General features: G+C 55.6%; 719 protein-coding genes, 1 tRNA gene, 2 rRNA genes, 9 pseudogenes, 7 riboswitches and 1 other annotated feature (2 of these 739 cut by a window edge). Of the genes and pseudogenes, 198 read left to right on the top strand and 533 right to left on the bottom strand.

Annotated elements, in window-relative coordinates:
• From ABC336_RS22805 to ABC336_RS22720, 18 genes are all read right to left on the bottom strand, one after another.
• On the bottom strand, window positions 1–81 hold the beginning of the coding sequence (locus ABC336_RS22805; protein ID WP_413240828.1) for an S-layer homology domain-containing protein. The gene continues 87 nt to the left of window position 1, outside the view; only the first 81 of its 168 coding nucleotides appear in the window; its start codon is at window positions 79–81; its stop codon lies beyond the left edge, outside the window.
• The gene (locus ABC336_RS22800) at window positions 30–1,580 is read right to left on the bottom strand and encodes an S-layer homology domain-containing protein (RefSeq protein WP_413240827.1); all 1,551 of its coding nucleotides are present in this window, start codon (window positions 1,578–1,580) and stop codon (window positions 30–32) included. The genes ABC336_RS22805 and ABC336_RS22800 overlap by 52 nt, the downstream gene beginning before the upstream one ends.
• A gap of 78 nt (window positions 1,581–1,658) precedes the next feature.
• Complete coding sequence (locus ABC336_RS22795; RefSeq protein WP_413240826.1) at window positions 1,659–5,612, bottom strand: hypothetical protein; 3,954 nt, start codon at window positions 5,610–5,612, stop codon at window positions 1,659–1,661.
• 99 nt (window positions 5,613–5,711) lie between these two features.
• Complete coding sequence (locus ABC336_RS22790; protein WP_413240825.1) at window positions 5,712–7,262, bottom strand: extracellular solute-binding protein; 1,551 nt, start codon at window positions 7,260–7,262, stop codon at window positions 5,712–5,714.
• A 135-nt stretch (window positions 7,263–7,397) separates the two neighbouring features.
• The gene (locus tag ABC336_RS22785; RefSeq protein WP_413240824.1) at window positions 7,398–8,264 is read right to left on the bottom strand and encodes a carbohydrate ABC transporter permease; all 867 of its coding nucleotides are present in this window, start codon (window positions 8,262–8,264) and stop codon (window positions 7,398–7,400) included.
• Between the two features lies 1 nt (window position 8,265).
• Window positions 8,266–9,168, bottom strand: a complete 903-nt coding sequence (locus ABC336_RS22780) for an ABC transporter permease (RefSeq protein ID WP_413240823.1) — start codon at window positions 9,166–9,168, stop codon at window positions 8,266–8,268.
• Window positions 9,169–9,331: 163 nt separating this feature from the next.
• The gene (locus ABC336_RS22775; RefSeq protein WP_413240822.1) at window positions 9,332–10,750 is read right to left on the bottom strand and encodes a sulfatase family protein; all 1,419 of its coding nucleotides are present in this window, start codon (window positions 10,748–10,750) and stop codon (window positions 9,332–9,334) included.
• Window positions 10,725–13,364, bottom strand: a complete 2,640-nt coding sequence (locus ABC336_RS22770; RefSeq protein ID WP_413240821.1) for a beta-mannosidase — start codon at window positions 13,362–13,364, stop codon at window positions 10,725–10,727. Before ABC336_RS22770 ends, ABC336_RS22775 begins: the two co-directional genes overlap by 26 nt.
• A gap of 99 nt (window positions 13,365–13,463) precedes the next feature.
• The gene (locus tag ABC336_RS22765) at window positions 13,464–14,909 is read right to left on the bottom strand and encodes a sulfatase family protein (protein WP_413240820.1); all 1,446 of its coding nucleotides are present in this window, start codon (window positions 14,907–14,909) and stop codon (window positions 13,464–13,466) included.
• Window positions 14,910–14,963: 54 nt separating this feature from the next.
• Window positions 14,964–16,475: a sulfatase family protein gene (locus tag ABC336_RS22760; RefSeq protein ID WP_413240819.1), complete on the bottom strand. Its 1,512-nt coding sequence runs from the start codon at window positions 16,473–16,475 to the stop codon at window positions 14,964–14,966.
• Window positions 16,476–16,632: 157 nt separating this feature from the next.
• Window positions 16,633–17,931 carry an alpha-L-fucosidase gene (locus tag ABC336_RS22755; protein ID WP_413240818.1) on the bottom strand — a complete coding sequence of 433 codons (1,299 nt, stop codon included), beginning with the start codon at window positions 17,929–17,931 and terminating at the stop codon, window positions 16,633–16,635.
• A complete protein-coding gene (locus ABC336_RS22750; RefSeq protein ID WP_413240817.1) occupies window positions 17,928–19,367 on the bottom strand; it encodes a sulfatase-like hydrolase/transferase in 1,440 nt (479 codons plus the stop codon). The genes ABC336_RS22755 and ABC336_RS22750 overlap by 4 nt, the downstream gene beginning before the upstream one ends.
• A gap of 21 nt (window positions 19,368–19,388) precedes the next feature.
• A complete protein-coding gene (locus ABC336_RS22745; RefSeq protein ID WP_413240816.1) occupies window positions 19,389–20,753 on the bottom strand; it encodes a sulfatase family protein in 1,365 nt (454 codons plus the stop codon).
• Window positions 20,754–20,873: 120 nt separating this feature from the next.
• Window positions 20,874–22,646: an S-layer homology domain-containing protein gene (locus ABC336_RS22740; protein ID WP_413240815.1), complete on the bottom strand. Its 1,773-nt coding sequence runs from the start codon at window positions 22,644–22,646 to the stop codon at window positions 20,874–20,876.
• A 39-nt stretch (window positions 22,647–22,685) separates the two neighbouring features.
• Window positions 22,686–27,728: a fibronectin type III domain-containing protein gene (locus ABC336_RS22735; RefSeq protein ID WP_413240814.1), complete on the bottom strand. Its 5,043-nt coding sequence runs from the start codon at window positions 27,726–27,728 to the stop codon at window positions 22,686–22,688.
• Between the two features lie 76 nt (window positions 27,729–27,804).
• On the bottom strand, window positions 27,805–30,093 hold the full coding sequence (locus tag ABC336_RS22730) for a discoidin domain-containing protein (protein ID WP_413242579.1): 2,289 nt from the start codon (window positions 30,091–30,093) through the stop codon (window positions 27,805–27,807).
• A gap of 207 nt (window positions 30,094–30,300) precedes the next feature.
• Window positions 30,301–31,923, bottom strand: coding sequence for a response regulator (locus ABC336_RS22725; RefSeq protein WP_413240813.1), 1,623 nt, complete (start codon window positions 31,921–31,923; stop codon window positions 30,301–30,303).
• The gene (locus ABC336_RS22720; RefSeq protein ID WP_413240812.1) at window positions 31,916–33,679 is read right to left on the bottom strand and encodes a histidine kinase; all 1,764 of its coding nucleotides are present in this window, start codon (window positions 33,677–33,679) and stop codon (window positions 31,916–31,918) included. The genes ABC336_RS22725 and ABC336_RS22720 overlap by 8 nt, the downstream gene beginning before the upstream one ends.
• A 119-nt stretch (window positions 33,680–33,798) precedes the next feature.
• Between ABC336_RS22720 and ABC336_RS22715 the strand changes: the two genes are divergently transcribed.
• Genes ABC336_RS22715 through ABC336_RS22705 form a run of 3 tightly spaced genes read left to right on the top strand, consistent with a single transcriptional unit; the run spans window position 33,799 to window position 37,251 of the window.
• Window positions 33,799–34,758: an ABC transporter permease gene (locus ABC336_RS22715; RefSeq protein WP_413240811.1), complete on the top strand. Its 960-nt coding sequence runs from the start codon at window positions 33,799–33,801 to the stop codon at window positions 34,756–34,758.
• Window positions 34,752–35,630 (top strand): carbohydrate ABC transporter permease, encoded by an 879-nt coding sequence (locus ABC336_RS22710; protein WP_413240810.1) that lies wholly within the window; start codon window positions 34,752–34,754, stop codon window positions 35,628–35,630. Before ABC336_RS22715 ends, ABC336_RS22710 begins: the two co-directional genes overlap by 7 nt.
• A 58-nt stretch (window positions 35,631–35,688) precedes the next feature.
• Window positions 35,689–37,251, top strand: coding sequence for an extracellular solute-binding protein (locus ABC336_RS22705; RefSeq protein WP_413240809.1), 1,563 nt, complete (start codon window positions 35,689–35,691; stop codon window positions 37,249–37,251).
• A gap of 806 nt (window positions 37,252–38,057) precedes the next feature.
• Here the strand turns inward: ABC336_RS22705 and ABC336_RS22700 are convergent.
• Both ABC336_RS22700 and dgoD read right to left on the bottom strand, forming a co-directional pair.
• Window positions 38,058–38,831, bottom strand: coding sequence for an SDR family NAD(P)-dependent oxidoreductase (locus ABC336_RS22700; RefSeq protein ID WP_413240808.1), 774 nt, complete (start codon window positions 38,829–38,831; stop codon window positions 38,058–38,060).
• Window positions 38,832–38,852: 21 nt separating this feature from the next.
• The gene (gene dgoD / locus ABC336_RS22695) at window positions 38,853–40,013 is read right to left on the bottom strand and encodes a galactonate dehydratase (protein WP_413240807.1); all 1,161 of its coding nucleotides are present in this window, start codon (window positions 40,011–40,013) and stop codon (window positions 38,853–38,855) included.
• 141 nt (window positions 40,014–40,154) lie between these two features.
• On the opposite strand from dgoD, the gene ABC336_RS22690 reads away from it, so the two are divergent.
• On the top strand, window positions 40,155–40,832 hold the full coding sequence (locus ABC336_RS22690) for a GntR family transcriptional regulator (RefSeq protein ID WP_413240806.1): 678 nt from the start codon (window positions 40,155–40,157) through the stop codon (window positions 40,830–40,832).
• Window positions 40,833–40,984: 152 nt separating this feature from the next.
• Here the strand turns inward: ABC336_RS22690 and ABC336_RS22685 are convergent, their stop codons facing one another.
• The 12 genes and pseudogenes from ABC336_RS22685 to ABC336_RS22630 all read right to left on the bottom strand — a co-directional run bounded on the left by ABC336_RS22685 (window position 40,985) and on the right by ABC336_RS22630 (window position 50,561).
• Entirely contained in the window at window positions 40,985–41,359 is a 375-nt protein-coding gene (locus ABC336_RS22685; RefSeq protein WP_413240805.1) for an MmcQ/YjbR family DNA-binding protein, read from the bottom strand.
• Window positions 41,356–42,096, bottom strand: a complete 741-nt coding sequence (locus ABC336_RS22680; RefSeq protein ID WP_413240804.1) for an aminoglycoside phosphotransferase family protein — start codon at window positions 42,094–42,096, stop codon at window positions 41,356–41,358. Before ABC336_RS22680 ends, ABC336_RS22685 begins: the two co-directional genes overlap by 4 nt.
• A gap of 53 nt (window positions 42,097–42,149) precedes the next feature.
• Window positions 42,150–43,601 (bottom strand): RtcB family protein, encoded by a 1,452-nt coding sequence (locus ABC336_RS22675; protein ID WP_413240803.1) that lies wholly within the window; start codon window positions 43,599–43,601, stop codon window positions 42,150–42,152.
• A 343-nt stretch (window positions 43,602–43,944) separates the two neighbouring features.
• On the bottom strand, window positions 43,945–44,370 hold the full coding sequence (locus tag ABC336_RS22670; protein WP_413240802.1) for a 3-hydroxyacyl-ACP dehydratase FabZ family protein: 426 nt from the start codon (window positions 44,368–44,370) through the stop codon (window positions 43,945–43,947).
• 101 nt (window positions 44,371–44,471) lie between these two features.
• Window positions 44,472–45,185: a metallophosphoesterase family protein gene (locus ABC336_RS22665; protein WP_413240801.1), complete on the bottom strand. Its 714-nt coding sequence runs from the start codon at window positions 45,183–45,185 to the stop codon at window positions 44,472–44,474.
• 13 nt (window positions 45,186–45,198) lie between these two features.
• Window positions 45,199–45,393, bottom strand: a pseudogene (locus ABC336_RS22660) (isomerase); the annotation flags it as partial.
• Between the two features lie 320 nt (window positions 45,394–45,713).
• The gene (locus ABC336_RS22655) at window positions 45,714–46,382 is read right to left on the bottom strand and encodes an HAD family hydrolase (protein WP_413240800.1); all 669 of its coding nucleotides are present in this window, start codon (window positions 46,380–46,382) and stop codon (window positions 45,714–45,716) included.
• 47 nt (window positions 46,383–46,429) lie between these two features.
• A complete protein-coding gene (locus ABC336_RS22650; protein ID WP_413240799.1) occupies window positions 46,430–46,921 on the bottom strand; it encodes a hypothetical protein in 492 nt (163 codons plus the stop codon).
• Window positions 46,922–47,135: 214 nt separating this feature from the next.
• Window positions 47,136–47,768, bottom strand: coding sequence for an SAM-dependent methyltransferase (locus tag ABC336_RS22645; RefSeq protein WP_413240798.1), 633 nt, complete (start codon window positions 47,766–47,768; stop codon window positions 47,136–47,138).
• Window positions 47,769–47,892: 124 nt separating this feature from the next.
• Window positions 47,893–49,125 (bottom strand): GAF domain-containing sensor histidine kinase, encoded by a 1,233-nt coding sequence (locus ABC336_RS22640; RefSeq protein ID WP_413240797.1) that lies wholly within the window; start codon window positions 49,123–49,125, stop codon window positions 47,893–47,895.
• Between the two features lie 19 nt (window positions 49,126–49,144).
• Window positions 49,145–49,414 carry a hypothetical protein gene (locus ABC336_RS22635; protein ID WP_413240796.1) on the bottom strand — a complete coding sequence of 90 codons (270 nt, stop codon included), beginning with the start codon at window positions 49,412–49,414 and terminating at the stop codon, window positions 49,145–49,147.
• A gap of 229 nt (window positions 49,415–49,643) precedes the next feature.
• The gene (locus tag ABC336_RS22630) at window positions 49,644–50,561 is read right to left on the bottom strand and encodes a Gfo/Idh/MocA family protein (RefSeq protein WP_413240795.1); all 918 of its coding nucleotides are present in this window, start codon (window positions 50,559–50,561) and stop codon (window positions 49,644–49,646) included.
• A gap of 226 nt (window positions 50,562–50,787) precedes the next feature.
• On the opposite strand from ABC336_RS22630, the gene ABC336_RS22625 reads away from it, so the two are divergent.
• Together ABC336_RS22625 and ABC336_RS22620 are read left to right on the top strand one after the other, a co-directional pair.
• A complete protein-coding gene (locus tag ABC336_RS22625; protein WP_413242578.1) occupies window positions 50,788–52,743 on the top strand; it encodes an AraC family transcriptional regulator in 1,956 nt (651 codons plus the stop codon).
• Window positions 52,733–53,503 carry an IucA/IucC family C-terminal-domain containing protein gene (locus ABC336_RS22620; RefSeq protein ID WP_413240794.1) on the top strand — a complete coding sequence of 257 codons (771 nt, stop codon included), beginning with the start codon at window positions 52,733–52,735 and terminating at the stop codon, window positions 53,501–53,503. The genes ABC336_RS22625 and ABC336_RS22620 overlap by 11 nt, the downstream gene beginning before the upstream one ends.
• A 449-nt stretch (window positions 53,504–53,952) precedes the next feature.
• On the opposite strand, the gene ABC336_RS22615 is transcribed toward ABC336_RS22620, so the two are convergent.
• From ABC336_RS22615 to ABC336_RS22605, 3 genes are all read right to left on the bottom strand, one after another.
• Entirely contained in the window at window positions 53,953–56,328 is a 2,376-nt protein-coding gene (locus ABC336_RS22615) for a glycoside hydrolase family 95 protein (RefSeq protein ID WP_413240793.1), read from the bottom strand.
• A gap of 179 nt (window positions 56,329–56,507) precedes the next feature.
• Complete coding sequence (locus ABC336_RS22610) at window positions 56,508–56,972, bottom strand: hypothetical protein (protein ID WP_413240792.1); 465 nt, start codon at window positions 56,970–56,972, stop codon at window positions 56,508–56,510.
• Window positions 56,973–57,086: 114 nt separating this feature from the next.
• Window positions 57,087–57,977, bottom strand: coding sequence for an alpha/beta fold hydrolase (locus ABC336_RS22605; RefSeq protein ID WP_413240791.1), 891 nt, complete (start codon window positions 57,975–57,977; stop codon window positions 57,087–57,089).
• 219 nt (window positions 57,978–58,196) lie between these two features.
• Between ABC336_RS22605 and ABC336_RS22600 the strand changes: the two are divergent.
• From ABC336_RS22600 to ABC336_RS22590, 3 genes and pseudogenes are all read left to right on the top strand, one after another.
• Window positions 58,197–58,828: pseudogene (locus ABC336_RS22600) on the top strand (YfbR-like 5'-deoxynucleotidase).
• A 154-nt stretch (window positions 58,829–58,982) separates the two neighbouring features.
• On the top strand, window positions 58,983–63,032 hold the full coding sequence (locus tag ABC336_RS22595) for a choice-of-anchor I family protein (protein ID WP_413240790.1): 4,050 nt from the start codon (window positions 58,983–58,985) through the stop codon (window positions 63,030–63,032).
• 30 nt (window positions 63,033–63,062) lie between these two features.
• Window positions 63,063–64,691 carry an S-layer homology domain-containing protein gene (locus tag ABC336_RS22590; protein WP_413240789.1) on the top strand — a complete coding sequence of 543 codons (1,629 nt, stop codon included), beginning with the start codon at window positions 63,063–63,065 and terminating at the stop codon, window positions 64,689–64,691.
• A 459-nt stretch (window positions 64,692–65,150) separates the two neighbouring features.
• Here the strand turns inward: ABC336_RS22590 and ABC336_RS22585 are convergent, their stop codons facing one another.
• From ABC336_RS22585 to aac(6'), 3 genes are all read right to left on the bottom strand, one after another.
• On the bottom strand, window positions 65,151–65,555 hold the full coding sequence (locus ABC336_RS22585; protein WP_413242577.1) for a gamma-glutamylcyclotransferase family protein: 405 nt from the start codon (window positions 65,553–65,555) through the stop codon (window positions 65,151–65,153).
• Window positions 65,556–65,653: 98 nt separating this feature from the next.
• The gene (locus ABC336_RS22580; RefSeq protein WP_413240788.1) at window positions 65,654–66,271 is read right to left on the bottom strand and encodes a hypothetical protein; all 618 of its coding nucleotides are present in this window, start codon (window positions 66,269–66,271) and stop codon (window positions 65,654–65,656) included.
• 13 nt (window positions 66,272–66,284) lie between these two features.
• Entirely contained in the window at window positions 66,285–66,722 is a 438-nt protein-coding gene (aac(6'), locus tag ABC336_RS22575) for an aminoglycoside 6'-N-acetyltransferase (RefSeq protein ID WP_413240787.1), read from the bottom strand.
• A gap of 216 nt (window positions 66,723–66,938) precedes the next feature.
• Between aac(6') and ABC336_RS22570 the strand changes: the two genes are divergently transcribed.
• The 4 genes from ABC336_RS22570 (at window position 66,939) to ABC336_RS22555 (ending at window position 70,366) form a co-directional block, all read left to right on the top strand.
• Window positions 66,939–67,868 carry an NAD(P)/FAD-dependent oxidoreductase gene (locus ABC336_RS22570; RefSeq protein WP_413240786.1) on the top strand — a complete coding sequence of 310 codons (930 nt, stop codon included), beginning with the start codon at window positions 66,939–66,941 and terminating at the stop codon, window positions 67,866–67,868.
• A 3-nt stretch (window positions 67,869–67,871) separates the two neighbouring features.
• The gene (locus ABC336_RS22565) at window positions 67,872–68,630 is read left to right on the top strand and encodes a class I SAM-dependent methyltransferase (RefSeq protein WP_413240785.1); all 759 of its coding nucleotides are present in this window, start codon (window positions 67,872–67,874) and stop codon (window positions 68,628–68,630) included.
• A gap of 74 nt (window positions 68,631–68,704) precedes the next feature.
• A riboswitch (ZMP/ZTP riboswitch) is annotated at window positions 68,705–68,789 on the top strand.
• Window positions 68,790–68,873: 84 nt separating this feature from the next.
• Window positions 68,874–69,731: a bifunctional 5,10-methylenetetrahydrofolate dehydrogenase/5,10-methenyltetrahydrofolate cyclohydrolase gene (locus ABC336_RS22560; protein ID WP_413240784.1), complete on the top strand. Its 858-nt coding sequence runs from the start codon at window positions 68,874–68,876 to the stop codon at window positions 69,729–69,731.
• The gene (locus tag ABC336_RS22555) at window positions 69,728–70,366 is read left to right on the top strand and encodes a cyclodeaminase/cyclohydrolase family protein (protein ID WP_413240783.1); all 639 of its coding nucleotides are present in this window, start codon (window positions 69,728–69,730) and stop codon (window positions 70,364–70,366) included. Before ABC336_RS22560 ends, ABC336_RS22555 begins: the two co-directional genes overlap by 4 nt.
• A gap of 5 nt (window positions 70,367–70,371) precedes the next feature.
• Here ABC336_RS22555 and ABC336_RS22550 read toward each other — a convergent pair whose 3' ends face one another.
• Window positions 70,372–71,322, bottom strand: a complete 951-nt coding sequence (locus tag ABC336_RS22550) for an aldo/keto reductase (protein ID WP_413240782.1) — start codon at window positions 71,320–71,322, stop codon at window positions 70,372–70,374.
• 123 nt (window positions 71,323–71,445) lie between these two features.
• On the bottom strand, window positions 71,446–72,243 hold the full coding sequence (locus ABC336_RS22545; protein WP_413240781.1) for a helix-turn-helix transcriptional regulator: 798 nt from the start codon (window positions 72,241–72,243) through the stop codon (window positions 71,446–71,448).
• 189 nt (window positions 72,244–72,432) lie between these two features.
• On the opposite strand from ABC336_RS22545, the gene ABC336_RS22540 reads away from it, so the two are divergent.
• Window positions 72,433–72,825, top strand: a complete 393-nt coding sequence (locus tag ABC336_RS22540) for a DnaJ family domain-containing protein (RefSeq protein WP_413240780.1) — start codon at window positions 72,433–72,435, stop codon at window positions 72,823–72,825.
• A 42-nt stretch (window positions 72,826–72,867) separates the two neighbouring features.
• On the opposite strand, the gene ABC336_RS22535 is transcribed toward ABC336_RS22540, so the two are convergent.
• From ABC336_RS22535 to ABC336_RS22520, 4 genes are all read right to left on the bottom strand, one after another.
• Window positions 72,868–74,094 carry an RtcB family protein gene (locus ABC336_RS22535; RefSeq protein WP_413240779.1) on the bottom strand — a complete coding sequence of 409 codons (1,227 nt, stop codon included), beginning with the start codon at window positions 74,092–74,094 and terminating at the stop codon, window positions 72,868–72,870.
• Between the two features lie 38 nt (window positions 74,095–74,132).
• Window positions 74,133–74,915 carry a nucleotidyltransferase domain-containing protein gene (locus ABC336_RS22530; RefSeq protein ID WP_413240778.1) on the bottom strand — a complete coding sequence of 261 codons (783 nt, stop codon included), beginning with the start codon at window positions 74,913–74,915 and terminating at the stop codon, window positions 74,133–74,135.
• Between the two features lie 309 nt (window positions 74,916–75,224).
• Window positions 75,225–76,589, bottom strand: a complete 1,365-nt coding sequence (locus ABC336_RS22525) for a sulfatase family protein (RefSeq protein WP_413240777.1) — start codon at window positions 76,587–76,589, stop codon at window positions 75,225–75,227.
• A 74-nt stretch (window positions 76,590–76,663) separates the two neighbouring features.
• Window positions 76,664–76,783, bottom strand: a complete 120-nt coding sequence (locus ABC336_RS22520) for a MerR family transcriptional regulator (RefSeq protein ID WP_413240776.1) — start codon at window positions 76,781–76,783, stop codon at window positions 76,664–76,666.
• Window positions 76,784–76,964: 181 nt separating this feature from the next.
• Between ABC336_RS22520 and nirB the strand changes: the two genes are divergently transcribed.
• The 3 genes from nirB (at window position 76,965) to ABC336_RS22505 (ending at window position 80,643) form a co-directional block, all read left to right on the top strand.
• The gene (nirB, locus tag ABC336_RS22515) at window positions 76,965–79,388 is read left to right on the top strand and encodes a nitrite reductase large subunit NirB (protein ID WP_413240775.1); all 2,424 of its coding nucleotides are present in this window, start codon (window positions 76,965–76,967) and stop codon (window positions 79,386–79,388) included.
• Window positions 79,389–79,479: 91 nt separating this feature from the next.
• A complete protein-coding gene (gene nirD / locus ABC336_RS22510) occupies window positions 79,480–79,803 on the top strand; it encodes a nitrite reductase small subunit NirD (RefSeq protein ID WP_413240774.1) in 324 nt (107 codons plus the stop codon).
• A 51-nt stretch (window positions 79,804–79,854) separates the two neighbouring features.
• Entirely contained in the window at window positions 79,855–80,643 is a 789-nt protein-coding gene (locus ABC336_RS22505; RefSeq protein WP_413240773.1) for a formate/nitrite transporter family protein, read from the top strand.
• A 25-nt stretch (window positions 80,644–80,668) separates the two neighbouring features.
• Here ABC336_RS22505 and ABC336_RS22500 read toward each other — a convergent pair whose 3' ends face one another.
• The 18 genes from ABC336_RS22500 to ABC336_RS22415 all read right to left on the bottom strand — a co-directional run bounded on the left by ABC336_RS22500 (window position 80,669) and on the right by ABC336_RS22415 (window position 109,987).
• Window positions 80,669–82,117: a sulfatase family protein gene (locus ABC336_RS22500; RefSeq protein WP_413240772.1), complete on the bottom strand. Its 1,449-nt coding sequence runs from the start codon at window positions 82,115–82,117 to the stop codon at window positions 80,669–80,671.
• A gap of 14 nt (window positions 82,118–82,131) precedes the next feature.
• Window positions 82,132–83,823: an extracellular solute-binding protein gene (locus ABC336_RS22495; RefSeq protein ID WP_413240771.1), complete on the bottom strand. Its 1,692-nt coding sequence runs from the start codon at window positions 83,821–83,823 to the stop codon at window positions 82,132–82,134.
• 19 nt (window positions 83,824–83,842) lie between these two features.
• Window positions 83,843–84,739, bottom strand: coding sequence for a carbohydrate ABC transporter permease (locus tag ABC336_RS22490; RefSeq protein WP_413242576.1), 897 nt, complete (start codon window positions 84,737–84,739; stop codon window positions 83,843–83,845).
• 32 nt (window positions 84,740–84,771) lie between these two features.
• Window positions 84,772–85,734 (bottom strand): ABC transporter permease, encoded by a 963-nt coding sequence (locus ABC336_RS22485; RefSeq protein WP_413240770.1) that lies wholly within the window; start codon window positions 85,732–85,734, stop codon window positions 84,772–84,774.
• Window positions 85,735–85,914: 180 nt separating this feature from the next.
• Window positions 85,915–88,101: a helix-turn-helix domain-containing protein gene (locus ABC336_RS22480; protein WP_413240769.1), complete on the bottom strand. Its 2,187-nt coding sequence runs from the start codon at window positions 88,099–88,101 to the stop codon at window positions 85,915–85,917.
• 118 nt (window positions 88,102–88,219) lie between these two features.
• Complete coding sequence (locus ABC336_RS22475) at window positions 88,220–93,985, bottom strand: S-layer homology domain-containing protein (RefSeq protein WP_413240768.1); 5,766 nt, start codon at window positions 93,983–93,985, stop codon at window positions 88,220–88,222.
• Between the two features lie 70 nt (window positions 93,986–94,055).
• Window positions 94,056–95,819, bottom strand: a complete 1,764-nt coding sequence (locus tag ABC336_RS22470) for a glycoside hydrolase family 2 protein (RefSeq protein WP_413240767.1) — start codon at window positions 95,817–95,819, stop codon at window positions 94,056–94,058.
• Between the two features lie 8 nt (window positions 95,820–95,827).
• Window positions 95,828–97,843: an alpha-L-arabinofuranosidase C-terminal domain-containing protein gene (locus tag ABC336_RS22465; protein ID WP_413240766.1), complete on the bottom strand. Its 2,016-nt coding sequence runs from the start codon at window positions 97,841–97,843 to the stop codon at window positions 95,828–95,830.
• 35 nt (window positions 97,844–97,878) lie between these two features.
• Window positions 97,879–98,775: a carbohydrate ABC transporter permease gene (locus ABC336_RS22460; protein ID WP_413240765.1), complete on the bottom strand. Its 897-nt coding sequence runs from the start codon at window positions 98,773–98,775 to the stop codon at window positions 97,879–97,881.
• Window positions 98,776–98,791: 16 nt separating this feature from the next.
• The gene (locus tag ABC336_RS22455; RefSeq protein WP_413240764.1) at window positions 98,792–99,754 is read right to left on the bottom strand and encodes an ABC transporter permease; all 963 of its coding nucleotides are present in this window, start codon (window positions 99,752–99,754) and stop codon (window positions 98,792–98,794) included.
• A gap of 35 nt (window positions 99,755–99,789) precedes the next feature.
• Window positions 99,790–101,376 carry an extracellular solute-binding protein gene (locus tag ABC336_RS22450; protein WP_413240763.1) on the bottom strand — a complete coding sequence of 529 codons (1,587 nt, stop codon included), beginning with the start codon at window positions 101,374–101,376 and terminating at the stop codon, window positions 99,790–99,792.
• 149 nt (window positions 101,377–101,525) lie between these two features.
• Window positions 101,526–103,160 carry a response regulator gene (locus ABC336_RS22445; protein ID WP_413240762.1) on the bottom strand — a complete coding sequence of 545 codons (1,635 nt, stop codon included), beginning with the start codon at window positions 103,158–103,160 and terminating at the stop codon, window positions 101,526–101,528.
• On the bottom strand, window positions 103,160–104,962 hold the full coding sequence (locus tag ABC336_RS22440; RefSeq protein WP_413240761.1) for a cache domain-containing sensor histidine kinase: 1,803 nt from the start codon (window positions 104,960–104,962) through the stop codon (window positions 103,160–103,162). Before ABC336_RS22440 ends, ABC336_RS22445 begins: the two co-directional genes overlap by 1 nt.
• A 59-nt stretch (window positions 104,963–105,021) precedes the next feature.
• Window positions 105,022–105,873: a helix-turn-helix transcriptional regulator gene (locus ABC336_RS22435; RefSeq protein ID WP_413240760.1), complete on the bottom strand. Its 852-nt coding sequence runs from the start codon at window positions 105,871–105,873 to the stop codon at window positions 105,022–105,024.
• A gap of 730 nt (window positions 105,874–106,603) precedes the next feature.
• Window positions 106,604–107,203 (bottom strand): hypothetical protein, encoded by a 600-nt coding sequence (locus tag ABC336_RS22430; RefSeq protein ID WP_413240759.1) that lies wholly within the window; start codon window positions 107,201–107,203, stop codon window positions 106,604–106,606.
• A gap of 398 nt (window positions 107,204–107,601) precedes the next feature.
• Window positions 107,602–108,270 carry a hypothetical protein gene (locus ABC336_RS22425; protein WP_413240758.1) on the bottom strand — a complete coding sequence of 223 codons (669 nt, stop codon included), beginning with the start codon at window positions 108,268–108,270 and terminating at the stop codon, window positions 107,602–107,604.
• A gap of 70 nt (window positions 108,271–108,340) precedes the next feature.
• On the bottom strand, window positions 108,341–109,090 hold the full coding sequence (locus ABC336_RS22420) for a hypothetical protein (RefSeq protein WP_413240757.1): 750 nt from the start codon (window positions 109,088–109,090) through the stop codon (window positions 108,341–108,343).
• A gap of 111 nt (window positions 109,091–109,201) precedes the next feature.
• Window positions 109,202–109,987: a YheC/YheD family protein gene (locus tag ABC336_RS22415; protein ID WP_413240756.1), complete on the bottom strand. Its 786-nt coding sequence runs from the start codon at window positions 109,985–109,987 to the stop codon at window positions 109,202–109,204.
• Window positions 109,988–110,132: 145 nt separating this feature from the next.
• On the opposite strand from ABC336_RS22415, the gene ABC336_RS22410 reads away from it, so the two are divergent.
• The 4 genes from ABC336_RS22410 to ABC336_RS22395 all read left to right on the top strand — a co-directional run bounded on the left by ABC336_RS22410 (window position 110,133) and on the right by ABC336_RS22395 (window position 115,000).
• Window positions 110,133–111,362 (top strand): phenylacetate--CoA ligase family protein, encoded by a 1,230-nt coding sequence (locus ABC336_RS22410; protein WP_413240755.1) that lies wholly within the window; start codon window positions 110,133–110,135, stop codon window positions 111,360–111,362.
• A gap of 17 nt (window positions 111,363–111,379) precedes the next feature.
• Entirely contained in the window at window positions 111,380–112,336 is a 957-nt protein-coding gene (gene sbnA, locus ABC336_RS22405) for a 2,3-diaminopropionate biosynthesis protein SbnA (protein ID WP_413240754.1), read from the top strand.
• A 711-nt stretch (window positions 112,337–113,047) separates the two neighbouring features.
• Window positions 113,048–113,965, top strand: a complete 918-nt coding sequence (locus ABC336_RS22400) for a stalk domain-containing protein (protein ID WP_413240753.1) — start codon at window positions 113,048–113,050, stop codon at window positions 113,963–113,965.
• 51 nt (window positions 113,966–114,016) lie between these two features.
• Complete coding sequence (locus tag ABC336_RS22395; protein ID WP_413240752.1) at window positions 114,017–115,000, top strand: aldo/keto reductase; 984 nt, start codon at window positions 114,017–114,019, stop codon at window positions 114,998–115,000.
• A gap of 87 nt (window positions 115,001–115,087) precedes the next feature.
• Here the strand turns inward: ABC336_RS22395 and ABC336_RS22390 are convergent, their stop codons facing one another.
• Both ABC336_RS22390 and ABC336_RS22385 read right to left on the bottom strand, forming a co-directional pair.
• Window positions 115,088–115,948 carry a formylglycine-generating enzyme family protein gene (locus tag ABC336_RS22390; protein WP_413240751.1) on the bottom strand — a complete coding sequence of 287 codons (861 nt, stop codon included), beginning with the start codon at window positions 115,946–115,948 and terminating at the stop codon, window positions 115,088–115,090.
• A gap of 130 nt (window positions 115,949–116,078) precedes the next feature.
• Window positions 116,079–116,714 (bottom strand): glycoside hydrolase family 11 protein, encoded by a 636-nt coding sequence (locus ABC336_RS22385; protein WP_413240750.1) that lies wholly within the window; start codon window positions 116,712–116,714, stop codon window positions 116,079–116,081.
• Between the two features lie 365 nt (window positions 116,715–117,079).
• On the opposite strand from ABC336_RS22385, the gene ABC336_RS22380 reads away from it, so the two are divergent.
• The 3 genes from ABC336_RS22380 (at window position 117,080) to ABC336_RS22370 (ending at window position 120,060) form a co-directional block, all read left to right on the top strand.
• A complete protein-coding gene (locus ABC336_RS22380; protein WP_413240749.1) occupies window positions 117,080–117,403 on the top strand; it encodes a DUF3243 domain-containing protein in 324 nt (107 codons plus the stop codon).
• Between the two features lie 576 nt (window positions 117,404–117,979).
• Window positions 117,980–119,182, top strand: a complete 1,203-nt coding sequence (locus ABC336_RS22375; RefSeq protein WP_413240748.1) for an MFS transporter — start codon at window positions 117,980–117,982, stop codon at window positions 119,180–119,182.
• A 14-nt stretch (window positions 119,183–119,196) separates the two neighbouring features.
• Complete coding sequence (locus ABC336_RS22370) at window positions 119,197–120,060, top strand: nucleotidyltransferase domain-containing protein (protein WP_413240747.1); 864 nt, start codon at window positions 119,197–119,199, stop codon at window positions 120,058–120,060.
• Window positions 120,061–120,100: 40 nt separating this feature from the next.
• On the opposite strand, the gene ABC336_RS22365 is transcribed toward ABC336_RS22370, so the two are convergent.
• From ABC336_RS22365 to ABC336_RS22350, 4 genes are all read right to left on the bottom strand, one after another.
• Window positions 120,101–122,251 (bottom strand): methyl-accepting chemotaxis protein, encoded by a 2,151-nt coding sequence (locus ABC336_RS22365; protein ID WP_413240746.1) that lies wholly within the window; start codon window positions 122,249–122,251, stop codon window positions 120,101–120,103.
• 170 nt (window positions 122,252–122,421) lie between these two features.
• Window positions 122,422–123,678, bottom strand: a complete 1,257-nt coding sequence (locus tag ABC336_RS22360; RefSeq protein WP_413240745.1) for a mechanosensitive ion channel family protein — start codon at window positions 123,676–123,678, stop codon at window positions 122,422–122,424.
• Window positions 123,679–123,698: 20 nt separating this feature from the next.
• A complete protein-coding gene (locus ABC336_RS22355; RefSeq protein ID WP_413240744.1) occupies window positions 123,699–124,202 on the bottom strand; it encodes a GNAT family N-acetyltransferase in 504 nt (167 codons plus the stop codon).
• Window positions 124,203–124,236: 34 nt separating this feature from the next.
• Window positions 124,237–126,984, bottom strand: a complete 2,748-nt coding sequence (locus ABC336_RS22350; RefSeq protein ID WP_413240743.1) for a HAMP domain-containing protein — start codon at window positions 126,982–126,984, stop codon at window positions 124,237–124,239.
• 163 nt (window positions 126,985–127,147) lie between these two features.
• On the opposite strand from ABC336_RS22350, the gene ABC336_RS22345 reads away from it, so the two are divergent.
• Window positions 127,148–127,534, top strand: a complete 387-nt coding sequence (locus ABC336_RS22345) for a DUF4280 domain-containing protein (protein ID WP_413240742.1) — start codon at window positions 127,148–127,150, stop codon at window positions 127,532–127,534.
• A gap of 36 nt (window positions 127,535–127,570) precedes the next feature.
• Window positions 127,571–129,361, top strand: a complete 1,791-nt coding sequence (locus tag ABC336_RS22340) for an MORN repeat-containing protein (RefSeq protein ID WP_413240741.1) — start codon at window positions 127,571–127,573, stop codon at window positions 129,359–129,361.
• A gap of 1,308 nt (window positions 129,362–130,669) precedes the next feature.
• On the opposite strand, the gene ABC336_RS22335 is transcribed toward ABC336_RS22340, so the two are convergent.
• From ABC336_RS22335 to ABC336_RS22155, 37 genes and pseudogenes are all read right to left on the bottom strand, one after another.
• On the bottom strand, window positions 130,670–132,349 hold the full coding sequence (locus ABC336_RS22335; protein ID WP_413240740.1) for a hypothetical protein: 1,680 nt from the start codon (window positions 132,347–132,349) through the stop codon (window positions 130,670–130,672).
• Window positions 132,350–132,594: 245 nt separating this feature from the next.
• On the bottom strand, window positions 132,595–134,649 hold the full coding sequence (locus ABC336_RS22330) for a phage tail protein (RefSeq protein WP_413240739.1): 2,055 nt from the start codon (window positions 134,647–134,649) through the stop codon (window positions 132,595–132,597).
• An 11-nt stretch (window positions 134,650–134,660) separates the two neighbouring features.
• Complete coding sequence (locus ABC336_RS22325) at window positions 134,661–136,817, bottom strand: putative baseplate assembly protein (RefSeq protein ID WP_413240738.1); 2,157 nt, start codon at window positions 136,815–136,817, stop codon at window positions 134,661–134,663.
• A gap of 21 nt (window positions 136,818–136,838) precedes the next feature.
• On the bottom strand, window positions 136,839–139,973 hold the full coding sequence (locus ABC336_RS22320; protein ID WP_413240737.1) for a baseplate J/gp47 family protein: 3,135 nt from the start codon (window positions 139,971–139,973) through the stop codon (window positions 136,839–136,841).
• An 18-nt stretch (window positions 139,974–139,991) separates the two neighbouring features.
• Window positions 139,992–140,393, bottom strand: a complete 402-nt coding sequence (locus ABC336_RS22315) for a GPW/gp25 family protein (protein WP_413240736.1) — start codon at window positions 140,391–140,393, stop codon at window positions 139,992–139,994.
• Window positions 140,394–140,413: 20 nt separating this feature from the next.
• The gene (locus tag ABC336_RS22310) at window positions 140,414–140,647 is read right to left on the bottom strand and encodes a hypothetical protein (RefSeq protein ID WP_413240735.1); all 234 of its coding nucleotides are present in this window, start codon (window positions 140,645–140,647) and stop codon (window positions 140,414–140,416) included.
• 1,042 nt (window positions 140,648–141,689) lie between these two features.
• Complete coding sequence (locus ABC336_RS22305) at window positions 141,690–142,400, bottom strand: phage baseplate assembly protein V (RefSeq protein ID WP_413240734.1); 711 nt, start codon at window positions 142,398–142,400, stop codon at window positions 141,690–141,692.
• Between the two features lie 3 nt (window positions 142,401–142,403).
• The gene (locus tag ABC336_RS22300) at window positions 142,404–143,501 is read right to left on the bottom strand and encodes a phage late control D family protein (RefSeq protein ID WP_413240733.1); all 1,098 of its coding nucleotides are present in this window, start codon (window positions 143,499–143,501) and stop codon (window positions 142,404–142,406) included.
• An 11-nt stretch (window positions 143,502–143,512) separates the two neighbouring features.
• A complete protein-coding gene (locus ABC336_RS22295) occupies window positions 143,513–144,142 on the bottom strand; it encodes a CIS tube protein (RefSeq protein WP_413240732.1) in 630 nt (209 codons plus the stop codon).
• Window positions 144,143–144,175: 33 nt separating this feature from the next.
• A complete protein-coding gene (locus ABC336_RS22290; RefSeq protein WP_413240731.1) occupies window positions 144,176–148,396 on the bottom strand; it encodes a hypothetical protein in 4,221 nt (1,406 codons plus the stop codon).
• Between the two features lie 47 nt (window positions 148,397–148,443).
• Complete coding sequence (locus tag ABC336_RS22285; protein ID WP_413240730.1) at window positions 148,444–148,887, bottom strand: phage tail protein; 444 nt, start codon at window positions 148,885–148,887, stop codon at window positions 148,444–148,446.
• A gap of 77 nt (window positions 148,888–148,964) precedes the next feature.
• A pseudogene (locus ABC336_RS22280) lies at window positions 148,965–149,138 on the bottom strand (DUF6760 family protein); the annotation flags it as partial.
• Window positions 149,139–149,149: 11 nt separating this feature from the next.
• Window positions 149,150–149,527, bottom strand: a complete 378-nt coding sequence (locus tag ABC336_RS22275; RefSeq protein ID WP_413240729.1) for a phage tail assembly protein — start codon at window positions 149,525–149,527, stop codon at window positions 149,150–149,152.
• Between the two features lie 207 nt (window positions 149,528–149,734).
• On the bottom strand, window positions 149,735–150,172 hold the full coding sequence (locus tag ABC336_RS22270; protein ID WP_413240728.1) for a phage tail protein: 438 nt from the start codon (window positions 150,170–150,172) through the stop codon (window positions 149,735–149,737).
• A 42-nt stretch (window positions 150,173–150,214) separates the two neighbouring features.
• Window positions 150,215–151,903, bottom strand: a complete 1,689-nt coding sequence (locus ABC336_RS22265; protein WP_413240727.1) for a phage tail sheath family protein — start codon at window positions 151,901–151,903, stop codon at window positions 150,215–150,217.
• A gap of 343 nt (window positions 151,904–152,246) precedes the next feature.
• The gene (locus ABC336_RS22260; RefSeq protein ID WP_413240726.1) at window positions 152,247–152,810 is read right to left on the bottom strand and encodes a Pvc16 family protein; all 564 of its coding nucleotides are present in this window, start codon (window positions 152,808–152,810) and stop codon (window positions 152,247–152,249) included.
• Between the two features lie 6 nt (window positions 152,811–152,816).
• The gene (locus ABC336_RS22255) at window positions 152,817–154,985 is read right to left on the bottom strand and encodes an AAA family ATPase (protein ID WP_413240725.1); all 2,169 of its coding nucleotides are present in this window, start codon (window positions 154,983–154,985) and stop codon (window positions 152,817–152,819) included.
• A 92-nt stretch (window positions 154,986–155,077) separates the two neighbouring features.
• On the bottom strand, window positions 155,078–156,424 hold the full coding sequence (locus ABC336_RS22250) for a PP2C family protein-serine/threonine phosphatase (RefSeq protein WP_413240724.1): 1,347 nt from the start codon (window positions 156,422–156,424) through the stop codon (window positions 155,078–155,080).
• Window position 156,425: 1 nt separating this feature from the next.
• Window positions 156,426–156,776: an STAS domain-containing protein gene (locus tag ABC336_RS22245; RefSeq protein ID WP_413240723.1), complete on the bottom strand. Its 351-nt coding sequence runs from the start codon at window positions 156,774–156,776 to the stop codon at window positions 156,426–156,428.
• 47 nt (window positions 156,777–156,823) lie between these two features.
• Entirely contained in the window at window positions 156,824–157,279 is a 456-nt protein-coding gene (locus ABC336_RS22240; RefSeq protein ID WP_413240722.1) for an ATP-binding protein, read from the bottom strand.
• A gap of 29 nt (window positions 157,280–157,308) precedes the next feature.
• A complete protein-coding gene (locus ABC336_RS22235) occupies window positions 157,309–160,320 on the bottom strand; it encodes a cyclic nucleotide-binding domain-containing protein (protein WP_413240721.1) in 3,012 nt (1,003 codons plus the stop codon).
• 31 nt (window positions 160,321–160,351) lie between these two features.
• Window positions 160,352–161,776, bottom strand: coding sequence for a hypothetical protein (locus ABC336_RS22230; RefSeq protein ID WP_413240720.1), 1,425 nt, complete (start codon window positions 161,774–161,776; stop codon window positions 160,352–160,354).
• Window positions 161,777–162,023: 247 nt separating this feature from the next.
• Window positions 162,024–163,043 (bottom strand): S-layer homology domain-containing protein, encoded by a 1,020-nt coding sequence (locus ABC336_RS22225; protein WP_413240719.1) that lies wholly within the window; start codon window positions 163,041–163,043, stop codon window positions 162,024–162,026.
• 250 nt (window positions 163,044–163,293) lie between these two features.
• Window positions 163,294–167,622: a LamG-like jellyroll fold domain-containing protein gene (locus ABC336_RS22220; protein ID WP_413240718.1), complete on the bottom strand. Its 4,329-nt coding sequence runs from the start codon at window positions 167,620–167,622 to the stop codon at window positions 163,294–163,296.
• Window positions 167,623–168,098: 476 nt separating this feature from the next.
• On the bottom strand, window positions 168,099–169,382 hold the full coding sequence (locus ABC336_RS22215; RefSeq protein WP_413240717.1) for an ABC transporter substrate-binding protein: 1,284 nt from the start codon (window positions 169,380–169,382) through the stop codon (window positions 168,099–168,101).
• Window positions 169,383–169,395: 13 nt separating this feature from the next.
• On the bottom strand, window positions 169,396–170,997 hold the full coding sequence (locus tag ABC336_RS22210) for a response regulator (RefSeq protein WP_413240716.1): 1,602 nt from the start codon (window positions 170,995–170,997) through the stop codon (window positions 169,396–169,398).
• Complete coding sequence (locus ABC336_RS22205; protein ID WP_413240715.1) at window positions 170,985–172,811, bottom strand: cache domain-containing sensor histidine kinase; 1,827 nt, start codon at window positions 172,809–172,811, stop codon at window positions 170,985–170,987. The genes ABC336_RS22210 and ABC336_RS22205 overlap by 13 nt, the downstream gene beginning before the upstream one ends.
• A 172-nt stretch (window positions 172,812–172,983) precedes the next feature.
• Complete coding sequence (locus ABC336_RS22200) at window positions 172,984–173,814, bottom strand: carbohydrate ABC transporter permease (protein ID WP_413240714.1); 831 nt, start codon at window positions 173,812–173,814, stop codon at window positions 172,984–172,986.
• Window positions 173,815–173,827: 13 nt separating this feature from the next.
• Window positions 173,828–174,739: a carbohydrate ABC transporter permease gene (locus ABC336_RS22195; RefSeq protein WP_413240713.1), complete on the bottom strand. Its 912-nt coding sequence runs from the start codon at window positions 174,737–174,739 to the stop codon at window positions 173,828–173,830.
• Between the two features lie 92 nt (window positions 174,740–174,831).
• Window positions 174,832–176,145, bottom strand: coding sequence for an ABC transporter substrate-binding protein (locus tag ABC336_RS22190; protein ID WP_413240712.1), 1,314 nt, complete (start codon window positions 176,143–176,145; stop codon window positions 174,832–174,834).
• 255 nt (window positions 176,146–176,400) lie between these two features.
• Window positions 176,401–177,894: an ABC transporter substrate-binding protein gene (locus tag ABC336_RS22185; RefSeq protein ID WP_413240711.1), complete on the bottom strand. Its 1,494-nt coding sequence runs from the start codon at window positions 177,892–177,894 to the stop codon at window positions 176,401–176,403.
• 273 nt (window positions 177,895–178,167) lie between these two features.
• On the bottom strand, window positions 178,168–179,061 hold the full coding sequence (locus ABC336_RS22180; protein ID WP_413240710.1) for a carbohydrate ABC transporter permease: 894 nt from the start codon (window positions 179,059–179,061) through the stop codon (window positions 178,168–178,170).
• 1 nt (window position 179,062) lies between these two features.
• Window positions 179,063–180,016, bottom strand: a complete 954-nt coding sequence (locus ABC336_RS22175; RefSeq protein ID WP_413240709.1) for an ABC transporter permease — start codon at window positions 180,014–180,016, stop codon at window positions 179,063–179,065.
• A 13-nt stretch (window positions 180,017–180,029) separates the two neighbouring features.
• On the bottom strand, window positions 180,030–181,322 hold the full coding sequence (locus ABC336_RS22170) for a Gfo/Idh/MocA family protein (protein WP_413240708.1): 1,293 nt from the start codon (window positions 181,320–181,322) through the stop codon (window positions 180,030–180,032).
• Complete coding sequence (locus ABC336_RS22165) at window positions 181,319–182,461, bottom strand: DUF4832 domain-containing protein (RefSeq protein WP_413240707.1); 1,143 nt, start codon at window positions 182,459–182,461, stop codon at window positions 181,319–181,321. Before ABC336_RS22165 ends, ABC336_RS22170 begins: the two co-directional genes overlap by 4 nt.
• On the bottom strand, window positions 182,458–183,759 hold the full coding sequence (locus ABC336_RS22160; protein ID WP_413240706.1) for an acyltransferase domain-containing protein: 1,302 nt from the start codon (window positions 183,757–183,759) through the stop codon (window positions 182,458–182,460). The genes ABC336_RS22165 and ABC336_RS22160 overlap by 4 nt, the downstream gene beginning before the upstream one ends.
• Complete coding sequence (locus ABC336_RS22155) at window positions 183,740–185,098, bottom strand: DUF4832 domain-containing protein (RefSeq protein WP_413240705.1); 1,359 nt, start codon at window positions 185,096–185,098, stop codon at window positions 183,740–183,742. The genes ABC336_RS22160 and ABC336_RS22155 overlap by 20 nt, the downstream gene beginning before the upstream one ends.
• A 416-nt stretch (window positions 185,099–185,514) precedes the next feature.
• Here ABC336_RS22155 and ABC336_RS22150 point away from each other — a divergent pair, with 416 nt between their 5' ends.
• A complete protein-coding gene (locus ABC336_RS22150) occupies window positions 185,515–186,537 on the top strand; it encodes a LacI family DNA-binding transcriptional regulator (RefSeq protein WP_413240704.1) in 1,023 nt (340 codons plus the stop codon).
• Between the two features lie 93 nt (window positions 186,538–186,630).
• Here the strand turns inward: ABC336_RS22150 and ABC336_RS22145 are convergent, their stop codons facing one another.
• Window positions 186,631–187,542 carry an AraC family transcriptional regulator gene (locus ABC336_RS22145; protein ID WP_413240703.1) on the bottom strand — a complete coding sequence of 304 codons (912 nt, stop codon included), beginning with the start codon at window positions 187,540–187,542 and terminating at the stop codon, window positions 186,631–186,633.
• 166 nt (window positions 187,543–187,708) lie between these two features.
• Here ABC336_RS22145 and ABC336_RS22140 point away from each other — a divergent pair, with 166 nt between their 5' ends.
• Together ABC336_RS22140 and ABC336_RS22135 are read left to right on the top strand one after the other, a co-directional pair.
• The gene (locus ABC336_RS22140; protein WP_413240702.1) at window positions 187,709–188,566 is read left to right on the top strand and encodes a sugar phosphate isomerase/epimerase family protein; all 858 of its coding nucleotides are present in this window, start codon (window positions 187,709–187,711) and stop codon (window positions 188,564–188,566) included.
• Window positions 188,559–189,572, top strand: a complete 1,014-nt coding sequence (locus ABC336_RS22135) for a Gfo/Idh/MocA family protein (RefSeq protein ID WP_413240701.1) — start codon at window positions 188,559–188,561, stop codon at window positions 189,570–189,572. Before ABC336_RS22140 ends, ABC336_RS22135 begins: the two co-directional genes overlap by 8 nt.
• A 4-nt stretch (window positions 189,573–189,576) precedes the next feature.
• Here ABC336_RS22135 and ABC336_RS22130 read toward each other — a convergent pair whose 3' ends face one another.
• Window positions 189,577–189,969 carry a hypothetical protein gene (locus ABC336_RS22130; RefSeq protein WP_413240700.1) on the bottom strand — a complete coding sequence of 131 codons (393 nt, stop codon included), beginning with the start codon at window positions 189,967–189,969 and terminating at the stop codon, window positions 189,577–189,579.
• A 44-nt stretch (window positions 189,970–190,013) separates the two neighbouring features.
• On the opposite strand from ABC336_RS22130, the gene ABC336_RS22125 reads away from it, so the two are divergent.
• Window positions 190,014–191,120, top strand: coding sequence for a GntR family transcriptional regulator (locus ABC336_RS22125; RefSeq protein WP_413240699.1), 1,107 nt, complete (start codon window positions 190,014–190,016; stop codon window positions 191,118–191,120).
• A 32-nt stretch (window positions 191,121–191,152) separates the two neighbouring features.
• Window positions 191,153–193,348 carry a GH92 family glycosyl hydrolase gene (locus ABC336_RS22120; protein ID WP_413240698.1) on the top strand — a complete coding sequence of 732 codons (2,196 nt, stop codon included), beginning with the start codon at window positions 191,153–191,155 and terminating at the stop codon, window positions 193,346–193,348.
• Between the two features lie 568 nt (window positions 193,349–193,916).
• Here ABC336_RS22120 and ABC336_RS22115 read toward each other — a convergent pair.
• Window positions 193,917–195,467: a diguanylate cyclase domain-containing protein gene (locus tag ABC336_RS22115; RefSeq protein WP_413240697.1), complete on the bottom strand. Its 1,551-nt coding sequence runs from the start codon at window positions 195,465–195,467 to the stop codon at window positions 193,917–193,919.
• A gap of 219 nt (window positions 195,468–195,686) precedes the next feature.
• Between ABC336_RS22115 and ABC336_RS22110 the strand changes: the two genes are divergently transcribed.
• Window positions 195,687–197,558 (top strand): patatin-like phospholipase family protein, encoded by a 1,872-nt coding sequence (locus tag ABC336_RS22110; protein WP_413240696.1) that lies wholly within the window; start codon window positions 195,687–195,689, stop codon window positions 197,556–197,558.
• 5 nt (window positions 197,559–197,563) lie between these two features.
• Here the strand turns inward: ABC336_RS22110 and ABC336_RS22105 are convergent, their stop codons facing one another.
• The 7 genes from ABC336_RS22105 to ABC336_RS22075 all read right to left on the bottom strand — a co-directional run bounded on the left by ABC336_RS22105 (window position 197,564) and on the right by ABC336_RS22075 (window position 207,595).
• Window positions 197,564–198,604: a glycoside hydrolase family 18 protein gene (locus ABC336_RS22105; protein ID WP_413240695.1), complete on the bottom strand. Its 1,041-nt coding sequence runs from the start codon at window positions 198,602–198,604 to the stop codon at window positions 197,564–197,566.
• On the bottom strand, window positions 198,601–201,402 hold the full coding sequence (locus tag ABC336_RS22100; RefSeq protein ID WP_413240694.1) for a transglutaminase-like domain-containing protein: 2,802 nt from the start codon (window positions 201,400–201,402) through the stop codon (window positions 198,601–198,603). The genes ABC336_RS22105 and ABC336_RS22100 overlap by 4 nt, the downstream gene beginning before the upstream one ends.
• On the bottom strand, window positions 201,399–202,502 hold the full coding sequence (locus ABC336_RS22095; protein WP_413242575.1) for a carbohydrate-binding family 9-like protein: 1,104 nt from the start codon (window positions 202,500–202,502) through the stop codon (window positions 201,399–201,401). Before ABC336_RS22095 ends, ABC336_RS22100 begins: the two co-directional genes overlap by 4 nt.
• Window positions 202,503–202,532: 30 nt before the next feature.
• Window positions 202,533–203,918 carry an alpha-L-fucosidase gene (locus ABC336_RS22090; RefSeq protein WP_413240693.1) on the bottom strand — a complete coding sequence of 462 codons (1,386 nt, stop codon included), beginning with the start codon at window positions 203,916–203,918 and terminating at the stop codon, window positions 202,533–202,535.
• 73 nt (window positions 203,919–203,991) lie between these two features.
• A complete protein-coding gene (locus ABC336_RS22085) occupies window positions 203,992–205,617 on the bottom strand; it encodes an extracellular solute-binding protein (RefSeq protein ID WP_413240692.1) in 1,626 nt (541 codons plus the stop codon).
• A 67-nt stretch (window positions 205,618–205,684) separates the two neighbouring features.
• Window positions 205,685–206,590, bottom strand: a complete 906-nt coding sequence (locus ABC336_RS22080; RefSeq protein WP_413240691.1) for a carbohydrate ABC transporter permease — start codon at window positions 206,588–206,590, stop codon at window positions 205,685–205,687.
• A gap of 27 nt (window positions 206,591–206,617) precedes the next feature.
• Window positions 206,618–207,595: an ABC transporter permease gene (locus ABC336_RS22075; RefSeq protein ID WP_413240690.1), complete on the bottom strand. Its 978-nt coding sequence runs from the start codon at window positions 207,593–207,595 to the stop codon at window positions 206,618–206,620.
• A 484-nt stretch (window positions 207,596–208,079) separates the two neighbouring features.
• Between ABC336_RS22075 and ABC336_RS22070 the strand changes: the two genes are divergently transcribed.
• The 6 genes from ABC336_RS22070 (at window position 208,080) to ABC336_RS22045 (ending at window position 215,387) form a co-directional block, all read left to right on the top strand.
• Window positions 208,080–208,790: a cache domain-containing protein gene (locus ABC336_RS22070; protein ID WP_413240689.1), complete on the top strand. Its 711-nt coding sequence runs from the start codon at window positions 208,080–208,082 to the stop codon at window positions 208,788–208,790.
• A gap of 56 nt (window positions 208,791–208,846) precedes the next feature.
• The gene (locus ABC336_RS22065; protein ID WP_413240688.1) at window positions 208,847–210,385 is read left to right on the top strand and encodes a helix-turn-helix domain-containing protein; all 1,539 of its coding nucleotides are present in this window, start codon (window positions 208,847–208,849) and stop codon (window positions 210,383–210,385) included.
• Window positions 210,386–210,529: 144 nt separating this feature from the next.
• Complete coding sequence (locus ABC336_RS22060; protein WP_413240687.1) at window positions 210,530–211,984, top strand: spore germination protein; 1,455 nt, start codon at window positions 210,530–210,532, stop codon at window positions 211,982–211,984.
• Between the two features lie 13 nt (window positions 211,985–211,997).
• The gene (locus tag ABC336_RS22055) at window positions 211,998–213,188 is read left to right on the top strand and encodes a Ger(x)C family spore germination protein (protein WP_413240686.1); all 1,191 of its coding nucleotides are present in this window, start codon (window positions 211,998–212,000) and stop codon (window positions 213,186–213,188) included.
• Window positions 213,189–213,191: 3 nt separating this feature from the next.
• Window positions 213,192–214,274: a GerAB/ArcD/ProY family transporter gene (locus ABC336_RS22050; protein WP_413240685.1), complete on the top strand. Its 1,083-nt coding sequence runs from the start codon at window positions 213,192–213,194 to the stop codon at window positions 214,272–214,274.
• Window positions 214,275–214,385: 111 nt separating this feature from the next.
• The gene (locus ABC336_RS22045; RefSeq protein ID WP_413240684.1) at window positions 214,386–215,387 is read left to right on the top strand and encodes a hydroxyacid dehydrogenase; all 1,002 of its coding nucleotides are present in this window, start codon (window positions 214,386–214,388) and stop codon (window positions 215,385–215,387) included.
• Between the two features lie 100 nt (window positions 215,388–215,487).
• Here ABC336_RS22045 and ABC336_RS22040 read toward each other — a convergent pair whose 3' ends face one another.
• From ABC336_RS22040 to ABC336_RS22005, 8 genes are all read right to left on the bottom strand, one after another.
• Entirely contained in the window at window positions 215,488–216,900 is a 1,413-nt protein-coding gene (locus tag ABC336_RS22040) for an extracellular solute-binding protein (protein WP_413240683.1), read from the bottom strand.
• A 69-nt stretch (window positions 216,901–216,969) separates the two neighbouring features.
• The gene (locus ABC336_RS22035; RefSeq protein ID WP_413240682.1) at window positions 216,970–217,818 is read right to left on the bottom strand and encodes a carbohydrate ABC transporter permease; all 849 of its coding nucleotides are present in this window, start codon (window positions 217,816–217,818) and stop codon (window positions 216,970–216,972) included.
• A 13-nt stretch (window positions 217,819–217,831) separates the two neighbouring features.
• Entirely contained in the window at window positions 217,832–218,722 is an 891-nt protein-coding gene (locus ABC336_RS22030; RefSeq protein WP_413240681.1) for a carbohydrate ABC transporter permease, read from the bottom strand.
• A gap of 64 nt (window positions 218,723–218,786) precedes the next feature.
• Window positions 218,787–219,482, bottom strand: a complete 696-nt coding sequence (locus ABC336_RS22025) for a glycerophosphodiester phosphodiesterase (protein ID WP_413240680.1) — start codon at window positions 219,480–219,482, stop codon at window positions 218,787–218,789.
• A gap of 42 nt (window positions 219,483–219,524) precedes the next feature.
• Window positions 219,525–220,523, bottom strand: a complete 999-nt coding sequence (locus ABC336_RS22020) for a CehA/McbA family metallohydrolase (protein WP_413240679.1) — start codon at window positions 220,521–220,523, stop codon at window positions 219,525–219,527.
• Window positions 220,504–220,992 carry a hypothetical protein gene (locus tag ABC336_RS22015; protein ID WP_413240678.1) on the bottom strand — a complete coding sequence of 163 codons (489 nt, stop codon included), beginning with the start codon at window positions 220,990–220,992 and terminating at the stop codon, window positions 220,504–220,506. Before ABC336_RS22015 ends, ABC336_RS22020 begins: the two co-directional genes overlap by 20 nt.
• Window positions 220,993–221,658: 666 nt before the next feature.
• A complete protein-coding gene (tnpC, locus tag ABC336_RS22010) occupies window positions 221,659–223,119 on the bottom strand; it encodes an IS66 family transposase (protein ID WP_413240677.1) in 1,461 nt (486 codons plus the stop codon).
• A 160-nt stretch (window positions 223,120–223,279) separates the two neighbouring features.
• Window positions 223,280–224,293 (bottom strand): LacI family DNA-binding transcriptional regulator, encoded by a 1,014-nt coding sequence (locus ABC336_RS22005; RefSeq protein WP_413240676.1) that lies wholly within the window; start codon window positions 224,291–224,293, stop codon window positions 223,280–223,282.
• Between the two features lie 140 nt (window positions 224,294–224,433).
• Between ABC336_RS22005 and ABC336_RS22000 the strand changes: the two genes are divergently transcribed.
• From ABC336_RS22000 to ABC336_RS21970, 7 genes are all read left to right on the top strand, one after another.
• Window positions 224,434–225,423: a LacI family DNA-binding transcriptional regulator gene (locus ABC336_RS22000; RefSeq protein WP_413240675.1), complete on the top strand. Its 990-nt coding sequence runs from the start codon at window positions 224,434–224,436 to the stop codon at window positions 225,421–225,423.
• 163 nt (window positions 225,424–225,586) lie between these two features.
• On the top strand, window positions 225,587–226,660 hold the full coding sequence (locus ABC336_RS21995) for a glycoside hydrolase family 53 protein (protein WP_413240674.1): 1,074 nt from the start codon (window positions 225,587–225,589) through the stop codon (window positions 226,658–226,660).
• An 86-nt stretch (window positions 226,661–226,746) separates the two neighbouring features.
• Window positions 226,747–227,967: a sugar ABC transporter substrate-binding protein gene (locus ABC336_RS21990; RefSeq protein ID WP_413240673.1), complete on the top strand. Its 1,221-nt coding sequence runs from the start codon at window positions 226,747–226,749 to the stop codon at window positions 227,965–227,967.
• Window positions 227,968–227,991: 24 nt separating this feature from the next.
• Complete coding sequence (locus ABC336_RS21985) at window positions 227,992–228,900, top strand: carbohydrate ABC transporter permease (RefSeq protein WP_413240672.1); 909 nt, start codon at window positions 227,992–227,994, stop codon at window positions 228,898–228,900.
• 49 nt (window positions 228,901–228,949) lie between these two features.
• Window positions 228,950–229,777 carry a sugar ABC transporter permease gene (locus ABC336_RS21980; RefSeq protein ID WP_413240671.1) on the top strand — a complete coding sequence of 276 codons (828 nt, stop codon included), beginning with the start codon at window positions 228,950–228,952 and terminating at the stop codon, window positions 229,775–229,777.
• A 103-nt stretch (window positions 229,778–229,880) separates the two neighbouring features.
• Window positions 229,881–231,527, top strand: a complete 1,647-nt coding sequence (locus ABC336_RS21975) for a glycoside hydrolase family 53 protein (RefSeq protein ID WP_413240670.1) — start codon at window positions 229,881–229,883, stop codon at window positions 231,525–231,527.
• A 137-nt stretch (window positions 231,528–231,664) separates the two neighbouring features.
• Entirely contained in the window at window positions 231,665–235,147 is a 3,483-nt protein-coding gene (locus tag ABC336_RS21970; RefSeq protein ID WP_413240669.1) for a glycosyl hydrolase family 28-related protein, read from the top strand.
• An 82-nt stretch (window positions 235,148–235,229) separates the two neighbouring features.
• Here ABC336_RS21970 and ABC336_RS21965 read toward each other — a convergent pair whose 3' ends face one another.
• Together ABC336_RS21965 and ABC336_RS21960 are read right to left on the bottom strand one after the other, a co-directional pair.
• Entirely contained in the window at window positions 235,230–236,834 is a 1,605-nt protein-coding gene (locus ABC336_RS21965) for an ABC transporter permease (protein ID WP_413240668.1), read from the bottom strand.
• On the bottom strand, window positions 236,831–237,730 hold the full coding sequence (locus tag ABC336_RS21960) for an ABC transporter ATP-binding protein (protein ID WP_413240667.1): 900 nt from the start codon (window positions 237,728–237,730) through the stop codon (window positions 236,831–236,833). The genes ABC336_RS21965 and ABC336_RS21960 overlap by 4 nt, the downstream gene beginning before the upstream one ends.
• Before the next feature lie 146 nt (window positions 237,731–237,876).
• On the opposite strand from ABC336_RS21960, the gene ABC336_RS21955 reads away from it, so the two are divergent.
• Window positions 237,877–238,473, top strand: a complete 597-nt coding sequence (locus ABC336_RS21955; protein WP_413240666.1) for a TetR/AcrR family transcriptional regulator — start codon at window positions 237,877–237,879, stop codon at window positions 238,471–238,473.
• A gap of 41 nt (window positions 238,474–238,514) precedes the next feature.
• On the opposite strand, the gene ABC336_RS21950 is transcribed toward ABC336_RS21955, so the two are convergent.
• The 8 genes from ABC336_RS21950 to ABC336_RS21915 form a co-directional block, all read right to left on the bottom strand.
• Complete coding sequence (locus ABC336_RS21950; RefSeq protein WP_413240665.1) at window positions 238,515–239,225, bottom strand: SDR family oxidoreductase; 711 nt, start codon at window positions 239,223–239,225, stop codon at window positions 238,515–238,517.
• A 58-nt stretch (window positions 239,226–239,283) separates the two neighbouring features.
• Complete coding sequence (locus ABC336_RS21945; protein ID WP_413240664.1) at window positions 239,284–239,862, bottom strand: TetR/AcrR family transcriptional regulator; 579 nt, start codon at window positions 239,860–239,862, stop codon at window positions 239,284–239,286.
• A 234-nt stretch (window positions 239,863–240,096) separates the two neighbouring features.
• A complete protein-coding gene (locus ABC336_RS21940) occupies window positions 240,097–240,963 on the bottom strand; it encodes a hypothetical protein (RefSeq protein ID WP_413240663.1) in 867 nt (288 codons plus the stop codon).
• Between the two features lie 268 nt (window positions 240,964–241,231).
• On the bottom strand, window positions 241,232–244,159 hold the full coding sequence (locus ABC336_RS21935; RefSeq protein ID WP_413240662.1) for an S-layer homology domain-containing protein: 2,928 nt from the start codon (window positions 244,157–244,159) through the stop codon (window positions 241,232–241,234).
• Window positions 244,113–247,538, bottom strand: coding sequence for an alpha-N-acetylglucosaminidase TIM-barrel domain-containing protein (locus tag ABC336_RS21930; RefSeq protein WP_413240661.1), 3,426 nt, complete (start codon window positions 247,536–247,538; stop codon window positions 244,113–244,115). Before ABC336_RS21930 ends, ABC336_RS21935 begins: the two co-directional genes overlap by 47 nt.
• Before the next feature lie 546 nt (window positions 247,539–248,084).
• Window positions 248,085–248,927, bottom strand: coding sequence for a carbohydrate ABC transporter permease (locus ABC336_RS21925; RefSeq protein ID WP_413240660.1), 843 nt, complete (start codon window positions 248,925–248,927; stop codon window positions 248,085–248,087).
• A 16-nt stretch (window positions 248,928–248,943) separates the two neighbouring features.
• On the bottom strand, window positions 248,944–249,837 hold the full coding sequence (locus ABC336_RS21920) for a carbohydrate ABC transporter permease (RefSeq protein WP_413240659.1): 894 nt from the start codon (window positions 249,835–249,837) through the stop codon (window positions 248,944–248,946).
• A 368-nt stretch (window positions 249,838–250,205) separates the two neighbouring features.
• Window positions 250,206–251,558, bottom strand: a complete 1,353-nt coding sequence (locus ABC336_RS21915; protein ID WP_413240658.1) for an extracellular solute-binding protein — start codon at window positions 251,556–251,558, stop codon at window positions 250,206–250,208.
• Between the two features lie 416 nt (window positions 251,559–251,974).
• Between ABC336_RS21915 and ABC336_RS21910 the strand changes: the two genes are divergently transcribed.
• The 6 genes from ABC336_RS21910 to ABC336_RS21885 all read left to right on the top strand — a co-directional run bounded on the left by ABC336_RS21910 (window position 251,975) and on the right by ABC336_RS21885 (window position 257,408).
• Window positions 251,975–252,826 carry a BglG family transcription antiterminator gene (locus ABC336_RS21910; protein WP_413240657.1) on the top strand — a complete coding sequence of 284 codons (852 nt, stop codon included), beginning with the start codon at window positions 251,975–251,977 and terminating at the stop codon, window positions 252,824–252,826.
• Window positions 252,827–252,852: 26 nt separating this feature from the next.
• Window positions 252,853–253,350 (top strand): PTS sugar transporter subunit IIA, encoded by a 498-nt coding sequence (locus tag ABC336_RS21905; protein ID WP_413240656.1) that lies wholly within the window; start codon window positions 252,853–252,855, stop codon window positions 253,348–253,350.
• 19 nt (window positions 253,351–253,369) lie between these two features.
• Window positions 253,370–254,926 carry a PTS transporter subunit EIIC gene (locus tag ABC336_RS21900; protein ID WP_413240655.1) on the top strand — a complete coding sequence of 519 codons (1,557 nt, stop codon included), beginning with the start codon at window positions 253,370–253,372 and terminating at the stop codon, window positions 254,924–254,926.
• 12 nt (window positions 254,927–254,938) lie between these two features.
• Window positions 254,939–255,193 (top strand): HPr family phosphocarrier protein, encoded by a 255-nt coding sequence (locus tag ABC336_RS21895; RefSeq protein WP_413240654.1) that lies wholly within the window; start codon window positions 254,939–254,941, stop codon window positions 255,191–255,193.
• Window positions 255,194–255,234: 41 nt separating this feature from the next.
• Complete coding sequence (gene ptsP, locus ABC336_RS21890; protein WP_413240653.1) at window positions 255,235–257,124, top strand: phosphoenolpyruvate--protein phosphotransferase; 1,890 nt, start codon at window positions 255,235–255,237, stop codon at window positions 257,122–257,124.
• Window positions 257,125–257,207: 83 nt separating this feature from the next.
• Window positions 257,208–257,408 carry a hypothetical protein gene (locus ABC336_RS21885; RefSeq protein WP_413240652.1) on the top strand — a complete coding sequence of 67 codons (201 nt, stop codon included), beginning with the start codon at window positions 257,208–257,210 and terminating at the stop codon, window positions 257,406–257,408.
• A 1,524-nt stretch (window positions 257,409–258,932) separates the two neighbouring features.
• Here ABC336_RS21885 and ABC336_RS21880 read toward each other — a convergent pair.
• From ABC336_RS21880 to ABC336_RS21845, 8 genes are all read right to left on the bottom strand, one after another.
• Window positions 258,933–259,529, bottom strand: coding sequence for a hypothetical protein (locus ABC336_RS21880; protein WP_413240651.1), 597 nt, complete (start codon window positions 259,527–259,529; stop codon window positions 258,933–258,935).
• Between the two features lie 179 nt (window positions 259,530–259,708).
• On the bottom strand, window positions 259,709–263,896 hold the full coding sequence (locus ABC336_RS21875) for a hypothetical protein (protein WP_413240650.1): 4,188 nt from the start codon (window positions 263,894–263,896) through the stop codon (window positions 259,709–259,711).
• 229 nt (window positions 263,897–264,125) lie between these two features.
• On the bottom strand, window positions 264,126–265,697 hold the full coding sequence (locus ABC336_RS21870) for an extracellular solute-binding protein (protein WP_413240649.1): 1,572 nt from the start codon (window positions 265,695–265,697) through the stop codon (window positions 264,126–264,128).
• A gap of 65 nt (window positions 265,698–265,762) precedes the next feature.
• Window positions 265,763–266,638 carry a carbohydrate ABC transporter permease gene (locus ABC336_RS21865; protein ID WP_413240648.1) on the bottom strand — a complete coding sequence of 292 codons (876 nt, stop codon included), beginning with the start codon at window positions 266,636–266,638 and terminating at the stop codon, window positions 265,763–265,765.
• Window positions 266,639–266,650: 12 nt separating this feature from the next.
• The gene (locus tag ABC336_RS21860; RefSeq protein ID WP_413240647.1) at window positions 266,651–267,568 is read right to left on the bottom strand and encodes an ABC transporter permease; all 918 of its coding nucleotides are present in this window, start codon (window positions 267,566–267,568) and stop codon (window positions 266,651–266,653) included.
• A gap of 519 nt (window positions 267,569–268,087) precedes the next feature.
• A complete protein-coding gene (locus ABC336_RS21855) occupies window positions 268,088–270,367 on the bottom strand; it encodes a helix-turn-helix domain-containing protein (protein ID WP_413240646.1) in 2,280 nt (759 codons plus the stop codon).
• A gap of 416 nt (window positions 270,368–270,783) precedes the next feature.
• On the bottom strand, window positions 270,784–271,488 hold the full coding sequence (locus ABC336_RS21850) for a hypothetical protein (RefSeq protein WP_413240645.1): 705 nt from the start codon (window positions 271,486–271,488) through the stop codon (window positions 270,784–270,786).
• A 47-nt stretch (window positions 271,489–271,535) separates the two neighbouring features.
• The gene (locus tag ABC336_RS21845) at window positions 271,536–272,513 is read right to left on the bottom strand and encodes an ROK family protein (RefSeq protein ID WP_413240644.1); all 978 of its coding nucleotides are present in this window, start codon (window positions 272,511–272,513) and stop codon (window positions 271,536–271,538) included.
• Between the two features lie 167 nt (window positions 272,514–272,680).
• On the opposite strand from ABC336_RS21845, the gene ABC336_RS21840 reads away from it, so the two are divergent.
• From ABC336_RS21840 to ABC336_RS21830, 3 genes are all read left to right on the top strand, one after another.
• Complete coding sequence (locus ABC336_RS21840) at window positions 272,681–273,739, top strand: SIS domain-containing protein (protein WP_413240643.1); 1,059 nt, start codon at window positions 272,681–272,683, stop codon at window positions 273,737–273,739.
• Window positions 273,740–273,935: 196 nt separating this feature from the next.
• Window positions 273,936–274,802, top strand: coding sequence for a class II fructose-1,6-bisphosphate aldolase (gene fba / locus ABC336_RS21835; protein ID WP_413240642.1), 867 nt, complete (start codon window positions 273,936–273,938; stop codon window positions 274,800–274,802).
• A gap of 40 nt (window positions 274,803–274,842) precedes the next feature.
• A complete protein-coding gene (locus tag ABC336_RS21830) occupies window positions 274,843–275,589 on the top strand; it encodes a DeoR/GlpR family DNA-binding transcription regulator (protein WP_413240641.1) in 747 nt (248 codons plus the stop codon).
• A gap of 52 nt (window positions 275,590–275,641) precedes the next feature.
• Here ABC336_RS21830 and ABC336_RS21825 read toward each other — a convergent pair whose 3' ends face one another.
• The 11 genes from ABC336_RS21825 to ABC336_RS21775 all read right to left on the bottom strand — a co-directional run bounded on the left by ABC336_RS21825 (window position 275,642) and on the right by ABC336_RS21775 (window position 288,343).
• Window positions 275,642–275,896, bottom strand: a complete 255-nt coding sequence (locus ABC336_RS21825; protein ID WP_413240640.1) for a hypothetical protein — start codon at window positions 275,894–275,896, stop codon at window positions 275,642–275,644.
• 69 nt (window positions 275,897–275,965) lie between these two features.
• Entirely contained in the window at window positions 275,966–276,832 is an 867-nt protein-coding gene (locus ABC336_RS21820) for an isocitrate lyase/PEP mutase family protein (RefSeq protein ID WP_413240639.1), read from the bottom strand.
• A gap of 36 nt (window positions 276,833–276,868) precedes the next feature.
• Window positions 276,869–277,852, bottom strand: coding sequence for a Gfo/Idh/MocA family protein (locus tag ABC336_RS21815; RefSeq protein ID WP_413240638.1), 984 nt, complete (start codon window positions 277,850–277,852; stop codon window positions 276,869–276,871).
• Window positions 277,853–277,881: 29 nt separating this feature from the next.
• Window positions 277,882–279,102, bottom strand: coding sequence for an alanine racemase (alr, locus tag ABC336_RS21810; protein WP_413240637.1), 1,221 nt, complete (start codon window positions 279,100–279,102; stop codon window positions 277,882–277,884).
• Window positions 279,099–280,217 carry an alanine dehydrogenase gene (gene ald / locus ABC336_RS21805; RefSeq protein ID WP_413240636.1) on the bottom strand — a complete coding sequence of 373 codons (1,119 nt, stop codon included), beginning with the start codon at window positions 280,215–280,217 and terminating at the stop codon, window positions 279,099–279,101. Before ald ends, alr begins: the two co-directional genes overlap by 4 nt.
• A 129-nt stretch (window positions 280,218–280,346) precedes the next feature.
• The gene (gene nagA, locus ABC336_RS21800; protein WP_413240635.1) at window positions 280,347–281,504 is read right to left on the bottom strand and encodes an N-acetylglucosamine-6-phosphate deacetylase; all 1,158 of its coding nucleotides are present in this window, start codon (window positions 281,502–281,504) and stop codon (window positions 280,347–280,349) included.
• 61 nt (window positions 281,505–281,565) lie between these two features.
• Entirely contained in the window at window positions 281,566–283,575 is a 2,010-nt protein-coding gene (locus tag ABC336_RS21795) for an alpha/beta hydrolase family protein (protein WP_413240634.1), read from the bottom strand.
• Between the two features lie 158 nt (window positions 283,576–283,733).
• Window positions 283,734–284,978 carry a Gfo/Idh/MocA family protein gene (locus ABC336_RS21790; protein ID WP_413240633.1) on the bottom strand — a complete coding sequence of 415 codons (1,245 nt, stop codon included), beginning with the start codon at window positions 284,976–284,978 and terminating at the stop codon, window positions 283,734–283,736.
• A 22-nt stretch (window positions 284,979–285,000) separates the two neighbouring features.
• Window positions 285,001–285,870, bottom strand: a complete 870-nt coding sequence (locus ABC336_RS21785) for a carbohydrate ABC transporter permease (protein WP_413240632.1) — start codon at window positions 285,868–285,870, stop codon at window positions 285,001–285,003.
• Window positions 285,871–285,883: 13 nt separating this feature from the next.
• On the bottom strand, window positions 285,884–286,810 hold the full coding sequence (locus ABC336_RS21780) for an ABC transporter permease (protein ID WP_413240631.1): 927 nt from the start codon (window positions 286,808–286,810) through the stop codon (window positions 285,884–285,886).
• 18 nt (window positions 286,811–286,828) lie between these two features.
• The gene (locus ABC336_RS21775) at window positions 286,829–288,343 is read right to left on the bottom strand and encodes an extracellular solute-binding protein (protein ID WP_413240630.1); all 1,515 of its coding nucleotides are present in this window, start codon (window positions 288,341–288,343) and stop codon (window positions 286,829–286,831) included.
• A gap of 294 nt (window positions 288,344–288,637) precedes the next feature.
• Here ABC336_RS21775 and ABC336_RS21770 point away from each other — a divergent pair, with 294 nt between their 5' ends.
• Both ABC336_RS21770 and ABC336_RS21765 read left to right on the top strand, forming a co-directional pair.
• A complete protein-coding gene (locus ABC336_RS21770; protein ID WP_413240629.1) occupies window positions 288,638–290,398 on the top strand; it encodes a sensor histidine kinase in 1,761 nt (586 codons plus the stop codon).
• On the top strand, window positions 290,398–292,068 hold the full coding sequence (locus ABC336_RS21765) for a response regulator (protein ID WP_413240628.1): 1,671 nt from the start codon (window positions 290,398–290,400) through the stop codon (window positions 292,066–292,068). Before ABC336_RS21770 ends, ABC336_RS21765 begins: the two co-directional genes overlap by 1 nt.
• A 422-nt stretch (window positions 292,069–292,490) precedes the next feature.
• Here the strand turns inward: ABC336_RS21765 and ABC336_RS21760 are convergent, their stop codons facing one another.
• The 7 genes from ABC336_RS21760 to ABC336_RS21730 all read right to left on the bottom strand — a co-directional run bounded on the left by ABC336_RS21760 (window position 292,491) and on the right by ABC336_RS21730 (window position 303,762).
• Entirely contained in the window at window positions 292,491–293,540 is a 1,050-nt protein-coding gene (locus tag ABC336_RS21760) for an S-layer homology domain-containing protein (RefSeq protein WP_413240627.1), read from the bottom strand.
• A gap of 67 nt (window positions 293,541–293,607) precedes the next feature.
• Window positions 293,608–297,321 (bottom strand): heparin lyase I family protein, encoded by a 3,714-nt coding sequence (locus ABC336_RS21755; RefSeq protein WP_413240626.1) that lies wholly within the window; start codon window positions 297,319–297,321, stop codon window positions 293,608–293,610.
• 651 nt (window positions 297,322–297,972) lie between these two features.
• A complete protein-coding gene (locus ABC336_RS21750; RefSeq protein ID WP_413240625.1) occupies window positions 297,973–299,313 on the bottom strand; it encodes a sulfatase family protein in 1,341 nt (446 codons plus the stop codon).
• A gap of 5 nt (window positions 299,314–299,318) precedes the next feature.
• Entirely contained in the window at window positions 299,319–299,975 is a 657-nt protein-coding gene (locus tag ABC336_RS21745) for a sulfatase family protein (protein ID WP_413240624.1), read from the bottom strand.
• Window positions 299,972–300,400 carry a sulfatase-like hydrolase/transferase gene (locus tag ABC336_RS21740; RefSeq protein WP_413240623.1) on the bottom strand — a complete coding sequence of 143 codons (429 nt, stop codon included), beginning with the start codon at window positions 300,398–300,400 and terminating at the stop codon, window positions 299,972–299,974. Before ABC336_RS21740 ends, ABC336_RS21745 begins: the two co-directional genes overlap by 4 nt.
• 203 nt (window positions 300,401–300,603) lie before the next feature.
• Window positions 300,604–302,061, bottom strand: a complete 1,458-nt coding sequence (locus ABC336_RS21735) for a polysaccharide deacetylase family protein (RefSeq protein ID WP_413240622.1) — start codon at window positions 302,059–302,061, stop codon at window positions 300,604–300,606.
• A gap of 30 nt (window positions 302,062–302,091) precedes the next feature.
• Window positions 302,092–303,762 carry a DUF4091 domain-containing protein gene (locus ABC336_RS21730; RefSeq protein WP_413240621.1) on the bottom strand — a complete coding sequence of 557 codons (1,671 nt, stop codon included), beginning with the start codon at window positions 303,760–303,762 and terminating at the stop codon, window positions 302,092–302,094.
• A gap of 260 nt (window positions 303,763–304,022) precedes the next feature.
• Window positions 304,023–304,081, top strand: a riboswitch (Fluoride riboswitch).
• A 101-nt stretch (window positions 304,082–304,182) separates the two neighbouring features.
• On the opposite strand from ABC336_RS21730, the gene ABC336_RS21725 reads away from it, so the two are divergent.
• The 5 genes from ABC336_RS21725 to ABC336_RS21705 all read left to right on the top strand — a co-directional run bounded on the left by ABC336_RS21725 (window position 304,183) and on the right by ABC336_RS21705 (window position 308,926).
• Window positions 304,183–304,599, top strand: a complete 417-nt coding sequence (locus ABC336_RS21725; RefSeq protein ID WP_413240620.1) for a fluoride efflux transporter FluC — start codon at window positions 304,183–304,185, stop codon at window positions 304,597–304,599.
• On the top strand, window positions 304,596–304,991 hold the full coding sequence (crcB, locus tag ABC336_RS21720) for a fluoride efflux transporter CrcB (protein WP_413240619.1): 396 nt from the start codon (window positions 304,596–304,598) through the stop codon (window positions 304,989–304,991). Before ABC336_RS21725 ends, crcB begins: the two co-directional genes overlap by 4 nt.
• A 208-nt stretch (window positions 304,992–305,199) precedes the next feature.
• Window positions 305,200–306,291, top strand: coding sequence for an endospore germination permease (locus tag ABC336_RS21715; protein WP_413240618.1), 1,092 nt, complete (start codon window positions 305,200–305,202; stop codon window positions 306,289–306,291).
• Window positions 306,292–306,320: 29 nt separating this feature from the next.
• A complete protein-coding gene (locus tag ABC336_RS21710; RefSeq protein ID WP_413240617.1) occupies window positions 306,321–307,745 on the top strand; it encodes a spore germination protein in 1,425 nt (474 codons plus the stop codon).
• Complete coding sequence (locus tag ABC336_RS21705; RefSeq protein ID WP_413240616.1) at window positions 307,742–308,926, top strand: Ger(x)C family spore germination protein; 1,185 nt, start codon at window positions 307,742–307,744, stop codon at window positions 308,924–308,926. Before ABC336_RS21710 ends, ABC336_RS21705 begins: the two co-directional genes overlap by 4 nt.
• Window positions 308,927–308,949: 23 nt before the next feature.
• Here the strand turns inward: ABC336_RS21705 and ABC336_RS21700 are convergent, their stop codons facing one another.
• The 3 genes from ABC336_RS21700 to ABC336_RS21690 form a co-directional block, all read right to left on the bottom strand.
• The gene (locus ABC336_RS21700; RefSeq protein ID WP_413240615.1) at window positions 308,950–309,621 is read right to left on the bottom strand and encodes a hypothetical protein; all 672 of its coding nucleotides are present in this window, start codon (window positions 309,619–309,621) and stop codon (window positions 308,950–308,952) included.
• A gap of 127 nt (window positions 309,622–309,748) precedes the next feature.
• Complete coding sequence (locus ABC336_RS21695; RefSeq protein WP_413240614.1) at window positions 309,749–310,354, bottom strand: TetR/AcrR family transcriptional regulator; 606 nt, start codon at window positions 310,352–310,354, stop codon at window positions 309,749–309,751.
• A 172-nt stretch (window positions 310,355–310,526) separates the two neighbouring features.
• Window positions 310,527–311,174 carry a hypothetical protein gene (locus ABC336_RS21690; RefSeq protein ID WP_413240613.1) on the bottom strand — a complete coding sequence of 216 codons (648 nt, stop codon included), beginning with the start codon at window positions 311,172–311,174 and terminating at the stop codon, window positions 310,527–310,529.
• Window positions 311,175–311,332: 158 nt separating this feature from the next.
• On the opposite strand from ABC336_RS21690, the gene ABC336_RS21685 reads away from it, so the two are divergent.
• From ABC336_RS21685 to ABC336_RS21675, 3 genes are read left to right on the top strand one after another with little or no spacing between them, the layout of a single operon-like run.
• Window positions 311,333–312,049: a response regulator transcription factor gene (locus tag ABC336_RS21685; protein WP_413240612.1), complete on the top strand. Its 717-nt coding sequence runs from the start codon at window positions 311,333–311,335 to the stop codon at window positions 312,047–312,049.
• Window positions 312,046–312,732 carry a hypothetical protein gene (locus ABC336_RS21680; RefSeq protein ID WP_413240611.1) on the top strand — a complete coding sequence of 229 codons (687 nt, stop codon included), beginning with the start codon at window positions 312,046–312,048 and terminating at the stop codon, window positions 312,730–312,732. Before ABC336_RS21685 ends, ABC336_RS21680 begins: the two co-directional genes overlap by 4 nt.
• On the top strand, window positions 312,719–313,399 hold the full coding sequence (locus ABC336_RS21675; RefSeq protein ID WP_413240610.1) for a sensor histidine kinase: 681 nt from the start codon (window positions 312,719–312,721) through the stop codon (window positions 313,397–313,399). Before ABC336_RS21680 ends, ABC336_RS21675 begins: the two co-directional genes overlap by 14 nt.
• A gap of 73 nt (window positions 313,400–313,472) precedes the next feature.
• On the opposite strand, the gene ABC336_RS21670 is transcribed toward ABC336_RS21675, so the two are convergent.
• The 10 genes from ABC336_RS21670 to ABC336_RS21625 form a co-directional block, all read right to left on the bottom strand.
• Window positions 313,473–314,192: a DUF2809 domain-containing protein gene (locus ABC336_RS21670; RefSeq protein ID WP_413240609.1), complete on the bottom strand. Its 720-nt coding sequence runs from the start codon at window positions 314,190–314,192 to the stop codon at window positions 313,473–313,475.
• Complete coding sequence (locus ABC336_RS21665; RefSeq protein WP_413240608.1) at window positions 314,182–314,880, bottom strand: nuclease-related domain-containing protein; 699 nt, start codon at window positions 314,878–314,880, stop codon at window positions 314,182–314,184. The genes ABC336_RS21670 and ABC336_RS21665 overlap by 11 nt, the downstream gene beginning before the upstream one ends.
• Window positions 314,881–314,921: 41 nt before the next feature.
• The gene (locus ABC336_RS21660; RefSeq protein ID WP_413240607.1) at window positions 314,922–316,082 is read right to left on the bottom strand and encodes a copper amine oxidase N-terminal domain-containing protein; all 1,161 of its coding nucleotides are present in this window, start codon (window positions 316,080–316,082) and stop codon (window positions 314,922–314,924) included.
• Window positions 316,083–316,174: 92 nt separating this feature from the next.
• The gene (locus tag ABC336_RS21655) at window positions 316,175–317,098 is read right to left on the bottom strand and encodes a nucleoside hydrolase (RefSeq protein WP_413240606.1); all 924 of its coding nucleotides are present in this window, start codon (window positions 317,096–317,098) and stop codon (window positions 316,175–316,177) included.
• A gap of 19 nt (window positions 317,099–317,117) precedes the next feature.
• Window positions 317,118–318,026: a carbohydrate ABC transporter permease gene (locus ABC336_RS21650; RefSeq protein ID WP_413240605.1), complete on the bottom strand. Its 909-nt coding sequence runs from the start codon at window positions 318,024–318,026 to the stop codon at window positions 317,118–317,120.
• 18 nt (window positions 318,027–318,044) lie between these two features.
• The gene (locus ABC336_RS21645; protein WP_413240604.1) at window positions 318,045–318,965 is read right to left on the bottom strand and encodes an ABC transporter permease; all 921 of its coding nucleotides are present in this window, start codon (window positions 318,963–318,965) and stop codon (window positions 318,045–318,047) included.
• A 78-nt stretch (window positions 318,966–319,043) separates the two neighbouring features.
• Complete coding sequence (locus ABC336_RS21640; RefSeq protein ID WP_413240603.1) at window positions 319,044–320,699, bottom strand: type 2 periplasmic-binding domain-containing protein; 1,656 nt, start codon at window positions 320,697–320,699, stop codon at window positions 319,044–319,046.
• A 134-nt stretch (window positions 320,700–320,833) separates the two neighbouring features.
• Window positions 320,834–323,149 (bottom strand): helix-turn-helix domain-containing protein, encoded by a 2,316-nt coding sequence (locus ABC336_RS21635; protein ID WP_413240602.1) that lies wholly within the window; start codon window positions 323,147–323,149, stop codon window positions 320,834–320,836.
• 238 nt (window positions 323,150–323,387) lie between these two features.
• Window positions 323,388–325,262, bottom strand: a complete 1,875-nt coding sequence (locus ABC336_RS21630; RefSeq protein WP_413240601.1) for a hypothetical protein — start codon at window positions 325,260–325,262, stop codon at window positions 323,388–323,390.
• A gap of 13 nt (window positions 325,263–325,275) precedes the next feature.
• Entirely contained in the window at window positions 325,276–329,211 is a 3,936-nt protein-coding gene (locus ABC336_RS21625; protein ID WP_413240600.1) for a glycoside hydrolase family 9 protein, read from the bottom strand.
• A gap of 466 nt (window positions 329,212–329,677) precedes the next feature.
• On the opposite strand from ABC336_RS21625, the gene ABC336_RS21620 reads away from it, so the two are divergent.
• The 6 genes from ABC336_RS21620 to msrB all read left to right on the top strand — a co-directional run bounded on the left by ABC336_RS21620 (window position 329,678) and on the right by msrB (window position 334,393).
• Window positions 329,678–330,145 carry a stalk domain-containing protein gene (locus ABC336_RS21620; protein WP_413240599.1) on the top strand — a complete coding sequence of 156 codons (468 nt, stop codon included), beginning with the start codon at window positions 329,678–329,680 and terminating at the stop codon, window positions 330,143–330,145.
• A 75-nt stretch (window positions 330,146–330,220) separates the two neighbouring features.
• On the top strand, window positions 330,221–330,928 hold the full coding sequence (locus tag ABC336_RS21615) for a response regulator transcription factor (protein ID WP_413240598.1): 708 nt from the start codon (window positions 330,221–330,223) through the stop codon (window positions 330,926–330,928).
• A complete protein-coding gene (locus ABC336_RS21610) occupies window positions 330,925–331,965 on the top strand; it encodes a sensor histidine kinase (protein WP_413240597.1) in 1,041 nt (346 codons plus the stop codon). Before ABC336_RS21615 ends, ABC336_RS21610 begins: the two co-directional genes overlap by 4 nt.
• Window positions 331,966–331,995: 30 nt before the next feature.
• Window positions 331,996–332,721: a cytochrome c biogenesis CcdA family protein gene (locus ABC336_RS21605; RefSeq protein WP_413240596.1), complete on the top strand. Its 726-nt coding sequence runs from the start codon at window positions 331,996–331,998 to the stop codon at window positions 332,719–332,721.
• 17 nt (window positions 332,722–332,738) lie between these two features.
• Entirely contained in the window at window positions 332,739–333,287 is a 549-nt protein-coding gene (locus ABC336_RS21600) for a redoxin family protein (RefSeq protein ID WP_413240595.1), read from the top strand.
• A 17-nt stretch (window positions 333,288–333,304) separates the two neighbouring features.
• Window positions 333,305–334,393: a peptide-methionine (R)-S-oxide reductase MsrB gene (msrB, locus tag ABC336_RS21595; RefSeq protein WP_413240594.1), complete on the top strand. Its 1,089-nt coding sequence runs from the start codon at window positions 333,305–333,307 to the stop codon at window positions 334,391–334,393.
• An 81-nt stretch (window positions 334,394–334,474) separates the two neighbouring features.
• Here msrB and ABC336_RS21590 read toward each other — a convergent pair whose 3' ends face one another.
• The 4 genes from ABC336_RS21590 to ABC336_RS21575 all read right to left on the bottom strand — a co-directional run bounded on the left by ABC336_RS21590 (window position 334,475) and on the right by ABC336_RS21575 (window position 343,924).
• Complete coding sequence (locus ABC336_RS21590; RefSeq protein ID WP_413240593.1) at window positions 334,475–335,446, bottom strand: tRNA dihydrouridine synthase; 972 nt, start codon at window positions 335,444–335,446, stop codon at window positions 334,475–334,477.
• Window positions 335,447–335,555: 109 nt separating this feature from the next.
• Window positions 335,556–340,322 (bottom strand): sugar-binding protein, encoded by a 4,767-nt coding sequence (locus ABC336_RS21585; RefSeq protein WP_413242574.1) that lies wholly within the window; start codon window positions 340,320–340,322, stop codon window positions 335,556–335,558.
• Window positions 340,323–340,506: 184 nt separating this feature from the next.
• Complete coding sequence (locus tag ABC336_RS21580; protein WP_413240592.1) at window positions 340,507–342,144, bottom strand: response regulator; 1,638 nt, start codon at window positions 342,142–342,144, stop codon at window positions 340,507–340,509.
• Window positions 342,134–343,924, bottom strand: a complete 1,791-nt coding sequence (locus tag ABC336_RS21575; protein ID WP_413240591.1) for a cache domain-containing sensor histidine kinase — start codon at window positions 343,922–343,924, stop codon at window positions 342,134–342,136. The genes ABC336_RS21580 and ABC336_RS21575 overlap by 11 nt, the downstream gene beginning before the upstream one ends.
• A 64-nt stretch (window positions 343,925–343,988) precedes the next feature.
• On the opposite strand from ABC336_RS21575, the gene ABC336_RS21570 reads away from it, so the two are divergent.
• The 4 genes from ABC336_RS21570 to ABC336_RS21555 all read left to right on the top strand — a co-directional run bounded on the left by ABC336_RS21570 (window position 343,989) and on the right by ABC336_RS21555 (window position 348,976).
• A complete protein-coding gene (locus tag ABC336_RS21570; protein ID WP_413240590.1) occupies window positions 343,989–345,410 on the top strand; it encodes an ABC transporter substrate-binding protein in 1,422 nt (473 codons plus the stop codon).
• Window positions 345,411–345,513: 103 nt separating this feature from the next.
• Window positions 345,514–347,034 (top strand): ABC transporter substrate-binding protein, encoded by a 1,521-nt coding sequence (locus tag ABC336_RS21565; protein ID WP_413240589.1) that lies wholly within the window; start codon window positions 345,514–345,516, stop codon window positions 347,032–347,034.
• A gap of 86 nt (window positions 347,035–347,120) precedes the next feature.
• Window positions 347,121–348,056 carry an ABC transporter permease gene (locus ABC336_RS21560; RefSeq protein WP_413240588.1) on the top strand — a complete coding sequence of 312 codons (936 nt, stop codon included), beginning with the start codon at window positions 347,121–347,123 and terminating at the stop codon, window positions 348,054–348,056.
• A gap of 221 nt (window positions 348,057–348,277) precedes the next feature.
• Window positions 348,278–348,976: a carbohydrate ABC transporter permease gene (locus tag ABC336_RS21555; protein ID WP_413240587.1), complete on the top strand. Its 699-nt coding sequence runs from the start codon at window positions 348,278–348,280 to the stop codon at window positions 348,974–348,976.
• 6 nt (window positions 348,977–348,982) lie between these two features.
• On the opposite strand, the gene ABC336_RS21550 is transcribed toward ABC336_RS21555, so the two are convergent.
• Window positions 348,983–349,552, bottom strand: coding sequence for an SF0329 family protein (locus ABC336_RS21550; protein ID WP_413240586.1), 570 nt, complete (start codon window positions 349,550–349,552; stop codon window positions 348,983–348,985).
• Window positions 349,553–349,639: 87 nt separating this feature from the next.
• Window positions 349,640–350,362, bottom strand: coding sequence for a response regulator transcription factor (locus tag ABC336_RS21545; RefSeq protein WP_413240585.1), 723 nt, complete (start codon window positions 350,360–350,362; stop codon window positions 349,640–349,642).
• A gap of 69 nt (window positions 350,363–350,431) precedes the next feature.
• Between ABC336_RS21545 and ABC336_RS21540 the strand changes: the two genes are divergently transcribed.
• Window positions 350,432–352,489, top strand: a complete 2,058-nt coding sequence (locus ABC336_RS21540; protein WP_413240584.1) for a sensor histidine kinase — start codon at window positions 350,432–350,434, stop codon at window positions 352,487–352,489.
• On the opposite strand, the gene ABC336_RS21535 is transcribed toward ABC336_RS21540, so the two are convergent.
• Entirely contained in the window at window positions 352,486–354,036 is a 1,551-nt protein-coding gene (locus ABC336_RS21535) for a carboxylesterase/lipase family protein (protein WP_413240583.1), read from the bottom strand. The two genes, ABC336_RS21540 and ABC336_RS21535, sit on opposite strands and share 4 nt — an antisense overlap.
• A 419-nt stretch (window positions 354,037–354,455) precedes the next feature.
• Between ABC336_RS21535 and ABC336_RS21530 the strand changes: the two genes are divergently transcribed.
• Together ABC336_RS21530 and ABC336_RS21525 are read left to right on the top strand one after the other, a co-directional pair.
• The gene (locus ABC336_RS21530; protein ID WP_413240582.1) at window positions 354,456–355,517 is read left to right on the top strand and encodes a Kelch repeat-containing protein; all 1,062 of its coding nucleotides are present in this window, start codon (window positions 354,456–354,458) and stop codon (window positions 355,515–355,517) included.
• A complete protein-coding gene (locus tag ABC336_RS21525) occupies window positions 355,514–359,503 on the top strand; it encodes an S-layer homology domain-containing protein (RefSeq protein ID WP_413240581.1) in 3,990 nt (1,329 codons plus the stop codon). Before ABC336_RS21530 ends, ABC336_RS21525 begins: the two co-directional genes overlap by 4 nt.
• 77 nt (window positions 359,504–359,580) lie before the next feature.
• Here ABC336_RS21525 and ABC336_RS21520 read toward each other — a convergent pair whose 3' ends face one another.
• Together ABC336_RS21520 and ABC336_RS21515 are read right to left on the bottom strand one after the other, a co-directional pair.
• Window positions 359,581–360,387, bottom strand: a complete 807-nt coding sequence (locus ABC336_RS21520) for a sugar phosphate isomerase/epimerase family protein (RefSeq protein ID WP_413240580.1) — start codon at window positions 360,385–360,387, stop codon at window positions 359,581–359,583.
• A gap of 151 nt (window positions 360,388–360,538) precedes the next feature.
• On the bottom strand, window positions 360,539–360,970 hold the full coding sequence (locus ABC336_RS21515) for a DUF2269 family protein (RefSeq protein WP_413240579.1): 432 nt from the start codon (window positions 360,968–360,970) through the stop codon (window positions 360,539–360,541).
• A 900-nt stretch (window positions 360,971–361,870) separates the two neighbouring features.
• Between ABC336_RS21515 and ABC336_RS21510 the strand changes: the two genes are divergently transcribed.
• The gene (locus ABC336_RS21510; RefSeq protein ID WP_413240578.1) at window positions 361,871–364,702 is read left to right on the top strand and encodes an amidase family protein; all 2,832 of its coding nucleotides are present in this window, start codon (window positions 361,871–361,873) and stop codon (window positions 364,700–364,702) included.
• A 116-nt stretch (window positions 364,703–364,818) separates the two neighbouring features.
• Here ABC336_RS21510 and ABC336_RS21505 read toward each other — a convergent pair whose 3' ends face one another.
• From ABC336_RS21505 to ABC336_RS21470, 8 genes are all read right to left on the bottom strand, one after another.
• A complete protein-coding gene (locus tag ABC336_RS21505) occupies window positions 364,819–365,472 on the bottom strand; it encodes a FusB/FusC family EF-G-binding protein (RefSeq protein WP_413240577.1) in 654 nt (217 codons plus the stop codon).
• Window positions 365,473–365,773: 301 nt separating this feature from the next.
• Window positions 365,774–366,229: a VOC family protein gene (locus ABC336_RS21500; protein WP_413240576.1), complete on the bottom strand. Its 456-nt coding sequence runs from the start codon at window positions 366,227–366,229 to the stop codon at window positions 365,774–365,776.
• A gap of 27 nt (window positions 366,230–366,256) precedes the next feature.
• The gene (locus ABC336_RS21495; protein ID WP_413240575.1) at window positions 366,257–366,538 is read right to left on the bottom strand and encodes a hypothetical protein; all 282 of its coding nucleotides are present in this window, start codon (window positions 366,536–366,538) and stop codon (window positions 366,257–366,259) included.
• A 16-nt stretch (window positions 366,539–366,554) separates the two neighbouring features.
• Entirely contained in the window at window positions 366,555–367,253 is a 699-nt protein-coding gene (locus tag ABC336_RS21490) for a response regulator transcription factor (protein ID WP_413240574.1), read from the bottom strand.
• Window positions 367,219–368,703, bottom strand: a complete 1,485-nt coding sequence (locus tag ABC336_RS21485) for a sensor histidine kinase (protein WP_413240573.1) — start codon at window positions 368,701–368,703, stop codon at window positions 367,219–367,221. The genes ABC336_RS21490 and ABC336_RS21485 overlap by 35 nt, the downstream gene beginning before the upstream one ends.
• A 17-nt stretch (window positions 368,704–368,720) precedes the next feature.
• Window positions 368,721–369,473: an ABC transporter permease gene (locus ABC336_RS21480; RefSeq protein WP_413240572.1), complete on the bottom strand. Its 753-nt coding sequence runs from the start codon at window positions 369,471–369,473 to the stop codon at window positions 368,721–368,723.
• Window positions 369,460–370,185 carry an ABC transporter ATP-binding protein gene (locus ABC336_RS21475; RefSeq protein ID WP_413240571.1) on the bottom strand — a complete coding sequence of 242 codons (726 nt, stop codon included), beginning with the start codon at window positions 370,183–370,185 and terminating at the stop codon, window positions 369,460–369,462. The genes ABC336_RS21480 and ABC336_RS21475 overlap by 14 nt, the downstream gene beginning before the upstream one ends.
• Before the next feature lie 110 nt (window positions 370,186–370,295).
• On the bottom strand, window positions 370,296–371,564 hold the full coding sequence (locus tag ABC336_RS21470; RefSeq protein ID WP_413240570.1) for a hypothetical protein: 1,269 nt from the start codon (window positions 371,562–371,564) through the stop codon (window positions 370,296–370,298).
• Between the two features lie 495 nt (window positions 371,565–372,059).
• On the opposite strand from ABC336_RS21470, the gene ABC336_RS21465 reads away from it, so the two are divergent.
• The 5 genes from ABC336_RS21465 (at window position 372,060) to ABC336_RS21445 (ending at window position 377,841) form a co-directional block, all read left to right on the top strand.
• Entirely contained in the window at window positions 372,060–373,967 is a 1,908-nt protein-coding gene (locus tag ABC336_RS21465) for a sensor histidine kinase (RefSeq protein ID WP_413240569.1), read from the top strand.
• 4 nt (window positions 373,968–373,971) lie between these two features.
• Window positions 373,972–374,670 carry a response regulator transcription factor gene (locus ABC336_RS21460; RefSeq protein WP_413240568.1) on the top strand — a complete coding sequence of 233 codons (699 nt, stop codon included), beginning with the start codon at window positions 373,972–373,974 and terminating at the stop codon, window positions 374,668–374,670.
• Between the two features lie 97 nt (window positions 374,671–374,767).
• The gene (locus ABC336_RS21455; protein ID WP_413240567.1) at window positions 374,768–374,920 is read left to right on the top strand and encodes a carbon storage regulator; all 153 of its coding nucleotides are present in this window, start codon (window positions 374,768–374,770) and stop codon (window positions 374,918–374,920) included.
• 65 nt (window positions 374,921–374,985) lie between these two features.
• Window positions 374,986–376,029 (top strand): copper amine oxidase N-terminal domain-containing protein, encoded by a 1,044-nt coding sequence (locus ABC336_RS21450; RefSeq protein ID WP_413240566.1) that lies wholly within the window; start codon window positions 374,986–374,988, stop codon window positions 376,027–376,029.
• Window positions 376,030–376,338: 309 nt separating this feature from the next.
• Complete coding sequence (locus tag ABC336_RS21445) at window positions 376,339–377,841, top strand: chitobiase/beta-hexosaminidase C-terminal domain-containing protein (RefSeq protein WP_413240565.1); 1,503 nt, start codon at window positions 376,339–376,341, stop codon at window positions 377,839–377,841.
• 94 nt (window positions 377,842–377,935) lie between these two features.
• Here ABC336_RS21445 and ABC336_RS21440 read toward each other — a convergent pair whose 3' ends face one another.
• Window positions 377,936–378,760, bottom strand: a complete 825-nt coding sequence (locus ABC336_RS21440; RefSeq protein WP_413240564.1) for a DUF4432 family protein — start codon at window positions 378,758–378,760, stop codon at window positions 377,936–377,938.
• A 140-nt stretch (window positions 378,761–378,900) separates the two neighbouring features.
• Window positions 378,901–382,224, bottom strand: a complete 3,324-nt coding sequence (locus tag ABC336_RS21435) for a DUF5107 domain-containing protein (RefSeq protein ID WP_413240563.1) — start codon at window positions 382,222–382,224, stop codon at window positions 378,901–378,903.
• A 149-nt stretch (window positions 382,225–382,373) separates the two neighbouring features.
• Between ABC336_RS21435 and ABC336_RS21430 the strand changes: the two genes are divergently transcribed.
• Entirely contained in the window at window positions 382,374–383,249 is an 876-nt protein-coding gene (locus tag ABC336_RS21430; protein ID WP_413240562.1) for an AraC family transcriptional regulator, read from the top strand.
• Window positions 383,250–383,315: 66 nt separating this feature from the next.
• Here ABC336_RS21430 and ABC336_RS21425 read toward each other — a convergent pair whose 3' ends face one another.
• From ABC336_RS21425 to ABC336_RS21405, 5 genes are all read right to left on the bottom strand, one after another.
• The gene (locus ABC336_RS21425; RefSeq protein WP_413240561.1) at window positions 383,316–385,868 is read right to left on the bottom strand and encodes a glycoside hydrolase family 97 N-terminal domain-containing protein; all 2,553 of its coding nucleotides are present in this window, start codon (window positions 385,866–385,868) and stop codon (window positions 383,316–383,318) included.
• A gap of 44 nt (window positions 385,869–385,912) precedes the next feature.
• Window positions 385,913–388,012, bottom strand: a complete 2,100-nt coding sequence (locus tag ABC336_RS21420) for an alpha-galactosidase (protein WP_413240560.1) — start codon at window positions 388,010–388,012, stop codon at window positions 385,913–385,915.
• Window positions 388,013–388,065: 53 nt separating this feature from the next.
• A complete protein-coding gene (locus ABC336_RS21415) occupies window positions 388,066–389,685 on the bottom strand; it encodes an extracellular solute-binding protein (protein ID WP_413240559.1) in 1,620 nt (539 codons plus the stop codon).
• A gap of 60 nt (window positions 389,686–389,745) precedes the next feature.
• Window positions 389,746–390,600 (bottom strand): carbohydrate ABC transporter permease, encoded by an 855-nt coding sequence (locus tag ABC336_RS21410; RefSeq protein WP_413242573.1) that lies wholly within the window; start codon window positions 390,598–390,600, stop codon window positions 389,746–389,748.
• A gap of 120 nt (window positions 390,601–390,720) precedes the next feature.
• Window positions 390,721–391,689, bottom strand: a complete 969-nt coding sequence (locus tag ABC336_RS21405; protein WP_413240558.1) for an ABC transporter permease — start codon at window positions 391,687–391,689, stop codon at window positions 390,721–390,723.
• A 137-nt stretch (window positions 391,690–391,826) separates the two neighbouring features.
• On the opposite strand from ABC336_RS21405, the gene ABC336_RS21400 reads away from it, so the two are divergent.
• Together ABC336_RS21400 and ABC336_RS21395 are read left to right on the top strand one after the other, a co-directional pair.
• Window positions 391,827–393,485 carry a response regulator gene (locus tag ABC336_RS21400; protein WP_413240557.1) on the top strand — a complete coding sequence of 553 codons (1,659 nt, stop codon included), beginning with the start codon at window positions 391,827–391,829 and terminating at the stop codon, window positions 393,483–393,485.
• Window positions 393,482–395,218 (top strand): cache domain-containing sensor histidine kinase, encoded by a 1,737-nt coding sequence (locus ABC336_RS21395; protein WP_413240556.1) that lies wholly within the window; start codon window positions 393,482–393,484, stop codon window positions 395,216–395,218. Before ABC336_RS21400 ends, ABC336_RS21395 begins: the two co-directional genes overlap by 4 nt.
• A gap of 87 nt (window positions 395,219–395,305) precedes the next feature.
• Here ABC336_RS21395 and ABC336_RS21390 read toward each other — a convergent pair whose 3' ends face one another.
• The 9 genes from ABC336_RS21390 to ABC336_RS21350 all read right to left on the bottom strand — a co-directional run bounded on the left by ABC336_RS21390 (window position 395,306) and on the right by ABC336_RS21350 (window position 405,589).
• Complete coding sequence (locus tag ABC336_RS21390; protein WP_413240555.1) at window positions 395,306–397,606, bottom strand: glycoside hydrolase family 97 N-terminal domain-containing protein; 2,301 nt, start codon at window positions 397,604–397,606, stop codon at window positions 395,306–395,308.
• 144 nt (window positions 397,607–397,750) lie between these two features.
• Entirely contained in the window at window positions 397,751–398,317 is a 567-nt protein-coding gene (locus ABC336_RS21385; protein ID WP_413240554.1) for an RNA polymerase sigma factor, read from the bottom strand.
• Window positions 398,310–399,668, bottom strand: a complete 1,359-nt coding sequence (locus ABC336_RS21380) for an ABC transporter substrate-binding protein (protein WP_413240553.1) — start codon at window positions 399,666–399,668, stop codon at window positions 398,310–398,312. Before ABC336_RS21380 ends, ABC336_RS21385 begins: the two co-directional genes overlap by 8 nt.
• Before the next feature lie 13 nt (window positions 399,669–399,681).
• Window positions 399,682–400,803 carry an efflux RND transporter periplasmic adaptor subunit gene (locus ABC336_RS21375; RefSeq protein ID WP_413240552.1) on the bottom strand — a complete coding sequence of 374 codons (1,122 nt, stop codon included), beginning with the start codon at window positions 400,801–400,803 and terminating at the stop codon, window positions 399,682–399,684.
• A 19-nt stretch (window positions 400,804–400,822) separates the two neighbouring features.
• Window positions 400,823–401,680 carry a carbohydrate ABC transporter permease gene (locus ABC336_RS21370; RefSeq protein ID WP_413240551.1) on the bottom strand — a complete coding sequence of 286 codons (858 nt, stop codon included), beginning with the start codon at window positions 401,678–401,680 and terminating at the stop codon, window positions 400,823–400,825.
• Window positions 401,681–401,702: 22 nt separating this feature from the next.
• Window positions 401,703–402,602 (bottom strand): carbohydrate ABC transporter permease, encoded by a 900-nt coding sequence (locus ABC336_RS21365; RefSeq protein WP_413240550.1) that lies wholly within the window; start codon window positions 402,600–402,602, stop codon window positions 401,703–401,705.
• A complete protein-coding gene (locus tag ABC336_RS21360; protein WP_413240549.1) occupies window positions 402,599–404,050 on the bottom strand; it encodes a sensor histidine kinase in 1,452 nt (483 codons plus the stop codon). The genes ABC336_RS21365 and ABC336_RS21360 overlap by 4 nt, the downstream gene beginning before the upstream one ends.
• Entirely contained in the window at window positions 404,047–404,736 is a 690-nt protein-coding gene (locus ABC336_RS21355; protein WP_413240548.1) for a response regulator transcription factor, read from the bottom strand. The genes ABC336_RS21360 and ABC336_RS21355 overlap by 4 nt, the downstream gene beginning before the upstream one ends.
• Before the next feature lie 283 nt (window positions 404,737–405,019).
• Entirely contained in the window at window positions 405,020–405,589 is a 570-nt protein-coding gene (locus ABC336_RS21350) for a TetR/AcrR family transcriptional regulator (RefSeq protein WP_413240547.1), read from the bottom strand.
• A 137-nt stretch (window positions 405,590–405,726) separates the two neighbouring features.
• Between ABC336_RS21350 and ABC336_RS21345 the strand changes: the two genes are divergently transcribed.
• On the top strand, window positions 405,727–406,635 hold the full coding sequence (locus ABC336_RS21345; RefSeq protein WP_413240546.1) for a ketopantoate reductase family protein: 909 nt from the start codon (window positions 405,727–405,729) through the stop codon (window positions 406,633–406,635).
• 200 nt (window positions 406,636–406,835) lie between these two features.
• Here the strand turns inward: ABC336_RS21345 and ABC336_RS21340 are convergent, their stop codons facing one another.
• The gene (locus tag ABC336_RS21340; protein ID WP_413240545.1) at window positions 406,836–408,191 is read right to left on the bottom strand and encodes a TrkH family potassium uptake protein; all 1,356 of its coding nucleotides are present in this window, start codon (window positions 408,189–408,191) and stop codon (window positions 406,836–406,838) included.
• Between the two features lie 343 nt (window positions 408,192–408,534).
• Between ABC336_RS21340 and ABC336_RS21335 the strand changes: the two genes are divergently transcribed.
• Window positions 408,535–409,191, top strand: coding sequence for an AraC family transcriptional regulator (locus tag ABC336_RS21335; RefSeq protein WP_413240544.1), 657 nt, complete (start codon window positions 408,535–408,537; stop codon window positions 409,189–409,191).
• 75 nt (window positions 409,192–409,266) lie between these two features.
• On the opposite strand, the gene ABC336_RS21330 is transcribed toward ABC336_RS21335, so the two are convergent.
• The 3 genes from ABC336_RS21330 to ABC336_RS21320 all read right to left on the bottom strand — a co-directional run bounded on the left by ABC336_RS21330 (window position 409,267) and on the right by ABC336_RS21320 (window position 412,625).
• A complete protein-coding gene (locus tag ABC336_RS21330; RefSeq protein WP_413240543.1) occupies window positions 409,267–411,723 on the bottom strand; it encodes an S-layer homology domain-containing protein in 2,457 nt (818 codons plus the stop codon).
• 214 nt (window positions 411,724–411,937) lie between these two features.
• Window positions 411,938–412,282, bottom strand: a complete 345-nt coding sequence (locus ABC336_RS21325) for a hypothetical protein (protein WP_413240542.1) — start codon at window positions 412,280–412,282, stop codon at window positions 411,938–411,940.
• Window positions 412,263–412,625 carry a TetR-like C-terminal domain-containing protein gene (locus ABC336_RS21320; RefSeq protein WP_413242572.1) on the bottom strand — a complete coding sequence of 121 codons (363 nt, stop codon included), beginning with the start codon at window positions 412,623–412,625 and terminating at the stop codon, window positions 412,263–412,265. The genes ABC336_RS21325 and ABC336_RS21320 overlap by 20 nt, the downstream gene beginning before the upstream one ends.
• A 93-nt stretch (window positions 412,626–412,718) precedes the next feature.
• Here ABC336_RS21320 and ABC336_RS21315 point away from each other — a divergent pair, with 93 nt between their 5' ends.
• Window positions 412,719–413,420, top strand: a complete 702-nt coding sequence (locus ABC336_RS21315; protein WP_413240541.1) for an SDR family oxidoreductase — start codon at window positions 412,719–412,721, stop codon at window positions 413,418–413,420.
• Window positions 413,421–413,702: 282 nt separating this feature from the next.
• Here ABC336_RS21315 and ABC336_RS21310 read toward each other — a convergent pair whose 3' ends face one another.
• On the bottom strand, window positions 413,703–413,852 hold the full coding sequence (locus tag ABC336_RS21310) for a hypothetical protein (RefSeq protein ID WP_413240540.1): 150 nt from the start codon (window positions 413,850–413,852) through the stop codon (window positions 413,703–413,705).
• A 334-nt stretch (window positions 413,853–414,186) separates the two neighbouring features.
• The gene (locus ABC336_RS21305; RefSeq protein WP_413240539.1) at window positions 414,187–415,701 is read right to left on the bottom strand and encodes an L-arabinose isomerase family protein; all 1,515 of its coding nucleotides are present in this window, start codon (window positions 415,699–415,701) and stop codon (window positions 414,187–414,189) included.
• A 134-nt stretch (window positions 415,702–415,835) separates the two neighbouring features.
• Here ABC336_RS21305 and ABC336_RS21300 point away from each other — a divergent pair, with 134 nt between their 5' ends.
• On the top strand, window positions 415,836–416,723 hold the full coding sequence (locus ABC336_RS21300; RefSeq protein WP_413240538.1) for an AraC family transcriptional regulator: 888 nt from the start codon (window positions 415,836–415,838) through the stop codon (window positions 416,721–416,723).
• A gap of 84 nt (window positions 416,724–416,807) precedes the next feature.
• Here ABC336_RS21300 and ABC336_RS21295 read toward each other — a convergent pair whose 3' ends face one another.
• Window positions 416,808–417,122, bottom strand: a complete 315-nt coding sequence (locus ABC336_RS21295) for an L-rhamnose mutarotase (RefSeq protein ID WP_413240537.1) — start codon at window positions 417,120–417,122, stop codon at window positions 416,808–416,810.
• A 200-nt stretch (window positions 417,123–417,322) separates the two neighbouring features.
• Here ABC336_RS21295 and ABC336_RS21290 point away from each other — a divergent pair, with 200 nt between their 5' ends.
• Both ABC336_RS21290 and ABC336_RS21285 read left to right on the top strand, forming a co-directional pair.
• Window positions 417,323–417,745 carry a MerR family transcriptional regulator gene (locus tag ABC336_RS21290; RefSeq protein WP_413240536.1) on the top strand — a complete coding sequence of 141 codons (423 nt, stop codon included), beginning with the start codon at window positions 417,323–417,325 and terminating at the stop codon, window positions 417,743–417,745.
• A 16-nt stretch (window positions 417,746–417,761) separates the two neighbouring features.
• Window positions 417,762–418,733 (top strand): aldo/keto reductase, encoded by a 972-nt coding sequence (locus ABC336_RS21285; RefSeq protein ID WP_413240535.1) that lies wholly within the window; start codon window positions 417,762–417,764, stop codon window positions 418,731–418,733.
• A 164-nt stretch (window positions 418,734–418,897) separates the two neighbouring features.
• Here ABC336_RS21285 and ABC336_RS21280 read toward each other — a convergent pair whose 3' ends face one another.
• The 9 genes and pseudogenes from ABC336_RS21280 to ABC336_RS21240 form a co-directional block, all read right to left on the bottom strand.
• The gene (locus ABC336_RS21280) at window positions 418,898–419,629 is read right to left on the bottom strand and encodes a hypothetical protein (RefSeq protein WP_413240534.1); all 732 of its coding nucleotides are present in this window, start codon (window positions 419,627–419,629) and stop codon (window positions 418,898–418,900) included.
• Between the two features lie 25 nt (window positions 419,630–419,654).
• Window positions 419,655–423,002, bottom strand: a complete 3,348-nt coding sequence (locus tag ABC336_RS21275) for a DEAD/DEAH box helicase family protein (protein ID WP_413240533.1) — start codon at window positions 423,000–423,002, stop codon at window positions 419,655–419,657.
• A gap of 59 nt (window positions 423,003–423,061) precedes the next feature.
• Complete coding sequence (locus ABC336_RS21270; RefSeq protein ID WP_413240532.1) at window positions 423,062–424,240, bottom strand: restriction endonuclease subunit S; 1,179 nt, start codon at window positions 424,238–424,240, stop codon at window positions 423,062–423,064.
• On the bottom strand, window positions 424,233–425,702 hold the full coding sequence (locus ABC336_RS21265; protein ID WP_413240531.1) for a type I restriction-modification system subunit M: 1,470 nt from the start codon (window positions 425,700–425,702) through the stop codon (window positions 424,233–424,235). The genes ABC336_RS21270 and ABC336_RS21265 overlap by 8 nt, the downstream gene beginning before the upstream one ends.
• Before the next feature lie 118 nt (window positions 425,703–425,820).
• Window positions 425,821–426,000, bottom strand: a pseudogene (locus ABC336_RS21260) (transposase); the annotation flags it as partial.
• Window positions 426,001–426,310: 310 nt separating this feature from the next.
• The gene (locus ABC336_RS21255; RefSeq protein WP_413240530.1) at window positions 426,311–429,892 is read right to left on the bottom strand and encodes a DEAD/DEAH box helicase; all 3,582 of its coding nucleotides are present in this window, start codon (window positions 429,890–429,892) and stop codon (window positions 426,311–426,313) included.
• Window positions 429,889–430,779: a hypothetical protein gene (locus ABC336_RS21250; protein WP_413240529.1), complete on the bottom strand. Its 891-nt coding sequence runs from the start codon at window positions 430,777–430,779 to the stop codon at window positions 429,889–429,891. Before ABC336_RS21250 ends, ABC336_RS21255 begins: the two co-directional genes overlap by 4 nt.
• A 76-nt stretch (window positions 430,780–430,855) precedes the next feature.
• Entirely contained in the window at window positions 430,856–431,641 is a 786-nt protein-coding gene (locus ABC336_RS21245) for an HNH endonuclease signature motif containing protein (protein WP_413240528.1), read from the bottom strand.
• 514 nt (window positions 431,642–432,155) lie between these two features.
• The gene (locus ABC336_RS21240) at window positions 432,156–434,063 is read right to left on the bottom strand and encodes a recombinase family protein (protein WP_413240527.1); all 1,908 of its coding nucleotides are present in this window, start codon (window positions 434,061–434,063) and stop codon (window positions 432,156–432,158) included.
• Window positions 434,064–434,912: 849 nt separating this feature from the next.
• Here ABC336_RS21240 and ABC336_RS21235 point away from each other — a divergent pair.
• Together ABC336_RS21235 and ABC336_RS21230 are read left to right on the top strand one after the other, a co-directional pair.
• Window positions 434,913–435,962, top strand: a complete 1,050-nt coding sequence (locus tag ABC336_RS21235) for a Kiwa anti-phage protein KwaB-like domain-containing protein (RefSeq protein ID WP_413240526.1) — start codon at window positions 434,913–434,915, stop codon at window positions 435,960–435,962.
• Window positions 435,963–436,004: 42 nt separating this feature from the next.
• On the top strand, window positions 436,005–436,670 hold the full coding sequence (locus tag ABC336_RS21230; protein WP_413240525.1) for a hypothetical protein: 666 nt from the start codon (window positions 436,005–436,007) through the stop codon (window positions 436,668–436,670).
• 144 nt (window positions 436,671–436,814) lie between these two features.
• Here the strand turns inward: ABC336_RS21230 and ABC336_RS21225 are convergent, their stop codons facing one another.
• Entirely contained in the window at window positions 436,815–439,979 is a 3,165-nt protein-coding gene (locus tag ABC336_RS21225) for a type I restriction endonuclease subunit R, EcoR124 family (RefSeq protein ID WP_413240524.1), read from the bottom strand.
• Window positions 439,980–440,297: 318 nt separating this feature from the next.
• Here ABC336_RS21225 and ABC336_RS21220 point away from each other — a divergent pair, with 318 nt between their 5' ends.
• The 4 genes from ABC336_RS21220 to ABC336_RS21205 all read left to right on the top strand — a co-directional run bounded on the left by ABC336_RS21220 (window position 440,298) and on the right by ABC336_RS21205 (window position 444,673).
• Window positions 440,298–440,624, top strand: coding sequence for an ArsR/SmtB family transcription factor (locus tag ABC336_RS21220; protein WP_051627660.1), 327 nt, complete (start codon window positions 440,298–440,300; stop codon window positions 440,622–440,624).
• Window positions 440,625–440,895: 271 nt separating this feature from the next.
• A complete protein-coding gene (locus ABC336_RS21215) occupies window positions 440,896–441,105 on the top strand; it encodes a heavy-metal-associated domain-containing protein (RefSeq protein WP_029594547.1) in 210 nt (69 codons plus the stop codon).
• A 188-nt stretch (window positions 441,106–441,293) separates the two neighbouring features.
• Window positions 441,294–443,210, top strand: a complete 1,917-nt coding sequence (locus ABC336_RS21210; RefSeq protein ID WP_074727106.1) for a heavy metal translocating P-type ATPase — start codon at window positions 441,294–441,296, stop codon at window positions 443,208–443,210.
• 83 nt (window positions 443,211–443,293) lie between these two features.
• Window positions 443,294–444,673 carry a DUF4346 domain-containing protein gene (locus ABC336_RS21205; RefSeq protein ID WP_082707470.1) on the top strand — a complete coding sequence of 460 codons (1,380 nt, stop codon included), beginning with the start codon at window positions 443,294–443,296 and terminating at the stop codon, window positions 444,671–444,673.
• Window positions 444,674–444,769: 96 nt separating this feature from the next.
• Here the strand turns inward: ABC336_RS21205 and tnpC (ABC336_RS21200) are convergent, their stop codons facing one another.
• The 3 genes from tnpC (ABC336_RS21200) to tnpA all read right to left on the bottom strand — a co-directional run bounded on the left by tnpC (ABC336_RS21200) (window position 444,770) and on the right by tnpA (window position 447,089).
• The gene (gene tnpC / locus ABC336_RS21200; RefSeq protein WP_249861988.1) at window positions 444,770–446,344 is read right to left on the bottom strand and encodes an IS66 family transposase; all 1,575 of its coding nucleotides are present in this window, start codon (window positions 446,342–446,344) and stop codon (window positions 444,770–444,772) included.
• A gap of 71 nt (window positions 446,345–446,415) precedes the next feature.
• Window positions 446,416–446,769, bottom strand: coding sequence for an IS66 family insertion sequence element accessory protein TnpB (tnpB, locus tag ABC336_RS21195; protein ID WP_094051092.1), 354 nt, complete (start codon window positions 446,767–446,769; stop codon window positions 446,416–446,418).
• Window positions 446,763–447,089 carry an IS66 family insertion sequence element accessory protein TnpA gene (gene tnpA / locus ABC336_RS21190; protein WP_094051093.1) on the bottom strand — a complete coding sequence of 109 codons (327 nt, stop codon included), beginning with the start codon at window positions 447,087–447,089 and terminating at the stop codon, window positions 446,763–446,765. Before tnpA ends, tnpB begins: the two co-directional genes overlap by 7 nt.
• A gap of 148 nt (window positions 447,090–447,237) precedes the next feature.
• On the opposite strand from tnpA, the gene ABC336_RS21185 reads away from it, so the two are divergent.
• Window positions 447,238–448,575, top strand: coding sequence for an ISL3 family transposase (locus tag ABC336_RS21185; RefSeq protein ID WP_029594550.1), 1,338 nt, complete (start codon window positions 447,238–447,240; stop codon window positions 448,573–448,575).
• Between the two features lie 55 nt (window positions 448,576–448,630).
• Here the strand turns inward: ABC336_RS21185 and ABC336_RS21180 are convergent.
• The 4 genes and pseudogenes from ABC336_RS21180 to ABC336_RS21165 all read right to left on the bottom strand — a co-directional run.
• Window positions 448,631–448,936: pseudogene (locus ABC336_RS21180) on the bottom strand (restriction endonuclease subunit S); the annotation flags it as partial.
• 853 nt (window positions 448,937–449,789) lie between these two features.
• Window positions 449,790–452,537, bottom strand: a complete 2,748-nt coding sequence (locus tag ABC336_RS21175; protein WP_413240523.1) for a type I restriction-modification system subunit M — start codon at window positions 452,535–452,537, stop codon at window positions 449,790–449,792.
• Between the two features lie 523 nt (window positions 452,538–453,060).
• Complete coding sequence (locus ABC336_RS21170; RefSeq protein WP_254366590.1) at window positions 453,061–454,209, bottom strand: helix-turn-helix domain-containing protein; 1,149 nt, start codon at window positions 454,207–454,209, stop codon at window positions 453,061–453,063.
• 15 nt (window positions 454,210–454,224) lie between these two features.
• A complete protein-coding gene (locus ABC336_RS21165) occupies window positions 454,225–454,929 on the bottom strand; it encodes a hypothetical protein (protein ID WP_413240522.1) in 705 nt (234 codons plus the stop codon).
• Window positions 454,930–455,373: 444 nt separating this feature from the next.
• On the opposite strand from ABC336_RS21165, the gene ABC336_RS21160 reads away from it, so the two are divergent.
• Both ABC336_RS21160 and ABC336_RS21155 read left to right on the top strand, forming a co-directional pair.
• Complete coding sequence (locus tag ABC336_RS21160; RefSeq protein ID WP_413240521.1) at window positions 455,374–455,550, top strand: hypothetical protein; 177 nt, start codon at window positions 455,374–455,376, stop codon at window positions 455,548–455,550.
• Window positions 455,551–455,565: 15 nt separating this feature from the next.
• On the top strand, window positions 455,566–455,691 hold the full coding sequence (locus tag ABC336_RS21155) for a hypothetical protein (RefSeq protein ID WP_413240520.1): 126 nt from the start codon (window positions 455,566–455,568) through the stop codon (window positions 455,689–455,691).
• Between the two features lie 246 nt (window positions 455,692–455,937).
• Here ABC336_RS21155 and ABC336_RS21150 read toward each other — a convergent pair whose 3' ends face one another.
• From ABC336_RS21150 to ABC336_RS21085, 14 genes and pseudogenes are all read right to left on the bottom strand, one after another.
• Window positions 455,938–457,947 (bottom strand): C40 family peptidase, encoded by a 2,010-nt coding sequence (locus ABC336_RS21150; protein ID WP_413240519.1) that lies wholly within the window; start codon window positions 457,945–457,947, stop codon window positions 455,938–455,940.
• A gap of 32 nt (window positions 457,948–457,979) precedes the next feature.
• The gene (locus ABC336_RS21145) at window positions 457,980–458,387 is read right to left on the bottom strand and encodes a DUF6075 family protein (RefSeq protein ID WP_413240518.1); all 408 of its coding nucleotides are present in this window, start codon (window positions 458,385–458,387) and stop codon (window positions 457,980–457,982) included.
• A gap of 117 nt (window positions 458,388–458,504) precedes the next feature.
• Entirely contained in the window at window positions 458,505–458,924 is a 420-nt protein-coding gene (locus tag ABC336_RS21140) for an RNA polymerase sigma factor (protein ID WP_413240517.1), read from the bottom strand.
• 651 nt (window positions 458,925–459,575) lie between these two features.
• Window positions 459,576–459,923 carry a helix-turn-helix domain-containing protein gene (locus ABC336_RS21135; RefSeq protein WP_155606625.1) on the bottom strand — a complete coding sequence of 116 codons (348 nt, stop codon included), beginning with the start codon at window positions 459,921–459,923 and terminating at the stop codon, window positions 459,576–459,578.
• 267 nt (window positions 459,924–460,190) lie between these two features.
• The gene (locus ABC336_RS21130) at window positions 460,191–460,652 is read right to left on the bottom strand and encodes a hypothetical protein (RefSeq protein ID WP_155606626.1); all 462 of its coding nucleotides are present in this window, start codon (window positions 460,650–460,652) and stop codon (window positions 460,191–460,193) included.
• Between the two features lie 371 nt (window positions 460,653–461,023).
• Entirely contained in the window at window positions 461,024–461,731 is a 708-nt protein-coding gene (locus tag ABC336_RS21125) for a response regulator (protein ID WP_413240516.1), read from the bottom strand.
• Window positions 461,732–461,799: 68 nt separating this feature from the next.
• Window positions 461,800–461,886, bottom strand: a riboswitch (cyclic di-GMP riboswitch).
• 212 nt (window positions 461,887–462,098) lie between these two features.
• Window positions 462,099–462,550: pseudogene (locus ABC336_RS21120) on the bottom strand (methyltransferase domain-containing protein); the annotation flags it as partial.
• A gap of 32 nt (window positions 462,551–462,582) precedes the next feature.
• Window positions 462,583–462,765: a hypothetical protein gene (locus ABC336_RS21115; protein WP_413240515.1), complete on the bottom strand. Its 183-nt coding sequence runs from the start codon at window positions 462,763–462,765 to the stop codon at window positions 462,583–462,585.
• A gap of 568 nt (window positions 462,766–463,333) precedes the next feature.
• The gene (gene merA / locus ABC336_RS21110; protein WP_413240514.1) at window positions 463,334–464,974 is read right to left on the bottom strand and encodes a mercury(II) reductase; all 1,641 of its coding nucleotides are present in this window, start codon (window positions 464,972–464,974) and stop codon (window positions 463,334–463,336) included.
• Between the two features lie 4 nt (window positions 464,975–464,978).
• Entirely contained in the window at window positions 464,979–465,302 is a 324-nt protein-coding gene (merP, locus tag ABC336_RS21105) for a mercury resistance system substrate-binding protein MerP (RefSeq protein ID WP_413240513.1), read from the bottom strand.
• A gap of 16 nt (window positions 465,303–465,318) precedes the next feature.
• A complete protein-coding gene (merT, locus tag ABC336_RS21100) occupies window positions 465,319–465,576 on the bottom strand; it encodes a mercuric transport protein MerT (RefSeq protein WP_413240512.1) in 258 nt (85 codons plus the stop codon).
• 59 nt (window positions 465,577–465,635) lie between these two features.
• Window positions 465,636–465,887, bottom strand: a complete 252-nt coding sequence (locus ABC336_RS21095) for a transporter (RefSeq protein WP_413240511.1) — start codon at window positions 465,885–465,887, stop codon at window positions 465,636–465,638.
• Window positions 465,884–466,309 (bottom strand): mercury resistance transcriptional regulator MerR, encoded by a 426-nt coding sequence (merR, locus tag ABC336_RS21090; protein WP_155606633.1) that lies wholly within the window; start codon window positions 466,307–466,309, stop codon window positions 465,884–465,886. The genes ABC336_RS21095 and merR overlap by 4 nt, the downstream gene beginning before the upstream one ends.
• 243 nt (window positions 466,310–466,552) lie before the next feature.
• Window positions 466,553–467,266 carry a cytochrome c biogenesis CcdA family protein gene (locus ABC336_RS21085; RefSeq protein WP_413240510.1) on the bottom strand — a complete coding sequence of 238 codons (714 nt, stop codon included), beginning with the start codon at window positions 467,264–467,266 and terminating at the stop codon, window positions 466,553–466,555.
• Window positions 467,267–467,377: 111 nt separating this feature from the next.
• Here ABC336_RS21085 and ABC336_RS21080 point away from each other — a divergent pair, with 111 nt between their 5' ends.
• Complete coding sequence (locus ABC336_RS21080; protein ID WP_413240509.1) at window positions 467,378–468,205, top strand: C39 family peptidase; 828 nt, start codon at window positions 467,378–467,380, stop codon at window positions 468,203–468,205.
• 21 nt (window positions 468,206–468,226) lie between these two features.
• Here ABC336_RS21080 and ABC336_RS21075 read toward each other — a convergent pair whose 3' ends face one another.
• The 8 genes from ABC336_RS21075 to ABC336_RS21040 form a co-directional block, all read right to left on the bottom strand.
• Window positions 468,227–468,994 carry a ZIP family metal transporter gene (locus ABC336_RS21075; RefSeq protein WP_413240508.1) on the bottom strand — a complete coding sequence of 256 codons (768 nt, stop codon included), beginning with the start codon at window positions 468,992–468,994 and terminating at the stop codon, window positions 468,227–468,229.
• A 6-nt stretch (window positions 468,995–469,000) separates the two neighbouring features.
• Window positions 469,001–469,477, bottom strand: coding sequence for a signal peptidase II (gene lspA / locus ABC336_RS21070; RefSeq protein ID WP_413240507.1), 477 nt, complete (start codon window positions 469,475–469,477; stop codon window positions 469,001–469,003).
• Between the two features lie 73 nt (window positions 469,478–469,550).
• Complete coding sequence (locus tag ABC336_RS21065; RefSeq protein WP_413240506.1) at window positions 469,551–471,716, bottom strand: heavy metal translocating P-type ATPase; 2,166 nt, start codon at window positions 471,714–471,716, stop codon at window positions 469,551–469,553.
• Complete coding sequence (locus ABC336_RS21060) at window positions 471,709–472,077, bottom strand: ArsR/SmtB family transcription factor (RefSeq protein ID WP_413240505.1); 369 nt, start codon at window positions 472,075–472,077, stop codon at window positions 471,709–471,711. Before ABC336_RS21060 ends, ABC336_RS21065 begins: the two co-directional genes overlap by 8 nt.
• Before the next feature lie 77 nt (window positions 472,078–472,154).
• The gene (gene lpdA, locus ABC336_RS21055; protein ID WP_413240504.1) at window positions 472,155–473,564 is read right to left on the bottom strand and encodes a dihydrolipoyl dehydrogenase; all 1,410 of its coding nucleotides are present in this window, start codon (window positions 473,562–473,564) and stop codon (window positions 472,155–472,157) included.
• A 40-nt stretch (window positions 473,565–473,604) separates the two neighbouring features.
• Entirely contained in the window at window positions 473,605–474,243 is a 639-nt protein-coding gene (locus ABC336_RS21050) for a CadD family cadmium resistance transporter (RefSeq protein ID WP_413240503.1), read from the bottom strand.
• A gap of 150 nt (window positions 474,244–474,393) precedes the next feature.
• Entirely contained in the window at window positions 474,394–475,050 is a 657-nt protein-coding gene (locus tag ABC336_RS21045; protein ID WP_413240502.1) for a class I SAM-dependent methyltransferase, read from the bottom strand.
• Window positions 475,051–475,142: 92 nt separating this feature from the next.
• Window positions 475,143–475,712: a class I SAM-dependent methyltransferase gene (locus ABC336_RS21040; RefSeq protein ID WP_413240501.1), complete on the bottom strand. Its 570-nt coding sequence runs from the start codon at window positions 475,710–475,712 to the stop codon at window positions 475,143–475,145.
• Between the two features lie 542 nt (window positions 475,713–476,254).
• Here ABC336_RS21040 and cypC point away from each other — a divergent pair.
• The gene (gene cypC, locus ABC336_RS21035; protein ID WP_413240500.1) at window positions 476,255–477,514 is read left to right on the top strand and encodes a CYP152 family fatty-acid peroxygenase CypC; all 1,260 of its coding nucleotides are present in this window, start codon (window positions 476,255–476,257) and stop codon (window positions 477,512–477,514) included.
• 225 nt (window positions 477,515–477,739) lie between these two features.
• Here cypC and ABC336_RS21030 read toward each other — a convergent pair whose 3' ends face one another.
• The 5 genes from ABC336_RS21030 to ABC336_RS21010 all read right to left on the bottom strand — a co-directional run bounded on the left by ABC336_RS21030 (window position 477,740) and on the right by ABC336_RS21010 (window position 481,918).
• Window positions 477,740–478,348 (bottom strand): recombinase family protein, encoded by a 609-nt coding sequence (locus tag ABC336_RS21030; protein WP_413240499.1) that lies wholly within the window; start codon window positions 478,346–478,348, stop codon window positions 477,740–477,742.
• Between the two features lie 317 nt (window positions 478,349–478,665).
• The gene (locus ABC336_RS21025) at window positions 478,666–480,996 is read right to left on the bottom strand and encodes a VirB4-like conjugal transfer ATPase, CD1110 family (RefSeq protein WP_413240498.1); all 2,331 of its coding nucleotides are present in this window, start codon (window positions 480,994–480,996) and stop codon (window positions 478,666–478,668) included.
• Window positions 480,989–481,354, bottom strand: coding sequence for a PrgI family protein (locus ABC336_RS21020; RefSeq protein ID WP_413240497.1), 366 nt, complete (start codon window positions 481,352–481,354; stop codon window positions 480,989–480,991). Before ABC336_RS21020 ends, ABC336_RS21025 begins: the two co-directional genes overlap by 8 nt.
• A gap of 24 nt (window positions 481,355–481,378) precedes the next feature.
• Window positions 481,379–481,708 (bottom strand): hypothetical protein, encoded by a 330-nt coding sequence (locus tag ABC336_RS21015; RefSeq protein ID WP_413240496.1) that lies wholly within the window; start codon window positions 481,706–481,708, stop codon window positions 481,379–481,381.
• 24 nt (window positions 481,709–481,732) lie between these two features.
• A complete protein-coding gene (locus ABC336_RS21010; RefSeq protein WP_413240495.1) occupies window positions 481,733–481,918 on the bottom strand; it encodes an aspartyl-phosphate phosphatase Spo0E family protein in 186 nt (61 codons plus the stop codon).
• 164 nt (window positions 481,919–482,082) lie between these two features.
• Between ABC336_RS21010 and ABC336_RS21005 the strand changes: the two genes are divergently transcribed.
• Window positions 482,083–482,418 (top strand): helix-turn-helix domain-containing protein, encoded by a 336-nt coding sequence (locus ABC336_RS21005; protein ID WP_413240494.1) that lies wholly within the window; start codon window positions 482,083–482,085, stop codon window positions 482,416–482,418.
• Window positions 482,419–482,439: 21 nt separating this feature from the next.
• On the opposite strand, the gene ABC336_RS21000 is transcribed toward ABC336_RS21005, so the two are convergent.
• The 35 genes from ABC336_RS21000 to ABC336_RS20825 all read right to left on the bottom strand — a co-directional run bounded on the left by ABC336_RS21000 (window position 482,440) and on the right by ABC336_RS20825 (window position 524,855).
• The gene (locus ABC336_RS21000) at window positions 482,440–483,279 is read right to left on the bottom strand and encodes a VirB6/TrbL-like conjugal transfer protein, CD1112 family (protein ID WP_413240493.1); all 840 of its coding nucleotides are present in this window, start codon (window positions 483,277–483,279) and stop codon (window positions 482,440–482,442) included.
• A gap of 67 nt (window positions 483,280–483,346) precedes the next feature.
• Window positions 483,347–483,640: a glutamyl-tRNA amidotransferase gene (locus tag ABC336_RS20995; RefSeq protein WP_459564713.1), complete on the bottom strand. Its 294-nt coding sequence runs from the start codon at window positions 483,638–483,640 to the stop codon at window positions 483,347–483,349.
• An 11-nt stretch (window positions 483,641–483,651) separates the two neighbouring features.
• A complete protein-coding gene (locus tag ABC336_RS20990) occupies window positions 483,652–485,421 on the bottom strand; it encodes a VirD4-like conjugal transfer protein, CD1115 family (RefSeq protein WP_413240492.1) in 1,770 nt (589 codons plus the stop codon).
• The gene (locus ABC336_RS20985) at window positions 485,408–485,599 is read right to left on the bottom strand and encodes a hypothetical protein (RefSeq protein WP_029193988.1); all 192 of its coding nucleotides are present in this window, start codon (window positions 485,597–485,599) and stop codon (window positions 485,408–485,410) included. Before ABC336_RS20985 ends, ABC336_RS20990 begins: the two co-directional genes overlap by 14 nt.
• 46 nt (window positions 485,600–485,645) lie before the next feature.
• Entirely contained in the window at window positions 485,646–486,548 is a 903-nt protein-coding gene (locus ABC336_RS20980) for a hypothetical protein (RefSeq protein ID WP_413240491.1), read from the bottom strand.
• Window positions 486,545–487,507 (bottom strand): PcfB family protein, encoded by a 963-nt coding sequence (locus ABC336_RS20975; RefSeq protein WP_413240490.1) that lies wholly within the window; start codon window positions 487,505–487,507, stop codon window positions 486,545–486,547. The genes ABC336_RS20980 and ABC336_RS20975 overlap by 4 nt, the downstream gene beginning before the upstream one ends.
• Entirely contained in the window at window positions 487,449–488,840 is a 1,392-nt protein-coding gene (locus ABC336_RS20970) for a relaxase/mobilization nuclease domain-containing protein (protein ID WP_413240489.1), read from the bottom strand. The genes ABC336_RS20975 and ABC336_RS20970 overlap by 59 nt, the downstream gene beginning before the upstream one ends.
• 14 nt (window positions 488,841–488,854) lie before the next feature.
• On the bottom strand, window positions 488,855–489,238 hold the full coding sequence (locus tag ABC336_RS20965) for a plasmid mobilization protein (protein ID WP_413240488.1): 384 nt from the start codon (window positions 489,236–489,238) through the stop codon (window positions 488,855–488,857).
• A gap of 321 nt (window positions 489,239–489,559) precedes the next feature.
• Window positions 489,560–492,163, bottom strand: coding sequence for a DEAD/DEAH box helicase (locus ABC336_RS20960; protein WP_413240487.1), 2,604 nt, complete (start codon window positions 492,161–492,163; stop codon window positions 489,560–489,562).
• A gap of 141 nt (window positions 492,164–492,304) precedes the next feature.
• On the bottom strand, window positions 492,305–493,255 hold the full coding sequence (locus ABC336_RS20955; RefSeq protein WP_413240486.1) for a DUF3991 domain-containing protein: 951 nt from the start codon (window positions 493,253–493,255) through the stop codon (window positions 492,305–492,307).
• Window positions 493,256–493,354: 99 nt separating this feature from the next.
• The gene (locus ABC336_RS20950) at window positions 493,355–493,642 is read right to left on the bottom strand and encodes a hypothetical protein (protein WP_038693792.1); all 288 of its coding nucleotides are present in this window, start codon (window positions 493,640–493,642) and stop codon (window positions 493,355–493,357) included.
• Between the two features lie 79 nt (window positions 493,643–493,721).
• Window positions 493,722–500,951 carry a DEAD/DEAH box helicase family protein gene (locus ABC336_RS31945; RefSeq protein ID WP_459564707.1) on the bottom strand — a complete coding sequence of 2,410 codons (7,230 nt, stop codon included), beginning with the start codon at window positions 500,949–500,951 and terminating at the stop codon, window positions 493,722–493,724.
• Window positions 500,952–500,955: 4 nt separating this feature from the next.
• Window positions 500,956–501,222, bottom strand: a complete 267-nt coding sequence (locus tag ABC336_RS20935) for a helix-turn-helix domain-containing protein (RefSeq protein WP_038693791.1) — start codon at window positions 501,220–501,222, stop codon at window positions 500,956–500,958.
• Between the two features lie 14 nt (window positions 501,223–501,236).
• Entirely contained in the window at window positions 501,237–501,719 is a 483-nt protein-coding gene (locus tag ABC336_RS20930; protein WP_052098194.1) for a hypothetical protein, read from the bottom strand.
• 24 nt (window positions 501,720–501,743) lie between these two features.
• The gene (locus tag ABC336_RS20925; protein WP_413240485.1) at window positions 501,744–505,577 is read right to left on the bottom strand and encodes a DUF5704 domain-containing protein; all 3,834 of its coding nucleotides are present in this window, start codon (window positions 505,575–505,577) and stop codon (window positions 501,744–501,746) included.
• Window positions 505,578–506,690 (bottom strand): copper amine oxidase N-terminal domain-containing protein, encoded by a 1,113-nt coding sequence (locus ABC336_RS20920; protein WP_052098193.1) that lies wholly within the window; start codon window positions 506,688–506,690, stop codon window positions 505,578–505,580.
• A gap of 126 nt (window positions 506,691–506,816) precedes the next feature.
• On the bottom strand, window positions 506,817–507,788 hold the full coding sequence (locus tag ABC336_RS20915) for a DUF916 domain-containing protein (protein WP_038693785.1): 972 nt from the start codon (window positions 507,786–507,788) through the stop codon (window positions 506,817–506,819).
• Between the two features lie 69 nt (window positions 507,789–507,857).
• A complete protein-coding gene (locus ABC336_RS20910) occupies window positions 507,858–508,841 on the bottom strand; it encodes a hypothetical protein (RefSeq protein ID WP_038693784.1) in 984 nt (327 codons plus the stop codon).
• Window positions 508,828–509,376, bottom strand: a complete 549-nt coding sequence (locus ABC336_RS20905; protein ID WP_038693782.1) for a hypothetical protein — start codon at window positions 509,374–509,376, stop codon at window positions 508,828–508,830. The genes ABC336_RS20910 and ABC336_RS20905 overlap by 14 nt, the downstream gene beginning before the upstream one ends.
• Window positions 509,373–509,765: a hypothetical protein gene (locus tag ABC336_RS20900; RefSeq protein ID WP_038693780.1), complete on the bottom strand. Its 393-nt coding sequence runs from the start codon at window positions 509,763–509,765 to the stop codon at window positions 509,373–509,375. The genes ABC336_RS20905 and ABC336_RS20900 overlap by 4 nt, the downstream gene beginning before the upstream one ends.
• A gap of 67 nt (window positions 509,766–509,832) precedes the next feature.
• Window positions 509,833–510,312, bottom strand: a complete 480-nt coding sequence (locus ABC336_RS20895) for a hypothetical protein (protein WP_028598712.1) — start codon at window positions 510,310–510,312, stop codon at window positions 509,833–509,835.
• A 72-nt stretch (window positions 510,313–510,384) separates the two neighbouring features.
• Window positions 510,385–512,454, bottom strand: coding sequence for a hypothetical protein (locus ABC336_RS20890; RefSeq protein ID WP_038693776.1), 2,070 nt, complete (start codon window positions 512,452–512,454; stop codon window positions 510,385–510,387).
• A complete protein-coding gene (locus tag ABC336_RS20885; RefSeq protein ID WP_038693774.1) occupies window positions 512,451–514,313 on the bottom strand; it encodes a Flp pilus assembly complex ATPase component TadA in 1,863 nt (620 codons plus the stop codon). The genes ABC336_RS20890 and ABC336_RS20885 overlap by 4 nt, the downstream gene beginning before the upstream one ends.
• Complete coding sequence (locus ABC336_RS20880) at window positions 514,310–515,149, bottom strand: CpaE/TadZ family protein (protein ID WP_038693772.1); 840 nt, start codon at window positions 515,147–515,149, stop codon at window positions 514,310–514,312. Before ABC336_RS20880 ends, ABC336_RS20885 begins: the two co-directional genes overlap by 4 nt.
• A 14-nt stretch (window positions 515,150–515,163) precedes the next feature.
• Window positions 515,164–515,871: a hypothetical protein gene (locus ABC336_RS20875; RefSeq protein WP_038693770.1), complete on the bottom strand. Its 708-nt coding sequence runs from the start codon at window positions 515,869–515,871 to the stop codon at window positions 515,164–515,166.
• Between the two features lie 11 nt (window positions 515,872–515,882).
• Window positions 515,883–517,004 carry an SAF domain-containing protein gene (locus ABC336_RS20870; protein ID WP_038693769.1) on the bottom strand — a complete coding sequence of 374 codons (1,122 nt, stop codon included), beginning with the start codon at window positions 517,002–517,004 and terminating at the stop codon, window positions 515,883–515,885.
• 47 nt (window positions 517,005–517,051) lie between these two features.
• Window positions 517,052–517,663 (bottom strand): hypothetical protein, encoded by a 612-nt coding sequence (locus tag ABC336_RS20865; protein ID WP_052098192.1) that lies wholly within the window; start codon window positions 517,661–517,663, stop codon window positions 517,052–517,054.
• A gap of 2 nt (window positions 517,664–517,665) precedes the next feature.
• On the bottom strand, window positions 517,666–517,836 hold the full coding sequence (locus ABC336_RS20860; protein WP_156995780.1) for a hypothetical protein: 171 nt from the start codon (window positions 517,834–517,836) through the stop codon (window positions 517,666–517,668).
• Between the two features lie 82 nt (window positions 517,837–517,918).
• On the bottom strand, window positions 517,919–518,863 hold the full coding sequence (locus ABC336_RS20855; protein ID WP_038693767.1) for a ParB/RepB/Spo0J family partition protein: 945 nt from the start codon (window positions 518,861–518,863) through the stop codon (window positions 517,919–517,921).
• Complete coding sequence (locus tag ABC336_RS20850; RefSeq protein WP_038693766.1) at window positions 518,811–519,638, bottom strand: ParA family protein; 828 nt, start codon at window positions 519,636–519,638, stop codon at window positions 518,811–518,813. Before ABC336_RS20850 ends, ABC336_RS20855 begins: the two co-directional genes overlap by 53 nt.
• 283 nt (window positions 519,639–519,921) lie before the next feature.
• Window positions 519,922–521,406: a 23S rRNA (uracil(1939)-C(5))-methyltransferase RlmD gene (rlmD, locus tag ABC336_RS20845; RefSeq protein WP_413240484.1), complete on the bottom strand. Its 1,485-nt coding sequence runs from the start codon at window positions 521,404–521,406 to the stop codon at window positions 519,922–519,924.
• 28 nt (window positions 521,407–521,434) lie between these two features.
• On the bottom strand, window positions 521,435–522,349 hold the full coding sequence (locus ABC336_RS20840) for a diacylglycerol kinase (RefSeq protein ID WP_413240483.1): 915 nt from the start codon (window positions 522,347–522,349) through the stop codon (window positions 521,435–521,437).
• Window positions 522,346–523,359: a sirohydrochlorin chelatase gene (locus tag ABC336_RS20835; RefSeq protein ID WP_413240482.1), complete on the bottom strand. Its 1,014-nt coding sequence runs from the start codon at window positions 523,357–523,359 to the stop codon at window positions 522,346–522,348. The genes ABC336_RS20840 and ABC336_RS20835 overlap by 4 nt, the downstream gene beginning before the upstream one ends.
• Window positions 523,360–523,361: 2 nt before the next feature.
• Window positions 523,362–523,652: a YerC/YecD family TrpR-related protein gene (locus ABC336_RS20830; RefSeq protein WP_020619046.1), complete on the bottom strand. Its 291-nt coding sequence runs from the start codon at window positions 523,650–523,652 to the stop codon at window positions 523,362–523,364.
• A 297-nt stretch (window positions 523,653–523,949) separates the two neighbouring features.
• Window positions 523,950–524,855, bottom strand: a complete 906-nt coding sequence (locus ABC336_RS20825) for a phosphatidylinositol-specific phospholipase C (protein WP_413240481.1) — start codon at window positions 524,853–524,855, stop codon at window positions 523,950–523,952.
• A 598-nt stretch (window positions 524,856–525,453) separates the two neighbouring features.
• Here ABC336_RS20825 and ABC336_RS20820 point away from each other — a divergent pair.
• Window positions 525,454–526,227, top strand: a complete 774-nt coding sequence (locus tag ABC336_RS20820) for an alpha/beta fold hydrolase (RefSeq protein ID WP_413240480.1) — start codon at window positions 525,454–525,456, stop codon at window positions 526,225–526,227.
• 110 nt (window positions 526,228–526,337) lie between these two features.
• Here ABC336_RS20820 and ABC336_RS20815 read toward each other — a convergent pair whose 3' ends face one another.
• The 3 genes from ABC336_RS20815 to ABC336_RS20805 are packed head-to-tail and all read right to left on the bottom strand — an operon-like array spanning window position 526,338 to window position 528,865.
• Entirely contained in the window at window positions 526,338–527,351 is a 1,014-nt protein-coding gene (locus tag ABC336_RS20815) for an NAD(P)/FAD-dependent oxidoreductase (RefSeq protein WP_413240479.1), read from the bottom strand.
• Window positions 527,352–527,375: 24 nt separating this feature from the next.
• Complete coding sequence (locus ABC336_RS20810; protein WP_413240478.1) at window positions 527,376–527,738, bottom strand: Rieske (2Fe-2S) protein; 363 nt, start codon at window positions 527,736–527,738, stop codon at window positions 527,376–527,378.
• Between the two features lie 5 nt (window positions 527,739–527,743).
• Entirely contained in the window at window positions 527,744–528,865 is a 1,122-nt protein-coding gene (locus ABC336_RS20805; protein ID WP_413240477.1) for an amidohydrolase family protein, read from the bottom strand.
• A 205-nt stretch (window positions 528,866–529,070) separates the two neighbouring features.
• Between ABC336_RS20805 and ABC336_RS20800 the strand changes: the two genes are divergently transcribed.
• The gene (locus tag ABC336_RS20800) at window positions 529,071–529,847 is read left to right on the top strand and encodes a helix-turn-helix domain-containing protein (protein WP_413240476.1); all 777 of its coding nucleotides are present in this window, start codon (window positions 529,071–529,073) and stop codon (window positions 529,845–529,847) included.
• Between the two features lie 15 nt (window positions 529,848–529,862).
• On the opposite strand, the gene ABC336_RS20795 is transcribed toward ABC336_RS20800, so the two are convergent.
• The 4 genes from ABC336_RS20795 to ABC336_RS20780 all read right to left on the bottom strand — a co-directional run bounded on the left by ABC336_RS20795 (window position 529,863) and on the right by ABC336_RS20780 (window position 537,261).
• Window positions 529,863–533,633 (bottom strand): discoidin domain-containing protein, encoded by a 3,771-nt coding sequence (locus tag ABC336_RS20795; RefSeq protein ID WP_413240475.1) that lies wholly within the window; start codon window positions 533,631–533,633, stop codon window positions 529,863–529,865.
• A 95-nt stretch (window positions 533,634–533,728) separates the two neighbouring features.
• Window positions 533,729–535,318: a type 2 periplasmic-binding domain-containing protein gene (locus ABC336_RS20790; protein WP_413240474.1), complete on the bottom strand. Its 1,590-nt coding sequence runs from the start codon at window positions 535,316–535,318 to the stop codon at window positions 533,729–533,731.
• 72 nt (window positions 535,319–535,390) lie between these two features.
• Entirely contained in the window at window positions 535,391–536,266 is an 876-nt protein-coding gene (locus tag ABC336_RS20785) for a carbohydrate ABC transporter permease (protein WP_413240473.1), read from the bottom strand.
• A gap of 71 nt (window positions 536,267–536,337) precedes the next feature.
• A complete protein-coding gene (locus tag ABC336_RS20780) occupies window positions 536,338–537,261 on the bottom strand; it encodes an ABC transporter permease (protein ID WP_413240472.1) in 924 nt (307 codons plus the stop codon).
• A 240-nt stretch (window positions 537,262–537,501) separates the two neighbouring features.
• On the opposite strand from ABC336_RS20780, the gene ABC336_RS20775 reads away from it, so the two are divergent.
• Window positions 537,502–539,766, top strand: coding sequence for a helix-turn-helix domain-containing protein (locus tag ABC336_RS20775; protein ID WP_413240471.1), 2,265 nt, complete (start codon window positions 537,502–537,504; stop codon window positions 539,764–539,766).
• 6 nt (window positions 539,767–539,772) lie between these two features.
• Here the strand turns inward: ABC336_RS20775 and ABC336_RS20770 are convergent, their stop codons facing one another.
• The 5 genes from ABC336_RS20770 to ABC336_RS20750 form a co-directional block, all read right to left on the bottom strand.
• Window positions 539,773–539,919 carry an AraC family transcriptional regulator gene (locus ABC336_RS20770; RefSeq protein ID WP_413242570.1) on the bottom strand — a complete coding sequence of 49 codons (147 nt, stop codon included), beginning with the start codon at window positions 539,917–539,919 and terminating at the stop codon, window positions 539,773–539,775.
• Window positions 539,920–539,930: 11 nt separating this feature from the next.
• A complete protein-coding gene (locus ABC336_RS20765; RefSeq protein ID WP_413240470.1) occupies window positions 539,931–540,266 on the bottom strand; it encodes a hypothetical protein in 336 nt (111 codons plus the stop codon).
• Between the two features lie 486 nt (window positions 540,267–540,752).
• Complete coding sequence (locus ABC336_RS20760) at window positions 540,753–542,279, bottom strand: extracellular solute-binding protein (RefSeq protein ID WP_413240469.1); 1,527 nt, start codon at window positions 542,277–542,279, stop codon at window positions 540,753–540,755.
• 160 nt (window positions 542,280–542,439) lie between these two features.
• On the bottom strand, window positions 542,440–543,318 hold the full coding sequence (locus tag ABC336_RS20755) for a carbohydrate ABC transporter permease (RefSeq protein WP_413240468.1): 879 nt from the start codon (window positions 543,316–543,318) through the stop codon (window positions 542,440–542,442).
• A gap of 24 nt (window positions 543,319–543,342) precedes the next feature.
• Entirely contained in the window at window positions 543,343–544,269 is a 927-nt protein-coding gene (locus tag ABC336_RS20750; protein WP_413240467.1) for an ABC transporter permease, read from the bottom strand.
• Window positions 544,270–544,481: 212 nt separating this feature from the next.
• Between ABC336_RS20750 and ABC336_RS20745 the strand changes: the two genes are divergently transcribed.
• Window positions 544,482–546,782, top strand: a complete 2,301-nt coding sequence (locus ABC336_RS20745; protein ID WP_413240466.1) for a helix-turn-helix transcriptional regulator — start codon at window positions 544,482–544,484, stop codon at window positions 546,780–546,782.
• A gap of 90 nt (window positions 546,783–546,872) precedes the next feature.
• Here ABC336_RS20745 and fabF read toward each other — a convergent pair whose 3' ends face one another.
• Window positions 546,873–548,114 (bottom strand): beta-ketoacyl-ACP synthase II, encoded by a 1,242-nt coding sequence (gene fabF, locus ABC336_RS20740; RefSeq protein ID WP_413240465.1) that lies wholly within the window; start codon window positions 548,112–548,114, stop codon window positions 546,873–546,875.
• Window positions 548,115–548,248: 134 nt separating this feature from the next.
• Between fabF and ABC336_RS20735 the strand changes: the two genes are divergently transcribed.
• The gene (locus tag ABC336_RS20735) at window positions 548,249–549,085 is read left to right on the top strand and encodes a helix-turn-helix transcriptional regulator (protein WP_413240464.1); all 837 of its coding nucleotides are present in this window, start codon (window positions 548,249–548,251) and stop codon (window positions 549,083–549,085) included.
• Window positions 549,086–549,158: 73 nt separating this feature from the next.
• Here ABC336_RS20735 and ABC336_RS20730 read toward each other — a convergent pair whose 3' ends face one another.
• Window positions 549,159–549,881: a GntR family transcriptional regulator gene (locus ABC336_RS20730; protein ID WP_413240463.1), complete on the bottom strand. Its 723-nt coding sequence runs from the start codon at window positions 549,879–549,881 to the stop codon at window positions 549,159–549,161.
• A 364-nt stretch (window positions 549,882–550,245) separates the two neighbouring features.
• Here ABC336_RS20730 and ABC336_RS20725 point away from each other — a divergent pair, with 364 nt between their 5' ends.
• Entirely contained in the window at window positions 550,246–550,692 is a 447-nt protein-coding gene (locus ABC336_RS20725) for a hypothetical protein (RefSeq protein WP_413240462.1), read from the top strand.
• On the opposite strand, the gene ABC336_RS20720 is transcribed toward ABC336_RS20725, so the two are convergent.
• Genes ABC336_RS20720 through ABC336_RS20705 form a run of 4 tightly spaced genes read right to left on the bottom strand, consistent with a single transcriptional unit; the run spans window position 550,689 to window position 554,622 of the window.
• Window positions 550,689–551,702: a sugar kinase gene (locus ABC336_RS20720; protein WP_413240461.1), complete on the bottom strand. Its 1,014-nt coding sequence runs from the start codon at window positions 551,700–551,702 to the stop codon at window positions 550,689–550,691. The genes ABC336_RS20725 and ABC336_RS20720 overlap by 4 nt on opposite strands.
• On the bottom strand, window positions 551,695–552,450 hold the full coding sequence (gene dagF / locus ABC336_RS20715; RefSeq protein WP_413240460.1) for a 2-dehydro-3-deoxy-phosphogluconate aldolase: 756 nt from the start codon (window positions 552,448–552,450) through the stop codon (window positions 551,695–551,697). The genes ABC336_RS20720 and dagF overlap by 8 nt, the downstream gene beginning before the upstream one ends.
• A complete protein-coding gene (locus ABC336_RS20710; protein ID WP_413240459.1) occupies window positions 552,450–553,556 on the bottom strand; it encodes a DgaE family pyridoxal phosphate-dependent ammonia lyase in 1,107 nt (368 codons plus the stop codon). The genes dagF and ABC336_RS20710 overlap by 1 nt, the downstream gene beginning before the upstream one ends.
• Complete coding sequence (locus ABC336_RS20705) at window positions 553,534–554,622, bottom strand: amidohydrolase/deacetylase family metallohydrolase (protein ID WP_413240458.1); 1,089 nt, start codon at window positions 554,620–554,622, stop codon at window positions 553,534–553,536. Before ABC336_RS20705 ends, ABC336_RS20710 begins: the two co-directional genes overlap by 23 nt.
• Before the next feature lie 1,263 nt (window positions 554,623–555,885).
• Here ABC336_RS20705 and ABC336_RS20700 point away from each other — a divergent pair.
• Window positions 555,886–558,231, top strand: a complete 2,346-nt coding sequence (locus ABC336_RS20700) for a helix-turn-helix domain-containing protein (RefSeq protein ID WP_413240457.1) — start codon at window positions 555,886–555,888, stop codon at window positions 558,229–558,231.
• 865 nt (window positions 558,232–559,096) lie between these two features.
• Here the strand turns inward: ABC336_RS20700 and ABC336_RS20695 are convergent.
• From ABC336_RS20695 to ABC336_RS20675, 5 genes are all read right to left on the bottom strand, one after another.
• The gene (locus ABC336_RS20695) at window positions 559,097–560,116 is read right to left on the bottom strand and encodes a glycoside hydrolase family 130 protein (RefSeq protein WP_413240456.1); all 1,020 of its coding nucleotides are present in this window, start codon (window positions 560,114–560,116) and stop codon (window positions 559,097–559,099) included.
• Window positions 560,117–560,123: 7 nt separating this feature from the next.
• The gene (locus tag ABC336_RS20690) at window positions 560,124–563,246 is read right to left on the bottom strand and encodes an alpha-mannosidase (RefSeq protein ID WP_413240455.1); all 3,123 of its coding nucleotides are present in this window, start codon (window positions 563,244–563,246) and stop codon (window positions 560,124–560,126) included.
• An 81-nt stretch (window positions 563,247–563,327) separates the two neighbouring features.
• Window positions 563,328–564,941, bottom strand: a complete 1,614-nt coding sequence (locus ABC336_RS20685; RefSeq protein WP_413240454.1) for an extracellular solute-binding protein — start codon at window positions 564,939–564,941, stop codon at window positions 563,328–563,330.
• Window positions 564,942–565,180: 239 nt separating this feature from the next.
• Complete coding sequence (locus ABC336_RS20680) at window positions 565,181–566,092, bottom strand: carbohydrate ABC transporter permease (RefSeq protein WP_413240453.1); 912 nt, start codon at window positions 566,090–566,092, stop codon at window positions 565,181–565,183.
• 15 nt (window positions 566,093–566,107) lie between these two features.
• On the bottom strand, window positions 566,108–567,070 hold the full coding sequence (locus tag ABC336_RS20675; protein WP_413240452.1) for an ABC transporter permease: 963 nt from the start codon (window positions 567,068–567,070) through the stop codon (window positions 566,108–566,110).
• A gap of 365 nt (window positions 567,071–567,435) precedes the next feature.
• Here ABC336_RS20675 and ABC336_RS20670 point away from each other — a divergent pair, with 365 nt between their 5' ends.
• The 3 genes from ABC336_RS20670 (at window position 567,436) to ABC336_RS20660 (ending at window position 569,443) form a co-directional block, all read left to right on the top strand.
• Complete coding sequence (locus ABC336_RS20670; RefSeq protein WP_413240451.1) at window positions 567,436–568,716, top strand: glycoside hydrolase family 125 protein; 1,281 nt, start codon at window positions 567,436–567,438, stop codon at window positions 568,714–568,716.
• Between the two features lie 55 nt (window positions 568,717–568,771).
• Complete coding sequence (locus ABC336_RS20665; RefSeq protein ID WP_413240450.1) at window positions 568,772–568,930, top strand: hypothetical protein; 159 nt, start codon at window positions 568,772–568,774, stop codon at window positions 568,928–568,930.
• Between the two features lie 129 nt (window positions 568,931–569,059).
• Window positions 569,060–569,443, top strand: coding sequence for a hypothetical protein (locus ABC336_RS20660; RefSeq protein WP_413240449.1), 384 nt, complete (start codon window positions 569,060–569,062; stop codon window positions 569,441–569,443).
• A gap of 385 nt (window positions 569,444–569,828) precedes the next feature.
• On the opposite strand, the gene ABC336_RS20655 is transcribed toward ABC336_RS20660, so the two are convergent.
• Together ABC336_RS20655 and ABC336_RS20650 are read right to left on the bottom strand one after the other, a co-directional pair.
• A complete protein-coding gene (locus ABC336_RS20655) occupies window positions 569,829–570,092 on the bottom strand; it encodes a hypothetical protein (protein ID WP_413240448.1) in 264 nt (87 codons plus the stop codon).
• A 138-nt stretch (window positions 570,093–570,230) separates the two neighbouring features.
• Window positions 570,231–573,434, bottom strand: a complete 3,204-nt coding sequence (locus ABC336_RS20650; protein WP_459564712.1) for a Kelch repeat-containing protein — start codon at window positions 573,432–573,434, stop codon at window positions 570,231–570,233.
• A gap of 444 nt (window positions 573,435–573,878) precedes the next feature.
• Between ABC336_RS20650 and ABC336_RS20645 the strand changes: the two genes are divergently transcribed.
• Window positions 573,879–574,496 carry a tyrosine protein kinase gene (locus tag ABC336_RS20645; RefSeq protein WP_413240446.1) on the top strand — a complete coding sequence of 206 codons (618 nt, stop codon included), beginning with the start codon at window positions 573,879–573,881 and terminating at the stop codon, window positions 574,494–574,496.
• A 43-nt stretch (window positions 574,497–574,539) separates the two neighbouring features.
• Here ABC336_RS20645 and ABC336_RS20640 read toward each other — a convergent pair whose 3' ends face one another.
• The 25 genes from ABC336_RS20640 to purH all read right to left on the bottom strand — a co-directional run bounded on the left by ABC336_RS20640 (window position 574,540) and on the right by purH (window position 611,043).
• Window positions 574,540–575,433, bottom strand: a complete 894-nt coding sequence (locus tag ABC336_RS20640) for a hypothetical protein (RefSeq protein ID WP_413240445.1) — start codon at window positions 575,431–575,433, stop codon at window positions 574,540–574,542.
• Window positions 575,434–576,356: 923 nt separating this feature from the next.
• Window positions 576,357–577,361 carry an inorganic phosphate transporter gene (locus ABC336_RS20635; protein WP_413240444.1) on the bottom strand — a complete coding sequence of 335 codons (1,005 nt, stop codon included), beginning with the start codon at window positions 577,359–577,361 and terminating at the stop codon, window positions 576,357–576,359.
• Window positions 577,362–577,377: 16 nt separating this feature from the next.
• On the bottom strand, window positions 577,378–577,989 hold the full coding sequence (locus ABC336_RS20630) for a DUF47 domain-containing protein (RefSeq protein WP_413240443.1): 612 nt from the start codon (window positions 577,987–577,989) through the stop codon (window positions 577,378–577,380).
• A 281-nt stretch (window positions 577,990–578,270) separates the two neighbouring features.
• Window positions 578,271–578,993, bottom strand: coding sequence for a VOC family protein (locus ABC336_RS20625; RefSeq protein WP_413240442.1), 723 nt, complete (start codon window positions 578,991–578,993; stop codon window positions 578,271–578,273).
• Window positions 578,994–579,036: 43 nt separating this feature from the next.
• Window positions 579,037–580,587: an RNA polymerase sigma factor gene (locus ABC336_RS20620; RefSeq protein WP_413240441.1), complete on the bottom strand. Its 1,551-nt coding sequence runs from the start codon at window positions 580,585–580,587 to the stop codon at window positions 579,037–579,039.
• Window positions 580,588–580,676: 89 nt separating this feature from the next.
• A complete protein-coding gene (locus ABC336_RS20615) occupies window positions 580,677–581,252 on the bottom strand; it encodes a dihydrofolate reductase family protein (protein WP_413240440.1) in 576 nt (191 codons plus the stop codon).
• 213 nt (window positions 581,253–581,465) lie between these two features.
• Window positions 581,466–582,566, bottom strand: a complete 1,101-nt coding sequence (locus ABC336_RS20610) for a DUF3048 domain-containing protein (protein ID WP_413240439.1) — start codon at window positions 582,564–582,566, stop codon at window positions 581,466–581,468.
• A 198-nt stretch (window positions 582,567–582,764) separates the two neighbouring features.
• Complete coding sequence (locus ABC336_RS20605; protein WP_413240438.1) at window positions 582,765–583,586, bottom strand: alpha/beta hydrolase; 822 nt, start codon at window positions 583,584–583,586, stop codon at window positions 582,765–582,767.
• 395 nt (window positions 583,587–583,981) lie between these two features.
• A complete protein-coding gene (locus tag ABC336_RS20600; protein WP_413240437.1) occupies window positions 583,982–586,345 on the bottom strand; it encodes a DUF4962 domain-containing protein in 2,364 nt (787 codons plus the stop codon).
• Window positions 586,346–586,348: 3 nt separating this feature from the next.
• Window positions 586,349–588,712 carry a heparinase II/III domain-containing protein gene (locus ABC336_RS20595; protein ID WP_413240436.1) on the bottom strand — a complete coding sequence of 788 codons (2,364 nt, stop codon included), beginning with the start codon at window positions 588,710–588,712 and terminating at the stop codon, window positions 586,349–586,351.
• Window positions 588,709–589,476, bottom strand: coding sequence for an SDR family NAD(P)-dependent oxidoreductase (locus ABC336_RS20590; RefSeq protein ID WP_413240435.1), 768 nt, complete (start codon window positions 589,474–589,476; stop codon window positions 588,709–588,711). Before ABC336_RS20590 ends, ABC336_RS20595 begins: the two co-directional genes overlap by 4 nt.
• A 1-nt stretch (window position 589,477) precedes the next feature.
• Complete coding sequence (locus ABC336_RS20585; RefSeq protein ID WP_413240434.1) at window positions 589,478–591,310, bottom strand: cache domain-containing sensor histidine kinase; 1,833 nt, start codon at window positions 591,308–591,310, stop codon at window positions 589,478–589,480.
• On the bottom strand, window positions 591,307–592,350 hold the full coding sequence (locus ABC336_RS20580; protein ID WP_413240433.1) for a response regulator: 1,044 nt from the start codon (window positions 592,348–592,350) through the stop codon (window positions 591,307–591,309). Before ABC336_RS20580 ends, ABC336_RS20585 begins: the two co-directional genes overlap by 4 nt.
• Before the next feature lie 125 nt (window positions 592,351–592,475).
• A complete protein-coding gene (locus tag ABC336_RS20575) occupies window positions 592,476–594,056 on the bottom strand; it encodes an extracellular solute-binding protein (protein WP_413240432.1) in 1,581 nt (526 codons plus the stop codon).
• Between the two features lie 52 nt (window positions 594,057–594,108).
• Window positions 594,109–594,984, bottom strand: coding sequence for a carbohydrate ABC transporter permease (locus ABC336_RS20570; protein WP_413240431.1), 876 nt, complete (start codon window positions 594,982–594,984; stop codon window positions 594,109–594,111).
• A 79-nt stretch (window positions 594,985–595,063) separates the two neighbouring features.
• Window positions 595,064–596,023: an ABC transporter permease gene (locus ABC336_RS20565; protein WP_413240430.1), complete on the bottom strand. Its 960-nt coding sequence runs from the start codon at window positions 596,021–596,023 to the stop codon at window positions 595,064–595,066.
• A 2-nt stretch (window positions 596,024–596,025) separates the two neighbouring features.
• Window positions 596,026–596,211: a tautomerase family protein gene (locus ABC336_RS20560; protein WP_413240429.1), complete on the bottom strand. Its 186-nt coding sequence runs from the start codon at window positions 596,209–596,211 to the stop codon at window positions 596,026–596,028.
• A 602-nt stretch (window positions 596,212–596,813) separates the two neighbouring features.
• Window positions 596,814–603,638: an S-layer homology domain-containing protein gene (locus tag ABC336_RS20555; RefSeq protein WP_413240428.1), complete on the bottom strand. Its 6,825-nt coding sequence runs from the start codon at window positions 603,636–603,638 to the stop codon at window positions 596,814–596,816.
• A gap of 34 nt (window positions 603,639–603,672) precedes the next feature.
• The gene (locus ABC336_RS20550; RefSeq protein WP_413240427.1) at window positions 603,673–604,674 is read right to left on the bottom strand and encodes a TolB family protein; all 1,002 of its coding nucleotides are present in this window, start codon (window positions 604,672–604,674) and stop codon (window positions 603,673–603,675) included.
• Window positions 604,675–604,830: 156 nt separating this feature from the next.
• Window positions 604,831–605,547 (bottom strand): hypothetical protein, encoded by a 717-nt coding sequence (locus ABC336_RS20545; RefSeq protein ID WP_413240426.1) that lies wholly within the window; start codon window positions 605,545–605,547, stop codon window positions 604,831–604,833.
• Entirely contained in the window at window positions 605,544–606,419 is an 876-nt protein-coding gene (locus tag ABC336_RS20540) for an ATP-binding cassette domain-containing protein (protein ID WP_413240425.1), read from the bottom strand. Before ABC336_RS20540 ends, ABC336_RS20545 begins: the two co-directional genes overlap by 4 nt.
• Complete coding sequence (locus tag ABC336_RS20535; RefSeq protein WP_413240424.1) at window positions 606,416–606,787, bottom strand: GntR family transcriptional regulator; 372 nt, start codon at window positions 606,785–606,787, stop codon at window positions 606,416–606,418. Before ABC336_RS20535 ends, ABC336_RS20540 begins: the two co-directional genes overlap by 4 nt.
• A gap of 863 nt (window positions 606,788–607,650) precedes the next feature.
• Window positions 607,651–608,028, bottom strand: a complete 378-nt coding sequence (locus tag ABC336_RS20530) for a GntR family transcriptional regulator (RefSeq protein WP_413240423.1) — start codon at window positions 608,026–608,028, stop codon at window positions 607,651–607,653.
• Window positions 608,029–608,197: 169 nt separating this feature from the next.
• Complete coding sequence (gene purD / locus ABC336_RS20525) at window positions 608,198–609,478, bottom strand: phosphoribosylamine--glycine ligase (protein WP_413240422.1); 1,281 nt, start codon at window positions 609,476–609,478, stop codon at window positions 608,198–608,200.
• 17 nt (window positions 609,479–609,495) lie between these two features.
• Window positions 609,496–611,043 (bottom strand): bifunctional phosphoribosylaminoimidazolecarboxamide formyltransferase/IMP cyclohydrolase, encoded by a 1,548-nt coding sequence (gene purH / locus ABC336_RS20520; RefSeq protein WP_413240421.1) that lies wholly within the window; start codon window positions 611,041–611,043, stop codon window positions 609,496–609,498.
• Between the two features lie 375 nt (window positions 611,044–611,418).
• On the opposite strand from purH, the gene ABC336_RS20515 reads away from it, so the two are divergent.
• Window positions 611,419–611,793 (top strand): hypothetical protein, encoded by a 375-nt coding sequence (locus tag ABC336_RS20515; protein WP_413240420.1) that lies wholly within the window; start codon window positions 611,419–611,421, stop codon window positions 611,791–611,793.
• 70 nt (window positions 611,794–611,863) lie between these two features.
• On the opposite strand, the gene purN is transcribed toward ABC336_RS20515, so the two are convergent.
• The 12 genes from purN to ABC336_RS20455 all read right to left on the bottom strand — a co-directional run bounded on the left by purN (window position 611,864) and on the right by ABC336_RS20455 (window position 627,369).
• The gene (gene purN / locus ABC336_RS20510; RefSeq protein WP_413240419.1) at window positions 611,864–612,469 is read right to left on the bottom strand and encodes a phosphoribosylglycinamide formyltransferase; all 606 of its coding nucleotides are present in this window, start codon (window positions 612,467–612,469) and stop codon (window positions 611,864–611,866) included.
• Window positions 612,469–613,512, bottom strand: coding sequence for a phosphoribosylformylglycinamidine cyclo-ligase (purM, locus tag ABC336_RS20505; RefSeq protein WP_413240418.1), 1,044 nt, complete (start codon window positions 613,510–613,512; stop codon window positions 612,469–612,471). The genes purN and purM overlap by 1 nt, the downstream gene beginning before the upstream one ends.
• 469 nt (window positions 613,513–613,981) lie before the next feature.
• Entirely contained in the window at window positions 613,982–615,460 is a 1,479-nt protein-coding gene (gene purF, locus ABC336_RS20500) for an amidophosphoribosyltransferase (protein WP_413240417.1), read from the bottom strand.
• Complete coding sequence (gene purL, locus ABC336_RS20495) at window positions 615,445–617,688, bottom strand: phosphoribosylformylglycinamidine synthase subunit PurL (protein ID WP_413240416.1); 2,244 nt, start codon at window positions 617,686–617,688, stop codon at window positions 615,445–615,447. Before purL ends, purF begins: the two co-directional genes overlap by 16 nt.
• Window positions 617,666–618,361, bottom strand: a complete 696-nt coding sequence (purQ, locus tag ABC336_RS20490; protein WP_413240415.1) for a phosphoribosylformylglycinamidine synthase subunit PurQ — start codon at window positions 618,359–618,361, stop codon at window positions 617,666–617,668. The genes purL and purQ overlap by 23 nt, the downstream gene beginning before the upstream one ends.
• A 3-nt stretch (window positions 618,362–618,364) precedes the next feature.
• Entirely contained in the window at window positions 618,365–618,610 is a 246-nt protein-coding gene (purS, locus tag ABC336_RS20485; RefSeq protein WP_413242569.1) for a phosphoribosylformylglycinamidine synthase subunit PurS, read from the bottom strand.
• Window positions 618,611–618,669: 59 nt separating this feature from the next.
• The gene (locus ABC336_RS20480) at window positions 618,670–619,551 is read right to left on the bottom strand and encodes a phosphoribosylaminoimidazolesuccinocarboxamide synthase (RefSeq protein WP_413240414.1); all 882 of its coding nucleotides are present in this window, start codon (window positions 619,549–619,551) and stop codon (window positions 618,670–618,672) included.
• Window positions 619,552–619,837: 286 nt separating this feature from the next.
• Window positions 619,838–621,133 (bottom strand): adenylosuccinate lyase, encoded by a 1,296-nt coding sequence (gene purB, locus ABC336_RS20475; protein WP_413240413.1) that lies wholly within the window; start codon window positions 621,131–621,133, stop codon window positions 619,838–619,840.
• Between the two features lie 4 nt (window positions 621,134–621,137).
• Complete coding sequence (gene purK, locus ABC336_RS20470; RefSeq protein ID WP_413240412.1) at window positions 621,138–622,325, bottom strand: 5-(carboxyamino)imidazole ribonucleotide synthase; 1,188 nt, start codon at window positions 622,323–622,325, stop codon at window positions 621,138–621,140.
• Window positions 622,322–622,807, bottom strand: a complete 486-nt coding sequence (gene purE / locus ABC336_RS20465) for a 5-(carboxyamino)imidazole ribonucleotide mutase (RefSeq protein ID WP_413240411.1) — start codon at window positions 622,805–622,807, stop codon at window positions 622,322–622,324. Before purE ends, purK begins: the two co-directional genes overlap by 4 nt.
• 235 nt (window positions 622,808–623,042) lie before the next feature.
• A riboswitch (purine riboswitch) is annotated at window positions 623,043–623,144 on the bottom strand.
• 207 nt (window positions 623,145–623,351) lie between these two features.
• Window positions 623,352–624,515, bottom strand: a complete 1,164-nt coding sequence (locus ABC336_RS20460) for a PstS family phosphate ABC transporter substrate-binding protein (protein WP_413240410.1) — start codon at window positions 624,513–624,515, stop codon at window positions 623,352–623,354.
• Window positions 624,516–625,041: 526 nt separating this feature from the next.
• Window positions 625,042–627,369, bottom strand: a complete 2,328-nt coding sequence (locus ABC336_RS20455) for a transglycosylase domain-containing protein (RefSeq protein ID WP_413240409.1) — start codon at window positions 627,367–627,369, stop codon at window positions 625,042–625,044.
• A 39-nt stretch (window positions 627,370–627,408) separates the two neighbouring features.
• On the opposite strand from ABC336_RS20455, the gene ABC336_RS20450 reads away from it, so the two are divergent.
• Window positions 627,409–627,867, top strand: coding sequence for a hypothetical protein (locus tag ABC336_RS20450; RefSeq protein ID WP_413240408.1), 459 nt, complete (start codon window positions 627,409–627,411; stop codon window positions 627,865–627,867).
• Window positions 627,868–628,017: 150 nt separating this feature from the next.
• On the opposite strand, the gene ABC336_RS20445 is transcribed toward ABC336_RS20450, so the two are convergent.
• The 6 genes from ABC336_RS20445 to ABC336_RS20420 all read right to left on the bottom strand — a co-directional run bounded on the left by ABC336_RS20445 (window position 628,018) and on the right by ABC336_RS20420 (window position 636,872).
• Window positions 628,018–630,381 (bottom strand): transglycosylase domain-containing protein, encoded by a 2,364-nt coding sequence (locus tag ABC336_RS20445; protein ID WP_413240407.1) that lies wholly within the window; start codon window positions 630,379–630,381, stop codon window positions 628,018–628,020.
• Window positions 630,382–630,497: 116 nt separating this feature from the next.
• A complete protein-coding gene (gene mgtE, locus ABC336_RS20440) occupies window positions 630,498–631,856 on the bottom strand; it encodes a magnesium transporter (protein WP_413240406.1) in 1,359 nt (452 codons plus the stop codon).
• Between the two features lie 318 nt (window positions 631,857–632,174).
• A complete protein-coding gene (locus tag ABC336_RS20435) occupies window positions 632,175–633,566 on the bottom strand; it encodes an NCS2 family permease (protein WP_413240405.1) in 1,392 nt (463 codons plus the stop codon).
• A gap of 133 nt (window positions 633,567–633,699) precedes the next feature.
• A riboswitch (purine riboswitch) is annotated at window positions 633,700–633,799 on the bottom strand.
• Window positions 633,800–634,032: 233 nt separating this feature from the next.
• Window positions 634,033–634,911: a hypothetical protein gene (locus ABC336_RS20430; RefSeq protein ID WP_413240404.1), complete on the bottom strand. Its 879-nt coding sequence runs from the start codon at window positions 634,909–634,911 to the stop codon at window positions 634,033–634,035.
• A gap of 133 nt (window positions 634,912–635,044) precedes the next feature.
• Window positions 635,045–636,064 (bottom strand): Gfo/Idh/MocA family protein, encoded by a 1,020-nt coding sequence (locus ABC336_RS20425; RefSeq protein WP_413240403.1) that lies wholly within the window; start codon window positions 636,062–636,064, stop codon window positions 635,045–635,047.
• 40 nt (window positions 636,065–636,104) lie between these two features.
• Window positions 636,105–636,872: a sugar phosphate isomerase/epimerase family protein gene (locus tag ABC336_RS20420; RefSeq protein ID WP_413240402.1), complete on the bottom strand. Its 768-nt coding sequence runs from the start codon at window positions 636,870–636,872 to the stop codon at window positions 636,105–636,107.
• An 88-nt stretch (window positions 636,873–636,960) separates the two neighbouring features.
• Here ABC336_RS20420 and ABC336_RS20415 point away from each other — a divergent pair, with 88 nt between their 5' ends.
• Window positions 636,961–637,791, top strand: a complete 831-nt coding sequence (locus tag ABC336_RS20415) for a helix-turn-helix domain-containing protein (protein ID WP_413240401.1) — start codon at window positions 636,961–636,963, stop codon at window positions 637,789–637,791.
• 72 nt (window positions 637,792–637,863) lie between these two features.
• On the opposite strand, the gene ABC336_RS20410 is transcribed toward ABC336_RS20415, so the two are convergent.
• Window positions 637,864–638,559 carry a Crp/Fnr family transcriptional regulator gene (locus ABC336_RS20410; protein WP_413240400.1) on the bottom strand — a complete coding sequence of 232 codons (696 nt, stop codon included), beginning with the start codon at window positions 638,557–638,559 and terminating at the stop codon, window positions 637,864–637,866.
• Between the two features lie 597 nt (window positions 638,560–639,156).
• Here ABC336_RS20410 and ABC336_RS20405 point away from each other — a divergent pair.
• Window positions 639,157–640,173 (top strand): phosphotransferase, encoded by a 1,017-nt coding sequence (locus ABC336_RS20405; protein ID WP_413242568.1) that lies wholly within the window; start codon window positions 639,157–639,159, stop codon window positions 640,171–640,173.
• A 219-nt stretch (window positions 640,174–640,392) separates the two neighbouring features.
• Here the strand turns inward: ABC336_RS20405 and ABC336_RS20400 are convergent, their stop codons facing one another.
• The 10 genes from ABC336_RS20400 to ABC336_RS20355 all read right to left on the bottom strand — a co-directional run bounded on the left by ABC336_RS20400 (window position 640,393) and on the right by ABC336_RS20355 (window position 652,443).
• Window positions 640,393–640,635 carry an AbrB/MazE/SpoVT family DNA-binding domain-containing protein gene (locus ABC336_RS20400; protein WP_413240399.1) on the bottom strand — a complete coding sequence of 81 codons (243 nt, stop codon included), beginning with the start codon at window positions 640,633–640,635 and terminating at the stop codon, window positions 640,393–640,395.
• 652 nt (window positions 640,636–641,287) lie between these two features.
• The gene (gene guaA / locus ABC336_RS20395; protein ID WP_413240398.1) at window positions 641,288–642,826 is read right to left on the bottom strand and encodes a glutamine-hydrolyzing GMP synthase; all 1,539 of its coding nucleotides are present in this window, start codon (window positions 642,824–642,826) and stop codon (window positions 641,288–641,290) included.
• Between the two features lie 151 nt (window positions 642,827–642,977).
• The gene (locus ABC336_RS20390; RefSeq protein WP_413240397.1) at window positions 642,978–643,514 is read right to left on the bottom strand and encodes a copper amine oxidase N-terminal domain-containing protein; all 537 of its coding nucleotides are present in this window, start codon (window positions 643,512–643,514) and stop codon (window positions 642,978–642,980) included.
• Window positions 643,515–643,641: 127 nt separating this feature from the next.
• Window positions 643,642–646,239 (bottom strand): transglutaminase-like domain-containing protein, encoded by a 2,598-nt coding sequence (locus ABC336_RS20385; RefSeq protein ID WP_413240396.1) that lies wholly within the window; start codon window positions 646,237–646,239, stop codon window positions 643,642–643,644.
• Complete coding sequence (locus tag ABC336_RS20380; protein ID WP_413240395.1) at window positions 646,223–647,521, bottom strand: DUF58 domain-containing protein; 1,299 nt, start codon at window positions 647,519–647,521, stop codon at window positions 646,223–646,225. Before ABC336_RS20380 ends, ABC336_RS20385 begins: the two co-directional genes overlap by 17 nt.
• Window positions 647,518–648,549, bottom strand: a complete 1,032-nt coding sequence (locus ABC336_RS20375) for an AAA family ATPase (protein WP_413240394.1) — start codon at window positions 648,547–648,549, stop codon at window positions 647,518–647,520. The genes ABC336_RS20380 and ABC336_RS20375 overlap by 4 nt, the downstream gene beginning before the upstream one ends.
• Before the next feature lie 662 nt (window positions 648,550–649,211).
• Window positions 649,212–649,694, bottom strand: a complete 483-nt coding sequence (gene bcp / locus ABC336_RS20370) for a thioredoxin-dependent thiol peroxidase (RefSeq protein WP_413240393.1) — start codon at window positions 649,692–649,694, stop codon at window positions 649,212–649,214.
• Window positions 649,695–649,840: 146 nt separating this feature from the next.
• Entirely contained in the window at window positions 649,841–650,632 is a 792-nt protein-coding gene (locus ABC336_RS20365; protein WP_413240392.1) for an ABC transporter permease, read from the bottom strand.
• Window positions 650,633–650,635: 3 nt separating this feature from the next.
• Entirely contained in the window at window positions 650,636–651,430 is a 795-nt protein-coding gene (locus ABC336_RS20360) for an ABC transporter permease (protein ID WP_413240391.1), read from the bottom strand.
• The gene (locus tag ABC336_RS20355) at window positions 651,427–652,443 is read right to left on the bottom strand and encodes an ABC transporter ATP-binding protein (RefSeq protein WP_413240390.1); all 1,017 of its coding nucleotides are present in this window, start codon (window positions 652,441–652,443) and stop codon (window positions 651,427–651,429) included. Before ABC336_RS20355 ends, ABC336_RS20360 begins: the two co-directional genes overlap by 4 nt.
• A 330-nt stretch (window positions 652,444–652,773) precedes the next feature.
• Here ABC336_RS20355 and ABC336_RS20350 point away from each other — a divergent pair, with 330 nt between their 5' ends.
• Together ABC336_RS20350 and ABC336_RS20345 are read left to right on the top strand one after the other, a co-directional pair.
• On the top strand, window positions 652,774–653,838 hold the full coding sequence (locus ABC336_RS20350; protein WP_413240389.1) for an LCP family protein: 1,065 nt from the start codon (window positions 652,774–652,776) through the stop codon (window positions 653,836–653,838).
• A gap of 80 nt (window positions 653,839–653,918) precedes the next feature.
• Window positions 653,919–655,235 (top strand): glutamate-1-semialdehyde 2,1-aminomutase, encoded by a 1,317-nt coding sequence (locus ABC336_RS20345; RefSeq protein ID WP_413240388.1) that lies wholly within the window; start codon window positions 653,919–653,921, stop codon window positions 655,233–655,235.
• Between the two features lie 51 nt (window positions 655,236–655,286).
• On the opposite strand, the gene ABC336_RS20340 is transcribed toward ABC336_RS20345, so the two are convergent.
• The 6 genes from ABC336_RS20340 to ABC336_RS20315 form a co-directional block, all read right to left on the bottom strand.
• Complete coding sequence (locus ABC336_RS20340) at window positions 655,287–656,438, bottom strand: MFS transporter (RefSeq protein ID WP_413240387.1); 1,152 nt, start codon at window positions 656,436–656,438, stop codon at window positions 655,287–655,289.
• Between the two features lie 119 nt (window positions 656,439–656,557).
• On the bottom strand, window positions 656,558–658,147 hold the full coding sequence (locus ABC336_RS20335; RefSeq protein WP_413240386.1) for a methyl-accepting chemotaxis protein: 1,590 nt from the start codon (window positions 658,145–658,147) through the stop codon (window positions 656,558–656,560).
• Window positions 658,148–658,201: 54 nt separating this feature from the next.
• Window positions 658,202–660,187 carry a chemotaxis protein CheA gene (locus ABC336_RS20330; protein WP_413240385.1) on the bottom strand — a complete coding sequence of 662 codons (1,986 nt, stop codon included), beginning with the start codon at window positions 660,185–660,187 and terminating at the stop codon, window positions 658,202–658,204.
• A 14-nt stretch (window positions 660,188–660,201) separates the two neighbouring features.
• A complete protein-coding gene (locus tag ABC336_RS20325) occupies window positions 660,202–660,630 on the bottom strand; it encodes a chemotaxis protein CheW (RefSeq protein WP_413240384.1) in 429 nt (142 codons plus the stop codon).
• Between the two features lie 23 nt (window positions 660,631–660,653).
• The gene (locus tag ABC336_RS20320; RefSeq protein WP_413240383.1) at window positions 660,654–661,739 is read right to left on the bottom strand and encodes a protein-glutamate methylesterase/protein-glutamine glutaminase; all 1,086 of its coding nucleotides are present in this window, start codon (window positions 661,737–661,739) and stop codon (window positions 660,654–660,656) included.
• A 13-nt stretch (window positions 661,740–661,752) separates the two neighbouring features.
• Window positions 661,753–662,298: an HD-GYP domain-containing protein gene (locus tag ABC336_RS20315; protein WP_413242567.1), complete on the bottom strand. Its 546-nt coding sequence runs from the start codon at window positions 662,296–662,298 to the stop codon at window positions 661,753–661,755.
• A 196-nt stretch (window positions 662,299–662,494) separates the two neighbouring features.
• Here ABC336_RS20315 and ABC336_RS20310 point away from each other — a divergent pair, with 196 nt between their 5' ends.
• Entirely contained in the window at window positions 662,495–663,496 is a 1,002-nt protein-coding gene (locus tag ABC336_RS20310) for a tyrosine-type recombinase/integrase (RefSeq protein WP_413240382.1), read from the top strand.
• Window positions 663,497–664,290: 794 nt separating this feature from the next.
• Here ABC336_RS20310 and ABC336_RS20305 read toward each other — a convergent pair.
• From ABC336_RS20305 to ABC336_RS20280, 6 genes are all read right to left on the bottom strand, one after another.
• Window positions 664,291–665,145, bottom strand: coding sequence for an inositol monophosphatase family protein (locus ABC336_RS20305; RefSeq protein WP_413240381.1), 855 nt, complete (start codon window positions 665,143–665,145; stop codon window positions 664,291–664,293).
• A gap of 171 nt (window positions 665,146–665,316) precedes the next feature.
• Window positions 665,317–666,087: an enoyl-ACP reductase FabI gene (gene fabI, locus ABC336_RS20300; RefSeq protein ID WP_413240380.1), complete on the bottom strand. Its 771-nt coding sequence runs from the start codon at window positions 666,085–666,087 to the stop codon at window positions 665,317–665,319.
• A gap of 113 nt (window positions 666,088–666,200) precedes the next feature.
• Window positions 666,201–667,244 (bottom strand): UV DNA damage repair endonuclease UvsE, encoded by a 1,044-nt coding sequence (gene uvsE / locus ABC336_RS20295; protein ID WP_413240379.1) that lies wholly within the window; start codon window positions 667,242–667,244, stop codon window positions 666,201–666,203.
• Entirely contained in the window at window positions 667,241–667,558 is a 318-nt protein-coding gene (locus tag ABC336_RS20290; RefSeq protein WP_413240378.1) for a hypothetical protein, read from the bottom strand. Before ABC336_RS20290 ends, uvsE begins: the two co-directional genes overlap by 4 nt.
• A 178-nt stretch (window positions 667,559–667,736) precedes the next feature.
• Complete coding sequence (locus ABC336_RS20285; protein ID WP_413240377.1) at window positions 667,737–668,828, bottom strand: D-alanine--D-alanine ligase; 1,092 nt, start codon at window positions 668,826–668,828, stop codon at window positions 667,737–667,739.
• 67 nt (window positions 668,829–668,895) lie between these two features.
• Complete coding sequence (locus tag ABC336_RS20280) at window positions 668,896–669,966, bottom strand: amidase domain-containing protein (RefSeq protein WP_413240376.1); 1,071 nt, start codon at window positions 669,964–669,966, stop codon at window positions 668,896–668,898.
• A 298-nt stretch (window positions 669,967–670,264) separates the two neighbouring features.
• On the opposite strand from ABC336_RS20280, the gene acnA reads away from it, so the two are divergent.
• Window positions 670,265–672,976, top strand: a complete 2,712-nt coding sequence (gene acnA / locus ABC336_RS20275; RefSeq protein ID WP_413240375.1) for an aconitate hydratase AcnA — start codon at window positions 670,265–670,267, stop codon at window positions 672,974–672,976.
• A 623-nt stretch (window positions 672,977–673,599) separates the two neighbouring features.
• Here the strand turns inward: acnA and ABC336_RS20270 are convergent.
• From ABC336_RS20270 to proV, 3 genes are read right to left on the bottom strand one after another with little or no spacing between them, the layout of a single operon-like run.
• Complete coding sequence (locus ABC336_RS20270) at window positions 673,600–674,475, bottom strand: glycine betaine ABC transporter substrate-binding protein (RefSeq protein ID WP_413240374.1); 876 nt, start codon at window positions 674,473–674,475, stop codon at window positions 673,600–673,602.
• Window positions 674,476–674,490: 15 nt separating this feature from the next.
• A complete protein-coding gene (locus tag ABC336_RS20265; protein WP_413240373.1) occupies window positions 674,491–675,324 on the bottom strand; it encodes an ABC transporter permease in 834 nt (277 codons plus the stop codon).
• A gap of 3 nt (window positions 675,325–675,327) precedes the next feature.
• Window positions 675,328–676,521, bottom strand: coding sequence for a glycine betaine/L-proline ABC transporter ATP-binding protein ProV (proV, locus tag ABC336_RS20260; protein ID WP_413240372.1), 1,194 nt, complete (start codon window positions 676,519–676,521; stop codon window positions 675,328–675,330).
• Between the two features lie 290 nt (window positions 676,522–676,811).
• Here proV and ABC336_RS20255 point away from each other — a divergent pair, with 290 nt between their 5' ends.
• Window positions 676,812–677,381, top strand: coding sequence for a GbsR/MarR family transcriptional regulator (locus tag ABC336_RS20255; protein ID WP_413240371.1), 570 nt, complete (start codon window positions 676,812–676,814; stop codon window positions 677,379–677,381).
• 227 nt (window positions 677,382–677,608) lie between these two features.
• On the opposite strand, the gene ABC336_RS20250 is transcribed toward ABC336_RS20255, so the two are convergent.
• Window positions 677,609–678,355 carry an IclR family transcriptional regulator gene (locus tag ABC336_RS20250; RefSeq protein WP_413240370.1) on the bottom strand — a complete coding sequence of 249 codons (747 nt, stop codon included), beginning with the start codon at window positions 678,353–678,355 and terminating at the stop codon, window positions 677,609–677,611.
• A 213-nt stretch (window positions 678,356–678,568) separates the two neighbouring features.
• Between ABC336_RS20250 and ABC336_RS20245 the strand changes: the two genes are divergently transcribed.
• On the top strand, window positions 678,569–679,588 hold the full coding sequence (locus tag ABC336_RS20245; RefSeq protein ID WP_413240369.1) for an alpha/beta hydrolase: 1,020 nt from the start codon (window positions 678,569–678,571) through the stop codon (window positions 679,586–679,588).
• A 24-nt stretch (window positions 679,589–679,612) separates the two neighbouring features.
• Here the strand turns inward: ABC336_RS20245 and ABC336_RS20240 are convergent, their stop codons facing one another.
• The 8 genes from ABC336_RS20240 to ABC336_RS20205 form a co-directional block, all read right to left on the bottom strand.
• Window positions 679,613–681,115 (bottom strand): response regulator, encoded by a 1,503-nt coding sequence (locus ABC336_RS20240; protein WP_413240368.1) that lies wholly within the window; start codon window positions 681,113–681,115, stop codon window positions 679,613–679,615.
• A gap of 12 nt (window positions 681,116–681,127) precedes the next feature.
• Window positions 681,128–682,945, bottom strand: a complete 1,818-nt coding sequence (locus ABC336_RS20235; protein WP_413240367.1) for a sensor histidine kinase — start codon at window positions 682,943–682,945, stop codon at window positions 681,128–681,130.
• Window positions 682,946–683,239: 294 nt separating this feature from the next.
• Window positions 683,240–686,374 (bottom strand): alpha-mannosidase, encoded by a 3,135-nt coding sequence (locus tag ABC336_RS20230; RefSeq protein ID WP_413240366.1) that lies wholly within the window; start codon window positions 686,372–686,374, stop codon window positions 683,240–683,242.
• An 87-nt stretch (window positions 686,375–686,461) separates the two neighbouring features.
• On the bottom strand, window positions 686,462–689,572 hold the full coding sequence (locus tag ABC336_RS20225; protein ID WP_413240365.1) for a beta-galactosidase: 3,111 nt from the start codon (window positions 689,570–689,572) through the stop codon (window positions 686,462–686,464).
• Window positions 689,572–690,891, bottom strand: a complete 1,320-nt coding sequence (locus tag ABC336_RS20220; protein ID WP_413240364.1) for a glycoside hydrolase family 125 protein — start codon at window positions 690,889–690,891, stop codon at window positions 689,572–689,574. Before ABC336_RS20220 ends, ABC336_RS20225 begins: the two co-directional genes overlap by 1 nt.
• A 39-nt stretch (window positions 690,892–690,930) precedes the next feature.
• On the bottom strand, window positions 690,931–691,848 hold the full coding sequence (locus tag ABC336_RS20215; protein WP_413240363.1) for a carbohydrate ABC transporter permease: 918 nt from the start codon (window positions 691,846–691,848) through the stop codon (window positions 690,931–690,933).
• Window positions 691,849–691,872: 24 nt separating this feature from the next.
• Window positions 691,873–692,808, bottom strand: a complete 936-nt coding sequence (locus ABC336_RS20210; protein ID WP_413240362.1) for an ABC transporter permease — start codon at window positions 692,806–692,808, stop codon at window positions 691,873–691,875.
• 182 nt (window positions 692,809–692,990) lie between these two features.
• Entirely contained in the window at window positions 692,991–694,484 is a 1,494-nt protein-coding gene (locus ABC336_RS20205; protein ID WP_413240361.1) for an ABC transporter substrate-binding protein, read from the bottom strand.
• A gap of 233 nt (window positions 694,485–694,717) precedes the next feature.
• Between ABC336_RS20205 and ABC336_RS20200 the strand changes: the two genes are divergently transcribed.
• Window positions 694,718–696,058, top strand: coding sequence for a superoxide dismutase (locus tag ABC336_RS20200; protein WP_413240360.1), 1,341 nt, complete (start codon window positions 694,718–694,720; stop codon window positions 696,056–696,058).
• 122 nt (window positions 696,059–696,180) lie between these two features.
• On the opposite strand, the gene ABC336_RS20195 is transcribed toward ABC336_RS20200, so the two are convergent.
• The 8 genes from ABC336_RS20195 to ABC336_RS20160 all read right to left on the bottom strand — a co-directional run bounded on the left by ABC336_RS20195 (window position 696,181) and on the right by ABC336_RS20160 (window position 706,988).
• Window positions 696,181–698,928 carry an S-layer homology domain-containing protein gene (locus ABC336_RS20195; protein WP_413240359.1) on the bottom strand — a complete coding sequence of 916 codons (2,748 nt, stop codon included), beginning with the start codon at window positions 698,926–698,928 and terminating at the stop codon, window positions 696,181–696,183.
• A 115-nt stretch (window positions 698,929–699,043) separates the two neighbouring features.
• Complete coding sequence (locus ABC336_RS20190; protein ID WP_413240358.1) at window positions 699,044–702,859, bottom strand: helix-turn-helix transcriptional regulator; 3,816 nt, start codon at window positions 702,857–702,859, stop codon at window positions 699,044–699,046.
• Window positions 702,860–702,972: 113 nt separating this feature from the next.
• On the bottom strand, window positions 702,973–703,566 hold the full coding sequence (folE, locus tag ABC336_RS20185) for a GTP cyclohydrolase I FolE (RefSeq protein WP_413240357.1): 594 nt from the start codon (window positions 703,564–703,566) through the stop codon (window positions 702,973–702,975).
• Window positions 703,567–703,606: 40 nt separating this feature from the next.
• The gene (locus ABC336_RS20180) at window positions 703,607–703,834 is read right to left on the bottom strand and encodes a YneF family protein (protein ID WP_413240356.1); all 228 of its coding nucleotides are present in this window, start codon (window positions 703,832–703,834) and stop codon (window positions 703,607–703,609) included.
• Window positions 703,835–704,030: 196 nt separating this feature from the next.
• Window positions 704,031–705,194, bottom strand: a complete 1,164-nt coding sequence (gene queG / locus ABC336_RS20175; RefSeq protein ID WP_413240355.1) for a tRNA epoxyqueuosine(34) reductase QueG — start codon at window positions 705,192–705,194, stop codon at window positions 704,031–704,033.
• A 51-nt stretch (window positions 705,195–705,245) separates the two neighbouring features.
• Complete coding sequence (gene lepB, locus ABC336_RS20170) at window positions 705,246–705,833, bottom strand: signal peptidase I (protein ID WP_413240354.1); 588 nt, start codon at window positions 705,831–705,833, stop codon at window positions 705,246–705,248.
• Between the two features lie 26 nt (window positions 705,834–705,859).
• Complete coding sequence (locus ABC336_RS20165) at window positions 705,860–706,414, bottom strand: DUF402 domain-containing protein (protein WP_413240353.1); 555 nt, start codon at window positions 706,412–706,414, stop codon at window positions 705,860–705,862.
• A 151-nt stretch (window positions 706,415–706,565) separates the two neighbouring features.
• The gene (locus ABC336_RS20160) at window positions 706,566–706,988 is read right to left on the bottom strand and encodes a GNAT family N-acetyltransferase (protein WP_413240352.1); all 423 of its coding nucleotides are present in this window, start codon (window positions 706,986–706,988) and stop codon (window positions 706,566–706,568) included.
• 410 nt (window positions 706,989–707,398) lie between these two features.
• Here ABC336_RS20160 and ABC336_RS20155 point away from each other — a divergent pair, with 410 nt between their 5' ends.
• Window positions 707,399–708,010, top strand: a complete 612-nt coding sequence (locus tag ABC336_RS20155; protein ID WP_413240351.1) for a superoxide dismutase — start codon at window positions 707,399–707,401, stop codon at window positions 708,008–708,010.
• A gap of 155 nt (window positions 708,011–708,165) precedes the next feature.
• Here ABC336_RS20155 and mutY read toward each other — a convergent pair whose 3' ends face one another.
• Together mutY and ABC336_RS20145 are read right to left on the bottom strand one after the other, a co-directional pair.
• Complete coding sequence (gene mutY / locus ABC336_RS20150) at window positions 708,166–709,506, bottom strand: A/G-specific adenine glycosylase (RefSeq protein ID WP_413240350.1); 1,341 nt, start codon at window positions 709,504–709,506, stop codon at window positions 708,166–708,168.
• Window positions 709,503–710,312, bottom strand: coding sequence for an AraC family transcriptional regulator (locus tag ABC336_RS20145; RefSeq protein WP_413240349.1), 810 nt, complete (start codon window positions 710,310–710,312; stop codon window positions 709,503–709,505). The genes mutY and ABC336_RS20145 overlap by 4 nt, the downstream gene beginning before the upstream one ends.
• A 164-nt stretch (window positions 710,313–710,476) precedes the next feature.
• On the opposite strand from ABC336_RS20145, the gene ABC336_RS20140 reads away from it, so the two are divergent.
• A complete protein-coding gene (locus tag ABC336_RS20140; protein WP_413240348.1) occupies window positions 710,477–710,818 on the top strand; it encodes a c-type cytochrome in 342 nt (113 codons plus the stop codon).
• Window positions 710,819–710,861: 43 nt separating this feature from the next.
• On the opposite strand, the gene acpS is transcribed toward ABC336_RS20140, so the two are convergent.
• From acpS to ABC336_RS20095, 9 genes are all read right to left on the bottom strand, one after another.
• Window positions 710,862–711,278, bottom strand: coding sequence for a holo-ACP synthase (gene acpS, locus ABC336_RS20135; RefSeq protein WP_413240347.1), 417 nt, complete (start codon window positions 711,276–711,278; stop codon window positions 710,862–710,864).
• 57 nt (window positions 711,279–711,335) lie between these two features.
• Window positions 711,336–712,145, bottom strand: coding sequence for an NAD(+) synthase (nadE, locus tag ABC336_RS20130; RefSeq protein ID WP_413240346.1), 810 nt, complete (start codon window positions 712,143–712,145; stop codon window positions 711,336–711,338).
• Between the two features lie 4 nt (window positions 712,146–712,149).
• A complete protein-coding gene (locus ABC336_RS20125) occupies window positions 712,150–712,584 on the bottom strand; it encodes a BrxA/BrxB family bacilliredoxin (protein WP_413240345.1) in 435 nt (144 codons plus the stop codon).
• A gap of 117 nt (window positions 712,585–712,701) precedes the next feature.
• Window positions 712,702–712,866 (bottom strand): hypothetical protein, encoded by a 165-nt coding sequence (locus ABC336_RS20120; RefSeq protein ID WP_413240344.1) that lies wholly within the window; start codon window positions 712,864–712,866, stop codon window positions 712,702–712,704.
• Between the two features lie 18 nt (window positions 712,867–712,884).
• Window positions 712,885–714,450: a two-component system sensor histidine kinase NtrB gene (locus ABC336_RS20115; RefSeq protein ID WP_413240343.1), complete on the bottom strand. Its 1,566-nt coding sequence runs from the start codon at window positions 714,448–714,450 to the stop codon at window positions 712,885–712,887.
• 352 nt (window positions 714,451–714,802) lie between these two features.
• Window positions 714,803–715,174 carry a LytTR family transcriptional regulator DNA-binding domain-containing protein gene (locus ABC336_RS20110; RefSeq protein ID WP_413240342.1) on the bottom strand — a complete coding sequence of 124 codons (372 nt, stop codon included), beginning with the start codon at window positions 715,172–715,174 and terminating at the stop codon, window positions 714,803–714,805.
• Window positions 715,175–715,248: 74 nt separating this feature from the next.
• Window positions 715,249–715,377, bottom strand: a complete 129-nt coding sequence (locus tag ABC336_RS20105; RefSeq protein ID WP_413240341.1) for a cyclic lactone autoinducer peptide — start codon at window positions 715,375–715,377, stop codon at window positions 715,249–715,251.
• A 1-nt stretch (window position 715,378) separates the two neighbouring features.
• Entirely contained in the window at window positions 715,379–715,900 is a 522-nt protein-coding gene (locus ABC336_RS20100) for an accessory gene regulator ArgB-like protein (protein WP_413240340.1), read from the bottom strand.
• Window positions 715,897–716,550 (bottom strand): hypothetical protein, encoded by a 654-nt coding sequence (locus ABC336_RS20095; protein ID WP_413240339.1) that lies wholly within the window; start codon window positions 716,548–716,550, stop codon window positions 715,897–715,899. The genes ABC336_RS20100 and ABC336_RS20095 overlap by 4 nt, the downstream gene beginning before the upstream one ends.
• 270 nt (window positions 716,551–716,820) lie before the next feature.
• Between ABC336_RS20095 and ABC336_RS20090 the strand changes: the two genes are divergently transcribed.
• Complete coding sequence (locus ABC336_RS20090) at window positions 716,821–717,618, top strand: alpha/beta hydrolase (RefSeq protein ID WP_413240338.1); 798 nt, start codon at window positions 716,821–716,823, stop codon at window positions 717,616–717,618.
• 32 nt (window positions 717,619–717,650) lie between these two features.
• On the opposite strand, the gene ABC336_RS20085 is transcribed toward ABC336_RS20090, so the two are convergent.
• Window positions 717,651–718,493, bottom strand: a complete 843-nt coding sequence (locus ABC336_RS20085) for an alpha/beta hydrolase (protein WP_413240337.1) — start codon at window positions 718,491–718,493, stop codon at window positions 717,651–717,653.
• Window positions 718,494–718,658: 165 nt separating this feature from the next.
• Here ABC336_RS20085 and ABC336_RS20080 point away from each other — a divergent pair, with 165 nt between their 5' ends.
• The 3 genes from ABC336_RS20080 (at window position 718,659) to ABC336_RS20070 (ending at window position 721,144) form a co-directional block, all read left to right on the top strand.
• Window positions 718,659–719,927, top strand: a complete 1,269-nt coding sequence (locus ABC336_RS20080) for a BaiN/RdsA family NAD(P)/FAD-dependent oxidoreductase (RefSeq protein WP_413240336.1) — start codon at window positions 718,659–718,661, stop codon at window positions 719,925–719,927.
• Window positions 719,928–720,051: 124 nt separating this feature from the next.
• Window positions 720,052–720,768, top strand: coding sequence for a YqaA family protein (locus ABC336_RS20075; protein ID WP_413240335.1), 717 nt, complete (start codon window positions 720,052–720,054; stop codon window positions 720,766–720,768).
• 142 nt (window positions 720,769–720,910) lie between these two features.
• On the top strand, window positions 720,911–721,144 hold the full coding sequence (locus ABC336_RS20070) for a hypothetical protein (protein ID WP_413240334.1): 234 nt from the start codon (window positions 720,911–720,913) through the stop codon (window positions 721,142–721,144).
• An 83-nt stretch (window positions 721,145–721,227) separates the two neighbouring features.
• Here ABC336_RS20070 and ABC336_RS20065 read toward each other — a convergent pair whose 3' ends face one another.
• Together ABC336_RS20065 and ABC336_RS20060 are read right to left on the bottom strand one after the other, a co-directional pair.
• Window positions 721,228–722,442: an ABC transporter permease gene (locus ABC336_RS20065; RefSeq protein WP_413240333.1), complete on the bottom strand. Its 1,215-nt coding sequence runs from the start codon at window positions 722,440–722,442 to the stop codon at window positions 721,228–721,230.
• A 14-nt stretch (window positions 722,443–722,456) separates the two neighbouring features.
• A complete protein-coding gene (locus ABC336_RS20060) occupies window positions 722,457–723,209 on the bottom strand; it encodes an ABC transporter ATP-binding protein (RefSeq protein ID WP_413240332.1) in 753 nt (250 codons plus the stop codon).
• Window positions 723,210–723,401: 192 nt separating this feature from the next.
• Here ABC336_RS20060 and ABC336_RS20055 point away from each other — a divergent pair.
• Both ABC336_RS20055 and ABC336_RS20050 read left to right on the top strand, forming a co-directional pair.
• A pseudogene (locus tag ABC336_RS20055) lies at window positions 723,402–723,689 on the top strand (SPFH domain-containing protein); the annotation flags it as partial.
• 10 nt (window positions 723,690–723,699) lie between these two features.
• Entirely contained in the window at window positions 723,700–723,891 is a 192-nt protein-coding gene (locus ABC336_RS20050; RefSeq protein WP_413240331.1) for a type II toxin-antitoxin system antitoxin, read from the top strand.
• Window positions 723,892–724,110: 219 nt separating this feature from the next.
• Here ABC336_RS20050 and metE read toward each other — a convergent pair whose 3' ends face one another.
• The 6 genes from metE to xylA all read right to left on the bottom strand — a co-directional run bounded on the left by metE (window position 724,111) and on the right by xylA (window position 731,563).
• Window positions 724,111–726,399 (bottom strand): 5-methyltetrahydropteroyltriglutamate--homocysteine S-methyltransferase, encoded by a 2,289-nt coding sequence (gene metE, locus ABC336_RS20045; protein WP_413240330.1) that lies wholly within the window; start codon window positions 726,397–726,399, stop codon window positions 724,111–724,113.
• Window positions 726,400–726,603: 204 nt separating this feature from the next.
• The gene (locus ABC336_RS20040) at window positions 726,604–727,545 is read right to left on the bottom strand and encodes a LysR family transcriptional regulator (protein WP_413240329.1); all 942 of its coding nucleotides are present in this window, start codon (window positions 727,543–727,545) and stop codon (window positions 726,604–726,606) included.
• Window positions 727,546–727,794: 249 nt separating this feature from the next.
• A complete protein-coding gene (locus tag ABC336_RS20035; RefSeq protein WP_413240328.1) occupies window positions 727,795–727,926 on the bottom strand; it encodes a hypothetical protein in 132 nt (43 codons plus the stop codon).
• A gap of 121 nt (window positions 727,927–728,047) precedes the next feature.
• A complete protein-coding gene (locus ABC336_RS20030) occupies window positions 728,048–728,416 on the bottom strand; it encodes a hypothetical protein (RefSeq protein WP_413240327.1) in 369 nt (122 codons plus the stop codon).
• A 100-nt stretch (window positions 728,417–728,516) separates the two neighbouring features.
• On the bottom strand, window positions 728,517–730,013 hold the full coding sequence (gene xylB, locus ABC336_RS20025) for a xylulokinase (protein WP_413240326.1): 1,497 nt from the start codon (window positions 730,011–730,013) through the stop codon (window positions 728,517–728,519).
• A 236-nt stretch (window positions 730,014–730,249) separates the two neighbouring features.
• Window positions 730,250–731,563 carry a xylose isomerase gene (gene xylA / locus ABC336_RS20020; RefSeq protein ID WP_413240325.1) on the bottom strand — a complete coding sequence of 438 codons (1,314 nt, stop codon included), beginning with the start codon at window positions 731,561–731,563 and terminating at the stop codon, window positions 730,250–730,252.
• A 191-nt stretch (window positions 731,564–731,754) separates the two neighbouring features.
• Between xylA and ABC336_RS20015 the strand changes: the two genes are divergently transcribed.
• From ABC336_RS20015 to ABC336_RS20005, 3 genes are all read left to right on the top strand, one after another.
• Entirely contained in the window at window positions 731,755–732,918 is a 1,164-nt protein-coding gene (locus tag ABC336_RS20015) for an ROK family protein (protein WP_413240324.1), read from the top strand.
• Between the two features lie 345 nt (window positions 732,919–733,263).
• On the top strand, window positions 733,264–734,832 hold the full coding sequence (locus ABC336_RS20010) for a response regulator (RefSeq protein WP_413240323.1): 1,569 nt from the start codon (window positions 733,264–733,266) through the stop codon (window positions 734,830–734,832).
• Between the two features lie 33 nt (window positions 734,833–734,865).
• On the top strand, window positions 734,866–736,629 hold the full coding sequence (locus ABC336_RS20005) for a cache domain-containing sensor histidine kinase (RefSeq protein ID WP_413240322.1): 1,764 nt from the start codon (window positions 734,866–734,868) through the stop codon (window positions 736,627–736,629).
• On the opposite strand, the gene ABC336_RS20000 is transcribed toward ABC336_RS20005, so the two are convergent.
• The 6 genes from ABC336_RS20000 to ABC336_RS19975 all read right to left on the bottom strand — a co-directional run bounded on the left by ABC336_RS20000 (window position 736,619) and on the right by ABC336_RS19975 (window position 742,369).
• Window positions 736,619–737,335, bottom strand: a complete 717-nt coding sequence (locus tag ABC336_RS20000; protein WP_413240321.1) for a response regulator transcription factor — start codon at window positions 737,333–737,335, stop codon at window positions 736,619–736,621. The genes ABC336_RS20005 and ABC336_RS20000 overlap by 11 nt on opposite strands.
• Window positions 737,336–737,349: 14 nt before the next feature.
• Window positions 737,350–738,816 (bottom strand): sensor histidine kinase, encoded by a 1,467-nt coding sequence (locus tag ABC336_RS19995; protein ID WP_413240320.1) that lies wholly within the window; start codon window positions 738,814–738,816, stop codon window positions 737,350–737,352.
• 3 nt (window positions 738,817–738,819) lie between these two features.
• Complete coding sequence (locus ABC336_RS19990; RefSeq protein WP_413240319.1) at window positions 738,820–739,545, bottom strand: ABC transporter permease; 726 nt, start codon at window positions 739,543–739,545, stop codon at window positions 738,820–738,822.
• Window positions 739,542–740,264, bottom strand: a complete 723-nt coding sequence (locus ABC336_RS19985) for an ABC transporter ATP-binding protein (RefSeq protein ID WP_413240318.1) — start codon at window positions 740,262–740,264, stop codon at window positions 739,542–739,544. Before ABC336_RS19985 ends, ABC336_RS19990 begins: the two co-directional genes overlap by 4 nt.
• 29 nt (window positions 740,265–740,293) lie before the next feature.
• Window positions 740,294–741,265, bottom strand: a complete 972-nt coding sequence (locus tag ABC336_RS19980) for a hypothetical protein (protein ID WP_413240317.1) — start codon at window positions 741,263–741,265, stop codon at window positions 740,294–740,296.
• Window positions 741,266–741,397: 132 nt separating this feature from the next.
• A complete protein-coding gene (locus ABC336_RS19975; protein WP_413240316.1) occupies window positions 741,398–742,369 on the bottom strand; it encodes an aldo/keto reductase in 972 nt (323 codons plus the stop codon).
• Window positions 742,370–742,522: 153 nt separating this feature from the next.
• Between ABC336_RS19975 and ABC336_RS19970 the strand changes: the two genes are divergently transcribed.
• From ABC336_RS19970 to ABC336_RS19955, 4 genes are all read left to right on the top strand, one after another.
• Window positions 742,523–742,975 carry a MarR family winged helix-turn-helix transcriptional regulator gene (locus tag ABC336_RS19970; RefSeq protein ID WP_413240315.1) on the top strand — a complete coding sequence of 151 codons (453 nt, stop codon included), beginning with the start codon at window positions 742,523–742,525 and terminating at the stop codon, window positions 742,973–742,975.
• A 310-nt stretch (window positions 742,976–743,285) separates the two neighbouring features.
• Window positions 743,286–744,242, top strand: coding sequence for an ABC transporter permease (locus ABC336_RS19965; RefSeq protein ID WP_413240314.1), 957 nt, complete (start codon window positions 743,286–743,288; stop codon window positions 744,240–744,242).
• Window positions 744,236–745,096, top strand: coding sequence for a carbohydrate ABC transporter permease (locus ABC336_RS19960; protein WP_413240313.1), 861 nt, complete (start codon window positions 744,236–744,238; stop codon window positions 745,094–745,096). Before ABC336_RS19965 ends, ABC336_RS19960 begins: the two co-directional genes overlap by 7 nt.
• 63 nt (window positions 745,097–745,159) lie before the next feature.
• On the top strand, window positions 745,160–746,725 hold the full coding sequence (locus ABC336_RS19955; protein ID WP_413240312.1) for an extracellular solute-binding protein: 1,566 nt from the start codon (window positions 745,160–745,162) through the stop codon (window positions 746,723–746,725).
• 257 nt (window positions 746,726–746,982) lie between these two features.
• Here ABC336_RS19955 and ABC336_RS19950 read toward each other — a convergent pair whose 3' ends face one another.
• The 4 genes from ABC336_RS19950 to ABC336_RS19935 all read right to left on the bottom strand — a co-directional run bounded on the left by ABC336_RS19950 (window position 746,983) and on the right by ABC336_RS19935 (window position 749,853).
• Entirely contained in the window at window positions 746,983–747,753 is a 771-nt protein-coding gene (locus tag ABC336_RS19950; protein WP_413240311.1) for an SDR family oxidoreductase, read from the bottom strand.
• 79 nt (window positions 747,754–747,832) lie between these two features.
• Complete coding sequence (locus tag ABC336_RS19945) at window positions 747,833–748,657, bottom strand: MerR family transcriptional regulator (RefSeq protein WP_413240310.1); 825 nt, start codon at window positions 748,655–748,657, stop codon at window positions 747,833–747,835.
• 21 nt (window positions 748,658–748,678) lie between these two features.
• Window positions 748,679–749,062 (bottom strand): GIY-YIG nuclease family protein, encoded by a 384-nt coding sequence (locus ABC336_RS19940; protein ID WP_413240309.1) that lies wholly within the window; start codon window positions 749,060–749,062, stop codon window positions 748,679–748,681.
• A 20-nt stretch (window positions 749,063–749,082) separates the two neighbouring features.
• Complete coding sequence (locus ABC336_RS19935) at window positions 749,083–749,853, bottom strand: DUF2087 domain-containing protein (protein WP_413240308.1); 771 nt, start codon at window positions 749,851–749,853, stop codon at window positions 749,083–749,085.
• Window positions 749,854–750,047: 194 nt separating this feature from the next.
• Between ABC336_RS19935 and ABC336_RS19930 the strand changes: the two genes are divergently transcribed.
• On the top strand, window positions 750,048–750,875 hold the full coding sequence (locus tag ABC336_RS19930; RefSeq protein ID WP_413240307.1) for an aldo/keto reductase: 828 nt from the start codon (window positions 750,048–750,050) through the stop codon (window positions 750,873–750,875).
• Between the two features lie 83 nt (window positions 750,876–750,958).
• Here the strand turns inward: ABC336_RS19930 and ABC336_RS19925 are convergent, their stop codons facing one another.
• Together ABC336_RS19925 and ABC336_RS19920 are read right to left on the bottom strand one after the other, a co-directional pair.
• Window positions 750,959–751,828: an AraC family transcriptional regulator gene (locus tag ABC336_RS19925; protein WP_413240306.1), complete on the bottom strand. Its 870-nt coding sequence runs from the start codon at window positions 751,826–751,828 to the stop codon at window positions 750,959–750,961.
• Window positions 751,829–751,833: 5 nt separating this feature from the next.
• Window positions 751,834–752,754, bottom strand: coding sequence for an ArsR/SmtB family transcription factor (locus tag ABC336_RS19920; RefSeq protein WP_413240305.1), 921 nt, complete (start codon window positions 752,752–752,754; stop codon window positions 751,834–751,836).
• A gap of 143 nt (window positions 752,755–752,897) precedes the next feature.
• Between ABC336_RS19920 and ABC336_RS19915 the strand changes: the two genes are divergently transcribed.
• Window positions 752,898–753,662 (top strand): dioxygenase family protein, encoded by a 765-nt coding sequence (locus tag ABC336_RS19915; protein ID WP_413240304.1) that lies wholly within the window; start codon window positions 752,898–752,900, stop codon window positions 753,660–753,662.
• An 80-nt stretch (window positions 753,663–753,742) separates the two neighbouring features.
• Here ABC336_RS19915 and ABC336_RS19910 read toward each other — a convergent pair whose 3' ends face one another.
• A complete protein-coding gene (locus tag ABC336_RS19910) occupies window positions 753,743–754,948 on the bottom strand; it encodes a sn-glycerol-1-phosphate dehydrogenase (RefSeq protein ID WP_413240303.1) in 1,206 nt (401 codons plus the stop codon).
• 236 nt (window positions 754,949–755,184) lie between these two features.
• Between ABC336_RS19910 and ABC336_RS19905 the strand changes: the two genes are divergently transcribed.
• A complete protein-coding gene (locus ABC336_RS19905; protein ID WP_413240302.1) occupies window positions 755,185–756,495 on the top strand; it encodes a BclA C-terminal domain-containing protein in 1,311 nt (436 codons plus the stop codon).
• A 72-nt stretch (window positions 756,496–756,567) separates the two neighbouring features.
• On the opposite strand, the gene ABC336_RS19900 is transcribed toward ABC336_RS19905, so the two are convergent.
• Window positions 756,568–757,590, bottom strand: a complete 1,023-nt coding sequence (locus ABC336_RS19900) for a Gfo/Idh/MocA family protein (RefSeq protein ID WP_413240301.1) — start codon at window positions 757,588–757,590, stop codon at window positions 756,568–756,570.
• Between the two features lie 76 nt (window positions 757,591–757,666).
• Window positions 757,667–758,548 (bottom strand): sugar phosphate isomerase/epimerase family protein, encoded by an 882-nt coding sequence (locus tag ABC336_RS19895; protein WP_413240300.1) that lies wholly within the window; start codon window positions 758,546–758,548, stop codon window positions 757,667–757,669.
• Between the two features lie 224 nt (window positions 758,549–758,772).
• On the opposite strand from ABC336_RS19895, the gene ABC336_RS19890 reads away from it, so the two are divergent.
• Complete coding sequence (locus tag ABC336_RS19890) at window positions 758,773–759,618, top strand: AraC family transcriptional regulator (RefSeq protein ID WP_413240299.1); 846 nt, start codon at window positions 758,773–758,775, stop codon at window positions 759,616–759,618.
• Window positions 759,619–760,360: 742 nt separating this feature from the next.
• On the opposite strand, the gene ABC336_RS19885 is transcribed toward ABC336_RS19890, so the two are convergent.
• Complete coding sequence (locus tag ABC336_RS19885) at window positions 760,361–762,550, bottom strand: alpha-galactosidase (RefSeq protein ID WP_413240298.1); 2,190 nt, start codon at window positions 762,548–762,550, stop codon at window positions 760,361–760,363.
• Window positions 762,551–762,768: 218 nt separating this feature from the next.
• On the opposite strand from ABC336_RS19885, the gene ABC336_RS19880 reads away from it, so the two are divergent.
• Together ABC336_RS19880 and ABC336_RS19875 are read left to right on the top strand one after the other, a co-directional pair.
• Window positions 762,769–763,764: a Gfo/Idh/MocA family protein gene (locus ABC336_RS19880; protein ID WP_413240297.1), complete on the top strand. Its 996-nt coding sequence runs from the start codon at window positions 762,769–762,771 to the stop codon at window positions 763,762–763,764.
• Window positions 763,765–763,847: 83 nt separating this feature from the next.
• The gene (locus tag ABC336_RS19875) at window positions 763,848–764,303 is read left to right on the top strand and encodes a hypothetical protein (RefSeq protein ID WP_413240296.1); all 456 of its coding nucleotides are present in this window, start codon (window positions 763,848–763,850) and stop codon (window positions 764,301–764,303) included.
• 15 nt (window positions 764,304–764,318) lie between these two features.
• On the opposite strand, the gene ABC336_RS19870 is transcribed toward ABC336_RS19875, so the two are convergent.
• The 4 genes from ABC336_RS19870 to yicI form a co-directional block, all read right to left on the bottom strand.
• The gene (locus ABC336_RS19870) at window positions 764,319–765,440 is read right to left on the bottom strand and encodes an MFS transporter (protein WP_413240295.1); all 1,122 of its coding nucleotides are present in this window, start codon (window positions 765,438–765,440) and stop codon (window positions 764,319–764,321) included.
• Between the two features lie 120 nt (window positions 765,441–765,560).
• Window positions 765,561–766,106 (bottom strand): TetR/AcrR family transcriptional regulator, encoded by a 546-nt coding sequence (locus ABC336_RS19865; protein WP_413240294.1) that lies wholly within the window; start codon window positions 766,104–766,106, stop codon window positions 765,561–765,563.
• A 145-nt stretch (window positions 766,107–766,251) separates the two neighbouring features.
• Window positions 766,252–773,187 (bottom strand): S-layer homology domain-containing protein, encoded by a 6,936-nt coding sequence (locus ABC336_RS19860; protein ID WP_413240293.1) that lies wholly within the window; start codon window positions 773,185–773,187, stop codon window positions 766,252–766,254.
• Between the two features lie 381 nt (window positions 773,188–773,568).
• Window positions 773,569–775,887: an alpha-xylosidase gene (gene yicI, locus ABC336_RS19855; RefSeq protein ID WP_413240292.1), complete on the bottom strand. Its 2,319-nt coding sequence runs from the start codon at window positions 775,885–775,887 to the stop codon at window positions 773,569–773,571.
• A gap of 231 nt (window positions 775,888–776,118) precedes the next feature.
• Between yicI and ABC336_RS19850 the strand changes: the two genes are divergently transcribed.
• Window positions 776,119–777,021, top strand: coding sequence for a helix-turn-helix transcriptional regulator (locus tag ABC336_RS19850; protein WP_413240291.1), 903 nt, complete (start codon window positions 776,119–776,121; stop codon window positions 777,019–777,021).
• Between the two features lie 170 nt (window positions 777,022–777,191).
• On the opposite strand, the gene ABC336_RS19845 is transcribed toward ABC336_RS19850, so the two are convergent.
• The 3 genes from ABC336_RS19845 to ABC336_RS19835 form a co-directional block, all read right to left on the bottom strand.
• Window positions 777,192–777,281 (bottom strand): putative holin-like toxin, encoded by a 90-nt coding sequence (locus tag ABC336_RS19845; protein WP_413240290.1) that lies wholly within the window; start codon window positions 777,279–777,281, stop codon window positions 777,192–777,194.
• A gap of 113 nt (window positions 777,282–777,394) precedes the next feature.
• The gene (locus ABC336_RS19840) at window positions 777,395–778,372 is read right to left on the bottom strand and encodes an aldo/keto reductase (protein WP_413240289.1); all 978 of its coding nucleotides are present in this window, start codon (window positions 778,370–778,372) and stop codon (window positions 777,395–777,397) included.
• A 122-nt stretch (window positions 778,373–778,494) separates the two neighbouring features.
• Window positions 778,495–779,364 (bottom strand): helix-turn-helix transcriptional regulator, encoded by an 870-nt coding sequence (locus ABC336_RS19835; protein WP_413240288.1) that lies wholly within the window; start codon window positions 779,362–779,364, stop codon window positions 778,495–778,497.
• A 240-nt stretch (window positions 779,365–779,604) separates the two neighbouring features.
• Between ABC336_RS19835 and ABC336_RS19830 the strand changes: the two genes are divergently transcribed.
• Window positions 779,605–781,629: a beta-galactosidase trimerization domain-containing protein gene (locus ABC336_RS19830; protein WP_413240287.1), complete on the top strand. Its 2,025-nt coding sequence runs from the start codon at window positions 779,605–779,607 to the stop codon at window positions 781,627–781,629.
• Between the two features lie 125 nt (window positions 781,630–781,754).
• Here ABC336_RS19830 and ABC336_RS19825 read toward each other — a convergent pair whose 3' ends face one another.
• A complete protein-coding gene (locus ABC336_RS19825; RefSeq protein WP_413240286.1) occupies window positions 781,755–782,117 on the bottom strand; it encodes a hypothetical protein in 363 nt (120 codons plus the stop codon).
• Window positions 782,118–782,290: 173 nt separating this feature from the next.
• Here ABC336_RS19825 and ABC336_RS19820 point away from each other — a divergent pair, with 173 nt between their 5' ends.
• Both ABC336_RS19820 and ABC336_RS19815 read left to right on the top strand, forming a co-directional pair.
• The gene (locus tag ABC336_RS19820; protein ID WP_413240285.1) at window positions 782,291–782,899 is read left to right on the top strand and encodes a TetR/AcrR family transcriptional regulator; all 609 of its coding nucleotides are present in this window, start codon (window positions 782,291–782,293) and stop codon (window positions 782,897–782,899) included.
• Window positions 782,899–783,510, top strand: a complete 612-nt coding sequence (locus ABC336_RS19815) for a GNAT family N-acetyltransferase (RefSeq protein WP_413240284.1) — start codon at window positions 782,899–782,901, stop codon at window positions 783,508–783,510. The genes ABC336_RS19820 and ABC336_RS19815 overlap by 1 nt, the downstream gene beginning before the upstream one ends.
• Window positions 783,511–783,553: 43 nt before the next feature.
• Here ABC336_RS19815 and ABC336_RS19810 read toward each other — a convergent pair whose 3' ends face one another.
• The 8 genes from ABC336_RS19810 to ABC336_RS19775 form a co-directional block, all read right to left on the bottom strand.
• Window positions 783,554–785,113: an extracellular solute-binding protein gene (locus tag ABC336_RS19810; RefSeq protein ID WP_413240283.1), complete on the bottom strand. Its 1,560-nt coding sequence runs from the start codon at window positions 785,111–785,113 to the stop codon at window positions 783,554–783,556.
• Window positions 785,114–785,180: 67 nt separating this feature from the next.
• Complete coding sequence (locus tag ABC336_RS19805) at window positions 785,181–786,326, bottom strand: enolase C-terminal domain-like protein (RefSeq protein WP_413240282.1); 1,146 nt, start codon at window positions 786,324–786,326, stop codon at window positions 785,181–785,183.
• A gap of 68 nt (window positions 786,327–786,394) precedes the next feature.
• On the bottom strand, window positions 786,395–787,276 hold the full coding sequence (locus ABC336_RS19800; protein ID WP_413240281.1) for a carbohydrate ABC transporter permease: 882 nt from the start codon (window positions 787,274–787,276) through the stop codon (window positions 786,395–786,397).
• Between the two features lie 54 nt (window positions 787,277–787,330).
• On the bottom strand, window positions 787,331–788,266 hold the full coding sequence (locus ABC336_RS19795; RefSeq protein WP_413242566.1) for an ABC transporter permease: 936 nt from the start codon (window positions 788,264–788,266) through the stop codon (window positions 787,331–787,333).
• 226 nt (window positions 788,267–788,492) lie between these two features.
• Window positions 788,493–790,799 (bottom strand): AraC family transcriptional regulator, encoded by a 2,307-nt coding sequence (locus ABC336_RS19790; RefSeq protein ID WP_413240280.1) that lies wholly within the window; start codon window positions 790,797–790,799, stop codon window positions 788,493–788,495.
• Window positions 790,800–791,007: 208 nt separating this feature from the next.
• Complete coding sequence (locus tag ABC336_RS19785; protein WP_413242565.1) at window positions 791,008–792,642, bottom strand: cbb3-type cytochrome c oxidase subunit I; 1,635 nt, start codon at window positions 792,640–792,642, stop codon at window positions 791,008–791,010.
• A gap of 161 nt (window positions 792,643–792,803) precedes the next feature.
• Window positions 792,804–793,295: a cytochrome c oxidase subunit II gene (locus tag ABC336_RS19780; protein WP_413240279.1), complete on the bottom strand. Its 492-nt coding sequence runs from the start codon at window positions 793,293–793,295 to the stop codon at window positions 792,804–792,806.
• Between the two features lie 4 nt (window positions 793,296–793,299).
• Entirely contained in the window at window positions 793,300–793,437 is a 138-nt protein-coding gene (locus tag ABC336_RS19775; RefSeq protein ID WP_413240278.1) for a cytochrome c oxidase subunit 2A, read from the bottom strand.
• Between the two features lie 272 nt (window positions 793,438–793,709).
• Between ABC336_RS19775 and ABC336_RS19770 the strand changes: the two genes are divergently transcribed.
• On the top strand, window positions 793,710–794,384 hold the full coding sequence (locus ABC336_RS19770) for a hypothetical protein (protein ID WP_413240277.1): 675 nt from the start codon (window positions 793,710–793,712) through the stop codon (window positions 794,382–794,384).
• A gap of 473 nt (window positions 794,385–794,857) precedes the next feature.
• Here the strand turns inward: ABC336_RS19770 and ABC336_RS19765 are convergent, their stop codons facing one another.
• The 3 genes from ABC336_RS19765 to mobA are packed head-to-tail and all read right to left on the bottom strand — an operon-like array spanning window position 794,858 to window position 797,170.
• Complete coding sequence (locus ABC336_RS19765; RefSeq protein WP_413240276.1) at window positions 794,858–795,772, bottom strand: L-lactate dehydrogenase; 915 nt, start codon at window positions 795,770–795,772, stop codon at window positions 794,858–794,860.
• Window positions 795,769–796,554: a formate/nitrite transporter family protein gene (locus tag ABC336_RS19760; RefSeq protein WP_413240275.1), complete on the bottom strand. Its 786-nt coding sequence runs from the start codon at window positions 796,552–796,554 to the stop codon at window positions 795,769–795,771. The genes ABC336_RS19765 and ABC336_RS19760 overlap by 4 nt, the downstream gene beginning before the upstream one ends.
• Window positions 796,526–797,170, bottom strand: coding sequence for a molybdenum cofactor guanylyltransferase (mobA, locus tag ABC336_RS19755; RefSeq protein WP_413240274.1), 645 nt, complete (start codon window positions 797,168–797,170; stop codon window positions 796,526–796,528). Before mobA ends, ABC336_RS19760 begins: the two co-directional genes overlap by 29 nt.
• Before the next feature lie 219 nt (window positions 797,171–797,389).
• Here mobA and ABC336_RS19750 point away from each other — a divergent pair, with 219 nt between their 5' ends.
• The 7 genes from ABC336_RS19750 (at window position 797,390) to ABC336_RS19720 (ending at window position 804,879) form a co-directional block, all read left to right on the top strand.
• Complete coding sequence (locus tag ABC336_RS19750; RefSeq protein WP_413240273.1) at window positions 797,390–798,127, top strand: Crp/Fnr family transcriptional regulator; 738 nt, start codon at window positions 797,390–797,392, stop codon at window positions 798,125–798,127.
• Window positions 798,128–798,406: 279 nt separating this feature from the next.
• Window positions 798,407–799,081: a response regulator transcription factor gene (locus ABC336_RS19745; RefSeq protein ID WP_413240272.1), complete on the top strand. Its 675-nt coding sequence runs from the start codon at window positions 798,407–798,409 to the stop codon at window positions 799,079–799,081.
• Window positions 799,078–800,934 (top strand): sensor histidine kinase, encoded by a 1,857-nt coding sequence (locus ABC336_RS19740; RefSeq protein WP_413240271.1) that lies wholly within the window; start codon window positions 799,078–799,080, stop codon window positions 800,932–800,934. The genes ABC336_RS19745 and ABC336_RS19740 overlap by 4 nt, the downstream gene beginning before the upstream one ends.
• A gap of 179 nt (window positions 800,935–801,113) precedes the next feature.
• The gene (locus ABC336_RS19735; RefSeq protein WP_413240270.1) at window positions 801,114–801,773 is read left to right on the top strand and encodes a GDSL-type esterase/lipase family protein; all 660 of its coding nucleotides are present in this window, start codon (window positions 801,114–801,116) and stop codon (window positions 801,771–801,773) included.
• Between the two features lie 66 nt (window positions 801,774–801,839).
• The gene (locus tag ABC336_RS19730) at window positions 801,840–803,246 is read left to right on the top strand and encodes an MBOAT family O-acyltransferase (RefSeq protein WP_413240269.1); all 1,407 of its coding nucleotides are present in this window, start codon (window positions 801,840–801,842) and stop codon (window positions 803,244–803,246) included.
• Between the two features lie 17 nt (window positions 803,247–803,263).
• Window positions 803,264–804,409 (top strand): DHHW family protein, encoded by a 1,146-nt coding sequence (locus tag ABC336_RS19725; protein ID WP_413240268.1) that lies wholly within the window; start codon window positions 803,264–803,266, stop codon window positions 804,407–804,409.
• Window positions 804,406–804,879 (top strand): DUF4358 domain-containing protein, encoded by a 474-nt coding sequence (locus ABC336_RS19720; protein WP_413240267.1) that lies wholly within the window; start codon window positions 804,406–804,408, stop codon window positions 804,877–804,879. The genes ABC336_RS19725 and ABC336_RS19720 overlap by 4 nt, the downstream gene beginning before the upstream one ends.
• Before the next feature lie 114 nt (window positions 804,880–804,993).
• Here the strand turns inward: ABC336_RS19720 and ABC336_RS19715 are convergent, their stop codons facing one another.
• From ABC336_RS19715 to ABC336_RS19705, 3 genes are read right to left on the bottom strand one after another with little or no spacing between them, the layout of a single operon-like run.
• The gene (locus ABC336_RS19715) at window positions 804,994–805,830 is read right to left on the bottom strand and encodes a sugar ABC transporter permease (protein ID WP_413240266.1); all 837 of its coding nucleotides are present in this window, start codon (window positions 805,828–805,830) and stop codon (window positions 804,994–804,996) included.
• On the bottom strand, window positions 805,827–807,134 hold the full coding sequence (locus ABC336_RS19710; RefSeq protein ID WP_413240265.1) for a sugar ABC transporter permease: 1,308 nt from the start codon (window positions 807,132–807,134) through the stop codon (window positions 805,827–805,829). The genes ABC336_RS19715 and ABC336_RS19710 overlap by 4 nt, the downstream gene beginning before the upstream one ends.
• Window positions 807,135–807,153: 19 nt before the next feature.
• Window positions 807,154–808,491, bottom strand: coding sequence for a sugar ABC transporter substrate-binding protein (locus ABC336_RS19705; protein WP_413240264.1), 1,338 nt, complete (start codon window positions 808,489–808,491; stop codon window positions 807,154–807,156).
• Between the two features lie 387 nt (window positions 808,492–808,878).
• On the opposite strand from ABC336_RS19705, the gene ABC336_RS19700 reads away from it, so the two are divergent.
• From ABC336_RS19700 to ABC336_RS19690, 3 genes and pseudogenes are all read left to right on the top strand, one after another.
• Complete coding sequence (locus ABC336_RS19700) at window positions 808,879–809,895, top strand: LacI family DNA-binding transcriptional regulator (RefSeq protein ID WP_413240263.1); 1,017 nt, start codon at window positions 808,879–808,881, stop codon at window positions 809,893–809,895.
• A 159-nt stretch (window positions 809,896–810,054) separates the two neighbouring features.
• Window positions 810,055–811,859: pseudogene (locus tag ABC336_RS19695) on the top strand (alpha-glycosidase).
• 304 nt (window positions 811,860–812,163) lie between these two features.
• Window positions 812,164–814,320, top strand: a complete 2,157-nt coding sequence (locus ABC336_RS19690) for an alpha-amylase family glycosyl hydrolase (protein WP_413240262.1) — start codon at window positions 812,164–812,166, stop codon at window positions 814,318–814,320.
• Between the two features lie 147 nt (window positions 814,321–814,467).
• Here ABC336_RS19690 and ABC336_RS19685 read toward each other — a convergent pair whose 3' ends face one another.
• The 3 genes from ABC336_RS19685 to ABC336_RS19675 form a co-directional block, all read right to left on the bottom strand.
• A complete protein-coding gene (locus tag ABC336_RS19685) occupies window positions 814,468–814,944 on the bottom strand; it encodes a penicillin-binding transpeptidase domain-containing protein (RefSeq protein WP_413240261.1) in 477 nt (158 codons plus the stop codon).
• Window positions 814,884–815,264, bottom strand: coding sequence for a transglycosylase domain-containing protein (locus tag ABC336_RS19680; RefSeq protein WP_413240260.1), 381 nt, complete (start codon window positions 815,262–815,264; stop codon window positions 814,884–814,886). Before ABC336_RS19680 ends, ABC336_RS19685 begins: the two co-directional genes overlap by 61 nt.
• A gap of 198 nt (window positions 815,265–815,462) precedes the next feature.
• Complete coding sequence (locus ABC336_RS19675) at window positions 815,463–815,636, bottom strand: hypothetical protein (protein ID WP_413240259.1); 174 nt, start codon at window positions 815,634–815,636, stop codon at window positions 815,463–815,465.
• A gap of 284 nt (window positions 815,637–815,920) precedes the next feature.
• Here ABC336_RS19675 and ABC336_RS19670 point away from each other — a divergent pair, with 284 nt between their 5' ends.
• Entirely contained in the window at window positions 815,921–816,130 is a 210-nt protein-coding gene (locus ABC336_RS19670; protein WP_413240258.1) for a YrzA family protein, read from the top strand.
• Window positions 816,131–816,172: 42 nt separating this feature from the next.
• Here ABC336_RS19670 and ABC336_RS19665 read toward each other — a convergent pair whose 3' ends face one another.
• Window positions 816,173–816,439: a hypothetical protein gene (locus tag ABC336_RS19665; protein ID WP_413240257.1), complete on the bottom strand. Its 267-nt coding sequence runs from the start codon at window positions 816,437–816,439 to the stop codon at window positions 816,173–816,175.
• 34 nt (window positions 816,440–816,473) lie between these two features.
• Between ABC336_RS19665 and ABC336_RS19660 the strand changes: the two genes are divergently transcribed.
• Both ABC336_RS19660 and ABC336_RS19655 read left to right on the top strand, forming a co-directional pair.
• Window positions 816,474–817,241 carry a MerR family transcriptional regulator gene (locus ABC336_RS19660; protein ID WP_413240256.1) on the top strand — a complete coding sequence of 256 codons (768 nt, stop codon included), beginning with the start codon at window positions 816,474–816,476 and terminating at the stop codon, window positions 817,239–817,241.
• Complete coding sequence (locus ABC336_RS19655) at window positions 817,238–817,966, top strand: DUF998 domain-containing protein (protein WP_413240255.1); 729 nt, start codon at window positions 817,238–817,240, stop codon at window positions 817,964–817,966. Before ABC336_RS19660 ends, ABC336_RS19655 begins: the two co-directional genes overlap by 4 nt.
• A gap of 122 nt (window positions 817,967–818,088) precedes the next feature.
• On the opposite strand, the gene ABC336_RS19650 is transcribed toward ABC336_RS19655, so the two are convergent.
• Window positions 818,089–818,598, bottom strand: a complete 510-nt coding sequence (locus ABC336_RS19650) for an SRPBCC domain-containing protein (protein WP_413240254.1) — start codon at window positions 818,596–818,598, stop codon at window positions 818,089–818,091.
• A gap of 29 nt (window positions 818,599–818,627) precedes the next feature.
• Window positions 818,628–818,981: an ArsR/SmtB family transcription factor gene (locus tag ABC336_RS19645; RefSeq protein ID WP_413240253.1), complete on the bottom strand. Its 354-nt coding sequence runs from the start codon at window positions 818,979–818,981 to the stop codon at window positions 818,628–818,630.
• 211 nt (window positions 818,982–819,192) lie between these two features.
• On the opposite strand from ABC336_RS19645, the gene ABC336_RS19640 reads away from it, so the two are divergent.
• Complete coding sequence (locus tag ABC336_RS19640; RefSeq protein WP_413240252.1) at window positions 819,193–819,405, top strand: hypothetical protein; 213 nt, start codon at window positions 819,193–819,195, stop codon at window positions 819,403–819,405.
• Between the two features lie 336 nt (window positions 819,406–819,741).
• On the opposite strand, the gene ABC336_RS19635 is transcribed toward ABC336_RS19640, so the two are convergent.
• Window positions 819,742–820,260: a MerR family transcriptional regulator gene (locus ABC336_RS19635; RefSeq protein ID WP_413240251.1), complete on the bottom strand. Its 519-nt coding sequence runs from the start codon at window positions 820,258–820,260 to the stop codon at window positions 819,742–819,744.
• A gap of 159 nt (window positions 820,261–820,419) precedes the next feature.
• Here ABC336_RS19635 and ABC336_RS19630 point away from each other — a divergent pair, with 159 nt between their 5' ends.
• On the top strand, window positions 820,420–821,271 hold the full coding sequence (locus tag ABC336_RS19630; protein WP_413240250.1) for an aldo/keto reductase: 852 nt from the start codon (window positions 820,420–820,422) through the stop codon (window positions 821,269–821,271).
• A 119-nt stretch (window positions 821,272–821,390) separates the two neighbouring features.
• Here the strand turns inward: ABC336_RS19630 and mnhG are convergent, their stop codons facing one another.
• From mnhG to ABC336_RS19595, 7 genes are read right to left on the bottom strand one after another with little or no spacing between them, the layout of a single operon-like run.
• Window positions 821,391–821,792 (bottom strand): monovalent cation/H(+) antiporter subunit G, encoded by a 402-nt coding sequence (gene mnhG, locus ABC336_RS19625; protein ID WP_413240249.1) that lies wholly within the window; start codon window positions 821,790–821,792, stop codon window positions 821,391–821,393.
• Window positions 821,779–822,054, bottom strand: a complete 276-nt coding sequence (locus tag ABC336_RS19620; RefSeq protein ID WP_413240248.1) for a monovalent cation/H+ antiporter complex subunit F — start codon at window positions 822,052–822,054, stop codon at window positions 821,779–821,781. Before ABC336_RS19620 ends, mnhG begins: the two co-directional genes overlap by 14 nt.
• Window positions 822,047–822,532, bottom strand: coding sequence for a Na+/H+ antiporter subunit E (locus ABC336_RS19615; RefSeq protein ID WP_413240247.1), 486 nt, complete (start codon window positions 822,530–822,532; stop codon window positions 822,047–822,049). The genes ABC336_RS19620 and ABC336_RS19615 overlap by 8 nt, the downstream gene beginning before the upstream one ends.
• Window positions 822,533–822,537: 5 nt before the next feature.
• A complete protein-coding gene (locus ABC336_RS19610; protein WP_413240246.1) occupies window positions 822,538–824,022 on the bottom strand; it encodes a Na+/H+ antiporter subunit D in 1,485 nt (494 codons plus the stop codon).
• Window positions 824,015–824,353 carry a Na(+)/H(+) antiporter subunit C gene (locus ABC336_RS19605; RefSeq protein ID WP_413240245.1) on the bottom strand — a complete coding sequence of 113 codons (339 nt, stop codon included), beginning with the start codon at window positions 824,351–824,353 and terminating at the stop codon, window positions 824,015–824,017. Before ABC336_RS19605 ends, ABC336_RS19610 begins: the two co-directional genes overlap by 8 nt.
• Window positions 824,353–824,787, bottom strand: a complete 435-nt coding sequence (locus tag ABC336_RS19600) for a Na(+)/H(+) antiporter subunit B (protein ID WP_413240244.1) — start codon at window positions 824,785–824,787, stop codon at window positions 824,353–824,355. Before ABC336_RS19600 ends, ABC336_RS19605 begins: the two co-directional genes overlap by 1 nt.
• Window positions 824,784–827,162, bottom strand: a complete 2,379-nt coding sequence (locus tag ABC336_RS19595; RefSeq protein WP_413242564.1) for a Na+/H+ antiporter subunit A — start codon at window positions 827,160–827,162, stop codon at window positions 824,784–824,786. Before ABC336_RS19595 ends, ABC336_RS19600 begins: the two co-directional genes overlap by 4 nt.
• A gap of 375 nt (window positions 827,163–827,537) precedes the next feature.
• On the opposite strand from ABC336_RS19595, the gene ABC336_RS19590 reads away from it, so the two are divergent.
• Window positions 827,538–828,743: a Bcr/CflA family multidrug efflux MFS transporter gene (locus ABC336_RS19590; RefSeq protein ID WP_413240243.1), complete on the top strand. Its 1,206-nt coding sequence runs from the start codon at window positions 827,538–827,540 to the stop codon at window positions 828,741–828,743.
• Between the two features lie 55 nt (window positions 828,744–828,798).
• Here the strand turns inward: ABC336_RS19590 and ABC336_RS19585 are convergent, their stop codons facing one another.
• The 4 genes from ABC336_RS19585 to ABC336_RS19570 form a co-directional block, all read right to left on the bottom strand.
• Window positions 828,799–832,272, bottom strand: coding sequence for a DEAD/DEAH box helicase (locus ABC336_RS19585; RefSeq protein ID WP_413240242.1), 3,474 nt, complete (start codon window positions 832,270–832,272; stop codon window positions 828,799–828,801).
• A 51-nt stretch (window positions 832,273–832,323) separates the two neighbouring features.
• A complete protein-coding gene (locus ABC336_RS19580; protein WP_413240241.1) occupies window positions 832,324–833,088 on the bottom strand; it encodes a sugar phosphate isomerase/epimerase family protein in 765 nt (254 codons plus the stop codon).
• 340 nt (window positions 833,089–833,428) lie between these two features.
• Window positions 833,429–834,511, bottom strand: a complete 1,083-nt coding sequence (locus ABC336_RS19575; protein WP_413240240.1) for an acyltransferase domain-containing protein — start codon at window positions 834,509–834,511, stop codon at window positions 833,429–833,431.
• A gap of 145 nt (window positions 834,512–834,656) precedes the next feature.
• Complete coding sequence (locus ABC336_RS19570) at window positions 834,657–836,552, bottom strand: beta-L-arabinofuranosidase domain-containing protein (RefSeq protein ID WP_413240239.1); 1,896 nt, start codon at window positions 836,550–836,552, stop codon at window positions 834,657–834,659.
• 139 nt (window positions 836,553–836,691) lie between these two features.
• On the opposite strand from ABC336_RS19570, the gene ABC336_RS19565 reads away from it, so the two are divergent.
• Window positions 836,692–837,585, top strand: a complete 894-nt coding sequence (locus ABC336_RS19565; RefSeq protein ID WP_413240238.1) for a helix-turn-helix transcriptional regulator — start codon at window positions 836,692–836,694, stop codon at window positions 837,583–837,585.
• Between the two features lie 2 nt (window positions 837,586–837,587).
• Here ABC336_RS19565 and ABC336_RS19560 read toward each other — a convergent pair whose 3' ends face one another.
• Both ABC336_RS19560 and ABC336_RS19555 read right to left on the bottom strand, forming a co-directional pair.
• Window positions 837,588–838,733: a DUF2264 domain-containing protein gene (locus ABC336_RS19560; protein WP_413240237.1), complete on the bottom strand. Its 1,146-nt coding sequence runs from the start codon at window positions 838,731–838,733 to the stop codon at window positions 837,588–837,590.
• Window positions 838,734–838,775: 42 nt separating this feature from the next.
• On the bottom strand, window positions 838,776–839,936 hold the full coding sequence (locus tag ABC336_RS19555) for a Gfo/Idh/MocA family protein (protein ID WP_413240236.1): 1,161 nt from the start codon (window positions 839,934–839,936) through the stop codon (window positions 838,776–838,778).
• A gap of 225 nt (window positions 839,937–840,161) precedes the next feature.
• Here ABC336_RS19555 and ABC336_RS19550 point away from each other — a divergent pair, with 225 nt between their 5' ends.
• The 3 genes from ABC336_RS19550 (at window position 840,162) to ABC336_RS19540 (ending at window position 842,524) form a co-directional block, all read left to right on the top strand.
• A complete protein-coding gene (locus ABC336_RS19550) occupies window positions 840,162–840,926 on the top strand; it encodes a helix-turn-helix transcriptional regulator (RefSeq protein WP_413240235.1) in 765 nt (254 codons plus the stop codon).
• A gap of 33 nt (window positions 840,927–840,959) precedes the next feature.
• The gene (locus ABC336_RS19545; protein ID WP_413240234.1) at window positions 840,960–841,736 is read left to right on the top strand and encodes an ankyrin repeat domain-containing protein; all 777 of its coding nucleotides are present in this window, start codon (window positions 840,960–840,962) and stop codon (window positions 841,734–841,736) included.
• An 89-nt stretch (window positions 841,737–841,825) separates the two neighbouring features.
• Entirely contained in the window at window positions 841,826–842,524 is a 699-nt protein-coding gene (locus ABC336_RS19540; protein WP_413240233.1) for an oxidoreductase, read from the top strand.
• 72 nt (window positions 842,525–842,596) lie between these two features.
• Here the strand turns inward: ABC336_RS19540 and ABC336_RS19535 are convergent, their stop codons facing one another.
• Complete coding sequence (locus tag ABC336_RS19535; RefSeq protein ID WP_413240232.1) at window positions 842,597–845,311, bottom strand: glycosyl hydrolase family 95 catalytic domain-containing protein; 2,715 nt, start codon at window positions 845,309–845,311, stop codon at window positions 842,597–842,599.
• A 121-nt stretch (window positions 845,312–845,432) separates the two neighbouring features.
• On the opposite strand from ABC336_RS19535, the gene ABC336_RS19530 reads away from it, so the two are divergent.
• A complete protein-coding gene (locus tag ABC336_RS19530) occupies window positions 845,433–846,347 on the top strand; it encodes a helix-turn-helix transcriptional regulator (protein WP_413240231.1) in 915 nt (304 codons plus the stop codon).
• A gap of 359 nt (window positions 846,348–846,706) precedes the next feature.
• On the opposite strand, the gene ABC336_RS19525 is transcribed toward ABC336_RS19530, so the two are convergent.
• Window positions 846,707–848,068, bottom strand: coding sequence for an FAD-dependent oxidoreductase (locus ABC336_RS19525; RefSeq protein ID WP_413240230.1), 1,362 nt, complete (start codon window positions 848,066–848,068; stop codon window positions 846,707–846,709).
• 127 nt (window positions 848,069–848,195) lie between these two features.
• On the opposite strand from ABC336_RS19525, the gene ABC336_RS19520 reads away from it, so the two are divergent.
• Complete coding sequence (locus tag ABC336_RS19520) at window positions 848,196–849,218, top strand: LacI family DNA-binding transcriptional regulator (RefSeq protein ID WP_413240229.1); 1,023 nt, start codon at window positions 848,196–848,198, stop codon at window positions 849,216–849,218.
• Between the two features lie 7 nt (window positions 849,219–849,225).
• Here the strand turns inward: ABC336_RS19520 and ABC336_RS19515 are convergent, their stop codons facing one another.
• A complete protein-coding gene (locus ABC336_RS19515; protein ID WP_413240228.1) occupies window positions 849,226–849,729 on the bottom strand; it encodes a hypothetical protein in 504 nt (167 codons plus the stop codon).
• A gap of 35 nt (window positions 849,730–849,764) precedes the next feature.
• Between ABC336_RS19515 and ABC336_RS19510 the strand changes: the two genes are divergently transcribed.
• On the top strand, window positions 849,765–850,301 hold the full coding sequence (locus tag ABC336_RS19510) for a helix-turn-helix domain-containing protein (protein ID WP_413240227.1): 537 nt from the start codon (window positions 849,765–849,767) through the stop codon (window positions 850,299–850,301).
• A 377-nt stretch (window positions 850,302–850,678) separates the two neighbouring features.
• Window positions 850,679–851,590, top strand: a complete 912-nt coding sequence (locus ABC336_RS19505; RefSeq protein WP_413240226.1) for a DUF6612 family protein — start codon at window positions 850,679–850,681, stop codon at window positions 851,588–851,590.
• 842 nt (window positions 851,591–852,432) lie between these two features.
• Here ABC336_RS19505 and ABC336_RS19500 read toward each other — a convergent pair.
• The 6 genes from ABC336_RS19500 to ABC336_RS19475 form a co-directional block, all read right to left on the bottom strand.
• The gene (locus ABC336_RS19500; RefSeq protein ID WP_413240225.1) at window positions 852,433–853,227 is read right to left on the bottom strand and encodes an SDR family NAD(P)-dependent oxidoreductase; all 795 of its coding nucleotides are present in this window, start codon (window positions 853,225–853,227) and stop codon (window positions 852,433–852,435) included.
• Between the two features lie 132 nt (window positions 853,228–853,359).
• Window positions 853,360–854,376 (bottom strand): AraC family transcriptional regulator ligand-binding domain-containing protein, encoded by a 1,017-nt coding sequence (locus tag ABC336_RS19495; RefSeq protein ID WP_413240224.1) that lies wholly within the window; start codon window positions 854,374–854,376, stop codon window positions 853,360–853,362.
• 25 nt (window positions 854,377–854,401) lie between these two features.
• Window positions 854,402–855,022, bottom strand: coding sequence for a TetR/AcrR family transcriptional regulator (locus ABC336_RS19490; protein WP_413240223.1), 621 nt, complete (start codon window positions 855,020–855,022; stop codon window positions 854,402–854,404).
• A gap of 16 nt (window positions 855,023–855,038) precedes the next feature.
• Window positions 855,039–856,403, bottom strand: a complete 1,365-nt coding sequence (locus ABC336_RS19485; RefSeq protein ID WP_413240222.1) for an MATE family efflux transporter — start codon at window positions 856,401–856,403, stop codon at window positions 855,039–855,041.
• Between the two features lie 96 nt (window positions 856,404–856,499).
• Window positions 856,500–856,814 (bottom strand): DMT family transporter, encoded by a 315-nt coding sequence (locus tag ABC336_RS19480; RefSeq protein ID WP_413240221.1) that lies wholly within the window; start codon window positions 856,812–856,814, stop codon window positions 856,500–856,502.
• The gene (locus ABC336_RS19475) at window positions 856,811–857,161 is read right to left on the bottom strand and encodes a DMT family transporter (protein WP_413240220.1); all 351 of its coding nucleotides are present in this window, start codon (window positions 857,159–857,161) and stop codon (window positions 856,811–856,813) included. Before ABC336_RS19475 ends, ABC336_RS19480 begins: the two co-directional genes overlap by 4 nt.
• Before the next feature lie 59 nt (window positions 857,162–857,220).
• Window positions 857,221–857,317, bottom strand: a riboswitch (guanidine-I (ykkC/yxkD leader).
• A gap of 243 nt (window positions 857,318–857,560) precedes the next feature.
• Between ABC336_RS19475 and lacZ the strand changes: the two genes are divergently transcribed.
• A complete protein-coding gene (gene lacZ / locus ABC336_RS19470) occupies window positions 857,561–860,686 on the top strand; it encodes a beta-galactosidase, LacZ type (protein WP_413240219.1) in 3,126 nt (1,041 codons plus the stop codon).
• A gap of 67 nt (window positions 860,687–860,753) precedes the next feature.
• Here the strand turns inward: lacZ and ABC336_RS19465 are convergent, their stop codons facing one another.
• Both ABC336_RS19465 and ABC336_RS19460 read right to left on the bottom strand, forming a co-directional pair.
• On the bottom strand, window positions 860,754–861,365 hold the full coding sequence (locus tag ABC336_RS19465) for a YczE/YyaS/YitT family protein (RefSeq protein WP_413240218.1): 612 nt from the start codon (window positions 861,363–861,365) through the stop codon (window positions 860,754–860,756).
• Between the two features lie 70 nt (window positions 861,366–861,435).
• Window positions 861,436–862,368, bottom strand: a complete 933-nt coding sequence (locus ABC336_RS19460) for a DNA-3-methyladenine glycosylase family protein (protein WP_413240217.1) — start codon at window positions 862,366–862,368, stop codon at window positions 861,436–861,438.
• Between the two features lie 143 nt (window positions 862,369–862,511).
• Here ABC336_RS19460 and ABC336_RS19455 point away from each other — a divergent pair, with 143 nt between their 5' ends.
• Window positions 862,512–863,072 (top strand): bifunctional transcriptional activator/DNA repair enzyme AdaA, encoded by a 561-nt coding sequence (locus ABC336_RS19455; RefSeq protein WP_413240216.1) that lies wholly within the window; start codon window positions 862,512–862,514, stop codon window positions 863,070–863,072.
• Window positions 863,073–863,079: 7 nt separating this feature from the next.
• A complete protein-coding gene (locus ABC336_RS19450; RefSeq protein WP_413242563.1) occupies window positions 863,080–863,595 on the top strand; it encodes a methylated-DNA--[protein]-cysteine S-methyltransferase in 516 nt (171 codons plus the stop codon).
• Window positions 863,596–863,677: 82 nt separating this feature from the next.
• On the opposite strand, the gene ABC336_RS19445 is transcribed toward ABC336_RS19450, so the two are convergent.
• Together ABC336_RS19445 and ABC336_RS19440 are read right to left on the bottom strand one after the other, a co-directional pair.
• Window positions 863,678–864,148: a GNAT family N-acetyltransferase gene (locus ABC336_RS19445; protein WP_413240215.1), complete on the bottom strand. Its 471-nt coding sequence runs from the start codon at window positions 864,146–864,148 to the stop codon at window positions 863,678–863,680.
• 320 nt (window positions 864,149–864,468) lie between these two features.
• On the bottom strand, window positions 864,469–864,636 hold the full coding sequence (locus ABC336_RS19440; RefSeq protein ID WP_413240214.1) for a hypothetical protein: 168 nt from the start codon (window positions 864,634–864,636) through the stop codon (window positions 864,469–864,471).
• A gap of 128 nt (window positions 864,637–864,764) precedes the next feature.
• Here ABC336_RS19440 and ABC336_RS19435 point away from each other — a divergent pair, with 128 nt between their 5' ends.
• On the top strand, window positions 864,765–865,979 hold the full coding sequence (locus tag ABC336_RS19435) for an MFS transporter (RefSeq protein ID WP_413240213.1): 1,215 nt from the start codon (window positions 864,765–864,767) through the stop codon (window positions 865,977–865,979).
• A 93-nt stretch (window positions 865,980–866,072) separates the two neighbouring features.
• Here the strand turns inward: ABC336_RS19435 and ABC336_RS19430 are convergent, their stop codons facing one another.
• From ABC336_RS19430 to ABC336_RS19405, 6 genes are read right to left on the bottom strand one after another with little or no spacing between them, the layout of a single operon-like run.
• Window positions 866,073–866,807, bottom strand: coding sequence for an ABC transporter ATP-binding protein (locus tag ABC336_RS19430; RefSeq protein ID WP_413240212.1), 735 nt, complete (start codon window positions 866,805–866,807; stop codon window positions 866,073–866,075).
• Entirely contained in the window at window positions 866,800–867,621 is an 822-nt protein-coding gene (locus ABC336_RS19425; RefSeq protein ID WP_413240211.1) for an ABC transporter permease, read from the bottom strand. Before ABC336_RS19425 ends, ABC336_RS19430 begins: the two co-directional genes overlap by 8 nt.
• A complete protein-coding gene (locus tag ABC336_RS19420; protein WP_413240210.1) occupies window positions 867,618–868,400 on the bottom strand; it encodes a nitrous oxide reductase accessory protein NosL in 783 nt (260 codons plus the stop codon). Before ABC336_RS19420 ends, ABC336_RS19425 begins: the two co-directional genes overlap by 4 nt.
• Window positions 868,397–869,767, bottom strand: coding sequence for a right-handed parallel beta-helix repeat-containing protein (locus ABC336_RS19415; protein WP_413240209.1), 1,371 nt, complete (start codon window positions 869,765–869,767; stop codon window positions 868,397–868,399). The genes ABC336_RS19420 and ABC336_RS19415 overlap by 4 nt, the downstream gene beginning before the upstream one ends.
• Window positions 869,764–870,138 carry a hypothetical protein gene (locus tag ABC336_RS19410; protein ID WP_413240208.1) on the bottom strand — a complete coding sequence of 125 codons (375 nt, stop codon included), beginning with the start codon at window positions 870,136–870,138 and terminating at the stop codon, window positions 869,764–869,766. The genes ABC336_RS19415 and ABC336_RS19410 overlap by 4 nt, the downstream gene beginning before the upstream one ends.
• Before the next feature lie 34 nt (window positions 870,139–870,172).
• On the bottom strand, window positions 870,173–870,493 hold the full coding sequence (locus tag ABC336_RS19405) for a hypothetical protein (protein WP_413240207.1): 321 nt from the start codon (window positions 870,491–870,493) through the stop codon (window positions 870,173–870,175).
• A gap of 161 nt (window positions 870,494–870,654) precedes the next feature.
• Here ABC336_RS19405 and ABC336_RS19400 point away from each other — a divergent pair, with 161 nt between their 5' ends.
• Window positions 870,655–871,269 (top strand): SCO family protein, encoded by a 615-nt coding sequence (locus ABC336_RS19400; RefSeq protein ID WP_413240206.1) that lies wholly within the window; start codon window positions 870,655–870,657, stop codon window positions 871,267–871,269.
• Window positions 871,270–871,308: 39 nt separating this feature from the next.
• Here the strand turns inward: ABC336_RS19400 and ABC336_RS19395 are convergent, their stop codons facing one another.
• Together ABC336_RS19395 and ABC336_RS19390 are read right to left on the bottom strand one after the other, a co-directional pair.
• Window positions 871,309–871,662: a c-type cytochrome gene (locus ABC336_RS19395; protein WP_413240205.1), complete on the bottom strand. Its 354-nt coding sequence runs from the start codon at window positions 871,660–871,662 to the stop codon at window positions 871,309–871,311.
• 40 nt (window positions 871,663–871,702) lie between these two features.
• On the bottom strand, window positions 871,703–872,356 hold the full coding sequence (locus ABC336_RS19390) for a response regulator (protein ID WP_413240204.1): 654 nt from the start codon (window positions 872,354–872,356) through the stop codon (window positions 871,703–871,705).
• Between the two features lie 215 nt (window positions 872,357–872,571).
• On the opposite strand from ABC336_RS19390, the gene ABC336_RS19385 reads away from it, so the two are divergent.
• Window positions 872,572–874,887: a helix-turn-helix domain-containing protein gene (locus tag ABC336_RS19385; RefSeq protein WP_413240203.1), complete on the top strand. Its 2,316-nt coding sequence runs from the start codon at window positions 872,572–872,574 to the stop codon at window positions 874,885–874,887.
• On the opposite strand, the gene ABC336_RS19380 is transcribed toward ABC336_RS19385, so the two are convergent.
• Window positions 874,850–875,155, bottom strand: a complete 306-nt coding sequence (locus tag ABC336_RS19380; protein WP_413240202.1) for a hypothetical protein — start codon at window positions 875,153–875,155, stop codon at window positions 874,850–874,852. The two genes, ABC336_RS19385 and ABC336_RS19380, sit on opposite strands and share 38 nt — an antisense overlap.
• A 53-nt stretch (window positions 875,156–875,208) precedes the next feature.
• Between ABC336_RS19380 and ABC336_RS19375 the strand changes: the two genes are divergently transcribed.
• From ABC336_RS19375 to ABC336_RS19350, 6 genes are all read left to right on the top strand, one after another.
• On the top strand, window positions 875,209–876,168 hold the full coding sequence (locus ABC336_RS19375; protein WP_413240201.1) for an ABC transporter permease: 960 nt from the start codon (window positions 875,209–875,211) through the stop codon (window positions 876,166–876,168).
• An 11-nt stretch (window positions 876,169–876,179) separates the two neighbouring features.
• Window positions 876,180–877,076: a carbohydrate ABC transporter permease gene (locus tag ABC336_RS19370; RefSeq protein ID WP_413240200.1), complete on the top strand. Its 897-nt coding sequence runs from the start codon at window positions 876,180–876,182 to the stop codon at window positions 877,074–877,076.
• Window positions 877,077–877,101: 25 nt separating this feature from the next.
• Complete coding sequence (locus tag ABC336_RS19365) at window positions 877,102–878,790, top strand: extracellular solute-binding protein (RefSeq protein WP_413240199.1); 1,689 nt, start codon at window positions 877,102–877,104, stop codon at window positions 878,788–878,790.
• Window positions 878,791–878,869: 79 nt separating this feature from the next.
• Window positions 878,870–879,946: a Gfo/Idh/MocA family protein gene (locus tag ABC336_RS19360; RefSeq protein WP_413240198.1), complete on the top strand. Its 1,077-nt coding sequence runs from the start codon at window positions 878,870–878,872 to the stop codon at window positions 879,944–879,946.
• Window positions 879,947–880,364: 418 nt separating this feature from the next.
• Window positions 880,365–881,678 (top strand): alpha-L-fucosidase, encoded by a 1,314-nt coding sequence (locus tag ABC336_RS19355; RefSeq protein ID WP_413240197.1) that lies wholly within the window; start codon window positions 880,365–880,367, stop codon window positions 881,676–881,678.
• 2 nt (window positions 881,679–881,680) lie between these two features.
• Complete coding sequence (locus tag ABC336_RS19350) at window positions 881,681–882,001, top strand: cation transporter dimerization domain-containing protein (RefSeq protein WP_413240196.1); 321 nt, start codon at window positions 881,681–881,683, stop codon at window positions 881,999–882,001.
• A gap of 54 nt (window positions 882,002–882,055) precedes the next feature.
• On the opposite strand, the gene ABC336_RS19345 is transcribed toward ABC336_RS19350, so the two are convergent.
• Window positions 882,056–883,687 carry a hypothetical protein gene (locus tag ABC336_RS19345; RefSeq protein WP_413240195.1) on the bottom strand — a complete coding sequence of 544 codons (1,632 nt, stop codon included), beginning with the start codon at window positions 883,685–883,687 and terminating at the stop codon, window positions 882,056–882,058.
• Window positions 883,671–884,453 (bottom strand): ABC transporter ATP-binding protein, encoded by a 783-nt coding sequence (locus tag ABC336_RS19340; protein ID WP_413240194.1) that lies wholly within the window; start codon window positions 884,451–884,453, stop codon window positions 883,671–883,673. Before ABC336_RS19340 ends, ABC336_RS19345 begins: the two co-directional genes overlap by 17 nt.
• 148 nt (window positions 884,454–884,601) lie before the next feature.
• Between ABC336_RS19340 and ABC336_RS19335 the strand changes: the two genes are divergently transcribed.
• Together ABC336_RS19335 and ABC336_RS19330 are read left to right on the top strand one after the other, a co-directional pair.
• Window positions 884,602–884,916, top strand: coding sequence for an ArsR/SmtB family transcription factor (locus ABC336_RS19335; protein ID WP_413240193.1), 315 nt, complete (start codon window positions 884,602–884,604; stop codon window positions 884,914–884,916).
• Between the two features lie 83 nt (window positions 884,917–884,999).
• Window positions 885,000–886,031, top strand: coding sequence for an NADH:flavin oxidoreductase/NADH oxidase (locus ABC336_RS19330; RefSeq protein WP_413240192.1), 1,032 nt, complete (start codon window positions 885,000–885,002; stop codon window positions 886,029–886,031).
• 604 nt (window positions 886,032–886,635) lie between these two features.
• Here the strand turns inward: ABC336_RS19330 and ABC336_RS19325 are convergent.
• The 10 genes and pseudogenes from ABC336_RS19325 to coxB all read right to left on the bottom strand — a co-directional run bounded on the left by ABC336_RS19325 (window position 886,636) and on the right by coxB (window position 896,239).
• Complete coding sequence (locus ABC336_RS19325) at window positions 886,636–887,934, bottom strand: ABC transporter permease (RefSeq protein ID WP_413240191.1); 1,299 nt, start codon at window positions 887,932–887,934, stop codon at window positions 886,636–886,638.
• Window positions 887,927–888,829 (bottom strand): ABC transporter ATP-binding protein, encoded by a 903-nt coding sequence (locus ABC336_RS19320; RefSeq protein ID WP_413240190.1) that lies wholly within the window; start codon window positions 888,827–888,829, stop codon window positions 887,927–887,929. Before ABC336_RS19320 ends, ABC336_RS19325 begins: the two co-directional genes overlap by 8 nt.
• A 2-nt stretch (window positions 888,830–888,831) precedes the next feature.
• On the bottom strand, window positions 888,832–889,755 hold the full coding sequence (locus ABC336_RS19315) for an ABC transporter ATP-binding protein (protein ID WP_413240189.1): 924 nt from the start codon (window positions 889,753–889,755) through the stop codon (window positions 888,832–888,834).
• Between the two features lie 17 nt (window positions 889,756–889,772).
• Window positions 889,773–890,159, bottom strand: a complete 387-nt coding sequence (locus ABC336_RS19310; RefSeq protein WP_413240188.1) for a GntR family transcriptional regulator — start codon at window positions 890,157–890,159, stop codon at window positions 889,773–889,775.
• 37 nt (window positions 890,160–890,196) lie between these two features.
• A complete protein-coding gene (locus ABC336_RS19305) occupies window positions 890,197–890,910 on the bottom strand; it encodes a hypothetical protein (protein WP_413240187.1) in 714 nt (237 codons plus the stop codon).
• Window positions 890,911–891,367: 457 nt separating this feature from the next.
• Entirely contained in the window at window positions 891,368–892,288 is a 921-nt protein-coding gene (ctaG, locus tag ABC336_RS19300; protein ID WP_413240186.1) for a cytochrome c oxidase assembly factor CtaG, read from the bottom strand.
• Between the two features lie 80 nt (window positions 892,289–892,368).
• Window positions 892,369–892,692: a cytochrome C oxidase subunit IV family protein gene (locus ABC336_RS19295; RefSeq protein ID WP_413240185.1), complete on the bottom strand. Its 324-nt coding sequence runs from the start codon at window positions 892,690–892,692 to the stop codon at window positions 892,369–892,371.
• A 3-nt stretch (window positions 892,693–892,695) separates the two neighbouring features.
• Entirely contained in the window at window positions 892,696–893,316 is a 621-nt protein-coding gene (locus tag ABC336_RS19290) for a cytochrome (ubi)quinol oxidase subunit III (protein ID WP_413240184.1), read from the bottom strand.
• Window positions 893,313–895,158 (bottom strand): annotated as a pseudogene (ctaD, locus tag ABC336_RS19285) (cytochrome c oxidase subunit I). Before ctaD ends, ABC336_RS19290 begins: the two are co-directional and overlap by 4 nt.
• A gap of 28 nt (window positions 895,159–895,186) precedes the next feature.
• A complete protein-coding gene (gene coxB, locus ABC336_RS19280) occupies window positions 895,187–896,239 on the bottom strand; it encodes a cytochrome c oxidase subunit II (RefSeq protein WP_413240183.1) in 1,053 nt (350 codons plus the stop codon).
• Window positions 896,240–896,722: 483 nt separating this feature from the next.
• On the opposite strand from coxB, the gene ABC336_RS19275 reads away from it, so the two are divergent.
• Window positions 896,723–897,520, top strand: a complete 798-nt coding sequence (locus ABC336_RS19275) for a hypothetical protein (protein ID WP_413240182.1) — start codon at window positions 896,723–896,725, stop codon at window positions 897,518–897,520.
• Here the strand turns inward: ABC336_RS19275 and map are convergent.
• The 6 genes from map to ABC336_RS19245 form a co-directional block, all read right to left on the bottom strand.
• Window positions 897,511–898,281, bottom strand: coding sequence for a type I methionyl aminopeptidase (gene map, locus ABC336_RS19270; protein WP_413240181.1), 771 nt, complete (start codon window positions 898,279–898,281; stop codon window positions 897,511–897,513). The genes ABC336_RS19275 and map overlap by 10 nt on opposite strands.
• 167 nt (window positions 898,282–898,448) lie before the next feature.
• Window positions 898,449–898,634, bottom strand: coding sequence for a hypothetical protein (locus tag ABC336_RS19265; protein WP_413240180.1), 186 nt, complete (start codon window positions 898,632–898,634; stop codon window positions 898,449–898,451).
• A gap of 185 nt (window positions 898,635–898,819) precedes the next feature.
• Window positions 898,820–899,014, bottom strand: coding sequence for a hypothetical protein (locus ABC336_RS19260; RefSeq protein ID WP_413240179.1), 195 nt, complete (start codon window positions 899,012–899,014; stop codon window positions 898,820–898,822).
• 151 nt (window positions 899,015–899,165) lie between these two features.
• The gene (locus ABC336_RS19255; protein WP_413240178.1) at window positions 899,166–899,744 is read right to left on the bottom strand and encodes a hypothetical protein; all 579 of its coding nucleotides are present in this window, start codon (window positions 899,742–899,744) and stop codon (window positions 899,166–899,168) included.
• Between the two features lie 41 nt (window positions 899,745–899,785).
• Window positions 899,786–900,841, bottom strand: coding sequence for an HD-GYP domain-containing protein (locus ABC336_RS19250; protein ID WP_413240177.1), 1,056 nt, complete (start codon window positions 900,839–900,841; stop codon window positions 899,786–899,788).
• On the bottom strand, window positions 900,831–902,702 hold the full coding sequence (locus tag ABC336_RS19245) for a flagellar assembly protein A (RefSeq protein WP_413240176.1): 1,872 nt from the start codon (window positions 902,700–902,702) through the stop codon (window positions 900,831–900,833). Before ABC336_RS19245 ends, ABC336_RS19250 begins: the two co-directional genes overlap by 11 nt.
• Window positions 902,703–902,789: 87 nt before the next feature.
• Window positions 902,790–902,879: riboswitch (cyclic di-GMP riboswitch) on the bottom strand.
• A 274-nt stretch (window positions 902,880–903,153) separates the two neighbouring features.
• Window positions 903,154–903,419: a binding site (T-box leader), on the top strand.
• 110 nt (window positions 903,420–903,529) lie between these two features.
• Here ABC336_RS19245 and ilvA point away from each other — a divergent pair.
• From ilvA to ABC336_RS19230, 3 genes are all read left to right on the top strand, one after another.
• The gene (ilvA, locus tag ABC336_RS19240) at window positions 903,530–904,801 is read left to right on the top strand and encodes a threonine ammonia-lyase IlvA (protein ID WP_413240175.1); all 1,272 of its coding nucleotides are present in this window, start codon (window positions 903,530–903,532) and stop codon (window positions 904,799–904,801) included.
• A gap of 16 nt (window positions 904,802–904,817) precedes the next feature.
• A complete protein-coding gene (locus tag ABC336_RS19235) occupies window positions 904,818–905,420 on the top strand; it encodes a TVP38/TMEM64 family protein (protein WP_413240174.1) in 603 nt (200 codons plus the stop codon).
• Between the two features lie 82 nt (window positions 905,421–905,502).
• Window positions 905,503–905,793: a transposase gene (locus ABC336_RS19230; protein ID WP_413240173.1), complete on the top strand. Its 291-nt coding sequence runs from the start codon at window positions 905,503–905,505 to the stop codon at window positions 905,791–905,793.
• A 144-nt stretch (window positions 905,794–905,937) separates the two neighbouring features.
• On the opposite strand, the gene ABC336_RS19225 is transcribed toward ABC336_RS19230, so the two are convergent.
• The 5 genes from ABC336_RS19225 to ABC336_RS19205 form a co-directional block, all read right to left on the bottom strand.
• Complete coding sequence (locus ABC336_RS19225; RefSeq protein WP_413240172.1) at window positions 905,938–907,173, bottom strand: MFS transporter; 1,236 nt, start codon at window positions 907,171–907,173, stop codon at window positions 905,938–905,940.
• 154 nt (window positions 907,174–907,327) lie between these two features.
• Window positions 907,328–907,915, bottom strand: a complete 588-nt coding sequence (locus ABC336_RS19220; RefSeq protein ID WP_413240171.1) for a TetR/AcrR family transcriptional regulator — start codon at window positions 907,913–907,915, stop codon at window positions 907,328–907,330.
• A 135-nt stretch (window positions 907,916–908,050) separates the two neighbouring features.
• Window positions 908,051–909,094, bottom strand: a complete 1,044-nt coding sequence (locus ABC336_RS19215; RefSeq protein WP_413240170.1) for an FUSC family protein — start codon at window positions 909,092–909,094, stop codon at window positions 908,051–908,053.
• Window positions 909,091–910,218: a DNA alkylation repair protein gene (locus ABC336_RS19210; protein WP_413240169.1), complete on the bottom strand. Its 1,128-nt coding sequence runs from the start codon at window positions 910,216–910,218 to the stop codon at window positions 909,091–909,093. Before ABC336_RS19210 ends, ABC336_RS19215 begins: the two co-directional genes overlap by 4 nt.
• A gap of 70 nt (window positions 910,219–910,288) precedes the next feature.
• Window positions 910,289–911,608: an ATP-binding protein gene (locus tag ABC336_RS19205; RefSeq protein ID WP_413240168.1), complete on the bottom strand. Its 1,320-nt coding sequence runs from the start codon at window positions 911,606–911,608 to the stop codon at window positions 910,289–910,291.
• 634 nt (window positions 911,609–912,242) lie between these two features.
• Here ABC336_RS19205 and mscL point away from each other — a divergent pair.
• Complete coding sequence (mscL, locus tag ABC336_RS19200) at window positions 912,243–912,737, top strand: large conductance mechanosensitive channel protein MscL (RefSeq protein WP_413240167.1); 495 nt, start codon at window positions 912,243–912,245, stop codon at window positions 912,735–912,737.
• On the opposite strand, the gene ABC336_RS19195 is transcribed toward mscL, so the two are convergent.
• A complete protein-coding gene (locus tag ABC336_RS19195; protein WP_413240166.1) occupies window positions 912,730–913,434 on the bottom strand; it encodes a hypothetical protein in 705 nt (234 codons plus the stop codon). The two genes, mscL and ABC336_RS19195, sit on opposite strands and share 8 nt — an antisense overlap.
• Window positions 913,435–913,607: 173 nt before the next feature.
• Here ABC336_RS19195 and ABC336_RS19190 point away from each other — a divergent pair.
• Together ABC336_RS19190 and ABC336_RS19185 are read left to right on the top strand one after the other, a co-directional pair.
• Window positions 913,608–913,683, top strand: a tRNA-Thr gene (locus tag ABC336_RS19190).
• Between the two features lie 186 nt (window positions 913,684–913,869).
• On the top strand, window positions 913,870–914,301 hold the full coding sequence (locus tag ABC336_RS19185) for a universal stress protein (protein ID WP_413240165.1): 432 nt from the start codon (window positions 913,870–913,872) through the stop codon (window positions 914,299–914,301).
• Between the two features lie 59 nt (window positions 914,302–914,360).
• Here the strand turns inward: ABC336_RS19185 and clpC are convergent, their stop codons facing one another.
• The 7 genes from clpC to ABC336_RS19150 all read right to left on the bottom strand — a co-directional run.
• Window positions 914,361–916,808: an ATP-dependent protease ATP-binding subunit ClpC gene (gene clpC / locus ABC336_RS19180; protein ID WP_413240164.1), complete on the bottom strand. Its 2,448-nt coding sequence runs from the start codon at window positions 916,806–916,808 to the stop codon at window positions 914,361–914,363.
• An 18-nt stretch (window positions 916,809–916,826) separates the two neighbouring features.
• The gene (mcsB, locus tag ABC336_RS19175) at window positions 916,827–917,891 is read right to left on the bottom strand and encodes a protein-arginine kinase McsB (protein WP_413240163.1); all 1,065 of its coding nucleotides are present in this window, start codon (window positions 917,889–917,891) and stop codon (window positions 916,827–916,829) included.
• Window positions 917,892–917,993: 102 nt separating this feature from the next.
• Window positions 917,994–918,506: a protein-arginine kinase activator protein McsA gene (mcsA, locus tag ABC336_RS19170; protein WP_413240162.1), complete on the bottom strand. Its 513-nt coding sequence runs from the start codon at window positions 918,504–918,506 to the stop codon at window positions 917,994–917,996.
• A 28-nt stretch (window positions 918,507–918,534) separates the two neighbouring features.
• Window positions 918,535–918,996, bottom strand: coding sequence for a CtsR family transcriptional regulator (locus ABC336_RS19165; protein WP_413240161.1), 462 nt, complete (start codon window positions 918,994–918,996; stop codon window positions 918,535–918,537).
• 142 nt (window positions 918,997–919,138) lie between these two features.
• Window positions 919,139–920,323, bottom strand: a complete 1,185-nt coding sequence (locus ABC336_RS19160; protein ID WP_413240160.1) for a GNAT family N-acetyltransferase — start codon at window positions 920,321–920,323, stop codon at window positions 919,139–919,141.
• 105 nt (window positions 920,324–920,428) lie between these two features.
• Window positions 920,429–920,545, bottom strand: a 5S ribosomal RNA gene (gene rrf, locus ABC336_RS19155).
• A gap of 107 nt (window positions 920,546–920,652) precedes the next feature.
• Window positions 920,653–922,746: ribosomal RNA gene (locus ABC336_RS19150) — 23S ribosomal RNA — on the bottom strand (it continues 829 nt past the right edge of the window).

Here is a 922,746-nt window from a genome sequence, read left to right as displayed (position 1 = left end):
ATCATACCTCTCGCCGCTCACACCGTTCATCAGTCCGCGTTGCACCGCTTCGGCGATCGCCTCGTTCGCCCATGGCGCCATCGCTTCGATATCTTCGTATACCGCAAGCCTGGCCGATCCAGCTGCCACATCAACCGCCGGCAGCTCGCTGCCCAAGCCCGCTCCGCATATCGTATAGCCCGGATCAGCATGACGGCCATCTGTTCCCTGCTGATCGTCGCAGCTGGCCGGAACGTACCGTCCTCATACCCTTGCACCAATCCGGCCGATCCAGCTGCCGCAAGCGCCGCTTCGTACCAGGCGCCAGAACGCACATCGCTGAAACGCTCAGCTCCACCCTCTGCCATCTGCTCGTTCAAGCCCAAGGCGCGGACCAGCATGGAGGCGAACTCGGCACGGGTAACCGATGCGGCAGGTACATACGCGTGTTCGCTCTGCCCCTTCAGGATGAGCATCGAGGCCAGCCGTTCGACTTGCGGACGGGCCCAGTGACCGTCAAGATCAGCGAAGGCTTTATGCAGCTCTACTACCGTATACACGCTGTTGCCCTGTCGCATCAGCCTGGCCCAGCTTGCGCCGGCACCGGATTCGATGCGCGCAGGTACGAACCGCAGCTCGCCTGAAGCCGCGTCCAGCCAGGCGCCAGTCGCATGTTCAAGTGACGAGCCTTCCGGGAGCAGCAGCTCGCGGGGGATGTACATGCCGCTTCTTAGTGACATCTCTCTCTTCGCATCGCCTGTATCTACCTGGATACGAAAGCTGACCGCTTGCACTAGCTCGACTGCATTCGCTTGGGCCAGTGCCGTTTCAAGCTGCCGCTGCATCGGGGCATCCGGTGGTCCGATGCTCACGAGCAGGCGCCAATGTGCCTCCAGTCCGCTCAGATCCATGGCTGCGACCGGCAGCTCATAGCGCACGCTATCGAGGATGATCAGCAATACAGCTTCGGACAGCTCCTGATCCAGCGCGGCAAATGGCATGATCGGAAGCACGAGCTCAACTGCAGCGCCCTCATTGTCCAGCTCAATCAACAGCCGCTTGTCCTCTAGCGGGGCAAGCTCTCTCAGGGCGTCCGTCAGTCCCTCCTCCTCCACTATGGCTCGCAGGCTCTGGACGCCCTGCGTGTGCTCCGTCCACTGCAAGGTCATTGCACTGTCATGCAGTCTGCCCGGCACCCCAGGCGGGTTCTCATTGGCCGGTGCCGGAGGCAGATACCCGATAGGTCCGGGAGCGCGATCCGCTGCGACTTCGAACGTGACCGAAGCTTTCACCTCGCCGGCGCCAGCCAGCACGGTATAGGTGCCGGCTGGCGCATCCAACGGCAGGGTCAATGTTTGCCCGTTCACCAATTCCTGACGAGATACCGTGTCTGTCCATAGAATCGTCTGATTAGGCCTCAAGATCTGCAGCACCAGGACTTCCAGTCCCGTCTCCCCTTTGATCGTCAACCGTTCCCCCGGCTGCTTGGCAGCAATGGGCTCGAGACGGACAGCATGCTCTGCCGCCCACGATCCAGGCGCAAGGCTAAGCAGCCATACAGCCGCCAGCACGACACTCAACATGGCTTTTTTCAATCCCATTTCCTCGCTTTCCACATGAAACTTACTTTGGTCGGTCCGGGCGGGACCGGTCTAAGCCGGACCCTCCAGACCCGACAGTCAATCGAGGACGATTTTGTCCGACAAGGGAACGGGCATGCCGGACTCGAAGCCAGTCAACGTATCCAGCGCCAACACATGAACGGTATAGTCCACGTTTTCCGGATCCCCCACATCAAAATACCCACTAACCACTTCATCTTGCGTAAAGTCTTTCGTTAACGCGACATAGCTTACCGGTGTGTTGTTCTTCATCAGCTGGAACAGTATCACCTCGCTTCCGTCATGTCCGGCTGCGCCTGCTGTCGGCATCACGCGAACCGAAGCACCGATGCCTTGCAATCTCGATAGCCCCTGGTCGGCTTCAATCGTCAACGGGTACAACGGGTCGACCGGCTCCCCCGTGCCCGCTGAGCTTTCCACAACTGCTGACGCCGGCCCTTCGCCGACCAGATTGCCTCCCGAGACAGTATAGTAATAGGTCGTGTCCGGCAAAGCGCTCTCATCCAGGTAGCTCGTGCCGTTGACGCCGCCCTGGATCACCTCGAAAGGACCGGTTGCAGACGTGCTGCGCTTCACCTGGTAGGTGAAGGCCTCCTCGGCGGCCGCCCACTCAAGTTCGATTCCTTCTGCTGATTGGACTGCCGTTACCTGCTCCGGCGCGCCTGGCAACTGCAGGTCCCCGTACCAGAATGGGCCCTGATCCGTAAATGCCCAAAGCTGTCCGTATCCGTCCGTGCCCAGCCCCCAGATCCGCTTGGTGCCGAAGAAGCCCGTCTGATCCATCGGCGCCCATGTACCGCCTGCATCCCGGCTGACGAATACGCCGGCACCGTTGCCGCCCGTCAAGTTGAGATCGCCGGCGTAGATCGTGTCCGGATCGCTGGGATCAATCAAGAGACTGTTCAAATGAAGCGTCCCGTCCACATTCGGTACGAATCCGTCAGCGTACGTTTTGAAATCGAAGGTATTCGTGGCGGTATCATACAGATATACGCCGTCGATGAAGCCAATGTACATCGTCTCGCCGTCTGCCGACAGCGATGGAGACATGATGAAGTTGCGATGGAGATTGACCGGATCGGCATCCGGCAGCGTGTTGACCAATGCCAGCGATTCACCCGCATCCTCCGAGCGGTACACATTCAACCCGTCGAACAAATACAGCTTCTCCGGATCCACCGGGTCTGCGCCGACGATCTGAACGACAGAGGTCTCGACATTCAACCCCGTCGCAGAAGCCTGCACGGCTGTATCCGGATGATCTACAGTTACAGTGAGCTTGTAGTTGTCGGTGTTCTCAAAAGAGTGAGGCACCATCCTCGCATCGCCTGTCGATTTGATCCGCAGATAGGCTGGCGATACATCCATCATAAGCGATGTCGCAGTGTTTACTGCTGTGTGGAGCTGTTCGCCGCTGTCATAGGAGCCATCGATGATCCGGTAATAAATCTGTGTCTGTGCGCCTTCCCGCTTGAGCCAGACTGCGACCTCGTTGCCGTCATCGTCTGCGAGACGGTACGTGACGGTCGTGCCCTGCACGTTGCCGATACTCAGATTGGACGAGATTCTGACAGGCACGGAGCCAAAGTCATAGCTCTCTTGCGGGTTCGCGTACGGATTGGTTTGATTGAAGGTACCGGGCAGACTTGCCGAGACATACCGGGAGATGTTGCTCCAGGTGTCGCCGCCGTCCGTACTGATCACGTCACCCGCGTAAATGTAATCATTATCCTGCGGATGGATGGTAATTTTGGTTTTTTGCTTGCCGTTTGTACCCGGGACGACGGAGTACTGACGACCGCCATCCGTGCTGACCTGGAGGTCGCCTTCATGAACCGGACTGTGCATGCCGATGCCGGCATAGACAGTAGCCGAATCGGTCTGGCCCGGCTCGCTGATCATGATGCCGCCCATGCCGTCCAGGCGGGTATTGCGGACCGCACTCGCCTGCTCGAACGACTGGCCGCCGTCAAAGGTTACTCTCGGACCCAGATCGATGGTCGTAATGACCATGTGGTTGGGGTCGTGCGGATTCGTAACCAATCGTCTGAAGCGTGCTCCGCCGTAGTTCTCGCTGCTCCACTCCCAGGTCTGACCGGAGTCGATCGTCTTGTAGATGGTGCCCAGATTAAACGGCTTCAGCCACGTATCCTTATCCGTGGGATCCGGAGCAAAAGCATGCTCGGGATTGGCGGTTGAGCCTGCGAACCGATTCGGATCGTTGGTATGATAAATTCTTGTCCAGCTCTGACCATAATCGTTACTGTGATAGAAATTCCCCTGGGCCCCTATGCGGGAGAGTCCAAGCATGAGATGACTGCCGTCTGCCGGATGGACTTGAATATCGTAGAAGGTCCCGTTGTTGAGTGCCGCAGGCGTCGGCAGGCCCGCTGTGACAGCCGTCCAACCGGAATTCTGGACATTGCGGTACACCTGCTTGCTGTTCACGATAGCATATACAATCGTCCCATCCGGATCGATCGCCATGGCTGCCACAGCCAAAGGCGAAGGCAGGCCCGCGGTATAGGAAGCAAAAGTCTCCCCGCGGTCAACACTCCTGTATAGGCCTTGATTCGTTGCGGCATAGACGACATCGGGATCGACAGGATCGATGAGGATACTGGTGACATAACCGCTCACCGTCGATTGCCCCTTCTGGACGAAGGTCGCCCCTCCATCATTCGTCTTATACAATCCGTCATGGCTCCCTACCAGCAGCTCATTGGCGCGATCCAGGGTCGGATTGTGATTGTCGGGGAATACGCCAATCAAGCGGGCATTGGCAGGCGGCTGCTGTGAGCGGAAGTGCTCCACCTTCACCCAGCTTTCGCCGTTGTCCTCGCTTAGGTAGAGTCCCTTCGCCAGTGAGTTGAAGGTCGGGTTGCCGCCTACAAAGGCATAGACGACATCCTCGTTGCCCGGATCGACAGCAATCGTCTTGACATAAAAAGCGTCGATCCCCTCCATCTTGGAGGTCCAGGAGGCGCCGCCATCATCGCTCCGGTACAGCCCGGCTGTATCCACACCCATGAACACGGTTTCATAATTGTTTTTCGGAGAAAACACCATATACCGAGGCACCTGAGAACCGTCGCCGCCTGTTAACTGCTGATCTCGCTCCCACGCGGTGCGCAGGGACACCTGATGCCACTTGGCCGTTCGTTCTCCAGGCTCTTCTCCGCCAGGATCCTCAGTCAGATTCATCAAGCTGACGTTATCAATCCCAATAGATTGATATAGCGAATTGGATCCCGCTACCACATTGCGAAGCATCAGGCTGTGAAAGGCATCAAGCGAAGCTGCCCGAAAGCCTATCTCCTCGCCTTCCATCGAATTCAATTGCGTGACGCCGTTCACTTCAAGCGTATAGGTCTTGCTCACAAAGTCCAGCTGCCCCTGGATCGTTACCCATTGTCCTTCCTCCAGAACCAGATCCGAGCCATCCTCCTTCTTGACGATCAAGCCTGTATTTGAATCATCATAGCTATAGACCATCTTTCCGTTGCCTCTTACTTGGATTCGTGCTGCCATATCGGTCGTGTTCGCTGCGGTCCCGAGTCCTATTGTCCAAATATTGGAAAACGATGGCGGATCAGGCGTGAAGTTCGCCATCAGATCGAAGCTGTAACCCAGCTTGATGTGCTGAAGGGAATCCGCTCCCAGCTCAGCAGCTGTCGGGTTATACAGGAGCGTCCGATTGTTCGTCAATGCAGGGTTCACTACAGGCGCCACGATGGCCCGGCCTCCCCCTGGGCCTATGCCCTCTACGACCTCGAACATCGAGGTGCCGGCAGGCGCATTGGATGACCATTTGGTTCCGCCGCCAGTGGGAGGCTGTCCGTTGACATCCCCGACCACATACCCTTCCGATGCTTCGAAGCCGATCGTCACCCCTTCAGCAGCATACGCGGCGGGCGTCTCGCCCCCCGCCCATGATAACGCTTGCAAGACCAAGCTTAAAGACAGTAAGGACACACCCAGCTTAACCAGCAGGCTTGTTCGTTTTTTCATAATAAACTCCTTCCGAATATAGCTTTCAAATGAAACGGACACCTGGCGTTTGTCTGCATCCCTGGTGTCCGTCTCGCTTCAATCCTGACTTGATTACCCTTATTTCAATTCCGCATACGCTTCATTCATTTCCTGGATGATCTGATCCCCGCCATTGCTCTTCCAGGTCGCCACGGCCTGTTCGACAGCGTCCAGCGGCTGCCTGCCGACGATGATTTCGATCATCGTTTGCATGAATACGGTATTGATCTCCGCCCCGGCCCGGTTATTCGTCTCCGAGATCAGGCCCAGCCCTTCATTCTGCCATTCGTAGGCAGCGTTCACCTCATACCAGGAGTTCGCTTTCTCTACGAGCTCCTCTGAATCCCACTTCCAGAAACCCACGCCTTCCGGCTTGAAGAACCATTCGCCAAACAGCTGCGGCCGCTCTTCATCGTAAGCCGGGAGCTTCTCGTAGACATCGTCCGACACTTTCGTATAATGGATATCCTCAATGCCGTGCTTCAGCATATCTGCGCCTTCCTCAGAGACCATATAATCGAGCAGTCTCAGAATCCGGTGCTGCTTCTTCTCATCGATCTTGGCGTTGATGACGACCTTGCGGTCTGCGGGCGAGAACGTCTCGGAGGCCCGGTCGCCATTAGGTCCTGCAGGAGGCACCATCTGCGTGATCGTCGCCTCCGGCACCAGGTCCGTCAGCGGCTTGATAAAGGTTGTATCCGCAACCTCAGGACGGGCAGCACCGATCCCGAGCTTGTTCGATCTGAATTTCTCGGCCAGCTCATTGCGCTTCAGAACCGCAAAATCCTTGTCCAGCACGCCTTCTTCATAAGCCTTCCTGAGGAAACCGATAAACGCCTTCAGTTCTTCCGTCTGCACCTGCTTCGGAACGAGCTCGCCGTCGATATCCTTCCAGCCGTTGGCCAGGCCAAACGCTCCTTCAATATACGGAATCGCCTGGAAGGTTGCTGTGTTCGGATCCACGGAGAAGCTGAAGCCGACCGTGTCGTTTTGACCACTCTGATTCGGGTCCTGCAGTGCAAACGCCTTCGCCACCTCATAGAACTCATCAATCGTGTCCGGCATTTGCAGGCCCAGGTGATCAAGCCAGTCCTGACGAATCACAATCGAGTCGCGCGTCGGATGGACATACCAGGTCAGACCGTAATAATGATCCGCCGGGTTGCCGATCTGCAGGTACTCCTCGCTCGAATTCTGTTGCAGATTCGGATATTGATCGAGCAGCGGCTTCACATCCAGGAAGATGCCCTGGTCGCGATATTTCAGAAAATCATTGAAATCAATAACATAGACATCCGGGAAATTGTTCGATGCCGCGAGCACGCTCGTTTTCTCTCTATACTCTGGAGCCGGCGCCCACTCGATGTCCAGATTAATATTCAGCTCCTCTTCCAGCTTGAGCAGCACCGGGTGGTCATCCTCCATCCCGCCACCGCCCCATGCCGGCGTCATGATGCGGATGTCCAGCGTTTCCGTACCGTCATCGATGACGGCCGGATCATTGGCCGGCGTCTCCTCTGACGGACTATTGCCGCTGCCCGGCGTCTCCCCATTCGTGTTACTGTTCGTACAGGCGATCAGCAGGCTGCAGATCATGATCAACAAGACCGTAAGTTTCATGGATTTCATTTCGACTAGCCCCTCCTCAGTTGATTGGTACACCAAACGCTTTGCACACATCCATCGTTCAATCCTACAAGCGTTCTCCCCACCTCCCAGTCAGAATAACGTGCCATTCAGGCTTGCTGCCCCTTCATGAGCAGCTTAACCCTTAACCGAACCGAGCAGCATCCCTTTATTGAAGTGCTTTTGCATGAACGGATAAATAATGAGAAGCGGCAGCGCAGTTAAGAAAATCGAGGCGTTGCGGACAGCCGGGCTGTACTCGTACTCGGATTCCGTGCCTGTCGTCTGCATCAGAATATCCGCGCCGACGAGTATCTGTCTCAGAAACACCTGCAGCGGGTACATCCGGGTATCGTTGAGGTACAGGATCGCCGTAAAGTACGTGTTCCACTGGAAGACGAGATAGAACAGGGTAAAGGTCGCAATCGCCGGCATCGACAGCGGCAGGATGATCTGGACGAGCAGCCGCCACTCGCCGCTGCCGTCGATCCGGGCCGATTCCTCCAGCTCCACGGGAATGTTCTGGAAGAAGCTGCGCATCACGATCAGATTAAACGATAGAATCGCATTGACGAGCCAGATCGACCAGTAGCTGTTGATCAGTCCTAGACTGTAGACGACGAGGTAGGTCGGGATCATGCCCCCCGAGAACAGCATCGTAAATACGACCATGAAGCTGATCGTGCTGCGGCCGATAAGCCAGCGCTTGGACAGTCCGTAAGCCATCAGCGAGGTAAGCACTATATTGATTGCCGTGCCGACGACCGTGATGATCACGGCATTCTTATAAGCGGTTACAAACCCGTTGTGGGAGAACAGGAAGCGGTAAGAGTCCAGTGTCCACACATTCGGGAAGATAAAGAACCCCCGGGTGTTGATCTCCTGCTTCGTAGCAAATGAGCTGAAGATGACATAGAGCAAGGGCAACAGAATGAGCAGGCCGAACACCAGTAATATGATTATGATTGCGTAATCAAATGCTTTATCCTTCGCGTTCTGATTCATCCTAGAACACCCCTTCCTGACCGAGCTTCTTGGCCAGTCTGTTGGCTCCGAGAACCAGAACAATACCAATCAGCGATTTGAACAGTCCGACTGCCGTCGAGTAGCTGAATTCACCGCGCAGCAGACCGGTACGATAGACGTAAGTGTCAAACACATCGGAGACATTCATATTGAGCGAGTTCTGGAGCAGATAGATATGCTCGAAGCCGATATCCATGAAGTTCCCCAGGCGCAGAATGAACAAGATGATGACGACGTTCATAATACCTGGTAAGGTAATATGCCAGATCTGCTTGAACCGGCCGGCGCCGTCCACACGTGCAGACTCGTAAAGCGTCGGGTCGATGGAGGCCATGGCGGCAAGGAAGATGATCGCTCCCCAGCCTGTACCGTTCCAGATATTGTGTATCACCCATAAAGGACGAAAGTAGGCGGGATCCGTCATCAGCTCGATCCGGTCAAAGCCCAGGCGATCCAGCATAATATTCACCGAGCCGTCCTGTGCAGAGAACAGAGTGATTGTGATCCCAACAATAACTACCCAGGAGATAAAATGAGGCGCATAGGCGATCGTCTGAATCGCGCTTTTATACCAGCGCAGCCGGACCTCGTTAAGCATCAGCGCAAGCAGGATCGGTGCCGGAAAATAAAAGAGAATATCCAACAGAGAGAGGATCAAAGTGTTTCTCAGCAGCGTGACAAACCTGACCTCCGAGAACAGCCGGACAAAATGATCCAGTCCAACCCATTCACTTCCCCAAAATCCCGCAAACGGGTTGTACTCCTTGAATGCAACAATAATCCCAAACATCGGAACATACTTGAAAATTACGAAAAACAACAGCCCCGGCAAAATCATGATGTACATCGGAATGCCGCGCCTTAACTGTTTCCTCCACTCCATAGCCCTATCCTCCTGATCGCCGACCCTTAAAACGGATAACATCGCAGGTCGCATTGCCTTTTGATAACGCCTTCATTTCACATCTAAACTAAAAATTACGAAAGACTTTCGTTAATGCTATAGTAGCATAATCTGCCCGGAAAAACAATCCTAGATCCGGCAGCTAAAAGTTTTTGCCGATCGCGCGATTTTCCCTTTTACCCATCCGTTCCCGGATCTCGCGCACCGCCGAATGCTGCTGCTCCCGTCTGATGGTATCGCTAAGCAGCTGCAAGCGGAGCTCGCCTACGATATCCGCATAAGCTTCCTGGCGGGCGACATTGTGCAGCTCATGGGGATCATTGCTCCTGTCAAAAAGCTCTTCCACAATATCCTGCTCGCGTGCGGCGCCGTAATACTGATACATCGTGTACCGATATCGCTCCGTCCGCCACGTGCGGATATTTACGTTGTAGTGCGGTCCGTAATGATGGCCGGAGACGCCATCCACAATCGGTCCGCTTCGCCTAACCGCTGTAAGGAGACAGCTTCCCTCTGCGTGGGGCGGCTTGGCGATGCCTGCTGCCGACAGCAGCGTAGCGATGACATCCATCTGACTTACGAGTCTGGACTCGACATGTCCTGCCATGCTCTTCCCCGGATCATGGATAATGAGCGGCACACGGGTTAGCGCATCATAAGGATAAGGACCTTTGTTCAAGAGCCTGTGATCTCCCATCATCTCCCCGTGATCCGAGGTAAACACAATCAGGGTGTCCTCTCTTAGCCCGCGCTGCTCCAGATGCTGCAGCAAACGTCCGATCTGGGCGTCTACCAGGCTCATGGATGCGTAATAATAGGCGGTTGTCCGTCTGATATCCGCATCGCTCATCTCGTCCGTCCGCACGCCGGTCCGCCAATGCTCGGCCGAATCTTCGCGTTTATGCGGCGCCACGCCTTCGCGCAATCCCTCCCAACCGGCCGGCAGCGGCAGCGCTGCCGGGTCATACATGTCTGCGTAGCTCTCCGGCGGATTGTAGGGCGGATGCGGTTTCTCATAGGACAACCACAGGAAGAAGGGCTGATCCGAAGGCTCATCGATATACGCGATGGCCCGATCCGTCTCATAGACGGTCAAATAGTGTTCTTCTGGTACCGGAGAGATCCAGGTCGAGAACTGCCTCGTCCAATCCGCCTTGTACTCCTCGCCGAGGTCAGGATCCAGACCTTGCGCTGCCAGGTAATCGCGATAGCCCTCATGCGCCAGGATCGTCTCGAAGCCGAAGCGCTCTCCCTTCGGATAGTGGTGCCATTTGCCGACATGCCCGGTGCGATAGCCGGCTTGCCGGAACAGCTCCGGCACCGGCGTCAACCGCAGATCGGTATCCATATCGTTGAACAACACCCCATGCACCGAGGGATGAGCCCCTGTAACAATCGTGGCCCGCGAGGGCGCGCATACCCAGTTATGGACGTGGCATTGCTCGAAGCGCAGGCTCTCCCCGGCTAGCGCATCCAGATGCGGCGTCTTTACGATCCGATGCCCGCTGCAGCCGAGCGCATCGGCCCGCCACTGATCAGGCGTGATGAGCAATACGTTCATGTCCCGCTGCACCCCTTAGCTGAATCTGCGGCCGGTCGCCGGACTGCGCGCCTGTCACCGTCACTGTGACTTCCTCTCCCGGCAGCATGGCAAAGTGATTGTCTGAGTAGGTCAGCAGGGCCGGATCGCTTTGTTCCATCGTGACGCCTACATCCCGGATAAAAGTGTGGGCTCGCACGGTAATCTGCCAGGCTGTCCCTGCCAGCTTCACATCATAATCTGCTGCAGGCTCCGGAATGACCAGATCCTTGAGCGAATCGTCGATAAATTGAATATTGCGTGTGATGACCTTGCCGCCTGCCTCCAGTCTCGCCACGAGGGCATAGCGTTTCGTATCGTAAGCCTGCAGGTCTGTCCATGAAGCCTTGCCGAAGCAGGTCGAGCTGTCCGCAGCCGCCGAAGCCGCTGTCTCCATCAGCAGATGAGCTTGCCCCGTCATCAGGTTGACCGCCGACACCTGCAATGTGCCTTGCCATTCTTGCAGCGTATCGTTAACAATCCAGTATTCAAACCCGTCCTCCACATACTTGAACGAAGCGATGAGCGGCTCGCAGGCCCGTTTCAAATAATAGTAGCTTACTTTGTTCTCCAGGCAATAATCGACCACCGTCATCTCACCCGAGGGCCAGGTATCGCAATACTTCCAGATCTGGAATCCGTCGCATTCATACTTGCGCCGGCGGAAGTTCTCCGCGAACGCCTTGTAGCCATTCGCCTGCGCATACTGGCTGAGCCAGATATAATCCGGCAGATCCTTCGGCTCTCCGAAGTAGGCCCGGACATATTCGCTCATCTTCGTCTCGAAGCCGCGGTGATGTCCCGGCACATTGCCCAGATGATAATACCAGGCCTCTGACGTCTCGACCGGCCAGCGCTGCTCCTCGGGGATCGACATCTCGATCGTGCGCATGCCAGGCAACGAATAGGAGCCGCCTTCACTGATGAAGCGCCCTTCGTCGTTGCGGATATGATCGTAGAAGTTTTTGGGATAGAAGGCGCCCCAGTTCCGCTTGTCGCCTGCCCACGGGCTGCGCGGGTAGCGGCCGCCGGACGGGCTGCTCGGATGATAATAGCGTGCCGGGTCCAGCTGCTCCAGCAAGCCGGGGATGACGGCATGGGTCAGCCGGTTCGCCGCGACCGGATCCTTGCCCTGATCCGTATTGAACATATCGCCCTCGTTATCCCCGCACCAGATCGCCAGAGACGTGCGGTTGCGCAGCTTCTTGATCACGTATCTTGCCTCGGCTTCGATCTCGCGTGCGAACCAGTCCTCCTGCGGGTAGATCGCACAGGCGAAGAAGAAGTCCTGCCACAGGAGCAATCCGAGTTCATCGCACAGATCGTAGAAATAGTCGTCCTCGACGATTCCCCCGCCCCAGATGCGCACCATGTTGAGATTCGCTTCCTTCACCCGCCGGAGCAGCACCTCATACTTCTGCTTCGTAACCTGAGGGAGAAAGCAATCCGCCGGCTGCCAGTTGACGCCTTTGATAAAAATCGGCTGCCCGTTGACCTCGAACCGGAAAGGCGACACCTGCTCCGTCTGCGGCTCATCCAGCGGCACGCGGGACCAGGCGCCCGCATCGCCGCCGTCCATCTCCAGGGTAGGCTTGCCGCCCGGTCTGCCGACACGATACGTCACCTCGCGCTCCTGGGCCGGCTCCGTGATAACGCGGATGGTCCGCAGCCCGTAACGCTGCCGGGACACATCGAGCTGCTGCCCCTCCTGCCATACCGATACCGATACTGTGTACAGATGCGGCTCTCCCAGCTGATGCGGCCACCACAGCCTCGGCTGATTGATCGTCAGCGTTTCCTTTGCGATACACCCGCTATCCGTTGCATGATTGTCAGCAACGGCCGTCTCCCTCTCCAGCACAAGGTTCCCTTCCTGATCCCTCACTTCATACCGGAGCTGGAGACCGGCAGCAGCAGCATAGCGCTGCAGCTCCACTGCCGTGTATACGTTTGCAGAGTCGCCCTGCAGCTCGCAGCTCAGATGGACATCCTTGATCCGGCAGCGATTCACGGCCTTCAGCAGGACAGGTCTGAAGATGCCGGTGGTGGGCAAGCGCGGCACATTGTCCCAGCCGTAGCTCATCTGCATCTTGCGGCTGTAATGACGCCACGGCATATTGAAGATGGAGGGGATCGTCGACACATCCATCGGCAGCTCGGGATAATTGTTCTTGTTCACATAGCTGATAGGCCCTGACAGCCGGATCAGCAGCTCATGGCTGTGGCCCGGCCGCAGCCTGGAGGTCAGATCGAATTCATGCGCGACGAACATGTTGCGCGTCGAGGCAATATGCTGCTCATCGAGCCAGATATCGGCGAAGTTATCCAGCCCCTTGAATTCCAGGATCAGCTGCTTGCCGCTGTATTCCGCCGGCACCTCGAACGATTTGCGGTACCAGAAGTCTGTCTTCTCCATCCACATGCATTTGAAAAAGTTAGTGCCATAGTAAGGATCGGGGATAATGCCTGCCTTGAACAGATCCAGATGGACCTCGCCCGGAACGGCCGCTTCGATCCATTCACTGTTGTCGGGGCGCTCGCCGGGCTCCGTCCATGCCAGCTCCCAGCCGCCAGTTAACTCTTCATAGATTGACATTCATAATTCTCCCTTTTGTCCGTAGGTATGATAGCAAATCTTAATTTAACGAAAGTCTTTCGTAACCTTATCCTACCATAGCTTTTTCTCCTGTGCAAGCTAATAAGGATGCACCTTGGGGGGCCCTTGGTCCATGATGACCATGCTCTCGTCGAAGCTCCGCTTCAGCAGTGTCGTCTGCAGCTCCAGATAAGCCGGCTTGTTCCACAGATTGTCGAACTCTCCCGGATCTGTCTCCAGATCGTAGAGCTCGCCCTCGTCGATATGGTGATAGACGGTCAGCTTGTAGCGGCCGTCACAGAACATCGTGGCCAGACTCGGAGTCTTGGTCTCCGCGATTTCCCCTCGCTCGTCGCGCTCCGTCACCGCATCATAGTATTCCGACCGGACCGACGTGCGGTGGACCGACTGCTCCTCCCTGGGCTGCGTCAGCAGGGAAGCAAAAGAGCGGCCATGCATAAGGCCGGACTCCACACCTGTAAGCTCGCACAGCGTCGGCGCAATATCCAGCAAAGCCATCAGTTGGTCGTTCACCTCTCCCTTGCGGACGCCGCCGCCGGGCCAGGAGACGATCAAGGGTACGCGTACGGCGCCCTCATAGAAGCGGCAGCCCTTCTGGCTGAGTCCATGGTCCCCCAGCATCTCGCCGTGATCGGACATGAAAATGATGATCGTATTGTCCAGTTGCCCCGTCTTCTCCAGCGTATCCACGATCCGGCCAAATTGCGCATCGATCAATTCGATCATGCCGTAGTAGGATGCCATCATGCGTCTGGTCTCTCCGTCCGGCGCCTTTGGATGCTTGCAGCCGTGGTACGCCTTCCGAAGCCGCTCCTGCTGCTGCAAATCGTCCGGTCCGAAAAGCGGGCCGGGAAGCTCCTTCTCGTCATATCTTGCTTCATAAGCAGCGGGAGCGTCAAAGGGCGGATGCGGATCGAAGGTATTGATGCTGAGCATCCAGGGCCCAGGCTCAGACTGGCGGGAAGCGATGAACGATCTGGCCCGCTCGGCGCACCAGACACTCTGATGGAGATGCTCCGGCATGTCGTGTCTGTATCGCGTGTACTGTCCGTCCTTGCCTGTCTCGAAGATCTCGTCGGGGTGACTTCCCTGCTCGACGACCCAATCGAGGTAATCGCTGCCCTTGCCGAATCCGGCAACCGGACTATGGCTGTAATAAAACTCGGTATACCCGTCATCGCGTCTCGCTTCCACGCCGTCATAACCCGAGGCCAGATGGAGCTTGCCGATCAAGCCGCCATAATAGCCCGCCTGCGCCAGCCGCGTCGTCACGAGCGGGACACCGTCAGGAAAGTAACCGTTGCCATTGCGGTTGACATGGATGGAGCTCGGGTGCAGGCCCGTCAGGAAGCTCGCCCGGCTCGGCGTACATACCGGGCTCTGGCAGTACGTGCGGGTAAAGGCGACGCCTCTGGCGCATAACGCGTCCAGAGCCGGCGTACGGATGCTTGCATTGCCCAGTGCATGGATCGTGTCGTATCGCTGCTGGTCTGTACAGAACCATAATATATTCGGTTTGCTCATCGTGCAGCCTCCCTTTCGATCTGGACGGGCCTGCTTCCAGGCCCGTCTCCTCCCTCAGTTACGTCCGCTTCTGCGCTCCAGGTGATGGGGATCATAAGGCGAGTATTGACGGTTGCGCATCGTCGGCACCTCGGTCAAAGGAACACGCTGCAGGTCAGTGCCCGCCTCATTCAGTGCCGGAGAGAAGCCCACGCTCCGGTAAAATTGCACCAGCTCGCTGCGCAGCCGCTGCTTGACATCTGCAGCAGCGGGCTCGTGATGCAGACTGTTCAGTTCATCCGGATCCTGATCGAGATCAAACAGATGCTCCGTCCCGCCATTGGGCGAATAGATATACTTCCACCGTCTGTCGGCGACCATATAGATAGAAGCGAGCTTCTCCCTCTCCCCGCTCTCCATCAGATGATAGGTGTCCGTCATCAGCTCGCCGAACGTCACTTCCCGCCACGGATAGTCTGTGCGTCCTGTCGCCCTGGGCAGCAGGCTGTCGCCTGCCCATGCCTCGGGATTGATCGTCAGGCCGGCCGCATCGAGCAGCGTCGGCGCGATATCGCGATGGCCGATCAGGTCCTCGCTGACCACGCCCTCGGGCAGCCGGCCCGGGCAGGAGAGCAGGAACGGGATACGGCTCGAGCCGTTATAGTACGAGCGCTTCCCCCACTGATAGTGGTCGCCCAGCATCTCACCGTGATCGGACACGAACAGGATCAGCGTGTTCTCCCGCAGGCCCTGCTCCTCCAGTCTATCCAGAATCCGGCCGATCTGCGTATCGATCTGGGTAACCGAAGCGTAGTAAGCCGCCTTGATCAGCCGGGCCATATTATCGTCCGTCTGCTCGGTCCACTTGGCATAGTTCTGAGCCTGCTGCAGCGGCCACATCCCGTCCCTGTCGGCAGCTGTCCGGACGGGAAGCGGCATGTCCGCCGGATCGTACAGGTTCAGATATGGCGTAGTCGGATCAAACGGCGGATGCGGCTTGATGAACGACGCCACGAAGCACCACGGCTGCTCGGCGGAAGCATGCTCCAGAAATTCCACCGTCCGGTTGCCGACCCAGGTCGTGTTATGATGCCGGTCCGGCACCTGCGATGCCTGAGGGACATAGTAATACTCGTGACGGATGCCGCTCGGCTCATAGACCCAATCCAGCCCCTGATCGGCAATGTACTTCGCAAAGTCATCCTCCTCCGGCGGCCAGCACTCCTCCGAACGGTGCACCTTTTGGAAGCCCCAGGTATTCTCCTTCGGATAGGCATGCATCTTGCCGGCATATTCGGTCCAGTAGCCCGCTTCATTAAGCTTGTCGGCCAAGGTAGCGTCCAGCTTCCTGACGAAGCCGTTGCCCAGATTGCCCGTCTGATGGCCCCATTGGCCGCTGAAGATCATCGAGCGGGCCGGGCAGCACTCCGGACTTTCGCAGTAAGCGCGATCATAGCGGATGCCGGAGGCAGCCAGCCGGTCCAGATGAGGCGTATGGACCAGCGGGTTGCCGTAAGCCTGGATCGAATCGGCCCTCTGCTGGTCCGTTATAATCATCAATAGGTTTAAGGGTTGGTTCGTTGACATGCTGATTCTCCCTTCGTCGCTGGTGTCAGGTTATTTTCATTATAGATTTCCCCCCGTCCCCTTTGCCATGGACGATATTCAGATGTGCAGCACCGCAGATCATAGAAAAAGCAGGGGAGCATACCCCCCTGCTTCAAAACTCTTGAAATACAAAAGCTCAGTTGACGCTTATCGCTTCGCCAGCCCCGGTGTACAGCTTCAGCTCGCCTTCGAGCTCTACCCGCAGGACGGTCGCCCGGTCGTCGCAGGCGTCCTCCGGCAGATCGATCCACAGGATGCCGGGGATGTTCAGCCACGGCGCGCCGCCGATCTTCTGCCAGCTCAGCTCGCGCCCGCTCCCGAGCACCTGGATGCTGCGCACCTCATTGTACAGGCCCTTTAGCGGCAGTGCTTCGAGCGGTCGGTCATAGTAGAACAAGTACAGCACCGTCCGGTCCTTCGACAGCGTCGAAGCGCCGCCGAAGTGGCCGAGCGGCAGACCTGCCACCGTACCGTAGATCGCCTCCTGACGGGGCTCGATCCACGCTCCGAGCTCCAGCAGACGCTTCTCCTGCTCGGGATCGATCGTACCGTCTTCCAGCGGAGCTACATTGATCAGCACATTGCCGCCCATGCCGATGCAGTCCGCGAACATGCGGATGATCTGGCGGGTGGATTTGTAATTCTGATCATGCGGCTGATAGCCCCACGAATCGTTGACCGTGAACCAGAATTCCCATTCCTTCGCAGCCGGGATGATCGGGATCCCTTGCTCCGGCGTCTCGAAGTCGCCCATGCCGCACATCCTGGAGTTCAGCACAACCTCCGGGTTCCACTCATGCAGCTGCTCCCGGAGCTCGGCCATCCGCCATTGCTCGCTCGAGCGCTCCCAGTCGCCGTCGAAGGTCAGCGTGTCGATCGGACCGTAGCGGGTCATCAGCTCCTTCAGCTGCGCCCGGTGGAAGCGCAGGAACGATTCCCATCTGTCCATATGCATGGCCCCATCCGCCGGCGTGACATAGGGATTCGGCTTGAACGTCCCTTGCGCCATCTGCTTCAGCTGGTTCGGATTGTAGATGGACGGATAGTCCGGATGCGACCAGTCCAGATGCGAGAAGTACAAGCCGACCTTGAGTCCCTGGCGCCGCATCGCCTCGCAGTAGGGGCCGATCAGATCGCGGGCCGCCGGCGTCTGCTTGACGACGCTCAGCTCGCTCACATCCGTGTCCCACATCGCTACCCCGTCGTGGTGCTTGGCCGTCAGCACCGCATACCTCGCTCCGGCCTTGGCGAACAGCTCGGCCCAGGCAGCCGGATCGTACCGGCTGGCCGTGAAGCCTTCGCATTGCGCCATATATTCTTCATAAGTCAGCTTGCCGTTGAAGAACGACCACGACTCCGGGACACCCTTCACCGCATAGATTCCCCAGTGCAACGAGATGCCGAGCTTGGCATCTCTGAACCATTGCTGCATCATTCTGCTACCAACCTTCCTTCCGTTTGAAACTCGATCGCTTCGGGATTGGCAAATGAACGCTGCATCCCATCATGGGCAAAGTCCGCTGTGCGCTTCGCCCAGGCCAGCAGCCGCTCTCTCAGCTCCCAGATGACCTCGCGGACCTGTGGATCGCCGATCCGGTTGTTGCGCTCCCAAGGGTCCTCTGCCAGATCATAGAACTCGTCGATCTCATGCGGACGGAACACATACTTGTAGCGTTCGGTCCGAATGCCGCGGATGACATTCAGATTGATCGTCGCCCCGTGATGCTGCATGACCACTTCTGCGCGGGGCGGCTGATCCCCGCCCCTCAGAAGCGGTGCAAAGCTCAGGCTGTCGAGCTGCTCGCGGGCAGCTCCGCCCGCAAGCTCCAGTATCGTGTTGAACAGATCGGTCAACAGCAGCGGATGCGGCACCGTGCGAGGCGGGAACTGCCCCTTGGCATAGGCTAAGAACGGAATCCGGATCAGATCGTCCTGCAGCAGCTCGTTTTTGCCGATCAGGCCGTGGCGGCCCATCATCTCGCCGTGATCGCTGGTGAAGAGGATGATCGTATCGTCCAGCAGGCCGCGCGCCTCCAGCTTATCCAGGATCAGGCCGAACGCGTCGTCGATCATCGTGACCATCCCGTAGTACTTGGCCAGCGCCTTGGCCATCATCGGCCAGTCGTTGCGGATGCGCAGGAAATTGACGTCGTAGTAGTGCTTGGCGAACGTCATCGGCTTGCCGGCGTAATCGTCGCGGTAATTGTCCCACTCCTCCAGCTCCGCCGGGTCGTACATGGATGCATACGGCTCCGGGACGTTCCATGGCACATGGGGCTCGATACAGGAGGCAAACATGAAGAACGGCTGCTTCTCTCCTTCTCCTGCCGCCTCGTCCGCATAGCCGTCCAGCCAGTCGTTGACCGACTCCGCCAGGCGGAACACCTCGCTCTCCCCTGCCGGGAAGCTCTGCGTGGAGGCGATCGTGTGCTCGCCATAGCGGTCCTGCAGCAGGATCCGGTCTGTTCGTCCCGTGTCCTGCGGCCCGGAGCGCAGCTGCAGCCTGTGCCGGAAGCCATGCTCCTGCGGCTGCGAATCGCCGATATGCCATTTGCCCGCCTGCACCGTCGTATAGCCCTGCTCCTGCATGGCATCGCCGATGGTGTCCACCTCCGGGTCCAGCTTGTTGCGGAACGCCATCTTGGAGTGCGCATTCTGGATGATCAGGTGCTGATGCGGATGCAGGCCGGTCATCGCTGACGTCCGGGCCGGCGTGCACATCGGACAATTGGTATATGCATTGGAGAACACCACCGACTGCTCCATCAGCGCGTCGATTCTCGGCGTCCGGCACAGCTTGCTCTTGCCGACCGTCTCGACATGCTGCTGGTCGGTCATAAACAGCAGGATGTTCGGTTTCTTGGATTTCATAGCTTCGCCTCGTTTCCGGAGTTACTGGTAGATGTCTTCCTGGGTGATGGCCCGATAATCAGCGACCCGCTCTTCGCAATCGGCAATGACAGGCGCGGACTCGCCGGCTTCGGTCATGCGCCGGAGCAGGCGGCTCTTCATGACTTTGGCCACCTCCCGGTGCGACTCGCGGTTGATCAGATTGACCAGCTCATAGGGATCGGCCTCGAGATCATACAGATACTGCTCTTCATAGCGATCCGAGCCGCTGTCGTTTACCGGGTGCTTATCAGCCGCCGTAACTCCGTATTTCCATCGTTTGGTCCGGACGGCGCGCCCGACCTGGGATTCGCTGATCTGGACAAACACTTCCTCGGGCCAGTCCACCGTCCCTTCGCCGCCCCGCAGCAGCGGCAGCATCGAGCGGCCTTGCATCTGTGGCGGCACCGGGATGCCGGCGGCATCGAGCAGCGTCGGCGGGATATCGATCAGGCTGACGAGCTCATCCAGCCGTCCGCCGCCCCGGAAGCTCCCGCCGGAGACGGCCAGCGGCACGCGGATCGAGCTCTCATGCGCCGAGCGCTTGTATTCGCCGTTGCGCGTCTTGAAGTGGCAGCCGTGATCGGAGGTGAACAGCACCACCGTATTGTCTAGCATGCCAAGGCTCTTGAGCGCATCGAGCAGGCGGCCGAGCGCTTCATCCAGCCGCTTGACCATGCCGTAATACCCGTCCAGATGCTGATGCGCCGTACCGCCCAGCGCCGCCAGATCAGGCGGCACATAAGCGCTGGTGTAGCGTCCTCTATAGACATCGGGAGCAGGATAATCGTCGCGATGGTTCTGATGATGCGGCTCCAGGAAGGACAGGAACAGGAAGAATGGCTCCGCTGCGTCCCGCCGGCTGTCCACGTATCGGATCGCGGCATCGGCGCAGGCGTCGACCCGGTAGCCCGGCAGATCGACCGGCTGATTGTCGTTGTCGAACAGCCGCGTCCGGTACGCATCCGACGTATGCTCCAGCGTGTCGGAGGCCAGCCAATAGCGGTAACCGCCCCGCAGCGGCTCGGGGACCGGCTGTATGCCGGTCTCCGCCAGGTGCCACTTGCCGATATAGGCGGTATCATAGCCGGCATCATTGAAATAGTGGGCCAGCGTCGGCAGCTCCGGGGACAGCGGGATGCCGTTCCGGTAGCTGCCGTTAGCGGTCCCGTACAGGCCCGTCTGCATGCAGGCGCGGGCCGGACCGCAGACCGGCTGGCAGGTAAAGGCGTAGGGCGCATGCACGCCGCCGGCCGCCATACGATCCAGATTGGGCGTCAGACCGAGCGGGTTGCCGTGTAGCCCGGTCGTATCCCATCGCTGCTGATCCGTGAAGAAGACGATTATGTTAGGTTGCTGCTTGCTCATGTACCGGACACTCCTTTGCCGCTTGTCGCGTCATTCAACACGTCCATTATAACGGCTCTCCAGAGCCCCGAACGAGGCGAGATTCACAACTTTGATGGCACTTTGATGACTACTTGCCGGTCAAGAGATCAACTCGGCTGCACGCAGCACGCGGGCGAGCAGGACCGCAGCCTGCGCGCGCGTCGTCAGCGCCTGCGGGGCGATGCGCTGCTCAGAGACGCCCTGGATCAGACCGCCGGCAATCATCCGGGAGACAGCCGACTCCGCCCAGGCACTGACCTCGCCCCGATCGGCAAATGCCGCCAGCGAGCCCTCGCCGGGGAGGACGTCCGCAGCTCCGTACACCGTGATCGCACGCTCCAGCATCAGCGCCATCTGCTCGCGCGTGATCGGCGCCTGGGGCCGGAATGTGCCGTCCGGATAGCCATTCACATACCCGGCCTCGACTGCAGCGGCCACACTGGCTGTATACCATGCGCCCGGAGCCGTATCGCTGAACCGGGCCTCGCCTGCGAGCGGCTGCAGCCCAAAGCCTCGCACCAGCAAGGCGGCGAACTCTGCCCGGGTGACGCTCTCGCCCGGCGCGAAGACATCGGCGCTCCGGCCGCGCAGCAGCAGCTTGGCGGCCAGCGTTTCGATCTCCTCCGCCGCCCAGTGACCGCTGACATCGGCGAACGAACGCGAATCGTCGATTACCGCATAGACGCTGTTGCTGTTGCGCTTGAGCACGGCTACTTGCCGCTCGCCTTCCTGTACAAACACCGTCGGCACAAACTGCAGCTCCATCGACGCCGGGTCATAGACGACACCGCCGGCGCTGCCGGGATTCACAGCCGTCTCGAGCACGATCCCCCGTTCGGCATACAAGCTGCCGAACTGCTCCAGCACATGCTCCCTGCCGGATGCTTCGCGCACCACGATCGTGAAGGCATAGGCTTCGCTTGCCAGCCGATGACTGGCGCGGATCCCGGCAGGCAGCTCTGCTGGTCCGAGCATGATCGTCAGATCCGCCTGCGCCAGCACGGCCTCGCTCAGCTGCAGGAGCTCCGCCAGCATAGCCGGATCAAACAGCCGCAGCGGCAGCTCATAGCTCAGACGGTCATCCGCCAGCAGCCGCAGTCCGGCATCGGGCGCCGCCTCTGCTGCTTCCGACAGCAGGCTGAGCTGCGCCGACAGACTGACGCTCGCATCGCCGGCGTGGCTTGTCAGCGGCAGCTCGAGCCGGCCGCTGCCCGAAGCCTCGGCGAGCATCGCCAGCGCCAGCCGGAACGCCTCCGCGTTCAACCGGTAAGCGGCCGCGCCTTCGCCTTCAACGCTGCTCACAAGCTCCGATGGCAGTTCCGGCTCCGGCTCAGGCTCCGGTGCGGGCTGCGGCGGCGGAGCAGGCGGCTGCCAGCCGCCCGTTCCCCCGCTCGTCGCCCGAACCACAACGGATGAGCCGCCCCCGCTATAGCTGCTCCGTGTGCGATCCGCGCTCTCTGTCTCCACCGCGCCCAGCCGTACAGAGCTCTCACCGGCCCGCAGCGTCTTGAAGCGGATCATCAGCAGCTCCGCTTCACCGCTCACGGACTGGCTGCCCAGCTTGGTCATATAGACCTTTGCCTCGCCGCTCGCGCTCTGCCACTCGCCTGCAAAGCTGTTCTCGACCAACTGCTCCACGCCTGTCAGCTCCAGCGCGCTCGCATCATATGTGAGCGTCGCCTCCATTGCATACAGCTGCCGCAGCTGGGCCCCGCCCAGCCGAAGCTCGACGGTATCGCCTACCGCCACTGTCGTGGCGGCTCCTCTCAGCTCAAATGCCGTGTCCTCGTCCGCCGCAGCATATACCGGCATCGCGCAAGCGATACACAGCGCCAGCAGCAGCAAACGGCTCTTTCGCAACAGGTTGCTCATCTTTTTGCCTCATCTCCCTCAATCGTTCGTCTTGAATCGTTAGTTGAACAGATAACGTCCGATAACCGACAGGTCAAACACATCGATCTTGCCGTCGCCTTCCCCGTCCGGGCCGTTCAGATCGGCAAACCTGGCGCTTGCCCAGTCCGGATGCGACTCATCGTAGCCGTAATAATAGGCAGCGATAGCGAGATCGGCTACCGTAACCGCACCGTCGCCATTGATGTCGCCCGGGCGATAGTCGTTGCGCGCCTGTTCAAAGGCAGCCGTGGCCTCCGTCAGTGCAGCAAGCTGAGCTGCGATAGCCTCCGCCTCCGCTTCCTCATCGTCCGCCACCGCTCTGGCCGCTTCGATCGCTGCCAGCAGCGCCGCCTTGGCGCCCTCCGCATATTGCAGGCGCCATGTGCCTTCGACCGCCTGGTCGTGCAGCGCTTGCGCGGTCGCAATGGTCTGCGACAGATCGTCTGTCGTGATGTCGCGAATATCAATCGTATGTGCTGTAACGTGACCGTTCATCTCTTGTCCTGCTTGATCCGAGAACGCCGCCGAGACGATCGACACCGTCGTCTGTCCGCCGGACTTCGCGCGGAAGATCAGATCCAGCTGCCGGCCGTCCGCCACGACCGCACCTGATTCGCCTTGACTGTACAAGGCCAGCTCCAGCTCGCCGGGCTGCTGCTCGTCCGGCACGATCACTTGCAGGCCAGATAGGGCATCCACCGCTTCGATGAACTCGAGTGCGTCCGGATCATAGGTCAGCTCGAGGTGCTGTGCGTAGATGGCCGGATACCGGCTCTGCGCTACGCCGGTCAGCCGGTAGCTCAGACGAATGGTCTGCTCTGGCGCTGCAATCGCGCTGCCCGTCAGCCAAGCCGTCGGCACCTGCTGCTCCTCAGCCTCCAGGGTCTGCACGGTGATCTCCGGTCCGCCGTCCAGCCATGCGTCATCCGCTTGCGCCTCGACGCGGAACGTATAGCTCGTCGCCGGCTCAAGCCCGTTTACTGTATGGCTGAGCTGTCCTGCCTCGGCCTGCTCCGAGCCGTCAGCCCAGACGATACGGTAGCCGCTGATGCTCTCAGCCGGCGCCGCTGCTGTCCATTGCAGCGTGATGCTGTCGCTGCTCACGCTCGTCGCAGTAACGCTGCTGCCTGCTGGCCAGCCCGGCTCTCCGGGCTCCTGCGGTTCTCCGCCTGTGCCCTGCAGCGCCTTAAAGTCGGCCACGGCGCTGGTCAGGTCCGCAGCCGCAGCGTCGATCGCCGGCTGGCCGGCATTCGCCTGATCCAGCGTCTGGCGGGCCGCCTGGATCGCCGTCATCAGCTCCGCTTTGGAGCCTTGCGGATACTCCTCAGCCCCTGCGCCTTCCACAGCCTCATCATGCAAAGCTGTTGCCTCCAGAATCGTATCCGAGAGCGTCAGCTTGCTGACTTCACCCTGCTCGACAACCAGATTCGAGAACACGGCCTCGGTCATCCGTATCGCTTCCGACTTGTGGGAATCCGAGACAAGCGTCATGCCGGAAGTCAAGTTATTGCTGGCATTGAAGGTGTAGCCGCTCTGACTGACGACCTCTGTCCACCCCTGCTCGGTCCGAACATAGCCGGCGAAGGTGAATTGATTGCCGTTGCTCTGGCGCTTCTCGAGCTTGATCTCGACCGGCAGCTCGAAGATGACCGGTTCCTCTTCTGTTTCCGATACTTTTTGCCTTACTGTTTTGGGGAAGACTCCACCTTGGAAGCTCAACCGCGATAGCAGCTGGATACGGCCGTCGGCCGTCACCTGCAGGGTCGCCGATTTGGAGCCCGGTTCATTGATCGAGCCGCGCATATGCAGACCTGCCGCCGTATTGGGAGTGATCTCCTCCAGGCTGTGCAGCGTCGCCGAGATCGCGTACCTCTCCGTGGTATTGGTCATGCCGCGATTCACAAACGTCACATTGTCATTGGCCTCCAGCATGCTGTCGCCGCTCGAGACGATCCAGAAACGGCCTTCTTCAGCCTGGGCGAAGCCGCTGCGGCCCGTATTGGAGAAATTGGTCACCGACCATGGCGACGGCACTTGGTTGGCCGTACTCTCATAGACGGAGAGATGAACCTTCTTCTCCAGCGTCACGCCTTGATACGTCACCGAGACATCGACAAAGGTGCCGCCCGGCTGCAAACCGACAAGCTGGCCTTCTTCGTTCCATGCCGCGACCTCCGGCTGCTCGATCGTCAGCTCGACCTGGTCGCTGGAAGGCGTGATGGTCGTGTCATTGGACAGATTCGCCCGGATCTGCAGATCCGCTGCCTGTCCGACCTGCAGGTAGCCCGGGGCGAGCGCAGCATTGATGCTTGTCATGGTCGTTCCCGCCACCTCGATCCGGATCTCCTCCGAATGAACCTCACGGCCTTCGTAGGTCGTCGATACCCGGATGCCGGCTTCGCCCGGGGCCAGCGCCTCCAGCCGTCCCGCCGCATCGATCGCCGCAACCTGCGGCGCATCGCTGACGTACGTCGTTTCCGCTTCGGTCAGATCGAGCGCCTGTCCATACTGGTTCGTCCAGCGGACGAGCGCCTGCCGCACATTGCCGATCTCCAGCTCCGTCCCGCCAAGCTCCAGCTCCACCGCCGCCAGCTCCGGGGCCTCCGGGACGACGTGAAGCTCGGTCTCGATCGATCGGGTTACACCGTTCCTTGTCACTGTCGCCCGGATGGTGGAGGTGCCTTCGGCAAGCGCGCTGACCTCGCCTGCAGCGGTATCCACCGCCGCCACCGACGGCTGATCGCTGGCGAAGTCGATGTTCAGCTCATTGCCGGGGATCAGTCTGCCCCGGTCACTGCGTGCTGTGATGCCCAGCTGCACCGTATCGCCCACGGCAGCATAGAGAGAAGCCGTATTATAGAGCGGCTGGTCTGCCGTCAGGAACAGCCGGTTCAGCACATCGCCCGTCATCTGAGGCTTGAAGCTCTCCAGCAGGCCGGACCGGTCCTGATGCGCGTCATGATACGCGATCTCCTCATAGAGCTCGGCGCCCGGCTTGATGCGATAGTCGCCGTTCTCCCAGTCCATGAACGTATCCGCCGGCGCATCGACGAAGTAGTTGCCGTCGAAATGGCCATATTGCGTCAGCTGGGGATGCAGCTGCGCCGGTGCGTCTTTGCCGTTGAGAATAATATTGTTCGTAAAGACGTTGTATTTCGGATCGATGACGCCGCCGTTGTTCAGATCCTCGATGATCGACGCCATCTCCGGATATTTGGCCCGCCACAGCGCGCTGTCATGCGGCATCGCCAGCAGGCGGTTCAGCGAATCCTGCGAGTATCCGGGCACCGTTGCGCCCTGACCGCCGTATTTGATGCCGCGCACATAGAAATGAATAGGGTTGATGATGATATTCTCATAGATTTTGTTGCTGCGTCCGCCATGGGTGTAGAACGGGATCCCTACATTCTCCATGATGTTGCCGTATACCTCGGTGCCGCTCACATTGTCGTCCGTATAGATTACAGCTCCCTGGACGGTATGTCCCTCCCGGCCGATAATATCGTGCATATAGTTGTACCGGATAATATTGCCCCAGAAGGAGTAGTCTCTGGCCGCATAGATAGCGCCTGAGTCATTGGAATCCTTCAGCACATCGAAGATCTCGTTGTACTCGATAATATGGTCGTTGCCGGAGAAGTTGATCGCATAGTGGTCGGAATCATGGATGACGTTATAAGCCGCCCGTATGCCGACACCTTCGAGCCGGATGCCCGGCGCGTATGTTTTTTTGATGCGCGAATAGGCATGGATGTGATTGTTCAGCACGTAGTGGCCGCTGCTGGTCAGGCTTGGCCGATCGCCGCCCGAGATCAGAACGCCGCCGGTGCCGGTATGATGGATCTCATTGCCGGTCACGCCATGGTGACTGCCGCCTCGCACGTCCACGCCGTGCATGCCCGTATTGGAGATATGGTTATCCGCGACGAGCATGTGACTGCCGCCATTGATGCGGATCGCCGTGCCTCTGGTGACGCTCAGCTCCAGGCCAACGATATGTACATGCGAAGCATCATTGGCTCGGATCAGGGGTTGTCCATCCAGCGAGAGCTCCACGCGGCTCTCCGCCCCAAAATCGTCCGGTGGATACAGATACAGCTTGCCCGTATCGCGGTCGAGATACCACTCTCCCGGCTGATCTACCTCTTCGAGCAGATTGTAGAAATAAAAGCGGCGGTGCGTCAGGTCGGGATTGATGCCCCACCAGGCAGACTGCTGACCTTTGACCGTATTGGTCGCCGGATCCAGCTCCGCCACCTTCATGTTCTCTTCCGCCCAGTCATAGAAATAGTAGCCGAACATCCAGGCATCGTCGGCCTCGGACCAGCGGCTGGCGCGGTTCTCTTCGTCGTTGTAGACGAAGGTCGGACCTTGGTTGACGCCGCCGGCATTGCCGGCAAGACCCGGATCCACAATGCTGTCCATCGTCAGCCAGCCGTCATTGGGATAGCGTCCCAGCTCCATCTCCTGGCTGTCGATGAACAGCTCCATCATCGCAGGCGCGAGCGGCCAGCCTTGTCCGTAATGCACGATATCGCCGTACTGCTCGCGGGTGATGCCCTGCTCCAGCAGATCAATCTCAATCACGCGCTCCTGCGCCTCCGCTGTCAGCCTGGAGGCGATCTCCGCATCCGTCACCGGGACGAAGCTCCCGGCATCTACCGAAGCACCGCCGGTCAGCCTTGCCGTCTCCCCCGGATAAGACCGGTAGACGACAGGCGCGTCAGCCGTGCCCGAATCCTCGGCGGTCAGATCGAAGCTGCCGCCCGGCAACCGGTAGTCGCCGTCGCGCAGATTGACCGTGACGCCGCCGGCCGGCAGACCGGAGCCGCTCTTCAAGGCGCGGATGGCGTCGCGGGCGCCGGTCAGGCTCTGATATGGGCTGCCCTCGCTGCCGTCGCCCGTCTCATCGCTGCCATCCGCAGCCACGTACAGCTGCAAGCCGCTCTCGGCCCCGGCCGCGTAGCTGCCTGCAGCCGGCAAGGCTGCGGCAGCCAGGCCCCATACCAAGACAAAGGATAAACTTAAGACCATCCACTGGTGTATGCGTGTTGTTCTCAATAGTTGAACCTCCAGTTCTGAGATTGCGGACACCGGAGCCGCGGCCTGTCAGGCCGGACGCCGGTGCCGCTCTATTCTACTCCTTGCGAATGTTAACTTCGTTGATGCCCGGCACAATCGTATTGTTCTGACTGCTGCCGACGATCGCGATCCTTACGTAGCGGGCCGTCGTATCCGCGAAGCGATGGTAGCGGACGAGGCTTGCCATCTGATTGGCGGTCTGATCGACGACCGTGGTGAAGCCGGTGACACCGTCGCCTCTCACCTCTACCCGGTACTTGAAGGCATGCTGATCGGGATCTGCGAAAGCGATGTCAACGTTATTGAAGGTTTTGTCTGCACCCAGATCGATAAGGATCCATTGCGGCTGGGCGGCGCTGCCCACCGCCGAGGCGCGCCAGCCGGTATGTCCCAGTCCGTCGATTGCCCGACCCGAACCAAAGCCCTGCTGCGAGCCCGAAGCGGTGACAGCCGCGTATTGCGCCAGGTTCTGCACCCGGTACTTCAGGGGAAACGTTGATTTGAGACCGATATTGGCGAGATCCATCTGGCTCATATTGAATCCGCTGTTCCAGCTGACGTTCGTATGATTGTTGACGCTCGACTGATTGTTGCGGAACGCCAGCGGATGCTGATAGTTCGTCGCCAGAATGTTGCGCATGATCTGCCCTTCCGCATCGTTGTCCATGAATACCGCATTGGGCAGCACATCGGTCATCGACGGATCGGCATACACATTGTCGATCGTCACTTGATCGACGGTGTTGACCAGATACGGCGCATTCGGTCCCAGTCCCCAGGCGTAGATGGGCGCGGTATCGCCGCTGTCGAGGGCAGCATTGTAGATCTTCAGATATTTGAACTCATTGTCCTTGACATACATATGCTGCTGCGGGATATTCACCCGCCCGGACCAGTTGACGGCATAACGCGGCGTATTGTTGATCTCGCTGTAGGATACCTCGTTGCTGCCGGCATTGCTGATGCTGACGCCTGATGCATGGCCGACCAGCTCGCCGACGTGATGGATGTAATTGTTGGTAAATACATTGTTCCTCAGGACATCGCCCTCCGCAGGATACTTGCCCTTCAGCATAATGCCGCTATACCCGCTGTGTTCGATCAGATTGCCCTCGATCGTCGTGTTCTGATTGTAGAAGATCATGAACACGGCCGAGTACCCCGAGTTGCGAAGCCGATTCTCGCGGAGTGCGATGTTGTTCGTATTTTCCATGAAGATCATGCCGTGGCGGTGGCGGTGCATCTCGGCCGACAGATCGAACTCGGGATAGATATGCGACTCGCCGCCATTGTGCGGCAGCGCCGTCTCGCCCGGATAGGTGAAGCCCGCCCGGTACGAATTGGTGAAGTCGGTCATCTCGAAGCTGAGTCCCTGCAGGCGGATATGATGGACGCGCTGCGACTCGGATGCTCCCTCGAACCGGATCAGGTCCATCACCTTGGGCGCGATGATCGTCTGGTCCCCGATCGCGCCGTCCCGGGCGTAATAATAGAGCGTCCCTGTCGTCTTGTCGAGATGGAACTCGCCAGGCCGGTCCAGGAAATCCAGCGAGCCTTGCACAAAGTAGCGGGAGCCGTCGACATGATTCCATTGTCCGTCCTGATACGTCGGGTATTTGACATCACGCGTGAAGGTCACGGTGCGCGTACCGGTGTTGACGCTCTGGATCGGCACGGTATCCGTGAACCAGTCCCATTTGTCACCGCTCCAGATGACGACCTCCGCCTGGCTCAGATCCCACGACCCTGGCGTCAGATCGCCCGCCTTGTACTGAAACTGACGGATCGAGCCGACCACGCCGCCGTCTGTGGACAAGTACCCGGCGAAGGAGGTGGTGCTCGTGCGGTTCGGATGTCTTGCCTTCATGGCGCGCTGATCGTTCTCGTACAGCGTGTGGAAATCCCAGCCCGTGCCCACCTGGGCCTTATAGATCGTGCTGCTGCAGGTGCCGCCGGTGCAGTGAGGCTGCCAGCCGGTGATCGGCTGCCCGCCGATAAACCGCGCTGTCGCACGCCCATGCTGGTTGGCGTACACGACATTGTACCCGCCCGAGCCAGAGTCGGCAGGTCCGAATACGATCGGTTCAGAGACATAATAATCTCCGGCTGCAAAGTACACCATAATGTCGCCGCTCATGTTCTGATTCAGGCCATTCTGGCGGATATGATCACGTGCCTTTTGCATGGTCCGCCACGGCGACTGCTGACTGCCGTTGCCGGTCGCATCATTCCCGGCTGGAGAAACATAAAACGAGTGCTGTACGTTAGCGCTTACATTTTCTGGCTGCCAGTGGAACACCATCCCCAACAGCAACACCGCCATCCATCCTTTAAGGTATTTCATCGCCACGCATACCTTCCTCCCTTTACGTTGAGATAGGAATCCCGATGGAACATCATCATTGTAAATCGGGGGGCCAGTGCAATAAATGGAACGTTTCAAACATCGATGCTATTCTCATGACTTCTTGCCCGGAGAAGACGGTGTCTGGGTGTTCTGAACGCCGGACATGGCAAAGCCCCGTCCTGAACTTCGGAACGGGGCTTATATTCATGAGCTGTTCTTATCCCGGTATTCCTGCGGCGTGATGCCGTAATACTTCTTGAAGATCTTGATGAAATACTGCGGATTCTGGTAACCGAGGCTCGCTGTAATCTCATAGATACGGTCCGACGTGTTCTTCAGCAGATAGGCCGCCTTCTCCATCCGGTACCGGTACAGATAGTCGCTGATGCTCTCCCCGGTCTCCACCTTGTATACGCGCGAGAGATAGGAGGGGTGGAGATAGACGTGATCGGCCAGCGTCTGCACCGATACATCCCGGTCCATATGCCGCTCGATATACTCATGTATCTGTTGGACGACGGACGAGCGATTGTGGACGGTCTCCTTGTTCATCTCCTGCTGCAGCAGCCGGAATGCCCGGCCGCTCCACTCCTGCAGCTGGCGAATGGTCTGGAACGGCCCGGCGCCGACCAGCCGCTCGTAATCGGCAGGCGCCATCAGGTCATGCAGCCGCCGTCCGTTCTTGTGCATAATATAGCTGAACGACCCCGCCAGCTCGAAGAACACCTCCAGGATATGCTCCTGCGAATCGCCCCAGCGCCGGCTCAGTTCCTCGAAGATGACCGCCATCTTGTCCTCGATCTTCTCGAAGCGTCCCGCCTCGAACAGCTGCCGGAAGGTCGGCGGATCGTACAGGCTTTCGATCGATTCGATCGGCAGGCCGTCCGATTTGCTCTCGATCGTCAGGAAGAACTCGCGTTCATCGCCTACGCGTTGCCGAAAGCTATACAGCGCCTCCTGGTACAGCGGACCGATGCTCGCCGGAAACACCCCCCAGCTGCTGGCGAGAATCGAGATGCTCCCCTTCAAATATTCCTTCACACTGAGCTGCAGCTCTTCCGCAAGCGCCTCGAACCGCAGCGCTTCCTGCTGCCTATCATCGCCAGACCTGCGCTTGACCAGGAAAACCAGATAGTCATGCGGATCCTTGCAGTGCCAGAGCGCATATCGCTGCCCGAATACTTCTTCCGCCATATTGCGGACGGCAAATTCAAACAGGGCGACGCTCTGCTCGTCGTAATCGGCGAACTCGTCCTCGAGCCGGATCATCAGCATCGCCACCTCGTCGCCCACCTCGAAGTCCAGCTCATACCGCCTCACCTGTTCCACAATTGCGCGCGCCGAGACGCTCCGCTTCTGCAGGAGATCGAGCAGCAGATTCTCGCGCAGCCGCGGCAGATTGGCCCGCAGCGTCATCAGCGCCCGCTGATGCAGCGAATCGCTCTCCCGCTCCTGCGTCCATTCCTTGATGACCCGCTCCATCACCTCGATGATCTCTTCATTGCCTGCCGGCTTAAGCAGATATTCCGAGGTCTGGGCCAGGATCGCCTGTCTGGCGTATTCAAATTCGGCAAAGCCCGAGAGCACGATGCATTTGGTCTGCGGCCACCGCGCGCGAATCGCGGCGACCAGCTCCAAGCCCGTCATGCCTGGCATCTTGATGTCGGTAATGACGATATCGGCCGGCTTCTCTTCCATCGCCTCGAGCGCCATGGTCCCGGAGTATGCTCCCCTGACCTCCGTCACCGACAGACTCTTCCAATCTATCGTCCCCTGCATATCTTCTACGATATGCTTGTGGTCGTCTACGATCAACAGGTTAATCATCCGCTCCCGCTCCTCTCTCTTCGCCCGCTTCGTCCGTCCAGCGCAACGTCATGATACAGCCGCCCGAGGCGGAGGAGGCGATGTCGAGCCCCGCCCCCTTGCCGAACTGGTGCACCAGCCGCTGGTTGACATTCCACAAGCCGCAGCCCATCTCTTCGCCCAGTGGCGCTTGCAGCGTCCGCTGCAGATGCATCAATTGTACGGGACCTATGCCTGCGCCATTGTCCTCGACAACGATGCGATGCTCGCCGCCAGCACTCACGCCATAGATATATACCTCTCCTTTGCCCGACTCCATCGGTTCGATGCCATGGACGACCGCATTTTCCACGATCGGCTGGATCAGCAGCCTGGGGATCTGCACGTCCAGCATGCGCTCCGGCACCTCGATCCGGAAGGTAAAGCGCTGCATCTGCATCTGCTGGATCGTCAGATAGTTGCCGATCAGCGCCAATTCCTCCCGGATTGTCGTCGTTTGCGTCTCTACTCGGGTCGTATACCGGTAATATTTGCTCAGATTGAGCGCCATCTCCACTACCGGCTCCGTCTTGCCCAGTTGGGCCATGCTCTTGATAAAGGCGAAGCAATTGTAGAGGAAATGGGGATTGATCTGCGATTGCAGCTGCTTGAGCGTCGCCTCCTGCGTCCGCATCGTCGCTTGGTAGACCTGCTCGAACAGCTCCTGGATCTGCTCTGCCATCTCATTGAAGCGGTTGAACAGAAAGTCGAACTCGCCGCTGCTCCTGCGCCGGTCGATCCGTACCGAGTAGTCCCCCATCTTGAGCCGCTGCACACTGCGGATCAGCTGGACGATCGGCACCTGGACATTCCGGTACAGCAGATAGGCGGCCACGATGCCGAAGATGACCAGCAAGCCGGCCGCGCCGTAGAACGTATACCGGCTGACCGTGATAGGCAGCAGAATCTCTTGCACCGGCAAATAGTCGATCAGATGCCAGCCCAGCGAGTCGCTTCGTACATAATTGACGAGATAATCCTCTCCCTCCAGGGTGATCATCCGGCTGCCGGTGTCGCCCAGCGTATCCGGCCGCAGCTGATAGATGACTTCCGGGATGAGCTCCTTGTTCACCGACCGGTTCGTGATCGGCATATAATCGGGATGGTAAAAGAACGGATCCCCCTTGCCGCCCCGCTTGAAGTGATCCAGCATCGTCACGATATTATCCTCCGTAAAGCCGACCTCCACGATCAGACTGGCCTGGGCAATATCGTTTACGGCCGATTTGGGAAGCACCTGATGCTTCACAAACGTATAGCGTTCGCCGCCGGCGACGTACAGATCATTGGGGCGATACACCCATTCGGTAGATATATTTTCTTGTCCGAACTTTTCTTCATATCGGAGAGAAGCCAGCGTCGTCACACCTGTATTGAGGCGGGGCGAGAATACCGTCAGCTGGTTGGACCAGCTCCCCAGCGCATTGTGCGTCCACAGCTTCTCCAGTATCCATTGCTTTACTTCCACCATTTGGTAAGCGCTATCATAATTCATTTCCTGAAATCTTCTTACTGCACTGTCTGTGCTTAGCGAGACGGCGAACAGATTGAGATGCTGCACATTTGTCTCTACCTGACTCTGGAAAAACGCCAATTGCTTGAGGCTCGAGGCGTTGATCTCCTCGCTGACAACCCGCTCGCTGGTCCGGTTGGAGTAGAGGAACAATAACAAAATTGGTGTCATGAGCACGATGATCGTCAATAAAATTTTGCGGAATATGTTCATCTGAAGCTTCAACCGGTCCACCTCCGAAAGTAACTAAAAGTGCATCAAAGTACGAAGAATGCCATGTATCCCTTTTCAAAGGCCGAGTAAAATGACAATATCACAACTTTCACGAAAGCGAGGCCTGTACTTTGGAATTAAACACGACGTCCATCGCTTCTGTCAAGCAAAAGCCAAAGCGGCGGCGCTCCGGTCTGCTGCTTCAGCTGTACAAAAACCGGTTTTTGTATCTGCTTGGCTTGCCGGGTATTCTTTTCTTCATCCTCTTCAAATATGTGCCGATGGGCGGCATCATCATCGCCTTTCAGAACTATAGCCCGATAAGGGGTTTCCTGGACAGCGAATTTGTCGGCTTCGCGCATTTTGTAAGATTGTTCAACGAACCGGATTTTTGGATGATCTTTCGCAACACGCTTTTGCTTAGTGCGCTCGGCATAATCTTCCTGTTCCCTGCACCGATCCTGCTGGCACTGATTCTTAATGAGGTTCGGTCGCAGAAATACAAACGCACGGTACAGACGATCATCTATTTGCCGCATTTTATCTCGTGGGTCGTTATCGCGAGTCTGACCTTCGTCTTCCTCTCCACCGAGGTCGGACTGGTCAATAAGTTTCTCGTCTTCTTGGGAGCGGAGAAGGTGCGCTTCCTGATGGCGGAGAACTACTTCTACCCGATCATCCTGCTCCAGGGACTGTGGAAGGATGTCGGCTGGAACACGATCATCTACCTGGCGGCGATCGCCGGCGTCAATCCTGCCCTCTATGAAGCGGCAGAGATCGATGGCGCGGGCAAGTTCTCCAAGATTTGGAATGTGACTATCCCCTCGATCATTCCAACAGTCATTATCCTGTTTATTCTCGGCCTGGGCAACATTCTGGAAGTGAATTTTGAGCAGCTATGGCTGATGCAGAACCCTCTCGTGCTAAATGTTGCGGAAGTGTTCGACACTTACGTGTACAAGGTGGGGATCCAGGGAGGTCAGTTCAGCTACAGTACGGCTGTAGGGATATTCAAATCCTTCGTTGGCCTGATCCTTATACTGGGCGCTAACTCTTGGGTACGAAAGAAAGGATATGAAGGCATATGGTAAGAAACGATTACTTGTACCGCTTCAGTATCAACACCTTCTTGTTTCTCGTGGCGGCAGCGATGCTCTTCCCGCTCGTCTACGTGCTTGCGGTATCGTTCACCGCCCCCGAAGTGTATGTTCCGAACCAATTGATCTTGTGGCCGAAACAATGGTCGCTTGATGCGTACCAGTACATTCTGTCCGGCAGCGCGGTGATCAACGCGCTCAAATCAACCTTGTTCATCACCGCTGTCGGTACGCCGCTGGCACTGATCCTAAGCAGCTCTTTTGCGTACATGCTGTCCAAAAACCATCTGCCTGGGCGCAATGTTATCCTGCTGCTCGTCCTGTTCACCATGCTGTTCAGTCCGGGGATGATCCCCAACTACTTGCTGGTTCGCCAGCTCGGACTGATCGACAGCCTGTGGGCCTTGATCCTGCCGACCCTTACGAATGCCTGGTCCTTGCTCGTCTTGAAGAGCTTCTATCAGTCCATCCCATCTGAGCTTGAGGACTCGGCCAAAATCGACGGGTGCAATGACATGCAGACATACTTCCGCATCATCTTGCCGCTGTCCAAAGCGCCGCTGGCCGCCTTCACCCTGTTCTTCGCGGTCAATTACTGGAACGTCTACTTCTCCGCCCTGCTGTACCTGAGGGATGCAACCAAGTGGACGCTTCAAGTGATCCTGCAGCAGGTCGTACTGGCGTCCAACGCTTCACAGTTTGTCGACAGCGCTGTAGCTTCGCAGATGGACAATATCGTTCAGATGCCGCCGGAGACGGTAAAGATGGCGACGATCATCATCGTTGTCGCACCGATCCTTATGGTCTATCCGTTCCTGCAGAAGTATTTTGCAAAAGGGGTCCTGATCGGATCCGTCAAGGGATGATTTTAGAGAGAGTATTCTCTAGAATATATATTACAGCCAAATTAGGAGGGTACAACAAATGATCCAAAAGAAAAAAGGGATCCGCGCAACATTGGCGCTTCTGCTCAGCTTTACTATGATTGCCACAGCTTGCAGCAGCAATACCAACAGCCCGGCCACCAATACGCCGAGCACGCCGCCAGCCAACTCGGGCGAACAGAACACGCCGTCTGACGAGCCGCTTGAGCCGATCGAGATCAGCTGGATGCATATGGCATGGGGTACACCGCCTACCGGCAATGATGAAGTGATCAAGAAGATCCAGGAAGACACGAACAGCGTGCTTCAATTCGAGTGGGTACCCAACAACGGCTATGAAGAACGAACCAATGTGGCTCTGACCACGGGGGATGTCACAGATGTCATCCAGGTCGAGACTGGCTCGGCACAGATGTATACCTCCGTCGTCCATCAGGCGATCCAGGAAGGCCTGTTCCATGATCTGACGCCTTATCTGGGTACACCTGAGCTGCGCGAGCAATACCCGAACCTGAACCGTTATCCGGAGAGCACGTGGGAAAATATTCATTACCAAGGCAAGATCTATGGCATTCCGCGTCACTCCAGTCCGCCTGTATGGGACGGTATCACGATCCGCAAGGACATCCTGGATGAGCTTGGCATGGAACCGCCGACGAACATCGAAGAGTTCACGGCCTTCATCAAGGCTGCCAGCAACCCGCCGGAGATGTACGGCTATGCGCTCAAGGACGTCAATACCATATTTGCCAATGCGTTCACAGGCGTTCAGAACTGGTCTCCGGATGAGGAAGGCAACTTCGTATACCAGAACTTTATGCCCGAGTACAAGGATTACCTGAACTGGCTGAAGGAGCTCTACGACGAGCGTGTCCTGCATCCGGAATTCCCGGTCGTTGAAGGCACGGTGCAAGCGATGTTCCGTCGCCAAGGCACCTTTGCCGCAGTCGCCTCCAACATCCACCAATTGACGATCCCAAGCTTCCTGCAGCAATTGCGTGATGTCGTGCCTACGGCCGACGCGCTGACACTGCTGCCGCTGGAAGGTCCTAAAGGCTATGTGACCAATATGACAACCGGCTTCTGGACGAACCTGATGATCAGCTCCAAGGTCGCTGAGGAGGATATCCCGCGCATCCTGTCCGTGATCGATTATATGACCTCCGAGGAATATATGGTTCATCTGACGAAGGAAGGCATCGAAGGGATCCATCATGAAGTCGTTGATGGCAAGCCTGTGGTCAATGATACCTACAAAAACGAAGCGATCGAAGGCTATGGCTGGCCAGGCGACTTCTACAACGGCATGATGAACGCGCAGCTCAATGACGCCGAGCCAGACCGTCTGGCGCATCTGGAGCAAGTCTATGAACGTTCCAATGAAGTATCGACCTACTCCAATCCTGCCTCCAACCTCTACTCGCCGACACTTGGTTCGAGATGGGGCGACCTGACGCGTACATTGGAAGATATGAAAGTCAAATACGTGATGGGTCAGATTACGGAAGCGGACTGGGACAAATACGTCGAGGGCATTATGAACTCCGCAGACTATCAAAAAATTCTGGAAGAGCTGAAGGCGGCTTTTCTGGAAAATCAATAATCTAGGTTGAAAGGCCATAAGCTGTGGTTGGAGCAGCAAGCTACGATTGGAGCTGCCCGCAGCGGCCCTTTCTGCCGCTAAGTGTAAAAATGGGGCAGCCCCTCAGTCATCGCAGTTGACTGAGGGGCTGCCCTTTTCTTCCCTTAGAGCGCGGGAGTTGGCGATTCGCCGTGCTGTAAGGCACTTTTCTTCCCTTAGAGCGTGGAAGTTGGCGATTCGCCGTGCTGTAAGGCACTTTTCTTCCCTTAGAGCGTGGGAGTTGGCGATTCGCCGTGCTGCAAGGCACTTTTCTTCCCTTAGAGCGCGGGAGTCCGCCGTCCGCCGTGCTGCAAGGCACTTTTCTTCCCTTAGAGCGCCGGAGTCGGCGATTCGCCGTGCTGCAAGGCACTTTTCTTCCCTTAGAGCGCGGGAGTCCGCCGTCCGCCGTGCTGCAAGGCACTTTTCTTCCCTTAGAGCGCGGGAGTCGGCGATTCGCCGTGCTGCAAGGCACTTTTCTTCCCTTAGAGCGTGGGAGTTGGCGATTCGCCGTGCTGTAAGGCACTTTTCTTCCCTTAGAGCGCGGGAGTCCGCCGTCCGCCGTGCTGCAAGGCACTTTTCTTCCCTTAGAGCGCCGGGATCAGCGATTCGCCGTGCTGCAAGGCACTTTTCTTCCCTTAGAGCGCCGGAGTCGGCGATTCGCCGTGCTGCAACGCACTTTTCTTCCCTTAGAGCGCGGGAGTCGGCGATTCGCCGTGCTGCAAGGCACTTTTTCTGCTGGCCTGGATGCTTCGCCAAGATCTAACGTTTATCTTGTCGAGGCTGTCTCGTCAGATCTCCAGCGACTCAGGTACGAGCTGCGCGGTCAACCCGCCGTCGACGACCAATCGCGTGCCAGTAATATTCCTCGCCTGCCTGCCGGCAAGAAACGCGGCAGCATGCGCTACATCCTCGTATTCCGCCTCTGCGCCCAACGGGATATTGGCTCGGCGGCTGTCCACGTCCGCGTCGCTGATCGCATCCCATCGAGTCGTCCGCACATAACCCGGGATGACCGCGTTGACCCGGATGCCATGACCGGCAAGATCCAGCGCCATCGCTTTGGTCAAGGCATCGACTGCGCCCTTGCTGGCGACGTAAGGACTGCGGGACCGGATCGCATCGGTCGCGGCGGTGGATCCGATATGGATGATCGCGCCGCCGCCCCCCGCCTTCATCCAGTTGGCCGCATGCTGCGAGACCAGGAACATTCCGTTCACATTAACATCGAGAACCTGTTTCCAATCCGCATAGCGCCCCGTCAAAAAATCAAACCCTACTGCCTGCAGACAGGCATTATTGATCAGCACATCCAGTCTCTCGTAGCTGCCCATAAGACGCTCGAACAATCGGCCGACCGCCGCCTCATCCGTAATATCCGCCGCACCTTCGACAGCACGCTCGCCATGGACAGCACGGAGCCTGGCCACCGCCTGGGCCACCTGATCTGATGCTCTGTCATTGACGACCACCGTCGCCCCCCTGGCCAGGAAGAAATCCGCCAAGGCATACCCGGTATGCCGGGCAGCTCCCGTGATCATAATCAGCCGCTCTTCAAACGCCATCCTCGTACACTCCCTTCAAGATTAGAAATAAGGAACGGCCTCGGGCGGACGGATCGCCGTAAGCTCTCCTGTATAGTGGCGCAGCTGCACCGGCTTCCACGGATAGCGCCGAGCCTCTTCCTCATCAATGGTGATGCCGATGCCGGGTTTGTCCGGGATCCGGAGGCAACCGTCTTCCAATATAAGCGACTCGTCAGTCAACCCGCTGCGCCAGGGCACATCGGTCAGCATAATCTCCAAAATGTAAAAGTTCGGTACACAGGCAGCCAGCTGGAGCGTGGCGGCATTGGCGACAGGTCCGCTCGGGTTGTGCGGAGCAAAGGGGATGTGGTAGCTCTCTGCCATCGCGGCGATCTTCTTGCATTCCATGATCCCGCCGGCATGACTGACATCCGGCTGGATGAAGTCTACCGCTTCGCGTGCGAGCAGATCCCTGAACTCAAACTTGGAATACAGACGCTCACCTGCCGCAATCGCGATGCGGCTGCGTTCCTTGACCTGGCCCAGCCCCTCCATATAATCGGGAGCAATCGGCTCTTCGAAAAAGAGCGGCTTGAACGGTTCGAGCTCGCGCGCGACCTGTACGGCGGTCGGGATATTGAAGCGGCCGTGCCCCTCGATCAACAGATCCACCTCGCTGCCTACAGCTTCCCTGACAGCGCCGATGCATTGCAGCGCTTTGTCCAGCTCCGCATTGGTGAGCGTCAGATAGGCTTTGCCGAACGGATCCCATTTGAGCGCACGGATGCCCCGCTCACACGCCTGCACAGCTTGCCTGGCAAACTCCTCCGGCTTGCTCGCATTGGCAAACCAGCCATTGGCATAGATCTTGATACGATCGCGGCACTTCCCGCCCAGCAGACGATAGACCGGCACCCCGAGAGACTTGCCGTTAATATCCCACAGACAGGTCTCGACCGCGCTCAGTGCCGACATGAACACCGGGCCTCCCCGGAAATAACGGTCTCTGTAAATCCTCGCATAATGAGCCTCGATGTCCAGCGGGTTCTGACCGATCAGATAGGGCTTGATATCCTCGATTGCGCCCAGCAAGGCCTGTTCGTTGTATTCCAGCGTAGCCTCTCCCACTCCGGTAATGCCTTCATCCGTATGGATCTGGACAAATGTCCAATTCGTGCGATAAGCGTAGACGATCAGCGTGGTGACATCTGTAATTTTCATAAAGCACCTCTCCCCCAGTATTTGTTAGTTCAAAATATATATTATATACATTTTTAAGTCAATGTATATATTTAAACAAACCCATGCTATAGTAGTAAATATAGCAGCCTGGAAACGGGAAGAAGGAGCGAGTCGTCCAACATGGATCGGATTAATCAAACGGAGCTGAATACGACCACCTATGCCAGAGTGTGCGAAATGCTGCGCAAAGATATCGTGAGCGGCTACTATGAACCAGGCGCAAGACTGCGGATCAAAACCCTCGTGGAGCGGTATCAGGTGAGCCAGATGCCGGTAAGGGAAGCGCTGCAGCAGCTGCAGGGCGAAGGCCTGATCATGATGAATCCGCAAAAAGGCGCGCAGGTCCGAATGATCGACAAGCAGTTCATTGGCCATATGTACGATATCCGCATCGCTCTGGAAGCGATGCTCGTTCGCGGCGCCATCCCTCAACTGACCGACCGCAAGCACGAAGAGTTGTGCGTCACCCAAGAGCGCTACGAAGCCTCTTTTGCAGCCAAGGACTATGCGGGGGTGCTGCAGTGGAATCAGCGCCTTCACCAAGGCATCAACGAGCTGTGCGGGAACAGGGAGGCGACGGCCATCATCGACCGCCATTGGCGATTGATCGACATTATGTATCAGCATTATGGCGCCAGCGCGTCGCGGATCGAAACGGCTATCGAGGAGCACCGTGCCTTGCTGGAGGCGATGAAGCAGCGCGATGTGGAACGCGCGGTTAAGATCACGGCGCAGCACGGGACACACGCAAAGCAGGCCCTTCTGGACAGTATGGAAACCCGTCCATTGTCTCCCTAACGCCAGTATGCACAAGGGGCTGTCCTTAAGACGCAACATAAAAAGGCTGAACGGAAAACGCAACGTTTTCCGTTCAGCCTTTTTGTATGCTTGATTGCTACGCAACAGTCGGCTTTCGCTGACCTGCTGTACCTTGTTCTGTTGCTGCCTTTCTATCCTTCAAGGTCGGGCAGCGTTCCGATCACCGCACGCTCCGCCTTCGTCAGCTTGGCCCAGACCAGCCGGTACGACTCCAGCAGCATCGTGAGGATCACGTTATCCGGCACTTGTCCGTCCAACAGAACCGTGTTCCAATGCTTCTTGTTCATATGATAACCGGGGATCACCGCTCCGGGATACGTCTCGCGCTGCAGCCAGGCTTCCTCCGGATCCGTCTTGAGGTTGACCCGCTCCACCCCCTCCTGCTCATAGAAGAGGGCGAACATCTTGCTGCCGACGAACAGCACCGGTGCATCGGGATAGAAAGGATAGCGCTGCGTCGTTCCCGGCCATGCCAGAGCCTGCGCGGTTAACTGTGCCGTCTTCATGCGAACTCCTCCGGATTCTCGCCCATCCGCGCCACCCGGATGACAGCCAGATAATCGCTCAGCTCCTCCCGAGACACCCCCATCGCCTCCAGATACAGATCGGTCAGACGGGTCTTCAGCTGAACCATCTCGTCGTGGTCCGGCGCCGCCGCCGAATAAGGTGTGTATTGCATCAGGTAGACGCTGCGGGCAATATCATAGCGGCGGTCGCCGCGGCATACGTTCAGGAAATCGATCACGACAGGCCCGTCCTGCGTGAGCAGGATATTGCCCGGATGCAGATCGCCATGACAGAGCGTGTCGCCAACCCCTAGCTGCTCCAGCAAGCGGAGCGCCCGCTCCCGCTCGGCCCTGCTCGCGACGGAATCCTCTCCGATCCCCCAACGCAGGAAATCCTTATAATAGGGCACACCGGAGACAGGCTGCTCCTGCAACGCCTTATGCACATCAGCGAGATAAGCCGCACAGCCTGTCAGATCGCCTGTCCGAAGCGCCCAAGCCTGCAGCGATTCGCCATCGACGCGATCATAGACGATGCCTTGACGGCCCTCCACCACGATCTTCTCATGGACCTTGGGCTTGGCAAAGTTCAGTTCCCGGATCGCCTTCGCATTGTCATACTCCCTAGCCACCGCATCCTCGGGGTATCCGGCACGGTACAGCTTCAGCACTTGGTCCGTCTTCCACGCATAGACCGTGGCGGTGTTGCCTTCTCCGATAATCTGCTTGTCGTCCATATGGCATCCTCCTCTAGGAAGGAGGCGCGGCACCAGGCCGCGCACTTCCTCGGTTATTTGGATCCTTTGATCGCCGCGAGCGGCTTGCACTTGGCCACGACGGCCGCCAGCCCCGCTCCAGTCACGCTGTCGATGATCTCATCCACGTTCTTGTAGGCTTGCGGGGATTCGTCGAGGATACTCTCCAGCGAATGGTGATTGACTACCACTTCCTCCGGGGTGCCGACCTTCATCGCCCCGGCGAACTCCTCTACCGTGACGAGCCGCCTGGTCGCGGACCGCGAGCGGATCCGCCCGGCGCCGTGACAGATCGAGTAGAAATTGTCTGCTCCTCCCGGCTGTCCCACCATCAGATACGACGCCGTCCCCATGGAGCCCGGGATGAGCGCCGGATGACCGGTGCTCCGGTAAGGCTTCGGATTGTCCGGATGACCCGCAGGCAGCGAGCGGGTCGTCCCTTTGCGGTGGACGAAGACCTCGCCGTACGTTTCATGATGCTCGCTCCAGGCATAATTGTGCATCAGATCGTAGAGTGTCGGGAGCTCGCAGCGGGTACCGAACACCTCGCGGAACGCCTCCCGGATCGCATACGCGATCAGATGCCGGTTCACCACAGCATAGTTGAGCGCGGAGTACATCAGATGGACATAACGCTGCGCTTCCGGATGATCCAGCGGGGCGAACAGCAGCTTCGGATCCGCCGTCCCCAGGCCCAGCTCGCGCATCGCCCGGCCGAAGCCGGCCACGCTGCTCTGGCTAACGGCGCCGCCCCAGGCTCGCGAGCCCGAGTGGATCATCACGACGATCTGACCGTCGAACAGTCCCCAGGCTTCTGCGATCTCCCGCTGGTCGTCTGCCAGCTCGATCGCCTGGATCTCGGCGAAGTGATTGCCGCCGCCCAGCGTGCCGAGCTGCCGGTGCGACCGGTGCCAGGTGTTATCTGGGATATCGTCCAGCACACGCTCGTCGAAAGTGAAGCGGCTGCTCTCCACATGGGAGAGCGCGGTCGATTTGCGCGGCGTGTAGCTGTCCGGCAGATATTTGCCCGGTAGGCCATGCAGACCTTTGCGGACGATATGCTCCAGACGGATATCCGAGAAGTGGCCGCGCTGATGGGCCTCCATCGGCAGATGGCGTTCGATCTTGCGGACCAGCTTCCGGCGGAGCTCCACGTCCTGCAAGTCGTGCTTGTGCAAAGGGGTCAGATGGACACGCATGCCGCAGCCGATGTCGCTGCCGACAATAGATGGCGATACATAACCGCCCTCCATCTGCCACACGGCTGTCGTGCCGATGCACGTGCCCACACCGACATGTACATCTGGAGTATAGCTCATATAGCGGATATTCGGAATATGCAGATTGTTATCCGCCATCTCCAGCACCTTGTAATCCAGCGAGGCCATTTGCTGCTCATCAGCATAGACATGCAGACGTCCGCCCGGCAGCGTCACCTCATGTTTATAACGGGTCTCTTCACCCGATTGGTTGTGTTGTGTACTCATAAGGGTAAACTTTCCTCTCTAGTCCTTGAGATTAAATGTCGTTAGAAAACGCAAAAAGAGCCATGGCTCAAAAGTCCATGGCTCTGCTCTGGCTGGCAGAATAAAACGGCCGGCGACGGGGTCCCCGTCAACCTGGATGTGCCGTTTCGCTCCGCCGGCGACGCGCCTTAGCCGCGCATCATGTTGTCCGGTGGAGACCGATGGAATCGAGTGGTTCGTATGCGATTGGCGAGATATTGGTAGTCGTTGTAATAATCGTCATGACCCATCGGCCTCCCTCACTAAATATTGCTCCAATCATAAAGCGTCCCTGCTTGTGCTGTCAACCCTTTTCTTGGAAAACCTAGTTTTGAATGAAGATCATGATCTCTTCCGCACGCACGATAACCTCGCCGTCTACCGAAGCTTCACCCTTGCCCATAACGAATCCTCTCTTGGTCTTGGTCACTTCGTAGTACAGGTCGATCCGGTCGCCAGCGACGGCCTGGCCCAGCCACTGAACACCGTTCAGCGAGGAAAGGAAGCCAATCCCGCCTTCGCCCTTGATCGAGGTAAAGGCTCCCAGCTGTGCTAATGCTTCTATAATCATAACCCCCGGCATCGCCTGCGCAGGCGGGGTCATATACCATTCGTTTTGCGAGACATTTTTGTATCCCTTCACCCATCGCCCGGGCTCGACCTCCAGGATACCATCGACCATGAGAAATGGATAGCGGTGCGGCAAGGTGAAACGGCTGTCGCCGTCTTTTGGCGGCGCAGTTAGTTTCATTCCGGAGAAATACAAGCCAAGTAGATAGGAGAATCAAATACTTTCTAGTATTTTAAAATAGTCGAGATGGTCGTCATGGCAAGCCCTCCTTGTGTTTTGTGTTAATGCGGATTCTCCACATACACTGTATCGTATCTCCCATTATCATAAATTAACGCATTCAATTGCATCCCGTACGCACAACCGCCATCGATACCAATCTTGCCTACGCCATACCAGACGTCACAGGCATCGTGCAGTTCAACTGTCCGGGTATGCCCGAACACCACTAATTTATCCGCAGCGGGGAGAGAGCGGTGGAATTCATCCCTAATGTACATAAAATCATGTGCCGGCTGCTCGCGCCAGTCCAAGTAGCGCGGATTGATACCTGCGTGAACATAAATGTGGTGCTCGTCTTCGTAATACAATGGTAAAGAGTCAAGAAACGCAATGTGATGATTAAAATGATTGTTTATGTATGCTCTTGCCTGATCCAGTGCATCTTCATCGATCTCATCAGGTGACAAGCCGCAATAACTTTGCAAAGTTTGGACTCCGCCGTAGGCTAGAAATTTGTCGTAAATTGACCTATCTTCGCATCGGCTCAGATCGACCAACCGTTGATCATGATTGCCCCTGAGGGCAACGGCCTGGTGCTCCTGCACCAACCGCATGACGAGATCCACCGTCTCTTTGCTGTGCGGCCCGCGATCGACATAATCGCCTAACAGGATCAATCGGTCTGCTCCAGGTCCATAGTTTACTTGCTCCAACAATGTCTGGAAGGGCTGCAAACAGCCATGAATATCGCTGATCATAATGGTCCGATTCACGCCATCACCTCACTTAACCATACTCAACCGACATCTCTCCGACAAATACCGCCGTACCCGTGATGGATACCGTCATTTCGTCGTCATTTTTGTAGATTATCACACTGAACCTGCCATCCTTACCAATCTCTTGCCCCTGTTCGATGATGCAGGTTAGGTGATCGGCCTCCGGTATGATATACGACAAATAGTGAGCGCCCATCATGCCCGTCGCATGCCCGTCGCATGCCCGGCTTCATTTGAAGCGCGGCCTCTCCCCGCTCTCCGGCCAGTTGATAAGGGCAAAAGTACATCTGTTTCCCTTCCTTCGGCTCGGAACCCGGACCCTAAATGCAAAAGTGCATCTATTGCAATCAATTTATCCTGATTATTCCAATTTTGAACAAGTTAATTGTACTTTTGCTCTTATCCAAGGTGAATATTAGGTTATCGGCTCTTTTAGATGTACTTTTGCACTTACTACAATAGTGAGCTGGCGCTCGGATCCACCAGTCATGCAGTGGGTATTATTTTATGGGCTAGCGGTATTCAACCAAGCCATGTCCGCAGCTCGCTCAACCGGCTGATTGTATGATCCGGTGTAGCGCTCAGCCCTTCCCGCCACGGCTGATTGACCTGCATCCATACCGTCCGCATGCCCAGGCTGGCAGCCGCCTCGATGTCATTGACCGGATGATCGCCGACAAACAAGCAGGCTTGCGGACGAACCCCCAGTCGTCCGACCGCCATCTCGAAGATCTTGGGATCCGGTTTCTTGATACCCGCTTCTTCCGACACCAGGATGACATCAAAAGCTTCACGGATGCCCATCCGGTCAATCTTGCCGTGTTGGACTTCGTTTCTGCCATTGGTAATCAACCCGGTCTTGTAGCCAGACGTTCTTATCCGCTCTAGCGTCTCTCGCGCCTCCTCCATCAGGACTGCACAATCGACGTATTCCTTCATATAAAATGCCATCAGCTCCGATGCCGCAGGACGGCTCTGCCAGGGAAGCTCCTCCAGCAGCTCATCGAACAACACATACTTGTCCTTGTAGCCATCCTCATCCCGTTCGATGATGAGGTGGCACAGTTCAGTCGTATCGGTGAGATGGTCAAAATAGGTCTCCGCAAACCGCTCCGTGAAGGAACGGAACGTGCTCGTCCGGTCAAGAAGCGTGTTATCCAGGTCAAACAAAACCGCTTGGATGTCTTTCATCGTCTCCCCCTTGTATCGCAACTATAGCGAAATGACGTTCTCGAACTTCACGACGTAGGTTTCCTGATGACCAGTTTACACGCCTGCTTGGCCTCATCGATTGCTTGCTTAATGCTGTCATAGGCCGCAGCAGGAAAGGCATACGTCCATCTCCGCTCATACTCTTCCTCGCCAAGATCCTTCATTTTGGTCAGTTCCCGATGCAAGATCCTCAGCAGCCTTAAAGTCTTAACGGATGTAGCGAGCATGAGTCTGCCGCTCTCCGTCTGCTGTGTAGTGAAATTGTCGTCCATCTCATAGAGACGAAAATGGCAAACGTCCGGCGACTGTCGCGAAACGACAATCCGAATCTCGCCGGGTTCGGTCTGCAGCGTCATAGTTACTTCTTGAATGACCCCCGTTAGCATCGCGCCTTTCTCCGCCATCTCCCTGACTGCATCGGATAAAAAGGAGAGGGAATGCTCGATTTCCGTCCCATCCGGCGTTTGGAACGATATGCCCAGCCAGCCGTGCTCTTCAAGATTCAGAATGATTTGCATGTTTGCCCCCACGTTCCTTCATTAGATATCAGCAAGCTGTGTCAATGGCGGATGTAACATGTTCAGCCTGTCAGCAACCGGCAGATTATGCTCACCCTGACCGTGCCTGACAAAGATCAATTTCATTGTCTGTCTCACCCTCCTAGACTACTAACGATAGATTCGCAAGTATTGGTTGGCATTCTTTTGAAACTCATAACGGGACGAACAGATTTCATAATTCCACTGGTGGTCGCGGATCAACTGCAGGATCGCCTCCAGATGGACCGAGCGCTGTCCCTTCAGGTCGACCAAAGGGAAGATCCGGAGTTCCCGGGCCGTCCACCCGCATGAGCTCCAGCACCGTCGCCTGATGAAAAGCCAAATCCAACTGCTCCGAATACGAAAACAAAAAGTGTGCAGACAAGGTCAGCTCGAATTGACGGTCTTGAAATGGCAGCTCAGGCAGCACCACTGCTATGTATCGTGAAGGATGAGCCTTACGATCTGCCGTGTTCTCCTCCAGTGCCGACCTTCGGCTCTGTGCGAGCTGATCCACCGACTTGAAATACGACCAGCTATAACTGGCTTGCACCTTTTCCACTTGCCGGGCGCCGTAAGCCAGATCCACCAGTCCTTTCGCATAGAGCTGTTCGGCCTCGTGCGCGTAAGCGATGTCCGCTGCTGTCGCCTCGCTACCCATTCGGTTGGCGCGGGCCGTGAAGGAGCAAGCGCCGGCCGGGCAATCCAACACGCGTATCCCTTGGATCTCTTCGTGCGACAGATTGAACATCGACGCATATTCGTCATACGTGCGGCCGATGAAGATGATGCGATCCAGATCGAGCGCTTGCTTAGCTTCCGCCATAGTAACCCCCAGTGTATCAAGCTTTTTTCCAATTGTTCCTAGTATATCAAATCTTCCAGTCATCAGTGAAACAAAAAAGAGACCTGCCAGGCTGCAGCCCTTTAGGTCTCTACTATTTTATTCGTTATACTTGCGCGGCTGTCTGTCCCTGCCTCACGACGATCTGGCATGCAAAGCAGCTGCCGTCCGGGCCGGAATCCATCAACCATACATCGCCGTTCATCCGTTCCGCGAGCTGTTTGCAGATCGACAGCCCGAGACCGGCGCCGCCGTATTTACCCGATGCCTTATCATCATGAACCTGCGAGAAGGATCGGAACAGCAGCTCCCGCCGATCTTCCGGAATCCCGATACCGGTGTCTCTGACTTCGCAGTTGATAACAACGGTGTCTCCTTCGGCTGGAACAGCACGCACTGTCAGTTTGATCTGGCCTTGGGCCGTAAATTTCAACGCGTTGCCGATTAGGTTGATCAGGATCTGACGCAGCTTATTGCTGTCTCCAACCAGTTGGAGATCAGACTCGAGCTCTGCAATGAATTGCAGCCCCTTGCGCTCTGCCTCTGGCGCAAACAACGTATGGATGTACTCGACCAATTCGTTCAACCGGAACGGGTGATCAGACAGCTCGATCGTCTCGGCCTCCATCTTGGAGTAGGTCAGGATCTGATCCATCATCGAGAGCAAGCTCGAGCTGCTCGTCTCGATCACATCGACATACATCTTCTGATCCTCCTTCAGATCAGTCGATTGAAGCAGGCTTGTCATGCCGATGATGCCATTCATCGGCGTCCGGATCTCATGGCTGAGCACGGCTAGCAGATTGGCCTTCTCCTCCATCTGCTTGGCCATCTTCTCCTCGGCCATGCGAAGCTGCTGCATCGCATACTCCATCTCCAGCAGCCTTGTGAAGAAGTCTGATAAAGCGAGCAGCAGATCGACGTCCTTCTGTTCATAAGAGTAGAACTCGTGGTCAAATGCGCACAGCGAGCCGTACAGCTCTCCTTTTTCATCCCGGATCGGCACGCCGAGAAAGGAACAGCCGCCGACAAACTGAGTAGCATCCATATCCTTGGTCAACGGATGCGTCAGATTATTATCAATGACGAGCGGGCCTTGGCTATGTTCAGTCACGAGGGCACAGTATGATTCTTCGTTGGCGACGACCAGTCCTTCGCCGAGCATCATCTTGTCCCTGTTGAACGCTTTGATCACCTTAGTGTTATCCGGATCCAGATTGGCAATGCAAAATGTATTGGCAGGGATCAGACTGCTGGCTGTCTCGATCAGATGAGCTGCAGAATCATACACCTTGCGCGAAACGATCGACAGCACATCAATATAGCCTGTTTTGAGCACAACCTATGCCTCCCTTATCTTAAAACATGGCTACAGTATAGCACACCTTGTCGCTTCCTGTCTTATTGTTCACGGGCTCGTCAGATAGACAGTACCATATCCGTCCTTTCGGAGTATCGACAATCGTCGCGGCTGCGAACGGTTTACCTTTGTATTGAATCTTCAGTTTGTCGATAACATCATCATGCATAATCCCGTACATGAAAGAAGTGTACTCGCCTTCCGTCTGCCTGGAAGCAAGGTTGTTGAACGAATAGCTCACCGTCACATCCTGCAAAGGTACAGACATACCACATCAAGTGCACCATCGCCTATAACGCTGGAACGAGGTTGATCGCCGACTGTCGCGCTGTAAGGGGAGAAAGTGCGCTCGCTTGAGCGCGGCGGAGCGCCGACTGCGACGCTGTAAGGGAGAAAAGCGCCCTCCTTCCTTCGCTCCAATGCTACTTTTTAGATCTGCACCGCCAAAGCGCCCTCCTTCCTTCGCTCCAATGCTACTTTTTAGTTCTATACTCTGGCTACACCGCCGAACGAACCTCGTCCAGGCGAACCGTCTGGCCCGTCTCGCGCGAGCGGTTGGCCGCCTCGATGAAGCGGACGATCTCGACCGTCTCCCTGACCGGCACGCCTGGCTCACCCGTCTCGAACATCGCCATCACCTGCTCCAGCAGGCTGGCATAATACGGCTTCGGGTGCTCCATCAGGTCGACGAAGCGGCTCCGCTGCTCGCGGTGCACCGTGATGCCGAAGCGGCCATTGCCCGCCCGGTTGCCCCGGATCGTGCCGATCCGGCCATCCTGCCACATACCGGTAATGACGTCATGCTGCACCGTGGCTGCAGCCTGGACGCTCACACAGCCGCTCCCCAGCACCCGGTAAAGCATCTCCACGCAGTGGATGCCATACCAGAACAGCCCCGGCTGCGTCGGCTCCAACGGCAGCGGTCCCGCACAGTCAACGCCCAGGATCGGCCCTTCCTCCGTATAGGCGAGCAGATTCTCCAGTCCTTGAGCATAGCGGAGCGAAGAGCTGCTCATCACCGTCACGCCATGCTTCTCGGCGAGCCAGGCGATCTCCTCCGCATCGCTGCCCGTCACTGCGAAAGGCTTGTCGACGAACACCAGCTTGCTGTGCGGCGCGATCTCCCGGAACTGGGCCAGATGGACGCGGCCATCCACCGACTCCAGCATCACGGCATCGACCAGGCGCGCCACTTCAGCCGGGCTGTCCACGATCTCCACGCCCTCTCCGACCAGTAGCTTGGTATAGCTCTCTACCCGGGTGATACTGAGCCCGAAATCCGGGGAGCCTCCCGGATACGCCGCAACGACGCGGCCGCCGGGGATATGATACGGATGCTCGGGGTTATGCAGCATGTCAGCGAAGATCTGGACATGCGAAGTATCCAGACCGATCATGCCTATCTTCATCGTCATCTCATCCGCTCCTTTCTGGCTTCAATGGTATCATGCACTTCGCAGTCAAGTAAATCCAAGCTCGGGTACGCCAACCTGTGGTACCACCAGCGGCCAGAGAGCGCTAGTTGCGCTCCATAACCAGTTGCTTGCCTGCCAACTGCTGACGCTTTCCACCTGAAAACAATCCTGCTATAATCACTTTTAAACAGAGCAACCTGCTTGGAAGGTGAATAACTTGACCGTGATGGATCAACTGCCGTTATGGAACCACTGTGCGATCCGGGTGCTGGACATCCGGAGATCGCCGATCGGGCCGGACGGATGCACGCGCATCTCCCGGTTGCCCGCCAATACGTTCGTGCTGATGGCAGACGGCTCTGCGAGGATCGTCATCGACGGCCACACGCATGATGCCGCCGAAGGGTATGTTTGCCATGCTGGCAAAGGTGCCTCCTTGTCCATAAGCGGCACGGGCGGTCGCGGCGTTTATTATGTTCTCTATTATAAAGCCGTACTTGTGACGCCTGCCCGGCAAGAGCTGCTCCGGATGTACCGGGAGGATAACCCTTTCTGCACTCAGTATGGTTTGGCACCGCTGCGGCCCCTGCAGCTGTATACCCGGATGAAGCAGATGTATGAGCATTGGCAAAGCGGCCTCTCGCTGGAGCGATTTCATGTACGCGCCCTTTTCCACCAGTGGATCTACGAACTGCTCCAACAGCTTCAAGAAGCAGGTGAGACGACTCGTCACCGGCCCGATCCCGTCAGGCAGGCGATGCTCTATATCGAAGAGCATTATGCCGAGCCGATCAGCCTGCAGGAGTTGGCTTCGCATCTCCAGTACGGTGCCAGACAGCTGCAGCGGCAGTTCAAAGCGAGACTGCGGACCGGACCGATGGAGTATGTCACTCAGATCCGGATGCAGCATGCCCAGTCGCTGCTTAGTTCGACAGGCGCGCCGATTCGCGAGATTGCCGAAGCCGTCGGATATGCTGACAGTTACTATTTTAGCCGTGCTTTCAAGAAGCATACCGGTCTCTCGCCCATGCAATATCGTGCCGAATGTCGCAGAAGTCCATCCATGATGTCGCCCTCCCCCATTGGAGCGATTCGAGATCTTCCGTATAGTGTAATTGATCATGAAAATCATTATCAATACACAAACGGAGGAGAGACACCATTGGTTAGAAGAACAAAGGGGACACTTGCAGTCAGTTTATTGTTGAGCTTGATGTTGATTATCGGAGCTTGTTCCAATAGCGGCCCTAATGCGGCCAACCAGAACAGCGGCAATACGCCTGCTAATGCAGCGACGCAGAATACAGCTAACGGCGCTGCCAACTCACAGAGTACCCAGAGCAGTTACCCGCTGACCATCAAGGACCTGAGAGGCGATTTTACCCTGGAGCAAAAACCGGTACGCATCGTCGTGCTCGACAACAAGTTTGCTGATCAACTTGTCGCTCTTGATGAGAAGCCAATCGGCAGCGTAACCTCGGCAGGCTCCGACACCGATTTCCCCGAATATCTGATGGACAAGCTGTCGGATGTCAAGGTGCTGGGCACCCGTGACGAGCCCAATATGGAAGCGATCCTGGAGATGGATCCGGATCTGATCCTATGTACGGGATTCCAGGAGCAGTTCTACGAGCAGTTCAGCAAGATCGCGCCGACGCTGATGCTGGACTTCGATGAGGACTGGCGGGATACACTAGACACGATGGGCAAAATTATGGAGAAAGAGCAAGAGGCTCAGGAGCTGCTGACGGCTTACGAAGAGAAAACCGCCCAGCTGAGGGAGGCGTTCGCTGCCCGGCTCGGGGATGAGACCGTCGCGCTGATCCGGCCCCGTGACGGCGCCATCCGCGTCCATCCGCCAGGCCACCGGACAGGTGCGATTCTCTACAATGACCTGGGGTTGAATCTGCCGCCGGTCCTTGCGGAACAGGATGACTCGTATCAGATCTCGCTGGAGACGCTGCCGGATGTGGATGCCGATCATTACTTCCTGCTGACCAACGCCATGTTCCAGGAGGATGTCGACGGTGTGCAGGATACAGAGGTATGGAAATCGCTAAAGGCGGTTCAGCAGGATCAGGTCTATACCGTCGATACGACGCAGTGGATCGCTTACTATGGCCCGATTGCGATCGATCTGATCGTCGATGAGATCGCGGAGCTATTGCTGGATGAGGCATGATCTTAGGATAATGCTGACCCCTGAGGAGTGGCGGGAGCTCTCCGACGGCTTCGGTCTGACACTGGCTGATACCACCCGGCCGATGATTCGCTCTATCGCCGTGAGCGAGCTCTTGGATGCGCAGACGTGCGCAGCGTATCTGGACTGGATGGCCCGGTATATCGGCGCGCCGTCCCGCCGGGTGGCGGCATCGATGCTGGCCAAGCGCTATGCCTATCTGCTGGCTGCCCCTGCGGCTTACGCGATGACCAAATTCGGCAAGGCGCTGCTGCCTGAGCTGGATCAATGTCTGCTCATTACGCCAGACCCTGACCATGAACCCGGGCGGACACGCTTTCCCGATCTGGCGCTGACGGACGTGCAGGTCAGCTGTCCCGGCCTGGAGGGACGCGACGTCTGGCGCGAGGAGCGGCTGCAGCAATTGTTTGCGGGCCATCTGACCCCGCTGCTGCGCTCCCTGTCGGAGACGGCCAAGGTACCGATCGCCGTCCTCTGGGAGAACGTCTTCGTCCGGCTCGCACCGCTCTATGCTCATAGTCTGGGGGATACTGTGCATGGGTTAGACGATGCCATGTATTTGCTGCATGAGGCTTCGCCGGATCTGTATGGCGAGCGCCGCCACCCCTTCGCACGCTTCATCCCCGGGTCTTCCTGCGATGATCTCGGGATGGCTGCGGATGCTACCCGGCGGACATGTTGCTTCTATTATGAGATGTCCGAGGAATACTGCAGGAAGTGCCCGCTGCCGACCATGCGGTGAGTACCGCTAAGCTCAGCCTGTTGATAAACGTCTTTCGCCTAGCTTTATTGACGACCGATGATAGTGCACTCAGCTGCAACGACCTTTTCTGCCGCTATTGTCCGGAAATGGCCGGTGCACTCAGCTGCAACGACCCTTTCTGCCGCTATTGTCCGGAAATGGCTGGTGCGCTCAGCTGCAACGACCCTTTCTGCCGCTCCCCCGAGCACCTTGGCCTCCTTGCATGTTTTTCAACAAGTTGAAGGTGAACACACGAAAGGCCCTCATCTCCACGTTAGCGTGGTGACTGAGGGCCTTTTGTACGAGAAAGTCTGGACATTGACGCAAATTTGCTTTGGTTGCGCCAGGGCGCGCCACGGGAGGGCCCTTCAGACGTCCCTAAGACCATTTTACTTGCAGGACCCGGTCATGGGGCAATTGTCGGCATGCCACACGTTGCGGCCTCCGTCCTACCGGTACTGCAGATGATAACGCACCCCGGCTTGCATGGCGAAGCTGCTCAGGCCTTCGCTTCCTCCCTGCCAGTCTACCGCGTCATCCCCGGCGGCGATCCGCACCGGCTTATCCGTCGCTTTGAAGCTGCACGCCTGTCCCACATCCGACGTTAGATGCACGTCGGTCAAGCGGCCGTCCCGCCAAGCGATCGACACTTCGATGCCGCCCCGGGCCCGCAATCCCTGTACCGAACCGGTGGACCACCGGTCCGGCAGCGCCGGCAGAAATTCCAGATACCCTTGGTGCGACTGCAGCAGCATCTCCGCGATGCCTGCCGTCGCCGCAAAGTTGCCGTCGATCTGGAACGGCGGATGCGCATCGAACAGATTGGCATAGACGCCCCCGCGCTCGTTGTTGCCTTGATCGCTGCGGACGAGCCGGAGCAGATTGGCGATCAGCCGCTCCGCCCGATTGCCGTCGCCGAATCGCGCCCACAGTCCGACCTTCCAGCCCAGACTCCAGCCCGTCCCTTCATCGCCTCTGCGCTCCAGCGACTGCCGGGCGGCCGCGAACAGCTCCGGTGTCGTCTCCGCCGTGAACAGCCGGCCCGGATAGACGCCTGCCAGATGCGAGACATGACGATGATGCACATCTTCTTCTTCGAAGTCCTGCGACCATTCCTGGAGCTGGCCATGCCGGCCAATCTGGAACGGATGCAGACGGCGCCTCGCAGCGGCCAGTTCCTCACGGAACGCTTCATCGACACCAAGGATGTCTGCCGCCTCCATACAGTTGTCGAAGAGTTCGGCGACCAGCACCAGATCCATCGTCGCTGCGCTGCTAACCGCATAGCGGCTGCCCTCCACGACGAACTTCATCTCCGGCGACGTCGAAGGGCCGGTGATCAGCTGGCCGCCTTCATCCTCATAGAGCCAATCCAGACAAAACAGCGCGGCTTCCTTCATCACAGGGTATGCCCGTTCACGCAGGAACTCACGGTCCCCGCCAAAGGAATAATGCTCCCACATGTGCTGGGTCAACCAGACGCCGCCCATCTGCCACAGCGCCCAGACCGGATCGCCGTCGCCGAAGTCGCCCACCGGGGCGGTCTGCCCCCACAAGTCGGAGTTGTGATGGGCGACCCAGCCCCGGGCCCCGTAGTTAATTCTAGCCGTCTCGCGCCCATTGACTGCCAGACGTTCGATAAAGGCCAGCATCGGTTCATGCAGCTCCGCGATATTGCAGCTCTCGACCGGCCAATAGTTCATCTGCGCATTGATATTCAACGTGTAGTTGCTGCTCCACGGCGCACGCGTCTCTTCGTTCCAGATCCCCTGCAGGTTCGCAGGACGGCTGCCCGGCCGCGAGCTGGCTATCATCAGGTAGCGGCCATAATTGAACAGCAGCTCCACCAGTCCCGGATCGCTGCTGCCCAGCTCTGCAATCCGCTTGTCGGTATCCATCTCTTGCGGCGCCCGGCTCTCGCCCAGATGCAGCGATACCCGGTCATACAATGACCTATGGTCGGCGATGTGGTCGGCTCGGAGGTCGGCATAGGCCTTGCCCAGCACACCCTGGATCGCGCCGGCTGTGAGCACAGCGGGATCGCGGTCACGGCTGCCCGCTCCGGCTGCCGGATCAAACGACGTCGCGGCACCGATGTACAGCACCGCACTCGTCGCCCCCTGGACGGACACGCCGTCCGGCGTATAAGTTAAGCTGCCGCCTTCCTGCACGACGGCCAGCCGCGCATGGAACCTCAGCGCCTCCGTCGTCTCCGGATCACCATAGATGACGGGCTCCGCCTTGTTGCAATAGCTGGGCCATACCTGCTCCGGTGCGATGCCGCTGATCGCGCAGCTCCCTTCCCCCGCACCGGCCGCATAGTAACGGAGCACACTCGAGAGCCGGGCACGGAAGCTAAGTCGTCCCGGGTCACTCGAGGTCAAACGGATCGCGATGACCTGAGCCGGATGCGACGCCCACACCTCCCGCTTATATTCCGTATCGCCAACCTGATAGGCTACGCTGACAACTCCTGTCGCCAGATCCAGGCTTCTGGTATAGGTATGATACTTATTGCCATGCTCCATCGTCAGCTGCAAGTCGCCCAGCGGCAGATAGGACTGCGTATAGGGCCCCATCATCTCCTTGCCGAGCGCATCGGCAGCCGCATAATCTTCTCTGCGCAGCGCTTCCCTGAGCTGCGGCAGCACTTCCCTGGCGCGGGGATTGTTCCAATCCTTCAGACTCCCCGACCACAATGTATCTTCATTGAGCTGGATGCGCTCGCTTTCCACTCCGCCGAACACCATCGCTCCCATCCTGCCGTTGCCCACCGGAAGCGCTTCCGTCCAATATACTGCAGGTCTACCAAACCGGATACTCATCGTCTTACCTCCATCACTGTTATGTCCACAAACGGGCGTCCTGCCGTTCATCCCCTCATTATACCGCGAAATAACCGGCCCGGGGACTGGCATTTTCTAAGGTCCCGCCAGCCCCTCTTTGACGGTGTTCAGCAGCGATTGACAGTGATCATGGATCGCAAGCTCCACTGCTCCGGTATTTATCGCATGCCATGATCCTTCAGCACACTGAAGATATGCGCCCGGATCTCGGCCAGTTGTTCCTCATTGAGATCACGGGGCCGGGTATCCATGGACTCGGGCGGGATGTGAATGGTCAGCGGCCCTGCGGCTTCCTGAACGTTGTTGTGGCTCTTGACGGCGTCTGTAAGTTTGGACTTCTCATAATGCGTATCGACCAGTTCGGTGCGGAGATACTGATGGTTCAGGTCATAATAATCTTCAATTATCAGGACGGCACTAAGCTCAACATGCCGATTCATCTTGTGGTACGTAATCGAATTGACCTGCATGTAACCTACCGTCTCATAATATCCTTCAATCTCCTCAGACTCTTCGATGCTGAAGCCCTCGACCGTTTCCACTTCTTCAGCATCCGGATCCTGTTGACATCCTGCCAGCAGCAGCAGGCCTATCAGGATTAGACCGTATCGTCGAAATGGCATATCGATCACCTTCCTTTTCCATCCCATACTTCACTATACTATACCAGAATCAGGGATTTCCTGCTGACACCAGCGATCGGAAGAACCATCCGTTACTTCGAGGCTTTATTGCAATCAGCTGACAGGCGCGATCCCAGCTCGTACCGGCTCGACCGGCTCCAGCATCCGCCCGATCTCGCTAATGATAATCTCCGGCTGCTCGTAGTTCACCATATGGCCTGATTGCGGCGCTTCAACCAGGCGGCCGCCGTGCTGTGCCGCCGACTGGCGATGGGCCGCCATCACCGCCGGTCTTACCTTGCGCTCCTGGCCGGTTGTCCGCGCCCCTGAGATAATCGTGAGCGGCAGGCCGCCCAGATCAGGAGGTGCTGACTGGAACCGCTCCAGATCGTCTATGAACGTGATCAGCTCTGCTGATGCCGTGCGTGCGGAGCGGAGTGTGAAATCCTCGCTATGATGATCCCGGACCACATCTGCCGGCTGCACGCTCCCGGGCCCGCTTCCCATCCGCTTATACCATCCCATCCGCGCCAGCAGCGGATACAGGGGACGGGTCATACGGAAGTAGGCCTTCGTCGAACGCCTGAAGTACATCTCGCAATGTTCGTCCGACGGATCAACCAGCACCACCCCACGGATACGCGACGGGTCGGCTGCCGCAACGGTCCGCACGACTGGTCCGCCCCAGCTATGGCCTACGAGAATAAAAGGTCCCCTCCCCAATGCATGGAGCAGCGTGTCCAGATCCTCCGCCAGCCGCGCCAGTGTGCGCGGCTGAGAATCCGGATCGCTCTTGCCGAACCCCGCCCTATCGTAGACAACCGCCCTCACCTGTCTGGCAATCGCCGGCTGTACCAGTCCCCACGTGGAACGGGAAGCGCCCATCCCCGATTCGAAGACGACAGTCGGCTCGCCGCTGCCGTTCACCATATAATGAAGCTTCCGGCCGTCCGCAGTCGCTATGTATTTGCTGATTCCATACGTATGCCCGTTGTTCCCGCTCATCGTCTTCCTCCTGCCGGCAGCTTATCGCCGCCCCTATGCTATGAACACTTCCCAGTATAGGAGAATGCGAAATTTTCCACAACCTTCCCAGTTGATTGTATATCCATCCTTACATCCGCTTAACGTTCCGTTGATTCCCCTCGAACAGTGTAAAGGTATGATGAAGCCGTGACAGGTTAGTCTCCGCTATGCCATGACATGCAAAGGAAGGTACTTCTTATGGGACTTCATACGTACTTCAGATCGCTCAACGACTTGGAGAGAATCATCCGCTGCCCAGGCAAGTTCAAATTCGAGGAGCATAGTGTCTCCGCTCACTCCTGGAAGGTCGTCCAATACGCCAAGACGCTCGCAGACATCGAGGAGCAGCACGGCGCCGTCGTGGATTGGAAAAAGCTGTACGAGATTACGAGCAGCCACGATTACGGCGAGATCTTCATCGGCGATATCAAGACGCCGGTCAAGCATTACAGCACCGAGCTCCGCTCCCTGCTGCAGCAAGTCGAGGAAGGGATGATCGATCACTTCATCGAGGAGAACATCCCCGAAGACCTGCAAGTCATCTTCCGCAGACAGCTGCGCGAAGGCAAGGACGGATCGCTCGAAGGGCTCATCCTGGAGGTGGCCGACAAGATGGATCAAGTCTATGAGGCGTTCGCTGAGCTGCAGCGCGGCAATACGGAGAAAAAGAATTCGTCATCATGTACCGCCAGGCACTGGTGAAGATCAAAAACATCAAGCTTCATTGCGTCACCTACTTCCTGGAACACATCCTGCCTGATCTGGTACGCGAAGGCGCACGGGCGTTGATCGATATCCGGCAGATTACGGAGGAGGCGCTTGCACAGTAAGTCGGAATCACCAGGCGTACGGGCAGCTGCTTTACGAAATCTTCATTAGTCATGCCCGCTGGCCTGTTCTATCTTAGTTATAGGCCGACTCCCTTTTCACTACTAAATATGGGTTCATTCGGCAAAAATTTACCAAAAACAAAGGAGATCTGGTATGAAGAGAAAGCTGAAACAGCGACTGATGAGGATGATGTCTGTCACTTTGGCATTTGCGCTTGCGATGCCTTTGCTGATCGGCTTGTCCGGGCAGCAGGTGGTTTATGCCGATCCTGAGCAAAGCCAGCCATTTATTCATCAAGTATATGGGGGCGGGGGCAAAAACGCTACGCCATTTACGCACAGCTTTATCGAACTGTATAACCCTACATCAGAGGATGTCGATCTGGACGGCTGGCAGGTAGAATACGCCTCCTCCCGCAGTGGCTCACAGCATTTGGCCTCGACAGGCGGCGAGTGGGTTAGCCTGGATCTGATCGGCACACTGCCCGCGTACAGCTCCTATCTCATCAGAGGCGCAGCCGAGACGACGACGGATTCGGTGTATGAGATTGCCCCATTCGATCAGGAGTGGAACGGCCGCTATATCGATAATGATCAATACAATGTCCGCCTTGTGCACGGCGACACAGTCCTCGATCAGGTTACTGTCAAAGAGCCAGGCAAGGATGGGGTTGAGGGTACACCGATCGAGAAGATCTCCAAACAAACGTCGGTGCGTCGGGTAGACTTCAAAGATACGGATGACAATAGCGCTGACTTTGAAGTCCTTCGTTTTGAAGGCAGCTCCTTTGCAAGCCAGGATGCGCTTAACGCCTTCATCGCACAATACCGTCCCCGCAGTCTCGCAGACGGCGCCTGGGGACTCGCCCCTGGCGGCGGCGAAGAGCCTGGCGAAGACGATACCATCATCAAGATTTTCCATGTCAACGACGTTCACTCGCGGGTAAATCATGCCATCTCGCCGCCAGCAAACCATCCGCAAATCGGCTATGCCCAATTCAAAACGTTTATCAACCGTGAAAGCGAAGGCGCCGACGGCACGTTGATCCTGGATGCAGGCGATACCTTCCATGGCCAATCATTCGCTTCCATCGAGCGGGGCGAAGGCGTAGCGGAGCTGCTGAAGGCTGTAGGCTTCGATGCGCTGGCGCCGGGCAACCATGATTTCAACTACGGAGTGGAGCGGCTGCTGGAGCTTGAGACCCTCTCAGAAGTCCCGCTCCTCTCTGCCAACACCAGACTAAAGGAGAACGGCGCGCCGCTATTTGATCAGGAATTCTTGGTCAAAGTGATCGATGGCGTCACTATCGGCGTGTTCGGGTTGACGACGCCGGAGACGGCTTATAAGACCAATCCGAAGAACGTGGAGGATATCGACTTTGGCACCGATGAAGAAGTCATCGAGGCTGCCGAAGAAGCCGTGACCAAGCTTAAAGAAGAACATCATGCCGATATTGTCATCGCGCTTACTCATATAGGCGACGACCCGTCCAGTACGATCAAAAGTACAGACATCGCCGAGCAGGTTGACGGTATCGATCTGATCATCGACGGGCACAGCCACAGCAATTACCCGACGGGACGCGTCGTCAGACGCCCCGGTCACAAAGACGTCATCATCGCCAGCACCGGCGAGCATTTCAAAAATGTCGGCGTCGTAACACTGGGCTACAACAAAGATAGGCAAGAGGTGACAGCGGTCAACGCCGTAACCAAGTCCGACGCCCAGCTGCCCTTGTCAGCGTACCCTGAGGATCAAGCGGTCAGGACTGTATATGATGCGATCATTGAGCGTCAAGCCGGCGAATTGAGTCAGGTTGTCGGTGCGACTCCGATCGCTCTGAACGGCGAACGGGAGCAGGTCCGCAGCAGCGAGACTAACCTGGGACGCTTGATTACCGATGCCATGATCGCCGAGAGCGGCGCAGACGTGGCGATCACCAACGGCGGCGGCATCCGCGCTTCGATCACCGCAGGCCAGATTACTAAGAAACAAGTCATCGATACCCTGCCGTTCGGCAACTTCATCATCACCAAGGAACTGACCGGCGCGCAGATCAAAGCCGCCATCGAGCAAGGCATGACCTTCGGCGCAGGCTCCTTCCCCCATGTCGGAGGCATGACGGTGACGGTTGAGAAGTACGGCACCATGTCGGGCAGCACGCCTGTGGAAAAAGGCCGCGTCATCGATATTCAAGTAAACGGCGACCCGATCGACATGGACGACACGTACCTTGTTGCCACCAATGATTTCATGGGCGCGGGGGGCGACGGATATACCGTGCTGAGAGATTCGGCGCTCGTGAACGAATTCAATGCTTTGGATGAAGCGCTGATCGATTACACCCAGACGCTGGAGCCGGCAGATTTCACAGCGCTTGATGAAGAGCGCCGCCTCATCCTCTCGGAGAAGGATGGCGGATTGTCCCATCTGGGCAGCTTTTATACCGGATACCAAAGCAAGGATGGGGGTGTCGCAGAGATCGTCTCCTACAACCCTGACAACCGCAAAATGTACATCGTGAACGGCAATGAGAAGAAGATCGATATCGTCAGTCTGGCGAACCTGGAGAATCGTCCAGGCAATGAATTTGTGCTGGAGAAGCGGATTGACGTCAGCGAGATGATCGAAGGCTTCAACTTCGGCGATATCACGAGCATCGACGTCAGCACCCGGCAGAAGCTTATCGCGGTCGCCGTCCAGGCGGATCAATATGATGCAGCCGGCGCCGTCCTGCTGCTGGACTACAACGGCAATCTGGTGAAGCATGTAGATGTCGGCGTGCAGCCGGACATGGTCACCTTCACGCCGGACGGAAGCTATGTCCTGACGGCGGACGAGGGCGAGCCCCGCGCAGGCTATGGAACAGGGACCGTTGACCCGAAAGGCTCGGTGACGATCGTCGACCTCACTGAAGGGGTGGAACAGGCCGAGGCTGCTATTGTAACCTTTGATCCGTTTGACGACCTGCGTGCTGATCTGGTGAACGACAACGTCATCCTGAAGAAAGGCGCCGCGCCTTCCGTCGATCTCGAGCCCGAGTATGTGGCGGTGGCCTCAGACAGCAAGACAGCCTATGTCTCCCTGCAGGAAGCCAATGCCATCGCTACCCTCGACATCGAGAACCGGGCATTCACAAGCGTGCGGGGACTCGGCTTCAAAGATCACAGCCAGCCGGGCAATGAGCTGGACCTGTACCGGGATCGCAAGATCGAGATCAAAAACCAGCCGGTCTACGGTGTGTATATGCCTGACGGCTTGGCGGCGGTCGAGATCGGCGGCAAAACCTACCTCCTCACTCCCAACGAAGGCGATGCCAGGGAATGGGGCAGCTACGAGAACACAACCACAGCAACGCTCGAAGGCAACAGCTTTGATATCCTGATCAACGATGCGCACGACGGTCTTGGTGATGATGAAGAAGCGATGTATATCCTGGGCGGACGCTCCTTCTCGATCTGGGATGCCCAGACGTTGGAGCTGGTCTTTGACAGCGGCAGCGACTTTGAACGCATCACTGCCGAGCGTTATCCGAACTTCTTCAATGTCTCCAACGACAATCTGACGATGGACCACCGCAGCAACAAAAAAGGTCCTGAGCCGGAGGATGTCAAGGTTATCGAGGTTGACGGCAAAGTCTTCGCAGCGATCGGTCTGGAGCGGATCGGCGGCGTCATGATGTACGACATCACGAATCCCCGTGAGGCGGAGTTCTACGATTACATCAACACGAGGGATTATAGCTCGAACATCGCCGGCGACGTCTCACCGGAAGGACTGAAGTTCGTCGCTGCGGAACACAGTCCGACAGGCTACCCGCTGCTGCTGGCAGCTCATGAAGTGAGCGGTACTGTCGCTGTCTATCAGGTCAACGAAGGGTACACCGAGCCGCAGCCGATCCTGCCATTTGAGCTGACTGTGGAGAAGCAGGTAGCGTCGGGCATGGCAACCTATAAGTATGCTGTCGATGCTGTCCCGGCAGCGCCGACGTATACCGGCGACTATTACGTCGTCTTCCAGGTCTATGAAGGCTCGAATACGAGAACGCCTGGTGCGACATTGATCAAAAAAGCAACTGCCGGCGCTCCGATACAGAACGAAGAGCTCCGTATCGGCTCGTCCAAAAAAGTGAAAATTATGGTGGTTTCCGCTGTAGACGGACCTGACAGCCGTGTGCTGGCGGAAGCCTACGGAGTGGAGTAAGCTATGGAGATCACTACAGGAGGTACAAGATTGAAACAATGGATGGCAACGATATTGGCCTTTAGTCTGCTGATCGTGCTGCTCCCGTCGCGCGGCCTTGCTGCCGAGCTCGCCCTGCAGGTCCCTGCCGGGGTGACGGTCGGACAGACGCTGACGATGTCGGGAACAGCTCCGGGTGCTGAGGTGATCCTCAGCATCCGCAGCGCGGACGGCGAGCTCGTCTTCTTCGACACCCAGCGGGTCGAGGGCGGCAGATACAGCGCCGCGATCACCGTACCCGCAGCATGGGGCGGCAGCACGTACCGCGTATCTGCCGTCTCGGGCGGCGTAGAAGAGATGAAGCAGGTCGTCGTATGGCGGCAAGGCGGCGGTACGGAGGGCGGCAATAACGGCGGAGACGTGGGTAGCGGCGAAGATGGCAACGGGGATAACGGTGACGACACAATCCCGCCTCCTGCAGACGCAGCTCCAGTCATTACAGCGGATTCACGCGGGGTGACTGTGACGGTTACGCCGGCCGACAGCAATGGCCGGCAAACCGTCCTGCTCGATGCGAGTGCCTTCGGCCCTATACTGGAAGCGCTCAGCAGCAAGCCGGCTGCCGAGCGGCACCTGGTCTTCCGGGTGGCAGCCGGAGCTGCCGCAGGCACCGCTTATGATGTCAGTCTGAACGCGGAAGCCGCAGCGCTGCTATGGAACAGCGATGCGGCCTCGCTCACCATCGAGAGCCCGCTCGGTTCGGCCCGCTATGACCGGAAGAGCCTGGACGCCATCCAAGGCGCGGGTTCCGGTGATGTCCGTTTTGCGATGGATGCGGTAGACGCAGCGGCACTCTCTGCCGCCGGCCGGTCAGCTACGGGCGGGCGGCCCGCAGTCGACCTGAGTGTAACGGTCGGCAGCGGCAGCGTCTCGGATTTTGGAGGCGGCAAAGTACGGCTGGGTATCCCTTACTCGCTCCGTGCGGGTGAAGATCCGAATGCAGTCGTCTACTACTATATTCCGAGCGCAGGCGCGCCTGCCGTCGTCCGCGGCGGCTGGTATAACCAGTCGGAAGGCGTCTTATATGCCGCTCTGGATCATTTCTCCGTGTATGGGATCGGCGTCAACCAGGTCTCCTTCACCGATGTCTCCGGCTGGGCCACAGACTACATTACGTACCTGTCCGCCCGCGGCATCATCGAAGGTATAGGCGAGCGGTTGTTTGCACCGGTCCAACCGGTGACCAGAGGCGAGTTCGTCGCGATTCTGGCGCGGCTCTCCGGAGCAGAAGGCATGGCATACCAGAGCGGCCTGTTCACGGACGTGCAGTCCGGCGACTGGTACGCCCCTTACGTCCAGTGGGGTTACGAGAGCGGCGTCGTGCAGGGTACCGGTCAGAACCGGTTCCAGCCGCGCGCTGCGATCAGCCGCCAGGAGCTGGCCGTGATGGTGGCCCGCTATGCAGCTGCCACGGAGTATGCCTTGCCTGTCATGAACCAGCCGCTAAGCTTCGGCGACCGTTCGCAGTTCGGCGAATGGGCGGTGGAAGCGATCGGCGCGCTCCAGCAGGCCGGGATTATCGACGGCCTCGGCGATGGCCGGTTCAACCCGCGCGGCACAGCCACCCGCGCGGAAGCGGCCAAGATGATCGCCGTGCTGCTGCAGGGCATGAGCAGGTAAATTTGTGTGATCGAGGCTGCTGGGCATGATGGCGCCAGATCGCTTCCGCAACGATGGCGACCGCCGGAAGCGTACGATAGCATGTGATGACGCCGCTGTTTCCTTCCTTTCTTCTCAGGGAGGAACAGCGGCGTTTTTTTTGCTGGCATTTAACTGGCTAGTCACCCCATGTACGTTGGCTATAGGGCTATTTTCTATATCAGCTGCTGCCCGCGTGCTGAGCTCGACCTTTTCGTAATCCTAACGGCTGCGTGCAGCTGCTCCAACCCACTGAACACGAAATTTCATATTCATTTCGCTCAAACACGCGGTAGGTAACTGAATAAGCACGATTTTTCGAGTTCATTTGCCGATTTAGAGGATAATCGACCCATTGAATATGATATTTTCATATTTGTTGGACAGAAACATTAGATTTAGGGAGCGGAATGCTCTATCCAGATGCGCTTTGGCAGTTAACTACTCTTCGCTGCGCAGCGTTCCCAGGTGGTAAGCACACCAGTCTCCTGAGTCGATGAGCCGGCCGCTGGCCGGCAGTCCGGGATATACATACACCCAGGCTATGTAACTGCTGCCTTCTGCGGCGACCTCCGCCTCGACCCGCTCGTATTCATTGGGTCCGTCAGGCCCGTAGTAGTCCTCCAGCTCGTCCAGGCGGCTCAGTACATCCGGTGTCACCCGGTAGAGCTCGCCGTGAGTACATGCCTCAGCATCCAGGACAATCGCCGGATAACCAAGTCCCGTATCCCATAACTGCGCCGCCAGTCGGGCTTGTCCGGACACCAGCTCGCTGTCCGACAGATATGCCGCATGGTTGCATTCGCTGCAGCGCAGCGTGCCATAGACAAACACCAGTTCATGCATTGGCAAATTCGCTTCGCCCCTTTTCTCGTCCTATCCGGCTGCTTCCTCCAGCCAAGCCTGAAAAGCAGACCACGACTTCGCGTTCAGACGCCGGACAATCACGGTATGCGCATATCCCCCTGCCCTGCTTGCGGCGCACCCAGTGGAAGATGGCGCTCGGCCCGGAAGCTCCGGACGCAGACGATCGTCCCCGCTGTGCCGCAGATCAAGAATGCGAGCAGTACGATTCCCATTTGCTTGAGCATAAGGAATAGATCGCTCATGAAATCTTTGCGGAGCGTGTAACTGCCCGGATCGCCTTCATCATCCAACGTCAGCGCAACCGTATACCAGCCCTCCTCCTCTACTTGAAACCGATAGACAGATTGTCCTCCTGTACCGTTTACCGTATAAGTCGTAGATGTGTCGGGGAGCACGCGCAGCTCCTGCTGGTCATTGAACACCTGCACATGCAGGCTGCGCACCTGGTTTCCCAGCGATTCGCTGGGCGTGAACGTGGCGCTAAAGGGAAGGAGCGACCCGTGAAGCTCGAATTCCCGAAATACCTGGTACTTGCCCGGCTTCATGAGAATGGATACACCGGTATCCAGCGACAGTACGATCCGTTCCATCCGGACGACGGTCACCAGCATGGCAGCTGCCGATGCGCCGATCCCGCCGAGCAGGATGATCCCGGCCAAGATCAGCAAGCCGTAGCGCTGTAAAAATCGCGGCATAGCGTTGTCTCCCCTACAAATCCTTGATATAAGCGACGATGCGTCCAGCCTCCCGGAAGCCTACCCGCTCGTGAAACGCCTGGCTGCCAGTGTTATGAAGCTCTGTATCGGACGCCAGCTCGCGGCAGCCCGCGGCTCTGGCCCACTCGGATCCTGCTTTCACCAGTGCCCGGGAGACGCCCTGACCGCGATGTCCCTCTGCCACATAGATGCCCTCGACAAAGCCAACCGGACTGCTGACGGCCCCCTCGACATAATCTTTTCTTAACGACAAATGAATAAATCCGATGCGTGCTTCACCAGCGACAGCAACAAGGACTTGATTGTTGTCAGAATGCAGCATCGCCGCGAACTCCGTCCGCAGTTCCTCTTTTTCACTGTCCGGCCATAGCAGGAAGGCCAGTTCGGCCACATCGCCGACGTGTGCTTCGGTTGCTTTTTCGATCTGCATGATGAACGCCACCTTTGAGTATAAAATCGACTTGTTCAGTTCTCTCTTGATTATGAAACATGCGTTCCGGAAAGGGAAGCGATTCTTTCGCACATAAGAGACGTGAGATGCGCTTGACATTCTGGCGCAATCACGACTATTATAGATACACAAGATCTTTTATTGTCTCAATAAAGGACTTAAAGAGTCTGTTAAATCCGCTAAGGAGGCAGGAAAATGACAATGAATACTTACGAATGTGCCATCGTCGGCGGCGGCCCCGCCGGTTTGAACGCTGCGCTTGTACTCGGCCGGGCCAGGCGGCGCGTAGCTCTGCTGGATAACAATCAGCCGCGCAATGCGGTGACGCATGCTTCTCACGGGTTTATTACCCGTGATGGTATCAAGCCTGAAGAGTTCCGCCGCATCGGTTATGAGGAAGTGCTGCGTTATCCGAGTGTAGAGCATCACGAGGAGGAGGTCATCCGCATCGGGCGGCTCGAAGATGGCTTCGAGCTGGAGACGGCAGCAGGCAAGCGGATTCGGGCGCGCAAGATCATCCTCTCGTCCGGGCTCAAAGAAGTGCTGCCCGAAATCGACGGGGCCCGCGAATATTATGGCAAGAGCCTGTTCAACTGCCCGTTCTGCGACGGCTGGGAGCTGCGCGATCAGCCGCTGGTCGCCCTCTCGGAGAACAGCGATCTCTTCCATAAGGCCAAGCTGCTCATGAACTGGAGCCGCGACCTTATCTTGTGCACCAACGGAAAAGGAACGGTAACGGAAGAGGAAAGAGAGCAGTTGGCGGCAAGGAACGTACGGGTTATCGACACGCCGGTTGCCGCATTTGCCGGTCAGGACGGACAACTGGAGGCGGTTGTCTTCACTGACGGCACGCGGATCGCCCGCACTGGCGGCTTCCTCTCCCCTGCCCAGGTGCCGCAGCTCGTGCTCCATGAATCTCTGGGATGCGAGAAGAATGAAATGGACGGTCTCGTCGTCGACGCGATGGGACGGACGACAGCATCCGGCGTCTACGCCGCAGGGGATGCTTCGTATGTTATGCCCTCCCAGTTGATCTTCGCCGCAGCCTCCGGCAGCCGCGCTGGCATCGGCGTCCATGCCGATCTGACTGAGGAAGACTGGCACAAGCAGTCTCAGGAGGCGTGAACGATGGCTCATGGTTGGAATGGGCCATCCCGTCCAGACGCAGCGCGCCAGTTCCAACAGCCCATCGATGAGCTGTTGGCGCTGCTGCAGCCCCGGCCGGGAGAGCGTATCCTCGACGCCGGGTGCGGTTCGGGGGATCTGACCGCCCGGATCGCCGCCTCCGGAGCAGCTGTGCAAGGCATCGACAGTTCGGCGGAAGCCATCGCCAGGGCCCGTGTGCAGCATCCGCAGCTGGATCTCCAGGTGTCGGACCTGACCAGTTACCGCAGTGCGCATCCCTATGATGCGGTTTTCTCCCACGCGGTCCTGCATTGGGTCGCAGACGCCGAAGCCGCCGCCGCTTCCATCCGACTGGCGCTCCGCCCGGGCGGCCGGTTCGTCGCCGAGTTCGCCGGGCAGGGCAACACTGCTGCGATCCTCACTGGGCTCGAACAGGTCTTGACGAGTCAAGGCTACGCGTGGGAAGGCCGCAACCCATGGTATCACCCCACCATTGGTCAGTACGCCAGCCTTCTCGAACGGATCGGCTTTCGCGTCACCTACGCCCAGCACACGGGGCATGCCAGACCGCTGCAAGGGGAAGACGGCCTGCAGAGATGGCTGGCCAGCTTTTCTTCAGTTCTGCTACCCGATCTTAGTCCTCCCGAGCAGGCTGCGATCATCCAGAACGTCGAAGATAGGCTCCGGCCCCAGCTTTACGACGGCGAGCGATGGATGATCGATATCAGTCGGCTGCGCATCTCTGCGGTTAGAGTTCGCTAGAGCCTGTATCTGCCACCAAAATAATCTCCACCCCCTCTTTCCAACTTTCCCCTTCTCTGCTAGAATAGATCAAACACCCTGCGGCAACTGGCGATGCGAGTGGAATCAACCACAAGGGAGCCTGCAGGTCCGACTATTCCGTTCGCCTGGGAAAAGTATCTGAACGCGGCTTCGTCTGATGACGAGCTTCGTACAGATGCTTTTTTTCGTTCTTGAAGCCTATTCTGAAGGAGGTCTTCCGCAATGACTGTCATTATGAAAGCCAAGGAAGCTGCTGATGAGGTGTACCGCCAGGTCAAGATGGAGGTTGGAGCATGCAAACAAAAAGGGATCTACCCCACGCTGGCCGTGCTGCTGGTGGAGGGTGATCCGGCATCGGCGTACTATGCCGCGGCCAAGCGGAAGGTAGCCGAGAGGCTGGGCATCAACTATGAGATGCACACCGCAAGCGCGGATGTAAGCGAGGATGAAGTGCTGAACATGCTCGAAGCCTGGAACGGGGACCCGAGGGTACATGGCATCCTGCTCGAGCTGCCCCTGCCTCCGCATCTCGCGGGCAGGCATCTGGAGAATGCTGTCTGTGCCGAGAAAGATATCGATGGAGTGAACCACTGGAACCAGCAGGCCACGAGGACAGGCGAGCCCGGACTGTACCCGGCAACCCCTCAAGCCTGCATCCGGCTGCTTAAGCATTATGGCTATACACTGGAGGGCAAAAATGTGACCCTGGTCGGCCGAGGCCAGACCGTCGGCATGCCGCTCTTCCATATGCTGCAGCACGAGCAGGCGACCGTAACCGTCTGTCACTCGCGGACCCCGGATCTTGCCTTTCACCTGGGACATGCCGACATCGCCTTTGTCGCCGTAGGGCGTCCCGATACGGTCAAGGGATCGATGGTGCATGATGGCTTGGCTGTCATCGATGCCGGCATCCATGAGACAGAGGACGGGCGAATCGTCGGCGATGTCTCGTCCGAGGCGCGCGACCGCGCCGCCGCATTATCCCCCGTGCCTGGCGGTGTCGGCACCTTGACGACCGCTATCCTGTTCGAGAATTTGATGACAGCTGTCAGGACACAATTTGAGGAGGCGTGGAAATGACGGAGCAGCTTACCTGGGATCATCCGACCCGCACGTTCCTGGAGCGTGCCGCCAGTGCCGAGCCGACGCCGGGCGGCGGCAGCGTCGCTTCCCTGGCTGCGGCGCTCGCCGCAGCCATGACCTCGATGGCCGCCCGGCTGTCTCAGGGCGACAAGTACGCCGAGCATCGCGGCCAGACCGATGAAGCGATCCGGCTGCTGCAGACGTTGACGGCTTCCTGTGAGCGTCTGATGCATGCGGATATTACAGCCTTTGACGGCTACATGGCAGCGCTGCGGCTGCCCAAGGAGACAGCGGAAGACAAGCTCGCCCGCCGGCAAGCCCTCGACAAGGCTACCGAGGAGGCAATCGAGGTACCGCTGCAGCTGGTCCGGCTATGCGGGGATGGCATCCGCTGTACGCAACGCCTTGCTGCGATCTGCAACCCGCATGTCATCTCCGACCTCGGGATCGGCGCCATCCTCTTCGACGCGGCCGCCCAGTCTGCCGGACTAACGGTGGAGATCAATCTCGCCGCGCTTCGCGACCAAGCCGTCAAGACGCGCTATGCCAAAAGCCTCGCCGCCCAGATCCGCGAGATCGCCGATCTGAAAAGCGAGGCCCTGGAGATCACGCGCACGCGAATCGGGTCGTAGTGGAGCTAGAAGGCGCCAAAGCGGCTGCCCGCGGCGACGTTCTTGGGGGAGATCCGCTCGATTGCCGCGAGGTCGTCTGCCGACAGCTCGACCTGCAGGGCGCCGAGATTTTCTTCTACACGCTCCAGCCGCTTGGTGCCGGGGATCGGTACGACGCCTTCGCCCTGGGCCAGCAGCCAAGCAAGCGCCAGTTGGGCAGGCGTGCACCGTTTCCGTGCCGCCATCTCCTCGATCAGGCCGACGACTTCGATATTTTTGTAGAAATTGTCACCCTGGAACCGGGGGAAATGGTGACGGTAATCGTCCGCCGGCAGATCCTCCGGCTTCTTGATCTGGCCGGTCAGGAAGCCTCTGCCGAGCGGACTGTAAGGCACCAGGCCGATGCCCAGTTCCCGGAGCACGGGCAGCACCTCATCCTCCAGCTCACGGCTCCATAATGAATACTCGGTCTGCACAGCCGAGATCGGATGTATCGCGTGGGCACGACGGATCGTCTCGGGCGGCGCCTCGGACAATCCGATATAACGTACTTTTCCCTGCTGTACGAGATCGGCCAGCGTCCCCACCGTCTCTTCAATCGGCGTGTTCGGATCGGGCCGGTGCTGGTAATACAGATCGATATAGTCCGTGCCGAGACTGTACAGACTGGCATCGACCGATTTTTTGATATAAGCGGGATCGCCTTTCGGCCCCTGTCCGTGCGTAATGCCGAACTTGGTAGCGATGATGGCATTCTCCCGTTTTCCTTTGAATGCGCGTCCCACCAGCTTTTCGTTGCCGCCAAATCGCCCTGCCGTGAAATCCCCGTACAGATCGGCTGTATCGAAGAGCGTCACCCCCAGATCAAGTGCCCCATGAATCGTGCGGACGGATCGATCATCGTCTGGCATCATCATCGTCCCTAACCCCAGCGCGGATACTTCCAGTCCTTGACGTCCCAGCTGTCGTGTCTGCATGTTGTACAACCTCCTCGTATTGTATGTGTTGGACCCGCAAGAAAAGTCTACCCGACAGCGGGATGCCCAGCCACTCCAAGGTTATACTAGTAGCCAGATTACCAGGATACGACCCGGCACCGGCTATCGTGCTGGCGTGTACAGACACATATGCACCCGCTCGGTATCGGAGGCGCTGGACCAGGATTGAACATCAAAAACCTTCGGCGCTTCCGCTGCTGGATGCTGCACCATCACCCGGCTGACTTTCGGAATCCCGATATCATAACGGAGCCACAGCTCGGCAAACGAGGGACTTTCCCGGATGAGCTCGGCCACAACGGTTTCATACCAGAGATCGCCTGAATGCTGATCAACATACGTCCGAAATACCGACACGGCAAATTGCGCAAACACCTCCCAGTCCACAATCCGCTCGCGCAGACCTGGATGGGTGAACAGCAGGTTGATGAAAATGCGCTGCTCCGGCGGCAATTCACCAAAGTCAATTAGCCATTCGGCAACCCCGCGGTTCCAGACCAGCAGCTCGGTGCGGTCATTGGTAATGAAGGCAGGATAGGGAAAGGCATCGACCGTGCTCTGCAGCTTGTCCTGATGGACACCACCCGGGGTGGCACCCTCCTTCCCTTCACTGGGGTCCCACAGCTGGTACAAGTGTGCGCTCTCCTCCGTAGTCAGCTGAAGCGCCTTTGCCAGACTCCGTATGACCTCCACTGAAGCCGTGACGGACCGGCCTTGTTCAAGCCAGGTGTAGTAGGTGACGCTCACCCCTGCCAACATAGCCACCTCTTCTCTCCGCAGACCGGGCGTACGCCGTTGACTGCGGACCGGCGCGATGCCGGCTGACTCCGGTTTCAAGCGTTCCCTTCGCGATTTCAGATATTCACCCAGCTTTTTCGCTTTGCTGGTCGCAGCACTCATTTTTTCAACCACCTGCCTTCAAGTCTTTAAATATATAGGCTTTGAAGCCTTCACCCCTATAATGCTGGGTAATACCCATAACGCGCCTCCTCGCCACACTTGCATTATGATAAACTGATCTCATATGGGTATACTACAACATTAAGTTATCCGGTGCGACCGGACAAGCATGTGGGGAGGAGATTGGAGATGGACTGGATGTCAGCGATCGTAGAGGAGAAGATTCAGGAGGCGATGCGCAAGGGGGACTTTGACCGGCTGCCGGGCGCAGGCAAGCCGCTGAAGCTGGACGACGACGCGGCTGTCCCGCAGGAGCTGCGCGCAAGCTACAAGCTGCTCAAAAATGCCGGCGTACTCCCCGAGGAAATGCAGCTTCGCAAAGATATGGTCTCGCTGGAGCAGCTCCTCGCCTGCTGCCGGGATGACAGCGAGCGCGTGAAGCTGGACCGCGAGCTCTCGCTGAAACGGATGCGCTACCAGTCGCTGATGGAATCGCGGGGCTGGCAGACCGCCGCCGCTTTCGGTCCTTACGAGGAGAAGATCAGGCAGCGTCTGACTGAGCAGGAGCAAGACAAGGGCTAAGCTCCTTTCTACAGAGCACAAGCTGTACCGTGAAGCTCCCGCTCAATCCTTGTACGGATCAAACTCGTCCGCACCAGCCATGCATACGCCGATCGGCTTCAACACATGCAGCACCTCGATCGTCTCGCTATGGGCATCCAGTACTTCCTGCAGCTTGCAGTAGACAAACGGACTCTCGTCGGTACCGGCTCCCCTCAGCTCGACGCCGAAAGCGCGTACCGCCGATTCCATCTGCTCAGGTGTGATCTCGCCGCCGCTGCGGCTGCGGGTCTTCCAGTTCATCTTGCCCGCAGCCCGTGTCCGGCTCATGATCCGTCCGGCGCCATGCACCGTGCTGTAGTATGCATCGCGGTTCTCGGCGGTGTCCTGGCCCCGCACGATCACGGAGATATCGCCCATGCTGCCGCCGATGAAGCCCGTCTGCCCCGGCGCTGACGGCGTGGCGCCTTTGCGGACGACAACCGTTTCTCTGCCATCATGGGTTTCTTTCCAGGCGAAATTGTGATGGTTGTGCACTGTCAGGTCAGTGTCAGCGTCCAGGATCGACAGCACCGTCCGCATCACTTCGTCCCGGCCCGCATACGCATACCGGCCTGCCAGCTTCATCGCCCGATAGTACATGTCGCCCAGCTCGCTGCTCAGATCGAGCAGCACCGGCGGCTGATCCATCTGCTCTCCCGGCGCTTTGCCCAGAAATTCCCGCCCTGCCGCCAGATTGATAAACCCGCTTGCTGTTTTGTGACCGAAGCCCCGGCTGCCGAAGTGATTGGCCACCCATAGCCTGCCAGTCTCTGCTTCCTCGAACAGATCCACAAAATGATTGCCGCTTCCCACCGTACCTAATTGATTCTGCGCCAGCGTCTTCAGCTTGTCATGCTCCTGCTTGCCTACCGCTTTGTAGACATCCCAGTCCGGGTCATCGAACAGGTCGTGATCGACCTTCTCTTGATTGACCCTTCCCACGCCAAATGAAACCTTGCGGGCAATCGCATCCATGATCTGAGGCAGCTTCGGCTTGATATCCGCCGCCATCCGAGAGGTGCGGACCGCTTTGTTGCCGCAGGCGATGTCGTAGCCGACGCCTGAAGGCGAGATCTGGCCGTCGTAGACGACAACGCCGCCGATCGGCTGGCTGTAGCCTTTGTGATGATCCGCCATCAGCAGCGTTTGGACGACATTGCCGGTAGCCGCGCATGTTTGTGCCTGTGACAGCGCGCTGTCCTCGGGATGGCCCCAGACGCGCACGCCGTCGATGGTTTGATAAGCCATGGTTCGTACACTCCTCTTTTATGAAAACTATTCGCTCCTCATGCCCACGACTCTTGCAGCACTTCGCGGAACAACGCGTCCAACTGACTATCTTCTATCGTGACGTGTCCGCTCATCTTCGGAGCGACCTGTTCGTAATAAGCAATCTTCTCGTCTAGGAAATCGCTGATCGGCACGATCCGCGGCTCAATATCGAGTTCATCTCCGGTCATCTTGCGGGCCAGCAAGCCTTCGATGGCCGCTCTCAGACCGCTGTCTTCCGGAACCATAGCACGGACCAGCTGCTGGAAGGCGATTGGCGGCAGCGTACCGTACTGCTCGATCCAGCCGCAGGCCAACAGCGGCCGCAGTACATAAAAGTACTTTTTGATCTTTACCCGACCGCCCTGAAGATATGCCCGGTTGTTGCCCCTGGCCATGTGCAGATAGTGATACATGCAGGACTTCGGGGAAAATGCAGCCGGCGAGAGCCGGCGGATACGATCCGTGACAGCTTCGTTCGTCCGATAGACGATCGGCGATTGCAGCCATTCGAGCAGCGGCGGGTTGGATTTGCGCAGCAGGAGCAGCGCCTTGCCTAGATCCCAGCCGTTTATATCCAGCATGTCATTGATCGGACGCTCGATGACGTCGCGCTTCTCGAAGATCGACAGGTACCATTCGGGCTTGCGAATATAGATAAATCTTACGTCGTAGTCGCTGTCCCGGGACGGGAAGCCCCAGGCCCGGCTGCCCGACTCGCAGGCGTACAGTATGCGCACCTCTTCCTCTTGTTGGATGGCGGACAAGGCTGCCGCGATTTTTTGCTTCATCTCGTTCATGGGAGATCCCCTCTTTCCGTCGGCCAGCAGCCGTTCATTACGTCCTATTATCCCTTACCGGCAGGGATCCGTACATGGCGGAAGTATTACGAACCAGGCGTTTGGACACGCCAATCGCCCGCAACACCTTGGAGGGTGAGCGGGTGCGGGGGCTGATTTGGCGTCTATGGCGCTAGGTATTATGACCCCGGTTGCGGTCGCATGAACTGCGGCCGAAAACCAGCTTGTGCGTCAGGCGTCTCTGTCCAGTCGGGGAAGTGGAGCGCCTCCGCTCGCATGAGAAGAGGCGCTCCCATCTTACCTCACTTCTTACTGCTTGCGCCCGGCGCCATAAGCCGTTCCGTTATCGTATTGCTCCTGCCACTCCGGGGCGGCCGTACCCGGGATGCGGCCCTGCAGCAGCTGGTCATCGCAGGTCTCCATCCACGTCTTGACCTGCTCTCTTAGCTGCACCAGAATATCCTGATACTGCGGATCCCCGGCAAGGTTGTGCTGCTCCAGAGGGTCCATCTGCAGATCGTAGAGCTCTTCCGGCACATTCGGCTTGTAGTAAGCCTCCCTCACTTCAATCCCGGACAAACTGCGGTGGATATCCAGCGGGAGATAGACCGACGGGCCCTCTTCGAAGTTGCGGATATACTTGAAGCTGTCCGTCCGGATCGCCCGCATCGGATGATACTGATCATGCCAGGAGAGCTCAGCCATCATATGGTCCCGCGGCGGCGCGGCATCCCGCTGCTCCAGCAGCGGCAGGAAGCTGACGCCGTCCAATCCATTCGGCCCCTTGGCCCCCGCCACTTCCAGCAAGGTCGGCATCAGATCGACATTGCACAGCAGCTCGTCCGCCACCCTGCCTGCCGGCAGCATCCCCGGACAACGCATCAGCAGCGCCGTCTCCAGTCCCGCATCCAACAGCGTGCCCTTGGCTCGCGGGAAAGCAATGCCGTGGTCTGTCGTGAAGATGACCAGCGTATCCTCGCCAAGCCCCAGCTGATCCAGCGCTTCGATGATGCGTCCGACACCCGCATCGAGCGCTTTGGCCGAGCCATGCAGCAGCGCCAGCTCCTCGCGCACGCCCGGCGTATCGGGCAGGTAAGGCGGCGGGACGATCGCATGGGGCGGATCGGCCAGCGGCTCGTATTCATCAAACTCCCGGTGGGTCTCGAAGAATCCGACCGACGCAAAAAACGGCCGCTCTTGCTCCTCTCCAGCCTCTGCCGAAACCTGTCCCGCTCTCTCCTGAAGGAATGTCACTGCCTGCTCCGCCACATCCTTCGCCCGGTCGCCGGGTACAGGCAGTACAGTCTCATAACCCAGCTTGCCGGCAGACGTCGTGTTCGTTCCACCGGGTTCGCCGATCGTCTCATGACTGAAGCCGATGAGTGCCGTCTCGTAGCCCGCCTGTCCCAAGGCCATCGGCAGCGTGGTCACCTCAGGGTTGATGGAGAAGCCCAAGTGACTGAGCCCGATCATGCCGTGGTTTTGGGGATACAGTCCTGATAGGATGCTCCCTCTGCTCGGACTGCATTGGGGTGCCGGACAGAAGTAGTTATCGAACCGGACGCCTTCGGCCGCCAGCCGGTCGATCGCGGGGGTTGCCACCGCTTTGCCGTAACAGCCAAGATAACGTCCCGTGTCATGAGAGATCATAAGAAGTATATTTTTCTTGTGCATAGGTGTCATCCTCTCTTAGTCAACTATGTATGATGCAACCGGGGTTGTCGGCCTCGAGTGACGCCAATCCACCACTACATCCCCCCAATATGCCCAAAGCCGGGCCTTCTCATCCAGTCCAGGATGCACCTGAGATAGTATCGGAGAGAACGCAGGCTCACACCGGTCCTGCGAGACAACTCGCTGATGTGCATTTACCATCCTCCTTGTCTTGCTTCCTTACCATCATTCTAAACCATCACATCATGTGAAGGTCAATATACAACCACCCCCGCAAAAAAATGTGAATTATATCACATAATTCACTCAAGTTTTCCGATATGCTTGAGCCATACATCACACACGCACTTGCAACATCCAAGGAGGCAAATACCCATGCAAAGAGAAAAACTGGTCGTCATCGGCAACGGCATGGCTGGCATCAGCACAGTCGAACAAATCCTGAAGCTCACCTCCCGTTTCGACATCACTGTCATTGGCTCGGAGCCCTACCCCAATTACAACCGAATCATGCTGTCCTATGTACTCGAAGGCAGCAAAACGCTCCAGGACATCGTGCTAAACGACGTACAGTGGTATGAGGACCATAACATTACGCTGCACATGGGAACGACGGCAGCCCGGATCGACGCGGAAGCCCGCGAGGTCGTCACGGACCAAGGCGCACACATCCCCTATGAAAAGATAATTATCGCCACAGGCTCTAGCTCGTTTATCCTGCCCGTTCCGGGTCATGACAAGCAAGGCGTTGTCGGCTTCCGCGACATCGCAGACTGCGATGCGATGCTGGAGGCCGCACGCACCTACTCCAAGGCCGCCGTCATCGGCGGCGGGCTGCTCGGGCTCGAAGCGGCCAAGGGACTCGTCCAGCTCGGCATGGATGTGACGGTCGTCCATCTCATGGAGGATCTGATGGAGCGCCAGCTCGATCCGCAAGCAGCCGCGATGCTCAAAGCCGAGCTGGAGCGCCAGGGGATCAAGTTCAAGATGGGCGCCCAGACGAAGGAGCTGATCGGCGGGGAGCGCGTCACGGGTCTCCGGTTTGCCGATGACTCCGTGCTGGAAGCTGATTTTGTGGTCATGGCGGTTGGCATCAAGCCTAATATCGCTGTTGCCAAGGATAGCGGCATCGAGGTCAACCGCGGTATCGTCGTCGACGACTATATGCAGACCTCCCTCGACCAGGTGTACGCTGTCGGGGAGTGCGCAGAGCATCGCGGCCAATGTTACGGTCTGGTCGCCCCCCTGTTCGAACAAGGCATGATCCTCGCCAAGCATATCTGTGGTTCGGAGTGTGCGCCATACGAAGGCTCGGTCGTCTCCACCAAGCTGAAAATATCCGGCGTCGACGTCTTCTCGACAGGAGAATTTCTGGACCGCCCCGAACTCACGGTCATTGCGCATAAGGACGACTGGAAACGGACGTACAAGAAGATCCTGCTCCGAGAGGGCGTAATGGTCGGCGCCGTGCTCTTCGGCGATGTAAACGATTCGGCACAGCTCCAGAAGCTTGTCCGGCAGCGCGCAGTCATGACGGATGAGCTGTATGCTTCGCTGATGGGCACCGGCTGCGGCGGACACAGCAAGACGGCTGCAGTCGACGCGATGCCCGATGACGAGATCGTGTGCGGCTGTAATGGCGTCACCAAAGGCGCGATCGTCGAGGTCATCGAGAACCAAGGGCTGACCAGCGTAGACGAGATCAAGGCTTGCACGGGCGCTACCCGCTCTTGCGGCGGCTGCAAGCCGGTCGTGGAGCAGATCCTGCAGTACGTGCTTGGCGACGGGGTGACCAGCAGCGCCAAACAGGGCATCTGCGCCTGTACGCCGCTCAGCCGGGATGAGATTGTCGCTGAAATCCGCGAGAAAGGGCTGCAGACGAGCAAGGAAGTCATGAACGTGCTGGGATGGAAGCAGGCCGAGGGCTGCTCCAAATGCCGCCCTGCTGTCAACTATTACCTCGGCATGATCTATCCGGACACGCACGAGGACGAGCCGGAATCGCGCTTCGTCAACGAACGGATGAACGCCAACATTCAGAAGGACGGCACCTATACAGTGGTTCCCCGTATGTACGGCGGCGTGACGACGCCGGAGGATCTGAAGCGGATCGCCGACGTCTCGGTCAAATACGACGTCAAAGCTGTCAAGGTAACCGGCGGGCAGCGGCTCGACCTGATCGGGGTCAAAAAAGAAGACCTGCCGCTCGTCTGGGCTGAGCTGGATATGCCTTCGGGCTACGCTTACGCCAAGTCGCTGCGGACCGTCAAGACCTGTGTGGGCTCGCAGTTCTGCCGCTTCGGCACCCAGGATTCGATGGCGATGGGCGCGCTGCTGGAGCGCAAATATGAACGGCTGGATCTGCCGGCCAAATTCAAAATGGCGGTCAATGGCTGTCCTCGCAACTGCGCGGAAGCATGCACCAAGGATATCGGCATCGTCGGGAATGACGGCGGCTGGGAGATCTTCATCGGCGGCAACGGCGGTGTCAAGGCCCGCCTGGCCGACTCGCTCTGCAAAGTGAAGACGGACGAAGAGCTGATCGAGCTGTGCGGCGCGATTATGCAATACTACCGCGAGACCGGCAACTACCTAGAGCGCACATCGGAGTGGGTGGAGCGCCTGGGCCTCGCGCACATCCGGGCCGTCGTCGTAGAGGATCACCAGGAGCGCAAGGCCTTGATGGCCCGCATCGAGTTTGCCCTGACGCATGTCGAGGATCCATGGAGGAAAGCGCTCCGCGGCGCACAAGGTCAGCCCAAGCTGTTCCAGGGCATCGAGGTATCCGCTCAGCCCTAAGGCACCCCGGCAAAGTGGAGTTTACTTTTGAAGCACTCCGGTACTTGCGGGTCCCCGGCGTCTACACATTCGAATAAGGAGAGATACAAGCATGACAAATCAAACGCAAACCTATTATGCTGCGGGAAGCGTCCAGGAGTTCCTGCCTCAGCTCGGCCGCGTCGTGACCATCGGGGAGCAGGAGCTGGCCGTGTTCCGCACCTCCGACGGCTCGGTATTCGCCGCCGACAACCGCAATCCCCATCCGAAGGGCGGGCCGCTGGCCGAAGGCATCGTATCAGGGCACTATCTGTATGACCCGCTCTACGATTGGAAGATCGACCTCACTACCGGAGCGGTGCAGGCACCGGACCAAGGGCAGCTGCGCATGTATCCCGCCAAGGTCGAGCGGGGCAGCGTCTGGATCGCCATCTAATCGCCGTCTAAATGTCCTAATAGTCATCTAGTCCTATCAGGGGGAACCAACATGTATACACCTAATGTAGAAGGCATCATCGAATCGGCCGTGAAAAAGCGGGACGCCATGAACGCCAGCCTATCCCGCTATATGGTCTCCGCCCTGATGTCCGGCGCCTATGTCGGCCTCGGCATCGTCCTCATCTTCAGCATCGGCGCGCCGCTGCTGGCTGCTCAGTCACCTTACCAGACGATGCTCATGGGCATGTCCTTCGGACTTGCGCTGACGCTTGTCATCTTCGCCGGCTCCGAGCTGTTCACGGGCAACAACATGTTTTTTACGATAAGTACGCTAGCCGGACGCACCACGGCCAGAGATACCCTGAAGAATTGGGGTCTCGTCTTTCTCGGCAACCTGCTCGGTGCGGTGCTGCTCAGCCTGCTGATCGTTGCCAGCGGCCTCTTCAAGACGGCCGCGCCGGAGCATATCCTGTTCGTGGTCTCGGCCAAGAAGATGAGTGCTCCGGTCGTCGAGCTGTTTTTTCGGGGCATCCTTTGCAACTGGCTCGTCTGTCTGGCGATCTGGATGTCTGCCCGCACTAAGGAGGATATCGCCAAGCTGGTGCTGATCTGGTGGTGTCTGTTCGCCTTCATCGCCAGCGGCTACGAGCACAGCGTGGCCAATATGACGCTGCTCTCCCTGGCCTGGCTCCTGCCCGGCCACCCGGAGACGATCACGCTCGCAGGCTGGCTGCACAATATGATCCCCGTCACGCTCGGCAACATCGTCGGCGGTGCCGTATTTGTCGGCATGGCCTACTGGTATGTCTCTCCTGTACGCAAGAAGAAGGACGCCTGACGGCGTCCTTCTCGATTACTCATCCCTACCAAGGCGCTAGGCGAGACGGCAAGGGATCTACCGTCCATGCCATCCGATCGCATAACTGCTTCATCAGTTCAAGCTTCACGGATGCATACGACGGATCGTTCCACCGGTTCTCGGATTCCGTCGGATCCGCTTCCAAGTCATACAGCTCTCCGAGCTGCTCGCCGTGGTAGGCTACGAGCTTGTGCGTCTGGGTTCGGACCATCGTGGCGTAGGCCGCGCGCGAATTATGTTTGAAATTCGCATCGTAGAACTCGCAGTAGACATTCTCGCGTCCCGTATCCTCCGGCGCGCCGCCCGATAGATAGGGCCACAAGGACCTCCCTTGCATGCCCCCGTAATGTTCGATCTCCGCCGCTTCCAATAGCGTAGGTGCCAGATCCACGAGCTCCGTCAGCGCGGAAGTGCGTCGCCCCCCCGGGATCACCCCCGGCCAGGAGACGATGAACGGCACTTGGAGGGAACAGTCGTAGAAATGCGGGCCCTTCAGATACATACCGTGATCGCCGAGCAGTTCCCCGTGATCCGACATGAAGACGACGATGGTGTTCTCTCGTTGTCCGCTAGCCTCTAGCGATTGCAATATCCTGCCTACCTGCTCGTCGATCAGATCGACCATGGCCCAGTAAGAGGCCCGGAGTAGTCGATGATCCTCATCGGTCATCTCCGAGAATGAAAGATGACCCTTCATCCCGTAAGCTCCTTGATGGTCAATGCGTTGATAGTGCGGCTTCTCATCCAGCTCCCCTGCCCGATAATTGGGCAGTGGAATGTCCTCCAGCCGGTCGAGATATCGATCCAGATAAGCCTTTGGCGGATCGAACGGGTGATGCGGATCGAACATATTGCACAGAAAGAACCACGGTTGATCGTAATTGGCGTTTGTCTCCAAAAATTGAATCGCCTTCTCCGCACACCAGGTCGTCTGATGATCCTCCGCGTCGGGTCCCGTCTTTACGTGACGGGAGCCCTCCACATGTATCGCTTTGAACTTCTTCCCTTTGAGTTGCAACCATTGCGTGTATTCGTTCGTCGGCCAGTCGGAGTTCGGATGATGCGACCAGAAGAACTGATGGAAGCCGTCATCAATGCGTCTCTCCATCGATCTGGTGACTGATGGATGGCACGCGGACAGGTGAAGCTTCCCGGACAAGCCGCAAGTATATCCCTGATCTGCCAGTATTCTTGAGATGAGCTTCTCGTCTTCCGGAATGTTCTGGCCGTTCGCCCGGCAGCGCGTTGTCCGCGGATATCTGCCGGTCATAAAGCTGGAGCGGCTCGGCGTGCAGACCGGACTCTGGCAGAACGCCTTCTCGAACAGGACACCCTCCGCCGCGAGCCGGTCAAGATTTGGCGTATGCACCCAGTCGTTCCCGTAGCACCCCAAGGTGTCGTACCGCTGCTGATCTGTGCAAATCCACAAAATGTTTGGTCTTTGGTTCGCCATCGTTTTCTCCTTCGTCATGACTTATACTTGAGGTCGTACGCTTCTTGCTTGAGTTCCACGAATCGCTCGATGTTCAGATTCTCCAGCTGTTGCAGATAGCTGTCCCACTCCTTCTCGATATCGATATCGCCGGTAATCGCTCGGGTCATCGTCTCTACCACATAATCGGTAATCGTCTGCTGCAGATCTGCGATCTCGACTGCCTGCTCTTCGTTGAACGTCAACGGCGGCACGACCTGATCCTCCGCCGACGCATGAGGGAAGTACTTGGTCGTCGCTTCTTCGAAGAGCACCTGCGCCAGCTCCCCCTTGTTCACGACAAGCCCGGCACGCATCGGCGCGGGTTGTACCATCGGCCCCTGATTGGCCCAATATACGTTCTGGACGCCCGGGTACACCTGCAGCTTCATCCAAGTGCCCTGTTCTCCATTAAGTCCCAATTCACCCGGCTCCGCTTCTCTCCACTCTTCGCCAGGACGGCCGTTAATGCCGCGCATCGTGAATTCTTCCGTCATCATCATATCTCCCCACCGGTAGCAGACCGCAGGGTCCTCGCACGCAGAAGTCACGATAAATTGCCCTTGATGGATCGGGAATGGCTTATACGGCGTGATCTTCAACCCGTCCGGGCCCGTAAGCGGAGGAACCGTCTTATAGTCACTCCAGCGATCGCCGTTCAACATCACGACCTCGGTGACGACCCCTTTCGGGAAGGCGCCGAGAATCGGCACATCCGGATTTTCCGCAAGCCGCTTCAACTGCGTATTGTCTTGCGTGAATGATTCGGGCATCAACAGCCCCTCGCTATACAACCGATGGAGATATAGCAAGCCTTCTTTCCATTCGGGTTTGTTGAAGTTCACGTCCAATACGCCGTCGTTGATCAACAGATAGTTATTGTCATTTCCCTTTTCGTTTAGTATAAATGCATTCATCAGGAAGTCATCGATCTGGGCAAACCATCCGTTCGTCGACGCAGCCAGCGGAACTTCATCGGCAATGCCGTTGCCGTTCGGGTCTTGCGTCTTGAACGCTTTCAGGACTTCGTAGAACTCCTCCGTGGTTTCCGGCATCTCCAGCCCCAGCTTCTCCAGCCATGGCGTATAAATCCACATCCGCTGCGGTGTCATGCTGTGGGGATTCATATCCACTCTCGGAAGCCCATAGATATTGCCGTCCGGCGCCGTGATGACCTCTTCCGAGCCCGGCACGCTCTCGTACATTTGCTTCGCGCCGTAGCCGTAGGTATCGATCAGATCGTTCAGCGGCAGGAAGACGCCTTGCCCGCCGTATACCATCATCTTGGAAGGGGATACACCGAAGTTCAGAATAACATCCGGGTAATCTCCGCTGGCGAGTGCCAGATTCAAGATCTGTTCTCCGTCTGACGGCTGAGCGACCTCCCACTCTACTTCGATGTTGGTCTGCTCCTCCAGCCATTTGGAGTACTCATTGGTCTTGTAATCCTCCACATTGGGGTTGCCCAGCATGAGCACCTGGATCTTCGTCTTCTCTGCCACGATCGGAAGTTCCCCGGCAGGCGTCGCCTTGGAAGCGCTCTCGACTCCGTTCGAGTTATGGGTACCGGATGAGTTCGTTTGTCCGCCATCGGTTACCGTGCCGGATTCGGCATTGTCGGTGCATCCCGCCGCCATCAACGCAATGAGCGATAGCGTAGCGATCCACATGAGCTGTTTCAGTTTCATAATAAGACCCTCCTATGAATTATCCTTTCAAAGATCCGATCATCATACCCTTTACGAAAAAACGCTGCACGAACGGATACACGATCAAAATCGGCGCCGTTGCAATGACGATCGTCGAATATTTCAGCAATTCCCGCAGTCCGGCGAGATGAGCCGCACTCTCCGCATCCGCAAGCATCGCATCCTGGATCGAGTTCTGAATTAGAATGTTGCGCAGGATGATCTGCAGCGGCAGAAGCGCCTGGTCCCTCAAATAAATGAGTGCAAGAAAAAACTGATTCCAATGCCCGACCGCATAAAACAACGCGATAACTGCAATAATCGGTCCCGACAAAGGTAAAACGACCTTCCCCAAAAATTTGAAGTCATTGCACCCGTCCATCTGCGCAGCCTCCAGCAGCTCCTTGGGAATCGTCTGTTGAAAGTACGTGCGGGCGATGATCATATTCCAGATGCTCAGGGCGCCAGGAAGAATCAAGGCCCATCGGGTATCTAGCATTCCAAGATCCTTGACAAGCAAATAATTAGGAATCAACCCGCCGTTAAACATCATGGTAAATACAAAAACGAACATCAACAGGTTTTTCCCGTACAAATCCCTCCTGGACATCGGATAAGCTGCGAGAAGCGTGATGATAACGTTTACAAATGTCCCGGCTACAGTGTAAATCAGCGAGTTTAAAAACCCCGTTGCGATCTGGTTGCTCTTAAAGGCTGCTTTATACCCTTCCAGATTGGGTTCTACGGGCCATAGCCACACCTTTCCGGCAATGACGGCTTCCGTTGAACTGAAGGAAGCGCTGAGGATAAAGACAAGCGGATACAGCACGACGAGCAGAAGCAGGCCCATGAGAAAATAATTTACGATAGTGAAGATAAAGTCTCCCCGAGAGCCATGAATCCTTTGCCTTTTCAGGACAACCCCTCCTTTGCTCATGATGCCGCTGGTTACCAAAGGCTGGATTGCCCATACCTCCTCGCCGCCTGATTCACGCTAACGAGAAGAATCATGGCGATAGCGTTCTTGAACAATCCGATGGCAGCGGCGTAATCGAAATTTTGAACAGCCGACGTCAACCCGATCTTATAGACGTAGGTGTCGATGATCTCGGATGAACGAAGATTCAGATTGTTTTGCAACAGCAGCGCTTTCTCGAATCCCAGGTCCAAAATGTTGCCCATATTCAGGATGAGTATGATGATGGCGATCGGCAAGATGCCCGGTAGATCAATGTGCCATAATCGGCGGAGCTTGCTCGCCCCGTCCACTACCGCTGCTTCATGCAGCCCAGGATCGATACTTGCAAGCGCTGCCAAATAGATGATGCAGGCAAACCCCATGTTTTGCCAAACGTCGGACCACACATAAATCGATGAGAACCATTCTGCTTTGGCGAGGAAATTGATCGGCTCTATACCAACCAACCTCAGCAGGTTGTTGACCGCCCCCGTGCTTGGTGACAGGAATTGAATGATAATACCGGACATCACGACCACGGAGATGAAATGCGGCGCATACGTAACCATTTGCACCGTTTTCTTATACCACTTGCTCCCCACATAGTTCAATCCGAGCGCGAGCATGATCGGCAGCGGGAACGTCGCAGCCAATTGGTAGAGACTCAGAACAATCGTGTTGCCGAGCACTTCCTGGAATTTGGGATGGTTCAAGAATCGGATGAAGTGCTGCAGGCCGACCCACTCGCTTTCCCATATTCCTTTTGTAATAACGAACTTCTTAAAGGCGATCTGAGCCCCGTACATCGGGACGTAACGAAACACAACCAAGTACAACAAAGGCAAAGCCAACAACACATATAATTGCCAGCTTCTGATCAGCGACTTGACTGCCGGGAAGCGGTCCCTCAACTTCCGCGCGGTCATGCTCTTTGAGGCGACTGCCTTTTCCACAAGAAAACGACCTCCTTTCTTAAAGATTGCCTGCCGGAACAGCGCGAGCCGTTCACATGAGGCACCTTTTATGATAGGAGGAGCCTTCCTTGAAGGAAATGGGATATCCGCGCTTGACTGTGCAATCCATGACTAATCGGCATGTGCATTTCATGCTTGACTGTGAAAATCATGATGTGTTCAACATTTTTCGCTGTTACGAAAGGCAGTAGCGCTTAGTCCATAGCTTCGCTTGAACGCGCGGCCGAACGTGTTGGACGAATGGTAACCGCTCTCCTGTACAATATCGCTGACCGACATTTCGGTATGAAGCAGCAAATATTTCGCCCGCTCCATACGCAGCTTCTCTACGTATTCGGAGAAAGGAAGCCCGATATGTTCCTTAAAAAACCTGGACAAATACGATTCTGAAATTCGAAACCGGTCTGAGACGGACTTGAGTGAAATCTCCGGATCTGTGTATTCTTCTTGTACATAAACAATGATGCCTTCGATCAAGGCGGAATTACCTTGCTTCTTCCTCTCTGCCGAGATTTCCGCAACGGCCAGGAACATCTCGGCTAACTTCTCGAACGCAATCCGGCTTTCCTCCAATGACTCCACAGGCTCCAGGAATGACTCAAGGGAACGTTCAGTCCCAGCCACACCTTCCCCATGCACGATCTCAGGAAGCTTCAGCAAGCTGCCGATCATGTTGGAGATCAATAATTGCTGCATTCTCAAAGTTAATGCCCGTTGCACGAAATTTTCTGTGCGCAGCTCCTCCAGCAGGCTTTTGAGCGCATCCGTTTCTCCGGACTTCATGAATGTAAGCACCCGTTGCTCGGTATCCCCGGGGAAATAGTATTTATGCCGCTCCTTGGGCAATTCATCGTACCATACGATACCGTTGTCGAGATGCCATAGATTATAATTCAGAGCGAACTTCGCCTGCTCGTAAGATCTGGAGATGCCCTGCAGTGAATGCTGCAATGTACCGACGGCTATATAAGGGTGAAGATCAAAATATTCTGTCATCTCCTCTTGCACCTTCTTCAGAGCTTCGCCAACGAAATCTTGAAGCGGACTCCCCAAAGGCAGGCCGCCGGACAAGATGACAGCGATGATGTTATCCCCAATGTCGTGTACGCACAATTCTTCGCCGAACACGACAGCTATCGTTTCCCTCAGCCAGACCCGACTAACCTCGCGTTGCTTCAAACTTTTCTGATTGGCCATGCCCTCCTCGTGCCGAAGCTGGATCAGCACGACGACATTCCAATCGTTACGCAGCTTTACGCCGGTATGCTCCGCCATCACCTGAATCTCAGTTTCTGTCGCGAACTGTCCTTTAAGCAGATGCTCCACAAACGCCTCTCGTAGAAATGGCATCCGCTCTTCCACCTTGCGGCGCAGCGCCTCATGATGCAACGTCAGCAGACGTACGGGCTTCTCATGCCGATAAGCCATCACGACGGCTGCAGCAAGTCCCGCCGCGAGGAACAAGGCGGCGATGATCATCGTTATTTTTTTGACATAATTCACTTTCTCCAGAACGATATGCATAGGCTGAACGGCAACGTACTGCCATCCATTATAAGAAGAGGTCGTATGAGTAACCATCATCTCGCGTTCGCCGATCTCAAGCTTGCTGACGCCCTCGCTGCCCTCCAGCTCGACTAGAGCGGGCATGACGTCCCCCCCTTCCGAGATATAGCTGATCAATTGTCCGCTCTCATCGGCAATATAGGCCCAACCCTCGTGCGATAACTCGAGCCCCCGAAGCAAGTGCTGTACCTCCTGGTTATCGATCAGTATAACGGCCGCGCCGCTCGGTACGGGCGGCAAACCCAGCGAATGGATATAGGTCAACACCGATCTGACTTTACCGTCCATCCGTACTTCCGAAGCGGGGAGCACCTGATGCTGACGGAAATCGCCCATCATCTGCTGCCTCCACTCCTGATAAGTAAAGTCTGTATAAGTGACGTTGTGCTTATAGAAGCTGGGGAGCGACTCCGACAACGTCTTGTTGACGGCCAGATCGCTGAGATCGAACAATAAATAATAGGTCAGCAAAAATTGATTCGTGACCCTGTATTCGTATAACTGTTTTCGCATCTCGACAATTTTGAAGGTGTTGCCCCCTTCATACGGATGCCTGATCGAGGCGAAGTGAGACACCTTGGCATTCATCTCCAGCTGTGTTGCAATCGCCCCTAGCTCCTGCAGACGCATATCCAGTATCGTCCGGCTCTGCTCCAGGACAATCATATTGGTTTCTTCCATTTGCTTCTCGATCATGTCAGTCGTCTGCGCATACATAAACCAACCCACCAATAAGGCACAGAGTAAATAAACGACATAAGGAACGAAGAAACGAATCATGCTCTGCATCCCCCTACTAAAGCGTTGTCATAACGTTTGATTGTATATCAGCACTCCTTTCAAACGAAATGAAAAGTCGGTCCCCCGCTAGCGGAGGACCGACGACTATATCATTGTCTTACCCGTCAATCAGACCGGATCGTTGCAGCAGCCGCTGCATGATGGTCGCTACTTCCGCCCTTGTCATGAAGGCTTTTGGAGCGAGCATATCTCGGCTTCGGCCGGAGATGATCCCTGCGCCAACGCTGTCGCGGACGCCGGTGAGCGCCCACCCCGCTACCTCGCCGATATCGGAGAAGTCGGCCAGCAGCCGATCGGCGTCTTCATCCGCCGGTGCTCCCGTCAGTCCCGTTATCGCCATCGCCTTCGACATGATCAGCATCGCCTGCTCACGCGTGATCTTCTCATGCGGTCGGAAGGTGCCGTCTTCATAGCCGTGGATCAGACCGTAGGCATAAGCGGTCTGAACCGCGCTGGCGAACCAATCGGCAGGCTGCACGTCCGTGAAGGGACTCGGCCCTTCCTCCAGCCGAATCCCCAGGCCCCGAACCGCAATAGCTGCAAACTCGGCCCGGGTGATGTCGCGATCCGGGCTATACCGATCCGCTCCGGTTCCATTCACAATCAGGCGCCCGCCCATATCGCTCACCGCTTGGGCGGCCCAATGGTCCCGTGTATCCATGAATTCCACCGGATGCCATACGACAGCGTACACGCTGTTCGTCAGGCTGCGGAGCTGCGCATGGTACTTGCCATCAATCTCCACTAGCTTGGTAGGCACGTGACGTATCGTCCCGTCAGCTTCTACTACAACCCCGGTCGTGACCCGCTCGGTATCGATCTCCTCTGCAAGAGCCATCGTGCGCTCCACATAGGCTCCGAACCTCGACACATCTATCCTGTGATCGCCGTAAGCTGCGCTCACTTTGAAGTCCAACGGCTCAACGACCGGCGTCAGTCCCGCTCGCTCCAGCGAAGTCCGGACGGATGCGGCGTCTGCAGCCGATAACTCGGCCAGTTCAAGCTTGATCTGGATGTCCTGCAGGGCAATACCGGCCCCGAACTGCTCTGCCATCGCATCGATATTCACTTGCGCTGCCGGCAGCCTGTAGCTCGCTCTTTCTGTATGAACTTCGATCATGCCTTGCCTTGCTGCGATATCGCGGAAGAGCCGTCCGTTCAGTACGCCGATGATCACATCGCTGCCGCTCACCGCTGGAATCGTGACGACCGGCCGCTCGCCTTCGGTTTCGAGCAAGCGCTGCAGCTGTGCTTCGTCCAGTTCGACTGTCGTCACCCGTTGTCCATTCACTTCACTGGTCGTCGCCGCTCCTGCTTGCACCGGCACGCCATTCACGATAATCGTGTCATGCTCCGGCCCAGCAGGCGGCTGGGGAGGTGTATGGCCTCCATAGTAAGGCGGCTGGGGTGCTGGCGGCACCGGAGGCGTTACCTTATCTTCATAAGCCGGTTTCTCCCGGTCATACAGCTCTGCAATATCCTCAGCGAATAACGGCAATTCGTAGAGGCCCAGTTGACCGACCCGGCCTTCGAAATAAGCGGTGCTGGAATCTTCCCCAAACACGTCCATCTCCGAGCCAGCAGCGATCGTCGCCGTCCGGCTGCCCCGCTCAACATCGTAGAGCTCGGGGTTTCGTGAAGCCGGACTTGCCCCATCCTGATTGAGACTGGACTGCTTCGGCTGAAAGCCGGTCTGGACCTCGTCTGTCAGCACGCCGTCTATATACAGCTTCAACAGTCCCTCTTCATAGACGACGGTTACGAGACGCCAGTCTCCTGCTGCAAAGTCCGTACGGACGGTCTGCAGCACCTGCTCCTTGACGACGCCTGCGATGAGCTGGTTGTCCTCCAGCTTCAATGCCAGGCCGCCGTCATGGTTGCCTTCCTGATAGAGCATCTGGGCATCCCCGGTCTGATCTGCCTTGACCCACATCGAGACCGTCCGGTTGTAGAACGCCGGATCCAGATGCCCGAGCCTGATCGCATCGCCCGCTCCATCAAATTCGGCATAGCCCGACTCACCTGAACCGGGTCCGGCAAACGTCGGATTGCCAAGCACCTCGCCGTCGTGGCCGCGACCGGAGTCATCCTTGGCACCGCCCAGGAACGGGTAGCGAGACTCCAGAGAATAATGGTGGATCAGATTCCACATCTCCCGCGTGTCGATGATGGACATCCCGGCATGTCTGGCACGGAACGGGATCCGGAGATCCATGTGTTCTTCGGACCAGGCCGACGGGTCGGTGAGATCGGTCGTCGTTTTCAGTCCGAACTTGCCCGCCCACCAATAGTCGTACAACATATGCCAGCGTTCGCCGACTTTGAAGATCGAGGCGCCTTCCGTCCGGGACGGCGTCACGTAATCGCTGATGCGGCCGGGCTGCTCGTAAGATTCCGGATTTACGATTCCTTCAGCCGACCATGTCTGTCTATTTCTCATGCCGCCCTGATTTTCGTGAGTTTCATCCTTATAGAACATCATCCATACCTGATTGCCGGGGATGACTTGCTCGTCCGGAATACCCAGCTTTTCTCTGACTGTCTGGCCTTCGATGACTTCATCTGCATCCAGGGAATACATGCTCGCATCGATCGTTTTGTGATCCGGCGCGAAGAACACGTCGGCATCGCTGAACGTTTGCCAGTCTTTTGTCGTCATGTAATAATGCTTATTGTCTCCCGAGGCATAATTGCCTACAGTGGAAGACCAATAGATGACATATTCTTCATTCACAGGATCGTAGGACCATTCGGGCGCCCAGGAATTGAACACGACCTCGCCGCGGTCTTTATAAGCCTTCATGACATCCAGCATCTTGTAGTTGGTCCAATGAATCAAATCGGTCGATTCCGCATATCCCAGCATGCTGAATATCCCTTTGCTGTTCGGACCATTGACGGTTGCGCCCGTAAACATCAACCGCCAGATGCCATCCTCGCCTTGCGCAATAAACGGATCTCTGAGCGGATTGTCGAAGTCGGCTACCGGACGATTATTGTTCAGCTCGTACCATCTGAGCCCGTCTCTGCTGTAAGCCAAATGCAAGTATTCGTCCTTCTGTCCCGTCTGCGCAATATCCGAGCGGAAATACGACATCATATAAATAGGGGGACTATCCTGTTCCTCTTCGACGGTAATGGTGGCGGCGCCGATGATATCCCCTGCTTCAGTCGCTGCTTCAATGACCGTGCGGCCCGGTGCAAGCGTCGTCACCTTGCCCTGGTCATCAACGACAGCCACCGCCATGTTGTCGGAAGACCATTGCAAACGGGGGAGCATGGCATTCCCAGGTTCAGCCACTGTCGTCATGACATAATCGACGCCGACAGGCAGCGTGATCCGAACCGGACTCAGCCTGGCGCTTTGAAGCTCCGCAGCGGTGACGCTGATATCGACGTCTGCCGTGAACTCGCCATCGACCGTCGTTGCGGTTATCGTCGCCATCCCGGGCGATACCGCCGTCACATTCGCTCGCAGCGCCTCCGTAGAATCAATATGAACCACGGATGGCTCGCTGGACACCCAGATGAGCTCCGAGTTTGTCGTATTCACAGGAAGCAAGGAGGCGATCACGGTATGAGACTCGCCCAGATCAAGAGCGATCTCGCTCTCTCCGAACTGGATGCTTTCGGCCGGCACTTCGCCGATCGTCGGCACCACAACGGTGACGTATAGTCGCACATCATCGATCAGCCCTTCGAAGTGAGCCCCAGACACCGCGCCTCCGAACGCGTCCACCTCCGCCCGCCAGCCGATCGCTCCCACGTTTAACGCAGAGGCCACCACCGGGATGCCGGTATCTTTTTGCGCGGCCAGCACACCATCCAGATAGAGCTTGAAGTCCCCTTGGTCAAAGGTCACCAGCACATGATGCCAAGCCGAAGTATCGGTAAAATCCACCGACAGCACATGCCGGTTGGACGCGCTCACGACAGCTGCTTCAAGCTTGTTGTTGTTCAGCTGAATGGCCAGCCCGGCGACATTGCCGCCTCGTTCGAACAGCACCTGCCTCGTTATCGTCTTGTTGGCTTTGAACCACAAGGAGGCTGAATATTGGGAGAATTCATTTCTCAAAAACGTCCCGGACGGACCGTTAAGCGCAATGCGGTCGCTGGTCCCGTTCAATGAAATCGCGCCGCCGTCCACACCGCCATCAGGAAGCCAGGTGCCGTACGTGACAAAGGAATGACGATAGTTGCCCGAGCTATCCAGCGCAAAGAAGCTGCCCGGCTCCTCGTCCATTTTATACCAGGCCTCGAGTCCGGTATTCGGCATGCTGATCACGGCTTGCTCCACCTCCGGTGTCTCAGGCTCTTCTTCGTGGGAAGAATCATCCACAGATTTGATGCCGACATAGTCGACGCGGACGGTGATCGGATGGTCAGGTGCGACGTTGTTATTGCCGTACACGCCGATTTTGATATCCTCCATGTCAAGCGTTACGGGCTCTGCCGCTTGCACCCAGTTCCCTTCCGACCAATAATAGCTTGTATATTGATTGCCTGCCTTCCTGATTTTCAACTGGATCTGCAGACCTCCCGGATGATCGGTCATCCCTCCTCTGCTGTACGTCCCCTCCTTCTCATATCCTGTCTCTATGAGCTTGCTCTGGTTCCACACCTGACCTAGCTTATAGTAGTTGTCGGCATCCTGCATGACAATCAAACCGGCCTGTTGGTGGTTTCTCAGGATGGGCGCGTGCAGGCTGGCGACGATTTCGAAGTTCTCCGGCGCTTCGCGCAGGAACACGTTATTCAAGGTATTATTCGCCTGATAGAGATCGGTGGCCGTCGTCTGAAGGCTCAGATAACCCGGATGCTGGCTAAGACTCCATTTATCCGCGTCCTCCTGAAAAATCGTCCACTCCCCGTCAAGGGCAGGCGCATCAAAATGATCGACGGCAAACGCGGACAAGTCCGGATGTGCAGGGGGGATACGGTCGCTTGACAAGGCTGTGATCCTAATATTGTCGAAAGCCGCATTCCCGGCGGTGTTCCAGGCCCTTATCCCGAAGGTGCCGATAGCATGATCCTTGTCGGTGAACTTGAACTGGAACGTATCATTCAAATAAACATAATAAGTCGGGCCAAGTCCGACTACCTTCAACCGGTTCATGGCATTCGGCGTGACCTCGGCCGCATTCGCCCCCTCCAGACGATGAATCAGAGCGAACCTGCCGGTGCTTCCGTCGCGCGTCATCTTGCTGGCCGCCAGCGTCCCGTTTGAAGCAAAGCCGACGAAGTAGCCGCTCATCGTGTCTGCGCCCGCTCCGGGCTCTGTGACGCGGAAGACAAAGCCGCTATTTTGCAAGCTGTTATAAGGATTAATATCAGCTTCCATAATAAAGTGCTGCGGAGAGTGACCGGTCAAGTCGACCATCATCGCTTTGCTGCCGTCTGCCCGGTTCGCCACCAGCTGTCCCTCGGCTTCCGACCAGGTGCCGTTCGTCGTCTGGCCGGCATACCACTGCCAGGCACCGGGATCGAACGTGCTGAAGTCATCGCTCCATTCCATGCTGGTCTCTGCGATGACGTACAGCCCTTCGACCGGCTCGGAGCGCAAGCCCCCTTCCCCTTCGACATACGCCCGTATCTGCGTCACGTCCTCAATGAGGATGGGAGTGGCGTATGCCGGGGAGCCTGCATGAGGCTCGCTTCCGTCCAGCGTGTACCGAATGACGGCTTCTGGCGTATCCGTATGCAAGGACACGGTTTGCGGATGTTCATATACGCCGGGATCGATGTTAAATGTAGGCGCTTCCACAATTAAGCTGTCTGCTCGTGCCCCCATGGGCTGCAGCGTCATGAACACCATCAGAAAACTTAGCAAAACCGATCCGAATGCCCTTTTTTGTTTACTCAACCTTCTAACCTCCCCATATTTTAAAATCAGCGGGCCTGCATGTGGCAGTCCCGCTTCTTGTGCTGTCTGATCAGCCCAGATTAATGGCTCTTACCTGCTCCAGCGGCACCTTCGGCTCGCGGCCTTCGGTGAGCAAACCGTTGATCTCCTGCTGCACGTCGGTCACCTGTGTATAGCAATAGCCGACGATATAGTCGAGGGACCGGATCGCATGCGTAAGACCTGCAAAGCGTTCCATGAATGCTTCTGTCGAGGCCACCTGCTCCCCGTAGCCCCAGCCCTTGTCCGACTGGAATGCGATGCCGCCGAATTCGCTGATGATGATCGGCTGTCCCCGATAGCCGTATCCTTGCGCAAACGCATGCTTCCAGTGGTTGCAGCCCTTCTCTCCCGACAGGATTGCGTCCTTGTGGTCCTTGTAGCGGGCCAGGAAGCCTTCGCCGGTGGCGACATAATCATGCAGCGTGACGATATCCGACACTGTATGCTCCCAGCCGTCGTTGACGATGACCGGCCGGTGCGGATCATACGATTTGGTCAGATGGTAGATCCCTTCCGTGAATTGCTGCTGTCGCTTGTCATGTGCAATGTTGCCGATGCCCCACGATTCGTTGAACGGCACCCAAGTGATGATGCTGGGGTGGTTATACTGCTGCCTCAGAATCTCCATCCATTCCTTCATGAATGGTTCTACCGCACGGTCATGGAATTCGAATGTCGCCGCCATCTCCGACCAGACGAGCAAGCCTTTGACATCGCACCAATACAGGAAACGGGCATCCTCGATCTTCATATGCTTGCGTACGCCGTTGTAGCCCATCTGCAGGATCAGGTCGATATCCGTGATCAGCGCTTCTTCGTCGGGAGGCGTCAGATGACTGTCCGTCCAGTAGCCCTGGTCCAGGATCAGCCGTTGATAAAGCGGCGCGTTATTGAGCAGCACCTGGCCGTCTTTGATCGACACCTTGCGCATGCCGAAGTACGAGAGCGCCCGGTCGACGATCTGCCCTCCAGAAGTCAAGACGAACTCCACGTCATACAGATTGGGCCGGCCCGGCGTCCAGTACGCCCGCTTCCACGGTCCGTTCGCCTCGTGATGCAGATCGACCTCGACAGAGAGGCAGGGGCGGTCGATGGCCAGCGCAACTCGCTTGACCGGACGGTCCTTGAACGTCACGATCGCTTCCAGCAGCAGCTCGCTGCCCGGCGCGATCCCGTTCACCTCATAGTCGAACCGGACGGTATGCCGGTCCAGATCCGGCGTGATCTTGACCGCCTGTACATGCTGCTCGGCCACGTATTCCATCCATACAGTCTGCCAGATCCCCGTCGTCTGGACGTAGAAGCACTCGAAATTGTCCGCGGTCCAGCGCTGCTTGCCCCGGGGCTGATAGCAGCTGTCGCTGTCCGTCACCTTGACCGTAATCCGGTTCTCTGCGCCGTAGACGAGATAAGGCGTCATATCGACGGAGAACGCCGCGTACCCGCCTTGGTGCCCGCCTGCCAGCACGCCGTTTACCCAGACACGGGCTTCGTAATCGACGGCCTGGAAATGCAGAAGCGCCCGCTGCCCGGCCGCCTCCTCCGGCACGTCGATGGTCCGGCTGTACCAGACGCAAGGATGAAAATCCTCGATGCCGATGCCGCTCGCCTTGGTCTCGTAAGTGAAGGGGACGGTAATCTTGTGGGTTCCCTCAAACGTCTCCTGCCACTTTTCCAGCTCGCCTGTGCCCTCGTCATCGAACCGGAAGTCCCACGGCCCGTTCAGATTATGCCACTTCCCGCGGACCAGCTGCGGTCTGGGGTAGTCCTTGGTGTATGATTTGGTCGTCATGACGCCTCCTACTTCCTAGCCCGAATGACAGCGGCGTATACAGAGGTCGGCCGCAGCGGCACGCCCTGGGCCCACTGGTCCATCGGCACCGCCCGGTCACGGCACAGGATATTCTCCGGCTCGAACACGCTGTTGATGGCATCGTAGCCTTCTCCGGTGATTTCGTATAAGATCGTCTCGTCCGCTGCGTCAAAAGCCGTCAGGTCCAGCACCGCGTTCACTTCCTCCAACCCGCGATTGACGATCAATACGGTAACAGAATCGCCAGCCCCGTTCACGCCCGCCGTGACGTCCAGCTCCGGCAGCGCCTCCAGCGGCATCGCTGTCTGCTTGAGCGCAGGTACGGCAAAGGTGTCGCATTCCGTCCTCACGGGGAGGATATGACGCAGCTCGCGGTTCGCATACAGCTTCAGCACCTCAAAGGTCGGCGTTCCGTAGACATCGAGCGGGCGTCCGCTATAGCCTGGCTGTTTGCCGCAATACTGGTCGGCATAATAATCGCCGACGCGGATGCAGCCGCCGAGCCAGCCGTTCACCAGATCGGAGAAGCTTCCGATGTGCACCCTGTCGCTCCCGCGCAGCATCTCGTTGAGATTGGCCGCATTGGCGACCGCCGCGCCCAGCGTATGCTCGTTGGGCAGCCCTTTGCGGATCGTATTGGGATAGTACATCGTATTGTATTCCGTAATCGCGATGTTGACGTGCGCATGCTTCGGATCGGCAGCGATACTCGCGGCCGTCTCTGTCACATAATGCCGCGTGAACTCCGGAAAAGCGGCGATCGCCTTGTAGCGGTCTTCTGCAGGCGTGTCCCGGTTCATCCCGAACGATCCGTAGCCATGGTAGATGTGCAAGGTGAGATAATCGATCCACTCGCCCGCCTGCTCCAGCACCGGCTTGTTCCAGGCCTGATCGGTATGGCCGCAGGCCAGCAGCACGATGGACGCATCCTCCGCTTTCATGGCCTTGGCGAAGGCTACTGTGCGTGCAGCGAATGCTTCGGCGGAGCAGGTGCCGACCTGCCAAGCGCCCCACACCTCATTGCCGATCTCCCAATACTTCACGCCGTACGGCTCGGGGTGGCCGTTGGCTGCCCGCAGCGCGCCCATCGGCGTGTCGGCGCTGCCGTTGCAGTATTGGATCCACGCCGCAGCCTCGCTTGGCGTCCCGGATCCGTCATTGACAGAGATCAGAGGCTCCACGCCCAGCTCCCGGCAGAAGGCGATAAACTCGTCTGTGCCGAAATACTTGCTCGTCCAGCCTCCCCACGCTTCGTTGTACATGACCGGCCGCTCCAGGACGGGCCCGACGCCATGCTCCCAGTGGTAGGCGCTGATGTAGTTGCCCGACAGCCGCATCATGCCGGCATTGAGGTCCCGGGTCTTCTCCACGACCTCGCGCTTCACTAGCGCGATACTATCCGCAGCCAGCAGGGAGACGTGATCCAGCCACAGCATGCCGGTCGACACGTGATCCGCCCAACGGGGATGGTCTTCAGGGACGTAGATCCTCAGCTCGGCTTCTGCGCAGGCGCTTGACAACGACAGCGTCGTCTCATACTCGTGCCAGTTGTGGCTAGCCAGCTCGATAACCGCAGCGCCCAGTCTCTCCTCCGTACGGCGATCCACCGCCTCCACGGTCAGGGATGTGAGCTCCACCGACGCCCGGGCGACGATCTTCACTTGATAGTCGCCAGGTCCTTGGAGCGCAACTGGCTGCGCGATGCCGCCATACGCCTCGTCGTCGCTCAGCAGGCGGATGCGCTGAGCCCGCCCGGAGTGTTTAGGCGCCGGCGCTTCCAATGCGTATGCTGTATTGCGGCCGTTGGTGTAGGCGCGCCAGCTGCCGGATACCTCCTGCTTGGTTTCGGACTCGCTCTCGAAGTCCATATCCTTGAGCGGGAAGGCCAACATGGCTTCCATATGATCGCGGATATCCTCGACGAAGTGTCCGAACAAATAAGGGTTGACCGCATGGTCGCTCGCACTGCCGCAGTTGACGGTTATTTTTGCATGTTTACTCAAAACGAACCTCCTGTTGAACCATTAGTATTGTCGTCTTACCCTTTGATGGATCCGATCATGACGCCTTTGACAAAATGCTTTTGTACAAAAGGATACATAATCAGCACCGGCAAGCTGGACACGATGATGACCGCGAATTTGATGCTTTCGGCTAGGAGAATCTGTCGCTCCAGACCGACGCTGCCGCCGTCCATCTGCGACGACTGGCTGATCAGCAAGATTTCACGAAGTACCAGCTGCAGCGGATACTTGGCCTCGTCGCGGATATAAATCAAGGCGTTAAAAAACGAATTCCAGTGGCCGACGGCATAGAACAGCACCATGACGGCCAGAATGGGCTTCGACAGCGGCAGGATGATGCTGACGAGCAGCCGCCAGTTGGTGCAGCCGTCCATGTGGGCCGCCTCCTGCAGCTCCCAGGGGATGCTGGATTGAAAGTAGGTCCGCATGACGATGAGATTATACGTGGCGATCGCGCCCGGGATAATCAGCGCCCACATCGTGTCGACCATGCCGAGATCCCTGACCAGCAGATATGTCGGGATCAGGCCGCCGCCAAAAAACATCGTCAGCGTGATGAGTACCATAATCCCATTACGTAAAGGGAGATCAGGTCTCGACAACGGGTATGCCGCCAGGATCGTCATGACGATATTGATGGCCGTGCCTACGACGGTGTACAAAATCGAATTGCTATAGCCGGTCCAGATCCGGCCGTTCTCCAAAATGCTGGCATAGGCATCGACATTGATCCCCTTCGGCAGCAGCCATACGTCTCCGCGCAGTACGCTGGACGGGTCGCTGAACGAGGCGCTCACGGTAAACAAAAGCGGATATAAAACAATGATCATAATAATGGCGGCTATCCCATACACAATGGCGTCGAACAGCCGTTCATCCGACGGTGCGGACGTTATCTTCCCCTTATCCATGAAGAGGTCTCCTCCCTTACCATAAGCTCGTCTCCGACGTCTTGCGGGCGAACCGGTTGACCAGCAGCAGCAGCATGAGGTTGATCACCGAGTTGAATAGACCGATCGCCGCCGTATAGCTGTATTCGCCTTTCAAGATCCCCGTCGTATAGACGAATGTGGAGATGACGTCGCTGGATTCCAGGTTCAGATTGTTTTGCATGAGCAATATTTTCTCGAAGCCGACATTCATGAAATGGCCGACATCGAGGATCAGCAGGATAACGATGACCGGAATGATGCCCGGCAGCGACACATGCCAGATCCGCCGGAGACGCGAAGCACCGTCCATCTTGGCCGCCTCATACAGTTGGGGATTGACGCCGCTAAGGGCAGCGATGTAGATAATCGACTGCCACCCCATGTTCTGCCAGATGTTGGAGCTGATGAAGATGGTCTTGAACCAGCCGGCGCTCTCCATGAAGCGAACCGGCGTGCCGCCGAAGGCCTCGATAAGCTGATTAACCGGACCGGACGTCGGCGAGAGCATCGCCTGCAGGATGCCTACGATGACGACAACCGAGATGAAATGCGGGATGTACGTGATGTTCTGCAGCAGCTTGCTGAACGTCCGGCTTCGAATCTCGTTCACGATCAGCGCCAGCAGGATCGGGATCGGAAAGGCAATGAGCAGCGAGAACAAATTGATCGATATCGTGTTCCATAACAGTCGCCAGAAATAATAAGAGTTGAAAAAGCGCTCGAAATGGGTGAAGCCCTCCCAGGGGCTGCCGAGAATGCCCCTGGCCGGATTGAAATTTTTGAAGGCAATCTGCAGCCCGTACAGCGGGCCGTAATGGAAGATTGCATAAAAGGCGACCGGCAGCAGCAGCATGAGGTACAGATCATACCGCTTCGCCATCTTCTTCAGCAGACCCGTGCCTTGTTTTGGGCGGCCGGGCGCAGGGGCGGCCTCCGCGCGTTTAATCATGGTGCCCATGGATAGCCCCCTCCCTTTCTCCTGCAACGTTCGGTTTACTTGGCCATGTTGTCATAGGCTTCCTGGTACAGCTTTTCGAGTTCGTCAATGTTCATTTTCTTCAGCGTGGATTGGAACTCATCCCATTTATCAAAGCTGAGCGCTCCCACGATGAACTTGGTGCTTTGCTCTTCGAAATATTTGTCGATGTCGTTGCGCAGGATGTTCACCTGCTGAGCCGTCGCTTCATCGAACATCGGCGCCGCATAGCGGATCTCCGGCAAGTATGGCTCGAGCGCCTCGAAAGCTTCCTGCACTTGCGGCGGATTGATGAACGAGGCCACCTTATCGCTGATAATATGCGGCGCGCCGCCTCCCGCATAAGGGGTGATCCTCGCTTGGGCCTCCGCTACAGCGAGCAGCTCTTCCTTGTAATAAGGGATGCCGTCCTGCAGCTCGTAATGCTCGCCTTCGCGGCCGAAGCGCAGCAGTGTCGAGCCTTCGTCGCTGTAGAAGTAGTCGATCCAGCGCATCGTCGCTTCCGGATGCTGGTTGACCGAGGTGATCGCGAAAGCTCCGTAATCGCGCGGCACCGAGAGGATCTGGCTGTGCAGGCGGTCGCCGTGCGGACCTTCCGGCGGCGCGATGCCCACATATTGATCCTGGATCGACAGAAAGTTGTTGTTCGTCTGGTCGAAGAAATATCCCGTATTGCCCGTTCCCTGCTTGGCTAGATATTGCGCTTCCGTATGCGAGAACAGCTCCTGGTCAATCAGCTTTTCCGTATAGAGCTTGTTCAGATACATCAGCAGCTCCTTGTAGCGCTCATCGCCGCTCCAGATACGGACCTGGTCATCCTCCAGGTTAATGTTGTAGCCCAACTGCGAATCCAGACCGAATGCCCCGGCCATCTGGTTGACGATCGGCATGCCGACTCGCGCAGTCATCGGGATCTCGTCTGCCTCTCCGTTGCCGTTCGGGTCGCCGTCCCGGAAGGCTACCAGCACCTCGTACAGCTCATCCGTCGTCGTCGGTACATCCAGACCGAGCTTATCCAGCCATGCCTGGTTGATCCATCTTTTGTCGGTGCGGGCCGAGCCCAGTGTCACGATGCCCGGGATCGCGTAGATATGACCCTCCGGCGTTGTGATGGCAGCGCGGATCTCCGGATACTCGTCCATGAGACTTTTTAGATTCGGGGCATATTCCTCGATCAGATCTTCTAGCGGGATCAGTTGTCCCGCTGTTCCGTAACGGATCGACTCCAGCTGCGACAGACCGGAGCGGTAGATGGCGTCCGGGAGCTCATTGGATGCAAACAGCAGATTTTTCTTTTCCGCGAAGCCATCGGTAGGCGTTTCGATAAATTCCACCTTGATATTGCTCAATGTCTCGTAATCCTGGAAGACGGGCATATCTTTGAAAGGTCCGTTTACGGGAGCGACACGGGTGAACATCTTCAGCGTAATCGGCGTTTCGACGATCGGGAAGCCCTCCGTCTTCACGCTGCTATCGGGCGACTCCCCGGGATCTGGGCTGCCCGTATTATTCCCGCCCTCGTTGCCGCCGTTGCTGCATCCCGATGCGATCAAGCTGGTGACGAGCAATGTGGCGAATGTGTATTTCCCCCACTTTTTTAGCATGCTTATAACCCTCCATACCTTCAATTCACCGCCTGAAAACCAAGCTTTTCTTGCAATTAACTGTAAGCGTTTTCTACCGGTGTGATTTTATTATAGTTCACTGCCCAGCACAGCAAATTACACATTTATGACTATTTACTCCACAAATTTTACCTCTTCTGTCCCGCCGTCTTGCCGGCCCCAAAGCGGCTCCAATACGCTTGCGGCGTCATGCCTGTCGCTTCCTTGAACACTTTGAAGAAATAATTGTGCGTAGAAAAGCCGACCTGATCACTGATCTGCTTGATCGAATATTGACCGCTCTCCAGCAGCCTTTGAGCCGCATCGACCCGCACCCGGTTCAAATACTCCGAAAACGTCGACTTCGTCTCCTCTTTGAAGATCCGGCTCAAATAAGACGCATTCAGGCCGATGAAGCCGGCCGCCAGCTCCAGCGTTACAACCGTCGAATACTGATCCAGAATGAAAGCGATCGCCTGCGATACATGGCGGGAGTAAACCCCTGCCGCAAGCCGCTCCTTGAGCACACGCAGCAGTACACTGTAATAGGACTGCAGCCACGCCTCCAACTCGGCGACGCTGCCGAGCCGGCTCAACTCACTGCGCGGGGGCAGCTGGTCCCGGTCTGCAGCTTCGGACAGGGACACGCTGCCCCTATTCAACGCCTTGTCGCCAATGTGCAGCAGCTCGCTGACGATCCCCTGTACGGCATGCGAATGGAGCGGCAGCGCGTGCAGCGGTTCGAACACTTTGGCGAGCAGGCGCTGTGCTCCCGGACCATCCAGCCGCTCGATGGCGATCAGCAATTGCTTCTGCTCTTCGATGGTGAGCGCCGTATGACGCTCCCGCTCCCCGCTCCCTGCCACCATGCCGACACTCCTGTCGAGCGCCCGCTCAGCCGCAGCGTAGCTCTCCCTGAGCTTCGACAGGCTCCCGCACGGATGACCGACCGCATAGATCGATTTCAAGTTCAGGTACAGCTCCAGGGAATGAGCAAGCTTGCTCATAGCTCGCGCCGCCTCGCTGGCTGCCGCATGCTCGCTTCGTTCCCGGAAGGAGAATACGACTGCGATGCGCCCGTTCTCTACATAAGTCGCCGTTCGTTCACGGATGTCTCCAAGACTTTGCTGCATCAGATCGACGGCTTGCTGGACCAGTCTGTTCGTCTGCACATCGGTATTGGATTCCGTCAGCAGCAGGAACGGCACGATCTGCAGGGTCGCTGCCGTGAATAACGCGGCCTGAGGGTACAATTCATGCCGCCATGCTCCTGATTCCCGCCCATGCGCGGCCGATTCCTTGCCTCTGACAATATCCGTGATCAGCTGCCGGACCGCTTCATCTCGGAAGCCGGTCGTCTCCCCGTCTGCTGCGCCTCCTTTCTGCTCGGAACCAGCAGTCTCATCCGATCGCTTCTCTCTTATCGCCTTTTTCAGCAAGGCCAGGAGCGTCTCCCCGTCAAGCCGGTGCTTCAACAGGTAATCGACCGAACCGATCTTCAAGCAGTCCCGGACATAATCATAATCGTCATAGCTGCTGAGCATGATCGTCTGAATCGACGGGTACCGCTCCTTGATTGTCCGATTCAGGTCTACGCCGTTCATTCCCGGCAGGTTGACGTCCAGGATGGCAATGTCGGGCGGCGCGTTCCCGATCATCGTCAGCGCCATCTCTGCGTCCTGGGCTTCGCCGCATATTTCAAACCCATGGCTGCTGTAATCCAGCAAATACCGCAGATCATTGCGAACCAGTAATTCATCGTCCACCAGAAGAATTTGGAACATTAGCCCACCCCCTCTTTTCCAGGAACCGCTCCCCCTAATTTAGGAAGCCGTATTTCAACGTTGGTGTACATCCCCAGCTCGCTGTACACCTTGATGCCATAAGGTCCTTTGAATTCATGCGTAATTCTCTCATGAACGTTGCGCACGCCCATGCTGCTGAACCGGGAAGAGTCACCCGCCTTGCTGTGTCCGCCAAGCAGCTGATCCATCTGCTCCTGCGACATGCCTTTGCCGTTGTCCGATACTTCGAGCATCAGATCGCCAGCATCCTCGTATACGCGGATGGTTACACAGCTGCCAGCAATGCTCGACCCGATACCATGCAGGACCGCATTCTCCACGATCGGCTGGAGCGTAAGCTTCATCATCGAGCAATCCAGCAGGGAGGGATCATCGATCTCCTCATGAAGCGTTATGGGCTCCATGTATCTGTACTTGACGATCGCCAGGTAATTGCGGACATAATCCAGCTCCTCCCGCACCGTCAAATATTCATTTGAATTGCCGAGCACTCCTCTCATCAGATCGATCAGCGCCCCGGAGACCTCCCCGATATTCGACGTCCCGTTCAGCTTGGCCAAGTATTTAATCGTATTTAATGCGTTGTAGAGGAAATGCGGACGGATCTGCGCCTGAAGCGCGGTCAGCTCGGCCTTCCGCTTCTCCTGCTCACTGACGCGGATGCCTTCGAGCAGCCGTTTCAATTCCTCTATCATTCCGTTGAATACGTGGTACAACTGCCCGATCTCGTCCTTCGTCGCGATCTCCTTCTTTGGAAAAGTCAGATTGCCGTCCTTCACCAGCATCATCATCGATTTCAACCGCCTAATGTTAAGCGTGATGCGCGAAGACACCTTTAGCGAACCGATCAAGACGATCAACAGGACGAGAACGGACGCCTCAAGGATGATCCGCCGCAGATTAGCCGACTCGGTGAGCAGCGAATCAAGCGGAATGAGTGCGAGCGTCGTCCAGCCCGTATATCCGGACTGCCGGCTCACCACGATGTACGTCCTGCCGTCAATCGTTTTTTGAGCCGCCTCGCCTCCACCGCTTTCGGCAAATTCCCGCTTCATATCGGCGACCTGATCTTCCGAAGGGGCAAAAGACGGCATTTGATCGGATTGGTAAACGAATCTATCCTCTTGGTCCAGTACGTAAAGCATGCTGTCGGCCGTCGGCTTCACCCCATAAGTTTTGCGGATGAACTCGTAGTTCAGATCGACCAGCACCACGCCGATCGTCTCCCGGTCGTACCGGATCTCACGCCCTACCGAGATCGTCTCGGACCCTCCCTCCTGCTTGAGATAGGCATGACGCGAGCCATTGCGCAGGATGTAGTCCATCATCGGCGTGTTGAGAAAGGTGCGGTCCAGCCACGGTCCACCGGAGAAAAAGACCTTCCCGTTCAGGGCGACAACCGCTATCCGTGTGATGTAGGGTTTATAAGTAATCAGAGACGACAGAAATTCCTCGATGCGCTTTTGCTCCAGGAACCATTCGTGACTGATTTCCTCCGATGGACTAAGCAACGTATCGATGACTGTATTTTTGTTGATGACGACGACCGTGTTCAGCCGATCGATCTCCTCCAGCATCATGTTCAATGATTCGTCGGCTTGACGGATACTGTCCGACACCGAAGTCACGGCATTGGACTTGATCGTCTCGCGCATATTGAAATAGACGATGCCCGAGACAGAAAAAATAGAGAGGAGCGCGACCAGGCTAAAGGCCAGGAATATTTTCCCCTGAATACTCGAACTAGGCGACATCCATCGCCTAAGAGCGGATAACTTCATCAAAGACAACACCTGCTTCTTCATTTTTGAAATCGCTTTCAAAAACTGCGCAAACGTGGTTATACCCTTTTCTGCCGCAAAGCCCGCGGCGATTGTTTATAGTACATTGTAAAAGCCCGGGTGAAGGCATACAGGTTGGCATAACCGAGCGATAGTCCGATCTCCGTCACGGAGGCGTCGGTCTCAAGCAGCAGCCCCCTGGCCTTCTCCATCCGGATCTTCTGCAAATACTTCATCGGGGAAACTCCCGTCTGGCCAGTAAACACGTGGGTAAAATACGAGCGGTGCACGCCAGCGAAATCCGCGACCTGCTGGACCGTAATCCCTTCGCTTGCATGAAGCGCCATATACTCCTCGCATTTGCGGATCCAGCCTGCAAGCTCCGTGTCGTCTGCCGGCTCCTCATGCAGCAAGGCCGCGAACAGCCCGTACAACAGCCCCTGCAGCTCAAGCGCCGACGACGGATGCCAGCGCTGAGCCTGCTCCAGCGCATCGATGAGCGCATTCACAGCCGCGTCTACCCTCGAAGTGACAGCGGCCCTTACGAACGGTTCTTCTGCCGAAAGCCCCGCCAGCGCCAGCAGCTCCTCTGTCCTGCCGCCGTCCATGGCCAACCATCGCATCTCCAGCGGCCGCTCCGCCTGCACCAGCTTGTAATGATACGTCTGATTCGGGAACAAGCAGAAGAGGTCCCCCTTTGCAAGCTCGACCTGCCGTCCAGCATACTCGAAACGCAGCTTTCCTTCACGCACGACATGCAAGCTGTAGCATTCGATTCTCTTGGGCCCGACCTCGTAATTGGGTTTAGCCAGGGATCTTCCGGCCCGGACCGGCCACAGCCTGACTGCCTTGTCCAGCTCCCCAGGCGTGTAGTAGATAAAGTCCGCATATTCATAATCGTATTCTCGCATAGCTGCCCTCCTTCAATTACCTAACAAATTACCATTAATGGATACTCCATCATCTTATACCCCAGCACCAGAATAACCATTAAAAATGGTATATGGATTCATAATAGTACTAAATCACATTTTCGTAAAGCCAACATAATGATATTTTTAGTGGAATCATCAAAGGCAGTTCCAAACGGCGCTGCATCCTTTGGGCGGCGTCCATGAAGGGGGGCCGACCCCGGCGCTGCAAAGGAAAAAAGTGCGTTGCAGCGTGCCGATCCGCCGAAGTGGGAGCAGTAAGGGAAGAAAAGTGCGCTACTGCGGGACGGATCGCCGACTCAGGGCAAGTTTGTCAGGAATAGCGCCTACTGTGTACGTTGGGGAGGGCTAGATGTTTACGGACCCAGTAGGCGCTATTCACGCATAATGCTTGAAAGTGGTGTGGCTGCGGACAGACGATCCGTTATCTGGCCGGCGGACACGTGTAACCATTGGTTAGTTGGGGAATAGCGGATCTGCTGTCCGATAAAGTGGCAGTCCGCGCCTACTTGTCAGGAATAGCGCCTACTGTGTCCGCTCGTGGAACGCCACAATGTAGAATGTTGCATAGTTTTCTAAACCAAGGTGAAACGGCTGTCGCCGTGTGCTTACGATGCCAGTTTTATGAGAAATAAAAGTAGCTTATAAAATTAAAAAAGACCGCCAACTGCCTGGCTAGGCAGAATCGGAGGTCTTATGGCTTGTCCAACTATTGATTTTGCAGCGCCTCTGGATACACGACGGTGTTGAAGATCTCGCCGCTCCCCTCGTCCTTGACGTTCACGGTCACCTTCTGCTCGTCGGTCTGGCGTCCTTCCATCATTTGGTGCATCATGCCCTGGATGCCCAGCCCCATCATGACAAAGGCGTCCATACTGTTCTCAAAGGCAGCCTGGTCGACCGTCAGCGTATATTCGCTGTACGTCTCATTGATACTGACATCCTTCACCGATGGGAATGTGCCGTCATTCAGCAGCTCTTCGGCATAGTCGGCGATGCCCTGACCGAGCTCGGCCAGCATCTCTTCGTGATTGGCCTTGGACATCGTATACGTCACTGAGCCATCCTCGTTGATGACGGCTTCCTTGACTCCCTCCTGCTTGGCCTGCTCGATGACCTGGTCCATATCCTGATCCTCGAACATGCCCGCCGGCAGCGTAATCTGGACATCCTTTGACTTGGTGTCCGCCCCTCCGGCCGCGCTGGTGTGCGCGCTGTTCTCCTGATTCCCCACATTGCTTGGCGCTTCGCCGCCGCAGCCCGATACGATCAGTGCCGCCGCGAGCAGGATGCCTGCTGCTTTTTTCATTGTACGATTGACTCCCCTGTTTTCTTATTCTGGATGCATCATGCTCCATAGGTATTAACGGTCGGAAGAGATGGAAAGTTGATACCGACCTCATGCTTGCGCATATTGATCTAGCGAATCAAACTCACCAGCAGGAAAAAAATCAAAAGAAAGATGAGAAAAACCAACGTTGGCGGTGATTGCAGTCTGGCTCCACAATGCGGGCAGACCTCGGCCGTGCTGGCAATTTCTTTTTGGCAGACTTTACACGGAATTAGACGGGCTTTCGTTCCCGGCTTAATAGCCTTCATAACCATACGTAGTGCACCTGCTTTCGGGCCGATGTGGAGCCGCCCCGGCCTTACTCTCGGGGTACTCCAAATTATGGGTGAAGCCGTTCTAGTATAATCCTGTCTCCTTTATCTTGCAAGGGGCCTTACCCATCTCCTAGCTTGGTGGACTGATATCCATAGTGAAGTCATCAGCAGCAGCTCGAAGACATTGGTTGCTGCCGAGCTCTCAATTGGCAGTTCGATTGCACTGCCGACCAGCATCAACAGTGTTCCGATGAACAGCCATGGACTCTTGCGTCTGCGCCACAGGACGATACCGGCTGTGAACAACGGGATAAGCACCAGAATGACCATGATGGGGGGCCCGGACGAGTCGGCAGCCGTATAGCGCAGCGCGCCGTATTCATAGACCGCTTCCAATGAAGTGCCGATCGTCTCATACAGCAGCTCAAGCACGACCAGCGCCAGTGTGAATACCCACGCCGCGGCACGGGCGAACGTCGAGCGCGCCCATCCGCTGCCTGCTCGGACGATCAGATCGTAGGCCACCAGCGTCAGCAGCGGCGTAAAAAGGGCGTGCGTCCAAAAGCGGGTTAAGCTTAGATGCTCCAGTAGCGCCCCCTCACCGATCCAGCGGCCCAGGCCGATCAGCACGTTATCCCACACCAGCCCGGCCGTTACGACCAGCAGCAGATAGCGAAGTCCCGGCTTGGCATCTCGCATGAGCAGTATAATCCCCCATCCAAGCAGCACAAGATATAAAGCCGCTAGGATCAAGAACAAGATGGAATCCATTTGTGAGCACCCGCTTTCCAAAAGGTTGTACACGTTATTACCCCGGAAATAGTAATCGCGCACATCACTCTTAGTGTTTCCAATAGGTGCTGTAAAGCACGATAATTTGCCGGCTATTAGTGAGGGCGGATGCTGCAGCAACCCTTTCGGCACAATCGCTGGCTTGAGTTGTTGCAGCGATCCTTTCTGCCGCTGCTGCGGCGCAATCGGCGGCTTGAGCTGCTGCAGCAACCTTTTCTGCCGTTACTGCGACGCGATCGCCGGCTTGAGCTGCTGCAGCAACCTTTTCTGCCGTTACTGCGGCGCAATCGGCGGCTTGAGCTGCTGCAGCAACCTTTTCTGCCGTTACTGCGACGCGATCGCCGGCTTGAGCTGCTGCAGCGATCCTTTCTGCCGCTGCTGCGGCGCAATCGGCGGCTTGAGCTGCTGCAGCAACCTTTTCTGCCGTTACTGCGACGCGATCGGCGGCTTGAGCTGCTGCAGCAACCTTTTCTGCCGTTACTGCGACGCGATCGCCGGCGCGGGCTCGTGCAGCGACCCTTTCTGCCGCTGCTGCGACGCGATCGCCGGCGCGGGCTCGTGCAGCGACCCTTTCTGCCGCTGCTGCGGCGCAATCGGCGGCTTGAGCTGCTGCAGCGACCCTTTCTGCCGCTGCTGCGCCGCAATCGCCGGCGCGGGCTCGTGCAGCGACCCTTTCTGCCGCTGCTGCGCCGCAATCGCCGGCGCGGGGCTCGCGCAGCGACCCTTTCTGCCGCTGCTGCGGCGCAATCGCCGGCGCGGGGCTCGCGCAGCGACCCTTTCTGCCGCTGCTGCGCCGCAATCGGCGGCTTGAGCTGCTGCAGCAACCCTTTCTGCCTCTGCTGCGGCGCAATCGCTGGCTTGGGCTCGTGCAGCAACCCTTTCTGCCGCTGCTAACGCCCTCTCTTCTCCGCTACCGCCCCCGCTTGGCCTTCTTGCACACCAGCTTGTATTTCTTGCCGTAGGCTCTCCCGTATCGGACGATCCGCCGGATCATACTCTGGTCCTCCAGCAGCGTGAATGGCGCGGCATCCGGGATCGTGTTGGCCTCCAGAATCCATGGCTTCAGCTTGCGGTCGACAGCAAAGTCCATGCCCAGCTCGTGGATGGGATGTGCCTTGGCATGCAGAGCCTTCACCGCTCGCTTCCCCAGTTGATCCATCAGCCGATACAGTCTTCTTCGCTGACCCGGTCCGGCATGCCGCCGCAAGACTCGGTCCGTAGCGTAGATGGAGCCGCCCTGGCTGCCATTGGTCACCACCTTGCGGGGATGCGCCACTCTTGTAAATGTGCCCGTTGTCTCCAAACCGCCTTGAGGTGTCCGTTGAACCATCAGCCGGATATCGAAGGGGCGGCTATTGTACCTCAGGAGCCTGATTCCCTTTTGGACGACGTGGCGTTCTCCCCCCATCTGCTTGCTGATCGATGCATAAGCCTGCTCATATGTGGCAAATGACCATTTGCGCTCGCCCAGCTGATACCAGTACCGGTGTTTTCCCGTTGCGTGCTTCTCCATCCGCATGACGCCTCTGCCCTGCGATCCGCTGTCCGGCTTGACATAGACCATGCCGTACTGTGACAGCATGCGGTATAGCCGCTGCTTCGTCACCCGATAAGTTGGCGGGATATGCTGCCGGAGCATCTTCTCCCTGCGCATAAGCGCAGTTTTGTACCCTTTGCCTGCAATCTTGCGTGCCATGCTCGCGCCTCCTTTGCTCGTTTCCTTCAGCATACGTTCAAGGGAAACATTCGATGTAGGCGGCTGACGTTACGGGAGGAATCATTTGGCCATATCCTTATTTAGAAGGCTTAGCCACTACAAACACGAGGAGGCTTGCAGCAAAATGATGCATCCCCAGGCGCTGCAGCATCAGCTGGCCCGCCTCACGCAGCTGCACCCCGGTTATGGCGCTCTGCTCGCAGAGCACGGGGTTCAGCCACTCACAACAGCCGCATTGACGGAGTTGCCCCTTCTGACGGCGGAGCGTATGGAGAGGGCCTACTATCAGCAGCCTCCGCCGGCCGCAGCCGGGCTTACCCTCTATCGGACCTCCGGAACCTCCAGCGGCGTGAGCAGGACGATCTATTATTCTCCGGAGGATGAGACACATTACCTGACGGCCAAAATGGCCAGCTATCGCACCTGGCTTGAAGCCTGTCCCCGGCGTTTCCAGGTGCGCAGGGCGTTTGCGGATGTCGGTACCGGACATGCCGCCAGTACGGCGCAGCAGATTTTCTCGGCGTTGGGCATGCAGACGGAGTCGATTTCGTTTGCCGAGCCGATCGAGGTGCACATCGCCCGGCTCAGAGCCTATCGGCCAGAGCTGCTCTACACGATGCCCTCTATCCTGGAGGCAATCGCCCGGGCCTCCGGCGATCCCGCATCGCTCGGACTCCGCAAGATCATCCTGGTCGGCGAGATCGCTCCCGCTGCCTGGCAGACCAATATGGCTGCGCGTTTCGGTATCGGCACGTTCGACATCCTCGACACATACGGTTCCATCGAGGTCGGCGCCATCGCTTCGTACTCGCACCGGCACAACCTGTATCTCTTCGCAGAAGGGATCTACGCCGAGACGGTGCCTGCCGAGCAGTTGGACCCTTCCTTTGAACCGCTGGAGGCTGGCGAAGGCGTGCTCGTCCTCACCTCGCTGCAGCGCAGCCTGTTCCCCGTCATCCGTTATGTCACTTACGACGTTATACGCGAGTTTTGCACCGTAGAAGTTGACGGCCAACCCCGTCAAGCATTCGGCTGCGTCGCCAAGCGCATCGGCAGCGAGCTCAAGCATGGCGAGAAAATCAGCTTGTACGATATCGAGAACGTCGTGCATAGTCTGTTGGGGGATGCCGAGCTGCGCGTCCGCGTCCGCGACAACAAGCTGACCGTCCGCATCCGCAGCCAGTCTCTCACGGACGAACGCCTGGAGTCGATCAGACACGGCATCGAGCACAAGATTCCTGCGATCGGACAGATGATCGAAGGCGGGATGCTGGAGCCTATCGAGGTGATCCCTGCATCGGAGCATGAGCCGTGGGAGCAGGGCCCCATAAAATCAAAAAAATTGTATCGTTAGGAGGCCGAGCGCTGATCATGACCCAAGACTGGATGGCCTGTATCGGCCATACGCCGCTTGTCCGGCTCTCCCGCCTGTTCCCCGGCGACAGGGACATCGCCGTTTACGCGAAGCTTGAGATGATGAACCCCAGCGGCAGCGCCAAAGACCGCCCCGCCGCGCAGATCATTGCCGCAGCAAGAGAACAAGGCCTCATCGGTCCCGGCTCGGTCGTCATCGAGTCCAGCTCAGGCAATATGGCGATCAGTATGGCTGCCATCTGCTCCCGGCTGGATATGCGCTTTATCAGTGTGATCGATCCCCGGACTACGCCGCAGAACATCCACATCATGCAGGCCTACGGAGCGGAGGTCGAGCTGGTGGAGCAGCCGGATCCCGCGACCGGCGAGTTCCTGCCGGCCAGGCTTGAGAGAGTCCGGCAGCTCTTGGCGCGCATCCCGAACAGCTATTGGCCCAACCAATATGAGAATCCCAACAACTATATGGCGCATCGGGACGGAACAATGCGCGAGGTGGCCGCCGAGCTCGACCGGGTCGACTGCATCTTCGGCGGCGTCAGCACCTGCGGGACGCTGCTCGGCTGTGCGTCCTATGTCCAGGAGCACCGGCTGGACACCCGGATCATCGCCGTGGATGCCGAGGGAAGCGTCATCCTGGGCGGCGAGAAAGGCAGGCGCCTGTTCCCCGGCCTGGGGGCAGGCATCGTCCCGCCATTTGGCCATACCGCCTTCATGGACCAAGCCGTCCAGGTCCCTGAAGCTGCTATGGTCGCCGCCTGCCGCCGGCTGGCCCGGCGCGAAGCTATCCTGGCCGGTCCCTCCTCGGGCGCCGTGATCTCCGCCCTGGAGCGCTTGTACCCCTCGCTGCCGGACGGCTCGGTCTGTGTCGCCATCCTCCATGACCGCGGCGAACGCTATATGGATACCCTCTACAACGATGCCTGGGTGGCGCAGCATTTCGGGGGTCTTGTGTAGGGGCAGTGGAGCGGAGCAGTGTGAGGGATGGAGCGAGTGCCCCGCTTAAGGGTTGGATTCGCACGCAACCGGGCCACGAGGAGAAATAAGCGGATCCCACCACCTTTACCGAATTCAAATTCTTTTTGCCCTTACTGAGCGAAGTAGATGCTAATCGCAGGCTGTTGAAAAATGGCCGGAGAGGCACAGAATCGAATCTGGAGAAGCGGAGCTTATGCTTACGAAGTCGCTTTCTTGCAGAAAGCGTGTGAGTCCCCGGATTTCACCCCTAAAAAGGGTAAAAATCAAAGAAATCTGGGGACAACAGCGATCGGAAGATCGATCCGTGACTGTAGGCTTTCTTTTGAGGGCAGCCTGTAATCGGCAATTGGATCTGCAAGCGGCCTCGTGGGCACAAAGCTTGAGTATGAAATATCGTGTTCGTTTAAGCGAACTGACGCAGAATGGCTCATTAAACACGATATTTCGTGTTCAATGAGCCTTTTAGAGCAGAAATCGCCAAACGAATATGATTTTTCACGTTCAATGGGTTGATTTGTTTCGGTTCGTTCCATCGAATACGATTATTCCGCTTCAGCCCGCCGGGCCATCGTTGTACTCGCAATCAGATCCATATGAGTTTTCATGACAGAATTCTAGTATTATCTCTATCGTTTCGATTGCCTATCTAGTTGGATGAGCTTATAATGACCCTAACAAGGAGGTCGTACTATGAACCCAAAAACTACGCTGTATTCCTTTAACAAAAAAGGACTCGCCTGTATTTTGAGCGTTGCGCTCATCGGATCGGCGCTCGCTATGAGCGGCACGGCAGCGGCCACAGACCATAACGCCGGGGTGCGTACTCTCTCCTCTACAGTAAGCAGTAAAGCTGTCCATGTCGTCATCGACGGAAGCCGCCGCTCTTTCCCGCAACCGGCGATTATTAAGGATGGAAGGACATTGGTTCCGCTCAGGGGAATCTTTGAAGCACTCGGCGCATCTGTTAGGTGGGACCAGGCGACGCAGACCGTAAGCGCCACCAAAGAGAATACGACGGTTATCCTGAGGATCGGACAGTCAACAGCAAGTGTGAACGGTCAGACCGTAACGCTCGCTGGACGAGCCGAAGTCATTGGCGGGTCGACGATGGTGCCGCTTCGCTTCGTATCGGAGGCGCTAGGGGCCAATGTCCATTGGGATGCCAGAACTTCTACTGCCATCATCCATACGGGAACCGGTGGGGCAGGCTCGGAGCCGGCTCAAGAAACACCGGGCGGGGAGACCACTTTTGCAACGCAGGTGGCTAATCTCGTCAACGAAGCTCGCAGCCAGGCCGGTCTATCGCCCCTGGCCTTCGATCAGGATCTGGCCCGTGTGGCGCTCGACAAAGCCAAGGATATGAAGGAAAATAATTATTTTGATCATGAATCGCCGACGTACGGCTCGCCGTTCGAGATGATGCGTGCTTACAACATCACTTACTCGTATGCCGGTGAGAACATCGCCAGCGGTCAACGGACAGCAGAGGAAGTCACTACGGCCTGGATGAACAGCCCCGGTCACCGCGCCAATATTCTGAGTAAGAATTTCACCAAAATCGGGGTGGGCTATTACAATGGATATTGGGTTCAGTTATTTACGGGATAGGAATATCGGGATGATCAGCTGATCACATATAAGAGATACGGAGGTAACAAGGTGAACTATCGACAATTAGGCCGGACCGGCCTGCAGGTAAGCGAAGTCAGCTTTGGCACATGGGCGATCGGCGGCTCGTGGGGGGCAACCGACGACCAGGAGTCACTGCGGGCGCTGGAGACCGCGATCGACGAAGGCGTCAATTTCTTTGATACAGCGGACGTATACGGGGACGGCCACAGCGAACGCCTGCTGGCGCAAGCGACCAAAGGCAAGGAGGACCGGGTGCATATCGCTACCAAGTTCTGCCGCCGGGGGGATATCCATGACCCCGCCACGTATGCAGAGGAACAGGTGCGCGCCTACTGCGAGGACAGCCTGCGCAATCTGCAGCGGGAGGCGATCGACCTGTATCAGGTTCATTGTCCGCCGCAGGCGGTCCTGGAGGACGGACGGGTCTTCGAGGTGCTGGACAAGCTCCAGTCGGAGGGCAAGATCCGCGCCTACGGCGTCAGCGTAGAAAGCGCTGAAGAAGGCTTGATCTGCTTGCGTTATCCCGGAGTCCAGGCACTCCAGGTCATCTTCAATCTTCTCCGGCAGAAGCCGCTTGCCGAGCTGTTCCCCAAGGCGCATGCCCACGGTGTCGGCATACTCGTGAGGCTGCCGCTGGCGAGCGGTCTGTTGACCGGCAAATTCACCAAAGAGTCCCGTTTTGAGCCGGACGACCACCGCAGCTTCAACCGCAATGGCGAGAGCTTCAATGTCGGCGAGACCTTCGCAGGCCTGCCCTTTGAGAAAGGCGTCGAGCTGGCGGACGAGCTCCGCTGGATCGCCGAAGGCCGCGGCACGATGGCGCGCGCCGCGCAGCGCTGGATCCTCGATTCGCCGGAGATCAGCTGCATCATCCCCGGTTTCAAGAACAAGGCGCAGCTGCAGGAGAACCTGCTCACGCTGGACACCCCAGGCTTCTCTACGGAAGAACAGGAGCGGCTGCAGCGTTTCTACTCCGAGCAGGTCGCGCCGCATATTCGCGGGCCTTACTGATAAGACAAGCGGGAAGAAGCCGTCCCCGGGTTCAAAGCAGACCCGGTTGGACGGCTTTTATTTTGTTGGTGCTTCGGCAGCTACTCCTTACGCATCCCGAACTACGCGAAACCCCTGATCGGGACCAAAGCCGCTGGGGTCAAATTTGCCCCGAAACGAAATCTCATTGTTGCTGACATCACCCATCCAGCCGCCACCCTTCACGACACGCCACTTCCCGCGCTCGCTTTCCTGGTCCTCATGCCAGTCCCAGCACCACTCCCGGACATTGCCGGACATATCGTAAATTCCCAGCTCATTGGCTTTTTTGCTGCCGACGGCATGGGTTTTGTTTTTGTTATTCTCAATGGCCGGCCAGTTCCAGGCTCCCGTAAGCGGCTGATCGCCGGCATTTTCCCAATACCAGGCGACTTCGTCCGCCTCATCGCTGCCGCTATACGTGTGCCCCCCGCTTTTCTGTCCACCGGCAGCCGCATATTCCCACTCCGCTTCCGTAGGCAACCGGTAGCCGCTCGCACCTTCATGGATCGTTACGCTCCATTTCAAAGGATCATACTCGTTTCGATTATCGGGATCCTGTCTCGTCTTGTCGATGGTGTAATACGGATCCAAGCCCTCCTTGACACTCCGTTTATTGCAATACTCCAAGACGTCATACCAGCTCACCATCTCTACCGGCAACTCGTCCCCCGGGAAGGCGGATGGATTATGTCCCATCACCTCCACCCACTCCTGCTGGGTGATTTCGTAAGCGCCGATGTAAAAGTCTTCCAATGTCATGCGACCGACGTCTCCGCCGGGCCCCGTCCCGTCAAACGTCCCTCCTTTTACAAATACCAACCGGTTACTGGCCTCCAATTTCCCGCTTGTCGCCGCCTGCTCCTGCGCGCACGCGGCGGCAGTTAGCGTCAGGACAACTACAAAAAGGACAACGCCTAGTTTTTTCATAGACAAATCTCCTTTGGATCGATAAGCTTAAGGAAGAGCGCGGAAGCAGACAAGGCTGCCGGCGGGCGAGGCCGACAGCCTTGGACAACTTGCATGAACGGACAGGCTTAGACGCTAGTCCGTCTACCGGTTACCACACCGTGACGTTGGAGCTTCCGCTGCTCTGATAGCCTTCCGTCGCCATCACCTGATACGACCAGTTGGAACCCAGATGCATGCCTCTGCTGGCCCAGGCATTGACATGGTTGGCAAAGGTAATCGATACGTTGCTTCCTGTCGGCCGTTTGGTCTGGCGGACGCTCCAGTACTGAGGGAACGTCTGCGTACCGTCGATCGATGGCGCATTGTAACGCATCGTTTGATAGATATCGTAAGTCCCGCCATCGCTCGTAACGGTACCCCTGTGCGTGCCGGTCGGTCGGTACGTGCCCCAGCTGTCGACGACATAATATTCGATGAGCGAACTTCGTGTCCAACCGTAGAACGTGAGGTAGCCATTGCCTGACGGAGCCCAGACGCCGGCATTGTAGTTGACGATCCGATTTGGCGTACCGTTGTGCCATCCTTTACCTACTACAAAATTCCCTGTATTGTACCAATTTACGCTATAGTTCCCTCCCGATCCGTTGACCGCATTAACCGTTCCGCCGCCGTCAGTCCAATTTTGCCAGTAATCCGTAGCCGCGCTTGAGGTTGCTGCGAATAAGCTCAAACCCATAGTCGCCGCCAGTAAGACAGACATCGCTTTTTTCTTCCACGTAATCATTGTTTTCCTCCTACGATTCGATTTTGGCAATCATCAGCTTCTACCCTTTCTCCTCTGCTACTCTCTCGGGTGTGCGTGACTTACCAGGTGCAAGTTTGCTTGACTATAAGTCTCTCTATCACCTCCTTGCTAAGGAAATTATAGAATGAAAGCGTATTCAAATACACCTAACAAATTATAGTTTTTACTCCAAAATTTTAACTAATCTATGTGAAGGATCGAATTTTCAGGGATTCAGGAACGGCAGATGGAGCTTGGGTCATGATTGTGTATCTGTTGCTTTTGCCTGATTCACCCTCGCTTCTATATGGTTAAGGTAAGGACAGGAACGAAAACCACTATTTAACTCAAGGAGGCGTTACACCATGGAAACCAACAACCGCTCCGTCGAATCAAAGGTGGATCAATCCTTGCAACAGATGAATGCCGGAGAGAAGGATGAGATCCTGCAAAACTTCGAAGAATTCAAAGGCTATCTGGGCAAACGAATCAACACAGCTGAGAAATTGGGCCTGAATGAGGAGCAGCTCGCAAAGGCTGCAGAGAAAGTGGCTGACTATCTGGCAGCACACGAACAGCCGCGCAACTCCGAAGAGCAGCTGCTGCAGGAGCTCTGGAAGGTAGGCACAAAGGAAGAACGTCATATGCTTGCGCATATGCTTGTGAGGATGGCGCAGCGCGCGAACTAAATAGATGTAAGAGAACCTTCTGCGTGAAGGTTCTCTTTTATATTTCCAGACAAAGGTCACGAGACAAACGATCAACGCCGCCACAGCCTAGCAACGCACATGCCTCCGCTTGCCTGTAGCATACAGCTGCTCTGCCAGCGGCGGGCTCGGGAGACTTGGTGTTGACGGAAGGACCTGCTGGTGCTAAGATGCAATTATCATGACAAAGGAGGATTGCAATCCATGACTCACTCGATGCGTTTAAGATGAGCTTGCGAATTGGGCTATCACCACTGAGGTGGGCTTATTTGCGATGCTTATTTTTACGTATGGTGACATAGATTGCGATTCCGACGGCTTTTTGTGCCGGCACCGCCGCGCGTTGCTCCTGACGGACGACGAGGCGCTTTGCCTGCAAGCCTTGTTTCGCTCTGTTCCACTTGCGTAAAATGATGCAGACCCAAGCCCCGTACGGACTTGCGTCTGCATTTTTTTGTGACCCTATACGCGTTGACCCGGCAAGCGGAGAACTGATGTTGAGCCCGCCTCTCGGTTCGAGCGCCGTGTCAATGGAGCGAACAAAGGAGAAGGTAAACCATGACAAATCCAAAATGGAAACAAACGTTTGCTTTTATTTTCAGCGGCCAAATCTTTTCGATCCTCACCTCTTCGATGGTGCAATTTGCAGTCATCTGGCATCTGACGGAGACGACAGGTTCGGCTGCCGTGCTCATGATCGCCGGCCTCGCCGGATTTTTGCCACAGGCGCTGCTGGGACCGTTCATCGGCGTCTGGCTCGACCGGTGGAACCGCAAGCTGACGATGATCGTCGCCGACAGTGCGATCGCATGCTCCAGTCTGATGCTGGGTGCCCTATACTTGTGGACCGAACCCAGTCTGTGGCTCGTCTATGCCATTCTGTTCATCCGTTCCGCCGCATCTGCCTTCCATGCGCCTTCGTTCCAGGCCGCGATCCCGCTGATCGCACCCGGGGATCAACTGACCAAGGTAGCCGGCTGGCATCAACTCGTCTTCTCCGCCTCCAACATCCTCGGACCCGTGCTCGGAATCGCCGTCTACTCGGCCGCTTCCCTTGGCGTTGTCTTATTCCTGGATGTTGCGGGAGCACTGCTCGCCAACCTGATGCTGCTGCTCGTAAAGATACATCAGCCGCAGCAGGAGGCGGTCCGTACACCTTCATTCCGTCAGGAATTCGTCTTGGGCTGGCGCTCGTTCATCGCCGTCCGTCCCGTCGTCATAGTGACGGGTGCAATGGCGGTCTTTAGCCTTGTATTCATGCCGATGGCCATGCTGTTCCCGCTGATGACGCTGTCTCATTTCGGACGCGGGGGATACAGCGCCAGCTTGATCGAAGCGGTCTTCGGCATCGGGATGATCCTTGGGGGCGGGCTGCTATCCGTATTGGCTTCGAAGTGGCGGGATACGACTTATATGAGCCTGAGCCTGGCGGCGATCGGCACAACCTGCATCCTGAGCGGTTTGCTCGGCAGCGGGGCGTTTCCGGCATTTGCTGTTCTCTGTTTCCTCATGGGCGCCGCGGCGCCGCTCTTCAACGGCCCGTACATGGCGATGATCCAGAAAGCCTACGAGCCCGAGCTGCTAGGTCGCGTGCTGTCGCTGGTGACCAGCATCGGCTTGTTGTCTTCGCCAATCGGGCTGGCACTCGCAGGACCAGTCGCCGAACGCTTCGGCGTGCAAAGCTGGTTTCTCGGCTCAGGAGTCGTTGTGGCCTTGATCGGGTGCTGGTTATGGCTCAAATTTCGCAAGGTATCTCATTAAGAGGAGGAAATCATATGGATGTACAACATACGATAAGCAAGACTACCGAGGTGCTGAAAACAGTCGAAGGTATCCAGGCGATCGTACTCGGCGGATCGCGAGCCCGCGGCACGGCCCGTCCAGAATCTGATATAGATATCGGCATCTATTACGATGCTGCGCAAGGACTCGATCTGGCCTCGCTGGAGGGGCTCGCTGCAGCCTTGGATGACCAAGGTCGCGCACATCTCCTGACCCCACTCGGAGGGTGGGGGCCGTGGATCAACGGCGGAGGTTGGCTGACGACGGACGGCTTTCCTGTCGATTGGCTCTATCGCGATCTTCAGCGCGTGTCCCGGGTCATCGACCAGAGTCTTAGAGGAGAGGTAACGATCGATTATCAGCCGGGGCATCCCCATGGTTTTATCAATGCCATCTATGCGGCGGAGATCGCCTGGTGCCGGATTCTGTGGGATCCCACGGGCCGTATCGAACAGCTGAAGTCCACACTCTTTCCCTACCCGCGGGCGTTGCAAAAGGCGATGATCGAGAAATTCCACTGGGAGGCCGACTTTGCTCTCATGAACGCCGAGAAAGGCATCGCAGCACACGACAGCTCCTATGTCGCGGGATGCTGCTTCCGGGCTGTCGCATGTCTGAATCAAGTCTTGTTCGCTCTGAACGGGACCTACTGGATGAATGAGAAAGGCGCGGTGGCAATCGCCGCCGCCTTTTCCCTCGCGCCGAGCCAGTACGTCCGCAGAGTAAATAAGATTATAAGCAGCGTGTCTGCGGATCAAAACGCATTGCGCGACGCTTGCCGCCAGCTGGGCGAGCTCATCCGGGATACGGAGAAGCTGGTCCAGGCAGAGAGCTGCGATGACCGGGGCAGCGTGTAAGCAAGGAATGCGGAGTATTCGCAGCCAAGTCCCACACAGCCTACAAAGTGTTGCCTTCCCCCGCGGCTGCTCCGGCCACCTTGAACCGCGATAGCTCGTCGTACAACTGCTGGGCCAGCGCACTCTGCGATTCCGCGGAGGCTTTCACTTGTTCCATCGACGCCAGCTGCTGCTCGGAGGAAGCCGCCAGATTGACCGTCTCGCGGGAGGTCGAGCGCGTATGCTCCATGCTGTCGGCAAACGTGGCGGCCACCTGCTCGGTGCCGGCAGACAGCTGCTCTGCAGCCGAGGACACCTCCTGGATCTGTCCGGACACCAGTCGGATCGCTTGGCGGATGGTGCCAATCGCATCGTCGGCAGCGTCGATGGAGACCAGGCCGCGTTGTGTCTCGTCCGAGGTAGAAGCGATGGACGTGCGTGCTTCCTGCGCCAACGCCTGAACCTCTGTCACGATCGTGCGGATGGATTGTACGGAATCCCTCGTCTGCTCCGCAAGCTTGGCAACCTCGGAGGCGACTACGCCAAAGCCTCTTCCGTGCTCGCCGGCTCTCGCCGCTTCGATATTCGCATTAAGCGACAGCAGCTGCGTCTGGGCGGAGATCTCCATGATGACTGCGCCGATCTCGCCGATCTGCTGCGAGCGCTCACCCAATGTCTGGATCGTCTCCGTGGAGGACGCCACCGAGTCCCGGATGCGCTGCATCTGCGATACCGCCTCCTCCAGCTTCGCCACCCCGGCATCCGCTCCGTGTACCGCTTCACCCGATGCTTCCGATACGCCCGACGCCGCCTCCGCAATCCGATTGATCGCCAGTGCCATCTCCTGAAGTGCCGATGCATTTTCTTCCGCTGTCTGGAGTTGGGTGTCCGCGCCTTCCGCGATCTCCCCGACGGAGGTCGCCATATGCCGCATCACCTGGGAGGAATCCGCAGACACTGCCGACAGCTGTTGAGCCGAAGCCGCCAGTTGCTCCGAGATCTCCTGGTTGCGGAGCAAGAGCGTATTGAGTGAGCGGGACATCGCGTTGAACGAATCGCCGATCAGCGACAGCTCGTCTCTGGTCGGCAGCGTCACCTTATTGCTCAGATCCCCCGCTGCCATACGCTCCGCCCCCTGCTTGAGTTGACGAATGGAGGACATTGTATTGCGATAAAAGCCTGCGTAGAGCAGGGTAACGAGCAGCAAGGCTGCCATCACGATCACCACCAGCAGATTCCGCTCGGAGAGGAGACTCGCATGCCACTCGTTCATCAAACGGTACAGCTCTGCTGAGACGTTGTCATACAGATCGCCCGCTACCCGGATGACCGCAGTGCCCTCGTCAAAAAAGGCAATGGGATCCAGAGCCAGGTTGTCCGCCTCGATCACTTGCGAATTCAACCTGTCAGCATAGAGACGAATCGACTGCACCATGTCCGCTCCCTCCATAGCCACCGCGGATTCCAGAGAGGTATTGAAACCGAGGACGGCAGCGATTGCCTTCTCTGACGCGCCGAGTTGATCGGTCATGGTATTCTCCGCCAGCATCAATCCGATGCGCTCACTCTCCGTCAGTGCCTGACGCGCCAGGATGCCGTTGGTTGTGCCCCGCGTGTGGGCGACCACCTCGATCAGCGCCGGCAGCCGATTCACCATCAGATCCATCAGGTAATAGGAGTCGAGCCTTCCATTCAAGGTCAGTCCCGACTGGTCGGCTGCCTGTGTCATCTGGGCGATGATCGCTTGTACGAGCGCCGAGTGACGCTCGAAGCTCTCCGTCGCAGATAGCGTCTCCAGTCCGTCCTGCAGCGCCGCCCACTCCGCCTTGACCCCCGCCCACTGACTCCCGGTGCCGAGCGCTTGTCCGTGGACGGCCTCTAATGCATCTACTTGCTCGATCACCTTACGGATCGCTTCGGACCGCTCCTCCAGACGGGCACCCGACTGCGCATCCCCATTCAGATAACCGTTTGCCAGTCCGCGATGCTGCTGTACCTCCAGCATTAGCGGCATCAGCGACTCGATGTAGACGACGCCTTGCCGTTCCGCATCGATGACGCGGATTTCATCCTGTAGATTGACAAGCCATAGCCCGACCAGCATCACGAGCGGCACGGCCAGCGCCAGACCGATCACCAGGAACTTCTGTCCATACTTCAGACGAGACATCACAAATGCCGCCGGTGCTGTCATCTTTAATAATACTTTCACTCCATCCACCCTTTATCTCTAGTCTGATAGGCATCCAACCAATGCCTTACCTCTATTAATATCGAATGCAGGCCGCCAAAAGTGAATGCGCGATACAGGCGCTCCACCAAACCAAGCACAAAAACACCTCTGAGATACCCGTCGACGGGTATCTTAGAGGTGTCACTTGGTCATGCCGGCTCGTTCTGCGGCTGAGGCTGTTGCAGCAGCTGCTTCATATCATGTCCGGACGGGTTCTGGAATACCCGCAGTCCGAACTCCGGCGCGATCGCCAGGAGATGGTCGAAAATATCCGCTTGTGCGCTTTCATAAGCAACCCAGCGGATATCGTTGGTGAAGGCGTAGATCTCCATCGGCAAGCCCGACTCTTCCGGCTGGAGCTGCCGGACGATGCAGAGCATATCCTGATGAATCATCGGGTGGTGCTTCAGATATTGCTGGATGTAGGTGCGGAACAACCCGACATTGGTGAGTGCTCTGCCATTGACCCGGCTGGTGCGGTCGATGGCATGTGTCTGGTGATATGTCTCGATCTCTGCTTCCTTCATCGCGATATGGTCACGCAAATACTGGATCTTGCGCAGCCTCTCCAGCAGCTCCGGATCGCATATGACGATGCTGTTCATATCCAGATAGATCGATCGCTTGATCCGCCTGCCGCCCGAGCTCTGCATGCCGCGCCAGTTTTTGAAGGAGTCCGAGATGAGGGCGTATGTGGGGATCGTCGTAATCGTCATATCCCAATTCTGGACCTTCACCGTATTGAGCGAGATATCGAGGACGTCGCCGTCCGCGCCATACTTCGGCATCTCGATCCAGTCCCCTACCCGCACCATGTCGTTGGAAGTCAACTGCACGCCGGCCACCAAGCCAAGAATGGAGTCCTTGAAGATCAGCATGATGACCGCCGATAGTGCGCCGACGCCGCTGAGCAGAATAAGCGGACTCTGTCCGATCAGGCTAGAGATGAGCAGGATGCCGCCAACAATAAATATGAAGATCTTCACAACCTGCAAATAGCCCCGGATCGGCCTTTGCTTGGAAATCTCAAATGTTACATAGATATCATTGATCGCATTCAAAAACGCGCTCAGCACCATCAAAGCGACGATGATCAGGTAGAAAGCGACGCCCTTCACGATGGCGGTCTGATAGGAAGGAAACATCGGTGCGCTAAAATAAATAATGAGGGCCGGGGCGATGTGGGAAAGCTTATGGAACACCTTGCGGTCCAGCATGTAGTTATCCCATTGATACCGATTGTTGTGGACATAAAAGGTTATGATCCTTAAAACAACCTTTTTGGCGAGGTAGTTGGCCAGGATGCTCAAAAGCGAGATCGCTGCGATCAATACGGCATGAGTCAGATAGATCGCTGTATAACTCTCCACTCCCATTCCCTCAAACCAGTCTTGAATGTACTTCAACTCCGTGTGCTCCTCCTGTTCTACAACATCTTCATATACAACAGCTTGCCTTCCCCGGGGTAATAGTAGTCGGGCAGGTGGCAGATAAAGGTAAAGCCATTGCGCTCAAACAGCTTTCTTGCCGCTTCGTACGGCTCCAGATCGCAGGTGAATGTCTCAATGTAACGCCCGCCGGAGCTGACGCAGAAGCGGGTCATCGCTTCGATCATCGCCCAACCGAGCTTGCGGTGGCGGTAACTGCGATGTACCCCAAAGTAGTCCAGCCGATACCCCCCGCTCCGATGCTCGTTTTCCACGAAGATGATGGCGGCGATCACCTCGCCGTTCTCCTGCTCGTACCAGCAATTCACGTGCGGCTGGCCGATGCTGTGCAAAGGAAGCGCCCGGAGCTGTTCCTCCTCCCCGGGAGTAAAACGCTGATCGTCAAAGCAGTCCGGCCCGAGCAAAAATGCCGACACCGCTGCCGCCTCCTTCTTCGTCTCCACCATGCGCAGCGCAGACTGCCTTTCAAGCGCCTGATCCATGATCTGGTGCCTCCCTTACCTTTTTGAACAACGCCTACATCACTTTCATCGAATGATTCCAGTCATTCGCCGCGCCTTCCTGGTATAACCGGTCGCTCTCAAAGAAATACAGCTTGGCCGCCAGGTCGTAGCGGTTGCGCCGCACCACCTCTACGAAGCCTTCGCGCGCATCGTAGAACTTGCCGCTGCGGAACCACTGGATCGACTTCTCGAACTGCTGCTTCGTCTCGTGCTTCAGCCGCTTCAGCGATTCGGGATCTGCTTCATACAAGTCATACAGCTCGACACTCTCCTGCCGCCCGTTCATCTCCAGGGCGCCCAGCTTGCGGCTGGCGCCGACAAAGCCCCGCCGGATCGAGTTCATCGCTTCCTGGGTCAGCAGGATATTGCTGCCCAGCTTCTCCGCCGTCTTCTCCAGCTCCAGCGCCAGCGCCACATGACTGGATACGACACTGCTCTCGATCCGCTGCTCCTCCCCGATGATCCCGAGCATCACATCGCCGTAATGCAGCGAGATGTTGATCTCGATCGGCTCATAACCGACTCCCGTGCGCTGCGAATTGTAGTGATCCAAGGTACGGCGGATCTGGACAGCAGCCCTCACGGCCGCACTCGCGTCATCGGGAAACATCGTCAGCATGCCCGGTCCCTGATAGCGGCTGATAAAGCCTCCGTTCTCCCGGATGATCGGTCCGAACCGCTTCAGGAAGGAGTTGATGAAACCGAAGGTCTCTTCCGTCGACAGCTTCGCCGAGAAGGCGTCGAAGCCGCGCATGTTGCAGATCAGGATGGCCATCTTCTTGTTCTGCTGTTCACCCAGATGGATCTGGGTCATATTGGTCTTGCCCAACACCTTGAGGAACTGCTCGGGCACAAACCGGAAATAGGAATTACTGAGCTTGGTCACTTCGCCAAGGTATTGATTGATGGAGCTTGCCATCATATTGAACCGCTCGCCAAGCTCGCCTACCTCGTCGCTTGTGCGAATATCCACCTTGACATCCCACTCGCCGCTGGCGATGAGATTGACATTGCGGCGGAGCTTGCGGATGGAGGACAGCAGATAGATCGAGATGAGCGTGACCACGATCAGCAAGGCAATGCAGACGATGACGAAGATAGTCAGCACATCCGAGAAGATGCTGCGGTTGTTCTGGTAGACGAAAGCCATATCCTTGCCTGTCTCGTAGATGCCGATAATCTCTCCCGAGGCATTGTACAGCGGTCCAAGCGCGTACATCCACTCGCCCCCCGCATCTGCCCATGTCCCGGCTACCGTCTCGCCCTGCTCCAGGACGAGCAGGTTCTCTTCGCTCAGCGGGAACGGCTGGAACATCGTGAGGCTGTTGTCGTCGTCCATGATCAGATAAAGACCGCCATCCATATAGCGGTAGACGGTGTTGTACAAGCCATCCCGGTCTCCGCCGGTCTGGGAGAACATCTCGCCCAGCCGCGTCTTGATCGCCGCATAATCCTCGCTGCCGTAGTCGCGGGGCGAGTTCAGCTGATCCAGATGCTCCGTGCCGACGAGGTATTTGCCGTTGCCCGCCAGCAGCTGGAGCTGGCGGAAGGTATCTTCCTTCATCTCGCCGGAAAACGACTGGTACACCGAGTAGAACAGGGCCAGCATCGACAGCAGCACCATCGGCACGAAGACCGCCAGCAGCTTGAGCAGCAGGGATACCTTGCGTCTAAGCACATGGATGTAACCGAAGCGCAGCAGCGCAAACGCAAGTCCTGCGAGAACCAGCATCAGTCCCCAATACGCGACCCGCAGCGCGATCGAGCCCCAGCGATAGCTATAGCCGCTCTGCATGCCGGCAATCGCGCCGTCGCTGCCTACCAGCAGCAGCCGATCCGCGGCAACGACCGTCAGTCCATCCCCGTTATAGGCTAGGCTGGTGAACTCCTCCCACTCTGTACCGCTGTCATAGGCCGCCAGCTCGCTGATCGGCAGCCAGGTCCGCGTAATCCCCGAAGGGAGCTCGGTCTGCATGACGGCCTGCTCGTGATGATCGATATAATAGACGCTGTCCTGACCGTCACTGACGATGCTGACTGGGAAGTTAAGCACCGGTTCCTCAGAGGCGGGATAGATCAGACGTTCTTCTCCCGCCTCGCTCACGAAGAGCAAGCCGCGCTTGGTCGTATAGAGCAGCCGCTCCGGATCAATAGCCGTCAACTCGTTCAGGTAGCGATTCTCCGAGGCCACGGAGACACTCCTGTCCAGGGTCGGCTCTTGCAGTCCAGCTGCCGCCAAGGGGAAGTCCATCAGTTGGGCGGACTCGGACTCCTTCTTCAGCACGTAGAGCCGGTCCTCCCACACCGTGAGCGACTGCAGCTTGCCTACACGGAACAGGTTCTCCTCAGGCGTATAGTTAACCGCATACAGGATTGAGGAGTCTCTGCCATCCGGACCGATCCTCGCGATACGCTCGCCCAGCACCCGCAGACCGTAGGCGTCAAGATCGGTGACCAGCGCATAGGCGTACCCGTCACGGTCCACCGTTAAGCTGTCAAACAACTGCACGGTATCCGGCCGCGCAAACGCTGCAGCTGCGAATTCGTATTCCAGCTTGCCCGTGCCGCTCACCTTGCGAATCGTCGTCTTCGAGTCCGCGATCGTATAATGCGCGCCTCGCTCATCTGTAAATACGCGCGAGATATTCGTATAATCCTGCGACATGACGAACGGGCTCAAGGATCGGTAATCCTGCAGTCCGACGAGCATGAATGCAACAACGGCTGTTGTTGCCAACAACAACAATAATTTGGATTTCAAGGGAACTCTCCTCGTCGATCAAATGGCTACTTCTATTTTACAACAAACTTTGATAGATGGGACCTTTATCCTAAAATATATTTGTCTTATTTTGGCGATATATTTATTGAAGGATGCTGTCATACATAGTAGAATGAATGCAAAACTTGTGGAGCTGATACCTATGGGACAACTGGTATGCAACGGGGCGAATCTGCAATGCAGCTTCGGCGCCGCCCCCGGCATGCTCATCGTCCTGCCCGCCAACCGCACGATGGCCGGCAGTCCCGCCGCCAACATCATGGACAACAAGCCGATGGTTAATATTATGCCATTCGGAATGTGCAATTCCATGGCCAATCCGACCGTGGCTTCCGCGACCGCTGCCGCCTTCGGTGCGCTCACGCCTATGCCTTGCGTCCCTGTTACAGCAGCCCCTTGGGCACCGGGAAGCCCTACAGTTTTAATCGGCAATATGCCCGCCTTAAATAATACCTCCAAGTGCATGTGCAATTGGGGCGGTATCATCCAAGTCGTCAGTCCCGGCCAGATGACCGTGCAAGTACCGTAACGAGACGACCCATTCGCCCCTAAGGAGACGAGTTCTTTGATCGAGAAAATCATAAACCCCATCATCGCCCCGCTAAAGCGCAAAGTCCTCATGCCGCTCAAGCGGGCCAAAAACTGGCCGAAGCTGCTCGCCAAGTGGATCCGGCGCAAGATCAAGGACATCCTCGGTCAGAAAGAAATTACAAAGGCCAGCTATGTCCCCATCGGCAATTATTACATCTCCAAAAAACTGATCGTCATCGTCATACTGGTGGTACTGATCCTGTATTTCTTCTTGTTCATCAAACCGCCCAAATTCGTCAACAAATGGTTTAACCGGACGCCTTCCATTACAGCTGCCAGCAATGCGCCCGCCCCGAACTATAGCGGCGTGGCCAAGGTGTATAACGAGGACAAGCAGCTCATCTACCAGGGCAATCTCAAAAACGGTCTCTATGACGGCGAAGGCAAGCTGTTCGGCAACGATGGCCAACTGCTCTATCAAGGCATGTTTGCCGCAGGCAAATATGAGGGAGAAGGCAAGCTCTGGTCTACCGTTGCAGACGGGGAACCTCCGCTTCTCTACGAAGGGCGGTTCGCCGGCGGACAGTACGAGGGGGCCGGCAAGCTGTATCGTCCAGATGGCAGCGTAGCCGAAGAAGGCACCTTCGCGGCCGGTCAGCTGGTCCAGGGCAGCCGCTATGATGAGGCTGGACAACTGCTCTATGCTGGAGCACTGACCGGAGGCGCTTATAACGGTCAGGGTCTGCTGTATTATCCAAGCGGCACCGTACGCCATCAAGGGGAATTCAAGGCCGGATTGCCCGGCGGCGCCGGCCGCAGCTATACCGAGGACGGACGGCTCGTGTATGAGGGGGATTTTGAGAACGGCCAATATGCCGGCTCAGGCACCCTGTACAATGAACGCGAAGAGCAGATCTATACAGGAGCTTTTATGGCCGGCAATTATTACGGGGCCGGCAAAACATTCTATGCGGGCGGTATCGTACAATATGAGGGCCAGTTTGTGAACGGCAAGCTGACCGGTGAAGGCACGGAGTACTATGAGAACGGCACCGTCAGTTACACCGGCGGGTTCCTGTCCGGTCAATATCATGGGACCGGCACCTTCTATGACGAAGCCGGCAACACAGTCTATGCCGGCGGCATCCAGCAGGGGCGTTACCACGGCGAGGGTGAGCTGTACAACCCCGAAGGGCTGTTGGAATACAAGGGCATGTTCAAGCATGGCTACTTGAATGGGGTGGCTACCTGGTTAAAAGACGGCATCACCTTGCTGTACAAGGGAGAATTCCAATCAGGTTACCTGGCGCCGCAGGCTTACCTCAACCAGTCGCTGGCCCAGATCGAGCAATTATTGGACAAACCTTCGAGTACAGAGAGTGTCTATGAAGAACTGCCGGAGCCGGAAGCGCCGCCGCTGCCTCCTCTGGTGGACCCGGAAGACGCGGCGGACGGCGGAGAGAGTCCGGAAGGCGAGACCGGAGCGCCGCTGCCTGTGCTGCCCCCGGCTCCGCCGCCCGCTGAGCCGGAACCGGAGCTGCTGATGGTGACATGGAAGTATCCGGCGCTCGCGATGAGCTTCACCGCCGAGCCCGAGTCGCCGGAAGCGGATGATGTCGTGATCCGTCAGGTCGCCTGGACACCCGGCCCGCTGCTCGATCAGCTGTATGTGCATCTGGAAGAGCTCGCCGGTCAGGCCGAATCTCCGGTCACCCGCAGCGGCCCCCGCTCCCTGCGTGTCTATGTGTGGGACGGCGCCCAGTTCACGATTGCGCTTGACCGCGAGGACAAGCCACAGTCCGGGACGTTGATCCCTGCGCCTTGATGGCAGAGCTAGAGGCAGCTGTTGCTGCCGTTAGGGGAACACCCGGGGCGCCTGATGCGATGGCCTAGGAGCGATACGCGTCCGTTGCTGCGGCCCTTGGCGCCGATTCGCGGCCTCTAACGAAAGTTTCTTTCGTTGCTGCGGCCCAAAGCGCTGATTCGCTGCCTCTAACGAAAGTTTCTTTCGTTGCTGCAGCCCGAGACGCTGAATCGCTGCCTCTTACGAAAGTTCTTTCGTTGCTGCAGCCCAGAGCGCCGATTCGCTGCCTCTTACGAAAGTTTCTTTCGTTGCTGCGGCCCAGAGCGCCGATTCGCTGCCTCTAACGAAAGTTTCTTTCGTTGCTGCGGCCCAAAGCGCCGATTCGCGGCCTCTAACGAAAGTTTCTTTCGTTGCTGCGGCCCAAAGCGCTGATTCGCTGCCTCTAACGAAAGTTTCTTTCGTTGCTGCAGCCCGAGACGCTGAATCGCTGCCTCTTACGAAAGTTCTTTCGTTGCTGCAGCCCAGAGCGCCGATTCGCTGCCTCTTACGAAAGTTTCTTTCGTTGCTGCGGCCCAGAGCGCCGATTCGCTGCCTCTAACGAAAGTTTCTTTCGTTGCTGCGGCCCAAAGCGCTGATTCGCTGCCTCTAACGAAAGTTTCTTTCGTTGCTGCGGCCCAGGGCGCCGATTCGCTGCGTCTAACGAAAGTTTCTTTCGTTGCTGCGGCCATACGAGCTTGTTTGAACAAACCTGCTCACGCAGGATGGCACTGGGATACGGACACAATAGGGTCTATTTTACACAAAAACCAGCCAGGAACAGGCCCTGCGGACACACGATCCGTTATGTGTTGGTTTTATGCCCGTTAGCCTCCGGTTACAGACCGATAACGGATCCTCTGTCCGCAAGCAGCTCTAAAAACACGCCCATGCTCGAAATAGGGGATACTGTGTCCGCTCGTGAGCGAGCACTACCTCCAGCGATCTTCTTCCCTACTCCGCCCTCCTACGGATCCACATGTTAAAGTGTTGCATCATTTCCTAAGCAACGAGAAAGAGCCTCCGTACCCACCCTAGTGGTTTCGGAGGTTCTTTCTCGTTTTCGTACCAACCGTTCACTCAGACCTTGCATGAGTTGTGGTTGCTGAGAACTACTCTTGGTGCTGGAGGTGTCATTTTGGCGCTTCGAGCGGCCCGCGCCGACGGGCTCGGAGCTGCAGGCGCCATTTTGGCGCCTGCTGCGGCACTCACTTCGCCGTTTTTAACCTTTCGGCTCTCCATTCAGTGCACACCCGGCTGCGGGACCGATCCAACTGCCGGTTGGCAGTTCCGTCACCCTTTTTTGCCCTCGACAGCGGCGGCAGCTTGCTTGGCGACTTCGAGGAGCTCGTCCTCGCCCTGCTCCCGGCTCTCCCCTGCGGCGTGCGCCGGCTGCTTGATCGCCCACCAGCGGATGCGGAGCTTGGTGCGCTCGGTCTTCTCATGCAAGCGCACGCCGATGCGGAAGCTCCCTCTCTTGGGATACATGACGAAGCCCAGCGCATGCTTGGGATAGTTGCCGTCGTATTCGCTGCCCGCGAACATCTCCTGCGGGCCGTAATAGACGGCATTGCTCCGGTTCCACATCGTCGGCAGATGGATATCCAGCTCCTCCTGCTCGTCGGAGACCCCTGCTTGTACGAACACAACGCCCGCCCCCAGCCCGTGTTCGATCTCTTCGGAGAAGAAATTCCGGCGGCGGCGCTGATACCATTTCTTCTTCTCCTCAGGGATGATCGAGATCTCGACGATACCACTGCGGATTATCTCCTCGGGTGCTTCTGGCTCCTCTGGCTGCAACCTAGCGAATTCTTCCTTGATATCGGGGAATACCGGCAACGGCGCCGGCTCGCTGGCCTCGCGTCCTGGGCGCTCAATGAGGGTTGCCGTCTGCGGCTCAGCGGCGCCGGAGCCGGCAAGCAATTTGTAGAGCATCGTCGGGTTGATGACATACTCCTGAAACGGCAGCTGCTCCACACTCTCGATGACATAGGTTGCGCCCATCTGCAGCAGGTTGATCTTGGCCAGGTACACGCAAGGTTCGGCCGGAGCCTCAATCGCGCGATCGAGCGAGCGGCTGTAGTAGGCGCGCAGGATCCGTTCCGCGACGGGCTCCTCGCTGCATTCGATATGTTGGCGGATATGCGAGAGATCATAGATCATCCGGTCGCCGATCACCAGCCTGACCGAGCCGGACTCGGCTTCCAGCAGCAGTCCCTCACCCTCGCCCTCCTCCGAAGCACGCAGTCGGAACCGGCGCACATAACTCGAGCTGCCGCCGTCCGTCGGCTCCGAGAACGAGATCTTGCCCTCCGGCAGTTCCTCCGCCGGCTCGATGCCCCGCCAGAGAGGCTCGTACTCAAATTCGATATGCGACGTCTGCAGCGTCCGCTCCACCGTCAGCTTCAGCTCAAACAGCTGACCGGGCAACACATAGCGCGGCACCGTCTGCAGGATCCGTACCTGACCGTCGTCATACCAGATTGAGGTATCCTCCACGAGATGATCGTACTCCAGACTCGATGGGGCAGGCGGGGTCTCCCGCACGAACAGGCGGAACGTCTCCAGGATCCGGTTATGCTCGCTGACCTCCTCCTTGCGCCCTGTGGCCCCGGCGACCGTATGGACCGGCTCCTTGCCTTTCTCGTCATAAGCGATGCACAGGTAGACGTTCTTGGCATAGTCGTTGTTCTTGAACCCGTCCATATTGGCCAGCTTGAGCGTAAGCGGCGATGGCACGACGATCTCTCGGCCGAGCTGATCGAGCGCGGCGCCTGTCTCAATGGAGAGCGACTTGTCGTCTACCGCAACCACCTGCAGTCCGGCGATCACGCCGCTGCCGAATAGCAGCCGGTTCGACAGCCGCTTTTTGTCAGTTACATAAGTTTGCTCGGACATGAAATCCCGTACGGTCAGCAGCTTGCCGTAGAAATAGCGATTGCGTTCAAAGGGAATATACCTTGATCTATTCATCGTAGGACCTCTCTCTCCTCATTATTCCAATCATAAAAAGTCGGTTTTCAGCACCGAGAAGGTTGAAGGCAGGAGGAAATGAGGAGCGGTCCACGTTTTCGTAGAAAACGACTTCGGAAGCACAGCTACGTGAGCACCTATGCGGAACCTTACGAAGCTAGTTTCCTGCGGAAACTCTCATCCGACTGCATTCAAGATTCGATGTCGAATCCACTTCTATGCATAACTTCGTGATCAAAAGCGGCCTATTCCAGGCGTGAATCGAGCTCTAGTCGGGTGTGCTGATCCATGCGGTTATCATGTCCGGTATCAATCGTAATCGTATGATGCGGCATCGATTTCTGTCCATCCAGCGTTAGCAGCGTCGGCTCGGAGAGCACTGTATTCATTCCCAGATAAGAGTGCAGGTCCATGTACACCCACGGCTGCAGGATGACCAGCTTGCCGGTGGCGAACACCGGCTTGAATGCGTCGATCAGCTGCTGGATCGCAGCTCGCTTCACGTCGGTCTCGACGTGCTCGACTTTCACCAATACATTGAACGTATGCGGGTCTGCCGCATATAGATGGTCGCTCACCTCGCCGAGCTCCGGATTCTCCTTCAGCGGCCGCACCTGCTCGTATTCCAGGATAATCGGCTTCTCCCCCGTGAAGATCGTCAGCAGCAGCTCCATCGCATAGCGTGTGCCCCGCATGCTGTACAGCGTCGGCGCGTGCACCAGCAGCTGCCGCAGTTGATCCTCCGTCCAGAAATCCTCCGCTTCGATGCCGATCCAGCCGAGCAGCCACTTCAAGCTCGCTCCGCCAGTATGCGCCGGCTCCAGCGACCTCGGCATGTCGGCGATCTTGCCATCCATCTCCTCAAGCATCGTCTGGAACAAGCTGAGATAGCGGGAGAGAAAGTCCCCTGATGAGGCTTGATGGTCATAGATCGCCGGCAAGTAGCGCAGATATGACTCCCGCGGGAAATGCACCTTCAGACTGCGGATGGAAGGAGCATGATGCTCGGAGCCGACCAGTTCGAGATAGACCCATAGATAACGGCCCTTGGCGCCGAAGAGAAGCGCATCCTCGGCATCGCGCAGCGGTTTGGACCACAGTCCGGACAGCGCCGCGAATTTCTCGCTCGGACTGAGACTCTCATCGGCGAGATAATCGTCCAGGCGGACCCGGTTCAGGCCGATGATCAGCTCCTCTTGGTCGGAAGCATAGTAACGGATATTATACTGCGTATCCCCTACTGCCATGGCATCCACCTGGATTTTGTGCCATTCCGTCTCCATCTGGCCGCTGTCCAGCGCCTTGCTGATCCAGACGCCGATCCGCCGGCCAAACTCGCGCCAGCTCGCGGTCTCGGAGACCGGCTGCATACTGTACAGATAACGCTCCTGCGGATCCCACAGCTCGATCCCGTGCCGCGAAGTCATGAGCTTCGCCCCTTTGCCGTTGCCGAGTACGGCACGTTCCAGCGGCTCCCCTGTCAGACCGAAGCGCTGGAGCCGGTGTCCGCCCTCCATGCTCCGCATCAGCGCCCAGAAGCCGTCCGGCCCGCCGTCGCACACGGACAACAGCTCTCCGCTGGGGGCCAGCGGTTCCTCCCCGGTCATGACCGCCAAGCCTTGCTCCAGGTCAATCGCGACCACGCGTGAGGTCACCCGGTCGAGCAGCCAGCAGCGCTGGCCGGGTCCCATCGACAGCTCGAAGCGCTCCTGGAAGATATCTGCAATATAGATCTGGTTGTCGATTGGCAGCTCGATCATGCCCTGCTCCCGTCCCGTTGAGCCGATCTGCAGCAGCTGGAGGCTGGCTGCCGAAGCGACGGAGGCCAGCAGCCAGAGGCTGTTGTCATCCGCAGCGGCCATAGTGATGCCGAGAAACGGCTCCTCTCCCCAGCTGTCCCGCACCCACTTGATCTGCGAGCTGTCGGCAGACATCGCCTGCAGCATGGAGGTTTCCCCCTGCTGGAGTACGACGATCATATCCTCGGTCACCGCCATCCGCGCCCAGCTGTCCCACTGCGCGCCATTCCATGTCGTGAGCGCCTCCGCATGATTGCTGCTCAGGTCGGCCCGCCAGAAGATGCCTTTCTCATCAAGCATATACCACCGGCCGTTGCGGTCAACCACCGTATCCATGATCGGAGAGCTGAGCTGCGGCGGATTGAAGTGCCGCCTGGCCAACTGCCGGTACACCTTCTCGCGGCGGATCGACATGCCTTCCGTACGGCGTTCCAGATGGAAGGAAGTCCCCCTGTCCCAGTCAGTCGGCTGGCGAAACGAAAAAAATTGTGCGCCTGTCACTAGCTCCCCTCCTATCCCCCGGTAGTAATAAAGTCGATATCATGCTCGCCCGAGATGACCAGGCCGTTAGGCGGAATACGAATATCGCCGCCTTCGTCGGTGTGTACATTCCGTCCCTCTGCCATCAGCCACAGATCCTGGATATAATGAACGCCCGGCACCTGATGGATGATGTCGTACACATCGCTTTTGTAGATCGGATGACCGAACGTCCAGCCGCTCGCCTGCGTATCCCCGTAAGGCTGCAGCCAGCGAGTGAGCGCCTCGATCGCAGCTAGATCCCGTCCTTGATAACGCAGGTCGACGACGATCGTAGCCCGGACGCTGACTTTGACATACTCCGGCGGGATGATGTGAAATTCAGTCGTCAGGAGACGGTAAGGCTCCAGATGCCGGTCGATCGTCTCGATGACCCCCTCGCTCGGCATGGGCAGCGCCTTCTTGCTGTACGGCACCACGACGATCGAGATCTTCCCTACCGCGCGTTCTTCGGGATAACGCGTCAGTTTGGGGTAATAACCCGGGATCGTCTTGACCTTGGCTAGACGCAGCCCGGGAATCTCGCGCACCCGCGCCTCAAGATCCTCGGCGGTGATGCCGCACTTGGGCTGCAGGACGCCGAGCCTTGTCCGCAGCAACGCTTCTTTCATCGATTCGGCTTCGGCGCCTCCGTAGGCGGAGTACAGATTGGTGACGTGCAGCGTCTGGGTCCCGTAATCGAGCTTCTGAACGATATTCTCCTTCACATTGCCGCCTTCACCGATCCCGGTGCGGCAGCCGATCACCCGAATGTTGGGCAGGGCTGCGGCTGGCGGCACCATGCCGTGCTCGCCGTCTGCAAACACCAATACGCCCTCCTGCAGATCGATGGTATAATGGCGGCTGTCCGGACCGGATTCGTCGAAGTCATGCTTGCGCTCCCAATCCGCCCAGATCATCTCGCCCTCGCCTTCCTTCCAGAAGCCAATCTGCAGCAGCATCCGGTCTGCCATCACATCATCGACCGGCAGCGGCAGCCGCTGGCCTGAGATGCCCGTGCCGCTGCCCAGCAGCCAGTGATCCAAGAACGCCTCCTGCACCGCAATCAGACGAAGGCGCGCTGTCTCCGGCTTCATCAGCCCGGGGTCGATCCGCAGCAGCGCCCGGTTGCTCCGCTGGACCAGCTCATAGGGACCTGGTGCGATATCCCGCCATTCGTCGCCCTCAGCCAGCTGCAGGATCAAGCGGCCGTGCCGGAACAGCGCATGGGAGAGCGGTACCGCAAGCTTGCCGCTCTCCTCCTCTTCTTCAAAGTCGGCCGATTCAAAAGTCTGGGCGTAACTCAGCGTCTCTCCCTGCTCCGCGAAGACTTCATTCCAGATCAGACGGCGGATCCGTGGCGGGTCATGATACTCGCCGCCTGTCAATTCTACGCGCAGCTTCGTCGCCCGGCCTCCGGTCTGCGGGAGCTGGAACAGGATCGGCCCGCTCTGGTGGAAGCTGTAGGATTCATCCCGCTCCAGAGGGAGCGGCTCCCAGCTGCCGCTGCCGTCGTCCTGCTCCAGCCAATAGCTCCATACCGTCGTGCTGGTGGGGACAAAGTGCGGATAACGCGCCGGGATCCGTACGTCCGGCTCCTGGTCGTTCAGCTCGAACCACAGGGACAGCGGAGTCTCCAGCGGCAGCGGTTCGCCGAAGGCGACCGTCATGCTCGCACCGAGCTCCCCCTGTTCGCCGAACGGGTAGAAGGGGGCGCTGCCGAGCTCCAGGTCGTCGGTGACCGCAAGCTCGCCTTCCGACGTATGAATGTAGACCTGCTTCAGCATATCCGGAAGCACCGTCACCGGACGGATCGTCTCAAACGCCAGCTCGCCCACTCGCAATAAAGTGCCGGTCGGCAGCAGGAGAGGCTCGGCTGCATTGGAGAAGCTGAGCGATGTCATAGACGGCTGGCGATCCCGCGGATACTCGCCCAGCAGCTTCAGGAACTTGCGCTCATGACCTGTCGTGAGACGGTCCAGCCGGAACTGCTGCATCTCGATATGCCAGGCCAGCATCTCCAGCAGGGTAATTCCGGGATCATGCGCGTTCTCATCCGTCCAGTCCGCCAGAATGCCCGGGATCAGATCGCGGGCTTCCCGGACCAACTCCTCGAAGCTGCGGTCATCCAGATTGGGTAGTGGCAGCATACGTGCGCCCCCTTTTCTATCTTACTTTTTCACTTCGACATTGATACGGTGTTCGCCGGTTACGACTACGCCATGCACTACTTCAGACAGCCGGTCGGGACTCATCTCAACCGCATCGCCATTCTCCACCTTGATCGCTTCGATCAACAATTGGGGAATATGAATGACAGGCCCGATCGACTTCAGCAGCGCATAGAACATGGACTGATGGACGATCTGGCCGATATTCCAGCCGGCCCCGTCGCTGCCGCCGCCGATCGGATCCAGGAACAAGCGGAGCTTGCGCATAATCTCCCGCTCCGTCGGCACGATATCCTCCATGCTCCGCACCCAGACGGTCGCTTTGACTCCGATATGCAGCAGAGCCGGCTCCATCACCTGCACCCCGCCCGGGAAAGCGATCGTCGATGCCGCCTTCTCCAGCAGATAACGCTCGATATGGCGTTTGAGCTCCTGGAAATGGGCGCCGTCGCCAATGCCCGACTTCGGCAGGACAACGATGGACACCGCGCCGGGTGACTTCTCCATCCGCACGTTGCGACCGGGCAGACATTTCACCTTGGCCACATTGGGATGCGCTTCGCGCGTCAGCCATTCAAAATCGGCGGCGGTAACCGCACGGTTGCGATGGGTGAACAGCTTGGGTCCCCGGATCGCCGCCTCTTCCAGCGTGCCCGCGTCGCAGCCGCCGGCTGCCGGATAAGGATTGACTACCCGGTCGACGAAAGCAATCGCGCTCTGCAGGGAGGTGATGGTGCCGGCGGGAACATTGCCCTGCTGACCGCCGCCTGTCGTGTAAGTGACACGCACGGCGTCCTCGCTCGTCCGCCGATTGATCTGATGCCGGCGGCTATCCGCAATCATCCGCAATCTCCCCGACGCCCGGTCGATCATATAATGCCTGTCGCCCTGACGCGAACCCAGAAACTGCGGCACATCCTCATAACGAATCCACACCTTGAGCAGCTCCCCGGCCGAATCCCGCACGGTCTGGACCGCATCCGGCCGCTCCAGGGAGAGCCGCTGCAGCTCGTCGAGCGTGATCGTATCCGTCTCATCGACCCACACCTCGATCGTCAACACCGGTGTCTCGGACAGCTGGTAATACTCGCTGATCTCGTCATCCAGCGTATCGTAATGCTCGATGCGCTCAGGAAACTCGTCGCGCAGCTTCTTCTGCTGGATGACCAGCGTCGTGTTGAGCGCGGCATCAAGAATCCGGGGCAGTCTCCGGCCATCGGATTCGCGATCATATCGGGCATCCAGATTAAGGACGCGGATCCAGCAGCGCTGTCTGCCAAAGCGGGTGTCAACGGCAAAGTCGCGCGGGCCCGCAAATTGGATATAGCCGCTGCGCGTAAGTCCGTTGGTATCATCGGCGACGACCAGCGGCGACCAGACAGTGGAGCTGCCGACGCTGCGCAGGTACTCCCACTCCATGAACGGCACGTCCTCAGGCGTTACATGCCGCTGCTTGAGCAGCAGATACAATTGGATCGGTCCGCGCTCCGGCGGACTGTCAAAGCCGAGCCAGACGGCGGGATGTCTGCCTTCGAGCGCCACAAACGGGCGGAACACATCACTGCCCGTCTGCACCTCCGCCGTGCGGTCGGCAACCTCAAGATTGTTGACGGCAATCAGCGTCTGCGGCGCGTGCGTCGGACGGTCATAGCCGTAGCGGATACGCAGATCCGACAACACCGGAGTATAGTAGATAGCATTGGGGGAATAGGCATTATGAATATGGACAATTCGAGCCCGGATCCAGAAGTTCTCCTCGGCATTGACCACGATCGGCTCGAGGTCAGCCGGGCAGCGGAATGTCACCGACCGTTCCTCTTCCCCTTCCCATGGCTCGCTGAACAGATGCCGGGCTCTGTCCTCGACGGGAAGGATGACCCAGGCGTAGCCGTTCCAATATTCCCACGCTACGCTAGTAATCGTCACCGGGTCCGGCTCGTCGACCTTGTCGACCTCCTGACGCTTCATGACCATCTTCCAGTTGATCTGCGGCGGCCGGTCAGGCAGCAGTCGGGTAGGGGAGAAGCCGAGTCGAAACGAGAGCGTGATGGAAGCGCCGCGCTTGGAGAACGGCTCCTGGCCGGCGATATAGAACAGACCGAAGGGGGCAAAGTAGGTGCCGAACGGCTGGCAGCCGTGCATGGCGTCGATCTGGATATCATTGAAATAAAGACGGTTCGGCGCAATGCCTGCCTCATCGCTTGCCGCAGCGTAATGACTGCTCAGCAGCATGCCGTTAAACTGAATCCGGCCGAGCGCGGGCGCACCGTCGCGTTCATGGAGCGATAAGGCCCGGCAGCGGATCCAGCGTCCGCTTACGGCGTTGTGTTCCGATTCCAGCAGCCGTCCGTGGTAGAACTTGATCAAGCGGACCGTCGCCTCATGCCTGTATACGCGGTCAAAGGCAGCCCAGCCTTGATCGCTCAGGTACTCCCAGACCACCTTGGAGGTATCGGCGAGCATCTCCACCGCTTCGGTTACGGCTGCGGCGTTTTGCGAATTCTGAAACCGGATCTCAATATAGGCCGGGTGCTCCAGCCAGAACAGGAAGTCATGACGGATGTACATCACATGCTCCTGCTCGTTAAGGCCTTCGCTGCCGAACAGCGCCGTGCCTTGGCCACTGGCGGGCAGACCGCTCAGATCCCCCTCGGCAGCCAGACGTACGATCCGGTCGCTGCGCGGACTGACCGCCACCATATCGAGCAGTCTGGCCGTCGTCAGCAGCAGCGTCTGAGCCGTCTCGAATACGACCGGCTCCGGTTCGCCTGGCAGTTGGGCGGCCAGCTGCGTCCCCCGCTCCACCACCACCGACTCCCTCGTCCCCTCCGTCAGATAGAAAGTCACCTGGGCGAGCGCCGGTCTGGCAGGCGCCAGCTCCACATGGAATTGGTTCAGAAAAGCGAGGAAGCTTTTGAACGGCACCTGGTTCAGGCGACGGATATTGCCCTCGAGCAAATGTGTGAACATCAGCGCAAGCGCGGTGCCGGGATCTGGATCCTCCGGACTGAACCGCCACTCGGGCGCGTAGAAGGGCGCCATCTTTTTCAGTTGTTCTATCAGCAATGCTTGATTGCGCGTATCGATAACCGGGGAAGGTTGGTCAAGCGCCCCTCCCAATCGTTGATCCTTCATGCGATTCTCCCCGACTCGTTAGTTTGATCCCTCGAACAAATAGAACGGATAGACCTGATTGTACAAATTATTCGTATTGCGGACTTCATATTGTACATGGATGAGCAGCTTCTCCGGCTGCGCCTGTTCGCGTTCCACGCGGACCTCGACTTCGTGCACGCGCGGCTCCCAGCGCTGGATCGCTTCGCGGATCTCGGCCTCGATGAGGTGCAGCGTCGCGTCATCGTTGCCCTCGAACAAGAAGCGCTCGATGCCGCAGCCGTAATCGGGCCGCATGATGCGCTCGCCCTTGGGCGTCCAGATAATGATGCGGATCGCCTCGGCGATATCCTCCTCATGCTGCACCTGCTTGATGCGGCCCGTCATCGGATCGACCTCGATCGGAAACTTCCAGCCCTTCCCCAAAAACGCTTTGGACACGACTCTTCCTCCCTGCACGATTAGGTGTGAAATGAACCGGCAGCACAGGCGCCGGGTGCTGCAAGACTCGGGCGCTGCAGCGACCCTTTTTGCCGCTGCACGATGTGGGCTCGCGGATGCGGACGCTGCAGCGACCCTTTTTGCCGCTGCACGCTGTGGGCTCGCGGATGCGGGCGCTGCAGCGACCCTTTTTGCCGCTGCACGCTGCGGGGTCGCGGATGCGGGCGCTGTAGCGACCCTTTTTGCCGCTGCACGATGTGGGCTCGCGGATGTGGGCGCTGTAGCGACCCTTTTTGCCGCTGCACGATGTGGGCTCGCGGATGCGGGCGCTGTAGCGACCCTTTTTGCCGCTGCACGATGTGGGCTCGCGGATGCGGACGCTGCAGCGACCCTTTTTGCCGCTGCACGATGTGGGCTCGCGGATGCGGGCGCTGCAGCGACCCTTTTTGCCGCTGCTGGCGCCAGGGGAGCGTGGGGGCGGGCGTTGCAACGCACCTTTCTTCCCTTACTGCTCCCACACCGGCGGATCGGCACGCTGTAACGCACCTTTTTTCCCTTACTGTCTGATGCTTGCCCCGCATCACCGATGATTAGTGCAAAAATGCATCTATTATGGCGAATTTCACCATAACCTCACTACTTAAGTGCAAAAGTGCATTTAGCCCTACAATTTTATCCATTTGTTACCAATTCAAGATCGAATAGATGCACTTTTGCACTTAAGCAAGCTGATGGGCGCTTGTCTCCGCATTTTAAGTGCATTTTTACACTTAGCGAAACAAACTCACGTTACTGTGACTCAACCGCAAGCTGCAGCTTATACCCACCCGCCGCCTGCGTCACTGCTCTTCAAGCCGCCATCAACCAGGGCTGCTTCTTTAACTAGTCAACTGTCAGCGTTGCTGCTCCTTAAACTCGCCATCAACCAGCGTTGCCGCTCCTTTAAACCCGTCAACCGTCAGCGTGACTGCTCTTTAAACTCGTCATCCGCCCATTAAACTCGTCAACCGTTCAGCGTAGCTGCTCCTTTAACTCGCCAATCGTCAGCGTACCTATATCTCAACCTCTCAACCATCTGCCCCTATGTCTCAAAACGCTAAGCGCCCTGCTCCTTTTCCTAAAACCGCCTGCAGTTGAACTATGGCGCTCACTCGTCCACACATTCAACTATTCGCCTACCCAACCTTACCTACTCATCTCAGGCCGCGCTCCCCCGGCAATCCAAAACCAGTCGATTCCCATCATGGGAGCGCATTGCACAAACCGGGTCAGCCAATTCCGCCGCATCTCATCAGGTTAGTTGATCTTCACCATCGAGCCCTTAATGTTAACCAGACCGTCAGACTGCAGATCGAGTGAAGCGCCGCCCTTGAGCTTGAGCGCTGCCGTTGCCTCGAGCGTCACCTGCGTCGATTTGATCGACACCGCCTTCGTGCTCTCGATCTTCACGTCGCCCTGCTGCGTCAGCGTGATCTTGTTGGTCCCCGCCTTGATCTCCACCTGGCTCCCACCCTTGATCGTCATCGTAATCTGACCGCCTTTATCATGCAGCTCGATCGTGTCCGCTTTGTCATTCAGCGTCAGATGATGGCCTTTGTTGGTCTTGATCCGCACCTGGCCGCCTTGATCGGTATCGTCAAATTCGAACTGATGCCCGGCACGGGAGGTCATCTTGCGAATATTGTTCTTCTCGTCCATGTCATGCGGCGGCTTGTCCTTGCTGTTCCAGAGACTCCCGATCACAATCGGCCGGCTGATGTCCCCCATCTGAAAAGCAATCAGCACTTCATCATTGACCTCGGGTATAAAAAACATCCCCCGCTTGCCGCCTGCCATCATGGTCGTCACCCTCGCCCAATCAAGCGCATTGATGTCGTCCATGACGGGTATTTTCACCTTGACCCGCCCCAGCTTCTCCGGGTCCTTGTTGTCGGTCACCACCCCCACGTACACCCCGTGCACGATGCCCATCAGCTGGTCGTTTATATTCGAAAAGGAGTCATACATTGCCTACACCACATTTCCTTGGATGCTAAAGCGCGTCCGGTAGCCGGACCCGTCGACCGAGTGCGAGGCGCTCTGCACGTAATATACCTGATTGAGCTGCTTGCCCAACCCTTCGAGCCGTACGTAGCGACCTGCCCTAATCTCCGGCAGACCGATGCATTCCGCATCGCCGGTGAGCAGATTCATCGCTCTCTCATTCATAACGGCCTCGGCCTTTTGCTGCGCTTCCTGCTTGTCTGCCACATTCAAGTACAAGGTCTGGTCAAAGCTGCCCATCGTCTTCAGCAGATCGGCGCCGGTCCGCGAACCCGCCCCGATCTTGTTGACCGAGGAGGACGAGCCCTCGATTACTTTTTGCGTCTTCGGGTCCCAGCCCCGGACGTTGACCCCGGTTACTTGGTCAGCCACGTTCAGGTCGATGTGAACACGGGTCAGATGCTTGCCCCAGGCCATCGTCATGAGCGGGGTTTTCTGCTGGTTTTTCTTGCGAAAGTACATCGTCTTGCCGACGACGAAAAACTCGTAGTTCAAGCCCTTGGCCAGCGCAAGCAAAAACTGGTAGTCGTTCTCCGGCTTTTTCGGCAGACTCGGCACCGGACTTGCGGTCGGATCGATCACAAAGCTGGTGGCGCCGTGCGTCTGGCCAATCTCCTTGGCGACATCGGTGATCTTCTTGTTGGCCCAGGTCGTCGCCTCGATCCCGCGCATCATCTTGAAGGAAAGATCCATACCCGTTACCGAGATCGTCGGCGCCTCGCCGCTTGAAAAGTCGATGCGGACTGCAGTCACATAACCGAAGAACAGCGGCTCCAATCTGTCGGTATATCCGATATGCACCTCCAACGGCTTGCCCGGCACGAGCAGATCCAGCCACTCAAAATCCCGGCTCACCGGATTGTAGGCGTTGGCCACCACAAAGCTGACGGTGTCGGACGCCGGAGAGGTCGTCGTCTCGACCTGCACCTGGGTAATCGCCATCCCTTCACGCACGGCGTCGCGATTGTTGATAAACAGCTTGAAGCCAGGGGCGATGAAGTTGCGGTACTTGTTCTCCAAATCATCAAATGTGAATTTGTCGCTGCCAAGCTTGATGTTACTCATCGTTACTCATCCTATCCGTACAGACGCGGAATTTTGATCACGGAGCCGGGCTCCAGCCGCTTGGGGTCTTCGATCTTGTTGGCCCTGGCGATCTCCCGCCACAAGCCCGGATCCTCGTATTCCTCCGCCGCGATCTGCCACAGCTGATCGCCCTGCTTGATCGTCCGCTGCTTGGTCCGGTCGGCGGATTGCCTCGGAATCTGCTTGAACTGGTCCTGGATGCTCTGGACGGCCTTGAAGGTTACGTTAAGCGTAGCTCTGACGGGAATCCCGGAATCGAGAAACATCGTAAAGCTTTGCGACACCTTCTCGACGACGCCCCGGAACTGCAGCGAACCCCAGATGAACTTGCAAAGCGGAGGCGCATGCAGATCCTTGTCTACATCCAGCAGAGCGGTGATCTTCGCGGTATGGGTGCGCACATCCTTGCCCGCTTCGTACGAATCAAAGAACAGATCCATCGTCAGCGTCGTCGCCTCGCCGCTTACAAACTGGGCAATCGGCTGCGACAACCCGGGGATCGTCTGCCAGGAGTAGCTGTTCGACGATTCCAGCTGGTATTCGCTCGGATTGAACAACACCTCGACCCGTTCCGGAGTGGACCCGCGCTCGATCATAATTAGTGCTTTTTTCAGCGCCATGCTAGAGCTACCTCCCGCTTCAATTGAACCTGACTATAATCCACGCCGCTGCTGCTCGAAGCGCATGCGCCTCGTTATCTCCCGGTACACCTGGTCGGCCATCGCGCGCACATCGACCGCCGGAGCGCCGGGCTGCGTACGAAGCTCCTTCAGTTCGCCCTCCAATCGGCTGAGCGACTTGCGGATCACGCTGTCCCGCTCCCTTCCGTCTCTCGCCGAGGCTCGCGCGCTGACCGCGAATTCGAGCGGGACCGGGGCCGCCGCACGCTGCCGCTGACGCGCCGCCGGACGCATGCCAGCTGATGTGGCTGCATCCTGCTTGTGCAGCAGCGACGGCAGCTGCCGCGCCGTACGTCCCATGGCAGGCTCGGCCTCAGCTCCGTGACCGTCAGCTTGCTCCCTCCCGGCCGCGTGAACCGGGACGGACAGAGACAGGCGCTGGTGGAGCTCCCGCTCTCCTGCCCCAGGCGGCCCTCCGTCAGTCCGACCACCGGTCATGGCGGACACGGGGCGGACAAGGGGCGGCCGCATGACCTGCTTGGCGCTGAGCATCGCCGGTGTACGTCTGGCGACGGCCGGGACTGCTCCAGCCTGGCGGCCGGAAGGCTGCGGCGCACTCCGTCGCGTCATCTGCATGGCCGGACGCGGTTGCATGTGGCGGCGGACCGCCTTCGCTGTCACGTCAGCCGCATGAACAGGCTGGGCCGCCGGGGCCATGACCGGGGCCGGCGCCTCCCGGACAGTGCCGGACGCCTGCTCCGCTGCTGCCGCTGTCGGTACGGCGCGTACCGACAGCGGCACCTCCCCATGCGCTGCAGCAGCATGTGCTGCGAGCGGGCCCGCCGCCCTGGAACGATCCGCGCCAGCGACACTGGGCTTCAGGCCGCCGCCCCTCCCCAGGGCGGCACCTGGACGCGGCGGCTGCTCCCTGCCCGTGCGGGTGGCAACGAGAGGAAAACCAGATGCCAGTCGGCCTCCTCCCGCGCGCGCAGCCATACCCGGGCTGCTATCGGTCTGTTGGAGCGTGGACATCGGCCGGAGCATCGTCATCCCCGTGGCTGAGCGGCGGCTCTGCGCGATGGCAGTCCGACGGTCCCCGGGACGCCCGACTGTGCGGGCAGCATCAGTACGCCCGTTCCCAGAAGCTGCGGCGGCTCCGCGTTCAGCGCCGGCCCGGCCCGTCACAGGGAGGCTGGGAGCAACTTGAGTATTCCGGGTGCCTGGCATGCCGGATCCTGACTCGCTCAGCAAGGCGGATCTGCGGTTCGCTTCCAAAAGGCGGTTTCCCGGAGAGACAGAACGTTTGTGGATCAATCGTTTGGCTAGCGGGGAGCGCAGCAGCATGAGGCTGGCATGATCCACAAGAATGTCTGGCGCTCCTTCGACCACGGACCCGAGCCCGGTCGGACCCGTTGCCATTGCAAAAACGTCGCTTGACGGTCTGCCCCAAGCAGTCGTACCTATAGCAGTCGTGCCTATAGCAGTCGTGCCCGCCTGAGCCGGTCCGCTCCCAAGCGGCCGGTCACCTCGAGCTTCGGCTCGCCCTACTGGCATTGACGTCCTGGACATCGACGTCAGCCTGGCGGCCCTAGCCTGTCTGTCCTGCACAGTATCCCCTTCTCCTGCAAGGGGCGGGACAGGCGTCTGCCGGGACGATGCGGATGACGCACGGCCAGAGGTCAGTTGGGCCGTCCCCTCAGCCCCCGACACCGGATTGCGACCGGAGCGTCTGTCTGTCTGCTGCGCTCTGCGTGTCCCCGCCTGGCGATGCGAGATTCGGAGTACGCCCCGGGCCGCGATATAGGCGCCAGCGGCCGGCTGCCAGCCGCTATCCGGGGATGGCTGGCTTAGCGGGCGCTGCGGGCGACTCCCGTTCTGCGCTGGCTCGCCACGCGTCCGCTGACCCTGCGGTGAAGGCGTGCCACCCGTTCGCTCCTGCCGGCTTAGGCTTTGCCCCGCTCGGCCAAGCGACTGCTGGCCTTGCTGTGCAGGTCGGCCTTGCCCCTGTTGCAGCCGGTCGCTGCCATGCGCTGGCTGGTGCTGCAGTGTCTGCCGGTCTTGCTGTGATCCCCCCTGCGGATCCTGCGGCGCACGGCCCATCTGTCGGTGGCGCGTCTGGATACGCTGCAGCAGGCCTCTGCCGCCAGTCATCGGCTTCGCATGCATTTGAGCTGCAGGCGACGTGAGACGCGGTGCCGGGACGGCATCCGATACAGTCCGCATCAGCCAGTCCCGGATGCGGGCGCTGCCGCTCAGCAGCATAGCCCTGGAAGCCGCGCCGAGCGTATCCCGCTGGGGCCGGCCAAGTCCCGCCCCCCGCCGGGCGCCTGGCAGATCGCCGCCCTCGGCGCTCCGGCTCGCATCGTTAGAGCCCGGCAGCTGCGCCTTTCGTGATGGCTCCGGCTGCAGCCGGCTGGCTGTCCCCGCAGGACGTGCCCCAGGCCCCGGGCTTATCGCCGGACGGTCAGGTCCCGCGGCAGCAGCCTGCGAGCCCGGCACTCGGTCCACACCGGCGGTTCCCCTTGCCGTGCCATCCGCAGCCCGCTTGCTATGGATAAGAACGGCTGACACTCGTTTGTAGCTTCGTTCCGCAGAAGGTCGGGCATTATCGGGCTGCCCGGCCTCCGACTGACCAGCTTGCCAGTCCGGAGGCCGGCTCCGCAGAGGCAGAGCGGTGATGCGGATCTTATCCGCCAACGGACTGACCGATAGTCGGGAGCGGACATCTTCGGCTAGCGACGAAGCTCGGACGCCGCCGACCGGGAGCAGCCCGGGGCTGCGGAAACGCGGCGTCGGCATGAGAGGATCCGCCGCCTTGCCAGGGGCTGCCGCTCGGAACCGGGCGCCTTCGCGTACCGCCGCGCCAAGATCGGGACCGCTGCTGACGCCACCCGGCTTAGCTGTTGCCGGGATCGTCCCCCGCCGCACACTCAGCTGGGACGCCGTCTCCGGCAGCAGCTGCCGCCCGGATCGCAGCCGGACCGCTGCGCTGTCCGCTGACTGGCCCCGGATGTGGGCCTGAGCCGATCGCTTCCTCACCGCTGCACTGTCAACTGGCCGGGGCTGGGCCTCTGGCCGCCGCTCAGGCTGCATGGACGACGCGGGAGGCGCGACTCGGGGCTCCGGCTGCGCGGGAGGCGCTGGAGCCGCGACCCGGCGCGCCGTCAGCTCCCGCGCCCGTGCGCGTTCGCTCGGGCGGCCGCTGCTAGCAGCGTCGGCCCGCGGCCAGCGAGCCATCTGCAGCCGCTGGTCGCGATGCACAAGTGCCGCGCGCAGCTGCGAAGCGGCCGCAGACGAGCGGCGCACACCTGTTCCGCCCTCAGCTGCAGGCGTGGGAGCGCCACGATCAGCGGCTCTCCCCAGGGCTGACGCCGTTGCCGTGCGCTTGCCCCTCTGCCCGGTCTCGTCCTGGCGAGAGGCTATATGATCATCCGCAGCGCCGCCAGTTGATAGCTGCCCTGCCCCCGTGGACTGCCGATGCGGACGCTGCATCGTCTGAAGTCTGGTCATCCGCTCATAGCTGACGCGGATCATGTGCTCTGACGTGCGCAGCAGCCTCTCACGCACGGGCCCCCTACGTTCTGCCAACGTACGCGACACATCCGATGCTGAGTTGTATTGAGCCCCGCCTGCACGTCGTTCGGCAGCTGTACTCGGGCTGCTGACGGCATCAGACTTCAACTTTCGACGGGATGCCTCAAGCCTGTCTCTCTGCTCGCGCGGCGCTTCCTGACTGGCGATCTGGCGAATCGACTGCCTGAGCGACTCCAGTCTGGCCGTCTCCGCCCGGATCGTGCGAAGGATCAGCCGCTGCTCTGCGCTTGCAGGCGTCGCTCGTCTGCGCGCCTGTTCCGGCTGCCCAATCCTGGCGCTGGGCTCGCTGCCCCGGCGCTTCGGCGTATCCTCCGCCGAGCGCGCCGAGGACAGCCGTCCGGCATCCCGCTGTCCCCCTGCATGATGTGGCGACCGCCGGCCCTCATCTTGCAGTTCCCTAGACGGCGTCCCGCTACCTTTCTTCGTCTCCATCCGGAATGTCTGGAGCAGCTTGAGATAGTAGTTGGCATAGCTTGTCTGAATATGGATATGCAGATCCGTTGCGCCTCGAGCATCCAAAGAGCGTCTGGAGGGGGTCAGGTAGACGAAGCCGGCGCTGCGGATCGAGCGGTTGGCGAGCCAGCCGTATTTGCCTGTCAGCCGGTCCACAAACCGGCGGTCCGTCAGGGCAATGCTGACGAGCGGCTGCTCCTCCTTCATTACGCTTCCCCTCCTTTCCTCTCCTCTTCTCTTGCTCCGGCCGGGCTTCAGAGCACCTTGAAACCGTTATGTGTCAGCTCGATCGATTCGAGCGCCACCTCACTGCTGGATGCGTTGAAGTCCGGCCCCGACCACTTGGTCGGGTAGGCCTCATAAAAATTCCATCGGCGAAACTCCTGATCCAGTTCATCATACAGAATGATCGAACCGCTCTTGCGCACGATCTGGCCCTGCATCACCTGACTGTACCAGTTCCACAGCTCATTGGTCAGCGTCATCCCTCTGCGCAGGACTAGCGGCGTCAGCTTGGTCCTCCCCGGCAGACGATGCACATATTGATTGAGTCCGCCCTCGGCATGCTCGTACACCTCAGTCTCCACAGACAATCCGCTGACCTCGGAGAATCCCGCGACCAGCATCCCGTCGAGCTCGACCATAAAGCGATAAGCGCCCACGACATGGGAACGGCTTTGAAAATATCGGCTTAACATGAACCATCCTCCGCCCAGCGTCTCTCCGACGAGTTACTTGTGCTGCGATTTGATTGAGCCCGTGGTCAAGCTGCCACTCAAAAGACGTCGAACGGGTTGTTGCGTTCGGGCTCGTCATTCATCTTGCGGTTGATGCGCGAGATCTCCTCGCACCAGCGCCGCCGCTCCTTGTGCTCCATGTTCATGATCTCGTCATGCGGCCAGTGGAAGTAATACGCGATGAATCCGGCTTCTTCGTACAGCCGTTCCGCCGGATAGACCGTTAGACTTCCCCCGCCTGCAGCAAAAAAGAAATGTCCACCTCATGCTCATGATCGCAGTTGGGACAAACGGACTTGACGGTCAAATTGTCGATATCGTTAATATGGCGGTATAGATTTTGGAGATAAGCCAGATCGGCCGTAAACATCTTCTCGATCGTCTTGGTATCTACCGCCCGCAGATCGCCTAGCTTGGTGACGACCCTGGCCAGCAAAATGATACTCAGATACCCGGGGTTCTGCTGCACGCGCGGGTCCCGCATCGGCAGGATCTCGTCGGCGGCCGTAGCGAGCCTCATCACTCCCCGGCGGTGCAAGGTTCCGCTCTCGTCGACATAACCGCGAGGCAGCTCAAAGTTAAACTCGGTTTGAAAAGCCATAAAGACACTCCTTCTCATGAAAAGCTGACGGAGGAACAGTGACAGTCCACTGCCCCCCGTTCAAATGATTGTTCACCCGAATCTCATGTTTCCAGCTGCGATGATCTGTTTATATACTGAGTAATGGCTTACGACTGGGCAATTGCCTCGTTTGGAAAAGAATTGCTTCCACAGAAATCCTTTGCCAGTCGTGCGCTACAAAGCAACTTACTGCGTACGCAGCATGCCTTCATGCGCCAGCTCCAGCAGCTCGATGGCCACCTCGGAAGCCGTGGCGTTGAAGTCAGGCGCCGTATACTTGGCCGGCCAAGCTTCGATGACCTGCCACGTAGCCACGTCTTCGCCCTCTTCATTGACAGCGATGATGGTGACCGTCTTGCGCTCGATCGTGCCCTCGACGATGCATTCCTGAACCCATTCAAACAGGTCCAGCGAATCGGTAGCGCCCCACTTCAGGGAGATATTGCCGTACTTCGCCAGCCCCGGAAGCTTGCGCGGCGTGATGACGTCCGTGCCCTCCCGGTACTCGATCACATCCAGCGAGGCGTCGAAGCCGGATACTTCGCTGAAGCCCGCCTGTTCGATGCCCTCTACCTCGACCCTGAATCTAAACTTGCGATATGGATCATTGCGTTCGCCCGCCATATTCTAACTTCCTTTCACCTATTAATTAATGATGGAATCGGATTATTGCTCGTTTGTCTTCTGGGTAATGCGGAATACCACGAACTCAGCCGGCTTGACCGGTGCGATGCCGATGATGCAGATGAGGCGGCCGTTATCGATATCGTCCTGGGTCATCGTGTTGCGGCTGATATCGATGTAGAACGCTTCCGACGGGGATGAGCCCATCAAGGCCCCGCCGCGCCAGACGCGGGTCAGGAAGGCGTCGATCGTGCGATGCACGCGAGCCCACAGACGCTCGTCGTTCGGCTCGAAGACGACCCAGTTGGTGCCCGCCTTGATCGATTCCTCTACGAAGATGAACAGGCGGCGGATGTTGATGTATTTCCAGAGCGTATTGGAAGAAGTCGTACGCGCCCCCCAGATGCGGATGCCCTGTCCGGAGAAGCTGCGGATCAGGTTGACGCCTTTGGGATTGAGCACGTCCTGCTCGCCGCGGTTGTACTGCACGTCGAGTCCGGTGACGCCGCGGATGACTTCATTGGCTGGCGCTTTCTCGATGCCTCTCGTGCTGTCGCTGCGCGCATAGACGCCGGCTACCGAGCCTGCTGGCGGGACGAAGATATTGCGCTTCTCCAGCGGATCGTATACTTGCAGCCACGGATTGTACAGCGCAGCATAGCTGGAGTCGAACAGCTCGCGATGGGTAAGCACGTCCTGGATCTTGGTCTTCTCGCGCGGGATGTCCAGGATCGCGAAGCGGCTGCCCAGTCCTTCGCAATGGGCAACCAGTGCCAGCTGCACCGAAGGATCCGTGACGCCAGGGACAGCCATGATGCTGACCTGATCGTTATCCACGAACGCCTGGATGCCTGTCCGTCTGCCGGGGCCGTTGTCTTCTCCCATGTAGGAGGCCGGATCGATGCCGCTCAGGCTGCCGTCCGAGCCGCCGGAGAGCACGATGCTGTAAGGCGCCGCGTCTTTCTTGAACAGCCGGGTCAGCTTGGCCTTGCTGTCTGCCGTTACGGACACAAGCTCCGACTTGGACAGTACGGTGTCGACGTAGGTCGGCGCACCTGCATTGAAGGAGCAGGCCTCAAAGGTCTCGGACTCGGAGCCGTAGGCCACATGTACGGTGAACTCGGCTGTGCTCAGCGTCTTGGTCGGGAGCAGTCCGGTGTCCACCGCATCTTCCGGCAGCGCCTCGTCCAGCTCGATGATGTTGTCGAACACCGTTACGACATTAGCCGAGGTTACGGCTTCTCCGTCCGCGTAGTTGACGACGTCGCCGGCATGGAAACCCGCACTGTTTTTGACACGGTACTTGTTGTCGCCCAGGCTCTCGAAGATCTGGGTTTTGGCTTTGCTGGCAGATTCCAGGATGACTTTGATCTGATTGCCCCACGCCCCCGGATTGCGCGCCTCGACCGTAAATAACGGATCGTCGCTGACCGCTACGGCTGCGTCGGCAGGCACGACCCGCATGATGTAGGCGCTGGAGCCGCCATTTACAAAAAATTGCTCTACCGCATAAGCAAGATAACGGTAGGATCCGAATTGCTTATCGGACAGATAGGAGCCATACGTTTTTTTGAACTCGTTCATGTTGGTTACCAGCTGCGGCAAGCCTTCGGACGGACCGCGCTCGGCTACGCCGAGAAAGCCAGCGACGCTGGTGCTGACACCGGAGAGCGGCTGCCCGGCACTATCAAACTCCTCCACATAAACCCCTGGCGAAAAATATTCGGCCATTGTTGTCGCCCGACTCACAGAAAACGCAAAACGGCCGCGTAGTTGTGAAATCGGTTCCTCCTTTCATGACTTTAAAATATGCAAGATCGGGCCGGTAAAGAGGTTGTTCAAAAAGTCCGCTTTTGATCACGAAGTAATTCAGGAAGTAGATTCGGCTTCGAATCTTGAATGCAGTCGAAACTTCCGGTGCTCACGTAGCTTCCACTACGCTCCGCTCCTCATTTCCTCCTGCCTCCAACCTTCTCGGTGCTTAAAACCGACCTTTTTGAACTCGCACTTATAGTAAGCCAGCGATCAGTGCTACGTGGTTAATGCCCTGCATCTCCATATGACGCTCGCAAGCTTACTTTCCCTTGAGGTTGAAGTGGCGCTCGCGGACGCGGGAGACCGGCCTGGTGCGGGTCGATTCGAGGAAGACCGGGCCTACCCGGCAGCCGATCGAGAGCTTGTACGGACCGCCTGGAAACAGGCCCATCAGCGTATCGAGCTGCAGCTCTTCCTTCACGATCCGGATGCTTTCGCCGCTGCCCTTGAGCACGCCCACCAGATCGTCGTCTTGCAATATATTATGATCGTGCAGCAGCTGCATCGTTTTGCCGATGATCCGCTGCTCGTCAATTGCCCTCGTCAGTACATCCGAACTGGAGTGTGCGGTGATCAGGTAGAACAGGTCCAGCGCCAGCGGCGGATACCGCAGCCGGTCGCCCTGATCGATCATCTCGCTATTACGCACATCCATATTTTCTTTGACATCGTACAAATACAGACTGACGCTCATGTCGCCCTTGTCCTGCGGATGAGCCAGGCCGATGCCGTCAAGATGCGGCACCAGATCGGGCACCAGCCCTTCCCGCAGCACCTTGATCAGGGACAGGCCCGTATCGGCTATCAAGCTGTAATTCGCCAAGACGGCTCACCCCTTCCAATATTGCTCATAAGGCCCGAACCGGTCCTTCATCAGCAGCTTGCCGATCTTCTTGTACTCCTGGATGACGCTCCCCAGCAGTTGCTTCATCGACAGCGGCTCCCCCTCCTCGGCGGCCAGAAATGCGGCCGTCAGGACGATGTTTTTGATCGGCCCGCCCGTCAGCTCGAACGTCTCGCCGAGGAAGCCGTAGTCGATCTCTCCGGCAGGCACCGTCTGCGGAATCGCCGAGCGCCACAAGCGCTCGCGGTGCTCGGCGTCGGGGAAGGGGAAACGGATGATGTACTGAATCCTTCGGACGAACGCGTCGTCGAGATTCTGAGCGAAGTTGGTAGCCAGGATCGTAATCCCCTCATACTCCTCCATCTTCTGGAGCAGATACGAGGTTTCCATGTTGGCATATTTGTCATGGGCGTCCTTGACCTCGGAGCGCTTGCCGAACAAGGCGTCCGCCTCGTCGAAGAACAGGATCGCCCCGCTCTGTCCGGCCTGCTCGAAGATCTCGCTCAGGTTCTTCTCCGTCTCGCCGATATACTTGCTCACGATGCGCGACAGGTCGATCCGGTACAGCTCGGCCCGCACTTCCTTGGCCATCACCAGCGCCGACATCGTCTTGCCCGTCCCCGGCGGCCCGGTGAACAGCATGCTGATGCCCCTGCCGTACGGCAGCAGCCGGTCGAACCCCCACTGGCTGAGCACGGTATGACGATGCAGGAGGCGGTTGCACGCCTGCCGGAGCAGATGCATCGCGTCAGCCGGCAGGATCAGATCGTGCCAGTCCAGCCGCGACTCCATCTTGACCGCCTTGTCGCTCAGACGATGACTGAGCAGACTGTACGCCGCCGTCTGCAGCCAATCGCCTGCCGTACCGCCGCCGCCGCTCGCCTGCCGCCAATCCGACAGCTGGAGCGCATACTCCGCCGTAGCCCTGATCTGCCCCGGCGTGAAGCGGAACTTGCCTGCCAGCAGCGCGATCTCGCGTTCGTCCAGCGCCAGCGCCGGACCGGTCAGCGCTTCCCACAGCCGGACGCTCTCCAGCATGTCCGGCAGGCCGAGCGGGATGTCCAGCCAGACCGAGCCCGGCGGTCTTACCGGCGCTTTGAGCGGCTCGTCGCTCATCCAGAACACATCGCCGCCCCACTCGTGCAACTCCTGCAGCAGCAGTTGCACCCGCTTGTCGGCAGCTGTGCAGCGCACCGCCGGGATGGCATCTTGCAGCCTCGCCTCCAGCAGCACCTGAGCCAGCTCGTCCCGCAAGACATCCGCCTCTTGCGACGCTTCGGCAAGCTCCCACTCCAGCAAAGCGCGGCCGGTGGCAGCGCACAGATGTCTGGCGTGGAACGTCTTGCCGCTGCCTGATTGCCCGTGCAGGTTCCAGTGAACCGGATATTCCCCCCGGCTCAGCGCATAGTCTTCCATCCGCTGCCGGAGCTCTTCCTGCACGAGGGGCGCCTCCAGCAGACGGTTGCTCTCCAGATCGTAATAGGATAGGCCTGCCAGCGTATCCTGAACCCGCCAAGGCAGGTCAAGCAGATAGCTGACAGCTCGCGGCCGCAGCACCAAGGGCTGGGCCAGCATCGACACTTCTCTGCGGGACTGCACGGACGGCAGCGCTGCGAACAAGCCCCGGAAGGCGATCCGCGATCCGGCCCACCTCTCCAGCATCCGCCTCCGCTCGCCAAGGCTGCGGCTGCTGATGCGCAGCATCAGATCCAGCGACAGATGCTGACTGGACATATCGTCATGCAGATAGCCGTATAGTCTTAGATATTTGCGATTGACATGGGGCGCAAGCGCCGCAAGCAGCATCCGCATCTCCTGCTCCGTCAGACCGAGGGCAGAGCTCAGCCGCAGCACCGGGATCAGCCCGGCAGGGGCTGCCTGCAGCCTGGCCCGGATACGGGCCTCCAACTGGTCCAGCAGATAGGTCTGTTCATCCGACAACACCAGGTATGGCTCGTCGTCGTCGAGCAGCGCCCTGGCTTCCGCATCGGACAGATACATCCCGCGGAAGGCGTTGGCCGCTTCATCGATCTCTGCCGGACTTTGCATCATGCGCTGCATTTCGATCTCCAGCACAACATCCAGGCGGATCCATTCATCGAACAGATACTCCTCCAGATGCTGGTAAGGAGCAAGCGCTTGCGGCTGAGGCATGTCAATCTCACTCCCCGTTTGCTACTGCTTTATATTGTCATACGAAATACTCATTCACGCAACCGTTCTTTCGATAAAATCTAACATTTTTTTCATATCGGCCCGAACTTTAACACCAACAGCGCCATATCGTCATGCTGCGGCATCTCGCCGGTAAAATCCGCGACGGAGCCGGTCAAGCTCCGCACGATCTCATCCGGTTCCGCATCGCCCATCATCGACAGGCACTCGGCCAGTCTGTCCGGCCCATACCAATCGCCCGCCGCGTTCTCCGCTTCGGTGATGCCATCCGAGTACAGCACGAGCGTTTCACCTTCAGTCAGTATAAGGATGTTATCGGCATAGTCCGCGTCCGGGAATACACCTAACGGCAAATTTTTTTGCCCGGCCAGCAGTCTTGCTCCCCTCGGTCCTGCTACGTACCCCGGACAATGGCCCGCATCGCAATAGCGCAGCTCGCCGCTCGCTGTATCGAGGATGCCGAGGAACATCGTGGCGAACATCGTCGACTCCTCGCTGCTCAGCTCCCGGTTGATCTGGCGGACGATCGCGGACGGCTGAGCGGACAGCACCGTCTTGGCCCGGATCCAGATCATCAGCCCCGCCATGAACAAGGCCGCAGGCATGCCTTTGTCCGAGACGTCGCCGAGACAGACCAGCAGGCGTCCGCCGCCAAGATCCTGGAAGTAATAAAAGTCGCCGCCGACCTCCCGGGCCGGCTCAAGTGCGGCGCAGAGCTTCGCGCCGGGCAGCTGCAGGGCGCGGCCGGGCAGGTAGCTGCTCTGGATGCTTCTGGCAATCTGCAGCTCGCGCTCCATCCGTTCCTTGGCCGCCGTCGTCTCGCGCAGACGGTGCATGGACTGCTCCAGCGCCTCATAGAGCAGCATATTCTCCAGGGCGATCCCTACTGGGGACGCGATATCCTCCAGCAGCCGCAGCTGACGCTTGGAGAAGGCGCGCCCGCCACTGCGGTTGATCACCTGCAGCACCCCAAGCGTGCGGCCGCCGGAGCGGACCGGCACGCACAGCATGCTGCGTGTCGGCATGCCTACACGTCCGGCGACGCGGCTGGACCAGCGGGCATCGCGGGCGGCGTCGGCGATCCGGATCGACTCTCCGCAGGCCGCCACCCAGCCGGCGATGCCTTCGCCAGGCTGGAGACGGATCTGCTTCACCTCGCCGCCCTTCTCCCCGGTCGCGACCTCGAAGTACAGCTCGCCCGTCTCGTCATCAAGCAGGATGACCGAGGAGGCCTCGGCTTCCAGCGCCTGCTCGGCAGTCTCCATAATGAGCTGCAGCAGCTCTCCCCGCCGGAGTGTGGAGCTCAGCCGCAGACTGATCGCCAGCAGCATGGACGAACGCTGCCGCTCCCTGGCCATCAGCACGCCCGCGCCTGTCGCTGCGGCGGCAAGCACGGACGCCAGCCATGCCGCTTTCAACTCAGCCACCCTCCTTCGCTGACGTGTAGGCTGCGGCCGCTTCCAGCGTCGCGAACAACGGGAAGATCTGCGTGAAGCCGGAGATGTCCAGGATCTCCCGGACATTGTCGCGCAGCAGACAGAAGGCGACGCGCCCTTCGTCTGCCCGGCTCTTCTTGACGGTCAGCAGCATGACGCGCAGACCTGCGCTGCTCACGTAGTCCAACTCGTCCAAGCGGAACACGATGCGCCGGCAGCCTCCGTCCCACAAGCGCAGGAAATGCTGCTCTGCCTGCGTCATCGAGGCGCTGTCGAGTCTGCCCTTCCACTGAATGACGACGACGTCGTCCACCTGTTGGATTGTAATCTCCATTCACTTACCTCCCATATTCATAGCCGCTCGCCCCGTGCCGGCGGCAGTCAGTCGGCTGGGCTGGCCTTGTACATGCGGAGTACATTGCACCCGTCGATGCGTCCATAGCTGAGTTCATCCATGGACCGCTTGATCAGCCAGATCCCCAGCCCGCCCAGCGGACGCCGTTCCGCCGGCAGATCCAGCTCGGGATCCGGATGCAGGAGCGGGTCAAAAGGGGGGCCCTGATCACGGAAGACCGCCAGCAGGCCGGGACCGCCCGGCCCTTCCGGTCCAGTCGTCCCAGAGCCTGACAGCTCCAGTGTGAAGCGGATCGGTCCGGCTGACGGTTCCTCCTTGCAGCCGTGAGTGATGATATTGACAAACCATTCCTCGCAGGCAAGCAGTACACTGCCGGCCGACTCTTCAGGCACGGCGTGCGTGTGACAATACCCGCGGATGCTGGCCCCGAGCCGTTCCCACTCGGTCAGAGAAGCCGTCAATTGCAGCTCGATCCTCGCCATGATCCGTCATCCCTCCTTCCGCGCCGAGTCTAGCTCAGCTTGAGCAGCATATGCTCCAGGTTGCGCAGCCGCTGGCTGACCGAGCGGAGCAGCCCGACCCCGATATCGGGATACTGACGCACCAGCTTGGCCGCTTCGTCCCCGGCAATCTCGAGGGCGCGCACATCGCCAAGCAGCGCCTGCGCCGAGACGACCGAGGGCTGATTGTCGAAGAGCCCCGCCTCGCCGAAGGTCTGCATCGGTCCGAGCAGCGCCACGGTCCCTTCCACCCCTTCGTCGTTGACGCCGCTGAGCTCCACCTGACCTTCGACGATCATCACCAGCGACCCGCCGCTCTCGCCCTGCCGGTGCAGGAATTGTCCCTCGCGGTACATCCGCTCCTCCGCGATGCTGGCGATCCGCCCCAGCTCCTCGACAGAGATCTCATGAAACAGAGGGACCTGCTTCAGGAACACGATCTTGTCCAGCGCGTTCAAGTATTCCCATGTCTGTGCCAATTCTGCTTCTCCTTTCATGGCGCCGACCTTGACAGCAATCGCCTGCAGCCAGGGATCTGTCGGCAGCGTGTGCGTGAAGTCGAGCGACTCCTGGAGCGCCGCGCGCAGCTGTGCATGACGCTGTTCTCCCGGGTCCTGGATGCTCTGGTAATACAACAGCAGCGCGCCGGCCAGCCGCGGGTGGTCCATCCCCTCGGAGAGGATCTCCAGGCCGTGGTCGCGCGTCTCCTCGTCGCCTTCCTCGATCGCCCTCCGCAGCTGCGGGATCGAGCGTTCGTCGCCGTAGCGGATCATGATGGCCCAGATCGTGTCCAGCAGCATCCGGTTCACTTCATTGCGGCGCTGCCGCGCCAGCTGCGTCCATTGTTCTTGACCTGCCGCCTCGATGCTCTCCAGTATCCGGTTGCCCGCGCACAGCTCCATCAGCTTGCGGATGCACGCCGGTGCGACGAGCTCGGCGATCTGCCGATCTGTGCCGATGCGGTCCACGGTCAGCACGGCCGCCCGCCAGATGTCTTCATTGGGCGAATCCAGGAACCGCTTCAGGTCCTCAACCTTGCCGGCATCCTGAAGCGCCTCTTCGATGATCAGGCTCATCTCGCGGTCTGCGCCGACCAGCATATCCATCAGGCTGGTGACGATATCGCTGCCGCCGATCCTGCCGATTGTCCGCACTGCGGCATATTTGAGCGCAGCCGACGTATCGAGCATACAGAGCATGACATCGTACAGCATCGGCGTCAGCCGCCGTTCCCCGACCAGACGGCAGGCCGCCACCGCGGCGTCGCCGCCTAGCTGGAGCAGCTGCCGGAGCTCCGTCTCCAGCTCTGCGTCATCCTCCCAGACGCGCAGCGCCTCGAGCTTGACCGGTAGCGCCGGATCGCGGTATGCGAGCTGCAGCCATTCCGCTTTGTCCGGCCTGCCGGAGGCTGCCGCCTGGCGGGCTACTACCGCCCGGACCGGATCGGACGGGTCCTGCAGCCATTCGCGGATCCGCCCGGCAGCCATCGCACGCCAGCCCTCGGCATGGACGGCTGCCAGCGCGAGCGCACGCACATCTCCTTCGTGGCGGTCCGCAAGCCGCAGCAATGTCTCCGATGCCGACGCATCAGGCTCCTCCGCCAGCCACTCCAGCGTCATCCGCTGGATGTGACGGTCAGCGCTATCCAGCTTGGCGACAAGCGCCTTTCTGGTATCCTGGCTGCGCAGCGACTCTACAAAGTCCTGGTACAGATTCTTGAGCGAGCCTGTCGCCGCCTGCAAGTAATGCAGCAGCTGCTGGAGATACAGCCTGCGGATATACCAGGCCAGCAGCATCAGGATGACGGCCATGCCCAGGCCGACCAGCGCTTGGCCGGACAGGCTCCAGCCGAATCTGGAATGCAGCATGGCCACGCCCGAGCCCAGCAGGATGCCGGCCGATGCCGATATGCTCTGGGCGGTGAAGCGCAGGCCGTCTCGCTGCTGCTGCGGGTACATCTTGAAGAAGAGCTGGAAGCTCGGTTCCGCAAAATAATATAGCAGCAGATACGTGAAGCTGTAGCCGACAGACACGGCAAAAAGCGCGCTGGCCGTGCCCACCAGCGGGGCAGCCAGCACGAAGCTCAGGAAAAACACCGCCGTAATGCCCAGCACCATGTTGCTGGCGCCAAGCCAGGCCATCAGCTTGGCGGAGAATAGCTGCAGCACAAAGGCGCCGCAGAACAGCACGATGACCATGAGGCCATAAAATGCCGTCAACTCTTCTTCCGTATGGAACACCGATTGGGCAGCGGTGAAGTATTGATACTCCATGACGTAATATACGGCGGGCAGCAGCGTCATGACCCCGACGACGACCAGCAGGAACGGGGTCTTCAGCATCAGCTTCATCGACCGGCCGACCGACCCCATCTCCTCCGCGCCTTCCTCCGGACTGAGCGCCGAAGGCAGCAGGTATTGCTTCAACGCGCTGCGGAAGTTCGGAAAGCCCAGCAGGAGGATAACGGCGCCGAGCAGATAGAGCATCTCCGCGCCGAGCAATGGCGCCAGCACCCGGGACAAGATCCCCGCCACGATGCCCCCGATGATCGCGAGCAGCACAAAGACCGGCATGACGCGCTTGGCCTGCTGAGTCGGACACAGATCGAAGGCGGTGCTCCACATCAACAGCGTCTGCTGCCGGACAACAAAGCTGGACACCAGGAACAGGATAAAGTAAAAGAACTGCCATTCCCCGCCCGTCCAGGTAAACAAGAGCAGTACCGCACCGCCCGACAGACCGATGCCGACAAACAGCAGATACAGCGAGATCATCAGGCGCTTTTTGGGAACCCGCTGCGACAGATAGGACAGCAGCCACCCTTCAAGCGGCAGCAGCAGCGCTTCAATCATATACATGACCGGCAGGTACTGGGTGCCCAGCCTGCTGTTGAAGATGCCCATATATGCCGTATAGTTGACCATCTCGGAGATTCCGGCCAGCAGGAACACCACGCCCATGACCATGATCTTCCTGCGGTCCTCGTATCTCAGATTGAAGAAAGCCTGCAATCGTCCTGCCACTTGTCCGCTCCACCTTGCTTGTATGTATAGTTTATCCGAGCCGCTTCGAGATCAACTCCGCCGCCCGCTGCTCCTCGGTCCCTTCCGGGATGTCCAGCAGCTTGAGCGCCCGCTTGAACGCCTTGTCCTTGCCTGCCGCCGCCCCGCGTGCCAGGAAAGCGGCAAAGCCCTTCATCACAAAGGCAAAGCAGTCAGCCACCGAACGGAAGCCCGCCGCCCGCAGCCGCTTGGCGCGCTGCTTCTTCCGGCGGTCCGGCGGATAAGAGCCGATGCCGAGATGCCGGTCGACGACCGACTCCTTGTCCGGACTGCCGCTGCGGTACCGCTCCACGATGGCCAGCACGGCCAGCGACCCTTTGATCCCCAGCAGCAGGTGCATCCAATATTCGCCGCTCCGGCCTGACAGCATCGCCAGTCCCGCCTCGCCGGAGCGGACTTCCTCCGGCCCGGAGCCAGCCTTGTCTTGTGGACGCTTATTATCACGTCCGCTCTTCGGTTCTTCTCCTTGTCCGCCCGCAGGTTGAGCTCCCGCCTGCCCCTGCTCCGCGTCCTCTCCGCCTGCCAGCCCCAGCAGCGAGAGCAGCGCCGACGGCAGCCCACCGGCGTCGATCTCTTCGCCCTCCCCTTCTCGCATCTGCCCGGCATGCGCTGGAGATTCGGTGTCCGTGCCGGAAGCTCCGGCGCCCTGAGAACGGCCGGGTCCGAACCGCTCCGCCATCCGCAGACCATCCCGCACGGCAGCCCAGTCGACCCACTCGCGCTCCAGGAGCGTCAGCGTCATCTCTCTGGTGAAGGTGCGGACAGAGAGGCTGCGGAACCGCAGCATTCGATGCATCGCCAGCTGCTTCTGCGCGGCGGACAGCTTCTCAAACCGCAGCATGAGAGCAGCTTGCCCTTGCTTGATCGCCTTGTAATTGAGCCACAGCAGAATCTCGCGGTACGGATGCAGCAGACCGGACGGGTTGAAGCTGCGCTCGGCCTGCGCCGCGCCCCGCTCCCGTTCGTCGGCTTCCTTCTCCGCCTCGCCCTTGCGCAGCTCGACATGCTTCACCCCGCGAACGGAGCGGTCGAAGCCGTCCAGGTCCAAGGTGTAGCGTTCGCTCTGCAGCGCCGGTCGTCCGAGCGTATTGAGCAGGGCCGCCCGTTTCTGCGCCATCGTCAGCGCATAGAATCGCCGCAGCAGATCCTGGCGGCCGCCCGCCTCTACATGGGGGAACAGCCAGCGGGCATAGCGGGCGAACTTGGGCTCGCGCGGCAGCAGCGGACCCGACCCGGAGACGGCAACCGATTGCGCCAGCTTCCGCATCGCCTTGTTCCCGATGGCATGCTGCAGCCTGGCCGGCTCGTCCTCCTCGCGGGCGGCCGCGTTGCCGGCCGCAGGTCGCTTGCGCTTATCCTCGTCCAGCTTATCCGTATGTTCGCCCGGCGGCGGCATTTTCCCATATGTACGCCTCATCCCATGCCCCCCTGCGATCGCGCCCGGCTCCGGCCACGCATGTAGAGCAACCGCATTTTGTCCGTTTCAAATTCTGGAATTTTGATTAGTTCTACATGCCTACCCCGTTCCCCTGCCAATTGGTGAAAAAAATGTCGACATCACGCGATTGGTCTCCCTAATGCCGGTGCAGCGAAACGGTTGGGTCGGGACTAGCTTACAGCAATAACCCCAGCCTCTGATTCGAGTCCGGGGTTATTGTCTGCCGTCAACGCTGGTCTTGATGATCCAACAGTCTTAGAATCAATGTCACCGCTTCTGCACGTGTAGTTTCACCTTTGGGAACAAACATCAGATTAGAGCGGCCTTGTACAATCCCCAATTCTGTTGCGGACCTAACGGCCGGATATGCCCAAGCCTGAATCTCGTGTGCATCTCTGAACGGCACTGGTGTAGTCCCTGCCCCCTCCAGCTCATGCATGCCCGGCGCGCGCATGATCATAACCGTAATCTCGGAACGAGTTATCCGTTGATGCGGCCGGAAGGTGCGATCCTCGAAGCCTTGAACGATATGCGCCGCTGTCGCTTGCGAGACTGCTTCTCTTGCGTAGGCCGGGATCTGGTCGCCGTCTGCATACCCGATCCCCTCATCGAGCCGGGGCGCAAGCTGCAGCGCCCGGGCAAGCATCGTCGTAAACTCCGCGCGCGTCACCGGATCTTGCGGCTTAAATGTACCGTCGGGAAAGCCATGAATCCAGCCCATCTCAACCGCTCGGAGGATATGTTGTTCCGCCCAGTGATGCTGAACATCACGGAAGCTCGTTGGTTTTTGGTCCGATTCAATGGACACGGTCATCGTTAATTGCGGTTCGCTCGTCACACTTTCAACCTTGGTATTCACCAGCTTCGCCCTGGTCAGTGTAATATCGGCCTCCCCAGGCGCAAGGGTCTCAAACTGCAAAGCTGCAATTGGTGAATCGTCGTTCCGCCCCTTGCCGTGACCGATCATCGTATGCGCGAAGGTAATCCTGCCCTCCTCAACTATCGGGGGCACCGTCAGACCTTCCCAATCCGTGGCCGCACTGCGAAAACGAAGCTTGCCGGCATCATAGGTCAGACGGATCTCGTAGCCATAGACATCTCTCAGATCCCGAGCGTCGATCTTTACGTCCACGACGTGACCTATACGGGCTGTCATCTTGAAATCAGCGGTAGACCCGTTGAGGGCGAATACAGCCTCTTCTCCGGCGAATGCGGCAGGAGAACAAACGGATAGCATCAGCAGCATGGATAGCAGTATCCAGACTGTTGAAAAGCGGGGCCTCAAGGTAACGGATCGTTCTTCCGATCGCTGTTGTTCCCAGATTTCTTGATTTTGGATCCCTTTTAAAGGGGGAAATCCGGGAACAAAGGCGAACGCTACGCTTCTCCAGAATCGATTCCGCACCCATCGGCGCTTTTTCAACAAGCTGAGTAACGCACCTGTTTTTTCACGCAATCGCAACGTCTCCTTTATCAATGAAGCTTAATCCATCGCCTTACTTGGCAAGGATAAGTCTGGCCAGCATGACAAGGTCTTCAATATCAATGATGCCATCATTGTTCATATCATAGGCCTTCACTTGATCCCAATCGGGGCTATCGCTGGTCTTCCCGTAAGCCTTGGCCATATTGGCCAAATCGCCCACGCTCACCCGGCCATCGTTGTTGAAGTCCCCCGGTATCGTCGGCTTTTGAATCTGGATGGTATGCGTTGCCCCGCCGGCCCCGGATTCCACTCCCGATTCATCTGCGAGAATCAGATTCGAGACGCGCACATTGGCCATACCTACGATATCCTTGGCCTGATACTTCAGTTTCATGACATCCTGGTTCGGCTTCGTCTGCAAGTCGCCCAGATGGATGCCCAGGATCCGGGTCGATCCCGCTTCCTCGACATAATCGACGACCAGGAAGTTGTCACTGTTAAGCGACAGCGGCGAGCCTACGGCATCCAGCTTATCGGCATCGTATTGAATGGTAATATCTTGCGCAAGTACATTGTGCTGCACGCCTCGCAAGCCGTAGATGACGTCCAGAGACTGACCGGGTCGCACGATGTGTTCACCTGCAAGCACTGCGGAAGCGGCAGCTGATACAGACGTGGTCTGTGGATAGAGATCGAACCGATCGAATGCAGGCGTGTATTGGCGCGGTACGGCGGTATAATGCGTAAAGCCTTGCGTACCCGATCCGTTATTGCCTCCGTATGGATTGGAACCGCCGTCATAGGTATTATTGTTGGAGAAGCGGATCTTGTTCATGCCGGCCTTCAGCTCAACGTCGATCGTTTGGGTGGCGAATTGATGCCAGGATATCGTATTCTTGAAGAAAACCGTTTGCGGCTCGCCTCCGTTGACGCTGATCTGTGCATATCTTTCCACAACATCGTTGTTATAGGCATGCGTTCCGGCGCTTTCCCCATTTGCATAGGTAACCACCAGCTTGTATAGGCCGTCTGCCGGAACCTCGATCGTGTCGATCTCCAGATAGCGTTCCGCGCCGTCATAGGACGTTATCCCGTTCACATACTTGCCGCCCGACGTGTATCTGGCGAATTCCCCTGCCCGGATGAGAGGCAGCTCAGATCCCGCCGGCTCTCCGACAATCACACTCTCTTCGGCTTCGATCGAGAAGATCGGCGTCTGACCTGCAAAGACCGCATCCACATAATCCAAGCTGAAGCCTGCACTCGCCTTCACATCGATCAGATTGATGCCGGTACGCAAGAACATCTGCAGCCGTGCATCCTGCCATTGTCCATTTGTGTCCACTACCGGAATATCTGCCACGTGCTTGCGATCGTGATCTAACCGGATATGACCGCTGCTGTCGGCCGCATATCGAATCGTCACATCGTACATACCGTCATCAAGTACGCTGACGACAAATCGTGTATTGGCCCCTGCCATCTCCCCGTACCCTGTCACATACCCTGCGCCTTCAAAGCCGCCCAGGCTGCTGCCTCGCACAAGTCCCCGAGCTGTATCGTACTCGGCAAATTCCGCCTGGACGCGGTAGGCCGGGCTAGCTCCCCGTTCGCCGTTATACGTCAGTTCCATAGCATCCAGCGTAGCCTCGCCTTGACCCGCCTCGCCTGTATCCGGATTGAACTTGCTTATACTTATCGCATGAGTTCCTTCCTCCAGGTCGATGTAGATTGTATTGCCGCCGAGCAATTGCATATTGTAATCTGCCCGCAGCACCACTTTAAAGGACGGCTGATCATCGATCTTGATGAACCATTCCGAATTGATTCGTTGATTCGCCTGACCCGTGTTGGCTTGATTGGGCATGTTGGCCGTGGCGCCGCTGCCGCCGATCAGATCAAGTCGATAGCTGCCATCCGCGGGAACAGTGACGTTCGTCCACTTGACTACGCTATCCTGCTGTCTGATCCCCTGTACGTATTGTCCGTTCGACGCCGAGCGGTTCGCATTGCCGCTGACCGGATATACGCTGGCTGTTGTTACATTCGTCTTCACCTCGGCATGCTCCGCTTCGAAGCGCTTGAACCACACCTCATGCGAGTCGCTGTTCACAGCGGGGGTAATCACAGCGAAGTATGCGGCGGTATAGTCATCCAACTGGACATCCAAGGTTACTGAACCATTTTTCACCGGATAATTGCGATCCACGATCTGCGTGGGTTCGACAAGAAAACCTGTCAGACCGGTATAGCCGGCATGCCAGACCGTGACATGCACCTGCTCGGCACCGGCCAGAAATGCCGGGCTGTTCGCATGACCCGTCACGTGATTGAACACAATCGAGCCGCTGCCTTTTGTTCCCCCAAACGCTATGCTAACCTGCTCTTTCTCATCCTGGATGGAGGATAAACCGTAGAGTCCCGGACCATAGGCGTCTGTCTCACTACGCGCGGTCGTGACGCCGACCTTAGCCATGTCGCCTCCCATCATATCGGCATACCACTTGTACAGCCACCATGAGCCGTTCGGTTCATTTTGCCCGGCAAGCAAGGAGCCGTAGGAGTTAGCCGTATTCCAGTAGGGCAGCATGCTGTTCATCTTCAATTCATCATAGCGCGCGATATATTGCACCAGCGATCCGCCTACTGCGATCTCTGCCGGAGCGGCATATTCGTTAATATCTACCTTGATCGGAAAAGGCAGCTCACGATCGGGATACAGCTCTCTGTACCTCGCCGCAGCTTTCTCTTCTACACTGCGATAGGTTGCGATATTCCCCGCAGCCTGAGCGAATGCTTTGTTCCACAGCATATGCCAGCTGGTGATCTCGGGCAGGCAGTCGTGTTCGACGCAAAAAGGAATGAAATCTTCAAATACCTTGGCCCCATACTGAGTGAGGTTGACGCCTGAGATCACGGCGCCAGGGTCAATCTCCTTGATTTTGTTCGTTACCGCCAGCCAATCGTTGTTGAATACGGCTCTTGAGTTTCTGCCCGTCTGGTTGTCCGCCAGCAATTGCGGGTAGCGTGTGTTGTCCTGTTCCGGCTCATTATACGGAATATAAATGAACTTCTCATCCGGATTCTGACCCGGATTTTCAGCCGCCCATTGTTGCTTGAATGCTTTCACAGCCTCAGTAATCGGGATGACTGCCTCATTGATGTATTGTTCAGCCGTTCTCGAAGGATAGTACCAGCGCTGATAGTAATCCTGCATGACGATATTGACCACTTCGCCCCCGGCTTCGAAGAAATAGTCGGCCACCCGCAAGGCATCGCCGGTCGGATGCTGGATGCCGTTCGGCGGCTTCTGCGTAATATGCGAGGGCTTGATCGGAATCAAGGTGTTGATGTCAGGGACGTTAGGCTCGCTGATCGCATACAGCGCGCCCGCCGAGCCATGGAACACGGGACCCAGAGAGCGGTCCGCCAGATCCACTGTAATTTTTGCCGGGACCTCTCCAGCAACCTCCTCATGCTTCGTCTCCTCATACAACGCATCTACCTGCTCTGCGGTCAGCTTGGCATTGTACAAACGGATATCATCAAATTTCCCGCGCGTATCGCCGTCCGACGTGTAGAAGGAGCGGCCAAAGTCATTAAAGGTCAACGCATCCAAAAAGTCTCGCTGGAAGAAATGGTCCAAGGTCGTGGCCAGTGTGGCCTCTGCTGTGCTGTTGCCCGGATCGATCCGGCTTGCGCCGATGAATCGTCCATCGAAGTACACCTCATACCCGCCATCGCTTGTCATCGTGATGGCAATATGCTGCCATCTCCCCCTTGCAGGGTTGGCGTTCCATACGATATCGCCTCTGTAGCTGGCCACTTCATTCGGATTGGTACCGGTATAGACCCGATTATTAAACGAGCCGCCGCCGGCCACGACAACAAATTCCGTATCCCGCCAGCCGTTTATGCCGCTGTTGGACAAGCCCTTCTCACCTATTGTCGATGATAGCAGACGTGTATAAGAGCCTGTTGCCTGGTCAAGATTCGCCCATACCGCGAACGTCAGCTCTTCTTCGACCTCACGGTACAGATGATCCGGCAGCTCCAGCCACCCGCTCCCGTTTGAGCCCCCGCTCAAGGAAAGGACATCGCCCCGCAGCTCGTCGGTTACGATGGCCGCAGTTCCTTTGAGCGTTGCCTCATCGGCACTCTCCTGCGGATTGGCGCGATTCACAATCCCTGTCTCCCCGTTCATCAGCTCCGGATCAAAATCCCAATAAAAAAGCGGGGATGCCGCAGACATGACTTGTAAGCCCGGCACCGGTTCAACCGCCTGATCCTCCGATATGGATGCGCTTGCAAAAAAAGGCGGCAGCATGACTGATAATGCAAGCATGCTCAACATGGAACGTTTGACATAGGTTCTCAAAATCATCTCACCTCTTGACATTTTTTTGTCTCCCTGCAGTTCAAGGCCATGCATGCTACAACGCCCGTTTCTTGGTCGCCATACCTGCTACACCCTCCCTCATTACCATTGTCTGTTCTGTTCAATGATTATGATAAAGCAAGGAAAACCGTAATGAAATCAAGGTTTTTTACTCGTCATGCTCCTTTCTTTACGACCTCGGATGATCCCACGCGCTTTGGCTGTCCGGACATGCACTTTTTTTATTGTCCCTTTCTTTTTTTGACAATACCTGCTCACAGAAGCTTAGAAGCGTGGTGAAAATTAGGCCTACGTTGTGCGGATCGTCCTTCCGATCGCTGTGGTTCCCAGAATTCTTGAATCATAGCCTCTGGTTGAGGTTGAATTCCGGGAACCAAGGCGACTCAACGCTTTCTGAAAGAAAGCGACATCGGAAGCATATGCTAAGCTTCTCCAGGACAATTCCGCCCCACTTCCGGCACTTTTTCACCAATCTTTTAGTCCTTCTCCCGGGCATCGTCGACCGCCTGCTGGATCATCGCCAACGCCTCTTCCAGTTCCGCGCCTAACAGATACTGATTCACCCCCTCCAGGATTTTAACTTGAAGGCTCTCTGTAGATACCGTATGAGGCCAGAAGATCATCGCACCCTCACGCGTCACCACCGCTGCGATCTTCTCGATAATGGGGTGATCCGCTTCGTATCCCTTGACCGAGGGCACGGCCAGCGCGCCGCGTGCGAGCTTCTCCTGATTGATCCGGCCATTCATAAAAGCTACGAACTGCTTTGCTTCTTCCGGATAGGCCGTGCTTGAGTTGATCACCCGGTAGGTGCCGATGTTAATATTGGGGATCGCCTTCTCATCGCCCGGCACGATCATGAAGCCGATATCAAGCTCCGGATTGCGTTCCATGATGCTGGGGATGTCCCATGTCCCGGCTGCGATCATAGCCGCCCGGCCCTTGCCGATCAGATCCTTGGACTGCTCATGCTTCAGGCTGACCCAGTTGTCCGGCACATACCCCTCTGTGACCAACTGCTTCGTCTTCTCCATGGCCTCGACAAAAAGCGGATGGGACACTTGTACCTTCCCCGCCTCCAGCATTGCCGTCCAAGCCGAGTCAGCCCCGTTGCTGGTCAGGATAGAGCCGAAGATGAATTGAGGCACCCACCATTCAGAATCAAGCGCGATGGGAATCGCACCTGACTCCCGCAACGTCTCGCAAACATGCAGGAGCTCCTCCCACGTCTGAGGCACGGAGAGTCCAAGCTCCTCGAACATGGTCTTGTTATAGATCAACCCATCGCTGTGCATCACCTCCGGCACCCCGTAGACCCTGCCGTCGATCGTCACCGGATCAAGTGACGAAGGGAGGAAATCCATTAAAAAGGCAGAGCTCGTCAAGTCGAGATAGACCTGATCGCCAAGCCTCAAAAACTCGGCAAACAAGCTGGGGGACCACGTGTCGAACACATCCAGCTTTTCTCCGCCAAGCAATCTTGCCTTTATCCCCGCCGTATAGTAAGCATTCTGAATAAAATCGGTTTCGATCTTGATCTCGGGATGCTGCGCTTCAAAATCCTCTATCGCTTTATAGTACGTTCTGCCCGCTTGTGCCATATCAAGCAGATAGCTGGAGTAGCGCAAGGTCACTACAGGCCTGTCCGTTACCGGAGACTGGTCTCTTGGGCCGTTTATATAATCGTCATAGGGGACGCATGAGGCCAACAAGCAGACAGCGACGAATACAAACCAAAGACCTGCAGCACGTATGATCATGCTTCTTCTCTCCTCATCCACGGTACTCCTCCGGACTGACACCCACTACTTTTTTGAAAATTCGGCTGAAGTAGGAATAGTTATGATATCCGACCTTTTCCGCTACTTCATAGACCTTCCACTGCTTATCTTCCAACAAGAGCTTGGCCTTGTTGATGCGAATCCCAATCAAGTAACTGACAAAGTTCATCCCCATCTCCTGTTTGAAGATTCTGCTCAGATAGGACGGGTTGACATTGATCTCTTTGGCCACACTTTGCAAGGAGATGTCTGCGTTGTAATAACGGTCCATGATGCGGACCGCCAAGCTCCCATACGTCTGCTGTTCATGGCTTCGGGACTCGCTCTCGAATATGGCAAGAACATAATCCAGTACAAGCGTATGGATCTCTTCCCAAGTGCCCTCCTTAAGAATCGTGTCATACAATGATCGGTCATCCGTGGGCAACTGCGAACGGGCAGCAGGGTAATACGTATTGGCGTTCTCTATGAACGTCATATAGATACTGCGAATTTGTTCCTCACTGGCTTGCTCCCGCTCAAGAATGGAATGGACATTGTCGAGAAATACACGCAGTTGATGACTATTCTTACTCTCGATGACCGTCTGAAAATCATGCTCCGGTCTTCGACTAAGTCTCATCCTTCGGTCCGTCTGATCCGGATAGCGGCCCTGATCCTCATAGAATAACACCTTCCCGGCGCCGGCGTAGAACCGCTGATTGAGGGCAAAGACGGCCTCCTGATAGGCTAGCCTGATATACCGGTACCCTTGTACCGTCGTACTGACCCCAATAGTCATTTGCAAATTCATAAAATCTCTCAAGGAGTGGATCATTTTGCAGCAAAGCTTCTCGATGTCCGTTCGCGACGTCGGGACCGGTCCGGGAATCGTGTTAAGCATTAGCAGATACTCAGACGAGCTCTCGACGACAATCTCGCGGTTCCAGCGATTCGGGATGATTTCCTCCAGTACATTGACAATAGAGAAGCGCAGCAGCTTCTCGTCTTGTTCCACATATTTTTTCTTTATCTCTTCGAAGCGCTCGACCTTCAGCTTGACCATGAACCACGGCCCGGGAAGCAGTCTGATATGCAGCTGCCCCCTTTTTGCGATCATATCCTGCTCCGATTTCAACCCGCTGATGACTTCCTTGAGCAATCCTTCCTTCAAATAGGTCAAGCTTTGTCTGTAGTACGTCTCCGGCAGCAGCTCCCGCTCCCTGTCCTGCTTGCGATGAGCGAATAGCTCCTTGATCTGGCTAAGCAGCTGCACTAGGCTGTCCGGCTTGATCTCGCATTTGATCAAATAATCGGACGCCCCCAGCTGCATCGCCTCCTTGACATACCGGAATTCGTCGAAATTGCTTACAATAACATATTTGCATTCCGGCATCAGTCGCCTGGCTTGTCTGATCAGCTCGATGCCATCCATCGTCGGCATCCTGACATCCGTAATAATGAGATCCGGGGAGACTTTGGCGGCAACCTCCAGCGCTTCTTTGCCGTTGGAGGCCTCCCCGGCGAGCTGGAAACCATGATCTTCCCATTGGATCATCGACCGCAGTCCGATTCGCATCAGGAGCTCATCGTCGACAATTATCAGCTTGAGCATGCCACATTGTCCCTCCGTTCCTCGCGGTTTGGCATTGTTACCGTAAAGATCGACCCTGCCCCCTGGATACTGCTGAACGTAATCCCGTACGCTTCACCAAAATAAAGCTGCACGCGGCGATGAACATTTTGCACGCCGATGCCAAAATGCTGCATGCTTCGACTGGCCAGACTGTGCCGCAAAGATGACATCGTCTCGGGGTCCATGCCAAGACCGTTATCCTGGACTGCCATCTTGAGGCTGCCGCCGTCCCTGCCGATCCTAACGACGATGAGGCCGTCCTCCTCCGACTCGCCAAGGCCATGAAATATAGCGTTTTCAACTAATGGCTGCAGGATGAGCTTGGGGACGCAGCAGTCGAGCAAGCCGTCTTCGACTTCGCATTCCACCTGGATTCGATTGTAATACCTGATATTCTGAATCGTCATATAGTTGCGGATGTTCTCCAATTCCTCGCGTACTGTCACCATAGCCCCTTCATGTCTGGTGGCATAGCGCAATAATGAGATTAGCGCTTCCGTCATTTCGACAATTTTATCTGCACGCTGCATGGAAGCAATCCACTTGATCGAGCCCAGCGTGTTGTACAGAAAATGCGGATTGATCTGCGACTGCAATGACTTGATCTCGGCCGCCGCTTTCTCCCCTTCTTCATGCTGTATCCGTTCTACCAGCTGTTTTAATTCGGAAGACATATGCTTGAAGCGGCTGGATAGCAGACCGATTTCATCGCGGGAGCTGACGACAGGTAAGTCGTCGAACTGCCCCATCTCCACTTGCGTCATATTGCGCATCAAGCTCCGGATCGGGCGCGTAATCACATTCGAAGAATAAAAAAAGAGAACGACGGAGAAGACGAGCATCAAGGATGCGAGAATGATCACGTTCTGTCGGAGAATATCGCCTTCAGCGGACACCTCATGCAGCGGCAGGTAAAAATAGGCTGTCCACGGAAAACTGCTGAAGGCGCTCTTGGCCACGATATAATCGCTATCGCCCGAACGAACAATGCCCCGCTCCTCGATCTGATGCTGGTTGCTCGTATCGATCGGAAGAATGTGCCCGGCGAATGGCAATCCGATCAAGGATGAATCGGCATGGTAAATGATGTCATAGTGCTCATCCACGATCGCAAACCTCGAACGCAGCCCTTCTTGATGGAGATCATGAACGATGTTCATGACGTCAGCATCGATACTCACGACCATGACGCCGATGAGCTTGCCATTATGAATGTCGAAAATTTTACGCGCCTGCAGCACCGCCAGGTGATCCTCTGTCCGCACCTGGGGATCCGGTCCTGTGCTCAGCAAGGTAACTTTGTTGTCAGACTGGAGGAAATGCTCGAACCACGCCTCGGATACGGCGCTGTAGTTGTAATCAATCGGGTGATGAGAGCTGATGTAGATATCCTTGCCGCCATTGAGGTTATAAATATAAATCGAAAACACGCGGTCCTTCATCAGGATGTAATTCATCAGCATCCGGTAGACGATGCTTTCATTGAGCTCCCCGTCATCCCGGAGATAATCCTGGATCGGATAATCCTCATGCGAGGAAGCCGATACGTAACTGTTCATCCCGTAACTGGCCACAAGCGAGAGCGTCTCGATCTCTCGCAGAAAAGCCCCGATGCGTGTTGTCGTTTGGCTCGCAATATCCAGCAGCAGATCGGCATACTTGCGCTCCAGCAGACTTTGAGACGTGTGGTATGAGTTGAGGGTCATAGTAAATAGAGGGATTAGAATACCGCATAAAAAGATAAGGATGAGCTTCGCCCTGATGCTGATAAAGCCAATTTTACGCATCGTCATCACGATCCCCGTCTGTTTTAAGGATCTTTCAAGGCTATTTTGTACGAGGGTCAAAACGCTGTCAATAAAGGTAAATTATTAAATTCTCGCCAGTGCCCAGAGACGCAGTGAATGCCGTCGTATTGTCGAAATATCGCTGGATCGCTACGGAGTCGTTCACTGCATCTGGAGGTTACAGTTTCCCCCCTGAGGTCGCTATGCCCTCGACAAACTGCTTTTGGAACACAAGATAGACAAGCAGCATCGGCCAAAAAGCTAATACCGAAGCAGCCATCAGCTCAGGGTAATGCACCGAGAATGCACTTTGAATCTTCGCAAGCGCCGAGGCCAGCGTGGCCGCTTCCGTCCTTGTATTGATAATCATGGGCCACATCATGTCCTTGTATGCGAACAGGGCAGTGAAGATCCCGAGGGCGACCAGCCCTGACTTGGTCAATGGCAGCATCACACGCACAAAGGTCTGACCGATATTGCAGCCGTCCAGCTTCGCTGCCTCTTCCAGCTCTCGGGGCAGATTCAAAAAAAATTGTCGTAACAAAAACGTGCCGAAGGCGCTCACTAGCCCTGGAAACACGAGTGCAAAAATCGTGTTGCGCATCCCGAGCGCGTCAACCATCAAATATTGCGGAATGATAAAAATCTGGGTCGGCACCATCATCTGGAACAGAACCAAGCCAAAGAGGAAGTCTCTCCCGGGAAACCGCAGCCGGGCAAACGCATAAGCGGCCATCGCGCTAAACAGCAATGAACACACAATGCGGAAGAACATCATGGCAAAGGTATTGACATAAAAAGCAAAAAAATGATTATGTTCGATAACACGAGCATAATTCGTCCAATGCCAGGCGGTCGGAAAAAAAATAAACGGATTCAACGATGTGGATTCGGCAACGGTTTTGAACGACGTCAGCACCATCCACAGCAAAGGAATAATCATAAGACTGGCCCCTGTCGCCAAAAAAAGATAGGCCGCTGCCCTTGCAGCTTTACCGCGCAACCCCATGTCATCACATCTCCTACCTATAGTGGACCCACTTCTTCTCAGCTTTAAGCTGAAAATAAGTGAAAATCATAATCATGGCCAGTAAAAGAACAATAATCGAAGAGCCATATCCTTTATCCATATACTTGAAGGAATTGTTATAAAACAGATAGACCAGGGAAACCGTTCGTTCATACGCAGGGTTCGTCACATCGATCATCATGTAGATCACATCGAAAACTTGCATGGATTGAATAATCGTCGTCACAAACACGAAAAACAGCGTCGGCGTCACAAGCGGTATTGTTACAATAAAAAACTGTTGCAGCTTGCTTGCGCCGTCAATATCCGACGCTTCATAATAATCGCGGGGGATTTCTTGCAGGCTCGCAAGCAGCAGCACCATGTTGTAGCCGAAGATGCTCCAGATGCCAATGATCGAGATGGCGATTAACGCGACCTGGGGATCGGTCGTCCATTTCACGGGATCAAGCCCGGCCTGGACAAGCCCGTAATTGATCAATCCGAATTGTGGATTATACAGCCACCGCCATACCATCGTTACAGCTGCCGGCGCCGCGATCATGGGAATGAAATAAATCGTACGGAATAATGATTTCCCCTTCACCTTGCCATTCAATAACACGGCTATTATGATAGCCAGCGCAACACTGACAGGCACGACCATCAGGGTATACGCTATTGTATTGACTACCGCGTGCCACACCTGCGCATCCCCAAACATCCGCACATAGTTATCGACACCGACGAACACATTGCCTTTGCCGAAATCCCCGCTCTTAAACAGACTCAGATAAATGGTCTGGAAGATCGGAATGATGTTGAGGATCAAAAGACCGATGATCGTCGGCGCTACCATGAACCAACCCCACAGCCACATGTTGAGCTTGCTTCGGGATATCGCGTTCAAGTTCAATCGTTTCATCTCGCTCGCTCCTACTAAATGACGGCAACCCGCCAGAGATGGTTACCGTCATTCGATTCTCAAGGACCATCCTGAACAGTCAATAGCAAACGCTATTCGCCTGCCAGTGTCTCATTCATTGCCTCTGCCGCATTCCTCGCGGCTTCCTCGACGGATAAGGCCCCCGTAAAGGCCGGCTTCAAGGCTTCATATGCCCGATCTTCCCAGACAATGGTTGTATTCGAATACGGACGAATGACACCGTAGCTCACCATATCCACAAAGGCCTTGACATTATACGTTTTATTGGAGGAGATCCATAAGTCCGACGTGCCTTCATAGGCGGAGATCGCGATGCCCAGCTCAGCGTGCCGCTCTTGCCCCGCTTTGGAGCCGAGATATTCCACGAAGGTCCAGGCTTCCTCGGGATGCTCCGTATTGTGCGCGATCGCATGGGACAGTCCATTGTAGATCGAAGCTTGCTGCGCTTGCTGCGGCAATACGGCTACATCGAAATGCTGGGTCATAAACTCATTTGAGGTAAAGCCCGACAAATTCCAGGATCCGAACAACCCCATGGCGACAAGGCCGTTTTGCAGCGCTTCCGCACGCTCGGCATCGCCATAGATCTCTGGAGAAAGCCCGTCGCGAACAAATTTCACATAGAACTCCAAAGCCTCGATCGTTTTGGGATCGTCATAACCGGATTTTTTGTCTTCTGTGATGATGCTTCCCCCGTTCTGATACACGAAATTATAATAGCCCTCCTGATTATGAAGCGGGCTCAAGAAGCCATACACGCCATCCTTTGTCAATACTTTGGCGGCATCGTACAGCTCTTGCCAAGTCCATGTCTCATCGGGGTAGGTCAGGCCCGCCTCGTCAAACAACGTTTTGTTGTACCACAGACCGATCGTGTCGAAGTCCTTGGGTACGCCATATTGATTGCCCTGATGGTTATAAATTTGCACAATGCCTTCAGGGAATTTGGAGAGATCCACCTCGGCGCTTGAAGCGATCTGATCATTCAGGTTCATCAGCATGCCATTGGAAGCGTAGCGATAAATCTCGTTGGAATGCATCCAAAACACATCGGGCAGCGAACCGCCTGTCGCACCGGCTTCCAGCATCGTCCAATAATCCGACCAGCCGACGACTTCGATATTGATCTTGATGCCGGGATGAGCCGCTTCAAATTCATCCGCCATGATCTGCAGCCCTCTTGCCTGGTTGGCATCCCAAACGGCGTAGCGAATCGAGACATCCTTTCGAGGCTGCTCCGGCTCGTCTTTTTTCTCATTCTGCGAGCTACCCTCCACATGGTTGGACTCGCTGACAGGCGCCGCCGTTTCATTTGTCGCACAAGCCGTCAATGCTGCCATGCCAAGAACAACGATTAGGATTAACAGCACCTTCTTGATCTTCATCCTGCAAAAACCTCCCTCTACCAAGTTTTGAGCTCATTTATTATGGTAGAGCATGCGGACGTCACAGAAAATTAACGCGTTTTACAACTCATGTCCCTTTCTTTACTACCTTGCTATCCCCCAGCTCCCCTGCCGCGATATGTCGGCACTTCTTTTACTTTAGTCCATCTTTTTTTTACTACTTCGTCTCGGTGGTCCCGTACAAAAAAAGCTGACGCCGCCAGTCAGGCGGACATCAGCTTATGCATGAGGGTATTATTTACTCGCCAGAAACTCTTCCAGTTGCCGCTGCACTTCGGCCACATACTCATCGATACCGGCCTTCTTCAGCTTCTCGATCGCCTTCGGGTATCCGGTCTCGAAGTCGACGAAGCCGGAGCGGACGGCAGCCATATCCTTGCCTGCCACTTCCCGCAGCTGGGTTTCGATGCCTCTTACATGCTCATTGTTGAAACGGAAGCCAAGCGCATCGGAGATCAGGGCGTCCTCGTCCCAGCTCATATAGTTGTCGATCGCCGCCTGATCGACCTCCGGCGCGAATAGCTGATAATGCTGGTTCCTGAACATCCACTCATAGAAAAATTCGCTTGCCGTCAGCTTGTTGATGCGGCCATCTGCGATCTCGTAATCCTGGCCCTCCACACCGTACAGCGCGAACAGGTAGTTGTCTTCGGACTGGTACAGCCAGTTGATGAACTTCATCGCGCCTTCCGGATTGGGAGCCGTCATCGGGATCGCCAGCACTTCGCCGCCTGTCGAGGTGATGTAGCGCGGTTTCTCCGACGCGAGCAGGTAAGACTTCAGCTCGGCATCCGGCGCATTGGCCTTGACTGCGCTGCTGATCTCCATTTCTTTGCCCAGTGAGCCTTCGACCCATAGATACAGACCGGTCTGCATCCGCGAATCCCGCTCATTGTACTTGATCGTCAGATCCTCGGAATACAAGCCTGCGTCGTACATGCTGCGATTGAACTTCGCCATGTCCTGGAACGCCTGCGATTCAAAATAGCTGTAAGCGTGCTTGCTCTCTTCCCCGAACACCACAAGATCCTCCGCCGCGATCCAATTGAACTGCTCTTCCGCAAAGTAACGGGTCAGCGGCTTGAAGATAATATCAGCAGGCCCTTTAAGCTCAGGGAATTGCTCGGCCGCCTTCGACGCGAAGGTCTTAAGATCCTCCGCCGTCTTCAGATCCGTCATCCCGACTTGTTCCAGGATGTCCTGACGGACCGTGACCAGCTGGTACATCGCCGAGGACGGTGCATAAGCAGATGGGATGCCATACGTCTGGCCATCGATAACCGCACCCTGCAGCTGTTCCTCCGGCAGCACCTTCAGCATATCCTGGCCGAGCTCCTGGATCAGATCGTCCAGCGGTCTGGCCTGCTTCTTGTTGACGATGGCCGCCAGGTCCGGCAGACCGTCCCAGTACAGGTCGATCGGCTCGTTGGCCGCGAGCATGATGTCCTTCTGTTCCCAATACTGGGCCCATGGCACGAACACCAGCTCCACTTTTAGCCCTAGATCGCTCGCCATCCGCTCCGCAAACTCGTTGTCCAGGAATTCGGACATCCGGTCATTCTCCTCCCCCGGATAGAGGATCGTCATCGTCTCCAGCTTGCCCGGTGTCCCGGATGAACCTCCCTCGCCGCTTGCCCCGCTGCCTCCATTATTGCCGCTGCAGCCGCCGATGATCATCGCCGCTGCGAGCACCCCTGCTGCCATCTTCCACGCGCTACCCTTACTCATCGTTATCCTCCCCTTCTTCTTTCCTGGTATCTATACATAAAGCCTATAAAAGATTGGTGAAAAAGTGCCGGAGATGTGTGGATCGATTCTGTAGAAGCGAAGCCTATGCTTCCGATGTCGCTTTCTTTCAGAAAGCGTTGACTCGCCTTGGTTCCCGGAATTCAACCTCAACCAGAGGTTATGATTCAAGAATTCTGGGAACCACAGCGATCGGAAGAACGATCCACTACCCAAAGGCCCTCTTTTTCACCACGCTTATTAGGCTGAATACCGCTATTCCTTGAGCGCTCCTGTCATAATCCCCTGCACGAAGTACTTCTGGATGAAGGGGTATAAGAAGATAATCGGACCGATGGTAATGACCGTAACCGCCATCTTGACCGTCTCTGCCGGAAGCGTGATCGCGCCTGCCGCGCCGGAGGGAATCCGCCCTGAGCTGATCGCATTGACATTGGATAAGATGTTGTACAGGTAGTACTGAAGCGGAAACAAGTCACGGTCGGTGATGAAAATAAGCGCATGCCACCAGTCATTCCAATACTGCAAGGCATACATCAAGCCTACGGTCAGCAGCGGCGTCTTGCTGAGCGGCATCGCGATCCGCCAGAAGATCCGGAAATGACCGGCGCCGTCAATCTCAGCCGCTTCGTACAGAGAAGGGGAGATCGCTGACATGTAGGTGCGCAGCAGGAACATGTTCCAGACATTGAAGATGGATGGCAGGATCAAAGCCAGCAGACTGTTCTTCAATCCGTAGTAATTGACGCTGACCATATACCAGGGAATCAGACCGGCTGAGAAGATGATCGTAAAATTGCTGATGAACGCCAGGGTGTTGCGGTATCTGAGCTTGCGGATCGAGATCGCGAAGGCCATCATGCTGGTAATCAGCAACGCCCCCATCGTTCCCAGCGCCGTCACCAGAATCGTCACGCCGTAGGATCTCAAAATGCGCGAACCGCTGTTTGCAAAGATATAGGTATAGGTATCCAAGCTGAAGGCCTGCGGAATAATCGAATAGCCGTTACGTGCAACCTCTCTCTCCGAAGAAAAGGATACGCTGACTGTCATGAGCAGCGGGTACAAACAGGCGACTGCAAAGAGGGCAATCCCCAGATATGCCAGAGCCGTCACCAGCTTGTCGCTCGTCCATCCGTTCTTGGTCATGTCAGAACAATCCCTCTCCGTCGTTTATTTTCTTCGCGGTCTGATTGGCCAGGATGACCAGGATAAGACCCATCACAGACTGGAACAATCCGATGGCCGTGGCGTAGGAGAAGCCCAATGTCCGCATCGACTGGTATACATACGTATCGATAACCGAGACTTCATCGATCAGGACCGGGTTGTTGCCGACGATCCCGTACACCATGCCGAAGTCGCCATAGAAGATCCGCCCTACGCTCATCAGCGTCAGGATGATGATCGTCGGCTTCAGCATCGGCAGCGTCAGGTACAGGATACGCTGGAGCTTGGTGGCGCCGTCCACCTTGGCCGACTCATACAGACTGCCGTCAAAGTTAGCCATCGCCGCCAGGTAAATGATCGAGCTGTAGCCGCTCCATTTCCACACGCTGGCCAGGATGATGATGGGCTTCCAATATTGGGGCTCCGAGTACCAGCGGATCGGGTCCATGCCCAGCATCTCCATGATGCGGTTGGCGACCCCGACATCCGTCGAGAAGATCCCGTATACGATCGCACCGACGACGACCCAGGAGATGAAGTAAGGGAAGAACATCATACTCTGTGTCAGCTTCTTGAAAGCGACGCTGCGCACCTCATGCAGCAGAATCGCCAACGAGACGGGCACAAGAATGCCGAGTATAATACCCCAGAAGTTGATGAACAGCGTGTTATACGTCACCTTCCAGCCCATGCCGCCCGTATCGAAGAAAAATTTGAAGTTGTCAAATCCCACAAAGGCACTGCCGAAAATCCCGTCGACCACATTAAAATCCGTGAATGCCATCCAGATGCCGGCAAACGGAATGTAGCTGAATGCCAGCAGCATCAGCAGCGCGGGCACACTCATCAGATACAGGGTCCGGTGACGCTTTAATTCATAGAACATGCCCCGCCTGGCTCGCGCTTCCTCGCGGACCGGCGATTCTTCAACCATCGGCTCCATCTCCTCACGCCCTCTCCATGATCGGATGCGCGGCTGCCGCCAGATCTCTGCGCAGCTCCTCCTTCAAACGGTCCATATCCATCGTCTCGCCGGTGACACGCGCCCGTTCGGCGGCGTAAGCCATCAGATGACTCTCGACCGAGCGATCGATGGAGGAGAGGCTTGCCCCGGCCGAGTCCCGGCTGCCCAGGATGGCAAGGAAATCTTTCATCAGACCGGCATCGCCGCCGTTATGCCCTCCTGTGACTGCGGCGGGACGAATAAGCCGCTGCTCTACACGGTCCGCCGCGTTGGAAGAGAAACGGGTGACCTCGATCAGATTCTGGCTGTCATCGCCGCGGATCTCTCCGTGCTCGCACATAATCTTGATCGTGCGGTACATCTTGTTGGTGAAGCCGCTGAGGTTGAAGGTGACGGTCACACCGTTCTTGAACTCAATCAGCGAGACCTGATTGTCGCAGACATCGTTGTCGCAGCGGTAGACGCAGCGTCCGTACGGGCTCGTCTCCAGCGCCTGCAGCAGCCCCTCTTCGGACTGGTCAGGCGAGACAACGGTAGCCGGCCACTGCCCACGGATCGGCAGATAGGCCTTGACCGCGTCGAACCGGCATGACGCCGCCGCCGGGCAGCCCAGACAGCGGTCGCTGCTGCCTTCCGGGGCGTTCTCTTCCTTGAAGTACGTCAGTCCGCCATAGGAGGAGATCCGTTTGGCTTCGCTGTCCACCAGCCAGGCTAGAATGTCCATATCATGGCAGGACTTCTGCATGACGAGCGGACTCGCGAGATCCTGCCTGCGCCAGTTGCCCCTGACGAAGGAATGCGCCATGTGGTAGTTTCCGATGTTCTCGTCATGCTGGATCGTGATGATCCGGCCGAGCTCCCCGCTCTCGATGATACGCTTGATCTCGGCAAAAAAGTTCGTGTAACGAAGGACATGGCAGACGATAACGCGGCAGCCGGTTTCGTAGGCCCGCCGCTGGATATCCAGCGTCTCCTGCGGACTGGGAGAGATCGGCTTCTCCAGCAGAATATCGTAACCCAGGTCCAGCGCCGCCATAGCTTGCGAGTAATGGTCTCTGTCCATCGACGAGATGATGACGGCGTCGCACATCTTGCCCAGCCGGTAGAAGTCCTCTACGGCAGCAAACTGCATCTCCGCAGGAATCGCATAGGCGGCGGCTGCCGCTTGGCGTCTCTTCGTGTCCGGCTCGATTACGGCGACGATCGCCGCTTGCGGATGAGCATAATCGGCATAGATCGTGCCTCGCTGTCCCGCTCCAATCAGTGCTAGATTCAATGTGTTTCCCCCTTGATGTCTTGTGGTGATGCCGTGCGCCGGATGATCTCTTCCGCCGTCGGGACCTGCGGATCTTCGAGCGGATAGTAGCCCTCCGGATAGTAGGAATCCCAGATGCCCGCCAGCTGATCCTCGCCATCCTCGACGATGATCGTACCGGCATCATAGTACCCGTCTGCTGCTTGGCCCTCGACAGACAGCGAGATGCCGCATCCGTCGCCGGAGAAGAGGCCAACGCTCAACCGGTAGGACCCTGTCGCCAGGGGCGGCAAAGCGAGCAGTTCGTTGTGCACGATGTCGCCGGTGAACCAGCGCTGAGGATCAGCAGCCAGCGTCAGCTCGCAGTCCTTGCCTTCCCTGCTAAGCTTCAGCTTCAGCTGACAAGGCTGGTAGAGGCCAGCCGTGCCAGTGTTGACCAGCCATAGCCTGGCAGGCAGCGTACCGCCGCTGACTACCCGCTCTGGAAAGGTGAGCCTTCGCAGCTCCAGCCGGCTGCCCAGACCGAGCGGCAGATTGGCTAGCGCGGCATGCCAGCGCCTGGCGTCCCGTTCAAGCGCCGGCGAGCAGCCGTCGTCCGCTGCGTCCAGCACCACCGGCCGGCGCTTCCAGACATGATGCAGTCGGGACCGGGCCATCGCCTCGCAGCAGTCCAGACGACTAGCCTCGCTGCACCGGATGAGCAGACCGAAGGGCTGGTCGAGGCCCTGCAGATGCCGGATCAGCTCCGGCTTGCGGATGTCCGCCAGGATCGGTACGGCAGCAAAGGCATCGGCGTAGGCATCCCACACCTCCCTGTCGTCATCAAGCGACAGGATCACCACGCCAGCCAATGGTTCTCTGCCATCGACCGCACTTGCCACCTTACGGATGAGCGAGGCGTATCCTGCGGCAGCATCACTGCTCGCCCAGGCCGGCTGCTCCGGAGATAGTCTCAGGATCGGCCGGGCGGCTCGCCGGATCGCCTCCAGCATCGCATCCAGCCGATACCGCCCCCGCTCCGGCTCCAGCTCGCGCCAGGACCAGGTCAGGAAATCGGCTCGCCCCCGCCCCAGATCCGCCGCCGTCTGCGGGATGACCCGCGGCCGTACGGTCACGGTCCGGTACTGCTCGTAGCTGTCTAGCGAAAAGCTGCAGTTCATCCTGGCGTCCCCTCCTTGAAGCGGATCCCGGCCGCCGCCCTGAAGCCGGCGATATCCTCGGGAACGAGATACGGCATCTCGCCGATCCGCTCCACCTCTTCCTTCAGCACGAACATGCTGGTCGTATGGAATGAGCCGCCGTCCTGCATATAAGCGACAGCCGCCTTCTGAAGCGACGTCTTGGGCCGGGCAGCCATCGCGTCAGCCTGCCGGTCTCCGAATACTTCCAGACGAAGCATGGCATCTCCGGCGCCGATCGGATAATTGTAAAATTGCCGTTGGACCTGGACGATATTGCTATTCGCCTCATCCAGGATGAGCGAGAGCCTCGGGTCGTAGAGCCAGCTCTCGCTCCAGAAACCGCGCACGGGCAGCTCGGGATAATATGAGGCATAGAAGTCCAGCGCCATCGTCATCGAGCGCTTCACCCGCTCCGGCGTATACCCGGGACCGGATGGGATATGCAGCGCCAGCAGGATGTCGCCCTGCTGAAGCGCCGGCATCCACTCTCGCTTGGCCAGAGTAGAGGGCCAAGCTTCCACCAGCCCCGCCGGATTGATCCGGTGAGCGGTGATCTGCTCCGCGTCCTCATCCCAGCTCGATACAAAAGCGCCCGTCTCATCGGATATGCCGTTCACACCGTCAAACTGGCCGTCACGGCGGAATCGCTCGCCCGCGTGACGCAGGGCAATCGCCCGCCCCGTCTCTCTGCTGCGGTAGACCGTCAGCGTATCCTCGAAACGATGAGGGATAAAGTAAAAGCGGTCGAACAAAAAGATCGCGCAGGTATAAAAATTCATCATCCAAGGAAAATCCGACACCGCAAAGTCCTGAGCGCGTTCCAGCTTATCCAGCTGAGGCTTCAAAAACTGGTAAGGGATCTCGCTGTAAAAAGCTTCGGGAATGCCTCGCCGCTGCAGACGCGTTATCGAAGGCTCGATGCAGGCCAGCAGTACCAGGAAGGAGTAGCGGTCCGCATATTCCCCTAGACAGGCTGGCGTCAAATGGGTATAAAACGTCTCCTCGCATCTCTCGCGCACTGTGCACATATCCCAGATGAGAAAATCCGTGAATACGCGCAGCACGCCATCCTGCTCAATGGCGCAGATAGCCTCCGCGATCAGCCGCTGCACGGCAGGCGATACTTCATACCGCTCATACACGGCGGCCAGAAAGCTCGGCGAGATAAGATGCTCGCGCTGCGATGGTTGGTATGCGTTATACTTGGGCTCCAGCCCATCCGGCAGCGAGTCGAATCTGCAGTGGGCCACACAAGTCTCAAAATCCAGGTTGGTCATCGGCCAGATCGCCTCCAATTCGTATCGTCCCCATGGGGTAGTAGCCGTCCTCGTCCCCTTCGATCGCCAACATGACATTGCCGATCTCATCCACACCTGTGACGATGCCCACCTCCAGGCGGTAGTTATCCTCCGGCAGATCGGCAGGCACCTGCAGCCGCTCCTCCCACCAGATATCCTGTTCCGGCAGCCACGAACGCGGGTCTTCCTTACAGATGAAGCTGTGCTCTGCCATCTTGCCGACCAGTCTGACAACGAGCGGGTAGCGATTGTACATAGGTGCTACCCCTACGTTGACCCATAATCCGCTCACCTCCAGCCAACCGCCTGGCGCAACCTCGGCTGTGCAGCTGAACTTCCGGAGCTCGAAACGGTACCCCATCCGCCGCAGCCAGTCTTCGACCTGGCTGCGCCAGATCTCCGGAACAACGGCACCTTTATTATTGAAGGAAGAGATATGCCATCTGAGGGACTCTGCGATGATGTAATCGATGTCCCAGCCTTGCACGTACCAGTCATTCATGTGCCAGCAGGCTTCGAATACGATCGGCCCCCGCTTCCAGGCCTCGGACATCCCGAAGTTCTGGATATTCTGCGGGTAGAAGTCCGTCATATGCGACCACCGCTCCCCGTGAAAGCCGCCCATATCGCCAAGGCAGTCTACGCGGAAGCCGATCTTGGCCCGGCGCTCCGTCAGGAGGCCTACCGAGACCGGATCATGGAGCAGCGCCTGCAACGGCGTCTTCTTGAATCCACCCAGGTAAGCGTCCAGGATCCGGGTAATCGCTGTCCGGTCCATGAACTCGGTACCGCCTCCCTCGCCCCAGGCGCCTACGATCGCGACGTCGACGGAGCTGATCACCGGATGCCCGTCATACCTTGCGGCAAAGGCCTGGATGAAGGCAGACCAGTACTCCGCATAAGGCGTCGTGTTGGGATCTACCCGCCAGAACGGAAACGGCGGCCGCTCCGGATAGGCTTCCCGGAACCACGCGGGGATATCGTCGTCCTGCTGCAACGCATAGGGCGAGCAGCGGATGATCATGGTGCAGCCCAGCGCCCGCGCTGCAGCCAGCTTCTCATCGATGAGCTCCCAGCGGTAGCGGTGCCGCTCGGGCTCGACATCCTTCCAGCGGATGCTGGCAAAGCTGACTTTGGCATCCGGGTGGTTGAACGTGGCACTCTCGGACGTAAATTTGTACTTCACATGCTCCACATTCAAGTTGTCGTAGATACGATCCGGCGAACCCATCAGGTTCGGGGCTGCCGTAAAACCGATGCCAGGGTTTTCGATTACCCTGTCATGGGTGACGGGGTAGACGGTAAATGATTTGCCCATGACCTTACGCTTCCTCTCCAAAGCTTTCATCCATGTCAAATTTAACGAAATAAAATTGTTTTGTTTAGTAAACTTATTGATGCCATTATAACATGTTGGCCAGATCTTTCAAGAGTTAATTTTCTTAATTCTTGAAGTATGCGTTATCATTTTTGTTTTTGTGTGAGATAATGCTACATAAAGGGTCTTTTTTTCAAAGAAAATCGAGAAATGAGCATGATGCCCCCTGAATAACTCGATTTTCATGTCAGATATTACACATCACTTGTTTCGTTACTTTAACGTAACAAAAACACTGAAATGATTGCTTTTGTTTTTTAACGAAAGTAAATCCCTGTGTTTCGTAAACCAGCTTTGTCGTGGTAAAATAAGAACCATCGATTCCATGTCCAATCGCAAAAGGAGAATTGCCGTCTATGAGCACGATACGTGATGTTGCCCGTTTGGCCGGCGTGTCTACCGCAACCGTCTCGCGAGTGGTAAACAACGACGTTACTTATAAAATTACGGAAGAGACGCGAGCCAAGGTATGGCAGGCCGTCACACACTTGAATTACAAAATCAACGCCAACGCGAGACGGCAGACGACCGTCAAAGAGGCGCCGGTCAGCAAGACGCCTGTCAAGATCGGCTGCGTCATCAGCGTTACCAAAGATAAATACAATGACCCTTATTTCATGTCGATTCTCTCAGGCGCAGAGGAAAGGTTAATCAGCGAAGGCTGCGATATCGCATTTGTGCGGACAGGTCATGAGCTGGAGGATAAGAAGATTCTTTTCAATACTTTTAGCGAGCCGATCAATGGGCTCATCCTGATGGAGACGCCGGAGAAGGAAAGCTATGAATATATCCGCAAGCAAGTGCCGCATATCGTAGGGATCGACACCCCGCTCTGGGATATCGATAACGTAGGCTACGACCACTACCATGTCGCAACTACGGCGGTTGAACATCTGATCGCTCAAGGGCATAAGAAGATCGGTTTTATCGGCGGCAGCGGGATGGGAGGCAATATCAAGGACAGTCGCCGGTACCGGGGATTTCATGGCACGATGCACGCGGCAGGCTTGCCGGTGCGCGAGGATTGGGTTATCGACTGCATGTGGGACGAAGCGTTATGTATCGAGCAGATCAACCTGCTGTGTCAGGGAGGCGATTATCCGACAGCCTTCTTCGCGGCCAGCGACCTGATGGCGATGGCGACGTTGAGCGCGCTGTATCATAACGGCATCGCCGTCCCTGAGAAAGTCGCCGTGATCGGTCTGTCCAACATCGAGATGTCGAGGTTTGCCAGCCCGCCGCTCTCTACTGTCCATATCCCGACCAAGGAGATCGGCATGGCTGCAGTGGATCTGTTGTTCGACCGGATCAACGGCAATGGTATCCTCCCTCGCAAAGTGCTGCTGCCAACCGAGCTGATCGTTCGGAGTTCAACTTAAGTCGGCGCAATCGGCATCATAACCGAGCTTCGGATCGCAGGATTGGGGCGGGGACGGCAGCGCGCGGTCGGGGTCATCAACCATGTCTGCAGCCTACAAAATCCTCGATAGCTTGCGGTACTCGCGCGGCGAGATCCCTTCGAGCCGCCGGAACAGACGGCTGAAGTAGTGGATATCCGGATAACCCACCGCCTCGCCGATCCGCTCGACCGGCCACTCCGACTCGCGCAGCAGCTTGCGTGCTTCCCGGTGCCGTACGGACTGCACATATACGCTTGGCGGCAAGCCTGCCGCCTGGCGGAATAGCTTGGCTGTATGATCGCGGCTCAGCCCCAGCATCTCCGCCAGCACCTCTCCAGACCAGTCAGCTTGCGGCCGTGCATCGATCTGCGCCATCAGCTCGGTCAGCCGGACGCTGTGCTCGGATGTCCGCTGCAGTTGGTCGCTCATGGCCATACGCAACAGCTGCACCAGGATCTGCTGCATCAGCCCCCTGCAGGCCACTTCATATCCCGGCGCCCGCATGGTGAACTCATGCACCAGCTGCTCCATCAGCTGGACGCAGGGCAGCGGCGGCGTCACCACCGTCATGCCGGAGAATAACGGCAGCCCTTCCGTCCATGGCTCCCGGGCAAACTTCTCCTCTTGCACCTCCTCCTCCCGCACAACCATATCCGCCTCTGTCTGGATCTCCAGCTCATCGAAGAAATCAAAATGAATCCCCATGAAGCCGGCACCCGGCAGCGACACAACTTCATTCTGGTGATAGACGCCTGAAGGCAGGAAGATCAGCTGCCCTGCCTCCAGCCGGTACCGCTCGCCATACATCGTCGTGGCCGCTTCGCCCTGGCTGACATACAGGAGCTCAAAATCATACAGCCGCCTTCGTTCCAGCACGCCTGCCGGCATGCGTTGGAACTGCGCGTAATGGATGCTGGGACGCCAATCCCGCTGCTCGGCCTTGCGGCGAAGCGGATAGACGCCCTCTCGCTCTGTCACTGCCATCCCTCCTGGATCACGGATTAGTCCAACTATTCGCTTATCCCGCTAAATAAATCCCCGCTTAAAGTCTTTATAATTAAAGTTATCTTAACCTATAACCATACCCCACACAAGCAACTGATATGGTCAAATTAATCTGCCGCCGCAGCGGCAAAGGAGGCCCACCAGCATGAAAAAAGGCATCAATATCTGGTCATTCGGAGATGGCGCGACGATCGAATCCGCGATCGCGACAGCCAAAAAGGCCGGCTTTGACGGCATCGAGCTCTCACTGAATGAAACGGGCGAGCTCAGCCTGCAATCCACGGATAAGGAGCTTGCGGAGATCAAGGCCCGCCTGGAGGACGCGGAGCTCGAGCTTGCCGGTCTGGCTACAGGACTGTACTGGGAGTACGCCATGACAAGCGAGGATGCGGCCAAACGAAGCAAAGCCGTCGATGTATGCAAGAAGCAGCTGGAGACGGCAGCGGCACTGGGGGTCGATGCCATCCTGGTCATCCCGGGCGCTGTAGGCGTCGACTTCATCCCGGACAGTGAAGTCGTCTCTTATGACGTAGCCTATGACCGGGCGCTGGAAGCGATCGGCTCGCTGGTGCCTTATGCAGCGCAGGCCGGCGTCGCCATCGCCATCGAGAATGTGTGGAACAAGTTCCTGCTGTCGCCGCTGGAGCTGCGCGGGTTCATCGACAGTCACGATTCGGCTTATGTCGGCTCTTATTTCGATGTCGGCAACACCGTACACAACGGCTATCCCGAGCAGTGGATCCGGATCCTGGGCAACCGGATCAAGAAGGTGCACTTCAAGGATTACCGCCGTCAGGCAGGCGGACTGCACGGCTTCGTCGACCTGCTCGCAGGGGATGTGGATTATCCCGCCGTCATGGACGCGCTGCAAAGCATCGGTTATGACAATTATGTAACGGCAGAGATGATCCCGCCGTACACCCATCATGGCGAGCAGATCATCTACAACACTTCTGCAGCTATGGACGCGATTCTCGGCAAAGGGAGGAAGACCCATGCTTAAAGTAGGCTTAATCGGATTCGGCTTCATGGGCCGGATGCACTTCGATAACTATACGCGTCTGATCCAGGAAGGCGAGCCGATCGAACTGGTGGCGATCTGCGACAAGCTGATCGATGAATTGAAGGAAGGCAAAGCGTCCGGTAATATCAACACCGGCCAGGAGGTCTACGATCTTAGCAGCTACCGGCTATACGACGATATCGAGACGATGCTCGCCTCCGAGGAGCTGGATGTCGTCGATATCACATTGCCTACTTATCTGCATGCCGATCTGACCTGCTCGCTGCTGGGGCGCGGCTATCATGTGCTGTGCGAGAAGCCGGTAGCCGGCAATGCCGCCGACGGCCATCGTATGGTAGAGGCAGCCGAGCGGACCGGCAGGACACTGATGATCGGCCAATGCCTGCGCTTCTGGCCGGCCTATGAGCTGCTCAAGTCGTATGTCGCGGACAAGACTTTTGGCGAAGCGACAGCCGGTTACTTCTTCCGCGGATCCGGCGCGCCCAAGGGCTGGTTCCTTGATGGCAGCAAGAGCGGCGGCTGCATGCTCGACATGCATATCCACGATGCGGATATGATCCATTGGCTGTTCGGCAAGCCGGACAAGGTATCCTCGGTTGCACGCAACGTTATTCCCGGCAGCGGCTATGATACGGTCTCCACCAACTACATCTATCCGGACGGCAAAGCGATCAATGCGCAGGCCGACTGGACGCTGGAAGGCGACTTTGGCTTCGCCATGTCGTACCGGGTCAACTTCGAGGGCGGCAATCTGGTATTCGAGCAAGGGATCGTCAAGGTGCACCCGAACGATGCGCCCGGCTATATCGCCGAGCTGTCGCCGGATATGGGCTACTACCGGCAGATCAAATATTTCTTGTCCTCCGTGATCGCCGGCACGCCAGTCACCGTCTGCACGCCGGAGAGCGCAGTCGGCTCCCTGGAGATCATCGAAGCCGAGATGCGCTCGGCGGATCAGGGCGGCGAGTCGGTGGCGCTGCAATAACTCCCTATTTCCCATCGGGGGTTGTAAAGCGGGTCACATTAACCACAATCACACACCATAACCATCGCCCTCCGCGCCAACGGAGGGTTTTTGGTACGTACAAAAACGAGAAGCTCATGAAAAACACTACTCGCCGCCCCTCTCTCAAGCCGGATGATAAGGGCAAAAGTGCATCTAATTCGCCCAGAGCAACCGACATTCCTATGCGCAAGAGCAAAAGTGCATTTAACACCTTCTCAATTCCCATATTATTTCCAATTAATGATGCAGCAGTTGCACTTTTACACTTATGCTCCCTTACCTTGCTAATATTTCTGGTATCAAGTGTATTTTTGTCCTTGTTGAAGAGGCCGCTGGATGCGGGATACTTATTTTCACCTCCTATCTTTTTTGACATACCAACTCTAAATATGATATATCTTTTGGTATGAGGTGTATTCGATGACACAGATTCCGATGTACCAACAAATTGTCCAAGCTATCCGGAAGCAAATCGCCTCCGGCGAGCTGGAAAGCGGGGCGCAAGTCCCCACGGAGGCGGAGCTCTCCAAAGATTATGGCGTAAGCCGGATCACGTCGAAACGGGCGCTGACTGAGCTGGAGCATGAGGGGCTAATCACTCGGGTGAGGGGCAAGGGCAGCTTCGTGCGGGAGCGGGAGCTCCGCCTTCCGGCGGGCGGCACCGCCGTCAAAAACAGCAGCGAGGTGCTGCTCCTCCTCCCCTTCAGCCACAATCCCGGGCTGGGCAATTATGAGCAAGGCATGCATGACTATCTCGACGCTGCCGGCCACACGCTCCATATCCAGGCGAACTCGGTCGCCAATCAGCGCAGGCTGCTGGAGCACGCCCTGCTCGGCTCGCACCAGGGCTTGATCTTCTACCCGGTGCACAGCCATACCGACCTTGACCTGTTGTACCAGTATGCGTTGCGGCAATTCCCTGTCGTGCTGATGGACAAGCGACTAGAGGGCATTCCGTTCCCCTCCGTGGTCTCCGACAACCTCGGTGGCGGATACGAGGCCGCGACGTATCTGATCCGGCACAACCACCGCCGCATTGCCTTCCTGTCATGGAGCGCAGCCGCCGTCTCTTATACGATCCGGGAGCGGTACTGGGGCTATCTCAAGGCGATGCACGAGCATCACCTGCCCGCCCCGGGCGCAGTGGAATTATCCACGGCTGATCCGGGCCAGCCTGCAGACATAACACAGGCGCACTATAGCCGCGCGATTGGCGTGCTGAGGGAGCAAGGCGTGACAGCTATCGTGGCTAATAACGATCTCACCGCCATCGAGTGTATTCGCGCCGCTCAGGGGTTGGGATTATCCGTCCCTGACGATCTGTCGGTCATCGGCTTCGACGATATCCAGATGGCCGAGTACATCGTGCCCGGACTGACGACGATCGCCCAGGACTTTGCACGAATCGGTTATCTGGCAGCAGAGACGCTTATCCGCCAGATCCGCAACCCTTATCAAGTCCAGTCCTCAGCCGTCGTTCCCGTTACACTCGTCGAGCGAGGTTCGGTCAAGACGCTTCAAAGCTAGACCTACTTCTTATTCACAAAGGAGAATTCGTTATGCTTCACTATGTAGATACTAGGCAAGGCTCCAACAACAACCACTCGTACTCCAATGGCAATACGCTGCCGTATACGGCAGTTCCGTTCGGTATGAATCATTTTTCCGTGCAGACCGCCAATGACGGCAGCTGGTTCTTCAACCCGAACGACCGGGTGTTCCAGGGTTACCGGCTCACCCATCAGCCCAGTCCGTGGATGGGGGATTTTGCCCACTTCCTGATGACGCCGATCGCGGATACGAAGCTTCGCGGCACCGTGTATACGTGCCAGAGCTCTTACCGCCCGGAAGAAGCGACGTTCAAGCCGCATCATGTGAAAGTGAAGCAGCAACGCTACAACATCGTCTCCGAGCTGGTGCCGACCTGCCGCGGCGCTGCTCTGCAGATCCGCTACAATTCTGCCCAGCAGGCAGGCCTCGTCATCAACAGCAAGCAGCGCAGCAAGCTGACTCTCGATGTGGAGAACCGCACCCTGAGCGGCTTCTTCAATAATTTCTCCGGCTGCCGCGACGAGGGCTTCGGTATCTACGCCGTGCTGACCTTCGACCAGGAGATCGACGCAGCCGCCACCGGCATCTACGATGCCAAAGGCAACTTCTCGGCGGCGACCGAAGTGGAGGGTGATGACCAGCACTTCGTCGTGCGGTTCCGGAACTGCGAGCGCGGCACACTCCAAGTGAAGCTGGCCACCTCCTACATCGGCTTTGAACAGGCGCGACTCAACTTCAGCCGCGAGCTGACAGCATCCTTCGATGAACTGAAGCAGCAGGCAGCCGAACGATGGAATCACTACCTCAGCAAGATCAAAGTAACCCACCGCGACGAAGAGCCGCTGCGTACCTTTTACACCTGTCTGTACCGCATGTTCCTGTTTCCGCAGAAGTTCTACGAACTCGACGCAAATGGCGAGCCGCTCCATTACGACACGACGGCCAAGGCTGTCAAGCCGGGCATCCTCTATACCAACAATGGCTTCTGGGATACGTACAAAACCGTCTATCCGCTCTACTCGCTCATCGCCCCCGAGGAGTATGAGGAGATGCTGGAGGGCTTCCTGAACTCCTATCGAGAGACCGGCTTCCTGCCGAAGTGGCTCTCACCTGATGAGCGCGGCCTCATGCCGGGCACGCTGATCGACGCGGTCATCGCCGACGCAGCCGTCAAAGGCATCGGCAAGCACCTGATGCCGGAGCTGCTCGAAGCCATGCTGACAGGTGCGACCACCCAGAGTCAGGAGAGGGGCTACGGCCGCCAGGGCACGACAGATTATTTGAAATACGGTTATGTGCCGCTGGATCATCACGAGAGTGTAAACCACACGCTGGACTATGCTTACAGCGACTTCTGCATCAGCCGGGTAGCGGAGGTGCTTGGCCAAGCCGAGACCGCCGAGAAGTACAGTCAGAGCGCCTTGAACTACCGGCATATCTTCGACCCCGAGACCGGCTTCATGCGGGCCAAGGACAAGAACGGCGAGTTCCGGCCGGACTTCGACGATACTGCCTGGGGTCTGGACTATGCCGAAGGCAGCGCCTGGCAGAATGGGTTTGCCGTGTACCACGACTTCCAGGGCCTGATCGATGCCTACGGCTCCAGCGACCGGTTCTTCGAGAAGCTGACGGAGCTGTGCAACAAGGCGCCCGACTTCGATGTCCGGGGCTACGGCTACGAGATCCATGAGATGAGCGAGATGGCGGCTGTCGACTTCGGCCAGGTGGCGATCTCCAATCAACCGAGCTTCCACATCCCGTATCTGTTCAACTATGTAGGACAGCCCGCGTCCTCGCAGGTCGTCATCAAGCAGATCCTGATGCATCTGTTCAACAGCGGCTTCGACGGCTTCCCCGGCGACGAGGACAACGGCAGTATGTCGGGCTGGTATGTGTTCAGTTCCATGGGCTTCTACCCGGTCTGCCCGGGTACGGATCAATATGTGCTGGGCATCCCGCTGTTCGACAGCGTCACCGTCGAGCTCGCTAGCGGCAAGCAGCTGCACATCGCCACGGACAACAACAACCCGCAGTCCAACTTTGTCAGCCATGTTGCGCTGGGTGGCGAAGCCTATACCAAGCTGTACGTGACGCATGAGGACCTCATGAGCGGGCAGACCCTCGACTTCCGTCTCGGCCTGGCGCCGACGCACCGGGAGTACAGCACGGACGAGCTGCCATTTTCATTGACGGTGCGGAAGTAATAGTTGTTAAGCGTCACCGCAAGGGCAAGCTCTCATCTCGATAGGGATGAGCCGCTTGTCCTTTTGGGCTGATCCTTGAGCTTCCAACGGCCCACGGCCATTGTGCACTTGGATCAGCTTTACGGCTCTGGGGATGAAGTGAAGGAAAGTTAAAAGGCTAGCCTTCGCGCGGTTCGGTGGCTTGCCTTTTTGTGAGGGTTAAGAGTAATGCTGCATTTGAAGGGCGGCCTAGTATCAGCACCTAATATAAAGCCGAATTGACAGCAACAACGTGTGCGGACTTCAAAGGCAGGCTTGTCAGGACCAAGGAAGGGCCGGGAGGTGCTTGCGGCGGGAATGTTAGTACCATTGTGGGGCTTGGAGCGGCCGGGCAACGAGCTGTAAGCACCGTTTTGGTGCTTGAATCGGCCAATCGGCCCGGACGACGGCGCTCTAAGCACCATTTTGGAGCTTAGAACGGCCTAACCGCGCTGGCGGCGGCTCTGTAAGCACCAACAGCTGTGGGGTAAGAAAGTACGCAAACTAAAAAGGATATCCGGGAGCCGGGTATCCTTTTTGGCATCTGCTACTATCCTAACACACGTACATCCTCCCGTTTGCGGGATTGCTTGAGCTTATACATCGTCTTATCCGCATGCTTGATCAGTTCGTCCGGCGATGCGCCATCCTGCGGGTACTGGCTGACGCCCACACTCATCTTGATCCCCAGTCTCTTCCCTTCGTATACAAAAACGCCCTCGGCGGCCGCCTCCTCCAGACGGTCGACCGCTTCGTCCAACGAAGCAAATCCGCCGCGAGCAGGAATATACAGCACGAATTCGTCGCCGCCCAGCCGGGCCGCACTTCCCGCAGCTCCAGCGAATTCGAGCAGGATGGCCGACACATGTCGCAGCGCCTGATCCCCTGCTTCATGGCCGTAACGGTCATTAATCAGCTTGAAATCGTCCAGATCGATGACCATGACAATAAGCTCTTGTCCGCTATGCCGCGCTGCCGAGATAGCCTGCGTCAACTGCTCGTAGAAATGTCTGCGGTTCGGCAGCTCGGTCAGCGGATCATGATAAGCCATGAAGGCGATCTGGCGTGAATACTCGTTGCGCGCGCCATCGTCCCGAATCAGCAGGATGGCATGGGGCTCGTCGTTGACTGTCACATAATCTCCACTGACTAAGGCTTCAATCCTGTCCTCGTCATTGCGCAGGATCACCTCGAACTCGCCAAGCTCGCTGCGCTGCCGCAGCTTCTCCAGCAACAGCCCTCCGCCAAGGGCATCAAGCGATGCCGCGTCCAGCTTGATCCGGTCGAACATTTGTCTGGCGCTCGGATTGGCCTCCCTGACCTGCCCCGTCAGGGTGACCAGCAGGATCGGCTGCGGATTGAGCCGGAACAGCTTCTCGTACCTGTGATGGGCATGATTGAGAAATTCATGCTTGCGCATGGCCAGACGCAGCACAAAGCACCAGATTAGCCCGGCATATATATAGGGATACGGAGGAAGGACCTCGCCAAAGCGGAAATAACCGAATATGGCCACCCACGCAAAGGTGAGCAAACTGCCGTACTCCAGCAGCCGCAGAATGCCGTTATGTTCTTTGTAAGCAGCCTGTTTCTTATGCATGCGGGCGATGCGCAGCAAAACGATGGGAATCATAATAAGCAGCAGGCTTGCCGTGAGGGTCCCATGATAGGCCGCGTTGGCCACCGGCCACTTCCAGATGCCGCGCGCTACGAACTCCTGGGCGGAGATCAGCTGCTCGGAGCTGATCAGCGTCGCCGGAATCGCCAGCAGCAGTACATGAAAGAGATACGGAAACCACGGCTTCGGCAGACGCTTGTCCAGACCGATCAATCTGGCCATCAGATGGAAGCCAAGTCCGGGAATCATAATGCCTACATTGGCAAACCACAATGAGGCCAGTGCCGGACTGTACGCGATGGGCAGCATGAAACGCACATACTCCTCCAGAAACAGAAGCAGATAGCACAAGATAGTCAGACTAACCAGGATATGCTCCAGTTTCTTAGGATTGCGCAGGAAAACATCGATGCCCATATAAAAGAAAAACAGCATCGGTATCCAATAACAAACGATGGGGATCCACACTTCAGACGGGCTCAAAGGCTGTTCTCCTCCGCGGTCGGCTCGCATTACGTCGAATATGCTCTTATTTTAGCACGTTCGCGCGATGGAGCCTAGAGACTGTTGATCCACGGTCAGCGTGAGCTCGATGTAGTACTTCTAAGACAGCTATCTGAAGAATCTCGGAACGACAGTGCAATTCAAGATTAGTTAAGCTTATGGTATAGTGTAGTCACATTGTGTGGAAGGAGATGGCAGATGAACGGACAGACTTCGAATGGTTCATTGTTTCGTCAAATGACGTTAGATGACTGGAAACAGATCGCACCAGATTTACATGAAACCGTCTACCCTGCAGGGGAGCTCATCTTGCGTACCGGACAAACCAATGACCAGATGTATATCATTACCTCGGGAAGTGCGCGCGTGTATTTGGATATGTCGACTGAAGTTGAACTGGCTGTTCTATCCGACGGTGATTTCTTCGGAGAAATGTCTTGTCTGGCCGGGCAATCTGTCAGCGCTCATGTCATGGCGGTTGAAGCGACGCGGCTGATCCGCATCTCAAAAGAAGGCATGCTCCGTCTGATGGATACCAACGGTCCATTCAGGAGACATGTGATGGACCTCATGATCCGTCGGATTCAACATTCCAATGAACGACTCGTGAACGAGTACACCAAAAACCAGCTGATGATGAATATGTATACTGCCGATGAGCACTATACGCCGGAGCATCTTGCAGGACAGTCACAGGCGATCATCAATCTTCGTGCAGAGCTCCAGGATTTGGCCAATGAGTCAAGTCATGTGCTGCTCGTCGGAGAACGAGGGACTGGTCGCATGCTGTCCGCCCGCATCCTTCACTATATCTCGAAAAAGAAATTATATCCGTTGCTGCTGCTGCAAGACGAATCACAAGCCGGCCAAAGCTGGAGGAGTCAGCTGCAGGCCGCTGCCGGGGGAACCGTGGTAGTCCAAGATGCCGACAAACGACCGCCGGAGCAACTGAAGCTCATGCTCGAACAAGCTGACTCCGTAAGACTCGTACTGCTAGCCGAAACTCAGCCTCCATTGCCTGCAGGCTCCGTTGTACCCTTGTTCCTTCCGCCACTGCGCGAGCGTACGGACGACATACCGTTGCTGACCCGACATTTCCTGGCACGCTCCAACGCCGGGCCTTCCGCAGAGCCGATTGCCCAGGATGCGATGAACAAACTGACCCTGTTCCCCTATCTGAGCCACAACGTAGAGGAGCTTAACCAGGTATTGACTGATGCGCTTGTACGCAGCGAAGGTCGAACCATCTACAGTCAACACCTACGCTTTGGTCGCAGCCGCAAACCTGGCGAGCGTCCGGTTGTCGGGCTTGCCCTCGGCAGCGGCGCTACCCGCGGTATTGCTCATCTGGGAGTACTGGATGTGTTGGAGCAAGCAGGCGTCCCGATCGACCTGATTGCCGGAACAAGCGTCGGCTCACTGGTGGGCGGAGCTTATGCGGCCGGACTACCAATAGAGTCCTGCAAGTCCATATTGTCCGGTTTAAGCTGGAGGCAGATGGTGCGTCCGACTTTTCCGCTGCGCTCCTTTGTGCACAATACGCCGATGATGGGGTTTATCGAGAAGCATTTCGGCCGTCATCAGATTGAAGAGCTGCCGCTTCCTTTTGCCGCCGTCGCTGCTGATATGTCGACAGGCGAAGCACACATCATGCGCACAGGCTCGCTTGCCAGCGCGATCTGTGCCAGCACTGCTGTGCCGGTCGCCATGCGGCCTGTAACCTACCAGGGCAAACGATTGGGCGATGGCGCGCTCGTCCATCCCGTTCCTGCTGCCCTTGCTCGCAGTATGGGCGCAGACATCGTCATTGCCGTCAACGTCTGCCCGGAGTCGTATATAAGGGGAACTGCCCGCCATCTTATCGATTCACTAATGAACACCATCGATATCATGAGCGCCAAGCTCGTCAATGAAGAGCTGCAGCTCGCCGATGTCATACTACGTCCTCAGCTCGGTTTCAGTCAGGTCAGCTTCAAGGATCAGGAGGGGTATATTACTGCAGGCGAGAAGATTACACAGTCTTCCATCGAGCAGATCCGCAGCAAGATCAATCATCTGTCTGTCCACTGAGAGGCTTAGATCTTTTCATGGAGTCCCTTCCTCAGGGCCTCCAGCAGCGTGCCCGTCCGGTCGCAGCCATACTCCCAGAACATGATGCCGCCGAGCCCTCCCTCCAGCACGTAACGGCATTTATGGCCGATAGACTCTTCATCATCGTAAGAGATGAATGTGCTGCCGTTGAACAGATAGGGCGCCTTGGCTTCCTCATCCCAATATCGGGCATACCCGTCCCGCCCGATATACCGGGCCGCCAGCTCGGTATAGTCCGGACCGTAGCCGCCGCTCGATCCGGCCATCTGATGGCGTCCGTGCTCTACATCCGGTACGTTCTTCCACATACGGGAATAGAAGGCCGCGCCGATGACGAGCTTCTCTCGCGGCACGCCAGCGTTGACAAATAACTGAACCGACGTATCCACAGAGATCCGGAACAGGTCGCCGGTCGCCGGATACAGATTGGTATGGTGGCCGGTCAGCGTCTGGAACCCGCCCCGCATATCATAGGTCATCAGCTGCACATAATCCAGATACCGCTGCGCCTGAGCCATCTCCGTACCGTCGAGATAGTACTGGTCTGCGCCGGCTGCAATCGTCAGCATATAGTGACGGCCGTCCGCTGCCCCTCTCCGATCGAGCGCCTCGCGAATGTCGCGGAGCAGCAGCGTGAAATGCTGCTTGTCGTCCTGGCTGGCGGCGATGCCGGCAACGCCGTAGCAGGGATACTCCCAATCGAGATCGATGCCGTCCAAGCCGTACTCTTCGATCGCTCGAACGGCTGAGCGGGCCATCGACTGCCTGCCCTCGGCCGTAGCGGCCGCCTCGGAGAAGCCGCCGGCGCTCCATCCTCCCACCGAGAGCAGGATGGACAGCGCCGGATGGCGCTGCCGGAAGGTCTCCAGCAGCTCCAGGTTCGGGAGATGCGCGGTCACGATCTCATGGTCACGGACATGTCCGAAGGCGAGGTTGATATGGGTCAGCTTCAGCAGATCCTCACGCGACACTTGGGGGAGATCCTTGGCCCCAATATACCCGATAATCATAGGGTCTGTACTCATGGGCTATCCTCTCCTAACGTCTGGCTTGTGTCATCCCGGGCGCTTCCGCCCTCGGACGTATCTCTGACGGCCCGCAGCACCTGCAGTGCTTCACCGACGCTGCCGGGCTTATAGCCCGACTCCGCGTACCGTACCGCCAGCTGGCCATCCAACACGTACAGCCTCGGAAAACCGAGGTCGCCGGCCGGGCAGCACGCCGTCATGCGACGCAGCGCCGCCCCTCCCCTGTCGAGGAGCAGCTGCGTCTCGCTTGGCAAGCCGGGATAGGCCCCCGGGTCAAAACCGGCGCTCTCCTCGCCCTCCGGTACGGCGAGCAAGAGCGGCAGACCGGCCGTCTCGTATGCCGCCTGGAGCTCGCCGCACTCGCGCAGCAGATGGCGCGAAGGCTCGCGCCGCGGATCGATCCAGGCCAGGACGGCGCCTCGCTCTCCCGCAAATGCCGCCAGCCGGTCGGCGTCATCCGGATCCTCCCAGCGATACAGCACACTGTCCCCATCCGCCGCCGCCAGCACGGGATAGGACCGCACCGGCTCCCGGAGCTGCGGCGCTACTGTCGTCTCTTCGCCGGCAGCTATGCAGAAATAATGATACCGCGCGAGCACGGTGCCTTCCTGAAGACGCACACCGGTTACGAGCCGGTAATCGCCTGGAGCCAGCTCAAGCGGCTTGTCATACAAGTCCTTCTCGCCAAACGGGTACTGCAGCGTATAATAGAAGCCGTCCTCCAGCCTGCCCAGCGACATATTCTCGCGGTACGACAGCGCCGGTCCCGCTGCGCCGTCCTGCGGGCTGTGCACCAGACGCAGTGTCCCGCGCGACAGCCCGCCCTGCTCCGAGGCGGCGCCGGCTGGTCCATCGCCTGCGGCCGGGGTGCCCACAGGCGCGTGCGGGAACAGCCCCTCTTCCCTGCAGCCTGCGTCTGCGTCCTGCCACCGGTCTTGATGCCAGTACTGCGGCCGCTGGCTGCCAGGCTCCAGCCGGGCGGGGATGCCGCAGCTCCGCAGCAGCGCGACGAGCATGATGTCGACAGCTCCCTGATCTCCCGCACCGAGCCGGAACGTGCCGGCAGGCGTCGCCTTGCCTTGCATGTGGGCCCGTTCGCGATGGATCGTCCAGCTCCCGTAGATCTGCTTGGCCAGCTGTGCCGGATCGGCACGGAAGGCCCGAACCTCTGCCACCGTGAAGGCGGCCAGCAGCTCATCCTTGTACGGCGCCAGCATCTCGAAAAGAACGCGCGGACAAAGCACGTAGCGGAGATTGCGCTGCAGACGCTCCTCTTCCTCCTCTTCCTCAGCAACAGGACCGATGCCCGCGACAGCGTCAAGCGGAGTCGCGGATGCTTCATCCAGCCAGCGCAGCCCTCCCAGCAGGAAATCGTCGAGGGTCGGAGCGGCCGTATCGGTCAGATCCTTCGGATTCAGACTCTCCAGCAGCCGCAGCGGCCACAGCCCGTACTCCGGCGTCCGCTCGGCCAGGAACCTGGCGATCTCGCGGCTGTTGCCCCGGGCCTTCTCCAAGACGGACCACACCCGCTCGGTCGGCAGACCCAGATCCGCTGCCAGTTCCAGAGCCTGCGCTTCGCCAAGGAAGGTGGCCTCATAAGCGTTGCGGATGCGTTCCCCCTCAGCTATCCGGCTCCGGTGCCGAGCCAGCTGCTCTTCCCGCAGCGGCTCAGCCGCCGCCGCGCCCCGCTCCGGCGGCGGCACCAGGTCGAGCTCCGCCGTCCCCTCCGGCTGGCGCCGCTGCCGCAGCACAAGCGTCACCTCGTCCTGTCCGGCGCCAACCTTGCGTTCGTCCCAATACCCGTCCCGGGCGGCCCGGACGACGAGCTCGCCATAGCCGGTGGTGAACACGGCCCGGCCAGCTGCGTCTGCCGGAAGCGTGGCAAGCGGGAACAGCTCGGCGTAGTTGTAGAGCTGGAACTGCACCTCGGCGTCTGCAGCAGGCGCTCCTCCGGCATCATGCACCGTCACCCGCAGCGTGCGCACCGGCGCGTAATGCTCCAGCAGATTGAGCTCCGTATGCCAGTCATCCGCTGTCGTGATCGTCTCCGGCCCGTCATAGCCGGAGGGCACCCGCGTGTGCACGAGCATCGCCCGCCGGGCCGGAGCGCTGAACCAGCCTTCGTCGAGGACCGGCTCCGGCTCGCAGGCGCCGATGTAATGCCAGGTGCCGTCCGCCCACGCCTCGACCCAGGCGTGGTTGTCGTCGCAATGCGCCCAGCGGGGCGTGTAGCACTGTCTGGCAGGGATGCCGATGCTGCGCAAGGCGGCGACCGCCAGCGTCGACTCTTCGCCGCAGCGGCCGCGCGCGTTGCGGATCATCCCGAGCGGCGACAGCGTCCGCAGATCGCTGCCGATGTAAGTCGCCTTCTCGTGGCACCAATAGTTGGTCTCCAGGATCGCCTCCGCCATCGACAGCCCGGCCACGCGCCCGCCGAGCTCATCAAAGATGATGCCCTGGTAATCCTCCAAATGCTCGTTGTTGATCCGCAGCGGCAGCACATAATACAGCCACAGACGGTCGGGTACGCGGAGGCCCCACGGCACCCGACTGCGGATGGCAAGCGCCTGCCGCACATGGGTGAGGAACAGGCCTCCCTCATAATCTGCCAGATCGCTTACCGGCATGCCGGCATACAAAAACTTGAGCGCCGCCTCTTCTGCGGGCGTCAGCTGCTGCGAGAGGACGCCGAACAGCGCTTCCTCGCGCTTCTTAGCCAGCTCCCGCCGCTGCCTGACCTTGGCTTCGACATCCGCCAGCATTTCCGGCTCAAGCGACAACTGGACTCCCTTCATACGTCATCGCCTCCTTCCCTCCAGCATCGCCCGTCCTCGCGGATCCAGTAGATCGCCGCACCTTCGGCAGAAGGCGCGGCGATCCGGAACAGACCGGTGCCGGTCTCGATGCGCAGCTCCGGGCCGTTCAGCTCCCGCTCCCCCCGGGCCAACAGCGTCAGGTCGTCCGTGAAGCGACCGTGCCTGGCGTAGTATTCGCGCTGTCTGTAATAGAGCCGGCGCAGCCGCCACTTGACGCGTTCATCCGGCGGCATCGCCCATGCGGCGTCCGGTTGCATGCGCAGCTCCTGACCATTGCCCTGCATAGCTGCCATCTGCCCTGTCGCTAGCGCCTCCCCGTCTTCAAACACGACATAGCCCCACAGCTCGGGATAATGCATATTGACGACCCCTTGGGGAGACCAGACCCAGTTGTCCTCGGGATAAGGCCGGCCTGTAGCAGGGTCTGTCACCTTTCGGTATTCGCCTTCCTGTACCTCTACCCGCCACTGCACGCGCGAGAAATTGACGCGCCACCACTGCCCGGCGACGGGCGGCCGGCCGTGCGCCGCACATTCCTTCAGCGCGTCCCACGGCATAGCGACCTCGACGCTCCAGCTCCGGTTAACCGCAGCCGGATTATTCAACTCGCCGTCGATATGGACAGCCGTGCGCAGTCCCCGGATATCCCAGCCGTTCACCGGCGGTCCTCCGTCCCGGTAAGGCGTCACGAGCAACAGGTCCCACACCGTACCAAGCGCATTGATCTCAAACTCATAGTACTGATGCGTATCCCCGTCGGGGTCGATGAAGATCTCGAAGTCATTGTCCTGGAAGATGACCGAGTCCCGCTCGGTAAGGGTCGCCCAGATCTCATCCTCCTCCAGCTCGGCGCCGATATAGAAATAGTCGTCGTCCCACAGCATCTTGACCCGCGTCCGCTTGACCGGAAGCGGACGTTTGTCCCCTTCGATGTCTACAAAATCCTCAGTCCACGGCGCCTTGGCCCAGAACGGCTTGTCGAGGCGGCCATCCAGCTCGAGCGCCTCCGTCGCCCGCAGGCATGTATACATGCGCGGCGCGTATGCCAAGTCCGGTTCCGGTACCTCACTCCATTTCATCATCCTCGGCCTCCCTTCCTTCTGCGAATATCACCTGATGCGCAACGCCAGCGCGTACGGCGTCTCCCCCGCACGCACCGCTTCCGGCAGCCGCACGACAATCCCGTCTTCGCAGCGGCGCCAGTCGAGAGCCGCCTCACCGCCGACGAGGCCGACGGATGCCGGCTCCGCCGCCAGCGGCAGGAGCAGCTCCTCTTCAAGCGGCTCGCCTTCCCGGTACAGCCGGATCGCATAGCCGATATCCCCATTACGGGTGAAGCGTACAGCTCCCGCTGCATAAGGCTCCCACACCCGCGTCCCATAGATCGCTTCCCCGTACACCTTCAACCATCCGCCAAGTCCCTTCATCCGCTCGATCGCAGCGGCGGGAAGGCGTCCATCCGGCTGAGGGCCGACGTTCAAGGCCAGGTTGCCTCCCTTGGCGACGATCTCCACCAGGAGATGCACCAGCTCACGGACGGATTTGTACTCGTCTTCATACTTGAAGGAGAAGGAGGTACCCATCGTGATGCAGCTCTCCCACGGTACGGCGAGCGGCCTCTCCGGCAGCGTCTGCTCCGGCGTGATCAGATTCTCGTACGGCCCGCCGACCGTACGGTCGGCCGTCAACAGCCACGGCTGCAGACTGCGCGCCTGCCGGACCACCTCACCGAGCCGGATATCCTGTCCCTGGCGTGCATTGACCCAGCCCGCATCCAGCCACAGCATGTCGATACGGCCGTACCGGCTCATCAGCTCCATAATCTGCCGATGGGTGAACTGTACGAATTGCTCCCACAGCCACGGGTAGCGTCCGGGATCGTAAGAGGGCCCCCGCCACATATGGGTGCCGCGTTCCATGCCTGGCGCCCAGTAAGAAGGCGTATGCCAGTCCGCTTTGGAGAAGTAAGCCGCGATCGCCAGCCCCCGCTCGCGGAAGGCGTCGAACAGCTCGCGGCAGATGTCGGCGTAGCGGTGACGATGGAACGGGGTATCCGGTCCCGTGATCCGGTAGTCGGTCGTATGGGTGTCCCACATGCAAAACCCGTCGTGATGCTTGGTCGTAAAGTTCAGGTAGCGAAAGCCGCCTTCGGCAGCCAGCTCTGCCCACAGCGACGGCTGGAAGCGGACCGGGTTAAAGGTCCGGTTCAGACCAAAATACTCGCGCTTCAGCTCCTCGCCGGAGACGCCCCAGTCGATGCCGTCGCGGGCCCAGTCGGCATCGCCGTCGCTGAGCGCCCAGGATTCTACAACGCCAAGCTGGGAATACGGCCCCCAGTGCATCATCAGGCCCAGCTTCTGATCCTTGAACCACTCCAGCCGCTCCCGCAGCAGCGGCTCCTCAGGACGGACCCAGTCCTGTTCACGGGTATAATGATGCACGCCCTCGTGGACGGCTGCCGCTTCTTCGGCCGCTGTCTCCGTCTCTCTTTCCACATCTGTCCCCTCCTAAATGAAGAGCGGCTGATTATGCCCGCCAAGGCAAAAATCAACCGCCTTCTTCGATTGCCTAGCTGGCGTTCTCGCTGTCCCACTGATCGTAGGCTTCCTGATAGATCTCGACGACGCGATCGCTGCCCATACGCTTCAACTGAGCGACATAGGTTTCCCAGTTGGAGAGCGGCTCCACACCCGTCACGAACCGCGCTTCCATCTGCTTGACATACGTATCCAGATCGGACATCAGCGCCGATACCTCGGTCTGCCGCTCATTGCTGAGATAGACGCGCGGGAACGGCGGCTTGGCGATCGGCACCAGCTTCTCCTCGTTCTGCTCGATGATCCAGTCGTCGAGCTCAGAGCGCAGCCCGTTCGTCAGCTCTGGGATGTTGACCCCCGGTGTGACGATGCCGTAGTTCGGTGTCAAGGTCGCCCGGTATTCCTCGCGGTCGCCGCCGCCCGGCACCTCTTTGAACCGCTTTACTTTATTCGCTTCATCCTCGTACTCCCACATGAGCCCTTCCGGTCCTTGCGTCCACAGGGTGGCGCCTTCGTAGCCGTATTGATAGTCGATCCAGCGCATGGTCGCCTCGGGATGGCTGTTGCTCGACGTGATGGCAAAGTTGCCGTTGGACGAGATGCCCGGATGCTTCCCGTATACCGGCGTGCCGGCGATCTCACTGCTGACCGGCGTCATCATCGGATCGGTCGTCCGCGGCTCGCCGCCCAGCGTGAAGTAAGGGTGATAGTCGCTGAAGAGCGCAACCTGGTTTTTGGAGCCCTTGGCCTTCTTCATGTCATCGGTCTGGGAGAACGTCTCATGATCCAGCAGCTCTTCTTCCCACAGACGGTTCAGGAAGGTCAGATAGCCCAGGTAGCCTTCTTCCTGCGGCGTATAATGAACTACACCCTCGCTGTCTGAATAATACACCTCGTTGTAGATGCCCCAGAAGCCCAGGAAGTACATTCTCAGGTCGTCCAGCTTTACGGAAGTAAGCGGGATCTCATCGGCTTCGCCATTGCCGTTGGGATCCTCCTCCTTGACCCGCTTCAGGTACTGGTACAGCTCCTCTGTCGTCTGCGGCTCGCTGGCGCCGAGCGCCTCGAGGAACTTGCCGTTGTACCACATCGGACCGCGATACCAGACAGCAGTCGTATCGATGAAAGGCAGGGCGTAGATATGACCGTCCGTCGTCGTGATCGACTTGCGGACATCCGGGTTGGCGTCCAGCACCGCTTTCAGATTGGGCGCGTAGTTGTCGATCAGATCCTCCAACGGGATCAACAGGCCCTGCGTACCGTAGTTGACCTGCTCGGCAGGCGTCAGATCGGCCGCATACAGCATATCCGGCAGCTCGCCGCTGGCGAACATCAGATTCTTCCTGGTCGGGAAGCTGTCGATCGGCGCCGTCTGGAATTCAACCTTGATATTGGACAGCTCCTCCATCGCCTGGATAGTAGGCATCGAGCTCCAGTCGGCCATCTCGGCGCTAGGCGCCAGCAAACTAAGGGTGATGGTCTCCTCCACGATAGGGAAGCCGTCTGCGCTTACGCTCACATCGCCGGCATTCCCGGCATTCCCTGCATTCGTAGATCCCCCCGTCTCCCCGTTGTCGGACGAACAGGCCGCAGCCAGCATGGAAATCGCCAGCAGCGACGACAGTGCCGTCATCCCTTTCTTGTACCCCTTCTTCATAGACATACCTCCCTTGAAATATGACGCCTTGCTGACCAAGCGACATGACAATAATGCTATGGCAAGATCATCCCTTGACGGAACCGATCATGACACCTTGGACAAAATACCGCTGCAGGAACGGATACAGCACGATGACCGGAAGCGTGGCCACGATAATAACGGCATACTTGACGAGGGCCGCCACCTCCGCCTTGTTGTTGAGCGAGGTCGCCTGATCCGCATTGACCGCGCCGGATTGAGCCGACATCTGCTGCAGCACGAGAATCTGGCGCAGCACCAGCTGCAGCGGATACTTCGACTGATCATTCAGGTAGATCATGGCGGAGAAGTAGTTGTTCCAATGCCCGACCCCGAAGAACAGCGCCATGACGGCGATCAGGGCAGTCGACAACGGCAGGACGATCTGGAAGAACAGCCGGAAATCGCTGCAGCCGTCAATCTCGGCCGCCTCCTGCAGTTCCTTGGGCATCGTCGACTGGAAGAAGGTGCGGCAGACGATCAGGTTCCACACCGACGTTGCTGCCGGCAGGATGAGCGCCCACATCGTATTGACGAGCCCGAGATTCTTGACGATGAGATAGGTCGGGACAAGCCCGCCGCTGAAAAACATGGTCACCATAAACAACGCCATGAACAGATTGCGCCCCACCATATCCCTGCGGCTCATCGCATAAGCAGCCGGCAGCGTCACAGCGAGATTAACCGCCGTGCCTACGGCCGTATAGATGATCGTATTGAGGTAGCCGTTCCAGATCGCCGCGTCCTCGAATACCCGCTTGTAGCCTTCAAAGGTAATCTGCTTGGGCAGCAGCCACATCTCGCCCGAAGCCACCACATTGGGATTGCTGATCGATGCGCTGACAATATAGATGAGCGGATAGGCGACAACGACCAGCGCCGCCGTGAGGATAATGTAGACGAGGACCAGAAACGCCTTGTCGCCTTTGGTTTCCTTGATTGCCGATACCATGATTGCCTCTCTCCTTTCTCCCGCCTGCTACCAGAGGCTGTTCTCGCTTGTCCGCCGCACGACCTGGTTGATGATGATGAGCAGCGCCGCATTGACGACCGAATTGAACAGGCCGACGGCCGTGGAATAGCTGTACTGCGCCTCCAGTAGACCGATCCGGTAGACAAACGTCGCGATGACGTCCGAGGAGGTCATGTTGAGCGGATTTTGCAGCAGCAGGATCTTCTCATACCCTACACTGAGCAGATTGCCGACGTTGAGGATCATCAGAATCGTGATGGTCGGCAGAATCACCGGAAGGTTGATGTGCCGGATCCGCTGCACCCGGGATGCCCCGTCGAGAATCGCCGCTTCGTGCATCCCGGGGTCGACCGCCGATAATGCCGCCAGATAGATGATGGTGCCCCAGCCCGTAGTCTGCCAGACGTCCGACAAGACATACATCGTCTTGAACCAGCGGGGATCGGTCAGGAAGTTCGGTGCCGAGATGCCCAGCGCCTCCAGCAGGTTGATGATCATCCCCGAGGAAGGACTGAGAAAGGTGATGATCATGCCCGCCATGACGACTGTCGAGATAAAATGCGGGGCATACGTGACGGTCTGAACCGTCTTCTTGAAAAAGCCCACCCGGATCTCGTTGAAGGCGAGCGCCAGCAGGATCGGCAGCGGGAAGCCAACGGCCAGGCCATATAGACTGATGCTGAGCGTGTTCCATAACAGATCCCAGAAGTAATAAGAATTGAAGAAGCGGGAGAAATGGTCCCAGCCGATCCAGTCGCTGCCGGCCATCCCGAAGGCGGGCACATAATTTTTGAAAGCGATCTGAATCCCGTACATCGGCAGATAGTTGAAGATGAGAACGGTCAGCAGCGCGGGAGCCATGAAAACGTACAGCCGCCAGCCGCGGACGATCTTGGTAAGCGTCTTCCGCTTGCCGCGTCTGCTCTCCTGCAGGACAGCCCCGGCGGACGCGTCGAGTGCAGCCTTGCCGCTCCCTTGTGTCATTGTATCCTCCCCTTTCTTCTCTCCGGCAAGTCCCCGGGGATCAACCACCGGGCCGCTTCCCCGTAGGTCAGCTGACTAACCCAAAGTCTAGCGGTCGGGCAGCAGCCCGTAAACATGTCATTTTAGCTCCGGCGGGAAAGACAGGCGAATTTGGCACACTAAATATGTCAGAATAGCTAACGGATGAACAAACCGCTTTTCACCCCCCCTGTTTCCTCGTCCGCAGAAACATGTTATTTTTGACGCGGCCGGGAGCATTCTTCATGCAGACGTCGCGATCCCAAACTCAGGAAGACAGCGTATTCATTCATGGGCGGCAAGGATTTCCGCTTCTGAACCAACAGAGACGGGAGAAGGTGAAGTAAAAAAAGACATACCTGCGCCTCTTCTCATTTCAGGAAAAATAGTGTACGGTTATCGTCATAAACAACCAATCGATTAAAACGCATTCATTGAAAATTAATGTAAAGACAAGGGGGCACGTATGAAGCTGAACTATTTCAAATCCAAGCTGTTCATGAGATACATGTCATCTTATCTGCTAGTTTTGCTTATACCTCTCATCTGTCTAACATTGCTGATCTACCATAATGCCGTCAACAACTTGCGCTCGGAGATCGAGCAGTCCCATCTGAACCAGCTTCTCCAGGCTGAGACCATCGTCAACAACCATATGAAGCAATTGGGCGACATCTCCTCTTATGCTGCATACGACGAACGTCTCGCCCGTTACCGCATAGATGATCCTTATTATGTTCTTGAAGCCAACGAAGCGCTCAAGCTCTACAAAGCGACAAGTCCGATTATCGAGGAGATGTTCCTCTACTACCGGGGCGACTCCAAGATCTTCTCCTCAGAGGGCATGAACACACTCGAGGTGTTCTCCGGTACGTTTAACTTCCGCAACTGGAGCGCCGCCTCCATCGCCAGGGACTTGAATGAACTGCAATACGCCACGATGCGGCCCGCCGATCTGTTCAACCGGAGACCGGGCTTCAACCAGTCCATGCTGACTTATCTGGTGCCGATCACGCCGAACAGTCCAACTCCTCACGGCACCTTGATGTATGTCATCCGGGAATCCGAGTTGACCGGACTGATCGACTCCATCCTGGGCAGCTATCAGGGGTCCTCCTATATCGTGGACCGGAGGGACGCATCCTGGCCGCGAACAGCAACCGGGAGGCGCCGCTGACCGAGCATGAGCTGCAGCAGGTCGTCTCTCTGGAGCCGGGCATCCATAATGTCCGTTTGGACGGCATCGATCATTCCGTCGTCTCGATCAAGTCGACGCAGAACAGCTGGCGGTACGTCACGCTGATGCCGAGCGCCCAATTCTTCAGCAATGTGCTGCATATCCGCAGCTTCATCATCGTGCTCTTCTCTGCAGTCGTCCTGCTCGGCGGCTTGTTCGCTCTGCTGCTCGCGCGCAGACAGTATCATCCGATCCTCAACCTGTTCGAGTATGCGAACTCCAAAGTGAGAGAGCACGAGCCCGCAGACGGTGCTGCCCATTCAGACAACGAGCTGGAGCATATCCGCTCCGCGCTCCAGGAGTACAGCGACCGCGTCGATCTGCAGGAGCCCTATGCCCGCAACCATCTGCTGCTGATGCTGCTGCGCCACGGCAATGTGAGCCGTCTGCCGACCAAGCTGCTGCAGACGCTCGATCTTTCTTTTGACCGCAGCCGGCACTTCGCGATGCTGATCGGCCGCAAGGATGCCGCTGCAGAGCCTGACCTCCCGCTGGAGTGGCAGACGATGCAGCAGCTGCTCTTCGAGGTCGAGTTCCCCGAGTACGGCGCTCGCGTCTACAGTGTAGAGCTGCCCAAGCCGGATCAGATCGCGCTGATCGTGAGCTACGACAAGCTGGCTTCGATGGAGGAGCAGCGCCAGCTGCGCGGGATCGTCCAGGCCGCGCATGACCATCTGCACGACATCTATCAGCTGCATCCCCTGATCGGCGTCGGCTCCTGCTACGATAACCCGGACCGGCTCCATCAGTCGTTTGTCGAAGCCTGCTCGGCTTATGAATCGCGGCTGTCGCCGGGCGGCGGGACGATCTCCTACTTCAGCAAGCTCTCCTCGGCCAGCGAAGAGGCGAGCTGGCTTCCCAAAAATGTGCTGCTGCTGCTCGATCAGAGCTTGAAGCAGGGCAACCGGGAGGTCGCGGAGCAGACAGTCCGCGAAGCCGTGGATTATTTGCAAACGCCCGGACTGTCTGTCAAATTCGTGCGGTACATGAGTGTCGACATGGTCAATACGATCGTCAAGACCGCCCTGGAATCCGGCGTCGCCCATGTGGGCACCAAGCTCCCGGCCCAGGTCTCCTTCGCCTCGCTGGACGAATTGTACCGGCACTGTCTGAACCTGGTCGCCCATGTGTGCGATCAGGTGGAGTGGAAGGAGGAGAAAGAAACTCATTCCCTGATGGATCAGATCCTGGCGTATATCGACGCCCACTATATGGACCATAACTTGAGTCTGGAGGAGATCTCGTATAAGTATTCGATCTCGATGTCTTATTTCAGCCGCTCCTTCAAGGAAAAAGTGGGGATCAACTTCGTGCAGTACATCTGGAAGAAGCGAATGGCTGCCGTCATTACAGATTTGACAACCACCAATGATCCGCTCAAGGACATCATCCAGCGGGTCGGCTATCTGGACACGCCCAACTTCATCCGCCGTTTCAAGAAGGAGACGGGGCATACCCCCGGCCAATACCGCAAGCTGTTCTCTGGCGGCAAGGGCGAGGCGGGCTCGGCCAAGCCTTCATCGTCATCCTTGTAGGAAGTGAGACATCAAAACCAATAGCCTAATCCCTTCTATAGCCTAATCCCTTCTGGCAATGTCAGGGGATTAGGCTATTTAATTAGTCGGTTAAATTCTACATTTTTGAACATAATATGCGAAAATGGAAAGGGAGGGGCTATATTGAACCGCACGAAAAAAACGGATCGCCAGTTGCAAAGGCAGCTCGGGCAATTCATTAACGAGCTTGGAGACAGTGCTGATTTATCCATTCGCGAATGCGAGATTGGTTCCAACCGGATACCGATCGCCGTCTTGTGGATTGACGGGATGGTTGACACGAAAACGTTGAGTGAGAGCGTCTTGTCTCCATTACTTGCCCAGTCCCATGATTTAGATTTTTCCAGATCGGAAGATTTTTTCAACTTACTAAGAGATACGGTTATTACCGCCAAAAAAGTCACAAGCACAGTCTCACTGGACCAGGCGATTACCCTGCTATTGTCCGGGCATACGATCGTGATCAGGGAAGGTTGCGAAAAGGGGATTGCGGTTGAAACCGTTGGCTTGGAAACGCGCAGCATCGAAGAGCCTACTTCAACTGTCGTGGTGCGCGGTCCGCGCGACGGATTTATTGAATCGCTCGATGTGAATGTCTCTCTCATACGTCGGCGTATTTTGAATAAAAAGCTTCGGGTCGAAAAGCTGACAGTCGGCAGCGTTACCCACACCACGATTCTGATCCTGTATTTGCAGGACCGCGCTCCGGAAACCACAGTCGAAGAAGTACGCAATCGGATCAAAGGCATTCAGATCGATGGTGTGCTTGAATCGCACTATATTGAAGAATTGATCAGAGACAACGCCCGCTCTCTATTCCCAACCGTTTTTAGCACAGAACGGCCCGACGATGTTGCGGGCGGCATCATTGAAGGAAGGGTTGCGGTGATGGTAAATGGCACGCCGTTTGTTTTGCTTGTTCCCTGCACGCTCTTTCATTTAATGAAGACCTCGGAAGACTTATACTTGGCCTATCCGGTCACAACCTTCGTCCGTTGGCTTCGTTTTACCGGCTTGTTCATTGCATTATTATTGCCATCCTTCTATGTGGGAGTGCTTATGTATCATCCCGAGATGTTGCCGCCTTATCTGCTCAGCAGTATTCTCTCCGCACGCGAAGGTGTGCCGTTTCCTCTATTGATTGAGGCGCTGCTGATGGAACTTACCTTCGAGGGCTTGCGGGAAGCAGGCATTCGCATGCCTCGCGCAGTTGGCTCGGCGATCAGCATTGTCGGGGCGCTTGTCATTGGGGAATCGGCAGTAAGGGCGGGAATCATTTCTTCTCCGACCATCATTATCGTAGCAGGGACAGCGATTTCCACATTTATTATCCCATCCATCGACCTGTCCGGCGCTATTAGGCTGCTTCGGTTTTTCATGCTGATTTGCGCCTCGTTGTTTGGGTTATACGGCATCTTAATCGGCTTGCTCCTGATTGGTATTCATTTGACGACTCTCCGTTCTTTCGGCATGCCGTACTTGGCTCCGCTTGCCCCTTACAGGCGGGACGAAGCAAGGAAAACGCTGATGCGCGTACCATGGTGGACATTGCGAACTCACTTCAGAAAGAACAAGTGATTGGAGGGTTGGGATGTATACTCGAAAGCGGCATCGTTCCCGCATTTCACTCCATGTGTTGAAGGGGATATCCGCACTTGCTTTATTGATCTTTGCAAGCGGCTGTTGGGGGCACAGAGACATTGATCAGCTCACAGTGGTTGCAGCGATCGGACTGGATGCGGCTCCTGACAATCACATCGAATTGAGCGTGCAGTTAGTGAATCCTACACTGCCAGTGGCTGCTGGCGCAAACGGACAACGGCGACCTTTCGCTATGTATTCGGCTAAAGGCGAAACGATGTTTCAGGTGATGGAGGATATTCATAAACAGGCGAAAAAAGATCTCTTTTTTCAACAAACACGGATCATTCTTATCGATGAAAAGCTGGCCAGACGCGGACTGGAGGATTATCTAGATTTCTTCTATCGCAATACGGAGCAAAATCCGCTCAGTTTGATCTTGATTTCGAAAGCCACAGCTCGCTCTACACTGCAAAATGCAAAAGAGTTAAAAGAAGTTCCATCCGACGAATGGAGTGATTATTTTAAGAACGGGGTGGCGTTTACGCCGAATATGTATCAGTTCTTGCCTCGGATGGATCAAATTGGTCATCAACCCTATGCGGCAGGGATTGCTCCCATATCAAAGGGGAATGAAGAAATCTTAGCCATTGGAGGGCTGGCGGTATTTAAGCAGTATAAGCTGGTCGGCTGGCTGACAGAAATGCAATCGCAAGCGCTTGGGTGGCTGCAAGGCGAGATGCGAAGCGGAGTGATGCAATTTGCACTATCCGAAGAGGATTCAAAGCCTTCAGTATTCGAACTGGATCACATTCGAGTTCGCCTGGTTCCCGTCGTTCATGGCAACCAGGTTGCGTTTCGGGTGAGCATCCGGGTAAATGCTGATCTCAAATCGTCCGTCCGAAATCTGAACTTGACAAATATTCAATCCAACCGGGAGCTAGAAATAAAGCTGGCCGAACAAATTCAGGAAATCGTTGAACAAACGATTGATCACATATGCAAAACGCATAACAGCGATATTATCGGTTTTGGTGAAGCGGTGCATCAATACTATCCGCGGACATGGAAACAGGTCGGCCCCCGTTGGCATGAAGTGTTAGCGGAACTCGAGGTTCAAGTAGACGTATCGGCTCACCTTATTAAAGCCGGACTAAAAAGCGATCGAGGCGAATTGCTTCAGAATGGAAAAGAGGGATGAGGCTTGAAACAATATCAGATTTCAGATATTCAATTCTTTTTAATCATTTTTGTTTCCGTCACTTCCCTCACTTTTTTCTCTATCCCTACTCAGCTTATTCCAGAAGTGAAGCAAGACTTATGGTTGTCGATGGCGATCGGCGCAGTCATCGACATCTATGTCGCCTATATTCTTTTTTGGCTTGGCAGGAAGTATCCCGGTCAGTCGCTTATCGAGTATAGTCGAAGCGTACTTGGTCCAATCGGGAATGTGTTCGGCTTTATTTTTGTCCTGTTTTTCTTTCTGGTTATCGTCTCGTCCATGTGGTTGTTCAGCAAATTTCTGTCAACAGCGTTGATGCCTGAAACACCGGGAATTATGTTTTCAGCAACCATGACACTGGCGATTAGTTGGACGGCTTACCACGGTCTGGAATCGATCGCCAAAATGGCCCAAATCATTTCGATGCTTATTCTTGGGGCATCTATATTGTTAATTCTGCTTTCGATTCGGCAGGTGAACCTTCATTTTTTGCTGCCCCAGTTTGAAAACGGGCTGGGGCCTGCAATCAAGGGGGCTGGATTCACAGCGAGCTGGTTTGGCATTTGCATCGTAATGGCAATGTTAATGCCATTCATGAGAAATCAGGAACGCACATTCAAGATGAAAATTTCTGCCGTACTGCTGGGTACGCTCGTCATGACGATGACATTTCTGTGCTGCCTGACTGTTCTCGGCCCCTATATGGCCAGTCAAATCGACTTTCCGATTTATTATTTTTCGCGGACGCTGCATCTTACTTTTATCGAGCGATTCGATATTTTATTGATGCTCATTTATATTTCTGGAGCATTCATCACTTTTTCGACACTGTATTATGCTGCATCATTGGGGGCGGCACAGTTGTTTGGAACCCGGTCGCATCACGGCTGGGTGAAAGGTTTTGCGATATTTTTCATCGCTAGTCCGCTTATCCCAATGAGCAATAACGCTTCAATTGCTTCGCAGTACTTTGACTTCTGGTTTCCGCTGTTCGCCTTGCTCATTGAGGGAGGAATTACAACAATCATTTTTATTGTCGCATTCATCAAGGACAAGCTCGTATGACGTGTTCTGTAAGCTACATCAAAAAACCTATCAGAAAAACAATGCCACATGTTATGATCAAAGGGGTGAGATGATGGAAAATCCAATACAAAATCTGCGGGAGGACTAATCGTGTTAAAAGGGATCTACATTTTGAGTGAGAAATCATACCCCGAAATCTACCCTGAGCATGTTCGCAAAAAGATAGACAATCAAGTACTTATGGTTCCCCAGCCATATACGCCTGAATCGATCGCGGAGTCGGCGCATGTGCTGCAGGATGTGGAGTTATTGTTCTCAGGCTGGGGCGCGCCCAAGCTGGATGAGGCATTTTTGAAAGCGGCTCCACGTCTGAAAATGGTGTTCTATGGCGCAGGCTCGGTCAAAGGCATGGTCACCGAAGCGTTCTGGAGACGCGGCATCCGCTTGACCAGCGCTTACGCGGCCAACGCCATACCCGTAGCGGAGTACACGGTATCGCAAATCGTCTTTGCGCTGAAAAACGGCTGGCGCTTGTCCCGCGCTTACCAGGACCGCAAAACGAACAACCGTATTAAACTGGATATCCCCGTCGTAGGCACCTTTGGCAGTACGGTCGGTCTGATCTCGCTGGGCATGATCGCGCGGCAAGTGTGCCAGCGGCTCAAAGCTTACGATATGAACGTTATCGCGTACGATCCCTTCGCAACCCGGGAACAAGCCGAGGCGATGGGCGTGCAGCTGTGCTCGCTTGACGAGCTGTTCGAACGCTCCGATGTCGTTTCTCTTCACGCGCCATGGCTGGAAGAAACGGTGGGCATGATCACCGGTGAGCATTTTCGCCGCATGAAACCTGGCGCCACATTCCTGAACACGGCGCGCGGCGCGATTGTCCGCGAGCCTGAGATGATCGAGGCGCTGCAGGCGCGGCCGGACTTGTTTGCGATTCTGGACGTGACCTACCCTGAGCCCCCGGCTGACGACTCCCCCTTGTATACGCTGCCCAACGTGGTGCTGACGCCCCATATCGCCGGCAGTATGGGCAACGAGGTCGCTCGGATGGGTATGTTTATGGCGGACGAGCTCGGCCGGTATCTGGCGGGCGAACCGCTCGCATGGGAGATTGACGAGAAGAAGGCAGCCATTCTCGCTTAAGAAGCCCGGCTTCCACTGGACAACGCGCTCCCTCTGCCCGAGTCACCTGGTACGGGGGAGCCTGTCCCGATGGGGCCGGGCATGCCGTGCTATTCTTTTACTACTGCTGCTTTAACCACTTGGCGCTTTCTTCTTGCGCCTTCTTCATGGCATCCGCCGCAGACAACTCGCCTAGCAACACGCGCTCCACGTTTTCGGACAAAATGTAACGCGGCTGGCCGGCACGGTACGGGTAACGCGGCGTCCACAACTGGCTCATGCTCTTCAATATGACTTCCATTTGCGGGATCTCTTTTACGCTGTCCCAATCGGCAGCCGCTTTTATGACCGGCATGCTGTGTGAACGCTGATCGGTCCACATGTATTGCTGGAACATTTCGCTGCTGCTAAACTTAAGCCATTCCCACGCAAGATCCTTATTATTGGCTGAAGCGCCGATGGAAAACGGACTGCCCGCGAACATGCTGCCCGTGCCGGTCGTCGGATTCTTGAATAGCAAGGCAGCCTGGTACCGGTCCTCCTGGCCAAATGTCTCAGCTTCATTAATAAAGCCTGGGGGCATGCGCAAATGAATCGCAACGTTATTGTTGTCGCGAAGAAAATTCTCAAAGCCTTGTCCCGCCAATACGCCTGCCGGCGCATACTTGGTCGCTTCTTTCAGCCAATCCATTGCCTGGATCATCGTATCGCTGTCAAATTCGAGCTTCATGCTCTGCCACAAGAAACCTTCGCCCCACTGTCCGCCAAGCGCTTCGTTGATATTCATAACCGTATCTGCGGCATCCGATCCTTTGTAAGCCAAGCCGTAGTTTTGCTCGCCGGTTTTCGGATTCGTGCCCGTCATGGCCGCAGCCTTCTCCATAATTTCATCGAGCGTCGGGGATTCCGACAGCGGCTCCACTCCCCAGTCTTCGAACAGCTGGCTGTCGTATACGATGACTCTGGTGTCGCCGATAAATGGCAAGCCGTAGATTTGCGGCTCTTGATCATCCGGCCCCATCGTCCTCCAACCGTCCACCTGGCCGTCCAGATAGACGCCAAGATCGAAGTTATCCCGCTCGATGTAAGGCTTTAGCGGCTCCAGCAAGCCTTGCTCCGTAAACGTCGCGATGCCAGGCACTTGGTACACGTCAGCTGCTCCCGACTGCAGCATGGTTTGCGTCTTTTCGTTGTAGTTGTCCCAACCCATCAGAATAAACTCCACGTTTGCATTGGGATATTGCTTCTCAAACTCTTCCTTAAGCACCTTTACGCCTCTGGATGTATTGCCCGAGATCGCATCCGTTTTGTCTTCCATGGAGAAATCGCCCACCAACTGGACTTTCAATGTCCCTGAAAGATCGGCATTGCCGCCTTCCGCTGTATCGTTGCTCTCCGCGGTCACCGGTGGAGCAGATGTGTTCCCATTACTGGGCGGCGCGTTGGTAGCAGCGTTGCTTCCGCATGCGGCCAGCAGCATAGTCATTGTTAATAAAGAGATTACAGTACCATTCCGTTTTCGATTGTTATACATGGGTCACCCTCCATATAAATGTGATTATAAAAAACTTTTACAGTAGCTTCTCAACCATCCTTCCATCGATCACTCTCCCTTCAGTCCGCTTAAAGCGATACTTCGAATGATATATTTCTGAAAAAACAGGAACACCAGCAAAATGGGCAGGATGCTCATGCCTGCAGTTGCCATCGTAACGCCGAACAGACGCCCACCATTCTCGGAGGAAAAGCTCGACAAAAACAGCGGCACCGTTTTTAAATGTTGATCATTGATGACGACGAGCGGCCACAAAAATGAATTCCAGCTGTCCTGAAAAGATAGAATAGCGAGCGTTGCCGTAATCGGCCCCGTAAGCGGCGCGAAAATATGGAAGAAGATTTTGAACTCTCCCGCTCCGTCGATTTTGGCCGATTCTCGAAGGCCTTCCGGCAAGTTATCAAAATATTGCTTGACGAGCACAATACCCAGGGCGTTAATCACTGCCGGGAAAATGAGCGGATATTTGGTGTTAATCAGGCCCAGCTCGTTAAACATCGTAAACATCGGGATGAGCCTCGCCTCGAACGGAATCATCATCGTCGCCAGCACGGCAAAAAACAGCAGCTTTTTTCCTTTGAATTGGCCCCGCGAAAATGCATAGCCGCCGAGCAGCGCGGATACCACGCTTAGCAAGACGCTGAAAAAGGCAATGACCAGCGAATTTCCGTAGGCCGTCATCAAGGCCCCGTTCTCGAACACCAGCTTGTAGTTGAACAGATCGAACGTTTCCGGGAACAATCGCGGGGGAAACGGGATGCTGATATTTGCCGTACGATCAAAGCTGACGCTGACCATCCACCAAAAGGGATAGATCATGATCATGCCGACGGCAAGCAGGAATAGAAACAAGAACAAACGGTTTATTTTCCCGCTTGTTTTCACACTCCGCACCATGATTATCGCCTCCTTAGATTTTCATCTTCGTTAATTTGGTGTTGATAAAGGTCAACACGAGAATAAATAAGAACAAAACATAGGTCGCAGCAGAAGCCAGCCCATACTCTTGGCCGCCAAAACCTCTCTCGAAGACGAAGCCGACGACCGTATGCAAGGAGCGCGCCGGGCTGCCCTGTAGTCCCCCCAGCATGTAGGCGTCGGCAAACCGTTGCAGCCCGCCTATCCAGCCGATGATGAACAAAATCGTCAGACTGCCGACCATGTTGGGCAGCGTAATGTAGAGCCATTGCTGAAAACGCGAAGCACCGTCGATGGAGGACGCTTCGTAATAATCGGTGGAGATCGCCTGCAGATTGGCAAGATTAATAATGATGACAAAGCCCAGCCAATGCCACACGGCGAGGAGGATGACCCCCCATTTTGCAGAAAGCGGCTGCGAAAGCCATAAGATCTTTTCAAATCCAAGCAGCTCTGCTACATAATTTAACGGTCCGTCCGGGTGCAGCATAGCGAGAAACACTGTTGCGGCTGCCACCATGGAAGTCACGTTGGGGATATAAAATAACACTTTGAAAAAGTTGGAGCCCTGGCGCAAATTGTTAATCAGGCAAGCAAGGATAAACCCGATGGGAATGGCGATAATCATTTGGAAAAACGTAATATAAATTGTGTTGTACATGGCGTACCAAAAGGTTCCCGACTGCAAAACATTCGCGTAATTGTCGAAACCTGCAAACTGTTCACTCACGCCCTTCGTAAAGCTAAGACGCAAGGATTCAATAAGCGGATACACCATGAATATCAGAATGCCAAGCAAGGTCGGCATCAAAAAAACATACCAGGCCATCTGCGGTTCTCGTTTCGACTTCCGCTGTCGCTTGGTCACTGTGCCCTGCTTCATTACAATCGCCTCTGCCGGCTTGGACATATATTCGGACAGAAGTCCTGTCCCTCCCTTCCCGTGATCATCGATCGAGCCGTTCCCTCTTCTGCCGCACAAAATCCGAAACGTCATAGACGGATATTCCGTCCACTTCCATGTCTGCGTAGCGTTCGAAAAGTACGGGACTGCCAGGCAATGTGTATATCCAGACTTGCAGTCCCAAGCCGTGCGCTTCTTCGACCAGAGCCCTCCTGCAAGATTCATAGTGGGCGTTGATCCCCCGATACCCGGCACGCGCCGCCCGGTCAACCCATGCTCCGATCTCCGACCGGTATTGCTCCTCCGGCAGCTCGGAGCTGATATTCGGCAGATTCCACATCACATGCCCTGCGTGCGGTGACTGCTCCACCAGCGAAGTCGCACCCGTGAACCACACTTGCTCCCAGGTTTCAGTTGCTTCAATGGCCGCCATGGCCGCATTTGCCGCCTCCTCCGTTTTCAAATCGAGATTGAAAGAAACGGGTACCCCTTTAAAAGCTTTTAAAACCGTGTCCAGCCTCTCCAACTGCCTTCCTCCAGAGATGAGCTCGGCATAGGTCGTTTCTTGAAGAGCTGCTATGTCATCGTGATGCAATACAGCGATATGATCCTTTGTTGTTCTGACATCCACCTCCAGCACGCTAGCGCCTGCATGATAACCTGCATAACAGGATTCAATCGTATTATCAGGCGTTCCTTCGCAGCCCGTATGGGCGATAATCTCCACTTGCCGCATCATTCTCCCTCCAAGAGGTTGTTTTTGAACTTGCATGCTAATGTCTTATTTCTCTTCGAAATAGATGGGGTTCGTGAACGCGATGGTGGCAAGCGCGCCATGAATCGGTCCGTACAATTCGACCCGAAGCCACCGTAAACCTTCAAGAGCTATAGCGCCAGACCAGCTCTCCATCCCGGCTGCGGAGACCCGATGAAGCTCTCCCAGGTTGGAGCTGATCAGGAGGCGGCAGCCTTCGTCACCTCCCCAGGGGCGGCCTGGCACCGATGCGCGGGAAATTGTGACATGGATGTCGGCCGAAGCGGCACCGCCCGCTGTACTGATCGGAATCTCATCGCCGATGCCGTAGCGCCTCGCTTCGTGGACCATGCTAACCTCCAGCACCGGCCCCATGCTAATACAGAGTCTGCCATGCCTAATCGCATCTATCACTGCCTTGGAGGAGTGATGGCTCTCTGCATCTGCTAGCCCGACATACGTGAAGGCTGACAATTCATCGCTAGCGTCAGATCTATGCCAGTCGCGGCCCGCCGTTGCGGCGATCCGGTAGCCCTGGTCCAACAGCTCCGTCCATTGTCTCCATGCGGGGCGGTTATGGTTTTTGAACGGGGGCATCATCCCGTGCCACACCTCGATGTAATCGATGGGATGCCAATCGTTAACGTCATATTCCCAGTGACATCCCGTACAGATCGGGCTGCCCAGGCTGTATGGATGAGCGATCCCTACGATGCCGCCTTGCCCATGCACGCGGGATATCCCCTTCGCAATATCGCCTTGGCCCAGGTCCCGCCATTCGCAATAAGGGGCTCCCAACGTCAGCATGTGACCGTGAAAGGTGGTCCACTCCATGCCGGGAATGATCGCCACCCCGGTGTCACGGCTGACCTCATCTGCATCCAGCAGCCCGGAGATGGTGTTGTGATCGGTTAACGCAATGCCGCCCAAGCCTAGCGAGGCCGCGGCGCGGCACATCTCCAGCAGCGTGTGCGTGCCATCGCTATGGGGTGTATGGGTATGAAGCTCAAATGGAATCCATTTCATCCGGTGCCTCTCCTCTCACGGATAATGCATAATGGCATTGCGGGGAAACGACGCAATGCACGCTAACCGTAATTTTCCATACGCCCGGTGTTATCGGCCCCGGGATGAGTCCGGGAGAGGTGGTCCGGGAATCACCGGTTATCGCATGCTGCTGTTCCGGAGCATGCCGATGCGCCGAACCGCGAAACCCGTCGGGACCGTCAATGGAAAGGGTCAATAAATTTTGCAGCGGATAGTAGTTTTCCCATTGTGCATGGTAGGCTTCTATTCGTTCCGGCTCTGTGAACCGCTCAATGGCATCCATGATCAACGGATAGGAGGCTTCTTTATCCAGAAACGATTTAGGCGCATATTTAAATTCAATCAGCACGATGGGCACGGCTTGATGAATCTCAAACTGATAAGTAATATGCATCTTGGAGCCAAGAGGCGTCAATGTCCCTTCGACCTCCAGCAAACAGCCATTCATGGCCTTCACCCCTTTCGAATACGAATGAATATGGTATCGATACCATATTCATGTGTATAAGATTAACGGTTGTTTGTAAACTGCATTACCATTTTATTTTTAGATTTTGTTAAGCAAGGTGAAACGGCTGTCGCCGTCCTCTGGCGGCGCAGCGCGTTTCATTCCGGAGAAATATAAGCCAAGTAGATGTGTAAAACATATACTTTCTTACTATTCAAGCAAAAACGACTTCGTCGCCCTAAGCGCATGCTTACGAAGCTAGTTTTGCTCCGCAAAACTCGTAGGACGTGCGAAGAGCTTTGTCGGAGAATTCTAAGCTGATATATGTGTGCAACATATAAATTCTTAGAATTGAACAAAACCTGCTGACGCAGATTGGCGAGGAGTGAGGACACAATGCCGCAATCGGGTCAACCCCCGGTAACTGATCGGACCAACCATTGGAACGGATTCAAGTAACATTTTGCACCTGGTTGTGCGGATTTCCGCCACTCGGTCGGATTCAAGTAACATTTTGCACCTGGTTGTGGACCGCGGCATCCAACCCAGCCGGGAGCACAACTTATCCACAAGAGACGGAAGTCATCATTTCCTAAACAGTAACTATTCAGGTACCTTTTTGAATGCAACACAAATAAGGAGTGCAAAGCACCCCTCAGAGGACAATTAAATGGGAAGAACAACATTTCCTTTGAGCACAGTCTGAATACTATCGAGCACTGGAAGGGAATGTTTTTTCAAGGTGGATAGGAAGCCTCGTATACGGCAAAAGGTTTTAGCTCCTTGTTCGCTACGAAACGTTCCGGAAACCTTTTGTTGCACTTTCATCATGCGTACATCCCGCTCAGCTTGATTATTATCAAATGGGATGTGGAATTCACACAAGAAGGAGAGGACTTCTAAACGACGAGATCCCAAGCGATCCAACAAATTCTTGGCTTTACTTTGCTTCAGCCTACCTTTTCGTTTCTGCTCAATGGCAGTACTCTTCATCCTTTCCTCCAACAGCCCATGTGCCAGAATGAGGTCGTATCGTTCGACAAAACCAGCTAATTCTGCTGGAGTGAAGGACTGAGCACGCTTATACCTGTCATCCACCGCGTGTTTCATGTCAACGAGTAGCTCAATCATACGACCTGCCCATAGTTGCTTCTCCTGCTCCAGAATATAGGTGAGCTCTCGAAGGTGATGCGCGTTGCACAGGGCATGTTGACACTGGTCGTAGGCCCAATAAGGCTTCCAGGCATCGTGAATGGCAACTCCCTCATAGTTAGGCAGGATGCCAGCCCCCTCAAGACCTTTCTGCCCACGATGAGCATGGATTGTAAAATGGGTGTGGCTGGCGGTACCAGCCACATGGAGCCAATGCTTTCTTCCCTTCACCTGGAGACCGGTCTCGTCGAAGTGAACAACGGGCGCCTGCAAGATTGTCTGAGCGATCTGTTCTTCGACGGGTTCCAGGCGTCTGTATAGATCGAGATTGCTATTTACAATGGTTGCTTGACTCGGAAGATGACCGAACCAATCCTTAAACAGTTCTGCGATTCGCTCGTAAGGCATCAACTGGTATTGGTTTAAGTAAATCCAAAACGCTCTCATGCCAGGGCCATACTGAGCCGGCGTGGCTGCTTCTGGAGGAAATACCGCTTTCGCGATACCGCCACATGCCGGACATTGCTTCACCTCGGCCCTGTGCTCGGTCACCTCGACATGGATCGGTGGGATGTCCCATACCTGTCTCTTTTCATAACGAATCGGTGTTTGCTCCTCTAAACATCGCCCGCAGGAGCATGAGGACAGCGAATGGACCACGATGTGGTCCGGTTTCGCAGTGAATTTTAGTGTATGTCCCGGATGCCCTTGTTGTCCTCCCACAGCGTTCTTCCCTTTGTGGCGTAAGCTCTTAGGCTGAGGTTTGTTAAAACCATCGGTGGAAGGCGGCTTGCTGCTGTTCCGGCTATTCTTATTGACTTGCTGTTCCAACGTACGAACGCGTTCCTTGAGTTCGGCTATTTCTTCACGTTGCTGTTGGATAAGCGTCGTAAACTCTTGAACAAGTCCTGTGACAAGTTGTACAACTGCATCAGGACCAGCTTCATAAACAGCCAATATATCTTCTCGTTTCATCTCACTTCAACCCTATTGGAATATTCTATCTTTATCTTGAATCTTACCACAGGAGTTATTGCGATTAATAGATGTTTTTGGAAGGACCTGAATAGTTACCCTAAACATTAAAAAAACAGCGCTCTTCTAATGAAAAGCACTGCTTAATTACACTATATAGTTAGGGCGCGAGCCTGCGGCAGCTTTCCCGCTCCACTAACGTATGCGGCAATATCACATCTTGTTCGCCGGCTGATGCTTCTTTTTCGATCATCGCATGCAGGCATTCCAGTGAAGCCTTGCCGATCTTCTCCATCGGCTGCTGCATCGTGGTCAGCGTCGGTCTGACCGCTTCCGCGATTCGGCTGCCGTCGAAGCCGATGATCGAAATATCCTGAGGCACCTTCAGACCATAGTCAAGCGCGGCATTCAAAGCCCCTACCGCCATGTCATCGCTAACGGCAAATACAACGCTGGGCAGCTCCTTCAGCTCCAGCAGCTCCCGCATCATGGTGCGGCCGCTCTCCAGCTTATAATCGCCAAACTTGATGTACTCGGATGTCACAGACAGGTTGTGGGCCTTCAACGCATCGAGATAGCCGTTTAACCGTCCTGCTCCTGAGGATTCGTCTCGCAGGTCGCCTCCGATAATAGCAATGTCGGTATGCCCCGAAGCGATCAGATAAGACGTTGCATCGTAAGCTGCGCGGTAATCGTCTATGAGTACGGAAGGCTTAGAGGGCAATGGCGATTTGACGCAAGAAAAAAGGACAGGTGTGGTCGTATTCTCAATGAAAGCCAGAATCCGTTCATCCGTTTTCTGGTGCATAATCATAATGCCATCTACGCGCATGGCCTGAAACGATTGCAAATATTTGAATTCCTTATCCAGATCCTCGGCAATATTGCAAATAATCAGGTTATACCCGTACTCGCTTGCCGTATTCTCAATACTGCTTAAGATGCTGGAGAAAAAATGGTTCGTGATATCCGGAACGATAATCCCAATCATGCTGGTCTTCTGCTTCTTCAAGCTCCGGGCGATATGGCTCGGGGAATAGTTCAAATCAGCGATCGCCTGATTGACTCTGGCCAGCAACTCCTCACTTATGTAACGTTCCCCGTTCAACACTCTCGAGACACTGGTGACAGATACTCCGGCCCGACGCGCAACATCCTTTATACTCGCTCCCACTGTACATCACCTCGACGCGATTCATTATGACAAATGGTCTAATCTCTGTCAATTGCTTGTTGTGACGGACTCGCTTCTTGTTGACATCCACCAGGTTAGCTAGTAAAGTATTTACTTAACGAGTTAACCAGGAGGTTATTATGGCTACCATCAAGCAAATTGCCGAGATGCTGGGCATCTCCAATGCCACCGTCTCAAGGGTACTGAACCATGACCCGAAGCTGTCGGTCAGCGAGCAGACCCGGGCCGCGATCTTCAAGGCTGCCGAGGAGACTGGCTACAAGAAGAAGAAAATCAATCCCAAAATAGATAATATCGCCTTACTATACTGGGTGGACGAAGGGGAACAGCTCGACAATGTCTTCTTCGAATCGATCCGCAACGACATGCTGGAGCAGGCCCAGAGCCGGAATATGACAGTCGTGCCCTATGACAAGAGTGGTGGCATCGCCGCCGTAAGTGAGGACATCACGGCCTTTATCGCGATCGGTTGGTTTGATCAGGCGGAGGTGGAGCATCTGAGGCGCATCACGTCCCATGGCGTATTTATCAACTCCAATCCTGACGAGAGCGTGTTCGACAGCGTACAGGCCAATCAGGAATCGATGATGCGGCAGATCGTGGATTATTACGTTGGCAAGGGCCATCAGCGGATCGGCTTCATCGGGGGGCCCGACTATGATATGACGACCCGCAAGCCCCTCATGGATGTACGGGAATGGTCGTTCCGGCAGACGATGTCGTATTATAATCTGCTGAATGAAGACTGCGTCTTTATTGCCGAGGGCTTCACGGTCAAGGAAGGCTACCGCATCGGTCTCGATGCCATGAACCGGCTGCAGGATGCCATGCCCACCGCGTTCTGCGTAGCCAGCGACGCACTGGCGATCGGCGCCCTGCAGGCATTCAATGAGCAGAAATGGGAGATTCCGGACCGGGTGTCCTTCTTCAGCATTCATGATATCGGGATCGCCCAATATGTCTCCCCGCCGCTCACCACCTTCCATATCGATATCTCCATTATCTGCAGCTCCGCGCTTGATCTCCTGCTCGAACGCGTCCTGAAAAACCGGACGACGACCAAGTCGGTCTATATCAACGGCACGCCCATTTTCCGAAAAAGCTGTTGAGCCCCCGTCCTGCCCACTGGCAGCCGCTTACCGGCTGCTTTTTTCGCTGATCTTGAAATCGCTCCCAATTATTCGTTGACAGTGACATCCAGCCTATGCTACTATCATCTCAAGTAAATAATTTACTATTAATATAATAAATAATTTATCAAAGGGTGAGAGAATGACATTTATTAAAGGCGTGGATATTTCCGTACAGCATGAGATCGAACAATTAGGCGCGACGTATTATGACGATGGCGCACCACGCGACGCCGTTCATATTCTTAGTGATCATGGGATCAATAGTGTCCGCCTGCGGCTCTGGCATCATCCTTATCATGATGACGGGCAGCCTTACGGCGGCGGCACCAATGATCTGGCAACCACCCTCCTGCTCGCGCAGCGAGCGGCACAGCAGGGGATGGGCTTTTTGCTGGATCTCCATTACAGTGATTTTTGGGCTGATCCATCCACACAGGTGAAGCCGAAGGCGTGGCAGGACCTGAGCGGTGAAGCGCTGGAGCAGGCTGTCTACCGCTATACCTTGGATACGCTGCAGGAATTCCGGCGCCACGCTCTGACCCCTGAGCTGGTCCAGATCGGCAATGAGATTACGGGGGGCTTGCTCTGGCCTGACGGCAAGCTCGACAACATCCCTGGCATGATCCGGCTGCTGGCAGCCGGTCTTCAAGCAGTGAAGGACTGTGACCCGTCCATCCGGACGGTCATTCATCTCGATCGGGGCGGGGACAACGCGCTGTACCGTCGCTGGTTCGACCCTATCGCAGAGGCGAAGCTCGAGTATGACATCATCGGCTTGTCCTACTACCCGTTCTGGCATGGCACGCTGGAGCAGCTGACCACCAACATGAACGATATTGCCGCGCGCTATGACAAGGATGTACTCATTGCCGAGACGGCCTTTCCCTTTACGACGGAGCCCTATGACAGTGAGATGATGATCTTCACCGAAGCCCATGCCCACACTGTGCCCTACCCTATCAATCCCCAGGGCCAGCAGTCCTTCCTGCAGGACCTGATGGAGGCTGTCCGGTCGGTTGAAGGTCAGCGGGGATTGGGATTCTACTATTGGGAGCCGACCTGGATTAATCTGTCCCAGGCTCATTGGGCCAGGGAGGCGGGTATCCGCTACTTGCATAAGAACGATACCTCCGCCAACGTTTGGGCCAACCTGGCGATGTTTGATTACAGGGGCCGGGCGCTGCCTGTCCTGAAGACCATCCGGGATTTCTAGATGCTTGTCTACCCTCGCGGGTCGGGCATACGTTCATTTGTTCGGATTGCAATCGCTTACAATATTAAATGAAGGAGGATTTACCTATGAAACGAGGAATTCAGACTGGCCTTGCTTCAGTCACGCTGCTCGCGGTGCTGTCCGCATGCAGCAACACGGCTCCGACACCTTCAACCGGCTCTTCCAACGCGGAAGGTGGCGAGTCCATCACGCTCTGGACGAACTTCCAGGTCGAGGCGGAGCTGCTGCAGCGGTATGCCGACCAATGGGCGGAAGCCACCGGCAACGAGGCAACGATCGTCCACAACAGCATCGAGCTTCAGCAATTCGCCCAGGCGACGAACAGCGCCGGTGGACCTGACGGGATCTTCGGCATCGCCAATGACCAGCTCGCCAGCTTCGTAACCGCCAATCTGGCGGCCGAAGTGCCGGACGACTTCTACAACGACGCGGACTATGTGGATGCGGCCGTCCAGGCCAGCTACATCGATGGCAAGCGCTTCGGGGTCCCGATCGCGGTGGAGACCATCACCCTGTTCTACAACACAGATAAGGTGACCGCTCCTCCGGCAACGTGGGATGAGCTGCTGCAGACCGCCCGAGACAGCGGCGGCATCAAGTTCGACGCGACCAGCATTTATTACGATCTCGGATTTATCCGGGCGTTCGACAGCTACATCTTCAACTGGGCGGACAATGCTTATGACGTCGACGATATCGGCCTCGGCAACGATGGCGCCGTGCAAGCGTACCGCTACATCCAGCAGATGGTGGGCGAGGGCTTCCTCTCCGCCGATATCACCTTCGATATTGCCCGGAGTGCCTTCGAGAATGGCGAGACCGCCTTCTACATCGGCGGCCCCTGGGACGTAGACGCATTTTCCTCCGCCGGGGTGAACTTCGCTGTCGCTCCCATGCCTACCCTGAACGACAAGCCTTTCATCACGCCGGTTGGCACGCAGGTCGGCTTCGTCAGTGCCAAGTCCGCCAAGCAAGAGACGGTGTGGGATTTCTATCAGTATCTGATCAACGAGGCCGCAGTGGAGCTCTACGAGGTAGGCGGCCGCATCCCGGCCAAGCTAAGCGTCCAGGAGCTGATCGACAGGGATGAGGCGACGGAAAGCTTCGTGGCGCAGATCGCCGACAGTGAGCCATTGCCTTCCGTGGCGGAGCTGGGGCAGTTGTGGGGGCTGTACGCCGATAACATGAGGCTGATGTTCGGAGGGACGATAACGCCGGAGGAGGCGGCCCAGTATATCGAAGCGCAGCTGCAGGAGGCCATTGAGCTGATGCGCTCAGGCGTCTAGTGAATCCCGTAAGGAGACTACGAGATGAATAAAGTCAAATCGAATCTTACAGCCTATACGTATTTGTCGCCTGCGCTGCTGTCCATTTTCGTGCTCACCCTTCTGCCTGTCGTCTATACCGTCTTTATCTCATTCACGAACTACAACATGTACAATCTGGACGGGTACACATTTGTCGGATGGAAAAATTACGAAATCCTGCTGCAGGGGGCGATCAAGAACGTCTTTTTCTCGGTGCTGCTGTGGACGATTCTGTTCGCGGCCTTGAGCACCTTGCTCTCCTATTGTATGGGACTGGGTCTGGCCGTGCTGCTGAACAATCCGCTGATGGTCGAGTCCCGGATTTACCGCTCGCTCCTCATCATTCCCTGGGCACTGCCAGCGACCATCGCCCTGTTGTCCTGGCAGGGACTGTTCAATGAACAATACGGCGGGATCAACCAGGTGCTTGCGATCTTCGGCATCGCCGAGGGCATTCCCTGGATGACCGATGCCTTCTGGGCGCGAACCGGCATCATTCTCGTCAACATCTGGCTCGGTTTTCCCTTCATGATGAGCATCTGTCTGGGAGCGCTCCAGTCGATCCCGCCGACCTTGTACGAGGTAGCCAATGTAGAAGGCGCTTCCCGGTGGCACGCCTTCCGGCGCATCACACTGCCGCTGACAGTCAAGGTAAGCGTCCCGCTCGTGGTTGCGTCCTTTGCGGCTAACTTCAACAACTTCGGCAACATCTATATGATCACCCAGGGCGGTCCGGCGAAGGTTAACTCCCAATTTGCGGGCAGCACCGACATTCTGGCCAGCATGGTCTACAAGATGACCGTCTGGTCTAACCGGTACGATCTGTCGGCGACTCTCAGCATTGTGATCTTCCTGATCGTTGGCGCGCTGACGCTGGTGAATCTCCGGATGTCCGGGGCGTTCAAGGAGTAGCGGCGCAGGACGCCGTCTGACTTTTACATGTGAAACGGAGGCCCGCTCTATGCGAAAAAATCAACGGATGGCGCTCTGGCTGAGCCGGATCGTCATCTGGATCGTCATCCTTTGTACCCTGTTCCCGACAAGCTGGATCCTGATGGCTTCCTTCTCTGCCGGGCAAAGCTTTTTCAGTTCAACACTATTTCCCTCATCCTTGACGACAAGCAACTACACCCGCCTGATTGCGGAGACGGAATTCGTGACGTGGGTCGGCAATTCCCTCAAGATCTGTCTGGCCGTCTCCATCATCCAGCTTATGCTGACCAGTACGGCGGGCTATGCGTTCTCGCGCATGCGCTTCCCCGGCCGGAAAAACGGCTTGCTAACCCTGCTCGTTCTGCAGGTGTTCCCCAGCAGTATGGCCGTGTCGGGGTTCTACATCCTCATCTACCGGTTCGGGCTGTCGGACAGCCTGCTGACCCTGGTCCTCGTCCTGGCGGGCGGCAGCGCCTTCAACATCTGGCTGCTCAAGGCCTATATCGATACGATCCCCAAAGAGCTCGATGAGGCGGCCTTTGTCGCTGGCGCAAGCCACCGGGTGGTGTTTTGGAGCATCATCATGCCCTTGGCCCGGCCCCAGCTGGCGGTCATCTTTGTCTTCTCCTTCATTGCGGCGTACAGCGAGTACGTCATCACCTCCATCTTCCTGAACAATCCGTCCAACCATACACTCGCCCTGGGACTCCAGACGTTCATCACCAATCAGTTTGCGGCAAACTGGACCTTGTTTGCAGCGGCGGCGGTGCTCTCCTCCCTGCCGATCATGATCATGTTCATGTTCATGCAGCGATTTATCCAGAATGGACTGGCTTCTACAGGTACGCAAGGATGAAGCAACACTTGAAGGGAGGTGATCAGCTCCGTCCGGCAGCATGATGAACATCTTTGCCAAAGGGCATGCACTAGGTGTCTATCTATCAAAGGAGGAATGGGGAATGTTGAAATCAAAGGCAAGGAGAATGGGGATCATAATGCTCGCGACTATTGTTCTACTGGGAAGCAACCCGACCGGCCCGGTATCGGCTGCGGTGGAGGAGGATTTTATCCGGGGCGTTGACGTCTCCATGCTGGGCATGCTCGAGGATCTGGGGGCGACGTACTACTCCAATCATGTCGCAGGTGACGCGCTGGAGATTCTGCACGATCACGGCGCCAACTATGTCCGGCTCAAGCTCTGGGTCGACCCCTACGATGTGAACGGCAACCCCTACGGAGGCGGCACCAACGACTTCGAGACCACGCTGGCCCTCGCCAAGCGGGCGGATGCTCTGGGCATGGGTATTCTGATCAACTTCCATCTCAGCGACTGGTGGGCCGACCCGGCCAAGCAGATCAAGCCGAAGGCCTGGAGCGGCTTGTCGTATGCCAATCTGAAAACGACCGTGTACAACTATATGAAGGATACCCTGGATGACTTCGCAGCTGAGGGCATCGTCCCCGATATGGTGCAGGTAGGCAACGAGATCCCGACCGGCATCCTGCACGATGACGGAAAGGTCGGCGGCGGCAACGATGATTTCACACAGCTGGTGGAGCTGCTGGAGAGCGGCATCAGCGGCGTAAGAGCATCGGCCGCTGCGGATGCCGAGATTATCCTGCATCTGGACCACGGGGGCAGCAGCTCGCTGTACCACTGGTGGTTCGGCCATGTGCTGGGTGAGTCGCCCAATCTCGATTTCGATATTATCGGTCTGTCCTTCTATCCGATGTGGCACGGCACGATGAGCGAGCTTGAATACAATCTCAACGACATCAGCAAGCTGTACGACAAGGACGTCGTCATCGTCGAGACGGCGTATGCCCATACGCTTCAAGACGGCGACGGCGCGGGCAACGTCTTCATCGCTGGCGACGAGAATATAGCCGGCTATCCCGCCACGCCGCAGGGACAATTCGACTTCATGAACGACCTGGAGTCGATCATCTATAATGTCGCCGATGACCGTGGACGCGGGTACTTCTACTGGGAGCCGACCTGGCTGCCGGTGCCGGGCGCTGTCTGGGGAACGTCCGCCGGGGTGGCTTACGCCAACGATCCCTACACCCCCACCAACACCTGGGACAATCTGACGCTGTTCGATTTCGACGGCCATGCCCTGGACTCCATGACGCTCCTGCAGGCACCGACGCCCAACCTGATCGCCAATCCGAGCTTTGAAGCCGACGGTTACACCAACAATCCGGCGGGCTGGAATGTCTGGCTGCCGAGCGGCGTACCGGCGAGTACGGTCAAGACCGAGAGCAGCAACGCCTTCGATGGCGATTACAAGCTGACGTTCTGGGATGACTCGGACTACAGCGCTTCGGTCTATCAGACCTTCACGGGCCTTGCGAACGGCACCTATACCTTCAGCGTCTGGGCCATGACCAACGGCGATCAGGACACCTTGCAGCTCTATGCCAAAAACCATGGCAACCCGGAGCAAACGACCACGATCGGCACCAGCGATATCAACTGGAACCGGTTCACCTTGGACAACATCCAGGTGACGAACGGCACGCTGGAGATCGGCATCTACACCGAAGCCGCCGCGAATGACTGGGTTAACCTGGACCGCGCGATGCTGCGGAAGGTGGAGTAGAACTTGATAAAGCCCTCCCCTCGTCCAATTGGATGCGGGAGGGCTTTAGTTATGTAAGAGAAAAAAGTGTTAATCGTTTCGAAACGGACCGTATGCTATAGTAGGACTCGATTCCAGATTGAGAAAGGATGATGTTGATGAGAAACAAATGGATAACTGCTGTAGTCTTCATCTTGTGCGTCTCTTTGCTCGCACCGGCAGGTCCGGTCAGTCAGGGCCAGGCGTCGACGACTTCGGCACAGGTCCTCTCTACTGAGCGCGTCACGCAGGGTAACTGGGTGGGGGTCTATGGGGGGGATGGTTACGTGCTGCCGTTCTATTCGACAGAGCTGACTGACGGAAGAGATACGCCGGCTGCAGCCGATGTGGCCCAATTGCCCAATTATGTAAGCGGTTACTCTAAGAGCGGCACCAACTACTGGACCTATCCGCCGAATGATCCGCGGGCGCTGCAGACCCCCGACGGGACGTCCAGGAAAAAAGTAGGCGTATACGTCTCATCGGCGGGCACATACAGCTTTGATCTTAACGACAGCGACCCGCACCTGTTTACGGTGTATGCAACGGATTTTGGCAATCAGGAGACGGTGGTGCAGCGTCTCGACATCCTTGATGCCCAAAATCAGGTTCTGGCGACGCAGACCCTCGATACCATCAACCAGGGCGTCTATGTCACGTTTCAAGTGAGCGGGGATTTCAAGCTGAGGATTACTAGGCTTAGCGGGAATTACGGGTATGCGCTAGGCATGTTTTTCGACGAACCCGTGCCGGTAACCACATCCAATCTCACCCTTCAGAGTCTGGGCAATCGAAAGGTACAGCTCGATTGGGATGACTCCGCATCGACGGCTGTAGATATCTTCCGGAAGCGCCAGGGCGACGACGCCTTCCTCAAGATTGGCGAAGCGGCCTCAGGCATCACGACGTACCTGGATGAGAATTTGGAGGCAGGGGTCACCTATGAATACGCCTTGCTAAATGTGGACGGGCAGCTGCGGTCGGTTCCTTCCAGCGCGGCCACGATTACCCTGCCCGCTTACGCAGCGACCCAGCTGACCTTCGATGACGCGGAGCTCACGTTGGATGCGGGTGAGACGGTGAGCGTAGGTCTCACCTTCGAGTCCGTGACAGGGAGCAGTACGACCCCGCTGTCAGGCAAGGCGATCTCGTTCCATCTTGAAGGTCCTTATGTGGGCCAGGCCATTCCAGACACAATCGGAACAGCGACGACAGATGCTAACGGCAAGGCGGCAGTCAGCTGGACAGCGGCTTATGCGGGCGAATATGAGGTGGTTGCCTCCATTGCGCCTGATGATATCAACCTGTTGTCCGGTGCCGAGGAACGACTGGCGGTCACGGTGTTGTCCGAGGCGTGGGAGCAGCCTCCCATCATCTTGCGGGCATCGGAGGCGGTCAAGGCTGGAGAAGTGCTATCTCTCTACGGCGGAGGCATGACGGAATTGGACACTTCGGTGTGGATAGAGGCATTGACTGGAGCTTCTGTTCCTAGTGCTCCCTCCTCCGGGGCAATGGAATTGACGCCAGCGCAGCAGGAATCGGGTGGCGACCGGTTCGTCCGGGTGGTGATCCCGGATACGCTTGCTCATGGGATGTACGCCGTCTGGGTGGAAAATGCTTATGGGCTGAGCGACACCGTCGTGGTCAACGGTGCCGACCCGCGCTGGCTGCCGGATGGCGAGGCGTTCGCAGGGATGAATGTTCGGCTGATCGGCCGCCAGCTCGATGCAGCCGAATTCGGGGGAACCACGAATACGGAGGTACGTCTGGTAAACACCGTTAGCCAGCAGGTGGAGCCAGTTACTATTGTCGCTGTATCGCCGTATGCATTGGATTTTGACGTGGGCAGCGCACCTGCAGGTGAGTACGCGGTAGAGGTTAGGAACGGCTCAAATGTGCCTTGGAGCCGACTGGCGGGAGAAACCCTTACGGTCGTGAATGCTGGCGCCAATCCTGATCCGCTCGGCTTGAACGTATCTTGGGCCAAGGACTTCAACTGGACGCAAGTCCGCGATATCAAGGTCGATTACAGCGCGGCCGGCGATGGGGTCACCAATGATACGACAGCGATTCAAACCGCCATTGACGATATCGCCGATGATGGCGGAGGCGTGCTGCTCGTGCCCGCAGGCACCTATCTTCACACCGGTTTGAAGATGAGGGCGGGTGTGGTGCTGCAAGGTGAGGATAGAGATACTGCCATTCTGCATTACATCGGTACGGGAGGCGACGGTACCCTCTTCGGCAGCAAGGGCGACGGCGTCACCGTGGGCAAGACGGGATTTGCCAGTCTGACGTTTACAGCGGACACGAGTACGCTGACGAGGAAAGTCAACCTGTTCACATTGGGTCACCCCTGGAACACGGCGAACCAGACGGCCAGCCGCTTCTTCGTATACAACTCGGTCGCAGATTTTCCACTGGATGATCCGAACATCGGACTGTCAGCGGTGATCGGCGCCAAGGAAGACGTGCTGTTCCTGGATAACGAATTTACAGGCTATGAGATGGGTATTTATTCTCCATTCATCGAGCGCAAGCTCACGGCCCGGAACAACAGCTTCGACATTGCCCAGGGCAACATCTTCAACGCTGGCGCCAAGCGGATGGTGATTGAAGGCAATCACGGTACCGGGCATCTGATCCCTGGGGTGACCGAAGGCGGCAATTTCCGCGGCATCAAATTCGGCATCGGCTCACGCGGCTGGAATGCGGAGGAGATCTACATGGCATCCAACACCATAGAGGGCGTAGGCTCGGAGTTCAACGATGGCGAGACGCTGCTGATGGAAAATCCGGGGTCGAACTTCGCCCAGGGAGAAATTCTCGAAGCGACGTCCACAACAGCCACGCTGGGGGTCGACCTCACGGTTGCCGGGAAAAGCTGGACGGAGCAATGGAACATTGTCATCGTCGAAGGCAAGGGGCTCGGGCAGCTGCGAACGATCACGAATTATTCCAACCATGTAGCGACCGTGGATGAGCCGTGGACGATTGTGCCCGACCGCACGAGTAAATTCAGCGTCCTGCGTATGGCGCGTGATGTGGTACTGACGGACAACGTCACGTTGAACAGCCGCGGCGGCATTCAGGTGTATCACAACACGTATGATGCGGTCATCGCTGATAATGTGTCTGATCATACACAGGGCATCTCCCTTTGGGGACGTGATTCCGATGTGAATTCACCGGAGCCGGTCTATTTCATCCAGGTGAAGCGTAACGCCTTGGCTGGAGCGTCCCCGCACTTCGGCACGACCTGGGCCGGGGTCAACGCTGCACTGGGAGGCGGCAGAACCCATATCGATGTGATCATCGTGTACGGGGCCGAGTTCAAAGACAACAGCATCAACCGACAAGGCTCGGAAAACGTAGCCACGCTGCGTGGCGTTCCTGCCGCGATGCCTATTGCCTTCCGCACCCCGACTGCCATCACAGGCACGGGCGTGCTGGCTACTTTGCTCGAAGGGAACCAATTCAGCCACTCAGGGGTCGGCATCCTGCTCTCCCCGGGCGTGGATGCGAGCTTCCTCAAGAACAATACCTTTAGTTCCGTAGACGAACCGGTACGAGATGAGGCTGCGAATACGGTCGATTGGTAAAAGTAACGTTAGTGGACACAAACAAGCGAACCCGCCCCGGTAGCACCGGCGGCTGGGATCGCTTGTTTTTTCACACTCGTATTTACGCCCCGTCCAGATCCCGCCTTCTGAAGCCAATGAAGCCCGCCGCAATCAACGTCACCGCGATGACGCCAAGGCCGATCAGCGGCAGGAACGTCAAGTCCTCCACGGGAGCTTGCGGCACAAAACCGTAAGGCGTGATCCGCAAGCTCCAATCCGGCACCTGCAGCAGTCCGCCCATATACAGCACAATAAACGAATAGATCAGGTACAGCCAGTTCAGTCCGATCAGCCTCGGGAAACAGCTCACGAGCAGAACCGAGATCCCGAGCATCACCAGCATAGCCGGAAAATACGCTGCAGCCGCACCGTAAAGCATACCGAAGCTCAACCCGTTATCCAGCACAGCGCTGCCGGCAGTCCACAGGCCAAGCGCGGCAAACGACATCATCAAAAATCCGCTTAGCATCGCAGTAACCATGTAGCTTCCCAGCAGCCGGGCACGGGAAACCGGAGTGCCAAGCAGCGGCTCAAGGCGGCCCTTCTTCTCCTCTGCGCGAAGCCGGTGCACAGCCAACAAGGGCGCAATCGTCGCTGATATCGCCATGACGATCATCAGCATCGCTATGAATTGTTCCGTTAACGTCACCCCGTCAGCCTCGCCCAATAGCTGACCCAACATCTCATTACTGGCAAGGAAGGTTTCCAGCTCGCCCAAGATGGAACCATACGAGGCGCCCAGGACGTACATGCCGATAGCCCAGGCGATCAGTCCTGTCCGCTGGAGGCGAAGCACAAGGCCAAGCGGGCTTTGCAGCCAGCGCGAGGCGCGGGATTTGCCCGGCCTTGTCGGCATAAACCCTTTGTCAAGGTCCCGAATCGCATTCAACCCGTTCGCCACGACAAACAGCAGAAGAGCCAACGCGGCCATCAGAACAACCGGCCCCCAATTGTTGTCCGAGTAGACGCTTGTTTTCGTCACCCATCCGAGCGGGGACAGCCAGGATAACGTTGCATGGCTCACATCACCTACAGCCCGCATCAGATACGTCATGATAAGGACCGCGATCGAGTAACCGATCGTCCCGCGCGCACTGTCTGACAGCTGGGCGAACAACGCGGCCACTCCGGCAAATACGAGGCCGGTCATGCCAAGGACAGTGCCATACAACAGCGAGCCCTCGAGATCCATGCTGTCGATGCCAAGCATCGCCAATCCCAGCCCTGTCACCAACGCAAGCAGCGCAAACACAGCTACCTGTACAACAAGCGTTGCGTTCAGCCAGGAAAGACGGCCAACCGGGAGCGAGCGGATCAGCTCCAGCCGCCCATCTTCCTCATCGCCTCTCGTATGCCTTGCCACTATCAGAATAGCCATAAGTCCGACAATCAGCGCTGTCAAAAGCAGCATCTGGTGCGCGGTCATGGCCCCGACCGAATAGTTGTCCAGTTCCCCCGGGCCGAGCATAGCCGTCATCGCAGGATTGGCCATCGTTATGGCCATCATCTCCCGATCCTGCTGCGAACCGTAGAGCTCGGACAAGGCGGGAGGTACGATCCATGTAAAAAATGCGATGCCAGCAATCCATAAAGGCGCACGCAAACGGTCAAGCCTCAGGATAAAACCGGCCAATCGGCCTGTTCTTGACCATAACGGATGGCTCATTGCGGTACGCCTCCCCCGGCCCCTTCATAATGACGGATGAACAAATCCTCCAGCTTGGGCGGAGCGCACTCCAGCTTCACAATGCCATACTCGCTGATCTGGCGGATGACATTGTCCATCTCTTCCGTATCCAATTGGAATGACAGCTCTGCGCCATGCCCTTCGAGCTCGTAGATACCCTTGACTTGTTCGAGCGAAGGAACCGGCTGCTTCGTTTCCACTTTGACATGGGTACGGGTAAGATGACGCAATTCCCGCAGTGTCCCGCTTTCGATGATTTTGCCCTGCCGGATGATCCCTACTTTGTCGCACAAACGCTCCACCTCGGACAGAATATGGCTGGAGAGCAGTACGCTTTTCCCTTGCTTCTTGACCTCCATCACACACGACTGAAATACATTCTCCATCAAAGGGTCCAGTCCGGAAGTCGGTTCATCCAAAATATACAAATCCGCATCGGAGGAAAATGCCGCGATCAGCGCGACTTTCTGCCGGTTTCCTTTGGAATACGTCCGGCACTTCTTCGTCGGATCCAGATCGAAGCGTTGAATAAGCTCTTCGCGTTTGCTCGCATTGCTCCTCCCCCGCAGTTTGACAAACAAATCAATGACCTCGCCGCCGGTCAGATTCGGCCATAGATTGACGTCGCCAGGCACGTAGGCGAGACGCTTGTGGATCTCGACTGCATCCTTCCACGCATCCTTGCCAAACAATTGCGCCTCGCCGGATGTCGCTTTCAAGATGCCCAGCAGCACGCGGATCGTCGTCGATTTTCCCGCGCCGTTGGGACCGATGAAGCCAAATATTTCGCCGCTGCCCACTTCCAGATTCACCCCGTCCAGCGCCGTAAATGCCCCAAACTTTTTGGTCAGGCTCCTGACTCGCAGCAAAGACATGTCCATGCCTCCCATTAACGTTTTGAAATGATATCATTCATATATTTCATAATATATGATGAAGGCTCTCTTTTCAATACATTTTGAACTGAGAATGTTGTTATATTTCAAAACCTGAGATAGAATGGAACGGAGAGGTGGATGGAATGGACGGATACCAAAAACGCAGAGAACAGAAAAAAAAGGACATTTTGCATAGTGCCGTCGATTTGTTTTTGACCTACGGCATCCAGAAAGTGTCCATCGCAGAGATCGCCAGCCAAGCCAACGTGTCGCAGGTGACCATCTATAACTACTTCGGCAGCAAGCATAATCTAGTTGAAGAAATGCTCGTTTATTTTCTCGATCAGATCTGGTCGGTGTATGAAGAAATGCTGGTCAGCGACATGCCTTTCATCGATAAAATCAAAGGTATCATGTTTACCAAGATTGATAACGCCAACGGTGTACACCCGGACACGTTTACCCATTTCATGAAAAAATACGCAACCGATTTTCCTTACTTGGAAAAGTTGATGCAGGAAAAAATCATGCCATCGTTGATGGCTTTAATCGAGGAGGGCAAGCAGGAAGGGTATGTCGATCCGAGCTTGTCGAACGAATCGGCGCTCGTGTTCATTCAAATGTTCAAGGATTATATGCAAAAAGAAGAGGCCTTCCCGCATCTACAGAAGATGACGAGGGACCTCACGAAGCTGTTCTTTTACGGGCTCGTCGGCAGCAAGCACAATTGGGAAGAGTAATCCTTTTCCTCTGCTGCACCTTAACCCACTAATCAATCTGGTTACCACGGCAGTTCGTCGTTCATGTAAAAAAATCCGCCAGTAGGTCCGTCCGCTGGCAATGTCGCCATCCTTACTGCGGTCTTGGCTCCGTCTTCTACAGAGAGCTCTGATTGTTCGCCGCCCATATCCGTCCTTACCATGCCAGGATGTACGGCGTTGACAAGGATATTCGTTCCTTTAGTACGTCCCGACCAATAGACTGTGAGCATATTTAGCGCAGCCTTGGAAGCGCAATACGCTGGCGTAGCGATCCCCTGCACGAATTCATTCGTTTGAACAAGCGTGATGGACCCTAAACCGCTGCTCTGGCTGACGATGCGGCCCGCTTCACTCTTCAGCAAGAGCGGCATCAGCGCCTCCGTAATATAGAAGGGGCCGAAGGTATTCACCTCAAACGAATCTCGCAGCACGTCACCTTCGTAGCCCCCTTTCTCCAGATGAACGCCGGCATTGTTAACCAGAATATCCAATCGCCCAAAGGTATCCTCGATATATTGCGCCAGCGCCTTGATATGATCGGCGTTAGTTACCTCCAACTGCACCCCAATCGCTTCAATGCCTTTCTCCGCGAGCTTTGCCGCCGTATCATCTGCCACGGATTGGGTCCGTGCTGCAGTTAATACCGTGATCCCTTGCTCTCCTAATTGCTTGGCGATTTCATAACCGATGCCTTTATTGGCGCCAGTAATCAATGCGATAGTCTTCGTCATATGTACTCCTCCTCTTATTTGGGAACGATCATTCTAATATGTGCAAAAAAAATTATGCTTATCTCTTTAGCATCTGTATCGATTGCTCTGCAATTCGAAACAGTTTTGTCTCCGGCGTCGAGGTTCGCACCATGACGCGCAAGCCCGTAATGACAATATACAGATACTCTGCTAAAGCTTTTGCATCCCCTGATTCAGCGAATTCCCCGTTTAGCTGGCCGCGTGTCACGACTTCCTGCAGGATCCGTTCCGTTTGTGCACATTCGTCAACAGCTTTGGCGTCGACTTCCTTATCTGTATGAGCAAGCTCAACAGCGGAATTAACAAAAAAACAGCCCGGAGGCGAATCATCCTCGCCCTTTATAACGAAGTCAAAAATGAATCGCAGCGCCTCTTCTGCCGTGCCGGCTCCTTGGATGCCGGAAGCCCAGCGGCCGGTGATTCGCTCACCGAATCGGTCTAGAGCCTTCAAGTACAAGGTATGTTTATCCGTGAACGTATCATACAAGCTTCTTCTATGGATACCCATGTGCTCCACGAGATCGTTCATCGAGGTTTGGGCGTAGCCTTGCTTCCAGAACAGCTTCATTGCTTTATCCAGGACGACATGTTCATCGAATTCTTTGCTTCTGGCCATTTGTGATCCCTCCGAGCACATCATACCAGATCGGGAATGATCAGTAAAGAATGGTAGACGTCATAGGTGACCCCCTTTTTTTATCGGGAACGATCGTTCTAATTAAATCAAAAAAATGTTCCCTGCTTATGAATGTTACACTACCATAATGAGAACGATCAGTAAAGATATTTTTTTACTGATCGTTCTCGTATGTTCAGGGACACGCCGTATCTCTTCCAGACATATAATCCGCTATCGTGATCTCAGCGTACTTCCATCGAGTCGATATGATCCGACCTCTTCTTGTCCGTCCTTATATAGGACTGCTTTGATGTCAGCCTGCCCATCAGCTGCTTGAAACCGGGTAACAACTTGCCCGAAAGGTATATCGTGACTGTCCGCAAAAGAACGGAAGACCTCACTCAGATTCGCCGTTTCAACCCCGTCCCGGTGTATGCGAACAATGGATGCTGCCGGAGGGTTCATCCCGGTTCCCGGAAACTGCGCCATCAGATCATCGTCAGCGCGGCCGACCACTTCACCAAGCAAGCGCATCACTCGCCACTGCTGATCGGAAGTATCGAATAAGAGCCATTGGGTTACATACTCCGTGCCGATGACGGATACGAGCCCGAGACCAGTCTCTTCTGCATCAATAGGTGAGCTGAGGTGTTGCGTCCGGACTTCGCTATCCCTTCCTGCGTTCAGAAATTTCATGACATAGAGCTGATCTCTATACGAGAATATCCCGTGAATATCAGTGACTACCCCTTCTGAAAACTCATATAAATCCAGGACCAGCTCCGTTTGCTCTACCTGACCCAAGCGGAGGCTGCTCTTCTTTTGCCAAGTGGACGGAATGGCTTGCAGCGCTTCGACCTGCTCCAGCTCCATCGCTTCAAACGGTAAAGGGAGTTGATCAGGGAAATCCATCGTACTGCCCTTCACGAAGATGCGATCGTGACTCGGATTAGGCTTGATGACGGGCGCAACCGATAACTGGAGCGCTTCGTCGTCTATGATGACCCCGATATGGCCGCCCGGACTGACAAAAGAGGTGCCGAATAACGATGCGCACATCACAGTTGCCAGCAGGAGTGAAGCCGCTTTATTCTTCATAACGGATAGTGCCCCTTCCTTATCCCTTGTTACTCTATTAGACGAGGAGAAGATCACTTGTGTTTTAAGCGAGCATTCAGATCGCTATTGGCAACAAAACCCTGCCCAGAGCAGGCCCAGCGGACACACGATCCGTTATTTGCTGGTTTTGTGCTCGTTAGTCTCCGTTTTCCGACTGATAACGGATCCTCTGTCCGCAAATCGAGAGAAACGAGCAAGAGGCCGCCCCAAGGGCAGCCTCTTGCCATTCAAATACTTATTAAAACTTCTAATACACGAAACGATACAAACGTTCGACCAGCACCGCGATCTCGGCCCGGGTAGCCTGGCCCGACGGGTCGATGCCGTCGCCTTTGCCCTGGATGAGTCCGCTCTTCACCAGATTGGCCACGCTCTGACGCGCGTATCCGGCGATTGCTTCATAATCCTGGAATGGCTCCAGATCACTGAGCGAACCCTCTTCCAGCGGCTGACCAAGCAGCGCCAGCGCGCGATCCAGGAGGACCATCATCTCTTGTCTGGAGATTGACTGCTCCGGCTTGAACTGATTGTCACCGGTGCCTTGCGTGATGCCGAGCGCCTTGGCAACCGCTACTTCCTCCGCATAGTACGCATCAGCTCGCACGTCATCAAAGTTCGCTTGCGTCTGAGACTTCAGATTCAGCGTGCGCACCAGCAGTGCGATGAAATCCGCCCGCTTGATCTCCGCGCCAGGGCGGTACGTCTCGGCGGAGGTTCCATTGATGATGCCGCGGGATGCCATGCTCTCGATGGCCGATCTGGCCCAGTCATAGCCCTGCAGATCACCGAAAGTCTTATGAACATAGTCAACGGTATAACGCCCTGATCGCTCGGCCATGAAGACTACGCCTCCGCGCTCGGCATCATACTTGCCGGATGCCACCACGCGGACGGTACCGTCAGCCTCCGTATGCCATACGAGGATATAGTCCGAATCGGCCAGAGCAGCCGCTGTCGGCGTATACGGCAGGAACACATCCAGCGACGCTCCGCTGCGCCAAGCCTGCTCCTTACCATCCACTTTCACTGCCAGGTCGACTCCCGTTCCCCGGTCTGCCTTGGCGATCGACAAGGACACTTCTTCCACCCCCGTGACCGCCGCTGGCGGCAATAGATCGGAGGCTGCCGAGATCGTGCCCAGCACAGTCCGGATGGTCACGCCCTGCCCGCTGCTGCCACCCGCCAGAGCGGTCGGCGGCAGGATAACTTCATAGCCTGCAGCTTGCGGCGCCTCTTCCACTGTGATAGTGACTTGTGCGCCTTCGGCTGCCGCTTTGTCGTAAGCATCCCTAGTGATACGCGCTTTGGCGATGCCATCGGCACCTGCCTCAGGCGCCTTCACGACAATCTCATGCGATACGCCAGGCTCCTCTTCCGGATCTGTGCCCGGCGGCGTTACCGGAGGCTCTGGATAGACCGGGTAGATCGGATACTGCGGATTGCTCGGCGCCCGCTCCGTCGTCACCGTCACTGCAGGACCATCCGTCGTCCACAAGCCAAAGGCGTTGACGGCCTGGACGGTGAAGGTATAGGTGGTACCTGCGGTAAGACCTGTAACCGTGTAGGTCGTGACATCCCCTGCTACCGTGCCTACCAGTCCGCTCTCATCATAGATGCTGTAACCCGTCACGCGATCTGCATCCTCTGCCGCTGTCCAAGTCAGCGTCAACCCGCCCCGTCCGATGTTCGACGCTTGCAGTTGGCTGGCTTCCGGCCACACCGGCGGGTCGTTCTCTCCCCGAGGACCGACGATGATCTTCGCACTGGCCGTCAGCTCATCCGGATTGTATACCTGAGAAGACAGGGTACCGGTTGCTGTGTATTCGCCCGGCGTCGTGCCGTCATAGTCCGCGGATATCGTCCACAAGACGGCTGATGTTACCGTCAGGCCGCTCTCCAGCGTTACGCCGACGGTCGGCGGCAAGTAAGCCGCTGCCTGTTCGGCAGTGGAACCATAAGGCACGTACACATCGGCTGCATCGGCCACTTCCGTCACCGCATCCAGCTTGGTGCCCATGACACGCAACTCGGCCACCTGATAAGGGGCTCGCTGATTATTCACTTCCCGGATATTGGTGGTTGCCAGTCTGACATACCTGGCTTTGACATGCTCCAATGCATGCGTATCTTCCGCTTCATTTGGCGTCGTCTGGGTCGTCTTCTCGCCTACTTTTGTCCAGCTCGTGCCGTCGAGACTCGTATGAAGCTCATAATGATGCCAGTGTCCTTGATTATTGGTGCCGAAGATAACTTGGAGCTCATCCAGTTGGTACGTCTCGCCCAGATCGACGATGGCCCATCCTGGTGTGATCGTCGGCTGGTACGGTTGTCCGGTCTGGCTGAGCCTTCCCGAATCCCAGTGCGAACCGATATTGTTATCGACCAGTCGGCCAGGGTTGCCGCTGGTGCCGTTGTGCGCAGTCACCGGCTTGCCGATCGCTACATTCTTCCGGCCGAGCAGATTCATTCTCAGAATCGACTCATACAGATTCCAGTAGACGCTGTTCACTTGATCCACTGCCGCCTCGATGGCGATCGCCTGCTCTGCATTCTGCAAGGCCGCTCTCAGCGCCGACACCGCGTCCGGATCGCTCGCCTCCTCAGGAATCGTCGCTGCGAAGTCGACCAGCGAGCTTAACTGATCCAGTGAAGGCAAGATACGCTCGCCGTAAGCTCGGAACTCTTGGATCGAGATCGCCCGGCTCGCTCCTGCGGTTCCGACCGCTTGCAGCTTGACATATCTGCCTTCCAGATCTGCAACGGAGAACGTATCTCCCTCCTCGGAGATCTCGGATGCGGCGATCTCGCCAACCTTGGTCCAGCTCTCCCTGTCGCTGCTCAGGTACAACTCGTACCCCCCGAAGCCCTGGTTTTCCAGCAGCACCTGGATCTTGGAGATCTGGAACTTGCCTACCAGGTCTACGATCAGCTCAGGTTCCCTGACCTGGCTTGTCGCGTTCAGCGTAACCTGCGTATCGGCCTTGCCGTCGGTCGCCGCATACAAGTTGCCCGTCACGTGATTAGAGTTGGTGCTCACCACGCGGCCTTGCGCCTGGTTGCCGATGTTCGGATCGATGTCTCCGGACAGCATCGCGTGTTCAAGTACGAGTTCGACGACTGCCTTGAGATCATCCGCGCTGTCTTTGGCTTCCCGGGTATAGTCCTGCTTGCCCATGACCCATTCCCAAGACGTCGAAGTAGCCCAGGATATCGATGTTGTTAATCGTCGCATTGGTCGCCAGATTGGCTTCGACCTTGTCCAGATACGTTTCCCACACGTTTTTGTAGATGTCTATAAACATGCCTTCGTAATTGCGCCAGCCGTATTCCTTCAGATTGCGGTGGGATTGTCTGGAGCCCCACGTCGTAATCAACGTCTTGGCATTCATCTCGAACGCGTCCAGCGTAAAATCATCGTAAGGCGCGGCCAGATCCTGCGCTTTACCGATCCACTCTCCTGCGAGCTGATCCTGTTGGGTCGCCTGTACGGCATTCAGCACGTCAAAGGAATGCAGGAACGCTTCTTTGGCTTCCCGGAAAGCTTCGAGATTCCTGCTGTTTCTGGCCTCCAGCAGTTCATTATAGACCAGAACCGAATAATTGCTGACGAGCTGACGCATGATCTCGGTCAGATCGTAACGATATGACTCACTCGTCTGGAAGCGGTCGAAATCGTCCGCCAGGAGACGGAAAGCCATCTCCAGCTTATCGGCCCCGTAAGCGATGTTCTGGGTGCCATAGTTTTGCGGCGTCGTATTTTTCATCGCATAGATCTGCGGCGTGAAGCGCACGCCGTAATTGTAGTTGGCATCCTTCATGATATTCCAGGCCAACCGGGCATTCTCGGATATCCCGCCATATCGCCTCTCGATGTACTTACTCATCCATTGATTCAGATTGAAATTGTCATCCGCCCAAGCCAGATCAAAGATCAGATCGTAGATGATCGGATTGTCATACTGCGCCTCGGAGATGATGCCGATGCCCACCATATGCTGGCTCTCCCGCTTCGCGCGCTGGATGTCGTTCACCATCACGTCCAACTGGCCGTTCATCGACGGGTTGCCGCCGAAGTTGCCCAGCAGGCCCCACACCCAGTTGGTGCCGTTAAACTCCAGTGAATCCAGCCGCGTACTGTCATACGACAACCGGTTGTATTTCGTAAAGTTCTGAAGCGGGTATTTGATCAGATCGACGATCAGCACGTGGTCGTTGCGGCGATCACCCATTCCATTAAGCAGCTGATTGGTCGGATTGCTCTGCCAGCCCTGGACGATCCACACCGCATCCTCATCGTATTCCAGCATCGAATTGAGCACTTCATGCGCAATCGTGCCATCGCTCAGCCCCGCAGGTCTTCTGCCGCCTTCATGGAACGGGTCGGCTGCATAATACTGCGAGGTTTTGCCGTAGACGAATTCCTGAGCGGCGTAGAATAATCTGGCGTATTCGTCATACAGCGCCGAATCCGTGGCGATCATATCCGGCCTGCTGAAGCCGTTCCAAGTCCCTTGCGTAATAACCTCTACATCCGGCTGAAATTCCTTGAAATTGGTCGGCACTACACCGGCATAGCCTTGGAGCACCGTCTGCATGCCAAGCGAGTTCTTCCACCGCATGGTGCTTCTTGCGAGCTCGGCACGGTCGATGATATACCCGTCCGGCACCGGGCCGCCGAACGCCTCCATATTGGCCATGAACTGCCAGGCGTTATAAGCCGGACCGGTCAGCCAATCCTTCGCATCATCGAAGGTATAGCCGAAGTTCATCAGGAATTTGACCCAGGTCGCTTCTTGTCCTGCCAGATCCAGGACGACGTTGACGCCGTTGAGCGCCAGCCAGTCATTTTCCCGCTGCCACTCTTCTACGCCGAAGAAGGCGAACGAATAACTAAGCGTACAATAATTGAATGCGTAACGGACTTTGTACGGTGTTTCTTTGCGCACTGTATTCCCGATAGGCACGATGCTGCTCGGCATACGCACTTGCATCGTCTGCTCGGAGATGTGCACATTCAGGTAATTTTTGTAATAGTAATTCAGGCCCGTCGTAATCGAGATGCCTTTATTGCCTTTGATATGCACTTTCCCGTTCTGGTCGCTTAATTCGAAGTAATCATCATCATTGGCCGTATTGGGCGCCACTTCGAATGAAAACCAGTTCCGGTATTGCGGACCGACCGTACGCTCTACGATACCATAGATATTCTCGTAGGTTTCGGCGTCGGTAATCGCTTCGGCGTACTGCGTATTCTTGAAATCCCGCATGCCCAGAATGTCCTCCAGGGATCCGGTACGTAGAGGGTCGGTGCTCGTATTCGTCTTGGTGCCATACGCTCTGACCTCCGAGAGATGCGCCGCATTCTCGCCCTGCGTATATTCCATATAGACCCGGATGATGCGGTAGGAGGCCGCTTGCTCCAGGACGATGCGATCGCCCGCCGCCGTGGCCGGCGTTCTGGTCCGCTTCTGGTACAGCCGGTCATAGGTGGCCCCGTCGTTGCTGCCGTAGATGGTGTAGTAGGCGATCTTGCCCGTTGGCAGATACACCTTCAGCTCGCTCAGATCATATTGATCCATCAGATCGATGTCCACATAGGAGGGATAGAAGATACCGTTCCAGGAAGTAGCCAGATCGCCATCGGTCACACGTGCCGCCAGATTCTTGTTCAGATTGCTTCGCGCAGGCTTCTGATACGCGATATTGCCCGGATCTGCGGGATCAACCGGATCTGTGGGGTCGGTGGGATCCGTCGGGTCCGTTGGGTCGGTGGGATCCGTCGGGTCCGTTGGGTCGGTGGGATCCGTCGGGTCCGTTGGGTCGGTTGGGTCGGTTGGATCTGCCGGGTCGACGGCCGGCCGGTGCGAGCCGACGATCTTTGGCCGTTTGGCCACATCACGTGTCTCTCTGCTGTGGAACATCAGAGAGGTGTCGAGACTGTTCACAGCGGTTGCAAAGACCGTGATCTGTTCCACTCCTTCGTCGACCAGTCTCAGGATAGTATCGGTAATGTTTGAGGCAATTAATTTCTCCGCATCCGTCTTGATCTCATATTCGTCACCTTGGAGGATGTCGAACTGGAACAGCGTCTGCGTGCTGCTGCGGTCGATCGCAGCGGGCTTGGTATTCCAAGTCATCGACGTTTCTGCCCAAGTCGTATCGGTGGTGTAATGAAACACATAGGATTGGTTGCCAAATGAAGGATTGGGATTTTTAAACACACTAAAGACAAAATCAAAGCGGTTCAGTTCGTTGTCTTCGATCTCCTCCTTCGTCGGCAATGCAATCTTCATCGCCGCGATGATCTCATCGGTCCCATAATACTTGGCGTTCAGCACTGTGATGCCTTGTCCGTCGTACTGGGCTCCGTGTGCAACAGTAATGTTTTCGAAACTGCTATTGGTCGTCCCTCTCGACTTGCGGACGAACGCATCTTCGAACACGGGATAGTCTATCGGCTCCGGCGGATCCTCCGGTGCCGCATAGACGGGGATACTGGAGAACCAAACGGCAGCTATCAATAACATGATCAATGACTTGTAGCGTGTGCGCATGGACTGAACTCCCTTTCGTAAAAAGTTGGTTTCTTCGACAAACATAATGAGACAACTTAAGATTCCAACAAGTGGCCAGGGAAGAAAGAGGGGGCGCTGCAACGGGCAACTACGTGCTGCAACGCACTTTTCTTCCCTTACAGCTCGGCCATCCGGGCTGCTGTGCGCTGCAACGCACTTTTTTTCCCTTACAGCTCGGCTACACGGGCTACTGCGCACTGCAACGCACTTTTTTCCCTTACAGCTCGGCTACTCGGGCTACTGACTGCTGCAACGCACTTTTCTTCCCTTACAGCTCCGCCATCCGGGCTGCTGTGCGCTGCAACGCACTTTTTTTCCCTTACAGCTCGGCTACTCGGGCTACTGACTGCTGCAACGCACTTTTCTTCCCTTACAGCTCCGCCATCCGGGCTGCTGTGCGCTGCAACGCACTTTTTTTCCCTTACAGCTCGGCTACTCGGGCTACTGCGTGCTGCAACGCACTTTTCTTCCCTTACAGCTCGGCCACACGGGCTGCTGTGCGGCTGCTCACGGTGAAGTCAGCAGCTATTTCACTGCACCTGCCGTGACGCCCTCAGCGATCTGCCGTTGGAAGATGATGTACACGATCAGCACCGGCAGGATCGACAGCAGCAAGCCTGCGAACAGCGGTCCCCATTCGGTGCGGTACTGCATCTCGTTCTGCATGACAGCAAGGCCCACCGGGAGGGTGTACAACTCCGGCTTGTTGACCAGGACCGAGCCCATAATATACTCGTTCCAGATGTTGAGACCGTTCATGATGCCGACGGAGATCAGACCCGAGCGGGCCAGCGGCAGCATGACGTGCCAGAACGTCTGGGTATAGCCGGCACCGTCGATCGAGGCCGCTTCCTCCAGCTCCTTGGGCAGCGTCTTGAAGAAGCTGACCAGGACGAAGATGCCGAAGGGCAGCGCACTGGCCGTGTAGACCAGGATCAGGCCGGGAATCCGGTTGATCAGCCCCAGATCGTTCAAGAGGAAGAACAGCGGGATCAGCCCGAGGATCATCGGGATCATCATCGCCGACAGATACAAGTAGTATAGGATCTGGCCGCCTTTGAGGTTGAAGCGGGCCAATACGTAAGCTGTTGTCGCCGAGAGAAACAAGGAGAGCGCGATGCTCCCTGCAGTGACAAGCAGCGAATTGGCGAAATAGCTGCCGAAGCCGTATCTTCCCCAGACATAGGTGAAATTCTCCCAGAGCAGCGGCAGCTCAGGCAGCGCCCAGGGCTCCTTCAGCATGAACTGCGGATTGTCTTTGAGCGAGCCGAACAGCGTCCAGACCAGCGGATAGACGACGGCGGTCGTCCACAGCAGCAGCAGGATATAGGTGATCAGGCGCGCAACGGGGTTTTGTCTTGTTAACATCGGTTGGTTTCACTCCTCATGCCAATTCAATCGTGTCCCGTCTCATGATCCGCTGCAGCAGGACGGTGGTGAGCAGGGACAGCACCAGGATCAGTACGCCGATGGTCGCCGCGTAGCCCATATGGTATTGCCGGAAGCCCATCTGGTACAAGTACGAACCCATAACCTGGGTCGAGTTATCCGGCCCGCCCTCCGTCATGATCCAGACGAGGATGAAGGAACCGTTGAGCGTCGTCATTACGATATGCAGGATGCTCACCTTCATCTGCTCCCACATCAGCGGCAGGGTGACGGCCAAGAACTGCCGCCACTGCGAGGCGCCATCCAGATCCGCCGCTTCATACAGCTCCTTGGGGATCGCCAGGATAGCAGCGATGAGCAGGATCATATAGAAGCCGATGCCCGCCCAGATGGACGGCCATAGCAGCGAGGACATCGCCGTATGAGGCTCGCCCAGCCATGCTGTCTGCACCCGTTCCGGGGTAAACAGCGAGAGGAACGAGTTGAGGAAGCCAAGGTTAGGATTGTATACATATCTCCACAACACGCCGATGACGACGACAGATATGACATTCGGAATAAAAAACAATACGCGGAAGACGTTTTTTCCCCAGACATTAAGCCTGGTCACCGCGACCGCAAAAAACGTGGCCAGCAGCATGATGCCGATTACTTTGCCGACAACAAGAAAATAGTCATTGGCAACCGCTCTTCCGACAATCGGATCGTCAAGCAGCTGCTTGTAATTGTCCAGTCCAATAAAGTCCATGTTCTTCGTACCGCCCGACCAGTCATAAAAAGAAATCTGGATTCCCTTCACAATGGGATAGAGCGTGAACAGACAAAAGAACAAAAAGGTCGGCAGTAAAAAAACGATTAAAAACATCCTACGTCTGGCAGATTGGCTCATTCATGCTTACCTTCCTTCGTGCAATTCGGTAATCTTCCCGGCCGCCCCGACCTCTCCCGTGCATAAAAGCTTTGGAGAGCGGGCGGCTTCAGGAAGAACATGCGCCAGCTAAGCTAGCTACGGACAAAAGTACAACTATATCAACAAACTAGTCCGACTGTCGGGAGTGTACCGTCAAAAGTACAATTAATCAAAACAAAAATTCCTTTTATCCCCATTTATCTGTGCATTAACTGCACATTTGTCCTTCAAGCACTCGTATCTGTTATTTTGTCTGTTTTTAATTGTACTTTCGTCCGTAATCGGCATATCAGGGACACTCCCGGGTCTATCCCACTTCCAGCCGTCACCCGCAGCTGCGCAGCGGCTTAATCGCGCGCTTTGGCGGCAGCCGCTTCCAGACGCTGCATCCATTCGTCTGCGGTGATCCGGCCAGTGGCCAGCGCAATCGTCGCATCCTGCTTCGCTTTCTCCACATCGGCATTCAAGACCGCGACTGGAGCCACAGTTGTCGTGTCGGAGTTGAAGAATTCCATTGCTTCCTTGACCACTTCGCTGGCGGAGGTGTTGCTCAGATCCGCCTTGACGTTCATCAGAGCGCCGGTCAGCTCGGCCCAGCGTACTGCGTTGGCTTCCGTGAACGCGTATTGCAGGAAGGCTTTGGCTGCTTCCGGATTCTTGGCATTCTCGGCGATCGCGATCGTGTTCGTGTAAGGGATGACGATGCTGTTCTCGCCCGCATCCTGGGCTACCGATGGAATAAAGCCAAATTCGAAGCCATCCGGGATATCCTTGCTCATCTCGTTCTCCAGCCACAGTCCGCTAGGGATAAAGGCAGCCCGATGTTGAAGCCACTGGATCTGGGAATCCGTGTGGTTGAGCGATACTGCGCCCGGATCGATCAGTCCTTTGTCGACCAGCTCGGTCACTTGGGCCAGTGCCTGTTGCACAGCCGGACCAGAGAAGCTGCCTTCCTCCAGATTGGCTTGCTGCGTCAGGATCGACCCGTCGCCGCCATTGGCTGCTACCATCGCCGAATCGACCAGGCCGCCATTGATGTAATAAGGATATACGCCGGTATGGATCAGCGCGGAGATGCCGGAAGCTTTCACTGCCTCGCTAGTCTCGACGAACTCGCTCCAGCTGGTAGGAGCCGTCCAGCCATTGTCCTGGAAGAAAGCTTTGTCATAGAACAGGCCCCAGGATCCGAAGACCAGCGGCAGCGTGTAGTTGCGGTCCCCGTCGTAAGCCGTCGGTTGGGAGATCAGGATGTCCGTCAGCTTCTCGCCGTCGGTGTTGACCATCTCTGCCAGGAAGTCTGTAATATCCATCAGTTGGCCGTCATCGATCATCTGCCGTTCGTTGGAGCCTGCCCCGTCGATATAGACGACATCCGGCGTGTCACCCTGGATCCAGCGCGGCCGCATCTGCTCGTTGATATTAGGTCCTGCCGTCTGTGTAATCTTCAGCTCGGGGTTGGCTTGCTGGAACCCCTCGAGTACTTCCTTCCACCACGAGTCACCATAGCCGCCGACGAAATACTGGATTTCAAACTCGCCTGTCAGACCCTGCGTCTCGCCGCCGCCAGTCTCCGTACCCTCTGCCGCCGGCGGCGTGTTGACCGCTCCGCTGTTTGCAGGAGTATTCGTACCGCCGCAAGCCGCCAATACCAGCAGCATCGATGCCGCAACTCCACCCGTCAATGTTTGTTTCCACTTCATGTCCCTCGCACCCCTCATCGATTTGTTTGCCTTTCGCAGGGAAAACGTGCCGCATGTCAAAAAAGGGCATAAGTCACGCAAGCAGATCTTTGCTTGCATAACTCATGCCCTCGGTAACACGTTATGTTTCCTCACGTATTCAGCTGAGGACAGCATAACTCGTATTTACTTCGTTGTCAACAAAATAAAAATAATCGTTTTTTTAAATATTAAATCGCTTACATGGCTAGATATATTTTTAATTGACAGATTAACGTCACCTATCATATCATTGAATTAATTATTAATCGTAAATTTTATAGGCGTGCTACTAGTCATAACTAGGCATGAGCCGAATATGCCGGATCCCGTTCGGGAAGCCCGCATCTTCGGCTTTTCTTTTTATCGCTTGGAATCTACCCTCAGGAGGGATCAAGTTGGCCGGGAAAGAAAGACAGCGCATCGACCGCATCGTTGGCAACAATGTTATTCTGACCGTGGATCCCCGCACGTCCATTGAATATGTGCTTTTCGGCAAAGGCCTCGGCTTCGCTTCCCGGGGCAGCGGGTGGATCAACACTTCCGATTCCAGGATCGAGAAGCGGTATCGGCTCGACGACGCGCAGCCGATCCGCGAGTACCAGGAGCTGATCGAGAATATCGATCCCGAGGTTATGCTAATCTCTGAAAAAATCGTGGAAAATGTGAAAGAACGGCTGGGCACGCCCGTTCAACCAAAGGTCTACTTTGCCCTGCCGAACCACATCCAGTTTGCTCTGTACCGGCTCCGCAACGGCATGGAGATCAACAACCCGTTCCTGCATGAGACGAAGATCAATTTCCCGCTGGAATACGAGATCGCTGCGCAAGCAGCCGTCATGATCAGCGAGCGGTTCGACCTCCCGATCCCCGACGACGAGATCGGTTTTCTCGCCCTGCATGTCCATTCCTGCGTCGGTACCGCATCCGTTGGCCAGCTGGTGACGCTTACCGGGCTGATCAACCGCATCGTCGAATACATAGAAACGACCAAGGCCATCTCGCTCCATCGGACCGGTCAAGACTATGCCAGACTGGTGATGCATCTGCGCGCTTTTATCGAACGGCTGATGCTGAAGCGGCCCGTAGCGAATCCGATCATCACCGAATTGAAGTCGAACTATCCCGATTCGTTTGCGCTGGCTTCCGATATCGCGGAGCTGATCCGGCAGGAGATCGAAGTCGAGATCACCCAAGATGAGATCGGCTATATGGCCATCCACCTGCATCTATTATTCCATCCCCACTAGAACCTACAGAGAGAGAGGGATAGCCGGTGTTCCACACCAGGAAAGAGCCCCCCGCCCTTATCGGAGCGGCCGCCCCGCTCGCAGGCCGGTTGTTCCCGCTGCACGAGGTGAACGACGACAATTTCTCCCGCGGTTATATGGGAGACGGTGTCGCGATCGAACCTTCAAGCAACTGCGTGATGGCTCCCTTCGACGGGACGATCAGCCAGATCGCCCAGACCAAGCATGCGCTGCTGCTCAGGCATGATTCCGAGCTGCAGCTGCTGATCCATATCGGACTCGATACCTTCGATCTACAGGGCCAAGGGTTTGACCTGCAAGTAGGCGTGAACGACCGGGTGCGGATGGGACAACCGCTGGTTACCTTCGACCCCGCGCTGATCGTCAAAGCGGACTGTCCGACTTGTGTTATCTTTATTGCCATAAGCAACGAGCACACCAAGGCATCCGTCTCCTGTGAGTACCGGGAAATCGGCGTCGGGGAACCGGATGCGTTCCGGATCGAGCTGCACCAAGTAACTTGAGTAGAGGGGAGAGCGGAGCATGCTGGTTTTCTTGCAAAAAATCGGAAAATCGCTTATGCTGTCCGTTGCCGTCCTGCCCGCAGCTGCGCTGCTGCTCCGGTTCGGCAACATCGATTATGAACAGGATTTCCGATTGGGCGAATTCGGGGTGTGGCTGAACCGCTACATCGCCCCGTTTCTTGATGCCGGCGGCTCAGCGATCTTCGACAACCTCCCGCTTATCTTTGCGATCGGCATCGGCATCGGGATCGGCGGCGATGCCGTGGCTGCGCTCGCGGCAGTGATCGGCTACCTGGTGCTGGAGCATGTCCTGATCCAGCTGCCCATCGTGCTGGGGGACTGGTCCCATATGGAAGGTGATCTGAATATGGGGGCGCTTGGCGGTCTATTGGCAGGACTGGTCGCCTCCTTCTTCTACAAACGCTATCATCAGATCCAGCTTCCGGGCTGGCTCGGGTTCTTCTCAGGCAAGCGCTTCGTGCCGATCATCACCTCCGGCGCGATGATTATCATCTCTGTCGGCTTTGGGATGATCTGGGGTCCCATTCAGCATGCGCTGGATAACTTCGGCACCTGGGTCATCAACCTGGGAGGCGTCGGGGCGTTCGTCTATATCTCCGCCAATCGCCTGCTGCTTCCGTTCGGGCTGCACCATGTCCTGAACAACATCGCCTGGTTCCAGATCGGCACCTATGTCGACGCGGCTGGCCAGATCTACAAAGGAGACTTGAATCGTTTCTTTGCCGGCGACAAGGAAGCCGGGCTCCTAATGGCCGGATATTTCCCCATCATGATGTTCGCCCTTCCGGCAACAGCTCTGGCCATTATCCATAGCGCTCACCGGAAGAAACGCAAGCTGATCTCCGCCATTTTCATAAGCGCTGCGCTGGCATCCTTTTTGACCGGCATAACTGAGCCGCTCGAGTTCGCGTTTATGTTCGTCGCTCCGCTATTATTTGTGATTCATGCCTTATTGGCCGGTGTAAGCGGCTATATTACGGTCGAGCTGGGCGTGAGGCACGGCTTCGGCTTCTCTGCCGGCTTTATCGATTATGTCATCAATTATCCGCTGGCGACCAAGCCCCTGCTCATCCTGCCGATCGGCCTGGCGTTTGCGGTGTTCTATTACATCCTGTTCCGGATTATCATCGTGCGGTTCAATCTGATTACGCCGGGACGCGAACCGGATGATGCTCCCGGGCTGAGACATACGATCGACAAACCCGGTATTCTCACGGGCGGGCTGGATTCGCAAGCGCCAGGCGCGGACGCCTCAGATGCAGCTGCCGGGGGCGGCAGCCAGCCCGGCGACCGACAGAGCGCTCTCGCCGCTGACGACAGAAGGGACATCGCCGCAGCGGTTGCGGATGCCTTTGGCGGCACAGCCAATATCCGGAGCATCGATGCCTGCATCACCCGGTTGCGACTGACCGTGCATGACGAAGCGCTGGTCGACGAAGCGGAGTTGAAGAGATGGGGAGCGCTCGGCGTCATCCGCTTGGGCAGAGGCTCGGTCCATGCCATATTCGGCATGGAGGCGGAGAAGCTCAAGGATCGTATCAAAGCTATATTGTAGGAGTGCATACTGATGAGAAAAACATATCGGGTCATGAACCCGTCAGGCATCCATGCGCGTCCCGCGCTCAAAATCGTGGAGGCGGCTTCGCGGCACCAGTCGGATAGTTACTTGATCAAAAACGGCAGCCTGTTCGTCGCGAAAAACCTGGTTAACATGATCTCTATCGGCGCCAAATACGGGGACGAGATCGAGGTTATCGCGGAAGGAGAGGATTCCCAAGCGGCCATTGAAGCCATCGGCGCGGTGTTGACCGCGCTGCATTAATCCGCAAATCATGATTAATTTGCTCGGGGAGGCTAGAAGTAATGGAGTTATCAGGTGTCCCGGCTTCCGCCGGAATCGCATACGGTCGCGCACGGCAGCTGCCAGGCGCGGCTCGGGTATCCGCTGCCCGTAGGATTGCGCCTCTGGACGTGCCAACTGAGCTGGACCGGTTCGACAAAGCCGCCCGTCAAGCTGGCGAGGCGCTCGCAGCCATCCATGCAACGTTGCTGACGGAAGACCGTACAGAGGAAGCAGATATCATCAAGCTGCAGACCATTTTGCTGACCGATCCGGAACTGGCAGGTCGCGCCCGCAGCAAGATCGGGGCTCTGCATTATACAGCGGAAGCCGCGCTGCAGGAAGCAATGAGCGAGATCCGGGAGCGCATACGGCGGCATGATCCGGAGCACTGCAGCGAACGGACGCTCGACATGGAAGATGTGGTGCGGCGGATCATCCGTGTGCTGCGGGGCGAGAAAAGCGTGCTGGCGGACATCCCTGGCACGGAAAAACTGATCTTGATCGGAGAAAATCTGTCTCCCTCCGATGCCGTCCTGCTTGATCCGCGCCACACCGCCGGCATCGCACTGGCAAGTGGAAGCGCTGCCTCCCACTTCGCCATCATCGCGCGCTCCCTCGGCATACCAGCCGTGGTCGGCCTCGGCTCCGGGCTGCGCGCGATCTGCGACGGCCAGCAGGTACTGCTCGATGGCACGAACGGGACGCTGGTCCTCGAACCTTCGCCGCAACAGCTGGCAGCTTGCCACGCGGACCGCCCGGTCCCGGCACAGGAACCGGCTCGCGCGAACAAGCCGCCCAAGCCGATGCAGGCAAGGGACAGGGCTCGTCTGATATCGAAGCAGGCTGGCGACGGAGCACATGCGATGTCGGAGCTGGCTGGGGACGGAGTACGTCCGATGTCAGAGCAGACTGGGGACAGGGCTCGTCCGATGTCGGAGCAGGCGCCGGGGAGCGCGCAGCCGCTGCTCTTCGCCAATATTAGCTCGGCAGCCGAAGCGGCTGCTGCGCATGCCTGCGGTGCCGGCGGCATCGGCTTGTTCCGGACAGAGTTCTTGTACATGGGCAGAGCCGACTTCCCATCGGAAGAGGAGCAGTTCGCGACTTATCGGGACGTCGTCAGTGCCTTTGAAACGGGGCTCCCCATCGTCATCCGCACGATGGATGTGGGCGGCGACAAACCTTTAGCCTCGTTGGGACTTGAGGAAGAGGATAATCCGTTTCTCGGCCTGCGCGGCATGCGGATCTCGCTGAGGCGGCAGGATCTGCTGCGCACGCAGCTGCGAGCGGTATTGAGAGCGAGTGCATACGGCAACGTCAAGCTGCTCTTCCCGATGATCGCGACCCTCGCCGAATGGCGGCAAGCTCTGGCCGTGCTGGAAGAGGCGAAGCTCGAGCTCCTCCAGTCTGGCAAGCCATTCAACCCTATGCTCGAAACGGGACTTATGATCGAGGTACCCTCGGCTGCTCTCATCGCAGATCGACTGGCGCAGGAAGCGGATTTCTTCAGCATCGGCTCCAACGATCTCATCCAGTACACGATGGCAGCGAGCCGCAGTTCTTCTGCGCTGAGCGCCCTGCATGACCCGCTGCAGCCGGCCGTGCTGCGGCTGATCAGCCAGGTCATCCGAGCTGCCCATAACCGCGGCAAGCACGTGAGCTTGTGCGGCGAGATGGCTGGCGAGCCAGCGGCCTTGCCGCTGCTCCTGGGCATGGGACTGGATACGTTCAGCGTCAGCAACGAATCGCTCTCGCCGGTGGGGCGGCAGCTGAACCTGCTAGCCGAGCGGTGGGACAAGGACGCCCTGCGGCTGGCGGTCGAAGCGGCGGTCGACCTTGATGATGCCGCCGACGTCCGTCGGTATGTCGAGCGGCGCTTTCCCGAGCTCGATCAGGCATCTGTGAGTTCTTGAATGCACTGTGGAGTGGTACTTAGCGGACAGAGATGACTTTAGTCTGGGCATGCCGTCACTGGTAGGCGGGGGCGGCGGAGATCGTGTCCACATCAATTGGCGCTTATTGGAGTGGAAACGATGGGCTGAAAGTGCAGCGGCTGCAGCGGTGGCCCGGCGGAGCCGCTGCTGTCCGGCCCTGGCCCGGCAGAGCTGCTGCGGGCTGGACCTGGCTCGGCGGAGCCGCTTCGTGTCAGTCGATGGACCTGGTTCAGCGATTGACACGAAGCGGCCGTAGGCCGTAGGTCTCGTTTGGAAGGACCCGGTTGCAGCTAGGCAGTTGGATCTTATCCCCGGCCACATTAAGCCGCATTCGGGGCAAGGCTGTAAGCACCGTTTTTGTACTTTAAGCGGTCAATCGCGACTTAGCTCGGGGCTGTGCGTACCCTTTCGGGGCTTAGAGCGACCAAACAGCGCTCAGCTCAGGACTGTAAGCACCGTTTCGGGGCTTAGAGCGCCTGCTTTCCCACATTCTCAAGCATTCGGACCGTCCAGCTTCTATCAATTGATCATGTAAACTTTTCACTCCCGTGATCATTTCAGAACAAAACCTGCTCACGCAGGTTGGCGAGGAGTGAGAACACAATGCCACAATCGGGTCAACCCCCGATAACTGATCGGACCAACCATTGGAACGGATTCAAGTAACTTTTTGCACCTGGTTGGGGGATTTCCGCCATTCGAACGGATTCAAGTAACATTTTACCCCTGGTTGGGGGAACTTCCGCCATTCGAACGGATTCAAGTAACTTTTTGCACCTGGTTAGGCGGATTTCCGCCATCTGGTCGGATTCAAGTAACATTTTACCCCTGGTTGTGGACCGCGGCATCCAACCCAGCTGGGAGCACAACTTATCCACAAGAGACGAAAGTCATCATTTCCTAAACAAGAACAAAACCTGCTCACGTGGCTAGCACTGCCGACACGGACACAATAGATCCTATTTCGATCAAAACCCCACCAGGAACAGACCCTACGGACACACGATCCGTTATGTGCTGGTTTTGTGCCCGTTAAGCTCCGTTTTCCGACCGATAACGGATCCTCTGTCCGTAAGTCGAGCTAAACACACGTCAATGCTCGAAATAACGGCTACTGTGTCCTTTCGTGGGCCGAACACCACTCACATCCTCTCTTTCACCAATTCCTTCGACCTGCTTCTCCACAGTTGAGTATCAAGGGCTGTTGCCGACCTTGAAAGACGCCCAACTCCGGCGCTCTTAGGGAAGAAAGGCACCCTTGGAGCGTGGTGAGCGGCCAGCTTGATCGCTCTTGCCACTAGATCCCCGACTTGAGCAGCTGCAGCGACCCTTTCTGCCGCTACTGCGACGCAATCTTTGATGTGAGCAGCTGCAGCGACCCTTTCTGCCGTTACTGCAACGTAACCGATGGTGTGAGCAACTGCAGCGGCCCTTTCTGCCGCTAATGCGACGCAATCTTTGATGTGAGCAGCTGCAACGACCCTTTCTGCTGCTAATTCCGCATTTTTGTTGCCTGACTCCAAGGAGTATAGCGCCGGTATGGGTGAAGAAACGAAGGAGCTCCTATTGGAACGTTATTCCCTGGGCACCGATCTCAGCAGCAACGAACGGCTCGAAACTGGGATGGCCATCACCAAAGGATTGGTAGAGGCGATGGGCGGTTCGATTCACGTCACATCGGCTTCTGGCAAAAGCAAGTCCACTCGGTTGGTGTCGGAGACCCATCTTCGGGAGAGTACTGTGGAACACAGAGAGGAGCATCTGAATAGGGGCCCCTCGAGTTCTGATTATCTTCTTTTTCTAACCACAACAAGCAGAACTCCCCCTGCGAGCGCCAGTACAATTGCGGCAATCATCACACCTGGCATGAATGCTTTACCTTCGCCCCATACTGGAGCCGCCTCGTCAGGTGTTTGGACTGCTTGCTGATTATCCGTTGCATAAGCTTCAAGCAGCGATTGGACATTTGCCTCATCCCCATGTATCGTCACCACGACCGCATCGTCGGTCACCTGCAGGGCTGTAATCCATTCCGTGTATAGCAGTTCAGGCTCTGGGCCCGTGGTTTTCATAAAGAAGAGGTACGCTTGGCCTTGCTGAAATGTTGTCGAGAAATCCGGACAGTCGTCGTCTGGTGTCTTGCGGCTTGATACGGTAGCTGGGAATAAGACCGTCTTTGGCGCTGGTCCTGGTCCGACATACTGGATAGCTTTGACCCTTGGCTGCCTTCCATCCTGATACGCCTCTGCCACTTCCCCATACAGGATCGCCGTAGATGCGTGGGCCAGCTCCTCGTAGGACCAAGGCATCGGACTGCACGCCGTTGCCGGCTGCACGTTCATGAAGAGAACCAGCATGGCTGCCAGCCATACCACCTTTGACATCGTATCCCTCCCCGATCTACATTTACAAAATATAACGCTCGAGAAGCCCCTTATGTTACATAAGCAAGCGAATTACTTCCAGGGAACGATGGGCGGTGAAAACAGCGCCGATCCCCTCGCGCATAGGTAATAACCCGCCCCCGGATAGCACAGCGGGAACGGGTTATGTCTTACGTTACTTATGACGGGTATTCCGGCAGACTGCCCAACTGCTCGTTCGTCCAATAAGGGAAGCCGTTGTGACCATACTCGTGGCTCCGGGTGTAACGGCGGAACTTCTCGTGGGGCATCGGATCCCAATCAATCAGTCCGCCGGGCGCCGTATCCCGCTCCAGCGAGCGCGGACCTTCGCCGTTGCCGTTGACCGCCGAGACGCTATACGCATAGTCCCACCTGCGAGCCTCGCGCGTCCCTGCATCCGCCGTCAGCCGGGCCATGCCGGAGCTGTCCCCCTCCGGGACAGTCACGGCATCCCGGGCGTGCCCGGCGTGCCTTGTCTGCCCTGCGGCGGCGGCGTCCTCGTCCCGATAGGAACGGGCTTCGCCCTCGTACACGAGCTCATGCTCGTCGCGATCTGTCCGACGCCGGTAGAGCCGGTAACGCTGAGCTCCCAGCACCATGCCCCACGACGCCTCGACCGCCCCGTCCTCGCGGCGCAGCCGCAGACCGTCCGGCGCAGGAGGTGCCTGCTCTGACGGATAGACAGGATAGGGCTCGCTCCACTCGCCAGCCGTCTCCCCACGCCAAGGGCGCAGCCGCACATGCAGCTTGGTGCCTGGGACCAGCCCCTGCAGACGGTAGCGCGTCTCGCCGATCCCCCGCTCCGCCGTCCGCCACGAACGGCAGCCGTCCCGGCTCACCGCAACCTCGTAGCCATCCGCTCCCGCCGCAGCGTCCCAGACCAGCTCTGCCGCATCCGGCGCAGCAAGGGAGATGCGCAGCGCGCCCGGCTCCCCGGGCGCGGCATCGCCTGCCGTCCACTGCCAGACGGTGCTGCCTGCTGGGAGCGTGAAGATCAGCTCGGCCTGTCCGCCATCGCAGCGCCAGGCCACGGTCTCGCTCGCTGCGCCGTCGATATACAGCCGGTGCGCCTCCGATCCCCACGATGCGGGCAGCTCCAGCCGGATGCGCATCGGCATGGCAGAAGAAGACTGGCCCCGCAGCTCGCCCCCGGTCGTCGCGAAGGCGAACGCGCCGACTTCTCCCACTCCGCCTCCCGCCTTCATGGAAGTCGATCCCCCTTGCTTTCCAGTGCTGCCCCCGGTTGCCGAGGAAGCAACTGTGCCTGCCTCGGCTCCGGTTCCGTTCGTCGTCCAGGCTGGTTCATCCCCGTCCCTGTGGCCGCCATCTGCCGCGATCGTCGCCCGTATCCCAGCCGCTGCAAGCGACCGTCCCTTGAACAGCGCAGCTTCTACCTGCTGCTCATCGAACCGGCGGACGATCCCCGCGTAGCCGTCAAAAGCCAGCACTCCATCGTTATGCCTTATACGTGTCGCGCTGCGAAACACCTCGTCGATCCGGCCGGCCATCGTCACCCGGGCGCCGTAGCTCGTCGCCTCGACGCTCAGGATCTGCGGCTGCCAGGATCCGCGGTGTGTGACCACGGTGAGGAAGTCGCCAAAGCCATCATAGTAGCGGCCCGTAACGCCGTCGGGATAACCTCTGGCTGGTCTATTCAGCTTATAGGTCCCCGGCGGCAGCTGCGGTCCGTCCACGGGTCCTGCCAGCTGGACCGGCGACGCGGGCACCCCCGGCTTCAATTGATAGATCGCAGGCGCCGGATCGTCGCGATGCGTGAACCAGGAGAATCGTCCGCGCACCCGCATATCCGCCACCTCGTCGTAGAGGACGATATAATCATTGCCCGACATCAGCAGGCTGCGGGAGCGGTAGTGCGGCTTAGCAGCTGGCCCGGCTTCCAGCAGTGCGTACTGGGCAAAGCCAAAGTCATGCAGCGGACCGGTCAATTCCGAGCGTCCGATGCTCTTGTACTCGTGGCCGTCCAGTACGGCAAAAGTCGAGCTGCCTTCCCCGGTGCCCATGTTGTCGTCGCCGACGTCCTCTGCGCGGTTGTAGCTGTACCGCTTGCCGTCAGCATAGTAGTAGACGACGCCGTTGCCGCCATCGCCCGAGCGGCCCCAGCGGTAGTTGGGGCCCTCATCGATCTGCTGCAGGTGAACCGACATCTCGCCGCCAGTTCCTACGCCAGAACGTAGGACGAAGCCATAGCCCGTGTACTTCGCCGACCGCAGCTGCGGCGGCGTGCCGGTATTGGTCGCCGTCTCGCCGGTCAGCATCAGCCGCCAGATGTCACCGGGCTTGCGGCTCTCGAAGCCTGCCGCATCCACCGGGCAGACCGCCAGCAGCCGCTCGGCCAGCAGCGGCTCATAGCGCATCAGCATCTCACCCACCAGACGTAGTGCATACGGCGGCAGCTGGGGATCCTGATGGACGCCGGAGTGCGCACCCTGCTGCGGATAGGAGCGGCCCTGCGGCAGCGGCGCACTGAGACTGTTCAGCAGCCAGCCTGCCAGCTTGGCCAGATTGGGGTACAAGAGCGTGTGGTCGCCATAAGTTCTGTGGAGACACCAGGCTGCCCGCACGGTCGGCACCAGCATGGCCCACACGTAGCAGCCCAGATTCTCTGTCCAGCGGCCCCCCACTGCATCCCAGGCTGGCACATCGGGACGGGTGTGATACTTCAGGTTGAGCGCCATGGACTTCTCGAAATGCGCTCTCCACCGCCCGGCATGCGGGTGATTCGGGAATAGCGCTGACATATAGGCCGGGACCATCTTGTAGTCCGCGAGGAAGTTCGGATGACCAGCCAGCATCGTCTGGATCGGCGCCACGTACTCATCTTCGCGCACATAAGCCATAAACGCGCTGGCCGCCTTCAGACGCCGGAACTGCTCCGGCGTCATCGCGCGCGCCGTCAGATCGAAGATCGGCGTCCAATAGGCGAATTCCCGGCTCGCCACCGGCGCGGTGCCCTCGACCTGATTGAAGTTAAAGCTCAGCTTATCCACGATCTCTTCCATATCCTCCGGCACCGGCGGTCCATGCAGATCAAAGTACCAGAGGTGCATCGACTTCGGGAGCTGCTCCGGCTCGAAGAGCCGCGGATAGCTCTCCTGGGGCTCCTCCCAGTCCAGCACCCAGTCCTTGACTTTGTCCAGCGCCAGGAAGCAATGCCACAATGCCAGCTCGTCGATCAGCGGCAGCTCGCTGCCCGCCGCCGGTCGCTGGAAGGCTGCCGTGGCTTCGGCTGCAAGCTGCCGGTCGGCCGGGTACACCGCAATCTTGGTAGAGCGGGTGCCTGAGGCCAGCGGATAGTGCCAGCTCAGCAGCTCCGGCTGATCCGCCCGCCCCCCTCCTTCTACACCCGCCGCTCCCTTCGTCTCACTCGCGCCGCTCCCGAGCCGGAAGCTGATTGCCAGTGTGTCGGACGAACGCCACAGCGCATACTCCCCGTCGTCCCACCGCAGCGGATCGCCGTGGAACAGCCCCGCCGCACGCCCTTTCTCCTCATCGATGAAGGCGGCGGAGCGTCCCCGGTGCCACGAATGGGCGCTGTCGTAGGGCAGCAACCGGAACGGCAGCTCGCCCTGCTCTCCGAGATAGGCATCGACCGCCTCTTCGCCACGACTACGGGTGTATCGGCGCGCGGGTGCGAGACCCGGCCAAGCGATCTCCAGCCTGCCGCCCGCAGACACCTTCATCTCTTCCTCCAGCTCCAGGTACGGCATTGCCGTCGTCAGCCTCACTTTTAGCGCATACCAGCCTCCATCCTCCCAGACGACCGTGATCCGCTGCTCGTGCAGGACAGGACCGTCGGCGAGGGATTCGCTTTGGATCTCGGATACCCGCCCGCGGCCTGCCAGCCTGGCGACTGCCAGCTCCCCCTCTTCCGGGCAGCCGATGCGGAATAACTCCAGCTCTTCCGGCTTAGCTCCTTCGTAGCATGGTGCCAGTCGGCCCCCGCTGCCCGGGAAGCTCACCTCGATCAGCCCGTTGCCGAAGACGAGGCCAGCTCCTTCCCTTCGAGTGATCATACCCGAATCCACGTGTGCTTCGCTCCGCTCGCTCTCGACGGGATCCGGTCCATAATGCAGCTCATAGCGGCGGGTGCCTCCTTGCGGCAGATCCGTCAGGAAGCAGACTTCGCCGCGAAGGACGAAGTCGTCCTGCAGCTTGCTGGCCGCTATCTGCACGGGCACCGGCTGTCCAGCGTCGTCCTGCAGCCGGAAGCTGTCCAGATGCGCTTCTTCGGCTGCGAACTCCACCGGGTATCGTACCGGCGACAGCGGCCATGCATATTTGTGATGCTGCAGATGCTCCTTCAATTCGAATACGCAGATTCCCATTGCTGTCCCTCCAGTAGCCCATGAATGAAGCGTGCTGTGCGCACACAGCACGCTTCACCAACGGGAGCATTTCGTTTCTATCCTTACGCCGTCTGGCGGGCGGCGGGCTCTGATGGCGGCCAGCCCCCCACCTCCAGCGTCCTTGCCATCGGGCAATCTAATGCGTCGCCAAATGCCGACCAATACCGTCTAGTATCGCCTGCTGCTGACTAATCTTTAGCGCCATTGCCTACTGCACAGTGTCGTAAAGCTCCTGCGCTTCTTGCCGCAGCTGCTCGCCGCCCATGCTGTTCCACTGCTCCACGAAGCTGTCAAAGTAGTCGACCGGTTGATCGCCCCGGATGATCGCAGCATAAGCTTCGATCTTCAGCTTCTTCAGATCGCCCCAGTATTGACCGGCCGACGGGAGGATGTCGGGCTTGCCGAAGATATCCGCTACCGGATTGGCCGCATATGTCTCATTGAGCTGACGGAATTGATCGCCAAAATACTTGTAGTAGATGTCAAAGTTTGGACGTCCGCCAAAGAATGTCTCGCCCCCCTTGATGCCTTCTTCTCTGAGCTTGACCGTATCGTCATACGGCGGCAGATACTTCACGCCCATCGCCAGGTCGGAACCGTTGCGATACTCCCAATGGGTGCCTTGCTTGCCATACGCGAGCTCCACGAAAACCTCTTCATCGTTGATGACACTGTCGATGATCTCCAGCGCCCGCTGGATTTTCTCCGGCTGGTCTGCCATGTGGGCACCGAAGTGAATGCCGTTGGCCGCCGTCCCCCACGACCAGCCGCCGCTCTCGCCGCGCGGTCCCGTCGGCAGCGGGCCGAATTGGATATCACCTTCCGGATTGATATTCTTGAGCGCTGAGAGCGCAGAATTCGGATCCGTCTCATCGATTGAGAAGATCGATGAATTGTCATTGTAAGCAAACACCCCATCGAGGAACTTCGGTCCCAGGTCCTGTCCGGTGACGAACTCCGGATCAATGTAGCCCTTCTGGTACCAGTCCGCGAGCAATGTCAGCGCCTCCTTGGCCTCCGGCATCACGGCCCCATTCAAAATCTGGCCGTCGCGTTCGGTCCACTGAATCGGCATGACGCCGAAGGCGCCGAATACTTTCTGGAACGTCAGGTAGTCCGAGTTGCCGTTGGAGCTCATGCCGTAGACGCCAATCCCCTTGAGCGCTTCGAACGCCGTCTCCATCTCATCGATCGTCGTCGGGATCTCAGGGACCCCCGCCTGCTCGAGCAGATCGACACGCCAGGAGCCGGGCGTCGTCGTCTTCCCGCCGAAGAGAGTCGGGATGCCGTAGTTCTTGCCTCGATGCTCAGTATAGTACCAGCCTTGCGGCGCATTGGCATCGAGCTCTGCCTTGGTCCGCGGGGCATACTGCTCGATCATCTCCAGCGGCACCTCGGCGAGCAGCCCCTGGTCTGCATACTTTTTCATCTCATTGGGATCCATGACGATCATCACATCCGGCACATCGCCTGTCGTCATCATGATCTGCTGGCGCTGGGGATAGTCCGCACGCGGAATCGCGATGATATCCAGCTCCACATTGAACTTCTCTTCCACATACTTCTCGCCCAATGAATCCGGCAGCATGATGTCATTGACCATCCAGGTCAGCTTGATCGTCTCCGGCTGGTTTTCGTTTTCCTGCCCCGGTTGTTCCCCCGGAGCTTCCGGCTCAGTTGGGGTGTTATTGCCAGAGCACCCCGCCGCCACCAGCATGATGACCATTAACAGCAGAACAGCTTGCGATCCCCAAGCTTTCTTCCCTTTTCTTTGACTCATCGTATTTCCCCCGTTCACATAATTATGTTCATCTATTGTATAAAGTCTTTCAACCTGATACCGCGTTACCCTTTTACAGAGCCCAACATGATGCCCTTGACGAAGAAGCGCTGGATGAACGGATACACACACAGGATGGGCAGTGTCGCGATCATGACGGTTGCCGCCTTCAGCGTTTCTTTGGAATACGCGGTGGCGTGCATCAGTTCTGTCTGCGAAGCGAGCGCGTCACTCTCCTCGATCACCGTTCGCCGGACGAACAGCTGCAGCACCTGCTTATCGATATCCTGGATGTAGATCATGGCGTCGAACCATGCATTCCAGTGATTGACCCCGGCCCAGAGCGCGACGACGGCCAATACGGGCATGGACAGCGGCAGAACCACGGAAGTGAAGGTTCGCAGCTCGCCGGCGCCATCGATCTTAGCCGAATCGATGATCTCCTCGGGGATCGACTGGAAAAAGTTGCGCATGATGATCAGATTGAACGCGGTCACCGCACCGGGCAAGAGCAGCGCCCACATGCTGTTAAGCAGACCCAGATTGCGGATCAGCAGATACATCGGGATCAGGCCGCCATTGAACAGCATGCTGAACACGAACAGCTTCATGAACAGGCTGCGATGCGGAAACGACTTCCGCGACAGCGGGTAAGCCGTGAGCGAGGTGAACACCAGCACCAGTGTGATCCCGCCCACCGTACGGAGCGTCGTATTGACGAAAGCCTGCAGGATGCCGCTCTGCATCAGTACCTTTTTGTAGGCCTCCAGCGTCGGGTTCAGCGGCAGCAGATGAAGCCCCGGCATTTTGGCGTCCACCGGTGTGCTGAGCGACATCGTGAGCGTGTACATGAATGGATACAGGGTTAAAAAGGCGAGCGCCAGCAATACCAGCAGATTGGCGCCGTCAAAAACTTTCTCGCCCCATGTGCGATGATGCATATCCTTTCCCTCCTACCAGATGCCCTGATCTTTGTCATACAGCTTGACCAGCCGGTTGGCGACGACAACCAGGAGCAGACCAAAGGTTGAACTGAAGAGTCCCGCCGCCGCACCTAGCTCGTAGTTCATCGTCAGCAGCCGGCGCAGCACGTACGTATCCAGAATGTCGCCCACCTCCGAGGTGGTGGCTGTCATCAGATTGTAGATCTGATCGAAGCCGACGGACAGGAAATTGCCGATCGACAGCAGCAGCATGATCGTGATCGTCGGCGCCAGCGCCGGCAGCGTAATATGCCAGATCCTGCGCCAGCGGTTCGCGCCGTCCGCAACAGCGGCTTCGTACAGTGTCGGATCGATCCCCGCCAGTGCGGCAAAGTAGATGATCGAACCCCAGCCTACGCTTTGCCATACATCTGTTGCCACGATAATTCCATAGAAGTAGGAAGGCTCGATAAGCCAGCTGACCGGCTGTACCCCGAAGTAACTGAGTATACGGTTGAACCCGCCATCCCGGCCTAGGAACGTGAACAGAATACCGCCCAGGATAACCCAGGAGAAGAAATGGGGCAGATACGTCACCGTCTGGATGGTGCGCCGAAACCAGCTCAGCCGCACTTCGTTCAGCAGGATCGCCAGGATAATCGGCGCCGGGAAGACGAAGGCGTATTTGAGCAGCGCGATGATAAGCGTATTGCGCAAGGCATTGGTGAAGCCGGCACCGGCAAACAAGTACTCGAAGTGCTTCAGTCCCGCCCACGGGCTGCCCAGGATGCCGTCGATAATCCGAAAATCCTTAAAGGCGATGAGGATCCCGTACATCGGCACATATTGAAATAACAAAAACAACAGAAAACCAGGCAAAAACATAAACAGCAAATATTTATTCGACGCATAGGAACGAATCGTTGCGCTGAATCGATTATGCTTCACCCTATCACTCCTTACGCAGTTGGACTCGGCACAGTGGATCTGACCTGTCCTTACTGTAGAGGAAAATGCCGTTTCACTTCCATTCACACTTTTTGAAACCGCGTGCTCCAGTCGTGACAAAGCGTTGGCGGCATGGCAAAAACGTGGATACCATGCGGAATGCGGCGGATGAACTGCCGTTTGGCAGTTGGTTGGGACGGCGCGAGCCGGAGACGGCGGAATAACTGCCGTTTGGCAGTTGGTTGGGGCGGCGCGGGCGAGAGGCGGCGGATGAACTGCCGTTTGGCAGTTGGTTGGGGCGGCGCGGGCGAGAGGCGGCGGATGAACTGCCGTTTGGCAGTTGGTTGGGGCGGCGCGGGCGAGAGGCGGCGGATGAACTGCCGTTTGGCAGTTGGATGGGGCGGCGCGAGCCGGAGACGGCGGAATAACTGCCGTTTGGCAGCCGCCCTCACCACTCCGACACCATCCAGCCTTAACTAAGGTAACTTTTGTTACTCGGTTCGGCGCATCGGCGCCATTCTACCCCGCCGACCGCTCCCGGTATTCGCCCGGAGTCATGCCGAGTTTTTTCTTGAAGACGCGGAACATTTGCTGCACACTCGTGTAACCGATGGCATCTGCAATCTGCTGCATCGTCAGATCGGTCTCTACCAGCAGCTGCTGTGCATGCTCCAGACGGATCCGGGTCACGTAGTCGATGAACGTCTCCCCGAGCTGCTCCTTGAACAGCTTGCTCAGGTATGAGACGCTGATGCCCATCTCCTCCGCCACTCCCTGCAGCGACAGATCCGACACATACCGCTGATGGATCAGGTCGACCGTCTGGCGGATGATCGCATCTGTGGTGCGCCGCTTAACGGAATCCATGTATCCCAGGATCGGCGATAGCAGACGGGTACGGAACCACTGATCGATCTGCGGGATCGACTCCATGCGGAAGAAGGACTCGTACGGATTCTCGCCGAACACGGCGACGATATCCTCCTCGTACTCCTGCACTAGACGGATCACGGCGACCAGCAGCTGAAGGTAGAACGTCTTGGCCATATGCAGAGAGGCCAGGTCCAGCTCCAGCTTGGCCCGGAACTCGTGCAGGCTGCCGGCCGCCCCGTCCGCATCCCGGGTACGGAGCGCATGCAGCAGGTCCTGTTCCTCGGCTGCGGGATATTGCACCAGCCGGTCCGCCACCAGCGTCATGTTGGCATAGGGCAGCACTTCGTCATAGGCGTTGGCCAGATTCATGTGCAGCGCCTGGATAGCCTCGCGGTACGAATAGAGCAGATCGTGCGCAGAGCCTACCCCCGTGCCGACGCCGATCGTGATCGTCTGCTTCAGGATCTGCTTGACGACCGAGCGGAACCGGTCGGCCAGGCTGGCGGGCAGCCCCTCTGCTTCCTTGCCGTCCGGATAATTGACGATCAGCACCGTATGACGATCCGTGATGATCGTCTCGATCCGGTATGGCGCTTCCTCCGGCTGCTGCAGCTTGCTCAGCTCCATGCCGATATTGGACACGGCAAACAGGAACAGCTCCCGTTCCTCGCGGAACGAACTGGTCACCGAATCGTCCATCTGTGCGAGCAGGATCGCGTACCGGTCATAGGGGAAGACCTCGCTGTTCTCCACCTCGCGCGCCAGCCGGGAGATATCAACGGCATTGCCATGGATCAGCGCGTGAAGATAATGCGTCCGCAGCAGGGGCAGATGAATCGTCTGCTTGTGATGGCCCTCCTTGACCTCCTCCAGCAGCCGGTTGACCTGGTCGCCGATCTCAGCGATCGCATCGCCGCTGGCCGCCCCTGCGGCTGCAGTCCGATCCGGGGAGATCCGTTCCAGAATCGTGCGGATGCTGCGCTGGAAGCTGCTGTGGGTAAAGTAGCCAGCATATACCGACAGCAAACAGAGCAGCACGGTGATGAGGATGATCGTCTGCCCAAACCGTTCTACTTGCTGGCGGGGAACGCTGGATGGCACGGCAATCGCATAGGTCCAGCCGTTCTCCCCGGACTTCACCATGGAGAGGAAGTGGCGGTCCACCTCTCGGGAGGCCGTACCTCCTGGCGTCACGAGCGCCATCTCGCGCAGGAACGACTCGGTAAGCGCCGGCTCACTGCGACCGCTGGGCATCTGGGCGATCAACTGCCCTTCCGCGTTCATGACCAGCAGCTGGCCGGCCGAGTCCAGCGGAAACCTGGCCATCGTCTGGCTCAAAAAGTCCGGGGTCAAGTTGACGATGATGGCCGCTTTGGGATGATTGGAGAGCATCGGCAGCACCCGGATGTGCGTCAGCGTCTGCACGGCATGGTCGTTGAGGAAGACCATCTCCCGTGGCGTCACCCACAGCCGCGACTGACCGGCTTCCACCATCTCCTCCACATGGTCCAGCCAGGACAGATCGCGGAACACACGAGCCTCGTGGGTATACGTGACCAGGTCGTGACTGATCACGACCTCTTGGCCCATATGATAAAAGTAGATCGAGTGGATCGTATCCGTCACATTCTTCATCCGCAACAGCAGATCGCGCACCTCGTTCACCTTGGGCAACGTCCCTAGCTTGATGCCGCTCGGGACATTCATGACGTCGATAATATTGGACTGAAGTGCGAGCTGACTCGTCATCTGCTCGATGTTCACCATGTTGGCTTCCACCTGATGGCGCACCTGCGACAGACTCTCCATCGAGGAGCGGTGGATCTCCCCCTCTACGATCCGGGAGCCCATAAGATAGATCAGCGTACCGAATAAGATGACTGGAATGATTGATAGCAGCAACGTATGCGTGATCCATTTCCTCACCCGGCGGCACCCCCTGTCCGTGACAACTTCTTTTCCCCCAATCATGCCACATCGCGGATTCCGATACCATTAACATTTTTGTTCCCTGTGATTCCTATGCTCTGACACACCACCTGCACCTCAGACTATGTATAATAATTTGCTAACACATACTGAAAGAAGACTGGATTGGAAATGCATTCTAATTTGAAAGAGGTTACGGACCCCCTATGACACTGTTGTTGATTTATCTAAATGCCGGCATTAGGTGTTTCATTTCTTTATTATACAGGCCGCCGCAGCAAGTCGCTGGAATCCCCCCCGCACTCCTAACGAAAAACACCACTTTCAGGCTCCTTTTCAAGGAGCGAATAATTTAGATACAATGACCATGTAATTGTAGTAGACGCCTCTTGAGATACTGTTCCACCAGTATCTCAAGAGGCGTCTTTTCTTTCCCCTTCAATAATATTCTTCCTGGTCCTTATATCGGTCAGTTTCTGGACAGGCATGTAGATTGCTATGTGCTCTGGGTGAACTGTTTTTTCAACTGGATTAACTGCCGAATAATTTTGTGGTTTAACCTTATTTAAAATCCAGTCGTTCTTTTCTTCTTTAAGTGTTAATTCAATGCCCTCGGCTTTAATAGCGCCCTTAATTTCATCGGCTGCATAGACGTTTCTGACTTCTATCGCAAAGACCGAAGAGGTATCACCAATTGAATATTTGCCGTCTTCGGACAGCCAATTCGCTGAAATTCCATAATAATATGTCCCACGTTCGGAAGGAGCTTTAAATGTTCCATTGTCCAGGGGTAACTGAACGGGTTTTGTCTCTGTGAATTCGATCAAAGAGACCTGTGTTGGTATCGGCTTGTAATCAAATTGAATGTTAATGGTTTCACCTGGTTCGACAGGAGTGACGGGTTGTCCCTCCACCATTGTTTTACCTCCGGCATAATCAGCACAGACCGTCTTCCAACAGTAGCTGCTTTGAACGATGGGTGAAATCTCTTTTGAATTTGCAGTAACTACAGGTAAGGGCGGGGTATTCGTTCTAAAGGAAGGAGTTGCTTCCTTCGAACAACCTGCCATCAAGACCACTATGCTAATCAAATACATAATCTTTGATAAGGATTTCATTTTCAGATCACCTCATAAACACTGACGAGATTGTTTCGCCAAATGTTTCAATATCCCTGTTTCCTGGACTTGCCAAGCTGGCGCAGGGCCCACAAGGCGCTGCCCAGGATCCCGCTCTCGTCATTTCTTGCTGCCTGAACCACGGCCAACCCTTCATGATAGATCGGCTGGGTCAGCCGGAGCATCGTCTCCCGGGCTGGCGACAGCAGCCGCTCGCCCGCCTTGGCTCCCCCGCCCCCGATGACGATAACGTCCGGATCGAGGATCTGGACAAGGTACGACAACGCCTTTCCCAGATAGCGCCCCGTCCGGTTCATAATGGCGATCGCTGCGGGATCCTGCTGGTCATAGGCGTCCGACACATCCTTCGCCGTCAACAGCTCCGGGCTGGCGTGCAGCTCCGCCATCAGACTTCGTTCGCCGCCCCTCACCGCCTGCCTCGCCTGATGCGCCAGACCGGTCGCAGACACGATCGTCTCAAGACAGCCTGTGCCCCCGCATGTACAACGATAAGACAGCTCCTCGAACCGGAGGTGTCCGATCTCTCCTGCGATGCCCCCGCCCCGATAGATCTCGCCATTCTGGGTCCAAGCCGCCGCCACTCCTGTCCCGATCGTAAGGCCCAGCACATTTCCATACCCTTGACCTGCACCGCATACAGCTTCTCCGTAGACATACATGCGAACATCGTTTTCGACCACCACGGGCATCGAAGTCAAAGCCTGAAGCTTGTCACCTATGGGATAATCGCGAAAGGCGAGGTTGATCGATTGCACGCATATCCCCCGCTTGGGGTCGATCGCGCCCGGCATACCGACGCCGATGCCTGCGATCTGCTCCCTTGAAACCCCACTCTGACGGATCCCCAGCTCGACCTGCTGCCGGACCAGCTCCATCACATGCTCGTTGCCCATATGCGCTTCCGTACGTACGCTGTTCATCCACAGCAGCGCCCCCTCCTCGCTTACGAGTCCGCTCTGCGTATTCGTACCCCCAATGTCAAATCCGAATGCGTAAGCCGTCATAGTTATCTTCTCCTTCTCGAACAGCTCTCTTGCTTCATAAAATTTTAATCAAAACAATCATATAATATAATTAATATGATTGAAACATTCAAATTAGTGATTGTTTGTTCGTGGTTTTTGCGTTATAGTGATCTCAAGCCTTACAAACAAAACAAAGGAGTGTGTGAATGATGACCTCGTTCGGACAATTGACGTATCCGGAAATTCGTGAGCAGAACGAAGCTTTGACCGCTGCCTGGGAGCAGCTCTCGACGCAAAAGGAATGGATCGACGCTTACCTGGCTGACCACGCCTTCAAGGAAGTGCTGTTCATCGGTTCAGGTTCCTCCTACTATCAGGCGCTGATCATGGCGGCGACCTTCCGAAGCTGGCTTGCACGCAGAGCCGCTGCCTGCCCGTCATCGGAGATTATGCTGTTCCCCGACCATGCGGCTGCCCCCGGCAAGAAGCTGCTTGTTGCCGTCTCACGGTCCGGTGAATCGTCGGAGGCGATTCTCGCGGTCCAGGCCGTGAAAGACCTCCCCGATTGGACCGTATGCGGCGTAACCTGTTACCCGAACAGTTCGCTGGCCGCTCTGGCGCCATGCCTGATCTCTCCGCTCGGTGCAGAACAAAGCACGGTAATGACCAAATCGTTCAGCAGCATGACGTATCTCATGCAGGCGGCGATCGCGGCCGCGTCGGGCTCTGCCGAGCATCTTGCGCAGCTGAAGCAGACCATCGACGTACAGGCTCCTCTTATCGAGGAAGCAGATAGGCTCGCCCAGCGTATCATCCAGGAGAACGAGCTGTTCGCCCCTTATATCTATCTGGGCATGGGACCCTTCTTCGGCGCCGCCCAGGAAGCCTGCCTCAAGATCAAAGAGATGGCGCAGGTCTGGACGGAAAGCTACGGGACGCTGGAGTTCCGCCACGGTCCCAAATCGATCATCGAGCCCGGTGCGCTTGTGGTGCTGCTGCTTTCGGAGCAAGCGAGAATTTATGAGGTTAAAGCAGCTCAAGAAATGCAGGACTACGGGGCCAAGGTGCTTGTCATCACGGCCGCGGCAGGCGAGGATCTGGACTTCGCCGACTATGTGTTCGATACTCGCAGCTCACAGCTGGATGACAATGCCCGCGTGGTGACCTACATGCCGCTGGTCCAGTTTTTGGGCTACTACAGTGCCCTCAGCAAAAACACAAATCCGGACGAGCCCCGAAATTTGAGCCAAGTTGTTACCCTATAAGTTCGTGTTAAAAAGCCGACGATTCAGCACCAAGAAGGTTGAAGCCAGGAGGAAATGAGGAGCGGAGCGTAGTGGAGGCTACGTGAGCACCGGAAGTTCCGACTGCCTTCAAGATTCGATGTCGAGTTCGCTTCTTGAGTTGCTTCGTGATCAATTGGGGGCTTTTAAACAACATCTATAAGGAGGGCAATCCGAGATGCCATTAGTATCTTCTACACCCATGCTTCAAGCCGCTAGAGCGGGAAAGTATTGCGTAGGCGCCTTCAACGTGCATACGCTGGAAATGCTTCAAGCGGCCGTTGAGGCCGCCAATGCGATGCGCTCGCCGCTCATCCTTCAAACGACCGTGGGTACGGTCAAGCATCTGGGCGCGGACTACATTGCGGCGGCGGCAACCGTAGCCGCCAATCGCAGTTCCGTGCCCATCGCGCTTCATCTGGATCATTGCTCCGACTTTGATATCATTGTGCAGTGCGTCCGCGCAGGGTATACTTCCATTATGATCGATGCCTCCCACAGCCCGTTCGAAGAAAATGTGGCGCGTACGAGCAAGATCGTGGAGATCACTAGGGCTGCGGGCATCAATGTGGAGGCTGAGCTGGGCCGTGTTGGCGGCGTAGAGGATGATATCGTCGTCGATGAACGGGATGCGATGCTGGCCGATCCTGAGGAATGCGCTGTATTCGTCGAGCGTACAGGTGTGTCCACGCTGGCTCCCGCGATTGGCACCGCTCACGGTATCTACAAGGGCAACCCCCGCATCGACTTCGACCGCATCGCGCAGATCGCCGAGCGTGTAGCCGTTCCGCTCGTGCTGCACGGCGGGTCGGGCATACCCGATACGCAGGTCCGCCGTTGCATCGAGCTTGGCATGGCCAAGATGAATGTGGCGACGGAACTGCGGATCATCTTCTCGGATGCGATCAGAGAAGTGTTCAACGACCATCCTTACGAGAATGATCCGCGCAAATATATGCTGCCAGCCAAACAAGCGTTAGCCGCAGCCATGGCCGTAAAAATCCGCTTATGCGGTTCGTCGGGCAAGGCCGGCGAGCTGGCGTAGCACCTGGCACAAGAAAGGATGAAGTACGATCAAATCGAGTATGAGACGCGACGCAATTATCGGCATTTTGCAGGAGAGCGGTACCCTGACAACCGCTCAGCTTATTGAACGCTTCGGCGTCTCGGAGGCGACCGCCCGCCGCGACCTGGAGACGCTGGAGCAAGAGAAAAAACTGATCCGCACGTTCGGAGGCGCTGTGCTGGAATCCGTGCGCACGGAGATTCCCTTCTACGCCAAGCTGGAGCTTCATCCGGAGGAGAAGAAGGAAATTGCCGACAAGGCGATGACGCTGATCCAGGATGGCGAAGTGATCGGACTGACCGGCGGCTCGACGACGATGGCGATCGCCAAGCGGCTCCAGCAACGGCACTTCAGCAACCTGACCGTCGTGACGAATGCCGTCAACCTTGCCTATGAGCTGACAGGCCTGCCAGGCATACAGTTAATGGTGACGGGCGGCATTGCACGCACCCAAAGCTTCGAGCTCTCCGGACCGCTCGCAGACCACGCGCTGAGCCAAGTGACGATCAGCCGCTCCTTTATCGGCGCCGATGGCGTATCGGTGATGCGGGGCATCACGACCTTCAATGAGCTCGAGGCTCAGACCAATCGGGTCATGATCGCCCAGTCCATCGACAGCTATGTGGTCGCCGATCATTCCAAGCTGAACAACAGCTCCGTCTTCTGCATTCGCCCATTGGATGCGGTCACGGCGATCATTACGGATTCGAAAGCAGGCAAAGAGCTGTCCCAGCCGTTCCTTCAGGCGGGTATCCGGTTTATCTAACAGCGCGCGGCGCAGCGCCTACTGTCTAACCGGCGCGCCGCTCACTCGGCTTTCATTGGCTGCTTCCATGAAGGCCACAATCTCCAGCATCTTCTTCGTTCTGTACAGCCGTGACCCAAAAGCAGCCTGCCTCCAGGACGGCATACAGCATCTCGACCAGATGAACGCCGTGCCAGAACCATCCCGGCAGCTGCGGCTCCAGCTTCATGGGACCGCAGCAGTCCACGCCAAAGACAGGGGACTGCGTCTGCGACCTCGCGCAAGCGGCTATCAACCCTTCCGGATATCTCAGCGATGAGCTGCTCATCAGCGGCACGCGCCAGCGCGCTGCCAATTCGAGTATCGCATCAGCTGCCCAGCCCGAAAAGTCCGATAGTCAACTCTTTTGTTCGCCTTGTCCCCGTCTTCCTTCCAATAGCAGCTGCATCTCGTCATAACGCATGGCTCTCTGGAGGATAGAGGCATAATCGCCCTGACGAAACAGCGTCATGCCCATGTCGCGGAGCCCCGTCATGGCTGCCCGGTACAGGCCCGAGCCTGTGCTGACTCTTGCGACTCCCGCTGCGGCAAGCGCTGCAAGGTCCGGCAATTCCGGACTTGCCAATACATTAAGCGGCAAAGCCAGCTGGCCCGCCAGGATCGTAATCGTCTCCAGATCGCTGACGCCCGGCACGAAGATGCCGTCGGCGCCCGCGTGGCGATAGATTTCCGCCCTATCCAATGTTGCCGACAATCGCTCCTTCTCCTCGCCTATCCTGTGCCAATACGTATCAATCCTTGCATTGATAAACAATGGCAGCCCGACATCAGCAGCCGCTGCCTGGATCGCATGAATCCGGCGGGCCTGTTCCCCGGCATCAAGCAGACCCAGCGCAGCTCCGCCGGCTCCATCCTCAATATTCAGTCCCGCCACACCGGCAGCGGCTGCCTTCCTTGCCAATTCGCCGATTGTCTCCGGCGTGCAGCTATAGCCCGCCTCCAGATCGGCAGTAACGGGAATATCGACGGCAGCCGCAATCCTTCCGACGGCGGCGATCATCTCCTCGACGCCGACCCTCTCGCCGTCCGGGCGGCCCAGCGAGGCGGCAATCCCCGCGCTTGTTGTCCCCAGCGCGGGGAACCCGCATTGCTGCAGCAGCTTCGCGCTCATCGGGTCCCAGGCATTGGGCAGAACCAGTGGCTTGCCGGTATAGTGAAGCTGCTTGAATAAATTGTAGAGTACCACTTGCTCGTCAGGCCTCATAGCTCACACCCCCGATCCGTTGCCATGCGCCAGGCTTCATACATATTGCCCCTCTCCCGTCTTGGCCGCGCGGTAGACCGCTTCCAGCACGGCCAGGACGCCCCGTCCATACTGAGCGGAGTCAAAACGGTTGTCAGGCGATTGTATAGCACGCAGCAGCTCGGCATATTGGAGCTCAAATGGCGAAGCTGTATGCGGCACTTCAAGCTGCTTGTATTCGCCGCCGTTGCTGAGCCACAGGCTGTCGCCCGTGCGCAGCTTCAGCATGCCGTGGGTGCCGATAATCTCTGTCTCGTTGCGAGGCGCGCCTGCATACCCCGACTGCACTATAGTTGCAGACACACCGTTATTCAATTCCAGATAGATCATGCCGCTGCCCTCAACATCTCCCCTGCTGCCGTGATGGCTGATAGTGGCACTCACCTTGCGCACCTTTCCCTCCGTGAGCCATTGAATCTTGTCTATCGAATGCGTCCCCAGATTCGCCAGGATCCCGCCGCCCGACTTGCTGCGCTTCAAAAACCAGTCCGGCCGGGAGGGCTGAAAGTAGTCGGTATGCCGGATGTCGTGAATCATCACCACCTGCCCGATCTCTCCGCGCTGCACCAGTTGTTTGGCATACAGGTTGTGCGCCATATAATGCTGCGTATGCCCGATCAATAGCCGAACATTGGCAGCTTGCGCCGCTTCCATAATACGGTCGCACTCCGCCGTGCTCAAGGCCATCGGCTTCTCCAGCATCAGATGACAGCCGCGTTCCGCCGCGAATACTGCCGCTTCCATATGCAAATAATGCGGCAATGCAATGGCCGCTGCATCCGGACGCTCCTGTTCGATCATCTCGCGATAATCCCGATAAGCGGTAATGCCGTAACGATCGGCGATCTCCCCGCCCCGGGACTCGTGGATATCCGCCACTGCGCAAGCTTCGAAGCCCGCGGTCCGGCCAATCGCATCGAAATGATGACTGGCGATGGCCCCTGCGCCAAGCACGGCTACTTTATAGTTCGGTCGCTGCATAAGCGTATCTCCTCTGCTCGTGTCTTCGCTTATTCCTGAGTGCAGGCTCCGCGTCCCGGTGCCTGCACGATCGTTCGGGGCACTCTCGCTCCGATACGGGTGACGATCTCATAGTGAATCGTGCCTGCTGCGTGCGCCAGCTCATCTGCCGTGATGACGGCGCCTTGCTCCGACGCGCCGATCAGGATCACCTCTGTGCCGATGATCGCCCCAGGCACCTCGCTCACATCCACCATCGTCTGGTCCATGCAGATGTTGCCGACGATGGGCACCCGCTGTCCGAGCACAAGGACGTACCCCTTGTTCGACAAGCTCCGGGGCAGCCCGTCCGCATAACCGATCGGCAATACGGCGATCCGGCTGTCGTGAGGGGCGCGGTGAGTTCCCCCGTAGCTCACCGCTCCCCCGGCGGGCAGGCTGACGATGTTCGCGACCGCAGTCTTGAGCGCCAGCGCTGGCAGCAGCGGCGGCAGCCCGCGCGCCGGCTCAGGATGAGCCAGCGGACTCAGCCCATACAGGCCGATACCCACCCTGGCCATATCCAGATGCATATGCGGGAATTTCATCGTTGCCGCCGTATTGCAGCAGTGCTTGATGGGAATCACGCCATGGCGCCGCTCGACCCCGGCAACAATCGCCCTATACCGTTGGAATTGCCGTTCCGTCATCGCCGGATCTTCCTCCGAAGCGCAAGCAAAGTGCGTATAGACGCCCTCCAGCGTGATCCATTGGCTTCGTGATGCAAGCGCAGCCAGTCTGTTCGCCTCCTCCTCCGTCGCCACTCCCAGCCTGGACATGCCTGTATCGAGCTTGAGATGGATTGCCGCAGCCTGCTGTACTCTCTCGCAGACGACGGCAATCTCCCTTATCACTTCGTCGGTGTATACGGTCATCGCAACATCGAAACGAACAGCGGTCTCCACAGCGGATGGCGGCGTGTAGCCCAGAATCAGGATCGGCGCGGTGACCCCGGCGTACCGCAGCGCGAACGCTTCTTCCGGGATCGCTACGCCGATCCGCTCCGCACCTTCTTCCAGCGCCAGCGCCGCTACCTCAGCCATCCCGTGGCCATAGCCGTCCGCTTTCACAACCGCCATAAGATGGCAGCCATTCGCCAGACTCCGTACGAATCTTCGGACATTGCCGCGAATCGCCGTCTCCGAGATCTCTGCTCGCGTGGGGCGATAGCTCACAGCCCTCTCGCGGAAGGGCGGGCGTTCCCCCGCACCGGGCACCTGCTGCTCCATCATCGAGCCAGCGCTTCCTGCACCGGTATACTGTTCAGACCGAGGTCGCGGGCTACCGCAGCGTGGGTCAGATGGCCTGCGGCCGCATTGACGCCCTCGGCCAGTGGCGGACTGGCCAGCACCGCCCCGCGGATTCCTTGTTCGGCGATCAGCCTGACATAGGGCAAGGTGGCATTGGTGAGCGCCATCGTAGACGTCCGCGGCACGGCTCCCGGCATATTGGCTACTGCGTAGTGGACCACGCCGTATCGGGTATAGGTAGGATCGGTGTAAGAGGTCTTGCGGTCGATCGTCTCGAATATGCCTCCTTGATCGATCGCGACGTCAAGAATGACGGACGCAGGGCTCATGTTCTTCACAATGGATGCATCGACGAGACGAGGCGCCTTGGCACCGGGTACGAGTACCGCACCGATAGCAAGATCTGCGCCAGCGACATGCTCTTCCAGCGATTCGCGATCAGACATCAGCGTATCGACCGTGCGCCCGAATAACGCCTGAAGCTGCCGGATACGGTCCGGGCTCTGCTCCAGTATGACGACCTGGGCGCCCAGCCCCGAAGCGATCAGCGCCGCATTCATGCCAACGACGCCGCCGCCGATAATCGTCACCTTGCCGCGCTTCACGCCAGGCACACCGCCCAGCAGGATGCCTTTGCCGCCGTATTGCTGCTCCAGCAGCCGCGCCCCGATCTGGGCAGCCATACGTCCCGCCACCTCGCTCATCGGCGTGAGCAGCGGCAGCGCACCATCCTTGCTCACAGTCTCGTAGGCGATGGCTGTCACCTTCTTCTCCATCAATGCCAGTGCAAGCTTCGGCTCGACCGCCAGATGCAGATAGGTGAACAGCAGCAGGCCTTCGCGGAACAAGCCGTATTCGGAGGGCTGCGGCTCCTTTACTTTGACGATGAGTTCGGCCGCTCCCCACACCTCCGCCGCCCCCTCTGCCAAGCTGGCTCCCGCCGCCGCGTAGTGCTCGTCTGTATAGCCGCTGCCTTCGCCCGCACCGCGTTCAACCATTACACGATGCCCTGCCCGCGTAAGCTCCGCCGCTCCTGAGGGCGCGAGCGATACCCGGTTCTCATTATCCATGACTTCTCTGGGAATCCCTATTATCATCGTAGCCATCTCCCTGTCTCTGTCTGTTGCTGATCAAATGGTGTAAAATACGTCCATGACCGACTGTGCAGCCGCTGTTGCAGCTCCCGGCATCATGTTCTTGCCGCAAGCAGCGCCGCCGCCTACCCTCTATATTTCCTTGCGCATCACAACGCGTCCGCGCACCACCGTCATGAGGCAGTCCAGATCATCGTCAACAATAATAAAATCGGCGTCCTTCCCTGCTTCCAGCGATCCTTTGCGCTCGCTTACACCCGCTTGCCGAGCCGGGACACTGGTCAGAGCGGGTAGCACCTGCAGCAGCGACAAGCCCGTGAAGCGGATCGTATTGCGCAGCGCAGCGATCATGGTCAACGAGCTTCCAGCCAGCGTCGAGCGATCCTTCAGATAGATCTGACCGTTCTCCATGACGGAGTGGCCATACTCGCCGTCCGGCAGTCCCGCACAGGTCACGGCATCCGTGATGAGGCAGACTTGCGAGATTGGCTTGGCCTCGAAGGCCAGTCGGATCATCTCGGGATGAACGTGAATCCCGTCGGCGATCAGCTCGATCGTCAGCTCCGGCAGCAGCAGTCCCGCCCCGGCGGCTCCGGGCTCGCGATGATGCATGGGCCGCATGCCGTTGAAGTGATGCGTCATATGCGTCACGCCGTGCCGGACCGCCTCCCGCATCTCAGCCAAGGTAGCGTCGGTATGACCGGCGGATACGGTCGCGCCAGCAGCCGCGAATAGCGCCGCCGTCGCAAGACCGCCAGGCAGCTCGGGCGCCAGCGTGACGAGGCGGATGCCGCCGCCCGCCGCCCCAAGCAGCCGCTCGGTCAACTGAGGCTCGGGATCGATAATATGCGCCTTGCTTTGCGCCCCGGCACGCTTCCCATTGAGAAACGGACCTTCGAGATGCACGCCAAGCAGCTCCGCTCCTGATACCCCCCGGTCTGCGGCCCGGCGCGTCTCGTGCAGGATCCGCTCCAGTTCGTCTCTCGAGTCGGTCTCCGTCGTCGCCAAGAAGGCTGTCGTCCCATGACTTGCGTGAAAGCGGCTCATCCCGTCCAGGTCCGCATAAGCGCCATTCATAACGCCATAGCCACCGCTGCCGTGCACATGCACATCGATCAGTCCCGGCAGCATCAGCCTTCCGCCCAGGTCGCAGCATTCCGCCCCCTCCACGGCTCTGCCCGGCTCTACCAGCTCTAGAATTACGCCATTTTCATCCACGAGCAGGCCATAGTCTGCCATGATGCCATGCGGAGCAGCAATTCTGGCGTTATACCATAAGGTGAGCTTCATCAGGCTCCTGCCCCTCTCTCCCTATCTCTAGTGCGTGTTCGATTCGAGGTTTGAACAACCTCTAAAACCATACGATACGGCCGACATCGGGAGTCTCCACGTTCCGTATCGCCTTGATTCCCTGGAATGTCCCGATCAGCTCGGGCAAGTCGAAATGAGACAGCACATCGTGCCAGTGACATCGAACATCATAGGCATAGAATCGTGTCTCCACCAGGTCCGCGAACGAGCGCGGCAAGTTCTCCAGATAGATCTCCTCGACGCGATCGTCGATGATGCCGGCCAGCAGCGCGTAGATCGCAGCAAAGCCTTTGCCCGCAACAGACAGCTTCGTGCCCGGACTGCGCTGCCGGATATAGTCCAGCGCCCGCAGCGCGTCGAACACCCGCATGCCTGGCAACGGCCGGCCCAGCATCCGCGCATCGCAGCCCAGCTTGTACTCCGTGCCGAACATCGCATCATAGTCTCTGCCATTCACCGCCCGGCTGCGAAAGGCCCCCGTCCCCCGGGGATCAAAGGCAAATACGCTGCCCTGCTCCGTCAGCTGCACCAGCCAATCATTCTCCAGATGAACGCCGCCGCTTCCCGCATCCTGGAGGAGCAAGGTCGTCCGCTCGGCCCTCTCACCTTCCTGCCCTACCCTCACGCCTTCCCGCTCGATATACATACCGCCCACCGTAATGTCCGGCTCGCTGAAGAAAAACACCTTCTCTTGAATGAACGCCTCCTGCATCACACAGCCCGCCCGGTCAATGCGTTCCGTCTGAATGCTGCGCGGATAGATCGGCCCTGCATAATCCGGTATGCGCAGCCAATCGCGCACGCTGCGCTTCATGCCCTCAGGATCGCCCGACAGCTGCCCCAGCCGCTCTTGCAACGGCGTCAGCCGCCGCGCATTCACCGCTTGCACGGAGAGCGCATCGGGATATTCCGCCAGCACTTGTCCGCTTGCCGTGCATTGGAGGTCTCTTACGCGTTCCGGCCGCACCTCTTCATCCAGCCGCACCGACGCCTCCGCGCCGTGGAATTGCTTGACGAACCAAGCGACCACCACCTTGCGCAGCGCATCGTTGAACGAATGCGTGCCCGGCACCAGGCCCAGCGACACTTGCTCTTCTGCCCCATACAATCCATAGATGTACCTAGCGCGCGCCAGCGCGTCCAGCGTTCCTTCCAGGCAGAAAAAATCCGACTCCACCGCGCCGATCAGCACCGGCTTGGGGGCGAATAGACTTACGTAATCGTCGTAGTCCATGCCCGCGCGTATGGCACCGTCCAAGATCTGCTCACCGTCCTGCGGCTGGCCCGTCTTCATGTACGACTCGCGGGAGGTCACATACGTACAAGGCGCCGCTGCGGCAAGACGATCCTCCAGCATCATGGCCAGCAGCGTCTGCAGGCCGCCGCCGGAGTTGCCAGTCATGCCGATTCGCGCGGCGTCGATCTCTTCCAGACCGCACAGGTAATCGACCGCCCGGACCAGATCCCAGGCGAAGTAGCGGATAATATGGCTGCCTGCCAGCTCGCACTGCAGCCCAAGGTACGTATGCTCGGCGTGCCAGCGGACCAGTGTCCGTCCGACCTGGACGTCATAACCCTGCATCCGCTCGCCTTGCGAGAGGGGATCGACAGCCAGCACGACCATACCGTTTTGCACCAGCTCAATGCACACCTTCTGATAGATCGGCGCCGCCTTTCCCGCCTCGATATGTCCGCAGCCGAATAAAACAGCCGGATACGGCCCCTCCCCTACGGTCGGTACGTATAAGTTGGCGGTCACATAGACGCCGGGCAGACTCTGGTAGACGATCTTCCGAATCTCGTAGTCCTCCCGCTGCAGCTTGCCTGTACAGGCCGCCAAGAGCGGTGTCTTCTCCGCCGGCCAGCCGCCGACAAGCGTCTCCACGTACGCCTTCAAGCGCGTCCTGCGCTTTTCAAAATCGGCAGCATTCCTCAGATTGTCCTTCTCTTCATTCGCCTGCGCGATCGCCTCTCGCGCTCCCCGCAGCAGGTAGTCCGGCAACTGAGCACTCACATCGTAATATCCGCTTGCATACTGACCCAGACCCATGACCAGCTCCCCTTCCCTAAATAAAGGGCCCCTCAGCGCTGGCTTTCGGCTGGGGGACCTCCTTTTCGTAAATAGTATCGAATTCCTTTGATTCCAGGACCCCCGCCGAGCACCTGAGTATGCCGCGAAGCAAGGTCCCTGCGTTGTCGGGAATGCTTTTAATTCAATTGCGCAACATAGTCGTTAAAATTAACCGTCTCGCCTGTCACACGGGACTGCTCTGCAGCGAAGGCGATCAGATGATTGCGCGCCGACACCATGCCCGGTGAGCTGCCATGCCTGTCGTTGCTCTCCAGCTGGCGGATGAAATCGCTCATAATAAGCGTATCTGCACCGCCGTGTCCGCCCTCAATCTGCTCCGGTTGAGCCGTATAGCGTTCGCCGTTGAACCGAATGACCTCCAGCTCGTTTTTCTTCTCATAGCCGCGAATTTCACCGTTTGTCCCCATAATCTTGAGACTGCGGGTATTGTCCGTGGAGAATGCCGCCATCGTGAACGATACCGTTACCTCATTGTCGAAGAGCAAATTGACCACCTGATGATCGACGACGTTATTGTCGCAGCGGTAGACGCAGCGGCCGTAAGGGCCCTCCTCCAGCGCCTTCCATCTGGCCTCCAGCGAATTATCCAGCGACACGATGTTCTGCGGCCACTGATCCTTCTCGTTGTAGTACCATTTGATCGCCGAGAACGGGCATTCGTGCTCGACCTTGCAGCCGTCTACACATCGCTCGGTCGAGCCCTCCGGTGCATTCGCTTCCTTGAAGTAGGACAAGCTGCCGAACGAGGATATCTGTGTGCATTCCGCTCCGACAATATGCTGGATCATGTCCATGTCATGGCAGCACTTAGCCAGAATCATCGGACTTGTCTCATCCGAACGGCGCCAGTTGCCGCGCACGAAGCTGTGTGCCTGGTGCCAATAGCCCACGTTCTCCGTCCATTGAATCGACATGATCTTGCCGATCGCACCGCTGTCCACCAGCGCCTTCAGCTTGCGGAAGTAGGTCGAATACCGCATCGTATGACAGACCGTCAGCGTCCGGCCAAGCCGCTCTGCCTTTTCCGCAATCGCCAGTGATTCCACGGGGTTGTTGGCCATCGGCTTCTCCAGCATAATGTCATAGCCCATATCCAGCGCTTTCATAGAAGGCGCATAATGGTCATCGTCCTGCGTACAGATCAGCAGCGCGCGGCACAGCTGCGGCTGATCCAGCAGCTCCTTCCAACTGGAGAACACTCTCTCCTCCGGGATGCCGTGCAAACGGGCGAACATTTCTCTTCGTTCCTTATCCGGCTCAGCCACCGCTACGAATTTGATTTCATTGGGTCTTTTGAGTGCATATGATGCATAAGCGAACATTCCTCTGCCGCCAGCGCCCAGCAAGGCTGCTTCAATCATGGTTAATCCCTCCGATGTTCATTCATCCTTTGACTGATCCCAGCAGGACCCCTTTGACAAAATACTTCTGCAAGAACGGGTACAACAGCAGGATTGGCAAGGTACTGGAAATAATCGTTGCGAACTCCAGCGCGTCGGTTGCCACCATATCTCCCCCTGCCGATGACTGTGACGCCAGCTCATCACCCAATTTGCCCTCAATGATGAGATCCCTGAGGATCAGCATAAGCGGGAATAATTCGGGACTGCGCAAATACAAAATCGCGTTATAGAAGTTGTTCCAAAGCCCAACAGCCGCGAATAAGCCGATTGCCGCATAGACCGGCTTGGAGAGGGGCACGACGATCCTCGCAAATAAACCGAGATCATGCAGCCCGTCTATCCGTCCGGCGTCGAACAGCTCCTCAGGAAGATCCTGGAAGAATGTACGGAAGACGAGCAAATTAAAGGTACTGATCGCACCTGGCAGGATCATGGCCCAGGGCGTATTGAGAATGCCGATTTCCTTGACAACCAGAAAGCTGGGAATCATGCCTCCTCCAAACAGGATCGTAAACACAATCGCCATCATAAACACTTTGCGAAATATCATCCGCTTCTGGGACAAGGCAAATGCGCCCATGGATGTGATTACCAGGCTGATCACCGTACCGACAACCGTATAAAAAATCGTGTTCCGGTATCCGGTAGCAATCCTTTCATCAGCGATGACCCTCTCGTACCATTGTGTCGTAAAGCCTACCGGCCAAAACGATACTTCTCCTCGCATCACGGAAAGCTCATTGCTTAGCGATACGCTGGCCATGTACCAGAACGGATAGAGGGTGACGACCATCAGCACGATCATGAAGATGACATTGAGCACATCAAACCAGGTTAGCTTCTTCTTCATTGTCCGCCCTCCTCTACCACAAACTTGTTTCTCTCGTCTTGCGAGCCAGATAATTGGCACCGACGATTAATGCAAATCCGACAAGTCCATTAAAGACACCGATAGCGGTAGCATAGCTGAAGTTGCCCTGCAGCAAACCTACGCGGTACGTATAGGTCGAGAATATATCCGCCGTGCTATAGATGAGAGGATTGTACAACAGGAAAACGCGCTCGAATCCTGTTCCCAGCAATCCGCCAATATTCAAAATGAGCAGAATGATAGTAATCGGAACGATACCCGGAAGGGAGACGTGGATTGCTTTCTTCCAGCGTCCCGCTCCGTCAAGCTCTGCCGCTTCGTACAGAGCCGGATCGATCGATGTCAATGCGGCAAGGTAAATAATCGTTCCCCAACCCACTCCTTGCCAGATGCCCGCCGAGACGAAGATCGTCCGGAACCAATCGGGCTTGGAGAGAAAATAGATCGGCTCTATCCCAAACAGTCCAATGACATTATTGATCATGCCGCCGTCCGGAGACAGGAACATAACTACCATACTTGCGATTACAACATTCGAGACGAAGTAAGGCATGTAGCTTACCGTTTGCACCAATCGCTTGAATGCCATGTTTCGAAGTTCATTCAGCAGCAAGGCGAGGATGATGGGGGCCGGGAAGCCCCAGATCAATGTGTATACGCCAATCAGCACCGTGTTCCTTAGCAGCTGCAAAAAATCAGGGTTGTCAATAATAAACATTTTGAAGTATTTGAAGCCTACCCAATCGCTGGCCCATACGCCGGCGAACGTATTGTAGTCTTTGAAGGCCACGACAATGCCGAACATGGGACCATATTCGAAGATCAGATAATATAAGGCAGCGGGCAGAAAAAGCAGCAACAAGTATTTACTATCGTCCAGTCTCTTCCATATTGGTCTCTTGATACGACTGTTCATCATTGGCGGCCTCCCTTAAGCTTACTCCGAACGAGCGTACGCCTCTTCAAACACTTGCAGCACATCGTTCATGCCAAGATTATGCAATCCTTCGACATACGCATCCCATTCGGTCAGCGGACGTTGGCCAATAATAAACTTGCTGACATTCTCAGACGTGTATTTGTCAATCGCTTCGCGTTTGATCGAGATCGCTTCTCTCTCCTCTTTCGAGAAGACCGCCACCTCAGGGGCAGGACCGATATGCTTGGACGCCTCATCATAAGAAGCTTTGGTTTCTTCATTGAATAACGAAACATTCGCCTCATTGTCGAACCAGGCGCTTACACCTGCCGTACGCAAGCCGTATTCGATCGAGCGAACAGCCGTATCCGTGATCTCAGGCAAATATTGATTTTTGCCGTCTACCTTCTCGTAAGTCACGCCTTCCTTGCCCCAGCTGAGCATCTCGCGTGCTTCCTCTGTGAACAGCGAATCGATAAATGCAAACGCGGCGTCCTTGTTCTTAGATGTCGTCGTAACCGTCAAGCCTTGCTGGAAAATAAACTTCTCGCCATGAATTCCCTCGTGTCCCGCTCCTCCTGGAGGGGTGAACTGCGCCATCTTGAAGTCCGGATTGGCTTCTCGGGCAAGATTGTTATAGGTGTCGATATTATTAATGTACCCGAACAAGATGAAGGTTTTGTCCGTTGTCACCAGCTCATTGCGCTTGTTGTTGTCAAGGTTACCGAACTCCTGCGGAATCAGCTTCGCCTGGTACGCGTCAGCAAGGAATTGAAGCGCTTCCCGGTAGCTCTCTTCGCTTGGGCCGAAGCGCCATTCCCCTGCTTCTTCGTTATAATAGTAGGAGTTGTTCGTACCGAAGCTCAACGCAATTTGGTTCATCGCACCCCAATCAGCAATATAGAGCGGATAGCTGTCCGGATACAGCTCCTTCAGTTGGACCAGCACATCGTACAGCTCATCGTAGGTAGCCGGTGTTGCAATGTTGTGCTTCTTGAAAATATCTTCCCGGTGCAGCCACAGGCCGTCCCAGTCGCCAAATGCGCCATGGGCGGGATGCATGTACAGCTTGCCGTCATGCGAGAGCAGGCTGTTCGTTTCCTCTGGATGATCATCGATGAAGGCTTGGAGATTCGGCATCTTATCCATATGCTCCAGCAGGTCCACTAACGCGCCGTTGCCGCCGTTCTCATGGATAATATCCGGACCGGACATCCACATCAGATCAGGCATGTCGCCGGATGCGATGATAAGCGGGATCGCTTCCCACCAATTGCCCTGGTAGCCGCTGACCTCAAGTTCTACATTGGCGTAATCCTCCAGAAGCTCATAGACAAGCCAATCCTCCTGAAGCGGCCAGGCTGCGTGGCTTTGCACCATCATGGACAGCTCCGCCGGCGGCGCCTCATTGTCCGCACCATTGTTAGTTTCCACATTGTTGGCAGGCGGGTTGTTGCCATTGTTGCCCGAACAGCCAGCTACCATCGAGACCGTCAGAATGGAAGCAGCAATTATAGACCATTTTCTCGACATACATGAACTCCCCCTTAGAGTGGATTAAGCTTGTTTGCTTGTGCCTGCTTGTTGGTTTCCTTTGCCCTTTAATCATAAGATAACTGCCAGCCTTTCCGATACATACGAATGCAGACAATGGTCGACCGTCGTTATCTCTTTTATCCCATGTTTTACTGATCGCCCATGTCTTACGCCCCATATAAGGTATCTATCCGTTTGTTGTAGTAGAGATCGGTTAGGGGCTTATCCTTTGGCGAATTTGCTATAATGATAACGTATCCACCTGCATCACAGAGAGGAAGGAGCGTGCAGATGACTCTGCGCCGTGTATTCGCCAAGCTCATCTCCGACCGTTCCATATTGACCAAGCTGATTGTGTCGCTTTTTATCATCGTCATGCCTCTGTATGCCTTCAACTACTATATTAATCAGATCGGCGCCGACAAAAATCGACACGAGATCGAATACGCACTGATGAACTCCCTTCAATCCTATAACAATATCCTGGACAATGAATTTCTTCGGATCCAGCAGCTGCTGGACAAAAGCGCGCTTGATATCGCGGTCTCCCATGTCGAGCTTCTCGAAGACACGATTACACCTGTAGAGAAGTCGATCTATTTCGAATATATCCGCAATCATTTAAGCCGTATTCAGTACTCAACCCGGTTTATCCGGGATACGGAAGCTCATATGCCGATCATGGATATTACCTTATCGCCTCTGGGGAACAAGGAATTCGATAGCGGGACGTTCGAGGCATTGACCCGGCAGGGCGATCCCTTTATTTTTTGGAATGGCGAACTGTATATGAATACACCATTTGTTACGGCTCGCAACGACGGCAACGGCTTGTTCATCTTGGCCGTTACCGTATCCCGAGAGGTGATCTCGAGCTATTTGTCCAAGATCATGAGCTTTGAACGCGGTAGTGCCTTGCTGTTTAATGGCGACAATACCTGGGAGATCTCCACGGACCGCCACAATGCTACTGATGCCGAAGTTAAGCAGCATGTGATGACAGACGCTGCGAACGATCCAGGCCCGCCTGCACCTCGCATGCTGAACCGGGAGATTTCCGGGGAGCCTTACACGATTGTCTATGAGCGTTCGACCTATTCCGACGGGATGCTTGTTGCATACGCGCCGCAATCAGAGATTTACGGATCCCTGAGCATCTATCAGAAGTTTTTCTATACGATGTCTGTCCTCTCCATTCTTCTCATTGTGTTGATCTCTCTGGGCATCTACAAGCTGATCCACAAGCCGATGCGCAGTCTGGTACACGCGTTCCGCCGTGTGGAGATCGGACAGCTGCAGTTCACCTTGGAGCCGCAGAGCGAGGATGAATTTGGCTACCTGTACAGACGCTTCAATACGATGACAGAAACGCTCAATACGATGGTCAATGTCGTCTATGAACAAAAGCTGCTCGGACAACGCTCGGAGCTGAAGCGGCTGCAGTCCCAGATCAATCCCCACTTCCTCTATAACAACTTTTTTGTACTGCAGCGGCTGATTCGGTCCAAACAAATCGATAAAGCCGCGACATTCACAGAATATCTGGGCAAGTACTTCCAGTTCGTCACACGGGATGCGGCAGACGAGATCACGCTGGAGGAGGATGTGAAGCATGCCGGACATTATTTGGAGATCCAGCAGGTGTGCTTTGACCGGCGTGTGGCAGTCTCGCTGCAGCCACTCCCCGACGAAATGAAGCGTCTGCTGGTCCCTCGTCTCATCGTGCAGCCCCTCATCGAGAACAGCTTCCACCATGTATTCGAGCATCAGTTGGCCGAGGGCTTCCTGTCCGTCTCCTTCCACACCGATGAACAGGCGTATCGTATAACGGTAGAGGACAACGGTCAGCAGCTCGATGACAAGCAGCTGGACGCGCTGTCGCAGAAGCTGACCACCGCCGACAAGCACGCCGTCGAGAGCACCGGCATCGTCAATGTTCATCGCCGGTTGCGCTTGAAGTTCGGAGAACAATCGGGGCTGCAGCTGTCGCGAAGCCAATACGGCGGGTTGAAAGCACAGATCATCATCGAAAAAAAGGAAGGTGAAGCCTGATGCTGCGTCTGCTGGTCGTAGACGATATGCCGATCATAGCCGATGGATTGTATGAGCTGTTCCGTGAAGAGCAGCGAATGCCGACCCAGGTGTTCAAGGCGTATTCTGCCCCCGAAGCCATCCGCATCATAAAGGCGGAGCCGATCGATGTTGTTGTAACAGATATTAAGATGCCGGAGGTGTCCGGGCTGGAGCTGCTGAAGCAGATCAATGAGCTGAGACCGCAATGCAAAGTGATCTTCCTGACCAGCTACCATGACTTTGAATTCGCCAGGGAAGCCGTCATTCTCGGAGGCTTTGACTTCATCCTGAAGACGGAGGGCGATGCGCGGATTCAGGAGGCGGTCTATAAGGCGGCAGAAGAGGTGCTGGAGGATCGAGAATCGCATGAGCTCGTGGAACGAGCGCAGGCGCAGCATCAATTGGCACTGCCTATGCTGCAGCAACAATTCCTGTTGGAGCTGCTGCAGGGCCGGCCGATCGCGCAAGCCGATCGCAGCGGACAATTGCGCGCGCTGGAGATTAAGCTGAAGCCCGAGCTTCCCGTTCACCTCGTCGTGATCCGCATCGACCGCTGGAAATTCTCGATGAACTGGTCCGACCGGGCGCTGCTCCTCTATTCCGTTCAGAATATTATGGACGAATATTTATCGCCGCGCGTGCGTCTCCACACCTTGGCGCTGGATTCCTCTCATATCGTGGGACTGTGGCAGCCGCTGGAGCCGCAGCCTTCCGACAAGGAGGCGAGCAAGACGTTCCGTTTCTTCTACGGCACGCTCGAAACAATCCAGAATACATGCCGGGAGCTGCTGAAACTGCATATTTCGGTCATTCTCGGGAAGGACGCTGAGGCGTGGAAGGGCATCGGCGACAAGCTCCATCGGCTGGTGCTCCTGCTGCAGAGCGGTATCGGACGCAACCACGAATTGCTGACGACGGATGAAGAGCTGATGACCGCGCGCGACGGCAAAGCCATGCAAGAGGACGCGTTGACCGAGCCAGGCATCTATTTGCCGTTGATGCAATACGCTTCCCTGCCTGCCTTGCTGGCCAGCGGCAAACAGGAGGAATTCATGGCGTTGTTCGAGGAGCTGGTCGTTATGGTTAACGAGGCGGGCGATCATATCGGGCTCAAGCTGGAGGCGCTGCATTATCTGGCTTCCATGTTTTTGGGGTATATGAACCGCAGGCGGCTGCTAAGCGAGGTGACGGAGCGGTTCGGCAGAGAGCGGCTGAGTCATTTCGATCCCGGGAGCGACTGGTCCCAGGTAGTCGTGTATTTCAGGGAGCTTGCCGTCTATCTGTTCCAGCACAGCTCCTTCGAGCAGGAGGATCGCTCCAACCGGCTGGTGCAGAATATACAGCAGTACATTCTGAGCCATCTGAAGGAAGACCTCTCTCTTACCCGTCTTGGCGAGCGCGTCCACCTGAATCCGACTTACCTCTCCCGGCTCTACAAACAAATTACGGGAGAAGGCATCTCCGACTATATTATGGAGGCGCGGATGGAGCGGGCCAAGGCGCTGCTCGAGCACAGCGAACTGAAAATTCATGAAATTGCGGAAGAGGTGGGCTACCAGTCCGGCATTGCCTTTACGCGATTCTTCAAGAAGATGATTCACTTCACGCCGCAGGAGTACCGCGACATGCAGATGCATCGAAATAATTGAAGCGGTTGAAGTGCTGTCGCGATTACCCAAGCAACCGCCGAACTGGAGAACGGCCTAAAGACAAAAGTGCATTTAGCAGAGGCTGCGGGGCAGTCTTTAGTGGGATTAGAGACAAAAGTCAGCTTGCCCTCAAAAGCGCCGATGGGTACGGAATCGATTCTGGTCAACGCTTTCTGGAAGAAAGCGACTTCGGGAGCATAAGCTCCGAAGCGTTCGCCCGAGAGCTTTTCGCAGAAAAGCTAGCTTCGGAAGCATACGCTGTCCCGGATTCCCCCCCCCTTAAAAGGGGTCCAAAATTCAAGAAATCTGGGAATAACAGCGATCGGAAGAACGATCCGTTACCTTGAGGCTTTATTTTTCAACAGTCTGAAAAGTGCATTTAATCGCACGGAAATTGGATGCCCGCTTTCGATTTATCCTGACTATTGCATCTGCCACTGTAACGCATTCAGGATAACGGTGGCCGCCTCCGCTCGCGTGGCGCGTTCATCCGGCGCGAAGCTGCCGTCCGTTCTGCCCTGCATCAGTCCGGCCTCAGCGGCTGCTGCCGCATAGGACTGCCCCCAGGCAGGGATGCGGTCATGATCGGAGAAGTGCTGCTGGTCTGGGACTGTCTCCGAGATCTCTAATGCACGGACGATAACTGCCGCCATCTCCATTCGTGTAATCGGAGCATGCGCCCGGAAGGTGCCGTCCTCATAACCCGTTACCAACCCTGCGCGGACTGCAGAGGCGATATGCGGGCCTGCCCATGCCGGTATGGCATCCTGGTCCGAGAACCTCGCAGCCTCGCCGTTGTCTGCAGGCAGCATGAGTGCCCGTGCCAGCATGACAGCAAACTGCGCGCGCGTCACTTCGTTTTGCGGCTTGAACGTCCCATCCTCATAGCCAGTCACGAACCCCAGATTGACGGCTTTTCCTATGATCTCTTCTGCCCAATGTCCTTTGATATCAGACAGTTGGACGCCAGCCGCTCTATCATCTGCCAGCTCAACAGTAAGCCCCGGCTCATAATCCACCCCTGCGATATCGGTGTTCACCAGTCTGACCGCATCCAAGCCAAGCTGACTGTCACCGCTCCGTATCCGTTCGAATGTAAGGACCGCCAGGTCGATGTCGCCGTTCTTACCTTCACTGTGTCCCATCTGCGTATGCGCTACGCGCAAGCGATGCCCGCTCACGATCGGCTCGAGCGAGAAGCCTTGCTGCTGGGTAACGGTATCTATCAGCCTCCAGCGAAGCGCGTCGAAAGTCAATTGCAGTTCGTAGGCGTAGACGTCCGTTGCCTCTCTCGCCGCAACGGTTACTTCCAGCTGACCGCCGGACGGGACCGCCTCCAGGATAAAATAAGTCGGATCCTGCCCGGACACTTGTGTGCTGACTCCAGGGGGATCATCTTCTGCTAAAGCGCTCATGGGAATCGCGGCGAACAAGAGTACACTCGTCAACCATAACTTGACTCTCCGTTTCATTCTGCTCCATCCTCTCTGGCAGAACGAGAAGCAGGCGCAAGCCTGCTTCCCTGCTCTGATCATGTCTTCAATACGGCTTCAGCCACTCGTCCAGGATCATGCGTGCAACGGCCGCGATAACGTCGATCGTAATCTCGCCGTGACCGAGCACGTCGCCTTTCTCAATCTCCAGCCAGTTGGCATCACTGCTGCTTACGCCGTAGTAGCCTGCCAGAAGCGACAAGTCGCGGATTGTAATGGAAGTTGCCCCTTCGATAAATGAGACCACACCCGTTGCAAACTGCTGCACAGCCTCATCCAGCACGGCCTTCGCCGCATCCACCGCTGACTGGCTCGCAGATGCGTTGCTGCGCACGGCCTTCGCCTCGTCAATCGCCGTTTCGAGTGCATCCATGCTCGCTTCCGGGTATTGACCCAGCTTGGTACCCTCATCCGCTGACGCCAGTCTTGCCTCTGCCGCCGTGATCGCCGACTGCAGTGCGGAGAAGTTGACCGGGTTGACGACGACATGAACTGACTGCTGGAACGTCCGAATTGCCGCCTGCAGCGCCGTAATTGCATCATTTATCATGGTCTGCGTCGCATCGCCGTCGGTATATACGGCGTTAGCAGTCTGTATAGCCGTCCAAAGCGCCGTCTTAGCCGATGCCGGATATTGGCCGGGCGCTGAGCCCGTCGTCGCAGCGTTATGCGTTTGTGTCGCACTTTGTATGATCGCTTGCAAGCCCGCTTTATTTGCCGATATGATCGCTATGGACAGTTCGGCAGCTGTCACATCCAGCGTCTGGCTGTTCCCTGCCATGGACACCGTGAAGTCCGACAGCGCGAAGGCCGTATTGCCGGCAGCCACTCCGTCCTTCACTTTGCCATACAGCTTGAATGCGGACAGATCGCCGCTGACTGCATGGGTGTCACCAGCCGTTACCATGATGACCCGTATCTGACCGTCAGCCTCTCGCACTGCGCTCGATAGGGCGAAGTTCGGCAGCAGCGACTCGATTGCCGACTCCGCCAGCGTGACGATGCCGCCGCTGGTGACCGTCTCGAATTCCACCTGGTCCGGATCGTAGCTCACGATCACGTCCAGTGCGGTGAACGGCTGCGTCATCTCGCCCACACCTACCGTCAGCTCCAGCTCGTCGCCTGGCATTAACGGGCCGGTTGTGCCGGTCAGTCCGCCTTGCGGCCCCTCCGGAACCTCCACGCCGGACGCTCTGCTCACCAGCAAGTTATCGAAGGTACGGTTGACATTGTCACCGAAAGGCGTGTTCAACTGGTTCACCCGATTTCGGATCTCTACAGCATTGATGCCGTATTCCGTATACGCGCCTCTCCAGTTCAACCCGGTTTGACTGCTCTCGATCTCATCATTGACGCGAAGCACGTAGACGCCGTTGCTTTGCCCCGGATCATTTAACTTCACGTAGATGTCGATCTTCTGCCATTCGGGAATGTCCGAGGACAGCATCACTGGTGTCGCACCGTTAAGCGTATGAGCCAGCGTAGCGCCTGTCGGCTCACCGAGCTCATCGAACTCGGCAACATACAGCTTGGATTGCAGCACACCGCTCTGATCGGGATATCCGACCTCGACTTTGACGAAGGGCTCGTATCCGTCCGTGGTGGGTTCCCCATATGCATAGAGATTAGCCAGCGGCCCCGTGCTGCTATTGCCGGCTGGATTTTGCGTGCTCTTCACATAGAAGCGCCAATTGATCTCGTCCTCCGCGATCTCGGAATCGCCTTGAGGCTTGAAGAAGGCGTCATCCGGCGTTTTGCCGAAGGCCGCTCTCATGAAGGTATCATAGGCTGTCCCTGCCGGATCACTGGCATGAAACCCATAATAGGATGACATCGCGTTGGAGCCTTCTACACCCCGGCTATGCTTCTTGAACCGTCCAAACGACTGGTAAGCGGCATAGTACTTGTCGCTGTTGAGATCCAGATTGTTCAGGTTGTCGACGTGATTCTCAAAGTCATCGCACAGGATCCAATCCTCCTGGAAGCTCGCGCATTCATTGACAGGAATGATCTCCGTCACTTCATCGTAGTTCAGCGAAGCTGGCGGACCGCTCAGCAAGGAAAAGTCATCGATATACGTATGAACGGTTTCGTCAAATCCGGTGTTCATCCATCCCATCAGGTAGCCGTGATCAAAAATATTAAACTCCGCCTTCTCCGGACCTCCCTCGAAAGGCCATGTATTCAGCGTGTGATGATTATAAATTTTGTGTCCGTTCACCCACATCTCAACAACGCCATCGTATTGCTGATAGCCGCTCGCCGTTTTCATGTGGACGATATACTCCACCCAATCGCCCCGCAGGTCTTCATCCTGGATGATTCCCTGACCGTCAGATGGCACTTTGTCATATACGCCCGACGCGGCTCCGTCCGGTCTCCACTTCAACGCCGCTGACGAATTGCCCGTCTGGCCGATCGGTTCCGTCTCAATGGCATACAGGGTAAAGGACGAGGCGTTATGTGCGTCCTTGTTACCGAGCGAGAAAAACTTGTTGTTGTTGAACGGAATCGGATCGACACGGTGCTTCCACTCCGCTCCCAGTCCCTCCGTTCCGTCGGGATAGTATTGATACCAGCGGAACCATACCTCTTCCATCGGCTGAAGGATATCAAAACGTTTCTCCATCCAGTTATCCGTCCCGGAGTCGACGGCATCATATGTAAATTTCATGCTGTAGTCCCCGGTGCGGGAGATATCGTCGCTAATGTCGAAATCGCCGTGCTGGAAGCCTCGACTCGGTCCCCATGCAAAGTATTCATTGTCATACGTATCATCCCCTGTGTTGAACGAATCGTAGAACAGTGTAATGTTCTCATCATCCACAGGAATATTGACGACAGGTTCCTCTTCATCGGACAGCGAGGCAGGAGGCCCGGACAACAAGGTGAAATCATCGATATACGTGGCGGAGGTTGCATTCATCCCGCTGTTAAACCAGCCCATAATATAGCCGTGATTAAAGCTGTTGAATTGCGCCTGCGCCTCATTTCCGCCGATGGGCCACGTATTGAGATCGTGATAGTCAAAGATTTGATTGCCATCCACCCACATCTCAACGATGCCATCCTCTTGCTGATAGCCGCTCGCCGTCTTCATATGAACGATGTATTCTACCCACCTGCCCCTGGTGGTTGCATCCTGGATGACCCCTCCGTTGATGGGATCCTTCCCGTATTCTCCCGATCCTGCGCCGTCAGGTCTCCACTTGAGCGCAGCCCGCGAGTCCCCTTCACTCCCCCATAAGGTCTCGGCTTCGATGGCATACAAAATAAATGATGAAGGATTCGACCAGCCGTCATTGCCGATGGACAGCAGCTTGTTGTTGTCGACATCAATATCGTTGCGGTGATGCCAGGCCGCACCGAGCCCCTCCGTCCCGTCCGGATAGTATTGGTACCAGCGAATCCAGAGCTCGTCCATGGGCTCAAGGATATCAAAACGTTTCTCGATCCAATTATCTTCACCGGGATCAGTAGCGTGATAGGTGAATTTCATGCTGTAATCTCCAGTGCGGGCAAATTCATCGGTAATCTCAAAGCCGCCCGTGGAATCGCCCCGGGTATCCGCCCATCTGAAATATGCATTCTGATGTGTGTCATCTCCGGAATCAAAGCTGTCATGAAACAAAATCGGTTCCGTTTCTTCCGCTGCAGCCGACCATACTGAAAAACAAAATATCGTGAGAATTCCGACAATGATGACCAAACTTAGCCGCTGCACGGCTAGGGATGCATTGGTGCGCGTTATCGTATGCATGAAACAATCCTCCTTGTTTTTAAGTTGTGCCGATTTCGTGCTGCTCATTGAGTTTCCTGTTCCCCTTGATTGAGATGGTTGGCCCCCCTCCAAACGGACACTTGATTTGAACGCGCCTTCATTATACTGTTTGCATCCTTGAGCGGTCTCTTATCAACTTGTTACAATAGCAAACCGATGATGATGATCTACACCATTCCTCCATCGCCGGCCCTAAGGACCTTGTCCTATTCAGATAGTTAAGTCAATATCGGTTAGTGACCTATCGATTAGTCAAGGTGAAGCGGCTTCGCCTAGGAGTTTTGCAAAGCAAAACTAGCTTCGTAAGCACACGGCGAAATGCGTTTCATTCCGGAGAATTCTAAGCTGATATATGTGTGCGGTGAACGGTCGGACCAGTCGCTAGTGCCACGAGATCGCAGCATGAGCTGCTCCAACGACCCTTTCTGCCGCTATTGTACCGCAATTTACGGCTTGAGCTCCTCCAACGACCTTTTCTGCCGCTATTGCGTCGCAATCTACGGCTTGAGCTCCTCCAACGACCCTTTCTGCCGCTAATGCCGCATTTTTTCTAGCCTGACTCCCAGGAATCATATACGATATAAATGAGCACCACAACGAACCGGACCCAGGGGATCCGGTTTCATCCTGTTAGGTGACCTCGCGTTCGAAGCGATGAAGCAGATCGTCGCCCGACTCCATCATATGCCGCAATAATCCTTGCCTCAGCTCTGTTATACGTTCCTGATATGCAGGATCGTTGATCCGATTCATTAAGGCGTGCGGGTCCAACTGCAAGTCGTAGAATTCCTCTTTGGTCCGATACAGGAACAACCTCACACGTTCTCGCACCGCAAGGTCATCGTCTGCCGCTTCTTCCATCGCCCGGAAGGTCAGCCCGCTCTGTGATTCGTTCTCGAACCGGACATGCTGATCCGACCACGCGTTATAGATATAGCCACAGCTCCGGTTCTGATAACAGCGCATCGGATAGGCCTTGTCCCCGGCTGTGCGATGGAAGACCGTGAATATCCCTTCTCTGCCGGATTGGGCTTCCCCACGAAGCACAGGCAGGAAGGAACGGCCGTCGAGCCCCACAGGGTGCGGCAGCCCGGCGATCTCCAACACTGTCGGCATCAAGTCGATCCCGGCAATCATATGCTGGCGATCTACCGTGCCTGGCTTGATCTCGCCGGGCCATCGCATGATCCAGGGCGTCTTGGTGCTGTTCAGGTAACAGTTCGTCTTCGCAAAAGGGAACGCCATGCCGTTGTCACTCAAAAAAATGACAACTGTCTGCTCCTCCATGCCGGAATCGCGCAGTGCCTGCAATAAGGCGCCAACGGTATCGTCCAGTCTGCGAACGGAAGTATAATACTGGGCCACCTCCTTGCGAACATCAGGCACATCCGGAAGGAAGGGCGGCACTTCGATTTCTTCGGGACGGTAGATTCTCTCCGCCTCCGTATGGTGGCCGAATTGTTCCCTCTCCTGATCGCTGCCTGCGAACGGGCGATGCGGGTCATGCGAGTTCGCCATGAGAAAGAAAGGCCTGCCATCCGCCCCCGCCTGATTCATGAATTGCAGGGCATGCCTGTAATACACCTGTGGCGAACGGCCCAGACCGCTTTCCTCCTCCATCGTGCGAGTATAGGCATCCCAGCAAAATTTATGTCTGGGCGCCAGATGATCCTCCTTGCCAATGATGCCGTTCAGGTAGCCCGCAGCGTGCAGCTGCTCCGTCAGCGTCGGCACATCCTCGCGAATTGGCTGGAAGCCGCAGGCCCCGTTGCGATGGGGATACCGGCCCGTCATCATCGCGGAGCGGGAAGGCTGGCAGACAGCAATTGTGACATGGGCATGCTCGAACCGGATCCCCTGCCTTGCCAGTCGATCGATATTCGGCGTACTGCCCTCGACCGGACATCCGTAGACGCCTACAGAATCATAATTCAGATCATCTGCCGTAATCAACAGAACATTAGGCTTCATGACTCCTATCCCTCCCATTCATAAGGATGCCGCCTTCGCAGCTCCGCTGCCGCCTCGCCCCTGCCGGTTGCCTCCAGCCGTTTCACATACGCCGGCAGATGTCCCTTGGCATGGAACGGTCCGCCTTCCTTCATCACCGTCCATAGCGGATCCGTATCGAAGGGCATCGTGCTCATCATTTCGTCATGCCATTCATTCAGATAGTACACCGCTTCTTGGCATAGCTCTCTCCGCTCCAGCGCGACATCGAATTGCTCATGCGGATCGTCCTTCACATGGAACAGCATTTCCTTGGGAAATAAATGATAGCCGTCATGATACGTGCGCAGATACAGCCAATCTCCGAATCTGACACTGCGTTGGCATACATGGGCGCATTGGCCCAGTACCAGGTACTCCCTGCCGCATTCGCTGCCCTGCTGAATCGCCGGGGCATAGCTGCGTCCATCCCACATGTTCATCGGCTCGGTGCCCAGCATCTCTGCCAAGGTCGGCAGAAAGTCGATATGATAATGAAGGCCTTGGATAACAGCGCCTTCCGCTCCACCCGGCCACCGCACGATCATCGGAATTCGACACGTCCCCTGATCGGCCGTCCCGTGCTCACCGTAGATGCCAAGCTCCCCCATATTCTCGCCATGATCAGCTGTGATGACGATCACCCATCGCCCGCGGATTCCATCCCATGCTTGCCCGTGTCGTACACTTCATGAAAGCCGGCGTTGAAGGTCCAGGCGGCATGACGGCTGGCGAACGGGCTGATACATGCCGTGCGGTAACCCAACTGCCGCAAAAAGCCCGGGAGACTGTGCTGAGCCAGCGCATCCGTAAATGCTCTCCCAGCCCCCTCTTGACGATAGTAGGCCGCTGTGCCGCCATGCCCGACTAAGCCCGTATGAATGCCGAATCTGCCCGACATGAAGGCGGTCCGCGACGGCGCGCAAGGCGCATCGGTACAATAGTAATTGTCGAATCGCACACCTTGCTCGGCAATAGAATCAATATGAGGCGAAGTATCGCGGTGATACCCGTAGCAGCCCAGATGATCAGGTCTTGTAGAATCCAGATCAAGTACTAATAATCTCATTACCTCACTCCTTCCGGAGGTGGTCTGCCGCATCGCAGCTGACCCCTCGCTGTATCGTTACATCTCCTTTTCATCGGCCACCATCGGAACCAAAGCCACGCGAACTGCAGCCTGCCGAGCCGGAACAGCCTCCCGCCCAAATGATGGCTTACGGTACGACTCCTTCACCAGCCCACCGGTCTACCCGTTCCTTATCTTCCGCCCTAGAGCAGTGCCGGCTTCAATGTCCACGTCTGCAGCCTCGCCAGCTCCAATATGCCCGGCACCTTCAGATCTGGGGTGAAGATCGGCCACCATTTGGTCCACTCCCCGGACGTCGACGAATAGCGCCCGGCAGCCAGTTGCCCGGATATCCATTGCAGCGGAGCCTCCGCCTGGCGTCCTTCCCGGATGACCGCCGCCATCGTGCAAGTCATCGTGGCCGGACTTACCTTATGGCCTCCCACTACGAAAAAATCTGGCAGTTGCCTAAAACCGCACACGGTTGGCAGTTCATCCTTGAGTGCATTCAGCAGATCCTGCACATACAACCCAGGGAGCTGAACACGAGCCGCTCCCCCGTCTTGTGCAGTGACCCGCTGCACTTCCTGCGATTCCTGCGAGGCTTCAACTGTTTCGCCTGGCACGGTCCCCGGCAGTTCATCGCCTATCTCCCGTTCCGGACCATACACCAGCTGAGGGATCGACTCCTCCCCCAGCAAATGCTGGCGAAATACCCAAAACAGCTCGGAAGCGGATAAATTACGCGTACCATCAACAACAAAGTTCAGCTGATCGCCGATAAGCCCCGCGAAACGGCGAACCTCCTCATCGCTCAAGGCGCGATTGTCCGTCCGCTCCACCGCGAGCAGTTGTCCGGTCATTACGTAACTGACACCCTCCCGTGATAATGTATAATCCACGAATTCTCCCAGCATATCCAGATATCGCTGCATGTCGCCCGCCGGCCGCGCCGCCGGCTTCACCCACGCCGATGGGGGAGGATGCTTGCCGCCGGAGAAATTGACCGCGTCCCAAAATTCAGCAAACACAAATTCCGTCGGATGATAGACGATGCTGATCAAGCCGATGTCTTCGTCCTTCTGCATCTCACATAATTCGTCAAATCTGCGCTTGGCCGGCTCCAATGCCCCTTCTTCAAGCGGCATTCCCATCAGTCCCACAAGCGAAGTCAGATTGAGCAGACCGCCGTACCAGAACGGGCGCTGATTCAGCGAGATCTGGTCGTGACCGTCGATATAAGTCCGTATGCCCCACTTGGCAAGTACAGGAAAGACTTGCGGCGCCCATGCCTGTCCCGGCTGGCCGTAGCAGATCACCGGCTGCCCCGATATGCGCTCCAGATCGCGCTGGCCTTCTTCCTCTCTGCGCTCGAATTCATCGGTCCCTTCCCGGAATCCCAGCGGCTCCAGATATTCCGTCACGACCGGAGGCACGCTATGCCAATTCGTATGATAACCGACCTCATGTCTGGAGAGCCGCTCTATAATATCGGTGCGCCCGTGCGCCTCCAGCTGGCGGATCTTCTCGCCTACAAACTTGAAAATACCTGCGATGCCGCGGCTGTCCAGCAGATCCAGGATGCCGACCAGCGCCTCCTCCGATTGGGGGTTGATAAAATCCTCCACATCGAACCAGAACAATACTTTGATATCTCCCATGTCACCGCCTCCTCAATCTTCCCTCGCATCTCACTCGCTCAACAGCATCGACTGCTCCGCAATCAGCCGATTCACCCGTTCCCGCTTATCTAACAGCCACTTCGGATCGCGAGGATATTGCTTCAATGTCAGCTCTTCCTCCATATCCTCTTCCAGCAGCTCCAGCACCCTCTCCCGACCCACAAGTCTCTCCAGCTGCTGCAGCGCACGCAGATCCTGCAGCGCATCGTGGAGCACGAGCAGCCTGATCGACTCAATCGGACCGTCCGGCCCCGGGTAGACAAGGAACGGATCGCCCGAAGGAAAGGCCAGACCCGCATCCGTCACCCGGAAGGGATCGACAGGAACCTTGGAATATTGCGAGAACCAGAAGTTATAGCCCCAGTGCAGGAAGCCTGTAATCTGATATTTGTACAGCTGAATGCCCAGGATACGGTTGCGCGCAGAAGGCATGTTGAAGAACCGATTGGCCACCTCTCTCGATTGGGCGCAGCAATAATACGTCCACAGATCAGGCACACCTCGCTCCAGGAAGGCGTCCAGATGATCGACGGCAGGCACAGGCTTGCGCACCAGGCCTTGTTCGTAGAAGCTGTAGTCCGACAGGGCGTCCAGGACCGTAAAGCCCTCCAGATGCTTCAATGCAACAGCGGCTGCCGCTCGATAGGAATAGAGATGCTGGGCGCTCGGCTCATCCGATAGATGGAAGCAGCTGCGCTCCCGCAAGCCATGCTCGTCCAGGAGACGTGTAAGCTCAGGCAGCAGCTGCTCCAGAAATCCTGCGTATTCCGGTCCGGCCGCATCCGTATCCCAGCCAAATATGCGCACCATGCCCTCTGGTGTCGTTGCCATAATCTTCGGCGCATGCTTCGCGCCCCATTGCGTGAACAGTTGGGAGAATTCGAAGTATTGGACGCCCGCCTCCGAGCATAAAGCAATCCAGCGCAGCAGCTTGTCGAAGGAGAACCGATATAGCCCGTCCACCAGTTGTTCGACATCCACGAGCTGCACGGTTGGACGCTCGCCGCCGATTGCCGTATCCAGCGGCGGCGTGAATAACGGCGTCAGGATCATGTTCATGCCATATTCTACAGCCTTGCGCACATAGGCATCGATTAATGTCCAGTGGGCTTCGCTGAATGCTTCTACACCGTATTGCACCGCCAGACAATCGGCGTGGAACCATTCTGTATGGATCAGACGTTGAGGCTGGAGCTTCGCAGGCAGCACTTCCAGGGTGAATGTCTCCCCTCCGAGGACCGCTCCTTGCTCGTCCTCAAACACAATCCCAACCGGATAAGTGCCCGGCCCGATGTCCTCGGGGAGCTTGACGCCCACCCAGATCGACCGCCATTGCCGGGCCAAGGCAACAGGCGGGGCGTCCTCGACCGGATATAACGGATCCGGGTACAGGCCCGGCGTTGTACGCAGCACGTTGTCGTCATGCTCTGTATAACAAGGCAGCTCGGATGGGACAAGTCCAACCGAGCGAATGAATAGTGAGGCATCAAGCGAGGATTCAATTCGCAGCTTCATCAGTTTGATCGTGCGCTGCGCACGAAAGGCTATCTGGAAGGAGTAGGTCTCTCCGATGAGCGCAGTGCCATGCGTGCAGGTATCCGCTTGCAACGCCTCGTCGGCAAATACTTTCTCAAGCGCGCTTATACATCTCGTCTCGAAACTTAAGTTAGATTGGTCCATGTGCAACGCCCCCGATCGTATGATATCCCTCATTATATCGTCTGGGCTCATCTGTACCTACTAACCGATTCAGACATCGCTATACGAATATTGAGGCTCACGCGGCTCGTCAGCAACAAGCGTACAATACAGGGAATCCTCCCGCATCAATTGCTCATGGTTCCGCTTGTTTCGGTTTCCTGCTCTTGAAGCTAACCGATGCACTGCTCCCGGTTGATTGCTGCAGAGGGCAAAATTGCCGACTTGAATAGAATGGCGTATAGTAGAAGGGCGAAGGGGTTCGCCAAACTGCCGTAAGGGCAATGACTCCTACCAGAGAACAATATTCCTGGCAGGAGTCTGTTTTTTTGCAATAATTCATCCGATCATGCCGGCTGTGCAGATGCACCTGAATTTACCAAAAGGGGAGAGGAAAATGCTTTGAAAAACACCGGTTCAACCCTCGTGGCCATTGGAGCAGGCGGCGCCCTCGGCACTCTGTTCCGGTACCTGCTCAATGTGCACACGTTATTTGCGGCTTTTCCCATCGGAACGGTTATGGAGAACTTGGCAGGAAGTATGCTGCTGGGGCTGTTGAGCGGGTGGTTCTTCCATACCCGGGCGAAGCCATGGTTGAAAGCGGGCTTGGGCGTCGGGTTCTGCGGCGGCTTCACAACCATGTCCACGCTGGCTGCTGATACCGTCCTATTGGCCCAAAACAGCTCGCCGAGCATGTTGCTTTTGTATGTTGGCGGATCCCTGTTCGGCGGTATTGTTCTGGCCTTCTGCGGGTGGACGGTTGGTTATCACGCGGGGCAAAAGGCGGCGGTTCGAGCACGAAAGGCGGGTAACGCATGAGTATATTCCTATTGGCGCTGGGCGGAGGCCTCGGAGCCGTGGCCCGCTATGTGCTCGGTCTGGCCATCATGAGGCGTTACCCCCATCCTCCGCTTCCCGCTGCGATGCTTACGGTCAATCTCATCGGCGCGCTCGGGCTGGGCCTCTTTTGGGGCTCCTATGTTCAACATCTCTTTGTTGACGCGTATGCGGACAAGTGGTTTTTAGGTATAGCTGTGGGATTCTTCGGTGCTTTTACAACCTTTTCCACATTCAGCATGGAGGCCATGGAGCTGATTCGGGAGAGGGAGTACAAAACAGCCTTGGCTTACATTGCTTTGTCCATCTTCGGCAGTATTCTGACGTTTGCCTTAGGCTACCTTGCAGGGATGGCGATGGTTCATAAGCAATGATTAACGAGATCACGGCATCATGCCGGGCATCTCGCGATCGGGGGCGACGCTGGCCCAACACTATAGTGACGGTTCTCCATCCGTAATACAAGGCTCGGCACCGTATGGAAGCTGCCATCCGCCTAGCAGCTGGTTCATTCAGAGTAAAATTCCACGAAATGCACATACTCCACATACAGCCTGTTTTTGTATTGGAGGTTCCTGTCATATGAATAATTCCCGGCCCATTCATATACTGTCCCTCTTCTTCATTCTCCTGCTTAGTCTGGGCATGATGAATCATGTCATGGTCATCCCGATGCTGCTCGGCGCCGCTGCGCGGGATGCATGGCTCGTGCCGATGATCTTCTTGCCGATACTGGCGCTATGGCTTGCACTTCTTCACTTTATCCTCAAGCGGATCTCCCCCTTCTCCTTCAACGATTGGCTGGATAAACACTTCGGCCGGGCGATCTCCTGGATTATAAGAATTGTCCTGTCGCTGGTTACGCTGTTCATGGGGATCACTACGCTGTTTGATACCGTCAACTGGACCCACTCGACTTATCTGCAAACGACCCCGACGGTCGTCCTCGCAGCTATATGTCTCATCGTTAGCGGTACCGTCGCCGTGCTGGGCATCGGGCCGCTTGCCATCACGTCCGGCGTGCTGCTCCCTATGGTTAGCGTGCTTGGCTACTTTGTCTCCTTCACCAACCACAAGTACAAAGACTACAAGTATCTGTTCCCCATCCTGGAGCATGGCTGGACCCCGGTCTGGCAGGGCATGGTCCATGTGGCAGGGGGCCTGTTGGAGTTATGGATCATCCTTATTATTCGCCACAGGGTTAAAGGACAGATCCGCTACTGGCAGCTGCTGCTGCTGGGCTTCCTGCTGATTGGTCTCATCATCGGTCCCACGATAGGTGCGATCACCGAATTCGGGCCATTTGAAGCCGCACTTCAGCGAGATCCCGCCTATGAGCAGTGGCGGCTTGTGAAGATCGGTCGATTCATTGAGCATGTCGACTTTCTCAGTATTTTCCAATGGTTGAGCGGCGCCTATGTACGCATTGCTTTAGCCACCTACCTCAGTCTTGAGCTCTGGAACCTGCAGAAGATGAAGCACCGGTTACTTGCCACATTGGCGATCGGCAGTTTCTTGCTGATTATTCTTGCAGTCGGCGCCACTCGGGCAGCAGTTGAGATTTTTCTGCAACAGATGCAGTTTCCTTTTGTCCTGAGTGTCTCTTTATCGTTCACCTTACTGCTGGGGTTGATGATGCTCATCTTTCGTCACAGAAAGGATAGATCCTTATGACTACTACAGCCCATCCGGTTAATGAAGCTGTGCTGCGCCAATGGTTCGCCGACTGCGGAGATGTCAAGCTCATGTCCCATCAAGTCGGCAAGGAAACGCATAGCAGCCATGTGTTGCTGATCTACTCGGACGGCATGATCGATAATACCAAAATCACGCAGCTCGTGTTGCCGCCTCTGCAGAATACGCCTCTGAAAATGAACGAAACGATTCCTCTGCTGCCGATTGAACTCGTCGAACTTCAGATTGAGCAGCAGACCGAGGAAGCGATCGGCGCACTCGTATTTTCAGGCAATCTCATCCTTTATTTCGAGGAAACCGGAAAGATTTACTTTTTCGACATTGCCGACATTCCCGGGAGATCTCCTGAAGAATCCAACATAGAAGTATCCATAAGAGGGCCTAAGGATGGCTTTACGGAAAACATCGAGCAGAATCTGGCTTTAGTCCGCAAACGGATCCGCTCGACGACACTTGCTTGCGAGCTCTGGGAACTCGGCACCCGATCGCAAACCAAGACCGCGCTGCTGTACCTGAAAGATGTGACGCAAGACCAGTTAATCCAGGACATTCGCAACCGGCTGAATAACATTTCGCATGAATCTGTTCTCACCTTGGCTCATTTGGAGGATATGCTTAACAACTCTCACTTAGGGTTATTTCCGCTGCTCGCGCATTCCGGTCGTCCGGATTTCATCTCGCAATGTCTCATTGACGGTCGATTTATTATTTTGCTGGATGGCAACCCTACGGCCTCTATCGCTCCTGCTACCCTGCCGCTGCTGCTGAAGAGTCCGGAGGATGCTCATTTCCCCTTCCTGTCAGTCGCCTTCGGGAGACTTCTGCGTCTGATCGGCTTTTTCATCTCGATCTTCCTGCCTGGCTTTTTCATTTCGCTCAACAACTTTCATCATGATCAACTGCCATTCCCTCTCATGGCAACCATTACGAATTCCAGGCTGGGACTGCCTTTCTCAGCGGCTCAAGAGATGCTGTTCATCTTGATTCTAATGGAAATTTTCCGCGAAGCCGGTGCCCGCTTGCCCTCAGCTATCGGTCAAACCTTAACCGTCGTTGGCGGCTTGATCATCGGCGATGCAGCGATTCGCGCAGGCTTGATCTCACCTACCATGGTCGTCGTCACGGCCATCACGATCGTCGCTTCTTCCACGATCGGCAACCAGACCTTGGGAGGGGTTCTTGCCACCCTTAGATTTGCCGTGTTTTTTATCTCGGCCACTATTGGGTTATTCGGCTTTTTCATGTGTTTTCTCTTGCTGCTCATCTATCTGGCGAGCATGCATTCCTTTGGTGTGCCTTATCTATCCCCCATCTCACCGCTCAATCTGCGTGAGCTGCCCAAAGCAATCTTCAAGCTGCCGAGGATGGCTTACAAGCAACGCCCTGCGGCACTGCGTACCAAAGAACCCGACAAAAGCGAGACCGAGTCATGAGGCGGGGCAATCGGCGTCTCGTCGCATGGCTGCACGCTCTTGCAAAAGCAACCCTGCTGCTGACAGCACTGCTCCCCTTGGCCGGCTGCTGGGATGTGAAGGAAGTACAGTATATCAATTATATTACGGCTTGCGGGATTGACTATATCGACGGGGAATATGTTACCTACGTCCAAGCGCTTGACTTCTCCGCTATATCCAGCTCTGTTACAAGCGGCAAGCAAAGCGGCGAGCCTGGGGTATGGGTTGGCAAAGGTACCGGGAAAACATTGAATTTGGCTTTTAGTTCCTTCTTCAAATCGTCGCAGCAAACCGTCTCCTGGGGACACGCCACCGCATATATCATATCTGAACGAGCATTGAAAAACCGGGATACGCAGCTATTTGAAACGATTAACCGATATCAGGATACACGCAGCCAGGTCTGGTACTATGGAACCAGAGAATCTATGGAGGATCTGCTGCTGGCGACTCCTTTCTTCAAGCAAACTCCGCTCGTCTCGATCCTGCATGAACCGGAAAGCTCGTATATCCAGCATTCGATCCTGCCGCCACAGACCTTGCTCCGCTTTATGTCCGAGACACGCGAACCGGGCATGACCACCTATTTGCCGACGCTTGCTCTGAATAAAACCCAGTGGAACGAGAACGGCAAGCTGCACCCCATGCTCGTCATAGATGGCGCTTTCTTCCTATCAGGGGAGCAATGGGACGGTTGGCTTTCTGTGGAACAATTGTACGGATACCAGTGGCTGAACAAGCAGACGATCACGGCGCCCATGCTATTGGAGGATCAGTATGCCGACGCATCCGTACAATTGAATAAGCCCAAGTTTAAGATACAGCCGGTTGTGCAGAACGATACCATGAAATTCCGCATTAAAGTCAGCCTTACAGGAACGCTGCTGGAGCTCGATGAGCCGATGAATACGAAGGAGGTCGAAAAGCTGGCAAGCACCATTGTGAAGGACAGCATCCTACGTACGTACCGGCATGGTCTCGCCATCCAAGCCGATGTGCTGCAATTGGGCGATACGTTATACCGCAAGCAGCCAGAAGTATGGCGCAAGCTAACGTCCGGCGGACAACGCTTCGTTCTGACAGAGGACTCCATCGAACGCCTTGATGTCAACATTAACGTCCGTTCCGCAGGACGCTACAAGCTGCCGGATTTGGAATGAATGGATGCCTACGGTTTCTAATTCTATGACTCGGCATCCCAGTGGCCGGTTTCCATATCGATAAGCCAATGCTTTCGCAGCATGAGCGCCCGTTCGGTCCCGGCTATAGCCACTACCACACCTATTGCAATATTCGTCCACACGGAGAGCTGAATGGGCGATTCAAAGGTGCCTACTTGTTCGGATATCCAGGGAATCTTGGTGAGGGTCTCCACGAATTGAGGCAAGCCTACAGCAAGTGAAGCAAGCAGGATGATAATTGCCGTTAACCCGATGAAACCGCTAATCCTAGGGAATCGCTTGTGCACCCACATTCGGAATCCTCTAATTGAACGTTTGTCCGGGTGGACGGAAAAAACAGCCTCCTTATCCGTAATGAACCGAATACCGTTGATACCGCTCGAACCTTTGTTGATCTCAATGACGCCCTCTTCGACCGGCAAAGCTGCTGGCAGCTTGGCATAAGCTATATGAATCTTCTCACGGTACAGATCAACGCGAGGCTCTTCTACAAAGTAGCCGGATTTCAGGGCATAATTCGTGCTTTTCCCTTCCTTGGCATTGGTTATCTTGATATGAAATAAGGAGTGGGTAAACACGTGCCAGATGCGGTATGGTTTGAGAAGATGACCGTCGCCCGCTTTCACTTTTTTTAGTTTTCTTAGACGTTTCCGTTGACGAAGGAACTGAAGCATCAGAGATACACCTCTTTCATCACAGTTTATTGGGCGAACATTTTAAATCCTGATCAATCAATCAAAAAAATAACCAAAAAAAAGTGCTTCGGAAGGGGCAATCTATAGCCCCACAGCAAGGATTTCGTTATTTAATCATTTTCAAAACGTTTTGAATCACCTTGCCGCTGTAGTCTTCAAGGTTGGGATCGTCTTCTTTTAGAGGTAAGGACATCGATAACGAGATCGCTCCCCTGATGATCATCCCTACGACTTGAATATCAAAGTCATGGAACTCTTCCGCTTCTTGTCCCTGGTTAAGAATCTCTTCTAACAAGACCTGCAGTTCGTCCTCCGGTTTCACTTCTTCACGGAAGTAAGGAACGTTGTCTGGTGTGCGAACATTAAACACTATTTCTAATAATGCGGTCGTATTGCCTCGTTTGATTCCCCGGTAGGCTATACCCGCTTCTATAAAAGCCTTTAATTTGTCCAGATTGGTATGTTTATGCGCTAATCTTTCCTTGATAAAGGCTTGCTCTTGTTCGACCAGATAGAGCAGCGTATGATTCATCAGATCTTCCTTGCCGGAGAAATGATACGAGATCAATCCCGTGCTTGTTTTTGCTTTCTTTGCTATTTTGGAAAGGCTTGTGTTGAAATAGCCGATCTCTCTGAGAACCTCGATCGCAGCGTGAATGATCTGTTCTCTGCGCGCATCCGCGATAAAATATTGCTTGCTGTTCATCATCATTTCATCCGCCTTCACAGTTGATCATTCATTTTTTATTTTGATCGTTTGATCAGTTTTTATGATAAACTTTTCTCCCCCGCTTGTCAAACAAAAAAGCTTTGCGCCCCGGGTCCTGTCGCGTGCAGGACCTGGCAACAAAGCTTTTATCAGATTAGCCGTCCTTCGACAGGGGTTATTCGGCAGTCAGATGAACAATCTCCTGCTTGTACAGATCAAGCAAGTCAGCAAGCGCAGACTTGATCGCCGAGGCATCGCCTGACTGTGCAATCTCATCCAGATGGACCCTCGTTTCGAACAAGGCTAGCGCTGTCGAGGAAGCAGATGTCGCAGCAAAAGCCGGCATGAACGCCGAAGTCACCCCGCCCTCCGACTCATCAAGCTCTGCCCATTGGATCGGTTCAATGTCGTCCAGGTTGATTCTGGTGATCGAGAGCGTTCCTCCCTCCGTCATCTGCAGACTTACGCCTTCCTTCAGGTCGAGCTCGCCTGCAGGAATCGCTCTCACACTTTCACTGTCTCCTGTCGTAATAAGGAGCTCGCCTTCCACCAGCTCTCCCTGCACCAGATCCACACCCTTGAGGCTGCTCTTCAACGCTTCATCGTATTGGGCCAACGTCGCCTTCCAATCGGCGAGCGTCTCCTGGGCATAGGTTGCGGCAAGCTCCAGCGGATCTGCCAGTTGAACAACGGGTGCACTGGCGGCAATCCCGGAGCTCAAAGCCTCTGCTGGCTTCCACGACACCGTTCCTGCATCCGGGGACAACGAAGCTCCGGCGATAGTTACAGCTGCAAGTGAAGAGATGGCTAAAGTTTTAAACATGGTCATACACTCCTTAAGGCTTGGATTTGGTGTTGCAATCCCAGTGTATATGCCGGCGATGGCAAACCATTTGCAGAAATGTGGAAAAATGATGGCAAACTGCCAAGCCGCTCAGCAGCTTGTTATAATAAGGGGAGCATAACGAGGAGGCGGAAAGCGTGAGCCGTTTTTTTGTCGCGATTGTCGATGACGATTTACATATACGGAATCTGGTAGAAGCGTATTTGCAAAAAGAAAATTACGAGACGATTGGTCTGGAGTCTGCGGAAGAAGCGCTGGAGCTATGGAGGACACAGCCACCGGACATGTGGGTGCTCGATCTCATGCTGCCCGGGATGGACGGCTATGAATTCTGCCGGAGAATCCGCAGTGAAGCAGAAGTGCCGATCATCATGATCTCTGCCCGAGACAGCGAGGTGGACCGGATCCTCGGCCTGGAGCTGGGCAGCGACGATTATCTCGTCAAGCCGTTCAGTCCCAGGGAACTGGTCGCCCGCATCAAGCGCCAGCTCCACCGCTGGTACACCATCAGGCAGCAAGATGACGCATCGGCATTGTCGCCCTCGGGCGCTGATCAGCTTCAGGTCGGCCAGCTTCAGCTCTCCCTGGAAGAACGGCGAGTCTTCTGGTCTGGCGAAGAAGCGGACATGACATTCAAAGAATTTGCCCTGCTGCAGCTGCTTGCGGAGCATCCGAATCGCGCGTTTACCCGAGACGAGCTATTGACTGCCGTATGGGGCGAGGATTATTACGGATCGGACCGGGCGGTGGATCATCTGATCAAACGGGTGCGCAAAAAATTGGACGGGCTGCCTCTCGAAGCGGTATGGGGACACGGCTACCGGTTACGCAAAACGGAGGAGGTAGAAGCATGAAGCTGATCCATCAATTTCATCTGTCCTTTGCCCTATTGCTGCTGGTTGTCCTGTCCGCTACAGGCATTATCATTCATTATGTGCTGCTCGATCATTTTGTCGGGACGCAAAAAAAAGAGATGCAGGCGGTAGGTCAATTTCTCTCTACGACCATGGGCACAAATGAGCTTCTCAAATATGGTTCTACGGGCCATGCGCTTCCCTTGGCCACAACTTCCCCAATGCCGATCGAGGCCATCATCTCCGATCACAATGGGAACATCATCCTGGGCGAGCAGATGCTGCAAGGAGGCATGGTCGAATCGGGCGTGCCCGGGCTGGAGGTCTCGAAGACCGTCAATCTGCAGAGCGTATGGGATGGCAGCGATGATCGTTTTCTTGTGGAAGTGAGTCAGGTTCCGCAGGGCACGCTGACGCTGCTCACGCCCATGAACGAAATCAAGACGATCGAGAAGGCCTTGCTGCAACGGTTCATGATCGTCCTCTGTCTCGCGGGGGCGCTGGTCTTCGTCCTGAGCCTGATCATTACACGCCGTTTGATCCGCCCGCTCATGCGGCTGCAGGATGAACTGAAGAAGGTGAAGCAGCGGAAGTTTGCCCATGTGCGGAGGGTGGAGGCCGGAGGAGATAGGCACCATTGCCCAATCCGTCTACGAGCTCGCCGAGGAGTTGAACCGTTATAACAAGGTGCAGAAGCAGTTTTTTCAAAATGCTTCCCACGAGCTCAAGACCCCCCTCATGTCCATCTCCGGTTATGCGGAAGGAATCCGGGACGGCGTGCTGGAGGGCGAGCGTGCAGCGAAGGGACTGGACATTATCGTCAGCGAGAGCAGCAGGATGAATAAGATCGTCACGGAGATGACGCTGCTGGCCAAGCTCGATAGCGAGGAGAACAGCTTCCAGCCCACGGAAGTGACGATCAAGGATCTCATCACCGAGACGATCGAACGGATGCATCCGCTGCTGACGACCAAGGAACTGGAGCTCCAAGTCGAATACCCGGACCAGGATCATACCAAGCTGGCGGTGTACGCCGACCGGGATAAGCTGCTGCAAGCGCTGCTGAATGTTGTTTCTAATGGAGCAAGGTACGCCAGACAGACCATTACGATCGACATCCAATTGAAAAAGGATAACATACACCTGATTGTTCTGGACGACGGGCCGGGAATTGCCGAAGAGCTGATCCCCTTCCTGTTCCACCGCTTCATGAAAGGAAAGGACGGCGACACCGGGCTTGGGCTGGCGATTGCCCGGGCAATCGTGGAGCGATGCGGGGGTCTGATCTCAGCCGTTAATCGCAAGGACGGCGGCGCCGAGATTGCTATTCAGCTGCCGGGGGCGGTGTAGTGTTGCAACCGAAAGTCAGTTAAAAAAGCGACAGCTCGGACTGGAAGTTCAAGTCCCCGAGCTGTCGCTAGGTTCATTCAGGAAATTCAATCGATATGGTTAATGTCTCCTTATCAAATTGAACGATGCCTCCAAACGCTTCTGCAATAAAACGTAGATTGACATAAAGATGATCTTCAGATATTGCTGGACTTTGAAGAAGTTGGACCTGTTCACCATTTAATGTTGCTGTTCTTTTGCCTGCCGTCAAGGTAATGGTCGTGGCACCGCTCCTGGCAGTCAGCGTTTTGGTGTTGTTATCAAAGGAAGGTTCAATATTCAGAGCCTTAAAAAAGGCGCGGAAAGGAACCAAGGTTGAGCCGCTCGGCGGAACAGCCCCTAACAAATCCTGTTTTTCACCATTAATGATAATGGTTGGTCGATAAACTCCGCTTGCGTCCGGCTTAACAGCGCTTGCCAGGGCAGCATGTGAAACAGAAAAAGTAAGACAAATAATTAAGATTGCACTGAGCAGTGATTTCTTTTTCATCCTTTTCAAATAGAAGAGCTGACTGAACTCGATGGCGAAGCAGAACAATAGGCTTAAGAAGGCAGCGAGCAGCAGGCCCGGCCGGAGACTCAAGAAACGGAAACCAAAGTAAATCATGGCCGCCCATAAGGCATCTCCGAAATGACTGACAACAAATGGCGGCAAATGTTCAGCATAGAGCCTCGAACCTAGGCCAAGCAGCATAACCACGACGAGGACGAGCAAGTACACGAGTCTGCGCTTCAGGTTTTGGCTATTTCGCATCCGTCTTCACCCGGTTTATTTTCTCCACATGGAGCGCCCTTACAGCGGGATCCGTTACATTAACCGAAGCCAGCCGGGCATGAATGGCGTTCACTTGTTCTTCGGTCAAGCGTGGAGCAGGCTGTTCGGCTTTCAGTCTCGTTATCTTCCGCTGGATGAACTCGGACAGCTCGACATCATACACGATGAGCTCGTCCGAAGCGATCTTGCGCAGCTCCGGGTCGATACTGAACCGGCAGCGCATCGTGAAAGAGATCAGGGAGATGTACTTCACATTCGAGTAGTCTGTAAGCAACTGTTCTACCGCCTTGATGTGGCCCGCGTTTTGCAGCAGCGGATTGTACATCTTATAGCGATTGCTGACACTCCAGTTTCGATCCTCCCGCCCCCCTTTTATTTCGCCCTTGTAGTTTTTGGTTTCGATCACGAAGATCGCGTAGGGAGATACGATGAGATGATCGATCTGGGCATATCCTGTCCGGGACTTGGGATTCGGCAGCAGCAGATCGTTCAAGTGCCTGCAATCTTTCGGCAGTTGATCAAGCTGGATCGAGATCTTATGCTCGCCCAGCTCCCCGATCCGGGTAGGCGCGACTTTGGGTTTTGCAGGTTGTTTGGTTTGGACGGTCTTTGATGGTGGTGATGATGCCGGTTTCGAAGCGAAAAAGGAAATAAGTTTCTTAAACATAAAGAGCCCCCTGTTGCGATATCCTGCCTCTAACTAACCCATTACTTCCCTGCAAACTCATGGTCATGCCCGTTCAGATCGATGCGATAGTACCCCAACGTCTCTAGTCGCTCTTCCTTGCCCAGATCTCCATAGCGGTGCCAGCCGAGGGTCGTTAATCCGTTCGCTTCAATGGACCAGTCAAAGGGTTTGCCCATAATGTCATAGCCATAATAAAACCCCGGCATTCCCAGATAAACCGAAGTCCATTTCCCACCCGTCAACGTTGCCTTTTTTAAATTGCTTGTTTCATGGGCATCAAGTATGCCGCGTTCATATCTCGTCAAATAATAGACCTCATCTTGGTAGGTTTTGACGTCCTTGATCGGTGCTTTTTCAATCCCTACCCTGGAGATCGCTTCGCCATCTACTTGATATAACGTATATTCCTGCGTGGTGTCCCAAGCGTAATTCAGATAAAATGGGCTCGTCTCCGTTTGAAACCACAGGTCGCCGAGTTTCGTTTCATTCGGAACTTCAATATATTCTTTGTAAGCAAAAGTAGTGAAATCAGCATAGGAACTAGATGAAAGCTGCCTCATCAGTAATTGATCGTTTTCTTTAATGACAACCAGGTAACGGTCGCTATAGACGACTGATTTTCCTTGATAAAGCAAATCCAATACACGGGTCAGATTAAGGTTTTCAATCGATGTGGCGTCAGGATCTCTAAGAATAATCAAACTATACGTTTGAAAATCTTTCTTTGGGAGATAGACGACTTTCTTGCCCAATGCCTCGCCGATATCCCTTAATGGAAGATAGGTAACATTGCTGTATACGGTTGGCACCACATCCATGCCTCTGGACTGGCCATTGATCACCATCGTTTTGCTGCCCAGTGTCAGCGAAATGGTGTTGCCACTATGCATGATGGCGATGGTTTTTTGTTGCGCATTGAAATCCACCTTTGCACCAAAGCCTTCCGAGACGAAGCGAAGCGGCACCAACGTTCTGCCGTCTCTGACGATTGGCTGGACGGCGGATACCTGCTGCCCGCGAATGAAACTTATGGCGCTTTCGGGTGAGAGAATCATACTGCCCCTCAAGTCAGCTTCGTTTACATCTTCATAATCCTCATACAGCTTGTCCGCGTAAGCCGCATAACCAAACACGAGGTATAAGGTGACCGTGAATAGGGCAACGATCATGCTTGCTTTCATTCCGACATCTCTCCAGTACGTACCATTTTATCCGGTATAGGGATATTTCACATTATAGCATTTGCCTCCCGCCCGAATACACAAATTTTCCACTATCCCTCACGATGACCTGTAACAATCCGGTCAATCTCTTCCCTGTACACCTCATCCGGACGGACCTTGACAACGTAAGCATGCCGTCCGTCCGCACGGGAGCGGAAGGTGTTGATGCCGCTCTCCGCATCGACAGCAGCCGCGCCGGTCACCGTCTGGTACCCTGCAGCTGCTTCATCGCCGATGCAGGCCAGCAGGACGAGCATCGGGTCCCAGGAGCTGCGCCCGCCAGCGGAGCCGTGATCACGCAGCGCCCGGGCGACCATGTCGTCCGGATCCGTGATCGAGCCGCCGGTGAGGATGTCCGAAGCGGTCTCCCAGCCGAGGAAGGTAACTGGCGTCGGCCAGTCCCGGCAGACGAGGCTGCCAGCCCGGCGGGACCGGCGATTACGGGCAAAGTTGTTCTCGCTGCCGCCCTCGTCAGACTGCCAGTTGCCTGCCATCATCCACAGCTTGGTTACCCGCTCCGCCACCAGTTCCCGGCCGGTCAGCGGCGACAGTTCATCAGCCGGGCTATCCAGCAGCTCCGCCAGTACCTGAGGGTAGCCAATCTCGATGATCTCGAGCTTCATCTGTGCAGACGCCAGCATCCGGCGGTACAACCGTACAGCATCCTCGACATCGCTATTGGTCCGCTCGTGCGGATGCGCCAGCATCGCCTGCTGATAGGGCGGCGTGCCGCCGAAGTCGGTCGCTGCCCGGTCAAGCCCGAGCGGCATCCCGGGCCGGCCCTCCGCTGTCAGGAAGGCGTCAAGCGAGGCTACTGACGTCTCCATACAGGCATTGATGCCGATGCCCAGCACCTCGATCATCTGCTGACGCTCTGCCCATAACAGAACCCGCATGGCCACTACATCGTCACAGTCCGTCCACCAATCGGTACCCACCAGCACACGGCGAGGCTGTCTTCCAGTTGTCCTCATTAATTCCCCTTCACCGTCCTCATCCCTTCAGCGATCCAATCATGACGCCTTTGACAAAGTACTTCTGGATGAACGGGTAGACGCACAGGATCGGAACCGTGGCGACGACGATCAGTGCATACTTCAGGACAGCAGCCGCCTGAGCGTTGGCCATCTGCAGCTCGGGATCGATGAGCATGGTGACGTCTACCTGATTCATGATCAGAATCTCCCGGAGGATGATCTGAATAGGATACAGCGATCGGTCATTGAGAAACATCAAAGCGTTGAAATACGCATTCCAGTGTCCCACTGCCGAGAACAGGGCAATGACCGCGATCACCGCTTTGGAGAGCGGCAGGACGAAGGAGAAGAAGAACCGGGCGTCGCTGCACCCGTCCATATTCGCCGCCTCCAGCAGCTCGTCCGGAATCGTCGATTGGATGAATGTACGGGCAATAATCATGTTATACACCGAAAGGGCGCCAGGCAGCACCATCGCCCACATCGTGTTGAGCAGGCTCAGGTCCTTCATCAGGATATAGAAAGGGATCAGCCCGCCGCTGAAAAACATCGTAAACACAAACAGAAACATGAACAGGTTGCGTCCCCGCAATCCCTTCCGCGACAGCGCGTACGCACAGGTCATGACGACCGACACATTAATCGCCGTCCCCAGCACGGTATACAGCAGCGTGTTGCCATAGGCGAGCAAGATGTCGCTGTTCCGGAACACCGCCTGGTAGCCCTCGAGACTAAAATCCACCGGCCACAGCAGCACCTGGCCAGACGAGACTGCCGACCCTGAGGAGAAAGAGGCGGACAGGACGTAGATCAACGGATAGGCAACGGCCACCAGGACAAAGGCCAGCACGAAGCCGGAGATGATATAGTAGATTTTGTCGGAGGTGGGATGGGACGCAAATTTCTTCTGGGTGGTCTCACTCATAGCGCTTCTCCTCCGTTTCTACCAGAGACTCGTGTTGCTCAGTCGTCTGGCGGCAAAATTCACTGCAACCAGCAGCGTGAAGTTAATGATCGCGTTAAACAAGCCGATGGCCGTGGCGAACGAGAAGTCTCCGGTGCCAATCGTCAGGCCAACCTTATACACATACGTCGAGATGACCTCGCTTTGCGAAATGTTGAGATCATTCTGCATCAGGAATACCTTCTCGAAGCCCACCTCCATCAGATTGCCGACCGCCAGGATAAGCATGATCGTCGCTGTCGGGAGAATAGAAGGAAAATCGATGTGGCGCACCCGCTGCAGCCGCGAAGCCCCGTCGATCTGGGCCGCCTCATGCAGGTGCTCGTCAACCGACGACAGCGCGGCGATATAGATGATACTGCTCCAGCCGATGCCTTGCCAGATACCCGACCAGACATAGAGATGCTGGAAGGCATCCGGGTTGGCAAAGGCATCCGGCAGCAGCCGGTCCGTCAGGAACATAAAGATCGCGCCAAAGGCCCCCGTACGCGGGTTGAACAGCTGGATCAGCATGCCGACGATAACGACGGTCGAGATGAAGTGCGGCATATAGGATACCGATTGTACCCACTTCTTGAACCGAAGCCCGGGGAACGAATTAAGCAGCAGCGCGAACAGGATCGGCAACGGGAACCCGATTAACAGGCTGTAGAACGACAGCGAAATCGTATTCCAGATAATCGTGTTGAACTGGTAGGAATGGAAGAAGCGTTCGAAGTTCTCCAGTCCAATCCACGGGCTGCCCCAGATGCCGAGCGTGAAATCATAGGCTTTGAAAGCGATCTGGACGCCTGCCATCGGTACATAAGCAAATAGGATAATATAAATCGTCGCCGGCAGCAGGAACAAGTACAGCTGCCAGCGCGAGAAGATATCTCGCATCGCGTTTGAGGTTCGCATAGCCAGCGCTCCGTTCTAAGTTGGAATCGCGGCTTCGGAATGCTCGGGGAGCACACGGAAGCCGCGTGAGTGGGCAGATTATTGGTTCCGGTCAAATGCGGCCTGAGCGACCTTCAGATAATCCTCCAGCCCCATCTTCTCCAGCTCCGCCAGGTAGGCGTCCCATTGTGAGAGCGGTCGGTTGCCGGTGATGAATGCGACGGCGCTTTCATTGACATAGTTGTCGATGACCGTCTTCTGATTGGCAATCTGCCGCAATTCTTCCGGCGTGTAACTGAGCTTGGCGATGACTTCCTCCGGGAAAGCGGGCACATAGCCCTCCACATAGGCGGGCTGCCAGTTCGGCGGCGAGTTCGGGCCGATTTCATCCTTCTTGAGCCCCGACGCGGACTTGTTGACCTCCAGCGAGCGGTAAGCCGGATTGGCATCGTTCCAATGCTTGTTCTGCGGATTGTTCCAGATGGACGGGTTGAGATCTGCGATAGATGTCGCCAGCCCCTCCGACTCTTCGAATAGCCCCAGATATTGAGCCGTCACCTCGGCATCATCGGTCCAGTCCACACCCTTCTCGCCAAAGCGGCTGGAGATGGACATCTCGGGATCAAGCAGGAAGTCGCCAACCCGGAACGCCAGCTCCGGATCCTTGGCATCCTTGGTGATGAACCATAGCTGCGTCGGCAAGGTCGGCTTATACGGCGTGGCGGAGAGGCCATCCGGGCCCGCCACAGGTGGCAGCAGCGTCATGTTGTTCTCCAGCTCTGCCCCGAATACGCTGTAGCTGCCGGCCGGAACAACGCCTGCCATGCCGCCTGAGACGTTGACCAGTGCCTTCATCTGCGTCTCGTCCTGTGTGAAGGACAGCGGCGAGAACAGGCCCTCCGAGACCAGCTTGTTCATATACTCCAGGCCGGCTCGCCACTCGGGCTGCGTAAAGGATGGCATCACTTTGCCGTTGTCAACCTTGAGATACCCAGTGTCGGGGTCGGCGTAGATGAACGAATTCATCAGGAAGACGCGAGGATTCTGCGCCCAGCCACCGGTCGAGCCGACGATGCCGACCTCATCCTGTCTGCCGTTGCCGTTGGGATCCTGAGTAGTAAACGCCTTCAACACGTCGTAGAGCTCATCGGTTGTGGTCGGAATCTCCAGATTCAACTGCTCCAGCCAAGCCGAGTTGATCCAGGCCCGGTTCGCCCCCTCATTCCATTGGAACGGGTTGTAGCGCGGCAGAGAGTATACATTGCCATCCGGCAGTTTGGACATGTTGTAGACGTACTCCCGCTCCGGGATTTGGTGATAGTTGGCCGCAATCTGAGGATCATTCAGATACCCATCCAGCGGGACAAAGATGCCCTTGGCCGCATAGTCGTAGATTGTCGCTTCATTAAGATAAATATTGATGACATCGGGCAGGGTCTCGCCGGAGGAGACCATGAGTGCCAGCTTGGTCAATGCCTCATCGCCCTGGCTGGGCAGCTCGAGGAACTCCAGATTGACATCCATCGCTTCTTCAATAAGCTGTGTAAAATGGTTGGTATCATAGCTCTCGACGTTGGGATTGGCCTGCACGGCTACCCTGATCGTCGGGCGTTCGGCCGTCTGGCCTTGACCGTCCGCCGGCTCCGGCGCATTGTTACTGTTGGTGGAGCAGGCAGCCAGCAGCCCGGTGGACAGACTGAGGATCAGCAGCGAACGGATGGCCCGTGTGCCCGACTTGCGTACTTTCATGTTCATTGGTGTATTGCCTCCCTTTTTGTACTCGCTTACATTCCCCATTGTAGAGACCTCCGCCCGCCGTTTCCTACTGTCAGTCTTGCCCGGCCCTCTCACAGAGTAAGATCCCGCCCCTTCACTTCTATCCCGCCCTGTCATGGCGTGCGCTGCTTGCGGTTCTCGCGCCAGACGGTAGGCGAGACGACATGCTTTTTGGCAAAGGCCCGGTAAAAGGTGTTCTCGCTGCCGAAGCCGCAACGCTTCAGAATCCGGCTATTGGGTTCGTCGGTTTCCAGTAGCAGCCGCTCAGCATGTCCAATTCGGATCGCTTCGATATATTTGCCCAGACTCTTGCCCGTCTGCTCTTTGACGAAGGAGAAGACATACTTCTCCGAGATCATCAGCACCGTGGCGATGCTGGCCGCAGACAGTGCCGGATCATCATAATGCGCCTCGATATAATGAAGGATATCCCGTTTGAGCTTCTCATTGTTGCTCTTCTTGGTGTCGGCCACCGCCTCGCACAAGCCAAGCGCAGCCAGACGCAGCTGTGACGCGAGCTGATGCAGATCGCCCCGCTCCTCGTACACCGGGATCATAATATCCGGTACCCCTTCACCGCTTGGCTTGCCTGAGAGCAAAACGTGTCTCGCGTTGCTGACGGTCTGCCGGAGCGAATAGAAGATCTGCAGCTGCTCTGCCCCACCCGGCGGATAAGTGGACAGCTTGGCTTGGGCATCATCGAGCAGTTGAGACACGACCGTCCGTTCACCGGCGATCAAGGCATCATAAAGCTTCAGCAGGATGGCAATGTCAAAGTCTGCATGCTCCTCGCGCTCGGCTGCCGATACCGGCACATAGACGCCGCTCGACACGCCATCATCCTGGCTGCTGAGCGCGTGCAGCGCTTCCTGATACGCCGACTTGGCCTGCTGCATCTCCGTCTTCATCCGGCTGACCCCGATCTGGATGCGGACCGCCTGCTCCAGTCCGGCGCTTGCCTGGCGGATCACTTCCGCACTCTGCTGCTTGATCTCCGATAGATGCGCAGGATCCGTGTCCGTCAGGAACAGCACCGCCACCATTTCTTTGGCATGCCAATCCAGCGTCGCAGCATCCTCGCCGTAGACCTCGTGTATCGCCTGCTTCAGACGCAAACCGAGGCTATGCTGCGCGGTCCGGTCCTCGGGCTGTTCTTCGCCCGGCGAGTAACGGATTTTGATTACGGCAAATGCATCAAACCGGCTGCCGAAATAACTTTCTACCTCCTGTTTCTCCCGTTCCGTATAAATCCCGAGCATCAGCAGCTGCTTGAGCACGGAGTGCTGAATCGAGCGGTTCAGCTCGTCGATCCGGCTGCGCTGCTCTTCGTGAATCGTCGACATCTTGGTAAAGGCATTGTCGATGAAGGCATACTCATTGCTGGGCTTGAACATCGTATTGGCCGAACGCGATGCCGCTTCCAGCAGGCGGGTCAATCCCAGCGTCTCTTTCATCGAGAAGAGCACAAGGAGCAGCAGGATCACCCCGCTTCCCGCGATAATATAGAAGAGCACCAGCTCAAGCAAGGCATTGACATGCTGCTCGAAGACGCGTACAGGGATGCCCACCACGGCATGCATCCCCAGCAGATCACTGGTCTGCGTCAGCGCGATGTAATGTCCGGAGGCGGTTGCCAGCTCCTGCAGCCCAGTTGCCTTTACAGGTGTCCCGTTCTCTTCATAATTGTGGGAGAGCAGCAGATTGTCGTCATTGTCGGCAACGTAGGCGATATGGTTGCCTATCTGATCTTCTGACAGCAGTCGGGAGAGCAGCTCCCGCTGATCGAAGTCAATAACGAGCACGCTCTTCTGGTCGAATGCATTATAGTAGGACATATTTAATAAAGCGGTTACACTTTGAAAGTCGCTGCGGCTATAGTAGGAGGAATACGTCTCCCTGGCGGGCAGGAAGCGGATACTGGCGTTGTCCTCGAACAGCAGCCCGTGCCAGGCCTCCACAGATAAGTCTTTATAATTGTAGAAAGTCCCATACACGCCGTTATAATCATCGGAAGAGATATAATTCGAAATGAAGACCGGATTGTCCCGGAACATCAGATAGACATTGGAGAACATATCCTGCGTCAGTGACAAGCTCTTCAGCTTGATCTGCAGTTCATGGAAGTCCACGTAATAGTCACTCGTTGGCGGTCCCTGAAGGAAAAACAGCCGCTTGAATTCGTCTTCCTGCCGGAGCAGCCTGGCAATCTCCTGCGCCCGCATCACCTGTTGTTCGAGTGCCAGCATGCCTCCCTGCAGCTTCTCGGCACTCTGGTCGATCGTCAGCTGCTTGGCCAGTGCATAGGATTTGTAATAGAGCGGCATCACCATCGCGATCAGGATAGCCAGGACCAGGAAGTATTTCAAGAAACGTTTGGCAAAGATGAGCCCGGCCTGCCGGCGGGGCACCAAGCGGCTTGTGTCTGTCATGCGCCTTCCCCCTCTTTTTGTGCGAGTTCAATCTCTGTAGCGGACAACGTCCAATAAGCTTCGTCTTCATCAGCCCGAAGCGTCTGCCCTGCGCAGTGTACGTTACTCTCCCCCGCCCCGCACAATCGTTTACACGTAATGATAGTCCAAATCGTTTCTGACGGGAAGCGTCATTTTCTGCCGCTCCTGTCACGGAGTAAGAATCCCGCGGTTTAGCTGCATTTGAGAGCTCTCCAGATCATCCTTCCGCTGCATCCGACGTTCGCCACAGCCTTAGTTTCAGTCTAATGGTCGGGCCGACTGCGCGGATGCTGGCAAGGCGGTATTCGCCATTCCGGTTGCCGCAGCGTTCCTCCTCGATCTCGAGGCTGCCTTCCGTCGAAAGGCTGTAACGGGCATTACCCAACATGACAGTCACCTGTACCGCATCTCCGCTACGCTCTATCGTTAGGGTGCTTTCCTCTGCACCATTGCTGCAGAAGAGCGGCACCCTGTAGTGAATCATTCCTGTCGACAGCAGCGCTCCTGCCGAGCCTCCATCTACACATCCTCCTGCTGCCTCCTGAACGGCCTGGATATCGAGCCCCTCTCGCGTCAGAATATACGTCTCCCGCAGCGCCAGCCCATCCGGCACCTCACCTCCGGAGTAGACCATGCTGAAAGATACGCGATCCGCCTCCTCCACATGCACCGTGCATTGATGCTGCAGATCTGCACCCTGCTCCGCCAGATAGGCGACGGCTCCATCCGGACGCTCCCAGCCTGGACCGATCGCTGCTGCCCGGGCTGCTGCACCGCCTGGCAGCAAGTACTCGGGATGGCTGCAGAGCGGCGAAGACAATCCTACCTCGGCGGCTACCCCGCTCCGGTGGTAGCGCCCCAGTCCCGTCGCATCATACCGTCCGTCCGCAGCGGTATCGAGCTGGATCGATTGGCCGCCGGCCGAGGCCACAATCTGGTGAAACGCTGGCGACGTGGCCAGCAAGTAACCGCCGATTTCCGCAGGGCAGGGCTGCTCGGGAATCGCATCATCGGCAAACAAATAAGCCATGTAGGCAAAACTGCCTAGCGTAACCATGTACTTGTCATAATAGGCATATGGCTCAGCCCCGTAGCCCGTTCCAACCCCGTAGCCGTTTTTGACATGACGAGGCGGCGCCATGTCCAAGACCCAGCGGCGCACAGCTCGCACCGACAGCCGTGCACTCCGTTTGAATGCACCCGCCAGCTTGGCACGGCCCGCACGGTGGTGACGGGCCGCCTCATACTCCGCGCAGGCAGCGGCCAGCGCTTCGTTGAATTGGAACTGGCTGCTGCGCCCGCCGAAGGGGATGTGCCCGGCCGCTGATTGCAGGAACAGCGTCATCATGCCCCCGGCCTCCAGTTGGCGGTCCAACTCCTCGACATACTGCCCCTGATGCCCATAAGCCAGAATCAGTTGAATATGACAGCGGGACGCCAGATCGTACAGCAGCGGACAGCCGGGATCACGGTACATTCCGTTTTCGTCGAATTTCTCCAGCTGCAGCGGCCAATGGGCATCCAGATAAGGGGCCGCATCCGTCATCCCCTCCGTCTCGCGCATATACTCGCCGGCCATATTGTACAGATTGATATTATGCAGCCGACCGGGGTCAGAGACGGAAGAGCGCGTATGGACATAGTTGACCTCGGGATCGATGGTTGAGAGCAGAGCAGCCCAATCTCGCCGCTGCCCGGCCGTGACATAAGACTTCATCGCCTTGTAGGCCAGCAGCAGCTCCTTGGTGGCGAAGTCGGCCATCTGGTCTCCTGTCATCCGGGGCAGTTGGCGGCAGGCTGCCCCCATCATGTGCTCCCACAATGGCTTCAGCTTCACCTGCCGGCCCGCGCTAATGAGCCCGCCCAGTACGCACACAATACGGGAGTAAGCCTGCATATCCTTAGGCTTCCCTTCACTGTCTCTGCCCCAGCTCGAGTCCGCGCGGTCTAAACCGTACCCCGAGAGTGAGGCCTCCATTAATTGAAGGTAGGCCTCTTTAGTCTCACTCGTTGCCACAAAATTAGTCGGCACTTCCATCTGGTCCATATAAGTGTATAGCTTTGAAACAGCTTTACTTGCCATCGTCCTCATCTTCATATCTCCCTTATTCACTCCCCGCCCCTGAAGTAAACTGGAACGTGCTGCTTGTAGTGGAACCGTTAGCATTACGGGCGGTTACCCGCCAGTAATACAGCTTGCTCGGCTCCAGCTCTGCCGCTTCATAGACGGTACCTGTGACCGTCGCGCGCACTATCGGGGCGGTGAAGCCAGGATCATCTGCAATCTCCACCGTATAGGTCTCCGCCCCACTTGGCGCGAACGTCCGGCCGGCAATATTCTGGGTCCAGTCCAGCGTGGCAGACGTCCCTGCCAGCACAGCATTATGGACAGGCGCTGCCAAGGTAAATGCAGCCGGCGCAGCGCCCGTAATATCCAGATGCGCCACATTCACATTGTTGTTCGCAGCGCTGCTGGTGTTGAGGATTTCTACCGTATGCAGCCCCGGTGTCGCGATACTCAAGCTGCCTTCATAGCTCTGCCATGCGCCCGTCAGCGTCCATTCCGTATCCGGCACGGTCTGTCCCTCCACACGCAGCCGCAGCGAAACGGCGGGACCATCCCCGTAAGCGCGCAAGGCAAATGAATAGTCGCCCGCTTCCGGGAAATGAACCGACCAGCGCATCGGCTGCGCGCTTTGCCAGAGCTTGCCCCACCCCAGCGGCGTCTGCTGGGAGCTGCCCGGCCAATCAGATGCTGTCTTGCGCTCATTGGCGCCCAAGGCGAATTGCCCCGGGAAGCGGGTCGGCGCCAGCACCTTCTCCGGTGTAGTCACGGATATCGTATGACTGAGCGCCGATTCCTGGCCTCCTGCGCCAAGCGCAGTAAGATGGAACACATAGCTGGTCTGCTGCTGCAAACTGTTCACTTCATAGCTGACTGCCCCCGCACCTGTCATACCGACAAGCACGCCGTCCTGGTACACATGGTACCCCGTCAGCGCACGATCATCCAGCGGCGGTGTCCATTCCAGCAGCACCGTAGCATCTGTGACCGATACAACCTGCAGATTGACTGGCGCCCCCGGCATTCCGGACGGTGAGGAGACGGATGTCACCGCCGGCCCTGTCTGCACCGCTGTTTGCACAACAGCCGTTCGCGTATCCGTCGTCCGGACATAGAACTGGTGCGGTCCACGAACATGATTTTTAGAGAGGATATAGCGCTTGCCATTGGTCACATCATGATCCGTGACGTCCGCCTCTACCATCGACTGCACCACACCGTTAACAATCAGCTGTACGTCATGAGGCAGATCATTGTCCGCATCGGTATAGACAACGGAATAATGAAAGGTCGTGTCCTCATCTCCAGTTAACGCATGAACATCGGCATCGGACAATACCGGCGCGCTGCCAGACGTCTCGTTGCCGGCGTAGATGTTGTCGATCAGCATGTCACCCGCCTGCGTACCTCCGCGCAGCCAGAGCGTCAGCTCGATGGCACTTTTGTTCAGATTCGCCATCTGATCCAGATCGAACTGTAGTGTCGTCCACTCATTCGGGACGGTCTGCAAACCGCCGTTCACATCCCTGGCGTTAATTTGGGCCTTGAACTGTAGGCCCGGATGGCGGCCAGAGTTTTTCAAGGTGACATAGAGGTACTGGTAACCGGACAGGTCGGCCTTGTAATGCCAAGGCTGAAATTTGGCCTGCGCCTGCGGCGAAGATGGCTCATGTGTGAAGATACCTACCGAAACTCCGTCTTCCGTTCCCCGGACATAGGTACCGTCTGTCGTGTTGGCCGGCTGGGCGCCTTGGGTCCACCAGTTCATCCACGCCAGATTCTGACTGCCCCAAATTCCGCCTCCTTCAAAATTATCGAATAACAGCGGAGCCTCGGGACTCGGAAGCGGCGGAGCCACGGTGTAATGGGCATTGGCCGAAACCATGCTACCATTAACATCCGTCCCTTTCGCCTTCAACCGCCCGTTCGCATAAGGTCGGGAAGCGCTTGTGTTCACCGCCCCCGTCCAGACCTCGCCCGTCTGAATCATCGCCGTGTTACCCAGTTGCACGCTTGACACACCTGGAGACGCAGCTGCAACCACCTGCACCTCTCCGGTGACCAGATCACCGATTTGCGGACTTAGTATGGTTAAGCCACCCTCGTTCCCCGCAGGCACCGAAGGCTCATCCAGTGCGCCGAGCGCCATAATGGAATAGAAAAGTCCTGCCTGGATACTAATACTGAACTCGTTGTAGCGCCATTGATGAACGTCATCTTCAAGGATCGTCCGATCCTGGTACCACGGACCCGATACGCTATTCGGCATGGTCGGATCTTTCACATTCGGTCCACTGACCATGGCGCCGGGGATGACAATGCCTTCATTATTGGGATTACGGATCTCTGTATCGTACCGGGTGTGCAGATAGCGGACATGGTGCTCCCCTACCCCGGACACCCAGCTGGTACTCCAGGGATTGTTGCCAAATACCCAGTACAGCCCTTTCTTGGCTGCGCTGAGTACCTCCGGGTCGCCGAACAGCTCGTAATAGCGGACCAGATCGCCCACATACGAGACATGGGGCTCGTTAACACCGAAATTGCTGAATTCATTCAGCACACCATAGGGTGTATCCTGTGCCACCGACATGAAATAATCGACGCGGGACTTGAGCAGTTCCTGAATGCGAGCTTGCGTGACTGCATCTGCAACGGGGTACAGCTCAACCATGGCCATCGGGCGCATACTCCAATAATTGGTGGAACTTACGTCCCCCTCCTCCAGCAGCGCCACTCGCTGCACCGCTCGATCATAGTAGGGCGGATCTCCGGTCAGCAGGTAGAGTTCGACTTCTGCCCACAGCATCGCGTTGGTGATATCCAGGTTCGTATGGTAACTGCCTTGCGACTTTTCCCGGTTGATATAGGCATATTCGTAGGTTTTAACAGCTCCCGCTGCAGCTCTTGCCGCAAAAGCCTCTGCATCCGCATCATTTATCCCGTACTCGTCCAGCCAAGCCTCATACGCGCGTGCCGCCGAAGCCATCACGCCCGCAGCTTTGAATGAGCCGCCAATGCCGAGCCGCCCAACGGTACGGTCATCCGGGTAACCCACAGGAGACAGCGGATGATTATCCGTGAGCAGCTCCGGATGCCTGAAACCGCCTTTCTCCGGAATATCGAACACGGCGCCATCGAACTGGTCCGTGAACTTCAGCACATACTCCGTCGCCACGCGCACCTCATCCAAAATATCCGGGACGCCGTTGTTGTCATAGTCAAACTGCACGGTGTCCGACTCGGCAAACCTCAGATAGGCCAGTGCCAGCTGGCCGCCCACCCATTGGTTGCCGGCGTATTTGCCATAGTCCCCCGCATCGTAATGCCCGCCTGTCAAATCGTAATGCAAGCCGGGTGCTGGCCGGGTGCCATCCAATAGGGTAATATCATAGGTGGCAAATACATCGTTCTTGTCCCAGGCATCATCCAGATGCCCCGCCTGATGGTACGCCTTCGGCGACAACGGGGTGTCGGTGTAGCCGGCCGGCAGCGCATCGATGGTGTCGACACTGGCCCGCAAGCTGCGGTAGAAGGCCGTCATCTCGTCCCGGTAGCGCAGCCAGATGTTGTCCTCAATGCGAAACAGCGGCGACTGTTCTCCTCCAGCGTACAGCCGTAAAGCCGTTCCGCTCTGTTGGAGACTCGTAAAATCAGCCGTGTAGACATGTTCGCCCCAGACAAGCCCTTCATATTGCAAGGTTCCGTTGAAGATCGCATTGCCGCCATCCGGCGCAATGGTAAAAGCCAGGTCCGGTAGCAGCCGCGCGGACGCGACAGAGCCCAGCTTCATATCCTCCTTGCTGTACCCTGCCTGGGACACCGCGACTTGAACGGCTGCGTCGCTGGTCGTGCTGGCTGCGTCGGCAGCCCTCTGGGGGCTTCCACCAGGAATCCAGACTGAAGACAAAACGAGGACAAGGGCTACCCATGACACCATAAGCTTGCGGTAGCGAGTATGCAATACGTTCAACAATAGATTCAACCTCCGCTTCGTTAGTTATCATCCTTCAGCGAGCCAATTCCGATCCTTAACCTGCCTCCCACCCTTCTTCTTTTTTTGAGTTGCACATTTTGTTACCGCTTACACATCACATGTTTATTGTAGAATTCGCCTCGTTTCGGATAAACCGTTACTTCCCCTCACCCCTGTCAGAGAGTAAGAATCGGGCTTCTTTCATTTTAGGAAGAGGCTGTCATTACGTAAGAATGCCCCCCAGGCCGGCAGCCACGGAAACGAGTCAAGTTTTCTTTTATTACCGTTCCTCCCAGCTCGCGCTTGAGGCAGCGTGGACTCGCAAGACGTCAATGTCGGGCGATAATCGCCCGGGCCGAGAGGCTCTAACGGGTCTTAATACAATCGTAATCTTTCACTTAGACAATCGTAAGCTCTCCCCCGTATCCTATGCCATGTAACTACAAAATGATGGAGTGTGATACGTATGAGAAGAAGCAGACAAAGCAGGACCTTGATCGTGATGATGGTGTTGGCGCTGTCGCTGGTATGGTCGGGGCTGGTGAATGCCGCGCCGATGACGATGAAAAAGGACGGCATGGAGCTTGTTCACCTGAGACAGGCTGCTGACATGTATGGCTACAGCATTGAGTGGAACAGTACAGAGAAATCGGTCACGCTGATGTACATGGGAACCATGATGAAGGATAACATGATGATGGATGACGATATGATGATGGCAGATGACATGATGATGCAGGATGACATGATGATGGACAGCGGTATGAAGCCGATGGCAGAAATGATAAAATTAACGATTGGCTCGAAAATGATAACGGTAGACGGCAAGACCTACAATCTGGATCTCGCGCCGGCTATCTATGACGGCAGTACTTATGTAACAGAAATGCTGATCATGCAATATTTGAAGCCCGCTCCGGCCATGATGAAGTAATGACATTGAAGCAAAATTATCCACTTATGGTATGATGAAGTCAACGAGAACTTTCGGAACTTGAGGTGGATCAGCATGAATGAATGCGTACTGGTGGCGGATGACGACAGCAACATTACCGATGTGTGTCGCCGATATCTGGAACGGGAAGGCTATCAAGTCCTCACTGCCAGGGACGGGCTCGAAGCATTGGAGCTATGGCGCCATCAGACGCCTCATCTGATCGTGCTTGATCTGATGATGCCTCACAAGGATGGTTGGGAAGTGTGCAACGAGATTCGGCAAACCGCCGATGTCCCGATCATCATGTTAACCGCCCGCGGTGAGGAGCAGGATCGTCTGATGGGCCTTACGATCGGGGCGGATGATTACATGACCAAGCCCTTCAGCCCAAGGGAGCTCGTGCTGCGGGTGCGGGCCATCCTCCGCCGGATGCGATACGTGCAGGCCCCGTCCGACACAGCTGCTGAGAACACGATCCAATACGAAGGACTTGCTATTGACGTTGCCAAGCGCAAAGTGGAGATTGGCGGACAGTCGATTGACTTGACCGTGACCGAGTTTGATATGTTGCATCTGCTGGCGAGCCACCCCGGCCAGGTGTTTTCCCGAACCCAGATTTTGAGCAAGGTGTGGGATTTTAGCTACGAAGGCGATACAACGACGGTGACGGTCCATATCCGGAGATTGAGGGAGAAGATCGAGCCGAGCCCTTCGGAGCCGCGATTCATCAAGACCGTCTGGGGGATCGGCTATAAATTTTCGGGTGAGGGCAACTCATGAAACTGCGAACGTACTTATTGTTGTCCAACCTGACCGGGATTAGCGTCTTGTTAATTTGTTTATTTGTCAGCTACTCCAGGATGCTGCTTTCTATTGAACAGTTCTATTGGTTATCTGGCGTCACGGCTGCGGTTGGCTTGCTTTCGTTTATCCTGCAGCATTTGCTGACCCGACCGTTAGAGAAATCAATGGCCCGGATTACACAGCAGACCGTGCGCATAGCCGAAGGGGATTTCGACACGGAGGTCCCCTTCGTCGGCCCGCAGGAATTCAAGCTGCTGGCCCAGCAATTCAATGTCATGAGCGGCAAACTGAAGGAAAGCTTCGACAATCTGCATCATTCCGAGTCCGCCCGGCGGGAATTAATCGCCAACGTCTCCCATGATCTCCGCACGCCGCTCGCCTCCATCCAATCGTTTGTCGAAGCGTTGGAGGACGATGTCATCAAGGATCCAGCAACGTTCCAGCGTTATCTGAACACCATCCGGCTGGAGACGAAGCGTCTGGGCGGATTGATCCAGGACTTATTCGAATTATCGAGTCTGGAGGCTAAGGGCGAAGCGTTCGAGCCGCAGCCTTGGCATGCCGATGAGCTGCTGATCAGCACCCTGGAGAGCTTCTCGTTTCACCTCGCCGAGAAACAGCTGAACGTCGAGATCGAGCTGCCGGATAAACTGCCTGCTGCCGTCATGATGCCGGGTCAGATCAAGCGGGTACTGTCCAATCTATTGCAAAATGCGATCCAGCACTCCCCTGTGGAAGGGAAGATTGTCTTATCCGCTGCCGAGGAAGGTCGCTTTCTCCGCATTTCAGTGACGGATGAAGGTCAAGGGATTGACTCGGCCGAAACGTCACGGATCTTCGAACGGTTTTATCGGACCGATAAAGCCCGCAGCAAAAACAATGGCGGGGCCGGCCTCGGTCTGGCCATTGCACAATCCATTGTCCAGCTCCACGGCGGCGAGATTGGCGTGGATAGCGCCAAGGGAGCCGGCAGCTGCTTCTGGTTCACCCTGCCGATCTACGGCAGTCGCTAAACGAAACGTTTCATACCTTGCATTCAGGTGGTGGCTGCGTTGACGGGAGATGTTGTATTCCTTTTTGGTGTCTTCGGCGCAGGGGTGTTGTCATTTTTCTCCCCCTGTATTTTACCTCTGCTGCCGGTCTATGTGTCTTATTTATCAGGGAGCATCGCCAGCGGCGCGGATCAGGGTGCGGCCAAGTCGCCTTCCTATCGTTTCCGTTCGCCGTTTGTGCTGCGGACCCTGTTGTTTGTCCTCGGCCTCTCGGTCGTGTTTATCGTGCTCGGCTTTGGCTCCGGCGTACTCGGTCATATCATCGCAAGCTCCGCCTTTATCGCCGTCTGCGGGGCCATCGTCGTGTTGTTCGGGATCTATCAGACCGGATGGATCAAGTTATCCTGGCTGGAGCGGGAGCGCCGGCTGTCCAGCCCCCGTCTGAGGCCAGGCGGCTATATCGGAGCCTTCCTGCTCGGCCTGACGTTCAGCTTCGGATGGACCCCCTGCATCGGCCCTGTGCTGGCAGCCGTCCTCGGGATCGCAGCGGGCGAAGGCTCACCGGCCTATGGCGGGCTGCTCATGCTGCTCTACTCGCTGGGTCTGGCCATCCCGTTTTTGGTCCTGTCTTTGTTCTCGGACTACGTTATCCAGCGCGTGCGCCGATTGTACCGATTCATGGGCGTCATCAAGGCGGTATCCGGCTGCATGCTCATCGTCATGGGCATCCTGCTGATGACCGATCAGCTGAATACGATTGTCACATGGTTTCAATAATCAAGGGGGAATCCAACATGAAGCGTACGCGGAAGTGGATGCGCGATCTACTCATCATCGGCGGCTTGCTGTCTGTCCTGACCGCCTGCAGTGCCCAGCAAGAGGCCCCCGCATCGAATATGAGCGCGCCGGCTGCCATGAACAAGGGAGATGCTGCGCCTGCATTTGCGCTTGCAGATCTGAATGGCGACTCCGTGCAGCTGGCAGATTTCGAGGGGAAGAAGGTCTATGTGAAATATTGGGCTTCCTGGTGCTCCATCTGCCTCGCCGGTCTGGAGGAGTTGAACACCCTGGCTGGCGAAGACCGCGACTTTCAAGTGATTACCATCGTTGCTCCGAATTACAAGGGCGAGAAATCGTCGGCGGCGTTCGCCGAATGGTTCAACAGGCAGCCTTATGATAATCTGACCGTACTCTTGGATGAGAATGGTGTATGGGCGAAGCAATTCCAGGTCCGCGCGTATCCGAGTTCCTATTATATCGGCTCCGACGGCATTCTGGTCAAAGCACTGCCCGGTCATGCTTCCAGTGAGCAAATTATCGAGACGCTAGACGAAATTGCCTAAGGAAGGAGGAGCAAATCATGAAAGCTACGGTATCCGCTATATGTCTGCTTGCTATTGCCATCCTGCTGTCGGCCTGCGGCGGCATGAGTGAGAATCGTACGACCCAAGCCTCGCCTTCCCCCGTCAATGTGATGAACAGCTCCCCGCAGGAGCTGCGCGACCTGTACCTGGCAGGCGGCTGCTTTTGGGGTGTAGAGGCATATATGTCCCGGATCCAGGGGGTTCACAATGTAACCTCGGGCTATGCCAACGGCGAAGGCGAGGATCCAACCTATGAGGATGTGATTCGCGGAGACCGGGGGTTTGCGGAAACGGTCCATGTGAGCTATGATCCGCAGCAAGTGACGCTGCAGACGTTGCTGGATTATTTTTTTCGGGTGATCGATCCAACCAGCGTGAACCAGCAAGGCAATGACCGCGGCATCCAGTACCGCTCGGGCGTCTACTATACCTCGCCTGAGGAAGCGGCGGTCATCGAACAGGTCGTAGCCGAGGAGCAGACCCGATACGAGCAGACCATCGTCACCGAAGTGCTGCCCTTACAGAACTATTATCTCGCGGAGGAGTATCACCAGGACTACCTGGAGAAAAATCCGAATGGCTACTGCCATATCGATCTGAGTGTGCTTGATGATCAAGAGCTGATGATCGACGCCGCGCTCTATCCCCGTCCGACCGATGAACAGTTAAAGGAGCGCCTGACCGCTATTCAGTATGCGGTCGCCGTCAACGATGATACGGAGCGCGCATTCAGCAATGAATATTGGGATACGTATGAGCCGGGTCTGTATGTCGATATCGCGACGGGAGAGCCGTTGTTCACCAGTGCAGACAAGTACGACTCCGGCTGCGGCTGGCCCAGCTTCACGAAGCCGATCATACCGGAGGTCGTCACCTATCATGAGGACAACAGCTTCGGCATGGTGCGCACCGAGGTGCGCAGCCGGGCAGGCGATATCCATCTCGGCCATGTGTTCAATGACGGTCCCGAGGATCGCGGCGGCCAGCGGTACTGCATCAACAGTGCAGCCATCCTCTTCATCCCCCTGGACCGCATGGAGAAGGAAGGCTATGGTTATCTGGTGTCCGTGATAGACCCGCAGTAGCAGGGCTCTTCGCTAAAGCGAACGAAAAAAGGATGATTACAAGACCATTCCGGCCTGAAATCATCCTTTTTGGTGCCATTGTTACTCCACATTCAACGATCCTGTAAATTCATCCAGCAGCGCCCGCGCTTCATCGCTCGACTTGAGGTTCACCAAACGGTTTCTCAGATCGCCTGCCCCCGGGAATCCACGGACATAGATCTTGAAAAAGCGGGTAAGCGCGCTGAACGAACGCGGCACCTGCTCAGAATATCGCTCCTGGAGCTCCAGATGCAGCCGGAGCAGATCCAGCAATTCTACCGTGCTGTGCTCCTTCGGCTCCTTCTCGAAGGCAAAGGGATTCGTGAATATCCCGCGCCCGATCATGATGCCATCGACGCCATATTGCTCCGCAAGCTTCAGGCCGGTCTGGCGGTCCGGGATATCCCCGTTGATCGTCAGCAGCGTCTGGGGCGCCACCTCATCCCGCAGCTTCTTGATCTCCGGGATCAGCTCCCAGTGCGCGTCCACCTTGCTCATTTCTTTTCTTGTCCGCAGGTGAATCGACAGATTCACAATATCTTGACTCAGCACATGGGTCAGCCAGTCGCGCCATTCGTCCAATGCCTTGAACCCGAGCCTTGTCTTCACACTGACAGGCAGTCCCCCGGCCTTGGCGGCCTGGATGATCTCCGCCGCTCGTTCGGGACGGCAGATTAGTCCGCTGCCCTTTCCATTGTCGACGACATTGGGAACCGGGCAGCCCATATTAATATCGAGACCTCGGAAGCCTGCCTTGGCCATCCCGATGCTCATCTCGCGGAAGTGCTCCGGCTTGTCTCCCCAGATGTGCGCGACAATCGGCTGTTCATCTGCCGTAAACGTCAGACGGCCGCGCACGCTCTGGTTGCCCTCCGGGTGACAATAGCTCTCGGAGTTCGCAAACTCCGTAAAAAACACATCAGGTCTGCCGGCGCTGCTGACGACATGACGAAACACCACATCCGTCACATCTTCCATGGGCGCTAATATAAAGAAAGGACGCGGCAATTCACGCCAAAAGTTTTCTGTCATATCGCTAAGACTCCTCCATCGAAATCAGACCCCATTGTATCAAAGTATGGGCCAAATGAGAAGTCTTCTGTTGTTCACCTGTCCTTCCAGCAGGAAACGCAGAGGGAGGTCAACTGCTCCAATAGGTGAAGGACACTTGATTGACGTACGCATGCCAGTTGGCCGTGCCCGGAAACTGCACCTTCACGTAGCGGATGCCGGGGACCAGCGGGTCAGCCGATACATGCTGCTGCACGGCGAAGCCTTGCCCGGAGCTCAGCAGCGTCGTGCTCACCGGCAGCTCATCGTAGCTTATGCCGTCTGCCGAGACCAGGAAGACAAAAGGAGGTGTCCCCTGATAGCGTGCGGTGACGATCCGAAAGTCGGTGATATCTCCGGCCGGTGACTGATACGCAATAAATTCGGGCGTACTCGGATGATTGCTAGTATGCTTGAAGCGATCCGCATCGCCGCCGAACTTCGCCGGCTCATAACTGGCGATGGCAATCGTACTGGAATGCTGGTACAGCTTGCTCAGGTCGATGCCATCGTCGACGAACTCCAGCTCGCTGGGCTGCTCCGGCAGCACCCGGTACGACAAGTGCACGTGATTGATATATTCATGCCAGTTGGCTGCGCCCGGGAACTGAATGCGCAGATAACGTATGCCCTCATCCAGTTCGTCAGCCGGCACATTCTCATGCACCGCATAACCGAATCCGGAGCGGACAAGCGTCCGGCTAACTGCAATTTCCTCATAGGCCTGCCCGTCCGCCGATCCCAGGATCTTGAACGGAGCGGTCCCCTGGTACACTGCCGTTTCCACTGTGAAGTCGAAGATATCTCCGTCAGGAGAAGCATATTCTACGAATTCCGGTGTGGTTGGATTGTCGGTCGCATGCTTGAACCGGTTGGCATCTCCTCCAAATTTGTGCGGATCGTACGATGCGATGCGGATGCCCGGCGAGTAGCCATGCAGCAAGCTCAGGTCCGAAGCATCATCCTCCAGCTCATCCCAGGTCGTATCTCCCGCATACTTGAAGGACACGTCCAGCAGATAGGCATGCCAGTGCAGGGTGCCCGGGAACTCGATCTTCAAATACCGCGCGCCCGTGCCGAGCCGATGACTGGTCCGCTCCCTCACCGAATAGCTGTATTGCCCGCCGATCAGCCTGGAATCCGCATTGATCTGGGTGTAGTTGATACCGTCCGAAGATACATAGAAACGGAAGCCCGGCGTATTGTCGAACTGGCCTGTCAAGATGGAGAAGGAGAATATGTCCTCATGCGGCGATTTGTAGACGACATATTCCGGTGTGGCGGGATTGTCATTGCTGTGACCGATGCGATCGGCGTCGCCATCGAACTTCTCCGGATCCCAGCCGACAACCACGATGTTGGCCGAGTGCTCCTCCAGCTTGGACAGATTGCGGCCTTGATCCCTGAACACTCTCAGCCCCGGCGGCTCCACGACGACCACTTCCCGCTTGGGCAGATCAAAGTTATGCAGCAGTACGTTGCCGTACTCCGCTGTCGATGCATGCGGACTCGCAGCGCCGCTCCACGCCAACACGGACGTGCCGGTCGCATCTGTCCGCGTATAGGCAATCTCGAGCCCCAGCGCCAGATGACGGGTTGGCGTCATCTCCAGCTCATCCCATGGAATCGCCAGCTCGATGGAGTAGCCCTCTGCGTGCTCCGTTCTGCCGTAATGCACGACGCCCAGATCACCGTCCACTGTGCCGTTGCGGCGATCCAGCACGATGCGGCGCACCGGATCTGAAGCGTCTCCCCGCTCCAATGCATCCCCGCCCAGGAACAACTCGACCTGCTCCTCCTCTGTGCTGCCCAGCTCATCCGCCTGCACGTCCAGTCCGATGTATAGATGATCCTTGTCGCTCAGCACGCCGAAGGTCAGCGCGCCTGCAGGGTTACCCGTCATGACCTGATCCACTGTTTCACTGATCGACCAGGCCGCTTCGGCGAATACGCCGTCTATGACGATGGGCGTCTGCGCAGGCGGTGCAATCGTCGTCACCCGGCCATCGTTGAGGAACAGGGAGCCAAACGCCGAGGTATTGCTCCAGTTATCCAGATTCCCATGCCACATCAATTGCCCTTGACGGAAGCCGTTATTGGTGCCATCGTCGTCATTGTTGCCGATATCGAAGCCGATGACCGTGCCAGCCTGAGGCGGGTCGATACCGATGCCATCCCACGGAATGGCGAATTCTACCGTATAACCGTCAGCCTGATCCTGCTGGGCGAACTGGATGCCTGTGATGTTGCGGCCAACCGACAGTTCGGCATCCTGCCAACCGAGTGTAATCTGGTGGTCCTCGCTGCCGTATGTCCCGCTGCGGCCGTTGTTGCCGTCGATATAAATTTCCACGGAATCATCCTCGTAACCCCGAGTGGAATCGTTCACCTTATGGACATCGATGACCCGGATGCCCACATAGAGAAATTCTTCGTTCCACGCTGTGGAAAAAGCGACATCGTTATCAGAGCTCCCTGCCAGCAGCTTGGCGGCTCTGTGATTCAGATGCCAGTGCGGCTCCGACAGTTCACCGTCAATGGTCACATCCTCGGGCGCGACGAGATCAGCCTGGATCAACCCCGGTGCGATCGCGCTATCCTGCGGTACAGCTGCTGTAACTGTCAGCTCTTGCGAAGTCAGGTTGCCGGCTCGATCCTGGGCTGTCACGGCTATGACATTGACACCTTCCTCCACCGGTACGATCACCGCGAAGCTTAAGTCAGGCGCTACACGCTGCACGACTCCATTGACCCTGAGCGTCGCCTCTTCGCTCAGGCTGCCCCGCAGCACATAACTTGCTGCGGCTGCCGTATCCGTCACAGGTATCGTAATGACAGGCGCCACCGAATCATAGACGACCGTGATCTCGACCGTCTCGCTCTGCTCATTCAGTCCATTCACAGCCGCCACCTCAATGTGGTTGACACCTTCCCGCAACGTCAATTCGGTCTCGAACGGTGCATACGGCGTACCCGGTCCCGGCGATAGCACTGCCGCAACGCTGTCATCGGCCACGACAACGGAATCGTGGATATGGGTCACGGATACGGTTGCCGCATCGTTCGCGACGCCCGAAAGCGTGAACGCCTGTACATTGACATCGGCCGTGTCGCGATGATTCAGGCTGACGCCCAGATAAGCGGGGTCATGCCGCACGAACAAATGCATCTCGTCGCTGGCATTGGCGCTGGCATCCGTCGCCTCCGCGACAATCGTATTGCCGCCCGGCGACAGGCTCACCACGGTCTCGAACCGAAGGTCCTGCCCTACCGTGACAGGCTGGCCGTCGATCTGCAGCATACCGGGCTCATCCAGGCGACCGGATACGGTGAAGGCCGCCTGGCGTACGGCGTAATCCGCATCGAGCACAGAGGAACTGTCCTTCTGGTCAAACACAATGAGCGGCGGCGCCTCATCCGCAACGTCCGAGACGATGACCGTCACGCTGCGCGCGGGGAGCGCGATGTCTGCCACAGCGCCGTTCACAACATTGCGCGCCTTTGACAGCAGCATACCGTCGATCTCCTGCGACGTATCCGTCATCTGATATACCTTCGCCGCAGCGCCGGACAGCCCGGCGACATTGACCCGCCGCACCTCCTCCAGCGGGTTGACCAATAGCGCTACCGTCTTGTCGCCGTCGGCGAAAGCAACGGCATCCATCCACAGCTCATCCTCCGTCACCAGACCCGACAGGGGATCGGCGGAGACGCGTCTCATGCTGGAGCCGGCCGGCACCTCGCCGAACACCTTGCTCAGCATATGGAAGGCCTTTGACTTGTCTACGGTATAGCCATCGCCTTCGGTGATGACTTCGCCAACGTAACCGATGGTCCGTTGATGATCCCAGCCAAGCCACCAGAACCAGTAATTGTTCCGAATGTACGCCATGTCGCTGATCAGCCTGCGCGAGACATCGATCGCCATGTCTTGCTGGCTGATGCCGGTGAGGAGGGAGCTGTACTCCGTCTGCCAGCGGTCCTTGTCCGGGAAGCGGTCGACCGCATGTTTATAGCTCTCGATGGTCGCCTTGGAGCTGAACTCGCGCGAGACGTAGCTGTGCGAGGCGAACCCGCCGATCGCAGCCTCCAGCACGGGATCTGCCGCGACGGCATCGAAGTTCTCACCGAGCAGCTTTTCGTTCTCATGATAGGTGGCGCCCTCCGGCGCGACGATCCGCACGTCCTCCAGACCGGACTGATCCAGCTTCTGCCGCAGCAGCTTCGTGAACCGCTGGAACTGCTGACCGTTGTCACCGCCCCAGTAGCACCATTCGCTGACAATCTGGGAGAGCGGTTCGTTCTGGAAGCTGATCGCCCGGGGCGCGCTCGCGCCGTCCGCCACCAGCGCTTGGATCACGTCCGTCAGAAAATCGGCATACGTCTCCTCCTTGTCCGGCCGCAGCCGGACATGCTCCGAGCCCGTCCAGCCGTTCACCGTAGGATGCGTCTTCATACCGACAGGCGGCGACCATACCGAGATCATGTAATCGTACAGGTCGTGATCGTGCGCGGTCTCGATCAGATCGCGGATCTCCTGGATCCGGGCCGGCACGAGATTGCCGTCGCCGTCGCCTGCCGACGCCGGGATCATCACCCGGAACATCGTCACGCCGAGATCATCGTACAGCGCCTCCTGGGCACCTGTCTTGTCGACGAACTGACGTCCCCAATCCGAGCGGTTCCAAGCCGGGAACACGCCCCATCCCTTGATGGTCTGCTCATCCTGCTGCGAGATGACGACATCGAACACCTCATCCTCCATCGTGCTTGCCGCTTCGGCCGGAACCGTGATACAGGATGCCAGCATGGCCGCCACGATGATCACACGCGCGCATTTCCTGGTAACACTGAACATCACACCCATCCCTCCTCGTTCATCATCCGTTAATTGTATTCGCTTACAAATAGCGAAACGGTTGCATCTGCAACCCCTGGCAGGCAACTGTCGTTTGCGCTTGTCATTAAGTATAGAGCCATTGGCCGGATGAGCCGATCAAAATATCTACAGCAAGCTTTGAAATTCTATCGAAATATGCGGATCAGGCATCGTCTCTGAACATGGAGCGATATTTCTGCGGATGGATGCCCGTATATTTTTTGAACACCGTGCTAAAGTAGGTCGCATTCTCGTAGCCGATCATTTCGGCCACCTCCAGCACCTTGAGATCAGGTGACTTCAACAGCTCCTTCGCCGCCTCCATCCGTACCCTGGTGACGTATTCCGTCACCGTCATCCCCGTCTCCTGCCGGAAAATAAAGCTGATGTAGTTGGGAGAGAGGAACACCTCCTCCGAGAGGCGGCCTACCGTCATATTCTCCATGTAACGCTGCGCGATAATCGCTTGGATCTTCTTGATCGTCCCGCTGTTCTTCTGGTTATTCTTCTGCAGGAAGAACCGCGTCATCTCCCGGAACAGCTCCTGCATCCGCGCCGTCAGATCGGCGATGTGATGTTGGCGGTATAGACCGGCCATCGTCTCAGGCAGATCGGGCAACACCTTCTCCACGCTCTCCCCCAACTCATGAAAGGCGCGCGAGGCCATATTGATCAGCTCTACGCCGATACTCTGCACGTAACTGATCGGATGGCTGCGTTCCTGCCCAAGCCTGGCGAAGATCGCCGCAACCTGTACTGCTGTTTCTTCCGTATTGCCCAGCTTCATCGCTTGAATCAGCTTGCTCTGCTGTTCAAAAAGCTCCGCTAACGCGATCTGAATCGGCTTGTCGCCGAAATCACCGATCGGAAGAATCGCCCCGTTGCCCGTGTAGAAGCGGTAGCCGAGCGCCAGCTTCGCCTCTTGATAGGCCTGATGCGCGCCCACGATATGATCAACAGGATGGCCGATGCCAGCTGAGAGCGTCATTTTGAGGTAGGTAGACGTATTGTCGAGCATCTCCTGAAGTATATCTGCAGGCGGGATGACGTCTGAGTCCCCGCCTTCCGGCGTCCCGCAGAACAACACCACAAAATGGTTCTCGGAAGGACTGAACACGATGCCGCCGGGATGTCGCAACGCGATTTCTTCCAGGATGTTGCCGACGGAAAACATGATGAGCTGACGGTTCTCCTCGCTGTACCGTTCCACCGCCTGGCCGTAGTCGTCAATCTCCAGTACCGCAACAGTGACGGTCCCTTCGGCCAGCCGCTCCAGACCAAAAAAACGGAGCTTGCCGGCAAGCTCCGACTTGTCGCAGAACATCCCCGTTACGAGCCCCGCAAGGAAACGCTCGCGCAGCACGGGCAGTTGTTCCTGCAGCTGCTGGCGCAGCCGTCGCTCCTGCTCCTCGCGGGAGCGCTCGCTGCGGATCGATGCCGCCACCTCCGCCACGGTCCGCTCCAGTTCCTCCACCTTGATCGGTTTCAGGATGTAGCCGTCGGCCTTCAGGCTGAGGGCTGTCTTGGCGTAATGGAAATCCTGCACGCCGCTGATCAGGATGATCCTCGCCCGATGTCCCGAGCTGCGCAGTCGCTCAGCGGCCTGCAAGCCGTCGATCTCGGGCATCCGGATGTCGGTCAGTACAATATCCGGATTCAGATCGTCGCACAGTGTCAGCAGCTCGGGTCCGTCCGCCGCCGCGGCCACGACCTCGATGCCGAGCCTCTCCCACTCCACGACCTCTCGCAGTCCTTCCCGGACGTTATATTCATCGTCCGCAATAATCATGCTAAGCTTCATCCCGTTTCTCGCCTCCTGTCTTTCGCGCCGGGAAGGAGACGCTCACCATGACGCCCGCTCCTTCATGCTCGAGAAATCGAATGCCCCATGGCTCGCCGAAAACCTGGCGGATACGCTCGTTGACGTTGCTCAGCCCGAACGATTGCCCGTCCTCGGCAGCCAGCAAGCCATTGAGCCATTCGGCAGATGCGCCGATGCCGTCATCCACAATCTCAATCTCAACCCTTCCCTCCGCATGGCGGGCGCTGATCCGAACATGTCCGCCCCCGCGTTTCTTCTCGATGCCGTGGACGAGCGAGTTCTCGACAAGCGGCTGCAACGTCAGCTTGACCGCGTCATACCCGAGCACCTCGGGCTCCACCTCGATCGTGTAAGTCAGCTTCTCCTTGAACCGGATCTGCTGGATGGACAGGTAGCTTGCCACTTGCTTCAGCTCATCCTCGATCGGGATGATATCTTGCCCTTTGCTGAGACTGTATCGGAAAAAATCAGACAACGAGGTTACCATATGGCTAATGTCCGGCACCTTGTGCCGCAGCGCGATCCAGTTGATGGAATCCAGCGTGTTGTACAGGAAATGCGGATTGATCTGCGCCTGCAGCGCCTTCAGCTCCGCCTCCTTCTTGCGCACCTCGGACACGTAGAGCTCGTCGATCAGCCCTTTGATTTTGCGCATCATCACATTGTATTGACTGAACAAATAAGTGAATTCGTCCTTCCGCTGATACTGAATCTGGACGTCAAAATTGCCGCTCTGGGCATAGGTCATCATCTTGATGAACTTGCGAATGGGATTGGTAATATTGCCGGAGAGCCACAGCGCGAGCAGGAAAGCCGCGAGCATGCACGCCGCCAGCAAGATATACATGACCTGGCGGAGCTCGACAAGCTTGCCATTCAGATCGCTGACGGGCGAGACGGACAGCATCGTCCAGCCGAGGGAGTCGATGCGCCGCGAGGAGGCCAGCCACGCTTCGCCGTTCCAAGCCATATCCTGCGAAACGATCTCCGGGCCTGGCCATTGACCGGCGCTTATTACGTCTATAGGCCCCGGAAGCGTCCCGTCCCCTTCCCATCCTGCTGAAGAGGCGACCGTTGTACGGGAGTCGTCGAAGATCGCAATCGTACTGTTGACAGAGGGTTTCATCTCGGCAAGAATGATATTGAACTCGTCGATTTCCGCTTGCACGGTCAGCAGGCCAACATAGGGAATGGTCGCATTGCGCAGACCGAACAGCCGCTTGGCGAGCACGATGCTGTGTCCGTCGCTCACAGCGGAGCCGCTCCCCGGGCCAAAGGCCAGGATGGAGTAACGCTGTTTGGGCGGCAAGTCATAATACCAGTCCTCCCGTTCGATCGAGCTCATGGGGGATACATAGTTCGAGAAATTGTACTGGGCATACTCCGGTCGGTCCAGCATATACAGCCGGAGCGTGAACTCCCTGCTTTGCACGCCGGGCAGGTCGTAGCTCGCCATCATGTTGTTCAGGCTGGCCAATTCGTTCACGATGCCCACTTGGTCCGACGGCCGGTCGGCAGAGAGCAGCTCCGTCATTTCCGGATTAAGATAAATCGCATTGGCGGTCGCTTCCATTTCTTCGATTTTCTGAACCAGCGCCATTTCGGCAGTGGCCAGGTTCCGTTGCAGCGTGGTGTCAATATTTTCTTTGATCGTGCGGATCGACTCATTATAGATAATGACAGAGATAATCGAGGTAGGAAGGATCACCAGCGACAAGAAATAGATCAGCAATCGATACTTCAGACTCACGTTGCTCACGCTCTCCTCTCCCGTCCCCATCACATGCATAAACTTGCTCACATTATAAAGGAGTCCTGCCCTTATGCAAACCCTTTCTTATCAGACTATGCTGAAATGGCCGCTCACCGCGCTGCTCCTGCTCGGATTGTCGGGCTGCGCCGCAGCCCCCTCCGAGCCTGCAGAAAACGCCAACAACCAGCCGCACGAGGACGTCGTCACGTTGACGGTAGCTGTACAGGACTATACGGAATGGAAAGCGCTTGACGTCGCCATCGGCCAATACGAGCAGGATCATCCCGGCATCCGGATTGAGCTGACGCGCCTGCCGGGCGACCGGTACGACGAATTTCTCCATATGATGATGACCTCGGGGCAAGGGCCGGATCTGTTCCATGCCTCGACGGAGTGGATATCCACCTACCTGTACAAGAACTGGCTGCTAGACTTGTCCGAATGGGTCGAGCCGGATGTCCTGACAGACTATCCGGACTGGGCCGTAGACTATACTCGCGAGAACAGCCGTTTCTACGCGATTCCCTCGGAGGCAAGCACGCTGCGGCTGGTCTACAACAAGGAGCTGTTCCTGCGAGCCGGGCTGGATCCCGAGCAGCCGCCGGCTACGCTGGATGAGCTGGTCAACTACGCGGCTAACATCTCCCGGGCGGGACAAGGGTACCGCATCTACGGCTTTGCCCTGCCCGCAGGTGAGAACGGACCGCTGCAGCAAGCGCTGGAAGCAGGCAGCACCCGCAGCGGCCGCTATTACTACCGCTATCGGGACGGCAGCTACGACTTCACCGTCTATGTGCCCTGGTTCGAGCGGATGCTGGACATGAAGCAGCAAGGCGGCATGTTCCCCGGCGAAACCTCGCTGTCGATGAATACCGCGCTGACGCAATTCGCAGAAGGAAATATCGGCATGATGCACATGACCAACCGCGAATACGCCGCTTTGCTGTCGATGATGGAGAACCAGTCGCAGCTCGGCGTTGCGCTGCCGCCGGTCTATGGGAGCGAGCATGGGGATGCCGGAGCGCTCATGCTCACCTTGCAGGCGCCGCTTGCCGTGCATAATCATACGCTGCACAAGGAAGAGGCGGTCGGGCTATGGCAGGCGCTGCATGCCAGCATCTATCGGGAGCAGCTGCTTGAAGAAGGCTTCTCCATCCCCTTACAGCGTCAGGCCTCGCCGGAGCGCATCCGCTCTGACTATGCATTAAGCGAGTTCCAGCCCGGCCCGGGCGAATCGCCGTATCCGCAGGAGCCCAACTTTATTATGGAGAACCGGGCCGCGAGCGGTCTGATTCAGCCTGGCGGCGCGTCCCGAATCAAGGTGTACAAGGATGTCCTGCTAGGCGTCGAGCCCCCCCAGGAGGCGCTGTCAGCCTTGACGGAGCAGTACAACCGCTCGTTGGAGAACGCTGTCTACCGCGGCCTGATCAATAGGGAGCATTTCGTGTACCCCGACTTTGACCCACTTCATCCCATGGTCGAAACGAAGTAGAAATTTGAAACTTACCGTAGATTATTTTATTCAGCCTCCGGTCATCCAAGCCTATAATGTAAACGTGCAATACACTCAACTGCTAACGGGGGTATGAAGGGGAATGAAAAAAAACAAGCGCATATTCAATCTGCTCTCGCTCATCATGAGCGTGGCGATCGTTATCGCCGGTTGCTCCGGTGGCAGCAACCCGCCGCCTGCGGCCAACCAGTCGCCAACCGCAAGCTCGTCGCCGGAAGAACCGGCTGCCACTGCGGAAGCGCCGCAGCTTGAGCCGGTGGAGCTAAGCATCTATTATCCGGGTGATGAGCAAAAGGACGTCGCCTTGGTGGAAGCAGAGCTGAACAAGCTGCTGAAAGACAAGATTAACGCCACGGTGAAAATCCATGCGGTGAGCTGGGGCGATTGGACGCAGAAGATCAATCTGATGGTGTCCGGGGGCGAGCCGTTCGACCTGATGTTCTCCGCCAGCTGGGACCGTTTCGGCAGCAACGTGGCCAAAGGCGCGTTCTTGCCGTTGAATGATCTGATCGATCAACATGCAGTGGGACTCAAGGAAAGCATGCATGCCGATTATCTGAACGCGGCCTCTGTCGGCGACAGCATTTATGCCGTTCCGGTACAGAAGGAGCTCGCGCAGCAATTCGGCCTGGTCTTCAGCAAGGCGCTGATCGACAAGTACCAGTTTGATCTGGGCACGGTCAGCAAGTTGGAGGATATCGAGCCTTGGCTTCAGACGATCAAGGACAATGAACCGGATATCGTGCCGCTGTGGGCAAGCCGCACCTTGTCGGGACTGCTTCCGTTCGAATCGGTCGGCAGCAGCTCGATCCCTGGCTCCATCTACAGCGGTGGCGAGCCGACCGTCATCAACAAGTTCGAAGCCCCGGAAACGATCGGCATGCTGAACCTGCTGCGGAGTTGGTATCAGAAAGGCTTCTTCCAGGACGACCCGGCGACGCAGAAGGATGCTACCGCCCATAACAAAGCAGGGCGCGTGTTCGCCCAGCAGCTGCAGCTGAAGCCGGGCAAGGATGTGGAATTCAGCGTCCAGCAGGGTCATGAGTTCGTGCAGTTGGAGTTGACTGAGGCCTATACCACGAGCGGCGACATTACAGGGGCGCTGACGACGATTTCCCGCACATCCAAACATCCGGAGCGCGCCATGATGCTGCTCGATCTGCTGCATACCGACGCAGAAATTTTGAACACCCTTGTCTTCGGTGTGGAAGGCACGCATTACAAGCGCAGCGGCAACATCATCAGCCAGCCGGATGGCGGTGGGGAAAGCGGCTACAAGCCGGGGATCAACTGGATGTTCGGCAACCAATTCCTGAACTATCTATGGGACAACGAGGATCCGCAGAAGTGGGAGAAGTTCCGTCAATTCAACGAATCGGCGAAGCGCTCCGCGCTGCTCGGCTTCAGCTACAATCCGGAGCCGGTGACGAATGAGGAAGCAGCCATCATTAACATTTTTGACCAATATATTGACGCGTTGTTCACAGGCGTCGGCGATCCCGCCGTGCAGCTGGAAGAATTCAACGAGAAGATGCGCAAGGCCGGCATGAACAAGATTCTGGAAGAGAAACAGAAGCAGGTCAACGAATTCCTGAATCGCTAGAAGCTACGTACCAGAAGAGGGGGCCGGGTTCCATGCTGCTCATGGGTCCGGCCCTTCCTGCAACTTCAGAAGAAGGAGAGACCGTGATGTCCATCATGAAAGCCTTACCATTGCAACTCAAGCGCATCTTCAAATATCGTGCTCTGTTCCTCATGCTGCTGCCGGCTACCGCCGTTCTGATCTTCAACAATTATATCCCGATGGCCGGCGTCATCGTTGCATTCAAAACCTATACGTTCGACGGCGGCATCTTCGGCAGCCCCTGGGCAGGCTTGGCCAACTTCAACTATATGTTCCAGACCGAGGAAGCCTGGATTGCCACACGCAATACCGTGCTCTACAATGCCGTCTTCATCGTGCTGAACACGACGGTAGCCATTACGCTGGCCATCGGGCTCAACGAATTGCGCAGCACCCGCTTGGCGAAAATGTATCAAAGCAGCCTGCTTTTTCCCTATTTCCTCTCCTTCGTTGCCGTCAGCTATCTGGCCTATGCCTTCCTGGGCGGCGGCACCGGCTTCATCAACAAGTCGATTCTGGAGCCGCTGGGCATCTCGGCCATTTCATGGTATAGCGAGCCCGCGCATTGGGTGTATATTTTGCCGATCGTCAATTTGTGGAAAGGGGTCGGGTACACGATGGTGGTCTATCTGGCATCCATCGTGGCGATCGATCCCGAATATTACGAGGCCGCGCATATCGACGGCGCCTCCAAATGGCAGCAAATTAGTAAAATTACCATCCCTCTGATGCTGCCTGTCATTATTGTCATGATCATTTTACAGATCGGTCGCATCTTCAATGCCGACTTCGGTTTGTTTTATCAGGTGCCGCTAGACAGCGGGCCGCTATATCCGACGACCAACGTCATCGACACGTTTGTCTACCGCTCGTTCCTGCTGAACGGCAATGTGGGCATGTCCGCCGCCGCCGGCTTCTATCAGGCCATCGTGGGACTGATCATCGTCTACCTGACCAACTACACCGTGCGCAGGATCAGCAAGGAAAACGCATTATTCTAAACCTCATTCTTACTCTTGGGAGGAAGCTCCGATTATGGTGAATCGCATCTCGAGGACATCCAATGTCATCTTGAACATCCTGTTTCTGCTGCTGGCCATCGCCTGCCTGTTCCCGGCTGCTCGTCATCGCCGTTTCGCTAACCGATGAGCAGGCCATCATCCGCCACGGCTACCGCATTATCCCGCATCAATTCTCGCTGTACGCCTATGAATATTTGTTGATGGATATGGAAAAGATTGTTCGCGGCTATGCCGTCTCGATCATCGTTACGGTGATAGGGACCTTCGTCAGTCTGCTGTTTACGTCACTGTTCGCTTACCCGATTTCCAGAAAGGATATGCCCTTTCGCAATCATTTGTCGTTTTTTGTGTTTTTTACGATGCTGTTCAACGGCGGCCTTGTGCCCTGGTACCTGACGTACGCGGCAGCAGGACTGAAGAATACGCTGCTTGCGCTGATCATCCCGCTGCTGATCGCGCCGTTTAACATTATCATCATGCGGATCTTCTTCACGAACACCATACCGGACTCCCTCATCGAATCGGCCAAGATCGACGGAGCGGGCGAGCTGCGCATCTACGCGCGGATTATTCTGCCCCTCTCGCTGCCGGTGATGGCGACCATCGGCCTGTTCCAGACCCTGAATTATTGGAACGACTGGTACAACAGCATGGTGTTTATCAGCAATAACGATCTGGTCAGCCTTCAATACTTGATGTACAAGGTTATCAACCAGATTCAGTATTTGACCTCCGGCATGGTGGACGCGACCGTGGCGGGACAAGAATTGGCCAAAATACCGACGGAAACCGTACGGATGGCAATGGCGATTGTAGGCATTGGTCCGATCGTCTTCGTATACCCGTTCGTACAGAAATATTTCGTGAAAGGCCTCACTATCGGCGCCGTGAAGGGATGACCGTTCTCAAATCGTATTCACCCGTATCGCGTAAAAATACTGTACAATCGGATGCTTCACCTTCACCTTTTCGCTCATATTCAAGATGCGTTTTTTCCCGACGCGCCGGTCGATCAAAGCTAGTACATTCAACAGAATATCGTCGCTTTCCAGGCTCTCTTCAATCGAAGTAGCCAGGAACTTCGTAGCGACGACCATAAAATTGGATTTGCTCAAAGCGGACTGCGCAGCCATAAGCTCCTTGGCCAATACGCCTATCTTGCGGCCTCTCGCAATGACCTGCAGCCGATCCTCCGGTACGTTCCCCTGCGTCTCTTCTCTAAGCGCGTCCAGTTCTTCCTTGCTAATCGGAATTTGAATCGAGGCATCCTGCTTGATCTCTTGCTCCGACTGAAACCAGCGGATACGGTTCGCGGGTTCGCTCATCTGCAGGATGTTCTTCTTATTTACAGTTAGATAGCACTGCCCCGCTTTATCGGGGACATACCGGTAGCTGGTGGCCCGGTACTCTACCTTCCCCTGCAAGGACGGACTGAGAAAGCCCTCCAACTGCTGCTTTACTTTACTCCAGGACATGGGACCTCCTAAGTTGTCTATGATACATACCATCATACCTCAGGCCGCACAAAAAAAGGAGTCCTTCAGACCGCGGCCTGAAGGACTCTATCCGCCAAACTTGTATCCGTAGCGCCGGATCGTTACGATCCATCTGGGATGGGCCGGGTCGGTCTCCATCTTCTTGCGCAGATTGCTGATATGGACGAGCAGCGTCCGCGTATCGCCCAGGCTCTCCCTCTTCCACACCTGCTTATACAATTCGTCAAAGCTGTACATGTGATCCGGGTTCCTGGCCAGCAGGGCGAGAATGTCGTATTCCTTGGAAGAGAGGATGAGCGGATTGCCGTCCAACGTGACTGAGCAACTGCGGAAGTCAATCGTCAGGTTATCGAAGCTGAGGATATCAGGCGCCCCTTTGGCTTCATGCTGCTTGCTCCTTCTGAGATGAGCCTTGACCCTGGCGGTCAACTGCAGCGGACTGAACGGCTTGACCATATAATCGTCGCCGCCGATGCCAAGCGCCTCGATGATGTCGGCGTCCTCGTCCCTGCAGCTGATGAAGAGGATGGGCACGTCATAGTAGCTGCGCAGCCGCTCGCACAGCTCCAACCCGTTCATGCCGGGCATGACGATATCGAGCAGGATCAGATCCGGACGATGGGCTTCCAGCAGGCCGAACACCTCGAGCGGCTGATCCGTCGAGATGACCTTGAACCCTTCTTTGTTCAGGAATAAAGTAAGCAGATCGCTCATCTCTTGTTCATCGTCGACGATAAGGATCGTTTCCGCTGACATGTGATCACCGTTTGTTTTGTAGGATGATTTCATTATAGCCAATCTCTATTTGGATGACAATTTTGATATAATGATCTTCAAAAAGGATAGATTGGTGAAAATATGCACACGATGCGCGTCATAGGCTTGCTGTTGGGGATGCTCCTCGCTATCTCCGGGACTGGGAATGCGGAAGCCTCCCGGGCAGACAGCCAGTCCGGGATCATCGATCTGCAGGAGTGGGATGCGGCAGCAGACGGTCCGGTCAAGCTGAATGGGAATTGGGAGTTGTATTGGGAGCGCCTGCTCGCACCTGATCAGATCGACCCGGTCGACAGGACCGGCTATATCGCGGTTCCGGGCTCATGGAACGGCTATGAGGCGGAGGGGCTGTCCCTGCCCGGCCGAGGCTTCGCCACTTACCGGGTGCTGCTCGCGCTCCCGCCGTCCGAACAGAGACTGGCGCTGTCCATCCCGGGGGTGTCGACCGCCTACCGGTTATGGATCGATGGGGAGCCGGCTGGCGGCAGCGGACAAGTCGGCCCATCGGCAGCCGACTCTACTGCGCAGAGCCTGCCGCGCACCTTCGCGTTCGAGGTGCAGGGGCCGTATACCGAGTTGGTCGTCCAGGTGAGCAACTTCGATCACCGGTTCGGCGGGTTATGGCGAGAGCTCCGGGTCGGCCACGAGGCGGATTTCCTGGCAGCGGAGAAGTGGAATCTGGCGCTGGATCTATTCATCTTCGGCAGCCTGTCCATCATGGGGGCGTACCACATCGGCGTCTTCCTGCTGCGCCGCGAGGAGCGGGCGCTGCTTTATTTTGGCCTCTCCAGTCTGCTGATCAGCCTCAGGGTGCTGTTCGTCGGTGAGCAGTATATGATTCAGCTGTTCCCGGCCTTCCCTTGGCACCTCGCCTCGCGGATCGAGTATGAAAGCTACTATCTATTGATTCCGCTTGGCGTGATGTTCCTGCGCGAGTTATTTCCTGCGGAGATGCCGCGCTGGCTGTTCAAAGGCACACAGGCTGTCGGCTTCGCCTTCGCCGCTTATGCGCTCGTTGCCCCGGTATACATCGTTTCCCTCACGAACGGGGTATACCAGCTGTTCACGCTCATCGTCATCGCCAGCGTCATCCGGGTATTGCTGCTAGCAGTCCGGCGGCGGCGCGAAGGGGCGGTGATTCTGCTGTCCGGCTTTCTCCTGATGAGCCTGACCGTCGTGCTGGATATGCTGTACTACAATGAATGGATTGCCCTGGGGGATACGGGGTCGCTAGGCATCTTCGCGATCACGGTTGCCCAGTCGCTCGCCCTGGCGATCCGATTCGGCCGGTCGTTCCAAAAGGTCAAGGAGCTGTCCGTGCAGCTGCTGGAGCTGAATGAAGGGCTGGAGAAGAAGGTCGAGGAACGGACCGGCGAGCTGCAGCGGTCGGAGAAGGCGCGCCGCCAGTTCCTGAGCGACATCACGCATGAGCTGAATACACCGATCATGCTGATCCAAGGGTATGTGGAGGCTGTCGCCTCCGGCATCGCGGAAGAGCCCGAGCAGCAGCAGCTGCTGCTCGGCTCCGCCCAGCGCAGGATCGGCGGCTTGAACCGGCTGATCAAGGACCTATCCGAATTGTCCCGGCTGGAGTCCGGGCAGTTCCGGTATGATATGCGACTGGTAGAGGTCTCGCGATTCACAGATGATCTCAAGGAAAAATACGAACTGGAGATCCGGAATGCCGGCTATGATACGCAGAGCCGAGTATCCGCTTCGTACGCCGGGATCGCCGAGCATGTGCTGCTTGTCGATATGGGCCGGATCGATCAGGTCCTGACGAATATCGTCTACAACGCATTCAAGCACATCCCGCAGGATGGCGGCCGCGTCGATCTGGCATTCGAGGCATCCGGGAGCGGCGCGGCGAGGAAGCTGCTCGTCCAGATATCCGATAATGGCACAGGCATCCGGGAGGAGGAGCTTGCCTCCGTGTTCGTACGCTTCTACAAAGGCTCGCCCTCCGGCGACCGCACCGCAAGCGGGCTTGGCCTGACGATTGCGAAGCAGATTGTCGAAGCGCACGGGGGAACGATCGGCGTCGAGAGTAGGTGGGGGGCAGGCAGCACATTTTGGTTTGCACTGCCTGCCGTCTCCCGCAGCGAAGCTGCTTCTGTTGCTAAGCCGCAGCCGGATTAAAGCCTGCTCGCAGCCTTGTCATGGCTCCCTTGCTTCTTATAATATTGATCCACCAAAAATTGCATCAGCTTCCCCGGCTGCTCCCTGGCAAATGCGGCCTCGTCCGCGAAGCGCATGCCGTACGGCGCTTCCGGAGTGAAGGGCTCCCACCTCGGCAGCTCTTCTCCCGTGGCGTCCAGGCCATTGGGATCCCCGGTCTGAATGAAATACGCCCAATAATTGCACATCTGGCGCGCAAGATCGTAGTGCTTGCCGACAAACGGCCGCCAGCACTTGGCCAGCGTCTCGAAGAAGAACCACAGATCCACCGAGTGGAAGGTGCCGGGATTGTCCCAGCCCGGGATCTCTGCGTCAAAGGAATAATAATACAGCGGACGGCGAGCACCGGTATCGGCATGAGCCTGCCCCGCGATCCGGATCGCATATTCGATGCTGCTCACCGCCGCTTGTTCGAGCACCTTGTCCAGATCACCCGTCGCATAGCCGCACAACGATAAAAACGTCTCGGCGTCTTCGCCGAACTCCGCCAGAGCCATGCTGCGGAACTCGTCCAAGGTGTCCGCCTGCGGCATGCTGAAAAACTCGGATGACGTGTGGCCCAGCAGCACCGGCACCTGCCAGCTCTGATGGTTCAAGAACCGCTCGAAGGGCGGGCCTACACAGAAGGCGTGGTCGATGACTGTTGCCCAGAAGCCTTTGTAGGCCACTGCCTTATCCCGGAGCGTCACCGCATCCAGCGCCCGCGCCTCGGCCAGGGACGACACGCCGAGATAGTCGAAGAATCGAACCCCCTCCTCCTCGGCTGCCGGCAGCTCGCTTACAAACTTCGGCATGCCGCCGCCGGGATAGACCGGCTTGAAGACGCCGCTCTGTACGATCGCCCGGTGGAAGAGGCCTTCGTTCTGCGGCGAAGCCAGCTGACTCATCACGCTCGCGCCGCCGGCGGACTGCCCGCCGATCGTCAGCTGATCCGGATCGCCCCCGAAGGCGGCGATATTGCGCTGCACCCACCGTGTCGCAGCCTGCTGGTCCAGATGCCCAAAGTTGGCAGGGGCCTCCGGAGCTTCCGCCGTAATCTCCGGATGACACAAGAACCCGAACACATTGAGCCGGTAGTTGATCGTCACCACCACGATGCCTCGGCGGGCAATCCGCTCCCCGTCGAACTCCATCTCCGCCGGATGGCCGACCTGCAGGCCGCCGCCAAAGTACCAGACGAACACCGGCAGCTTCTCGTCCCCCCGCTTGGCCGGCGTCCATACATTCAGATACAGGCAATCCTCATCCATCGCAATATCCGGCTCCACGGCCCACTCGCGGGTATAAATGTTGTTGTCGTCCAGCTCCTGCCTGACCTGCATCGAGACCGGAGCAAATGAATACGCTTCCAAAACACCGTCCCAATTACGGGCTGGCTGCGGGGCGCGCCAACGAAGCTCTCCTACCGGCGGAGCCGCGAACGGAATTCCCTTGAAGCTCGTAATCCGCGGATCGGCTGCAGGCAGTCCCCTCACCTGACCGTTCTCCACTTCCACTACTCTCAGCATGTCTGCATCCCTCTTTCTGGCGTTTATTCTCATTATAGCCAATCTCTATATTGCTGACAATTTGCAGCCCCGGCTGTATGTGCTGCTCATCGCCCCCGGGACGGCTCACGATTATTTAGTGAGACTTAAGTTTCCAGAGCAGGATACAGTGTGCTATCGTAAATGGGAAAGCCTATGCGGAAAAATCAGGCTGTTGAAAAAAGAAAGCCTACAGTCACGGATCGATCTTCCGATCGCTGTTGTCCCCAGATTTCTTTGATTTTTACCCCTTTTAGGGGTGAAATCCGGGGACAAAGGCGAACGCTTCGCTTCTCCAGATTCGATTCCGTGCCTCTCCGGCCATTTTTCAACAGCCTGAAAAATCAGCTTATGTTTCCGAAGGAGTTTTCCTTCGGAAAACTTTTAGGAGGGTCTCAACCATGGAAAGCCAATTTCGAGCCAATCTCGTATCGCCCAGAAACGTCTCTTACTCCGGTAAACTAACGGCAACCACCTTTCCTTCGCCCTGGGTGCAGGCCGAAAGTACACCCTCGCCCTCTGCCAGGGATTCCTCGGCCGCAGTCTATGATCCGGACTCGTCCCGCGTCATCCTGTTCGGGGGCAGTGGAGATAACGGCCAACTGAACGATCTGTGGGTCTGGGACGGCCATAGCTGGGAGGATCTGACGCCGGATCCGCTGCCTGCGAGCTGGCCGTCGGCGCGCTCCAGCGCTTGCATAGTCTATGACAGCTCCGAACAACGAGTGCTGTTGTTCGGCGGCGCGGACACAGACGGCAATCGCAACGACCTCTGGGTATGGGAAGCCGGCGAGCAAGCCTGGTACAATGTAACGCCGGATCCGCTGCCTGCAAGCTGGCCCTCCGCGCGCAGCGAGGCAGGGCTGGTGGAGGTGCAGGCAGCCGGCGGCTTCCTGCTGTTCGGGGGCAGTGGATCAGGCGATCCGCTGCAGGATCTGTGGCTGCTTGAGAGCGGAATGTTCGAATGGACCAATGTGACGCCAAGTACACTGCCTGGCGAGTGGCCGAGCGGCAGAACTGGACATCTCTTCACAGCGCTGGGGCCATCCAGCGAGGTGCTGTTATTCGGCGGCTATAACAACTGCGGCGCGCTTGGCGATACCTGGCTGTTAAATGCTTCGGGCGGCCAGTATGCGTGGAGCCTGCAAGAGACGCCCCTGCATCTGACCCCCCGCTTCTCCAGCAGCGCTGCTTATGATTCGGCGAACGGCCGGATCGTGCTGTTTGGCGGCATCGACGGCAATTATCTGAACGATACCTGGACCTGGTCCAGCAGCACAGGCTGGAGCAGCTTCACTCCCCCGGCGCCTTACGACTGGAGTCAGCCGAACATTCGCTGCGCTTCGGTCATGGCGTATAACGCTCAATCCATGCAGCTCGTTCTGTTCGGCGGCGTCTTCGGGACGCTGGCCTTCTCCGCCGAGCTCGGCGATACGTGGACATGGACGGTAGCCGCAAAATGAGCATCCGAGCGCACAGCTTTAAGATAATGAAGCTCCTCCTTGCTTTTTTCGTGTTAGTCGCGATCATCGAGCCCTTGCAGACCCGCATGGCGCAAGCGGCTCCTCAGCCGCCGGTGCTGGATTGGCAGATTACCCAGCAGCCGGCGGCGGATTTTGCAGCTGTTGTCTACGGGCATGACATGTTCGTCGGAGTCGGCAAGACGGCGGACGCTTCGATAGAGGGGACGATCCAGACCTCGACGGACGGACTGAACTGGACGGAACGCGCCTGGATCGGCAAAGGCGTCAATACCGCTTTGCAGGCTGTCGCCTTCGGGGACGGCCGGTTCGCCGCCGTCGGGAATCGCGGCACCATCATGACCTCTCTGGATGGTCTCTCATGGGAAGACCGCAGCCTTGAGGCATTCACGGGCAACCTCTCGTCCATTGCTTATGGCAATGGCACGTTTGTCGCGATAAGCGGCTCGCTCGGCGGGATCAGGATCGTAACGTCCAGCGACGGTGAGAACTGGACTGAGCTCCCGGGTCCGCATCCAGGTCATTCAAGTCCCAGAATCGTCTTCGGCAACGGCTACTTTATCATTCTGCTCGGCAACCAGGCGCTGACATCGACGAATGGACAGACATGGACGTCGATAACCCTCAATCGTACCATTAATGCCAATGCGGTCATCTATGGCGGAGGACAGTTCCTTACCGTCGGGAACAACGGGCAGATCTACATGTCCGTCAACGGCCTGGAAGCTTGGGTGCCCGGGATGTCCAACACGTCCCGAACGCTGACGTCAGTCATCTATTCCGAAAACGTCTATTATGCAACCAGCAGTGACGGGACATTCCACTCTTCCACAGACGGCTACTTTTGGACAGGAGGCACAGATGTCACCGGCGTAAACTTGAGAGGCCTTGCGCACGGAGATGGCATTGTTGCAGCAGTCGGCCCCTACGGGATATCTTTCACACAGACGTCCAGCCATGTTTGGACCAGAAACTTGGCTTCACATCCGGGCAGATACAATTTTAACGATGTTGTCTATGTGTCGGGACGATATCTAGCCGTAGGTCAACATGCGACGATAGCCGCATCGACGGATGGTGCCGGGTGGACGCTGATCGATTCCGGCATCGGACATACGGACACGCATTTCGAATCCATCCGCTATGCCGACGGATTATATATCATTACCGGGACCCGTGGCACGATCCTCATCTCCACCGACGGGATCGAGTGGGTCCAACGGCCGTACACCCCTTTTTGGACGAGTGGAGCGAATATACTGGATAAAGTGATCCGGATCGCGTATGGAAACGGCGTCTATGTGGCGCTTGTAGAGAATAGCACTTCTCCAGCTCGCGGCATGCTCACCTCGACGAACGGCATCACCTGGACACGGGTCCTCCAGCCCGCGCCGGCTAACCTGCGGGATCTCACGTTTGGCAATGGCGTGTTCGCGGCGGTCGGCGATGGCGGCACGATCATCACTTCAGCAGACGGAGAAGACTGGCAGACGAGAGCTGCCGGGATGACCGGGAATCTGAGATACGTGGAAGCCGGAGCTGGCAAGCTGCTTGCTCTCACCAGCGACGGCAAGCAAGTACTCGTCTCCGAAGACGGGCAGGTATGGCGGGTCGCCAGCGATGCCGCCGGATTGCCGCAATCGCATACCAGTGTCAATGCCGCCAAATCTTTGGGCTACGACAACGGCAGGTTTATCATGAGTTTCCAGGAGAGCGCATCCACCCACGGCTTATTCTACTGGTCCCTCGACGGACTGATATGGGAATTATCCGACTCCGGCCGCTATGCCCATTTCTCCGGCATCGCCTACGGCGATTCGAGGTATGTCGCCGTAGGCAGGTATGGCGTGACGGCGGTCACGTCGGCGGCACCGTTCGTCATTGGCCTGGAGCCGAGCACAAGCAGCGTCACTGTTCCACTCTCAGGGACAGAGCATTTTGCCATTACAGCTGTCTATTCGGACGGGTCGAGGGCCGATGTGACCGGGGAGGCGGTATTCGAATCGGCAGACAGCGCCATCGCCGATGTGGAGAACGGTCAGATAGTCGGGCGCGCCGTAGGTACAACGTCCATCAAGCTCACGCATCAAGGGTTTGAGTCTGTGATTGCGGTCGAGGTCACTCCCGTTCTGAGCCGCTTGACGCTTGACCCCGCGCAGGATACGTTGCCCGTGGGCGGAACCTTCCAGATGAATGCGTATGCCGTGTACTCCGATGACAGCAGTCATCTGGTTACCGGAGACGCGGGTTTCGCATCATCCGATGAGGCAGTAGCTGCCGTCACGCGCGACGGCATCGTGTTCGGCCGCTCGCCGGGAACGGCGACGATCACAGTCACGTACAGCGGACTTCAGGCGGACGCGGAAGTCACCGTCGAGGCGCTCATGAGCGGTATCTATCTGGACTCGCACAAGTATAATCTGGAGATCGGCGACACCAGGCAGACGGTCGTCACCGCCGTCTACTCGAACGGAGCAACGGAAGACGTGACCGCCGCCTCCACCTTCGTCTCCCTTCATCCGGACATCGTCTCCGTGGATGAAGACGGCGAAGTGACAGCCTTATCCGCAGGCAAGGGGACGATACGTGTCGATTATGGCACTTACTCTGTGCAAGCCGTCGTCGATGTGCTGGAGCCTTACGAGCCGCCGGTCAGAACGGTCACCGGCATCCGCTTGGACTCGAACCTGTACCAGCTGAATACCGGGGATACCCGCAACACGCTGGTCTATGCCGACTATTCGGATCAGACCAATGCGCTCGTTACGGATCAGGCGACGTATGTCTCCTCTGACACGGCGGTTGCCGAGGTAAGTGAGCTTGGCGTGGTCACTGCCAGGTCGCCGGGCAGCGCGGTGATTACCGTAACCTTCGGCGGGTTCAGCTCTACGGCTGAGGTCACCGTCAACCGGCCTGCCAGCTCCGGCGGGGACGGCGGTGGGGGCGGGGGCGGCGGATTTGTCGGTGTAGTCACTCCCCCCTCGGGCGTCCTGACGTTGGCGGCCCATGCAGCAGGGATCGTGTCGTACGACGATAAGATAACGGTGTTGGTGCCCGCCGGGGCGATAGCAGAGCGCATCACCCTGCGCATTCAAGCCGTCTCCCCTGCCGCGGACCAGCAGCTCGAAGAACAGACGTTGTTGAGTTCGATGTACAATCTAACTGCCGATAAGGCGGTCACGTTCCTTAAGCCAGCAACGATCACATTATCATTTGATGCCGAGAAGCTGGGCTCGCGCAAGCCGTCCGTCTTTCATTATGATGAAGCGTCCCGGGCATGGGTAGAGATGGGCGGAGAAGTCACCGGCCAGACGATCAGCCTTGCTGTAGAGCGGCTCGGAAGGTTCGTAGTGGCAGGAATTGAAGTTGAAGTGGAAGAAGCAGAGTCAGAACAGGCACCGGAACCACCTGCCCCTGAACCACAGATTCCAGTGATGCAGGATACCACCGGCCACTGGGCGGCAGCGGATATCCAGCTTGCCCTGGCGGGAGGCTGGGTGAGCGGATACCCCGATAGCACGTTCCGTCCAGATCGGACAGTGAACCGCGCGGAGTTTACAGTGATGCTCGCGAACGCTTTGGAGCTCAGTGGCGCAGGTCCGGAACTGGGCTTTACCGATCGCGACCAGATCGGCGCATGGGCCAGGGATGCGGTGGCGCGGGCAGTGGCAGCCGGGATCGTGGGCGGCTACGCCGACGATAGCTTCCGGCCGAACGGGACGATCACCCGGGCGGAGATGGCCGTCATGATCGCGCGAGCGCTGAACCTGCCTGGCGATGCTGCTGCAGCGGCGACCGGTTTTGCCGACGACGAGGATATTCCGTACTGGGCCAAAAGCGCGATTGGGCAGGTTCACCAGTTGGGCATCGTGAACGGCGTAGGCGAGAACCGCTTCGCTCCGCACAAGGAAGCTACGCGGGCGGAAGCTGTGGCGGTGCTGCTTAGGATGTTAGCTGTTATTCGTTAAGGCATTGTATAAATGCAAAAACAGCTCTGGAGCTCCATGCTTCCAGGGCTGTTCCTGTGTTCGCTGTGCTACGATTGCTAACGGTCCAGCTTCTGTTCAGCCATCGTCTTCAACCGCCTAACATCCTCAAACACATCGTAGTGGTCCTCCTGCAAATATTCAATGGATACCGGTCCCGAATAGCCCCGACGCTTCAAGGCATGAAAGACCCATTCAAAATCAACAGAACCTTGCCCGAGACGGGTTTGCATATGGCCGTAAGCCGCATCGCGCAGATGAACATGGATGCTCCTGTCCATCAGCCACTCGGTTTCACGAAGGGGCACGCCTTGCATGACGAGATGACTGGGGTCGTAGACGACTTGCAGGTCCGGTACGAGCTCGATAAGCGCTCTGGCTTGATCCAGCATCTCAAACGGGCTAAAGACGTGCAATTCCAAGGCAAGCTTCGCCCCCGAACGACCGGCAATAGCTTCCATCTCCCTCCATGTGGCCGCGCACGCCTGCACCACGTCCGCATAGGGCCGGGACGCATCTCTTGCACGAGGCTGAATGACCGCAATGGGGACAGAGAGCACATTCATGAGTCGGACCATCGTCGTCATCTCGCGGCTTCTGGATGCGATCGCTTCGGCGGAACGGTCATGAAGATCCGTACGGGTGCCGATGTTGAGCGCGATGGGAGACAGCCGGTACCGAGCGAGCAAATCGGTGATGAGGCCGTGTCCTTCTTCCCCCTGATCAGCGAGATCATGCGGATTGATGTGCGCCCAGCCATCAATGGCCAGCAAGTCGACGGTGGTGAATCCGCTTTCCTGAATCCTCTGCAAAACGGAGGCCAATTTCTGTTTGTAGCCAACTGTCGTAGAACAAGCGATGTTCATGGTTATGTATCCTTTCGGAATAATATTTGGCATGCGTCTCCGGTTGTCTTCAGACTCATAATAATCAGCAGTAATGGAGACGATCGGAGTATCGGACCGGAAGCATTTCTCACCTTACCGATACCACCATCCAGCGCTTGGACGCGGCCTCTTAGAATGGCTTAAGGACCATAAGCACGAGTATGACAAGCATCAACAGCTGCGATACCGTCTCGACGGGGACGAGCTTTCTCATCAGACGACCGAGCTCGTCAGGGATTTCATCCCCTGCGCCTTGCTGTATAGATGCCAACTGTTTAATTTGCTTCATGCGCGGCTCAATCAATCCGTCGATTGCGGCAACCATAAGCAGCGATAAGAGCAGCGATAGATTCAGCCACATTTGCGACAACCCCAGCTGGCTTATAATCATAAGCCACACCCCAGTAATGATAAGTACAGCTCCGCCCACTCTAGGCAGGAGGGCAAGCTTCTGCGTTACATCTAGCGCAAAGCGCAACTGACCGGCAGTTCTTGCTGACCTTCGAATAACGGGTACCACGAAAGTGGGGCCGATTACGGAAATAGACGCCAAGATATGCAAGACGAGGAGCCATCCCAAGCATAAGCAACAAGAGATAGGAAGGCTGGTTGGGACCGTTTAAGAAGCTGGTTCCTCATATTTCCGCTTATTATGGTTTGCTCCCCAAGCACACATGACTTCTGCTACAGGAATCAAGGTTTGGCCATATTCACTATCCCTTTACCTTGAAATAGTTTATTCCTTATCGTACATACCAACATATTCTGCCTGAGATTCAACATGGCCATTCTCTCCTCTCATCGTCCTCATAGTTCCATGCTGAATGGTATTCAAACCGCCAAAGGCTGTGCGCCGCGAACAAATCCTGCCTTATCGTTTTATTCTCGGTTGCCAGGCCAAAAACCTTTTGGCGGTGCCCCGTTTCCTCAATCGCCCGGGCTCGGCAGGTTTTTTATCCGTTTCGCTTATAAGACGCCGGGAATTCAATTAATCAAATTAACACCTTGGATTATTTGCGTTTTAATTCCATCCTATTCTATTTAATTTCATTTTAATATCTTGACGCAATCTTTATTACGATGTTAGTATATCTAACATAAATAGAGAAGGAGTTGAGCGATATTGTTTGACATTGAGAGACATACTAGGCGCTACAAAGAAGGAGTGAAGTCAAAAGCAAGTCCTTCCCGCTCCTCCTCCACACGATTTTTCAAGAAAAAGCCCCTTGTTTCCGCCATTTTGTCCCTTTCCATTGTCTTATCGGGATTATTGCCTGCCACAAGCTCACACGCGTTAACTTATGTGACACCAAAAGAAGGATTAACGTGGCAAATTCACGATGCTTTTGCCCCTAATCTGGACACCGGCAGCATTCGAGCTGCGGCTGCTACCCCCATTCAAGGCTTTGGCAATATCTTTGTGCGCGTGAACACTTTCCCTCAGCCTCGCATGAATGGTCAAATGATGAGAGACTTTGGACTTACATATAACGGAACGGATACGTTCGAAACCACGAGATCCGTTAACCTCGGCAATGTATTGATTACGCGCGATGTTTATATTGCCGACGAAAGCGACAGCGTCCGTTTCTTCGATACCTTTACCAATACCACCAATCAACCGATTACAGTGGACGTATCGTTTGGCGGATCTCTTGGCTATAATAACGGAGCTTTTCAATCCACTGTCAGGGACACCTCAAGCAACGATACATTGATTACGCCTGAAGATGCCTGGGTGTTGATCTCCAATCAGAGATCCGAGGATCGTCCCATCGGCGTCGTGCTTGGGACACCCGAGCCTTTTGCCGGCGCCATGACCGGCACAGGCAACCAGCAGCTAGGCCCATTCACTACTCCGCTTCCCACAACTGGCAATGACGCAAACTTCTATGGTTTCATTCATCAATTGACGATTGAACCTGGGTCTACCAAATCACTGGCCAGATACGTATTTGCCGGAGAACTCGGTGAAGACGGATTGGATAATGCCGCTGCTTCATTGGAAACGATGGCGGAGAACCCCGATCTGTCCAATCTGACAACGGCGCAAGTATGTACACTGAGCAACTGGGACTTGACCGCTTTGGAGGAGTTCAACACCGAAGAGTGCGCGGGCGTTACGAGACTCGATATTCCGAGCGCGCCAACCCCTGTCCCTCTGGTGACAACGTCCAGCTATGATGTGTTCGACAAAACCATTGCCCAGCTGCAGCGTGATATGGAGAACGGGATTACCACTTCCGAATCCATCACCAGAGCTTATCTGGATCGTATTGCAGCATACGACCAAGGGCAATTGGGCTTGCACTCCTTCCTGCATGTGTCGGCAACTGCCATAGAGCAGGCACGAGCCGCAGACACCGCTCGCAGAGCCGGCCGGACGGGTGAATTGCTCGGCATTCCAATTGCCATCAAGGATATCTATGATACCAGGGATATGCCGACGACGGGCGGCAGTAAAGCGTTAGCCGGCTGGCAGCCGCAGTCTGATGCCTATCAGGTGGAGAAACTGCGGGAAGCGGGCGCCGTTATTATCGGCAAAACCAACACCTCGGAATTTGCCAATAGCGGCAGCTTTAGCGAAAGCGGCTGGATGCAAACCTGGAATGCGCTCTACCCTTCCAAGACCTCCTTCGGATCCAGCGGAGGCTCAGGCACTTCTGTGGCTGCAAGCTTCGCGGCGGCGGCATTGGGCTCGCAGACGGGCGTCTCCTTGTACGCTCCAACTACCGGCGCAAGCCTGACGACGTTCCGCGGCACGGACGGCATGGCCAGTACGAACGGCGTAATGCCGCTGACTTGGGGGCAGGACTATGCCGGGCCGATCGCCCGTACAGTCACCGACCTTGCTTATCTGCTCAATGCGACAACAGGTACAGACCCGGGAGATATATGGACTGTGGATGCCGATGACCGCAGGCCGGAAGACTGGACAGCAGCCCTGGATGCCAATGCCTTGCAGGGCAAGCGGATCGGCTATCTTCCAGCAGCGTTCGAATCTTCTTATGCTGACGATGGCACGGGCCAGGCCGTAATGAGTCACTTTAGTGATTTGGTGGCTGCAGGGGCAGTGATGGTCGAGATGACAGCGCCTGACACCAGTACACTAGGATCTAATCCAGGATCAGGTGGAAAGGCCGGCGTGGAGGGCTGGGCGCGTTACATTGCGCTGCATGACACTTTCCCATTCGCTACAGGCGATCACTTGTTGGCCTCCAATGATGTGCTGGTCTACAACAAAAAAAGCCTGCCAGCAGAACCCCGTACACGAATGACACCAACAGACGTCGAAGGATATATTACCTACAGAACGAACTACAAGCAGTTAATTGCCGATTGGATGGAGGAAGCCGAGGTCGATATCCTTGTCTATCCAGGATTTATCAGCGATATGTACAATAACGATGCGGCATCCGCATCGCTCAGCTCGGATCGCGCCAGCGGCGTGCTCACTTCCAATGTGGGGCTTCCGACCGTTGTCGTGCCTGTAGGTACCAGCCCGAACGGGTATTCCATCTCGATGCAGCTGGTAGGCAAAGCATGGGATGACGCCAATGTCCTGGCCATGGGTTATGCGCTGGAGCGGCAAACAAAGGCTCGTACGGTAACCACCTTCGTGCCGCCTTTGACTTATCAAGGGCCGTCCACGCCTCCGGTGATTACGTATCCTCCGTACGTACCGCCAGCACCTGAAGAGCAGGAGCAAGAAAACCAGGAGCAACAACAAGGTCCTCAGCAGCAGCAGGAAGGAACGGAGGAGGAGCCGTTGCCGGAGGTTGAATCCTTCTTTGATACGCTGCAGCACTGGGCGAAGGATAGCATCGACTTCTTGATTCAAAGAGGACTGTTATCCGGTTATCCGGATGGAAGCTTCCGTCCGGATGTGGGGATTAGCCGCGCCGAAGCGGTCAAGGTATTGGCCGTCCAGCTGGAACTGAGCCCCGCGCCGAGCAGCTTCAGAGATGTTTCTGCTACGCACTGGGCTTCGGATTATATCGGAGCCGCGGCTCTATCAGGCGTGCTGAATGGCTACACGGACGGCACCTTCCGGCCTAATGAGCAGCTTAACCGGGCCGAGATGGCCGCTCTGATCGCAAGAGCCTTCCAGTTGAGCGGCACCAGCAGTCTCCAGTTCTCTGATGTGCGCAGCGATTCCTGGGCCTCGGCATATATCGATGCCTTGGCTGCCAACCAGATTACGACAGGCTACGAAGACGGCTCCTACCGTCCGGACCGGTTGATTACCCGGGCAGAGTTCGCTACCATGATCGCCAGAATACTGCAATCCTAAGGCTGAAGGGGCTGCCCAATAAGTCCCCAACAAAATAAAAAGGCTGGGCGGGAAAACGCAAGGTTTCCCGTCCAGCTTTTTTGCATGCCCATTTCTCAATCCCAGGCTGACGCTGATCACATTCCTGTAACTTCCCGGATGAACTTCTCCAGCATGGTGACATCCGTAATGTTGTTGTTGCAAGCATGGCTGTCGGCACATACATAATTGCCGATCGCTCTATAGTAATCGGATGGCGCCTTGGCAGGCTTCGTCTTCGTAACCGCTGAGAATAGCACGAGCTGTTCGTGACGGTTGCACAAGAAGCATACTCCCTTGTTCATCGGGGTAAATCTGCCTTCGATGCCCACATACCGACCGTTTAATGGGTACACCCAAAACATTTTATTGACGGCGATATCGGACCACCCCAGATAAGTGATGCGCCGATTATCCAACTTGGCGAGGTCGGGAGTCTTCAGCTTTTTGACTTTGGGAAAAAGCTTATGCAGCTGTTGTGCCGTCACTTGGCCAAAGTCCGTCAAGTAAGGCTCCAGCCCGTTGACATATTGCCGGGCTTCCTCCGCCGTCCGTATGGCCGAGATCTGCTCGAGCATATGCTTCTGTTCGGCTGTGGCATCGGGGAATGCGGCCCATACGTTAAACTGAGCACTAGTTTGGACCGATTCGACAACTTTCGGATCGGTAACGGTCTGGCAGGCTTGCTGCACCAGAGCAGCTTGTTTTCGAATCACGTTCAGTTGATGGTTTCTAATGAATGGTGTAATCATTGCTTTCAGCCCCTTATGGTGTAGATTGATTCAAGAAACATAAGGTGCAAAGCCCATTATTAGAAACGATATAAGCTATTCACGGGCGATCCAACTATCGATCATCTCCGCCCACGCAAAGTATCGCCCCTATTCAGGCTTTGCATGAGCTGTATCGAGTCGCGGCAAATTGATTTGCCATATCTACCGACCACCTTTCAATTCTCATTATAAAAGCGATCGCACTCAGACGCAAATCATCCTTCGCCCAGCCGTTACACACCGCTTAGTGCCGTAACCACGATGAGTACGACTGTCCCACTCAAGCGTCTTTCTTGCCGAGCTGTTCCGCCAAACCGATCAGAAGTCCTTCGACTCCACGAATGTAGCAGAGCCGATAAGAGTCCCCATACTGAACGACCTCGCCCACGAGCTCGGCCCCATGTGTCGTCAGTCTGGATACTGTGTCGTCTATGTCTTGAACGGTGAACATCACGCGCAGATAACCGAGTGCGTTCACGGGAGAATTGCGGTGGTCGGCTATGGGAGACGGGGTGAGAAAGCGCGACAGCTCAATGCGACTGTGGCCGTCTGGAGTCACCATCATCGCAATCTCTACGGATTGAGAGCCTAGTCCGGTTACCCGGCCCGCCCACTCCCCTTCGACCATCGCCCGCCCCTCCAGCTTCAAACCGATTTCCTCGAAGAAAGCGATGGCGTCATCCAGCGATTCTACAACGATACCGACATTGTCCATGCGTAGCAGGTTGTTCTTCATCTTCCTTCCAACTCCCCGTGTACCATTTTAGTGAAAGGGATCGTGCGCGGCGCTTTTTACTTGTTGATGTAGCATCGTCCGATACGCCATCAGCGAATACTTGATGAACACGCGATTGACGGTTTGTTGCTGCTGCCGGGCGGGTTGACTGAAGAATGCCTCTGTCTCGTAGAGCTCGAGCAACGCTTCCTTCGCGGCCGCAGTCGCCTTGGCTTCATCCTGAAGCAGGTGCACCGCAATGCGGTAGCCATACACCTCATGCTCTCGGAGCACGGCCACTTTCATAGGTAACGTCTGGTTCATCTTCATCTAAGGTTCCCCTTCATCACACGATAAACCGATACCCCGAGCCCCACACCGTTCCAATATATTGGGGCTTCGAGGGGTTATCCTCGATTTTCTCTCGAATTCTCGCGATATGGACCGTTACGGTCGAGGCATCACCGAGGGCATCCATCCCCCATACCCGCTCGAATAGCGTCTCCTTGTCGAATACACGATTCGCATGCTCCAGCAGAAACAGCAGCAGATCAAATTCCTTCTGAGCGAGCGCGATTTCTTTGCCGTTTACGATCACTCGCCTCGAATCCTTGTGAACCTCCAGCCCGCGGACGATCAGCTTGCTGCTCTCCCATTCCTTCCCGAACCGCTCCTTCATACGCTCGTACTTGTTCAGGTGTGCGTTGACCCTGGCGACAAGCTCGCCAGAGCTGAACGGCTTCGTGATGTAGTCGTCCGCGCCGAGCCCAAAGCCGTTCACCTTATAGATCTCTTCGGCGCGAGCCGAGACAAGCAGCACAGGAATGTCGCTCTTCTCCCGTATGGTCTTCAGCACATCGAAACCGCCAATCCCCGGCAGCATAATGTCGAGCAGCACAAGATCATAGCTGTCGCGCTCCTCGAGCGCAGCCAGACCCTCCGTTCCGCTCTGCGCGATGGTCACGGCGTAACCGCTCAGCTCCAAGTAATCCTTCTGTAAATTCGCGATGCTAGGATCGTCTTCCACGATCAATATCCGTTTCATCGGGCTCCCCTGCCTTGTCATCCATTCTAAGCGAGATCATCATTCGGGTGCCTTGCCCGACTGTGCTCCGCGCCCATATCTTTCCTTCGTGATCCTCGACGATCTGCTTCGCAATGGCGAGTCCAAGTCCGCTGCCGTCCATCCGGTTCCTCGAAGGATCCGCACGGTAGAAGCGCTCAAAAATATGAGGCAGATCTTCCTCCGGGATGCCTTGCCCATTATCGCGAATTTCAATGATAGCGGTGGCCGGTGTCTCACGGAGCATAATGACAACCTCTCCTTCGCCCTGCTGGATATAGTTCTTGGCGTTATCGAGGATATTCTGGACGACTCGCTTCATGCGCTCCCGATCGATCCGAACCGTGACACTCCTGGCAAGCTCGCTCTGCAGCTTCAACCGCTTCCCCGCTTGCTCATATTCATACTGGTGATCCAGAATGCAATCCTCGAAATAGGCCAGAAGATCGGTCCGCTCCATATGATAGGGCAGCTGGTTCAGGTCCAGCTTGGAGTAGAGCAGCAGATCGTCAATCATCGCATTAACAAGAATCGCCTTCGAGCGAGCCGTCTCCAAGTATTGCTGCAGCTTATCCGGCGTCTGGGCCACGCCATCCATAATCCCCTCAATATACCCTTTAATGGAGGTCATCGGCGTCTTCAGATCATGCGAGATGCTGGACACCAGGAAGCTCCGGTTTTCATCGTATTTCCTTTGCAAATCAATCGATTCCTTCAGCTTGATCCGCATCAGCTCAAGCGTCCTGCTAAGCTCCCGTACCTCGCCCTCGCCTTCCTCGGGGATGCCCCGGGACAGATCGCCCTCCCGGATCCGAACGGCAGCCTCTCTGAGCCGAGAGACCGGCGTAATCACGGTTCGCGAGAACCAATAGGACACGCCAAGGTTAAGCAGCAGGAACGTCAGAAAGAACACTCCGACGGTCACGAGACCGAAGATCAGGTAGACATCCGTGTGCATCTGCATCGGTGCAAGCAGGAGCAGTACACCGCTCTCGCCGGGCCCAATCTCATAATTGGTTCTTGTGAACGCATAAGGCGTGCCGCCGAGCTCCAGCGTATCCAGACCTGCAGCAGGATCGGTGAGAAGCAAGCTCCTCTCGATATCGACTGCGCTCATCGCCGTTGTCGAATAGACCACGTTGCGATTCTTCACGATCACGGCGTTTGCCCCGAGCGCCAGCACGCGATCTGACAGCTCCTGCTGGTACCGTCCCTCGAGCAGCTCTTCGAATGTCATCGAAGCCGCCGTCCTCGTCAACTCGCCCAGCCCTGACTGGACGTCAATGACTCGCCTCACCTCGTTCAGATCGGCTTCCGTACCGGCCACCTTCGAGTAGACCCCCAAGAAGATAAGTGCCGCCAGGAGGGTAAAGGCGAACGATCCCAGCATCGCCAGGGCATTCATCATAAAGAAGCGCCTAGTAACTTGCATATGAACGACCTTCCCGCCTATATATCTTTACGGTCAAATAACGCATAGCCCGCGGTAAACAGCATAACGCCGAAGCCTGACATGATCAAGCCTTGCCGCACAATCTTAAACACGCCCGGCTTCTCCGAAATCCACAGCGTATGCCAATCGAACATCGAGGTGACCAGGAAGCTCGATGAGCCAGGGATGATAATGCCCAGGAACATAAAGCCGACAAATAGCAGCACGGACAAGAAAAAAACACTGAGTCCCCCCCGCACCACATTCGCCAGCAGCACAACGAGGAGAATGAAGACAAAGACAGGCAGGAAGGTCACTGCGTAGGACAAGACCACTCTCGCAATGCCAAGCCAGCCCCCCGACCACGGATTGAAGATCAGCCCTGCGCTGAGCGACAGCACCATGACGAACGCGAGATTCACAGCGATGAACAGTGCAATGGCGATCACCTTTGCGCTGAAGACGCCCAGCCGGGAGACCGGTCTTGTCAACGTAATCTTCATCGTATTGGACGAATATTCTCCGTTAAACATATCGATCGCGACGAACGCCGCGAACAGCGGAAGAAGCGTATAGGAGAAGGCCGACAGCACAACGAGCGGAAATTCCGTCCCCCCCGCAAGCCGCAAGCCGAAGCCGTGCTTCACTGCCGACACCGCGACCTGCCCGACGACAACCGCCAGGATGGCAAGGATGGCTGCCGCGTTCATTTTTTTCCGTTTCACAAGCTTGAAGATCTCGTTCAGGAATGCCGCCTTAAATCCTGCCATGTCGTTCCACCTCGCTCACGAAATAATGTTCCAGCGAGGCATAGTCGCTCAGAATATTGTGTATGTAGTCCTCATTGACCAGCCGTCCTCCATAGACGACGCCGATCCGCGTGCACGTCAATTCGACATCATGGATCAGGTGGCTCGAGATGAAGAAGGTCGTGCCTTCCGCTTCGGCAAGGCGCTTGATCAGCTTACGCAGATCCAGCATCCCCTCGACATCCAGGCCGTTCAGCGGCTCATCGAGAATCAAGACGCGGGGCCTGGACAAGATCGCGGCCGCCAAGCCGAGCCGCTGCTTCATCCCTAGCGAGAATTTCCTCGCCTTTTCATGCTTATATTGTAGCATTCCCGTTATTTCCAAGCATTCATCGATTCGGCGCTGATCTACCTGTGGGTAATACCGCGCGAACAGCTTCAGATTATCGTTGGCTGTCAGATACGGATACGACTCCGCGCTCTCGATCATACAGCCTACCTGCTTCATCGCATTCACATAATCCTGCTGTACGCTTGCGCCGAAGATCCGTACCTCGCCGCTGTCCGGCTTCACCAGCCCGGCCATCATCTTCATCGCGGTCGTCTTCCCGGAGCCGTTGGGTCCCAGGAATCCGAAGATATCCCCTTCGTCGATCGTCAAATTCAGATCTGTCATTCCCCGGCCGTTCGAATACAGCTTCGTAAGACCCATGATCTCTATCGCTTTAACCATACGTCATCCCATCTCCCCCAGAAACGTTGACAGGGCAGCTCCTGCGACACATTGCGCCGCAGGAGCTGCCTAGTACGTTGGCATCCACTCCCGATGCCAAACTTCTTTACTTAATCCTCAAATACGCGGTTGAAATCTCCGTTGTAATACGGCTGGTCGTTAGAGCGATAAGAATACTCATCGAGGACCTCAATATTCAGTTGGAGGTACACTCTGCCGAGGCTTCCTAAGCTCAGCTGTCCTTGCTCCTGCTCACCTTGAGGATTGGTATACGTGATGAAGTTCATCGCATTGGACGAAGTGAACGTATGCTCGAACGTAAATTTGTACTCATCGCCGTACGCCGCCAGGAATTCAGGCCGCACGTCCTCGCTGTAGCTGCCGGAGATGGTATTGCCGTCGACACTGGAGATGATGAGCGTTCGCTCGCCAATTTTCACCAGCGCGCCATTTTTCTCCATAACAATATCGTTTCGATATGTCCCCTCATGCATGGAGCTGAAGCCTGAGCCGCCGACTGTCTCGACGGAAGCATCCGTCAGATCCGGCGCTGTCACGACCGTTGTTCCTACATCAACCAAGCTGAAGATCGCGCTAATCGAGATTTCGTGCAAGACACCTGCACTATCCTTGCCGGACAAGATGAGTTCACCCGTCAATTGCTTCAGTAAACCCGCCTCGTCCTCCACCGCCGTACCGGTGACCTTCTTGACGAACACGTCACTGGTCAGCTTCGGTATTTGCTGCTCAAGGTCGAGACGGGCTTGGTCGGTGACGAACTGCTTCACCCCAAAGGAAGCGACAGCATTAACCAAAGACGGCACCTGCGCTTCGGACAAGCTGCCCGAGTAGGTAACCGCTCCGCTTGCCACCTCGTCGACTTGAACCTGCTCCTTCAGATTGCCGATCACGGCATCGATGATCCGCTCAACCTCTGCTGCACCGTCTTGCTCGAAAGGATTTGACATGCGATCATTTCTATACGCGTTCCAACCATGTCCATACTCCGTAACATAATATTTCTCATCGAAGCTGTTCTGCCAGATGGCGCGTTCCTTATCGCTGTAGGAGTACCGCGTCGTAATCTCTCCGCTGCCCGATTTCGTGGTGCTCGTTTCCTCGCGCGTTTGCATCACTGTGTCGTACTTCGAGACACTATTCATCTCCTGCAGTACGTTACCGTTGCTCTTCAACGTGAAGCTCGTCTCGAATGTATAGTTGTCCAGGCCGTTCGCCAGCTGCGCCGCGGTATGCTTCGTTGTTGCTTTCAATCGATCGTAGCCGGTGCCCACCGCCAGATCAGCCAAAGCTGTCGATACAAAGACACAGGCCCCTAGCGCGAATGCGGCAACCGAAATGGCCTTTTTACTAAGTTTCATTGGAATCTCTCCTTTATTTATACGGGAAACGTTTCCTCTATTTTTCATTATATACGCTAGCCATTGAGTCCTTCTAACGGTATTATTAACACTTTATTAACTCGTGAACATGGCATTGCTCTTCATAGTCAGGCATTTTTCTCCGCGATCCTATTCCTCATTCATGAATTCGTGCAACACATTTTCTTTTATTGATGCTATCATGAAGAGAACCAAGTTTATTGGCGAATTTTGTAGATTGGGGTCGACTTCATGCTTAGGGGTATTCTCCAATTCGGTTCTCGTTCTATCCTGCTTCATATAGCAGTTGTCGTTGTTGTTGGCTTGATCGCAAGCTATGCTGTCGTGTCTGCACCAGACTCCCCCAAGATTTACAGCGAACAAGGCAGGCTGGATTTAACAAAGAATCATGTCAGTAAGAATCCGCTAAAGTTACAGGGGGAATGGGCGTTCTACTGGCAAGAGCTGCTGTCGCCAGAGGATATACGGGATCGTATGGACAGAGGAGAAATGGCGGATCGATACATAGACATTCCAAGCTCTTGGCTAGGCTACCCCATGGATGGGCAGGAGCTCACAGGTGAAGGCTTTGCAACCTATCGATTACTCATTGAGCTTAGCGAACAGGATCGAAATGAGCGGCTGGCTCTGCGGCTGCCTACCATTTTTCATGCGTATACCTTATGGGTCAATGGAGAGCTGCTGGCAGAGGTAGGTGTGGTTGATCAGGACAAGCATAGCGTGACCCCGCGTCTCGCCACGAAGCTGGTGTTCTTCCAGCCTGACAACGATACGGTAGAGCTGGTTATGCAAGTCGCGAACTTCCATCATAAGCGAGGGGGCATCACCAAGCCTATCGAGCTGGGCGGCAGCAACGTGTTAACGGTCAGGACAAACCTGAACGTTGCCGCAGACATGTTTGTCACTGCAAGCTTGCTGGTGATTGGCCTGTATCACCTGCTGTTGTTCGCGATGCGGCGCAAGGACAAGGCGACTTTGTATTTTGGCCTGTTCACCACGCTGTTTGGGATCCGCTCCTTGCTGGTCGGCGAGCTCATGCTTACCCAATGGCTGCCTCAATTCCCGTGGGAATTACAGTTTAAGATGGAGTATCTGATTTTGTGCATCAGCGGTTTTATCATCACAAAGTACTTTGATTCTATTTTCCCCAATTACGTGTCGCGATGGTTTCGTCTTGGCAGCTGGATCGCAACCGGTGCACTCTGCCTGGTTGTTCTGTTGACCCCTGCCCTGATCTATTCCCAACTGTTACTGACGATCGGGGTCGTCGTTGTTCTGCACATGACGTATCTGATGGTTGGGCTGGTCCATGCGGCTGTGCGGCGGCAGGAAGGCGCGTTGATCTTCCTGTTGGTATCGGTCGTCACGCTTGTTACGGTCATCAACGATTTCCTGTATTACAACGGTTGGTCACCGGTTGGCAATACCTCTCCGGCTGGTCTGTTAGTGTTCACAATCGCACAGATGATTTTGCTTTCGACCAGATTTACGAGGGCGGCAACGAACGAAGAACGCATTGCACGTGAGCTGCAGGAAGCGAATACCAAGCTGACGGACATGAATGCCAACCTGGAGCAAAGCGTGATGGAGCGCACACAAGCCTTGTCCGAAGCCCACGAAGATCTCCGCCATTCCTATGAGCAACTGCTTCACTCCGAGCACGGGAGAAAGAAACTGCTGGCCTACATTACGCATGATCTGCGCATGCCGCTCTCCAGCATGCTTGGTTATGTAGAGGCTGTGCAGGATGGGGTCAAGCCGGAACGCAATGAACAGTATCTGAAGTACATCCGGGATAACACGATCCGAATTAACCGCATGATTGAAGAATTGTCCTTCTTGTCCCATCTGGAGACAGGACAAATCGCATACCGAATGGAGCCGATCCCTGTGGTTCATTATTTGTGTGATTTCTATGAACAATATGAGCTGGTTGTACGTGACGCCGGGTTGGATTTCAAGCTGGACATCGGGGACATAGAGAATCTGCTAACTGATTCGCCTATTGCCGAGATAGATGTACAACGATTGGAGCAAGCGTTGTTTAATCTCGTGTCGAATGCGATGAAGTTCACCCCTGCTGGCGGGATGGTGCGTCTTGCGCTCGCAGTGGACGAGGCGCCAGATCCCCCCTGCGCGATCATCAGTGTACAAGACTCTGGCACAGGTATTCCCCCAGAGCAGCTCGAGCAGATCTTCGATCGCAATTACAGGTATGAACACTCGGGCATGGAGAAGGAAGTTGAGGGCAGCGGGCTCGGGCTGGCGATCTGCAGGGAGATCGTACACGCGCATGGAGGGACGGTCCAGGCAGAGAGTGATGGCCAGACAGGCGCAATATTCCGTGTGTCAATTCCTTGTATTGTACTAGAGAGAAGGTGATGGTGTGGCGGATTCGCACAAAATAATGATCGTCGATGATGATCCCCATATATGCGAAATTGTGCAGGTGTACTGCGAGAGGGAGGGCTTCACTACCTCCTACAGTCATGATGGGGCTGAAGCAATGAAGCGGCTTGTCTCGTTCGAGCCAGATTTAATTATCCTGGATGTCTTGCTCGCACATGAAAACGGAATTGATTGGTGCAGGAACGCACGGAACTACACGAATGCGCCGATCGTGTTTCTGAGCAGTCGTGAGGAAGACGAAGTGAAAATTAGCGCATTATCCTATGGCGGCGACGATTATGTGACCAAGCCGTTCAGTCCGGGCGTACTCATGGCCAAGATCAAGGCTCACCTTCGCAGAGTGTCGACAGGCAGAAAAGAACAACTGCTGGAGTTACCGGGCCTGACGCTGGATTTCTACGCACAGTCCGTCACCATGGGTAGTGAACCTATCTTTTTATCAAAGAAGGAGTTCAATCTACTATCCTACATGGCGCAAAACGTAAATCGTGTTGTCAGTGCCGATGCGTTGTTTCAGCTCATCTGGGGGATGGAGAGTCTGGAGGATACGCGAACGGTCGCTGTACACATCAGTAATTTGCGCAAAAAAATCGAGGCTGACCCTGCCAATCCCGAGAGAATCATCACCCTTCGAGGATCCGGATATATGCTGGTGGCCGGCAAGCGCGAAGTTTAAGTTTTCTTTGAACTTCACTTAGGATCCTGTTTACCATGGTAAGATGCAAGTAGGAACAATCCTATAAAAGATCTTTCATGGTAAAGGAGTGAGTCCAATGCTGGTCGTTGGAAGAAAACCCGGACAATCCATCATCATCAACGAAAAAATAATCATAAAAGTCATCAAAACCGAAGAAGGCCTCCTACGCTTAGCTATTGATGCGCCTAAAGATGTTCCTATCGTGCGCGGAGAGCTGCTTAACCCGTGAAGACACGCCTGCTTCACCCTTGGAGGATTCGGCTAATTAATTAAAAAGAGGAAAGAAGGGATTCGATGAAAAAACATCCAATCACCCTGTTGTGCGCCATCATGGCGCTAGTCCTTGCTATCACCCCATTTCAGACGGCCCATGCCGATTCACCTATCACAACCACCGAGTTTTATAAAGCGTATCTGGATGAAGCGATCGTCCAGAAGGCACACGAAGCGAAGGATGTGACGGAGGAGCTGGCCTTATACTTGGCAGATGAACAGAATCCGCTCGCAGTGCGGGCCTCGGTTATCAATGCTATTGGCTGGGAGAACGAGCAGGCCGAGCGTGCAGAATCGTTCGCGCAACATGTGTATGATCAGACGCTGGCGGAGCTCGCCATGTCCGAGCTGCGTGGCGATGAGCGATTTGTCATCGGTTATTTGCTGGCGATGGACGATTACGTGGCTACGAGCGAGGCAGAGATATGGTTGGCCGATGCCAGGCAATTGCTGCCGGACAGCTTCACCGTCGCGTTGATTCATGCGCTCGTCCAAGCTCAGCAAGAGGTGCTGTCCTCCGACTGGCAACACGTTTGGAGGACGGTCGCAGACGTGGCATTTGATACGGATCTGCAGATGGATATGCGGCCTGAAGCCGCCGAGATTATCATCGATTATATGGTGACGTACAGCGAGAAGCGGGTGATTAACCCGTTTGCCGAAGAAAGCCGTTTGGCACTGTATATTGGGGCGAGCGAATTCACACTGAATGGGGAGACCTTCGACATCGATCCCGGTTACAACACAGCTCCAGCCTTGATCGACGGCGGTGCTTACTTGCCGGTTCGATTCCTGACGGAGGCCGTCGGCGGTACGATCGGCTGGGAACCAACCACGCAGACAGTAACTGTGAATACGGCTCATGTAACGATGGAAATGTCGATTGGAGACACGACGGCTGTCGTGGGCGGTGAGGAGCAGCAGTTGCTCGGCGCTCCCTACATCGCCAACGGACGCACCATGCTGCCCTTCCGTTTCATCGGCGAAGCGCTGGGGTTTGACGTATCCTGGGATGGCAAGAGCGGCGAGATCGGGCTCACGCTGGCCTCGCAGTCCCGCAACTAACGCTGCAAGCGAAGGAAATACATTAACCCTTCTTGCCGCATTGGGCATAAAAATCAAACAGCAAGTGCCGGGTCCTCCCCCCAGCACTTGCTGTTTTTTGGCATCATTCTCGCATCCAATGGATTGGGCTCAGAAGGAACCTAAAGATTTCTTTACATTTCATATACGGGCTCATTCGACATGATAGAATGCAAGGAGAAAATAGTACATTAGAACTACAAGAGAGGATGGTACATGTGATGTCAACTAGTATTGGCGAATGGAAAGTTGCACGGGATGAGGTCTGTGAAGGGAGGCAGTCGATCTAAGATGAAAAAAAGAATGGGCGTCATGTTAGTTCTTTTGTCTGTAGGAGCTACCCTCCTTGGAACAGCAGGGAATCAAGCGGATGCTTCGGTTGAGTTAACGGCACAGCAAAAATTCGATGCTTTAAAAGAGAAGGGCATCTTGTCGGGCTTCGAGGGCGGCGACGCTCGTCTCGATCAGAATATGACTCGTGCACAAGTTGCCAGAGTAACTGCCTTGCTCACCGGTCTGGAAGGCATAGGGACACCGAATACCAAAGAGGTAACGGAGAAGCCCTTCGAAGATGTGAGTCTTGATGCGTGGTATGTAGGAGAGATTGGTGCTGTTAAAGAAGCTGGCTTTATGGAAGGCTATACCGATGGCAGGTTTGACCCAAGTAAAGATATAACCTTTCAAGAGATGGCAGTCGTTCTTGTACGGGCTCTTGATCTTCATCTTGCGGATTATGCGCGAGTAGAGGGCGCCTCAGATTGGGCTGCGAGGCACATCAAGGCCTTAATCGATGAGGGTTTTGATCTTCCAACTAACTATAAAGAAGCTGCCACTCGCTCGGACTTGGTATCTGTCACCTATCAGGCAGATCTGGTCATCACATCAAAGGAGAACGAGATAAAGGCAGAAGAGCTTAGGGTGCAAGAAGAGCTGAGGATAGCAGAAGAGCGGAAGAAAGAAGAAGATCTGAAAAAAGAGGAAGAGCTTAAAAAAGCAGAGGAAGAAAGGTTGGCGGAAGAAGAACAGTCAAAGTCTACAGAACCGCCCCTGATTTTCTATCCGATTCCATCACCGAATCCCATAGTAGTTAATCCCACTCCGGTTCCAGTCTTGACCGTTGCCACGCCGACAATACTTCCTGCAGGCGGCGCAGTTGAATCAGGGACGCTAGTATCGCTTAGCGTAACAGATGACGCAACCATCTACTATACAACAGATGGCAGTACGCCGACGAGGACAAATGGTCACGTGTATAGCGCTCCGATCGTAGTGGATCGTGACATGACAATCCAGGCACTTGCAGTACATCAAGGCATGATAGACAGTCAGATCCTGTCAACGTCCTACACGATAACCGTGCAGCCATCGGCTCTGGATTGGATCAACGAAGCATCGGCATCCGGGGATTGGACCGGAATTGACGCGTCGACTTTCACCAATGCGGAGATTTCAGGTGTTACAGCAGATAACCTGATCTCTATCCAGTATTATTTGGAAACCGATGCAACGCCTATGCCAAGAACACCACTGCAAATTCAAAGCATTGTTGACGCAGCCATTGAGGATTTATCGGTACAGGCCATATTTTATTATTTGAATCCTTTCGGTGGCGGTTCTCGCCCTACCGTAGAAGTATTCGAGAGCGCTGGCATCACTGGCGTCGATGCCTCCAATCTGGATGCCATCTTAGATGAGCTAAGTCTGGCTTACCAGGAGTCCAGAAGCAACCCATTTGCAACACCGATGTCTACAAAACAAGATATTCAAGATGTGGTCGATCTTTTCATCCGTTAAACGGGATACGAAAGAGCTGCTCGCACAGGGCTCATCGTCTAGCTTGCTCAGCCCGGGGTCAGCCTCCCGGGCATGAAGCAAAGGAGCATAGTCATCATCCTTGCTCCAGACGCTCGCTATTGGATTCCAGACAAACCTCAAGCCGCCATGTCGCCGTCTCACCGCCGGCAACCTGCTTCACTTTCCCTCTGTTATACGCTTCCTGTACGGAATCCAAATAGCCTGTCGCGGGTTCGGGGGCAAACGTATAATCACCAAACGCGCCATAATGCGCCCATATCGCCAGGTAAGGAATCTCCTCGGGTGAGAAACGAAAAACAATGCCAGCCCCGGAGACCGGATCGCTGATCGCGGCATATCCTTCTTGCAAAGGCTCGGTAAAATAATACTTCTCGGCATGGCCGCTGGACGCGCCCTCCAGGGTGGACAGGTCTGTAATCCCTCCATCCTGGGTGCGCGCCAACGGGTAAGAGGCCATAGCATGCAGGCTGCCCAGACGTCCCCCATGAGAATAAGTTAGCTGAATAGCTCCTGCAGCGGGAATCGTATGGAGCTTCATCCCCGGCTCTACCTGCAGCAAGGGATGCGCTGCCCATAAATACGAAAATGCTGCGGCTGCCCGGTTCACCAGTTCATATGCGATAAGGAGCCGGTTGCCTGTCAGCGTGAGCGTTTTTCGCAGGGTATACGGAAGTTCGACTCCATCGATCTCCATACACAACCCTTCGCCTTCACATGTATACCGCCACGGTCTGTTCCATACCTCACCATGGTCCGGAAAGGTGATATGCTGCCAAGGCTTGTCCGGGCACGCCGAAGGCGTTATCGTCGGGAACATCTCATCCCAGCCGCCGCGGTCGCCATCGTCCCAGTTCATTCCCGGCCGCAACGGCTCCCACGGACGATGGGTCCGATACATCCATTCTCTCTCCATCCTTTTGTCGAACAACGATACCATTTTGCTTCCGCGTTCCGGCACCACGGTCACCGCCAGGCTGTCATTTTCGCCTCTGAGGCATGTATAACCCTGGCAGGTAAATGCCTTCCAAGTCGTCTCGTTCATAGGCTCAACTGTATATGAACACGGGCACCGATATGATTGCCGTTCATACGCAATACCGCATCGAATTCATCCTTGGCAGCTTTTTTGCGGTTCAGACCTAGCAGACCCAGACCTCGCATAAACCGGCAGTGCATTTCATTTTGCTTGTTCAGATCCTCGTCAAACACGAGGAAGTCCGGAAGCGAAACCGCAAAGTAGTCGATCTTCACATCGTCAAACAGATGCTTCTCCGCGTAGTCCACCAGTTTGTTGAAGCGGCGTTTGGCCTCATGCGTATCCTGGAGCTTAAGCCAGGCCAGACCCTGGTAAAAAATCATCTCCGGCGGCTGATCGTTATAGTACATCGCGCTGGTCGGCTCCTCAAGCCCTTGGGAAGCCGTGCGGAACGCGGACTCCGCTTGCTCCTGCTGCCCCAGTCCTTCATAGCAGCAGCCCAGGTAATAATAAATATTATTTTCCTGTGCGCCCGCCAGCTTGCCTTCTCCGAGATTGAGCGGGTAGACAAGCGCCTTGCGCAGCAGCTCCTCCGCCTTTGCCAGGCTGCCCTGATCGATATTCCGCTTGGCCAGTTCCACATGCGCCAGCACATATTGGCCGGTCACCTTGCCCTCGCCGCCTTCCCATGGATGGAAGTTCCGCGCAGCCAGCCATTGAATCGCCTCGTCGTGCTTGCCCAGCAGATTATGCAGCGTGACATATTCGATGTACAGATCGTCGCGGTCCGAGACGAGTTCGGCATGCTGCTCAAGGAACACAAGCCGTTCGCTCGCCGAACGTCCGATTTTTTTGTACAGCTGGTCCAGCTCGAACAAAAGTCTGGCGTCGCTCGGATCGCACTGCAGCGCCTTCTCCAGCGAAGCTCTTGCAGCTGCTGCATCCCCTTGTTTGTTGTAGTAAGCGAGCGCCAGGTTCCGGTGGACAACCGAATAGCTGTCGTCGATAGAGCGGGATTGCTCCCAGTAACCGGTCGCTTCCTGATGGCGTTGCTTGTCATACAACAGGTTGCCGAGGTAATGACGGGCGCGGGCATCCTCGGGACGGATCGCAATGACATGCTCCAGCACCTGCAGCTCGAACAGCGTATTCGGGAAGCAGTAATCAGGCGCCGCCTGCCCTCCGGCAGCAAGATAGCGGCTTGCAGTCGCTTCTTGACCTAGCTTGCCGTACAAATAACCTAAGGTGTAATGGACAAGCGGATCTCCCGAATCAGGCAACAGAAGCAACACATTGGCGGCTTCTTCGTACAGTCCGGCAGCCGCATAGTCGGAAGCTGCTTCCAGATAGTTCTTTGCTTCGCCGCGCAGCAGCGTCCGGAGCTGCTGGAGCGCTGCGGCGGCCCTCTCTTTCTTGCCGGACCATTCACGGGCAAGCGCCAGCTCATAATGGGCGACAAAGTCGGCGACGTCAAGTGTGACCGTTTCTTCTGCGCATGCTTCGGCCTCGTCATACCTGCCCAGCTTGCGAAGCGCGGCTGCCTTGATGTTGCGGGACTTGTAATTCCGCGCGTTGCGAATCAGCGAGCGTTCAGCCAGCTCCAGCGCTTCAGCGTACTTCCCTTGTTCGGCAGCAATCTGCGCCAGCGAGAGATACCCTCCGTCCTGCCACGCCGCACTCCATACCGCTTTATAGAATGCGGAGAAGGCCTCCTCGAGACGTCCCTGCAGCTTCAAGCTAAGTCCGAGCTGGTAATAGGCTTCGCCATCATACGGATTCGGATTGCGCCAGGTAACCCGCTTCACGGCTGTGCGAAAATGGTGCTCGCTCTGCTCGAACAGGCCTCTGCGCAGCAGCAAGGTACCATAGGCGATATTGATCCGGCTATCGTTCTCGTCGCGCCTCAGTCCTTCGAGGTAATACGCCTCCGGCTCAAATGTCGCGTGGCGGTACTGCTCCAGATGAAGCCCCGCCAAATACAGCTCTTCATTGGTGGCCAGCTCCGACGGTTCAGGCAACGGCTTGGCGGCATCCGGCACTTGCTCGATCCCCTTGAGCTTCGGCTGATAGGATATCAGCACCTTGCCTGCAGCATCCTTGATCTTCAATTCGAGCTGATGCTCCTGTACGCCCGCTGCAAGCTGCACCTGAGCGGAATACGTCACTGCCGGCGTCAGCGTCGCCGTCTCGGAGAGCAGCAGACCTTCTGGACCTGCGAGCTCGATGACCGCAGCTTCGTAACGGGAAGTTACGTAAGCATACAGATGAGCCTTCCCCAACGCTTCATCCACCTCAAGGTTGATCGCCGCTTCCGTTGACGCATTTTTGACCACGCCGATATTTTTGTAGGGCATGAAGTATTGAGTAAAGGTTTTTTCTTCATAGGGCTGGAGCCAGGTGAAATCCGGCTGGTTGTCCGTAAATACGCCGGTCATCAACTCGATGTAAGGACCATCTTCGTCCGTCAGATTCCTGTCCCATGCCTGGCCAAATTCGCCGTTGCCCCATGTCCATTGCTTTTTGCCCGGTGAGATATGATGGTTGGCTACATGCAGCAGGCCTGCCTGGACAGCATGATCATAACCGCCCACAAAATTGTAATCCGACTTGTACGCCATATAAGAGGTTGGCACCGGAATATTCTTGTAGCGCGAAATGTCGACGCCCGATGAATAGTCCATCTTATAATAAGTGCCGGTTGCGATCGGGAAGCGGGATACATCGCGTTTGCCATGATCGAAAACTGCCGTCACATCCGGGGGGAACACCGTTTGGGTATGATCGTTGACGGCAACTGCCGGATTGGCCCACCACAAGAAGGTTTGCGGCTCTGCGGTGCGATTGTACAATTGCGCCGATATTTCCAAATAAGCTTTATCCGGGTGCAGCGTAAAACCGGCCGTTACTTTGGTTCCGTACATCCGGTCGATTTCGCTTACCCATACCGTCGCGCTGCCATCCGCTTTCTCTTCCAGTCTGTACTCGACAGGTCCGTACGTGTTCGGGCGGTGATGCTGCGGCCAGTTGAATTCAATGCCGCCGGAGATCCATGGACCGGCCAGTCCGACCAGTGCCGGCTTGATCACCTGGTTGTAATACACAAAATCGTAATTGTTGGTGCGGTCCACCGCGCGATAAATACGTCCGCCCAATTCCGGCATGATTTCAATATGAAGATATTCGTTTTCCAGAACGACAATTTGATAAGGCACCGGCTTCTTCTCGTCCTCGATCTTTTCGATTACGGGATGCGGATAGACTCTGCCCGAGCTTCCCTGGTAGACTCTTTTCTCCAGGAACATAGGATTTTTATTCGGCTTCCCCACGCCATAGGTCGGTATCTGAACCGTTTCTTCCCATATCTTTGTCGTTGAAAGTGACTTCATGATCAACAACTCCTTTGAATGAACTAACTGACAACTATACAATACATTACAGCCATCGACGCTACAATTCACGAAATTCGGAACATGATGGACTATATTATGATTTGGAATTATAATTACTCTACACGCGCCAAAGGGGGGATTTGCCTGTGAAAAAAAGCGATGGTTTCGAATCGGAGAAGCTCATGGTGCTCCCCGACTACTTGTTAGAACAAATTGCTTCGCATCCGTTGAACCGGATGTTATATGTTACGGATATCGGTTTCTTCCCGCGAGCGCGCCACCACCACAGAGAACGGCCGCATGGCTGCGATACATGCATTCTGATCTATTGCGCTCATGGGGAAGGCCATGTCTCTATGAACGGCGACCACCATAAGCTTACAGAAGGGACACTCCTCGTCATCCCGTCTGACACGCCGCATGCCTATTGGACAGAAACCGATCGACCCTGGACGATATACTGGTTTCACTTCAAAGGCGAGCAAGCCGATGCGTACGCTGCCTTACTTCACGCTGGGGAAGGGCCACTGACTCTCCACGTTCAAGATTCCGAAAAATTCATCCGATTGTTTCACCAATGCTTTGATCTCCTGTCCGACAGCGCCTATTCCACGTCACATCAGATTCTCGCTATGCAGACAGCGGCTTACGCGCTCAGTTTGCTTGGACTCATCTCCGAGCGTGAACACGAGGATCGAAAAAAACAAACGATTGAAACGGCGATTCATCTCATGAATATGAAGCTTGAAGAGAGCCTGACGCTGGATGAAATCGCTCAATATACGCGAATTTCCAAACCGCATTTAAATTTTCTTTTCAAAACGACCGTTGGTTTTGCCCCCATCGATTATTACCTTCGATTGAAAATGCAGCGAGCCAGCCAGCTCCTTGATTTGACAACCCTTAGTGTAAAGCAAATCTGTCATTCCCTTGGCTTTAAGGATCCCTACTATTTTTCAAGGTTGTTTCGCAAAATTATCGGGCTTTCGCCCACAGATTATCGCAACAAGCCGAAGGGATAACGTTGAGACCATGCCAAAAAGGGCTGCAACCGGCGGCTTGCTCGCCGCCTGTCACAGCCCTCCATCCTACGCCTCTGCAATAATAGAAAAACCGTAAATATGAGCTGCCCGGCCTTCATCATTGTAAAGACGCAATGTATTGTTGCCCGCTTGCATCCAAATGCGAATTTCACGCTGATCTTTTACATCCCAAACCGGGAAGCCCCAGCCGGCTGTACTGTGCAAATTGGTTCTGTACGTGTGCGCTCCCCCGTTAAGCTCGATGCTGAGGTCCCTGCTTTCCCCTGCACAGTAGTCAAAGCGCATGAGATAATAGCCATCCTCGGGTACCATAATATGGTCAAATGCAAGCTCGCCGCCATTCCCCAGACCTGTAGCCTTCTGCGCGCCCGCTGCATCCAAGACAAATTCCGCGCCACCCTTTAGAATGCCTTTTCCAACAGGCACATACCATTCTTTTGGCGGGTTATTATCAATAATATGAATCCGTTCCAAGGCAGGCACAGCCCCTGCAACACGCTCAAAGAACAACGCGCTCTCGCCGCCGGCGAACGGAAATACTACATCTTTGGTCATGAATATTTTAATAGAGCCGCTTTGCGGCATGTCCATATCCACCTGGTTGATGCCGTCGCTTATGCGCAGCGTCCAAGGCTCTTGGGCCGCATAGAACAGTCTTATGGTTTGATGCGTATCCGTTGTATGGACTGAAAACACAACACTGCCATTGAGCAACACCGCCTCCTGTCCATTTTCATAAACGACCGGCTCGCTGCCTTGCAGCGTCTGTCCCGCCAATGCCAAGTACTCTATTCTTGCTTCACTCATGTAGCCGGAACAAATTCCTTTGGGCAGGTCCGAGATTTCTCGTGCGATATAGATTCCGCCACCGCCGCTTTTGAGAAGCGGAAGTTCGATGACATCGGCAGAAGTTACTTTGATACGCTTCACGTTCATTAATTCGCCGCTGGAGTCATCCTCATAGATCTCAGCCTCATACTCGCCTTCAGGCAGGAAGTCCATGCTCAGACGCACGATCATCGCTTCGTTCGTAATACAGCCGATCAACCACTCTTCACGCGAACGGCGCATCATCGCTGCATGATGCCCTGGAAAACCAGACAGCACCTTCACTTCATCGTATACAGGCTTCATGCGGCGTAAAAAATCGGTCCCTCGCCAGGCCTCCAAATAATAAATGGAAGCTGCAATATGCGCCGCGCCGGATTCATAAACGACGGATAGCGCCAGTTGATGCCCTAACGTCGTATTGCGGTTGTGGTTTGAAAACCCAGTCGGCGTATAATCCATCGGACCGATCACATTGCGCGTAAACGGAACCGTACAATTGTGCCTGGCGTCCGGCAAGCCGCCCCACATATAATGTTCCAGTCCTAAAATTCCCTCTGCGGTCATAAAATTCGGCCATGTGCGCCCTTCACCCATACATTTGGTGGATCCATGGAAATTAATCATCAACTTGTGTTCCGTCATGATCTTTGCAATCATCTCATATTGCCACATCGTATGCTGGGAATCGTTCTGGAAGAAATCGACCTTAAGCCCGTCTACCCCGCAGCTTGCCCACAACGGAATTTTCTCTTGCGCTTTCTCCGGGGTGTCGATATACTGCATGGCGCTCCACAGCCATACAACAATTCCCCTCGAGTGGGCATAATCGCAGAGCTCTTTCAGCCAGGTGATGTCCCAGTCCGCATCCACGGTGAGCCCTTCAAATCCGACACCTGCCGCAAAGTCTACATAACGTCTTTGCTCGGTATATAGCTGAGCGCTATTCATATATTCCCACCAGCCCCACAAACAGCGGCCCGGCTTGATCCAGCTCGTATCCTCCATCGCAGCAGGCGGATTCAAGTTATAATTGATGGTTGTATTCACCAGTTCGTTCAGGTCGTCTGTCGCCACAATGACGCGCCAGGGCGAGGAGAACGGAAGCTTGCAAGAGAGCGGTCCGCCCCTTTCTTCCGGAGCGAACTCCAAAGACATGGTCCGCTCTCCGGCTCCTCGCAGATGACAGGAGCAATAACTGCCATCGGTGTTATACACCTCAGCTTCTGTAATCATGACCCAGCCGCCATGGTCCGCGTGAAACAGGCTTGGCATCCCGTAATCTCTGCCTGCTTTGTCTTCCCAGCCGGTATGGTCATAGGTACCCTCATAGCTGCTCACCCAATGCTGCAGCCACAGATCATTGCAGGTCTCTGGCAGAGAAAAGGTTGTTGCTTCACGTATGACTTTCATAGGTTTCTCTACATCAGACCTTACTTGATAGCGGAATGCAGCGCCATCATTATAAGCTCGCGCACACAGGACAAATGTATACGCGCCGCACGCAAACGCTAACGTCATTTCATTCGCATGATTTTCATACACGGCTTTTTTACCCGCTGGTATCGAATAGGTCTCCTCAACAACAGCACGAGCTTCATTTACAAATCGAAAGCCTGTTGTGAAGTTTTCTATATCACTTTCAAAGCCAAGCTTGCTTTGCTCGATTACCGCTCTGCCATTGCGCTCCACGGTGTAACGCAACTCCTTCTCGGGAGTCTCAAAAACGGTGAGATTAACAGCTTGATTTGGCGAATCCAATTTCCACATGAGTGCAATCTCCTGTCTTAGGTTATTCAATAATCCTCACAGCTCTATCGCTCCGGCAGCAAGCGCACCATGCAGCTGGCATAATCATGGTCCAGTGAAACACGAAGACCATGGTTCATCAAATAGGCGCCTGAATAGTTCTGCTGTTGCTGCCCTTCTGCTTCTACCCGATATATCGTTCTCTCATCCAGCCCTCTTGGACGAATAGTAAACGCTGTGCGCCAGCGAGAGGGATGATCGAGGAAGGCAAACAATACGCTTTCTTCTCCATTCTCGTATTGCACGGCCTGCAGTCCATCCACCGGCAGTGAAGCCAATCGGTGTAACCGCCCAAACTGAATAATCGAACGAATGTCTTTATAGAGAGCCACATACGTTGTCAGAAGCTCCATTTCCTCTTCCGTACATTCATTGAGGTTCATCCCAATGCCAAGTGCGCCGCACATGGAGCAATGCAGCCGGAACAACAGCGGCATAGCGCGTTTGCCGTGATTGCCCGAATCCGTCACCCAGGCACGCATATACTTGATGGGGTACAGATAGCTATATCCTTCTTGAATCGACAACCGGTCCAAAGGATCTGTGTTATCGCTGGGCCAGAATTCATCGAAATAGCGCATGGCCCCATAATCCACGCGGCCGCCGCCGCTCGCACAAGCTTCCCACTCCACCTCGGGATGCAAGGTTCTGAGCGATTCGATAATATGATAAAATCCTCTCGTATGCCGGTACCAGATGGTTTTAAATTCACTGCGGTCCAACAGCGCAGAAGCAACCTCGCTCATGCCCCTGTTCATATCCCATTTGATATAGGAGATCTCATTCTCCTTAAGCAGCCGGTCAATCTCCGCAATGATATAATGCTGGACATCCTGTCTTGTCAGATCCAGCATATACTGGTAGCGCCCCTCCATCACCGGACGACTGGCGTAATGATAGACCCAGTCAGGATGCGCGCGGTACAGCTCACTATCGCGGTTGACCATCTCGGGCTCGATCCACAAACCGAACTGCATGCCATAGCTCTTCAGCTTCTGGGTCAAGGGAGCCAGTCCGTTTGGAAACTTCACTGCGTTTACCTGCCAATCCCCCAGCCCCGCATGATCATCGCTGCGTTGTCCAAACCATCCATCATCCATGACAAACAGCTCCACACCGATGCGTGCGGCCTTTTCGATCAGCTCCACCTGCGCCTGTTCATTTACATCAAAGTAGGTGGCCTCCCAGGAGTTGTACAACACGGATAGCGGCTTATCTGCCAACGGCTTGGGCATGACATATCGTCTGGAGAACTTGCCCATTGCATTCGACATGCTGTCAAATCCGTCCGGTGAATACCCCAGATATAGCGCCGGCGTTTCCAGCGCTTCCCCGCCTGCCAATCTCCATTCAAAGTCGGTATCGTTCATCCCCGCCAAAATATTCAAATATTCGTACGGCGTTTGTTCCAACACAACTTTGAAATTGCCCGACCATGCCAGCGCGCCGTAATAGACCTCGCCGTACGTTTCTCCTGCATGTTGGTGGAGAACAAAGCTGGGATTGGCGACATGCCCTGTTGCGCCGCGCAGACTTTCCAACACCGTTTTTCCGCCGGCGATGGTTTGTTCATAAGCGTCAAAGTCAGCGTTCCACATGCCATTGAAGTTTTTTAGATGCCAGCCTGCTCCAGGCAGCGAGCATTCTCCCGAATGCAGCCGCTCCACGGTAACGATTTCGTCGCCGACGTTTTTTACGGTGCGACGCTTCTCGATGATATCCACATCTTCATACACCTTGTAATGCAAGTACATTTGAAGCGGATACACCGTGTCTTCCAGGAGCACCGTGAGTTCATTATTGTCAATGGTGTGCCCCGCATAGCGATAACGAAAATCTCTGACGCCGTCGGCAAACGTGACTTTAAAAGAGGTTTCTTTGAACCGCATCGTTCCAAAAGAGGAGCATTCTTCTCTCTTGACATCATAGATGGGATGAAAGCCCTGCTCCCAAACATAGGGCTCATTCTTGAAATCCTCTACCGTATCGATGCGCGCCCCCCAATAGAGATGCCGCAAGAGCCCTTCCTGGTCTACACAAAAGCTATAGGAACAATTGCTTGTGTTTAACAAAAAAACATTGTTATTGCCATGGATAATAGCCATCTTAGATCTCCTTTAAAAACGTTTCTTTAACCGAAAGCGTAACGCTCGCAGGCTTAATTGTTCTCGGCCGCATTGTATAACTCCATTCGAGCCTTGTAGTTAGTCGTGTAAATATCTTCAATCTTCACGGCATTATTGGCTTCCAATTCCGCAATCATCTCTGTGTACATCTTGTCAATGTCAGCATGAGAATTTGCATACACCATATTGGAAAAGCTATTGTCGATAATATCCTTGATTTTTTGTTCGCTCAATGCGTCAGGCGTGCCGCCCTTTGGACCGAGATCATCATACAGCGCGGTATCCCATGTCGAGCCTTCCATTGATTTCAGGGCATGCTCATTCACACGGTCTCTGTTGTACCGGAACATCAGATCATAAGGCGTACCATCTTCGCCCAAGCCATTCCGGATCATCCATGTCCATTTGCGCGCGCCTGTTGTTTTCGAGAATTCCGCCCAATCCGCACTGATGGCATCCAACGCTTCTTGTGTCGGGACATGAACACCGTTCTCCATATTCCAGTTCATGCCCTCCTTGCCCCACATCAGCAAATATTGCCCTTCTTCACTGGCCAGGAAGTCCAAAAACTTGATCGTTTCTACCGGATGCTCATTGGCTACTGTAATACCGACGCCATCCCATCCCAAGGAGCTGCGAGGACCGAATGTGGTTTGGTCCGGATCCACACCCGGGGCAGTTACTTTAAACCCGTAGAACAGTTGATTTGTATCCTCGCCATGTTCAGCGCGGAATGCACTATTGGCTTCATTCACGATACCGCCCGCCGTCGCAAACACACGTCCGCTGGCTGTTTTCTGCTCATAATTTTGGGCCTTATTGATGCCCCATTCACGGTCCAGCAAGCCTTCTGTATAAAGGGTGTTGATGAATTTGATCATGTCCAGGTAACGCGGATCTCTCACTATAAACTCAAGACGGCCGTCCTGCTCATAATACGTCTTCATCCCATACATGGCTTTGAATGAACCCATGATCGTAGGCATGTGATCTGCGTTCACTGTCATCGGTATCGAAGGATTCCCGTTTACCGTTGGATATTTAGCTTTAAATTGCCTTAGCAGGTCTAAAAATTCTTCCTGAGTAAAGGAATCACCGGCCATTGCGCGCTCGCCATATCCGAACTCTTCCAGGATATCCATACGCATATTAATCGCCCAGTTTGGATCGGGATCCAGGCCATACCAGTTGTTCAAATAATAATTATGGCCATCCTCATATACACTTTTGGAAAGCACGTCACCATAACGCTCCTTGATATTGGGAGCGTGCTCCTCAATCAAGTCATTCAGCGGAATCAATGCTCCACCGGCAATATATTTGTTCAAGGTTGCTTCGCGTCTGTCAATTAAAACAATGTCTGGCAAATCTCCGCTAACTAACATCAAATTCAATTTTTCATCCGGGTTTCCGGTTGGTTGCTGAACCTCGATAAAAACACCTGTACGTTCTGTGATCTCTTCTGCAACAGGATTAGTAAACGGATCACCCACATTTTTATCAAACAAAGTCAAGGTAATCGGCTTGCTCGCGGTACTGTTTCCTTCTCCCCCCGTAACGTGCTCACCCGCATTTTTGTTTCCGTTGTCGCTGCATGCACTCAACAGCATAGTGGATGCAAGTACCGCTGCCATAAGGATTCTTTTTCTCATTCTGATACCCTCCTATGATTGAACTCGCTTCTTGACGAGACAAGCTTTGATTTGTCGCGCTTAGCCTTTCACTGCCCCAATAAGCATGCCTTTCAGGAAGTACTTTTGCAGCAAGGGATACATAAGAATAATCGGCAATGTAGCTACCATAGTAACGGCCATACGTATACTCTCACTGGATACCGGCAGCTTGCGCTGTTCATTGGCCAGCTGCTGTGCCGCGCTTAACATGTCATTGGTCTGAAATTGATTAAGAATTTTCACCAAAACAGCCGACAACGTTTTCAACTTCGGATTGTAGGTATAGATATAAGAATCATACCAAGCATTCCAATGACCAATGGCCGAAAACAAAGTGATCGTAGCCAAGACCGGAGTACAGACAGGTATAATGACTTTCAGAAATATCTTAATGTCATTCGCGCCTTCGATTTGTGCCGCTTCCTCCATTTCTTTGGGCAGATTCTCCATGTAGGTGCGTACTAGGATCATCCAAAAAATACTCATCATCCCGGGGAAGATAAACACCCAAAAATTATCAATCAGATTCAAGCTGCGTACGACCATGTAAGTTGGAATCAAGCCGCCGCTGAAATACATCGTAAATACAAAAAACAAATTAATTCCACGCCAGCCCACAAGCTCTCTTTTACTTAGTGCATAAGCCAGCATGGAAACGCAAGCCAGCGTAAGAGGCACGCCAATGACCGTTCGAGCGACCGTCACGACGATGGAATTCAGAATTTCCGCATCGTTCAATACGGTTTTGTAGCTTTCCAAGCTGAAATGGCTTGGCCACAGCATAAATTGTCCGTAAGTCGGGTCCGACGCATCATTCAGGGACAATATGAAAATATGCCAGAACGGGAAAAATGTAATGATGAACAATAACAATAAAAATCCGTACACGATCATATTGCCCGATAGAGTTCCCAGCGTATAACGCTGTGACCAATTGCTTCTAGCGCGTGTCTTGTTCCGCCGCGCAACTCCATTCTCCATTTCCTTTTCCTCCCCCAGCCGCCTGCACAACGTTTAGAACAGATGCGTTTGGCCCATTCTTTTAGATATACTATTTACAGTAATCACCAGAATAAAGGCAATGACTGATTTGAACATACTTACAGCAGCCGCATAGGAGAACATGCCATTCTGAATGCCATAACGGAATGAATACGTATCAATGACATCGGAATAGGATCTGTTCAGTGAATTCCCCAGCAAAAAATATTGATCAAATCCGGTATTCATCAAGTTGCCGATGTTCAAAATCAGCAGAATGATAATCGTCGGCCTCAGCATCGGCAGCAAAACGTGCCAGATCTGCTTCAGACGATTGGCGCCATCCACTTTCGCTGCTTCAAATAACTCCGTCGGAATGGCAGCAATGGCAGCGAGATACATGATGGAATTGTAGCCCATATCTTTCCAGGCATTCGACAGAGCGATAATGATCCAGAACATCTTGCCTTCCTGCATAAATAAAATCCCTTGTTCGATTACTCCGATTTTCATCAGCAGTTGATTGACAGGTCCTTCCGCGGACAACAAGGTAATAACAATACTCGCAGCAACAACCCATGAAATAAAAAAGGGTAAATAGGAGGCTGTTTGTACCGTCCGTTTAAACCAGTTGATTCTCACTTCATTCAACGCAACTGCGATGAAAATCGGAAGCACAAACCCGATCGACAGCGTTAGCACACTCGAGACCAACGTATTGCGCATCACTCGCCAAAAATCTTGTCCTGAAAAGAAATAATCAAACCACTGAAACCCTACAAAATCCGCTTTGAAAAGCGAGCCCCAAAAATCTCCTAGCGTCGGCTGGTAGTCTACAAATGCCATATACAAACCAGCCATAGGAGCGTAGGCAAACAATACTGCCCATAGAACGCCAGGCAACAGAAGGATATAAAAATATCGCTGTCGCACCATTTTTTTTAGGGTAGGATTGTTTAGAAACGGCTTTCTCTCGCTGCTTCGATCCACCTCACCTTGCATTCTCCCGCCTCCTCCAATCCAAATTAAGTTTATAAATTTATCATAAGGAATCTTGTTTTACATGGCTATATCACGATGTTCCGATTTCTATCTGAAAAAAACGGACTTTCCCAATATGACCTGTCGGGGTGTTTGACATGTCCTATATCCAAAACTTATACTCTGTTCTAAGCAAGGGTATTATCCATATCAACGACATGCGCGGAGGATCTATGTACAATGTTATTTTAGTCGATGACGAACGGCTCACTTTAGACACGCTTGCCAATTATGTCGATTGGGAACAGATGTCCTGCCGCGTCATTGCCACTGCCAGAAACGGACAGGATGCATGGAACAAAATAGAAGCCTTGCAACCGGATATCCTCATTACCGATGTTAAAATGCCTGTCATGGACGGTATCGAACTCTGTAAACAAGTCCATACTCGCTACCCTGACATTCAGATTGTTTTTCTAAGCGGATACAATGAATTTGATTATGCCCGTGCTGCACTTCAACATGGCGCTTGCGGCTATTTGCTGAAGCCCATTGACCACGAAGAACTGGCTGTTATGATGAAGATGGTTCGTCAACGCTGTGAGGAACAGAAAAACCGTCTCCATTCCACCTTATTAACATCGGGAGAGTATTTACGTGAACTTCTTCAAATGGGGGGGAGTCTGCTCTCTGGCTTAGCGGAGGAAATAACGACGGTATACAACCACCATCTGCACCTCCCTGCGGATAACAAAACCTTTTCCTTTGTATTTATCAGCATCGACGAGTACACACTGCTGGCCAAAAACCCTCTTGATTTCAACGCGCCTTCAGAAGATTTTTCTACAGTGGAAAGATTAGAATTTTTCATCGCCGGACTGCCCAGCTTTGCTCCTGGCGTCCTGACCAAACTTCGCGATGGGCAATGGATTTTCGTCACAAAGGAATCAAACAGCGACGTGTTCACCCATTGGCGGAATCAGTCTGCGAACGCGCAGCGCTGGGTATCTCTGTGCCTGACACACAATCAGCAAACGCTGCTCTCCTTTGCAGAGCAATGGCCAAAGATGCAGCATATGCGCAATCAACTGGTTGCGGTTCACGGCACAGGACTTATCAACGACAACTGGGAAGATGCGCACATCTCAAGACGCATGGAGCGATTACCCAAAACAGAACACTTGATTGCCGCCGTCCAGCAAAACCGCAGAGACCAAGTGGAAGCATGGCTCCATGATTTTTACGATGGTGGTCTGCCACCAGGAAATATCAGTCAAGTTTTTGTAGACAGCGTTTCCGTTTTTAATGCGGTCCTGTCTGCAGTTGCCTCTAATAACCGCCATTTGAAAGATGCCGTTGAAAAACACTCCAATTTCCTGGAGCGCCTTTCCCTGATGGAAAGCATGCAATCTATGAAAACCCATATGCAGCAAGCTCTAAGCATGATGATGGACGAGCTGGAAGCATCTCCTGTCGATCGCCATATCGAGATTGTGAACGAAGTATGCGATATTATACAAAACAAATATGGACAGGTGATTTCGATTGATATGCTGGCTGAACTTGTCTTTCTTTCGCCCAACTATCTCCGAACGATATTCAAAGAGGTTACCGGTAAAACATTAATTGAATATATGACTCAGGTCCGTATGGATCACGCTTGCCTCATGCTGAAGGAAACAAATATCCGAGTGCAAGAGATTGCCAAACGAGTCGGTTATGAAAGTCCCTCTTATTTTGGCTCTGTCTTTTTCAAGCGCACGGGGCTCACCCCTAACCAGTATCGTACTTACTCGAAAAAAGGATCACGAACATGAAGACCTTAAAAAGACTTTTCAACAATTCGTCTCTGCTTCAGAAATTGCTGCTCATGTTTCTCACCATAACGATTACTCCTCTTCTCTTCATTACCGTATTCTTCTATGATCGTACAGAGCAACGGTTGTTGGAATTGACTTATGAAAATATGTATAGCAGCAACCAGCAAATTAGCAGCAATGTAAATGCTCATTTGGATAATCTTCGGCAAATTTCTTCTCTGATCTATACGGATGAAACCTTACAGGCTTATCTTACGCAAACCTACACAAGTGACTATGCTATTTTAGAAGCCTACCGGTATATTGACGGACTTCTATACAGCTTTTTAACTGCGAATAACAGTCTCGCCAGCATTAATCTTTATGTAAATAACACAACGCTTCCAGAAGATGGTCTTTTCCTCAAACATATCAAGCTTGAAAATTTGCAGCTGCAATATCTCATTCAATTACAACAAACCTATGGGAACAATTTATTCAGCAACGTGATACAGGATACGGAGGGGAAAAATGTTATTTACATTGGGCGTATTCTTAACTTTAATACACAAAGCCAGCACTATGGCATGATGACGATAGGGGTCTATGAGGAATTGCTCTATCGATTAATTGAAAAAGAAGATCAAAACAAAAACATCTATATACTCAATGAGCAAAATCAAATCATCTCAGCGTCTGATAAATCACTTTTAAACCTGCCATTCGGAGATGCCATCGGCCCTGAGTTGTCCGTCAATCAAGAGGTTGTCACGATAAACGGAGACTCTAATCTGCTGGTTTACAATACGATGCATCATGGTTGGAAAACCGTTTCTCTCACACCCATTGACGAAATCATGCGTTCATCCCGTCAAACAACGATACAAATTGTTGGCATCGCGATTTTCAGTCTAGTCTTGTCCGTCTTAATGATCATCGTCATTGCCAATTATCTAACGCGCCGTCTGGGCAAGCTGAACCGTCAAGCAGCGCAAGTCGAGCAAGGGAACTTCACCCTCTTGCCCGCCGATCCCAGCAGGGATGAAATTGGTCAATTAAGCACAGCTTTCAACGAAATGGGCACAAGGCTCAAAAAATTGATTGATAAGCTTTATATAAAAGAGATTGCCAAGCGAGATGCAGAGCTTTACGCGTTACAAAGCCAGATAAACCCACACTTCCTATATAATGCTTTATCCAGCATCTCCTCTCTCTCCATACAAAAAGGTCATGTTGAAGTGAGCGAAATGGTTAACCATCTCGCAAGATTCTATCAAACATCACTAAACATGGGGCGTCAATATATTACACTGGAAAAAGAAATCGCGCTTACAAAACACTATCTTGCCATCCAGCACATGCGCTTTGATGATAAATTCATCGAACACTGGGAAGTGGACGAGAGCTTATTCACCCATGAAACGTTAAAATTATTGCTGCAGCCTTTTGTGGAAAATGCTTTAAATCATGCCATATATGATGATCAACAATGTATGAACATTGCCATTCGCGTTTACCGATCGGTGCACGCTGGTCTTCCCGCAATCGTACTGGAAGTCGAAGATGACGGTTGCGGCATGTCTCCTGAACAAGTAGCAACCTTGTTATCTTCAGAATCGAAAGCAGGGTACGGGATCAAAAATGTGCATGAACGTGTGCAGCTCGCTTACGGTCAAAACTACGGTGTCACCATAGACAGCCAAAGGGGGTCGGGAACAAAAATCACTATCATCCTGCCTTTACAACCGTAGTTTCTTTCTCAAAAAAAAGGGCGGACCAGATGTCAGTTCACTGACTAACTGGTCCGCCCTGCCATAGCAAGCGAAAACAATGACTGCTTACGGGATCAGAATCCCGAAGTTGTCAATCTCAGCCCCCCAACCCGGGTAGGAGAACGTAATCGTATTGCTGCCTGCGGTCAAATCCATGGTTGTCACATAGCTTCGAACCACATTCCAGCTTCCTGACTCCAGCCTTATTCGAAGTACGGTGTCCGGTCCGCCATTGAGACTGTAGCTGGGCCATCGCTCGTCTGCCGCCAGATAATTCAACTTCACCTTGTAAGCGCCCGTTGCTGGTACGGTCACATTGAATTCCACCGTGCCTCCATTACTGCCCATGTTGCCAACTTTATAGCCATTCGAGCAGTTGTCGCAGCTTATTACATTAGCAGCGCCAGCAAGCGTAGCGCTTTCCGCTTCATAGTAAGTATATGGATCATAAGGCATACTCGGTACGGTAGTCTTGGAGATCAACACGGCGGCTCCGCCGGTTTCCAACAGAGGAATCGTCAGCGTTGAAGCGGCTGTCACGGTACTGATCTCTTTACTGATGGACTCTCCTGTAGCTCCGTCCTGATAAACGTAAGCCGTGTAATCGCCAGGATCCAGGTTCAAGCTTGAAAGGGGGATCGATAAGGTCCTCTCGTCTACGGTCATCCCGCCGATATACCAATCTGAACCGCTTCGCCTCGCGATAACCGCGTGGCTCCCCGGAAAACCGTCAAGGAGCTTTGTCTCATCCCATGAGGCCGGTATCACCCGCAAGAGCTCCGTGCCAATCCAGTTTGCGTAGATGTCTATGGAGTCCGCATAGTTTTGGATTCTGGTTTCATATACGACAGACATCGCCAATTGGTGGCCCTGTGTCGTATTTTTGTTCGTGTTGCTTAGAGCAACAGGCGTGTAATCCATGGAGCCAAGCACATTTCTAGTGAAGGGAAGCGTGGTATTGTGAACGGCGGTTGGCGCCGGCGGCCAATACAATTTATAGCGTTCGGCGCCCAGCACCCCTTCCGAGCCTATAATATTCGGCCAAGTCCGTTCCTCTCCGCCCGGCTTGGTGGAGTTATGGAAGTACACCATAAGCTCAAGCTCGGCGCAATAGTCGGCTACCGACTCCAGGAAGCTCATCCCCACCTGCGACTCATTTGCCGTCATGTCTACTTTTACGCCTTTAATCCCCCAGCTCGCCCACTTGCGCAGATTCATCCTGCTCGCTCCATATGGGGTATGAACATACGGACTTGCCCAGATGAAGATGCCCACATCCTTGGTCTCGGCATAATCGACCAGATCCGCAATCGTGCCGTCGGTCCATTTCACCCATCCCGCGTCAACGGTGACATAGTCCCATCCCATGGAAGCTGCGAAATCCACATAATCTTTTTGGCGCGCCATGGAATATGGCACTTCACGATAGCCTTCAGGAACATTCGGGTCGCCGTAATAGTCCTCGCTCCACCAGGACCATGCCGCGATCCCCGGTTTGATCCAACTGGTGTCGGCGATCTTCGACTCCGGATTCAGGTTCTGCACCAGGGTCGAATTGACCAGATCGTTCAGATTGTCCGTGACCATCACGGCCCGGTAAGGCGTCTGAAAAGGCAAGGCCGCTTGAATCTGCGATCCATACATCGCTTGATCCTCCCCGCAGGAAAACGTCATGCTCTGTCCCGGGTTGCCGGTGAGGATCGACGGGCAATACGTCCCGTCCGCGTTATATACATTCGCTTCCGTCAATAACGCCCAATACGCATTGTTGTTAATCGAGGCCAGGAACGGCATAGAAACCGTACTGGTGTCTAACGTAGCGGGATCGTAGTATTCCCAGGTTCCTTCGTACGTATTTACCGGCGGATGCCCCCATCCGCCCGTTCCGTCAGGGAGATTGTATTCGGTATATTCCTCCTCGATGAATGTCTCTCCCATCCCAGGAAGAACGTATCGGAAGCCAAACCCATCATCATATACCCTCATGATGATTTTAAGCTGAGCCCCGCCCTTCGACACGACATATTCACGTTGTACCCCGTTATCCTGGTTGACGCTTTTTTTGCCGCCCGGTATCGTGTACGTATGATTCCACGAGGTTGTGCTGGTGGATACGAATGACATGCCCGAGTAGAAATCCGCATCGCTGGTTTTTAGACCCAACCGTGATTGTTCGACGATAGTCGCGCTGCCTTTTGTGATGGTGTAGAATAATTCCCCGCCGTCCAGGTACATGGTGGCCGTGAGCGAGCTATCCGGCGAGGACGTGGCGTACTCCGTTCCGGGATCCGCCGCCAAAGCTGAAGGAACAGACGTAAGCATTAACGTTACTACCAGCATGAAGCTTACTACTTTTTTGAATGACATCAAGTTTCCTCCTCCATTCATCGCTATAGAATCAGAGCATCGGTATGTACCGATTGCCTGACTCTATTATCAGCGGAACGAAGTGAGAGAATCCATCACAATTTCCTCTGAATTCTATCGGAATTGAACGAACTTGCCTCAGCGTTAGATGCGGACAGACATGGGATCCGTCCAGACGGGATTTATGCCCACATTGGAATCCATCTGCAAGGCCGCGCCACGCACCTTTTGTTTCGCCCGGTGGATTCTTGACTTCACGGCGCTCACCGATATCCTCTGGCAATCAGCGAGTTGTTCATAAGTCAAGCCATACACGTAAATGAGCAGCAGCGCCTCCCGGCTGATCGGCTTCAACGAAGAAAGCAATTCACGAAGGTAATCCTGCTCAACGACCGTCCGTTCCACGCTGGCTTCGCCCCCGCAGGCGTCCTCCAACGACTGATAGCACAATTCCCGTCTGCGCTTGCGGTACATATCGATCGCCACATGGCGGCAAATCGCTATGAGCCAAGCTATGAGCCGGTCTTGCCGCTTCAAAGAGCCGATGTGACGATAAGCCTTCAAGAACGTTTCTTGAACAGCGTCCTGGGCGAGCTCGCGATCCCTGGTTATCGAATACGCCCAATAATAAAGCAATCTATAATAGCGGGTATATAGCATCTGGAACCATTCAGCGTTCGACATGCCCTGTTGCTGGATTTCGTTACTCATTCAAATACGTGGTCACTCGGTTCTGGATCAGCTTGCTGACTTCTTCTGCGGATTTCTGTCCGTTTAAATAGCTTTCGAACTCCTCCATAGCGATCGTTAACACTTTCATATCGCTGGATCTGCGAAGGCCCGCCTCCGAAATTAGCTGCTGTATGTCGGCAATCCGCTTTTCCACCGTTTCGGTATTCGGCAGCATGTCTTCCGGGATCGGCAGATCAGGGGCCCCGTTCTCGATTAATTGCAACACTTCGTTCAATTTCATATCCATGGCGCCTTTATGCATCGGCAATCCAAAGAGATCCGGCGAAGCTTGCATTTCATCGGAAAGCAAAAATTTGATGAATGCCCATGCTTCCGCTTGGACGTCGGATTTGCTGTTGATCCCCAGACTGTCTATCGGCTTGAACGGGACGCCTTCCTTGTTTCCGCTTGCGCTTGGCTTTAGATAATATTCAAAGTCCGATGGCATCATTAACATTGCTCTAGGGTTGAAGATGCCCACCATTTGGAATACCGCTTTACCGGCATCGGCCGTAAATCCTTCGCTGAACAAGCCTTCGTCATAGATGGACTTGATTTCCTTCATCATGCTGCGGAACAGCTCCGAGTCGAAATTGGCCTGGCCTTGTCTGACGAGCTCCGGGTAATTTTCTTCAATATAATCATAGAGAAGCGGCGACATACCCAGGTTGTAGTATCCTTCGCTATCCGCTTGCTGCTTCAGCTTCTTGGCGACATCCTTGAATTCGCTCCAGCTCCAGGGCTCATGTCTGTCGACTGCAATATTCTCCTTCTCCAGTATCCGGCTGTTTCCCTGGGCCGTCTCAAGCGAAAAGGAGAGCGGCATGACATACAGACCGTCCCCGTCCTGGGACGCCTTCAAAATATTGGCATATAACGCATCTTGATCGAACGAACTGTCGCTCGCGATCAGATCGTTCAAGTCGACCAACAGCTTTTTGTCGACGAACTTGTCTTGGGGCAGGTTGTTCATTAGGATAAGATCGGATCCTTTGCCGGATATCACCTGCGTCGTCACCGATTGCACGTACTTTTCGATGTCTGCCATCGGGAGAGCCTCTCTGGCCATGCCGCCTTCCGTCACTTCCGATGCTTTGTATTCATTGATCTCGATCTGAATATCCTTATGCTTTTCTTCAAATAACCGCACAGCCGTTTCCAAAAACCGATTATTCTGCAGGACAGAGACGACGACGGTTTTTTTGCCGCCATCCGTCAACCGATTGGCATCGCCTGTGGAATCGTCTGTAGGAGCATTTCCTCCGTTTCCGGAACAAGCCGATACCAGCAGCATGATGGACAGCATGACGAAAAACCCTATTTTTTTCACTTGAATCATCCTCTCAATGTAATCGAATGCGGTTGCCTTCCTGCAACGGCTCGCTCGACTCCGTCACAATGTCTTCTTCCGGGTAAATGCCTCTGAGTACGACGATCTCCTCGCCGTCCTCCTTCCCCGTCGTTACATAAGCCTTCTGAACCGTATAGGTGTTGCCGAGTGAGCTTCGATTCTCGCGCACGACAAACACATAGCTTCCGGTGCCATCTTTTTTGAGCCAGTTCTTATCGATGACCAGGCCCTGCTCTTGAAACGGCTTCTTCAAGCTGACGCGGCTGGACTCACCTCCTTTGAGATGGTCTCCCGGAACGTGGACGACAATCGTTTTCTGATCCTTGGCGCCGCCGCCTTCATCATCCGGCATGCCGCCGCCGTTACCCGATGGAGCGTCTTTGATTTCGGCGACCGTCCCTTCGATCTCCAGGGACATATCCTCATCCACGTGCACAGGCACCTTCTCGTCGATTCGCATCAGATCGGCGAGTTCTTTGGCTACCGTAAAAGAGAACTGAAATCCCTTCCCGGTTTCTACCAGCGTTAGCAACGGCTGGCCTTGGGGGATCCCCATCCCCGCTTCGGCTTGAAGATTGGTCACCCTGCCGTCCACAGGCGCAGTCAGCGTGCTTTTTCGCGCCAGCTCTTGGCGCAGGGTTTCCATTCTTCGCTTCGCCATGTCAGCGTCGATCCGCTCCAATTCAAGGTCCCGTATCGCCTTGCGGATCTCACGATCGTCTCCTCCGTGCTGAGCGGCTATAAACTGTTCTTTCAGCACCTCCCGGTTCAACTCTCTTTTCTTCAGGTCGTCCTCCGCATCGAGCAGCTGCTGCTTCATCTCTGTTCCATCAAAAGTAACAAGAATCTGCCCCTTCTTGACATCTTCTTCATTGTCCACATGCACCTTCTCCACCTTCCAGCCGCTGTCGCTGTTCAATTCTAGCTGCTGGCGCGGCGTGATCAGGCCGCTGCCTTCGATATGATGAGACAACGTTTTCTTTACAGGCTTCGCTGTTGTCACTTTGGGCAGCAGGGCGGTTTGAAGCGTCTGGCTGAACAACGTGAATCCAGCCAGTACCAGGAGAAACACCCCCAGCGCCACGCCGGCGATCCGCTGTTTCCGCTGTACCATGATGCCACTCTCCTTTCGCTCAGCCTTTCACACCGGAAAGCTGGATTCCCTCAATAAAATACCGTTCGGCGCTTAAGAACAGGAGCACCATCGGCATCATATACACCACCGACACGGCAAACGATACGCTGAGCAGCTCTTCCTGAATACTGGCGAGATAAACCGATAGCGGCTGCATCGCGGCATCCTGGAGAAAGATAAGCGGCTGCTCGACCATATTCCAATAGTCGACAAACAGGAGGACGACGAGTGCGGCAATGCCCGGCTTCACCATCGGCAGTGCAACCGATACGAGTATGCGCAGCATCCCCGCCCCGTCCATCTTGGCCGCTTCGATATAAGACGAATGGATGTGGAGCATGAATTGCCTGAGCAGGAACACGCCGAAGGGGGCGAACACGCCGGGCAGGATGATGGAGCTGGCATGATTCAGGAGGCCCAGCCGATCAGCCATCAAGTAATTGGGCACGAGTGTGACCTGGAACGGCATCAGCATCGTCATCAGATAGAGCAGAAACCATCCTTCCCTGCCCGGAAAACGCAGCTTTCCGAATGCGAATGCAGCAAGGGTGGCCACCAGAGCTTGTCCGAAGATGATGGGCACCACCATATAGACGGAATTCCAGAACAGGTACAGAAACCTCGGCGTCGCGATCAAGGCTTTGTCATACTGCTGGAAGGATACCCAGTCGGGAATCCATTTCAGATTGACGAAGAGGCTCGTATCGGTTTTGCCCAGCATGCCGTAATTCGCCATCAGCTCCCGCTCCGTCATCAAGGAATTGACGACGGTCAAGACGACAGGCATCAGCAGCAGAACCGCGATGGGGATTAACAGTATCGAGCGCAACAGCAGTGCGATCCATCCCTTGGTCACGTCCTTCACCTCTTTCTTGCCCTTACTCCATATAAGAGCGGAACACCCGCTCCGTGCGGAACAGGACGAACACGAGCGCCATAATACAGAACGCCATGAGCACCGCCGCAGACGAAACCTTCTGGATATCGAGGGACAAAAACATATTGTTCATGTAATGCTGCATCATATAAATCCTGTCGTGCGGATAAGCGCCGGCGATGAGATACGTCTCGCGAAACACCTTGAAGGAATTCAGCACGGACATCAGCACCACCAGAAACGTCGTCGGCGTCAAATAGGTGAGCGTAATGCCGAACAGCTTGCGCACCGGACCGGCCCCTTCCAGATCGGCGATTTCATAATATTGTCCCGGAATGTTCTGCAAGCCGGCCAGAAACAGGATCACATTGTAACCAATGTTTTTCCATATGTAGACCAGAATAATCACAAAACCGGCCCATTCGGATTTCATCCAGTCCTGGCGGTCAAGGCCAACATGCTGCAAACCGGCGTTTACTGCGCCATTCCAATCGAAGAGAATGTGCCAGACAAGCACGATCGAAGCGACCGGTACGACAAGCGGCAGGACATAAGCGGTGCGAAGCCAATGCCGGATGAACACCCGCTGATTCAAGAGCAGCGCCAGCAAGAGCGAAAGCACGACTAGCAGGGGGACGCTGATCGCGGTGAACCAGAACGTGTTGGACGCCGCTTTCTGAAACGAGGAGCTCAGGAGCAGCTCTTCGTAGTTAGACAACGTGTAGCCTTCTCCCCACCTGTCCTGGAACGAGTTCAGCACGCTCTGGCCGAACGGGATGAGGTAGAAGAGGGAGAATCCTGCCAAGCTCGGAGCCAATAACCAGAAGGCACTGACCGACTCGGATCGGATGAACCGGGTGAACCGGCGGTTGAAGCGATTAGGAATCGCATTGTTCTTCACGCTATATCCTCCTCGGGAAGCACCAGCCGAAAGATGACGCCGTGTTGTTCATTGCTCACCTCGATCTGTGTCCCGCAGCTATTCAATAGTTGCCGGACGATGGACAGACCGAGCCCGAACTGACCCTTCGCGCCCATGCGATACGGCTCAAACAGACCTTTCAGCAGTATGGGGTCCAGTTGCGGTCCGTCATTGCGGATTTCGAGGACACGCTCCCGGTCATCATCCACAGCAGCCGTAATGGATATTTGTTGACTGGCATACCGAATTTGATTATCAAGCAGATTCTCAAACACGATCTTCCATTGGTCGACATTGCCATGAATACGCCAAGACGGCGGGTTTACCACCCAATGAATGTCCGGCCTGCGGAGTCGCAGCCGCTCGACCGTGTCCCGCACCACGTCATCGACGTTAAACCAACGGTGGGGAACTTCGCGCGACGACACGTATTGCAGCCTGCTAAGCGACAGCAGCTCGTATACCCGCTCCATCAGCCGGTCCGTTTCCTGCAGGATGGTGTCCACGCTGCCCTTCAATGATCCTCGCGGATAAATGCCATCGATGATGGACTGCGCATAGGTGCGGATAATCATCACAGGCGTCTTTAATTCATGGGAGATATTCTGCAGCAGTACTTGCTGGGTCTCATCTTGGCGCAGCAGCCGCTGGCGCATCTCGTCGAAGGCGCGGGACAGCTGGCCGATCTCATCTCTTCTCCCCGATTCGAACGGCTCATGCCAGTTGCCTTCTGACATTCGTTTCACCTGGCGCTCCATTCGGGTAAGCGGATGGGATAAATAACGGGCGAGCCAGATACAGGGAATCGAGCTGATCAGCAGCAATACGATGAGGAGCAGCAGCAAGTGACGGAACATCGTTCCGACCATCTCATTGCGATACTCGGCCCAGGCAAAGGAGATCAACACGCCGGAGCCGCCGTTCACGGTTTTGGAGATGGAGTAAAACAGGGTCTGGCCCTGGGCTTGGAGCACGTTCGACTCCACCTGCTTAACCTGTTCTGCAGCCTCCTGCTCCAGCCGCTTGGTCAAGGGCTCAGGCAAGCTCCTGTCGCGGTTCAAAAAAAAGGATTCCCCCTCCACCATAAACAGATGGCCAATAGCAGGCCCTCCCACGTATCCGGTAGACTCAAATTTTTCGATGTCTCGCTCCCCTCTATCACCGTTCGTCTCTTCTTGCTCTGTTGGCAGGGATAGGGCGATTTCCACATCGCCTTTGTCATTGAACCTGATGTGCCCCCCTCCCTTGTCAAAAATCCCCGTGACAACGTTTAACTGCTGTTGGGCATCGCGAATCATCGCATAGGTTTGCTCGGTAAAAAAGCTTTTTAGTAAATAAGGGAGAACCAAGGCCACCATCAAAAAAATGAACAGCAACAAAGCGGCGAAGACGAACCATATTTTGATCGCTAAAGGCCAATGCTTCATCTTTTCACCAGCCTGTAACCGAGGCCGTATAGCGTTTCCAGCCGCAGCTCCGGCATTTTCTTGCGCAATCGCCAAATGAGATCGTCCACTACACGGTCAGAGCCAAAGTAATCCCTGCCCCATATCTCATTGAGTATGCCTTCGCGTTGCACGACCTGTCCGGCATGCGACACAAAATAGAGCAGCAGATCAAATTCCTTGGCCGTCAGTTCCACTTCCGTTTCCGAGCTATCCTTCACCATGCGGACTTGTCGATCAATCGTATAGGGCGGATAGTCAACCTGCCCGAGAGGCGAATCCGTCAACTGCGCAGGACCTGTCCTCCCATACACGCGCTCCATCAGCTTGCGGACACGGATGATGAGTTCACGGGTCTGGAATGGCTTAGCCAGATAATCATCACTGCCCAGCTCCAAGCCGTTAATCCGATCCAGATCGGAATCCCGTGCCGATATAAAGATGACCGGGATGGACTCGTGTATGCTCCGGATTTCTCGAATCAGCTGATACCCGTCCATGCCTGGAAGCATAATATCGAGTATCCACAGATGAGGCTCTTGCCCAATCGCAGCTATCGCTTCCCCGCCGTCCGTGAAGGAAACGACATGCCAGCCTTCCCGCCGCAGGTAGGAACAGATAAGCTGATTCAAACTAACCTCATCCTCGACAAGATGAATGGTATACATGGTGATCTCCCCTTCATGTGGGTTCATTTAATAACTTATCAAATCAATGTAGCAGAAATATCTTAGAATTATCTGAAATTGTCTGAGCGCATAGGCAGCGTATACCATGAATGACAACAAAAAAACACGAACCAAAGTCGGTCGTGTTTTGTCGTGCTTGAGTTGGGCCGATCCAACCGGCTGCGACCGGGATGAATTCGCTTGGTCTGCGGTCCAGAAAGTCGGATGGCAATTTCTTTGCTTGTCTCTGCCTTGGCTCCCTCAATTCGGGATTTCTTATCGCTCAGCGCGGATGGTTCATACCAAAGATATGATACGATGTGATCCCATTTGCAAACAGGTTATCGATCAACTTGACCAATTCTTCCGACGATAGATCTTTGCCGTTGCGTATCCACAGGCGAAACATAGATATTAGGGTTGAGATGTAAAACTCAATGATGTAGGGTGCCAAGGCATCATTTGCGGGAAAGTCCATAATCAATCGCTCAAAGGGAATTTCTCTTTTCAGCCGTGCAATAAAATGAACCGCACCATAGTCGCCCAAGAGGGCTTTCAAAACGGAGATTTCCTCTGCATTTTCCAAGCATTGCAGGGCATCTTGGAACGTATGGGTAGAAAGCTCTCTGCTTGCCATTTCCTCTTTAATGGAGGCCAGGACACGCTCTTCCACATAGTCCAACAAAGCATAGATATCCGTAAAGTATTGGTAAAAGGTACTGCGATTATATCCGGATTGTTTAGCAATCTCTTGAACGGATATTTTTTCAATCGGTTTTTGGCTATATAAATCACAGAATACATTGATAAAGGTCTGCCTTGTTTTGTCCGTCAGTTCAGGCTGCTTCTTCATGATTGGCCTCCATGTTCTGTTCGATCGATGATCCGACAGATATTCGTAATCTGATGGTTGATGACCGGATAAGGAATTCATACAATATGATTATACAACACGTTGTTGGATCATCAACTATTTTGGGGGAGGCTAACATGAAAATTTTATTTTTCGGCAGAGGTGTCATATCGACCCAATATGCTTGGGCTTTTGAACAGGCAGGGCATACCGTTGAGTTCTACGTCAGGAAAGGGAGAAAAAAAACCTTCGGAAGCAGTATACAGCTTGAGATGTGGGACGCACGAAGAGGGAAACAGCTCATACAAGAAAACTGGAACGTCAAGCTGCATGAGGAGATCAGCCCCGGTTATGACCTCATCATTGTGAGTGTCAACACGGAACAACTTCCAGAAGCCGCACGATTCCTATCGACGGTTGCAGGAACGACCCCTGTCCTCATCTTCAATAACATCTGGCAAGATTTGAAATCAGCGATCTCCCCATTGTCCATGAACCAAGTGGTCTTTGGGTTTCCAGCAGCAGGGGGCGGCATCGCGGACAAAAAGCTTAGAGGCGGCTTTTTGAAAATGGTATTTCTGGAAAAGCCACGGACAGGCACAGAACAGATAAACAACAAGATCAAAGAGCTATTCGAAAGTGCCCATTTTAAAATTAGTTGGATCAAAGATATGCAAAACTGGCTATGGATTCACTTTGCCATGAATGCAGCGATGGAGACCGAGGTGTTAAAACGCGGAAGTTTCTCAGCGCTCTTAAACCATAGCGACTCATTCGCAAATGTGGGTAAGCATATGAGGGAAATGACCCCTGTCCTAAAAGCAAGAGGCGCAAAAAGTGATATGATTTTGCTGCTGCTGACCAAGATTCCACCGGTACTTCTTGGCCCGCTTTTCACCAAGGTTATTATGGCAAAGGGCAGCTTACCCCGGCTTTTCATCGAATACAACAATAGTAAAGAAGGCTTTGCGGTAGCTGAAGTTGTGAGAGAAGCAAAAAAGCTGGGCATCCCTTTACCGCGTCTCATGAATACTCCCGCCACTTGACGACGCTGACGCCCGGTTGCTCACGATCCACTGCCAGCTCCATGCCGTCCTGGATTCCCTTCTGGTAAAGCAACTCCTGAACCGCTGCCTCATCGCGGTAGTGCTTCTCCTCCCAGGCGGCATAAGCCGTGGCAGCCCCCGTCTCATCTCGATCATCCTCTCCTTACTCATGACGTGGACGATAGAAACCGGGTGCCACTCTAGCCAATGAGAACTTTCTCCTCGGGATACCGGAACTTCTCCTGACTTTGTTTTTGCGACAATGCAAATACTAGCGTCAATGGCCCGAGCCTGCCGATAAACATGGTGAGAATAATGAGCAGCTTACCGAGCATGGAAAGCTCTGGAGTCATCCCCATGGATAAGCCTACTGTCCCGAATGCCGAAGTGACTTCAAAAAGCACCTCCATAAAATCCTTTTGCAGACTATGCTCACTTAGCGTAAGAAGAAAGGTTACTGCAATCACCACACTCACGGAAATAACCATGACGGCCAAGGCGCGCATAACAATAGCTTGAGAAATTCTCCGTCGCATGATTTGAACATCTCGCTTACCTTTCACAATACTGATCAAGGTGAGCAGCAAAACGACAAATGTCGTCGTCTTGATCCCCCCGCCGGTCGAACCGGATGAAGCGCCAATGAACATCAGAAAGATCATAAAAAATTGTGAAGCGGTCATCATCGAAGCGATATCAACGGTGTTAAACCCGGCCGTTCTCGTTACGACTCCCTGAAAGTACCCTGCCCAAAGCCTTTCCGACCACGTCAATGAACCAGACGTCGCAGGATTAAACCATTCAATCACCACAATCACAAGAAATCCAGCCGCGCACAATATCCCAGAGGTAGAGAGCACGATTTTGGAGTGGAGCGACAATGTCCGCCAGCTCCGTTTTTTCCATAGATCAATAATGACCGTAAACCCCAGACCGCCAAATATAAAAAGCAGCGTGATCACTACATTGATGAGCGGATCTCCCACATATCTGCTCAAGCTGTCGGGCCATAAAGCAAACCCTGCGTTGTTGAAAGAAGAAATAGAATGGAAAATGCCGTAATAAAGCGCGGTTACAAAGTCCATATCGCCCATCCAGCGAATGGTCAGAAAAATCGTCCCAAACGCCTCAATAACAAGAGCTGCCGCAAAAATGCCAAGCGACAGCCTTACAACTCCCTGAGTGGACAGGGCATTTGTTGATTGCTGAATAAGCAAGCGATTCTTCAAACCTATTTTTTTGCCTAATACGACCGCTACCAGCACACTATAAGTCATAAATCCAAGACCGCCAATCTGAATCAGACACATAATTACAATTTGCCCGAAAAGAGAGAAGGCAGTACCCGTGTCCACTACAACCAAACCCGTAACACATACGGCGGATGTGGATGTGAAAAGCGCGTCCAGCCATCCCACGCTGCTGCCGTTCGCTGATGAGACGGGCAAAGCTAGCAAAATGGCTCCCAATAAGATCGGGATTGCAAAACTTAAAAGGATGATTCGTGAGGAGGTTAAATAAACAAGTCGAGCAAATCTGAACTTATGCAACACCATAACGGATAATCCCCTTTCGAATGCCCCGCTCAAAAAAACGGCTATGCTCTATCATCGTATTATCACCTGAAATACCGATGCAATCAACCATAACTATGCAAGCAAGGGAACCCACGAACATCTCCGTTTGTGATATCCTTGAACATATAGCAGTTCTTAATTGAAAATAAAAAAACTTTGTGAGAGGATCTTATGACTATTCCATTCCATGCTTTGCAAAAAGAGCTTGCAGCGCTCGTCAATCGTCATACCTCCAGTGAAGGGACTCTTACGACCGACATTTCTAATCTTGTTTGGCCAAGAGCGTTTCAGGTATGGTCCTCCGAATTACCTTGTGGCCTCCATGGATCTGCCAATCACCGCCGAGGTGCTTGAAGCTTCCGCTGAAGTCCCCAATCTGTCCTGTAAAATTGAATTTACACGCAGCGATATCTTAGCGCTACTAAGCGATGACGCGCCAGCGGGAAGTCACAAAGGGACGTCCAGCCGCAGCTTGAACGTGGCGGCATTGGATGTCTCTTTGCTGGATGCTGTCGTGAGACTGATTGGCCTGCTGGATAAACCGGCGGACATCCCCGTGCTTGCCCCGTTGTTTACCAAAGAAATTTTATACCGGGTGCTGCAAAGCGAGCATGGTCGCTCCCTTAGACAGATTGTGACGGACGGCACGCCTGCTATCCATATCCAACACGCCATCCAGCACCTTTTGAATCATTTTCAAGAGTCTCTTCAAGTGAAGGACCTGGCGGAGATCGCGCTTGCCTGGCTGTATCGCAATCCTGTTGTGGCTGCGCCCATCGTAGGAGCGACCAAAACGAGCCACATCGATGATGCGCTCAAAGCTGTCGCGATCAAGCTGACAGACGCTGAGGCTGCGCGGTTGGAGCAAGCCTACACGCCTCGTATCGATGTGAATGTTCGCAATTCCGATCCGAAAGCCATCGTCAAAATGGCAGCCACTGTCGGCAATAACATTTCGGTTCCAGTGGCTACTAAGTAATGTGAAACAGGTAGGGCCCCTGAGGTATAACGAAGAGGGGCTCTTCGCCCCTCTCTCCTATTTCTGCCTTCATGGCTAGTTAATGAACTGTAAAATGTGGAGCATCCGCTTCAGCATCACCGTCGCTTCTGCACGGCTAGCATTCTCTTTGGGCGAGAAGGTGGGGGCTGTTTTACCATAGATCACGCCTGCACTCACAGATTGAGCAACGGCATCTTTAGCCCAGTCGCTAATATGTTGACTGTCAGTGAATACGGACAAGCCTTCGGCATTGGTGGTTGGCTCTTGGCCGGCGAAACTCATGGCACGAATGATCATCACCGCCATCTGCTCACGGGTAATGTTGACACCGGGTCCAAAGGTACCGTCTTCAAGACCATCAACAAATCCCGCTTTCGCTGCTGCATTGACTGCACCTGCGAACCAATCCGTCGATTGGACATCCGAGAATCTGGCCGTGTTGTCCTCAGAGAGCCCCATGGCACGTACTAAGAGCGATGCAAATTCTGCGCGGGTTATCTCATGTTCAGGTTCAAAGCGATCGTCTGACCTTCCTTTGACCACCAGTTTGGAGGCAAGCAATTCTACATCTGCTCTGGCCCAGTGTCCATTCAAATCTTCGAAGGTTTTACTAAATTGAACTACGGTGTAAATACTGTTACTTGTACGCTTAAGCGTCGCTATCGTTGTATTATCTGCGCTGACTTTGAAGGTACTCGGAACGAACGAGAATGTCCCAAGCGTCGGATTGTATAAGACACCCGTAGCGGAGCTGGTAATTTCTTTGCTAAGTAGAATTTCCCTAGATACATACACGTTTCCAAAATCATCTATGGATGTTGTATTGCCGTTTGATTCTGCTGTTACATGAAAGTCTACCGCTTCAGAAATTTGTTGAAGTCCCGATTGATTCGCTGCACGCTCAATAGCTGTAAGAGACGATCCGCTCACCTTATCAATCGTAATATTGATGTTCATCTCCTCCACTTCCGCTCCTAATTTCTCTGCCATGGCCGGAAGATCGAGAGCTTTTACAGGAAGATCGTAAGTCACGCTATCCACTCGTGCCGAAACCAATGCAGAAGGAACTTGAGCTTGTAGTTCTGCAATCATTCCAGCGCCAAGCAGGATATTCGTTATCTCCCCATTACCAGGTACGTCAATGATAATTGTTGGTGTGCCTGAGGTGGACTTGAGCGCATCTATTGCTTTTTGCAACTCAGCCGGGTCGACGGTAGTCGTTGAAATGGTTCTGCCATCCTCGGTTTGCTCGATCGTAGAGTCCACCTTCAATATGACCGTACTGTTATTCCTATCTGATGGAATGGGTGAATTGTCTTCGGTTACTATTGCTCCTGTTATGGGGACTATTGGTACAATTGTTCCTGTGATGGGTTGTGTTGGTACAATAATAGTTGCCGTGGGTCGCGCACGAACCTCGTTGGGATTGGCGCTTTCCAATCCCTGATTCACCGTAGTGACGACATAATAATAAGTCGTTCCGTTTACTGCTGTGGTATCTTGGTAGGTCGCCGCGGTCACACTGGCCGCGATCGTCGCATACGAACCACCTGACGTTGTGCTGCGCTTCACATGATAAGTGTACCCCTCACCCGTTGCTGCGTCCCAAGCAAGACGCACTTGTGCATCGCCTGCTGTCGCCGTCAAGCCTGTAGGTGGCGCTGGGGCAGTCGTAAACGTATGCGTATATTCACTCGAAGACGCTGTGGCATGACTGGCAATCAACGAGAAGGCATAGGCTGTATTCGGAGATAGACCCGTAAGCTCATAGGAAGCAGCCGTCACACGCTGTTCAACATCCTCACCATCGAATAAACGGTATTCCGTAGCCGCAGGGATTTCATTCCACACTAGCGTTGCAGTCGTAGCCGTGACATCCACTGCTCTCAGGTTCACTTCCGCAGCATCAGGCCAAGAGCCTCCGGTTGTTGTGAATTCAATTGCTGCAGCAGAAGAATACTGGTGACCATAGGATGCATACACCTTTACGTCATAGGTCGTATTCTCTGTCAGATCACGAATGGAATAGGGACTCTGGTCCACACCTCCTGCAAATTCGCCATCAACCTCCACCTCATATCTAATCGCAAACGGATTATGGTCCCAATGAATCTCAGCACTATTTGTAGTGACATTCAAAACCCTTATATTCGCCGGAGCTGCTAAAACCAATGGAGCTGTGGTAAATTCAAGCTTTAATTCGAACGTCTCATCAGCGGCATCCCGGTAATACAGCGTCGCTTCTTGTACCATGTTAGGCGTCAAACCTGTCACCTCATGACGGAACTTATCTGTCGTAAAACCAAAAAGCTCCGTCCCGAATAGATGCAATGAATAGCTGACCGCTCCATCAATGTGGCCCCATTCCAAAGTCGCTGTCGTATCCGTAATATCGACTGCTTCAAACCTGGGAGCCTCCTCACCGGATGCTGTTGCCTTCCACTCCATTGACGAAAAAAACATACTAACTACCATCGTGAAAATTAGAAGACTAGAAAATATTCTTTTCATGCCTATTCTCCCTATGATGTTTTTCAATCATCTTAACATCATAGATCAGCCCCTATATGAAATGTAAAGAAAACTTTAACATGGGTGCGTCGATACGGTGCTTGGTCCCATCGAGCAGCTCGCCGAAAGATAAGGAAAATACAAGACCGCTGAAGCTTGAGCAATCAAGCTTCTTTGCCGGGCTTATCGTCTTCGTCCGGTCGAGTAGTCGGACTTAGCATCCCCACTGCCAGTTCCATGCCGTCCTGAATACCCCTGAGGTATAACAGCTCCTGCACAGCGGCTTCATAGCGATAGTGCTTCTCCTCCCAGGCGCCATAAGCCGTGGCAGCCCCTTGTCCGAGAGTGTGGCATATAGCGTCTCGAACGCCTCTTCTTCCTCTATCCGCAGCTGGCTCAGCCCGGGTTCGACCTCCGCTTGCGCCACCACATCCACCCACCGCCGCTGGATCGCTTGTCGGAACCACACTGGAATCTCGATCTCCCTCCCCCCTCCCTTAAAAGCCTTCTGAAGCTCATGGATACGCAGCGGCAATTGGTTAAACCTGATTTTTGTCAAATAATTTCCTCACCTGATCGGCCATATATTCCGCAGAACGCGGCATTTGATTACGGATCCACCATTCCACAATGCCAACAAAGGCAGAGGCCATAAATTGGGCGGCGATTTCATCATCGACATCGAGCTTATGATTGGTCTTTTTCGTTTTATCCATTAGACTGACGGAGATAAAATGCTGTAATCGGTCCCGGAATATTAAGGCCCTTTGATTGGAAAACATTGCGGAAAAGAATGCGAAATGCTCCCGAAAATAATTAAATACCGGTGTTGCCTCATGCACTGGCCCTTGATCGACCTCCACAGCTTCCCATCTTGTGCACAGCGAGATCAATTCGTTCATGTGATCCTCAATGCAGCTGTCCAATAGATCGTATTTATCTTGATAATGCAAATAAATGGTTCCTCGATTTACATTGGCACGATCGGCGATCTCATGAATGGTAATTTGTTCAAAATCCTTTTCCGAGAAAAGCTCCAAAAAAGACCTGGTAATGGATTGTTTCGTTCGGAGAATGCGACGATCGGTCCTTACCGCATGTTCCATTTTCATCGTTCCGGTGAGGCCATTTCTGTAAAAGCCGATGTTGTTTCCGCTGGAGATATGCAAGATTTGGCCAGATTTGCTTTGAATACCTATGGTCGAATTGATGTCTTGATCAATAACGCAGGAGTAATGCCCGCTTCTCAACTGCATGAACTACGCGTTGAAGAGTGGGATCGAATGATTGATGTGAACATCAAAGGCGTTCTATACGGCATCGCGGCGGTGTTGCCCACCATGCGAGAACAGCAGTCCGGCCATATCATCAGCCTATCCTCAACAGCAGGTTATCAAGTTGCCCCGACATCAGCAGTGTATTCGGCAACCAAGTTCGCCGTAAGAGCCATTGCAGAAGGATTACGTCAGGAGGAATCCCCGACTTCTCGCATTCGGTCTACAGTAATTGCTCCCGGGCTGACGAAAACCGAGCTTTTCAACAGTATCACCAGCCCGGAGATACTGGAAAAGACTAGCCAGCTTAAGGATGTAGGGATGTCCCCTTACAGTATTGCCAGAGCCATTGCCTTTGCCATTAATGAACCTAGTGATACGTTGGTTAGTGAGATCATCGTTAGGCCAGCGATGCTGCCTTAACCATTACCTCATGATGAACGGGAAATGGACGTGCATCTTATGATAGTTGCCCGAATATTCCTCAGACCAGATGACCTAAAATCTTAGGCAGTTTGCTTTTTAATAGATGTTAATTGCCATTTTTTCATACAAAGGAGCTGTGCGCTAATTTAGCGCTACAGCTCCTTTAGTTAAGGGTTTACTTAAACTGTCTATCAATCTCGTGTCATGTATCTGATACTATCCTGATAATAACTATAAGGAGTTCCGCCAATTTGAGTGGAATACCATAAGTACAACGTATCATTCTGGAACAGCCAACCAAGTCGTTCCATCCCAGTACTGCACATCGAAATCAACAATGCCATATTGTGAGAAGGTGGTATAAAGTGTAATAACACCGGGATTCATCGTTTGGTCTGCCAAGGTGAAGACATTGATTTCTTCAATCACCTTTAAACCATCGAACTCCACTTCTATCCAATCGGGATATTGGTTTATCGTATCATCATTCCACCACGTTCCTACTCGATCGCCATTGATGGCTGAATTTACAGAAAAACTTGAATGGGTAGATGATGCGGATACCGTTGCATAATTTCTGCCATGCAGGTTCTCATCAAAACGCGTCAGAATTTATAGCGTCATGTACAGGTGTATCACTATTGTAAGGATTAGGTGCACCAGGACGACCATTCGCCTCAAAACGCCAAAACAACTTTACTGGAAGCTGATCGATTCCAAGCGGCGTAACCCTATAATTCGTTTTGAAATCCGTTGCTATAGACTAATTGTTTTTGCATAACGTGATGTGAGAACAGGAGAGCAATTCTGCTACTTTACGGAACTGAGAGGCATTATGACCTACGGACATGGCACAGTGATGAGTAGGTGCTTCGGCAAACCATTTTTCCATATAATCATCCGGATGCATCTGGAACTTAACCGGCGTTTGGGTATTTCCAATTTTCATGATCGGACCGTCAACAGATTCACCTTCACTAAAGATCATTTTCAAACGCCCTTCAACCGTTTGTGTCATGTTCAAGGTTGTTATGGCGCCTTTTTTCACCTTCGCTTCTACTGAGATCCCGTTTCCCTGCTTACCATGATACAAGCCCATTCCTCTCAAAATCGGCTTGCCCTCGGCAATCTGAACATGGAATGGTCCATCATGACCGAGTAAAATTGTTTTATCCTGATAGTCTACCACCACGATTTCAGAGTAACTTCCTCCAGTTCCGAGCAAATCACAAATTTTCATGGCGATGGCGGTCTTCATATCCCCTTCACCAGCTGCGGGAATCCCCTTTGCTGTGAGCAGGGAATTGCCCAGTATGAATCCTGCTTGAAGCTTTTCATACTCATTTCCGGGTGCACCATGGTAGTAATACGTTAAAGCATCAAGATTATAATCCTTCACCAGCTGCTCTTGTGCAATCGCAACTCGGCAGGACCAATCCAACTGTTCCTCTGTCGGCTTTCTAGCAATTGGATCAGAAGGAGAGTCTCCGCTGATCTCAAACATTTCATAAACTTCATTCAATTTGGCCTTCATTTGGTCGTCTGTCACCTGTGACAAATATTTTTGCAGATCACACATCTCCAAAATCTCAACATGTATCCCGGTTTGAGCCTGAATCATTGTGAAGTCGCTGTACAAGTCCAGCATGCCGTTATACGTGTTGCCCAAAAATCCAAAACGTGCATGCTGCAACGTTCTAACCACAGATGCCGCATGGATCCATTCTTGAATCTGGGACCATACTTTTTGCGATTCCGGGAGATGGTCTGTTTTTTCATTTGTAGTTGAAATAGCAGGAGTATAATCCAGACCAAGCAAGCCATTTACCACTCTAAACGTAATTCCCGCACGGTTTAACGCGTTGGCGATTTCCGGAACTGGACATGCCCCGCAATGAGCTAACCATTCTCCTGTTGTAACTTTGTCATAATTAATGCGGTCTGTCGGCTGTAAATTGAGGAATATAACTGGTTTTTGATTAATTTGGTGAACGGGGAGCACCGATGAACTAGTGGCATACGTCGCTGAATGGCAGAAAATGATATCTACATTCTGAGTGTTGAACCATTCTCCAGCCTCTCTTGCTCTAGATTCACCATCGACCATACCATAATAATGTACTTCTGCATCGACTTCCATTTTCTTCTTGATGAAATTCCCATATTCCAATAAACGTTCCTTCAACCCTTCAAATTGATCCCAATACGCTTGAAGCCCTATGGAATATAACCCTACTCTAGCCTTTTTTTTCGCTTTTAAGGGTTCAAACATCGTCATATTGAAACGTCCCTCCCATGAGTGGATTTCGAAAAATATCATTATATATAATCATTGTAAATCGTTTTCATGGTATAATCATTACACAATCAAGCTAAAAAATATGATGATCATGCTACAGGAGGTCATTGCAGATGAAACCGTGGTTTCTGGATGCCGCGCTTGACTGGTCGGATGACTCCATTCGGCTCAACGTTACACCAAGTACATTAGCAAAGCGTATGTTTTTTTATGTGCAGGAAGTCGGACATTTAAGCACGTTTTCCAATTATTTCACAGAGCGTGAAAACCTTGATTCTTATCTAATCGTCTACACCATAAGTGGACGAGGTTATTTACAATATAGAGATCACACCTACCCTATCCAACCCGGAAAGGGCTTCTGGATCGATTGCAGGAATTATCAAAATTATCGGGCAGATTATGATACAGGCTGGGAGTTGCTCTTTGTCCATTTTTACGGTGGGGCCAGTCAAGATTATTTTCAGCAGTTCGATCAGCAGCACTTGCGAAAAAGAGGCCCTGTGGTCGATTTGGGCAATGATCAAGCCATCCCCTCCAGCATCCACAAACTCATTCAACTCCACCGGCAACAAAACATTGAAACCGAGCTGAGGAGCTCCAAATATATCACAGATCTACTGACGACATTGCTTAGTCACACCCTTACCTCTCACCACGTTTCTGACACAAACATCACCCCGACCTATATTGAAGACATGACCAGCTATCTTGAACAGCATTACGCTGAAAAGCTAACACTGGATACATTAGCTTCACAATTCAGCGTTAGTAAATATCATCTGGCCAGGGAATTCAAGCGATATATCGGGCTAACCCCTTTCGAATACCAATTTAATTCGCGTATGAACAAAGCAAAGGAATTATTGAAATACTCCCAACACAGCGTGGAAGAAATCAGCCATCTCATTGGCATTGATCAAGTGAGTCATTTCATACGTTTATTTAAAAAACAAGAGGATACCACCCCCTTAGTCTATCGGAAGATGTGGCGAAAGTAATCGTAGGAGACCATACAAAAAGCACACCCCAAATCGCTTTTTAACGATCAGGATGCGCTTTTCATTATCTCCCATTCGATTTGATTATTCAGATTCAAACCTATACATCTCGGGAATTGTTTTTACAGCTTCACCATTTTCCCAAGCGAGCAGCATATCTGACATGAATTGCTGCCACTTGATATTTGCAGGGTGATCACTTAACTGTTTCATGGCCTCCTCAAAGTCTTCAACTTCCATATAAGCAAATAGTATGCCTTCATGAAAAAAGATATGGTAGCGTCGAATTCCGACTTTGGCAAACTGGCTCTCTAATTCAGGATCAACTTGCTCATGACGAATTTTATATTCCTCTGCGCGATCAGGGTCGATTTTCAAAACAAAGGATACATGCTCCATTCCAATGACTCCTCTCGTTTTTATAATAGTATACTCTTCATGTTCACAACTACGCTACTTATTAGAACTGAGAAGTATTATGACCGATCGCATAGTGTCTCCCAAAATTAAAGCTTGCCTTAAAGTGCACTTTAAGGTTTAGGATGAGGAAGAACCAGCCGAGTCCGTCTGAAAATAACCGATAAGGAGCGATCCTGACAATGGCATTCACGATCAAAGAAGCTTCAGAGCGGCTTGGTTGCCCGGCTCATACGATTCGTTATTACGAGAAGGAGGGATTGCTCCCTTACATTAAGCGAGACAAGTACGGGAATCGACTGTTCGAACAAAATCAACTCGATTGGATCCGCCTGATCACATGCTTCCGGGCGACAGGGATGAAGCTGTCGGTGCTCAAGGAGATGGTGGATCTTGCGCTCGATGGGGATGCCACGATTCCACAGCGCAAAGCGATCTTGAACCAGTACAAGGAAGATTTATTTCGCCGCCAGAACGAATTGGCCGAAGCGCTCGACGCCGTCAATAACAAACTGTCGATATACGAAGACATCGAGAAAGGGAGCATCCCTTCCGAGAGCCAGTTGTTAATCAAGATGGAGGAGTCGGAGCGACAACAAACATAAAATGAGGGATGAACACATGCAGCAAAAACAATTGGGCAATAGCAATATCCACGTCTCTTCGATCGGACTGGGAATGATGGGCATGTCTCCAGGCTTCTACGGGGAGACGGACGACGAACAATCGATCCAAACGATCCATCGCGCGTTGGACATCGGCGTCACGATGTTCGATACCGCGGACGTGTACGGGAACGGGCATAACGAAGAACTGCTCGGCCGTGCCCTCCAAGGGCGCCGTGAGCAAGCTATTATCGCCACTAAGTTCGCGTACACCCCTAATTTCGAGAGCATCAGCGGCCATCCTGATTACGTGAAGAAAGCCGTGGAGGATAGCCTTCGCCGTCTGAATACGGATTACATCGATCTCTACTACCAACACCGCGTCGATCCGCACATCCCGATCGAGGAGACGGTCGGCGCGATGGCAGACTTGGTCAAGGCAGGCAAAGTTCGGGCGCTCGGCCTGTCCGAGGCTTCCGCTGCCACCATTCGCCGCGCGCACGCCGTGCATCCGATCTCCGCGCTAGAGAGTGAGTATTCGCTCTGGAGCCGTGACATCGAAGAGGAGATACTCCCTACCGTAAGAGAGCTGGGGATTACCCATGTGGCCTACAGTCCACTGAGCAGGGGCTTTATCTCCGGCGAGCTTCGCACGTTCGAGGATCTGGCCGCCGACGATCTTCGCAGATGGATGCCGCGGTTCCAAGGAGACAACTTCCGGAAGAACATCGAGGTTGTCGACAAGATCAAGGAGATCGCGCTGGAGAAGAACTGTACACCATCCCAATTGGCCATTGCCTGGACGATGGCCAAGGGGGCGCTGCCGATCCCGGGTACGAAGCGTATCACCTACCTGGAGGAAAATGCGGCCGCGGCTGATATCCTTCTCACGAAGGAGGACCTCGAACGCATCGATCAGGTCAGCCCCAAGCATGTCGTTCACGGCACGCGTTATATGAAAGAACAGATGACGCTGCTCGACGGCTAGACTATGATTAGAAAAAGCAATGGTCCACGGGTTTCGTGGGCCTTTTGTATTTGGGTATTGTCTTAAGAGGAGATTCCTCGAGCATTTGAGAGGGGAAGTAATAAGCTCCACAGGAGTGAGACGGTTAGCCTCTTTCTTGTGGAGCTTTTTTGACAATGCGCTGCTTAATAATACTGCCTAGGCATACTCCTCTTTTCTTCCATCCGCCTCATTCTTCTCTCTCTTTTCTCCATCCGCCGTTCATCACGATACGCCTTATTACGTCCAACTAAAAATACAAAATAATTGCCTAGCGGCATAGTGATTATTCCTACTACTGCCAGTGTAACTAGACTATCTCGCGCGTATCGTTGGATGTCATTATAGATCTCCGAGTAGGGCATAGCAGATAATGCAACAAGATCAACTGAACGTAAATACAAATATGTGGATATCACATACGTAACAGGTAACGATACGACACAAAATAGAATGACACTTCTACCTATCCATCGCCAGACTCCTTTTAGCATACCGTATTGGTAAGCAAACCACATCATGAAGAGTAAGCAAAGCGCAGCAAAAACCAAGGGAACCATTAACTCCATATTCGTCACGGGAGTCTCAGTAAAACTAACATAGAATTCTTGCATCTGAGCTGTCGTAGGAATCTCTGACGGGTCCGAGAGCGGATTCAATAAGAAATTTCCAAACCGATCTGCATCAGAATATAATATAGGTACAGCTACGATAAAATGAACATAAGCCTCTTGAATACTCTTGATCGTCGATCCGAATAGCTGGTTAAATAACATCATAAACAAGCCCAACATGGTTAACAGCAGCATCAAGCCCAGCAGCATCGCTTCAAAGCTGATCCACGGAACAAAATAAAAAACTCGCTTTCTCTCTCTCAAAAGGTTATGTCCCCTTCTCTCGCATTTATCCCAAAATCGTAACTGCATTCTCTCTGATTTGCTTTACCGTCTCTACAAGCTTCCTTTGCTTCGTGCCATCAAAGAGCTTGATGAAGCTCTGAGGCTTATCGAACGGTGGCTTTGTCAGCTCGGATACATTGTCGATGTAGCCGTTCTGGACGATATAATCAATGACCTTTTTGACAAAGACGATCTGCACCTGACTCAGCGACTCATCGTTTATAAACTCAGAGAACGCAGACATCGCGGCATCATATTCAAGTTTTGCCACTCTTCGCACGAGTAGTCCGAACGGTGTATCCTTATATTCCCTTTCATAATCCTCTGCGGTACCAAGCTCACCGGTAAATATCTTCTCTAAGCTCTCGTAATCAAGCGCATTTAGAGGTATATTATTACGAAGTTTGTGGATCGCAACATTTTCCCGGTTCTGCTCAATATAACGGTTGACCTTTAGCTTGTAATTCGCAAAGTCATAGGCCTGATACATTGCTTTGCCCTCATGGACACTAAGAATCTCATCAGCTAGATTCGTATAGATGGGGTTCCTTACCCCTTCATCCACAGTAAACTTTACCAAGCTCCGCAATTCGACTCGCACTTTCTCAAAGTTTAATAAGTCCGCGTTTTCCCAGAACTCATCTGCTCCTATCGTTTGAATAAGGGGAAGCTTCTCTTTGACCTGTGGAATCGTTGTTCGCTGCAATAGCTTCTGAGACACTTCTATCAGCAGCTTTTTGCTTGTTTTGAATTGCGGCAATTCCTCCAGATGAGCAATCATTAATCCATACATGAAATTATCAAATCGCTTGGCATGCTCGTCCGTGTCCTCCGTATAGACGATGGGCGCAAGGTTTTGGATCAAGTTTCCCTTATCAGTGTCCTTCAAGTAGACAAAGGCTTCCGCAGCTTTGTAGTTCTCGATATGCTGCAGCTGCAACTTGACCGATATCAATTCTGTATTCAGTGCATTGATTTGCCCAGTGACCGTTGTGATCCATTCCGTACGGATCGTTTGATATGACTCTTCGATGAACTGTGACTGCTGCAGGAGATGGATCAAGCGAATTCGCTTCGCGAAGATCGATTCGGTAAGACTCTGAGCTTCGTTACCCTGAAGCCCCTCCTTGTGTTGCCGGAAGAACTCGAAATTGCCAAGATAATCAAAGATGACGAAGCTTGTTTTATCCTCGCCTTCTCCGAAGAGGTTCTTGCACAGCCTGGTTCCCCGGCCGATCATTTGCCAGAATTTCGTCTTGGAGCGAATCCTTTTGAAAAACACCAAATTGACGATCTCCGGCACATCAATCCCGGTATCGAGCATATCCACTGATACAGCAATATGAGGCTCCTTACCCGCAACTTTAAAGTCATCGATAAGACTTTCGACATAACGGTCACCGGAAACAATACGCTTCGCAAAGCTCCCACGATACTGCGGATATAGCTTATTGAATCGTTCGACGATATATTGAGCATGCGGCTTATTTTGTGCAAAAATGATCGTCTTCCCCAGCCGATCGCCGCCTCCCACCTTAATCCCTTTGGTCATCAAGTCTTCCAGCACGCGATCGACGGTAGACTGGTTAAAGATAAATTCATTCACTGCAGGAGGAGGAACGAATTCTGGCATTTCGCCATCCTCATCTGTGAAATCCTCTTCATACCGTGCCTGGTCCTCTGCAGATAAGCTATCATAGGTAATTCCCTGCTCGAGAAATTTCGTGGTGACTTCAATATTATGATACGGCACTAACACCCGGTCAATTTCCACTGCGGCCTCATAGGTGTAGGCATAGGTTGGCACACCGCTCTCCATCTCGAAGAAATCATAGGTATTGCGGTCCACTTCTGTCTTGGGCGTAGCAGTCAGACCAACGATGATCCCGTCAAAATATTCAAAAATGGCACGGTACTTCTTAAAAATACTCCGGTGTGCTTCATCCACCACAATCAGGTCAAAGTGAGCAGGAGTAAACAGACGTTTACCGTCATCACCTTTAACCCTGTCAATCGCATTGAGCATCGTCGGATAGGTAGAAAATACAATGCGAGCAGTCCTGTCTTCCTTGTTACTTAACAAATTACATAAGGACATGTCTGGCAAATAGTTTTTGAAATCGTCTTTGGCCTGCTTAACAAGTGCAGTTCGGTCTGCCAGAAACAAAATGTTCGTCACATACCCACCACGGGATAAAACATCAGTCAAACTGGATGCCGTCCTCGTCTTCCCTGTTCCTGTAGCCATGACAAGCAATGCTCGCCTATGACCGACTGTGATATTCTCACAAACCGCACGAATCGCTTCCTTCTGATAATAACGGTCGGTGATGTTATCGTCGATCATGATGTCATCCAACACTTTGCGTTCATTGCGGCGGTTCATGAGCTTCTCCAGGTCCGCCTTGGCGAACACACCGCTTACCTTTCGCTGTGGAGACGTGACATCATCCCATAGATGGGTCTCAAATCCGTTGGTCGTAAACATCATCGGACGTCTGCCTGTCATTTGCTCCAGACAGTCTGCGTACAGCTTGGCCTGATGCGTGCCTGTCTTCGCATCATTGGATGTACGCTTCGCTTCAATGATCGCGAGCGGCAGTCCGTCTTTGCCATACAGGACATAATCGGCATAACCGATGCCGTTCGGATTAGGCATACCGGTGAGAGGCACTTCTTCCCCCACATCATCGCCGAATATCCAGCCTAGTAGCTTCAAATCCACATCAATATATTTTTTCCGCGTGCGGAACTCTGATATATCTTCTGGGATAAACTGTCGTTCTTCCTTATGCTGCGCTTTATCCGCAGTGAGTCGATCACTCATCGCTGCGATCTTCTTGCGGAGAGCTTCAATCTCAGAATCTTTTTGTTCGATTAAGCTATCCTTCTCTTTGATCCTTGCTTCGTCCAGCACCACCTTGGCGGCGGGGATGCGCTCTTCTGCGAAATGCCGTTCTTCATAATGCAGACCGTAGCAATAATCGAGCCATTGAATGAATTCGAACAAGGCGGCAAGCGAAAGAACCGCATCGCTGCGGCTGATGGCCCGATCCGTATGTACCGCAAGGTTCCCCAGCTTGACGATATAGGGCAGTTTGCCCCAAGTCTGATTCTCCATTGCGAATTTAAAAGAAGGTTCATGAATCAATGCCTGCAAATTGTCCTTATAGGGCGTGGTGATGGTATTATCCGCCGCGTACACCCATTTCACGCCAAGCTCGAAAGCTTTGCGGCTACCTACCGCCGCCATAGCCGGGGAAGTGGCCAGCACCCGCTCCGCTTCGATGCAGGCGGTAGCAAACATGGCATATTCGGATTGTCCTTCCAAGAATTCAAAGTTTGCAGGCATTAGATTCACCTCTCAAGTTGATAGGGATGAGTTGATAAATTGATGCTGATTAAGTCCCGTTAGTCAAAGTACTCGCTCATTAAGCTGTCAAACAGGTACTGCGTTTCGTCGATCGCCTTCTTGACGAGCGTTTTTTGCTCCTCGACCTTGATGACGATGTTGGCGAATTGGTTTTGGAGAGAGATAGGTGGAGACAATAAGACAAACGAAAGAACATCCTGTTGATTTATGCTCGATTGATTTACTGCATGTTTTGCTCTTGTTAATACTTGAGTTTTTACGAAATCAGTTCTCCATAAGTACATCAAATAAATGGGAGTTATAAGTGCTTGATTTAACCGAAACCTCATCATATTTGACTCGTAAACGATATCCTCTGAAATTTCTGGAACTACTCCGATCTTCCCTAAATACTCTATGCTGTTCACTCGATTTATCAATATATCATCCATTCTCACAGCATACTGTTCAATTTCAGTTAGAGAAAGTTCTACTTTTTTTAATCCTCTAATGTTTTCCACATATCCATCATAAAATGAGTCTATCCGAATAATTTTCGTGCCGCTACCATACTTTGATTGTGGTTTATATAAGCCATTTTTCGGTTGAAGATCTAACACATCGCCAATCGACAACTCAGCCCATCCTTTTTCATTCGTAACAGGATCACCAAACATATCATAAAAAGTCGATTTAATAAGGTTGTCCAGCTCTACAAGCTGCTGTTTGCGCATGGTAAGTAGTTCTGCGGTGGTGTCTAGTGTTTTTGCAATTTTTTTTTGTATATCAAGTGGAGGTAAAGGAATTTTACTCTTTTTAACATCAGTATTGCTAACTGCCGGATAACTAGCGCCTTTTGCCACTTTCACAAGTCCGCTGATAAAAGAGTTCGACTTGCAATAATTAAACAGATAATTCACATCAACTTTGTCATTACAACGTAGGACCGAATAGCCGGTTGAGCCAACAACAACATTTTCACTTGCAATTTGATTTATTGCAACTGCATTCAGATTCGGTCGGACAGTAGAAACCAGAATATCATTTTTTTGCAAGATTTGTTTTGCTCGACTCGGGGCTTCCTTTATATTTATAGTTTTATATGAAATAATGCACTTTAGTTGATTATCTACTGAAGAAATATCAACGTACTCAATGTCAAAATCATCAGTCGAAGAAATTGATTGAATCTTTTTTGCACAAATACTGTCTAACTCAACTTTTTTCCACTCACTCACCAAGAAGCCCCCTCAACTCTTCCATCTTGGAAGCAATCTCAAGGTTCAACCCGTCCAGGCGAGCCATAACCACCGCAGGTGCATCATATTCTACTTTGTCATAGACGACTTCTTTATATCGATTGATCGACAGATCATAATCATTGGCCTCGATCGCAGCCTTGTCCACCAGAAAGCTCGGCTCAGTTGGCTTACGATCAGCCTCTCTATCAAGATTATGGAACCGGGCAAGGATGTCGGGAATATCATTGGCCGCCACAGCCGAACGTTTATCGTCCAGAGAGTAGCCGTCGGCTTTCATGTCATAGAACCATACTTTATCGGTGCCGCCAGCATCCGTCTTGGTAAACAACAGAATCGCCGTGCTCACTCCGGCATAGGGTTTAAAGACACCACTTGGCATGGAGATGACAGCCTGAAGCTGATGATTCTCGACCAGTTCTTTACGCAGAGACTTATGTGCCTTGGTAGAACCGAATAATACACCGTCTGGCACGATACAAGCACAGCGGCCGCCTTTGCGTAGAATCCGCAAGAAGAGCGCCACAAATAAAAGCTCTGTCTTTTTGGTATTGCACACAGTCTTTAGATTGTCATGAATACTTTCTGCATCCACTGTCCCTGTAAATGGTGGATTTGCAAGGACAATGTCGTATGCGGATGCGGTGTTGTTCTGCTTGGATACGCTGTCCACATAGTCAATGTTCGGATGCGTAATGGAGTGAAGCATGAGATTCATCGCCGACAGTCGCAGCATCGTCCGATCGGTATCGAATCCAGAGAACATCTCACTTGCAAAATGCTCCCACTGCTCGCTCGTCATCTCTGCTTCATACTTCTCCCTGATATACTCCGCAGTTGATACCAGGAATCCCGCCGTACCGCTGGCCGGGTCACAGATTTTATCATCTGGGGTTGGCGCAAGAAGACGCACCATCAGATCCCGGATATGCTTTGGCGTACGGAACTGACCGTTTTGTCCTGCAGATGCCAGCTTGCCCAGCATATACTCATACAGGTCTCCCTGCATGTCCAGATCTTTGATATCGTGAATATAGAGCTCGTCCAAGCCGGTAATCATCTTCTGCAATACTTGCGGCGTTGGCACCAGGAACATGGCGTCCCGCATATAACGCGAGAAGGCCGTCGTATTGGCTCCATTTAATTCTTTAATGAAGGGAAACACCTTCGTGCCAACGATATCATAAATGATCCGGGAATCTTTGGTTTTGAATTTGCTCCAGCGCATCGCCTGCCCATCTTCATCCTGCGGGAAGATCTTTGGCATCGCTACACCGCTTAATGCTTCGAAGCTCTCGTTTTCCAATTCCTTCTCATCGAGGGAACGAATAAACATCAAGTAGGTTAGTTGCTCTATAACGGTTAACGGGTTGGTGATACCACCTGCCCAGATGTCAGACCATATTTTATCGATTTTGTTGCGAACTTCGCCTGTAATCATGTATCTTTCTCCTATCTGTATCTTCATCTAGTAGTTCTTTAGGCTTATTCGACATAATTCGTAAGAATCCTTTATTTAAGAGCATATTATTCCTACGGTTACCAAATATGGGATGCGAAGGATCCGCCGCCGGCCGCCCAATCGTTTCTGAATAGAGCGGAGCAATCCATGGCTGAATCACCGACCAATCAATCTCTTCATCGATACGACGAAGAATATGCCGTTCGGGCACAAGCGCGTCCATATCGATGATTTGAACGAGTTGGGGCTGTACGCCGGATCGTTTGGGAGCTCGCATTTATAATCCTCATTCCACAAATTCTGTTTCTTCTAATTTACCATGGTTTGGACTTGATTCTGCGATTTTGAAGACTTTTTCACCACACTTTTAGGATGTCCACTAGCGTTGCATAAAATCTCTGGTAACACTTACGCCGTCAACTGCGGTCATTATGTATCAGCAGTAACAATGATCAACGGTAGTGACCCTTTATACACTTGAATGTTTTACGCTAAACTTCATTCGTTAGCTCTTTTTCTAAAGGCCAGGCGATGCCCAATTCCTTGCTCTCATAATGTAATCTTTTCCTATCAAGAAACTAGAAAAATTAAGCCATGTACCGTCTCACTTTAACAATTTGGTCTTTATAATTTAGAGTAAAATCTATCTGGTTGATATCTACAATTTCAAGTGGCTCCGTAAAACTGTATGCAAATTCATAACCCGCAGGATCTATCCAAATAATTTTATCTTCCCTTCTAACTGGATATACTCTCCAGTCAGTTATCGAGTGGTCTTGAAAATCTCTAATGAGATGTACTGGGATATCTTCCGTTACTACCGTGTCATCTTCCTTTAGCTTTGAATGATGACTTAGCACCCAATCACGAATTACGATAGCGTCATATACATCACTGCTAATTTCATTTGCAAACTCATAATATTCATTAGCTAACTCAAGAGCGACTCTTCGAGTATCACAAATACCACGAGCCAACAGGTAAGCAGCAACTGGGTCTATAACACCCCATGTAATCATTTCCTTAAGCCAAAAAACAATCCATGGTAACCCAGTATCATTCCAACTCTCTAAACTAGTTGGTATAACTCTACCATCGTGTGCTTCGTCTAATATTAAAGAAATTACAGTCCCTATCCCCCAGTTAAACTGGTAAGTAAATGCATAGTTTATATACTTTACCCATGTTGAAAGTTGAGTTGGATCCGGTTTAACTACCACTTGACTTGGGACTAACCACCAACGTAGAATATCATGCATTTCCTTCGTATTTTTACCTCTCCCAATAGAACTCTTAACTTGAAACTTTTTTAGGGAAAAGATTTTCCTTGCTGTCTTACTGATGTATTCTAACTTTTCATCCGTATTCCAATTATGATAGCTAGAACCCATTGATAAATGCGATATTATTTCAGGCATTTTTGATATTAATTCATTCGCAAATCTTGGAGAGAGACTAGTCCTATATATTTTTCTTCTTTCTGTAGAGTCTGTGTATATATTATTGGGAATTGATACGCCGCGTTTTATAAATGTATTTTCAAGATGTGATTTTTCTGATGCCGCAAAGTAAGCATAACTTTTCCTCCAAATACTACGTAATTCATCTTCGAGTGTATCTGGCGAAAATTTTTTTTCATCAATCTGCTCAAGTTCTACTAAAGCCGATATTAATATTCCATCAAGTGTATCAAGTAACTCTTCCGCAGATAAACTTAAAGATATATTCTCCTCATCATTTAATGGTATTGTAACCTCCAACCACTTTAAAAATTGAGACTTGTCATTAGAATTAAACGCAATGTTCCATTTGCCTTCGAGTTCTCGTAACAATTCCGATAGAGGGCTCTTTATGGTATCAGTTGCGGCTGCCGTATTTAAAATTTGACTTATTAAAGTCTTGTAATGTTCATTTGGCTGCTTATCACTCCAACTAGTAGGAATATCCTCTAACATTATTAAAGCTCTTCCTTCGGTTGCCACACCAGGCCTACCAGCTCTACCAACTAGATTTGAAAACTCTCTGACAGTTAATAATTCTTGGTTTCTAACTAATGTAGGGATTAATATCGTCTCAAATGGCAAATTAATTCCTTCAGATAGTGTCGAAGTAGCCAGAACAATCGGAATGATTTTCATATTAATTACCTGCACTAATAACCGAGCAGTTAATCCCGGCATATTACCATAGTGAACAACAACACCTCTTCTCAAGAGTCGATATTCTACTGAGTCTATTCCAAAATAATCTTCACATGATCGAATACACTTTTGCCACAATTGCCCGTCAGATCCATTGGCAGGCTCACTAAAATAATCTGGAACTTGAATATTTTTGAAGGTTTTTTCAAGAATGTATAGGAAATCTTTTGCATACCCACTTATTGACTGTGTTACAGATATTAGTACCGAATTTTGAAATCCTAGGCCATCCTTTTTAGCTATCTGTATCGCAGCCCAAACAAGATAAGGTCTTAATTTCTTTGAAGGACCCGCTTTAGTAAACTCTTTAATTAATTTGGAGAAGCTTATTGGGAATGGGGTAAAAGGTTTGGGAATAAACGGTACATTTTCACCTTCATGCCCTTCCTGAAACTTCAGACCTGTTCCATTCATTACATCATAATATATTTTGTATTCACCTGATTTACTCCACTCTAGTCTACCAATCAGTTGTCGTGTATTACGGTAAGGAACTGTTTCAGCTTGCGTATTATTATCTCCACTTACCCACTGTGCAAGAGTATTCGAACCTTCCGCAGCAACAGCTGATAACGCGACGACTCTTGATTTATGTTCATCCAAATGCATTAGCAAACGGTTGCAAAGTGTTTCTAATCTAAGTGATCTATTATCTGCACTTACAAGAGTTTCATGCTTCCCATCAAATTGTATAGCATGTGCCTCATCGATTACGACAAGCGAGACACGTGATAAAAAAAGAGGACCTAAAAAACGGATTAATGCCTCAGCTTTTTCGTATGTACAAATCAAAACCGTTCTTTCATTTGAAGTGAGCCAAGCATCTGTTGGACCCCAATCAATTCCACCATACAAACCCGTAACTTTTACTGGAGTATTTCCAGTGTTATCAAATATAGCATTCAATTTCATCTCGACTTCGGTTGCTAAAGCCCTCGAAGGCACCAAATAAATTGCTATTGCTGCTGGAAATGATTCTCCAAGAAATTCAATTATCCATTCTGAATCTTCGTTCATCTCGATTGATTTAAACAATCCCATAATTATTGCAAGTTCAGCTACTGTTGTTTTTCCTGTTCCAGTCGGTGTGCAAAGTGCAAACGATTTATTGCTAGCAAGTTGTTCAATGCCTTTAATTTGAGATGTCCAGACCAATGATTTTTTTGCTAGAAAGCTATTACGCAAATATTTTTCTAAAGCAGTTTCACCATCAGGTGTTAACTGAAGCTTAATATCGTTCACATGTAGCCTTAAAGATTTTTTGAAATATTCTTGAAATATTTCGGCACAAAGTTTTGTTAAAAGCCATGAAAGTGGATCTTCATGATAAGTCTGGAGTTTGCTAATAGACATTAATTTTTGCTGAGCAATTTCAACCCGTGACTCATCCCCCCACCGCATATACATGTTGAGTATTCCAATTGATCTTATCAACTCTCTTATAACTAATTCCTCATACTCAGAATGAGCTTTTTCATCTAACTCATCGTTCCAAAACTCTTGCAAAAATAACTGTAGCTGTGGAAAGTTAGCCGTTAGCAAAGATCTTAAAATATCCGAGTCGTCTGAATCATACTTTGCGTTGTTTAATAAACCCACTGCTAGTGCTGGGTATCCGGCAAGTTGATATGCAGCGGCAGAAAGAAATTTAATTGGCAAATTATCAATATTAAGCTCAGGATGAGAGAGCCACTCTAAAATCTCTCCTGCGCGTCTCAATGTTCCTCTCCACTGATTACCATCTTGTTTTTTATCAAATAAACCGATATCAATGAGTTTGATTGCATCATGTAACCTATTGCTAAACTCCTGCGTGCCATTCCAGCCTGATAAACCTGACTGATTATAACTTAAACGAGTATACTGACTATAGAGTTTAGCAAAGTGGGGGACTAGTTTGTCTCCAGCAAATTTACTCTGGAAATCTCGCATCTTTTTTATAGGGTTTTTGCTGTCATTTTCATTCATGGTTGACTCGCCACCACTTTCCCATATATCTCACAAATAAAGTCATCTACATCAAACAAATGGGACTCAACAACTTTTAACTTACGACCTCCGGAATATGATTTGGATCTTTTCGTCTTTGAAATCCAACTATCTGTTTGTATTGGATGTTGGCCACAAATATAGCTAATTAGATCATACCGCTCACTACTGTTATCATCATTTAAATAAAGTCGACGTAGAGCATCTATCCATTTTTTCGACTCATCATCATCGTAATCTTCGAGGATAGCAATTATTCTTAGTGTCTCAACTGGTATTGACATTTCATCACTAATTTTTTCATATGCATCGTTGATCAGTTTATTGTTATGAGATGCAGAACATTTAGCCTCACAAAATAAAATCTTAGAGATTTCACCACTACCGTTTAATACAAAAGCTAAACAATCATCACCTGTTCGCCCCATAGTAGCTTTTTTTATCTTTCCAGTTCTTTTATATTTTTCGAGAACATCGAATGCTTGATGATGGTTGCGGAAAAAAAATGCTGGAACTTTCCATTCACTCTCATTAAATGGTGAAAAATTTTCGGCTATTATAGCAGCGAAGATTTCACCAAAATACCCCTTTAAAGTGGTCATATCCAGTAATTCAGGATATCCATAAGCCGGGTCTTTTAAATCCAGTGGGTTTAAGGGGTCTAACGAGTATTTCATAAGTGACCTATAGTGGCGCCTGTAGTCTTCATGAGCTTCTGTATACAAACTTTTAATTTGATCAAAAATTATTTTACGCTTCTGTTTATCTTCTTTCAGCCTAAGATGATAATAATATGGATCTCCAGTCTGACTACGATCTTCTGATAGCCACTTTTTAACATTCTTCAATTGATTCGTTATTATCATAGTGGAGCTCCATTCTCTGATTCGTGTAGTTATAAAACGATACAAAGATCTGGTGAAAAATCAACAAAATCATATCTTATTTATGCAAATTATGATTATTATCGCTCTTCAAATCTTGCAAATTAATTTTGATAATTTCACTACTGCTCTGGTGTTTAATATTTATAATTGCAACTGGCCAATTTTCTGAATCGCTATTTCCACCTTCTATTATTCTCATTTCTTTAAATCCAAAGACAAGATAATCTCTTTCAGCTAGTTCATTAATCATTTTTGTTAGTTCGTATCCAATTCTCACTCGTTCTCCTGATTCAAATTCACTTAGTATTTCTCCATAATCTTGAACTGTTTGGAGAAATCCAGAAATCAGCGCAATATCTAGTTCATTTTTTGGCTCCTCATAGTCAAATCCGTAGCCCATTACACCGTCAACGATATTTATTATTTCTTTACCACTAGTAATCTGCATTAATATTTCAGGTAGATTTTCTTTGATTCTTCTTACTCGTACTGGTTGCTTTTTTACTTTTTCTTCGTTCAATTTTTCGGAAACCCACTTCTCGTGATTTTCTTTCATTTGTAGTAGAATACTCGCAGTATAGGTTTCTTGTTGATCGTCAACCATCTTGTGATGAACCCGACACAACAATATCAAGTTTTCATATGAATCAATTATTTCTTTATTATATTCAGGGTTATATCTTGGTCCATTTACTTGACCTGAAACTATATGGCATTCGTCTCCGATTATTGACATATCATCCTTTTCAGTGGCATCGATAACTAAAATACGTTTGCAAATTGAGCACCTATTCCCTGATTTTCCCCAGAGAATTTTTCTTGCTTTATCTGATATTGACAAATGTACTCACCTCTCATGCAATCACAAACTAAAGTACACGTTGCTCTCGATATTTCAATATTCTACTTTCATCGGGTTAAGCTTCAACATGTAGTATACTGAGTAAACCATCAAGCCCCGGCACATGAGTTGTAATAATAACCTTACAGAAATCTGTATTAGAAAGCTGTCTCAGTGCCTCCACTAGCTTTTTTTGGTTGTCTGGAAGCTGTGCAGTTTGCTAAATTTATAGTTAATGATAGCCTATTTCCATTGCATAATCCAGAATATATTCCCAATTCCAATATCAAAAGACCCCTACAAGTAGCAAGAGCCTCATCTTGATGTAGTTCTATAACCTCACACAATCCCATTATCCGATCCACCTGATTCCCGACATCCGCACCCATCATACCAATATCAAACAAAAGGGAGGCACAGGAACCAAATCGGCTCTGCTACCTCCCTGTGCTCACACCACGTCTTATAACATTCCGCCTACCTGCGGCAAGTGTCTTTTAATCATTAGCCTTACTCACTTTAATGAATTCAACATGTCTACACACTCGACATCCAAATCCAAGTCCAGAACGACGGTAACTTTAATTTCGTTTCTGATTAACTTATTTCTGTAGTCGTTGCCCTCCGTCGTAAATGTCATAAATCGCGTAAAGTGTTGAAAACAAAGGATTTCTAAATATCTTTGCGTTGCATTCCTATTACTACCTCCACATGTGTTGTGCTGGGAATAGGAACATGGATCACTCCCCTCATTTAATGAAGGCTTTTTTTGATTCTGGCTCTTCATCTGGGCTTGGACACTGCTCTTAAAGCCTGTTTTGTATATAAACGTTAGCTTGTACGGATTAGTGCTGCTATCATCACAATTTTCTCCAACCAGGATTTTATCGACAACACTTTCAAGTACACTTCGATCAAACGTAGGCAGAACCGCATTCGACCGAAGCACTTGGCGAAAATGGGTTATCCTTTTCTCAACATCGACTTCATTTTGTGCAGATTCCTCTAATTTCGCTCTTTCGTCAAGCAGTTCGTTCAAGAGCGATTCAAGTTCTACATATTTACGCTCATATGTTGGACGATCTATCTTGTCATCCAGATGCAAGTCGATCAAATTGCAACGCTTATTCTCAAGCGCCTGAATTTCGTTAATGATTTTAGTCAACTGTTTTTGGCTGTTCTGCTCGATCAGGGCAGATTCCGCTCTTACTAAAAGCTCGTCCAACACATCTTTATGGTTGTCACAAACTAAATTGTACGTCTCAACAAAAGCACCTTCAACAATCTTTTCTTCAATCCCCTTGCTATGAGGACAATATTTCTTTCCCTTCTTCGTGTTGGTAGAACATTGCCATATCGTCTTTTCATGCGTTGTCCCGCTGTTCCAGCTCCGCCGCGAAAAATGACCGCCACAGAAAGCACATTCCAGCATGCTGCTGAAAGCAAATTTTCTACTGTATTTTTCCCGTTTTCCGCCCGCTTCCAGCTTGTTACGAATTTCCCCACGACGATGAAGTATATCGTGTGCCTTTTCAAAAACTTCCTCGGTGACAATTGGCTCGTGATGATTTTTGATATAATACTGATCTTCTTCTCCACGATTATCAAGTCTTCGTTTAGAGATAGGGTCGAGCGTAAAGGTCTTTCCTTGAAGAACGTCGCCCTTATACTTCTCATTCTTAATGATACCTAAAACGCTTGTATCACACCATTCGATATTTCCACGTTTTGTTTTACGTTCCAGTTCTGTAAGTTCTTTCGCAATCATATACGCTCCAATGCCCGAAATATAACGATCAAAAATGTAACGTACAATTTCAGCCTCATCTTCGTTAATCGTTATCCGCTTCGTAACAGGGTCGTAGTCATATCCAAGACAACTTTGAAAACCTATCAGTTCGCCGCGGCTCATCTTCATCTTTAGTCCTCTTTTGACGTTCGATGAGATATTCTCAACTTCTTGCTGCGCGACAGAACTCAAAATGGTGAGTAACAATTCACCGTCCATTGTAAGGGTATTGATATTTTCTTTTTCAAAAAAAACGGCAACATTTTTTTCTTTAAGCATCCGAACGTGCCTTAACGTATCTACTGTATTTCTTGCGAATCTCGATATGGATTTGGTTATCACCATATCAATCTTTCCATTTAAACAATCGGAAATTAATCGTTGAAAGTCATCACGCTTCTTTACCTGTGTTCCCGTAATGGCTTCATCCGCATAGATGTCAACCAACATCCAATCGCTGCGTTGATTAATCATTTCCGTATAATATGAAACTTGCGATTTATAGCTGCTTAACTGTTCTTCGGTGTCTGTACTCACTCTGGCATACGGAGCAACACGAAGAATTTCCGATTTTCCTCCAGTGCGATCTGACAGTTTTCGGTTTGCCTTAATGACTTCAACTGCAATAGACATGATGAGCTCCTCCTTTGATTCGCATTTATGACGCTTACAGCGTAATAAATTTTCGTTTGATTAACAAAGGTGCGAATCAAGAGGTAAGGTCAGATTGGATACCATAGTCTCTCATGGTTTTGTTTTTTAATACATGAAACTCATGCTCGTTTATCAGCGACAAAGCTAACAATTGTCTCAGCATCGCGATTTGCATGCTATATCGAATTACCTTATGCTGCATAAACTAACCTCCCATACGGTTCACCTACGTTTCAAGAAACAGCGAAAAGCAGAGATGTGCTATAGCATCATGCACATCTCTGCACTCCGCCTCTGTTTTGGTTTCTCGCTTAAATATCCAATCCGATGAACGGTGGTGTCGCCGCTCTCATAGGATTCTCACCTCTCCCAGGATCGCTGGAAGCCGCCCCCATTGCGATAAGCTGTGGCTGGACGGAAGTATCATTATCCCTCCGCATGATCGTCGCCATAAATGGAACCACCATTTACAATTGCATGGAGAAATCGCTCGCTCTCCGCCATCCTCTCCACCAGCGTATACTGGAAAAAGAACAGGCAAAGTGGTCATGGCGCACCTGCAATTTGGCTTACCTATATATAGGTGTGCGGGGAATGTACCGGATTAGAACGTATGAAATTTTCAAGGGGCAAGGAGGGCAACGAAACTTTCCCTCTACTATTCATTTCATTTTTCAAGCAAAATCGGACTCTCTGACAATAAATTTGTACGCTAACATTTCCTTCGCATTCTGCGACAACCCTTATCAAATCCCAGCATGATTCGGCAATTACAATGGAGGAAAACCTTTCCTTTTGTCGAATATTAGTGTGTGGAGGCGATGGGGGATGGATTTAAACCACAATGATAATATCATTTATAAAATTAGTAATCTGGAGTTGACGGACGAATCTTTGAATAACGTCGATCTGTCTTTCCACCTTGTAAGAATGCAAAAGGAAGCCGATTCTTTTTATCAATCTTCTGGTATTCAACTTGCTCCAGATGTTATTAAGTGGGTCAAGAAAAGTATTGTCAAAACCTTGCAGGGGTTGAGGGAACTTGATGATACCGAAAGTAAGGTTTTCCTAATCGGAAACTACAACTATGAAATTAAGATAAATGACCGAATTGCTAAGTTTGAATTATCTGAAGATCAGGGGCTTCTAGATAAAGTTAGAAAGCTGACAGCAACACTTCGGAGTCCTGACCCTGAGTATCCAGAAAAGCACACCAGTTTTCAAATAGTAAAGCTAAACTTAGGTGAGCAAACTGCGTATTTTTGTTATTATCGAGGTGTTAGAAAAAATAGCATGCGTACTTCAAGTAAAAAGTTGATGGTTATTAAAAATGCCAATCAATTCATTTTTACTGAGGATACTATAGTCGATCTAGGGGGCAACATTGATTTCTTTGTTGTCGGAGATTTTATTTTCATAATAAATGTCCGAAATTTTGAGTTCGCTTTTGATTATCGTGATCATATTAATGAACAGCGAGATCGGAACTTGACTGAGATTATTTCAATGCCGTTCTTTGATGGTGAGGATTCGAACAAGGGGAAATTCGAGGAGTCCTGTAAAAGGTATATCCACTCACGGGGGTTAGCTCAAATTAAACGCGACACCTTAACGGCTATTCAGACCAATTTTGAGGCTAGATGTACTGAACTGTCGCAAATCAAAGCGAACCTTCCTGCGGATCAAGCTGAGCAGGAACGGTATAAGAAGAAGTACAGCACCATTTGGGAATTGTTCGAATACATTGATCTGGATAACCGTAAGATTATCTTTAAAGAGGATGCTTCCCCCAGGGCTTTATTACATTTCTTTGCAGATAAGATCGTAAAGTCATTCGTAACCGAAGACTTCAAGGTGGCGGTTGCTTACGAAGAATAATTCTTAGGGGGTATGTAAGTCCTCTTTGGGAGGGAGAGAAATATGTGGGGCAAGCGTGAACAGGTCATTTTATGGGCGACAGCCTACCTTCCCTTAGTCCTTATTATGATCTACAGATTTATCGACAGTAACGACTTCTTCAAGCAAACGAATTGGGCAACATGGTTGGCTAAACATATGGATAAAACGGTCTTTGACGTAATTGTTATAGCGGGGATAATCGTCATATCACTGCTCATCTACCGCTTGGTTGCCATGTGGCTTTTCAGCGGTTATGATCGTCAATTACGGGCTAGGGAAATAGGTATGAATGTGTCAGTCAGAAAATATGAACGTTTAAGTGTGAATGACTATTCATTTTTCTTAATGACATTACTGCTCCCCTTAGTCTCCATAGATCAAGCATCGGGAATAAACCTAATGGTCACCATTGCAATTGTACTGATCGTCATTGCGATTTACGTGAAGACGGACTTTATTAGTGTATGTCCGGTGTTCTTCGTGTCTGGTCGACAAGTGTATAAGGCAATCATTTCGAATCAAAGTAGAGAAGCGGAAATCGCTGATCCGTCAATCCGCCAAGAGGTTATTGTTATAACTTGTGAGAAGTCCATGAATTTAAACAACAAGTTTCGGACTGTTAAACTAATCAACAATATTTTTTATTTATCAATTAATAATAACGACGAAGATCCAGATGAATGGTAACTCCCTTTAGGGGCTCCCATTCATCTGGATCATAGTACAGTTCATAATGGTATAGGCAATGGCTACATAACAACACCAACGCTGTATAATAAAATTCAAATGACTTGCTTTGTCATGAAAGTATTGCCTCCAAAGAGTTGGTCGTCACTCATTTTTAATCTCCCGCTCTTCAATATCAAACCCATCTTTAAGAACGAACTCCTGGAGCAAATTATGTACTTTTATGTTGATCTTAAAGATCGGTATATTAGCGTTTTCTAATTTCTCAAAATAATCCTTTGCCTTGGCTTTGTCTACGGAGGCCTTCAAATCATCAAAACGACCGAATTCGTTGATGCTTGCCTCAGTTACATTTGAAGCCATCAGATTGCGGAGCTTCCTTTCATCCACCCCTAAGAATCGTGAAACACGCCTGATTTGGTCATTCTTTGCTCTGAATTGATATTCAGTGACGTATTCCCTGAAAGTTTTACCACTTTCCATCTTGGCATTTCCGCTTTCAACATCGTGAAGAAAGATATTTGCATACTTTTGTTCTTCCTGCGTCAATGTAGCGAATGACTTGTGCAGATCATCAAGCGTCTTCCGTATTTCAGCTTCATCTACATTATCTTGAGTAAGAATTCTCTGAAACTTTTCAAAACGCGAGTTCATATAATCTGAATCGATTCTCCCGGTATCAATCTCCGTCAGGTAACCAACGATCTCGAAAGGAACATCGTCGCCGCCACCCCCGCCGCCGCCGCCGCCGAACAGCTCTTTATACCGCATAGCCAGAACCAAATAAGTATTTTCATCCAGTTTCATTTCGACTCGAGTCTTTGGCTTACCACTGCCATGGCTGAACGGGTAAGTTGATTGATTCCACTTAAAACCTTGAATTTTTGAAGCTTCCAGATAGTCATTGAATGATTTGAAGAGCGAGGCAAATTTACCGCGCTCCGAACGATCATCCGGCAGTTTTTCAAAGTTCGGAATCCCAGAACGAGCGAACAGTTCACTGATATCATCAAAAATTGCATTCAGCTTGTTTAAGTTATACTCAAGCCGTTCTACAAACAATCCAATTGGCTTATCGCCAGAATAGGTCTTCACAGCTTTTTCGATGTTTTGCTCCATTGTATGCGGATACCTGTAGTATCTTATCGTTCCAAAAGGCTTTTCCGGGCCGAACAAACGATTGGTGCGCGAGAATGCCTGAATGATATTTTCGTATTCAAGCATCTTATCCATATATAGCGTGTTAATCCACTTGGAATCGAAGCCTGTAAGCATCTGGTTGACTACAATCAGAAGATCAAGCTGCATTTCGGGTGTTCTCTCAATAAATTGATATGGCTTTTTGTGAGCAAGTCTTGCAGCAATGTCCTTTTTCAGCTGGTCGTATCTCTTCAGACTAAATTCCTGTTTGTATCTGACGTTATAATCCCCGATGATTTCAACAAGACCATCCTCTTTGAATGCTACTCCGCCTTTATTGTCGATGCTTGGGTCAAACAAGCAGGTAACCTTTAATGTGGGTATGGCTTGTTTTATTATTCGGTAATAGCGGATCGCCTCCGGAATGCTGCTTGTAGCAAAGATTGCATGAAACTTGCTATTATGGCTTAATGTCATCCAGTTATCTGCAATGTCACGAATAACAGTACTCCGATGTTCTTCCCTTTGATATTGGGATTTTGGCAAATAGTCCTCTATACCATACACATACTTTCCATCATTACCGATATAGCCCGCCATTTTTACTTGAGAGGAATTCATATATTTATAAAAGACTTCGCTCTTATCAGGATCAGCTAGAGCTTCTTCAACAGTAGAGGCTTTTGCCCGCTCCAAAGCAACAGCCTGCCGAATATCCCGATCTCTGTAGGTCAACACTTTATAAGGATCAAATCCAAGAACATTTTTATCACGAATCCCGTCGGCAATGCTGTACCTGTGCAACTCGTTACCGAAGATGGTCGAGGTAGTGTTCATGTTTTTCTGGTTTTCATCCTGAATGGGTGTTCCTGAAAATCCAAAGAAAACAGCAGACGGAAAAGAATCCTTAATATTTTGGAGCATATCTCCAAAGGTAGTGCGATGCGCCTCATCGACAATAATAACAATTCTCTTGGAATTCATTATCTTAATATCATGAGCATTTAATCCGTCTTCTTCGTCCTTGATATTGCTCATTTTCTGAATAGATGTGACGATAAGTGTATTGGCCGGGTCGTCGCTTTTTAGTTTTGAAATTAATACAATCGTATCTTCCGTTGCCTGAACGGACTCATTTTCATCTGCAAAACCGCGATACTCTTTTAAGGACTGAGTTCCAAGTTCAATTCTGTCCATTAGGAAGATGACTTTATCGGCATCTTTGGAGTTTGCAATCAATTGCGCCGACTTAAAACTTGTCATCGTCTTGCCAGACCCTGTGGTATGCCAAACATATCCGCCAAGCCTATCTCGACCGTCCCAGTTGGTTTTGGAAACACGGTCAGAAATCGCATTTGCTGCATAGTATTGATAACTACGCATGACTTTCAATACGCCATCGGTGTCATCGGCGACAGTGTAAAAGCCGATAAGCCGGTGTGCCATTGGAATGGAAAGTAGTGAAGAAGCAATCGTTTTCCAATCATTAATAGGCTCGTTATTAAAATCTGCCCAGTGAAAATAGAAATCTTTATTGAACTTTCCGTCCATTCCTGGATTGGCGAAATAAACGGTTTCTGCCGGTTCCATAGCAACAAATATTTGAATCAGTGAAAATAATCCGGTGAAAATCCCTTCATCGGAGTATTTTTCGATTTGATTATAAGCCTGGCTGACCGAAACGCCGTTGCGCTTCAGCTCGATATGAATAACCGGCATACCGTTGATCAAGAGCATCAAGTCGCCGCGGCGATCATTTAATATCTTGGACTTGCTCTTATATTTAGGCTGTTGTGCAATCTGATAACGGCTTTGTCCGGCAGCGATTTCACGGCGGTCGTAAATTTTGAGGCTGACTTCTTTCCCGAAGTGCAGAATGTCGTCAGGATTATCTCGAATAACGGCTACAGTTCTACCATTGATAAATCCGTTTAATTTCAAAGGCGTACGAAGTGTCGTGATCTGCTCCATAATCTGTTGCATCTCGCCGCTTGTTAGAGGATAATTATTCAAACGATCAATCCCTCTGTTGTTTTCAAAAAGAATATCCGCCCAGTTTTTTATCAAATCTTCTTCAGAGGGATTCTTTAAAACCTTAGATTCCCAGCCTTTGTGCGACAGCACCTCAATCAAAGCTTCCTCAAAATCAGATTCTTTGTTAAAGACCATTGCGCGTTCACACCTCCTACACAAACATTTTTTCGAGCATAGCTTTTTTTATAGGCTATTCGGATTTTATGGTGAAAAGTTAAGCACAGATATTAAAGTATAAAATCGGATTAAATAACGTACTTTTTTTTGCGCTAGATTGTGTTACTGCAATTAGTAACTGTGATTATTTTACATCTCCATTTCGGATGGTTTCCTCTATATGCAGCAAGCATAAAGAATATACTAGAGGTCAAGGACGGAGTTGACTTATGTTTTCGACAGGAGTATTATGGATTCATAAACATATCAAAAAAAATTGATTAGGGGGTGTGGGCCTTGGATCAATGCATAACGGATATTCCAAGAGTCCGTCGAGGTGATGTGCCCCTTCCACAAGAAGAGGCAATTCAAAGAATAGCTTCTGTGACAAAGGCTTTTAGTGATCCAATTCGTTTAAAAATGGTTTACTTGCTTTCAAAGCAATCTGATTTGTGCACCTGTGAGTTTGAAGAATTATTGGACCTGAGCCAGTCCAAAGTATCGTATCACCTTAAAATATTGCTTGACGCTGGAGTTATCGATCGCGAAATCCACGGTTCATGGAGTCATTACAGCCTTCGAAATCCTAAAATATTGGAACAGGTTCATGCCTTGTCCCAATGATAAAAAGCGAGTGTTTCGGTGCTGGCTTTTTATTTTAAGATTCACATCAATTTTTTTTGATGTCATAATACTCTGACTTGTATTGGGGATTCTTAGATTAACAACTTACGATGTCCCGGTTACTCATGAAACCCGTTCAACTGTTACTGCATTATTAAGTTTTTGGTTATGCCAGGTAATCTTTTGCCTTTTAGAATGAAATTGGAATTACTTATGTTATTCAAATCAAAAAAAGTTGATAAACACCTTTAATTAAGGAGGAATGGAATAAATGAAGAAAGAAGTTCTTCGAGTAAGTGGTATGGATTGTCCTTCCTGTGCAAAGGATATCGAAAAAACGGTAGCGAAGCTAAACGGGGTTGAGAAAGCAGAGGTAAACTTTATTGCTGAGAAATTAACCGTCACATATGATGATTCTCAATTGCCCCGTGAAAAAATCGAGGAAAATTTAAAGAAAATCGGACATCCAGTCGTTAAATAATAAATTGATCCGAGATCCTAATATATATGCGATTACCTGGCGTAATCAAAAACTTGGCTTGCAGTTATAATTGAAAGCTTATTTTCCTAGGAGAAAGGGAAAGTTGATTAAACATAAATTCCTAATCAAAAAAATTGATGAATAGTGATTTGACTTGAAATTAGACAATGATAAAGGGAGGGCTCAACATGAGTAAGTCAAAATGGTGGAAACAACCAAGAACGGTATTGCTGATTATTTCAGGGATCACAACAGTCTTTACATTAATCTCAGAACTTTTCCTAGGTTTACCGGAAATATGGGCTGTTGCATTGTATGGTGTTGCAATTATTATTGGGGGTATTTACCCAGCCAAGAGTGCATGGATGGACTTGAGAAGGAGAAAACTTTCCATAAATACTCTGCTTATTGTCGGAGTTATCGGGGCCATCTATCTGGGATTGTGGGAAGAAGCCGCAGGTCTTGTGGTCATCTTCTCCTTAGGTGAAGTGTTGGAAGCTTATGCAGTAAATAAAGCCAGGGATTCCGTCCGAGCGCTTGTGGAACTGGCACCCCGGGAAGCAACCGTTTTACGGGAAGGCCGCGAAGTTCGCATACTAGCCGATGAAGTCGAGATTGGCGATCGGGTTCTGGTCCGACCAGGGGAGAAAATACCAGTAGATGGGGTTGTTGTAAGCGGTACGTCTACAGCGGATCAATCGACAATCACAGGAGAATCCATTCCGGTTGCAAAAATATCAGGCGATGAAGTATATGCTTCCACAATGAATGGCCGCGGTGCTTTGGAAATTGAAGTGACGAAATTGGCGCAGGATACCACCTTGTCAAAAATCATTGAATTAGTGGCAAATGCACAAGGAGATAAAGGAAAAGCACAACGTTTCAGTGAACGCTTTGGTGAAGTCTACACGCCGATCATGTTCGTGATCGCCGTTTTAATGGTTGTTATACCAACCCTTTTCTTTGGCCAACCGTTTGACACGTGGCTATATAGAGCGTTAATCGTATTGGTTGTTTCATGCTCCTGTTCTCTAGTGCTTTCAGTTCCAGTAGCTGTCGTAACTGGTGTAGGAAATGCGGCGCGAAACGGGGTTATGGTAAAAGGCGGCAGCTATATGGAAACGGCCAGTCACATCCAAGTGGTCGCATTTGATAAAACGGGTACATTAACCGTCGGAAAGCCTTCGGTAACGGATATTGTATCTGTCTCCGATTTATCAAAAGAAAAACTGCTGGGAATTGCCGGTGCGCTTGAAAAACTTTCTGAACACCCTTTGGCTGAGGCAATTCTTCAAGAAGCTTCAAAAAGAAACATAAATCTTCCAGGTGTTGAAGAGTTCGACACATTAACCGGACGGGGAGCTAAAGGCAGCATAAATAGAACCACATACTATATCGGCAGTCCCCGGTTGTTCAGCGAATTGAATGTAAAACTGAATCAAGATCAATTAAAACAAATTGAAACACTTCAAGGACAAGGAAAGACCGTCACGCTTTTGGGAACTGCTGATCTTGTACTTGGATTAATCGCGATAGCGGATCGACCGAAAGAAAACGCAAAACAAGCGATTCAACGTCTGAAAACTACCGGTGTAAAACGAATCGTCATGCTTACGGGCGATAACCGGCTTACTGGTGAAGCCATTGGCCGGGAACTTGGCGTGGATGAGGTACGGGCAGAATTACTGCCGGAAGATAAAATTACAGCGATTAAAGAACTGCAAAAGAAGTACGGTCTTGTTGCGATGGTGGGTGACGGTGTAAACGATGCGCCTGCACTGGCTCAGGCCGATGTGGGGATCGCGATGGGAGTCCAAGGGACAGACGTTGCTTTGGAAACGGCTGATATCGCATTGATGCAGGATAATTTGGATCAACTGGTTTATCTGATCAAACTTAGCCGTAAGACCGTTGCGAAAATACATCAAAATATCGGGTTTTCATTAGCTCTTGTAGCCCTCCTTATTGTTACAGCCTTGACCGGAGTGATGAGCCTGACTACAGGTTTGCTTCTTAACGAAGGAAGCGCCTTGGTTGTTATTGCAAATGCGATGGTTCTCCGGAAGTATCAGATGAATAAAGCCAATGCCATAGGTAACGAGTGATGAAATTTTTTATCATTGGTGAGGATTTACCTATGGATTGGCATTCTAATCAAAAATAATTGATTAGCATACAAGGAGAGTTGATGATGGGCATAACAGAAGGCATTAAAAGCATTCATAAACAATTAGACACAATACGAAAGATCCCTAAATGTGTAGGATGTGAATGTGTACTTGACGTGATGACAGCCGTTGAGCAAGATCTAGAAGATATAGATAAACCGATTGCAAAAGAAGTTCAACTGGATTTAAAACAGTGGGTTGACGAAGGGAACAAAGTTAGACATAACTGTCTTGGGTGTGAAGTTTGTTTCCCAATTAAGCCGTACAATCATTTTAGTTCATTGATTAATGGATCGAATGAAATTGAAATCAATGGAGCTGCATGTGGCTGTAATGACAATGCATGCGGAAGTCAACCCCAAGTAAACAGTACTGCGTGTGGGTGTGATGACGATTCGTGCGAAGGTGAACCACAAGTAAATAATACAGCATGTGGTTGTGATGAAAATAAATCGAAGAATACGCACCCCTCAAATTGCAGCTGTGAACTTAAAACCGAAGTTCAGAAACAATCCGTTTGTGGAACAGTGGATCCCAACGATAGCAATGTGGCCTCCCCCTCGACCCAGCAGGAACAAAAATGGCCAATAGCAGAAGGAAATTATCTAGTCGGAAATGATACATCTTTTGTTGCAATATGTACTTTAGCCGATACAGATCTCCCGTCCGAAATACAAGGTTCCGGATTACTAAATCATATATCTATTGTTGGTACCTTATCGACAGAAAATCTAGGAATAGAACGCTTGATTCGAAATGTTACCGCGAATCCCAATATTTCACACTTAATACTATGTGGGCGCGACTCTCGTGGTCATCAAGCAGGGCAAGCCATTTTGTCATTAAAAGAAAATGGGATAGACGATAAGTATCGGATTATAGGCGCAGTTGGACCTCGCCCGGTGCTCAAGAATATTACCTTGAAAGAGATCGAAATTTTTCGCCAACGAGTGAAAATCGTTGATGAAATTGGAACACGAGATGTCGAACGATTGCATCAGGTAGTTCGTGCTTATGAGGGCAAGCCAAATGGGGACCCAGTAATGCTTCTTCCGATAATTCAAGAACCCAAAATAGTGAAAGCAGAACGTCTTAAAAATGATGAGTGGGTTCATGACCCAGAGGGATTTTTCCTAGTTATTCTTGATCGAAATAAGAAATCAATTAGGTGTGAACATTACATCCTGGATGGGACTCTGAATGAAGTTATTGAAGGAAAACTAGCCAGTGATATTGCAAATACAGCAATCAAGCGCGGTTTGCTTTCTCGTTTGGATCACGCAGCATATCTGGGGAAAGAATTGGCGAAAGCTGAAACAGCTCTTGCCTACGATATGCCTTATACGCAAGATTTACCGTTATCAAAAAGTAAAGCCCTCAATCAAACGGTTGTTTCCTAGATGAATAGAACGATTATTCAATTAGTTTAAAATCTGTTATGTAAGCGTCAAATAGCCCCCACCTTGAGATCAGTGGGAGCTGGCGTAGGCTAAGTATTAAGACTGATGCATTCGGCACGTGTTCGGCAACGATTGCGACCAAGGCATATACGGCTCCAGCGTTTGCGGATCTAGCGGTCCGGCCAGTTGCGGTAGTTGCTCGAAGAGATACTTCAAGTAGTCGTAGGGACGAAGTCCGTTTTCCTTGGCTGATTCGATGACGCTGTAGATGGCCGCACTCGCCTTCGCGCCGCGTGGCGTGTTGGCAAACAACCAGTTCTTGCGTCCGATTACAAATGGCTTGATCGAACGCTCGCTTCGATTGTTGTCAAGCTCCAATCGTCCATCTGCAAGGAAAGCCGTCAACTTCTCCCACTGGTTCAGGCTGTAGGTGATCGCCTGCCCAAGCAAGCTCTTAGGCAATGTTCGGGAACGTTGCTGTTTCAGCCATGCGAAATACGCCTCCACGATGGGACGGCTTCGTTCCTGACGAGCGGCATGGCGCTTGTCAGGCGCAACTTCTTTTAGCTCGCGCTCAATGGCAAAGAGCTGATTGCAGTAAGCCAGCCCTTGTCCTGATGCCGTCTCGGCCCCCCGCGCTTCCGGCGGTGCGGCCTTGAGCGCCTCATCGTACTTGCGGCGCGCATGCGCCCAACAACCGACCAGCGTGACGCCCGCGACCTTGTGATAACCCGGATAGCCGTCTACATGCAGGTAGCCTTTGAATCCAGACAGGAAATTACGGGGATGCTCCCCGCCTCGGGTGCGCTGGTACTCATAGAGTACGGCCGGAGCGACTCCGCTCCCGGTCCGGTACAGCCACAAATAGGAAGTGGACTCTGCCGACTTGCCTTCTTCGCGTAATACTTGCAACGTCGTCTCATCCGCATGCAGCACTTCTTGCTTGAGCAGATGGACTTTCATCGCGGCGAAGATGGGCGTCAGCCACTGCTCGGCACCATAAATCATCCAGTTCGCCATCGTCTGTCGGGACAGTGTATACCCAAGCCGCGCATAGATCTGTTCCTGTCGATAGAGCGGCAAGCCGTCTACGTATTTCTGGCATAGCACATGGGATAGGATGGACGGCGAAGCCAAACTGCCGGGATACACGGGCTTTGGCATCGACGCTGTAACGATGGGCGTGTGGATTTCTTCACGCTCGCAGCGGCGGCAGGCATACACCTGTCGGACATGCCGAACTACCTTGATTTGCGGCGGCACGATGGCAATCTCACTGCGCGTCTCGGTCGTCATCTCGTGAAGCGCTCCACCGCAGCATGCGCATACCTGCTCGTCTTCCGCAAGGGTGTACGTTACCGTCTCAACCGGCAGATGCTCTAGGTCCGCTTCGCGTTTGCCCGTCGTCTTACGGCGCTCATACGTCACCTTTTCCATGGGCGGCTCTTGGCCTGCCGGCGTAGCCAGCACTTCCGCTTCGTTGAACAGATTCAGTTCAATCTGATCCAGGTTTGTCTTCTCGCTGGAAGCACCGAAACGCTTCTGCTGCGCAAGACGGAACTGCTCCTCGTACCATTTGAGCTTGGCGGACAGCTCCGCAATTTGCTGTTCCTGCTTGGCGTTTTGCTGTTGAAGTTGTTCTAGAGTAAGGGATTCCGGTCGATTCTCCATACGCTATGATTTCGATACGGATGCCCCGATGCCTGCCTGCACATATGTCGATTTGACGAAGGAATAGATTGCTAAATGATGGTGGTGGCGGCCACTTTCGGGTGAGCCTGTCGCTGGCTGAGCGAAAGTCCGTCCAGCAGCCAGCGGAGCTCGCGAGTTGTGACCGTTACCGGATCGCCGTGATCCCTGGGCCACTGGAACGTACCGCGCTCGAGTCTACGGTAGAACAGCCAGAAACCGTTATGCTCCCAGTATAAGATTTTTAATTTGTTACGCTCGCGGTTGCAAAAGACGAACAGGCATGCAGAGAATGGGTTCAGCCCGAGTCCCTCTTGGACGAGTGCGGCCAATCCGTCGATGGATTTTCGTAAATCCGTGCTGCCACAGGCCAGGTAAACTTGCCGTGTCGTCAGTTCGCTTAGCATACGTCCTCCAATGCTTGCACGACATTGCGAAGCAAGGCGGGATTGAATCCGGCGTCGACCTCGATGACGGCTGCGCCGATCTTGATGCGAAGACAAGCGGATGATTTGGGTTCCGGCTCAGGAGTAACCACAGCTTTGACGAAAGTGGTTGGCTTGGCAGTAGTGACAACGGTAGATGAACCGCCTAGTCTTTTCATCCAAGTGTAAAGCCCGCGACGATCCACCTGATTGGCTTTGCACCATTTTACTGCTTTTTCTCCGCTGGCACGGAAAGCGGCAATTCGTTCTTCCCATTTCTTCTGTACATCTTCTCTGGCCATAAAATATCCTCCCCCGAATTGATTCTGAGGAGGATTATCTCATGGTTGCTGCAAAGAACGAAGGTGGGTAGGGTTTGACGCTTACTCTGTTATACGAGAAACGATTAGTATTTAAAGAGCTAACTTACTAGATGTAGAAGGTGACACAATGGAGATTCTAAACCTCCCCCACTTCAATATCAAACAATTTGCTGAAAATGAACATGACTTTCTGATCCAGGTGGAGACAGCCTCTCCACCTTCTTTTTGTCCACATTGTGGATGCGTGGCAAATCTGTATAAGCATGATAACAGAGACCATCTTTGTATGGATCTGCCTATTCATGGAAAACGTGTAGGGCTTCTTGTAAAGCGTCAGCGATATAAATGCCGTGAATGTAATCAAACTTTTTGGGAACGATTAGAACACACCATAGACGAGAAGCGAAACTGCACCAAACGGTTATTGTCTTACGTCGAGAAGCAAAGTCTTAAACGCACGTTTGTCAGTATTTCAGAAGATGTCGGGCTGAACGAAAAGACGATACGGAACATCTTTCGTGATTACATCAATCGCCTGGAAGAGACGCTTCGATTTGAAACACCTAATTGGCTTGGAATAGACGAAATTCACATTATCAAGCCAAGATGCGTTTTAACCAACATCGAGGAACGTACCTTGTTAGACGTTCTACCCAATCGCAATAAGGAAACGGTTGTAAGCTACCTCTCACGCCTTCCAAACAGAGGACGAATACAATACGTCACAATGGATATGTGGCGACCGTATAAGGACGCTGTGAAAGCTGTACTGCCCAAGGCGACTATCATCGTCGATAAGTTTCACGTTGTCCGTATGGCGAATCAAGCCTTAGAATCCATCCGCAAACAGCTTAGAGAAGGCTTATCACCGAAGGAACGGCGCGGGCTTATGCACGACCGCTTTATCCTCTTGAAACGCCATAAAGAGCTTACGGAAATGGATAAGATAACGCTTGACCTATGGACGAAGAATCACCCCTCTCTCGGTATTGCTTATGACTTGAAGGAATCATTTTTCGATATTTGGGATACCGACAGCAGACAGAAAGCGTACCTCAGATACCACGATTGGAAAGCCAAGATACCAAAGGAACTGCAATCCGCTTTTGAGCCTCTTACAAAGGCTATGGCGAATTGGGAAGAAGAGATATTCAACTACTTCGACCATCGCATTACAAACGCCTATACGGAGTCTCTGAACAGCCTTATACGTGTCACAAACCGTTTAGGAAGGGGCTACTCCTTCGAAGCTTTACGAGCCAAAATACTCTTTACAGAAGGACTTCAAAAGGAACGTAAACCCAAGTATCAGAAACGTTTGGATGACTACGAACTTCGAGACTACAACTATCCGATGTTCGAGAAAATGTTCCCCGTTGGCGTTGTTCGTGAACGTGAGCGTGGCGAGCTTCTTGGTGTCGACATTTCCACCTTAATTGAGAAATTGGAGAAGGGCGAACTATAAGCCCTTTTCCACTATTAAATCCGAATACCCTTTTTATATTTTTCATTTTTTCTAGCTTACGCCGATGAAGGGTGATGCTCCTATCGAGATTTGACAGGAACGTAGCTATTTTTAGTTGTTCATCGTATTGAGGAATGAACAACGTAAAGTCACACAAGTTCTTGTAATATAATCGTGTTCTAGTACCACCTTTCTTTTGCTCCTTACAGAATGAAATAAATCTATTGCTTGAATTTAAATACTCAACAATAAAAGAAAGACAATTATGTCCATAAGCATCGAACACCGGATATTCTCGGCTAACAAGCCCGTTTTCAACTATATAGTTTATATTAAAATGAAAAATATCATCATCACTCATATGACGGTAGGTGCATTTACCATACGGAACAATGCTAAATAAAGTATTTTCATTATACGTAGTCACATTACCTCTATATTCATCCTGGAACATCAATCCATTTCTAGAAGAAGTCAATAATGGATATCCGGATTTCAAAGTAGTATATCCTTCTAATTCCATAATAACTTCCCCTAATCTACGCTTTTCCCAAGCACCAGTAAATCCAGCAAATCGAATTTCTGGAACATTTGCTCCATGCTCCGGAAACATTTTTTCAACCGTGGATTTTTTGATGATTATCAGCTTCTCATACTTGCGCTGTTGAAGGGTAATTAGGTTGTCGATGTGAGCAAAAATAGCCGCAATTCTTTCTTGCTCAGGCACAGAAGGTATGTGACACAAAACGTTAATAAACGAGTCCCAGTAAAGCCTTTTTCTGAAATCGGTGACGCCATAAGAGAGGTTGTTTATTTGAATAATGGTTTCATCTCGGCGCAAACAATAATCCATAAACAGAGGATAAAGTTGCGCATCGGGAATAGCAGTAATATATGCAGGACTCACCATTCCTTCTGATTTTACGACTCCGATTGCCCCTTGCCACGCACGCATCATGTTCAGAACGAGATCACCGAAATAAACATGTTTATAAAGAGACTTATCTTCACTTCTACGCACTTTCTTCCCTAAAGTATCACTGTCTAATTCTTCGTTTGAAACACCATGACGGATGGAAACGGAAAGGATCGGTAAAGAATCGTCTCCTCGTTCGTTACGTTCCTTGTATATTTCCCCTAACTTCCGCTGTTCCCAGGCACCTTTAAATTCACTGAAACGAATATCTGGTTTTTTATCTTTTCCGGCCATAATATTATTCACCCTTCAGTAGCTTTTGGAGCTCGCTGAGACCTTTCATATCATACTCGTTGCCGATGAGCTCATCAATTAGTACCGAGAGAGTAGACTCCGTTTCCTGTATCTCCGTTTCAACTGAAGAGTACGTAACAGCGTATTTTTCAGACAGAGCTCTTACATTGTCTACCAGAACAGAAATTACATTAAGGGGAAGCTGCTTAATACTCTCCGTAAGCGGAACAATCCATTTTCGTTCAAGCAATTCCAGCGCCTGCTCGTCGGACAGCGCTTCAATAGCTTCCTTGGTTTTTATATGCAAAGCTGCGGCATCCGCTTTTACCTGTGCTTTTACTTCCTTTTCTTCGGCCATCAGCCTATTTACTTTTATAATTTTTGCTTCAAAGGATTCTTCCGGGAATTCAAAAACAGATTGAAGTTCTGCTAAATAAGCAATTATTGTTTTTTTAGCATAGGTGCCATCGTGGCTTACTTCCATATTGGACCATACGACTTCGTCGTGTGCACTGATAAAGGCAAGTTTTTCGGCTTTCCTGGAAAGTAGGATATAAGTGTTAAGAGCCTTAATTTCCTCGGTATCGACGTCAGCATAAATTTCTTTTATTTTTTCGCTGACTTCTTTAGCGACGAACGCATCATTGGACTCGTTTGTCACATTTGAATCCTTTTCTTCTTCGGAAAGTGAATCGAGAATTTCAACATATTCAGAGGAGATTTCGGCAAGGCGACCCTCTTTTTGCATGACCGCTTCATATTCATCCAATAGAAGTGTCCGCTGTACAAGTTCAAACGGAATGACATGGCCGATCCAACCATCCTGGACTTCTTCCTCTTTGCCGTCCTTTTTCTTGATGACCATGTTGGGATCAACCTTCTTGACAGCGTTGAAGCCCTCTGTTTGAATGACTTCAAGATCAACGGATGTTTTTGCCCACTCATCAGCAAGAAATTGATAGGCTTCATATTTGTTAATAAGCGGAATGGAGGCAAGTCGGGTAAAAATTTCAGCACTCAATACTGCCTCTTCTTTTGAAATATTCAGGCTCGCCATATTGGTTATAAGCTCGCTTTTCATGAAACCTTCGAAGTCTCCGAAGGCATCCATGAAGTTGGAAATGAAAGCTTTTACAGCAGGATGCTCGTTGACAGTCTGTTCGATATTGCCAACTGTCAATTCAGCGTAAGGACCAGCACCATATGTAAACAATGCCTCCTTCAATCCCGGAAAAGCACTCCAGTACGCGTCGAGTTTATCAGTTTCGCTCATAGGAATGCCACCGAACATTGAAGCGTAGAGATCCCATTTCTCTGCGCCTTCTGAAGAATCAACATATCTAGGGATATTTAAGTTATATTCATTCCGACGAATTTCCTCACGGCTGACTTTTCTTGAGAATTTGTCAAGATCGGCTCTGGTCGTTACGGTTTCAACGATCTTCTTAATATCAGACGCTCTGAGCTTATTGTTCTTGCCAGCTTTCATAAAGCCTTTGGATGCATCAACAAACAGAACATCAGTATTCTCACGTTTTTGTTTCAACACCATGATGATCGTCTGAATACCGGTGCCAAAGAAAATATTGGCGGGGAGCCCTAGGATAGCATCAATGTGATTGCCTTCAATTAAATTTCTGCGAATCCCGCCCTCTTCACCGCCGCGGAACAGGACACCATGCGGAAGAACGATCGTCATGATGCCATCCGGCTTAAGATGGAACAAATCGTGAAGCAGGAAAGCATAATCGGCTTTTGATTTTGGAGCGAGTCCGAAACGTGCGTAGCGTGGGTCTGTTTCCTTATTGCTCGGATCCCAATGCTGAGAATATGGAGGATTGGAAACAACTGCATCCACATAAAGTGGATTGTACGTTTCAATCGGGTTGGCTTCATCAAAGTATGGCCAATCATCCTCCAAAGTGTCACCATTTCGGGTTACGATATTATCCGGAAGAATGCCGCGCATAACTAAATTCATACGAGTCAAATTGTATGTATTCTGCTTTAATTCCTGTGCAAAATACTTGATATTGTCTTCATCATCAATATACTTGGCAACAGAACGACCAATATTGATCAAAAGAGAGCCCGAACCGCTCGTCGGGTCATAAATGTTGATTTCCGACCTGTCCTTTAAATGACCTGCAACAATTTCGGACATAAGAAGGGATACTTCATGCGGCGTGTAAAACTCGCCTGCCTTCTTTCCGGCATTGGCTGCAAACATGCTAATCAAATATTCATAAATGAAGCCAAGGACATCGTAGTCCTGCCTTCCATTCATTGGAATGTCTTTAATCATATGAATCAGATCGCTGATCGCCTTGGTTCTAGAAGCGGAGCTGTCACCGAGTTTGCTCAAACCAACCTGCAAGGTATTGAATATACCCTCGAATACCATCTTATAAGAGGGATTAATCAGACGGTTAAATGCTGACAAAGCATCTGTGACATTAGACACATCGAAATCTTTGCCCATTTTGAGCCAGGTTGAGAACAAGTCCTTGTACGCAATAAAATATCCGATACGTTCACGAATATACTTTACGGTTTCGGCATCAGATTCAATAAGCGTTTCGATGTCTTCCTGGGGAAAGCCATCTTCTTTCAGAAACTTTAACTCCCTGTCCGAAAGATACTTATAAAATATGAAGCCTAGAATGTAATCTTTATATTCATTGGCCTCGATTTTTGAGCGCATTTTATTAGCGGATTCCCATATTTTCGTGGCGAGTTGTTGCTTATTCATAAGTTCTGTGTATCCTCTCTACCTAATTCTATGTATATTTTAAAATCAAATGTTGATTTCTGTTATTACTCAAGCTTACTGTGGAAAGTGCTTACCGCTTATTCCCTAAGCACGGAAGCATTCTTGAGGTGAGTGAGACACTAGAGGCGAGGTCTGCTACGGCTCTAAGACCAAACGTAGCCACAAAACCAATGAATTTCTCTTACGTGTGACAGTAGACACAAAATGAGGGTCTACACATCCACGCCAACTGGCCAGTGATCATTCGAAGAAAAACCCTCAAACTCAAGCGTACCACATCGAAAAGCACTTTCCTAGATGCCTCTAATTGATAATTCACAAGGGTTCACGGCATTTCTGAGGATCAAACTTCGTTCGAATACTACTCTGTAATACGGTAGTATACCTAAAACATGTCTAATACCAAAAAGTTAGAAAGCCTTACTTGGATATAGACAGGAGTTCTATCAGTGAAAGTCATTATACATCATAAACCTCTGAGGAGTTTTCTGACCTCAGAGGTTTATGATTCTTTCTGATTGTTAACAATCAGTCTAAGCGTAGGCTCGATCTCCTTAAGTTTAAGTGAACCTTTATCCATAGTACAAAGCATTTCAATAAACTCTCTCGGGACGCCACTCTCATTGATTATTTGAAGTTCATTTTTAAAATTATTCTGGAGTAACATCTTTATGCCTTTATTCAATAGAATAGGCTTAGGAACTGGGATTACATCATCTAAGGGTTCTTTTGACCTCATTTTGTGAATGGACATTTGCTTCATTAATGAAGTATACCTGCTCTGATCAATTATCCCTAATTCTTGAGCTCGATATAGCATAGCCGCGATTGATACTTTCCAATATTTTTTCAACTCTATAAAATGAATTAACTTTGTAGAAGTAACTGTCTTTGCAAATGCCTCTGCAGGTAATAGAAAAGCTGATGCAAAGCGATTCGCCTGATGCTCAATAATCTTGAATTCCTCTCTTGAAAGTATATCCTGGTTGTGAATATGGTTGTGCATCAAGCGATGACCAATTTCATGAGCTGCATCAAATTGTCTTCTTGCAGCGGATTCCTTATCATTTCCTAAGAAAATATAAGGACGTCCCTTTCTGGATTGACAGAACGCATCTACCTTCAAGCTCTCCATATCAATTGAAAAAACAGCAATTCCATTTCGTTCCATAAGATTAACTATATTATTGATAGGATTTTCTCCAAGTCCCCAAAACTGTCTGACATTCTCCGCAAGTAACTCTATTGAATCATCATCCCAATCAGTTTGATCAAATAAAGATAAATCAGGTAAGTTTAGTTCAGGAAATTCAATGTACGTTTGCAGATAATCATAAATATATCCAGCAAGCCTTGATTTATTGTATTGAATCTCTTTGTTTTTTTTCGTTGCTGCTGCGGATGCTCTAAAAAAAGTATTACCTATGATATGTTCTTCATAGGTTTTATAGAAAAAACTCTTGGGAAAATCCAACTCCCGAATAATCCCCATCATTGTACTGGATTTAGGCTCATTTTCTCCCAACTCATACTGAGAAATAGCTTGTTTAGAGAGGCCTACTCTAATTGCGAGTTCACCGATACTTAGTCCTCTTACTAAACGTGCCTCTTTGAGTCTGGCTGGAATAATTTTCTGCTCCTCATTAATCATATAACTTTCCTACTTTCATACTGACGGATCAAATTTCAACTTTAGAGGTATATCCTCATCAGTTTGATGTGCTGTCTCTTTGAACGGTATTTTGATATCGTCACTGTCCTCATACACATTAATAGGCTTAACATTGTCTAAACTATTGCTAAGTACCATACTTGTAGTATCCTCCAAAAATATCCAGTCTGTATGATCAGGCAGTAAAGCGCCCTCTCTGATTGAACCATCATGAGGGTCATAAACAACAATTAGACCAAAAGGATAATTCTCCGTACCTAATGGGTGCATTGCCTGCTGGTATTGAATATCTATATCCGGAGAGTCTTCAGGTAATCCTTCTTCAATTAATCTGGGGATATTTGAAACAGAAAAATTCATTCTGTATGTACTGGCACTGTCAAACATATCTTTCTTAGTGGATAATGGTAAGACAAGAACAGATATATTTCTCAGCTTTTCTCTTAAAACGATATAAGGATGGAAGCCCGATTTCTTCTTTTCAATCTCAATTTGTAAATGCGGATACTTCTTAATCGAATTAATTACTTCTGTGTTAACAAGGTCATAACGATTTTTGGGATTCGATGTATCTGTTTCGATATCTGAAAATAGCTCTAGGTATAGCTGATGTCTCTTAAATCCTGATCTAATTCCTTCATATATAACTGTTCTCTGCTCCAAGAGAAGCATACATTTTTGATAAATATCTATACTCATAAATTGTCACCCCTCGTTAATGTCCTCACAATAAAGATATACCAAAACATAGTTTTTGTCTAGTTTCGTTTATATTTATTCTAAAATCGTAAAGTTTAAAATCATATTTAAGTTGATCGTCAACTAAAACTTATTACTACATTATCCGCCCTCACTTAATCGGAGCGCGAGAAATCGAGCGGCTTAATCAATAGCCTCTCTCCATTTTTAGTTGGTCGGACGGCTTCTACCACGAACGCGGCGTACCGCAGCGACAAGAAGGCGCTAAGGTTCGTGGATCCGGACGCTCTCGCCACGGTGTTCCTGCACTGTGAATCGCGTAATGTGGACAAGTCGGGCTGCATCAGATTCCAGGATCAAGTACGACGAAGTCGGCCTTCCATTCATCGTACAAACGGTCGACGTCGTCTTCGATCCGGCGGACATTGCGGAGCTCAGGGCCAAGTGCCGTGGCGCGTTCGCGAACTGGTCATCGGGGAACGTGCCGGCAAGTGGCCACCCTTGCCTGAGCATCTGGTCGAAGTGCCTGCGGATGCTTCCCGGCTGCTCGCCCCGCCGCGAAAGACCGCAATGTCGCCCGCAGGGAACAGCAGGCATCGCCCGTTGCCTACCGCCAGGTGAGCAAGGAGGTCAGCCATGTTTGAAACATTCTACATCCTCAGTGGTGCGCCGTTCTCCCTGGACATGATCTACGAATCGATCATCCTGGAGAAGACGCTCGACGGATTGGCCCAGTCCCTTTTTCCAACTATTTGCTGCTAATGAAAAAAGCCGGGCTGTTCGAATCCCGGGTTACAGACAATGGAAGTACTACAGTAGAAACGAAGAAATGCTTATGCAGCTAGGCGATTTTATCAAGAATGAAATGTATGGCATAATGGAATTGTCTAAGCTTGTACATGAACAAAGAGATATTAAAGGAGTACTTTAGAAGGGAAATGCTCGAAAGCCCTGAATAAGTGACTTCCGAGCATTCCGAGAGTACATCTTAGAATCATGATTTATTCGCTACATTTTAACCGCGGGTCTTCCAAACAACACTTGCTTATCCGAATCAAACAGATTACGATACACCACCTGCCCCCGACTTGAGGAAGCATCTACAACTTTTCCATTCCCCGCATAAATTCCAACATGGGTTATATCCATAAATCTACCGTTGCGTTCGTAGCTCCAAAATACAAGATCGCCAGGGACCAGTTCTGCCGCGCTTACTGTCAGGCCATTTTCTACGCTAAATCGGGCCTGTTCCGCAGCGGTACGCGGTAAGTTGATACCAAGCTGTCGATAAACCCACTGAACGAGATAGCTACAATCTGTAAAGTCATCCTGTCCGGCCTTCGGTTGACTGTACGGATCGCCTAAACGAGTTAGCGCCAATTTGACGACTTCGCTGCCTATTTCTCCCTCGGGCAAATGCTGCCCAATATCCGCAAGCTGCCCCGGCGTCAAGCCAATATCCGTTTCTTTACCCAACATCGCAAACATGAGTGGCCGAAACTCTCCAGACATCATTTCCTTCATGATGTCCATCTGTTCATTTGTAAAGTGATAAGATTCAGCCTGTTGCTCCGCAGTTTTGCTCGAAACGGTAATATGCAAAATGTGTTCATAGCTGGTAGTCGTCTCTTCGCTGGTAGTCCCATCTTCATGCTCTACCGTAACGCTTTCCGTATGTTCGATCGTTTCGATACGGGATTCCAGTTGATTCATGTCCCAAAACACCGATTGGATGATCCCGATCCTTGTTGCATCAAGTGTTGCTACATCCATTCCGTTTTCTGAATCCATAACAGTCTTCACGGCAAAAACGACTATAATATCCATCCAATTATCTATTCGCGTGTTGTCCGCGCTACCGGGGTAATGAAACTCCACCCGGTCTACACGGCCAGCGGACTGCTGTATTTCTGCCAGTCGGTCGGCATACTCAATGTCCAGCTCTTGAACGATTCGGGAAAGCGGCTTTACATCGGCATCCGTGTTTTCACCGGAAACAAAGATGCTGAACGGAGAGGAAATGACAGCAGCTATAGCCATAACAATGCACAGCAATACAATAACGGTGCTACTAATCCCCAAAAGCGCGGCTACCCCTTTGACAAGCAAAGCGGCTGCTTTTACTACCATTTTAATGATCCGAAGATTTAATCGTGCTGCAGCTTGTGCTCTTTGAATGGAGCGGCGGGCAGTCATCGCCATCTGTGCAGTCCGCTGTGCTGTCCTGACGCCGTGCATTTTTCCTTCCGCTTGGGTATCAGAATGGCTTTTAGCCTGTCCTAACCTTTGTCCCGTTTTTATAAATGGCGATAATGTCTTAAACTTCCGTTCTTTACGTTTAATCGTATGGCCTGCTTGCTTGGATATAGCGGAGGGAATTCGGGATGACTGTTGCCTGAAATGCCGCTTCCTCAAGCTTTCGGACGTTAGCGCTTTTAGACGATTCCCACGTACATTTGCTGAATGAGATACCGCGGCGGTAAATGCTCCTTTTTTTCCGGCTGGTTCTTGATGTCTACCTTTCCGATTTAGAATTCGGTCAGGAGAGCTATCTTTGCGAGAAGGATGCGGAAGCCGGGCATTAACCCGGCTTCGTATAAAGCGTTGTTTTCCTGATTGCTGGCTAGATGACAAAAGATATTTGCCATCAACCGGCTTACGGAGATGCAACCTGTGGGCAAGCTGCAATTGACGTGTACCCGAAGGCTTAGTAATTATGGCAACGGGGTTCTGCCTCGCTACCGTATTATCCTCTGACATTGCCCGCTTTTTTTGAATGAGCCTTATCAATCTTTTGTTGATAACCACGCTCATTCCAATTTGAGCACGTACCGTTTTATCTATGGCCGATGCAGAATGGTGCTGCGCATATTCAACTGGAGATTGTGAAGTCGTCTTGTCATTGTCTTTCTGCTGTTTCGTGCGGGCGCTCGAACGTTTTACACGATCCATCAAGTTTGGCAATCTATCCAAACGTTTAATGTCTTTTACAACTGTCCTCGTTTTAATATCCTTCATCGTCCTATTCCACTCCCTTAGCTGGTAGCCATTCAGCGAATTTGTTCAGTCGGACGTTTGAAAATCCTCTCTTGGCTTCTGCAATAATCAGGATAGCGAAGGTGAATCGCTTCAAAAAAATAGGGAGCGTAGCTGCAATCGAATAATTCGTGGGGAGTGGAGTAGCGTTCCCAGCCTGTTTCCGTCCAGCCATTCCACAGATTAAAAGCGAGCCTGCACACGCGAATAGAACTACCGGTTTGCCAAGAGGCCGCAAGACCTTCAGGTTTAATGCCCCCATTAGAAAAATCAAACAAATCGCGGATATGACTCCGGGTATCTCGGGAAATGCCTAATGTGTAGAAAAGTGCCCGATGGTAGCCGTCATTGCATTTCCTTTCGTCCAGCATTTGATAGTAGAATTCCTCGTGTTCTACATCTCGAAATAGAATCGGATTCATTGATACCTGCCCCTCTCATAGAAAATGAGCGGCTGGTTATAACCAGCCGCTTTCTGAACATGGCCTTCTATAAAACTGTTCATTTTGGCACGAAAACCGGACCCTTCGATGAAAAAATTACATATTTTTGAGCAAGTGTCCCATTTGTCTCAAGCCTCTTTGGATAGATTTACGAACAGCCCGTTCATCGACATGCTCGGCTCTGGCAATCGCGACTTTGCTCATGCCTAGAAAAAAGTGAGCATAAATTCGTCTTGCGGATTTCTCCGGCAACTGGCACAAAGCCTCATAAAGCTGCTGCCGGGAAAGCTTGCGCTCGTAAGCTTCCTCCGATGAAAGTGAAAGAAAGAGAATATCCTGCTCAATACCGTCATTCCGATCAAGCGAGTAATAAGCTTGATGGCGATACACGCGTAACCTGTATGCGCTTTCATGCAAGTCGAAGCGACGGATTTCTTGCGCAACTTCTTCATCCACATCAACCCACACATCCGTCTTAAAAAAGGGATACATATCCCGCAAGTTAATCCTTTTCATATTCGTCCCTCCATTTTGGTTTTTAGGCAAACCAAAACAGAGGGGGGAGAGCGACAGCCTAAGCTTCCTTTAAAGCGTTTGTGAATAATCTCAAAAAAACAAAAAAGACTTTGCCACAGAGCATGCCAACGCTCCATTGCGGCTAAGTCTGAAAGTGATCGTGTTAAAAACCGTAGAACAGACACATAAAAAGATCGCGGCTTGATATTACAGACAACTGGGCTGGGGGCACATAAATATCAGCTCCATCCTCACATGGCAACACCATGCGAGAAGAAAAGCCATCTGTTTATGTTGGTGCTGCCATCCAGAATAAAAAAGAGCGCCTCGCGACTCTTCCTGATAAGGAAAAGAAGCGGCGCTCGATGCCTGATTATGAGAGAACGGTATAGGAGGGACAAACAGACAATCCTGATTATACAGCTTCAGAAACGGCTCGCTCTAGCCCAAAACAAAAAAACAGGCTTTCCGAAACCGGATGGCCTGTTTGCCTCTCAACATACTGTTCCTGTCTTGTTCACGATACCATCTTATCATGAAAACCGTGCAAATGGGGTGCATAATTGGTGCATATTGGATGCATTCCCATTTTATGTTCGGTGCATGTTCGGTGCAAAAAGAGTGCAACAAAGTTATTTTGAAGAAGAATTTCTAATCGGATTCCTTATCATTCGGCTTGCGCCACTTCAACAAGTGTTCTATATGTTTGAGTAAGAAGGCCACTTCATCCTCTGGACAAAACTTTAACAATTGGATTAACTGCTCCAACGGCTGTAAGCGAGGCGATTGGTCAAATGAAAACAATTGATGCAATTCGATCCTCAAGCCATTGGCGATTTTTTGTATATTTTCCAAGGATACATTTTTTAACCCGCGTTCGATTTGTCCGATATAATTGGGATGCAGATCCGCTCTTTCAGCAAGCTGCTCCTGCGTCAACCCCAGTTTTTCCCTTAATGCCCGAATTCGTTGACCAAAAACTTCCCTTATGGATAACAATATGACCACCACCTTATGTTTTCAGCTTATAAGGTGGATTTTCACAAATGAACACACGATAAGTTCCCTATTTATAAAACTCATAGTGTCTGTTATAATGAATTCATCTACTAGCTTTTATTGGGGTCGGAAAAAAACGAACTCGAAAAGATTAGACATGCAATTACGGGGAACCTTATAATAGAGGTTAGGTTTATATCCTTGCATTTTTATTTCTGCTCACCAAAAAAAGATGCGCAATAGCATCTTTTTTCGGATACTGATCTTTTACTTTTCATCAAACGGGTCATATTCCAATAATGCTGTTCGGCTTTTAATTTTGCGGTATATTTTCTGCAAAATTCGTTTCCGATGATAGAAAAACGCGCGGCGCGATAATCCCAAGCGGTCCATGGCGGTTGAAAACGCCAGTTGATCTTGATATCGCAATTGAACGAATCGTCTTTCCTCTGGGGTGAGAGCCGAGAAAGCGAATTCGATCAATCCGATTCTGGATTTAAGAAACGGTATTTCATGCTCGGTGATTTCCAAACGATGAATGACTGTGCGAAGCAACGCGTCATTGGGTTGGCCGTAGCCATGGATCGCCACTTCATGCAACGCTTTGGTCAAGCCCGGAATATGCACAAGCTCTGTTTGCGCATATTCCAGCCGTGCTTTCCAATCCGCATAAGCCATTAACCAAGTCTCAACTTTTTCATAAGGGGTTATTTGTTCAACTAGCAACATAAGTCTCTCCCCCCGTTTCCTATCCGGCTATCCAGACATAATTCACACTCCATTTCTTTTCGACACATGTCGATCATCCTTTCATTCATCATTTTGGGGACAACCCAAACGGTGAATGAGAAAAAAGAACCACGTTGAGCTTGTCCCGTTCTTCACATGACAGACTCCACCTATCCAATGCATCATCCTTTAGTTGCTTTTGCCACAAATCCCTCCTATTCATAGTGGGTCATTTATCCTTATCCATATCCCACCTTACCCCTCATTGTACCTATTTCCGATGTCATTCGGCAGGGTGATTTATTTATCACCCTTAAACCTGTGAATCCTGTCGAAGTAGATCGTATTTCGTCACCTCAAAGAGCATCGTGCTATTTATTGTCCATAATATCCACTAGTCCAAGCCGCCTTGCCTTTTCTGCTGCTTCTTTGATCGATTTTGTACCGAGCTTTCTCCTAATATGACGAACGTGCGTCTTCATCGTATTTGGTGAAATACCCATCAATTGGATCAACTTGGGCTGGGAATGACCTAAACTGATTAATTGAAGCACTTCCCTTTCAGTCATAGTCAACTTACAACTAAGTTCCTGGCGCTTCAGCCGGATGAGTTCCTCGCGAAGTACCTTCGATGCTCTCGGATGTAAGGATGAGCTACGGTGATACGCTTCCCGAATTGCGATAACGATGTCTCGCATATCGGTTTTGCTTATAAAGTTTACCGCCCCGACTGTAAATGCCTCGACGATCGTTTCAGGATCTGTACTTGAGGCCATAGCAATAATAGGAACATCTTTTTTTGCGAGAATGTCCTTTGTAGCATCTAACCCATCACGCCCAGACGACTGTAGCGTTGCATTCACTACCACAACATCCACGTCCAACTGTAAACTAGCTCGCAATGCCTCTTCTTTGGTGGCAGAAGTGTTAATGAGATGAATATCCGTCGCTTTTTTGAGCAATCCTGCAAAGCGACTGCACCATTCTCGGTCACTATCCACTAGCACTACATTAATACAATCTTTGCTTTTCTCAGATATCATAGGCAATTCCCAATGAAAGTCTATTCTGGATATCATACTGCCCTCCTCAGTTTTCTAAATAAACAAATAACAAAAACACGACCCCATAGGCCGTGTATGGCAAATTGGGTAGCCCGGCGGTCATCACTTGAACAGTGAGAAGATCCGTGGCTTTGCGTCACTGCCTTTCGACAGTTTTGCCGTTTTCCATATTGAGTTGCCGGTCAACCGAAATCGCGATGCAGACTTAGGTGTTGATTTCATTTAGTTGACATCAAATAGAGTAATACGTTTGCTTGATGTTACTAGAGATTCTCTCTCTCTGCTACAACATCATGTTCGTTTTAATTTGTCACACAATTTGTTATGCAATTTGTTATACAATTTGTCATTCCAGCTAATGAATGGTGAGCCGATTTCCCGTCACGTCAACCGAATGGTCCTTGACCGGCAGATGCTCGATCTCTCCCAGCCGAAATTCTGTATTGGTAAATCCGCTTTTGCTCGCATTTTCGCGGGCGCGGCTGACCATTTCCGGTGTCATATCCACACCAATTACGCGGCCGGATGCGCCTACCTGACGAGAGGCAAGAAAGCAATCAAACCCGCCGCCTTTGCCCAGGTCCAGCACAACTTCTCCCGGTTGCAACCCGGCAATGGCTTGCGGATTGCCACAGCCGAGGCCAAGGTTCGCCCCATCCGGAACGGCTGTCAGTTCTTCTGATGGTAGCCCATTTTAGAGGAAACGTCTACGGGCGACTCGCAGCAAGTATTGGCTGGCGCACAACAGGACTCCGCCCCTACGCCCTGTAAGGCGATTTCCTTATACCGATTACGAACGTTTTGACGAATATGATCACTACTCACTTGATTCATGAAAGATCACTCCTTAGTTTAATTTTATAAAATCAACAGCAGCCCATAGAGCAGCAGGCCGTTGGTGTTGCACGGATGATTTGTTGTCTGCTGAAGAATCGGCCAGAATGCTTTTGCATGGCGGCTGACCATTTCCACGCTTCTCTAGCGGATCGTTCAATTTCCCTTTGGCGTTGTTTCATGAGCATTTCCACAGCAAACCAATTGAGGTTCATGTCGGTCCCATCCTTTATCGATAATGTGTTACGACTTCAAGGAGCCATCCTATAGCGATGGGCCTGCGGTGCAGTAATATGCTGTACATAGGCTGAAGCGCTTTGGCTGATCGCCTTGTCTTCGGCTGAGACAACTCCATAATGGACAAAATGAGGAAGAAAGTACATTCCGGTCAAATTCGCCGTCGCTTGGAGGGGCTGGTTAGTTCGCTGATCGTGTAATGGCTGTATCCGCCCACCCGGTACGAATGCTCCGTCCGCTAATCGATATGGCCAGAATGAGTTCCTTACCTTGCAGCGCTTTCTCTCCCGATCCATATGCCCAGCCATACTTTAGCACTTCCTTAACGGGGGCGCAGGATTTTCTTAATTACAGGCAAATCTTGAGAGGGAGGGGCAAATTTATCGAAAATTACTATACGGAGTACCGCCAACAAAACGAAAACGTACGCTAAGGATATTTATATGAGTCAACAGCCATATATGCGCAAAAACAGGCTCCCTAGGCAGCCTGTAGTTTATTGAAATCGCTCTCCTCAAACATGTGAATTACCACAGATAATATACCTTACCCAGCGCAACAGGATAATTTGGATACATCTTTATTAAACGTAAGAGCCGCCAGTTTTAATCCTTCAGCCATCGTTAAATATGGAGCTAGGCTGTCGCGTAAATCTTCAACCGTTAAACCGAATTTTACAGCAAGTGTGGCGGCGTAAATCACATCTCCTGCATTTTCGGCGACAATATGAACGCCGAGCACCTTTAACGACTTGGAATCAGCAACTAATTTAAAAACGCCTGTTGTTTCGCGATTTACAAGTGCTCTAGGCACCGAATCCAAAGGAAGAATAGAAGTCTTCACCTCATATCCTTTTGCCTTGGCTTGCTCTTCTGTAAGTCCTACTGTCGCCAACGCCGGTGAAGTGAACGTGACCCCCGGAACAGTTTCAAGGTTTACTTTTTTCTCTAACCCACCAACTGCATTATCCGCCGCGATGCGTCCTTCATAGGCAGCCACGTACACAAACTGCGGACCCATCGTCACATCGCCTGCGGCGTAAATCCTAGGATTTGAGGTTTTTAAAACATCATCGACCACGATTTCGCCTTTGGAACCAATAATGACGTTTGCGGCACGAAGATTCAGTGCTTCGGTATTTGGTTTTCTGCCGGTCGCAATAAGCAACTGTTCGGCTTCAATGACTTTCTTTTCACCGTTTACGGAAAGATGGACGTGTTTAAGGTTGCCAGTTGTTTCAACGCGGTCATACGTGGCACCCGTAATCAAATGAATCCCTTGTTCCGTTAAGGCTTTCGTCACCGCTTCGGAGATTTCAGGATCGTACTCTTTAAAGATTCGCGGACTTCTTTGTATTAACGTAACTTCAGTACCTAAGTTGTGAAACAGTTGACCTAATTCCATGGCGATATACCCTGAACCAATAACAGCAAGTGTTTTAGGTAATTGTTTAAGGTCCAGCAGTGACGTGCTTGTCAAATAATCAACGTCTGTTAATCCTGGAATATCCGGAATCGACGGTGCAGCTCCTGTCGCGAGTAAAAACCGTTTAGCAGTAAGCTTTCGCCCACCGACTACGATGGTTTTTTCATCAACGAATTTCGCTTCCCCGCGAATGAGTTCAAATCCGTACTCACCAATCAAATGTTCATACTTTTGTTCACGCATTTCGGCTACAAGCTCATTTTTTTGTTCAACCAATTGATCCAAATCAACGGCAACAGCGGAAGTATTTAGCCCCAAGAAAGGGTTGTTTTTCGCGAAGTGATTGATTTCACCGGCCCGAAGCAAGGTTTTCGATGGTACGCAGCCAATGTTCACGCAGGTTCCGCCTACGGTCCCCCGCTCGATGATCGCCACTTTTGCTCCATATTCGACCGCTTGAATCGCGGCGGAAAAAGCGGCTCCACCGGAACCAATAATCAGAAAATCATAGTCACCCTCATCGCTGAGCACTGGAACAGTATGGGAGTCGAGAACTTCCGCATCCCCGGATTGATATTCGGCCTCATTGATGGCTTTTTTCGCTGTTTCAATCTCTACGTCATCCGGAAATTCAAACGTCGCTTCTCCGCGACGAAAACTCGCTTCAATATTCGCAGCTCCAATCTGTTCAAGTGCTGTCGTAACGTGTTCTTCACAGCCGGTGCAAGTCATACCTTGAACGTTGATCCGGTATTTTTTCATTTTTTTATCCTCCCGTTACACCAAATCCATATTGGGTAACCGATGTTTGAATCTGCTTCAAATCGGTTTTCTTATCATCAAAGGCAACCGTAACTTTCCCTTTGCTTCCCATGGGTTCAATGTCGACTTTGCTAACCCCGTCTACCTTTTGAATTGAATCTTGAATGACCGAAGGCGGGCAACATTCCAACCCCATCACCGTGAACGACACGGATTGATTCGCAATAGTTGTACTTTGCCCAGCTGTTGCTGATTTTTCATTGTTCCCACATGCCGTACCCAATAGTAAAAGAGATAATAACACTATGATACCCATCGTTCTTCTCACGCAAAACACCTCTTTCTTATAGCTTTCCTGTTTCAGCCAATCCTAAATAAAGAAACGCGCCTAATACTAAAATGGTCGTCATCCATAATGTGACGACCGTACTTTTCTTTTTGCGTTTTCGTCCATAAACCAAATAAAAGGAAACACCAAGAAATACTAACGTCATAATCATTAAAAACAGCTGGTGCTTGATCGAAAAAATCGCTAGCGTTCCTGCCAAACTGGATAATCCAAGGGGAATGAGGATCAAGGGTCCCAGGCAACAGCTGGACATGAGAAAAGTTCGATAGTACCGCTCCCCAGCTAGTTAGTTTTTCTCTCAACTCATTCACCTCATTTTCGCTCTGGAACCGCGCAGCAGTCGTGTGTCGCATTGGTTTTTGCTTGTTTGTCGGTTCGTTTGAACATCATCCAAAGAGAGATCACAAATAAAACGGCCAAAATAACGCTAGCTGCGGTTTGATAGGCAGCAAAATAGGCACCAAGCGTTGTACCGGCAAGTAGAGGAACAATCAAAATGAGATGACAAGGACACGAAAGCAGAGCTAAAAAGCCCCATCCCCATTTTTTTGTATGTTCTTTCATTTGATGTCCTCCTTTTCTTTTGGATCATCGTCAATCAACGCTTCGATGATGGGGCATTCATGTATCGCTTTTTCATCGGGGCAGCGGTCTTTTAAATCGTTTAGCATCGTTTCGATTCGTTGAAGATCTCTAATTTTTAACCGAACATCTTCAAGCTTTTGCACAACAAAATCATTCATATCCGCACATCTCACATCGTCTTTATCCACGACACCAAGCAATTTATCGATTTCGGACAATGTAAAGCCAAGCTCCTGTATGCGTTTAATAAACAGGATTCGGTTGATCGTTTCTTCCGGATAAAGCCTGTAGCCTGCATCCGATCTCACGGGTTCAGGAATTAAACCTTTCCGTTCGTAATATCGCAGCGTTTCTTTGTTAACGTTACTTAGTTTGGAAATATCTCCTGAACGAAACTTCATCTTGTCTCACCCCGTAATAAACTATAAACCCTGTACTATAGTACACAGTCAAGGATTATTTATGTAGAATCGTGTGTATTTTAGCATTATTTCCTTATGCCATTATGTGAACGAGCATAGCCTTCACTTGAGGCAGTTCACCCCGTATATGGCCCCGGTGGTAATATTCTCCGTTTGTGACCGTTCAACTACGGTTTAACGGCTTTGAAAATCACCTCTCGTGCTGTCATCTTCCCATTTCCCCTAAAATCCGGTGAACCCTCCATACAATCGAATTAGCCATATCGTTATCTGCGTCATCTGGTCGGTATACAACAAAATCCCAACCACCACCATTAAACCTCCGCCAATTTTCATCATTTTATTGGAGTATTTCATGATCCATTTCATTTTTCCGATAAAAAACGCCATGATGAAAAAGGGAAGGCCAAATCCTAGTGTATACGCCAAAACATACAATATTGCTTGGTCAGGATTTGTGATGCCCAGAGCAACAATCGCAGATAAGATAGGGCCCACGCAAGGCGTCCATCCGGCCGCATACGTAATACCCACCAATGTCGAACCGACATAGCCGGAGGGTCTCGTCTTCCATGCGAACCGTTTTTCTCGCATAAGTAATTGAGGTTTGAACACCTCGAGCATAACAAGTCCCATTATGACAATCAAAATCGCACCCAATTGACGGATTAGTGTACGATTGTTAGCAAACACATCCCCTAATAGGCTGGCCGATAATCCTAGAGCAACAAAAATAATGGAAAATCCGAGGATAAAAAACAACGTATGCAGCAAGGCTTTACGTTGAAAGAGACTTTGCCGTTCGTTTAAATCTTTGGTAGAGATACCCGTAATATACGAGATATAGGACGGGTACAAGGGAAGACAGCAAGGAGAAATAAAAGATAAAAAACCGGCCCCAAACGCCAACCAAATCGTAATATTTTCAGGGTTCAAAAACCATACCTCCTTATCACATGAAACTAAAGATTTTAATCTTTCTAGTAAACATGCTACGATAGGCAAAACATACCCTAGTTTCAAACAGACTAGAATAGAGGGAATGCCATGCGTAGGACAATGATCCTGTTATCGAAATCTTTACAAATATCATTTGTTTACTCGATCATCGGCGCGCTTATCATCATAAATGTGATAATAGGCAGCCTTTTGTACGAAAAGGTGACAGGGAAGCCGCTTTTGGCTTGGCGTTCACCTCAGTCGGAACCGTTATTGTTGCCTGAACAAAAATCAATCCCAATGCAAGGTGTCTCACCATTACCCCAAGTAAACACTGTAAAGCTCGATGCGCCTTTGATTAAACAATTGCCAGAGTTGTATAACGGGTGTGAGATCACCAGTTTAGCCATGTTGCTCCAGTTTCATGGCATCGATAAGAATAAAATGGAGCTTGTCGGCGAAATGAAAAAAGATCCAACCCCAATGAAAACAGATGCGAATGGCAACATTACTTATTGGGGAGACCCGAATCTCGGTTTTGTCGGGGATGTCACCGGCAATCAAAAAGGATATAGCATCTATCACTCGGCTTTATTGCACGTGTTAAAAAACTATATTCCAACCGCTGTCGATTTAACCAATCAGTCGTTTGACACACTTGAACAACAAATGGCGCAAGGAGTACCTGTTATTGCATGGACAACCATAGCATATGTAGAACCCTCACAATGGGTCATCTGGGATTCGCCTACCGGACCGGTTCGTGCCACGTTCTCTGTACATAGCGTACTTTTGGTTGGATATGACGAGCAGTACGTCTACGTCAATGATCCCTTATCCGGCGTGAAAGGGCAGAAGGTGGATAAGCAGCAGTTTATCAGGAGTTGGGAAGCGCTTGGAAAACAAGCCCTATCCTATACGCCGCCCAATAAGTAAAAAAAGTAGCATCGTCATGGTTTAATGCAAAGATGGAGCCAACCAGTTAGTTCCCCATTGAAGCAGAAAATATAACAGGATACCGATAAAGAAAAACAGCATCGCGCGGCGATCCCCGGATGCATTCACCACAGGAAGTAAATCGGTGGCGGCAACATACAAAAACACCCCTGCCGAGAAAGCAATCGCAACGGCAACCGTTTGTTCCCCAGGCAAATAAAAGTCGGCGAGCATAAATGCCGTCAGCGCACCTGCCAATGTAGAGATTCCTAATAAAAGTGCGGCGCCCATTGCCTTTGTCCTGCTTTTGGAAAGAATAAAAATAATGGATGAAATCGTAAGTCCATCCGGTATTTTGTGAAGAATCACGGCAATAAAGACCGTAATGCCCAAACGAAAATCGACCTCAAAACTGGCTGTGATCGACAACCCGTCAAAAAAAGTATGGATGATCATACCAGCCATAGCACCGATTGCGGTACTTTTTTCGTGCTGTGAGGCATGCGTTTCCTCGCCGAAATGAAAATGACCGGCGACATATTGCTGGAAAAAGTAAATCGCCAGTAAACCGATCAGGATGAAAATAGGGCTTGAGGAATCATGCTCCAAAGACTCCGGAATAAAATCTAAAATGGCAATAGAGATCAAAAGTCCTGCGCTTAAAGCCATCAAAGCATTCAGACCGCTACGCGACCAATGACGTTTTAACACAAAAGCGAGGCCGCCGATCACATTGGCGGCCGCCGCCAGAAATACATAAACCAAACTGCCCCAATTCAGCACAACCACCCCGATCTACTCCGGCAAGCTCTGACTCGATGCCTTATCCGCTCTGGATGCCCGGAGCGTGTCAATCATGACCATAATGACCCCTGTCGTGATGAACACATCCGCCATATTAAATACCGGAAAATTGAAAAATGTGAATTCAAGCATGTCCACGACTTCGCCATGCAGAGCGCGATCTACAAAATTACCAAGTGCTCCTCCAAAGATCAGCACTAATGCGTAAGCGAGGAATTTTTGTCCGCGGTAAATTTTACGCAAGTAAATGATAATACCAACAAGCACGATGGCAGTCACCAAAATAAAAAACAGCCGCTGGTTTTGCAAGATCCCAAATGCGGCCCCCCGATTTCGAATGGATGTCAGTTGGATAAAGCCCGGAATAAGCGGTATCTTTTGACCGATATCCATATACGTCGCAACACTCCATTTGATCAATTGATCAACGGCAAAGGCGATAAAGGCTACAACATAGTAACGAAGCACAACACACTTCCTTTCAAAGGATAGAGTCAGGGATATTCACCCCTAACTCAACCTGAATATTTTGTTTTATGCCTTATTCCTTAACTCTCATCAGTCGCAAACCGTTTAATGCAACCAGGAGCGTTGCTCCCATATCGGAAAGGATAGCAATCCAAAGCGTTAACCAACCCGGGATGACCAATAATAAGGCAATAAATTTAATAGCTATTGCAAAGGTAATGTTAGCCTTAATTATATTTAGAGCTTTACGGCTTAATTTAATAGTGAATGGAAGTTTTCTTAAATCATCTCCCATTAGAGCAACATCAGCCGTTTCTAATGCTGTATCCGTACCAGCCCCACCCATTGCTATTCCAACAGTAGAAGCTGCCAACGCAGGGGCATCATTGACTCCATCACCAACCATTGCTACCTTACCGTACTCGGATCTTAATTGTTTAATATAGTCTAATTTGTCCTGTGGCATCAGTTCTGCCTGAATATCCGATACTCCAACATGCCCGCCTATCGCATTCGCAGTACCTTTGTTATCACCCGTAAGCATAACGGTTTTTTTGATGCCAAGTTGATGCAGCTTTTGAATGACTTCCTTACTTGTTTCACGTACTTCATCAGCTACTGCAATAACAGCAAGCATTTCTTTTTCAGTTCCAACTACCATCGCTGTTTTACCTTGGTTTTGAAGAGTCGTTACATTTTGCTCTAGTTTTTCATTGAAACCAGAAGCTAATAATTCCTTAAAGAGTTTTGGACTTCCGATATAATAGGCCGTTCCGTTTACAATACCTTTAATTCCTTTACCTGTAATAGAAGAAAAGTCCTCAACCATTACGTCAGAATAAGATATATTCTCCTGCTCAGCTTTTTTCATGATGGCTGAAGCAAGAGGATGTTGGGAACGGTATTCCAATGCAGTGATAATGGACAACAGTTCTTTGTCGTTCGTCTTATTGTTCAACACGTTGAAATCAGTTACAACTGGGACTCCTTTTGTTAATGTACCTGTTTTATCGAATGCGATGGCCTTTAAGGCACCCATTTCTTCTAAATAAACCCCGCCTTTTATAAGGACACCTTTTTTCGCTGCATTCCCAATTGCTGAAACAATCGAAATCGGAGTGGAAATAACCAATGCACAAGGGCAACCAACAACTAGAACCGCTAAACCTTGATAAATCCATGTCTCCCAACTTCCATCAAAGAAAAGTGGAGGAACAACTGCGACTAAAGCCGCAATGATCATGATGATTGGCGTATAATATTTTGCGAATTTCTCAACAAATGCTTGAGATGGAGCACGTTCACCCTGTGCTTCCTCTACAAGATGAATAATTTTAGATATCGTTGTATCTTCTACCAGCTTAGTTATTTTTACCTCAAGTAATCCTTCTTCATTTAGAGTACCTGCAAATACGTCATCATCAACCGTTTTCTCAACAGGGACTGACTCACCTGTAATGGCTGCCTGATTGACTGCAGAGTAGCCACTTACAACCACACCATCCATAGCAATCTTTTGACCAGGTTTGACAATCATGATATCTCCAACCGCGATATCATCGACATGGACCATCATTTCTTGTCCATTCCGTCTAACGAGGGCTTCCTTTGGAGCGATGTCCATTAATGAACGAATCGATTGTCTTGCTTTATCCATAGAGAATCGTTCTAGAGCTTCACTGATTGCAAAGAGTATGACAACAAGGGAAACTTCAGCCCATTCTCCTATAATGCCACCACCTATAACAGCTACTGTCATAAGGGTTTTCATGTCAAAGTCAAAATGAATCAAGTTTTGTAAACCGATTTTAAAGAGTGATAATCCACCGATTAACATAGATGCTACAAATAATAATGTAGTAACAATGTTCTCATCCCCATTAACAGATGATGAAAGGTAACCAAAGACAAGAAATAAGGCTGAATAGAGTAAAGTGCTGTGCTTTTTATAGAACGGAACTTTTTCTTCCTTTTTCACCTCTTTAATTTCTTGATTAGCTACTCGTACAGGTTTTTCCGGAGCCACTTTAAGATTTTCAAAAGCTCCTGCCTTTTCAAGTTCCTCAATTGTTGCTTCACCATAAACGGAAATTTTAGATGCTCCAAAATTCACTTTGGCATCTTGAACCCCTGGAAGTTCCATAACATTTTTCTCAAATTTCCCTGCACAATTCGCGCATGTGAATCCTTCGACGCGGTATACGTTTTTGTCATCCAATGGTTCAGCCACTTTACTCAACGCCAACAACCTCCTTTTGATGATCAATGGCAAGCATTATCATTTGTTTAAGCTGCTCATCTTCCAGTGAATAAAAAACAAGTTTACCTTCTTTGCGATACTGTGCAATCCCCATGTTCCGCAGCAACCGTAAATGATGGGAAGCCGTCGCCATCGTGGAGCCGATAATATTGGCCACATCACAGACGCATAACTCGTCCTCATCGCACAGGGCATAAGCAACCTTTAGCCGCGTATAGTCTGCAAGCACTTTAAAGATTTGCGCCATATCCTGAAGATCATTTTTGCTTATTTTTCCCCGGACTCGATTGACCTTATCCTCGTCATAACAAAAGATCTCGCATGTATCTTGGTTCTTCATTCCCCATCACCTCAATCTAATATTCATTTGATTATTATATTATGCTTGCGCCAATGTTTTGTCAAAGGAAAACATAACTAAATATGAATGGGATAGCCAAGGGCAACTTCTGCCGCTTCAGCCGACAACTCTCCAAGTGTAGGATGCGCATGAATCGTGAGGGCTAGATCTTCCATGGTCGTCCCCATTTCAATCGCCAGGGCAATTTCCGGAATCAAATCAGACGCGTTTGTGCCGACGATTTGCCCGCCAAGGATCAAACCTGTTTTCTTATCGCCTACCAGCTTAACGAATCCCTCGGACGCACTCAAAGAGAGAGCACGTGCATTTGCCGCAAACGGAAACTTGCCAACCATGATGTCATATCCCTTCTCTTTGGCATCAGGTTCGCTAAGTCCTACGGAAGCAATTTCTGGATCGGAAAACACGACCGCAGGTATCACTTTATAGTCGAAGGCACTTGGTTGGCCAGCTATGGCTTCAGCAACTACTTTTCCTTCGTATGAAGCTTTATGCGCCAGTGCAGGGCCAGCGATAATATCGCCAATCGCATAAATATGAGGAATAGACGTTCGCCCTTGTTGATCGACTTCGACCAGTCCCCGCTCTCCAATTTTTACCCCAATCCGGTCCAGACCGAGTTCGCCATCAGTATTGGGTCGGCGTCCTACTGTCACAAGAACATAATCGGCTGTCACTTGTTGTTCGGTCTGATCTACCGTAAAGGTAACCGTGATTTCATCAGCCGACTGTTGGGCGGATTGAGCCATGGCGTTCGTGTATACCGTTACGCCAAGGGAATCCAGATTTTTTTTGACAATCCGGGTAATTTCACTCTCGAATCCAGGCAGAATCGACGGTGAACCTTCCAAAATGGTTACTTTCGTGCCGAACTTCGCGTACATTTGGCCAAGCTCAATACCGATATAGCCACCGCCGATGACGACCATCCGCTCAGGGATTTCGGTAAGGGTGAGTGCTTCCGTGGAGGACAAAATTCGATTCCCATACGGGAATGCTTTTAATTCAATTGGGCGCGATCCGACAGCAACGATACAATCGTCAAATTGGTATCGGAGCGATTCTTGTTCATTATAGAGACGGGCTTCCCGATCGTTTATGAACAGCGCCTCTCCTTTGAAGACCGAGATTTCATGCTTTTTGAGTAAGGATTGAATACCCGTTTTGAGGCGATTCACCACTTTCGTTTGTTTCCACTGTTGAATCTGTGAAAAATCAATATCAACGCCTTTCGCTTTTAACCCGGATATGCCGCTTTCCAGCATTTGTTCATAACGATGCGCCGCTGATATCAGCGCTTTGGACGGCACGCAGCCGCAATTGAGACATACACCTCCAAGTTCCGATTTTTCCACCAGCAACACTTTCTTGCCGAGCTGCGCGGCTCGTATAGCTGCAACATAACCCCCAGAACCACCGCCGATTACCAACAACTGAGTGTGCATGCTTGCGTCACCTACTACCATTGTGTTTCCCTCCAGTTCATCATTTCGATTTTCATGAACGTTATCCAAAAAGCCTTATGAGATATGCAAATGAATCACCATGCAGCATGATCGAAATACCTAATGCGATAAATACCAGTGGAACAATGACACTTCCATACTTTTGCAAAATCCTGAGAATGGCCGGGAAGCTTGCCAGCCGGTATGCAAGGAAACACCATACGGCGACCATCACAAGGAATACAATCGTGATGTATAAAAGTGACGCGTTCCCTTGGGTCGTAAAATATGGAATGTATATACCCAGATTATCACCACCGTTGGCAAAGGTAATCGCAGCGACCTTACCAGTTAGTGGTCCAAACAAACGATTGTTTGATGGTTGCGACTTTAGATTGCCCAATTTCTCAAGCGCTTCTTCTGCCTCATCTTCTTCCTCCTTTTTGAGGAACATTCGGATACCAAGATAAATGGGTATCAACCCAAGAAAACCAGCCCATTCGGGCGGCAAAAATGTAAATCCGAAAGCCCCTAATAGGCTCAATACAACGAGCAACCCAAACCCAAGATATTGTCCTAGAACAACTTGTGCGTGCCGCGCTTTCTCAATCTGTGCGAAAAAGATCATCAGTACAAAAATGTCGTCAATGTTGGTCACGATGAACGTGCCAATAGCGGAAAGAATTAATGTGAGTGACATGGTAATGACTCCATCCATTGGTATATTTCTTTAGCCTTCATGTTCTTATATCCAAATAATTATTTGATTATACATTACAATTTAACAAATGTTAACTCTGTACAGCTATTGGGGCAGTAGCAGCGAAGCTAACTTCACCGCATTGCTGTTTTATTTCTTCGCTTTGTATAAAGAAAGGGTTCCGTATACTGTCATGAACTTATCCGTCTCTTTAGATTTAGTAAAACCGGCCTTATCGATAATTTGCGGTATCAGGCCATTTACATTATCTGCTGTCGTTTTAAAACCATCGAGGATTTGGATTGAAAGGAACGCAATGCGCATGAGCCGATTTTGCGACTTTCCCCAATCCGCTATGTGAAGTTCACCTTGTGGTTTAAGTACACGAAAAATTTCTTTAAGTGTTCGGAGTTTATTTTCTAAAGTCAAATGATGAAACATTAGACTCGTGACAACACGATCAAATGAGTGGTCAGGGTAGGGGAGTTCAAACGACGTTCCTTGATTAAATATGATGTCCATTCCCATATCCACTGCTTTTTTCTTTGCAATTTGGAGAACATTCGGATCAATATCGAGTCCGGTTACTTCTGCTTTCGGGTAAGCTTGTTTTAAAAGAAGGGTTAATGTACCGGTCCCGCATCCTAGATCAAGCACTCGCTGCCCCGAATCAACTTGAATTTGTCTAATTAATTTGTTCTTGAAGGTAGACTCCCTCATAGTCCAGCGAAGTATTGGATCATACAATGATGTTAGCCAGTGAAATCTTAGAGCTGGAATAAAATCTCTATGGTCTTGTTTACGCATCGTTCACCCTCAATCCGGCCATGTTGCCAGTAATTTAAGCTTCAATTTTACGAAGTATGATTTTCCGATACATACCGTTAAATAAGGCAGACTCATCTTCCTCCACTCGAATATGGCTTGCTTTCGTATGGTTTTACGACTTGTTCAAAATGACGGCCAATGTCCGTCCCCATCATTGCTACGAAGGGACGAAGGAATTTCTTAATTACGGGCAATTCCTGCGAGGGAGGGGCAAATTTATCGAAAATGACTATACGTCCCCCAGATCCAGTAACCCGCATCATTTCTTGAAAACACTGATCCGGATCGGGTACGACAGATAGGATCAGATTCGCAATGACCATATCGAACGATTCCGGAGAAAAGGTCAAATCTTGCGCATCCATTTCTGTGAACGTAAAGTTTGGTGCATCATATGTATTTCTTGCTTTATTAAGCATTTCGGATGACAAGTCGATTGCAGTAACAGAAATATCTTTGCCCATAATGAACTGCAAGTCTGCTCCCGTACCTACGCCCACAAAAAGAATTTTGCTTCTCGGCTTAATGTCGAGGTTCTCAAAAATCTTTTTCCGGGCGTTTAAAAAAGGGCCAGAATTAAAGAAATAATCATAAAAGGGAGCCCATAATCGATAAATCACTTTGTTCCAAGAGTTATTCATAGTCGATTATTACCTTGACTTGGTCTTTGAACATTTCGTCCATCAAGTACATTTTGTACCTTTCGGACCTTAGGCTCTTTATAACAGTAAATTTCGCATGAGTCCTTCTCTTTCCCATTCATATCTTCACCTCTTCAATCAAATGTTAATTTGATTATTATAATACACCGAATTCCTCGTATATTCAAGTACATATTTGATTATTCCTCGGCTTGAGAAAAAATATTCATTTCGAAAATATTTTTGGCCCCCGAATATTGGGGTAGTACTAGCGAAGCTGTCACCACCAGCAAAGTAGACAGTTATATATGTAAATTAATTTTACTACGGTGTCTCCCAGGTGGAACCGAAGTTCTTTACATTGGCGGCCACCGCCAGAAATGCATAAAACAAACTGCCCCAATTCAGCACAACCATTCCGATCTACTCCGACAAGCTCTGACTCGATGCCTTATCCGATCTGGATGCCCGGAGCGTGAATAAACAAAGAATATTTTACAAAGAATAAGAATCATTACTCATGAACAATGGAGATGGATGATATGTCAAATACAAATCAAATGCCTCGTGAACAAGGAATAGACCATAGCTTGAGTCTTATGAGAGAAGGATATTTGTACATTTTGAACAGACGTCACAGTTTTAATTCTGATGTATTCGAGACCCGAGTGCTTGGAAAGAAAGTAATCTGCATGGGAGGAAAGGAAGCTGCGGAAGTTTTTTATGACACTGAGAAATTCAAAAGGAAAGATGCAGCACCAAACCGGGTGGTACAAACATTGTTTGGCAAAAATGGTGTTCAGGCTTTAGATGGAGAGGCCCATAAGCACCGTAAGGAAATGTTTATGTCGATCATGTCTCGTGACGGACTTGAAAAACTGACTGATATTACAAAAAAACAGTGGGAGCTGGCAGTGGAAAAATGGGAACTGATGGATAAAGTTATTCTTTATGAAGAAGTGCAGGAAATTATGTGCCGGACAGCCTGCCAGTGGGCTGGTGTACCGGTACGAGAAGACGAAGTGAAGAAGCTGACAAACGATTTGGAAGCGATGTTCGAGTCGGCAGCTGCTATCGGTCCAGCTCATTGGATAGGGAGACATGCGCGGAATCAGGTAGAAAAGTGGATCGAAGAACTCATTAATGAGGTTCGTAACGGGAAAGTGACCCCCCCTGAAAATACTGCGTTACATAGGTTTGCCTGGCATCGCGATCTAGAAGGGAACCTTTTGGATACAGAGACCGCTGCTGTGGAAGTGATCAATATTTTGAGACCGATTGTAGCTATCGCTATATTTATAAATTTCACAGCACTGGCAACACATCATTATCCAGAAGAAAGGAAGAAACTTGAATCCGGCAATGAAAAATATGCTCAGATGTTTATACAGGAAGTCCGCCGCTTTTACCCGTTTTTTCCGTTTGTCGCGGCGCTGGTAAAAAAAGAATTTACCTGGAACAACTATAAATTTGAAGAAGGCACATTAACTTTTCTAGATCTTTATGGTACCAATCATGACCCTAAAATATGGGACAATCCTGAGGTATTCAATCCGGTTCGGTTTGCCGAATGGGACGGAAGCCCCTTCGGCTTCATTCCGCAAGGTGGTGGCGATTACTTTATGGGACATCGCTGTGCTGGTGAGTGGGTCACCATTGAAGTCATGAAAGTGAGTCTCGATTATTTAGTGAATCAAATGAATTATGAAGTTCCTGACCAGGATTTAAGTTTCAGTATGGTCAGCATACCAAGCATTCCCCATAGTAAAGTAGTGATCAAAAATGTTAAGCGAAGGACTTAATTTGAAGAAAAGAAAAACAGGTACAACCTAAAATCTATCACACAGAGTTGAAATAAAATATCTGGTCAACAAAAAATAGCCGTTACACCTCTTAGCGTGGTGAAATCGGCTACTTTTGCCTCTAGCCCCGTCTTTACGTATTTTTGGAAATGCTGGCGAACCTCTTTAATAACATTTACTTTGCGGATGGTATCAGCTACGCTGGTACTACCCTTGTTTAGAATGTTACAATTGTGAAGCCTCATATTCCTTTACGCGACGATAGAAGGTGGGCTTCTTCATACTGGCCTGACGCATGGCCTCAGTAGCCTTGATATGGCCGGATTTCCATTCCCGATAGATCTGGATAAACTTATCATCGATCTCCTGCTTGGGCCTGCCGAACGTCACACCATCCGCCCGGGCAACCTCGATCCCTTCCGCCTGCCGCTGCCGGTTCTTCTTCCGTTCCTGTTCGGCCACATACGCCAGCAGACTTAAAAACTGATCCTCCATTACCTTGCCGAAATCGCCCATCGTTTTAAACTTTCGGGAATCGAATAACGTTTCGTTATCCAGGCATACGATGTCTGCTCCGATCTCCCGCGTAATATACTTCCATTCTCTAATGATCCCATCGTAGTCCCGGCCCAGCCGGTCCAGCGCATCAATATAAACCAAGTCGCCCTCCCGGATCATCAGACTCATCGCCTGAAAGCGTGGGCGGTCGAAGTCCTTGCCGCTCTGCTTATCGACAAAAATAAACCGATCTTCGATGCCCAGCTCCCGGAACTTGACGAGCTGCCGTTCCGGATTTTGATCTTTAGCCGACACACGGCCATATCCCAGCTTCATGTGTGCTTTCTCCCCATATTAGTCTCAAAATATACATTTATGAAACGTCTCTAAAGTTAATTTAGGATATTTTGAAACGTAAATACAGGCATTTTTCCAGCGTATCAAAAAGCATGCATTTTGAAATGATGAATTGGATAAACTGCCCATTAATGTTTTGTAAAGAAGTGACAGAAACTATGGAATGCGAATACTCGGCAGAACATTGTAAGTTTCCTAACAGCCAAGATTTACTGGTGAAGAGTCCATGAGAGATGTATATTAGTGCTTAAGCGGCTGATCCTGTTTGCGACCAGCCGCCTACTGCTGTTTATCCATTACTCTCCGGGCTTCGTTGTCATTAGGCCATACAGTTTCGTGTGCCGCGGGAACTTGTCGGTAAACGGTACGAGGGAACTGCCGACCTTCATCAGACCATTCCCGGCGTCAACATTCGTAATGTAGGACAGTTGCAGGTCCGAAATGTTGAGCAACTCGGCAAGCTCCGTCCGGTCGGTGCTGGCCTGATTCAGCATGACGATGAATTCACTGTTTGCAAGCATGGTACGGGCTGTATGACTTTGCAGCAGATCGTCCACATTTTGCGTAATCCCTGTGCAAAAAGCGCCATACTTTCGGACACGTTTCCAGAGCGTGAACAGAAAGTTGGCGCTGTATTCGTGCTGGAACAGAAGGTAGATTTCATCAATAAAGATAAACGTATTCTTGCCTCTAGCGCGATTTTGCGTAATCCGATTCAAGATGTTGTCGAGTACGACCAGCATGCCGATGGGAAGAAGCTGCTTGCCCAAGTCGAGAATATCGTAGCAAATGAGCCGATTGTGGACGTTGACGTTGGTCGATTGGGCGAACGTATTCAGACTGCCGGAAGTAAATAATTCAATGGCCAGCGCGATGTCCTGCGCCTCCGGTTCTGCTTGCTTGAGCAGTTCCGCGCGAAAATCCTGCAATGTCGGCGGTTGTCCCTTATAGTTGCTCCGCAAATACTTGCGGTACACAGCGGCGGTACAGCGATCGATGAGCGACTTCTCCTTGGCTCCAAGCTGATGTCCTCCGATCAACTGCTCGCACAACGACAGGACGAATTCCGACTTAAGAATGATCGGATTGGCTCCGTCGCCATAATCCCGGTTCATATCCATCGCATTGATATGATTCGACGAAGTAGCAGATATGTGAATCGTCTCGCCACCCAGCGCATTTACCAGAGCGGAATACTCCCGCTCCGGGTCAATCAGGATAATGTCGTCATCGCTCGCCAATATCTGGTTGACGATTTCCCGTTTCGCGGCGAAGCTTTTACCGGAACCGGATACGCCGAGGATAAAACTGTTTCCGTTTAGCAACTGCTTACGGTTTGCAATAATCATGTTTTTGCTGATCACATTTTGCCCGTAATAACTGCCTCCCGGATGGATGATCTCCTGTGCCCGAAATGGAATAAAGACAGCCGTACTTTCGGTCGTGAGTGTCCGCAAAGCATGAACCTTTCGCAATCCATACGGTAGCACCGTATTCAGACCGTCCATTTGCTGATAGGAGAGCGTGGAAAACTGACACAAATGCTTGCGGGCCGTAGTAAGCAATGTCTCCGTATCGCTATCGAGTTGTTCCTTGCTGTCCGCGACATGTACCATCGTAAGTAGTCCGAACATCATCCGCTGGTCGCGGGTGGTCAGGTCGCTAAGAAATTCCTTGCTCTCTTTGCGCTGCTGCTCCATGTCGTAAGGGACGACAGCAGAAAAGTTGTTGTTGCGATTTTGCCGTCGCTGCCAGTTCGTAATGTTTGTCTCCACACCGAGCAGGCGGTTTTCCACCTCACGGACAGCTTCGTCAGTCGGGATCGGGATGACATCGAGCGACAGCAGCAAGTTGCGGTTCATGTCGCACAGTTCGGCTATCATGCTGTCCTTGATGTAGCTTGCGTAATCGCGCAGAAAGATGACCCGACCGTAGTAGTCGCCCATCCGAAAATGATCTTTTGCAAACTCGAAGGTGTCCGGGCAAATGTAATCTTTGAAGTCGTGCCCTTTGCGCATCATCTCCTGCATGTCAAAGCGAAAATCGGCTTCCTCGCCAATCCGAAAGAAGTCATGCAGAATGCCTAGGCGGTCAGTCGCATCAAGCTCGGTACATTTCGAGCCGAGACGAGAGAAATGTGCCGTCAACTCCGTGCCGACCCTCGCGAAGTAATGGCGGGCTTCATCCACGTTCTTTTTTACGACGGAAATCGTGATGTATTTCTCTTGAATCGTCCCGTTGGTGTTGCCGCCAGTCGCTTTGCCAAGCAACATGTCGTTGTACTCCTGCCGATACGCATCCAGCTCGTCGTGCTGGAGCGGAATAAGAACGGAACGTTCCACATCTGCCTGATTAAGCCGCCGATTGTGAATCGTAATCTTCGTCGTCGCGCCGCTGTCAAACGAATTGAGCAGTTCGGAGTAGGAGAGGAACATCGTCTCCTTGTCCTCTCGCGATGCGACAGCGTAGTTGATGTCCGCGAAACGGAATGACTTCGAGAATTTGTTGCCGACAGCAAAAATCCCGTCCGGCCAGATGGCGCGGATCGGGATCGCTTGTTGTACGCTTTTGGGAATGACAGACCGTTCCTTGTCCTGCTTCATGGTGCGCCTGAGCGTCTTAATCATTACGCTTCATCCTTTCTTGCTCGCGCTTGTGCAGGCTTCCTTTCAGCGCTTCGTAGTACATGTTGGTCGAGCGGAAAACGAGCCGTTTTGGCATCAGGAACTCCGACTTCACATACGCCCACAATAGTTGCTCCGCCGTCATACCGTGATAGCGGATAAATCCGAGCGCCGCGCAGGGAACTGCTCCCAATATGCACATCCAACTGAGCGTTTCCAGCCCGAAGTGACTGCGCAATCCGAAGTACAGCCCAATCGCCGCAGCGACCGCCAGAACAGAAAAAAAGAACTGCCGCAAGGACAGTCCGAAGAACAAGCTTTCCGTATAGTCCCGGATTTCCCGGTTGATTTTCACTTCCACTTTTATCCCTCCCGGATGAGCAGTCTACGCCTCAGGCTCGTTGCGTTCAGGTTTGATCAGTGTGTCGTTATCAAATGGCACAGGATTGCTCAATAGTTCCACAGCAAGCTGAAAACCATCCTTCATCCCTTGTAAATATAACCACTCATTCATAATCGCTTGCTTAAAATGGTGTTTGTCCTCCCAAACATCAAATTCAGGCATGCGCTCCATATCCATACCAGCAAACAAGGATTGAAATGCTTTCTTTTCTTCAGCACGAACACGCTTTAGATCGGAATGATGTTCGATTCGCGCTGAAACGTAGTCCAATCGACCTTGAATAGCTGTTCGAAACCACGGTGGAATTTCCATTGCCTGCTTCCCCCCACAATTCTTTTACCTTACCTGCTGCTTCCGCTTGGCTTTCATGTGATGATAGCGGGCTACTAGCTGATCGACCTTCTGACTTTGCTCTTGAAATGCTTGATGGCCGGATAAAGAAATGGATTGCTTTATTAACTGTTCACCAAGCGTATTCAGCTTTCGCCGCTCCTCTTCCATCTCTCTTAACAATTCGTCCATTTATCCATCCTCCCGTTTTTATTGTGAGAGCCGACATTTTTGAATGAAACACGGTGTATGTTAGAAGACTACTTCGATGGTAAGTTTTAATCTCATTTATGTCAATTGTGTGCTTCTCCATAATGGAAGTTATAAACTCATCCCCTTTAAAGAGGTGACGCTTGATGATTGGTTACGATAAAAAGAAGGTGGGGCAACACATTCGGAAGCAACGAGAGGCTTTGGAAATTTCTCGTGAACAACTGGCTGAACGAATTGGACGGGTCCCAAGATTTTGCGCCGATATTGAACGAGGTAAAGCCGGGATGTCCATTGAAACGATGTTCAGCATTTGCAATTTGCTCAAGCTTTCTCCTAATGAATTGCTTCTGGGTCAAGAGGAGAGCGCCACACCTTACGATGAAACAGCATTGATTATGGCTGCGCTCAATCAATGCACAGAGAAGCAGCGTAAGGATGCTTTGGCGCTGTTGAAGCTTTTTCTGACCGCAATCCGATAACACCCATCATTCACAAGGTGGTTACAGTCCCATCATTTCGCGCACGATGCGATCTGCCATCTTCACTGTACCTACGAGAACGAGCATATTGAAAATGAGTTCCCCGATATATGTCCATACCATCGTAACCGCGCCCGCATTAGCATCGACGGCTGGAGGAGCGGTAGCAAAGGCGGAGTAAATGATACACGCCAATACAATAATCGCGCCTTCCAGACACGCTGCCGCGTATCCTTTCAGGAACGACTTGCCGATATTTTGGCTTGGCTCCCCCGCAAATGCGGACAGCGGAACGGGGGCTATTGCCGTATACAAATAGATACGGAAAAAGCGTCCGTACACCGAAAGGATCATCACAAAGGATAGCACCGTAATGAACAAACTGCCGAGAATGGTGACGATCCACAGCGGAATGCTTTGCCAGAAGCCAACGTCTTCAATCGCTTGCGCTACCGTATCCGGCAAGGCCATAGCCTCTGTCGTTCCAAACCCGGAGCGTCCCATCATCGTTGAGATGATCCCCTGTACAATCGTAAAGAGAGCCATCATCAACTCCAGCCCATAGGTTACGACCGCCTTGGCGAGCACAAATCGGATAAACAGCTTGACGGCCAACTCCGGCCTTTTCACTTCCGCAAAGCTGCCGGTCGTCTTCACAACGCCAATCACAAAAAATAAGACCAGGAGTGCCAATCCCGTAGCTTGCAACGCACCGTGAATATCAATAATCACACGCCATACGCCGCCGCCCTTAAAATCCGCCGGTGATTGGGTAACAAGATGCCAAATTTCATTCATCTTCTCGTTCCAGGTATCCAAAGCATTTTCGAGATTATCGATGACCCAACTGTTTTTTGCCATATTCTCACCCCTTCCGTAAACAGGGGACAGACGAATCGTCCGCCCCCCTTATGCAAAAGCTTCAAGCTCATCCGGCAATCAGGGCAAGAATTTCCTTCGTAAACGTAATAATGACCCCTCCGGCGAGTGTCAGAAACCCGTTTGCGCGCTGGGAAGGGTCATGTGACTTTAGCGACAACCCGATCTGAACAATGCCAAAGCCAAGAATAATCATGCCGATCGCACGGATTAAACCGAATATAAACGTGGATAGGTTGTTGACTGTCGTCATCGGATCGCCTTCTGCATAAGCAGAGGAGACGAATACAGTTCCCGTCAAGATCAGCACAATGTACAGGGCCAGCAGCCGTTTCGTTTTCATTTTCAAGTTCATCATTCCCTTCGTAAAAATAGCGACTCTACTTCTTCTTCCGAAAGAAGTTCATAATCCCCGTCTTCATGAAGGAGCACGGATTGCCAGTCCAAAGCGTGTTCCGTTCCGCCATGCTGATAGGGAAGACCGTTACCATCCGTCGTGAGCGAGACATGAGGATGCTTGAGCAAATCATATTTGTCGTCCTGGACTGGATGTTCGCCACGAATAAAGAGCAGGCAAAAGCGGTTATCCAGCAACCTTACCTCATCGGGTGTGAGCAATTCGCGGCCTGATTGCTGGTAGTTGACCGAGTAGCTGCCGTTTCTCCCCTTGCTCTGGCCGTAGGTATTGGTGTCTATCGTTTCCTTGCCAAGCAGCTCCGAGACGTATTTGTGGGTAGACTGTTCGTTGCCGCCCAAGTACAAAAATTCGTCGCAGTTGCCCACAATCGATTCCCATGCGTCCTTGTACAGCGCCTTGAGCTGCGCTAAATTTTGCAAAATGATAGAAACGGAAATTTCCCGGCTGCGCATCGTGGAGAGCAGCTTGTCAAATTCGTCGGGAAGCGCTACATTGGCGAACTCGTCCATGACAAAGTGAACATGAACCGGGAGACGCCCGCCATGCCGATAGTCCGCCTCGTACATCAAGCATTGAAAAAGCTGCGTGTAGAGCATGCCGACAATGAAGTTGAAGCTGCTGTCGTTATCGGGAATGACGGCAAACATCGCTGTCTTCTTCTCCCCCATAACGGGCAATTCCATTTCGTCGACCATGCTCATCCCCGCAATCGTATGCAAGTTGAACTTCTCCAACCGAACGCCGAGGCCAATTAAAATGGACTTGGCCGTCTTGCCGGCAGCCAGCTTGAAAATGTTGTACTGCTTGACGGCAAGGTGTTCCGGGTCGCGCATGGCCAGCCGCTCAAACAGTTCATCGAGTGGGCTTTGGTACGTTTCGTCCTCCTCCCGCACCTCCGCAGCCGCGATCATTTCCATGACCATTGGGAAATTTTGCTCCTCGGGCGGTGCTTCATATAGCAGGTATAGCACGAGCGCTTCCAGCAAAGCGGTCTCGGATCGCTCCCAAAAGGGATCATTGGTATTGCTGCCCCTTGGTGTCGTATTGCGGATCAGATTGGTGACCAGCTTGAGAACATCCTTGTCGTCTTGCAAATAAGCGAATGGATTGTAGCCATGCGAACGGTGCGGATTGATGAGGTCCAGCACCTTGATGTCATAGCCTTCGGACTTGAGCAGATGCCCGGTATCGCGCAAAATTTCGCCCTTGGGATCGAGCACGACAAAGGACGTATGCGCCTGCATGACGTTCGGCTTGGCGTAAAACCGTGTTTTGCCGGAACCGGAACCGCCGACGACAAGAACATTCAGGTTCCGGCGATGCTTGCGGCCATCCAAGCCGATGCGTACCTGCTGCGTCAGAATTTTGTTTTGTTCCGGTTGCTTGTCGTGGTACTTGGCATTGATGCGTCTGGCCTTGCCCCATCGTGCGCTGCCGTGTTCTTCGCGCCGCCGATAGTTGCGCGGCGACGCCAAGTAGATGCCGACCGAAATCCCGTAAGTCAGCGTGAACAGCAACAAGCTTCGCGGCGTATCCTCGACCCATTGAATCTGGAAGGGATGGTTAATCGCCTCGCTGAGATACAGCAGAAGTGCGGGTAATCCCTTTGACAAAGCAGGGGCGGCAAGCAGCGCCGCCCACACGACCGGAATAAAAAAAACCGCAAAGAGTAAAAGATTACTCCTTGCGGTTTCAGCGCGCTGCATGATGACTCCGGCGCTTTACTTTTTGATAGGGAGCGTCAATCGCTTTGAGCAGTAAATCGTCAACAGGATCGGTCGGCCGCTGCTGGCCGATCAAGTCGTTGCGCAGCGCATTCAAGGCGTTGATGACAATGCCATGCTCGTAATGATCCATTCTCAGGATGCGTTCTTCCTCTTTCATCGCCACTCCTCCCAACAGAAATATGAAAAGCAGATTCATGCCACGACTATCGGGTGGAATCGCTGCGATTCGGTTGCTGCTGTCGCTGCTGGGCCAGCATACCGTGCATACGACGGGAAATGCCATGTGCCACATCCTTCATCACCGTCAGCTCGGCGCGAATTTGCTGCGGCTCCAATTCCTTGAGCCGTTCATGAACCCGGCCGAAGCGGAAGGAAGCCGTCCCGACGCCGAACTTTTTGCAAAGCATATACGCGCCGCAGTAAGCTTGGAAATTGTAATGGGAGCGGCTGTAGTCGTTATGGCCGCGATCGATCTCCGCATGCGCCAGCTCCTGTGCGAGCGCCCGAAAAATGTCACCGGCCCCCAGTCCGCGACGTATCACGATGCTTAGCGTATCCGGCTGATAAAGCGCATGAACTTCCGCAGGCAAGCCATCTCCAATCGTAATCGGAACAGGTGACCGATCCATCAACGCCTTAATGCGTGAGCGGTCATCCGGGTAGATCGGCGGTTCCTTTTTCGGTGCGGTTGTTTGCGCAACGTCGAACATCTTCTTGGGGTTGTAGCTGATTGCGGTACTCCCATCTTCCCGCTTGTATTCCTCGCCTGGCTCCAAGATGTAAAATCCGGTTTCCTTGCGACGGATATAGACGCCTTGTTCTTTCCAACTATCAAAATCAGCAATGCGAGTGGCATCTGGGCGCTGCGCGAGAATAAGCAGCGCATTCGCGACGCTGTAGAGATCAAAACGGCTTTGTACGTCCAGATAATGCTGAAATTGTTCGCCGTTTTGAGCAATGGCGGCTGTGGCAGTGTCAATCGTCTCATACGTCCACTGCCGCAATTCTTGCTTTTTTTGCGCCCATGCTTCTTTGTCGAACGGCTGCTCACGCTGACCGGAGGTCGTCGTGACATGGGGCTGGAATAACTCGTCCAGTTCGCTCATTTCGATTTCCCTCGCTTTCGACCTCCGGTCATCGGAACGGACGCTTTACTGCCGGACGCCGACTTCCCGCGATCTCTGCGCTTAGGCAATGATGGTTCTTGCACCTGCTGCCGCCGTCTGGTCTCTGCCGCCCGGTTTTCCTCCCGAATTTCCCGTAGCAATTGGCGGACGGACACTTTTTCCTTCGGCTTTTCAGGGTCAATCGTAACCTTTTCGTATGCCGCGCTGCGCTCGGAGGTAGGCGCGGACGGAAAGGATGGTTCCGTTGTCCTCTCCTCCTGTGTCGGCAGGAGGGGAAGCGGACGCTCCGGTTCCGTTCGCTCGACCTCCCACTCCTCGGCCGCCGGATGATCGGTTCCCTGCTGCTCGTTTACCGGCTGAACCTCCGCCGCCGGCTCGGGCTTTCCCAACAGATCGTCCAAAAAATCCTCACCGACTGCCACGCCCTCGTTTGAAGCTGGAGGCTCGCTGGTCCCACCTTCGGGCGCTGCCAAGACTTGCTCCAGTTCTTGCGCCTCTCCTTTACGCTCGTCCGACTGCTTCTCGCTGCGGGACTTCACAATCTCCTGCTTGATGCTGGCCGTATCTACGGTCGCCAGCTTGAAGCGTTCAACGATTCGGTTGATCTTGGACGCATCCTCGGCCCGCACCATGACATCGCAAAGCCCGTCCACATTTTTCTTGTCACGCAGCGCGCAATAGAGGACACCGTACCGCTTCGCTTCTTTGCAAAAAGTCGGCAAGTCTTCATTTCGTACTGCAAACACCTTCAGTTCCTTGCCGCTGCGCAGCAAGCTTTCCAGACGAATGCGGCCTCTTGTTCGCTTTTGCCCTTGCAGGGCGGCGAACAAATAAACGGCCAGATGCTTTGCACCTTCGCCGGAAATTTTCGCCATGACCTCAATGCCACGAAGACTCATGCTGACGACCTGATCGGCCGCCTCGGTTCCGCTGCTCATGGACATTGGCCTCCCTTCGTGTTGATTGGTCTTCCTCGTTACGTTGCAGCTTGTTTGCCAGTTCGTCGGATCGGGCAAGAATGCCCGTACAAAGCCTCACCTCCTTTCGGAGCTTCGCAAGCTGACGGGAAAGTTCGGCAATTTGCGACTTATACGATTCGATTTGCTCGGGAAGTTGACAGCGGCGAAATCGGTTGTACAGCATTTTGCGGGAGCCGTATCCTTGTTTCAACTCTGCTTGCAACCCGTCAAGATAACCCATCAATTGATCCGTACTGGAAATACGATGACGACACAGCAGCTTGGTTTGCTCCGTGATGGCCGTCAGGTGCCGCAAGTCTTCACGTAATAAAAAAGACGTCCGTTTGAGGGACGCACGGGAATGGGGCAGAATCCCCATCTTGAATAAGTACCGCAGATACAAGGCTTGCAGACCGCTAAATCTACGTCCGATGTGCAGGGTGCTGCGCACGATGACGGCTCGTCTGCGCCGCGGCAACGGCACCGGTGGCTGACGCTGCGGTAGCTGGTTTTGCAGAATGCGCTCTTTTATCGCCTGCTCCGTGTATTCGTCGCCAAGACTGCGCAATCGAACAAACCGCTCTTTGCCCAGCGGGCGTACCGCCAAATGCTTGACGTTCGACTTCATTTCATAACCCTGCTTTTGAAGGATCGCGAAAAATTGCGTCATCGTCATGGCAGCAGCGATTGCGGCGTCGATGTCCTCGCGAATCAATCCGCGCCAAGTCGGCTTGTTTTCCTGTTCCGCTCGCCACTCGCCGTAATGCTTGGCCTTACCCGGTTCCGGCTGCTCGATGACCGATAAGGCATGCTCCCGGCAAAGTCGATCAGATGTTTGCCGCATCAGCGCGTAAGAGGCTTTGTTATCGTAATAACGTTTACCGTCCAGAAACGACACCGCATTAAGTACGAAATGATTGTGCAAGTGCTCCTTGTCCAAATGAGTCGATACAACGACTTCAAAGCGCTCCCCCCATAGCTCCCGCGCCAGTTTGAAGCCAATGGCATGTGCCATTTCCGGCGTCGTTTCGCCCGGTGCAAACGCCTGATACCCATGAAAAGCCACAATGCCATCGGTCTTGTGAAATTGTCGTTTGGTTCGCTGCATTTGCTCGTAGGCGGTCAGCGGATCGCAGTTGATCCCGCTGACGTAAAGCTGTTTTTCCGTTTTGGCATCCGCGCTAGTATAAGCGAGCACCTGCTGTAAATCATCATGTGCTACACGCGCTTGATCGGTCTTATCGGGATTGGTGGCGTAATCCAGCACACGCTTGAGGCGGTCGGTAACGTCCCATATTGCGGTTGTCGCCATGTGCGCTGTCCCCTTTACGGTGGATGTACGTTAGAATTTCCTTGTAGCTCGGTTCTCGGTTCCGGTGCTGTCACGGCTTGTTGAATCTGCTGGACGGTGCGGCGCAAGTGACCCGCTTCCTCCTGAAAAGACGCCCGATCCAAATGACCTGTCGCATGGGCCTTCGCTGCGAGTTGGTTAAGGTTATTGCCGATAGCGTGCAGTTCACGCATCATAGCGAAATAGTCCGTTGGCGGCATCGCCTTCGGAACATAACCATTAATCAGAGATCGAATATAACCTTCCTGTGAAAGTCCCGATTTCTTCGCACTCGCTTGAAGTTTTGCGTTTTCATCATGGTTCACCCATACCTGAATGCGAATCGCTCGTCTTCTCATCATGTTCACTTCTTTCTTCAAAGGAAATGGCCCGCATGAAAATGCGAAATGGATTCTACCGTTTCTGAAAAAATACCAGTCATTGCTGAAACCTATATTCTTAATAAAACAGCGTGCTGTTGAGGCAGGGGTATTAGGGGCTTGCCCCTAACAAGCGAATTTGGGAGACCAAATTCAGTGCTTGCTGCAACACGAGACATTCGTCTCGCGTTGCCCTGAAAGGCACCTGCCGGGAATAGAGAGGAGACCCCTGAAAACAAAAAAAGACGCCGATTCACTCAGCGCCTTTCATAGTCCGTTTTCATATTAACAATACACCGACGTCTTAATGACTAGTTACGATCATTGTGGTTTTAATTTTGTAAGGGGAGATGCCGCAAGAAGTTTCTGGATAGAGGTAGGATCAAGTCCTGCATCTCGGTAAGCATGCATTGCTTTCACCCTCCAATTCTCATTCCCCACACCAGTAAAATCAAGACGTAAAGTACGTAATACCTGAGCAGCTTTGTGCGCCCATTGAACGAAATCTGATTGATTCCAGTAAGCGATATCCTGGGCGATATTCAGAGCACTGGCTTCTACAGTAACTGAAGGAGTGATGATAACACGAACATATGTCGTACTCGCTGAAAGCCCCTCAACTTTGCGTGAAATCCACGTGGGATGGTCGTTCGCCTGTCGAACTTTGTATGCAGGAATAGGTTTTGTTCCGTCCGTTTCTGTGTAGTCTTCAGCCGCTAAACAAAAATTATTGCCTGCTATCCACCAAGGGTCAGGCGCTGTCCTTTCGTCAGAGTTTCCTGCGAGATATCCGAGTAATTTCCCTAAATCTTCATGTGCACGTTCAAAAAGATTGCCATCGGTGTTATTGCTAATTCCTTCAAGTATATTCTTAACTCGCTTTTCAAACTTTGCATCACTGGTCGTTCCCATAGTAGTTAGTTCCATTTCTAATCTCTCGATTATAAATGGAAGATAAGGATCGTCTACGATTTGTTGCCCAGAAGCTGATTCGGATTCCACCAAGTTTCTTAACCAAGTAACCGATAATGTACACGCCGCAGCTTGTTGAAAACGTTGACGAGAAATGGATGAATAATCATTAGTGTTTAGATTCAATGTTCCAGCAAGCCATGCAGCACTACCTGCAAGATAATACCAGAATCCACGATAACCTTTGAGTTCATCCCCACTTAGCAAGCTCGCAACTCTATTCGCTTTCTCAAGAGCACCAACATAATTACCTGCCCAGATTGCCTGCTGGTAATCAAGTTCAAACGTTACCGCATCTTCCAGTACCTTCATAAGAGGATCTGGCGTTTGATTGGCATCATTACGTCTCGCAATAATTTCTTTATCTGCATTGCGCCATTCCGGACTGCTCTGATTTAGAAAGTATCGATACAACTCAACAAATTCATCCACTGATTGAGTCTGTTTGGATTCCTCATTTCCAAATGTTAGTTCAGCTTGAAGCTCGGGATGGTAGAGCCTTAGGTTTTCTTTCTGTAATAAGCGATCCTGCAAATCATCCCCTAAAATACATACTGCGGAGTAATCGGTAGCGCTTCTTGTGCAACGGCCTATGGCTTGCACAACTCTCGTACGAACTCGATCCTGTAAGAGGATACTTGCTACCATTCTGGTTTCCAGAAACCTTTCTTGCAGATTAGCTGCCGTGGGCAATCCTAACATAATTTCAAGCCTACATTCATCACCTGCTAGGTTTATGCCGTCATAGCGATTTGCCAAAATAGCAACAGCATTTTCATCACCGATAAAACCTGCCTTTGTTTTTTCTATATCCTCTGCTTGGTATACGTTTTTGTTTGTATGATTAGCAAAAAATTCGATCCAGTTATTGGCTGTTTGATCATCGGGTACTAGCAATAGTGTTCGTGGTGATTCATGAGCCAACTTGACTGCCACAAGGCTACTTTCTTCCTCTTTTAATGCAGTTCCAGGAAAAAAGAACAATCTACGTCCAACACTATGTTTCTCCCATCCTTCGGGTGCTTTAATGCGCTCAATTTTTCTTCGTCCTGTGATACGTTCAAGTTCACCGCCAAGTCCCAGTGTCGCAGACATATAGAGACGCTGTTTTGCCATCGAAAAAGGACGATGTGTTTCAGATGGCGGAATTATCGGGCGAATTAATATGCCACTCCAGTTGAGATAAACATGACATGATTTAAGGTGATCTCTGATAACACTCCAAGTGTACATGAGATCCCTAATACCTGAAGTGAATTGGTCAAGAAACGGTATTATTTTATTAATTCGCTCAACAAAATAAGGAGTAGGGAGCTTTTCCACCCATGATCGATCTGAAGGTGAAGGAGAGTCCGTGGTCATCCGTTGGTACTGCTCTTGTGGGAGACCATCTTTAATAATCTCTAGTAATTGTCTATACACAGCTTCATGATTGAATCGAGAAATGGATAATGACCAGTACTTCACTAGGTAATTTTCTGAAGCATGCGCATCATCAAGAATGATGAACTGTGGATTATGGAAAAAAGGATTCGTATTAAATAGGCTACTGTACGTTGTAACCGCAATTGCTTCACCATCGTTGTATTTGGATTTGTCGCTAGGCAAGTAATCTTTTTGTGATCCTGTAAATGCAATTGGATGAATATCGTATTTATGCTTGGCTTCCTCAACAACTTGGTGCACAAGCTGCCGTGTGGGACACAGAAATACAACTCGTTCTTGCCGTGTAATGCGCCGGTATTCTCCAGCGAGTAGGCCGACCAAAGTTTTCCCACTTCCTGTTGGGAGTTCCATAGCAATGTCGGGGGATTCTAACTTTTCGTTATAAACGCGTAATACGTCAGCCTGATGGGCTAATAGACCTTCGACTTTTCGATTTCGTAGATCATAAAAAAGAGACTCCGGACTCTTTATTTCAGAATGTCCTTGATACCTTGATTTGAACCCCATAGTACAAACCCCTTTTCCGGAAATTTATACTGTTAATTATATACAAAAAGAGCTTTCTATGAACAGCAAATACTAGCTAGAGTTCCAAATAAGATATTACCTTCGAAAACGATCAGATTCATCATTTAGAAAGCTCGATTATTACCTAGAACGGTATTTGTTTTGGCGAAGAAAGCCCATTAACTCTTCGTTTACATCCTTACCATTCTTGGGAGGTTTATCATAAATAGAAAGTACTGAAGAAAGTTGATGGTGAATCGTTGTCGCCGCCAACCGCCCCGGTTCATCATTGTCCAAATGCAGTATTAGTTGATTCACCTGCGGAAAGCTCCGCAAGTATTGTACTAGAGCGGCAGGCGGAATACTTTGCGCTTCAACTGCTTTAGGCCTATAAATGCCAGCCAGTGATAGGTTATGCGTCTGCCGCCAATCGCGGCCAGCGAGATGCTCCAGCGTGCAGTAAGATAACAGATCAATGGCGCTCTCAAACAGGTGCAACTCCGTACTGTATTCCATAGCCGGAATCGCAAACGAATACCGCTTGTCGCTGCCAGTGGCCTCCCCCATATAGCGGGTGCTCGTCGTACCGCGTATCGCCGCATATCGTGGAGTCCCATGTTGATCAAAGCCGACGAATACCACGTTGTGGTAGCGGCGGCTTTCATACAGTCGTCCTGTTTTGAGACAAAAATCTATTACATCGCGAGAAATGCCGCGTTTGGAGAGATAAGCGACGACGCGATTCGAAGTCTCATACGGTTCGGGAAGCTCCAGCCGCGTATTTGAACCATCCTGCTGGATGGCAGGAGTAGTTGGAGCCATGTGAACGGGTGGATTACCGCCAATTTGCAGCACCGCATCGGGAAATGACATGCCTCTTACTTTAATAAGGTAGTCTAGCGCAGAACGTCCTCCGATCCCCCTCGACCACCAGAACCATTTACCGTTGGAGATTTTAAGGCTGTCGTGGGTTCGGGTCGAATAGGCATTGCGCGAGCACCGCACCAGTTCGTATGGCTCGAAGCATTGCAAATAGGTGAGCAGGTCCAATTGCTTTGCACGTTCGATTTGTTCCTTGCTTACGTAGCTCATTGACGTAGTTCCTTTCAGAAAATGTAATAAGAAACGACATATTTACAAGTTGCTTCTCTTAATCGCAAGGCTGATTTTCTTTCATCCTGCCGCACTTGTTCATCGTGCCTTACCCTTCTTTTTGGGATACAGATAAGCTCTTCTTTCCCTCAACTCTGTAGCGCCTTTCTTTTTCATGAATGCGTCTAACTCGCTTTCATAGACTTGACTGGTCACCCCGTTCGAATCACGGATGTAATAATACGAGTCGCCAAATCCGTTCTTCCCTTTGGATATCAATTCCAATGCTGGCACGGTTTCTCCCTCCTCGGTCGGATCGGTTCCGTAACAAATAGGCGGTAGAATCGGGCAAAAGCATCCGCCGCCGCTTGGGATGGCATACAACATGTGCGTTCCTCCAGAAATGCGAAAAGGACCCCAAAGCTGGAGTCCGTTTCGTCCTTTGATTTATACCTTTCCATTGCCGTTATCGCTCTCGATCCGCAACCCGCCGTTCGGGTGCGTCCGGTTCCTCATCCGACACGCTGTCCACGGCCTCGTTTTCCCGTTTGTCCATGTTCAGCAGCACATTTAGCTCCGCGAGCCGCGCGGACTTCGTTTGCAGTTCCTGTTCTTGCTTGAACGGTGCCTCGATCTGCTCCTTCGCCGTTACCATCTGTTGCTTGAGTGTTGCGAGCTGGTCACGGCAATAGGCGAGCTTATTCGGCAAATCCGACAATGTATTGTTTATTCGACTCATATTGCCGCCTGCATCCGGTCCTAACGTAATCGTATGGCCCAATACTCCACGCAGCGTCACCTTGTATTCCTTTGCAAAGCTATCAAAAGATAGCCATAAAGAAAAGCCCATGTAACTGCCTGCTTCCTGCTGATCGGGAGAGGTCATACCCTTGCAGGCTTCCAGCAGGGCAGCGCCCGCCGCAGCACGTTCCGAGTACGTGTAGTCTTTGATGGTCATACCAGGAAAACGGGAATCGTCGCTGCAAGCCTTTTCCGACGCTTTGGCGCGCATGAACAAGGCTACGTCCTGCTCATACCCAGCAATACGTTCCTCCGTAGACTTGAATTGCTGCGGCAGCATTTTGAGCAACCGATCCTCCAGCGCATAACGCTGGCTCAAGTGGTTGGCTTTAAGCAGCTTGAGTTTGGATACCTGAATGTCGAGATCCATTTTTTCCTTGATGTACGGATTTCCAGTCGCAAGCGCTTTAACCTCGGCATAGGACAAAGCCGTTTCATCAATGTCCTCGGCAGACCGAACCGGCGATTTACTGGTCATGATCTGAGAGATAAACCGTTGCTTGTTTTCGAGCGTTTGATATAGGTAAGCGTCAAACGTGTTCTCTGTGACATAGCGGAAGATGTGAACCTCGCTGTTCTGGTTGCCTTGCCGAATAATTCGCCCGCTGCGCTGCTCCAAGTCACGCGGACGCCACGGACAGTCGAGGTCATGAAGCGCGATCAACTTGGTCTGAACATTCGTTCCCGCGCCCATCTTAAACGTCGATCCGAGCAATATGCGAATCTGTCCCGTTCGAACCTTGGCAAACAGTTCTTTCTTCTTCACTTCTGTGTTGGCGTCGTGAATGAAGGCGATCTCCTCTGCCGGAACGCCTTTCTCTGTCAGTTTGCGTCTCAGCTCGTCATACACATTAAAGGTGCCATCCTGCTTAGGGATAGAAAGGTCGCAAAAGACCAACTGCGCGAGCCGCTGCTCCTGACTGTCGGCCCATTGCCGAAAGACGTTATCCGCGCAGGCGCTCACCTTACTGCCTTCGTCATCGGGTAGCATGGCGTTTGCAAGACGCTGATCGAGGGCCAGCTTGCGTCCGTCGTTGGTGATCTTGAGCATGTTGTCTTCATGTGGCTCTACTCGCTTCGCTCGCACCTGTTCGGCGCGGCTGGCGAGATCCGCGACCATCTCACGCTGAAAATCGCTCGGCGGCACAGCGACGTTGTGGAAGTGGGCTTTGGGAACCGGAAGCTGGAGCATATCCGCTGTCTGAATGTCCGCCACTTCCTTAAAGACGTTCATCAGCTCCGGCAAATTATAAAAACGGGCAAACCGCGTTTTCGCGCGATAGCCCGTTCCTTCCGGTGCCAGCTCAATTGCCGTGACCGTCTCTCCAAATGTTGAAGCCCATGAATCAAAGTGCTGCAAGCCTTGCCCGCGGAGCCGCTCGTATTGCAAGTAGCGCTGCATCGTGTACATTTCGGTGATGGAGTTGGAGATCGGCGTACCCGTGGCAAAAATAATGCCCCGTCCTTCGGTCAATTCATCCAAATAGCGGCACTTGGCAAACATGTCCGATGACTTTTGCGCTTCGGTTTGCGACAACCCGGCGACATTGCGCATTTTCGTATAAAGGAACAGATTTTTATACGAGTCTGCTTCGTCGACGAATAATCGATCTATGCCAAGTTCCTCGAAGGTGACCACATCATCCTTACGGCTCGTGTCGCTCAACTTCTCCAGCTTGACCTGCAGCGTCTTCTTTGTCCGCTCAAGCTGCTTGATGGCGTACCGCTCGCCCTTGGCTTCCTTAAGCTCGCGGATGCCGCTTGTGATCTCGGAGATTTGCTCGTAAAGCTGCTGCCGCTGGCCCTCCGCCGAGATCGGAATTTTTTCAAATTGCGAGTGGCCGATAATAATCGCGTCGTAATCGCCGGTGGCAATCCGTGCGCAGAACGTCTTCCGGTTCTTCGTTTCAAAATCCTTCTTGGTGGCGACCAGTACGTTTGCGGACGGATAAAGCTGCAAAAATTCCGCCGCCCATTGCTCGGTCAGATGATTAGGAACAACCAGCATGCTTTTGTTGCACAGACCCAAATGCTTGCTTTCCATGGCCGCTGCGGTCATCGCAAAGGTTTTGCCCGCGCCGACGCAATGGGCGAACAGGGAATTGCCGCCATAGAGCGTTCGGGCAACCGCATTGACCTGATGCTGCCGCAACCGGATTTCCGGGTTCATCCCGGCGAAGCGAATATGACTTCCATCATATTCGCGCGGACGGATGGAATTGAATCGATCATTGTACAGTCGCGTGAGCCGCTCCCGGCGCTGCGGATCTTGCCATATCCAGTCCCGAAACGCTTCCTTCATGGCTTCCTGCTTTTGCTGTGCGATAGCCGTTTCCTGCTTGTTCAGCACCCGTTTTTCTACGCCGTTTTCAACAGCCGTATCGAATATTCGAACATCCCGCAGATTCAGTGTATCTTCGAGAATTTTGTACGCATTGATGCGATTCGTACCGTAGGTGACATTTGCCTTAATATTGTTACTGCGATCATCGCTTTTGCCTTTGACGTTCCAGGCTGCTGTGTAACCGGAATACATCACGTTGATGGAGGTTTGGTACATATACGGCGTATCTACCAGTTCGAAAATGAATGCCCGAATGACTTCCGGCGGCAGCCAGGTTGCGCCCAGTCGTACATCAATCTCGGAAGCGTCCAAGTCCTTCGGCTGCACGGCTTCCAGCGCTCTAACATTTTCAGCGTACCGCTCGGCGTCATAAGCAGCAAACTGTTTGGCAGCGCGCAGCTTTTCACGCACATTGCCCGATAGATACGCATCCGCTGTTTCGTATATCGGTTGTCCTTCTTCGTCCATATTTTCAGGATTCGGGAAGATCACGCCGCGAAGCTCCTGTACAAGCAGTTCCTGCGCGAGTCCGGTCAACTCTACCATATACGGCAGATCGACGCGAGCTTTCGTACCGATGGAAACCGCCAGCACCTCCGAAGCCGTATCCACCTGTTTTATGTTGGCGCGTTGCCGAATGGTACGCTTCGTGAACATATCCGCCTTGCGCAGCAACTGTCCTTCCTCATCTATGACTTCCAACGAACAGAGAAGGAAGTACGAGCTGTCATCCGAAAAGGCAAGGCTATTAGCGCGACTGTTAATCAGGCCGTATTGCGCTGTGAACAATTCATATTGCGTATCCAGCTTGCGCTGCTGCTCCCTTATCGCTTCGTCGCTGTAATCCTCGGTCTGGTATTCGATCAGTTCGCGCACCGTGTCCCGAAGCTGAATCATGCCCTTGATACGGCCTGCCGCAGTTGCTGATGTTTCAACCAGTCGCATCCGGCTGTTTTCCCGAAAATAGATGCGTCCTTCGACCAGTGCAAAGCTGAAATTACGAACGGACGGGTCGGCAGGCAGGGAGACCTCTTCCTCCTCCGGCTGTTCCTCCCGTTCCAACTCGACCCACTCCGCATGGATGTTCGCCAGTGCCTCACGCAACAGCTCGTCCAAAGGAGCGTCCGGGTAGGGCCAGCAGGTCGTTTCCTGTTGATTGCCGTACATCCGGTCATCAAAGGCCATCGTACCAAGCACCATTTCGGGGCGGGCTGCAAAGTAGCTATTCACCGGCACATCCTCTGCCGTAACGCCGAGCGAAAGCCATTCCTCGGTTTGCTCGCTGACAGCCACCATCCGGTCCCGTTTTTGCAAAAACAAAATGTCGGCGGTCACTTCGGTTCCGGCATTCGCCAGGAACGCATTGTTAGGCAGACGCACCGCGCCGAGCAGCGCGGCCCGTTCCGCGATGTATTTTCGGACGGTTGGGTTTTGTTTGTCCATCGTCCCTTTCGACGTAATGAAGGCGACAATTCCACCTGGACGAACCTTATCCAGCGTCTTCGCAAAAAAGTAGTCGTGAATCAGAAACTTGTGCTTATCGTATTTTTTGTCGGCCACGCCGTAGCTGCCGAACGGCACGTTGCCAACCACGAGGTCAAAAAAGCTGTCCGGCAAGCTGGTCTGCTCGTAGCCGCTGACAGCAATCGATACTTGCGGATAAAGCTGCCGCGCGATGCGCCCGGTGATGCTGTCCAACTCCACGCCAAACAGCCGAGCGTCCTGAAATGACTCCGGCATTAGACCGAAAAAATTGCCGATGCCGCAAGACGGCTCCAAAATATTACCGCTGCGGAAGCCCATCCTCTCCAGGCATTCGTACATCGCCTTGATGACGGTCGGAGATGTATAATGTGCATTCAGCGTGGAGGCGCGGGCGGACGCATATTCCTCCGAGTCCAGTAAATCCCGAAGCTCCGCATATTCCGCTCCCCATTGCGGATTCCCATCATCAAACGCTTGCGGAATCCCGCCCCAGCCTACATAACGGGCAAGCACAGCCTGCTCGTCCGCAGCCGCCTGACGGTTATCCTTCTCCAATTGCCTGAGCAGCCGGATCGCTTCCACGTTCCACTTGTACTTGGTTTTCGCGCCACCATGTCCCAATTCGTTGTCCGTGATCCGATAGTTACTGGTAGGGGTCGATTCACGCCGAAGCTCGGGGATATCGGAAGGAGGAGAGGGAGCCAATCCCTCACCTTCATCAAGTGCCGCTTGCTCCGATTCGTCCACCAGTTCCGTATCCCATTCCGCGTGTTCCGAATCCGATTCCTGATGGCCGGAAATCAGATGATCGTTCAGTGGATTCTCGCGCAGCATGCGCTCGAAATCCCGGCGATTCATTTCTTGCATGAATAACGGAAATTGAACGTCCTGCAGCACAACCTTTCGCGGCTCCAGTTGCGCGATTTCGTATTCGTCCGCACCGATAAAGACTTTGCTGCCCTCGGCATACCCATAGTGCGCTCGAACCCGGTTGGGCATTTGCTGTGATTCATCCGGCTGCAATTCCGATAGCGGCAGATTGTGTTCCGTCTTTTCCGCCGCGCGCTGCCTGCGCTGCTCCTCCCGCTGCTCGGCATAGGCAGGCAATCGTTCTTCTTCCTGACGGTTCAGATAGCGGCCCGCCGCCAGCAGCTCGCCAATGCGCTTTTGCACCTTGATCCACGGCAACACAACCCGAATATCCGGGTTCATAATGGAACCGCGTGTCAGCGTAATCCCCTTGCTATCGTGATTTTCATGAATATCTGTGCCGATCAGGGCAGGTAGGCGTCCGCCTGTGCCATATTCCCGTTTTAGAAAATCAGCGTTCTCCTGCGCCGATAACGACTGTTGGAAAAATAGCGCGATGCGAAGTTTTCCGCTCTCAAAACCACTTCCACCTTGCAGAACAGCGTCGATGGCCGCTTGAGGAAGTGAAAAAGCGGAGGATTTTTCGTCCTCCGCTTGCTTCATCCATAAGGTCTGTTGCTGAATAGAAGGCACCGATGTACGAGCAGGATCAAACTCGTTAAGGATCATCATGCTGGCGATATTCCCGGCAATCACCGACCAATCGTAAAAGCTCTGCGCCGTCCGCTGCTCCGCCGCTCCCGTCCAAAGATGCAGTACGTTTGCATACGGCTCAAAACCGGCCTTTATGTCATCATCTAGCGTTAACTCCGTAATTCCCGGAGGGAACAGACTGCGTATATACAGCGTCCGTTCCCGATCTTCCTTATGCACGTCGAAAAAGGCTTCGATAGCCGCCTTGCTCTCGGAAAGCGGCGCGGCGCGAAGCATGTCGTTGATGATCGCCCGGTCATGAAAAAACGGAAGACTCCTGTCTTCCGTCGATCGGTCATACCATTTTAGTGATAGATCAGTTCCGTGAGAATCAGTTCCTCGACCTGTTGTTTCAGGCTGTTCATGTGACTCGTCCAGCCCATCGGGTCGGTCGCCTTGTCCGGGGCCGGGTGCTGCCGAATCAGTTCCTGCATCGTCAGGTCGATCTGCTCCCGCGCTGTCCGGTCGATGTCCGCCAAATGCCGGGTCAGTTGCTCCGACAGCATCAGGTGGGCGTAGGTTCCTTTCCGCTGCTCCTTCAGAAACGTCTTGCGCAACATCCCATATTTCCTGATGCTCATCGGTTCGGCCAACGTCAGGTCGGGCAGCAGGTAATCCCCGCTCGGCGTGTAGGTCAGTTCCATGCTCCATCATCCTTTCACGTGTTTTAGCTTCATTGTGCGGCAAGGATGCTGGCCTTGCAACGGTACGGCTCGCATGACGCTCTTTTTTTCGCTGCTCATCGCGGCGCATCGCCCGAACGGTGGATTCAATCTCGCGCAACATCGTTTCCGCTACGTCGCTGATCGCCGCGCCCAAATGTGACAGCGCAGGGAGTGTATTGAAATAGCCGACGCCCGACAGGTCGTCAACGCTGATGTAATGGGAGGGTTCCAGACCGCAACGTGTCAGCGCCATAAAGGCGACCGCGTGTTGAGCGGCTTCCTTGAATAGCAGTTCCACATGCGGCTCATCCAGTTCTTCCAGCAGGCTGTTGTCGCGTTCGGCCAGCAGCATCCGCACGTAATCGGCGCTATGGTCCTCCACCGCGTTTCGGGCAGCGGACAACAGCGTGTCAACCAGTTCCATGCCTGGCCCTCGTTCACTACCAAACGCATTTTCCAGCGTTTCGATGACGGCCTCCGTGTCCGGTTCCTCCATGCGCCATAGGGAGATGGGTTGTTGGCTTCGGCTCTGCGTGTCCAACACATCGAAGACATGACGCAGCCCCAAATGACTGCCCCGATCCTCGATTAGCGCGATGCCTTTTGCGCCGCGTTTTACCCAACGGTTCAACCGCTTGTTCCATATTTCAATTGTAGCACAGGCCGTAGCATCGGGGCGCTGCGCGTAGATCAAAAGTTGATCCTGAAACGGATACTTGTAGTTCCAGGCCGCCGTCCGCAGAAAATCGGCCCAGCGCTCGGGATCATCCGAAACCGCGTGGGCCGTACCGGCGGCAAGCTCGGCCATTCGCTGCAACTTGGCTGTCAAAGGTCGCACCTCCTCATACGAAGGTAATGTGGTTCGTCAGACGAATGCCTTCCTCGGAATATCGGGGGGTGAGCCGGATAAGTCCGTTTTGCTGAAGCCGATGCAGATTGCGACGGACAGCAGAAGCGGAAAGACCCACCTCTGCCGCAAGCCGTCTGGATGAAAGCAATACCGTGCCGTTTCGTCCGCCAGCGCGATCCAGCAAATAGCTGTACAGCAGCTTCGCCGCAGGCGGAACCGATACGCCGGCCAGCAGCCGGTAACGGGCCAGATCATTCATAAAAGTGCGTCCTCCTATCGTTCCGGCTCCTGCTTTTTCTTTGGCGCGGCGGGAGTTGAGGGCTGCTGTCGATGCTGCTCGGTCAGGCGCTCGGGGCGGGCATAGCAATAAACGTAAAAGTTATAATCTCCGGCAAAGGGAAAGCAGCGCAAATAGTAACGATGTTCCTGTGTTTGCATGCAGAAACCATACACATCCGTACTCCGACTGCCTTGAATACGCGCCTCCGAGTGTTGACTACAAAATCTGAGCATATCTTTGCGGCTTTTCAGCACACCTTGATCCCCAATGGCTTGCATGACTTTTCCCAGTTCCGCTTCAAAATCCGGCGTCTGTAATGGAGAGTTCCGGCTGAACCAGCTCATCCAAAATTCTTCGCCTGAACGACCAAAATCGCCGCGAAGATGGCCAATGCAGCCACGTTGTACATTCTCCTCCGCAGAACCGGAATAAAATAGCGCCGCATCCTCGGGTGCGGCGCTTCGCAGCTTCTCCATCTCTATTCCTCCCGGCTGGTGAATTTAATGCGTTCCTCCCGTTCCGAAATCATCGTAACTGGACAAGTCGGCATGATAAAACACAACGTCCCCGTCTAGCAAAGAGAACATCCCCCCGTAAGGATCGACAAAACTGCGCTGAAAACCTTCCATCTGCCACTGGTTGTCCAGCGGCGCATTTTTATACTGCAAATGCGGGTGAGCAATGTCCTTATTGCGAATGGTTTCGATGTTAAAATTGACTACAATATAGCCGTCACGCAGGAAGATCGGCGCATTGTCGTCCAGCCGGTGGGTACGTCCGTACTCGGCCAGATTGATGCCTGCTGGCATTGCATAGGGAGCAGCCGGAAGGCTATACTCACCAAACCAGCGCTGCACCGAGGCATTGGCCCGCGCAGTATCAATGCCAGACGGCACCTGCATGCTGCCGATAAACGTCCGAAGCTGCGAAGGAAGCAGCATGCCGTCGTAGCCACCGACGTAAATCCGCTTGTGCGCCGCGTCCTTCAAAGCCCGCTGTACATACGACGTCTGAGTGCCAGAGGAACCATTCAGCTTCCACAGTGAACTGGCCGTGTTGGTTAGCTCCTGCTGCGACACATTGCGCAGGCGGGTGTCGAGCGTCACCAACCGCTGCTCGGTATCTTCTGTGGAGCCGATCCGAATAAACCGCTTGTTTCCCGAATGATAGTACAAGTCCACCTGTTGCCGGTTTTTGCTCTGCTTGTCAACGAAGTAAAAAGTCGGCGTAATCTTCACGCCATCGCCCGCGCTGAACATGTTGCCAAGCGTTTTGACCTCAAATTTGAAGTGATAGCCTGTTTTTACGACAACATTTTTCTTTCCGCTCTCTGGGTGACTGCCGGGCCGAATCGGCAGCACGTAAGGGGCCGTATTGCCGCGCGCCGCTCCGTCGATCCCTTTTGTGCCAACCCAATAGCTATTTCCGGTCGGCGTCGCACTGCCTGCCGCCGTTCTGAACACCTTTTCCCACTGGTAGTCGGCAATATCGGTAATTCGGAAGTCGAACAGACGGCCAATAACCTCAACCGCCACAACTTGCGTCGCCACATGATTAGTTAAGTCCAAATTGGCATTACTTTGTGATGTGAATGAAACCGGACTGTTTTCGGCAAACGTGCGGAACAGTACATCATAATTTCCCTCATCTACCCAAACGGGCATGTAAAAAGTGGTTGTAAGCTGGCCGACAGGAATCGAAGTCCAGGTGTCCTTCGGAATCAACGTTCCGTGGTCAGCCTTGTATACATCGAATGGGAACCTTACCTGCTTGTCTCGCACATATTTGGCATAGTCCCGATTGCCGTAGCCGGTAATGTCCCGGTGCGGCCCGCTGGTAGGAATCGTCACGGTAAAGGGGCGATCCAGAATAAGCGCCGAACGATCGGCTGTCGGCACCGTTTTCTGATTGTGCGCCTGATCGTCGGCTACAGACGCCAGATTGACGACGGGGGTATGCACCGTCACCAAATTGATGCCGTTGATTGGGAAGCTTTGGTTCGACCCGCCTCCGATGCCCTTGACCAGCGTATAATAAATCGTCCCCGCGCTTGGCTGGCTCCCCTTGTTCGTTTTAGTCGCATCGATGACAAATCCCGAACCAAATAAAACATCCTGACCGATCATGGGAGATGCAGGAATCGTCCCCGGAGCAGGAGCCGTTTCCTCCACCGTCCGATTGTCCATGATCGTTTGTCCATTAAAGACGACCGTGTCGTTCTTGACCTTGATTTTCCCGACCGCATTTTCAGCCTCTGACTTCCAGTTCTCGCTTGGAACCGAAGGTCTACTGGAGCCGCCGTAAACCGTTTGACCGGAAAGCACAACGTTGCGATACACCGGGTCCGTAATATGGGACGAGACCGCTGCATCATGGGTGGCGGAAACAGACGGTGCGGAATACCCGTTTGCTTGCAGCGTCACCGAACCGGAGGGCAGGGCATAGTTGGCGACTGTCGCCTTCTGTAAGCCGTACACTTCCAAACGGTCTGCCAGCCAATAGCTGTACTTTCGTTCCACACTGTAGCTTTGGGTGACCGTTTGCGTGTCGGATCGGGATACCGGAACCGTGGTCGAATGACCTTCGCTATCCGGCGGGCCGGGAACATATTCCGTCCAGCTCAGCGTATAGGTGCGGCTGACTGTAATCGGATACGATTTCGAGCCTTTCACTTCTGTGAACGTGTTGCGATACAAATACGCTTTGGCGCTCGCGTTAACATAAAGGCTTTCTGAGGTCGGTATTCCCTTCAAAACGTCAAAGCGTTCTGCGCCGCGAGAATCCGCCTTTATGATCGCCGATGCCGTGGCATCCATCGCCTCGACTTGCTGGCTCGTGCCAGGTAACGAGGTATCGCCGCCGTCATTGTCGCCTTTGCGTACGGTGTGATCCGAGGTGGAATCTCCGCTGTTACCATTAGCATCTTTTACGACGACCGTGATTTTGACGGTAATACTGGAGCCGGATGTGAATGGAATTTTGATCGGCAGCGATTTACTTGCCGTCAGCCCGCTGAGTGAGCCGGACTTATCGCTAGGCGTAACGAATGTTGCGTTCTCTATTTTTGTGATCTCATACGTTTTGAGCGGCACGGGTGACTTCGCTTCAAATACAAAATTTCCATTCACCGTGGTAACTGAAGCCTCGACGTTATCTGGCGCGTCGATACGGGAAGTCACGGTAATCGGAGAGGGGATTTTATAGATGCCGACGAAGTTGGAGCCGCCAGAGCCAACCAAGATGGAGCGTTCGAGTAGCTTCGCGTCGCCTTTTTCTTGTATGAATAGCTTCTCATCCGGCTCCTTATTGTTTGTGATATACGTGCGAACAATTTCATATGTCTGGCCGCCAGATGTGAGCTGCGGATCAAACGTATAGTTCGCTTCCTCTCCAGTCTCGTAGACGCCTTTGTCGACTTCCTTGAGTTTCGTGCCATCCTCCTTCTGATAGATCGCCTTTACCGGGTTATTTTCAGCGTATTCGGCAATAGCCTCCGTTCCACCAAGCGCCACCGTGAAGCTTCGCGTTCGCACCTTCGGATTCGTATCCGGATTTTCCTGCAACCAGCTTTTCTGCGTTAGGTCCTTCTTCGGCGATAGGTAGGAGCGGACAATACTGTACGTCTTCCCGTTATCCTCTATCGTCGCAGGAAACTCGTGGTTGATCGTCTCGCCGACTTTGTAGTCGCCCTTATGGAACGTGACCTCAGGCTGCTTGAGGATCGTTCCTCCCACGGTTTTCGCAACGACATCGACAGGAAAATTCGCGCTCCGATAGGGGACATGAATCCCAAAGTAATCATCGAGATCATCCGGGTGCGCCCAAGGTTCAGCGTTCTTGATTCCTTCTAACGTGTAAAATGGGCCCTTGCGCACGTTTCCATTGCCATCGACGGATACCATAATTGCGTACAAGTACAGGTCGTCGTTGTCCAAGATGTCTCCCATGCCTGCTTGCCACATGCCGTCCGTTACTAAATCTTCACTGACTTCATAGTAGGTTGTGACCGGCTCTCCGGGAATTGGGGGGTTCGGATTTTGCGCGACTTGACGCACCTGTTGATTGACAAATGATGCGTGACTGCCGTTACGTGGATCACTACACTGTTTGGATGATGTATTCGTGCAGAGTTGGTCACGACGCACCGTCCAACCTACCGTTCTGTAGCGGATGGACGAGGTTGCTGCTGTGCTAGTGATTTCAAATTTGATCTTACCCTCATCTACCCGGACAGCCGGTGTCGCAGCATTCGTAAGAAACGGAAAGCACGACAATAAAAAAGAGCATGCCAGCAGCATGCTCAACGTGATTCGTATGAATTTATGTTTGCGCATCTAGTTCGAGTCCGCCTTTCTAATGATATGATTGCGGAACAAACTTGCATTCGGATCAACCTTCAACGTACTTCCCCAATCGCCGCCTACATTAGTGGATAGAGAAATATCGGCGTAGCCTTCGTACCAAACACCTTTCTCAAACGTTTGTTTATTCGGGAACCACTCATCGTAAAGCAAGTCATTGCTTGCCTTGTACGAGACGAATTTAATCCTGAACTTGGATCGCACAAAGTTGTTGCCAAACCCATCTTTATAAATCATGGATGGCTCGGGATCAAGATAGCCTTCCATCTGGATTTGGTTCTCTCTGACCCATTCTGCGTAGCGGCGAATATGTTTCAGTTCGGCATCAGAGTTTTGCATTTTGGTAGCAAAAACCGCCTGCGCCCAAGCGTCATCAATCGTGTTGTAATTTACATTCAGCCAAAGCGCACCGAATGCTTTCAGTCTTCCCATCCAAATATCCACGTTCTTCTTGTTGAATTCCGGCTTCGTCGAGTAGAGGACGGATGAAACTTTGCTGTCTTTTGGATGCGAAAATGGATAGCCCATCTCGTACATTTCGTTCGGAACATCCGCAAGAATGTATGGATAATCGCTCGCATTATTCGGTAAGTCGGTCGTGCGAATCAAGCGCCCCCATTGGTCGGTCTGCGCCGCGCTATCTTCGCTGGTCTTGATAAACACGGTGTCTGTCGGATTGTCCCAATCCACCTTCGCACCCAACACCTCGCTTACGAAACGGAGCGGCACAAACGTTCGACCGCCGCTCAGGATGGCTTTCGTATCCAAAGTGACCGCTTTGCCATCTACCTGCACAACATTTTGGTCAATCGTCAGAACGATAGATTGATCGTCTCTCATAATCGGAACCGTCTGTGTTTTCGATTCCCAGCCGACTTTCGCTCCGAGCGATTCGGCGACAAAGCGTACCGGGACGAGCGTTCGCCCGTTCTCATCAATAAACGCCTGCGCGTCGGGAAACCAGATTTTTTTGCCGTCCATGACGACGCTGACAAAGGTTGGCGGTTTACTGGCTGCGCTTGCAGTCAAACTGAATATACTTCCGAAAAGTGTCACAATGAGGAGGGATACTAACCTTCTTTTCAAATGCCTCACTCCCTAAAGAAAATATGCGAAACTGGAAAAACTTGCTGTTGCCTACATCATAGTGCCGATTCTGTTGCCTGTCCACTGTCCGGCAGCCTCTCCTCTGCAGGAACCAGGAGCCGCTCGTTACTCCGTGCGCGAAGCCCTTCTTCTTATAACAACAACGACGATGACAAGAATCAGCAGCAAGCCCCCGTAGACGCAGGATGGGCGCAATCCAAATGAACCTTCATGAAGCGGAGAAACGTCCCCAGTAGCCTGAGTCACGGTTCCAGATGGCATAGTCCGACCGTCCGTTACTTCAAAAGGGAAATCCTTCTGTTCTGTGCGGTCACCCAGCATTGTCTTTACTTCCGCCATGTAAGAACCGGGAGAAAGCGGCCAGTTTAGCTCCGCCATGTACTGTGCGACCGTGCCTGCATAAATGGAATCAACCGTAGATTTCCTTTCAAACAAAAGCTCGCTGGTATCGTCCTGCCGTTTGAGTTGCACCTCGATCTCCGGTTCGGACAAGCTATCGCCTTCATTGACCAGCAAAATCGTCAGGCTCGCTTTTCCGTTCTCCAGCGTGTATACGGCTGCGTGCGGGACAGCCTCAGGAGGCTTCGCTTCGACCATCTTGTAGTTGAGGATGACCTGCAACCCGATTTTACGCGTCGCCGATTCCCTCATACTTTGATCGTAGACGCCGATGACGGACACGTACTGGCCCGGCTCCACACTTTCAGGTATCTGCATTTTCATTGTAAAGCTTTGCGTCTCGCCAGCCTTGAGGGTTATACTGCGATCCGGCGCCCTGTACCATGCAGCCGAACCGGTATCGGGATCGCTCGGTAAAGTAAAATCCTTACCGCCGCCCAATGCGGGCATGGCATCGGCCGCATAGAGCAGCGCTGTTATTTCCTCATCAGTGGGATTCGTGACGTGAACCGTGTACTCGCGCTTATCGCCGGGTACTATATCCTCGACATAAGCGCTGAGCTCCGGGTTGATCCGGTCGGAATCCCCACTGATGACCAGTTGCTGTCCGTCCATAGGGTTTGTAAATCCGGCGGCTATCCAAAAAACGATTGCCGCCAGCAACAGTCGAATCCACATGATTGATGAACTCCTTTGCTACTATTCCGCTTGCCATCGCTCACATGAGCGAATAGGCAAACATTCCTGCTAGATGGCCGAGCCGGGGCAAGGGAGGGGCATATATCCCTTGCGCGCGGCTGCTTGCTCGCTGGCAAACGTTTCTTCGGCCTGATAGGTGTAACCGCAGGAACTGCGAAAGTACACCTTCATACTACCTTTCCCGGCCCCGATGATCGTTGGACGTTTCACGATGCGGCTCCCGCCAAGCGCATAGTTGTTGTACACCTTTGCTCCCATCGGGATACCTTGTACAAAAGCCAAAACGCCCACATCATCCACCGTATTGTGCCAGTCCTCATCGGAGATCAGAGGCAGGGTGAACGTGTAGGAAAGGCCATTTCGAGAGACCGTTTCGTTATATCGATTGATCCGGTAGGCCAACTCGTCCTGGATCGCCCGGACAATCGTGCTTCGTCGCACCTGCTCGAAGAGCGCAGCATCCTGCAAAAGCGGAATCGTCGTTTGCTGCCGGATGTCCTGCCGCAAGCCCTCATGCCAGCCTCGGCTGGCCGCATCGTAAGCGAGTACCTGCTGGTCGAGTGTAAAGGAAAGGCTGTTGCCCGCCGAATCGGCATACGCATAAGGCTTCTTCGTTCCCCAAGCCGGTTTCATGACGGTTTTCCCGTCAGTCCCCGTCCATTCTTGCTCGGAATAGACGTAAAAGCCGTCGTACCCGACGATCACGATAGCCGGAATGTAGCGATGCAGAACATCTTGCGACACCGAATCATCCGCAGTGCCGAAGCCCGCGTCCAGCGTCCGGTAGAACGCCGCCAGCGCTTCTTCCTTGTTCAGCGCGACATGTTTGGCCGAGGCATATTGCGCTTCCTGCTGCTGGCTTGCGTTAACGACGAGCAACCTCGCGGCATCGTCTACCGCCGCATCCAGCGCAGCGTCGTATCTCAACTCCGTCAGCATCGTCCGTCGAAGGGTATCCGTCTCATTCCGATTGACGATCGCGAAGGGGAGAAACAACAGCGCGCCGACGATGGCCCATTCAATCCATTTCATTGCGCACCACCCCGCCATACGGAATCACGATTTTTTCATTTGGACTGATGGTATTATTCAGAAAATCGAAGAACAGCGTGCCTGCCGTTCGGTTCGTATTGCGCACAATCACCGAGAAGCTGTCGCCTGAGCGCATCCTGTAACGACGGCTTGGGTGATCCTTTGCAGTCTGATTGTCCGGGAACAGCACCGGAAGGATCTGCGCATTGAAAAACGCATCGTACTGCACTTCGTAACTGCCCATAAAGGTTTCAGGCCGTGTCGGATCGCCGTAAACCGGTACGTACTTCTTGCTGTCATGTTCCATCTGAACGTTGAAGCTATTGCCGGTCGCCGCAAGTGCGCTCACGAAATCGTTGTACATCGTTGGCGTGATGCCGCCTTTGTCCCGAACCGCATCGACAAAGGCTGTCGTCGCGCGCAAGGCGACCAACTCCGAAATATCGTCCTGCTGGTCAAAGGCGGCAGAGAGCGGGTAGAGATAGAGCAGCAGAATAGCGATCAATACGGCGAAAATTTTGATCAAACTGTTCATGGCAGGCTCCTTAGTGTCAGGCGCTGCAAGTGACCGGAAGCGTCCCGTTCATAGGCGGGCTGATATCGCCCCTTCAGACGTATGCCTACGGACGAAAGCTGCTCCCGTTCCAGCGGCGGCGCGAATCGAATGCCGTCTACCACCATTTCCGCATCTCCTTCATCTAGGCGAGCGATAGCTTGCAGCACTTCCGCACCGGATACCGAACCGTCGCCCGAGAGCGGTACAGCGATTTGCTGCAAGTTGCGCTCCTGCGATTGGCCGGTTACATAGGCGAGCGAATTGAGTGAGGCACAGGTCTGAAACAAAATCAGACCGCTTCCTGCGGCCATGAGGAAAACGAGCAAGGCTGCGCTCATCTCCAGCATCGTTCTTGGCGCATAGTTCATGCGTTACACCTCCTTCATGACGAAAGCGTCCAACCTGGGCCGGACGCTTTCGTAACTTCATCCGACCTTATTGCTGCCGGAAGATGATGCCGCGAATGACATTGCTGCTGTCCAGCACCAGCGTGCTGCGGAACTTGCCGCTTGGATTAACGTAGTTGATGTCCGCTTCGTCTACGGTCTGGCTAATCTGGCCGGGTGCGGCTCCGACGATTGCGCCGTAGGTGACGCTATCCAGAGGCACACCGGTATTGACAACCTTGCCGTACCACTGACCGGTCGGGTTTTTGCCGGTAACGATCTGGATGCCAAATTGGTCCTGATCGCGGAACTTGCGAAGCGCGTTGACAACCTGACTGCCCGAAAGCGTCGTATTGTCATACACCGTAAACGCCGTTTGTGAAAGCTCCGTCTGGATATTGCTGAAATTGCTTTGAGCCGCCTTGGTCGAATCCTGGGCGGAAATAAACAGCACGACAGCCAGTGTAATGAGTGCGATGGCAAGGAAGATTCCTGCTGCCATGACAAGTGCCTTCTGCGCATTGGACATGTACAATTCTCTCCTTTGATTGGGGGGATAAAAAAACGCCTTCCCGCTGATGAAGGAAAGCGTCTGTATGGGTTACTGGATGCGTTGAAGCTGATCGTAGTACACGGACATCTGATGCAGGCTGACGACGACAAGCGGAATGACCAAATACCCGAATATCAGCGCCATCAAGGGGGCAAACCCGATCCAGCGGCTCCAGCCTGCCTTTTGTTCGATTAACTGTTCATACTCCTGCTTGCGCTGCTCCCGCGCAAACCCCTGCTCTGCTTCGAGATCGTCAAATGCCTGCCGGATCGTCAAATGCTGCGAAGCCATTTCCAGCTTTTCCACGATCCGAACAAAAGGCAGAAACGGTGCATCTTCTTTGAGCTGCGCAAGTGCCTGCTCCTCACCCTGTTCAAAGTGAAGCAGGCAGGCTTGCAGTGGCTCCTTGAAGACCTGCGCGAACTGCTCCATCCATAGCAGAAGCTGTTCAACCGACATCCGTTCCATCTCGGCGAGCATGGCAATCACGGCCTGCAACTGATCCACCTCGTGTTTCATCTCCATCTGCCGCATACGCCGCTGGAACTGTCGAATACCAACTGGCAGCATGTACCCGCCCCATCCTGCGGCGAAAGCCAAAAACGCTTCCCACCACGCCAGAAAAGGCTTATTCAGCTTCTCCAGCTTGCCCAGGATGCGCCGCGCCGCCTCTCGAAGCTGATCCTCCTTGATCTGTGAAGCCGGGTCCTTGCGCAGCAGGCTGATGACGCTATTTTCGCTTCGCGGCCTCACCTCCTTTAATTGATCGAGCATCCTTCGATCCAGCGCGGCAGCTTCCCGCGCCTTCGTATCCTCCTCCGGGGACAACTGCCCGAATAGTGTTCCGGGCTTCACCGGTGCATACAGCACCTGATGCCGCTCCGCTGCATGCAAGGACACGAACAAGCCCAGCACCGTTAAAATGGATGCGAACCCGGCCACGATCCGTTGCACGTAAAACCATTCGAGACGTAAGGGAGAGGCTGTATCCTTGAGCAGCCGGGTTATCCGTTCCGCTTCTCGCGAGCCGGGAACCGGCCCCAGTCGGTGGGCCAGCCAGCGCATCCACGGCCAGCCATAGACCCGTTGCTCCCATCTTTTTCGGCTGGTGGGCCTTGCGGTCGCATCCAGCTCCGACAGGTTGCGCAGCAGCACGTAGCATAGCCACACGACGACAAGTAGACAGAGTTTGACGGCCCAACCGAAAGCGCTGGCGTAGAACGTGTCCATTGCCGGAAAAAAGTGGCTGGCCCAGGCTTCAATCGGACGGGTAAACAGCAGCGGCAGCAGCGCGATAACGGTCAGCCCCTGTAATAAGAAGCTGAGACGCTCGCGACGCAGCAATTCCAGATTCAGTTCGATGGACAGCTTTTCCAGTCCCTTGAGGTAGACCGAACCGCTTTCCGTTTGCTGATCGCCATGCTCTTTGATGAGATACGACAATCCCGCAAAGCCCTGCAAATAGCGATTCGGGGCATGCTCCACATATTGCGCCAGTTTATCTTCGGCGTCGCTGTCCGTCAGCATGTCGTACAGTTCTTGCCCGTGCAGTGCCATTTCATACGGCGCGCTGTCAGCCGATTCATAGACGGCTTCATCCACCATCCCGTGACGATGGTAATGATGTCTTACATCCCCAAGAAACAAACGAAGTTGTCGCAGCAGCCGCATTTCGAGCCGATAAACACCCATATCCGAGAGGATGCCGTGGCCGACCCAAAGACCCATGCCGAGCATCGCCAGCGTGAAAGGGTCGCGCACCGCCAAAACAAGCGGAATCGCGGCCAAAAACAGGACAAGCCACATTATGAGTGCCGATTTCATCACCTCAAGCCGCAGCTTCCATTCGTCCCCGAGCCGCAGAATGACCAATCGCCTGCGAAGGTGCTGCAAGTACATCCTTAAAACCGGCATCTGCTCGCAAACGCTGTATAGCTGCTGCATGAAACTGTAAACCGCCTGCTTGCGAGGCGCTTGCCCCGGCTTACGTAGCGCTTCGTAGCGCCGGACTGCCTCCACCTCCGAATCACGCCGGGACAGCCACAGGAAGGCCGCGACAGCGGCAAGAAAGAGCACAGTTGCGATGCCGAGCAGAGGGGAGAGCCATTCCCGCATCATGTCTCATCCCCCCAATGGGATGCCAGAAACGCATCAAAGACAGCCTGATCGGGGCCGCTCAAGTATTCCGTAATCTCGCAGCGACTTTGCTCGGACAGGGGATGAACGGCAACGTAACGACCGTCGCGGTATTCGACGAGATTTCGGGCGGTGTACAGCGGGCGATCCGTCGAGCGGCGAAAGTATTCGAGCGTCGTTTCCATAAAGGCTGCCATTCGTTCGTCCTTTGTCATTTTCCCGCGAAAGGCTTCCGGGTACGCCGTCTCCTGCGGCACTGGGACGCATTCCGTAATGCGCTCGATATATCGCCGTCCGTCCAGGTCGCGGCGGAGGTGAATATCGAAGTTGACGACGCTGACGACCTGCTGCTCCGCCACACGCTCGTTCGTAAACACCTTTGTTTTCAACAAGGAATTGCGGAGAGACAGCACTAGGTCACGGAAGGTTTTGGCGTGATGCGTGAACAAGGTGAATAATGACGCCACCTGTGCCATCTGAACCATCCAAGCGGCGACCGGATCGGTCGCTACCTCGCCCAAAATATTGACAGAGCCGTCCGTCTTCTTCTGGATGTCCAGCCCCTGTTGACCGGAAATCGTCTCGGTTTCGCGCAGGCTGACGATGTTGCGTTCTGGATAAATTTTGCGCAATTGAAGCTCAAAGCTCATTTCCTGTACCCGGATGGGCAGCACTTCTGGAATATGGCGAACCATCGCCATAAGAAGCGTTGTTTTGCCGCTGCCCTGCGCACCGGTAATCGCGGTGATCCGCGCACCCGATACCAAGTAACGAATGAGGCCAATCGGCAATTCCGCGCCTTCGTCCTGAATCAACTGCTCCAGCGTCGCGCTTTGCACGTCGAATTTGCGCACAAAAAAAGCCCACGATTCACTGAATCGGGGGCGCAGCACGACGACGCGGGAGCCGTCTGCCATTTCATTGACCTTAAATCCGTTCGCCTCGGACAACTGGCCGGGAAAATTGTGCTTGTAGATGATCTGGCAAACGCGTCGCAGTTCCTGCTCGGAGCCGAAGGACAAGAAGCTCAGGTGGATGGACTTCCCCTTGTAAAACAGCCATATGCTGTCATGCGAACGGGGCAGCGACTGAAGCTGTGCGTCCTCCTCCAGCGACCATTCGCCCTCCCACATGAGCGGCGGCAGACCAGATACGCCCCCGGATACGCCGTCCACACGCATGTCGCGCAGCTCGTCCACGACACTGAATCCCTTGTAATGCTGATAAATCCGCTGGACGACAAGCTGGAGCTTATCGTCCGTCGTCAAACGCGGCGCTTCACGGGCGAAGACGCTACGAATATCCTCCGACGTAATCCGGTACGTTTCAAGGTGGCCTTCCTCGTTTCGTCTTTGCCGATCCCATTCATAGGTTTGAACGAGCCGGTCGAGCGCATGAAGCCCGGCTTCCTTTTTATATGTGTAAATCAGAATATCAAACTGGTCTTGCGCGGAGAGGGACTCCGGCTGATGAAAGGGCAGCAGGAGGTTCAAATGCGCATCGTCCAGTTCATAGCGCTGCGCGAGCAGGTCGGCAATGATCTCCTTGACGTATTCCTTGTCCCGCAGATCACCGGAGGTGCAGCCCCGCAGCGCCTTTTTCAGCTCCGCCCGTTTGCTTTTTCGGCGGCGGTATTCTTCCTCCGACAAACCGAAGTCGGCCAGGTTGCTGCTGGTTAACTCGTGTAGCGTTGCTTTTACGAAAGTGGTCATCGCTTCCAGCGTATATACCGATGTGTCGTCCGTCCGTTCCGGCAATCGTCGGCTCAGGCGCAAATAAAGGAAGAAGATTGAAAGCAACAAGAGCGCGATCAGGATGAAGGCATTGAGCATAGCCGTCATAGCGTGTCGCCCTCCTTCCCGCCGAAAAGGGACTGCCTTGTGCCTGCGCTGTCGATCACAGCCTGCGCCAATCGTCGCACCTGCTGCACGAACAGGTGGTTCTCATGACCGCTTGCTATCTTTCTGTTGCGAAACCAGAAAGGATTCGCTTCGCCATGCTGTGCCGCATCCATCCAGCCTGTATTATGTGCAACAGGGTACAAGGTCGGTCCTATACGGAATTGACGCATGAGATTTTTAGAAGTGAGCGTCGAATAAGGGTCGTACTGTCCGAACACGAGCAGCGTTCTTCGGCCTTGCAGCATCGCTGCTTCTGCCGATTGAAAAAATCGCTCAAGAAGGAGGCGGTTTTGCGGCAGGCAGACGACCCATACGTCGGCCTGCTGCCGCAGCATTTCGTCCCAAGCCGACCCGCTGCCGCTCCCCCCATCCAACAGCACTACATCGTAAGCGCGGCGGGCAACCGCAAGCAGCGGTGTGAGCCATTCTTTTGCCGTTTCGATAAAGATATCCTCTTGCTTGATGGAGCCGGGCAAAATATCCAGGCGATCCCGCAGCAACGGATGGGCATAGTCACGCAGCATGACAGGCTCCAGCTTGCGGTTTTTCAGCAGACGCAAGAGCGCATCAATTCCCGTGTCCGGGGTATGCATGTCCTCTCTTCCGGCAGGTCGATAATAGGCTCGTTCGACAGCAGCATAGCTGCTCTGCAAATGCCCGAGCAGCAGCAATCGCGCCGAATATTCCAAACCCATGCACGTCGCCGCGGCGAGCAGATTGGTCGTTGTCCCGGCCTGACCGGAAACAGGACTCCAAAATACAACGGTAGCTCCCATAAACGTTCTCCTTTCTACCACACCCGCACCCGTTTACGGGCGATTGCCCAGGCTCGTCGCGCTGTCTTGCGGTCGCAATCGCCAAGCTGCTCGAGCATCGTCAGCAGCATCTCGCGAAACGCCCCGGTCAGCCCGCGAAGGTCGATGCGGCCGTGGTGTTGATTGTTCAAATCGACGGCTGCATCGCGTTCGTCCAAAGGGAAGCGAAACACCGTATCCTCCAACTGGATATGCCGCAACCGCTTTTCGGCTCGCCAAGCTGCCAGCTTTCCCGGTATGTCAGGGGAGATCAACTCGAAAAACGAGACAGGCTCTTCCGTATTCTGTAAGCCGAGACGAATCATCAGTTCCTCGTTTTTCTCCAGCGATAACCGCCTTCCATCCCAGCACCACACCCGCTTATCAAACTGGGACAGGTTGTGGTGGAAAACAAATTCCGTATGGTCAGTGTCCACCAGCATGATGTCGTATGCCGGTGCCGTCCCTACCTGTGCCAAACCTCGTTCAAGCTGTTCGGGAGTGAGATAGCCGTAGGCCACATCCATACCTTCATAATCCTGAACGGCGCTATTGGCATAGGCGTGCGGCAGATAACCCCGAATCGACTGCGTGACGGTTGAATCCACCAACAGCACTTTATTCCCCAACGCCACAAGCAAGCGGCCAAGCACCAACAAAGCATGCGTCTTGTCCGCTACGCCGATAAAAACAATTTTTTTCATATCCGCACTCCTCATTGATTGAAGATATTTTCCCACTTATCTTCGCTTGCCGGAGGCGCTTCGGTTGCAGGAGGCATACCCGATGGCTGCGACGGCGAAACGGCAGGAGGGGGCTTCTGTTGATTTTTCGAAGATTGCGTAGCTGCTGCACCAGCAGCATCACTCACGCTAGGCTGCGGACCATTCGTCGAAACTGCTGATTCTCCAGACTGCGGTGTGCCTACTGGCTGTGTTCCGCTCATGGCATTGCCCTGCCGCGTCGTCATCCGTTCGTTTTGCAACTGCTGCTGCACGGTTACACTACCGCTAGTGACGCGAAGTTTGTCCGAGTCGCTGACCGCCTTCAAATTGCCATCCAGCGTTTGACGCAACGCGCGGGCAAGTTCGATTTTTGCGGTTTCGAGCAGATTGGGATCGACTGCCATCAGGTTCAATACCTTCTGATTGGCCGGATAGTTGACCACAGCCGCTTCCTGTAAGCCCGGCTCGATGTACGGGAGGGCATACAACCGCGCTCCCTGCAAGTACGCATCAATAATTGCGCTGGACGTTTGGAGGATGTCCATCTCATTCAGTTCCAGCCACACAACCGTACCGGACAACTCCTGTACCTTCTTTTTAGATAAGAGAACAAAGTCCTCGCCGGTTGGAAAGCCGATGCGAACGTCTATATATTGGTTAGGCTTGAGATTAGAGGGAAGCTGAATGACCTGAAACTCCTGTATGCGCAAATCCTTCGGAATGGGCTGTCCTTCGTACAATAAAGAGGAAAGTAGCGGCGTTCCTGATGCAAGCTCGATCTTGGCGTTTTTGCCGATGATGCTTTCCCGGTCGGTGATGACGCCCGGCGGAACCAAACTGACGGGCATCGGAACAGCCTTGAGGTCATCCGCTTTGAGCGAGACGCCTGCCGGTATTGTTTTTGCAGTCGTCCAGACATTTCGGCTGTTTTGCTGCTCCTCCTTTTTCAATTGCTGAATCTGCCGCTCATACTCCTCTTTCATCTGTTGCTGCTTTTGCTGCTGATCGGTGTGCCGCATCAGCATATACAAGGCCGCTGCTACCAGAAGCGCCACGCTGATTGCGATGGCTCCCATGATGAGCGTCTTGCGGTGTCGATACGTCCATGACATCGTTCACGATCTCCTTTCATTTATATAGAAGATACCTTGCGCTTCTCTTAACGCGCTTCGCCTCGCGGACGCGGCTTTGATGGGGCTTGCTCCGCTTGTCGTTGTGCCAGCTTCTCGGCCGCCCATGTGGGCGTATGCTCCGGCTTCAGGAACCCCATCAGGTCTTCCCGGTTATAGCGGTATTCATCGCCGGAATAGAGGGTTTCCGCATAGATCGCCCGCCCACGTGAGTTCCCGGAGGCACCGAAGCCTCCCGTTACCCAAATCAACTGATGGTCTGCCGTGCGAAATTCCGGCCGCAACCAATCCAAACGGGTCACAACAATTCTGCCGCCGAGATCATCGTCACTTTTGATGGGCAGGCATTGGTCGGGTTGAATGGGAGGCATCGGCTCCGTGATCGTAGCGCGCTCGGTCTGGAGTTTCTCGATTTCCCATTGCAATAGCTTGGTAAATTCCTGCATTGCGACCAGGTAATCCGCATATCCTTCTGCACCGTAATACTGATCGATGCCAAACAAATTATTCTGCGAGCAGTAGCAAACCAAATAGGGCTTTTCGGTATTCGTGATGTCGATGCCTAAAACAACCTCCACCCTGCCAATGGGTAGCGCTTGATAGACTTCGTAGTCACCGGCCATTCGTTTCTCTTGCTCCATCGTCAGCCCTCCCGGTTCTTTTTGCGGTCATGTTTCTTGTGCCAGCCTTCGGCTTCCTGAGCCTGCTTGCGCAGTTGTGCTTCTTCCTCCTCGGATGGCCTACTACGCGCAAAACCCGGCTTTTCTTTCATTAGACGTTCATACTGACGCCGTTTTCCTTTCGTAAAGTCCATTGATGATCTCCTCCCCGAAAATAGGCATAAAAAAGCTCTCCGTCAGGGGAGAGGGCGCATGAACAGGGCGGCAACGGGGGAATTACCGTTCGTGCTCCCTCTGCCGCCTTTTGTACCAGCTTTCCAGCAGTTGCACGATTAGGTCTTCCTTTTGTTTTTCCGAGAAATCTCGTGGGAAAAAGCGGTCGATTCGTTCTCGCTGAATACTCATTTTTTCTTTCTGATTCGGCTTTTCCTCCGTCAGTATGGTGTAAATGACATCTGTATTCAGCCTGCCTTCTTGACTCATCTTTTTCATACGCTGAGCCTGAGCAAGTGAAGGCGTGCAGTCCTCGGCCTGCATGGTCTCGAATAGGGCTAGCTGTTCTTTCTCGGCCAAGTAAGATAACTCAACAGCAGGATTAAAGGCAATCCGTTTGTCGTCTACCATTTCGAGAATGTGAGGAGTGAGTTCGGTTAGGCGAACGTATCTAAATATTTGGTTTTTGCTTTCGCCCATCTGTTCTGCTAATATCTCGCTTGATTTCTTTGCAGCAGACTTGTTCCCAACTTGGGAACGAGTTAAATCTGTTCGTTGTCCTTGTCTGTTCATAGCTTCCAATTTCATTTTGTAGGCAAAAGCTTTTTCACTCGGAGAAATATACTCCCGTTGCAAGTTGCTATCCACCATGATGATAGTCGCCTGATCGTCATCCAACTCGCGAACGAGACATGGAATTGTCTCCATACCAGCCAATTCACTTGCCTTCTTTCGACGATGGCCGGATACCATTTCGTATCCACCGCCTACCTTTGGCCGAACTAAGCCGGGAACAAGGACACCATACAGCTTGACACTATCCGCCATTTCTAACATCGCTTCATCCGCCCTTACCTTAAAGGGATGACCGGGAAATTCACTAATTTCAGCCAATGGAATATCCATCACCTTTTCCCGTTGCGAATCGTTGCGGCTTTCCTCTGTCGAGAATAAATCATCGACTTTGGTCAGCTTTATGCTGGCGAGCCGATCTTCTTTCGCTGCCAATATCCTGCACCTCCTTCGTAAGTGCAGCGTAGGCTTTAGCAACCTGTCCGTTCGGATCGTGGGCATAAATGCTTTTACCCTTGGCGCTTGTTTCCGCCGCGCGGATGGACAGGGGGATTTCTGTATTGAATACACGCAGCTTATCCCCATAATCCCGACGCAAAACGAAAGAAATGTCTTTGGCGAAATTGGTTCGGCTGTCTACCATCGTGAGCAGCACACCATCCACAGCCAGCTTCGGATTAATTTGACGCCGAACGCGGGCAACCGTCTGCAAAAGCTGCGTCATGCCTTTGGCGGGCAGGTAGTGCGCCTGTACCGGGATAATGACGCTATCCGCCGCTGCCAATGCGTTGATCGTCATCATGCCCAAGCTCGGCATACAGTCGATCAGGATATAATTGTAAACAGCTTTGACGGAATCGATGTACGAACGCATAATCGTTTCCCTGCTCATCGTATTGACGAGCGCCACTTCGACTGCCGATAACTCGATGTTTCCCGGCATCAGGTCGATACCTTCATGATGATGCAGAATACCTTCCCTCGGTTCATACGGCTCCTCTGTCATGCCTTTCACCAGCATCGTAGCCAATGAAACGGATAGACTGTCCGGTTCATGGAAGCCCAGCGAATCCGTTAGGTTCCCTTGCGCATCCGCGTCCAGCAGCAGAACCTTCTTGCCTTCCGCCGCCAAGCCAATGCCGAGGTTGACCGCTGTTGTCGTTTTGCCGACGCCACCTTTCTGATTCGCGAGAGCGATTACTTTGCCCATCCAACAATTCTCCCTTCACGCAAAAAAGCCGACTGCGCTGAACATTCAATAGTCCAGACAATCGGCTTTTTGAAAAGTATCTATATAAAAAGAGAACGCCCCAATTTTTGGACGCTCTCTTGGATATTCACAAAATTCAATTAAAAGTCATCAGATGTGTCCACCCATTTCAAATCCAACACAATAGAAACTTCGATTTTATCTTTCAATATCTTACTTCTAAAGTCGTTTTCCTCAATTTTAAATGACGAATACTTCGCAGAATACTGATAATTCAGGACTTCTAGGTATCGACCCGACATATTCCTACCACGCACTCCACATGCACCGTATGCGGAAACATATCCACCGGCTGCACCTCAACCGCCCGATACCCGCCATCCTCCAGAACGCGCAGGTCACGTGCCAGTGTCGACGGATTGCACGACACATACACCACCCGCTCCGGCTGCATCGCCAGGATCGTCTCCAGCAGCTCACTATCGCAGCCCTTCCTCGGCGGATCGACCACAATCACATCCGGCTTATTCCCTTCCTGCTTCCAGCGTGGGATCACTACCTCCGCTGCTCCCGCCTCAAACGTCGCGTTGTCGATCTGGTTCAGCTCCGCATTCCGCTTGGCATCCTCAATCGCTTCAGGGACGATCTCCACCCCATACACATGACCGGCTTGTCTGGCCAGGAACAGCGAGATAGTGCCGATGCCGCAATAAGCGTCGATGACATTCTCATTGCCCGTCAGGCCTGCATACTCCACCGCCTTGCGATAGAGCGCCACCGTCTGCTGCGGGTTGACTTGGTAGAACGACCGGGCTGAGATCGCGAAGCGGATGCCGTCAAGCTCGTCATAGATGACTTCATTGCCCCACAGGACACGGGTCTCGTCACCGAAGATGACGTTGGTGTTCTTCTTGTTCACGTTCTGTACGATACTTGTCACGGCAGGTAGTTCAGCCCGAATGCTTTCGATCCACTGCTCCACTTGCGGGATACGCTGGCCATTGGTGACGAGGACGACCATCATCTCGCCGCTGACATAGCCTGTCCGCACGACGACATGGCGCAGCAAGCCGCGCCCGCTCTGCTCATCATAGGCGGTGAGGCCAAGCCGTCTGCCGATCTGCTTCACCAACCGCACGACCTCATCGTTGCGCTCGTCCTGGATGAGACAGCGATCCATATCGATGATCCGGTGGCTGCCTTGCGCATAAAAGCCAGCGATCAGTTCGCCATCGACAGGCGCCTGGGTATTCTCTTGCGCCCCCGCTCTCTTGCCGCTGTGTCTTCCTCGCTGCTCACTGCCGACTCCCGCTCCTGCACCAGCAGACATCCCAACCGGCACCTGAGCCTTATTCCGATAGCGCCACGGATCGTCCATGCCGAGCGTATCGTGCACGATGACGCCGCCCGGCTCTCCCGCATCAGCCACCTGAAGCTTACCGATCCGCTGCAGATTGTCCACGACATGCTGTCGCTTCCAGCGCAGCTGGGCTTCGTAGCTCATGTGCTGCAGCTGGCAGCCGCCGCACTGGTTGAAGATCTCGCAAGGCGCGGACACGCGGTCCGGGCTCGCCTCCAGTATCTCAAGCATCTTGGCGTAGCCATACTGCTTCTTCACCTTTAGCACCTTGGCCTGCACTCGCTCGCCGGGCAATGCCCCCCGCACAAAAAGGGTAAACCCATGTACCCGGCCTACCCCTTCGCCTTCATGCGTCAAGCCGACGATCTCGGCCGTGACGATCTCATTCTTACTCACAGGTATACTCATAACCTTCTCCGTTCCTGGTTTGTTGCCGTTACTTATACGAGCTATTCCCCAGCTCATCCACGAATATCCGCAAATGTGAAGGCAGCACCGACACTGAGCAAGGCAGCGTGCCGCCATACTCGCCGTCCAGATTGAGCTGGACGTAGTCCGGGGTGGTCACCTTGAGTTTGTTGGTCTGGAAGTGGAGGACGTGCGGGTCGCTCAGATGCTCGCCGCGCTGGGCCAGAGTGGCGATGCGGATGAACTCCGCCAGGTTGCACTTCTTGAGTACGACGACGTCGAACAGCCCATCCTGCAGACTGGCCGCCGGGGCCAGCTTCTCGAAGCCGCCGACGGAGTTGCTGTTGCAGATGAGGAACAGCAGCACTTCCTCGTTAATGGTGTCGAAGCCGTTGCCCTCGATGTGCATCATCGTCGGCCGCAGGCGCGTCATCTTCTCCAGGCCCTTCATATAATACGCCAGATTGCCGATCATCGTCTTCAGCTTGCTCGGCACCTCATAGGTCAGCTCCGTGAGGGAGCCGCCGCCAGCGATATTGATAAAATACTTCGTATTGATCTTGCCGACATCGATCGGCCGCGCATACTGGCGGATGATCAGATCGCACGCCTGCTCCCACTGCCTGGGGATGCCCAGCGCCCGGGCAAAATCATTGGTCGTGCCCAGCGGCAAGATACCCAGTGGCGGCCGCTGGGCGCGCTCCGCCATGCCGTTGATGACCTCGTACAGCGTCCCGTCGCCGCCCGCAGCGATGACGATATCGAAGCCCCGCTCCACCGCATCGGAGGCCGCCAGCGTAGCGTCGCCCTCGCCCGCTGTCGCATGACAGCTGGTCTCGATGCCGCCCAGCTCCAGCCGCTGCAGGATATCCGGCAACCGGCGCTTCATCTCCTCGCGTCCCGAGGTCGGATTATAGATTAGTCTGGCCCGTTTGATGGTCATGCCCGTTCTCCCTCCAGCTGATCAGATCCTACGCTTGCCTTGAACCCGTCCAGCCAGGCGGCCGCCTGCCGCTCCATCCACCGCGTGGCGAACGGATGCGGCAGGATCGTCCGGCCATTGTAGCGGTAGTCCGCTCCGGACAACCGCGCTGGAATCACCGACCGGGTGAAGTACCCCTGGCTTAGAAATAAAGGCACCACCACGACCGCCGTCTCCGGCTCCTGGCGCTGCATGGCGCCCAGCACACACCCGGCCTGATCCGGCAGCAGCATCGCCGTCTCCGCGCGCCGGAAGCCGCCAAGCTCCCGGACCCGCTCCGCCAGCGCGCGCATCCCCTGCCGCCAGCGGCCATGGAATACCCGCTCCCGGCTGCCATGGGCAACCAGCAGCACCGCTTCGCGGGCCGGATCCTCCGAGAGCTCCCGGACATTGTCCAGCAGCACCTCGGCCAGCTCCGGATCTTCATCGATGGGAGGCCCCACCGTGATCCGCGCCGCCCGCACCTTGAAGACGCCGAGGTCGCCCTCGCGGTCCGATACCGGCGGCACGCCGAAGCCTTGGCCGATATCATCGATATGGGTACTGCCGGAGGAGACGAACAGCGGCAGCACATAGATATCCGTCACGCCTCTATCCTCCAGCATATCGACGCCGTCCTGGATGAGCCGGCCTTCGATCAGCTCAAGGAACGAAGAGACGATCTCGACTTCCGGGGGCACCTGCACCGCAGCGACCGCATCATCTACCAGTGTGACCCAATCCGCATCCCGCGAACCGTGGCTGATGACGAGGATGCCATACTTCCTCGCAGGGCCGTCTGGCTTGGTCTGCCCGGCCATCATGCCTGCCGCTGCAGCAGCCCCGCCACCACGCAGCAGACCGCCGGCAGCTCCGGCGCCCGCGCGGGCTTGCCCGGTTTCCCGACGTTCTCCGCCCCTGCTGTCGCCGCTCGCCTCATCAGCCCATGCCGTCCGCCTGTGAGGCGATTCCTTCTCCTCAGGCCCCGGCATGATCAGCGCCCCAGCCGTTCCAGCGCCATCTTGTAGCCGTCGTTGCCGTAGTTCAGGCAGCGCTTGACGCGCGAGATCGTCGCCGTGCTGGCGCCGGTCTCGGCTTCTATCTGATTATATGTGCTGCCCTTGCCCAGCATGCGGGCGACCTCGAGCCGCTGCGACAGCGACTGGATCTCGTTGACCGTGCACAGATCGTCGAAGAACACATAGCACTCCTCCACCGACTTCAGCGTCAGTACCGCCTCGAACAATTGGTCGATCGCTTTATCATTAAGCTTCTTAAGTTGCATCGATTATTCACTCCTGTCTGGTCCGCCAACTCAAAAACAGCTTCACCGCCGTCTGCGGGAAGCTCGCGGCAGATCGCTCGTTCATGAGATTCCTTCTCTTCATTGTATAAGGTATGGGGGCATTTTTCAACCACTGCCGTATTCACGCTTTACAGTTGCAAAGGAAAACCCCGTCGGCTGACCGACGGGGTAGTGATGATATAGATTGCTGACGCGGACAACTTGGCATCGGCCAAAGCCAACTTCATGGTGCGGGCGGCGTTTTCCGCCATGACGAATCCGTTTCCCGGATCGCACTCAAAAGTTAGTCGCAATAATCTTCGAAGCAAGGTCACTTGTGATAAAATCCATCGCTGAGACACCGAAGCGGCCGCTCGTATTCGTGGTAAAGAATTGATTGACCTTTGGATTGATCTCATCCGAAATCGCTCGAATGTTCGGAATGCCGAACAAGCCCGGGCTGTATCCGCTTGTGAAGTTGATGTATAGCGTCGATGAATTGGACGAATTCGCTTCGTTGTACTTGCTCTGGATATCCGTCCACTTCTTGGTCCGATTCGATACTTTATAGTAATCCTGGATGTTCAAGCTGGCTGCATTTTGGATGGTGAAAGAGGTGTTATCTTGCCAGGCCGTCGCATCGATCCCTTTCGGAAGCTGGTCCGTCGCGAACCTTCGCAGAAGCACGATCTTGCCTCTGGCCTCGCTGAGGGTAGGGATGTGATCGGTCATCAACCATTTGTTCGGATTTTTATTGACATACCAATTAAAGGTGTCTACATAGGAACGTGTATTTTCGGCGGCGGTATGCTCCTCTTTCACGCTCATGATCACGGTTTCCGTCGGATTGTTATTCAGGAACGAAATGACGGCATTCAAGACGTCGTCAAAGTTCTGATTCTGATACACGACGCCGTGGTGAATCGTGAAGGCATCCTTAAAGTGTCTCGTACGAATATCCAGATAGCGAACCCCGCTGGACAACTGCTCCGCAATCGTGAGATCCTGCGTCTTGGCCGTACCGTAGATCGGCTCGTACATCGCACCCGAGTCATGTGTTCCCGGGATCGAGAGCGCGGCTAGCGAGGTCTGGTCATTAATCGCCCCCATCCAGTTGGCATTGCTGTAAGCCATGGAGGTGCTCGCCAAAGACGTGAGACTCACCACAACGACGACAACAAACAGGATAGCTTTCTTAAGCATTTTTGTACCACCTTGCCTCTCCAATAGATTTATGTCAGTCAAGCGGCGCCACTTGATTAACATCCTGTGACCGTCGGGAGCAACCATACATCGCATACGACAGCGAGTGAGTATGGTATCGATACCATATCCTGATTACATTCTAGTGGACTTTTATAAAATCTGTTGCTGTTTTTGTTTGACATTTCGTAAATTTGCTATCGAATTTAGGGAAAGGTCAAAACACCCTCAAGATGAGTATGGAATGGTATCATTATATTTATAGTAAACTTCAAGAACTACTAGGGTTCTTTAAAAGATTGGTGAAAAAGTGCCGGAAGTGGGGCGGAATTGTCCTGGAGAAGAGCATATGCTTTCGAAGTCGCTTTCTTGCAGAAAGCGTTGAAGCGTTCGCCTGAAAGCTTTTCGCAGAAAAGCTAGCTTCGGAAGCATACACTGTTCCCGGAATTCAACCTCAACCAGAGGTTATGATTCAAGAATTCTGGGAACCACAGCGATCGGAAGGACGATCCGCACAACGTAGGCCTAATTTTCACCACGCTTTTAAACACTTGGCTCTCAAGACTACGCTTAAACAAGCTGAAGGAGGGAAATAGCAGTGGCCGAGTTTAAACGGGGGGATACTGTATTCTTTTACGAAGTGTCAGGGGAAGGGGAGCCCATTATTTTTACTCACGGAGCTTCCTGGAACCATGAACAATGGCAAGAGCAAGTTGCCTTTTTGAAGTCTAGCTACAAGTTGGTAACATGGGATGTAAGAGGGCACGGCCGGTCAACCCTTCCCGAAGGAAGAGTTGATCCCGAAGATTTCAGTAAAGACTTGGTTGCGCTGATGGACCATCTTCAATTGAAACAAGCTACGCTTACCGGCCTTTCCATGGGAGGTCATATTTCTTTGCAGACCGCTATCCGCTATCCCGATCGGGTGAAGCGGTTAGTCCTGATTGGTACTCCTTGTAGCAATAGCTTTAATTGGTACGAAAAAATGTTTGTGCCGGTTAATCGCTTCACAAGCAAATGGATCTCCATGAAAATGAGCGGTGCCATTCAGGCCAAGATGCTCTCCAAATTTAACCCTGCCAATTACGAGTACATTACCAGAGCCTTTTCCATGATGACCCATGACAATTGGAACAGAGTTTGGTCAGCTGTTACACGGATGGAAAGCAAGCATGATTTACAAAAAGTAAAGTGTCCCACCCTGTTATTAATAGGTGACCATGACACGATGACCAATTATCAACAGGATTATATGCACCAAAATATTTCAAACTCCGAATTAAAAGTCATCTCAAGAGCTCATCACGCCACGAATTTGGACAACCCTGAAGAGGTTAACTTGGCTATACTTGAGTTCATGGAGAAAAGATAGACATGTACGGCCTGCGTATCATAACTAACCAAATCATGCTGCAGCTCTGCCAGTTGCTCCACCAGGCTCTCCTACGCATCGCGTAACACTGAAAATTGCCATTCAGACACTTACCCTTCTACCCGCTTCATATGACTGCTGTGACCCGGCGAGAGCTTGGCGGCAGGCTCCACGTACACCTTGGCATTATTGACCGCCGTCGGCGCTTCCCCGAATCCGACAGCGATCAGCTTGATCTTGCCCGGGTAGGTCGAGATATCGCCAGCCGCGAATATGCCGGGAATGCTCGTCTCCATCCGCGAGTCCACGACGATCGCCCCGCCCTCAATGTCGAGGCCCCACTCGGCGATCGGGCCGAGCGAGGAGAGGAAGCCATAGTTGACGATGACCGCATCTACATCCAGCCGCACCTCTTCACCTGTCTTGACATGCGACAGCACTACGGTGCCGATCCGTCCCTCCCCTTGCAGAGAGGCGATCTCCATCGGCGTCATGACGCGGACCCTGGACTGGCTGAGCTGCGTGACGCTATGCTCATGGGCGCGGAACTTGTCCCTGCGGTGCACCAGGATGACCTCCTCCGCGATCGGCTCCAGCATGAGCGCCCAGTCGACTGCGGAGTCGCCGCCGCCGCTGATGAGCACCCGCTGTCCCTTGAAGCGCTGCAGATCATCCACGAAGTAATACAGGTTGCTCCCCTCATACCGTGCCGCTTCCGGCAGCTCCAGCCGCCGGGGCTCGAAGGCGCCGACGCCGCCTGTGATGATCACGGCTTTGGCGAAGTGTGAGGCTTTGTTTGTCACCACCTCGAAGTCCCGCTCGCCGTGCTTGATCACCCGCGTGACCTTTTCCTCCAGGCCGACGGACGTCGTGTCAAAGTAGTCCAGCTGCTTCGTCAAGCGGTCGACGAGCTCCTGCGCCGTCACCTTCGGAAAGCCGGCGACATCATAGATATATTTCTCCGGGTACAGCGCCGCCAGCTGTCCGCCGAGCTGCGGCATGCTCTCCAGCAGCAGCACCGTGCTGTGGCGCATCCCGCCGTAGAAGGCGGCGAACAAGCCGGTCGGGCCGCCGCCGATAATAATCATATCGAAAGCATCTGCTTGTGAACTTCCCAATGACATGATACGAATCCTCCACTGCTATATTTACGCCAGGACATAGACCTGGCCTTCTTCCACCTCTGTCTCATAGCCCCGCAGCTTGATGCTGCCCTGTACCAGATGATGGCCGGTCAGCAAGTCGAACTCCCAGCCATGCCAGGGACAGCGCAGGATCTCCTGATCCCGCCCGTAGGTGTATTCGTAGACCAGTGAGGGCATACGCGTCCCGCACACATGCCCCTCGCAGACCGGGGCGCCGCCGTGCGGACACATATTGCGCCAGGCAAGGTAACGGTCTCCTACAGCAAATACGCCAATCTCCATTCCCTTCACAGTCACGATGATCCGTCCGCTCTGGCGCAGTTCTTCCTGCGTCGCCACGGGGTATCGTACAGGCGTCTGTGCCATCGTGCTCACTCCTCTCCGGTCAGGGCAGCCGCAGCCTCGCCCTGGTCCTGTCGCGGCGCTGCCTCATACAGCCCGTACAGCTCCATTGCGTTGCGGGCCATGATCCTCTGACGTAGCTCCTTGCGGATCGGCTGGAGCGCCATCTTCGGATTATCGAAGTCCCAGTGCGGATAGTCGGAAGAGAACATCACCATATGATCGCCACCCATCATATCGAAGATTGCGTTCAGATGCTGAGGATTATCCGGCTCCTCGATCGGCTGTGTCGTCAAGCGGATATGCTCTCTGATATACTCGGACGGCAAGCGCTTCAGCCAAGGCACCGTCTCGCGCAGCCCCTTGAAGTTCTTATCCATCCGCCACATGAGATGCGGCAGCCAGGCCAGGCCGCCCTCTATCGCTACAAATTTCAGCTTAGGGAACTTCTCGAACACTCCTTCGCAGACCAGGCTGTTCACATGCGCCATATAGTTCGTAGGCAAGATATTGTGCCACTCCAGATAACGCGTCGGATGTCCGGACGGTGTCGGCGGACCGGCGACCCCCCGGCCTTCCGTGCCCGGGTGGATCGCGACCGGCAGCCCATGGCGCTCAGCCGCCTCATAGATCGGATGATAATAACGCTGACCATACAGCATCCGCGCACCGCTGCACATGATGACCTGCACCATATCCGGATGGCCCGCCATCCTCTCGATCTCTTTCACCGCAGCTACAGGGTCCGAATGATTGATCAGGATCGAGCCTTTGAATTGCGGGCTCGCCTTCAGCCAGGTTTCCACCAACCAATCATTATAAGCGCTTGCCACAACATTGCCGTAGTCCGGATCCGGATTAAGAGAGATGCCGAGAATGCCGGAGCCCGTCAGTACCGCATAATCAATCCCGTACACATCCAGATGATGCTTTTTTAGATACATGGGATCACTGCCTGGGGTACCCCCCGTCTCTGTGTACGCATCCCTGCGCATCACACTCGGATTTCCGTAATAGCCGCCTCCGTAGCCTGCCCCCGTTGTCAGCCATTGCTCATGGAAGGCACGCGGCAGATAGGGCAGCAAGTCCTTGGCGCTGGCAATCGCATTATGCACATCGGCATCGATAAGTTTCGGTTTGTTCTCCTGCATCTGATGATCTCCCCTGTCCTCATGATTTATAATCAGTATAGGAGATCCCCCCTTCCCGGTCGATGGGATATCCAACGGATTTTAGACGATATTACGATTCATTCGCCTTGAAAAGTAGATTATCATCCCTTCTTTATCTATAATGAATGGGTAGATCCCTTATACGATTTCGTACAATTTTACTGCAGACCACGGAGGTTACTCTATGCTGAACCTGCACATGATCAACGCCCCCTACAAAATACCGTCGCAATGGCAGATCGCCCCCTCTGCAACCGCGCATCATATTTTGCTGTTCGTAACCAGCGGCTCCATCCGCTATCAATTTGGTGAAGATACACGTTTGCTGCAGAAAAACGACTGGGTGTTCATCCCGATCGGCACCCATCGCTCGGCCACGGCCTGTCCGCCTCACTATCACCGGATGGTGTCAGCTCATTTCCAATGGAAGGAAGCCTCAGAGCCGCCGTTCCCGCTCCTCCTCCAGCAGCAGGAGGTCAAGCAGCTGCGCCCCCAGAACACCGAATATGTGAAGCAGCGGTTCGCTGCGCTCAGTGAGCTGTGGAGCAGCCGCCTGCCCTATTACGAGCTGCAAGGCCAGGCGATCGTGCTCGAGCTGCTTGCTCTGATGAGCCGTGAGCTCGATCAGAGCCGCCATCATCCGGATAAGCTGCATATGGTGCAACATATGCAAACCTACATCGAGACACATTACAGGGAACGGATCACCTTGCAGCAGGTAGCCGACATCATCGACCGCTCCCCCAATTACGCTTGCCACCTGTTCAAGCAGATCACCGGTCTGGGCCCTATCGACTATGCCAATCAAACCCGGCTGAACCGGGCACGCGAGCTGCTGCATCAGACCGACCTCACCGTAGCGGAGGTTGCCCATGCCTGCGGCTTTACCGACCCTTATTATTTCAGCAAGCTCTATAAGCGTGTCTACGGTGCTTCGCCCAAGCAATCGATGATGGAGTAGGGCGACTCAGCTGGTTTAATCGTCTTCCTGCTCCTCAGGTAGAGGCTGACCATACAGCTTTACTTCATCCAAGCTGTTCCAGGCACTTCCCATACTTTGTTTGCCTTGGAACCGGAGGTACTTCGCAGCAACCGGTTCAAACAAGAACAGCTCAAAGTCCCTGGATCTGCCACTGCTTTGTCCGCTATAGACCGTCTCCCACGTCACTCCATCCTGCGAGGTTTGAAGCTCAAACATCTCCACTCGAATGACAGTGAATGCAAGCTCGACTCCGGCCAGGATTACCTCTTCCCCCATATCGAATTGAATCCATGCATTGTTTTGACCTGCCCACTTGGTATCATGATCGTTATCCAATACATTCTCTGGAAGGACATTGGGCGCTGGTGTCACACTGGCCGTTACATGCTGTACCATCAGCTGCTGCCATTGATTCGATACCCTTTGCTTGATAGAGATCGTCCTGCTGCTGGGCAGCCAATCCCCGGTCACATCCATCGCAGCAGTCACCGCCTGGAGCGTCGCAGCCGCCTCCCCATGCAGCAATTCAACAGGCGCGTCCAGGACGACCGGATCTCCATCAACCAAGGCAGTCGACTGACCTACATTAAAAACCATGGAACTGCCTTCATACTGGGCGGTCAATTCACCTGTTGACGCGTTCCAGGCTACTTGGGCACCCATCTCCTGCAATAATGGCCGCAGCGGCAAGAGAACGCTGCCGCCGATCCGCTCTGCGGCCGGCTCCAACTGCAGTCGCTGCCCCTGCAGACGCACCGTAATATCCTCATAGCCCGGGCGATTCGCAGGCTGCTCCTGAAGCTCCACACTCTCGAGCTCAATCGCATGACTGCCTGCTGCTATCTGCAGTGTTATCCAGCCTTGTCCCTGCTGGACCGGCTGTTGTCCTACTCCGTTGAGCTTCACGCCTGTCAGACCGGGATAGTAAAACGTAACCTCCGTGCCGCCGGACACCAGTTGACCTTTCCCTTCACGCATGTAAATGGTAATCGGCTCATCAGCGCTATAGCCTGCGGTACGTTCGGTATTGGTGAAGAAGGAGCTCCCATCCTTTGCAAAATAAAAGCGATTGCCGTGTCCTGCTATCATGCGAAAAATAGCGCCAACAGCTTCGAAGGACACGCCAGCGTGCGTAACCTCAGCTGCGGCAGAAGACTCGAAGGCATAATCGATGATCCCCTGTCCGAGCTGCATGCTGGCTCCTGAATAATGACTGCCAGCGATTCGCTGCATCTCTGCCTTGGGTCGTGCCTCATCATGAGGAAACAGTACAGTAAGCAGGCTCCGTTCGCCGGCTTCTCCGAGATCATAGCCGGAATATAAATACTTGCCTGCCGAGCAAGTGCTCATCGAGCACAATGGCCCCTCCTTCACAAGCACCCCATGATCCGGGGCTGTCGCCAAAAACGCTGACAAGTAGACCGGATGCTCCGCAGTGACAGAGTAAGGACTGATTCGAAAGCGATACTCCTCCTCCTCTGCTATGACATCCGGCGGCAGATCAGCGTTGGGATGCAAGACGACATTGGCGGTATGGCCAGCTGCCGCAACCGCTGCCTTCACTTGATCCATCACAATCCAATACCCATGCACGTGGTCCTGCCCGTCAATCTGTATCAGGCTGCGTCCGTGACTGCCATTAGGCAAGGCCTCTCCTGAGCTGCCATGTGCGTAGCCAAACAGAGGCATCTGGATCGATTCGGCAATACCCCCACCCTCCTTTTTTACATGATTGACGCCGTCAATCATGACTGTGTTGGAGGACTCACTCGTGTTATGGAAGTAGTCCCAGGTGAAGCCCTCATACCCTCTGCCCCAGCCTGCATAGCCGACATTACGAAGCAGCGGTTCTCCATAACCGGTCAAGTAGATCGAATTAACATCCTTATGCCCATGGTTGTCATTAAGCGGCACCGGCGTGAACAATGAGGCGCCCAGCCCGTAGTTGGAGCTGGTATCCTCCAGCATGATCGCGTTGGCATCTGCAAATGTGCGGGAGGGAGGATTGACCGGCTCGGGCAGCGGCTCATACAGCAAATAATTCAACAGCCTGCCTGCGGGTATCGTATCTTGGCCAATCGCGCTCGAGGCATATTGTGCAGCTTTCTCAGAGAAACGATGGGCACGGAAATAAGCGGTGCCCGCTTCCTTGTTATTCTGAGAGATGCCGAAGTTTATCGCTGTATCGCCAAATGAAAAGTACTGCTTTCTATAGACGCCGTTCTGTTCATTCATTAGCTTCACAGGTGATTCCGAATAGCCGAACAGCCATTCATAAAAATGCTGCAGCCGCGGGTCATTATAATAGGTGTTGTCTTGTCCCGTATACTCCAGCACATCCATAAAGTGTGCCTTATTGTCTCGATCCACTTGATCGGGAGCCAGTCTCCAATGCGCATACCCCGGCCCCCCAATGAAGACGCCGTCCGGCGAGACCTCTTTATTCAGATAACTTCGATACTCCTGCTTGGCCTCTGTTATTCTGAACGGCTGATTTTTATATAACGCCCAGATGCCACGGGTGCCCCATGTAGCCATCTTCCATGCAGAATCGTTGTGCCAATACCACTCTCCCGTTTTCTCGAGCTTGCTTTCCAATTGGGCCAGATCGCCTTGCAGTTCAAAATCGTCATGCATGATGTCCATGGCCAACACCAGATTGAAGAAGGCGCTCCCGGGGCGGACATAGCGATTATGGTCCAATCGGTCCAATAAGGGATATATATGGGCATCAAAATCCTCAATCATCTGCTGCACTCTGCTCATATATACCAGCTTATTGTCCGGATCCAGGATGTAGGCCAGTGAACTGGCACTGGCGATATGAGCGATCTGCAAGCTGCGGGCAACAGGATCGGGCGAAGCCGAGACAAGGGTATTCGCATGTTGTATAGCCTCTTGTTTCATTTCCATCCATGGAGATTGCAAGGCACGAAGCCTATAGCTGTCATATTCGGTTTCCTGCACAATAAGGAACGGTCGCGGCCAATCTATAGGGTCTGCAGGCTCAGCGGGTACCATGGCGTATACGTCTACATAGTCAAGGTCCATGGAGGCGTAGACATCGGGCACTGTACTTTCATAATTGGCAAACCAGCGAAACTCGGCAAGCGGGCCGCTGGTCAGATCGAAAGCGGCTTTAAACTGAATACCCTGTGCTTTCAGTTCCCCATTCACAAAGTAATCCGCCTCATTTGTTACGCTGTTGAACTCCATACGCACCGTATACCAGACCCCAGTCTCATAGGGCAAGCTGATCAAAGGTTGCCCCTGGGCAAGTGAGCTGAGATCCCCAAAATTCATATTGCCATTCCTGGTTCGGAGAAATGTGATGAACGCAGGCACACTTTGCGCATCCTTCATCTGGAAGGTATTGCCTGCTGCCGGGTCATTCAACCGGAACCGCTGCTCCAGGATGACTGTCCCTGACAACGTAGCCTGCGCCTGCTTGAAGAAGGCTACATTGGAGCTTGCGGGTATGGCAGGATTATATTTCATCCGCATATTGGCCGCTTTGCTTCCCTGCGCGCCTGCGGACTGGGAGATATCCTGTACTTTAATCGACATTCCCTCGACTAATCGATCAACCACCAGATAATTGGGCCAGCCCGGCTTCGCATCAAGGGCGTCCTGCTCGAACGTATAGTTAAAATAAGTGAGTTTGATTAGAGGAGAAGCATACGCCGCAGGCTGCAGGGTCAAACCGGGAAGAAAAACGAGCAGGCCAAGCATGGCAATAACCAGTCTCTTTATTGCTCTTCTCATCGTGGAAACCTCCTAATCACTAGTGTAAAGCGCTTTCAAATTTGTCTGAAGAAGATGCGCTATCTCCTTGTGAAACAGCGCATCGCACAGCTTTTTCATCCAACGTTGTCCTTGTAGGCCGCCTTCATTTCTTCAATCGCTTTTTCCAGCTGGGTATCGCTTTTCAGCCTTTCCACCAGATCGTCCCAAGCTGACATCGGCGATTTGCCCATAATAATATTAATTTTCATATCCTGAATGTTCTTCTCGATATCCGGTCCAATGATTTCATAAGTCGGTGATAGGATGCCTACCGTCGGATCCGACACGCTGACGGCTGCGCGTTCCTGCAAGATTTGTTTATTGCGGTTATATTGTTCCTGCGGGATGCCCGGATAATAGCCATTGAAGAATTCACTGTAATACGTGAAGATATTACTAAGATTATTCAGAATCGGCGCTATATTGTCCGAGGTCGCCTGCTCTGTCGACTGAATATAGGTAGGGTCGTCTGCAGCCACCGTATAATGGGTATCTTTGAAGCCATAGGCAGCCAATTCTCCGATATCATCCTGCGCCCCTCGGTCAAGGACCTCCAGGATGCGCTTCAGCTTTGCCTCCGGTACTGTCTTGGGAATACTGTACATCCCGTAGAAGCCCGTCCCCTTCTCCGCATATCGGCCCACTTCACTCTCCACATAGGGCAGAGGATAGATATCGCCTTCGGGTTCAATCTTCAGCAGCGCCTCCATAAATAACCATTGCGGCTTAACCGCAGAACCCAAAATGCCTCCCTTGTTGCCCATAAACATATCACGGCTCTGTGAATGCTTCAGCACAGCAAAATCTGGCGATAGCACCTTCTCCTCATAAGCTTTCTTCAAAAATTCCAGTGCCTTTTTAATGTTGGGATCAAAAGCCGTATAAGCCAGATTTCCGTCTTCCAGCTTCCATATGGCATTGGGAGACAAGGTATACGCCTTTTCTACCCAGCCCAGGCTTCCCATATGATTAGGAGCTACATCCCCGATGATGCCATACGTATCGTTTTGATGATTGCCGTCAGGATCCTGTTCTGTAAATGCTTTGGCAACCGCATAGATTTCATCTAGCGTGACAGGCATCTCAAGACCCAGATTATCCAGCCAATCCTTGCGGAGCATGGGCATCGTACCGCCGCCTTCTAGCGGACGAGGTCGCGGAACGCCATAATTCCTCCCATTGATTTTTGAATTCTCCCATGCTTCGGCAGGATAGGCAGCCAGATTGGGATATTCCTTGTACACCTCAGTCAGATCCCAGAATGCCCCTTCGCTTGTTGCATTATGGAATAAAGGGTCTTTGGGGTCCTCAATATACATTAATTCCGGGATATCCCCGGACGCCAGCGTCACCTTTGTTTTTTCAATAATCGTATTCGTTGGAATCCAGGTAATATCCAGCTTGGCATTCAGTTCTTTCTCAATTTCCAGTAGAATGGGATGATCAGGCGCTACTGCTTCCGCGGCATTTTGTTTCGCAAATATTTCAATGGTAACCGGTTCTTGTGCCTTATCCTGATCTGCCTCTTCCGTACCGACTGCCGATGAATTGGTTTCCTTATTCCCTGAGTTTGGCGACGCCTGATTGCCGCTGCACGCGCTTCCGATCAGTGTCAATACGAGCATGGTTGGAATCAACCAAGCCTTCGATTTGTTCATCTTCATCGTCCATATCTCTCCCCTTTATGAAATAAACCACCTGACCTGCCTAACCAGTTGTACCGCCAATGGAGCCGTTCAGCCCTTCACTGAACCAACCATCACCCCCTTGGCAAAATGCTTTTGCAAGAATGGGTAGACCAGAAGAATCGGTACCGTTGCAATCATGACAGCGGCCATCTTCAACGTCTCTGTAGGAATTCGAATCTCACCGCTCAATTGATTGGCAATCTCGCCGGATGCGGAGCTGGAAGAGTCAATCAGCAGCATCTGCAGTATAATCTGCAAGGGCTGCAAGTCGGCCTTGTTAATATAAAGTACCGCACTAAAGAATGTGTTCCAATACCCCACGGCGAAGAATAAGCCAAAGGCTGCCATCGCCGGCATAGATAATGGCAGGATGATGCGAAAGAATACGCCCAGATCAGAAGCCCCGTCCATCTTCGCCGCTTCCTCCAGCTCCTCCGGTAATCCATCAAAAAACCCTTTCATTAATATCATATACCAGCCGCTCGAGAGCACAGGCAAGATAAGCGCCCATATGCTATTGATCAAGCCAAGCGTTTTTACAACTAGATATGGGGGGATGATACCCGGTTGAAACAAGGTGGTGAGCAGGATCAGCAGAAGGAATATCCTGCGTCCGTATAAGCGCTTTCTGGAAAAAGCATACGCGCCTGCCGAAGTGACAATGAGGCTTAAAGCCGTGCCCACCGTAGCCAAAAACAAGCTCACAGAGCCCGCCTTGATAAACACATCATTCGATAATAAGTAGCGATAAGAATCAAGCGTCCATACCTTGGGCAGCAAGGAGATGCCATTCTTCAAGTACTCTATCGGTGAAGTGAAGGAAGCAATAAATACATAATAAAAGGGAAACAGCATACTGAGTGTTACCAGCAGCAGAATTCCTAGCACTGTCGCATCAAACCATCTTTCCTGTTTATAACGCATAGCCCCGCCTCTCTTTCCCGGCAACGGCAACCGACAGGGCGTCCGGCTCCCGTGTGTCTTTACGATCATGCTCAATAAACACCGTCATCGCCTAGTCGCTTAGCCAGATAGTTCGCGCCTACGACAAGCACCAGCCCGACTACTGATTTGAACAGACCTACTGCTGTACTATAGCTGAACTGACCTTGCTGAATGCCGCTTCGATAGACATACGTGTCAAATACATCCGCGACCTGGGCAACTGCTCCATTCATCATTAGATACACCTGTTCAAAGCCGACATCCATCATATGGCCAATTCTAAGGATTAACAAGATGACAATCACATTGCGAATCGCAGGAAGGGTCACATGCCACATCTGTCTTAATCTGCCTGCTCCATCCATGCGGGAGGCTTCATACAGCTGCGGATCGACAGCGGCAATCGCTGCAAGAAATATGACGGTGCCCCATCCGGCTTCCTTCCAGATCACTTGAAGCGTGAGCAACAGCCAGAATTTATTGGGATCTGTCAAAAACTCAATTCGTTCCATTCCAAAAGCAGCCAGCATATTGTTGACAAAGCCTTCCGAATAGCCAAGCATCAGGAATGAGATGCCTACAATGATGACCCAGGACAAGAAGTGAGGCAGATAGATAATCGACTGCACCGTCTTTTTGAACCAGGGTACGCGCAGCTCATTCAACAACAAGGAAAGAAATATCGGCAGCGGGAAAAACAACGTCAAGCTCAGGATATTGATAGCCAGCGTGTTTCTCATTAATTTCCAGAAGTCGTTATGTGTAAAAAATCGTTGAAAATGTTTGACCCCCGCCCAATCGCTATTCCAAAACCCTTGAAAAGGCGAATAGTCTTGAAAGGCAATCAACACGCCCCACATCGGCCAGTACTTGAACAATAAAAAATAAATGATTGCAGGCAAGGCAAGCAGGTACAGCTGCTTATCCCTGACAAGCATTTTCCAGACCATCTGCTTCATCACTCCCGGTTGCATAGAATTCGTCTTCCTGACTGTATGCTAGCGCAGCTGATCTGCTTACGACTACTGGACTTTCTGGAAAACGCAGTGTACATTCCTGTTTTCAGCGATTTACATCAAAGTATAATGGATGCAACCGGGATTCCCGTATATACTGGATTACATCGTCCTGTAGCTAATCAATGCATTTCTCACCCGTGCTTGGAGGTATGCTTCATGCTCAGAAGTCCTTTTTTTCGCAGAAGTCTATTATTAATGGTTTTACTGTCCACGGTGCCGTGCATGCTGATCGGTGTCTTCCTATATTTATACGGCACGACAAAAATTGAAAGCGCATTAAGCGATTATCATACACATGCAACCGACAATGCGATCAAGCGCATTGACAGCCAGCTCAATCACTTGGAGATGATTGCAACCCTATGGTCCTCGAACTCGCCGCTCAGCCCGTCGCTGAATCAGATTGATCTGCAGCGCGACAACACATTGGTTAACCAAATCTATGAAAGTCTGACCATCATCAAATCTTCCGATATTCTAATCGAAGAAGTTTACATCTATCTAGAGAAGCATCAGGCCTTGATATCGGATACGTATGGCATTGAGAGACTGGACGAAACGGTCAATGCCGCATACCGGAACCTCATGTTTATAAAGTCACCTATATACTGGACGGACACACTGCCGGAGGGCAGGCTCACGAATACCCTGCCGCTCTCCCTTGTCGTAAGGCTGAACTTATACAATCCCAATACGAGCTCTTTTATTATCTTCCGTGTGAAGGGGAGCGCCCTGCACACCTTGGTGGGCGACGCGAATGCGAATCCCATGGCCTCCACATTGCTGCTTGATCAGGAGGGGCGGATCATCTCCGGCGGCCATCGTACCGTGGAGCAGTTGACAGCGCTGGATAACTGGCTGCAATCCACTACGCTTCAAGCCGATAACCGGAATGACTCTTTTATTGCGACCTGGAACAATGAACGCTATACTATTGCCGCCCAGCCGATGAAGCGGGTAAGAGAAACGTGGGTGCTTGCTGCTGCCACCCCTTTCTCCGAGATCACCAGCCCCCTGATTGTGCTGTCGCAAAATATTATCCGGATCAGCGTGCTTATGCTAGTACTGGGCCTGATCCTGTCCTGGATCATCACTCGTAAAATCTATCAGCCGGTAGAGAGACTGATCCGGCTCATCTCGCAGAATCAAGAGCATCAAAAGATGGAGGATGAATTTGACCATATAGCTGCTGCCTGGAGGAATATATCAGGACGGAGCGAGACGCTTCAGCAGCGCCTGCACGCTCAACTGCCTACCCTCCGGGAGAGCTTCCTGTTGCAGCTGGTGCAGGGACATCTGGGCTCGCTCTCCGTATCGGAGATCAGGGAGCGGATGGATCGGTACGATTTCGTTCACCTCAAGGAATCTGGGGACATCCGCTTGCTCGTTGTGGAGCTGCACGGACTGCTCCAGTCGGAAGGGAAATTTACAGCGGGGGATGAACAGCTGATTTCTTTTGCTGCGGCCAATATATCCAAAGAGTGGATGAGTACGCGCAGAGATCATGCCGAGGTCGTCAATCTACACAATCAAATCTTATGCATCCTTCTTCCAGGGGACCAGGACTCCCCGCATGAAAGCAAATCCATGCTATACAAAATGGCGAAGGATTTATCCTCCGCCTTGCATCTCTATACAAAGGTCAATGTGACGGTAGCCATCAGCAAGCCCGTCCTGTCACTAGGAGATATTCCCGCCGCGTTTGAGGAAGCGCTCAAATCGTTGCAGCTTAAGGAGGTGCACGAACGTCTGCAAGTCATCGATCTCGAAGAAGTGCTGACTCAGGGTAGCCACACTGTTCTCTATCCGTTCGAAGAGGAGAAGGACCTTGTCCAGTCGCTGCGGATGGGCCGCTCCTCAGAGGAAGTGGACAGGCAGGTTGACGGCTTTTGGACAAAGCTTCAGGAGCAAGCCACGACAGAACTGCAGCTGCGGCAGGGCTGCTACCAATTATTCAATACGATCCAGCAGACTGTGATCATGTCGGGCTTCTCACCGCTCCAGCTCTATCAAGGCATGATTATGAATGAACAGCTATCCGAGCTTAAGGAGCCTGCTCATATGATCCAATGGTTGAAGAACGATATGATCCGGCCCTTTCTGATCGAGCTTGAGCGAACTCAAAACGCGTTGATGAAGCAGATGGTGGAGGACGTATTGAATACCATTCACAATAATTACCATCTCGATATTTCTTTAGAGAGCTGTGCTGACCTTCATGGCACTTACCCTCGCAAGCTAAGCGCAGCCTTTAAGACCATAACAGGCGTGACCTTCCTCGATTATGTCACGTCCTACCGCTTGGAGTTGACCAAGACGATGCTGCTGCAAACCGAAGAGCGAATCAATAGCATTGCGGAGAAAGTTGGTTACCAGCCCGCGTACTTCCATCGTCTCTTTAAAAAACACTTTGGCATGACACCGGGACAATACCGCGAGCAAGGCAAGAGCGACAGCTAACCCCGGCTATTCGTTGCGGTAGTCCCTCGGACTCATCCCGGTCGCCTGGCCGAACAGGCGGCTGAAGTAGAAGGCATCGTTAAAGCCGGCTTGCTCTGCGACCTCCCGGACCGGCAGACGGGTAGCCCGCAGCAGCCTCTTGGCATGGTCCAGACGGATGTGCGTCAGATACTGGGTCGGCGTCCGACTTGCGTAGTAAGCGAATGAACGGCATCGATCAGCGAAGGATGTCCAGCGGGATAATCCTGATAGCGCAGGTATTGCTGGATATTGGAGTAGCTCATCACCCGGAGCATGTCGTCCCGGAGCGAGTCCACCAGCTCATCCGTCTGCTCGGCAAAATGGCCGATTAATATACTGCTCGTCTCCTCCACCTCATGCTCGATTACCCTTACGACATAGACATAAGTAAATAAGCTCGCTAGAATCGACGGCACAAGAATCAATATAAAAAAGCTTGAAAAAAACTGCCAAAACACATTCATTCGCGGCTTCTTCAACGTCGTCAGCCTTCCTCGCATGCTTTCAGCCCTTTCCCTGCCTGACGGTCAAGCTTGTCCTTGCTTTTATTAGTATAGTCCGCATTTTCCGCCCTGTACATGAAGGATTGGTCTGGATTGCATGGCGGGGTACAAGCAAGAAATCCCTATCAGAACAACAAAACCTGCTCACGCAGGTTGGCACCGCGATACGGACACAATAGGCTCTATTTTGCACAAAAACCCGCAAGGAACCTGCCCTGCGGACACACGATCCGTTAAGTGCTGGTTTTATACCCGTTAGCCCCCGTTTCCAGACCGATAACGGATCCTCTGTCCGCAAGCTTCGCTAAAAACACGCCCATGCTCGAAATAAGGGCCACCGTGTCCGTTCGTGAGCGAGCACGACCAGCGAAAAGCCGCCACGCTGTGACGGCCCTTCATTTCTTGCCACTCTTCGATTACTTAAGACACCTCATGTTACGCGCCTCTCCTCAGACTGCATGCTTATTTGTTGCGGTAAGCTTCATTAATTTCATCGATCATCTTCAGCATCTGCGGGTCTGCTTCCAGCTGGCTCACCATATTGTCCCATGCGGACATCGGCTCTTTGCCCATAATGATGCTTGTTTTCAAATCTTCTACTCTTTTGTACAGGTCCGGTCCATAGATGATCTCCGTTTCAGAGATGAGGCCATAAGCATGGTTGGGGACACTGATTTCCGAGCGCTGATCAATAATGTCCACGTTTCGCTCATACATTTCTTTTGGGATTCCTGTCAGGAACGCACGTTGGTATTTCTCGAATTGGCCAAAGATGACGCCCAGAATGTTTTGTCCGACCATATCCGTTGCTGCCTGTTCAGTGGCGACTTTGAACCCATCCTCCTCGATATAGTGCACATCCTTGATGCCGTAAATCGCCAGATCCGAGCCTTCAGCCCCAATCCCGTAATCCATAAAAGCAAGGAGCTTCTTCACTTTATCCTCAGGAACCGTTCTGGGAATGGCATACATGCCGGCCACACCCGGCTCCTGTGGCGCGAATTTGTTGCCTTCGGCACCGATGACATAAGGCAGCGGATACATGTCCCCTTCGGGATCGATTTTGCGGATGGCTTCCGTGAACAGCCACTGTGGATTCATGAAAGCGCCAATGACGCCTGCCTTGTTGCCCATCAGCAAATCACGCGGTTGTGTCCCTTTCAGCACGGCAAAATCCTGCGTTATAGTCTTCTCCTCATATCCCCGCTTCAGCCATTCCAGCGCCTGCCGGGCAGCCGGGTCGAAGATGACTGGGATCAGCCCCCCGTCCTTCAGCTTCCACCTGCCGTTCGTCTCCGTAAAGATGCTCTCTACCCAGCCAATCATCGTGATATCGCCAGTGATGCCTACCGTATCCTGCAGATTATTGCCATCTGGATCCTGCTCCGTGAAGGCCTTAGCCACCTCATACAGCTCCTCCATCGTTTCCGGCACGTCCAGGCCGAGCTTCTCCAGCCAGTCCAGCCGGACCATCGGCATATTGCCGCCGCCATCGAGCGGACGAAGTCTAGGCACGCCATAGTGCACGCCATGAATGCTGGCATTGTTCCAGATCTCCTCTGGCAAGGCAGCTAGATTCGGATGCTCCTGGATGAAGGGCGATATATCCCAGAATGCACCGTCTTTGGCCATCTGCACAACCTGCGGATCGAACATATCCGGGATGTAGGTAAGCTCGGCCATTTCATTGGCCGCCAGTGTGAGCATCAGCTTCTCTGTGTAAGAATTTGAGGGCACCCATGTGATGTCCAGCTTCGTATTCGTGCGCTTCTCAATCTCGAGTAATACCGGATTATTATCAGGCAGTACCTCCGGTGTCTGCTGTACCGTGAGAATGGATATCTCAGTAGGCGGCTGCGGCGTATCCGGATTGGCACCAGAGCCATTATTAGACTCCGGCGGCTGACTACCCTCATTTGTCGTATTGCCTCCTGTGCATGCAGAGAGCAACAGGGCGAGAGCCAGAACAAGCGGTATCCATGTTTTCATTTCGCTTCGACCTCCGTATAGTTATGATCAACTTGCAGTTTCGAGATTAGAACAGACTGGTATATCCTGCAATTGTACATTCATTCTGCGGCCGATATCCCAGCATTGCACAAGGATTCCGCAAGCGCAATTCGGCAAGCCTTTTTGTCTACGCATGCTTTTAGCCCTTCACGGAGCCCACCATGACTCCTTTGGCAAAGTGCTTTTGCAAGAAGGGATAGACCATGAGGATCGGCACGGTAGCGATGACTACTGCCGCCATCTTCAAGGTTTCCGTAGGGATTTTGATGTCACCCTGCATCTGATTGACAATATCGCCTGACGCCGACGTAGAGGAATCGATCAAGAGCATCTGCAGGACCACCTGCAACGGGCGCAGATTGGCATCGCTAATATACAAGATTGCATTAAAGAAGGTGTTCCAGTAGGCTACCGCGAAGAACAAGCCAAACGCGGCCATAGATGGAAGGGACAGTGGAAGAATGATACGCGCCCAGATCGATAAGTCATTGCAGCCGTCGATCTTGCCAGCCTCCTCTAACTCATCCGGGATGCTTTCGTAGAAGCCCTTCATAAGAATCATATACCACCCGCTTGTCAACACAGGCAGGATGAGCGCCCAGAGACTGTTCATCAAGCCCAGGTCTCTTACGAGCAGATACGGCGGGATAATGCCGGGATTGAATAGGGTCGTGAGCAAAATAAGCAGCAGAATCGCCCTCCTGCCGAACAACCGCTTTCTTGACAAAGCATAAGCTCCCGTAGCCGTGACCAGCAAGCTGAGGAATGTACCGACAGTCGCCAGAAACGCGCTGACCGCCGTCGCCTTGAAGAAGGTATTATTGGAAAAAAGGTAACGGTATGATTCCAGCGTCCAGGTCTCCGGAAAGACGATGAACCCCTTACGCAGATATTCCTCTGCCGAAGTAAAGGAAACTACAAATACATAATAAATCGGGAATAAAGCCGCGAGCGAGACGACAATCAGGATGAACGTCACACCTGCATCGAAAATACGATCCCTTCTAGAAACAATCATAGCCTAAACCTCCAACTGAATCGTTTAATAAACGCCGTCTTCGCCAAACTTCTTGGATAAATAGTTCGCGGATACCACAAGGATAATGCCTACAACCGATTTGAATAATCCTACAGCCGTGGAATAGCTGAATTGTCCCTGCTGGATGCCGCTTCGATACACATAGGTATCAAAAACATCGGCTACACGAGCTACCGCGCCATTCATCATCAAGTATACCTGTTCAAAACCAACGTCCATGATGTTGCCGACACGCAAAATAAGCAAAATAACAATGACGTTGCGGATGGCAGGCAAGGTTACATGCCACATCTGGCGGAGCCTGCCGGCCCCATCCATTCGCGAAGCCTCGTAGAGGGACGGGTCCACAGAAGCTATCGCTGCCAGGAAGATTACCGTGCCCCAGCCCGCCTCCTTCCAGATCGATTGAAAGGTGAGCAGCAGCCAGAACCATTCGGGTCTCGTCAGAAAGTCCAGACGGGCATACCCCATCTGGGCCAGGACGTGGTTCACAAACCCTTCCGAATAGGACAGCATAATAATGGTCAAGCCAGCGATAATAACCCAGGATAAAAAATGTGGCAAATACACAATCGATTGAATGGTTTTCTTGAACCAGCTGACCCGTATCTCATTCATCAGCAGCGCCAGCATAATCGGCAGCGGAAAAAACAAGGTCAGGTTCAGGAAGTTGATGGCAAGCGTATTGCGAAGCAGTATCCAAAAATCCGGGTGGGTGAAAAATCGTTCAAAATGCTTGAGTCCCGCCCAGGGGCTGTCCATAAAGCCTCGGTACGGGGAAAAATCCTTAAAGGCGATCGTCACCCCCCACATGGGCAAATACTTGAACACAGCAAAATATAACAGGCACGGCAGCGCAAGCAAGTATAGCAGCTTGTCCCTGTGCATATTTCGGACAATTCGTCTCCATTTGTTCGTCTGGGCACTCATTTGATTCGACTCCCCGCTTTCTTGGTTGGTTGCTTGATGCCTCGACTATAATTTCTCCCGTTCTATCCTTCAAGTAGACAATTTTTCTCGATTTGAAATGCGCATTGGACATCTATTCCGCCTGCAGCTCAGGGCTTGCCGGAATTTACAATGGCTGCCGCAAGCGGCCCATGTTATAATTCTCACCATCCTGACGCCAAAGGAGTAATGGTATGCGTTCGAACTTTTTCCGCAGGAGCTTCCTCATCGCAACAATAACTGCAAGTCTGCCAGCCATCTGCATTGGTATACTTGTATATTATATTGGCGTGGATTATATCGAAAACGAGATGAACAGCTCCCATGAAATCCGACTAAAATATGCCTCAGCGCGCATGGATGCCGACCTCACCCATATCGAGACTATGATGGCTTCGGGAATCACGAGCTTGTCCGCTATGAAACCGCTATCAGAACTGATTCTTCCTCAAGACGTGCAGGAGATCCAGAACATCTATCGCTTGCTCTCCTCCATGCAGTGGTCGGACCCGTCCATCAATGACATCTGGTTATATTTGGGTCACCAAAATCGCCTCATCCATGATAATCATGGCTTGATTGAGGTGCAAGATGTCCAGCAGAAGCAGCAGCTGCAAGACTTGCTGCTTGTGCCCAGCAATATCTACTGGACCACTCATATGACCTGGATGTTCAAGCCCGACCAATCGTCGCTGTCGCTGGTGCTGCGTTTGCCGGTTGGCAGAACTACGGCAAGCGCGGCTTTAATCATCAATCTCCGTTCCAGCGCGCTGGATGGGCTTATTCATGATCTGGAGCCGGAGAGTGATTCCTCTTTGCTATGGAGCCACGAGGGCGCCTTGCTGTCCGCTGGGCGTCATTCGATATATGCCCCGTCGGCTTTAGACCAAGAGATCCTGCACAGGCTGTCACACATGTCTATTTCTCCTGAAGTATCTTCCTTCATCCTCGACTTCGAGGGAGAAACCTACTCTGTATCTTACAGCCGCATGAACCGGTTAGGCAGCCAATGGAACTTTGCGACAGCTACACCGATCTCCAAGCTGACCCAGCCGGTCATTGTTTTCTCCCGCTTCATTATCTATACAAGTTTGTCCATCCTGTGCATAGCGCTTCTCTTATCCTGGGTCGCCTCCAAGGAGCTGTACCGTCCTGTGGGCAATCTCGTACGTTTCTTTCGTGAAGGTCAAGGCGAGGTAGGCAGCTCAGAGGAATTCTCCTACATCGCCAGCGAATGGATGGGCCAGCTTCATGAGCGGGAAAGGCTTAGAAAGCAGCTTCAGGCCACATTGCCGCAGCTGCGCTCCGGCTTCCTGCTCCAGCTGACGCAAGGCCATCTGAACTGGATGGATGAGCAGGATATTATCCAGCGCTTTCAATCCTATGGAGGCAGCATCAGCCCTTTGTTCGCGGTTATCACGCTGCAGATCGAAAGCCGTTTATTTGAGAATACGAAGTTTAAAGTCGGTGATGAAGCTCTGATCAGCTTCGCCTCCTCCAATATTGCCCTGGACGTCATGTCCAACCATGGCCTCGAAGCCGACTTGATTAACTTCCAGGATATGACCTTCGGCCTGCTCCTGTACATTCAAGCGGTCGAGCCTGCGGGCAGCACGCTGGAACACGCTGCGCAGGAGCTGGCAGCCACCCTGCTGCAAACGCTGGATGTCCGTGTCACCGTTTGCATCGGCAACCATACGCCGAACATTCGTGATGTGCCTGAAGTTATGGAAGTTGCCCTTGCCGCTTTGAATCTCAAGCAATGGGGAGAAGAGCTTCAAATTATGAAAGTCGATGACATGCTGCCCAATGCTGCAGCCAAGGACTCCTATCCCTTTTCCATTGAAAAGGAAATCATGCATTACTTGCGCTCGGGAGAGCAAGAAGTCATCCTGAATCGACTGGATCATTTCTATCGGGAACTGACAGAGCAGGCCTCAACGCAGCTTCAAATACGTCAAGGCTTGCTGCTGTTGACCGGCAATATGACCAATGCCATTCTGCATACGGGCTTTGAGCCGCTCGAGCTGTTCGAGAACCAACTGCCCCTGGAGCAGATTGCGCAAATCCAGGAACCGCATAACATGATGCAGTGGATAAAAAGCGCAATCGTCATGCCTTATCTGGAAACGGTGCGCGACAAGCAGGATTGGGAGATTAAGCGGATCGTCTCGCAGGTTGTAGAACGAATACAGGATAGCTACATGTCGGATCTGTCGCTGGAGGGGTGCGCTGAACAATTCGGGACCTACCCGAAAAAGCTGAGCCTGGGTTTTAAGAAGATTACGGGTACGACCTTCATCGACTATTTAACCCGATATCGGCTGGATACCGCCAAACAGCGGCTCTCCACTACAGACGATAAAATCATCGACATCGCCGCTTCGGTCGGTTATCAGCCGCAGTACTTCAACCGGATCTTCAAAAAGCATGAAGGTATGACACCTGGGCAGTATAGAGAATTACATCAAGCAAATACGACCTACTCGTCCTAAACGCCTGCTTGCGAAACTGCCGCTAAATTTCCTAAACAAAAAACCGTCGGCTGACCGACGGAATGGAATACGCTTTGCAAAAGCGCTTTGTCACTCGGACGCATAGCTTTGGATTACGATCGCCGAGTTATGCCCGCCAAAGCCAAAGGAATTGGACAGGCCGATCCGCAGCTTGGCATGTCTTGCTTCATCTGCCGTATAGTCCAGATCGCAAGCCGGATCGCTGACCTCCAGATTGATCGTCGGCGGGATGATCCCGGTCTGCAGCGATTTCACCAACGCAATGGCTTCGACCCCGCCGGATGCGCCCAGCATGTGGCCGGTCATCGATTTGTTGGCGGTCACCGGGATGTCATAGGCCCGTGTGCCGAAGGTGTGCTTGATCGCAGCCGTTTCCGAGCGATCGCCGATGACGGTGCTGGTGGCGTGTGCACTGATGACGTCTATCGCAGACGCAGGCAGCTTCGCTTCGGCCAAAGCCAGCTTCATGGCACGGGCGGCACCGTGGCCGTCCTCCGGCGTGGCAACCATATGGTAAGCATCCGAGCTAGCCCCGTAACCGATGACCTCGCCCAAGATATGGGCCCCACGGCTTACGGCGTGCGACAGGCTCTCCAGAACGAGGATGCCGGCGCCTTCCGCCATGACGAATCCGTCTCGTCCCGCATCGAACGGCCTGCTTGCACGGGCTGGCTCGTCATTGCGGGTTGATAGCGCAGTTGCATTGGCGAAGCTCGCCAGCGAGATGTCTGTGATAGCCGCCTCAGCGCCTCCCGCGATGATGACATCCGATCTGCCGGATTGGATATGGAAGAACGCTTCGCCGATAGCCGTATTGCCGATCGAACAGGCAGTTACGGGGGCCATCGAGGAGCCCAAAGCGCCATACTTGATGCTGATAAGAGCTGCAGCCATGTTGGCGATCATCATCGGGACCAGGACAGGACTGACCCGTTCAGGCCCGCGTGCAGCCAGCACCCCTCCTTGATTCATCAAGGTCTGGATGCCGCCGATACCGGAACCTACATAGACTCCCATCCGCTCGCGGTTGATCTGATCCGGATCGATAGCTGCCTGTTGCATCGCTTGCTCGGCGGCCGCCAGTGCGAATTGGCAGAAGCGGTCCAGTCGTCGCCCCTCCTTCGCACCGAACCATGCGTCGGGGTCAAAATCTTTCACACTCCCTGCGATGGCGACTTTTTGCCGTGAGGTGTCAAATGCGGTTATCCGATCGATCCCGGACTCTCCACGGACGAGCCGGGACCAGAACGTCTCGACATCGTTTCCCAGCGGCGATATAACACCCATACCTGTAATCACAACTCTTTCCATCCCCTGCATCCTCCCTTGGATCTTGCGGTTGTTTCTTCATAAGCGTATCATGGCATGTAGATTATCCTATTACAAGAGAGTGTTTATCCTAGTATAAATACTGCTATCTACTACGCTGGAGAGGGGATGCTCGCTTGAATTCCCAAGTTCGATTGCACGCTTTGTCGGTATTCCTGAAAAGCCAACGTGCCAAGCTGTCACCCGAGCTGGCAGGCTTGCCTGCCGGAACCAGAAGAAGGACCCCCGGGTTGCGCCGGGAAGAGGTCGCCCAGTTGGCGGGGGTCAGCACCACCTGGTATACCTGGCTGGAGCAGGGCAGGGACATCCGCGTCTCCTCGTCTGTGCTCGATTGCGTGGCAGGCGCACTGCAGCTGAGCCCCGATCAGAAAAAATACTTGTATTCGCTGGCGTTCGAGAACGAATCGGAGGTTTACGCGGCAGAACAAGAGGCGGTGCAGCTCAGCCCGTCGCTCCAAAAAATCATCACTGAGCTCACCTACTGCCCGGTTATCGTATCGGACCGCAAATGCAATATCGTCGGATGGAACAAGGCCGCCGCTTTTGTATTCCTTGACTTCGACCGCATCCCTCCCGCTGAGCGCAACATGATCCGGCTGCTCTTCACCCGCAGGGAGTTCCGGCGCTTGGCGCTCCATTGGGAACAGTTCTCCAATGACTTTCTCTCGATGTTCCGCACCTATTACGGCCAGTACGTAGGCGATGAGTGGTATGATCTGTTTTTGAAGGAGATGACGGAACAGCACCCGGAATTCAAGCGGATGTGGGAGGACAACCGGGTGCAGTATGCCCCGGAGGTCCATCTGGAGTTCCGGCATGCCAAGGCCGGGAAGATGGTGTACGAGCTTACTTCCTTGAAAGTGTACGGTAAGGAAGATCTGCGGTGCAGCATCTACACGCCAGCGCCCGATACGACGACGGAAGCGAAGCTGAAGCAGCTGATGGAGGATTAAGAAAAAAGCCGTCGCACCCTCTCCGGCTGCAACGGCTTTTCACCTTATTATCTATGGCAGAGACACCTGCGTCTTACGTATCATAACTAACCAAATAATGCTGCAGCTCTGTCTGGTAATAGCCGATACTATATTCCACCAGCTGTCCGTCCACGTCATACGTCCGGCGCAGCCGCACGAGCAGCGGCGTGCCGATCGCGATACCCAGCAGCCTGGCGGTCTCGGAGGAAGCCGGACCCACCGAGAACGCATCGCGGAAGTTGTCCAGCACGATATCCTGCTCTTCCAGCAGATCGTAGAGCGACTCGAAAGCGGGCTCGCCCGCCTCCGGTTCCACCCCGGACAACGATGCCGCCGCCAGATAGTGCACGATATGAATGTAAGGCTGGTCATCCAGCACATACAGCCGCTCGATCCGTACCGCCTCGGGGCCCAGCAGGCCGTGCAGCTCCGTACCCGGCGTCAGCCGGTCGTGGGTCACACCGATCAGCCGCTTCTCCAGCCGGTGGCCTTCCTCAACTAGCAGCTCCGTGAACCTCTTGCCCTTGGAGAGCCGGGTGACCGGCGTATTGGTGAGGACGATCGTGCCGATGCCGCTCTTCTTCTCGACATAGCCCTCGTCCGCCAGCTCGCGGATCGCGTTGCGCACGGTCATCTTGCTGACGTTGAACTCCTGCTCCAGCTGCGGCTCCGGCGGGATATGGCCGCCCAGCGGATAGACCCCGTGCAGGATGCGGTCCTTGACGATCTTCTTGACCTGCAGATACAGCGGGCCCTTCTTGCGCGTGATGGTCATCCCGGCTTTCCTCCTTCTCGGTCAAATCTCCAAGCGTTGTATTGTAACGGAACTCAGACTCAGAGCTGTTATACCGCTCAAAAGATGCTTTCTCCAAGCTTTACGGAACTCATTGGCCTATTCCGAGCGTACATGTGAGCGTTTTAAGACCAATAAGGGCTTTCTGTTCCCTTAACATGGGATTCAGGGCTGGATTGGTGGAATAAGGTCTTAGGGTTCCGTTAGCACCTCCGCTCACCCGGTCGATACATAGGGAAGAAGGGGCGTCCCTCCATCGTCACACGATGCCTTTTGGGACTGCCCCTTTCAGCGCTTCGCCCGGCTGCGGGCGCATCCAACTGCCGTTTGGCAGTTATTGCGGCGCTTGGCCCGGCTGCTGGCGCATTCAACTGCCGTTTGGCAGTTATTGGGGCGCTTCACCCGGCTGCGAGCCCATCCAACTGCCGTTTGGCAGTTATTGGGGCGCTTCGCCCGGCTGCTGGCGCATCCAACTGCCGTTTGGCAGTTATTGCGGCGCTTGGCCCGGCTGCTGGCGCATTCAACTGCCGTTTGGCAGTTATTGCGGCGCTTGGCCCGGCTGCTGGCGCATTCAACTGCCGTTTGGCAGTTATTGGGGCGCTTCACCCGGCTGCGAGCCCATCCAACTGCCGTTTGGCAGTTATTGCGGCGCTTGGCCCGGCTGCTGGCGCATCCAACTGCCGTTTGGCAGTTATTGCGGCGCTTCGCCCGGCTGCTGGCGCATTCAACTGCCGTTTGGCAGTTATTGCGGCGCTTGGCCACCAAGCTGGCGTCCTTCCAGATACGCCTTTAGCGCTCCACGTCCCCGGCCGTCCGCGACATCGCCCGCACGACATCCGCCTCGGTCGCCATCGGCGTATCGCCGTGCACCGTGTGCGCGAGCACCGCGGCCGCCGTCGCATAGTCGACCGCGTACTGCGGCTCGTCGCCGCGCAGCCGGGTGTGGATGATGCCGCTCGCATAGGCATCGCCTGCCCCGACCCGGTCATAGACCGAGAACGTCACCGGCAGCGAGTAGAAGAATGCCTCATCCGTATACAGATACCCGACCAGCGAATGCGTGTTGTCGCCATTCACCTGACGGTGCGTACCGGCGATCGTGCCGATGCTATATTCCTTCGCCACCTGCGGGATCAGCTCCTGCAGCTGCTCAGTCCGGTCTGCCCCCGCGCTCGTCATGCCCAGCGTCAGCATCGCATCCTTCTCATTCATGAAGACGATGTCCGCCAGCTCCAGCATCTCGCGGTAATGCGGCGTCGCCAGCGCATAGCCGCCCTCGCCCCACAGCGACGGCCGGTAGTTGCAGTCGAAGATGACCGTGCCGCCGTGCTGCTTGACCTCGCGGGCCAGCTGCTTGATCTGGGTGCGCGCCAGGTCGTTCATGGCCAGCGTGATGCCGCAGAAATGCACCGCATCCACCGCCGACGCGATTCGTTCCCAGTCCTCCGGTGCATGCGGCACCGTGTTGAAGCTGCTGCCGAGCCGGTCGGTGTAGGTGACCTTGCTCGGACGCAGGCCGAAGCCATGCTCCAGGAAGTACATCCCGACATACTTGCCGCCTCGGTTCACGAACGGCGTCTGGATGCCGAGCTTGCGCAGATACGCCAGCGCGGCGTCGCCGAGCGGAGTGTCCGGCAGCGTGCTCGCCAGGTACGTCTCATGGCCGAACCGGGATAACGCCGAGACGACGTTGACCCCGCTCCCCGAGAACGAATACGCCAGATTACTGCTCTGTGCCAGCGTCTGGAAGCCCGGCGCCTCCAGGCGCATCATCACTTCACCGAACGCGGCAATCTTAGACATACTTATCGACCAGCGTTTTCAGCTCGGCCAGCAACGTTTTGACATCCTCCACCCGCGTGTCGCCGCTCGCCGAGTCGATGATTGACGAGTACACATGCGGGATCACCTGCGGTACGCCGGCTTCCAGCGCGATCTCGAGGATCTTGCCGAAGTTGTCCAGATCGATGCCGCCCGTCGGCTCCAGCGCAAATCCTTCCTCGCCGCACGCCTTGGCTACCGCACGGTACTCGTCTTCGAGCTTCAGTCCCTGCATCGGGAAATACTTGAGCGCATGGCCGCCCATATCCCGCACGAGCGCGATCGCCGCTTTAACCGGGACGATGGCTTTATCCTCGATCGCCGCACTGTGTACACCCATCGAAATGTTTACATAGCCCGGCTTGCCGCAAGGCGATACGAGCGCGTTGATCCAGCTTTTGCGGTCGCCCAGATTAGCGCTGGTAGCGCCGACAGCCGGGAAGATCTGATTGATGTGCTGACCTTCATACGACTTCACGATCTCCGCCACGACTGCGCCTTGACGGTTGTCGCCTGCGCCCAGACCGATGGATACGGCGTCCTCGATGGCCAGTCCGTATTCCTTCATCGCTACGACCGCAGTCGCTGCATCCGGATAAGCCTTGGAGAGCACGCCGACGACGACATGGCCTTCTGCTGCTGCGTAGATCTCGTTGGCATTCTCGATACTGCCCGCCAGTACGTTCAGTGCCGCCTTGTTTTTGTACAACCGATTGTAAATACCTGCCATTAGTGGTTCCCCCCGATAATGTCTTGGATGCGTGTGATGATAACCTGCAGATCGTCGCCCTGGAGCGAACGCGGATCGAGGTCAAAATACCCCTGCGCCAATCCGTAATCCCGTGTGTAAACGGCGATGTCGCCGCCTTGCAGCTCAGCATTAACCGTACGTGCCGATTTGCCTGCCTGCGCCTCGTCGATCTTGATGCGCCCCCGGAAGATCGCCCGGCCAGCTTCGTCCTGGACGATGCTGACACTCACGCCCGGCAGCTCGCCGAGCACGTCCAGCGCCGCCAGCGCTGCCTTCTCCTGCTCGCTCTTGTCTTCCTTGACGAAATATTCGTCGAGCGCCTGCAGCAGACCGAAGATCGACTCCTTGCCTACCTTCATGCTGCGGCCGATCCCGTACAGCTGCGTCTTCACCCAGCTTACCAGCTCGCCTTTGCCCGCGACGATGCCCGAGGTCGGACCTTCGATCGCCTTGGAGCCGCTGTAGATGACCAGATCCGAGCACGTCACGTACTTGCGCAGATCCTCTTCGGCCGCCGCATCGACGATCAATGGCACATTCAGACGCTGAGCGACTTCCCAGGCATCCTCGACCTTGATCATGTTCTTCTGGACGCAGTGATGCGACTGGACGAACAGGATCGCCGCCGTCCGCTCGTTGACGCCCATCTCCAGATGCTCCTTCTTGCCTTCGTTGGCGTAGCCGACCTCGACAAGCTTGCCGCCGCCGAGCGCCACCATCGTCTCTACCGGTGCGCCGTATTGGACGTTATGTCCCTTGAACATGACGATCTCGTTGTGCGCCGGCAGCTCCTGATGCAGCTTGAGGCTGGCACGCTTGTCGCCGCGTGTGACGACCGCCGCTACGGTCAGAGCAATGCCGCTGGAGGCGGAGTTCACAACCACTGCATCTTCCGCGTTCAGCTGCTTGGCGACATAAGCGCCGGATTTGTCTACCAGATCCGCCATCTCTACGTAGCTTTGACCGCCGGTTTTCACGGCATTCATGACGCCGTCGGTCGGCGCCGAGACGCCGAGGATGCTCATCCGGCCGCTGGCGTTGACGACGCGTTTCAATCCGTATTTAGCATGCAAAGTATGATCCATTGATTACCGCTCCCTTGGCTTGAATATAAGTGTCCGCCGTCCGCGTCTCTCCCTCGGAATCGGTCAGCGTCTTGCTGCCCTGCACCACCTCAAAAACCGTCAGGTCAGCGGCACCGCCAACCTCCAGCTCGGCCAGCTCTGGCCGTCCGAGCCAGGCTGCGGCGTTCACCGTTACGGCATCGACCACTTCTTGCAGACTGTATCCGAGGTAGAGGAACTTGGTCATGACGTCGGCCAGGCTGTAGACCGGCCCGTTCAACCGGTTGCTCTCGTAAATGTCCGTGCTGATCGTGTGCAGCGGGATGCCGTGCGCCCGCGCCTGCTCCGCCACCCGGAAGGCGAAGCTCGCCGTTCCGTGACCGACGTCCAGCCGGACGCCCCGCGCCACCGCATCGACCAGTGCCGGCAATGGCCGTCCCTGCTCATCGAACAGGTTGTTGGCTTTACCGTTCAGATAGTGCGTGACGATATCATCCCGCTCCAGCAGCGCCATCACTTCGCCGATCGCCGGCGGTCCCGAGCCGATGTGAACCATCAGCGACAGTCCGGTCGCCTCCGAGAGCTGGCGGGCGCGGCGCAGCGGCTCGAGTCCCTGCTCCTTCACGACACTGCGGCTGATCCGCGCCTTGAGCCCGACGATGAAGTCGGGATGCGCGCGCAACGCCTCCTGTGCAGCCTCCTCGTCGATCCAAGACAGATCGGACAGCTCGTCGATGCGTTCCAGACCGATGCGGGAGATGTTCAGAAAAGCCAGCAAGCGCGTCGCCGCGCCGCAGCCCGCCGCCTCCAGTTCGCCGATCCGGCTGGCGCCGCAGCTGCCCGCGTCGATGATCGTCGTCACGCCCTGCTTCACGCCGATCTCATCGATCACGTCGCCATAAGGCTTCAGCTCACGGAACGCATGCACATGCATGTCGATCCAGCCGCTGGAGACATAGCCGCCCTCAGCGATGATCTCGCCTTCGCCGCTGCCCGGGGGCACGATGCCGGCGATCCGGCCGTCAGCAATCACGATGTCGGCGACTTGTCCGTTCACCAATGTCATATTGCGCAGTACAGTCCCCATATTCTTGATGTGTCCTTCCTTTCTGCGACAGCGCCTGTACGTTGTCCAATATTTCTTCGCCAATAGCTTAACACATCCTAGCATTAAAATAAATATAACGTTATAATGTTTAAGTAAACGACAAACATTGGCCTGGTGTGAGTGTGCGAACAAGATTGGGATTCGGTCCAGCATGCCCCATGTCCAGAGAATGAGGTTGTCGCGATTCGTCCCTATAAAACGCACGTCTAGCACGTGATGCTATCGCGATTCGACCCAATAGACCGTATGTCTAGCGCATGATGCTACCGCCATCCGGCCCAATTGACCTTATGTCTAGCGCATAATGCTACCGCCAATGGACCTTATGTCTAGCACATGATGCACTTGCGATTCGTCCCAATGGGCCACGCATCCAGCGCAGACAGTAGCGTACTTCCGTCCAACCCAACTTGCTGATTATCAGGCGATGAGTCCTATTACAAAATCGCCCGGCTTGACGCTTGTCCAGCAATTGAGTTCGATTTTTCACATTCGTTACCCTAACGCGAGCCATGTGCCACCCATAAGGTCGAAATATCATATTCATTCACCGCCAAATGGCTCAATCGGCCTAACGAACACGAATTTTCATATTCATTGCGTCATTTTTGAGCGTTTTGGCTAACCGAGTATGATTTTTCATATTCATTCCATCGGAACTACACACCTGGCTTCACTCCATGCCGTAGATCGGCTCTATGCCTGTAAGATAGGCCAAAAAGCAGTCTTTCATACCAAATGATCTCTACTCCGGAGACACACGGATGCATCGTAACAGCCCGCTCGGCCCTGCTGGCATTACATTCCTGGCCATTGTCAGCAGCAAGCCAAGCTGATATAATCGTGAAACTTATCTCAATTTGTCTTCGCCTGCTTATCATTCAAAGAAAGCGCCTTCGGGCGCATTCTATCCTTCCCCGCAGCGACTCGCGAAGCTGCGGCCAGGTTGTTTTCGGGGCTTTGGACGGTTTGATTCTTTTGGGCTTTATGTGGCGAAGCAAGTGAAAGGTGAATCGTGCCGGAGAGGGTGGAATTGTTCCAGAGAAGCGTCAGCGCTCGCCTTTGTCCCCGAGTTTCCCCCTTAAGAGGGATGATTCAAGAAATTCGGGGACAACAGCGATCGGAGGAACAATCCGTCCCGCGCAGGCCGATCAAACCACCTTTATAGTCATTGCATAGCCTTTCCAGAAGTCTCACTCTCTCAAAACGTCCGAAGCACTTTTTCCTCAGGAGGTCCTGCAAGTGAAACCAACCGATCCGCCAGCCGGGCAAAATAAAGGGATCCGTCCCAGGTGGAACCGATTTAAATCCAAATTACTCGTGACTTACACGTTATCCTATATATTGATCTTTTTGGTTCCGCTTTCAGGTGTGACCTACTTCATCTATCACAATGCGGCTGCCAATCTGCGATCCGAGATCGAGCAGTCCAATGTCAATCAGCTCAACCAGATGAAGCTGACCATCGACAGCCAGATGACCAATCTGCTGGAGATTGCCAGCAAGATCTCCTACGATGTCCAGCTGACACCATTTATGGTGGCGCACCCGTATTACAGCCAGGAGGCGATCACTTCGCTGGCCCGCTACCAGGCTAACAATATGCTGATCGAGGATCTGTTCCTCTACTATCACGGCGATGAGCATATCTATTCCAATCAGGGGATGACCGATCTCGATATAACCTTCGGCCGGATCTTCCGCTTCCAGAACTGGCAGCTCGATGAGATTGTCCAGGCCCTCAATGATGCCAAGCTGACCACGGTACGGCCTGCGGAGACCGTCAACGTCAACTCCCGGACCGAATCGATGCTGGCGATGATCATCCCGATCAAGACCAACGACCCTTATCCATATGGAACAGTGTTGTACCTGATGAAAGAATCGCGGCTGACCGGCGTCATGAATACGATTCTGACGGATTTCTCGGGAAGCAGCTATATTTTCTCGCCGACAGGTGAAGTTCTGACTGCCAATTACCGTGGCGATGCGCTGAACGGCCAGGATCTTCCATCACTGACAGAGCTCGAGCCCGGCATCCACAGCATGGAGCTGGGGGGCGAGCGCTATTCGGTCGTCACCGTCAAATCCAGTGTCAACGGCTGGACGTACGCGACGGCAATCCCTAGCTATCAGTTCTTCGAGCAGGTCGGCCAGATCCGCACGATCATCCTGCTCGTCTTCGGCATCACGGCGCTCACCGGGATCATCGCGGCGATGCTGCTCGCCAGAAGGCAGTACCATCCGATCCGCGACCTGCTCGAGTTCGCCAGCCTCGAAGGCGGCGCCAAGGAGACGGTCAAGAGCCGCAACGAATGGGACTGGATCAAGCAGACGATCCATGACTACCATGCCCGCATCGACATGCAGGAGCCGTTCGTCCGCAATCAGTGCCTGATGCTGCTGTTCAAGCATGCCAAGCCGGACGACCCCGAGATCGAGCGGATGATCGTCCAGTCGGGATTGAAGCTGCCCGAACAGGCGCGCTGCTTCACGATCATCCTGAGCTGGGACGAGCAGAGCCGCGGCGGGCAGTCCTGGGAGGAGCAGCAGGCGATCCGCACATGGCTGAGCCAACTGGAGCTTCCAGAGCTGCAGGCCCGCATCTTCGGCGTCGAATTTTCCGTCAAGCAGCAGATGGCGCTGATGGTGACGCTGCTGCCGACGGAAGAAGAGGAAGGCGATGATGCCAGCCGCGCCGCACTCGTCGTTGACGAGCTGGACGAACGGCTGGCAGAACGGCTCGCCGTGTGTCCCAATCTGGGGGTCGGCACGGTGTACGACGACCTGTCCGGCTTGAACCAGTCCTTCCTAGAGGCGGCTTCCGCCCTTGAGCAGCGGATGTTGACCTTTAGCGGTCGGATCGCTTACTTCGAGGAGCTGACAGCGCTCTCCGACTCCGCCGTCTCGAGTGAGAGCTACTGGATCCCCAAGAAATCGCTGCTCAAGCTGGAGCAGAGCCTCAAGCAAGGCAATGAAGCGACGGCGCTCCAGTTGATCGCGAGCATCATGGAGGAGATCAAACGAGAGACGCTGTCCGTCGGTCTGCTGCGCTGTCTCTGCTTCGACGTACTGAACTCGCTGCTGCGCACCGCAGCCGAGCTCGGAGTCACCGATATTCGCGGCGACATCTCCACCCTCCATGCGTTCGAGACGCTGGAGGAGCTGGAGAGCCGCCTTCGTTCGCTCGCCGTGCGGATCTGCAGTCAGGCGACGCACCAGACAGAGACGGAGCAGCCTGCGCTCATGGACGAGATCGTCGCTTACGTCGATCAGAATTATGCCGACTACACGCTCAGTCTCGAGCACGTCGCGCTCAAATACGATATTTCCACCTCGTACCTGAGCCGCAGCTTCAAGGACAAAACCGGCTGCAACTTCACCCAGTACATCTGGCAGTGCCGGCTCAAGGAAGTCATCCATCAGCTCATCCATACCAGCGCACCGCTCAAGGACATCATCGAGCGCGTTGGTTACCTGGATGCGCCCAACTTTATCCGCAAGTTCAAAAAGGAAACCGGCCACACCCCCGGCCAATACCGCAAACTGCACAGCGCGGGCGGCGGGGCGGCGGGCGAAGACGAATAAACGTGCCAAAGACGCACGAAGGAGCTGACCAAACCGTCAATTGACGATTGGACAGCTCCTCTTCCTGCTGCTTGCGTTACCCTATGTGACTGGCATTCCGATCGACATGGTCATCATGCTCGCGGCAGTCGCTTTGACCGGCTACTCGGGCTACAGGTATATGAAGAATAACGTTGGGGCTACTTAATACAACGACCCTTTCTGCCGCTAACACCCCTCACCCAACCGTCCACGCTGCACCAACGACCCTTTCTGCCGCTAACACCCCTCATCCAACCGTCCACGCTGCTCCAACGACCCTTATTGCCGCTAACACCCCTCATCCAACCGTCCACGCTGCTCCAACGACCCTTTCTGCCGCTAACACCCCTCACCCAAACGTCCACGCTGCACCAACGACCCTTTCTGCCGCTAACACCCCTCATCCATCCGTCCACGCTGCACCAACGACCCTTTCTGCCGCTAACACCCCTCACCCAACCGTCCACGCTGCACCAACGACCCTTTCTGCCGCTAACACCCCTCATCCATCCGTCCACGCTGCACCAACGACCCTTTCTGCCGCTAACACCCCTCAACCAACCGTCCACGCTGCTCCAACGACCCTTTCTGCCGCTAACACCCCTCAACCAACCGTCCACGCTGCTCCAACGACCCTTTCTGCCGCTATCTCATGCAGACCAAAAGCCTACCTATACTTACAACTCCAATTTTCGGCGTGGGCCCAGCTGTAGTGCTATTTTCTATACCTACAGTCCCACTTTCCCGCCCCTGACGCTCCCCAACTAGAAAAAGCCCGCAAGATCACGCTCGCAGGCCCCGCACAATTACACACGCTCTCTTACGCCTTAGGCTCTTTTCAGACTTACGCCTGAGGCTCGTTCAAAATGTACTCGACCAGCTCGTCCAGCGGCACAGTTGCCAAGGCGATCGCCGTGTCGGTGACGCCGTAGTAGATGTACAGCAGGCCGTCCTTGACCACATTGCCGGTCGGGAAGATGACGTTCGGGATCTGGTAGCCGAACTTCTCATAGTACGTCTCCGGCTCCATGATGAAGTTGTGCGTCCGGGCGATGATCTTCTCCGGGTTCTCCAGATCCAGCAGCAACGCACCCACACGGTAGACGACCTGATCGTCTACGCCATGGTACAGCACGAGCCAGCCTTTGTCGGTCTTGACGGGCGGCGTCGAACCGCCGATCTTGCGGGATTCCCAGGACATGTTCTCCGCCTTGGCCAGCAGCTTCGGCTCCTCCCAGTTGATCAGATCCTCGGAATAGGTGATCCACATCGCTGCTTTCTCCGTGCCGTATTCCTTGCCGACATACTCCTCCGGACGGCGCAGCAGGACGTACTTGCCGCCCACCTTCTCCGGGAACAGGATGTTGTCGCGGTCGTTGATGTCCAGCTCGGTCGTATCCGCCACGAACTCCCAGTCGATCAGGTTGTCCGACTTGACGATCGAGGAACGGGTCAGCCAGTGGCCCGGCTCTTCGCCCCAGCCGTCCGGATACTCGGGGATCGAGCGCTCCGGGACGCCGGTGTTGGTCGGGTAGTAGCTCATCGCGCACGGGCGCAGCGCGTAGTTCATGTAGAACGTGCCGTCGATCTTGACGACGCGCGGATCCTGCACGCTGCCGTACGGGAAGCCGAGCTCATCCGGCGTCAGCACCGGCTCATCCTTCACATGCGTGAAGTGTACGCCGTCTTCGCTCTCCAGCAGGCCGAGGAAGTTTTTGCACGGCGTCAGCGAGCCCGCAGTCCGCTCGATCATATAGAACTTGTCATTATCGATGATGACGGCAGGGTTGAAGACCGTCGCTTTGCGCCATTCGTATTCGCCGGGAACGACGATCGGATTTTCTGGATGTCTGGTGATTTTCATAGGGTTTCTATTCCTCCTGTGCTGCAGCAGCATCTGTAATTTTGATGGTTCGGACTTGATAAGGTTTGAAATGAAGCGTCAGCTGGCCGTCCACTGTATGCAGCTCACCAGTCTCATCTTCCAGCAGATTGACTTCGGTGATGCGCACCGATGACGGTAAATCCTGCAGCACCGCCGTGTCGCGGCCGCCGCCGGACTCGTACATCCGGACGATAGTGCCGCTGCCGTCCTCGGCTTTCTTGATCGTATCGAGCAGGACATGCCTACTTGCAAAAGACAGCCAGCCATGCGACGTACCACGGATGCCCGCATGGGCATCAGTAGCGACCGCCTGCAGCGGCTCATTGAGCTCCGCCGCCTCGCGGACAACCCCGGCTTGACGCCAGTCGCCGGCATGCGGATAGAGCGAATACGTAAACGTATGCTCGCCGCGGTCAGCTTCCTTGTCCGGCCATGAAGGCGCCCGGAGCAGCGTCAGCCGCATCACGCCGTCATGGATGTCGTAGCCGTATTTGCAGTCGTTGAGCAGACTGACGCCATAGCCGTTCTCCGACAGGTCGGCGAAGCGGTGTCCGCACACCTCGAACTGCGCCTGCTCCCAGGTCGTGTTGCGGTGCGTGGGGCGTGCCAGCGAGCCGAAGGGAATCTCGTAGGTCGCCTGGGTAGCCAGGATGTCGACCGGGAACGCCACCTTGAGCGCTTTGTGATCCTCCCGCCAGTCGGCCTTCGTGATGAAGTCCACGCGTCCGGTATGCTTGTAGAACACCAGCTCCTGCTCCACCGTGGAGCGGCCGATGCGCCAATGGAACCGCAGCCTGTCCAGCGCCTCGCCCTGGATGACCACCGACCGCTCCAGCAGCTCGGCCTGACCGGCCGGCTGCTGCTCGAACCGGGGATCCAGATCCCAGGCATCCCATTCGACCGGGACGTCATGGAACAGCTGCAGCTCATTGGCCCGCTGTCCCGCCGGGATCAGCTCGCGGCCCGCACGCTTGTCCAGCCAGCCGGTGATCTCGCCGCGATCATTGAAGCTCAGCAGCCAGTGGTCGGTCTCCCACGTATCCCGGAGTTCTGATCCTGGAGCCGCTGCGGACACAGACGACTCCGCCGTCTGACGCAGCCAGACGATCCGGCAGCCGAAGGCCGGCACCGCTCTCGCCTGAACCGCCCAGGTGATCCGGCCGGAGACTTCGTCGATCGACCAGACATCGCTGGCCAGCCGGCCCTCGTCGTCCCAGAATTCCGCAGCTGGCTGCGCGCCGTCCGCCTCGATCAGCACCGTGCCGGTCCGCTCCCAGCCCAGGCTGTTGAAGACCGCATATGGCGTACCTTCGCCCGCCGTGTTCATCTCTGCCGTGAGCGCCTGCAGTCCCTGCTCCAGCACCGCCTGTCCCAGCTGGAACAGCCGCTCATACTGCTCGCGGGAGGTGACGTACACCTCGGGAATCGACGTGCCGGGGATGATGTCATGGAACTGGCCCAGCAGCAGCAGCTCCCAGCCTTCCTGCAGTCCCGCCAACGCTGCGACCGGCGCGCCGCCCAGCTCTGCAAACCGGCTCCAGATCTCCGCCCGGCGGTACAGCTGCTCCGCCTGGCGGTTGCTGCGCTTGTTGTACGCATGCGTAGTCAGGGTGCCCCGGTGCAGCTCCAGATAGAGGTCGCCGTGCCAGGTCGGCAGCTCCGGCTGCTCGCGGTCGATCCCTGCGAAGAAAGCCCCGGCCGTCGAGAGACGGGATGAAGGCTGGCCAATCATCAGCTCCGCGCGGTCGATATTCTCCAGCATCTCGTGCGTGACCCCGCCCCCGCCGTCGCCATGGCCGTACAGCAGCATCAGCTCGTCATGCTTGTCTTTGGTGGCATACGCCTCCCAATGCTGCTGGACATCGATCGGCTTCGTATGCTCATTGAGCCCGTGGTTCTGATAAGCGACGACGGACGTGCCATCGATGCCGACCCACTGGAACAGCGTGTGCGGGAACACATTGGTGTCGTTCCAGCCCAGCTTGCTCGTCATGAAATGCTCGATGCCGGCCTGCTTCAGCAGCTGCGGCAGCGACGCACAATAGCCAAATGTGTCCGGCAGCCACTCGATTGTCGAACGCTTGCCGAACTCCTGCTCGTAGAAGCGCTGACCGTACAGAATCTGCCGCACCAGCGATTCGCCTGAAGGGATGTTCAGGTCGGGCTCGACCCACATGCCGCCGACAAGCTCCCAGCGGCCTTCCGCGATCCGCGCCTTGATGCGCTCGTACAGCTCGGGATAATACGCCTTGACGTAGGCGTACAGCTGCGGCTGGCTTTGCGAATAGGTGAAGTCGGGATAGCGGTCCATTAGGGTGCACACCGTCGAGAACGTACGGCCGACCTTGCGCATCGTTTCCTTGAGCGGCCACAGCCAGGCGACGTCGATATGCGACTGGCCGACCATATGCATGATGCCGCCTGCTCCGATAAGCCCCTGCTCCTGCAGCGCAGCCTCGCGCAGCTCGTGCTCCGCCGCCGACACGCGCGCGGCATCGCTCAGCTGCTCCGCTTGCGGATACAGCACGTCCATCGTCCGCTCCAGCGCCCGCTCCAGCCGGATGCGGCGCATATCGGCCTCCGGCAGCAGCGCCGCCGATTCGTGTACCATCCTCACGGTATGCAGCAGGCTGTAGACCGGCCGGTTGATGCGCACGAGCGCGAACTCCGCTCCCTGCATCGACGGCCGGACCGGTGCCTGGTTGTTGAGCGGATCGACAGGCTCGGGAAGCGGATCATACAGCTCGATATCGAGCTGCAGCCTGCCCGCCTCGGCCTCCGGCAGCGGCACCAGCCAGTGATTGCGGTCCAGACCGTGGTACGGCGAGCCGTCGATGGAGAGCAGCCCTTCCCCGGTGCCGATATATAACAGCGCCGTGTCCTGCTGCGGCCAGTCGCCTGGCAGTTCCAACGTGCGGCTGAGGAAGTAGGTCGTCCCGGGTCCTCCCGTCAGCCGCTCGGTTGTGCTCTCTCTCGCGCCCCCGGCGGTATCTTCATATTCCCCCTGAGCGATGTAGCGGGTCTCGCGGATCGTCCAGCGCTCGATCGGCTGCTTGTCCGCCCACTGACCGCGCTCCAGGAATCGGATAAATCGCGTCATACGCTTCATGCGATGGCCTCCTTTTTGTACGGCAAGAAAACTCTCCGGGCGGCAGATGCCCTCGGAGAGTTCTCGTGCTATAACTTTAACTTAGCTGTTCTTCCAGCGGTCGTACGCCGCTTGATGAATCTCGGCCATGCGGTCGCCGCCCATTTTCTTGATGGTGTCAACATAGTTATCCCAGTTCGTCAGCGGCTCAGCGCCTGTCACGAACTTGGCTTCCATCTGGCGAACATAGGTGTTGAGGTCGGAGGTCATCATCGTCACTTCAGATTGCTCTTCCGGCGTCAGGAACAAGACAGGGAACGGGATGCGGGCGCCATTGTCCAGCAGCTTCGTTTTGGTCTCGTTGGCCACCCAGTCATCGACTTCACCGAGCAAGCCTTTGTCGATCTCCGGCAGGTTGATCGTCGGTGCCGGGATGCCGTAGTTTGGCGTGATTTTGGAACGGTATTCCTCACGGTCGCCGCCGTCCGGTACCGGCAGGTATTCCTTCACATGGTTCTCTTTGTCCGTATATTGCCACAGTACGCCCTCAGGCCCTTTGTTGAACATCGTAGCGCCTTCCACGGAGTAAGCGTGGTCGATCCAGCGCAGCGAAGCTTCAGGCGACGGATTCGTATTGGAGATGGCAAATGCGCCGGTATTGATGCCTTTGTTCTTGGCGATCGCCGGCTTGTCTACCATATCGCTCTTCACCGGCAGGAACATCGGATCGTCGGTGTTCGGCTCTTCGCCCATCATCTGGAACGCGGTCCATGCCGAGAACAGGCCGAGCTGGTTGTTGCGCGCCTTGGCTTCGCGTTGCTCCGCCGTTTGCGAGAAGCTCTCGCGATCGAGCAGCCCGTCGTTCCACAGACGGTTCAGGTACGTCAGATATTCCTTGTATCCCTCTTCGATCGGGGTATAGCGGACGACTTCATTGTCGTCGACATAGATCTCTTCTTCATAGATGCCGAAGGCGCCCAGCAGCCAGGTGCGGATATCGCGCAGGCTATTGTTAGGAGATGCCGAGGAGAGCGGGATTTCGTCCGCCTCGCCATTGCCGTTCGGATCCTCTTCCTTGACGCGTTTCAGATACGTGTACAGCTCTTCAGTCGTCTCAGGCAGCTTGTCGATGCCGAGCGCTTCCAGGAATTCGCCGTTATACCACAGCGGGTTGCGGTACCAAGGCTGGTTGAACTCGATGACCGGCAGCGCATAGATGTGGCCGTCCGGCGCGGTGATCGACTTGCGGATATCCGGGTTCTCGTCCAGGATCGCTTTTACATTCGGCGCATGCGTCTCGATCAGATCTTCGAGCGGCAGCAGGATGCCCTGCTCGCCGTAGTTCATCTGTTCGGCAGGCGTCAGTCCCGCCGCATAGAAGATATCAGGATAACTGCCGCTGGAGAAGACGAGATTTTTCTTCGTCTCGAAGCCATCCTTAGGCGCGTTTTGGAATTCCATGGTGATGCCTGTCAGTTTCTCCATCTCTTCAAACAGCAGCATCTGATCCCAGTTTTGGATACCGACATCCGGCCCCATCATGGTCAGCGTTAGCGGTTCGTTGACGACCGGGAAGCCCTCCGCGTTCACTAGATCTGCAGCTGCGCTCGGCTCGTTGCCCGGGTTGTTTGTCTCTGACGAGCTGCATGCGGACAGTGCTCCGGCGATCATGGCGCCTGCAAGTACCAGTCCCAGTCCTTTTTTTACTCTTTTCATACGTGATCCTCCTCTTTTGATCAAGCTGTTACTACTTATAATAAACGAAGCGTGGCGGCGTTTCCTTTCCGGCCCACACGGTAATATCTTGCAATCGCTTTTTGCAATCGCTTTAATTCTATACCGGAAAAGAGGCCGTTCTTCGATTATTAGCGTGTGGGCGGTGACGGTCTCCCTGAAGACACCGCCTTGAAGCGCCCGGCTGTTGCCGGCGTCCGCAGCGGGACGCCGGCCTGCGATTAGCCTTTGACAGATCCGATCATGACGCCCTGCACGAAGTAGCGCTGCAGGAACGGGTAGACGGCGATGATCGGCAAGGTCGAGACGATAATGACGGCATACTTGACCATCGAGGCGAGCTCCGCCTTGGAAGATGCGATCGCAGCCATGTCGGCCGTCATACTGCCGCCGGTCGTCTCCGCCGTCGCTTCCTGGAGGACCAGGATCTGGCGCAGGATCATCTGCAACGGGAATTTGCTCTCGTCGTTGAGATAGATCAGGGCCGAGAAGTAGCTGTTCCAGTGCATGACGCCGTAGAACAACGCCATGACCGCGATGATCGGCGCCGACAGCGGCAGCACGATCTTGATGAAGAGCCGCAGGTTGGTACAGCCGTCGATATGCGCCGCCTCCTGGAGCTCCTTCGGAATCGTCGAATGGAAGAAGGTCCGGGCGACGATGATGTTCCACACCGTAGCGGATACCGGCAGAATCAGCGCCCACATCGTATTGATCAGGCCGAGATCCCGGACGACCAGATACGTCGGTACCAGACCGCCGTTGAAGAACATGGTGATCAGGATCAGGATCATGAACAGCTGGCGGCCGTAGAAGTCTTTGCGGCTGAGCGCATAAGCCGCCGGCAAGGTAACCGCCAGGTTAATCAGCGTACCGACGACCGTATAGAGGATCGTATTCCGGTAACCCATCCATATTTTCGCGTTATCCAGTACGAGCTTGAAGCCTTCCAGCGTAAACCCCTTGGGCAGCAGCCACATCTCGCCGGAATTGACATAGCGGGGCGTACTGACCGATGCGCTGAGCATATAGATCAGCGGGTAGAGCACGACGATCAGCGCCGCCGTCAGGAAGAGATAGATGAAGACAAGGAACAGCTTGTCCCCTTTGGATTCTTTAATTGCCGATACCATAGATGTGACCTCCTTTTACCACAGACTGTTGTCGCTGGTCTTTTTGGCGATGCGGTTGACCGTTATGAGCAGGATCGCGTTGACCACGGAGTTGAACAAGCCTACCGCCGTGGAGAAGCTGAGCTGATTGTTCACCAGGCCCGCCCTGTAGACAAAGGTCGATATGACATCGGAGGATTCCATGTTCAGCGAATTTTGCAGCAATAAGATCTTCTCGTAGCCGACGCCGAGGATGTTGCCCACATTGAGGATCAACAGAATCGAGATCGTCGGGATGATCGTCGGAATGTTGATATGCAGCACCCGTTTGAAGCGGCTCGCGCCGTCGACAATGGCGGCTTCATGCAGCTGCGGATCGACCCCCGAGAGTGCGGCCAGGTAGATGATCGTCCCCCAGCCCGCGCTTTGCCACACGCCCGAGAGGACATAGACCGTCTTGAACCAGGCCGGATCCTCCAGGAAATTGGCTGGCTGCAGACCGACCCACTCGATCATGCGGATCAGGATGCCCGAGGACGGACTCAGGAAGGTGATGATCATACCCGCCATGACGACGATCGAGATAAAATGAGGCGCATACGTAATCGTTTGCACGCTCTTCTTGAAAAATCCGTTGCGAATCTCATTGAATGCCAGCGCCAGAATAATCGGCAGCGGGAATCCGACAGCCAGCTCGTACAGACTGATGCTCAGCGTATTCCATAGCAGATCCCAGAAGTAATAGGAATTGAAGAAGCGTTCAAAATGATCGAACCCGACCCACGGACTGCCGGTGATGCCTCTGGCTGGCTGGAAGTTTTTGAAGGCGATCTGCACTCCGTACATCGGCAAATAATGAAAGATGAGGAAGTACAGCATGCACGGTGCGATAAACAGATACAGCTCCCAGTTGTGCATGATCCTTCTGCGCCAGGATGTCTGCTTCTCGCGTCCCGGCTTGGCAGGCGACTGAGGCGTCAACTCATGACTTGCTTTCAAATCGTACCGTCTCCTTTCCCTGGCTCAGCCTCTATGCAAGTGCCCTGAGGACTGTGGCTGATGCCTTATGCAAGCAAGCGTATTCATATCCGTCTCGCTCCAACTCATAGGTCACATTGTAGGTGTTGCGGATGGGCTCCGTAAATATGTCGAATGTGCATTGTCATGCAAAAAAGCCCGTCACAGCAGGCTTAACAGCACATCCGGCGGCGGCTGCGAGGTTCGCAGATGGTCATTGCAGACTGCCAAATGTGTAGATTATGAACATGCCATTGATGAAACAAATGAAACATATTGTGCTTTGCCGCCGGGTATGCCACCCTGTCTTGAGACCGATTACACCCATTCAGGAGGTTCCTTATCTAATGAAAGTACCTGCTTCCGTAACCCGCTATCTGGACCAGGCCGATGAGCGGCTCGCCCACCGACCGAAGCTCCAGCGACTGTTCCGCAACACGTTCCCCAACACCCTCGAGACGACGACGAAGCTGCTGGGGGATGGCACGACCTTCGTCTTCACCGGCGACATCCCGGCGATGTGGCTGCGCGACTCGACCGAGCAAGTGCGGCATTACCTGCCGCTGGCCGCTGAAGATCCCGAGCTCCAGCGCATTATCAGCGGCCTGATCGCCCGGCAGATGTTCTACCTGATGATCGATCCGTATACCAATGCCTTTAATGAAACGGCCAGCGACGCCCACTACCGCGCATCCGACGATTGCAACCTGACTCCGTGGATGTGGGAGCGCAAGTACGAGCTCGACTCGCTCTGTTTCCCCTTCCAGCTGCTGCATGACTATTGGAAAACGACGGGCGATACGGACGTCTTCACCGACATCTGCTACCGGGCCATGACCTCTGCCGTGGATCTGATGATCACCGAGCAGCGCCATATGGAGCGTTCGCCGTACCATTTTATCCGTGATACCCATCAGGAGACCGAGACGCTGCAAAATGAAGGCCGCGGCATGCCTGTCAACTATACCGGGATGACCTGGTCCGGCTTCCGTCCGAGCGACGACGCCTGCCTCTTCGGCTACAATATCCCGAACAACATGTTCGCTGTCGTGGTGCTCCGGCATATCGTCGAGATCGCCCGCGACATCTACAAGGACGAGCGGCTCGCCGTGCGCGCCGAGAAGCTGCGCCAGGAGATCGACTTCGGCATCCGCGCCTACGGCATCGTCAACCATCCGAAGTACGGGCCGATCTACGCTTACGAGACCGACGGCTTCGGCAACTACTGCCTCATGGATGACGCTGGCACGCCGGGTCTCATCTCGATCCCGTATATCGGCTATGTCGGCACCGACGATCCGGTCTACCAGAACACGCGGCGGTTCGCGCTCAGCTTCGACAACCCGTTCTACTTCGAGGGCAAGCATGCCCGCGGCATCGGCAGCCCGCACACGCCGGGCGGTTACGTCTGGCATATGGCGCTCTCCATGCAGGGCATCACCTCGGACGACGACGAAGAGATCCGCGAGCTCATCGACATGCTGGTGAATACCGACGCCGACACCGGCTACATGCACGAGGGCTTCCATCCCGACAACCCGGCGGTCTACACACGGCCGTGGTTCGCTTGGTCCAACAGTCTGTTCGCCACCCTCATCGTCAAGGCGATGGACCGGGGCTTGGTGTAGGGGATGAGAGGGATGCGAAATAACCGGCATTGGCAGGTGTAGGAGCGGAGCGGCGTTGGCAGCGTTAGCTCCGGCGGCGGAACGGCAGCTGGGGTGGTGTCGGTGTCGCTGGGGCGGCGGATTCGGCGCTGCGCTCACCTGCAGCGACCCTTTCTGCCGCTGGGGCGGCGGTTCCGGCGCTGCGCACTACTGCAGCGACCCTTTCTGCCGCTGAAGCGGCGGTTCCGGCGCTGCGCACTACTGCAGCGACCCTTTCTGCCGCTGGAGCGGCGGTTCCGGCGCTGCGCACTACTGCAGCGACCCTTTCTGCCGCTGAAGCGGCGGTTCCGGCGCTGCGCACTACTTGCAGCGACCCTTTCTGCCGCTGGAGCGGCGGTTCCGGCGCTGCGCACTACTTGCAGCGACCCTTTCTGCCGCTGAAGCGGCGGTTCCGGCGCTGCGCACTACTGCAGCGACCCTTTCTGCCGCTGAAGCGGCGGTTCCGGCGCTGCGCACTACTGCAGCGACCCTTTCTGCCGCTGAAGCGGCGGTTCCGGCGCTGCGCACTACTGCAGCGACCCTTTCTGCCGCTGAAGCGGCGGTTCCGGCGCTGCGCACTACTGCAGCGACCCTTTCTGCCGCTGAAGCGGCGGTTCCGGCGCTGCGCACTACTTGCAGCGACCCTTTCTGCCGCTGGGGCGGCGGTTCCGGCGCTGCGCACTACTGCAGCGACCCTTTCTGCCGCTGAAGCGGCGGTTCCGGCGCTGCGCACTACTGCAGCGACCCTTTCTGCCGCTGAAGCGGCGGTTCCGGCGCTGCGCACTACTTGCAGCGACCCTTTCTGCCGCTGGGGCGGCGGTTCCGGCGCTGCGCTCACTTGCAGCGACCCTTTCTGCCGCTGAAGCGGCGGTTCCGGCGCTGCGCACTACTTGCAGCGACCCTTTCTGCCGCTGGGGCGGCGGTTCCGGCGCTGCGCACTACTTGCAGCGACCCTTTCTGCCGCTGAAGCGGCGGTTCCGGCGCTGCGTACTACTTGCAGCGACCCTTTCTGCCGCTGGAGCGGCAGTTCCGGCGCTGCGCACTACTTGCAGCGACCCTTTCTGCCGCTGGAGCGGCGGTTCCGGCGCTGCGCACTACTTGCAGCGACCCTTTCTGCCGCTGAAGCGGCGGTTCCGGCGCTGCGCACTACTTGCAGCGACCCTTTCTGCCGCTGAAGCGGCGGTTCCGGCGCTGCGCACTACTGCAGCGACCCTTTCTGCCGCTGAAGCGGCGGTTTCGCCGTTGCGCGCACCTGCAACGACCCTTTCTGCCGCTGGAGCGGCAGTTTTGCCGTTGCGCGCTCCTGCAACGACCCTTTCTGCCGCTGGAGCGGCAGTTTTGCCGTTGCGCTCTTTCACCGGTATCCCCCGGTACGACCTGGCAACACCACTCCTACTCTCGCCAGACTCGAATGATCCCGTATCCGGACAACGCAAAAAGCTGCCAAGCTTCTAAGCCTGGCAGCTTTTTGCGTTGTTGCTATATTGCTTCATCGATTAGTCGTTGATCAGTTCGGCAGCGACCAAGAGTCTGCGCAGCATCGCCGCCGCTTGGGCGCGGTTTACTTCCTGCAAGGGACGGATCATGTCGTTGTCCCCATGGAGGATGCCTGCCTGGATCGCTGCACCGATGTGCCCGGCAGCCCATCCGTCAACCTCGCCGCCATCCTTGAAGCTGGCGAGCAGAGTAGCCGCCTCTGCTGAACTCACTGATCCCTCGAGACCGGCGACTTCCAGCGCCCGGGCGAGGATCGACGATGCCTCGGCACGAGTGATCGTCTGGTGCGGATGGAACGAACCTTTCTCATCGCCCCGGGCAATCCCGTAGGCATGCGCTGTGCGGAGATCCGCTTCCCACCGATCTGCCGCCGACATATCCGTCCACAGTGGCTCGCCAGGGCCGGCAGGCTGCAGTCCGAGCGCCCGTACGGTCATCACGGCAAACTCGGCGCGCGCAACTTTCTCATGCGGAGCAAATGCCGTCTCAGTCAGCCCCGGAACGATCATGCGGGCAGCCATGTCGGTCGCCTCTTCACGGCTCCAGTGCTGCTCAAGGTCTGTGAACTCCTCCGGATTCCACACGACAGCATAGACGCTGTTGGACAGACTTTTGATATGTGCATAGTACTTGCCGTCTTTCATCCTTATCGTGGTCGGCACATGGTACAGCTCTCCGTCTTCACCCAGGACGACGCCTGTCGTGATGCGTGAGGAATCCACGTCCTCGGCCAATGCGATCGAACGTTCCACATACTTGGCAAACTCGGTGATCTCCAACGATTTCTCGCCAGAACTTATTGTGACTTGGAACGCTATCGGCTGGGTGATAAGCGTCTGCTGATTCCGCATTGCGGCTGCTTCCACTCCTCCGATTGTCGCTTGATCAGCTGCAGCTACGCGGATAGCGATAGTCAGATCACTCTCGCCATTTGCCGCGTCCAGCGTGCGCGCCGCTTCATCCAGATCGATCAGTTCAGCTGGCAGCGTATAGCTTGCCCGATCCGTCACCAGCTCGATCTGTACCTGCTGCTCCACCAGAGCTTGGAACAATGGCGCGCTCAGCTCGGTGATGATGTCCCCTTCCGTTGCCGTGACAGGGATCGTGATGACCTTGCTCTCTTGTTCCTGCAGTTTTGTCAGCACCTTGTCCGTATCGACGGAGACGGTAGTCACTGTGCGTCCTTCTGCTTGTTCCGCTCTTGCCGTCGCGAGGCTATCTTGCTTAACGCCGTCGACATAGATATCGACGTTGTTCCCTCCGCCCTGCCCAGGTGTCTCAGGCGTTTGAGGCGCCTCATAGATCGGATAGTAGCCATTATTAACTGGCGGAGTTGGGACATGCCTTACGTTCAGCTTGCCGGTTGGGTGGGACGGCAGCGCCGCAGCAGTGGCTCCGTGACGTACTTGCAGCACATCGTTCTCCCCGCTGGCATCAATCGTGTCCTCCCCTCCCGCCATCGCTGGGGTCAACCGGTGCCATTTTGTCCCGTTCACCGTGTAGTCCATATCCGAGGTGGCGCCGATCAGCTTCACCGCATCCAGCCCCGCGCTCGTGTCCGCTGTTACTGCTGGTGCTGCTCCCGGAGGTGCAATGGTGGCCACATGGCGATTATTCAATGGATCTGCTGCTTCGCGAACGTAGATCATTCCTGGCTGGAAGTCGACCACAGTTTGGCCCCCCTCCGCCAGCGCCCAATCCACACCGCCGTTCAGACTGTATTCCATCTCTGTAGCCGTGTTGGTCAGTACATCATTGGCCACATCTATGCCGACTTGGCTTAGATCCAGCGGACCCGCCGGTACCAGTACATTGAGCTTATCAGTGGCGTGGGACGGCAGCGCGGCAGCGGTCACTGCGATGCGTACGCGCAGGTCATGGTTCTCACCGCTGGCATCGATTGTTTCCGTACCGTCAGCGATTGCAGCCGACACCGGGATCCAATCCGAAACTCCACCAAGCAGGCTATATTCCATCTCTGTTGTCGCTCCGTTCAGCTTCACTGCAATCAGGCCAGCACTTGTGTCGGCTGTCACAGTTGGTGCATCTGCCGGAGGAGCAATAGTGCCCACTGTGCGAATATGCGAATGATCAGCTGCTTCGCGCACGCTTATTTCCATGCCTGGTTCGAATGTTACCGGGGTGTTGTTTGCAACAGCATTAGACCAGGTACCACTCGCCCCGCCCTCCAAACTATACTGCATCGCAGTTGTCGTATTCGTCAGCTCGCCACGGGCGACATCGATGCCCACCTGGTTCAGATCCAAAAATTGCTGAGGTATGAAACCAGTGGCGTAGACGTTAGTCGTGTAATCCTCCGACCCGTTGACGCCTCCAGTTAAGATGATGATGTCTTGACCAGCTTTCTGTGTGAAGGTGTAGGCACTGTGTAATGCGACTGGCAGGTCAAAGGCTGCTGCCATCGTATTTTTAATTGGGTTATAAATCGTGACCGCATTTGTCGGACCGCCCTCCTCCAGACCGCCGATTAGGAGAATTCGCCCATCCGTCAAAGCCGTTGCCGAAACTTTGGATCTCGCTGTCCAGTTGGCCTGTGTTTGAATCGTAAGATCTTCATAGGTGTCAGACTTAGGATCATAGACACTTACCACACTGGATTTGGCATTTGACCCCGCACCAGATAGTAATTCGCCGCCGAAAAAGTAGACTTTCCCTCCGCTGACTGCGGAAGCGCGGTATAACATATGCGCATCGACAGTAGCTTGCTTCCGCTCCCATTCATTTTCTTTAGGATCGAAGGACATAATGGTATTAGATGGCATATATCCAATACCGCGGCCGCCGAAAATGTAAATCTTGTCATCGATAACCGCAGCATTATAGCTATCCCGACCTCCACTTCCGTCATCGGGAATTGACGCTTTTTGTTTCCATGGCGTAGCAGTATTTGTTCGATCATATTCCCATACCTCATCAGAAACCTGAGTCGGCTGGCTTCCATATCTTCCTCCCACAATATATAGCTTTCCATCTAACGGAAGCAGTGAAAAGGAATGCAAGGGTCTCGGGAGGTCAGGGAGTTTTTCCCATTTGTTCACTTGCAATGTCCAGAAATCTTTGGAAATGTTATTGTTTTTATCAACACCACCGGCAACATAATATAAAGGAACGAGTAAAGAGCTATCGTCAGTTGCTGTAGCAGATAAAGTTAATGGTTCAGGAAAATTCGGGAACTCTGGCACTAGCCAAGGAAACGCTTGATCAGCAAAACTTGTCGCCGGAAATGCAAGCACCAGAGCGATCAGCCCGGCTATTAGCGTTCGATATAGACGCAATAAAATCTCTCCTTTTCACGTGTCGGATTATGTAGGCGATTTCAAATGCATAGTATATCACCCTGCTCTGAACAATTTCTGAACAATGGCCATTAGCTCTCCGTCCCGCCCCTTTGCCTGCCACACCCCACCTCTTCCAAACCGCCCAATCTTGCCGCAACCCGGGCATCCGTCCAATCCGCGAGTTGGGCTCCTACATAGAGTAATACCAAGGTGAAACGGCTAACGCCTTCTCGGGCGTTGCAAGTTTCAATCCGGAGAATTCTAAGCTAAATGTCAAATAAATAAACGCTTAGAATTTAAGCAGACACGGCGAATGCCGTACTCCAATCAGTAAGGGTTGTGATTCGTGTGACTTATCGCTCTGATCTTTATCATCAGAGAGCAACATCGCAGCCGTCGGGCAATCCATCCCATGTCCATCGCGGCTTGCCAGGTACGCCAGTGCAGGCAGGGGCCTCGGGCAGCGTGCCAAGAGCTGGAGCACCCGCTCATGCTCCGAGGGCAGTGACGCCATTTGGACCCTCGCCTTCGGAGATGCCGCCCGGCGCTTCACCCGTATTCATGCCGGCGGTCGTTCCCGTCGCGGAACCGGTGACGACCGTCGCTCCCAGCAGCAGCGGCTCCTCATCCAAGCTCGGCGGCATCATCGGCGGCCTCGGTGAACTCAAGGGTGTCGTCGACCGGATGGGCGGCATCGATGGCATCATCGGCACCATGGGCAAAGTGCAAAAGGTCGTCGCCGGCGTCCAGCAGATGGCGCCGATGGTGAAGCTGCTCATGGGCTCCTTCGGCGGCAAGAAAGGCGCGGTTGCCCAGACCGCCGAAGAAGATACCGAGTGGCGTCCGCCCCGCCGCAGACGCCGCCGCCGTCGTCCATCCGGAGCCGCAGGCGGCGCAAGACCCGGCGGCCGCCGCCGCCCACCGCAGCAGCAACAGCCACGCCCGCGCAAACGCCGCCCTCGTTAGGGCGGCGTTTGGTGTGGGATTTATACTAACTATTACTATTGATCTATCGCAAATGCTGAAGGATTTCGTGCCCATGACTGGTTAGTACATAATAATGGTGTCTTTGATTCCCAGCTCGATAAGGACGTATTAGCTGCTTCTTCACTAGGCTGTGCAGCATCTCTCTGCTCGCTCTTTCACCATACCTTAAACATTGAGCAACATCTCGAGCGTTAAATTTACGTGTAAGTTTCAGTGCATAACGCAACATTTCTCTTTCTTGAACCCGAAGCGCCATGTAATCCGTAGAACTGTTTAGACTACCCGCTATCTGGTAAACGCATCTGCGGCAGGCATCTGGCTTCTTCTCCAGCTCATCGTAACCAAAGGGAACATAGACAATGCCCTTCATCGCCATACTTCTTATACGCATACGTTCAAACATGAACCTGTCCCTGGTGATAAGCTCCGCATGAACCACAAATCCATCGCACTCAAACGCTATGCCAAGCGGTTCGTAGTAAACGTCGATATACAACTTAGCCCCGGTCACACCCATAATTTCATACTCCAGTTGGAATCCATCAAACGATTTAAACACTTGCCAAAGTACTCTTAACAATAGCCTCTCACCGGCACCTATCTTCTCAAGGCGTTCAAGTCTTGCCCCGGTTGCTTTGCTTTTCTGCTCGTTTAGAAACTGATTATAAGCCTCTTCAAATTGATCCACCGCTCTACCTCCATAAAGCGTCGGAAACACAAAAATGCCGCATATCTCCGAAGAGACAGGCAGCATGTGCTTCACGCGCGAGTTTTTAAGTATTTTAAGAGGTTGTTCAAAAAGTCCGCTGCCCATCACGAAGTGACTCAGGAGGTAATTCGACATCGAATCTTGAATGCAGTCGGATGAGAGTTTCCGCAGGAAACTAGCTTCGTAAGGTTCCGCATAGGTGCTCACGTAGCCGTGCTTCCGAAGTCGTTTTCTACGAAAACGTGGACCGCTCCTCATTTCCTCCCGCCGTGGGCCTTCTCGGTGCTGAACACCGACCTTTTTGAACATGCACTTTAAGTATATATTACTAAAATAGGTTATTCTTATCAACTATTTTAAGTAAATCTACTAGACTTGTCACCTAAAGTCACTCTCCAACGACCCTTTCTGCCGCTACTCGCCTCCGCCCTGCCTTCACTCTCCTTCCAACGACCCTTTCTGCCGCTACTCGCCTCCGTCCTGCCTTCACTCTCCTTCCAACGACCCTTTCTGCCGCTACTCGCCTCCGTCCTGCCTTCACTCTCCTTCCAACGACCCTTTCTGCCGCTACTCGCCTCCGCCCCGCCTTTGCTCTCCTTCCAACGACCCTTTCTGCCGCTACTCGCCTCCGCCCTGCCTTCACTCTCCTTCCAACGACCCTTTCTGCCGCTACTCGCCTCCGCCCCGCCTTTGCTCTCCTTCCAACGACCCTTTCTGCCGCTACTCGCCTCCGCCCTGCCTTCACTCTCCTTCCAACGACCCTTTCTGCCGCTACTCGCCTCCGCCCCGCCTTTGCTCTCCTTCCAACGACCCTTTCTGCCGCTACTCGCCTCCGTCCTGCCTTCACTCTCCTTCCAACGACCCTTTCTGACGCTACTCGCCTCCGCCCCGCCTTCACTCTCCTTCCAACGACCCTTTCTGCCGCTACTCGCCTCCGTCCTGCCTTCACTCTCCTTCCAACGACCCTTTCTGCCGCTACTCGCCTCCGCCCTGCCTTTGCTCTCCTTCCAACGACCCTTTCTGCCGCTACTCGCCTCCGCCCCGCCCACTGTAAGCCGCCCCACACCCAAAAAGGCGCGTCCAACCGCGCCATAAGCGCAGCCGAACGAGCCTCACACAACTAATCTTATTTACAGCCAGATCCACTCGATGACCTTGAAAAATACCGCCGCCATGAAGGCCGAGATCGGAATCGTGATCAGCCAGGACATGACGATCCGGCCGGCCATCGACCACTTGACGCTGGAGAAGCGCTTCGCGCTGCCTACGCCCAGGAGCGATGAGGTGATCGTATGCGTCGTACTGACCGGGAAGTGCGCCAGCGTTGCCGTCAGGATCACCATCGCCGAGCCCATATCTGCGGCAAAGCCGTTGATCGGCTCGATCTTGAAGATCTTCGTGCCCATCGTCTTGATGATCTTCCAGCCGCCGACCGAGGTCCCGAGCGCCATCGCAGTAGCAGCAGAGATTTTGACCCATAGTTGGATCTCATCGGTACTCTGCATTTGTGCAGCTACCAGGGCAAACGTGATGATCCCCATCGCCTTCTGCGCATCATTGGTCCCATGCGTAAACGCCTGGAAGGCTGCAGTGACGACCTGGCTCGCACGGAAGCCCTTGTTGACCTGGTGCGGGCTGCGGTTCGCAAACACCTTCTTGAGCACCATCATCAAAGTAAAGCCGAGTGTAAATGCGATGAGCGGCGAAAAAATCAACGCTTGTACAATAGAAGTAAAGCCTGAGGCGTTAATACCGCCCAGCCCCTCGGCACCAATAACCGCCCCCGCCAGCGCACCGATCAGCGCGTGCGAGGACGAGGATGGGATGCCGAACCACCAGGTAATCAGATTCCATGCGATCGCCGCGATAAGTGCTGCGATGACGATCTGCTCCCCGTGGGCGAGCAGGGTCGGATCGGCGATGCTGCCGCCGATCGTCTTGGCCACGCCGGTAAACGTCAGTGCGCCGACAAAGTTCATCACCGCCGCCATCAGGATCGCTACCCTGGGCGACAGTGCGCGCGTCGACACCGAAGTGGCGATGGCGTTGGCCGTGTCGTGAAATCCATTGATGAAATCGAAAGCAAGTGCCAGAAACACGACCACGCACATGATGATAAAGACTGTATCGAACATGGGTCAGGTCCCTCGCTTAGCTGTTGCGCATGACGATCGTCTCGAGGGTGTTGGCGACATCCTCGCAGCAATCGGTCGTCTGCTCCAGCCGTTCATAGATCTCTTTGCGTTTGATGACCTCCAGCGGGTCCTTGACATTAGCAAATAGGCTCATGACACATACGCGCAGCAGGTCATCGGCCTGATTTTCCAGTTCGTTAATATGAATAGCCGGCTCGCGGATGGCCAGCAATTTTTTATCGGTGAGCAAGTAGATGGCTTTTTTGATCTGCTGTGCACAGCGGACCAGATTGTCGGCGAACAGGATGATATACTCGTCCTTTTCCTGGAACTGGTACATCTCGAACCGCGATGCGCACGCCTCGATACCGTCCAGTACATCATCCAGCGACGTCGTCAGTGCCATGATGTCTTCACGCTCGATCGGCGTAATAAACGTCTTGTTCAGCTCCGTCAGGATCGTATGGACGTACAAGTCGCATTTCGACTCGTAGGCCTTCATCTCCTTGGCGAATACTTTCAGATCCTTCAGATCCGGAACATGGCGGTGAAAATACTCGGCAGCCTCAACAATCGTATCGGCCATTTCCTCCAACGTCTTGAAAAAAATATTCTTTTTTTTCTTCACCTTACAAGACTCCTTTACCGCTCTGCGGTTTGATTTGCATCTACTCTTCAGCCGAAGAATATCTTATCATACTTTACATCAAAATTGTTAAGAGTGTGTAAAGGTTTGTGAAAATATTTCGTCCATTTTCATAGAGATTCAACAACGCGATTTTGCCCATCCAAACGAACAAAAAAACCGTGTGCGAGAAAGCCCGCATACACGGTTTGATTGGGGTCCGGGAGAGCCTTCCCCCGTCTTACCCTACTCGACTTCAAGCGGATGCAGAGGCAGGCACACCGTTACACACCGGTCTGGCACACGATAAACTCGTTGCCGTCGGGATCCCCGAATGCGAAGCAGCGGACCCCCATCCGGGTTTCCAGGCCGCCCGCGACGGTCGCTCCCTTCGCTTGCACATGAGCCAGAGCCGCTTCCAGGTCAGGGGTCTCGATGATACCGATCGGCTTGCCCGACTCGCATAGCCGGTTGTCGTCAAAGAGCAGGTGCGCGCCCTTCTCCATCCGGATGCACCGGAGCTCGGGGAATCTGGCGTCCGGCTCGGCGGTTCGCGCGACCAATGTTTCGTACCACTGCACCGTTTCATTCAACGTACCGGTATGGATCAGTATATGACCGATCTTCGACAGCAGCGCGTGCGCCTGTTTCGTTTTGGCCGTTTCCGGGAGCCGGTGCGCCTGACACATCAGATTCGAATTGACGGTAAAGACGGAGATATACTCATCGCTGAACACGTCGGTTAATGTGTCGTACTGCTGACCGGCGCAGAAATCGTAAGCGGCAGCAATATCCTTCGTATCGAACATGATCGTGGACGGAGAACCCCAGGCATTGCTGTCGAGGATGACCTCCGTTCCGTCGAAGTCGAAGATGTATATGCCGTCCTCGTGGTCTCTGGGGACAATGTGCCGTTCGAGTAGATTGGCGTACCATTCGGTTGCCAGCTTCAGATCGCGAACAGGCACGAATAGGGACGGCACGCGAGGCGAGATCGGATGGGACATGTTGTACTTCCTCCTTAGATAATAGATAGTGGGATTTCATTCATTACGAGTCGGCGAGGATCGCTTCCATCCGCGCGATGCCTTCTTCTTCCGCAGCCCTTGCCCCTTGCAGCCCCTCCTGGATATCCTGCCACCGATTCGCGGGGCTGCCGCCATAGCCGAACGGGAACCGCGGGTAGAGCTGGACGAACCACTTGCTCACTTGCTTGTAGCAATTGGCCGCTGCCAGCAGTTGCCTACTGCGATCTGCACCGGGGGATCTATCCGCCAACCGCTCCAGGAAAGCTGCGGCTTGCTCGCGCGCCTCAGCCAGAATCGCGACCTGGTAAGCGTGCCCGCTCAGATCAAGCGTGCGGCCGCGAGCCCCCGCCAGCCAGAGGCGGTAACCGTCCAAACCGAAGGCATAGCCCTTGAGCGGCGGCTCCTTGCCCCGGGCATGTTCGACGATCGCGCGAAGCACTGTATTTTCGGAGGCAGGCGGCGACACCCTTCTTCGCAATCCGAAGACGAAGACCGGCCGGTCGCCAGCTTGGCGTCCCAATTGTTCATAACGGTAAATCCGCGTTTCTCCGTTGTATCCCTTGTAGTGGATCTCCTGCGATCGATCGTTGTATCCGTGGGCAAAGCCCATTTCGTTCTGCTCCAGATTCCATATCACCGCCGGAATACCCCGATCTACCGATCCGTGGATGACCGACAGCATTCGGAGCTGGATGTCGGGCGTCATCATCGTCTGCTGCGGTCTACCGACGCACACTCCGCTCACGCCGAGCCGTTCGACAGTCCGGTAAGCCGCATAGCTCCAGTCGAATGTCAGTATCCCCTGCCAATTACAATTTTCGGGCATATTCATACGGAAAGCCTCCGCCGATATACCCATCAGCTCCGTATACGTGAAATTTACAATATCAGCCGTGCCCAGCGCTTCGCCGATCATGGCGGAGATAAAGGCATAAGGCTTCGGATAGGTCGGCGCCGGCAGCATACAGGCGCTCGGGTGATCATGCATTTCCCGTTTCAGCACATAGGCAGCCACCTCTTCCCGGAAACGCTCGTCGTTCACTTTGAGCCGGGCTCTGGAGAGGATGTTGTAGACATTGCTTTTCTTGATATTATAGCGTTCCGCCAGCTGTTCCGGTGTAGCTTCTTCATGGGCGGCGTTGTACAGAACGTCCCGCGCCTGCTTGGACAGCTTGGCTAGCGAGCGGCGTACCAGCTCGGTGCTAGCCTCCTGTTCATGCCACTGCCGGATCTCGTCGAGCGAGCCGCGATTCGCAGGTCCCGGATCGGGCATCTCCTCGATGGCGATCGTGCGCCGGCTCTCTCCTCCGCGGATCGAATTGATCGCCATCCGGCGAATCATCAGACGGAACCAGGCAGCGAATTTTTGTTCGTCTTTCAACTGGTGCAGCTTCTCTTTCATGCGGATGAACGCTTCCTGCACGATATCGTCGGCCAGGTAAGGATCGCGGACGATACTTTGCGCCCACGACATTGCCGCCGCACGATACCGGTTGAAGATCGTCTCATATGCCGCATCGTCGCCTTGACGGATACGTGATAACAAGTCCTTCAATTCCAATGAATGATCCACGATTCCTCCTTGTGGCATTGATACCTGCTGCAATGCTCACCCATGGGATAACAAAGTTATTCGACGGATTGCGGGACGATCCTGCCAGGTTATCTCTGCACCTGATAATGGAGGCAGACGACGCCGGACGGCATTGTTCTGGTATCAAGCAGTTTAAGGCGAAGCATCTCATCGATCCCCTGGAATAACGGCAAACCGCGGCCAACCACAACGGGCGACATCGTAATCTGATATTCGTCGATCAGACCGAGCTGCATCAGGCTGTGCCCTAACCTGGGGCTGCCGAGGATCATGATGTCCTTGCCGGGCTGTTGTTTCAGTTTCATGACTTCTTCCGCCGCATGGTCTTTCACCAATCGGGTGTTGACCCAATCAATGTTGTCCAACGTGGAGGAGAAGACAATTTTGGTCGTGCGGTCCAACCACTTAGAGTGCTCGACTTCGCGCGGCATGGCCGACGGATTCATAGGCACGGTCGGCCAATAGTCCTTCATGATGCGATAAGTCCCGCGTCCCCACAGGATCGTGTCTACCGTACTCAGAAGGTGATCCGCATGTTTCGCCAAGTCATCGTCGTAGGAAATCCAACCGATGTCCATCGAGCCATTCGGGCCTTCTACGATACCATCCAGCGATGCGTGCAGGAAGAGTGTAACTTTTCTCATGGTTCATTTCTCCTCTGATATGATTTTTTCTAATCGAAGGACCCCGTATGGGAAGCCCTCAATTGAGATTCAATCAATAGACACAGGAGGACCTCATTTTCTATCACATGTGCAACATCTATTTCTAATCCCCTCTATATCCGAATGTCCGCCGCACCGCAAACAGCCGTTCTCGCAATGCTACGAGAACGGCTGCTGCCGGTTGACGGTATTTCAATAAAGTAGATGGTCCGCAAACGTCGGTGTCATCGGGACGATATGATAGTAGGTTTTGCCAGGGGCAAATGCCAGCTCCGAGCCATCCTTCATAATCCGGATCGCATCGTCGCCCCGCCGCTCCCACTCGGCTTCTACGGCTGTGCCTTGTCGGAATACGACCGCCGGACCGCCAGAGGTCAGATCCACGGCGAGTCTGCCCTCGCTGTCGAGCGTCCGATGCGAAGTGCCGAGGACGACCAGATTGGCTGCTGATAGCTGCTGATCATTATTCATGTCCGTATGCGGGCTGTCGTTGATCGACCGTAGATACTGACCGCTCGTCTCGTCATAGCTGTAGGACACCTTATAGCTCTTCAACAGGAAACTGATCTCGATCTCGGTCGCTGCATCGCCTATCACCAGCTCATCCTTGTCAAGGAACCGCATCACAGGAATCGGCACCTCGGTCTTATAGTTGCGGCGCTCGGCACCCTCGCGCAGCTTCTCCAGGTTGGAGTACAGGTTGTGCGGGGCCTTGCGGAACGACTCCCGCCAGAAGAAGCTGCCGGCATTGCCGATCTCGTCAAGGTAAGGCTTGGCCTGCCGCTGCAGGATCGAATAGGCCTCCGGACTGCCGCCCGCGTGCGCCAGCACCGCCTGGTAGCTCTCACCCAGCTCGATCAGATACGGGCGGATGCTGCGGATCGGTCCGATCGCTTCGGGGAAGCTCTGGCTCTGATAGATCGCGACCAGACGCGTGATGCCGCCTTCGGCGAGCACCTCCCAGATGACGTCCGCGCCGGTTAGTCCCGACTGGGGCCGCGCCGGCCCGTTGTTATTGATCATGACGGCGATCGGCCGGAGCGTCGCCTCTTCCTCCTGGAGCAGTCCTGTCAGAGGGGCCCGGAAGCCTGTCGGCTCCGGCTCGGGTTCAGGCTCTGTCACTACCGGCTCCTCGAGGGCAGGGGGGGCAGGCGGGACTGTCTCCAACGCTTCGTTGGTACTGCAAGCGGCCAGCAGCAGCAGAGCCAGCATGGCCAGCCCGGCACGGTACACGGTAATCCGCCGTTTCCATGTGGCAGATCCGTCTGCCGATCTTGGCTTGTTCAATTTCATCCATCCTTTTCCACGTTTCATAAGCTCGTCCCTTTTATTAAAACACACCCGCACCGGATTTGTCTTGGATTCTTACAAAGTAACCGGACTGCAGAGACTGTTTTTTTCGGAGCGGCCATGAATGGAAGCACAAAAAAGAATCGGCACACCGCATAGTGTCGGTGTCCGATTCGGGTCGTTCAGGTAGAAGACGTCTGGTCAGATACTCCAGTGATGCCACTGCTCGTGGCGTTTTTGCAGATCGTTCAGCCAGTGGATCGAGGCACCGATTGCTGCTTCCTGATGCTTTTGAGTCGAATACGTATGATCGGCCTGGAAGACAATCTCCTTGTCGCAGCCGCCGTCGCTGCGGGTCCAGAACACCTTTTGCAGGAGAAAGCTGTAATCGACCGGGATCACATCGTCGCTTGTGCCGTGGACGAGCAGGACATCGCCGCCGAAGCGGGGAGCCGCCTGGAACGGCTGATGCTGCATGAGCGATTCAAAGAAGACTGGCTGCAGCGCATAACCGGCATAGTCGGTCTGCCCGTTCTCGATTGCTTCGTCATAGCTCTCTCGGCCGATAATGCCAATGATATCATTGAACGGATAGGCAACCGGCGACCAGAGGATGAGCGACTTGACCCGGCGGTCCCTGACAGCGGTGAGCAGCGCTACAGCCCCGCCCAGACTATGGCCGAGCAGCGTAACGCGCAACGGATCCACGCAATCCATCTCCAGGACATAGTCCAGCGCCGTCCGTGTCTGATCGATCATCGATTCCAGCCCGAGTGATCCGTAATCGCCCTGACTCTCCCCGCATCCGCCATAGTCAAAACGCAGGACATAACTGCCCTGATCCGCCAACGCGCGCGCCGCCTTGACGAACAGCCGATCGGTCCCCATCCGGTTGCCTACGAAGCCATGGCAGATGACGATCACCGGCGCCTTAGCGCCGCTGTTCCCATTCGTCGGGTAATGCAGCGTCGCCGCCAAATCCAGTCCATCGTCCAAGTGATGCAGCGTCAGCGTTTTCTCCATCGTCCATCCACTCCGTTCAAAAAATAAATATATAACAATTCCAATGCATTTAGTTGGTTTTATTTCATCATACTCGCCTTACATTGGAATGTCAACTGACCGGTTACATAATCCATCTCGTTCGTGGACATCCTCCTACTATATAAAAACTCCGCTGCGGCCCGGTCTGCAGTGCGGCACAACCCAGCCTAACTTCACGATTCGAAAGGAGTATATGCCAATGAAGGCCTTTGTCCAATGGTTCGCTGAGCAGTGGCTAACTGTGCTGCTCATCGCAGGCGCCGTCATCGCCCTCATCATGGTCTACATGAAACGCAACGAATTGTTCATGCGGGAGTGACGTATATCAAACAACAACCCCCAAGCCTCCAACAAGCGGCCTGGGGGTTTAGTGGCTAATACACTTTCGGCACCTCGATATGCTCTGTCACGCCCTCTTCATCTGTGAAGTACAGATGCACATCGTGATCCTGATCATCCATGAAATACGAGACGTACCGACGCTCATCCCGCTTCATCGGCACGAGCAGCGTCGCGATGCGGTGCCCGCTCCGGCGCGGTGTCGCGGCGCGCAGATGCCAGTGCCGCTCCAGCCCCTCCAGCTCTGCGGGATCCACGCCCTCGAAGCTCTCGTGCCTGGTGAGCGTCAGATCGCCCGACGAGCAATAGACGAAGCGGCCGTCCAGCTCGGCCCGCTCTCCGATCACGCGGAAGGCCTGACCCGCCAGCTCTGGCTGCTGCAGCGTCTGCAGCAGCCAATCGACGGTGCCCGGCTGATCCAGATCGACCGAGTCGATCACGACGAAGTAGGAGCTGCGGACAAAGTAAATCTCCCGTACATAACGCTTCAGATAAGGGACTTGCTCCAGATAGGCCGCCGTCGCATCGCTGCGGCAATACCCGTGCGAGCCTTGCATCCCCGCTTCGAGGACACGGCCGGAGGCCGCCATGCAGAGCGCTTTGTTGGTCCCGGCATATTGACCCAGGCCGTCGATGAGCAGATTGTTGGTCGAGCGGGTCTGCCGCCGCCACTCCCGGTGCATCGTGCTGCCGAAGGCGACATAATGCCCGCTCTCGATCGCCAGCGGCTCCCCGTAGGCATGGAGCAGGAAGCCGTTCTGATCGCCATGGCTGTGGCTGATCGAGCCGTAGGGGCTGCTCTTGGCCAGCAGCATAATATGCTCCTGCGGATCATCCATCCTGCGGTGCATGGCGACCCAGCCGATATCGCGGAACCACTTCACCGGTTCGACTGCGCCATCCACCGGCACGACAGCCGGCACAGCCGGATAGCTGTGCCGGTACAGCATGTCATCGAAGCGAAAATCCCACCACCCATAGTTGTAGAACTTGCTGTCCGGATCAGGGTCCGTGCCCTCGATCTGCTCATAATACCACTGGTAGCGGCCATCGCCCGTCCAGCCCGCGAACTGCCGCATATTGAAGCCTGTCTTCAGGCTGGCCGGCTCGCCCAGCGTCGACTGGTCGCCGAAGCTGGCGCGCACGGTACCCGGCGGATTGCAGTAGAGCGGGTAGTCGCCCGTCTTGCGGAAGAACGGCCGTTCGAACAGCGCGAGCCCTGTATAGTGGTGCAGCAGGCCCAGCGCATCGATGACGTAGGCCATCCCTGTCGTCCAGTACATCGGCCCTTCCGCCCAGCCGCCGTCGCCGCCGCCCCAGGGAGTATAGATGCAGGCAAAGTAATCCACGGCATAGTCCAGCCATTCCCGGGCCTGCGGTTCTTCATGCAGCAAGGCAAGACAGCACGGGACCAGGACCGAGGATAGGGAGCGGACGGCATGGCTGTCAAACGGCACCTGATGGATCCGCGAGCGCTCCATGACATGAAATGCCACTTGCTCGGTCCGCCGGAGCAGCCGCTCCCGGACGAGCTGCCGCTCCTCGTCTGTCAGCTCGTCATACAGCCAGTCGTATCCCCAAGCCAACGCTCCGGCGATCCGGAAGGCGGCTTCATCGTTGTAATCCCGCGAGGTCGTCCCCTCCGTGTCCCAATCCGTCACGTGAAACAGCCATCGCTTGGCTGCATCCAGCAGCTGCCGGTCTTCCAGCACCCGGCCGGCCACGCTCAGATGACGGATCGCGTAGAGCGCCTCCTGACAGTCCATGTACATTCGTCGCCACAGGGACGCCACCCGCCGGTTCTCGGGGTACGGCGCGGGCTCGGCGATCAGCTCACGCTCCAGCCAAGGCAGCACTGATCCCGAGTAGAACTTCGGCCACCCGGCATAGCTGGGATCTGCCGCCAGCCGCCGCCGGAACTCGTCCAGGCCGTCCGGCCCGAGCCACAGCCGCGGATGGGCGGCCGCTGTATCCGCATACCGACCGGCTCTGTCAGGCAGCGCCGTCAGCGGTAATCCCTCCGGCACCGTGAAGCGCCGCACCTTGCTCCAGGACGATGCCGGGCGCGGGATCCGCTGCTGATCGCTCCACGCACCGTCATCTGCCGACTGGTTCAGTGCTCCATCGGCCGCCCCCTCCGCTACCGCGTAGCGCCAGTAGTAAGTTCCCGGCTCATACGCCTGATCCGGTACATACAGATTGTAAGGGACCGGCCCGACGGTCTTCGTCAGCTCGTCCTCAAACGATGGCGAAGTCGAGATCTGCAGCAGATAGTCCGTCCGCTCCGGCACAGCGGGGATCCAGGTGAAGCGGGGCGGATTTTCCAGCAGCGCCGTATCCTCGTCCGGTGCATACTGGATCGTTAACCGTCCGCTCTGCGGTTCGTACAACGTATGCATCTTCTATCCCTCCTCCAATCCGTCAGCCGTCATCCGGTAGGACCGCCGTTCTCCGTCGAGCTCAATGACAACCTTGCCCGGATCTTGCGCATCCTGCTGCAACTGCGGCTGCGCTGCTCCTGCGCTGTACACCGCGATAAAACGCGCAGCTGCGCTCCGGCTCCGCATCAGGATGCCCTCCATCATCCGGCTCGGATCGGTCGCCAGTCCCGGAGACTGGACGCGGATCACCTCGGTACCCGCTTCCGGCAGCAGCAGCAGATGAAGGAGACTTCGTTGTGTGCCTCCGGCTGTACCGGACAGAGCCGCTGCCCCCGATCCGCCTGCAGCCTCGACCTCACCAGCCGCGCCGGAGAGATCTGCATCTCCCGGTCCAGCCGCCGCCCCCGACTCTCCGGCAGCCGCCACACCAGCAGTCCTGGCGCTACCGTCCTCTCTGCGGCCGTCCGCCGGATGCCTATCCGCATGGGGCGCTGCGATGCATAGCGCCACCGCAGTGCTGCTCGGCTCACGCCGCTCCCCGCCTGCGGGCTCCGACGGCATGACGGTGGCCCCGTGATCACCATCGTCACCGGTCCATTCGCCGACCGGCCGGATATAGGCATAGCCGTCCTCCGTGCCGAGCGGGCCGGTCCGCGGCTGCCACTGCGCCAATCTTCCAATAGGCGGATGCACCGGTGCGCCCTCCTTCACTGCCGCTCTGGCAGCAGTTGCATCTTCCAAAGCATCATCTTGAGCCGCCACACCAACATAGTGAAACCACCAGTCGATCTGCTGCGGCTGCGCCAGCTCCACCTCATACCAATCGAGCACCCAGCCTGCCGTCACGATGACATGACGCGCCAACCGGCAGCCGGGGTACGCCTCGTCCGTCTCCAGCCAAGCATAAGCACGGCTATCCGACACGTCCAGCTTCTGCAGCCGTCCCGCCGCTGCGGACTGGGAGCGTCCGCCGACGGTGACCGTATTGTGGCAGGCGGTATGCGGATACCAGCCTTTCTTCAGCGGCGAGCCGTAAGGCACCGTCCCCCGGTCAGGCGCTACCGGCAGACACCCGCGGCCGATCATCAGGTTCAGCTTGTCATAGTGTCCGTGCGAGCCACCGTGCGGACCATAATCAACAAGACAGCTCAGCTCGTTTGCCGGATGCGACAGGATCGCCCAGCCGCTCTGCGGCAGCAGGCCGCTGGCCGGCGTCAGCTTCTCCAGCGCCAGCTCCCTGCCGCCGCTGCCATAGACCACGGCCTCCAGCCCGCTGCGCAGCGGTCGGCCGGACAGCTGGCGGTAGGCGTCCGCCAACAGCGGCTCATACTCGCGCCTGCCGAACCTGGCGTGACCGATCTCCAGCACCTCGGCGATCTCCCGGGCATACGGCACGCGGTCATACGGACCGTCATGCAGCGCCGGCAGTCTGCCGCCGCCATCTGCCAGCGTCACCAGCACATCACACATCCCCTGCAGCGACTGACCTTCCGCCCCTACCGCATCATATAGACCGATCCCACACCGCTCCGCCATCTCCGCTGTGATGAAGTAAGCGCGCAGCACGAAGACATGGTAGTAGATGCTGCCTTCGAACTCCAGCTGATCCGGCTGCACGGCGATGCCCAGATGATGCCGGAAGCCGCCCTCGCAAGCGACCAGCTCCGCCATACGCTGCCGCTCGCCTCTGGCGGCATAGACCGAAGCCAGCGCAGCGATCAGCCAGGCCGTGTAATTGTTCGCCGGCTCCTTGCGTTCATGCACCAGGATGCCGTGATACTCCCGCATGCTGCTCTCCAGCATACCGAAGAAGGAATCCAGCGCCGCCCGCTCACCGCCAAAATCAACGCCTTCATCGGCGAGCATCACGTACGCCCGGAGCAGGGTCGTCGCCCAGATCGCTTCGGTCAGCGCCTGATGAAAGGCCCGTCCCTTCAGCATCCAAGGCTGGGCCTCGGGATGGACCGGATAATCCGGGAACAGGCGGGCATAGCGGACGATGATCCGCCGTCCCAGCTCTGCATAGACCGCCTCGCCCGTCCCGGCATAGACAGCAGCCGCCTGCAGCGCATAGCGCGCCCACGCCTGATGGCGGAACACCAGCCAGGCGCCCCGGTACTCGGGGCCTTCCACTACACAGCCGTAGGGACAGCGATAGGCATGGGCATCTTCCTCCAGCGGATCGAACAGTAGCTCAGTATGATGCTCGGGGCAGACATACTGATGCCACCAGCCGCCGGGCTCCGTCGGGATCGGCGGCTCAAGGGCGGCCGCGGCCTCGCTGGGACCGGCCTGCCCCGCCAGCACCCGGTCCAGCTCTTCCTGCAGCTGCCGCAGCTCCTCCCTGCACCAGTCCTGCGCCGCCAGCTTGTCTGCGATCCTCATCGCATGAACATGCCGCCGTTGATCTCGATCGTCTCCCCCGTCAGATAGGCGGACAGATCGGAGCACAGATAGAGGGCGGCGCCTGCGACATCATCTGGCGTACCTTCCCGGCCCAGCGGGATGCCCGCAACAGTCGCCTTGCGGGCGGCCTCCGGCGTGAAGGTGGCATGGAAGGCGGTCTGGCCGATGAACCCCGGCGACAGCGCATTGACGAGGATGCCGCTGCCGGCCAGCTCCTTGGCCAGTCCTTTCGTATAGGCGATCACGGCAGCCTTGCTCGCCGCATAGATCGTGGCGCCTGGACCGCCGCCATTATGGGCGGCTACGGAAGTCAGGTTGATAATCCTGCCGCCGCCCGCGGCCTTCATGCCGGGGATGACAGCCTGACTGACGAACACCGTACTCTTCAGATTGACATCCAGCACGCGGGTGTACAACGACTCGGTCATCTCGCTATTAGCCAGCCGCTCGACCAGATGGCCGGCATTGTTGACCAGCAGCCCGACCGGCTCCCCCCATGTCTGCTCTACCTCGCCGATCAGACCTGCGATCTGTCCGATGTCCGTGACATCGGCCCGAAAGACGGCCGCCGCACCTCCAGCAGCCGTGATCTCTGCCGCTGCCGCCTCGGCGCCCTCCTTGTTGTTCAGATAGTTGACAGCCACCTTGGCCCCGCTCGCCGCCAGCATCCGCGCCACCGCGCGTCCGATGCCGCCGCTGGCTCCCGTCACCAGTGCGGTCTTGCCTGTAAGATCAATATGCATGTTAACTGCTCCTCTCTTCTTGCGGCATACTCATGGTGACCGTCGTGCCGCACTGCGGCGTACTGTCGACCTGGATGCCATAGTCATTGCCGAATACCATCTGGATGCGCCGATGCACATTCATAATGCCGATCCCGCCCCGGCTGTCCCGGATCGCCTCATCCTCCTCGCCGCCGGCCAGCCGGTTCTGCAGCAGCCTGCTGCGCAGCAGGGCCAGCCGCTCCGCGCTCATGCCGGCGCCATTGTCCGCCACGGTGATGAGCAGCCGCCCCGCCTCTTCGCGGGCATCGATCCGGATATAATGCTCCGGTCCGATACCGTCAGGGAAGGCGTGCTGGAACACATTTTCCACCAGCGGCTGCATCGTCAGCCGGACCATCTTCTGGAGCAGCAGCTCCGGAGGCACGAGTACCTCCACCTCGAACTCGCGCTGGATCCGGTGCTTCAGGATGATCAGATAATTGCGCACATGATTGAGCTCGTTGGCGATCGTGATCTCCTCCAGATGGGTCTGGACCGAATAGCGCAGCATATAGGCCATCGCTTCGACCATCTCGGAGATATCGCCGACATCCTGGACGATCGCATAGCAGTTGATCGTCTCCAGCGTATTGTATAGAAAATGCGGGTTGATCTGCAGCTGCAGCGCCTGGTACTCGGCCCGCTGCCGCTCCAGCAGGGTCGCCTGCAGGCGAAGCTGCGTCTTCTGGTTCTCCAGCTCGGCATCGTAGACCCGCTCGATCATCTCGGAGAGCCGGCCGACCATCAGGTTGTAGCTGTGCACGAGTCCGCCGATCTCGTCCTGGCGGGACGGCCCTTCGATATGCGTCCAGTTGCCCTTCTCCGTCTCCCGCATCCCGTCCTTGAGATGCCGGATCGGCCGGACGATCGAGCGGCCGAAGCGGATCGCGATCACCGAGCCGAGGACGAGCGTCACCAGTCCGACCGTGATCGTCGTCGTCCGGATGCTGGAGATCGGCGCGCGCAGCTCGGCGAGCGGCACCGACACGGCCAGACTCCAGCCCGAGTACTCCGAGGTCCGCGAGACGACCATCGCGCGCTCCTCGCCGACTTTGCGGACCAGCCGGTTCTCCCCGCGCAGGATCGGCTCCCGCACATCCGTCTCCAGCAGAGCCGCCAGCGCGCCGTCATCTGGCTCGTAGATCACTTCGCCGAACCGGTCCAGGATGAAGAAGTAGCCGCCCTCGCCCAGATCGAGCTGGCTCCACAGATCCGTCAGCTGCTGCTTGTTGAACTCGATCGCGAGCACACCCTTGACATCATAGGAGGCGTAGCCGCGGATCTTGCGCGCGACCGTGATCACTTCGTCTCTGTCGCTCTGGAGCAGACTCGTGTTGAGGATGGCGATCTCGCCCGTATCCGGCGTCTTGGCGCCCAGCTCCTGCAGCCTTGCCGACGGATCGACAGAGATCGCCGAGAAGCTCTGGTTGTGATCGAAGATCGAACGTCCGTGATCACCCAGGATATAGATCATGTGGATCTGCGTCGGATAGGTGATGAGCACGCGCTGGAACACATCCTTGCGGATCTGGTTTGAGAAGTTGTAGTATTCGTAGCTGTCCGCAGGATCCATATCGAGAAAGCGCTTCACGATCTGCTGGGACAGGATCGAATTGCTGACCCGCTCGAACGTCATGAGCTGATTGTCCGTCTGCATCGCGGCGTTATTGATCACCTGGGCCATATATTTCTCCACCTGCGCATCCATCGCCCGCGACGACTCCAGGTAAGAGAAGATGCCGACCATGGAGAGGGAGAAGACGATGACGATCAGGAAATACACGAATAACTGACGCGCCAGACTGCGCCTCATCCCTGGATCCCCAGCAACCCGCGGTATTCGGCCGGCGTATAGCCGGTGCTGCGCTTGAACGTCTTGGTGAAATGAGGATGGTCGGCGTAGCCTACCTCAAAAGAAATGTCCGTAATCTTGTACTGCGGCTGTGCCAGCAGACGCTTGGCCAGCTCCATCCTGCGTCTGGTCCGGTACTGGACGAAGGTCTCGCCAGCCACCTGGCGGAACAGCTGACTGAGATAGGAAGCGTTCAGTCCGAGCCGTTCCGCCACTTCCTCCAGCGTAAGCTCGCTCGAGAGATGCTGCTCGATATAACGCTTCGCTTCCTCGATCGGCTCCTTCGGATTGCCCTTGCGCTTGCTGCGGATCATTGCAGTCAGCCGGCTGGCCTCCTCGCGCAGCCAATCGTAGCACTGCTGCTCGTCCGCCAGATGATCCGTACCGGCCCGCTCGCAGTCAAGCGTATACACATCGCGCCGGTTGAGCGCCTGCAGCAGCCCGTCATGCAGCTCGGCGACGAGCTCGCGGAGCTGCCGCACCCCCATCTGATGCGTGCGGCAATACCGCTCCAGCTCCTCCAGCGTCGCCTGGACCTGCTCTTCCTGCAGCATCCATACCGCCTGATCCAGCGACTCCAGCCATTGCCCCGACAGGGACAACGGGATATACCCGCCCGGCCGCTCCTCGCGCAGCTTCTCCAGCAGCTTGGATACCGTCTCCTGCACAGCTGCCCTGGTTACTGGCTTCAATAAATATTGCTTGACCCCCCAGCCCATACACTGGCGGGCGTATTCAAAATCCCCGTAGCCGGAGACGACGACGATCTGCACATCCTTGTACGCTTCGCTTACCCTGCGGCACAGCTCCAGTCCGTCCATGCGGGGCATCCGGATATCCGTGAACAGCAAGTCCGGCTGCAGCTTCGCCATCTGCTCCAATGCATCCACTCCGTCTACGGCGGCAGCCGTCTCCGTGATCTGCGCATCGGCCTGCCGGATCAGCTTGGTCAGGCCTTGTCGTATCATGGGTTCGTCATCCACTATCAGCACTCGGACCATCTGAAGCCTCTCCCTTCGGTGTAGCGTCCCGTAGACCGCATCGGCTATTTATGCATACCGCAGGTGCGATCTACGAGCTCGCTTAGTATCACCCATTGTATAGGAAGCGTCCCGCAGGGTAAATCTTATTCGAAAGCGTTCTCCTGATTGTTGTAGCGCTCCGTCGCCTCTTCGATAATTTCCTTGCCGCCCTTGGACAGATATTCCTCCAGTACAGCCTCGTAGTTATCGATCGGCTCTCTGCCGTACACCATCCGCAGCACATGCTCCAGGATCAGCGGCGGCATCTCATCGGACTTCGGATTGAGGTCAGGGTAGCGGATCAGCGCATCCAGCCGCGGATCGAACTCGATGCCTTTGCGTCCCTCATCCGCCAGCATGTTATCGAACGCGTCGATCATCTGCTGCCCGGTCTCCGTCAGCGAGGACACCATCTTGTTGTACGTCGTATCCTGCACGAGCCACAGCCAGTAGTTCAGATAACGCATCTTGTCCGTACCGGCCGTATCGGTCGGCACCTCGAAGGACGGCTCGCCGTTGACCACGGTATAGTCCTCGCCCTCCAGACCGTAACTGAAGAACAACTCGGCCTCCTCGCTCACCATCCAGTTGAAAAACTTCACGATCTCGGCAGCCTTGGCCTCCGCTTTCTTATTGATATAGAAGGAACGGGTCACCGGGTTGTAGTGGGCATACCCGCCGCCGCCATCCGGTCCGACCGGCGAAGGGATGAGCGCCACGCGGGCATCCGGCACATTTTCCATCAGCTGGGCGCCCCAGATCGGCAATTCATTGGCGTTCATCGACCACATGCCTGCCTTGCCGCTGGTGACGATGCTGCGGAAGTCGGTGCTCTCGATCGTCGCGAACTCGCGGCTGATCAGACCCTCGTCGTGCATCGTCTTATAGACGCCGATCGCCGCCTTCATGTTTTCGACATCAAAGAAGTTCGGCTTGACCTGGCCATCCGGGAACAGCTTGAATTGATTGAGATACCCCAGCACATCGTAAGCACCGAAGAACGTATCGGCGTACTTGAAGTTCTGGCGTCCTGCAAACGGCTGCTCCACTCCCGCTTCCTTGAAGGCGCGCAGCACCTCCATCGTCTCCTCGACCGTCGTCGGGATCTCCTTGCCTACCTGCTCCAACAGATCGGTGCGGATCCAGGTCGCGCGGCGCGAAGGATTGGACAAAATCTCCGGTATGCCGTAAATATTCCCTGTCTTCGCATCCGTCATACGCGCCCACGCCTCTTCGGGGATGAACGCCAGCAGATCCTGGCCGTGCTCCTCCAGCAAGTCGTTCAGCGGCAGGAAGACGCCGTTCTCGACCGCCCCGGCGAGCTCCGGCCCGCTGATGCCGCCGCTGCCCTGCACGACATCGGGGATGTCGTTGGTAGCGAACATCTGCACCATTTTGTCCTGGTATTCATTGTGCGGGATCAGCCGGATGTCGAGATCGGTGTTGGTCTTCTCCTCCAGCGCCATCACATATTGGTCCTTATTGATATCCGGGTGCTTCTCCACATACGCTACATTGAGCGTCCGCATCGAGATCGAGAACGATGTCGGCCCCTGCGCCTCCGGCGTCTCTGCGTTTCCTTCCGCACTGCCTGTACCGGCTGGCTGGTTATTATTTCCTGAACATCCTGCCACCAGGGCGAGGACGAGGATCAGCATGAGCATAAGAACGGCTTGCTTTGGCATAGTACCCCTCTTTTCTATTGATAATAGCGCTTACAATCACGAAGCTATCGTCTTATGATTTGATCGAACCGATCAGCATCCCTTTGATGAAGAAACGCTGCAGGAACGGATAGATCATAATAATCGGAATCGTCGCGACGAGGATAACCGCCATCTGTACGCCCTGCACGGATTGGGAGGTGACCTCGAAGGCCAGATTGCCGGTGTCGCTCAGATCGTCGGTGATGAGCAGCTCCCGCAGCTTCACCTGGAGCGGGTATTTGGCGCGGTCATTTATATAGTACAACGCATCCATGTACTTGTTCCAGTTTGTCACCGAGTAAAAGATTCCCACTGTTGCCAGTGCCGGCTTGGACAGCGGCAGGACGATGCTCCACAGTGTGCGCAGCTCGCTGCAGCCGTCGATCCGCGAGGAATCGATCAGCTCTGTCGGCAGCTGGGCGAAGAACGACCGCAGCACGAACAGATTGAAGGCGCTGATCGCTGTAGGGATCATGAGCGCCCAGAGCGTATTGACCAGGCCGATCTCCCGCATCAGGATGAACTGGGGGATGAGCGGCGCGCTGAAGATCATCGTCAGCAGGATGACCATCAGCACCAGCCGCCTACCGACATACTCCTGTCTGGATAACGGGTAGGCCAGCGTCGCCGTCGCCGCCAGATTGATGAAGGTCCCCAGCACCGTGATATAGACCGAGATGCCGAACGCCCGCCAGATCGAGACATCCTCGAACACGTACTTGTAATACTGCGTCGTGATCTCCACCGGCCAGAACATCACCTCTCCCCGGTCGATGGCGCCGGCGCTGCTGAGCGACTGGGCGATGACATTCAGAAACGGCAGGAACATGGTCAAAGACAGCACCGTCAGGAACGTATAGTTGAAAATAAGAAACAGCTTGCGGCTCAAACTTTCCCGCCGGACCATGGTATGCCCCCTTTCTTTAAAATCTAGAAGCGTGGTGGTACGTGTCGGAGAGGACGGAATCGGCCGAAACACATCACCTCTAGTACAGCGATTCGCCGGTGGCTTTTTTGCTGAGCGTGTTAGCGATGGCGAGCAGGAACAGGCCGACCACCGATTTGAACAATCCGATCGCTGTCGCATAGCTGTACTGCATCTGCGTCAGGCCCGCCTTGTAGATATAGGTGTCGAGAATCTCGCTATTGCGAATATTGAGCGGATTCTGGAAGACGAAGACGCGCTCGAAGCCGTAATCCAGGAAGTCGCCCATCTTCAGCAGGAACAGGATCGTGATGACCGGCAGCAGCGCCGGCAGCGTGATGTTCAGCATCTGCCGCCATCGTCCGGCGCCGTCCATCTCGGCCGCTTCGTACAGATCGGGATTGATGCTCGCCAGCGCCGCCAGATAGATGATCGTGCCCCAGCCGACGTCCCGCCACAGCCCCGAACCTACCAGCACGGTACGGATGTATGAATCTTCGCCGAGGAAGTAGATCGGTCCGATGCCGATCCAGCCCAGCATGACGTTGGCGATCCCGGAGGACGGCGACAGCACGCCGATGAAGATACCGCTTACAATAACCCATGAGAGAAAATGCGGCGCATAGATGACGGTCTGCACGATCTTCTTGTACAGCACGAGCCGGACTTCATTGAGCAGCAGCGCCAGGATGATCGGTGCCGTAAAGGCAAACGCGATGTCATAGATACCGAGCAGCAGTGTGTTCTTGAGGATATTCAGGAAGTCGTAATGGCTGAACATCCGCGTAAAATGTTCCATCCCCACCCACGGACTGCCGCTGAAGCCGGCGAACAGGTTATAGTTCTGAAACGCAATGACGGAGCCCATCAGCGGGATGTATTTGAAGATCAGGAAGTAGAGGATGCCCGGCAGCGACAGGAAGTAGAGCGCCTTGTACTTCCACATGAAACGCAGCATGCGCTTCTTGTCGCGGGGCTGCGCCTTGTTCACTGTAGTGGGGGCGGCCGTCGTTGCATCCATGCTCATCCCCCCTTGGCGCGCAGGTTGGCCGGCGCGTTGTCGTCCAGCGGCTTCTCGTCAAAGGTAATATGGATATACTCCGGCTCCCGGTCGATGATCCGGGACAGCTCGCGCGTGAACACCTCTACGATCTCGTCCTTCTGTTCTTTTGAGCGGCCTTCATACATTTCAATTTTGATTTTTGGCATGCGGTGCAGCCTCCTTTAGCGATAGGTTACAGCTGTAGCTCTATCCTACTTTGGTTTGGCAGCGCCAACAATGGAGTGGCTTTACGTGCAGTTGTGTTTTTTTTAGGTCGGTGGTTGGGCGCTCGCAGGCAGCCGCTTCCGCGTTAATTTGTCCACCACTGTCCCTCTCGCCTTCTAACGAAACTTTCTTTCCTTACAGCAACACCAAACCCGCATTCTGCGCACCACTTGTGAAATGACTCCCCTTCTTCACGCAAGGTGAAACGGCTGCCGCCGTCCTTTGGCGGCGCAGCAAGTTTCATTCCGTTGAAATAAGAGCCATTTAGATGTGCGCAGCATATAAATTCTATTATTTTCAAAAAGACGCCGGGGCAGGCTTCGCTACCTGGTTCCCGGCGTCTTGGCGCACTAGTAAGGCCGTGCTAGTTGCGTAGTGCTGGTCGTAGTGCTGGTTACGTCGTGCTGCTGGCTAATCCTTTTTGCGTCGTGCTTGTTGCCTCATGTTTACTGGTTATGCCGCTCCCTTGCTTATTGCTCTCATGCTTATTACTCTCAGGCTTATACTCTCATGCTTGTTTTCCTCATGCTTATTGCTCTCGTGCCTACTTCTCTCGTGCCTTCTCATCCAGCTCGCTCATGACCCGCACCAGAAGCATCGCCGTTTCGGCGCGGGTGATGGAGTCACGGGGGAAAAGTCCGAGCTGCTTGCCGCCGCTCTGCTGTCGGCCGATCAACCAGCCCCGGCGGACGGCGAGCGCCATCGACTCCCGCGCCCATCCCGATATCGAGGCCGCGTCGGCGAAGCCCTCGAATCCGCCGCCCGACGACACTTCGATGCCGTAACGGGACGCCGCTCTGGCGAGCACAGTCGCCAGCTCCTCGCGGGTGATCGCATCCTGCGGGCGGAACCGGCCGGCCGCTCCCTGCATCAAACCAAGCCGCACCGCTTCATCGACATAACCGCTGTACCAGCGGTCCGGCCCGACGTCCTGGAATCGCTCACGCGCCGCCGCCACATCCTGAGACGGGACGCCATAGACCCGCACCATCTCGACCAGCAGCTTGGCAGCCTCGGCCCGGGTGATCGGACGCCCCGGCTCATAACGCCGCTCGCCAGCCCCTTCAGCCAGATGCCGGCTGGCCAGCACCTCAGCTGCTTCGCGCGCCCAGTGGCCCTGCATGTCAGCAAACGTTATGTCATACAGCAGCACGGCGTACTCGCCCGGCCCCTCGATGAGCGTCTGCACCTCGTTCAGCTCCAAATCCGCCACTCCGCCGACATAACGCCATCCTGACGGGTGACCGGCATCGACCCTATAGATTCCGATCCGCATCGGATCCCGGCCGGCCAGACGCACAGCATCATAGGCAAGCCTGATCGTTATAGCGCGTCTACTCTGCCAGCCTTCGGCCTGGAGTGTGTACACCGGCGACAGGCGAGTATAGCCGCTTCCCGGCTCCGGGAGCTCCTCTCCCTTGTCCTCCTGCCACTGCAGCCTGCCGCCTTCAGTGAAGGCACCCGCAGGCACGCTAACCTGCAGACGTCCTCTCTTTGCTGTGAAAACTCCACCGGCTCTTCCAATCTCCCAGTAGCCTGCGAAGACGTCGTCTGGATCGCCAGGGGGATCCTCGCCCCCAGGCTCGCCGCCCGGATCCGGCTTGACTGGCCCTGCGGACCCTCCCGTTCCGCCGCCGGAACCACCGGGATCGCCGGAACCGCCAGAGCCCCCGCCGGAACCTGTGCTTACGGTCACCGTGACGACCGATGAACGGTTGCCCGCTTCATCTACACCGACGACACCTATCCTATAGCGCGTCGAGGCTGAAAGTCCCGCGATCGTATAGCTCTCAACCCCTGGTTCGATCCCAACGATGCTCGGTTGCCCCGCAGCGTCTTCTACCTGCCAGCTGAGCTCGAGTCCAGCCAGATCTTCATCCGCCGGGTCACGCCAGCTGACTCCCAGCCGGCTCCCGCCTTGCGGCGTTACGCTCAGCTCCCCGGGGGCATGAGGCGCCCGGAGATCTTCCCGCGCTGCATCCTCCTCCAGCATAACCCGCACCTCAGCCGAGCGATTGCCCGATTCGTCCACGGCGGTGATGCCGAATTCGTAGGCACGACCCGCCACCAGCCCGCCGATCTCATGCCACTGCGTACCTTGCCCTATGCGGATGACCTCGCCGAAGCTCGCCTCACCCCGCTGTCGCCAGCGGATCAGTACGCCATCTTCATCCAGGTCCGCAGGCGCCTGCCAGCCGAGGACCGCCTGATCCCTGCCGATGGCGCCGATCACCTCCGTCACCGGAGCCGGCGGCACCAGATCTTCGGAGACCACGGTGAACGAACCCGTGTAGGCCTCGGCCAGCGGTACCCCTGCATAGCTGCGCAGCGGGTCGCCCACCGTAATCGTGTAGTCGGTCTCACCCGCGAGGGGGGAGTCGGGGAGGAACCGCAGCCCATTGGCGAGCAGCTCGCCGTCTGCGCCTTCACCAGGCTCCACAGCCTGCACCTGTCCCCGTACGATGCCGCCCGGTCCTTCGATGACGACCGCTTCGCGGGTCATAGCCGCCACTGTCATGGCTTTGCTGAACCGCACCTCGACCTGCGAGCCGCCGGGCAGCGGTTTGACCGCCGTTACTTCCGGCGGTGCGTAGGATACCAGCGGGATGTTGACGTCAAAGTGCGGCGGCAACACCTCCAGCTCCTCGCTGTAGGCTCTTTCATAGCCTTTCTTCTCGTACTTGACCTGCCACCAGCCCGGCGGCACATCCCAGCCGTATCGCCCTTCGGCATTGGTCAGCTGCGGATTGATCTGTTCATACCATTCCGCATCCCACAGCTCCCAGCGGCCGGAAGCCTCTTCCAGATTATAGATTGTGGCGGTGACGCCCTCTACCCGGTTCCCTGGCAGTCCCTCATAGACGTAACCGCTAGGATCATAGATATACTTGGGCTCCGCCACCCGCTGCGGCTCCGTCGGTTTTTTCATACAGACGTAAGCTTTGATATTATTCTCCAGATCGCGGATATCCTCCAGCATGATCCGGTCCAGCTCCTTGCCGGCCCACTTGATCTCCCCCCAGAGGATCAGGGAAGCCCCGGGCGAGAGCTCGCGCATGCTGCCGATGAGATTCATCATCTGTTTGGCCGTCTCATGCTGGATGGCAGTAAACCTCGCCGCGTTGGCATTGCTGAGCAGCCGCGCACGGGCAAAATCTTCGATACACTCCAAAGCATGGATGTCCCGGATCAAACCATCGACCTTATCCACATCCGTAGGCTTTACCACTGCCTCGATACTTTGCCAGTTGTCAAATAGCTTGGTGCTCAATCTCAATCCATCGAGCACCGTATGGACCGTTAACTTGCTCATGCCTGCGCTTGCCGGCGAGGCCCCGCTCTTCCGCATGCCTGATATGCCAACGCCATCAGGCACGTAGGCTGTCACGGTCACCTCGGCCTTTGAGCCCCATGGCGAATGCGACACCGTAACGCCGTATAGGCTTCTCCCCGTCAACGCTTCCAGCCGCAGATCCTGGCTGGTCGGCACATAGTCCGGTGCCGGCGTCCGAGAGACGACGATGTCCGCCGCAACGTCATCCGTCAGCTTCAGCCTCATCTCCTCGGTATTGTCCGGTACGATGCCGCCTCTTCTGGGCGACCATTCGCCAGCCTGGGCGAGCCACATCAGCTCTGCATTCGCCAGCGCGTCCGAATTGAGATTGCGCCCCTGCTCCGGCGTCGGCGCCTCCTCTTCCAGCTCTTCCGGGTCGGATCGGGTTTCGTAAGCGACAGAGATCGGCCCGCTGAACGCCGGCTTCTTCGTTTGAAGCACGTACTTGCCGCCTTCCCTCCGGGCATCATCGATGCGCTCGCCGTTGCCGACCCGTACATTATAGACCCGGTCGGGATCGCTGAATTGCATCGTATAGGACGGGATCAGCCCATTATGCGCATTATAGGGAAACACGGCTACCCCCTCCGCAGGCGAGAACGTTCGTATCGGATTGGGATATAGTTGGAACGACATATCCTGGATTACGATGTCGTTCGGGACATAGCGGACGATCGCGCTTTGTCCGCCGTAGCTGGCGCCGTCCAGCGTCGTCTCCGTGCGCAGCCGGCGGTTCGTCATGCCATTGTCTGCCAGCGTAACAGCCATCAGCCAGGTGCCGTTCGGCGATACTTGCGCCCGCCCCAGCAGCTCGCTGTTCTCATAGACGGCCACCTGCTCGCCGGGCGGCGCATGGCCGCTCACATACAGCTGCAGGCGCGTCGTCTTCTCCGGAGCCCGAAGCGTCACCGGGTGCATCTCGACATAAGCGGTCCCCAGTCCTTCCTTGCGGACTTCAGTTCCGAGCGAATACCGGATGGACGCGTGCGTCGTCATCCCTTGCAGCATCGGTTCCGGCTCCACCTTGATCTGGATCCGTGCCGTACCTTGCTGAGCGGGCGCCACGGATCCGAGCGGTACGATCACCTGCCGTCCTTCTGTCCTTGCATCGACCGCCTGCCGGTCGACCACGGCCGAGTGATCAACATACGCTGCCTGCAGCGGCAAATCGAAGATAAGCTCTGCATCGACGGCCGTCTCTCGCGGGATACCGTTATTGGCATAGACGGCATGCAGCTCCATAAGTCCGTTCGGCGCCACGTTGTCGGAAGCCGCGAAGATCCGGTTGTCCGCCCCCGAGAACTTCCCCGCTGGATGCAGGCGAAGCGTGCCCAGATCGAGTTGCTGCGCTGCAGCGACTGTGAACTCTGCTTGCGCGGCAAGCGCTTGGGAGCGGACTTGCCCTCCTTCACTGACGAGGATCCGGTACGTACCCGGCCGATGCAGCTGGATCCCCGACCCGTCTCCATAATTGTAAGTTGGCGGTGCAGCAGCCGCTTCGCCAGCGATGCCGATAATTTGGGTGTGCACCCAAGGAACCGTCGTGCCGTCCGGCCTCACCGGGCGGAAAGCCGCCTCGGACCAACGATTCTCATACCGCATCTCCAGTTCGGCATGGTTATCCGCTCCTATCGTCACCTCCGTGCAATCCCTCACTTGTACACGATGCTCGCCTACGCAAGCCTGGATCGTCTCTCCGACCACGGCAGCCAGCTGGATCGGCGAACCCATTCGTACGATGGGACGAGAGAAGGTGACCCCATAACGGTCCAACTCAAACCAATCGACGTCGGCAGGACCCTGCCACTCGCCATGGGCATTGCGCACATAGAGCTTGAAATCCAGCGTTGCTCCCTCATATAACGTGAAGTCCAACGTACTCTCATCCTCGATCAACAGCCGCTGGTTGGCCGATGTCAGCGCAGCATCCGTGCCGCTTCCCTCCGCTCGCGCATCTACCGTATATCCAGCAGGCAGGGTGAGCGAATACCGGCCGTCTCTTCCCGAGACTGTCGTATACAGCTTGGAAGCTTTGCCCTCCGTCACTGTCACCGCGATCCGCGCGCCTGTGGACGGCCGGCCTCCCGATGTCTGCACCACCCCGCTCAAAATACCTGTAGGCTTCCTGTCCAGACGATACGTCTCGATCAGGATCGGCGCAGCGACGGACAGTTCGAACTCCTGATTGTCATAATCCGGATCTTCGGGCGTCCAGTGCAGCTTCAGCACCTGGCCAGCGTCGACCTGCATCTTCTGCGTAACTGCCGAGGCTGCACCTCCCTCGGCTATGCTCCGTCCTTCCTCGTCTCGGATCGTATACGAAGCCCGGACAGCTGCGCCCTCTTCGTTCAGTACGCGGGCATTCAGCGTCACGGCAAAGCGCGGATGCAGCTGAATGTCCTGGACTCTGCCGGCGCGGGGTGCCGCCGCTTCCACGGTACCGGACGCCCCGTTCCCGGAAAAGAACAGTTGATAGCGATGATCCGCATGGGCAAAGGGTACATCCACTACCGTCTCATATTGGCCCTCGGGAAATGCCGCGGTATCGGAGTAATGAACGCCGCTGTCCGGATCCGAATAACTGACCCCGAGCCGGCCGCCGGACAGCGCTCCACGCCAAGCATCATCTGTCGGCACAGCCAATCGGACATGCAGCCTGGCTGCGATGTTCCTGTCTACCGGATAGGATACTGGCAGCCACTCCCCTCCGAGCCTAAGTACGACTGAATCCAGTGATGCCATCCCTTCCACGACCGGGAATGCGGCCTCGTATTGTCCCGGCTGCGTCTCCACCAGGGTGAACAGCAGCTGATCCGGCTGCGTCTCCTCCTCCTCCCAGCGAGTAAGATTCACACGCGCCTCGAGCTCGGCGCCTGGGACCGCAGAGACGAGTATACGGGCTTCGCTGCCGATCACCGGCGCCCGGGAGACCTCTCGCTCGAAGGTCATCGTCACACTGCGTATGGCTCCGGACATCGGCCGCAGATCAAAAGCCAGCATGTTAGCTCCAAACGCGAGGGTAATCGTCTGCGGTTCGGGAATATCGTAGCCTGCCGCTGACGCCTCCACCTCGATTCGCGTCCCCTCTCTTCTTGGGACAGGCAGCGCTGCGAAGCCTTCCTCATCGACTGTCAGATCCGCCAGCACCTCGCCGCTGTCCGCATCCTTGAACACGACCCGGGCATCCGGAATCGGATCGTAAGTCTCCGAGCTGTAGACGTTCACCCGCAAAGTGCCGTTGAACTCAGGCACTACCTTTTGTTCCGTTCGCTGCCCTGCGGCCAGCACCAGCCCTTCGTACCGGGCCAGCACCGATGTCCCGTCCCTGTACATCAGCTCCAGCGTGAGCGCTGTCCCGGGCGCGCCATAAAGCTCATATCGGCTGATCCCGTTTTGCCAATCCGCGACTACCTCCGGCATCCCATCGCCAGTCAGCAGCAGATACGCGCCTTCCATTCTGGCCGGATCCACGGCTTCCACCTCCACTTCGAGGCGGCCCGCTACGGGAAGCGGCATACGCGGCACATCCAAGCCTTCGGCACTGCCGGCGACTGCGACCCGGATCGCTGTCACTTCCGACATGCCTTCAGTCACTGCGAATGCTCCCGCATACATACCCGTCATCCCGCTTTCTTCGAGCGGCAGCGTCGTCTGCCGGCCGACTGTCTGGTCCGGCCGTTCCGGATCCGCCTCCAGATAGGCCACCTCCGCCACCAGCTCCAGATCTGGCTGTGCGGACGCACGGATGTTCAGCACGCTGCCCGGCTTGATATGTCCCCCCACGATAGCCTCCGGCCCTGCCGACCATTGTGCGCCGGTTACCGGCCCACCCGGCTGGGGCTCGCTGCAGCCTCCCGTGCAGCTCAGATAGAGCTGACTCCCGCCACTGTCCTCGCCATCACCGGCCAGGTACACCCCGGTATGTCCATCAGCGCTGAGCTGGACGCTCCCCGCCAGCGCTTCCGGTGCACCGATCGATGAGATGACGCCTGTCACGGTATCGATACGGACCGCGCCCCGGCGGTCAGGGAACATCGGCTCCGCCTGCCCGGGGTCGTAGCTCTCATAACTATAGTCCAGCTACGGTGGCACCGTCGTCGGTCACGATCGGCGCCCCCAGACTCAGACCGGGTACATCCGATACATCCAGGAGCTCTCTGAACTCGCCTTCTTCCGAACTATAGAGCCACAGCCGGATGCCTTGCGTTCCGTTCATTTCCCGTACGATGATATAAGAGCCGTCAGAAGAGATGTAGGGCGAATACACATCCAGCTCTTCGATCTCGTTGATCGTGACGCCGCGATAGTCGAGATAACCGCTATCCGGGTAATAGGTAAAGAGTCGGCTCTTCATCTCGTCACGGCCCGGCCACAGCTCGGGGGCCCGGGATACGAGGGCAACGGCTTCGCTGTCAGCCGTGATCATCGGCTCGCCGCTGGGCTCGCTGCCCTGCTCGTCTCCCCAGCCCACGCTGATTCGTTTCAGCGGATGCTCCGCGTCTTCCCGCAGATCCAGCAAGAATACATCCTCGAGTCCATTCGTATCGTCCTCCACCAAGTCGCCGCCCTCGGACACGAAGGCCACTCTGCTGCCATCCTCGCTGACAGACAGACTCCTGAAGCGTCCCTCCGATTGGGCCAATCTGTCGGTGCTGCCGTCCAGCCGATCGAACAGGTACAACACACTGCCGGCCGCATCGACCTCGCCCGCTCCTTCATATACTACATATCGGCCTGTCGGGCTGAGGGCAAGCCCCCTGTCCATGTGGGGCGTCCCGCCTTGCGAGATGGGCATATGTATACCTGCAGCTACATCGTAAATGTAGACGCCCTCTTCGCCTTCGACTCTGGAGATGTACGCAACTGCGTTACCATCCCTGCTGACCCTCGGCTGGATATAGCTGTCCGGAGCGTCATGCTCCGCCAGCAGCAAGTCTGCCGAGAGCGGCTGGGCAGCTATGCTTATTTCCGGAGCGGGCGGTACGATAACTGCCGCCGCTTGACCTCCCGCAGCCGCCAGGAGTCCGAGCAGCAAGCTTAGTGCCAGCAGGCAAGCCATCACTTTTTTCATCGTTTCCTTCCCATCCCTTCCTGATTTTCACAACCATTATAAAGGGAAGGAACGAGCAGCCAACAGTGACGGCCCGTCATCGGTTTTGTCATGATAGTCCGCTGGTACTAGAAAACCCCTTGCGGCTGCCGCAAGAGGTTTAGGGAAAAGACGAACCTATTCTTTACTGGATTTTGGCAGCAAAGAGGCATTTCGCATCATCGGATAGGTGGCTAGCAGCGCCGCCAAACCGATGCCACCCACCACCGTGAACGCCGTCAGCGCACTCATATTCATCCGGGACGCCCATTCGATAGGCGCATTCAGAGCGCCTGAGTAAAACAGGAACATCGCCGCGATGCCCAGAATTGAAGCGCCGATGAGCGTACGTTTCATACCCAGACGGTACGTGATGCAATAGAAGAAGAACATCACACCGAACAGCACCAGGCTAACCATGAGATCAATCCACAAGTACGGCAGAAATTGATGTTCGCTTGAATAGAGCTGTCCCGGATGCAAGATTGCGGCGGAGCTGATTCCCTCCTGATACAGATAAGCAAGCAGCCACTGGCATAAATTTAAAAAGATCATATATACGAAGACGATTGACGTACCGACGAGATAGAACATTTTAAGCAATTGTGTTCTTGTGCTCCCGAGTCCGACGGCGATCGGCAGCAGGCTTTTGAAACCCGCCGCACCATAGTAGGGAATGAAGAAGAAGTATGCCGGGCCGATCAGAAAGCTTTCCGAGCCAGCCTGTTCGAAGAAAATGCCGATGATAACCCAGGCTGCGGTCAACGGCAAGGTAATGTACAGGAACAGCAATTTGACCAAAAACCACCTTGCATCTTCATAAATCAAACGCGCCGTGCCTCGAGCTGCATTCATAGGGAAACCTCCTTCACATTGTCTGTCATTTGCAGCAAATAGTCCTGGAGCTGCGCTTTTTCCAGCGACACGCCAACCGCTTGCGCCCGTTTTCTCCATGCATCGGATAATGGCGCGTCGATCATCACTTTTTTCGACGATCCGATGGCGTCCTCGTCGAGGATCCGCTCTCCAACCGTCAGTTGATCCACCTGAGCTCGCTCCCCAGACAACCAGAAGCCTTTCTCGCGCACCTGTTCCATCGACTCATTCATCATCAGTTTGCCCTCATGAACCACGACGAGGGATTCCAACAGCGGCTGGATTTCCTCGATATGATGGGTGGACACCAGGATCAGACGCGGGTATTCGTCGTAGCTGTCGAGCAGCAGCTCATAGAACTTTTTGCGCATCGCGGCATCGAGCCCATTTGTCGGCTCATCCAAGATCGTAATATCCGCCTGACTGGCCAAGCCAATCACGAGCTGCAGCGCCGTTTTCATCCCGGTAGACAGCTTGCTGGCATTTTTGTTCACCGGCAGCTTGAAGACTTCCAGCAGTTTATCCGCCATCGCCTGGTTCCAATTCGGATTGAAGTACCTATAGAAGCGCATGGCATCGCGGATCGTCCAGATCGAACTGAAGATATGATCCTCCATCATATAACACAAGTATTTCTGCGCTTCGGGATTATTGTATGGCTCGTGGCCTTTGATCTGGATCCTTCCCCCGAGCGGTTTCATATGACCGGCAAGCAGCTTCATAAAGGTGGTCTTGCCTACGCCGTTGCGTCCCCACAGACCGGTGATAACAGGTTCTTGCTCAGTGTAAGAGATGCCTTTCAGCACGGGGTGTTCACCATAACTAAAGGTGAGATTTTCGACGGAAATCATATTTTTTTCTCCTCCTCCATGATCCATTGGATGACCTTATCGACCGGCATTCCGATTCGCTTGGCTTCTTCCAGCAGCGGACGGATGTACGCTTCCCTGTAATGACCCTGTTTTTCGTGCAGCACCTGGTTTCTCGCTCCTTCCCTGACGAACATGCCGATTCCCCTCTGCTTGTAGATAATATTCTGGTCCACCAATGCCTGGAGTCCCTTCCGCGCAGTGGCCCGGTTGATATTATAGAATCGCGACAATTCATTCTCGGACGGCACTCGCTCGCCTTCCTTCAGCTGTCCGTCTACGATGTCATCGATAATCATCTGAGCAATTTGTTGAAATATGGGCTGATCTTCGTCCAACATTGCTCTCAAACGACTCCCTCCTCCTTTGGTCTCTTTGTTGGGTGTAATGGATGTTGAGGATGTATGGTTGGTTACTCGTATAATCAACTGTACAACAAATACTCGATTTTGTAAAGCCTTTGCCAAGGTGAAACGGCTGTCGCCCAAGAGTTTTGCAAAGCAAAACTGGCTTCTTTTCTGGCGTAAAAAAGGTTTCTACACTAATCCGGCTGTATCCCCGCCATCTGGCTTGTCCGCAAAGAACAAAGCCTGCTCACGCAGGCTAGCACTTCCGACACGGACACAATAGATCCTATTGCGAACAAAACCCCAGCAGGAACAGAACCTACGGACACACAATCCGTTATTACTGATTTTGTGCTCGTTAGACCCCGTTTACAGACCTATAACGGATCCTCTGTCCTCAAGCTGCGCTAAAAACACGCCCATGCCCGAAATAAGGGCTACGGTGTGCGCTCGTAAGTAAATGCAGTCAAGGAGCCACTTCGTGGCCCCCACAAAAATTTATACTTATCTGTTCAAGGTGAAACGGCTGTCGCCGTCCTTGGCGGCACAGCGCGTTTCATTCCGGAGAATTCTAAGCTGATATATGTGTGCAACATATAAATTCTTAGAATTGAACAAAACCTGCTAACGCAGATTGGCGAGGAGTAAGGACACAATGCCGCAATCGGGTCAACCCCCGATAACTGATCGGACCAACCATTGGAACGGATTCAAGTAGCATTTTACCCCTGGTTGTGAACCGCGGCATCCAACCCAGCTAGGAGCACAACTTATCCACAAGTGTCGAAAGTCATCATTTCCTAAACAACAAAAAAACCGATGGGTGGCATGCATTTATGCACATCCCCTACCGGATTTTCAAAAACCTATTCCATATTTTTTTTATCTTCCTCCATGATCCATTGGATGACTTGGTCGACGGGCATCCCGATCCGCTTGGCTTCTTCAAGCATCGGACGGATGTAAGCCTCCCTGTAATGATCCTGTTTTTCCTGCAGCACTTGGTTTCTAGCGCCTTCCCTGACAAACATGCCGATTCCTCTCTGCTTGTAGATAATATCCTCGTCCACCAAAGCCTGAAGGCCCTTCCGCGCAGTGGCCCGGTTGATATTGTAGAATCGTGACAATTCATTCTCGGAAGGCACTCGCTCTCCTTCTTTCAACTGTCCATCTACGATATCATCTATGATCATCTGAGCAATTTGTTGAAATATAGGCTGGTCTTCGTCCAGCATTGCTCTCAATCGGCTCGCCCCTTTCATCTTGTACAGCTCTATCTCACCCTGTATGGTTGGTCTCTCGTATACCCAACTGTATAAAATGATTGGCATATTGTAAAGTCAAAAAAAAGCCCGTCGGAGACGGAATGCTTGGCAGCACTCCGCACCGACGGACTTCAGCAATCGCTCTGTATTACATGCTCAGCCCTTGCAACGCCTTCACGCCGATGTCGCTGCGATAGTGAACGCCGTCGAACTTGATCGTGGCAGCAGCCTTGTAGGCCCGCTCCCGCGCCTGTGCGGTATCGGTGCCGAGGCCGACAACCCCGAGTACCCTGCCGCCGCTGGTGACGAAGTTGTCGCCATCCAGCGAGGTGCCGGCATGGAAGATCTGGATGCCTTCCTGGGCCGCTGCTTCGTCCAGTCCGGTGATCACACGGCCTTTGGGATAGGAGGCCGGATAACCCTCGGAAGCGAGGATGACGCAGACCGCAGCCTCGTCGCTCCATTCGATCTCGAGCTGGTCGAGCCGCCCGTTCATCGCCGCCAGGATGATGTCGACCAGATCGGTCTTGAGCCGCGGCAGCACGACCTGCGTCTCGGGGTCGCCCATCCGGGCATTGAACTCGATCGTGGTCGGGCCGTTCTTGGTAATCATCAGCCCGGCGAACAAGAAGCCGCGGAACGGCCGGCCTTCGCTGACCATCGCCTTGGCCGTCGGGATGACGATCTTCTCGATCGCCTCGTCCACGATCGCTTGCGGGATATGCGGCAGCGGCGTATAGGTGCCCATACCGCCGGTATTCGGCCCCTTGTCGCCGTCGTAGACCGGCTTGTGGTCCTGCGCCGGCACCATCGGCCGGACTATCTCGCCGTCCACGAACGCCAGGATCGACATCTCCTGGCCTTCGAGACATTCCTCGATGACGACTTGGCTGCCCGATTCGCCGAACACCTTGTTCACCATCATGTCCTCGAGCGCCTGCTTGGCCTCTTCCATCGTCCGGGCGACGGTAACGCCCTTGCCTGCTGCCAGCCCGTCCGCCTTGATGACGATCGGCGCCGACTGCTCAGCCAGGTAGGCCGAGGCCGAGGCATAGTCGGTGAACGTCTCGTATTTGGCTGTCGGGATGTTGTACTTGCGGAGCAGCTCTTTCATAAAAATCTTGCTGCCCTCGATCTCCGCCGCGTTCTGACGCGGCCCGAAGATCGGGATGCCGCGCGCTTCGAAGGCGTCGACGATGCCCGCTGCCAGCGGGTCGTCCGGTCCGACGACGACCAGATCGATTGCATGGTCGACCGCGAACTGGATCAAGTCGCCGAAGCGGCTAACCGGGATGGGCACACACTCGGCGAGCTGGGCGATGCCAGCATTGCCAGGGGCGCAGTAAAGTTCCTTGACCTTCTCGCTTTTCTTCAGCGCCCAGACGATGGCATGCTCACGGCCGCCGCCGCCGATGACTAATATCCGCATTCGTACTCCCCCTGTCTCTAATGTTTGAAATGACGAACGCCGGTCATCACCATCGCGATGTTGTGTGCGTTGGCCACAGCGATCGATTCTTCGTCCTTGATCGAGCCGCCCGGCTGGATGACTGCTGTGATCCCGGCTTTGGCCGCCAGCTCCAGCGTATCGCCCATCGGGAAAAATGCGTCAGAGGCCAGAATCGCTCCTTGCGCCTCCACGCCCGCTTGCTCGATCGCGATGCGCGCTGCGCCGACCCGATTCATCTGCCCGGCGCCGACACCGATCGTCATATTGTTCTTTGCCAGCAGGATGGCATTGGACTTCACATGCTTGACCACCTTCCAGCCGAACAGCAGCTGCTTCAGCTCTGCTTCGGATGGCTGACGTGTCGTCACCACCTTCAGATCCGCGGCAGTGAGCGTATGGACGTCGCTCTGCTGGACCAGCATGCCGCCGTCCACAGAGGTGACGAGCCATTCCGGCTTGCGCTGGGCGCCCGACTGGAGCTCGCCCAGCTGCAGCAAGCGGAGATTTTTCTTCTGCTTCAGGATATCCAGCGCTTCCTGCGTGAAGTCCGGCGCGATGACGATCTCCAGGAAGATCTCGTTCAGCAGCAGCGCCGTCTCCTTGCCGATCGGCCGGTTGGCAGCGACGATGCCTCCGAAGATCGAAGTCGGATCAGCTGAATACGCTTTTTGGTACGCCTCGTGGATGTCCTCGCCGATGCCGACGCCGCACGGGTTCATATGCTTGACTGCGACCACAGCCGGCTCTTCGAATTCTTTGACGATGGAGAGCGCTGCATTGGCGTCGTTGATGTTGTTGTAGGAGAGCTCTTTGCCGTGCAGCTGCTTAGCTGTCGTGATGTTGCCCTCAGGCGCCAGCGGCTTGCGGTAGAAGGCAGCAGACTGATGCGGGTTCTCGCCGTAGCGCAGATCCTGCATCTTCTCATAAGTGACGGTCATGCGCTCAGGCAGCACCTGGCCCGTCTGCGTCGTCAGGTAGTCGGAGATCAGGGCGTCATACGCGCCAGTGTGACGGAATACTTTGGCCGCGAGCGCTTTGCGCGTCTCCAGCGTCGTGTCGCCGTCGCCGCGTACTTCCTCCAGCACCGTACTATAGTCGGCCGCATCGACAACCACGGTGACGAACGCATGGTTCTTCGCCGCCGAACGCAGCATCGTCGGTCCACCGATATCGATATTCTCGACCGCATCCTCGTAGGATACGTCCGGCTTGGCGATCGTCTCCTGGAACGGATACAGGTTGACCACGACCAGATCGATATACTTGAGCTCCAGCTCCTCCATCTTCTTCTGATGCTCCGCATCATCGCGGATCGCCAGCAAGCCGCTGTGCACCGCCGGATGCAGCGTCTTCACCCGTCCGTCCAGGATCTCCGGGAATCCCGTGACCTCCGAGATGCCGATGACCGGTACGCCTTCCTTTTCCAGCAGACTAGCCGTCCCTCCGGTGGAGATAATCTCTACGCCCAGCTTGGATAATTCTCGCGAGAATTCGACGATCCCCGTCTTGTCCGATACACTGATCAGCGCTCTGCGAATAGCCAATCCAATCCCTCCTAAGTGTGAAGTCCCCCACAAAGTGAAGCTTTTTCTCCGATGCCGATTTAGGTACGATGCGGGGGCCCGGAAAACATATAATTTCTAAAAAGATCAAGGTGAAACGGGTGTCGCCATCTTTGGCGAAACAGTTAGTTTCATTCCGAAAAATTCTTAGCTGATATACGTGTGCAACATATAAATTCTGGAATTCAAGTTGAAGCGGCTACGTTGCGACACCATCCCCGGCTTGAGCTGCTGCAGCGGCACTTTCTGCCGCTATTGCGACGCCCTCCCCGACTTGAGCTGCTGTAACGGCACTTTCTGCCGCTATTGCGACGCCCTCCCCGACTTGAGCTGCTGTAACGGCACTTTCTGCCGCTATTGCGACACCATCCCCGGCTTGAGCTGCTGCAGCGGCACTTTCTGCCGCTATTGCGACGCCCTCCCCGACTTGAGCTGCTGCAACGGTACTTTCTGCCGCTATTGCGACGCCCTCCCCGGCTTGAGGTGCTGCAGCGGCACTTTCTGCCGCTATTGCGACGCCCTCCCCGACTTGAGCTGCTGCAACGGCACTTTCTGCCGCTATTGCGACACCATCCCCGGCTTGAGCTGCTGCAGCGGCACTTTCTGCCGCTATTGCGACACCATCCCCGGCTTGAGCTGCTGCAGCGGCACTTTCTGCCGCTATTGCGACGCCCTCCCCGACTTGAGCTGCTGCAACGGTACTTTCTGCCGCTGGAGCGACGCTTGTGGTAACCCGGCACCTCCAGCGACCCTTTCTGCCGCTATTGCCGCATTTTTGTAGGCTGACTGTATGATGGTGCTATTATCTTATCCGCACCTGACGCCCGTCCAGATGGACGCGGCCGCGGGCAATCTGCTGCACGACCCAGGGAAGCAGCGCTTGTTCGGCCTCATGAATGCGAGGGGCAAGCGAGTCTTCCGTATCGCCGTCAGCCACCTCGACTACCCGCTGGGCGATGATCGGCCCGCTGTCGAGGCCGCCGTCCACGTAGTGAACCGTGACCCCGGTTACCTTGACGCCATAGGCCAACGCCTGGGCGATCCCGCCTACGCCCGGGAAGGACGGCAGCAGTGACGGATGGATATTGACCATCCGGCCATAATAAGGCTCGACAAGGACAGGCGTGATGATCCGCATATAACCGGCCAATATGATGAGTTCGACGCCCAGTTCCTGCAGCTTGGCCAGGATCTCTTGCTCATAGGCCTCCCGGGAAGCATATGACTTCGGTGTAAAAGCGTGTACCGGCACGCCGGCACGCTCCGCCCGGCCGACGACCGGCGCAGACGGCCGGTCACAGACAAGCAGCTCGATGCTGACATCGAGCCGCCCTTCCTGTACTCTATCCGCCAGGGCCTGGAAGTTGGTTCCTTGGCCTGAGGCAAAAACAGCGATTTTCATCGCCATCAGACGTCCGCTCCTGTAAAGGTCACGACCCGGCTTCCTTCCGTCACGGTACCGATCCGGTAAGCCTGCTCGCCCTGCTCAGCCAGGATCTGCAGTGCTTCTTCGGCCTGCTCAGCCGATACAACCGCGATATAGCCGATGCCCATATTGAACGTCGTGAACATATCGCGGTTCGTAATGCTGCCCTTCTGCTGCATGAGCTCGAAGATCGGCAGGATCGGCCAGGAGCCGTAGTCGATCTCGGCGTTCACGCCTTCAGGCAGGACGCGCGGGATGTTCTCGATGAAGCCGCCGCCGGTGATGTGAGCCATCCCCTTAACCTGCAGCTTCTCGATCAGCGCCAGCGCCGGCTTGACATACAGCTTGGTCGGCGTGAGCAGGACGTCGCCCAGACGTGCGCCGCCCAGCTCCTCCACCGTATCCGTCAGCGCATAGCCGGACTGCTCCAGCAGCAGTCTGCGCACGAGCGAGAAGCCGTTGCTGTGCACGCCGCTCGAAGCGAGGCCGATGATCGCATCGCCAGGGGCGATCGTGCTGCCGTCGATGATCTTGGCCTTGTCGACGACACCTACGGTGAAGCCGGCGATGTCATACTCGCCTTCGGCGTACATGCCCGGCATCTCGGCTGTCTCGCCGCCGATCAGCGCGCAGCCCGAGCCGACGCAGCCGTCGGAGATGCCTTTGACGATCGCTTCGATCTTCTCCGGCACGACCTTGTCGCACGCCAGATAATCGAGGAAGAACAGAGGCTCAGCGCCCTGCACGACGATGTCGTTGACGCACATGGCGACGGCATCGATGCCGATCGTATCATGCTTGTCCATGGCAAACGCAAGCTTCAGCTTGGTGCCGACGCCATCGGTGCCGGAGACGAGCACCGGCTCTTCATACTTACTCTTGTCGAGGCCGAACAGTCCGCCGAAGCCGCCCAGCTCGGTCATCACTTCGGGGCGCAGCGTCCGCTTCACGTGCTTCTTCATCCGCTCTACTGCTTCGTTGCCGGCTGCGATATCGACGCCGGCCTGTTTATAGGCTTCTGACACCAGTAACACTCCTTTAGAGGTTGTTCAAACGTTCTCGGTGCGATAAACCCGATCGTTTGAACAAAAACATTTGTTTGTTCAAGCCTCCCTTGTCGGGGAGCTTGAATCCTATCGTACAACCTGGTCCGACTAACAGGTCCGCGTATTGCCAGAGAGCCTACAGGTCCCACACGGACAGCTGTAGCGAAAGAAAGTTTACTTAGAACCGCTCCCAACCTCCGCCCAGGCTGCTGCAGCGAAAGAAAGTTTACTTAGAGTGGCTCACAACCTCCGCTTAGGCAGCTGTAGCGAAAAAAAGTTTACTTAGAGCAGCCACATGCCGCTGGGCATGTCGTAGCCCTAGCCTTACTGCGTGCCGCCAACCCGATTTCCAGCGTCTAAGACTAGTTTTTAGCCTTGCAGCGCACCGCCGCAGCCAGTTTCCGGCCTCTACGACCTAGCTTTAGGCTTAAGCGGCCTGCGCCGCCGCCTAACAGCTGCAGCTTTTCTCCGCTTCTGCATCGACCGGGGTCGGGTAGTCGTTGTCGAAGCAAGCCAGGCACATGCCGCGGTTCATCTCGCCCTGGTTGCCGCCGATCGCTTCGATCAGGCCGCGATGGCTGAGGAAGTGCAGCGAGTCGGCGTTGATCGCCTGGCGGATCTCCTCGACCGTCTTGGACGAAGCGATCAGCTCCTTGCGGTCCGGCGTGTCGATGCCGTAGTAGCAAGGGTTGGCGAATGGCGGCGAGGTGATCCGTACATGGACTTCCGTCGCGCCAGCCTCCCGCAGCAAGTTGACGATACGCAGCGAAGTGGTGCCGCGGACGATCGAGTCGTCGATCATGACGACACGCTTGCCCTCGACCACCTTGCGGACGGCGCTCAGCTTCATCTTGACGCCCTTCTCGCGCAGCTCCTGCGACGGCTGGATGAAGGTCCGGCCGGTATACTTGTTCTTGATCAGGCCGAGCTCGTACGGGATGCCCGTCTGCTCGGCGTAGCCGATCGCTGCCGAGATGCTCGAATCCGGCACCCCGGTGACGATATCGGCATCGACGAAGGACTCGATCGCCATCTCCTTACCCATCCGCTTGCGAGCGGAGTGCAGGTTGATGCCGTTGATATCGCTGTCCGGTCTTGCGAAGTAGATATACTCCATAGAACAGGTCGCCCGCCGCTCCAAGGGAGCGTAGCGCTCCACGCGGAGCCCGTCGCGATCCAATATGAGCATCTCGCCGGGCTGTACATCGCGCTCATAGACCGCACCGCATGTCTCCAGAGCGCAAGTCTCGGAGGCGAACACATAGCCGGATCCGAGCTTGCCCATGACGAGCGGACGCAGACCATGCGGGTCGGAGACGACGATCAGCTTGTCGTTGGACAAGATCAGGAACGCATACCCGCCGACGATCCGCTGCATCGCATCCCGCACCGCCGAGACGAAATCCTTGGGCGAGCGGGCGATCAGATGCGCGATGACCTCGGTATCGCTCGTTGTCTGGAAGATCGAGCCGAGATTCTCAAGCTCACGGCGGATCTCCGGCGCGTTGACGATATTTCCGTTGGTGGCGACCGCCAGATCGCCGTCCCGGTACTTGAAGATAAGCGGCTGCGCGTTGGCGATCTTGCTCTCCCCGGAGGTCGAGTAGCGCACATGCCCGATCGCCCGGTCGCCTTCCAGCGAATCCAGACGATCCTGGCTGAACACTTCCTTGACGAGCCCCATTCCCCGATGATAGTGGAACCCGCCGCTCTGGGAGTCGACTGTGCAGATGCCCGCGCTCTCCTCGCCCCGATGCTGCAGCGCATGCAGCCCATAATAGGAAAGCGTCGACGCCGCCGGCAATCCAAAGGCGCCGAATACCCCGCACTCTTCTCTCAATTTGTCAAAGATGTCGTCACGGCCAATGCCTTCGTTGTAATGGTCACCTGTCCACAGCTTGGGGAGCTGTTCTACTTCATTAGACATGGAATCGCATCCTTCCAGACCTTCTCCAGTTGTTGTACCGGCGTGCCTATGGCCGGTCTGCCGTTTACGTTGATGGTGAGGCTGCTGCCTGTTACTGTGCCGATTACCGCATGCTGTACGCCTTGCTCGCTCAGAAGCGCCGTCAGCGCGTCCGCTTGCTCCGGCTTGGCCGAGAGCAAGATTCGGGACTGCGATTCGCTGAACAACAGGTGGTCCGGACGAAGGTCGCTAGATAAAGAAACATCCGCGCCTTTGCCGCCGCTTATGCAAGACTCCGCCAGCGCGACCGCGATGCCGCCTTCCGACAAGTCGTGAGCCGACGCCACGAGACCTTGTTGAATGGCGCTTAGAACCGCACCTTGCACTTGCTTCTCCACGTCCAGATCAATAACCGGAGGACGTCCTGACGGGGCGCCGTTCAGCACGTACTGCAGCTCGCTGCCGCCGAATTCCGCTTTTGTCTCGCCGAGCAGCACGATGACGTCGCCTTCGCTCTTGAAGCCTTGCGTGGTGATATGGTCGATGTCATGTACCAGACCGACCATGCCGATGACCGGCGTCGGATAGATGGCGCCCTTTGCATTCTCGTTGTACAAGCTGACGTTGCCGCCGATAACCGGCGTATCCAGCTTCACGCAGGCTTCGGACATGCCGTCTGCCGACTTCTCCAGCTGCCAGAAAATTTCCGGCTTCTCGGGATTCCCGAAGTTGAGATTATCTGTAATCGCCAGCGGCTCCGCGCCGGAGCACACGATATTGCGCGCCGCTTCCGCGACCGCGATCCGGCCGCCCATCTCAGGGTCCAGATGTACATACCGCCCGTTGCAGTCCGTCGTCATCGCCAGCGCCTTGCGTGTCCCGTCGACAAGCACGACAGCCGCATCGGAGCCCGGCCGAACAGCTGTAGCCGTACGGACCATGTAATCGTACTGGTTGTAGACCCATTCTTTGCTTGCAACTGTCGGAGAGGCCAGCACCTTCTCCAGCACGCCGTTCAGATCTGTAATTTCGTCAAACGCAGCCGTGTCTATCGATGCGCTCTCGCGGAACGAAGCCGGCTCACTGGATGGTTTGTTGTATACCGGACATTCATCTACAAGCGCTGTGACCGGCATATCCGCAACTTCCTCGCCCTGGTGGAACAACCGGAGACGCCCGTCATCCGTGACTTTGCCCACTTTGGCGCAAATGATGCCCCAGCGGTCGAAGATTTCCCTCGCCTGTGCCTCATGCTGCGGTTCGACGACGAAGAGCATGCGCTCCTGCGACTCCGACAGCATCATCTCGTAAGGCGTCATGCCCGTCTCGCGCTGAGGCACCTCGTCCAGGTACAGCTCCAGGCCATTACCGGCCTTGGAAGCCATCTCTGCGCTGGAACAGGTCAGTCCTGCTGCGCCCATATCCTGAATGCCCAGGACGATACCGGAATCGATCAGCTCCAGCGTAGCCTCCATGACCAGCTTCTCCATGAACGGATCGCCGACCTGGACAGCCGTCCGTTTCTCTTCCGACTCCTCGGACAGCTCAACGGAGGCAAACGTTGCCCCGTGGATGCCGTCGCGCCCTGTTGCCGGGCCGACGTAGAAGACCGGGTTGCCTACGCCCTTGGCCACACCGCGCTGGATCTTGTCATGGTCGATCAGACCTACGCACATCGCATTAACCAGCGGATTGCCCTCGTAGCTCTCGTCGAACATCACTTCGCCCGCCACGGTTGGAATACCGATACAGTTGCCGTAGCCGGCAATGCCGCTGACGACATTTTCGAAGAGGTACTTCACGCGATCATTGGTCAGATTGCCGAAGCGCAAGCTGTTGAGCAGCGCCACCGGACGCGCACCCATCGAGAAAATATCGCGGATGATGCCGCCCACGCCTGTAGCGGCACCTTGGTAAGGCTCAACCGCAGAGGGGTGGTTATGCGATTCGATCTTGAACACGACGGCTTGATTGTCGCCGATGTCCACGATGCCCGCGCCTTCGCCCGGTCCCATCAGAACGCGGGGGCCTGTGATCGGGAATTTTTTCAATATTGGCTTGGAGTTCTTGTAGGAACAATGCTCCGACCACATGACACTGAATACGCCGATCTCGGTGTAGTTGGGCTGGCGTCCAAGAAATCCGCAGATCAGCTCGAATTCCTCATCCGACACGCCAAATTGTGTGTATATCTTCTGTTCGACGATCTGCTCAGGTGTCGGCTCTTTAGCCGTTAATTGCTGCGCCATGCTGTTCCCTCCATGCATTCAAGATCGATGTAAACATCCGTTTGCCGTCCTCGGAGCCGAGCAGGCTGCTCACTGCCCGCTCGGGATGCGGCATCATGCCGACGACATTGCCTGCTTTGTTGCTGATGCCGGCGATGTCTTCCACCGAACCGTTCGGGTTGGCTCCGGCTACATAACGGAACACGATCTGGTTATTGGCCTTGAGCTCTTCAAGTGTCGCTTCGTCACAATAATAGCTGCCCTCGCCGTGAGCGATCGGAATATCGATGACTTCTCCCTGCGCATACTGATTGGTGAACGGCGTCTCGTTGTTTACTACTTCGAGCAGCGCCTGGTGGCAGCGGAATTTCATGCCGTTGTTGCGCAGCAGCGCGCCAGGCAGCAGGCGGGATTCGGTCAGGATCTGGAAGCCGTTGCAGATGCCCAGGATGTATTTGCCGGCTACGGCCGCTTTATGCACTTCATTCATGACCGGAGCAAAGTTGGCAATCGAACCGCAGCGCAGGTAATCCCCATAGGAGAATCCGCCCGGTACGATGATGCAGTCATAAGCAGAAAGGTCTGTCGACGTATGCCAGACGTAGTCCACCGACTGTCCGACGGTCTGCTCGACGGCTTTGTAGCAGTCGATATCACAGTTCGAGCCTGGAAATACAAGTACCGCGAACTTCATGGATTAGCCCTCCAATTCGAAACGGTAATCTTCAACCACCGTGTTGGCCAGCAGCTTCTCGCACATTTGTCTGATCCGCTCTTCCGCTTCTGCGCGGTCGCTCGTGTCCACGTCCAGCTCCAGATATTTGCCGATGCGGACTTTCTCCACTTCACTGAATCCGATGGAATGCAGCGCGCCTTGGACAGCCGTGCCTTGCGGGTCTAGTACATTCTCTTTGATCGTGACATACACTCTAGCTTTCATGATCTTCGTATTCCTCCTAAGTGGGCGTTAATTGCTGAATAAGGACGGGATGCGCCAGGCGTCTATTTTGTCAAAATATTATAAATTTCCATATATCGCCGGGTCGTTTCCGATACGACTTCCTCCGGCAGCGGCGGCGGCGTGCTGTTCTTGTCCCAGTCGGACTGGGCCAGATAGTGGCGCACCGGCTCTTTGTCCATGCTGTCAATCTCCGTGTCGAGCGCATAGCGGTCCTTGGCCCAGAAACGGGAGGAATCCGGTGTGAACAGCTCGTCGATGAGGATGACTTCCCCATCGATCAGACCAAACTCGAACTTGCAGTCTGCGAGGATGATGCCTCGTTCCGCACAGTAGCCATGGGCGTACTCGTATAGCTTAAGGCTGCGCTCGCGCAGTTCCAGCGCCAGCTTGTCGCCGACCAGATCCTTCATAATAAGGAACGGGATATCTTCGTCATGACCGACATCGTTTTTGGCGGCGGGAGTAAAGATCGGCTCCTCCAGACGCTCGTTCTTGCGCAGTCCTCCCGGCAGGGAGATGCCGTTGACTGTGGAGGTTTGCTGATATTGTCTCCAACCGCCGCCCGTGATATAGCCCCGGACGACACATTCGATATCGATGCGCTCCGCCTTGCGGGTCACCATGATCCGGTCGCGCAAGAGCTCGGGCTCGGTGACGATATCGCCCAGCTTGTCCACGTCGGTATGGATGACATGATTGGGCTGGATATCCGCCGTCTGCTCGAACCAATAGGCGCTCAGCCGGTTCAGGACGTTGCCCTTGCCCGGCACCGCCGGCTCCAGGACGTAATCGAAGGCGGAGATGCGGTCGGTCACGACGATCAGGTAGTGTTCGCCGAGGTCGTAGAGCTCGCGCACTTTGCCTTTGTACAGCAGCGGCGCTTTGATATAGTCCACTGCGGTGGAGATGGGCTGTCTATTCATCGTGGCTTGGGGCCTCCTTAGAATGAATCGTGGTGGGGCTAACCTCGGAAGGCGTACCTGATATGATGAAAACAAACCTGCACGGACTGAATCGTTCTTACGATCGCTGTTGTCCCCGGATTTCCAGATCGTATAACCCCTGTAAAGGGTGAAATCCGAGGACAAAGGCGAGCGCTTCGCTTCTCCAGAATCGATTCAACCGCTACGGTATGCCTCATCAATCAAAGAAGGGCCGTCAGCTTCGGCGCAGCCACACCAATAATCTCACGTATGCAAGCGGTAGGGATTAGTTCAAACCAAGCCGCTCGAAGATAGTCTTGACGTGCTTGAGATGCCAGGACGGGTTGAAGCAATCGTCGATCTCTTCCTCGGACAGCGCCTCGGAGATCTCCGGCGTAGCCAGGATGATGTCCTTGAACTGGCGCTGCTCTTCCCAGGCCTGCATGGCCCGCGGTTGTACGGTATCGTACGCCTGCTCGCGGCTGAAGCCTTTGTCGATCAGCTTGGTCATGACGCGGCCGGAGAACGGCACGCCATAGGTGCTGAGCATATTGCGCTTCATATTCTCAGGGAACACGGTCAAGTTCTTGATGATGTTGCCCAGACGGTTCAACATGTAGTTCAGCAGCATCGTCGCGTCCGGCAGGATGACCCGCTCGACGGAGGAGTGGCTGATGTCGCGCTCATGCCAGAGCGGCACATTCTCGTAAGCCGCTACCATGTGGCCGCGGATGACGCGGGCCAGACCGGAGATGTTCTCGCAGCCGATCGGGTTGCGCTTGTGCGGCATCGCCGACGAGCCTTTCTGACCTTTGGCGAACGGCTCCTCGACTTCGCGGAATTCGCTCTTCTGCAAGGCCCGGATCTCGGTAGCGAACTTGTCCAGCGAGGTGCCGATCAGCGCCAGCGTCGCCATATACTCGGCATGACGGTCGCGCTGGAGTGTCTGGGTCGAGATCGGTGCCGGCTTGGTGCCCAGCTTGCGGCAGACGAACTCTTCGACAAACGGGTCGATATTGGCATAAGTGCCGACCGCGCCGGAGATCTTGCCGAACTGTACGCCGTCGGCAGCATGCTCGAAGCGCTCCAGGTTGCGCTTCATTTCTTCGTACCAGAGGGCCACCTTCAGACCAAAGGTTGTCGGCTCCGCATGCACGCCATGGGTCCGCCCCATCATCGGCGTATCGCGGTATTCGATCGCTTTGTTCTTGAGGATCTCGATGAACTGCTCGATGTCGCGCTGCAGAATCTCGTTGGCCTGACGGAGCAGATAGCCGTTGGCTGTATCTACGACGTCTGTCGAGGTGAGGCCGTAATGCACCCATTTGCGCTCGGGACCTACGGTCTCCGATACGGCGCGGGTGAAGGCGATCACGTCATGGCGCGTCTCCAGCTCGATCTCGCTGATCCGGTCGATGTCGAAGCTTGCTTTGCTGCGCAGCGCCTCAACGTCTTCCTTGGGGATGACTCCCAATTCGGCCCATGCCTCGCATGCGCACAGTTCTACTTCGAGCCAGGCCTGGAACTTGTTCTGCTCGGTCCAGATCGCTCTCATCTCGGGTCTGCTATAACGTTCTAACATGTAATTACGCCCTCCATATCTTCGTCTCATCGATCCATGCCAGCGCCGATTCGGTATCGGCGGCCAGCACGTTGACGTGCCCCATCTTGCGTTTGTGCTTTGCTTCGTGCTTGCCGTACAGGTGAACCTTCGGCTCGACGCCGAGCCGCTCTGCGGCCTCATCGTGCCGGGCCATCCGTTCAAGAAGCGGCTCTACATGCTCGCCGAGCACATTGACCATGACGACCGGCGTGAGCAGCCCGGTACCGCCCAGTGGCAGATTGCAGACCGCCCGGACATGCTGCTCGAACTGCGAGGTCCGGCACGCCTCCATCGTATAATGCCCGCTGTTGTGCGGGCGCGGCGCCAGCTCGTTGACATAGAGCCTGCCTTCCGCCAGGAACATCTCCACGGCGATCAGGCCGACGACGCCGAGCCCCTCGGCGATCCGCCGCGCCAGCGCTTCCGCCTCTGCCGCCACCCCGGCCGGGATGCGGGCAGGGACGATCGACAGATGGAGAATGTTATCGACATGGACATTCTCCGCTGGCAGGAACGTAGCGACCTCGCCCTGCGGACTCCGAGCTGCGATGACGGAGATCTCCATGTCGAAGCGGATGAACTGCTCCAGCACCAGCTCCACCTGTCCGCTTCCCAGCGTCCGGTAGGCTTCGGCGATCTCGTCCTCGCTGCGGAGCACCCACTGGCCCTTGCCGTCGTAGCCGCCGGTCGCGGTCTTGAGCACGCTCGGCACGCCGAGCTTCGCCACGGCTTCCCGCAGATCGGCCTCGCTGTTCACCGCTGCATACGGCGCCACCTGCACGCCGGCCGCTTCGATGGCACGCTTCTCGCGCAGCCGGTGCTGCGTCGTGTACAGCAGCTCGCTGCCCTGCGGCACGTACGACTCCTCCATGAGCATCGCCGCCACGCCGGCGTCGACATTCTCGAACTCGTACGTGATTACATCCGAGCGGCGGGCCAGCTCGCGCGCAGCCTCGCGGTCATCATAAGCGGCGGTGATCTGCGCCGCCACCTGGCCCGTGGGCGCATCCTGCGTCGGGTCTAGCGCTACGAACCGATAGCCGAGACGACTGCCGGCATGGGCCATCATCCTCCCCAACTGGCCGCCGCCGAGGATGCCGATCGTACTTCCCGGTAGGATCGTCCGCGGCTCGGCCGACGCAGCCCTTTGCATGTTGGTGGTCTCGCTCATAGCGTATCGCTGCTCTCGATGACCTGTGCGGCTATACGCTCGCGTCTGGCGACGACGCGCTGCTGCACCTCCGGTTCGAAAGCGCCGAGCATCTGCGCGGCCAGCAATCCGGCATTGGCGCCGCCAGCGTTGCCGATCGCCACTGTCGCGACGGGGATCCCCGCCGGCATCTGGACGATCGAGAGCAGCGAGTCCAGACCGCTCAGGTTGGAGGACTTCACGGGCACGCCAATAACCGGCAAAGGTGTCTTCGCGGCCACCATGCCGGGCAGATGGGCGGCGCCGCCGGCGCCGGCGATGATGACCTTGAGGCCGCGCTCCGCTGCCGACTCCGCATATTGGAACATGAGATCCGGCGTACGATGCGCCGACACGACCTTCTTCTCATAAGGAATCTCAAGTTCCTCCAGTACGTCACAGGCCAATTTCATCGTGTCCCAGTCGGACTTGCTGCCCATGATGACGCCTACCTTAGCAGACATAAGATAAATCCCACCTTTATATTTATTGAAGTGCAACAATAAGCATCAACGAATGCCGTCCATAAACAAAAAGCCCGGGAGCTCCGACGATAAGGACGAGCTGCGGGACTAGAAGCGTAGCAAGGAAGATTCGCTGCCAGCAAGGCGGTTGCGCTCTCTCCGGGAGCCCTGGAGCACCAGACAACCGCGCAACATTTGCAAAAGACAGCAGAAGGCTGCCCCTAGACGGGACAACCTCTTCCTATTCCAAGCTCGTAGTCCGAAAATTTAGGGTTCTCGGGTAGAGACGATCGGGCCGTATTCCCGAAAATATACGAGACAATCACGTTTAAACAACCTCCCTTAGTGTATCAATCCTTACGTACCTTGTCAACAACAAAACACGAACATTAAAATCCTGTATACAATAAATCATTCGTGTTTTGACAAGGTCTTTTGAAGAATCTTGCCACCTGATGTCAGCTTGGCTGCGCGAACCCGAGCATCTGGGAAAGTATGCCCTTTCATTTGGGAACTCTTGCTCCATATCAAAAACACACTATTCCTATCCCTCAAGTGGAATATAGCCGGTTTTCTCAACCAGCTCCTGCCCCTCTTCCGACAAAATCCATTCCAGAAACGGCTCGACCTGCGGATGTCCGCTATCCCTCGTCACGGCATAAAATTCCGAAGTGAGCGGATAAGCGCCGCTGGCGATGGTCTGCTTGTTCGGGTACACGCCGTCGACCGACAGCAGACGGATCTCCCCGCCCCCAACCATCTCGGTAGCAAAAAAAAGAAACGAGTAGCCCAGCGCATTGGGATAATTGCGATAATCCGCTGTCTGCTCGATGATCCCGCCCATCCCGGCAGCCACATCCTCCTTGGGCGGCGTCATCAGCTCATCCCCTTCCATCAGCCGCTGCAGCGCCGTCTGGCTGCCGCTGTTCTCAGGCCTTTGGAACGCTCGGATCTGCGAGTCCTTGCCTCCGACATCCCACCAGTTCGTCACCCGGCCGGAGTAGATGTCGCGTATATCCTCCATAGTCAATCCCCGAACAGGATTATCGGCTTGGACAAAAAAGACAAAAGCCTCCCGGCCGATCGGCGTCAGCTTCAGTTCGATCCCTGCAGCCTTGGCCTCTTCCAGCTGCTGCTGGGAAGGGTGCGCGGCAAATACGATATCCGTCTCCCCTTTGATCAGACTTGCATATGCATAGACCGTGTTGCTGGATTGCACTTCGCTGCCATACACCTCATATTCGCCCTCCGGGTAGACCGCCTGTGCAAACGCCGCATACAAAGGGTATAACGCCGTCGCTCCGTCGATCCGCGGCGGCTGGCCGTCGATGCGCAATGCGGCTGGCCGGTCCAGCCGTGCCGCCTTCGTATCTTCCCGGAAAGGTTGGTATGCGTACAGGTCCACCCCCTGATCGACACGGGCAAAGCTGTTATGATACGCCCGGTTGATCTCGTAGATTCCGATCGCTACGCCGAATATGGCGGCGCCAGCGCTTATCGCAAGCAGCGTCTTGCGGATCGGGATACGGCTGAACAGCAGCACGATCAGGGCAGCGAGCACGCCCACTGTACCAATTCCGATTAGTGGAGTATAGAAGCGGTCGCCCCCATACAGCGACGAGAGCACCATCCCCGCCAAGCCCGCCATGCCAAGGGCCGGAATCAAAAGTGCTGCCAGCCCGATTTTGAGGATCTGCTTATGTTTCATTGGTAATATCCCCCTCATCTCTTATGGGGATATTATACTTCCAGCCACCCCGCGTGTAGAGTACCAGATTGGCCTGGTACCGAGCTATCCCCAAAGGCGGGGCACGATACAAAATTCCGGACCTCATAGCGCCTATTCCTGCAGATACACTAATTTCAGAGCGCTTTAGGGACACACGATTCGTTATTCACTCCATTTGGGACTAACATCCGACGTTTGCCGCCCCATAACGGATCCCCTGTCCGCATCTACCGCCAATAGCACCTCATCCGCAGAAATAGCGTCTGCCCTGTCCGCCTCCGCAGCCGGACAAGATAGACGCTGACAAGGTGAAACGGCAGCAATATGGTTCATACGCCAGTGTCGCACTGGTTTTCCAGAATGCGCATTTCCGGTTTTTCGGCGGCTCGGGCAGTCCGCTACGTCCGGCTAAGGCGGTCGGCTATCGTGCCGTTGCCCAGCCTCGATGGCCGCCAGCTTCCAAGCGGGACAGCCGGCTCCCTGAACCTCTCGCCAATTGCTGCCCTCAGCCGAGATCCAGCGCCGCTTGACCGGCTACGACATCCTCGCCCGGCGCCTGCTCCAGCTGCTCGCGCAGACGCTCGCGATCCAGGCGCTTCTGCTCATCCCGCGCTTCGCGTTCCTGTCGCTTCTGCTCGTCCCGCGCTTCCCGCTCCCGGCGTTCTTGCTCTTTCTGGGCTTCCCGCGCTTCGCGTTCCCGCGCCTTCTCGGCTTCGCGCTCCTGCCGCTCACGCTCGCGCTGTTCCGCCTGTTCCTGCCGCTCACGCTCGCGCTCCAGCTTCTTCTGCTCGCGTTCGAGGCGCTTCTGCTCCTCGCGCTCTCGGCGCTCCTCGGCCTGGATGCGCCGCTCCTCCTCACGCTCACGGGCCCGCGCTTCACGCTCCACTTGCTTCTCGTAGCGGCCATGCTCCCACTCGATCAGCCGGCGCTCCCAAGCGGCGCGGAACCTCTCCTTGCGTCGCTCTTCCGCATACGCCTCGGAGACCTCGAACTCCCGGACCGGCTCTCCGTCAAGCGCCCGTGTCATCATCGCCTGGAACACCTGGGCCGGATAATCGCCGCCCGAGCTGGTCATATAGTGCCGGGCATCCGTCTTGTCATACCCCATCCAGACTGCGGCCACCAGCTCCGGCGTATAGCCGACGAACCACGTGTCTCTGGCGCCGCTGAGACCTTTGAACTCCGGCAGATCGGGCAGCTGCGTCGTCCCTGTCTTGCCGGCAACCGGGCGCGGCAGCTTGGCCTTCTGGCCCGTTCCTTCCTCAACGACGCCCTGCAGCAGCTCGGTCATCATATAGGCAGTCTCGGCGGCCAGCACTTGCTGCTCCTCCACCTTGGCTTCGGCGACGAGCGAGCCGTCCTTGCGCTCGATGCGCAGGATCGCATGCGGTGTCGTCCGCTTGCCTTCATTGGCAAAAGCGCTGTATGCGCTGGCCATCTGCAGCGGCGACACGCCTTCATTCATCCCGCCAAGCGCCAGGCTGAGACTGCGGTCGTGATCGGTCGTCGGGATGCCCAGCCGGTGGATATATTCCAGCCCCCGGGCGACACCGACCTCATTGAGCAGCCATACAGCGGGAATGTTGTAAGAGCTCTCCACGGCCTGCTCCAAAGTCACGACGCCCCGCGTCCGGCGGTCGGCATTGCGCGGCTGATAGCCCTCGAAATCGGTCTCCACGTCCTCCAGACGGGAATAAGGCGTATAGCCAGCCTCAAGCGCCGGCGCGTAGACGGCGATCGGCTTGAACGCCGAGCCGGGCTGACGCTTCAGCTGCGTCGCGTAGTTGTATCCGCGAAACACCGGGTCGCCTCGCCGGCCGACGATGCCTCTGATCCCCCCTGTCCGGGGATCCAGGATGACGGCGCCGCTCTGGACGATCGTCTCGTCCGGACTGGCCGGGAACAGCTCGTCCTCTCTGTACACGTCCTCCATCGCCTGCTGCACCTTGGGATCCAGCGTCGAATAGATGCGGTAGCCTCCACGCAGCAGGTCGTCCTCCGTCAGACTGTACAGCGCTTCAGCTTCCGAGATCAAGTGGTTGACATAGGACTGATATTGTCCAGCCAGCTCATTAGGAGAGCCTTCGTACAGTGTAACCTCCTCGGCCTGCGCCTGCTGCATCTCCTGCTCCGAGATCTTGCCTTGCTGCTGCATGAGTTTCAGCACGAGATTGCGACGCTGCAGCGCCCTTGCCTTGTCCACGAACGGCGAGTAATGCGACGGCGCCTTCGGCAGCGCCGCCAGCATCGCCGATTCGGCAAGCGTCAGCTCGGAGGCGTCCTTGCCAAAATAAGTCCGCGAGGCCTGCTGGACGCCCCAAGCGCCTTCGCCAAAGTAGATCTGATTCAGATACATCTCCAATATTTCATCTTTGGTATAAGTCCGGTCAATCTTCATCGCCAGCGCAGCTTCCTTCAGTTTGCGGTCATACGTCCGATCCGCGCTGAGAAACAGGTTTTTGGCCAGCTGCTGGGTGATCGTGCTCGCTCCCTCGACAACGCCGCCTGCCTGCGTATTGCGGATAAATGCCCGTGCCATCGCACTGATGCTGATGCCGCCGTGATCATAGAACCGCTGGTCCTCGACAGCGACGATCCCATCCAGCAGCGTCTGCGGCATCTCCTCGATCGAGATCGGCACCAGACGCGCCGCCGCAAGCTGGGAGGCCGGTTCGCCGTCCATATCCAGGATCAGCGTCGGCTCCGGGAGCGGATCCTCCAAGCGATCAATATCTTGTCCATTAATCCAGGCCGATGCGGCCACAAAAAACACGATCATCAGCCCCGCAAAAGCGATGCCCGTGTGAAGCCAGAACTTCCGAGATTTCAACATGCTGTCTTCTCCCCCCTGGACCCAAGAAGATTCTGTAATATGTATTATACGAGTCCGGCGCCTAAAAAGTCGCAAGGCATGCTGGAAAATGGCGAAAAATCGGGATGCCGGGAAGGTAAAGCAAGAGAACAAAAGTGCGTTGCAGCACGCGGCATGGCTGGTGACGACGCTGTAAGGGAAAAAAGGTGCGTTGCAGCACGCGGTATGGCTGGTGACGGCGCTGCAAGGGAAAAAAGGTGCGTTGCAGCACGCGGTATGGCTGGTGACGGCGCTGTAAGGGAAAAAAGGTGCGTTGCAGCACGCGGCATGGCTGGTGACGGCGCTGTAAGGGAAAAAAGGTGCGTTGGAGCATGCGGCGTGGCTGGTGACGGCGCTGCAAGGGAAAAAAGGTGTGTTGCAGCACGCGGCGTGGCTGGTGACGGCGCTGTAAAAAAAATGCGCAACTGCCTGCGGATTCGGCTTAAACCCGCTCTGGAAGCTGCCATTAAGCTAAAATAACCCCACAAAAGTGCGACTTTGGCTTCGAAGCGTACTCAGGTACTTTGCGGGGGGCCCCGGAAACATATACGCCATTAAGTATAAAAAACGGCCGGGCCGTCTTAAGACGACCCCACCGATTTGACCTTGCGTCCCGACCCGCGGAACTTCCTATTCTGCAGCATTACCCTCCGTCTCGGAGTCGGCCCCGGCATCAGGCTGCACAGCTTCCGGTTCCGCGTTCGCGGGATCGGGAGCCGGGGCGGAAAGCGTCCCGACCTGCGTACTGCTTGCCCGCGCCTGACTTTCCTCGCGTTCACGGTCCTGTTCACCGCCCTGCTCACGACTCTGGTCCCGTCCTCGATCCCGCTCTTCCCGGCGTTGCTCGCGTTCCTCCCGCTCGCGGTCCCTACGCTCTTCGCGCTCCTGCTGCTCGCGCTCCTTGCGTTCCTCCCGCTCACGAGCCTCGCGTTCCTGACGGCTCTCTTCCTGCTCTCGTTCAAGCTCTTCCTGTTCCCGCTCTTGCTCCTCCTGCTGGCGGCGCTCTTCCTCTTGGCGACGCTCTTCTTCCTGCTGGCGCTGCCGTTGCTCGCGCTCCTCACGCTTGCGCTGCTCTTCCCGGCGCTCGCGCTCTTGACGCGCCTTGCGTTCGGCCTCGCGCTTTTTCTGCTCGTATGCCTCGGAGACCTCGAATTCCTGCACTGGCTCTCCGTCCAGCGCACGCGTCATCAGCGCCTGGAATACCTGCGCGGGAAAGTCGCCGCCCGAGGTCGTCATGTAGTGCTCGGCATCCGTCTTGTCATACCCCATCCAGACCGCCGCTACGAGCTCTGGCGTATACCCGACGAACCAGGCATCTCTCGTGCCGTTCAGTCCTTCGAACTCCGGCAGATCCGGCAGCTGCGTCGTCCCCGTCTTGCCTGCAGCCGGACGCTCCAGCTCGGCTTTCTGACCGGTTCCGTCCTCGATAACCTTCTGCAGCAGCTCAGTCATCATATACGCCGTCTCCGGCTCCAGCACCTGCTCCTGCTGGACCTCGGCTTCGGCCACCAGCGACCCGTCGCTCCGCTCGATACGCTGGATCGCATGCGGCGTCGACCGTTTGCCCTCATTGGCGAAGGCGCTGTACGCACTGGCCATCTGCAGCGGCGAGACCCCCTCGTCCAGCCCGCCGAGCGCCAGCGAGAGATTGCGGTCGCGGTCTGTCGTCGGGATGCCGAGACGATGGATATAATCCAGCCCTTTGGAGACACCGATCTCATTGAGCAGCCATACAGCAGGTATGTTATAAGACCACTCCACCGCACGCTCCAGCGTCACCGAGCCGCGCGTCCGGCGATCCGAGTTGCGCGGACTGTAGCCGTCGAAGTCCATCTCGGTGTCTTCGAGCCTGGAAGATGGCGTATAGCCCTCCTCCAGCGCAGGGGCATAGACGGCGATCGGCTTGAAGGCCGAGCCCGGCTGACGTTTCAGCTGGGTCGCATAGTTGTAGCCGCGGAATACCGGTTCGCCTCGTCTGCCGGCGATGCCGCGGATGCCGCCCGTCTGTGGATCAAGGATGACGGCGCCGCTCTGGACGATCCGCTCATCCGGACTTTCCGGGAACAGCTCCTCCTCCTGGTAGACAGCCTCCATCGACTGCTGCACCTTGGGGTCCAGATTCGTGTAGATGCGGTAACCGCCGCGCAGCAGCTCATCTTCGGTGAGCCCGTACAGCGATTCGGCTTCGGCGATGACATGATTCACATAGGACATGTATTGACCCGTCAGCTCGTTGGGCGCCCCTTCATGGAGCACGATCTCCTCCGCCTGTGCCTCATGCAGCTGCGCCTCCGTGATCCTGCCCTGCTGGTGCATGAGCGCCAGTACCAGGTTGCGCCGCTGCTTGGCCCGCTCCATATCAACCATCGGCGAATAATGCGACGGCGCCTTCGGCAGTGCCGCCAGCAGCGCCGACTGAGCCAGCGTCAGCTCGCCGGCATCCACGCCAAAGTACGTCCGAGCCGCCCGCTGGACGCCCCAGCTGCCTTCGCCAAAGTAGATCTGGTTCAGATACATCTCCAAAATTTCATCTTTGGTGTACGTGTTGTCGATCTTGATCGCCAGCGCTACCTCCCGCAGCTTGCGGTCGTATGTCTGCTCCGAGCTGAGGAACAGGTTCTTGGCCAGCTGCTGCGTGATCGTACTCGCGCCTTCCACGACGCCGCCCGCCTGCGTATTGCGGAAAAAAGCCCGCGCCATCGCGCTGGCATCCACCCCGTCATGATCATAAAAACGCTGGTCTTCCACGGCTACAATGGCGTCCAGCAGCGTCTGGGGCATATCCGACAGCGAAATCGGCACCATCTGTCCCCCGGTGAGTTGAGAAGCCGGCTCGCCATGTCTATCGAGGATGAGCAGCGGCTCCGGCAGCGGCTCCTCCAAACGGTCGATATTTTGCCCATTTATCCAGACGGAAGCTGCTCCGAAGACGAATACAGCCATCATTACAAATACGATCCCGGTGTTGCGCCAGAATTTCCAAGATTTCAGCATGGTGACTCTCCCTTCCGGTCCTGCACTTATACCGTTCGACCCAGGCGCCCGGTTTCTGTACAATCTACCCCGATATTAAACGTTAGAAGGAAGACTCAAACAAGCGGTAATTCTTGCTACACCAGGTAAGAAAGAAACATCGTAGCGATGCCGAAATAAATAAAAAGCGACAGCACATCGTTCAGCGTCGTAATCAGAGGACCGGAGGCGACAGCCGGATCAATGCCCACTTTGTTGAGCAAAAGCGGAATGATCGTACCCGCCATAGTACCGATAATCAAGGTGCAGATCAACGACAGCCCGACGACGAGTCCCAGCATCGCATTGCCCTGCCAGATATAGATGAAGAACGTGATCAGGATGCCGCACGTCAATCCGATCAGGATGCCGACCATCAGCTCCCGCCGGACGAGTCCCAATATCTCCGGGGCGGTCAGCTTACGGCTGATCAGCCCCCGCACCACGACAGCAAGCGACTGCGTGCCGGTATTGCCTGTCATCCCCGCGATCATCGGCATGAAGAACGTCAGTGCCACAATCTGTTCGAGCGTATCCTCAAACGTGCTGATGATCGTGCCGGAGATAAGCCCGATAAACAGCAGCAGGATCAGCCACGGGATGCGGCGGCCGGCGGCGATATGCGCCTTCGTGTTGAAGTCGATATCCTTGCCGCTGCCGGAGAGCTTCTGGATATCCTCATTGGCTTCCTGGATGACGACATCGATAATGTCATCGACCGTGATGATCCCCGTCAGCACATCATCGTCGTCGACAACCGGTACGGCGGTAAAGTCATAGTCCCGGATGACATCCGCGACATGCTCCTGGTCCATATCGACATGGACAGAGATGACACGCGTGCTCATGATATCGTTCATGATCTCGTCCGGTTTAGCCAGGATGATATCCCGGTAGGATACAACACCTAGCAGCTTTCTAGCTTCATCGATAATATATAGATAACTGATCGTTTCGGAGATCTTGGCGAAGTCGCGGATTTTCTCAGTTGCTTGCCGGACCGTATAATGCCGGGGTATCCAAACATACCGGTTGGTCATGATCCGTCCCGCCGTCTCCGGCGGATACGTCATCAGCTTGCGGACCGCTCCCGACTCGAGCACATCCATGGATGACAGAAATTCGTCTCGTTCTTCATCGGTCAAGGAATCGAGAAAAGCCGCGAGATCGTCATTGTCCATCTCATCCATGACTTCCGCAGTCCGCTGCGGGCCGATGAGATGGAAGGCTTCATTTTGCGCTTCAGCATCCAGCTCCTGGATCATATCGGTGATCACATGCGTCACCAGCGGTTCCAGAAATTTCGGCCTCAGCTCCTCTTCAATCCCTTTGTAGAGCTCCGCGAGATCAAACGGATGCATGTCTTCGACCAGACGCTGGAATTCTTCCTGGCGCTGGCTGCTTAAGAGAAGATTTGTGTGGACGATCAATTGCTCTGTAGTAAAGTTCTCAAACATGATGACTCCAACCTCCAATCCCGATCAAACCCAAAAAAGTGCGTAGGCCTTTTATCCCCAGCATCTGGTTTTCCATCCCATTAGTATATACTATATTTCACCGTGACATCACTCTGCTTTACCAAATCATTACGAGAAACCTGCACCATCTGCTCAAGAAGCGGATGGCCCTCTAAACGACATAACACTTGCCAGGAGCTTCGTTTCGGTATCCGGCTCTATTGTTCAACCGTAATCTCGAAACGATAGCCCGCGTGGCAAGCGTTACAGAAAGTTAGCCCATATTACAGAGGGGGTGAGACCGTTGTTCTTAGCTTATCAATGCCCATCCATAAAGATATAACGGGCGAGGATCAAGATGGCCAACACCCACATCAGCCAATGGACATTGTATTTCTCCTTGGTCTTGCTGCTCAGATTGGCGATGACCGCCAGCACGACGTAGAACACGATGCCGAACGAGATGCCGTTGGCGATGTTGTACGTAAACGGCATCAGCGCAATCGTCAGAAACGCCGGGACCGCATGGACCATATCGGAGAAGTCGATCTCCTTGACCGACTGCATCATCAGCACGCCAACGACGATCAAGGCGGCAGCTGTAGCCGAACCCGGTACGAGCTGGATCAGCGGGGCGAGGAACAGCGCGAGCAGGAAGCAGGCGCCTGTCGTGACCGCGGTCAGACCGGTCCGGCCGCCTTGGGCAATCCCGGATGAGCTCTCGACATAGGCTGTCACTGTACTGGTGCCGAGCATCGCGCCGCCGCTGACGCCGATCGCATCGACGAACATCGCTTTGCCGACTTTTTTGCGGCCCTTCTCCTTGTCCTTCATGAAGCCTGCCCGGTTGGCCGTGCCGACCAGCGTACCGAAGGTGTCGAACAGCTCCACAAACGTAAACGTCAGGATGACCGTGATCAGGCCGACCTCGAAGACGCCGACAAAATCAAAGGCCATAAAGTTCAGCTCGCCGAAGTTCGGCGCCCAGCTCTGTCCGGTCAGCGTGCCGCCGACATCGACATTGCCGACCAGGATGGCGACGATCGTCGTCGCAACGATGCCGAAGAGGATCGCGCCCGGCACGCGGAGCACCATCATGATGGCGATGAGCAGGATACCGAGGACCGTGAGCCACACGCCCTCTTCCCGCAGACTGCCCATGTGGATCACCGACTCAAAGCCCTGCAGGTTGGTGAAGGTGCCTGCCTGTACATCATCCATCGTCTCTACGGCGATGCTCAGCAGGCCGCTGTTCTTCAGGCCGATGATCGTGATGAACAAGCCGATACCGACCGTGATCGCATGCTTGAGACTGTCCGGCACTGCGACGATCAGCATCTGCCGCAGCTGCGTGATCGTCAGCAGGATGAAGATCAGACCTGAGATGAAGACGGCAGTGAGCGCCATCTCTACCGAGATCGGCTGACCGGTCGCTGCCGAAGCAAGGACGACGGATGCGAAGTAAGCGTTCAGTCCCATGCCCGGAGCGAGCGCCACCGGGAAGTTGACGAACAGACCCATCGCGATCGTGAAGATGCCCGCCGAGAGCGCGGTAGCCAGGAAGACTGCATCCCAACTTAGGCCAGTTGGCGTGAGGATACCCGGGTTGACGGCCAGGATGTAAGCCATTGTCATAAAAGTCGTCAAGCCCGCCATAATTTCCGTTCTGACATTTGTTCCGTTTTCCTTCAGACGAAAGAAACGTTCCATTTTTCTTGTTCCTCCCCAATACTTAGTGAATGTGAACAAAAAATAAACCTGAAAGAGGGGCCTCGTCGCCAAGGCATCTCATCCAGGTTCGCGCAAAACGGCAACAGCTGACAGCGAGCGCGGCATCACGCCGCCATCCGTTGCCGCTTTTCGTAGCCAGATCATTACGGTGACCTCGTAGAGACTTCCGGGCCGATCCCCGGAATTATACGAAAAGGTATGCTTTTTTGTTATCGATCGCAAGCAATCCAACAGGCTCCCCGCTGCTGTTCCTATCTCATAACAAAGAAGCCGGTTTTGCTTGTCCAGATTCATTTTAAGGACGGGCCGCTCTCTTTGTCAACTACTTCCCGCAAGAACCCCGCACAAACAGGCTGTACCGCCCATCCCCCCGAGATGTCAGTACAGCCTGTGCCCGCTTCTGCCGTCTCTGAGCAGAGATTGCAGCCGCGGTCTCTCCGTTTATTTATTGGTTGATGATGGAATCGAGAGTCGCATATACCGACGGCACAAAGCCTTCCTCTGCCTCGGATGCCGCCGTCTCGATCTCGAAGATATAGCCTTGTCCGTCCACTTCCTTGACGATATACTGGCTGCCGCGTCCATCGCCCGTGGCTGCCAGATGCAGCGACGCATCCGTGATCCGCTGAATACCGTCCTCATCTGTGAACTCCTGAACTTCACCAATCTCGGAGAGCTTCGCATCCGCTTCCTCGCGCAGCATATCCAGGTTGTAATCGGCCGGGAGCTGGGTAATGACCGCATACAGCGCATCGTCAGCCGCCATCGTCAGCTTATGCGCCTCCGGGTCGAACTCCAGGACGTCCAGAACATACAGCGCGTACCCGTCAGCCGTGGCCAGTTGGGCTTCGCGCGCTTCCTCCATTCCTTCGACCGTGACTGTCAGCGTCTTGGTCTGGGGCAGCTCTTCCCCGGTCTCTGTGCCGCCGGAGCCGCCTGTCGCGTCCTCGGCTTTCTCCAGCTTGGTCAGCACCAGCTGCTTGACGGAGTCGTCGCCGTCCACCGGATGCTCCTCATACGTATAGGCAACGCGAGACTCATCCTCAAGCTCATCCAGGAGCTCGGCCATGCCTTCTGCCAGACGGAAAGCCTGCGCGCCATCTGCTGTCTCAATTTCAATGGAGTTATTGTCGATTTGTCCTTTGTAGATGCCAACCCCCTCAATAGTCGGCACTTCCTCCGGTCCATTGCCCGGGTCATTCTCGTTGTTCTGTACATTGGAGCCTGGTGCGAGCGGCTGATTGCCGCCTCCTCCGCATGCTGCCAGCGATACCGCCAGCACGGCTGTGGCTGTCATCAGCACAAGTCGGTTAGTTTTCTTCATGATGAACACCTCCACTAGGTTAGACGATTGAGTCAGGGAAAGGTTTCAAAAAAAACCGGAAACATACACGTTTTTAAGTATAAAAAAGGCCTTCGTCCACAGGGACGAAAGCCGGCAGTGCGGTTAAAAAGCATTACACAGAAACGATCTTGCCGCTTGCTTCGGACTCGAATGCCGCCAGGATAACCTTGAGCGATTTGCGGCCTTCTTCGCCGGAGATGCTCGGCGGCGTCTTGGTGATGATCGCGTTGACGAACTCGTCGATCACGCCGCTGGTCGTCTGCGCTTCGTTGGTCGCGATCGCGCCCACCTTGTGACGCTCCACAGAGCCGTTGCGCAGTTCGACGATCACTTGGTCCTCCGGATCGGTGCCGATCTTGAGGACACCGTTCTCGCACCAGATGACAGTGCTGTTGTCCTCGCCTTTGTAGTACGTCCAGCTCGCCACGAGGGAGCCGATCGCGCCGCTCTTCATGCGCAGCACAACATTCGCATTGTCGTCGATATCGGTGTCCTTCTTGTCCAGCGTGCCGATGAAGCCGGTAACAGCTGCCACTTCGTCGTTCAGCAGCCAGCGGATCAGGTCGGACTTGTGCACGCCCAGGTCGCCCATCGCGCCCAGCGCAGCCTCTTCCTTGCGGAAGAACCAGCTATCCCGGCCGTCAAGACTCCAGCCTTCCGGTCCGGGATGGCCAAAGGAGGTGCGGAAGGTCAGGACCTTGCCCAGAATGCCGGAGTCCAGGATCTGCTTGGCCTTGACATGCGGAGGCATCAGACGCTGGTTGTGGCCGACCATCAGGTACACGCCGCTCTCCTTGGCCGCAGCGATCATCTGCTCGGCTTCTTCGTCGGTCACTGCCATCGGTTTCTCGACCAGGACGTGAGCGCCTGCCTTCGCAGCAGCGATTGACTGAACCGCATGCAGCGTGTTCGGCGTACATACGCTGACGGCATCCGGTTTTTCTTCCTTCAGCATATTCTCGTAATTGTCATAAGCATTGGCGCCGTAATGCTCGGCCATTTCTTTGGCGCGCTCCAGCTTCGGATCGACGAAGGCGATCAGCTCAACATTGGGATTGGCTGCATACTCCGGGATATGTCTGCGCTGGGCGATCGCACCGCAGCCGATCACGGCGACTCTGATTTTTTTCAATGGTATAACCCCTTTATTATAAAATGAAATAACAGCGTTCTTACTTATAGTTGGCTTTAAGCCACTCGCGGCTGGTACGTACCGACTCGAGCGGCGGGTTGGTGCAGCGGTCCTGCTCGACGATGATCCACTCTACCTTGGCTTTGCCCGCCGCTTCGATGATCGGCAGCAGACTCAGATCGCCTTCGCCCAGCTCGACCGTATCGATCGGCTGATCCTTCGGACCCTCGCGGAAATCCTTGAGGTGAAGCAGCGGCAGACGGCCCGCATACTTGGCAATGTAAGCGAGCGGATCTTCGCCAGCGTATTGTACCCAGCCCAGATCGATCTCGACCTGCAGCAAGTCGGCGCCGATCTTGGTGTACATCGCGTCGAATACGTACTCGCCGTCGATCTTCAGATCGAATTCGAAGGCGTGGTTGTGGTAGCACAGCGTCAAGCCGTTCTCCTTCATCGTCTGGCCGATCGAACGCATGCGCTCGAACAGCGCTTCCCAGGTCGCCGTGCTCTCGCGCACCTCTTCGCCGACATAAGGAATAATAGCGTAGGCGGCGCCGATCGTTTTCAAGTAAGCGATTTCACCATGCAGATCATTGATCAGGTTGTCCAAGTTGACATGGCTGCCGATCGCAGTCAGTTTCAACTCGTCCAGAAGCTCGCGCATGCGGTCTGCCGGCACGCCGGCATAACCTGCGAACTCGACGCCTTCATAACCCATCTCGGCGATCTGGCGAAGTGTGCCTTCCATGTCGCTATTAGCGGCTTCGCGCACGGTGTACATTTGCAAGCCGATTCCCATCTTGCTCATCGTAGCACTTCCCTTACAGTTTTATATCGTACTAGAACCCATTATAGGAATATTGCAATCCATATACAATGTAGGATATGGTTATGACATGAACAATTCTGCTATTACTATTGCCAAGCCCGAGGTAAGAGTACGGATGTGCGGCTACTCTTACCATGCCCAGCCTTTCTATACCGAAGAACGCCATGGTCTAGCCACCTATCTGTTCCGCGTCCAGACCGAAGGGCATGCGCACGCCCTCGTGGACGGCGAGATGTGCCCGGTCGGCCCCGGCGATCTACTGCTCTTTCAGCCCGGAGACATGTACCGGCTGCAGGTCAGCGAAGTGCAGCATCCGACCCGGGGCACAATGCTGATGAGCGGCGACTATTACCTCGCCTGCGACGGCAGCTGGGTCGATCAGTGGTGGAGCCGCAGGCCGCGCCAGCAGTTGATCCGGATGGCCGACGACGACAAGCTGCTCGCGCTCTGGCGGTTGCTGCTGCTGGAGAAGCGGCGGCTGGAGGCGGAGAACGAGGAGCTCACCGCGAGTTTGCTAAAATCGCTATGTCTCAGCTTCGACCGGCTCGCCGGCGAGATCCGCAGCACCCCCGGCAAGCCCTTCATCGCCTCGCGCATGAAGAGCTTCATCGAGGAGCACGCCACCACCGCCTTCAAGCTGGAGGACCTGGCAGCGCATATCGGTCTGAGCGAGTCGCGGACGGCCCATCTCTTCAAGCAGTGGCACGGCATGACGGTCATCGAGTATGTCCATGAAGTGCGGCTCGCCATCGCCGAAGAAAGGATCCGCTACAGCTCGCTGACGCTGGAGCACATCGCCGAGAGCTGCGGCTTCCGCAGCTACTCCTACTTTTTCCGGGTCTTCCGGCGCAAGTTCGGCCTCTCCCCTGCCGACTACCGCCAGCAGGCCAAGCTGTAGCGTCTTGGCTGGATGCCCTTCTTCAGAATCGATACTGCGCCCATCGGCGCTTCGGAGGGCAGCCTGCAAACGCTACTGGACCTCCTCGATCTTTGCCTCCAGCCGATCAGGGTCGGGGATATGAACCATCTTGTTGCGGATGGCGATCAGGCCTTCCTCCTGCAGCTCTAGCAGCACCTTCGTCACCGTCTCGCGCACCGAGCCGACCATATCCGCGATCTGCTGGTGTGTCAGCTTGACCTCGATCAGCGAGCCCGTCCCGGACGCATCCGGCTTGCCGCGCTCTCCGGCCATCCGCAGCAGGCGTTTGATGATTCGCGTGCGTACATTGAGGAACGTCAGATCATAGATCTGCTGGTTGGCCCGCCTCAGCCGCTCCATCGTATAGTTCAGCATATGGAGCGCGAGCCGGGGATGGGCCTCGATCAGCCCTTCAAAATCCGGCCGCCGCAGCGCCAGCAGCTTCACCTGCGACATCGCCTCGGCCGTTGCCGAACGCAACAGCCCCGGCTTCATCAGCGCCATCTCCCCGAAGAAGTCGCCGTCCTGCAGCACCGCCAGGATCACTCGCTTGACCCCGTCAAAGTTGTAGATATGTACGGAGCCGGAGAGGATAAAATAGATCTCGTCGCCAACATCCTCTTCGATGAATACAATCGCATTCTTCTTCAGCGTCCGCTCGTGCATCCATGGCATCACCTGAGCCAGCACTTCCGGCGCCAGCTCCCGAAAAAACGGGATCCTCTCCCTCAGCATCTCCTGGTTCACTTCATCCCCACCTTCACAAAAGCCTGCTTACATGGTTCGACACCTTCCCGCAAGGTTCCTCCTCTGCCGCAGGTATCGTAGACATCTGCGATGCGGGTGGAAAATTATATGGGATTGGGCGCCAATGTTCATCTGCCAAGAAATTTGGAATGGATTTTTCTGTTAATTCATGATAATCTATACACAGCTTAGCGATAAGCCAGTTCCTGACACGAAGGGAGTGTTTTATTATGGCAGCTACTTATATGGTGGTTTACTCATAGAACTGAATAGCAGGCGTTTGCAAAGTAATCCCCACAAAGTGGAGCAATGACATCGAAGCTTAATCAGATACTTTGCGGGGGGCCCCGGAAACATAGGGGAAAAGCGGGAAAGTACCCGGATTCTTTGCTATGCCATCCAAAGTAACCTTTCGTGAATATTGCTGTTTGCAAGATACGATGAAGGTCGTATCTTTTTTGCGTCCTGATGCCGCGACAGCAGCTTCTCTATGAGGCTGCTTGTCCGCGGCATTTTTGCGTCCAAAAAAACAGATGAACAAGGAGCGACTGCGCACACATGATGAATCAGAACGAAGAAGAACAGAAGCTGGAAGAAATGAAAATGAAGCACGAAACGCTGAACGATGTGTTGGGGCTATTACTAGAAACGAATATTATCGGCGCCGATTACCAAGTCATGTCATTGCGCGGCGGGACGGTGGGGAATGTGCAACTGGTAACGGGTGTAGCCGAAACCGCAGATGGGGAGAAGCTGCCGTTCCGGATCGTACTCAAAACCCAGAAAAAATGGGAGCGTTACGGCGACCCTGGCTCATGGCGCAGGGAATATGATCTGTATGCGTCTGAGTTAGGAGCAACATTCTCGGCCAGCTTCCGATGGCCGACGTGTTATCACGCCGAGATCAACGCCGAGGAAGATGAGACCCGGCTGTGGCTGGAATACATCGATGGCGTAACCGGCTTGTGCCTGACTGGCGATATGTATGAACAGGCCGCACGGGAGTTGGGGCGTTATCAGGGCAAGCTGTATGCCGAGCAGCCAGCCGCGCTGCAGAGTCTGACCAACCTGAGCCATGCGGATCTCATGAAACAGACCTACCTGCATTACCGGTCATGGCCTGTCGTCTACGATTATATACGCTCGGAGGGCTGCGCTCTCCCGAAGCATCTGCGGCAGATGCTCATCGATATTGATGAACGCTCAGACGAGATTTTCGCCCGCATCGAAAAATTGCCCCTCGTGCTGTGCCACAGGGACTTCTGGGTGACCAACCTCATCTACGCGGACGGTACATTTGCCATCATCGATTGGGATACAAGCGGCTGGGGCCGCCTGGGCGAGGACATCGCCAGCCTGATCGCCGATGAAGCGGATACCGATCACATGGTCGAGTATTACCAGCGATGTGTGCCTGCATATTATAGAGGCTTCTCGGAATATGCCGAGGCTCCGCCTGTCTCCGAGCATTGCGTCTACGAGTTGATCCTTCTTATGTTCGGGTACAGGTTGGTGGAATGGTACATCCACGCCGAGTCGGATGGCACGAGAGGGACGCATCTCCGGACACTTCAGAAGATTCATGAGATGAAGAACGGTTCTGCGCAAGGCTAAAGACTAACCGTAACGGAACTCACAGCCGGGAGAAGGGGCGCCCCACGTCATCAAATGATAATGGAGGGAAGCCCCTTCTAATTCTCAATTAAATCTGACGGCTTATAGTATTCACAAGCCAATTTACTGAAATCCGAATCCCAAGTAAACCTTGATTTCAAAATCCAACACAGTTCAATGATGACTGCTGAGCTTATAAGCAACTTATATTTACCACTATCAATCAAAATAGTCATCAACTGCTTGCCTTGCTGCGTTTATATCTGAATCAATATCTGACTTGAGCATGCCAGCAATGTCGGATAGTTTTTTCTTTGTTATTACATTAAGCTCAAACTGGCCGTTTTCAAGACTGACAAATTCCAGTTGATCGCCTTCTTGAACGTTTAACTTCTCCCTTAGCGCTGCTGGAAAGGTTAATTTGCCCTTTTGATGTAATCTTGCCAGGTTCGATACGGACACGGGTAGCGCCTATTTCGATCAAAACCCTACTCGGAGCAGGTCCTACGGACACACGATCCGTTATGTGCTGGTTTTGGGCTCGTGAAGCACCATTTTTAGACCGATAACGGATTCTCTGTCCGCAAGCAGCTCTAAAACACGCCCATGCTCGAAATAAGGGCTACGGTGTCCGCTCGTAAGTAAATGCAGTCAGGGAGCCACTTCGTGGCCCCCACAATTTTATACTTATCTGTTCAAGGTGAAACGGCTACGCCGTCTTTTGATGGCGTCGCAAGTTTCATTCCGGAGATTTATAAGCTGATATATGTGTGAAACATATAAACTCTTATAAATCAAGGTGAAACGGCTAACGCCGTCCTTAAAGGACTGGGAACAACTTGATCTCCGAACTGAAAGCTGAGGGGAAGAAAAATGCGTTGCAGCTCTGCGGACGACCGATTCCTGTTTATGCTCATCAGTTATAACTTGACTCCCAGGAATCATATACGCTATTAAAAAACTCCCTTCTATTTGCAAACAACGCAGATAAAAGAGAGTAATTTTAAACATTCAATAGTAGTTGCACGTTAACTGGAAACCATCATGCAGCCGATGCCAAAAACCCTTATCTATCAAGGGTTTCCGGCATCAAGTCGCATCATTTCAATCCAGCCTATTCCCACTCAATCGTAGCCGGCGGCTTCGACGTGACGTCGTAGACGATCCGGTTGACGTTGTCCACTTCGTTGACGATCCGCACGCTGATCTTCTCCAGCACGTCCCAAGGAATGCGCGCCCAGTCGGCGGTCATGCCGTCGATGGAGGTGACGGCGCGGATGCCGACGGTGTAGGAGTACGTACGGGCGTCGCCCATGACGCCGACGCTCTTCATGTTAGGCAGCGCCGTGAAGTACTGCCAGATCTCGCGGTCGAGGCCGGCGGCAGCGATCTCTTCGCGCAGGATCGCATCCGACTCGCGGACGATCTTCAGCTTGTCCTCGGTCACTTCTCCCAGCACGCGGATCGCCAGACCCGGTCCCGGGAACGGCTGGCGGTGCACGATCGCATCCGGCAGACCGCATTCCTCGCCGACCTTGCGGACCTCGTCCTTGAACAGCGCCTTCAGCGGCTCGATCAGCTTGAACCGCATGTCCTCAGGCAGACCGCCGACATTGTGGTGCGATTTGATCGTCTGTGCCGTCGCCGTGCCGCTCTCGACGATGTCGGTATAAAGCGTGCCCTGGGCCAGGAAGTCAAAATCGTCCAGCTTGGCCGACTCTTCCTCGAAGACGCGGATGAATTCGTTGCCGATGTTTTTCCGTTTGAGCTCGGGATCGGAGATGCCATGCAGCTTGTCCATAAAACGGTCTTGCGCATCGATCTTGACGACCTTCATGTCGAACTTGCCGACGAAGGTCTCCATGACGCTCTCGGCTTCGCCCTTGCGAAGCAGACCATGATCGATGAACATGCAGGTAAGCTGATCGCCGATCGCCTTGTGGATCAGGATCGCTACGACAGACGAATCAACACCGCCAGAGAGCGCACACAGCACCTTGCGGTCTCCGACTTCCTCGCGGATCTCCCGGATCGTGTCGTCGATAAAGGTCTCCATGCTCCAATTGCCTTCGCAGCCGCAGACCTCGTACAGGAAGTTGCGGATCATGTCGTTGCCGTTGATCGAATGGCGCACCTCCGGATGGAACTGTACTGCGAAGAACTTCTTCTCCGGATGACTCATCGCCGCGATCGGCGCGCTCGGCGTGCCTGCATCCAGCTTGAAGCCTTCCGGCAGCGTCACGACATGGTCGCCGTGGCTCATCCAGACCGACTGTTTGGTCTCCAGACCACGGATCAGCTGCGAGCCCTCCATGAAGTCCACCTCGGCCTTGCCGTATTCACGCTTGCCGGCACGCTGCACCTGGCCCTTCAGCTGATGCGACATCAACTGCATGCCATAGCAGATGCCGAAGATCGGAATCCCCAGATCATATACCGCAGGATCGACCAGCGGCGAGCTCTCTTCGTATACACTTGCAGGACCGCCGGAGAAGACGATGCCTTTGGGCTGCAGTTCCTTGATGCGCTCGATCGTCGTGTTGTAAGGCAGCAGTTCGCTGTACACGCCCAGATCCCGGATCCGTCTGGCAATCAGCTGATTATATTGTCCGCCGAAGTCGAGGACAACGATTATTTCATTTGGCTTTTCCATTCCCGAGCCTCCCTCAATTCATAACGAATATTATATCGAATCTTCGCGAAACGAGTCAAGGGATTCCTACGCTTCTCCCGCAGCCTGAGGCGGATCTGATACCAATAACGAAGTGCCGCTCAGAGAATGCGGCTCCTCGTGCAGCTTATAACTAACATACTCTTGTATACAGCTCCCCGTTTCCTGTCAGCGGGTTAAACCTCCAGGCCGTGCAAATGTTATTGGGCTCGCCACCCGTGTCCGTCCCGCCTTCGGTCCTAATATTGACCGTGCTTGTCGATGCGTCCCAGGCGATGTCAGCCCCGAGCTCATCGGACAAAAAGCGGATCGGAAGCATAATGCTGTTTGTCACAAGCTGCGCGGGCTGTGCCAGTTTTACTGCCCGAGTCTCTCCCTCAGTACTAACCGTCGCATCCGTCTTGCCCAGCGTGATGGTAATGGTCTTCCCATTTTTGGTAACCGTAGCGGCTTTGGCTTCCTGATCCCAATTCGTTGCAGCGTCGAACAATTGCGCCACAAACCGCAACGGCACCAACACTGTCCCCTTGACATTAACCGGCTGAACCGAATCCCCGGCGATCTCTCCGTTCACCCGCAGGGTTATTCCCGCCGCGTGCGCCAGCGGCGCCGCGAGTAGTGCGACAATCAGCATCACACTGACGAAAACCCGTTTCCCTTGGTTTTTCAAACTGATCAACCTCCTTATCATTATTTGCTGGCCGACTGATATGTCGATACACCTGCCTTCCCAGCCTTATGATATGAGTTAATTATTTACAAAAGAGCGATCCACCGAAAGCGCCTGGGGTACCAAATTAACCAATCGTTGGTCCTAAAGAACCGGAGGACCCCGCCACCGCCAGCTCGCTCCGCAGCTCGGCCAGCAGCTTACGCAGCAACTCCGGCTCGGGATATCGCCTGTACGAGACGGCAAAACGCGCCTCCTCTTCTAAGCAGATCAGCTTCATCAGCGCCGATGCGGCTGCAGGCCGGAGCGCCAGCGAGCTCGCGTACTCTCGGCCCGACCAACTGGGCGGCCGGACGCCGTGCGTGCGCTCGACCTGCCGCAAGGCGCGGCCGATGACCGTCAGCAGCCGGCGGCGAGTCGGGCGTCCTAATCTGCACGAGCGGTCATAGCCGCGCAACGCCCAGCCGAGTGCAAGCTGGTCGCGCCTGCGCCACCCCAAGACCGCTGCTGCAGACAGAGCCAGCCCGCCGGCCAGGACGAGCGCCGCCACTCCAGCTGCCCGGACGGAGCCAGCGCCGATGTCGGCAAGCGTCCGCTCTGCCTGGTCAATGACCGGCTGCATCCGCTCTGCCGCCTGACGGAGGCCGCTCGCTACTCGCTGGATCGTCCAAACGCCGAGGCGTTCCGCAGCATACCATACCCTGCCGCTGAATCGCCCTGCCCATGCTTTGGCCGGACCAGTCGCTTCATATCCCGCCTCGCTGGGGATAGCGGCGGTCTCGGCAGCCGCGGCTACCGTACGCCAGCCTGCCGGCGGCGTCGGATCAAAGGCGACCCAGCCGCTGCCTGCGATATAGACCTCGACCCAGGCATGCGCGTCGCGCTGACGGACATGGGCGCGATAAGCGTAAGCTGTCAGCTCGTCCGCTACCGTCGTCGACGCAGCGAGCTCTCCCGGCTCCAGTGGCAGCGTCGGCGAAGCGAAGCCTTTGACCCAGCGCGCCGGGATATCCAGCGTGCGCAGCATAATCGTCATCGCACTGGCAAAATGTACGCAATAGCCCGCCTGCTGCTCAAATAAAAAGTGGTCGACGAAGTCCTGCCCCTGCGGAGGGACGGAGGTATCATCCAATGTATACCTGTAATTCTCCTGCAAATAGCGCTCAATCGCCGCTGCCCTGGCGTAATCGTCCGATCCGGCGGGGGCGGCGACGTCACGCGCAAGCTCAGCCGTCCGCTCCGTCACGGACACAGGAAGCTGAAGCGCATCCGTCAGAGCAGGTGCCTGGGCGCTGCCAATCTCAGCAGGCGCTGCATGCTCTTGGCCGTGTGCGGGCCGATTCGGGGTACCCGTCCGGCTGCGGAACTCCAGCTCCACGGCTGCGACAGCCGCGCGCTCACTGCCCGGGAACAAGCTGTCCGTGCGCAGGTCGCGCCTATACGACAGGCTCGCCTGCCCGTCAGCCGCTCCACGGAGCTGCAGCACCCGTGTATCCGCACCTCCGGTAAACAGCGGCAAGGAGGCATCCGGATCGGCGTAGGTCAGCCTGACCCGGACAGCATCTGACAGCGATAAAGCCGCTCCCTCCACACCCGTCCCGCTTGCGCCGGCCGCTGCCCTGGTCCGGTCCTCCGCAAAAGAGCGGTCAAGCGGCGACTCGAGCCGCTCCTCGAACGGCACGGACCAGCCGCGGCCGTCATAGAACGGTTTGGCTTCGCCGCGCCAGTACGCGACAGGCGTTGTCGTATCGGCGATGAATACTATGCTATCATTCATTGCGAGCGGGGCTCCAAGACGGCTGTCATCCCCGCCATAGCCGATCTGCGCGAACCTCCCGGACAGGTCTGACGCCGACGTGCCGCTCGCCCGCGAGTGGGTCTGGCGGCCCGCCATGCTCAGCAGCCATGCCTCGCCTTGCTCCTGCAGCCCAGCCGCCCATGGAGCAGGGCTGGGTGCCGCAGGTCTGTCCGAGGCTGCCCACCAGCCGGTGCCCAGCAGCAGCGCCACGGCAAGCGCCCCCGCTCCCAGCCCCTGCAGCGGCAGCTCTCTGCGGGGTTCGGTGAGGCGCAGATAGGCCGTCGCCCGGTTCCCGGACCTGCGGCAGCACGTGAGCGCGACGGTCAACAAGCCGCCGATGCAGACCACTCTAACCAGGGGCAGCATCGCATCATGCCCGAACCACCATTCCAGCTGGAGCAGGAACAGCCCGGTAGCCAGCGCCAGCCCCGCGCCCCAATAACGCAGCCACATCAGCGACTGGATCGCACAGGAGAGTGCCATGCAGCCTGCCAGCAGCACACCTGTACGCAGTTCAGCTGAAAGGATCCACTGGCGAGCAAGTACCGATTGGAGGTCCGCCCGCAGGATGGAGACCATGTTCGGCAGCCAGCTGCCGATGCCATCGATCCCATAAAAAAGCCAAGGCACTGCGACGATCAAGCCAAACGCCAGGACGAACGGCAGCTTTCGCCAGGACAGGACTACACAGCCGGAGGCGAGTGCAAAAGCGACTGCACCCATCACAACATCGACACGGGTCAGATCCGTCCATGCGCTCAGATACCGCAGCGGCAACACCCACTCGCAGAGCAGCCCGAACAGCAATGCACTCGTCAACAGGCGAAAACCTAGCGACGGTGGCGCATCGTGTTCGGCGGAGTCTCCAGCTCCCGAAATCCACGGGACATGATGTTCATCTGCCGACGGTTCAGGTAATCCCCGCATCGGCCACTCCCCCTTCCTCCAACTGCAGGAGTGGTCCGCGGCCATTCGCCAAGCTCCAGCTTCTTGTGCAGACGTTAGCCATGTCACGCCGGGAGCCGCCGCCTCCCATCGTTACGGCCTGCTTCCCGTCCGTGACCAGCCACACCTCCAGCGGAATGCCGATCATGGCGGCCTCGTTTGTCCATTCCTCTGCTCCCACACGGTCGCTGGTGATGATGAGGAGCGAAGCCCCCCGCTCATATCCCCCCGGCAACAACGACTTCAACGAAAGACGTACAGCCGGATGCGCTGCCGGGCGGACTGCCGCCAGCGCCAGCTGCACCCGGAATACGTCCGTCTCCCCGCCGCGCAGCCACCCCCCGCTCCCGGTTATGCACAGCTCAGCTCCTCCTTGCCGCTGCGACATATACGCGCCCAGCGCCAATCCGGCACAGGCGTCCAGCAAGCGCTCACCTGCCGGCGTGGACTCCCCATAGGTGTCCAGCAGGATAAGCAGCGGCGCAGCCGCTTGATCAGCCGACAGCCGGGTCAGCCAGCCCCTGCCCTTGGCCGCCGACCGCCAGTCCAGATGCCGGAGCGGATCCCCAGCCGCATAGGCCCGACGCTCCCATCCGCTGCCAGGGCGCCTCCCATGCTTCTGATGCTCCGCAGCCATCCCTGCCCCCATACCGTAGCCGCCTTCCTTGGGGAACGCGCCGGTCAAAGGCGCCGGAGCAACCCAGAGGCAGCTCTCCGCCGCTACGGTCAACTGCCGCTCGCGCAGACCGAACAGATCTCCTGCCGTCAGGACCGGCGGCCGGAAGCGATAGGCGCCACGCGGCAGTCCCGTCAGCGTATAGCCGATGCTCCACTCCCGGCGCAGCCCAGGAAATACCAGCCTCCTGTACGCCACTGCTGCTCCGGTCTGTCTATTCTCACTGACCAGTTCCTCCCTCACCGTCACCCATACCAGCGGCAGCTGCGGCGGCGAGCGGAAGGTCAGCCTGACCGACACCTCTTCGCCGCAATGGATGACTTCACACTCCACATGCCGGCTTACCGTCACACCTCGCAGCGCCGTCAAGGGCAGCAGCAGCGCTCCTGCGATTAAGGCCGTCAGGGTAGACAGTGCGAGCCACTCGGCTGCAGTCCCCCGCTCACGGACAGCCAGGGCCAGCCCGCTCCAGATCAGGATCAGCACGAGTATGCGGCACAGTCCTTGCCAGCGTGAGCGGCGGATATCCGGCTGCTGCGATGCATCCCAGGAATGCTGTGACTGGGTTGACTGCTGAAGCACGCTCATGCACGCCCCCGTCCCGTGCTGCCCGCCTGGATCGGGAGCGTCACCCGGGAGAGGATGCCGCCCAGGATATCGGCTGCCCGCTCGCCCCGATGCGCGGCTTCCGGCTGGAGCCTTAGCCGGTGTGTGAGGACGCTGGCGGCTGTCCCTTTGACGTCGTCAGGGATAAGATAGCCGCGGCCTTCGATATAGGCGCTGGCCTGGGCCGCCCGCAGCCAGTCGCGTGTCGCCCGCGGACTGGCCCCCAGCCGCAATCCTGCCGCCGACCGCGTCATCCGGACGATCTCGACCATGTAAGCGACAAGCGCCGGATGCGCATGCACCTGCTGCGCCTCCCGCTGCATCGCCGCCCACTCCTCCAGCAGCAAAAACGGTCGAAGCGTCTCTGTTCGCTTGTGGCCGCTCCCCTCGGCCAGCATGCGGATCTCATCCTCGGCTACCGGATAACCGACAGACAGACGGACCATGAACCGGTCCAGCTGTGCGGCTGGCAGCGGATAGGTACCGTCCTCGACCGCAGGATTCTGGGTCGCGATCAGCGTGAACGGCTCCGGCAGCCGTCTTGTCTCCCCGTCCACGGTCAGACTGCGCTCCTCCATCGCCTCCAGCAGCGCTGATTGTGTCCGAGGCGCCGCACGGTTAAGCTCGTCGGCGAGTACCAGGTTGGCCATGATCGGACCCTCCCGGAACACAAAATCGCCGCGCCGCGCATCCCAGATCGAGCTGCCCGTCACATCGCCCGGCATCAGATCCGGGGTAAACTGGATACGGTTGTAAGTGCCGCCGATCACCCGGGCCAGCGCCTGCGCCAGGACCGTCTTGCCGACGCCGGGCACATCCTCCAGCAGGATATGGCCGCCAGCCAACAGCGCAGTCATCGCCATGCGTACCGTCTCTTCTTTGCCCAGCAGCACCGCAGCCACGCGTGCCTGCATGCGCGCAAGCTGCTTCGATGCCTCCCGGGGCCATGCAGCGGCTGCCCGGCCGTCGTCTTCGGGGATTGCCTCCCATGCAAATGACATCCTTGTCATCGTATAATCCCTCCTGTTATGAGACCTTCTATCAATAGTCTGCACAGATTGAGAGATTCTTAGACTTGTAGGCGCGCAAAAGAACCCCGGAGCAGGAAGCTGCGGACACAGGTGCACCTATTTGGGCCAAAACCATTGGTTAGCAGGCGTTTTCGGACACAGCATCCGTTATTCGCCGCATTTGGGGGTTAATCGAGCAGCTTTGGGAGGAATAGCGGATCGTCTGTCCGCGTAAGCGATGTAAGTGAGGCTAATGTCAAAAATAGACGCTACTGGGTCCGTAAGCTACCCCTAAGCTACCTGGATATAGGCGGGACTTGCAGTCTACCTGCGATTGCGGACACAGGTGCGCCTATTTTGGCCAAAACCGTTGGTTAGCAGGCGTTTTCGGACACAGCATCCGTTATTTGCTGCACTTGGGGGTTAATCGAGCAACTTTGGGAGGAATAGCGGATCGTCTGTCCGCGTAAGCGACGTAAGTGAGGCTAATGTCAAAAATAGACGCTACTGGGTCCGTAAGCTCAATTCCCTAAGGGGTGCGGGGTGCGGAGTGCGGGGTGCGGGGGGCGCCAATCCAGGCGACACAACAACTCCGCGGCAGATCGGCAAGGGGTACCGGACAACCGGCAGCCCCTAAGAGATCGAGCGCCTTGCAGCAAAGCTCAGCCCTTCGCCGGCTCCAGCTCGGTCCGGATATATTCCAGTGCTTCCTCCACATGGTCTTTGACGCGGACCTTGCGCCATTCCCGTACGAGCACGCCGTCCTTGTCGATGATGAAGGTCGAGCGCACGATGCCCATGTACTCCTTGCCGTACATCTTCTTCAGCTGCCAGACACCATACTGCTCCGCCACCTTATGCTCCTCGTCAGCCAGCAGCAGGAAGGGCAGATCGTGCTTGGCGATAAATTTGTCGTGCCGCGCCGCCGAATCCGTGCTGATGCCCAGGATCACCGCACCCGCGTCGGCATAGTCGCCGCTCCGGTCGCGAAAATCACAGGCCTGTGTCGTACAGGTCGCTGTCATATCCTTGGGATAGAAATATAATACGACGTGTTTGCCGCGATAATCCGACAGCTTGACCCGCTGCCCGCCGCTCGCTTCCAGTTCAAAATCCGGTGCGGGTTGTCCAACTTCAATCGTCATGTCATGCTCCTCCTCTATTGCTATTCCGGGCCTTGCCGATGCCAGTACCAACATAGCAAAGTTTCCCTTCCATTTCAAACCGGGGTGGCTGTTAGAACATTCCCCTTAGTTAATTGCCGTCAAGATAGCAAAAAGACAGGCTCGCATTACGAGCCTGCCCCGCGGTACCGGCTGACGCCGTGATTCCATACTGCAAGACCAATCGCCAGGAAGACAACGCCGACCAACGGCGTCAGCATCGCCATCGAGCCTTCAGCTCCAGTCCGGTCCAGGAAATACGAGGCCGGGTAGACGCCGACAAACGCAAACGGCAGCACCCAGGTGAGGATGAAGCGGATCGTCTTGTTGAAGATGCCGACCGGATAACGGCCGTAGTTCTGGATATTGTACATCAGCGGCAGAATCCCTGTCGGCGAATCCGAGTAAAAGGCAATCGCCGTCAGCGCAATGTACAGTCCTGCATAGATCATCACCGAGCTGATCACAAGTGCGGTCATAACGAGCAGATCGAGCCATTCGAACGGCATGCCGAGCTGAGACCAGGAGATGCCGACGATAATCGCACCGATCACCGAGCCGATGAGCGACGGCGGGTCCATATTTTCCAGAACGATCTGCACCAGATTGTGCGCTGGCCGCGTCAGCACGCGATCCATCTCGCCTTTGACAATATACCGATCGCTGAAGCTCCATAAGTTGAAGAACGTATTAAAGATGCCATACGGAATCATGAAGTAACCATAGACGAACACGACCTCCGCCTGTGACCAGCCGCCGAGGGATTCAGTGTGCTGGAAGACGACGAGGATGAAGATCAGGTTCAAGCCCTGAAACATCAGATCGCTCAGCACCTCGATCCAAAAATCCAGGCGGTAGGTAAGACGGGTTTTGGCGTAATTTTTCATGTACTCCCAGAACAATCCCATGACAAACAACATAACCTAACCCCCCTGTACGAACAGCCGGGTGCGCGCTGCCCGCCACACGGCCCAGATCGGCAGCGCCAGCAGGACGCACCACAGCACTTGCAGTCCGAATACCGACCCGGCCTCCGAGATCGGCGTCCGCCCGGTAAAGACGGAGCTCGGCAGATACGTGATGGCTTGAAACGGCAGCCACTGCATGATGCCCTCCAGCCAGCCGGGGAAGAAGCTCATGGGGATGATGACTCCGGAGAACAGGTCCACCAGCACGCGTTTCATTCGGATAAGTCCGGTATTGTTCTCTACGAAGAAAGCAAACAGGCCCGTCAGCATGTTGATCTGGGTATTGATCAGGAAGCTGAAGAACAGCATGACGAGATACCAAGCCCATACGACCGGATCGGTAGGCAGGGTCACAGGAAAGATGAGGCAGACCACCACCATCCCCGGCACCATGAACAGCAGCAGACGGAAGAGCCCTTCCCCCAGCCCCTGCATCAGCTTGACCATGAGATACGAGTACGGGCGGATGAACTGGATCGCGACGCTGCCATCACGGATCTCGTCGGCAATCTCCCGGTCAAGATTATTGAAGTAGAAGGCACGCGCCATCCACGAAACTGCGATATAGGTGGTCATCTGGTTGATCGTAAACCCGCCAAGCACCTCCTGGCTCCCGTAGATGGCTTGCCACAGGAAGTAATAGGCGCCGATATTAATGGCATAAATAATAATCCCGCTATAATAATTGACCCGGTAAGCCAGCATCATCAAAAAACGGATCCGGATAATATCTAGATAGGCCGGGTTCATGAGGACTTCTTCTCCGTCTGATAGATCTCGCGGACGATCTCGTCGGTGTTGGTCTCAAAAATCTGGATGTCGCGGATATCGCCTATGCTGACGACACGAGCCATCGCTTCCGAGACATTGACCTCTACCGGCAGCCACATGACCGCCGTCACATCATTGGCCAGCTTCCACTGGACGCCGCTCAGTCCAGCAGTAAGCGACTCCAGCTCCTGCAGATCGACCTGCGAGGCAAACTGGAACTGAATCTCGCGGCCTTTGCTCCACTTGCTCTTCAGATCGGTCAGATTGCCGTCGTAGATGATCTGCCCGTCATCGAGCATGATGACCCGCGAGCAGAGCGCTTCGATGTCCTGCAGGTCATGCGTCGTCAGCAGGATCGTCGTGCCGTGCTCCCGGTTCATCTCCTTCAGAAAATCCCGGATCTCGGTCTTAACGAGGATGTCCAGACCGATCGTCGGCTCGTCAAGGAACAGAATCGACGGGTTGTGCAGGAGTGCCGCCACCAGCTCGCAGCGCATCCGTTGACCGAGACTGAGCTTGCGGACGGGACGGTGCAGCAGATCGGCCAGCTTGAGCCGCTCTACCAGTTCGTTAAGCCGCTTGCGGTATTCGGCCTCCGGCACTTTGTAGACTTTGCGGAGCAGCTGGAACGACTCGATCACGCCGATGTCCCACCACAGCTGACTGCGTTGACCGAAGACGACGCCGATGCCTCTGACGAATGCCTCTCTTTCTTTGTGCGGGATGAAGCCATTGACCCGAAGTTCCCCTGAGGTCGGTACGAGAATTCCAGTCAGCATCTTGATCGTCGTCGATTTGCCGGCGCCATTCTCGCCGATGTACCCGCAGATCTCCCCTTGGGGGATCTGGAAGCTGATGCCTTTGACAGCTGTCACGTCGCTATACTCCCGTTTGAACAGATCTTTCATCGCGCCAGCCAGACCTTCGCGGTTCTTTTGGACGCGGAATTGTTTTTTGAGCCGATCTACATCGATCGCTATGTTGGCAGACACGGTTTCCGCTGACCCCTTTCACTCGACATTTCCCGGGAAATTGTGAGAGTTCTTTAACGCCGTTCAAAAAAACTTGATAAAACACTATCCGACAAACTATAATTTAATGATATGTAATCATACATGATTTCTGTCCAGCCGTAAACATCCGCCTTGTGGTCCGTGCGATTACTGCGGCGGTATGCGGGGTAGATAGTGATAAGACCCCGGTGCCTGCATGCAACCTCAATCCCGGCTACCTCGTCTTATGTATGAGGCACCTTATTTCTCCACTAACTACAAAAACCGACCATGAACTCAAATTACTGTCGAAGGGATGTATAGAAGAGAATGGACAGCAGAGTCAAGAAAAGAAAAAGACCTTGGAAATATGCGTTGTATGGCTTGCTCGTTGCTGTCGGCCTAGTAGGCGCGTATGCTGCATACCAGGCAGTCGGCGTCTACAATGCGCTGGATGGCCTGCAAAAGGATGAAACGGAATCGCGGTTCGAGCATTTACCTGTAGAACAAGTGAAGCTCCCTCCCAAGTGGGAAGGCAAGGAGCGTGTCAACATTCTGCTGCTGGGCGGCGACGCGCGCGACTCTGATGTGAATGGGATCGCCCGCAGCGACTCCCTGCTCGTCGTATCGGTCGATCCGCTCACGAAGAAGGCGCATCTGTTCTCGATTCTCAGAGACACCTACGTTGACATCCCCGGCCACGGCAAAGGACGGATCAACACCGCCATCACATCCGGTGGCCCGAATCTGGCGATGGAGACGGCAGGCAACCTGCTCGGACTCGATATCCAGTATTATGTGTACGCCGAGTTCGAAGGATTCAAGTCGCTGATCGACGCGATGGGCGGCATCGAGTTCGAGGTCGAGAAGAACATGCGTTATACGGATAACGCCGACGGCAACCGCTACGACATTGATCTGAAGAAAGGCCTTCAGGTCCTTGATGGCGACAAGGCCCTGCAATACGTAAGATTCCGTCACGACGCAATGTCCGACTTCTCCCGCACCGAGCGTCAGCGCAACTTTATGAAAGCCGTCGCCGGCGAGATGCAGTCGACCTGGAATCTGATTCGGATGAAGGAAATCCTAGAAAGCGTACAGCCATTCATCGAGACCAACCTGACGGTCAACGATATGCTGAAGCTGGGACAGCTCGGTCTTGGCATCAATATGGCCGGCTCGGCCCAGGTGCCGCCGATGGAGCTGATCCGCGAAGAGCGTGTCGGAGCTGCATCTGTCCTGATGCCCCGCAGTGTTGACCGTGTTCAAAAATATGTGGATGAGGTGCTTAACCAGGACGAGAGTATTGTCCCGGAGGAGCCCCAAACCGATAGTCCTGATGCTCGCGGCGGCTCCGTCCGTGCCGAGACCGAAGGAGCCGACATCGGCGAATAAGCAATCAGCAGGCCCGTTCCCGCGGATGCAGGGAATCGGGCCTTTTTCACCACCTAAACAACTAATGGAGGGTAATACTCATGGCAACAAACCAATCACGTCCGCGCTCCGCCCAGCTGTACGAGGAGGCGCTCCAGCATATCGTCGGCGGCGTCAACAGCCCTTCCCGCTCGTTCAAAGCAGTCGGCGGCGGCGCTCCCGTGTTCATGGAGCGTGCGGCAGGCGCCCACTTCTGGGATGTCGACGGCCACCAGTATATCGATTATCTGGCTGCATACGGCCCGATAATAACCGGCCATGCGCATCCCCATATTACCGAGGCCATCATCGCTGCGGCCCGCGCAGGTACGCTGTACGGCACCCCTACCGAGCTGGAGATCAAGCTCGCCCGGATGCTCAAGGACGCGATCCCGTCGATGGACAAGGTCCGGTTCGTCAACTCCGGCACCGAGGCGGTGATGACGACGATCCGGGTCGCCCGGGCTTTCACTGGCCGCAGCAAGATCATCAAGTTCGCCGGCTGCTATCACGGTCACTCCGATCTCGTACTGGTCGCTGCCGGCTCCGGGCCCTCTACACTCGGCATACCGGACAGCGCCGGCGTACCAGGCAGCATCGCCCAGGAGATCGTCACCGTGCCGTTTAACGATCTGTCCGCACTGGAAGAGGCGCTCGCCGCCTGGGGCGACCAGGTCGCTGCCGTGATGATCGAGCCGATCGTCGGCAACTTCGGCATGGTCATGCCCAAGCCCGGCTATCTGGAGTCGCTGTGCCGCCTGACCCGGGATGCCGGCGCCTTGGTCATCTACGATGAAGTGATCAGCGCCTTCCGCTTCCATTACGGCGCCGCTCAGACCTACGAGGCGTTCCCCGATGCCAGTGCTATCGAGCCCGACCTGACCGCGCTTGGCAAGATCATCGGCGGCGGTCTGCCGATCGGCGCTTACGGCGGCCGCAAGGAGATCATGGAGCAGGTGGCGCCGCTCGGGCCCGCCTACCAGGCCGGGACGATGGCCGGCAACCCGGCATCGATCTCCTCCGGCATCGCTTGTCTCGAGGTGCTCCAGGAAGCAGAGACCTACGAACGGATGGACCGTCTGGCCGCCGAGCTGACCGATGGCTTGCACCAGTTGGCTGCCCGATACAGCATCCCGGTGACGATCAACCGGATTCGCGGGTCGTTCTCGATGCATTTCTGCGACCATCCCGTAACCAACTATGATGAGGCTCAGGACACGGATGGCGAGCGGTTCGGGCGCTTCTTCCGTGAGATGCTGGACCGGGGCGTCTGCCTGGCTCCATCCAAATACGAAGCTTGGTTCCTGACCACCGCGCACACGGAGGAGGATATCGCTCAGACGCTGACAGCTGCTGAGCAGGCATTCGCTGCGCTCTAGAGTACACAATGGACTCCTATGCGACATACACCAAGAGAAGAGGCCGTCACCCTAGCCGGGCTGGACGGCCTCTTCTCTGCGTTCGCGAAGCAAGATGAAGGCTGTATACAGGCAGCACGCCAAAGCGATCCAGCCGCAGGCGTTAAATACTGCGCGCATGCCATAGGCCTCGCTGGCGAAGCCGCCGAAGAAGCTGCCGATGATACGCGCCACGCCGAGTGTAAGCAAGCCGTTAAGCGTCTGGCCGCTGGCCTTGAGCGACTTCGGCGCAACTTGATTGATATACATTGCAAGTGTGACTGTCAGGACGATAAAGATCAGCCCATGCAGCAGCTGAGTCGGCAGCAGCCAGATGGCACTGTCTGTCAGGGAGCAGATAAACCAGCGGGCAGCAGAGGCAAGCCCCGCGACCAGCAGCACTGTCGAGATACGGACCCGCTTGAAGATCCTGCCTGCCAGCAGCAGGAACGGGATCTCGCTGAGCGAGGAGATGAGCATCGACCAGCCCAGCAAGCCATTGTCTCCCCCGAGATCACGGAAATAGACGGGGAAGAACGAGTAATAATAACCCATCGTGATGTGCAGCACCAGACTGATCCCCATATACGTTACCAGCTTGCGATTCTTAAGCAGTACCCAGACCCGCTCGGTACTGCCAGGCGCCCGCCCCCCGGATACCCGAGGCAGCCGAATGAGGAGCAGCAGCCCCGCCAGCATGATGAGCGCATAGACGGGAAACATATAGCTGACATCCCTTGTCGCCAGCCAGCCGAAGAACACGGACATCGCTGCGAATCCAAAAGTACCGCCGAGCCGGATCGGCCCGAAGGTCCAGCGGGACTGCTTGTCCAGCTGCTCCAGCGTAATCGTGTCGCTGAGGGCAAAGATAGAGGTCTGGAAAAATGTAAACAAACAGACCATAAGCAGCAGATACACAAATGCCGTGGAGAACGGGAACATCAGCATGGCCACGCCGCTGCCCGCTAGCAATACGGCAAGAACGCGGTTCTTGGTGCGCGCCCGGTCGCCTACGGCGCCCCATACGGGCTGGGCCAGCACGGCGACCAGCGGCCCCAGGCTTAACAGAATGCCGATCTGTGAAGGCGACAACCCGGCGGATTGAAAGTAGACCGGCATATAGGTGCCGTACACAGCGTTGCCCATATAGATGACAGCATAAAAAATCAGAAAATAGTACACCATTCGAGCCCGGCTTTCTGCATTGGAGTCTTCCCATTATGCCACTGCAGCTGTATGTTGACAATGGATGCGGGAGAGAAACAGGCGGTGCGAGGACATTCCTCTCACCGCCTGCCAGCCTCTTACTCCAGTTTAAACGTCGACACCGAATGCTGCAGCTCCTCAGCCAGCTGTGCCAGCGACTGTGCCGTAGCAGCCGTCTCCTCACTGCTTGCCGCTGCCTCCTCAGTGACCGAGGAGATATTCTCTACCGCTGTCAATACCGTCGATGATTGTGCCGCCTGTTCTTCGCTCGCTGCAGCGATCTCGGCAACCTTCTGACCCGACTCGTCGACCATATCGGCGATGCTGCGGAAGGATTCGCCTGTCTTCTCGGACAGCACGGTGCTCTCCTGGACGGCAAGCACGCTCTGACGGGTATTCTCCTGCATGCCTTTGATGATGCCTGCGATCTGCTTGGTCGCCTCCCCGCTGCGTTCCGCCAGCTTTCGCACTTCATCGGCGACAACGGCAAAACCTCGGCCCTGCTCGCCGGCACGGGCAGCCTCGATGGCCGCATTGAGCGCCAGCAGGTTCGTCTGGTCGGCGATATCCTCGATCACCTCGATGATCTCGCCGATCTTTTGCGAGTCGCCTTCCAGTCTTCTCATCTGGCCGTTGACCTGCTGCATGCTCTCGACCGAGGAGCGGATCACCTCGCCGCCTTCGCGGGCCAGCGTCATCGTCGACTCGGCGATCTCCGATGCCTGCTCGGTATTCTGGGCTACGGAGTGAATCGCCGACGAGAGCTCGACGAACAGTTCATTGATGGTCTGGGCGGCATTGGCCTGATTGGCGCTGCCGCTAGCTACCTCCTGCGTGCTCGCAGAGATCTGCTCAGCTGCGGCGGATACACTCTGTGAGGAAGTAAGAATGCCGCCGACGATCGACCTCAGATTCTCTACCATGCTGTCGATCGCCATCGCCAGCTGGCCGATCTCGTCCTTCGTACGGATACCGATCGTCTGGCGCAGGTCGCCGTCAGCCACCCGGTTGACCAGCGAGGCTACTTTGCTCAGCGGGCCTGAGATGACACGTGAGATGACAGTGCCGAAGACGATGCAAAGGATGACGGCGGCTACGAGAATGACGATCGTGATGATACGGGAGCTGGCATACAGTCTATCCCCCTCAGCCTGAGCCTGTTCGGCCTCTTCAAGATTAAGATAGACGATATTGTTCAATTGTCCGATCAGCACCTCGCCCTGCTGGGTCAGATCACCGCGGATCAATACACTCATCTCATCCATACGGCCGGCTCTGCCGAGCTCCATCACATCGGCCGAAATCGTGTTATACGCCTCCCAATTTGACTCGAAGGGGGCGATCGCTTCACGGTTAGCCTCACTCAGCGTTGTCGTCCGGAAGACCGCGATATGCTCCTCCACGGCGTCGCTTAGCTCATCAAAGCGCTCTGCCAGCCGATTGCGCTCGTCAGCCGTTTCGGCGAGCAGCGAGTCGCGGATCACGACACGCATCTCTATGAATTTGCTCTGGGCTTGGAGAAGTTCCTTGACGGGAATCAGATTGTCTTCGTACATGATATCCAGGCTTTCATTCAGCTTCCCCATATTCAGCACGCCAAACATGCCCACAAACGCCATCATGACCGAGATAATCAAAAATGCCGAAATCAACTTCACACCGGTACGCAAGTTATACAACCATCTCATCTTGTCATTCTCCTTCGGGTCGCGATTAGACGACTTCAATGTAATATCATGCTGCTAACGATTTATCATCTTAATGATGCCGCCCGTCTCCAAAATCAATGCGACCTTGCCGTCGCCGAGAATCGTCGCGCCCGAGATGCCTTCCACCTTGCCGATATAGGAGCCGAGCGAGCGGACGACGATCTCGTGGTTGCCGATCAGCTCATCCACCGCAAGTGCGACGCGCTTCTCGGCACGGCCGATGATGACCAGCGGCCGGTAACGCCCCTCTGTCTCGGGCTCGGGATATCCGAAGTGCCGGTGGATGTGCACAACCGGGATCACCTGTTCGCGCAGGGTGAGCACCGGCACTCCGCGGATCGTCCGGATCGCCGCCTGCTCTACTCTGACGATCTCGGCCACGTTGCTCATCGGCAGGATGAAAGTTCGCCCGCCGATCGCTACGACCAGACCGGTCGTAATCGCCAGCGTCAGCGGCAGGCGAATCTTGAAGCGAGTTCCCGCGCCTCGTGCCGTGGAGATATCGATCAGCCCGTTCATTCGTTCGATATCGTTGCGGACGATATCCATCCCCACCCCGCGTCCGGATATGTCACTGACCTTGGCCGCCGTGGAGAGGCCGGGATGGAAGATCAGATTCACCGCTTCCTGCTCCGAGAGCTGAGCCGCTTCCGATTCGCTGAGGACGCTTCTGGATACTGCGGCCCGCCTCAGCTTGCCGGTATCGATGCCCGCTCCATCATCCTCGATGACCAGACTGACCTGGTCGTCCTCATGCGCAGCGGTGATCCGCAGCACCCCCTTGACCGGCTTGCCGGCCGCCCGCCGATCCTCGGGCGACTCCAGTCCGTGATCTACCGCATTGCGGACCAGATGGATGAGCGGATCACCGATCTCCTCGATCAATGTACGATCCAGTTCCGTGTCTTTGCCTTCGAGCAGCAGTTCGACTTCCTTGTCCAGCGAGATGGACAAGTCGCGGACGAGACGCGGGAACCGGTTGAACAGCTGTTCGATCGGCAGCATGCGCACCTTCATCACACTTTCCTGCAGCTCGCCGATCGTCCGTGTGAGGTGGTCGGAAAGCTGGCTGAACTCGTCGAACGCTTCATCAGGTCCGAATTTTTGGCGCAAGGTCTTGCCAGCCTGCTGGATCCGCGTCTGATCGATCACCAGTTCGCCGACCAGGTTCATCAGCTGTTCGAGTCGCTCGATATTGACCCGAATCGACGACGTCTTCGTTTTTTCTGTGCGTACGCTTGATATTGCCGGCTCGGGGATGCTCGACTCTTCTTCGACGACCACCCCCTCGGGCAGCATCTGCAGTTCCTCAAGTACAGCCGTCTCCAGGGCGACTTGATCGACATCCATCATCCCCGCCGCCAGCTCCGTCAGCTCTTCCGCCTTCAGACTCGTCGAGACGAGCCAACGCGCCGTTGATGCATCCTCCGGCGTCTCGTCAGTCTCCTCCCGCCAGATCAGCTCGAGCAGCTCCTCCAGCCTGCGGCCGATGATCTGGAACCTGGCATACCGCATCTCGCAATGCTCCGACAGCTGTAAAGTCATCCAGAGAAGCTGTCGCTTCTTGTCCTCAGCGGCCACGAAGCTCTGATAGACCTCGTACGGCAGCAGCGGCGCCTCCATGACCGTCGCTTCACTGGCTTCCCTGTATTCTCCCAATTCCCGGATGATATCCGACATGTCGGATCGTTCTTCATGGCGTTCCGTGATTTCGGCCTGCAGCAAGCGCAGTCCATCCAGCGCCCCGAAGAAGAGCGTAACCAACTGCTGCGTCACCTGCAGCTCATGACTGCGCAGCCGCTCCAGCAGATGCTCCATTTCATGGGTCAGATTTTTGAGCTTTATGTAGCCCATCGCCGCAGAAGAGCCTTTGAGGGTATGCGCTGCCCGAAACAGACGTTGGATGCCCTGATCTGTGCTGCCTTCGCGCTCCAGCGACAGCAGTTCTTCTTCAATTGTATGAATCTGCTCGCCCAGCTCCTCGAGGAAGATGTCACGAAATTCTGATAGGTCCAGCATGGGCTTCCCACCTCTTAGCTCTGTATAAGCACTTCGTCCAATTTAAGTATGCCTACCAAACCGCTTGTATTGATGCCTATCCCGACAAAGTAGGAACCGCTGATGCCTCCGACCCGCTCGGGCGGGGGCTGGATGTCGGAAAACAGGGTCACCTGGTTGACTTGATCGACGATGATGCCTACCGCGTCATTGGCGTGAGCGACCACCACGATCCGCGACGATTTGGTGGGGGCCGCCTCCTCCAGAGCAAACAAGCTCCGGAGACTAATAACAGGGACAATCTTGCCTCTTAGATTAATCACACCGCGAACGTAATAATGACAATTCGGAATATCCGTTATATCTTGCAGCTTAATAATTTCGTGGACGTCTGCAATCCGTATTGCATAGTTTTCTCCGCCTACGCCAAATTCCACATACTGTTCCACAGCCGATGCCAACATCGTGAGTTCCTCCTTGATGTATCTTATCTGGTCAGGCAGCCGGTCAGGAAATCGGGTATTTCATCCAGCTTCATGATATGCTCAGCGCCTCCGGCTTCGATGGCTGCCCGGGGCATCCCATAGATGACGCAGCTCTCGCGGGATTCGGCGATAGTCACCGCATTCCCGCTCCTTCGTGCCCGGACCATCTCTTCCGCTCCGTCCTTGCCCATGCCTGTGAGCAGGATCAGGTAGCGCTGCAGTTCGTCCAGCGGAGCGAGGGAAGCGAACAGTTCGTCCACCGAGGGACGATGACCGGAGCGCAGCGCCTGCTGATGAAGGACGATCCGATAGAACCCGTCTGCTCGATCGACCGTCATGTGATAGTCTCCAGGAGCGATGTACACCGTCCCATTGCGCAGCTTCTCCTGATCAGCCGCTTCCACGACCGGCATCGGAGACAGCTTGTTCAACCGGGCGGCGAGTGAGGCTGTAAATTGCGGCGGCATATGCTGGACGATCAGGACCGGACAGTCCCAGCTGTCCCCGATCCCGGAGAGCAGCGATGCCAGCGCCTGAGGCCCGCCGGTGGAAGTGCCGATCGCCACAACCTTCTTTACGTCCTCCCGGCTTCCCGATAAAGTTACGGCATTACGGCTGGCTGCTCCTTTTGCAGCTACGGCAACCCTGGCTCCTTCCCTTCGCTGGGACTGCAGCTGGAGCCTTTTGGGGGAAACGGTCGAGGCGGCGTAAAGCTTGTCATTGAGCTCGGACATCAAGCGATGGATATCCAGGATGAATGTGGATGCAGGCTTGTGGATGAAATCGAGGGCTCCGTTCTGCAGCGACTCGATCGTCTCCGCCGCTCCGTCGCGAGTCAAGGAGCTAAGCATAATGACCGGCAGCGGATGCTCCCGCATGATCGCCTTGAGCGCTTCCAGCCCGTTCATCCCAGGCATCTCGATATCGAGACTGAGGACATCCGGGCGCAGCGTCTGGACACGCTCTATGGCTTCCACTCCATTCGATGCCGTTCCGACAACTTCCAGCCTCGGATCCGCATCGATATATTTGATCAAAAAACTTCTCATGAATGGAGAATCGTCGACAACCAGAACCTTGACTGCCATACCGCTGCCCCTCTCAATTGGTGAACTTCCGGATCTCTTGATGAACGCGAAGGAAAACATCGACAATATGGCCGTCAAATTGGCTGCCGCTGTGCCGCAGAAGCTCTTCTCTGGCTTCCTGCTCCGTGAAGGCCTTACTGTACGGACGATTAGAGGTCATACTGTCATAAGCGTCCAGCACCGCACAGATCCGGGCGTACAGAGGGATTTCTTCGCCGCGCAGCCGGTCGGGGTATCCCGTGCCGTCCCAGCGCTCGTGGTGATGGCGGACCAGCTTGATCATCGCCGTATCGAACTTGGGTTGCAGCTCCAGCATCTCTGCGCCAAGCTCGGGATGCAGCTTCATGATCACCCACTGCTCCCGTGTCAAGGGAGCCTGCTGGTACAGAATTTCTCTCGTGATCATCACTTTGCCCACATCGTGGACAAAGCAGCCTCTTATCAGCCGGTCCGTCTCCGCCTTGTTGAGCTGCATGGCCACGGCCATCTTCTCTGCAAGCAGCGCAACCCGGACACAATGCTCGTAGGTCTCAGGAGTTTTCTGCTTCAATAGCTCCATCCAGCTTCCAACACCGTGCAGATTTCCAGACTGATGTACTTTAGGCTTCTTAAATATAAGCATTTTCACCCCAAGCGGACCTCCTTGCTGCTTTTCCCAATATTCCCCCTATAATGTATCCCCGTCTCGGTCGATATAGAGAAGTGGCGCACAATAATAGTTGTGCGACATCCGTGACATCAGGAGGAGTGCATATATGGATACTACATCACTGGAAATACAAGGAAACTGGACTACTCTCAGCAACAAGGAGAACGCCGACTCCCAGTACAACGACAGTCAAATCATTCAAATGTTTCTGGCGACCTGCAGCAGGTCTGCCCATACTTATAAAAACTATGTCCGGGCCATCGAGAGGTTCCGGGCATTTCTAAATTTTAAACCGCTCAACGATGTAACATGGCGAGAGTTGGAGGCCTTCAAGCTGCATCTGAACAACCTAAGAACAACCTCGGGATCCGGGAGCACGCCTAAAAAGCTGGCTCCCGCCACCATCGCTGCCACTATCGCTCCACTCAAATCACTCTATAAATGGGGGAGTGATCCTAACATCAATCTGTTTTCGCATAATCCGGCCTCGCGGCTTCGTCTTCCCTCCGTACCGGTCACGAGCAAACGCCACTACCTGACCCGCAACGAGGTGGGACTTATCTTGCAGCAGCTTCAAAGCGAAGGCCTGCGCAATTACTTGATCGGTTTATCGCTGGTGCTGCTTGGGTTGAGGGTTTCCGAACTGACGGCAATCCAGTGGAAGGATTTTTATACCGACATTGCCGGGACGGGCATTTGGGTCACGATTACCAAGGGGAAGGGCGGCAAGGAGAGAGAGATTAAAGTTCCTCAGCAGTTGTGGAATTATTATATGGAATACGCACGCTACCTGTCTGACCACAGGGAGCCGTCTGGAGACCTGGTCTTATTCCAACTGTCTACACGGCAGATTGAACGGATTATCAGCCGCGCTGCACGTTTGAGTACAATTAGCAAAAAATTAACGCCGCATTGGCTCAGACATACCAATGCGACGCTCGCTTTGCTTCACGGAGCCAGTTTGCAGCAAGTGCAAGTGACACTGGGCCATTCTCATATCAATACGACTCAGCGTTATCTTCACACTGTAGACCAAATTAAGAAAACAGCACCAGATTTTGTAGAAGAGAGTCTGATCGACTTCATGCGCATCCAAACCATTAACTAATGAGTCTAAAGACCTTGTTTTCTTAGAATTCTATTGATTTTATAGTATTTTTGTCCTATAATAATGACGAAACGAGCCATATTTTCCCGGATTATGTCGCACAACTATTATTGTGCGACTTTAGTGTACCTAATTTTCCTACAAAAATCTCAACGAAATTCAAAGTCCCCCAAAAATATCCCCCACAACGCGCATTATCTTGAAAATATTGGCTAATATGCTTCCCGTCCTCTGAGCACTTAGGAAGAACTCGCGCCGTCTACGGCCAGCTAAGGACAAAAGTGCAACTAGATCCCAACTGTTCTCTTCCTGTCGGGATCATAACGTCAAAAGTACAATTAATTAGATCGAAATTCCCTTTTATATCCATTTCCCGGAATTTTAACTGCACTTTTGTCCTTAAGCCGCCGGTATATATTTTTTCTACGGTTTTTAATTGTACTTTTGTCCGTAACCGGGACACTCCTGGTGTCTGCCGCTGCGGGCATCCTTCATATTGCCGAGCAATATCAGCTTCGCAAGCATACGCGCAGCACGTTTCATTTTGGAGAAATACAAGCTACGTAGATAGAGCAGGTACATTTCCTTGTCCTATAACAAGCAAAGAGCCTTTGCGCACGTGCGCAAAGGCTCACTTGTAATCCCGTCCACTGATGAGAGGGCAGTGCATTTTTCAATGCTCCCTGCTCTTCACATATAAGACGCTCTCGTCAAAAAGGTGTCTGACTGATGCTGTAATCGCTTACTTTCATCTTGCACAATCTGGGTTTACTGGGCATATGCCGCATCAGCCGTCATCCGGTTGCTCCGGCTTTACCCAGAGCAGCTACCAGCTCATCATGCAGCAGGCCGTTGGTCGCCACAACATTGCGGACTCCGAGATGATAGCCGATGCCTGAGGTATCGCTGACGTGCCCCCCGGACTCCTGGACGAGCAGCGTACCCGCCGCCATGTCCCAACTGCTCAGCCCGATCTCCCAAAACCCGCTCAGCCTGCCGGCCGCTACATAGGCCAGATGCAAGGCCGCCGATCCCGCAACCCGAAGATTGCGAACTTGGGGGGCCAGAGCTTGTACGCCTTTGAGATTGATGGGCAACGCCATCTGCTGATCCGCCGGGAACCCGGTAGCGATCAGACTGTCCGACAATGATGTTTCCTTGGATACCTGCATCCGGTTGCCGTGCACATAAGCGCCCTTGCCTTTCTCCGCAACGAACAGCTCGTCCCTCGAAGGATCATAGACGACGCCGACGATCACTTCGCCCTTGTATGCAAGAGCGATGGAGACGACGAAGAACGGAAACCCGTGCACAAAATTGGTTGTGCCGTCGATCGGATCGACGATCCACAGATATTCCTCTTCTTGCATATCCTCCAATGCTTTGCGCGAGGCTGCCGCCCCGGCCTCGACCCCCTCCTCGCCCAAAAAAGCATGATCCGGGAAGTGGGTAAGAATCAGTCTGCGGATCAGCTTCTCCGAGCCTTTATCCACTTCGGTTACCAGATCGCTCGTGGAGCTCTTTATCGTCAGAGAGGCGTAAGCGCCGAGCTTGGTCTTGATCCATTCGCCGGCCTTGGCCGCACAATTGATCGCTACCGCGGTAAAGCTTTTGCTGCCGACGACACCGTCATTCCGTCCATCAGTCATCGTGTCATCACTCTACTTTCCTCTAATGATACAACCTCATCTGTTTAGTATACGTACCAGCCCCGCACAAGTTTCGCCTATCTTGCGGACAAGCCGGCCCATCTTCCGCCGCGCAAGCAGCAAACGGCCCTGTGCCGCTCATATCAGCGGTACAGGGCCTCATCAAGGTGCTTATACGCCTACGATGTTATAACCGTTGTCGACATAGATGACTTCGCCCGTAATACCGCGCGAGAGATGACTCATCAGGAACATTGCCGTGTCCCCGACTTCCGCCGTCTCCGTCGTCCGCCGCAGCGGCGCCTTCTCCTCCACTTGACGCAGGATCGTGTTGAAATCCTTGATGCCTTTGGCCGCCAGTGTCCGGATTGGTCCAGCCGAGATGGCGTTGACCCGGATATTGGACGGTCCAAGATCCGTTGCCAGGTAGCGGACCGAAGCCTCAAGCGCCGCTTTGGCTACGCCCATGACGTTGTAGTTGCGCAGCGCCCGCTCCGCCCCCAGGTAAGTCATCGTCATGATGCTGCCGCCCTCGGTCATCAGCGGATGCAGACGCTGGGCTACTGCAGTCAGCGAGTAAGCGCTGATATCATGAGCCAGGGCAAAGCCTTCCCGGGAGGTATCGACAAACATCCCTTCGAGCTCCTCCGTCTTCGCAAATGCGATACTGTGCACCAGGCCGTGCAGCACGCCGAACTGCTCCTTGACGTGAGAGGCCAGCGCTTCAATCTCTTCATCGACCGTCACATTGCACGGCAGGATAATGGCACCTGGGATCGTGTCGGCCAGCTTGCGGACTCTCTCGGCCACGCGGTCGCTCTCGTATGTAAATGCCAGGTTGGCTCCTTGGGCAGCCAGGGACTGGGCGATTGCCCATGCGATACTGCGGTCATTGGCGACACCCATGACCAGAATGTTTTTACCGTTTAACAACCCACTCATTGTTTGTTCCTCCTCACCCTCACGGGATCACTCTTTCATTTCATGGTAAAGGCTCTTGTCCAAAGTACTTCATTTGGCTTGTCTTTTCAAGAGTCAAATGCTTTCCTGCAGCGTTAGCCGTTGATCTCAACCGTCGCATCATCAATGAAACGCAGCTGCCCGTTGTCGTCAGCGATGCTGCGCAGCTCGTCCATCAGCTGCATGAGTGCCGCATCCTTCTGTTTGGCCTCGAGCATGACGTCCACTCTCGGCACCGACCCCGCGATGCCGCTCAGGAATGCCAACAACGGTCCCGTTTCGACTCCATCGGCATGACTCCGGGGATCCTTGGCGCTCTTGGGGCTGGAGGCATGCACCTTGGGCGCAAGCAGCGTCTGCAGCGCATCCGCGCCGCCGCCAAGCCCTGCTGCCAGCGCCCGCTCGCGTTCGACCGCCCAGGTCGCGGCGATGCGCGGCCACAGCTTTTGCGTCAGCTGTGTCATCGCCAAGCCGTCGCTGTTCACGGCATGGTGGTGGATGTCCAGCACCATCGGGACGCCCGCCGCCTCGGCGATCTGCAGCGTCTCTGCAGCGGTGAAGGTCTTATCATCGTTCTCCAGGGTGATCCTGTGGCGGTAACGCTCATCGATCGCAGCGAACTGCCGGAGGAACCTCTCCCCTGAGGCAGGCTTGTCCCCGTAAGCGCCGCCAACATGGATGTTGCATTTATAGGCCTCATCCAGCCCCAGCGCCTCCAGCATCCGGATATGCATCTCCAGATCTTCCACCGATTTCTCCAGCACCTCCGGGCGAGGCGTGTTGAGCACGCAGAAATGGTCCGGATGGAAGGAAGCGCGAATCCCATGACGACGGACAAACTCGCCCACCCTGGCAAAGGAGGCCGCAAGCGCAGGGACAGGATCCCAGTCGGCCAGTGCCTCGTGAGTGGCGAGCGGGATCAGTTTGGATGAAAGGCGGTACACTTTGATGTCATGCGCTGCAGCGTGTCGCAGCACACGCAGCGTGTTGTGCAGGTTCTCTTCCCCTAGGCGTTCGAGACGCCGCACCGCTGCTTCCCTGTCAGGCAGACGGGAGAAGTTGCGGTAGGTCATCGTCCGGGATGGCGAGGCATTCTCCAAAAGCATGCTCATCGCCACGAATCCGAAACGAACGATCATTCGCGGTTGCCGAAAAACATCTCGTACGCCAGAGCCGTCTGAACCCTCGACTCTTCCTCGGTGAGCTTGCGTACAAGTTCCATTTCAACTTGAGTAATTTCCTCTCCCTGGAAATTAATCTCCGATAGTGAGACCAGAATCTTGACGATGCATACGGCGGTATTATCCGGTGCGTAAGCGATCACTTTCTGTCCGGTCGGATAGACGCGGAAGCCGCTCTTGACCATCTTGTTGCGGCCATACTCCAGCAGCTCGTACAATTCTTGCTCCGACTTGAACTTGCAGACGGAGTTGAACTCGGTCTCGAAACCCATATGTATCCCTCCTGAATTCAGTTGCCGCTCGCCCGCCCAAGCGTCATAGCCTCCCGGCGGGCTTATCCTATGCTTACGAAGCAGCTTTCCTCCGGAAAGCTTAGCCTATGCTTACGAAGCAGCTTTCCTCCGGAAAGCTTAGCCTATGCTTACGAAGCAGCTTTCCTCCGGAAAGCTTTTAACTATACGTAATCCGCTGCTTCTCCTGGTGTCTGGCGACCGCCAGAGAGATCAGCGTGTCCAGCAGCTCCTGGTACGACATGCCCGTCTCCTTCCACATCAGCGGATACATGCTGAACGGGGTGAAGCCCGGCATCGTGTTCACTTCATTGATCAACAGCTGGTTGTCCCCGCGGCGCAGGAAGAAGTCAACGCGCGAGAGGCCGGAGCCGTCGATCGCCAGGAAGGCCTGAAGCGCCATCTTGCGCACCTCTTCCGCGACCTCCTCCGGCACGTCAGCCGGGATCTGCATCCGCGAGGTGCCGTCCACATACTTGGCATCATAATCATAGAAGTCGCTGGAAGTGATGACCTCTCCGGGCACCGAAGCCCGTGGTTCATCGTTGCCGAGCACACTTACCTCGATCTCGCGGGCATCGACAAACTCCTCGACGATCACCTTGCGGTCATAGCGGAACGCCAGCTCGATCGCTGCCGTCAGCTCCTCCCGGTTGCGCGCTTTGGAGATGCCGACGCTGGAGCCGAGATTGGCCGGTTTGATAAAGCAAGGGTAACCGAGCGCTACCTCAACCTCCATAATGAAAAATGCCGGATCCTTGATCCACTGCGTCCGGTTGAAATGGCGATAGACGCACTGCGGCAAGCCTTCCTGAGCGAACACTTTCTTCATCATGACTTTGTCCATCCCTACAGCCGATGCCAACACGCCGGCCCCGACATAAGGGACATCCGCCATCTCCAGCAAGCCCTGGATCGTCCCGTCTTCGCCATAGGTGCCGTGCAGCAGCGGAAAGATCACATCCAGCGTCTCTCCGGCAGCGTCGCCGCCGCCAGGCTGCAGGCTTCGCAGCACCGGCACGAGCTCCCCGCCTGCTGCGGACGGACCATACTGGAGTTCTTTCACTTCTTGCGGCGGCGCGCCCAGCACAGCGCCAGCATGCCATTTGCCTTGCTTGGTAATATAGAAAGGTATAATATCATATTTGGCATAATCAAAGGCCTTCATAACCGCAAGCGCCGTCTGCAGCGACACTTCATGCTCGCCCGACTTGCCGCCGTAGATCAGACCTACCCGTACTTTTTTCCCCATTGGCTATCCTCCGGTACCACATAATAAAGGTAATTGATTGAATTAAGAGAGATAATGTCTGCGCGAATCAAAACTCATCCGCCAAGTGAACCATCTGATAGCGTGTGGCTTCCGTCCAAGCATAGGAATCCCTATAATCCCAGTAGCGGTGGCGACTGGACACGGTGTTGGCGTTGACAAGTGGCATACGCTCCGCATCAAAAGCCGTCACGATCGTACTGTGCTGATACCTGCCGTCCCCGTTCCAGTCGTACAGGATGACATCGCCCAGCTCCAGCTGTTCGGGACGGTCCACCAGCGTCCCCCGCAGTCCTTCGCGCCGCGGGGCAGCCAACAGAGCCTGCATGGCGTTGGATACGGCCCAGCTATAACTCCACCACTCGCGACCGCCATCCCGTCCCTTGTACCACCAGCCCGATTCCCTCCTACCAGTATAATTCATCGGGGCACCGCCTGCAAAGAGACACTGGGAGATGTAGTTGGTGCAATTCACCTCGAATTCCTCGTATTCGGGATTCGCTTTGTTCCACCAGGTGTCGGCATACGCGACGGCCCGGTCGCGACGGTAGCGCTGCGGCTGGGTCCGGGTTGCCAGCGGCAGCACGAGATTGCGATTGACGAAGGGCCGGCTGCGCGGGACATGCAGGTCGGTATGCTGCCTGCCGCGCTCCTCTTCATAAGGCACCGCATTGCTCGAATAAGAACCGTAGCGCGGCCTGCGTTCGGAGACCAGCGGTTCGATGCGGACGATCGCCCACCTCCCCTGATGATCCTGCAGCCACAGTCGCTCATATTCGCTCCGTTCCTCTACGTATCCATGGCCGAACTGATCAAGGGAACGACGCTGGTCCAGACGCAGCAGCAGCGTTGCTTCATGGGCTGCCTCGTTCACCCGCATCGGCTGCGCTTTTGTTTCATTGCGGCCGGACCATGCACAGCGGCGCTGCTCGCGCTCTCGCAATCGGTCGAGCTTGGTACCGTACCTCGACAAGTGTTCCCGGTCGTCGACCAGCCGATTGAGCGGCTCGGCATCGAGCTCGATCTCCGCCTGGTTGACCAGCTTTACGTATTCATGGATCGCTGCCTTCCAGCCCTGCAGCTTCTCTGCACTGCGTGGCTTTCCCGGTGTGCGCGGCATCGCCATTCCTCCCCTGCGGTTTGTGGCGGATCTCACATCATGCTTCAGTATATGAAGCAAACCGGAAACTCATGTTATAGAGGAAACCCCGCCGATGCCTCCGCATCAACCGCAGGTGCTTTGCAAGTTGCAGCGCTTGCAGGCAAAACTTATACTTTCAAAAAAGACCAAAAAACGCTATACTTAAGGTAGCCGTGATTTTATGAAATTGGGTTTCACACAGCGAAACTAAGACGAAACTCGATAGCCATAAACCATCACAATTTTATGAAAAAACCATCAAGGAGGAGCACAATTCATGCCGACACAAGATCAATTCTCCGTCCGCACTTCGCTCACCGCGGCAGGCCAGTCTTATGCCTACTATCGCCTGCAGGGTCTGGAAGAGCAAGGACTGGGTCCGATTTCCAAGCTGCCTTTCTCCATCAAGGTACTGCTGGAAGCCGCTGTCCGTCAATATGACGGCCGCGCGATTACCCCTGAGCACGTCAAACAGCTCGCCAGTTGGGCTGACGAGCGCGTAGACAAGGAGATCCCATTCATCCCTGCACGTATCGTTCTGCAGGACTTCACAGGCGTTCCTGTCGTAGTCGACCTGGCTGCCATGCGCGACACCGTGAAGAAAGCCGGCGGCGATCCGAAGAAGATCAACCCGCTTGTACCGGTTGACCTCGTTATCGACCATTCCGTTATGGTCGACGCTTTCGGTTTCGAGGGCGCGCTTGAGTTCAATGAAAACCTGGAATTCCAGCGCAATGAAGAACGTTACCGTTTCCTGCGCTGGGCGCAAACCGCCTTTGACAACTTCCGCGCGGTACCGCCTGCGACCGGTATCGTTCACCAGGTTAACCTGGAGTACCTTGCTTCTGTAGCAGCTACAAAATCCGTTGACGGTGAAATGGTTGTTTACCCCGACTCCCTCGTAGGTACGGACTCGCATACGACCATGATCAATGGTTTGGGCGTCGTTGGCTGGGGTGTCGGCGGTATCGAGGCAGAAGCCGGTATGCTCGGACAACCACTGTACTTCGTTATGCCTGAGGTTATCGGCGTCAAGCTGACAGGCAGCCTGTCTGAAGGCGCTACTGCGACTGACCTGGCCTTGACCGTTACCGAGATTCTGCGTAAGAGAGGCGTCGTCGGCAAGTTTGTCGAGTTCTACGGCCCTGGACTTTCCAATATCAGCTTGCCTGACCGCGCTACCGTTGCTAACATGGCGCCTGAGTATGGCGCAACTATCGGCTTCTTCCCGGTCGACACGATTACACTGGACTTCCTGCGTCAAACCGGCCGTACGGATGAGCAGATCGAGCTCGTAGAAGAGTATTACAAAGCGCAGGATATGTTCCGCACAGACGACACGCCGGATCCGGTATTCTCCGACGTCCTGGAGCTGGACCTCTCGACGATCGTACCGAGCCTTGCCGGTCCAAAACGTCCGCAGGACCGTATCGAGCTGACCGACATGAAGAAGTCGTTCAACGATATCGTCCGTACGCCGATCGACAAAGGCGGCTACGGCCTGAGCGACGACAAGATCGATGAGCGCGTCGAAGTGAAACACAAGAACGGACAGGTAAGCGAGATGAAAACGGGCGCTGTCGTAATCGCTGCGATCACCAGCTGTACGAACACGTCTAACCCGACTGTTATGCTGGGCGCAGGCCTAGTCGCCAAGAAAGCCGTTGAGCGCGGTCTTGTGAAGCCTGCATACGTGAAGAGCTCGCTGACACCGGGATCTCTGGTCGTTACCGAGTATCTGAAGAAAGCCAACCTGATCGAGCCGCTCGAGGCACTGGGCTTCCACGTGGCCGGTTACGGCTGCGCGACCTGTATCGGCAACTCCGGCCCGCTGCCTGACGAAGTGAGCAATGCAATCGCCGACAACGACATGACGGTCGCTGCCGTGCTGTCCGGCAACCGGAACTTCGAGGGCCGTGTTCATGCACAGGTCAAAGCCAACTACCTGGCTTCGCCGCCGCTCGTCGTCGCTTATGCGCTGGCAGGCACTGTCAACATCGATCTGGCGAACGATCCGATCGGCTATGATCAGAAGAATGAGCCCGTCTACCTCAAAGATATCTGGCCATCCTCCAAGGAGATCGCCGCGGCTGCGGATGCAGCGATTACGCCGGAGATGTTCCGTGACAAGTACGCCAATGTCTTCACGCAAAATGAGCGTTGGAATGCGATTCAAGTGCCGGAAGGCGAGCTGTATGAGTGGGATGCCCGCTCGACTTACATCGCTAACCCGCCATTCTTTGAGAACCTTGGCCCAGAGGTTGAAGACATCGCCGACATCAAAGGCGCCAAAGTGCTCGCTCTGCTGGGCGATTCGGTCACAACCGACCACATCTCGCCAGCTGGTAACATCAAAGCGGACAGCCCTGCAGGCGAGTTCCTGATGAAAAACGGCGTCGAGCGCAAAGACTTCAACTCTTACGGCTCGCGTCGCGGTAACCATGACGTGATGATGCGCGGTACATTCGCCAACATCCGCATCCGGAACCAGGTTGCTCCTGGCACCGAGGGCGGCGTAACGACTTACCTGCCAACTGACGAAGTGATGTCCATCTATGAGGCTTCGATGAAGTACCAGAAGAAAGGCACCAACCTCGTTGTTATCGCTGGCAAGGAGTACGGCACAGGCAGCTCGCGTGACTGGGCAGCCAAGGGCACCTTCCTGCTGGGCGTCAAAGCGGTTATCGCCGAGAGCTTCGAGCGGATCCACCGTTCCAACCTGGTCGGCATGGGCGTACTGCCACTGCAATTCCAGGAAGGTCAAGGCTGGTCCACGCTCGGTCTGACAGGCCGCGAGACGTTCGATATCACTGGCCTGGACAACGACGTGAAGCCAGGTCAAAAAGTGAACGTGACAGCGACTCGCGAAGACGGCACAACTTTCGAATTCATCGTAACTGCACGTCTGGATTCCGCAGTCGACATCGACTACTATCGCAACAGCGGCATCCTGCAGACTGTACTGCGCCAGATGATCGCCAATATGTAAATTGTACAAGGTGAAACGGCTATCGCCGTCCCTTGGCGGCGCAGCGCGTTTCATTCCGGAGAATTCTAAGCCAAGTAGATGTGTAAAACATATACTTTCTTATATTTGGACAATAGCAACGAACTAGGAACGCACCCTTGCCATTCTCATGGCGGGGGTGTTTTGTTTCCTGGGTACAACACACATGGGTAAGGTGTGCTATGCCCCTATTATAATGAAACTGATAATCAATATCAATTAAAATATTTGCATCTTTCCCTCGTAGGCCTCTTAGGCGCAACTAAACCAACTTCGCCCCGTACTAATAAGTAACATTTGAACCAGTTATCTACACTGCTAAGGAGGTGAATTATGCGATATTTAATCCTCATAGCCCTCTCGCTTTTTTTAATTATAGCGCCTTCACTTTATCTGTTCTATAGATTCTGGACCTACAACAACCCCGGGACGGGGCCTGTAGGCAATGGAGTCTTACCTCTCTCTGGCTATGAGCTGACATTTTGTATTCTTGTCATTTTATTTGGTTTGTCTCATCTCATCCTTACCATCCTTAAATTCAGACGCAGTGAGGATAACTAAACAAGCCAACCTCCGAGGAGATTGGCTTGTTCATTAATGTGCTTCTATTCCAACCAAGCGTTGACTTTATCTTCGTTAGCTGCAACCCAGTCCTTGGCAGCATCTTCAGGCGATTTACCTTCCATGATCTCGACCATGACTGCGGCCATATCGTCCGGTGTCCAGTTGAATTTGTCGAGCATCGCATAAGCTTCCGGCATATCATCCTGCAGTCCCTGACGGACGAAGGTATGGATCTGCTCGTCACCACCATAGATGTTCATCGGATCTTCCAGGTACTTCAGGTCCATGCTGGCGAACTTCCAGTGCGGTGTCCAGCCCGTCACGATGATCGGCTCTTCTGCGGCATAAGCGTTCTGCAGCTGTTGGGCCATCGCGGCCGAGGAGCTCTCCAGCAGTGTCCATTCTCCTCCGAGCTCATACTCCTCCAATACCGTCTCCGTTGTCATCATGATGCCCGCTCCCGGCTCGATGCCGGTGATCGTATAATCCACTTCTGCACCGATCTCGCCGTTCTTCAGATCCTCGATGCTGCTGACATTCTCCATATAAGTTGGCACAACCAGTCCGATCTTGGTCCCTTCCAGGTTAACCCCCAGGTCCTCGATACGGTCTCCATAGGTGTCAATATAGCTTTGATGCGTGGTCGGGAGCCATGCCGCTACCATCGCATCGGCGCTGCCGTCTGCGACGCCGGCAAACATCGGCCCTGCGTCAACCTGCAGCATTTGTACGGTATACCCCAGCTTTTCTTCCAAAACTTCCTTCACGACATACGTGCTGGCAATCTCGGAATCCCAGGCCACGTAAGCCAATTTGACCTCGCCGCCAGTGCCGTTCCCGCCCCCCGAGTTTGTACAAGCTGCCATAAGCGACGTTGCCAGTACCATTGTCAAACCAAGTTTCCATTGTTTCTTCATAATCCAAAAGACCCCCTATTGTTTTTTCTTGCGCAATACATTTTGCGTCAGCCGATCCAGCACGATCGCCAGGACGACAATCGCGATACCCGCCTCGAAGCCGACTCCTGTTTTAGCCTGTGTTACCGCCCGGTAGACGCTTGCGCCTACCCCTTGCGCACCGATCATCGAGGCGATCACGACCATCGACAACGACAGCATGATCGTCTGATTAATGCCGGCCATGATGGTCGGCATAGCGATCGGCAGCTGCAGCTTGAACAGCTTCTGCGATGGCGTGGAACCAAAGGCGTCTGCAGCCTCCACCAGCTCTGCCGGCACCTGCCGGATGCCGAGGTTTGTCAGACGGATCGTCGGTGGAATCGCAAAGATGATCGAAGCGATGACCCCAGGCACGACACCGAGCGAGAAGAAGGTAATCGCAGGCAGCAGGTAGACGAAAGCGGGCATCGTCTGCATAAAGTCCAGAATCGGCGTCATGACGTTTTGGACCGCATTTTTGCGGGCGCACAGAATACCGATCGGCACGCCTATAATGACCGACAACAGCGCCGCTGTCAGCACCAGGGCGAGCGTCTGCATCGTTCCCGACCAATAGCCGAGATTGTAGATCAAATACAGGCCGACGAGGGCAAAGATGCCCATCCGCCATTTGGCGACGTACCAGGTCAGGGCGGCGATCAGCAGAATAAGCAGCAGTGGCGGGAACCACTGCAGTACCGTCTCCAGGCTGTTCACGGTCCACCCGACGACAAACTTGATGAAATCAAACAGCGGTTTTAAATGCGTCTGCAGCCATCGCTCCAGCTCATCTACCCATTGGGCAATCGGAATTTTGGGAATATCCACGCGTCACGCACCTGCTTCCGGTACGGTGTTGCCTGCCAGGGCGGCAAGTACAGCACCTTTAATAATAATGCCTTGCAGCCGCTGCTCGCCGTCGATGACAGCAACAGGCAGTCTGGTAGCGCTGATGGTCTCGAACAGCTCATTTAGCAAGGTATCCGGCGATACGGACGGCAGCTCCCGCTGGATGATACTGTCGAGCGGCTGCCCGTCCTTGACGGCCTGCGACGCATCCTCGGCACTGATGACGCCGATCAGCTTCTTGCCTTTGTCGACAACATACAGATTGGATACGCCGCGGTCCCGCATCAGCTGCAGCGCCACGCGCGGACCGCGCTCGAGCGTGATCGTCTCCGGCTTGCGCATAATATGGCTTGCTGTAAGCACCTTGGAGAGATCGACATCCTCCACGAAGCGCTCGACGTACTTGTTGGCGGGCTGCATCAGGATCTCCTCCGGCGTCCCGATCTGTACGATACTGCCATCCTTCATGAGCGCGATCTGATCGCCGATGCGCAGCGCCTCATCCAGATCATGCGTGATGAAGATGATCGTCTTCTTCATCTTGGACTGCAGCTCCAGCAGCTCATCCTGCATATCCTTGCGGATCAGCGGATCCAATGCGCTGAACGCTTCGTCCATCAGCAGGATGTCCGGATCGTTGGCCAGGCCGCGCGCCAGGCCGACACGCTGCTGCATGCCGCCGCTGAGCTGATCGGGATAGCTGTCCTCCCAGCCCCCCAGGCCGACCAGCTCAAGGGAGCGCAGCGCTTTCTCGCGGCGCTCCGCTTTGGGCAACCCCTGCACCTCCATGCCGTACTCAACATTTTCGACGACCGTCCGGTGCGGGAACAAAGCAAACTTTTGAAACACCATGCCCATGTTTTTGCGGCGGAAGCTGCGCAGCTTTTCGACACTCATCTTCAGTACATTCTCACCGTTGAAGAGGACCTCGCCGCCTGTCGGTTCGATCAGACGGTTCAGCAGGCGGACCAGGGTCGACTTGCCGCTGCCGGACAGACCCATGATGACGAAGATCTGGCCTTCTTCAATCGCGAAGCTGGCTTGGTTGACGCCGACAGTTAACTTCATTTCTTTGAGTATTCTCTCTTTGGACCAGCCATCATCCAGAAGCGGGATGGCTCTTCTCGGGTCGGATCCGAAAATTTTGGTCAGTCTCTTTACCTCGATAATCGACATGTTGCCCCCCTTAGACTGCACGTTCATCAAGGACGTTCCTACGGGAACGGACGTGTGAACGGCCTCTACACTGTCGCTTGACTGGTTACAGTTTAGTGCTAATAGCCTAAAATCGCAAAAGCGATATAGGCCCGTAATTTACGTACAGTTTAAACTTTACAAACTTTTTGTACAGTTTACTCTTTATTTCATTGATTTTCATAAACATATCCGGCTTTACTTTTCCACAAATGTTTGATTACAATACTTACTATAGTAAGCAGAGAGGTCTAACTCAGCAGGAGGCTGGTATGAAGAGCATCGATGCGTTATCGGAAGAGGACAAGCAACGTATTGAACATATAAGGCAACGTGTCATCGAATCCATCGGTAAAAATATGGATCTCTACGGCATCACCCTGTCGATCGGTCATCTGTATGGCAATATGTACTTTAATGGCGGGCCTGTCACGCTGGATGAGATGAGCGAGACGATGGGCATGAGCAAGACTTCTATGAGTACCGGCATGCGAACCTTGACAGATCTCAAAATGATCAACAAAGTATGGGAGAAAGGCTCTAGGAAGGATCTTTACGAGGTCGTGCCGGACTGGCACCAGAACTTCACCGATTACTTCTCCATCAAGTGGCGGAAAGCCGTCGAGATGAACATGAATGTCCTCATCCGCTCGCTCAAGGAGATCAAGCTGCTGCAGGAGCAGCGGCCGGATCAGCCCGTTTTGCAAGAGGTACTCAGCAAGGATGCCGAGAAGATCGGCTGTGCCGTAGACTACTACCGCTGGCTGCTGCGGCTGATCGACTCTTTTGAAGATGGCAGCATTTATGAATTTATCCCAAAGGAAGAGGACCGGTCAAGGTGAAACGGCTTCGCCTGAGAGTTTTGCAAAGCAAAACTGGCTTCGTAAGCACACGGCGTAGCAAGTTTCATTCCGGAGAAATAGAAGCTAAGTAGATATGTGAAGACATATACTCTCTTATATTTCAAGGTGAAACGGCTTCGCCTGAGAGTTTTGCAAAGCAAAACTGCAACCGCAAAAAACCGCCAGGGTGCCCGTGCCCTGGCGGTTATCTTCATACTGTCCTTAAGCTATGGTCGGAGCATCGTCCCCATCAGCCGGGACGCGGCCATAACCGCCGGTGCGATCTCCCGCATCCGCTCCATGGTGAGCCGGCTGGCCGGACCCGAGATCGACAGCACGGCAGCCAGGCGCCCGCTGCGGTCGAAGATCGGTGCAGCGACGGCAGCCGCGCCCGCTTCACGCTCCTCGATGCTCGTCGCATACCCCGACCGGACGATCTCCTCGAGCTGCGCCCGGTAAGCCCCGGCATCTACGCCTGCCGGCCACTCGCCGCCAGAGAGGATCGCCTCGCGCTCCTGCGGATCTGCAAAAGCGACCAGCACCTTGCTGGAGGCGCCGACGTACAGGGGCAGCCGGACGCCGACCGGAGCGACCCGCCTGACCGCCTGGCTGCTCTGCACCGCCTGGATGCGGATCCGCTCCTGACCGTCCCGCACATACAAGCTTACCGTCTCGCCAAGCTGATCGCGGAGCCGCTCCATCTCCGGCAGCCAGATAACGGCCGGGTCGTCAGTAGCAGACAAATGAGCGGACAGTTCCCATACCCGCATACCGAGCCGATAACGGTCGGTCGCACGGTCCCGCATAACGAAGCCCTTCTCCTCCAGCGTCGCCAGCATCCGATGGACCGTGCTCTTGTGCAGCCCCACCTGCTCGGCGATCTCGCTCATCGCCAGATCCGTACCGGAAGTAAAGCACAGCAGGATATCCAACGCCCGCTCGACTGCGCGGATCGTCGATTTGCCCTCTTCCATCGCGCCCGCCCCCTTGTTCCATAGAATGAAACTTAATACCATCTAGTATAACCCATCGCAGGGGATGGCGTCTAGCGACCGCCTTTTATTTCAGTACGGTTACAACTGGCTTACAATCGTTCGTCACCAATTGACAGCTCTAGTCCTAAAGTCATACGATAGAAATATAAAGCGCTTTCGGACCGATTAATCCTCAAGGGAGGAATGGCTGCCATGCACACCTCTGCGACCGCACCCCAGTCCCCGGACAGCCGCCGCCCGGCTCGTCCCGTCGTCCCTTCTTCTCCGGTCATCACCCGCCGCCGCACGCATCTGTGGATCGCCCTGCTCTCCTCAGTCCTGGTCTTCGGCATCCTGCTGATCGTCGCCTTTCACGGCTTCGTCGCCTGGATGCTCGCTTATCCATACGTTGCCCCTCTCACCTCCAATCCGATGGAGGCCAAGAATCTGCCCTACAGCGATGTCACCTTCCCGAGCGCCAGCGGCAAAACGAAGGTGCACGGCTGGTACATCCCGGCTCAGTCGGAATCGTCGCGGACGATCGTCTTCAGCCATGGCTACGGAGCGAATCGCGAGGAGACTTGGGTGCCGATGTATGAGCTGGCCAATCTGATGAGCGGACTCGACTACAATGTCCTTCTTTTCGACTACGCGTATGCCTCCAAGCTTGACCGTGCCCCTGCCACAGGCGGGCAGGAGGAGGCCCAGCAGCTGCTGGCAGCTGTCGATTTCGCGCGGCAGCAGGGAGCGGACAACGTCGTCGTCTGGGGCTTCTCGATGGGCGCAGGCACCGCACTGCAAGCGGCTTTGGAGACGGATCTCATCGATGCCATGATTCTGGACAGCACCTTTCTGGCCGATCCGGACACGCTGTTCGACACTATTACGCAATTCGTCAATCTGCCCCGATATCCGTCATTGCCGCTTATCAAGGCGATGCTGCCCCTCTGGACGGGGACCAGCTTCAGTCAGCTTCAGATCGAGCAAGCCCGTCAAGCCGTCTACCGCATGCCGATCTATCTGATTCACGGCACAGAGGATGACAAAGCTCCCGTCCACATCGCTGAGGCCGTCTCGGCACTTCAGACGCATCCCTTGTCTTCGGAGTGGATCGTACCCGGCGGCAAGCATGAGCTGCTCTTCCAGGTTCATCCCAAGGAATATATCCATCGCGCAGCCGGCTTCCTCAGCCAGGTTCATGCGGAAGGAGTGACGCTGGCTGACGCCAACTAGCCTTCCAAAGCCAAGGAGCTGACGTCATGTCAGCTCCCGATAATCCATCGGCGAGACGCCGACATGCTTTTTGAACTGCTTGTAGAAGTAGCCCGTCTCCCAGTAGCCTACCTCCTGGGCGATCTCCTGCACCTTGCGGTTGCTGCTGCGGAGCAGCTCCTTGGCTTTCTCGACGCGGTATCTGTTCAGATATTCCGTGAAGGGCTCCTTCAGCTCCTTATGGAACAGCTGGCCCAGATACACCGGATGTACTTTGTATTCCTGCCCCAGCGTCTTCAGCGACATCGGCTCCCTGTAGTCGGTATCGATCCGGGTGAGGATCTGCGCAATCACCGGGCTTTTGACGGTCTTGACCAGCGCATCGACCGTATGCTCCGCCACACCCTGCACCAGGGTCGTCAACTGGGCGAGCGATCCGCTGTTCGCTGCCAGATGCAGCTCCTCCTGATACAGCTCCGGCTCTTCTATGGCTCGGAGCTGTATCAGCTCCGTCTTGAACCTGACGATCAGCTCGACTGCGCTGTTGCGCACCGCTGCCGGCGTGATACCCGGCTGCCGGCTCAGCCGCGCAAATTCCTCCGCTACATATTCTTGCAGCCGCTGCTTGTCCCGGCCCGCGATCAGCCGGGCATAGTTATCCCAATTCAGCGCATCCTGAGCCGCTGGCTCTTGCCGGTGCAAAGCATCATAGTCCAAGACGCCGCTCTCCGGCCAGACCAAGGCATAGTCTGCAGCTGCGCATGCGTGTTGATAGCTCTCACTCACCGCCCTGGCGCCTCCTGCCACCGTACCCAGCGCCAGATGGACAGGTCCTGCAAGCTCCGTCAGCAGCGGCTTCAGCTGCGCCAGCGCCAGCGCCTTCAGATCCTCTGCAGCATCCGCGGCATAGAGGACGACGATCTCTCCCTTGAGGTTAGGCAGCACAATCGTACCCGGTGTGTAGGCATGCTCCCTTACCCTCTCATAATCTCTGTCAGCCGGCTCTTCCCTACGGATAATGGCCGGCAGATAATAAGGCGATGCGATCGGGAGCTCCAATACAGCCGCCCGCTCCTTAAGCTCTCCCGGCGAGATGCCGCCAGTGAGCCAACGGTAGACGATCGTATTGCGGAGCAGATCGATGTCCTCGTCCGACCAGCGCGGATGAGGAACCGTGCGCAATTTCTCTACGGCGCTGGCCATCGTCGCCCGCAGCTCTTCGACATTGACGGGCTTGAGCAGATAGTTCTCGATCCCGGAGCGCATCGCCTGCTTTAGATAATCGAACTCATTATACCCGCTCAGGACCACGATCTTCAGCTCCGGGTACTCGGCTCTGGCATGGCCGATCAGTTCCAGTCCGCCCATCACCGGCATCGAGATGTCCGTGATCAGGATATCGACCCGCTCCCGGGCCAGTAGATCCAGCGCGGCCTGCCCGTTCGCGGCATGACCGACGATCTTCAGACCCAAGGCATGCCAATCGATAATATGGTACAGTCCCTCGATAATAAACGGTTCATCATCTACAATCAGTACAGTATGCATACGCTTCTCCTCCTAGCCCGCAGGAAATGTGATCCAGACCGTCGTGCCTTCGCCAGGCTCGCTCTCCATTCGGATCCCGTACCCGCTGCCGTATAACAGCCGGATCCGTTCATGGACGCTGCGCAGCCCAAAGGACTGTCCGCTTTGTTCCGGAAGCTCCAGTCCCTGCAGAATGTCTCTCAGACGCTCCGGCTGAATACCAACCCCATTGTCCCACACGCGAATCGTCAGTACACCTGCCCCCTCTGTAACCCGGATACACAGCTTATTATCCGTCTGGCCGAGCCGGATGCCATGCACGATATAATTTTCGATGACCGGCTGGATCAGCATCCGGGCGACTGGAAGCTCGCCGAGCTTGGGAGCATAATCGATCTCATACGTGAAATGGTCCTGGTAGCGAATCCGGAACAGCTCCAGATATAGCCGGCAGTTCTCCAGCTCATCGGTCAGCGTAAGCTCCGGATCGGGGCGGACGAAGCTGCGAAAGAGCATCGCCAGACTATAGATCATCTCTCCGACATCGTGCACCCCGCGCGAGATCGCCCGCATCCGGATCACCTCCAACGTATTGTGGAGAAAATGCGGGTTAATCCGCGCCTGCAGCGCCTCCAGCTCCGCGTGCTTTTGGCGGATCTCGGCTTTATACTCCCGCTCGATATGACGGCTCAGCTCCTCCAGCATCCGGTTGAAGCTGCTCGCGATCTGCCCCAGCTCATCCTTTTGCTTGTCCTGCAACCGGGCTCCCAGATTGCCCTGCTCCACTTTGCGCATGAAACGGATGATTTTGTACGTCCGTTTGGCGACGTTGAGTACGAACAGCGAGGGCACGATCAGTACGACAAACATGCAGAGCAGACTGACGACGAGGATCGTCCGCCGCAGCCCTTCATAACTCTCGGCCACTTCGCGGACCGGCGCCACCCCGGCGACGATGAAACCGGCATGATGCTGCGGCTGCCTCGTAATGTAAGACGGCTCATCAAGCCGCTCGCTATCGTCCAGCGACTGGATCGCCTGCATATAGGGATAGTCCCGGCCGTAATAGCGTGCCGACGAGTCGTAGATGACATCAGCTTCAGGAGACAGCACCAGGATGCTTCCTTTGAGATCCTCTGCAGACGACTCGACCACTGTACCGATCGCATCCGCATCATAGATAAACATCAACTGGCCGATCTGCTTCATCGCGACTGGATCGTTGATCGGCACCCGGAAGGAATAGAGATTGCCTGCGAGCTGCGGAAGTGTGCGAAGGAGCCACACATTGGGCACCGAAGCCGCTCCGGTCTCGCTCGCCATGACATCCGGAATGTAGGAGCGGGCGGCGTTGGTTGCGATAATCATCGGTTCCCGGTCCTGACTGAACGCATGAAGCGTCTGCCTGTCGGCGCTGTACAGCAGGATATGCTTGACCTCGGGCATGTCCTCCAGCGTCTGCTTCAGCGTGACATGGATCTGCCTGGGATTGTTGAACAGATTCTCATAGGATTGATCCAGCCGAAACCGGATGTAATCTTCGAAGGAATGCTGCAGATAATAGACGAGGTCCTGAGCCAGCCGATTGTCACGATACACATTATTCATAAAAGCCTGTACCGTCTCATGCCGCTGTTCAAGGTACTGCCCGACACTGGCGATCGCCTTCTTCTGCGTCTCCAGCTCCGCATTGATGATGGAACGGGACATATAGAGGTACAGCATATAAGATACCACCGCAATTGTCAGGACAGAGATCAAAGCGAAGACGATCATCAGCTTGACGAACATATTATCCCGGAGCGGGGTGTAACCGCTTAATTGTTCCCGCCAGCGTTGGACGATGCGCATCCTTAAGCCCCCTTCCCAAGCTGAGTGCAAATGCTGTCCGGACATCTGCCTTACGCTGCGTATATCCGTCCGGAGGGAATGGCAAGGACGAGCCCTGCGCGGGGCGGGGCGCCTCCTTGCCTTCCATCTCCAGTGCCTCTCACCGGAAAAACGCGCAGCCATCCCGTGGCCGCGCGTCATCCGGCTCCGACACCTCAGTCTATCATGCCGACGGAGCAATTGCCTATGGTTGAAGCTGTCTGCGATGCCTGTTCTCTGCCATCCAAGGGAAAAACAAGCCCGCTGCCAGTGCCGTTAGCGCCCGATGCGCACTGTCTTGACCTCATACGGCTTCATCGACAATACGATGCGGCCGCCCTCGCTGGAGAGTTCCCCCAATGGCCGCTCCAGCAGATTGGTCTCCTGGGCCGCTCCGGGTTCCGGCAGTTGCAGGCTGATTCGCTCACGGCCGCCTCCCGACTCGTAGAGTCGGATAACATAGCCGTCGCCCGATTCAGCCGGCTTGAGCGTATCGAGGATAACTTGCCTGCTGTCCAGATCCAAGAAAGCATGCCGTGCAGGAAGTGGTCCCTCATGCGCCGGGGTCGGCTGCGCCTGCAGCGGTTGGTTGAGCTCGCACCCCCGTTTGACAACATCCGCATCCTGCCAGCTTCCGCTGTGCGGCAGCAGCGAGTAGGTGAAGAACTGCTCGCCGCGGTCCGCGCCCGGGTCCGGCCAGCCAGTTGCCCGCAGCAGGGACAACCGAAGCGTACTGCCCTTCACGTCGTATCCATACTTGCAATCGTTGAGCAGTGCCACGCCGTACCCCTGCTCCGACAAGTCGGCCCAGCGGTGCCCGCACACCTCGTATTGAGCAGTTTCCCAACTTGTATTGCGATGTGTCTTGCGCTGGATCGCGCCGAATGGGATCTCATACGTCGCCTGGTCGCTTAGCACCTCCACCGGAAATGCCACCTTGAGCAGCTTGTGCGACTCCTGCCAGTCTACCCGGGTGACGAAGTCGATCCGCCCGTCATGATGGCGGAAGACGATCTCCTGCTCGATCGTCGACGCCGAGAGCGACCACGACATCCGGAGGATATCCGCTGTCTCTCCTTGCTGGACGACAGCTGCCGACAGCAGCTCGGGCTCGCCTGCCGGGTGCGCCTCAAAGGCGGGATCGATATCCCAGGCATCCCATTCCAGCGGACGGTCGTGGAACAATTGCAGGCGATTGCCCGGCTCCCCGCCGCTCAGCACTTCCCGCCCATGGATCTTGTCATAGAGTCGGGTGAGCTCGCCCCGCTCGTTCCAGCGGACGCTATACCGCGCCGTCTCCCAGCTGCCGTCGAATGCCGCAGTCGTTGCCACGGTCGTAGTCGCGGCAACAGCTGCTGCAGCCTCCCCGACTGGCTCGCGGAGCCAGATGACCGAAGTGCCGAGCCCCGGGACGTGCTCGGCGGTAATCGTCCACTCGACGCCGCCCTCCGCCGTCAGCCGCTTGTCCCCGGCCAGCCGCCGGCCCGTGCTGTCATAGGCCTGGAGCGCCAGCCACTCGCGCCCCCCCTTCAGCGTGACTGTGTCGGTTCGGTCCCAGGATAGACTGTTGAATAGCACAACGGCCTGGCCTTCGCCACGGGTATCGATGCGTGCGCTTAGCGCGACCAGCGCAGCGGACCGGGCTTCCTCGCCATAAGCAAGGATCTGCTCGTAATCCTTCGTCGACCGCTCATAGACCTGCGGGATTGACGTCCCCGGGATGATGTCGTGGAACTGGTTGAAGAGCAGCAGCTTCCAGCCCTCCTCCAGGGACGGCCCTTGCTCCCCGCCAGCCAGCGTCTTCAGCGTGCCCCACAGCTCGGCTTCGCGGTAGAGCGCCTCGGCCCGGCGGTTCCACAGCTTGTTGCGGGCATGGGTCGTATACGTGCCGCGATGCAGCTCCAGATACATGTCCCCCTGCCATACCGGCAGCTCCGCGCCGCTATCCCGCACCCCGTCGAAGAAGGCATGCGCACTGCTGAACTTCACAGCCGGCAGGCCGGGCAGCGACTCGGAGCGTTCGGCCATCTCCAGCATCTCCCGCGTCACCCCGCCGCCGCCGTCGCCATGGCCGTAGAGCAGCATCTGTTCGGGGTGCGACGCCTTCTGCTTGAAGCTGTCCCAGTGCGTGCCGAGCTCCTGCGGGTGGGTATACTCGTTGATGCCGTGACAAAGGTAGGATAATACAGCGCTGCCGTCGATTCCGGTCCATTGGAACAAATCATAAGGAAACGGATTCGTATCGTTCCAGTTCATCTTGGTCGTCATGAAGTACTCCATGTCCGCCAGGCGCAGCAGCTGCGGCAGCGAGGCGCAGTAGCCAAACGTATCCGGCAGCCACTCGATCCGCGGCCGGACGCCGAACTCCTCCTCATAGAAGCGCATGCCGTGGATGAGCTGCCGCACGAGCGATTCGCCGGAAGGGATGTTGAGATCCGGCTCAATCCACATGCCGCCGACGACCTCCCAGCGGCCGGTGGCGATGTGCGCCTTCACCCGGTCGTACAGCGCAGGATAGTGCTCCTTGACATAGGCATATGTCTGCGGCTGACTCTGAGCGTAGGTGAACGCCGGATATTCATCCAGCAGCGTGCTCATCGTCGAGAAGGTGCGGCTGCACTTGCGCACCGTCTCCTTGGCGGGCCACAGCCAGGCCAGGTCGATGTGCGACTGGCCGACCATGTGCATGACGCCGCGGCTGTGCGCACCCGTATGCCGGACCGCCGCCAGCAGCTCCTGCTCCAGTTCGGTCAGACCTGTCCCGGCCAGGATCGCTTCCGGCGTCAAGGCTCGGTATCCCGACTCGGTCCGCTGCAGCGCATGCAGGATGTCCGAGCGGTTCAGATCCCCTTCGGGCAACAGCTCGGCCGCTTCGCCATATACCTTGACCGTGTACAGCAGCCGCTGCAGCGGCTGATTGACCCGTACCAGCTCGCTCGCCAGCAGCTGCAGCGGCGCCGGATCGTATTCTGCAGGCTCATTCTGATGGTTGAGCGCATCGATCGACTGGGCGATCGGATTGTAGAGCTCGATGGACACCTGCCATGCCGACTGGCCAGCCGGGAGCGAGGCAAAGCTGCGATTGCGATCGAGTCCGTGATGGGGCACACCGTCCAAGCTTACGAGCCCTTCGTGAATGGTTGCTCTTCCGGGCGCTCCCGCCCGAACGAGCAGCCCCGCCGCGCTGCCTTGCCAATGCTCAGGCAGCTCAACGGCCTGCTCGAGCCGAATCGTCATCCCGGTATCGATCAGCCAGTCGCCAACCGCTGCCGTACCCTCCTCGGCATCGAGAACGCGGTACTCGCCCGGCCCTTCATAGATCGAGCGCCTGGCCCGCCACGCCCCCAACGGGACCCGCTCCGCATATTGGCCTGCCGCCAGCTCGTCGATAAACCGTTTGATCCTCTTCATCCTATCCTTCCTTCCCGTTGCCTTTGGCGCTCCGGCCGACTTTGACGCGATTCAAGTAACTTTTTGCACCTCATTCGGCGACCCGGCCTATTGCTGCAAACCCTCTGTGACGGCGATCTCGACTTCATCGGGCCGGTAGACCGCCCGGAGCGAGCCGTCCGCATCCGTGGCGAACAGCACACTCCGCTCACTCGCCAACACGAAGCTGTACGTCCGACCAGCCGCTGAATCGCGTACCGAGATGTGCACATCGCTCGCATACTCCGAGACGAACACGTAGAGCGCGCCCGATCCGAACGCCAGCCGGCGGCCGTAGACGCCGGGCAGCTCGCCGCCCTCCAGCCACTCCAGCTCGGGCCGGACGCCCGCAGCCTGCAGCGCGTGACGGTACAGGCGGACGAGCGGCTCGCTGCGGTCGTTCAGCTCCAGCGGCAGCGGACTCCAGATCAGCCTGCCCGCGCCCAGCGTCAGCTCCGTCACCGCGGAAGCGCCCGTCGCCGTTCCGGCGGCCACGCCCTTCACCGTCTCGGCGATCCGCCGCTTGCTGTACGAGACCGGCAGTGACTCGCCTGCCAGGATCAGTAACTCTTCGCGCACAACATTGGCCAGACGCTGCGTTCCCTTCTCCTCCAGCAGCCGCCCGGCCTCCCGCCAGTAAGCGTCGAGCTGCAGCGGGCCCGTCCAGAGCAGCACAGCGCCGCTGCGGCGGACATGTGCGATCAGCTGGTCAAAGGCGCCGCTGTCGAAGCTATGCGGGCTGGGCACGATGATCAACTTGGCCGGCGCTTCTTCAAGGTCTTCCAGCCGATACTCGCTGACCGCCCGGAAAGGGGTGTTGAGTTCATAAGCCAGCACTCTTGTCAGCCGGGTCGTCGCTTCGAACGCCAGCGGCCGGTTGGAGAAGTCGTTGGAATACGGATAGACCACCGCGACCTCCTCCAGCTCGCGATCCGCAAACAGCTCCCGGATCTCCTTCATGAATGAACCGAACCGGTAGGAGACATCAGCTTCCGGCTTCTCCGTACCGTCGGCACGCAGTGCGCCGATATGCGATTCGTTGGCGTTGTCCATATAGTAGTTGGTATTCCAGATCCACTGCACTGCTCCGGCACCGCCAGCCGCAAACGCATAGGCATACTTGCGCTCCAGCATCGCGCGCAGCTCGGCTTCGCTGCGCTTGGCACGGCCGTCCGGAGTCTCGACGTACATGATGCCCGTCTCCTGCACCAGATTGGGCCGCTGCAGCGTCTTCGCGAAGATGCCATCCCACAGCAGCTGGTCGTTCAGCCACCACGAGTGGACAGTCGTGTAGTCCACCGTCTCGCCGTAGAAGAGCGGCGACGGCCGCTGCGCCCCCAGCGCCTCATCCTGGCCGACAGTAACGAGATGCTCCGGGCAGAGCTCCTTGATCGCAGCTGTCAGTTCGCTTGCCCAGCGGTTATGCATCGCCATCGAGAACAGCGTGTAATCAAGGATGCGCGTGCCCCGCTTGCCCTGATGCATATCCTGCACGTCGAAGTTGATCTCCTGCGGCTCGGGCGGGCGGGCGTCGCCAAAGTCCGGCAGCTCGTCCGCCGTCATGCTCCAGCGCTCCTGGAGCACCCGGATATTGCCATGGCGCTCCGCCAGCCAGGCGCTGTACGCTTCCCGCTCATAGCGGTCGCCGCAGCTGCGCGGGCCAGCCGAGAAGATGCGGGCCGGGTCGAACATCGACGGTTCGTTGATCAGGTCCCAATCCACATGCGTGGACGTCCGGTGACGGGACACGATGGCGCGGATGAACCGCTTCTGCGCTTCGACGCTGCGCGGGTCGAGATACGGATTGACCCCTTCCCATGTCTCCGGAGTAAATGAGAAGAACGTAAAGGTCAGCTGCAGGCTGTGCCGCTTGGCCGTCAGGACGAAAGCGTCGATGGCGCGCAGCACCTCCTCGGAGGCGTGCCCGTCCACCTGCATGATGTTGCGGTACGCCGTCCAGACGCCGGTGCGGATCCAGTTGATGCCCGCCTTGGCCATCTGCGCCATATCCCGGTCCCATACTGCCGCGTTAGGCAGGAACAGAAATTTACGTGCCACATCGGAGGTCATATACGTCATGCCGACTACCGGCAGCGGCTTCCCGTCCTTGACGAAATAGTCGCGGCTCCGCGAGACCGGCGTCCCCTGCTCCAGCAGCTCCCGGTCCATCCCCCAGATGCCCTGGCGCAGCACCCGCTGTTCGCCATGGTCGCTAGTCAGCCGGCACTCCACCCGATAATAACCGGCGGCCAGCTCGACCGGGGGATGCAGCCGAAGGCTGCGATACTCCCCATCGACTGCCAGCTCGCACGTCTGCGTCCAGCAAGGCTCGGTTGCGCTTCCTGCGAACATCGCGAGCTCGGCCGACCACTGCACCGGCTCCGCCGCACCGCACATGTGCTGAGCCTGCAGCGTCAGCATCGGCTTCTCGCCCGGCTCATAGCTGGCATAGCCCGGCTTCAGCCACAGCTCGGTGACGCCCCGGGCGCAGAAAGCCGCCCAAGCCTGAAGACTTTCCAGACCGCCCTCCCGCCAGAACCGCTCGCCCGGCGGCTGATTGACGAACAGCCAGCGGCTGCCGGCGAAGCTGCCGCCGCTGTTCTCCCAGAGCACGACCGGCGCAGCGATCTCGCGGCCTTCTGCCGAGATGCCTTTGAGCAGCGGATACAGCCGGGCATCCATCGGTCCGGCGGAGCCCATCTGATGCGGCAGATCGCTGCTCTTGGTGACGTGCGGCACCATATTCCACGTCGGTGCGACAGCCAGCAGCGATTCCGCGCCCGCCAGCAGCGGGATCTCCTCCAGCGCGGCCAGCCGACAGACCGGCGCGGTATCGACAGGCAGCATCTCATGGATGCGCAGCGCCCGGTGATAGGCCGTCTGCGCCGCTTCGGCCGTCCAGATACCGTCTACCAGCTCCACGGGATGACGGAACGGCTCCGGTCCGATGCTGACCAGTCCGCCGCCCCGCTCCAGGAAGCGGACGATGGCCGGCCATGCCGCCTTGGGAAAGTATGGTGCGTGCAGATTGACGAAGACACCGCCATCCTGAGTATCCAGGACGGCAGCTAGCGCGTCTGCGGACGCCACAACGCCAAAAGTGGTCAACTTATGCTGCAGATCGGGCGGCAGCGACATGGCCGGAAACGACGGATCGTAGAGTAGGATGGTCTCCGGCATCAGAGCAGCTCCTCCTTCATCGCCTGGTGGACGAGCTGTGCGAACAAGCTGTTCGACCAGGCGAACCAGTCGCGGGTGTAAGTCCCCGGATCATTGGCGTCGAAGCCCTCATGCATGTACCCCGTGCCGCCGTCTGTCGCCTCCAGCAGCCGGATCATCTCCAGCTTCTCCGCTGCTGTGGGAGCGGTCAGCCCCTGCATCGAGAGCGCCATATGCCAGATATAGCCCGGCGGCGTATGCGGACTGCCGATTCCCTTCGCAGCCGTGCCTTCGTAGTAGAAAGGGTTGCTGTGGCTGAGGGCAAAAGCGCGCGTATTGCGGCAGCGCTCGTCGTCAAGCCCGGCATAGCCGATGTATGGGATCGACATCAGGCCCGGGGTGCCCGCATCGTCCATCAGGCAATGATTGCCGAAGCCGTCGGTCTCATAAGCATAGATCTCGCCGAACTCGGGATGGCGATAGACGCCATAGAGCTCGATGCCGCGCCGCACCTCCTGCTCCAGCTGCTGCAGCTGCTTGCGGAAGCCCTCGTCCCGATACACCCACTGGGCGATCTCCTGCATCTGACTTAGCGTTACGGCGGCCAGCATATTCGCAGGGATGTTGTAATGGTAGTCGCAGGCATCGTCGCTTGGTCGGAAGCCCGACCAGATCATGCCCGTATAGTTCACCGGCATGCCCAGACCGCCGCGCTGCAGCGTATCCTCGGGGATGCCGTTGTCCCTCACGAAGCGATACGGCGAACGCTCCTCATGATCTTGCTCGGTCCGCCACAGGTCGTACGCGGCCTTCATCGCTTCCTTGAACGCCCCGTCGAAAATATCCGCAGCGCCCGTCTCCTTCCAATAGCGGTATGCAAGCTTCATCGAGAAACAGATCGAGTCCAGCTCGAACTTGCGCTCCCATACCCACGGCGACATCTCCGTCTGATCCTCGGTGTTCCAGTGCCAATCGCTCGCTGTCTCGTTAAACGCGTTGGCATACGGATCAATCGCGATACACATCACATGGCGCCGGATCAGGCCGCGAATCAGGCCGCGCAGCTCATCGTCCTCCTTGGCCAGCGGCACATAATGCATCACCTGCTCCACGGAGTCGCGCAGCCACATCGCCGGGATATCGCCCGTGATGACAAAGGTCGTGCCGTCTGCCATCTGCTTGGTCGTCGTCGCCAGCGTATTCGGAAAACAGTTGCGGAACTGCGCCAGCAGCCGCGGCCTTCCTGCCAGCTTCTCCTCCGCCTCGGCGAGCACTGTCTGCACAGACCCCGGCAGGGTCAGCTCAGGCATCTCGACGGCGGGCAATCTGAATTGCTTCATCGTATCTACATCCTCCGTTCATGCTGTGTAGGTCTGCTGCTATTCCTTGACCGCACCGATCGTCAGGCCCTGGACGAAGTAGCGCTGGAAGAAAGGATAAGCTAATACGATAGGCCCTGTTGCCAACACAACCATCGCCATCCGAGAGGTGTCCTGGGGCAGCGAGGACAGCAGGCCGGCATTGATCGACGGGTTGCTGGAGTTCTGCAACAGGAACTGCATACTGTTCTCGATTCGCATCAGCATCGCCTGCAACGGCACCAGATTGGCACTGTCGATATACAGCAACGCATTGAACCAGTCATTCCAGTAGCCCAGCGTACTGAACAGACCGATCGTCGCCAGGCCGGGCAGCGACAGCGGCAGCACCAGGCGGATGAAGATGCCGAGCTCGCTCGCGCCGTCAATCTTGCCGGCCTCGATGATCGACTCCGGCACCGAGATCGAGAAGAACGTCCGCATGATCATAATGTAGAATGCATTGACCGTCAGCGGCAGGATCAGCGCCCACAGCGTGTCCTTGAGTCCCAGCAGCTGCGTCACCACGATGTATGTGGGCACGAGACCGCCATTGAACAGCAAGGTGAAAAATGCAAAAAATGCGAAGAAATTGCGGTATTTGAAGCTGCGTCGGGAGATTGCGTAGCTGAACAGTGCGATCAGCACCAGGCTGAGGATCGTCCCGATCACAGTGACCAGGATCGTCACGCCATACGATTGCAGCAGCTGATCGCCGCTCTGGAATACGTATTTGTAAGCTTCAAAGCTCCATTTCTCGGGAATGATGCGGTACCCGTTTCTCGACAGCGTCGACTCGTCCGTAAACGAGATGATGACGACGAACAAAAAGGGAAACACGCACAAAAATGCAAACAACCCGGCGGCGAGAATTGCGCCTGCGTTGGCCACCGGATTCAGTTGGGAAAAATTGCGGCTCTTGCGTTTCAGTCCGGTCATTGCCTTACCCTCCTTCATGCGTAATCAGAACAACGCATTATCTCTATTAAATCTGCGCACCACATAATTTGAAGTAATCACCAGCACAAAACCAACCACCGACTGGTACAAGCCGGCTGCCGTACTCATGCCGATCTCGCCCGTCAGCTTGAGGCCACGGTAGACGTAAGTGTCGATAACGTTGGTCACCGAGTAGAGCGTCCCGGAATCCCGGGGCACCTGGTAGAACAGTCCGAAGTCAGCGTAGAAGATCTTGCCGATCGCGAGCAGTGTCAGGATCGTCATCAGCGGCACCAGCATTGGGAGTGTGATCCGGCGGATCTGCTGCCATTTGTTGGCCCCGTCGATCATCGCTGCCTCATACAGCGACTTGTCGATCCCCATGATCGCCGCCAGATAGACGACACTGCTGTAGCCGACCGTCTTCCACACATTGACCAGCACCAGGATGAGCGGCCAGTACGTCGGGTCGTTATACCATTGCCTCAGATCCCAGCCCATGAACGTAAAGAACTGGTTGACGATCCCTTTGTCATAGCTCAGGAAGCTGAAGACGAAGTAACCGACGATGACCCAGGACAGGAAGTGGGGCAGGAACATCCCGGTCTGGAAAAATTTCGCCAGCCGCTTGTTGACGATCTCGGAGAGGATCACCGCCATCGCCACTGACATAATTAGTCCAAGAATAATAAAGACGGCGTTGTATAGCACGGTATTTCTCGTGATGATGTACGCATCCTGAGTGCTGAACAGAAACTTGAAGTTGTCCCAACCGACCCAGGCGCTGTTGATGATGCTCGCCAGAAACCCGTCGGTGGAATAACGATATTGCTTAAAAGCGATAATGACGCCGGCCATCGGCAAATACGAGAAGCAGATGAACCAGATCGTGGCGGGCATGACGAAGAACAGCATCGCCTTGTTGCGGTACAGATCTCTAAAGAAGCTTCCCCATTTCATTCCTTCTCTCCTCCCTTTCGCGCACAGCCTGCCTTAGCAGACCGGAATAGAGAGCAGGCGAATACGGACATCCCCGCATTCGCCTACCCTTTCATTGTATTTCGCTTTCCATTTCGTTTTCTACGAAAACGTGGACCTTCTTGGTACTGAAAACTGAACCTTTTGAACTGGAACTTGCGAACCTACTGATTGGCTGCTACCCATTCGTCGAGCTGACGCTGCGCCTCTTCCATGACACGGTCGAGACCGGCGGCTTTGAACTTCTCGATCGCCTTGGCCGAATACTCTTCCGGATCGACGGTACCGGTCATGATCGCGGACCAGAATTCTTCCTTGACGTTTTGCAGCGTAGCAATTTCTGTGGTTACCTCGGACGTATCAAAGTTAAAGCCGAGGATCGGCGACGGCGTGCCGGATTCATTGAACTTCTGGAACTCTTCCCATTTGTTCTCCGGATCCTCCGGGTTCAGATACGTAAGCATGACATTGCCAAGGGAGAACGTCGGCATGTCGTAGTTTTTGGACTCCGGCAGATTTTCGAATACATTGTCGCTCAGCTTCTTGTAATGCACATCCTCGATACCCGAATCCACCATGTTGCGCAGCACCGGATCGGTATTGAGCAGATTCAGGAATTCCATCGCTTTCTCCGGATGCTTGGAGTTGGCGGAGATCGCCTGCATCGAGCCCATCACCGACCAGTTGTAGATGACCGGTTCGCTGGCCGGCGTCGAGATCAGCGGATATCCGAGGCTGGCGGACCAGAGATTGTCGGCGAACGGCTGGGTAGCCGCACGGTCGGTGAGCCAGGTCCCGGCATTGTGCGCATCTGACATGGAGTCGAGCGTCGTCACCTCGGTCGGGATGTAGCCGGCCTGATAGTATTTGCGCATCGTCTGCAGCTCCTGCTTCATCTCCGGAGTCTCCAGGATGTTGACTACCTTGTAATCCTCGGTATCGAGCTTGACTGCCATCGGCATCTTCTCGATCAGGTAGTCGTAACCGGCCAGCGGCATGAAGTCCTTGGTGATTGCGAACGGGATGGCACCCGGCTCATTTTCCTTGATCGTCTTCAGCAGCGGCTCCAGGCTCTCCAGCGTCGAGACCTGGCTGATGTCGAGATTGTACTTGTCCACCAGTTGCTTGTTGAAGCGCCACACTTCCTGCGCCGGAAGCTCTTTGTTCGCGGGAACCCCGTAGTTGACGCCGTCAACCTTGGAGCCCTCGAGGAAGGCCGGGTCGAGAACGTCCAGGATGCCTTGCCCGTGGCTCTGCAGCAGATCATCGATCGGCATGAAGGCGCCTTTGCGCGCATTTTGGACATAGTCAAACGCCCAGGAGGCGGTAAACATAATATCCATCGCTTCGCCGGAGGCGGTCATCACCTGCATTTTTTGAGAATACTCGCCCCAATCCAGCATGTTCATTTTAACGGTAGCATTGATTTTGTCGAGCGTATACTTATTGATCTCTTCATTAACCATGGCCAGGTCCTTCTGTGGCGTGCCGATCGTATACCAGATCAGTTCGACCGGGGCTTCGCCCGCCCCTTCTCCTGCTTGTCCGTTCGAGCCGGACTGACTCGGCGCGTTATTGCCGCCGGAGCAAGCGCTCAGCACCAGTGAGCCGGCCAGGAGCACCGAGGCAGCCATCGACCATTTCTTTTTGTAGACCATTGTGTACCCTCCCTTTTATGAGTCAACCATTTGCTTCTGCTTCCTAAAGATACCGTATGAAAACATTTGCATAAAGAAGTGAAACTAAAGATATCGTGTACAAAGTAAAGAAATGTCATGTAAGCAGCCATCTGCAGCCTTTCCGTCGACATAGGCCAAGCCCGGTGGAGAATACATATAGTATGTACTCGATAGCGAGCTTGCTTGTTATTACCTGTTAGGAGGTCATAACTTTGTCTCAAGTAGAGGAGCTGAAGACGACTCTGAAGCGACTGGAAGAGATCGAGCGTTGGAAGAGGCGGGAGGAGCAGCAGACGGCAGAGCTGCTGCGCGACACGCCGCAGTTGGAGCCGCAGCTGGCTGGCGTGTTGCGGGAATGGGGACCACTCCTGCAGCTGACTAGCCGGTATGCCGCGAGCTGGCGGGAAGCTAGGCGTCTGCAGCCCGCAGATCGCGAGGCGTTGACTGCCGCGCGAGCGGACTGGCTCTTGGGCGAAGCGGTGAAGCAGTCACGGGAGTGGACTCGGCAGCTGGAGGCGATCCTCGGCTGCAGCGCTGCTCTGCAGACGCAGCCGGAGACGGCGGAGCGCGTACAGCGGTTCATCCTGGAGTCCGGCGAGACGGTGGCAAAGCTGGCCGGCTCCGCAAGCAGCGATGCGGGGAGTGACGGTACCATCGCGGGATCGGCAGCTGCAGCCAAGCCGAGTCAGCAACCGGCGGAGGTCAGGGAGGCGACCGCACATCCCGCCTCTGCTGCAGTCCATGCGCCGGGCGAGCCGGACGCTGCGGCTGCATTCGGTGCGCCTGCAAGCGCCGATAGCACCGCCCGCAAACCCGTCGGCGCCAAGCCCGTCAAGGTGGGGGTAGCGGATAGCTCTTCCCGTGCAGAGGGTCCGAGCGACAACGCAGGATCCGCAGACGCTCCCCCGCAGATGCCCGATTACAAGCCCGTGCCGATCGGCGGCCACACGCTGCCGCCCCTACCTTATGCGTACAACGCCCTGGAGCCGCATATCGACGAGAAGACGATGCGCATCCACCATGACATCCACCACAAGAGCTATGTGGACGGATTGAACAAAGCCGAGAAGGAGCTGGAAAAAGCGAGGAAAACCGGCAACTTTGAGCTCGTCAAGCATTGGGAGCGCGAGCTCGCCTTCAACGGTGCCGGACATTATCTGCATACCTTGTTCTGGATGACGATGTCACCGGTAGGAGGCGGGTCTCCGCCCGAGCCGCTGGCTGCTCAGCTGACCCGTGACTTCGGCAGCGTCAAAGCCTTCCGGGAGCAGTTCAGCCAGGCAGCTGAGAAGGTCGAGGGCGGCGGCTGGGCCATCCTCGTCTGGAGTCCGCGCAGCGGCAGGCTGGAGATCCTGCAAGCGGAGAAGCATCAGAACCTGTCACAGTGGGACGTCATCCCGATCCTGCCGCTCGACGTCTGGGAGCATGCCTATTACCTGAAGCATCAGAATAAACGCGCCGATTACATCAAAGATTGGTGGAATGTGGTCAACTGGCCGTTCGTGAACGAGCGTTTCGTTCAGGCGAGCCAGCTGAAATGGACGCCTTTTTAAACTCTTTGCTGCAGAGATATCGCGTCGCCAGGAGGGATTGTCTAACTTGATCGCGCGCATAAAAGCCGGCACGAACATCTTCGCAGATGCTCGTGCCGGCTTGTGCGGTTGTGGGGAATGTGCTACTTGCCTGCTTCCAGAACTTCCAGAACTTCCAGCAGTCTGATCAGCGTCACCGTCGTCTCCGCCCTCGATGACGGAGCCGCCGGGGCGAATCGAAGATCCGGGAAGCCTGTCATCAATCCCATCTGGCGCACCGCCTCGACCGCTCCGGTTGCCCAGCCTGGGATATCCTCGATGTCTGAAAAACTCGCAGGTCCTGGAGCTGTCGGCTGGATCGGAACGTGTCTGCCGGACGCGCGCAGCAGGATCGCCGCAAGCTCGGCTCGGGTGATCGGGGCATCGGGACGGAAGCTGCCGTCCTCATAACCAACGAAAATACCCGAACGGAGAGCGTCGGCGACCGCTTCAGCCGCCCAGGCAGGGATATGCCTGCCGTCCGTGAACTCCTGCATCACGGGCCTCTCCGCGTCTGGAGTCCCGTCGTCGGCACCGTCTGTAATCCGGGCTCCCGACAGCATGACTGCCAGCTCTGCCCGGCTAACCGGCCGTCCCGGCATGAAGGATCCGTCCGGATAGCCCTGGACGATGCCAAGCGACGCGGCCTCCAGGATTCCGGCCTCGGCCCAGTGGCCTGCCAGATCGGTGAAGGCAGGCAGCCCCCCGTTTACTGGCGGCTGCCCTGCGCCCGGCTCTTCCGTGCCGGGCTCCGGGGGCTCCGGTGTCCCCGATTGCGGAGCTTCCGGATCCGTCTCGGCCTCTCCGGGCGGGAGCATTGGCGGCGGATAGAAGACCGGCGGATTCGAGGGAGGCGGGGCGACGATCATCTCCAGCTCACTGCGGATGCCTTGAAGCGATACTGCAGTGATGGTTACTGAGCCGGGATCCGAAGGCGCGGTAAAGTCCGCCACGATCCGGCCGCTGTCATCTGTGCGCGAGGCTCGCGGCTGCAGCTTGCCCGCCGTCGCCGACCAGTCGACCTGCGCGCCAGCGGCCGGCTCCCCTTGCTCATCCGCAGCCTGCAAGACGATCTGCAACGCGGATCCGGTCCGGATGACCGTCTGGGCAGCGGACAGCGACAGCTCCGCAGGCAGGACGATATCGCCGAACGCCAGGCCGATCGCTGGGCTGGCTGGCTCGGTATCGCTGCTCGTCATGACGCTGAACTGTCCGGCGGGATAGTAGCCTTCCGCCGGGCCGGCCTGGACGATAGCGACGAGCGTGACCGCCTCATCATCCTCTATGCGGATCGGCGTATGGATCGTCACGCGGCGACCCTCTGCAGCGACCTGACGCACAGGCACGCCATTCACCCGATACTCGGCAGGCTCCGAGGCGAACACGCTTCCCTCAGGCAAGGTCAATTGGATCGTATCCGCGAAGCGGCGCAGCGCCCCCGCCGGGCCTGTCGTGAACCGGATGGTCCAGATGCCCGGGGATTCCGCCGCGCGGCTCTCCGGCGCGAAGCTTGCCGCTATTACAGAGCCCGGCGGTTCATTGACAAAGCTCAGCCCGCTCTCCGGCGAAGCGCGCAGCGGATCCGCCGTCGTCCGGAGCAGCAGCTCCTGCCTGCCATAGTAGCCGGCGGGCGGGTTCGTCACCTCCCGGATGACCAGCGTGGCCCGCTCTCCGCGAGGGGTGAACAGTCCGCCTGGAGCGGTCCCAGGCGCCGGTACCGTTACCGTCAGCCGCTGGCCGTCTTCGTCAACAGCTGCCCCGGAAACCGGCACATCGTCGATCACGTAAGCATCAGCCTCCGCGGGGAATCGGGTACCGGCAGGCGCCTCGAGCACGATCTCGTCTCCAGGCGCCAGACCTCCGGCAGCGATGAAGGACACGCTCCACTCCCCCTTGCTGCGTGCAGCGGGGGGACTGGCGGCGATCTGCAGGCCGCTGACCATCGATAGCCAGCGGATGGCTTCGTCCGGATGGGACGGGATCGTATCCAGACTGGTCGATACCGCATAGCCCTCGCGGGATGCCGCTTCGGGCGGATTCACCACCCCGGTGGCGATGACGACATAATCCCGGCCGCTGACCGGTCGCGCCTCGGCAGGGACGACAAGTGTCACCTCATGCGGCGACCTCCTGGATGTCTGACGTACCTCAACCCCGTTCACCGTATAATCTCCCGCTTGCTCCGGGAAGAGCGTACCGTCCGGACCCGCGATCGTGATCGTCTCCAGTCCGGTCGTCAGCATGCCATCCGGGCTCACCTGGAAGCGGATGACCCACTGCGACGGCTCGCCCAGCTGCGGCGGCATCGCCGCAAATGCGACCTGCTCCGCCGCCGTCTCGATTACTTTGGCCACTTTCACCGGCTTATCTGACGATACAGGCAGCGGTTCAGCCTCGGTAGACACGGTAAAGCCTGCGCCGGGGTATGTCCCCGGCGGCGGCTGTGTCTGCATCCTGATCTCGATCTCGACCGCAGTCGCCGGTCCGATCTCATAGTGGGGATTGGAGAAGGACATCACTCCCCCGTTATAGCGGACGGACGATGCCGGCACCGTCAAGCGGCTGCCGCCTGCGGTCACATAGACCTCTCTTCCCGACAGCAGCCCCTGCGGAGTGCCGATATGAACCGTATCAAGCCAGGACAGTCTGCCGTTCTCGCCTGACCTGTAAGCGATAATCCAGCTCCCTCCGTCGCCATTCGACTGCCAGGCAAACTCTACGTCCTGGACGCCTCCTTGCGAAGCAAACACCTGTCCTGGCGACAATGATCCGGCCCAATAGCCAAAAGGCGACCAGAGTACGGCAGCCGCCAAGAGCCACGGGATGGCCCTGCGCATTAGCATATGAGTCATGCGATGATCTCCTTTAGCCAAAAATTTAGATGGACTAAAGATTACCATAGCAGAACGGCCCGGCCCGTACGTATATCAAAAGTTATAGAGAGTGATCCATCGTTATCTCGGGTTGCTACAAAAGTCCGAGCTGTCTCGCCCGTCCTACCGCCTGGGTCCGCCGCTTGACGCCGAGTTTGTCATAAATGCGGTTCAGATGAATTTTGACCGTCCCCTCCGCCAGCCCGAGCCGGAGTGCCAGCTCCTTGTTGGACCAGCCCTGAGCGAGCAGCACCAGCACTTCACGCTCGCGCGGCGTGAGCGGGTCGGCGCTGCCGTCCTGTTCCTCGCATGCAGCCTGCGCCGCCGACCAGACCCGGATCGTCTGGGCCGCCGCCAGCTCCCATCCATCCCGGAGCGCGCCCGCCAAGTCCCGCCCTCCTGCCTCATCCTCCAGATACAGATAGCCGATGACGCGGCCTAGATCGCGTACAGGCAGCAGAGCCAGCGCACCGATCCGATGTTCGCGGATGTAGGGATCGGTACCAAGCATGCCCTCACTGGCAGCTTCCTCCAGCACGAGTTCCTCGCCCGTCCGTTCGACAAGCCTCAGCAGCGACAGCGGAAGACCGTTGCTGTCGGCTGCTTGGGCGCCGCCGGACCTCGTCCAGCCGACCGCTGACTGCAACCGCTGACTGCTGCGCGCCAACAGCAGCGCCCGGGCGGCGCCCGCATCACCCGCCAGTGCAGCCGTCAGTTCTAGAGGCCCAGCGTCACCGTGTGCCGCTCCCGGGTTTGGCGGACTCGTTGCTCTCAGATTCCCCGATCCGGCCGCCAATACTCCCGCGGCTGCGATGGTCCCGCTTCGGGCACTTGCGGTCTGAGCCGCGGCTGAAGAAGCGCCGTGCTCAGCTGAGCTTGCTGGCCGGCGCAACAGAGTACCGGCTGATACAGGCGCTGCCTGTCGCTGAACGGAGGGTGCGGTGCCGGTCTCCCGCCAGCGGCCGCTCCAGTATCGTGCGACCCGCCCGGCCGCCGCCTGGGCCCCGGCCCGGCGATAATCCTGCCAGGCAGCCTGAGCGAGCAGCGCAGCCGTCATGAACCGTCCGGCCTGAAGATGGAGGGCGGCAGCCCGCTCTCCCGCCAACGCAGCCGTCATATAATTGCGCTGCGCGCGGCTGTCTTTCATGGCTTCTTCGTAGTAGAGACCGGCCTGGTGCTCCAGACCTTCCATGCTCGCCTGCTCCCCCAGAAGCAGCATATATTTGTAGCCATAATTGGCAGGCGCGGCTGCGGCCCAGCGGGCCGTCTGACGAACGGCCTCTGCCAGCCAACCGGCGTCTCCTGCCGCGGCAGCCGCCAGCCCTGTGTATAGCCAATATTCAAGTGCATGGGGGAGGAACGGCGCTGACTCCAGCGCGCTCCGGCAAACCGCTGCCGTGCTCAGCGCTTCGTCAGGGCGACCCAGCAGCATGCACAGCTGTACGTGCATCGCCCCGTACTGGGCTTTCAGCAACGCTTGCTCCGGCAAGCCGCCAGCGCCAGGCTCGTCCTCCATCGCCTGTCCGCCGCCCTGCAGGACTGACTGGTCATACGGCAGATCGGCTTCAGGAGCCTCGTGCGCCAATCGCTGGACGAAATCCCCGTATAGCTCCATAACCTTGGCCAGGTAAGGGTCGTCCTCGAACAACTCCCCTTGACGCCGCTTCTCCTCCCAGCGCAGGTAACGGCGCAGCGCCCGGAGCTTGCCGCCCAGATAGTAGGAGGCGGCCTGCATCCCTGACCATACGCTTCCTGCATGCAACAGTCCCGTCGCCGTGGTCGATTGGGCAGCCTGCCGCAGGAAACGTCCCCGTTCGGACGGCGGGAGCAGACGGGCATACAGCGGGAACACCGCCCCATATACATTGGCTGCAACCCGGACATCGCCTTGCGTTCCGGCCAGTCGGATCGCCGTCTCCGCCAGCACGCGCGCCTGATCAATGCTGCCGTCCGTCCATAGCAGCATGCCGGCGGCAGCCGCACAGGCTTCCACTGCACTCTTCCCCGCATTGCCGCCCTCCGAGCGGCGTATAGCCTCTGCTACAAGGGCTCCTGTCAGCCGGTAATCTGCAAATCCCGCTGCGGAGGCAGTCGCCATCAGGACATCGGCAAGCAACGTCTCTTCTTGCGTTGCGGCATCCTCCCGGTGCAGGTCTACCGACCCGGTCAGCGCCATGGCGGCCATCGCGATATCCTCCGGCAGTATCGCTGCGGCCGCTTCCTGTTGGACCGTACCCAACCGTCCTAGCAGCTCAAGTCCTCTGAAGATCGCTTCTCCGCGCCGGTCGGAGTAGACATGCTGCTCCATCTGGATGACGAAGATCCGGGCAAGCTGCCGGGCACCTGGAGCAGCCTCGGCGAGCTCTCCGGCCAGGGTGTCCGCCTCCCCCCTGCTGCCCGCGATATATTCGAGGGCTAACCGTTGCAGAGCAAGCTCGTCACGCTCGCCGGTCCTCCCTATCGCATGCAGCAGTCGTTCGGCGTGCTTCAGATACCTGAGAGCCCTCGCATAATCGCCGTGTCGCATCGCCTCGACGCCCGCTTGACGGTACAGCTCTGCTAACGCCGGCCGGTCATAATCCAGCTCGCCTTCGTTACAGCCGTTCAACTGGAGGAGCAGCTCATCCAGCCGCTCCCCCCGGGGCACACCGCCGGTCTCCTGCAGCAGCCATACTGCCGCCCGGCGGTGAACAGCTGCCCGGGACGCGGGCGGCAGACGATCCGCTGCTGCCAGGTACAACGATTGATCCGCGAACTGCCAGCCTTCCCCTCCACCCCCGATTGCCGGGTACGGCTCAAGGAGCCCCTGGTCGACCGCGTCTGTCAGCTGTCTTCTGACGCTATCGCGGCTTAGAGCGGCTGCAGCTGCAAGCAGAGACAACTCTGCCCGCTCCCCCAAGACAGCCAGCACAGCCAACAGCTCCACCGTCTCCGGCCCCAATCGGGCCAATCGTTCCACTGCCGGGACCTCCTCGTCGTCCAGTCTGTCCAACCACTGCAGGATCTCCCGGCCATCTTCCCACAGTATCCTGTCCCCATCATTCCGGAGCAGCCCCTGTTGCCGGAACAACTGCAGAAGGCGGCGGAGTGCCCCCGGGTTGCCGCCGCTCCTCCGATGCAGGGCGGCAGTTAACTGCTCAACTGCTGATACCGGCAAGCCTTCGGCGGCCGCTACCCAGTCTCGCACCCCATCCGCTGACAGCGGCCTCAGGAAGAGCGACTCCGAGCGGCTCACGATCCCTCGCCACTCTTTGGCCCAAGGCATGGCCATTCCGGTTCCCGCTCCCTCCTCGTCTTCTTCCCACACGACAAGCAGCAGCAGGCCGGCAGGACGGTCTGTTGCTGCTAGCGCGGCTGCTATCCTGCCTATTGCCGGATCAGCCAGGTGCAAGTCGTCAAAACAGAGTACGATCGGCGCGAGCAGGATACAGAGCGTCTTCAAGAGTCTGAATATTGCACCCTCCAGCAGACGTCTGGCTTCCATGCCTGCGGGCAGATGATAACGTCTGCCTGAGCCCGCATGCTCCCCCAGCACGATCTGCAGCTCGGGGAGCATGCCGTTCAGATAGCGGCCGCCCATGCCCAGCGATCGCTTGATTTTGCGGCGCTGGCTGCGATAGCTCGGTTCCTCCGCCGCAAGGATGCCTCGGAGAAGCATGCGCAGCGTGTGCAGCAGCGGTTCGTATGGACCTTCGCCGCTGCCGGCGCTGCAAAGTGCGAATCGTCCTTCTCCCCCGACCTGCCTGCCGAGGCAGTGCAGCAGCGATGACCTGCCGCTTCCCTGCTCTCCCCGGATCACGATGCAGGGAGAATCCCCAGCCAGGCTGCGTCGCCAAGCTTGCAGCAGCTGCTGCAGCTCCCGATCTCTTCCATGCAGATCCGGATGGCTGCCGAGCCTTGAATTCACCATACCCATCCCCCGTTTTTTCATTCCGAAGAAATACAAGCCAAGTAGATAGTAGAATCATATACTTGTATCTTCTAAAAACGCCCCGCCGGATATCATCCGAGCGAGGCGTTCTATTATTGCTTGAGCAGCGACAAGAACTCGCTGCGCAGCGCGGTGTTGTTCCGGAATTCGCCCCGGACAGCGGAAGTGACGGTTTTGCTGCCGTATTTTTTGACGCCGCGGGCACACATGCACAGATGCTCGCCTTCGACGACGACCATTACGCCATGCGGCTGCAGCACCTCGTCCATAATATCCGCGATCTGCGAGGTGATCCGCTCCTGAACCTGCAGGCGTCTGGTGATCGCGTCGACCAGTCGGGCCAGCTTGCTCAGGCCGGCGATCTTGCCGCTCGGAATGTAGCCGATATGGGCTCGTCCGAAGAAAGGCGCCATATGATGCTCGCATTGACTGTAGTAGACGATATCGCGTACGATGACCAGCTCCTCATGCTGTTCATCGAAGGTTACCCCCAGCACGTCTCTTGGATCTACCCCATAACCGGCGAAGATCTCTTCATACATCCGTGTGACACGGGCAGGCGTCTCCAGCAAGCCTTCACGTTCGACATCCTCGCCGACCAGCTTGAGGATTTCCTTAACGTGATGCTCGATCTTCTCCCGGTTCGCATCTACCATCTCGTTACTGTACTCTTTTTTGCCAGCCAAATGATCCCCCCGCTTCCTCTATTTAAAGCGCGATGATTGTTTATCTGCGTCGGCCGCCACCGGGCCGTTGTTGTTTGTTCATCATGCTTTGCGCTTTTTGCAGCTGCTGTTTATTCATATTATAGCCCATTTGCTTCGCCATCTTCTGCAGCATCTCCGGGTCGCTTTGCATTTTCTCCAGCTGCTTGCGCAGGTAGAACACGCCGATGAAAAAGCCGCCAACCAAGCCGACGATCAATGTGATGACAGGAATAACAATATCCCACATGATGTTCTCTCACCTTTCCTCTATCGAAGTTAATCAACGCTTATCATACCATGTCAGGCCGGGCGAATGCCACCATTTAATCGGCATACCGCACCATACATGACCCGGTAAGGATCGTCACCCCAGTCTAATATCGAAGCGTGCACAATCGCAAGAAAAAGCGCCTTGCCCGGATGCCTCCCCCACGGCAATGCGCTTATTCGTGTTGTTCCAGTTGCTCCAACTGCTGGGCGGCTTCCTCCATCATCGCTCTGGCTGTGTCATCGGTCTCCTGCCCCGATGCCCGGCGCAGCGGTCCGATTGCAGCCGTATCTCCGATCCGGCCGAGCGACCAGGCAGCGGTCCCCCGCAGGACAGGACGCGGGTCATTCTCCAGCACACCGAGCAGCTCCGGCACCGCCGCCCGCTCTTTGAAGTTGCCCAGGGCGATAACGGCGTTGCGCTGGATCGGCTTGCGCCCGCGCCAGGCGGAAGCGCTCGTAGCATAGCGCTCCCGGAACGCCTTGTTGCCCATCGTCAGCAGCGGCACCAGCAACGGCTTGACCTGCTCGGTGTCGGGCTGCAGCTCGGGGTGCTGCGTCCAGTTCTTGCCTTTGTTGACCGGACAGACGATCTGGCATGTATCGCACCCGTACAGCCGGTTGCCGATCTTGCGCATCATCTCGTCGCCGACGAAGCCCTTCGTCTGTGTGACAAAGGATACGCAGCGCTGGGCATCCAGCTGGCCGGGACCGACCAGCGCGCCAGTCGGACAAGCATCGATGCATTTCGTGCACGTTCCGCATTGGTCCGTCAGCGGTGTATCGTAAGGGAGCGGCAGATTGGTGATGAGCTCGCCGAGATAGATCCATGATCCGAGCTCCGGCGAGATGATCGCGCAGTTTTTGCCGCTCCAGCCGATCCCCGCCCGCTCGGCGACCGCCCGATCGACCAAGGCTCCCGTATCGACCATATTCACTGCCCGCAGCTCCGGGACCCGCTCGCGAAGCCAATTCTCCAGCCGCTCCAAGCGATCCCGGACCACATGATGATAGTCCATCCCCCAGGCCGAGCGGGACAGGATGCCCCGCCGCGCCCCCGGCTCCGACTTGGGCGGATCCGGCAGCTTGGACGGATAGGCGATGGCGATCGAGAGGATCGAACGCGGCTCCTCCATCAGCAAGCCGGGATCCGTCCGCTCATCCAGATCCGGATGCTCGAACCCCGACTCACGCCCCAGTTCTCTATGACGCTGCAAGACCGATCTCAGCTCGGTGAACGGCTCGGCGGATGCGACGCCCAGCGTGTCGATGCCCAGCTCAGGCAGTGCCGCCAGCAGCTCGGACTTCAGAGATGCGTAGTTCGTCAGTGTCTCGCTCAAGATGTTCACACCCCCCCGGTAATCTTGCCCATAAGCAGCTGGAGTTACAGGTTACAAATTGTTGATGCGAGTGATTGGCCACAATATAAGATCGGCTCGTCCCCGGATCGCTTCCTCAGGGACTGTCCCGAAGGAACGGCTGTCCCGGCTGGCCCGCTCGTGCCGGTTGTCTCCCATGACGAAGTATTGTCCTTCCGCCACAGTCAGCGGAGCCATATCCGGTCCATCGATGTGGACATTAGTGTATCGCTCGATGATCAGCTCGCCGTTGCGGTACAATTGGTGACCTCTTATCTCGATCTGGTCGCCGGGCACACCGATGATGCGTTTGACCAGGTAGTCCCTGACCCCCGGCAGCGCATCGGGATCCTTGAGGATGACGACATCCTCATGCACGGGCTTGCCGATCAGATAGATAAATTTATTGACAAACAGCCATTCCTTCTCTACCAGTGTAGGCTCCATCGACTGGCCCTCCACTGTGGAGAGATTAAAGACGAAAACATGAAGCAGCAGAACCACGATTAAGGCAACCGCCAGTGTCTTGCCCCAATCCAGCAGCTCGCGTATCCAGCGGGCAGGCTGCTGCCCTCCGCCACGACTCCGCCTGGGCTCTTGCGGCGGTACTCCTGCAGTCATCCGTGATCGGCTCATCCTACACCCCGTTAGTTAGTTTCATTGTGCTGTTGCTTCCATGCGTTGTAGTATCCGTACACTATTGTATCATTGAAGGGCGCCTGCGCGCACGCGATCCGCTCATTCAACAAGCGCAGTCCTTCTTCTACCTTGCGGGCCACCAGCGGGGAATATCGATAAGCGATCTTGTGCTGCTCATACTCATCCCGGTCCACCTCGAAGACCGAGCCGTCGGCCAGCTTGATGACATCGAGATCGTAATCGATATAAGTCAGGACATCCCTGTACAGATAAGGCGGGGATGCGACATTGCAATAATAACGGACTCCGTTGTCCTCCAGCAGCGCTACGACATTGAACCAGATGCCAGGCAAGAAGAAAGAGACCGCCGGTACGCGGCTGATCCATACTTTGCCGCTGGCCTCCTGGATCGGCGTATGCTCATTGATCAGCACCAGCATTGATTCCGAGGCGTGCTCCGGCTGCAGCAGGGATGCGGGCACGAGCCGATTGTTCATCCACATCCGGTGCAGACGACCGTCATGTTTGAAGCTCTTTATGGTGCAGCGAAGATAACGTTCCATCGGGTACTCCCTATGTTTGACTTTCGCCCGCCAGGGACGAGGCGACTTGTAATTTCGATATGACTGGAATTTAAGAAAAGCATATCCCTTCGGCCACATGCAGCTGGCGTCGGAACATGCTTGTTCAGATCTGACTATACCTCTCGCCGACTCAGCCGGCTACAATGCTTAGCTTTTGGATGGATCTCATAAAATCCTTGGCTGCAAAGCCCATCGATTCGTAGATCGACAGAATGGGTTCGTTATGCTCGTCCGCTGTAATCATAATTTTGGAGACGCCTCGCTGCTCGAAACGCTGGCGAAGGCTCTGAATCAGTGATTTGCCGATTCCTTGACGTTGATAATCCGGGTGAACCGCGATGCGATAGTAGTATCCTTTATTATTATCAATCGTACCAATAATCATGCCTACAATGTCGTTATCCTTGCTGGCTACCAGCACCAGTTCGCTGTCCCATGACAACTGGCGGGCGAATGCCTCCATCGTCTGTTCGTAACACGCCTCAGTGAGCGACAATTCCAGAAGGCGGGTCAACGGACGATAATCAGACAATTGAAAAGAACGAACATGCATGTATGAGAGTCTCCCTTTTCATCGCAGCCGAAATATCATTAACGGCGGCTTCTGTTTGTATCTTGTTAATAATACGACAAAACTCTACGCTTTTCCTCCTTTAACCTTAAAAAAATCTTAAAATACGGCAAGAAAATCAAGGAAGTGATAGAAAGCGCTTTATTGGAATCGCTATCAAGTATGAGTTAGGATGATTTGTAAAATAGTTGAATTTTTCGACATTTAGCTTGTCGTGCTCTTAACCTACATGTATAAATGTGTCTGTTTTGCAGGATGTTATATAGGGTAATAACTCGCAGTCGTGCCTTGGCCGGACTTTACAAACGTTCATGTTGATTTATTCAGGTGAATAAGCGATAATAAAGGGGCTTGGACGACTACATATCTATTATTTGGGAGGTAATACGATTATGGCTCATGAATTGCCAGCACTGCCGTATGCCAACAACGCACTGGAACCGCATTTTGACGAAACCACCATGATGATCCATCACGACCGTCATCACAACACATATGTGACTAACCTCAATGCTGCCCTGGAGTCCGCTCCTGAGCTGCAAGGCAAGTCCGTAGAAGATCTGATCTCCGATCTGAACAGCGTGCCTGAGAGCATCCGTACCGCTGTACGCAACAACGGCGGCGGTCATGCCAACCACAGCCTGTTCTGGGAGACCATCGGACCAAACGGCGGCGGCGCGCCATCCGGCAAGCTGGCCAGCGCCATCGAGAGCGAGCTGGGCGGATTCGACAAGTTCAAGGAAGATTTCGCCAAAGCCGGCGCTACCCGCTTCGGCAGCGGCTGGGCTTGGCTGGCCGTATCCAAAGACGGCAAGCTCAAAGTATACAGCCTGCCTAATCAGGACAGCCCGATCATGGAAGGCGACACGCCGATCCTCGGTCTGGACGTATGGGAGCATGCTTATTATCTGAAGTACCAGAACAAGCGCCCGGACTACATCGCTGCATTCTGGAACGTGGTCAACTGGGAAGAAGTCGGCAAACGTTACGAGGCTGCACTGTAAGTAATTCCCCACAAAGTGAAGTCTTTCTTCGAAGCATCGTCAGATACTTTGCGGGGGCCCCGGGAAACCTTTTTAAAACCATCCCCACACAGTGGAGATTTTTCATCGAAGTTAAGCCGTTCGCAGCACTTTTGCGAACGGCTTTTTTGTAATGGCTAGGATTGGATGTCCTCCCGCTGCTGCCAGTAGGCGCGCAGGATACGCAAGAACACATTGGGGAAAGCCAGCGTCTCCATCTCCTCCGGACCGATCCAGCGGTAGCCCGGCGGGAGCGTCCCTTCGCTCGCGCCAGCGGTATACAGAGCTGCAGTCTCGGCTGCCTGCAGAGCATCCGCTCCGCTCTGCTGCCGCTCCTTCTCGCTCAGCACGAAGCCGTAGTCGGCCAGATACACTTGCACCTTCCAGACGATATGACTGAACACGTGATCGGCCTCCATCCACCAGCTCCGCGGCCGGACGAGCACCGACGTCTCCGCGGCCAGCCGGCGGCTGAGTTCATCCATCTGGACGGATTGAAGCGACTCGGCGACGGCGACGGTGTCGCCCGTCTTGCCGTCCCCCGTCGCTTCCCAAGCCCAGCCCGCGCCAGCTTCCCAGGCGGCAGCAGCCGCTGCAGCCGCTGCAGCGCCAGCACCCGGCCTGCTCCGCATGCGCTTCCCTGGGGCGGACTCGCCGCCATCTGCATGGATGTGCGGCAGCTCCCACATCCTCGCCAGCAAGCCCGTATCCGGACGCTGGCGCACAAGGATGCGGCCCGCCTGCTCGCCGCTGCCTTCGATCAGCGCCGCGAGCCGCAGCTCCGGTCTCGGCGGCTTGGCCTTGGTCTTGATCGGCAGCTCCTTCTCCCGGCCGGCCAACCGGCCGGCGCAATGCTCCATCACCGGACAGATCAGGCAACCCGGCGACTTGGGGGTGCAGATGAGTGCGCCCAGCTCCATCAGCCCCTGATTGAAATCCCCGGCCGCTCCTTCCGGAATAAGCGACTTGGCCAGAATCTCCGTTTTTACTCTTGTGCTGCTCTTGGCGATATCATCCTCCAGGCACATATACCGCGACAGCACACGCATCACGTTGCCGTCGACGGCCGGCTCCGGCCGATTGAAGGCGATGCTCATGATCGCTCCGCGGGTATAGGGGCCGACGCCTTTTAGCGCTGCCACAGCGTCCGCATCATCCGGAACCGAGCCGCCGTGAAGCTGCATGACCTGCCTGGCGCCAGCCTGGAGATTGCGGGCCCGCGAGTAATAGCCCAGTCCTTCCCAGCACTTGAGCACCTCTTCCTCGGGCGCTTCCGCCAGCGCCCCGATTGTGGGGAATTTGTCCATAAACCGGTTGTAATAAGGGATAACTGTATCGACCCTGGTCTGTTGCAACATAATCTCCGATACCCAGATTCGATAGGCATCTCTGCTCCTGCGCCAAGGGAGATCCCGTTTGTTGGCTCGATACCAGGCGAGGAGTTCCCGGCTAAAAAAGGCTTGGGCGTCCACTGTCATGTAAGGTCCCTCGCTTTCTCCGTTGGCTGCGACGGCCGCCATTTGTCGGCTGCACGGTATTTTTTGCGGTACTGGCTGGGCGACAGACCGCAGTACTGTCTGAACATGCGAGAGAGGTAGTGATTTTGCATGCCGATCCGTGAAGCGATCTGCGCTACCTGCTCTTCCGTCTTCTCCAGGCGACGCTTGGCGTACTCCAGCTTGCGGCGGTTGACATAATGAATCGGCGATTCGCCGATCAGGCTCCGGAACAGCTCGATAAAATAGTTGGGGTGCATAAAGGCGATGCCCGCCAATTCCTCTACTCCCACCGTCCTGTCCAGATTCGCCTCGATATAGTCGAGCACCGGCCCGAGCTTGGCAAACGGTTCCAGGCTGCTGAGGGACGAATCATCCAGTTTGCAATGGTCCAGATAGCATGAGATGAGCTCAAGCAAGGCAGCCTTGAGCTTCAGCCGGCTCGTCAACGCCTGTTCCTGCTCGGCGATCGCCATTCGTCTGAGCAGCACCTCTACATCCCCGGCCCGTTCGACCTGGACAATCAGAGGCAGCTGCAGCAGCTCAAACAGCTTGCTCTCTGCCAGATTGGCACGGAATTGGCACCATCGAACGGTCAGTTGTCCGCTCAGATGGTTCAGCTTGTAAGCGATACCCGCCGGGAACAGGATAAGGTCTCCTGCTTCGGCCTCATAGCTCGACTCTTCCGTCTCGATGAGTGCGCGCCCGCCCCGGACCAAGGCAAATCTGAAGCCTTCCGGCACCAGACTCTCCTCCCAGCCCGCTTCGCATTCGCAGTAACCCGTCATAGAAACTTCCGCTTGAATATGTTGAAGATAACTCTGTATGATGTGTGTATACGCGATATTCATTGGGACTCCTGTGTTTACGAGATTGTGGCCGCACACCTGGGCCAAGTTTATATTATACGCATTCTATCCATAAATTGAAATGGGAGGTTATGAGAGGAGATATGGACCAAAGGAACCAGCCGGCAGGGGCACGAAGGGCTGCATTGCTGCTGGCCATGGCGGGCTGCTTTCTGCTGAGCGCTTGCGGCGGCGGCGGCTCCCCGCTCAGCGGGCCGTCCGAGACCGTGCAGCTCTACCGCAACAGATGCTTGAACTGTCACGGTACGGAGCTGCAGGGACGGATGGGTGATCAGTCCAATCTGCAGAAGGTGGGGCAGCGGCTGAGCAAAGAGCAAATAACCGCCAGGATCACCTCCGGCGGCTCTCTGATGCCGCCCTTTGAGGATACCTTGACGGCTGAGGAGATCGAGCAGCTGGCAGACTGGCTGGCAGCGAAACGCTAGCTTCTCCTCGGCGAATCGGATGCACACCGGGAGGAAGCAGCCGTCAGCATACAGGCTCCCCCGCGTAGCCGGCGATCCGTTCGGCTACCGCATACGCGGAAGCAAGCGAACGCTCATGGGTTATACTGACGTGCAGCTTGACCTCATCAGGAGACAGGCCCAGCCGCTGCCACGCCTCACCCGTCAGAGAGCACACCGGTCTGCCGGACGCATCCGGCAGCACCTCGATATCAAGCAGGCCGACGGTGCCGCCGATCCCGCAGCCCAGCGCCTTGACGACAGCTTCCTTGGCGGCGAACCGGCCAGCTGTATATTCGGCGCTTCTCATTCCTTTGCCCGACAACAGCTGCCGTTCTGCTGGCGTCAGCATCTTCTCCAGGAACCGCTCAGCCGTTTGGCCATCCAGGATCCGCCGGACCCGCTCGAGCTCCACCAGGTCATGACCGATTCCGATAATCATCCGCGTCCTCCTCTTCTACACTCAAAACCCCCCGCTTATTGACGGGGGGCCGCCGGGTCAGATCCCGGGAATCGGAGAACGTTTGTGCTCCGTTCTCAGATAGTGCTGCTCCAGCTTTTCCCGGATGTCTGCGGGAACTTCCTTCCCTTCGAGAAAATCGCTGTTATGCTCATACGTAATGCCCAGCTCGGCCTCGTCGGTCTGCCCTTCCCACAAGCCTGCGCTTGGCGCCTTATGCAGAACGGTGTCGGGCACGCCCAGCTCTGCAGCCAGGAGACGCACCTGCCGCTTGTTCAGCGAGGCGAGCGGCGTAATATCGACTGCCCCGTCGCCCCACTTCGTGTAGAAGCCTGTGACAGCTTCCGAGGCATGGTCGGTACCGACCACGATCAGGTTCAGATCGAAGGCAAGGGCGTATTGGATCACCATTCGCGACCGGGCTTTGACATTGCCCTTGCCGCCTCGGCTGATGTGGCGGTGGATGCCGAGCGCTTTGAAGCCCTGTTCCACCTCGAGGGCAACCTCTGTCACCGTATCTTCGATATTGGTCTCCACCGTATGCTCAAGATTGAAGGCTTTGGCTACAGCATAGCTGTCTTCGATATCCTCCTGCTGACCATAGGGCTGGAACACGCCTAACGTCATATACGGTTGCCCGCTCTCGGCTGCCAGCTCATCGGTAGCTTGCTTGCACAGGCCTGCGGCCACAGCGCTGTCGATCCCGCCGCTGATCGCGATTAGCAGTCCAGAGGAGCCAGCTTCCTTCACATAGCTTTTCAGAAAATCAACCCGCTTGCGGATCTCTTCCTGCACGTCGATGTGCGGTTTCACGCCTAACCGCCGGATAATCTCCTGCTGCAGATTCATAGGCTCAGCTGCAGAACCGATCGAACGCAGCAGTCAGATCTGCGGCGATCTCGGCTGCGGACCGATTCTCGATTTGGTGGCGTTCGATGAAGTGAACCAGCTCGCCATCCTTCATCAGCGCGATGGATGGGGAGGACGGCGGGTATGGCGCGAGATACTCGCGTGCCTTGGCAGTGGCTTCCTTATCTTGGCCGGCAAACACTGTGAACAGATGGTCCGGCGTCACGGCGTGCTGCAGCGCCTCGGCCACTCCCGGACGGCACTGGCCTGCAGCGCATCCGCACACGGAATTGACGACAAGCAGCGCTGTTCCTTTGGCTGTCGGCAGCTCGGCTTCGACTTCCTCGGCCGTCCGCAGCTCTTTCATGCCTATACGTGTAAGATCGTCGCGCATCGGCTGCACCATGTCGACCATGTATCGTTCGAATGACATTGACATCTGGACTCACTCCTTGACTATCTTTATTTTGCTACTATTATACTCTTCCTAGATAATCAGGTCAAAAAAATGTCCCTGCGCAGCAACGACTAGTGCTGCGCAGGGACATCCCTTCCTTTATACCGAAGGCCGGTCCGGCCCGTCGAGTTTTTTGTCGTATCCCGGCTTCTCAGGCTCCGGCTGTGCAACCGCCGCTGCATCGGCCTCGTGCTCAGCGGACAACTGCTGCAGCTGCTCCGCCGAAGCTTGACTGAGCTCCTGTTGATCATTGTGCCTGCTCATCGCTATACGCCTCCTTTGCTATTTAGGATGCGCAGAGGGACCCTTTTGTATCCTGTCCTCTTGATTGCATAGCAGCTTTACCCGGAAGATCGTCCCTTCCCCTTCCCGGGATTGGACCTCGATCTTGCCGTGATGACGCTCGACGATGCTGAGACATAAAGGCAGTCCCAGCCCGGTGCCTCGCGATTTGGTCGTATAGAACGGTTCAAACAACCGCTCCAGCTTGTCCGCAGGAATCCCGCAGCCGCTGTCCTCCACAGTCATCTCCACTACTTGACCAATACAGCGGGTACTGATCTTCATCCGGCCCTTTTCGTCCATGGCCTCCATCCCGTTGCGCGCCAAATTGAGGATCAATTGCTTGATTTCTTTGGCGTTAAGCTCCAGATCCGGGACCTTCTCGTCAAGTCCCAGCTCGATCGTCTGTCCGCGCATATTGGCATCGGCCCACAGGAGCGGCATCAGCTCATTGATGATCGAGTTCAGCGAGGACCGCTCCTTGTCGACGATGCGGTTCTGCGCCAGGGAAAGAAAATCGTTGATAATCCCGTTCGCGCGATCCAGCTCTTCGAGAATAATGCGGAAGTACTCTTTCTGGCTGTCTGGACTGCGTTCCTTCATCAGCTGCACGAAACCTCGGATAACAGCCATCGGGTTGCGGATCTCATGCGTAATGCTGGCCGCCATCTGCCCTACGAGGCTCAGTCGCTCCATACGGCCGACTTCATCCCGCAGCTGACTGATCTCCGTGATATCATGTGCGATCAATACTGCTCCGATGATCTCATGGCTGCGGATATCTTTGACGCTGAAGCCGGTTTTGATATAGATCTTGTTGTCCTGACGAACAATCTCCGATACTGTCTCATTGCCGTGGAGCGCGTTTCTCAGCATAGTGGTGTGCAGGTCGCCTTGCGGCCCCTCCTGCAGGCCATCCAGCGGCAGGCCGACCATATCGGTGACGGTCTGATCCCGATTGTTCCCCATGTGAGTGAGCGCCATGTCATTAATATGCGTAATTTTGCCTGCTTTATCTACCATAATTACCCCGAGCGGCGTATTATCGATAAATTGCTGCAGTTTCTGCACTTCGATCCGATAATTCGCAGACATCTGTTGCAGCTCATGATGCAGGCGCTGTTTTTCTTTAACGCTTTCAATTAAGTAGATCAAAAGAGGGCTGATACCTAGCACAGCAATGCCAGCCGCCGTGCTTTCCTGATAGAGGGAAGCTTCGCGGAAAGTGCCCGTGGCAACAGTGAAAACCAGACTGCCCAGCAAATATAACAATATGCCCCCCAGTCCGAGGCTTATCGCCAATTGTTGCTTTTTTCTGAGCAAAGCGCGCCCAAAGCGCCCGATGCAGACGAAGAGGATCGGAACGATGACCATTACAGTCGTCACAATCCCTGCCAGTTCCCAGGGCCTGTCTGCCAAGTAAATGGTGAGCAGGCCGTACACCAATGTCATGATCGATGCTATGAATTTCCCGCCGTAGAGCGCCCCTACGACAAATGAAACGAGACTAAAGTCCAGCTTGGCTGCCAACCCGGACACATGAGACAATACAATGCATAGGGTCATAGATATGCAGCTGACGATGCCTATGAAAACCGGTGTTCCTCTATGACGGTCCGGGCGGTTATACCAAAGCTGAAGCGCAAACACGGGCAATAAAACGATCATGACCTGTAATAAGGCTTCCTTCCACACGAAAAACCGGTCTCCTCCTAGTCTGCTATGACATTTCCTGTTATTCCGATTAAAACACATGTAAATTTTTTTTACAATGTTGAATTAGGTCAACAGTCTCATATCAAAAAGGCAGAGCGTCCTATGGTCGCGATTATTGCGCAGTCTCTGTCGCAAACAACCGCAGGCACCTTGTCAGGTGCCTGCGGTTGTAAGTCCAGCCTTATCGAGTTTGATTCAACAATCATAGATCATCCATATTGCGAGCGATCCAGGTTTCGATCTCCCGCCTCAGTTTCCTCTTGTGCATAAAAGCAATCGTCGCTGACTTGACTTCTGAGCTGTCAGTCGTGCCGAAAAACACTTTTCCCAGCTCGTGGTCATAGGCTTTGACCTTGCTTGAATTGACAAGATTGATGCGATCCAGCTTCTTAAAGCCGAGCGGCTCCAGATGTCTGAGATACGCAGACAACGACGGGACGAGCGGGTAGAAGCGGTCTCTCTCCGAATGGAATACGAGCATGCCCTCTTCCGTCTGGATATAGAGAATATCGGCCACGTCCAACATGAGAACTTCGGTATCATTATGTTTGTCACGTGTAACTGGTATTTTCATCGACTACACTCCAAAACCGTTCCCCCACTGATCTGCAAACGGCGGCCGGACCAGGCCGGCCTCCCTGCAACTGACTACTTCTCCAGCAACTCTGCCGGCACTTCAGGCCGGTGGCCGAACCACCAGCATGCTGTAGAAACAAACACGACGGCCGACAGTCCCAATGATGTAGCCAACAGACGGGCGATTTTGCTTCTCATCATCCTAATCCCTCCCTTTGAACGGTATAATGGTCAAGACTTGAGCCAGAAAAGAAAGAGCAAGCAAGTGCGACTCGATAAAAAAATTCGAGCCGACAATTGCAAGGGCTACCAGCTTCATAACGAGCAGTCTGCGCGCAGAGAGCGTCGTCACGCCTTTCAGGTCGGATGGCGCGAACAGGATAATGAGCAGCATCGCAACTGCCGCGCACGGGATAAACCACGCATCCGAAAACGGTATATGAGGTATGGCGGCCACGACGGTGCTTGAGATCAGGATACAAGCGGTCGGTGACTGGAAGTGGTAGCCGCCGGTTAAGTTGCGGAGCAAGGCCATGGCAATAAGGACGACCAGCGTATCCGCCAGAGCCCCCAGCAGATATCCCGCCGTCAGGGAGAGGACGATCGTCAGCAGATTGGTCAGCAGAGACTTGATGGCGAACACCAGGACTTCCTGGCTGACCTGCTTGCGGTCGTTATGTTGATAGATGTATCCGCCAAACTGCTCGGAGATTCTTCCGATCATATGCTTCGCTCCTTTATGATCATCAGATAAATAATCATCGACGCAATGAGACATATGGAGATCAGTGCCCCCAGGAAGGCAGCCAGTCCCTTGGAAAGTACGGTGACGGTGACACAGATCCACACACTCGCTACAATAAGCGTAATGAGAAGCTGACGGTTTGTGCCGCGGAAAGCGACATGCTCGCTGAGCCGGTCCGGGACAAAAGAGAAGCCGATTCGCTTCTTGATCAGAACCCAGGAGATGGCGAGTACGCCAAGCGACGACAGCAGCTGAACTACTTTGAGATAGACGAAGGTCTGCTGAATCTCAGCTAGCGGCGATACCGCCTGCATGATCAGAACGATCAGCATCTGCAGGACGATATAAACCATGTATCCTGAGACGGCCATAAGCAGTGCATAAAAGAGATGAATACGGAAGAGCAGCCAAAGCAGCAGGACCATCCATAGCAGCATAAAAAAGGGCGTCAGCCAATCCAGCATGAGAACTTCCCGGAGCAAATAGGAAGTCTGTGCCATGACGACTGAAGTGAATATGATTTGCGGTATATAGCTTCGAATAGGAAACAAATAAAGGGACATCATCAATACAAAGCCCGCAATCGTCTCAAACACATTTACGACAAAATCGATCAGGAATATTGTCATTAACTTCCCCCTGAAGTCGGATGACTGTCTCGCTTCTCTACTATCTGGATCTACTATACCACGCAATAAGTACCAAATAAAAGAAAAAAGTTTAAATTAACCCCATTTTTCTACATGTTCATCTAAAATGAACAATTTTACATTTTTCGCGCTAAATAACTCGAATTTTGTCGTCGGATTTACTGCTGCTAGAAAAATAGCGAAACGGGCGAAGGTTTGCTAAAGTAGTTGAAAGAGGAAGATTCTTACTACAAGAGAGGGGATTTAAAAATGGCTTTAATGGAATGCCGGTTTTTCTCGGAAGCTCTGAAACTCAGCACCTCGATGACGGTGATTCTGCCGCAGCAGACCTCCTCGCAGATCGGGATGGACGGTCACGCCGCGGGAGGTCGCCACCAGACGCTGTATCTGCTGCACGGTCTTTCGGACGACGACTCGATCTGGCTCAGACGTACCAGTATTGAGCGATATGCAGCCGCCTACGGATTGGCCGTCGTGATGCCGCAGGTGCACCGGAGCTTCTATACGGATATGAAGCACGGCAACCGTTACTGGACTTTTCTCACGGAAGAACTGCCTGCGCTTGCCCGTTCATTCTTCCCTCTCTCTGACGCCAGAGAAGATAACTTCGTCGCCGGCTTGTCCATGGGCGGCTACGGCGCATTCAAATGGGCACTGCGCAAACCGGAGCAATTCGCCGCTGCCGCTTCGCTCTCCGGGGCGCTGGATATCGCCAGCTTCGGCTCGGACCCGCAGCACCAGCAGAGGGTCGGGGAGTTGTTCCGCCTGATCTATGGCGATGAGCCGATCGCGGGCACCGACAACGATCTGCTCTGGCTGCTTCAGCAGCAGAGCCGGCTCCCGGGTCCGAAGCCGGCATTATATCAATGCTGCGGGACGGAGGACTTCCTATATGAAGGCAACCTCGCCTTCCGTGATGCGTGCCGACAGACTGACCTGGAGCTGGAATATCAAGAAGGCCCCGGCACCCATGAGTGGGGCTATTGGGACGCCCGCATCCAGGACGTGCTCGCCTGGCTGCCGCTCCGCAAGCCGACTGGCAACTAGCAGATCGCGCCTGAAATAACTGGCCCTGACTACTAGGCCGGCAGCCGCTCATCGACCCAGCTTACGATACACTCCATCACCTTGCGCCGCTCCCGGTCATTGTGCAGCTCATGCAGTCCGTCCTGCCACCGGTAGAATGCGCAGCGGCCGTCGAGGCAACTGGCCAGCTGCTCGCTTGCTGCGAAGGACGTGACGCGATCGGCGGTCCCGTGCAGCAGCAGCAGCGGCGACTGCAGGCGGTCGCGCGCATGGGCCAGCGACCATTCGCCCTCGGCCTGGAGGCCGAAGTACATGGCAGCCGAGATCCGGTTGTGGGCGAGCAAGTCGATGACGACAGGAGGAACCTCGTCGTCAGGCCGATACAACGCGCCCGGATCCAGACCGGTGGCGAGCGAGAAGGACGGCCACATCCGGGCCACATGTCTGCCGATCCACTGCTTGGCGCGGGGCGGGTTGAAGGCCAGGCGCAGCCACGGGCTAGTCAGGATGAGCCCGGCGATCTCAGGCTGCCGCCGCAGCGCGCACGAGAGCGAGACATTGCCGCCCATGCTGTGTCCGTAGAGAAAGACAGGCAGCCCCGGATACCGTCTGGACGCTGTTCCCAGCGCATGCTCCGCATCCTCGGTCAGCCGCTGGACCGACGGCGTATGCCCCCGCTTGCCGGGCGAGCGGCCATGTCCGCGCTGGTCGTAGGTGAACAATACATATCCGGCTTCGGTCAGCGTCCTGGCGACAGCCTCGTAACGCGAGCTGTGCTCACCCATGCCATGCACCAGATTGATAACCGCCCGCACCGGCTTGCTGTCGGCTCTCCACTCCTGAGCGAACAGCTCCAGACCGTCCGCAGTAGGCAAAGCCAGTGTTTCGTGAATCATCCGCATACTCCTCCTTAATGCCTTCAGTATCATGAAGCTCTCCTTCTTTTTATACCACGAATGAAGATCCGGTAAAACGCAAGGTTCATGACTATTCTTCCCTGATATCTGGTAGAATAAGAGTAGCGAACAAGTTTGGACCAATATGAAAGAGGATTACTACATATGAACTACGATATCATCATCATCGGCGGCGGCTCTGCAGGATTGATGGCCGCGATCGCCGCCAGCGGCGGAGACGCCCGTGTGCTGCTGCTCGATAAGGGCAGCCGTCTCGGTCGCAAGCTGGGCATCTCCGGCGGCGGCCGCTGCAATGTTACCAACAACAAGGAGCTGGAGGAGATCATCCGGCATATTCCAGGCAACGGCCGCTTCCTGCACAGCGCCTTCAGCAGCTACAGCAACCGGGAGATTATCGCTTTCTTCGAAGGGCTGGGGATCCGGCTCAAGGAAGAGGATAACGGCCGCATGTTTCCCGTCAGCGACAAAGCCAAGACCGTGGTCGATGCGCTCATCGGACAGGTGCGGCGGCAGGGCGTGGAGATCCGGACCGACCAGCCCGTGCAGGAGGTGCTCTACCATGACGGCGCAGTCCAGGGTGTCCGCTTGCAGAATGGCGAGCGGCTGCAGGCTGCAGCGGTCATCGTCGCGACGGGCGGCCGTTCGGTTCCTCATACGGGGTCGACCGGCGATGGTTACCCCTGGGCCGAAGCCGCGGGACACACGATCACAGAGCTGTTCCCCACCGAGGTGCCGCTGCGCTCGAGCGACGCATTCATCGTCAGTCGCGAGCTGCAAGGCTTGTCGCTGCGCGACGTGACGCTCAGTGTCTGGAACGGCAAGGGCAAGTGCGTGATCTCGCACCGGGGCGACCTGCTGTTCACTCACTTCGGACTGTCCGGCCCCATCGCCCTGCGCTGCAGTCAGTTCGTCGTCAAGGAGCTGAGGCGCTCGGAGACGGTTCGGCTGACGGTCGACCTCTTCCCGGACGCCAGCGCGAGCGAGCTGTATGCCGACACATGGAAGGCCGCTGAGGCCGAACCCAAGAAAGCGATCAAGACGATCCTGCGATCGGCGGTGCAGGAGCGCCTCGTGCCCGTCCTGCTCTCTCTAGCCGGGCTGTCTGAGTCGACCACCTTCGATAATATTCCCAAGGCCAACTGGCAGGCGCTCAGTATACTGATGAAGACGTTCCCCGTCTATGTCCACGACACGCTTTCCATCGAAGAGGCTTTCGTGACGGGAGGCGGTGTGAACCTCAAGGAGATCGACCCCAAGACGATGCAATCCAAGCTGATGAGCGGACTTTATTTTTGCGGCGAGATTCTGGATATCCACGGCTATACCGGCGGCTATAATATTACAGCAGCCTTTGCGACCGGCCATGCGGCAGGCAGTCACGCTGCTGTATCCGCGACTCAGCCTCGACTATAGTCCAGGGCCAAACCGGACTCCCGGCGATGGTAATGACCCACATAAAATGGTACGCTGTATTATAGGATATAAGGAAGGCATCATCTAGTGTCACCGCACCCGGAAGTTACGAGAGGAGTCCGCAATGTTTCAAGAGCTTTTGGATTTTTTGGAGAATTTCGGCGCCTGGGGTTTGTTCATCCACGCCTTTATCGATGCTGTTATTTTTCCGATCCCCGCTTTTTTCTTGCAGGTTTCTCTGAGTGCTCTCAACCCAGGCAACGCCCTATGGCTGGCAACGGTCGGGTTTATCGGCTGTATCCTCGGGACCCCGTTCGGCTACTGGATTGGCAAGGCGCTCGGCCACTCGCTGCTCTATAAATTTTTGAAGAAAGATTGGATCGACAAAGCGACCGCCATGTTCCAGAAGAATGGCGAGACTGCCATTCTGATCGGATCGTTCACACCCATCCCTTTTAAAGTATTCACGATTCTCTCCGGATGTCTTAACTTCCCGCTGTGGCGCTTGCTCGCCTACGCCGCACTGGGGCGCGCGATCAAATTCTATGCGGTAGGCCTGTTATTCTATCTTTACGGTCGTGCGGCAAGCAATATGGTGAGCGACGTCTCGCTTTATATTTTCCTGGGCGCCATCCCGTTCATCATCCTCTATCTGTACCTGCGTAAACGGATTCGGGACAAAAAAGCAAAAGCTGCATTGGAGACGCTTGAGGACGAAGCCGGCAAGCCTGCAAAAGAGCTGGTCAGTGACGCGGATGGCCAACCGGATGCGGCCCCCAGTCAGTCAGCCGCAGCTGCGGATCATGAATCGCTCCGCCCATCCATCAAGCTCGATAAGTAAGCGAGACTCGACCTTGCGGCCAGACTGCGCCGACAGGGTCGTTTTGCGTCTGCGCAGCCAGCAACACTCGCGATACGCAGGATTGCTGTGCTATGCCCACTATGGTACGATCAATTGTATCAAACCGTCGAGGGATGAGAAGATGGAAGACCTGCTAAAGCAGATCCTAAGCAAGCTGGATAATCTGGATAACCGGATGCAGAACGTAGAGGACAAGCTGGATCGCATGGAGCACAAGCTAGACGCTACCTTTGACCAGACGGCCCAAAACGCGGAAGCGATAAGCGGCATAGCAGCTGCGCAGGATCGGCATGAACGGATACTGGAGGTCCTGTCGCTTCGCTCCATAGAGCAGCAGGCTTACCGCAACCGTTAACCCATACCCCACGACAAGAGACTGCCTGACCAGGCAGCCTCTTTTTTGTATATACGCCGCAACAATGCTGGCAGTCCCTGTGACTAAAACGGCAGCTTGCTCGTCGTCCACCAGCCGAGCGCACCGCCTGCCATCGCCAGAAGCGCACCCCACCAGCCGGCCCAACTGAGGCCCGCCACTAATCCCAGAATCAGCACGCCCGGCAGCAGCAGCCAGAACTTGGATCTGGCCAGCCCTTCCGCCCCCGCCTCGTCGCCCCAGCGGAATTGCACGACGAAGCGCTCGCTGCGCCACTGCTCCCATTGCACCCGCTGCCAGGAGCCGACCAGCACCGGCAGGATCAGGACCAGGACGATGCCCAGCCATAGCGGTGACAACAGCACGGCAGTAATCGAGACAGAAAAGTAGCCGATCACCAGCCGCAGATAGCTGAATTGACGGATCGCCGACTTCATGTACATCTCAGCCAGGATGACTGCCGGCTCCGAGCTGCGGAATATCCGCCCGGAGCGGCGCATCACCAGCGGCTGCTTTTGTCTGCCGATCGGCTTGGCAGGGGCGGCCTGCGCAAGCAGCAGCTTGGTGCTTGCCAGCCGGGCATCTTGCTCGCTTGCGATATCCGCATACAGACTGCTCCGCATGCGCAGCTTCCACTGGCACAGCAGCACAAGCACAGCGAAAGCGGCTGCAAGGCCTGCGCATCCAATGAGCAGCGGCTGCTGCAGCCACTGCAGCATAGCGTACACATAGACCGTGGCGATCACCACAAACGCCGTGATATGAATGGCATACCGCCGCCAGCCGGTCCATCTCGCATCCAACAAACTCGCTGTGACCGCGCTGATCATCTTGAAAACTACTGTCCACAAATAGCCAATGACGATGAATTCCCACGAAAGACCGAGCCCGCGGACAAGGTACGGCATCAAAGGAATATAAATGAGTGCTGTTGTCAGCATCTGAACGAGCAGTGTATAGATCATGCCCAGCCGCATGACCGTCAGCAGCCAGCGCCGCTGCTGGACGAGGAAGAGCACATCGGCCTCCTCCAGAAACGTACGCAGTCTGCCAAGGAGCAGCGGCAGCAGGAGGATCGCCGGATACCATCCCGCCGGCAGCTGGAGCATCCACTCCGGCGGCTGCCGCCAGATCTCCAGATAGGTGCCGCCGCCGATGAATAAGGCGGGCACGAGCAGGTATAGCCAGACTGTCCAGTCCAGCGCCCCCTTCCACACCCGGTACTGCCCCGCAGCATAACGTCTTAGTCTGAGGGCAAACAGCTGTCTCGCATTTAACATGTGTCGCCCTCCCCTTAAGTCAGCGCATGGAAGCAGTCGAAGAGCAAGGCGTCTGCAGCGCAGCCTGCCTGCTCCCTCACCGCTGCCAGCGTACCCCGCGCGACGACAGATCCGCCGCTCAGCAGCACGAAGCTGTCGCAGATCCGCTCAGCGGTGTCCAGCACATGAGTGCACATGAGGATGCCCGCCCCCCGCTGCCGCTCCAGCTCCAGCATATCCAGGAAATCCCTGGTCGCATGAGGATCCAGGCCGACGAACGGTTCATCGACGATGTAAATGTCCGGCTCCAGCAGGAAGCCGATGATCAGCATCACTTTTTGCTGCATGCCTTTAGAGAATTTTACAGGGTAATGGTGCCTGACCTCCGACAAGCGGAAACGAGCCAGCAACGCATCCGCCCTGGTCGCAAAATCATCCTCCTCCATCGCATAAGCTGCAGCCGCCAGCCGCAGATGCTCCCAGAGCGTCATATATTCATACAGTACCGGCTGCTCAGGCACATAGCCGTACCGGCCGGCTGCTCCGCCGAATACAACTTCCCCCTTGACATGCTTCACCAGGCCAAGAAGCGTTTTGATCGTCGTGCTCTTGCCCGCTCCGTTAGGCCCGATCAGGCCGACCAGCTCGCCAGGTCTGACCGAAAAGCGGATATCCCGGATGATCGGCTGTTGCTGCTCGTATCCCGCCTCCTCGATATCCGACCTCAGCATGAACTGCTGCTGCAGCTCGATTCTCGTTGTAATGGCCTGCTCCCGTATTTTCTCCATCGGATTCACTCCCGCTTGATTTAGACCGGGTGCAACAGCTTGTACAGGGCAACCCGGCTTCTATACCCGGACTATACGTCAAAGTAGCCCAGTCCGTTTCGAAAAATTGTTTTTAAATGTAAAAAATGATATCATAACGATATAATAATAACATCAATCTAGCAAACGAGGTGTCCCATGAACGAAATGACCGCCGGCGTGGAAGTGATGGAGACGCGCCTGACGCATCTGGCCTATGCGCCGGAGATCGCCAGCGCGATGCTGCAGCGCCAGCAGGCATCGGCGATTGTGGCGGCGCGCTCCCTGATTGTCGAAGGGGCGGTCGGCATGGTCGAGATGGCGCTGCGGGAACTGGAGGACAAGGGCATCGAGCTCGATGGCGAACGGCGTGCAGCCATGGTCAACAACCTGATGGTCTCCATCGTCTCGGACCGTGCCGCCACCCCAGTCCTGAATACGGGAACACTGTACAGCGGCTAGACGGAGCCTAATGAACAAGGGCAAAAAATCGTTTCCGCTCCGCCTTGATCCCGAGCTGCACCGGGCTATCGAACGGTGGGCGGCCGATGATCTGAGAAGCGTAAACGCCCATATCGAATTTTTGCTGCGTGATGCGCTGCGGCGGGCGGGACGGCTCAAGGGCATGCCAAGCCAGGAGCAGCGCGACCGTGAAGAGGAGTGACTGAGCAAGCAGTCTTCACTGGCTCCTGGAGCAGGGCAAGGAGTTATAGTTGTAAAATAACCCGCAAAGTGCGGCTTGGCTTCGAAGCGTACTCAGGTACTTTGCAGGGGGCCCCGGAAACATACGCTAGTAAGTACAATAAAGCCTCCAAGTACGCACAATGGCGTACCTGGAGGCTTTTGTCATTAACAAGGGGCATCAGGGGCAATCTTATGAAGGCTAATGTGCAGTTACAGTGTAACGGGCTCTTGCCTGCTCTGTCGCCGCAACCATGTTGCGCAGGGCAAGGATGGTCTCCTCCTGGCGGCGCGTCTTCAGTCCGCAGTCCGGATTGATCCAGAACTGGGCGGGATCGAGCACCCGCAGCGCCCGGTCGATCATCGCGGTGATCTCTTCGACCGGCGGGGTCCGCGGGCTGTGGATGTCGAAGACGCCCAGCCCGATGCCTTTGTCGTAGGTGAATTCCTCAAAGCTCGCGACCAGCTCGCCATGGCTGCGCGACGTTTCGATCGAGATGACATCCGCATCCAATGCACTGATCGATTCGATGATATCGTTGAACTCGCTGTAGCACATATGCGTATGGATCTGCGTCTCTTCCTTCACTGTGCAAGTAGCCAGACGGAACGCCTTGACTGCCCATTCCAGGTAGGCAGCCCATTCCTCGCGCTTGAGCGGCAGGCCTTCGCGCAGCGCCGGCTCATCGACCTGGATCATGCCGATACCCGCCGCTTCCAGCGCCTCCACTTCCTCGCGGAGCGCCAGAGCAATCTGGTTGGCCACTTCCTCGCGCGGCTTGTCATCCCGCACGAACGACCAGTTCAGGATCGTAATCGGCCCGGTCAGCATTCCTTTCACTGGCTTCGGCGTCTGCGACTGCGCATAGACGGTCTCTGCGACGGTCATCGGTCCTTCGAAAGCGACGTCGCCGTAGATGATCGGCGGCTTCACGCAGCGTGAGCCGTACGACTGCACCCAGCCGCCCGAAGTAAAGGCAAAGCCGGCCAGTTTTTCGCCGAAGAACTCGACCATGTCATTACGCTCGAATTCCCCGTGGACGAACACGTCCAGCCCCAGCTCCGTCTGGATGCCGATCCACAAACGGATCTGCTCTTTGATGAATGCATCGTACTGCTCCTCGCTCCACTCGCCTTTACGCCACTTCTGGCGGGCACTGCGCACCTCCGTCGTCTGCGGGAAGCTGCCGATCGTCGTCGTCGGCAGCAGCGGCAGCTGCCAGCGCTGAGCCTGCACGAGGATCCGCTGCGCTACGCTTGCTGCACGCTCCGAAGGCTGCTCCGCCAGGCGTGCGATCCGCTCATGCACATCCTTGCGAGCTCTGGACGGCGACCGGGTCAGCGCTTCCCTGCTCCGCTTCGCTGCTGCCAGCTCCTCGGCAACTGTATCCGCGCCATCCCGGCTTGCTTGGACCAGCAGGACTAGCTCTGCCAGCTTCTCGCCTGCGAAAGCGAGCGCGCCCTGCAGCTCCGGCGCCAGCTTCGACTCACCGGCCGCACTGACAGGCACATGCAGCAGGCTGCAGGAAGGCTGGACGAGGATGCGGTCCGGGGAGACGAAACGTCCCAGCGTCGCCAGCTGGGTCAGCTTGCTCTCCAGATCGGCGCGCCAGATGCCCCGGCCGTCGATGACACCGGCACCCAGCACCTTGTCAGCCGGGAAGCCGTACTCCGCAATCGCCTGCAGATTGCGTCCGCCGTCATGGACGAAGTCCAGACCGATGCCCGCAACCGGCAGGGCAGCGACTGCCTCGTAATGGTCGACCGATTGGAAATACGTCTGCAGCAGCAGCTTCACACCCGGCGCCGCTTCGCGCAGCTGCTCATAGATGCCGCGCACCCGCTCCAACTCCTCCGCAGCAAGTGTCGTCGAGAGGATCGGCTCGTCGACCTGCACCCACTGGACCCCTTCCGCCTCCAGCTCTTGCAGGATCTGCGCGTACAGCGGCAACAGACTTTCGATCCAGCCCGTCAGCTCGTGGTCGGTTGCGCCTTTGGAGAGCTTGAGGAACGTGTACAGTCCGACCAGCACCGGCCGCCCCGCGATACCAAGCTCCGCTTTTGCTTCACGGTACGCTGCGAGCGGCCGGTTGATCGTCAGCTGCGGCTTGGCCCCGCCCAGCTCAGGCACGATATAGTGATAGTTGGTGTTGAACCACTTGGTCATCGTACAGGCTGCTGCGTCCCTGCTCCCGCGGGCCATCGCATAATACGTCGTCAGATCGACCTCGCCGCCCTGATAGATGAAGCGCTCCGGCACCAGGCCGAACATCGTTGCCGTATCGAGGATGTGGTCATAATAAGTGAAGTCTCCCACCGGAATTACGTCCAGCCCGCATGTCTGTTGGATGCGCAGATTGTTCAGCCGGATCTCCTTCAGCTTCGCATGCAGATCCGCCTCTTCCAGTTGACCGCTCCAATACGCCTCCAACGCTTTTTTCCATTCCCGGTTGCCGCCGATCCGGGGGTAGCCTAAGTTTGCACTTTTCATGTGTAGTCGCTCCTGTTCATGTAATGTCCTTTTGAAAAAATTCGTTACATGAACGATACCACGACTGTCCTGATATAGCGTAACTCTTTAATGTTATAGCTGGTTATAGCCTTAGGCTATACCGCTCAGCAGACTGGGCCAATAGCTGGCCGTTGCGGTTGCGTATTACGGGAGGGAGCTTGGTGCAGCTGGACCGCAGGGCAGCTACTGGCGATCGCCCGTTATCGGTTCTTCTTTGTCTCCGGATTGTCCAATCACCTCATGCAGTGCCTCGACATAGGCAGCCGCAAGCTTGGACAGGGCCGCACTCTGGTGCGAGATCCAGCCGACATGGATGATCTCGTCGCTGGCGAGCGGCACCGCCATGATCTCATTGCCGTTGAGATCGCTGCTGACCACCCCGGTAGAGATCGTATAGCCATTCAGCCCGATCAGCAGGTTGAACAGCGTCGCCCGGTCATTGACGCGGATGCTCTTCTTGTGCGAGAGCGTGCTGAGGATCTCCTCGGCGAAATGAAACGAGTTGTACTCGCCCTGTTCGAAGTAAAGGTACGGGTAATCCTGCAGCTCGTCCAGCGTGACGATCGACTGGCGGGCGAGCGGATTGTGGGTGCTGATGAAGATATGCGCCTTGGCCTTGAAGAGGCTCGTAAATGTCAGATTGGCGTCACGCAGCAGCCGGTTGATCACGTTGGCGTTGAACTCGTTGACGTAGAGGATGCCAATCTCGCTGCGCTGGCTGCGGACATGCTCGATGATCTCGTGCGTCTTCGTCTCCATCAGCGCCAGCTCATATTCCTCCTGGCCGTACCGGTCGACGAGCTTGACGAAGGCGTTCACGGCAAAGGCGTAGTGATGCGTCGATACCGAGAAATGCTGCGGCGACGGCTTGGCGTTGAGATAACGATTCTCGAGCAGCTCGGCCTGCTCAATCACCTGCCGGGCATAGCCGAGGAACTCGGCACCCGCCTTTGACAAGGTGATCCCTTTGTTGGAGCGCTCGAAAATGGTGATGCCGAGATTCTGTTCCAGCTCCCGGATCGCGTTGGAGAGCGAGGGCTGGGAGATGAACAGCCGCTTGGCAGCTTCATTCATGGAACCGCGGTTGGCGACTTCGATGACGTAACGCAGCTGCTGCAGGGTCATGGAAGGACCTCCTTGTCTACATAGTGACTACTTAGTGCATGTCCCGATTAACTTCACAACAGCTATCCGCTGTGGGTGGGTATCCTGTTAAGCTGCTCATTCAGTAACCAGCATACCACGGATGCAGCCAATTATTAAGCCGACCGTTGCTCTTATCGCGCGACTTCGACGCTCCCCCACCCGTTCCAGCGACCCTTTCTGCAGCTGCACGGGACTAAGACGCTCCACCACCCGCTCCAACGACCCTTTCTACCGCTGCATGGGACTCCGACGCTCCACCACCCGCTCCAACGACCCTTTCTGCCGCTGCACGGGATTAAGACGCTCCACCACCCGCTCCAACGACCCTTTCTGCCGCTGCACGGGACTCCGACGCTCCACCACCCGCTCCAACGACCTTCTGCCGCTGCACGGGATTAAGACGCTCCACCACCCGCTCCAACGACCCTTTCTACCGCTGCATGGGACTCCGACGCTCCTCCGCCCGCTCCAACGACCCTTTCTACCGCTGCATGGGACTCCGACGCTCCTCCGCCTGCTCCAGCGACCCTTTCTGCCGCTGCACGGGACTAAGACGCTCCACCACCCGCTCCAGCGACCCTTTCTGCCGCTGCATGGGACTCCGACGCTCCTCCGCCTGCTCCAGCGACCCTTTCTGCCGCTGCACGGGACTAAGACGCTCCACCACCCGCTCCAACGACCCTTTCTGCCGCTGCACGGGACTAAGACGCTCCACCACCCGCTCCAACGACCCTTTCTGCCGCTGCACGGGACTAAGACGCTCCACCACCCGCTCCAACGACCCTTTCTGCCGCTGCACGGGACTCCGGCGATCCAACGACCGCTCCAGCGACCCTTTCTGCCGCTGCACAGGACTTCTACGCTACTATTTCAAAAAAATAACCCCCGCCAGTCGCCTGACGGAGGTCCATAGCCATTGCAGTTATTGCTGGTGATGCTCCAACTTAAACCTACCCGCGGTAAGCGGCCAGGGCTTCGTTCAACTCGCGGGTCTGACCGTACACCTGCTGGTAGATGCCAAACAGGCCTTTGTACGCTTCGACTGCCTCCGGATTCGGCTGGTAGGTCGCGCCACGCTTCACGAACTGCTGCGCGCACGCCTCCAGCGAATCGAACCAGCCGCAGCCGTAAGCGGCCAGCATCGCCGCGCCCAGTCCCGGCCCCTGCTCGTTCGCCAGGGCGATCACTTCGCTGTCGAAGATATCCGCCTGCATCTGCAGCCATACCGGATTTTTGGCGCCGCCGCCGATCGAGATGATCGCATCGACGGTTTTACCGGCTTCGCGGAACATATGGACAGACTCGTGCAGGGAGAACGTGATGCCCTCCATGACCGCCCGGGCAAAATGCACCCGCCGGTGCGAGCCGTCCATGCCGATAAAGCTGCCGCGGATCGTCGAATCGGCATGTGGCGTCCGCTCGCCGACCAGATACGGCGTGAACAGCAGACCATTCGCTCCCGGCGCCACGTCTCCGACGCCCGCCAGCAGCTCGTCATACGATTCTTCAGCCGCAAACGTCTTCTTAAACCAGCTGAGCGAATAACCTGCGCCCAAGGTGACGCCCATCGCATAGAAGGCATCTTCTTTGCCATGGTTGAAAAAATGCACCTTGCCCTGGAAATCCCGGTCCTTGTCGTTCTCATAAGACAGGATGACCCCTGAGGTGCCGATACTGCACAGGGTCAGACCTTCAGAGAGAATGCCTGCGCCGATCGCGCCGCACGCGTTGTCCGCTCCGCCTGCGAATACCTTCGTCGAAGCCTGCAGACCGCTGCGCTCCGCCGCATCCGGCAGCAAGGTGCCGACCAGCCCATGCGACTCGACAAGCGGCGGACAGAACGATGCCGGCAGCCCGAACGCCTGCAATACGTCTGAGCTCCACTGCTTCCCCGCCACGTCCAGCATCAACGTGCCAGCCGCATCGGAATAGTCCATATGCAGCTCGCCGGTCAGCCGATAGCGCACATAATCCTTGGGCAGCAGGAACAGTTGCGCCTGCTCGAAAATCTCCGGCTCCTGCTGCTTGACCCACAGAATCTTCGGCAGCGTGAAGCCTTCCAGCGCCGGATTGCGGGTCACAGTCAGCAGCTTGTCGCCCAGGGTCTGCTCGATCTCACGGCACTGGGCTGTCGTGCGTGTATCGTTCCAGAGAATCGCCCGGCGCAGCGGCTTGTTGTTCCCGTCCAATAGTACCAGCCCATGCATCTGGCCGGAGAAGCTGATACCCTCGATCTTGTCCGCAGCGATCCCATCCTGCTTCAGCAGCGCGTCGATGGCGTCCAGCGTGCCGTTTACCCAATCCTCGGGTTCCTGCTCGCTCCAGCTCGAATGGTCGTGGTACAGCGGATACTCCTGCGAGGCTTCCGCCCGTACCTCTCCCTCGCGATCCACGAGCAGCGCCTTGACGGCACTGGTTCCCAAGTCAATCCCAATGACATAGCTCACCTGCGTATACCCCTTCCTCATTGCGTATCGTTGACGCCCGTCTGGACTGCAGGAACAAACAGCCGGCGGGCCAGCTATTGCCGGCATAACGGGTAATCCGCCTTGTCTTATGAGTCCAAGCGCACTACCTGATCGAGGCTGTGCAAGCCGTCGCTGTCCCCCGCTGCTGACCTGCCTTAAGACGGGCAAAAGCCGCCCCGGGCTTCATGCCTGGGGCAGCGTGCTGCCTTGGTCTTTTAGACGCTGAAGATGTACTCGCTGAGCTTCAGCTTGATGCGCTCTTGACGGCCGGACTCGTTTTTGATCGGGTTGTTCTGCAGCGCATAGGCTTCCAGCGATTGCAGCGTCGCTTTGCCGGCGACGACGTCAGCTCCGATACCTTCGGAGAAGCTGCTGTAGCGGTTTTCGAGGATGCCTTCGAAGAAATTGTTCTCGATCATTTTGCCCGCTGCTTTCAGACCCCAAGCAAAGCTGTCCATACCAGCGATGTGCGCCAGGAACAAGTCTTCCGCTTCAAACGAACCGCGGCGTACTTTGGCGTCGAAGTTGACGCCGCCGCGACCGATGCCGCCGGCACGCAATACTTCGTACATGGTGAGCGTCGTTGCATACAGGTCCGTTGGGAACTCATCGGTATCCCAGCCCAGCAGCAGGTCGCCCTGGTTGGCATCGAGCGAGCCCAGCATGCCATTGATGGCCGCAACCCGAATCTCATGCTCGAACGTATGACCAGCCAGTGTCGCATGGTTGGCTTCCAGGTTCAGCTTGAAGTGGTTTTGCAGATCATATTTTTGCAGGAACGAGATGGTCGTCGCTGCATCAAAGTCATATTGATGCTTGGATGGCTCTTTTGGCTTCGGCTCGATAAGGAATTGGGCGTCGAAGCCGATCTCTTTGGCATAAGCAATCGCCATATGGTACAGACGGGCCAGGTTATCCAGCTCCAACGCCAGATCTGTGTTCAGCAGTGTTTCGTAGCCTTCGCGGCCGCCCCAGAACACATAGTTTTCTGCGCCCAGACGTTTGCCGACTTCCAGACCTTTCTTCACTTGTGCGGCAGCATAGGCATATACGTCAGCATTAGGAGCGGTACCTGCACCATGAGTGAAGCGCGGGTTGGTGAACATGTTGGCAGTATTCCACAGCAGCTTGGCGCCGCTGGATTTCATACCTTGCTCGAGCAGGTCGACGATGACGTCCAGATTCTTGTTCGTTTCCTGCAGCGTCTCGCCTTCCGGCGCGATATCGCGGTCATGGAAGCAGTAGTAAGGCACGCCGATTTTCTCCAGAAATTCGAAGTTCGCCTCGACGCGGGCCTTCGCTTTGTCCATCGGAGCGAGGTGATCCCATGCGCGCACAGCTGTTCCTGCACCAAACGGGTCAGATCCGTCACCGGTAAATGTATGCCAGTAAGCAACTGCAAAACGAAGATGTTCGCTCATTTTTTTGCCGAGTACGACCTCATCCGGGTTGTAATGTTTGAACGCCAGCGGGTTGTCAGAGCCCTTGCCTTCGAACTGAATCTTGTTAATGTTGCCGAAATAACTCATAGCCGTAATAGCCTCCTCGAAATTAGAAATGAAATGGAGCGCAGCGTTTGTAAACGCTCTTAGTCCTATAATAGCACTTTCAAACTTAGTTTGTCTATTAAACTAACAAAGTTTGTGGTAAAATAATTGTATTACCCGCTTTTGAACGGAATTAAGCACTTTGGACACAGATGGAGGCCCGCACACACGCCATGAAGAAAGCAACCGGAGATCTCGCCCTGATCAAAAAAATGAACACCGCGATCGTGCTGGACGCCATCGTCAAAAAAGCGCCGCTCTCGCGTGCCAATATATCGGAGCTGACCGGCCTGAACAAAGCGACCGTATCGAGCCTTGTCCAGGATCTTATCGACTCCCATCTCGTCATGGAGATCGGCATGGGCGCCTCCAGCGGCGGCCGCAAGCCGGTCATGCTCATCTTCAACCGCACGGCCGGCTATGCCGTCGGCATCGATCTGGGGGTCAACTATATCCGCGGCGTGTTGACCGATCTGGAGGGCAGTGTTATCCATGAAGCCGACATCCCGCTCCACCGTCATGAGCTGGAGCAAGTCCTTCCCGAGCTGTACCAGCTCATCGATTCTCTCATGGCGCAGGCCCCCGCCTCACCTTACGGTGTGGTCGGGATCGGCATCGGCGTGCCCGGTATTGTCGACGAGTCGGGCATAATCCTCTTCGCGCCTAACTTGAAATGGAAGCAAGTCGGACTGCAGCGGCTCGTATCCGAGCGTTACGCCCTCCCCGTCTTCATCGACAATGAAGCCAACGCGGGCGCCCAAGGCGAGCAGAAGTACGGAGCCGGACGCGGCGTCGCTCACCAGATCTACGTCAGTGTCGGCATCGGGATCGGCACGGGCATCATCTTGAACAAGGAGCTGTACAAAGGAGCATCCGGCTTCTCCGGGGAGCTCGGCCACTTGTCCATCGACCTGGCGGGCAAGCCTTGCAGCTGCGGCAATCTCGGCTGCTGGGAGCTGTATGCTTCCGAGCACGCCTTGCTGGAGATGGCCGCGCCGCTCGGCTACGGCAGCCTGCGCGAGCTGCTGCACGCCGCTGATGACGGCGATGAAGCTGCGCAATCGCTGTTCCGTCGGATCGGGGCCGATCTGGGTGTCGGTCTGGCCAATGTGGTCAATGTGTTCAACCCCGAGCTCGTTATCATCGGCAACCGGATGAGCCTCGCCCGGCGCTGGATCGAGGACAGCGTACGGGAAACCGTGGCGCAGCGCACTCTCTCTTACCACCGCAAGGAGCTGCGCCTCCAGTTCGCCGAGCTCGGGGAGCAGTCGGCCGTTCGCGGCGCAGCCTATTATGCGATCAACCGCTTCTTCCACCGCGTCAAAGGCGGCGCTTGATGCGCCGCCTTTAGGCGGGAACAGTTGGAAGGCAGGGGAGCTTCTAGCCCCTCCAATGCTAATTTCTAGCACTGCAGCCACCGCCGACGCTCCTTTCCACCCTCCAATGCTAATTTTTAGCATTACAGCTCCCGCCGGCGCTCTTTTCCGCGCTCCAATGCTACTTTTTAGCTCTACAGCCACCGCCGACACTCTTCTCCACCCTCCAATGCTACTTTTTAGCACTGCAGCCACCACCGGCGCGTTCACCCTCCTCGCTTATTTACGAAAACCCTTTCATCGCGTATGATTACTTCAAGATCACCACCCGATCGACCCATCCTCTCAAAGGGAAGGAAGTGGACCATGTCCTCTCAAGAGCTGCGTGTCGTGATTGCCGATGATGAATTGCCGCTGCGCGAGGAGTTGCGCTTCTTCTCCTGGGCCGAGCATCAGGCGGCGCTTGTCGCAGAGGCCAGCAACGGCGAGGAAGCGCTGGCACTTTGCCAGAGCTACAAGCCCGATGTGATCATCACCGACATTACGATGCCCGTGATGGACGGCATGACGCTCATCCGCGAGCTTAGACGCCAATGTCCGGGCATCCAGATCATCCTGCTCACCTGCCACAGCGACTTCCACTATGTACAGGATGCGCTGCGCTTAGGTGCGCTCGCGTACATCCTGAAGGTCTCGCTGGATGACGGCGAGCTGTCGGATGCCTTGGACAAAGCCAGAGATGCCATCGCCGCCGAAAGGCGCTCCCGGCAGTCGCTGCGCTCGGAGCAGCGGGCACAGCTGGCCGCGCTGTTCGCCAAGCTGCTGCAGGGGCAGGCGCCTGCGGAGAGTGAATGGCAGATCCTGCCGCTGGATGGCAGCGCACGCTTCCGGCTGGTCCGGCTGCAGATCGATACGGATGATCGAGCTGCGCTGGCGGCACGCCCCGGCATCGAAGCCCGGCTGGCCAAGGATGAAGATTCCGGAGCGGGCTGGTACCATTGGACCGCTGTCAGCGACAAGGAATTTTACGGCTTGATCCGGGAGGGAGTCGGCCAGGAAGCGGAGTCCGACTCGTGGCTGCTTGCCCTCGCCGCTGACCTGCAGCATATCCTTCACCTCAACCTGCCGAGCGGCACGCAGACTGACCACCGCTCCCCGTTATGTTCTGCAGGCATACGGCTGGTAGTCAGCGATTCGTTTGCCGCAGCAGATGCGCTGAGGGCTGCCCTTGAGCTATCTGTGCAATGGAAGAACACCTTGTTCTATGACGCCTCAAGCAGCAGCCTGATATACACCGGTGTCCCCAAGCATCTTCAAGCGCTGGACGAATCGTCCGCCAAAGAACTGCACGAGCTCCTGCGCAAGGCCGGCAGCTCTGCCGACAATCTGTGCGAGGGGCTGACGGGAGATTTTATAGACTGGTGCCAGGCCCGGCGCCCGCAGCCCGCTCAGCTCAAACAACGCATGATCGTCTGGCTGGTCGACTGGCTCCGGCAGCAGGATGCCGCGGAGCTCGACAGCTTTGGCCTGGCCACGCTGATGGAAGCGTCTACACTCGACCAGTTCGTGGACCGTCTGATCTGCAGCATCCGCAGCTGGGACCAGTCGCGGGAACGCTGCCGCATCGAGGTGCGGGACGCCGTCTCCTGGATCCGCGAGCATCTGCAGGAACCATTGACCCTGCAACTGATCGCCGAACAGGTCGGGCTAAGTCCTCACCACCTCAGCCGCTTGTTCCGCGAGGAGACGGGCAGCACGGTGGGAGAGACGATCACCAGGCTCCGTATGGAAAAGGCAGTGGAGCTGCTGACGCAGACCAATATGAAGGTATACGAAGTCGCCGACCGGGTAGGCATTCCGAGCTATCGTTATTTCACGCAGCTGTTCCGCAAATGGACCGGCGTGCCGCCGACCGACTACAAACGTCAAAGCTGAACCTGCAGCTTACAGTCACGGAGGATGAGCGATATGTCAAAGCTGTATCACTGGTATAGCAGTCTGGGACTGGCCACCAAACAATTCATCTATCTGTCCCTCGTCACGCTGACACTCGTCATGGTGCTGGCCTGGCGCAATCTTCATGAGGCCGAGGGTCTCCTGAAGGACCAGGTAATCCGCGATGCCGAACTGCTCGTCAGCCGGACCAACCAGTATATCGACGCCAATCTCGACAATGTCGAGAACATGCTGCTGCTGCTCTCCACCCAACCCCAGCTGCTCCAGGAGGACAATGAACAGCTCGCCTTCGACACGCTGCGCCAATTTGCCAGCCACAACAACTCGATCGCCAAATCGCTCTACCTGATCCGCTCGGACGGCAAGGTGCTCTCCAACGCCCAGGTCTACTACGAGATCATCGGCAATCCGCATCTTCCCGATCTCTACGAGCTTGCCCTGCAAAACTACGGCGCCATCAATGTCAGCGAGCCCTATCACTCCCCGATGTCGGGGCAGACGCTCGCCTACGTCCTTCCGATCACCGACTCGGACCAACAAATCCGCGGTGTCGTCGCCGCCGAAGTCAATCTCACGCTGCTCAGCGAGCGCATCTCGCCGATGATCTACCAGTCTTATGCCCTGTTCACCCGCAGCGGCAATATGATCAACCGGCTGGACTCGCGCGACCGGCTGCTGCCTCTCCGTCCCGGCGTGTTCCCGCCAGTGCTGCAAGAGCGCTTCGAGGCGCAGCTCGCCGGTCTGACGGTGGGCATCAGCGAGCTGGACGGCAGGGACGGCAGATCGCTTGTCGCCGTGCGTTCCGCGCCCAACCGGCTCGGCTGGTCGCTGGCCGCTTTTATCGAAGAGAATTATTTCTACCAGGATCTGCAGCGTCTCAACCGCAACTACCGGACAGCGACGATGGTCTGGATCGTGGCGTTGCTGCTCAGCGCCTACCTGCTTACCCGCTCCTTCACCCGGCCGATCCGCCGCTTCGTCGAGAAGATGGACCGGCTCGACGATGTCCAGGTCGTCTCCAAGCTGCCGGTGACCCGGCGTGACGAGATCGGACGGCTGACGCGCAGCTACAACGAGATGCTCGAGCGGATCCAGACGCTGCTGCACAAGACGAAGTCGGCGGAGGAGCAGAAGAAGGAGTATGAGCTCAAAATGCTGCGCAGCCAGATCGCGCCCCATTTCCTGTTCAATACATTGGCTTGTATCAGCAGTCTCGCCAAACAACAGCGCACCGCCGAGGTACGGGAGACGATCCGCTCGCTGGTGAAGCTGCTCAGCTTCAGCTTCGATAGACAATCGGAATACGTGGCGCTCGCAGAGGAGCTGGAGGGGCTGCGGATGTACATGTACATCCAGCAAGTGCGTTATGGGGAGCAATACCGTTATGAGGAAGCCATCGACCCTGCGCTGCTGTCCTGCCGCATCCTGAAGCTCACCCTGCAGCCGCTCGTCGAGAACGCGTTGTTCCACGGTCTGACGCCGCAGCAAGGCGGCCTCATCTCGATCACCGGCGAAGTGACGCAGCAGCGGCTGCGCCTCTATGTCCGCGATGACGGCGTGGGCATGAACGATGTGGAAAGGCAGCGCCTCCAGCACAGCAGCGCAAGCAAGGCAGGCGGCAATTACCGCTTCACCGGCATCGGACTGCGCAATGTGCACGAGCGCATCCGGATTCATCACGGCGAGCATTACGGCCTGCGGATTGCCAGCCGGCCGGGCGTCGGCACCATCGTGCGCGTCGACATCCCCGTGATGACGGAGACTATCACACCTTAAAGCGGTAGCCCGCGCCCCACACCGTCTCGATAAATTGGTGCGAGGACGGGTCCTTCTGGATCTTGTCGCGGATCTTCCCGATATGGACCGTGACTGTGGCGGCATCGCCAAAGTTCTCGATTCCCCACACCTTGTCCAGCAGCGCATCCTTGGAATAGACCCGGTCCGGATGGTCGGCCAGAAAGAGCAGCAGATCGAACTCTTTGGCCGTTAACACAATCTCCTTGCCGTGCAGGGTCACCCGCCTGGCATCGATCTGGATCACCAGTCCGTGGATGCTCAGCTGGCGCGACTTCCGGGCAGACGAAGCACCGCCGCTCGCAGCAGCCCCGAGCAAGCGGTCATAACGCTCCAGGTGTGCCTTCACCCTTGCCACAAGCTCCGACGGACTGAAGGGCTTGGTGACGTAGTCGTCCGCCCCCAAGCCCAATCCCCTGATCTTGTCGATATCCTCCTTGCGGGCCGATACCATGAGTACCGGGATGAACTTGGTCTCCCGGATCCGCCGCAGGATATCGAAGCCGTCCATACCCGGCAGCATGACGTCCAGAATGATCAGATCGTAATCCTGCTCCAGCGCTTCCTTGAGCGCCGCTGTGCCGTCCGTCCGCAGGGTCACCTCATAGCCATGGACCTCGAGGAAGTCCCGCTCCAGATCGGCGATGGCCTGGTCATCTTCGACGATGAGCACTTTTCGCTTTGACATCTCACACGCTCCAGTCACATATTATCCTGTGTTAGCGGGATGGTAAACATCACGGTCATGAACTGCCCCGGCTCGCTTCGCGCAGCCATCATCCCGCCATGATGCTCCACAATCTGCTTGGCGATCGCCAGGCCCAGCCCAGAACCGGCTACATCCTGATTACGGTTGGCGTCGGCGCGGTAGAACCGGTCGAAGATGCGCGCCAGCTCGCCGGGATCCATCCCGGGTCCGTTATCGGTCACTGCGATGACCCACGACTCTTTCTGCCGGCCGACATGTACATGGATATACGGATCCTGCTTATCCATAAACTTTACCGAGTTGCCGACGATATTAAGAATCACGCGCTTGATCTTCTGGGCATCCATCGTCGCGAACGCGCCAGCACCGGCCTCGTAATCGCCCGTTAGACGAACACCTGTATTCCCGTATTCCATATCGAGTTCATTCATCATTTGACGGTAAAACGCCTCCAGCTGCACCGCTTCAAAATGGAAGCTCTCCTGCTCCAGATCCAGCTTGGAGAACAGGAACAGGTCATCAATCATGCGGTCCATATCGAGCGTCTTCGCATGAATCACCTCGATATACTTCTTCAGCTTCTCCGGATCATTGGCTACGCCTACCCGAATGCCCTCCACATATCCCTTAATCGAAGTCAGCGGCGTCTTCAGATCATGCGAGATATTCGAGATCAGCTGCTTGCGGCTCTCCTCCAGTGCCAACTGCGCGCCGATCGACCGCTGCAGCTCGCTCCGCATCTTCTCATACGAGCGGATTACGCTGCCTACCTCATTGCGAGCCTCCGAATGCAGATGGAAGTCCAGGTCCCCTTCCGCGATGCGGCGGGAGCCCTGCTCCAGCTGCCTCAGCGGGCGCACGATATCCTTGGTCGTGATCCAGATCAGCGGGACCATGATGATCCCGAACAAGATCGCAATCGCCAGAAACACGAAGAGCGGAAACCGGCTGTCCTTTACCACCTGATCCGTCACATCGGCGACAAGATAATAGGACAAGGAATCGTTGCTGCCCGCAAAGTCGTAACGAATAGCGAGCAAATCGCGCCCCTCCCACTCACTGACCGTGAACCCCCCAGCCCCGTGTTCCCTGGAAGCCGAGAGATCCTGCTGCAGCTGCGACAGAAACGCTTCGCCTTCTCTCAATTCACCGTAGCTCTCCCATCGCTCCCCTTGCCGGACTACAACGAAGCCGCCGAACGGCTCCAGACGGTCGCCCAGCATCTTAGCGAACGCGGGAGACGCTAATTCCTCCGGGGTATACCGCTCCGCATAACGCAGATCCACGAACAGGTCGATGCCCCGATAAAAAGCATTCTCCGCGCTCTGATCCTTCACCACATAGTTCGCCACATACGTGATGATCCCCGTGACGATGGCAATTCCCGTCACCGTGACGACGAGCGCCGTCAGAAGGATGCCGATACTGTACGTCAAAATTAGTTTAAGCCGAATGGACATAGGTTAGATTTCTTTCCTTTGGAAGGCTAGCAAGCCCGTTATAGTGCCCATAATATAGTATGCTGTCAAAAATAGCAACGTCGTTGCCGTCGCGCCCATATCGCCCCTGTACAAGAGCGGCTGCACCCAATCCGCAAAGTCGGTGACGAAGAATCGCTGCAGCTGCGGATCGAACCATCCGAGGACGCCCATCAATAGCCACAGCACGATGCTGACGAGCTGTCCGACCCCGCTGCTTCCGGTCCACAAGGCCACGCTATTCGCCAGCACCACCAACAGGCCGCAGAAAAGAATCGCCCCGCCGACCTCTGCCATCGTCATCCCCAGCGTGGACAAGGCAGGCATGCCCTGCAGCATGATGCCTCCGATAAACGTCGGGACAAATGCACTCAGGACAATCAAAGCCCCAGCCAGCCAACCTGCGAGGATTTTCCCGATGAACAGGGTCTCCCGGCTGAGCGGCAGCTTCAGCGCATTCTTGAACGTGCCCGCCTTGAATTCGCTGACCATGAGCTCGCTGCCAAGCGAAACCATGAACAAGGGGAGAACCACTATAAGCAGCAGCTCCAAAGCAGTGGCCGGCAAGTTGCCGCTTATTCCGAGTCGAGCGCTGATCCATACGAAGAGAAGCCCGGCAAGAAAAGAGAGCAGCAGCAGCACCTTCAGCTTGCTCCCGCTCAGCAGCTTGCGCAGCTCTTCTCTGACGAGATACATCATTTGTGCCATCATGCCGCTCCCCCCTTCTCCCGGGCTGTACAATGCAAATAGTAATCCTCAACGCTGGCGAACGACTCCCGGATCTGTGCAATGCTTGCCGTATCAACGTGCTTGCTCTCATAAATGATGCATGCCTGCGTCAGCCAATCCTCGATCTCATGGACCTGATGAGAAGAGATGATCATGCTCATGCCCGTCTCGGTGACGAGTCCCCGCAGCATATCCGTCATCTCCCGTCGTCCCTCGATGTCCATACCGGAGAATGGCTCATCGAGCAGCATCAGCTTCGGCCGGTGGAGCAGGGCGCTGGCAAGCTCGATCCGCTGCTTCATGCCTGTGGAGTACTTCCTGATCTTGAGCTGCTGGTGTCCGGACATGCCTACGAGCTCCAGCGTCTGCTGGATCCGCGCTTCGTCGATGCCCGGATACAGCTTGGAGTAGAGCCTCAGATAGCCGCTGCCCGTCAGATAGAGATACGGGGCCGGCTCGCCGATCATCAGACCCATGTGCCCCCTCGTCAGATCGGGCCGTTCCAAGGTGGAGTCGCCTCTCCAGCTCGCTTCTCCGCGGTCGGCCGTGAGCCAGCCCGCCATCGCTTGCAGGGCCGTTGTCTTGCCGGCGCCGTTGGGTCCGAGCAAGGCTGCAACCTCACCGGGACGTACAGTGAGGTTCAGCCCCTGGATGCCTCGGCCGCCGGGGTAGACCTTTGTCAGATCGCGCACTTCAAACATAAGCAAGGTCCCCTTCCCCCATGAATCGGTTAGCTGCAGTCTACGAGCGCTTCCGCATCGATGATGTCTACCGAATGGCCAGCAGGATCATATACGTCAGGCGTTGTTGCGTTGACGCTGCTGATGCCGCCTGCCCCTGCCAGCTTCACGCGGTGGGCGGTGCCCGCCTCGTCCTTGCCGCTCACCTCGAGCTCGCCTTGTACACGCTGCAGCATGTTGTCTTGATCCACTGTCAATTGCAGGTGCACACGCTCAATGGCTACGTCCTCTACCAGCTCTGGCAGCAGTTGTTCGAGGTCTGCTGCCTCCAAGCCCTGGAAGAACGGAAGCTGCAAGGCCGCCTCCCACTCAGCTGACGCTTCCTGCTCATCTTCATGCCCGTTCCTGTCTGCAGCTGATGCTACATCGATCAGCATCCGGACCGGGAGCGGGACCTCCTCCTTGCTTACGAGCACCTCGATCGTCTTCGAGCCGTCAGCATGGGATACGACGCTGAAGTTATTCTTGAGATCGCCGACGATATAGTCGAGCAGCGCTTCTTCCGCTTTGTTCATCGGGCGATGCTCGTAGCTCCCCTCATCCGGCCGTCCGCCGTGCTTGCCGGGATGCTCTTCGCCGATGTTGATCACCTGGTAATGCAGGCCGTGAGTCTCGTCTATGAGATAGACCGAGTCATCTCCGCTGCTGTACATACTGGCGCTGCGTCCGATGCCGTTAAGGTTGAAGTCGAAGTCGCCGCTAATGCCGGGCCTCTCTCCGGTGTTCTCCATTTTCGCCTGGCCGCTCGCCTCCAGCACGGTCGCGCCATTCAGCGTGACCGTCAAGTCGCCGTTCACCGTCCCGCTTTCGATCGTATGCTCAGACATCTGATTCGCCTTCAGCACCTCTTTGAACGCCTTGTACCCATCCTGATTAGGTGTGGACGCAAATGCCGTCACCGTGAACATACTTACTGCAGCCACCGCTGCACCAATCATTACTACTCTGCTTTTCTTTTTCATCGTCTGCTCGCTCCTTTAAAGGTTGTATGGTTTCTCTTTCGTGCTTACAACCATAGTCTAAAGGAGGAGTCTAAACTCCCTCGAAAGCAAATCTAAAATATATCTAAAATACGATGACGAGAAGTTGACCCTTTATACTGCCGGATGCGCTGCATACAGCTCTTCCAGTCGCGTGATTTCTGCAGAGGTCAATTGAAGCGACAATGCCGAGATCGCATCTTCGAGATGGCCGGGCTTGGTCGCACCGATAATCGGCGCTGTCACTTCTTCTTTGTGCAGCAGCCAGGCCAGCGCCACCTGCGCCCGCGGGACTCCCCGGCTGGCGGCGACCTCCGCTGCTCGCTGTGCCACTTTGCGATCCGCTTCTTCTGTTTTGGCGAACAACGCCTTGGCGATCTGGTCCTGCCCGGACCGCACCGTCTGCTCATCCCAATCCCGGGCCAGCCGGCCGGCAGCCAGAGGCAGGTAAGGCGTCACGCCGACTCCCTCATCCTTGCACAGGGGCAGCATCTCCCTTTCTTCCTCGCGATAGAGCAGGTTGAGTCTGTTTTCCATCGCTATGAACCGTGTCCACCCATGGCGCTGCGCGACATGCTGGGCTTTGGCAAACTGCCACGCCTGCATGGATGATGCGCCGAGGTATCTGGCCTTGCCCGCTTTGACGACATCGTGGAGCGCCTCCATAGTTTCTTCTATTGGCGTATGAGGATCCCAACGATGGATCTGGTACAGATCCACGTAGTCCGTCCCCAGCCGTCTCAGGCTGTTATCGATCTCGGTCATGATCGCTTTGCGGGACAGCCCCATCGCATTGGCTCCTTTGCGCATCGGGACAAATACCTTCGTACTGATGACGACCTCGTCGCGCCGGGCGTAATCCCGCAGGGCACGCCCCAGTATTTCTTCGCTGGTTCCGTCAGAATACATATTGGCACTGCTGAAAAAGTTGATGCCCGACTCGAGCGCCTGTTTCATAATCGGTCTGCTGTCCTCCTCATTGAGCGACCACGGGGCATTGCCCCGCTCAGGTACTCCGAAGCTCATAGTGCCAAGACTTAGCCTCGAAACCTCTAATCCACTGCGTCCAAGCTTCACGTATTCCATGTCTGCATCTCTCCCAATAAATTAAAATTAAATTAAAAATGAACCAAGTTGACATATCAACCAAAATGTCATATCACTTTATTGGTTGACACATCAACCCAAGTGAAGAATACCATCTTGTGGTTGATGTGTCAACCGTGATATGATGAGGCTATGGATAAAAATGACCTGAACCCTGAAGAAATGCGGCTGTGGCATATGTGGAAAGGCACCTTCAAACGTGTCTTCGGCCGCGTGGCAAAAGAGCTGTCGGAACAGACCGGTCTGTCGGAAGCCGACTTCGGCGTATTGGACCGGCTGGTGCAATTCGGAGAGGGCAAGCTGCGCCAGCAGGAGCTGGCAGACTCCATGGAATGGGATAAGAGCAGATTGTCGCATCACTTGACCCGGATGGAGAAACGGGGACTTGTCCTGAGGAAGCCCTCCGCAAAGGATCGTGGCGTCGATGTCTTCATCACTGCTGCCGGACAATCCGCTTTGGATGAAGCCCTTCCCGTCGTTTCCCGGGCCATCCGCACGCATTTCCTGAACCAATTAACCGAGCGAGACGCCGCCTCGATCTCTGAGCTGGCGGAGCGCACCAAAAGCGATCCCGGCGGCGGGTAGCCCCTGCCGCCCGGGATCGCTTTTTCATCCTTAATAGCGTATATGTTTCCGGGGCCCCCCGCAAAGCACCTGAGTACGCTTCGAAGCCAAGCCGCACTTGACCGCCAGGTCATGAAATTTGTGGGGTTATTTTACCGCTTATTAGACCTCGTATAGCTTGATTCACGCCCGGATCCGGTACACTTTTTACGTTTTTGTGTATATCGGCTCCCACGGAGGGGCTATATAATTAAAAGTATCTTATGGAAGCGCATTCAATATACGGAGTGCACGCCGCTTGAAGCTGCTTCACACCTGAAGGAGGGATCCCATGCAGCCCCCGGGCCTTGCGAATACACCAAGCCTGCATCCGTCCAGATGGCATACCATCGCCAAGTCGCTATGGCGTTTCCGGGCCTTTTACCTGATGCTGCTGCCCGGCATCGTCTACTTTGTCATCTTCCGCTACTTCCCGATGTACGGAGTCATCATCGCCTTCAAGGACTTTGCCATCATGGAAGGCATCACTGGCAGCCCGTGGGTCAACCCGTGGTACAAACACTTCCAGGCCTTCTATGAATCTCCGTACTTCGGACAACTAATGTCCAACACGCTGCTGATCAGTCTTTACAAGCTGGTATGGGGCACGCTGCCGCCGATCATCCTGGCGCTGCTGCTCAACGAGTGCCGGATCCGCTGGCTCAAGTCGTTTGTCCAGACGCTCACTTATATGCCGCATTTTCTCTCCTGGGTCATCATCTTCGGCATCCTGCTCGCCTTATTCTCCCAGAACGGCGGACTGGTCAACCGGTGGATCGTCGAGTCCGGAGGCAGCTCGATCCCGTTCCTGACCTCTACGGACTACTTCCGCAGCATCCTGGTCGGCTCGGAGGTGTGGCAGAACCTCGGCTGGGGCGCCATCATCTACCTCGCGGCGATGTCGGGCATCGACCCGACGCTCTACGAAGCGGCCAAGGTCGACGGCGCAAGCCGGCTGCGTATGATCTGGCACATCACGCTGCCGGGCATCCGGAGCATCATCATCCTGCTGTTCATCCTGAAGCTGGGGCATCTGCTTGATGCGGGATTTGACCAGATCTACATCCTCTACAACATCCAGGTGTACCCGGTTGCCGATATTCTGGATACGTGGGTGTACCGGACCGGTCTGCAGCAGATGAACTTCAGTCTGGCATCCGCCGTCGGCCTGTTCAAATCCTCGATCGGCCTGATCCTGGTTCTGGGGGCCAACTGGCTGGCCAAACGATGGGGGGAAGGCATATGGTAAGAGGGCTCGACGACAAGCTGTTCAATACATTCGTCTACATCATCCTGGGGCTGTGCGGTCTGGCTGCCGTGCTGCCGATCCTGTACGTCGTCTCAGTCTCGATCACGCCATTCGGCGAGGTGCTGCGCAATGGCGGGTTCATCCTGTTCCCCCGGGAGATCACCTTCTCGGCGTACAAAACCTTGCTGACGGAGTCCCACATCCCGCAGGCCTTCCAGGTGACGGTGTTCATCACGGTGGTCGGGACAGCAGTCAATCTGGTGCTGACTGGCCTGATGGCCTACCCGCTCAGCCGCAAGAACCTGCCGGGGCGCAACATCTTCCTGCTGATGATCGTCTTCACCCTGCTGTTCAGCGGTGGCATCATCCCGACCTATCTGATCGTCAAGTCGATGGGGCTGCTCGACACCGTCTGGGCGATGATCCTCCCCAATGCCGTCTGGAGCTTCAACGTACTCATTATGAAAAGCTTCTTCGAGGGGCTGCCGGAGGAACTGTTCGAATCTGCGCGGATGGACGGCGCCAAGGAGTTCCGCATCCTGCTGCAGATCGTCACGCCGCTTTCGGTGCCGGTGCTGCTGACCGTCGGCCTGTTCTATCTGGTCGGGCATTGGAACGAATTTTTCCAGGCCATCTTCTATGTCACGGACCGGACGCTCTTCCCGCTGCAGGTTGTCGTCCGCGAGATCCTGATGCAAAGCCAGCAGCCGCTCGAAAATGCGGAGAACATGATGCCGACCCAGACGATGCAGATGGCCTCGGTCATGCTCGCTTCCCTGCCGGTTATCATCATCTATCCGTTCCTGCAGAAGCACTTCACCAAAGGGATGCTGCTGGGGTCGATCAAAGGCTAACCCTGTAAACGAGATGAAATGTAAACCCAGATAACCATTAACGAGATGAAAGGGGTCATTCACATGCGCAAAGCAAAACAATTCTATCAGCCTTGGGTACGTGCGAAAATGCTGGTCGTGCTGATCCTGCTGGCTTCGCTGCTGGCAGGCTGTGCCGGAGAGAGCGGTAGCGGAAACGGCGGCGAGAGCGCCGGCAGCGGCAATAACAAGCCTGCCGAGTCCGGCGGCACAGTAGAGGAAAAGCCGTTCAAGCTGGAGATTATCGAGACCGGCAACAACCTCCCTTCGCCCGACAAGGATCAGATCAAGCAGGAGCTCGATAAAGCACTCAACATCGATCTGACGCTGACCGTCTACCCTTCCGGAGACGATTATACGAACCAGCTTAACGTACGGATGGCGTCCGGCAATTTCCCCGATCTGTTCATGGTCAACCGGCAGCAGCTGATCCAGTTCTCGCAGCAGGGTCTGCTGCTCGACCTGACGCCTTATATGGATCAGCTCCAGCAGACGGTCGGCTTCATCGGCGAGGACAGCGTCAAGAAAGGCAGCGTGGACGGCAAGGTCTATGCGATCTCCAAATCGCCGCAAGTGCCCTACAACACCTACTTCATCCGCAAGGATTGGCTGGATAAGCTGGGTCTTGACGTCCCGCAGACGATCGAAGAGCTGTCCGCAGTCGCCCAGGCCTTCACCACCGGTGACCCGGACGGCAACGGCAAGCCGGATACGCTCGGTCTGACCGGGGGCAAGCTGCACGCCTTCGCGCCTGTGTTCGGCGGCTACGGGGTCGGCATGCCCGGCAACTTCTACGAGAAAGACAGCGCGGTCATCAACTCGCTCTACGATCCGGCGATGCCGGAGGCGCTCGCCTTCATCCGCGACATGATCGCCACCGGCGCGGTTGACCCCGAGCTGCTGGCCAACACCGGCCTCCAGCATCAGGAGAAGGCGATCAAGGGGCAGGCCGGCATCATCTATATCGACTGGCCCAATATGACCAAGGAGCAGTTCGTCGAGCAGATCCAGACCGTCAACCCGAACGCCGAGTGGATCCAGATCGAGGCGCCGGAAGGTCCGGCCGGCCGTTATGACGGGGCATGGGATATCGGTGCCAGCCCGGGACGCTTCGCGATCCCCAAGGCGCTGGAGAAGCAGCCGGAGAAGCTGCAGCGCGTCTTCGACCTGTTGAACTATATCTCCGATCCCAACGGCGGTTCGATGCTCGTCCAGTTCGGCGTCGAAGATGTGCACTATACGCTGGAGGACGGCGTGCCCCAAATGACGGATCAGGCGGGCGATGTCGGACATTCGTGGCTCTACCAGTTCACCGGGCGGCCGGAGATGGAGTACCTGCAGGCCAAGTTCGCCGGACAATCGGACTACATCACCTTTGCCGCCGAGCAGCCGCGCATCGAGGTGCTGGACGGATTTATCGACAATCCCGACGGCTTCAATCAGGCGGATGCGACGCGCTATATCGAGGAAGAGCTGGCCAAGTTCGTCTACAACAGGCGGCCTCTTGACGAGTACGACGCCTTCCTCAAGACGCTGGAGACATCGATGAATTATACCGCCTTTATAGATTCCGCAACGCAGCAGCTGCAGGAGCTGGGCTTCGGCTCATAAGCTCTGCGTCTGCGGCAAAGAGAGCAGCCCCGCGCACGGTGTGCGCGGGGCTGTGATGTGCAATGCGAGCCGTTCCACCGTATCTCGCTATCATGGTGCTGAGATGCTCCTACGGACACAGCGGCCCTTATTCACCCATAATCCTGCCCCGGGCAAATAGCGGATCTCCTGTCCTCCAAATCGGCGTCATTGCCCGTAGAGCCATCCTTATGATTTCGCGGGTCGCTGCGAAATCCCTCCTCCAGGCGGGGATCGGCTTACAAATGCGTTCCTCCGGTGGCATCTATCATCTGTCCCGTGATCCAGCGTCCGTCTCGGGATGCCGTGAAAGCAACAATATCTGCGATATCCGAAGGCTCTCCGACACGTCCGAGAGCGGAAGACTCTACGGCGTATCTATGCCCTTCTGGCGTGTGCAGCCATGACGCGTTGACGTCCGTATCGACGATACCAGGCATAACTGCATTCACGGTAATCCCCCGCGGACCCAAAAGCTGGGCCAGGTGCAAGGTAAATGTGTTGAGGGCGCCTTTAGTAAGGTTATAGGCCATGATATGGGGATAAGCAATACGCGTCACACCAGATGAGATATTGATGATCCTACCGCCATCCTTCAGCCGGCCAAGCGATCGCTGGACGAGGAAAAAAGGCGCCTTGACGTTGACTGCAAACAGCCGGTCGAATTCCTCTTCACTTGTCGATTCAAATGGAGAAGCGGTACCGATCCCTGCATTATTAACCAAAATATCGAATTGACGGCTCCCTGTCCTCCGGATTAGCCCTTCATCCAAGCGCTGAAGGAGACGACCAACACCCTCCGTGGTATCCAATTCGGCACCGACTGCAAATGCTGCGCCGCCGGCAGCCTCGATCGCTGAGACGGTTTTCTCCGCCTCCTCCCGTCGGGTGCCGTAATGTACGACTACGAGCGCGCCCTCAGCAGCGAGACGAAGCGCGATCCCCCTCCCGATCCCTCGGCTGGCTCCTGTGACGACTGCGATCTGACCTTCCAAACGTTTTACTTGCATGAGTTCCACTCCTTATCCGTTAGTTGATGCCAGAATAAACCCTCCCCATAAGGGGAGAGTCAAGAGTGGTTTCCAGGTTTTAATCCCGTGTCACCGGTATGATCGCTTCCGCGATCCGGAACTGACCGTAGATATCCTGATCCGAGGTCCAATAGATCTCCCGAATCGGAAGCGTCTCAAGCGACCGGTATCCCTTGTCAGCGATCCATGACAGCAACATCTCACTCGCCCTGCAGCTGCCTTCATACGGATCACATCGATGAGTATATGAGGCTGCTTCCTGTATACCGGGCAATTGTTGTAGCTTTACTCGTCCATGACCAGGCAATGGTTTGGAGACCGGCATAGCGACCTCGATGTCCGAAGGCTCCTCTTTGCAGGAGGCTCTTTTGTGCCAAAGGATCGTGATCTCGCGTTCGGAATCTTCATCCTGGGAACTGACATACTGCTTTAGTTCGTCTAGCAGCAAACACAGTTGGTCCATCGGCAAGGTCTGACGTACGGAAGCAACAAGGACCGGCGCCACACTGCGCAGTTTGAATCCCTCCTCTTCACTAGGCGACGCTTGCCGACCGAGCCTCATGAGCCGTTCATCGACCTCCGCAAGCTGGAGCTGAGCCTTCTGAATCTGGCGTTCCAGTTCCTTCCGTTTCTCAAGCAACGTATGCTCCGCATATGTCAGTGAAGTCGGTCCGGACAACAGCGGCCGCATCATCTCAAGGGTCAAGCCCTGCTTTTTAAACCCCGTAATGCGCCGGATGGTCAGCAGCTGCTCTGCAGAATAAAAACGATACCCGGTTTCTTCGTCTACTCTCGCAGGTTTTAACAAACCGAGCTCATCATAGTGACGCAGCGTCTTCACCGTCAAGCCGCACCGTTTGGCGAACGCCCCAATCCTGAACATTCGTAACTCCCTTCTTCCCCGTTAGTAAATCAATTCGCATTGGGCTTTGTGCTTCTCGAGCAGCGCCTCAAGCTTGCGTTTGTAGCTGTCGGCTGCGAGCCGGTGGAAGTCGCCCTCCGGCGTCTTCACATCCTTGTAGTCATTGCGAATATCGTCCGCCAGCTTGAGTGTTTCCACCACACTGAATTCGAACTGCTCGGCGCCAAGCGCTGTCCAGTCCCGTTGAAGCTCCTTGTTGGTGTGCGTTCCCATCGACAAGACGAACTGCTCCTTGCCCCATACGGTCTGCAGCGTCGGGCTGGCGGCCACATACCTCCGTCCGCTCGTCTTGTTTACAATCTCATAGATTCCCATCTCACGTTTTTGCTGCTGATACTCTGCTACCAGCTGTTTTCTCCGGTCCATAGTCCGAACCCCCTTTGTTGTTATTCCTTCATCCAATAGACGCTGCAATCATCCGTCCGGTCGAGGAAGCCGTATTCGATCAGGTAGCGTCGCAGCGTGACATGATCTTCAGGATAGACAGCCTTCAAAATCGTATTGATTTCTTTCTCCGAATACTTGCGCTGCCGCTCGAAGCGACTTGAGATATGTCGGAGAATCGCCAGCTTGCGCTTCTCCTTGCGGGGGAATCCGGTCAGCCGGCCTGCTGCGCCGTCGGGGAAGTACTTGCGGATCATCGCCTCGTACTCAGCCTCTGTTAGGGCATAGCGCTCATCCACCTGCGTAGCGGTGCGGTGAATCGGTACGAACCTGGGCGCGCCGCCGGCATGCTCATCCAGTAATTCCATGATCGCCAGATACAGACGGGCCTGCTTGGCCCTCTCTTTCATCGCGAACCGGTGATTGCGGATTGTCGAGGTGGTGCCGCTGCCCGCCCGCTTCACGATCTCCGCGTCGCTCAGGCCGGCGGCAAAAGAATCGATCAACTCCTTCTGCAGCTCGGTGAGACCGGTTGCTTTCTTGTCCAGGCTCAGCAAGTAATGAAGCATGGACCCGTGCTCCTGCGCCAGATGCTGCCGGATCATCCGGCTCGCCTCCAACAGCTGATCTTCATGCGGATAGATCACCCCGTCCATATACGCTTCTCCGCAGACCAGACAGATATAAGCTTCTTCGGACGGGTCATAATCATAGCCTTGCTTCAGACTCTCGATGGGGACCGTCCAGAATCGTTCAGATAACTCCACGTCCATCAATCCTTTGTTATGTTTGTTTATTTATAGACATTATACATTTTTGTTTGATTTAAATCAAGCATCTCTTCTATCCCGGCCCTGTGTTTCCCAACATCTTTTCCGTACACGCTGTGTTGAAACGAAATGAATCCGGGTATATAAATGAAAGACCTGCTTGCCCCGCAAGCGTTTCAGATGAAGGAGGAGTAGCGATGACACAATCAATTGCAGACTATACCACACTTAATAACGGCGTTAAAATGCCCTGGCTTGGACTCGGCGTATGGAAGGTGGAAGACGGCAATGAGGTGGTGCAGGCGGTAGAGGCCGCGATCCAGAGCGGCTACCGCAGCATCGACACCGCCGCCGCATACAAGAACGAAGCCGGGGTGGGCGACGGTGTACGCAACAGCGGCGTGGCACGCAAGGATCTTTTCGTCACGACCAAAATCTTCAACTCCGACCAAGGCTATGATGAGGCGCTCGCCGCCTTCGAGAACAGCAATCAAAAGCTGGGCCTGGAGTACGTGGATCTGCTCCTCATTCACTGGCCGGTCAAGGGCAAGTACAAGGATACGTGGCGGGCTATGGAGAAGCTGTATAATAACGGCCTCGTCCGGGCAATCGGCGTCAGCAACTTCCAGGTGCATCATCTCATTGACCTGATGGGCAGCTGCGATGTATGTCCAATGGTCAATCAGGTCGAGTTCCATCCGCTGCTCACCCAAGAGCCGCTGCGTGCATATTGCCGGGAGAATAAAATCCAACTGGAAGCATGGAGTCCGCTCATGCAGGGCAATCTCGATCAGCCTGTGCTTCAGGAGATCGCCGAGAAGTACGGTAAAACAGCGGCCCAAGTCGTGCTGAGATGGGATCTGCAGCATGGCGTGGTGACGATTCCTAAATCGACGCATGAAGAGCGGATCCGGGAGAACGCCCATATCTTCGACTTCTCCCTCACGCAAGAGGAGATGAACCGGATCGACGGGCTCAATCAGAACAAGCGCTTCGGGCCGGATCCGGACAACTTTAATTTTTAACGGACATGCTGTCCGCACATCAAAGAAGCTCGCCTCCTGACCTGGATGCGAGCTTCTTGTATGTCTACCGGTTCCCGGATGCGTCAACGTCCCGTGAACTGCTTGCGGTACTGCAACGGAGACAGGCCGGCATGCTCCGAGAAGGTGCGCGAGAAATGCGGCGTCTGGCGAAAGCCGGTCTCCTCTGCTATCCTCGCCACGGGCCAATCCGTCTTGACGAGCAGCAGCTTGGCCTGGTCCATCCGATACAGCAGCAGGAACTGCTGCGGCGTGAAGCCGTATACCTCCAGCATGCACCGGGCAATATAGTTGGGATGCAGCTGCAGCTCCCGGCCCAGCTGCGTGTTGGTAATCTGGGTGCGGTATTGCCGCTTCAGGAAGGTAGCGGCCCGTTCGGCCACCCCGAGCGAGTTAGGAGCGCCGTGTCCCCGCCATTGTTCGTCGAGCAGCTGGAGCAGCTGCTGGAACACCTGCTGACGCTGCCAGAAGGCTGTCTGCTCGGAGCCTTCCGTCGCTTCGCGCAGCTGCTGCAACAGCGCGCCTGCCCGCTCCGGTTCGCGCATATGCATCTGCTTCGGCAGATGCAGCGCATAGAGATAGTGGTCGCCGCGAAGGGCATCCTCCCCGGCTGCGCCTCCGCCTCGCTCCTCCCACTCTCCCGCAGTCTGGAAGTGCAGCCACTCGAATATCGTCTTGGTCTCGCAAGGCCGGTTGCCCTCCAGCCGGCGGTCCGGTCGCAAAATAACGCCTTCTCCGGCTTCTACCCTCATCCGGTAGCCGCCCTCCTGCAGATCCAAGGCTCCCTCGCGTACGTAGAGCAGATCAAAGGTGCCCCGGTTGACCCGGCCGGGATACGACTGCCCCGGCTCATACATATGCAGATCCGAGTCGATCAGATAGGGCATGGGCGGGACAAGAAAGGTCAGAAGAGGCGTGTCGGTCGATATACTCATAGTTGTTATTGTTTCCCTTCCTTGTAGTACATACGAAACACAATGTCTTGATCATAGTTGCCGAAACCGCGGCCGTACAGCGTCAGCCCCCCGACATGGGCGGCCGACTGCGGCACCTCGAACCGAAAGGTCCATTGGTTGCGATCCAGCTCGATATCCCGGATCGTCACCGGCGACATCAACTGGCCGTCGATGAACGTCCCATCCCGGGTGATCCGCAGACTCTTGAGCAGCCCGTACTGGTTTTTGTCGCTGGTCCACCATGCCGGGGTGAGACGCCCTCGGGTATCGCCGTAATCGCCCGGACTGGTCCACTGTCCCAGCAACGTGTGATTCAACGTAAATGAAATGTCGGACGGCCACTGATCATTATAGCCAGGCGCTTCCGAGCCGAGCTCAAAGGAAATCTCGATCTCTTCGGCCTGTTGCCCGCTCAGCAGGTAATTGGGCAGCTTGTACTCCACATACCCCCTGCTGAACCAGATCAGATGCGCGTGGATGCGTTCAGGTTCAAAAAAATACCGCGGATCGTCGTACTGTCCGATCATCTTGTCCAATGCGGCCAAACCGCAGGTCGGCCAAGCCTCGATATCCGTATAATGTCCTACCGGTATCGCATGCTCATGCACCGCGCGTTCCAGAGGCCGGGCTGGCAAAGGAAATTCGACCGAGAGATGCTGAACGGCAAGCGAGCAGAACTTGTAAGTGCTGCCTCCCTTGCGCTCCATCTGCGTTCGGATCAGGCCTGCACGCTCCAGCTTGCCGACATGCATGGTCATGATCGCTCCGCTTAGTCCCAGTGCCGCCGCCATCTCCTTATTGTGCATTGAACCGCGCTCGGCAAGCAGACGGATGATATTCAAGCGAACTTCGCTGGCCAGCGCTTCGAACACGGGCAGCGATGCCCGGCTGATATCTGCTTTCATGCGGTGCAGCTCCCTTGAATGAATTAATACAAATATTAATTGATCCCGGCTCAAATGTAAAATCTTTTCGCGGTTGACGGACAAGCAATCCGGTTATATACTTACTTAAAATAAGTTAATTACATGATCTGGAGGCTTTTCCTATGATCCCTTCTTTATTTCTTAGTCACGGCTCCCCTTATATCGCCATTGAAGACACGCCTTATACCCGGTTCCTGGATGGTCTGGGCAGCCGTTATCAGCCCAAAGCCATCGTGATCTTCACGGCGCATTGGGAGGCGGAGACGCTGACGATCTCAGCGATGGACCGCTCCTATGACACGATCTACGATTTCGGCGGTTTTCCCGAGCTGCGCTCGCTAACTTACCCGGCTCCCGGAAGCTCGCTGGTCGCCGGGATGGTGCAGGCCCGCTTCGAAGCGGCAGGCGTTCCTACCCATCTGGACACCCGGCGAGGCCTTGACCACGGCGTATGGACGCTGCTGCGTCGTCTCTACCCCGCTGCGGACATTCCCGTCGTCCAGCTGTCGGTGCACCCCTTCCTGGCGGCGGCCGAGCAGCTCCGGATCGGCGAAGCGCTGGATGGACTCGGGGAAGAGGACATCCTCATCATCGGCAGCGGTGCGACGGTGCACAATTTGCGCCAGCTAAGGTTTGGCGCTCGCGAAACGGACAGCTGGGCAGAAGCGTTCGACGATTGGCTGATCGAACGGATGGACAGCGCTCGGCGCGACGAGCTCGCCGATTACATGGCTCTCGCTCCCGAAGCCGCCCGTGCGGTGCCGCGTCCAGAGCATTTCGTACCGCTGCTGCTCGCGCTGGGCAGCGGGGGCCCTCACGCGAAGGGAGAGGTGCTCCACCGCAGCTATGATCACGGCAACCTCAGCTATCTGGCGATGGCGTTTTGAAGACGCAAGCACCGCGCATCTGGGCGCGGTGCTTTTGCTTTGCTCTTCTTCACGGACGATGCGTCAGCCCCCGATTGTTATCAATGGCCCGCTACACGGTTCAGATTGATCGCCCTCAGCATCGTATACCGCGGCCGGACATGATGGGCTTCGCGCAGGCTGCGATCCCGCAGCTCCTCGCTGACTCCAAGCGCCGCTATATGATCCGGTCCGCGGGCAGTCCGTAGCCAGCTTCTGAGCTGCTCCGCTGCCGGCACCCTCGCCAGCTCTGCCGCAAGCTCCGGCCAGACGGTGCGGAGGCGCTGCAGCCGCTCTTCCTCCCACGCATCCTGTGGCAGCGCACGAGCCCACGTCTGCTCCTGCCCGAGCTTATGGTAAAGATCTGAGATTTCGGCGCATGCGACGCCTACTTTGGCCCCGTGCAGCAGCTGCTTGCTCCCCAGCCGGAGGCACTCCATCTCCCAATAATGCGACAGATGATGCTCGGCGCCGGATGCCGGATGCGACAGACCGAAGATCAGCATCGCCAGTCCGGATTCGATCAGGGAATTCATGAGCACGCGTATCCCGTCTGGTTCCCGCCTGCCGATCGAGTCCGCATGGTCGACTGCCGTCTGCAGCGCACTGCGGGTAATCTCAGCAGCTGCTTCGCAATAGGGCTCGTCTGCAACCTTATGCGAGAACGACCAGTCGAAGAGCGACGTGTATTTGCCCAGCATATCGCCGAACCCGGCAGCTATCATCGCCTGCGGCGCTTGCATCAGCACATCCAGGTCAGCGAAGATAGCAACCGGGGCGGATGCGGGTACTGTAATCTTGATCCCTCTCACGAGCAGCGGCGCCCCTTTGGAGTTGAAGCCGTCTACCGAAGGCGCTGTCGGCACTGACAGGAAGGGCTTGCCCATCTTGTAGGCGGCGAATCTGGCGATATCATGCAGCGTGCCCGCTCCTACGACGACGATCATCTCGGTCGTATCCGGCGACAGCTCCAGCATCAGCTGCACCAACGACTGCTCGTCCGCGACGACATCCCCCTGGCTGTTGGCCGTAATCGTCGTCCGCGAGACGCCAATGCCGCCTTCCGTAAGCAAGCTCTCCACTCGCCGCCCCGCAGCTTCGTACGTGAGGCTGTCTACAACAAGGTTGATATGCTTACAGCCTTTGCTCTTCAGATATCCCGTGATCTGCTCCAACGCCCCCGCCTCCACGACGATCGCATCGATCCCGATGGGGTGATGATCATTGCAGGGACATGCCTCCGTTAGCTTCGTTATCCTTTCGATCATCTTGTGCTCCTTCCGTTCGTGCGCTTTCCATCCATTTTACTATAAAAAAGAGGTAGGCTCCACATTCTCTGAGGCTACCGTTCCTTTTGCGAATCGGAAGGAACTAAATCATGGGTTTTGAGCCAGAGGCTTTAAAATTGTCGTGAATTGGTTAAATTTGCGAACCTTTGTCTAAATAACAAGAGAGGTGACAATTCGTCACATGCAAAAAAATTGAAAGATGGAGGTTCGATCGGATGTTCAAAAACAAGTTCATCGCATGCGCTGTTACGGTGACACTCGGGCTGAGCCTGATTGCTGCGCCGGCAAACGCAATCTCCCTTCAAGTCAATGGACAGCAGCTGCAAACGGAAACCGCGCCGGTTCTGATCAACAATTCTGTGCTTATCCCGGTCCGGTATGTATCCGACATGGTCGGCGCATCTCTGCAATGGAACGGCAATACCCGTACGGCGACCGTGACCCACGGCGAGACGACGGCATCAATCGTAATCGGTCAGCGTACAGCCACTGTCCGTACAGGAACCACAGCGACGACGGTGAACTTGGCGGAGCCTGCACGGCTGCAGGAAGGCCGGGTGATGGTGCCGATCCGATTCCTCGCGGAAGCCTTTGATGTCGGCATCGCATGGGATAGCAACACCCAAAGCGTAAACGTGACTCTGCCCGGCACGGATACGCCAGGCGGCACAGGGACGCCCGGGCAAGGGCCGGCTGGACCTCAGGGACCTCCGGGACCGGCTGGACCTCAAGGACCTGCGGGACCAACAGGACCAGCCGGACCTGCAGGTCCGCAAGGGCCCGCTGGACCTCAAGGTCCGGGAGGGCCAGGCAGCACAGGACCGACCGGTCCTGCGGGACCTCAGGGGCCAGCTGGACCGGCTGGGGCTGATGGAGCAGATGGTCAAGACGGGGCACCGGGAGCGGATGGCGCTGTCGGACCGGCTGGACCTCAGGGACCTCCGGGGCCTGCGGGTGCTGACGGAGCCGATGGCCAGGACGGGGCACCGGGAGCGGACGGCGCTGTTGGACCGGCTGGGCCGCCTGGACCTCAGGGACCTCCAGGACCTCCGGGACCTCCGGGACCTCCAGGAGCCGATGGCCAGGACGGGGCTCCAGGTTCGGGCGGCGCAACGGGAGTCTACAGCTTTAGCGCCAACACGACCGGGACGACCCTTGCAGTCGTATTGGGCGGAACTTCAATACCTCTTCCGAACCATCAGAATGCCAGCGGCATCACCGCTACTCAAGGGAATACGGTATTCAATGTCCAAACAGACGGTATCTATTATATTAGTTATACAGTAGAGCTAGCGAATGATCTTTTGGTTAGTACGAGAATAACTACCAGCAACTTCGTATCCAACGGCAGTGAATTTACCCCTTCGGTCAGTAAAAGGAGCTTTCAAGGGAGCACCATCGTCTCCCTTCAGGCAAACGAAAGCATCAGTCTGCAATTATACGGCCTATTGGGTGCCGCGACGCTGAACAACACCGGAACAACCATGACCATTATCAAATTGGCTGACCTTCCAGCCGGGCCTTAACGGAAATCGCCCGCCTCTTGTCTCACGACAAGGGCGGGCGATTATTTCACCTCTACATATCGAACCGGACAGCTACACCTCCAGCTTCACCTTACGCCCAGTCTTCGCGCTCTCGACCGCGCCGAAGACCATAGCCATGCTGCGGATATTGTCCAGGCTGTCGGTCTCGGCGGCACGTCCCGCTTCCAAAGCGGCGAACATCTCATCGAGACAGCCGTCATGCTCCAGCCGGCCGGGCCAGTCTGGCTCCAGCGCTTGCGTCTTCATGGCGGACATGAAGCCGGGCTGCCCCGCCTCATCCACCACTTGCATGCTTAACGCTTCATGTCCGTCCCACCTGGCGGTCCCTTTGCTGCCGATCACCCGCCAGTCCGCATCCCAAGCGGTGCCATAACCCTCAGCGCTCCAGGAGCCGCGATACGTGAACACCGAGCCGTCGCTCATCTCGAAGATGCAGACCGCCGAGGCGTCGCCCTTGTACCAGGACCCGGGCATGTTGTGCTCGTGGCAGTAGACCGATACCGCGTCGGCACCCGTGATGAATCTGGCCTGGTCGAAGGTGTGGATCGCCATGTCGATGATGAGCGGACTCGCCATCTCGTCCCGGAAGCCGCCAAAGTGCGCTCCGATAAAAAAGTCCGTGTGCACAGCCCCGAGGGTGCCCAGCCCGCCGTCTGCCACCAGCTGGCGCAAAGTGCGGATCCGGGGATTGTAGCGCCGGTTCTGCATGACGCTATACCGGCGGCCAGTGCGCTGCGATACCGCTGTGATCTCCCTGGCATCGGCAAGCGATTCTGCCATCGGCTTCTCTCCGAACACGTTGCAGCCTGCCTCCATTGCCGTCGTCACGATGGCCTTATGGCTGGCCGGGATGGTCACGTCGAACACCAGATTCGCCTCCGTGGCCTTGAGCGCTGCGGAGAGATCGGTGAATACCGGCACCTCCAGTTCCTTGCGCTCTGCCAGCTTGCGTGCAGACGCTTCATACAGGTCTACCAGGCCGACGATCTCGGCGTTCTCCCGAGCGAGCGCGTAGTCTACCCAACGGTTCGCCATGCCTCCGCAGCCGGCAACTACGATGCGATGCTTTGTCATCCTGTCATCTCTCCTTAAAAGAGGTTGTTCAAAAAGTCCGCAAAACCGAATTTTTCGAACAAAACTTTAGATTTTTTTACGTCGGGTTAGGCACGAAGTCGCCGCCCCGGCATCGCTTCAGGTAGTTGAGCCCGTGAACCTGGCCGGTCATCTCCCAGTCCCCGCGATAGACGGGGTCATGGAAGCCCTCGATATCGATACTGCCGCTGTAGCCTGCCTGGCGCAAAATCGTAATAATGTCGCTCCAGTTAGTGTCGCCGAAGCCTGGCGTACGATGCCAGACAAACTGCTTTGGTCCGTGGATGCCGTACTCGCGGACGATATCCCAAGCGATCGTAGCGTCCTTGCCGTGAACATTGAAGATCTTGGGCACCCATTTGCGCAGCTGCGGGATCGGGTCGATCAGACTGACCATCTGGTGACAAGGCTCCCATTGCAGGCCGATGTTATCCGCCGGCAACGCATTGAACATCATCTCCCAGGCTGTCGGGTTGTGCGCGATATTCCACTCGCCGCTTTTCCAGGTGCCGTCCATGTCGCAGTTCTCGAAGGCCAGCCGGACTCCGCGCGAGTCCGCACGTTTCGCCAACTCCCCGAACACCTCGGCGTACCGGCTCATCGATTCGTCGATCGCTCCCGGCATGCGGCCGGTGAAGCCTGCTACCAGGTCGGTGCCGAAGTCGGCCGCATGGTCGATCAGCCGCTCCCAGCTCGCCAGCGTATCTGCATTGTTGTCCGCTCCAGTGAGCGGATTGCCGAAGATGCCGACGTGGGAGATAACCACATCGTTCGCCTCTGTGATCTCCCTTACCTGCTTGGCCAGCTCCTTCAGGTCTGTTTGTCCCGTGGTCTGCCAGAAGGTCAAGCCAAACGATTCGAAGCCGTGCGGGATAATCTGCGGCAGTACGCGCGGAGCATCCGCGCCGCCCACCAGCGTGCCGATTCGTATCTGTTCCATTATTGAAAAACCTCCATCTGTATGAATATCATCCTAATCCCAAGAACGCTTGCCTTTATAGTACTCCACCCGTACGGACACTACTAGAAACAATCCTATTAAATATTCATACAATTCTACGCCCTGACCTGGAATGCAACCGTTACCTTGCGTTATAATAAGTGCATTCGCATGAAAATTGTACGGTGCTTGCATTATCCATTTCCGAAAGGAGCCGACTTGTCATGACCAACCGGGCGCTGCGCGAGCAGACCATGTTTCCCGACAAAACCTTCCCGATGAACGTCTTCTTTACGACCCATATCCCGCCGCACTGGCATGACCATATCGAATGGCTGTATGTCAAATCGGGACGCATCCAGGTCCAGCTTGACGGCGCATATGCGGAGCTTCAGGAGGGAGAGCTGGCGATCGTCCATTCCCGTCAGCTGCATGCCGCGCAGCCGCTGGTGCCCGGATCGGAGATGGTTTGTATTGTGTTCAATGAAGTCCTTGTCCGAACAGGCGGACTCGACAGCACCGAGATGGATTATTTTGCCCCATACTTCAATCATCGGATGCATCTGCCGCAGCTGCTCAAACAGGACAACCCGTTCACGGCGCCTGTCAGCCGGGCCTTCGGCGAGCTGGTCACGGAATTCAAAGCCAAGCCGCCTGGTTTCGAGCTGTTCGTCAAAGCCGAGCTGTACCGCATCTTCGGCCTGATGTTCCGCTACTCCAGGCAGCAGGAGGCGCCCGGGACGGCCAGAGCCCATCTCGCCCACCCGTTTACAGATCTCCTGCTGCATATCCGTCGGCACTATCACGAGCCGATCACCGTGGCCGATGCAGCCGCCCGCGTCAGCCTCAGCCCCAACCATTTCTGCAAACGGTTCAAGCAGTTGACCGGCACGTCCCTGATCGATTACGTGCATCTTCTCCGCATCAACGAAGCCCACCGGCTGCTGCAGGAGAGCGATGCGCCTGTCGCCGCCGTCGCCGAGCGCGTCGGCTACAGCAATCTGACCTACTTCGGCCGCATGTTCAAGCGCCTGAAGCGATGCACGCCCAGCGCCGTGCGCAGGGCTTGAGTGAGCCGTCGTTGGAGCAGGTGATTGAGCGCCCCGGGCCCTTTGTAGCGGCAGAAAAGGTCGTTGCCGCGGGCCGTTGAGCGACGAAGCCCGTGTAGCGGCAAAAAGGGTCGTTGCTGCGGGCCGTGGAGCGACGAAGCCCCGTGTAGCGGCAAAAAGGGTCGTTGCCGCGGGCCGTTGAGCGACGGAACCCCGTGTAGCGGCACAAAGGGTCGTTGCCGCGGGCCGTGGAGCGACGAAGCCCGTGTAGCGGCAAAAAGGGTCGTTGCTGCGGGCCGTGGAGCGACGAAGCCCGTGTAGCGGCAAAAAGGGTCGTTGCTGCGGGCCGTTGAGCGACGAAGCCCGTGTAGCGGCAAAAAGGGTCGTTGCTGCGGGCCGTTGAGCGACGGAACCCCGTGTAGCGGCAGAAAGGGTCGTTGCTGCGGGCCGTTGAGCGACGAAGCCCCGTGTAGCGGCACAAAGGGTCGTTGCTGCGGGCCGTTGAGCGACGAAGCCCCGTGTAGCGGCACAAAGGGTCGTTGCTGCGGGCCGTTGAGCGACGAAGCCCGTGTAGCGGCAAAAAGGGTCGTTGCTGCGGGCCGTTGAGCGACGAAGCCCCGTGTAGCGGTTGCAGATGCAGCGTTTCTTCCCCTGCCCTCTCCCGTCTCTTGTCGCATCGGCCATTCCATACCGCTGATCCACGCTATACCATAAAAGCCTGCCAGGACCAACAGTCCCGGCAGGCTTCTTCACGCTTCCAGCCTTACACCCGTTTGAAATGCCACATGTGGCCTTGATAATCTCCCGCAAGCTTCGGTACCTGTAGGCCGGCGTACATCAGATGGTCGCCGCCGTATACGGCGTCCTCGCCCGTGAGCGTGTAGTCCGCCTCCGGCAGCAGTCCCTTGAGGCGCAGCCATGCAAACGACGCATTGGGCTGAGCCAGGATGCGGAAGTAGAATACCGCCGCCTCCGACTTGTCCTCCGAGACGAACATCCATGCCGCCTCGTTGCCCTCGAACGGGCTGCGCAGCCGGTAGAAATCGCCGAACTGGGCGAGCGGCCGGAATGTCTTGTACTGCTCCACCTGCTGCTTGACGAGCGCCTTCTCTTCATCCGTGAACTTCGTCAGATCCAGCTCGTAGCCGAAGTTGCCGGACATCGCCACCAGGCCGCGCATCTCCAGCGAAGTCATGCGATGGACCTGGTGGTTCGGCACCGCCGATACATGCGCGCCCATCGAGCTGATCGGGTACACCAGCGAAGTGCCGTATTGGATGTGCAGACGGCTGACCGCATCCGTGTTGTCGCTTGTCCAGGTCTGCGGCATGTAGTAGAGCATGCCGGGATCGAAGCGCCCGCCGCCGCCCGAGCAGCTCTCGAACAGGATGTGCGGGAACTCGCTCGTCAGCTGCTCCAGCACGCTGTAGAGTCCCAGCATATAGCGGTGCGCCGTCTCGCGCTGGCGCTCGGCCGGCAGCGCCGCCGACCCGATCTCCGTCATATTGCGGTTCATATCCCACTTGACGTAGGTGATCGGCGCGCTGCGCAGGATGTCGGCGACCATCGTCCGGATCGCCTCGCACACCTCGGGGCGGGAGAAGTCCAGGATCAGCTGCTGACGGCCTTCGGTTCTGCGGCGGTCCGGAACATGCAGACACCAGTCAGGGTGCTTGCGGTACAGGTCGCTGTCCGGCGATACCATCTCCGGCTCGAACCAGAGGCCGAACTGCATGTCCAGCTTGCGCACCCGCTCCGCCAGATCATCGAGACCGCCCGGCAGCTTGGCGCGGTCGACCACCCAGTCGCCCAGCGAGCTGTCGTCCTTGTCCCGCTTTCCGAACCAGCCGTCGTCGAGCACGAACAGCTCGATGCCCAGCTCACTGCCGGCCTTGGCGATCTGCTCGATCTTGTCGGCATTGAAGTTGAAATACGTCGCTTCCCAGTTGTTGACCAGGATCGGCCGGCTCTTGTCCCGGAATTCGCCGCGGCACAGCCGGGTGCGGTACAGCTTGTGATAGGTGCGCGACATCCCGCCCAGACCCTCCGGCGAATAGACGAGCACGGCCTCCGGCGTCTGGAACGACTGGCCCGGCTCCAGCAGCCAGCTGAAGTCGAACGGGTTGATCCCCATCGTTACCCGCGTCGTACCGTACTGCTCCACTTCTACCTGAGCCGTGAAGTTGCCGCTGTAAACCAGACTGAATCCATACACATCGCCATGGTCCTCGTCCGCCCCGCTCGCGAGCAGTGCCAGGAAAGGGTTATGGTTATGGCTGCTGGAGCCGCGGCTGCTGCCGATGCTCTGCAGACCCGGCGCCAGTTTGCGCTGCTGGACATGACGTTCATTTGCCCAGGCACCCGCGAGATGAACCATCTCATAGTCGGACGTCCGGAAGTCCACACCCATGCTGAGCGCCTGCTGGAGCTTCAGGTTGCCGCTGCCTTCATTGGCAAAACGCACCGAGCGGGCCACCGCATCCAGCTGTTCGAAGATCGTGTAGATCAAGGTAATGGAGAATCCCGCCTGCTCGTCCACCAGTTCCAGCTCCAGCGTATGCGCTTCGCTGTCTTGCTCGGTATACGTCGCCGGGAGTCCTTCCAGCTGCGGCTTGCCCGCGTAGATGCGATGCGTGCGGTAGACCGCCTCGGTAATCGTCGAGCCATCCGGCAGCTGCACCTGATACGCTGGGTGACGAAAATCGCCGGTACCGTACACCGGATACTCGAGCGGCAGCGCGTCGAAAGAGACTGTGCGGTCCTCGGGGAACGGATTGGGCGAGAAGGAGCTGCGCTCCTGGTAAGGGATCAGCTGCGCGAGTTGACCGTCACGAACCCTGCGGCCCCAGTAGACATGTGCGGGAACGCCTGTTTTGACGAGCTGCAGTACATAGCTGATGCGGTCGTTGGACAAATGAAAAACCTGTGTTTCTTTATCAAAAGTAATCGGCATGGAAACCTCCTGCTTAAATGAAGTCGTTTATTGTTAGACATACGATTACATTATAGCCAGCGGCGGTTGCGGGGGCACATGGCGAAATGCGGCGGAAATATGGAGAGATGTAGTTTTTCTTATGCAAAAAACGAACGTCTCCCACGGAGCCAAACTCCTGTGGTAAAGTATTATACAGAAACATGCATACAATACAAAAAAGGAGCTGATCGACAGCCATGACAGTCGAAACTGTAAAATGGGGCATCTTTGGTCCCGGCACGATCTCCAAGAAGTTCGCCACGGACCTGAAGTTCGCCGCAGGCGCCGAGCTGCTGGCGGTAGGCGGCCGCAACTCGGATAAAGCCGAAGCATTTGCCAAAGCGTTCAACATTCCCCGCGCTTACGGAAGCATCGAGGAACTGGCTGATGACCCTGATGTCCAGGTCGTCTATATCGGCACCCTCCATCCGGTACATAAAGATAATGCACTCATCCTGCTTCGCGCCGGTAAAGGCGTCCTCTGTGAAAAACCGTTTACGATGAATGAAAACGAAGCGGCGGAGATGATCCAGGTCGCCAAAGAAAACAACGCGTTCCTGATGGAGGCGATGTGGACGCGCTTCCTGCCGCCGATCGTTAAAGTGAGAGAGTGGCTGGCAGATGAGCGGATCGGCGAAGTGCGGATGCTTAAAGCCGACTTCGGCTTCAACATCGGGTGGCAGCCCGAGAGCCGGCTGCTGGATCCGGCCAAGGGCGGCGGCGCGTTGCTGGACGCCGGCATCTACCCCGTCTCCTTCGCTTCGATGATCTTCGGCGGGCAGCCGAAGTCAATCCAGAGTGTGGCCAGCATCGGCAAGACCGGTGTCGACGAACAGTTCTCCCTGCTCTTCGAATACGAAGGCGGCCGCTCAGCCGTACTGAACAGCGCCGTCCAGTTAGGGATGGTGAACGACGCTTACATCTATGGCACGAAGGGTCATATCCATATCCCGAACTTTCTGTTCGGCAAGTCGGCAGCCCTCCATGTGAGCGGACAAGACCCTGAGCACTTCAACGACGGCCGCGAGATGCAAGGCTACAACTTCGAGGCGGAAGCCGTCATGGAGGCGATCCGTGCGGGCAAGCTGGAGTCGGATGTGATGCCGCAAGCGGAGACGCAGGCAATCATGGGTACGCTAGATGCGATCCGCGCCCAGTGGGGATTGCGCTACGAAGCTGACCGCAACGCTTAAGAAATGCCAAGGGCCGAGGGGGAATTCCCCTCGCCCTCTCTTTTTGTACGGATTCACCATAAGCGGAAAGTGAGATGACAACGATGGATTTCATTAAACGCGGCATCACCGGCTTTGCAGATCCCGGACGGCGGCTGACGCCCCTGCATGCCAACTCGTTCCTGGCGTTTGTGCACAGTACCGCTCCCGGACGGATCGTGCTGACCTGGGAGGATATCGATCTGACCGGCAAAAACTATTATTGGTTCCTTGTAACGTTCGGCGAAGAGGAGTGGAGCTTCTTCCTGAATGCCTACTACCCGCTTGCCGCGATCCGGCGGGAATCTCCCAAAAGCCGCTTCGGTTACTTCACGGAAGCCGAACTGGACGTCCACTATCCAGACCGGACGCAGATCGACTACACCTTGCTTAGCCGCGAGATGCTGGAGGAGCTTCTGACGCCTGAGGCGATGAGCCGGCTGGATGCGGCCGAGCTGAAGCAGGCGCGTTACTGGCAGCCCCGCTCTGTCGAGGATCTGGTGTTCAATAACTGGGATTGAGCCGACACCAGCAGCTCACGCATCGCGCGGGTCTGTCGTGTGAATCGCTAGGCCTGCCATCCCCAGTACGCCAAAGCTGACAAATGCCGCGGTATACGACGTGGCATTGATAAGTGCGCCTGCAGCCATGCTGCCCCCGAACTGCCCGGCTCCGAGCATAAGGAAAGACAGACTGATGCCGAACGCGGTGTGACGAGGGAAGCAGCGGATGCCCCAGACGATAAAAACGCCGGTCAAGAAAATATAAGCGGCTCCGAACATAATCGACGACAGGAAAGCAACGATCATCCCCGGGACGGTGATCCCGCAAATGGAAAGCATCAACACAAGCATCCCATATCGGTAGGCCGCCCCCTGGCCGAGACGTTCCAGCACAGCGCCCGCAAAGCCCCCGAAAATTCCGGATATTCCCATGACCAGCCAAAGCACAGCTGCACTGTCGTCCGAGAAGCCGTGTCCCGCCTGCCACATGCTCCGGCCAAAGGTCCAATAGATGGAGGAAGCCGCTCCTACCATAAATGAAGCTCCGATCAGCGCGCCGCCCCATCGCCATACATGTCTCGGCAGACCTGGGGCCGGTTGGTTCTCTATGGCTTGAGATCGAGGCAATACTCTCCACTGCAGGAGTATCGCTACCACCCCCAGCACGGCAAATCCGAAGTAAGCATAACGCCATTGCGCGCTCATAAAATAGCCCAGCGGGCCGAGGAGGACCATTCCCCAGCCTGTGCCGCTATTGACCCAGGCATTGCCACGCTCTCGCTGTTCAGGTTGCAGAGCAGTCTGGACCATATGGCCATAGGCGGGGGAAGCCCAACCCGAGCTTAAGCCTGTCAATGCGAGTCCGGCAGCCAGGCTGTACCCTTGCTCTGCAGTTCCGATCAGCACAAACCCGGCCAGTACACAGCAGCCCGCCAGCTGCAGCGTGGCTCGCGAGCCAAGCCATCGTACAAGCGTCGCGGCACTGAGGAGAGCAAGACAATAGCCTGCATAAGCAGAGGAGGCGATTAACCCGGCGTTTGCTGCGGAGAGGTTCAAGGCTGTAGTAATCTCAGGCAAAAACAGACCGAAGCTGAACCTTCCCAGCGCATAAGTGATGGCGATGAATAGTGTGCCGGTAAATACAATGCGTTTCATGCGCACCCTCCTTAATAGATAGAACGATCATTATATTAAACAGCAAGGTGGAACGGCTGTCGCCGTTTACAGACGAAGCCAGTCTTGCTTCATACCACTCTTAACGCATTTCACTCCGGATTAATCTCCTATCGGAAATAAAAGATTTGCCATGCGTTCCAACTGTTCGCCCACTTTATGCGATCCCGCCGTCTCTGCCAAAGCAGTGGCTCCTTCCATCAACAGCATGGCTTGCAGCGTCTGAGCCTCCGATAGATCAGCATCCAGCTGCTGAATCCACTTCGAGAGCGCTTGCTTATGCTGGTCTACGGCCAACACAATCATGTGACCGGGATCGCCGCCGTATTCTTCTCTGGCTCGTAAAAACATACATCCCCGTTGTTCCTGTTGCTCGAGCCACAGCGCATGCGCACGACACAGCCTTCTCAGAACATGTCCCTCCTTTGCGCCCTGCTCAAGCTGCCGCAGAAGATACGTCAAGTACCTCGATTCCCGTCTGCTCAATACAGCTAGGATCAGGTCCTCCTTCGAAGCAAAATGATTATAGAGCGTCATCATGGCGATGCCCGACTCGGACACAATTCGTTTGATACCGATCGCATGAAATCCATTCTGATAAAACAACCGCTCTGCCGTCGTCAGCAGGATTTCTTTTTTTTGGCTCATGACTACCCTCCATAAGATAGAACGATCACTTTACTCACCGTAACAAAGAGCACCGCTCTGCGCAAGATGGCTGCGACAAACAACCGGAACCTTCCGCATCTGCGGTGATTCCGGTTGCTATCATATCATTATTGCCACCACGAGCTTACCACATCCACTGTCCGCATGCTTTGCCCGCCACCTTGGCGTGAGCGCCGACGGATGGGTCCAGATAATCCTCCATACCGCCGAATTGCAGTCCAGTATTGGCAGGATCGGTAAAGTCCACGCTGAGCGGTCCCAGATTGGCGCCTCCCGTGACGCCATGGCTGAAGCAGTCGCCGGAGCGGGACAGCTCATAGCCGACATCTACGCCCACGGGCCCGATATTAGCGCCGATGCTGGCCCCCGCCGACAAGCCGCTGTCCGCCAGATCCTGGAACGGATTCATCTCCAGCCCTGCCCCCGCACCGAAGCCCAGCTCACCGCAGACGGACATGCCGTCCGAGGTGAAGCAGAGCTGCGCGCCGCCTCCGGCGCCTGCGTAGGCGCTCGCGCCTACGCAGAACAACCCGCACGGGTCACGCAGCTGCACCGGATTGTTGTTAACGTAGGCGTACAGATTGCCTTGCCCGCTCTGGAACAGCATTGGGTCTAATGCCGTCCAACGGCCGGAGTGCGGATCGTAATCGCGCTGCCCGAACCGGACAAGTCCTGTCGCCGGATCCTCCAGACCGCCTGCAAAGCCGACCACCAGCTCGAATTCCGGTGTTGTATCATCGAGCTTGACGCCGAAGGCGTCATAGGCAAGCCGTTTGACAACATTGCCTTCTCCGTCCAATACCAGTAGAGGCGTCCCAACGCCATCCGTGATCACCTCATAGAGCTCGCCGCCGCGCTCCAGTCCGATCAACAAGCCGTTATCATCATAGATATAGAGCGACACTTCGCCATCCGGCGCGATAACCGCAGTCGGCAGCAGCTGTGCGAAGGGATTGCCGTACATATAACGAATCTTGCCCATCCCGTCTGTGCGAGACACCATCCGCCCCAGCCCGTCGTAGGCATAGCGGATCGTCTCACTGCCAACAGTCGCCGCCAGCAGCTCTCCATGCGCTCCGTAGACGAACGTATCACCGCCTCGTGCACCCAGATAGCCTGCCTCGTCGAACGTATAGGCTGTACCGCCCACCGATAACAACCGGTTATATTCATCGTAGGTTGACACCTGACTCGAGCCTGCCCCATTCTCCGCGTTTGTGCGATTGCGGTTGTCGTCGTACGCATAGCGTTCGGTCCGGCTGCCGCCGTCCGCCGCCGTATAGAGGAGCTCGGTCAACTGACCGCTCTCATCGTACGTGTAATGATAAGATGAAGTACCATCCCCCGTTTCGACCTCCTTACTCTCCAGCAAACCCCGCACGTTATAGGTGTAGCTTACACGGTACACGACGGTATCCTGCAGCAAATAGACGGCTTCCTTGTAGCGTCCCAGCTCGTCATACTCGATCATCGTCCGCAGCGCGCCGCCTTCGCGTGCACTCACCCGGCCCCCGGGACCCCGTCGCACGAAGCTGAAGGGACCGAATGCGGTCAATCGACCGTCCAAATCCCAATCCAGCAACGTCTCGTGCAGAGATGGACCGTCAGGAAGCGTCATCCCAATGGCCGTCAGCCGCGATCCTGCGTCATAGGCGTACATGAAGCTGCCGTTGGCTTCACCTGACCATTCAGCCGACAGCATATCTGCCCCATCGTAGCTGTATTCGATCGACTGCTCCGCTGCTCCTACAGCCTCATAGCTTTCGATCCGGCTTACCCGGTCCGTGTGATCATCATAGCTGTACGAGCGGATGATGTCCGCGTCTCGCATCGCCTCCAGACGTCCGCCGGCATCATAATCAAAAGCGATCGCCCGTCCCCCGGGCAGCTGCACTTCTTGCAGATGACCGCCAGGCCCATAACTTCGCCGTGCAGGGACGCCTCCATCTGTTGCCCCTTCAAAACCGGTCAGACGGCCAGCCGCATCATAGCTGAGCGTATAATCGCCGCCCCCCGGGAGCGTCACACCGACTAGCTGCCCCGCCTCGTCGAATTGCTTGCTATATCGTCCGCCCCCGACCTGCTCCAGCGCCGTAAATCGGCCCGCATCATCATACGTGTAGCGCTTGATCTGGCCGGCCGCATCCGTCACCACTACTTCAGATACATCATCATCGTACTCATACGTCCATCGCTGATCAGCCTGACCGATCTCAGCGAGCCTCCCCCGTTCATCATAGGCTAATCGCAACGGCGCAAGACCTTCCTCTGTCAATTCGACTGTACGTCCCCAGTCGTCCAGGCGCGTAACGCTCACATGTCCTTCCGCGCTGGTCTCCGTATAGGTCTGCTCCGCGTCATTGTATACAATTGTGCGTACAGCTCCGTTGAGGGTTTGAGTTATCGTATACTCCGTTACGGATATCGGATCATCTTGCTGCGCCAGCGTGACCTCACGCGTCTCTTTGTATTCGATCTTGCGTCCGTCCGGCGTCTGCTGCACGTATTGCTCCAGCACAGGCGCGCGCAGGCCGAAGCGCGGATCGGGTCCCAGCTTCTTGATCAGCTGTGTGCCATCCGGGTACTCGATCGTCTGGCTGCCATCAGCCCATGTTTCCGACCTGATAACCGCGCCGTTCGGATCTTCGTTGACCGCGACTCTTGTACCATCTTCGGACCGGGTGACGGTATACGTGTACAGCGCACCGTCCGCCTTCGTATGCACGATCCGGTAGCCTTTTTGCACCGACTCTCGCGCCAGTGTCTGCCGCTCGCCCGCTGCATTTTCCGCAGCCACAAGCAGTCCCAATGCATCGTACTCGTATTGACTGGCATATCCGCCGGGAGCGGTAAAGCCCGAGAGCAGCCCGCCATCGTCATAGTCTATCGTATACGCGGCCCCCGTTGGGATTTCCACCCGGACCAGCCGTCCCTCGTCGTTTACTTCCAGCTGCATCTGGCTGCCGTCGGCTGCCACAATCGCCCGCGGCTGCCCTGCTGCGTCACGCTCGATCGTGAGCGAGCTGCCGTATCGGTCCTCCACGCGAGTGAGACGGCCCTCGGCATCGTAACCGAACGTATGCAACCGCACCCCGGTAATCGTGTGCCTCGTCTCGCGGTGCAAGCCTGTTGCAGGATCGAATTCGTACCCCCATTGGCCGCTGCCGTCTGTCAAGGTACTGAAGGCGCCGCCCGCCCGGGTGTCCGGCACAAGCCGCTGCAGCAACTGCGAGTTACTCGTCATCGGCAGTCCGCCTCCGTACTGCATATAGATGTTGCCTTCCGGAGAGACACCACGTATGTCATTTTCATCAAACCGGTATTCTGCCCTGTATTTGACACCGATGTCGTAGAACACCCCGCCCGTCGTGAGCTTCAGTAACCGGGTCTGCCGAGCGGAACGATCCATAAAGTACAGATTGCCGTCGTAGTCGGCATGGAACTGCAGGGACAGGAAGTCAGGCTGCTGAGATACATGCATGCCATGCTCCAGCGGGACGCCGCCTTGATGCGCCTTGACAAGCAGTGTGATCTTGCCGTCCGGCGTAATCTTCCGCACGCGGGTGCCCCAGCGAAAATCCATGACATAAATAATATCGTCCGCCCCGATTACAAATTTGTCAACGATACCGAGCGCACGGGGTGTCAGATCTCCATTGTCCACGCCGTGCACGCCTAGCCCATCGCCTAGCTTGGCGACACGCCCGTCCAAGCCGAGCTTGAATAAACTGTTGCGGCTCAGGAAATATAACGTTCCGTCGCTGCTTGCCGCCATTCCGTCAAGAAAATTGATATCACCCTCCAATGGATCAGAGCCGTCCTCGGGCCATACACTGCCTCCTCCGACGATGTGCTCCCACTGGGCAGAGCCCGGAGACAGTCTCCATATCCGTGCCCTGGATAGACTCGGCTGGTGAAACTCGCCGAGGAATACAGTGCCGTCTCCGGCAACTGCCAGATGGAGCACCATACTGGCACCTTCAGGCAGCGAGCTGAATACCTCGATTTCACTACCCGGCTTCCGCCTCAGCAGCTTCGTCTCTGTCCGTCCCGTTGCCCCTTCCTCCCGCCACTCAGCGATGATATATTCGCTCCCATCCGGGCCAAAGGCGAGTACGGTATTTGTGAGCACTGGAGTTCCGGGCACGCGGTACACAAGCTCGGTTTTGTATTCTGCCGCCTTGTTACTCAGCTTGCCGCCATCGCCTGTATACACATCCAGTGAAGCGCGTTCCAGGCGATGATGCGGCGATAGACTCCAGCCTCCGATCCCTCCCTCGCGGTACGGATCGAAAGGAGCCTCCACAAACCCGCTCCAGCTGCGAGACAGGTCGATCTTCGGAATATTCCGCTCGGCCCCGATCATCACTCCTCGCCCGATTTGACCAAAGCTTTGCGAGAAGGCTGACGGGGACGCATAGTACTGCAGTGGATACTCGTATGCGATGGATACGTTATATAAGGCCTGGCCTGTCATAGCACGTCCATAGGCGTCTTTGCCGTCCCATGTGAACTGATGCTTCAGATTCGGCTTCGGATCAAACGTATGCTTCCAGCTTCGTCCTGCCACTTCGATGGTCAGGTACACCTTTTGGATGGAACGCGGCAGCACCGCCGGCGTGACCGGAATATCCAGCGTACTGCCCAGCTTATAGCCCTCAGTGCGCATGCTTGAATAATGAAGGCTCATACCTGTGCCGGGCAGCGGGATCACCTGTCCGAGGCTCTGGTCCTGGCAGCCGATGATCGAGCCCTGCTGTCTGCAGGGGTCGTCTACATCGGGCCGGTCGTCATTGGGACCGTCTTCTGGCGGTCCCTCGGCGCCTTCGGGCGGACCGTACGGCCAATTGCAGTCCCAAGGCGTAAAATGCTCGATGGGCGAACGCCACACAGTAGCGCCCGGCTCGTACAGCTCGGCGAGCTTCGTCCGTTCGCTCTCATCCAGGCCGAGTGCGACTAGCGTACTGTCATCGTCAGCGACGCCATCGCCATCGGTATCCACCAGGGCCAGGCCGTTCTCCACACCGACGATGCCGATGACAAGACCGTTGTCGGAAGGAATCCACACTGCGCGAGTACGGTCATAGTAGCCGATTGGCACGATCTCGCCGACAGGAAATTGCAGGTAGTTGTCCACATACAGATAAAGCGGCTGATTGAAGCGCACCTCTTCCGCTCCGGCCGCCACGGCCTCGTCTGCCGACAGCTCGACCGCATAGGTGTACCCTACAAACGCCGGCAGATCGCCCGGCATCGCAGCCTCTCCCGTCTCTCCGACTGTATACTCGGTCGCACGGAAATCCATGCTCGCCAGCTGTGTCCGCGTACCGTCCGCCATTACAAGCTCGGCAGATGTTCCCTCCGGCACGATCAGCGTCGCCTGACGCGTACCGTCAGCATCACTGACGACACTGCCCCTGGCGGCTTGCACCTCACTGCTGCCAGCCAGTTCAACGGTTGTCACCTGGCTGTCGTACGGGATCAAGACAACCTCCGGCAGCAGACTGTATTGGCCCGGTTGAACGTCGATCTTACGCTGCACAGGCAAATAGTGATCCTTCTCGAACGCGACGATAAACGTCGACGCGCCGTTCACGACCAGATCATACGCCCCGTCGCCGCGGCTGAGTGTGCTGCCATACTGCGCATTGTTAAGAATGGACACCCGGACGCCCGACAACGGTGCTCCGTCCCGATCCAGCACGCTGCCCTTCAACACTGCCGCCGCTTGCTCCCGGATCACAGCCGGGTCCAGCCCAGTCTGTACCGGCTGGTCGCCGCTGTACAAAAACTCTACTGTCGAAGCGAACGGTGCCGTACCCGCGACCGGCAACGGCGGTGCTGTATCCGCCGGATCCGGCGGAATCTCTCCGCTGGAAGGCCTGGTCGGCGTGGCACTCGCCTGCTCGGAGCGCTCCGACTCGTGTCCAGCCTCGTCATATGCAGTCACGGCGAATAGATACGTGGTGCCATTCGTCAGATCTGTGGCGACGTGTTCGGTCACCAGTCCCGCATCGGTTGGAGCCGACCAGGACGTGCCACCGTCAATCGAGCTGTACACGCGATAGCCCGCCAGATCCTCTTCCTCGCTCGCTGTCCACTGCAGTGTCACCATGCGGTCGCCCGCCTGAGCGCGGAGTCCTGTAGGCGCTGCCGGCGCTGGATCATCCGGGTCAGGATCACCAGGATCGCCGGGGTTACCGGGGTTACCGGGGTTACCGGGGTTACCGGGGTTACCGGGGGTGACGGGGGTGACGGGGTTACCGGGGGTGACGGGGGTGACGGGGATTTCCGGTTGACTTGGGACGCCAGGGTCGGTTGGACCCCCCGGCTCCTCCTCCTGCCCATCAGACCCAGGGGGCTGTGCTTGCTTCTCCTGCCATTGCTGGGCGCGATTGGCCATGACAGCGCTCTCCACACGCGTGATCAGACGACTGCCGCCAAACGTACCGTCGGGATAACCCGTCATAATCCCGGCCGCCGCCAGTGCCTCTATATGCGTGCGTGCCCATTCCGGAAGATCCATCCAATCCGAATACAAGACCGATCCGACTGTAGGCCCCACACTAGTCGGCGCCTGCAGCGCCCGGTTCAGCATCGCGGCAGCCTCCTGCCTTGCCACAGCCTGGTTCGGCCGGAATGTACCGTCCGGATACCCCGTCACCATGCCGCGCCGCCGTGCTTCGTTGATCTCCTCCGCATACCATTCTTGTGCGACATCAGAGAATAATGAATCGGCTTGTGGAGTCGGCGAGCCCGTGGGCTGAGATCCCCCGATCTGCCCGATCTCATCCCCGAACAAACGCACAAGCCATGCCGTCATTTCCGCTCGTGTCAGCTCTCGCTCGGGCCTGAAGGTACCGTCGGGATATCCCAGCACGACGCCTCGTTGCTTCAACGCTTCGATATGCTCAGCCGCCCAATCGGGGAGGGTCTCCGCGCCCGTCCCTCCCGATTGCTGGGCATGGACCCGCGGTTCCAACTGGCCTGGCCAGACTGGCCACGCGATCAGCAGGGCCAACCACAAGGCCATCACTCGTTTTATGCTCTGCTTATTCAATTGAGCTTCTCCTCCTGTCAAAGTTTGGTATGTATTGCAGCCTATATTCATTATAAAGAACAAGTTTGTCAGCTTTTAAGTGGCTTCAGATGGATAATATGAAGACATTTCCAGTTGCCTTCGAATTAAAAAAAGAGCATACAGACCCTTGTCACTTTTTTAGCACGTCCACCTACCCACGAACACGCGACTATAGTAGGAATCCGTCTCACCTACAAACCAACACCTTTAAAATGAATCTATTTGCTTTTGTAGATAAATCGCTCACTATTATGAAAAAATCAAAAAAAAGCGGTGCAAGGACTGAACCCTGCACCGCCATTTGTGACGCAAGCAGACGACGCTTCCTGTAGCAAGCACCGGCCTTAACTTACGTCTTCCTTAAAGCTCAATCACAATACGCGAAGTGCCTGCAGCAGCGCTCAGCTTGACACCCTCTGCGCTCTCTGCCGACTCGGCGCCGTCCACAGATGCTATGCCAGCGATGTTACGCAGCACGACGTTCCAAGGCTTGGTTGCCCCTTCGACAGTGACGACGATCTGCGAGCCGTTGCGCTCAGCCTTAGCCGTCAATTGCAGCTCCACCTTCGTGCTGTAGACAAGCTCCGTCGCCGAAGCGCCGTCCGCCAGCTCGAACAAGTGCAGCGATACGCCATCGGCGTAGTCATAGTCCGGACGCTGGTCATTGGCGCCAACAGCGATCAGGCTGTTCGGACGAGCCAGGAACGGCAGCGTCATGTAGCCGTGGTTCTCTTTGACCCAGCGTCCGCCCTCGATCACATCGCCGGTGATGAAGTTGGTCCAGCGGCCTTCCGGCACATAGTACTGCACGTCGCCAACCTCATTGAAGATCGGCGCCACGAGCAAACGCTCGCCCAGCATGTACTGGCGGTCCAGTTGATGAGTCGTCGGATCCTCAGGGAACTCCAGCACCATCGCCCGCATCATCGGTACGCCCACGGTGGACGATTCGACCGCACTGGCGAACAGATGCGGCATCAGGCTGCTCTTGAGCTTGGTGAAGCTCCGGAGCACATCGACCGCCTCGTCTCCGAACAGCCATGGCACCCGGTACGAATTGTTCCCGTGCAGCCGGCTGTGCGAGGACAGCATGCCGAACGCGACCCAGCGCTTGTAGATATCCGGCGGCGCCGTACTCTCGAAGCCGCTGATGTCGTGGCTCCAGAAGCCAAAGCCGGAGAGGCCGAGCGACAGACCGCCGCGCATCGATTCCGCCATCGAATCATAGTTGGCCGAGCAGTCGCCGCCCCAATGTACCGGGAACTGTTGACCGCCCGCAGTCGCGGAACGTGCGAAGAGCATCGCTTCATTTTTGCCGAGCTTCTCTTCCAGCACTTCAAAAACCGCTTTATTGTACAATTGCGTGTAATAATTATGCATTTTTTGCGGATCGGAACCGTCATGATAGACGACATTGGTCGGGATGCGCTCGCCAAAGTCGGTCTTGAAGCTGTCCACACCCATGTCGACGAGACGGCGCAGGTAGTTCTTGTACCATTCGGTCGCATCCGGGTTGGTGAAGTCAACCAGGCCCATGCCCGCTTGCCACAGATCCCACTGCCATACGTCGCCTTCCGGTGTCTTCACGAGATAACCGTTCTCCATACCCTCTTGGAACAATGGAGATTTCTGCCCGATATAGGAGTTGATCCAGACGCAGATCTTGAGACCGCGGTCCTTCAGACGCTGCAGCATGCCCTGCGGGTCCGGGAAAACAGCCGGGTCCCACTCGAAATCACACCACTGGTACTCGCGCATCCAGAAGCAGTCGAAGTGGAAGACATGCAGCGGCAGCTCGCGCTCCGCCATCCCGTCGATGAAACTGTTAACCGTTTCCTCATCGTAGTTGGTAGTAAATGATGTCGTCAGCCACAAACCGAACGACCAGGCTGGCGGCAGACCAGGCTTGCCGGTAAGTGCCGTATAGTTCGCCAACACTTCTTTCGGCGTGGCGCCTCCGATGATGTAATATTCCAGTCCCTCGCCGGGTACGCTAAATTGAACTTTGGAGACGACCTCGGAGCCGATCTCGAAGCTGACTTTTTCGGGATGATTGACGAATACGCCGTAACCGTTGCTGGACAAATAGAACGGCACGTTCTTGTAAGCCTGCTCGCTGCTTGTGCCGCCGTCTTCATTCCAGATATCGACAACCTGGCCATTCTTCACGAATGGCGTGAAACGCTCGCCAAGACCGTAGATGCTCTCGCCCACGCCCAAGTTCAGCTGCTCGCGGAAATAGACTCCACTGTCCGCTGTCTTGATATGGCCTGCCCCACGGTGGCCTGTACGGGTCAGCGGCTTGCCTTGATAGGTGAATTCAGCGCCCCAGGCGCTTGTGCCGACGCGGACACTCAGGTCGCCGCTGGTCAGGACCGCATGCTCTTCCTGCTGCTCGACCGTCACTTGATGACTGGTATCGTGAGCCAGTTCAAACTCGGGCCCCCGCTTGCGCTTACCCGCATGATGCGTATATTTTACTTTGATGACATTCGGGATCGGGGAGCTGAACTCGGCGTTCAGCAGTGCTGCATTCAGCGTGTCGCCCTTGCGCACCACATTTTTGGTTGCTGCATGCAGAGAGAGCTTGTCCTCGCTGACGATGGTGTCACGCACTTCAACCGGATGCTGGATGGAAACGCCTTCACGCATTTGCCAATAACCGTCTGAAAATTTCACTTCGTATCCCTCCGTTTCGTATAGTACAATTATATTGAACATTGTGCCCAAAAAACTTTATTGATTTTGCTATTTTATATCACTATTTTGACCTTTGAAAAGACGGAACCTCAGGATCAAACTTTAAAACTTTTGAACATGTCCCGCAAACGAACAAGCTGGTCCAATCATGCTGCGTCTTTCACCAGCCGCTGTCGCATCCCTATATCTTGCCAAAAGGAGGTGCTCCTTATGAATAAGGAACAGCTTAAGGAGAAACGGCTGCACGGCGATCCGCTGTATCCCGCCAATCTGTACGACTATGCCCCCATCGGTTCAGAGCCGCTTATGGAGTTGCACTGGCATATCGAGCTAGAGCTGCTGCTGGTGACGTCGGGCTCGGCTACCTTCCGGGTCGGCATCCAGGAATATCAGGTGAAGGCCGGCGAAGCGCTGTTCATCAACAGCGGCGAGCTGCACGAGGCCTTGGAAGCCAGCGGCTGCGCATTCCGAGCGCTCGTCTTCCATCCGGATCTCATCCGCAGCGCCGCTGACGACACCCTGCAGGTGCAGTATCTCGATCCGCTGCTTCAGGGGCGCCACCGCGCACCGGTTCATATGCGAGGCGATGCGGCTGGACACCGCGACATACTGGAGCTATTGGAGCGGCTGCTGCAGCTCCACGAAGAGAAGCCCCTCGCTTACGAGCTGATGGCCAAAGGTATGCTGCTGCTGATCCTCTCTCTGCTCTATCAGCAAGGCGAGCCGGCCGCCGACCGCACCCGTGTCGCCGCCGACCAGTACAAGATGGAGCGGCTCAAGCAGGCGATCGGCTATATTCAGACCCATTATGGCGAAGCGGTTCGCCTGCGGGACATGGCCGCTTCGGTGTCGATGAGCGAGGCTTACTTTTGCCGCTTCTTCAAGGACATGACGAGCCGCAATCCCGTCGATTACCTGAACCAGTACCGGATGCAAAAGGCCGCCCATCTGATCCGCACCACGGATGCCAAAATGACCGACATCGCGATGGATGTCGGCTTCAATCATCTCAGCTATTTTATCGGCGTCTTCAAGCAGCATTACGGCTGTACGCCATCGGTGTACCGTAAAGCGGCAGGGGAGCTCTTGGAAACTACTCTTCGTGTGGATTGAAAACATAAAGTATTTTGTGTATAATTTACGTATAAATTACGGAAAAATACCGTAATATAGCAAAGGAGCCGTGCGTCAACACGACTCCCGAGCAATAGCCGCTTGTAAGGGCGGTGGGCTTGTAAAGGGTTTACGCGCAGGAATAGACCGCTACCTTTGGGGAGGGCGGTTTATTTCTTGTTGTGGAATGACAGGATCAGCACAACCAATGCCGCAAATGAAATCATCAGCGTCAATGTTTGATAGATCTCCACTGGCATCACCTCCCTTCACAGGGGGATCAGCCTACCGCCCACGCAAGCCCTTCTATTACTCTACCAAATTATAACACCGTACATTCCTATAGGCAACATGCGTTCGCTTCTCTAATCCCTTACCACGAGTATGCCCGCGGTCCTTCCGCGCCCGGTCCAGGGAAGATCTCATCCAGGCGATCCAGCGTCTGCTGGTCGAATTCGATATCGACAACGCGCAGCGAGGATTCGAACTGCTCCAGCGTCCGCGGTCCGATGATCGGCGCGGTCATCGCCGGGTTGACCAGCGTCCAGGCCAGCGCCACATTGGCCTCGTGCTCGCCCATCTCCTTGCACACCTTCTCGAACTGCTCCAGTTGGCTCCGATAGCGCTTGACGCCGTCCGGGTTGTTTGCGCGGCGCGAGCCTTCGACCGGCTTCAGCGCATTGCCGCTCAGCAGACCGCCGTCCAGCGGACTCCAGGCGATGACGCCAATACCGTGCTCCTCAGCGGCTGGCAGCACCTCCAGCTCCGGCAGCCGGCACAGCAGGCTGTATTTGTGCTGCTCGGAGACCAGACCCTGCATGCCCCGGGCTTTTGCTTCGTACTGCGCCTTGACCAGATCGCGGGCGCCGAAGTTGCTCGACCCTATGTAGCCGACCTTGCCCTGGTTGATTGCCACTTGATATGCGCCCCACAGCTCATCCCAGCCTACCACGCGGTCATTATGATGCATCTGGTACAGCTCGATATGATCGGTCTGCAGCCGCCGCAGCGAGGCGTCGAGATGACGGCGCAGCTTGTAGGCGCTCAGTCCGCTGTCACTGTTCGGTCCGTCGGCTTCATCCTTCATGTCGCCATAGAATTTGGTAGCCAGGACTACCTTCTCGCGTCTGCCGCCGCCCTGGGCGAACCAGCGGCCGATGATCTCCTCGGTCAGGCCGGGGTTTTCGCGACCGTACACATTGGCGGTATCAAAAAAATTGACCCCTGCGTCAATCGCCGCATCCATGATGCGAAACGCTTCCTTCTCGTCCGTCTCCACGCCAAAATTCATCGTTCCCAAACAGAGCTTGCTTACCTTCAGTCCGCTTTTGCCCAAATACGTGAACTTCATGAATTGTTACCTCCCAGACGATTATTGTTGAAGCATGGCATGCGCTGCCCGGCCAACCCACCGGTCGGCCTCTGTCCTATTACCCTTGGTGCCTGATCTGCAATCTCTCTTCTGACTCCCTCTCAAGCGCGGTTCTGGAACCTGCTCCGGTAGACGCCGGGCGGACAGCCGAGATGCTTGCGGAACAGCCGGATAAAATAATTGCCATTGGGCTGCCCTACCTGCTCGCCAATCTCCTGGATGGACAGTCCGGTTGTGACGAGCAGCGTACGCGCGCGCTCGATCTGCAGCTGGTGCAGATACTGGAGCGGGCTCATACCGGTGTACTGCCGCAAGCAGCGGGAGATGTAGTCGAAATGATAGTGCAGCTCATGCTCCATATGCCGGGAGTCAAAAGGCTGAGCCAGGTGATCGCGCAGGTACTGGACGGCGCATTCGGACAGATAGTATGACCGGGAGGACAGCTCTGCCATCACGATCCGCTGCAACCGCCCCAGCAGCTCCGCTCCGGCTATCTGCCAGCGCAGCGCGTTGTGAAGACTGAGCGTGTTGCCGAGCTCCACAATCTCGCCCAACAGCGGGACGAGCAGACCCGGATCGATAACGGCCGACTTGGGCAGGAACATCGACTGGTCCGTAGGCGCCAGATCCTCATCCGTTCCCCGCCGCAGCGGACTGGACCAGGGGATCTCGCCGCTCTTCCGGACAGCCGGGCGGTGCGGATGGGTGAAGTGCATCCAGTAGAGCTCCGTAGACACCTCGGTCGGCCGATGCCCCCAATGCGTCTTTCCCGCCTCCAGCAGGAGCAGATGACCATCCTCCAATACATATGCCCGATCCTCTTCCGTCATGTACAGCGCGCCTTGTTTGACATAGATCAGATCGTAGACGTCAAACTGCCGCCGGAAATGCTGCGTGTCCGGCTCCCATATCCCATGACCTGCCGTGACCAATTGGGGCAGCGGCGGAATCCGCAGCTCCAGACAATCCATTGTACTCCCTCCCTGCATACGACATGACCGACCTTTCCCCATATACCATTCGCCACGAACTTCCAATTCCCTGCCAATGAATAGTCGATATTGTGCTTAAGCGTGTAGAGATTGTTTCTATCCGTTCCCATCGGCAATCGCTTACATTATAGGTATCCCATTTAAGTGCGCGTTCAGAAAGCTCGGTTTTCAGCCGCGGACTTTTTGAACAACCTCTTCAACCGAAAGGTGGTACACGTTATGCGTTTCCGTCAGGTCCATCTCGACTTCCATACCTCCGAGCTTATCCCCGGCATCGGCTCCCGCTTCTCGAAGGAGCAGTTCCAGCAGATGCTGCAGGCTGGTCATGTCGATTCCATTACCGTCTTCTCCAAATGCCATCACGGCTGGGCATACCATCCGTCTGAAGCCAACACGATCCATCCGGAGCTCTCCTTCGACCTGCTCGGCAGTATGATCGAGGCGGCGCACGAGATTGGCGTCAACACACCCGTCTATCTGTCGGCCGGACTCGATGAGAAGCTGGCTGTGGAGCGGCCCGAGTGGCTGACCCGCGATGCGGAAGGCCGCACGTCCTGGGCCAAGCATTTCCTCGTACCCGGCTACCACGAGTTCTGCATGAACACGCCTTACCTCGACATTCTGGTCGCCCAGATCGAAGAGGTCGTGCAGCGCTATGATGCGGACGGCATCTTCCTCGATATCGTCGGCGTACGCAACTGCTACTGCCACCACTGCCGGGCGGCTGTCCTGGCGCAGGGGGGCGACCCGCTGAATCCGGCGGACATGCAGCCGCTGTGGGAGAACACTTATAAGACGTATACCGAGCGGACCAACGCCGCCGTTCACAAGCATAAGCCGGGCCTGCCGGTGTTCCACAACAACGGACATATCCGCCGGGGCCGCCGCGACCTTGCCCGGATGAATACGCATCTGGAGCTGGAATCTTTACCGACTGGCGGCTGGGGTTATGACCACTTCCCGTTATCCGCCCGTTACGCCCAGCAGTTGGGCATGGATTTCCTCGGCATGACGGGCAAGTTCCACACCAGCTGGGGCGAGTTCGGCGGCTACAAGCATCCCAATGCGCTGCGCTACGAAGCGGCCCTCAGCCTGGCCAATGGCGCACGCTGCTCGATCGGCGACCAGCTGCATCCCGAAGGGCTGATGGACGAGGCAACCTATACGCTCATTGGAGCCGCGTACGGTGAGGTGGAGGCCAAGGAAGCCTGGTGCCGCGACGTGACGGCGCTGGCCGATGTCGGCATCCTCAGTGTCGAATCGCTGCAGGCGAGCGGACAGCAGGAAGAACGGACGGGTGCGTCCGACACCGGAGCGGTTCGGATGATGCTCGAGGGCAAGCTGCTCTTCGATGTACTCGATCTGGAAGCCGACTTCTCGCGGTACCGCGTGCTCATCCTGCCTGACCGGATCCGCGTGGATGCAGACCTGCGCGACAAACTGGATGCCTTCGTCCGCGGCGGCGGCAAGCTGTTGGCGACCGGACGGTCGGGACTGCCTGCATCGGATTCGAGTGACGCAGGCGTACCCGGTGCATCGCAGGAGCCAAACGGCATCAGTGGCGATCAAGCTCTGCTCGCCGGGCTTGGCGCCCGCTGGATAGGCCCCAGCCCATATCAGCCAAGTTATGTGCAGACCGATTTCCCCGTGGCCGGCCTGCCTTCGGCAGCTCATGTGATGTATGCGGCAGCGCAGCAGATCGAGCTGGCTCCGGGCGGCAAGACGATCGCCGCGCGCGTCGAACCGTACTTCAACCGGCAAGCATTCCGGTTCTGCTCGCACCAGCACACGCCGCCCCGTCCGGAACCGGCGGGACCAGGGATGACCGAGGGGGCTGACGGCATCTATATCGCCTGGGAAGTTTTTGCCGACTATGCGGAGAAAGGCAGTCTCGTGCTGCGGGAACTCGTCTTGCATGCTCTCGATCGACTGCTGCCGGAGCCGCTGCTGCGCACCAATCTCCCGGCGCAGGGCGTGGTTACGCTGCAGCACCAGGCCGGGCAACAGCGGCTCGTCCAGCATCTGCTCTACGGCGCACCTGTGCGGCGGGGCAAGGGTATCGAGATCATCGAGGATCTGCCCCCGCTGCGGGATATCCAGGTGCAGGTACGGACAGATCAGCCGGTCCGGGAGGTCTATCTGGCGCCATCGGGCGACGCTCTTCCCTTTGAAAAGAAAGACGGCTTGATCAGCTATACCGTGCCGGAATTCAGCTGCCATCAGATGGTCGTGCTGCAATACTAAGCCCCGACGCCTTAAGCCCGCCGTATGCGCAGAAGCGCTGCACCCGGCGGGCTTTTCGTACGAAGACACTATGAATGCGAATAGTCGTGTTCAAGGCCTGCTTGCTCGCCAGACTGATAAACCCGTTATGCCTGCAAAGGGATCCGATACTCGGAATGCTCCTCGATAATATGTTCGCCGCTCGCGTAGACCCAGCGAAAAATAAACTGGTCTCCCTGGTAGCCTGTCCGGGCCCGGATGTCCGGGATGATCGCGCTCTCCAGATGCTCCATGATCGTCTGCTGCAGCCCTTCGATCCGTTCGCGGTTCTGGCGGCTCATCGTCTCGGCTTCCTCTTCAGTCTCCGTCTGCAGCCGGTAATATTGGTAGGCGATCTCATCATCCGTCAGATGCGGCTCCAGCGGATGGCCCGAGCCCCGGAATACCTCTCTTGCCGTATCGACCCAATCCCGGTACAGGTCGATGGTCACTTCATAGGCCATACTCATCACTTCACCTCCGCTGCTCTTGCTCGGCCGCCTGCCCGAAAGTGCAAAAAAGCGGCATGTCCATTTCATCATAACATAACCGATGCGATGATCCCCAGCCCCTTCACCCTGTTGACAATATAATCGGCAGATTTTATAATGAGTAAAAACTCACTCATAAAGGAGCCGATGTTATGCCGCGTACCCCGGAGCAGTATGAAGCTATGCGCCTCGCAACGCGAACCAAAATCCAGACGGCAGCGATGCGGCTATTCGTCCGTCAAGGATACGGCTCTACCAATGTCCAGCAGATTGCCGACCAGGCGGGGATCAGCATCGGTCTGCTGTACCGCCATTACAAAACCAAGGATCTACTGTTCGAAGAACTGGTCCAGTTCGCCATGACGGGACTACATACGTTGATCGCCAGGTTCCAGAGCAGCGATGCGCCCGCCGAAGAGCTGGCGAGATTTATAGATGAGGTGTACCACGATCTGTCTTCCGGCGATGACCTTGCGCATCTCTTGCTGCTGATGACCCAATCCTTCTTCTCTACGGAAACGGATGGACGCCAGACCGCGCTCAGGCAGATCAACCGCGATCTGTTGCAGGCCACTGCCGCACTGATCGTTCAAGGGCAGCAGCAGGGCCGGCTCCGGGAAGGAGACGCCCATGAGATGGCGCAATTATTTTTCTCCTCCATACAAGGATTGGCGATGATGAAGGTGATGCTGGAGGAGCAATTTACGATGCCTTCGAGATCGCTCTTGGCCTTATTATTCGCAAAGGAGGGGGAAGTGTAGTGAAACATTCCGGCACATTTGAGGTTGTCCGTGCAGACCGCGCAGGTGTAGAGATTAGAGATCAGATGGCGGAGATTTTCGCCGATGGCTACTCCTCATGGCTTTCCTATTTCTCCACCGACAGGGATGTAATCGCCAGGGCTTTTGCTCACATGTTCGTGTTGGATCAATTCTATGTCGCGCTCGCAGGCGACCGGGTGGCTGCCTTCGGCGCGTGCACAGATTGCCGGACGTTCTCGCTGCACCTTCAGAGCGCCCCGTTGCGCCGGCATCTGGGCTGGTTCAAGGGCTCGCTGGCTGCGCTGATCCTGAAGCGGGAGTTCCAAAAGCCGTTCGCTGACCCGCCGGCCGATACGGGCTCGGTCGAGTTCATCGGCACCGCCTTATCCTTCCGCGGCCAAGGCGCGGCTACAGCAGTGATCCGTCATATGCTGGAGCATCTCCCGTACCGCAACTATGTTATCGAAGAGGTCGCTGACACCAACATCCCGGCCATCCGACTGTATGAGAAGCTGGGCTTCACGGAGTACAAGCGCGAGTCCTTCTCTCCCAAAAAAGCCGGCAAAATTGGTATCAACCATATGGTTTCCCTGCGTTTGGAGCAAGGTTGAAGCCATTAAAAAGCCCGCCCGGCATGTCGGGCAGGCTGGATTCTTACTGTTGCTTGCGTTGTTGGTATTCCGCATTGATTTCTTCCGTGATCTTCGTATAATTCGCATCATTTTTCAAAGAATCGATATAGGCATCCCATTGCTCAAGCGTTGTCTTGCCGATGATCGTCTGGGTCTTCATATCGGCAAACTTTTTGGAATAATCAGCGCCGAGCTTCAGCTCGGTTTCGGAGACCAGGCCGATCGCCGGATCCCCTTTGGAGATCTTCGCCCGTTCCTCCGCGATCTTCATATTCCGCTCATAGATTTCTTTGGGCATACCCGCAGCATACTGCCACAAGTCGACTACAGGCGTGCTGAACATTTTGCCCCATGTCCCTGTGCCGACGCTGTCTGCTACCGCTTGCTCATTGGAGACATTGATTCCATCCTGAGCGGTATAGTGCACACCTTCGATTCCATACAGCGTCAGATCCAGACCTTCTCCGCCGGAGCCGTAATCGACAAATGCCAAAATGGCTTTCATTTTGTCCTCCGGCACCGATTTCGGGATGGCCAGCACGCCGTTCATGCCCGAGCTCTGGGAGACGAACGGCTCTCCCCCGGGTTTTGCAGCCAAGGCGACCAAGGGTGTCCATTCCACCTCGGGATTTTGCTTCCACTGATCCATCGTATAGCGGAACAGCGCCTCCGGCGTTTCATTGGTAACGCCCGCTCTGCCGCCGGCGGCCAGCTCCCAATACTGATTTTCCTTCAGCACCGGGAAATCCTCCGGGATCAATCCTTCCTCGAACAGCCTCATCTGATACAGCACCGACTCCCTCATCTCAGGCTCGAGATACATGTTTATCAGCTTGCCGTCTACCTCCTTCCACTTGCCTACCGTACCGAGGAAGATCTCATCGATAATGTTGGCGCCGCGCATCGTATACCCGATTGTATCTGACATGCCATCCGGCGCATGCTCCTTAAATGCCTTCATGACCACGTACAGCTCTTCCAGATCAGCAGGCATCTCCAGACCCAGTTTATCGAGCCAATCCTTGCGGATATTTACAAACCCGCCTCCGTCGAGCGGCCGGCCCGCAGGAATCGCATAGTTTTTGCCGTCAATCCTGGTATTCTCCCAAGTCTTGGCGTTTATAGCCGCCAGGTTCGGATAGTCCTGAATATATGGCGTCAGATCCCAAAAGGCGCCCTGTCTTACCATCTGCCGGAACAACGGCGTCGTAATGCTGGGAATTTTGATCAAGTCGGGCAGATCGCCGGCAGCCAGCAATACATTGACCCGGTCGCCATAATCGCCGCCCGGAACCCACTGCACGGTCAGCTTCGTATTGGTGCGCTGCTCGAACTCTTTCTGGACAGGATTGTCGGCGTCCGGCGGCTGGGCAACGGTAAAGTCCGCCATAACCCTGATCTCCACCCGTTTGCCCGAGGTCTGGACGTTATCCTTGCCGGAGGTGGACGGCGTCCCGCTTTGGGCCGGCGCCGCCGGCTCCGAAGAGGAGCAGGCCGCCACAAGCAGGGATAGGATGCACATCAGGGACAACATAAGCTTTGCTTTATTTTTTGAACATCTGGCCAATTCACCATTTTTCATAAGTCGCTCATCTCCTCTAACTGTTCGTTGATGGGGACGTACGTGCAATGCTGTACCTTCATTCGCTTCACTTGACCGCCCAGCCGTCTTTACTCACTCGACCTTCATAGTAAGCGCTATCAATTGTGATTCCAAAACCCGGCGTCTGCGGCACGGAGATGAGGCCGTCTTGGATGCTGTAGCCGGTCGTGTCAATGCCATCGATGCGCGCTTCGTCCCACTCGACATACATAAACCCTTCGATAGCCGGATACACCTGAGCAGAGGCATAATTTCCATAGAAGCCGCCATAATTGTGGGGAGCCGCCTTGACCCCGGAGCGGGCCAGCCTTTTCGCCAACTGAAGCCAGCTTACAATGCCATAGTCCCTCAGATCATATTGGATCGCATCGATCAGTCCCTGCTCGGCCCATTCAACGATCGGATGCGCCGCATAGCCTTCGCCGTCGGTGATCAAAACCTTCATATTTTGCTCGCTCATCCACGCTTTCAGATTGCGGTACAATCTATCATCTTCATGGAAGGCTTCTTCAATCCATAGCAGATTGGAGGCCGCCGTTTCCTTCAGTACATGCTTGGTCAGGTTCAGGTTGTAGCCGTTATTGGCATCGATGGCAAGCACGCACTGGGAGCCGACGGCTTCGCGGATGCCGTTGACGATGGCAATATCGCGTGCGGTGCCTGCCAGGAGATCCATATGCATCGCGCCCCGCCCCACCTTGATCTTAAAAGCCCGGAAGCCTGCATGGTAGCCGCTCATGGCCTCTTCCTGCAACAGAGCGACCGCTTCACGATCCGAAGCCAGATGCAGGTCGTCAAAATAGAGCGAGGTGTCATAGCCTGGCACCTCCAGCGGCGTATCCCGGTGTTCGCCGGTCAGCAGTTCATGCACCGGAATGCCTCTGGCCTTGGCGAGCCAGTCAAACAGCGGAAACTGAATGCCCCAGAACCGTTCCTTGATCCAGCGCTCCCCGCAGAAAATCTCACGGACTGTTGCGCCAAGCAGCATCTCAGCCGCATCATGCCTGATCGGCGACCATCCGTAGCCCGTCATGCCGCCGATCGTGATCCGCACCAACGGACAATGGACTTCTTTGCCGTGTACGCCCAGTCTTGCATTGCTGCCGGCTAATCTGGGGCGCTCCCCCTTCATAACTACCTGCTCAATCGTTTCGATGCGCCAATTCTGATCCAGGTCTTCAAAATTGATCATGCTTCCCTTCTCCTCTCGCTGTCAATAATATAGTTTCGCGGCTTGCCGGATGCCGGTCATACCCACGGCTACCCTTTGACAGAGCCGAGCATAACGCCTTTCGTAAAATGCTTCTGCAGAAACGGATACACCAGAAGAATCGGCAATGTTGAGATGACCACGGCCGCCATCTTGATCGTCTGCGTCGGCAGCTGTCTGTCCGAAGCCATCTCCACCGCAGTTGCTCCGCCCACTGACGTATCCGAATCAATCAACATATTGCGGAGCACGATTTGCAGCGGTACCTTGGCAAAATCGTTGATATAGAGCACCGCGCTAAAAAAGGTATTCCAATAGCCTACAGCATAAAACAAACCAAAAGCGGCTAATGAAGCTGCGGAGAGCGGCAGGATGATGCGGAAAAAGATGCCGAGATCATTGCACCCGTCGATCATGGCCGCTTCCTCCAGCTCAGCCGGAATGCTGTCAAAAAAACTTTTCATCAAAATGACGTACCATCCGCTAGTTACTACCGGAATGATCAAGGACCAGATGCTGTTGATTAAGCCGAGATCTCGGACAAGCAGATAGACCGGGATGATCCCTGGGCTGAACAGGATGGAGAACAGCACGAGCATCAGCATCGGCTTTCGCCCGCGCAGCCTTTTCCTGGAGAGTCCGAACGAGAATGCCGACGTTACAATAAGGCTTAATATCGTCCCCACCGTCGCCAGAAATGCGCTCACCCCGGTGGCACGGATAAATGCCGACGTAGACATCAGATATTCGTAAGCGCCCATGCTCCACTGACTCGGAAACAGGACGAAGCCGTTCTTCCGGATATATTCACTCGGCTCCGTGAACGATACGACAAATACATAATACAAGGGAAACAACGTCACGAGACCAACGACGACGAGGAGTGCCGCATTCGCCAGTCCGAATAGGCGGTCGCCATAGCTTTCTCTCATCGACTTCCCTCCTTCCTAAGTATGCAGTCCGTTGCTCTGCCATCGAACCGCTGACTAATACACGCCTTCTTCGCCGAAACGTTTGGCCAGCCAATTGGCACCGATGACCAGGACGAGGCCGATAACCGATTTGAATAACCCCACCGCCGTCGTATAGCTGAACTGTCCCTGCTGGATGCCATTGCGGTACACATACGTTTCAAACACGTCCGCGACGTGGGCTACCGCACCATTGCTCATCAGGAAGACTTGCTCAAAGCCGACATCCATAATATGTCCCAGACGCAGGATGAGCAGAATCACGATAACGTTGCGAATGCCCGGCAGCGTAATATGCCAGATCTGGCGGATGCGGCTGGCGCCGTCGATCCGGGCCGCTTCATAGAGCTGTGGATCGATACTCGTCATGGCGGCCAGGAAGATGATCGTCCCCCACCCCGTATCCTTCCATATATTTTGTCCGGTCAGGATGCCCCAGAAGTATTGGGGATTGGTAAGGAAGTCGATCTTGGCGAAGCCACCGTATTGAAGCAGCATGTTGACGATACCATTGCTTTGCGAGAGCAGCAGGAAGGTAATCCCCGCTATGATGACCCATGACAAAAAGTGAGGCAGGTACACAACTGATTGAATGACACGCTTGAAATACCGGTTCTGAACTTCATTCATACAAAGGGACAAAAGAATCGGCAAAGGAAAGAAAAACACCAGACTGAGCAGGCTGATCATCATCGTATTGCGAAACAGCAGCAGGAAATCGGGATGTTCAAAAAAACGTATGAAGTTCTCCAATCCCACCCATGCGCTTTGGAACACCCCCATATAGGGTGAATAATCTTGAAATGCGATGATTAGTCCCCACATCGGGTAATACTTGAAGACAAGAAAATACACCAGCCCTGGAAAAACTAACAGATACAAATACTTGTCTCGCAAAAGCTCGGCTTGCAATGAGGTCTTCTTTGGGAGCGATAGTGATCTCCGCTTCATCTTCGATTCTGGAATAGCCATGCATCCTCTCCTCCATCAATGTTGTAATGGGCTTGCCATTTCAACGTAAAACACACGGCTGCAGCCCGCAATAATAACAAATTATTGCTATGGCGTTAGCCAATTTCCGGGGATCGTCTTTTTTTGCCCCATAACAAAACGGCCCTCCCTGCAGGTAGAAGAGCCTTGGAGAGCAAGGCGCAGGATGGACCGCTTTGTGCTGGAGCTAAGCATGTTTTTCACGATACTGTCTGGGCGTCATGCCCTCGCTTTTTTTGAACAGGCGGATCAAGTACGACGGCTGGTAATGCAGGAGCTGGGCAATGTCATTGATTTTCATATCCGTAGTCACCAGCAGCTCTTTGCACTTTTCGAGACGTAGCCGCACCATAGCATCAATGAAATTAACGCCGTGGAATTGCTTAAAGGCTTTACTCAGCTTGGAGGGGCTGATGTCAAATTGATCCGCATAGGCTTCCAGAGATACATCCCTCAGGACATCCGCCTCCATCCGGTTCATTAGCTCATCTACCATTTGCTTCAGATTGGGATCGTAAGCGATGGACAACGTTCGGACAAACGGCCGGATCAATCGGAAGCGGAACCACTCGGCGATCTGCTCAGGCTCAGATAGCTGCATCAATTGCTCGTACAGGTGGACACCGCCATAGATGTCGACCAGATTGACTTCCTGCTTGATCATCGCTTCGTGGATAGCCCCCAGCAGCTTCATCATTCCCTGGTGAAACATCAGTTCCGCGTTGGCGTGACTCTGAAGCTCAACCATGAATAATCCGATGAGACGGATCGCTTCATCTTCCAGTCCCATGCTGACCGCGTGGACGATCTCTCTTTCCCGCTCTGACGGATAGGCCGCCTGCCCGGGTTGCCGGAGCGATAACCGGTTCATGTCCAGCATTTGGTTGGATGCATGAAGATCGCGGAAGCGCAGCGCCTTTCTCGATTGCTCCATATGCTTGGGCATCTCTGCTAGCTTGTCCGACAGCTTGCTGTTCACAAGGGTTACCTTCAGCCGCAGCGTATGATTAACCGTGGCCACATAATCATGCGCCAGCTTCGTCAGTTTAAATGCATTAGCTTCATCGGGTCCTTCCCTCTCCAGCACGAGAAATACGCCCAGGGAGAGATCTTGGAAGTTCATCACCTGAAACATGCTCCACTCCTTACTACAGAGCTCGGTAATAATATTCGATGCAGCAAAGGTGATCAACTGGGCGTCCCGCTCCGAGAACGGCTCCCCCAGGCTGGAGATGCCGTGAAGCTGCGCGATGATCATGGCAAACCGTTTGCCCTCTACGTCCCAATCCAACTGCTTGAGCTTTTGGATCAGCTCCTGCTCCGTATGATTGTATAGATGGCCTTGCAGGAACTGCAGCAAGAAGCTCTCCCGCATCACCGGAATCGACTGGCGGAGCCGTCCCTCCAGATCCTCCTGTGTCTGCAGCTGCAGCTTCCACTGCTGCTCGATGGCGGTAATCTCATCGCTAGACTTGCTTGTTCGGCTTGGGCCGAACAGCAGCTTTAGCCGCCGTACAGGATCATAGATTTTGTGAGAGGCAAACCAGGAGAGCATCAGTCCCATAGTCAAACCAAGCATGCTGATCCAGAGGATCATCGTCGAGAGCGAGGTAACCGGGGCCACGATCTGAGAGATCGGCGTCGCCGACACAAAAGTCCACTGGCCGCCTAGTTTGTTAATCTTACTGTAAGCTACATTATAGCTGCTGCTCTGCCAATCAAGTTTGAACTGCTCCTCCTGGGCCACTTCTTCCATGATCCGGCCTCTAAGGGTATCCTCCAACCCTGCTTGGGACAGCTGTTCCCCGCCCGGCGGTGTCGTCAGATAGTCCCCGTGTTCATTCATGAGGAACGAGACGCCCTGGCCTGACGCCTGCTGCTGGACCATCGCATTCAATCTCGCCTGGTCCAGGTAGATGACAGCCACCCCATACGTCCCGTAGACTTGACCTCCCGGGAGCTTGATGACGATCGCCTTGTTGACGGACTCCGGCTGACTGAGCTTGGGCAGCTCGTAGTTCCAATAGATCGTACGCTCCTGTTGCAGCAGCGCATTCAGCATACTCCGGTCATCTTCCGTCCGGATCGTCTGAAACCCCTCGTCTCCGATAATCTTGTCGCTGCCCGCAAGATACAGATAGACATTGCTGATCAGCGAATTGGACTGCTTCATCATTGTAAACGATTTCATGATTTCGTTGGTGGTCTGGAATTCCTGGACAAAATCCAGCTGTCGTACCGTCTCATCCATTCCCCGGTCAAAAGCGAGCCGGACTACCGCTTGTTCAAGATTAGCCAGGTAGTCGTTCATCTGCTGAATCGAAGCATCCAGCTGATGCTGATGCGCTTTGGTTACTTCGGTCTCAATCCGGTCGGTGCCGACGTAGTAAATAATGACCCCGATGAAAGCAATTGGAATACAGGTAATCAGCAAGACAAGCCCAAGATTCTTCCAATAAATCGCGCCCTTGTGTTCGCCATTATGCTTCCTCATATGCGTCACGATCCCACCTATCATCTCGTTAGATAAGTTTTGGTTGCTTCATCTGCTCCTCTGCGCTCGCATTTATATACGTGATATTGCACCAAGTCATGGTCGTTGTCAAGGATTGAATCGTCCGCGAATTGCTAGGCACAGCAAAGGGAACTGCCCCGGTATGGAGCAGTTCCCTTAGTTTTATGTGCAGAAGCCCCCTACCGGTCTACCACGTCACCCAAGGCGGTGAACCCGGTCCGGACTGACCGAGCATCTCAAGCACCGGGATCGTATAAGCGAACAGGATCAGCGCCACAAGCAGGACGATCCAGATCCACCATTTCTCCAGCAGCTTCGGCGTCGGTTCGGCCTCGTCTGCGACCTCGCCGATCGGATACGGCGTATTGCCTTTGGGCATCCGCATCATCGCGAAGATATTGTAGACCATCAGGATGACCGCCACGAACAGGATCGTGCCGCCGATCGCCATCGCCACATGATATGGCATCCACAGCACGGCGTCCGGGTGATCGTTGTAGGTTGTGTAAGCTGTGCGACGCGGGGAACCGAACAAGCCGACCGTATGCATGGAGCCGGACATAAAGAACATGCCGATCAGCCAGATGACGGTCTGGATGATGCCCAGCCGGTTCATCGCCGGCGTCAGTACCCGGTTGGTGATGACGGGGATCAGCCAATAGGTAATGCCAAAGAACGTCAACGCGACGCTGGTTGCCACAGTCAAGTGAAAATGCCCCGTCACCCACAGCGTATTATGCACGGCGGCATTCATCTGGTTGCTGGCATTGATGATGCCGCCGGCGCCGGCCGGGATGAAGATCAGCATGCCCATGAACGGGGCGAAGAAACGCACGTCCTTCCACGGCAGGACCTTCAACCAGCCGAACAGTCCTTTGGCGCCCTTCTCGCGGCCGCTGATCTCAAAGGTGGCGAACAGCGAGAACGCCGTCATCAGCGACGGGATAACAACCATGAAGGTCAAGACGACCTGGATGTATTTCCAGAGCGGCGAGATGCCGGGCTCCATGAGCTGATGATGGAATCCGACCGGAATCGAGAACAGCAGCAGCAGGATGAACGAGAGGCGCGCCAGCGCGTCGCTGAATATTTTGCCCCCGATAATCTTGGGAATGATGACATACCAGCAGATGTACGCCGGCAGCAGCCAGAAGTAGACGAGCGGATGGCCGAAATACCAGAACAGCGTCCGGCTGATCATGACGTTGATCGTATCGACCCAGCCGAGCGACCAGGGGATAAACTGCAGGATGACCGTAGCAGCGACGCCGATGGTGGCGATCAGCCACATCAGCATCGTGACGATCGCCATAAAGGCAAAGAGCGGTGACATCTGCCCCTTGTGCTTGCGCCGCCAGTAGCGGTACTGATAGATCATGCCGAAGCCGCCGCTCCAGCTGCCGACGACCAGCAGGACCAAGGCGATATAGAACAATACCGATGCCTGCATCGGCGCGTAGAAGGTGTAGAGCACGGTTGCTTTGTTCAGCAGGATCATGATCGTGCCGAGGACGGTGCCGGCAGCCATCAGCACGAAGCCGAGCCATGCGAACCGGCGGGTCGCCGGCAGCAGCTTGCCTCCCAGTGTGTTGGCCAGTCCCGAGTACAGGAAGCCGATGATGAAGAACGTCGTAAATACGAGCGCCATCAGCACGCCGTGCGCCGTCAGCAACTGGTAATAGCCGATCCCGGCAGGAAGCGTCACCATGCCGCCGCGCACCAACCCCTGCAGCAGACCCGCTACCCCGCCCAGCAGCAATGCGACGAAGGCGAAGATAATATGGCACAGTACGATCGCGGCATCCTGCCGCGGATAAGGCATGTGAAAACCTTGCTTGGGTGAGACTCCGGGCTGAGCGGCCGCTCCAGAGCCGTCTTGGCCCTTGTTGAACGGTCCGACTTCCTGCGGAGCACTAACCGAGGCGGCCGCCGATTGGTGCGGTACCTTTTGTCTTGGATCTATCATGGTTATGTCGTCCCTTCTTATGACACGATGATCGTCGTCGCCATGTATTCATGCCCGATGCCGCAGTACTCGTTGCACAGGATCAGGTACTCGCCCGGTTCCGTGAAGGTGTGGCTCAGGTAGTTGACCTCGCCCGGCACAACCATCATGTTCACATTGGTGCCCGGGATCTGGAAGCCGTGGACAACATCGCTGCTCGTAATCTGGAAATGAACGGTCGCCCCCACCGGAATCTCCATCTTGTCCGGAGAGTAACCGAAGGCATAGCCTACCATATAGGCGTTGTATTCGTTGTCGCCGATCTGTACCAGCCGCGGATTGTCAAAGGGCGGCGTCTCATCCAACTTGTCCGGGTCGATCGCGCCGGTATGGCCGCCATGCTGTTCGTGATGCGAGCCCGGGGGCTGCATGCCCATCGCAAATGCGCCGATCCCGACCACGACCAGGAAGACGCCCAGCATCGTAATGCCGACGACGATCCAGATTTTTTCTAACCGATGAATATGCATCTCTCTACCCCCTCGATATGAATAACACGAACACGCCAAGCCAAGTCACGACGATAAATGCTGCGAGAAGCAGGACCGCGGCGAATGTTCCTTTTAAGATCGGCTCCTTGTCCTTGCTTTCCTTTCCGAGCGGTTTAGTCATTGTGTGCCCTCCCTATCTCTTTGCGTTCTCTCTCATTGTAAGGGGCACTGCCTCCATGCTCAGTGATTGCCGTCACATCGCACCCCTGTGTTTTGTTAACATTGTGTTACATATGGTCAGATTGCTACGTTTGGCGGAGAGAAGGGAGTGAAGTTTTTGGTTGTCAGGATTGGATGGTCGTACTATAATGAAAGAAATATTGCGCGGCGAAGCACGCCCCGTCCTCCTTCAAGGGGGATTGGGGCGTTTTTTGTCGTTTGGGAGGCTTACAGATGGGATTTGAGGAAGCGCACAAAGCGTGGCTGGAGATGCATAAACGCATGTGTACAGGAGAGCGGCGCAGTCGGTTGGAACGCGGGCATGGACACGGAGAACGATTGTTTGCGAAGCAGATTTGGTATGAGCTGGTGGGTAACTTCGACAATTTGCATCCAGAGTATGAAGTGCTGGATTGGCGGGGCAGCCCCTATTTTCTGGACCTTGTGTGGATCTGCGGGAAGCTGAAGCTGGTGATTGAGATTAAGGGGTTCGGCCCCCACGTCCAGAACACGGACCGGATCCGGTACCGACGGGAGCTTAATCGGGAGATTTACCTCCAGGTTCTCGGCTACCGCGTCATCGTCGTCCCCTACGACGAACTGGAAGCTAACCCTGAAGTGATCCGCGGCTTCTTCAAGGCGCTGTTGGCGCAGTTGATGGTACTCACAGAGAAGACCGAGCAGTACACGCTGATAGAGCGGGAGATCCTGCGATTGGCTGCCCGGGGCACTAAACCAGTGCGCCCAATCGATGTAGTAAAGGAAACCGGTATCGGCCATCGCAAAGCTGTGCGAATATTAAAGTCTTTGTGTGACAGAGGCCAACTTCGGCCTGATATTATTGGGGGGAAAGATACAAGGATCTGTCGCTATACCTTGACACCCTCGCTAACAAACGACTGGCTTTAAACGTGGGCCTCTAACCAAATGCCATACGGCAGTTATTTCGACGCATATCAGCCCGGCCGCTCCATCCAAATGCCATACGGCAGTTATTTCGACGCATTCCGGCCCGGGCGCACCATCCAAATGCCATACGGCAGCTATTTCGACGCATTCCGGCCTGTTCGCTCCATCCAAATGCCATACGGCAGTTATTTCGACGCATTCCGACCTGTTCGCTCCATCCAAATGCCATACGGCAGCTATTTCGGCGCATCCCGGCCTGTTCGCTCCATCCAAATGCCATACGGCAGTTATTTCGACGCATTCCGGCCTGGTCGCTCCATCCAAATGCCATACGGCAGTTATTTCGACGCATTCCGGCACGGCGGCACGACAAACATGCGGGCGTCTGCAGCAGATTGCCACTTGAACGCGCTCCAAAACAACCAAAAAAGCCTGCCCCGTAACGGGACAGGCCTCGAGCCTGGAGCTTCCAGCTAGCTCTCGATCGAGCGGATCAGGTCCTTGAGCTTGTCGGCCGACTTGTGGAGCAGCTGCTGCTCCTCGTCGGTGAGCGCGATGTCCATCACCTGGCGCACGCCCTGGCGGTCGACCACGCACGGGACGCCGAGGTAGACATCCGAGATGCCATAGTAGTCCTGCAGCAGCGTCGACACATTGAGCACTGCCGCTTCATCGCGGAGGATCGCGGTGACGATCCGGTCGAGTGCCAGCGCGATGGCGTAGTAAGTCGCGCCTTTGGCCTCGATGATCTGGTAAGCCGCATCCCGCGTATCGACGAATACTTTCTCCTTCGTCGCCTCATCCAGCTCCACCGGCGCGCCGGCGACATTGGCCAGACTCCACACCGCCAGCTCCGAGTCGCCGTGCTCACCGATGATGTGTGCATGCACGCTGCGCGAATCGAGCTTCAGCTCCTCGCCGATCAGGTAGCGGAGGCGGGCGCTGTCCAGCAGTGTACCCGAACCAATGACGCGGTTGATCGGCCAGCCCGACTTCTTCAGCGAGAAGTAGCTCATGATGTCTACCGGATTCGTAGCCAGCAGCAGGATGCCGTTATCGTTGTACTTCAGCACTTCATCGATGATGCTCTCATAGATCGACACGTTGCGTTTGAGCAGATCGGTGCGCGTCTCCCCCGGCTTCTGCGCCGAACCAGCCGTGATGATGATGATGTCGGCGTCTTTGCAATCTTCATACGTACCCGCCCACACTTCGGTATGGCCGATAAACGGCATGCCATGGTTCATATCCAGCGCGTCGCCGACTGCCTTGTTATGATCCACATCGATCAGGACCAGCTCGTCCGCGCGCTCCCGCAACAACAACGTATAGGCTGTGGTCGACCCCACCATGCCCACACCGATTACAACTACCCTTGTCTTTTTCATGCCGACTCCTCCTCGAATGGTTTGTTAACCTTGTAATACATCCACCCCATAAATACTGCACCACCTAAAAGATTGCCCAGCGTAACGGGGATCAAATTATGAAGCATGCCGCCTACCGACACGGAGCCTTGCGTATCTACGACGAAAGCAATAGCAAATGTACATAAATTGGCTATACTATGCTCGTACCCCGAGATGAAAAAACAAAACACAAACAGCATCATCGCAAACAGCTTCGGACCGTCGCCCCGCAAGTTCATCGGGATGAAAAAAGCAAGACAGACGAGCCAGTTACAAAGCAGCCCCCGGAAGAACAGCTCCATCGTCGGCGCATGCATCTTCTTCTCGACGACCTCGAGCAGGAAGGCATGCACCGAGACTTCGCGGAACAGTCCCGTCGCCCAGATCAGCAAAGCGAACGCAGCCGCGCCCAGCACATTGCCGCCATAGCTGTAGAGCCACAAAGTGACGACCCGCGCCCACTTCAGCTTGCCCCGGAGCGCCGCGTAGGTGAAATAAAACGTGTTGCCTGTGAACAAGTCACCGCCGCCGTACGAGATCAGGATGATCGCCGCACCGAAGGTGATGGCTGCCATCGGATACAGGAAGGGCGACTGGTCGGCATAGAAGAAGCTGCCGGTCTTGAAGGCGACGATAACGCCGAAGCCGATAAACATACTGGCCAGCATCGCCCGCAGCAGATAGTGAAGCTTGTTGTTCCGATAAACTTTTTCCTTCTTAAGTGCGAGCTGCTCAACCCGGCGCAGGGGAGCGTGTTCCATAGGTGTCGACATCCTTTCCTTCCAGCAAACGCAGTGTCTCGAGATAATCCTCTCTTGTCTTGATTGCCGTTACAAAACCAGGATCGATGCCGGAGCGGACAAACTCGGATTCGGGCATCTCCTGCCATTCCAGCACATCGAGCAAAGCCGGCAGCATCGCCAGATCGTTCATGAGCAGCGTCTCCATCTTGACCGCACTGGAGCGGTCGAAGATGCCGTGCAGCACCCGGGCCGTCCCGCCGATCACAGGCAATACGGCTTCCGCTGTCGGCTGAAGATGACGCAGCATCAGAGAGGCGGCCTCCCAGGAGAGGAAGGGCATATCCCAGCCTGCGATCCAGGCGTGCTTGTTGCGGGAGAGCGTCAGACCGGCATGCATGCCGCCCAGCGGTCCGCGATTAGGGTAATAATCCGTCAGAATCCGTACCGACTCGTCCACTTTGCGCAGGAAAAGCCGAGGGGTATTGGTCACAATAATGATCTCGCTGCAGACACATTTCATTAACCGGATTTGCCGCTGGATGAGCGCCTCGCCGCCAACCTGCAGCAAGCTTTTATTCTCGCCCTCCATCCGTCGGCTATGCCCGTTTGCCACAATAATCCCTGTCAGCATCATGCATCCTCCTTGCCGCCTCGCGGCTGTCATGACCTTTTGTTGTGTCTTTATTACACCACCAATCCGTTCTTCACGCAGTGATCAATGTCACATGCCGGCTAGGGGAATCCCCTTGATCCGGCGCTCAACTTTAGGGCTTCTCCCGATATCCCCCGCAGGTGTGACATTGTATACTTTTATTATAAAGGAAAAACTATCCGATGAAAGGGGCCAATCAGCATGAAGACCGCCGTGAGTGCAGCAGCACAGGAGCATCAGCCGACAGCCACTCAAGGGATCTCGGCTTACTTCTCCCCCGATAATATAGAAAAGCTTACAAGTCTGATGTATATCAACAAGGTTAAAGCAGGAGCATACCTGTTCTGGGACGGCGATTCGGCCGAATACCTGTACTACGTGAAGTCGGGCCGCGTGAAGCTGACGAAGATGACCGACAACGGCACCAAAATCACACTCTATCTGCACCATGCTGGCGATATGTTCGGCCAGATCGATCCATTCCAACAGTCGGTGCAGAGTTTCAATGCCGAAGTGATCGAGGATGCAGAGATCGGCATCATCCAGCATAAGGATCTGGAGACGATGCTGTGGCAGCATGGCGATCTGGCGATCGAATTTATGAAATGGATGGGCGTGATGCACCGGATGACGCAGACGAAATTCCGCGACCTGCTGCTCTACGGCAAGCCCGGCGCCCTCTGCTCGCTCATCATCCGGCTCGGCAACTCGTACGGTACAGAGTGCAAGGACGGCATCCGGATCGACAAGAAGATCACCAACAGCGAGATGGCCGAGATGATCGGCGCGACCCGCGAGAGCGTCAACCGGATTCTCTCGGACCTGCGGCGTGCGGATGCGATCGCGGTGGACAACGGCTCGGTGCTGATCAAGGACCTCAAGTATCTGCAGAACATCTGCAAATGCGAGAACTGCCCTAAGGATATCTGCCGAGTATAAAAAAATCCCCCAAAAGTGAAGTGAAGCGCTGGAGCTTAGTCCGATTACTTTCGGGGGGGCCCCCGATTAAGATCCCCCAAAAGTGAAGTGAGGCGCTGTAGCCTAATCCGATTACTTTCGGGGGTGCCCCCGATTAAGATCCCCCAAAAGTGACGTTCCTTTCCATATACGAATGCCGGATCCAGAGCGTAACCGCCGGGGATTCGGCTTTTTGCTTTGAGCCCTCTTCCCAAACATGGTAACATCGTGTGTATAAACCTAATCATCAAGGGGTACGACATGCCGAAGACGATATTGATCGTGGAAGACCAGCAGGTACTAAGGGAAATTACAAAGGAATATCTGATCGATGAGGGATACCAGGTGCTGGAGGCCGGCGATGGCAGCCAGGCGCTGGCGTTGTTCCAGGAGCATGAGATCGACCTGATCATCCTGGACATCATGCTGCCGGAACTGGACGGGTGGTCCGTCTGCCGCCGGATCCGCAAGACGTCAAACGTGCCGATCCTGATGCTGACCTCCCGCTCGGACGAGGACGACACGCTGCTGGGATTCGAACTGGGCGCAGATGACTATGTGGTGAAGCCGTGCAGTCCGCCCATCCTGCTCGCACGGACGAAGCGGCTGCTGGAGGGGCGACAGCATCGCCAGGCGGAGCACACGTTGGCAGGCGGCGGTATCGTCCTCCACCTCCCTTCGCGGACTGCGACCGTGGACGGCCAGCCTTGCAGCCTGACGCACACCGAATTCGAGATCCTGGCCTGCCTGATGCACAACCGCGGCATCATCCTCAGCAGGGAGCAGTTGGTCACGAAAATCTGGGGCTATGACTTCGCCGGCGACGACCGGACGCTGAGCAGTCATATCCGCAATCTGCGGGCCAAGCTGCACGGACATGCCAAGCACATCGTTACGGTCGTCCGCTCCGGATACAAATTCGAGGCAGAGTCATGAGGAAAAGCATCGTCCTTAAGCTGTTCCTGCTGACGGCGGGCTTGTGCACCCTCATCGTCGCCGGTCTCTTTGTCGCCCAGACGGTGTTTTTTCAGCAGTACTATGTGCACCAGAAGGTCGGCAACGTCCAGTCCGCACTCCAAGCCTTCGCTCAAGAGACACAGACGGATAGCGGAGATGCCCAGACCGCCTATGCGGAGGAGCAGCTCTTCTATCAGCAGTACAATACCTGGGTGATCCGATTGGACGCCGAGGGCCATCTGCGATTTGCGGATAATTTTGAAACCGTGGTGACATTGGAAGGCGCGGAGAACGCTCCTGAGCTCGCCGGGCAGTCGATAACCATTCCCATGTATACGGTGCTGAACGTAGAAGAGCTAAGAGACGATTATCCGCTTAAGCCCCATTATATCGTTACGCCGGGGGAACCTATCGCCATCGAAGGTTTGTTAATCAACAATCGGTTGTATCCTCAACGCATTGCCAAACACAGGGCTAATCTGCGTGATGAGAGCCAACTGGAAAATGAAGCGCTCGTACGCAAGGAATTGGAAGTCTCCCAAAGCTCCGAGGATGGGGACGAATTTCGTAATCATTACCCGAGCGTGCTGGCATTCGGAACCGTCACAGCGGTCCGGACACCCGAGGGAGCGGCCGAATCACGGTACACCAACCACTTGTTGTTGGAGAGGATAAAGGCCTTCCAGGCCGATCTGCTCTTCGGCGATGTCAGCCCCACGGACGAGGTCATCCTCGATTACGAGGAAAACAATATCCCCTACAAAGTATTCATCACGCCGACGACGGACCGTTCAGGTGACGCCGGGTTTCAGTTCGCGATGACATCGCTCCAACCGGTGGATGAAGTCGTGGGCGTGGCCCGCCAATACTATGGCTATGTCGTGACCGGCACGCTGCTGCTCGTCCTGCTGGCATCCTATTATTATGCCCGCCGGATCGCCCGCCCCCTGCTGCGCATGAACGAAGCTACGCAAAAAATGGCCAACCTGGACTTCTCTGTCCGGCTCCCCGTCGCCACCGAAGATGAGATCGGCAGTCTCTCCGGCAGCATCAACGAGCTGTCCGGCTTGCTGCACAGCCATATCGACCGGCTGGAGCAGGACATCGCGCAAGAAAAGCGGCTGGAGCAGACACGCAAAGCATTCATCGCCGGCGTATCCCATGAATTGAAAACGCCGCTTAGTGTCATCGAGAGCTGCATGTATATCCTCAAGGATAAGCCCGACAGCCGGAAGCGGGAGTATTATTGGACCGCGATGGAAGACGAGCTGGGGAAGATGAACCTGTTAATCTCGGATATGCTGGAGCTGGCAAAATACGAATCCGGCACGTACAACATGGCGTTGTCCCGGTTCCGTATCGATGCGGTGCTGGAGCGGGTATGCGAAAAGCTGGCCCAGGATATGGCCAACAGGCGGTTGCGGCTGCACACCCGCTTCGTCCCTGCCGAGGTGGTCGCCAACCCGCTGCGCATCGAACAGGTCGTTGTGAACTTCCTGACGAACGCGATCCGCTATACGCCGGAAGGCGAGCAGATCCTGGTGACGACAATCGAGGAACCGGATACGGTGAAGATCTGCATCGAGAACAAAGGCGCGCGTATCCCAGAGGAACAACTGGAGAAAATATGGGATCGTTTTTACCGCGGCGAACAGTCCAGACATCGGGCAACCGGCGGCACTGGGCTCGGTCTGGCGATCTCCAGACAGATCCTGGAGCTGCACGGAGCCCGCTACGGAGCGGCCAATACGACGGATGGCGTGAAGTTTTATTTTGAATTGAGCAAGCTTGGTGCCGAAGATATCACAGCCGCAGAGAAAGACAATCCATAAGTCTGTGGCCGCTCACATACAAGGAACAAGCGCAGAACTTCAGGTTCGGCGCTTGTTTTTCGTATGCAGTCCGCTCCCCCTTTCTGCAAATAAATTCACTTCATCTGCATACGGTCTGCACCTCATCTTTATTTCTCTCTTGTACACTTCTATAGAACAAGAGAAAGGGGAAATGAAAGATGCATACCAAAGGACTTAAGCTGCTGCTCATCGTCATCATCGCTTTATCGGTTGCCGCGTGCAATCAACAATCCGCCCCCGGGGAGGCGCCGCCATCCAAGGGAGCGGAGCCCGCAAGCGAGCCTTCCACTTCCTACGAGGAGCTGTACAGGGACACGGTATTTCTCGGCGATTCGATCACGGAGGGACTGACTTTTCACGACATATTGAGCGAGGAGCGCGTCATTGCCGGCGCGGGCAAGACGGCAGAATTCACACTTATGGAAGATGACGTGGACAATCTTGTCGCGCGCGAGCCTGAGCGTGTCTTCATCCATCTGGGCTCAACCGATATCCTGTGGCCGACGGACGATCCGCAGACGCATTCGCTCACGCACTACGGGGAGTTGATCGACCGCATCCGGGTGCCGCTGCCCCAGACAAAGATCGTCCTGCTGTCCGTTGCGCCCGTTACGGCTGACGCCGAGGAAGCGGAGCCGCGCTACCGGAACATCGACGCTTATAATGAAGGACTCCAAAAGCTGGCCGCCGACAAGCAGATCGGGTTTGTCGATCTGACGCCGCTGGTCACTCAATATGCGAATCTGTATGACACGGACGGCATTCATTTTCAGGCGGCCTTTTATCCCAAGCTGCTCGAATATCTGAAGGACGCGTAAACGCATGTGCAGTACTGTCGCATTCGAGGCCGGACCCGCTCCGGCGCGCTCGGGAGGTAAATAGCGTTGGTATTCAGCAGCCTGAATTTTCTGTTTCAATTTTTGCCTGCCGTGCTGGTGGCGTATTATCTCTCGCCCAAGAAGCTGAGAAACGCTATGCTGTTCGCAGCCAGCCTCGTCTTCTATGCCTGGGGAGAACCGCTGTACATTTTCCTGATGATCTTTTCCACGCTGTTCAATTATGTGAACGGCCTCCTGATCGACAGGTTCAGGGATCGGAGGATGGCTGCACGAGCCGTCTTCATCCTCTCCATCACCGGCAACCTGGCGATACTGGGATTTTACAAATATGCCGGATTCGTCGTCGACAACCTCAACGGGCTGCTGAACCTGCAGCTGACCGCCGCTGATCTGCCCTTGCCGATCGGCCTCTCCTTCTACACGTTCCAGACGATGTCCTATGTCGCGGACGTCTACCTCCGCAAGACAGAGGCACAGCGGAACATCATACATCTCGGCACGTACGTGACGATGTTCCCGCAGCTGGTGGCAGGTCCGATCGTCAAATACGGCGATATCGCCAAGCAGCTCACCGAGCGCCAAGTGACGCTGGAGGGGTTCGGCAAAGGGGCGGAGCTGTTCATCCGGGGACTGGCCAAAAAAGTGCTGCTGGCCAACAACATCGGTCTGCTGTGGAGCAGCGTGAAAACGACGCCTGCAGACGAGCTCACCGTGCTGGCCGCCTGGCTCGGCATCCTGGCTTTTACGCTGCAGATCTACTTCGACTTCAGCGGTTACTCGGACATGGCGCGGGGGCTGGCCCGGATGTTCGGGTTTGAATTCCAGCTCAATTTCAATTATCCGTACATCTCCCGGAGCGTGACGGAATTCTGGCGGCGCTGGCATATATCACTGGGCTCCTGGTTCCGAGAATACGTCTATATTCCGCTTGGCGGAAACCGGGCTGGACTCAGCAAGCAGCTCCGGAATCTGCTGATCGTCTGGCTGCTGACGGGGCTTTGGCACGGAGCCAGTTGGAACTTCGTCATCTGGGGGCTATATTTTGGACTGCTGGTGACGATGGAGAAGCTGTTTCTGCTGCAATGGCTGCAGCGCTGGGGGCGCCCCGCCGGTCATCTCTACACGATGCTGGCCGTCATCATCGGCTGGGTATGGTTCGAATTCGTCCATCTGGGATCCGCATGGACGTTTATCGGGACGCTGTTCGGAGCCTCGTCTGCCGGATGGGCGGATACACAGGCACTATATGATCTGTCCACTAACGCGCTCCTGCTCTTGGCAGCTGTTCTGTGCGCGACGCCGCTGCCGCGCAGACTCGCCTTGCGGGTGAAGGACCAGTGGCCTCTGGCCGGCGCGATTGCCGTTCCGGCTGGTTACTTGGCAGCGCTGGTACTGTCGACGGCTTATCTCGTGGATGAGACGTACAATCCATTTTTATACTTTCGCTTTTAAGGGGAGGAGGCGTCTGGATGACATGGGAGGCCAAGCGCAGCTCCGTTACGGGACTGCTGCTGCTGATATTCATAGGCGCGATAGCTGCTGCCAACCTACTCACGGCAGATAAGACCTTCTCGGCATCCGAGAACCGGGTGCTGGCCGGACGGCCGGAGTTCTCGTGGCATGCGATCCGAAGCGGTCAATACACGACTGATCACGAACGGTATACGACCGATCAGTTCGCATTCCGGGACGCCTGGGTCGGCGCGAAGACAGAGGTTGACCGGGCATGGGGCAAAAAGGACAGCAACGGCGTCTATCTGGGCAGGGACGGCTACCTCTTGGAGCATTACACCTCCCCGTCTGCCGACCAGTTGCAGGACAGAGTTCAGGCCATCCGGGCTTTCAGCCTAGCTGCGCCAGAACTCCGAACACATCTGCTGCTGGCACCGACCGCCGCTGCCCTGATGGCGGACAAGCTGCCCGATTATGCTCCAGTCGGCGACCAGGCCTCCGACCTGTCGCATATCCGGCGCCTGCTGCCAGCATCCGTACGTTATGTGGATGCTTATGCTGCACTGGCGGCTCATCGCGAGCGGCCGCTCTTTTATAGGACAGACCATCATTGGACGACTGAGGGCGCTTATCATGCCTACCGGGAGCTTGGCAGACAGATGGGCTTCGTACCGCAAGACGAAGCTGCCTTCGACATCCGACAAGTGACCGGAACATTCTATGGGTCGCTTTACTCCAAGAGCGGCTATCGCCGCCTTGAGCCCGATCGCATGTCACTTTATCTCCATAAGCCGGAGGAACGGGTCGAGGTAACTTATGTCGACGAAGGCCGGGTCGCGGATTCCCTGTACGAGCTGGAGCATCTCGATAAGAAGGACAAGTACGCCATCTTCTTGAACGGCAACCATGGCCTGATCCGGATCCGATCGGAAGCCCCCGCGGACAGCAAGCTGCTGGTGGTCAAGGATTCCTACGCCAACAGCCTGATCCCCTTCCTGACGAAACACTTCGGCGAGATTCATGTCGTCGATCTCCGGTATTACGATGAGCCATTGCTGGAGCTCGTGCAGGAACACCGGATCCGGGACATGCTGATTTTGTACAACGCCAAAACCTTTTTCGAAGATCCGTCTATTCTGAATATAACGGAGGGTATACAATGAGACATCGATTGGTTATCCTGCTCCTGCTTGCCGCAGCGGTCGGCCTCCTGAGCGGATGCTCCGGTCAGCGGGGAGCTTACGAGACGATAACGGCCGCCGAAGTGGGCGACCGCATCCGGGAAGCGGCAGACTTGGGCGGCATGCAGCCGGCGGATGCCGGGAAGCTGAGCAAGACCTATGCGATTGAGATGAACAGTATTGCAGACTTCGTGCTCTATACGGCTGTTTCCAATGTAGAAGCGGATGAGCTGGCCATCATCAAAGTCAAGGATGAGGGCGAGACCGAAGCGGTAATGGATCAGATCCGGCATAGAGTCGAGACCCAGACGGTCAAATTCAGAGACTATCGCCCCGAGGCCTATCATCTGATCGAGAATCATGTACTGAAAGCTACAGGCCCGTTCGTGTTCTTCGCAGTGTCGGCTGAGGCGGTCCATATGGAACGCGCGTTTGATGAAGCTTTGAAATAAAAACCGGACCCAAGCGATAAGCTTCGGGTCCGGCCTTTTGTTTTCCGGGGCTCTCCGCAAAGGTTCTGACACCGCGTCGAAGCCAAGGCTCCACTTTGTGGGGTTATAGTATATCTAACCTTTCGTCGCGCCCGCCGTCAGTCCCTCCACCAGGAACCGCTGCAGGAACAGGAACAGCGTCGTCACCGGCAGCGCGACCAGGACGGCGCCTGCGGCGAACATCGTGAACTCCGTGGAGTTGCGCTGGCTGACCATCTGGTACAAGCCGACGGCCAACGTGCGCTGGTCTTCCGTCCGCAGGATCAGATCGGCGAAGATGAAGTCTACGAAGCAGCCGTTGAAGATCATCAGCCCGGCATAGGTGAGCATCGGCCGGGACAGCGGGATCATGATGGAGAAGAACAGCCGCAGGTGGCTGGCGCCGTCGATCCGGGCGGCATCCTCCAGACTCTTCGGGATTGTGTCGAAGAACCCTTTGGCCACGAACACATTGGTCACCATCGCCCCGCTGCTGTAGACCAGCACCAATGCCCAGTGCGAATTGAGCAGGCCCATCGTGTTCAGCAGCACATAGATGGCGATCATCGCCATGAAGCCCGGGAACATCTGCAGCACCAGCAGCGTCGTCAGCGCCGTCCGTCTCCCTGCAAACCGGTAGCGCGAGATGGCGTAAGACGAGAGCAGCAGCAGGAACGTCCCGAAGATGGTCGACAGCGCAGCCACCTTGAGCGTGTTCATGAACCACAACGGATACCGGGTGTTCTGAAACAGGTTCACATAGTGCTCGAAGGTAAACTCCCTCGGGATGAAGGTATCGCTGAACAGGCTGTTGCCCACTTTGAGCGAAGACATGAGAATCCAGAGCGCCGGGAACAGGCTGACCAGACTCAGGATGATCAGGATCAGATAGCTAATCGACAGCTTGATGGTCGTCGTCGGTCCCCTTCTCATGCGATCATGTCCTCCTCTTTGTAGGATCGTGTACGCCTGTAGCTCCAGATCGAGAAGGAGGCGACCATCAGGAAGATGACGATCCCGATGACGGAAGCGAAGCTGTACTGCGATTGGTTGAGTGCGAGCTTGTAGAGCCAGGTCACGAGCAGATCCGTGTGTCCGGCATATTGGTAGTTGGCATTGACCGGTTCGCCGCCGGTCAGCAGATAGATGACATTGAAGCTGTTGATGTTGCCGGCGAATTGCATGATCAGGATCGGCGCGGTGGCAAACAGCACCATCGGCAGCGTGATCAGGCGGAACTTCTGCACGGAACCCGCCCCGTCGACCTCGGCCGCTTCATACATATCCTTGGGGATCGTCGTCAATACGCCGATCGCCAGGATCATCGTGACCGGGATGCCCAGCCACATGTTGGCGATGATGACGGTCACCTTGGCCCAGAACGGATCGGTCAGCCACGGGATGCCGTCCAGCCCCATCGCCCGCAGATAGCCGTTGACCGGGCCAAACTGGTTGTTGAACATGTTGCGCATCACGAGCAGCGAGATCATACTTGGGATCGCGAACGGGATGATCAGCACGGTGCGCCACAGCTTCTTGAAGCGGATGCCCGGCTGCTGGATGAGCACTGCCACCAGCACGCCGCCGACGTACGTGGTGAACGTCGCGATGACTGCCCAGATCAGCGTCCAGGTCAGCACGCCGCCGAAGGTGGAGCTCCATACTTTGAGATTGACCATCTTCAGGAAGTTGTCGAACCCGACCCAGTCGACCAGATTGGCCGGCGGCAGGATCGGATCGGCATAGTTGGTGAAGGCCAGCAGGATGGAGAAGATGATCGGCAGAATCGTCAGGAACAAGACGGCCACCGCAGGCAGCGCCAGCACGAGATAAGCAAAATGCTTGCGGTTGATCTCACGGAGCGATGCTGCGAAATGACGGGGATGCTCGCCCCGATCCCGCGATTGGCCGACCAGATAAGCATCCCGAATATTCAGCGCGTACAAGAAGGCAAGCAGCAGTACCGCAAGCAAGGCAATCAGCCCGTCGATCATCATGAAAATGGAATGGTCGCCCTCCACCATCTTGGTCAGTCTGCCAACCTTGACCATCGCGCTCGGCTGAACGCCGAGCGTGATGAGGCCTTGGAGATAGCCAAGCAGCGATTGCAGCAGACTGTACCATCCAGCTGCGTATATGGCCAGAAACAGCAGCCCTTTCAGATATTGCCGGTTATAGAGCTGACCCGCTCCCATACAGACAATGGAGAGAACGACGGCCTTGGTTTTTTTGTGCATGCGGCTACCCACCTGTCATTTATTTCGAATCGATGTCGGCCTTGATCGTCGTCACCGTCTGGTCCAGTATCTGCTGAACGTCCACGTTCGGGTCGTCCCATACGGAGATGAATGCCGCCTTGAGCGGATCCCATACCGAGTTGATCTGGGAGATCGAAGGCATCGGCGTGGAGTTCGTGAATTGCTCGAAGAAACCGCTGGTGATCGGATCGTCCTGGATGGCAGCATCCTCGCCTGCTTCGATGTTCGCCGGGATGGCGCCGGTCATCTCGAAGTTTTTGAGCTGATTCTCCTTGCTGCTGGCGAACTGCGCAAACAGCCGCGCTGCGATCGGATAGTTAGAGTAAGAATTGACATAATAAGATTTGACGCCTGAGAATGACATCGACGGGCTGCCTTCCGGTGTCTGCGGCAGCGGCACCACGCCGAAATTCACCTTGTCCTTGAAAGCCGCCACCGACCACGGTCCGTCGATATTCATCGCCAGTTTGCCCTCTTGGAACAACTGAGTCTTCACATCATAGGTAACGTCCCCTGCGTTCATCGGCAGGATCTCGCGCAGGCTGCGGAGGAACGTGAAGCCTTCGACTGTGCCTTCGCTGTTCAGCCCGAGATCGGAAGGGTCCGTATTGTCATCGCCGAAGATATAACCGCCGAAGCTGCCGATGAACGGATAGGTGTAATAACCGACGAACTCCCACATGATCGCATATTTGTTCTGGCCGGGATCGTTGTAATCCTTGGCGAAGGCAATCACATCATCCCAGGTCTGCGGCGCCTCCGGCATCAGATCCTGATTGTAGAACAAGCCATATGTCTCGACTGACTTGGGATAGCCGTATAGCACACCATCATAGGAAGAAGCCGTTATCGCCGCTTCGACCATGGTGGCCCGGGTTTCTTCCTCGAACACGTCGTTGGGAAGCAAGAGACCTGCTGTAACTGCCTGACCGATCTGGTCATGCGGCATCGTCAGCACATCGGCTGCCAGCTTGGACGGGCCGTCCGTCGCCAGCCTTCCGCCCTGCTCGCCGCCGGCCAGCTCCTCAATCTTCACCGGTACGCCATACTCCGCCTCAAATGCGGCAGCAAGCTCCTGCATATACGCAAGCTGCTCCTTGGACTCCCAGACGACCAGCTCCGCTCCCTCTTCCGGGACGATGTCTTCTTCTTCCTCTTGCCCTGCATTTCCCATATTGCCTGCATTGACAGCATTATTATTGGTATTCGCAGGCTGATTGCCGCCAGTCCCGCTGCCGCCCCCGTTAGTGCTGCAAGCCGCCAGTACCATCGTCATCGCCAAGCATAGCGTGATCATGGTCATCGGAGTTCTTTTCCGTCTCTTCTCTTGATTCATCGTAACCGCCCCTTCTACACATCAGAATAAGTTACTGCGCAAACGTTATACCAGCCGGGGTGCCTGAGCTGCATGCAAAAAAGGGCACAACCCGCTGCACAAGGTGCCGAGGTTGTACCCTTCCAGGTAACATTGCCTTTAAATTATCATGCCAAAACTGGTAAACGTTTTTGCTCGCCTCCATCATACAGCAGGCGTAAAAGCGTTTGCAAATTGCTTTTTCGGGAGAAATCAATAAAAATAAACATGTAATCGAGTTAAATCTTTCGTTTTCTCCCCAAAGCTTCCGATCGCATGAAATATCTCCATTGTACCGTATGCCTTGAGTTGGGCTATGATAAGAAATCAGAGTGGACAAACGTTTGCACAATCGGACGGGAGGCTGTTATGAGAGTCACCATAAAGGATGTTGCCAGCAAGGCCAATGTATCTCCCTCCACCGTCTCACGCGTTCTGGCGGGCAACGGCAGAATCGGCAAGGATACGATTATCCGGGTCAGAAAAGTGCTGGATGAGCTAGGCTATCATCCGCATCACGCCGCTCAGGGACTGGTCAGGCGGACAACCTCGACCCTTGGCATCTCGCTGCCCCGATCGGCTAACGATATGTTCGGCAACTTCTTCTTCCCCGAGCTCATGCGCGGCATCTCCTCACGCGCTTCCCGTGCCGGCTATGACATCCTCATGACGACCGCTTCGCAGGAGCGGGAAGAGCTGGCTGCCCTTGCCCGCATCGTCAGAGGCCGCCGGGTGGATGGGGTCATCCTGCTCAGTTCAAGAGAGGACGATCCGTTGATCCGGCTGTTGGAGGAAGAGGGTTTTCCCTATGTGCTAATCGGACGCCATGAAGGCTCCGCACGAGCCTTGTCCGTTGACACCGACAATATAAAAGCCGCCTATGAACTCACGCAGCATCTGATTGCCCAGGGCAACCGACGGATCGGCTTCATCGGCGGACCTGCGCATGTGATGGTCCATAGAGACAGACGACAAGGCTATCTTCAGGCGATGTCCGAGGCCCGCTATGCCGTCAAGGAAGAATGGATCATCGACAGTGAACTGCTGCAAGAGAGCAGCTTCCGGGCGATCTCGATGCTGATGGAGCTGGAAGAGCGGCCGACAGCGCTAGTCGTCATTGATGACGCCGTCTGCTTCGGCGTATTGCGCGGACTTGGCGAGCTGGGCTACCAGGTTCCGCGCGACATCAGCCTTGCCGCATTCAACAACATCGCGCTGTCCGAGCTGTCCACGCCTTCCTTGACGAGCGTGGATATCGGCACGTATCAGCTGGGATATACTGCGGCCCACAGCCTGCTGCAGCTGCTCTCCCGGGAGGAAGTGGACAGACAGCGGTACATTATCCCCCATCGGCTGATCGTACGCGAGTCTTCTCTGCGGGGATAATCGCCGCATAAAAATCTTTATTCCTGTATTGTATTGACAATATGGATATGGTATGATGTAGAAAATTTAAAGGCAATGAAACTTTCGGGTTCAACCTCGTTTTCCTACAGAGGTTGGGCCCTTTTTTGTGTTCTCTTGCCTGCAGGAGGTCTAGATATCATGATCATGCTGGAAGCCGTTCACCACCGTATGGGACAGAACTGGTCTTATGCGTACAATGACTCCACGCTGCACATCCGCATCCGCACGAAGCGGGATAACGTCCCGCACGTTCAGCTGATCTGCGGCGCAAGTATGACTGGCAGAAATATCACGATTCGATCGCCATGATCCGCCTATCCTCGGATGAGCTGTTCGATTACTGGCAGGCCGAGGTCCAGCCCAAATTCCGCAGACTGGCCTATTATTTTGAGCTGCATGGCGAAGGCGATGAAATCGTTTACGTGCTGGAGAAGGGATTTTTCCGGCATCCGCCCGCCGTCATGTACGAAGGCCTGTTCGACTTCCCCTTCCTCAATCCGGAGGATGTCCACTCGCCCCCCGGCTGGGCCAAGGATGCGGTATTCTATCAGATCTTTCCTGAGCGCTTCGCCAACGGTGATCCGAGCAACGATCCGGAAGGTGTGCAGGCATGGGGTGGCGCGCCGACGCCGACCAATTTCTTCGGCGGCGATCTGCAGGGGGTGCTCGACCATCTCGATCATCTGAGCGACCTCGGCATCACGGCCATTTATTTCAATCCGCTGTTCGCCGCTACAACCAATCACAAGTACGACACCAGCGATTATCTGCAGATTGATCCGCAATTCGGCACCAAGGAGAAGCTCAAGGAGCTTGTAGACGCCTGCCATGCGAGAGGGATCCGCGTCTTGCTCGATGGCGTGTTCAACCATTGCGGCCATACCTTCAAGCCTTATCTCGACGTGCTGGCTAAAGGAGAGGAATCGCGTTATGCGAACTGGTTCCATATCCGGCAGTGGCCGCTGACGGTGGAAGACGGCATCCCTACTTACGACACCTTCGGCTTTGAACCGATCATGCCCAAGCTCAATACCGGGAATCCCGAGGTCAGAGCCTACCTGCTGAACGTGGGTCGTTACTGGATCGAAGAGATGGGGATCGACGGCTGGCGGCTCGATGTGGCCAATGAAGTCGACCATCAGTTCTGGCGGGACTTCCGCAGGGAAGTGAAGCAGGCCAATCCGTCAGCCTATATCCTGGGGGAGATCATGCACGATTCGATGCCTTGGCTGCAGGGCGACCAGTTCGATGCGGTGATGAACTATCCTTTCACCAACATCCTGCTCGACTTTTTTGCCCGCCGGCTGACGAATGCCGACCAGTTCGCCAACTCCATCCACAAGCAGCTCGCCAGTTATCCGCAGCAGATCACCGAGGTCGCCTTTAACCTGCTGGGCAGCCATGACACGACAAGACTGTTGACGCTGTGCGGCGGCAATGTCCAACGGATGAAGCTTGCCGTCTTGTTCCAGCTGACCTTCCAAGGTACACCCTGCATCTACTACGGGGATGAAGTGGGACTGGACGGGGAATACGACCCGCACAACCGCAAGTGTATGGAGTGGGATCCGGCCAAGCAAAACAAGGACTTGTATGCGTTCTTCCGCCGCATGATTGCATTGCGCAAATCCTATGCAGCCCTGCGCGGAAGCGGCATCCAATTCCTGCCGATTGCCGGGCATCCGCAGCTGCTCGTGTATGAGCGATGGGATGAAACGGACCGCTTCCTGTTCGTCCTCAACAATGCCGATGAGCAGGTGTCCGTGACCATACCCGCCGCAGAGCATGTGCCGTGGTATATGCTCGACAACGAGACCTCCGCCCCGGCCGGGCAAGGCGCGATCCCTCTGACTCTGCCGCCTTACGGTTACCGTATTCTGCGTACCCCTGCAGCTTCGGATCAGGCGGATAATCTGGAAACTATTTTTTCAGTTGACAAATAATAGATGATCCTTTTACAATGAAAACGCAACCAATGCGGCCAATGATCTTCTGTTCATAGCCTGCCGGTTGTGCAAATGCCAGACAATCACAATTTGAGGGCGCTGTATTCTCTGTCCGTAGCGGACCGGGAACAACCCCGTGATCTTCTCAGTGAAGATTGCGGGGTTGTTTGTATTGTGCTCCTGGAGGAAGGATGGTGAAACCAACCAAGCAATCGCATGGCCAGTCCGTTGCAGTCGGGTTTAACATGCAGGTTTTATTGCATTCCAACAATCCAACTATGCTGAAAGGTGGTTTACCCTGATGAAATTAGTCGCAAATAAGCTGTTCGCCAAGTGGCTGCTCACCCTCGCTCTTATCGCCGGACTTGTACTGCCTGTGTTCCCGGTTGCCGAAGTTCACGCCGCTCCCGATACCTCGGTCCTTAACAAGCAAGGCTTCTCTACCGATGTCATCTACCAGATCTTCACCGACCGGTTCTCGGACGGCAATCCGGCCAACAATCCGACCGGCGCTGCCTTCTCTGCCGGCTGTACGAATCTCCGGGTATATTGCGGCGGCGACTGGCAAGGGATTATTAACAAGATTAATGACGGGTACTTCGCCGGTATGGGCGTCACTGCCCTCTGGATCTCCCAGCCCGTGGAGAATATCTACAGCGTCATCAACTATGCAGGCGTCAACAACACAGCCTACCACGGCTACTGGGGCCGCGACTTCAAGAAGACCAACCCCGCTTACGGCACGATGACCGACTTCCAGAACCTGATCAATACCGCGCATGCCAACGGCATCAAGATCGTCATCGACTTCGCGCCCAACCATACGTCCCCGGCCATGGAGACCCAGCCGACATTTGCAGACAACGGCAGACTCTATGATAACGGCACGCTGGTAGCCGGCTATACCGGCGACACCAACGGCATCTTCCATCACAACCTTGGTACCGACTTCTCTTCCCTGGAGGACGGCATCTATAGGAACCTCTACGACCTGGCAGATATCAATCATCATAACAACACGACGGATGCCTATTTCAAGGACGCGATCAAGCTCTGGCTGGATATGGGCATCGACGGCATCCGTGTGGACGCCGTCAAGCATATGCCGCTCGGCTGGCAGAAGAACTGGATGTCCTACATTTACAATTACAAGCCGGTCTTCACGTTTGGCGAATGGTTCCTCGGTGTCAACGAGAACGATCCGGCCAACGTCCACTTCGCCAATGAGTCGGGCATGAGCCTGCTGGACTTCCGCTTCAATCAAAAGGTCCGCCAGGTGTTCCGCGACAACACGGATAATATGTATGGCCTGGACGCGATCGCCTCCACCGGAGCCGACTACACCCAGATCAATGACCAGGTGACCTTCATCGACAATCACGATATGGACCGTTTCACGCTCGGCAGCAATAGCCGCCGGCTCGAGCAGGCACTGGCCTTCACGCTCACCTCGCGGGGAGTTCCGGCGATCTATTACGGCACAGAGCAATATCTTGCTGGCAATGGAGATCCCGACAACCGTCCGTTCATGAACAGCTTCTCCACCGCCACGACCGCTTACAATGTGATCGGCCGTCTGGCCCCGCTGCGCAAATCCAATCCGGCTATCGCTTACGGCAGCACGCAGCAGCGCTGGATCAACAATGATGTGTATGTGTATGAGCGCAAATTCGGCAGCAGTGTCGCTGTCATCGCCATCAATCGCAGTACAACCTCGGCGGCTACGATCAGCGGCTTGACCACCTCGCTGCCGGCAGGCACCTACACCGATGTACTCGATGGGCTGCTCAGCGGCGTCAGCATCACAGCCGGCAGCACAGGGGGCGTCTCATCCTTCAACCTGCCGGCGGGCGGCGTCGGCGTATGGCAGTATACGACCGCCCAGACGACGCCTGTCATCGGCAACGTCGGCCCGGATCTCGGCAAAGCCGGCACGACGGTGACGATCGACGGTCGCGGCTTCGGCAGCACGAAAGGCACCGTCTATTTCGGAACGACTGCGGTTACGGGAGCGAACATCACCCAATGGGAGGATACTCAGATCAAGGCGATTGTTCCGAACATCACGGCGAACAAATATAACGTGAGCGTGCGAAACGCAGCTGCTGTGGACAGCAACAGCTACAGCAACTTCAATCTCCTTTCAGGGGATCAGATATCCGTCCGGTTCATCATCAACAATGCCAACACGGTGCTTGGCGAGAATGTCTACCTGGTCGGCAATACGGCAGAACTGGGCAGCTGGGACCCAGCCAAGGCGATCGGACCGATGTTCAATCAGATCATCACCTCGTATCCGACATGGTACTATGATGTCAGCGTCCCTGCCGGAACGCCGCTGCAGTTCAAATTCATCAAGAAAAATGGCACCGTCGTCACCTGGGAAGGCGGCAGCAACCACACCTACACCACGCCAACCAGCGGCGTCGGCACTGTCAATGTGAACTGGCAGCCGTAGAATTCATAACCGAATAGATTGTACCCTTGCAATAACAAAAGCTGCCGGACCAAGCCCAGTGCCTGGTCCGGCAGCTTTTATTGGCTGCGGTTGGGTCCGCAATTTGTAGTTCCAGAGGAGCAATTGCATAATATTCACCTTCCATGCTCACATCGGACCCGCAATGTTAGCAAATAATCGGGCTGCCGCGCCGCTTCCCTCTTGCAGATAATCACTGCCATTGACATCATAGCCCAGCCAGACCGCTGCGGTCAGCTCAGCAGTATAACCGGCGAACCACAGATCGCGATTGGCTCCCTCCGGGGCGCCTTCCATATCCAGTTGCGTCGTGCCGGTCTTGCCTGCCGCCCAGACTGGGAGCTGAGCGCCTCTGCCCGTCCCCCGCTCCACTACCTGGCGCAGCATTGCCGTCATGTCACGGGCTGTGCCCTCCGTCATCATCGGCGTGCCGGCAGCGAGATGGGCGTAGACGATGTTGCCTTCGTCGTCGCGGATTTCCCGGATGGCATGCGTCTCGTGCAATACGCCTTGATCGGCAAAGGCGCTGTACGCCTGGGCCATCACTAGCGGCGACACGCCCTCCCGCATCCCGCCCAGCGCTGTCGCCAGATCTCCGCCTCCCACAATACATAATCGATGTAAGCAGCGTAACGACCTGAAGCCGCTCCCGTAGCGGCTGGCGAATCGCCATCTTGGGCTGCGGCCGCTCGCATTTGTTCATCCGTGATGATGTCTTGCTGATGCATGCGGCTGAGGACCAGTTGGCGTCTCGTCTTGTTGCGCTCGTACCCGTCGACCGGATTGTAGACGGAGGGGCCCTTGGGGATCGCTGCCAGCGAAGCCATCTGCCACAGCTCCAGCCGCCCCAGATCGTCTATGCCATAGTAACGCTTGGCAGCAGCCCGCACCCCGTATTGCCCCCGTCCCATATAGACGTGATTCAAGTACAGTCGGCAGCAGCATTACGCAGCAGCTGGCCCGCAGTGTTCCCTCCTTGTCGAGCCAGGCCTCCCCGCCCCATGACAAGTACAGCCACAGTCCAGCTCCCGCGACAAGACCTGCCAGTGTCAGGTCAAATGCCCAGTGTAGGATATAGCGGGAGCGAAATCGGGACAGCGCCCCGCCCAAGCCGAACCGTGCCCTCACAATTTCCGCTCCACGCCGTCTGCCTCAAGACGCCCCGTCCGCTTCCGGGACCAGGCTTCGACCTGGTCTTTGATCTTATTGGAGCGCAGGAAGAACAGCACAAGAAAGAGGCCTCCCGTAGTCATCAACAAGGCGTCTAAGAACTGCAGACGAATACGATTAAAGCTCATGGCAGGATACGCCCTTTCGTTACAGTAGATAGCTGCATTGTAACGGATAAATCTTAACTTTATGCATCTAATCCCCTTAACGAAAGCTTAATGAGTCAACTTCTCCCGAAATCGAAAATTTCACTACTTTCCTGTCACAAGTACTTGTTGAAGTAATTAGGCCATTAATAAAGGAGGCTAGCCTCGAGTGTGATATAACGTAAGCTGCGAAAGTTGAGTTAATGATATAATAGGAGGAAAAATCGGCCTGTGCAGCACAGCACCGGGAACAGGAGAGAATATAGTTGGAATTTTCACTTAGTCGAATCGAAAATAAAGTGGAGTTTTTTCAGGCCTATGATCTGAAAACATTAGAGCAGCGCATCGATACCCAGATCGAGAACAACAAAGCGTTGATGCTCGATGTCGCTTCCGTTCAGCATCAAGCAATATTTGATCCCAATGCATCCAAGATCGTCTATAGCGCAGTCGTTCATTTCAAAGCAAAGCTGTGAGGGGTACGGGAAGGGACGGACTGTCCCTTCCCTATGGTCTCATCAAGCGAACCGGTACACCTTAAAATCCCCGTTAGCTGAAGATAACCGCAAGATATTGCCATCCTCCGGTATCCCCTCGAAAAAAGCGCCGATCGCTCCGGTCGTACACCGGAAACCTGCAATCAAAATGTTCCAATCCTTTGCAGCTGCACCACCACGAAGCTTCAAATCTTGCATAAAATCAAACACACGGCGCATAAAGCTTTTGACGTCTTCCACACCAGCGTAATGGCGAGGAGGGCCCCCTTGAAACTGACGTAACGTCATCTTGTATAATGATCCGCAGGAGGGGAATTGATCTATGGTACCTATACACGAACTAGCAAAACAGACCGGCATCACGGTACGAACACTCCGTTATTACGACCAGATCGGACTGGTGAAGCCTCGCGGCAAGACGGAGGGCGGACATCGGCTGTACGGCGAGGAAGAGATCAAGCAGCTGCAGCAGGTGCAGTTTCTGAAGTCGATCGGCTTCCGGCTCCAGGAGATCGGGACGATCCTTAGCGATCCGAAATGGGACTGGTCCAGCAGGCTCCGCAAGCAGATGACCTATATCCGGGAGGAGCAGCAGAAGCTGGCGGCGATGGAGGCGGCGCTGCGCGGCGTCATGCACAGCGAGACGATCGAAGGCGAGGTCTCGCTGTCCTCGATTGAGCAGCTGATCCAGCTGTCGGGCCAGAGCGCCGAGCAGAAACAGCGCTATCGCAGCCAGTTGTTCGACGATCAGGAGCTGGCGCTGTGGGAGCGGCTGCCGAGCGTCAGCCGAGACGATCCCGACTCGCTGGAGTGGATCGCTCTGATCGGTCAATTGAAACGGCTGCTGGCCGATGGAGCCGAGCCAGCTGGAGCTTCCGTACAGCGCATCATCCGCAGTATGAACGATAAGACGCAAGAAACGTTTGGGGATGCCCCTGAATTTCTCGATAAATTGTGGTCCGCCCGCACCTCGCCGGAAGCATCGAGGCGGCTACAGCTGTATCCGCTCGACCCGCCGCTGCTGGCCTTCATCGAAGCTGCCTATGCCGTCTTTGCGCAGGAGACCTCGCAGAAAGGGGACGAGCAATGATAATACCTGCTGCTTATCTCCTCATGGCCGGTCTGTCACTGGCCGCCCTTGTCGTCTTAGTTGTTATCCAACGCCGGCAGAGACTTGCTTCCTTCATTGGCAGGATCAGTTGGATCGCCATCAGCTTTTATTTCGTCGCCGAATATGTGGTGACCCGGGCTACGACCGCTCCATTTGATCCGCTCCAGCAGCCGATGAGCGATCTCGGCGTGACGGTCTGCGGAGAGCATGCCTATCTCTTGGCCGATTATGCGATTTGCTCCCCTATGCATCTCACGATCAATTGGGCGTTCACACTCGCAGGTCTGACTACGATCGCCGGTGCCCTGAGCTTGCGCTACTGGCTGCCGTCGCTGAAGAAGACCAGGGCTGCAGCCGTCCTGTGGATCATCTACGGCCTGAGCAATATCGCGGCTGGCATCGTACCCGCTGACATCGATTTCTGGATACACACGCTGGGCTCGCTCCCAAGCATGATCGTGCAGATCCCCGCCCTCATCCTGATCGCGCTGACGCTGCGGAAGGACAGACCATGGCTGGCGCTGTGGACCTGGGCGTCCGCAGCGGTGACGACCGCTTCCCTCTTACTGCTATTCGTGCAGCTCGGTCCCATCGACCTGTCTGGCGGCCTGCTGCAGCGCGTTCTCTACGCCTCGGTCTACCTGTGGATGAGCGTGACAGCGATTGTGCTTTGGCGCACGGACGGGCAGCACAAAGCCGGGTAACTCATACTTTATCAAAAACCAAGCATGCCACTATAGAAGAACATGCGATTAGTTGCGCAAAAAACACCCGAACGCCACAAATGGCGAATCGGGTGTCAAGCTTCTCGGCTGCCGGATCAGGATTACTGTTGTGCAGCCAGATGCTCCTCCAGCCGGTCCCACGTTTCGGTGATGCCCTGCTCCATGCCCATATCAAGGACTGTTTTCAGGCCTTCAGCAGAAGCGTAAACGGCCCGATTGACAAGCTTGGTGCCACCATCATGATCCTCGAAACTGATCGTAATCTCGGTTGCAGGCATCTCCGGATTCTCGTTCCCTTCCGCATCGGAGAAGTAATCGGTGTAGTCGATCTTCTCGCCCGCCACGATCTCGCGATAGACCCCTTTTCCCCAGGACTCCATTCCGTAAAAATCGCCTAATGCTTTGTCTTCGCATTTCATACAGTAATGCCATACCCCGCCGGGACGAAAATCGATGTCACAGACAGTCAGTGCCCATCCGCGCGGCCCCCACCATTGCTTCAGATGCTCGGCCTCAGAGAATGCTTGAAATACCAGCTCGCGCGGTGCCTGGAACACTCGCTCCAAAATCAGAACATTTCCTTCAACCCGGCTTATCATTTTGTTTGTCATTGTTATTCCTCCCAAAGGATATTTGTGTTCTAGGTCCCGTCCGGCTTCGTCCGTGCACTGCCGTCACTGTTTTGTTCTTGCAGACGTTTCAAATACAACTCCAAATTGTCGAACCGCTCTTCCCATATGTCCCGGTACGAATCCAACCACGCATGCAACTGTCTGAACGGCTCCGCTCGCAGCCGGTACTCCCTTCGGTTGGCGATCGCCTCTACCTCGACCAACCCCGATTCCAATAGCACTTTCAGATGTTTGGAAGCTTGCGGCTGGCGCATCTCCAGACGCTTCGCGATGTCACCGACCGTCATGGGGCCGAGTGCCAGCAGTTCTATGATGCGCAGCCGGTTGGTCTCGGACAAAGCACTGAACGTTGTTGTATCCATACTCACCATCTCCTTGGCACCGTAACAACTACTCTCCGTTTGCAGCGGAGGCCGGACCGATTTCTCACCTCGCCTTGGGTTCGTGTTCTTGATGAAACAAATATACCACGAAAGGAATATTCCTGTAAAGGAATATTCTGAATAAAATTTGGGGCTGGCTCTCTCATGCTATAATGGAGCCAGCTATTACACTGGGAGCGGAGGGAAGTATATGCTGTTTAAAAAAGACAAGGAATTGAACCGCTACAGCAAAGAGGGGACGATATACCGTATCGAGCTCGTACGGATCGGAGACGACCCCCGAGAAACGCTCAGAGAAGATACGCAGCTCGATGCAGCGCAGTACGCGGAACTGCAGGAGCGCCTTGCACGGCTGGATCGGGCCTCCGCGCAGGCCCCTGGACGACTGTATTTCTGCAGTTGATCGCCCGTCATCCGGGTGTAAGGGCGGGTGACCTGGCCGGTGAGATTGGCTGGGATACCGACAAACTGAAGCTGAATGTGAGGAAACTCAAGAACCTTGGCCTGACGATCAGCCTCGGCACAGGCTACCGCATCTCACCGCGCGGACAAGCGTACATGGACCAGGCCGAACTCTAAAGCTACGCTTCGCCCCACCTCCGTACGCCACCAGTTGCCCGCAGCGATGAACCCGCTCCGGCTGCGCTCGGCTGGTTCGTCTCTGTACCCGAGGAGGATGCCGGTTCAGGCCTGCCTTCTCTATCACCTGGGCTGAGACGGTTGCTGGCTCTTGGCCCAGCTAGACGCCGACGGTATTCTGCTCCTGCGCAGCCGCAACTGGGCATCGGGCTGAAGCGCCGTCTTCAGGAAAGCTCTCATCCTTTAACCGTGATGCCGGACAACTGTCTGTGTCCTCGCGATTGACTGCCCATGTCGACGGGTTGGTCGTATCCGGGATACCTCCCGCCAGAATGGCCTGATATTCGCGGGCTTTTACTTCCAAATGGGCAACGCGGGCCTTCGCTTCTTCCAGCTGGATTAGCGCTGCTTCCCTATATTCCATCATGAGTGCGAAACGTTGCGGAACCGTCGAATCGCCTTCGAGGCAGAGATCGACGTACGTTTTGATGTCTTCAATCGGCAGCCCCGTCTGCTTGAGGCATTTGATGCCGTACAGCCAATTGATCGATTCTTCGTCGAACAACCGAATGTTGTTTTTGTTGCGCTGCACGCTCGGCACCAGACCCTTGTCTGTGTAGAAACGCACCGCGTGCTCCGTAAGCCCCGTAATCCGGGCAGCCTCTTGGACCGTATACATCCGAATTCCTCCCTGAAAAAAAAGTGACACAACCGGCTTGACTTCGTGTTACACGAAGGCGTTAGTCTTATTTTACCGCAAACCGGCGGGAAACGGAATCCGGCAGTGGTGCCCGGAAATCGGACTTGCGGATTACACTAGAACCAGGGAGGAATTACAATGCAGACTGTTACCTTGAACAATGGAGTGAAAATGCCGATTATCGGCTTTGGCGTCTACCAGGTTCCCGATGCTAAGCAATGTGAGAATACGGTGTATGAAGCGCTGACGGCCGGTTATCGTCTGATCGATACCGCCGCCGGTTATCTGAACGAGGAAGCGGTAGGACACGCGATCAAGCGCAGCGGCGTGCCGCGGGAAGAGCTGTTCATCACGACCAAGCTCTGGGTTCAGGATGCCGGCTACGAGAGTGCCAAGCTGGCGTTTGCCAAGTCTCTGAAAAAGCTGCAGCTCGATTACCTCGATCTGTACCTCATCCACATGCCGTTCGGCGACTACTACGGCGCATGGCGGGCGATGGAGGAGCTGTACCGCGAAGGCAGGATCAAGGCAATCGGCGTCAGCAACTTCCTGCCCGACCGTCTGATGGATCTCATCGCCCATAACGACATCGTGCCTGCGGTCAATCAGATCGAAACGCATCCGTTCCAGCAGCAGATCAATAGCGCTGCTTTTATGAAAGAGCATGGGGTACAGCACCAGTCGTGGGCCCCGTTCGCCGAAGGACGCAACAACTTGTTCAGCAATGACAGGCTGACCGAAATTGCGCACAAGCATAGCAGATCCGTCGCTCAGGTTGTGCTGCGCTGGCTTGTCCAGCGTGATATCGTCGTGATTCCAAAATCCGTACACAAAGAGCGGCTTATCGAGAACTTCACTATTTTCGATTTCGAGCTGGGCGCGGAAGATATGACTTTGATTTCTTCTCTCGATGCAGGGGAAAGTCTTTTCTTGTCGCTTGCTGACCCGGAAGTAGCCAAGATGATGGGCAGTTGGAAAGTCGATCTGTAACCGTTGATCCGTCGCTAATGTCGACATATATAACGACACGCCAATAAACGGGCCCCGCAGCGGAAGCATCTTCCATGCTGCGGGGCCCGTATGCATACGGCCGCCGGGTACGCCTGTGCCTACCTACTCGGCGACCTACCAACCTTCTCTTGTCCTGCCCCTGCCTGACCATCTTCCTCCAGAGACGCATAGTACGTCTTCAGATCATCATGATGCGTCCGGCGGTCCATTGGCACCCGGGTGCGGTAAGCTGACCGGGCAATCATCAGAGCGGCGACCGGTGTCGTGAGCACCACGAAGATGATGACCAGCAGCAGCTTCCACACCGCCCAGCCGTGGCTGTAAGCAAAGTAGATGAACGATGCGCCCATCAGGAAGACTACTGCAGTTACAGAGCTCTTGCCCGTCGCATGAAGCCGCGAATAGACATCCGGCAGCCGGATCAGACCGATGGCGGCAATGATACTGAACAAGCCTCCGATCACAGCAAGGACAGCGATTAACCACTCAGTCGCGCTCAAACAGATCCCCCCTCTCCAGGAAAATCGCCAGCGCCGCCGAGCCGGCAAACGCCAGCAAACCTACGACAAGGATAATCTCCGTATAAGCCGTCGTATCCTGCACGACCATCAAAATCCCTACAAAACCAATCAGCAGCATCCCCAGCGTGTCCAGGGCCGCGATCCGGTCGGCCAACGTCGGCCCGGCAAATACACGGTAGCTGCAAAGCAGCGCCGACAACAGAATCATCATCAGGACGCCCGTCAAAATCAGATTAAGCATGGCCTCGCGTCACCTCCATGATCCGCCTCTCGAATGTGTTCTTCACTTCGATGATGGCAGCCTCCCGATCTTGAACATCGAGATAATGCACAAAGATCCGGTCCCCTTCCCGCGAGAACTCCATCGACAGCGATCCCGGCGTCAGCGTGATGCAGGCGGCAAACAAGGCACGCTCCAGAGAGGACTCCAGCCGTGTCGGCACCTCCAGAATAGCCGGCGTGATGTTCAGCTTCGGACGCAATACAATCTTCATTACAACCCAATTGGCAATCGCGATCTCACGGATCAATACGACGAGCAGCAGCCATGCAGCCCAGACACGGCTCGTGTACATCTTATGGCCCCGCCATCTTGCCACCAGCAAGGCTACGAGCAAGCCGGCCAGGAATCCCATCAGGGCGTCGCCAAAGGTGAAGCTGTTTCGCAGCAGCATCCAAGCAGCGGCGATGCCCAGGTTCAATACGATCTGATACAGCATGGCCTCTACTCCTTCATCACAGTTTGGATGTAGCCCTCGGGATTCAACAGCTCCTCGGCGATCATCTCGGTATAAGCGAAGAATGGCTGCGCCCCAAACCCAAGTACAAATGTCAGCACGACCAGCAGGCTGACTGGCAGCAAGAGCTTGCCGACGGGACGTCTGGCCTGCTCCTCGTTATGCTTCTGCCCCCCCCAGAAGGCGCTCATGAAGATCTTCATGACTACCAGCAGCGTCAAGAGCCCGACAATAAGCGAGACAGCGGCGATAAGATAGCTCTCCTCCTGGAAAGCAGCAGTGATCAACGCGAATTTTCCGAAAAAGCCGCTCAGCGGCGGGATGCCCGCAATGGACAGCGCCAGGATGAGAAAGAACCAGGCCATATACGGATGCGTCCGCATCAGTCCGCCCATTTTATTAAGATCTGTCGTGCCTGTCACCTTCTGCGCCGCTCCCGCGAGCAGCAGCAGTCCCGTCTTGATGAGGATATGGTGGGCGATATAGAAGATCGCTCCGGCCAGCGCCAGCTTCGTGAACAGCCCCAGGCCCATGACCATATAGCCTAGATGGCTGATGATGTTATAGGCGAGTATCTTTTTGAAATCAGCTTTGGCTACGGCCCCAAGCACGCCGAACAGCATCGTCAGACCAGCCACCCATAGCATCAAGTTATGGTGCGTGAACCCGATATCATGATTGAAGATTAGTGTAAATACACGGATCATCGCATACACGCCTACCTTGGTCAGCAAGCCGCCGAACAAGGCCATGACGACGGCAGGCGGCCCATAATAGGAACGCGGCAGCCAGAAGTAGAGCGGGAACAACGCACCCTTGATCGCAAAGACCAGGAAGAACAGGATCGCGATGACTTGCAGGATGCCTGTCTGCTCCACCTCGCCGATCCGCTGCGCCAGTTGCGCCATATTCACTGTGCCTACCACGCCATACAGGTACCCTACAGCGATCAGAAACAGCAAGGACGAGCACACATTGATGATCGCGTACTTCATCGTCTCCCGCAGCTGATACTTGGTCCCCCCGATAACCATAAGTGCGTATGACGCCAGCAGCATCACCTCGAAGAACACAAACAGGTTGAACAAGTCACCTGTCAGGAACGAACCGTTCACACCGGTCAGCAGGAAGAAGAAAAACGGATAGAAATAATATCGTTCCCGCTCGGGGTGAATCGTGGCGAAGGAATAGAACAAGCAGACCAGCCCGACGATGGAGGTCAGAACAACCATCATCGCCGCCAGATTGTCGGCTGCCAGGATGATCCCGAACGGCGCCTGCCAGCCGCCGACAGCGAGCGTCTTCATCCCGTTCGTATAGATGTCTGCGGCAATATACACCGACAGGATCAGCAGCACTATCATCATGATGCTCGCCACGATGCGCTGCAGCCTATGACGCTTCGAGAATAGGATCAACAGTGCTCCTGTCACGAAAGGCAACAGGATCGGAAGCATAATTACGTTACTCATTTTTTTCACCTCGCAGCTGCTCCAGATCTTCCGTATCATGGGCTTTGTATGTGCGGTAAGCCAGGACGATCAGGAACGCTGTCAGGCCGAAGCTGATGACGATAGCGGTCAGGATCAGCGCTTGCGGCAGCGGGTCGGTCGCTGCCGTGCCGCTCACATCGAGCAGGGGAGGCGCGCCTTCGCGCAGGCCGCCCATCGTCAGCAGCATCAAGTGCACGCCGTGGGAGAGCAGCATCAGCGCTCCAACCACCTTGAGCAGGCTGCGGGAGAGCAGCAGATAGGTACCTACTCCCAGCAGCACGCCGATGACGACAAACATGATCAATTCCATTAGTCTTCATCCTCCGCAATCGTTACTGTAGCCGCCATCGTCGCACCGACCACAACGAGATAGACGCCAAAATCAAAAGGTATGGCCGTTGTCAGCTCCATCTTGCCTAGCAGCGGAAGCGTGACATAGTCAAAATACTGCGTAATAAACGCGTCGCCGGCGAGCAAGCCTATCGTGCCTACCGTTACCGCTACCAGCAGTCCCACCGAGATTACGACAGGATACGACAAGCGCAAGACGCGCTCGGTCTCCTTGGCTCCAAAAAACATGTACATCAGCACAATTGCGCTGGCGGTCATAAGACCGCCGATGAAGCCGCCGCCCGGGCGATTGTGTCCGGCAAAGAACAGATACCAGGAAAAGGCCAGCAGCAGGCAGATTACGACCGTAATCCAAACCCGCTGCATGACATCATGCTCGCGTGTGTATCTCATACGTCTTCGCCTCCCTTGAACCGATGCTTGACCATCATGACAATAGCCAGCCCGACGATGCCGAGCACCAGAATCTCCAGCAGCGTATCCAGCGCCCGGAAATCGACGAGGATGACGTTGACCATATTTTGGCCGCCGCCGAGCTCATACGTATTTTCCTTGAAGAAGTCCGAGATCGACGCAAACCCATGCTCTGTGCGGGAGCTGTAGGCGCTGACGCCGATCAGGAAAGCACCGATCCCTACCGTGCTGGCGATGATAAGCTTGAGCGCTCGGCTGAAGACCGGGATACGTTCGGCGGTCATCTCCGGCATCCGCCGGAAAGCAAGCAGCAGCAAGATGACGGTCACCGTCTCCACCAGCAGCTGTGTAAGCGCCAGATCCTGCGCGCTGAAGATGGCGAAGAGCAGCGAGATCATCAGACCTACAACACCGAGCACGATAATGAACGAGATCCGGTCTTTGACCCATAGAAGCGCACACGTTGCGATGATCATGAGCAGCGACACGCCATAGACATAGGGCGGCGCTTCGCCGAAGATCGCCTCCGGCATCACGAAGCTGTCAGCGCGGAAGAAGACGTACGCGATCAGGCCGATCGTAAAGATCAGCATATAGACCAGATAATCGCGCAGTCTGCCTGTCATCTGCAAACCCGTTACTTTCTCTGAGCCCGTGACAAGAGTCTCAAGTCCGCCGTCGTACAGCTTGTTCAGCGGATCTCGCTCGCGCTTGAAAAAGGTCCAACCAGCCATGCGAGGCAAGCTGAAGTACAATAATACCCCCAACCCCACAACGCCAGCAGACATCAACAGCTCTATGTTGAAGCCGTGCCACAGATACAATTTGAAGGCATACACCTCCGGATTCAGAGCAGGCAGGATAGACGCCACGGCGGGCTGGATCAGCCCCGGCACCATCAGGTTCGGGAACAGCCCCAGCAGCAGCACAAGCGCAGCCAGAATGACCGGGCTGACCAGCAGTCCCACCGGCGCCTCGTGCACAGGAGCATCGAAATTGCCCGGATTGAACTTGCCCGTAAAGGCTCGCAGCAGCATGATCGCGCAGTAGCCGAAGGTGAAGATACTGGCCGCCCACCCGATAACTGCCACCCAGAGCATCGCGGATCCGCCCGGGAGCTCCTGCAGCGAGATCATCGCCGTAAAGAACATCTCTTTACTGATAAATCCGTTGAATGGCGGGAGCCCGGCCATCGCAGACAGACCGAAGAGCGCGACCGTAAACGCGATCGGCATTACGGTCATCAAGCCCCCGAGCCGGCGGATATCCCGCGTGCCTGTCTCGTGGTCGATGATGCCGACAGTCATGAACAAGCTCCCTTTGAAGGTCGCATGGTTGATCAGATGGACCATCGCCGTCACCACCGCAGCGGCATATACACGCTGCATCTCTTCGCCTCCGACGAACATCGCCGCCGAGCCGATGCCCAGCAGCATCATGATCAGACCAAGCTGGCTGATCGTGGAGAAAGCGAGGATGCCTTTGAGATCATACTGTCTAACCGCCGATACGGATCCCCAGCACAACGTCACCAGACCGGTGATCAACAGCGTCCAGAACCAGGCCTCCGATGCCCCGAAGACAGGCATCATGCGGGCGACCAGGTAGATACCCGCTTTGACCATGGTCGCCGAGTGCAGATAGGCGCTGACCGGAGTCGGCGCTTCCATCGCATCCGGCAGCCAGATGTGGAACGGAAATTGGGCTGACTTCGTAAAGGCGCCGAGCAGCACCAGCACCATCGCCGGGTAAAAGAGCGGACTGGCGAGCAGGCTGTCCGCTTGGGCGATCAACGCCTGGATACTGAAGGTTCCTGACTCTACATATAGCAGGACAAAGCCCGCCATCATCGCAAAGCCGCCGAACACCGTGATGAGCATCGACTTGCGGGCGCCGTAGATCGAACGCTCACGGTCGTACCAAAAAGCGACCAGCAGTGAAGAACTGAGGGAGGTCAGCTCCCAGAATACATACAAGATAATCAGATTGTCCGAAAGCACGATGCCCAGCATCGCCCCCATGAACATCAGCAGATAGAAATAAAAATGATGCAGCTTCTCCTTGCGCGAATCCAGATAAAAGATCGAGTATAAGACGACAAGCGTGCCTACACCTGTGATCAGAAGAGCAAACAGCAGGCCCAGGCCATCGACATAAACGTCAAAAGATATACCCAGTGAAGGCACCCAGGAGAGCTCACGAAGGATCGTCTCCCCCCGTCCAATCCCGGGCAAGTGTGTCGCGAAGTACGAAAACAACGCGGCCGGAATAAGCAGCATGACCCAGCCGATCTGCCTTGAACGTGTCCATCTGAACAGTACAGGGAGCAGAAGTGCGACTAGAAAAGGTGCCATAATTGCCAAGTGCAGCACAGATTAACTCCCCTTCTCAAATGATATTTATTGCAAAGCTTTCCATATTTCGAACGTTCTTATCCATTTTCCCCGCCTTTCGACAAAACCTTCCTAAAGCAGCTCAAAAACAACCGTTCACCTCCAAAATAAGGGAGTCTCCAGAAAAAAACGCAAAAAGAGCCCGCTGTTGGCAGGCTCCTCCGGTTCGTGCAGTATACAATTCATATTGACTGTTCAATAGTTTACAGCTTGTTGGTTGTTTTGTAAAGTCCGACTTTAGGATACGAAATCCATTGACATTTGTAACTTGATTTATTACAGTTGCCTAATGCGTTAACTCATCTTCAAATTATCTACTGGAAGGATTGCTGCACCATGACCAACAACCCGCACCCGATCCGTTTTGCCCTCCTGCTGGGCATGATGTCCGCCCTTGGTCCGCTGACGATCGACATGTATTTGCCCGCATTTCCCGCGATCGCCACCGATTATAATACCACAGCATCCCTGGTGCAGTTCAGCCTCACGGCCTGTCTGCTCGGTCTCGGAGTAGGTCAGCTGTTCACGGGACCGCTGAGCGACGTCAAAGGCCGGCGCAAGCCTGTCCTCATCTTCATCTTCTTGTATATGTTGGCTTCCGTCGCCTGCGCCTTCGCGCCGACGATCGAGCTGTTCATCGCCGGACGCTTCTTGCAGGGACTAGCCGCCTCTGCCGGGATCGTCATCTCGCGGGCGATCGTCCGCGACGTCTATCACGGGAAAGAGCTGACCACCTACTTCTCGCTGCTCGTCCTCGTCGGCAATCTGGTGCCGATCCTGGCACCGATGTTCGGCAGCGGTGTCCTGCTCTACACCGATTGGCGCGGGGTCTTCCTCGTCCTCGGCGTGATCGCGTTCCTGCTGCTGATCATCGTCACCCTGCGCCTGCAGGAGACGCTGCCGGTAGAGCGGCGCGTGCCCGCCAATCTCGGCCAGACGTTCCGCAACTTCGCCGATCTGCTTCGGGACCGCCAGTTTGCCGGCTACGCGCTCACGCAAGGGCTGATGATCGCCGGCGTGTTCGCATATGTCGCAGGCACGCCGTTCGTCTATCAGTCGATCTATGGCGCGTCGCCGCAGCTGTTCAGCATCCTGTTCGGGGCGAACGGCATCGGCCTGATCATCGGCAGCCAGATGGTCGGCCGGCTCGCGCACCGGATATCCGAGCTGACCTTCATGAAGGTCGGTCTGATGATCGCCGGTGTCTCCAGCGCCTCGATGCTGGTGGCGGTGCTGCTGCACGGTCCATTGTTCATGATTGTCGTGCCAATGTTCTTCTTCGTCGGCTCCATCGGCATGGTCGCCACCTCATCCTTCGCGCTCGCCATGGCGACCAAGAGCCATGTCGCCGGCAGCGCCTCGGCGCTCCTGGGGCTGCTCCCCTTCGCCTTGGGCTCCATCGTCTCTCCGCTGGTCGGCATCGCCGGCGAGACCACGGCCGTGCCGATGGGCGCAGTCATCCTGGCGACGAGTCTGCTGGCGCTGCTGGCCTTCTATGGTCTGGCCAGGCCCGGTTCCGGCACCGCCTCGTCGGGCCAATAGGCTGGTCGCAGCACAAGCCGCATCCGTATAATACGCAGATGCGCCTGCTTGCTAGTCACGACTTGTGTTGACGCCACAACCCCGGCTCCAGATCCAGCAGATCGCGCACATCCTGCTCGGTGAGGACGCCAGATGCGCCCTCGCCGGGCTCGATGATCTCGGCGATGAGCGCTTTTTTCTTTTGCTGCAGCTCGTACATCTTCTCCTCCACCGTTCCCCGCGCCAGCAGCCGGATCACCTGGACGACCCGCTTCTGGCCGATCCGGTGGGCCCGGTCCTCCGCTTGCTGCTCTACGGCCGGATTCCACCAGAGATCGTACAGCACCACCGTGTCCGCGCCAGTCAGATTAAGTCCGGTGCCTCCCGCTTTCATCGAGATCAGGAAGACATCCCGCTCCCCTGCATTATACCGGTCACACAGCTCGACCCGCTCTGGCGGCGGCGTCCCTCCGTCCAGATAGAAGTAAGGCACACCACGGTACCCCAGCTCGCGGCCGATCATCTGCAGCATCCCCGTAAATTGCGAGAATATCAGCAGCCGCCGCCCGGAACGGCCGCATTCATCCACAATCTCCAGCAGCTGATCGAGCTTGGCCGAGCCGCCCGTATAGTCCTCCAGGAATAGCCCCGGATGGCAGCACAGCTGGCGTAGTCGGGTGAGTCCGGCGAGGATGCGGATCCGGCTCTTGGCGAAATCCTCTTCGTCCAGGTGCTTCAACGTCTCATGCCGCAGCTTGGCCAGGTAGGCGGCGTAGCGCTTGCGCTGCTCAGGCAGCAGCTCGGAGACGTGGACCGACTCGATCTTCTCCGGCAGCTCCGTCAGCACCTCCCGCTTCATCCGCCGCAGCAGGAACGGCCGGGCAAGCCGGGCTACCTGCTCCCTGCTGAGCTCGCCGAACGCCTTGCGGTCCGGGAACAGGCCCGGCTGGGCCGCATCCATGATCGACCATAGCTCCTCCAGCCGGTTCTCGATCGGCGTACCCGTCAAGGCAAAGCGGTGGGCCGCCGTTATCGCCTTGACCGCCCGTGCCGCCTGCGTCACCTCATTCTTGATCATCTGGGCTTCGTCGAGGATCAGCGTATGGAAGCTGCGCTCGGTATAGCGGCCCACATCTCTGCGCAGCAGCGGATAGGAGACGATGACCGCATCAAGTTCGCCCGCCTGATCCAGGATCGCGTGTCTGGCGGTACGCCCGCCGTCAGCTACGGCTACCTGGAGCTCGGGTGCGAAGCGTCGCAGTTCGCCAAGCCAGTTATACAGCAGCGAAGCCGGGGCAACGATCAGCGCCGGCTCGCGGCGCTCCCGGATCTCCGGCAGCACGGAGACGAGATACGCGATGCTCTGCAGCGTCTTGCCGAGCCCCATATCGTCGGCGAGGATGCCTCCTAGTCCATAATGGGCCAGCGTCTTCATCCACTGGTAGCCTTCGCGCTGATAGTCCCGCAGCACGGCCGCCAGCTGCTCCGGTACCGGGTGCTCGAGATGGGCCGGATGCCGCAGGTGCTCGAGCAGCATCCGCAGCGATCTGCCCGGCCGCAGGCCCCCGTCCCCGGTTCCCCCCGATTCGAGCAGATGGATCCCTCTCGCCAGCGGCAGGCGAAAGACGGGGGCACCTCGCTCGCCAGGCGGCAGGCCGACATCATTAAGGATTCGCACCATCCGCTGCATCTCCTCGGTCTCCAGCGGCAGCAGCGCCCCGCTCGGCAGCAGGTGATACTTGCGCTTCTCGACCAGTGAGCGGATCACCTCGCGGATCTCTGTCTCAGGAATGTCGTCCATCCGGAACTTGAACTCCAGCCACTGGGTGCGCCGGTCTGCGTCGACCTCGATCCGCGGCGGCGGGTGGTCGATATAGATCCGCTCCTTGACCGCCGACGTGGCATAGATCCGCGCCACCTGCTCGAGCTGCGGCACGATCCGGTACAGAAACTCGTATTCGCTCTCCTCGTCCTGCATGATATAGCCGCTCTCCGTCCGCACGAACCCCGAGGCCTCCATCAGGCCGAGGATCTGCAGTTCCCGCTCGCCCTCGCGGATCAGGATCCGGCTCTCTCCCCGCCGCTCCTCCCGGTCCTCCAGCGGGTTGATGACGATGTCGCCGTATTGGAATTCCAATCCGGCCAGCAGCCGGTCGCGGACGCGGTCGAGATAGACGCGGGCGGCGAGCTTGGCCTGCATGACCCGGTCGGCGATGCTCGGCGCGATCCGGACCTCGCCCAGCTGCATCAGTCCCGGGACGACCCGCTCCATGAACGGCCCGAGCTGCTGCTGCGGCACCCGGATCGCCTCCGAGCCGCCGCTCTTCATGACCGCTTGGAGCTCGGTCAGCCTGCGGGAAGCCTCGGGCTTCAGCCGGACAAGCTTGCCGGCGGCGATCGCCAGGCCGTACGCCTCCATCACGCGGAGCTCTCCGACCCCTTCGGCGACCAGCTGACAGCCGCCGCTGTCTGCGTGCTCGAAGACGAACCGGACCGGCAGCGCGTCTGCCCATTGCAGAGCCATGGCGCGTTCGTCCATCTTCAGCTTGGCATACGGCGCGTCTGCCAGCTTGGGAGCCAGCCGCTCCCAAGCTGCGGGAGGCAGCGGCAGCGTGCGCGGATCGCCCACCTCGCCGGTATAGAGCGCCCCCGCGGCCTCGCGCTGCAGCCGTTCGCTGCGGCGGACCTCCAGCAACAGGCGGAGGAGCTCATCCTCGCCGGCGCCGAAGCAATGACGGCCGGGATCGTAGGTGAAGTGCCGGGAGAAATCATACACCTCGCCCTGCTCGAAGCGGCGCAGGAACTCGCGGATATCCGGCACCACGTATCGGCTGTGCTCTCCCACCTTGAGCTCGATGCCCAGCAGTCCGCTGCGGCTGCCCCCGGTATAGGGCGCCACGATGAACTCGGCCGCCAGCGGCCGGCGCGTCTCGATCAGCCCGCGTTCCCCGCTGCTGCTGCGAGCCTCGTAGCGGAAGGCATCGAGCAGCCGGCTGACCAGCCGCAGATCTCCTTCGGCTGCGGCCTGCTGCGGCAGATCCGGGGCACCGTCGTCCTCCTCCTCCTGCTGCAGGGCCATAATCTGCCGCAAGGCTGCGGCGACATGCTTGCAATATTTATCAAACGCAAAATGCAGCGAGCAGGCACAGCTGGCCGCCACCGTGCCGTCTGCACGGACCTCAACCGTGGCCCGGCTGCTGCCGCCGTCCCGGACAGCCGCTTCATAGACGGCCCGGGTCTCATCTATGCTCTGCAGCGCCACCGTCACCTTGCCCGCCCGGCACAGCGCCTCGCCCTTGCGCAACGCGCTCTGGCCGCACAGCGACTGGATCGTGCGCAAACTTAGCTGAACCTTCATTCGATCTCGCCCTTCGTCCATAAGTACAGCCATTATAGCATAGTGCGGGGCGGTCTCTGTATGAGATGCCGCGCCAATCTTCTTGCAGCGGACGCCATGTTCCCTTGCAGCAGCTCCACCTGCCTCGCCGACCGCTCCAACGAACCTTTTTTCCTCTGCAGGCACGCTGCCAGCCGTCCTTGGCTCCACCACGGCAAAAAACCTCCCAGCCGGGAGGGTTCGTTGTCATTCCAGTATCGCACCTTACTTGTAGCCCAGCGCCGCCAGATTGGTATAACTCGTCTGCAGCGAGTCGAACGGACTGCCCTGACAGGTGTCCTGCTCGATCAGCAGATACTTCGTCGAGCCGGCCTTCTCGAGCGCTTGCATGATGGCATGGAAATTCATGTTGCCTTCCAGCACCGGCGCCATCAGCTGGGTGCTGCCCTGCACTGCCATGTCCTTCAGGTGGACGCACGGCAGACGGTCCGCCAACTGCTCGATCCACTGCACCACATCTGCGCCGCCGGCATGCACCCAATACGTGTCGAGCGTGAAGCCCATCTCATCGGCGGCAAAGTCTTCGGCCAGCCGCTCGATCAGCCGCTTGCCGCCGATCTTCTCGAACTCGAAGTTATGGTTATGATACATGAACAGCTTGCCCGCTGCCGCCAGCTTCTTGGCCGGTTCACGGAAATCCTCGGCAAAATGGCTGTACCACTCCGCCGTCCGGTATTTGTCCGGCATGCTGCCGATGCCGACATAATCGCACCCCAGCACGTCATGCTCCCGGATCACCTGCTCCGTCTCGCCCAGCAGACGGTCAGGCGGGATATGCGTCAGCACGATCTTCAGCGACAGCTCGTCGCAGATCTCGCGCAGCCGCTCCGGGGCGATCGGCCCCAGCGCCGAAGCCTGCACGGTGGTATATCCCATCTCGGCAATCTTCTTCAGGGTGAAGCGGATGTCCGCTTCGGTTTTGACATAGTTGCGGACCGTGTACAACTGCGCGCCAAGTGTCATCGTCATCGAAAAAGCACCATCCTTTGAAAAGGTTTTCTCGCTTCTTCCATTACTATACCGCGCCCTGCTCCGTTCGTACATGGTGCGACCCGATCAGACGATGCATAATCAAATGGCTATAGGGCTTGCCCACTCTGAGTCAAGCGTTCCGCAACACGTTCAGCAGCAGCTGATCCAAAATGAGCGCAGCTTGCGCCCGATTCGCTGCCGCCGCACATTTTTATCGCATCGCGCAGGATCTCGCCGTTCGTCTTGTGAACTTCGTGATGGATGGAGCCAAGGCAAACGAAAAAGGAACCTGCCCCACTGCGTGCAGATTCCTTTTAGAATTACCGGATGTAGTAAATTAACTCTCAGGCCACTGCAGAAAGCCGGAACGCCCCCGGTACCATCGCCCTTCATCCATCAGCCTGTGGGCACCGCGCTGAAGCGTCGTCGTCGCTTCATGCGTCCTGTAAGCCTCCCGCTCCTTGTCCATCCCGAAGATCCAGCGATAGATCAGGCTATGCTCGCCTTCCGCTCCCGCACACCGGGTGAACAGAGAGGAGAAGCGCACCAGATTGGATGCTGGCGGCAGTGTCTCCGCAAGCTCGTCGCTCAGCAGCCAGCTTGCGCATACGAATCCCCGGTAGGCCATATCCGGGTAATAACGCTGTGCAAAAGTCCAGGCTTCGTCCAGGGAGGATCGGCAGGCATCGATATCCAGCTTGCCCTCGGCCGGGATGTGAATGTCGATCACCGGATCGCCGTCCCGCAGCAGACACTCATACTCCTGTAGATCCAGCACCGTCTGGTCACGGAGCACGTCGCCGCACACGTTGATCAGATGGGCAGTAATCCGCTCTTCGTCTTCTGTTAAGACCGTATGGAACACCGGGTCTTCATGAGAGATGAACCCTTTGTCGTTGATTGGCTGACCGCCCTCCGCTACGACGAGGAGTGCGCCATCCCGTCTGCTCCGGTAGATGCGCGTTCCATAATTGGAACGCTTGTCAAACACATACTGCAGCCGGCCGAGTTGAACAAGCGACGCTGTCATATGCAGGGTCAGCCAGTTGTAGTCATCGATGCCCGCCCGACCGTACATCCCCCGGTAGTTGTGCACACGGATGTCGAAGTCGCGCAGCGTCGCCGCCAGCACCTGCTCTGGATACCCTCTCTCCCGATAGAGGGCGGCCAGCTTGGGATAAGCACACTCGTACACATACGCCAGATAGCAGTCGGCGTCCTCCCCGAGCACATCCCCCACTTCCTCGCGTCGGACCGTATAAAACGACCAGAAAGCCGTGCTGCCGCCTTCCCCGTATAGCTTATCGATCAACTCTTCGGTCAGCGCGCCGAGCCAAGGGGTGGACTTGGCCACCGCCTCGACCCGCGCCATCGCCTCCAGCATGGCTGGATCGGTGATGTGGTCGGATAGCTTGTTCATCCTTCTCTCCTCGCATTCCTTTTCAAGTTGCGGTTATTTTAACAGACCTGTTGCCTGCGCGCCAGCGAATTTAGATTGAACTGCGGGTTTACCACGGATCGGCGGCTGCGCCTATGAAGTTTTTTAAGAGGGATGTGCGGCTTATTTAAGAAGATTGTGCAGGCTCCACCCGGTAATAGACACCGTACGGCTGATCGTCCACATCCATCAGCGGCACGAACCGCAGCCCGACCTCCTGATCCAGCGTCCGGTAACTGCCCGTCCGCCACCAGCTGTGATGGCGCTCCCGGTCGGCGATCAGCAGCGTCTCCGGGAGCTCGGGATCGCCATACAGCGCACGGTCCTCTTCGGTCAGGCCCGCCAGGACGAGCGGGCCGTCCAGGATCGCATAGCGGGCTTCGCTGCCCGGCAGACGCTCCATGGCCAGCCGCTTCGGCAGCTCGATCCGCAGCTCATGCTCCTGCTCCCATCTTCTGTACAAGCGGATGTAGGAATCGGCACCCACCGTCGCGTCCACCGCCTCTCCGTCGATGGACAGTACCGGCTGCCCCGCCACCCACCACGGGATCCGCAGCTTCAGACGGAACTCTGCAGGGTGGTTGGCCGCAAGTTTAAGCTTGTAGATCATGCGGTCCGGCCGATGGGCGGGGATAGCCGGGATATCGAGCTTGGTAATCTGGCGCATGCCCCCTACCGACCATCCGTCCGCCGGCTTCACGCCGTGCTGGCCGTCCTGCTGGAGCGACAGACGGACTGTCACGCCGTGTGGCATCCTTAGCTCGCTATCTGCGGACAGCCATTGGCTGAGCACGATCCCCTCCTCGTCTTGCAGACAGATCTGCTCGTCATAGGCGGCGTGCGCCTGCATCAGCGTGCCGTGACAGCACCAGAAGTGCCGGGTCCGGGTCCCCCATTTCTTGCGGCTGCCGGGAGCCACGCCCAGGAAGTAGCTGACCATGCCATCCGCTGCCGACTGTTGGGCCATCGTACCGTTCCAGAAACGGCGTTCCCAGTAGTCGGCGTAACGCGCCTCCCCCGTCCACCGCAGGAGCACATGCGCAAGCCGCATCATGTTGTAGGTGCAGCAGTGCTCCTGCCCGGCGCCCATCCGCTCGGCCATCTGCTGCGGCGGCATCCACAGCTCCCCGTCGTCGGCCGCGCCTGTCGCCACATAGCCCCGTTCTGTAACTGCGCAGTGCCAGAATGTCTCGACAATGCGCCGGAAGCGGTCATCGCCTGTCACTTCCCAAGCCCGGGCCGCCCCGAGGATCTCAGGGATCTGCGTATTGGCGTGCTTGTTGGTCAGCACATCCTCGCCAGCCAGCAGCCGGTCGAAGAAGCGGCGGCGGTCGTACCGGTAGATCAGCTCCCGGTGACTCGCCTCGCCCGTGACTGCATACAGATCAGACCATGACTCCAGCATCCCGCCCGTCTCCATATCCAGCACTTCGTCCATCTGCCCAGACGAGAGCGTCCCCGTCCACTCATGGAACCAAGAGGCCATCCCCTTCATGATCTGCAGCGCTTGTTCGTTGCCCGTCAGCGTATGCATCTCATGCAGTCCCATGAGTAGCTTATGGATCGTATAATGCGGCGCCCATACCCACTTCCCCTTCGTCAGCCGGTGCATCGCCGATTCAGAAAATGCCGCCAGCCACCGGCCGCCCATGGCCTCTTGGCAGCGCGCCAGCTCCGATACAATCGTATCGGCCTTGGTCTTCACCATCGGGTCGCCGCTGCGCGCATAGATCCGCGCCGCAGCCGACAGCCAGTGACCCATTATGTGGCCCCGCAGCTCGCACGTCGGCGCCTCCCACCCCCAGTGCCAGTGCTCCGGGGTATCGGATACCGTGGACGTTTCCGTTGTCGTGCCACCGTCACCGCTATAGCTCCACAGCCCCGCTTCCAGATAAAAGCTGCGCAGCAGATTTTGATTGGTCAGACTCATGATGTAATCCGTATTGCGCGCCTGTCTCGCTTGCAGCGCCGGATCCGTGACACGCACGGCCCCCGGTCGTGCCTGCTTCAGTGGAATATGCATCCCGATCCAACTCCTGTCTATTTTTTGGGTTATACTAGTAGTCTACAGATGATAAAATGAAGGTTAAATGCAACCATTATCTATTCCATGTCTTTTATTTGGATTATATTATTTATCACGCGCGAGGGGAGTGAGTGGCGTGGAGGCCGACATCTATCTGGCAGCCGACCGGCTGCCGCTCGTCCAGGACATCGGATGGAACCTGAGCGAGACTGTCTACACCCATCCCGATCGGGTGCTGGGCTTCAACGTATTCCTGTTCGTCGCCTCGGGAAGGATGCAGGTGATAGAGGAGGATCGGGAGTACCTGGTTGGACCCGGCGAGCATATGTTCCTGAAGCAAGGACTCCATCACTACGGACGTCCACGCGCCTCCGAGGCAGGGACGGGTTGGTATTGGATTCATTTCCGGACGCCGGGCTTGGCATCGGCCAGCGATGACGGGCAGGAGCCGCTGCCGGATCTGAGCTTCTATCATCCGGAGCACTACCGCTACCGGCTGGCTCTGCCCAAATACGGCTCCACGCCATGGCATGCCGCGCTCGGGCAGCGGCTGGAGCAGCTGCTCCGCCAGAGCCGGGAACGCGGAGTGCCTCACCGCATGACCTGGCTCAGCGTGCAGGTATATCTGTTCCTGGAATTGCAGCGCGCCGCCGGGGAAGCTGGCGATCCTCAGCGGCCGCAGGGCAAGGCAGCAGCCCTGCCCGGGCGCGTCATGTCCTACCTCAAGCAGCATGCCCGGGAGGAACTCGACGCTGATGCTCTGAGCAGACAGCTGCAGCTCAACTACAGCTACATCTCCGCTACCTTCAGCCGGCTTACCGGACAGACGGTGGTCCAGGCCCACACGAAGCTGCGTATCGAGCAGGCGGTCGCGCTGATGCGTGACACCAGTCTCAACATCTCGGAGATTGCCAAGCAGGTCGGTTACACCAACCCGTTTTACTTTAGCCGGGTATTCAAAAAGACGATGGGCGAATCGCCATCGTCTTATCTGAGCCACTTTTATCGTACGCCGCCGGGCAGCGGGTAAGCTCAGCGCCTGATCGCATGATCGGCCGGGTGGTCGCCTCCGGCGAACACAATGCGGGAGGTCCAGTCCGCATCTGGCGCCGACCAGAACGGATCGGACGGCGGCAGCCCCAGCGGCAGGAATACCGCGGCGCACAGATACAGACTGCCCGTCGAGATGTACCCCTCTGCCAGCGAAGGCTGATGCCCGGCCAAGCCCGGCTGCAGCCAGCCCTGGGCATCCAGGGTGCCTGGCGCTGCCATCGTCCGGCGTATGACCGCCGTCAAGGCGCAGCGCACCTGCTCGGGCGCCAGCTCCGTGGGCAGGAACTGCTGGAGCGCCGCCTGCGACAACAGCTGGAACGCGCCAAACCGGTAAGTGAGCGACCGGCCGATCGGCGGATAGGCGCCCTCCGGCGAGATCATCCGCTCCAGGACGGCCGCATAGCGCTGCGCCCGCTCCAGCACGACCGGCTCCAGCTCCCGCAAGTCTGCCATCTCATTGCCGAAGGTGCGCACCAGGTCGACCAGCATCGGCTGGATGACAAAGCTGTTATAGTAATCCCAGTGGAAGGGCTCGCCGTCTCCGTAAGCGCCGTCGCCCTTATACCATTTCATGAACATATGGACGGCGTAGGCGACCCGCATCCGGTCATAGGTCTCGTCGCCCAATGCATGGAGCCCCGCTTCTACCATGGCGCTGAAGAACAGCCAATTGCTGCCGTGCGGGACCTGCCGCCGCGTCTTCCGCAGAGCGGCGATGACACGCGCTTTGGCCGCTGGCGACAGTCCTCCCGCCAGACGCTTGGGAGCCCGCAGCAGCGCATGCGCCAGAAAGGCTGCATCGACCAGCGGCTGACCGCCGTTCTCGAAGTTCATCGCATCCGGAGAATCCGGATCCGTGGCCGAGTCGATCCCTTCCAGCAGCTGACGTGCGGCCTGCTCGCGCAGGCGCTCCTCCGCCTCGGGCAGTCCTTGCAGCTCCAGCCATGGCGCGATGCCGCAGGCCAGCCGCCCCAGTGCCTCCAGCGGAGCGAACGCGCTGCGGTCGGCGTGGAATTCCGGCAGCCGCTGCTTCAGCTCTCTTCGGGACAAAGCCTCCAGCACCGGGCCAGCGATGCGCAGCATCGTTTCCAGCCAATACGCCCTCGTATGCAAGTGTTCCGTCATCGTGTGTCCCCCTTGAAGTGATCCCGTACCGCGCCTCTTCTCTTACGATCGATAATCGCTGCCTGTTGTAATGCCCACACCCGATCCCAGCTCTCGTACAGATGCAGTCTTCTCATAGAAACGCGGCGCCTGAGCCACGATGCCCTCTGCGGTATAACACGGATCGTCCGGCGCGATCGGCAGCGTCACGGTCCGTTCCTCGAAGCCCGCCTTGTAGATCGCCGTAATGAGCTCCAGCGTCATTCGCCCGCTCTCTCCCGTCACAAGCGGCTCGCTGCCCGTCTCGATGGCCGTCAGCACATCATCAATCTGCCCTTTATGCCCCGTGTGCTCGACAACCGGCAGCTTCGACCGGTCCAGCTCCAGCTCGGCCTCGAGATCGGGATTCCGCTCCGGGAAGCCATTGCTCAGCGACTGCGAGGCATAGACCTTCCACGGGGCAGAGATACGGGCGTGTTCGCCCTGGAAGATGATCTGCTGCTCCTCGCCATGATGAATTACCGAGCTCGTAATCTGGGCCATCCCTCCGCCCGGATACTGCAAGGCCGCCACGGAGATGTCCTCGACCTCGGCATTGTCATGCGCAGCATTGCTCAGCATCGCAGACACTTTGGTCGGCAGCCCCATCATCCAGCCCAGCATATCGATATGATGCACCGCATGGTTGAGCGTCGGGCCCCCGCCCTCCTTGGACCACAGGCCGCGCCACCACAGATCGTAGTAGCAATGGCCCCGCCACCAGTAGGAATCGACCTGGGCATGAACGACGCGGCCGATCTTGCCTCCGTCCAGAATCTGCTTGAGCTGCATGATCGGGTCGCGGAACCGGTTCTGGGCGACGACTGACATTACCTTGCCGCTCGCCTCGGCAGCCCGAATCATCCGGTCGCACTCGGCAAGCGAAGAGGCCATCGGCTTCTCTACGAGCACATGCTTGCCGTCCCGGAGCAGCGACTCTGCCAGATCGGCATGGGTAAAAGGCGGCGTACAGATGCTCACCAGATCGATATCTTCCCGCCCCAACAGGGCATCGTACTGCTCCAGCGTGTCCGCCTCGAGGGCATGCTGCTCCGCGGCAGCCGCTGCCTTGCCAGGCTGAATATCGACGATGGCGACAATTTTGCACCGTTCCGGGAAAGCCTGATAGGCCTTGATATGGGCTGATGAGATGTTGCCGGCCCCAATGATCGCTACATGAATCATGATGACGCCTCCATTTCATGAATGTTTGGCTTCATTATAGCACCGGCTTTCTGCCTGCTTGAATGGAGCGATTACAGGATATTTGTGCAAATTAAAGATTGCTTCCCCCATGGGCAGAGGTTCCTGCAGCAGAACCTGCGCCTGGTCATGACGCGAAGCGCCTGCTATACTGGACGCATACAAGCAGTACCCGCAGCGAACTTTATGTGCAGGAGGGATAGGTCCATGCAAGATGTGCTTCAGCCCCTGCTCACCTATTTTGTAGTGAAAACGTGTACACCCAACTGGCGTCTGGAGAATCCTTTCATTTCGTTCCACTCGCTGACTTTTCTTCTTGAAGGCGAGGCCCGTTTCGTCGTACACGAGGAAGAAATCCATGCGCGAGCCGGAGATATCTTGTATATCCCCGCCGGAAGCGACCGCTGGGCCACTACCTCCGGCATGCGCTGTGCGGCCATGAACTTTGACCTGGCGGAGGGTCAGCGATTGCCGTTGCCCGTCCGAATCCTGGACCGGGAGCTGGAGGAATTCGAGACGTTGTGCCGTGAGATCAACTACGAATGGCTGCAGCGCCGCAACGGCTATCAGTTGAAGTGCCAGGCGCTGTTCGCGCTGCTGCTGCACAAGCTCATCTATGATGAGGCAGCGAACCGTCCCGGCAACCTGCACGTGGAGCGTATAAAGCGTCATATTGCCGAGCATTATGAGGGCGTCATTACTGTACGGGGATTAGCTGAGCTGGTGGGGCTGCATCCGGTCTATTGCGGAGCTCTATTCAAGCAGACAGAAGGGTGTACGATTGCCGAGTACATTCACCGGGTACGTCTGAACAAAGCCGCAGCACTGCTGGTCAGCGGGGAATACACGGTGGGCGAAGCGGCGGAGCGGGCCGGATTCACTGACCCTTACTATTTCAGCACCCGCTTCAAAAGGCACATGGGCGTGACGCCGAGTGAATACCGGAGTCGGCGGGGTGTGGATACGTTATAGCGAAGCAGGACCTGCCAAGGAGGAACAATGGAGATGGAATGTATACATGAATATGAAGCGCTGGCCGTTTCTCTTGTACAGGCCATTCATACGGGCGATACGCTATCGCTGCGGCAGCTGCTGGTCGATCATCCAGGCCTGGCAAGGTTAAGAATTGTGCAAAGCGATAACAGCAGCCAAGGGTCCGGGATCTCCCGGACATTGCTGCATGTGGCAACCGACTGGCCGGGTCATTTCCCCAGCGGTTCGGCTACTGTAAACCTGTTAATCCAGTTCGGCGCAGAGGTGAACGCCCCATTCGCTGGTCCGCACACCGAGACGCCGCTTCATTGGGCTGCGAGCTGTAATGATATCGACGTGTTGGATGCGCTACTTGATGCCGGTGCCGACCTGGAATCACCAGGTGCAGTAATCGCTGGCGGTACGCCGCTAGACGACGCCATCGCCTTTGGCCAATGGGAGGCAGCCCGTCGATTAGTCGAGCGAGGAGCTCGGATGGCACTTTGGCATGCAGCAGCCCTTGGGCAGCTAGATGTGGTAGAGGCCCATTTTGCCGGAAATTGGCTTGAAGAGCGTTATCCTTGGGGAGCCTCCAGTAATTATCCGCCGGATAAGGTGACCGTTGCCTTCTGGTGCGCTTGTCACGGAGGACAAAAGGAAACAGCAGCACACCTCCTCCAACAGGGCGCGGAACTGAACTGGCGAGCGGTATGGGATGGGTTGACGCCGCTGGACGCGGCGAAGCGCAGTGGCGCCACGGACACAGTGTCGTGGCTGGTAAGCCAAGGGGGACAATCGGCTCAGGATTGAGGAGGACATCCCTCCTGATGCCCCCGAAGATGACGTCATCGTCGGACGGGGCCGGGCAGGGGCGGATTAAAAGATAGGAGGCTGGATTCATGAACCAAACTGTCGCATCAACACCGGATTTAACCGCCGTCGTTGCGGGAGCAACTGGACTGGTGGGCCGGGAACTCGTGCAGCTGCTGCTGGAAGATCCGGCCTACAATCGCGTAATTGCACTTGTGCGGCGAGAGCTGGGACTGACGCATCCGAAGCTGGACGAGCGCCAGATATCCTTTGACCGGCTGGAAGAGGAGATAGACGGCGCCTGGCTGCGGGACGCTGACGTCTACTGTACGCTAGGCACCACCATCAAGAAAGCCGGCAGCCAGGAAGTCTTCCGGCGGGTAGATTACACGTATCCGGTCGAGCTGGGACACATCGCCAAGCGCTCCGGCGCGGCCCGTTACCTCATTGTGACGGCCATGGGTGCCAATGCGCGCTCCAAGGTCTTCTACAGCCGGGTCAAGGGAGAGGTGGAACGCGACTTGACTGCCCTCGGCCTCCCCCGCCTGGTCATCCTGCAACCTTCCCTGCTGCTGGGCGAACGCGGCGAGCGCAGACCCGCCGAGTGGTTAGCCTCCGTGCTGGCTCGGCCGCTCAGCGCCCTCATGGTTGGTCCGCTGGCCAAGTACAAAGCAATTGAAGGCCGCGACGTGGCGCGGGCCATGATCGCGACAGCGCGCAAGGACGGCCCCAGTCTTGAAGTACTGGAGTCGGACGGGATTGCCCGGCTTGCGGCGTCAGCAGAGTAGATAGGTTAAAGAGCTGTCCCAGAACCTGCGTAGGCTACGGGACAGCTCTTGTGGGCATACAACGATCTGATATTAGCTCAGCGCAAAGGTAATCGTCGCTTCCTCTTGATCATCCAGCTCGCAGCGAATATGAGCGGATCTGCCCTCCCCTTCCGCCTGGACAGAACGACCGTTGACCGCAGCCCCGATCCAGGGGACACCAGCACGAATAAGCACATGGTTATCCGCCTTGCCGGAACGGATCACCAGCTCCGCCGTCCGCCGCTCCACATCCCATGAGAGGCTGCGCACCTCGATCCGGGTCCGGGTCAGCAGGCCGCGAATGCAGCCGGCAGTCCAATCGGACGGCAGGGCGGGCAGAATTTCAATCACCCCTGTATGGGAGAACACCAGGGCTTCATGGACAGCCGCCACCAAGCCAAAAGACGTGTCCGTACAATACGTGTGGTTGCGCCGATTGGTATCGTGGTCGGTCATGAGGGACGGATAATACGCGGTGCCCGCCATCATCGGCAGCAGCGAAGCAACGACGCCTTCGCCATCCTTGAGCCTGGCCTCCACGAGGGCCTGATGCATCCAGCCATGACCGGCTGTCGCATCGCTCCTGTTGTAAGCCTTGCGGTTGCGGATCGCCTGGGCGGAAGCCTCGGCGAGCGTCGCATCATGCTCTGTCTCATAGGCCGGCCAAGCCACATAAAGGTGACTCAGGTGCCGGTGATCGTTGTTCTCCTCATATTCGCTCATCGCCCATTCGCGAAGCGCGCCATCGGCATCATGTTGATAATCAGGCAGCAGCGCCAGCAGCGCCTCCCACTTGGCAACTGCCGTTTCGTAGCCTTCCCGCTTCACGGTCCGCTCCATCGCGATCACCATGCCGAGTCCGTCCCGTGCGGCCGAGATGTCCATTGTGGCGTTCGCCGTGATCGTGCTGCTGTAGCCAATCGGGTGATTCTCCGGCGAATACGTTGGGATGAGGATGTACTTTTCCCCTGGCAGCAGCTCGGATTTGCCCTGCTCATAACATGCGTTGCCCTCCGCGTCTGTATAGTACTCCGGCGTGCAGAGCTGTTCCCAGAAGTTCGCCTGCTTCGTCAGCAGCGGCAGCAAGATATCACGCTCCAGATCGAGGATGCCTTTCTCCTTCAACCGTGCCAGCTCTTCATCCGTCAAACCGCCATCCCGCACGGAGAGGATGGGCTGCAGTTCGCCCAGCCGCATCTCCTCGCGGATCGGGATCTGGCGGTTGCCGTTGCACTGCCAGAATTCAAAGATCGGCAGCAGACACCAGCTCGCGCCCGCATTCCAATACTGAAACGGATAGTCATTGTCATACTCGATGTGCATGCCCCGGTCACCGTCGGAATTGACCGACACCTGCAAGGCATCATGCATCCCATAAGCCATCCTGGCGTTGTCTGCAAAGTCCGGCGCATTGCGCAGAAAAAAGGTGATGTAGCCCAGCGGCGCATGCGTTAAATGCCCCGTGTTCATGGCAGCGACCTGAAGATTCACATTGGCGTCGAGAGTGTAGATGCCGCGCCACCCCGGATTCCACTCGCCGGTCCAGAGTCCGCACAAGCGAGGCGCGCTGCTTCCGCCAGTGCACACCATCGCGTAGCGGCCCTGGTGGTAAATCTGCTCCAGGAAGGCCTGATTAATCCGGCCTGGGGAGCCTTGCTGCAGCCGAATCAACGACTCATTATCCAGTCCTTTGTCAGTGTCAGCGTCATTGCCAGCCAGGCTCAGCTCGACCGCATTGAATTCCGCTTGATGAAGACGGGCATGTGCCGTCACAGCAGAGTCGTAATCCAGCCCTCCCGTCTCATCAGCATAACGCTCCATAACAGCATCCGTCTGCCCGAGCAACCGGCCCAGCAAGGCGTAATCATCCATCCCGGCGAATGCATCAAGCGGTCCCATGTCATGTGTGCGCCCGCTGCAGCTGATCAAATATACCGCATCAGCGTCGGTAATCAGTACCGCAGGATTGCGAGTCTCCCCCACATTCATGGACTCCCCCGTATTCTCCAGTTTAATCCGTTGCTTACCGCCGCCCACAGTAACGACACGCGTCACACCAGCATACCCGCCCTCCGCCAGCTCGCTTCCCGCGTAAGATGGGTAGTGAACGACCTGGGCGATATAGTCTGCGCTGTCTGGGACCTGCTTCTTGTAGCGCAGCCCCTCGACCTCGGACATCCCGTTGTGGGCCCGGCTCATTCCTGCGATATCGTCAATGGAGACCACCAGGTTGAGCTTGGCCCCTGACGAGGAGCCGGTCAATCGGGTGATCGTCGCATTGTCGGCCCTGGACGTAAAGGACGTCCGCTCCCATGCTCCATACTCATCAGTGTAGGCTACGCCGGTCTCGGCTGTCTCGTAGTTGGTCCAGCGCTCATATGCGGCCAAGCTCCCCCGGCGCTGCACCGACAGTCTGAGCTGATGGCCCGGATGATAACTATAATAGAAGGGACGACGACGGCGTCCGCCCCGCTCGTCCTTGATCGTCCACTGGTCATCCAGCGCGAAGACGTGACTTCTGGCCTCTTCCAGCTGACCCGTCAGCTCCTCCGGGATAAACCGGGGATCGCCAGACGGGAAGTTGTACCACATATATTGAAAAATAAACGTATCGGAATAGGGTGAGCCTGAAGTGATGTATCCGTTCTCGCCGTTGCCGCTAACCATCCCGTCCCGCCAGGCATAACCCGGATTCGTTGGCAGTACCTCCGTCCAAGTGAAGGCGTGATTGCCCTTGCGATATCTACGATTCCTATTCCCTCTCATACTAATTCCTCCCCATTACCTGTTAGCCATCCAGAATCATTCATGCTATCCTACCAGTATAACGCCGCGCATCCCTTGCCGTTATGCAAGAAGACGACTAGACGCATACTTGAGGTGTCGCATGATGACAGATAGACGACATGGTTTGAAGCTGCCCAGAATTGATATTGGCAATATGGATATCAAGTTCCCGCTGGACGGGCTTGTCCTGAACGTATTGTACGTAAAATACGGGGTATTCCATAGGTCGATGCGAGAGCATAGTCATAGTCTCGGCAGCTATGAGCTCCACTATATTCCCAGCGGCCAAGGCACACTGCTCGCCAATGGCGCACGATACCCGATAGAACCGGGAACGTTATTCATGACCGGTCCCAATGTCATGCATGAGCAGATGACAAATCCAAGCGATCCGATGGCAGAATATTGTATCTTCTTTGAGGTGCTCTCTACAGCAACGAAGCCTGCAGATGCCCGTTACACGGGTGACTCATCAAGTACGCTTGCAGACCAGCTAATAGGAACGCCGTTCTGGATTGGCAAAGACAAAGAAAGCTTGATGCCCCTGTTCGAATTGCTGGCCGGAGAGCTGGCGAACAAAAGCCTGGGCTTCCACCGGATCGCGACCAGCATACTCGAAATGATCGTGATTCGAGCCATCAGACAGTACGAGACTCATCCCTCTCTCGAAGACGCCGTACCGACAAAAAACCTGGATGACAGCAGGCTGTTAACCATAGAAGATAGCTTTCTATATGAATATGCTTCGATCTCGCTCCAACAGCTTGCCGACAAGCTGGGACTGAGTACTCGGCAAACGGAACGAATGGTGCACAAGCAATACGGCGTCTCTTTTCAGGAGAAAAAAAGGCAATCAAGGATGAGCGCCGCGGCAGAGCTCCTTGCAGCCACGGACATGCCCATCGGCTCGATTGCCGAACGCGTTGGGTTTGCCACGCACAAGCGGTTCAGTCAGTCGTTCAAACAGCAATACGGCATGACCGCTTCCCTATATCGGTCACTCGGGAAAAGATGAAGCTAGCTGGCACTGCCGACACGGACACAATAGCTCCTATTTCGACCAAAAGCTTACCCGGAGCAGGCCCTACGGACACACGATCCGTTATGTGCTGGTTTTGTGCTCGTGAAGCGCCATTTTTGGACCGATTACGTATCCTCTGTCCGTAAGTCGAGCTAAAAACTCGTCCCTGCTCGAAATTAGCCTACTGTGTCCGCTCGTGGAACGAGCGCTACCCACAGCCGTTTTCTTCCCTATTCCATAAACCTATTTATCAACAATTTAGGATGTTGCATAGTTTCCTCAACAAAAAAATAAACGACCCCCATTAACCAAGGGTCGCCTTGAGCATGATGACTATGATAATCGCATCGTTCCTACATACTCCCTGACGTCTGCCCGCTCCGCAGCAGCGCTCCGTCCCGGACCAGCTGGGCCTGAAGCTCGGCAACATCGATCGCAGCCGGAGTCCGTCCCTGCCGCCATGCCAGCGCCGCCGCCGTCCCCGCCGCCTGGCCCGTCGCCATGCAGCTGGGCGTCAGCCTCGTCGTCGCCAGCGCTTCATGCGAGGTCGAGATGCAGCGGCCGGCCACGAGCAGGTTGTCGATGGCCTGGGGGAGCAGGCAGCGATAAGGGATATCGTAGGCGCCGTCACCCTGTACCCATGCCGCCTGCACGCCCTTGCCGGAAGGATCGTGGATATCGATCGGGTAGCCGCTGCGGGCGATGCAGTCGTCGAACGCCCGTCCCTGCACGACGTCGTCAGCCTCCAGCGTATAACGCCCGGCGATGCGGCGGCTCTCCCGCACGCCGATCTGTGTGCCGACCGAGGCGAGCGAAGCACGCTCGAACCCGGGCAGTCCCCGCATGAACGCGGCGACCATCTGCACCTGCTTCCTGCCCTGCACTTCGCCTTCCGTCAGATCCTCCAGCTCTGTCGCGTCCAGCCCCTGCACACGCGTCGTGTTGACGAGCACCTCGTCCTCCCCGGGCCCCGTGAAGAAGAGCACCTGGTCGCGGTTGATCGGCAGATCGGCCGCCTGCCAGTGCTTGTAGTATCCTAGCACGCCGGAGAGCGGCAGCTCGGGCAGCTCATCGAACGGCGTCTTCTTGTAGAACTCGTCGGGATGCTCCAGCATGTATTGCTTTACTCGGGTCAGGTCCACCCCCCGCATCCGGAACTTCATCGTCATCGGTTGGGTCCGCTTGTCGCTGTCCCGACCCTTCAGACAAGGCGCGCCGGACAAGTAAGCCAGGTCGGCATCGCCGCTAGCGTCGATAAATTGGGCTGCCCGAATCTCGTACTTGCCTGCCTTGGTAGCAAGGCGGACAGCGCGGATGCTGCCCTGCTCGGTCACCACTTCATCGACCAGGCTGTGCAGCAGCACCTTGACTCCCGCTTCCTGCAGCATGTCGACGATCAGCACCTTGTACACTTCCGGATCATACGGCGTAATCGTACGCACGAAGCCGACGGTATCCCTGACATGGCCAGGCGACGCGCCCGCCGCCATCAGCCTGTCGACGATATCCTGGGCCGTACCGGCGATCACCTGCTTGCCTGCCATCGTATGGAAGGTCATCCATGGGTAGACCAGCGCTGCCGTAGACATCCCACCCAGGAATCCGTATCTTTCGATCAAAAGTGTCCGCGCACCGCTGCGGCCAGCCGCCAGCGCAGCGTTGATGCCGGCCGGGCCGCCGCCGCAGATGACGATATCCGTCTCGATTGTTTTCATTGCTTATCCCTCCCTGTTCATGTAATTTCATTATGAAGCGGGAGCGTCTGTGACAGTAGTTTAACTTTAGTTTAAACTAGAGGCTACAGACGGTTGTATACTAAGGATAGGGAAGGCGGGAGAGGCAATGGGGACACGAAAAGCAGTGACGCTTCGGGATCTGTCCAGTGAGCTGGGCTTATCCATCCAGACGATATCCAAAGCATTGGGCGGACGGCCCGGCATGTCGGAGGAGACGAGAAGCCGCGTCCTCCGCACCGCTTTCAGGCGCGGGTATCTGACCGTCGCTCAGGCCAGGGAGATGGCGAGCCGGGGCATCGCACCTTACCCGACCTTCCAGCTGCGCTTCGTGTTGGTCCAATCGAGGCAGTCGAGCAATTATAATATCCAGTTGGCCGAAGGTCTGACAGCGCGGCTGGATCAGCTGGATCATCGGCTGGAACGCTATACCTTGGACAAGGATCTGTCCGACCGCGATTTCTCCGCATGGCTGGAGGCGGGCAGCGTAGCTGAGGCGGACGGTCTGCTGATCGCGCCCCGGCTGATCACCGACAGCATGGAGCGCAAGCTGCTCTCTCTGCCGGTGCCCAAGGTGCTGATCAACTACCCGAGACCGCTCTCGCAGGTCGACAGCGTGATCTGGGATGTGTTCGAAGGCGTATGCATGGCCGTCGACAAGCTCGTACAGCTGGGCCACAAGCGAATCCTGTATGTTGGAGATGTCGACAGTCAGCGGGGCTACCTCCGGCGATGGCAGGCGTTCCAGGAGATGATGGCCGAGCACGGCCTCGCTGCCGATGCCGGCCTGCTGGTGCCCGGCGGCTGGACTGCAAGCGAGCTGAGGGACCAGCTGGCCGCCTGCCGGGCGACGGCAATCGTTGCCGGGCTCGACGAAGATGTCGAGCGGCTCCTGGGGACGCTCGCGGGACTGGGCTGCCGTGTCCCGGAGGATATCTCCGTCATTGGCTTGGCCAACCGGGCCCCGGTCGCATACCCGGAGCTAAGCCGCCCTGTGCTGCCGATCCGGGAGACCGGGTACAAGGCGGCCGACAAGCTGCTGTGGCGGCTGGCCAACCCGAGCGAGCCCATCGAGCACATCCGGATCGCCGGCCGCTTCTATGATGGCCAGACGATCGCGCCACTAGCCTAAGAGTGGCTTAGCGATGAGCCAGGAATAGCGCAGCGGTGTAATACGGCACCGGACGGATCTCGTGGAATACGGCGATCTCTTCGCCTTCAAACCGTTCGACCAGCGCCTGATTGACGAAGGTGTGCACAGTGCCTCGGCGGAGCGGCGTAATCGCCAAGTGCAGCTGCTTGCCTTCCAGGTCTTCGCGGAATTGCTTGAGACCGATCGCCCATGGCTCGCCGTAATGGATATGGTCGGTCAGCAGCCGATTATCGAGATAGGCTGCCGCCACATCGCCGTCATAGGCGACCTGCAGGAAGATGTCGGATACCTGCTCTGGCCAAGCCGTATCGATCATGATCTGCGCGCTGCGCTCCAATGGATATTCCACGGCGATCTGCGGCTCATACGCAGCAACTCCCACATCCAGCGTCTGGAAGCATCCCTCCATACGGTAGTGAAGCGTGCCCTGGCTGCAGTGAAGACGCTCATCCCCGATCCCGGGCAGGATGGACACCTGCCACTCCGGCACCCCTCGGACGTGCTCAGCACCTGCAAGGCGAGCAGGTGTCCGCGCTGCTCGCCGAGCTCGGTGCGCCGGAGGGGGTGCGCCAGCTGTCCTCCGCTGCCGACGGAGAACGGCTGATCGAGCTCTTCCACCAATGCTATGACTTGCTGTCGAGCAAGTCTTATTCCATCGCCCATCAGCTTCATGTCTCGCATACGATACGTTACCTGATCAGCTTCCTCGGGCTGCTGCCTGCCCGGCAGGAGATCCGGAGCCACGCTTACATCGAGCAAGCGATGCTGCTCATGCAGGAACGCCTCGAGACGCAGATGACGATTGAAGAGCTGGTCGTCCATACGCGCATCTCCAAGCAGCATCTCCATCATCTGTTCAAGCATCATACCGGCTACTCGCCGATCGACTATTACCTTCGCATGAAGATGCAGCGGGCCTGTCAGCTGCTGGATCTGACCGAATACAGCATCAAACAGATCAGTCTTACCTTGGGCATAGCTGACCCGTATTACTTCTCCAGGCTGTTCAAGAAGGTGATCGGACTGTCTCCCTCCGCCTATCGCGGCAATCCGAAAGGTTAATCGTCACAAACCGCAGGCGCTCAGCCCGCGCTAATCATGACCTGCGGATATTCATCCACCCGTTCGATATACAGCGACCCGAAGCTGCGGACTCTCCATACTCCGTCCTCGCTGAGCTGACGATTTTGTCGCTTGCGACGATTATTTGGGCTGGGATGATTGACCTAATAAAATACAGGTTAATGGATAAATGTGCTAGCTTCGGAGTAAAACCGAGACCTAGGGCACAAAACTTTGTGACCTGGTTATCATGACTTTCCATGTCAACTTATGGAATAATAAGAAGCCGAATCGGGTTTTGGTAAATCGAGGCGGAGTGTTATGAAAGCCAAAATTTACTTGCCAATACAAAGAGAAACCACTGGGAGGAAACAAAATTGAAAAAATGGTACATGGTAATGGTAATTGTCATGCTGGCAACCCTGCTTGCAGCATGCGGCGGCGGAAGCGGGACGAATGATAATACACCGGACAACACGACCGGAACCGGCGGCACCAATGCAACAACGAATAACGGGGGCAACAATGAACCGGAAGAGCCGGCAGGCGGCGATGTCCCGACAGCTGAAGAACTGATCACCAATATCGCGGCTGCTTCTCAGGCGCTCGAGAGCTTCTCCATGGAGATGGTCTCTGACCAGGATATGGTCTTTGACGGAGAATCGCAAAATATGAAGATGTCGGTGAAGAGCGATATGATCCAGAACCCGCTCACCGCCTATCAAGAGATGTCGATCGAGATGCCGGGCCTGGGCGAAACGCAGGAGGTCATCCAGTACATCACGGCAGAAGGCATCTACATGTATACTGCCGACCAATGGATGCAGCTGCCAGGCGAAGCGGATATGATCGCTCAGATCCAGGAGCAAGCCAGTCCTGAGACACAGCTGGAATATTTCAAAGCGATTGCCAATGAAACCACCGTCACTGAAGAAGGCGACAACTATGTGCTGACTGCAGATGTCTCCGGCGAAAACGTCAAGGAACTGTCCCGTGAAATCATGGGCAGCGCTGGCGGCGGAGCAGACCCGAACATGGAAGCGATGATGGATCAGATGAACATTGAAAAGATGCTCCTCGTCTACACCGTGCGCAAGGATGACTACCTGCCTGTCACCATGAACATCGAGATGTCGATGAAAATGGAGCAGGACGGCAGCACCATGGAGATGGATATGAAGATGGACAGCACCTTCTCCAATTACAACGAGATCGACGAGATCACTGTTCCTGAAGAAGCGTTGAACGCCCCTTCCATGGGAGACAGCATGCCTCAGTTGGAGCAATAAGCATGAGCAACGGCTGCGCCTAAAAGTTTTGCGATGCAAAACAAGCTTCGTAAGCAACGGCGGAACAACCAGTACTAAAAAACGAGCGATCTGCGCAAGCAGGGTCGCTCGTTTTTTGCGTTGGGGCCAAGCTTGCGGCTCTAGGTGAAGGGCAGCCGCTACAAGCTCTGCAGAGTATTACCGGCTTCCCAACCAACGTCGCATGTTGTTGGGCCGTGTAATAGCCTGACGATCAGCCCGGTAGCCTCCGTCTGTACGCTGTAGTTCGCCGCATCGTCTATAGGCGCTTCGATTCCACGCTTCGCCAGGATAATAAAGCTAAAAGTCAGGCTGTTGAAAAAAGAAAGCCTACAGTCACGGATCGATCTTCCGATCGCTGTTGTCCCCAGATTTCTTTTATTTTTAACCCTTTTAGGGGTGAAATCCGGGGACAAAGGCGAACGCTGCGCTTCTCCAGATTCGATTCCGTGCCTCTCCGGCCATTTTTCAACAGCCTGAAAAGTACATCTATTTCCTCTCCTTTGGCTCAAACTCAGGGCCATAAATGCAAAAGTGCATCTACTTTAGGTCGAATATCCATATATAACTAATTCGTGGCAAGTTAGATGTACCATTGCTCTTATTCCAGATGAAAAGGTGGTTTCCGACGCTTTTAGATGTACTTTTGCACTTGCTGGGATGGTTGCTCATAGGCCGGTTAGCCGGATCTCGGAGCTAGCCGATTCCCTGCCGCGAATCTTGACTAAGCGGACGGCCGACTCCGACGCTGTAAGGGAACAAAAGTGCGTTGGAGCGGATATGCCGCATGCAATTTGCTCACAAAGCGCTCCCAACCCTATATTTTAAACTATCGTCGGCACCAAGCCGCCGTCCATCCGCACCGGCGAGCCTCTGAACGCCGAAGCATACGGGCTGCATAGGAAAGCGGCCAGTCGGCCGATCTCCTCCGGCTGGATAAAACGCTGCAGCTCCGATTGCGGGAGGTTGGCCTTCATAAAGGCTTGCTCCTTCTCCGCAAAGGTCTCGAACGTCTGGCCGGGACTGCTCTCGATAATAGCACGTACATTCTCCGAGAGCGTGGGCCCCGGCAGGATCGTATTCACGGTCACCTCAGCACCGCTCGTCAGCTTGGACAAGCTCTTAGCCAAAGAGAGCAGCATCGTCTTGGTCATCGCATACTGGGGCATCAGCCCGGAAGGCATGACGGCCTCTTCGCTCGCCATGAAGAGGATCCGGCCAAAATTGCGCTCCAGCATGCCCGGCAGATACAGACGCGCCAAGCCGTTGGCGGCCAGCACATTCGTACGGAAATACGTCTCCCATACGTCGTCGTCCGCGCCCTGGTAAGTCATAATTTCGTATATTCCCATATTGTTGACCAGCAGATCCACTTCCGGATACGTGTTGAATACATCCTCTCGCTGCCTCGGGTCTACCAGATCGGCCGCAGCCGGCCGAGGCGTGGTAGCGGGAAAGGCAGCTTTGATTTCTTCAACGACCCGTTGGGTTTCCTCTTTATTCCGGCCATTAATCAGGACAGTGGCACCTTCTTTGGCGAGCTCGAAGGCGGTCGCCTTGCCGATGCCTTTGGTCGATCCTGTTATGAGTGCAGTTTTATTCATTAATCCCAGATCCATATGGATACACGCTCCTTGATCCTATAGTCGATGACAGCAGCTGTCTGTCTTCCATTCTTAGAACCATCTTACCTGGAGCCGCGGACATAGTAACTAGCGCCACCCGCCAATATTCTTGTGGATGGCGCCAGCCTAGTCTGTGGATACATCGCTTGCATGAACAGACCGCCAGCGGGAAGGCGTGCTGCCCTCCCACTCGCGGAATGCGCGGTAAAATGAGTTCTGATCCTCATAACCGATCAGAAATGCGACCTCCTTCATATGAATCCGGGGGTCCGCCAGATAGCGTCTAGCCTGCTCATGCCTCGTCTGATGCAGCAGCTGCTTGAAGCTGAGTCGCTCTTCGGTCAACCGCCGCTGCAGCGTCCGGCTGCTCATCCCCAGCGATCTCGCCACCTCGGGCAGGCTGGGCACGCCCCCGGCAAGGCTGCGTCTGATCATCCATGCAACTTTCTCGGATAGCGAGGGCAAGCGCTGCTTCTCCTCAAGCGAGCGGTTCAGAGCTGGCGTGAGGATCTCCAGCATTTCCTCATTATAAGACAGAAAGGGACGATCCAGATCGCTCCGGGCCAGTGTAATCCGGTTGCGCTCCCCGACTCGGACCACGCAGCCGAAATAGGCGGCCAATACTCCAAGATTGCCTGTCGGCTGAGCAAACTCCACTTGTCTGGCAGTAATGTGCTGACCCGTGCCCCTGCGCCCCAGCTCCAGCAACCAAGCCAGTGTAGCGCCTGCCAGCAGCGGCGGACCGTTGATCCCGTCTTGCCGCCACCCCAGCTCGATCACACAATGTTCGCCCTTCTCGGTCATCCGGAGCTCTTCGGGAGGGCACATCCGCTTATATCGCACCATCCGCTGCAGCGCATCGCGGTAATCGCGGGCATGGTAGGCTGCCATCACCGCAGGGGGATACTTGGCGGGATCATACCTCGTGGCCAGCTCCACGATCGCCGCGGCAGGATCATCTGCCAGATCGGAGTAAGCCTGCCAGATGGCCAAGTATTGATCGGTCGTGACGGAAGCCGCTTCCCGCCCTGTCTCCGGCAGCCCCGCCCTGAGCGCTACCTCGCCGGGATCCAACCCCGCCTCGCGCAGGCCGGACCACAATCCGGGCGGGATGTTGACTCGTCCATCAGGATGCAGAGTCATGATGGGAGACGCTCCCCGCAGTCCTTCACTGGTCATCGCGCTTCCTGCCTTCCCTGTTGCTTGCGGCGCCCTGCAAGAAGACATCCAGCGCTTTGCGATGCATCCGGAGCGCATCCTCCTGCGGCAAGCGCTTGGCCATCTCGGCGAGTCCCATCAAGGAGGCTTCCAGGACAACTGCCAGCTCTCTGGCGTCATCCTGACGGAGCTCTCCTCGCTCCATCCCCTCGCGGATCAGCTTTTCGTTAAAGGTGATATGCTCCTTGAGGTAGCCTGCCATGGCCTCATGTACTTCATTGCGCTCCTGAGGGGCAGCCGCAAACTCATCCATCGCCTTGGTCAGCGGGTGATTGAGATCCTCTAGCACGAGTCTCTCGACCAAACCGTGAAGCTTCTCCTCCGTCGTGCGATATGACTCTTGCTTTTGCTCCCACTGCTGACTCCATTCCTCGTACCAGGCGTCGACGAGATACAGGAACAGCCCTTCCTTGCTCTCGAAATGATAATAAATATTGCCTTTACTCGAGCCCGTCGCCGCCACGATATCCTCGATCGAGGTCGCCTTGAAGCCCTTCTGGGCGAACAACCCCCGCGCGGCCTCGGCCAGTTTGGCTTTCGTCTGCTCGCTCTGCTGACGTTTTTTGTTCATCGTCTCTCCCCCTGCCTCATCGCTGCGCCCCCAGCCGGGCAGGGCTGGTGATCGCGCCATATTTTCTATAATACAACACGATGGTCAACAGGACGATGACTTCCGACAATGGGACCGCCAGCCAGACACCCGTCAGCCCTAGCACTGGCGGCAGTACAAGCAGAAGGATCAGCATGATGATGATCTCCCGCGCAGCCGTGATCCAGACGGCCATCCTGACGTGGTCGACCGACTGGAAGTAGGTCATCATGACGAAATTCATACCCATCACGACGTATGCAAATACGAAGATGCGGAAGCCATCGATTGCCGTTTGCCGGACCTCCTGCGAGAAATCGCCGAATATACTGACGATCCAGGGCGCGAACAGCTGTACGAAGAGCAGCAGCAGCGCACCCGCTCCGGCCGCCGTCCACAGTGCGATACGCAGCGTCTGGCGCTTGCGCTCCTCATGGCGGCCGCCATGATAATAGCTGACCAGCGGCTGGATCGCCGAACCCATGCCAAGGAAGGTCAGCAGCACGACGCTGTGCGTGTAGTTGATAATCGAGAAGGCCGCTACGCCTGACGTGCCAGCCAGCCGCTCCAGGGAGAGATTGTGCGAGACTGTATAGACAGAGATGCCGACCTCAGCAAGAAAGCTGGGAAACCCGATGACCACTGCCGATACGAAGAGCACCCGATTCCATTTGAACCTGCGCAGGCGCAGATTGTTGCGCGGGCGGAGGAAATGCGTCAGCAGCACCAGCAAGCCGAGCGATGCCGCAATAATCGTACCCGTCGCTACGCCAGCAACCCCTAACTCAAGCACGTAAAGGATAATATAGTTGATCCCGATGTTGGAGAGGGCAAAGGTCATCTGCGCCGCCATCGCCAGGTTGGGATTGCCGTCATTGCGGACGAAGATGCTAAGCGCATTCTCTACTGTAAACACAAAGCCAAGCAAGAGCATAACCGTAATATAGGCCAACGCATGGGGATAAGTATCGCTGTTGGCGCCCAGGCCGTACACAAGCGGCTCCCGGAAGATGAAGGCGATGATGCCGATCACCAGCGTGATCGAAAAAATAACGGTCAGGGATTGGGCGAATATCCGTCCGGCTCGCTCCGTTTCCTTGGCCCCCATCGCCTGGGAATACAAGGTCGCGCCGCCGATGCCGAGCCAGAGCGACATCGCGATCAGCAGCGTATAGACCGGGCTGGCGATGCCGATCCCGGCCAGCGCCTCGGCTCCCAGCTTATTGCCCACCATAATGCCGTCGACAACGATGTTGACCGCGACCAGCAGCATGCCCAGCAGCGAAGGCACGAGATAGCGCAGGAATGCGCGGAGTACCGACTGGGATTCCAATTCATTCCCCGTCACTTGTTGTTGTTCCATGTTGTTTGCACCTGTCCTATTATTTATACTGAACGTTCATTCAGTATTATACCGGCTGAGCGTGCATGATGCAACTCTGCTGATCCGTTCACAGGATTAACTGAGCAGCTTGAGACCTACCGCCGAAGCCAATACGAGGGCGATAAAAAAAATCCGCAGCGCCTGCCTCGGCTCTCCATAGTACAGCATGCCCAGCAACGCACCGCCCGATGCCCCGATCCCGGTCCATACCGCATAGGCGGTGCCCATCGGCAGCTGTTCCATGGCCACAGCCAGCAGAACAAAACTCAGGGCGAACGCCAATATGAGCTGGGCAAGCGCCGTCCATGAGCGGTGACGGTTGTATTTATTGATCATCAGCACGCCTGCCATCTCACACAAGCCAGCCAGTATCAGAGCAATCCAGCTCATATGCGATCCACCTCCACGGTCGTGTTGGACTTCTCCCGGCTGACCAGTTTGAGGCCGATCACGCCGATCAACAGCAGCCCGATCATCGCCAGCTTGCCGAGCTCTGCCTGCGCTCCGAACAGCACGATCTCAGCCAGCACTGTACCGGCTGTCCCCAGTCCGACGAAGACGGCATAGACCGTGCCGACCGGCAGTGTACGGGAGGACGAGATCATCAGCATGAAGCTGACGATGATCGCGATCACCGTGGCCACCCACTCTAGCCATCCTGCAGCATGCTTCAGCCCGATAACCCAGCCGACCTCGAATACTGCCGCGACGACGACGAACAACCAGCTCTTGCTCATGCTTTTTCACACTCCTTGTTCAAAATCAAAAAGCCCGGACATAAGCTGTTTTGCAGCCTACCTCCCGGGCTTTTATCCCTCCGTGTCACAGCCATCCGGCTGTCGTCTTCTCTCGGTCCAGTCCACTGCGCGTGCGGAACCCTAGAAAACAGTTGTGTTATGACGTTCACTCCATTATACACAAAAAGCTCACATGGTCAAGATTCCCCACAAAGTGAAGCATTTTCTTCGATGCCTAATCAGGTACTTTGCGGGGGCCCCGAAAACATAGATTACTTTTACATACCTCTATTCTTCATATTGTTTTATTCATTCCTAAAATCCTTTTATATCTTCTCAAGTCTAATAAATCTATACTGTGAATATACCTTCATTCACGAGTAAGGGAGAGATTACAGCATGCGATCCAAATTTGTCCATCAACCGCCGTCCAACGGCTATCCCGAGTGGAACAACAATCCCGAGATCTTCGAGTTGAACCGTCTGCCGGCTCACGCTTCGATGATGGGTTACCCTAGCGTGGAGCAAGCGCTGCAAGGCGACAAGAACGCTTCGCCATGGCGTCTGTCTCTGAACGGCACCTGGCAGTTCGCCTGGGCGCCGGTGCCGGAGGAGCGTATCGCCGATTTTTACGAAACCGGTTACGATACGAGCGACTGGGCCGAGATCCCGGTACCTTCCCATTGGCAGCTGCAAGGCTACGACTATCCGCAATATACGAACGTCCGCTATCCCTGGGCGACGTCCGAGCCGGAGCTGAAGCCGCCTTTTGCCCCTGCGAAGTACAACCCGGTCGGCTCCTATGTACGGACGATTACAGTACCGGAGGCTTGGCAGGGCCAGCCTGTATTCCTCAGCTTCCAGGGCGTGGAATCCGCGTTCTACGTATGGCTCAACGGCGAGCTTGTCGGTTACAGCGAGGATACGTTTACGCCTGCCGAGTTCGATATCACTCCTTATCTTACCCGGGGCGAGAACAAGCTGGCGGTAGAGGTCTATCGGTGGTGCGACGCCAGCTGGCTGGAGGATCAGGATTTCTGGCGGCTCAGCGGCATCTTCCGCGACGTCTACCTGTATACGGTGCCGCCTGTCTTCATCGCAGACTTCTTTGCCAAGCCCCTGCTGGACGACAACTATGAGCATGCGGAGCTTCTGGTCGATATCCGTCTGGAGGACTACGGGCTGACGGCCGCGAGCGGCAGCCGGCTGTCCATGCAACTGTATGATGCGCAGCTGCAGGCCGTCTGGACCAAACCGCCGTCTGCTGAGGCGTCCTTTGCTGCGAGCGGCACCGGGACGCTGCAGCTGGGCGCCCGGGTTGAGCGGCCGCTGCTCTGGAGCGCCGAGTCGCCCCACCTGTATACGCTCGTGCTCTCTTTGTCGGACGCGGCTGGCCGATTGACGCAAGCCGTCAGCTGCAAGGTAGGCTTCCGCACCTTCGAGCTGAAGGACGGCCTGATGAAGATTAATGGCCAGCGCGTGCTCTTCAAGGGCGTCAACCGCCATGAGTTCTCCTGCGAGACCGGACGGGCGCTCGGCGTGGAAGACATGATTACGGATATCCTGCTTATGAAATCGCACAATATCAACGCCGTCCGCACCTCTCACTATCCGAACCAGTCCGTCTGGTACGAGCTGTGCGACGAATACGGCTTGTACGTGATCGACGAGACCAACCTGGAGACCCACGGCACCTGGCACTACAGACAAGGAGAGCTCCACGAGGGCAATGTCCCGGGCAGCCGTCCCGAATGGACGGCGAATGTCCTCGACCGCTGCAACTCGATGTTCCAGCGCGACAAAAACCATCCGTCCATCGTGATCTGGTCGCTGGGCAATGAATCATTCGGTGGCGACAACTTTATCGCGATGCACGACTTCCTGAAGGATGCGGACCCTTCGCGGCTCGTCCACTATGAGGGCATCTACCACTACCGCCCTTCGGAGGCAGCCTCGGACATCGAATCGACGATGTACGTAAAGCCTGATGGAGTGGAGAAATATGGAAGAGAAAACGTCGGCAAACCTTATATCATCTGCGAATACAGTCATGCTATGGGCAATTCCAACGGCGGCTTGCATCTCTACACAGAGCTGTTCGACAAGTATGACATCCTGCAGGGCGGCTTCATCTGGGATTGGGTTGACCAATCCATCCGCACGACCACTGCGGACGGCACGGAGTATCTCGCGTATGGCGGAGACTTCGGCGAATCGCCGCACGACGGCAACTTCAGCGGCAACGGCCTGCTGTTCGGCGACCGGACGGTCACGCCCAAGCTGCTGGAGGTCAAGAAATGCTACCAGAACATCAACATCGATGCCGTTGACCTCGGATCGGGCCGGCTCTCCGTCTGGAACAAGCACCTGTTCACCGACCTGGAGGGCTTCGATCTGACCTGGGAGCTCACGCTGGACGGCAAGCTGTCGCAACAAGGCACACTGTCGCTGGCGCTGCCTCCCGGGGAACGGACGGAGATCGTGATTCCATACGAAGCCTCCGCAGATCACGGGCAGGAAGTCGTACTGACTGTGTCCTTCCGGCTGAAGTCGGCAACCGCCTGGGCGGATGCCGGACATGAGATTGCGTGGGAGCAGTATGTGGTCGTGCCTGGTTCGGCAAGGCTGCCTGCTGCGGCAGCTGGCGCAGCGCCGGCACTGCGGGTGGGCGAATCAGAGGGACGTCTGACAATCGAAGGCGCGCAGGCAAGTGTTGCATTCGATCTGGCAAGCGGCCTGCTGGCCTCGTATCGAAGCGCAGGCACGGAGCGGCTGTTGGCCCCGGCTGTGCCCACCTTCTGGCGGGCAGTCACGGACAACGACCTGGGCAACAAGCTGGAGCAGCGATGCGCGGTCTGGCGTGAGGCCTCACTGAGCCGCCGTCTCCTCCGCTTCCGGTGGTCGCACGAAGGGGAAGGCGTACGGGTCGATGCGGACTATGCGCTGCCTACCCTGCCCGTCTCCTCGTTGTCAGTCCGATACACCGTACATCCGGACGGCGCGCTGGAGATCGAGCAGTCGCTGCTGCCGGGAAGCGGCGGCTCTCGTCTGCCGGAGATCCCGGCGATCGGCATGCAATTCGTCCTGGAGGGCGGACTGGATACGATCTCCTGGTACGGACGCGGTCCTCACGAGAACTACTGGGATCGCCGGAGCGGCGCTCGCCTCGGACGCTACAGCGGCCTGGTCCGCGAGCAGTATGTGCCGTATCTGCGGCCGCAGGAGTGCGGCAACAAAACCGATGTGCGCGAAGCGGACATTACCGCAGGAGCGGATGGCGCCGGATTGCATATCACCGGCCCGGTGCCGCTGGAGATCGGCGCGCTGCCATGGACCTTCGAAGAGCTCGAAGCGAGCGACCACGGCTACAAGCTGCCCGCGTCGGACAAGAGCGTCCTCCGCGTCAACGGTTGGCAGATGGGCGTCGGCGGCGACGACAGTTGGGGTGCTCCGACGCACAGCCAATACACGCTGCATGCCAATCAGCCGTATTCCTTCCGCTTTACGCTCTCGCCGATCCTGTAAGCCTTGACAACACAAACCCGCCTGTCAGACGATGACAGGCGGGTTTTTTTACAGCATCCGCAAGTGTTTATACAGGTGTGCCGGCCCGGGCAAGCCGCTCGATGTACTTGGCCATATACGCCAGGATGACGCCGCCAAGGCATACCGAGAGCACCGTTCCGAGGCCAATGGGCCCGCCGAGCAGAAGCGCAAACAAGAGAAACACGAAATAAATCAGCGTCCTTGCCATGCCTATGGTCATCCGGGTGCGCTGACGCATCACCAGCATGAGCCCGTCTACCGGTATCGGCGCCACTCGGGTATGCAGGTACATCGCCGTGCCGAGACCAATACAGAGCAGTCCCAGCGCAAATCCTGCCCCCCTCACCGCGGTTGCCGACAGCTCCAGCTGATGCAAAGCGTACAGCCAGCCATCGATGCCGACCCCCGTCACAAATGCCGTCGCGAGTCCGGCAAAATGAGGCCGCTGCCGCCCCAGTAGTGCGTTGAAAAAGATGAGAACGAACGCCAGAATAATCTCCCAGCTGCCTACGGTCAGTCCCACGCTCTGCGTTAACCCAACCAATGTGGCATCGAATGGCGTGACACCGAGATCGCTCGTGATCGTCAGCGCGATGCCGAAACTCAGAATCCCGATGCCTGCCAGGTAAAAGATCCATTTCAACATGCCAGCTTTCATGTTCTTTCCCGCTTCCTTTCTGTCTGCGCCCTGGTGTCCGTTCCTTCACGCGCTTAATGTTTAGTCTGCCTTAATATAGGGTTCGCCATAGATAGAAGGTCGCATAGGCCTCCCAGCCCGCCCAGCCGGCCGCCAGCTCCTTAATCTCCGGCACCACCGGTTTGCGGTCCCAGCCCAGCGCCTGCTTGAGTGCCAGGTGAAGACCGACATCCGCGATCGGGAAGGCTGCAGGAAGGCGCAGACATCGCATGATGACATAATGCGCCGTCCATGGTCCGATGCCTCTGATCTTCACCAACGCCTGCTCGATCTGCTGCAGCTCGCCCTCCGCCAGCAGCCCCTCTCGGCTCAAAGCACCTGACGCGATGAGCCGGGCTACTCCGATCAGATACTCGCTCTTCCTGACTGACATCTGCAAGGGCCGCAGTTCATCCACAGTCAACCCTGCCACCCGCTCAGGCGTCGGGAACAAACGATAGGTCTGGCCCTGCCAATCGATATGGGAACCGTACTGCTCGACGAACCGGCTCTTGAGCGTGTAGGCAAAAGGCAGATTGATCTGCTGGCCGATGATCCCCCAACTCATTGCTTCGAAAAGATCCGGGATGCCCACCACCCGCAGTCCTGCAAACCGTCGCACCGGTTCATGCAGCAGCGGATCGGCATCTGCCATCGTATAGAAGGGAGCCAGGTCTGTATCCATGTCCAGCCAGTGCCGCACATACCGCCCTGCCGCTGCCCGTCCTTCTGCGTCCGGGTGCGGACCCGGCCCGGCGAAATCCACGCGCAGCGCCTGCTCGTCCTTCGACTCGCGAATTCTTAAGAGGACAACCTGTCCGCCAAGCTCGACCACCCGCCACACTTCATGCTCCCTCACGACGTACAAGCTTTCCTGCGAAGCTCTCCCCAGGTAGCTCAGATTCTCGCGAAAGCTGAACAGCTCGGGAACAGGCAGCAATAGATGATCGCCTTGGTCTAACAACACCGCTGTTTCCTTAAACATTGTCCGTCGCTCCTTCCTAACTATCTATATTTATAACATAGTTTGGGTGCAGACTTGTTTCGTTATCTTGCGATTTTAATTTCCATCCGTACCATTGGGCGAGAATCGGAGGTATACTGGCTGTAGTGAAGGAGGGGAAGCGCATGACCGACTTTGAAACGGCAGAGCTGCGCTGGCAGGCTGTGCTGAGCAATAACGCCTCACAGGATGGACTGTTCTGGTATGCGGTCCGCACCACAGGCATTTTCTGCAGGCCTTCGTGCAAGTCGCGGCCGCCCAAGCGGGAGAACATCGCCTTTTATGACACGCCTGCGGAAGCGCTGGCCGATGGTTTCCGTCCCTGCAAAAGATGCCGGCCGACAGGGAGCAGGCTGCCCGATGAAGAGTGGGTGGCGCAGGCTGCCGCCTGTATCGACAACCACTTTGCGGAGGAGCTCTCCCTGCAGCGGCTTGCAGAGATGTGCCATGGCAGCCCCTATCATCTGCAGCGGACATTCAAGCGCATCCTTGGCCTGTCGCCGCTCGCCTACTTGCAGCATGCGAGGATCAGACAAGCTCAGGAGCTGTTGCACACCACAGGTCTCACCACTCGGGAGATCGGGGCACGGGTCGGTATGGCCAACCTGTCTTACTTCACCACGTTGTTCAAACGTTACACCGGCACGACGCCGGCACACTACCGTTCATCATATAAGGGAGGCTAGACGGATGATGACATCCGAACACGAGAAGGTCATATATTGGGAGCTGCTGGAGTTGGAGGGATGGCGCCTGTATATCGCAGCCGTGGCCGAAGGTCTTTGTTTTGTAGGATCGCAGGACGGCCCCTACGAAGAATTGGCGGACTGGGCCGCCGCACGCATGCCTGATTATGAGCTGGTGCGTGACGGTGAGCGGATCCGTCCTCTGCTTGCAGAACTGGCGCAATATCTGTCCGGAGAGCGGCAGCAGTTGGATCATCCGGTAACCTACCGCGGCACGCCCTTCCAGGAGCAGGTCTGGCAAGCCCTCTGCACCATCCCGTACGGCGAGACTCGCACGTACTCCGACATCGCCCTGCAGATCGGCAGACCGAGCGCGGTCCGGGCTGTCGGCGCTGCGATCGGCGCCAATCCGGCGATGATCTATGTACCTTGCCACCGCGTGCTTGGCAAGAGCGGCGCGCTTACCGGGTTTCGCGGCGGGCTGGATATGAAGGCGAAGCTGCTGGAACTGGAGCGTCGCTGACCTATCAGCGGTAGGGGACACTGCTGCGATCGGCAGCCCCTAACGACACACCCAAATTGTGTAGATACTGCCATTCGGTTGTTTACATATGGGGTGGAGCCTCCAGAAGGAGTTGCATCCTCGGCGCCGGCCCCCCTTGTGTGTTGGCGGTGCCGTTAATGACGAAGCCGACGGATTCATAGAACGCTACTGCATGCGGGCCGGCGGTCACCTCAACACGCATACCTTGCCGTACAATGTCTTTGATAAGAGAGCTTGCGATGCCTTTGCGCATCCAGTCAGGATCAGTGAACAGATCCTCGAGTTCTAGGTAGTCGTCGACAGGACGAGCCGACGCAAAGCCGACGACACGCCCGTCAACGACGGCGACACGCGCGAATGGCAACATCGTGTCATCCCACACCAGCCACTCAGGATGATTGGCGAAGAATGCTTGGGCGCCCTCAGTCGACAGCGACGCACGGCGAAAAACGTCGCGCAGCGCAGCGACGTCGTCGTCGACTGCGCTTCTAATGAAAAGTCTAGACAAAGAAAAAGGTTTTTTCTTATACACGGCCGCATCTCCTTGTTGCAGAATGAAAACAGCGTGGGCACATTGACCGGCTGCCGTCTTATTCTTATTGAACTTTCGTTACCTGTTAGCATACTTATGAGTTCAAGTGAACTCAAGTCAGCCAGATGACTTAATTGACCTGAGTACAATACGCCATATTCAATAACATGCTGGACCCATAGTCCTGCGCGTTGTATCTCAAAGGATGAGTGGCGCGAAGAGCGTTAACCCATCCTCATTTTTTTGGGGGATGTATTTACGCTTCATGCGATGATGCAGGATAGACATTTGACTCCCCCGTTACATCAAGAATATGGTAATCATAACCTAGTCGCTATAAATGAGTCAAGGAAGCCGGCAGTGACGATCATCGCATTGGTCATCGGACTCGTGAACCCCGCCGAATCGCGCTTACTGGCGAGATGCCCGCCTCCTTTGACCTTGATTCTCTCAGGCAAGGTTGTCTGCTGCATATCCCAGCTGAACATATGCCCGAGCTCTTTGTGAAGAGCGATACGACGGACGAATACAGGGCGGGCCTCTTGCAGGCCACGTTGGACAGTCTCATATATCAGTTGCAGCTTGTCGAGAAAAAAGTAAGAAACGAGGGAACACCATGTCCAGCCCCACGGCTTCGATTCAATCTGTCAACATTGCGAGATGGCGTCTTGCCATCTTTCTCTTGTTCGCCCTGCCGGGACTATCCTTCTCCACCTGGGTATCCCGCACCCCCGTCATCCGGGATCTGCTCGACGTCTCGACGGCCCAGATGGGCTGGATCATCTTCGGCCTTGCTGCCGGTTCGATGATCGGCCTGTCCTTTGCCGGCCATGTCGTGGCCCGGCGCGGCGCGCGGTTCGTCATCGTCACTTGCGGTCTGCTGTTCACAGCGGGACTCGGCGCGGTAGGGATCGCCGCGACGTACACCTCAGTCCCTGCGGTGTTCATCAGCCTGCTATTCTTCGGGCTGGGCTACGGAATGGCGGAGGTGGCGCTCAATGTCGAGGGCGCTGCCCTCGAGCGGACGACCGGCAAGACGCTGATGCCCGCCCTGCATGCAGGCTTCAGCGCTGGTACGCTGCTCGGCGCAGGCATCGGTTCCGGCGCAGATGCGTTGGAGATCACCGTGCTGCTGCATCTGAGCGGGATGGCCGTCCTGATCACGGTCATCGTCGTCGCCTTCTGCCGTTATCTGCCGTCCGCAACCGGACGCGACGGCGAAGACGGCGAGGATGATATCCCGATGACGATGGCCGAGCGCTTCGCCATCTGGAAGGAGCGCCGCCTCCTCCTGCTGGGTCTGATCGTGCTAGGGATGGCTTTTGCCGAAGGCTCCGCCAGCGACTGGCTGCCGATCATGATGGTCGACGGGTATGGCGTCGAGTCCGCCATGGGCTCGTCCATCTACGCCCTCTTCGTCGGTGCCATGCTGGTCTCCCGGCTGTCGGGCGGCTACTTCCTCGACCGCTTCGGCCGCGTGCCGGTACTGCGGGCGACCGCGGTACTCGCGATCATCGGTCTGCTGCTCGTCATCTTCGGTCAGCACTATCTCGTCGCAGCAGTCGGCGTGGTCTTCTGGGGTCTGGGCGCCGCCCTCGGCTTCCCCGTCGGGATGTCCGCCGCCGCCGATGTCAAGCGCGGTGCTGCAGCCCGGGTGAGCGCGATCGCGACGATCGGCTACCTGGCCTTCCTGGCCGGACCACCGTTCCTGGGCCTGCTCGGCGAGCACTTTGGTCTGCTGCGGGCGATGCTGGTCGTTCTCGTCTTCGTCGTATTGTCGGCCTTGCTCTCGCAGGCCGCCAAACCGCCCGCCAAGCGCGAATCTGCCTAAGCATTCGGGTGGATAGCCGAGCGGCAGCGCTGCAAAGGAAGAAAGATGCTTTATTTTGTGATCACCCAGATGCCATCCCCGCCGCCGTAAGCACTACTCCGCGCGATGCACCGGGAAGCCGAACAGCGAGGCAAAAGCCTCCTGCAGCCCGTCCGCGCCCAGCCTCGCGCGGATCTCGGCGGCCGGTCCCTCCAGCTCGATGACGCCGCCGCGCAGGAAGGCGATCCGGTCCGCGAGCCCCTCCGCCAGCGGCAGCTGATGCGTCGAGAAGATGACCGTCTGCCCGGCCGCCGCAGCCTGACGCACCAGCGCAGCAAAGCTCTCCATCCAGTACGGATCGAGGCCGTTGGTCGGCTCGTCCATGATCAGGAGCGGCGGCCGGGACAGCAGCGCCTGTGCGAACAAGATACGCTGTCGCATCCCTTTGGAGAAGGCGCTGACCGGCTTGCGGCCCGTCTCCGTCAGCCCGACGTCCGCCAGCACTTCCATCGCGCGCGCAGGGGGCAGCCCCCGCAGCCGGGCCCAGAAGCGCATCGTCTCGGCAGCCGTCAGCCCCGGGCTGAAACGGTAGTCATCCGGCATGTAGCCGATCTGGGCGGCATAGCCCAGACGATCCTGCCGCCAGTCCAGAACGCCCACCCGGATCTCGCCCTGATCCGGCTGCAGGACCCCCGCCAGCATGCGCAGGATCGTGCTTTTGCCGGCACCATTGCCGCCGCACAGCGCCACGATCTCGCCGCTGCCGGCCTGCAGGTGCAGATCGTCGATGACGACCTGGCGCTGCATCGTCTTGCGGACGCCGCTCATCTGCACAAAAGGTTCAACCACGTCCTCTCCTCCTCTCCCACAGCCACGCCGAGCCACCCGCTGCGATGATGATCCACAGCGCCGACACAGCGGCAAAGCCTAACGTGCCGGCTGGCCGGCGGATCCAGCGGACCCAGTCGTAGTATTCCGGTCCGATGACCGAGCCTGCACCCAGCTTGACCACGGTGAACAGCCGGGCCAGCTCGGCCGGATTCAGCAGCGTCAGCCCCGTCACCGCGGGCTTGACCCACAGATAGGGCAACATGCCGAGGATCGCGATCAGGAGCGGCGCCCAGCCGATGACGGCAAAGAACCAGACCGCGACGGCGATCGTCAAGGCCTGCCAGCGGTTGCGCGCCACCGTGCCGACGACCAGGGACACCGCCAGGAAGAGCAGCGCCAGACTGGCGGCAAAGGCGAGCAGCAGCCCATAGGTCGCCAGCTCGAAGCCGCTGCCCGTCAGCCACCCGGCCAATCCGGCAGCCCCGAAGCCGGCAGCGATGATCGCCAGCAGCACGACGGCGAGGCCAACGTATTTGCCCGCGATCCAGGACCAGGTGCGGACCGGATAGGCGGAGAGCAGCTCCCAGTTGCCGTCCTCACGCTCCCCGGTCAAGGAAAACGAGCCCAGCATCAGCGTCATCAGCGGCAGCAGGTACACGATCAGATTGAGCATCGTGCCTGTTACCCCGGTATAGCCTTGGACATAGCCCTGAGACTGGATGAGCAGCAGGCTGAGCATGAACAGGCCAAACAGCGCCATGAAGGAGTAAGCCCAGGGGTTGCGAAGTCCCATCCGGATCTCCCGGACGGCGATCTGGACTGCGTGTGTCATGCTGAGGTACCGCTGGGATGATCCCCGTCCCTCATGGTTCCGTCGTGCTCATCACCGGCCTCGGCAGCGTCCGCGTCGTTCTCACCATAACCGGCCTCCGCACCGGCAGCAGCAGCCTCATCGGCAGCGTTGTCACCATGCCCCTCATTACCTGCCTCCCCGGATCCACCGTGAACATCAGCAGGCGCGTCACTCTCCTCATGATCGCTTTCTGCATCAGTATCATGAGCGGTGGACCCGCCATGCGCCCCTTCCTCATGATGCTCGCCGTCATGCGAGTGACTATGCCCCTCCATTCCTGACATCTCCATCATCTCGCGGTTAACCGCCCAGGTATGGCTGGCCAGGTCAGCAGCCGTCATCAGCTCGCCCGCGCCACGTTCAGCGATGAACGCTTCGGCTTCCGCTTCCCCTTCAAACGAGACGATCCCGTAAGCCATCGGGGTCTGGATATCAGCATCGTATACATAATAAGCATCCTCATACTTCAGCCACTTGCTGTTCGTATAATCGCGGACGAACTCGGCCCCTACCGTTTCCGTGCCGTATTCGGTCTTCCATTTGTGCATGCAGCCGATATCGTCAAATTTAAGCGACTGCCCGTCCTTCGTAATGATCTGCGTTGCAAACTCGTCATCCTTGATCGCCATATTGCAGATCGCGCAGCGGTCTGTCGCTTCGTTGACCGGCTGGGGTTCATAAGAGGGCCCCCCACAAGCCGCTACCAGCAACATCGTCAGCAGCACCGCCGCAGCCATACTCCATCGTCTCATCTTCATCCTTCTCTTCTCCTTGCCACGTAGTATAAAAAGCCCGTCGCGGCCACCAGCCCCATACCTGCCAAGCCGGTCTGCCAGCCTCCGGCTCCTGGCGCCCCTGGTTCTTCCCGCATTGGCGGCGCCATCAGCGGCGCCCGGTCGGTCGTCCATGTCGCGCGATCAGCTTGGTACAACTCTTCGAGGAACACCATCCCCGGGGACTGGAACAGCAGCTGCAGCTGCTGCCGCCGCTGCACGATTCCAGCAAACAGCGGGTTAACAGCATAAGCGGTATCGCTATAGCCGTCACCGTCATAGTCGATCCCGCGGTGGGCGTCCCAGAAGTTGCCGGTGATCTCATTATCCGCACTGCCCCTTGCCTGCGCATCGGCCATATTGCCGGTCAGCTCATTGCCCCGCAGCGTGTTGCCGGTAGCCGATATGAGCTGGATCCCGGTATAGTTATCCATGATCCGGTTCGCTTCGATCCGGTTGTCCGCCGACTGCTCGATATAGATGCCTACGCGGTTGCCGGCCAGCTCATTATGCCGGACCAGCGTGCCATGGGCGTCGAAGAGCAGCAGCCCTTGCGAGTTGACATTTTCATTTTGCTTGGCAAAGGTGTTGCCCGCGATCTCGACATCTCTCGTGTTCATGACCATGGCTCCCGTCACATTGCCTTCGCCCCGGTTGCCGATGATCCGCGTTCCCTTCGTATACATACAATGAATGCCATAGCGTGAATCCGTCAGCTCGTTGTCTGTCACTTCATTATCGTCGCTGTTCTCGAGATAGATGCCATCGTGCATGTCGCGGATCCGGTTGCCCGCGATCACGTGACGGTGCGCATCATAGCCATCGATGCCGTTGCCTTTGGCCGCCAGCCTGACCTCCCGCGCGGGCGACTGGTCGCTCCAGGCGATGACATTGCCGCGCAGCTCGCCGCCCTGAACACCTCTTAGCTGGATGCCGTCACTAACTGTCGTGATCTCGAGTCCCTCCAACCGTACGCGGTCGCCCGCAACCAGCACCGTCGGCTCGGTCTTGACCGTCTCATCAAGGATCCGCAGCCCCGATACCGTCACGTCTGCCGCTTCGATCCGGAGCGCGCTGCCTTCGCCGCGGTGCAGCAAGACTACCGCGCCCGCGCGCTCGGCCTCCAAGACAAGCGGCTTATCAATCACAACCGCGCCCTCATAGGTTCCCGCCGGGATCGTCAGCCGTTCGCCGGCAATCGCCTGGTCGATACGCTCCTGCAAGGAGGTCCCTCCAGTGTCCGCCGCTGTATCTCGCGCCGCTCCGGCAGCTGCCGCCGTCAGCACGAGCACCAGCAGCCCCCGTCTGATCCAGCCTGCGAGCTGCCTTCCCGCGTCAATATCAGCCGTCATTGGACGTCCACCTGGGCTTTCTTGGTCAGATGCAGATCGTCCACATACAAATGAATGAAGACCTCATAGCTGCCCGGCTCCTCAAAATTGTATCCCGCCGTAAAGCCGCCCTCGCCATCATACGTGGTGTTCACCAGCATCGGCTTGTCATCCAGACGGATATCCAGCGTCACGTCCGCCTTGTCCGTGATCTCCGCGCCGCTGAACGTGGCCCGCATCGTGACCGGGGCTTCCGCAACCGGGACAGCCGGCTCCGTCGACAGCGATGCCTCAACGGCTGCCGGGTCGATCGGCACCGCCGGCTCGCCGCCGCAACCGCTCAGCGCAATACAGATCAGACTGAGCAGCAGGATGTATCGCATGACTTTCATCTTGTCACCACCTTTGTTGTTCTACTGCACACCTTTACCAGCCCCATCGGCCCTGGAGCAGACCGAGCCGGATCCCCGCCAGCTGCCACAGCATCATGGAATCGGGCGCCATTAACTCCGCCGTGCAGCCGGATTCCGGCTCATAATCATAGGTCTGCGCCCGTTCCCAGCTGACTTCGCCCAGATTATTGGTCGCCTCTGCCTGATCGAAGCACGGCGGTGCGATATACACCCCCAGCGTATGATCCACCACCATCCGCGTGCCGTCCGGCGGTCCTCCCGAGACCGGTATAACTGAGGCCACACAGGCAACAATGAGCAGCAGGAGCGGCCATCGCCGTCTGATCAATCCCAAAGCCCGTCCCTCCTTCCCTTCATACGGTTATTGCTTAGCCTCATGTGAACATTCCATGACGCCCGTCCCCCAGATGTCCGATATGTAGCTCTATCGGGTCATAGCAACTGCCGGAGCGCCGGTGCTACACTGGATGCAAACGACATATCAGGAGTGATACGATGTCCAATCATGCCAAAGCTTCCCGTCCTTATCTCATCGCCGCCATCCTGCTGGTCGCAGCCTTGGCAGGCTACCTGCTGTACCCGCTGTTCAAGAGCGACCAGCTGCCGATCATGATGGCCTCGCCCGACTTCACGATGCCCGATCACGAAGGGCGCTCGGTCAGTCAGAGCGACTACGACGGCCAGGTGCGGCTCATGTCCTTCATCTTCACCCGCTGTCCGGATATCTGCCCGGCGACGACGCTCCATATGGTCGACCTGCAAGAGGAGCTCAAGGCCAGAGGCTGGTTCGGCGATCAGGTCGCCTTCGTCTCTGCTACCTTTGACCCCGATAACGATACCCCCGAGGTGCTGGCAGACTATGCGGAGCGGCTGGGGATCGACACCGCCGGCTGGACGCTGCTGCGCGGCGAGGAAGCACAGACGATCGCTCTCGCAGCCGAGTACGGCAACAGCGTCCAACGGCTCGACGACGGGTTATATGCCCATAATGTCACGTCTTTGCTGCTGATCGACAGGGATCACCAGGTCCGCAAGATCTACCGGATGGGCGACGATATCGACCAGGAGGAGATCCTCTCCGATATCGCCTCGCTGGTCGAAGCCCGCTAACCCTAGCCCCACCGAGCTGCAACTGCGGCGCCCGCCGGCTTACTGCTGCACAGCCAGCCAGTCGGCGAGTGTCCCGACCTCTTCCTCGCTCAGCTGCCGGCCGAACGCGGGCATCCCGCCGCGACCGTCCGCGATGATACTGACGATTTCTTCACGTTCATACTTCGCGCCGACCTGCTGCAGATTCGGGGCGGTCCGGCCCTTCAGCTCCGCACCGTGACAGCTCAGACATTTGGATCTGTAAAGGGACATCGCTTCGCTGTACTCTGACGCTTCTTCCCCCGCTCCCGTATTGACGCCCTCAGGCGTCTCTGTCCCTCCTCCGCCGCAGCCGCTTGCCGCCAGCATGGCGGCAAGCGCTGCTGTAGCGAGCATCCCTTTCCATTTGTTCATTGTGCTCATCTCCTTTAGTAGTAGGTTAGCCTTCCATTTTCTACCCTTTCCCAAGCCATCCCTGCTCATACGCATACCTTGCCAGCTGCACCCGATTATCCAGATGCAGCTTGTGCAGGATATTCTTCAGATGATTCTTCACGGTGTGCTCGGAGATGCCGAGCGTATGCGCGATATCCCGGTTAGCCGCGCCTTTGGCGACATGGCCGAGGATCTCCCGCTCCCGCGCCGTCAGAGGATCCATCCCCGGCGAGGCCGGCTCGACCGGCGAGAACTCCTTGAGGAGCCGGAAGGCCAGCTCCCGCGTCATCGGCGCTTCATCGAGCGCGATCGCCCGCAGATACTCGTGCCAGGAGTCGGGAGACAGATTTTTGAGCAGGTAACCCTGCGCCCCCTTCTTGAGCGCTTCGAACAGATGGGTGATATCATCGGATACCGTGACCATGACGATCTTCACATACGGATACTTGTCCTTGACCCGCTTGGTCGCTTCCAGGCCGCCGATGCCGGGCATCGAGATATCCATCAGGATGAGGTCGGGCATCCACTGCTCCGTCAGCGCCAGCGCCTCTTCGCCGCTTCTGCCCTCAGCGACGACGACAAAGGCGGGATCGCCGGCGAGGATCAGACAGATGCCTTCGCGCGCATGATCGCTATCGTCGATAAGCAGCACGCGGAAGCTGGGACTGTTCATCGCTCGTCCTCCCTTCGCTCTTCCTCTCTATGCTACTCCAGCTCAGGCCGGCGCACATGACTCGAAGGAGTCAGAAGCCGTGAACGTTGTATGGCGAACGCCGGGATGGGCTGTGCGAAGTGTCACAATTGCGGCCGAACGTGAGCACTTATGATATACTACGGTTGTAAGCGCAACCATATAGGTATAGATAGCACTGTATACAGGGGGCCCTCATGTACAAGCTGATGATTCGGTTCTTCGTCCCTTACATTATTATCATGATCATCACACATGCGATCAGCATGTATTCCAACTACAACACCTTTGTCGCCATGAAGGAGGAAGTCGTCGCTGTCAATGTACAGGCGTTGGAGCAGACGAAGGAGATCCTTGACCGGCGGTTTGCAGAGATCGACCTGATCGCCAAGCAGCTCACCAACAATCCCCGGGTCTACAACTACCAGACGGTCACCGAGCCTTTCCAGGGCCGCTCCACCTACCGTACGGTCGAGATCGTCAAAGAATTGTACGATTACAAGCAGTCCAACAACTTCATCTTCGATTACTATCTCTACTACCACGCCAGTGACATGGTCATTTCCGCCGACACCAGCTACCGTCTCCCCGCCTTCCTGGATACGATATACGGTTATGTGGGCCGGGACGCGGAAGCGTGGCGCAGCTATCTCAAGAGTCAATTTTTCCATCAGCATATTCTGCCAAGCGAGCCCCTGACGATCCGCGGACGAGAGCAGGCGATGCTCACCTACGTCCATTCGATCGGATTGCCGCATTCTTCGCAGGGCGAAGTCGTCGTGCTGATCGACGAAAGGCAGGTCCGGCAGCTGCTGGAGGGACTCGTCCAGGACAGCACTGGGCGGGCCTACATCGCAGATAAACAAGGGCAGATCCTGGTCGATACCGGGACTCGCGGACCCGATGGGACGACGCGGGCCGCCCCAGCAGCGATCAGCACGCCCGGCCCGCGTCAGGGCGTCTTCGAGAAGTCGGTGGACGGGGACGCGATGACTGTCGTCTACACCACTTCCAGTCACAACAACTGGCAATATGTCGTCGCCCAGCCCACCGGCACGGTGATGGACAGCGTCACCGCGGCCCAGCGGACGACGCTGACCGCATTGGCCATCTCCTTCCTGATCGGCGCCTGTATCGCACTCTACATGGCCTACCGCAACAGCCTGCCGCTGCAGACGATCCTGAAGCGTGTCATGGACGGCTTGGAGGGTGAAGTCTCCAAAGGCAAGGATGCCTACGCGCTGATCGAGGAGAAGATCCGGCAGCTTACGCTAGGCAAGGCCCAATTGGAGCAGCGGATGACCGACCAGCTGCCGATGCTCCGGCATACATCCATCGGTCAGCTGCTCAAGGGAGAGTTCTCTTCCGAGGATGAGATCCGGCGGCTGCTCCGTCATGCCGGACTGCCGCTCGCCCGGGGACATTATTGCGTCTGTGTGCTGCATCTGCACCTGTATCATGAAGAAGAAGGCGTGCAGCCAGCGCTCAAACAATTGGACAAAGCCCGGATTATCGCCCGTGAGGTACTGCTGAGCGTCACCCGCGACACAGACTTCCTGTACGATATTGACGAAGACAAGATCGCCCTGCTGTATGCCTGTCCTGACGGCGTGGAAGCGGACTGCCGCGAGGAGCTGACCGCACTGATGACGCCAGTCAAGGAGCTGCTGGAGCAGCGTCTGCCGATGCGCTGCCTGCTCGCTGCCGGCTCGGTCTCGGGCGCCCTTGCCGAGATCTCCCGTTCTTATGAGGAAGCCAGGCAAGCGCTAGCCGCCGGTTACCTCCAGGAGTCCACGGAGACGATCCTCTGGCATGAAGATCTGCCGCAGGGACTGCATTCCTACAGCTATCCCGCCGATGTCGAGGGCCGGCTGGCCAATCTGATCAAAGCCGGCAACGAGTCGGAGATGCTCGGCTTGCTGCGGGAGCTCTATGAGGAGAATTTCGTCCACCGCCAGCTCACCCAGCCGATGCTGCAGCTGTTCCTCTACGACCTCATCGGTACGGTGATGAAGCTCTCCGAACTGCTGGAGCAGTACGAGGATGACACGAGAGAAGCCTATGCCGAAGCGCTGCTGCTGCAGCTTGATGAATATGCAGATCTGGGCGCGGTCTATCATATGGTTCAGGAAGCTTGTCTGCAGCTGTGCCGGATCCAGCACGATCGCAAGCGGAGCCGCAACGTCGGGCTGCGGGATGAGGTGGTCGCCTTCGTAGACGCCAGCTTCACCGATCCGGATCTCAGCCTGGCGCTGGTCGCGGACAGGTTCAAGATGTCAGAAGTCTACCTGTCCCAGTTCTTCAAAGAACAGACCGGCGCCAACTTCTCCGACCATCTCGAGCAACTGCGGATGGAACGGGCACGCGAGCTGCTCCTGCAGAGCGAGCTTACGGTCCATGAGATTGCTCAGCAGGCCGGCTACAACACGGCCAATTCGTTCGGACGGGCCTTCAAACGCATCCATGGCATGAGTGCTACATCGTATAAAAAAAGCCAAAGCGGTTTAGAATAATCCCTCCTCCTCCACTGACCGTCAGCCTCACCGCCGTCTCCGCTGCTCCCGCCGCGGGGGTGGCGGTTTTACTTTCACATCCGAAAAACGTTGATTTAACAAGCTTTCTCTCCTCCGCATCTAAAGGATTGCACGCTCTAAAAAGAGATGTGGAACCCCAATTGTTAAAAATCGTGTGGCCGAAAATGAATCGAGTGTTTACTAAATAAACTAAACCACGCATAATGGGAACCAAATTGATAACGTTTTCAATTGTGCTGGCCAGCACGCATGCTTCCCGAGTCCGAGCCGATGACGGAAGCGTTAATCGATGGAGGTGTGATGCAGCCTATGAATAAAGAACGCCCGCTAGGGGCGACTCAAACTGCCAAACGATCGCCGTTGCATGGCCTCCTGCAGCGCTGGCAGCTGTACGTGCTCCTGCTTCCTACGATTGCGTATCTGCTGATCTTTCAATATTATCCGATGTACGGCGCCCAGATCGCCTTCAAACGATTCCATGTCATGCAGGGCATCTGGGGCAGTCCCTGGATCGGCTTCGACCATTTCGAACGGTTCTTCCGCTCCTATGACTTCTGGATGATCATGAGCAATACGATTCTGCTCAGTCTCTATGAGCTGGCCGCCAGCTTCCCGATGCCGATCATCCTCGCGCTTAGTCTCCACTATGTGCGGACGGCCGTGTTCAAAAAATCCGTCCAGATGATTACCTACGCGCCGCATTTTATCTCGGTCGTCGTGCTGGTCGGGATGATGATGCAGTTCATGGATCCGCGTAGCGGAATCTTCAATCAGATCCTGGGCGTCTTCGGTATCGATCCGGTCAACTTCATGGCCCAGTCAGGCATGTTCAAGTCGATCTATGTGTGGTCGGCTGTATGGCAGAGTACCGGATTTGCCTGCATCGTCTATCTGGCAGCGCTCTCGGGCGTCGACCCGACCTTGCATGAGGCCGCCGTCGTCGACGGCGCCTCCAAGCTCCGCCGGATCTGGCACATCGACCTGCCGGGCATCCTGCCGATCGCCATCATCCTGCTCATCCTTAACACCGGGCAGATGCTCAACATCGGCTTTGAGAAGGTGCTGCTCATGCAGAACCCGCTGAATCTGAGCGCTTCGGAGGTAATCGATACGTACGTGTACAAAGTCGGCCTGCTGTCCCAGGCACCGAGCTTCTCCTACGCCACTGCCATCGGTCTGTTCAAGTCTGTGATCAGCCTGCTCCTGCTGTTGTCCGTGAACAAAATCGCCAAACGGGCCGGTCAAACCAGCCTCTGGTAGAAAGGAAGCCGATGGAATCAAGTGCGTTCAAGGATTCGACGTCAGACAAGATGTTCACGGTACTCAACGGGCTGTTCCTCATCGTCGTGTCGCTGCTGGTCCTCTACCCGCTCATCTACATTGTAAGCGCCTCGTTCAGCTCGCCGTCGGCGGTCCTCTCGGGCAAGGTGTGGCTATGGCCGGTTGAACCGACGCTGCGCGGCTATGAAGCGGTATTCGAATACAAGCGCGTCTGGACCGGCTTCGCCAACTCGCTGTTCTACACCGGCGTCGGGACGCTCGTCAATGTCGCCATCACGATTACCGGTGCCTACGCCCTCTCCCGCAAGGATCTCAAAGGCCGCCAGTTCATCATGATGCTGTGCGTGTTCACGATGCTGTTCCATGCCGGACTGATCCCTGTCTATCTGGTCGTCCAGGATCTGGGGCTGCTCAATACCCGCTGGTCGCTCATCCTGCCGACTGCGCTGGCCGTCTGGAATCTGATCATCGCCCGCACGTTCTTCCAGATCACGATCCCCGATGAGATGCTCGAAGCCTCGCAGATCGACGGCTGCTCCGACTTCCAGTTTTTCTTCAAGATCGTGCTGCCGCTGTCGGCGCCGATCATCGCGGTGCTCTGCCTGTTCTATGCGGTCGGCCACTGGAACCAGTATTTCCAGGCGCTGCTGTACTTGCGGGATCCCGGGCTGCAACCGCTGCAGATGGTCCTGCGGGATATCCTGGTGCGCAATGAGGTCAATGCCTCGCTCATCATGGATGTCCGGGTTGCCGCCGAGCAGGATGGCTTGCGTCAGCTGCTCAAGTATTCTCTCATTGTCGTCGCCAGCGTGCCGATCCTGATCATCTACCCGTTCGTGCAGAAGCATTTTGTCAAAGGCGTAATGATCGGTTCGTTAAAAGGATAAAAAAGAAATCCAGGGAGGTCACACCATGCCAAAGAGAACCAAAATGAGCCTGATCCTGATGGTAACCGCCGTCCTCATCCTGTCCGCTTGCAGCAACGGCAATGCGCCAACTGCCGGACAAGGCGCCCAGCAGCCGGATGGCGGAACGCCTGAGGCCGCCAGCAACCTGACGGAGCCAGGCACGTTCCCCATCGTCAATGAGCAGGTGGAGCTGACGATCCTGATCGCCGGCGATTCCAATGTCGAGGACTTCCAGACCAACGCATTCACGAAATGGTACGAGGAGCATACCAATGTCAAAGTGAATTTCGAAGTCGCCCCTCCCGGCGCATCCGCCGAGACGCTCAACCTGAGACTGGCCAGTATGGACCTGCCGGATATCATGCTCGGCATGGGCGTCACCCGGGCGCAGGAGATGATCTACGGACCGCAGGGCGTCTTCCTGCCGCTCAACGATCTGATCGAAGAATACGGCTATTACATGAAGCAAGCCTTCGAGGAACAACCCAAGTATTACGACTCCATCGTGACCCCCGATGGCAACATCTACTCGCTGCCGGAGATCAATGAATGCTACCACTGCTCGATGCCGTTCAAGCTGTGGATGAACGAGGATTTCCTCGATGCTGTGAACCTGCCGATGCCTTCGACGACCGAGGAATTCTACCAGACGCTCAAAGCGTTCAAGGAGCAGGATCCCAACGGCAACGGCAAGGCTGACGAAATCCCGCTGGCCGGCGCGATCCGTCCGGGCGCGGCGCGCGCGGTCGAGCTGCAGGTCGAGATGTTCCTGATGAACTCGTTCGTCTATACGCCGGCTACCCGGATGTATCTTGAAGACGGCCAGGTCACGACGAGCTATACGCAGCCTGGCTGGAAGGAAGGACTCAAGTATCTGAACAAGCTGTACTCGGAAGGTCTGTTGGCCGGCGAATCGTTCACGCAGGACGAACAGCAGCTGCGCCAGATGGGTGAAAATGCCGAAGCGCCGATCCTCGGAGCCTTCCCCGGCATCTACCTCGGCAACGCGACAGAAATCGGCGGCCCGAGCGGCAGATGGCTGGATTATAAAGCCGTTGCGCCGCTGGAAGGTCCGGACGGTACCCAGTATGCGGTACACAACCCGTACCAGCTCACATCCGGCAAGGCGGTCATCACTACCGCAGCCGAGCATCCCGAGATCGCGCTGCGCTGGCTCGACGGCTTCTTCGATGAAGACATCATGAACCGCGTTCAGAACGGCATCCCTGGCGTCGACTTCAAGGAAGCCGGGGAAGGCATGCTGGGCATCGACGGCAGCCCCGCCAAGTATGAGCTGATCACGCCCTATGGCGGCATGACCAACAATCACTGGTACCAGAAGGCGCCTGTCTACAATTACAGTGCCACGCGTCTGAGCTGGTATGCCGGCGAGAATCCCGATGAGAACAACGAAGTCATCCTGTACCGGGCGACCAATGAGCAGTATGAGCCGCACATCCCGCCGATCGATATGGTCATCCCGCACTTGTACTTCACCGAGGATCAGAGCACAGAGCTGGCCGACCTGGAGAAGACGATCAAGGATTACGTTGATCAGATGACTGCCCGCTTCATCATCGGTGATCATAATATCGACAATGAGTGGGATAACTACCTGGCCACACTGCAAAGCATGGGCGTCGACCGTCTCATCCAGATTAACCAGGACGCCTATGACGCCAATGCCAACTAACAGGGCAGAATCGATTCCGCACCCATCGGCATTTTTGAGGGTAAGCTGGACTAAGCATTTTTTGAAAGGATGGTGACTGATGAGTAAAAAGGTTTACAAACTGGGCGTCGTCGGATTGGGGGAAGGCCGCAGCATCATGTCTGCGGCACTCCAGAGCCGGCAATGGGAGCTGCACAAGGTGTGCGATCTGCGCGAGGAGATCTGCCGGGAGCGGGCCGGGGAGTTCGGGTTCGATGCCTGGACGACGGAATATCGCGAGCTGCTGGAGGACCCCGAGCTGGATGTGATCGCGATCTATACACCGGATCAGCTGCACCGCGAGCATATCTTGCAGGCGCTGGCCGCAGGCAAGCATGTCATCTGCACCAAGCCCCTCCTCACTTCATTGGAGGGTGTACAGGAGCTCACCGAGCTGGCGGCTCGCAGCGGCAAGCAGGTGTTCGTCGGCCAGAGCTCGCGCTTCTTCGAGCCGATGCTCCATCAGCGGCGGGACTTCGAGAGCGGCCGCCACGGCGAGCTGCAGACCGTCGAAGCATCCTACATCACAGATGGCCGCTGGTTCCTCGAGCGGGGCTGGAGCCGTCAGAGCGGGTTCAGCTGGATGTACAACTTTATGATCCACGCTGTCGATCTCGCCCGCTGGTATCTGGCCGATGTCACGGAAGTGACCGGCTTCGGCACCGTCAGCTCCACCAGCCGCGGCTACGGCCTGGAGGTGTGGGACAGCATGCGCTTCCTGCTGCGGGACAGCGAGGGGCGGGTCGCCACCGTCTCGGGCAGCTATACGCTGCCGACGCTGAGCCGCGAGATCGCGCCGTCGATCGAATGCACGCTGCGCGGCACGCAGGGGACGAGCCGGGCCGAGTATCTCAATCTCCGGTATCATACCCACTTCGCCGGCGAGGGCAAGCAGCTGCATACCTTTGACGACAAGCACAGCTACTACTTCCGCTTTGAGGGCGAGAGTCATCATGCCGGCGAGTACCAGAACTATATCGAATACTTTGCCGACTGTCTCGACGCCGGACGCTCCCCTTCCCCCGATCTGCGGGAAGGCATCGACACGATCATCCTGATGGAGGCGCTGCGCCACAGCGCAACGCACGAGGGCGAGCGGGTCCGGCTCCAAGAGTTCCGTCAGGGGATAGAGCTGTAAACGCTTTGCTGAGCGGCGCGAGGGGCCGGGACTGTAGCGCCTCCGCCCCGAAGGGCGGCGCGAGGGACCAAAGGTTGAACAGGTTGCCTGGTAGCGGGGTGAGGCCTTGCAGCCCGTCATGTCGCGAATCAGCCCCACCGGCCTCCTCCCCGTCACCTTTAACGACAAAAGTACCATTATTTTCGCATACTTGGCCTCCATCGGGCCTCCTAAAGACAAAAATACATTTAAATCGTCCGCAGTAACTATAATTTGGTAAATTTGTCCGAATTAACTGCACTTTTGACCTTACGCTCTGTCTGACACTCCCATTCATGCTCTGCTAACTGCACAATTGGCTTTATGCCCATCCCTACCCTGACGCGACATGACCAACTACCTATCATCCCGCCACAAACCCTGTTCTAGGAGGAGATCCATGATGAGTTATGATTACGATATTGCGCCGGTCACCGGCGATTCCACATGGTTCACCCAGGCCAGATTCGGCATGTACATCCACTGGGGACTCTACGCGCTGGGCGCCCGTCACGAATGGCTCCAAGCCCGCGAGTTTATGACCAGCGAACAGTACAACAAGTATTTCAAACGCTTCGACCCTGATCTGTACGACCCCGAACTATGGGCTCAACTGGCTGCCGACGCGGGGATGAAATATTTTGTCGTCACCACTAAGCACCATGAAGGCTTCAGCCTGTGGGACACCAAGCAGTCCGATTACAATGTGATGAACACGCCTGCCAAGCGCGATCTGCTGCGGCCGATGCTCGATGCGTTCCGGGCGCGGGACATCCGGGCCGGCCTCTACTACTCGCTGCTGGACTGGCACCATCCGCACTACACCGTCGACGTCAAGCATCCGCTCCGCTACAATCAGGATTTCCTGGATGCACAGAAGGAGAAGGACTTCCAAAAATACGTTGACTTCATGTTCGCCCAGACGCGCGAGCTCTTGACCGGGTATGGCAAGATCGACGTCATGTTCCTCGACTTCTCCATCCCGCCGCTGGAGGGCTTCCCCGGCAAGGGAGCCAAGGAATGGCAAAGCAAGAAGTTCATCGAGATGGTCCGCGAGCTGCAGCCGCACATCATGCTCAACGACCGGCTCGGTATCCCTGGCGACATCACGACGCCGGAGCAGTACCAGCCGCGTGAGTGGATCCGCGTCGACGGCCGCCGCGTCATCTGGGAAGCGTGTCATACGTTCAGCGGCTCCTGGGGCTACTACCGGGACGAGGAGTCCTGGAAGAGCGTCGATGTCCTGGTGAAGATGCTCATCGACACCGTCTCCAAGGGCGGCAACCTGCTGCTCAACGTCGGTCCGACCGGCCGCGGCGAGATCGACGAGCGCGCCGTCGACCGGCTTAAGGGGATGGGCGAATGGATGAAGCGGCACAGCCGTTCCATCTATGGCTGCACCGCGGCCCCGGACGGCATGCAAGCGCCGGGGGATTGCCGGTTCACCTACAATCCTGAGACCAACCGTCTCTATCTGCATGTCTTCAGCTGGCCGTTCAAGAACATCCATCTCCACGGCTTCTCCGGCAAGGTCGAGTATGCGCAGCTGCTTAACGATGCTTCTGAGGTGCGGATGACCGAAGGGGAGCAAGAGATGACGATGGAAGCCGGCGCCTTCAACGAAGGCCGTCCTGCCGACACGCTGACGCTGTCTCTTCCAGTGAAGAAGCCGAATGTTGCGGTGCCGGTTATTGAGTTGTTCCTGAAGTTTTGAATGTGCTGAAAACCGGTGCGGGGTATAACTCCTGCACCGGTTTTTATTATTTTTTGCACAAGCCACAAAAAGTTCCCCGCCTGGAAGTTTGTTTTATCGCCCTCATTTGTACCAAGCGACAACCCTGTTTCTCTAGACCCACACGCAATATCCGGCTTGCAGCTTCCGGGAGCAGCAAGCTTGTTGACGTGACCATCAGCGTGGACAGCCAAATAAATGTCATTGAAAGCCATGATATTACAGTGTTAATCGAAAAGCATATGCAAAGAAAATATAATATCCACCATGTTCATATCCTTATTGAACCTTTATCGGCTAGATAGCAGGATACCTGCGCTTGAAAAGGATAAGGTTGTCCAAACGGCATAGACGCAGCCTTACTTTACACGAAAGCAGCTAGGCGCATATCTCGAAACCAGCGGCAATGCACTACACAAATACACTATTGACAGCAGGGCAACGACGACAGTTAACGCCCAGAGGGCCGGGCCCAGCACCATTACCCCAACAAAGCCTAAGGAAACAAGGCTGTTCAGCAAAATGAAAAAAGGGTTCTTCGTATTAAGCTCTGTTGTATACGGCTGCAGCAGATAATATAGCAGCAAATGATGAACCGAGAAGAAAACCGCCAGCGCCAGCGTCAAGATCCATAGCGGCAGCAACACGCCTGGCACTTGTCCTCCGGATACGATCAAGATGAACACACTCAGCACAGCTGCCAAGCCTGCCCCGATTAGAACGTTCATCCCCAGCAGCCTGCCAAGACGCAAACGGAAATGCTGCACCGCCCCCTTGCGATAGAATGGATAGCGCAGAAGCGGCATATCGCAATGGTAAAACAATACCTTGCACAATTGATCACCCATCGTCAAATAGAACATCGCTAAAATGACGAACGGGACATAGGCTTCGATGCTCGCAACATCCAGCGTATCGGCAAACAGCAGCGCCAGGCACGCCAGCACGACGCCAAGCCCGCCGAGCACGCCCAACCGCTTCCGAAACGGTGTGCGGATCAGACTGCCATGCCGCGCCACAAAGATCTGATGGATATAGGCGTAGCCTTGTTTACCTGAGCCTCCCCCCTCCCTGTCGCTTAAGGGGAGCGTAAGGGGGGCGTTGTAGTCGAGATCATTGGCTTGGACGCTTTTTTGTTGTGCATCCGCGATCAGCTGCTCCATATTCAACAACGGATCATCGCGTTTGGTAGCCGCTTGTACGGGATCCGTATAATCAACCTTCTTAAGCAGCCCATAACCAGCGACAAGCCCGGCTAATATCAGCAGCGCGAGAACTAAAGACTGGCCGAGCAGCATCGCACCGAACAACGGGACTGCACTCAGCGGGGTCAGCGGCAGGTAAGCTGCAGCAAAGGTAAGCACCATCACCAGGATAACGATTCCCGTCTTCTTCACCAGTATGATCCCGCTCCGGCGGAACAACGCCAAATGTAGCCATTCGGATGCCACACGCCACATCGTCACAGCCCCGACCAACAATAATCCCTGCGCTAAGGTAATACCCCATCCGCTGCCGATGACCGCCATCGCCAGCGATTGATACAGAAAGAATGTCCCATACCGGTAAATAAGCACCGCCCGCATATACCGTGTCGGCACCATACGCATCAATCGGACGGCAGTATACTTCATCTTGCTCGGCTCCAGCACCTTCGCACTCGACACTGCGGCCATCAGCACACTGATGCAAAAATACATATGCACAAACAGCGCCTGCTGCTCTCCGGCCGTCCATCCATCTGCCCATATCTGCAGGGGGAGCGCCAGCATAAGCCCGATATACAGGAAGCTCTCTAACAGACCGCCGAGAATCCTTAACCCGACCGCCACCGAGCCAGCCAGCCGCTTCGCGCGGACAGCGGCGTACGCACGTTCGCTTACCCTCCTTCCGAGCAAGGGCAGACGCTGAGCATAATAGATCAGGCGGTTGGCCAGCGTGACCGTCTGCAGCTGCCACAGACGGGCAATCGTATTAAGCACGCCCGTCATCGTCCTGCCCCTTCCCCGTCACGCCTCGTCCGAACGCATTCCCGTCTGTATCGGCTTCACTCCCGCCATCGTCACGCAACAATTCGATCACCTGTTGCTCGACGTCCGGACGGGTCAGCAGCTCGGTGGACACCTGCGATAGCTTGCCGCCATGGAGAATGACCAACTCGTCGCACAGATCCGCCGCCAGCTGCAAGATATGGGTAGAGAAGATCAGCACATGATCGCCTTTCATCTCCCGCAGCAGCTGCTTCATCTCCAGGGCGACTATGACATCAAACGAAGTCAGGGGTTCGTCCAGTAAGATGACCGGAGGCTTCATCAGCAGAAAGAGCAGCATCTGAACTTTATTCTTCATGCCGTGCGAATAATGCTTGATTAGCTTATGCCGGTCATCTTGAGCGATGCGCATCATGTCAAACAACGCGTCCACATCGTCTCCCCGGCCTGCAATCGCTGCCTCATTGACATCGATGAAGAAACGAATAAACTCATACCCTGTCAGGAACTCCGGCAGGATCGGCATCGAATACACATACCCGACATCGTCCGCCTGCAACTCGCGCGTCTTAGCGCCATCCACCAACTTCATACTGCCGCCGTCTGCAGGCATCTCACCGCCTAAGCAGTTGAATAAAGTCGTCTTCCCGGCCCCATTGCGGCCCAACAAGCCATAGATTTTCCCCTGCTCAAAACGGAAGTCCGCCCCGGCGAGAACTTGTTTTTGGCCAAAGCTTTTCTTCAGGTCCTGCAGAACGAGCGCCATCTTACCTTCTTGTCTAATCTGGTCTAGCTTTTCTATCCCAACTCACACTCCCTATCAATTTCGGTAAATATCCCGTATCTACCAGTTTATCACATGCAGCAACTGGTATTCTAATTGACATATCGGGAAAACTAGATATAATAAAACCATGGATTACATCGAGGTGTTCAAAGCATTATCAAACGAGACGCGTCTTAATATTCTAAAGTGGTTAAAGGAACCGGAGAAGTACTTTCCTGGATCGGGAGCACACATACCAAAAGGAGAGGAATTTGCAGGCGGCGTATGTGTCGGGGATATTCAGGAGATGGCAGGCGTTTCTCAGTCTACGACTTCGCACTATTTGAATATTCTGTTAAAGGCTAATCTTCTTGAAACGGCTCGTTTCGGTCAATGGAGCTACTATCGCCGCAATGAGACATTCATTCAACAATTGACAGAATCCCTTAAAACAGAAATCTAATCCTGATTTCTGCTTTTTAAGGCTATATATATCTATAATTCGAGATAAGTAGAAAATCCATTACTAAGTAAGGAGCTGCTTTCATGTCACACTTGAATCTCCCCTACGCGATCAAAGGTCTAACGCTCAAGAACCGCATTGTCATGCCGCCGATGTGCCAATATTCGGTTGAGGCGCTGGACGGCAGCCCTACCGACTGGCACTTCGTTCATTATGTGTCCAGAGCCGTCGGCGGCACCGGGCTCATCATTGTGGAGATGACCGATGTCGAGCCTGACGGCCGCATTACCAATAAAGATCTCGGCCTCTGGTCGGACGAACAGATTCCCGCCTTTAAGAGAATCGTCGAGGAGGTCCACAAATACGGTTCCAAAATTGGTGTTCAGATTGCCCATGCCGGCCGCAAGGCAGAAGATGCCGAGCAACCAGTCGGGGCCTCAGACATCCCGGTTGCCGGCATCAAGACGCCGCCGCGGGCGCTCTCGACTTCGGAGGTCAAAGAGATGATAGTCAAGTTTAAAGAAGCTGCCCGACGGGCAGTCGAAGCCGGTTTCGACACCATCGAGCTTCACGGCGCCCATGGTTACTTGATTCATCAGTTCCATTCGCCTGGCATTAATAACCGCACGGATGAATATGGCCAAGACCTGTCTCTGTTCGGAGTCGAGGTCATCCAGGCTGTTCGCAGCGTGATGCCTGACGACATGCCGCTTATCTTCCGGATTTCAGCGATTGAGTACATGGATGGCGGTTATGAGTTGGAACATTCATTGGAGATGGCCAAGCGCTACAAAGAAGCAGGTGTCGACATGTTTGATGTCTCAAGCGGCGGTGAAGCGCCCCCCGGACAGAAAAAACCGGCCAACCACGCGGGATACCAGGTGCCCTTCGCGCGCGCCTACAAACAATCGCTCGGTGTACCCGTCATTGCGGTCGGCGTGTTAGAGGATCCGCTCGTCGCTGAAGCGGCTTTGGCCAATGAGGATGCCGATCTTGTCGCCGTCGGGCGTGGTATGCTGGACGATCCGTACTGGTCCCTCCATGCCGTACGGACCATTGATCGCAAGGTTGAGCCGCCGACTCAGTACGCTAGAGGGATTTACGTTCGAAATTAAATACAGAAAAAAAGGATTGCCGTGTATCGTTCTTTTCAGACTGATACACGGCAATCCTCATCATCTGCGCCTCTAACTCCAATCGTGTTTCTTTAGCAAACCTTGCAAATAAGCGATGGTCTCTTTGGCATATCAGTCAGGCTCGCCCGCCCGTATATTAAACTTAAGATCACTGGCGGAAAATAAGAGGGATTATTCCATTCATAAGTTCCATCTAAAGTTAGCCTTCCGATCCAAACCTCTTGATTTCCGTCTATCTTCATCGCCCACTTGCCACTATAGGTTATGCTGTCTATATTTTTCTCCACATATTTTGAGGCTCTCCCAAAGTTAAATGTCTCTGCCAAGGAAGCGTCCACTTCACGAATCAATGATTCGTATTTTGCTTCCTGCTGTTGCCACGAGAACTCTGAATCCCAGATATCAATCAATTGTTATCCAGACAGATGGGTTTCGATCCACTCTTTAAGCTGATCAGATATCACCTTCTTATTTTACCATAATTTGTTTATAAGTCATCGATTGATTTGTGTACGAAAAACGGGCGCCAGTATGGGCACCCGTCCATTTTAGTATACTAACATCATCTTATTTACTTGAAAATTTAAATCTTATATGCCTTCATCGCCTTGCGAATCTCTTTCCACGTCGGACGCTTGCCGTACATCAGGACGCCGGTGCGGTAGATCTTGGCGGAGAGCCAGCCAAAGATCATGATGCTGACGAGCAGCAAGCCAATGGACAGGGCGATCTCCCACAGCGCCGGATCCGTCAGGCCGACACGGAGGAACATAGCGAATGGCGTGAAGAACGGGATATAGGAAGCTACTTGGATCAAGGTCGAGTCCGGTGCCGTCATCCCGAAGATGCCGATGTAGAAGCCGGCCATCGAGAGGATCGTCACTGGCGTCAGAGCCTGTGCCAGATCCTCGGTGCGGCTGACGATCGAGCCGACAGCTGCGAACAAGGTGGCGAACAGGAAGTAGCCGCCGAAGTAAAAGATAATCGCGTAGACATACAGCATCGGATCCAGTTCAGACAAGTTTATATCTAATCCGGCTAACATCTCCTGGTTGTGCGGCAGCATGACATTGATGAAGAAGACAAGGATAAAGGTGCCGATCTGCATCGTTCCTACCAGGAACATCCCGAAGATCTTGCCGAACATCTGGGTTAGCGGAGCGACGCTTGTGACGAGAATCTCCATGACGCGCGAGCTCTTCTCCGCGGTGACTTCAGTTGCAATCAATTGACTGGTAATGAAAATACCCATGAACAGCAGGATAATCACGACATAGACAAAGCCCATCGCCAGACCGCTTGGTCCGGTCTCGCCGCCTGCAGTCTCTGTACCGGTCTCTACCGAGATCTGAGTCGGATTCAAGTTGATCGGCTCCAGCAGGGCCGCGCGCTGTTCTGCTGTCAGTCCGGATTCGGCGAGGATGATATCATTGCGGATCGTCTGCAGCGCCGTCATCAGCATCACAGACGCATTGCCGTTGAGCGATTCCGCCTTGTAGGTCACTTGCGGGAACAACACCCCAGCCTGCTGCTCGAAGAGCAGATAACCTTGGATATCGCCGGCATTGATCGCCTCGCGCATCGCCTGCTCATTGGCCTCCTGCGATCCGGCATCCGGATAGCCAACGATCATCAGCTCGCCGCCCTCAGGGAAGCCATCGCCGCTGCTGAGCGGGCCGGTTACCTCCGGTGCCTGACCTTCGACGTAACCAATCGCAGTTGCTTCGCCGCTCGGTCCGTCGCCGCTGAATTGGCTGATAATGTACGGCAGATTAATCCCGATACTCATGATGATAGCGATGATTAATGTGGTGACGATAAAGGATTTGGTCCTTAATTTGTTGCGTACCGTAAAGCCGACGACATTCCAGAAATTACTCATTTCTTCCACCTACCGATCGGATAAAGATTTCATTCAATGTGGGCTCCATCAGTTCAAACCGGGTCAGCTCCGCCTGCGCCATCGCATGCCGCAACAGATCCTGTGCCGTCTCGGGGCGTTCCACCAACACCTCGTAGCCGTTCTCCATACGCTTGACCTCCTTGACGCCTGTCAGTCCATCCAAGCCTTTGATCTCGGCTTCCGTGCCCAGAATGACCCGCTCGCGCGGAAACTGTTTTTTGATCTCCTTGATATTGCCCTGCAGCACCGTATTCGAGCGATGGAGGATCGTAATGTTGCGGCACAGTTCCTCGACATGCTCCATCCGGTGCGTCGAGAACAGGATCGTCGTGCCATTGTCCCGCAGCTCCTTGACTGTCGCTTTGAGCTGCTCGACATTGACCGGGTCGAGTCCGCTGAATGCTTCATCGAGGATGACGATGCTCGGCTTGTGGATGACCGCAGCGATGAACTGGATCTTTTGCTGATTGCCCTTGGAGAGCTCCTCGATCTTCATGTTGTAATACTCGGTGATATTGAAGCGTTCCAGCCAATCCTTCAGGTTCTTATCCGCATCCTTCTGCGACATCCCGCGCAGACGGGCCAAGTAGGTCACCTGCTCGTTGATCTTCACCTTCGGATACATCCCCCGCTCTTCCGGCAAGTAACCGAGCATACTCAATTGTTCGCGGCTGTACGGTTTGCCGTGATAGAGAATCTTGCCGTCATCAGGGAAGATCAGCCCCAGCACCATGCGCATCGTCGTCGTTTTGCCGGCCCCATTGGCCCCCAGGAGGCCATAGATCTCGCCAGGCTCTACCTCTAGGGAGATCTGGTTGACGGCTGTTTTGTCGCCATACTCCTTGGATACATTATCTACGATTAACGGATTCATCCTCATACCCCTTTCGTTCTGTGCGGCGAGCGCAAGGCGCGTTGCGCCATGAGCTCAGCCAAAATGTCATCAAGCTCGAGCATGTGTCTGGCCTGGATCATGACTCCCTGCTGCTGCAGCCAGGCTTCCGCCTCCAGCGCTGCACTCGTTACCAGCTTGACCGTATCGGAGCCCGCGTGCTCATGACTGCTGATGCTAGGGATCTCCTGCCACCGGATGGTCGTCGCCGGAGATACCCGTACGTACAAGCACTGCCAGCTGTTGAACAGCTCATCTTTCTCGTAGATGCCCATCACTTGCCCATGTATCATAAATACGATGTAATCGGCAAGCCGTTTCACTTCTTCTACATGATGCGATGCCATCAGGACCGTCCGGTCGCCGCGCTCCATATGGCGGTGCAGCACTTCGATCATCATGCGCCACGCTAGCGGATCCAGACCCGAGGAGGGCTCATCGAGCAGCAGCAGCTTAGGATCATGCGCGATGGCCAGCGCCAGCTCGAATTTGCGGCGCATGCCTTTGGACATCTTGCCGAGCTTGAGGCTGTCGTCCACCTCGAACAGATGCAGCAGCTCGCGGTACCGGTTCAGATCCCAGTTCGGATACCAGTGTCTGGCGAAGGCCGCCTTCTCCCTGGCACGCAAGCTGCGGTCATGCGGCGGGGCATTTTCCTCCAGGTAACCAATGTTCTGCTTGTAGGCAACATCGGAGCCCGGCTTCACCTTCTGACCTAACACCTTTACCTCCCCTTGATCAGGGTGCGCCAGGCCCAACAGCATTCGGAACGTCGTGCTTTTACCCGAGCCGTTGGGCCCGACAATAGCCGTTATATAGCCTTCCGGCACTTCCAGGTTCAGCGGGCCCAGCTCGAAGTGTTCCTGGGCCAGCTTGACGCCGGTTAATCGAATGATCTGCTCTTCCATAGCCCATCCCTCCTGCTTCATCCATCGTCTCTACGCAATGCTTCACGGAACAGCGCCTCCAGCTCTTCATTGCTGCATTGCACTCTTCTCGCCGCGGCTACCGCCTCATCCAGCGCCCGCACGACCCCTTCCAGCCGGTGGCGGTCCCGATCTGCCGAGTCCACTGTGGCTACAAACGTCCCTGTCCCCTGCCTGGTCCTTAGCAGCCCTTGCGCCTCAAGATCCTGATACACCCGGCGGATGGTGATGACGCTGCATTTGAGCTGCTGGGCAAACTCCCGGATCGACGGCAAGAGTGTCCCTTCCTGCAGCTGCCCGCTGACAATCAGGGCGCGCAGCTGCACTTCGATCTGATGATATAACGGCTCCACGCTCTGTTCATTGATCTGGATTGTACGCCACACACCTTCACCACCTTTGAGGTTGGGATCTGTCTCCCTGCTAATGGAACAAATTGCGGTTCTCGATCCGGCGTTGAATGATCGTATAGATCAGCCTGACCAAAGCTGCTGCAGTGAGCAGGAGAACGGTTGGCAGCCACCAGGCGCCCTGCATCATCATCGCTGCGCTCTCCTGCAACAATCCGATGCCGGCCCTGTGCAGCCCATAGGTCACAAGACCAAACACCGCCATGAAGACCAGCGTCGCAAACATGTACTGCCTACCCTTCACCCCAAGCTCAAACATGAGATACGCAGAGCCGACTGCGGCACCATAGGCATACCACATCAAGGCGAAGCCCGCGAACGCAAGAAATCCCATCCCGCGTACCCATCCGACCAGAATGTAGCTCAAGGTGAAGAAATAAAACCAGCCGGCGGTAAAGTAAATGATAAATTGCAGCACCCGGCTGCCCGCAATCTGCCGGGATGTAATCGGCATACTCCGCAGGTCGGCTAGCCTGTAAGTGTAGGTATCCTCCGACCATACCCGCATCATCGTCCGGCTAAGCGTGAACCCGAAGATCGGAATCAGCGACAGGAAGAGGAAATTCTCTATCCAGGCTGTGTAGCCATCAAAGGGGGAAGCGTCGTGGATCACGGCAATCATAATGAAACTGGTGTAGTTAAAAAAGAGAAAACTGAGCAGCAGCCCGAGCCGTTCATTACGCAGCTCATGCTTTACGATCAGCCAGATGCCCTGCCATGTACTCATGCGATCACCGCCTTAAGTCATCATACTGTATATAACTTTATACACAGTATAATCACACCTTGTTTTTTTGTCAAACAAGGTGAAACGGCTGTCGCCGACCTTGGCGGCGCAGCGCGTTTCATTCCGGAGAATTCTAAGCTGATATATGTGTGCAACATATAAATTCTTAGAATTCAAAAAAACGGCCCGAAGGCCGTTATGGTTGTTGGAAAGTGCCGATGGGTGCGGAATCGATTCTGGTCAACGCTTTCTGGAAGAAAGCGACTTCGAGAGCTTATGCTACGTAGCGTTCGCCTGAAAGCTTTTCGCAGAAAAGCTAGCTTCGGAAGCATACGCTGTCCCGGATTTCATCCCTGTTAGGGATTAAAAATCAAGAAATCTGGGAACAACAGCGATCGGAAGAACGATCCGTTACCTTGAGGTCATTATTTTCAATAATAGCCCGAAGGCCGTTATTTTATACCGTACCAGGATTAGGGTTAGAACCCGGATTAGAGCTCGGCATCTCATCCGACTCCGCATGCTCCTTCTGGTACCATTGCTTGAAGACATAGATCAGGATCGCACCATACATAAACTCCTGGACGAGCTTCATGATGACCCCGCCCAGCTGCTGATCCTCGATCGGCGGCAAGAAGTTGAAGTACTCGGGACCGCTGAATTGCTCTATCAGCCAAGTAGTGTCGCCCGGCAGACAATAGCCCATCGCCTGCACCCACACATTCGGATCGCTGTACATCGGGTACAGCGACTGCGGCGCGAAGATGATGAGCGCGCAGGCCGGTGTGAGCAGCACACCATTGGCGAAGATGTAGCCCATCTTCTTGACACCGTTCAGACGACTCCACTCCGGAACCGGACTGACGATCTGCCACCACATCATAAAAGCTGCAACGAGCAGGACGAAGAAGTAAATCCGATGCACCGTGAAGTTGAGCATCACATACTCATGCACCTCTGGCACATGGTAGATCGAGAACAATATATTAAATAGAATAAGTGTGATCAGCGGATGCATCAGTGGCCGCAGTCGTTTCCAAAAGGACTTGCTGAAGGCTGCCCGCCACAGAAACGCCGGCACGCCAAGCAGGATCATCGGCGGTACCACCAGGTACGATATAGCCATATTGGTCATATGAAACGAGAAGATCAGATGACCGAGGAGCTCCAGTGGACCTCCATTGGCAAGGTAGTACATCACCACGCCGCTCACAAATAGAATTTTCTGCTTCAGAGTAGCGGTAGCCTCCATGGAATAATGGCGCTCGCGCCAAGGACCGACCAGATAGAAGTAGAGGATGACTATAGCTGCGAATACAAAGAGAACTATCGGGCTCCACAATTCCTCAAAGCTGAAGTATTGCAATCCAAGCATCATGGATTCCCCTTTAACCGTTAATTTGAAAAAAGAGGGGGTCGCCTGAGTGACCCGCCTCTCTTCCTACTATCGACGCTCGCTTACCACCAAACCCAAAACTCGGCCATAACGACACAGGTGAAAACTACAAATACACCGAAGAAAATGCCGATGATCGCATAGATGTGCCCGCGATCCTTCATATGCATCCAGAAGGACATCTGGATAAAGACTTGCAGAATGGCCATAACGACCAGCAAAATGTACGTAAACGTCGAGTTGATCTCGCCTGCGGCGACAGTGGCAAACGCCAGTACCGTCAACAGGATGGAGAAGATATATGCGACAATATGCTTTTGCGGCCCTTCGATGCGGTGCCGCTTGCCTTTGCCTTCAGAAGCAGTGTTGGAATGGTTGCCTGCCATCGCTTAGCCCACCTTTCCCATCAGATAGACGACCGTAAAGATGAACACCCATACGACGTCCACGAAGTGCCAGTATAGACCAGCTACATAGATCTTTGGCGCGGTAACGGTATTCAAACCTTTCTTGAACACTTGCCCGATCAGCAGGGAGATCCAGACGACACCCAGGATTACGTGCGCGCCGTGGAAGCCGACCAGTGTGTAAAAGGATGAACTGAAGGCACTGGTTGTAAAGCCATGTCCCATATGCAGATAGTGCAAAAACTCATAGACCTCAAGGGCAAGGAAGCCAAGCCCAAGCAGCACTGTCACGATCAGCCAATTGATCATCGACTTCACATTGTTGCGGTGCATTGCCTGGATGGCGAACACACTGGTCAAACTGGAGGTCAGGAGGATGAACGTAGCCGCTGCGACCAGCGGGAGATCAAACAACTCGTTCGCTGTCGGATTGCCCTCAAGCACCTGACCCCGCAGGGCAAGGTACACCGAGAACAACGTTCCGAACAACACCGTCTCGCCGCCTAGGAACAACCAGAATGCCAGGACCTTATTGCGGCCTTCCAGGGTAGCCTTCTCAGGCTCGTGAGGCAATTGGCCGTCTACATGTGTATGTGCGCTCATGCCTTCACCCCTTTCTGCAGCTCTTCAACCTCGATATGATAGCCATGATCGTCGTAGAGGGAACGCAGGATCATACATGTGAATGTGATGAGCAAGCCCGCTGCACCGATAATGTACTGATGATACATGAAGCCGAAACCTCCAATGAACAGACCAACCGACATGATGAATGGCAGAATCGATGGCGACGGCATATGGATCGGCCCGACAGGCTCCGCAGGCGTTACCGTCTTGTTGCCGTCCATTTTTTCTTTCCACAGCGCGTCATAACCGCGTACAAGCGGTGTCTGGAGGAAGTTGTACTCCGGCGGAGGCGATGGAATCGTCCACTCCAGGGTACGGCCGTCTCCCCACGGATCTGCGCCGAGCGTTTGTTTGCTCATCGCGGTGACGATGATGTTGACTACGAACAGGATCGTACCGATACCCATCAGGATCGCGCCGATGGTACTGATCAGGTTCATCTCGTTGAAGCCCATCCCGTCAAGGTATTGATAGATCCGGCGCGGCATTCCCATCAGACCGAGGAAGTGCTGTACGAAGAACGTCAGATGGAAACCGATAAAGAAAGTCCAGAACGTAATCTTGCCGAGCGTTTCATTGAGCATCTTGCCGAACATCTTCGGCCACCAGTAATGCAAGCCTGCAAAGATACCAAGCACAAGTCCGCCCACGATAACGTAGTGGAAGTGAGCGACAACAAAATACGTATCATGATACTGGTAGTCTGCCGGAGCAGCTGCCAGCATGACCCCTGTCACACCACCCATAACGAACGTCGGCACGAAGCCGATCGCATACAGATTGGCGCTGTTGAAAATAATCGATCCGCCCCACATGGTGAAGATCCAGTTGAAGATCTTGATCCCGGTCGGAACGGCAATCAGCATCGTGGCGATGGAGAACAACGCATTCGCTACCGGACCGAGACCGGTGGTGAACATGTGGTGAGCCCATACCATGAAGCCCAGGAAGCCGATCAGTACTGTCGCGAACACCATCGAGCTGTAACCGAACAACCGCTTGCGCGAGAAGGTCGCGATAACTTCCGAGATGATGCCGAAGGCCGGCAGGATCAGGATATATACTTCAGGGTGACCAAAAATCCAGAAAATATGCTCCCAGAGAACCGCGTTGCCGCCCATATCCGGGTTAAAGAAATTGGCGCTGAATAATCGATCGAACATCAGAGCCGCCAAACCGACTGTCAGTGCCGGGAAGGCGAACAGGATCAGGGCCGAAGTAACGAAGATCGCCCATGTGAACATCGGCATCCGCATAAAGCTCATGCCAGGTGCGCGCATGTTGATAATCGTAACGAGGAAGTTAATACCGCCGATCAGCGTACCGATCCCCGATCTGCAGACCGATGACATAGAAGTCAACGCCATGGGTGTCGCTGTACAGCGGACTTGCGAGCGGCACGTATGACGTCCACCCCGCATTGGGCGCGCCCCCCTGCGTGAACCAGCTGATGTTAAGCAGCAGTCCGCCGAACAGGAACGTCCAGAACCCGAGCGAGTTTAGAAATGGAAAGGCAACGTCGCGTGCGCCGATCTGCAGCGGTACGATCGCATTCATCAGCGCGAACAGGATCGGCATCGCCGCCAGGAAGATCATCGTCGTCCCGTGCATCGTCAGCACCTGATTGTACATATCCGCACTCAAGAAGTCGTTCATCGGCATCCAGAGCTGGATCCGAATCAGGATAGCCTCGAGTCCTCCGATCAGAAAAAAGAAACCGCCGGCGATCAAATAAAGGATCCCGATTTTCTTATGGTCAACCGTTGTCAGCCAGTCCATTAAACCGGTGTAACGCTTGACCGAGTGTCCATGAGCCAAAGTTGGTACCTCCTTCTATCGCAGTTGATTAATATTCTAATTTCTGATCGGCCAGATACCTGGCGATCGCATCGACTTCTTCTTCTGTCAGATCAACCTGCGGCATAAGATTGCCTGGCTTGATCCCTTGCGGGTCTTCGATCCAGCGCTTCAGGTTCTCGTACACCGTACCTTCGTTAGAGTACCGTTCCGTTTCTTCCTCAGGGACATTGACCAGGATGCCGGCTACCGATTCACGGCTGCCGATACCGGTCAGGTTCGGATAGACGTCGAGGCCTTCCTCACCGATCGCATGACATGTCAGACACTGGCTTGCCAGAAGCTCTGCAATTGCCGGATCCTCCGGCAGTATAGCTGGCGCAGCCATAGCTGTCGTCCACCGCTCAAAGGAAGCTTCGTCTACCGCTTTGACCTTGAAGTCCATGTTGGCATGGGAAGGTCCGCACAGCTCAGCGCACTTGCCGAGGAAAACGCCTGTCCGATCTGCCTGGAAGTACATCCGGTTCACGTTGCCTCCAGGGTTGGTATCAATCTTGCCCGCGAGCGACGGAATCCAGAAGGAGTGGAGCACATCGGCCGTCTGGGCTTCGATGGAGATGATCTTGCCTTCCGGGATCACCAGATCCTGCGCAGTCGAGATGCCATATTGCGGATACTCAAACTCCCACCAGTACTGATGAGCCGTTACTTTGACCTGCAGTGCATCCTCATCCCTACTGTAATCCTTGGCCAGACCAAATACTGACTGGATCGTAGGTACGCCGAGCACGACCAGCAGCATCAGTGGAATAACCGTCCAGATAATCTCCAGCTTATGGTTGCCTTCCACCTGCACAGGGATCGTGTCGTCGCCCTTGCGGCGGCGGAACCGGATCAGGACATAGATCGCCAGCGCGAATACTACGAAGACCACGACAACCATGATGGAAATCGACAATTGCATAAGTCCAAATTGTTCTCTTGCTACCGGCCCCTGCGGTCTGAGCGCGGACAAGTCCTCCCGGCCGCAGGCGGACAACAGAAGCGCAAGCCCTGCCAGCAGAGGCAGAAGCCGTGTTACTACAGGCCACCGTTTCATCATTCATCTACCCCACTTTAAACGTTTTCTACAGCTGCCAGTGCGATGTCTTCTCCGCCTCTAACGCACCCCTACAAAACGTTAGCCCCGACTATGCGGAGCTCTTGGGCCGGAGTCGTCACGACTCGACAGCGTTATGGTGATCGAAAGCGTCTTGGCCGCCTTCCGACAAGACGGTGCGACATGCAGCATACTGTGACTTCTACCCAGATGACATAGCTATCCCAGCAAACAGAATCACTTTATTAAATATAAAGTTGATGCCCCCTTTTGTCAATGATCACACTGCAGTTCACAAATTGTTCTCAAAGCTGTCAAATCAGCGGTTTGCCAAGCCTTGGAGGGGGGTGACAGTATAGCTGGAGAGCCGTTTTCCTCCTTACATTGTGCACCTGTGCCATGGTCAATTATGTATGATGCCCGAACGTATAAATCACTTCCGCCTGCTAACCCTAACAACACTTAGCTCTTGAAGGAGGAGTCTGCATGAATACCCCCCCTGACGATTCATGTCGAACTGCCCGTTATCCGGACTTGTCCGCTCTGGGAAGAGGTCTCCGCTTAGCCATCTTGATCCTGCTTGCGGGGGCGACTTTGCTTGCGGCCAGCGGCTGCAACTACACCCGCAAAGTCCAGGACAGCGAATACGATTACGGCTCGCAGCAGGCGGATGATCCCAAAATGATGGGCGACCGCATGTATGGCCCTGTCGGCGACATCCCGGACCGTCACCGCAACAGCCATCTCGAGTTCAGCTCGCATCTCTCCAGGAAGCTGTCCCGGACGCAGGGCGTAGCCGGCGCCGTCGTCATGCTGACCGACAAAAATGCTTATGTCGGACTTGTGCTCGACTGGACGGCCGTAGGGACCACCCGCTCCGGCGGCAAGAACGGGTACGAACAGAACAATACCGGCAGCGGCAAAGGCGTCTATAATATTGATGACGGCAGCCCGTACTGGGATAACCGGGATCTGGTCACTCCTTATAATTCCTATCTGTCGGTGAGCGACCACGAGATGCTGTCTGCCGAGCTCAAGCAGACGATTGCAGTCAAACTGCGGAAGCTCAGCCCTTATGTGCAGGAAGTGCACATCTCGGCGAACCGTTTTTTCGTCAATGAACTGGTCGATTACGCCCGGGAGACCTGGATGAACCGTCCGCTGCAGCCTTATCTGAGCGAATTCAATAAACTGGCCGAATACGAATTCGGCGGCGGCACAACCCCGCCCATGCGGCTCCGTCAGCTCAAAGCGGCACAGGCCGGGGCTGATGATCAGCGCTGACGCCCCGCAGCCTCCGACGATCGTGTTAGAATTCGCGGACCGTGCCTGGTGATCGCTATCGTATGCTCGAACTGAGCCGTCCGCGCTCCGTCACGTGTGCGCGCCGCCCAGCCGTCCGGGGCCATCCATGTCTCGGGCCGGCCCAGCGTCACAATCGGCTCGATCGTCAGCACCATCCCTTCCTGCAGTCTGGTGCCGGTGCCTGCTAGCCCGCACGGCGGGACTTGGGGCGGCTCGTGCAGCTCGCGGCCGATCCCGTGTCCTACGAAGCCCGGAATGACCTGACAGCCCGAGCGCCTGACAAACGTTTCGATCGCATATCCGATATCTCCGATACGGTTGCCCGTCCTGGCCGCAGCGATCCCCTTGTACAATGCCCGTTTGGCGGTGCGGAGAAGATGGTCTCCCTGCGGGTCGGTCTTGCCCACCGCATAACTCCAAGCCGAATCGGCCATCCACCCTTTGTATTCGACTACCAGATCGATGGTGACGATGTCGCCCTGCGCCAGCGGCCGTCCATCGGGAAAGCCATGGCATGCGATGTCGTTGACTGAAGCGCAGATTGCATAGGGAAAGCCTTTATAGCCCTTTTGGGCTGCTTTTCCACGCCGGCGCTGGATGAACTGTTCCGCCAAGCGGTCGATCTCCGCCGTGCTTACACCAGGGAGCAGCCAGCGGGCAATCTGTCGATGACAAGCGCCGACGATCTGTCCCGCCTTGGCAATTTGGTTAATTTCTTCGGTAGTCCTTGCTTTCCCCATTATGCCGCCTCCTATACCGCCTGGATGGCGGCGCGCCTGCCCGGCACGCCTTCTCTCTCCACGCTATTCGCAAGAAGGGGCAAATATCTCACAAATTCCCCACAAAGAAAAACCGTACCGAAAATCGGTACGGTTCAATATACATTATCGGTCATCCCATACAGCGGTTAACCGACCGAATTCATCTTGCCAAGCTCTCGCTCCACAAGCATGGTCAGTTCCTCTTCATATCCGCCGGTGATGCGATACTTGCGGATATAATCCTTGACAAATTTCCTGGGGTCCTTCGGCTGAAAAATTCTCGTTAATTCACTCAGACTGTCCTTGACTTCATTATGGCTTCGTTTGGCCATGAAATCCCCTCCCGTAATGTAGGATGGTCGTCCCAATGCAATGTACGAGTATACCCAACACATCTTTCAGTTCAAGCGATCCACACGTTTGTGAAGGTAATCCATGGGCAACAGCTATTAAGTTAAGTTTTCTTCCACCAGTATACCATTTCTTTGCAAGTATGAACAGCCCGGAAGCGACCCGCTCAACCCTCCTTGCGGTCAGAATAGTGAGGCGCTGCCTGTTCATCAGCCTCCGGCATCTGGCGCTGCTGTTCCTTGTCAGACGCCTGCCGGTCGACCGAGGTTGCAGAGATCAAGCGGAAATAAGCATAGACACCGGCAACGGCCACGACAATACCAAAGGCTACCAACAGCCAGGTAATCCACCCCTCCACCATGATCCGTCGCCCCCTTCGTCCAGCTTATATTGCCCGAATATATTGCGATTATTATAACAAAAAAGCGACGACGGTTTCAAACGAGGACAAATGTGCTCATGCTTCTCGAAGTTCCGTTTCATTATATGTTCCTGGACTCTCCGTCATGCGCTCAAGGGAGTCTGTCCAGCAAATCGCCCAGATTGAGTTCGCTCTCCAGCCCGATGCGGATCGAGTCTGTGCCCCAGGCCACCTCCCCGATCCGGATAAAATCGGGCAGCTGCCCGCCAATCGGCATAGTGATCGTCTCCAGCTGATGGGACGGCAGCCGGATCGAACGAATGTGCAGTCCTTCGGGAATCGCGGTCAGATAAGGATCCTCCCACACTAGGCGGTACGTCGCGACTGCGCCTACAGGGATCTGTTCGCGGTATTCGAGATTGACATGGGCGGTTAACCGATCGGTTGCCAGTTCGGAGCGCGCGCCCGTAATCCGGATATCTGGCGCCAGCTGCGGATTCTCCCTCAACTGGGCTTTGATCAGCGACTCGACATCGGCTTCGGTCAGCACCAGCTCAAGTTCACCACCGGTGAGGATGTCCCGCGCCTTGCTGTCCAGCCGTATCGGTTCGGATGCCAGATCAAGCTCCTCCTCGGGCGATATGTATCGCAACGCGCCCCATATTCCCAGCCCGAGCAGCACGAGCAGCACCAGGACCAGCAGCATCAATCTTCGAAGCCATTTTCTCATCTAGTCGCATCCTCTTTCGTCTCATAGGTCTACCATATATATTAACGCGATTCTTCTTCTCCGAAACGGTCATTAGCAGATGGCACAAAATGCACAATGTTCAGCTCTCTGCATGCGCTCAGATCAATGAACTGTTCTCCGGCACGCACCAGAGGGTTGGCCGGGTCGTGAGGGTTCACCGACAGGACCGTGCCTACCCTTCGGTCCGAGAGAAGCACCTGGCTGCCGATCATCGTCTCCATCATCCTCCGTGCAAAGACGGTGACGACCTGGGCATCGAACTGATCAAAAGCGGATTGCGAGATTTCCTTAATGACCTGGTAGAAGGGAAGCTCATTTTTGTACACCCGTTTGGAGAGCATGGCATGGAAGACATCGGCTACCGCCACGATGCGGCTGGCGAGATCGATCTCATCGCCCCGCAAGCCAAAAGGGTAGCCGCTGCCATCCATTCTCTCGTGATGCCGCAAAGCGACCAGCGCGATCTTGTCCTCGATGCCGGACTGACCTGTCAGCATCTCGTAGCCGTACTCGGCATGCCGCTTCATCTCGGCAAACTCTTCGGCGCTCAATCTGCCGGGCTTGTTAAGGATCGATGCCGGCACGCGAAGCTTGCCGACGTCATGCAGCAGGCCTGCCGTCGCCAGCAGGCTGATCTGCTCATCATCCAGCTGGAGCCATTGACCGATCAGCACGGCCACCATTGCGACAGCAATGCTGTGCCGGCAGGTCACATCGTCCTCTGTCTGCAGTTTGTTAAGCCATTCGTACAGCATGCCCGCTTCCGCCGATTGCCGGACCATCGGTACGACCCGGGCCTGGATATCCTCCACGATGAGCTGCCCGGTATCCCGGGCGAAGTGAAAGATCCCCTTCATCTCGGTCACCGCATGCTCCAGGACTCGGTCGACAGCGGCATGCCGCGGCTCGACATCAGCCTCCGTCAGCTCCACACCCAGCGAGTAGAGCTTGCGCAGCACCTGCTCCGTGATCAGTGTATGCGCCGGCCACGCCAGCACATGATGTTTGGTATATACATTTTTATTGAGACTGCGGCCTATGAAGGGATGATTGCCGGTCTGATGCTCAGCACACACGATCCGATTCTCCGTTTCTGTCTTGAGTAGAATTCATCACCAGGCGGTTCTGGCGGACGCGAAACTCCATTTGTTCGACTGGCTCCAGGATATCCCTGGCAAACCGCCCTACGACTACCCTGCCTTCGTACATCCGGGAGACCACTACCCGCTCGCCCGCCTTTAGTAGGGTACTGCCGCCGGATTTGCCGCCCACGATCATCGCCGAGATCGAGCCCTCCGCCTCCAATTGAGAGCCCCGGCACACCGAGTCATGCTCATGAAAGACGATATGCCCTTTGGAGAACAGCTGGCTTTGCACAACTCCCTGCTTTTTGATCACGATGTCTCCGCCCGACATGATGCTGGTCATGTTGCACTGCTCCAGCTCGGTTCGCACGTCCAGCTCCTCACACCGCTTGATGGAATCCACTGTCTCGATCAGGATGAATTGCAGCTCATCTAACAGCTTTGACAGATTGGAGGTTTCCCGAAGCGGCAGCTGCAGCTCTTGCAGCTTGTTCTTCAGCTCGCCCAACTGACCGTTCTGGATCTGCTGGATATTGGAGATGCACTGCAGGATTTCCTTGACGGTAAGCGGGATCTGCCGGAACTTGGTTTCCAGCAGCAGCTGGAACATCTGCCGCTGCGAGACGGTCTGACCTCTTGACACTGCCATCGTCCCCAGCTGCTTCATGGTGCTCCGCAGCTGCTGGAGTTGACCGTTCAGATTGTTCGAGTGCGTGCACAACCGATTGAATAGCACGCCGTAATGTCCGGAATAAAGCTTGCTGCCGATAGCGTTGCCCTTGATATAGATGCTTCCCGTTGCTGTGGCAGTGGCGCGATAGACATTGCCCATGACGTAGATATCACCGAGCGCTTCTACGATCATGCCGTCGGTAATATTGCCGTAGATGATCACGTCTCCGGAGAATACGATGTTGCCCGTCTTCATATCGACATCTCCCGGCACGACATGCGTAGTCGTAATATCGATCAGCTTGATGCGCTCGCCGGTGATCCGCGGCCGGCCCTCCTTGAGCGCGTATGCGTCATGATGGGCCAGCCGGATATGGTTTTTGGCCACCAGCATGATGTCCTTGGAGCGCGGCGGGTCGATCGGCGTTCCAAATACATCATAGCCCGGGAGTCCGGGGACCAGCGGGATTTTGCGGGCGACCAGCTCGCCCACTTTCACGGACGGGATTTTCAAATGGTTGCGGTAATCGATCATACCGTTGACCTCTTCGAACTCGCTGATGATCTGCTCCTTGAAGAAGATTTCCAGCGTCGCGTCTCTGCCGGGGGTTGGATCCTTGCCTCTGGCGATCAACACAGGCTGATAGGTAGGATGGTCGAGTTCGCGCTGGATAGCCTGATAATCCACCTTCACCATCGCGAATTGTTCGAGCTCGGGAGCGATATCGATCAGGGTCAGCCGTTTGGGCAGTTCATACGGTACCCGTTCCGTCTTGACCAGCAGTTCAGCGGTTGCCGGTGTATCCTGCAGCCGCAGCCGATGACGCTCATTGGCGAGCAGGACGAACCATGCACGCATCCGGTCCGGCGAGAATTTGATATGGAACTGCGGCGTCTCCTCGAGCTCCCACTCCACCTGATCCCCGGGCTGCACCTGACAGCGGCTCGCCAGCGGCTCGCCATTGATCCGGAGTCTGACGGGAGGAGCTGCTTCGATGAACGGGTCTTCGCCCGGCTCACCGGTAGGGAGCAACTCGATCCGGTTGTCCTTGATCTTCAGGAAAGCGCGCATGCCAATTGAGGGACCTGATTGCGGCTCCCGCAATGCTCCCTCATCCTCTTGGAGATCCAACTGGCTGATCAACTCGAATAACTGGTCTTCCGACATCCGAGAAGACATTGGAATCACATTCCTTCCACGCAAAATAAACAGCAAAGCCAACCCATCTAGTCAGGGATAGCTTTGCTGTTCCACTATTCCCTACTATTCGGTAACCCAGCCACCGATAGCATCCGAAGATCCCTTAGGTCTGTAGCTTTGCGTCCCCGACTTTCGTCGGGTTTGCCTTTTTCGCAGTAGAAATCACATGATATAGTCCTTTGTGACCACAAAAACCAGCGTCAAAATTCGACACAGTAGTCTATAAGTATTATAATCAACTCATAAAATGGTGTCAATCGCCAATTCACATAATTATTGACATCTGATTCCAGCCCAATTAGCTGCATTCACTGTTCATGGCGGATATCTCCTATGTCGTTGAATAGCTACCCTGTTAATTATTGATGCCGTAAAATCAGCCTCCGGTTGACTTTTAATATCCGGGAGCGTATAAATGAAGTAGCTGATATACTTTTCGTTGACGGGAAATAGTAGGTCTGACATCCAAGGGTCTCTTCAGAGAGCCGGCGGCAGCTGCGAGGCCGGCGGGACCAGTCAGGCAGAAGATCCTCCCCGAGAATCCTGACCGAACCCTCCTCTGCGGGGTAGTAGGCTGTGGACGGTATCCTCCGTTAGCGGGAGCACGTATGGTGGTACGTGACAGAGAGCCGCTGCATCCGGTAGGAGCATTGCAGCGGAATAAGGGTGGTATCGCGAGTCTATCTCGTCCCTGTGGGACGGGATTTTTTTGTTTTCAAGGAACCTTTCGGTGCTGAAAACCGACTTTTTGAACACGGATTATTAGAAAAACAATTATATTAGGTTACGGAAGGGAATGATCCGAGATGAATCAAAACACAGGTGACAACAAGCCGCCGGTAACGTTGACCGATATCGTCTTTGCCCAGCATCTGCTCAAGGATGTCGTCAACCGGACGCCGCTGCAGCACAGTCGGGTGCTGTCCGAACGATATGGATGCAATGTACTGCTCAAACGGGAGGATCTGCAGGTCGTCCGTTCCTTCAAACTGAGGGGTGCCTACCATGCCATGAAATCCCTGTCGGCGGAGCAGCTTGCACGAGGCGTCGTCTGTGCCAGCGCGGGCAATCATGCTCAAGGCGTAGCGTACTCCTGCCAGGTCCTCGGGGTCGAAGGCCGCATCTTCATGCCCGCCACCACCCCGCGCCAGAAGGTCAATCAGGTCAACTTCTTCGGCGGCCCGCGTGTTGAGGTGGTGTTGATCGGCGATACGTTTGACGATGCCTATGCCGAGGCGATCGCCGCCAGCACCCGGGATGAGATGACGTTCATCCATCCCTTCGACGACCCCGGCATCATCGCCGGCAATGGCACGATCGGTCTGGAGATTCTGGAGGCCGCCTCCACGCCTCCGGATTATCTGTTCATGACGGTCGGCGGCGGCGGCCTCGCCGCAGGAGTCGGCGCATACGTCCGGGCGGCCGCGCCCGGCACCAAGCTGATCGGGGTCGAGCCGGAAGGCGCGCCTTCGATGAAGGCTTCGTTTGCGGCAGGCGAAGTCACGCCGCTCGCGGAGATCGACAAGTTCGTCGACGGTGCCGCCGTCAAGCGCGTCGGCGACTTGACCTTTGCGATGTGCAGGGAGTATCTCGACGAGCTCGCCGTCGTCTCCGAAGGGCGGATCTGTACAACTCTGCTGGAGCTCTACAACGAGAGCGCCATCGTGGCCGAACCAGCCGGGGCGCTGCCGATCGCGGCACTCGAGCAATATCGGGATGCAATTGTTGGAAAAACGGTAGTATGCATCGTCAGCGGGGGTAATAATGATATAGACCGGATGCAGGAGATCAAGGAACGGTCGCTGGTCTACGAAGGACTCAAGCATTACTTCATGCTGAACTTCCCGCAGCGGGCGGGAGCGCTTCGAGAGTTCCTCGATGATGTGCTCGGTCCGGACGACGACATCACGCGATTTGAGTACACGAAGAAGCATAACAAGGATAACGGCCCTGCGCTTGTCGGCATCGAGCTCAAGCAGCGCAGCGACTACGAGCCTTTAATAGCGCGCATGAACAACAAAGGGTTTCAATACCTTGAGCTGAACAAGGACCCGCTGCTGTTCAATCTATTGATCTAGAACGGAGACATGCTTTATGAGCAAGATTAATGAATGGATTCGTGAACTGTCTGCTACTGATCCCGATACACTGCAGCGGGCTTTGGAGAGTTACTCCTCTTACGGACCGCTGCCCGGCATCCTGGCGCCGCTGTTGGAAGCCATGCTGCCTTTCCTGCCGCTGCTGCTGATTATAGCAGCCAATGCCAACGTTTACGGCCTGGGGCTAGGTATCCTGTACTCCTGGATCGGCGTCTCGCTCGGTTGCATGCTGGTGTTCTGGCTCGCCCGCAAGCTTGGCGGCCGCCTGGGCAGCTGGCTGCAGCGCAAGTACCCGGCGACGTCCCGGTTCTTCCACTGGATCGAACGCAAGGGATTCACGCCTATCTTCCTGCTCGCCTGTTTCCCTTTCTCACCATCTTCCCTGATCAACATCGCTTCGGGACTGAGCACGATCCCGTTCCGTACGTTCATGATCGCCGTCTCGCTCGGCAAGGCTGTCATGATCATCTGTGTGTCGCTGCTCAGCTTCAACATCACAGATCTGGTGGACGAGCCCTGGCGCATCCTGCTGGCCGGAGCGGTGATGTATATGATGTGGTTCGGAGGCAAGCGTCTGGAACGGCGGTACCAGTACTGACCTACCAGACTTATAATCATCGATTGTTTGTGACATGCTATCAGGTGCAGGCTACACCCTATCACAAGGAGCGATGGTACCCGTGAGCGAACAATATCATGACATGCTTCCCATCTCCGGCGAGCCGGTCGAGGTGGATGGCATCTACCGCAACGAGTGGGGCGGCGAGACGACGCTGAAGCGCGGCGATGTCTTCCCCGCCGACCCGCAGCTGGGTACGACGGCGTGGGAGCTGACCGAGCTCGATTTTGACAATCATCATCAAGGACGTACCGACCAGCGGTTGATACCGGAGAAAGAAGTGAGCAACCTGGAAGCCCACCTGCAGCATCCGCGGCGCCATCCGGAGGATAAGGAGAAAGACAAGCACTAGCTGTGCCAGACGAGATCCAGCAGCACTTGTTATGCATGACTAGCCGAGGGCGCGACAAGCGTCGCAAAAGCAGTCTGTCCCTACAGGGCAGACTGCTTTTCGTGCTATCGAACTACCTACTTCTGACTCTATCGCCCCTTCTTCTTACTCTTCAGCGCTCAGGGCTGCAGCTCCCTGCACTGGCAGCTGCGGAGCACGCAGCTTCAACGTCACAAGCGAAGCCGCCGCCAGCAGCAGGCCGGATGTAAGGAACACTACGGTCAGAGAGGTTGCCTGCATATAGAATCCCGACACCGCCGTTCCGATCAGGATGAAGCCGGTGAATACGGGCGTGAACAGCCCGGTGATCCGGCCGATGTAGCTCTCGTCGACCGAGGTCAGCATCAAGGTTGCCAGGATCGTCTGCATAAAGGCCAGCATGATGCCTGTCATTAACCGCATCCCGCCCGTGAGGAGAGGCCAGAGCGACAGCCCCTCGACAATCGTGGCGAGCCCTAATCCGAAGGTGCCCAGAAGCAGCACACGGCCCTCCTTGCCCTTCAGCTTGCCGCCTGTAGACAGAATACCAGCGATGATGCCGCCGAGCAGCAGGCCGAGCCCGCTCACAGCCGTGAACCACTGCAGGCTTTCCTCCGGCAGCTGGAGCCGCTCTGTCACCAGGAAGATCTCCAGTGGCTGGATCAGCCCTGTCGACAACGCGATCAGGCCATACAGCACGAACAGCACGACCAGCTGCCGCTTCGCCTTGACATACACCACCCCGCTCTTCCACTCTGCATAGACGCTTGTTTTCTCCGGCCGTGCAACAGGCTCCGACTTCGGCAGGAAGGAGAGGCAGAGGGCGGACAGCGAGAACAACACCACAAGCGAGCCCAGCGCCAAGGAGATCCCGTACTGGGTATAAATGAACGTGCCGAGAACCGGGCCGCCGATAATAAACAACGACATCATCGTCTGCGAGATCGCCATCGCCGCACCGACTTGCTCATCCGGCACATACCGTTTGAATATCTTCATCGATGACGGCGCCGAGAACTGGGACACGATAGCCGACACTGCCGTTGCGGCAAATACAGCCTGCCAGTAACCGGCCTGCACAGCCCACAAGATCGGCAGGATGGACAGCAGACTCAGGATGTCGCCGGTAATCATCGTCCGTTTGGGACGCCACCGGTCAGCCAGGACGCCGCCGATGAGTGAGAAGATGAAGATCGGGGCATATTCCGCCAGCGTCAACAGGGATACGGCTATCGGGTTGCCTCCCGTCTGGGCTACGACAAAATACAATAGCGCCATATTGCGGATCCAGATGCCGATCTGCTGCAGCAGGTCCGAGCCCATCACAAGTACGAATACACGATTGCGAATTAACTCTTTCATAAATTCCGCCTCCATTAATCTGACCAGTCGGTTTTTTAAAGGGAAATCTCTTTCGAAATCCGACCAGTCAGTTTGTTTTTATTTGAAAGAAAAGCAATGTCTGCCCTTTACCGTAAAGACGAAGCATTGCTTATCTGCCGCTATTGCCACTTCATCAGCTCTCCTGCAACACACCGTGCAAGAAGCAGTCGACCGCGAGCCGGTAGATCTGCTCGATATTCTCGCCATCTTGTTCATAGTAGGTGATAGTAAGCCCATCCAGTACCGCCGCAAATAGCAGCGCAAGCTCCGGCACCGGAATATCACGAAGTCGGCCTTCCGCCGCGCCGCCCTGCAGGATCTCTTCATAGATCTGCCGTGGTGCCAGGGTGGTACGCAACAGCCGTTCGAGCATGGCCTGATCCTTCTGTCCCATGCTGAATTCTTCGGCCACCTTGATCAATGGGTTATAAAAATCCTCTACATAATACGCAGCTACGCCATAGATCCGCTCGATGAAGCTTGTATACGCCGGTTCCCGCTCCTTCCACGCCACCCACCACTCGTGGGAATGCTTCTCCAGCAGTTGAAGGAATAGCTCCTCTTTACTGTCAAAATGATAATAGATACTGCCCTTGCTGACGCCTGAATAGGTGACAAGATCCTCCATCGTAGTAGCCCCGTATCCCTGCTGAATGAATAATTCCTTCGCCTTGCTCAGGATCAGCTCACGCTTCCGTTCTCCTTTTGCTCCGGTTGCCATATTGGATTCACTCCTTGTCTTGCAATAAAGCTATCTGCCAGCCAAACAAAAAACCGACCGTTTGGTTTAATTCATTATACTTGAAGGAGCCGCTGCTGGCAACTCCTTCTTCCAACCTGTCTCCCCGATACTAAGCTAGTCGTCTTCAGATACTTCGCCGGAGGACGTCCGCTGCTCCACCTGCTCGACCAGCTTCTCCAGACGCCGCAGATGATACGCATACTCGAACATAGCAGCCCCCACAAATACCAGCCGCTGCCGTTCTTTAGGATCAATGCTCAAGTAATCCGACAGCTGCTCCACCAGCCGGCTGCCTTGGTTCCCATCCGGTCCGATCTCAGCGCCGGCTTTGATCTTGCCGTCGGCCTTTAACAGGATATGCTCATGATATCGGGTCAGATCCTCGATATGACGGTCGAATGCTCCAGCCCAAGCGACAGACTCGGGTGCGGCGAAATAATGCTCTTCGACGGCATCCAGCAGGTCCTCGCCTTTTTGCAGCGCCTTGATCAGCTGCTTGGAGAGCAGCAGCTGTCTTGCCCGGCTCTGCTTGCTGGCTGCTGTGATCGCCCGTTCCTCATCGAACAGGCTGTACTGTTCGTCCAGCTTGCGCAGCATGCCGTGCAGCTGCTCGCGTTCCTTCTTGTAGATCTTCTCTTTCATCTCATTGGAGATCGCCGTGCGCAGCAGCAACGAGAGCTGCTGGTTGGCCTGTGCCACCTGGACATTGAACTGGTAGCGCGGACGCGGCGGGAACAGCAGGATGTTGACGGTAAAGGCTGCGCCCATCCCCGTCAACACCATGAGCAGCCGATCGACGGCATACCACCAGCCCGTAGCATGAGCCTCCATCACGGCGACTACTGTTACGAGCGTCAAGCCGATCGTGCTCTCCATCCGCAAGCGGATGTTGATCAGGATGACGACGATACAGACCAAGCCGACGGCAATCGGCGTGCTGCCGAACAGCTGCACGGCGGCGAGTGCGATCGCCGCGCCGATCAGGTTGGCCTGGACCTGGTCCAGCATCTGCTTCCAGGACCGGTAGATCGAGGGTTGAATCGTGAAGATCGCAGCCACTGCGGCGATGATCGGCGACGGGAAGCCCAGCCACTCGCTGACGAAGATAGCCAACGCCACGGCGAGGCCGGTCTTGAGTACACGCGCACCGACCGTCATCTTCCCTGTTCCCCGCTGACGCCCCCCTGAGCATGCAGCTCGAGCACAGCCTCGGCAACGCCGATACCGCCTACGAGCAGCCGGATCCGGTGGCTCCCCGGATAATGCTTGCGAGTCGTCAGATCGGCCCAATTATGTCTGCGGCTGCCGCTTAGCCTGGTCCCGCCCGCAACCGTGCGATCGGAGAGCAGGAATCGTTTTTCCGAGCTTCTGCCGTTGGCCTTGACGAATCCGATCGCATACTCGATGCGGATCTTCACCGGCCCGCCGGCGCGAACCCGCAGCTCGTAGGACAGCTCTATCCGCTCGCCGATCGCGGCTTGCGGTGCGGACAGCTCCAGCTTCGCCTGCTCCACGAGCCCTTCCTGCTCGCTGCTGTAGCCGAACAAGGCCAGAATCTGCGGATCGTCTCGGCGGATCAGCGTACGGCAGCCGTGTCTGACGATCCAGTCGGTATGCGGGTGCGTTCCCAGCCAGCGATGGGCGATATCCCGCACAACCTGCGGATTGTCCTTGGCGATGTCATTGAGATTGTTGGCGACGCTCTTGCGGACGTACAATGACTCGTCCTGCTTGAGCTGCTCCAGGATCGGCAGGATCGGCGCAGGCTGCTGCTTGAACATCGGCAGCGCTTGTCCCCAGGGGAGGCGGGGACGGCAGCCTTCGCTGGCGAGACGCCGCACGTGCTCGTCAGCATCCTGAGCCCAGATCGTCATCTGCCGCATCATCCGCTCGGGCGCGGAGAGCAGGAATGGCCGCACGGCAAACTCGGATGACGAGCCCCTGGTGAACCGGGCCAATGCCGTCATCGAGAGCTCCCAGTGCTCGGGAGCTCTCCCGAACTGCTCAACGAAGTCCGGGAAGATCAAAAAGGGCAGCCCCGTGCAGTCGCGGTCGATCTTATATAGAACCTCTAACGCATCGGGATACCGCTCAGGCAGGCAGTCCCCCAAAGCTCGGGTAATGATGCGCATCCTCGTTTTGAGCGGACTCTCTTCCCAGCTGTCCACGAAGACCAGACGCAAGAAGCGCTGCTCGTCGAAGCCTGGCCAGGCGCTGTGCAGCCGGGCGGCCAGCTGTGATAAGAAAGTTGAATGATAGATGTTTTTGAGCGCTTCAGCCATGTTGATCCCCTCCTGCGCTTATTATAGACGATGCTGGCCAAAAAGCACAGAACGCAGCAGGAGCCGACCTTCAGCTATTATCCGGCTCAAACGTCTCTGCCATCACAGCGCCTTCCGAGGCATAGGGCAGCCGGATGTCGCAGACTGTTCCCGAGCCTACCTCGCTTGACATGATGATGCTGCCTTTATGATTGTCGATAATCTTGTAACTGACCATAAGTCCAAGACCGGTGCCGCGATCCTTGGTCGTGTAGAAAGGCTGACCCATTTTGGCCAGCTGTTCCTCGTTCAAACCCGGCCCCTCGTCTTCGATCCGGATCTGGACCTGGGAATCCGCAAGTGTGCATGCAATTCGGATGATGCCTCCTTCTGGCATGACCTCGATGGCATTTTTGAGAATATTGATCATCACTTGCTTGATCTGATCCTCCACACAGCGCAGCCAGAGTGGCGCCTCCCCGTAATCGACCTGGAAGATGATATTGTACAAGTTGGCCTGCGGAGCAAGGATGGCCAACGATTCTTTCATAATCTGACGGGCATCGCAGCACTTCAGCTCGACGAGCTGAGGCTTGGACAACATCAGCAGTTCGCTCACGATAGACTCGATCCGGGTCAGCTCTGACTTCATGATGTCATAATACCGTCCCTGGTCTGTACGGCCTGTCGAGATCAGCTGCAGGAAGCCTTTAAGGGAAGTCAACGGGTTGCGGATCTCATGGGCGATGCCGGCTGCCAGCTCGCCCGCGACATATAGCTTCTCTGAGTTAATCAGGAGCTCTTCGTTTTTCTTCCTCTCCGAGATATCCCGTACGATCAGCTGTGTCGCCGGGCGTCCCCCCAGATGCGTAGGATTAGTGATGACCTCGGTATGCAGCGGCTTGCCCTTCAAACTGAGCCACTCCTGTTCCTGCGGCATCCGGCCAGACTTCTCTTGTCCCATCATCAACTGCTCGGTCATCTCCAGATGATGTCTGCTGTGCAGCCTCGACCATACTGGCATCCCCAACAGTTCATTGGCATGATTGGCTTCCAGCAGCCTGAGACCGGAACGATTGATGTATACCCAATTGCCCTTTTGCACGATCGCGATCATATCCAGCGAATTCTCCACGAGCAGCTTGTACTGCTCGTCGACTTGTCCGAGCCGTTTGCGGATCAGCACGATCATCAAAAATACACTGAGGATCAGCATCGTCACTACCCCCATGCCGCCGGCTAGCACACGCAATTGATCACTTAACAGATCGGCCGTCATGATATGGTCGTACTCCATGGTCAGCGCCTCGACACTGAGAATGTGCAATACGGTCGCTGAGCTGCCCATCAGCACTGCGCTCGGCAGCAGATTGCTCCCTTCGTTCCGCCAGTAGACTCGGTACGCCAGCATGCTGCCTCCGAGGTGGATCAGCAGCGCAGCTGCCGCCAGAACTAGATGCAGAGTATATCCCCGAGGAGGCTGACAGCAGCTGCCAATAGTGCAAGATCAAGTGAGACAGAGTGATCAACATACTGCAGGCCAGTAGGCGGGCGAGCTTGACCCGCGCAGAACGCGCAACTCGGATGCACATGAAGACGAGCAGCAATGCGACCAGGTAGGCAGACGCAATCCCCCAATCCAGGCTAACGAGATGATCGGAGGACAACTGGATCAGGAGGTGCATAACCGTCATGCCCAAGGCATACAACGCCGCTGCCCCCAGAGCGGCATACCACCGCATCATGCTGCGATCATGGACATAGCTGATCATGTAAAAAAGCGAATAAGCTGACAATATCCCTATCGATAACGCGAGTGCCAGCAAGAATGGCTCACCGGATTCTAAATACGTACCCATGATGTCCCTCATTCACATGCTAATTCTATTCCGTTCGTTGTTAAAATTCGACAATTTACCATAAAACCCTTTTTTAAGTAAGGGATTTCGCGTCATAAACCGACAATATGTTTCAGGACGGGGACCTGAAAAGTCTGGGCAAATCGGTTATACTTATCCTTAGCTTGGACAGGAAGGAGACGAGGAATGAAAAAGATTGTGCAGGAGTTTAGAGAATTCGCAGTAAAAGGCAATGTGATCGATCTTGCCGTAGGCATCATCATCGGTTCGGCTTTTGGCAGTATTGTCACTTCCGCCGTCAACGACCTGATCATGCCGCCGATCGGCAAGGTGCTCGGAGGCATGAATTTTGCCGATCTCTACATCAATCTGGATGACGAAAAGCTGCTGAACGGTCAGCCCGTGACTTCTCTGGCAGAGGCCCAGCAGGCAGGACACGCGGTTATTGCTTACGGTCAGTTCATCACCACGGTCATCGATTTCTTGATCGTCGCATTTTGTGTGTTCCTGATCGTCAAAGCGGCCAATGCGCTGCGCCGCAAAGAGGATGCTCCACAAGAGCCGCCGGCCGCTCCAACTGAGAAGAAATGCACGTATTGTCTGTCTACGATCCCGGTTGAAGCCACGCGCTGCGCGCATTGCACCTCCCAGCTGATGAATACCGGCACATCGGCTACCTAGAGGCCGGAGGGCTGCGCCTGGCAGAGCGGACACCAGGATTCTGTCGAGTCCCGGGCTGCAGCAGCCGCTTCACTCGCGAAGCGGCTGTTCGGCGTCCACCGCGTGCCTGACCAGGCTTCACAGGCAAGACTCTGCTTGGTCGGGACTTTCTATGTCTGGCCGCCTGACCTGCCGCTGGGCTGGCTCGCCTGGCCGGGGTGGAGCCGCTCCGAGAAGGTCCCGTCATGCCAGCCGCAGCCTCCCACTGGGCATACCAACGGTCGATCATGCCGTGGATCTGATAGAATACTGTACTGCCTGGCGCGATATCGAGATTGTTGAGCGCCGGCTCATTGTAATAGCGTGCCGATTGTTGGTGGATACAATTGTGCAGACCGGAAGCTTCGATGAAGCGGCCCAGTTCGTCAGCACTGGCAAAGGACCGCGGGTTCATCGTGATCCGCTGCTCGGCCCCCAGGTCGTAGCAGGACGACTGCCGGATCGCTTCCGGCGGCAGCACCCACGGCTGGATAAGTGCCGGATCGTATCCCTGCTGCAGATACCATTGTCTGGCTTTGGCGATGTACTGTCGGTGGAACTGGAGGAAATCCAGGCCGTAGCCCGGCGGCGGATTGTTCGTGTCGATCTCGTGCCTGGCATGATGCCAATTGCGATGCTCCGTCATTAGCTCCGGTGGAAAATTAAGAATAGCCGGCATAGCGCACCCTCCTCATCAAGTTGCTTTCCCTGCATTGTATGATGACGAATAACGGCCTGTGATGAAGTTATCCCAATGAAGAGAGTGATGCCGTCTTTATTTTTTTCATTTGACCTGTTGACAGTTTAATATAGTCCATGCTATTATCTTTCTTAGGGTTTGCAAGATTTCTTGCCGTTGTAGCTCAACTGGTAGAGCAACTGACTTGTAATCAGTAGGTTGGGGGTTCAAGTCCTCTCGACGGCACCATTTTAACTGCTCCAGATTACATAATCGAAGATGCTAGTTTCGCAAACCATACATAGTAGACCATCCCTAGCGGATGGTCTTTTTTGATATTTCCTACATCTGCCAGTAGAATCGGAGATTCAGCGCTTAAAGGGCCGGGTAATAAACAGAATCTAAGGAATCCAACGATAATGGGGGTTGATGAAGATGGCTTATCAAAATCTTCTGGTCGCGTACGACGGCTCGGAGCAATCGATCCGGGCGTTGAAGACGGGCATCGAGATGGCCCGGGCCTGGCATGCCAACCTGGAAGTCGTCCATGTCTTCGATATCCCGATGCTGATCGTAGGCGAAGCGATGATCCCTCCACCGGTGGAGAACTCGGTCGCCATTGCCCAGGAAGCAGATAATCTGGCAGCAGAGGCGCAATCCATCTTGAGCGCTGCCAAGCTCCAGGCTGAAGTGACGGTCCTGCAGGGCGACCCCGGGCGCCGCATCATCGAGACGGCAGAGGAGAAGAAGATCGATCTGATTATACTTGGCAGCCGCGGGCTTAGCGGCATCAAGGAGATGTTCCTTGGCAGCGTGAGCAACTATATCGTCAAGCATTCCACGGTGCCGCTCCATATCCTCAAGTAATGTAAAAGCCCCAGTTCTCGCGCTAACGAGACTGGGGCTTTTTGATGCTCGTATTATGATTACGTCCGTGGCTGCAGCTCCACATTTTCCTTGAGGACCACCAGCTGGCCGTCCTTCTCATCGATAGTGAGGGAATCGCCTTTGGAGATGTTGCCCATCAGCAATTCTTCGGACAAGCGGTCCTCGATATGCTTCTGGATGGCCCTGCGCAGCGGACGTGCGCCATACTGCGGATCGAAGCCTTCCTTGGCCAGGAACGTCTTCGCGCTATCGGTAAGCGTGAAGGCTACCTCCTGCTCCAGCAGACGCTTGCGCAGCTCCTCGGACATCAGCGAGACGATCTCGTTGATATGCTCCTGCTCCAGCGAATGGAAGACGATCGTGTCGTCGATCCGGTTCAGGAACTCCGGACGGAAGCTCTTCTTCAGTTCGCCCAGCACTTTGTCCTTCATCTGGTTGAACTCGTGTCCCGCATCATGGACCGCCGTAAAGCCCAGGGTCGAATTGCGCTTGATCTGATCGGCCCCGACGTTGGAAGTCATGATGATCAGCGTGTTGCGGAAGTCGACGACCCGACCCTTGGAGTCTGTCAAGCGGCCATCCTCCAGCACTTGCAGCAGGATGTTGAACACCTCGGGATGCGCCTTCTCGATCTCATCGAGGAGGACGACAGAGTATGGCTTGCGGCGTACCTTCTCCGTGAGCTGGCCGCCTTCTTCATAGCCGACATACCCCGGAGGCGCGCCGACCAGACGAGAGGTCGAGTGTTTCTCCATATATTCCGACATGTCGATGCGGATAACAGCATTTTCTTCACCGAACATCGCTTCGGCAAGTGCGCGGGCAAGCTCGGTTTTACCGACACCTGTAGGGCCGAGGAAGATGAATGAGCCCATCGGACGCTTCGGATCCTTCAGTCCGGCACGCGAGCGGCGTACCGCCCGGGAGACCGCTTTGACAGCCTCACTCTGGCCGATGACCCGGCTGTGGAGGATTTCCTCCATTTTGAGCAGGCGCTCGGACTCCTCTTCAGCCAGCTTGCTGACCGGGATGCCGGTCCAGCTCGCGACGACCTGTGCGATATCCTCCGGCGTTACCTCAGAGTCTGTGCGGCCCTGCTTTTCCTTCCACTGATTCTTCGTGACGTCGAGCTCTTCACGGATTTTCTGCTCCGTATCGCGCAGCGCAGCAGCTTTCTCAAACTCCTGGCTTTGTACGGCCGAGTCCTTTTCCTTGCGGATATCGTCCAGACGGTTCTCCAACTGCTTGAGATTTGGCGGTACCGTATAGGAATGCAGCCGCACCTTGGAGCTGGCTTCGTCGATCAGATCGATCGCTTTGTCAGGCAGGAAACGGTCGGTGATGTAACGGTCCGACAGCTTGACGGCCTGCTCGATCGCATCGTCGGTAATTTTGACCCGGTGATGCGCCTCGTAGCGGTCACGCAGGCCATGGAGAATTTGTACAGCTTCTTCCGGCGATGGCTGATCCACCGTGATCGGTTGGAAACGGCGCTCCAGCGCAGCGTCTTTTTCGATGTATTTGCGATACTCATCCAGTGTCGTTGCACCGATGCACTGCAGCTCGCCGCGTGCCAGCGATGGCTTCAGGATGTTGGAGGCGTCGATCGCGCCCTCCGCCCCGCCTGCGCCGATCAGCGTATGCAGCTCATCAATGAAAAGGATGATATTGTTCGCTTGGCGGATTTCATCCATGATTTTTTTGAGACGATCCTCGAATTCGCCACGGTACTTCGTACCTGCCACAACTGAGCCCATATCGAGCGTCATAACCCGCTTGTCGCGCAGCGTCTCCGGGATCTCATTGGCGATGATCTTCTGTGCCAGACCTTCCGCAATCGCGGTCTTACCTACGCCTGGCTCACCGATCAGCACTGGGTTGTTCTTCGTCCGGCGGCTGAGCACCTGGATGACGCGCTCGATCTCCTTGCTGCGGCCGATCACCGGATCCAGGTTGCCGTCGCGAGCGATTGCCGTCAGATCACGGGCCAGACCGTCTAGAGTAGGCGTGCTTACATTAGTAGGCGTACCATGGCTGCTGGAGACGGCTTCGCTGCTGCCGAGCAGCTGCAGCACCTGCTGGCGGGCCTTGTTCAGGCTGATGCCTAGGTTGTTAAGAACACGAGCTGCTACCCCTTCTCCTTCGCGGATCAGACCGAGCAGGATATGCTCTGTACCGACATAAGTATGTCCCAGCTTGCGGGCTTCATCCATCGACAGCTCGATGACTTTTTTGGCCCGTGGCGTATAGGCGATATTGGTCGGCTGCTCCTGGCCGCGGCCGATCAGGGATTCGACTTCGTCCTGGATTTTCTCCAGGCCGAGTCCCAGGCCGATCAGAGCCTTCGCTGCGATCCCTTCGCCCTCGCGGATCAGACCGAGCAGGATATGCTCTGTACCAATGTTGTTATGACCGAGCCGTACCGCTTCCTCTTGAGCCAGCGCCAGTACTTTCTGTGCGCGTTCTGTGAATCTTCCGAACATCATGTTCATACACCTCCGTGCTTAGGTTTTGGGTGACAAGTACCGTCTTATCAATTCAGCACGCCGGACATCCCGCTCTTCGGTATTCAACGGCTCGCCGAACACCTGCTGCAGGAAGCCAGGCTGTGTAAGTACCATTAATTCATTCATTACCTGTGGAGAGAGACTTTGAATCAGTCCCAGATCAATCCCCAGTCTGACATCGGACAACCGCTGGGCTGCTTCTTTCGAGTCCATGATCATCGCATGCGAGAGGATGCCGTATGAACGGTGCACCCGATCCTCTATACGGATCCGCGATTCGGCTGTCAGCCGCTCCCGCGCCGCTTTCTCATGCTCGATGATCTGCCTGGCGACACTGTACAAGTTGTCGATAATCTCGTCCTCGGATTGGCCCAGCGTGATCTGATTGGAGATCTGGAACAGATTGCCGATCGCTTCGCTGCCCTCGCCGTACAGACCTCTCACGGCCAGCCCTACCTGGGTAATGGCTGAGAGGATGCGGCTGATCTGCTGGGTAAGCACCAGAGCCGGCAGATGCATCATGATGGATGCGCGGATGCCTGTACCGACGTTGGTTGGACAGCTGGTCAAGTAACCGCGGCGTTCGCTGAATGCGTAATCGACCTGCTGTTCGTATATATCGTCAATCTCGCTGGCCAACTGCCAGGCTTCCTTGATTTGGAAACCAGGCGACAGGCATTGGATGCGGAGATGATCTTCTTCATTGATCATGATGCTTACCGCTTCGCTGCCGCTCAGCACCAGCGCGCCGCCGCGCGATTCGTTCGCCAGATTGGGGCTGATGAGATGCTTCTCTACCAGCACCCGTTTCTCCAGCTCGCTCAGGTCGCTAAGAGCAAAGGTTTCGAAGCTGCCCAGCTCACCCAGCCTCCCCGACCGCGATACTTCAATGAGCCTCTCCATCACCTCCCGAGACTGCTGGTTGGTCGCCAGCATCGGAAACGGATGGTGACGGAGATTGCGGGCAATGCGAATCCGGCTGCTGATCACGATCTCCGAGTCCGGACCATCCTCTCTCATCCACTCGCTCAGCGCCTCCTGAGCGAATCGCCGCTTTTCCATTCCCACACCTCCTGAAAGTTTTCCGAAGGAAAACTACTTCGTAAGCATTCGCTTGTTTCCGCAGGAAACTCGCTTCGTAAGCTTCGTATATTATGCGCCTGGCTACATATCCGTGATTTTGCTCTCGAGCTCTCGGATCTGATCCCTGATGCTGGCGGCCTGCTCGAATTCTTCCTGCTCCACATGCTGGTGAAGCTCCTTCTTCAACTGCTCGACTTCCCGCTTGTACTTGATCTGTCCGCCGGAACGCTTCGGAATCTTTCCGACATGGCTCGTGTTGCCGTGAACTCGCTTGAACAGCGGGTCCAAACGGTCCGAGAAATGCTTGTAGCAGGAGCTGCAGCCGAATCGGCCAATTTTCCTGAACTGTGAATACGTCAGGCCGCATTCGTCGCAGCGAATCGTCTGCGGCTTCGGCCCCAGACCGGCAGAAGGCTCAAACTCCAGCAAGCCGGACAACAGACTGTGTATGGAGAACCCGTTGGCTGTACCGGGGATGCCTTCGCCCTTCTCGCGGGCACACGACTCACAGATGTGAAACTCGGTTTTCTCGCCGTTGACAATCTTTGTGAAATGAAGGGTGGCTTGCTTCGTTTCACATTCCTGGCATAACATGGACCTGCGTCCTCCTCTCGCGCCTGCGCTATTTCACAAGCAAGGATATTAGCATGGCTTTCAGGATTTTGGCGCGGATCTCGTCCCGCAGCGGCAGTCCGACCGTGATCGCCTCCCGGGATACCGCGGCTTTTAACAGATTGGCTTCACGGGAAGAGATCATCTGCGCTTCCTTGAGCCGGTAGACCAGACCCTCGGCGGCATTCTGATCTACCCGATCGCCGATCGTACTGTTGATGTATCCCTGAATAGCTTTCAATAATGGAAGCTCCACTCGCTGGATCCTGATGTATCCGCCGCCCCCTCGCTTGCTCTCCACCAGGTAACCTTTCTCTAATGTAAAACGGGTGCTGATGACATAATTGATCTGCGACGGTACGCAAGAGAAACGATCAGCCAAATCATTGCGCTGGATTTCGACCGCTCCTTCGACGCTCTCCTGCAGCAGCTGCTTCAGATATTGCTCCAACGTATCGGAAATGTTGCGCATATCACCAACCTCCCAAAGTCGTTACCCATCTGTTCATTTGACTTGACTTTGACTTTCTTTGACTTTAATTTTTATTATACGCAATTTTCTAAAAACGTCAAGCGTTCTTTGCGTGCGCGTTCTAAAAAACTTTCACAATCAATCAGAAGAAGTCCATTAAATATGTGGTGTGTACAGGGATCAGCGCTTCGAGACGACTCGCGGCTTCCCGATCGCCTTCGATGAGCTGCAGCTCCCACAGCGTTTGTGGACGCTTATATCCAATCATCATCGCAGACAAAGCCTGAATCGAGCAGGAGAGCTGAGCTTGTCCGGCAGGCGGCTGATTATATTTTGTCACATGAAGGCCATTTTCATTAAACGCAAGTTCATACATCCCCTCATTCCAGGGCGCGTGTTCATCGCTTACGGCAATCGTCAACGGCTCATCAGACAGGATGGAGTTGAAGGGATACGATTTGAAAAAAGCTTCCACATCTACGATTCGCCCCATAAAGTAAGGCACCAGCTTTTGCTCAAAGCGCGGATTCGGCAGAAGGTACGGAAGCGGATCATCTGACGGCGCTTTCAGCTGTACCCGCTCGATCATTGAATCGTGGTTGGCGATAAAATTCCATAAGCCCTGACGCGCTTCAGTATCCAGGTACACCAGTTCATGCACGACGAACTCGCGATCGGCTACCTTATAAAAGACATATCCCCTCGGCGCCCCGTCAGCATTATTAAATACCGCGACTTGTCCTTGGTTTCTGCGGAATATTGAGGTGAACCACCAGTCCTCTTTGCGAGCCAGCGTGCCGTTATAGCCGGATGCATACACTTCATAAAGGGGCGCAATTACATTCACTAACTCCTTGTTAAGCTCGCTATATCTCGTTATCGTGCCTTCCACCTGCCTGCGTGAAGGCAGCAAGGCAGTATTCAACGTGTAGGCTTTATATTCCACATACATTTCCCAGCCATATCTCCGGTAGAACTGAAAGTCAAATGGCGTCAAGAAAGATATCGTCTGGCCGTTCTGACGCATCTGCTCCAACGCCTGGATCATTAGCTTTCCTACCGCTCCTTTTCGCCGATGCTCCGGCCATGTGGACACACCTGCGATTCCGCCCATGGCCATCGGCTTGCCGGCAAGATAAGCCGTCAGCGGCAGCAGGGTGAGCTGTGCGACCAATTCCTTACCCTCGAACACGCCCCATGTCTCATGCGGTTTCGCCTGCGATCTCACCTGTGCCAGCTCTTGCTCGCTGAGCTTGAACTGAAAAGCATACATCGCCAGCTCAAGACTTGCATCCACTTCATCTGCCGTCAACGTTCGCAACTCCAAATGATCACCTGCTTTTCCTTGTTATACTGGTATTATGTCATAAGCCGCACTGGAGGTTCAACTCACAACAAAAAACCCACGATCCGAGTATCGTGGGTTCGTTGTGCTTGGCGACGTCCTACTCTCCCAGGACCCTGCGGTCCAAGTACCATCGGCGCTGAAGGGCTTAACGGCCGTGTTCGGGATGGGTACGCGTGGTTCCCCTTCGCCATTATCACCAAACGTGGGCGGCGCCTCTCGTCTTGCGACGCGTGCGTCTGCCGCAGTGTGTTGTTGCACACTGAAAACTGGATGCGAATCAAAGCAAGGTAAGTCTTAGCTGAAGGTTTTAGGATAAGCCCTCGACCGATTAGTATCCGTCAGCTGCATGCATTGCTGCACTTCCACCCCGGACCTATCAACCTGGTCGTCTACCAGGGGTCTTACATACTGGGAAATCTCATCTTGAGGGGGGCTTCACGCTTAGATGCTTTCAGCGTTTATCCCGTCCGTACATAGCTACCCAGCGGTGCTCCTGGCGGAACAACTGGTACACCAGCGGTACGTCCATCCCGGTCCTCTCGTACTAAGGACAGCTCCTCTCAAATTTCCTGCGCCCACGACAGATAGGGACCGAACTGTCTCACGACGTTCTGAACCCAGCTCGCGTACCGCTTTAATGGGCGAACAGCCCAACCCTTGGGACCTACTTCAGCCCCAGGATGCGATGAGCCGACATCGAGGTGCCAAACCTCCCCGTCGATGTGGACTCTTGGGGGAGATAAGCCTGTTATCCCCAGGGTAGCTTTTATCCGTTGAGCGATGGCCCTTCCATGCGGTACCACCGGATCACTAAGCCCGACTTTCGTCCCTGCTCGACTTGTAGGTCTCGCAGTCAAGCTCCCTTATGCCTTTGCACTCTACGAATGATTTCCAACCATTCTGAGGGAACCTTGGGGCGCCTCCGTTACACTTTAGGAGGCGACCGCCCCAGTCAAACTGCCCGCCTGACACGGTCCCCCTACCGGATTCACGGTAGCGGGTTAGAACTCCGATACGATCAGGGTGGTATCCCAACGGCGCCTCCACCGAAGCTGGCGCTCCGGCTTCCAAGGCTCCCACCTATCCTGTACAGATCGTACCAAAGTCCAATATCAAGCTGCAGTAAAGCTCCATGGGGTCTTTCCGTCTTGTCGCGGGTAACCTGCATCTTCACAGGTATTAAAATTTCACCGGATCTCTCGTTGAGACAGCGCCCAAGTCGTTACGCCATTCGTGCGGGTCAGAATTTACCTGACAAGGAATTTCGCTACCTTAGGACCGTTATAGTTACGGCCGCCGTTTACTGGGGCTTCGGTTCACAGCTTCGGGTTACCCCTAACCGCTCCCCTTAACCTTCCAGCACCGGGCAGGCGTCAGCCCGTATACTTCGCCTTACGGCTTCGCACAGACCTGTGTTTTTGCTAAACAGTCGCTTGGGCCTTTTCACTGCGGCCCCCTCGGGCTATTCACCCTACCGAGGCACCCCTTCTCCCGAAGTTACGGGGTCATTTTGCCGAGTTCCTTAACGAGAGTTCTTCCGCGCGCCTTAGCATGCTCTGCTCGCCTACCTGTGTCGGTTTACGGTACGGGCACCTTCACCTGGCTAGAAGCTTTTCTTGGCAGCTGGAGCTCATGACCTTCACTACTGTAATTTTCGCTCCCCATCACAGCCCAGCCTTACGATGAGCGGATTTGCCTACTCATCAGCCTCACTGCTTGGACGGACATCCATCAGTCCGCGTCACTACCCTTCTGCGTCACTCCATTGCTCATAACGGCTACGGTGGTACAGGAATATCCACCTGTTGTCCATCCACTACGCCTTTCGGCCTCGCGTTAGGTCCCGACTTACCCTGAGCGGACGAGCCTTCCTCAGGAACCCTTAGGCTTTCGGCGGATCAGATTCTCACTGATCTTTTCGTTACTCATACCGGCATTCTCACTTGTGTACCGTCCACCAGTCCTTACGGTCTGACTTCAACCTATACACAACGCTCCCCTACCCAATGCATTGCTGCAATGCCATAGCTTCGGTGGTGTGTTTAGCCCCGTTACATTTTCGGCGCAGAGTCACTCGACCAGTGAGCTATTACGCACTCTTTAAATGGTGGCTGCTTCTAAGCCAACATCCTGGTTGTCTGGGCAACTCCACATCCTTTCCCACTTAACACACACTTGGGGACCTTAGCTGATGATCTGGGCTGTTTCCCTCTTGACAATGGATCTTAGCACTCACTGTCTGACTCCCGGTCATACGTCTATGGCATTCGGAGTTTGACTGGACTTGGTAACCCTTGCGGGCCCCGCACCCAATCAGTGCTCTACCTCCACGACGCTCACACCGAGGCTAGCCCTAAAGCTATTTCGGGGAGAACCAGCTATCTCCGGGTTCGATTGGAATT

Origin of the sequence: Paenibacillus jepli, from assembly GCF_047238105.1 — a bacterium.
GTDB lineage: Bacteria > Bacillota > Bacilli > Paenibacillales > Paenibacillaceae > Paenibacillus_D.
This window is presented reverse-complemented; position numbering and strand designations above follow the sequence as displayed.

Coding starts and splice junctions, on each gene's coding strand:
- ABC336_RS22800 (WP_413240827.1), bottom strand. CDS start 1,580: ATGGGATTGAAAAAAGCCATGTTGAGTGTCGTGCTGGCGGCTGTATGG.
- ABC336_RS22795 (WP_413240826.1), bottom strand. CDS start 5,612: ATGAAAAAACGAACAAGCCTGCTGGTTAAGCTGGGTGTGTCCTTACTG.
- ABC336_RS22790 (WP_413240825.1), bottom strand. CDS start 7,262: ATGAAATCCATGAAACTTACGGTCTTGTTGATCATGATCTGCAGCCTG.
- ABC336_RS22785 (WP_413240824.1), bottom strand. CDS start 8,264: ATGAATCAGAACGCGAAGGATAAAGCATTTGATTACGCAATCATAATC.
- ABC336_RS22780 (WP_413240823.1), bottom strand. CDS start 9,168: ATGGAGTGGAGGAAACAGTTAAGGCGCGGCATTCCGATGTACATCATG.
- ABC336_RS22775 (WP_413240822.1), bottom strand. CDS start 10,750: ATGAACGTATTGCTCATCACGCCTGATCAGTGGCGGGCCGATGCGCTC.
- ABC336_RS22770 (WP_413240821.1), bottom strand. CDS start 13,364: ATGTCAATCTATGAAGAGTTAACTGGCGGCTGGGAGCTGGCATGGACG.
- ABC336_RS22765 (WP_413240820.1), bottom strand. CDS start 14,909: ATGAGCAAACCGAATATATTATGGTTCTGTACAGACCAGCAGCGATAC.
- ABC336_RS22760 (WP_413240819.1), bottom strand. CDS start 16,475: ATGTCAACGAACCAACCCTTAAACCTATTGATGATTATAACGGACCAG.
- ABC336_RS22755 (WP_413240818.1), bottom strand. CDS start 17,931: ATGATGCAGCAATGGTTCAGAGATGCCAAGCTCGGCATCTCGTTGCAC.
- ABC336_RS22750 (WP_413240817.1), bottom strand. CDS start 19,367: ATGAAATCCAAGAAACCGAACATCCTGCTGTTTATGACCGACCAGCAG.
- ABC336_RS22745 (WP_413240816.1), bottom strand. CDS start 20,753: ATGAGCAAGCAGCAACCTAACATAATCGTCTTCTTCACGGATCAGCAG.
- ABC336_RS22740 (WP_413240815.1), bottom strand. CDS start 22,646: ATGAGCAACCTGTTGCGAAAGAGCCGTTTGCTGCTGCTGGCGCTGTGT.
- ABC336_RS22730 (WP_413242579.1), bottom strand. CDS start 30,093: ATGAAATACCTTAAAGGATGGATGGCGGTGTTGCTGTTGGGGATGGTG.
- ABC336_RS22725 (WP_413240813.1), bottom strand. CDS start 31,923: ATGATTAACCTGTTGATCGTAGACGACCACAAGCATATCGTAGAAGAT.
- ABC336_RS22710 (WP_413240810.1), top strand. CDS start 34,752: ATGGTAAGAAACGATTACTTGTACCGCTTCAGTATCAACACCTTCTTG.
- ABC336_RS22705 (WP_413240809.1), top strand. CDS start 35,689: ATGATCCAAAAGAAAAAAGGGATCCGCGCAACATTGGCGCTTCTGCTC.
- ABC336_RS22700 (WP_413240808.1), bottom strand. CDS start 38,831: ATGGCGTTTGAAGAGCGGCTGATTATGATCACGGGAGCTGCCCGGCAT.
- dgoD (WP_413240807.1), bottom strand. CDS start 40,013: ATGAAAATTACAGATGTCACCACGCTGATCGTCTACGCTTATCGCACG.
- ABC336_RS22690 (WP_413240806.1), top strand. CDS start 40,155: ATGGATCGGATTAATCAAACGGAGCTGAATACGACCACCTATGCCAGA.
- ABC336_RS22685 (WP_413240805.1), bottom strand. CDS start 41,359: ATGAAGACGGCACAGTTAACCGCGCAGGCTCTGGCATGGCCGGGAACG.
- ABC336_RS22680 (WP_413240804.1), bottom strand. CDS start 42,096: ATGGACGACAAGCAGATTATCGGAGAAGGCAACACCGCCACGGTCTAT.
- ABC336_RS22675 (WP_413240803.1), bottom strand. CDS start 43,601: ATGAGTACACAACACAACCAATCGGGTGAAGAGACCCGTTATAAACAT.
- ABC336_RS22670 (WP_413240802.1), bottom strand. CDS start 44,370: ATGAAACTAACTGCGCCGCCAAAAGACGGCGACAGCCGTTTCACCTTG.
- ABC336_RS22655 (WP_413240800.1), bottom strand. CDS start 46,382: ATGAAAGACATCCAAGCGGTTTTGTTTGACCTGGATAACACGCTTCTT.
- ABC336_RS22650 (WP_413240799.1), bottom strand. CDS start 46,921: ATGCAAATCATTCTGAATCTTGAAGAGCACGGCTGGCTGGGCATATCG.
- ABC336_RS22645 (WP_413240798.1), bottom strand. CDS start 47,768: ATGGCGGAAGCTAAGCAAGCGCTCGATCTGGATCGCATCATCTTCATC.
- ABC336_RS22635 (WP_413240796.1), bottom strand. CDS start 49,414: ATGTCTGTACCTTTGCAGGATGTGACGGTGAGCTATTCGTTCAACAAC.
- ABC336_RS22630 (WP_413240795.1), bottom strand. CDS start 50,561: ATGACGATGAAGATAGGCATGATCGGTCTGGATACTTCGCATGTCCAG.
- ABC336_RS22625 (WP_413242578.1), top strand. CDS start 50,788: ATGGATCAACTGCCGTTATGGAACCACTGTGCGATCCGGGTGCTGGAC.
- ABC336_RS22620 (WP_413240794.1), top strand. CDS start 52,733: ATGAGGCATGATCTTAGGATAATGCTGACCCCTGAGGAGTGGCGGGAG.
- ABC336_RS22615 (WP_413240793.1), bottom strand. CDS start 56,328: ATGAGTATCCGGTTTGGTAGACCTGCAGTATATTGGACGGAAGCGCTT.
- ABC336_RS22610 (WP_413240792.1), bottom strand. CDS start 56,972: ATGCCATTTCGACGATACGGTCTAATCCTGATAGGCCTGCTGCTGCTG.
- ABC336_RS22605 (WP_413240791.1), bottom strand. CDS start 57,977: ATGAGCGGGAACAACGGGCATACGTATGGAATCAGCAAATACATAGCG.
- ABC336_RS22595 (WP_413240790.1), top strand. CDS start 58,983: ATGAAGAGAAAGCTGAAACAGCGACTGATGAGGATGATGTCTGTCACT.
- ABC336_RS22585 (WP_413242577.1), bottom strand. CDS start 65,555: ATGCATGAACTGGTGTTTGTCTATGGCACGCTGCGCTGCAGCGAATGC.
- ABC336_RS22580 (WP_413240788.1), bottom strand. CDS start 66,271: ATGCCGCGATTTTTACAGCGCTACGGCTTGCTGATCTTGGCCGGGATC.
- ABC336_RS22570 (WP_413240786.1), top strand. CDS start 66,939: ATGACAATGAATACTTACGAATGTGCCATCGTCGGCGGCGGCCCCGCC.
- ABC336_RS22565 (WP_413240785.1), top strand. CDS start 67,872: ATGGCTCATGGTTGGAATGGGCCATCCCGTCCAGACGCAGCGCGCCAG.
- ABC336_RS22560 (WP_413240784.1), top strand. CDS start 68,874: ATGACTGTCATTATGAAAGCCAAGGAAGCTGCTGATGAGGTGTACCGC.
- ABC336_RS22555 (WP_413240783.1), top strand. CDS start 69,728: ATGACGGAGCAGCTTACCTGGGATCATCCGACCCGCACGTTCCTGGAG.
- ABC336_RS22550 (WP_413240782.1), bottom strand. CDS start 71,322: ATGCAGACACGACAGCTGGGACGTCAAGGACTGGAAGTATCCGCGCTG.
- ABC336_RS22545 (WP_413240781.1), bottom strand. CDS start 72,243: ATGAGTGCTGCGACCAGCAAAGCGAAAAAGCTGGGTGAATATCTGAAA.
- ABC336_RS22540 (WP_413240780.1), top strand. CDS start 72,433: ATGGACTGGATGTCAGCGATCGTAGAGGAGAAGATTCAGGAGGCGATG.
- ABC336_RS22535 (WP_413240779.1), bottom strand. CDS start 74,094: ATGGCTTATCAAACCATCGACGGCGTGCGCGTCTGGGGCCATCCCGAG.
- ABC336_RS22530 (WP_413240778.1), bottom strand. CDS start 74,915: ATGAACGAGATGAAGCAAAAAATCGCGGCAGCCTTGTCCGCCATCCAA.
- ABC336_RS22525 (WP_413240777.1), bottom strand. CDS start 76,589: ATGCACAAGAAAAATATACTTCTTATGATCTCTCATGACACGGGACGT.
- ABC336_RS22520 (WP_413240776.1), bottom strand. CDS start 76,783: ATGCACATCAGCGAGTTGTCTCGCAGGACCGGTGTGAGCCTGCGTTCT.
- nirB (WP_413240775.1), top strand. CDS start 76,965: ATGCAAAGAGAAAAACTGGTCGTCATCGGCAACGGCATGGCTGGCATC.
- nirD (WP_413240774.1), top strand. CDS start 79,480: ATGACAAATCAAACGCAAACCTATTATGCTGCGGGAAGCGTCCAGGAG.
- ABC336_RS22505 (WP_413240773.1), top strand. CDS start 79,855: ATGTATACACCTAATGTAGAAGGCATCATCGAATCGGCCGTGAAAAAG.
- ABC336_RS22500 (WP_413240772.1), bottom strand. CDS start 82,117: ATGGCGAACCAAAGACCAAACATTTTGTGGATTTGCACAGATCAGCAG.
- ABC336_RS22495 (WP_413240771.1), bottom strand. CDS start 83,823: ATGAAACTGAAACAGCTCATGTGGATCGCTACGCTATCGCTCATTGCG.
- ABC336_RS22480 (WP_413240769.1), bottom strand. CDS start 88,101: ATGATTCGTTTCTTCGTTCCTTATGTCGTTTATTTACTCTGTGCCTTA.
- ABC336_RS22470 (WP_413240767.1), bottom strand. CDS start 95,819: ATGACGACCAAATCATACACCAAGGACTACCCCAGACCGCAGCTGGTC.
- ABC336_RS22460 (WP_413240765.1), bottom strand. CDS start 98,775: ATGGATAAGGGGAAGATAACGTCCGCACCGTCGGATGAACGGCTGTTC.
- ABC336_RS22455 (WP_413240764.1), bottom strand. CDS start 99,754: ATGGGCACCATGATTAAACGCGCGGAGGCCGCCCCTGCGCCCGGCCGC.
- ABC336_RS22450 (WP_413240763.1), bottom strand. CDS start 101,376: ATGCTAAAAAAGTGGGGGAAATACACATTCGCCACATTGCTCGTCACC.
- ABC336_RS22445 (WP_413240762.1), bottom strand. CDS start 103,160: ATGTTCCAAATTCTTCTGGTGGACGATGAATTACTGGTTCGCAATGAT.
- ABC336_RS22440 (WP_413240761.1), bottom strand. CDS start 104,962: ATGAAGTTATCCGCTCTTAGGCGATGGATGTCGCCTAGTTCGAGTATT.
- ABC336_RS22435 (WP_413240760.1), bottom strand. CDS start 105,873: ATGCGAGAATACGATTATGAATATGCGGACTTTATCTACTACACGCCT.
- ABC336_RS22430 (WP_413240759.1), bottom strand. CDS start 107,203: ATGAAAAAAGCAGCAGGCATCCTGCTCGCGGCGGCACTGATCGTATCG.
- ABC336_RS22425 (WP_413240758.1), bottom strand. CDS start 108,270: ATGGATTCCATCTTGTTCTTGATCCTAGCGGCTTTATATCTTGTGCTG.
- ABC336_RS22415 (WP_413240756.1), bottom strand. CDS start 109,987: ATGGCACGCAAGATTGCAGGCAAAGGGTACAAAACTGCGCTTATGCGC.
- ABC336_RS22410 (WP_413240755.1), top strand. CDS start 110,133: ATGATGCATCCCCAGGCGCTGCAGCATCAGCTGGCCCGCCTCACGCAG.
- sbnA (WP_413240754.1), top strand. CDS start 111,380: ATGACCCAAGACTGGATGGCCTGTATCGGCCATACGCCGCTTGTCCGG.
- ABC336_RS22400 (WP_413240753.1), top strand. CDS start 113,048: ATGAACCCAAAAACTACGCTGTATTCCTTTAACAAAAAAGGACTCGCC.
- ABC336_RS22390 (WP_413240751.1), bottom strand. CDS start 115,948: ATGAAAAAACTAGGCGTTGTCCTTTTTGTAGTTGTCCTGACGCTAACT.
- ABC336_RS22385 (WP_413240750.1), bottom strand. CDS start 116,714: ATGATTACGTGGAAGAAAAAAGCGATGTCTGTCTTACTGGCGGCGACT.
- ABC336_RS22380 (WP_413240749.1), top strand. CDS start 117,080: ATGGAAACCAACAACCGCTCCGTCGAATCAAAGGTGGATCAATCCTTG.
- ABC336_RS22375 (WP_413240748.1), top strand. CDS start 117,980: ATGACAAATCCAAAATGGAAACAAACGTTTGCTTTTATTTTCAGCGGC.
- ABC336_RS22370 (WP_413240747.1), top strand. CDS start 119,197: ATGGATGTACAACATACGATAAGCAAGACTACCGAGGTGCTGAAAACA.
- ABC336_RS22355 (WP_413240744.1), bottom strand. CDS start 124,202: ATGGATCAGGCGCTTGAAAGGCAGTCTGCGCTGCGCATGGTGGAGACG.
- ABC336_RS22345 (WP_413240742.1), top strand. CDS start 127,148: ATGGGACAACTGGTATGCAACGGGGCGAATCTGCAATGCAGCTTCGGC.
- ABC336_RS22335 (WP_413240740.1), bottom strand. CDS start 132,349: ATGAATAGATCAAGGTATATTCCCTTTGAACGCAATCGCTATTTCTAC.
- ABC336_RS22325 (WP_413240738.1), bottom strand. CDS start 136,817: ATGCTGCCACTACCCAATCTGGATGACCGCAGCTTCGAGGAGTTGGTC.
- ABC336_RS22320 (WP_413240737.1), bottom strand. CDS start 139,973: ATGAAGGATCAACGATTGGGAGGGGCGCTTGACCAACCTTCCCCGGTT.
- ABC336_RS22305 (WP_413240734.1), bottom strand. CDS start 142,400: ATGTATGACTCCTTTTCGAATATAAACGACCAGCTGATGGGCATCGTG.
- ABC336_RS22300 (WP_413240733.1), bottom strand. CDS start 143,501: ATGAGTAACATCAAGCTTGGCAGCGACAAATTCACATTTGATGATTTG.
- ABC336_RS22295 (WP_413240732.1), bottom strand. CDS start 144,142: ATGGCGCTGAAAAAAGCACTAATTATGATCGAGCGCGGGTCCACTCCG.
- ABC336_RS22290 (WP_413240731.1), bottom strand. CDS start 148,396: ATGAAGGAGGAGCAGCCGCTCGTCAGCATTGCCCTGACGGACCGCCGG.
- ABC336_RS22285 (WP_413240730.1), bottom strand. CDS start 148,887: ATGTTAAGCCGATATTTTCAAAGCCGTTCCCATGTCGTGGGCGCTTAT.
- ABC336_RS22275 (WP_413240729.1), bottom strand. CDS start 149,527: ATGGCTTTTCAAACCGAGTTTAACTTTGAGCTGCCTCGCGGTTATGTC.
- ABC336_RS22270 (WP_413240728.1), bottom strand. CDS start 150,172: ATGGCGGGCGAACGCAATGATCCATATCGCAAGTTTAGATTCAGGGTC.
- ABC336_RS22265 (WP_413240727.1), bottom strand. CDS start 151,903: ATGGCCGAATATTTTTCGCCAGGGGTTTATGTGGAGGAGTTTGATAGT.
- ABC336_RS22255 (WP_413240725.1), bottom strand. CDS start 154,985: ATGCCTCAGCCGCAAGCGCTTGCTCCTTACCAGCATCTGGAGGAGTAT.
- ABC336_RS22245 (WP_413240723.1), bottom strand. CDS start 156,776: ATGGAGATTACAATCCAACAGGTGGACGACGTCGTCGTCATTCAGTGG.
- ABC336_RS22240 (WP_413240722.1), bottom strand. CDS start 157,279: ATGGCGAGGATCGAGCTGCAATTGACGGCTTCTCTGACCGAGTGGGAA.
- ABC336_RS22230 (WP_413240720.1), bottom strand. CDS start 161,776: ATGAGGCGTACATATGGGAAAATGCCGCCGCCGGGCGAACATACGGAT.
- ABC336_RS22225 (WP_413240719.1), bottom strand. CDS start 163,043: ATGCTGCTGATGCTATCCGTTTGTTCTCCTGCCGCATTCGCCGGAGAA.
- ABC336_RS22220 (WP_413240718.1), bottom strand. CDS start 167,622: ATGTCAAGAGGTGAGATGATTTTGAGAACCTATGTCAAACGTTCCATG.
- ABC336_RS22215 (WP_413240717.1), bottom strand. CDS start 169,382: ATGATCATACGTGCTGCAGGTCTTTGGTTTGTATTCGTCGCTGTCTGC.
- ABC336_RS22210 (WP_413240716.1), bottom strand. CDS start 170,997: ATGCTCAAGCTGATAATTGTCGACGATGAGCTCCTGATGCGAATCGGA.
- ABC336_RS22205 (WP_413240715.1), bottom strand. CDS start 172,811: ATGACGATGCGTAAAATTGGCTTTATCAGCATCAGGGCGAAGCTCATC.
- ABC336_RS22200 (WP_413240714.1), bottom strand. CDS start 173,814: ATGGGGTTGCGCGGTAAAGCTGCAAGGGCAGCGGCCTATCTTTTTTTG.
- ABC336_RS22195 (WP_413240713.1), bottom strand. CDS start 174,739: ATGAAACGATTGAACTTGAACGCGATATCCCGAAGCAAGCTCAACATG.
- ABC336_RS22190 (WP_413240712.1), bottom strand. CDS start 176,145: ATGAAGATCAAGAAGGTGCTGTTAATCCTAATCGTTGTTCTTGGCATG.
- ABC336_RS22185 (WP_413240711.1), bottom strand. CDS start 177,894: ATGAGTAAGGGTAGCGCGTGGAAGATGGCAGCAGGGGTGCTCGCAGCG.
- ABC336_RS22180 (WP_413240710.1), bottom strand. CDS start 179,061: ATGACCAAGAACGGATGGACGAGCGACAAGCTGGTGACGGCTCTGGCA.
- ABC336_RS22175 (WP_413240709.1), bottom strand. CDS start 180,016: ATGGTTGAAGAATCGCCGGTCCGCGAGGAAGCGCGAGCCAGGCGGGGC.
- ABC336_RS22165 (WP_413240707.1), bottom strand. CDS start 182,461: ATGAACTGCAGCTTTTCGCTAGACAGCTACGAGCAGTACCGGACCGTG.
- ABC336_RS22160 (WP_413240706.1), bottom strand. CDS start 183,759: ATGACCAACCTGGATTTTGAGACTTGTGTGGCCCACTGCAGATTCGAC.
- ABC336_RS22155 (WP_413240705.1), bottom strand. CDS start 185,098: ATGGGCAAATCATTTACCGTCTACCCCGTCACCCATGACAGGGTAATC.
- ABC336_RS22150 (WP_413240704.1), top strand. CDS start 185,515: ATGAGCACGATACGTGATGTTGCCCGTTTGGCCGGCGTGTCTACCGCA.
- ABC336_RS22145 (WP_413240703.1), bottom strand. CDS start 187,542: ATGGCAGTGACAGAGCGAGAGGGCGTCTATCCGCTTCGCCGCAAGGCC.
- ABC336_RS22140 (WP_413240702.1), top strand. CDS start 187,709: ATGAAAAAAGGCATCAATATCTGGTCATTCGGAGATGGCGCGACGATC.
- ABC336_RS22135 (WP_413240701.1), top strand. CDS start 188,559: ATGCTTAAAGTAGGCTTAATCGGATTCGGCTTCATGGGCCGGATGCAC.
- ABC336_RS22130 (WP_413240700.1), bottom strand. CDS start 189,969: ATGTCAAAAAAGATAGGAGGTGAAAATAAGTATCCCGCATCCAGCGGC.
- ABC336_RS22125 (WP_413240699.1), top strand. CDS start 190,014: ATGACACAGATTCCGATGTACCAACAAATTGTCCAAGCTATCCGGAAG.
- ABC336_RS22120 (WP_413240698.1), top strand. CDS start 191,153: ATGCTTCACTATGTAGATACTAGGCAAGGCTCCAACAACAACCACTCG.
- ABC336_RS22110 (WP_413240696.1), top strand. CDS start 195,687: ATGAACGGACAGACTTCGAATGGTTCATTGTTTCGTCAAATGACGTTA.
- ABC336_RS22105 (WP_413240695.1), bottom strand. CDS start 198,604: ATGAGTACAGACCCTATGATTATCGGGTATATTGGGGCCAAGGATCTC.
- ABC336_RS22100 (WP_413240694.1), bottom strand. CDS start 201,402: ATGAAGGGAGTCCAGTTGTCGCTTGAGCCGGAAATGCTGGCGGATGTC.
- ABC336_RS22095 (WP_413242575.1), bottom strand. CDS start 202,502: ATGAAATGGAGTGAGGTACCGGAACCGGACTTGGCATACGCGCCGCGC.
- ABC336_RS22085 (WP_413240692.1), bottom strand. CDS start 205,617: ATGAAGAAGGGGTACAAGAAAGGGATGACGGCACTGTCGTCGCTGCTG.
- ABC336_RS22080 (WP_413240691.1), bottom strand. CDS start 206,590: ATGGTATCGGCAATCAAGGAAACCAAAGGCGACAAGGCGTTTCTGGTC.
- ABC336_RS22075 (WP_413240690.1), bottom strand. CDS start 207,595: ATGACACAAGGGAGCGGCAAGGCTGCACTCGACGCGTCCGCCGGGGCT.
- ABC336_RS22070 (WP_413240689.1), top strand. CDS start 208,080: ATGAAGCTGAACTATTTCAAATCCAAGCTGTTCATGAGATACATGTCA.
- ABC336_RS22055 (WP_413240686.1), top strand. CDS start 211,998: ATGTATACTCGAAAGCGGCATCGTTCCCGCATTTCACTCCATGTGTTG.
- ABC336_RS22040 (WP_413240683.1), bottom strand. CDS start 216,900: ATGTATAACAATCGAAAACGGAATGGTACTGTAATCTCTTTATTAACA.
- ABC336_RS22035 (WP_413240682.1), bottom strand. CDS start 217,818: ATGGTGCGGAGTGTGAAAACAAGCGGGAAAATAAACCGTTTGTTCTTG.
- ABC336_RS22030 (WP_413240681.1), bottom strand. CDS start 218,722: ATGAAGCAGGGCACAGTGACCAAGCGACAGCGGAAGTCGAAACGAGAA.
- ABC336_RS22025 (WP_413240680.1), bottom strand. CDS start 219,482: ATGATGCGGCAAGTGGAGATTATCGCCCATACGGGCTGCGAAGGAACG.
- ABC336_RS22020 (WP_413240679.1), bottom strand. CDS start 220,523: ATGAAATGGATTCCATTTGAGCTTCATACCCATACACCCCATAGCGAT.
- ABC336_RS22015 (WP_413240678.1), bottom strand. CDS start 220,992: ATGAATGGCTGTTTGCTGGAGGTCGAAGGGACATTGACGCCTCTTGGC.
- tnpC (WP_413240677.1), bottom strand. CDS start 223,119: ATGAAACGAGAAGATATATTGGCTGTTTATGAAGCTGGTCCTGATGCA.
- ABC336_RS22000 (WP_413240675.1), top strand. CDS start 224,434: ATGGCTACCATCAAGCAAATTGCCGAGATGCTGGGCATCTCCAATGCC.
- ABC336_RS21995 (WP_413240674.1), top strand. CDS start 225,587: ATGACATTTATTAAAGGCGTGGATATTTCCGTACAGCATGAGATCGAA.
- ABC336_RS21990 (WP_413240673.1), top strand. CDS start 226,747: ATGAAACGAGGAATTCAGACTGGCCTTGCTTCAGTCACGCTGCTCGCG.
- ABC336_RS21985 (WP_413240672.1), top strand. CDS start 227,992: ATGAATAAAGTCAAATCGAATCTTACAGCCTATACGTATTTGTCGCCT.
- ABC336_RS21980 (WP_413240671.1), top strand. CDS start 228,950: ATGCGAAAAAATCAACGGATGGCGCTCTGGCTGAGCCGGATCGTCATC.
- ABC336_RS21975 (WP_413240670.1), top strand. CDS start 229,881: ATGTTGAAATCAAAGGCAAGGAGAATGGGGATCATAATGCTCGCGACT.
- ABC336_RS21970 (WP_413240669.1), top strand. CDS start 231,665: ATGAGAAACAAATGGATAACTGCTGTAGTCTTCATCTTGTGCGTCTCT.
- ABC336_RS21965 (WP_413240668.1), bottom strand. CDS start 236,834: ATGAGCCATCCGTTATGGTCAAGAACAGGCCGATTGGCCGGTTTTATC.
- ABC336_RS21960 (WP_413240667.1), bottom strand. CDS start 237,730: ATGTCTTTGCTGCGAGTCAGGAGCCTGACCAAAAAGTTTGGGGCATTT.
- ABC336_RS21955 (WP_413240666.1), top strand. CDS start 237,877: ATGGACGGATACCAAAAACGCAGAGAACAGAAAAAAAAGGACATTTTG.
- ABC336_RS21950 (WP_413240665.1), bottom strand. CDS start 239,225: ATGACGAAGACTATCGCATTGATTACTGGCGCCAATAAAGGCATCGGT.
- ABC336_RS21945 (WP_413240664.1), bottom strand. CDS start 239,862: ATGGCCAGAAGCAAAGAATTCGATGAACATGTCGTCCTGGATAAAGCA.
- ABC336_RS21940 (WP_413240663.1), bottom strand. CDS start 240,963: ATGAAGAATAAAGCGGCTTCACTCCTGCTGGCAACTGTGATGTGCGCA.
- ABC336_RS21935 (WP_413240662.1), bottom strand. CDS start 244,159: ATGGGCAAGCAGGACTATACCCGGGAAGCCAAAGACAGCGCGGATGAT.
- ABC336_RS21930 (WP_413240661.1), bottom strand. CDS start 247,538: ATGCGCACACGCTACAAGTCATTGATCATGTTATTGATAGCTGCCGTT.
- ABC336_RS21925 (WP_413240660.1), bottom strand. CDS start 248,927: ATGTTAACAAGACAAAACCCCGTTGCGCGCCTGATCACCTATATCCTG.
- ABC336_RS21920 (WP_413240659.1), bottom strand. CDS start 249,837: ATGAGCCAATCTGCCAGACGTAGGATGTTTTTAATCGTTTTTTTACTG.
- ABC336_RS21915 (WP_413240658.1), bottom strand. CDS start 251,558: ATGAAGTGGAAACAAACATTGACGGGTGGAGTTGCGGCATCGATGCTG.
- ABC336_RS21900 (WP_413240655.1), top strand. CDS start 253,370: ATGCTGGTTTTCTTGCAAAAAATCGGAAAATCGCTTATGCTGTCCGTT.
- ABC336_RS21895 (WP_413240654.1), top strand. CDS start 254,939: ATGAGAAAAACATATCGGGTCATGAACCCGTCAGGCATCCATGCGCGT.
- ptsP (WP_413240653.1), top strand. CDS start 255,235: ATGGAGTTATCAGGTGTCCCGGCTTCCGCCGGAATCGCATACGGTCGC.
- ABC336_RS21880 (WP_413240651.1), bottom strand. CDS start 259,529: ATGTCAAAGGTGGTATGGCTGGCAGCCATGCTGGTTCTCTTCATGAAC.
- ABC336_RS21875 (WP_413240650.1), bottom strand. CDS start 263,896: ATGGGAATCTGCGTATTCGAATTGAAGGAGCATCTGCAGCATCACAAA.
- ABC336_RS21870 (WP_413240649.1), bottom strand. CDS start 265,697: ATGAGTCAAAGAAAAGGGAAGAAAGCTTGGGGATCGCAAGCTGTTCTG.
- ABC336_RS21865 (WP_413240648.1), bottom strand. CDS start 266,638: ATGCATCATCGCACATGGGGCGAGAAAGTTTTTGACGGCGCCAATCTG.
- ABC336_RS21850 (WP_413240645.1), bottom strand. CDS start 271,488: ATGAAATCCTTATCAAAGATTATGTATTTGATTAGCATAGTGGTCTTG.
- ABC336_RS21845 (WP_413240644.1), bottom strand. CDS start 272,513: ATGACGGCTTACGCATTCGGATTTGACATTGGGGGTACGAATACGCAG.
- ABC336_RS21840 (WP_413240643.1), top strand. CDS start 272,681: ATGATGACCTCGTTCGGACAATTGACGTATCCGGAAATTCGTGAGCAG.
- fba (WP_413240642.1), top strand. CDS start 273,936: ATGCCATTAGTATCTTCTACACCCATGCTTCAAGCCGCTAGAGCGGGA.
- ABC336_RS21830 (WP_413240641.1), top strand. CDS start 274,843: ATGAGACGCGACGCAATTATCGGCATTTTGCAGGAGAGCGGTACCCTG.
- ABC336_RS21825 (WP_413240640.1), bottom strand. CDS start 275,896: ATGAGCAGCTCATCGCTGAGATATCCGGAAGGGTTGATAGCCGCTTGC.
- ABC336_RS21820 (WP_413240639.1), bottom strand. CDS start 276,832: ATGAGGCCTGACGAGCAAGTGGTACTCTACAATTTATTCAAGCAGCTT.
- ABC336_RS21815 (WP_413240638.1), bottom strand. CDS start 277,852: ATGCAGCGACCGAACTATAAAGTAGCCGTGCTTGGCGCAGGGGCCATC.
- alr (WP_413240637.1), bottom strand. CDS start 279,102: ATGATGGAGCAGCAGGTGCCCGGTGCGGGGGAACGCCCGCCCTTCCGC.
- ald (WP_413240636.1), bottom strand. CDS start 280,217: ATGATAATAGGGATTCCCAGAGAAGTCATGGATAATGAGAACCGGGTA.
- nagA (WP_413240635.1), bottom strand. CDS start 281,504: ATGAAGCTCACCTTATGGTATAACGCCAGAATTGCTGCTCCGCATGGC.
- ABC336_RS21795 (WP_413240634.1), bottom strand. CDS start 283,575: ATGGGTCTGGGTCAGTATGCAAGCGGATATTACGATGTGAGTGCTCAG.
- ABC336_RS21790 (WP_413240633.1), bottom strand. CDS start 284,978: ATGATTGAAGCAGCCTTGCTGGGCGCTGGCGGCAGAGGAATGTTCGCT.
- ABC336_RS21785 (WP_413240632.1), bottom strand. CDS start 285,870: ATGAAGAAGAAGCTAACCTGGTTTGATGTGCTCAATGTCATCTTCATG.
- ABC336_RS21780 (WP_413240631.1), bottom strand. CDS start 286,810: ATGATGAACAGTCGTATCAAGAGACCAATATGGAAGAGACTGGACGAT.
- ABC336_RS21775 (WP_413240630.1), bottom strand. CDS start 288,343: ATGTCGAGAAAATGGTCTATAATTGCTGCTTCCATTCTGACGGTCTCG.
- ABC336_RS21770 (WP_413240629.1), top strand. CDS start 288,638: ATGACTCTGCGCCGTGTATTCGCCAAGCTCATCTCCGACCGTTCCATA.
- ABC336_RS21765 (WP_413240628.1), top strand. CDS start 290,398: ATGCTGCGTCTGCTGGTCGTAGACGATATGCCGATCATAGCCGATGGA.
- ABC336_RS21760 (WP_413240627.1), bottom strand. CDS start 293,540: ATGAAACGGAGAGTCAAGTTATGGTTGACGAGTGTACTCTTGTTCGCC.
- ABC336_RS21755 (WP_413240626.1), bottom strand. CDS start 297,321: ATGCATACGATAACGCGCACCAATGCATCCCTAGCCGTGCAGCGGCTA.
- ABC336_RS21750 (WP_413240625.1), bottom strand. CDS start 299,313: ATGAAGCCTAATGTTCTGTTGATTACGGCAGATGATCTGAATTATGAT.
- ABC336_RS21740 (WP_413240623.1), bottom strand. CDS start 300,400: ATGAGATTATTAGTACTTGATCTGGATTCTACAAGACCTGATCATCTG.
- ABC336_RS21735 (WP_413240622.1), bottom strand. CDS start 302,061: ATGGGAGATATCAAAGTATTGTTCTGGTTCGATGTGGAGGATTTTATC.
- ABC336_RS21730 (WP_413240621.1), bottom strand. CDS start 303,762: ATGGACCAATCTAACTTAAGTTTCGAGACGAGATGTATAAGCGCGCTT.
- crcB (WP_413240619.1), top strand. CDS start 304,596: ATGAGTATATTCCTATTGGCGCTGGGCGGAGGCCTCGGAGCCGTGGCC.
- ABC336_RS21715 (WP_413240618.1), top strand. CDS start 305,200: ATGAATAATTCCCGGCCCATTCATATACTGTCCCTCTTCTTCATTCTC.
- ABC336_RS21705 (WP_413240616.1), top strand. CDS start 307,742: ATGAGGCGGGGCAATCGGCGTCTCGTCGCATGGCTGCACGCTCTTGCA.
- ABC336_RS21700 (WP_413240615.1), bottom strand. CDS start 309,621: ATGCTTCAGTTCCTTCGTCAACGGAAACGTCTAAGAAAACTAAAAAAA.
- ABC336_RS21695 (WP_413240614.1), bottom strand. CDS start 310,354: ATGATGATGAACAGCAAGCAATATTTTATCGCGGATGCGCGCAGAGAA.
- ABC336_RS21690 (WP_413240613.1), bottom strand. CDS start 311,174: ATGTTTAAAACTTTAGCCATCTCTTCACTTGCAGCTGTAACTATCGCC.
- ABC336_RS21680 (WP_413240611.1), top strand. CDS start 312,046: ATGAAGCTGATCCATCAATTTCATCTGTCCTTTGCCCTATTGCTGCTG.
- ABC336_RS21670 (WP_413240609.1), bottom strand. CDS start 314,192: ATGCGAAATAGCCAAAACCTGAAGCGCAGACTCGTGTACTTGCTCGTC.
- ABC336_RS21665 (WP_413240608.1), bottom strand. CDS start 314,880: ATGTTTAAGAAACTTATTTCCTTTTTCGCTTCGAAACCGGCATCATCA.
- ABC336_RS21660 (WP_413240607.1), bottom strand. CDS start 316,082: ATGAAAGCAAGCATGATCGTTGCCCTATTCACGGTCACCTTATACCTC.
- ABC336_RS21655 (WP_413240606.1), bottom strand. CDS start 317,098: ATGAGGACAACTGGAAGACAGCCTCGCCGTGTGCTGGTGGGTACCGAT.
- ABC336_RS21650 (WP_413240605.1), bottom strand. CDS start 318,026: ATGAGTGAGACCACCCAGAAGAAATTTGCGTCCCATCCCACCTCCGAC.
- ABC336_RS21645 (WP_413240604.1), bottom strand. CDS start 318,965: ATGCGAACCTCAAACGCGATGCGAGATATCTTCTCGCGCTGGCAGCTG.
- ABC336_RS21640 (WP_413240603.1), bottom strand. CDS start 320,699: ATGAACATGAAAGTACGCAAGTCGGGCACACGGGCCATCCGTTCGCTG.
- ABC336_RS21635 (WP_413240602.1), bottom strand. CDS start 323,149: ATGACAGACACAAGCCGCTTGGTGCCCCGCCGGCAGGCCGGGCTCATC.
- ABC336_RS21630 (WP_413240601.1), bottom strand. CDS start 325,262: ATGAGGACGATGGCAAGTAAAGCTGTTTCAAAGCTATACACTTATATG.
- ABC336_RS21620 (WP_413240599.1), top strand. CDS start 329,678: ATGAGAAGAAGCAGACAAAGCAGGACCTTGATCGTGATGATGGTGTTG.
- ABC336_RS21615 (WP_413240598.1), top strand. CDS start 330,221: ATGAATGAATGCGTACTGGTGGCGGATGACGACAGCAACATTACCGAT.
- ABC336_RS21610 (WP_413240597.1), top strand. CDS start 330,925: ATGAAACTGCGAACGTACTTATTGTTGTCCAACCTGACCGGGATTAGC.
- ABC336_RS21600 (WP_413240595.1), top strand. CDS start 332,739: ATGAAGCGTACGCGGAAGTGGATGCGCGATCTACTCATCATCGGCGGC.
- msrB (WP_413240594.1), top strand. CDS start 333,305: ATGAAAGCTACGGTATCCGCTATATGTCTGCTTGCTATTGCCATCCTG.
- ABC336_RS21590 (WP_413240593.1), bottom strand. CDS start 335,446: ATGACAGAAAACTTTTGGCGTGAATTGCCGCGTCCTTTCTTTATATTA.
- ABC336_RS21585 (WP_413242574.1), bottom strand. CDS start 340,322: ATGTTCAGTGTTACCAGGAAATGCGCGCGTGTGATCATCGTGGCGGCC.
- ABC336_RS21580 (WP_413240592.1), bottom strand. CDS start 342,144: ATGAAGCTTAGCATGATTATTGCGGACGATGAATATAACGTCCGGGAA.
- ABC336_RS21570 (WP_413240590.1), top strand. CDS start 343,989: ATGCAAACCCTTTCTTATCAGACTATGCTGAAATGGCCGCTCACCGCG.
- ABC336_RS21565 (WP_413240589.1), top strand. CDS start 345,514: ATGAAAAAAAACAAGCGCATATTCAATCTGCTCTCGCTCATCATGAGC.
- ABC336_RS21560 (WP_413240588.1), top strand. CDS start 347,121: ATGTCCATCATGAAAGCCTTACCATTGCAACTCAAGCGCATCTTCAAA.
- ABC336_RS21555 (WP_413240587.1), top strand. CDS start 348,278: ATGGATATGGAAAAGATTGTTCGCGGCTATGCCGTCTCGATCATCGTT.
- ABC336_RS21550 (WP_413240586.1), bottom strand. CDS start 349,552: ATGTCCTGGAGTAAAGTAAAGCAGCAGTTGGAGGGCTTTCTCAGTCCG.
- ABC336_RS21545 (WP_413240585.1), bottom strand. CDS start 350,362: ATGAAATCATCCTACAAAACAAACGGTGATCACATGTCAGCGGAAACG.
- ABC336_RS21540 (WP_413240584.1), top strand. CDS start 350,432: ATGCACACGATGCGCGTCATAGGCTTGCTGTTGGGGATGCTCCTCGCT.
- ABC336_RS21535 (WP_413240583.1), bottom strand. CDS start 354,036: ATGCTGAGAGTAGTGGAAGTGGAGAACGGTCAGGTGAGGGGACTGCCT.
- ABC336_RS21530 (WP_413240582.1), top strand. CDS start 354,456: ATGGAAAGCCAATTTCGAGCCAATCTCGTATCGCCCAGAAACGTCTCT.
- ABC336_RS21525 (WP_413240581.1), top strand. CDS start 355,514: ATGAGCATCCGAGCGCACAGCTTTAAGATAATGAAGCTCCTCCTTGCT.
- ABC336_RS21520 (WP_413240580.1), bottom strand. CDS start 360,387: ATGAACATCGCTTGTTCTACGACAGTTGGCTACAAACAGAAATTGGCC.
- ABC336_RS21510 (WP_413240578.1), top strand. CDS start 361,871: ATGATGAGAGACTTTGGACTTACATATAACGGAACGGATACGTTCGAA.
- ABC336_RS21505 (WP_413240577.1), bottom strand. CDS start 365,472: ATGATTACACCATTCATTAGAAACCATCAACTGAACGTGATTCGAAAA.
- ABC336_RS21500 (WP_413240576.1), bottom strand. CDS start 366,229: ATGAAGAACAACCTGCTACGCATGGACAATGTCGGTATCGTTGTAGAA.
- ABC336_RS21495 (WP_413240575.1), bottom strand. CDS start 366,538: ATGAAGATGAACCAGACGTTACCTATGAAAGTGGCCGTGCTCCGAGAG.
- ABC336_RS21490 (WP_413240574.1), bottom strand. CDS start 367,253: ATGAAACGGATATTGATCGTGGAAGACGATCCTAGCATCGCGAATTTA.
- ABC336_RS21485 (WP_413240573.1), bottom strand. CDS start 368,703: ATGCAAGTTACTAGGCGCTTCTTTATGATGAATGCCCTGGCGATGCTG.
- ABC336_RS21480 (WP_413240572.1), bottom strand. CDS start 369,473: ATGGCAGGATTTAAGGCGGCATTCCTGAACGAGATCTTCAAGCTTGTG.
- ABC336_RS21475 (WP_413240571.1), bottom strand. CDS start 370,185: ATGGTTAAAGCGATAGAGATCATGGGTCTTACGAAGCTGTATTCGAAC.
- ABC336_RS21470 (WP_413240570.1), bottom strand. CDS start 371,564: ATGAAACTTAGTAAAAAGGCCATTTCGGTTGCCGCATTCGCGCTAGGG.
- ABC336_RS21465 (WP_413240569.1), top strand. CDS start 372,060: ATGGACAGAGGAGAAATGGCGGATCGATACATAGACATTCCAAGCTCT.
- ABC336_RS21455 (WP_413240567.1), top strand. CDS start 374,768: ATGCTGGTCGTTGGAAGAAAACCCGGACAATCCATCATCATCAACGAA.
- ABC336_RS21450 (WP_413240566.1), top strand. CDS start 374,986: ATGAAAAAACATCCAATCACCCTGTTGTGCGCCATCATGGCGCTAGTC.
- ABC336_RS21445 (WP_413240565.1), top strand. CDS start 376,339: ATGAAAAAAAGAATGGGCGTCATGTTAGTTCTTTTGTCTGTAGGAGCT.
- ABC336_RS21440 (WP_413240564.1), bottom strand. CDS start 378,760: ATGTATCGGACCCATCGTCCGTGGGAGCCGTTGCGGCCGGGAATGAAC.
- ABC336_RS21435 (WP_413240563.1), bottom strand. CDS start 382,224: ATGAAGTCACTTTCAACGACAAAGATATGGGAAGAAACGGTTCAGATA.
- ABC336_RS21425 (WP_413240561.1), bottom strand. CDS start 385,868: ATGTGGAAATTGGATTCGCCAAATCAAGCTGTTAATCTCACCGTTTTT.
- ABC336_RS21420 (WP_413240560.1), bottom strand. CDS start 388,012: ATGGCTATTATCCATGGCAATAACAATGTTTTTTTGTTAAACACAAGC.
- ABC336_RS21415 (WP_413240559.1), bottom strand. CDS start 389,685: ATGAGAAAAAGAATCCTTATGGCAGCGGTACTTGCATCCACTATGCTG.
- ABC336_RS21410 (WP_413242573.1), bottom strand. CDS start 390,600: ATGATCGTGTACGGATTTTTATTGTTATTGTTCATCATTACATTTTTC.
- ABC336_RS21405 (WP_413240558.1), bottom strand. CDS start 391,689: ATGCAAGGTGAGGTGGATCGAAGCAGCGAGAGAAAGCCGTTTCTAAAC.
- ABC336_RS21400 (WP_413240557.1), top strand. CDS start 391,827: ATGTCCTATATCCAAAACTTATACTCTGTTCTAAGCAAGGGTATTATC.
- ABC336_RS21395 (WP_413240556.1), top strand. CDS start 393,482: ATGAAGACCTTAAAAAGACTTTTCAACAATTCGTCTCTGCTTCAGAAA.
- ABC336_RS21390 (WP_413240555.1), bottom strand. CDS start 397,606: ATGTCATTCAAAAAAGTAGTAAGCTTCATGCTGGTAGTAACGTTAATG.
- ABC336_RS21385 (WP_413240554.1), bottom strand. CDS start 398,317: ATGAGTAACGAAATCCAGCAACAGGGCATGTCGAACGCTGAATGGTTC.
- ABC336_RS21375 (WP_413240552.1), bottom strand. CDS start 400,803: ATGGTACAGCGGAAACAGCGGATCGCCGGCGTGGCGCTGGGGGTGTTT.
- ABC336_RS21360 (WP_413240549.1), bottom strand. CDS start 404,050: ATGAAGCATTGGCCTTTAGCGATCAAAATATGGTTCGTCTTCGCCGCT.
- ABC336_RS21355 (WP_413240548.1), bottom strand. CDS start 404,736: ATGTATACCATTCATCTTGTCGAGGATGAGGTTAGTTTGAATCAGCTT.
- ABC336_RS21350 (WP_413240547.1), bottom strand. CDS start 405,589: ATGAAGAAGCAGCCTGAACTGACGGACAAAACAAGGCAGACCTTTATC.
- ABC336_RS21345 (WP_413240546.1), top strand. CDS start 405,727: ATGAAAATTTTATTTTTCGGCAGAGGTGTCATATCGACCCAATATGCT.
- ABC336_RS21340 (WP_413240545.1), bottom strand. CDS start 408,191: ATGGTGTTGCATAAGTTCAGATTTGCTCGACTTGTTTATTTAACCTCC.
- ABC336_RS21335 (WP_413240544.1), top strand. CDS start 408,535: ATGGATCTGCCAATCACCGCCGAGGTGCTTGAAGCTTCCGCTGAAGTC.
- ABC336_RS21330 (WP_413240543.1), bottom strand. CDS start 411,723: ATGAAAAGAATATTTTCTAGTCTTCTAATTTTCACGATGGTAGTTAGT.
- ABC336_RS21320 (WP_413242572.1), bottom strand. CDS start 412,625: ATGAACGAATTGATCTCGCTGTGCACAAGATGGGAAGCTGTGGAGGTC.
- ABC336_RS21315 (WP_413240541.1), top strand. CDS start 412,719: ATGAATGGTAATTTGTTCAAAATCCTTTTCCGAGAAAAGCTCCAAAAA.
- ABC336_RS21305 (WP_413240539.1), bottom strand. CDS start 415,701: ATGACGATGTTTGAACCCTTAAAAGCGAAAAAAAAGGCTAGAGTAGGG.
- ABC336_RS21300 (WP_413240538.1), top strand. CDS start 415,836: ATGAAACCGTGGTTTCTGGATGCCGCGCTTGACTGGTCGGATGACTCC.
- ABC336_RS21295 (WP_413240537.1), bottom strand. CDS start 417,122: ATGGAGCATGTATCCTTTGTTTTGAAAATCGACCCTGATCGCGCAGAG.
- ABC336_RS21290 (WP_413240536.1), top strand. CDS start 417,323: ATGGCATTCACGATCAAAGAAGCTTCAGAGCGGCTTGGTTGCCCGGCT.
- ABC336_RS21285 (WP_413240535.1), top strand. CDS start 417,762: ATGCAGCAAAAACAATTGGGCAATAGCAATATCCACGTCTCTTCGATC.
- ABC336_RS21275 (WP_413240533.1), bottom strand. CDS start 423,002: ATGCCTGCAAACTTTGAATTCTTGGAAGGACAATCCGAATATGCCATG.
- ABC336_RS21265 (WP_413240531.1), bottom strand. CDS start 425,702: ATGATTACAGGCGAAGTTCGCAACAAAATCGATAAAATATGGTCTGAC.
- ABC336_RS21255 (WP_413240530.1), bottom strand. CDS start 429,892: ATGAATGAAAATGACAGCAAAAACCCTATAAAAAAGATGCGAGATTTC.
- ABC336_RS21250 (WP_413240529.1), bottom strand. CDS start 430,779: ATGATAATAACGAATCAATTGAAGAATGTTAAAAAGTGGCTATCAGAA.
- ABC336_RS21240 (WP_413240527.1), bottom strand. CDS start 434,063: ATGTCTATTGCAGTTGAAGTCATTAAGGCAAACCGAAAACTGTCAGAT.
- ABC336_RS21235 (WP_413240526.1), top strand. CDS start 434,913: ATGGATTTAAACCACAATGATAATATCATTTATAAAATTAGTAATCTG.
- ABC336_RS21230 (WP_413240525.1), top strand. CDS start 436,005: ATGTGGGGCAAGCGTGAACAGGTCATTTTATGGGCGACAGCCTACCTT.
- ABC336_RS21225 (WP_413240524.1), bottom strand. CDS start 439,979: ATGGTCTTTAACAAAGAATCTGATTTTGAGGAAGCTTTGATTGAGGTG.
- ABC336_RS21215 (WP_029594547.1), top strand. CDS start 440,896: ATGAAGAAAGAAGTTCTTCGAGTAAGTGGTATGGATTGTCCTTCCTGT.
- ABC336_RS21210 (WP_074727106.1), top strand. CDS start 441,294: ATGAGTAAGTCAAAATGGTGGAAACAACCAAGAACGGTATTGCTGATT.
- ABC336_RS21205 (WP_082707470.1), top strand. CDS start 443,294: ATGATGGGCATAACAGAAGGCATTAAAAGCATTCATAAACAATTAGAC.
- tnpC (WP_249861988.1), bottom strand. CDS start 446,344: ATGGAGAATCGACCGGAATCCCTTACTCTAGAACAACTTCAACAGCAA.
- tnpB (WP_094051092.1), bottom strand. CDS start 446,769: ATGCTAAGCGAACTGACGACACGGCAAGTTTACCTGGCCTGTGGCAGC.
- tnpA (WP_094051093.1), bottom strand. CDS start 447,089: ATGGCCAGAGAAGATGTACAGAAGAAATGGGAAGAACGAATTGCCGCT.
- ABC336_RS21185 (WP_029594550.1), top strand. CDS start 447,238: ATGGAGATTCTAAACCTCCCCCACTTCAATATCAAACAATTTGCTGAA.
- ABC336_RS21175 (WP_413240523.1), bottom strand. CDS start 452,537: ATGAATAAGCAACAACTCGCCACGAAAATATGGGAATCCGCTAATAAA.
- ABC336_RS21170 (WP_254366590.1), bottom strand. CDS start 454,209: ATGATTAATGAGGAGCAGAAAATTATTCCAGCCAGACTCAAAGAGGCA.
- ABC336_RS21165 (WP_413240522.1), bottom strand. CDS start 454,929: ATGAGTATAGATATTTATCAAAAATGTATGCTTCTCTTGGAGCAGAGA.
- ABC336_RS21155 (WP_413240520.1), top strand. CDS start 455,566: ATGTTTGAAACATTCTACATCCTCAGTGGTGCGCCGTTCTCCCTGGAC.
- ABC336_RS21150 (WP_413240519.1), bottom strand. CDS start 457,947: ATGAAGGATATTAAAACGAGGACAGTTGTAAAAGACATTAAACGTTTG.
- ABC336_RS21145 (WP_413240518.1), bottom strand. CDS start 458,387: ATGAATCCGATTCTATTTCGAGATGTAGAACACGAGGAATTCTACTAT.
- ABC336_RS21140 (WP_413240517.1), bottom strand. CDS start 458,924: ATGAAAAGGATTAACTTGCGGGATATGTATCCCTTTTTTAAGACGGAT.
- ABC336_RS21130 (WP_155606626.1), bottom strand. CDS start 460,652: ATGTTGCTAGTTGAACAAATAACCCCTTATGAAAAAGTTGAGACTTGG.
- ABC336_RS21125 (WP_413240516.1), bottom strand. CDS start 461,731: ATGATATCCAGAATAGACTTTCATTGGGAATTGCCTATGATATCTGAG.
- ABC336_RS21115 (WP_413240515.1), bottom strand. CDS start 462,765: ATGAACCTCAATTGGTTTGCTGTGGAAATGCTCATGAAACAACGCCAA.
- merA (WP_413240514.1), bottom strand. CDS start 464,974: ATGAAAAAATACCGGATCAACGTTCAAGGTATGACTTGCACCGGCTGT.
- merT (WP_413240512.1), bottom strand. CDS start 465,576: ATGTCCAGCTGTTGCCTGGGACCCTTGATCCTCATTCCCCTTGGATTA.
- ABC336_RS21095 (WP_413240511.1), bottom strand. CDS start 465,887: ATGAAAGAACATACAAAAAAATGGGGATGGGGCTTTTTAGCTCTGCTT.
- merR (WP_155606633.1), bottom strand. CDS start 466,309: ATGAAGTTTCGTTCAGGAGATATTTCCAAACTAAGTAACGTTAACAAA.
- ABC336_RS21080 (WP_413240509.1), top strand. CDS start 467,378: ATGCGTAGGACAATGATCCTGTTATCGAAATCTTTACAAATATCATTT.
- ABC336_RS21060 (WP_413240505.1), bottom strand. CDS start 472,077: ATGAAGAACCAAGATACATGCGAGATCTTTTGTTATGACGAGGATAAG.
- lpdA (WP_413240504.1), bottom strand. CDS start 473,564: ATGGTAGTAGGTGACGCAAGCATGCACACTCAGTTGTTGGTAATCGGC.
- ABC336_RS21050 (WP_413240503.1), bottom strand. CDS start 474,243: ATGTCACTCACATTAATTCTTTCCGCTATTGGCACGTTCATCGTGACC.
- ABC336_RS21045 (WP_413240502.1), bottom strand. CDS start 475,050: ATGCGTAAACAAGACCATAGAGATTTTATTCCAGCTCTAAGATTTCAC.
- ABC336_RS21040 (WP_413240501.1), bottom strand. CDS start 475,712: ATGAATAACTCTTGGAACAAAGTGATTTATCGATTATGGGCTCCCTTT.
- cypC (WP_413240500.1), top strand. CDS start 476,255: ATGTCAAATACAAATCAAATGCCTCGTGAACAAGGAATAGACCATAGC.
- ABC336_RS21030 (WP_413240499.1), bottom strand. CDS start 478,348: ATGAAGCTGGGATATGGCCGTGTGTCGGCTAAAGATCAAAATCCGGAA.
- ABC336_RS21025 (WP_413240498.1), bottom strand. CDS start 480,996: ATGATTAAGACGCTCAGGCGCACCATGAAGCAGGACAAGGAACGGTCT.
- ABC336_RS21015 (WP_413240496.1), bottom strand. CDS start 481,708: ATGGAAATTCCACCGTGGTTTCGAACAGCTATTCAAGGTCGATTGGAC.
- ABC336_RS21010 (WP_413240495.1), bottom strand. CDS start 481,918: ATGGACGAATTGTTAAGAGAGATGGAAGAGGAGCGGCGAAAGCTGAAT.
- ABC336_RS21005 (WP_413240494.1), top strand. CDS start 482,083: ATGATTGGTTACGATAAAAAGAAGGTGGGGCAACACATTCGGAAGCAA.
- ABC336_RS21000 (WP_413240493.1), bottom strand. CDS start 483,279: ATGGCAAAAAACAGTTGGGTCATCGATAATCTCGAAAATGCTTTGGAT.
- ABC336_RS20995 (WP_459564713.1), bottom strand. CDS start 483,640: ATGAAAACGAAACGGCTGCTGGCCCTGTACATTGTGCTGATCTTGACG.
- ABC336_RS20990 (WP_413240492.1), bottom strand. CDS start 485,421: ATGCAGCGCGCTGAAACCGCAAGGAGTAATCTTTTACTCTTTGCGGTT.
- ABC336_RS20985 (WP_029193988.1), bottom strand. CDS start 485,599: ATGAAAGAGGAAGAACGCATCCTGAGAATGGATCATTACGAGCATGGC.
- ABC336_RS20980 (WP_413240491.1), bottom strand. CDS start 486,548: ATGAGCGAACTGGACGAGTTATTCCAGCCCCATGTCACGACGACCTCC.
- ABC336_RS20975 (WP_413240490.1), bottom strand. CDS start 487,507: ATGAGCAGCGGAACCGAGGCGGCCGATCAGGTCGTCAGCATGAGTCTT.
- ABC336_RS20970 (WP_413240489.1), bottom strand. CDS start 488,840: ATGGCGACAACCGCAATATGGGACGTTACCGACCGCCTCAAGCGTGTG.
- ABC336_RS20960 (WP_413240487.1), bottom strand. CDS start 492,163: ATGGGGTTCAAATCAAGGTATCAAGGACATTCTGAAATAAAGAGTCCG.
- ABC336_RS20955 (WP_413240486.1), bottom strand. CDS start 493,255: ATGAGCTACGTAAGCAAGGAACAAATCGAACGTGCAAAGCAATTGGAC.
- ABC336_RS20950 (WP_038693792.1), bottom strand. CDS start 493,642: ATGTTGTATGCCATCCCAAGCGGCGGCGGATGCTTTTGCCCGATTCTA.
- ABC336_RS20935 (WP_038693791.1), bottom strand. CDS start 501,222: ATGAATGATCTGGCCCGTTACCGGCTGCTGGCCGGCGTATCGGTTCCG.
- ABC336_RS20930 (WP_052098194.1), bottom strand. CDS start 501,719: ATGGAGAAGCTGCGAAGCGCCGCACCCGAGGATGCGGCGCTATTTTAT.
- ABC336_RS20925 (WP_413240485.1), bottom strand. CDS start 505,577: ATGCGCAAACATAAATTCATACGAATCACGTTGAGCATGCTGCTGGCA.
- ABC336_RS20915 (WP_038693785.1), bottom strand. CDS start 507,788: ATGTGGATTCGACTGTTGCTGGCGGCAATCGTTTTTTGGATAGCCGCC.
- ABC336_RS20910 (WP_038693784.1), bottom strand. CDS start 508,841: ATGAAATGGATTGAATGGGCCATCGTCGGCGCGCTGTTGTTTCTCCCC.
- ABC336_RS20905 (WP_038693782.1), bottom strand. CDS start 509,376: ATGAACAGTTTGATCAAAATTTTCGCCGTATTGATCGCTATTCTGCTG.
- ABC336_RS20900 (WP_038693780.1), bottom strand. CDS start 509,765: ATGAACTATGCGCCAAGAACGATGCTGGAGATGAGCGCAGCCTTGCTC.
- ABC336_RS20895 (WP_028598712.1), bottom strand. CDS start 510,312: ATGTCCAATGCGCAGAAGGCACTTGTCATGGCAGCAGGAATCTTCCTT.
- ABC336_RS20890 (WP_038693776.1), bottom strand. CDS start 512,454: ATGATGCGGGAATGGCTCTCCCCTCTGCTCGGCATCGCAACTGTGCTC.
- ABC336_RS20885 (WP_038693774.1), bottom strand. CDS start 514,313: ATGACGGCTATGCTCAATGCCTTCATCCTGATCGCGCTCTTGTTGCTT.
- ABC336_RS20880 (WP_038693772.1), bottom strand. CDS start 515,149: ATGGGAGCTACCGTTGTATTTTGGAGTCCTGTTTCCGGTCAGGCCGGG.
- ABC336_RS20875 (WP_038693770.1), bottom strand. CDS start 515,871: ATGAAAAAAATTGTTTTTATCGGCGTAGCGGACAAGACGCATGCTTTG.
- ABC336_RS20870 (WP_038693769.1), bottom strand. CDS start 517,004: ATGTCATGGACGTATCGACACCGCAAGACGCTCATCATGGGAGCCATC.
- ABC336_RS20865 (WP_052098192.1), bottom strand. CDS start 517,663: ATGGAGCAAGAGAAACGAATGGCCGGTGACTACGAAGTCTATCAAGCG.
- ABC336_RS20860 (WP_156995780.1), bottom strand. CDS start 517,836: ATGGACTTTACGAAAGGAAAACGGCGTCAGTATGAACGTCTAATGAAA.
- ABC336_RS20850 (WP_038693766.1), bottom strand. CDS start 519,638: ATGGGCAAAGTAATCGCTCTCGCGAATCAGAAAGGTGGCGTCGGCAAA.
- rlmD (WP_413240484.1), bottom strand. CDS start 521,406: ATGAGTATACCTGTGAGTAAGAATGAGATCGTCACGGCCGAGATCGTC.
- ABC336_RS20840 (WP_413240483.1), bottom strand. CDS start 522,349: ATGACCATCAAACGGGCCAGACTAATCTATAATCCGACCTCGGGACGC.
- ABC336_RS20835 (WP_413240482.1), bottom strand. CDS start 523,359: ATGCCGGGGCCTGAGGAGAAGGAATCGCCTCACAGGCGGACGGCATGG.
- ABC336_RS20830 (WP_020619046.1), bottom strand. CDS start 523,652: ATGCAACTTAAGAAGCTTAATGATAAAGCGATCGACCAATTGTTCGAG.
- ABC336_RS20825 (WP_413240481.1), bottom strand. CDS start 524,855: ATGCTTAAGAAAGCTATCCTGTTTGTTGTCGTCGTTGTGGTGAGTCTC.
- ABC336_RS20815 (WP_413240479.1), bottom strand. CDS start 527,351: ATGTCATTGGGAAGTTCACAAGCAGATGCTTTCGATATGATTATTATC.
- ABC336_RS20810 (WP_413240478.1), bottom strand. CDS start 527,738: ATGGCACAGACGCCTGTACGATACCCCGTGGCGACGCAGGAAGAACTG.
- ABC336_RS20805 (WP_413240477.1), bottom strand. CDS start 528,865: ATGCAGGAGAACAAACCGAAACTTATCGATGCCGATGTGCATAATGCG.
- ABC336_RS20800 (WP_413240476.1), top strand. CDS start 529,071: ATGCTGAACCTGCACATGATCAACGCCCCCTACAAAATACCGTCGCAA.
- ABC336_RS20795 (WP_413240475.1), bottom strand. CDS start 533,633: ATGAGAAGAGCAATAAAGAGACTGGTTATTGCCATGCTTGGCCTGCTC.
- ABC336_RS20790 (WP_413240474.1), bottom strand. CDS start 535,318: ATGAAGATGAACAAATCGAAGGCTTGGTTGATTCCAACCATGCTCGTA.
- ABC336_RS20785 (WP_413240473.1), bottom strand. CDS start 536,266: ATGCGTTATAAACAGGAAAGATGGTTTGATGCGACAGTGCTAGGAATT.
- ABC336_RS20780 (WP_413240472.1), bottom strand. CDS start 537,261: ATGCAACCGGGAGTGATGAAGCAGATGGTCTGGAAAATGCTTGTCAGG.
- ABC336_RS20775 (WP_413240471.1), top strand. CDS start 537,502: ATGGTTTTACTGTCCACGGTGCCGTGCATGCTGATCGGTGTCTTCCTA.
- ABC336_RS20760 (WP_413240469.1), bottom strand. CDS start 542,279: ATGAAAACATGGATACCGCTTGTTCTGGCTCTCGCCCTGTTGCTCTCT.
- ABC336_RS20755 (WP_413240468.1), bottom strand. CDS start 543,318: ATGATTGTTTCTAGAAGGGATCGTATTTTCGATGCAGGTGTGACGTTC.
- ABC336_RS20750 (WP_413240467.1), bottom strand. CDS start 544,269: ATGAGTGCCCAGACGAACAAATGGAGACGAATTGTCCGAAATATGCAC.
- ABC336_RS20745 (WP_413240466.1), top strand. CDS start 544,482: ATGCGTTCGAACTTTTTCCGCAGGAGCTTCCTCATCGCAACAATAACT.
- fabF (WP_413240465.1), bottom strand. CDS start 548,114: ATGGAAAGAGTTGTGATTACAGGTATGGGTGTTATATCGCCGCTGGGA.
- ABC336_RS20730 (WP_413240463.1), bottom strand. CDS start 549,881: ATGACCATCACGCGCAAGAAGGGCCCGCTGTATCTGCAGGTCAAGAAG.
- ABC336_RS20720 (WP_413240461.1), bottom strand. CDS start 551,702: ATGTCTAAGATTGCCGCGTTCGGTGAAGTGATGATGCGCCTGGAGGCG.
- dagF (WP_413240460.1), bottom strand. CDS start 552,450: ATGGCAGGTATTTACAATCGGTTGTACAAAAACAAGGCGGCACTGAAC.
- ABC336_RS20710 (WP_413240459.1), bottom strand. CDS start 553,556: ATGGATCATACTTTGCATGCTAAATACGGATTGAAACGCGTCGTCAAC.
- ABC336_RS20705 (WP_413240458.1), bottom strand. CDS start 554,622: ATGGGGACTGTACTGCGCAATATGACATTGGTGAACGGACAAGTCGCC.
- ABC336_RS20695 (WP_413240456.1), bottom strand. CDS start 560,116: ATGAAAATCACCAGACATCCAGAAAATCCGATCGTCGTTCCCGGCGAA.
- ABC336_RS20690 (WP_413240455.1), bottom strand. CDS start 563,246: ATGAAGCGTATGACGCGATTTATCCGATTCCTGGAGCGCGGTCAGTGG.
- ABC336_RS20685 (WP_413240454.1), bottom strand. CDS start 564,941: ATGAAAAGAGTAAAAAAAGGACTGGGACTGGTACTTGCAGGCGCCATG.
- ABC336_RS20680 (WP_413240453.1), bottom strand. CDS start 566,092: ATGGTATCGGCAATTAAAGAATCCAAAGGGGACAAGCTGTTCCTTGTC.
- ABC336_RS20670 (WP_413240451.1), top strand. CDS start 567,436: ATGAAAGTACCTGCTTCCGTAACCCGCTATCTGGACCAGGCCGATGAG.
- ABC336_RS20635 (WP_413240444.1), bottom strand. CDS start 577,361: ATGTTCGATACAGTCTTTATCATCATGTGCGTGGTCGTGTTTCTGGCA.
- ABC336_RS20625 (WP_413240442.1), bottom strand. CDS start 578,993: ATGTCCCATCCGATCTCGCCTCGCGTGCCGTCCCTATTCGTGCCTGTT.
- ABC336_RS20615 (WP_413240440.1), bottom strand. CDS start 581,252: ATGAGAAAAGTTACACTCTTCCTGCACGCATCGCTGGATGGTATCGTA.
- ABC336_RS20610 (WP_413240439.1), bottom strand. CDS start 582,566: ATGAAATTGAACAAGCCAAGATCGGCAGACGGATCTGCCACATGGAAA.
- ABC336_RS20605 (WP_413240438.1), bottom strand. CDS start 583,586: ATGGAGAAAACGCTGACGCTGCATCACTTGGACGATGGACTGGATTTG.
- ABC336_RS20600 (WP_413240437.1), bottom strand. CDS start 586,345: ATGCATACGTTGTACGAACCGCAGAGCGGACGGTTAACGATCCAGTAT.
- ABC336_RS20595 (WP_413240436.1), bottom strand. CDS start 588,712: ATGAGGATCGCAGACAAGCTGGCGGCGCAGGACTGGTGCAGGGAGGAG.
- ABC336_RS20590 (WP_413240435.1), bottom strand. CDS start 589,476: ATGCATATTGATCTTACAGGCAAGACCGCACTGGTGACGGGAGCCAGC.
- ABC336_RS20585 (WP_413240434.1), bottom strand. CDS start 591,310: ATGAGGCGCAGTCTGGCGCGTCAGTTATTCGTGTATTTCCTGATCGTC.
- ABC336_RS20580 (WP_413240433.1), bottom strand. CDS start 592,350: ATGGTCCGAGTGCTGATAGTGGATGACGAACCCATGATACGACAAGGC.
- ABC336_RS20575 (WP_413240432.1), bottom strand. CDS start 594,056: ATGCCAAAGCAAGCCGTTCTTATGCTCATGCTGATCCTCGTCCTCGCC.
- ABC336_RS20570 (WP_413240431.1), bottom strand. CDS start 594,984: ATGGTCCGGCGGGAAAGTTTGAGCCGCAAGCTGTTTCTTATTTTCAAC.
- ABC336_RS20565 (WP_413240430.1), bottom strand. CDS start 596,023: ATGGATGCAACGACGGCCGCCCCCACTACAGTGAACAAGGCGCAGCCC.
- ABC336_RS20560 (WP_413240429.1), bottom strand. CDS start 596,211: ATGCCAAAAATCAAAATTGAAATGTATGAAGGCCGCTCAAAAGAACAG.
- ABC336_RS20555 (WP_413240428.1), bottom strand. CDS start 603,638: ATGTTCCCTGACCGCCGGGGCGCGGTCCGTATCGATACCGTGACAGGC.
- ABC336_RS20550 (WP_413240427.1), bottom strand. CDS start 604,674: ATGAAAAAAGTGATGGCTTGCCTGCTGGCACTAAGCTTGCTGCTCGGA.
- ABC336_RS20545 (WP_413240426.1), bottom strand. CDS start 605,547: ATGAATGCAGCTCGAGGCACGGCGCGTTTGATTTATGAAGATGCAAGG.
- ABC336_RS20540 (WP_413240425.1), bottom strand. CDS start 606,419: ATGATTTCCGTCGAAAATCTCACCTTTAGTTATGGTGAACACCCCGTG.
- purD (WP_413240422.1), bottom strand. CDS start 609,478: ATGCGGATATTAGTCATCGGCGGCGGCGGCCGTGAGCATGCCATCGTC.
- purN (WP_413240419.1), bottom strand. CDS start 612,469: ATGGCGATGAAAATCGCTGTTTTTGCCTCAGGCCAAGGAACCAACTTC.
- purF (WP_413240417.1), bottom strand. CDS start 615,460: ATGTCTAATGAAGTAGAACAGCTCCCCAAGCTGTGGACAGGTGACCAT.
- purL (WP_413240416.1), bottom strand. CDS start 617,688: ATGGCGCAGCAATTAACGGCTAAAGAGCCGACACCTGAGCAGATCGTC.
- purQ (WP_413240415.1), bottom strand. CDS start 618,361: ATGAAGTTCGCGGTACTTGTATTTCCAGGCTCGAACTGTGATATCGAC.
- ABC336_RS20480 (WP_413240414.1), bottom strand. CDS start 619,551: ATGAATAGACAGCCCATCTCCACCGCAGTGGACTATATCAAAGCGCCG.
- purB (WP_413240413.1), bottom strand. CDS start 621,133: ATGTTAGAACGTTATAGCAGACCCGAGATGAGAGCGATCTGGACCGAG.
- purK (WP_413240412.1), bottom strand. CDS start 622,325: ATGAGCGAGACCACCAACATGCAAAGGGCTGCGTCGGCCGAGCCGCGG.
- purE (WP_413240411.1), bottom strand. CDS start 622,807: ATGTCTGCTAAGGTAGGCGTCATCATGGGCAGCAAGTCCGACTGGGAC.
- ABC336_RS20460 (WP_413240410.1), bottom strand. CDS start 624,515: ATGAAACATAAGCAGATCCTCAAAATCGGGCTGGCAGCACTTTTGATT.
- ABC336_RS20455 (WP_413240409.1), bottom strand. CDS start 627,369: ATGTTGAAATCTCGGAAGTTCTGGCTTCACACGGGCATCGCTTTTGCG.
- ABC336_RS20450 (WP_413240408.1), top strand. CDS start 627,409: ATGTATTATACGAGTCCGGCGCCTAAAAAGTCGCAAGGCATGCTGGAA.
- ABC336_RS20445 (WP_413240407.1), bottom strand. CDS start 630,381: ATGCTGAAATCTTGGAAATTCTGGCGCAACACCGGGATCGTATTTGTA.
- mgtE (WP_413240406.1), bottom strand. CDS start 631,856: ATGTTTGAGAACTTTACTACAGAGCAATTGATCGTCCACACAAATCTT.
- ABC336_RS20435 (WP_413240405.1), bottom strand. CDS start 633,566: ATGGAACGTTTCTTTCGTCTGAAGGAAAACGGAACAAATGTCAGAACG.
- ABC336_RS20430 (WP_413240404.1), bottom strand. CDS start 634,911: ATGAAGAAAACTAACCGACTTGTGCTGATGACAGCCACAGCCGTGCTG.
- ABC336_RS20420 (WP_413240402.1), bottom strand. CDS start 636,872: ATGAGCAAGATGGGAATCGGCTTGCAAATGTACACCGTGCGCGAAGCC.
- ABC336_RS20415 (WP_413240401.1), top strand. CDS start 636,961: ATGAACAATTCTGCTATTACTATTGCCAAGCCCGAGGTAAGAGTACGG.
- ABC336_RS20405 (WP_413242568.1), top strand. CDS start 639,157: ATGAAAATGAAGCACGAAACGCTGAACGATGTGTTGGGGCTATTACTA.
- guaA (WP_413240398.1), bottom strand. CDS start 642,826: ATGGAAAAGCCAAATGAAATAATCGTTGTCCTCGACTTCGGCGGACAA.
- ABC336_RS20385 (WP_413240396.1), bottom strand. CDS start 646,239: ATGCGGGGATTACCTGAACCGTCGGCAGATGAACATCATGTCCCGTGG.
- ABC336_RS20380 (WP_413240395.1), bottom strand. CDS start 647,521: ATGAGCGTGCTTCAGCAGTCAACCCAGTCACAGCATTCCTGGGATGCA.
- ABC336_RS20375 (WP_413240394.1), bottom strand. CDS start 648,549: ATGACAAGGATGTCATTTGCATGGGAGGCAATCCCCGAAGACGACGGC.
- bcp (WP_413240393.1), bottom strand. CDS start 649,694: ATGACGATTGAAGTTGGACAACCCGCACCGGATTTTGAACTGGAAGCG.
- ABC336_RS20365 (WP_413240392.1), bottom strand. CDS start 650,632: ATGTTGTTTGTCATGGGATTGTTCTGGGAGTACATGAAAAATTACGCC.
- ABC336_RS20360 (WP_413240391.1), bottom strand. CDS start 651,430: ATGAACCCGGCCTATCTAGATATTATCCGGATCCGTTTTTTGATGATG.
- ABC336_RS20350 (WP_413240389.1), top strand. CDS start 652,774: ATGGACAGCAGAGTCAAGAAAAGAAAAAGACCTTGGAAATATGCGTTG.
- ABC336_RS20345 (WP_413240388.1), top strand. CDS start 653,919: ATGGCAACAAACCAATCACGTCCGCGCTCCGCCCAGCTGTACGAGGAG.
- ABC336_RS20340 (WP_413240387.1), bottom strand. CDS start 656,438: ATGGTGTACTATTTTCTGATTTTTTATGCTGTCATCTATATGGGCAAC.
- ABC336_RS20335 (WP_413240386.1), bottom strand. CDS start 658,147: ATGAGATGGTTGTATAACTTGCGTACCGGTGTGAAGTTGATTTCGGCA.
- ABC336_RS20330 (WP_413240385.1), bottom strand. CDS start 660,187: ATGCTGGACCTATCAGAATTTCGTGACATCTTCCTCGAGGAGCTGGGC.
- ABC336_RS20325 (WP_413240384.1), bottom strand. CDS start 660,630: ATGTTGGCATCGGCTGTGGAACAGTATGTGGAATTTGGCGTAGGCGGA.
- ABC336_RS20320 (WP_413240383.1), bottom strand. CDS start 661,739: ATGGCAGTCAAGGTTCTGGTTGTCGACGATTCTCCATTCATGAGAAGT.
- ABC336_RS20315 (WP_413242567.1), bottom strand. CDS start 662,298: ATGGAGCTATTGAAGCAGAAAACTCCTGAGACCTACGAGCATTGTGTC.
- ABC336_RS20310 (WP_413240382.1), top strand. CDS start 662,495: ATGGATACTACATCACTGGAAATACAAGGAAACTGGACTACTCTCAGC.
- ABC336_RS20305 (WP_413240381.1), bottom strand. CDS start 665,145: ATGACTGATGGACGGAATGACGGTGTCGTCGGCAGCAAAAGCTTTACC.
- fabI (WP_413240380.1), bottom strand. CDS start 666,087: ATGAGTGGGTTGTTAAACGGTAAAAACATTCTGGTCATGGGTGTCGCC.
- uvsE (WP_413240379.1), bottom strand. CDS start 667,244: ATGATCGTTCGTTTCGGATTCGTGGCGATGAGCATGCTTTTGGAGAAT.
- ABC336_RS20290 (WP_413240378.1), bottom strand. CDS start 667,558: ATGGGTTTCGAGACCGAGTTCAACTCCGTCTGCAAGTTCAAGTCGGAG.
- ABC336_RS20285 (WP_413240377.1), bottom strand. CDS start 668,828: ATGGGGAAAAAAGTACGGGTAGGTCTGATCTACGGCGGCAAGTCGGGC.
- ABC336_RS20280 (WP_413240376.1), bottom strand. CDS start 669,966: ATGCCGCGCACACCGGGAAAGCCACGCAGTGCAGAGAAGCTGCAGGGC.
- acnA (WP_413240375.1), top strand. CDS start 670,265: ATGCCGACACAAGATCAATTCTCCGTCCGCACTTCGCTCACCGCGGCA.
- ABC336_RS20270 (WP_413240374.1), bottom strand. CDS start 674,475: ATGAAGAAACAATGGAAACTTGGTTTGACAATGGTACTGGCAACGTCG.
- proV (WP_413240372.1), bottom strand. CDS start 676,521: ATGTCGATTATCGAGGTAAAGAGACTGACCAAAATTTTCGGATCCGAC.
- ABC336_RS20255 (WP_413240371.1), top strand. CDS start 676,812: ATGAAGAGCATCGATGCGTTATCGGAAGAGGACAAGCAACGTATTGAA.
- ABC336_RS20250 (WP_413240370.1), bottom strand. CDS start 678,355: ATGGAAGAGGGCAAATCGACGATCCGCGCAGTCGAGCGGGCGTTGGAT.
- ABC336_RS20245 (WP_413240369.1), top strand. CDS start 678,569: ATGCACACCTCTGCGACCGCACCCCAGTCCCCGGACAGCCGCCGCCCG.
- ABC336_RS20240 (WP_413240368.1), bottom strand. CDS start 681,115: ATGCATACTGTACTGATTGTAGATGATGAACCGTTTATTATCGAGGGA.
- ABC336_RS20235 (WP_413240367.1), bottom strand. CDS start 682,945: ATGCGCATCGTCCAACGCTGGCGGGAACAATTAAGCGGTTACACCCCG.
- ABC336_RS20230 (WP_413240366.1), bottom strand. CDS start 686,374: ATGAAGAGGATCAAACGGTTTATCGACGAGCTGGCGGCAGGCCAATAT.
- ABC336_RS20225 (WP_413240365.1), bottom strand. CDS start 689,572: ATGCCGGAGACCATCCTACTCTACGATCCGTCGTTTCCGGCCATGTCG.
- ABC336_RS20220 (WP_413240364.1), bottom strand. CDS start 690,891: ATGAAGCAATTCAGATTGCCCGCCGTCGAGATGCCTGAGCTGACCCTG.
- ABC336_RS20215 (WP_413240363.1), bottom strand. CDS start 691,848: ATGACCGGACTGAAACGCAAGAGCCGCAATTTTTCCCAACTGAATCCG.
- ABC336_RS20210 (WP_413240362.1), bottom strand. CDS start 692,808: ATGAAATGGGGAAGCTTCTTTAGAGATCTGTACCGCAACAAGGCGATG.
- ABC336_RS20205 (WP_413240361.1), bottom strand. CDS start 694,484: ATGGTCTACAAAAAGAAATGGTCGATGGCTGCCTCGGTGCTCCTGGCC.
- ABC336_RS20195 (WP_413240359.1), bottom strand. CDS start 698,928: ATGACTCATATGCTAATGCGCAGGGCCATCCCGTGGCTCTTGGCGGCT.
- ABC336_RS20190 (WP_413240358.1), bottom strand. CDS start 702,859: ATGGTGAATTCAAGGCTCGGCAGCCATCCGGATCTGCATGGAAGAGAT.
- ABC336_RS20180 (WP_413240356.1), bottom strand. CDS start 703,834: ATGTGGGATATTGTTATTCCTGTCATCACATTGATCGTCGGCTTGGTT.
- lepB (WP_413240354.1), bottom strand. CDS start 705,833: ATGACTGCAGGAGTACCGCCGCAAGAGCCCAGGCGGAGTCGTGGCGGA.
- ABC336_RS20165 (WP_413240353.1), bottom strand. CDS start 706,414: ATGGAACGTTATCTTCGCTGCACCATAAAGAGCTTCAAACATGACGGT.
- ABC336_RS20160 (WP_413240352.1), bottom strand. CDS start 706,988: ATGCATGTTCGTTCTTTTCAATTGTCTGATTATCGTCCGTTGACCCGC.
- ABC336_RS20155 (WP_413240351.1), top strand. CDS start 707,399: ATGGCTCATGAATTGCCAGCACTGCCGTATGCCAACAACGCACTGGAA.
- mutY (WP_413240350.1), bottom strand. CDS start 709,506: ATGACAGTGGACGCCCAAGCCTTTTTTAGCCGGGAACTCCTCGCCTGG.
- ABC336_RS20145 (WP_413240349.1), bottom strand. CDS start 710,312: ATGACGGGTTACTGCGAATGCGAAGCGGGCTGGGAGGAGAGTCTGGTG.
- ABC336_RS20140 (WP_413240348.1), top strand. CDS start 710,477: ATGGACCAAAGGAACCAGCCGGCAGGGGCACGAAGGGCTGCATTGCTG.
- acpS (WP_413240347.1), bottom strand. CDS start 711,278: ATGATTATCGGAATCGGTCATGACCTGGTGGAGCTCGAGCGGGTCCGG.
- nadE (WP_413240346.1), bottom strand. CDS start 712,145: ATGAATCTGCAGCAGGAGATTATCCGGCGGTTAGGCGTGAAACCGCAC.
- ABC336_RS20125 (WP_413240345.1), bottom strand. CDS start 712,584: ATGTCAATGTCATTCGAACGATACATGGTCGACATGGTGCAGCCGATG.
- ABC336_RS20120 (WP_413240344.1), bottom strand. CDS start 712,866: ATGAGCAGGCACAATGATCAACAGGAGCTCAGTCAAGCTTCGGCGGAG.
- ABC336_RS20115 (WP_413240343.1), bottom strand. CDS start 714,450: ATGACCCTATGCATTGTATTGTCTCATGTGTCCGGGTTGGCAGCCAAG.
- ABC336_RS20110 (WP_413240342.1), bottom strand. CDS start 715,174: ATGAAAATACCAGTTACACGTGACAAACATAATGATACCGAAGTTCTC.
- ABC336_RS20105 (WP_413240341.1), bottom strand. CDS start 715,377: ATGATGAGAAGCAAAATCGCCCGTCTGTTGGCTACATCATTGGGACTG.
- ABC336_RS20100 (WP_413240340.1), bottom strand. CDS start 715,900: ATGATCGGAAGAATCTCCGAGCAGTTTGGCGGATACATCTATCAACAT.
- ABC336_RS20095 (WP_413240339.1), bottom strand. CDS start 716,550: ATGACAATATTCCTGATCGATTTTGTCGTAAATGTGTTTGAGACGATT.
- ABC336_RS20090 (WP_413240338.1), top strand. CDS start 716,821: ATGGCTTTAATGGAATGCCGGTTTTTCTCGGAAGCTCTGAAACTCAGC.
- ABC336_RS20085 (WP_413240337.1), bottom strand. CDS start 718,493: ATGATTCACGAAACACTGGCTTTGCCTACTGCGGACGGTCTGGAGCTG.
- ABC336_RS20080 (WP_413240336.1), top strand. CDS start 718,659: ATGAACTACGATATCATCATCATCGGCGGCGGCTCTGCAGGATTGATG.
- ABC336_RS20075 (WP_413240335.1), top strand. CDS start 720,052: ATGTTTCAAGAGCTTTTGGATTTTTTGGAGAATTTCGGCGCCTGGGGT.
- ABC336_RS20070 (WP_413240334.1), top strand. CDS start 720,911: ATGGAAGACCTGCTAAAGCAGATCCTAAGCAAGCTGGATAATCTGGAT.
- ABC336_RS20065 (WP_413240333.1), bottom strand. CDS start 722,442: ATGTTAAATGCGAGACAGCTGTTTGCCCTCAGACTAAGACGTTATGCT.
- ABC336_RS20060 (WP_413240332.1), bottom strand. CDS start 723,209: ATGGAGAAAATACGGGAGCAGGCCATTACAACGAGAATCGAGCTGCAG.
- ABC336_RS20050 (WP_413240331.1), top strand. CDS start 723,700: ATGAACAAGGGCAAAAAATCGTTTCCGCTCCGCCTTGATCCCGAGCTG.
- metE (WP_413240330.1), bottom strand. CDS start 726,399: ATGAAAAGTGCAAACTTAGGCTACCCCCGGATCGGCGGCAACCGGGAA.
- ABC336_RS20040 (WP_413240329.1), bottom strand. CDS start 727,545: ATGACCCTGCAGCAGCTGCGTTACGTCATCGAAGTCGCCAACCGCGGT.
- xylA (WP_413240325.1), bottom strand. CDS start 731,563: ATGAGTTATTTCGGCAACATTAACAAGATTCAGTTCGAAGGCAAGGGC.
- ABC336_RS20015 (WP_413240324.1), top strand. CDS start 731,755: ATGAAGAAAGCAACCGGAGATCTCGCCCTGATCAAAAAAATGAACACC.
- ABC336_RS20010 (WP_413240323.1), top strand. CDS start 733,264: ATGTCCTCTCAAGAGCTGCGTGTCGTGATTGCCGATGATGAATTGCCG.
- ABC336_RS20005 (WP_413240322.1), top strand. CDS start 734,866: ATGTCAAAGCTGTATCACTGGTATAGCAGTCTGGGACTGGCCACCAAA.
- ABC336_RS20000 (WP_413240321.1), bottom strand. CDS start 737,335: ATGTCAAAGCGAAAAGTGCTCATCGTCGAAGATGACCAGGCCATCGCC.
- ABC336_RS19995 (WP_413240320.1), bottom strand. CDS start 738,816: ATGTCCATTCGGCTTAAACTAATTTTGACGTACAGTATCGGCATCCTT.
- ABC336_RS19990 (WP_413240319.1), bottom strand. CDS start 739,545: ATGATGGCACAAATGATGTATCTCGTCAGAGAAGAGCTGCGCAAGCTG.
- ABC336_RS19985 (WP_413240318.1), bottom strand. CDS start 740,264: ATGTTTGAAGTGCGCGATCTGACAAAGGTCTACCCCGGCGGCCGAGGC.
- ABC336_RS19980 (WP_413240317.1), bottom strand. CDS start 741,265: ATGAAAAAGAAAAGCAGAGTAGTAATGATTGGTGCAGCGGTGGCTGCA.
- ABC336_RS19975 (WP_413240316.1), bottom strand. CDS start 742,369: ATGGAATACGTGAAGCTTGGACGCAGTGGATTAGAGGTTTCGAGGCTA.
- ABC336_RS19970 (WP_413240315.1), top strand. CDS start 742,523: ATGGATAAAAATGACCTGAACCCTGAAGAAATGCGGCTGTGGCATATG.
- ABC336_RS19965 (WP_413240314.1), top strand. CDS start 743,286: ATGCAGCCCCCGGGCCTTGCGAATACACCAAGCCTGCATCCGTCCAGA.
- ABC336_RS19960 (WP_413240313.1), top strand. CDS start 744,236: ATGGTAAGAGGGCTCGACGACAAGCTGTTCAATACATTCGTCTACATC.
- ABC336_RS19955 (WP_413240312.1), top strand. CDS start 745,160: ATGCGCAAAGCAAAACAATTCTATCAGCCTTGGGTACGTGCGAAAATG.
- ABC336_RS19950 (WP_413240311.1), bottom strand. CDS start 747,753: ATGCAAGTAAAACGTTTGGAAGGTCAGATCGCAGTCGTCACAGGAGCC.
- ABC336_RS19945 (WP_413240310.1), bottom strand. CDS start 748,657: ATGTTCAGGATTGGGGCGTTCGCCAAACGGTGCGGCTTGACGGTGAAG.
- ABC336_RS19940 (WP_413240309.1), bottom strand. CDS start 749,062: ATGGACCGGAGAAAACAGCTGGTAGCAGAGTATCAGCAGCAAAAACGT.
- ABC336_RS19935 (WP_413240308.1), bottom strand. CDS start 749,853: ATGGACGTGGAGTTATCTGAACGATTCTGGACGGTCCCCATCGAGAGT.
- ABC336_RS19930 (WP_413240307.1), top strand. CDS start 750,048: ATGACACAATCAATTGCAGACTATACCACACTTAATAACGGCGTTAAA.
- ABC336_RS19925 (WP_413240306.1), bottom strand. CDS start 751,828: ATGAGTATATCGACCGACACGCCTCTTCTGACCTTTCTTGTCCCGCCC.
- ABC336_RS19920 (WP_413240305.1), bottom strand. CDS start 752,754: ATGAAAGCAGATATCAGCCGGGCATCGCTGCCCGTGTTCGAAGCGCTG.
- ABC336_RS19915 (WP_413240304.1), top strand. CDS start 752,898: ATGATCCCTTCTTTATTTCTTAGTCACGGCTCCCCTTATATCGCCATT.
- ABC336_RS19910 (WP_413240303.1), bottom strand. CDS start 754,948: ATGATCGAAAGGATAACGAAGCTAACGGAGGCATGTCCCTGCAATGAT.
- ABC336_RS19905 (WP_413240302.1), top strand. CDS start 755,185: ATGTTCAAAAACAAGTTCATCGCATGCGCTGTTACGGTGACACTCGGG.
- ABC336_RS19900 (WP_413240301.1), bottom strand. CDS start 757,590: ATGACAAAGCATCGCATCGTAGTTGCCGGCTGCGGAGGCATGGCGAAC.
- ABC336_RS19895 (WP_413240300.1), bottom strand. CDS start 758,548: ATGGAACAGATACGAATCGGCACGCTGGTGGGCGGCGCGGATGCTCCG.
- ABC336_RS19890 (WP_413240299.1), top strand. CDS start 758,773: ATGACCAACCGGGCGCTGCGCGAGCAGACCATGTTTCCCGACAAAACC.
- ABC336_RS19885 (WP_413240298.1), bottom strand. CDS start 762,550: ATGCCGATTACTTTTGATAAAGAAACACAGGTTTTTCATTTGTCCAAC.
- ABC336_RS19880 (WP_413240297.1), top strand. CDS start 762,769: ATGACAGTCGAAACTGTAAAATGGGGCATCTTTGGTCCCGGCACGATC.
- ABC336_RS19875 (WP_413240296.1), top strand. CDS start 763,848: ATGGATTTCATTAAACGCGGCATCACCGGCTTTGCAGATCCCGGACGG.
- ABC336_RS19870 (WP_413240295.1), bottom strand. CDS start 765,440: ATGAAACGCATTGTATTTACCGGCACACTATTCATCGCCATCACTTAT.
- ABC336_RS19865 (WP_413240294.1), bottom strand. CDS start 766,106: ATGAGCCAAAAAAAAGAAATCCTGCTGACGACGGCAGAGCGGTTGTTT.
- ABC336_RS19850 (WP_413240291.1), top strand. CDS start 776,119: ATGAATAAGGAACAGCTTAAGGAGAAACGGCTGCACGGCGATCCGCTG.
- ABC336_RS19845 (WP_413240290.1), bottom strand. CDS start 777,281: ATGCCAGTGGAGATCTATCAAACATTGACGCTGATGATTTCATTTGCG.
- ABC336_RS19840 (WP_413240289.1), bottom strand. CDS start 778,372: ATGAAGTTCACGTATTTGGGCAAAAGCGGACTGAAGGTAAGCAAGCTC.
- ABC336_RS19835 (WP_413240288.1), bottom strand. CDS start 779,364: ATGGATTGTCTGGAGCTGCGGATTCCGCCGCTGCCCCAATTGGTCACG.
- ABC336_RS19830 (WP_413240287.1), top strand. CDS start 779,605: ATGCGTTTCCGTCAGGTCCATCTCGACTTCCATACCTCCGAGCTTATC.
- ABC336_RS19825 (WP_413240286.1), bottom strand. CDS start 782,117: ATGAGTATGGCCTATGAAGTGACCATCGACCTGTACCGGGATTGGGTC.
- ABC336_RS19820 (WP_413240285.1), top strand. CDS start 782,291: ATGCCGCGTACCCCGGAGCAGTATGAAGCTATGCGCCTCGCAACGCGA.
- ABC336_RS19810 (WP_413240283.1), bottom strand. CDS start 785,113: ATGAAAAATGGTGAATTGGCCAGATGTTCAAAAAATAAAGCAAAGCTT.
- ABC336_RS19805 (WP_413240282.1), bottom strand. CDS start 786,326: ATGATCAATTTTGAAGACCTGGATCAGAATTGGCGCATCGAAACGATT.
- ABC336_RS19800 (WP_413240281.1), bottom strand. CDS start 787,276: ATGAGAGAAAGCTATGGCGACCGCCTATTCGGACTGGCGAATGCGGCA.
- ABC336_RS19795 (WP_413242566.1), bottom strand. CDS start 788,266: ATGAAGCGGAGATCACTATCGCTCCCAAAGAAGACCTCATTGCAAGCC.
- ABC336_RS19790 (WP_413240280.1), bottom strand. CDS start 790,799: ATGAGGAAGCATAATGGCGAACACAAGGGCGCGATTTATTGGAAGAAT.
- ABC336_RS19785 (WP_413242565.1), bottom strand. CDS start 792,642: ATGCCTTATCCGCGGCAGGATGCCGCGATCGTACTGTGCCATATTATC.
- ABC336_RS19780 (WP_413240279.1), bottom strand. CDS start 793,295: ATGCATATTCATCGGTTAGAAAAAATCTGGATCGTCGTCGGCATTACG.
- ABC336_RS19775 (WP_413240278.1), bottom strand. CDS start 793,437: ATGACTAAACCGCTCGGAAAGGAAAGCAAGGACAAGGAGCCGATCTTA.
- ABC336_RS19770 (WP_413240277.1), top strand. CDS start 793,710: ATGGGATTTGAGGAAGCGCACAAAGCGTGGCTGGAGATGCATAAACGC.
- ABC336_RS19765 (WP_413240276.1), bottom strand. CDS start 795,772: ATGAAAAAGACAAGGGTAGTTGTAATCGGTGTGGGCATGGTGGGGTCG.
- ABC336_RS19760 (WP_413240275.1), bottom strand. CDS start 796,554: ATGGAACACGCTCCCCTGCGCCGGGTTGAGCAGCTCGCACTTAAGAAG.
- mobA (WP_413240274.1), bottom strand. CDS start 797,170: ATGATGCTGACAGGGATTATTGTGGCAAACGGGCATAGCCGACGGATG.
- ABC336_RS19750 (WP_413240273.1), top strand. CDS start 797,390: ATGAAGACCGCCGTGAGTGCAGCAGCACAGGAGCATCAGCCGACAGCC.
- ABC336_RS19745 (WP_413240272.1), top strand. CDS start 798,407: ATGCCGAAGACGATATTGATCGTGGAAGACCAGCAGGTACTAAGGGAA.
- ABC336_RS19740 (WP_413240271.1), top strand. CDS start 799,078: ATGAGGAAAAGCATCGTCCTTAAGCTGTTCCTGCTGACGGCGGGCTTG.
- ABC336_RS19735 (WP_413240270.1), top strand. CDS start 801,114: ATGCATACCAAAGGACTTAAGCTGCTGCTCATCGTCATCATCGCTTTA.
- ABC336_RS19725 (WP_413240268.1), top strand. CDS start 803,264: ATGACATGGGAGGCCAAGCGCAGCTCCGTTACGGGACTGCTGCTGCTG.
- ABC336_RS19720 (WP_413240267.1), top strand. CDS start 804,406: ATGAGACATCGATTGGTTATCCTGCTCCTGCTTGCCGCAGCGGTCGGC.
- ABC336_RS19715 (WP_413240266.1), bottom strand. CDS start 805,830: ATGAGAAGGGGACCGACGACGACCATCAAGCTGTCGATTAGCTATCTG.
- ABC336_RS19710 (WP_413240265.1), bottom strand. CDS start 807,134: ATGCACAAAAAAACCAAGGCCGTCGTTCTCTCCATTGTCTGTATGGGA.
- ABC336_RS19705 (WP_413240264.1), bottom strand. CDS start 808,491: ATGAATCAAGAGAAGAGACGGAAAAGAACTCCGATGACCATGATCACG.
- ABC336_RS19700 (WP_413240263.1), top strand. CDS start 808,879: ATGAGAGTCACCATAAAGGATGTTGCCAGCAAGGCCAATGTATCTCCC.
- ABC336_RS19690 (WP_413240262.1), top strand. CDS start 812,164: ATGAAATTAGTCGCAAATAAGCTGTTCGCCAAGTGGCTGCTCACCCTC.
- ABC336_RS19675 (WP_413240259.1), bottom strand. CDS start 815,636: ATGAGCTTTAATCGTATTCGTCTGCAGTTCTTAGACGCCTTGTTGATG.
- ABC336_RS19665 (WP_413240257.1), bottom strand. CDS start 816,439: ATGACGTTACGTCAGTTTCAAGGGGGCCCTCCTCGCCATTACGCTGGT.
- ABC336_RS19660 (WP_413240256.1), top strand. CDS start 816,474: ATGGTACCTATACACGAACTAGCAAAACAGACCGGCATCACGGTACGA.
- ABC336_RS19655 (WP_413240255.1), top strand. CDS start 817,238: ATGATAATACCTGCTGCTTATCTCCTCATGGCCGGTCTGTCACTGGCC.
- ABC336_RS19650 (WP_413240254.1), bottom strand. CDS start 818,598: ATGACAAACAAAATGATAAGCCGGGTTGAAGGAAATGTTCTGATTTTG.
- ABC336_RS19645 (WP_413240253.1), bottom strand. CDS start 818,981: ATGGATACAACAACGTTCAGTGCTTTGTCCGAGACCAACCGGCTGCGC.
- ABC336_RS19640 (WP_413240252.1), top strand. CDS start 819,193: ATGCTGTTTAAAAAAGACAAGGAATTGAACCGCTACAGCAAAGAGGGG.
- ABC336_RS19635 (WP_413240251.1), bottom strand. CDS start 820,260: ATGTATACGGTCCAAGAGGCTGCCCGGATTACGGGGCTTACGGAGCAC.
- ABC336_RS19630 (WP_413240250.1), top strand. CDS start 820,420: ATGCAGACTGTTACCTTGAACAATGGAGTGAAAATGCCGATTATCGGC.
- ABC336_RS19620 (WP_413240248.1), bottom strand. CDS start 822,054: ATGCTTAATCTGATTTTGACGGGCGTCCTGATGATGATTCTGTTGTCG.
- ABC336_RS19615 (WP_413240247.1), bottom strand. CDS start 822,532: ATGCTGTATCAGATCGTATTGAACCTGGGCATCGCCGCTGCTTGGATG.
- ABC336_RS19610 (WP_413240246.1), bottom strand. CDS start 824,022: ATGAGTAACGTAATTATGCTTCCGATCCTGTTGCCTTTCGTGACAGGA.
- ABC336_RS19605 (WP_413240245.1), bottom strand. CDS start 824,353: ATGGAATTGATCATGTTTGTCGTCATCGGCGTGCTGCTGGGAGTAGGT.
- ABC336_RS19600 (WP_413240244.1), bottom strand. CDS start 824,787: ATGAGATACACACGCGAGCATGATGTCATGCAGCGGGTTTGGATTACG.
- ABC336_RS19595 (WP_413242564.1), bottom strand. CDS start 827,162: ATGGCACCTTTTCTAGTCGCACTTCTGCTCCCTGTACTGTTCAGATGG.
- ABC336_RS19590 (WP_413240243.1), top strand. CDS start 827,538: ATGACCAACAACCCGCACCCGATCCGTTTTGCCCTCCTGCTGGGCATG.
- ABC336_RS19580 (WP_413240241.1), bottom strand. CDS start 833,088: ATGACGATGACACTTGGCGCGCAGTTGTACACGGTCCGCAACTATGTC.
- ABC336_RS19575 (WP_413240240.1), bottom strand. CDS start 834,511: ATGAACAAGCTATCCGACCACATCACCGATCCAGCCATGCTGGAGGCG.
- ABC336_RS19570 (WP_413240239.1), bottom strand. CDS start 836,552: ATGCATATTCCACTGAAGCAGGCACGACCGGGGGCCGTGCGTGTCACG.
- ABC336_RS19560 (WP_413240237.1), bottom strand. CDS start 838,733: ATGACGGAACACTTGCATACGAGGGCGTATTGGCTGGAAACGATGCTG.
- ABC336_RS19555 (WP_413240236.1), bottom strand. CDS start 839,936: ATGATTCATGTAGCGATCATTGGGGCCGGCAACATCTCATCAGCCCAT.
- ABC336_RS19550 (WP_413240235.1), top strand. CDS start 840,162: ATGCAAGATGTGCTTCAGCCCCTGCTCACCTATTTTGTAGTGAAAACG.
- ABC336_RS19545 (WP_413240234.1), top strand. CDS start 840,960: ATGGAATGTATACATGAATATGAAGCGCTGGCCGTTTCTCTTGTACAG.
- ABC336_RS19540 (WP_413240233.1), top strand. CDS start 841,826: ATGAACCAAACTGTCGCATCAACACCGGATTTAACCGCCGTCGTTGCG.
- ABC336_RS19535 (WP_413240232.1), bottom strand. CDS start 845,311: ATGAGAGGGAATAGGAATCGTAGATATCGCAAGGGCAATCACGCCTTC.
- ABC336_RS19530 (WP_413240231.1), top strand. CDS start 845,433: ATGATGACAGATAGACGACATGGTTTGAAGCTGCCCAGAATTGATATT.
- ABC336_RS19525 (WP_413240230.1), bottom strand. CDS start 848,068: ATGAAAACAATCGAGACGGATATCGTCATCTGCGGCGGCGGCCCGGCC.
- ABC336_RS19520 (WP_413240229.1), top strand. CDS start 848,196: ATGGGGACACGAAAAGCAGTGACGCTTCGGGATCTGTCCAGTGAGCTG.
- ABC336_RS19500 (WP_413240225.1), bottom strand. CDS start 853,227: ATGGATCTGGGATTAATGAATAAAACTGCACTCATAACAGGATCGACC.
- ABC336_RS19495 (WP_413240224.1), bottom strand. CDS start 854,376: ATGACTCTGCATCCTGATGGACGAGTCAACATCCCGCCCGGATTGTGG.
- ABC336_RS19490 (WP_413240223.1), bottom strand. CDS start 855,022: ATGAACAAAAAACGTCAGCAGAGCGAGCAGACGAAAGCCAAACTGGCC.
- ABC336_RS19485 (WP_413240222.1), bottom strand. CDS start 856,403: ATGGAACAACAACAAGTGACGGGGAATGAATTGGAATCCCAGTCGGTA.
- ABC336_RS19480 (WP_413240221.1), bottom strand. CDS start 856,814: ATGAGCTGGATTGCTCTGATACTGGCTGGCTTGTGTGAGATGGCAGGC.
- ABC336_RS19475 (WP_413240220.1), bottom strand. CDS start 857,161: ATGAGCAAGAGCTGGTTGTTCGTCGTCGTCGCGGCAGTATTCGAGGTC.
- lacZ (WP_413240219.1), top strand. CDS start 857,561: ATGCGATCCAAATTTGTCCATCAACCGCCGTCCAACGGCTATCCCGAG.
- ABC336_RS19465 (WP_413240218.1), bottom strand. CDS start 861,365: ATGAAAGCTGGCATGTTGAAATGGATCTTTTACCTGGCAGGCATCGGG.
- ABC336_RS19460 (WP_413240217.1), bottom strand. CDS start 862,368: ATGTTTAAGGAAACAGCGGTGTTGTTAGACCAAGGCGATCATCTATTG.
- ABC336_RS19455 (WP_413240216.1), top strand. CDS start 862,512: ATGACCGACTTTGAAACGGCAGAGCTGCGCTGGCAGGCTGTGCTGAGC.
- ABC336_RS19450 (WP_413242563.1), top strand. CDS start 863,080: ATGACATCCGAACACGAGAAGGTCATATATTGGGAGCTGCTGGAGTTG.
- ABC336_RS19440 (WP_413240214.1), bottom strand. CDS start 864,636: ATGTTCAGCTGGGATATGCAGCAGACAACCTTGCCTGAGAGAATCAAG.
- ABC336_RS19435 (WP_413240213.1), top strand. CDS start 864,765: ATGTCCAGCCCCACGGCTTCGATTCAATCTGTCAACATTGCGAGATGG.
- ABC336_RS19425 (WP_413240211.1), bottom strand. CDS start 867,621: ATGACACACGCAGTCCAGATCGCCGTCCGGGAGATCCGGATGGGACTT.
- ABC336_RS19420 (WP_413240210.1), bottom strand. CDS start 868,400: ATGAAGATGAGACGATGGAGTATGGCTGCGGCGGTGCTGCTGACGATG.
- ABC336_RS19415 (WP_413240209.1), bottom strand. CDS start 869,767: ATGACGGCTGATATTGACGCGGGAAGGCAGCTCGCAGGCTGGATCAGA.
- ABC336_RS19410 (WP_413240208.1), bottom strand. CDS start 870,138: ATGAAAGTCATGCGATACATCCTGCTGCTCAGTCTGATCTGTATTGCG.
- ABC336_RS19400 (WP_413240206.1), top strand. CDS start 870,655: ATGTCCAATCATGCCAAAGCTTCCCGTCCTTATCTCATCGCCGCCATC.
- ABC336_RS19395 (WP_413240205.1), bottom strand. CDS start 871,662: ATGAACAAATGGAAAGGGATGCTCGCTACAGCAGCGCTTGCCGCCATG.
- ABC336_RS19390 (WP_413240204.1), bottom strand. CDS start 872,356: ATGAACAGTCCCAGCTTCCGCGTGCTGCTTATCGACGATAGCGATCAT.
- ABC336_RS19385 (WP_413240203.1), top strand. CDS start 872,572: ATGTACAAGCTGATGATTCGGTTCTTCGTCCCTTACATTATTATCATG.
- ABC336_RS19375 (WP_413240201.1), top strand. CDS start 875,209: ATGCAGCCTATGAATAAAGAACGCCCGCTAGGGGCGACTCAAACTGCC.
- ABC336_RS19370 (WP_413240200.1), top strand. CDS start 876,180: ATGGAATCAAGTGCGTTCAAGGATTCGACGTCAGACAAGATGTTCACG.
- ABC336_RS19365 (WP_413240199.1), top strand. CDS start 877,102: ATGCCAAAGAGAACCAAAATGAGCCTGATCCTGATGGTAACCGCCGTC.
- ABC336_RS19360 (WP_413240198.1), top strand. CDS start 878,870: ATGAGTAAAAAGGTTTACAAACTGGGCGTCGTCGGATTGGGGGAAGGC.
- ABC336_RS19355 (WP_413240197.1), top strand. CDS start 880,365: ATGATGAGTTATGATTACGATATTGCGCCGGTCACCGGCGATTCCACA.
- ABC336_RS19345 (WP_413240195.1), bottom strand. CDS start 883,687: ATGACGGGCGTGCTTAATACGATTGCCCGTCTGTGGCAGCTGCAGACG.
- ABC336_RS19340 (WP_413240194.1), bottom strand. CDS start 884,453: ATGGCGCTCGTTCTGCAGGACCTGAAGAAAAGCTTTGGCCAAAAACAA.
- ABC336_RS19335 (WP_413240193.1), top strand. CDS start 884,602: ATGGATTACATCGAGGTGTTCAAAGCATTATCAAACGAGACGCGTCTT.
- ABC336_RS19330 (WP_413240192.1), top strand. CDS start 885,000: ATGTCACACTTGAATCTCCCCTACGCGATCAAAGGTCTAACGCTCAAG.
- ABC336_RS19325 (WP_413240191.1), bottom strand. CDS start 887,934: ATGAGTAATTTCTGGAATGTCGTCGGCTTTACGGTACGCAACAAATTA.
- ABC336_RS19320 (WP_413240190.1), bottom strand. CDS start 888,829: ATGAATCCGTTAATCGTAGATAATGTATCCAAGGAGTATGGCGACAAA.
- ABC336_RS19315 (WP_413240189.1), bottom strand. CDS start 889,755: ATGGAAGAGCAGATCATTCGATTAACCGGCGTCAAGCTGGCCCAGGAA.
- ABC336_RS19305 (WP_413240187.1), bottom strand. CDS start 890,910: ATGAGTACATGGCAGGGCATCTGGCTGATCGTAAAGCATGAGCTGCGT.
- ctaG (WP_413240186.1), bottom strand. CDS start 892,288: ATGATGCTTGGATTGCAATACTTCAGCTTTGAGGAATTGTGGAGCCCG.
- ABC336_RS19295 (WP_413240185.1), bottom strand. CDS start 892,692: ATGGCAGGCAACCATTCCAACACTGCTTCTGAAGGCAAAGGCAAGCGG.
- ABC336_RS19290 (WP_413240184.1), bottom strand. CDS start 893,316: ATGAGCGCACATACACATGTAGACGGCCAATTGCCTCACGAGCCTGAG.
- coxB (WP_413240183.1), bottom strand. CDS start 896,239: ATGATGAAACGGTGGCCTGTAGTAACACGGCTTCTGCCTCTGCTGGCA.
- ABC336_RS19275 (WP_413240182.1), top strand. CDS start 896,723: ATGAATACCCCCCCTGACGATTCATGTCGAACTGCCCGTTATCCGGAC.
- map (WP_413240181.1), bottom strand. CDS start 898,281: ATGGGGAAAGCAAGGACTACCGAAGAAATTAACCAAATTGCCAAGGCG.
- ABC336_RS19265 (WP_413240180.1), bottom strand. CDS start 898,634: ATGGCCAAACGAAGCCATAATGAAGTCAAGGACAGTCTGAGTGAATTA.
- ABC336_RS19260 (WP_413240179.1), bottom strand. CDS start 899,014: ATGGTGGAGGGGTGGATTACCTGGCTGTTGGTAGCCTTTGGTATTGTC.
- ABC336_RS19255 (WP_413240178.1), bottom strand. CDS start 899,744: ATGAGAAAATGGCTTCGAAGATTGATGCTGCTGGTCCTGGTGCTGCTC.
- ABC336_RS19245 (WP_413240176.1), bottom strand. CDS start 902,702: ATGTCTTCTCGGATGTCGGAAGACCAGTTATTCGAGTTGATCAGCCAG.
- ilvA (WP_413240175.1), top strand. CDS start 903,530: ATGAATCAAAACACAGGTGACAACAAGCCGCCGGTAACGTTGACCGAT.
- ABC336_RS19235 (WP_413240174.1), top strand. CDS start 904,818: ATGAGCAAGATTAATGAATGGATTCGTGAACTGTCTGCTACTGATCCC.
- ABC336_RS19225 (WP_413240172.1), bottom strand. CDS start 907,173: ATGAAAGAGTTAATTCGCAATCGTGTATTCGTACTTGTGATGGGCTCG.
- ABC336_RS19220 (WP_413240171.1), bottom strand. CDS start 907,915: ATGGCAACCGGAGCAAAAGGAGAACGGAAGCGTGAGCTGATCCTGAGC.
- ABC336_RS19215 (WP_413240170.1), bottom strand. CDS start 909,094: ATGACGGTCGGTGCGCGTGTACTCAAGACCGGCCTCGCCGTGGCGTTG.
- ABC336_RS19210 (WP_413240169.1), bottom strand. CDS start 910,218: ATGGCTGAAGCGCTCAAAAACATCTATCATTCAACTTTCTTATCACAG.
- ABC336_RS19205 (WP_413240168.1), bottom strand. CDS start 911,608: ATGCTGGCGTACCGAGTCTACTGGCGGAACGAAGGGAGCAATCTGCTG.
- mscL (WP_413240167.1), top strand. CDS start 912,243: ATGAAAAAGATTGTGCAGGAGTTTAGAGAATTCGCAGTAAAAGGCAAT.
- ABC336_RS19195 (WP_413240166.1), bottom strand. CDS start 913,434: ATGCCGGCTATTCTTAATTTTCCACCGGAGCTAATGACGGAGCATCGC.
- ABC336_RS19185 (WP_413240165.1), top strand. CDS start 913,870: ATGGCTTATCAAAATCTTCTGGTCGCGTACGACGGCTCGGAGCAATCG.
- clpC (WP_413240164.1), bottom strand. CDS start 916,808: ATGATGTTCGGAAGATTCACAGAACGCGCACAGAAAGTACTGGCGCTG.
- mcsB (WP_413240163.1), bottom strand. CDS start 917,891: ATGGAAAAGCGGCGATTCGCTCAGGAGGCGCTGAGCGAGTGGATGAGA.
- mcsA (WP_413240162.1), bottom strand. CDS start 918,506: ATGTTATGCCAGGAATGTGAAACGAAGCAAGCCACCCTTCATTTCACA.
- ABC336_RS19165 (WP_413240161.1), bottom strand. CDS start 918,996: ATGCGCAACATTTCCGATACGTTGGAGCAATATCTGAAGCAGCTGCTG.